This is a genomic window from Exiguobacterium sp. EF_C8 (genome assembly GCF_054956715.1).
Map to the genome: position 1 here is coordinate 597,306 of NZ_CM143264.1, position 920,415 is coordinate 1,517,720.

952 protein-coding genes, 18 tRNA genes, 3 rRNA genes, 1 other RNA gene, 7 pseudogenes, 2 riboswitches and 6 other annotated features (2 of these 989 running past the window's edge) are annotated in these 920,415 nt (G+C 46.4%); of the genes and pseudogenes, 703 read left to right on the forward strand and 278 right to left on the reverse strand.

All coding sequences use genetic code 11. The features are described 5' to 3' along the window. From ACY2IG_RS03145 to ACY2IG_RS03155, 3 genes are all read left to right on the forward strand, one after another. Positions 1–448, forward strand: the 3' portion of a protein-coding gene (locus ACY2IG_RS03145) for a GNAT family N-acetyltransferase (RefSeq protein ID WP_052019161.1). Its footprint begins 38 nt before the window's first position; only the last 448 of its 486 coding nucleotides appear in the window; its start codon lies beyond the left edge, outside the window; the stop codon is at positions 446–448. Positions 449–477: 29 nt separating this feature from the next. Then, the gene (locus ACY2IG_RS03150) at positions 478–837 is read left to right on the forward strand and encodes a hypothetical protein (RefSeq protein ID WP_035412515.1); all 360 of its coding nucleotides are present in this window, start codon (positions 478–480) and stop codon (positions 835–837) included. Between the two features lie 113 nt (positions 838–950). Next, complete coding sequence (locus tag ACY2IG_RS03155; protein ID WP_462618355.1) at positions 951–1,886, forward strand: hypothetical protein; 936 nt, start codon at positions 951–953, stop codon at positions 1,884–1,886. Here ACY2IG_RS03155 and ACY2IG_RS03160 read toward each other — a convergent pair. Beyond that, positions 1,875–2,705 (reverse strand): GNAT family N-acetyltransferase, encoded by an 831-nt coding sequence (locus ACY2IG_RS03160; protein WP_462618711.1) that lies wholly within the window; start codon positions 2,703–2,705, stop codon positions 1,875–1,877. The two genes, ACY2IG_RS03155 and ACY2IG_RS03160, sit on opposite strands and share 12 nt — an antisense overlap. Positions 2,706–2,854: 149 nt before the next feature. Between ACY2IG_RS03160 and ACY2IG_RS03165 the strand changes: the two genes are divergently transcribed. Next, a complete protein-coding gene (locus ACY2IG_RS03165) occupies positions 2,855–3,118 on the forward strand; it encodes a hypothetical protein (protein WP_035412522.1) in 264 nt (87 codons plus the stop codon). 98 nt (positions 3,119–3,216) lie between these two features. Here the strand turns inward: ACY2IG_RS03165 and ACY2IG_RS03170 are convergent, their stop codons facing one another. Continuing rightward, positions 3,217–4,128: a hypothetical protein gene (locus ACY2IG_RS03170; protein WP_329470110.1), complete on the reverse strand. Its 912-nt coding sequence runs from the start codon at positions 4,126–4,128 to the stop codon at positions 3,217–3,219. A 144-nt stretch (positions 4,129–4,272) separates the two neighbouring features. Between ACY2IG_RS03170 and nfsA the strand changes: the two genes are divergently transcribed. The 5 genes from nfsA to ACY2IG_RS03195 all read left to right on the forward strand — a co-directional run bounded on the left by nfsA (position 4,273) and on the right by ACY2IG_RS03195 (position 8,249). Beyond that, positions 4,273–5,019, forward strand: coding sequence for an oxygen-insensitive NADPH nitroreductase (gene nfsA, locus ACY2IG_RS03175; RefSeq protein ID WP_214856445.1), 747 nt, complete (start codon positions 4,273–4,275; stop codon positions 5,017–5,019). Positions 5,020–5,034: 15 nt separating this feature from the next. After that, positions 5,035–6,240 carry an LCP family protein gene (locus ACY2IG_RS03180; protein WP_462618356.1) on the forward strand — a complete coding sequence of 402 codons (1,206 nt, stop codon included), beginning with the start codon at positions 5,035–5,037 and terminating at the stop codon, positions 6,238–6,240. Between the two features lie 156 nt (positions 6,241–6,396). Continuing rightward, on the forward strand, positions 6,397–7,107 hold the full coding sequence (locus ACY2IG_RS03185) for an NAD(P)H-binding protein (protein WP_035412533.1): 711 nt from the start codon (positions 6,397–6,399) through the stop codon (positions 7,105–7,107). A 150-nt stretch (positions 7,108–7,257) separates the two neighbouring features. Continuing rightward, positions 7,258–7,794: a TlpA family protein disulfide reductase gene (locus ACY2IG_RS03190; protein ID WP_462618712.1), complete on the forward strand. Its 537-nt coding sequence runs from the start codon at positions 7,258–7,260 to the stop codon at positions 7,792–7,794. Between the two features lie 2 nt (positions 7,795–7,796). Continuing rightward, complete coding sequence (locus ACY2IG_RS03195; protein ID WP_035412539.1) at positions 7,797–8,249, forward strand: hypothetical protein; 453 nt, start codon at positions 7,797–7,799, stop codon at positions 8,247–8,249. Positions 8,250–8,339: 90 nt separating this feature from the next. On the opposite strand, the gene ACY2IG_RS03200 is transcribed toward ACY2IG_RS03195, so the two are convergent. Then, entirely contained in the window at positions 8,340–8,549 is a 210-nt protein-coding gene (locus ACY2IG_RS03200) for a DUF3006 domain-containing protein (RefSeq protein ID WP_023467214.1), read from the reverse strand. Positions 8,550–8,806: 257 nt separating this feature from the next. Further along, positions 8,807–10,183 carry a Na+/H+ antiporter NhaC gene (nhaC, locus tag ACY2IG_RS03205; protein ID WP_462618357.1) on the reverse strand — a complete coding sequence of 459 codons (1,377 nt, stop codon included), beginning with the start codon at positions 10,181–10,183 and terminating at the stop codon, positions 8,807–8,809. A gap of 507 nt (positions 10,184–10,690) precedes the next feature. Here nhaC and argC point away from each other — a divergent pair. The 7 genes from argC to argF are packed head-to-tail and all read left to right on the forward strand — an operon-like array spanning position 10,691 to position 19,854. After that, on the forward strand, positions 10,691–11,722 hold the full coding sequence (gene argC, locus ACY2IG_RS03210; protein WP_290775359.1) for an N-acetyl-gamma-glutamyl-phosphate reductase: 1,032 nt from the start codon (positions 10,691–10,693) through the stop codon (positions 11,720–11,722). 30 nt (positions 11,723–11,752) lie between these two features. Then, positions 11,753–12,970: a bifunctional glutamate N-acetyltransferase/amino-acid acetyltransferase ArgJ gene (gene argJ, locus ACY2IG_RS03215; protein ID WP_462618358.1), complete on the forward strand. Its 1,218-nt coding sequence runs from the start codon at positions 11,753–11,755 to the stop codon at positions 12,968–12,970. Beyond that, a complete protein-coding gene (gene argB / locus ACY2IG_RS03220) occupies positions 12,967–13,740 on the forward strand; it encodes an acetylglutamate kinase (RefSeq protein ID WP_035412551.1) in 774 nt (257 codons plus the stop codon). The genes argJ and argB overlap by 4 nt, the downstream gene beginning before the upstream one ends. After that, entirely contained in the window at positions 13,706–14,851 is a 1,146-nt protein-coding gene (locus tag ACY2IG_RS03225) for an acetylornithine transaminase (RefSeq protein ID WP_312067299.1), read from the forward strand. Before argB ends, ACY2IG_RS03225 begins: the two co-directional genes overlap by 35 nt. Beyond that, positions 14,848–15,906, forward strand: a complete 1,059-nt coding sequence (locus ACY2IG_RS03230; RefSeq protein WP_462618359.1) for a carbamoyl phosphate synthase small subunit — start codon at positions 14,848–14,850, stop codon at positions 15,904–15,906. The genes ACY2IG_RS03225 and ACY2IG_RS03230 overlap by 4 nt, the downstream gene beginning before the upstream one ends. Then, entirely contained in the window at positions 15,896–18,928 is a 3,033-nt protein-coding gene (carB, locus tag ACY2IG_RS03235) for a carbamoyl-phosphate synthase (glutamine-hydrolyzing) large subunit (protein WP_462618360.1), read from the forward strand. The genes ACY2IG_RS03230 and carB overlap by 11 nt, the downstream gene beginning before the upstream one ends. Beyond that, positions 18,925–19,854: an ornithine carbamoyltransferase gene (argF, locus tag ACY2IG_RS03240; RefSeq protein WP_462618361.1), complete on the forward strand. Its 930-nt coding sequence runs from the start codon at positions 18,925–18,927 to the stop codon at positions 19,852–19,854. The genes carB and argF overlap by 4 nt, the downstream gene beginning before the upstream one ends. A 53-nt stretch (positions 19,855–19,907) precedes the next feature. Here the strand turns inward: argF and ACY2IG_RS03245 are convergent, their stop codons facing one another. Further along, positions 19,908–20,717 (reverse strand): MBL fold metallo-hydrolase, encoded by an 810-nt coding sequence (locus ACY2IG_RS03245; protein WP_035412567.1) that lies wholly within the window; start codon positions 20,715–20,717, stop codon positions 19,908–19,910. Between the two features lie 152 nt (positions 20,718–20,869). Further along, a tRNA-Gly gene (locus ACY2IG_RS03250) sits at positions 20,870–20,943 on the reverse strand. Positions 20,944–21,112: 169 nt separating this feature from the next. Here ACY2IG_RS03250 and ACY2IG_RS03255 point away from each other — a divergent pair. Both ACY2IG_RS03255 and ACY2IG_RS03260 read left to right on the forward strand, forming a co-directional pair. Further along, on the forward strand, positions 21,113–21,658 hold the full coding sequence (locus ACY2IG_RS03255; RefSeq protein ID WP_231496925.1) for an imm11 family protein: 546 nt from the start codon (positions 21,113–21,115) through the stop codon (positions 21,656–21,658). After that, positions 21,655–22,074 carry a hypothetical protein gene (locus tag ACY2IG_RS03260; protein WP_023467229.1) on the forward strand — a complete coding sequence of 140 codons (420 nt, stop codon included), beginning with the start codon at positions 21,655–21,657 and terminating at the stop codon, positions 22,072–22,074. The genes ACY2IG_RS03255 and ACY2IG_RS03260 overlap by 4 nt, the downstream gene beginning before the upstream one ends. 71 nt (positions 22,075–22,145) lie before the next feature. Here ACY2IG_RS03260 and ACY2IG_RS03265 read toward each other — a convergent pair whose 3' ends face one another. Both ACY2IG_RS03265 and ACY2IG_RS03270 read right to left on the reverse strand, forming a co-directional pair. Beyond that, positions 22,146–23,102, reverse strand: coding sequence for an alpha/beta fold hydrolase (locus ACY2IG_RS03265; RefSeq protein ID WP_368915975.1), 957 nt, complete (start codon positions 23,100–23,102; stop codon positions 22,146–22,148). Between the two features lie 16 nt (positions 23,103–23,118). Then, entirely contained in the window at positions 23,119–24,798 is a 1,680-nt protein-coding gene (locus ACY2IG_RS03270; RefSeq protein ID WP_375092356.1) for a formate--tetrahydrofolate ligase, read from the reverse strand. Between the two features lie 166 nt (positions 24,799–24,964). Here ACY2IG_RS03270 and ACY2IG_RS03275 point away from each other — a divergent pair, with 166 nt between their 5' ends. The 5 genes from ACY2IG_RS03275 (at position 24,965) to ACY2IG_RS03295 (ending at position 29,212) form a co-directional block, all read left to right on the forward strand. After that, positions 24,965–25,852, forward strand: coding sequence for a carbohydrate ABC transporter permease (locus ACY2IG_RS03275; protein ID WP_052019165.1), 888 nt, complete (start codon positions 24,965–24,967; stop codon positions 25,850–25,852). Next, entirely contained in the window at positions 25,849–26,736 is an 888-nt protein-coding gene (locus ACY2IG_RS03280) for a carbohydrate ABC transporter permease (RefSeq protein WP_035412579.1), read from the forward strand. Before ACY2IG_RS03275 ends, ACY2IG_RS03280 begins: the two co-directional genes overlap by 4 nt. A 144-nt stretch (positions 26,737–26,880) precedes the next feature. Continuing rightward, positions 26,881–27,128, forward strand: a binding site (T-box leader). 66 nt (positions 27,129–27,194) lie between these two features. Beyond that, positions 27,195–28,169, forward strand: coding sequence for an aspartate--ammonia ligase (asnA, locus tag ACY2IG_RS03285; protein ID WP_035412582.1), 975 nt, complete (start codon positions 27,195–27,197; stop codon positions 28,167–28,169). A 169-nt stretch (positions 28,170–28,338) separates the two neighbouring features. Beyond that, a complete protein-coding gene (locus ACY2IG_RS03290) occupies positions 28,339–28,560 on the forward strand; it encodes a hypothetical protein (RefSeq protein ID WP_035412585.1) in 222 nt (73 codons plus the stop codon). 16 nt (positions 28,561–28,576) lie between these two features. Then, entirely contained in the window at positions 28,577–29,212 is a 636-nt protein-coding gene (locus tag ACY2IG_RS03295) for a DedA family protein (RefSeq protein WP_462618362.1), read from the forward strand. A gap of 152 nt (positions 29,213–29,364) precedes the next feature. Here ACY2IG_RS03295 and ACY2IG_RS03300 read toward each other — a convergent pair whose 3' ends face one another. Next, positions 29,365–30,825 carry a potassium/proton antiporter gene (locus ACY2IG_RS03300; RefSeq protein WP_462618363.1) on the reverse strand — a complete coding sequence of 487 codons (1,461 nt, stop codon included), beginning with the start codon at positions 30,823–30,825 and terminating at the stop codon, positions 29,365–29,367. A 190-nt stretch (positions 30,826–31,015) separates the two neighbouring features. Here ACY2IG_RS03300 and ACY2IG_RS03305 point away from each other — a divergent pair, with 190 nt between their 5' ends. Then, positions 31,016–32,296 carry an ABC transporter substrate-binding protein gene (locus ACY2IG_RS03305; protein ID WP_035412590.1) on the forward strand — a complete coding sequence of 427 codons (1,281 nt, stop codon included), beginning with the start codon at positions 31,016–31,018 and terminating at the stop codon, positions 32,294–32,296. Between the two features lie 59 nt (positions 32,297–32,355). On the opposite strand, the gene ACY2IG_RS03310 is transcribed toward ACY2IG_RS03305, so the two are convergent. Further along, positions 32,356–33,645 (reverse strand): NCS2 family permease, encoded by a 1,290-nt coding sequence (locus ACY2IG_RS03310; protein WP_035412593.1) that lies wholly within the window; start codon positions 33,643–33,645, stop codon positions 32,356–32,358. 197 nt (positions 33,646–33,842) lie between these two features. Between ACY2IG_RS03310 and ACY2IG_RS03315 the strand changes: the two genes are divergently transcribed. The 11 genes from ACY2IG_RS03315 to ACY2IG_RS03365 all read left to right on the forward strand — a co-directional run bounded on the left by ACY2IG_RS03315 (position 33,843) and on the right by ACY2IG_RS03365 (position 44,756). Next, positions 33,843–35,606, forward strand: a complete 1,764-nt coding sequence (locus ACY2IG_RS03315) for a sensor histidine kinase (RefSeq protein WP_035412597.1) — start codon at positions 33,843–33,845, stop codon at positions 35,604–35,606. After that, positions 35,603–36,307 (forward strand): response regulator transcription factor, encoded by a 705-nt coding sequence (locus ACY2IG_RS03320; RefSeq protein WP_035412600.1) that lies wholly within the window; start codon positions 35,603–35,605, stop codon positions 36,305–36,307. Before ACY2IG_RS03315 ends, ACY2IG_RS03320 begins: the two co-directional genes overlap by 4 nt. A gap of 24 nt (positions 36,308–36,331) precedes the next feature. After that, a complete protein-coding gene (gene deoD / locus ACY2IG_RS03325; protein ID WP_035412602.1) occupies positions 36,332–37,039 on the forward strand; it encodes a purine-nucleoside phosphorylase in 708 nt (235 codons plus the stop codon). 100 nt (positions 37,040–37,139) lie between these two features. Next, the gene (locus ACY2IG_RS03330; RefSeq protein WP_462618364.1) at positions 37,140–38,522 is read left to right on the forward strand and encodes an aldehyde dehydrogenase; all 1,383 of its coding nucleotides are present in this window, start codon (positions 37,140–37,142) and stop codon (positions 38,520–38,522) included. Between the two features lie 64 nt (positions 38,523–38,586). Beyond that, positions 38,587–39,756, forward strand: a complete 1,170-nt coding sequence (locus ACY2IG_RS03335) for a CDP-glycerol glycerophosphotransferase family protein (RefSeq protein ID WP_462618365.1) — start codon at positions 38,587–38,589, stop codon at positions 39,754–39,756. A 17-nt stretch (positions 39,757–39,773) separates the two neighbouring features. After that, positions 39,774–40,163 carry a glycerol-3-phosphate cytidylyltransferase gene (gene tagD / locus ACY2IG_RS03340; protein WP_023467250.1) on the forward strand — a complete coding sequence of 130 codons (390 nt, stop codon included), beginning with the start codon at positions 39,774–39,776 and terminating at the stop codon, positions 40,161–40,163. Between the two features lie 63 nt (positions 40,164–40,226). Continuing rightward, positions 40,227–41,363: a CDP-glycerol glycerophosphotransferase family protein gene (locus ACY2IG_RS03345; protein WP_462618713.1), complete on the forward strand. Its 1,137-nt coding sequence runs from the start codon at positions 40,227–40,229 to the stop codon at positions 41,361–41,363. A gap of 157 nt (positions 41,364–41,520) precedes the next feature. Next, entirely contained in the window at positions 41,521–42,234 is a 714-nt protein-coding gene (locus tag ACY2IG_RS03350; RefSeq protein ID WP_251137623.1) for a Crp/Fnr family transcriptional regulator, read from the forward strand. A gap of 232 nt (positions 42,235–42,466) precedes the next feature. Next, entirely contained in the window at positions 42,467–42,580 is a 114-nt protein-coding gene (locus tag ACY2IG_RS03355) for a cytochrome C oxidase subunit II (protein ID WP_155960209.1), read from the forward strand. A 12-nt stretch (positions 42,581–42,592) separates the two neighbouring features. After that, positions 42,593–43,063, forward strand: a complete 471-nt coding sequence (locus ACY2IG_RS03360; protein WP_035412613.1) for a cytochrome c oxidase subunit II — start codon at positions 42,593–42,595, stop codon at positions 43,061–43,063. Between the two features lies 1 nt (position 43,064). Next, positions 43,065–44,756 carry a b(o/a)3-type cytochrome-c oxidase subunit 1 gene (locus ACY2IG_RS03365; protein WP_462618366.1) on the forward strand — a complete coding sequence of 564 codons (1,692 nt, stop codon included), beginning with the start codon at positions 43,065–43,067 and terminating at the stop codon, positions 44,754–44,756. A gap of 99 nt (positions 44,757–44,855) precedes the next feature. Here ACY2IG_RS03365 and ACY2IG_RS03370 read toward each other — a convergent pair whose 3' ends face one another. Genes ACY2IG_RS03370 through ACY2IG_RS03390 form a run of 5 tightly spaced genes read right to left on the reverse strand, consistent with a single transcriptional unit; the run spans position 44,856 to position 48,328 of the window. Further along, on the reverse strand, positions 44,856–45,485 hold the full coding sequence (locus tag ACY2IG_RS03370) for a LuxR C-terminal-related transcriptional regulator (RefSeq protein ID WP_056063585.1): 630 nt from the start codon (positions 45,483–45,485) through the stop codon (positions 44,856–44,858). After that, entirely contained in the window at positions 45,482–46,507 is a 1,026-nt protein-coding gene (locus tag ACY2IG_RS03375; protein WP_462618367.1) for a sensor histidine kinase, read from the reverse strand. The genes ACY2IG_RS03370 and ACY2IG_RS03375 overlap by 4 nt, the downstream gene beginning before the upstream one ends. Further along, complete coding sequence (gene liaF, locus ACY2IG_RS03380) at positions 46,504–47,223, reverse strand: cell wall-active antibiotics response protein LiaF (RefSeq protein WP_029340864.1); 720 nt, start codon at positions 47,221–47,223, stop codon at positions 46,504–46,506. The genes ACY2IG_RS03375 and liaF overlap by 4 nt, the downstream gene beginning before the upstream one ends. Before the next feature lie 59 nt (positions 47,224–47,282). Further along, positions 47,283–47,900 (reverse strand): PspA/IM30 family protein, encoded by a 618-nt coding sequence (locus ACY2IG_RS03385; protein ID WP_023467259.1) that lies wholly within the window; start codon positions 47,898–47,900, stop codon positions 47,283–47,285. Positions 47,901–47,950: 50 nt separating this feature from the next. Next, a complete protein-coding gene (locus ACY2IG_RS03390) occupies positions 47,951–48,328 on the reverse strand; it encodes a lmo0954 family membrane protein (RefSeq protein WP_023467260.1) in 378 nt (125 codons plus the stop codon). A gap of 273 nt (positions 48,329–48,601) precedes the next feature. Here ACY2IG_RS03390 and rsgA point away from each other — a divergent pair, with 273 nt between their 5' ends. Continuing rightward, complete coding sequence (gene rsgA / locus ACY2IG_RS03395; RefSeq protein ID WP_462618368.1) at positions 48,602–49,651, forward strand: ribosome small subunit-dependent GTPase A; 1,050 nt, start codon at positions 48,602–48,604, stop codon at positions 49,649–49,651. 72 nt (positions 49,652–49,723) lie between these two features. Here the strand turns inward: rsgA and abc-f (ACY2IG_RS03400) are convergent, their stop codons facing one another. The 3 genes from abc-f (ACY2IG_RS03400) to pflB all read right to left on the reverse strand — a co-directional run bounded on the left by abc-f (ACY2IG_RS03400) (position 49,724) and on the right by pflB (position 54,699). Continuing rightward, the gene (gene abc-f / locus ACY2IG_RS03400; RefSeq protein WP_462618369.1) at positions 49,724–51,424 is read right to left on the reverse strand and encodes a ribosomal protection-like ABC-F family protein; all 1,701 of its coding nucleotides are present in this window, start codon (positions 51,422–51,424) and stop codon (positions 49,724–49,726) included. Between the two features lie 271 nt (positions 51,425–51,695). After that, positions 51,696–52,415, reverse strand: coding sequence for a pyruvate formate-lyase-activating protein (pflA, locus tag ACY2IG_RS03405; RefSeq protein WP_462618370.1), 720 nt, complete (start codon positions 52,413–52,415; stop codon positions 51,696–51,698). 34 nt (positions 52,416–52,449) lie between these two features. Beyond that, the gene (pflB, locus tag ACY2IG_RS03410; protein WP_290753938.1) at positions 52,450–54,699 is read right to left on the reverse strand and encodes a formate C-acetyltransferase; all 2,250 of its coding nucleotides are present in this window, start codon (positions 54,697–54,699) and stop codon (positions 52,450–52,452) included. A gap of 339 nt (positions 54,700–55,038) precedes the next feature. Here pflB and ACY2IG_RS03415 point away from each other — a divergent pair, with 339 nt between their 5' ends. From ACY2IG_RS03415 to ACY2IG_RS03425, 3 genes are read left to right on the forward strand one after another with little or no spacing between them, the layout of a single operon-like run. Beyond that, positions 55,039–55,467: a hypothetical protein gene (locus tag ACY2IG_RS03415; RefSeq protein ID WP_035412635.1), complete on the forward strand. Its 429-nt coding sequence runs from the start codon at positions 55,039–55,041 to the stop codon at positions 55,465–55,467. Between the two features lie 28 nt (positions 55,468–55,495). Beyond that, on the forward strand, positions 55,496–56,668 hold the full coding sequence (locus ACY2IG_RS03420; protein ID WP_035412637.1) for a DEAD/DEAH box helicase: 1,173 nt from the start codon (positions 55,496–55,498) through the stop codon (positions 56,666–56,668). Further along, on the forward strand, positions 56,665–57,309 hold the full coding sequence (locus tag ACY2IG_RS03425) for a hypothetical protein (protein ID WP_035412639.1): 645 nt from the start codon (positions 56,665–56,667) through the stop codon (positions 57,307–57,309). Before ACY2IG_RS03420 ends, ACY2IG_RS03425 begins: the two co-directional genes overlap by 4 nt. A gap of 54 nt (positions 57,310–57,363) precedes the next feature. On the opposite strand, the gene ACY2IG_RS03430 is transcribed toward ACY2IG_RS03425, so the two are convergent. The 7 genes from ACY2IG_RS03430 to ACY2IG_RS03460 form a co-directional block, all read right to left on the reverse strand. After that, positions 57,364–59,151: a GGDEF domain-containing protein gene (locus ACY2IG_RS03430; protein ID WP_056063607.1), complete on the reverse strand. Its 1,788-nt coding sequence runs from the start codon at positions 59,149–59,151 to the stop codon at positions 57,364–57,366. Between the two features lie 10 nt (positions 59,152–59,161). Beyond that, positions 59,162–60,994: a diguanylate cyclase domain-containing protein gene (locus ACY2IG_RS03435; protein ID WP_462618714.1), complete on the reverse strand. Its 1,833-nt coding sequence runs from the start codon at positions 60,992–60,994 to the stop codon at positions 59,162–59,164. Between the two features lie 180 nt (positions 60,995–61,174). Then, positions 61,175–63,076 carry an ABC-F family ATP-binding cassette domain-containing protein gene (locus ACY2IG_RS03440; protein ID WP_035412645.1) on the reverse strand — a complete coding sequence of 634 codons (1,902 nt, stop codon included), beginning with the start codon at positions 63,074–63,076 and terminating at the stop codon, positions 61,175–61,177. Between the two features lies 1 nt (position 63,077). Next, entirely contained in the window at positions 63,078–63,776 is a 699-nt protein-coding gene (locus ACY2IG_RS03445) for a lysophospholipid acyltransferase family protein (RefSeq protein WP_035412648.1), read from the reverse strand. A gap of 79 nt (positions 63,777–63,855) precedes the next feature. Next, positions 63,856–64,113: a hypothetical protein gene (locus ACY2IG_RS03450; protein ID WP_023467272.1), complete on the reverse strand. Its 258-nt coding sequence runs from the start codon at positions 64,111–64,113 to the stop codon at positions 63,856–63,858. Positions 64,114–64,151: 38 nt separating this feature from the next. Then, positions 64,152–64,457 carry a hypothetical protein gene (locus ACY2IG_RS03455; protein ID WP_035412654.1) on the reverse strand — a complete coding sequence of 102 codons (306 nt, stop codon included), beginning with the start codon at positions 64,455–64,457 and terminating at the stop codon, positions 64,152–64,154. Positions 64,458–64,582: 125 nt separating this feature from the next. Next, entirely contained in the window at positions 64,583–64,750 is a 168-nt protein-coding gene (locus ACY2IG_RS03460; protein WP_023467274.1) for a hypothetical protein, read from the reverse strand. A gap of 233 nt (positions 64,751–64,983) precedes the next feature. Here ACY2IG_RS03460 and ACY2IG_RS03465 point away from each other — a divergent pair, with 233 nt between their 5' ends. The 5 genes from ACY2IG_RS03465 to map all read left to right on the forward strand — a co-directional run bounded on the left by ACY2IG_RS03465 (position 64,984) and on the right by map (position 70,142). Continuing rightward, complete coding sequence (locus ACY2IG_RS03465) at positions 64,984–65,838, forward strand: CvfB family protein (RefSeq protein ID WP_035412657.1); 855 nt, start codon at positions 64,984–64,986, stop codon at positions 65,836–65,838. Positions 65,839–66,170: 332 nt separating this feature from the next. Then, on the forward strand, positions 66,171–67,730 hold the full coding sequence (locus ACY2IG_RS03470; RefSeq protein ID WP_035412660.1) for a DEAD/DEAH box helicase: 1,560 nt from the start codon (positions 66,171–66,173) through the stop codon (positions 67,728–67,730). Positions 67,731–67,836: 106 nt separating this feature from the next. Then, positions 67,837–68,103, forward strand: coding sequence for a hypothetical protein (locus ACY2IG_RS03475; RefSeq protein WP_035412663.1), 267 nt, complete (start codon positions 67,837–67,839; stop codon positions 68,101–68,103). A 73-nt stretch (positions 68,104–68,176) separates the two neighbouring features. Beyond that, entirely contained in the window at positions 68,177–69,367 is a 1,191-nt protein-coding gene (locus tag ACY2IG_RS03480) for an EAL-associated domain-containing protein (protein ID WP_462618371.1), read from the forward strand. A gap of 13 nt (positions 69,368–69,380) precedes the next feature. Beyond that, positions 69,381–70,142, forward strand: coding sequence for a type I methionyl aminopeptidase (gene map, locus ACY2IG_RS03485; protein WP_023467279.1), 762 nt, complete (start codon positions 69,381–69,383; stop codon positions 70,140–70,142). A gap of 76 nt (positions 70,143–70,218) precedes the next feature. On the opposite strand, the gene menC is transcribed toward map, so the two are convergent. From menC to ACY2IG_RS03515, 6 genes are all read right to left on the reverse strand, one after another. Further along, positions 70,219–71,289 (reverse strand): o-succinylbenzoate synthase, encoded by a 1,071-nt coding sequence (menC, locus tag ACY2IG_RS03490; RefSeq protein ID WP_329470165.1) that lies wholly within the window; start codon positions 71,287–71,289, stop codon positions 70,219–70,221. Beyond that, positions 71,286–72,668: an o-succinylbenzoate--CoA ligase gene (menE, locus tag ACY2IG_RS03495; protein WP_290753918.1), complete on the reverse strand. Its 1,383-nt coding sequence runs from the start codon at positions 72,666–72,668 to the stop codon at positions 71,286–71,288. The genes menC and menE overlap by 4 nt, the downstream gene beginning before the upstream one ends. Positions 72,669–72,730: 62 nt before the next feature. Beyond that, on the reverse strand, positions 72,731–73,555 hold the full coding sequence (gene menB, locus ACY2IG_RS03500; protein WP_023469886.1) for a 1,4-dihydroxy-2-naphthoyl-CoA synthase: 825 nt from the start codon (positions 73,553–73,555) through the stop codon (positions 72,731–72,733). Positions 73,556–73,573: 18 nt separating this feature from the next. Further along, positions 73,574–74,350: a 2-succinyl-6-hydroxy-2,4-cyclohexadiene-1-carboxylate synthase gene (menH, locus tag ACY2IG_RS03505; RefSeq protein WP_035412672.1), complete on the reverse strand. Its 777-nt coding sequence runs from the start codon at positions 74,348–74,350 to the stop codon at positions 73,574–73,576. After that, positions 74,347–75,990: a 2-succinyl-5-enolpyruvyl-6-hydroxy-3-cyclohexene-1-carboxylic-acid synthase gene (menD, locus tag ACY2IG_RS03510; protein ID WP_052019171.1), complete on the reverse strand. Its 1,644-nt coding sequence runs from the start codon at positions 75,988–75,990 to the stop codon at positions 74,347–74,349. Before menD ends, menH begins: the two co-directional genes overlap by 4 nt. Then, complete coding sequence (locus ACY2IG_RS03515; protein WP_035412678.1) at positions 75,980–77,365, reverse strand: isochorismate synthase; 1,386 nt, start codon at positions 77,363–77,365, stop codon at positions 75,980–75,982. The genes menD and ACY2IG_RS03515 overlap by 11 nt, the downstream gene beginning before the upstream one ends. A 159-nt stretch (positions 77,366–77,524) precedes the next feature. On the opposite strand from ACY2IG_RS03515, the gene ACY2IG_RS03520 reads away from it, so the two are divergent. The 4 genes from ACY2IG_RS03520 (at position 77,525) to ACY2IG_RS03535 (ending at position 80,957) form a co-directional block, all read left to right on the forward strand. Beyond that, complete coding sequence (locus tag ACY2IG_RS03520) at positions 77,525–78,418, forward strand: 1,4-dihydroxy-2-naphthoate polyprenyltransferase (RefSeq protein WP_462618372.1); 894 nt, start codon at positions 77,525–77,527, stop codon at positions 78,416–78,418. Between the two features lie 178 nt (positions 78,419–78,596). Continuing rightward, positions 78,597–79,508: a guanosine-inosine kinase gene (locus ACY2IG_RS03525; protein WP_035412684.1), complete on the forward strand. Its 912-nt coding sequence runs from the start codon at positions 78,597–78,599 to the stop codon at positions 79,506–79,508. 25 nt (positions 79,509–79,533) lie between these two features. After that, positions 79,534–79,962 (forward strand): NUDIX hydrolase, encoded by a 429-nt coding sequence (locus ACY2IG_RS03530; RefSeq protein WP_035412687.1) that lies wholly within the window; start codon positions 79,534–79,536, stop codon positions 79,960–79,962. An 86-nt stretch (positions 79,963–80,048) separates the two neighbouring features. Then, a complete protein-coding gene (locus tag ACY2IG_RS03535; protein ID WP_035412690.1) occupies positions 80,049–80,957 on the forward strand; it encodes a YihY/virulence factor BrkB family protein in 909 nt (302 codons plus the stop codon). A gap of 53 nt (positions 80,958–81,010) precedes the next feature. Here the strand turns inward: ACY2IG_RS03535 and ACY2IG_RS03540 are convergent, their stop codons facing one another. After that, positions 81,011–82,960 carry a heavy metal translocating P-type ATPase gene (locus tag ACY2IG_RS03540; protein WP_329470172.1) on the reverse strand — a complete coding sequence of 650 codons (1,950 nt, stop codon included), beginning with the start codon at positions 82,958–82,960 and terminating at the stop codon, positions 81,011–81,013. Between the two features lie 185 nt (positions 82,961–83,145). Here ACY2IG_RS03540 and ACY2IG_RS03545 point away from each other — a divergent pair, with 185 nt between their 5' ends. Both ACY2IG_RS03545 and ACY2IG_RS03550 read left to right on the forward strand, forming a co-directional pair. After that, entirely contained in the window at positions 83,146–84,075 is a 930-nt protein-coding gene (locus ACY2IG_RS03545) for a DMT family transporter (protein WP_056063639.1), read from the forward strand. A gap of 162 nt (positions 84,076–84,237) precedes the next feature. Beyond that, a complete protein-coding gene (locus ACY2IG_RS03550) occupies positions 84,238–84,525 on the forward strand; it encodes a hypothetical protein (RefSeq protein ID WP_023467290.1) in 288 nt (95 codons plus the stop codon). 40 nt (positions 84,526–84,565) lie between these two features. On the opposite strand, the gene ACY2IG_RS03555 is transcribed toward ACY2IG_RS03550, so the two are convergent. The 3 genes from ACY2IG_RS03555 to yfkAB all read right to left on the reverse strand — a co-directional run bounded on the left by ACY2IG_RS03555 (position 84,566) and on the right by yfkAB (position 87,171). After that, positions 84,566–85,714: an MFS transporter gene (locus ACY2IG_RS03555; protein ID WP_308102392.1), complete on the reverse strand. Its 1,149-nt coding sequence runs from the start codon at positions 85,712–85,714 to the stop codon at positions 84,566–84,568. Between the two features lie 74 nt (positions 85,715–85,788). Beyond that, positions 85,789–85,971, reverse strand: a complete 183-nt coding sequence (locus tag ACY2IG_RS03560) for a hypothetical protein (RefSeq protein ID WP_023467292.1) — start codon at positions 85,969–85,971, stop codon at positions 85,789–85,791. Between the two features lie 87 nt (positions 85,972–86,058). Continuing rightward, a complete protein-coding gene (gene yfkAB, locus ACY2IG_RS03565; RefSeq protein WP_056063645.1) occupies positions 86,059–87,171 on the reverse strand; it encodes a radical SAM/CxCxxxxC motif protein YfkAB in 1,113 nt (370 codons plus the stop codon). Positions 87,172–87,255: 84 nt separating this feature from the next. Between yfkAB and ACY2IG_RS03570 the strand changes: the two genes are divergently transcribed. Then, positions 87,256–87,468: an SE1561 family protein gene (locus ACY2IG_RS03570; RefSeq protein ID WP_023467294.1), complete on the forward strand. Its 213-nt coding sequence runs from the start codon at positions 87,256–87,258 to the stop codon at positions 87,466–87,468. Positions 87,469–87,508: 40 nt separating this feature from the next. Then, entirely contained in the window at positions 87,509–88,894 is a 1,386-nt protein-coding gene (gene rlmD / locus ACY2IG_RS03575) for a 23S rRNA (uracil(1939)-C(5))-methyltransferase RlmD (protein WP_056063648.1), read from the forward strand. Positions 88,895–88,963: 69 nt separating this feature from the next. On the opposite strand, the gene ACY2IG_RS03580 is transcribed toward rlmD, so the two are convergent. From ACY2IG_RS03580 to ACY2IG_RS03610, 7 genes are all read right to left on the reverse strand, one after another. Next, complete coding sequence (locus ACY2IG_RS03580; RefSeq protein ID WP_056063650.1) at positions 88,964–89,842, reverse strand: aldo/keto reductase; 879 nt, start codon at positions 89,840–89,842, stop codon at positions 88,964–88,966. A gap of 32 nt (positions 89,843–89,874) precedes the next feature. Then, positions 89,875–90,438, reverse strand: a complete 564-nt coding sequence (locus ACY2IG_RS03585) for a TVP38/TMEM64 family protein (RefSeq protein ID WP_462618373.1) — start codon at positions 90,436–90,438, stop codon at positions 89,875–89,877. Then, positions 90,438–91,832, reverse strand: coding sequence for a sensor histidine kinase (locus ACY2IG_RS03590; protein ID WP_056063655.1), 1,395 nt, complete (start codon positions 91,830–91,832; stop codon positions 90,438–90,440). Before ACY2IG_RS03590 ends, ACY2IG_RS03585 begins: the two co-directional genes overlap by 1 nt. Next, positions 91,829–92,512 carry a response regulator transcription factor gene (locus ACY2IG_RS03595; protein ID WP_023467299.1) on the reverse strand — a complete coding sequence of 228 codons (684 nt, stop codon included), beginning with the start codon at positions 92,510–92,512 and terminating at the stop codon, positions 91,829–91,831. Before ACY2IG_RS03595 ends, ACY2IG_RS03590 begins: the two co-directional genes overlap by 4 nt. Before the next feature lie 127 nt (positions 92,513–92,639). After that, a complete protein-coding gene (locus ACY2IG_RS03600; RefSeq protein ID WP_023467300.1) occupies positions 92,640–93,200 on the reverse strand; it encodes a GNAT family N-acetyltransferase in 561 nt (186 codons plus the stop codon). A 230-nt stretch (positions 93,201–93,430) separates the two neighbouring features. Further along, positions 93,431–94,570 carry an amidohydrolase gene (locus tag ACY2IG_RS03605; protein ID WP_462618374.1) on the reverse strand — a complete coding sequence of 380 codons (1,140 nt, stop codon included), beginning with the start codon at positions 94,568–94,570 and terminating at the stop codon, positions 93,431–93,433. 18 nt (positions 94,571–94,588) lie between these two features. Beyond that, entirely contained in the window at positions 94,589–95,497 is a 909-nt protein-coding gene (locus tag ACY2IG_RS03610) for a TIGR01777 family oxidoreductase (protein WP_462618375.1), read from the reverse strand. Between the two features lie 133 nt (positions 95,498–95,630). Here ACY2IG_RS03610 and ACY2IG_RS03615 point away from each other — a divergent pair, with 133 nt between their 5' ends. The 5 genes from ACY2IG_RS03615 to ACY2IG_RS03635 all read left to right on the forward strand — a co-directional run bounded on the left by ACY2IG_RS03615 (position 95,631) and on the right by ACY2IG_RS03635 (position 101,220). Beyond that, positions 95,631–96,446: a RecX family transcriptional regulator gene (locus tag ACY2IG_RS03615; protein WP_462618376.1), complete on the forward strand. Its 816-nt coding sequence runs from the start codon at positions 95,631–95,633 to the stop codon at positions 96,444–96,446. 321 nt (positions 96,447–96,767) lie between these two features. Next, a complete protein-coding gene (locus ACY2IG_RS03620; RefSeq protein ID WP_308102399.1) occupies positions 96,768–98,495 on the forward strand; it encodes an ABC transporter ATP-binding protein in 1,728 nt (575 codons plus the stop codon). 14 nt (positions 98,496–98,509) lie between these two features. Beyond that, complete coding sequence (locus ACY2IG_RS03625) at positions 98,510–100,570, forward strand: ABC transporter ATP-binding protein (RefSeq protein ID WP_462618377.1); 2,061 nt, start codon at positions 98,510–98,512, stop codon at positions 100,568–100,570. 60 nt (positions 100,571–100,630) lie between these two features. After that, complete coding sequence (locus ACY2IG_RS03630) at positions 100,631–100,951, forward strand: DUF1811 family protein (protein ID WP_056063669.1); 321 nt, start codon at positions 100,631–100,633, stop codon at positions 100,949–100,951. Next, positions 100,948–101,220 carry a YfhJ family protein gene (locus tag ACY2IG_RS03635; RefSeq protein WP_053452182.1) on the forward strand — a complete coding sequence of 91 codons (273 nt, stop codon included), beginning with the start codon at positions 100,948–100,950 and terminating at the stop codon, positions 101,218–101,220. The genes ACY2IG_RS03630 and ACY2IG_RS03635 overlap by 4 nt, the downstream gene beginning before the upstream one ends. Before the next feature lie 45 nt (positions 101,221–101,265). Here ACY2IG_RS03635 and ACY2IG_RS03640 read toward each other — a convergent pair whose 3' ends face one another. Beyond that, positions 101,266–102,249: a metal-dependent hydrolase gene (locus ACY2IG_RS03640; protein WP_462618378.1), complete on the reverse strand. Its 984-nt coding sequence runs from the start codon at positions 102,247–102,249 to the stop codon at positions 101,266–101,268. Between the two features lie 103 nt (positions 102,250–102,352). On the opposite strand from ACY2IG_RS03640, the gene mutY reads away from it, so the two are divergent. The 4 genes from mutY (at position 102,353) to ACY2IG_RS03660 (ending at position 106,277) form a co-directional block, all read left to right on the forward strand. Next, positions 102,353–103,369 (forward strand): A/G-specific adenine glycosylase, encoded by a 1,017-nt coding sequence (gene mutY / locus ACY2IG_RS03645; RefSeq protein ID WP_462618379.1) that lies wholly within the window; start codon positions 102,353–102,355, stop codon positions 103,367–103,369. After that, positions 103,369–103,794 carry a hypothetical protein gene (locus tag ACY2IG_RS03650; protein ID WP_462618380.1) on the forward strand — a complete coding sequence of 142 codons (426 nt, stop codon included), beginning with the start codon at positions 103,369–103,371 and terminating at the stop codon, positions 103,792–103,794. Before mutY ends, ACY2IG_RS03650 begins: the two co-directional genes overlap by 1 nt. Positions 103,795–103,910: 116 nt before the next feature. Beyond that, a complete protein-coding gene (gene ntdP / locus ACY2IG_RS03655) occupies positions 103,911–104,453 on the forward strand; it encodes a nucleoside tri-diphosphate phosphatase (protein WP_023467311.1) in 543 nt (180 codons plus the stop codon). A 90-nt stretch (positions 104,454–104,543) separates the two neighbouring features. Next, on the forward strand, positions 104,544–106,277 hold the full coding sequence (locus tag ACY2IG_RS03660) for an ABC transporter ATP-binding protein (protein ID WP_462618715.1): 1,734 nt from the start codon (positions 104,544–104,546) through the stop codon (positions 106,275–106,277). 48 nt (positions 106,278–106,325) lie between these two features. Here the strand turns inward: ACY2IG_RS03660 and ACY2IG_RS03665 are convergent, their stop codons facing one another. Then, a complete protein-coding gene (locus ACY2IG_RS03665; protein WP_329470186.1) occupies positions 106,326–107,624 on the reverse strand; it encodes a glutamate-1-semialdehyde 2,1-aminomutase in 1,299 nt (432 codons plus the stop codon). 175 nt (positions 107,625–107,799) lie between these two features. On the opposite strand from ACY2IG_RS03665, the gene perR reads away from it, so the two are divergent. After that, positions 107,800–108,222 carry a peroxide-responsive transcriptional repressor PerR gene (gene perR, locus ACY2IG_RS03670; protein WP_369792039.1) on the forward strand — a complete coding sequence of 141 codons (423 nt, stop codon included), beginning with the start codon at positions 107,800–107,802 and terminating at the stop codon, positions 108,220–108,222. Positions 108,223–108,237: 15 nt separating this feature from the next. Here perR and ACY2IG_RS03675 read toward each other — a convergent pair whose 3' ends face one another. Then, positions 108,238–108,600 carry a DUF2614 family zinc ribbon-containing protein gene (locus ACY2IG_RS03675; RefSeq protein WP_035412738.1) on the reverse strand — a complete coding sequence of 121 codons (363 nt, stop codon included), beginning with the start codon at positions 108,598–108,600 and terminating at the stop codon, positions 108,238–108,240. A 114-nt stretch (positions 108,601–108,714) separates the two neighbouring features. On the opposite strand from ACY2IG_RS03675, the gene ACY2IG_RS03680 reads away from it, so the two are divergent. The 23 genes from ACY2IG_RS03680 (at position 108,715) to ACY2IG_RS03790 (ending at position 119,138) form a co-directional block, all read left to right on the forward strand. Next, a complete protein-coding gene (locus tag ACY2IG_RS03680; RefSeq protein ID WP_290784243.1) occupies positions 108,715–109,584 on the forward strand; it encodes a nucleotidyltransferase-like protein in 870 nt (289 codons plus the stop codon). Between the two features lie 346 nt (positions 109,585–109,930). Continuing rightward, positions 109,931–111,492: ribosomal RNA gene (locus tag ACY2IG_RS03685) — 16S ribosomal RNA — on the forward strand. Positions 111,493–111,660: 168 nt separating this feature from the next. Continuing rightward, positions 111,661–114,574: ribosomal RNA gene (locus tag ACY2IG_RS03690) — 23S ribosomal RNA — on the forward strand. Between the two features lie 101 nt (positions 114,575–114,675). Further along, positions 114,676–114,791, forward strand: a 5S ribosomal RNA gene (gene rrf, locus ACY2IG_RS03695). Together the 16S, 23S and 5S rRNA genes with 15 tRNA genes alongside form the textbook arrangement of a ribosomal RNA operon. Positions 114,792–114,797: 6 nt before the next feature. Continuing rightward, positions 114,798–114,872: transfer RNA gene (locus ACY2IG_RS03700), tRNA-Asn, on the forward strand. A 26-nt stretch (positions 114,873–114,898) separates the two neighbouring features. Continuing rightward, positions 114,899–114,989: transfer RNA gene (locus tag ACY2IG_RS03705), tRNA-Ser, on the forward strand. A 21-nt stretch (positions 114,990–115,010) separates the two neighbouring features. Further along, positions 115,011–115,085, forward strand: a tRNA-Glu gene (locus ACY2IG_RS03710). A 10-nt stretch (positions 115,086–115,095) separates the two neighbouring features. Beyond that, positions 115,096–115,169, forward strand: a tRNA-Met gene (locus ACY2IG_RS03715). A gap of 8 nt (positions 115,170–115,177) precedes the next feature. Next, positions 115,178–115,253, forward strand: a tRNA-Asp gene (locus ACY2IG_RS03720). Positions 115,254–115,260: 7 nt separating this feature from the next. Next, positions 115,261–115,336: transfer RNA gene (locus tag ACY2IG_RS03725), tRNA-Phe, on the forward strand. Between the two features lie 31 nt (positions 115,337–115,367). Next, positions 115,368–115,451, forward strand: a tRNA-Tyr gene (locus ACY2IG_RS03730). Positions 115,452–115,455: 4 nt separating this feature from the next. Continuing rightward, a tRNA-Trp gene (locus ACY2IG_RS03735) sits at positions 115,456–115,526 on the forward strand. A 9-nt stretch (positions 115,527–115,535) separates the two neighbouring features. Continuing rightward, positions 115,536–115,608, forward strand: a tRNA-His gene (locus tag ACY2IG_RS03740). A 10-nt stretch (positions 115,609–115,618) separates the two neighbouring features. Then, a tRNA-Gln gene (locus ACY2IG_RS03745) sits at positions 115,619–115,690 on the forward strand. 8 nt (positions 115,691–115,698) lie between these two features. Continuing rightward, a tRNA-Gly gene (locus ACY2IG_RS03750) sits at positions 115,699–115,773 on the forward strand. Between the two features lie 6 nt (positions 115,774–115,779). Beyond that, positions 115,780–115,853, forward strand: a tRNA-Cys gene (locus tag ACY2IG_RS03755). Positions 115,854–115,889: 36 nt separating this feature from the next. Further along, positions 115,890–115,970: transfer RNA gene (locus ACY2IG_RS03760), tRNA-Leu, on the forward strand. A 4-nt stretch (positions 115,971–115,974) separates the two neighbouring features. Then, positions 115,975–116,045, forward strand: a tRNA-Gly gene (locus ACY2IG_RS03765). A gap of 38 nt (positions 116,046–116,083) precedes the next feature. Next, positions 116,084–116,154 (forward strand) — tRNA-Gly (locus ACY2IG_RS03770). A gap of 87 nt (positions 116,155–116,241) precedes the next feature. Next, on the forward strand, positions 116,242–117,402 hold the full coding sequence (gene queG / locus ACY2IG_RS03775; protein ID WP_035409457.1) for a tRNA epoxyqueuosine(34) reductase QueG: 1,161 nt from the start codon (positions 116,242–116,244) through the stop codon (positions 117,400–117,402). After that, positions 117,377–117,856: a methylated-DNA--[protein]-cysteine S-methyltransferase gene (locus ACY2IG_RS03780; RefSeq protein ID WP_035409455.1), complete on the forward strand. Its 480-nt coding sequence runs from the start codon at positions 117,377–117,379 to the stop codon at positions 117,854–117,856. Before queG ends, ACY2IG_RS03780 begins: the two co-directional genes overlap by 26 nt. Before the next feature lie 3 nt (positions 117,857–117,859). Beyond that, positions 117,860–118,333: a tRNA (uridine(34)/cytosine(34)/5-carboxymethylaminomethyluridine(34)-2'-O)-methyltransferase TrmL gene (gene trmL / locus ACY2IG_RS03785; protein ID WP_023467320.1), complete on the forward strand. Its 474-nt coding sequence runs from the start codon at positions 117,860–117,862 to the stop codon at positions 118,331–118,333. 238 nt (positions 118,334–118,571) lie between these two features. Continuing rightward, positions 118,572–119,138 (forward strand): DUF5366 family protein, encoded by a 567-nt coding sequence (locus ACY2IG_RS03790; RefSeq protein ID WP_035409453.1) that lies wholly within the window; start codon positions 118,572–118,574, stop codon positions 119,136–119,138. A 1-nt stretch (position 119,139) separates the two neighbouring features. Here ACY2IG_RS03790 and ACY2IG_RS03795 read toward each other — a convergent pair whose 3' ends face one another. Further along, positions 119,140–120,915, reverse strand: coding sequence for a transglycosylase domain-containing protein (locus tag ACY2IG_RS03795; protein WP_462618381.1), 1,776 nt, complete (start codon positions 120,913–120,915; stop codon positions 119,140–119,142). Positions 120,916–121,121: 206 nt separating this feature from the next. On the opposite strand from ACY2IG_RS03795, the gene ACY2IG_RS03800 reads away from it, so the two are divergent. The 4 genes from ACY2IG_RS03800 to ACY2IG_RS03815 are packed head-to-tail and all read left to right on the forward strand — an operon-like array spanning position 121,122 to position 127,314. Next, positions 121,122–122,282, forward strand: coding sequence for a glucose-1-phosphate adenylyltransferase (locus tag ACY2IG_RS03800; protein WP_035409448.1), 1,161 nt, complete (start codon positions 121,122–121,124; stop codon positions 122,280–122,282). Between the two features lie 13 nt (positions 122,283–122,295). Beyond that, positions 122,296–123,396: a glucose-1-phosphate adenylyltransferase subunit GlgD gene (gene glgD, locus ACY2IG_RS03805; protein WP_035409446.1), complete on the forward strand. Its 1,101-nt coding sequence runs from the start codon at positions 122,296–122,298 to the stop codon at positions 123,394–123,396. Positions 123,397–123,410: 14 nt separating this feature from the next. Then, positions 123,411–124,862, forward strand: a complete 1,452-nt coding sequence (gene glgA / locus ACY2IG_RS03810; protein WP_029340919.1) for a glycogen synthase GlgA — start codon at positions 123,411–123,413, stop codon at positions 124,860–124,862. Between the two features lie 28 nt (positions 124,863–124,890). Next, positions 124,891–127,314 (forward strand): glycogen/starch/alpha-glucan phosphorylase, encoded by a 2,424-nt coding sequence (locus tag ACY2IG_RS03815; protein ID WP_329470194.1) that lies wholly within the window; start codon positions 124,891–124,893, stop codon positions 127,312–127,314. Positions 127,315–127,355: 41 nt separating this feature from the next. Here ACY2IG_RS03815 and ACY2IG_RS03820 read toward each other — a convergent pair whose 3' ends face one another. Then, positions 127,356–128,174 (reverse strand): sulfurtransferase, encoded by an 819-nt coding sequence (locus ACY2IG_RS03820; RefSeq protein WP_290773596.1) that lies wholly within the window; start codon positions 128,172–128,174, stop codon positions 127,356–127,358. Between the two features lie 92 nt (positions 128,175–128,266). On the opposite strand from ACY2IG_RS03820, the gene ACY2IG_RS03825 reads away from it, so the two are divergent. Together ACY2IG_RS03825 and ACY2IG_RS03830 are read left to right on the forward strand one after the other, a co-directional pair. Further along, the gene (locus ACY2IG_RS03825) at positions 128,267–130,003 is read left to right on the forward strand and encodes a phospho-sugar mutase (protein ID WP_056059933.1); all 1,737 of its coding nucleotides are present in this window, start codon (positions 128,267–128,269) and stop codon (positions 130,001–130,003) included. 137 nt (positions 130,004–130,140) lie between these two features. Further along, a complete protein-coding gene (locus ACY2IG_RS03830) occupies positions 130,141–131,037 on the forward strand; it encodes an aldo/keto reductase (protein WP_056059936.1) in 897 nt (298 codons plus the stop codon). A 174-nt stretch (positions 131,038–131,211) separates the two neighbouring features. On the opposite strand, the gene ACY2IG_RS03835 is transcribed toward ACY2IG_RS03830, so the two are convergent. The 5 genes from ACY2IG_RS03835 to ACY2IG_RS03855 all read right to left on the reverse strand — a co-directional run bounded on the left by ACY2IG_RS03835 (position 131,212) and on the right by ACY2IG_RS03855 (position 135,178). Next, complete coding sequence (locus ACY2IG_RS03835) at positions 131,212–131,400, reverse strand: hypothetical protein (protein ID WP_035409434.1); 189 nt, start codon at positions 131,398–131,400, stop codon at positions 131,212–131,214. 141 nt (positions 131,401–131,541) lie between these two features. Next, positions 131,542–132,192: an amino acid ABC transporter permease gene (locus ACY2IG_RS03840; protein WP_056059938.1), complete on the reverse strand. Its 651-nt coding sequence runs from the start codon at positions 132,190–132,192 to the stop codon at positions 131,542–131,544. Beyond that, complete coding sequence (locus tag ACY2IG_RS03845; RefSeq protein ID WP_056059940.1) at positions 132,189–132,956, reverse strand: transporter substrate-binding domain-containing protein; 768 nt, start codon at positions 132,954–132,956, stop codon at positions 132,189–132,191. The genes ACY2IG_RS03840 and ACY2IG_RS03845 overlap by 4 nt, the downstream gene beginning before the upstream one ends. Before the next feature lie 164 nt (positions 132,957–133,120). Beyond that, entirely contained in the window at positions 133,121–134,227 is a 1,107-nt protein-coding gene (locus ACY2IG_RS03850; RefSeq protein WP_035409428.1) for an ABC transporter ATP-binding protein, read from the reverse strand. Positions 134,228–134,344: 117 nt separating this feature from the next. Further along, positions 134,345–135,178, reverse strand: a complete 834-nt coding sequence (locus ACY2IG_RS03855) for a PucR family transcriptional regulator (RefSeq protein ID WP_056059943.1) — start codon at positions 135,176–135,178, stop codon at positions 134,345–134,347. A gap of 78 nt (positions 135,179–135,256) precedes the next feature. Between ACY2IG_RS03855 and ACY2IG_RS03860 the strand changes: the two genes are divergently transcribed. Next, a complete protein-coding gene (locus ACY2IG_RS03860) occupies positions 135,257–136,393 on the forward strand; it encodes a DUF445 family protein (protein WP_462618382.1) in 1,137 nt (378 codons plus the stop codon). A gap of 20 nt (positions 136,394–136,413) precedes the next feature. After that, positions 136,414–136,788: a YlbF/YmcA family competence regulator gene (locus ACY2IG_RS03865; protein WP_023467337.1), complete on the forward strand. Its 375-nt coding sequence runs from the start codon at positions 136,414–136,416 to the stop codon at positions 136,786–136,788. A 53-nt stretch (positions 136,789–136,841) separates the two neighbouring features. Here ACY2IG_RS03865 and ACY2IG_RS03870 read toward each other — a convergent pair whose 3' ends face one another. The 3 genes from ACY2IG_RS03870 to ACY2IG_RS03880 all read right to left on the reverse strand — a co-directional run bounded on the left by ACY2IG_RS03870 (position 136,842) and on the right by ACY2IG_RS03880 (position 139,160). Next, complete coding sequence (locus ACY2IG_RS03870; protein ID WP_056059948.1) at positions 136,842–137,054, reverse strand: YhzD family protein; 213 nt, start codon at positions 137,052–137,054, stop codon at positions 136,842–136,844. A gap of 57 nt (positions 137,055–137,111) precedes the next feature. Then, a complete protein-coding gene (dinB, locus tag ACY2IG_RS03875; RefSeq protein WP_375091396.1) occupies positions 137,112–138,191 on the reverse strand; it encodes a DNA polymerase IV in 1,080 nt (359 codons plus the stop codon). Positions 138,192–138,254: 63 nt separating this feature from the next. Next, a complete protein-coding gene (locus ACY2IG_RS03880) occupies positions 138,255–139,160 on the reverse strand; it encodes a magnesium transporter CorA family protein (protein ID WP_290773580.1) in 906 nt (301 codons plus the stop codon). A gap of 104 nt (positions 139,161–139,264) precedes the next feature. On the opposite strand from ACY2IG_RS03880, the gene ACY2IG_RS03885 reads away from it, so the two are divergent. Both ACY2IG_RS03885 and namA read left to right on the forward strand, forming a co-directional pair. Further along, positions 139,265–140,185, forward strand: a complete 921-nt coding sequence (locus ACY2IG_RS03885) for an HD domain-containing protein (RefSeq protein ID WP_029340932.1) — start codon at positions 139,265–139,267, stop codon at positions 140,183–140,185. Between the two features lie 12 nt (positions 140,186–140,197). Next, the gene (namA, locus tag ACY2IG_RS03890; protein ID WP_329470203.1) at positions 140,198–141,229 is read left to right on the forward strand and encodes an NADPH dehydrogenase NamA; all 1,032 of its coding nucleotides are present in this window, start codon (positions 140,198–140,200) and stop codon (positions 141,227–141,229) included. 61 nt (positions 141,230–141,290) lie between these two features. On the opposite strand, the gene ACY2IG_RS03895 is transcribed toward namA, so the two are convergent. The 4 genes from ACY2IG_RS03895 to ACY2IG_RS03910 all read right to left on the reverse strand — a co-directional run bounded on the left by ACY2IG_RS03895 (position 141,291) and on the right by ACY2IG_RS03910 (position 144,005). Beyond that, positions 141,291–142,205, reverse strand: a complete 915-nt coding sequence (locus ACY2IG_RS03895) for a peptidylprolyl isomerase (RefSeq protein ID WP_035409413.1) — start codon at positions 142,203–142,205, stop codon at positions 141,291–141,293. 265 nt (positions 142,206–142,470) lie between these two features. Beyond that, positions 142,471–143,040 (reverse strand): HTH-type transcriptional regulator Hpr, encoded by a 570-nt coding sequence (locus ACY2IG_RS03900; RefSeq protein ID WP_035409411.1) that lies wholly within the window; start codon positions 143,038–143,040, stop codon positions 142,471–142,473. 83 nt (positions 143,041–143,123) lie between these two features. Then, positions 143,124–143,465 carry a hypothetical protein gene (locus ACY2IG_RS03905; RefSeq protein ID WP_035409409.1) on the reverse strand — a complete coding sequence of 114 codons (342 nt, stop codon included), beginning with the start codon at positions 143,463–143,465 and terminating at the stop codon, positions 143,124–143,126. A 114-nt stretch (positions 143,466–143,579) separates the two neighbouring features. Continuing rightward, entirely contained in the window at positions 143,580–144,005 is a 426-nt protein-coding gene (locus ACY2IG_RS03910; RefSeq protein ID WP_035409407.1) for an HIT family protein, read from the reverse strand. 130 nt (positions 144,006–144,135) lie between these two features. Here ACY2IG_RS03910 and ACY2IG_RS03915 point away from each other — a divergent pair, with 130 nt between their 5' ends. Then, positions 144,136–145,188 (forward strand): TcaA second domain-containing protein, encoded by a 1,053-nt coding sequence (locus ACY2IG_RS03915; RefSeq protein ID WP_035409406.1) that lies wholly within the window; start codon positions 144,136–144,138, stop codon positions 145,186–145,188. Positions 145,189–145,245: 57 nt separating this feature from the next. Here the strand turns inward: ACY2IG_RS03915 and ACY2IG_RS03920 are convergent, their stop codons facing one another. After that, positions 145,246–145,497, reverse strand: coding sequence for a GlsB/YeaQ/YmgE family stress response membrane protein (locus tag ACY2IG_RS03920; protein ID WP_023467348.1), 252 nt, complete (start codon positions 145,495–145,497; stop codon positions 145,246–145,248). A 33-nt stretch (positions 145,498–145,530) separates the two neighbouring features. Beyond that, complete coding sequence (locus ACY2IG_RS03925; protein ID WP_035409405.1) at positions 145,531–145,779, reverse strand: GlsB/YeaQ/YmgE family stress response membrane protein; 249 nt, start codon at positions 145,777–145,779, stop codon at positions 145,531–145,533. Positions 145,780–146,095: 316 nt separating this feature from the next. On the opposite strand from ACY2IG_RS03925, the gene ACY2IG_RS03930 reads away from it, so the two are divergent. Both ACY2IG_RS03930 and ACY2IG_RS03935 read left to right on the forward strand, forming a co-directional pair. Then, positions 146,096–146,830 carry an ABC transporter ATP-binding protein gene (locus ACY2IG_RS03930; RefSeq protein WP_035409404.1) on the forward strand — a complete coding sequence of 245 codons (735 nt, stop codon included), beginning with the start codon at positions 146,096–146,098 and terminating at the stop codon, positions 146,828–146,830. Beyond that, entirely contained in the window at positions 146,827–147,963 is a 1,137-nt protein-coding gene (locus ACY2IG_RS03935) for an ABC transporter permease (protein WP_308101122.1), read from the forward strand. The genes ACY2IG_RS03930 and ACY2IG_RS03935 overlap by 4 nt, the downstream gene beginning before the upstream one ends. Positions 147,964–148,025: 62 nt before the next feature. On the opposite strand, the gene ACY2IG_RS03940 is transcribed toward ACY2IG_RS03935, so the two are convergent. Continuing rightward, complete coding sequence (locus ACY2IG_RS03940; RefSeq protein WP_035409402.1) at positions 148,026–149,324, reverse strand: ammonium transporter; 1,299 nt, start codon at positions 149,322–149,324, stop codon at positions 148,026–148,028. Between the two features lie 117 nt (positions 149,325–149,441). Between ACY2IG_RS03940 and ACY2IG_RS03945 the strand changes: the two genes are divergently transcribed. The 7 genes from ACY2IG_RS03945 (at position 149,442) to mscL (ending at position 156,210) form a co-directional block, all read left to right on the forward strand. Further along, a complete protein-coding gene (locus ACY2IG_RS03945) occupies positions 149,442–149,744 on the forward strand; it encodes a MerR family transcriptional regulator (RefSeq protein ID WP_035409401.1) in 303 nt (100 codons plus the stop codon). A gap of 142 nt (positions 149,745–149,886) precedes the next feature. Continuing rightward, positions 149,887–150,933 (forward strand): uroporphyrinogen decarboxylase, encoded by a 1,047-nt coding sequence (gene hemE / locus ACY2IG_RS03950; RefSeq protein WP_035409400.1) that lies wholly within the window; start codon positions 149,887–149,889, stop codon positions 150,931–150,933. Then, entirely contained in the window at positions 150,930–151,862 is a 933-nt protein-coding gene (hemH, locus tag ACY2IG_RS03955) for a ferrochelatase (protein WP_023467355.1), read from the forward strand. The genes hemE and hemH overlap by 4 nt, the downstream gene beginning before the upstream one ends. Next, entirely contained in the window at positions 151,852–153,261 is a 1,410-nt protein-coding gene (hemG, locus tag ACY2IG_RS03960; RefSeq protein ID WP_462618383.1) for a protoporphyrinogen oxidase, read from the forward strand. The genes hemH and hemG overlap by 11 nt, the downstream gene beginning before the upstream one ends. A gap of 135 nt (positions 153,262–153,396) precedes the next feature. After that, complete coding sequence (gene cls, locus ACY2IG_RS03965; RefSeq protein ID WP_056059974.1) at positions 153,397–154,848, forward strand: cardiolipin synthase; 1,452 nt, start codon at positions 153,397–153,399, stop codon at positions 154,846–154,848. Between the two features lie 75 nt (positions 154,849–154,923). Next, positions 154,924–155,805, forward strand: a complete 882-nt coding sequence (locus tag ACY2IG_RS03970; RefSeq protein ID WP_056059977.1) for a Cof-type HAD-IIB family hydrolase — start codon at positions 154,924–154,926, stop codon at positions 155,803–155,805. A 12-nt stretch (positions 155,806–155,817) separates the two neighbouring features. Then, positions 155,818–156,210 carry a large-conductance mechanosensitive channel protein MscL gene (mscL, locus tag ACY2IG_RS03975; protein WP_035409394.1) on the forward strand — a complete coding sequence of 131 codons (393 nt, stop codon included), beginning with the start codon at positions 155,818–155,820 and terminating at the stop codon, positions 156,208–156,210. Positions 156,211–156,261: 51 nt separating this feature from the next. On the opposite strand, the gene ACY2IG_RS03980 is transcribed toward mscL, so the two are convergent. Beyond that, entirely contained in the window at positions 156,262–158,424 is a 2,163-nt protein-coding gene (locus ACY2IG_RS03980; RefSeq protein WP_035409392.1) for an ATP-dependent helicase, read from the reverse strand. A gap of 268 nt (positions 158,425–158,692) precedes the next feature. Here ACY2IG_RS03980 and ACY2IG_RS03985 point away from each other — a divergent pair, with 268 nt between their 5' ends. Continuing rightward, the gene (locus ACY2IG_RS03985; protein ID WP_290782421.1) at positions 158,693–159,169 is read left to right on the forward strand and encodes a GNAT family N-acetyltransferase; all 477 of its coding nucleotides are present in this window, start codon (positions 158,693–158,695) and stop codon (positions 159,167–159,169) included. Between the two features lie 49 nt (positions 159,170–159,218). Here ACY2IG_RS03985 and ACY2IG_RS03990 read toward each other — a convergent pair whose 3' ends face one another. The 3 genes from ACY2IG_RS03990 to ACY2IG_RS04000 all read right to left on the reverse strand — a co-directional run bounded on the left by ACY2IG_RS03990 (position 159,219) and on the right by ACY2IG_RS04000 (position 162,834). Further along, on the reverse strand, positions 159,219–160,685 hold the full coding sequence (locus ACY2IG_RS03990; protein WP_035409786.1) for a glycoside hydrolase family 32 protein: 1,467 nt from the start codon (positions 160,683–160,685) through the stop codon (positions 159,219–159,221). An 86-nt stretch (positions 160,686–160,771) separates the two neighbouring features. After that, positions 160,772–162,355: a diguanylate cyclase domain-containing protein gene (locus ACY2IG_RS03995; protein WP_308101129.1), complete on the reverse strand. Its 1,584-nt coding sequence runs from the start codon at positions 162,353–162,355 to the stop codon at positions 160,772–160,774. A gap of 26 nt (positions 162,356–162,381) precedes the next feature. Beyond that, entirely contained in the window at positions 162,382–162,834 is a 453-nt protein-coding gene (locus tag ACY2IG_RS04000; RefSeq protein WP_462618384.1) for a GNAT family N-acetyltransferase, read from the reverse strand. Positions 162,835–163,003: 169 nt separating this feature from the next. Here ACY2IG_RS04000 and ACY2IG_RS04005 point away from each other — a divergent pair, with 169 nt between their 5' ends. After that, the gene (locus ACY2IG_RS04005) at positions 163,004–163,921 is read left to right on the forward strand and encodes an ABC transporter ATP-binding protein (RefSeq protein WP_462618385.1); all 918 of its coding nucleotides are present in this window, start codon (positions 163,004–163,006) and stop codon (positions 163,919–163,921) included. Then, on the forward strand, positions 163,899–164,642 hold the full coding sequence (locus ACY2IG_RS04010) for an ABC transporter permease (RefSeq protein ID WP_035409387.1): 744 nt from the start codon (positions 163,899–163,901) through the stop codon (positions 164,640–164,642). Before ACY2IG_RS04005 ends, ACY2IG_RS04010 begins: the two co-directional genes overlap by 23 nt. A gap of 56 nt (positions 164,643–164,698) precedes the next feature. Here the strand turns inward: ACY2IG_RS04010 and ACY2IG_RS04015 are convergent, their stop codons facing one another. Then, positions 164,699–165,340, reverse strand: coding sequence for a YczE/YyaS/YitT family protein (locus tag ACY2IG_RS04015; RefSeq protein ID WP_035409385.1), 642 nt, complete (start codon positions 165,338–165,340; stop codon positions 164,699–164,701). Between the two features lie 170 nt (positions 165,341–165,510). Here ACY2IG_RS04015 and ACY2IG_RS04020 point away from each other — a divergent pair, with 170 nt between their 5' ends. From ACY2IG_RS04020 to ACY2IG_RS04085, 14 genes are all read left to right on the forward strand, one after another. Next, positions 165,511–166,074 carry a glycerol-3-phosphate responsive antiterminator gene (locus ACY2IG_RS04020; protein WP_023467370.1) on the forward strand — a complete coding sequence of 188 codons (564 nt, stop codon included), beginning with the start codon at positions 165,511–165,513 and terminating at the stop codon, positions 166,072–166,074. A gap of 196 nt (positions 166,075–166,270) precedes the next feature. Beyond that, positions 166,271–167,095, forward strand: a complete 825-nt coding sequence (locus ACY2IG_RS04025; protein ID WP_035409382.1) for an MIP/aquaporin family protein — start codon at positions 166,271–166,273, stop codon at positions 167,093–167,095. Between the two features lie 30 nt (positions 167,096–167,125). Then, positions 167,126–168,616, forward strand: a complete 1,491-nt coding sequence (gene glpK / locus ACY2IG_RS04030; RefSeq protein WP_035409380.1) for a glycerol kinase GlpK — start codon at positions 167,126–167,128, stop codon at positions 168,614–168,616. 133 nt (positions 168,617–168,749) lie between these two features. Beyond that, entirely contained in the window at positions 168,750–170,405 is a 1,656-nt protein-coding gene (locus tag ACY2IG_RS04035; protein WP_329470221.1) for a glycerol-3-phosphate dehydrogenase/oxidase, read from the forward strand. A gap of 146 nt (positions 170,406–170,551) precedes the next feature. After that, complete coding sequence (locus ACY2IG_RS04040) at positions 170,552–171,232, forward strand: DsbA family oxidoreductase (protein WP_056059996.1); 681 nt, start codon at positions 170,552–170,554, stop codon at positions 171,230–171,232. A gap of 39 nt (positions 171,233–171,271) precedes the next feature. Then, positions 171,272–172,261: a lipoate--protein ligase gene (locus ACY2IG_RS04045; RefSeq protein WP_035409374.1), complete on the forward strand. Its 990-nt coding sequence runs from the start codon at positions 171,272–171,274 to the stop codon at positions 172,259–172,261. A gap of 50 nt (positions 172,262–172,311) precedes the next feature. Continuing rightward, positions 172,312–173,199 carry an SDR family oxidoreductase gene (locus ACY2IG_RS04050; RefSeq protein ID WP_462618386.1) on the forward strand — a complete coding sequence of 296 codons (888 nt, stop codon included), beginning with the start codon at positions 172,312–172,314 and terminating at the stop codon, positions 173,197–173,199. A gap of 124 nt (positions 173,200–173,323) precedes the next feature. Then, a complete protein-coding gene (locus ACY2IG_RS04055) occupies positions 173,324–174,871 on the forward strand; it encodes a fatty acid--CoA ligase family protein (RefSeq protein WP_462618387.1) in 1,548 nt (515 codons plus the stop codon). A gap of 66 nt (positions 174,872–174,937) precedes the next feature. Beyond that, positions 174,938–175,372: a methylglyoxal synthase gene (gene mgsA / locus ACY2IG_RS04060; RefSeq protein WP_029340960.1), complete on the forward strand. Its 435-nt coding sequence runs from the start codon at positions 174,938–174,940 to the stop codon at positions 175,370–175,372. Between the two features lie 96 nt (positions 175,373–175,468). Beyond that, positions 175,469–175,624, forward strand: coding sequence for a hypothetical protein (locus ACY2IG_RS04065; protein ID WP_197026224.1), 156 nt, complete (start codon positions 175,469–175,471; stop codon positions 175,622–175,624). Between the two features lie 134 nt (positions 175,625–175,758). Then, positions 175,759–176,421, forward strand: coding sequence for a response regulator transcription factor (locus ACY2IG_RS04070; RefSeq protein WP_023467381.1), 663 nt, complete (start codon positions 175,759–175,761; stop codon positions 176,419–176,421). Then, complete coding sequence (locus ACY2IG_RS04075) at positions 176,418–177,800, forward strand: sensor histidine kinase (RefSeq protein WP_462618388.1); 1,383 nt, start codon at positions 176,418–176,420, stop codon at positions 177,798–177,800. Before ACY2IG_RS04070 ends, ACY2IG_RS04075 begins: the two co-directional genes overlap by 4 nt. A 110-nt stretch (positions 177,801–177,910) precedes the next feature. After that, positions 177,911–178,384, forward strand: a complete 474-nt coding sequence (locus ACY2IG_RS04080) for a competence protein ComK (RefSeq protein ID WP_035409368.1) — start codon at positions 177,911–177,913, stop codon at positions 178,382–178,384. Positions 178,385–178,482: 98 nt separating this feature from the next. Then, a complete protein-coding gene (locus ACY2IG_RS04085) occupies positions 178,483–178,890 on the forward strand; it encodes a hypothetical protein (RefSeq protein WP_023467385.1) in 408 nt (135 codons plus the stop codon). A gap of 44 nt (positions 178,891–178,934) precedes the next feature. Here the strand turns inward: ACY2IG_RS04085 and ACY2IG_RS04090 are convergent, their stop codons facing one another. Together ACY2IG_RS04090 and ACY2IG_RS04095 are read right to left on the reverse strand one after the other, a co-directional pair. After that, positions 178,935–179,276 (reverse strand): hypothetical protein, encoded by a 342-nt coding sequence (locus ACY2IG_RS04090; RefSeq protein WP_029340963.1) that lies wholly within the window; start codon positions 179,274–179,276, stop codon positions 178,935–178,937. A 60-nt stretch (positions 179,277–179,336) separates the two neighbouring features. Then, positions 179,337–179,714, reverse strand: coding sequence for a truncated hemoglobin (locus ACY2IG_RS04095; RefSeq protein WP_231496881.1), 378 nt, complete (start codon positions 179,712–179,714; stop codon positions 179,337–179,339). Between the two features lie 138 nt (positions 179,715–179,852). Between ACY2IG_RS04095 and addB the strand changes: the two genes are divergently transcribed. From addB to ACY2IG_RS04140, 9 genes are all read left to right on the forward strand, one after another. Continuing rightward, the gene (addB, locus tag ACY2IG_RS04100; protein WP_462618389.1) at positions 179,853–183,284 is read left to right on the forward strand and encodes a helicase-exonuclease AddAB subunit AddB; all 3,432 of its coding nucleotides are present in this window, start codon (positions 179,853–179,855) and stop codon (positions 183,282–183,284) included. Then, entirely contained in the window at positions 183,281–186,832 is a 3,552-nt protein-coding gene (gene addA, locus ACY2IG_RS04105) for a helicase-exonuclease AddAB subunit AddA (RefSeq protein WP_462618390.1), read from the forward strand. Before addB ends, addA begins: the two co-directional genes overlap by 4 nt. Before the next feature lie 198 nt (positions 186,833–187,030). Continuing rightward, positions 187,031–187,408 carry a response regulator gene (locus ACY2IG_RS04110; protein WP_035409361.1) on the forward strand — a complete coding sequence of 126 codons (378 nt, stop codon included), beginning with the start codon at positions 187,031–187,033 and terminating at the stop codon, positions 187,406–187,408. After that, the gene (locus ACY2IG_RS04115) at positions 187,389–189,932 is read left to right on the forward strand and encodes a HAMP domain-containing sensor histidine kinase (RefSeq protein WP_462618391.1); all 2,544 of its coding nucleotides are present in this window, start codon (positions 187,389–187,391) and stop codon (positions 189,930–189,932) included. Before ACY2IG_RS04110 ends, ACY2IG_RS04115 begins: the two co-directional genes overlap by 20 nt. A gap of 84 nt (positions 189,933–190,016) precedes the next feature. Then, entirely contained in the window at positions 190,017–190,397 is a 381-nt protein-coding gene (locus tag ACY2IG_RS04120; protein WP_056060012.1) for a DUF1516 family protein, read from the forward strand. Between the two features lie 139 nt (positions 190,398–190,536). After that, positions 190,537–191,535, forward strand: coding sequence for a class I SAM-dependent methyltransferase (locus ACY2IG_RS04125; protein ID WP_035409355.1), 999 nt, complete (start codon positions 190,537–190,539; stop codon positions 191,533–191,535). 106 nt (positions 191,536–191,641) lie between these two features. Next, complete coding sequence (locus ACY2IG_RS04130) at positions 191,642–193,132, forward strand: phytoene desaturase family protein (protein ID WP_035409353.1); 1,491 nt, start codon at positions 191,642–191,644, stop codon at positions 193,130–193,132. Then, a complete protein-coding gene (locus ACY2IG_RS04135) occupies positions 193,129–194,610 on the forward strand; it encodes a phytoene desaturase family protein (protein ID WP_035409351.1) in 1,482 nt (493 codons plus the stop codon). The genes ACY2IG_RS04130 and ACY2IG_RS04135 overlap by 4 nt, the downstream gene beginning before the upstream one ends. Then, positions 194,570–195,403: a phytoene/squalene synthase family protein gene (locus ACY2IG_RS04140; RefSeq protein WP_308101137.1), complete on the forward strand. Its 834-nt coding sequence runs from the start codon at positions 194,570–194,572 to the stop codon at positions 195,401–195,403. Before ACY2IG_RS04135 ends, ACY2IG_RS04140 begins: the two co-directional genes overlap by 41 nt. A 421-nt stretch (positions 195,404–195,824) precedes the next feature. On the opposite strand, the gene ACY2IG_RS04145 is transcribed toward ACY2IG_RS04140, so the two are convergent. The 7 genes from ACY2IG_RS04145 to ACY2IG_RS04175 all read right to left on the reverse strand — a co-directional run bounded on the left by ACY2IG_RS04145 (position 195,825) and on the right by ACY2IG_RS04175 (position 202,525). Further along, positions 195,825–197,297, reverse strand: coding sequence for a phytoene desaturase family protein (locus ACY2IG_RS04145; protein WP_035409346.1), 1,473 nt, complete (start codon positions 197,295–197,297; stop codon positions 195,825–195,827). A gap of 15 nt (positions 197,298–197,312) precedes the next feature. Further along, on the reverse strand, positions 197,313–198,389 hold the full coding sequence (locus tag ACY2IG_RS04150) for a glycosyltransferase family 2 protein (RefSeq protein ID WP_308101138.1): 1,077 nt from the start codon (positions 198,387–198,389) through the stop codon (positions 197,313–197,315). Beyond that, positions 198,386–199,087: a lysophospholipid acyltransferase family protein gene (locus ACY2IG_RS04155; RefSeq protein WP_308101139.1), complete on the reverse strand. Its 702-nt coding sequence runs from the start codon at positions 199,085–199,087 to the stop codon at positions 198,386–198,388. Before ACY2IG_RS04155 ends, ACY2IG_RS04150 begins: the two co-directional genes overlap by 4 nt. After that, a complete protein-coding gene (locus ACY2IG_RS04160) occupies positions 199,056–199,811 on the reverse strand; it encodes a carotenoid biosynthesis protein (RefSeq protein ID WP_308101140.1) in 756 nt (251 codons plus the stop codon). Before ACY2IG_RS04160 ends, ACY2IG_RS04155 begins: the two co-directional genes overlap by 32 nt. A gap of 136 nt (positions 199,812–199,947) precedes the next feature. Then, positions 199,948–200,694 carry a CDP-diacylglycerol--serine O-phosphatidyltransferase gene (gene pssA, locus ACY2IG_RS04165; RefSeq protein WP_462618392.1) on the reverse strand — a complete coding sequence of 249 codons (747 nt, stop codon included), beginning with the start codon at positions 200,692–200,694 and terminating at the stop codon, positions 199,948–199,950. Positions 200,695–200,715: 21 nt separating this feature from the next. Beyond that, positions 200,716–201,183: an aminoacyl-tRNA deacylase gene (locus ACY2IG_RS04170; protein ID WP_462618393.1), complete on the reverse strand. Its 468-nt coding sequence runs from the start codon at positions 201,181–201,183 to the stop codon at positions 200,716–200,718. Then, positions 201,143–202,525: an MATE family efflux transporter gene (locus tag ACY2IG_RS04175; RefSeq protein ID WP_035398439.1), complete on the reverse strand. Its 1,383-nt coding sequence runs from the start codon at positions 202,523–202,525 to the stop codon at positions 201,143–201,145. The genes ACY2IG_RS04170 and ACY2IG_RS04175 overlap by 41 nt, the downstream gene beginning before the upstream one ends. A gap of 194 nt (positions 202,526–202,719) precedes the next feature. Here ACY2IG_RS04175 and ACY2IG_RS04180 point away from each other — a divergent pair, with 194 nt between their 5' ends. Further along, positions 202,720–203,493 (forward strand): enoyl-CoA hydratase/isomerase family protein, encoded by a 774-nt coding sequence (locus ACY2IG_RS04180; protein ID WP_462618394.1) that lies wholly within the window; start codon positions 202,720–202,722, stop codon positions 203,491–203,493. A 68-nt stretch (positions 203,494–203,561) separates the two neighbouring features. Here the strand turns inward: ACY2IG_RS04180 and ACY2IG_RS04185 are convergent, their stop codons facing one another. Further along, the gene (locus ACY2IG_RS04185) at positions 203,562–204,713 is read right to left on the reverse strand and encodes a cation:proton antiporter (RefSeq protein ID WP_035409333.1); all 1,152 of its coding nucleotides are present in this window, start codon (positions 204,711–204,713) and stop codon (positions 203,562–203,564) included. Positions 204,714–204,854: 141 nt separating this feature from the next. After that, the gene (locus tag ACY2IG_RS04190) at positions 204,855–206,642 is read right to left on the reverse strand and encodes a glycoside hydrolase family 13 protein (protein WP_462618395.1); all 1,788 of its coding nucleotides are present in this window, start codon (positions 206,640–206,642) and stop codon (positions 204,855–204,857) included. 455 nt (positions 206,643–207,097) lie between these two features. On the opposite strand from ACY2IG_RS04190, the gene ACY2IG_RS04195 reads away from it, so the two are divergent. The 7 genes from ACY2IG_RS04195 to ACY2IG_RS04225 all read left to right on the forward strand — a co-directional run bounded on the left by ACY2IG_RS04195 (position 207,098) and on the right by ACY2IG_RS04225 (position 216,848). Beyond that, complete coding sequence (locus tag ACY2IG_RS04195; protein ID WP_035409778.1) at positions 207,098–208,354, forward strand: extracellular solute-binding protein; 1,257 nt, start codon at positions 207,098–207,100, stop codon at positions 208,352–208,354. A gap of 126 nt (positions 208,355–208,480) precedes the next feature. Then, positions 208,481–209,836, forward strand: a complete 1,356-nt coding sequence (locus ACY2IG_RS04200; RefSeq protein ID WP_035409329.1) for a carbohydrate ABC transporter permease — start codon at positions 208,481–208,483, stop codon at positions 209,834–209,836. Position 209,837: 1 nt separating this feature from the next. Beyond that, positions 209,838–210,671, forward strand: a complete 834-nt coding sequence (locus ACY2IG_RS04205) for a sugar ABC transporter permease (protein WP_035409327.1) — start codon at positions 209,838–209,840, stop codon at positions 210,669–210,671. Between the two features lie 22 nt (positions 210,672–210,693). Further along, positions 210,694–212,217: an alpha-amylase family glycosyl hydrolase gene (locus tag ACY2IG_RS04210; RefSeq protein ID WP_462618396.1), complete on the forward strand. Its 1,524-nt coding sequence runs from the start codon at positions 210,694–210,696 to the stop codon at positions 212,215–212,217. A 34-nt stretch (positions 212,218–212,251) separates the two neighbouring features. Then, the gene (locus ACY2IG_RS04215; protein WP_056061891.1) at positions 212,252–213,283 is read left to right on the forward strand and encodes a LacI family DNA-binding transcriptional regulator; all 1,032 of its coding nucleotides are present in this window, start codon (positions 212,252–212,254) and stop codon (positions 213,281–213,283) included. 225 nt (positions 213,284–213,508) lie between these two features. Further along, entirely contained in the window at positions 213,509–215,809 is a 2,301-nt protein-coding gene (locus ACY2IG_RS04220) for a glycoside hydrolase family 65 protein (RefSeq protein WP_329470249.1), read from the forward strand. Positions 215,810–216,035: 226 nt separating this feature from the next. After that, positions 216,036–216,848, forward strand: a complete 813-nt coding sequence (locus ACY2IG_RS04225) for a YitT family protein (protein WP_462618397.1) — start codon at positions 216,036–216,038, stop codon at positions 216,846–216,848. Positions 216,849–216,899: 51 nt separating this feature from the next. Here ACY2IG_RS04225 and ACY2IG_RS04230 read toward each other — a convergent pair whose 3' ends face one another. Continuing rightward, on the reverse strand, positions 216,900–217,709 hold the full coding sequence (locus ACY2IG_RS04230) for a Cof-type HAD-IIB family hydrolase (protein ID WP_308101143.1): 810 nt from the start codon (positions 217,707–217,709) through the stop codon (positions 216,900–216,902). Between the two features lie 198 nt (positions 217,710–217,907). Here ACY2IG_RS04230 and ACY2IG_RS04235 point away from each other — a divergent pair, with 198 nt between their 5' ends. The 15 genes from ACY2IG_RS04235 to ACY2IG_RS04305 all read left to right on the forward strand — a co-directional run bounded on the left by ACY2IG_RS04235 (position 217,908) and on the right by ACY2IG_RS04305 (position 230,234). Then, on the forward strand, positions 217,908–218,102 hold the full coding sequence (locus ACY2IG_RS04235; protein WP_035409317.1) for a YjzD family protein: 195 nt from the start codon (positions 217,908–217,910) through the stop codon (positions 218,100–218,102). 63 nt (positions 218,103–218,165) lie between these two features. Further along, entirely contained in the window at positions 218,166–219,299 is a 1,134-nt protein-coding gene (gene iadA / locus ACY2IG_RS04240; protein ID WP_290786524.1) for a beta-aspartyl-peptidase, read from the forward strand. Between the two features lie 13 nt (positions 219,300–219,312). After that, positions 219,313–219,801 (forward strand): thioredoxin family protein, encoded by a 489-nt coding sequence (locus ACY2IG_RS04245; RefSeq protein WP_035409313.1) that lies wholly within the window; start codon positions 219,313–219,315, stop codon positions 219,799–219,801. Further along, a complete protein-coding gene (locus tag ACY2IG_RS04250; protein ID WP_462618398.1) occupies positions 219,794–220,573 on the forward strand; it encodes a phosphatidylserine decarboxylase in 780 nt (259 codons plus the stop codon). The genes ACY2IG_RS04245 and ACY2IG_RS04250 overlap by 8 nt, the downstream gene beginning before the upstream one ends. Before the next feature lie 59 nt (positions 220,574–220,632). Then, complete coding sequence (locus tag ACY2IG_RS04255; RefSeq protein WP_035409769.1) at positions 220,633–221,973, forward strand: ArsB/NhaD family transporter; 1,341 nt, start codon at positions 220,633–220,635, stop codon at positions 221,971–221,973. A gap of 136 nt (positions 221,974–222,109) precedes the next feature. Then, a complete protein-coding gene (locus ACY2IG_RS04260) occupies positions 222,110–222,694 on the forward strand; it encodes a YqeG family HAD IIIA-type phosphatase (RefSeq protein ID WP_035409311.1) in 585 nt (194 codons plus the stop codon). Positions 222,695–222,837: 143 nt separating this feature from the next. Further along, a complete protein-coding gene (gene yqeH / locus ACY2IG_RS04265; RefSeq protein WP_023467421.1) occupies positions 222,838–223,947 on the forward strand; it encodes a ribosome biogenesis GTPase YqeH in 1,110 nt (369 codons plus the stop codon). After that, a complete protein-coding gene (aroE, locus tag ACY2IG_RS04270) occupies positions 223,947–224,735 on the forward strand; it encodes a shikimate dehydrogenase (RefSeq protein WP_329470253.1) in 789 nt (262 codons plus the stop codon). Before yqeH ends, aroE begins: the two co-directional genes overlap by 1 nt. Positions 224,736–224,737: 2 nt before the next feature. Then, positions 224,738–225,031 (forward strand): ribosome assembly RNA-binding protein YhbY, encoded by a 294-nt coding sequence (yhbY, locus tag ACY2IG_RS04275; protein ID WP_023467424.1) that lies wholly within the window; start codon positions 224,738–224,740, stop codon positions 225,029–225,031. Further along, entirely contained in the window at positions 225,028–225,597 is a 570-nt protein-coding gene (gene nadD / locus ACY2IG_RS04280; RefSeq protein ID WP_035409307.1) for a nicotinate-nucleotide adenylyltransferase, read from the forward strand. The genes yhbY and nadD overlap by 4 nt, the downstream gene beginning before the upstream one ends. Then, a complete protein-coding gene (yqeK, locus tag ACY2IG_RS04285; RefSeq protein ID WP_056060051.1) occupies positions 225,587–226,162 on the forward strand; it encodes a bis(5'-nucleosyl)-tetraphosphatase (symmetrical) YqeK in 576 nt (191 codons plus the stop codon). Before nadD ends, yqeK begins: the two co-directional genes overlap by 11 nt. Further along, positions 226,159–226,506, forward strand: a complete 348-nt coding sequence (gene rsfS / locus ACY2IG_RS04290; RefSeq protein ID WP_023467427.1) for a ribosome silencing factor — start codon at positions 226,159–226,161, stop codon at positions 226,504–226,506. Before yqeK ends, rsfS begins: the two co-directional genes overlap by 4 nt. Then, complete coding sequence (locus ACY2IG_RS04295) at positions 226,506–227,234, forward strand: class I SAM-dependent DNA methyltransferase (protein WP_035409303.1); 729 nt, start codon at positions 226,506–226,508, stop codon at positions 227,232–227,234. Before rsfS ends, ACY2IG_RS04295 begins: the two co-directional genes overlap by 1 nt. 229 nt (positions 227,235–227,463) lie before the next feature. Continuing rightward, positions 227,464–228,072 (forward strand): helix-hairpin-helix domain-containing protein, encoded by a 609-nt coding sequence (locus ACY2IG_RS04300; RefSeq protein ID WP_308101147.1) that lies wholly within the window; start codon positions 227,464–227,466, stop codon positions 228,070–228,072. Continuing rightward, on the forward strand, positions 228,072–230,234 hold the full coding sequence (locus ACY2IG_RS04305; RefSeq protein WP_462618399.1) for a DNA internalization-related competence protein ComEC/Rec2: 2,163 nt from the start codon (positions 228,072–228,074) through the stop codon (positions 230,232–230,234). The genes ACY2IG_RS04300 and ACY2IG_RS04305 overlap by 1 nt, the downstream gene beginning before the upstream one ends. 36 nt (positions 230,235–230,270) lie before the next feature. On the opposite strand, the gene ACY2IG_RS04310 is transcribed toward ACY2IG_RS04305, so the two are convergent. Continuing rightward, the gene (locus ACY2IG_RS04310; protein WP_023467431.1) at positions 230,271–230,432 is read right to left on the reverse strand and encodes a YqzM family protein; all 162 of its coding nucleotides are present in this window, start codon (positions 230,430–230,432) and stop codon (positions 230,271–230,273) included. 100 nt (positions 230,433–230,532) lie between these two features. On the opposite strand from ACY2IG_RS04310, the gene holA reads away from it, so the two are divergent. Both holA and ACY2IG_RS04320 read left to right on the forward strand, forming a co-directional pair. After that, the gene (gene holA, locus ACY2IG_RS04315; protein ID WP_023467432.1) at positions 230,533–231,534 is read left to right on the forward strand and encodes a DNA polymerase III subunit delta; all 1,002 of its coding nucleotides are present in this window, start codon (positions 230,533–230,535) and stop codon (positions 231,532–231,534) included. 12 nt (positions 231,535–231,546) lie between these two features. Beyond that, on the forward strand, positions 231,547–231,990 hold the full coding sequence (locus ACY2IG_RS04320) for a GNAT family N-acetyltransferase (protein ID WP_462618400.1): 444 nt from the start codon (positions 231,547–231,549) through the stop codon (positions 231,988–231,990). A gap of 126 nt (positions 231,991–232,116) precedes the next feature. Here ACY2IG_RS04320 and rpsT read toward each other — a convergent pair whose 3' ends face one another. Continuing rightward, positions 232,117–232,377, reverse strand: coding sequence for a 30S ribosomal protein S20 (rpsT, locus tag ACY2IG_RS04325; RefSeq protein WP_023467434.1), 261 nt, complete (start codon positions 232,375–232,377; stop codon positions 232,117–232,119). A 232-nt stretch (positions 232,378–232,609) separates the two neighbouring features. Between rpsT and lepA the strand changes: the two genes are divergently transcribed. The 15 genes from lepA to ACY2IG_RS04400 all read left to right on the forward strand — a co-directional run bounded on the left by lepA (position 232,610) and on the right by ACY2IG_RS04400 (position 249,890). Further along, on the forward strand, positions 232,610–234,433 hold the full coding sequence (gene lepA, locus ACY2IG_RS04330) for a translation elongation factor 4 (RefSeq protein ID WP_056060060.1): 1,824 nt from the start codon (positions 232,610–232,612) through the stop codon (positions 234,431–234,433). A 58-nt stretch (positions 234,434–234,491) separates the two neighbouring features. Next, positions 234,492–235,637: a radical SAM family heme chaperone HemW gene (gene hemW / locus ACY2IG_RS04335; RefSeq protein WP_035409292.1), complete on the forward strand. Its 1,146-nt coding sequence runs from the start codon at positions 234,492–234,494 to the stop codon at positions 235,635–235,637. A gap of 326 nt (positions 235,638–235,963) precedes the next feature. Further along, a complete protein-coding gene (gene hrcA, locus ACY2IG_RS04340; RefSeq protein WP_035409289.1) occupies positions 235,964–236,998 on the forward strand; it encodes a heat-inducible transcriptional repressor HrcA in 1,035 nt (344 codons plus the stop codon). 24 nt (positions 236,999–237,022) lie between these two features. Then, a complete protein-coding gene (grpE, locus tag ACY2IG_RS04345) occupies positions 237,023–237,580 on the forward strand; it encodes a nucleotide exchange factor GrpE (RefSeq protein ID WP_023467440.1) in 558 nt (185 codons plus the stop codon). A 48-nt stretch (positions 237,581–237,628) separates the two neighbouring features. Beyond that, positions 237,629–239,455, forward strand: a complete 1,827-nt coding sequence (dnaK, locus tag ACY2IG_RS04350; RefSeq protein ID WP_056060063.1) for a molecular chaperone DnaK — start codon at positions 237,629–237,631, stop codon at positions 239,453–239,455. A 132-nt stretch (positions 239,456–239,587) separates the two neighbouring features. Beyond that, positions 239,588–240,694, forward strand: a complete 1,107-nt coding sequence (gene dnaJ, locus ACY2IG_RS04355) for a molecular chaperone DnaJ (RefSeq protein WP_023467442.1) — start codon at positions 239,588–239,590, stop codon at positions 240,692–240,694. A 25-nt stretch (positions 240,695–240,719) separates the two neighbouring features. Beyond that, a complete protein-coding gene (gene prmA, locus ACY2IG_RS04360) occupies positions 240,720–241,667 on the forward strand; it encodes a 50S ribosomal protein L11 methyltransferase (RefSeq protein ID WP_056060066.1) in 948 nt (315 codons plus the stop codon). Between the two features lie 4 nt (positions 241,668–241,671). Beyond that, positions 241,672–242,418 (forward strand): 16S rRNA (uracil(1498)-N(3))-methyltransferase, encoded by a 747-nt coding sequence (locus ACY2IG_RS04365; RefSeq protein ID WP_462618401.1) that lies wholly within the window; start codon positions 241,672–241,674, stop codon positions 242,416–242,418. A gap of 5 nt (positions 242,419–242,423) precedes the next feature. Continuing rightward, positions 242,424–243,758 (forward strand): tRNA (N(6)-L-threonylcarbamoyladenosine(37)-C(2))-methylthiotransferase MtaB, encoded by a 1,335-nt coding sequence (gene mtaB / locus ACY2IG_RS04370; RefSeq protein ID WP_035409280.1) that lies wholly within the window; start codon positions 242,424–242,426, stop codon positions 243,756–243,758. Between the two features lie 107 nt (positions 243,759–243,865). Beyond that, positions 243,866–244,561, forward strand: coding sequence for a 23S rRNA pseudouridine(2604) synthase RluF (gene rluF / locus ACY2IG_RS04375; RefSeq protein ID WP_056060072.1), 696 nt, complete (start codon positions 243,866–243,868; stop codon positions 244,559–244,561). Positions 244,562–244,608: 47 nt separating this feature from the next. Beyond that, positions 244,609–245,490: an EamA family transporter RarD gene (rarD, locus tag ACY2IG_RS04380; protein ID WP_235513988.1), complete on the forward strand. Its 882-nt coding sequence runs from the start codon at positions 244,609–244,611 to the stop codon at positions 245,488–245,490. A 16-nt stretch (positions 245,491–245,506) separates the two neighbouring features. Further along, positions 245,507–246,391: an EamA family transporter RarD gene (rarD, locus tag ACY2IG_RS04385; protein ID WP_035409275.1), complete on the forward strand. Its 885-nt coding sequence runs from the start codon at positions 245,507–245,509 to the stop codon at positions 246,389–246,391. Between the two features lie 75 nt (positions 246,392–246,466). Continuing rightward, positions 246,467–247,132 (forward strand): deoxyribose-phosphate aldolase, encoded by a 666-nt coding sequence (gene deoC, locus ACY2IG_RS04390; protein WP_035409273.1) that lies wholly within the window; start codon positions 246,467–246,469, stop codon positions 247,130–247,132. A gap of 137 nt (positions 247,133–247,269) precedes the next feature. Continuing rightward, complete coding sequence (locus ACY2IG_RS04395) at positions 247,270–248,244, forward strand: BMP family lipoprotein (RefSeq protein ID WP_056060078.1); 975 nt, start codon at positions 247,270–247,272, stop codon at positions 248,242–248,244. Then, positions 248,241–249,890, forward strand: coding sequence for a methyl-accepting chemotaxis protein (locus tag ACY2IG_RS04400; protein WP_290748764.1), 1,650 nt, complete (start codon positions 248,241–248,243; stop codon positions 249,888–249,890). The genes ACY2IG_RS04395 and ACY2IG_RS04400 overlap by 4 nt, the downstream gene beginning before the upstream one ends. Before the next feature lie 63 nt (positions 249,891–249,953). On the opposite strand, the gene ACY2IG_RS04405 is transcribed toward ACY2IG_RS04400, so the two are convergent. Both ACY2IG_RS04405 and ACY2IG_RS04410 read right to left on the reverse strand, forming a co-directional pair. Next, positions 249,954–251,162, reverse strand: coding sequence for a murein hydrolase activator EnvC family protein (locus ACY2IG_RS04405; RefSeq protein WP_329470269.1), 1,209 nt, complete (start codon positions 251,160–251,162; stop codon positions 249,954–249,956). Between the two features lie 373 nt (positions 251,163–251,535). Then, positions 251,536–252,285 (reverse strand): SDR family NAD(P)-dependent oxidoreductase, encoded by a 750-nt coding sequence (locus ACY2IG_RS04410; protein ID WP_035409264.1) that lies wholly within the window; start codon positions 252,283–252,285, stop codon positions 251,536–251,538. 136 nt (positions 252,286–252,421) lie between these two features. Here ACY2IG_RS04410 and ACY2IG_RS04415 point away from each other — a divergent pair, with 136 nt between their 5' ends. The 3 genes from ACY2IG_RS04415 (at position 252,422) to ACY2IG_RS04425 (ending at position 254,196) form a co-directional block, all read left to right on the forward strand. Then, on the forward strand, positions 252,422–252,856 hold the full coding sequence (locus ACY2IG_RS04415) for a YkvA family protein (RefSeq protein ID WP_035409261.1): 435 nt from the start codon (positions 252,422–252,424) through the stop codon (positions 252,854–252,856). Positions 252,857–252,986: 130 nt separating this feature from the next. Next, a complete protein-coding gene (locus ACY2IG_RS04420) occupies positions 252,987–253,550 on the forward strand; it encodes a DedA family protein (protein ID WP_462618402.1) in 564 nt (187 codons plus the stop codon). A 13-nt stretch (positions 253,551–253,563) separates the two neighbouring features. Then, positions 253,564–254,196, forward strand: coding sequence for an HAD family hydrolase (locus ACY2IG_RS04425; RefSeq protein ID WP_056060084.1), 633 nt, complete (start codon positions 253,564–253,566; stop codon positions 254,194–254,196). Positions 254,197–254,282: 86 nt separating this feature from the next. Here the strand turns inward: ACY2IG_RS04425 and ACY2IG_RS04430 are convergent, their stop codons facing one another. After that, complete coding sequence (locus ACY2IG_RS04430; protein ID WP_056060085.1) at positions 254,283–255,341, reverse strand: PTS transporter subunit IIC; 1,059 nt, start codon at positions 255,339–255,341, stop codon at positions 254,283–254,285. 187 nt (positions 255,342–255,528) lie between these two features. On the opposite strand from ACY2IG_RS04430, the gene ACY2IG_RS04435 reads away from it, so the two are divergent. Beyond that, positions 255,529–256,524: an NADP-dependent oxidoreductase gene (locus ACY2IG_RS04435; RefSeq protein WP_462618403.1), complete on the forward strand. Its 996-nt coding sequence runs from the start codon at positions 255,529–255,531 to the stop codon at positions 256,522–256,524. Positions 256,525–256,579: 55 nt separating this feature from the next. Here ACY2IG_RS04435 and ACY2IG_RS04440 read toward each other — a convergent pair whose 3' ends face one another. Then, positions 256,580–256,744 (reverse strand): hypothetical protein, encoded by a 165-nt coding sequence (locus ACY2IG_RS04440; protein ID WP_197026223.1) that lies wholly within the window; start codon positions 256,742–256,744, stop codon positions 256,580–256,582. 287 nt (positions 256,745–257,031) lie between these two features. On the opposite strand from ACY2IG_RS04440, the gene ACY2IG_RS04445 reads away from it, so the two are divergent. The 13 genes and pseudogenes from ACY2IG_RS04445 to pulA all read left to right on the forward strand — a co-directional run bounded on the left by ACY2IG_RS04445 (position 257,032) and on the right by pulA (position 274,530). Beyond that, positions 257,032–259,656, forward strand: a complete 2,625-nt coding sequence (locus ACY2IG_RS04445; protein WP_462618404.1) for a glycosyltransferase — start codon at positions 257,032–257,034, stop codon at positions 259,654–259,656. Beyond that, on the forward strand, positions 259,653–260,657 hold the full coding sequence (locus ACY2IG_RS04450; RefSeq protein WP_035409251.1) for a class I SAM-dependent methyltransferase: 1,005 nt from the start codon (positions 259,653–259,655) through the stop codon (positions 260,655–260,657). The genes ACY2IG_RS04445 and ACY2IG_RS04450 overlap by 4 nt, the downstream gene beginning before the upstream one ends. After that, positions 260,552–261,868 (forward strand): glycosyltransferase family 4 protein, encoded by a 1,317-nt coding sequence (locus ACY2IG_RS04455; RefSeq protein ID WP_231496879.1) that lies wholly within the window; start codon positions 260,552–260,554, stop codon positions 261,866–261,868. Before ACY2IG_RS04450 ends, ACY2IG_RS04455 begins: the two co-directional genes overlap by 106 nt. Then, entirely contained in the window at positions 261,865–263,118 is a 1,254-nt protein-coding gene (locus tag ACY2IG_RS04460; protein WP_462618405.1) for a glycosyltransferase, read from the forward strand. Before ACY2IG_RS04455 ends, ACY2IG_RS04460 begins: the two co-directional genes overlap by 4 nt. Before the next feature lie 278 nt (positions 263,119–263,396). Next, positions 263,397–264,689, forward strand: a complete 1,293-nt coding sequence (locus ACY2IG_RS04465; protein WP_035409245.1) for a nucleotide sugar dehydrogenase — start codon at positions 263,397–263,399, stop codon at positions 264,687–264,689. Further along, positions 264,686–265,486 (forward strand): ABC transporter permease, encoded by an 801-nt coding sequence (locus tag ACY2IG_RS04470; RefSeq protein ID WP_035409242.1) that lies wholly within the window; start codon positions 264,686–264,688, stop codon positions 265,484–265,486. Before ACY2IG_RS04465 ends, ACY2IG_RS04470 begins: the two co-directional genes overlap by 4 nt. A gap of 11 nt (positions 265,487–265,497) precedes the next feature. After that, positions 265,498–266,238: pseudogene (gene tagH, locus ACY2IG_RS04475) on the forward strand (teichoic acids export ABC transporter ATP-binding subunit TagH); the annotation flags it as partial. 112 nt (positions 266,239–266,350) lie between these two features. After that, positions 266,351–267,451 (forward strand): non-hydrolyzing UDP-N-acetylglucosamine 2-epimerase, encoded by a 1,101-nt coding sequence (wecB, locus tag ACY2IG_RS04480; protein WP_035409238.1) that lies wholly within the window; start codon positions 266,351–266,353, stop codon positions 267,449–267,451. Further along, a complete protein-coding gene (locus tag ACY2IG_RS04485) occupies positions 267,448–267,933 on the forward strand; it encodes a hypothetical protein (RefSeq protein WP_035409236.1) in 486 nt (161 codons plus the stop codon). The genes wecB and ACY2IG_RS04485 overlap by 4 nt, the downstream gene beginning before the upstream one ends. Next, on the forward strand, positions 267,923–269,311 hold the full coding sequence (locus tag ACY2IG_RS04490; protein ID WP_329470283.1) for an MBOAT family O-acyltransferase: 1,389 nt from the start codon (positions 267,923–267,925) through the stop codon (positions 269,309–269,311). The genes ACY2IG_RS04485 and ACY2IG_RS04490 overlap by 11 nt, the downstream gene beginning before the upstream one ends. Before the next feature lie 15 nt (positions 269,312–269,326). Then, the gene (locus tag ACY2IG_RS04495; RefSeq protein WP_035409231.1) at positions 269,327–270,499 is read left to right on the forward strand and encodes a DHHW family protein; all 1,173 of its coding nucleotides are present in this window, start codon (positions 269,327–269,329) and stop codon (positions 270,497–270,499) included. Between the two features lie 13 nt (positions 270,500–270,512). Continuing rightward, on the forward strand, positions 270,513–271,439 hold the full coding sequence (locus ACY2IG_RS04500; RefSeq protein WP_056060109.1) for an LCP family protein: 927 nt from the start codon (positions 270,513–270,515) through the stop codon (positions 271,437–271,439). A gap of 178 nt (positions 271,440–271,617) precedes the next feature. Further along, positions 271,618–274,530 (forward strand): type I pullulanase, encoded by a 2,913-nt coding sequence (gene pulA, locus ACY2IG_RS04505; RefSeq protein ID WP_290786467.1) that lies wholly within the window; start codon positions 271,618–271,620, stop codon positions 274,528–274,530. 67 nt (positions 274,531–274,597) lie between these two features. Here pulA and ACY2IG_RS04510 read toward each other — a convergent pair whose 3' ends face one another. Further along, positions 274,598–275,851, reverse strand: a complete 1,254-nt coding sequence (locus ACY2IG_RS04510) for a dicarboxylate/amino acid:cation symporter (protein ID WP_329470289.1) — start codon at positions 275,849–275,851, stop codon at positions 274,598–274,600. Positions 275,852–276,164: 313 nt separating this feature from the next. On the opposite strand from ACY2IG_RS04510, the gene rpsU reads away from it, so the two are divergent. From rpsU to ACY2IG_RS04615, 21 genes are all read left to right on the forward strand, one after another. Continuing rightward, positions 276,165–276,338 carry a 30S ribosomal protein S21 gene (gene rpsU / locus ACY2IG_RS04515; RefSeq protein WP_012369719.1) on the forward strand — a complete coding sequence of 58 codons (174 nt, stop codon included), beginning with the start codon at positions 276,165–276,167 and terminating at the stop codon, positions 276,336–276,338. Positions 276,339–276,359: 21 nt separating this feature from the next. Continuing rightward, positions 276,360–276,806, forward strand: coding sequence for a GatB/YqeY domain-containing protein (locus ACY2IG_RS04520; RefSeq protein WP_035409225.1), 447 nt, complete (start codon positions 276,360–276,362; stop codon positions 276,804–276,806). Between the two features lie 182 nt (positions 276,807–276,988). Next, on the forward strand, positions 276,989–277,498 hold the full coding sequence (locus ACY2IG_RS04525) for an NfeD family protein (RefSeq protein ID WP_035409223.1): 510 nt from the start codon (positions 276,989–276,991) through the stop codon (positions 277,496–277,498). Continuing rightward, positions 277,495–278,478 (forward strand): flotillin-like protein FloA, encoded by a 984-nt coding sequence (floA, locus tag ACY2IG_RS04530; RefSeq protein ID WP_035409222.1) that lies wholly within the window; start codon positions 277,495–277,497, stop codon positions 278,476–278,478. The genes ACY2IG_RS04525 and floA overlap by 4 nt, the downstream gene beginning before the upstream one ends. A 13-nt stretch (positions 278,479–278,491) precedes the next feature. Next, the gene (locus ACY2IG_RS04535; RefSeq protein ID WP_035409220.1) at positions 278,492–278,962 is read left to right on the forward strand and encodes a hypothetical protein; all 471 of its coding nucleotides are present in this window, start codon (positions 278,492–278,494) and stop codon (positions 278,960–278,962) included. Positions 278,963–279,133: 171 nt separating this feature from the next. Further along, positions 279,134–280,096, forward strand: a complete 963-nt coding sequence (locus ACY2IG_RS04540; protein WP_052019074.1) for a PhoH family protein — start codon at positions 279,134–279,136, stop codon at positions 280,094–280,096. A 36-nt stretch (positions 280,097–280,132) separates the two neighbouring features. Further along, the gene (locus tag ACY2IG_RS04545) at positions 280,133–282,190 is read left to right on the forward strand and encodes an HD family phosphohydrolase (RefSeq protein ID WP_462618406.1); all 2,058 of its coding nucleotides are present in this window, start codon (positions 280,133–280,135) and stop codon (positions 282,188–282,190) included. Further along, positions 282,187–282,663, forward strand: a complete 477-nt coding sequence (gene ybeY / locus ACY2IG_RS04550) for an rRNA maturation RNase YbeY (RefSeq protein WP_056060122.1) — start codon at positions 282,187–282,189, stop codon at positions 282,661–282,663. The genes ACY2IG_RS04545 and ybeY overlap by 4 nt, the downstream gene beginning before the upstream one ends. A 29-nt stretch (positions 282,664–282,692) precedes the next feature. Then, positions 282,693–283,010 carry a diacylglycerol kinase gene (locus ACY2IG_RS04555; protein WP_251137938.1) on the forward strand — a complete coding sequence of 106 codons (318 nt, stop codon included), beginning with the start codon at positions 282,693–282,695 and terminating at the stop codon, positions 283,008–283,010. A 48-nt stretch (positions 283,011–283,058) separates the two neighbouring features. Beyond that, positions 283,059–283,457, forward strand: a complete 399-nt coding sequence (locus ACY2IG_RS04560) for a cytidine deaminase (protein ID WP_462618407.1) — start codon at positions 283,059–283,061, stop codon at positions 283,455–283,457. Then, positions 283,450–284,358 carry a GTPase Era gene (era, locus tag ACY2IG_RS04565; protein WP_023467500.1) on the forward strand — a complete coding sequence of 303 codons (909 nt, stop codon included), beginning with the start codon at positions 283,450–283,452 and terminating at the stop codon, positions 284,356–284,358. Before ACY2IG_RS04560 ends, era begins: the two co-directional genes overlap by 8 nt. A 3-nt stretch (positions 284,359–284,361) precedes the next feature. Then, entirely contained in the window at positions 284,362–285,111 is a 750-nt protein-coding gene (gene recO, locus ACY2IG_RS04570; RefSeq protein ID WP_214854844.1) for a DNA repair protein RecO, read from the forward strand. Between the two features lie 289 nt (positions 285,112–285,400). Further along, positions 285,401–286,291, forward strand: coding sequence for a glycine--tRNA ligase subunit alpha (gene glyQ / locus ACY2IG_RS04575; protein ID WP_029341034.1), 891 nt, complete (start codon positions 285,401–285,403; stop codon positions 286,289–286,291). Next, positions 286,284–288,344: a glycine--tRNA ligase subunit beta gene (gene glyS, locus ACY2IG_RS04580; protein WP_056060127.1), complete on the forward strand. Its 2,061-nt coding sequence runs from the start codon at positions 286,284–286,286 to the stop codon at positions 288,342–288,344. The genes glyQ and glyS overlap by 8 nt, the downstream gene beginning before the upstream one ends. A gap of 21 nt (positions 288,345–288,365) precedes the next feature. Further along, a complete protein-coding gene (locus ACY2IG_RS04585) occupies positions 288,366–288,995 on the forward strand; it encodes a helix-turn-helix transcriptional regulator (RefSeq protein ID WP_029341036.1) in 630 nt (209 codons plus the stop codon). Positions 288,996–289,007: 12 nt separating this feature from the next. After that, a complete protein-coding gene (locus ACY2IG_RS04590) occupies positions 289,008–289,817 on the forward strand; it encodes a pyruvate, water dikinase regulatory protein (RefSeq protein WP_035409206.1) in 810 nt (269 codons plus the stop codon). A 146-nt stretch (positions 289,818–289,963) separates the two neighbouring features. Beyond that, the gene (dnaG, locus tag ACY2IG_RS04595) at positions 289,964–291,760 is read left to right on the forward strand and encodes a DNA primase (protein WP_462618408.1); all 1,797 of its coding nucleotides are present in this window, start codon (positions 289,964–289,966) and stop codon (positions 291,758–291,760) included. Positions 291,761–291,794: 34 nt separating this feature from the next. Beyond that, on the forward strand, positions 291,795–292,880 hold the full coding sequence (gene rpoD, locus ACY2IG_RS04600) for an RNA polymerase sigma factor RpoD (RefSeq protein ID WP_023467512.1): 1,086 nt from the start codon (positions 291,795–291,797) through the stop codon (positions 292,878–292,880). 153 nt (positions 292,881–293,033) lie between these two features. Further along, on the forward strand, positions 293,034–293,375 hold the full coding sequence (gene cccA, locus ACY2IG_RS04605; protein WP_035409203.1) for a cytochrome c550: 342 nt from the start codon (positions 293,034–293,036) through the stop codon (positions 293,373–293,375). Positions 293,376–293,500: 125 nt separating this feature from the next. Continuing rightward, on the forward strand, positions 293,501–294,211 hold the full coding sequence (locus ACY2IG_RS04610; RefSeq protein ID WP_069201467.1) for a tRNA (adenine(22)-N(1))-methyltransferase: 711 nt from the start codon (positions 293,501–293,503) through the stop codon (positions 294,209–294,211). Further along, a complete protein-coding gene (locus ACY2IG_RS04615) occupies positions 294,211–295,323 on the forward strand; it encodes a Nif3-like dinuclear metal center hexameric protein (RefSeq protein ID WP_035409201.1) in 1,113 nt (370 codons plus the stop codon). Before ACY2IG_RS04610 ends, ACY2IG_RS04615 begins: the two co-directional genes overlap by 1 nt. Before the next feature lie 98 nt (positions 295,324–295,421). Here ACY2IG_RS04615 and ACY2IG_RS04620 read toward each other — a convergent pair whose 3' ends face one another. Beyond that, on the reverse strand, positions 295,422–296,369 hold the full coding sequence (locus ACY2IG_RS04620; RefSeq protein WP_035409199.1) for a 4-hydroxy-3-methylbut-2-enyl diphosphate reductase: 948 nt from the start codon (positions 296,367–296,369) through the stop codon (positions 295,422–295,424). Between the two features lie 145 nt (positions 296,370–296,514). On the opposite strand from ACY2IG_RS04620, the gene ACY2IG_RS04625 reads away from it, so the two are divergent. From ACY2IG_RS04625 to ACY2IG_RS04645, 5 genes are all read left to right on the forward strand, one after another. Further along, a complete protein-coding gene (locus ACY2IG_RS04625) occupies positions 296,515–298,278 on the forward strand; it encodes a two-component system sensor histidine kinase NtrB (RefSeq protein ID WP_462618409.1) in 1,764 nt (587 codons plus the stop codon). Next, the gene (locus ACY2IG_RS04630) at positions 298,275–299,228 is read left to right on the forward strand and encodes a sugar ABC transporter substrate-binding protein (protein WP_056060147.1); all 954 of its coding nucleotides are present in this window, start codon (positions 298,275–298,277) and stop codon (positions 299,226–299,228) included. Before ACY2IG_RS04625 ends, ACY2IG_RS04630 begins: the two co-directional genes overlap by 4 nt. Positions 299,229–299,275: 47 nt before the next feature. Next, a complete protein-coding gene (locus ACY2IG_RS04635) occupies positions 299,276–300,628 on the forward strand; it encodes a DEAD/DEAH box helicase (protein ID WP_035409194.1) in 1,353 nt (450 codons plus the stop codon). Positions 300,629–300,726: 98 nt separating this feature from the next. Continuing rightward, on the forward strand, positions 300,727–301,629 hold the full coding sequence (locus tag ACY2IG_RS04640) for a deoxyribonuclease IV (protein WP_462618410.1): 903 nt from the start codon (positions 300,727–300,729) through the stop codon (positions 301,627–301,629). A 20-nt stretch (positions 301,630–301,649) separates the two neighbouring features. Continuing rightward, positions 301,650–302,267, forward strand: a complete 618-nt coding sequence (locus ACY2IG_RS04645) for a hypothetical protein (RefSeq protein ID WP_056060149.1) — start codon at positions 301,650–301,652, stop codon at positions 302,265–302,267. Positions 302,268–302,387: 120 nt separating this feature from the next. Here the strand turns inward: ACY2IG_RS04645 and ACY2IG_RS04650 are convergent, their stop codons facing one another. From ACY2IG_RS04650 to ACY2IG_RS04660, 3 genes are read right to left on the reverse strand one after another with little or no spacing between them, the layout of a single operon-like run. Next, positions 302,388–302,558: a XapX domain-containing protein gene (locus ACY2IG_RS04650; RefSeq protein ID WP_023467523.1), complete on the reverse strand. Its 171-nt coding sequence runs from the start codon at positions 302,556–302,558 to the stop codon at positions 302,388–302,390. Positions 302,559–302,612: 54 nt separating this feature from the next. Further along, entirely contained in the window at positions 302,613–304,766 is a 2,154-nt protein-coding gene (locus tag ACY2IG_RS04655; protein WP_035409188.1) for an RNA degradosome polyphosphate kinase, read from the reverse strand. Then, positions 304,763–306,301, reverse strand: a complete 1,539-nt coding sequence (locus tag ACY2IG_RS04660) for a Ppx/GppA phosphatase family protein (RefSeq protein ID WP_462618411.1) — start codon at positions 306,299–306,301, stop codon at positions 304,763–304,765. The genes ACY2IG_RS04655 and ACY2IG_RS04660 overlap by 4 nt, the downstream gene beginning before the upstream one ends. Positions 306,302–306,516: 215 nt before the next feature. Here ACY2IG_RS04660 and ACY2IG_RS04665 point away from each other — a divergent pair, with 215 nt between their 5' ends. The 5 genes from ACY2IG_RS04665 to ACY2IG_RS04685 all read left to right on the forward strand — a co-directional run bounded on the left by ACY2IG_RS04665 (position 306,517) and on the right by ACY2IG_RS04685 (position 312,060). Next, positions 306,517–307,284: a metal ABC transporter ATP-binding protein gene (locus ACY2IG_RS04665; protein ID WP_035409184.1), complete on the forward strand. Its 768-nt coding sequence runs from the start codon at positions 306,517–306,519 to the stop codon at positions 307,282–307,284. Beyond that, positions 307,281–308,150: a metal ABC transporter permease gene (locus ACY2IG_RS04670; RefSeq protein WP_035409182.1), complete on the forward strand. Its 870-nt coding sequence runs from the start codon at positions 307,281–307,283 to the stop codon at positions 308,148–308,150. The genes ACY2IG_RS04665 and ACY2IG_RS04670 overlap by 4 nt, the downstream gene beginning before the upstream one ends. Further along, positions 308,122–308,553: a Fur family transcriptional regulator gene (locus ACY2IG_RS04675; protein WP_035409180.1), complete on the forward strand. Its 432-nt coding sequence runs from the start codon at positions 308,122–308,124 to the stop codon at positions 308,551–308,553. Before ACY2IG_RS04670 ends, ACY2IG_RS04675 begins: the two co-directional genes overlap by 29 nt. A gap of 95 nt (positions 308,554–308,648) precedes the next feature. Then, on the forward strand, positions 308,649–310,079 hold the full coding sequence (locus tag ACY2IG_RS04680) for a bifunctional ADP-dependent NAD(P)H-hydrate dehydratase/NAD(P)H-hydrate epimerase (protein ID WP_035409177.1): 1,431 nt from the start codon (positions 308,649–308,651) through the stop codon (positions 310,077–310,079). Between the two features lie 151 nt (positions 310,080–310,230). Then, positions 310,231–312,060, forward strand: coding sequence for a bifunctional diguanylate cyclase/phosphodiesterase (locus tag ACY2IG_RS04685; RefSeq protein ID WP_462618412.1), 1,830 nt, complete (start codon positions 310,231–310,233; stop codon positions 312,058–312,060). A gap of 3 nt (positions 312,061–312,063) precedes the next feature. On the opposite strand, the gene ACY2IG_RS04690 is transcribed toward ACY2IG_RS04685, so the two are convergent. From ACY2IG_RS04690 to ACY2IG_RS04705, 4 genes are all read right to left on the reverse strand, one after another. Continuing rightward, entirely contained in the window at positions 312,064–313,191 is a 1,128-nt protein-coding gene (locus ACY2IG_RS04690) for a GGDEF domain-containing protein (protein WP_462618413.1), read from the reverse strand. A gap of 98 nt (positions 313,192–313,289) precedes the next feature. Further along, on the reverse strand, positions 313,290–313,859 hold the full coding sequence (locus tag ACY2IG_RS04695) for a 5' nucleotidase, NT5C type (protein WP_231496878.1): 570 nt from the start codon (positions 313,857–313,859) through the stop codon (positions 313,290–313,292). Between the two features lie 99 nt (positions 313,860–313,958). Next, a complete protein-coding gene (gene ispG / locus ACY2IG_RS04700; protein WP_035409173.1) occupies positions 313,959–315,068 on the reverse strand; it encodes a flavodoxin-dependent (E)-4-hydroxy-3-methylbut-2-enyl-diphosphate synthase in 1,110 nt (369 codons plus the stop codon). 167 nt (positions 315,069–315,235) lie between these two features. Further along, positions 315,236–315,721 (reverse strand): hypothetical protein, encoded by a 486-nt coding sequence (locus ACY2IG_RS04705; protein WP_056060164.1) that lies wholly within the window; start codon positions 315,719–315,721, stop codon positions 315,236–315,238. Between the two features lie 207 nt (positions 315,722–315,928). On the opposite strand from ACY2IG_RS04705, the gene ACY2IG_RS04710 reads away from it, so the two are divergent. The 22 genes from ACY2IG_RS04710 to ACY2IG_RS04815 all read left to right on the forward strand — a co-directional run bounded on the left by ACY2IG_RS04710 (position 315,929) and on the right by ACY2IG_RS04815 (position 338,130). Beyond that, a complete protein-coding gene (locus ACY2IG_RS04710; protein WP_035409170.1) occupies positions 315,929–317,572 on the forward strand; it encodes a Na/Pi cotransporter family protein in 1,644 nt (547 codons plus the stop codon). Between the two features lie 126 nt (positions 317,573–317,698). After that, positions 317,699–317,772, forward strand: a tRNA-Met gene (locus ACY2IG_RS04715). 11 nt (positions 317,773–317,783) lie between these two features. Then, positions 317,784–317,857 (forward strand) — tRNA-Ile (locus ACY2IG_RS04720). A gap of 115 nt (positions 317,858–317,972) precedes the next feature. Continuing rightward, positions 317,973–319,433, forward strand: a complete 1,461-nt coding sequence (locus ACY2IG_RS04725) for an alpha-amylase (protein WP_056060171.1) — start codon at positions 317,973–317,975, stop codon at positions 319,431–319,433. 93 nt (positions 319,434–319,526) lie between these two features. After that, a complete protein-coding gene (locus ACY2IG_RS04730; RefSeq protein ID WP_035409166.1) occupies positions 319,527–320,135 on the forward strand; it encodes a superoxide dismutase in 609 nt (202 codons plus the stop codon). Positions 320,136–320,268: 133 nt separating this feature from the next. Beyond that, complete coding sequence (locus ACY2IG_RS04735; protein WP_056060174.1) at positions 320,269–322,341, forward strand: peptidoglycan D,D-transpeptidase FtsI family protein; 2,073 nt, start codon at positions 320,269–320,271, stop codon at positions 322,339–322,341. Positions 322,342–322,567: 226 nt separating this feature from the next. Further along, positions 322,568–323,512, forward strand: a complete 945-nt coding sequence (locus ACY2IG_RS04740) for a PstS family phosphate ABC transporter substrate-binding protein (protein WP_035409162.1) — start codon at positions 322,568–322,570, stop codon at positions 323,510–323,512. 89 nt (positions 323,513–323,601) lie between these two features. Continuing rightward, positions 323,602–324,543, forward strand: coding sequence for a phosphate ABC transporter permease subunit PstC (pstC, locus tag ACY2IG_RS04745; protein WP_035409160.1), 942 nt, complete (start codon positions 323,602–323,604; stop codon positions 324,541–324,543). A gap of 1 nt (position 324,544) precedes the next feature. After that, positions 324,545–325,453: a phosphate ABC transporter permease PstA gene (pstA, locus tag ACY2IG_RS04750; protein WP_035409158.1), complete on the forward strand. Its 909-nt coding sequence runs from the start codon at positions 324,545–324,547 to the stop codon at positions 325,451–325,453. Between the two features lie 95 nt (positions 325,454–325,548). Then, the gene (pstB, locus tag ACY2IG_RS04755) at positions 325,549–326,325 is read left to right on the forward strand and encodes a phosphate ABC transporter ATP-binding protein PstB (RefSeq protein ID WP_052019099.1); all 777 of its coding nucleotides are present in this window, start codon (positions 325,549–325,551) and stop codon (positions 326,323–326,325) included. A gap of 18 nt (positions 326,326–326,343) precedes the next feature. Then, a complete protein-coding gene (gene phoU / locus ACY2IG_RS04760) occupies positions 326,344–327,006 on the forward strand; it encodes a phosphate signaling complex protein PhoU (RefSeq protein WP_035409154.1) in 663 nt (220 codons plus the stop codon). Positions 327,007–327,113: 107 nt separating this feature from the next. Beyond that, the gene (locus ACY2IG_RS04765) at positions 327,114–327,839 is read left to right on the forward strand and encodes a DUF4912 domain-containing protein (protein ID WP_290748879.1); all 726 of its coding nucleotides are present in this window, start codon (positions 327,114–327,116) and stop codon (positions 327,837–327,839) included. Positions 327,840–327,870: 31 nt separating this feature from the next. Then, positions 327,871–330,054, forward strand: a complete 2,184-nt coding sequence (locus ACY2IG_RS04770) for a 1,4-alpha-glucan branching protein domain-containing protein (protein ID WP_035409150.1) — start codon at positions 327,871–327,873, stop codon at positions 330,052–330,054. A 104-nt stretch (positions 330,055–330,158) separates the two neighbouring features. Beyond that, positions 330,159–330,308, forward strand: coding sequence for a 50S ribosomal protein L33 (gene rpmG, locus ACY2IG_RS04775; RefSeq protein WP_012369771.1), 150 nt, complete (start codon positions 330,159–330,161; stop codon positions 330,306–330,308). Between the two features lie 57 nt (positions 330,309–330,365). Beyond that, positions 330,366–330,911, forward strand: coding sequence for a 5-formyltetrahydrofolate cyclo-ligase (locus ACY2IG_RS04780; protein ID WP_035409149.1), 546 nt, complete (start codon positions 330,366–330,368; stop codon positions 330,909–330,911). Next, entirely contained in the window at positions 330,905–331,684 is a 780-nt protein-coding gene (locus tag ACY2IG_RS04785; protein ID WP_462618414.1) for a DUF92 domain-containing protein, read from the forward strand. The genes ACY2IG_RS04780 and ACY2IG_RS04785 overlap by 7 nt, the downstream gene beginning before the upstream one ends. A 163-nt stretch (positions 331,685–331,847) precedes the next feature. Continuing rightward, positions 331,848–332,804 carry an L-lactate dehydrogenase gene (locus ACY2IG_RS04790; protein ID WP_035409145.1) on the forward strand — a complete coding sequence of 319 codons (957 nt, stop codon included), beginning with the start codon at positions 331,848–331,850 and terminating at the stop codon, positions 332,802–332,804. Positions 332,805–333,059: 255 nt separating this feature from the next. Continuing rightward, the gene (locus ACY2IG_RS04795) at positions 333,060–333,569 is read left to right on the forward strand and encodes a GNAT family N-acetyltransferase (RefSeq protein ID WP_035409143.1); all 510 of its coding nucleotides are present in this window, start codon (positions 333,060–333,062) and stop codon (positions 333,567–333,569) included. 160 nt (positions 333,570–333,729) lie between these two features. Then, complete coding sequence (locus tag ACY2IG_RS04800; protein WP_462618415.1) at positions 333,730–334,767, forward strand: M42 family metallopeptidase; 1,038 nt, start codon at positions 333,730–333,732, stop codon at positions 334,765–334,767. Next, positions 334,751–334,954, forward strand: coding sequence for a YqgQ family protein (locus ACY2IG_RS04805; RefSeq protein ID WP_035409139.1), 204 nt, complete (start codon positions 334,751–334,753; stop codon positions 334,952–334,954). Before ACY2IG_RS04800 ends, ACY2IG_RS04805 begins: the two co-directional genes overlap by 17 nt. A gap of 83 nt (positions 334,955–335,037) precedes the next feature. Beyond that, positions 335,038–335,988, forward strand: coding sequence for an ROK family glucokinase (locus ACY2IG_RS04810; protein WP_056060191.1), 951 nt, complete (start codon positions 335,038–335,040; stop codon positions 335,986–335,988). Positions 335,989–336,204: 216 nt separating this feature from the next. Further along, positions 336,205–338,130 (forward strand): LTA synthase family protein, encoded by a 1,926-nt coding sequence (locus tag ACY2IG_RS04815; protein ID WP_462618416.1) that lies wholly within the window; start codon positions 336,205–336,207, stop codon positions 338,128–338,130. A 106-nt stretch (positions 338,131–338,236) separates the two neighbouring features. Here ACY2IG_RS04815 and ACY2IG_RS04820 read toward each other — a convergent pair whose 3' ends face one another. After that, complete coding sequence (locus ACY2IG_RS04820) at positions 338,237–338,416, reverse strand: DUF2759 domain-containing protein (protein WP_035409134.1); 180 nt, start codon at positions 338,414–338,416, stop codon at positions 338,237–338,239. 168 nt (positions 338,417–338,584) lie between these two features. Here ACY2IG_RS04820 and ACY2IG_RS04825 point away from each other — a divergent pair, with 168 nt between their 5' ends. Beyond that, the gene (locus tag ACY2IG_RS04825) at positions 338,585–339,202 is read left to right on the forward strand and encodes an MBL fold metallo-hydrolase (RefSeq protein ID WP_329470328.1); all 618 of its coding nucleotides are present in this window, start codon (positions 338,585–338,587) and stop codon (positions 339,200–339,202) included. Positions 339,203–339,244: 42 nt separating this feature from the next. Here ACY2IG_RS04825 and ACY2IG_RS04830 read toward each other — a convergent pair whose 3' ends face one another. After that, positions 339,245–339,508, reverse strand: a complete 264-nt coding sequence (locus ACY2IG_RS04830) for a DUF2626 family protein (RefSeq protein WP_023467555.1) — start codon at positions 339,506–339,508, stop codon at positions 339,245–339,247. Positions 339,509–339,732: 224 nt separating this feature from the next. Here ACY2IG_RS04830 and ACY2IG_RS04835 point away from each other — a divergent pair, with 224 nt between their 5' ends. From ACY2IG_RS04835 to gcvPB, 12 genes are all read left to right on the forward strand, one after another. Continuing rightward, a complete protein-coding gene (locus ACY2IG_RS04835) occupies positions 339,733–340,119 on the forward strand; it encodes a Spx/MgsR family RNA polymerase-binding regulatory protein (protein WP_035409130.1) in 387 nt (128 codons plus the stop codon). A 62-nt stretch (positions 340,120–340,181) separates the two neighbouring features. Further along, positions 340,182–341,024 carry an ATPase, T2SS/T4P/T4SS family gene (locus tag ACY2IG_RS04840; protein WP_056060197.1) on the forward strand — a complete coding sequence of 281 codons (843 nt, stop codon included), beginning with the start codon at positions 340,182–340,184 and terminating at the stop codon, positions 341,022–341,024. A gap of 14 nt (positions 341,025–341,038) precedes the next feature. Continuing rightward, on the forward strand, positions 341,039–341,980 hold the full coding sequence (locus ACY2IG_RS04845; protein ID WP_056060200.1) for a type II secretion system F family protein: 942 nt from the start codon (positions 341,039–341,041) through the stop codon (positions 341,978–341,980). Positions 341,981–341,997: 17 nt separating this feature from the next. After that, positions 341,998–342,309 carry a competence type IV pilus major pilin ComGC gene (locus tag ACY2IG_RS04850; RefSeq protein ID WP_023467559.1) on the forward strand — a complete coding sequence of 104 codons (312 nt, stop codon included), beginning with the start codon at positions 341,998–342,000 and terminating at the stop codon, positions 342,307–342,309. Next, on the forward strand, positions 342,278–342,739 hold the full coding sequence (locus ACY2IG_RS04855; RefSeq protein WP_035409128.1) for a prepilin-type N-terminal cleavage/methylation domain-containing protein: 462 nt from the start codon (positions 342,278–342,280) through the stop codon (positions 342,737–342,739). Before ACY2IG_RS04850 ends, ACY2IG_RS04855 begins: the two co-directional genes overlap by 32 nt. A 5-nt stretch (positions 342,740–342,744) precedes the next feature. Next, positions 342,745–343,104, forward strand: coding sequence for a type II secretion system protein (locus ACY2IG_RS04860; RefSeq protein WP_290748910.1), 360 nt, complete (start codon positions 342,745–342,747; stop codon positions 343,102–343,104). A 261-nt stretch (positions 343,105–343,365) separates the two neighbouring features. After that, positions 343,366–343,659, forward strand: a complete 294-nt coding sequence (locus ACY2IG_RS04865) for a hypothetical protein (protein ID WP_035409126.1) — start codon at positions 343,366–343,368, stop codon at positions 343,657–343,659. Further along, positions 343,652–344,137: a shikimate kinase gene (locus tag ACY2IG_RS04870; protein WP_056060203.1), complete on the forward strand. Its 486-nt coding sequence runs from the start codon at positions 343,652–343,654 to the stop codon at positions 344,135–344,137. The genes ACY2IG_RS04865 and ACY2IG_RS04870 overlap by 8 nt, the downstream gene beginning before the upstream one ends. After that, the gene (locus ACY2IG_RS04875) at positions 344,134–344,448 is read left to right on the forward strand and encodes a hypothetical protein (RefSeq protein WP_462618417.1); all 315 of its coding nucleotides are present in this window, start codon (positions 344,134–344,136) and stop codon (positions 344,446–344,448) included. Before ACY2IG_RS04870 ends, ACY2IG_RS04875 begins: the two co-directional genes overlap by 4 nt. Before the next feature lie 184 nt (positions 344,449–344,632). Further along, positions 344,633–345,715, forward strand: a complete 1,083-nt coding sequence (gene gcvT, locus ACY2IG_RS04880; protein ID WP_023467566.1) for a glycine cleavage system aminomethyltransferase GcvT — start codon at positions 344,633–344,635, stop codon at positions 345,713–345,715. 13 nt (positions 345,716–345,728) lie between these two features. Further along, the gene (gene gcvPA, locus ACY2IG_RS04885; protein WP_462618418.1) at positions 345,729–347,075 is read left to right on the forward strand and encodes an aminomethyl-transferring glycine dehydrogenase subunit GcvPA; all 1,347 of its coding nucleotides are present in this window, start codon (positions 345,729–345,731) and stop codon (positions 347,073–347,075) included. Beyond that, positions 347,068–348,537, forward strand: coding sequence for an aminomethyl-transferring glycine dehydrogenase subunit GcvPB (gene gcvPB / locus ACY2IG_RS04890; protein WP_035409117.1), 1,470 nt, complete (start codon positions 347,068–347,070; stop codon positions 348,535–348,537). Before gcvPA ends, gcvPB begins: the two co-directional genes overlap by 8 nt. A 64-nt stretch (positions 348,538–348,601) precedes the next feature. Here the strand turns inward: gcvPB and ACY2IG_RS04895 are convergent, their stop codons facing one another. Beyond that, complete coding sequence (locus ACY2IG_RS04895; RefSeq protein ID WP_035409116.1) at positions 348,602–348,982, reverse strand: rhodanese-like domain-containing protein; 381 nt, start codon at positions 348,980–348,982, stop codon at positions 348,602–348,604. A 138-nt stretch (positions 348,983–349,120) separates the two neighbouring features. On the opposite strand from ACY2IG_RS04895, the gene ACY2IG_RS04900 reads away from it, so the two are divergent. The 3 genes from ACY2IG_RS04900 to hpt all read left to right on the forward strand — a co-directional run bounded on the left by ACY2IG_RS04900 (position 349,121) and on the right by hpt (position 351,074). Further along, complete coding sequence (locus ACY2IG_RS04900) at positions 349,121–349,951, forward strand: lipoate--protein ligase family protein (RefSeq protein WP_035409114.1); 831 nt, start codon at positions 349,121–349,123, stop codon at positions 349,949–349,951. Positions 349,952–349,975: 24 nt separating this feature from the next. Continuing rightward, on the forward strand, positions 349,976–350,398 hold the full coding sequence (mntR, locus tag ACY2IG_RS04905) for a transcriptional regulator MntR (RefSeq protein WP_035398709.1): 423 nt from the start codon (positions 349,976–349,978) through the stop codon (positions 350,396–350,398). Positions 350,399–350,546: 148 nt separating this feature from the next. Continuing rightward, positions 350,547–351,074: a hypoxanthine phosphoribosyltransferase gene (hpt, locus tag ACY2IG_RS04910; RefSeq protein ID WP_035409112.1), complete on the forward strand. Its 528-nt coding sequence runs from the start codon at positions 350,547–350,549 to the stop codon at positions 351,072–351,074. Between the two features lie 56 nt (positions 351,075–351,130). Here the strand turns inward: hpt and ACY2IG_RS04915 are convergent, their stop codons facing one another. Beyond that, positions 351,131–351,532, reverse strand: a complete 402-nt coding sequence (locus ACY2IG_RS04915; RefSeq protein WP_035409109.1) for an SA1362 family protein — start codon at positions 351,530–351,532, stop codon at positions 351,131–351,133. A 20-nt stretch (positions 351,533–351,552) separates the two neighbouring features. After that, entirely contained in the window at positions 351,553–352,485 is a 933-nt protein-coding gene (locus tag ACY2IG_RS04920) for a DUF1385 domain-containing protein (RefSeq protein ID WP_290773365.1), read from the reverse strand. A gap of 156 nt (positions 352,486–352,641) precedes the next feature. On the opposite strand from ACY2IG_RS04920, the gene aroQ reads away from it, so the two are divergent. The 15 genes from aroQ to spo0A all read left to right on the forward strand — a co-directional run bounded on the left by aroQ (position 352,642) and on the right by spo0A (position 366,443). Then, positions 352,642–353,070 (forward strand): type II 3-dehydroquinate dehydratase, encoded by a 429-nt coding sequence (gene aroQ / locus ACY2IG_RS04925; protein ID WP_035409105.1) that lies wholly within the window; start codon positions 352,642–352,644, stop codon positions 353,068–353,070. 14 nt (positions 353,071–353,084) lie between these two features. Further along, complete coding sequence (locus ACY2IG_RS04930) at positions 353,085–354,149, forward strand: M24 family metallopeptidase (protein WP_035409103.1); 1,065 nt, start codon at positions 353,085–353,087, stop codon at positions 354,147–354,149. Positions 354,150–354,184: 35 nt separating this feature from the next. Then, positions 354,185–354,751 carry an elongation factor P gene (gene efp, locus ACY2IG_RS04935; RefSeq protein WP_023467577.1) on the forward strand — a complete coding sequence of 189 codons (567 nt, stop codon included), beginning with the start codon at positions 354,185–354,187 and terminating at the stop codon, positions 354,749–354,751. Positions 354,752–354,919: 168 nt separating this feature from the next. Then, complete coding sequence (accB, locus tag ACY2IG_RS04940; protein ID WP_035409101.1) at positions 354,920–355,369, forward strand: acetyl-CoA carboxylase biotin carboxyl carrier protein; 450 nt, start codon at positions 354,920–354,922, stop codon at positions 355,367–355,369. A 15-nt stretch (positions 355,370–355,384) separates the two neighbouring features. Continuing rightward, positions 355,385–356,737: an acetyl-CoA carboxylase biotin carboxylase subunit gene (accC, locus tag ACY2IG_RS04945; RefSeq protein WP_035409099.1), complete on the forward strand. Its 1,353-nt coding sequence runs from the start codon at positions 355,385–355,387 to the stop codon at positions 356,735–356,737. A gap of 123 nt (positions 356,738–356,860) precedes the next feature. Continuing rightward, positions 356,861–357,262, forward strand: coding sequence for a transcription antitermination factor NusB (gene nusB / locus ACY2IG_RS04950; RefSeq protein WP_035409747.1), 402 nt, complete (start codon positions 356,861–356,863; stop codon positions 357,260–357,262). Between the two features lie 71 nt (positions 357,263–357,333). Beyond that, a complete protein-coding gene (gene folD / locus ACY2IG_RS04955; protein WP_462618419.1) occupies positions 357,334–358,167 on the forward strand; it encodes a bifunctional methylenetetrahydrofolate dehydrogenase/methenyltetrahydrofolate cyclohydrolase FolD in 834 nt (277 codons plus the stop codon). Beyond that, positions 358,164–359,486, forward strand: coding sequence for an exodeoxyribonuclease VII large subunit (xseA, locus tag ACY2IG_RS04960; protein ID WP_462618420.1), 1,323 nt, complete (start codon positions 358,164–358,166; stop codon positions 359,484–359,486). Before folD ends, xseA begins: the two co-directional genes overlap by 4 nt. Before the next feature lie 2 nt (positions 359,487–359,488). Beyond that, on the forward strand, positions 359,489–359,710 hold the full coding sequence (xseB, locus tag ACY2IG_RS04965; protein ID WP_023467583.1) for an exodeoxyribonuclease VII small subunit: 222 nt from the start codon (positions 359,489–359,491) through the stop codon (positions 359,708–359,710). Next, a complete protein-coding gene (locus ACY2IG_RS04970; RefSeq protein ID WP_056060223.1) occupies positions 359,707–360,576 on the forward strand; it encodes a polyprenyl synthetase family protein in 870 nt (289 codons plus the stop codon). Before xseB ends, ACY2IG_RS04970 begins: the two co-directional genes overlap by 4 nt. A 118-nt stretch (positions 360,577–360,694) precedes the next feature. Continuing rightward, positions 360,695–362,581, forward strand: a complete 1,887-nt coding sequence (dxs, locus tag ACY2IG_RS04975) for a 1-deoxy-D-xylulose-5-phosphate synthase (RefSeq protein WP_056060225.1) — start codon at positions 360,695–360,697, stop codon at positions 362,579–362,581. 6 nt (positions 362,582–362,587) lie between these two features. Further along, positions 362,588–363,394: a TlyA family RNA methyltransferase gene (locus ACY2IG_RS04980; protein ID WP_462618421.1), complete on the forward strand. Its 807-nt coding sequence runs from the start codon at positions 362,588–362,590 to the stop codon at positions 363,392–363,394. Positions 363,395–363,548: 154 nt separating this feature from the next. Next, positions 363,549–363,998, forward strand: a complete 450-nt coding sequence (gene ahrC / locus ACY2IG_RS04985; RefSeq protein ID WP_035409088.1) for a transcriptional regulator AhrC/ArgR — start codon at positions 363,549–363,551, stop codon at positions 363,996–363,998. A gap of 12 nt (positions 363,999–364,010) precedes the next feature. Continuing rightward, positions 364,011–365,717 carry a DNA repair protein RecN gene (gene recN, locus ACY2IG_RS04990; protein ID WP_035409085.1) on the forward strand — a complete coding sequence of 569 codons (1,707 nt, stop codon included), beginning with the start codon at positions 364,011–364,013 and terminating at the stop codon, positions 365,715–365,717. A 39-nt stretch (positions 365,718–365,756) separates the two neighbouring features. Next, the gene (gene spo0A / locus ACY2IG_RS04995; protein WP_052019098.1) at positions 365,757–366,443 is read left to right on the forward strand and encodes a sporulation transcription factor Spo0A; all 687 of its coding nucleotides are present in this window, start codon (positions 365,757–365,759) and stop codon (positions 366,441–366,443) included. 156 nt (positions 366,444–366,599) lie between these two features. On the opposite strand, the gene ACY2IG_RS05000 is transcribed toward spo0A, so the two are convergent. Both ACY2IG_RS05000 and ACY2IG_RS05005 read right to left on the reverse strand, forming a co-directional pair. Further along, positions 366,600–367,184, reverse strand: coding sequence for a dihydrofolate reductase family protein (locus ACY2IG_RS05000; RefSeq protein WP_462618422.1), 585 nt, complete (start codon positions 367,182–367,184; stop codon positions 366,600–366,602). Positions 367,185–367,859: 675 nt separating this feature from the next. After that, positions 367,860–368,114: a DUF2627 family protein gene (locus tag ACY2IG_RS05005; RefSeq protein ID WP_023467590.1), complete on the reverse strand. Its 255-nt coding sequence runs from the start codon at positions 368,112–368,114 to the stop codon at positions 367,860–367,862. A 122-nt stretch (positions 368,115–368,236) separates the two neighbouring features. Here ACY2IG_RS05005 and ACY2IG_RS05010 point away from each other — a divergent pair, with 122 nt between their 5' ends. The 15 genes from ACY2IG_RS05010 (at position 368,237) to trpA (ending at position 384,840) form a co-directional block, all read left to right on the forward strand. Then, positions 368,237–369,892: a sigma-54-dependent Fis family transcriptional regulator gene (locus tag ACY2IG_RS05010; protein ID WP_035409079.1), complete on the forward strand. Its 1,656-nt coding sequence runs from the start codon at positions 368,237–368,239 to the stop codon at positions 369,890–369,892. A gap of 145 nt (positions 369,893–370,037) precedes the next feature. Further along, the gene (yqiS, locus tag ACY2IG_RS05015) at positions 370,038–370,958 is read left to right on the forward strand and encodes a phosphate butyryltransferase (RefSeq protein ID WP_056060232.1); all 921 of its coding nucleotides are present in this window, start codon (positions 370,038–370,040) and stop codon (positions 370,956–370,958) included. Positions 370,959–370,971: 13 nt separating this feature from the next. Next, on the forward strand, positions 370,972–372,096 hold the full coding sequence (locus tag ACY2IG_RS05020) for a Leu/Phe/Val dehydrogenase (RefSeq protein ID WP_023467593.1): 1,125 nt from the start codon (positions 370,972–370,974) through the stop codon (positions 372,094–372,096). A gap of 16 nt (positions 372,097–372,112) precedes the next feature. After that, positions 372,113–373,216 carry a butyrate kinase gene (buk, locus tag ACY2IG_RS05025; RefSeq protein WP_308101187.1) on the forward strand — a complete coding sequence of 368 codons (1,104 nt, stop codon included), beginning with the start codon at positions 372,113–372,115 and terminating at the stop codon, positions 373,214–373,216. Beyond that, complete coding sequence (lpdA, locus tag ACY2IG_RS05030; RefSeq protein ID WP_290773337.1) at positions 373,186–374,607, forward strand: dihydrolipoyl dehydrogenase; 1,422 nt, start codon at positions 373,186–373,188, stop codon at positions 374,605–374,607. The genes buk and lpdA overlap by 31 nt, the downstream gene beginning before the upstream one ends. Positions 374,608–374,620: 13 nt before the next feature. Then, positions 374,621–375,634 carry a thiamine pyrophosphate-dependent dehydrogenase E1 component subunit alpha gene (locus ACY2IG_RS05035; protein ID WP_462618423.1) on the forward strand — a complete coding sequence of 338 codons (1,014 nt, stop codon included), beginning with the start codon at positions 374,621–374,623 and terminating at the stop codon, positions 375,632–375,634. After that, positions 375,631–376,614, forward strand: a complete 984-nt coding sequence (locus ACY2IG_RS05040; protein WP_023467596.1) for an alpha-ketoacid dehydrogenase subunit beta — start codon at positions 375,631–375,633, stop codon at positions 376,612–376,614. Before ACY2IG_RS05035 ends, ACY2IG_RS05040 begins: the two co-directional genes overlap by 4 nt. Before the next feature lie 14 nt (positions 376,615–376,628). Next, positions 376,629–377,897 carry a dihydrolipoamide acetyltransferase family protein gene (locus ACY2IG_RS05045; RefSeq protein ID WP_313586918.1) on the forward strand — a complete coding sequence of 423 codons (1,269 nt, stop codon included), beginning with the start codon at positions 376,629–376,631 and terminating at the stop codon, positions 377,895–377,897. Between the two features lie 56 nt (positions 377,898–377,953). Further along, positions 377,954–378,205 (forward strand) — a binding site (T-box leader). Between the two features lie 48 nt (positions 378,206–378,253). Then, positions 378,254–378,503 (forward strand) — a binding site (T-box leader). A gap of 51 nt (positions 378,504–378,554) precedes the next feature. Continuing rightward, on the forward strand, positions 378,555–379,949 hold the full coding sequence (gene trpE / locus ACY2IG_RS05050) for an anthranilate synthase component I (RefSeq protein WP_462618424.1): 1,395 nt from the start codon (positions 378,555–378,557) through the stop codon (positions 379,947–379,949). Next, a complete protein-coding gene (locus ACY2IG_RS05055; RefSeq protein ID WP_329470354.1) occupies positions 379,946–380,512 on the forward strand; it encodes an anthranilate synthase component II in 567 nt (188 codons plus the stop codon). The genes trpE and ACY2IG_RS05055 overlap by 4 nt, the downstream gene beginning before the upstream one ends. A 6-nt stretch (positions 380,513–380,518) precedes the next feature. After that, positions 380,519–381,535: an anthranilate phosphoribosyltransferase gene (gene trpD, locus ACY2IG_RS05060; RefSeq protein ID WP_329470355.1), complete on the forward strand. Its 1,017-nt coding sequence runs from the start codon at positions 380,519–380,521 to the stop codon at positions 381,533–381,535. Further along, positions 381,532–382,299, forward strand: a complete 768-nt coding sequence (gene trpC, locus ACY2IG_RS05065) for an indole-3-glycerol phosphate synthase TrpC (protein ID WP_462618425.1) — start codon at positions 381,532–381,534, stop codon at positions 382,297–382,299. The genes trpD and trpC overlap by 4 nt, the downstream gene beginning before the upstream one ends. Beyond that, positions 382,296–382,865, forward strand: a complete 570-nt coding sequence (locus ACY2IG_RS05070) for a phosphoribosylanthranilate isomerase (RefSeq protein ID WP_462618426.1) — start codon at positions 382,296–382,298, stop codon at positions 382,863–382,865. The genes trpC and ACY2IG_RS05070 overlap by 4 nt, the downstream gene beginning before the upstream one ends. Then, entirely contained in the window at positions 382,862–384,058 is a 1,197-nt protein-coding gene (gene trpB, locus ACY2IG_RS05075; RefSeq protein ID WP_462618427.1) for a tryptophan synthase subunit beta, read from the forward strand. Before ACY2IG_RS05070 ends, trpB begins: the two co-directional genes overlap by 4 nt. Continuing rightward, on the forward strand, positions 384,058–384,840 hold the full coding sequence (gene trpA / locus ACY2IG_RS05080; protein WP_462618428.1) for a tryptophan synthase subunit alpha: 783 nt from the start codon (positions 384,058–384,060) through the stop codon (positions 384,838–384,840). The genes trpB and trpA overlap by 1 nt, the downstream gene beginning before the upstream one ends. A 50-nt stretch (positions 384,841–384,890) precedes the next feature. On the opposite strand, the gene ACY2IG_RS05085 is transcribed toward trpA, so the two are convergent. The 6 genes from ACY2IG_RS05085 to ACY2IG_RS05110 all read right to left on the reverse strand — a co-directional run bounded on the left by ACY2IG_RS05085 (position 384,891) and on the right by ACY2IG_RS05110 (position 392,403). Then, positions 384,891–385,361, reverse strand: a complete 471-nt coding sequence (locus tag ACY2IG_RS05085; protein WP_462618429.1) for a GNAT family N-acetyltransferase — start codon at positions 385,359–385,361, stop codon at positions 384,891–384,893. 16 nt (positions 385,362–385,377) lie between these two features. Continuing rightward, positions 385,378–387,351 carry a penicillin-binding transpeptidase domain-containing protein gene (locus tag ACY2IG_RS05090; RefSeq protein WP_462618430.1) on the reverse strand — a complete coding sequence of 658 codons (1,974 nt, stop codon included), beginning with the start codon at positions 387,349–387,351 and terminating at the stop codon, positions 385,378–385,380. A gap of 116 nt (positions 387,352–387,467) precedes the next feature. Next, positions 387,468–388,157: a peptidoglycan DD-metalloendopeptidase family protein gene (locus tag ACY2IG_RS05095; protein ID WP_374120228.1), complete on the reverse strand. Its 690-nt coding sequence runs from the start codon at positions 388,155–388,157 to the stop codon at positions 387,468–387,470. Positions 388,158–388,427: 270 nt separating this feature from the next. Beyond that, positions 388,428–389,321, reverse strand: a complete 894-nt coding sequence (locus ACY2IG_RS05100; protein ID WP_308101193.1) for a diacylglycerol/lipid kinase family protein — start codon at positions 389,319–389,321, stop codon at positions 388,428–388,430. 67 nt (positions 389,322–389,388) lie between these two features. Then, positions 389,389–391,245, reverse strand: a complete 1,857-nt coding sequence (abc-f, locus tag ACY2IG_RS05105; RefSeq protein WP_462618431.1) for a ribosomal protection-like ABC-F family protein — start codon at positions 391,243–391,245, stop codon at positions 389,389–389,391. A 276-nt stretch (positions 391,246–391,521) separates the two neighbouring features. Continuing rightward, complete coding sequence (locus ACY2IG_RS05110) at positions 391,522–392,403, reverse strand: DUF1002 domain-containing protein (protein ID WP_052019067.1); 882 nt, start codon at positions 392,401–392,403, stop codon at positions 391,522–391,524. Between the two features lie 193 nt (positions 392,404–392,596). Further along, a riboswitch (TPP riboswitch) is annotated at positions 392,597–392,703 on the forward strand. A 72-nt stretch (positions 392,704–392,775) separates the two neighbouring features. Between ACY2IG_RS05110 and tenA the strand changes: the two genes are divergently transcribed. Continuing rightward, positions 392,776–393,471: a thiaminase II gene (gene tenA / locus ACY2IG_RS05115; RefSeq protein ID WP_462618432.1), complete on the forward strand. Its 696-nt coding sequence runs from the start codon at positions 392,776–392,778 to the stop codon at positions 393,469–393,471. Between the two features lie 51 nt (positions 393,472–393,522). Further along, complete coding sequence (locus ACY2IG_RS05120) at positions 393,523–393,819, forward strand: hypothetical protein (protein ID WP_462618433.1); 297 nt, start codon at positions 393,523–393,525, stop codon at positions 393,817–393,819. Positions 393,820–393,849: 30 nt separating this feature from the next. On the opposite strand, the gene ACY2IG_RS05125 is transcribed toward ACY2IG_RS05120, so the two are convergent. Both ACY2IG_RS05125 and ACY2IG_RS05130 read right to left on the reverse strand, forming a co-directional pair. Then, complete coding sequence (locus ACY2IG_RS05125) at positions 393,850–395,766, reverse strand: glycoside hydrolase family 3 protein (RefSeq protein ID WP_462618434.1); 1,917 nt, start codon at positions 395,764–395,766, stop codon at positions 393,850–393,852. 201 nt (positions 395,767–395,967) lie between these two features. Then, on the reverse strand, positions 395,968–396,741 hold the full coding sequence (locus tag ACY2IG_RS05130; protein WP_462618435.1) for a sporulation protein: 774 nt from the start codon (positions 396,739–396,741) through the stop codon (positions 395,968–395,970). 110 nt (positions 396,742–396,851) lie between these two features. Here ACY2IG_RS05130 and ACY2IG_RS05135 point away from each other — a divergent pair, with 110 nt between their 5' ends. From ACY2IG_RS05135 to ACY2IG_RS05165, 7 genes are all read left to right on the forward strand, one after another. After that, entirely contained in the window at positions 396,852–398,036 is a 1,185-nt protein-coding gene (locus tag ACY2IG_RS05135; RefSeq protein ID WP_462618436.1) for a class I SAM-dependent methyltransferase, read from the forward strand. A 30-nt stretch (positions 398,037–398,066) separates the two neighbouring features. Beyond that, entirely contained in the window at positions 398,067–398,492 is a 426-nt protein-coding gene (locus ACY2IG_RS05140; protein ID WP_023467616.1) for a BrxA/BrxB family bacilliredoxin, read from the forward strand. Between the two features lie 286 nt (positions 398,493–398,778). Then, positions 398,779–399,552, forward strand: coding sequence for a transporter substrate-binding domain-containing protein (locus tag ACY2IG_RS05145; RefSeq protein ID WP_035409033.1), 774 nt, complete (start codon positions 398,779–398,781; stop codon positions 399,550–399,552). Positions 399,553–399,609: 57 nt separating this feature from the next. Next, positions 399,610–400,269, forward strand: a complete 660-nt coding sequence (locus tag ACY2IG_RS05150; protein ID WP_035409731.1) for an amino acid ABC transporter permease — start codon at positions 399,610–399,612, stop codon at positions 400,267–400,269. A gap of 13 nt (positions 400,270–400,282) precedes the next feature. After that, positions 400,283–401,005 carry an amino acid ABC transporter ATP-binding protein gene (locus tag ACY2IG_RS05155; protein WP_035409728.1) on the forward strand — a complete coding sequence of 241 codons (723 nt, stop codon included), beginning with the start codon at positions 400,283–400,285 and terminating at the stop codon, positions 401,003–401,005. 65 nt (positions 401,006–401,070) lie between these two features. Next, positions 401,071–401,607 carry a GNAT family N-acetyltransferase gene (locus tag ACY2IG_RS05160; RefSeq protein WP_308101199.1) on the forward strand — a complete coding sequence of 179 codons (537 nt, stop codon included), beginning with the start codon at positions 401,071–401,073 and terminating at the stop codon, positions 401,605–401,607. Further along, positions 401,589–402,227: an HD domain-containing protein gene (locus tag ACY2IG_RS05165; RefSeq protein ID WP_374120229.1), complete on the forward strand. Its 639-nt coding sequence runs from the start codon at positions 401,589–401,591 to the stop codon at positions 402,225–402,227. The genes ACY2IG_RS05160 and ACY2IG_RS05165 overlap by 19 nt, the downstream gene beginning before the upstream one ends. A 60-nt stretch (positions 402,228–402,287) precedes the next feature. Here ACY2IG_RS05165 and ACY2IG_RS05170 read toward each other — a convergent pair whose 3' ends face one another. From ACY2IG_RS05170 to ACY2IG_RS05185, 4 genes are all read right to left on the reverse strand, one after another. Further along, entirely contained in the window at positions 402,288–403,001 is a 714-nt protein-coding gene (locus tag ACY2IG_RS05170) for a ZIP family metal transporter (protein ID WP_035409029.1), read from the reverse strand. 298 nt (positions 403,002–403,299) lie between these two features. Further along, entirely contained in the window at positions 403,300–404,064 is a 765-nt protein-coding gene (gene fadH / locus ACY2IG_RS05175; protein WP_462618437.1) for a 2,4-dienoyl-CoA reductase, read from the reverse strand. Between the two features lie 84 nt (positions 404,065–404,148). Continuing rightward, entirely contained in the window at positions 404,149–405,084 is a 936-nt protein-coding gene (locus ACY2IG_RS05180) for a manganese-dependent inorganic pyrophosphatase (RefSeq protein ID WP_462618438.1), read from the reverse strand. 57 nt (positions 405,085–405,141) lie between these two features. After that, entirely contained in the window at positions 405,142–406,218 is a 1,077-nt protein-coding gene (locus ACY2IG_RS05185; RefSeq protein WP_462618439.1) for an N-acetylglucosaminidase, read from the reverse strand. 86 nt (positions 406,219–406,304) lie between these two features. Between ACY2IG_RS05185 and ACY2IG_RS05190 the strand changes: the two genes are divergently transcribed. Then, positions 406,305–407,258, forward strand: coding sequence for an aromatic acid exporter family protein (locus ACY2IG_RS05190; protein ID WP_035409021.1), 954 nt, complete (start codon positions 406,305–406,307; stop codon positions 407,256–407,258). Positions 407,259–407,489: 231 nt separating this feature from the next. After that, entirely contained in the window at positions 407,490–408,614 is a 1,125-nt protein-coding gene (locus ACY2IG_RS05195) for a M20/M25/M40 family metallo-hydrolase (protein ID WP_056060303.1), read from the forward strand. Between the two features lie 61 nt (positions 408,615–408,675). On the opposite strand, the gene ACY2IG_RS05200 is transcribed toward ACY2IG_RS05195, so the two are convergent. Further along, positions 408,676–408,855: a hypothetical protein gene (locus ACY2IG_RS05200; protein ID WP_023467629.1), complete on the reverse strand. Its 180-nt coding sequence runs from the start codon at positions 408,853–408,855 to the stop codon at positions 408,676–408,678. 108 nt (positions 408,856–408,963) lie between these two features. Between ACY2IG_RS05200 and rnz the strand changes: the two genes are divergently transcribed. Genes rnz through ACY2IG_RS05235 form a run of 7 tightly spaced genes read left to right on the forward strand, consistent with a single transcriptional unit; the run spans position 408,964 to position 413,715 of the window. After that, positions 408,964–409,869 carry a ribonuclease Z gene (gene rnz, locus ACY2IG_RS05205; RefSeq protein WP_035409018.1) on the forward strand — a complete coding sequence of 302 codons (906 nt, stop codon included), beginning with the start codon at positions 408,964–408,966 and terminating at the stop codon, positions 409,867–409,869. A gap of 3 nt (positions 409,870–409,872) precedes the next feature. After that, positions 409,873–410,769: a hypothetical protein gene (locus ACY2IG_RS05210; protein WP_035409016.1), complete on the forward strand. Its 897-nt coding sequence runs from the start codon at positions 409,873–409,875 to the stop codon at positions 410,767–410,769. Then, on the forward strand, positions 410,766–411,170 hold the full coding sequence (locus tag ACY2IG_RS05215) for a DUF4430 domain-containing protein (RefSeq protein ID WP_462618440.1): 405 nt from the start codon (positions 410,766–410,768) through the stop codon (positions 411,168–411,170). Before ACY2IG_RS05210 ends, ACY2IG_RS05215 begins: the two co-directional genes overlap by 4 nt. Further along, the gene (locus tag ACY2IG_RS05220) at positions 411,148–411,867 is read left to right on the forward strand and encodes a hypothetical protein (protein WP_056060308.1); all 720 of its coding nucleotides are present in this window, start codon (positions 411,148–411,150) and stop codon (positions 411,865–411,867) included. The genes ACY2IG_RS05215 and ACY2IG_RS05220 overlap by 23 nt, the downstream gene beginning before the upstream one ends. Then, the gene (locus tag ACY2IG_RS05225; RefSeq protein ID WP_462618441.1) at positions 411,803–412,756 is read left to right on the forward strand and encodes an ATP-binding cassette domain-containing protein; all 954 of its coding nucleotides are present in this window, start codon (positions 411,803–411,805) and stop codon (positions 412,754–412,756) included. Before ACY2IG_RS05220 ends, ACY2IG_RS05225 begins: the two co-directional genes overlap by 65 nt. Further along, positions 412,753–413,316, forward strand: coding sequence for an ECF transporter S component (locus ACY2IG_RS05230; RefSeq protein WP_313586897.1), 564 nt, complete (start codon positions 412,753–412,755; stop codon positions 413,314–413,316). Before ACY2IG_RS05225 ends, ACY2IG_RS05230 begins: the two co-directional genes overlap by 4 nt. A 27-nt stretch (positions 413,317–413,343) precedes the next feature. Further along, positions 413,344–413,715 (forward strand): hypothetical protein, encoded by a 372-nt coding sequence (locus tag ACY2IG_RS05235; protein ID WP_056060317.1) that lies wholly within the window; start codon positions 413,344–413,346, stop codon positions 413,713–413,715. Positions 413,716–413,757: 42 nt separating this feature from the next. Here ACY2IG_RS05235 and ACY2IG_RS05240 read toward each other — a convergent pair whose 3' ends face one another. Continuing rightward, positions 413,758–414,573, reverse strand: coding sequence for an SDR family NAD(P)-dependent oxidoreductase (locus ACY2IG_RS05240; protein ID WP_056060320.1), 816 nt, complete (start codon positions 414,571–414,573; stop codon positions 413,758–413,760). Positions 414,574–414,718: 145 nt separating this feature from the next. Between ACY2IG_RS05240 and ACY2IG_RS05245 the strand changes: the two genes are divergently transcribed. Continuing rightward, positions 414,719–416,179 carry an MDR family MFS transporter gene (locus ACY2IG_RS05245; protein ID WP_426272890.1) on the forward strand — a complete coding sequence of 487 codons (1,461 nt, stop codon included), beginning with the start codon at positions 414,719–414,721 and terminating at the stop codon, positions 416,177–416,179. 43 nt (positions 416,180–416,222) lie between these two features. Here the strand turns inward: ACY2IG_RS05245 and ACY2IG_RS05250 are convergent, their stop codons facing one another. Then, positions 416,223–417,101, reverse strand: coding sequence for a DMT family transporter (locus ACY2IG_RS05250; protein WP_462618442.1), 879 nt, complete (start codon positions 417,099–417,101; stop codon positions 416,223–416,225). Between the two features lie 65 nt (positions 417,102–417,166). Between ACY2IG_RS05250 and ACY2IG_RS05255 the strand changes: the two genes are divergently transcribed. The 5 genes from ACY2IG_RS05255 to ACY2IG_RS05275 all read left to right on the forward strand — a co-directional run bounded on the left by ACY2IG_RS05255 (position 417,167) and on the right by ACY2IG_RS05275 (position 424,238). Further along, positions 417,167–419,284 (forward strand): DNA topoisomerase III, encoded by a 2,118-nt coding sequence (locus ACY2IG_RS05255; RefSeq protein ID WP_462618443.1) that lies wholly within the window; start codon positions 417,167–417,169, stop codon positions 419,282–419,284. Further along, entirely contained in the window at positions 419,284–419,703 is a 420-nt protein-coding gene (locus ACY2IG_RS05260; RefSeq protein ID WP_035408994.1) for a hypothetical protein, read from the forward strand. The genes ACY2IG_RS05255 and ACY2IG_RS05260 overlap by 1 nt, the downstream gene beginning before the upstream one ends. 71 nt (positions 419,704–419,774) lie before the next feature. Continuing rightward, positions 419,775–420,221 (forward strand): hypothetical protein, encoded by a 447-nt coding sequence (locus ACY2IG_RS05265; RefSeq protein WP_035408992.1) that lies wholly within the window; start codon positions 419,775–419,777, stop codon positions 420,219–420,221. Positions 420,222–420,428: 207 nt separating this feature from the next. Further along, complete coding sequence (locus tag ACY2IG_RS05270; RefSeq protein WP_462618444.1) at positions 420,429–422,984, forward strand: ATP-binding protein; 2,556 nt, start codon at positions 420,429–420,431, stop codon at positions 422,982–422,984. A gap of 225 nt (positions 422,985–423,209) precedes the next feature. Next, a complete protein-coding gene (locus tag ACY2IG_RS05275) occupies positions 423,210–424,238 on the forward strand; it encodes an MFS transporter (protein ID WP_462618445.1) in 1,029 nt (342 codons plus the stop codon). A gap of 52 nt (positions 424,239–424,290) precedes the next feature. On the opposite strand, the gene ACY2IG_RS05280 is transcribed toward ACY2IG_RS05275, so the two are convergent. The 5 genes from ACY2IG_RS05280 to ACY2IG_RS05300 form a co-directional block, all read right to left on the reverse strand. Beyond that, positions 424,291–425,463, reverse strand: a complete 1,173-nt coding sequence (locus ACY2IG_RS05280) for an MFS transporter (RefSeq protein ID WP_462618446.1) — start codon at positions 425,461–425,463, stop codon at positions 424,291–424,293. A 114-nt stretch (positions 425,464–425,577) separates the two neighbouring features. Beyond that, positions 425,578–426,606, reverse strand: a complete 1,029-nt coding sequence (locus ACY2IG_RS05285; RefSeq protein ID WP_462618447.1) for an ABC transporter permease subunit — start codon at positions 426,604–426,606, stop codon at positions 425,578–425,580. Continuing rightward, the gene (locus ACY2IG_RS05290; RefSeq protein ID WP_368915687.1) at positions 426,606–427,466 is read right to left on the reverse strand and encodes an ABC transporter permease subunit; all 861 of its coding nucleotides are present in this window, start codon (positions 427,464–427,466) and stop codon (positions 426,606–426,608) included. Before ACY2IG_RS05290 ends, ACY2IG_RS05285 begins: the two co-directional genes overlap by 1 nt. Positions 427,467–427,494: 28 nt before the next feature. Next, positions 427,495–428,562, reverse strand: a complete 1,068-nt coding sequence (locus ACY2IG_RS05295; protein WP_462618448.1) for a DUF58 domain-containing protein — start codon at positions 428,560–428,562, stop codon at positions 427,495–427,497. A 6-nt stretch (positions 428,563–428,568) separates the two neighbouring features. Next, positions 428,569–429,492, reverse strand: a complete 924-nt coding sequence (locus ACY2IG_RS05300) for an AAA family ATPase (protein ID WP_029341157.1) — start codon at positions 429,490–429,492, stop codon at positions 428,569–428,571. Between the two features lie 295 nt (positions 429,493–429,787). Here ACY2IG_RS05300 and ACY2IG_RS05305 point away from each other — a divergent pair, with 295 nt between their 5' ends. After that, positions 429,788–430,402 carry an NAD(P)-dependent oxidoreductase gene (locus ACY2IG_RS05305; protein WP_462618449.1) on the forward strand — a complete coding sequence of 205 codons (615 nt, stop codon included), beginning with the start codon at positions 429,788–429,790 and terminating at the stop codon, positions 430,400–430,402. Positions 430,403–430,448: 46 nt separating this feature from the next. Here the strand turns inward: ACY2IG_RS05305 and amyS are convergent, their stop codons facing one another. Beyond that, positions 430,449–431,921, reverse strand: a complete 1,473-nt coding sequence (gene amyS / locus ACY2IG_RS05310) for an alpha-amylase (protein ID WP_462618716.1) — start codon at positions 431,919–431,921, stop codon at positions 430,449–430,451. A 406-nt stretch (positions 431,922–432,327) separates the two neighbouring features. Here amyS and ACY2IG_RS05315 point away from each other — a divergent pair, with 406 nt between their 5' ends. Beyond that, positions 432,328–433,152, forward strand: coding sequence for an endonuclease I family protein (locus ACY2IG_RS05315; protein ID WP_290749088.1), 825 nt, complete (start codon positions 432,328–432,330; stop codon positions 433,150–433,152). Between the two features lie 149 nt (positions 433,153–433,301). Then, the gene (locus ACY2IG_RS05320) at positions 433,302–433,886 is read left to right on the forward strand and encodes a YdcF family protein (RefSeq protein WP_290749091.1); all 585 of its coding nucleotides are present in this window, start codon (positions 433,302–433,304) and stop codon (positions 433,884–433,886) included. A 54-nt stretch (positions 433,887–433,940) separates the two neighbouring features. On the opposite strand, the gene ACY2IG_RS05325 is transcribed toward ACY2IG_RS05320, so the two are convergent. Both ACY2IG_RS05325 and ytzI read right to left on the reverse strand, forming a co-directional pair. After that, complete coding sequence (locus ACY2IG_RS05325; protein WP_290749095.1) at positions 433,941–434,492, reverse strand: hypothetical protein; 552 nt, start codon at positions 434,490–434,492, stop codon at positions 433,941–433,943. A 135-nt stretch (positions 434,493–434,627) separates the two neighbouring features. After that, positions 434,628–434,801: a YtzI protein gene (gene ytzI, locus ACY2IG_RS05330; protein WP_023467656.1), complete on the reverse strand. Its 174-nt coding sequence runs from the start codon at positions 434,799–434,801 to the stop codon at positions 434,628–434,630. Positions 434,802–434,927: 126 nt separating this feature from the next. Here ytzI and ACY2IG_RS05335 point away from each other — a divergent pair, with 126 nt between their 5' ends. After that, positions 434,928–436,031 (forward strand): PP2C family protein-serine/threonine phosphatase, encoded by a 1,104-nt coding sequence (locus ACY2IG_RS05335; RefSeq protein ID WP_035408959.1) that lies wholly within the window; start codon positions 434,928–434,930, stop codon positions 436,029–436,031. Positions 436,032–436,112: 81 nt separating this feature from the next. Here ACY2IG_RS05335 and ACY2IG_RS05340 read toward each other — a convergent pair whose 3' ends face one another. Beyond that, entirely contained in the window at positions 436,113–437,048 is a 936-nt protein-coding gene (locus tag ACY2IG_RS05340; protein ID WP_023467658.1) for a magnesium transporter CorA family protein, read from the reverse strand. 122 nt (positions 437,049–437,170) lie between these two features. Between ACY2IG_RS05340 and ACY2IG_RS05345 the strand changes: the two genes are divergently transcribed. After that, positions 437,171–437,539, forward strand: coding sequence for an Hpt domain-containing protein (locus ACY2IG_RS05345; protein ID WP_035408957.1), 369 nt, complete (start codon positions 437,171–437,173; stop codon positions 437,537–437,539). Between the two features lie 53 nt (positions 437,540–437,592). Here ACY2IG_RS05345 and ACY2IG_RS05350 read toward each other — a convergent pair whose 3' ends face one another. After that, complete coding sequence (locus tag ACY2IG_RS05350; RefSeq protein ID WP_035408954.1) at positions 437,593–438,471, reverse strand: chemotaxis protein CheV; 879 nt, start codon at positions 438,469–438,471, stop codon at positions 437,593–437,595. Between the two features lie 218 nt (positions 438,472–438,689). Here ACY2IG_RS05350 and ACY2IG_RS05355 point away from each other — a divergent pair, with 218 nt between their 5' ends. The 11 genes from ACY2IG_RS05355 to ACY2IG_RS05405 all read left to right on the forward strand — a co-directional run bounded on the left by ACY2IG_RS05355 (position 438,690) and on the right by ACY2IG_RS05405 (position 448,154). Continuing rightward, on the forward strand, positions 438,690–440,129 hold the full coding sequence (locus ACY2IG_RS05355) for an NADP-dependent glyceraldehyde-3-phosphate dehydrogenase (protein WP_290786336.1): 1,440 nt from the start codon (positions 438,690–438,692) through the stop codon (positions 440,127–440,129). 173 nt (positions 440,130–440,302) lie between these two features. Beyond that, positions 440,303–441,274 (forward strand): MBL fold metallo-hydrolase, encoded by a 972-nt coding sequence (locus ACY2IG_RS05360; protein WP_462618450.1) that lies wholly within the window; start codon positions 440,303–440,305, stop codon positions 441,272–441,274. Further along, on the forward strand, positions 441,274–442,032 hold the full coding sequence (locus ACY2IG_RS05365; protein WP_462618451.1) for an SDR family NAD(P)-dependent oxidoreductase: 759 nt from the start codon (positions 441,274–441,276) through the stop codon (positions 442,030–442,032). Before ACY2IG_RS05360 ends, ACY2IG_RS05365 begins: the two co-directional genes overlap by 1 nt. 19 nt (positions 442,033–442,051) lie before the next feature. Then, a complete protein-coding gene (locus tag ACY2IG_RS05370) occupies positions 442,052–443,248 on the forward strand; it encodes an ABC transporter substrate-binding protein (RefSeq protein ID WP_035408940.1) in 1,197 nt (398 codons plus the stop codon). Then, entirely contained in the window at positions 443,235–443,993 is a 759-nt protein-coding gene (locus ACY2IG_RS05375) for an ABC transporter permease (RefSeq protein ID WP_329470412.1), read from the forward strand. The genes ACY2IG_RS05370 and ACY2IG_RS05375 overlap by 14 nt, the downstream gene beginning before the upstream one ends. Then, positions 443,990–444,736: an ABC transporter permease subunit gene (locus tag ACY2IG_RS05380; RefSeq protein ID WP_329470414.1), complete on the forward strand. Its 747-nt coding sequence runs from the start codon at positions 443,990–443,992 to the stop codon at positions 444,734–444,736. The genes ACY2IG_RS05375 and ACY2IG_RS05380 overlap by 4 nt, the downstream gene beginning before the upstream one ends. After that, on the forward strand, positions 444,708–445,595 hold the full coding sequence (locus tag ACY2IG_RS05385; RefSeq protein WP_035408932.1) for an ABC transporter ATP-binding protein: 888 nt from the start codon (positions 444,708–444,710) through the stop codon (positions 445,593–445,595). The genes ACY2IG_RS05380 and ACY2IG_RS05385 overlap by 29 nt, the downstream gene beginning before the upstream one ends. Position 445,596: 1 nt before the next feature. Next, positions 445,597–446,178, forward strand: a complete 582-nt coding sequence (locus ACY2IG_RS05390) for a CDP-alcohol phosphatidyltransferase family protein (RefSeq protein ID WP_035408929.1) — start codon at positions 445,597–445,599, stop codon at positions 446,176–446,178. Then, a complete protein-coding gene (locus ACY2IG_RS05395) occupies positions 446,175–446,765 on the forward strand; it encodes an NUDIX hydrolase (protein ID WP_035408926.1) in 591 nt (196 codons plus the stop codon). Before ACY2IG_RS05390 ends, ACY2IG_RS05395 begins: the two co-directional genes overlap by 4 nt. A gap of 155 nt (positions 446,766–446,920) precedes the next feature. Then, positions 446,921–447,457 (forward strand): PadR family transcriptional regulator, encoded by a 537-nt coding sequence (locus tag ACY2IG_RS05400; RefSeq protein WP_035408921.1) that lies wholly within the window; start codon positions 446,921–446,923, stop codon positions 447,455–447,457. Positions 447,458–447,536: 79 nt separating this feature from the next. Next, positions 447,537–448,154: a hypothetical protein gene (locus ACY2IG_RS05405; RefSeq protein ID WP_462618452.1), complete on the forward strand. Its 618-nt coding sequence runs from the start codon at positions 447,537–447,539 to the stop codon at positions 448,152–448,154. A gap of 67 nt (positions 448,155–448,221) precedes the next feature. On the opposite strand, the gene ACY2IG_RS05410 is transcribed toward ACY2IG_RS05405, so the two are convergent. Together ACY2IG_RS05410 and ACY2IG_RS05415 are read right to left on the reverse strand one after the other, a co-directional pair. Further along, positions 448,222–448,881, reverse strand: a complete 660-nt coding sequence (locus ACY2IG_RS05410; RefSeq protein ID WP_375091464.1) for a type 1 glutamine amidotransferase domain-containing protein — start codon at positions 448,879–448,881, stop codon at positions 448,222–448,224. Between the two features lie 67 nt (positions 448,882–448,948). Further along, positions 448,949–449,803: an aldo/keto reductase gene (locus tag ACY2IG_RS05415; protein ID WP_308101223.1), complete on the reverse strand. Its 855-nt coding sequence runs from the start codon at positions 449,801–449,803 to the stop codon at positions 448,949–448,951. A gap of 167 nt (positions 449,804–449,970) precedes the next feature. Here ACY2IG_RS05415 and ACY2IG_RS05420 point away from each other — a divergent pair, with 167 nt between their 5' ends. From ACY2IG_RS05420 to ACY2IG_RS05470, 11 genes are all read left to right on the forward strand, one after another. Then, positions 449,971–450,501 carry an NUDIX domain-containing protein gene (locus ACY2IG_RS05420; protein WP_035408909.1) on the forward strand — a complete coding sequence of 177 codons (531 nt, stop codon included), beginning with the start codon at positions 449,971–449,973 and terminating at the stop codon, positions 450,499–450,501. A gap of 101 nt (positions 450,502–450,602) precedes the next feature. Next, positions 450,603–451,085, forward strand: a complete 483-nt coding sequence (fur, locus tag ACY2IG_RS05425; protein ID WP_023467675.1) for a ferric iron uptake transcriptional regulator — start codon at positions 450,603–450,605, stop codon at positions 451,083–451,085. A gap of 125 nt (positions 451,086–451,210) precedes the next feature. Continuing rightward, positions 451,211–452,095 (forward strand): site-specific tyrosine recombinase XerD, encoded by an 885-nt coding sequence (xerD, locus tag ACY2IG_RS05430; protein ID WP_056060398.1) that lies wholly within the window; start codon positions 451,211–451,213, stop codon positions 452,093–452,095. A gap of 117 nt (positions 452,096–452,212) precedes the next feature. Then, complete coding sequence (gene deoB / locus ACY2IG_RS05435) at positions 452,213–453,385, forward strand: phosphopentomutase (protein WP_368915707.1); 1,173 nt, start codon at positions 452,213–452,215, stop codon at positions 453,383–453,385. A gap of 18 nt (positions 453,386–453,403) precedes the next feature. Next, positions 453,404–454,216: a purine-nucleoside phosphorylase gene (locus tag ACY2IG_RS05440; RefSeq protein ID WP_029341181.1), complete on the forward strand. Its 813-nt coding sequence runs from the start codon at positions 453,404–453,406 to the stop codon at positions 454,214–454,216. Between the two features lie 46 nt (positions 454,217–454,262). Then, positions 454,263–455,564, forward strand: a complete 1,302-nt coding sequence (locus ACY2IG_RS05445; RefSeq protein WP_023467679.1) for a pyrimidine-nucleoside phosphorylase — start codon at positions 454,263–454,265, stop codon at positions 455,562–455,564. Between the two features lie 105 nt (positions 455,565–455,669). After that, a complete protein-coding gene (locus ACY2IG_RS05450; protein WP_462618453.1) occupies positions 455,670–456,314 on the forward strand; it encodes a hypothetical protein in 645 nt (214 codons plus the stop codon). A gap of 83 nt (positions 456,315–456,397) precedes the next feature. Further along, positions 456,398–457,402: a S66 family peptidase gene (locus tag ACY2IG_RS05455; protein ID WP_462618454.1), complete on the forward strand. Its 1,005-nt coding sequence runs from the start codon at positions 456,398–456,400 to the stop codon at positions 457,400–457,402. A 103-nt stretch (positions 457,403–457,505) separates the two neighbouring features. Next, positions 457,506–457,943 (forward strand): peptidylprolyl isomerase, encoded by a 438-nt coding sequence (locus ACY2IG_RS05460; RefSeq protein ID WP_023467682.1) that lies wholly within the window; start codon positions 457,506–457,508, stop codon positions 457,941–457,943. Between the two features lie 97 nt (positions 457,944–458,040). Further along, positions 458,041–458,568 (forward strand): type 1 glutamine amidotransferase domain-containing protein, encoded by a 528-nt coding sequence (locus ACY2IG_RS05465; protein ID WP_035398198.1) that lies wholly within the window; start codon positions 458,041–458,043, stop codon positions 458,566–458,568. 152 nt (positions 458,569–458,720) lie between these two features. Beyond that, positions 458,721–459,068, forward strand: coding sequence for a GNAT family N-acetyltransferase (locus ACY2IG_RS05470; RefSeq protein WP_023467684.1), 348 nt, complete (start codon positions 458,721–458,723; stop codon positions 459,066–459,068). A gap of 17 nt (positions 459,069–459,085) precedes the next feature. On the opposite strand, the gene ACY2IG_RS05475 is transcribed toward ACY2IG_RS05470, so the two are convergent. After that, positions 459,086–459,550, reverse strand: a complete 465-nt coding sequence (locus ACY2IG_RS05475; protein ID WP_133208018.1) for a DUF309 domain-containing protein — start codon at positions 459,548–459,550, stop codon at positions 459,086–459,088. Between the two features lie 93 nt (positions 459,551–459,643). On the opposite strand from ACY2IG_RS05475, the gene ACY2IG_RS05480 reads away from it, so the two are divergent. From ACY2IG_RS05480 to ACY2IG_RS05665, 38 genes and pseudogenes are all read left to right on the forward strand, one after another. After that, a complete protein-coding gene (locus ACY2IG_RS05480) occupies positions 459,644–460,399 on the forward strand; it encodes a segregation/condensation protein A (RefSeq protein WP_035408886.1) in 756 nt (251 codons plus the stop codon). Beyond that, entirely contained in the window at positions 460,389–460,961 is a 573-nt protein-coding gene (gene scpB / locus ACY2IG_RS05485; protein ID WP_214855249.1) for an SMC-Scp complex subunit ScpB, read from the forward strand. The genes ACY2IG_RS05480 and scpB overlap by 11 nt, the downstream gene beginning before the upstream one ends. Beyond that, positions 460,961–461,722 (forward strand): pseudouridine synthase, encoded by a 762-nt coding sequence (locus ACY2IG_RS05490; RefSeq protein WP_023467688.1) that lies wholly within the window; start codon positions 460,961–460,963, stop codon positions 461,720–461,722. The genes scpB and ACY2IG_RS05490 overlap by 1 nt, the downstream gene beginning before the upstream one ends. A 126-nt stretch (positions 461,723–461,848) precedes the next feature. After that, on the forward strand, positions 461,849–462,439 hold the full coding sequence (locus ACY2IG_RS05495) for a redoxin domain-containing protein (protein ID WP_035408882.1): 591 nt from the start codon (positions 461,849–461,851) through the stop codon (positions 462,437–462,439). Between the two features lie 22 nt (positions 462,440–462,461). Further along, positions 462,462–464,009: a cytochrome c biogenesis protein ResB gene (gene resB, locus ACY2IG_RS05500; RefSeq protein ID WP_081780387.1), complete on the forward strand. Its 1,548-nt coding sequence runs from the start codon at positions 462,462–462,464 to the stop codon at positions 464,007–464,009. After that, the gene (gene ccsB, locus ACY2IG_RS05505) at positions 464,006–465,172 is read left to right on the forward strand and encodes a c-type cytochrome biogenesis protein CcsB (protein WP_035408879.1); all 1,167 of its coding nucleotides are present in this window, start codon (positions 464,006–464,008) and stop codon (positions 465,170–465,172) included. Before resB ends, ccsB begins: the two co-directional genes overlap by 4 nt. Positions 465,173–465,343: 171 nt before the next feature. Then, on the forward strand, positions 465,344–466,060 hold the full coding sequence (locus tag ACY2IG_RS05510) for a response regulator transcription factor (protein WP_035408876.1): 717 nt from the start codon (positions 465,344–465,346) through the stop codon (positions 466,058–466,060). 2 nt (positions 466,061–466,062) lie between these two features. Beyond that, positions 466,063–467,790, forward strand: coding sequence for an ATP-binding protein (locus ACY2IG_RS05515; protein WP_290755436.1), 1,728 nt, complete (start codon positions 466,063–466,065; stop codon positions 467,788–467,790). A gap of 33 nt (positions 467,791–467,823) precedes the next feature. After that, positions 467,824–468,372, forward strand: a complete 549-nt coding sequence (locus ACY2IG_RS05520) for a cob(I)yrinic acid a,c-diamide adenosyltransferase (RefSeq protein WP_035408870.1) — start codon at positions 467,824–467,826, stop codon at positions 468,370–468,372. Then, positions 468,372–469,625, forward strand: a complete 1,254-nt coding sequence (gene yfmF / locus ACY2IG_RS05525; RefSeq protein ID WP_035408867.1) for an EF-P 5-aminopentanol modification-associated protein YfmF — start codon at positions 468,372–468,374, stop codon at positions 469,623–469,625. Before ACY2IG_RS05520 ends, yfmF begins: the two co-directional genes overlap by 1 nt. After that, entirely contained in the window at positions 469,622–470,893 is a 1,272-nt protein-coding gene (gene yfmH / locus ACY2IG_RS05530; RefSeq protein WP_231496875.1) for an EF-P 5-aminopentanol modification-associated protein YfmH, read from the forward strand. Before yfmF ends, yfmH begins: the two co-directional genes overlap by 4 nt. Beyond that, positions 470,893–471,597 (forward strand): elongation factor P 5-aminopentanone reductase, encoded by a 705-nt coding sequence (gene ymfI, locus ACY2IG_RS05535; RefSeq protein WP_056060433.1) that lies wholly within the window; start codon positions 470,893–470,895, stop codon positions 471,595–471,597. The genes yfmH and ymfI overlap by 1 nt, the downstream gene beginning before the upstream one ends. A gap of 94 nt (positions 471,598–471,691) precedes the next feature. After that, complete coding sequence (locus ACY2IG_RS05540) at positions 471,692–472,474, forward strand: DUF3388 domain-containing protein (RefSeq protein WP_023467698.1); 783 nt, start codon at positions 471,692–471,694, stop codon at positions 472,472–472,474. Positions 472,475–472,501: 27 nt separating this feature from the next. Next, positions 472,502–473,401: a helix-turn-helix domain-containing protein gene (locus tag ACY2IG_RS05545; protein WP_462618455.1), complete on the forward strand. Its 900-nt coding sequence runs from the start codon at positions 472,502–472,504 to the stop codon at positions 473,399–473,401. Positions 473,402–473,465: 64 nt separating this feature from the next. Then, a complete protein-coding gene (gene pgsA / locus ACY2IG_RS05550; protein WP_056060438.1) occupies positions 473,466–474,044 on the forward strand; it encodes a CDP-diacylglycerol--glycerol-3-phosphate 3-phosphatidyltransferase in 579 nt (192 codons plus the stop codon). 71 nt (positions 474,045–474,115) lie between these two features. Then, complete coding sequence (locus ACY2IG_RS05555) at positions 474,116–475,348, forward strand: competence/damage-inducible protein A (protein ID WP_056060439.1); 1,233 nt, start codon at positions 474,116–474,118, stop codon at positions 475,346–475,348. Positions 475,349–475,459: 111 nt separating this feature from the next. Continuing rightward, positions 475,460–476,503 (forward strand): recombinase RecA, encoded by a 1,044-nt coding sequence (recA, locus tag ACY2IG_RS05560; RefSeq protein WP_023467702.1) that lies wholly within the window; start codon positions 475,460–475,462, stop codon positions 476,501–476,503. Between the two features lie 193 nt (positions 476,504–476,696). Then, positions 476,697–478,259 carry a ribonuclease Y gene (gene rny / locus ACY2IG_RS05565; protein WP_023467703.1) on the forward strand — a complete coding sequence of 521 codons (1,563 nt, stop codon included), beginning with the start codon at positions 476,697–476,699 and terminating at the stop codon, positions 478,257–478,259. A 49-nt stretch (positions 478,260–478,308) separates the two neighbouring features. Then, positions 478,309–479,103, forward strand: coding sequence for a TIGR00282 family metallophosphoesterase (locus tag ACY2IG_RS05570; RefSeq protein ID WP_462618456.1), 795 nt, complete (start codon positions 478,309–478,311; stop codon positions 479,101–479,103). A gap of 29 nt (positions 479,104–479,132) precedes the next feature. Then, positions 479,133–479,393 (forward strand): stage V sporulation protein S, encoded by a 261-nt coding sequence (locus ACY2IG_RS05575; RefSeq protein ID WP_023467705.1) that lies wholly within the window; start codon positions 479,133–479,135, stop codon positions 479,391–479,393. Positions 479,394–479,584: 191 nt separating this feature from the next. Next, entirely contained in the window at positions 479,585–481,333 is a 1,749-nt protein-coding gene (locus ACY2IG_RS05580; RefSeq protein ID WP_056060443.1) for a 2-oxoacid:acceptor oxidoreductase subunit alpha, read from the forward strand. Then, entirely contained in the window at positions 481,320–482,186 is an 867-nt protein-coding gene (locus tag ACY2IG_RS05585) for a 2-oxoacid:ferredoxin oxidoreductase subunit beta (RefSeq protein WP_023467707.1), read from the forward strand. The genes ACY2IG_RS05580 and ACY2IG_RS05585 overlap by 14 nt, the downstream gene beginning before the upstream one ends. A gap of 98 nt (positions 482,187–482,284) precedes the next feature. Then, entirely contained in the window at positions 482,285–483,373 is a 1,089-nt protein-coding gene (gene tdh, locus ACY2IG_RS05590) for an L-threonine 3-dehydrogenase (protein WP_035408847.1), read from the forward strand. Continuing rightward, on the forward strand, positions 483,373–484,548 hold the full coding sequence (locus ACY2IG_RS05595) for a glycine C-acetyltransferase (protein WP_035408845.1): 1,176 nt from the start codon (positions 483,373–483,375) through the stop codon (positions 484,546–484,548). The genes tdh and ACY2IG_RS05595 overlap by 1 nt, the downstream gene beginning before the upstream one ends. 145 nt (positions 484,549–484,693) lie before the next feature. Beyond that, positions 484,694–486,310 carry an alpha/beta hydrolase gene (locus tag ACY2IG_RS05600; RefSeq protein WP_035409713.1) on the forward strand — a complete coding sequence of 539 codons (1,617 nt, stop codon included), beginning with the start codon at positions 484,694–484,696 and terminating at the stop codon, positions 486,308–486,310. Then, positions 486,307–487,761 (forward strand): phytoene desaturase family protein, encoded by a 1,455-nt coding sequence (locus tag ACY2IG_RS05605; RefSeq protein ID WP_462618457.1) that lies wholly within the window; start codon positions 486,307–486,309, stop codon positions 487,759–487,761. Before ACY2IG_RS05600 ends, ACY2IG_RS05605 begins: the two co-directional genes overlap by 4 nt. 124 nt (positions 487,762–487,885) lie before the next feature. Further along, positions 487,886–488,173 (forward strand): hypothetical protein, encoded by a 288-nt coding sequence (locus ACY2IG_RS05610; RefSeq protein WP_029341204.1) that lies wholly within the window; start codon positions 487,886–487,888, stop codon positions 488,171–488,173. Between the two features lie 105 nt (positions 488,174–488,278). Next, positions 488,279–489,547: a DUF445 domain-containing protein gene (locus tag ACY2IG_RS05615; protein ID WP_462618458.1), complete on the forward strand. Its 1,269-nt coding sequence runs from the start codon at positions 488,279–488,281 to the stop codon at positions 489,545–489,547. Beyond that, positions 489,544–490,371: a DNA-3-methyladenine glycosylase family protein gene (locus tag ACY2IG_RS05620; RefSeq protein WP_290786298.1), complete on the forward strand. Its 828-nt coding sequence runs from the start codon at positions 489,544–489,546 to the stop codon at positions 490,369–490,371. Before ACY2IG_RS05615 ends, ACY2IG_RS05620 begins: the two co-directional genes overlap by 4 nt. Positions 490,372–490,483: 112 nt before the next feature. Next, positions 490,484–490,921, forward strand: coding sequence for a YlbF/YmcA family competence regulator (locus tag ACY2IG_RS05625; protein WP_023467714.1), 438 nt, complete (start codon positions 490,484–490,486; stop codon positions 490,919–490,921). A 62-nt stretch (positions 490,922–490,983) separates the two neighbouring features. Continuing rightward, positions 490,984–493,515: a DNA mismatch repair protein MutS gene (mutS, locus tag ACY2IG_RS05630; RefSeq protein ID WP_056060455.1), complete on the forward strand. Its 2,532-nt coding sequence runs from the start codon at positions 490,984–490,986 to the stop codon at positions 493,513–493,515. Positions 493,516–493,525: 10 nt separating this feature from the next. Further along, complete coding sequence (gene mutL, locus ACY2IG_RS05635; protein ID WP_462618459.1) at positions 493,526–495,358, forward strand: DNA mismatch repair endonuclease MutL; 1,833 nt, start codon at positions 493,526–493,528, stop codon at positions 495,356–495,358. A 432-nt stretch (positions 495,359–495,790) separates the two neighbouring features. Further along, a complete protein-coding gene (locus tag ACY2IG_RS05640; RefSeq protein WP_329470448.1) occupies positions 495,791–496,180 on the forward strand; it encodes a CidA/LrgA family protein in 390 nt (129 codons plus the stop codon). Beyond that, positions 496,173–496,856, forward strand: a complete 684-nt coding sequence (locus ACY2IG_RS05645) for an LrgB family protein (RefSeq protein ID WP_290772474.1) — start codon at positions 496,173–496,175, stop codon at positions 496,854–496,856. Before ACY2IG_RS05640 ends, ACY2IG_RS05645 begins: the two co-directional genes overlap by 8 nt. A 99-nt stretch (positions 496,857–496,955) precedes the next feature. Continuing rightward, a complete protein-coding gene (locus ACY2IG_RS05650) occupies positions 496,956–497,480 on the forward strand; it encodes an AAA family ATPase (protein ID WP_056060467.1) in 525 nt (174 codons plus the stop codon). 101 nt (positions 497,481–497,581) lie between these two features. Next, complete coding sequence (locus ACY2IG_RS05655; protein WP_056060471.1) at positions 497,582–499,621, forward strand: ATP-binding protein; 2,040 nt, start codon at positions 497,582–497,584, stop codon at positions 499,619–499,621. Between the two features lie 240 nt (positions 499,622–499,861). Continuing rightward, positions 499,862–501,690: pseudogene (locus tag ACY2IG_RS05660) on the forward strand (anaerobic ribonucleoside triphosphate reductase). After that, positions 501,662–502,126: a 4Fe-4S single cluster domain-containing protein gene (locus ACY2IG_RS05665; protein WP_035408815.1), complete on the forward strand. Its 465-nt coding sequence runs from the start codon at positions 501,662–501,664 to the stop codon at positions 502,124–502,126. Before ACY2IG_RS05660 ends, ACY2IG_RS05665 begins: the two are co-directional and overlap by 29 nt. A 40-nt stretch (positions 502,127–502,166) precedes the next feature. Here ACY2IG_RS05665 and ACY2IG_RS05670 read toward each other — a convergent pair whose 3' ends face one another. Further along, positions 502,167–503,639 (reverse strand): DHA2 family efflux MFS transporter permease subunit, encoded by a 1,473-nt coding sequence (locus ACY2IG_RS05670; RefSeq protein WP_035408812.1) that lies wholly within the window; start codon positions 503,637–503,639, stop codon positions 502,167–502,169. Positions 503,640–503,801: 162 nt separating this feature from the next. On the opposite strand from ACY2IG_RS05670, the gene ACY2IG_RS05675 reads away from it, so the two are divergent. The 10 genes from ACY2IG_RS05675 to ACY2IG_RS05720 all read left to right on the forward strand — a co-directional run bounded on the left by ACY2IG_RS05675 (position 503,802) and on the right by ACY2IG_RS05720 (position 515,683). Next, positions 503,802–504,710 carry a TetR/AcrR family transcriptional regulator gene (locus ACY2IG_RS05675; RefSeq protein WP_290755474.1) on the forward strand — a complete coding sequence of 303 codons (909 nt, stop codon included), beginning with the start codon at positions 503,802–503,804 and terminating at the stop codon, positions 504,708–504,710. Between the two features lie 72 nt (positions 504,711–504,782). After that, entirely contained in the window at positions 504,783–506,225 is a 1,443-nt protein-coding gene (locus ACY2IG_RS05680; protein WP_308101243.1) for a SulP family inorganic anion transporter, read from the forward strand. A gap of 253 nt (positions 506,226–506,478) precedes the next feature. Then, entirely contained in the window at positions 506,479–506,874 is a 396-nt protein-coding gene (locus ACY2IG_RS05685; RefSeq protein WP_341087331.1) for a hypothetical protein, read from the forward strand. A 261-nt stretch (positions 506,875–507,135) separates the two neighbouring features. Beyond that, positions 507,136–507,960: a fumarylacetoacetate hydrolase family protein gene (locus ACY2IG_RS05690; protein ID WP_462618460.1), complete on the forward strand. Its 825-nt coding sequence runs from the start codon at positions 507,136–507,138 to the stop codon at positions 507,958–507,960. 287 nt (positions 507,961–508,247) lie between these two features. Next, positions 508,248–508,994, forward strand: coding sequence for a DeoR/GlpR family DNA-binding transcription regulator (locus ACY2IG_RS05695; protein ID WP_035408796.1), 747 nt, complete (start codon positions 508,248–508,250; stop codon positions 508,992–508,994). After that, positions 508,991–509,911, forward strand: coding sequence for a 1-phosphofructokinase (pfkB, locus tag ACY2IG_RS05700; RefSeq protein WP_035408794.1), 921 nt, complete (start codon positions 508,991–508,993; stop codon positions 509,909–509,911). The genes ACY2IG_RS05695 and pfkB overlap by 4 nt, the downstream gene beginning before the upstream one ends. A gap of 17 nt (positions 509,912–509,928) precedes the next feature. Next, a complete protein-coding gene (locus ACY2IG_RS05705) occupies positions 509,929–511,863 on the forward strand; it encodes a PTS fructose transporter subunit IIABC (protein ID WP_035408791.1) in 1,935 nt (644 codons plus the stop codon). A gap of 107 nt (positions 511,864–511,970) precedes the next feature. Further along, positions 511,971–513,116, forward strand: a complete 1,146-nt coding sequence (locus ACY2IG_RS05710) for an FUSC family protein (RefSeq protein WP_035408788.1) — start codon at positions 511,971–511,973, stop codon at positions 513,114–513,116. A 70-nt stretch (positions 513,117–513,186) separates the two neighbouring features. Next, positions 513,187–513,391, forward strand: a binding site (T-box leader). Positions 513,392–513,451: 60 nt separating this feature from the next. Then, on the forward strand, positions 513,452–515,101 hold the full coding sequence (locus tag ACY2IG_RS05715) for an aromatic amino acid hydroxylase (RefSeq protein WP_462618461.1): 1,650 nt from the start codon (positions 513,452–513,454) through the stop codon (positions 515,099–515,101). Positions 515,102–515,161: 60 nt separating this feature from the next. Continuing rightward, positions 515,162–515,683 (forward strand): pyrophosphohydrolase domain-containing protein, encoded by a 522-nt coding sequence (locus ACY2IG_RS05720; protein ID WP_462618462.1) that lies wholly within the window; start codon positions 515,162–515,164, stop codon positions 515,681–515,683. 60 nt (positions 515,684–515,743) lie between these two features. On the opposite strand, the gene ACY2IG_RS05725 is transcribed toward ACY2IG_RS05720, so the two are convergent. The 3 genes from ACY2IG_RS05725 to ACY2IG_RS05735 form a co-directional block, all read right to left on the reverse strand. After that, positions 515,744–516,040, reverse strand: coding sequence for an MGMT family protein (locus ACY2IG_RS05725; RefSeq protein ID WP_035408778.1), 297 nt, complete (start codon positions 516,038–516,040; stop codon positions 515,744–515,746). Then, a complete protein-coding gene (locus tag ACY2IG_RS05730) occupies positions 516,037–517,005 on the reverse strand; it encodes a cation diffusion facilitator family transporter (protein ID WP_035408776.1) in 969 nt (322 codons plus the stop codon). Before ACY2IG_RS05730 ends, ACY2IG_RS05725 begins: the two co-directional genes overlap by 4 nt. 117 nt (positions 517,006–517,122) lie before the next feature. After that, positions 517,123–517,608, reverse strand: coding sequence for a pyridoxamine 5'-phosphate oxidase family protein (locus ACY2IG_RS05735; protein WP_035408773.1), 486 nt, complete (start codon positions 517,606–517,608; stop codon positions 517,123–517,125). Between the two features lie 163 nt (positions 517,609–517,771). Here ACY2IG_RS05735 and ACY2IG_RS05740 point away from each other — a divergent pair, with 163 nt between their 5' ends. Beyond that, complete coding sequence (locus ACY2IG_RS05740; protein ID WP_035408770.1) at positions 517,772–518,782, forward strand: LLM class flavin-dependent oxidoreductase; 1,011 nt, start codon at positions 517,772–517,774, stop codon at positions 518,780–518,782. Between the two features lie 19 nt (positions 518,783–518,801). Here ACY2IG_RS05740 and ACY2IG_RS05745 read toward each other — a convergent pair whose 3' ends face one another. Then, positions 518,802–520,070, reverse strand: coding sequence for an MFS transporter (locus tag ACY2IG_RS05745; protein ID WP_462618463.1), 1,269 nt, complete (start codon positions 520,068–520,070; stop codon positions 518,802–518,804). 120 nt (positions 520,071–520,190) lie between these two features. Here ACY2IG_RS05745 and ACY2IG_RS05750 point away from each other — a divergent pair, with 120 nt between their 5' ends. Further along, entirely contained in the window at positions 520,191–521,381 is a 1,191-nt protein-coding gene (locus ACY2IG_RS05750) for a helix-turn-helix domain-containing protein (RefSeq protein WP_375091483.1), read from the forward strand. 29 nt (positions 521,382–521,410) lie between these two features. Here ACY2IG_RS05750 and ACY2IG_RS05755 read toward each other — a convergent pair whose 3' ends face one another. Both ACY2IG_RS05755 and ACY2IG_RS05760 read right to left on the reverse strand, forming a co-directional pair. Further along, entirely contained in the window at positions 521,411–521,590 is a 180-nt protein-coding gene (locus ACY2IG_RS05755) for a hypothetical protein (protein WP_462618464.1), read from the reverse strand. A gap of 89 nt (positions 521,591–521,679) precedes the next feature. Next, positions 521,680–523,113 (reverse strand): C40 family peptidase, encoded by a 1,434-nt coding sequence (locus ACY2IG_RS05760; RefSeq protein ID WP_375091484.1) that lies wholly within the window; start codon positions 523,111–523,113, stop codon positions 521,680–521,682. A 195-nt stretch (positions 523,114–523,308) separates the two neighbouring features. On the opposite strand from ACY2IG_RS05760, the gene ACY2IG_RS05765 reads away from it, so the two are divergent. After that, complete coding sequence (locus tag ACY2IG_RS05765; protein ID WP_035408758.1) at positions 523,309–525,021, forward strand: ABC transporter ATP-binding protein; 1,713 nt, start codon at positions 523,309–523,311, stop codon at positions 525,019–525,021. Positions 525,022–525,145: 124 nt separating this feature from the next. Then, a complete protein-coding gene (locus ACY2IG_RS05770) occupies positions 525,146–526,006 on the forward strand; it encodes a DUF4003 family protein (protein ID WP_035408756.1) in 861 nt (286 codons plus the stop codon). 80 nt (positions 526,007–526,086) lie between these two features. On the opposite strand, the gene ACY2IG_RS05775 is transcribed toward ACY2IG_RS05770, so the two are convergent. Then, complete coding sequence (locus tag ACY2IG_RS05775) at positions 526,087–527,334, reverse strand: lysine N(6)-hydroxylase/L-ornithine N(5)-oxygenase family protein (protein WP_462618465.1); 1,248 nt, start codon at positions 527,332–527,334, stop codon at positions 526,087–526,089. 76 nt (positions 527,335–527,410) lie between these two features. Then, positions 527,411–528,541 carry a S1C family serine protease gene (locus tag ACY2IG_RS05780; protein ID WP_035408750.1) on the reverse strand — a complete coding sequence of 377 codons (1,131 nt, stop codon included), beginning with the start codon at positions 528,539–528,541 and terminating at the stop codon, positions 527,411–527,413. Between the two features lie 205 nt (positions 528,542–528,746). Between ACY2IG_RS05780 and ACY2IG_RS05785 the strand changes: the two genes are divergently transcribed. Next, complete coding sequence (locus tag ACY2IG_RS05785) at positions 528,747–529,097, forward strand: DoxX family protein (RefSeq protein ID WP_462618466.1); 351 nt, start codon at positions 528,747–528,749, stop codon at positions 529,095–529,097. A 38-nt stretch (positions 529,098–529,135) separates the two neighbouring features. Here ACY2IG_RS05785 and ACY2IG_RS05790 read toward each other — a convergent pair whose 3' ends face one another. Further along, the gene (locus ACY2IG_RS05790) at positions 529,136–529,900 is read right to left on the reverse strand and encodes an SGNH/GDSL hydrolase family protein (RefSeq protein ID WP_056060514.1); all 765 of its coding nucleotides are present in this window, start codon (positions 529,898–529,900) and stop codon (positions 529,136–529,138) included. Positions 529,901–530,026: 126 nt separating this feature from the next. Between ACY2IG_RS05790 and ACY2IG_RS05795 the strand changes: the two genes are divergently transcribed. Together ACY2IG_RS05795 and ACY2IG_RS05800 are read left to right on the forward strand one after the other, a co-directional pair. Further along, the gene (locus ACY2IG_RS05795; RefSeq protein WP_023467748.1) at positions 530,027–530,947 is read left to right on the forward strand and encodes an ABC transporter ATP-binding protein; all 921 of its coding nucleotides are present in this window, start codon (positions 530,027–530,029) and stop codon (positions 530,945–530,947) included. Next, entirely contained in the window at positions 530,940–531,938 is a 999-nt protein-coding gene (locus ACY2IG_RS05800) for an ABC transporter permease (RefSeq protein WP_035408742.1), read from the forward strand. Before ACY2IG_RS05795 ends, ACY2IG_RS05800 begins: the two co-directional genes overlap by 8 nt. A gap of 39 nt (positions 531,939–531,977) precedes the next feature. Here ACY2IG_RS05800 and ACY2IG_RS05805 read toward each other — a convergent pair whose 3' ends face one another. Further along, positions 531,978–532,502, reverse strand: a complete 525-nt coding sequence (locus ACY2IG_RS05805) for a P-loop NTPase family protein (protein WP_462618467.1) — start codon at positions 532,500–532,502, stop codon at positions 531,978–531,980. Between the two features lie 508 nt (positions 532,503–533,010). On the opposite strand from ACY2IG_RS05805, the gene miaA reads away from it, so the two are divergent. After that, positions 533,011–533,937 (forward strand): tRNA (adenosine(37)-N6)-dimethylallyltransferase MiaA, encoded by a 927-nt coding sequence (miaA, locus tag ACY2IG_RS05810; RefSeq protein ID WP_375091486.1) that lies wholly within the window; start codon positions 533,011–533,013, stop codon positions 533,935–533,937. A 48-nt stretch (positions 533,938–533,985) separates the two neighbouring features. Beyond that, entirely contained in the window at positions 533,986–534,234 is a 249-nt protein-coding gene (gene hfq, locus ACY2IG_RS05815) for an RNA chaperone Hfq (RefSeq protein ID WP_023467753.1), read from the forward strand. Between the two features lie 149 nt (positions 534,235–534,383). On the opposite strand, the gene ACY2IG_RS05820 is transcribed toward hfq, so the two are convergent. Then, positions 534,384–535,355 carry a tyrosine-type recombinase/integrase gene (locus ACY2IG_RS05820; RefSeq protein ID WP_308101258.1) on the reverse strand — a complete coding sequence of 324 codons (972 nt, stop codon included), beginning with the start codon at positions 535,353–535,355 and terminating at the stop codon, positions 534,384–534,386. Between the two features lie 139 nt (positions 535,356–535,494). Here ACY2IG_RS05820 and hflX point away from each other — a divergent pair, with 139 nt between their 5' ends. From hflX to ACY2IG_RS05850, 6 genes are all read left to right on the forward strand, one after another. Next, positions 535,495–536,736 (forward strand): GTPase HflX, encoded by a 1,242-nt coding sequence (gene hflX, locus ACY2IG_RS05825; RefSeq protein ID WP_034785946.1) that lies wholly within the window; start codon positions 535,495–535,497, stop codon positions 536,734–536,736. Between the two features lie 2 nt (positions 536,737–536,738). Further along, positions 536,739–538,016, forward strand: a complete 1,278-nt coding sequence (locus tag ACY2IG_RS05830) for a methionine gamma-lyase family protein (RefSeq protein ID WP_035408732.1) — start codon at positions 536,739–536,741, stop codon at positions 538,014–538,016. A gap of 141 nt (positions 538,017–538,157) precedes the next feature. Then, positions 538,158–538,556 (forward strand): MerR family transcriptional regulator, encoded by a 399-nt coding sequence (locus ACY2IG_RS05835; RefSeq protein WP_023467758.1) that lies wholly within the window; start codon positions 538,158–538,160, stop codon positions 538,554–538,556. 45 nt (positions 538,557–538,601) lie between these two features. Continuing rightward, entirely contained in the window at positions 538,602–539,948 is a 1,347-nt protein-coding gene (gene glnA, locus ACY2IG_RS05840; RefSeq protein ID WP_462618468.1) for a type I glutamate--ammonia ligase, read from the forward strand. Positions 539,949–540,065: 117 nt separating this feature from the next. Then, positions 540,066–540,302: a (4Fe-4S)-binding protein gene (locus ACY2IG_RS05845; protein ID WP_050678346.1), complete on the forward strand. Its 237-nt coding sequence runs from the start codon at positions 540,066–540,068 to the stop codon at positions 540,300–540,302. Beyond that, positions 540,277–540,552: a GNAT family N-acetyltransferase gene (locus tag ACY2IG_RS05850; protein ID WP_462618469.1), complete on the forward strand. Its 276-nt coding sequence runs from the start codon at positions 540,277–540,279 to the stop codon at positions 540,550–540,552. The genes ACY2IG_RS05845 and ACY2IG_RS05850 overlap by 26 nt, the downstream gene beginning before the upstream one ends. Before the next feature lie 313 nt (positions 540,553–540,865). On the opposite strand, the gene ACY2IG_RS05855 is transcribed toward ACY2IG_RS05850, so the two are convergent. Then, complete coding sequence (locus tag ACY2IG_RS05855; RefSeq protein WP_035408727.1) at positions 540,866–541,192, reverse strand: AzlD domain-containing protein; 327 nt, start codon at positions 541,190–541,192, stop codon at positions 540,866–540,868. Further along, on the reverse strand, positions 541,171–541,872 hold the full coding sequence (locus ACY2IG_RS05860; RefSeq protein WP_462618470.1) for an AzlC family ABC transporter permease: 702 nt from the start codon (positions 541,870–541,872) through the stop codon (positions 541,171–541,173). The genes ACY2IG_RS05855 and ACY2IG_RS05860 overlap by 22 nt, the downstream gene beginning before the upstream one ends. A gap of 154 nt (positions 541,873–542,026) precedes the next feature. On the opposite strand from ACY2IG_RS05860, the gene dhaK reads away from it, so the two are divergent. Genes dhaK through dhaM form a run of 3 tightly spaced genes read left to right on the forward strand, consistent with a single transcriptional unit; the run spans position 542,027 to position 543,983 of the window. Next, positions 542,027–542,995, forward strand: coding sequence for a dihydroxyacetone kinase subunit DhaK (dhaK, locus tag ACY2IG_RS05865; RefSeq protein WP_035408722.1), 969 nt, complete (start codon positions 542,027–542,029; stop codon positions 542,993–542,995). A gap of 24 nt (positions 542,996–543,019) precedes the next feature. Further along, the gene (dhaL, locus tag ACY2IG_RS05870; RefSeq protein WP_290749278.1) at positions 543,020–543,622 is read left to right on the forward strand and encodes a dihydroxyacetone kinase subunit DhaL; all 603 of its coding nucleotides are present in this window, start codon (positions 543,020–543,022) and stop codon (positions 543,620–543,622) included. Next, complete coding sequence (dhaM, locus tag ACY2IG_RS05875) at positions 543,615–543,983, forward strand: dihydroxyacetone kinase phosphoryl donor subunit DhaM (protein ID WP_195865422.1); 369 nt, start codon at positions 543,615–543,617, stop codon at positions 543,981–543,983. Before dhaL ends, dhaM begins: the two co-directional genes overlap by 8 nt. 87 nt (positions 543,984–544,070) lie before the next feature. On the opposite strand, the gene ACY2IG_RS05880 is transcribed toward dhaM, so the two are convergent. The 5 genes from ACY2IG_RS05880 to lexA all read right to left on the reverse strand — a co-directional run bounded on the left by ACY2IG_RS05880 (position 544,071) and on the right by lexA (position 548,019). Beyond that, positions 544,071–544,391 carry a hypothetical protein gene (locus ACY2IG_RS05880; protein ID WP_290749282.1) on the reverse strand — a complete coding sequence of 107 codons (321 nt, stop codon included), beginning with the start codon at positions 544,389–544,391 and terminating at the stop codon, positions 544,071–544,073. A gap of 78 nt (positions 544,392–544,469) precedes the next feature. Further along, positions 544,470–545,972 (reverse strand): glycerol kinase GlpK, encoded by a 1,503-nt coding sequence (gene glpK, locus ACY2IG_RS05885; protein ID WP_035408709.1) that lies wholly within the window; start codon positions 545,970–545,972, stop codon positions 544,470–544,472. A 43-nt stretch (positions 545,973–546,015) separates the two neighbouring features. Next, positions 546,016–546,717: an MIP/aquaporin family protein gene (locus ACY2IG_RS05890; RefSeq protein WP_035408708.1), complete on the reverse strand. Its 702-nt coding sequence runs from the start codon at positions 546,715–546,717 to the stop codon at positions 546,016–546,018. 185 nt (positions 546,718–546,902) lie between these two features. Then, the gene (locus tag ACY2IG_RS05895; RefSeq protein ID WP_035408706.1) at positions 546,903–547,373 is read right to left on the reverse strand and encodes a metal-binding protein; all 471 of its coding nucleotides are present in this window, start codon (positions 547,371–547,373) and stop codon (positions 546,903–546,905) included. A 31-nt stretch (positions 547,374–547,404) separates the two neighbouring features. Continuing rightward, positions 547,405–548,019, reverse strand: a complete 615-nt coding sequence (gene lexA / locus ACY2IG_RS05900; RefSeq protein ID WP_023467770.1) for a transcriptional repressor LexA — start codon at positions 548,017–548,019, stop codon at positions 547,405–547,407. A gap of 211 nt (positions 548,020–548,230) precedes the next feature. Here lexA and yneA point away from each other — a divergent pair, with 211 nt between their 5' ends. The 7 genes from yneA to ACY2IG_RS05935 all read left to right on the forward strand — a co-directional run bounded on the left by yneA (position 548,231) and on the right by ACY2IG_RS05935 (position 555,820). Further along, positions 548,231–548,518: a cell division suppressor protein YneA gene (gene yneA, locus ACY2IG_RS05905; protein ID WP_023467771.1), complete on the forward strand. Its 288-nt coding sequence runs from the start codon at positions 548,231–548,233 to the stop codon at positions 548,516–548,518. Positions 548,519–548,563: 45 nt separating this feature from the next. Further along, a complete protein-coding gene (locus ACY2IG_RS05910; RefSeq protein WP_035408704.1) occupies positions 548,564–549,217 on the forward strand; it encodes a YneB family resolvase-like protein in 654 nt (217 codons plus the stop codon). A gap of 113 nt (positions 549,218–549,330) precedes the next feature. After that, positions 549,331–549,567: a DUF896 domain-containing protein gene (locus ACY2IG_RS05915; RefSeq protein ID WP_035398122.1), complete on the forward strand. Its 237-nt coding sequence runs from the start codon at positions 549,331–549,333 to the stop codon at positions 549,565–549,567. Positions 549,568–549,863: 296 nt separating this feature from the next. Then, positions 549,864–551,834, forward strand: a complete 1,971-nt coding sequence (gene tkt / locus ACY2IG_RS05920; protein ID WP_329470510.1) for a transketolase — start codon at positions 549,864–549,866, stop codon at positions 551,832–551,834. Between the two features lie 123 nt (positions 551,835–551,957). Next, positions 551,958–552,188 carry a YneF family protein gene (locus ACY2IG_RS05925; RefSeq protein ID WP_012370001.1) on the forward strand — a complete coding sequence of 77 codons (231 nt, stop codon included), beginning with the start codon at positions 551,958–551,960 and terminating at the stop codon, positions 552,186–552,188. Positions 552,189–552,308: 120 nt separating this feature from the next. After that, positions 552,309–554,060: an ABC transporter transmembrane domain-containing protein gene (locus ACY2IG_RS05930; protein WP_035408699.1), complete on the forward strand. Its 1,752-nt coding sequence runs from the start codon at positions 552,309–552,311 to the stop codon at positions 554,058–554,060. Next, entirely contained in the window at positions 554,057–555,820 is a 1,764-nt protein-coding gene (locus tag ACY2IG_RS05935) for an ABC transporter ATP-binding protein (RefSeq protein ID WP_035408695.1), read from the forward strand. The genes ACY2IG_RS05930 and ACY2IG_RS05935 overlap by 4 nt, the downstream gene beginning before the upstream one ends. Positions 555,821–555,880: 60 nt before the next feature. On the opposite strand, the gene ACY2IG_RS05940 is transcribed toward ACY2IG_RS05935, so the two are convergent. The 3 genes from ACY2IG_RS05940 to ACY2IG_RS05950 form a co-directional block, all read right to left on the reverse strand. After that, entirely contained in the window at positions 555,881–556,783 is a 903-nt protein-coding gene (locus ACY2IG_RS05940) for an SH3 domain-containing protein (protein WP_035408692.1), read from the reverse strand. A 304-nt stretch (positions 556,784–557,087) separates the two neighbouring features. Continuing rightward, on the reverse strand, positions 557,088–557,507 hold the full coding sequence (locus tag ACY2IG_RS05945; protein ID WP_035408690.1) for a hypothetical protein: 420 nt from the start codon (positions 557,505–557,507) through the stop codon (positions 557,088–557,090). Positions 557,508–557,580: 73 nt separating this feature from the next. Then, entirely contained in the window at positions 557,581–557,775 is a 195-nt protein-coding gene (locus ACY2IG_RS05950) for an aspartyl-phosphate phosphatase Spo0E family protein (RefSeq protein ID WP_290772411.1), read from the reverse strand. A gap of 220 nt (positions 557,776–557,995) precedes the next feature. Between ACY2IG_RS05950 and ACY2IG_RS05955 the strand changes: the two genes are divergently transcribed. Further along, positions 557,996–558,694: a cytochrome c biogenesis CcdA family protein gene (locus ACY2IG_RS05955; protein ID WP_462618471.1), complete on the forward strand. Its 699-nt coding sequence runs from the start codon at positions 557,996–557,998 to the stop codon at positions 558,692–558,694. A 16-nt stretch (positions 558,695–558,710) separates the two neighbouring features. Beyond that, a complete protein-coding gene (locus tag ACY2IG_RS05960; protein WP_035408686.1) occupies positions 558,711–559,190 on the forward strand; it encodes a CcdC family protein in 480 nt (159 codons plus the stop codon). A 42-nt stretch (positions 559,191–559,232) separates the two neighbouring features. On the opposite strand, the gene ACY2IG_RS05965 is transcribed toward ACY2IG_RS05960, so the two are convergent. Then, positions 559,233–559,658 (reverse strand): DUF2621 family protein, encoded by a 426-nt coding sequence (locus ACY2IG_RS05965; RefSeq protein ID WP_035408684.1) that lies wholly within the window; start codon positions 559,656–559,658, stop codon positions 559,233–559,235. Between the two features lie 91 nt (positions 559,659–559,749). Here ACY2IG_RS05965 and ACY2IG_RS05970 point away from each other — a divergent pair, with 91 nt between their 5' ends. After that, positions 559,750–560,073 (forward strand): hypothetical protein, encoded by a 324-nt coding sequence (locus ACY2IG_RS05970; RefSeq protein ID WP_050678333.1) that lies wholly within the window; start codon positions 559,750–559,752, stop codon positions 560,071–560,073. A 43-nt stretch (positions 560,074–560,116) separates the two neighbouring features. Here the strand turns inward: ACY2IG_RS05970 and ACY2IG_RS05975 are convergent, their stop codons facing one another. The 3 genes from ACY2IG_RS05975 to ACY2IG_RS05985 form a co-directional block, all read right to left on the reverse strand. Then, complete coding sequence (locus tag ACY2IG_RS05975; protein WP_368915254.1) at positions 560,117–561,421, reverse strand: VOC family protein; 1,305 nt, start codon at positions 561,419–561,421, stop codon at positions 560,117–560,119. 26 nt (positions 561,422–561,447) lie between these two features. Beyond that, positions 561,448–562,461: a hypothetical protein gene (locus ACY2IG_RS05980; RefSeq protein WP_035408681.1), complete on the reverse strand. Its 1,014-nt coding sequence runs from the start codon at positions 562,459–562,461 to the stop codon at positions 561,448–561,450. A 92-nt stretch (positions 562,462–562,553) separates the two neighbouring features. Next, complete coding sequence (locus ACY2IG_RS05985; RefSeq protein ID WP_035408678.1) at positions 562,554–562,994, reverse strand: RrF2 family transcriptional regulator; 441 nt, start codon at positions 562,992–562,994, stop codon at positions 562,554–562,556. A gap of 140 nt (positions 562,995–563,134) precedes the next feature. On the opposite strand from ACY2IG_RS05985, the gene ACY2IG_RS05990 reads away from it, so the two are divergent. Further along, on the forward strand, positions 563,135–563,932 hold the full coding sequence (locus ACY2IG_RS05990) for a hypothetical protein (RefSeq protein WP_035408676.1): 798 nt from the start codon (positions 563,135–563,137) through the stop codon (positions 563,930–563,932). Positions 563,933–563,989: 57 nt separating this feature from the next. On the opposite strand, the gene ACY2IG_RS05995 is transcribed toward ACY2IG_RS05990, so the two are convergent. Next, positions 563,990–565,234, reverse strand: coding sequence for an MDR family MFS transporter (locus tag ACY2IG_RS05995; RefSeq protein ID WP_308101267.1), 1,245 nt, complete (start codon positions 565,232–565,234; stop codon positions 563,990–563,992). A 402-nt stretch (positions 565,235–565,636) separates the two neighbouring features. On the opposite strand from ACY2IG_RS05995, the gene ACY2IG_RS06000 reads away from it, so the two are divergent. The 3 genes from ACY2IG_RS06000 to ACY2IG_RS06010 all read left to right on the forward strand — a co-directional run bounded on the left by ACY2IG_RS06000 (position 565,637) and on the right by ACY2IG_RS06010 (position 569,018). After that, on the forward strand, positions 565,637–567,217 hold the full coding sequence (locus tag ACY2IG_RS06000) for a peptide chain release factor 3 (RefSeq protein WP_035408673.1): 1,581 nt from the start codon (positions 565,637–565,639) through the stop codon (positions 567,215–567,217). Positions 567,218–567,342: 125 nt separating this feature from the next. Further along, positions 567,343–567,810 (forward strand): YflT domain-containing protein, encoded by a 468-nt coding sequence (locus tag ACY2IG_RS06005; RefSeq protein ID WP_329470521.1) that lies wholly within the window; start codon positions 567,343–567,345, stop codon positions 567,808–567,810. 119 nt (positions 567,811–567,929) lie between these two features. Further along, complete coding sequence (locus ACY2IG_RS06010) at positions 567,930–569,018, forward strand: MBL fold metallo-hydrolase (protein WP_035408668.1); 1,089 nt, start codon at positions 567,930–567,932, stop codon at positions 569,016–569,018. A gap of 170 nt (positions 569,019–569,188) precedes the next feature. On the opposite strand, the gene ACY2IG_RS06015 is transcribed toward ACY2IG_RS06010, so the two are convergent. Next, the gene (locus tag ACY2IG_RS06015; protein ID WP_290772396.1) at positions 569,189–570,427 is read right to left on the reverse strand and encodes a purine/pyrimidine permease; all 1,239 of its coding nucleotides are present in this window, start codon (positions 570,425–570,427) and stop codon (positions 569,189–569,191) included. A 107-nt stretch (positions 570,428–570,534) separates the two neighbouring features. Between ACY2IG_RS06015 and ACY2IG_RS06020 the strand changes: the two genes are divergently transcribed. The 3 genes from ACY2IG_RS06020 to ACY2IG_RS06030 are packed head-to-tail and all read left to right on the forward strand — an operon-like array spanning position 570,535 to position 573,204. Then, a complete protein-coding gene (locus tag ACY2IG_RS06020; RefSeq protein ID WP_035408665.1) occupies positions 570,535–571,356 on the forward strand; it encodes a LysR family transcriptional regulator in 822 nt (273 codons plus the stop codon). Positions 571,357–571,383: 27 nt separating this feature from the next. Next, on the forward strand, positions 571,384–572,568 hold the full coding sequence (locus ACY2IG_RS06025; protein ID WP_035408663.1) for an RtcB family protein: 1,185 nt from the start codon (positions 571,384–571,386) through the stop codon (positions 572,566–572,568). A gap of 33 nt (positions 572,569–572,601) precedes the next feature. Continuing rightward, complete coding sequence (locus ACY2IG_RS06030) at positions 572,602–573,204, forward strand: hypothetical protein (protein WP_035408660.1); 603 nt, start codon at positions 572,602–572,604, stop codon at positions 573,202–573,204. A gap of 33 nt (positions 573,205–573,237) precedes the next feature. Here the strand turns inward: ACY2IG_RS06030 and ACY2IG_RS06035 are convergent, their stop codons facing one another. Further along, on the reverse strand, positions 573,238–573,732 hold the full coding sequence (locus ACY2IG_RS06035) for a hypothetical protein (protein ID WP_290787624.1): 495 nt from the start codon (positions 573,730–573,732) through the stop codon (positions 573,238–573,240). Between the two features lie 257 nt (positions 573,733–573,989). Here ACY2IG_RS06035 and acnA point away from each other — a divergent pair, with 257 nt between their 5' ends. The 10 genes from acnA (at position 573,990) to ACY2IG_RS06085 (ending at position 585,294) form a co-directional block, all read left to right on the forward strand. Next, the gene (acnA, locus tag ACY2IG_RS06040; RefSeq protein WP_462618472.1) at positions 573,990–576,716 is read left to right on the forward strand and encodes an aconitate hydratase AcnA; all 2,727 of its coding nucleotides are present in this window, start codon (positions 573,990–573,992) and stop codon (positions 576,714–576,716) included. A gap of 57 nt (positions 576,717–576,773) precedes the next feature. Then, positions 576,774–577,238: a DUF3939 domain-containing protein gene (locus ACY2IG_RS06045; protein ID WP_035408653.1), complete on the forward strand. Its 465-nt coding sequence runs from the start codon at positions 576,774–576,776 to the stop codon at positions 577,236–577,238. Between the two features lie 190 nt (positions 577,239–577,428). Beyond that, positions 577,429–578,136: a hypothetical protein gene (locus ACY2IG_RS06050; protein ID WP_035408650.1), complete on the forward strand. Its 708-nt coding sequence runs from the start codon at positions 577,429–577,431 to the stop codon at positions 578,134–578,136. A 76-nt stretch (positions 578,137–578,212) separates the two neighbouring features. Then, a complete protein-coding gene (locus ACY2IG_RS06055) occupies positions 578,213–580,456 on the forward strand; it encodes an AAA family ATPase (RefSeq protein ID WP_462618473.1) in 2,244 nt (747 codons plus the stop codon). A 12-nt stretch (positions 580,457–580,468) separates the two neighbouring features. Beyond that, complete coding sequence (locus ACY2IG_RS06060) at positions 580,469–580,906, forward strand: acyl-CoA thioesterase (RefSeq protein WP_035408645.1); 438 nt, start codon at positions 580,469–580,471, stop codon at positions 580,904–580,906. 237 nt (positions 580,907–581,143) lie between these two features. Next, entirely contained in the window at positions 581,144–582,202 is a 1,059-nt protein-coding gene (locus ACY2IG_RS06065) for a D-alanyl-D-alanine carboxypeptidase family protein (RefSeq protein WP_290777506.1), read from the forward strand. A gap of 17 nt (positions 582,203–582,219) precedes the next feature. Beyond that, positions 582,220–582,834: a glycerol-3-phosphate 1-O-acyltransferase PlsY gene (gene plsY / locus ACY2IG_RS06070; RefSeq protein WP_035408639.1), complete on the forward strand. Its 615-nt coding sequence runs from the start codon at positions 582,220–582,222 to the stop codon at positions 582,832–582,834. Positions 582,835–583,026: 192 nt separating this feature from the next. After that, positions 583,027–583,791 (forward strand): DeoR/GlpR family DNA-binding transcription regulator, encoded by a 765-nt coding sequence (locus ACY2IG_RS06075; protein WP_056060593.1) that lies wholly within the window; start codon positions 583,027–583,029, stop codon positions 583,789–583,791. A gap of 25 nt (positions 583,792–583,816) precedes the next feature. Next, the gene (locus ACY2IG_RS06080) at positions 583,817–584,479 is read left to right on the forward strand and encodes a copper homeostasis protein CutC (RefSeq protein WP_290749373.1); all 663 of its coding nucleotides are present in this window, start codon (positions 583,817–583,819) and stop codon (positions 584,477–584,479) included. 185 nt (positions 584,480–584,664) lie between these two features. Continuing rightward, positions 584,665–585,294 carry a DUF975 family protein gene (locus ACY2IG_RS06085; RefSeq protein ID WP_035408632.1) on the forward strand — a complete coding sequence of 210 codons (630 nt, stop codon included), beginning with the start codon at positions 584,665–584,667 and terminating at the stop codon, positions 585,292–585,294. A gap of 52 nt (positions 585,295–585,346) precedes the next feature. On the opposite strand, the gene ACY2IG_RS06090 is transcribed toward ACY2IG_RS06085, so the two are convergent. Both ACY2IG_RS06090 and ACY2IG_RS06095 read right to left on the reverse strand, forming a co-directional pair. Continuing rightward, positions 585,347–586,228 carry an NAD(P)-dependent oxidoreductase gene (locus tag ACY2IG_RS06090; RefSeq protein ID WP_329470531.1) on the reverse strand — a complete coding sequence of 294 codons (882 nt, stop codon included), beginning with the start codon at positions 586,226–586,228 and terminating at the stop codon, positions 585,347–585,349. After that, on the reverse strand, positions 586,225–587,970 hold the full coding sequence (locus tag ACY2IG_RS06095) for an ABC transporter ATP-binding protein (RefSeq protein WP_056060602.1): 1,746 nt from the start codon (positions 587,968–587,970) through the stop codon (positions 586,225–586,227). Before ACY2IG_RS06095 ends, ACY2IG_RS06090 begins: the two co-directional genes overlap by 4 nt. 124 nt (positions 587,971–588,094) lie before the next feature. On the opposite strand from ACY2IG_RS06095, the gene ACY2IG_RS06100 reads away from it, so the two are divergent. The 4 genes from ACY2IG_RS06100 to ACY2IG_RS06115 all read left to right on the forward strand — a co-directional run bounded on the left by ACY2IG_RS06100 (position 588,095) and on the right by ACY2IG_RS06115 (position 592,362). Beyond that, positions 588,095–588,526: a YaiI/YqxD family protein gene (locus ACY2IG_RS06100; protein WP_290749380.1), complete on the forward strand. Its 432-nt coding sequence runs from the start codon at positions 588,095–588,097 to the stop codon at positions 588,524–588,526. An 83-nt stretch (positions 588,527–588,609) separates the two neighbouring features. Beyond that, complete coding sequence (locus ACY2IG_RS06105; RefSeq protein ID WP_231496873.1) at positions 588,610–590,244, forward strand: sensor histidine kinase; 1,635 nt, start codon at positions 588,610–588,612, stop codon at positions 590,242–590,244. A 32-nt stretch (positions 590,245–590,276) separates the two neighbouring features. Beyond that, on the forward strand, positions 590,277–592,031 hold the full coding sequence (locus ACY2IG_RS06110; RefSeq protein ID WP_462618474.1) for an EAL domain-containing protein: 1,755 nt from the start codon (positions 590,277–590,279) through the stop codon (positions 592,029–592,031). A 61-nt stretch (positions 592,032–592,092) separates the two neighbouring features. Next, positions 592,093–592,362 (forward strand): hypothetical protein, encoded by a 270-nt coding sequence (locus ACY2IG_RS06115; RefSeq protein ID WP_462618475.1) that lies wholly within the window; start codon positions 592,093–592,095, stop codon positions 592,360–592,362. 83 nt (positions 592,363–592,445) lie between these two features. On the opposite strand, the gene ACY2IG_RS06120 is transcribed toward ACY2IG_RS06115, so the two are convergent. Then, positions 592,446–593,411: a DUF4003 family protein gene (locus ACY2IG_RS06120; RefSeq protein ID WP_035408619.1), complete on the reverse strand. Its 966-nt coding sequence runs from the start codon at positions 593,409–593,411 to the stop codon at positions 592,446–592,448. Between the two features lie 54 nt (positions 593,412–593,465). Then, the gene (locus tag ACY2IG_RS06125) at positions 593,466–593,981 is read right to left on the reverse strand and encodes a DUF1836 domain-containing protein (RefSeq protein WP_035408615.1); all 516 of its coding nucleotides are present in this window, start codon (positions 593,979–593,981) and stop codon (positions 593,466–593,468) included. Between the two features lie 112 nt (positions 593,982–594,093). Here ACY2IG_RS06125 and trhA point away from each other — a divergent pair, with 112 nt between their 5' ends. From trhA to ACY2IG_RS06165, 8 genes are all read left to right on the forward strand, one after another. After that, complete coding sequence (gene trhA / locus ACY2IG_RS06130; RefSeq protein ID WP_053453003.1) at positions 594,094–594,741, forward strand: PAQR family membrane homeostasis protein TrhA; 648 nt, start codon at positions 594,094–594,096, stop codon at positions 594,739–594,741. Between the two features lie 120 nt (positions 594,742–594,861). Continuing rightward, entirely contained in the window at positions 594,862–596,586 is a 1,725-nt protein-coding gene (locus ACY2IG_RS06135) for a M3 family oligoendopeptidase (RefSeq protein ID WP_462618476.1), read from the forward strand. A gap of 42 nt (positions 596,587–596,628) precedes the next feature. Further along, complete coding sequence (gene rpiA / locus ACY2IG_RS06140) at positions 596,629–597,327, forward strand: ribose-5-phosphate isomerase RpiA (protein WP_035408611.1); 699 nt, start codon at positions 596,629–596,631, stop codon at positions 597,325–597,327. 21 nt (positions 597,328–597,348) lie between these two features. Continuing rightward, a complete protein-coding gene (locus ACY2IG_RS06145; RefSeq protein ID WP_462618477.1) occupies positions 597,349–597,609 on the forward strand; it encodes a hypothetical protein in 261 nt (86 codons plus the stop codon). 257 nt (positions 597,610–597,866) lie between these two features. Next, entirely contained in the window at positions 597,867–598,919 is a 1,053-nt protein-coding gene (locus ACY2IG_RS06150) for a LytTR family transcriptional regulator DNA-binding domain-containing protein (RefSeq protein ID WP_162236126.1), read from the forward strand. 122 nt (positions 598,920–599,041) lie between these two features. After that, the gene (locus ACY2IG_RS06155) at positions 599,042–599,890 is read left to right on the forward strand and encodes an ABC transporter ATP-binding protein (RefSeq protein ID WP_035408605.1); all 849 of its coding nucleotides are present in this window, start codon (positions 599,042–599,044) and stop codon (positions 599,888–599,890) included. Further along, a complete protein-coding gene (locus ACY2IG_RS06160) occupies positions 599,887–600,597 on the forward strand; it encodes an ABC transporter permease (RefSeq protein ID WP_029341298.1) in 711 nt (236 codons plus the stop codon). Before ACY2IG_RS06155 ends, ACY2IG_RS06160 begins: the two co-directional genes overlap by 4 nt. A gap of 1,855 nt (positions 600,598–602,452) precedes the next feature. Beyond that, a complete protein-coding gene (locus tag ACY2IG_RS06165; RefSeq protein ID WP_035408597.1) occupies positions 602,453–603,007 on the forward strand; it encodes a hypothetical protein in 555 nt (184 codons plus the stop codon). A 150-nt stretch (positions 603,008–603,157) separates the two neighbouring features. On the opposite strand, the gene ACY2IG_RS06170 is transcribed toward ACY2IG_RS06165, so the two are convergent. The 3 genes from ACY2IG_RS06170 to ACY2IG_RS06180 are packed head-to-tail and all read right to left on the reverse strand — an operon-like array spanning position 603,158 to position 604,914. Then, complete coding sequence (locus tag ACY2IG_RS06170; protein WP_214729562.1) at positions 603,158–603,562, reverse strand: DUF350 domain-containing protein; 405 nt, start codon at positions 603,560–603,562, stop codon at positions 603,158–603,160. Between the two features lie 13 nt (positions 603,563–603,575). Continuing rightward, a complete protein-coding gene (locus ACY2IG_RS06175; RefSeq protein ID WP_197026221.1) occupies positions 603,576–603,743 on the reverse strand; it encodes a hypothetical protein in 168 nt (55 codons plus the stop codon). Positions 603,744–603,798: 55 nt separating this feature from the next. Then, on the reverse strand, positions 603,799–604,914 hold the full coding sequence (locus ACY2IG_RS06180; protein WP_462618478.1) for a GGDEF domain-containing protein: 1,116 nt from the start codon (positions 604,912–604,914) through the stop codon (positions 603,799–603,801). Positions 604,915–605,154: 240 nt separating this feature from the next. On the opposite strand from ACY2IG_RS06180, the pseudogene ACY2IG_RS06185 reads away from it, so the two are divergent. The 6 genes and pseudogenes from ACY2IG_RS06185 to ACY2IG_RS06210 form a co-directional block, all read left to right on the forward strand. Beyond that, a pseudogene (locus tag ACY2IG_RS06185) lies at positions 605,155–605,800 on the forward strand (GntP family permease); the annotation flags it as partial. Positions 605,801–605,886: 86 nt separating this feature from the next. Continuing rightward, positions 605,887–606,594, forward strand: a pseudogene (locus tag ACY2IG_RS06190) (GntP family permease); the annotation flags it as partial. Positions 606,595–606,618: 24 nt separating this feature from the next. Then, positions 606,619–607,320: a CoA transferase subunit A gene (locus tag ACY2IG_RS06195; protein WP_029341303.1), complete on the forward strand. Its 702-nt coding sequence runs from the start codon at positions 606,619–606,621 to the stop codon at positions 607,318–607,320. Positions 607,321–607,333: 13 nt separating this feature from the next. Next, positions 607,334–607,996, forward strand: a complete 663-nt coding sequence (locus ACY2IG_RS06200) for a 3-oxoacid CoA-transferase subunit B (RefSeq protein ID WP_035408593.1) — start codon at positions 607,334–607,336, stop codon at positions 607,994–607,996. A gap of 5 nt (positions 607,997–608,001) precedes the next feature. Further along, positions 608,002–608,778, forward strand: coding sequence for a 3-hydroxybutyrate dehydrogenase (locus tag ACY2IG_RS06205; RefSeq protein ID WP_462618479.1), 777 nt, complete (start codon positions 608,002–608,004; stop codon positions 608,776–608,778). Between the two features lie 13 nt (positions 608,779–608,791). Further along, positions 608,792–609,982, forward strand: a complete 1,191-nt coding sequence (locus ACY2IG_RS06210) for an acetyl-CoA C-acetyltransferase (RefSeq protein WP_329471029.1) — start codon at positions 608,792–608,794, stop codon at positions 609,980–609,982. 58 nt (positions 609,983–610,040) lie between these two features. On the opposite strand, the gene ACY2IG_RS06215 is transcribed toward ACY2IG_RS06210, so the two are convergent. Then, complete coding sequence (locus tag ACY2IG_RS06215) at positions 610,041–610,973, reverse strand: DUF2268 domain-containing putative Zn-dependent protease (RefSeq protein WP_462618480.1); 933 nt, start codon at positions 610,971–610,973, stop codon at positions 610,041–610,043. A 279-nt stretch (positions 610,974–611,252) separates the two neighbouring features. Between ACY2IG_RS06215 and brnQ the strand changes: the two genes are divergently transcribed. Further along, positions 611,253–612,593 carry a branched-chain amino acid transport system II carrier protein gene (gene brnQ / locus ACY2IG_RS06220; RefSeq protein ID WP_426272963.1) on the forward strand — a complete coding sequence of 447 codons (1,341 nt, stop codon included), beginning with the start codon at positions 611,253–611,255 and terminating at the stop codon, positions 612,591–612,593. A gap of 154 nt (positions 612,594–612,747) precedes the next feature. Next, positions 612,748–613,857, forward strand: a complete 1,110-nt coding sequence (locus ACY2IG_RS06225) for a glycerol dehydrogenase (RefSeq protein ID WP_214855490.1) — start codon at positions 612,748–612,750, stop codon at positions 613,855–613,857. Between the two features lie 42 nt (positions 613,858–613,899). Here the strand turns inward: ACY2IG_RS06225 and ACY2IG_RS06230 are convergent, their stop codons facing one another. Both ACY2IG_RS06230 and ACY2IG_RS06235 read right to left on the reverse strand, forming a co-directional pair. Then, positions 613,900–614,844 carry a peptidoglycan DD-metalloendopeptidase family protein gene (locus ACY2IG_RS06230; protein ID WP_035408580.1) on the reverse strand — a complete coding sequence of 315 codons (945 nt, stop codon included), beginning with the start codon at positions 614,842–614,844 and terminating at the stop codon, positions 613,900–613,902. 256 nt (positions 614,845–615,100) lie between these two features. Continuing rightward, positions 615,101–615,841, reverse strand: a complete 741-nt coding sequence (locus ACY2IG_RS06235; protein WP_290787577.1) for a peptidoglycan DD-metalloendopeptidase family protein — start codon at positions 615,839–615,841, stop codon at positions 615,101–615,103. Between the two features lie 316 nt (positions 615,842–616,157). Between ACY2IG_RS06235 and ACY2IG_RS06240 the strand changes: the two genes are divergently transcribed. From ACY2IG_RS06240 to ACY2IG_RS06275, 8 genes are all read left to right on the forward strand, one after another. Beyond that, a complete protein-coding gene (locus ACY2IG_RS06240; protein WP_462618481.1) occupies positions 616,158–616,637 on the forward strand; it encodes an NUDIX hydrolase in 480 nt (159 codons plus the stop codon). 87 nt (positions 616,638–616,724) lie between these two features. Continuing rightward, the gene (locus ACY2IG_RS06245; protein WP_035408573.1) at positions 616,725–617,600 is read left to right on the forward strand and encodes an SDR family oxidoreductase; all 876 of its coding nucleotides are present in this window, start codon (positions 616,725–616,727) and stop codon (positions 617,598–617,600) included. 10 nt (positions 617,601–617,610) lie between these two features. Continuing rightward, on the forward strand, positions 617,611–617,802 hold the full coding sequence (locus ACY2IG_RS06250) for a hypothetical protein (RefSeq protein ID WP_231496870.1): 192 nt from the start codon (positions 617,611–617,613) through the stop codon (positions 617,800–617,802). A gap of 155 nt (positions 617,803–617,957) precedes the next feature. Further along, on the forward strand, positions 617,958–618,338 hold the full coding sequence (locus tag ACY2IG_RS06255) for a GntR family transcriptional regulator (RefSeq protein WP_375091511.1): 381 nt from the start codon (positions 617,958–617,960) through the stop codon (positions 618,336–618,338). After that, positions 618,331–619,008, forward strand: a complete 678-nt coding sequence (locus ACY2IG_RS06260) for an ATP-binding cassette domain-containing protein (RefSeq protein ID WP_035408568.1) — start codon at positions 618,331–618,333, stop codon at positions 619,006–619,008. Before ACY2IG_RS06255 ends, ACY2IG_RS06260 begins: the two co-directional genes overlap by 8 nt. Then, on the forward strand, positions 619,005–619,820 hold the full coding sequence (locus ACY2IG_RS06265; protein ID WP_462618482.1) for a hypothetical protein: 816 nt from the start codon (positions 619,005–619,007) through the stop codon (positions 619,818–619,820). The genes ACY2IG_RS06260 and ACY2IG_RS06265 overlap by 4 nt, the downstream gene beginning before the upstream one ends. Positions 619,821–619,830: 10 nt before the next feature. Further along, positions 619,831–620,925 (forward strand): hypothetical protein, encoded by a 1,095-nt coding sequence (locus tag ACY2IG_RS06270; protein ID WP_462618483.1) that lies wholly within the window; start codon positions 619,831–619,833, stop codon positions 620,923–620,925. Positions 620,926–621,007: 82 nt separating this feature from the next. Further along, positions 621,008–621,301: a hypothetical protein gene (locus tag ACY2IG_RS06275; protein ID WP_056060657.1), complete on the forward strand. Its 294-nt coding sequence runs from the start codon at positions 621,008–621,010 to the stop codon at positions 621,299–621,301. Positions 621,302–621,329: 28 nt separating this feature from the next. On the opposite strand, the gene ACY2IG_RS06280 is transcribed toward ACY2IG_RS06275, so the two are convergent. Together ACY2IG_RS06280 and ACY2IG_RS06285 are read right to left on the reverse strand one after the other, a co-directional pair. After that, the gene (locus ACY2IG_RS06280) at positions 621,330–621,818 is read right to left on the reverse strand and encodes a DoxX family protein (protein WP_462618484.1); all 489 of its coding nucleotides are present in this window, start codon (positions 621,816–621,818) and stop codon (positions 621,330–621,332) included. A gap of 126 nt (positions 621,819–621,944) precedes the next feature. Continuing rightward, positions 621,945–623,129 (reverse strand): MFS transporter, encoded by a 1,185-nt coding sequence (locus tag ACY2IG_RS06285; RefSeq protein WP_462618485.1) that lies wholly within the window; start codon positions 623,127–623,129, stop codon positions 621,945–621,947. A gap of 190 nt (positions 623,130–623,319) precedes the next feature. Here ACY2IG_RS06285 and ACY2IG_RS06290 point away from each other — a divergent pair, with 190 nt between their 5' ends. From ACY2IG_RS06290 to ACY2IG_RS06325, 8 genes are all read left to right on the forward strand, one after another. Beyond that, a complete protein-coding gene (locus tag ACY2IG_RS06290; protein WP_313491799.1) occupies positions 623,320–623,745 on the forward strand; it encodes an OsmC family protein in 426 nt (141 codons plus the stop codon). Further along, positions 623,742–624,962 carry a beta-N-acetylhexosaminidase gene (gene nagZ / locus ACY2IG_RS06295; RefSeq protein WP_462618486.1) on the forward strand — a complete coding sequence of 407 codons (1,221 nt, stop codon included), beginning with the start codon at positions 623,742–623,744 and terminating at the stop codon, positions 624,960–624,962. Before ACY2IG_RS06290 ends, nagZ begins: the two co-directional genes overlap by 4 nt. A gap of 56 nt (positions 624,963–625,018) precedes the next feature. Further along, positions 625,019–625,121, forward strand: a riboswitch (TPP riboswitch). An 82-nt stretch (positions 625,122–625,203) separates the two neighbouring features. Next, complete coding sequence (locus tag ACY2IG_RS06300) at positions 625,204–625,797, forward strand: thiamine phosphate synthase (protein ID WP_329470574.1); 594 nt, start codon at positions 625,204–625,206, stop codon at positions 625,795–625,797. After that, positions 625,794–626,738 carry an FAD-dependent oxidoreductase gene (locus ACY2IG_RS06305; protein ID WP_462618487.1) on the forward strand — a complete coding sequence of 315 codons (945 nt, stop codon included), beginning with the start codon at positions 625,794–625,796 and terminating at the stop codon, positions 626,736–626,738. The genes ACY2IG_RS06300 and ACY2IG_RS06305 overlap by 4 nt, the downstream gene beginning before the upstream one ends. Continuing rightward, positions 626,735–626,935 carry a sulfur carrier protein ThiS gene (gene thiS / locus ACY2IG_RS06310; RefSeq protein WP_290749465.1) on the forward strand — a complete coding sequence of 67 codons (201 nt, stop codon included), beginning with the start codon at positions 626,735–626,737 and terminating at the stop codon, positions 626,933–626,935. Before ACY2IG_RS06305 ends, thiS begins: the two co-directional genes overlap by 4 nt. Positions 626,936–626,937: 2 nt before the next feature. Then, positions 626,938–627,702, forward strand: coding sequence for a thiazole synthase (locus ACY2IG_RS06315; protein ID WP_462618488.1), 765 nt, complete (start codon positions 626,938–626,940; stop codon positions 627,700–627,702). Continuing rightward, positions 627,699–628,706 carry a ThiF family adenylyltransferase gene (locus ACY2IG_RS06320; protein WP_290749472.1) on the forward strand — a complete coding sequence of 336 codons (1,008 nt, stop codon included), beginning with the start codon at positions 627,699–627,701 and terminating at the stop codon, positions 628,704–628,706. The genes ACY2IG_RS06315 and ACY2IG_RS06320 overlap by 4 nt, the downstream gene beginning before the upstream one ends. Before the next feature lie 122 nt (positions 628,707–628,828). Then, a complete protein-coding gene (locus ACY2IG_RS06325) occupies positions 628,829–629,185 on the forward strand; it encodes a hypothetical protein (RefSeq protein ID WP_035408542.1) in 357 nt (118 codons plus the stop codon). A gap of 132 nt (positions 629,186–629,317) precedes the next feature. Here the strand turns inward: ACY2IG_RS06325 and ACY2IG_RS06330 are convergent, their stop codons facing one another. Then, positions 629,318–629,686: a hypothetical protein gene (locus ACY2IG_RS06330; protein WP_329470584.1), complete on the reverse strand. Its 369-nt coding sequence runs from the start codon at positions 629,684–629,686 to the stop codon at positions 629,318–629,320. 286 nt (positions 629,687–629,972) lie between these two features. Here ACY2IG_RS06330 and ACY2IG_RS06335 point away from each other — a divergent pair, with 286 nt between their 5' ends. The 5 genes from ACY2IG_RS06335 (at position 629,973) to ACY2IG_RS06355 (ending at position 636,326) form a co-directional block, all read left to right on the forward strand. Beyond that, the gene (locus ACY2IG_RS06335; protein WP_035409684.1) at positions 629,973–631,094 is read left to right on the forward strand and encodes an exonuclease SbcCD subunit D; all 1,122 of its coding nucleotides are present in this window, start codon (positions 629,973–629,975) and stop codon (positions 631,092–631,094) included. Next, positions 631,076–634,081: an AAA family ATPase gene (locus ACY2IG_RS06340; RefSeq protein ID WP_462618489.1), complete on the forward strand. Its 3,006-nt coding sequence runs from the start codon at positions 631,076–631,078 to the stop codon at positions 634,079–634,081. The genes ACY2IG_RS06335 and ACY2IG_RS06340 overlap by 19 nt, the downstream gene beginning before the upstream one ends. 13 nt (positions 634,082–634,094) lie before the next feature. After that, positions 634,095–634,886, forward strand: coding sequence for an AAC(3) family N-acetyltransferase (locus tag ACY2IG_RS06345; protein WP_035408533.1), 792 nt, complete (start codon positions 634,095–634,097; stop codon positions 634,884–634,886). 57 nt (positions 634,887–634,943) lie between these two features. Then, on the forward strand, positions 634,944–635,681 hold the full coding sequence (locus ACY2IG_RS06350; protein ID WP_290755621.1) for a Bax inhibitor-1/YccA family protein: 738 nt from the start codon (positions 634,944–634,946) through the stop codon (positions 635,679–635,681). A gap of 105 nt (positions 635,682–635,786) precedes the next feature. Beyond that, positions 635,787–636,326 carry a class I SAM-dependent methyltransferase gene (locus ACY2IG_RS06355; protein ID WP_329470590.1) on the forward strand — a complete coding sequence of 180 codons (540 nt, stop codon included), beginning with the start codon at positions 635,787–635,789 and terminating at the stop codon, positions 636,324–636,326. A 52-nt stretch (positions 636,327–636,378) separates the two neighbouring features. Here the strand turns inward: ACY2IG_RS06355 and ACY2IG_RS06360 are convergent, their stop codons facing one another. After that, complete coding sequence (locus ACY2IG_RS06360) at positions 636,379–636,684, reverse strand: hypothetical protein (protein ID WP_329470592.1); 306 nt, start codon at positions 636,682–636,684, stop codon at positions 636,379–636,381. 138 nt (positions 636,685–636,822) lie between these two features. On the opposite strand from ACY2IG_RS06360, the gene ACY2IG_RS06365 reads away from it, so the two are divergent. From ACY2IG_RS06365 to ACY2IG_RS06390, 6 genes are all read left to right on the forward strand, one after another. After that, positions 636,823–637,548 (forward strand): nuclease-related domain-containing protein, encoded by a 726-nt coding sequence (locus ACY2IG_RS06365; protein ID WP_290782169.1) that lies wholly within the window; start codon positions 636,823–636,825, stop codon positions 637,546–637,548. 102 nt (positions 637,549–637,650) lie between these two features. Continuing rightward, the gene (locus ACY2IG_RS06370) at positions 637,651–638,046 is read left to right on the forward strand and encodes a MarR family winged helix-turn-helix transcriptional regulator (RefSeq protein WP_462618490.1); all 396 of its coding nucleotides are present in this window, start codon (positions 637,651–637,653) and stop codon (positions 638,044–638,046) included. A gap of 68 nt (positions 638,047–638,114) precedes the next feature. After that, positions 638,115–639,125, forward strand: a complete 1,011-nt coding sequence (locus ACY2IG_RS06375; protein WP_462618491.1) for an ABC transporter permease — start codon at positions 638,115–638,117, stop codon at positions 639,123–639,125. Between the two features lie 136 nt (positions 639,126–639,261). Further along, positions 639,262–639,594, forward strand: a complete 333-nt coding sequence (locus ACY2IG_RS06380) for a PadR family transcriptional regulator (RefSeq protein WP_035408510.1) — start codon at positions 639,262–639,264, stop codon at positions 639,592–639,594. Further along, on the forward strand, positions 639,584–640,111 hold the full coding sequence (locus ACY2IG_RS06385) for a DUF2812 domain-containing protein (protein ID WP_462618492.1): 528 nt from the start codon (positions 639,584–639,586) through the stop codon (positions 640,109–640,111). The genes ACY2IG_RS06380 and ACY2IG_RS06385 overlap by 11 nt, the downstream gene beginning before the upstream one ends. A 290-nt stretch (positions 640,112–640,401) precedes the next feature. Continuing rightward, positions 640,402–641,535 (forward strand): hypothetical protein, encoded by a 1,134-nt coding sequence (locus ACY2IG_RS06390; protein ID WP_462618493.1) that lies wholly within the window; start codon positions 640,402–640,404, stop codon positions 641,533–641,535. Positions 641,536–641,611: 76 nt separating this feature from the next. Here the strand turns inward: ACY2IG_RS06390 and ACY2IG_RS06395 are convergent, their stop codons facing one another. Continuing rightward, complete coding sequence (locus ACY2IG_RS06395) at positions 641,612–642,250, reverse strand: SDR family oxidoreductase (RefSeq protein ID WP_375091524.1); 639 nt, start codon at positions 642,248–642,250, stop codon at positions 641,612–641,614. A 264-nt stretch (positions 642,251–642,514) separates the two neighbouring features. Between ACY2IG_RS06395 and ACY2IG_RS06400 the strand changes: the two genes are divergently transcribed. The 11 genes and pseudogenes from ACY2IG_RS06400 to ACY2IG_RS06450 all read left to right on the forward strand — a co-directional run. Further along, the gene (locus tag ACY2IG_RS06400) at positions 642,515–643,345 is read left to right on the forward strand and encodes a transporter substrate-binding domain-containing protein (protein WP_375091525.1); all 831 of its coding nucleotides are present in this window, start codon (positions 642,515–642,517) and stop codon (positions 643,343–643,345) included. Then, positions 643,338–644,135, forward strand: a complete 798-nt coding sequence (locus tag ACY2IG_RS06405; protein ID WP_058705140.1) for a transporter substrate-binding domain-containing protein — start codon at positions 643,338–643,340, stop codon at positions 644,133–644,135. Before ACY2IG_RS06400 ends, ACY2IG_RS06405 begins: the two co-directional genes overlap by 8 nt. A 103-nt stretch (positions 644,136–644,238) precedes the next feature. Next, entirely contained in the window at positions 644,239–644,517 is a 279-nt protein-coding gene (locus ACY2IG_RS06410; RefSeq protein ID WP_462618494.1) for a hypothetical protein, read from the forward strand. A gap of 169 nt (positions 644,518–644,686) precedes the next feature. After that, the gene (locus ACY2IG_RS06415) at positions 644,687–646,891 is read left to right on the forward strand and encodes a glycoside hydrolase family 3 N-terminal domain-containing protein (RefSeq protein WP_462618495.1); all 2,205 of its coding nucleotides are present in this window, start codon (positions 644,687–644,689) and stop codon (positions 646,889–646,891) included. Next, a complete protein-coding gene (locus tag ACY2IG_RS06420; RefSeq protein ID WP_462618496.1) occupies positions 646,851–650,057 on the forward strand; it encodes a GH36-type glycosyl hydrolase domain-containing protein in 3,207 nt (1,068 codons plus the stop codon). The genes ACY2IG_RS06415 and ACY2IG_RS06420 overlap by 41 nt, the downstream gene beginning before the upstream one ends. Before the next feature lie 66 nt (positions 650,058–650,123). Beyond that, positions 650,124–651,650 carry an alpha-glucosidase gene (locus tag ACY2IG_RS06425; RefSeq protein WP_462618497.1) on the forward strand — a complete coding sequence of 509 codons (1,527 nt, stop codon included), beginning with the start codon at positions 650,124–650,126 and terminating at the stop codon, positions 651,648–651,650. Positions 651,651–651,668: 18 nt separating this feature from the next. Next, positions 651,669–652,634 (forward strand): LacI family DNA-binding transcriptional regulator, encoded by a 966-nt coding sequence (locus tag ACY2IG_RS06430; protein ID WP_462618498.1) that lies wholly within the window; start codon positions 651,669–651,671, stop codon positions 652,632–652,634. A gap of 149 nt (positions 652,635–652,783) precedes the next feature. Next, the gene (locus tag ACY2IG_RS06435) at positions 652,784–654,016 is read left to right on the forward strand and encodes a sugar ABC transporter substrate-binding protein (protein ID WP_462618499.1); all 1,233 of its coding nucleotides are present in this window, start codon (positions 652,784–652,786) and stop codon (positions 654,014–654,016) included. A 34-nt stretch (positions 654,017–654,050) separates the two neighbouring features. After that, positions 654,051–654,938 carry a carbohydrate ABC transporter permease gene (locus ACY2IG_RS06440; RefSeq protein ID WP_195865343.1) on the forward strand — a complete coding sequence of 296 codons (888 nt, stop codon included), beginning with the start codon at positions 654,051–654,053 and terminating at the stop codon, positions 654,936–654,938. A gap of 18 nt (positions 654,939–654,956) precedes the next feature. Further along, a complete protein-coding gene (locus ACY2IG_RS06445) occupies positions 654,957–655,850 on the forward strand; it encodes a carbohydrate ABC transporter permease (protein WP_462618500.1) in 894 nt (297 codons plus the stop codon). A 181-nt stretch (positions 655,851–656,031) separates the two neighbouring features. Continuing rightward, a pseudogene (locus tag ACY2IG_RS06450) lies at positions 656,032–656,187 on the forward strand (ATP-binding cassette domain-containing protein); the annotation flags it as partial. Positions 656,188–656,378: 191 nt separating this feature from the next. Here the strand turns inward: ACY2IG_RS06450 and ACY2IG_RS06455 are convergent. The 5 genes from ACY2IG_RS06455 to ACY2IG_RS06475 form a co-directional block, all read right to left on the reverse strand. Then, positions 656,379–657,746: an amino acid permease gene (locus ACY2IG_RS06455; RefSeq protein ID WP_290749534.1), complete on the reverse strand. Its 1,368-nt coding sequence runs from the start codon at positions 657,744–657,746 to the stop codon at positions 656,379–656,381. A 165-nt stretch (positions 657,747–657,911) separates the two neighbouring features. Further along, positions 657,912–658,796, reverse strand: a complete 885-nt coding sequence (locus ACY2IG_RS06460) for a hypothetical protein (protein ID WP_462618501.1) — start codon at positions 658,794–658,796, stop codon at positions 657,912–657,914. A 59-nt stretch (positions 658,797–658,855) separates the two neighbouring features. After that, positions 658,856–659,449, reverse strand: coding sequence for an undecaprenyl phosphate transporter UptA (gene uptA / locus ACY2IG_RS06465; RefSeq protein ID WP_035408496.1), 594 nt, complete (start codon positions 659,447–659,449; stop codon positions 658,856–658,858). 124 nt (positions 659,450–659,573) lie between these two features. Further along, entirely contained in the window at positions 659,574–660,893 is a 1,320-nt protein-coding gene (locus ACY2IG_RS06470; protein WP_035409669.1) for a Na+/H+ antiporter family protein, read from the reverse strand. Between the two features lie 314 nt (positions 660,894–661,207). Beyond that, positions 661,208–661,759 (reverse strand): beta-class carbonic anhydrase, encoded by a 552-nt coding sequence (locus ACY2IG_RS06475; protein WP_290787498.1) that lies wholly within the window; start codon positions 661,757–661,759, stop codon positions 661,208–661,210. Between the two features lie 336 nt (positions 661,760–662,095). Here ACY2IG_RS06475 and adhE point away from each other — a divergent pair, with 336 nt between their 5' ends. The 4 genes from adhE (at position 662,096) to ACY2IG_RS06495 (ending at position 669,335) form a co-directional block, all read left to right on the forward strand. Further along, the gene (gene adhE / locus ACY2IG_RS06480; protein ID WP_462618502.1) at positions 662,096–664,690 is read left to right on the forward strand and encodes a bifunctional acetaldehyde-CoA/alcohol dehydrogenase; all 2,595 of its coding nucleotides are present in this window, start codon (positions 662,096–662,098) and stop codon (positions 664,688–664,690) included. Between the two features lie 191 nt (positions 664,691–664,881). Next, positions 664,882–666,282, forward strand: a complete 1,401-nt coding sequence (locus tag ACY2IG_RS06485; protein WP_308101312.1) for a hypothetical protein — start codon at positions 664,882–664,884, stop codon at positions 666,280–666,282. 456 nt (positions 666,283–666,738) lie between these two features. Beyond that, positions 666,739–669,198, forward strand: coding sequence for a bifunctional 2',3'-cyclic-nucleotide 2'-phosphodiesterase/3'-nucleotidase (locus tag ACY2IG_RS06490; RefSeq protein ID WP_462618503.1), 2,460 nt, complete (start codon positions 666,739–666,741; stop codon positions 669,196–669,198). Continuing rightward, positions 669,195–669,335, forward strand: a complete 141-nt coding sequence (locus ACY2IG_RS06495; RefSeq protein ID WP_462618504.1) for a hypothetical protein — start codon at positions 669,195–669,197, stop codon at positions 669,333–669,335. Before ACY2IG_RS06490 ends, ACY2IG_RS06495 begins: the two co-directional genes overlap by 4 nt. 132 nt (positions 669,336–669,467) lie before the next feature. Here the strand turns inward: ACY2IG_RS06495 and ACY2IG_RS06500 are convergent. Together ACY2IG_RS06500 and ACY2IG_RS06505 are read right to left on the reverse strand one after the other, a co-directional pair. Then, positions 669,468–671,017, reverse strand: a pseudogene (locus tag ACY2IG_RS06500) (IS1182 family transposase); the annotation flags it as partial. A 164-nt stretch (positions 671,018–671,181) separates the two neighbouring features. Further along, positions 671,182–672,063 carry a LysR family transcriptional regulator gene (locus ACY2IG_RS06505; protein WP_462618505.1) on the reverse strand — a complete coding sequence of 294 codons (882 nt, stop codon included), beginning with the start codon at positions 672,061–672,063 and terminating at the stop codon, positions 671,182–671,184. 101 nt (positions 672,064–672,164) lie between these two features. Here ACY2IG_RS06505 and ACY2IG_RS06510 point away from each other — a divergent pair, with 101 nt between their 5' ends. From ACY2IG_RS06510 to ACY2IG_RS06545, 8 genes are all read left to right on the forward strand, one after another. Continuing rightward, complete coding sequence (locus ACY2IG_RS06510; protein WP_462618506.1) at positions 672,165–673,184, forward strand: ketopantoate reductase family protein; 1,020 nt, start codon at positions 672,165–672,167, stop codon at positions 673,182–673,184. 13 nt (positions 673,185–673,197) lie between these two features. Further along, positions 673,198–673,935, forward strand: a complete 738-nt coding sequence (locus tag ACY2IG_RS06515; protein ID WP_462618507.1) for an acetoacetate decarboxylase — start codon at positions 673,198–673,200, stop codon at positions 673,933–673,935. A 101-nt stretch (positions 673,936–674,036) separates the two neighbouring features. Beyond that, on the forward strand, positions 674,037–674,555 hold the full coding sequence (locus tag ACY2IG_RS06520) for a GrpB family protein (protein WP_462618508.1): 519 nt from the start codon (positions 674,037–674,039) through the stop codon (positions 674,553–674,555). Then, positions 674,548–674,994, forward strand: a complete 447-nt coding sequence (locus tag ACY2IG_RS06525) for a DinB family protein (RefSeq protein ID WP_462618509.1) — start codon at positions 674,548–674,550, stop codon at positions 674,992–674,994. The genes ACY2IG_RS06520 and ACY2IG_RS06525 overlap by 8 nt, the downstream gene beginning before the upstream one ends. Positions 674,995–675,013: 19 nt before the next feature. Then, positions 675,014–675,898: an alpha/beta fold hydrolase gene (locus ACY2IG_RS06530; protein WP_462618510.1), complete on the forward strand. Its 885-nt coding sequence runs from the start codon at positions 675,014–675,016 to the stop codon at positions 675,896–675,898. A 256-nt stretch (positions 675,899–676,154) separates the two neighbouring features. Beyond that, positions 676,155–677,276: a GTP-binding protein gene (locus tag ACY2IG_RS06535; protein ID WP_462618511.1), complete on the forward strand. Its 1,122-nt coding sequence runs from the start codon at positions 676,155–676,157 to the stop codon at positions 677,274–677,276. A gap of 111 nt (positions 677,277–677,387) precedes the next feature. Beyond that, complete coding sequence (locus ACY2IG_RS06540; RefSeq protein WP_035408477.1) at positions 677,388–678,911, forward strand: cardiolipin synthase; 1,524 nt, start codon at positions 677,388–677,390, stop codon at positions 678,909–678,911. Positions 678,912–679,063: 152 nt separating this feature from the next. Next, complete coding sequence (locus tag ACY2IG_RS06545) at positions 679,064–681,439, forward strand: glycoside hydrolase family 31 protein (RefSeq protein WP_462618512.1); 2,376 nt, start codon at positions 679,064–679,066, stop codon at positions 681,437–681,439. A 74-nt stretch (positions 681,440–681,513) separates the two neighbouring features. Here ACY2IG_RS06545 and ACY2IG_RS06550 read toward each other — a convergent pair whose 3' ends face one another. The 3 genes from ACY2IG_RS06550 to ACY2IG_RS06560 form a co-directional block, all read right to left on the reverse strand. Beyond that, the gene (locus ACY2IG_RS06550; RefSeq protein ID WP_462618513.1) at positions 681,514–682,314 is read right to left on the reverse strand and encodes an SMI1/KNR4 family protein; all 801 of its coding nucleotides are present in this window, start codon (positions 682,312–682,314) and stop codon (positions 681,514–681,516) included. 110 nt (positions 682,315–682,424) lie between these two features. Then, positions 682,425–683,006, reverse strand: coding sequence for a DUF1643 domain-containing protein (locus tag ACY2IG_RS06555; protein WP_047395966.1), 582 nt, complete (start codon positions 683,004–683,006; stop codon positions 682,425–682,427). A 15-nt stretch (positions 683,007–683,021) separates the two neighbouring features. Then, on the reverse strand, positions 683,022–683,705 hold the full coding sequence (locus ACY2IG_RS06560; RefSeq protein ID WP_308101323.1) for a lytic transglycosylase domain-containing protein: 684 nt from the start codon (positions 683,703–683,705) through the stop codon (positions 683,022–683,024). Positions 683,706–683,812: 107 nt separating this feature from the next. On the opposite strand from ACY2IG_RS06560, the gene ACY2IG_RS06565 reads away from it, so the two are divergent. From ACY2IG_RS06565 to ACY2IG_RS06585, 5 genes are all read left to right on the forward strand, one after another. Further along, entirely contained in the window at positions 683,813–684,487 is a 675-nt protein-coding gene (locus ACY2IG_RS06565; RefSeq protein ID WP_462618514.1) for a CPBP family intramembrane glutamic endopeptidase, read from the forward strand. A gap of 147 nt (positions 684,488–684,634) precedes the next feature. Then, on the forward strand, positions 684,635–685,057 hold the full coding sequence (locus tag ACY2IG_RS06570; protein WP_050677057.1) for a hypothetical protein: 423 nt from the start codon (positions 684,635–684,637) through the stop codon (positions 685,055–685,057). Between the two features lie 221 nt (positions 685,058–685,278). Next, positions 685,279–685,959: an ABC transporter ATP-binding protein gene (locus ACY2IG_RS06575; RefSeq protein ID WP_056060756.1), complete on the forward strand. Its 681-nt coding sequence runs from the start codon at positions 685,279–685,281 to the stop codon at positions 685,957–685,959. Next, on the forward strand, positions 685,956–686,774 hold the full coding sequence (locus ACY2IG_RS06580) for a hypothetical protein (protein WP_075642148.1): 819 nt from the start codon (positions 685,956–685,958) through the stop codon (positions 686,772–686,774). Before ACY2IG_RS06575 ends, ACY2IG_RS06580 begins: the two co-directional genes overlap by 4 nt. 12 nt (positions 686,775–686,786) lie before the next feature. Further along, on the forward strand, positions 686,787–687,857 hold the full coding sequence (locus ACY2IG_RS06585; RefSeq protein ID WP_462618515.1) for a hypothetical protein: 1,071 nt from the start codon (positions 686,787–686,789) through the stop codon (positions 687,855–687,857). Positions 687,858–687,954: 97 nt separating this feature from the next. Here the strand turns inward: ACY2IG_RS06585 and ACY2IG_RS06590 are convergent, their stop codons facing one another. The 3 genes from ACY2IG_RS06590 to ACY2IG_RS06600 all read right to left on the reverse strand — a co-directional run bounded on the left by ACY2IG_RS06590 (position 687,955) and on the right by ACY2IG_RS06600 (position 689,407). Further along, positions 687,955–688,848: a hypothetical protein gene (locus ACY2IG_RS06590; protein WP_035408459.1), complete on the reverse strand. Its 894-nt coding sequence runs from the start codon at positions 688,846–688,848 to the stop codon at positions 687,955–687,957. An 89-nt stretch (positions 688,849–688,937) separates the two neighbouring features. Next, on the reverse strand, positions 688,938–689,144 hold the full coding sequence (locus ACY2IG_RS06595; RefSeq protein WP_462618516.1) for a DUF2922 family protein: 207 nt from the start codon (positions 689,142–689,144) through the stop codon (positions 688,938–688,940). Between the two features lie 35 nt (positions 689,145–689,179). Further along, positions 689,180–689,407 carry a DUF1659 domain-containing protein gene (locus ACY2IG_RS06600; RefSeq protein WP_329470632.1) on the reverse strand — a complete coding sequence of 76 codons (228 nt, stop codon included), beginning with the start codon at positions 689,405–689,407 and terminating at the stop codon, positions 689,180–689,182. A gap of 68 nt (positions 689,408–689,475) precedes the next feature. Here ACY2IG_RS06600 and ACY2IG_RS06605 point away from each other — a divergent pair, with 68 nt between their 5' ends. The 4 genes from ACY2IG_RS06605 to ACY2IG_RS06620 all read left to right on the forward strand — a co-directional run bounded on the left by ACY2IG_RS06605 (position 689,476) and on the right by ACY2IG_RS06620 (position 693,099). Next, positions 689,476–690,471, forward strand: a complete 996-nt coding sequence (locus ACY2IG_RS06605; RefSeq protein ID WP_462618517.1) for a potassium channel family protein — start codon at positions 689,476–689,478, stop codon at positions 690,469–690,471. A 69-nt stretch (positions 690,472–690,540) separates the two neighbouring features. Further along, a complete protein-coding gene (locus tag ACY2IG_RS06610; protein WP_035408451.1) occupies positions 690,541–691,233 on the forward strand; it encodes a hypothetical protein in 693 nt (230 codons plus the stop codon). Between the two features lie 59 nt (positions 691,234–691,292). Next, complete coding sequence (locus tag ACY2IG_RS06615) at positions 691,293–691,706, forward strand: hypothetical protein (RefSeq protein ID WP_023467922.1); 414 nt, start codon at positions 691,293–691,295, stop codon at positions 691,704–691,706. 49 nt (positions 691,707–691,755) lie between these two features. After that, a complete protein-coding gene (locus ACY2IG_RS06620) occupies positions 691,756–693,099 on the forward strand; it encodes a S8 family peptidase (RefSeq protein WP_462618518.1) in 1,344 nt (447 codons plus the stop codon). Between the two features lie 46 nt (positions 693,100–693,145). Here the strand turns inward: ACY2IG_RS06620 and ACY2IG_RS06625 are convergent, their stop codons facing one another. Further along, positions 693,146–693,589: a hypothetical protein gene (locus tag ACY2IG_RS06625; protein WP_029341396.1), complete on the reverse strand. Its 444-nt coding sequence runs from the start codon at positions 693,587–693,589 to the stop codon at positions 693,146–693,148. A gap of 134 nt (positions 693,590–693,723) precedes the next feature. On the opposite strand from ACY2IG_RS06625, the gene rnpB reads away from it, so the two are divergent. Both rnpB and ACY2IG_RS06635 read left to right on the forward strand, forming a co-directional pair. Further along, positions 693,724–694,097: RNase P RNA component class B (gene rnpB / locus ACY2IG_RS06630), an RNA gene on the forward strand. A 111-nt stretch (positions 694,098–694,208) separates the two neighbouring features. Continuing rightward, the gene (locus ACY2IG_RS06635) at positions 694,209–695,354 is read left to right on the forward strand and encodes a THUMP domain-containing class I SAM-dependent RNA methyltransferase (protein WP_462618519.1); all 1,146 of its coding nucleotides are present in this window, start codon (positions 694,209–694,211) and stop codon (positions 695,352–695,354) included. A gap of 71 nt (positions 695,355–695,425) precedes the next feature. Here ACY2IG_RS06635 and ACY2IG_RS06640 read toward each other — a convergent pair whose 3' ends face one another. The 3 genes from ACY2IG_RS06640 to ACY2IG_RS06650 all read right to left on the reverse strand — a co-directional run bounded on the left by ACY2IG_RS06640 (position 695,426) and on the right by ACY2IG_RS06650 (position 698,342). Then, positions 695,426–696,574: a tyrosine-type recombinase/integrase gene (locus ACY2IG_RS06640; protein WP_462618520.1), complete on the reverse strand. Its 1,149-nt coding sequence runs from the start codon at positions 696,572–696,574 to the stop codon at positions 695,426–695,428. An 80-nt stretch (positions 696,575–696,654) separates the two neighbouring features. After that, positions 696,655–697,365, reverse strand: coding sequence for a hypothetical protein (locus ACY2IG_RS06645; RefSeq protein ID WP_462618521.1), 711 nt, complete (start codon positions 697,363–697,365; stop codon positions 696,655–696,657). Positions 697,366–697,880: 515 nt separating this feature from the next. Beyond that, positions 697,881–698,342 carry a helix-turn-helix domain-containing protein gene (locus ACY2IG_RS06650; RefSeq protein ID WP_462618522.1) on the reverse strand — a complete coding sequence of 154 codons (462 nt, stop codon included), beginning with the start codon at positions 698,340–698,342 and terminating at the stop codon, positions 697,881–697,883. A gap of 217 nt (positions 698,343–698,559) precedes the next feature. On the opposite strand from ACY2IG_RS06650, the gene ACY2IG_RS06655 reads away from it, so the two are divergent. The 19 genes from ACY2IG_RS06655 to ACY2IG_RS06745 all read left to right on the forward strand — a co-directional run bounded on the left by ACY2IG_RS06655 (position 698,560) and on the right by ACY2IG_RS06745 (position 706,781). After that, the gene (locus tag ACY2IG_RS06655) at positions 698,560–698,781 is read left to right on the forward strand and encodes a helix-turn-helix transcriptional regulator (RefSeq protein ID WP_214854916.1); all 222 of its coding nucleotides are present in this window, start codon (positions 698,560–698,562) and stop codon (positions 698,779–698,781) included. A gap of 114 nt (positions 698,782–698,895) precedes the next feature. Beyond that, positions 698,896–699,570 (forward strand): BRO family protein, encoded by a 675-nt coding sequence (locus tag ACY2IG_RS06660; RefSeq protein ID WP_462618523.1) that lies wholly within the window; start codon positions 698,896–698,898, stop codon positions 699,568–699,570. 13 nt (positions 699,571–699,583) lie between these two features. Beyond that, positions 699,584–699,856, forward strand: coding sequence for a hypothetical protein (locus ACY2IG_RS06665; RefSeq protein ID WP_462618524.1), 273 nt, complete (start codon positions 699,584–699,586; stop codon positions 699,854–699,856). A gap of 272 nt (positions 699,857–700,128) precedes the next feature. Continuing rightward, a complete protein-coding gene (locus tag ACY2IG_RS06670) occupies positions 700,129–700,428 on the forward strand; it encodes a hypothetical protein (protein ID WP_290756962.1) in 300 nt (99 codons plus the stop codon). Continuing rightward, the gene (locus ACY2IG_RS06675; protein ID WP_462618525.1) at positions 700,425–700,607 is read left to right on the forward strand and encodes a hypothetical protein; all 183 of its coding nucleotides are present in this window, start codon (positions 700,425–700,427) and stop codon (positions 700,605–700,607) included. Before ACY2IG_RS06670 ends, ACY2IG_RS06675 begins: the two co-directional genes overlap by 4 nt. A 13-nt stretch (positions 700,608–700,620) precedes the next feature. Further along, positions 700,621–700,854 carry a hypothetical protein gene (locus ACY2IG_RS06680; protein ID WP_462618526.1) on the forward strand — a complete coding sequence of 78 codons (234 nt, stop codon included), beginning with the start codon at positions 700,621–700,623 and terminating at the stop codon, positions 700,852–700,854. Further along, positions 700,851–701,156: a hypothetical protein gene (locus ACY2IG_RS06685; protein WP_462618527.1), complete on the forward strand. Its 306-nt coding sequence runs from the start codon at positions 700,851–700,853 to the stop codon at positions 701,154–701,156. Before ACY2IG_RS06680 ends, ACY2IG_RS06685 begins: the two co-directional genes overlap by 4 nt. Beyond that, on the forward strand, positions 701,134–701,811 hold the full coding sequence (locus tag ACY2IG_RS06690; RefSeq protein ID WP_462618528.1) for an ERF family protein: 678 nt from the start codon (positions 701,134–701,136) through the stop codon (positions 701,809–701,811). Before ACY2IG_RS06685 ends, ACY2IG_RS06690 begins: the two co-directional genes overlap by 23 nt. Beyond that, entirely contained in the window at positions 701,808–702,251 is a 444-nt protein-coding gene (locus ACY2IG_RS06695) for a single-stranded DNA-binding protein (protein WP_462618529.1), read from the forward strand. The genes ACY2IG_RS06690 and ACY2IG_RS06695 overlap by 4 nt, the downstream gene beginning before the upstream one ends. A 6-nt stretch (positions 702,252–702,257) precedes the next feature. After that, a complete protein-coding gene (locus ACY2IG_RS06700) occupies positions 702,258–703,106 on the forward strand; it encodes a phage replisome organizer N-terminal domain-containing protein (RefSeq protein WP_462618530.1) in 849 nt (282 codons plus the stop codon). Positions 703,107–703,117: 11 nt separating this feature from the next. Further along, positions 703,118–703,933: an ATP-binding protein gene (locus tag ACY2IG_RS06705; RefSeq protein ID WP_462618531.1), complete on the forward strand. Its 816-nt coding sequence runs from the start codon at positions 703,118–703,120 to the stop codon at positions 703,931–703,933. Between the two features lie 12 nt (positions 703,934–703,945). Beyond that, positions 703,946–704,326: a YopX family protein gene (locus ACY2IG_RS06710; RefSeq protein WP_462618532.1), complete on the forward strand. Its 381-nt coding sequence runs from the start codon at positions 703,946–703,948 to the stop codon at positions 704,324–704,326. After that, on the forward strand, positions 704,323–705,003 hold the full coding sequence (locus ACY2IG_RS06715) for a hypothetical protein (protein WP_462618533.1): 681 nt from the start codon (positions 704,323–704,325) through the stop codon (positions 705,001–705,003). Before ACY2IG_RS06710 ends, ACY2IG_RS06715 begins: the two co-directional genes overlap by 4 nt. Then, on the forward strand, positions 705,000–705,323 hold the full coding sequence (locus tag ACY2IG_RS06720) for a hypothetical protein (protein ID WP_462618534.1): 324 nt from the start codon (positions 705,000–705,002) through the stop codon (positions 705,321–705,323). The genes ACY2IG_RS06715 and ACY2IG_RS06720 overlap by 4 nt, the downstream gene beginning before the upstream one ends. Then, positions 705,290–705,490 (forward strand): hypothetical protein, encoded by a 201-nt coding sequence (locus ACY2IG_RS06725; RefSeq protein ID WP_313533012.1) that lies wholly within the window; start codon positions 705,290–705,292, stop codon positions 705,488–705,490. The genes ACY2IG_RS06720 and ACY2IG_RS06725 overlap by 34 nt, the downstream gene beginning before the upstream one ends. Positions 705,491–705,495: 5 nt before the next feature. Next, positions 705,496–705,801, forward strand: coding sequence for a hypothetical protein (locus tag ACY2IG_RS06730; protein ID WP_462618535.1), 306 nt, complete (start codon positions 705,496–705,498; stop codon positions 705,799–705,801). Then, positions 705,777–705,983 carry a hypothetical protein gene (locus ACY2IG_RS06735; RefSeq protein ID WP_462618536.1) on the forward strand — a complete coding sequence of 69 codons (207 nt, stop codon included), beginning with the start codon at positions 705,777–705,779 and terminating at the stop codon, positions 705,981–705,983. Before ACY2IG_RS06730 ends, ACY2IG_RS06735 begins: the two co-directional genes overlap by 25 nt. Further along, positions 705,938–706,450: a Holliday junction resolvase RecU gene (locus ACY2IG_RS06740; protein ID WP_462618537.1), complete on the forward strand. Its 513-nt coding sequence runs from the start codon at positions 705,938–705,940 to the stop codon at positions 706,448–706,450. Before ACY2IG_RS06735 ends, ACY2IG_RS06740 begins: the two co-directional genes overlap by 46 nt. 13 nt (positions 706,451–706,463) lie before the next feature. After that, complete coding sequence (locus tag ACY2IG_RS06745) at positions 706,464–706,781, forward strand: hypothetical protein (protein ID WP_462618538.1); 318 nt, start codon at positions 706,464–706,466, stop codon at positions 706,779–706,781. A gap of 118 nt (positions 706,782–706,899) precedes the next feature. On the opposite strand, the gene ACY2IG_RS06750 is transcribed toward ACY2IG_RS06745, so the two are convergent. After that, positions 706,900–707,190, reverse strand: a complete 291-nt coding sequence (locus ACY2IG_RS06750; protein ID WP_462618539.1) for a hypothetical protein — start codon at positions 707,188–707,190, stop codon at positions 706,900–706,902. Between the two features lie 21 nt (positions 707,191–707,211). Between ACY2IG_RS06750 and ACY2IG_RS06755 the strand changes: the two genes are divergently transcribed. From ACY2IG_RS06755 to ACY2IG_RS06800, 10 genes are read left to right on the forward strand one after another with little or no spacing between them, the layout of a single operon-like run. After that, on the forward strand, positions 707,212–707,748 hold the full coding sequence (locus ACY2IG_RS06755; protein WP_462618540.1) for a dUTP diphosphatase: 537 nt from the start codon (positions 707,212–707,214) through the stop codon (positions 707,746–707,748). Then, positions 707,748–708,191, forward strand: coding sequence for a hypothetical protein (locus ACY2IG_RS06760; protein WP_290756213.1), 444 nt, complete (start codon positions 707,748–707,750; stop codon positions 708,189–708,191). The genes ACY2IG_RS06755 and ACY2IG_RS06760 overlap by 1 nt, the downstream gene beginning before the upstream one ends. A gap of 57 nt (positions 708,192–708,248) precedes the next feature. Beyond that, positions 708,249–708,422 (forward strand): hypothetical protein, encoded by a 174-nt coding sequence (locus ACY2IG_RS06765; protein WP_462618541.1) that lies wholly within the window; start codon positions 708,249–708,251, stop codon positions 708,420–708,422. A gap of 54 nt (positions 708,423–708,476) precedes the next feature. After that, positions 708,477–708,767, forward strand: coding sequence for a hypothetical protein (locus ACY2IG_RS06770; protein WP_462618542.1), 291 nt, complete (start codon positions 708,477–708,479; stop codon positions 708,765–708,767). A 9-nt stretch (positions 708,768–708,776) separates the two neighbouring features. Further along, on the forward strand, positions 708,777–709,139 hold the full coding sequence (locus ACY2IG_RS06775; RefSeq protein ID WP_462618543.1) for a hypothetical protein: 363 nt from the start codon (positions 708,777–708,779) through the stop codon (positions 709,137–709,139). Further along, a complete protein-coding gene (locus ACY2IG_RS06780) occupies positions 709,136–709,543 on the forward strand; it encodes a hypothetical protein (RefSeq protein ID WP_462618544.1) in 408 nt (135 codons plus the stop codon). The genes ACY2IG_RS06775 and ACY2IG_RS06780 overlap by 4 nt, the downstream gene beginning before the upstream one ends. A 14-nt stretch (positions 709,544–709,557) precedes the next feature. Further along, the gene (locus ACY2IG_RS06785; RefSeq protein ID WP_462618545.1) at positions 709,558–709,857 is read left to right on the forward strand and encodes a hypothetical protein; all 300 of its coding nucleotides are present in this window, start codon (positions 709,558–709,560) and stop codon (positions 709,855–709,857) included. Then, the gene (locus ACY2IG_RS06790; RefSeq protein WP_462618546.1) at positions 709,857–710,087 is read left to right on the forward strand and encodes a hypothetical protein; all 231 of its coding nucleotides are present in this window, start codon (positions 709,857–709,859) and stop codon (positions 710,085–710,087) included. The genes ACY2IG_RS06785 and ACY2IG_RS06790 overlap by 1 nt, the downstream gene beginning before the upstream one ends. A gap of 6 nt (positions 710,088–710,093) precedes the next feature. Continuing rightward, on the forward strand, positions 710,094–710,432 hold the full coding sequence (locus ACY2IG_RS06795) for a hypothetical protein (protein ID WP_462618547.1): 339 nt from the start codon (positions 710,094–710,096) through the stop codon (positions 710,430–710,432). Next, positions 710,429–710,680 carry a hypothetical protein gene (locus ACY2IG_RS06800; RefSeq protein WP_462618548.1) on the forward strand — a complete coding sequence of 84 codons (252 nt, stop codon included), beginning with the start codon at positions 710,429–710,431 and terminating at the stop codon, positions 710,678–710,680. Before ACY2IG_RS06795 ends, ACY2IG_RS06800 begins: the two co-directional genes overlap by 4 nt. A gap of 98 nt (positions 710,681–710,778) precedes the next feature. Here the strand turns inward: ACY2IG_RS06800 and ACY2IG_RS06805 are convergent, their stop codons facing one another. Next, positions 710,779–711,237, reverse strand: a complete 459-nt coding sequence (locus ACY2IG_RS06805; protein WP_462618549.1) for a hypothetical protein — start codon at positions 711,235–711,237, stop codon at positions 710,779–710,781. Positions 711,238–711,343: 106 nt separating this feature from the next. On the opposite strand from ACY2IG_RS06805, the gene ACY2IG_RS06810 reads away from it, so the two are divergent. From ACY2IG_RS06810 to ACY2IG_RS06835, 6 genes are all read left to right on the forward strand, one after another. After that, complete coding sequence (locus ACY2IG_RS06810) at positions 711,344–711,694, forward strand: SprT-like domain-containing protein (protein WP_462618550.1); 351 nt, start codon at positions 711,344–711,346, stop codon at positions 711,692–711,694. A gap of 26 nt (positions 711,695–711,720) precedes the next feature. Continuing rightward, complete coding sequence (locus tag ACY2IG_RS06815; RefSeq protein WP_462618551.1) at positions 711,721–711,912, forward strand: hypothetical protein; 192 nt, start codon at positions 711,721–711,723, stop codon at positions 711,910–711,912. A gap of 78 nt (positions 711,913–711,990) precedes the next feature. Continuing rightward, on the forward strand, positions 711,991–712,419 hold the full coding sequence (locus ACY2IG_RS06820; protein WP_462618552.1) for a terminase small subunit: 429 nt from the start codon (positions 711,991–711,993) through the stop codon (positions 712,417–712,419). Beyond that, positions 712,412–713,674, forward strand: coding sequence for a PBSX family phage terminase large subunit (locus ACY2IG_RS06825; RefSeq protein WP_462618553.1), 1,263 nt, complete (start codon positions 712,412–712,414; stop codon positions 713,672–713,674). Before ACY2IG_RS06820 ends, ACY2IG_RS06825 begins: the two co-directional genes overlap by 8 nt. A 134-nt stretch (positions 713,675–713,808) precedes the next feature. Further along, the gene (locus ACY2IG_RS06830; protein WP_462618717.1) at positions 713,809–715,176 is read left to right on the forward strand and encodes a phage portal protein; all 1,368 of its coding nucleotides are present in this window, start codon (positions 713,809–713,811) and stop codon (positions 715,174–715,176) included. Further along, complete coding sequence (locus ACY2IG_RS06835) at positions 715,169–716,044, forward strand: phage minor head protein (protein ID WP_462618554.1); 876 nt, start codon at positions 715,169–715,171, stop codon at positions 716,042–716,044. The genes ACY2IG_RS06830 and ACY2IG_RS06835 overlap by 8 nt, the downstream gene beginning before the upstream one ends. Here ACY2IG_RS06835 and ACY2IG_RS06840 read toward each other — a convergent pair. After that, positions 716,041–716,340 (reverse strand): hypothetical protein, encoded by a 300-nt coding sequence (locus ACY2IG_RS06840; RefSeq protein WP_462618555.1) that lies wholly within the window; start codon positions 716,338–716,340, stop codon positions 716,041–716,043. The genes ACY2IG_RS06835 and ACY2IG_RS06840 overlap by 4 nt on opposite strands. On the opposite strand from ACY2IG_RS06840, the gene ACY2IG_RS06845 reads away from it, so the two are divergent. From ACY2IG_RS06845 to ACY2IG_RS06975, 27 genes are all read left to right on the forward strand, one after another. Then, positions 716,331–717,212, forward strand: a complete 882-nt coding sequence (locus tag ACY2IG_RS06845; RefSeq protein ID WP_462618556.1) for an XkdF-like putative serine protease domain-containing protein — start codon at positions 716,331–716,333, stop codon at positions 717,210–717,212. The genes ACY2IG_RS06840 and ACY2IG_RS06845 overlap by 10 nt on opposite strands. A gap of 17 nt (positions 717,213–717,229) precedes the next feature. Beyond that, positions 717,230–718,153, forward strand: a complete 924-nt coding sequence (locus ACY2IG_RS06850) for a phage major capsid family protein (RefSeq protein ID WP_462618557.1) — start codon at positions 717,230–717,232, stop codon at positions 718,151–718,153. A gap of 61 nt (positions 718,154–718,214) precedes the next feature. After that, on the forward strand, positions 718,215–718,331 hold the full coding sequence (locus ACY2IG_RS06855; RefSeq protein WP_290756244.1) for a Rho termination factor N-terminal domain-containing protein: 117 nt from the start codon (positions 718,215–718,217) through the stop codon (positions 718,329–718,331). Then, complete coding sequence (gene yqbG / locus ACY2IG_RS06860; RefSeq protein WP_462618558.1) at positions 718,331–718,717, forward strand: protein YqbG; 387 nt, start codon at positions 718,331–718,333, stop codon at positions 718,715–718,717. The genes ACY2IG_RS06855 and yqbG overlap by 1 nt, the downstream gene beginning before the upstream one ends. Further along, the gene (locus tag ACY2IG_RS06865; protein WP_462618559.1) at positions 718,714–719,058 is read left to right on the forward strand and encodes a DUF3599 family protein; all 345 of its coding nucleotides are present in this window, start codon (positions 718,714–718,716) and stop codon (positions 719,056–719,058) included. Before yqbG ends, ACY2IG_RS06865 begins: the two co-directional genes overlap by 4 nt. Continuing rightward, complete coding sequence (locus ACY2IG_RS06870) at positions 719,055–719,459, forward strand: HK97 gp10 family phage protein (protein WP_462618560.1); 405 nt, start codon at positions 719,055–719,057, stop codon at positions 719,457–719,459. Before ACY2IG_RS06865 ends, ACY2IG_RS06870 begins: the two co-directional genes overlap by 4 nt. A gap of 2 nt (positions 719,460–719,461) precedes the next feature. After that, positions 719,462–719,914 (forward strand): hypothetical protein, encoded by a 453-nt coding sequence (locus tag ACY2IG_RS06875; RefSeq protein WP_462618561.1) that lies wholly within the window; start codon positions 719,462–719,464, stop codon positions 719,912–719,914. 14 nt (positions 719,915–719,928) lie between these two features. Then, positions 719,929–721,044, forward strand: a complete 1,116-nt coding sequence (locus ACY2IG_RS06880; RefSeq protein WP_462618562.1) for a phage tail sheath subtilisin-like domain-containing protein — start codon at positions 719,929–719,931, stop codon at positions 721,042–721,044. A 3-nt stretch (positions 721,045–721,047) separates the two neighbouring features. Further along, entirely contained in the window at positions 721,048–721,485 is a 438-nt protein-coding gene (locus ACY2IG_RS06885) for a phage tail tube protein (protein ID WP_462618563.1), read from the forward strand. A 50-nt stretch (positions 721,486–721,535) separates the two neighbouring features. Continuing rightward, positions 721,536–721,949, forward strand: a complete 414-nt coding sequence (locus tag ACY2IG_RS06890; protein ID WP_462618564.1) for a hypothetical protein — start codon at positions 721,536–721,538, stop codon at positions 721,947–721,949. Then, complete coding sequence (locus ACY2IG_RS06895; protein ID WP_462618565.1) at positions 721,949–722,164, forward strand: hypothetical protein; 216 nt, start codon at positions 721,949–721,951, stop codon at positions 722,162–722,164. Before ACY2IG_RS06890 ends, ACY2IG_RS06895 begins: the two co-directional genes overlap by 1 nt. Next, positions 722,165–723,901, forward strand: a complete 1,737-nt coding sequence (locus tag ACY2IG_RS06900; RefSeq protein WP_462618566.1) for a hypothetical protein — start codon at positions 722,165–722,167, stop codon at positions 723,899–723,901. Continuing rightward, the gene (locus ACY2IG_RS06905) at positions 723,901–724,440 is read left to right on the forward strand and encodes a hypothetical protein (RefSeq protein WP_462618567.1); all 540 of its coding nucleotides are present in this window, start codon (positions 723,901–723,903) and stop codon (positions 724,438–724,440) included. The genes ACY2IG_RS06900 and ACY2IG_RS06905 overlap by 1 nt, the downstream gene beginning before the upstream one ends. Before the next feature lie 10 nt (positions 724,441–724,450). After that, a complete protein-coding gene (locus tag ACY2IG_RS06910; protein WP_214855002.1) occupies positions 724,451–724,696 on the forward strand; it encodes a hypothetical protein in 246 nt (81 codons plus the stop codon). Then, positions 724,693–726,699 carry a M23 family metallopeptidase gene (locus ACY2IG_RS06915; RefSeq protein ID WP_462618568.1) on the forward strand — a complete coding sequence of 669 codons (2,007 nt, stop codon included), beginning with the start codon at positions 724,693–724,695 and terminating at the stop codon, positions 726,697–726,699. Before ACY2IG_RS06910 ends, ACY2IG_RS06915 begins: the two co-directional genes overlap by 4 nt. Positions 726,700–726,710: 11 nt before the next feature. After that, complete coding sequence (locus ACY2IG_RS06920; protein WP_214855008.1) at positions 726,711–727,205, forward strand: GPW/gp25 family protein; 495 nt, start codon at positions 726,711–726,713, stop codon at positions 727,203–727,205. Next, positions 727,189–728,313 (forward strand): baseplate J/gp47 family protein, encoded by a 1,125-nt coding sequence (locus ACY2IG_RS06925; RefSeq protein WP_462618569.1) that lies wholly within the window; start codon positions 727,189–727,191, stop codon positions 728,311–728,313. Before ACY2IG_RS06920 ends, ACY2IG_RS06925 begins: the two co-directional genes overlap by 17 nt. Further along, positions 728,310–728,999 carry a putative phage tail protein gene (locus ACY2IG_RS06930; protein WP_462618570.1) on the forward strand — a complete coding sequence of 230 codons (690 nt, stop codon included), beginning with the start codon at positions 728,310–728,312 and terminating at the stop codon, positions 728,997–728,999. The genes ACY2IG_RS06925 and ACY2IG_RS06930 overlap by 4 nt, the downstream gene beginning before the upstream one ends. Next, positions 728,996–730,747 (forward strand): hypothetical protein, encoded by a 1,752-nt coding sequence (locus ACY2IG_RS06935; RefSeq protein ID WP_462618571.1) that lies wholly within the window; start codon positions 728,996–728,998, stop codon positions 730,745–730,747. The genes ACY2IG_RS06930 and ACY2IG_RS06935 overlap by 4 nt, the downstream gene beginning before the upstream one ends. Before the next feature lie 18 nt (positions 730,748–730,765). Beyond that, positions 730,766–731,194 carry a hypothetical protein gene (locus ACY2IG_RS06940; RefSeq protein WP_462618572.1) on the forward strand — a complete coding sequence of 143 codons (429 nt, stop codon included), beginning with the start codon at positions 730,766–730,768 and terminating at the stop codon, positions 731,192–731,194. A gap of 2 nt (positions 731,195–731,196) precedes the next feature. Further along, complete coding sequence (locus ACY2IG_RS06945) at positions 731,197–731,367, forward strand: hypothetical protein (protein ID WP_462618573.1); 171 nt, start codon at positions 731,197–731,199, stop codon at positions 731,365–731,367. Beyond that, positions 731,351–733,003, forward strand: coding sequence for a family 43 glycosylhydrolase (locus ACY2IG_RS06950; RefSeq protein WP_462618574.1), 1,653 nt, complete (start codon positions 731,351–731,353; stop codon positions 733,001–733,003). The genes ACY2IG_RS06945 and ACY2IG_RS06950 overlap by 17 nt, the downstream gene beginning before the upstream one ends. 114 nt (positions 733,004–733,117) lie before the next feature. Further along, entirely contained in the window at positions 733,118–733,534 is a 417-nt protein-coding gene (locus ACY2IG_RS06955) for a hypothetical protein (RefSeq protein WP_214855030.1), read from the forward strand. Positions 733,535–733,546: 12 nt separating this feature from the next. Then, positions 733,547–734,239 (forward strand): peptidoglycan recognition protein family protein, encoded by a 693-nt coding sequence (locus ACY2IG_RS06960; protein ID WP_462618575.1) that lies wholly within the window; start codon positions 733,547–733,549, stop codon positions 734,237–734,239. Then, the gene (locus ACY2IG_RS06965; RefSeq protein WP_462618576.1) at positions 734,236–734,496 is read left to right on the forward strand and encodes a holin; all 261 of its coding nucleotides are present in this window, start codon (positions 734,236–734,238) and stop codon (positions 734,494–734,496) included. Before ACY2IG_RS06960 ends, ACY2IG_RS06965 begins: the two co-directional genes overlap by 4 nt. A gap of 222 nt (positions 734,497–734,718) precedes the next feature. After that, positions 734,719–735,177: a Panacea domain-containing protein gene (locus ACY2IG_RS06970; protein WP_462618577.1), complete on the forward strand. Its 459-nt coding sequence runs from the start codon at positions 734,719–734,721 to the stop codon at positions 735,175–735,177. Continuing rightward, entirely contained in the window at positions 735,178–735,546 is a 369-nt protein-coding gene (locus tag ACY2IG_RS06975) for an MAG6450 family protein (RefSeq protein WP_462618578.1), read from the forward strand. Positions 735,547–735,596: 50 nt separating this feature from the next. Here ACY2IG_RS06975 and ACY2IG_RS06980 read toward each other — a convergent pair whose 3' ends face one another. Both ACY2IG_RS06980 and ACY2IG_RS06985 read right to left on the reverse strand, forming a co-directional pair. Next, on the reverse strand, positions 735,597–735,803 hold the full coding sequence (locus ACY2IG_RS06980; RefSeq protein ID WP_462618579.1) for a hypothetical protein: 207 nt from the start codon (positions 735,801–735,803) through the stop codon (positions 735,597–735,599). 635 nt (positions 735,804–736,438) lie between these two features. Then, positions 736,439–737,689: a hypothetical protein gene (locus tag ACY2IG_RS06985; protein ID WP_462618580.1), complete on the reverse strand. Its 1,251-nt coding sequence runs from the start codon at positions 737,687–737,689 to the stop codon at positions 736,439–736,441. A 463-nt stretch (positions 737,690–738,152) separates the two neighbouring features. Here ACY2IG_RS06985 and ACY2IG_RS06990 point away from each other — a divergent pair, with 463 nt between their 5' ends. Together ACY2IG_RS06990 and ACY2IG_RS06995 are read left to right on the forward strand one after the other, a co-directional pair. Then, positions 738,153–738,287: a hypothetical protein gene (locus ACY2IG_RS06990; protein ID WP_462618581.1), complete on the forward strand. Its 135-nt coding sequence runs from the start codon at positions 738,153–738,155 to the stop codon at positions 738,285–738,287. 557 nt (positions 738,288–738,844) lie between these two features. Further along, positions 738,845–739,693: an SMI1/KNR4 family protein gene (locus ACY2IG_RS06995; protein WP_290774930.1), complete on the forward strand. Its 849-nt coding sequence runs from the start codon at positions 738,845–738,847 to the stop codon at positions 739,691–739,693. 57 nt (positions 739,694–739,750) lie between these two features. Here ACY2IG_RS06995 and ACY2IG_RS07000 read toward each other — a convergent pair whose 3' ends face one another. After that, positions 739,751–739,939: a hypothetical protein gene (locus ACY2IG_RS07000; RefSeq protein ID WP_290774928.1), complete on the reverse strand. Its 189-nt coding sequence runs from the start codon at positions 739,937–739,939 to the stop codon at positions 739,751–739,753. A gap of 183 nt (positions 739,940–740,122) precedes the next feature. On the opposite strand from ACY2IG_RS07000, the gene ACY2IG_RS07005 reads away from it, so the two are divergent. The 6 genes from ACY2IG_RS07005 to ACY2IG_RS07030 all read left to right on the forward strand — a co-directional run bounded on the left by ACY2IG_RS07005 (position 740,123) and on the right by ACY2IG_RS07030 (position 742,608). After that, the gene (locus ACY2IG_RS07005; protein ID WP_290774926.1) at positions 740,123–740,413 is read left to right on the forward strand and encodes a hypothetical protein; all 291 of its coding nucleotides are present in this window, start codon (positions 740,123–740,125) and stop codon (positions 740,411–740,413) included. Between the two features lie 25 nt (positions 740,414–740,438). Beyond that, positions 740,439–740,939 (forward strand): GNAT family N-acetyltransferase, encoded by a 501-nt coding sequence (locus ACY2IG_RS07010; RefSeq protein ID WP_290774924.1) that lies wholly within the window; start codon positions 740,439–740,441, stop codon positions 740,937–740,939. A 19-nt stretch (positions 740,940–740,958) separates the two neighbouring features. Next, positions 740,959–741,183 carry a hypothetical protein gene (locus ACY2IG_RS07015; RefSeq protein ID WP_035397919.1) on the forward strand — a complete coding sequence of 75 codons (225 nt, stop codon included), beginning with the start codon at positions 740,959–740,961 and terminating at the stop codon, positions 741,181–741,183. Positions 741,184–741,257: 74 nt separating this feature from the next. Then, positions 741,258–741,476, forward strand: a complete 219-nt coding sequence (locus tag ACY2IG_RS07020) for a hypothetical protein (RefSeq protein WP_290774920.1) — start codon at positions 741,258–741,260, stop codon at positions 741,474–741,476. 74 nt (positions 741,477–741,550) lie between these two features. Further along, the gene (locus ACY2IG_RS07025) at positions 741,551–742,027 is read left to right on the forward strand and encodes a glutathione peroxidase (RefSeq protein WP_462618582.1); all 477 of its coding nucleotides are present in this window, start codon (positions 741,551–741,553) and stop codon (positions 742,025–742,027) included. An 89-nt stretch (positions 742,028–742,116) separates the two neighbouring features. Beyond that, entirely contained in the window at positions 742,117–742,608 is a 492-nt protein-coding gene (locus ACY2IG_RS07030) for a GNAT family N-acetyltransferase (RefSeq protein ID WP_462618583.1), read from the forward strand. Between the two features lie 82 nt (positions 742,609–742,690). Here ACY2IG_RS07030 and ACY2IG_RS07035 read toward each other — a convergent pair whose 3' ends face one another. Next, positions 742,691–743,152, reverse strand: a complete 462-nt coding sequence (locus ACY2IG_RS07035; RefSeq protein ID WP_462618584.1) for a hypothetical protein — start codon at positions 743,150–743,152, stop codon at positions 742,691–742,693. 3 nt (positions 743,153–743,155) lie between these two features. Then, on the reverse strand, positions 743,156–744,067 hold the full coding sequence (locus ACY2IG_RS07040; protein ID WP_329470655.1) for an EamA family transporter: 912 nt from the start codon (positions 744,065–744,067) through the stop codon (positions 743,156–743,158). Positions 744,068–744,214: 147 nt separating this feature from the next. Here ACY2IG_RS07040 and ACY2IG_RS07045 point away from each other — a divergent pair, with 147 nt between their 5' ends. The 7 genes from ACY2IG_RS07045 (at position 744,215) to ACY2IG_RS07075 (ending at position 750,671) form a co-directional block, all read left to right on the forward strand. Beyond that, positions 744,215–745,168, forward strand: coding sequence for an SMI1/KNR4 family protein (locus tag ACY2IG_RS07045; RefSeq protein WP_462618585.1), 954 nt, complete (start codon positions 744,215–744,217; stop codon positions 745,166–745,168). A 36-nt stretch (positions 745,169–745,204) separates the two neighbouring features. Continuing rightward, positions 745,205–745,633 carry a BsuPI-related putative proteinase inhibitor gene (locus tag ACY2IG_RS07050; protein WP_462618586.1) on the forward strand — a complete coding sequence of 143 codons (429 nt, stop codon included), beginning with the start codon at positions 745,205–745,207 and terminating at the stop codon, positions 745,631–745,633. A 444-nt stretch (positions 745,634–746,077) separates the two neighbouring features. Next, on the forward strand, positions 746,078–746,971 hold the full coding sequence (gene murQ, locus ACY2IG_RS07055) for an N-acetylmuramic acid 6-phosphate etherase (protein WP_462618587.1): 894 nt from the start codon (positions 746,078–746,080) through the stop codon (positions 746,969–746,971). Positions 746,972–746,983: 12 nt separating this feature from the next. After that, entirely contained in the window at positions 746,984–748,357 is a 1,374-nt protein-coding gene (locus ACY2IG_RS07060) for a PTS transporter subunit EIIC (RefSeq protein WP_462618588.1), read from the forward strand. Positions 748,358–748,439: 82 nt separating this feature from the next. Continuing rightward, entirely contained in the window at positions 748,440–749,486 is a 1,047-nt protein-coding gene (locus ACY2IG_RS07065; protein ID WP_462618589.1) for a DUF871 domain-containing protein, read from the forward strand. After that, a complete protein-coding gene (locus tag ACY2IG_RS07070; protein ID WP_462618590.1) occupies positions 749,483–750,010 on the forward strand; it encodes a general stress protein in 528 nt (175 codons plus the stop codon). The genes ACY2IG_RS07065 and ACY2IG_RS07070 overlap by 4 nt, the downstream gene beginning before the upstream one ends. Before the next feature lie 103 nt (positions 750,011–750,113). Next, positions 750,114–750,671 carry a DUF1349 domain-containing protein gene (locus ACY2IG_RS07075; protein WP_290749656.1) on the forward strand — a complete coding sequence of 186 codons (558 nt, stop codon included), beginning with the start codon at positions 750,114–750,116 and terminating at the stop codon, positions 750,669–750,671. A gap of 71 nt (positions 750,672–750,742) precedes the next feature. Here ACY2IG_RS07075 and ACY2IG_RS07080 read toward each other — a convergent pair whose 3' ends face one another. The 6 genes from ACY2IG_RS07080 to ACY2IG_RS07105 form a co-directional block, all read right to left on the reverse strand. Next, entirely contained in the window at positions 750,743–751,849 is a 1,107-nt protein-coding gene (locus ACY2IG_RS07080) for a citrate/2-methylcitrate synthase (RefSeq protein WP_426273030.1), read from the reverse strand. A 382-nt stretch (positions 751,850–752,231) separates the two neighbouring features. Continuing rightward, complete coding sequence (locus tag ACY2IG_RS07085; protein WP_462618591.1) at positions 752,232–752,927, reverse strand: dihydropteridine reductase; 696 nt, start codon at positions 752,925–752,927, stop codon at positions 752,232–752,234. 26 nt (positions 752,928–752,953) lie between these two features. Then, positions 752,954–753,706 (reverse strand): iron ABC transporter ATP-binding protein, encoded by a 753-nt coding sequence (locus ACY2IG_RS07090; protein ID WP_375091571.1) that lies wholly within the window; start codon positions 753,704–753,706, stop codon positions 752,954–752,956. Then, positions 753,703–754,767, reverse strand: a complete 1,065-nt coding sequence (locus ACY2IG_RS07095; protein ID WP_462618592.1) for an iron chelate uptake ABC transporter family permease subunit — start codon at positions 754,765–754,767, stop codon at positions 753,703–753,705. Before ACY2IG_RS07095 ends, ACY2IG_RS07090 begins: the two co-directional genes overlap by 4 nt. Continuing rightward, positions 754,764–755,759: an ABC transporter permease gene (locus tag ACY2IG_RS07100; protein WP_290753189.1), complete on the reverse strand. Its 996-nt coding sequence runs from the start codon at positions 755,757–755,759 to the stop codon at positions 754,764–754,766. Before ACY2IG_RS07100 ends, ACY2IG_RS07095 begins: the two co-directional genes overlap by 4 nt. Before the next feature lie 20 nt (positions 755,760–755,779). Further along, positions 755,780–756,772 carry a siderophore ABC transporter substrate-binding protein gene (locus tag ACY2IG_RS07105; RefSeq protein ID WP_462618593.1) on the reverse strand — a complete coding sequence of 331 codons (993 nt, stop codon included), beginning with the start codon at positions 756,770–756,772 and terminating at the stop codon, positions 755,780–755,782. A 382-nt stretch (positions 756,773–757,154) separates the two neighbouring features. Here ACY2IG_RS07105 and ACY2IG_RS07110 point away from each other — a divergent pair, with 382 nt between their 5' ends. From ACY2IG_RS07110 to ACY2IG_RS07125, 4 genes are all read left to right on the forward strand, one after another. Beyond that, entirely contained in the window at positions 757,155–758,111 is a 957-nt protein-coding gene (locus ACY2IG_RS07110) for a GAF domain-containing protein (RefSeq protein ID WP_462618594.1), read from the forward strand. Between the two features lie 237 nt (positions 758,112–758,348). After that, the gene (locus ACY2IG_RS07115; protein ID WP_462618595.1) at positions 758,349–760,364 is read left to right on the forward strand and encodes a BglG family transcription antiterminator; all 2,016 of its coding nucleotides are present in this window, start codon (positions 758,349–758,351) and stop codon (positions 760,362–760,364) included. Between the two features lie 3 nt (positions 760,365–760,367). Beyond that, entirely contained in the window at positions 760,368–760,634 is a 267-nt protein-coding gene (locus ACY2IG_RS07120; protein ID WP_462618596.1) for a PTS sugar transporter subunit IIB, read from the forward strand. 32 nt (positions 760,635–760,666) lie between these two features. Beyond that, the gene (locus tag ACY2IG_RS07125) at positions 760,667–761,929 is read left to right on the forward strand and encodes a PTS ascorbate transporter subunit IIC (RefSeq protein WP_290775143.1); all 1,263 of its coding nucleotides are present in this window, start codon (positions 760,667–760,669) and stop codon (positions 761,927–761,929) included. 108 nt (positions 761,930–762,037) lie between these two features. Here the strand turns inward: ACY2IG_RS07125 and ACY2IG_RS07130 are convergent, their stop codons facing one another. Further along, a complete protein-coding gene (locus ACY2IG_RS07130) occupies positions 762,038–762,595 on the reverse strand; it encodes a hypothetical protein (RefSeq protein ID WP_462618597.1) in 558 nt (185 codons plus the stop codon). A gap of 254 nt (positions 762,596–762,849) precedes the next feature. On the opposite strand from ACY2IG_RS07130, the gene nikA reads away from it, so the two are divergent. The 5 genes from nikA to ACY2IG_RS07155 are packed head-to-tail and all read left to right on the forward strand — an operon-like array spanning position 762,850 to position 767,853. Next, positions 762,850–764,460 carry a nickel ABC transporter substrate-binding protein gene (gene nikA, locus ACY2IG_RS07135; RefSeq protein ID WP_290787387.1) on the forward strand — a complete coding sequence of 537 codons (1,611 nt, stop codon included), beginning with the start codon at positions 762,850–762,852 and terminating at the stop codon, positions 764,458–764,460. Positions 764,461–764,472: 12 nt separating this feature from the next. Next, on the forward strand, positions 764,473–765,414 hold the full coding sequence (gene nikB / locus ACY2IG_RS07140; RefSeq protein WP_462618598.1) for a nickel ABC transporter permease: 942 nt from the start codon (positions 764,473–764,475) through the stop codon (positions 765,412–765,414). After that, entirely contained in the window at positions 765,411–766,256 is an 846-nt protein-coding gene (gene nikC, locus ACY2IG_RS07145) for a nickel ABC transporter permease subunit NikC (RefSeq protein WP_374120232.1), read from the forward strand. The genes nikB and nikC overlap by 4 nt, the downstream gene beginning before the upstream one ends. Further along, positions 766,253–767,059, forward strand: a complete 807-nt coding sequence (locus ACY2IG_RS07150) for an ABC transporter ATP-binding protein (RefSeq protein ID WP_462618599.1) — start codon at positions 766,253–766,255, stop codon at positions 767,057–767,059. The genes nikC and ACY2IG_RS07150 overlap by 4 nt, the downstream gene beginning before the upstream one ends. Further along, entirely contained in the window at positions 767,056–767,853 is a 798-nt protein-coding gene (locus ACY2IG_RS07155; RefSeq protein WP_462618600.1) for an ATP-binding cassette domain-containing protein, read from the forward strand. Before ACY2IG_RS07150 ends, ACY2IG_RS07155 begins: the two co-directional genes overlap by 4 nt. 46 nt (positions 767,854–767,899) lie before the next feature. Here ACY2IG_RS07155 and ACY2IG_RS07160 read toward each other — a convergent pair whose 3' ends face one another. The 4 genes from ACY2IG_RS07160 to ACY2IG_RS07175 all read right to left on the reverse strand — a co-directional run bounded on the left by ACY2IG_RS07160 (position 767,900) and on the right by ACY2IG_RS07175 (position 770,394). Beyond that, complete coding sequence (locus tag ACY2IG_RS07160; protein ID WP_311247206.1) at positions 767,900–768,670, reverse strand: ABC transporter permease; 771 nt, start codon at positions 768,668–768,670, stop codon at positions 767,900–767,902. Further along, positions 768,667–769,551, reverse strand: a complete 885-nt coding sequence (locus ACY2IG_RS07165) for an ABC transporter ATP-binding protein (protein ID WP_462618601.1) — start codon at positions 769,549–769,551, stop codon at positions 768,667–768,669. The genes ACY2IG_RS07160 and ACY2IG_RS07165 overlap by 4 nt, the downstream gene beginning before the upstream one ends. Beyond that, entirely contained in the window at positions 769,548–769,775 is a 228-nt protein-coding gene (locus ACY2IG_RS07170) for a PLD nuclease N-terminal domain-containing protein (RefSeq protein ID WP_462618602.1), read from the reverse strand. The genes ACY2IG_RS07165 and ACY2IG_RS07170 overlap by 4 nt, the downstream gene beginning before the upstream one ends. Positions 769,776–769,875: 100 nt before the next feature. Then, a complete protein-coding gene (locus ACY2IG_RS07175) occupies positions 769,876–770,394 on the reverse strand; it encodes a helix-turn-helix domain-containing protein (protein ID WP_035408389.1) in 519 nt (172 codons plus the stop codon). A 165-nt stretch (positions 770,395–770,559) separates the two neighbouring features. Between ACY2IG_RS07175 and ACY2IG_RS07180 the strand changes: the two genes are divergently transcribed. After that, positions 770,560–770,808, forward strand: coding sequence for a hypothetical protein (locus tag ACY2IG_RS07180; RefSeq protein WP_035408387.1), 249 nt, complete (start codon positions 770,560–770,562; stop codon positions 770,806–770,808). Between the two features lie 55 nt (positions 770,809–770,863). Here ACY2IG_RS07180 and solA read toward each other — a convergent pair whose 3' ends face one another. From solA to ACY2IG_RS07195, 3 genes are all read right to left on the reverse strand, one after another. Continuing rightward, the gene (solA, locus tag ACY2IG_RS07185) at positions 770,864–772,006 is read right to left on the reverse strand and encodes an N-methyl-L-tryptophan oxidase (RefSeq protein ID WP_462618603.1); all 1,143 of its coding nucleotides are present in this window, start codon (positions 772,004–772,006) and stop codon (positions 770,864–770,866) included. 70 nt (positions 772,007–772,076) lie between these two features. Continuing rightward, positions 772,077–773,774 carry a methyl-accepting chemotaxis protein gene (locus ACY2IG_RS07190; protein WP_462618604.1) on the reverse strand — a complete coding sequence of 566 codons (1,698 nt, stop codon included), beginning with the start codon at positions 773,772–773,774 and terminating at the stop codon, positions 772,077–772,079. A gap of 431 nt (positions 773,775–774,205) precedes the next feature. Then, positions 774,206–774,673, reverse strand: a complete 468-nt coding sequence (locus tag ACY2IG_RS07195) for a DUF2975 domain-containing protein (RefSeq protein WP_308101360.1) — start codon at positions 774,671–774,673, stop codon at positions 774,206–774,208. Positions 774,674–774,815: 142 nt separating this feature from the next. On the opposite strand from ACY2IG_RS07195, the gene ACY2IG_RS07200 reads away from it, so the two are divergent. The 6 genes from ACY2IG_RS07200 to ACY2IG_RS07225 all read left to right on the forward strand — a co-directional run bounded on the left by ACY2IG_RS07200 (position 774,816) and on the right by ACY2IG_RS07225 (position 777,393). Further along, positions 774,816–775,040: a DUF2188 domain-containing protein gene (locus ACY2IG_RS07200; RefSeq protein WP_075642185.1), complete on the forward strand. Its 225-nt coding sequence runs from the start codon at positions 774,816–774,818 to the stop codon at positions 775,038–775,040. Positions 775,041–775,150: 110 nt separating this feature from the next. Then, positions 775,151–775,975, forward strand: a complete 825-nt coding sequence (locus ACY2IG_RS07205; RefSeq protein WP_308101361.1) for an SDR family oxidoreductase — start codon at positions 775,151–775,153, stop codon at positions 775,973–775,975. 20 nt (positions 775,976–775,995) lie between these two features. After that, positions 775,996–776,289, forward strand: coding sequence for a putative quinol monooxygenase (locus ACY2IG_RS07210; RefSeq protein ID WP_308101362.1), 294 nt, complete (start codon positions 775,996–775,998; stop codon positions 776,287–776,289). Positions 776,290–776,500: 211 nt separating this feature from the next. Beyond that, entirely contained in the window at positions 776,501–776,707 is a 207-nt protein-coding gene (locus ACY2IG_RS07215) for a helix-turn-helix transcriptional regulator (protein WP_308101363.1), read from the forward strand. A 1-nt stretch (position 776,708) separates the two neighbouring features. Then, positions 776,709–777,092: a hypothetical protein gene (locus ACY2IG_RS07220; RefSeq protein ID WP_308101364.1), complete on the forward strand. Its 384-nt coding sequence runs from the start codon at positions 776,709–776,711 to the stop codon at positions 777,090–777,092. 28 nt (positions 777,093–777,120) lie between these two features. Beyond that, complete coding sequence (locus ACY2IG_RS07225) at positions 777,121–777,393, forward strand: hypothetical protein (RefSeq protein ID WP_308101365.1); 273 nt, start codon at positions 777,121–777,123, stop codon at positions 777,391–777,393. 189 nt (positions 777,394–777,582) lie between these two features. Here ACY2IG_RS07225 and ACY2IG_RS07230 read toward each other — a convergent pair whose 3' ends face one another. Both ACY2IG_RS07230 and ACY2IG_RS07235 read right to left on the reverse strand, forming a co-directional pair. After that, on the reverse strand, positions 777,583–778,497 hold the full coding sequence (locus ACY2IG_RS07230; protein WP_462618605.1) for a hypothetical protein: 915 nt from the start codon (positions 778,495–778,497) through the stop codon (positions 777,583–777,585). Positions 778,498–778,606: 109 nt separating this feature from the next. Beyond that, on the reverse strand, positions 778,607–779,158 hold the full coding sequence (locus tag ACY2IG_RS07235; RefSeq protein WP_462618606.1) for a GNAT family N-acetyltransferase: 552 nt from the start codon (positions 779,156–779,158) through the stop codon (positions 778,607–778,609). 85 nt (positions 779,159–779,243) lie between these two features. Further along, positions 779,244–779,489 (forward strand) — a binding site (T-box leader). 56 nt (positions 779,490–779,545) lie between these two features. Here ACY2IG_RS07235 and ileS point away from each other — a divergent pair. Genes ileS through ACY2IG_RS07250 form a run of 3 tightly spaced genes read left to right on the forward strand, consistent with a single transcriptional unit; the run spans position 779,546 to position 783,617 of the window. Beyond that, complete coding sequence (gene ileS, locus ACY2IG_RS07240; RefSeq protein ID WP_462618607.1) at positions 779,546–782,629, forward strand: isoleucine--tRNA ligase; 3,084 nt, start codon at positions 779,546–779,548, stop codon at positions 782,627–782,629. 10 nt (positions 782,630–782,639) lie between these two features. Then, positions 782,640–783,125 (forward strand): SMI1/KNR4 family protein, encoded by a 486-nt coding sequence (locus ACY2IG_RS07245; RefSeq protein ID WP_462618608.1) that lies wholly within the window; start codon positions 782,640–782,642, stop codon positions 783,123–783,125. A 15-nt stretch (positions 783,126–783,140) separates the two neighbouring features. Next, positions 783,141–783,617, forward strand: a complete 477-nt coding sequence (locus ACY2IG_RS07250; protein ID WP_462618609.1) for a GNAT family N-acetyltransferase — start codon at positions 783,141–783,143, stop codon at positions 783,615–783,617. Here the strand turns inward: ACY2IG_RS07250 and ACY2IG_RS07255 are convergent. Both ACY2IG_RS07255 and ACY2IG_RS07260 read right to left on the reverse strand, forming a co-directional pair. Then, complete coding sequence (locus tag ACY2IG_RS07255; RefSeq protein WP_290749732.1) at positions 783,611–783,847, reverse strand: hypothetical protein; 237 nt, start codon at positions 783,845–783,847, stop codon at positions 783,611–783,613. The two genes, ACY2IG_RS07250 and ACY2IG_RS07255, sit on opposite strands and share 7 nt — an antisense overlap. 59 nt (positions 783,848–783,906) lie before the next feature. After that, positions 783,907–784,563, reverse strand: a complete 657-nt coding sequence (locus ACY2IG_RS07260) for a carbon-nitrogen hydrolase family protein (protein ID WP_290749735.1) — start codon at positions 784,561–784,563, stop codon at positions 783,907–783,909. Between the two features lie 132 nt (positions 784,564–784,695). Here ACY2IG_RS07260 and ACY2IG_RS07265 point away from each other — a divergent pair, with 132 nt between their 5' ends. The 4 genes from ACY2IG_RS07265 to ACY2IG_RS07280 all read left to right on the forward strand — a co-directional run bounded on the left by ACY2IG_RS07265 (position 784,696) and on the right by ACY2IG_RS07280 (position 786,929). Beyond that, on the forward strand, positions 784,696–785,382 hold the full coding sequence (locus tag ACY2IG_RS07265; protein ID WP_462618610.1) for a VOC family protein: 687 nt from the start codon (positions 784,696–784,698) through the stop codon (positions 785,380–785,382). A gap of 30 nt (positions 785,383–785,412) precedes the next feature. After that, a complete protein-coding gene (locus tag ACY2IG_RS07270; RefSeq protein WP_462618611.1) occupies positions 785,413–785,823 on the forward strand; it encodes a hypothetical protein in 411 nt (136 codons plus the stop codon). A gap of 20 nt (positions 785,824–785,843) precedes the next feature. Then, positions 785,844–786,317: an NUDIX hydrolase gene (locus ACY2IG_RS07275; protein ID WP_462618612.1), complete on the forward strand. Its 474-nt coding sequence runs from the start codon at positions 785,844–785,846 to the stop codon at positions 786,315–786,317. A gap of 213 nt (positions 786,318–786,530) precedes the next feature. After that, the gene (locus ACY2IG_RS07280) at positions 786,531–786,929 is read left to right on the forward strand and encodes an AAA family ATPase (RefSeq protein ID WP_462618613.1); all 399 of its coding nucleotides are present in this window, start codon (positions 786,531–786,533) and stop codon (positions 786,927–786,929) included. A gap of 329 nt (positions 786,930–787,258) precedes the next feature. On the opposite strand, the gene ACY2IG_RS07285 is transcribed toward ACY2IG_RS07280, so the two are convergent. Then, the gene (locus ACY2IG_RS07285; protein WP_462618614.1) at positions 787,259–789,136 is read right to left on the reverse strand and encodes a DUF4084 domain-containing protein; all 1,878 of its coding nucleotides are present in this window, start codon (positions 789,134–789,136) and stop codon (positions 787,259–787,261) included. A 220-nt stretch (positions 789,137–789,356) separates the two neighbouring features. Here ACY2IG_RS07285 and ACY2IG_RS07290 point away from each other — a divergent pair, with 220 nt between their 5' ends. The 3 genes from ACY2IG_RS07290 to ACY2IG_RS07300 all read left to right on the forward strand — a co-directional run bounded on the left by ACY2IG_RS07290 (position 789,357) and on the right by ACY2IG_RS07300 (position 793,211). Beyond that, complete coding sequence (locus ACY2IG_RS07290) at positions 789,357–791,621, forward strand: putative bifunctional diguanylate cyclase/phosphodiesterase (RefSeq protein ID WP_462618615.1); 2,265 nt, start codon at positions 789,357–789,359, stop codon at positions 791,619–791,621. A 201-nt stretch (positions 791,622–791,822) separates the two neighbouring features. Beyond that, complete coding sequence (gene galU / locus ACY2IG_RS07295; protein WP_462618616.1) at positions 791,823–792,689, forward strand: UTP--glucose-1-phosphate uridylyltransferase GalU; 867 nt, start codon at positions 791,823–791,825, stop codon at positions 792,687–792,689. A gap of 324 nt (positions 792,690–793,013) precedes the next feature. Then, on the forward strand, positions 793,014–793,211 hold the full coding sequence (locus tag ACY2IG_RS07300) for a hypothetical protein (RefSeq protein WP_290774746.1): 198 nt from the start codon (positions 793,014–793,016) through the stop codon (positions 793,209–793,211). A 129-nt stretch (positions 793,212–793,340) separates the two neighbouring features. Here ACY2IG_RS07300 and ACY2IG_RS07305 read toward each other — a convergent pair whose 3' ends face one another. Beyond that, positions 793,341–793,508 (reverse strand): hypothetical protein, encoded by a 168-nt coding sequence (locus tag ACY2IG_RS07305; RefSeq protein ID WP_462618617.1) that lies wholly within the window; start codon positions 793,506–793,508, stop codon positions 793,341–793,343. A 475-nt stretch (positions 793,509–793,983) separates the two neighbouring features. On the opposite strand from ACY2IG_RS07305, the gene ACY2IG_RS07310 reads away from it, so the two are divergent. From ACY2IG_RS07310 to ACY2IG_RS07320, 3 genes are all read left to right on the forward strand, one after another. After that, complete coding sequence (locus tag ACY2IG_RS07310) at positions 793,984–794,796, forward strand: ankyrin repeat domain-containing protein (RefSeq protein ID WP_462618618.1); 813 nt, start codon at positions 793,984–793,986, stop codon at positions 794,794–794,796. A gap of 126 nt (positions 794,797–794,922) precedes the next feature. Beyond that, positions 794,923–795,393, forward strand: coding sequence for a DinB family protein (locus tag ACY2IG_RS07315; RefSeq protein WP_035408351.1), 471 nt, complete (start codon positions 794,923–794,925; stop codon positions 795,391–795,393). 62 nt (positions 795,394–795,455) lie between these two features. Then, positions 795,456–795,986 (forward strand): N-acetyltransferase family protein, encoded by a 531-nt coding sequence (locus ACY2IG_RS07320; protein WP_462618619.1) that lies wholly within the window; start codon positions 795,456–795,458, stop codon positions 795,984–795,986. A 46-nt stretch (positions 795,987–796,032) separates the two neighbouring features. Here ACY2IG_RS07320 and ACY2IG_RS07325 read toward each other — a convergent pair whose 3' ends face one another. Next, complete coding sequence (locus ACY2IG_RS07325) at positions 796,033–797,016, reverse strand: beta-ketoacyl-ACP synthase 3 (RefSeq protein ID WP_462618620.1); 984 nt, start codon at positions 797,014–797,016, stop codon at positions 796,033–796,035. 169 nt (positions 797,017–797,185) lie between these two features. Here ACY2IG_RS07325 and ACY2IG_RS07330 point away from each other — a divergent pair, with 169 nt between their 5' ends. Then, a complete protein-coding gene (locus ACY2IG_RS07330; RefSeq protein ID WP_462618621.1) occupies positions 797,186–797,860 on the forward strand; it encodes a 5'-methylthioadenosine/S-adenosylhomocysteine nucleosidase family protein in 675 nt (224 codons plus the stop codon). Between the two features lie 409 nt (positions 797,861–798,269). Here the strand turns inward: ACY2IG_RS07330 and ACY2IG_RS07335 are convergent, their stop codons facing one another. The 3 genes from ACY2IG_RS07335 to ACY2IG_RS07345 all read right to left on the reverse strand — a co-directional run bounded on the left by ACY2IG_RS07335 (position 798,270) and on the right by ACY2IG_RS07345 (position 801,084). Next, the gene (locus ACY2IG_RS07335) at positions 798,270–800,162 is read right to left on the reverse strand and encodes a DUF5776 domain-containing protein (protein ID WP_462618622.1); all 1,893 of its coding nucleotides are present in this window, start codon (positions 800,160–800,162) and stop codon (positions 798,270–798,272) included. A 186-nt stretch (positions 800,163–800,348) separates the two neighbouring features. Then, positions 800,349–800,735, reverse strand: a complete 387-nt coding sequence (locus ACY2IG_RS07340) for a hypothetical protein (RefSeq protein ID WP_462618623.1) — start codon at positions 800,733–800,735, stop codon at positions 800,349–800,351. 109 nt (positions 800,736–800,844) lie between these two features. Continuing rightward, positions 800,845–801,084, reverse strand: a complete 240-nt coding sequence (locus ACY2IG_RS07345; RefSeq protein ID WP_462618624.1) for a hypothetical protein — start codon at positions 801,082–801,084, stop codon at positions 800,845–800,847. A gap of 241 nt (positions 801,085–801,325) precedes the next feature. Between ACY2IG_RS07345 and ACY2IG_RS07350 the strand changes: the two genes are divergently transcribed. The 18 genes from ACY2IG_RS07350 (at position 801,326) to ACY2IG_RS07435 (ending at position 812,370) form a co-directional block, all read left to right on the forward strand. Further along, positions 801,326–801,865, forward strand: a complete 540-nt coding sequence (locus ACY2IG_RS07350) for a hypothetical protein (protein WP_462618625.1) — start codon at positions 801,326–801,328, stop codon at positions 801,863–801,865. A gap of 29 nt (positions 801,866–801,894) precedes the next feature. Continuing rightward, positions 801,895–802,551: a hypothetical protein gene (locus tag ACY2IG_RS07355; RefSeq protein WP_426273107.1), complete on the forward strand. Its 657-nt coding sequence runs from the start codon at positions 801,895–801,897 to the stop codon at positions 802,549–802,551. A 30-nt stretch (positions 802,552–802,581) separates the two neighbouring features. Further along, positions 802,582–803,304, forward strand: coding sequence for a DUF2750 domain-containing protein (locus tag ACY2IG_RS07360; RefSeq protein ID WP_462618626.1), 723 nt, complete (start codon positions 802,582–802,584; stop codon positions 803,302–803,304). A 106-nt stretch (positions 803,305–803,410) separates the two neighbouring features. Continuing rightward, a complete protein-coding gene (locus ACY2IG_RS07365) occupies positions 803,411–803,986 on the forward strand; it encodes a hypothetical protein (RefSeq protein WP_312086279.1) in 576 nt (191 codons plus the stop codon). A gap of 26 nt (positions 803,987–804,012) precedes the next feature. Then, the gene (locus ACY2IG_RS07370; RefSeq protein ID WP_462618627.1) at positions 804,013–804,678 is read left to right on the forward strand and encodes a hypothetical protein; all 666 of its coding nucleotides are present in this window, start codon (positions 804,013–804,015) and stop codon (positions 804,676–804,678) included. A gap of 74 nt (positions 804,679–804,752) precedes the next feature. Beyond that, positions 804,753–805,925: an SMI1/KNR4 family protein gene (locus ACY2IG_RS07375; protein ID WP_462618628.1), complete on the forward strand. Its 1,173-nt coding sequence runs from the start codon at positions 804,753–804,755 to the stop codon at positions 805,923–805,925. Between the two features lie 10 nt (positions 805,926–805,935). After that, positions 805,936–806,415, forward strand: coding sequence for a hypothetical protein (locus ACY2IG_RS07380; RefSeq protein WP_308101390.1), 480 nt, complete (start codon positions 805,936–805,938; stop codon positions 806,413–806,415). 15 nt (positions 806,416–806,430) lie between these two features. Then, positions 806,431–807,063, forward strand: coding sequence for a hypothetical protein (locus ACY2IG_RS07385; protein ID WP_462618629.1), 633 nt, complete (start codon positions 806,431–806,433; stop codon positions 807,061–807,063). 22 nt (positions 807,064–807,085) lie between these two features. Then, positions 807,086–807,568: a DUF2691 family protein gene (locus ACY2IG_RS07390; RefSeq protein WP_462618630.1), complete on the forward strand. Its 483-nt coding sequence runs from the start codon at positions 807,086–807,088 to the stop codon at positions 807,566–807,568. A gap of 58 nt (positions 807,569–807,626) precedes the next feature. Continuing rightward, entirely contained in the window at positions 807,627–808,631 is a 1,005-nt protein-coding gene (locus ACY2IG_RS07395) for a DUF2716 domain-containing protein (RefSeq protein WP_462618631.1), read from the forward strand. A 14-nt stretch (positions 808,632–808,645) separates the two neighbouring features. Further along, positions 808,646–808,813, forward strand: coding sequence for a hypothetical protein (locus tag ACY2IG_RS07400; protein WP_375091615.1), 168 nt, complete (start codon positions 808,646–808,648; stop codon positions 808,811–808,813). Positions 808,814–808,820: 7 nt separating this feature from the next. Then, on the forward strand, positions 808,821–809,579 hold the full coding sequence (locus tag ACY2IG_RS07405; protein WP_462618632.1) for a hypothetical protein: 759 nt from the start codon (positions 808,821–808,823) through the stop codon (positions 809,577–809,579). A 33-nt stretch (positions 809,580–809,612) separates the two neighbouring features. Next, on the forward strand, positions 809,613–810,047 hold the full coding sequence (locus ACY2IG_RS07410; protein ID WP_035408320.1) for a hypothetical protein: 435 nt from the start codon (positions 809,613–809,615) through the stop codon (positions 810,045–810,047). Positions 810,048–810,222: 175 nt separating this feature from the next. Then, positions 810,223–810,837: a hypothetical protein gene (locus ACY2IG_RS07415; protein ID WP_308101396.1), complete on the forward strand. Its 615-nt coding sequence runs from the start codon at positions 810,223–810,225 to the stop codon at positions 810,835–810,837. A 57-nt stretch (positions 810,838–810,894) separates the two neighbouring features. Then, entirely contained in the window at positions 810,895–811,512 is a 618-nt protein-coding gene (locus ACY2IG_RS07420) for a hypothetical protein (RefSeq protein ID WP_214769650.1), read from the forward strand. 31 nt (positions 811,513–811,543) lie between these two features. Further along, entirely contained in the window at positions 811,544–811,708 is a 165-nt protein-coding gene (locus tag ACY2IG_RS07425; protein ID WP_462618633.1) for a hypothetical protein, read from the forward strand. Between the two features lie 78 nt (positions 811,709–811,786). Next, a complete protein-coding gene (locus ACY2IG_RS07430; RefSeq protein WP_214860523.1) occupies positions 811,787–811,939 on the forward strand; it encodes a hypothetical protein in 153 nt (50 codons plus the stop codon). Positions 811,940–811,989: 50 nt separating this feature from the next. Beyond that, entirely contained in the window at positions 811,990–812,370 is a 381-nt protein-coding gene (locus ACY2IG_RS07435) for a DUF5412 family protein (RefSeq protein ID WP_035408315.1), read from the forward strand. Positions 812,371–812,928: 558 nt separating this feature from the next. On the opposite strand, the gene ACY2IG_RS07440 is transcribed toward ACY2IG_RS07435, so the two are convergent. Further along, positions 812,929–813,528, reverse strand: coding sequence for a DUF624 domain-containing protein (locus tag ACY2IG_RS07440; protein WP_035408312.1), 600 nt, complete (start codon positions 813,526–813,528; stop codon positions 812,929–812,931). 30 nt (positions 813,529–813,558) lie between these two features. Further along, entirely contained in the window at positions 813,559–814,683 is a 1,125-nt protein-coding gene (locus ACY2IG_RS07445) for a GntR family transcriptional regulator (RefSeq protein WP_047395681.1), read from the reverse strand. A gap of 373 nt (positions 814,684–815,056) precedes the next feature. Here ACY2IG_RS07445 and ACY2IG_RS07450 point away from each other — a divergent pair, with 373 nt between their 5' ends. From ACY2IG_RS07450 to ACY2IG_RS07510, 13 genes are all read left to right on the forward strand, one after another. Beyond that, positions 815,057–816,400 (forward strand): ABC transporter substrate-binding protein, encoded by a 1,344-nt coding sequence (locus ACY2IG_RS07450; protein ID WP_156358989.1) that lies wholly within the window; start codon positions 815,057–815,059, stop codon positions 816,398–816,400. 67 nt (positions 816,401–816,467) lie between these two features. Beyond that, on the forward strand, positions 816,468–817,364 hold the full coding sequence (locus tag ACY2IG_RS07455; protein ID WP_035408306.1) for a carbohydrate ABC transporter permease: 897 nt from the start codon (positions 816,468–816,470) through the stop codon (positions 817,362–817,364). Between the two features lie 72 nt (positions 817,365–817,436). Next, the gene (locus tag ACY2IG_RS07460) at positions 817,437–818,279 is read left to right on the forward strand and encodes a carbohydrate ABC transporter permease (RefSeq protein ID WP_082478680.1); all 843 of its coding nucleotides are present in this window, start codon (positions 817,437–817,439) and stop codon (positions 818,277–818,279) included. A gap of 73 nt (positions 818,280–818,352) precedes the next feature. Further along, the gene (locus ACY2IG_RS07465; protein WP_462618634.1) at positions 818,353–819,750 is read left to right on the forward strand and encodes a family 43 glycosylhydrolase; all 1,398 of its coding nucleotides are present in this window, start codon (positions 818,353–818,355) and stop codon (positions 819,748–819,750) included. Between the two features lie 278 nt (positions 819,751–820,028). Then, positions 820,029–821,720 carry a ribulokinase gene (araB, locus tag ACY2IG_RS07470; RefSeq protein WP_462618635.1) on the forward strand — a complete coding sequence of 564 codons (1,692 nt, stop codon included), beginning with the start codon at positions 820,029–820,031 and terminating at the stop codon, positions 821,718–821,720. Then, positions 821,714–822,412, forward strand: a complete 699-nt coding sequence (gene araD / locus ACY2IG_RS07475) for an L-ribulose-5-phosphate 4-epimerase (RefSeq protein ID WP_035408302.1) — start codon at positions 821,714–821,716, stop codon at positions 822,410–822,412. Before araB ends, araD begins: the two co-directional genes overlap by 7 nt. A 33-nt stretch (positions 822,413–822,445) precedes the next feature. Next, positions 822,446–823,933, forward strand: a complete 1,488-nt coding sequence (gene araA / locus ACY2IG_RS07480) for an L-arabinose isomerase (RefSeq protein ID WP_462618636.1) — start codon at positions 822,446–822,448, stop codon at positions 823,931–823,933. 43 nt (positions 823,934–823,976) lie between these two features. Further along, positions 823,977–825,503 (forward strand): alpha-N-arabinofuranosidase, encoded by a 1,527-nt coding sequence (locus ACY2IG_RS07485; RefSeq protein ID WP_462618637.1) that lies wholly within the window; start codon positions 823,977–823,979, stop codon positions 825,501–825,503. Between the two features lie 88 nt (positions 825,504–825,591). Further along, on the forward strand, positions 825,592–825,744 hold the full coding sequence (locus ACY2IG_RS07490) for a DUF6171 family protein (RefSeq protein ID WP_414651176.1): 153 nt from the start codon (positions 825,592–825,594) through the stop codon (positions 825,742–825,744). Positions 825,745–825,761: 17 nt separating this feature from the next. Continuing rightward, on the forward strand, positions 825,762–826,760 hold the full coding sequence (locus ACY2IG_RS07495; RefSeq protein WP_462618638.1) for an aldose epimerase family protein: 999 nt from the start codon (positions 825,762–825,764) through the stop codon (positions 826,758–826,760). After that, the gene (locus ACY2IG_RS07500; protein ID WP_462618639.1) at positions 826,757–827,926 is read left to right on the forward strand and encodes a sn-glycerol-1-phosphate dehydrogenase; all 1,170 of its coding nucleotides are present in this window, start codon (positions 826,757–826,759) and stop codon (positions 827,924–827,926) included. Before ACY2IG_RS07495 ends, ACY2IG_RS07500 begins: the two co-directional genes overlap by 4 nt. Beyond that, positions 827,923–828,870: a glycoside hydrolase family 43 protein gene (locus ACY2IG_RS07505; protein ID WP_462618640.1), complete on the forward strand. Its 948-nt coding sequence runs from the start codon at positions 827,923–827,925 to the stop codon at positions 828,868–828,870. Before ACY2IG_RS07500 ends, ACY2IG_RS07505 begins: the two co-directional genes overlap by 4 nt. Further along, positions 828,867–829,811: a glycoside hydrolase family 43 protein gene (locus ACY2IG_RS07510; RefSeq protein ID WP_214769672.1), complete on the forward strand. Its 945-nt coding sequence runs from the start codon at positions 828,867–828,869 to the stop codon at positions 829,809–829,811. Before ACY2IG_RS07505 ends, ACY2IG_RS07510 begins: the two co-directional genes overlap by 4 nt. A 152-nt stretch (positions 829,812–829,963) precedes the next feature. On the opposite strand, the gene ACY2IG_RS07515 is transcribed toward ACY2IG_RS07510, so the two are convergent. Continuing rightward, positions 829,964–830,086: a methyl-accepting chemotaxis protein gene (locus ACY2IG_RS07515; protein WP_084642221.1), complete on the reverse strand. Its 123-nt coding sequence runs from the start codon at positions 830,084–830,086 to the stop codon at positions 829,964–829,966. Positions 830,087–830,185: 99 nt separating this feature from the next. Between ACY2IG_RS07515 and ACY2IG_RS07520 the strand changes: the two genes are divergently transcribed. From ACY2IG_RS07520 to ACY2IG_RS07540, 5 genes are all read left to right on the forward strand, one after another. Continuing rightward, positions 830,186–830,371, forward strand: a complete 186-nt coding sequence (locus ACY2IG_RS07520; RefSeq protein ID WP_462618641.1) for a hypothetical protein — start codon at positions 830,186–830,188, stop codon at positions 830,369–830,371. Between the two features lie 792 nt (positions 830,372–831,163). Further along, the gene (locus ACY2IG_RS07525; RefSeq protein WP_462618642.1) at positions 831,164–832,834 is read left to right on the forward strand and encodes a DUF6044 family protein; all 1,671 of its coding nucleotides are present in this window, start codon (positions 831,164–831,166) and stop codon (positions 832,832–832,834) included. A 24-nt stretch (positions 832,835–832,858) separates the two neighbouring features. Then, complete coding sequence (locus ACY2IG_RS07530) at positions 832,859–833,815, forward strand: glycosyltransferase family 2 protein (protein WP_231496861.1); 957 nt, start codon at positions 832,859–832,861, stop codon at positions 833,813–833,815. Then, entirely contained in the window at positions 833,815–834,189 is a 375-nt protein-coding gene (locus tag ACY2IG_RS07535) for a GtrA family protein (protein ID WP_308101408.1), read from the forward strand. Before ACY2IG_RS07530 ends, ACY2IG_RS07535 begins: the two co-directional genes overlap by 1 nt. A gap of 780 nt (positions 834,190–834,969) precedes the next feature. Further along, positions 834,970–836,205, forward strand: a complete 1,236-nt coding sequence (locus ACY2IG_RS07540) for an MDR family MFS transporter (RefSeq protein ID WP_462618643.1) — start codon at positions 834,970–834,972, stop codon at positions 836,203–836,205. 222 nt (positions 836,206–836,427) lie between these two features. On the opposite strand, the gene ACY2IG_RS07545 is transcribed toward ACY2IG_RS07540, so the two are convergent. From ACY2IG_RS07545 to ACY2IG_RS07555, 3 genes are all read right to left on the reverse strand, one after another. Continuing rightward, a complete protein-coding gene (locus tag ACY2IG_RS07545; RefSeq protein ID WP_462618718.1) occupies positions 836,428–836,553 on the reverse strand; it encodes an ATP-binding protein in 126 nt (41 codons plus the stop codon). A 187-nt stretch (positions 836,554–836,740) separates the two neighbouring features. Next, positions 836,741–837,784 (reverse strand): Fic family protein, encoded by a 1,044-nt coding sequence (locus tag ACY2IG_RS07550; protein ID WP_375091631.1) that lies wholly within the window; start codon positions 837,782–837,784, stop codon positions 836,741–836,743. Positions 837,785–838,067: 283 nt separating this feature from the next. After that, positions 838,068–838,907, reverse strand: coding sequence for a helix-turn-helix transcriptional regulator (locus ACY2IG_RS07555; RefSeq protein WP_462618644.1), 840 nt, complete (start codon positions 838,905–838,907; stop codon positions 838,068–838,070). Between the two features lie 118 nt (positions 838,908–839,025). On the opposite strand from ACY2IG_RS07555, the gene fabF reads away from it, so the two are divergent. Continuing rightward, positions 839,026–840,264, forward strand: coding sequence for a beta-ketoacyl-ACP synthase II (fabF, locus tag ACY2IG_RS07560; RefSeq protein ID WP_290749901.1), 1,239 nt, complete (start codon positions 839,026–839,028; stop codon positions 840,262–840,264). A 415-nt stretch (positions 840,265–840,679) separates the two neighbouring features. On the opposite strand, the gene ACY2IG_RS07565 is transcribed toward fabF, so the two are convergent. The 5 genes from ACY2IG_RS07565 to ACY2IG_RS07585 form a co-directional block, all read right to left on the reverse strand. Continuing rightward, on the reverse strand, positions 840,680–840,895 hold the full coding sequence (locus ACY2IG_RS07565) for a type II toxin-antitoxin system RelE family toxin (RefSeq protein WP_462618645.1): 216 nt from the start codon (positions 840,893–840,895) through the stop codon (positions 840,680–840,682). A gap of 50 nt (positions 840,896–840,945) precedes the next feature. Next, positions 840,946–841,170: a type II toxin-antitoxin system RelB family antitoxin gene (relB, locus tag ACY2IG_RS07570; protein WP_026829710.1), complete on the reverse strand. Its 225-nt coding sequence runs from the start codon at positions 841,168–841,170 to the stop codon at positions 840,946–840,948. A gap of 499 nt (positions 841,171–841,669) precedes the next feature. Beyond that, on the reverse strand, positions 841,670–842,614 hold the full coding sequence (locus ACY2IG_RS07575) for a DUF2268 domain-containing putative Zn-dependent protease (RefSeq protein ID WP_035408286.1): 945 nt from the start codon (positions 842,612–842,614) through the stop codon (positions 841,670–841,672). A 348-nt stretch (positions 842,615–842,962) separates the two neighbouring features. Further along, on the reverse strand, positions 842,963–843,103 hold the full coding sequence (locus ACY2IG_RS07580) for a hypothetical protein (protein ID WP_462618646.1): 141 nt from the start codon (positions 843,101–843,103) through the stop codon (positions 842,963–842,965). A 342-nt stretch (positions 843,104–843,445) separates the two neighbouring features. After that, on the reverse strand, positions 843,446–844,321 hold the full coding sequence (locus ACY2IG_RS07585; RefSeq protein ID WP_462618647.1) for a LysR family transcriptional regulator: 876 nt from the start codon (positions 844,319–844,321) through the stop codon (positions 843,446–843,448). Positions 844,322–844,469: 148 nt separating this feature from the next. Between ACY2IG_RS07585 and ACY2IG_RS07590 the strand changes: the two genes are divergently transcribed. From ACY2IG_RS07590 to sstT, 9 genes are all read left to right on the forward strand, one after another. Beyond that, entirely contained in the window at positions 844,470–845,603 is a 1,134-nt protein-coding gene (locus ACY2IG_RS07590; protein WP_290773693.1) for an NADH-dependent flavin oxidoreductase, read from the forward strand. A 31-nt stretch (positions 845,604–845,634) separates the two neighbouring features. Continuing rightward, on the forward strand, positions 845,635–846,549 hold the full coding sequence (locus ACY2IG_RS07595; protein WP_308101415.1) for a DMT family transporter: 915 nt from the start codon (positions 845,635–845,637) through the stop codon (positions 846,547–846,549). 381 nt (positions 846,550–846,930) lie between these two features. Beyond that, positions 846,931–847,188 carry a hypothetical protein gene (locus tag ACY2IG_RS07600; protein ID WP_290773696.1) on the forward strand — a complete coding sequence of 86 codons (258 nt, stop codon included), beginning with the start codon at positions 846,931–846,933 and terminating at the stop codon, positions 847,186–847,188. Between the two features lie 43 nt (positions 847,189–847,231). Next, positions 847,232–847,876: a hypothetical protein gene (locus ACY2IG_RS07605; protein WP_375091637.1), complete on the forward strand. Its 645-nt coding sequence runs from the start codon at positions 847,232–847,234 to the stop codon at positions 847,874–847,876. Then, positions 847,848–848,528: a hypothetical protein gene (locus tag ACY2IG_RS07610; protein WP_462618648.1), complete on the forward strand. Its 681-nt coding sequence runs from the start codon at positions 847,848–847,850 to the stop codon at positions 848,526–848,528. Before ACY2IG_RS07605 ends, ACY2IG_RS07610 begins: the two co-directional genes overlap by 29 nt. 106 nt (positions 848,529–848,634) lie before the next feature. Next, complete coding sequence (locus ACY2IG_RS07615; RefSeq protein WP_462618649.1) at positions 848,635–848,943, forward strand: hypothetical protein; 309 nt, start codon at positions 848,635–848,637, stop codon at positions 848,941–848,943. Between the two features lie 16 nt (positions 848,944–848,959). Then, positions 848,960–849,343, forward strand: coding sequence for a hypothetical protein (locus tag ACY2IG_RS07620; protein WP_462618650.1), 384 nt, complete (start codon positions 848,960–848,962; stop codon positions 849,341–849,343). Between the two features lie 217 nt (positions 849,344–849,560). After that, complete coding sequence (locus tag ACY2IG_RS07625) at positions 849,561–850,808, forward strand: MFS transporter (RefSeq protein ID WP_329470822.1); 1,248 nt, start codon at positions 849,561–849,563, stop codon at positions 850,806–850,808. A gap of 295 nt (positions 850,809–851,103) precedes the next feature. After that, a complete protein-coding gene (gene sstT, locus ACY2IG_RS07630; RefSeq protein ID WP_035408270.1) occupies positions 851,104–852,375 on the forward strand; it encodes a serine/threonine transporter SstT in 1,272 nt (423 codons plus the stop codon). 113 nt (positions 852,376–852,488) lie between these two features. Here the strand turns inward: sstT and ACY2IG_RS07635 are convergent, their stop codons facing one another. Both ACY2IG_RS07635 and ACY2IG_RS07640 read right to left on the reverse strand, forming a co-directional pair. Further along, positions 852,489–852,875 (reverse strand): hypothetical protein, encoded by a 387-nt coding sequence (locus ACY2IG_RS07635; protein ID WP_290749925.1) that lies wholly within the window; start codon positions 852,873–852,875, stop codon positions 852,489–852,491. A 370-nt stretch (positions 852,876–853,245) separates the two neighbouring features. Then, positions 853,246–853,497, reverse strand: coding sequence for a hypothetical protein (locus ACY2IG_RS07640; RefSeq protein ID WP_462618651.1), 252 nt, complete (start codon positions 853,495–853,497; stop codon positions 853,246–853,248). 77 nt (positions 853,498–853,574) lie between these two features. On the opposite strand from ACY2IG_RS07640, the gene ACY2IG_RS07645 reads away from it, so the two are divergent. From ACY2IG_RS07645 to ACY2IG_RS07675, 7 genes are all read left to right on the forward strand, one after another. Then, positions 853,575–854,849 (forward strand): neutral/alkaline non-lysosomal ceramidase N-terminal domain-containing protein, encoded by a 1,275-nt coding sequence (locus ACY2IG_RS07645; RefSeq protein ID WP_462618652.1) that lies wholly within the window; start codon positions 853,575–853,577, stop codon positions 854,847–854,849. A gap of 627 nt (positions 854,850–855,476) precedes the next feature. Continuing rightward, positions 855,477–855,956: a DUF4825 domain-containing protein gene (locus ACY2IG_RS07650; protein WP_462618653.1), complete on the forward strand. Its 480-nt coding sequence runs from the start codon at positions 855,477–855,479 to the stop codon at positions 855,954–855,956. Positions 855,957–856,099: 143 nt separating this feature from the next. Beyond that, the gene (locus ACY2IG_RS07655; RefSeq protein ID WP_462618654.1) at positions 856,100–856,447 is read left to right on the forward strand and encodes a PadR family transcriptional regulator; all 348 of its coding nucleotides are present in this window, start codon (positions 856,100–856,102) and stop codon (positions 856,445–856,447) included. Further along, positions 856,440–857,156: a hypothetical protein gene (locus ACY2IG_RS07660; RefSeq protein ID WP_290749940.1), complete on the forward strand. Its 717-nt coding sequence runs from the start codon at positions 856,440–856,442 to the stop codon at positions 857,154–857,156. The genes ACY2IG_RS07655 and ACY2IG_RS07660 overlap by 8 nt, the downstream gene beginning before the upstream one ends. A 10-nt stretch (positions 857,157–857,166) precedes the next feature. Next, a complete protein-coding gene (locus ACY2IG_RS07665) occupies positions 857,167–857,952 on the forward strand; it encodes an ABC transporter permease (RefSeq protein ID WP_290749942.1) in 786 nt (261 codons plus the stop codon). After that, positions 857,949–859,430 (forward strand): hypothetical protein, encoded by a 1,482-nt coding sequence (locus ACY2IG_RS07670; RefSeq protein WP_290749945.1) that lies wholly within the window; start codon positions 857,949–857,951, stop codon positions 859,428–859,430. The genes ACY2IG_RS07665 and ACY2IG_RS07670 overlap by 4 nt, the downstream gene beginning before the upstream one ends. An 18-nt stretch (positions 859,431–859,448) precedes the next feature. Beyond that, a complete protein-coding gene (locus ACY2IG_RS07675) occupies positions 859,449–860,081 on the forward strand; it encodes an ATP-binding cassette domain-containing protein (protein WP_375092144.1) in 633 nt (210 codons plus the stop codon). Between the two features lie 51 nt (positions 860,082–860,132). On the opposite strand, the gene ACY2IG_RS07680 is transcribed toward ACY2IG_RS07675, so the two are convergent. Together ACY2IG_RS07680 and ACY2IG_RS07685 are read right to left on the reverse strand one after the other, a co-directional pair. Next, positions 860,133–861,038: a TerC family protein gene (locus ACY2IG_RS07680; RefSeq protein WP_056061010.1), complete on the reverse strand. Its 906-nt coding sequence runs from the start codon at positions 861,036–861,038 to the stop codon at positions 860,133–860,135. A 256-nt stretch (positions 861,039–861,294) separates the two neighbouring features. Beyond that, on the reverse strand, positions 861,295–862,497 hold the full coding sequence (locus ACY2IG_RS07685) for an MFS transporter (RefSeq protein ID WP_035408260.1): 1,203 nt from the start codon (positions 862,495–862,497) through the stop codon (positions 861,295–861,297). Positions 862,498–862,807: 310 nt separating this feature from the next. On the opposite strand from ACY2IG_RS07685, the gene ACY2IG_RS07690 reads away from it, so the two are divergent. The 6 genes from ACY2IG_RS07690 to ACY2IG_RS07715 all read left to right on the forward strand — a co-directional run bounded on the left by ACY2IG_RS07690 (position 862,808) and on the right by ACY2IG_RS07715 (position 866,494). Next, positions 862,808–863,137 (forward strand): winged helix-turn-helix transcriptional regulator, encoded by a 330-nt coding sequence (locus ACY2IG_RS07690; RefSeq protein ID WP_035408258.1) that lies wholly within the window; start codon positions 862,808–862,810, stop codon positions 863,135–863,137. A 385-nt stretch (positions 863,138–863,522) separates the two neighbouring features. Beyond that, complete coding sequence (locus ACY2IG_RS07695) at positions 863,523–863,741, forward strand: hypothetical protein (RefSeq protein WP_035408256.1); 219 nt, start codon at positions 863,523–863,525, stop codon at positions 863,739–863,741. A 55-nt stretch (positions 863,742–863,796) separates the two neighbouring features. Beyond that, positions 863,797–864,525 (forward strand): ATP-binding cassette domain-containing protein, encoded by a 729-nt coding sequence (locus tag ACY2IG_RS07700; protein WP_056061018.1) that lies wholly within the window; start codon positions 863,797–863,799, stop codon positions 864,523–864,525. Positions 864,526–864,571: 46 nt separating this feature from the next. After that, on the forward strand, positions 864,572–865,846 hold the full coding sequence (locus ACY2IG_RS07705) for a hypothetical protein (RefSeq protein ID WP_462618655.1): 1,275 nt from the start codon (positions 864,572–864,574) through the stop codon (positions 865,844–865,846). After that, positions 865,843–866,118, forward strand: a complete 276-nt coding sequence (locus ACY2IG_RS07710; protein ID WP_035408250.1) for a hypothetical protein — start codon at positions 865,843–865,845, stop codon at positions 866,116–866,118. The genes ACY2IG_RS07705 and ACY2IG_RS07710 overlap by 4 nt, the downstream gene beginning before the upstream one ends. Beyond that, entirely contained in the window at positions 866,108–866,494 is a 387-nt protein-coding gene (locus ACY2IG_RS07715; RefSeq protein WP_462618656.1) for a DUF3267 domain-containing protein, read from the forward strand. The genes ACY2IG_RS07710 and ACY2IG_RS07715 overlap by 11 nt, the downstream gene beginning before the upstream one ends. A 100-nt stretch (positions 866,495–866,594) precedes the next feature. On the opposite strand, the gene ACY2IG_RS07720 is transcribed toward ACY2IG_RS07715, so the two are convergent. Continuing rightward, a complete protein-coding gene (locus tag ACY2IG_RS07720) occupies positions 866,595–867,287 on the reverse strand; it encodes a hypothetical protein (protein WP_462618657.1) in 693 nt (230 codons plus the stop codon). Between the two features lie 243 nt (positions 867,288–867,530). After that, on the reverse strand, positions 867,531–867,830 hold the full coding sequence (locus tag ACY2IG_RS07725) for a hypothetical protein (RefSeq protein ID WP_462618658.1): 300 nt from the start codon (positions 867,828–867,830) through the stop codon (positions 867,531–867,533). A gap of 291 nt (positions 867,831–868,121) precedes the next feature. On the opposite strand from ACY2IG_RS07725, the gene ACY2IG_RS07730 reads away from it, so the two are divergent. Then, the gene (locus ACY2IG_RS07730) at positions 868,122–868,454 is read left to right on the forward strand and encodes a zinc-binding dehydrogenase (RefSeq protein ID WP_290773729.1); all 333 of its coding nucleotides are present in this window, start codon (positions 868,122–868,124) and stop codon (positions 868,452–868,454) included. Between the two features lie 356 nt (positions 868,455–868,810). Here the strand turns inward: ACY2IG_RS07730 and ACY2IG_RS07735 are convergent, their stop codons facing one another. Both ACY2IG_RS07735 and ACY2IG_RS07740 read right to left on the reverse strand, forming a co-directional pair. Continuing rightward, entirely contained in the window at positions 868,811–869,713 is a 903-nt protein-coding gene (locus tag ACY2IG_RS07735; protein ID WP_329470838.1) for an NAD(P)/FAD-dependent oxidoreductase, read from the reverse strand. 76 nt (positions 869,714–869,789) lie between these two features. Next, positions 869,790–870,197: an RrF2 family transcriptional regulator gene (locus tag ACY2IG_RS07740; protein WP_329470840.1), complete on the reverse strand. Its 408-nt coding sequence runs from the start codon at positions 870,195–870,197 to the stop codon at positions 869,790–869,792. Positions 870,198–870,392: 195 nt separating this feature from the next. Between ACY2IG_RS07740 and ACY2IG_RS07745 the strand changes: the two genes are divergently transcribed. Beyond that, a complete protein-coding gene (locus ACY2IG_RS07745; RefSeq protein ID WP_462618659.1) occupies positions 870,393–871,142 on the forward strand; it encodes a collagenase in 750 nt (249 codons plus the stop codon). Between the two features lie 1,188 nt (positions 871,143–872,330). Here the strand turns inward: ACY2IG_RS07745 and ACY2IG_RS07750 are convergent. The 14 genes and pseudogenes from ACY2IG_RS07750 to ACY2IG_RS07815 form a co-directional block, all read right to left on the reverse strand. Beyond that, entirely contained in the window at positions 872,331–872,675 is a 345-nt protein-coding gene (locus ACY2IG_RS07750) for a hypothetical protein (protein WP_462618660.1), read from the reverse strand. Positions 872,676–872,837: 162 nt separating this feature from the next. Continuing rightward, positions 872,838–873,290 (reverse strand): GNAT family N-acetyltransferase, encoded by a 453-nt coding sequence (locus ACY2IG_RS07755; RefSeq protein WP_035408230.1) that lies wholly within the window; start codon positions 873,288–873,290, stop codon positions 872,838–872,840. Positions 873,291–873,500: 210 nt separating this feature from the next. Continuing rightward, positions 873,501–874,676: a hypothetical protein gene (locus tag ACY2IG_RS07760; RefSeq protein ID WP_462618661.1), complete on the reverse strand. Its 1,176-nt coding sequence runs from the start codon at positions 874,674–874,676 to the stop codon at positions 873,501–873,503. A 37-nt stretch (positions 874,677–874,713) separates the two neighbouring features. Further along, positions 874,714–875,052, reverse strand: coding sequence for a hypothetical protein (locus tag ACY2IG_RS07765; protein WP_462618662.1), 339 nt, complete (start codon positions 875,050–875,052; stop codon positions 874,714–874,716). 18 nt (positions 875,053–875,070) lie between these two features. Further along, complete coding sequence (locus ACY2IG_RS07770) at positions 875,071–875,352, reverse strand: hypothetical protein (protein ID WP_462618663.1); 282 nt, start codon at positions 875,350–875,352, stop codon at positions 875,071–875,073. Between the two features lie 30 nt (positions 875,353–875,382). Beyond that, complete coding sequence (locus ACY2IG_RS07775; protein WP_462618664.1) at positions 875,383–875,808, reverse strand: hypothetical protein; 426 nt, start codon at positions 875,806–875,808, stop codon at positions 875,383–875,385. Between the two features lie 232 nt (positions 875,809–876,040). Further along, positions 876,041–876,895 (reverse strand): NmrA family NAD(P)-binding protein, encoded by an 855-nt coding sequence (locus ACY2IG_RS07780; protein ID WP_462618665.1) that lies wholly within the window; start codon positions 876,893–876,895, stop codon positions 876,041–876,043. Between the two features lie 53 nt (positions 876,896–876,948). After that, positions 876,949–877,368 (reverse strand): RrF2 family transcriptional regulator, encoded by a 420-nt coding sequence (locus tag ACY2IG_RS07785; protein WP_290750013.1) that lies wholly within the window; start codon positions 877,366–877,368, stop codon positions 876,949–876,951. A 36-nt stretch (positions 877,369–877,404) separates the two neighbouring features. Next, a complete protein-coding gene (locus ACY2IG_RS07790) occupies positions 877,405–877,698 on the reverse strand; it encodes a hypothetical protein (protein ID WP_023468121.1) in 294 nt (97 codons plus the stop codon). Next, entirely contained in the window at positions 877,685–878,563 is an 879-nt protein-coding gene (locus ACY2IG_RS07795) for an NmrA family NAD(P)-binding protein (protein ID WP_462618666.1), read from the reverse strand. The genes ACY2IG_RS07790 and ACY2IG_RS07795 overlap by 14 nt, the downstream gene beginning before the upstream one ends. Before the next feature lie 372 nt (positions 878,564–878,935). Further along, positions 878,936–879,109 (reverse strand): annotated as a pseudogene (locus ACY2IG_RS07800) (DMT family transporter); the annotation flags it as partial. Positions 879,110–879,249: 140 nt separating this feature from the next. After that, positions 879,250–882,978 carry an ABC transporter permease gene (locus ACY2IG_RS07805; RefSeq protein WP_462618667.1) on the reverse strand — a complete coding sequence of 1,243 codons (3,729 nt, stop codon included), beginning with the start codon at positions 882,976–882,978 and terminating at the stop codon, positions 879,250–879,252. Between the two features lie 207 nt (positions 882,979–883,185). Beyond that, entirely contained in the window at positions 883,186–883,707 is a 522-nt protein-coding gene (locus tag ACY2IG_RS07810; protein WP_462618668.1) for a GNAT family N-acetyltransferase, read from the reverse strand. A gap of 19 nt (positions 883,708–883,726) precedes the next feature. Further along, positions 883,727–884,953 carry an MFS transporter gene (locus ACY2IG_RS07815; RefSeq protein ID WP_462618669.1) on the reverse strand — a complete coding sequence of 409 codons (1,227 nt, stop codon included), beginning with the start codon at positions 884,951–884,953 and terminating at the stop codon, positions 883,727–883,729. A gap of 65 nt (positions 884,954–885,018) precedes the next feature. After that, positions 885,019–885,275, reverse strand: a binding site (T-box leader). 201 nt (positions 885,276–885,476) lie between these two features. Between ACY2IG_RS07815 and ACY2IG_RS07820 the strand changes: the two genes are divergently transcribed. Continuing rightward, positions 885,477–885,956, forward strand: a complete 480-nt coding sequence (locus ACY2IG_RS07820; protein ID WP_462618670.1) for a hypothetical protein — start codon at positions 885,477–885,479, stop codon at positions 885,954–885,956. Positions 885,957–886,002: 46 nt separating this feature from the next. On the opposite strand, the gene ACY2IG_RS07825 is transcribed toward ACY2IG_RS07820, so the two are convergent. Further along, positions 886,003–886,440 (reverse strand): hypothetical protein, encoded by a 438-nt coding sequence (locus tag ACY2IG_RS07825; protein ID WP_462618671.1) that lies wholly within the window; start codon positions 886,438–886,440, stop codon positions 886,003–886,005. A gap of 192 nt (positions 886,441–886,632) precedes the next feature. Here ACY2IG_RS07825 and ACY2IG_RS07830 point away from each other — a divergent pair, with 192 nt between their 5' ends. Then, the gene (locus ACY2IG_RS07830) at positions 886,633–887,664 is read left to right on the forward strand and encodes a zinc-binding dehydrogenase (RefSeq protein WP_462618672.1); all 1,032 of its coding nucleotides are present in this window, start codon (positions 886,633–886,635) and stop codon (positions 887,662–887,664) included. A 66-nt stretch (positions 887,665–887,730) separates the two neighbouring features. Here the strand turns inward: ACY2IG_RS07830 and ACY2IG_RS07835 are convergent, their stop codons facing one another. Beyond that, positions 887,731–888,225: a hypothetical protein gene (locus ACY2IG_RS07835; RefSeq protein ID WP_462618673.1), complete on the reverse strand. Its 495-nt coding sequence runs from the start codon at positions 888,223–888,225 to the stop codon at positions 887,731–887,733. 429 nt (positions 888,226–888,654) lie between these two features. On the opposite strand from ACY2IG_RS07835, the gene ACY2IG_RS07840 reads away from it, so the two are divergent. The 4 genes from ACY2IG_RS07840 to ACY2IG_RS07855 all read left to right on the forward strand — a co-directional run bounded on the left by ACY2IG_RS07840 (position 888,655) and on the right by ACY2IG_RS07855 (position 894,606). Continuing rightward, positions 888,655–888,960, forward strand: coding sequence for a potassium channel family protein (locus ACY2IG_RS07840; protein WP_375091672.1), 306 nt, complete (start codon positions 888,655–888,657; stop codon positions 888,958–888,960). A 40-nt stretch (positions 888,961–889,000) separates the two neighbouring features. Next, positions 889,001–890,233 (forward strand): chloride channel protein, encoded by a 1,233-nt coding sequence (locus tag ACY2IG_RS07845; protein ID WP_462618674.1) that lies wholly within the window; start codon positions 889,001–889,003, stop codon positions 890,231–890,233. An 89-nt stretch (positions 890,234–890,322) separates the two neighbouring features. Then, positions 890,323–891,180, forward strand: coding sequence for a LysR family transcriptional regulator (locus ACY2IG_RS07850; RefSeq protein ID WP_375091674.1), 858 nt, complete (start codon positions 890,323–890,325; stop codon positions 891,178–891,180). Positions 891,181–891,381: 201 nt separating this feature from the next. Then, positions 891,382–894,606 (forward strand): ABC transporter permease, encoded by a 3,225-nt coding sequence (locus tag ACY2IG_RS07855; RefSeq protein WP_462618675.1) that lies wholly within the window; start codon positions 891,382–891,384, stop codon positions 894,604–894,606. Between the two features lie 65 nt (positions 894,607–894,671). On the opposite strand, the gene ACY2IG_RS07860 is transcribed toward ACY2IG_RS07855, so the two are convergent. From ACY2IG_RS07860 to ACY2IG_RS07875, 4 genes are all read right to left on the reverse strand, one after another. Next, the gene (locus ACY2IG_RS07860) at positions 894,672–894,953 is read right to left on the reverse strand and encodes a putative quinol monooxygenase (RefSeq protein ID WP_329470871.1); all 282 of its coding nucleotides are present in this window, start codon (positions 894,951–894,953) and stop codon (positions 894,672–894,674) included. 54 nt (positions 894,954–895,007) lie between these two features. Beyond that, on the reverse strand, positions 895,008–895,670 hold the full coding sequence (locus ACY2IG_RS07865) for a type 1 glutamine amidotransferase domain-containing protein (protein ID WP_462618676.1): 663 nt from the start codon (positions 895,668–895,670) through the stop codon (positions 895,008–895,010). 163 nt (positions 895,671–895,833) lie between these two features. Next, positions 895,834–896,220, reverse strand: a complete 387-nt coding sequence (locus ACY2IG_RS07870; RefSeq protein ID WP_329470875.1) for a hypothetical protein — start codon at positions 896,218–896,220, stop codon at positions 895,834–895,836. Between the two features lie 43 nt (positions 896,221–896,263). Next, entirely contained in the window at positions 896,264–897,124 is an 861-nt protein-coding gene (locus ACY2IG_RS07875) for an alpha/beta fold hydrolase (protein ID WP_462618677.1), read from the reverse strand. 242 nt (positions 897,125–897,366) lie between these two features. Here ACY2IG_RS07875 and ACY2IG_RS07880 point away from each other — a divergent pair, with 242 nt between their 5' ends. Both ACY2IG_RS07880 and ACY2IG_RS07885 read left to right on the forward strand, forming a co-directional pair. Then, the gene (locus ACY2IG_RS07880; protein ID WP_462618678.1) at positions 897,367–898,050 is read left to right on the forward strand and encodes an ABC transporter permease; all 684 of its coding nucleotides are present in this window, start codon (positions 897,367–897,369) and stop codon (positions 898,048–898,050) included. A 1-nt stretch (position 898,051) separates the two neighbouring features. Continuing rightward, positions 898,052–898,942: an ABC transporter ATP-binding protein gene (locus ACY2IG_RS07885; RefSeq protein WP_462618679.1), complete on the forward strand. Its 891-nt coding sequence runs from the start codon at positions 898,052–898,054 to the stop codon at positions 898,940–898,942. On the opposite strand, the gene ACY2IG_RS07890 is transcribed toward ACY2IG_RS07885, so the two are convergent. The 3 genes from ACY2IG_RS07890 to ACY2IG_RS07900 all read right to left on the reverse strand — a co-directional run bounded on the left by ACY2IG_RS07890 (position 898,931) and on the right by ACY2IG_RS07900 (position 901,230). After that, a complete protein-coding gene (locus tag ACY2IG_RS07890; protein WP_462618680.1) occupies positions 898,931–899,542 on the reverse strand; it encodes a YdeI/OmpD-associated family protein in 612 nt (203 codons plus the stop codon). The genes ACY2IG_RS07885 and ACY2IG_RS07890 overlap by 12 nt on opposite strands. 63 nt (positions 899,543–899,605) lie before the next feature. Then, a complete protein-coding gene (locus tag ACY2IG_RS07895) occupies positions 899,606–900,691 on the reverse strand; it encodes a GGDEF domain-containing protein (protein WP_462618681.1) in 1,086 nt (361 codons plus the stop codon). 155 nt (positions 900,692–900,846) lie between these two features. Then, on the reverse strand, positions 900,847–901,230 hold the full coding sequence (locus ACY2IG_RS07900; protein WP_462618682.1) for a hypothetical protein: 384 nt from the start codon (positions 901,228–901,230) through the stop codon (positions 900,847–900,849). A gap of 669 nt (positions 901,231–901,899) precedes the next feature. On the opposite strand from ACY2IG_RS07900, the gene ACY2IG_RS07905 reads away from it, so the two are divergent. Then, positions 901,900–902,403 (forward strand): hypothetical protein, encoded by a 504-nt coding sequence (locus ACY2IG_RS07905; protein ID WP_462618683.1) that lies wholly within the window; start codon positions 901,900–901,902, stop codon positions 902,401–902,403. A gap of 107 nt (positions 902,404–902,510) precedes the next feature. On the opposite strand, the gene ACY2IG_RS07910 is transcribed toward ACY2IG_RS07905, so the two are convergent. From ACY2IG_RS07910 to ACY2IG_RS07925, 4 genes are all read right to left on the reverse strand, one after another. Continuing rightward, complete coding sequence (locus ACY2IG_RS07910) at positions 902,511–902,933, reverse strand: MarR family winged helix-turn-helix transcriptional regulator (protein WP_035408199.1); 423 nt, start codon at positions 902,931–902,933, stop codon at positions 902,511–902,513. A 19-nt stretch (positions 902,934–902,952) separates the two neighbouring features. Beyond that, positions 902,953–903,372, reverse strand: coding sequence for a MarR family winged helix-turn-helix transcriptional regulator (locus tag ACY2IG_RS07915; protein ID WP_308101462.1), 420 nt, complete (start codon positions 903,370–903,372; stop codon positions 902,953–902,955). A 141-nt stretch (positions 903,373–903,513) separates the two neighbouring features. Then, positions 903,514–904,053, reverse strand: a complete 540-nt coding sequence (locus tag ACY2IG_RS07920; RefSeq protein ID WP_308101463.1) for a hypothetical protein — start codon at positions 904,051–904,053, stop codon at positions 903,514–903,516. 351 nt (positions 904,054–904,404) lie between these two features. Next, positions 904,405–904,896, reverse strand: coding sequence for a YndM family protein (locus ACY2IG_RS07925; RefSeq protein ID WP_462618684.1), 492 nt, complete (start codon positions 904,894–904,896; stop codon positions 904,405–904,407). 472 nt (positions 904,897–905,368) lie between these two features. On the opposite strand from ACY2IG_RS07925, the gene arr reads away from it, so the two are divergent. The 3 genes from arr (at position 905,369) to ACY2IG_RS07940 (ending at position 906,587) form a co-directional block, all read left to right on the forward strand. Beyond that, positions 905,369–905,770, forward strand: coding sequence for an NAD(+)--rifampin ADP-ribosyltransferase (arr, locus tag ACY2IG_RS07930; RefSeq protein ID WP_308101465.1), 402 nt, complete (start codon positions 905,369–905,371; stop codon positions 905,768–905,770). An 18-nt stretch (positions 905,771–905,788) separates the two neighbouring features. Beyond that, positions 905,789–906,304, forward strand: coding sequence for a hypothetical protein (locus tag ACY2IG_RS07935; RefSeq protein ID WP_308101466.1), 516 nt, complete (start codon positions 905,789–905,791; stop codon positions 906,302–906,304). A 106-nt stretch (positions 906,305–906,410) separates the two neighbouring features. Further along, entirely contained in the window at positions 906,411–906,587 is a 177-nt protein-coding gene (locus tag ACY2IG_RS07940; protein WP_155960154.1) for a hypothetical protein, read from the forward strand. An 11-nt stretch (positions 906,588–906,598) separates the two neighbouring features. Here ACY2IG_RS07940 and ACY2IG_RS07945 read toward each other — a convergent pair whose 3' ends face one another. Continuing rightward, positions 906,599–907,036: an Rrf2 family transcriptional regulator gene (locus tag ACY2IG_RS07945; protein WP_308101467.1), complete on the reverse strand. Its 438-nt coding sequence runs from the start codon at positions 907,034–907,036 to the stop codon at positions 906,599–906,601. Between the two features lie 164 nt (positions 907,037–907,200). Between ACY2IG_RS07945 and ACY2IG_RS07950 the strand changes: the two genes are divergently transcribed. Together ACY2IG_RS07950 and ACY2IG_RS07955 are read left to right on the forward strand one after the other, a co-directional pair. Then, on the forward strand, positions 907,201–907,836 hold the full coding sequence (locus ACY2IG_RS07950; RefSeq protein WP_462618685.1) for an NAD(P)-dependent oxidoreductase: 636 nt from the start codon (positions 907,201–907,203) through the stop codon (positions 907,834–907,836). Positions 907,837–907,964: 128 nt separating this feature from the next. After that, a complete protein-coding gene (locus tag ACY2IG_RS07955) occupies positions 907,965–908,147 on the forward strand; it encodes a hypothetical protein (RefSeq protein WP_462618686.1) in 183 nt (60 codons plus the stop codon). 57 nt (positions 908,148–908,204) lie between these two features. Here ACY2IG_RS07955 and ACY2IG_RS07960 read toward each other — a convergent pair whose 3' ends face one another. The 4 genes from ACY2IG_RS07960 to ACY2IG_RS07975 all read right to left on the reverse strand — a co-directional run bounded on the left by ACY2IG_RS07960 (position 908,205) and on the right by ACY2IG_RS07975 (position 910,310). Next, entirely contained in the window at positions 908,205–908,486 is a 282-nt protein-coding gene (locus tag ACY2IG_RS07960) for a hypothetical protein (protein WP_035408189.1), read from the reverse strand. Positions 908,487–908,577: 91 nt separating this feature from the next. Next, on the reverse strand, positions 908,578–908,973 hold the full coding sequence (locus ACY2IG_RS07965; protein WP_462618687.1) for a hypothetical protein: 396 nt from the start codon (positions 908,971–908,973) through the stop codon (positions 908,578–908,580). Next, entirely contained in the window at positions 908,939–909,742 is an 804-nt protein-coding gene (locus ACY2IG_RS07970; protein WP_462618688.1) for a hypothetical protein, read from the reverse strand. Before ACY2IG_RS07970 ends, ACY2IG_RS07965 begins: the two co-directional genes overlap by 35 nt. A gap of 25 nt (positions 909,743–909,767) precedes the next feature. Then, complete coding sequence (locus ACY2IG_RS07975) at positions 909,768–910,310, reverse strand: GNAT family N-acetyltransferase (RefSeq protein WP_290787055.1); 543 nt, start codon at positions 910,308–910,310, stop codon at positions 909,768–909,770. A gap of 214 nt (positions 910,311–910,524) precedes the next feature. On the opposite strand from ACY2IG_RS07975, the gene ACY2IG_RS07980 reads away from it, so the two are divergent. From ACY2IG_RS07980 to ACY2IG_RS07990, 3 genes are read left to right on the forward strand one after another with little or no spacing between them, the layout of a single operon-like run. Beyond that, positions 910,525–911,154, forward strand: coding sequence for a DedA family protein (locus ACY2IG_RS07980; protein WP_290757852.1), 630 nt, complete (start codon positions 910,525–910,527; stop codon positions 911,152–911,154). Positions 911,155–911,208: 54 nt separating this feature from the next. Continuing rightward, positions 911,209–912,336, forward strand: coding sequence for an MGDG synthase family glycosyltransferase (locus ACY2IG_RS07985; RefSeq protein ID WP_462618689.1), 1,128 nt, complete (start codon positions 911,209–911,211; stop codon positions 912,334–912,336). Positions 912,337–912,352: 16 nt separating this feature from the next. After that, positions 912,353–913,039 carry a polysaccharide deacetylase family protein gene (locus ACY2IG_RS07990; RefSeq protein ID WP_375091693.1) on the forward strand — a complete coding sequence of 229 codons (687 nt, stop codon included), beginning with the start codon at positions 912,353–912,355 and terminating at the stop codon, positions 913,037–913,039. 46 nt (positions 913,040–913,085) lie between these two features. Here the strand turns inward: ACY2IG_RS07990 and ACY2IG_RS07995 are convergent, their stop codons facing one another. From ACY2IG_RS07995 to ACY2IG_RS08005, 3 genes are read right to left on the reverse strand one after another with little or no spacing between them, the layout of a single operon-like run. After that, on the reverse strand, positions 913,086–913,331 hold the full coding sequence (locus ACY2IG_RS07995) for a hypothetical protein (protein WP_035408177.1): 246 nt from the start codon (positions 913,329–913,331) through the stop codon (positions 913,086–913,088). A 33-nt stretch (positions 913,332–913,364) separates the two neighbouring features. After that, entirely contained in the window at positions 913,365–913,739 is a 375-nt protein-coding gene (locus ACY2IG_RS08000; protein WP_035408175.1) for a YkvA family protein, read from the reverse strand. A gap of 17 nt (positions 913,740–913,756) precedes the next feature. Next, on the reverse strand, positions 913,757–914,866 hold the full coding sequence (locus ACY2IG_RS08005; protein WP_290750111.1) for a GGDEF domain-containing protein: 1,110 nt from the start codon (positions 914,864–914,866) through the stop codon (positions 913,757–913,759). Positions 914,867–915,020: 154 nt separating this feature from the next. On the opposite strand from ACY2IG_RS08005, the gene ACY2IG_RS08010 reads away from it, so the two are divergent. Next, positions 915,021–915,554, forward strand: a complete 534-nt coding sequence (locus ACY2IG_RS08010; RefSeq protein WP_056061160.1) for a DUF402 domain-containing protein — start codon at positions 915,021–915,023, stop codon at positions 915,552–915,554. A 327-nt stretch (positions 915,555–915,881) separates the two neighbouring features. Here ACY2IG_RS08010 and ACY2IG_RS08015 read toward each other — a convergent pair whose 3' ends face one another. Continuing rightward, positions 915,882–916,346: a hypothetical protein gene (locus ACY2IG_RS08015; RefSeq protein WP_375091694.1), complete on the reverse strand. Its 465-nt coding sequence runs from the start codon at positions 916,344–916,346 to the stop codon at positions 915,882–915,884. Positions 916,347–916,559: 213 nt separating this feature from the next. Between ACY2IG_RS08015 and ACY2IG_RS08020 the strand changes: the two genes are divergently transcribed. Further along, on the forward strand, positions 916,560–917,045 hold the full coding sequence (locus tag ACY2IG_RS08020; RefSeq protein ID WP_056061164.1) for an NUDIX hydrolase: 486 nt from the start codon (positions 916,560–916,562) through the stop codon (positions 917,043–917,045). 40 nt (positions 917,046–917,085) lie between these two features. On the opposite strand, the gene ACY2IG_RS08025 is transcribed toward ACY2IG_RS08020, so the two are convergent. After that, positions 917,086–917,577: a DinB family protein gene (locus tag ACY2IG_RS08025; RefSeq protein ID WP_462618690.1), complete on the reverse strand. Its 492-nt coding sequence runs from the start codon at positions 917,575–917,577 to the stop codon at positions 917,086–917,088. Between the two features lie 91 nt (positions 917,578–917,668). Here ACY2IG_RS08025 and ACY2IG_RS08030 point away from each other — a divergent pair, with 91 nt between their 5' ends. From ACY2IG_RS08030 to ACY2IG_RS08045, 4 genes are all read left to right on the forward strand, one after another. Continuing rightward, positions 917,669–918,424 (forward strand): helix-turn-helix domain-containing protein, encoded by a 756-nt coding sequence (locus tag ACY2IG_RS08030; RefSeq protein ID WP_462618691.1) that lies wholly within the window; start codon positions 917,669–917,671, stop codon positions 918,422–918,424. Beyond that, positions 918,424–919,059 carry a M15 family metallopeptidase gene (locus tag ACY2IG_RS08035; RefSeq protein WP_290750126.1) on the forward strand — a complete coding sequence of 212 codons (636 nt, stop codon included), beginning with the start codon at positions 918,424–918,426 and terminating at the stop codon, positions 919,057–919,059. Before ACY2IG_RS08030 ends, ACY2IG_RS08035 begins: the two co-directional genes overlap by 1 nt. After that, complete coding sequence (locus tag ACY2IG_RS08040; protein ID WP_290750129.1) at positions 919,056–919,301, forward strand: phage holin; 246 nt, start codon at positions 919,056–919,058, stop codon at positions 919,299–919,301. The genes ACY2IG_RS08035 and ACY2IG_RS08040 overlap by 4 nt, the downstream gene beginning before the upstream one ends. Before the next feature lie 134 nt (positions 919,302–919,435). After that, on the forward strand, positions 919,436–920,415 hold the 5' portion of the coding sequence (locus ACY2IG_RS08045; protein WP_290774554.1) for a GGDEF domain-containing protein. The gene runs 157 nt beyond the window's last position; 980 of the gene's 1,137 nt are visible here — the first part of the coding sequence; it begins with the start codon at positions 919,436–919,438; its stop codon lies off the right edge, out of view.

Below are 920,415 nucleotides of genomic sequence, written 5' to 3' on the forward strand. Positions count from 1 at the left end.
ACCCGATACGTTATATGCATTGTTGAAATTACGAATGGATATTTTCGTCGTTGAGCAGGAGTGTGCATATCCGGAACTAGATGATCAAGATCAACAAGCCACACACCTGATCGTACGTAACGAAAGCGGTCAAATCGTTGGATGTCTTCGGATATACAACCATCCGACAAAAGGATTAGCGATTGGCCGGGTTGCCGTTCATCGTACTCACCGATCAGTTGGATTGGCAAAACAAATGATGGAGAAAGCGATGGATTATTTGCAGGAAAAAGCTACGATCTACTTACAAGCGCAAGCGCACTTAGAAGGGTTTTACGGGTCATTTGGTTTCGAAACTGTATCCGAACCTTATTTAGAGGATGATATTCCACATGTAGATATGCAGTTTTACGCAAAGGATTCTAAAAAAGACTTCACGTCGTCGAAGGATAAACCGATGAATAAGTAGAATGAACTTTTCTCGGAGGTGGATCAGTCATGAAGAAAGTGCTGGTCATTTGCGCGCTTAGTTTAATCGGTATCCTCTCTTTAGGAGTCGGTATTTCGTATGCTCAATTGCAAGGGAATTACCGTGATTCTGAGCAAGAATTGATGACGATTTTAGAGCGACAACATGATTTATCGGCTTCCTCCTTTCTTGAAGTGCATGCCTCCTTTTCTTTACAGCATCGGCAAATCATACACGTCCGCCTTCGTGGCGAGCCTGCCATCACATACGAATTCATCCAACCAAAGGATGAAATCGAATATTATGGATCTGTCGGAACAAGTGTTGAAAAGACAGGGAAGCACGATGACGTCTTTCGAAATGCTCATCTAAAAGTCGGGGAAAAATAAAAAAATGGAGGATCTTCCGGAAACAACGAAAGATCCTCCATTTTTTGCTTTTAAGACGATCGGATATTGCGTACACTACGAAGAGATACTGGAATGAGGAGGTCGAGGGAATCATGTGGAAACCCTTTACGAAAAATCAATCAATTGCTCCGGCGTTGCAAGCCTTTCGGGAACTTGACGTTGAGATGTTTCGGACGCACGTTGCTCAACTGAACGATGCGGAACAACGTGCCTTACAATTCATTAAACGATCGATAGAGCAGGATTCACCTGCTCATTTAGAACTAGCACTGGAGATGAAACAACCGTTCAGCGAAATCGATCGTCTGTTCCAAACGCTTGTCGCGTGTCAAAATCGTCAGCAGTTACTCGAGATGCTATTAGCGCACGGTCTTGACGTCAATCAAGTCTACACACTTGAGGGTCATCGCTCCATCGTCCGGCAGCCGCTTCACTTTCCTGTAGGTCTTTATGCGGCGCGTCATCCAGAGCTATGGACACTTGTCGCTACAAAATTGGACGTTACCTACACAATGCATCTTCAACGCAGTGATCAATTCATGGAGACGCATGAATTAAATCTGCTTGATCTCGTCTTATTACTTGATATCGAAGAAGAATTGACGATTCGAGTGCTGGATCAGCTGAGCGAATGCAAAGCGACCGTTGGGCTAGCAGAACGATTACAGCGCCCGACTTCACCGTTGTTGTTCAAAACAATTGAGGCAAATGCCTATCTTCCGACGTTCGTTTATGCGAAACATTACTTTCCATTCTATGCGTTGATTGGACGGCAAACGACGCTCTTTCCATCTTTATTAAAACGTGTGATGCAAGAGCCTGTTGCATCTGAAATCTGTAAGGATGCCTTGCTTGCTTTCCATAACCATCATCCTGGACTTGCTATGACAATGGGAGACGTCTATATCGAACAGTTATTCGGGATGGGTCTGGTGCTTCGTGACGTGGGGGACGTTGATTTTAGAAAAATGGATGCGGAGTATGTGTTACCTGAATACAGAGAGGTCGTCGATCGGTTAAACGATTAACGGGGGATGATCTGTACTAAATGTATGCCAATAAGAGGTTAACTGGATATCGCAAAACATCGTGGGACGATATAGTCGTAATACGTCTTGCTGTGTTGAAAGAAAAAAGACTTCAAACGTTTGAATGTTCGAACGTCGTAGCTTTTCCTGAAACGTATGGAGTATGCGACTTCCGTAGCCTTGACGTCTCAGCCCAGGTAGACAGGTGATTTCAAGAAGACGAATGTTCGGACCGAGTTTTTGAAATAAGAGTGTACCAACGATCAATTGCTTATCATAGACTAAATAAGGAACAGCTTTTCGCCTGATTAACTTTTCTAAATCAGCAACACTGTGAGGGAAGAAGTGGGTGGATTCTTTGAGGGCGTCGTTACGAAGAGCCAGATACGTATCTTGATTGCGTTCATGAACAGCTTTCAAACGCAATGTGGCAGGTTGTCCGTCTGATAATCCGATCAAACGAAATTGTTCGGCATATAAACTGTAGCCAAGCTCTTTCCAAATCGAGGTTACAGAAAGGTCATGTGGTGGAGAAACTTGTACGTGAATTTGTCGACACCCTTGCCGAAGGGCATGTGTGTGTAATGAAATGGCGAGACGACGGAAGGCTTGAATATCATGAAAAGCTCCGTTCGTTAAACGAACGACATCATGTACGACATGATAGCCAAGTGTCGCCTGGATCTGACCAGACTCGAGGTAAATCCATTGACACTCTTCAAGAGGCTGAAAAAATGAAATATCATACGGCTGTTGATGAGAATGTAGAAGTTGATGGACGTGTCGTCTTTGAACATGAGACAATTGACCGTAATACACGATAGGCAAATTAAATTCCTCCTTTAAGAAAGTGAAGATGGTTGCATCTCACTTTTATTTTACAGGAAATAAAAGGTATTTATATCTTTTGTTTCAAATAAAAAGTAGATGGATTCCTGAAGATAAGAAAGAATCGAGGCAAAAATATCATGAAGTATTTTTGGATCATCATTGGGTTATCAGGATTTCTAATCAGTGCGGATACATTGACAGTAGAAGCACGTGATTACGATGAACCGGGCGTGAGTAGTTCGACGACGTATGGTAATTATGGAACGGAAGACCATATCATCGTTGATCGAAAAGAACCAATTTATGAAGGATTCGATTCACCAAACGATATGGCATTTTTATTTGCCTGTATTGCTTTACTGGCAACGGTTGGACTTGGAATCGTTAATGCTTCTGATTGAGATGAATCTGCTCTGAGCCACGAGAATACAAAAAAGCAAGTGACGCTGTCCGTCACTTGCTTTTTTGTATAGTATGAGTGGTTAGGAAGAGAAGGACCTTAAAAATGAATACGTTTTTTACGTCCGACGCGCTCCATACGATCATGCTCTTGTTCTAGTCCAGCGCGCTCGAGGAGGTCGAGATAATAACGAAAAGGAGTCGAACGATGCGAAAAGTAAGGAATATATTCTGTGAACAGCATTGTCTCCGCTCGTTCTAAGGCTCGTAGTGAAATCAGGGCATGCAACTCTGCAAAGCGAATTTCTTGATAAGTGGATAAAGCATCTGCATCGATTCGGACATGTGACTGTAGTTTTTTTGCATGCACGTTCAAGCAATTGATATAGGCTTCTTGGTGTTCTGCTGTCTCACAGTGGGCAAGTACGGCAAGTAAAAGATCACTGCGTTCGGTATCAACGTCCATTGGAACTTTCAAGGCAGTATAGAGCGCGCGTTCCATCCACTCGATGCCATGACTATCATTTTTATAATAACCGACTAATTCTTGAAAAAAATCGACTTGTGAGACTTTTAATAGTCGAAAAGGATCGTTACTTAAAAATAAAGGTTCTTCTCCGGCAGCTGACGAAAGAAGAAAGAAAAACTCCTCAAAGGCAATCTGGGTTCCATTTTTGCGATGTGCATAATGGCGTAAATGCTTCAGCAAACGTTTTGCGGTAATATACCAATTCTTTTGTTCGCGAAGCGGTACGATTGGGTTTGGCTCAAGGTACTGTAAGTCGTATGCCAATTGGATGAACCGATCTGTCTGTGCGATGGTTTGTTCGACGGTCGGTTGTTCCTGTTCTTTTTGCAAATCCTTATACTTCACGAACTGTGTCAACATGGCGTCAAACTCTTTCTCTTCGATGACTTGTCTCGGAAGTTGACGATAGATTTCGACGATGATGTCGCGAAGGGTCGTATCGCCATACTGTTCCAATAAAAGACGTAGTTTCCGTATTCTCATGATCGACCTCCTTCGCCAAAAAAGCACAGTACAACACTATTCATTTCCCGCTTTTTTCATAAACCGAACCTCTTCATTTGCGCTTTTTAGTCAGAGACGACTATCTTAAATAAGAAGACTCATTACAGAAGGGGACAATTACTCATGAATGAAACCATTCAACATTTACTCAACCACCGGTCAATCCGGAAATTCAAACAACATCAATTAGACGAAAAGACAATCGAGACACTTGTTAAAGCAGCGCAGGCTGCATCGACATCTTCTTATCAGCAAGCCTATGCGATCATCGGTGTCGAAGATGAAGAATTGAAACGACAACTAGTCGACGTTGCAAGTGGTCAACAATACGTGGCAGAAAATAGTTATTTCTTTGTATTTTGTATGGATTACCACAAACACATGTTAGCAGCAGAACTAGCAGGGGGGGATGTAAGTCGGACGATCGAGACGACAGAAGCACTTGTTGTGGGGGCTGTTGATGCGGGACTCGCTGCTCAAAATTTAGTCGTAGCTGCCGAGTCGCTCGGATATGGAACAGTCTATATCGGTTCACTGCGTAATGATGCCCGTCGTGTCAGCGAGCTCTTACAACTTCCTGATCACGTCGTACCATTATTCGGAGTCGCAGTTGGTCTTCCGGATCAGCAACCTGGTAAAAAACCCCGCCTTCCGATGGATGCGGTCTTCCACCGGAATACGTATACTGATGACGATACGATGCGTGACTTACTGGCACAATACGAAGAGTCGACGTCATCGTATTACGGAGAACGGACCGGTGGTCAACGGACAGAAGGGTGGGTCAAACAGATGGCTGCCTCGATGCACGAACCGAAACGGACGTATCTCCGCGAATTCTTGAAAGAGAAACAAATCGCAAAAGATTGATACGGAGGTATCTGAATGGCAGAACATCAACCACAGCGCTCCCGCTTGGAGCGACGACGCTTAGAACTAGAAGAGCAAGCAAAAGAAGAGGCATTTTCGTCGGAAGAGTCGATTGCTCATGAACCACTTAAGGGACAGCAGGGAACAGAAACGTACCATCGATATGTTGAAGAGCAACGACGGGACCAAAAAAGTACATCGCGTCGTTCTAAAAACAGCGTACTGAAACAGGTCGTACAGATGATCGGGAGCGCAGGCTCGCGATTGTTTTCTAATCAAGAACGCTCGAGACGTTCGAGAAAGACTGGGCGATCAGAGCAATCCGTGCAAAAAAAACCTGACGTATCTTCAAAAGAAGCCTATCCTAAAAAAATCAAGAAAAAACGTCGTTTTAAACGAAAGCTTCTTGGATTGTTTTTGCTGTTGCTCATCGCATTCGTTCTTTTTGCCTCACAACCCTTCACGTTTTTATTGATCGGTAGTGACGCACGACCTGGAGAATCGTTACGCGGGTCACGTTCAGACTCCCTGTCGGTTATGCAATTCATTCCACTTTCTCGAACGATTCAGTTGACATCGATTCCTCGGGACACGTATACACCGATTTCCTGTGAGAATGGAAAGAAAGATAAAATCACACATGCTTTTGCCTTCGGTGGAGAAGAATGTACACAAGATGCCGTTTCTGGTCTACTCGATGAAGACATCGATGGAAAGATCGTCATCTCCTTCGATAGTTTCATCGGATTAGTTGATCAAATCGGCGGAATCGATCTTGTATCGACAGGAACGTTCTCCGAGCAGGATGCGAGTGGGAAAGCAAATCAGTATTCATTCCAGAAAGGAAAGGAATACCATATGGATGGTGCAATGGCACTTGCCTATTCGAGACACCGTAAAACGGACAATGACGGGGCACGCGCCAATCGTCAGTCGGAAGTCATCCAAGGCGTCGCGACGCACTTGTTGAAGCCAACTGGATGGTCGAAAATTCCGGCAGCGCACACGTATATGAAAGAAGAGATGAACCTCGATTTAAGTGTTCGTGAGATGGCAACAGCAGGTTTATCGATCGCCTTGATGTCAGAACGGAAACACTATGAAATTGAAGCCGTCAGTCAGCGACTGAATGGTATTTTCTATGACTTACCGAATGAGAAGGCACTGCAAGAACTACGTGATCGTCTCGATACGACGTTTTATGGTACCTTGAAGAACTAAAGGGGAGGGGTTTCCTTCCGGTCATTGCGGGTATAAATTGATGTACGTTGCTCCTTTGGTGGATCGTGTTAGGTCATCTCCGAAAGTAACGATTTTTGGACATGACATCATGACATTCCACGAAGGTGACTAACTTATCGAGGAGGGACCCCCCATATGAAAGTACTAGTTGTAGGTGCATCCGGTACGATTGGAGCGCGCGTCGTCAAATCGCTTGCCAAGGGTCATCAGGTCACGGTCATCGTTCGTCACGAACATCTGGTGGAACGATTCGAAAAACTCGGTGTCAAGGCACATTACGTCGATATTGAAACAGAACTCGAAAAAGTCATTGAACATGGAGTCGCAGGACAGGATGCAGTCATTTGTGCGGCGACCGCAGGAGTAGACGGCGAAGCAACGGAAATTGAACTGCTGGATCGGACAGTTGCCTTAAAAACGATCGATGCAGCTAAAAAAGCGCGTGTACGTCATTTCGTACTATTAAGTGCGTACGGTGCAGATCGACCTGAGCAATTTAAAAAGGATGTCTATCCGTTCTATGCTGCTAAGAATGCGGCTGAAGAGCAGATTGAACATAGCGGTTTGACGTATACGATCATTTGTCCCGTTGCCATCACGACTGGTGAAGGGCGCGGTTTGATTGAGGCAGATGAAGATTTGAAAGATACAAAGGATGCAACGATTTCGGAAACAGATGTCGCATCGATTCTCGTTGCTTCCGTTGATAATCGGTCAGTATTCAATCGACGTCTAGAAGTCAAGGAAGGGAAGACATCCTTGAATGAGGCCTTAGGCGGAACCGAGGCAGTCGGTAGCGTCAAAGATAACCGTCAAGTCAAAAAACAATTACCACGTTTTAACTAATCATTTAAAGAGCGTATCTAAATAAAATGAGGCGAACTCTTTTCTGTTTACAAAACAGAAGAGTTCGCTTTTTTGTTGATAAAAGAAGACGGTCGAAAAGAGGAAGTCTGCTACACTTAACGAAGAAGGAGGGGATTAGATGTGAAAAAAATGTTGATCTATCTGATCCTAGCGATCGCTATCATCGGCATTGCCTATCAAGGTTATCAAACATACGATGCGAAGCAAAAGAAAGTAGAACAACAACAAAAACAAGCATCGCAAGGTGGTCTAGAGGTAGGGATGAAAGCCCCGAATCTATCCTTGCGTCAAGAAGGAAAAACAATCGATCTAGACGAAATTAATCATGATGTCTTTGTTATTAATTTTTGGGCGACGTGGTGTCCACCTTGCAAACAAGAAATTCCAGAACTAAATGCCTTTGTACGACATACGAATATACCTGTTTATGGCATCAACGTCACGACATCGGAGCGGCGTGTTTCAGATGTTGCCGATTTTCTGAAGCAGACACCTGTTGAATATTCCGTGTTGTATGATCGAACAGGAAATTCAGAAGACGCCTATCGTCTCGTAGCAATGCCCGCAACCTATGTATTAGATCGTAAAGGAACGATTCTTGCAAAACATGTCGGTCCTGTGACGGAACAGATGTTAAAAGAGATGGTGAAACGAACAGGAGGATGACAATGGAACTCCTATGCGACAACTGCTCCTTTCAACAAACATTTCAACTCGGTCAACTAGATGGGTGGCCGACGTTTCCTGCTGTCTTGACGCAAGGAGTTGAAGCGTTCATGACAGGTCTGCCGCTTTGGTTCGTACCGTCGATGCATGAACCGGTCTTACAGCGGACGTATGTGGACGACTGGAATCGTTTTCGTTTAATCCAATACTATCAGCTACATCAAGCAGAAGTAGCGGATGATTGGGTACCGTACCAATTAGACTTATATCATTGTCCAACATGTCACCAGTTTTCAAATCGATTTTGGTGTGCTTTATTTTTGCAATTGGATGTCGTACAGCCACAGTATGTGTGTCCAAACGATCAAACAATATTAGAACGAATCGAAATATCTGATGTCCATCAGTACCCTTGTCCGTCGTGTAGTCACCATTCCCTATATGTTCGTCGTTAAAGCGAAAAAGCCATTCGTTTCATGAAGGACTGATGAGAGAAATTTTTCTCTATAGTCGATGCATGATACCGAATGGCTTTTTATCGATCATCAGCCCATTTGCCGAAACGAAAACGTTTGAAAGGAAGAGGGTGATGAATTGCTGACATCTAACGTATAAGTCGTACCGTCAAAAATAATTGTATCGCCTAATCTTGCTTCAGGTGGTAAATAACGTCGTGGAATGAAGCTTGAACCATTTTCCCACAGTAGAACGGCATATTTACCATCAAGTCGCTCCAGCGTACCACGTTTGATCATATTAACTCCTCCCACAATTACATCGAAGTCGTTCCTCGATCGAACAGGAACGTACTCTCTCTCTATCATTCTCTGTAATTTTTATTCTTATGTTTGGTATATTCCCAGTTCGTTTCATCTTTACACATAATTCTTTAAAAAAACGTGATTCCAAGCCGTTTTCGTCGTAATTCGGACGTAATTAACTGGAAATAAAAGCGATAGTGGCAGAAAAAAAGATCCGATATGTCATATCGGACCTCTAATATGAAATAGACTTAAGAAGCGAGGGACTGTTTCGTTTCGACTTTAGTCGGACGAAGGAAAGCAAGTAAGAACGTAAACAATGGTGAAAGAAGTAAAAAGAATGCGAACGGGATGTATTCCGTTACCGGAACACCTAGTGTTGAAGCGAAGAATGCTCCGGAAACTCCCCACGGAATGAGTGGATTGACGAGTGTTCCTCCATCCTCTAGTGAACGAGAAAGGAAACGTGGATCAATCTGACGTTCTTCAAAAACCCGTTTAAATGCTTGTCCTGGCAATAAAATCGACAAGTACTGTTCTCCAGCCATCACGTTGACACCGATGGAAGATAAGGCAACAGCAGAGATGATACTTCCATCGCGTTTGAGTCGTGAAACGGTCCGTTCAATGATGACATCGATGACACCGATGCCGCGTAAAACACCACCGAAAGCGAGTGCGAGCATGACGAGGGAAACGGACCACATCATTGATTGCAAGCCACCCTTACTGATGATTGCTGCGACGGTTTTACTAGAAGATTCTAGTTTTAAACCGTTTTGAATGATGGCCATCCAATTTGAAACGTCCCAATTTCCTTGAACGAGACCTGTTAACAATAGACCACTTAAGACACCAGCTACAAGTGTCGGGATGACCGGCATCTTACGCAATGCTAGAACCATGACAAGTAAAGGAGAAAGTAGCGTCCATGGTGATAGATGGAATAAGCGGGCTAATTCCTCTTGTGTCGTTTGAACAGCAGATGAATCGACAGTACCACTACTACGTCCAAAGATGAAGAATAAGATGAACGTAATCGTGATAGCAGGAATCGTCGTTCCCATCATGAAACGAATATGATCAAATACGGTAACGTTGACGATTCCCGGTGCAAAGTTCGTCGTATCTGACAAAGGTGACATCTTATCTCCAAAACACGCGCCACTGATGATAGCACCTGCTGCAAGTGCGGGATTGACACCTAACGCGATTGCGATTCCCATTAAGGCAACACCAACCGTACCGATCGTCGTAAATGAACTGCCTGTAAAGGTCGAAACGACCATCGCAATGAGAAGGGCGCTCGGTGCGAACCAAGTCGCCGAAAGAGTGGATAAACCAAAGTGAAGAAGGGTCGGCACTGCGCCACTCATCATCCAGACTGCGATCGTTATGCCGACGAGTAACATGATTAAGATTGGTTTAATCGCTTCCCGAATACCTTGAATCATATGATGTTCAACGTCTTCGAACTTAAATCCACGATAAACAGCATATCCTGAGACGAAAATAAGACTGGATAAGATGGCAAGATGCGGTTCGGCTTTAGCACCGAATAACGCGGACAATAAGATGATGATGCTGATTCCTAGGATAGCTGCGGATTCACGGAATGACATGCGCATGCTTCCACCTCCTTAAAAGAATATGGATAGATGATAGTCCTCTGTTGCTAACACGCTTTTATGCATGAAAGCAATGAACAAACGTAATCTTAACGAATAATAACGTTGGCGTCAACTATAAGAGATTCGCCAATGAATTAGAAAAGAGTATAAATGTGACGATTTTTTGTCGTAAACGCTTTCTTTTTTTCTTTAAATCTTGCACAATAGGAAGTATCAGATGACATTTTTGTGAACGATGAGGAGGATACATATGTTTACAATGATTTTTGTGGTAGTCGTTGCGATCATGGGTGCAGGCGTATTTGGGATCGATCATCTCGTAGCACAACGTGCTGAAAAGCGTTAAATGAGTGGATATAAAAGAAGTGTTGAAGGGGCTGTCTTATAGAAGACAATCACTTCAACGCTTCTTTTTTGCATAAAAACTAATAAAAATTCAATTGACAGTATAAATATACATATGTTTAAATCGGTATAACATTCTTTGAAGGGGAGCGTACAGTTATGAAATGTACCATCATCGGAGTAACAGGATACACCGGAATTGAACTATTAAGGCTATTAGAAGCACATCCTTCATTTGAAATCGTTTGTTTGATGAGTGATTCGATGGCAGGACAATCGATGAATGAGTTATTCCCATTCATGAATAAAAAAACGTATTCATTATTATCTTCCTTTTCCGTAGAACATTTAACGGAAACAGAGACAGACATAGTGTTCTTAGCGACACCGAGTGGAGTCTCGAAACAATACTTAGAACAACTTCAAAATTGGTCCGGTTACGTTATCGATTTAAGTGGTGATTTACGACTACCGTCTGAATCGTATGAAGCTTGGTATGATAAGGAACCAATTGATGCCCAGTTACAACAAAAAGCGACGTATGGTTTACCGGAATGGAATCGTCAAGCAATCAAAACGAGCAGATGGATTGCGAATCCCGGTTGTTATGCGACAGCGGTCCTTCTTGGACTAGCACCATTCGTAAAAGAGAAAAAAATCGATCCCTCTCAAATCATCATCCAAGCATCTTCTGGTCTAACGGGAGCAGGAAAGACGTTGACAACACAGACTCATCATGTCCATTCCAGTGAAAACGTTCGTTTATATAAAGTAAATCAACACCAACATATTCCAGAAATTGAACAGGCACTTTTGGAATGGACCGGTTCATCGTATCCGATCACGTTCTCGACGCAATTATTACCGATCAATCGAGGCATCATGGCGATCATGACGGTCCAGCCGTTCCTTGATCAATCAGAAGCAGAATGGCGATCCTGGTTGACGGAACAGTATGCAACGGAACCGTTTATACGTGTACAACACAGCGATCCGGAGATTAAGTCCGTCGTGGGTAGCAACCACTGTGATTTGACCGTCTATAAGGATGAACGGACAGGGCGCGTTACCATCGTTTCGGTCATCGATAATATGCAAAAAGGTGCTGCCGGACAGGCCGTTCAAAATGCCAACATTCTAGCAGGATTTGATGAAATGTCTGGTTTGACCCAACAACCGATCTTTATTTAAACACTTGGAGACGAAAGAGGAGGAACGCCTGTGTGGCAAGTACAAGTAGAGACCCCATTGACGATCACGACACCGAAGGGATTTCAAGCATCAGGGGTACACGTGGGGCTAAAGCGAAAGCGAAAGGATCTTGGTTTGATTTGGTGTGAGGAAGGAGCAAGTGCCGCAGCTGTCTATACGACGAATCAGGTGCAAGCAGCACCGATTACTGTGACGAAGCAAGCGATTCAGGCGTCACAAGGACGCATTCATGCCGTCCTCGTCAACAGCGGGAACGCGAATGCCTGTACGGGAGAACTTGGTCTATCACATGCGTATACATCACAACAAGCGTTAGCGACACATTTCGGGATCGCTCCTGAACAAGTTGTCATCGCTTCGACTGGGATCATCGGTCAACCGTTAGCCATTGATACGTTACTGGCAGGTATTCCACAGCTGATTCCTACAAATGACAAGGATGCCGCGAGTGATTTCGCCCATGCGATCCTGACGACCGATACCGGTACGAAAACAGCTGGTCAACAATACATGCAAGGGGATGTCCAAATTTCAGTCTGTGGTGTGGCAAAAGGGTCAGGGATGATTCATCCGAACATGGCGACGATGCTTGGTTTCTTGACGACCGATGCAACGATTGAACCGGATGTCTTACAGACATTGTTGCGTCGGACGATTCATCGGACGTTCAACTGCATTACCGTAGATGGAGACAGTTCGACAAATGACATGGTCATGATTTTAGCGAGCGGAGCTGCAGGGGGCGCAACGATCGTTGAAGGCACGGACGAAGCGTTAGCATTCGAACAGGCGATCGAAACGGTCTGTCAAGATTTAGCGAAACAGATTGCGCGGGACGGGGAAGGTGCGACGAAGTTGATCGAGGTGACGGTAAAGGGAACACAAACCGATGAAGTAGCGCGGATGGTCGCTAAACAAGTCGTCGGATCGTCTCTCGTCAAAACAGCAATCTTTGGGGAAGATGCGAACTGGGGACGAATCATCGCTGCTGTCGGAAGTATCAAGGAGCCGCTTGATGTATCAAACGTTGATATTAAAATTGGTTCGCAGTGGGTGTTACAACAGAGCATGCCTATTTTATTTGATGAAACAATCGCATCGCAGGACCTTGCGCAACAAGACGTCCGAATTCATATCAATTTGAATGATGGAGTAGGACAAGGACACGCCTATGGTTGTGACCTGACGTACGATTACGTCAAAATCAATGCGAGTTACCGGACATGACGAAACGAAAAGTTATCAAACTGGGTGGTAGTGTATGGGAGCAATTGGATGCGCAGTATTTCGAGGAATGGAAAGCGTGGGTCGAAACCGGTAACGAACTATTGATCGTCCATGGGGGTGGCCCACTTCTATCGAGTTACTGTGAACAAGAGGGAATCAAACCCGTGTTTCGAGATGGTGTCCGTGTGACGACGGATGGTGTGTTACTCGGGGCGCGACGGATCTTAGCAGGGGAAGTCCAATCCGGGATCGTCCAGCAATTGAATCAGGCAGGAATTCCAGCGGTCGGGATGAGCGGGTTAGACGGTGCGAGCGTCCATGGTAAAAAAGTCAAAGGACTCGGGGCAGTTGGTCAAATTACGCACATTCATCCACGATTGTTCACAGTGTTGAGTACGAATGGTTATGTGCCGGTCGTCACATCCCTTGTCACAGGGGAACAAGGTGTGTTGAACAGTAACGGGGATGCGTGTGCCATTGCTGTCGCGAAGGCTTGGTCCGTCGACCGATTTGAATTGTTGACGGATGTCGAAGGTGTAAAAGTAAACGGTGACTATCAATCAGAAATCACGTCTGCAGCTATCGAAGCTGCGATCGCGTCGGGAGAAATTTATGGGGGGATGATTCCGAAGGTCGAAGCGATGATGCAGGCCACTCAGCATGGTATTTCAGAGGTCGTCATTCGATCGGGAAAAAATGCGTTAGCTGCAGGGACACGAATCAAGGAGGAATTACATGAGTGCACTACTACCCACTTATCAACGTACTGATGTGGAATTGGTCAAAGGACAAGGATCGATCGTAGAAGATGCGACAGGAAAGACGTATCTTGATTTCATCATGGGAATCGCTGTATGCAACACAGGGCACCGTCATCCTTATGTTCAGCAACGGCTAGAGGAACAGTTGAACCGAATTTGGCATACGTCGAATCTGTTTCAAATCGCGGCACAAGAGCGGGTCGCCGAGCGACTGACGGAAGACAGTCATCTCAGTCATGCTTTCTTTTGTAACAGTGGTGCTGAAGCAAACGAGGCGGCGTACAAACTCGTTCGAAAATGGACAGGGAAAACAGAAGTTGTCACGTTTAAACAATCTTTCCATGGTCGGACATTTGCGATGATGGGCGCAACAGGACAGGAAAAAATCAAAGCGGGATACGGGGAGATGGTGAATGGATTCAAACATCTACCGTTTAACGAGATGGAAAGCCTATCAGCAATTACGGATCAAACTGCTGCTGTATGGCTCGAAATCATTCAAGGAGAGGGTGGGGTCGTCGTCGCTGACGATGCGTGGCTAGAAGCGTTGATGAAGAAGGCGCAGCAATACGATGTCAAAATCATCGTCGATGAAGTGCAAACCGGAATTGGTCGGACGGGTTCACGTTTTGCATTTGAGCAGACACCACTCGTACCGGATATCATCACCCTTGCGAAAGGACTTGGAAGTGGACTCGCGGTTGGTGCGCTACTCGCAACGGAAGAGGCAGCAGAAGTATTCACGCCCGGATCGCATGGTTCGACATTTGGTGGAAATCCACTCGCGATGACAGCTGCAGAAGCAACACTTGACCTCTTGTTAAGTGACACTGTCATGGCAGACATTCAAGAAAAAGGTGAATATTTACGTCAACAATTAGAAAAAAAATTACCCAAGTCGATCGTGAGTTCTATTCGTGGTCGTGGCTTGATGATTGGTATTGAATGTACGATGCCTGTCGCACCGCTGATTGACGGCTTACGTGAGAATGGTCTTCTTGTCGTTTCGGCTGGTCCTCATGTCATTCGCTTGTTGCCATCGTTATTCGTGACGGAACAAGAACTCACGCAAGCCATCGAAAAAATACAACTCGTTTGTCAACAGGAGGTCATCGTATGAAACAATCCGGAAAACTAACGCTTGCGAACGGAACGACGTTTACCGGTTCGTGGCAAGGAACAGTTCCAGTCAAAGGAGAAGTCGTCTTTTTTACTGGGATGACAGGATATCAGGAAGTCTTAACGGATCCATCTTATCAGGGGCAAATTCTTGTCTTCACATATCCGTTGATCGGTCAATACGGTATTCAAGCGGAGGCGTCAGAAAGCAACCAGATTCAAGTCGCTGGTGTCATCGTTCAAACTTTGGCTGAGGATGGGCAAGGAACATCACTCGCAAGCTGGCTAGGCGAAGCGAATATTCCGATTTTGTCGGGAGTAGATACGCGTTCCCTTGTACATCTATTACGGACAGAGGGCGACCAATTTGGAGACATGATGCAGGAGAATATGACAGTACCGGAGCCAGTAGACGCAGCATACATCGCTTCTGTGTCGACGACTTCAAACGTTGAATACGTTCCGGAAGTCGAAGAGGGTCATGTCGTCTGTATCGATTACGGTGTGAAACAATCGATGATCGATGCTTTGCTTGAACGGCATATGCGTGTGACGGTCGTGCCATACGATACGACACCGGAACGGATTCAAGCACTGGCACCAGACGGTCTGCTGTTTTCCAATGGACCTGGTGATCCGACGCAACTAGATCCATTCCTTTCAGAAATCCGTGAACTGGCGACGAGCTATCCGACACTTGGTATTTGTATGGGACACCAAGTTCTCGCTCATGCGTTCGGTTGTACCTTATTAAAACAACATCATGGACACCGAGGAGCGAATCATCCTGTACGTCATCTAGCATCCGGACAAGTATTCATGACGTCTCAGAATCATGGTTATGCCGTTGATGTTAAAAGCATCGAAGCGTCTGAGATGGAACTTGCGTATGAACACATCAATGATGGATCCGTTGAAGGATTGATTCATCCGGCTCTACCAATCATGACAGTCCAGTTTCACCCAGAAGCGAGTCCAGGACCGACAGAGGCGATGGTCGTCTTCGATCAATTCGTAAATACCGTATTACATCAGGAGGTAGCATATGTGGGATAAACAGAAAGTACTCGTCATCGGTTCGGGTCCGATCGTCATCGGACAAGCAGCAGAATTTGATTATTCCGGCACACAAGCCTGTCAGGCGCTTCGAGAAGCGGGATGCGAGGTCATCTTAATGAATTCGAATCCGGCTACTATCATGACGGATCCGAGCACGGCAGATCATGTCTACATTGAGGCGATGACTCTTGAAAAAGCAACAGCTATCATCAAACAAGATCGACCGTCCCATCTCCTAGCGACGGTCGGCGGACAAACGGCACTCAATCTTGCAATGTCACTCGAAGAAGCAGGAGTACTTGAGCAATACGGTGTCGAACTCCTAGGGACATCGCTTGAGACGATCCGAGACGGAGAAGATCGCGAACGATTCAAGCAAAAGATGATCGAGCTCGCGCAACCGCTCCCGGAAAGTCAAACGATCGAATCGTTAGCAGAGCTTGAAGAATTCATGGCAGTACATGGTGTCCCACTCGTCATCCGACCAGCCTTTACGCTCGGGGGAACGGGCGGTGGAATTGCGCTGACAAAGGACGAAGCACGTCTGCTAGCGCAAAACGGCTTACAAGCAAGTCCGATTTCACAGTGTTTGGTTGAAGTGAGTATTGCTGGTTATAAAGAAGTCGAATATGAAGTCATGCGTGACAGTGCAGATACGACGATCATCGTCTGTAACATGGAAAACATTGATCCCGTCGGTGTCCATACCGGAGACTCTGTCGTCTTTGCACCGATTCAATCGATTTCGGATCGAATGAATCAGCAATTGCGGACGGAAGCGCGTAAAATCGTGTCGCACCTCGGTGTCATCGGTGGATGCAACATCCAGTTTGCGATCCACCCGACGGAAGAACGCTACTTCGTCATTGAAGTCAATCCGCGTGTCAGTCGCTCTTCAGCACTTGCTTCCAAAGCGACGGGATATCCGATTGCGAAATTAGCGACGCGTCTTGCACTCGGTGAGCGACTCGACGACTGTATCAATCCTGTCACAAAGGAGACGATGGCGAGCTTCGAACCGACGATGGATTATATCACGGCAAAAGTGCCTTGTTTCCCGTTCGATCTATTTACTGGCAGTAACCGGACACTTGGTACACAAATGAAGGCGACCGGTGAGAGTATGGCGATGGGGAAGACGCTGGAAGAAGCGTTACAAAAGGCGTGGCGTGGTGCAGGAGTCGAGCAATCGCCTCTTTATCCGACATGGATGAAAACAGCGGAGGCTGGCGTATTGTGGAAAGAAATAAAAGCGCCGACGGACCGTCGTCTGCTCGCGATGTTAGCACTACTAGATCGTCAGGAAACGACCGTCGAAGAACTCGTCGAACAGACGAAAGTACAAGCTTTATTCGTCAAAGTACTCCAGCGCCTCGTCGATCAGCAACAAAAAATTGATTTATCGAATGAAAGTTCTTTAAAACAGACAAAAATGATGGGCTTCACGGACGAACAAATTGCCCTTCTGACGGGTGTCGGTGCTGTAGACATCGAGCACTTACGTAAAGAAAAAGGCATCCTTCCTGTCTATCATATGATTGATACATGTGCAGGAGAGTTCAAGAGTGCAACTCCTTACTTCTACGGAAACTGGAGTGGTCAAACGGAAGTCACTGCATCGACGAAAAAGAAAGTCGCTGTCATCGGTGCGGGACCCATTCGGATCGGTCAAGGAATCGAATTTGATTATTGTTCCGTTCACGCGGTACGTGCACTACAAGCATCCGGTTATGAAACGATCATGATCAACAATAATCCGGAGACCGTCTCGACCGACTTCGAAGTCGCAGATCGCCTATATGTCGAGCCGCTGACACTCGAAGACGTCATGCATGTCCTAGAAGCAGAGGATTGCCAAGATGTATTAGTCCAGTTCGGAGGACAAACGGGGATTGCGCTTGCGTCTGGTTTAGAGACAGCCGGTTATCATCTTCTTGGAACGACGGCAGCTGTCATCGATCAAATGGAAGACCGTGAGCGGTTCTATCAATTTTTAGATGACATCGGAATCGATCGTATTCCAGGACAAGAAGTGGCGACACACGAACAAATGATAGAAGTCGCAACAACGATTGGTTATCCGGTCATGATTCGTCCTTCCTATGTCATCGGAGGTAAAGGGATGCATATCATCCACGATCAAGAGCAATTAGAGACGATCGTTTCCGAATTAGCATTCCCTGTCCTTGTGGATGCCTACCTCCAAGGAAAGGAAATCGAAGTCGATTGCATTACGGATGGAACAACGACGTACGTTCCGATTTTGATGGAGCAATTGGAACGGGCAGGAGTTCACTCTGGAGATTCGACGATGATTCTACCACCTGTATCGCTCAGCGCTACCGTTCAGAGCGAAGTAGAACGAATTGCACAGATGATCGGGCAACGGATGGATTATAAAGGAGCGTACAATATCCAATTCGTCTTGCATGACGATCAGGTCTACGTGCTAGAAATCAATCCGCGTGCCTCCCGCACGTTACCGATCGTCGCCAAAGTAACGGGTCAACCAATCTTGCAGTGGGCAGTCCAAGCTGCTGTCGGTCAAGCGGTCGCACTACCAACAGAACAGACGAAACTTAATTTCCATGCCGTCAAGACCCCTGTTTTTTCAACGCTGAAACTACAAGGAGTCGATCCGAAAACAGGCCCTGTCATGCGTTCGACAGGTGAAACGTTGCAATGGACGACAGACGGACTGGCACTGGAGCGTTTCATTTTCGACGAGACGACGAAACGACATTTGACCGCAAGAGACATCATCGTTGCTGGAGCAGATACCGAGGCATTCGGAACAGGTGTAGCGTTAGATGAAACGATCGACTGGGCACAATGTGCGATTTTCTATTCACACGTGACAGAAGAAAAAACGAGTCGCGAAGCAGCGCTTGCTGCCGGAGTACAAGTTCTGACAGAACCTGAACTAGCACAGTATCATCTACAAGCGGTAGAAAAGTCCTCTTATGCTATTAAGCCACTTCATACATGGACAGAGCCGATCAAGGAGGAAGTAAAATGAAGACGATGCAACAACTGCAACATTTCTTGACGATGGCGGAACTGACGCCGGAAGCATTGACGGAGCTATTGGCACTCGCGAAAGATATCAAGCATCAACCAAGCGTTTACCAAAATGTATTAAGCCATAAAAAAGTTGCCTTATTGTTTGAAAAGGCATCGACGCGGACACGCCTATCATTTGAAGTGGGTGTTGTCGAACTCGGCGGGCATCCAATCGTACTGAGTGGAGCAGATATGCAAATCGGTCGGGGGGAGCCGCTTTCTGATACGATTCAAGTCATGAGCCGTTACGTCGATGCCCTCATGATCCGGACGTTCGGTCATGAGATCGTCGATACACTTGCGGCACATGGCACGATTCCAATCATTAACGGACTGACGGATTTGCATCATCCGTGCCAAGTCCTTGCTGACTTGCTGACGATCGAAGAGACATTCGGAACCCGGGCTGGAAAGATTTTGACATATATCGGGGACGGGAACAATATGGCGCATTCGCTAATGATTGGTGGAGCGCTCAGTGGAATGGAAGTCCGGATTTGTGCGCCAGCAGCCTATGCTCCTGATCCACAAGTCGTTCATGAGGCACAAACCATCGCGAAAGAAACCGGTGGAAATATCATCGTCATGACGGACCCTAAGGAAGCAGCGAGTGGTGCGGATGTCGTGTATACGGATGTCTTCGCAAGCATGGGGCAAGAGGAAGAAGCGACGATACGTCTGCAAGCATTTGAAGGATATCAGGTCAATGACGATATCATGAATCAAGCGAATGATGAAGCCATTTTCTTGCACTGCCTGCCGGCACACCGTGGGGAGGAAGTCACGGCAGACGTCATCGATGGCAAGCAATCTGTCATCTTCGATCAAGCCGAGAATCGTCTCCATGCACAAAAAGCGTTACTCGTCACATTACTTGGATAATCATAAAAGACTCGGTCGCCGATTTAGCGACCGAGTCTTTTGGTTGATGAAAGTTAATCGTAGTGACGCCGTGCTAATCGTTCCTCGTGTTCTTGTTTGACTTGTCGCTTATTTTTTTCGTGCAGACGTTTCATGAACGGAGTCGTTTGCCAGGATGGTGCCCAGTCAGATTCTTTTCCGGCACGGAGCGCGAGGATATAATCATAGCTCTGATGAAGTCGTTCAATCATCTCTGTTCGGACATCGCAAATGTGACCGTGTCCGGGAATCAAGAGTTTGACTTCATATTCATAAATGAACGACTCGAGTAGTTCGAGTGTCGTCAAATATTCAGAGGAATCGTGTTCAATCAAAGGGATTTCAACATCGGAAGCATAATCACCGCAGACTAACAAGTGAAGTGGCATGACGATGAAGGAAAGGTGAGTCGCTTCATGACCGGGCGTCATAAAGAAGATCAGCTTCGTCTGTCCAATCGTCAAAATCGTTTCAGACTCATGGATCACATGCGTCACATCTGGAAATAGCACGGGGGAGTCGATGTAAAATTCATCGTTAAAGTCTTGAACGGCTTTGAGCGCTTCTTGTCGATCGACATCGATGAACGGTTTAGAAGCGATGACGATGGCATCCGTAAAGGCGTAAGCACCTAAAATATGATCAAAATGAGCATGCGTATAGACGACATATAATGGTCGTTCACGACGCACGATTTCAACGTCTCGACGAATCGTTGCAATCTCATCAGGAAGCCAGCCAGGATCGACGACAATCAGACAATCAGGCGTCTCGATCAATGTTGAGGTCGTTTTCATAAGTGTACTTTGATAAATCGTCACGCCAGGCATTTTCATCTGAATCATACGAATCCTCCTTTACGAATCTCTATCTATATCGTTGTATACCCATAAATTCGTTGGAATCATCAGCAGAACCAATAAAAAAGACGACTCGCACGCCGCGAGTCGCCTGCCCTCTAGAGGGAAATGGTCCTAGACCTATGTTATGTCATAATTGGAGCGGGTGAAGAGAATCGAACTCTCGTCATCAGCTTGGAAGGCTGAGGTTTTACCATTAAACTACACCCGCGTATTGGCTACATGAAATATAGTAGCATAGCAAAGAGAGCATTTCCATAACTTTTATGAAAAAAGGCAATTTCTTTTGAGATTCAGTGTACAATAATACTAGTTAATCGTTTACACTGGTAATCTTGATTTGTAATATGGGTAAAGTTGGGTAGAGGAGAGAGTGTCTGGTGAATGAAGTAAGAGTTTGGAGCGAACAGCCGATGGGAAAAGGATGGGAAGCAATTTGTCATCACCAATTCGATCGTCATCGCTTATTGATAGGAGAGTGGTTCCATAACGTAGGTGTACTTGCTTTTTCCATCAATCAAGATGCGGACTTGCTACCGGATGTCCTTCCGAACACATTCGATCTGCCGCTCGTCTCGGAACGTGTGCAGCGAGTCATTGCAGCATATGCGCCCTTTTCTGTACAATGTCTCAAGGTACATCTTGAGACGAAGGACGGAGTGGTTCCGTACTATCTTCTCAATCTCTTATCTGTCAGTCGGATCGAACATTTACATACAACGGATGTATTCCGTCCGATTCCGAGACGGCGCGTCTATTTTTTGACAGAGCGACGAATCAGCGATTCGATATGTCCGCATCATCTTATGCGAGATGAGCGAACACATCGCATGTTCGTCTCTGCTCAACTCGCTCGACAATTCGAGCGTATGGCTGTGACGGGTATTCGCTTTGAAGAGATACAACGAATGGAGGAATTCAAATGAAACAGTACACAGTCGATCATTGGATCACGCTAGAATATCCAAAGGTATTTGAATATCAAGAAGAAGAAACATACGTCAGTTTTTATTCAACAGACGAAAATGCAATGGGCACGCTACAATTATCCATTTATGAGTCCGATTCAGAAGAACTGACACCGTATGAAGCGGCAGAACAAGAAATCAATCTGTTGGTAGAAGAGTTCGGCATCGAACTAACGGGAGCACTTGAAGTCCGCCGTAATTCAACAAAAGAAGCATTGCTAGCAGTAGACGGGAAAGAAGAAGATATCTTCTTACGCATCTATGCGTATTCAGACGGGGAACGGCTAGTCCTATTGACATACTCCGCAGAACGCGAGACGCTTGAAATCGAGGAAATCGAAGCGATGATTTCTTCACTAACTTGGATTCAATGAAGTACACAATAGATTGTTCAAAAGGCAGCAGATCCAAGGATCTGCTGCCTTTTTGTATCGATCGATATGACTTAAGAAGAACGAGAAGATGAGCGTGTAGCTGCAGGGTTGACTTGTTTATTCAACCAGCTCGCGATATCTGCGAAAACGCGGATACGTTCGAACTCATGGAAGAGCTCGTGGCGTAACCCTTTATAAATCGTCAGCTGTACGGCATCGACACGAACACGATTATACATATCAAACAGATGATGGACGCCTTTTCCGTCAAATGCGACCGCGTCATCGCCACCCGCAATGAGCAACAGTGGTAAGTGACGCGGATGCTGATAGATGGAGGCAAGTGCGTTGACGAGTTTCGTTGCGTGCAAGAGTTCATGGAAGAACCCAAGTGTGACCGTTTGACCGGATAAAGGATCTTCATCATAGCGCATGACGGATTGTGGATCCGAAGAGAGCCAGGCATTTTTCGATAGTGCCGGGAAGAAACGTAGATTATAGCGTCCGAAGACCAGTTGTCCGAAACGTTCAGCAAGATGTGTAGAAGAAAGCTGATTGATTTGGCGTTCGACGAGCTTTTCGCTGATGTTACCGAGTAAACCTGTGCTCGTCGGAGGGCCGCTCGCGATGATTCCTGCTACCGTGTGACCGAGTGTTTGACCAATCCGGCGAGCGATCAACGAACCAAAACTGTGACCGAAAATGAATACTGGTAACGTCGGGTAACGTTCTTTGATGTCAGAGACGAGTTCTTCTGCGTCCTGCATCAATTGATTAAAACCTTGATTCGGTTCAAGATGACCGAGTGTCCCGCGCTGTGCAGCTTGAGTTCCGAAACAGCGCAAATCTGCGATGATCGTGTGGTAATGATGAGCATAGAGGAATTCTGCGAATTCCTCATACCGTGCGCCATGCTCCATCATCCCGTGAAAGACGATCACGACTCCTTTCGAATCATGTGCTTCGAGGCTATGCAATGTCGTAGTATAGCCGTCAGAGGCTATCCAGTGTGAATGATCAATCGTCATGTAACTCATCCTCTCATTAAGAAAGTCCGAATACCTGTCCGTCTTCAGAAACGCCCATATGGAAGGCAGCAGGAACCGCGGGTAATCCCGGCATCGTTAATACATTCCCAGTCAATGCAACGATGAATCCTGCACCAATCGATGGTCGGATTTCACGAACTGTAATCGTGAAGTCTTCGACACGACCATACCGAGCGGGGTCATCGGTTAAAGAAAATGGCGTTTTTGCCATACAAATCGGTAAATGATTCAATCCCATCTCCGTACACCGTTCGAGTTCGCGGAGGGCTTTGTCTTCAAAATGAACGTCGGCTGCGCCATAGACACGTTTTGCGATACGTTCGATCTTTTGACGAAGCGGCAACTCGTCAGGGTACAGTGGACGGAACTGGCTTGGTTCCTCAAGTGCTTGCATGACTTCCGCGACGAGTGCTTCACCGCCGGCACCGCCTTTACTGAAGACTTCGCTTTCCGCCACACGAATATTTCGTTCCTGGCACCATGTCAAAATCATGTTCCGCTCGGCTTCCGTATCGGTGAAGAAACGGTTCAAGGCAACGACGGCAGGGACACCGAACAAGTTCATCGTCTCAACGTGTTTTTCAAGTAAAGCAAGACCATCCGTTAAGGCAGCGAGGTTTTCTTCGCTGAGTTGTGTTCTGTCTACACCACCATGCATCTTCAAGGCACGAACCGTAGCGACGATGACGACGGCATCCGGATGGAGTTTGCCAATCCGAGATTTGATATTGAAGAATTTCTCAGCTCCTAAGTCAGCGCCGAATCCTGCTTCTGTGACAACGTAGTCACTTAACTTCAACGCGGTTTGTGTAGCAATCAAAGAGTTGCAGCCGTGTGCGATGTTCGCGAACGGTCCGCCATGAATCAATGCCGGTGTTCCTTCGACGGTCTGAACGAGGTTTGGGCGGAACGCATCTTTTAGAAGTAACGTTGCAGCTCCTGATGCTTGAATATTCTTGACCGTAACCGGCTGTTGATCGTACGTATACGCAACGACAATGCGGCTCAGGCGTCGTTCGAGATCCGTGATAGAGTCTGATAGACAGAGGACAGCCATGATTTCGGAAGCGACCGTGATATCGAAGCCATCTTGACGCGGAACGCCATGTGCAGGACCGCCGAGACCAATCGTAACTTGGCGCAAGGCACGGTCGTTTAAATCAAGCACACGTTTCCAGACGATACGGCGTGGATCAATGCCAAGAATGTTGCCTTGATGCAGGTGATTGTCGAGCAAGGCACTGATTGTATTATGAGCAGATGTGATCGCATGCATATCACCTGTGAAATGGAGATTGATCTCCTCCATCGGCAGGACTTGGCTATAGCCACCACCACACGCACCACCTTTTAATCCCATCGTCGGACCAAGTGAGGGTTCCCGTAAACAAATCATCGTCTTATGGTTTGCTCGGTGTAGTGCTTGTCCGAGTCCGACAGTGACGGTTGATTTCCCTTCACCGGCAGCCGTTGGATTGATAGCAGTGACAAGAATCAGTTTGCCGTCAGATTTCGTTGCCAACCGGTTCAGCAGCCCGTCTGTCAACTTCGCTTTATACTTTCCGTACGTATCAAAATCTTCTTCTTGCAAACCAATCCGATCCGCGATTTCTCGAATCGGGCGTAAGACAGTTTGTTGTGCGATTTCTAAGTCAGAACGAATGGTCTTTTCCATGGTATCGACTCCCTCTTTGATTGGATCTCTCTTTTTTCTAATAGTAGCCTATCTAGTGTGAACGCGCCAAAAGAAAACGTTCAATATTTTCCACCCAATGGGTCAAATGGTGACGTGTTCAAGTGTAAGTGAAAGACGTACTGTAGAGTGGAGGAGGGATGAAACAATGACATCTGGACAAAAGAAGTGGAAACGCGGTCTTGATTTTTGGCTCTTCGTCGGACCGGTCTTTCTTGTATTCGCAGTGATCGTGCTTGTACCGTTTTTCAATGGCGTCATGTATTCGTTCACGGACTGGAATGGTGTAACAGGAGAATTAAATTGGATCGGCTTTGATAACTATGTCCGTCTCTTTACGAGTGACGAGCAGTTTCAGCAGTCATTTTGGTTGACGACGAAATATACGGTCGTCGCCGTCGTCTTAACGAATGTCGTCGGTTTCATCTTGGCGTTCTTATTGACACAAAATATTCGCACACGTAATTTCTTACGGACAATATTCTTTATGCCGAACTTAATCGGTGGATTGATTCTCGGATTCGTCTGGCAGTTCATCTATGTCAAAGGCTTTGCATCAATCGGTGAATTGACAGGGTGGAGCATATTTGAACTTCCATGGTTAGGAGATGCCCGAACAGGGTTCTGGGGTATCGTCATCGTTTCAATTTGGCAAGGTGGCGGTTACATCATGGTCATCTATATCGCGGCTCTACAAAACGTTCCTCAAGAGCTGATTGAAGCAGCAAAAATCGATGGTGCCAATCGTCTATCGACGTTACGGAACATTACGTTGCCACTGATTATGCCGTCCGTCACGATTTGTTTGTTCTTAACGATTTCGTGGTCCTTCAAGTTATTCGATACGAACTTGTCACTAACGAATGGTGGACCCTTCAAATCGACCGAAATGCTTGCTTTAAACATTTACAAGGAATCGTTTACGAATAATAATCTTGGACTCGGTTCAGCGAAAGCAATCATCTTCTTCGTTGTTGTTGCGGCGATTACAGTCACTCAAGTCTATCTGACGAAAAAACGGGAGGTGGAAGCATGAGTACGGCACAACCGTTACCTACTCCGCAAGAGGAGAAACCAAAGCGCTCTAAAAAGGCGAGAGGTCGTTATTCACTCCGTCTTGGAACAGTCGAACTAGCAGCCTTATTGATGGGGCTTCTGTATATGATTCCGTTTTATTACGTCGTCTCGAATTCATTCAAGACGCAGGGAGATATCTTTACGAACACATCGGGTCTACCAAAGGAATGGATGACTTCCAACTATTCAGAAGCATGGGAAGCCATGAACTTCGGAAAAGTCTTTTTAAACTCCGTCATCATTACAGTCGGTGCTAATGCGGTCATCATCATCTTTTGTTCGATGGCAGCCTGGAAGCTTGTCCGTACGAAAACACGTTTGTCGACGATCATCTTCTTCTTGTTCGTTGCTGCGATGATCATTCCATTCCAATCAATCATGATTCCTTTATCGAAACTGTCTGGGGATCTTGGATTACAGAATAGTTATTGGGGACTGATTTTGATGTACCTTGGTTTTGGTTCTGGACTATCGATCTTCCTGTATCATGGTTTCATGAAGTCGATTCCTGAAGAAATCGAGGAGGCAGCAATCATTGATGGTTGTTCACAATGGGGTGTGTTCTGGCGCATCGTCTTCCCATTGCTCAAGCCGATTACAGTGACGATCATCATCTTGAACACGCTGTGGATTTGGAACGATTTCTTATTACCCTCGCTCATGTTACGAGATGTCGATTTACGGACGATTCCTCTCGCGACGTTTTACTTCTTCGGACAGTATACAAAACAATGGGACTTGGCTCTTGCCGGACTCGTGCTTGGGATCATTCCGTTGTTGCTATTCTTCTTCGCCCTGCAAAAACAGATCATTCAAGGGATTACAAGTGGATCAATCAAATAATTTTTGTAAGCGCGTTCTCGATTCTAGGAGAACGCTTTTTTTATGTTTCATGCATCAGATTAATCTGATAACTTTTATTTTTTTTGAAAAAAAGGCTTTTCAAACACTTGCGACCTGTTGTACGATGTTCTCAATTCAATTGTAACAACGACGTTGAAGGGAAGAGTAACACCTTGTACGACCGTATAGCGAGCTGGGGATGGTGAGAGCCCAGTCGGAAGCAAGATGCGAAGAACCTCCCGGAGTCGCTACCCGAACCCGAATGTCAGTAGGCGTAGCCGGAGTTGCCTGTCCGTTATCATATGGCCGAAGATGAAGTGATTCGTCTTTTGAGTGAGCAACATCGTTGCTAACATGGGTGGTACCGCGGAACCGAGTCTTTCGTCCCATATTCTTGGGAAAGAAGGGCTCTTTTTTATGGCTTCTTTTTCAAAACACAATTGAGGAGGAACACCACCATGACAACACTCGTATCGATGAAACACACACAGGAAGCAATCACACTCGTAAAGAAACGCTTTGAGGAACGCTTTTCGACGACACTCGGATTAACACGTGTTGAAGCACCATTGTTCGTAGAGAGCACACTCGGCGTCAACGACCATCTCAACGGCGTAGAGCGCATCATCCGCTTTGATGCACTAGATCACACGACAGATCTTGAAATCGTCCAATCCCTTGCGAAATGGAAACGTCAAGCGCTTCACACATACGGATTCGAAGCTGGAGAAGGATTATACACATTGATGCATGCGATTCGTCGTGATGAGATACTTGATGCGACACATTCCATCCACGTCGACCAGTGGGATTGGGAACGGGTCATTACGAAAGAACAACGGACGAGTGCCTATCTAAAAGAAACGGTACAAGCGATTTATGCAACGATTCGCCAAGTCGAGCAAGAAGTGGAAGCAGAGTATGGCATTTCAGCGATCTTACCGGAAACGATTCATTTCATGACAACACAAGAACTAGAGGATGCCTATCCAACGCTTTCAACAAAAGAACGTGAAACAGAGGTCACGAAGGCATACGGTGCTGTTTTCTTGATGCAGATTGGTGGCGCGCTTGCTTCGGGAGAGAAGCATGATGGTCGAGCGGCAGATTACGACGATTGGACACTCAACGGTGACATCTTAGTACATCACCCAGAAATCGGAGCATTTGAATTGTCTTCAATGGGAATTCGTGTTGACCGTGAAGCGCTATTAAAACAGACGTCCATCGCTCAAGAAGAGGATAAATTGGCTTTCCCGTTCCATCAAGGTGTGCTCGAAGAGCGTCTGCCGTTAACGATGGGTGGAGGGATTGGTCAATCACGTATGGCGATGTTCTTATTGAAGAAACGTCATATCGGCGAAGTCCAAGCTTCTGTCTGGTCGGAAGAGACTCGTAAAAGTCTTCAAGCTGAAGGTATTCACTTGCTCTAACATATATATAGTAAGAAAGCGTCAAAGGAATGATATTTTAAGTAACGAAGAGCACACTTCCATTCGGAAGTGTGCTCTTTTTTTAAAGGTCATAAGACCTCAGGCGGAGGAAAAGCGTGTCAATTCTTGATAGAATGGGGATAACAATAAATAAGAAAGAGGTGAAAGCATGTCTTCTCTATTAATCGTCGGAATACTCATCCCCATTTTGTTCATTGCGTTTCTTTGGTTCAACATTAAAGGTTTACGGACAATGTGGCGGGATTATAAACGGACAGGCTCAATCGTTGCACTCGGCTTTTTCATTGTCGGGGTCATCGGAATTTTCACAGGTGTCTGGACAACTCTAGTCGTCATCATTTATTATCTCCTCCGTCCAGCGAGAGGATGAACGGAGGGTTACTCGTATGTTGGAATGGTTATTTTCGGCCGGAGAATCCAATCTCTGGCTGTTTTTAGGAATCATGATCATTGGTCTTGGAACAGAATTGATTCCAGCAGAAGTCGGATTACCGCTACTCGGTTTATATGTATCGAACGGAACAGTCAGTTGGACAATTGCTGTTCTCGTCGGCTTTCTAGGGAGTTTGATGGGGGCGACAGTCTTTTATCTCTCAGGGCGTTACGCAGGACGTCCAATCCTTGTACGATACGGAAAATGGTTACTGATCAAAGAAAAAGAAATTGAGCAGGGTGAGCGAATCGTCGGAAAGTATGGAACATGGTCCGCGTTATTTGGACGATTCTTCCCTGTCGTTCGTTCAGTCGTCTCGATTCCCTGTGGTCTGTTTGGTCTTTCATTCAAGCGCTATCTACTCGCTTCAAGTATTGGATTATTTCCGGTCTCTTTCTTTTACATCTGGGTCGGGGAGCGATTCGGAGTAAAGCGAGCGGAGTCAATGCTTAAAGGGCTAGAGCAGGAGTTATGGTGGATTTTAGGCGGAATCGTCGTAATCCTCGGCGGGTACATCCTGTATCGTCGCTCTAAAGCGAAACAACACGGACAGACGCAAGACGTAAAAACGAAGCAACAGAATAAATGAAGGGGTCGACAAAAAGTCAGTCTCTACAAAGATAAGTGTGGCAGAATGATGATCTGCCACCCTTATCTCATAAAAAAGGACTCGTCACACGCGACACCTACAGGAAAGGGCGTGAAAAGACGAGTCCTTCTTTTTTTGAGTAAGCCCGGGATTCAAGCAGGAGGAAACAAGAATCGCTTCAGCGACTTAATACGATGTTTAGGCGTCAGCAGTAACAGTTGATCATTGCCTTCAAGAGCAGTGTCGCCACGGGGAGTAATGATATGATCATCGCGAATGATGGCGGTAATCAAAAACTCTTGCGGTAGATCGATTTCTGATATCGTCGTTCCGATGAACGGATGGGACATCGGTAACGTCAATTCAATGATTTCTGCGTTCGGTTTACCGATCGACATGAACTCAATGACCGTATGGATAGCAGAAGTCTGTGTCTCGTTGAGACGTAACCGTTCGGAAAGGAATGTCAACATACTCCCTTGAATCAGTGTCGATAGTAGAACTGTAAAGAACACGATATTGAAAATCATCGATGCATTCTCGATGTCGGCAACGAGTGGGTATGTCGCAAGAATGATCGGTACCGCTCCTTTTAGACCAGCAAAAGAAATAAAGACCTTCTCTTGCCACGAATAACGAAACGGCAATAAGCTAATCCAAACGGACAGCGGTCGAGCAATGAAAATCAAAATCAACGCAAGGGCAACGGAAGACAGGATAACCCGGATATCGAGCAATTGTTTCGGGAAGACGAGCAAACCGAGAACAATGAACATTCCGATTTGAGCTAGGTGCGCCATACTCATCGTAAAGCGGACGAGCGTCTGACGGTAGACGAGTTCATGATTACTGATATAGATTGCTGTCACATAAACGGCGAGAAATCCACTAGCATGAAATGTATCAGCTAACCCGAAAGACAAGAAAGCAAACGACATGAGTAAAATCGGATAAAAGCTCGAGGAAGATAAGTCAATCCGATTGATCAAGGTTGAAGCTGTCCATCCAATGAATAGACCGATTAAAAGCCCCATCGACATTTCCCAAACGAGTGAACCGAGTCCCATCCAGAGTGATGCTTCTTCAGGATTCGTCACGAATTCAAGGAATAAGACGGTCAAAAAGACAGCCATGGGGTCATTCGTTCCAGATTCAACTTCGAGTGTTGACCCTACCTTACGTCGGATCGGTTGTCCACTTAAGACAGAAAAGATGGCAGCAGCATCCGTCGATCCTACGATTGCGCCAAGTAAAAAGGCATTCGCCCAACTGAAGCCAAGAATGTAATGGGAGGCAACTGCAACGATGGAAGTAGCAATGAAGACTCCGAACGTTGCAAGAGAAAGCGAAGGTGCGAGCTCGTGTCGCACTTCTTTCCAAGCTGTTTGCAGACCACCTTCAAACAGAATGATGATCAGAGCGACAGTTCCAAGAAGCTGGGCAAGTTCCGCATCGTCAAAGCGAATGAAACCCGTAATATCACTTCCGGCAATCATACCAAGAGCGATAAAAATCAATAGAGCAGGAATATTCAGACGACTTGATAACTTCGTCGTCCACACAGCGGCGAACAATAGTATACCAATCAATAAAATCGTGAATTGTAAGGACATGGCATCAAGCTCCTATTCAATAAAGAATCTTCTAGTTTCATGATACAACAATCCCGATGAAAAGACTCGGATAACGATTGTTCAATATTTTCCACCACACCGGACAACTTTCTCTCTCTTCATTGCAAGCGTTTTCATTTATTGTGAAGGTGTAGCACGTAAATGAAACGAAATCAGGGAGGGAATCCGAATGCGTAAAAGAAGATGGGCAGCATTACCTGTCGTCACAACGGCGATGGTCGTCGCTTTGGCAGCATGTGGTGGCGGTACATTGAATAGCGATGACTCGAAAGATAGTGGTTCAAAAGATGGTAAGACGCTCAACGTATTCCAATTCAAGGCTGAAATCGCAAAAGACATGGAAAAAATGGCAAAAGCGTATGAGAAGGAGACGGGGACGAAAGTCGTCGTACAAACAGTTGGTGGTGGATCGGATTATGGTGCTGCCTTGAAGTCGCAGTTTGCCTCTGGGAATGAACCGGATGTCTTTAACAACGGTGGCTTTACGGAAGCAAAAACATGGCAGGATAAATTAGAAGATTTGTCAGACGAAAAATGGGTCGGTGATCTAACGGACCTATCAAAAGAGCCGATGACGATTGATGGAAAGTTATACGGCATGCCGATGAACCTTGAAGGATACGGCTTCATCTACAACAAAGATATCTTCAAAAAAGCAGGCATCACAGAGCTTCCAAAAACATTAACGGAATTAACGGATGCATCTAAAAAGTTGAAAGCAGATGGTGTGACGCCGTTTTCGATCGGATATGGAGAGTGGTGGATTCTTGGAAACCACCTAATGAACATTCCGGTCGCACAGCAGGATGATCCAGATCAGTTCATCGCGGACTTGAATGCTGGAAAAGCTAAATTCGAAGATAACAAACAGTTCAAGGAATTCATGAATCTGTTTGATTTGACGATTAAGTACGGGAATAAAAATCCGTTAACGACGGATTACAACACACAAGTTTCTCAGTTCGCTGAAGGTAAGACAGCGATGATTCAACAAGGGAACTGGGCACAGCAATTGATCACAGATGTGAATCCGGATATCAATATGGGCTTCATCCCGATGCCAATCAATGACGATAAAGAAAAAATGGATCGTCTCCCTGTTGGCGTACCAAATAACTGGGTCGTCAATAAAAACTCGAAGAATAAAGCAGAAGCGAAAAAATTCCTCGAGTGGATGGCGACATCTGATACAGGAAAAGACTACATGGTCAACAAATTCAAGTTTATTCCGGCCTTCAAATCAATCGAAGCAAAAGATTTAGGACCGCTTGCGGATGATATCCAAGCGTACTCGAAAGCTGGTAAAACGATCTCATGGAACTGGTTCAAGTATCCGGATGGTGCAGTAAACGAGTTTGGTGCGATCATGCAGGCATACGTCGGTAAGCAAAAAACAGCTGACGAGATGCTACAAGATTTCACGAAAACATGGGACAAAATGAAGAAATAAGAAGTGATTCAAAAAAACATGCCTGTTCCGATCAACTGACGGAACAGGCATGTTTTTTATTATAGGAAAAATAATTGGATGAAGAAGAGAAGCGCAAATACATAGATGAGTGGATGGACGCGCTCTTTTTGGATGGCTTTCATGATCGGATAAACGATGAAGCCGAATGCGATACCGGTTGCGATGCTACCGGATAACGGCATGATCAAGATGACAAGGAAAGCTGTGAAAGCTTCACTGAAATCATCCCATGGAATCTGTTTGATGTTTTGAATCATAAAGGCACCGACTAGAATCAACGCGGGTGCGGTAATCGCGGGAACACTTGAAATCGATTGAACGAACGGTCCAAAGATGGCAGATAATGCGAAGAGTATCCCGACCGTCACGGACGTGAGTCCAGTCCGACCACCCGCAGCAACACCTGCTGCAGATTCTACATAAGCAGTTGTTGGACTTGTTCCGAACAAGGAACCGGCAACCATCGCAGTCGAATCAGATAATAGTGCGCGTTCACTATTTTTCAATGATCCATCTTCTTCAATCAATCCAGCTTGTTCACCGACAGCGACCATCGTACCTGTCGTGTCAAACATCGTTACGAGCACGAAGGAGAGGACGCCGCTGAATAGCCCGTACTGAAATACGTCCTGAATGGCGTTGAACGGATTAGTGATGATCAATCCTTCCGGTAACGTTGGTAACGCGACGAAGGAATCTGAGAACTTTAATTCACCTGTCAAAAATGCGATCACACCAGAAAGGATCATGGCGTAAAGGATAGCTCCTGGTACCCGTTTGATCGTCAAGATCGCAGCAACTAATAACCCGATGAGTGTGATCAGCGCTTCTGGTGACGTCAAGGCACCAATCGTGACCAGTGTATCTTCACTACCAATGAGAATTCCTGACATCTTGAGACCAAGTGAAGCGATGAAGAGACCGATTCCACCCGTGATGGCAAGCTTTAAGGTCATCGGAATGATTTCGATCAGTTTCGTACGGATCGGCGAGAGTGACAACAATAAGAAGATGACACCAGCGACGAACACGACTGAAAGTGCTGTTTGATATGGAATTTTTTCACCGACGACAAGTGTATATGTGAAGTACGCGTTGAGTCCCATTCCGGGTGCGACTGCGATCGGTAGATTCGCATAGAACCCCATTAAAAGTGTACCGATCAATGTAGCGATGATCGTCGCAGAAAAAGCTTGGGCTTGAGGGATACCGGCATCTGCTAAAATCGTCGGATTGACGAGCAAAATGTATGCCATCGTAATAAACGTTACAAATCCGGCTTGGATTTCACGTTTTACGGTTGTTTGGTGTGCGGCAAGTTTAAACATGGATAAAAGAACCACCTTCATAACAAATTGATTAAAAGACGAACATTGATGATATTATAGTAAAATTCATTCGGAATCAAGTCGAAAGAAAAAATAATTTATTATTGCAATCCTGAAAGAGAATATCAGGAAATGATGTAAGCGAATTCAAGGTTATGATACGATTGATTACAAGAAAAAGGATGGGGGCGCCTTTTATGAAAAGTATCCGGACACGTTTGATTCGTCTCGTTGTCTTAGCGATCTTAATTCCGACAGCCCTCGCGACTTCGATTTCCTATCTTTATGTACGACACCAGAACATCGAACAGGCAGAACATTCTAGCCTGAACGTGTTGACTCGGGGAAATACACAGGTGACTCATTATATAGAGGATATTCGACGTCTATCAACGAGTTTATATGCGAATCGCTCGTTGATGAACATCATGCGTGTCGGAGCGGATCAGGAACTAGACGAATCCGATGGAGTCGTCTCGCGGGCGATGTTAGGTCTATTTTTATCCCGACAGGATATTGAGCAGTTACATTTCGTCATCTTGAATGGCTATTCAGAGTATTCGGTTTACAATATGAAAACGACGAGTCGGGGAACATTTGATTGGATGCAAGAAACGGATTATTTTCGATTAATGAAACAAAAAAACAGTTGGTTGATTGACGGAGCTCACCCGATCGAACCGTACAATGTGCATACGATGATTCTCGATGAGAAACAAGTCGTCAGTTTTCGTTATCGGATTGATCGTGTCGAGACGGATGAGCCGCTTGGGTTCCTCTCAGTCGATATTCCGGTTCGGGTATTTGAACAGCAATTAAAATTGTTCGAGAATGATCCGGATGAGTCGCTGTGGCTGATGACTGATCAACGTGTTCTGGCACAGACTGGAGCAAAGATGGACCTACCTACCGACCAATTCACTGGACAGAGTGGAAGTCTACGTGTCGGAAAATCGTTCATCGTCTACTCGAAAACGATGACGAACGGAATCCCGTTGACACTGATCAAACGGATTCCTTATGCATCCGTCATCCAAGGGGCAAACGAGACGGCATTGATTCTCGTACTGATTGGTCTCGCTTCTCTTATCGTCATGATTATTGCCGCGAGTCTAGTTGCCATGCAAATCACGAAACCGATTAAACAGTTGACGGCAAACGTCTGGCGAGTCGAACAGGGTGATTTATCGGCACCGTTCGTTGCCACGACGAATGACGAGATTGGATTACTCAATCGTCAGTTCCAACGCATGATTCAACGGATCGATCGTTTGATTAAACGGGAATATCGATTGGCGCTCGAAAATCGGACGAATGAGCTTCGAGCCTTACAATCTCAACTCAATCCTCACTTTTTATTCAACGCCTTGCAATCGATCGGAACGACGACGTTACAAGGGGACCGGAAGATCGCGTACCGCTCCATCACCGGATTATCGCAAATGATGCGTTACTCGATGAACAATGAACAAACGATCGTAACGTTAAAACAAGAAGTCGATCATCTTCAAGCATACATCCGTCTGCAACAGCAACGTTTTCCTGAGCGATTCCGTTATATCGTCGACGTCCCTTGGCACCTCAATGACATTGAAGTACCAAAAATGATCTTACAACCGTTTGCTGAAAACTATTTCAAACACGGCTTCCGTCAACAATTAGCGGCGACAGAAAACTATCTTGCCTACAAAGTACGGACGGATGGTGGACGTCTCATCATTCAAATCGAGAATAGCGGTGCCGTCCTTGAAACAGGACGACTTGAAGAAATTGATCGAAAAATGCGGATGCATCGTAGTCCAGAGGATCTCGAGACGAGCGGGATCGGTCTCCACAATATCTACGAACGTCTCTTGATATTTTACGGGGAGGAAGCAAGTATGACCCTCTCTTCTCCAGTGACGGAGGGGGGATTCAAAATCGTGATTCGGATTCCATATGAAAAGGGGGATTTGGCATGAACGTATTGATCGTAGATGATGAACGACATGTACGAGAAGCGGTCAAACTGCTCGGAGAATGGGACAGATGGCGTGTTTCAAACCTATACGAGGCGGAACATGGGGAAGAGGCAAAACGTTTACTGGATACCGGAACGATCGATTTAATGCTGACCGACGTCGAAATGCCTGGACTGGACGGATTAACGTTACTGGAATGGACAAAAAATCATCATCCAAAGGTCGTCACGATCGTGCTGACAGGGTATGATGATTATACGTATATGCGGCGTGCCATTTTGCATCAATCCTTTGATTATTTATTAAAGCCAGTTGATCCAGATGTACTCAATGATGCCTTGTCCCGCGCGATGGAATGTATCCATCCGGTAGTGGAATCAGGGGAAGCGATTGATCAAATCGCAAAATACATCGAAACGCATTATGCGGAAGAATTGACACTACAATTCATGAGCGAACGGTTTTACTTGAGCCGAGAGTATATATCACGGCGCTTCAAACAGCGTTTTTCTGTTAACTTATCTGATTACATTCAAACAATTCGTTTGAATCGGGCGAAGGAATTGTTGAGCGAGACGGAAGCGCGTATTTATGAAATTGCGCTTGAAGTCGGATATCAGGACGATAAGTATTTTCGGAAAGTGTTCAAAAAACAATTCGGTGTCACACCGAACGAGTTTCGTGAATTGTTGTCGATTTAAACGACTATCGAGGAGGAATCGTACATGAGTGTACACATTAACGCAGCTGAAGGACAAATCGCCGAAACGGTCTTACTTCCAGGAGATCCGTTACGGGCTAAATACATCGCTGAGACGTTTTTAGAGGATGTTGTTCTCTACAATGAAGTTCGAGGAATGTATGGTTTTACAGGTACTTATAAGGGTAAAAAAGTTTCTGTTCAAGGAACAGGTATGGGTGTACCATCGATGTCAATCTATGCGAACGAACTCGTTCAGTCGTATGGTGCGAAAAACTTGATTCGTGTCGGTACTGCTGGTGGCATTACTCCAGACGTTAAAGTCCGCGATGTCGTTATCGCAATGAGTGCTTCACATGACATGGCACAAAACCGCGCTCGTTTTAACGGATTAGACTACGCACCGACAGCGTCTTTTGATCTGTTGCATAAAGCCTATACAGCCGCAAAAGAACAAGGCATCGATGCAAAAGTCGGTCAAATCTTCACGACGGATCAGTTCTATCAAGATGATTTTCATCATTTCAAAAAATGGGCAGATTTCGGATGCCTCGCAATCGAGATGGAAGCAGCAGGACTGTATACGCTCGCTGCGAAACATAAGGTAAATGCATTGACGATTTTGACGATTTCGGATCATCTGTTGACAGGGGAAGAAACGACATCGGAAGAGCGTCAAACGACATTCAACGACATGATGAAAGTCGCGCTTGAGACAGCGATTCAATTATAAAGAGCAAGACGGAGAATCCTCTCCGTCTTTTTTCATATCGAAAAAGAGATATGGTAAGATGAAGGCAGTGTTATAGACCAGTTAAAGGAGAGATTCTCGGATGGAAACAACGATGACAGAGACAGTTCTTTCAGAACGCTTGCAATTACAACGGCACTTTTTCCGGACAGGGGCAACACGCAGTCTAGCCTTCCGCTTAAGTATGTTAACGTTCTTACGCCAAGCAATCGAAACACATGAAGCGGCGATTTATGAGGCATTAAAACAAGATCTTAATAAAGGACAGCATGATGCGTTCACGACGGAAATCGGATTCGTTTACGGAGAGATTCAACGGATGGAGAGACAACTCCGTCGACTGGCTAGACCAAAACGTGTCGCAACACCGCTTCTGCATATCGGGTCGAAAAGTGAAATTCAATACGAACCTTATGGCAATGTGCTTGTGATTGCACCATGGAACTATCCCTTCCAGCTCGCACTTGCTCCGGTCATTGGTGCGATTGCAGCGGGGAATACGGTCGTCCTTAAACCATCCGAGCTGACACCGAACGTCTCTCGTGTATTACGAGAAGTTTTTGAAACGGCATTCCATGAACGATTCGGAATCGTCATAGAAGGAGATGCTGAAGTCAGTAGCGCTTTATTAAACGAACGCTTTGATTATATCTTCTTTACGGGTTCCACACGCGTCGGAAAAATCGTGCATCAAGCTGCAGCGAAGCATTTGACACCGGTCACACTTGAACTGGGTGGTAAATCACCGACAATCGTTCACAAGGATGCGGATCTTCGTCTAGCAGCGAAGCGGATCGCATGGGGAAAATGGCTGAATGCCGGACAGACATGTATCGCCCCGGATTACGTATTGATTCATGAGGACGTTAAAGAACGTTTCTTGCAGTTGATTGAAGAAGAAGCCTTCAAACAGTACGGGAATGGCGTCGGCGTCTCATCCTACGTCAAAATCGTATCGGACGATCATCTGAATCGCCTCAGCAGTTACTTGTCGCAAGGGACGATTGAATTCGGTGGACAAGTCGATCCGGAAACGCGTAAGATGGCGCCGACCGTCATGACGAATGTAGCGGTGGATGCTCCAGTGATGCAAGACGAAATCTTTGGACCGATCCTACCGGTGTTGACCTACCGTGAAATCGAAGAGGTCATCGCGTTCGTCAATGATCGTGACAAACCGCTTGCGCTTTATCTGTTCACAGAGAACAAAGCCGTCGAACATCGTATCCTTGAACGGATTTCATTCGGTGGTGGATGTGTCAATGACACATTGATGCACGTCGCACAACATCACTTACCATTTGGTGGAGTCGGGGCGAGTGGCATGGGTGGATATCATGGCAAGTATAGTTTCGAGACGTTCAGCCATCGTAAAGGAATCGTCAAAAACACGACGGCGTTTGATTTACCTTTCCGCTACATGCGAACAAATAGCAATTCCAAATGGATGCGCTTTTTGTTATGATGAGCTGTATTGAATACGTGGTATGAGAGGGATTTTGATTGTGAAGAAGAAATTAATTCGACTCATGAAAAAAACAGGTATGGTGGAGCGAAGTCTTCGGGTCATGATGCGAATCTTCACCTTATTTCCGGTACGGAAAAATCGTGTCATGTTTGAAAGCTTTTTAGGCAAACAGTACAATGATAGTCCTAAAGCCATCTACGATGAGTTGAAAAAGATGAACGTTGACTTAGAATTGATCATCAGCAAACAACGCGGTGTTTCTATGACGGATGAACAGGTGACATCTGTGAATCGGATGACGATCAAATGGATTTTTTTATTAGCTACTTCTCGCGTTTGGGTGTCCAATAGTCGCCTTCCTTCATGGCTAGTAAAACGAAAAGGTACTCTATATTATCAAACATGGCACGGAACGCCACTTAAAAAATTAGCGCTTGATATGGTGGATGTCCGAATGGCGAACACATCAACTGATCATTATAAAAAAGACTTTGTAAAAGAATCAGCAAAATGGGATGTCCTTCTCTCTCCGAACGCATACTCGAGTGAAATTTTCAAAAGAGCGTTTGGATACGAAGGAAAAATGTTAGAAATCGGATATCCTAGAAACGATGTGCTGTACCAAAATGAAAAACATGAAAGTATTATTGAGCGGGTAAAGGCACATTATCAAATAGAAACCGATAAAAAGATTATTTTATATGCTCCAACATGGAGAGATGATGATTACGTTGAGCAAGGAAACTACTCATTTACATTACCTTTCTCCATTGAACGATTTGAGGAAGAATTTGGAGATGAGTATACAATGCTTGTACGACTCCATTATCTTGTTGGCGATCAATTGGATTTGAGTGCTGTCTCAGCGATTAAGAATGCCTCTAGATATCCGGAAATTTCTGAGCTATACTTAGCGGCAGATATCTTGATAACGGATTATTCCTCAGTGATGTTCGATTATGCGCACTTAAAACGTCCGATGCTATTCTACACCTATGATCTCAAACATTATCGTGATCATCTAAGAGGATTCTATTTTTCTTTTGAGGAAGAAGCACCGGGTCCGTTGATTCAAGAAGAGCAAATTCTTTTTGAAGAAATCAGACAGATCGAGTCGTGGGAGCGACGATTCGATTTGAAAAGTGAAGCATTTCGTCGTCATTATTGCGAATGGGATGACGGTCACGCAGCACAAAGAGCTGCGCTGGATATCTTAGAGAATATTAAATAAACGGGGAGTGTTTTTAGATGAAGAAGGTCATTACGTACGGTACATTTGATTTGTTACATTGGGGACATATCAATATTTTACGTCGCGCTAAAGAAATGGGAGATTACCTCATCGTGGCAATTTCGACAGATGAATTCAATCGTCTTAAGCATAAACAAGCGTACCATAACTATGAGAATCGTAAATTAATCTTAGAAGCAATTCGTTATGTGGATGAAGTCATTCCAGAGAACAACTGGGAACAAAAAGTAGAAGACGTTCAAAAACATAATGTTGATGTATTCGTTATGGGTGATGACTGGAAAGGTGAATTCGACTTCTTAAAAGACCATTGTGAAGTCGTTTACTTGGAGCGTACTGAAGGAATTTCAACTAGCCAAATTAAGAATGAGCTAGGCTCGAATTAATGGATGAAGAGACCTCGCGGGAGTGAGGTCTCTTTTTTAAGGGAGTCACTAAATATGCGTTCAATGATTATTTCGATCTATTTATTTATCTTTCGAATAGTCTATCAACTATTTTGTTTTTTACCCATTCAAGAAAAGACGTTATTTTGGATGAGCTATGGTGAAAATGCTATGCCAATACATCTTCGCTTAAATCAACGAAACAACCAACAAAAGCAAGTTCTTATCTTCGACGAACGCTATATGCGGGCGACAGATTGTTGGAATGTCAGTCGCAAAATTGCTTATCATCCAATGCGATTAATTACGATTTCTTATCATTTAGCTACTTCTCGTCATGTTTTTTTAGATAATTATATTGGAGAATTCAGCGTTTCCTCTACTCGAAAAAATACAAGGCGGATTCAATTGTGGCATGCCGCTGGAACGTTAAAACAGTTTGGGCTGACCTCATCGAAAACTCGTTCGATGTCCACGTCGACACAGAAACGATTTCGACGTGTCTATCAAGAATACGGAGATTTTATTGTTCCAGGAATGCGGTGTGCTGAACAATTCATGATGCCGCACGATTTAGAACGATCCCACTTTAAAGCGTTCGGCATGCCACGAACGGACTATTGGTTTGATGAGGAGCAACGAAAACAGAAAACAGTGGAATTAAGAAAACAATACGCAAAGACTGATCGTCGGATCTTATTGTATGCACCGACATACCGGGAATACAAAGAAACAGAAGATCATACGATTCAACAGTTTGAAAAACTTGCTCAAGCGGGATGGACGATTCTCGTTAAATTGCATCCGACGATTCGAGCGCTTTCGACCTATCGTTCTAGCCATATCCATCTTGTGGACGATACGTATTCAATCAATGATTACTTACTGATCACAGATGTGCTCATAACTGATTATTCCTCCATTCCATTTGAAAGCTGTCTCCTCAACATTCCGGCGTTCCTGTACACACCGGACATCGATACATATCGACAACTACCAGGACTTGTCGATCAGTATCCAAAACCATTACCGGTGCGACAGACGGAGCAGATGGCGCAATTGATGGAGTGGATCGTGTCTGACGCGATACTTGAAGAGTGCCGTCAGCACATGCAAGAATTCCAAACAAGTTGGTATGATCACCCACCAGGTCAAGCAGTTGAACGAATCGTTCATCATTATTACGGAACAGGTATGTAATACTATATCTGACGATTGCTTTAGTTTTAGAAGGCGGTCGTCAGATACTTTTTCAAAATTAATGTGAAACATTGAACAAAGTTTGACAATCTTTTGAAAATCAATTCTTTTGAACTGTGATGTTCTATACTAAAAGCAGAAGAAAAGGAGAGGAGAAATGGATATGCTGACTTGTGGAACGACTGAAGCGAATACGTTCATCTTATCACCTGAGACAAGAACGTTACTAGAAAGCTTCATGACGGAAACGACGTTCAAAAAGGATTCCATCGTCTGTTGGGAAGGGGAAATGAACGACAAGTTGTTTTATGTGAAACAAGGAGGCGTCAAACTATCGAAGTTGACGAAAAAAGGCAGTCCATTACTCATGTTCTTATATTTCAAAGGGGATCTATTTGGTGAATTTGATGTAGGAGAAGCTTTTCCGAGTTCATACAGTATCGAGACGATGGAGGATAGTATCATCGGTTTCCTCTCAAAAGAAAAATTAGAGGAACTCATGAGAAAGGATGGTACTTTTGCGCTTGAGATCATGCGGTGGCAAGCATTGATGCGGAAACAGACGGAGACTAAATTGCGCGACTTGCTATTGTTCGGAAAACCGGGTGCGTTAGCTTCGACGTTACTTCGTCTCATCGCGATGGAAGGGGAACAAGTAGGAGAAACCTACCGTCTTGCAAAACGTCCATCCGATGGGGAGTTTGGTCAATTGATTGGCGCACCGCGTGAAACGGTCAATCGGATGTTCTCCCAGTGGAAAAAAGAAGGTGTCATTTCGATGACGCCAAAAGAAATCATCATTCATGATGCACAATATCTGCGTGATCTGTGTCATTGTGAAGGATGCCCAGCAGGTGTTTGTCGAATTTAATAGATAGTGTACAAACAATTCAAACGTGAAGCAGAATTTTCTGTCTCATGTATGGATTGTTTTTTTTGTAGATGAGTCGTTCCTCCTTCTCTTGTTCAGATGTGAACTTTTTGTGTGTTTTTAGAAAGAAAAGTGCGGATTCTTCACATTTGAAGTGATATATATCACAGTTTCCGAACTTGCTGAATTCTTACAATAAAGACAAGTTCAAAGCAGGAGAGGAGTAATCACCATGGACCAAAAATCAGAATCAAACCTCAAAGGAACATTTATTGCCGTCCTGATCGTAGCAGGTATCATCATTGGGATGTGGAGCTCAATCTTTCTATTATTCTTATCACGGTAAGGGGGAGTCACAATGCATATTCATCGTCTAGAAAAAATCTGGCTGATTTTTGGAGCAGTGATGCTTGGCGTCTTTTTAACCATCATCGGCGTATCCGCTTTTGCATCCGGAAATCAACCGCCATCCGATGCAACATTGATTGATCCGACGAAAGTTGATCAAACGAAACCATTCGACAAGCCAGGACTAAAAAAAATCGATGACGACCGATACGAAGCGATCATCGTCGCACAAGCGTTCCAATTCACACCAAAAGATATGGTCATTCCCAAAGGGGCAACGGTTGATTTTTTGGTGACATCAAAAGATGTCGTCCATGGCTTTGAAATTGTCAAGACGAATGTCAATATGATGGTCGTTCCTGGTCATATCAATTCCATTGAATATACATTCAAGGAAGCTGGCGAGTATTTGGTCGTCTGTAATGAATACTGTGGATCGGGTCATCATATGATGGCAACCAAAATCAAGGTGGTGGAATAAGATGAATGCCATTTCAAAAAAATTAAGACAGTTCGAGATGGAGCGTGGTCTGCCTGCTACCGTCATCGGAATTAAGGAAGCGAAGCTCGCTTTCGCACATGTTAGTTTTTCACTCGTTGCCTTATTGATTGGTGGTTTATGTGGATTGTTGCAAACGATGGTGCGGACAGGTGTCATTCCAGAAATTGCTGGAGTCGGCTACTATGAGCTTCTCACTGCCCACGGGTTAATGCTTGCGATCGTCTTTACGACATTATTCATATTTGGATTACTGTTTTCATTTTTAGGTCAATCCTTTGGACGTTTCGAAGACTTTCCTCGACGTCTCGGGTGGGTTGGATTCTGGTTCATGATCCTTGGTGTCATCCTCGTCACATGGATGGTACTTGCAGGAGAAGCTTCCGTCCTCTATACATTCTATGCACCACTCAAGGCACATCCAGTATTTTATATTGGACTCGTCATCTTCGTCGTCGGAACGTGGATTGCTTCTGGTGCCATGTTCCGTATGTATGCTGATTATAAACGGGAACACCCTGGCGTTCATCCACCACTTCAAGCATACATGAGTATTATGACTGCCTTATTATGGGTGGTTGCGACACTCGGAGTAGCAGCGACGATTCTCTTTCAGCTCCTTCCCTTATCCCTTGGTTGGACGGATAAGGTCGGAATCGAGCTATCCCGGACGCTATTTTGGTACTTTGGTCATCCACTCGTCTATTTCTGGTTGTTACCTGCCTACATCGTCTGGTATACAGTCATCCCGAAAATCGTTGGTGGAAAGGTTTTTTCTGACGCGTTAGCACGTATGTCATTTTTATTGTTCCTCCTCTTTTCGTTCCCGGTTGGTTTTCACCATCAATTGTTAGAGCCGGGGATTTCTGCTTTTTGGAAGTATGTCCAAGTCGTCTTAACGTTCCTCGTCATCATTCCATCATTGATGACAGCCTTCTCGATGTTTGCGACTTTTGAGTTGGCGGGTCGTCGGAAAGGGGCGACCGGGGTATTTGGTTGGGTGAAAAAAATGCCGTATCGCGATGTACGTTTTCTTGCACCGTTCATCGGGATGTTGTTCTTCATTCCTGCAGGTGCAGGTGGTGTCATCAACGCATCCCATCAACTAAACATCATCGTTCACAATACGTTATGGGTCACAGGACACTTTCATATCACGGTCGGTGCCGCTGTGGCATTGACGTTCTTTGGAACGGCTTACTGGCTTGTCCCGCTCTTACGTGGTCGAACGTTAACAGCGGCAATGAATCGTCTTGGGCTTATTCAAACGGCTGCCTGGACGATCGGAATGCTCTTCATGTCGACAGCAATGCATATCTCAGGTCTACTCGGTAATCCACGACGGACGGGTCCTGCCGCCTACTTCAAAGATTCGATCGTCGCTGACTGGATTCCATATCATGTCGCCATGGCAATTGGTGGGACGATTTTATTCATCTCGATTCTATTGTTCTTGTATGCGATGTTCCAACTTGCATTTCGTACACCAAAAGGAACGGAAGAATTTCCGATTGCTAAAACGGAAGAAGAGGCGATGGCAACGCCACTCTTCTTTGAAAATTGGAAGCTATGGATTTTTGTAACGTTCGCTTTGATTGCGTTTGCGTACACAGTACCGATTTGGCATATGATTGAAAACGCCCCTCCAGGCGCTCCGGGATGGAAGCTTTGGTAATCGTTTCGTACAACATCAAAACCCCGAACGGTCTCTGACTAAGAGACGATTCGGGGTTTTTGGCATGCGCTTAAAGAATAAGTAATGAAGGGCTAAATCTTATTTGACGAGATTATGCTTGAAGGCATAGACGACAGCTTGTGTACGGTCTACGACATCTAGTTTTGATAAGATGTTCGAGACATGTGTTTTGACGGTTTTTAAGGAAATGAATAATTCGTCCGCAATCTCTTGGTTCGCCATACCACGAGCCATCAATTGAAGAACTTCCTGCTCACGTTCCGTTAAATCATCATGTAAGTGTGTCGTAGGACGACGAAGACGTTCCATCATTTTACCGGTCACTTGTGCTGCCATGACGGATTGACCGTTTGCTGTCTTGCGAATCGCTTCTGCGATGTCAAAGGCGCTAGCTGTCTTTAAAACGTAACTCATCGCACCCGCTTCAATGACAGGATAGACTTTCTCGTCATCAAGAAAACTCGTCACGACGAGAATTTTTGCTTCCGGCCAGTCTTTGCGGATCAACCGGGTTCCTTCGACGCCATCAACTGGCTCCATCACTAAATCCATCAAGATAACATCCGGTCGGTGTTCGAGCGCTAGCAAGGCTCCCACTTGACCATCCGAAGCTTCAGCGACGACCTCGATGTCTGGTTGTGTGGAAAGGAAAGCAGACACACCGGCCCGGACCATCTCGTGGTCATCTACTAATAATACGCGTATCATACTTGCACCATCCGATCTTTTCTAAGTTTTACTTCGATTTGGGTTCCTTGTCCAGGAACACTGACGAGACGAATCGTTCCACCCATCTCAGCCGTTCGTTCTCGCATCGAATTGATGCCATAAGAGGCAAGTTTTTTTTCATCAACAACAAATCCAACACCATCATCATTCATGCTCAGGATAATTGTTTCGTTGAATTCTCGGAGCTCAATATCCATATGGGACGCTTTCGCGTGACGTAAGGCATTCGTTAATCCTTCTTGAACGATCCGGAACAACTCGTTTTCGATTTGTCGTGGGAGTGACATCTCTTCTAACTTCCAACTCAATTGTGTGGACTGCTTTCTAGATAATTCTTCGAGCAGTTGAGAAAGTCCTTGTTGTAACGTCATCCCTTCGAGTTCGACGGGGCGAAGTTGAAGTAAGAGCGAACGCATTTCAGACTGTGCCGTTTGTGCCATCGTCTCGACCATTTCGATTTGTTTGGCAGCAGCTTCAGGTTGAGACAAAATCGTCTGTTTGGCTGCTGTCGTCATCATCGAGATGGCATAAAGTTGTTGTGAAACGGAGTCGTGTAAATCACGTGCGAGTCGCTTGCGTTCTTCGGTGACAGCTTGAATCCGTACCTGTTCGACGTGCTGCGGACGCATGCTGATCTTTTGAACGGTCTCGACTTGCTCGTCAATACGTTTTCCAATTCGTGACAGGCGTGTCAACGTATGAAAATAGGGACCGGGAACAATTGTAACATCTTTTCCTTGCTCCAGTTCGATGATGGCAGTCGTGACACGCTTGAAGTCACGACGCAAGAAAAAATAATGCATGCTACCGATAGCAAGCGGCAGTAGTAATGAGAGTCCGATGACGAGTAAAAGGACAGGAAAGTCTTGCTGACGGACGAAGAGAACATGCCAATCGACTTGGCGTGTACTTAAGAATAACAACGTCGTCATGACGGCTGTCAAGAAGCCCGTCATGACTTGCAGAGCGATGACACCAAGCGGAAATTGATCACGCTTCATATCGAAGACACCTCCACGTTGCCAATACCGAGCATGACATGAATACGAACCTTCCGCGTCGCTTCACCATATTCTGGTGCTCGGAATTGAATGCGTCGATTGAAGAAGGTCGGAATACGGCGGATGTCCGTCTTGACGCTTCCAAAGCCGATCGACGTGTCGAGCGTATAATCATAACCGGACGGTAAAAGAATCCGGACGTCCCCGACGACGCCACTGACGACGATCAATGTTTCACCTTCCGGGACATAGGCATGCGTCAAATCGATTTCTAAATCCTTGACGATGAACTGTTCACTTAAGTCCTGTAAGACATACGGTGCATCGGCCTGGGTCGAGAAGGAGTAAGCTGGTTGAATCTTGATGCCTTCCTCTTCATATTGATGGGGGGCAATCCGTGAAAACAAAAATTCACGGACAGAATGCCGTGTCACAAGAATGATCCCAAGATAGAGCAAAATTCCGGCAATGACAAAACCGATGGCAGCCGAACTGAGGACGACGCCAGCAAGAATGATCGTACCGACGATATAAAAGAGGATCGCTAGTTTTTCATGATTGCGCCGCCGGAAATGAATCCCGACGTAATACAGCAGGAAAGGGAATAAGACACCGAACAATACATTTCCTGCACCGGATAATAGGTCATAGAATAGACCAAGGGCGAACAGGATCGATACGTAACCGACCAGTTGTTTCGTACTTAATCGTCGCACGATCAATCTCCTTTCTAACATGACAAAGGGAGGCATACGCCTCCTTCGTCATGAACTGCTTATTGGTGAATGCGGCGTTCGAGTTCAGCGATACGCGCATCGATATCATCTTCATCAACGGCTGGTTGTTTTGCTTCAGGTTCTTCCGCCGTGAACGGATGTGCTTCTTCTTTTATAGTAGCATTTGGTTCGCGATCTAGCACCTGGTTCATCTTGTTTTTTAAGTTCGAAACATTTTCGCGCATCATCCATTCGTACCGTTTGTTCTGTAGGTCTTCGAGCTTCAACTTCAATTCGAGGGCTTCACGTTCAAGCTCATTTAACTCACGTTTCGTTTCAGCGACGAGTTCTTCGAAGAACCGGTATTGCTCTCCGTAATGTTTCGATTCGATGGCAGCACGTTCGGCGAGTTGCTGTTCACCGGCTTCGTTTGCGATTTCAACTTGTTTGAAGCGTTTATCGGCTAAATCCTTCGCTTCTTCCTGCTTTTGAGTCAGTTCCAGCAATAATGTCCGTTGACGCTCAAGTAGTCGATCAATCTCTTTTAAATCAGCTTCTGTAGATCGAATATGACGAACGAGCTTTTTAGCAGGTACTTCGCCCTGTTCAGCGGCTTTTTTGACTTCTGTCATCATTTGTGTCGCAAAATCATTGAGTTGATCAAACACGTTTTTCATGAAAAATTCCTCCTTGAAAGTGGTAAACAGTATGGGTATTATCTTTAAATTTAGAATCGTTTTTCGTCTAAGTCTTTCCAGTCAGCTTCAAAATGTGTTGTTGACGTACGGCGGCGGTTAAAGAGATCTTGAACATTGACACGCTGTAGTTTCATACGCATGTAACCGACGTACAATGCGATGGCTGCTGCGATTCCGATGACTGCCCAGATGTTTGAGAGGGCAAGTCCGATTCCGATGGCTGCTAGAAATCCGAAACCGAGTTTCGCTGGCCATTTGTTCGATTGCATGAACTTACTGATCGAATAGAACGCAAGTAATGCCCCTAAACCAAGTCCGATCATATGTGGTAATGTTCCGATGACAACGGCGAGTAATGCGAGTCCGGCAAGAATCATCACCAATTGTTTTCCTTTCGATTGCTTCATGAGGAAGCCTCCCTTGTGTTGATACCTTTATAATACGGAAGTCCTTCTGTTCGTACGACGCTCTTTGGACCGTATTTGCTCTCGGGCTTAAGGCGGAGAGAAGGTCTGACTTTGAGGGAAGCGCTACCAGAAACATTGATTGATATGATATTCTATAAAGGAATCGAATCGAGAGGAGTGATGTTGATGAGTGCAACAATCAACGCTAAAAAAGTAACATGTGTCGAAAACCAGGGAGGGGTTTCCCTCCCTTAAATCAGAGGAGGAAACCATTTGAACGAATGGGGTACACCACCTGTCTACGAAACGACAGGAACAGAACAACTCGGACGAATCACGGCCGTCTACCAAACGCATTATCGTGTCATGACGGACACAGGAGAATCACTTAGCGAACTGTCTGGTAAGCTGCGTTTTCAATCAGGAACGAAAGCTGAATTGCCAGCGGTTGGAGACTGGATCATTCAAACAGAGCGAGAGCCAGGCAAAGGACGAATCGAACGGGTCTTGCCACGGTCGTCTCAATTTTCCCGAAAAGCGGCAGGGACGGAGACCGAGGAACAAATTATCTGCGCGAATGTCGACGTTGCCTTGCTCGTCATGGCTTTTGGACATGACTTCAACGTCCGTCGACTGGAACGTTATTTAACGGTTGCTTGGGATGCAGGGGTGATACCAATCATCGTCCTGACGAAAAAAAGTTTGATGCCGTCGATCGAAATAGAGCTGCAGGCTGTTGAAGCAGTCGCGTTCGGAACACCGATCCTTGCCGTTGATTCTTTGACGGGTGACGGATTAGAGGAACTACGTGCCCAGTTACAAGTCAAGCAAACGATCGTGTTAGTCGGATCGTCCGGCGTTGGGAAGTCGACGCTCGTCAACGCTTTAGCTGGAGAACAGTTAATGGAGACGGGTGGCGTACGGGAAGACGATGAACGCGGACGTCACACGACGACACATCGCGAACTGAAACGACTGGCGAACGGTTTATTACTCGTCGATACACCGGGGATGCGAGAATTGGCCTTATGGGATGGAAGTGACGGTTTATCGTCGACGTTTTCCGATATTGAAGAGCTTGCTGAAAACTGTCGTTTTCGAGACTGTAAACATGAGAAGGAACCAGGATGTGCCGTTCGGATAGCTTTAGAAGATGGAACGCTATCTGCTGAGCGCTGGAACAGCTTCGTCAAGCTAAAACGAGAAATCGCCTATACGGAACGTAAGCAAAACGTGGCGTTGCAGGCGGCGGAGAAAGAAAAGTGGAAAAAAATCCACAAGCAGGCACAAGCGCATACGAAACTGAAGTATCAAAAGCGGTAATACGACTGAAATATGAAAAGCATCTGCAACGGAAAAAGGAGTCTCTTTTTCTATGCAGATGCTTTTTTCTCGTTATTCTTTTGAAAGTGATTCATTTGTTTCTGTATTGAACGGCACGTTACCCGTCAAAGCATCAAGACGATGTAGATCGGATTGAATCGCTTCAGGGTCACTTCGGCGCGCGTTTCGTACCGTGGCCGTTCCGACCGGATGATCGTTGAATCCAGTCGTTAAATCAAACGTCCGATTCGACAGACGATCGGTAAAATAACGATCGTGAGAGACGAAGAGGAGCTCACCAGGGAAAACATCGAGTGCGGCTTCGATTTGTTCACGAGTCGCAAGATCCAAATAGTTCGTCGGTTCATCGAGAATAAGCAAGTGAGCACCAGAAAAGTACAGGCGTAAGAAAGCGATCCGACATTTCTCACCCATACTGGCGTCGGAAATCGACCGGTAGACATCATCACGACGGAATAAAAAACAGGCGAGCAACGTCCGGGCGTCCGTCTCACTCATCGTGCCGTACTCAAGTAATGCCTCTAACAATGTACCTGATGTCGGTAAGTGGGAAAGGGCTTGTGAAAAATAGCCGGTCTTCAATCGAGGATGACGGATTATGTTCCCTTGATGAGGAGCATATTCACCCTCGATGAGACGCAGTAAGGTCGTTTTCCCGCTTCCATTCGGTCCGATGACAGCAATCCGGTCACCACGATCGATTGAAAATGAGACATCGTTTAGAATGGTTTTCGTCTCATACCTAAACGTGACGTGTTCGAACGAAACGAGTCGCTTCGCATGAATCGCTTCATGTTCAAATGCGACGTGAACAGTCGGTGCAACCTCTGGCTTTTTAACACGATTCTCCAGTAAGCGCTCAAGCTGTTGTTCTTTTGCTTTGACCTTTGTCGCATGTTTAGCGGCTTTCTTTTTCGCATAGGGATCGCGTTCACTCGCTTGATTCGAGGCTTTTTGATGCCATTGCCGGTATCCTTGAATCATGCGGGTTAGTTCTTTGCGTGTGCGTTCTTGTTTTTCGTACGCGCGTTGCTGTGATAAGGCTTGATGTTCCTTTTGTTCTTTATAGGACTGATAGTTTCCGCTGTATCGCGTTGCCCCTGATTCGGATAATTCAATGACGGCATCAGCCGTTGCGTCGATGAAGAATCGTTCGTGTGAGACATAGAGAATCGAGGTCCGTGACATGTTGACCCATTCCGTGAGCCACTCGAGTGTCTCTTGATCCAGATGATTCGTCGGTTCATCGAGAATGATGAAATCAGGTCGTGATAGAAGCAGACAGGCAAGTTGGAGGCGCGTCTGTTCACCACCGCTTAAACTGGATGCTTTGTGTGTCCAGAGTGCTTCCTCTAATTTGACTTCTTTTAAGACGCGTGCTGCATCTGCTTCCAGCGAGAAGGCGTCCTGATCGATTGCTCGTTGATAAATCGTCAAGTCACCATTCATGGCATTAGCGCGAAGTTGATAACGAACCGCATCCGCTCGTTCGACGACATCAAGAACGGTGTGATCGCCCGCCACAAAGTGTTGTGATAGTAGACCGAGTTTTTTGTAATGACGCTTGATCGAACCGTCAGTCGGTTGAAGTTGATCAGCGATCAAGTGTAACAGTGTCGTTTTTCCGATGCCGTTCGGACCAATCAAAGCGACGTGTTCGCCAGTATGAATATGAAAGGAGACGTCCGAGAAAAGACGTCGTTCGTCGTAATCCATTGATAGGTGTTGAATCGTAAGTGTTTCAGTAGACATAAAAGCAGCTCCTTTAGGCTTCATTTCCAGTAAGATGAAATGAAAACACACCATCCGAAGCGAGCGGATGGTGTGCAGGAGTAACTCAAAGAAGGCGATGACCAGAGGATGGTCACACCGAAAAAGAGCAGACTCGTAGCGTCAGACATCCGCAACTGCATTGCGAAAGAGATGATTTCATTCATCAAGCGACCTGTACGAGTGATTGCTTCATTTCGGTGTTGTACCTCCTGTTCATAATCTATGATGTCATTGTAACAAATTGGAAACGTTAACACAAGTACGATTCAAGTAGGGTTTGCGCAGCGTTTGTTTCTTCTCGTGAAGGGGGAAGCACATCAGTTAACGGATAAGCAAGACCAAGGTTTTCCCACTTATAGACTCCGAGTTGATGATACGGCAGTACCTCGACGCGCTCGACGTTTCCGAGCGCCCGGATGAACTCGCCGGTCTGACGGAGGAAATGTTCCGACATCGTAATACCTGGAACGAGGACGTGGCGAATCCAGACGGGAATGTTTCGCTCGGCTAGGCGTTTTGCGAAGGCGAGTGTATTGGCGTTACTCCGTCCAGTCAAGACGCGACAAGCAGCATCGTCGATATGCTTGATATCGAGCAGAACCAAATCCGTCGCATCGAGAATGGCGTCGATGTTTTTTGGGACGACAGATCCAGCGGTATCGATGACCGTATGCAGTCCATGCCGCTTCGCTTCTGTTAAAGCAGCCTCTAGGAACTCTGGCTGAGCGAGCGGTTCACCTCCAGAGAAGGTGATTCCGCCACCCGTCGCCTCGAAAAAGGAGCGATAGCTGATCGCTTCTTTTACGACTTCGTCTGCTGAGACACGCTGTCCGCAACCGAACTCCCATGTATCCACGTTATGACAGTATTGACACCGTAGTGGACATCCTTGCGTAAAGACGATGAATCGAATGCCAGGACCATCGACTGTTCCACATGATTCAACGGAATGGATCATACCATAGGTCATTCTGCTCACTTCCTTTCACATACTACACATCATTTTAGAGAGAACCGTGGAACGTACGATTGATGACATCAATCTGTTGTTCACGCGTCAGTTTAATGAAGTTGACGGCATAACCGGAAACCCGAATCGTTAACTGTGGATACTGTTCTGGATGCTCCATGGCATCGAGTAACGTCTCACGGTCGAAGACGTTGACATTCAAGTGATGACCTTTTGAAGTCGTACCACCCATATATCCGTCAAGTAATCCGACCGTATTGCGAATACGTGTTGCTTCCTCCTTACCAAGTGCTTTTGGAACGATCGAGAACGTGTAGGAGATACCATCGAGCGCATGTTCATATGGTAGTTTCCCGACAGACGTCAGAGCAGCGATAGCACCACGGGTATCACGTCCATGCATCGGGTTAGCACCGGGTGCAAATGGTTCACCCGCACGGCGTCCATCGGGTGTATTTCCTGTTTTCTTACCATAGACAACGTTTGAAGTAATCGTCAGGACAGACTGTGTCGGGAGCGCATTTCGATACGTTGGATGTTTACGGATTTTCTCCATGAACAATGTCACGAGATCAACCGCCATCTGATCGACTCGTTCATCGTTATTCCCGAACTTTGGAAACTCACCTTCGATCTTGAAATCAACTGCAATCCCATCCGCATCTCGGATCGGGCGGACTGTTGCATAACGAATAGCGGATAGACTGTCAGCGACGACCGATAAACCAGCGATGCCGCATGCCATCGTCCGTAAGATTTCCGGATCATGTAAAGCCATTTCAATCCGTTCGTAACTGTACTTATCATGCATGTAGTGGATGACATTCAGTGTGTTGACGTACAGTTCCGCGAGCCAATCGAGTTGACGATCGTAAGCCGCCATGACTGTCTCGTAATCGAGTACTTCGTCGAGCATCAATGGTGTGGCTGGGGCGACTTGAATTTTGAGCTTCTCGTCCATTCCGCCATTGATTGTATAAAGTAATGCTTTTGCAAGGTTTGCTCGAGCACCGAAGAACTGCATCTGTTTCCCGATCCGCATCGCGGAGACACAACAAGCGATGCCGTAATCATCCCCATAAACCGGCAACATCAAATCATCGTTCTCATACTGAATCGAGCTTGATATGATCGACATCTTCGCGCAGAATTCCTTGAATCCGCGTGGAAGCTGAGTGGACCAGAGAACAGTTAGATTCGGTTCAGGTGCCGGACCGAGTGTCGAGAGCGTGTGTAAGAAGCGGAATGAACTTTTCGTGACATTTGATCGACCATCTTCACTCATCCCGCCAATCGATTCCGTTACCCACGTCGGGTCGCCAGAGAAGAGATCGTTATAGTCCGGTGTTCGTAAGAATTTGACGATCCGAAGTTTCATGACAAAATGATCGACGAGCTCTTGTGCTGTTTCTTCCGTCAAGCGGCCGGTCGCAAGATCACGTTCGACATAAATATCGAGGAACGTCGAGACTCGACCGAGTGACATAGCTGCACCATTTTGTTCTTTGATCGCAGCAAGATAAGCAAGATAGACCCACTGGAATGCTTCTTGTGCTGTTTCTGCAGGGCGGGAGAGATCAAAACCATAGCGAGTTCCAAGCTCGGTCAATTCCGTTAATGCGCGCAATTGTTCATTCATTTCTTCGCGGTCGCGGATCATCGATTCAGAGAGGAAGCCGCCACGTGCCTTCAAGTCTCGCTTACGTTCTTCAATCAAACGTGCTGTTCCGTACAAAGCGACACGACGATAGTCGCCAATGATCCGCCCACGTCCATAGGCGTCTGGTAATCCTGTGATGATACCGGCTTTACGCGCGGCGCGCATCTCTGGAGTATAAGCATCAAAAACCCCTTGGTTGTGTGTTTTTCGGTAATCGCTGAAAATTTTCGTGACGGTCTCGTCTGCTTCAAAGCCATACGCAGCTAAGGCATCATTCACCATCCGAATCCCGCCGTTCGGATGAATTGAACGTTTGAACGGTTCATCCGTCTGTAAGCCGACGATTTTTTCAAGAGAGGGATCCAGATACCCTGCATCATGCGAGAGAATCGTTGATGGTGTCTTGGCATCGACGGCATACACACCACCACGTTGTCGTTCTTCATTCGTCAACTGTAGAATTTGTTGCCAAAGCCGTTGCGTCGCTTGAGTCGGATCGACTAAAAAGTGATCATCACCTGTATATTCCGTGCGATTGAGCCGGATGAAGTCTGCAACATCGATTGTCTTGATCCATTCGCCAGACGTAAAGTTTGCCCAGGCACTCGTTTTTTCTAATAACATGGATACCACTCCTTTAAAATTGAGCTAATGATCAGTTCCTTATGTGAATAGTGTAACAAAAGGAGGTAGAGATTCCCTTTACGTTCATGTGAATATTTTAACAAGTGAACAAACGTTGATATGACGGGCTTTCCTTATTTCTGTACTTATGAAAGAGTGAAGATTAAAAAACAGTTGAAGTCTGGTAAATCAAGAGTTTCACGAAACTGTATGAGCTGATTTGAAAAAGATCCACTAGCACAGTTGAAACTGTGAGGAATGTCACGTTACGGTATCTTGTGTTTTTAGGACGTATCGTTGACAATGAAAAAGGGAACATAGAACGTGGAGGTGTGCCAAATGGAGTATGTGTCATTAACGCAACAAGGAGATTATCAGTCGGGAGACTGGGTCTCGCTGAAAATCGGATCGGAAGGTTCGACGCGAACTGGGATGATCACAGAATTTGAAGGTGATGGATTCTGGATTCGGTTTGAAGATGATTTTGATTATGAAGACTTTATCGGCTATGATGAATCGTACTGGATTGCGCTTGTTCGCCGTCCCGTGGACGTAAAAGCGACGTATGCGAGTCTTGCCGTGTATCCGGCACTCGCTGCAGAATTACAGGATCGTGTCATCCAAGGCTTCGAGATTTTAAAGGAAGAAGCTGGTGAAGAAGAAGTCCGGTTCCACATCCGATTGCTCGACGCAGGAAATGAATATACACAGACATTACGGGGATACCGTGATGCATCAGGAGATCATGTCGAATACGTAACGGCATGATGGAATTAAGAGAGTAGGAGAAATCGTTATGAACTTTACAAAACCATTTTTACAGGAAGCATGGGAACGGGCGCGCTTTACAGAGTTGATGCCTGTTCAAGAACAAGCGATTCCGTTGTTGCGCGAAGGAAAAGATGTCCTAGCTGAAGCGCCGACAGGAACAGGGAAGACGCTTGCTTATGTCATTCCAGCTTTAGAAAAGATTGAAGTGGAAGAGCCACACGTGCAAGTCGTCATCACGGCACCAACACGGGAACTCGTCATGCAAATTCATCAAGTCATTCAATTATTTGCTCAAGGAAGTGGTATCAAATCCGGTGCATTCATTGGTGGTGTTGAATTAAAGCGACAATATGAACGATTGAAGAAAAAGCCGCAAATCATCGTCGGAACACCGGGACGTCTCGTCGAGTTGATTGATTCGAAGAAGCTGAAGATGCATAAGGTGAAATTGATTGTTTTAGATGAAGCGGATCAAATTTATGAAAGTGGCATGAGTGACTCGGCGACGCGAATCGCAAATAGTGCGCTACGCGATCGACAACTGGCATTTGTCTCAGCGACATTGCCGGAACGGACAGCAGAATGGGGACGGACGCTTGCGAATGATCCTGAGACGATTCGTGTTGAGCGTGCCGTCAGCACACAAGTGACATTCGGTTATTTGGAGACTTCACGTCGTCAGAAACCGGAATTGTTACGTCGTCTGGCGAACATGCAAGGATCAAAAGTGCTGACATTCATCAACAATCGCTCATTCCTTGGACCATTGAATGGCGAGTTGAGTAAATTCTCACTGAAATACCGGATTTTAGACGCTGAAAAAGGAAAACGAGAGCGGATGGAGACCTTGCGTTCTTATAAAAAGGGAGAGTTTCCTTTACTCGTCACGACAGGTCTTGCGGCGCGTGGGCTTGATATCGAAGCGGTCACACACGTCGTCCATTACGATTTACCGGAGTCGCTTGACGATTTCGTACACCGTTCAGGTCGGACGGGACGCGGAAACGCAAATGGGATGGTACTTGCACTTGTCACGGATCAAGATTTAAAACACTTAAAAACACTTGCAAAGCAAATGGGCGTCGAGATGGAGCCAATGGAAATTTACCGCGGAGAAGTCATTCCGAAACGTGAATTCACAGCTCCTCAGACGATTAAGCGACCGGCTACTCCTCACCGGAAAGGGCGATCGAAATGAAGAACGATCGAAAAGTAATTCCATTTCCGACGACGGTTTCTGAAGCGGAAATGAATGCAGCCTTGAAGAAAATGTATCAGGAAGCAGCAACAGCACGCAGTACGGACTGGGTCGCTTTCATTGAAGAGATTGCGACAGAAGGACGTTGGTATTTAAAAGATGCTGAATTGTTCCGGGACTTATTCGTTGACTGGGCGATCTTCTATGAAACGGATGATCAAGGAAAAACACCGCACGGTCGTTTTCTCGAGCAGATAAAAGACGAGCTATCACCTAGTCTCTATCGCGCCTTGCGTGGATTAGCTGACCCGATGCCGTCGCTGTTTCAAGTCGATGCAGATGGTGTTGTTGATTTAATGTCGAAACAGACGTATCAAACGGATTTGGCTGAGATTGAAGTCGAACCGGGGGATCTGTTGATTGGGAAACTGCTCTATATTTCTGGTAAGTGGCGCTTTGCGATTGCCTACATGAAGGTAGCGCGCGCATTAGTACCAGAAGTCCTCGCTTTGTTGACGGACTTCGTGGATGAAGTGGGAGAAGACGCGTTACTTCGTCAATATCCAGAGTTTTGTGCGGAATTAATCGACTTGCTCCTCGATATCGAAGAAGGTAACATTGCACCAAGACCAGAAGAATAACTCAAAAAACCTAGGACACGTTGACTACAAAAAGTCATATGTCCTAGGTTTTTTTCATGGGTCCGCTCGATATAAAGCGACATCATTCTTATCCCGATGTTTCACGCGATACATGGCAAGATCGGCTTGCTTTAAACATGTTTCAAGATCGGCCTCATGACACGCTGTCACTCCGATGCTTGCGGAAACGAATAAAGATTGTCCTTTGTAGACATAGGGACGTCTTAAAAATTGTAAAAAGGATTTACATTTTCGGCGTAAGGAGAGTTCATCATCGGCTTGTAAAAGGATCGCGAATTCATCTCCACCGAGGCGATACACGGATTCCGAAGAACTTGTATGTTCGCTCAATCGCTTCGCAACTTCAATTAATACATAATCTCCTGCCTCGTGACCATACGTATCATTGACTTGCTTAAATCCATCTAAATCGACTAAGGCAAGATAATTCTTATCGGAGAGTCGATTTGAGAAATCTCGTTCTAAGGAACGACGGTTTCCGATATTAGTCAAAGCATCATGATAGGCATGGTATTCGATTCTCTTTTGACGAATTTTGCTTTCCGTGACATCATGTAAAATCGTGAATCGTCCCATCGAGGTAGCGGCAATTTGAATCGGAATATCAATGATTTCATAGCGGCGACTTTGTTCATCCTCATACTCATCAACGTTCGTTTCGAGCATTTCTAACAAATGACGCATCGTACGAGGAACATGTTCAATCGTCATATCTGGCAAATGAAACAGACGTTGGGCAGCTAAATTCGCGTACAGCGCAGTGCCGGACTGATCGAGTCGAATCATCGGATCAGGATGACCGAGGAAGAGTGGAATGACCTGTTGTTCACTATCTTGGATTTGTTGTTTTCGATGTTCAATGCGTGAAGCGAGTTGTTCATTTCGTTCGTGTAATTGTGCGACAATCAACCCATGTTGACGGGCAATCAAGATTTGTCGAACGATTAGTAGGAATAAGATGATAAAGATGTCGAGTTTTCCACCTTCTTGTTCCACCATGTAGTGGATGAACAAAGGGATGGCCAGTAAAGGAAGCCACGAACGGGGAATGACCGTCGTTCGAGCAGTTCCTTCTTCAATATGATCAACATGCCATAGAATAGCTGCGCTTTGCGCCAAACGAATCAATATCGGGAAGAACACCAGATAATTCGCTGAAAAATCAGGGAAGTAGACACTAGAGACTTCATAGATACCACGAATGAAAATGGATAAGAATAATAGAAATAAGGCCATCCGTGATACCCAATGTGTTTCTTGGATGAACGTAAAATAGAAAAAAACGAACAGACCGAGTGATGTGTTCGTAATGACGATGATGGCATAAGGAACAGTCTGAAGCCCAGGGTTCGTCAGTTCATTGAGGACATGGAATGCGACAAGTCCAATGAAAATGACGATAATCGCGGCATCAACGAAAGCAAGTACATGTTGTCCGAGTGTTCGTTTTGTGATGATTCGGTAAAAAATCGCGTATAAGAATACGTAATGGGATATTGAAAATAAAATCAGGCTATAAATAGATGGAATTGGAAAGTCTGAATAGACAAAACGTAACGTCTCAAAAATGGAACCGATATAGGATAAAACCAGTGATCCTAAAGCAATCAGCCAGAAATTTCGTCTGGGTACGACTAATATTTGTTCCTTACGATAAGCCGTAAGAATGAAGTAAGCGATCAACCCAAGTGATACATACTGAAGTACCTGTTCGACAATCCCATTAGAGATGGAAGGAGTCCATGTAGTAAGGATCATTAGAATAAAAGAGATTACGAGCATGGCAGGGAACCAACGGATGAAGTAGTTTGATTTAAGCACGGGATCCCTCCTAACGTTTGATGTGGACAGCGAACATATAGTTATTTTTCTCGTTCTTCTTGATCTGGTACATGGCTTCGTCTGCCCGAATCAATAACTGTTCTGAACTCTTACCGTCTTCAGGGTATAAGGAAATTCCGATAGATGGTGTGATACGAAGTGTATACGTGTTGATATAGAATGGATAATTTAGGATTTCGAGAACGTGTTCGGCAAACTGTCGAGTTTCCGAGGCAGATGCCTGAATGAAGATCAAGAATTCATCTCCACCAAGGCGTGCGACGAGATCAGTTGGCGTCGTCATTGATTGAAGACGCGTTGCTGTTTCTTGTAGCAGTAAATCACCGACATCATGTCCATAGGTGTCATTGATTTGTTTGAATCCGTCCAAATCTATGAATAATAAGGAGCCATAATCTAGCGTTGGCAGAGTTAGATAGAGTTGCTCCTCAAAGTAACGCCGGTTTGGTAAACGAGTGAGTGAGTCATGGTATCCCATACGTTCTAGCCATACTTCCTGTTGATAGTCTTCTGTGACATCCGCTAAGACGACGAAATAGCGTTGCTGATGTGGAATATCGATGATTGTCGTATTCAAAAAGGTTTCTGGATGTTCGTCCGTAGCAGGTACATGTAGGAGGTGAGCAGGATAGGTCGACTGCTTTTGTTGAAGCAACGGGATGAGCCGATCAAGTTGACGACGTTGACTCGGTCCGAGCGGTAAATCATTCCATCCTGCTTCTGCAGCGGCTGGATTGACGGATCGAATCTGATACATGTCATCGATTTCAAAAACGATTTCTGGATAAGACAAAAAAAGTGACGTCAGTTCTTTTTCACGCAACTGTAGCAACTCTGTTTTTTGATGAACGATGTCTTCTAGATTCGTTTGTAATGCCGTTGTTTCATGTAACAACCGAAGATTTTCCCGGTATGAAAAAAGCTGCCGTGTTAAAAATAATAAAAACGTAATACCAATAGACAACAAGAAGAAGGTTCGAGAGACAGGAAAAAACGTAATATAAAGAATCAGCGCAGATAATAAGATGTAAACCAACAGTGAACGCGTAAGTGTCTCGACTCGAATGAGATTTGCTTGCTCCTCACGACTAATGGGAAGTGTACGTGTGTTCAGAAAGGCGATGAGGAACAGACCGCTAAGTGGATATAGCGGAAGCAATAGACCCGATATTTGCGGTTCACCGTTTAATAACAAGGTATAAAACACGAAGTTCGTCATGCCGAGAATGAATGTTCCGAGGACAAGAAAGATAAATCCTGATCGTGATACGTTCCGTCTTAACCCAGACGCATAGAGTAAAAAAAAGAAAAGCGTCAACAAAATTGTCAAGAAGGCATAAAATGTCCAACTGATTTGCTCGAGTGTCGTTCGCGTATAAGAGGGAACAAAGCGGAAAATAGCGATATATCCAGCAATCATTGAAACAGCGAATAAAGTCAAGGAATCAAGAATCAATAACTTTTGTTTTTTGAATAATGTCAAATCTAATTGTCGGAAAAAGAAAAGGACCATCATTGTCAAATGAATCGTATAAGGTAAATCCAGCAAGACGTTCAAATTGACATCGTTCCATTGAAAGAAACGTCCAATCATATTCAGGAAATCGCCCAAAAAATAAGAGAAGAAGGCGATGGATAACCACTTGTACGGAAGGGAAGGTTGTTTGAAAGCCGTCGATCGACTAAATAAGAAAATCATGAAAGAACCGCTTAAACTAATGACTGCCGAGAGTTGTAACGAAAGGTCTTGTGGCAATAGCCAGAGCAGTATGTAAGTAATGACTAAGTAGAATGCGACGATAGGGTAGATGTTTTGAACCATCCGTTTCACTAGAACTCCTCCTTTCGCAAGCCTTCCTCCAAAACGAAATATGCTATAACATTACCCGATATCTAATATGAATTCACATTTATTTTCATAATTAAAAATAAAAGTAAGAGATGTTTTCTATTTCATAAAAAAAGCGGAACTCTTCTAAGTGAAGAACTCCGCTTATCGGATTTATTGATGAGATTGGCGATGGTTTTCAAATGCCTCGATTTTTTCAGAAAGATATGTCCAATATTCCATTCGCTCGTCAAGCGTCGCTTTGGTCTTTTCGATGGCTTGATACAATTCATTGACCTTTCCGAGATCACTTCCTGCTGAAGCGAGATCAGCCTCTAATTGCTCTAGTTCAACTTCACTCTCTTCAATTTGTTGCTCAATGATAGCCCAATCTTGTTGTTCCTGATAACTTAGTTTCTTTGGCGTCTCTGTTTTTGGTGCTGTAGCAACCTCTGCCGTTTTTTCAACGACGATTGAGGGAACGGGTGCTGCCATTTGCTCAAGATAGTCTGTATATTGTCCGTAATAAAAAATGATGTTTCCATCTTCAAATGCAATCAGGCGATCGACGACCCGGTCGAGGAAGTAGCGATCATGACTGACTGTGATGACAGTACCTGGGAATGATTCTAAATAATCTTCTAGTACGGATAAGGTCTCGGTATCCAAGTCGTTCGTCGGCTCATCAAGGAAGAGGACGTTCGGTTCTTCCATCAAAATCGTTAACAATTTCAGACGTCGCTTTTCGCCACCAGAAAGCTTGCCGATTTGTTTATATTGTGCTTCCGGTTTAAAGAGAAATTGTTCGAGCATCTGACTTGCTGTGATCTCCTCACCGGCGAGTGTCGTAATGACTTTTGCGATCCGTTCGACCTCATCGATGACGCGGCGTTCGGGATGCGTGAATTCGGCGAATTGACCGTAAAAACCAATCTTCACCGTTTCGCCGTGAATGATCTCACCCGTTGTTGGCTCTAAGCGTTTCGCGAGGATTGAAAGAAGTGTCGATTTTCCACTACCGTTTCGACCAACGATGCCATACCGCTCTTTGCGTCCGATCAGAGCGTCAAACGATTCAAAAAGTGTCCGTTCACCAAATCGGTGCGAGACGTCATATGCTTCAATGACTTTCTTGCCGAGGCGGGTCGAACCGACCTGTACTTCAAGTGTCGCTTCTTCTTCCTCATACGAAAGGTCTTGTAAAGCATCCACGCGCTGGATCCGGGCTTTTTGTTTCGTCGTCCGTGCTTTTGCTCCGCGACGCAACCAAGCGAGTTCGCGACGGAGGATGTTTTGACGTTTTTCCTCCATAGAAGCCGTCCGTTCACGACGTTCGGCACGTTTTTCAAGAAACGATTCATAGTTTCCGACATAGAAATAAGCTGTTCCATTTGCGATCTCCATCATATGATTCGTGACACGATTCAAGAAATAGCGATCATGAGTGATTAGTAGAATCGCACCACGGTATTCCTTGATTTGAGTCTCAAGCCAGCTGATCGTCTCGGCATCAAGTTCGTTCGTCGGCTCATCAAGCAGGAGGAGATCGGCTTCATCGAGTAAGGCTTCAGCGAGTCCGACGCGCTTACGTTGTCCTCCGGAAAGAGAGCCGATCAACGCGTTCAAGTCGAGGATGCCGAGTTTGTTTAAGATCATTTTTAAACGCGATTCCGTGTCCCACGCTTGCGCGGCATCAACCTCGGTTTGCGCTGTGATGAAGCGGTTGAGTAACGTCTCACTTGTCGGATCCTGTTCGAGCGCTAGTCGTGCCGTTTCGTAGTGGCGCAACGCGTTGATCGTTGGTGTGTCACCCGAAAGGAGTACTTCCATGACAGTCCGATCTTCCGGATAATCGGTCGTTTGCGATAGCAAACGGATCCGATAATCATTTGGATGATGGATCGTACCAGCATCTGCTGTTTCTTTGCCTGCTAGAATGTGCAGGAGGGTCGATTTACCGGTACCGTTGACGCCAATGATACCGATCCGGTCACCAGGAGAGACAGAAAACGTGACATCTTCGAAGACAATTTTATCGGCAAATTCTTTTTTGAGATTTTCTACTTTCATTAACATATTAGACACCTTCTACAATCTGTTTGATTTGATGTTCGACCGTCTGGACGAGTTCTTTCTGTGTCATCGTGCTCGGATCAATCGACGGCAAGATCGTGACTTCGACTGTAGCCGGACGGATCTTACCCGTTTCCTCCATGACACGATAACTACCTGAAATCGCGACGGGTACGACGCGTGCGCCACTTGATGTCGCAAGGGTAAAACTTCCTGCTTTGAATTCCGCCATCGGTCCGCCTTTTGAACGTGTTCCTTCTGGGAAGATGATCATTGATTGTCCGTCCTTGATCGTGTCGACACCAGAGCGGATCGCTTTTAGGGACTGGCGTCGGTCTTTTCGGTCAATCATGACACACCCCATCAGATTCATCCAGACATTAACGATTGGAATTTTATTCACTTCGATTTTTGAGATGAATGCTTTTGGTTTATCGATTTTTCCAAGTAGAATCGGAACATCGAAGTTTCCTTGGTGATTCGAGATGAACACGACAGGTTCATTTGCCGGGATATGTTCATGCCCCGTCACATGGACACGAACGCCAGCGAGTCGGAGGAGAGAGTTCGCCCAGGCGCTCGCTACACGCTGAACGAATGCATAGCGCGCGAGATGCGTTCGACGTTTTGCGGTTGGTAAAAACGGTAAGGTACAGGGTAAGACAAGTCCAAAATAAATGAACCAAATGACAGTACGGATCATGGTAAAGTGACAGCTCCTTTTTTTCATTGCTGATGTTATTGTACAAAAAAAGACCAGGTGTCGCACCCGGTCTCCATGATTATTCCCAGTAACGAGGCTCAGATTCCTCTTCGCTTTCTCCAAGTTCGAAAGTGAGGCGACGTGTCGTCGGATCAACGGAGAACGTAGCGTTCGTGTTGTCGATCTGTTTGATTTCCATCGTCTCTTCATCCAAGATGAGAGTCAAGCGGACCTTATCTTCGTGATCTACGAGCAGTACGCCATCTTCCTTCAACCATAAATCGATGACAGGTGAGTAGCGGAGTGTCCAACCGTTTGATAAAGGGATTTCGTTCATAATGAATCTGTTCCTCCTAGGTGATGAAATCGTGTTCTTTATTTATCATGCTGGTCTGTCCCAGAGAATGCAAGTGGTGTACTCGAATCTCGATTAGGATAGGCAATTTGATAAGACTGTTCTCGTTTTTTCATGCGTTCGTACTGTTTTTTGACGCGACGGTATTGAATGTATTCAATGTAAGTCAGATAGGACGTACGGAGTAACTGTCGAATCGATGATAACGATAGGCAAATCGCTAACGTAAAGACGAAAACACCAATCGAACTTGTATAATAACCGGTAACAAAACTTAAGTATGTAGTGATGAGACCCGCAATCGTCGTGAATAAGTAGAAGAGCACGTCCGTTTCCTCCTCGAAATTAAAATATAGGTATGTTCATCTAATTCGAGGTTGAACTTGATTTTCCTTTATCGTCCTGTAAATGTCCGGAAAAAATAAAAAAATCCACACGGAAGGTGTAGATTTTAAGGGCGATCGATTTGCTGAAGCGCTGGTGTCTTCGGAGTCATATCTGTACTGTTTGATCCTTCTGCAAAAACGATTCCAATCGTAGCAAGGAAAGCAAAAAATGCAAAAACCAATGTTTTCGTGAAGCGTCGAGCGAACGAACGCGATTGAATATTATGAAACATTTTTATCCCCCATATTTACCTAAACTAAACCTTCTTTTTCCTGTTATTTAATCATATATCTTTTTTTCAAAAAAATCACGCAAATGTGTTTCGTTCACAAATATGTCACAACTGTCATCGTGTGGTCGATTTCAGAGGTGAACAGAAAAAGAGTATAGTATGGTAGGGAAAGAACAGAAGGATGGTTCGAATGAACTTGAACCAATTCAAATAGAGAGAGGAGATGACCCGAAATGGGATTACGCGCAGGACAGGTTGTCACATTAAAAGTAGAACGTGAAGCAGAGTTCGGAGTGTTTTTGACAGATGGAAATGAAGATGTGTTGTTGCATAACAATGAACAGACACAAAAAGTAGCTCTTGATGATGAAGTAGAAGTCTTCTTGTATCAAGATAATGAAGGACGTTTGGCATCATCGATGACGATTCCAGAAGCTTCATTTGAAGACTACGTCAAGACGACGATCAATGGGACGCGCTATAACACAGGAGTGTTCGCGAATATCGGGATTCAAAAAGATGTTCTTGTCTCACTTGACGATTTGCCGCAACGTCGGATGTTCTGGCCGGAAGAAGGCGATCAACTTTTCATTCGTCTAAAACATGATCAAAAGCTTCGTTTACTCGGAGACCCTGCACCATATGCTTACTTCAACTTACGAGCGAAGCCAGCTCCAGAAGAATGGAACAACATGGACGTCGAAGGTCTCGTCTTCTCACAACGCGAACCAGGCGTCAATGTCTGGGTCAACGATCAGTCAATCGGATTCTTGCATGAACGCGAGATGGAACGTTGGCCGCGTCTTGGAGAAGTCTTGAAATTACGAGTGACAAATGTAAAACCAGATGGTACAGTATTACTTTCAGCACGACCACGTGCCTTTGAAGCCATTGATACAGACGCGGAGTTGATTCTGAACCATCTACTTGAACATGATGGTCAGATGCCGTATGGTGATAAGACAGCTCCCGAGAAGATCGATGAAGTATTCGGTCTCAGTAAGGCAGCATTCAAACGAGCGCTCGGTCGCCTGTTGAAAGATAAAAAAATAGAAAAAAATGAAACGGGTATTCGGTTGACGCAATAATCAAACCGAGTAAGCCTGCGTTTCGAATAGATAGTAAGGAATTCATCATTTTGGTGGTTGCGGCTGGTTTGATTACCGGCGACCATTTACTGAATATACCCCATCACTAGTGGGGGCACGCGATGACGTTCATCGCACGGTCCGGGCACTTCGCCTTTCCCTCGCCCTTATGGCAACGATTATGATGGTGACTTCCCTAAACATTATTATGAGAGAAACCACTCTATCTTTATGGGATAGATTCTGTTATAATAGGTAGTCGATTGTATTCGTTACGGTAGCGTCTGTTTAGTGGCAGACGCTTTTCATATGACAAAGGAGAGTATTTAGCATTGACAACATTTCGTGAATTAAATCTTAGTGAGGCACTTATCAAAGGTGTCCTAAAAATGGGCTTTGAAGAAGCAACACCAATCCAAGCAGAAACAATTCCAGTCGGACTCAGCGGCGTTGACTTAATTGGTCAAGCACAAACAGGTACTGGTAAAACTGCAGCATTCGGTATCCCAACAATCGAGCGTCTTGACGCAAAATCACGCAACATCCAAGCGTTGATCCTTGCTCCGACACGTGAGCTTGCAATCCAAGTAGCTGAAGAATTGAACCGGATCGGTGAAGTAAAACGCGTTCATGCACTTCCTGTTTACGGCGGTCAGCAAATCGATCGTCAAATCCGTGCACTTCGCAAAAATCCACAAATCGTCGTTGCGACACCAGGACGTTTGATGGACCACATGAACCGTAAGACGTTGAACCTCGATCACGTTCAAACGGTCATCCTTGACGAGGCAGATGAGATGTTGAACATGGGTTTCGTCGAAGATATCGAGAAAATCCTCGGTGCACTTCCTGAAACACGTCAAACACTCTTGTTCTCAGCAACGATGCCACCACAAATTCGTAAAATCGCAGATCGTTTCATGACGACTCCAACGCACATCAAAGTCAAAGCAAAAGAAATGACAGTTGAAAACATCGACCAGTCATTCATCGAATTGAAAGAAAGCCAAAAATTCGACGTTCTTTGCCGTTTGATCGACACAGATTCTCCAGAACTTTCAATCATCTTCGGTCGTACGAAAAAACGTGTTGACGAGATGACAGAAGGCTTGATCCAACGCGGATACACAGCTGATGGTTTACATGGTGACTTAACACAAGCAAAACGTGACCAAGTCATCCGTCGTTTCAAAAAAGGAACGATCGATATCCTCGTAGCGACAGACGTTGCAGCACGTGGTCTTGACATCTCTGGTGTCACACACGTCTACAACTTCGATGTCCCACAAGATCCAGAAAGCTACGTTCACCGGATCGGTCGTACAGGTCGTGCTGGTAAAACAGGATCGGCTGTCACATTTGTTACACCACGTGAATTCGGTCAAATCAAAACAATCGAACGTGTCACGAACAAAAAAATGTCACGTCGTCATGCACCAACACTTGATGAAATCTTAGAAGGCAACTTGAAGCTTGCTGCACAAGAACTCATTAAACGTGTTGAAGCAAAAGACTCAAAAGAATATACGACACTTGCACAAGAACTCTTAGAAGAGTACGAAGCAGTGGAACTTCTTTCAGCAGCACTTAAAGGATTGACGAAAGAGCCGGATGCAACACCAGTCCAAATCTCTTCAATCGAACCAATCCGCGTGAAACGTTTCGGTAGCAACGGTGGTGGAAACCGTCGTCCTTACGGAAACAAAGGTGGAAGTGGAAGCGGCAACCGCAGTGGCGGATACCGTGGAAACAACCCGCGTGGTGGCGATCGTCGTGAAGGTGGTCGTTCATCTTCTTCATCAGATCGTCGTGAAGGCGGTTATGCTGGACGTAGCAACCGTAGCGAAAGCGATCGTAACCGTGGTGGACGCAAACCACGCTTTGAAAAGTAAACGATTCGAACCGATTTGTCACAGACAAGTCGGTTCTTTTTTATGATTTATCTAAGCGGTCATGATAAAATGAGCCATGAACGATAGGGAGAGGGCTGAATCATTCGTGTATACCATTTATGTAGCAGCATCCGTCTGTCTCGTTGCACTGATCGTCGCGACGAAAAAGATTTGTGAGCGGACGACAAAAGGACATTTTCGTTATATTCCGTTAGCGACCTTATTATTTGGTGGCATCATCTTTCTTGTGCTGGCCATTGGTAAGGGCGGAGCTGTTGGGATTCAATACGGTGTCCTGAGTATCATCTACTTGACGGCGACATTCGGTGTGTATTTGTATATCGCAATGCGGAAAGATACGACGTTATCGTAAAACAGGGGGCTCTCTCGTTACAGAGAGGCTCCTTTTTTGTTAAGATAGAACAAGAGTACAAGGGGGGAATAGAATGGACGCATTAGATGTCATCGTTCATCCCGAAGAGATAGAGGCGTGGTTTCAACCGATCGTAGGCGCTGCCCCTTTTAAGGTGGAAGGGTATGAAATCCAGTCCCATTTTCGTGGAGAACCGTTAAAACCATTTTTTCAGGAAGATGATGTTCCGGTCGAGTATCAGCTCGAAGTCATGGGACATGTCGTCCGTCAAGCATTCCAAAAAGTACCCTCCGATACACAAGCGTTCATCCTGATCCGTTGTCGTCCGGCTTGGTTGTTTGAGAACGGTGGGGAAGATTTCTTGCATGTTTTACGTACGGTCGACTCGTCGTTTCCAAAAGAACGGATGTATGTTACTTTGACGGATGTTCAAGTCGATGATTTTGATCGTCTGGGCCGGATCGTCGCGTACTATCAGAATTCTGGACTGAAGGTAGCGCTGGATCGCGCGGAAGCAACGAGTCTCGAACGCGTCTTTTCGATGTCGCCGGATATGTTGATCGTCGATCTATCTTCAATGATTGAGAAAAAGACCGTCTCAGCATCGTATCCGCATCTCTTACAGACGATGGAGCACCTTTGTGATCAGCTTGGAGCGCCACTTTTGTATAAAAACATCAGTCATCTTGGTCAACTTCGATATGCGTGGCAGCATGGTGGACGCTATTACATGGGGAATCTTTTAGGAGAGGCTGCGCCGGAATGGGTCATGACTTGTCCTGGAATGGAGGTCTTGATCCATGAAGTCCCGATGTTCTATAAATATGATCGGGAACAGATGAATCGCCTGTTCCAACTGGAGCAAGACTGGACAGTCCGATTTAATGAGTATTGTCAGTCCTTGAAGTCGGAGCAAGATCTCGATCAATGGCTGCTAATGCTCGCCCGGAAGATGGAGCCGGAATTCATCCGGTTTTACATCACGGACGCGAATGGCTTCCAACAGTCTTCGAATGTCAGTAAAAAGAGTGGCGAGTGGAAACTGTATTCCTTCTACAAGGGATACAACTGGAGTTTTCGTCCTTACTTTATCCGGACGACGGTAGCAATGGAGAGACGGCATAGCGGATATCTGTCGGAACGGTACGTCGACTTCAGCTCGAGTGAACAAACGCGGACGTTTAGTATGCCGCTCAGCAATGGCATGTTCTTATTTGCGGATATCTCCGCAGATTATCTATATCAAGAACGATTGAGTGAATGAGGAGGAAATGAAAGTGTTAGATTATGATTATGAAGCATTACGAGAAATTGGACGCATCGTCGCGATGGCGCGCGACGAGATGGCGGATGCCGTCAAACCAGGAATCACGACAAAGGAACTTGATGACATCGGAGCACGTATTCTGAAGGAGCAGGGAGCAGAATCTGCCCCGATCGTCATGTATGATTTTCCGGGAGCGACATGTATCAGTGTCAACGATATCGCAGCACACGGTATTCCGGGTAAATATGTCATTCAAGAAGGCGATATTGTTAATGTCGATGTCTCAGCTGTGAAGAATGGCTACTATTCGGATACGGGGAAAACAGTCATCGCAGGAGAAGCAAAACGTCCGGAAGATGTCCGACTCGTTGAAGTATCATTGACGGCGCTTGAAAAAGGACTCGAGAAGGTCAAAGCCGGAACGAAGGTCAATCAGATCGGAAAAGCGATCTATGCTGAAACGCGTAAGAGTGGTTTCACCGTCATCCGTAACTTAGCGGGGCATGGTCTCGGGAAGACACTTCATGGTGAGCCGGAATCCATCTCGAACTACTTCAATCGTGAAGAAAACGATCTGCTGAAGGAAGGGCAAGTCATTGCTGTCGAGACGTTCATTTCAACAGGAGACGAGTTCTGTATCGAAGATGAGCGGGATGGCTGGACGTTATACACACCAAATCGGAGCCTTGTCTCACAGTTTGAGCACACTGTCGTCGTCTTAAAGGACGGGTATGAGATTTTGACGAAAGTCGAAGGCAAAGAATCGTTCTAAAAAAGTTCGCATAATAAAACACAAAAAGAGGCAATGGAAGTCAATCCATTGCCTCTTTTTCGTCGTGGTGTTCTTGTTACAAAGAGATCCGGGAGGTTGCCAATTTGTTTAATTGGGACTCGGATACGGCTGGAGCAAAATAGCGAATGTGTCCGTGTTCGACATGATACGGGGTCTCGAGCAAATCTTCTTTAAAATAATCCGCAGTACTTGCCATATCGATCGGATAAGCGAGCCCTGGAAGTGTCGCGAAAGCAAGGGTCTGACGACGTCCGATGCCGCTCTCGAACATCCCTCCGAGCCAGTAGGGCGCTTTTGTTCGAAGGGACAAAGCGTTCGTCAGCCCACCGACACGTGCCGGTTTGATGTTCAGAATCTGACCAGCGTGAAGCGTCTTCATCAAATCGGCATCCGCTGGAGCGACGATGGATTCATCTAGACAAATCGGTGTCTGCAAGAGTTTAGCGAGACGTTGATGTCCGGACCAATCCGACGCTACGAGCGGTTGTTCCATCATAACGAGACCGAATGAATCCCAATGCTGTAATAAAGGAAAGTCTGCTTCTGTGAAGCTGCCGTTAGCGTCAAACATCAAGGGCGCATCAGGGAAAGCGGCACGTACTTGCTCAAGAACGACGGTATCCGTCGGAGCGAGCTTCAGTTTGATCCGTCCATATCCGGAGGCGATCGCTTGTCCGACGGCTTCGACGGTCTGCGCTGCAGAAGCCCGTCCGAGTGCTTTCCCGCAAGGTACGAGGGATGATTCATCACCTCCGAGATACGTAGCGAGCGATTGTCCGGCAGCTGCTGCGAATAATTCATAAATTGCTCCTTCAAACATCGCTTTTGCCATCGGATTGCCTTGCACGATGCGGAAGCGGTGCGTGACATCTGCTGGATGATGGAGCGGTTGGTCAAGTAACTGGTACAGCAGTGAAGCGATTCCTTGCAGAGAATGTTGTGTTTCGGACGTATACCACGGTGTATCAAACGCGACTCCTTCCCCGTAACCCATTCGTCCTTCCGAATCGGTCAGGCGCAAAATCGTCGTCCTGCGTATCGTTAACGTCGAGAGTGCTGTTTGCATCGGACGACGAAAGACGAGCGGTACATCGAACAATTCGGCAGACCGGAGGGTGATGCTCATAACGACTCCTTCAGTTGTTTCCGCAATAGTTTACCGTTCGCATTGCGTGGCAAAACGCTATGATAGATGTAATCAACCGGACATTTATATTTGGCGAGCAATTGACTGATTTCCGTTCGGATGATGGCTTCATCGAGTGAACTAACGATGAAGGCAACCGGAACTTGTCCCCATTTAGCATCGAATCGTCCGACGACACCTGCTTCTTGAATCCCATCGATCGAGAGAAGTGCTGATTCGACCTCAGCCGGGTAAATATTTTCCCCACCTGAGATGATGAGATCACTTCGACGATCGAGGACATATAGGTATCCATCGGCGTCCAGACGTCCTAAGTCACCAGTCTTGAAAAAACCGTCTGCTGTAAAGGCGTCTGCCGTTTTCTCTTCATCATGAAAATAGCCTTTCATGATTGTCGGTCCTTTGACTTCGATTTCTTGGTGGCGCGTGATGCGGATTTGCGTCGGATAAATGGCTTGTCCAGCTGATCCGATTTTTCGTAAGGCATCCTCAGGCAGAAGAGTCGCGATTTGAGAAGCTGTTTCCGTCATCCCATATGTCTGCATGACGGGAATATTGCGGTCGAGTGCACGCGTCAGAATCGGTAATGGAACAGGACCACCTCCTGTCAGTACGACGCGAAGCGCGTGACGACGTAGTCCGGCGTCGAGCAACCGATCAAGCATGACTGAGACGAGTGAGACATGTGTAATTTTTTCCGTCGTAATCCAGTGTAAGGCGCGTTCTGGTGAAAAATGTGGCTCGAGAATGATCGGTACTCCATAGATGACCGCTCGATAGACGACGGCTAACCCACTCATATGAAACAGTGGTGTGACAATCAAAAAACGATCCTCTGGCAGTGATCCGATATGACGAGCGGCATTCGTCGCACTCGAGAAATGATTCAACATCGTTTGTTCCACAGCTTTCGGATGTCCGGTCGTACCACTCGTAAAGAGCATTGATTGGACGTATTGTTTAGGCATATGGCGTATTAACAGATCGGGCGCTTCTTTTTCATAAGAAAAAGCTCGACACGGAATCGCTGTATCGAGTATCCGGTCTGTTACGACGAGCCGCACATCTGCCTGTTTGAATTGGCGCAGCACTTCCGTTTGCGTTAGTCGAGTGTTGATCGGGACGACGGTTAATTCAAGCAATTGAGCAGCGTGAAGAGCGACGATATACTGTGCACTGGATGGACCGTAAAGAGCAATCCGGTCTCCGCGTGTCACGATCGTCGCCCACGTACTCGCCAAACGATGCGCGCGTGCATATAGTTCAGACCACGTCCAACGCTCCGTTTCCGTAATGAGCGCGATGTCATCCGGTTGCTCTTTTGCCCGTGTATAGATCCAAGGATACAAAATAGTCACTTCCTTTTTGATGAATATACGAAAAAGGTTCAATGTCGTAAGACGATTGAACCTTTTTTTCATTATGGGAAACGCGGAAACTGTCCGAAGTCAGGATTGCGTTTTTCTTTGAACGCATCGCGTCCTTCTTTTGCTTCGTCAGTCGTGTAGTACAGTAATGTTGCATCTCCTGCGAGTTGCTGAATCCCTGCGAGACCATCTGAATCGGCGTTGAATGCCGCTTTGAGGAAACGAAGAGCCGTTGGTGAATGTTGAAGAATTTCAGCACACCATTGAATCGTTTCTTGCTCGAGATCCGCGAGTGGAACGACCGTGTTGACGAGTCCCATATCAAGTGCTTGCTGTGCGTCATATTGACGGCAGAGGTACCAGATTTCACGCGCTTTCTTGTGTCCAACGACGCGCGCGAGGTAACCAGAGCCATATCCAGCATCGAATGAACCGACTTTTGGACCTGTTTGTCCGAAGCGGGCGTTGTCTGCAGCGATCGTCAAGTCACACACGAGGTGAAGGACGTGCCCGCCACCAATCGCATAACCTGCGACCATAGCGATGACTGGTTTCGGGATGACACGAATCAAACGTTGAAGATCAAGGACGTTTAAACGTGGGATTTCATCGTCGCCGACATATCCACCATGTCCGCGTACCTTTTGGTCTCCACCAGAGCAGAATGCGAGATCACCTTCACCTGTTAAGATGATGACGCCGACGTTTTGATCGTCACGTGCACGTGAAAATGCGTCGATGAGTTCGTGGACCGTGTGTGGTCGGAACGCATTGCGAACTTCTGGACGGTTGATCGTGATTTTTGCAATCCCGTTCCATTGTTCATATTTGATGTCTTCATAGCTACGGGCTGATACCCATTCCGGAGCGTATTTCATTTGAATTCCCCCAATATGTTAGTGATGAATAAGTAGATTCTTTACCATTGTAACAAACTTTTGCGGTTGGTCGATATGTGGGGCATGCGAAGCATGCAAAATCACGTGAATTTTTTCAGGTGATGCCGCTCGTAAGGCGATGGCGCGGAATTTTTCATCCTCTTCCCCGACGATCCAATCAATCTCTTTCGGAAGGCATGACCAAAGAGAGGGCATGCTTCCTGTACCTTGTGCTCGAAGCGAAGCACTCAGACCTTCAACCGTTTGAGACATACGCTCCTGACGCAGTCGCGTGCGTTGTTGTTCTTTGAGAAGCGCTTGAGGTTTAAATAATCCAAGTGTCTCCCAATGATCAATGAAAGCTTCGAGTCCATCCTTTTCGAGTCGCTCCGCTAACATACGATCGGATGCACGACGTACTTTTCGCTCCACTGCCGTCTTGATACCTGGTGTTGTACTAACAGCGATTGTTCGAGCGATTTGCTCAGAGACGACACTCAACATTAAGGCGATTCGTCCGCCCATCGAATAACCGAGGACAATCCATGGCTCGGATCGTGTAGCGAGCAGTGCCTCAAGATCCTTGACTTGTTGTGTCAAACGCATTCGTTGATTAGACGCTGGTATCGTTTCTCCATGTCCCATCAAATCGAGGCGGTAGACGGTGAAGTGAGTCGATAAATGCTCACTTAGCATGTCCCACGTCGAGAGGGAGCCTGTAAAACCGTGGAGTAATAAGAGCGGTGGACCAGCTCCCTCGATTTTCACATGATAGGGATGACCGCGTAAAATCATCGGAATACCTCGGCTAACGCTTGATTCGTCACGTCCCAAATCGAACGATGCATCTGTACGTTTTCGATTCGTGTTGTCTTGACTTCAAGTATCCGAGTGACATTCGTCTCTTCCGCAAGTGCTTGACGTAACGCAGCAATCGAATCAATCGCCTGATAGGTCACACCGTAGCCGGAGGCGAGGGAGGCGAAGTCGAGATGCTGCGGTGTACCGAATAGTGGCTCGAACACCGCTTGCTCGAGTTGCTGTTGCGGTAAGAAGCTAAAGATGCCGCCACCCGCATTGTTGACGAGAATGATCGTTAACGGAAGCGTGTGCGCTGTCATCAGCCCGTTGATATCATGAATGAATGCCAGGTCACCAACGAGTAAATAGCGGTGTTTGGCATCAAACGTTGCCCCGAGAGCACTCGAGAGGATGCCGTCAATCCCATTTGCTCCACGGTTCGCGAGTAGACGAAGGGGTGTTCCTGTAGGCAAGAACGTATCAATATCTCGGATTGGCATACTGTTCGAAACGAATAGGCTTCCTTCTTGTAACGTCGTTAACGCGCGGACGACGTTATACTCCGTCATCTCCTCTTGATCGATCGTCGTAAAGGCATCGGTGACGCGTCGCTCTGCCTGTTGTAACAGATTGAGGTACGTAGGGTCATGCGGAACGGGCTCATGATGTTCGAGTTGTCGCGCGTGACCAATCACGAAATCCGAATGGAGTTGGGGATCGCGCCAATTCCCTGGATGACCAACGACTGTCGTCGGAATATCCCGAGACCAAAGCAGATAAGGTTTTGACGTCGGCATGGCGCCGAAACGAATGATTCGATCCGGTCGGACGTGCTGAGCGGTGGCCGGATGTTTTAGCCATGTATCGTAGTAGGCAAAGACGTGATCATCATGCGATTGCCGCCCTTGACTGAGTGGATCTGCTAAGACCGGAATCCCTGCTTGTTTTGCATACGAGATGACAATCTGACTGTCCGCGGCAGCAAGTTGTGGTCCAAGTACAAAAAGAAGGCGCTCTTTCTGAAGCACGATCGCTAAGGCGTTATTTACTCCCGATGTCGGTTCAGGTAAAACGCCGACAGGACGACCTGTTCGTAAAAGATCGAGTTCAGGCACGAGTGGTTCACGTAATGGAACGTTGATTTGAACTGGTCCCGCCGGTTCCGTCAGGGAGAGCAGGGTTGCACGTTGTGCGACATGAGCGACGTAAGGAAGACTCGCTTCTTCCGCTAAGGGAAGATCAAATGCATGACGAACCTGCTTGCCGTATAGTCCGACCTGATCGATGGCTTGAGGTGCCCCGACATTACGTAATTCATGAGGTCGATCGGCAGTCAAAACGATCAATGGAAGTTCAAAAATATTAGCTTCGGTTACTGCTGAATAATAGTTCGTCGCAGCGGTACCGCTTGTACAAATTAGCGCAACGGGACGAACACGCTCTTCCGTCCGTGTTAAACCTAAAGCAAAAAAACTAGCCGACCGTTCGTCAACCAGGACGTGGGTACGGCTAGACGGATGCAGAAAAGCTGCAATAGCAAGTGGTGTCGAGCGGGAACCGGGACTGATGACGAAGTCCCGGACACCAGACGCAACGAGCGTATCAATTAACGTGTGCATCCACTTAGTCAACATAAATATCATCCTTTTCAATCGAACCAATGTGTGAAAGAGCTTGTAACATCGGTGATAGTTTAGTTTCCGTCTCTGCTAGCTCGCTGTCGAAATGAGAACCTTCAACAAGACCGCAACCGGCATAAAGAATGACAGCCCGTTCCGTAAATAATCCAGAGCGAATGGCAACAATGAATTCCCCATCATCCTGTCCGTTCATCCAACCGACGGGTGAACCGTACCAACCCCGTTCGAACGTTTCAATCTCTTGGATCGCATCGACCGCTAATTGCTTTGGCTCGCCACCAAGTGCAGGTGTCGGATGAAGTTTCTCAATCAGTTGGAATAACGTGACATCTGCTTTTAAACGCGCTGTGATCGGTGTATAGAGATGTTGGATATGACGATTTTTTAAGAGAATCGGGGTATCCGGACAATCCAGTTGCTCTGAAAAAGCAGATAACGTCCGTTCGATCGAATCAGCGACAATCCCGTGCTCCATTCGGTTCTTTTGATCTTGTAATAACGATTGACCGAGTGCCTCATCCATCTCATCCGTCGCGTGGCGCGGTGCAGAACCGGCGACGGCTGCTGTCTCAAGGCGACGTCCACGTTTTTGGACGAGTCGTTCCGGTGTGGCTCCGATAAAGGCCTCTTCCGGATTCGGCTGGAAGCAGAAGACATAGCTACCGGGCTGCGTATCTTCGAGTTCAGCAACGACGGCGGCTACATCAAGTGGGCGGTCCAGTTCGTAGACGACTTCCCGCGCCAAAACGATTTTTTCAAGTGTTGTCTCCAAGTAATGCATCGCTTGTTGAAACGAGGCTTCAAAGGCTTCATTTCCATCCCGAGATAGACGTAAACGCGTGACGCCTGTCGAAGTCGGTGTTTGCGGTTGATTAACTTTGGCGAAATCAAGTGCGAGCTGATTTAAGATTGAATCGACTTGATCCATCGGTTCAACACGGGCAAAGATCGTCACGCGTGTCTTACCATCTTGCTCTAAGAATAAAAACTTCGGAATCGTCATCGAAGCGTCTCCAAAGGAAGACCAGCGATAATCCGGTTGGTTAAGTTCAGTGAAAGAGAATCCGCTGAACGCAAATAAATCATGACCGACATGGTCGCGATTCACATTTGTCCATTGCGATTGAATTCGTAAAAAACGATCCGTTCCTGAAGCCTGAAGTTGTTGTACGATGCCAAACCCAATGGCCCGCATCGAGCGATCAGGTGTCGCGAAATAAAATCGTTCCTCGATACCCTGTTCGAGAGAACGCATGTCAGTTGCTTCGATTTCCCATGAATACGAAGCAAGTATAGGTCGTTGTGAGGCATTCGCCTGACTGACGGCCTGTTCGATACACTGTTTTAGCTCTTGTTGAGCGTAAGCCATACCGCTCATTGCCCCCTAGTCTGTAGATACTGTGATATGTTTCACTTATTCTAAGTGTAAACTTTTTGCGGACAAAAAAGAAGGAATAAGCTATCTTGGATTGAACATTGACATCAAAAAACGAAACCCGCTACACTTAGACAGGAAAGGGGTTATTATATGCATAAATCAATCGCTGTCTATTGGCGAATGACACGACCGCATACACTGACAGCAAGTTTTGTTCCGGTCGTCGTCGGTACGGCAGTTGTCGCACCACGTGTGGAATCGATACGCTTGGATTTGTTCGTAGCGATGTTAATCGCATCGATGTTGATTCAAATCGCAACGAATCTGTTCAATGAATACTACGATTACAAACGTGGTTTAGATACAGAGGAATCGGTCGGAATCGGTGGATCAATCGTACGTGATGGATTCAAGCCAGGTACGATTCTTGCATTTGCACTTACGTTGTATGGCATTTCCGCACTACTCGGTGTGTATCTATGCATCGAGACTTCGTGGTGGTTGCTTGTCGTAGGACTCATCTCGATGTTCGTCGGATATATTTACACCGGAGGACCACTACCGATCGCGTATACACCGTTTGGGGAAGTGGTTGCTGGCTTTTTCATGGGATATATCATCATTGCGATCTCCGCCTACTTGCAAATTGGTTATGTACCAACGGAAGCCATTGCGATTTCGATACCTGTTGCCATCTTGATCGGTTCAATCCTGCTTGCAAATAACATTCGGGACTTGGATAATGACAAGGTCAACGGACGAAAAACGATTGCCTGTCTTGTAGGGCATCGCCGTGCCGTGTACGTTTTGATCGGATTTTTTGCGGCAGCTGTCCTGTCACTCATCATTGCTGTACTGGCATTCGAAGTCTCTTGGTTTGCCTTACTTGCGTTGTTAAGTATTCCGCTCATGATTAAAACGGTCCGTCTCTTCTGGGAGGACTTGCCACCAGAACAACTGATGCCTGGTATGGCGCAGACTGGCAAAGTAAATACGATTTTCGGATTATTACTCGCAATCAGTCTCGTGATTGCGAACATCTAAATTCAAACAAAGCAGCAGGCGATTCGCTTGCTGTTTTTTTATGAGAAGATAGCGAACAGTTAGAAAAAAAGTGCTTCGGTTGTCACTGATTTAAAATTTTACTATAATTGAAGCAATGTGCCTGAAAGATCAATTCAAGGATCGGGAATCAGGAAATATGGTTAGAGGTGGAACTGGAATGAATAAAATCGCGGTAATCGGAAAAGTATTCGTCGACATAAAAGGAACTTCGTTCGCTCCTTTGCACAAGGATGCGAAAAACGTAGGAGACATCACGTTTTCGAATGGAGGAACAGGACGCAACGTAGCACAAAACTTAGCCGTCCTCGGGAATGAAGTTCGCTTTATCTCGACGGTTACGAATGATCAGATTGGCGTGGGAGTGCTCGATGAGCTGAAATCTTACGGTGCGAATGTGGATCATGTCGAAATGTTAGAAGATCATGGAATGGGTATGTGGCTAGCGGTCATGGATAACGAAGGTGACTTGCAAACCTCAATCTCGAAACAACCGGATGCGAAGTTGCTCGAAGAGGCGATTTTACGTCAATCAATCTATGCGCTCGATGGAGTCGATGCCGTTGCCATCGATCTTGATTTGTCTGTTACAGTCTTGGAACGTTTGATTCATCTATGTCGCAAAATGGAGTTGCCATTGTTTGGTGTTTGTGGTCACTTGAGCGTCATTGAACGGAATCGTCATCTGTTACAAGGATTCACTGGATTCATTTGCAGTCGCGAAGAAGCAGAAATTTTGTCTGATCTGTCAATCGTGACGGTAGAAGATGCGATTCATGTAGCAAATGAGCTAGCGAAAAAAGGTGCTCCATTCACGGTCGTGACGATGAGTGAACTAGGGGCGGTCTACGTCGATCGTCGTACGGCGACGTCAGGTCATGTTGGAACGAAAAAAGTAAAAGTCGTCGACTCAACGGGAGCAGGCGATTCCTTCTTCTCTGCTGTCTTATCTGAATTGACAAAAGAAAAACCAGCAGAAGAGGCATTAAAGCTTGGCATGAAAATCGCGGCAGAAGTCATCGCTTCGACAGAAAACGGATTGGTTCCAGAAATGCTGGATGCCATTCAATGAATTAATTTTGAAAAGGGGTGGCGTCATGCCGATTCAACGAAGTGCGATCATTTTACGAAATGAACAGGATGAAATTGCGTTGATTCGACGGGATAAACCGAACGAAACGTATTATGTCTTTCCAGGCGGTGGAAAAGATGATGGAGAATCACTAGAAGAGACAGCGATTCGTGAAGCACATGAAGAACTTGGTGTCGACGTGGAGTTGAATGGCATTGCTGCCATCGTCCGTTTTAACGGATTCGATAACCCTTATTTTTGGGCGAAAGCAATTGGCGGTCGCTTTGGAACAGGTATGGGTGAAGAATTCGAAGAGGAAGGGTCTGGTTATACACCAGTCTGGATTAAACGATCCGAGTTGCCGTCATTGCCGATTCGTCCACCGTCTCTTGCCAAACAATTGGCAGAAATGACAGAACCGTTCTATAAATTGATTCTTTCTGAAAACGAATGAGGTTTTAGTTGAAATAAAATGGGAAAAGTATATTAAAACAATGAGGTGGTCTTTGACTGCCTCTTTTTCATGAAGGAGAGATGACGATGGCGCATTCACGCGATCCTAAAGGGCTTGCCTTGAACTTAAAGCAGCGAATGTCCGATCACAACATTACGGATTATGCAGGGACACTCGCCTATTACTGGTTTTTATCCATTTTCCCAGGTATCATTTTCGTCATTTCCGTCCTGTCGTTCTTTGATATTGATCGTCAGACACTTGAGTCGCAAATCCGGGACTTAGCACCGGGTGGGGCCGTCAATACATTCACGGATACGATTTTTCAAGCCATCAAGGATCCGCAGGGGGGATTGTTATCGATTGGTGCGATTCTTGCCATCTGGTCCGCTTCAAAAGGTGTCGATCGCTTGATCACGACAGCGAACCATGCCTATGGTGATTTCTCGCCACGTGGTTTTGTCGCAGCACGCGGGATTGCTTTACTACTAACGATTGTTCTCGGAATCGGGATGTTATTATTGATTGTCTTGAACGTTCTTGGTGGTCCAATCATCACGTATCTTGCGAATTTCGTTCTCCCGATCGATATGGGGCAAAAAATCTTATTAACGGTCTTGCGTTACGTCGTTTCAACGATTCTATTGATTGGTATACTGTCGATCTTTTACCGCGTCGCACCAAAGCGCCCGATTACCTTTAAGGAAGCGATCCCAGGAGCCGTCTTTGGTGTCATCGTCTGGCAATTACTATCGGTCGGATTTGGATTCTACGTCTCGAACTTCTCAAACTACAATCAGACGTACGGTTCACTCGGTAGTGTCGTTATCTTGTTATTATGGCTTTATTTCACAGGATTGATCATCTTACTTGGTTCTGAATTGAACGCGTCATGGGAACGATTCATGAAAAAAGCGGATCCGAAGAAGATGGAAGAAAAGCGCTTGAAGGAACAAGCAGAACTCGATTCGATTCCGACGAATACGTTCGGATGAAGAGACGAAAAACGTCTGATTGCCATGCGGCAGTCAGACGTTTTTTTTAATGATTAAGCGGCTAATCGTTTTTCGGATACACGCTGTGGGAGAGTTGGTAAAGCATCCTGTTGAAGAAGACGTAAGCCATTCAGGATGACAAGAATCGTCGATCCTTCGTGTCCGACGACAGCGAACGGCATGATTAGGAACTGTGACAAGTTGGATGCGATCAATAGAAGGATGACACCGATCGCAAGCGTGATGTTTTGTTTGACGATCCGGTTCATCTTCCGGGCTTTATGCACGGCGTAGGCAAGACGACCTAAATCGTTTTTCATCAAGACAACGTCAGCAGTCTCAAGCGCAGCATCCGTTCCTTCACCCATTGCAATCCCGACATGTGCCAGTGCGAGCGCCGGAGCATCATTGATACCATCACCGACCATCGCAACGGTCCGACCTTCTGTTTGGTATTGCTTAATATAGCGCACTTTATCTTCCGGTAAGCATTCAGCGACGAAGTCCGTTAAACCCGCTTCACGCGAGATGGCTGCTGCCGTGACCGGATTATCACCTGTCAACATGATCGTCGCGATGCCGAGATCGTTTAAAGCGGCGATTGCTGTTTTAGCTTCCGGACGAATCGTATCACGTAATGCATAAAGTGCTACGATTTGTGATCCATTGCTGACATAAACGATTGTATGCCCTTGTTCTTTCAGTGACTGTTCAATCGTGACGAATGGATCGTCTAGACCTTCGTGGAATGCTCGCTTGCCAATGCGATACGTGACGCCATCGACAGTTGCTTCAATCCCGTATCCTGTCACATCTTTGAACGTTGACGGTTCGCGAACATCGGTTTTTAAGTGATCAACGATCGCTTGTGCGAGCGGGTGATTCGACTGGGCTTCAATGGAAACAACCGCTTGTTCGACGGCTCGGATATCGATACCTTCCGCGTACCGACTTTCAGTAACGACGGGTTTACCTGTTGTCAGAGTCCCTGTTTTATCGAAGACGATCGTGTCGACTTGTCCGAGTGTCTCGATATGTGCTCCACCTTTGAAGAGAACGCCATTTTTCGCAGATGCGGCGATTGCGGACAAGGCAGCAGGGGTAATCGACGCGACAAGCGCACAAGGCGAAGCAACAACGAGTAAAATCATCGCCCGATAAATGCTTGTCTCGAATGTCCAGCCGACGACGTAATGAGGAAGGACCATCATCAGGGCAACGACGAGGAGGACGATTTTGACATAACGACTTTCAAATCGTTCGATGAACTGAGCAGAGGGAGACTGCTCACTTTGTGCGTTTTGGACCATATGAATGATTTTTTGGAACAATGATTCATCAGCGGCTTTCGTCATTTCAATCGTCAAGACGCCATTCATGTTGACGGTCGAGTTATAGACGGTATCGCCCGTTTGTTTTTCAACAGGAATCGATTCGCCTGTAATCGATGCTTCTTCGATTGCTGCTTGACCACGAACGATGACACCATCGACCGGAATGCGTTCCCCGGGACGAACATAGACGAGGTTACCGATTACTAGTTGCTCGATTCCAACGACTTCAAGTTGTCCGTTTGCATTCAGACGCGTTGCTTCCTCTGGCTGTAAGGACATTAAACTTTGTAACGCCCGTTCATTTTTATTCATCGTATAGGTTTCAAGAGCACCGGATAACGCGAAGATGAAGATAAGGATCGCACCTTCCATCCAGTAGCCGATGGCAGCGGCACCGATGGCAGCTAAAATCATCAACAATTCGACGTTCAACGTTTTTTCTTGATACGTCTCCGTCAAGCCTTCCTTTGCTTTCGCATATCCTCCAATCACATATGCTGATAAGTACAACGTGACATAAACGGCAGACGCCGTATTGAATTTTTCGAGTCCATAAGCAACTAAAATCAATATTCCGCTAAACAATGCTAGAATCAATTCGTGATGCTCATCCCAAGCATGACGGAATACGGAACGCTGTTGAACATCGGTAGTAATGGAAGTCATCATATTAAAACTCCTTTCAAAATGTAAATGAGAAATGAAATCATTATAGAAAGAGAATGAGAATGTGATATATCAATGAGTTTAACTGATTGATAATGAGTTTCATTGTCTCTAGATTATAATTATTATTATCTGTAGAATTACTATACCATGCTTCAGTGAAAAGGAACAGGAAAGGAACCAGAAAGATGCAAAAAATTTTAACCCATCGGATTGGTCTCGTCGTCTTTGCATTATTGACGACCTTTTTGTGGGGAAGTGCGTTTCCCTTCATTAAGAAAAGTTATGAATTATTACAGATCACGTCTTCTGAATACGGGGAGCAACTATTGTTTGCGAGCTATCGCTTCTTTTTAGCAGGGGTGTTGCTACTTGTCGTCAGTGTATTCGTCTTTAAACAAACGATTACACTGAAGAATCGGACCTATGCCTATAGCCGTCTTGGTTTCTTTTTGACGTTCTTGCAGTATGTCTTTTTCTATATTGGTCTCTCTTTATCAACCGGTGTGCAAGGATCAATCATTGCCGGCTCGACTTCGTTCTTCCAAATGTTACTGGCTCATTTCCGGTACGAGGACGATCGATTGAATCGATTCAAAGGACTTGCCTTATTCCTTGGGTTTACAGGTGTCATCTTGGCCAACTGGCCGCAAGGTGGGCAAGGTGTCTCATTTGGTCTTGGAGAAGGATTATTGATTGCGGCAATGGTTTCCGGAGCATTCGGTAACTTGATCGCGAAAGAATACTCAGCACGTTATCCGGTGGCACCGATGACAGGATGGGCGATGGTCATTGGATCAATCGGTCTCTTCATCGCGGGCGTCGTTCTCGATGGTCACGTTGCACCGTTTACTTTTTCGACTACGAGTGCCTGGATGCTTGTGTATCTTGCTTTTTTATCCGCGACTGGATTTACGCTTTGGAATCTACTGATGAAATATAATCCAGTCAGTAAAGTATCGTTGTTTATGTTCTTCGTACCAATCTATGGTGTCAGTTTATCTGCTTTGATTCTGGGTGAGACGATTCCACCTCAAGCGTTGCTCGGTTTACTCTTCGTCATCGGAGGTATCTTAGTCTCGACATACTTACCAGTGTGGTTTCAAAAGCGAGGTTGACGAAGATTCAGAATCGTGTAAAAATAGTTTCAATTAAAGTAACTCCAATCGTTCGTTGCTTAAGCCGACCTGTTCGGCTTTTTTCTGTACGGTCATCAAAAGACCGATTCGGCCTTGTCTGAAAGGCTAGTGCGACTATAAAACGGAAGGAGATGAAAACGAATGGAACGGAATGAGATCGTTCGAAAGATCATTGCCACTCGTCGTCCACGTGATGAGTTTGCTCGGTTCGTCGTGACGTGCGTCAGTCAGCAGTTAAAGGAAACCCACGGAGATGTCGATGTGGAGATCATCGAGGCGGAGAGAGGTTACGATTCAGTGTGGTCAATCAACGGTCGAGAGGTCGTCGTGTTGCTTGAGACAGAAGAGTTGAAGCGTGCAAAGGAGCAACCGTATGCAATCGACGATAAGCTCTGGCGGAGTTTTCGACAAGAAGGAATCGTGAAATAAAAAACGGATCTTGCGCATCGATGGCGCAAGGTCCGTTTTTTTAGATTTCGGGTGTCTCGTGACGTTTTGCATACCGCAATAGAAGCGCAAGCGTCGTTAAGACAAGAACAAATAAACTGAAATACAGCATGGAAGGAAGTGTAACGAACAGACTACCAGCGATCGGTCCGAGAATCGAACCAAAACTGAAGGCAATCCCTGCAAGTAAGTTACCGGTTGGTAAAAGATGACGTGGTAACTGTTCTGTCATATAGGCAACACCGAGCGAATAGGTCGAGCCGAGTGCCATCCCACTGACGGCAAAAATCGCGAACAACCAACCGTAACGTTCGAAGACGAAGCAAGCAGTGAGAAAAGCGACGGAACCAATCGACAGTACAGTGACTAGCGTCCGACGTTTTCCGAAGTGATCGGCAAGTCGCCCGAGTGGTAGCTGCATGATCAATGAGCTGACGACAAATGTCGTGATTAAGGTACTTGTCTCGGATAAACCATATCCGTTACGCGTCGCAAAAACGGGAAAACTGGCATTCAGTGTGGCTTCGAGAAAACCGTATGTAAAACCAGGAAGTAATGTAAACCAAGCAGTCGATAGGACGAGTCGATACCGTGAAGCAGCACTTTGTAGTTCCTCTGGCATGACGGACGATGGTTTTTCGTTCGGTATACGGAATAGTAAAATTAGAACGATGACAGTTAAAGTCCCTGTTAACACGAACGGTAACCAATCGATCACATCGACGAGCGGTGCAGCAAGAGGACCTAAGGCAAAACCGAGACCGAATGCCATCCCGTATAACGACATCGTTCGTCCTAACCGTTCGTTTGGTGTAATGGACGTTACCCAGACTTGTGAACCATAATGTAACGTCTGATCACCGAAACCGACGAGGAAGCGGAGAATTACCCAAGCGATAATGCTTGGGAGTAATGGGAATAAGAAGACAGCCACTGCGACAAGGGCAAGACCGAATGAGATGACAGGAATATAACCACGCCGTCGTAACGGACCTTCCATAAGAGGTGCGGCAACGATGACACCGATATAGAGGACGGCGGCACTGAGTCCGTTAATGAAAGCAGATGTCCCTTGACGTTCTAACAAGATGGACAGTAATGGAATCAGTAATCCTTGTGTGAAACCGGAAATGAAGACGATCGATAAGATGAGAGTAAAACGACGTGACACAAGTAACGACGACCTTTCTTTTTTCTTTTAGCATAACACGCCCCGGACTTCGAAAAGGGAGACCGGGGCGTGTTTCATTTATTTTCTTGTTCAAACCGTGTCGGACGCGGCATGTGCAGCAGATGTTCATCCCAATCTGTCTGATCGAACACTTCATCATGTTCGATACTGTGTGAAGCACGAATACCAACCATCATGACGAACAAGACCATACTGAACGTGCCGATGATTGCGACAATACCTACGAGCCATTCCATCCCGGTCACCCCTTTTTAAAAAACAGAATGTGTCTACTTTGTGACATTTTTCCCGGGACGCCATCGTTCAAAACCTATTTTTCATTCTTAAAGCCGACTCGATTGTTTTGTGAAATCAATCTCAGGGTAATATGCGTTCTTCACAAGTGCGTTCGGTCCAAGGCACTGTACCGCAGGACAGTGACATGACAAGCTTTTATTCAGTTCTGTCTCTTGCCACTGAGCATACGCATCATTGAAAGATGTCTCGTGAATCGTACCGAGCGAAGCGAGTTCGTCACCGAAATCGGTTACGATGATTTCACCGTCGAAGATGTTGACGTTGAGACGAGAACGACCATCTGGGTCATTTCGGACCGATACGTTTTTCTCCTGACGCAAGCGACGATGCAGTTCTAAATCTGCCTCCTCCATTGAACAAGCATAGAAGGGGAGTGTTCCGAACAACATCCAGACGTTCGGATCCCGGACGTCAAGCAAACGATGGATTCCATTGCGAATTTCGGATAAGCTAGCGGCTTCGATCATCGACGCGAAGTCAGCTGGGTACATTGGATGCACTTCGTGACGGACACAGCCCATATCGACGATTTCTTTATGGATCGCTTCAAGATGTGGCAACGTCCGTTTATTGATCATCGTTTCGGCAGACACGATGACACCACGTGCATTCAAGACACGAGCATTCTCTTTCATCGTTTCAAATAGTTTTGTTCGTGCTTCACGTGACGGTTTTCGCTCCATCATCGCAAAGCCACCATCGATGAAATCATCGGCTGTTCCCCAGTTATGTGAGATATGCAAGACATCGAGATAAGGGATAATTAATTCATAACGAGATAATGGAAGTGTTAAATTTGAGTTGATTTGGGTTTTAGCGCCACGTTCGTGGGCATACTTAAGTAAAGGGACGACGTACTCCTTGACGGACTTCATTGAAAGCATCGGTTCGCCGCCTGTAATGGAAAAGGCGCGTAGGTGTTCGATTTCATCCAGACGTTGAATAAGCAGTTCGACAGGGATTTCAGGTGACTCGCTACTGGATAACATGTAACCGACGGCACAATGTTCGCAGCGCATGTTACACAGTTTTGTCGTCGTGACTTCAATGTTCGTCAAACGGACCGTGCCGTATTGTTCAATGTCGCGATAAGCTTCCCACGGATCGTTCGCGATCGTGATGGGTGATGAATGTGACATAGATACTCCTCCTTTTTAGTGCTCCACTTCGTATCGTATGCTAAAATAACGTCGGAATCCAGCGGAAGAAAGGAAGTCTGAATAATGGGAAAAGCAAGAACTGATAAACTTGGTCAAATGAATGTGCTAAAATCAAGAATGCAGCTTCTCTGTCATACAATCGATTCACTCGATGAATCATCAGATATCGAAGATTTGGAACGACTGATCGTATCACTAGATCAACTCAAGGCGAAAGTCGTTCGGTATGCGAAGGATATGAAAGAACAAGAAGAAACGAAAAAAGCGGTAGATTGAGACCGCTTTTTCATTTGCGTAAAGAGAAAGGATGAAATCAATGGCAACAAAAATCAAATTACAGACAGGTGAGGTCCGTTCGGTCACTTGTCTACGGATGGGCATCAACGGTGAAGGGATCGCGACGCTCGAGCGACAAATCGTCTTCATCCCAGGATTGCTTGTAGGTGAGACGGCGCAAATCGAGATCACGGAAATTCATGCGAACTATGCGAATGCAAAGATCTTAAAGCGTGACGATCGTTCACCAGACCGCGTGACACCACTTTGCCCAGTCTATAGTGTCTGTGGTGGCTGTCAATTACAACATATGAGTTACGATGGGCAATTGCGTTATAAGGAAGAGATGCTTCGCAATGCGTTCTTAAAATCAACGAAATTGAATGTCGAAAAGGCCGATATCCGTCCGACGATTGGTTCGAAGGAGTGGGGTTACCGCAATAAATCACAATTCGTCGTCGGGAAACAAGGCAATGAAATCGTTAGTGGTCTCTATTCTGCGAATTCGAATCGTCTGGTCGCAATCGATGATTGTGTCGTCCAAAATAAGGATACGCTTCGTGTCAACCAAGCTGTCACGAAATTACTCAACGATTATAAAGTACCTGTTTACCATGCAGCAAAACAAGACGGTGTCATGCGCCATATCGTCGTCCGGACAGGAATCAAAACGGGTGAAATTCAAGTCGTGCTCGTTGCCTTTAAAGACGGCTTCCGTGATCTAGAGGGTTTGTCGCGCGATATCATGGACATTCCAGGTGTCGTCTCGGTCGCGCTGAACATCAATGATAAGTTGACGTCACGTGTCTTTGGAGAAGAGACGGAAGTCTTGCGAGGTGTCGAACGGATTGAAGAAGAGATGGGCGAGTTCACGTATCAACTGTCGCCACGCGCCTTCTTCCAGTTGAACCCGGAACAGGCAGAACGGATGTATGAGGAAATTGCCCGTGCTGCTGCTTTGACAGGCGAAGAACGTGTCGTTGATGCTTACGCAGGTGTCGGTTCAATCGGACTTTGGATTGCTAAGGGTGCAAAAGAAGTCCGTGGTATGGAAATCATCGAAGAAGCAGTTGAAGATGCGAATGCGCATATGAAGCAATATGGCTTTGACCATGCGCATTATGTCGTCGGTAAGGCAGAAGCATGGATTCCACGTTGGGTGAAGGAAGGCTGGATTCCAGACGTCTTCATCGTCGATCCCCCCCGTTCAGGTTGCGATACGCAGTTATTGAACGCAATGATTTCGTCTAAGGCGAAAAAAATCATCTATGTCTCGTGTAACCCGCAGACGCTTGCACGTGATTGCGATCATTTGATGAAAGCGGGATATAAGGTATCGTACATTCAACCGTATGATATGTTCCCACAAACGGCGCACGTTGAAGCGATCGTCGTGCTCGAAAAGAAGAAAAAGAAAAAGTTCTAAGCGCGAAATAAGCCCGTATGCACTCCTTGAACGAGTGAACATACGGGCTTATTTTCTGTGACTGCTCACTTACGTTTGCGAAACATAATCGAACGTGGCGTCACATTCGGAAAAACGTTCCTTCAATTGACTGACGCGGTCAGCTGGGAGTGGACCACGTTCAATCAATTGCTGGTTCAAAGCGAGGTGTTCTGGTCGAGACGTTCCGATGATGGCCGTCGTGATTCCTGGTTCGAAAACTGTAAAACGTAACGCGGTCTCAAGCCAGCTAGATTCCTCGAGTGGATAAGCCAGTTGTTGCGCTCGCTCCCAGTATGGTTCAACATATTGTCCGACCGGACGATCCGTGAAGCGCCACGGTGCATTACCGATTGGACGTTTGGCGATGACCCCGTGATTCAAAAGTGTAGGTAAGACTTGATCGACGCGTTGATCAAACAGATTGAAGGATGTCTGGAAACTATCGAAGCGTTTCGTTTCGATGGCATACTGCAAATCTTCTCGGTCACCGGAATAGGCGATGACGCGGACTTTCCCAGCTTGTTTTGCTTGTTCAAGCGCTTCGATGACGTCACTTTGAGCAAGGATTTCTCGACTACAAGAATGTAAGTGTACGATGTCGAGATGATTCGTTTGCATCGTCTGTAAGGCTTGATCGATGCCACCTTGAACCGCTTCAAACGTCCAATCCTGTGTACCGGGAACATCATAGCCGACTTTCGTCGACAAAATGACGTCGTGCCGACGATTCTTTAGAAATTGTCCGACGCGTTGCTCCGATAAGCCATAGCCGCGTGCTGTATCGATCAGATTGATGCCAAGATCACGTGCTTGTTCGAGCAAATAGATTGCTTCGCGGCCCGTCATCTGTTCTGCACCGATGTGACCGGCTCCGAACCCAAGCGGGGACACGAATAGATCGGATGTTCCAAAACGTCTTAACTCCATGAACGATACTTCCTTTCAGACAACCTGTAGTTTTATATCGATGATGCTCGTTTTTGGCGATTACGATAAATCAGATAACCAACGAGTGCCACACCTGCTATCGACCATTGGACGATGGACGAGAATTGCATGAATTGATGGACAGCGAGCACTTCGACTAACATCGCTGGAATTTTTCCAATCGTACTCGCAGTCAGGAAGAGTAAGATGGAAATACCACTAGCAGCACTGACAATGTTGACGATGCCTGACGGGACAAATGGTAACAGCCGTAACAAAATGATCGTCCAAAAAGCTTCATGTCCTTGTTGTGTTTGGAGCTTTTGTTGCAAACGATTGACTCGATCTGGAAGCGGGCGACGAAGGGCATATCGTAGTCCTTTCCGGTAAAGTAGAAACGCACAAACCGCACCTAGGACTTCACCGGTGAAGGAGAGCAATGTGCCCGTCCATAGCCCGAAATAGACAAGATTCGCAGCGGTGACGAACGTACTCGGTAGGATACCAAGTACACTGACGACGACACCAACCAAGACACTAACGAACGGAGCGAACGGTCCGAAGAGTTCAAAGGTTTGGATGACATGTTGTTCCATTATTCGAATTCATCCTCTTCATCCGGAAGAAGCGGTAACTCGATGTGGACGGTCGTTCCTTCTCCAAGAACGGAGTCGAACCGGATCGTCCCATCATGACGATCGATGATGTGTTTTGTGATCGCAAGACCAAGACCGGTTCCGCCATCTTTCCGCGTCCGTGATTTATCGACGCGATAAAAACGTTTCGTCAGTCGATCGAGATGTTCTTCCGGAATGCCTTCTCCTTCGTCCCGGATAAGACAATGCGTCCGATCGCCGATCGTTTCAGTCGATAAGAAGATCTGTTTGCCGGGCGGTGTGTATCGTAAAGCGTTATCGAGTAAATTGCCGAAGACTTGCTCGAGACGGTCTGTATCGCCTAAGACAATTTGATCCGGATCGAGATTCATCACGAACGTGACTCCTTTTGACTGGGCGATCGGTTCCATCCGGTAAATGACATCTTCAAGTACTTGACTGAAGACAAGTGGTTGTTTCGACATCGGATAGGAATCGCGTTCAAGTTGAGCGAGATCGAGCAGATCATTGACGAGACGTTGCAGACGCTCCGTTTCCCGCTCAATGATTTGGTAATACTGCGCACGCTTTTCTTCCTCGAGCGAATCATCCTGCATCATCTCCGTATAGCCACGAATGTAGGAGAGAGGTGTCCGCAATTCATGACTGACGTTCGCGAGGAACTCCTTTCGCTGCTCGTCGACCTCACCGAGCGATTCCGCCATCTTGTTCAATGTTTCTGCGAGTTCTCCGATTTCATCGTCCGATTGAATCGGAATCCGGTAATCAAAGTCACCTTGTGCATAAACAGTCGAGGCGCGCTTCATGTCGATCAACGGACGGATGATCGTGTCGATGATTTGTCGTCCGAAGATGACGAGATTCAAGACGATCAGTCCGATCATGAAGAAGATCATCAGGCGGAGTGGGCGGAATGGTTCACTGATTTGACCGAGTTCCAGATACAAGATCAGCGTACCGACCAGTCGATTGTTTTCGATGATCGGAAATCCAGTCATTAGAATGTCCGTTCCTTCAATCGGATGGGTCCGGCTCGAGACGACAGTCTCGCCATTGCGAAGCTGTTCGATGTCCGCATTCGTCAAAAAACGGAGTCCTGCCGGATTTTTCTTCAGAAAATCGATGAAGAAGACTTTCGATTCCGTCAATTCATTCGTATAAGTCATCCCATCATAAAAAGCACCGGATAGACCTTCGGACTTGTAAATGTTGATTAGCTTTTCCCCACGGTTCAATAAGATATCTTCTTGCGTCTGAAGATAGAACCGGTCGTAGAGATAAAACGTCAGCAGGACAAATAAAATGGCAGAAAAAACGCTTGTAAACCAAATCGTAATCCAAATCCGGCGCCGGATCGTATAGCGCTTAATCATACTTCCTCGAATTTATAACCGATGCCCCAAACTGTTTGAATCGAGCCACCGGCTTCCCCGAGCTTTAAGCGAAGTGTTTTAATATGCGTATCGACCGTCCGTAAGTTACCGATATAATCCGCACCCCAAATTTGATCGAGTAGCTGTTCGCGAGAAAAGACCTTATCATTGTTTTGAGCAAACAGATGCAACAAATCAAATTCCTTACGCGTCAGACTGACCGGCTTGCCATTGACATGGACACTCCGACTTTCAGTGTCGAGTTCAAGCATACCGAGCGTTAAAGTAGCCGATTGATCAACTGTAAAGCGGTGAGAACGACGAAGCGTTGCTTCGATACGAGCAAGTAGTTCTCGGGGACTGAATGGTTTTGTAATATAGTCATCAGCTCCGATTTTCAGACCGTGGATGCGGTCGAGTTCGTCTGAACGTGCCGTCAGCATGATGATCGGAACATTTGAGAACTCACGGATGCGCATACAGGCTGTCAAGCCGTCCATTTCCGGCATCATGACATCGAGTAGAACGAGATGGAATGTATTTTGTTGAATGAGATGGATGGCTTCTTGTCCGTTAGAAGCTGTCATCGTCGTGTAGTGTTCTTTTTCGAGATTCGAGACGAGAAGGTCACGCATTTGTGCTTCGTCATCTACTACGAGAATGTTAAACGATTCTGGCATTAGTCTTCGCTCCATTTCCTGTAGAAGAAAAGGTTTCTTCCATAAAGATGAGTTTTCTTATTTATCATACCATTTCAAACTTTAGAAACGCATGCGTGGACACAAAAAAGCATGAGAGACAAGGCCCTCATGCTTCGAGTTGTTGGTGATCGTATAGTGTTTCGAGTTCCCGACCATGAATGTACATGTGGAAACTAGATTTTGAGACTTCATACAGCGTGAACTGAGTTTCGCCAGCATTCAATTGCTCAAGAAGCGCAGGGCGCAACTCATCCGCACAGAACGCATACGGCAATTTTTCAGCTGCTTTTTGTGACCGAATATTGCTTTTGCGAATTTTCATGAAGACACTCTCATATCCGAGCTCGAAGAACAGCTCAGAGAAGAAGGCTTCTTTCGCTAAATGATTGTATCCTTTACCATGATACGGTTTACCTAACCATGTACCGAGAAACCCATATTGTCCTTCGATATCGAGTAAACTAATCGTACCAATCGGTTGATCAAATTCATCTAGGATGGTACGTGATACGATTTCACCACGTTCTTCCTCTTCGATTGCCTGCTTTGTAGTAAACAGAAATTCATCAAAGTACCGTGTTTTTTGGCGGACGTACGGATATACGTCTTGATGCTGCATCAGTTCGAACAAATCAGCGCAGTCGCTCAGCTCCCGTTGCTTGAGCATACTTCCATTCCTCCTTTTAGGACCGCAAGAATGATTGTCGAAAGCTACCTGTCTGACTCGTTTGAACCGCGCATGGTATGCCTTCTTCAGTTGTCGGATAAGATAATATTACCTTCTTTTTTTAAAATTGCAAGAAAATAATTTTTGTGAAAAAAGATACAAAAACAAGATGTTTTCCGTAAGCGTCTAAAACCCCCGAAAGGTGCAAAAAACACCTGGCGGGGGTGGGGTTAAATCAAGTTCAGTTGAGCGTGTTCAAAAATGATTTTTCCATCGATCATCGTCATGAGCGGCTTCGCTAAATAGTCGAGTGGGAAGTGACTCCACAGGACGAGATCCGCGTCTTTTCCGATCTCAATCGATCCGACCCGATCGTCCACACCAAGCGAACGGGCTGGATGGATCGTGATCGCGCGTAAGGCGACATCGACCGGTAGACCTTCTCGTGCGGCAAGACCAGCACAGAGGTTCAAGTATTGGACAGGCGTGTATGGATGATCGGTCGTAATCGAGATTTCAAGACCATGTTCGTGAAGAGTCCGGTACGTTTCCCATGTCTTATTCTTCAGTTCGATTTTAGACTTTCGCGTAAAGGTTGGTCCGACCGTCACTTTTTCGATCGGTAATTGTTCCATCTCTTTTGCGACGAGATGACCTTCCGTACAATGTTCGATGCGTAAATCAAGATCAAACTCTTCCGCGAAACGGATGGCAGAAAGGATGTCATCTGCTCGATGTGCGTGTACACGGAGCGGCATCTTGTGATCGAGGACCCGTTTGATCATTTGATGGGCGAACGTTTCGGAAACCGGTTGCGTTCGAACTTCAAGAAAAGCTTCGCGCAACATCCCCATGATGCCCATCCGTGTCAGTTCACCAGCACGACCAGCACTATGGACACGCTTTGGGTTTTCACCAAGTGCCACCTTCAGACCCGCATACTTTCGAAGAATCATATCATCGATGAACCGTCCGTGTGTCTTGATGACACTCGTGACGCCGCCGATGATGTTCATGCTGCCTGGCATGACTTGAACGGTCGTGATACCATGTTGAACGGCTTCCTTAAAGCCTTCATCCAGCGGATAGACGCCATCAATGGCACGCAGATGCGGTGTCATTGCAAAAATCGTCTCATTCGCATCATTTCCGACGGTTCCGGTACCTTCGTCATATAATCCAAGGTGTGTATGGGCATCGATGAAACCGGGCAATAAAAAGTGACCTTCTGCTTCAATGACTTGATCGCTTTCTAAATGATCCAGTAATTCGCCGATTTCAATGATTTTCCCATCACGAATGCGGATGTCCCCGTAAAAACTGTCCGAAGTAATCGGATAGATATGTGCATTTCGAATTAAGATATCCAAGTATCGTCCACCCCTGTACTAGTTTGAATGCTCGATTGCTCGTAACGCATCCTTTAGTTCAGCATACCGAAACTTGTATCCGTTTTCGAGCGCTTTTTTCGGGACGACACGAGCTCCTTCTAGTACAATCGTACTCTTTTCACCAAGTGCGAGTTCTAACGCGAAGCGTGGCGCCGGGAGCCAGTGTGGGCGATGTAAGACTTTTCCGATCGTCTGTCCGAAACGACGCATCGTTTCCGGATGAGGAGCAGTGATGTTCAGCGGTCCTTCGACTGTCGGGGTCTCGAGCGCGAATAGGAATAACTCGACTAGATCATCGATGTGGACCCAGGAGACCCATTGTTTACCGTCGCCCATCGTCCCACCGCCAAACAAGACATAAGGGAGACGCATTAACGGATAAGCGCCACCGGATTTCGTCAAGACGACACCAATTCGTGGATGGACGAGTCGAATGCCGGCGTCAGCAATCGGACGAGCAAGGTCTTCCCATGCGACACAGACATGACTTAAGAAGTCAGCAGTCGGTGGAAGGGGTTGATCTTCGGAGAATGTCTGATGCCGATCCTGTCCGTAAATGCCAACCGCAGAAGCAGACAAAACGACATTTGGTTTTGGGTCGAGTGCTTCAACGATCCGGACGAGTTCCTTCGTTGTACTGACGCGACTGTCGAGAATGACACGTTTGCGTTCATCCGTCCAACGTCCATCGTTGATCGAAGCACCAGCAAGATGAATGAATGCATCGACGCCCTCTAAGTGTTGCTCGGGCTTTGCGTCTTCTGTCATCCACTTGATATATGTGATATGCGCATCATTCGCTTTTGGATGACGCGTTAAGATAAAGATGTGATGTCCTTGATCTAGCAAACGCTTCGTCAAGGCTTGACCAATCATACCGGTTCCACCGGTAATCGCAATGTTCATGTAATCCATCCTCCTTGAAATAAGTAAAAGTAGCTTCTTTTCATATGTTCCCATTCCATGGTTTTACTCAAACATAGACCTGCCTGTTCGTGATATCGTAGAACTATCGAGTCAGGTTAGAGGAGGGAATGTAATGAAGATCAAACGGATCTCGACACAGAAAAAGAACAGCGAACGATTTAATATCTATGTCGAGCGTGATGGCAAAGAAGAGTATGCCTTTGCCGTAGACGTCGATATTTTAATCAAATACAATCTGCAACGCGATAAAGAACTCGATGATGACTTCGTCAAGGAAGTATTGACGGCTGAAGAACAGCAGAAAGCATATCGTCTCTCATTGAATCATTTATCGTACCGCATGCGGGCGACGAGTGAAGTCATTGCGTATTTAACGGAAAAAGAGACACCGGAACATGCGATCAAACATGCAATTGAGCGATTGACGGAGCAACGCTATCTGGATGATCAACAGTTCGCACTTGCTTATACAGCGACGAAAAAAGCGACGACACCTCAAGGACCGGGAAAAATTCGTCGTGATCTCGAGGCGCTGAAGATCTCGAAGACAGCAATCGACGAAGCAATCGTAACGTTTACGGGTGAAGAAGAATACGAAAAAGTCCTGAAGTTTTTGCGACAAAAACAAAAAGAGCTTCAACGACGGTCCGTGCGGGAACTGACACAAAAATTACAATTAACGCTTATGCAACGTGGCTTCTCGTCCGATTTGATTAAAGCGGGTATTGAAGAGGTGTTTTTAGCTGAAGAAGGTGACGAAGAAGAACAGGCGGCCCTTTATCAAGCGCGTAAGTATTATCCGAAATATCGACAACTTGAACCGTTCGAGCGTGAACAAAAGGTGAAGCAAGCACTTGTTCGAAAAGGATTTCCATACGGTTTAGCAGCTCAAGTCCTTGAACAAGTCAAAGAAGAAGAAGCAGAATGACGCAATCAAGACGAAAAATTGACAATTATCCGACAATTGTGCTATTCTACGCACAGACTAAGAAAAGGAGGAACCGTCCTATGAAAAAGCCAATTGGTTTCACTCATATCCAACAGCTGAATACGACGGAGACTCTTGAGCGCGTTTAAGTAATTCATTTCATGTGCGAGCAAGGGGATTCGTCTCCCGAGCACGCAGACGAACAAGAAAACAGTATGTCCTTTTCAAGGCATACGGATTCTCGGACTGCATCCGGAAATCCGTATGCCTTTTTGCGTGCTCGGAAAAAGTAGTTCATTTCACAGTAAAGGGGGGACCCTCATGCGTTTATTTAGGCAATTGAGTTGGTTTCTTAAAGAACACAAATCATCGTATCTCGTAGCAGTCGTCTTGTTGATCATCACAGGCTTCATCGATTTAACGCCACCATGGCTGATCGGTAAGGTCATCGATGGTTTACGATCAGGGTCGATGGACCGGACGACACTTTTGCAGTATGTCATCGGATTAACAGCCATTTCTATCGTTTCCTTCCTCTTGACGTATCAATGGTTAGCGAAATTATTTGGAACGGCCTTTTTATTAGAACGGACACTTCGGAGTCGCTTCTTTACGCACTTATTGAAACTGACACCGACGTTTTATCAAAAAAATCGGACAGGAGACTTGATGGCCCTCGCGACGAACGACTTAAAGGCTGTCGAGCGGACAGCCGGATTTGGTGTTTTGACGCTTGTCGACTCGCTGAACATGACAGCGATTACGCTCGTCGTCATGGGTGTCGCGATCGATTGGAAATTGACGCTTGCTGCTTTGTTACCGATGCCGCTCCTTGCCTATGCGATGAATAAGCTCGGGAGTCAGATTCACGGTCGTTTCATCACTGCCCAGGATTCGTTTGGAACGATGAATGACCAAGTCGTCGAGTCGATTTCCGGACTGCGTGTCATCCGCTCGTTCGTACAAGAACCAGTCGACGTCAAACGGTTCGATGATGTCACGACGGATGTTTTTGAGAAAAACATGCACGTCGCAAAAATCGATGTCTTATTTGAACCGATTATCAAGTTACTCGTCGGCTTCAGTTACTTGATCGGCTTATCGTTCGGGACTTATCTCGTCTTTACGAACGACATCACGCTAGGGCAATTGGTTGCCTTTAATATCTATCTCGGGATGCTGATCTGGCCGATGTACGCCTTTGGTGAATTGATCAATGTCATCCAGCGCGGAACAGCAAGTCTTGATCGCTTAGAAGCAACGATGCGAGTCAAACCGTTGATTGTTTCGACACCGCGGGAACACGTCGAACATCCCGAGCGAATCGAGATGAACGATTTGACGTTTACGTATCCAGAGACAGCCCATCCAGTCTTACGCGATTTGAATATTTTGATTGAACAAGGAACAACGATCGGGATCGTCGGACCAACGGGATCCGGGAAAACGACGTTCTTGCGTCAATTCTTACGTGAGTATCCGATTGGACGGGATATGCTGACAGTCAACGGCGTACCGTATGAAGATATTGCGCTAGAGACGGTTCGCGGTTGGACGGGCTATGTGTCACAAGAACATTTACTATTTTCAAAATCTGTTCGGGATAACATTTTGTTTGGTGCAGGTGAAGCGACAGAAGAAGAATTGCAGGAAGCGATTCGTCTCGCATCGTTCGAAAAAGATATCGAGACGCTTGAACAAGGACTTGAGACGATGGTCGGCGAACGTGGTGTGACGTTATCAGGAGGTCAAAAGCAACGTCTGTCGATCGCGCGGGCGATGTTAAAAAAACCAGAATTGCTATTGCTTGATGATTCACTATCAGCGGTAGACGCGAAAACGGAATCACATATCATTGATTCGATTCGATCGAATCGCCACCAATCGACGACATTGATTGTTGCTCATCGTTTATCGGCAGTGGCACATGCGGATGAAATCATCGTCTTACAAGACGGAATGATTTCTGAACGAGGAACACATGACAGCCTGATGGCACAAAATGGCTGGTACGCTCAACAATTCGAGCGACAAAGTGAAGAAATGTAAGGAGGTGCCTCTGCATGAATGAATTGGAATTATATCAACTCGATCCGGCACGTCGGAAGACGACGATCCGTTCGTTAATCCGCTATGCGATGCATGAGAAAAAAGCAATTTTCTTAGGATTGTTTCTACTCGTATTAGCAGTCGGAGCGGAATTGACAGGTCCGTATATCGCCAAAGTCATCATTGATGAACATATCGTTGCGATTGAAAAGGACTGGGTTGAAGTTAAAGCGGACGGTGCGGTCACGTACGACGGTCGTCAGTTCGCCAAAGCACAAGACGTATCTAAAAGTGAAATCGTTCAATCCGTCTCGATCGTCCAAACGGCTAAGGGATACTTGTTCGTACCGAAACAAGTCGTCAGTGGAGGAGAACGGAAAATTAGTGGGAATACGCTGACGGTCACGCGTGGAAACGATGTATACACGTATGACGGTATTCAAAAGCTGACACAAGGGCAGGTCTATGATTTTTATTCAAAGGACTTAAAAGCGATTGGCTGGTTATCGTTGATCTACGTCATTTTGCTGCTTGCAGCAGCTGGTTTGAACTGGATTCAACAAATTTTGCTCCAACGCTCTGCCCATAAAATCATTAAACGGATGCGTCTTGATGTCTTTACGCATCTGCAACGGTTACCGGTCCGTTATTTCGATCAGACGCCAATCGGGAAAATCGTTAGTCGAGTCACGAATGATACGGAGACGATTCGCGATCTTTATCTCGGTGTGCTCGCCCGGGTCTTCTCGGGGATCATCACAATGGCGGGAATTCTCGTCGCGATGTTCTTCCTCGATTATCGATTAGGACTTGTTTCGCTGATCATCATTCCGATCGTCTATTTCTGGATCCAACTGTTCCAGAAACTCGCGACGAAGAATAACTTCAAGGTCCGCTCACTCGTTGCCGACATGAATGGTCAACTGAATGAGAACATCCAGACGATGCCAATCATTCAGGCATATGCACGTGAGAAGGAAGTCCTTGCCGAATTCGAACAAAAGAACGAAGAGAACTATCAGACACGGGCAAAGTTGTTACGACTCGATGCCCTTATGTCACATAATTTGTCTTACTTTTTGAAAAACCTGACGCTCGCCCTATTGATTTGGATCGTCGGTGGGAAAAGTCTGATGAACGGATCGTTTTTATCGCTCGGGATCTTGTATGCGTACATCGATTACGTATCCCGCTTATTCGAACCGGTCACTCAAATCATGAATCAACTATCGCCACTGCAACAAGCACTCGTCTCAGCGGACCGGATGTTCCAGTTGCTCGATGAAAAGGGAGAAGCGGTCGAACAAGGTCGCGTGCCTCGGTTTAAAGGTGCGGTGTCCTTCAAAGACGTCGAATTCAGTTATGAGGCGGGGAATCCCGTATTGCGTGAGATTCAAATCGACGCAGCACCGGGGGCGACGATCGCCCTCGTCGGTCACACGGGTAGCGGGAAAAGCTCCATCATGAACCTACTGATGCGTTTCTATGATCCTTCAAAAGGGCAGTTATTGATTGATGGACAGGACGTGACGACTTTACCGAAACAAGCGGTCCGTGAACATATGGGCATCGTCTTACAGGATCCGTTCCTCTTTACGGGAACGATTCGGTCGAACATCACACTCGGTAATCCTGATATTTCCGAAGAACGGGTACGACAAGCGATCGAAGCCGTCGGCGCGGATCGATTCATTAATCGTTTACCAAACGGACTCGATGAACCGGTCATCGAAAAAGGTGCTACGTTATCAGCGGGTGAACGACAGTTGATCAGCTTTGCTCGTGCACTGGCGTTCGACCCTGCGATCCTAGTTCTTGACGAAGCAACAGCGAGTGTTGACTCGGAAACCGAAGCGGTCATTCAGGATGCTTTATTGACGTTGACGAAAGGACGGACGACGTTCATCATTGCGCACCGTTTATCGACGATCAAGGATGCGGACGAGATTCTTGTTCTCGATCATGGTCAGATCGTCGAGCGAGGACCACATGATGTACTCCTCGCGATGTCCGGGATTTATGCGAAAATGTATGCATTACAAAGTAAGCGGAATCTAGAATTGAAATCAAGCTAATCCATCCAGTTTCTCCTCCTTTTCGTTTATACTGAAAAACGAAGAGGGGGAGTTTTTGTAATGGAGACACGGATGAGTCAATTATCGAAATACGAGCTTGAGATGTTGATCACGAAATTAAGTGAACAAAAACGAAAAGCGGAGCAACACGGGAATGTCAGTGAAGTGGAGGTCGTAACGCGAAAAATCGCCATTGCGAAAAGTTATTTGATCGATCCGAAACGATTCGAACGGGGAGCCTTTTACCGAATTGAAGGAGAAGAGGCGCGATTTGAGTTACACTTCGTCAATGGCGTCATGGGCTGGGGACATTTTGAAGGAACTGCTCAAGAAGTCGCGATTCCGCTCGCATTATTCACAGGAGAGGGGGAGCAGGCATGACGAATCGAGAACAAGCTCTTCAGCAACTGGCTGAAGAATTACTACAAGTAAACGACGTACTGACGCCCGACGAGGCATTAACATGGGTCGAAGTCTTATGGGAAGATTTCGAAGCAACACTCGCGCGCGCAGGTGAGAAGTATCAAGGTGAAGCCGTTGCGGTTCATTTCGTCGAGCAACAGATTAAACAGCATGGGGCGATGTTACACCGGTTTAATACGACGAACGAAAAATTCAAACATTTGATGACAGGTCGAAACGTCGAATGAAAAAAGCTCCGCACATCGGGATTTCCGTTGCGCGGAGCTTTGTCTTTATAATGCAGGGATGAACAGTTTTTTCTGCAAGGTTCGTTCGCTAAATACCCAGCCGGTATAGGAGCTGACGATTTCTTGTGTAGCAGCGTCGATTCTGACGACGGCAACGAATGGATAGACTTCCTTCGTGAAATAACGCAGGTTGGTGAAGCGGTATTCGACAATGCCATCTTTTCGTGAGACCGTATACGTATGAATCTTCGAGAACTCAAGAAATGCTTGCAAGTCCGCGTTTTGTTTAACAATTTCGTACAAGGCGTCACCATGCGGTTCGTCCTTGATCCGGAAGTTTCCGCATTCGATGACGGTTCCACTGTTGATCTTAACGACGGAATACTCATCGCGTAAACGTGCTGCGACATGCCACTCATCCCATTTCATGCCAGGTGAGATGAAAAGCTTGTGTGCGCCACGATAATATCGCGCTGCGGTCGCAAGCGCGTCATTTCGCAACTTGAATTGAACAGCGTAGTAAATGATGACGATGGCAATCAAAATCGGGAAGATGACGATCGTCGCTTTCGTCAATAACCAAATCCCGAACGCGGCATAATACATCGTGAACAGATACGGATCAAATGTGTTGATGACACCCCAACCAATCCAGGATTTTTTGAACGGGTGTAAGGCTTGTGTTCCGTAAGCGTTAAACAGATCGACGAAGACATGAAGAGCGACAGCGATCTGTGCCATCAGCCATAATGAAGTCGAAGGTACACCGAATAACGTGCCGATGACGATCGAAAGTAATAACGGCCAGGCGAGTAAGGCGATCAATCCGTGTGATTTTCCGCGGTGTTGGCGCAAATAGGCGCTGTTTCCTTTAAACTTAAAGACAGTGTCGAAGTCTGGGGCGTGTGAGCCGACGAGCGCCGTCGTCGTCACGGCAGCAAACATCGTCGTGCTCGCTGCGACGTCAGGGTGTAGCGTCGAGATGGCGGCGAGACAAAGTCCCATGCCGATATGCGTACCAGTATCCAATGCGAATTCGCTCCTTCTATGAAATCGTGATGGTGAATCCATCGTGGTTCTGCCGAGTAATTTTTAATTAATATATCGTATCCAAGAGAAAAGAGGTAACCTTTTGACTGTCGTTCAAGAATATTTCACAAACTTTAATAAAACACAATTTACCACAGAACTAATTACCTGGTTCCTTCGTGAACAGCGAGATCTCCCGTGGCGAAGAACCAAAAACCCGTATCATATCTGGATTAGTGAAATCATGCTCCAACAAACGCGCGTCGACACAGTTATTCCGTATTATGAGCGCTTCACGAAACGTTTTCCGACACCGCATGATTTAGCAGAGGCGGATCAAAGTGAAGTCCTGAAGCATTGGGAAGGCTTAGGGTACTATTCCCGTGTCAAGAATCTTCAAATCGCGGTTCAAGAAGTTGTTGAAAAATATGATGGAATCGTGCCCGATGAAAAGGAATTGTTCAGTCAGCTGAAAGGCGTCGGTCCGTACACGACAGGAGCCGTTCTATCGATTGCTTATGGACAAGCAGAACCAGCAGTAGACGGGAACGTGATGCGCGTTCTTTCGCGTGTGCTTGGAATCTATGAGGATATCGCTGCACCGAAGACGCGGAAATTGTTTGAAGCGGCGGTGCATCAATTGATTGATCCGGCTGATCCGTCAAGCTTCAATCAAGGTCTGATGGAACTCGGGGCGATGGTCTGTACGCCGAAGTCACCGATGTGTCGGCTCTGTCCTGTTCAAGACGTTTGTTTCGCATACGACCGAAATGCACAGGAAGAATTGCCTGTGAAGACGAAGAAAGGAAAGACGCAAATTATTCCATATGATGCTCTTGTTTATGAAGCAGACGGAAAAATCGCAATTGAACAACGGGCGGAGACCGGTTTGCTTGCTGGCATGTGGCAATACCCACTTCGAGAAGCAGAAGAAGAGCGTGACGGAACGCTTATCGGGCATGTTCGACACATCTTTTCGCACCGGATTTGGGAGATTGCTGTCTATCGCGTGACGGAACAGCCGGACCAGACGATACTAGTTGATCAGGAAACGTATGCGACGCATCCGATATCTGTCGCCCAAATGAAGATTGATCGACTATTAAAGGGGGAGATCTAATGCATACTTTTCGATTTGAGACGCGTGTCGATACATCAAAGAAGCAAGCGTGGGATTTTTTAAGTGATGCCAAGGCATTGAGTCGATTGACGGTATTTCCGCAAGTGAAGACGTCGGGTGATACACGGACGCGAGCCGGGAACACGATTCGTCTACGTGTCGGAATTTCACCACTATTTGTCTCGTGGACGTCGTGGATTCCTTTCGTAGAAGAATATGTCTTCGTCGATGTCGGTACAAAAGTGCCGTATCCGTTTCGCGCCTGGTGCCACGTCCACCGAGTCGAAGAACGTGAATCTGGTGTCTATTTCATGGATGAAGTGACGTATGCTTCCTTCTTACCAGCTTTCGTCATTGAAGCATTCATCTTAAAACCGATGTTCAAACAGCGAAAAAATGCGATTTTGAATCACTTTCAAGGCTGAATTCCGTCATTTTTCTGAAAAAATACCCTTTCGTTTTTCATGTGTTCTGAAAATGGGTATAATAAGCACGAGAGTATAACAGAATGGAAGAAAAACGCTTTAGAAAGGAGTAGCACATGAGTCGATTCCCAAAAGAAAGTAGCAAGATTGAGATTCAAAGTTTCAAACATAACGGGAGCTTACACAGAGTTTGGGAAGAAACGCTCGTGCTGAAATCGACGGAAGAAGAATTGATTGGGTTCAATGATCGCATCATGGTCAGTGAATCGGATGGTCGTCAGTGGCGAACGCGAGAGCCTGCAATCTGTTATTTTTCAACAGAACTCTGGTTCAATGTCATTTGCATGATTCGGGAGGATGGCATTTATTACTACTGTAACCTCGGATCCCCTTCTACGTTCGATGAGAAAGATCGAGCAGTCAAGTACATTGATTATGATTTAGATATCAAAGTATATCCGGATATGTCCTACATGATCCTCGATGAGGACGAATATGAGAAACATCGCCGCGAGATGAATTATCCGAAGGCGATCGATCGTATTTTGAAAGACAATGTCCAAATCCTGATTCAGTGGATTCGTAGTCGCAAGGGTCCATTTAACCCGGCTTTTGTGGATATGTGGTATCGTGAATATGAAACAAGATATCGGAGATGATGGTTCGCCATCGTCTTTTTTTAGTTGAAGGAAGTGAAACATGTGGCAACACAAGCAAAACGTAAGAAACAAGGCTCGATTCGTCGGTATATGGCGTTCGTCAAGCCGTATCAAAAACAGATCCTCTTGACGGTCTTCGTCGGGATCATCAAGTTCTCGATCCCACTCGGACTTCCATTGTTGTATAAGTACATCATCGACCATATCCTAACTGGGAACACGATGCCGATGGCGGAAAAAAGTAAGCAATTGGCATATTTGATCGGAGCAGGTGTCTTCATCTTCTTGATCGTCAAGCCGCCGCTTGAATACGTTCGCCAATATCTCGCACAATGGTCAGCGTCGAAGATTCTATTTGACGTACGGAACCGATTGTTTGATCATGTTCAGAAATTGTCGCTTCGTTTTTATTCGAATACGAAAACCGGAGAAGTCATTTCGCGGATCATCAATGATGTCGAGCAGACGAAAGACTTCGTCGTCACAGGATTAATGAATCTATGGCTTGATATGATCACGATTTTTATTGCCATTGCCATCATGTGGACAATTGATCCGAAGTTGACGCTTGTCGCCATCATTCCTTTACCCTTCTATGCCCTCGCCGTTAAGTTCTTTTACGGTCGCTTACGTGGATTGACACGGGAACGCTCGGCAGCACTTGCGGAGCTACAAGGTCATTTAACAGAACGGGTCAACGGCATGGCGGTCATCCGTAGTTTTGCACTGGAACCACACGAAAACAAAGCGTTCAAACATCAAAATGATGGGTTCTTAAAAGCAGCGCTTCGTCAAACGAACTGGAATGCGCGGACATACGTCGTCGTCTCGACAATTACGGACTTCGCCCCGATTCTGATCTTCGGAACGGCAGCTTTCTTCGTCTTGAACGGACATGTGACACTTGGGACGATGGTTGCGTTCATTGGCTACATCGATCGCCTCTATGCACCGCTCGGTCGTCTCGTCAACTCCTCAACGACATTGACACAGTCGATCGCTTCGATGGATCGGATGTTCGAGTTTTTAGATGAGCCGTATGACATTACGGAAAAACCGAATGCGCGCGAACCGAAAGATGTCCGAGGGAACGTTCAGTTCGAAGACATCAGCTTTGCTTATGAAGAAGGTGGTGAGCTGGCGATTGATCGCTTAACGCTTGACGTACAGGCAGGCGAACGGATTGCTTTCGTCGGAATGTCAGGTGGTGGGAAATCAACGCTCGTCAGTCTAATTCCGCGCTTTTATGATGTGTCTGCCGGTCGGATCACGCTTGACGGCGTTGACATCCGTAACTTGAAGTTGCGTGGTCTTCGTGATCAGATCGGGATGGTCATGCAGGAATCGATTCTCTTCAGTGAATCAGTCCAGATGAACATCAAGATGGGGAATCCGGAGGCGACGGACGAGGAAGTCATCGCAGCGGCAAAAGCAGCGAATGCCCACGAATTCATCGAACGATTACCAAACGGTTATCATACGCCGGTCGGAGAACGAGGCGTCAAGTTATCGGGTGGTCAAAAACAACGTCTTGCGATTGCGCGGGTCTTCTTGAAGAATCCGCCGATTCTGATCTTGGATGAGGCGACGAGTGCGCTCGATTTAGAGAGCGAAGCGATGATTCAAGATTCGTTAGCGCGTCTTGCGAAAGGGCGGACAACGTTTACTGTCGCGCACCGTTTATCAACGATTACCGATGCCGATAAGATTGTCGTCATTGAAAATGGTCAGATTACGGAAATTGGCACACACGAAGTTCTCATGCAAAAACGAGGCGCTTATTTTGAACTGTATGCCATTCAAAATCTGGAACTCGTCGAATAACAAAAAACAGCGCCCCTTGCGAGGGCGCTGCTTTTTTAGTGAAGAGACTTAAAGTCGAGCAAAGGCACGATCGACTGCTGCGATCGTCTCATTGATGTCGGCTTCCGTATGTTCTGTCGTCAGGAACCACGCTTCGTATTTTGAAGGAGCAAGGTTGACGCCTTCTTCCAGCATCAACTTGAAGAAGCGACCAAACATTTCACTGTCCGCACGTTCTGCACCGTCATAGTCGATGACTGTTTCATCCGTGAAGTAGACAGTCATGGCACCTTTTAGACGGTTGATCGTAATCGTGACGTCATGACGTTTTGCTGCTTCAAGTACACCTTGTTCGAGTAGGGCACCAAGGTGATCGAGTTGTTCATAAACGCCAGGTTGCTCAAGTAGTTCAAGACAAGCGATACCGGCAGCCATCGATGCCGGGTTCCCTGCCATCGTACCTGCTTGATAGGCTGGACCGAGTGGCGCGACATGTTCCATGATTTCCTTGCGACCGCCATAAGCACCAATCGGTAAACCACCACCGATGATTTTCCCGAGCGCCGTCATATCAGGGCGGATATTGAGTAGTTCTTGTGCACTGCCGTATGTGAAGCGGAATGCAGTGATGACTTCATCGTAAATAACAAGTGCACCGTGAGCATGCGTAATTTCGTTGACCGCAGCAAGGAATCCAGGTTGCGGTTCGACGATACCGAAGTTTCCGACGATCGGTTCAACGAGTACACAAGCGACTTGATCGCCCCATTGTTCCATGATTTGACGGTACGATTCAATATCATTGAACGGTGTCGTAATAACTTCTTTTGCCGTCGCTTTCGTGACACCTGCTGAATCGGGAGAACCAAGTGTCGCTGGACCACTTCCTGCTGCGATCAGCATCAAATCCGAGTGACCGTGGTAACAGCCACTGAACTTCACGACAAGCTCACGACCTGTATATGCTCGTGCGACGCGAATCGTCGTCATGACGGCTTCCGTTCCGGAGTTCGTAAAACGTACTTTTTCAAGCGAAGGAATCGCTTTTTGTAGTTTATGTGCAAAGTCGATTTCTAGACGGTGGGGCGTGCCATAAAGAAGACCGTTCTGGGCAGCGTGTGTGATCGCTTCCGTAATGTGGGGGTGACCGTGTCCTGTGATGATCGGACCGTAGGCCGCTAAGTAATCAATGTAGCGATTGCCATCGACATCATAAAAGTAAGCACCTTTTCCGCTTTCCATATAGACAGGTGCACCGCCGCCGACAGCTTTGAATGAACGGGATGGGCTGTTGACGCCACCAACGATACACTCTTGTGCGATTTCATATAACGCCTCTGAAGTAGGGCGAGTAGTGTGAGTAGACATGAGGATTCCTCCAATCGATGATTCGTGAAAAATATCACGATATGATTGTATCATGGACGTCAAATCCGGTGCAGAGCCGTTGACGGAATGACTTTTTGTAGGTAGACTAATTATAAAGATTATAATCTGATAATCAATGAAAGATAGAAATGAGGGGATGGACGTGGCTAACGAAATGCTGGATGACGCCGTGAAGTCGCTTCGGGAATCAGGCGTTCGAATGACACCACAACGTCACGCGATTTTAGAATATCTGACGACGGGACACACACATCCGACAGCGGATGAGATTTATCGTGCACTCGAACATCGATTTCCAAATATGAGTGTGGCGACTGTATATAATAACTTACGCGTTTTTCGAGAAAAGGGAATCGTTGAGGAAATGAACTACGGAGACGCTTCAAGTCGCTTCGATTTCGTTACGACACGCCATTACCACATGATCTGTGAGAACTGCGGAAAGATCGTTGATTTCAATTATCCTGTGCTCGATGATGTCGAAACGGTAGCGGCTCATTTAACAGGTTTCAAAGTCGATCGTCATCGACTAGAGGTGTATGGAACTTGCCCGGACTGTCAATCGAATGTCCAATAAAAAAACGAGCTGCCCTTAGCGGGGAGCTCGTTTATTGTGTTTATTGTACTTTTCGTCAAATTCTTTTCCTTCGAGAGAAGGATCCATCGTCAATGGTTCGTCACAATGCATACATAAGTCAACGCGACCAAGGACTTTTGTCTCTTTTCCACAATTCGGACAAGTAACGACAGCTGCCTTCGTTGATGTTAGACCAATCAAGAAGTAGAGTGCCGTACTGGCGAGGACCATGACGAAACCGAGAAGCATGAGTAAGACCATGATGATCTCAAATCGTTTAAGTAATAGACCGCCGTACATGACGAGCATACCGCCGAATACGAGGAACATTGCTAAGTTTCGCGCGCGGTTTATTTTATTTTTTCGTTGTTTTTTCAAGTGAATTCCCCCTGTTGTCAGTCTAGCATAAGATGCGGGATTGCCTGAAGAAGGAAAGCTTGTTTTTTTGTCGAAAATGGTAACGACGAGTTCGTATAGAAGGGTGAGAAGTAAATGGAACAAGCAACACGAACGATTTATTCGGAATACGCGGCTTATCGTGAAACTCAAGGAATCATTGCGGTTGAAAAACGACAACCACGGGATTCTCTGACAGATCAATTTGATACACTTCTTGTTGTCATCACAAGAGATCCGGAAGTCGAATGGACGATTAAACATTACCGATTGAATACGTTGAAAGTATCTTTACATCTTGTACACGAGGATGTGTTATCGCGTTGGATTTTATTGAATGCCAATCGACGTGCGATTCATTGGATTACAGAAGGAACGATCGTATTCGAACGAAACGATTACTTAGTTGACTTAAAAAGACAACTACTCGATTTTCCTGATGAGGAACGACATTTACAGATGACGATTTCCTTTGCTAAATTGTTGCGTCGTTTCCAAGATGGGAGAAACTTGTTTAGTCGCGGACATCATTATGATGCCTATACACATGTCCATCATGCGTTGCATCACCTGGCACGGTTATCCGTCCTCGAAAAAGGAAAACATCCTGAAACGGTCGTTTGGGAACAGGCGCGACTCGATGACCCAGATGTCTATAAACTATACGAGCAATTATTGATGAGTGAAGAGACGCTAGATCAACGTATTCATCTTGCTTTGATAGGGCTTGAGCACCTTTTGCAGTCCAAGGTTTTATCGGGAGGACGCTATTTATTCGAAATTATGCGTGAACGGACGGATCCTTGGACGATGTATGAATTGATGGAAGAAGAACGACTGCAAGAAGTTAAAGTAGATTTGAGCAGCTTAATCGATTTCTTCATGCGAAAAGGTTTGATTCGTATCTCATATCAAACGACTAAAGGGGCGGGAGTCGAACTCGTGACGTATGAGCCGGTCGTATGACGATCGGCTTTACTTTTTCCTAGAATTGTTTTTGCTATATATAGAAGAAAAAAGATTTCAAAAGTTTTTTTAGAAAAACTATTGACGGTATTATACCGAGATAGTATATTAATACATGTCGACAGGGCAACACGCGCTGGACGGTGACAGGGAATAAAAAAGATTTCAAAAAAGGATTGACGCTTAAGTTATTCCGTGATATCTTATTAAAGTCGCTGAAAACGACACGACGAACTTTGAAAACTGAACGATGAGGCAAAAAACGTATTCTACGGAATACAAAAACGAATGAAGCGCAAGCTTCGTCAATCGTGACTTCGGTCACAACAACGAGCAAGTCAAACACTTCATGGAGAGTTTGATCCTGGCTCAGGACGAACGCTGGCGGCGTGCCTAATACATGCAAGTCGAGCGCAGGAAGCTGACGGAACTCTTCGGAGGGAAGGCAGTGGAATGAGCGGCGGACGGGTGAGTAACACGTAAGGAACCTGCCTCAAGGATTGGGATAACTCCGAGAAATCGGAGCTAATACCGGATAGTTCAACGGACCGCATGGTCCGCTGATGAAAGGCGCTCCGGCGTCACCTTGAGATGGCCTTGCGGTGCATTAGCTAGTTGGTGGGGTAACGGCCCACCAAGGCGACGATGCATAGCCGACCTGAGAGGGTGATCGGCCACACTGGGACTGAGACACGGCCCAGACTCCTACGGGAGGCAGCAGTAGGGAATCTTCCACAATGGACGAAAGTCTGATGGAGCAACGCCGCGTGAGTGATGAAGGTTTTCGGATCGTAAAACTCTGTTGTAAGGGAAGAACACGTACGAGAGGGAATGCTCGTACCTTGACGGTACCTTACGAGAAAGCCACGGCTAACTACGTGCCAGCAGCCGCGGTAATACGTAGGTGGCAAGCGTTGTCCGGAATTATTGGGCGTAAAGCGCGCGCAGGCGGCCTTTTAAGTCTGATGTGAAAGCCCCCGGCTCAACCGGGGAGGGCCATTGGAAACTGGAAGGCTTGAGTACAGAAGAGAAGAGTGGAATTCCACGTGTAGCGGTGAAATGCGTAGAGATGTGGAGGAACACCAGTGGCGAAGGCGACTCTTTGGTCTGTAACTGACGCTGAGGCGCGAAAGCGTGGGGAGCAAACAGGATTAGATACCCTGGTAGTCCACGCCGTAAACGATGAGTGCTAGGTGTTGGGGGGTTTCCGCCCCTCAGTGCTGAAGCTAACGCATTAAGCACTCCGCCTGGGGAGTACGGCCGCAAGGCTGAAACTCAAAGGAATTGACGGGGACCCGCACAAGCGGTGGAGCATGTGGTTTAATTCGAAGCAACGCGAAGAACCTTACCAACTCTTGACATCCCATTGACCGCTTGAGAGATCAAGTTTTCCCTTCGGGGACAATGGTGACAGGTGGTGCATGGTTGTCGTCAGCTCGTGTCGTGAGATGTTGGGTTAAGTCCCGCAACGAGCGCAACCCCTATCCTTAGTTGCCAGCATTCAGTTGGGCACTCTAGGGAGACTGCCGGTGACAAACCGGAGGAAGGTGGGGATGACGTCAAATCATCATGCCCCTTATGAGTTGGGCTACACACGTGCTACAATGGACGGTACAAAGGGCAGCGAGACCGCGAGGTGGAGCCAATCCCATAAAGCCGTTCCCAGTTCGGATTGCAGGCTGCAACTCGCCTGCATGAAGTCGGAATCGCTAGTAATCGCAGGTCAGCATACTGCGGTGAATACGTTCCCGGGTCTTGTACACACCGCCCGTCACACCACGAGAGTTTGCAACACCCGAAGCCGGTGAGGTAACCGCAAGGAGCCAGCCGTCGAAGGTGGGGTAGATGATTGGGGTGAAGTCGTAACAAGGTAGCCGTATCGGAAGGTGCGGCTGGATCACCTCCTTTCTAAGGAAAACGTCCCTTACGGGACATGCCCATCGTTCAGTTTTGAGAGCTCGTCTCTCACGTCTCGCAAGAGACACTCGCACCTTGAAAACTGAAGACATCAACAAGACATCAAACTTTTAATTAACCATGTCATTTAAGACGTGTGTTCTTAGAATACCAACGCTAGATCAAGGTATGAAGGGCGTACGGTGGATGCCTTGGCACTAGGAGCCGATGAAGGACGCGACGAACAGCGATATGCTTCGGGGAGCAGTAAGTATGCTTTGATCCGAAGATTTCCGAATGGGGGAACCCACCATCCGTAATGGGATGGGACATGTTACATGAATACATAGTGTAACGTGAGGCAGACCCGGGGAACTGAAACATCTAAGTACCCGGAGGAAGAGAAAGCAAATGCGATTCCCTGAGTAGCGGCGAGCGAAACGGGAACAGCCCAAACCGGAGAGCATGCTCTTCGGGGTTGTAGGACACTCTATACGGAGTCAAAAAGGAAGACAGTAGGTGAAGGACCTGGAAAGGTCGGCCGAAGAAGGTGACAGCCCTGTAGCTGAAACTGTTTTCCCTCCAGAGTGGATCCTGAGTACGGCGGGACACGTGAAACCCCGTCGGAATCCGGGAGGACCATCTCCCAAGGCTAAATACTCCCTAGTGACCGATAGTGAACCAGTACCGTGAGGGAAAGGTGAAAAGCACCCCGGAAGGGGAGTGAAATAGATCCTGAAACCGTATGCCTACAAGTAGTCAGAGCCCGTTAACGGGTGATGGCGTGCCTTTTGTAGAATGAACCGGCGAGTTACGATAACGCGCGAGGTTAAGCCGATGAGGCGGAGCCGTAGCGAAAGCGAGTCTGAACAGGGCGTTCAGTGCGTTGTCGTAGACCCGAAACCAGGTGATCTACCCATGTCCAGGATGAAGGTCAGGTAACACTGACTGGAGGTCCGAACCCACGCACGTTGAAAAGTGCGGGGATGAGGTGTGGGTAGCGGTGAAATGCCAATCGAACCTGGAGATAGCTGGTTCTCCCCGAAATAGCTTTAGGGCTAGCCTCGAGGTTGAGAGTTCTGGAGGTAGAGCACTGATTGGACTAGGGGCCCCCACAGGGTTACCGAATTCAGTTAAACTCCGAATGCCAGCAACTTATACTCGGGAGTCAGACTGCGAGTGATAAGATCCGTAGTCAAGAGGGAAACAGCCCAGACCGCCAGCTAAGGTCCCCAAGTGTATGTTAAGTGGAAAAGGATGTGGCGCTGCCTAGACAGCTAGGATGTTGGCTTAGAAGCAGCCACCATTCAAAGAGTGCGTAATAGCTCACTAGTCGAGTGGCGCCGCGCCGAAAATGTAACGGGGCTAAACATACCACCGAAGCTGCGGATTCCGTAAGGAATGGTAGGGGAGCGTTCCAAACCGCTGTGAAGCTGTACCGGAAGGAGCAGTGGAGCGTTTGGAAGTGAGAATGCCGGTGTGAGTAGCGAAAAGAGGGGTGAGAATCCCCTCCGTCGAAAGCCCAAGGTTTCCTGAGGAAGGCTCGTCCGCTCAGGGTTAGTCTGGACCTAAGCCGAGGCCGAAAGGCGTAGGCGATGGATAACAGGTTGATATTCCTGTACCGCCGATCCACCGTTTGAACAATGGGGGGACGCAGGAGGATAGTGACGCATGCGGATGGAAGTGCATGTGCAAGTTTCAAGACCGTCTGATTGGCAAATCCGTCAGGCATCACAGTCAAGGAACGACGCGGAGTCCCGTAGGGACGTAGGTCACGATTTCACACTGCCAAGAAAAGCCTCTAGTGAGGGGGAAGGCGCCAGTACCGTAAACCGACACAGGTAGGCGAGATGAGAATTCTAAGACGCGCGGGATAACTCTCGTTAAGGAACTCGGCAAAATGGTCCCGTAACTTCGGGAGAAGGGACGCTCTACATGAGTAGAGCCGCAGTGAATAGGCCCAAACGACTGTTTAGCAAAAACACAGGTCTCTGCTAAATCGCAAGATGACGTATAGGGGCTGACGCCTGCCCGGTGCTGGAAGGTTAAGGGGATGGGTTAGCGCAAGCGAAGCTTTGAACCGAAGCCCCAGTAAACGGCGGCCGTAACTATAACGGTCCTAAGGTAGCGAAATTCCTTGTCGGGTAAGTTCCGACCCGCACGAAAGGCGTAACGATTTGGGCACTGTCTCAACGAGAGACCCGGTGAAATCATAGTACCTGTGAAGATGCAGGTTACCCGCGACAGGACGGAAAGACCCCATGGAGCTTTACTACAGCCTGATATTGAGGCTTTGTGCATGATGTACAGGATAGGCGGGAGACGTCGAGCCCGGAGCGCCAGCTTCGGAGGAGTCACCCTTGGGATACCGCCCTTCATGCATAGAGTCTCTAACTCGCAGCCGTGATCCGGCTGGAGGACCGTGTCAGGCGGGTAGTTTGACTGGGGCGGTCGCCTCCTAAACAGTAACGGAGGCGCCCAAAGGTTCCCTCAGAATGGTTGGAAATCATTCGTAGAGCGCAAAGGCAGAAGGGAGCTTGACTGCGAGACCTACAAGTCGAGCAGGGACGAAAGTCGGGCTTAGTGATCCGGTGGTTCCGCATGGAAGGGCCATCGCTCAACGGATAAAAGCTACCCTGGGGATAACAGGCTGATCTCCCCCAAGAGTCCACATCGACGGGGAGGTTTGGCACCTCGATGTCGGCTCATCGCATCCTGGGGCTGGAGTAGGTCCCAAGGGTTGGGCTGTTCGCCCATTAAAGCGGTACGCGAGCTGGGTTCAGAACGTCGTGAGACAGTTCGGTCCCTATCCGTCGTGGGCGCAGGAAATTTGAGGAGAGCTGTCCTTAGTACGAGAGGACCGGGATGGACGCACCGCTGGTGTACCAGTTGTTCCGCCAGGAGCATCGCTGGGTAGCTACGTGCGGACGGGATAAATGCTGAAAGCATCTAAGCATGAAGCCCCCTCCAAGATGAGATTTCCCTTTGAGTAATCAAGAAAGACCCCTCAGAGACGATGAGGTAGATAGGTCACGGGTGGAAGCATGGCGACATGTGGAGCTGAGTGATACTAATCGGTCGAGGCCTTGTTCTAGCAGATGCTTGTTGATGACTTCAGTTTTGAGGGCGCGAGCCTTTCAAAAAAATGAAAAAAAGTCTTGACGTTATGTGAACATAATGTTAAGATAATAAATGTCTGGTGGCGATAGCCAAGTGGTCACACCCGTTCCCATGCCGAACACGGAAGTTAAGCACTTGAACGCCGAAAGTAGTTGGGGGCTTCCCCCTGTGAGGATAGGACGCTGCCAGGCGATCGTTCCGCAATAGCTCAGCGGTAGAGCAACCGGCTGTTAACCGGTAGGTCGTAGGTTCAAATCCTACTTGCGGAGCCATTTATTACTTCTTCACCACGTACAATGGAGAGCTGTCCGAGTGGCCGAAGGAGCACGATTGGAAATCGTGTAGGCGTCAAAAGCGTCTCAAGGGTTCGAATCCCTTGCTCTCCGCCATCATCACTTTCAATTCAGAATGGCCCGTTGGTCAAGCGGTTAAGACACCGCCCTTTCACGGCGGTAACACGGGTTCGAATCCCGTACGGGTCACCATTTATAGCGTCGCGGGGTGGAGCAGTCTGGTAGCTCGTTGGGCTCATAACCCAAAGGTCGTCGGTTCAAATCCGGCCCCCGCAATTACATACGGTCCTGTGGTGTAGCGGTTAACATGCCTGCCTGTCACGCAGGAGATCGCGGGTTCGAATCCCGTCAGGACCGCCATTGTTAAGGCTTTGTAGCTCAGTTGGTAGAGCAAAGGACTGAAAATCCTTGTGTCGGCGGTTCGATTCCGTCCAAAGCCACCATCTTTATTAACAATATGATTTTCCCATTTGTGGGGGGGTAGCGAAGTGGCTAAACGCGGCGGACTGTAAATCCGCTCCCTCGGGTTCGGCGGTTCGAATCCGCCCCCCCCCACCACCATAGGGGCATAGTTTAGCGGTAGAACTACGGTCTCCAAAACCGTCAGCGCGGGTTCGATTCCTGCTGCCCCTGTTTACCATGGCGATTGTGGCGAAGTGGTTAACGCACCGGATTGTGATTCCGGCATTCGTGGGTTCAATTCCCATCAGTCGCCCTCTTATTATTGGGCTGTAGCCAAGTGGTAAGGCACTGGATTTTGATTCCAGCACGCGAAGGTTCGATCCCTTCCAGCCCAGCTTTTCAAGCGGAAGTAGTTCAGTGGTAGAATACGACCTTGCCAAGGTCGGGGTCGCGGGTTCGAATCCCGTCTTCCGCTCCAATGAGTGGCGCCATAGCCAAGTGGTAAGGCAGAGGACTGCAACTCCTTTATCGTCAGTTCGATTCTGACTGGCGCCTCCAACTATTTCTCAATTAAATAGTTTTGCAAGAGATTGTGCCGGTGTGGCGGAACTGGTAGACGCGCACGACTCAAAATCGTGTTCCTTTGGAGTGTCGGTTCGATTCCGACCACCGGTATCTTGCGGGTGTAGTTTAATGGTAAAACCTCAGCCTTCCAAGCTGATGACGAGGGTTCGATTCCCTTCACCCGCTTTATACTTTTTACACAATCTGATGTTTCACCTGATCATGCGGGTGTAGTTTAATGGTAAAACCTCAGCCTTCCAAGCTGATGACGAGGGTTCGATTCCCTTCACCCGCTTACCTAAAAAGAGCAATGTGTCGTTTTCGCTGACACCTTGCTCTTTTTGTTTAGGAAGGAATCTTAAGAGGAAAGGAGCGAGTCGTAATGGATGGTGTACAATTGAAATTGGCTTTACAAGAGTACGCAGTTGAGATTGGAATCGATGAGCTGAAGGTGACGACGGCTGACCCTTTTCTTGTCTTAAAACGTCGACTTCAAGCACAACAGGAGAAAGGATTTGCTTCTGGTTTTGAAGAGCCCGATCTCGATCTACGAACGACTCCTTCGTTACTCGTAGAAGATGCGGCTTCGATCATTGCCATTGCGGTCGCGTATCCAAGCACTCTCAAAAATGCACCTCGTGGCAAGGAAGGGGAGCGGCGGGGTATTTTTTGTCGATCGTCCTGGGGACTGGATTACCATCAGGCGTTGCGACAACGTTTGACGTTGCTTGAAGAAAAAATTCAAGAGTTGAGTCCAGGTGCAAGGACGCGCTCGATGGTCGATACAGGAGAACTCGTCGATCGTGCAGTAGCAGAACGAGCAGGTATTGGATTCAGTGGTAAAAATTGCTCGATCATCAGTGAAGAGCACGGATCGTATCTTTATCTTGGTGAATTGATTACTGACCTCGTCTTGCCGCCGGATCAGCCAGTCGAAGAATTATGTGGAACATGCAATAAATGTATCGATGCTTGTCCGACGGATGCGCTAGTTGAACCTGGTGTCATCGACGCTAAACGATGTATCTCGTTTTTAACACAGACGAAAACGTTACTGCCAGAACCGTTTCGGATGGCGCTTGGGAACCGTCTGTATGGGTGTGATACATGTCAGCAAGTATGTCCATATAACCGGAAGAAGAATGCGACACATCATGTTGAACTACAACCGGATCCGGAGCAGGTCAAACCGCTCCTTGTTCCACTCTTATCAATGAGTAACCGTGAGTTCAAGAGTCGTTTCGGAACATTATCCGGAGCATGGCGTGGTAAGAAGCCGATTCAACGTAATGCGATTTGTGCGCTTGTTCATTATCGAGACAAGAGTGCTATTGACGCGCTACGGTTAATGACGGAAACAGATGCCCGCGAAGACATGCGGGCGCTTGCACTCTGGGCAGTCGGTCGGATTGGCGGAATTGATGAGAAGTCGTACATCGAATCCCGTCTTTTAGCGGATACTGCAGTGGATGTTCAGACAGAAGGACAACGGTTAATTGAAGAGTGGGGGGAAGCAGATGCCATTTCAACAGCTCACTTATAAGTTCGGTACATTGCTCGTCGCATGGGAAAAAGAGCAAATCGTGTACCTCGACTTTGGGTTGAATAAAGATCGTGCTCGGACCTATTTAGCAGAAGAGACAGACGAAGGTACATTACCGAAAGCTTGGCGTATGGCGTTTGATCGTTATGCACAAGGAGAGGTACAAGCGCTTGATGCGCTTCCTTGTCAGTTGCGTGTCACACCATTTGCAGAGAAAGTGTTACAAGCTTTGCGAACCGTTCCGTTCGGTCAGACGATCAGTTATGGTGAACTGGCTCGAATGATTGGAAAACCACAGGCAGCACGAGCTGTTGGCGGTGCCTTGAATCGGAATCCGATCGCATTGATTTATCCATGCCACCGTGTCATCGGGGCGACCGGTAAATTGACGGGTTTCGCAAGCGGAATTGCCCATAAAGAAGCGCTTTTAGCGCATGAGATAGGAGAGAATTGAACCATGGCTATTCATGTCGTTATGTATCAACCGGAAATTCCTCAAAATACAGGTAATATTTCGCGAACATGTGCAGCGACGCATTCCGTCCTTCACTTGATCCGACCGCTCGGCTTCTCGACAGACGATAAGCAACTTAAACGTGCAGGTCTTGACTACTGGGAATTTGTCGATGTCCGTTATCATGATTCGTTAGAAGAACTGTGGGAAAAACATCCGGAAGGTATTTTCTACTATATTACGAAATACGGGGAACAGTACCCAAGTCAGATTGACTTATCGGACGTTGAACAGGACTATTTCTTCGTCTTTGGTCGGGAAACAAAAGGATTGCCGCTTGAAGTCATCGATGCAAACGCAGAACGGTGTATCCGTTTACCCCAATCGAATCTCGTTCGTTCACTGAACGTCTCGAACACGGCAGCGATCATCGTCTATGAAGCATTACGTCAGCAAGGATACGCAGGTCTTCTGTAAAGCAAAAGCTCCATCCTGATTCAGGATGGAGCTTTTATGAGTTATTCGTTACCTTCAGGTTTTTTGTTGTAGCCTGCAGTGAAGATTGCTGTCAAAAACGCAAGACTTACGCCGACCATTAAGATAAATGCCATTTTTGTTTCCCCCTTCAGTCTCTTGAACCGATATAATCTATTATAGTATACCTGTAAGTGAAATTGTGTGCTACATATGAATTTTCTATGAATGGAGACTCCACATGCGTACGAACGTTTACCTATTAAGTTATGCCCCACTGATCAGCATCTTGTTATTTAGTACATCCCTTGCGATCGCGACGACGGAACTTGCATTGCATTGGCTCGATCAAGTCGGCGTGTACGATGAACTGCTCCAGCTACTGACGGCACGTGATACGAAGCTCGTCGTTTGGCTTGGTTTTTTGATCGTCTATTTCATGATCTTTAGTTCGCTTAAACTACTATCGGACACGATCAATCAGCTCGGTTTCGCCTTTTTCATCAAAGAACAAGAGGGAACGACACTCGGTATGTTACGTCCGGGCAGTATTCTCCTGCTCGTCGGAGGATGTGTCAGCTTTGCTTTCATGACGTCCTTCTTGCACGTTGGGATCGTATTGCTTGTATCCTTCTTCATCTATTTTATCTTTTACACGGTACAGATTAGTAAAATGACGAGTGCGGCTGGAGCTGTTGGGTTAATCATCTTCTCCTTCTTAGCCTGGGGCGTTCTACTCGCTGGTCTATCATGGGTTGGTCTGACCTTATTCAATTCCTTTGGAGAAGCAATTTTATTTCCGAGTTGACTCAAGGACGTAAAATCGTCGCCCACGTCTGGACCTGTAACGTTGCATTGGCTTCAGCAGGGAAAGGGCGGGGACGGTCAGCTCCTAACCAAATACCCCCGATGTGTTGATTTTTGATACCGACGAACCACATATCCTTATTATCATTCGTTGTTCCTGTTTTTCCTCCGATATAGCGCGCGGAAGGATCGTATCCTTTGCGCCCTGTTCCATACGTCATGACATTCTTTAAACCAGCCCGTAATTCACGGTTCGTCTGACTGGACCAAATCCGTTGTTCTTTTTCTTGTGGTCGTTCGACCGTTCCATTTTTAAGCGTAATACTTTTGATCATCGATGCCGGTCGATAGATCCCGTCATTGACGAATACGGAATAAGCGTTCGTCAGTTCATATGGACTGATCCCGTATTGCAACCCACCTAGGGCACTCGTAAAGGCATCATCCTCACGTGTCCATTGGCTAAACTGGAATGGACGGATGGACTTCAATCCTTCTTGGAAAGAAACAGCAAAAGCACGGATCGCTGGTGTGTTATAAGAATAAGCGATCGCATCGGCAATCGTCACTTGTCCAAGGATCCGATTTCCGCTATTTGATGGACAGTATCCATCGATACAGACAGGACTACCGTCTAACGTACTCGACAATCGAGCTTTCGTCTTCTCGAGATAAGGACCATAGACAAGTAAAGGTTTGATGGATGAACCAGGTTGTCGGTACGACTGCACTGCTCGGTTGAACTGACCGGTCAAATTTGATTTGTAGCCGACTAAAGCCGTAACCCCGTGTGTTTGTCCATCAATGCCAACATAGGCTCCCTCAATCGGGTCTGGTAGACGACGAAGAGCTTCTTTAGCTCGTTGTTGCTCGGCTGAGTCGAGATATGTCGAGATGATCGCACCTTGTTGATGTAGATATTCCGAAGCATGCTTCTCACTCCATCCGTGCTGTTGAGCGGTCATCCGGATGGCAGCTTGGACGGTTGCATCGATATAGTCCGGATAAGGAACCCGCGGCTTATAGGATCGAGGTGTCACATGAGAAATAGTAAAATCTTTCGTCAGTACACGATCGCGCACTAATGCTTGAGCGATTCGTTGCTGACGTTTTTTTGTATTTTCAGGAAAACGAAGCGGATCGTAGAGTGACGGATTGTTCGGAATCGCTGTCAAAAAGCTGATTTCAGACCAATTCAACTCGCGCGCTGGCTTATTGAAATATGATTTTGCGGCCAGTTCGATCCCGTAAATATTATTCGCGAAATATGCTTGATTGACATACGCTGTCATCAGTTCTTTTTTCGAATATTTTTGCTCCAAAGACACAGCAATTAGCAACTCTTTTATTTTTCTAGTATATGTTTTTTCGTTTGTTAGATATGTCATTCTTGCTAGTTGTTGTGTGATCGTACTGCCACCTTGAGATTTAGAATCAGACTGGTTTTTCGTAAACGCGCGTAAGATTCCTGTGATGTCATATCCGTCATGTTGATAGAAACGTTGATCTTCGATAGCAACAAACGCTTGCTCGACTTTTTTCGGTAATGTTCGAGGCGTTAAGTCATCCCGTCGCAATCCGTCATAGAGCTCGACCCGTTTGTTTTCATAGGTTACGGTGATTGGTTGGTAGGAGGTCAGTGGATGTCGTGTCGTCTGTTCATCGGCCCAGAAAAAAAGTGTGCGTGCTGTTTTTAACTCATCTTTAATTGAAAATAAGGAAAACAGAAGCATCATCGTAAGACCAAGTAAGACGAGATATCCTGTCGTAATTCGCATGAGAACTCCTTTCAAAAAGCCATTTCATTCCTATTATCGGTCTTTTATGGAGAAATCAATAGATTTTTTTTCGATTTTTGTATTTTAATAAACCTATTTTGCAGGAATGTTATATTAAAAAGAGAAAAGATTGGGTATATAGAAGTATCTGTGGATTTTAGAACGCGAGTCATCTGTAAAAAAAGAGCATAAATGGAGGGGACGAAATGGCTAAAAAGAATGTCGTTGCGATGTTACTTGCAGGCGGAGAAGGGAAACGTCTGGGAGCTTTAACGAAACACACTGCGAAACCAGCTGTTGCATTTGGAGGAAAATACCGGATCATTGATTTCCCACTTTCGAACTGTACGAACTCAGGAATCGATACAGTTGGCGTGTTGACGCAATACGAACCATTAGAGTTGAATCGATACCTTGGCATTGGAAGTCCATGGGATTTGGATCGCCGTAATGGCGGATTAACGATTCTTCCACCATACCAAGCACAGAACGGCAAAAACTGGTATGAGGGCACAGCAAATGCTATTTATCGAAATATGAGTTATATCAATCAATTTGACCCTGAATATGTTCTTGTTCTATCAGGCGACCATATTTATAAAATGGATTATGAAAAAATGATCGAGGAGCATCGACTTGGTGGAGCTGACGTGACGATTTCCGTACGTGAAGTACCATGGGACGAGGCACCGCGATTTGGTATCCTCAATACGGACGATGACTTACGAATCAATGAATTCGAAGAAAAACCAAAAAATCCGAAATCAAATCTTGCATCGATGGGGATTTATGTCTTTAACTGGGATATCTTAAAACGCCACTTGATTCAAGATGCCGGCGATGCGGAATCAAGCTTTGACTTCGGTAAAAATATCATCCCGAACATGCTTTTTGAAAATCTCAATATCCGTGCGTATAAATTCAAAGGATACTGGAAAGACGTCGGGACGATTCAATCCCTTTGGGAAGCGAACATGGATCTATTGACGGCAGAGCCTGAATTCGATTTGTATGAACCGTCATGGAAAGTACATTCGGTCAACCCGAATCAGCAACCACAATACATTGGAAACGCTGCGACAGTCGAGACATCGATCATCAACGAAGGATGCCACATCGAAGGAGAAATCAATCATTCGGTTCTCTTCTACGGTGTCGATGTAGCAGAAGGATCACTCGTCAAAGACTCGGTCATCTTCCCGAACGTCAAAATCGGACGAGACGTCACGATTCACCGGGCGATTTTAGCAGATGGTGTCATCGTTGAAGATGGTGCGACGATTGGATCTCCGGACGGAGAAGTCTTCGTCATTGAAGCAGACAGCATCGTTAAAAAGAACGAAGTCATCAAAGAAGCAATTCAATAAGGGGGATATTCGAATGAAGGTCGATTTATTAGGCGTCATCAATCTAAGTGGTGAAGAAGGATTTTTCAAAGAACTAACAGAGCATCGTAACTTGGCAGCTGTGCCATTTGCGGGTCGTTATCGATTGATCGATTTTACATTAACGAACATGGTACAAAACGATATCGCGAACATCGGGATTTTTACGCTCGAGAAATATCGTGGCATGATGGACCATCTTGGATCTGGTAAAGAGTGGGATCTTGACCGTTCAAACGGTGGACTCTATATCTTCCCACCTGCATTGTCACAAGATGCGAACGAGTTCCGTGGGGATCTATCGAACTTCCACCTTCACCGTGATTTTTTCCTTCGCAGTAAGGAGAACTATGTCGTCGTCTCTGGTTCGAACATCTTATCAGCCGTAGATTATCGTGATGTCTTGCGCGAACATAAAGAATCGAATGCGGATATCACAGTCGTTTATACGAAGCGTGAACTGCCTTGCAAATACTGCCGTCCAATTCGCTTTGGCGAGCAGAACCGCGTGACTGCAATCGGATCACGAGGGTTCCAGCCGACTGATGAGACGTTCTACATGGAAACGGTCGTTCTATCGAAGAACCTATTCGTTCGTTTGATTGATGAGGCGATTGCGCGTGGCGAGTACGATTTACTACAAAGTATCATCCGTTCGCAGCTAAATCGCTTGCATGTACATGGTTATGAATATCGTGGTACATCACAAGTCATCCACTCACTTCGTTCATACTACCGTGAGAGCATGCTATTGCTTGAACAGTGGGGAGCAATCAACGACTTCCAGCATGTCTACACGAAAATCAAGCATGAACCGCCGACACGTTATTTGCCAGGTTCAGCGATTAAGAACTCACTCGTCGCAAACGGCTGTAAGTTAGAAGGCACGACGACGGATAGCATCCTGTTCCGTGGTGTTAAAGTCGGAAAGCATGCGCGCGTCAAAAACTCGATCATCATGCAAAAATCGGTCATTGAAGAAGGCGCGGTCGTTGAGTACGCGATTCTCGACAAAGAAGTGACCGTCAAACGCGGTCAAGTCATTCGCGGTACGGCAGAAGAACCAATCGTCATCAAAAAACAAACAATCGTTTAAAGGAGATGTCATTCATGAAGGTATGGTTTGCTGCCACGGAAGCGACACCCTTCATCAAGACAGGGGGGCTAGCTGACGTCGTCGGCTCGCTCCCTTTAGCGCTTGCTGAGGAAGGGGCAGACGTTTCGGTCGTCTTACCCAATTATGGTCAAATCAAGGAACAATACAAATCAGAGATGGAGTTTTTATTCGACTTCATCGTACCAGTTGGCTGGCGACAGCAATTTGGTGCTGTCCTCCGATTAAAACAAGATGGTGTAACGTTCTATTTCATCGATAATGAGTACTATTTCAAACGCGATGGTGTCATTTATGGACATTACGATGATGCGGAACGATTTGCGTATTTTTCACGTGCCGTTCTTGAGATGATTCAACATCTCGATCGGAAAGAAGTACCGGACGTCATCCATTGTCACGATTGGCAAACAGGTGTGATTCCGGCGTTCCTACGAATCCATTATCAGCACCTAGAGCGCTATCAAGATATTAAAACGGTCTTTACGATTCACAATCTACAATATCAAGGTGTTTTCCCGGAGGAAGTACTCGGTGATTTACTTGGATTGAGTCATGAACACTTCACAGCCGATGGTATTGCTCATAACGGTCTCGTCAATTACATGAAGGCAGGACTCGTCCATTCCAATCAAATCACGACAGTCAGTCCATCATATCGTGATGAGATCATGGATCCGTATTACGGTGAGACGCTTGAACCCGTCTTACAACATCGCGCTGTCGACGTACGCGGAATCTTGAATGGAATCGACTATCGTCAATTTGATCCTGCACATGATACGCATCTCGTTGAGACGTATTCGGTCGATACCGTCACGGAAGGAAAGGCGAAGAACAAAGCTGCCTTACAAGAAGAACTAGGTCTCCCCATCAATCCGGATGTACCATTGTTTGGTTTCGTTTCTCGTCTCGTCGACCAAAAGGGGATTGATTTACTCGCGCATATCTTGCCAGATTTGTTTGAACTCGATGCGCAGTTCATCATCCTTGGATCAGGTGAAGCGGAATATGAAGGGTTGTTCCATCATGCGACATCGATTCGTCCAGACAAAATCGCTTCTTACATCGGGTTCGACGTTGGTCTCGCGCAACGAATCTATGCGGGCAGTGACGCCTTCTTGATGCCTTCGCGTTTTGAACCATGTGGTCTCAGTCAGTTGATTTCGATGAAGTACGGCTGTTTACCAGTCGTCCGGGAAACAGGTGGTCTTCGTGATACGGTCAAGCCATTCAATCAGTTTACGTTAGAAGGAAATGGATTCTCGTTCGCGAATTATAATGCACATGAGTTTTTAGAAGCGATTAAACGTACCATTGAGGTCTATCATGATCGCCCGGTCTTTGAGCACTTGATTGAGACGGCGATGAATGAGGATTTCAGTTGGTTGCGTTCAGCCGACGAATACTTGGCGTTATATCGTTTGATTGCACCGTCCGCCACTTGATCGTATCACTGGGAAAAGGAGTTACGTCATGTTCAAAGATATAGAGAAGTTCAAGGAGAGGTTTACGGAACGATTCGTTTCGATGCATGGCAAGGCAATAACGGAAGCAACAGAAAACGATATCTATCAGACACTTGCTTATCTGGTACGTGAGACGGTCACGACCGATTGGTTGCGGACAAAGGAAACATATACCCATAAAAAAAGTAAGCAAGTCTATTACTTTTCACTCGAGTTTTTGCTCGGACGTTTCTTGCATAACAACCTATTAAGTCTTGACGTCTTAAAGGATGTGGAACGGGGACTGGAAGAACTCGGATATCAGCTCAGTGATCTGACAGAAGAAGAGCCGGAACCAGGACTCGGAAACGGAGGTCTCGGTCGTCTCGCAGCCTGTTTTCTTGATTCCTTGGCTGCGCTTGGTCTACCGGGACATGGGAACGGTATCCGATACCAATATGGTCTGTTTAAGCAAAAAATCATCGATGGCTATCAAGTCGAGCTACCGGATAACTGGCTGAAGAACGGAAACATGTGGGAAATTAGACGTTCTGATAAAGCGGTCGATATTTCATTCGGTGGACATGTGTGGCTCGAAGAAGTCGGTGATGGGTATCGCGTCCATCATGAACCGACTGAAATCGTCCGTGCTGTTCCGTACGATATGCCGATCGTTGGCTATCAAAACAAGGTTGTCAATAACCTGCGACTCTGGAGTGCTGAGTCTCCACTTGATGATGATGAATTACTTAGTCAATACCGTGGGAACTATAAAGATTTACTGGCACATAAACAATCGATTCAGACGATTTCAGAGTTCTTGTATCCGGATGATACGACGTACGAAGGAAAAGAACTCCGTCTAAAGCAACAATATTTCTTCGTCTCTGCAGGATTAAGGAGTATCTTGACGTCCTTTAAAAAACGAAACCATTCATTGAAGCAACTCGGGAATCATATTGCCATTCATATCAATGATACGCATCCGGTCGTCGCGATTCCGGAATTGATGCGGATTCTTGTTGATGAAGAAAGGTTTGGATGGGAAGAAGCGTGGCGGATCACGAAGAGTGTCATGTCGTTTACGAACCACACGTTATTATCAGAAGCACTCGAACGTTGGCCGGTTGATTTGTTCCGTCGCTTGTTGCCACGCATCTATCTCATCATCGAGGAAATCAACCGACGCTTCTGTAAAGATGTGCTGGCGAACTATCCACACATGGAAGCACATATGCGAGATATCGCCATCATCGCGGACGATCGGATCAACATGGCGAATCTGGCTGTCGTCGGCACGCATTCAACGAACGGTGTCGCTCAGATTCATACTGAGATTCTGAAGCAGCGCGAGATGCGACTATTCTATGAGATGTTTCCGCTTCGATTTAATAATAAGACGAACGGGATTACACATCGTCGCTGGCTTCTCTCATCGAACCCAGCACTGGCAAAACGTGTGACAGAAGCGATCGGGGATGGTTGGATTCAGCATCCGTCCGATTTGCAAAAATTGACGAAATGGGCAGAGGATTCAGCACTGCAGAAGGACATCGCCGAGATCAAGCTTCAGCGTAAGGAAGAATTAGCGTTGCTCATTGAAAAGGAAACAGGTATCGTCGTTGATCCAACCTCGATTTTTGATGTTCAAGTCAAGCGATTGCATGCGTACAAACGTCAACTCTTAAATGCGTTACACATTCATTCGCTCTATTATCGTCTGAAGGAAGACCGTTCCTTTACGATGACACCGCGGACATTCATCTTTGGTGCAAAGGCAGCGCCAGGCTATCATTATGCAAAAGAAGTCATTCGTTATATCAATGCGTTAGCTCGCTTAATTAATCAGGATCCAGAGGTCAGCCCATACTTGAAAGTCGTCTTCCTAGAAAACTATCGTGTATCGCTTGCTGAAAAGATTTTCCCGGCAAGTGATGTCAGTGAGCAGATTTCGACTGCCAGCTATGAAGCCTCTGGAACCGGCAATATGAAGTTCATGATGAATGGCGCTTTGACGATTGGAACGCTCGACGGAGCGAACATCGAAATTCGAGATGAAGTTGGGGATGCGAACATCTTCATCTTCGGCTTAACGCCGCAGGAAGTCATGAATTATAAGCAATACGGCGGTTATAGTGCGTATGATCAATACAGTGCCCAACCCGAGTTGCGACGAATCATCGATAGTCTCGTCGACGGGACATTATTTGCTCCGGGTGAATTCCAAGCAATTTACGATTCATTATTGACGTATAATGATGAGTATCTGATCCTGAAAGACTTCATGTCGTATCAACAAGCGCAGGAACGTATCGATCGGATGTATCAGCAACCGGAAGAATGGTATAAACGTGTCATTCTTAATATTGCTCGGTCAGGTGTGTTCTCAAGTGATCGAACGATTAAAGAGTATGCGAATGCGATCTGGAACATCAAACCAATTCAACTCTAAACAAAAAGACACTGACAGATGTTTCTGTCAGCGTCTGATGTTTACGAACGGGAGACGTCTTCACCGCGGCTGACCCAATCACTATAAGAGCCGGCGTAAAGCCGGACATCGGTTTTCCCGAGTGAGTGGAGAGCGATGACATTGACGCACGCTGTCACACCGCTTCCACAGTAGAGGATAGGTGCCGTGACCGGCAGGATGTCGGCGTATAGTTCTTTCAGATCTTCCGCATCTCGTAAACGACCATCTGGTGAGAGTGCTTGTTCAAAGTAACAATTTACGGCACCCGGAATGTGTCCGGCGACATGATCGAGTGGTTCGATTTCTCCGCGATACCGATCGGGCGCTCGGGAATCGATGACCAGCGTTTCTGTCAGCTGATCCTTTAGCTCTTCGAACGAGACGAGCATCTCGTCTTGGAAACGCGGCGTGTACTGAGAGGGTTCATAAGTAAAAGTCTCGTCTGTAACCGGAAGATCGAACGCTAGGTAAGAGGAGAATCCGCCCTCGAGAACTACGACACGCTCATGTCCGATCCATTTAAATAACCACCATGCACGAGCGGCATATGGAAAACCATCGTCATACAAAACGACGAAGTCTTCCGGGGTCACACCATGCTGTTCCAGTGTGTGTTGCCACGCTTCTTTTGAAGGAAGCGGATGCCGACCGCCGACCTCATCGATTGGACCAGAAAGGTCAGTCGTTAAATCCAGGTGCTGTGCACCTTCGACGTGTTGTTCTAAGAAAGCATTTCGTCCATATTCAGGTTGTTGTAAGTCATAGCGGCAGTCAAACCAGCGAATCTGATCCGTACGGACGAGCTGTTGAAGGTCTGCCATTTGAATCGTAGGAAACATGCCTCATCACCTTACCCTTTCTAGTGTTAATCATATGAAAGGTATCGTATCATCGCAAGTCTTACCCTCATTCAAAAAGGAGTCGATTTACTATGTCATGGAAAGAAACCTATCAAAAATGGGATCAGTTCGCTGATCTTGACAGTACATTAAAAGAAGAACTCGTCACGCTAGCAGCGGATGAAAAAGCAGCTGAAGAAGCATTCTATAAAGAACTCGAGTTTGGAACAGGTGGTATGCGCGGGGAGATCGGTGTCGGAACGAACCGGATGAATGTGTATACAGTTCGAAAAGCTTCACAAGGGTTCGCAGCATTCATTAAGGCATCAGGAGAAGAAGCGGCAGCAAAAGGAATCGTCATCGCACACGATTCACGCCATTTCTCACCAGAATTTGCGCTGGAGGCGGCACGGACGCTCGCAAGTAACGGCATCAAAGCGTATCTGTTCGACGGTCTACGTCCGACACCAGAACTTTCGTTTGCGGTTCGGTCTTTACAAGCAGCGGGCGGGATCGTCATCACAGCGAGTCACAACCCACCAGAATACAACGGCTATAAAGTGTACGGAGACGACGGTGGACAACTTCCACCAAAAGAAGCGGATGAACTCGTATCGTACGTCAGTCAAATCGAAGACGAGCTGTCGATTGAACTTGAGCAAGAAGAGGTCCTTCGTGCGAACGGTTTAATCGTCCGTGTCGGCGAAGAACTTGACGAAGCGTATCAAGAAAAATTACAGACGATTCGTGTCTTACCTTCAATCCAATCGGAATTAGCCGATCCACTAAAAATCGTTTTCACTCCACTTCACGGAACAGGTCTTGTCCCGGTAACAGAAGGCTTGAAACGTTACGGTTTCGAACACGTGACAGTCGTTAAGGAGCAAGCAGAGCCAGACGGTGCATTCCCGACCGTGACGTCACCGAACCCGGAAGAACATGCTGCCTTTAAACTGGCGATCGAATACGGAGATCGTACAGATGCCGATATCTTGATTGCGACGGATCCCGATGCTGACCGCGTCGGAGTAGCAACACGTGATGCAGACGGAGAATGGACAGTCTTGACAGGGAATCAGACGGGGGCATTGTTGCTTGACTATATCCTTTCACAAAAAGCGGCGCAGGGGACACTACCAGAGAACGGATTTGTCGCGAAGACAATCGTTACTTCAGAACTAGGTGCGTTGATTGCACGTCATTATGATCTCCATGTCGAGAACACGTTGACAGGCTTTAAGTTCATCGGGGAAAAAATCAAACAATACAATGCATCGGGTCAATATGAGTATCTCTTCGGCTATGAAGAGAGCTATGGATATCTCATCGGGGACTTCTGCCGCGACAAGGATGCCGTCCAAGCGTGCTTGTTAGCTGCTGAGATGGCTGCGTATCACAAAAAAGAAGGACGGACGCTCTATGAGGCATTACAGTCGATTTACGAGCAGTTCGGGTACTTTGAAGAGTCACTCCGCTCTCTGACGCTCAAAGGGAAGGATGGCGTGGCACAGATTGGTCGTATCATGGATACGTTCCGTGAGAATCCACCAAAACAAGTGGCTGGAGAACAGGTCGTCTTGTTCGAGGATTATGATGCGAGCATCGCTCACGATCTGAAGACACATCAACCCTCACCGATCAATCTGCCAAAATCCAATGTCTTGAAGTTCACGCTCAGTGATGGATCGTGGTTCTGCCTTCGTCCATCGGGCACGGAACCAAAAATTAAGTTCTATTTCAGCGTCACGTCACCAGATGCTGCTGAGACGACACGAAAACGTCAGCAAATCGAAGATGAAGTCATGCAGGAAGTCGAGCAAATTCAATAAGTCCTAAACAGGATTCCGTCGATGACGGAATCCTGTTTTTTGTCTTAGAGCATTGAAAATTGAAATTCGTGCAACCGTTACCATTTTGAGGTACAGTAAACGAGATAGAGTTCATACGATAGAGGAGTGGAAGAAACATGGAACGGATTCAGCTAACAGAAGATTTATCATTCTCACGGATCATTCATGGTCTGTGGCGATTGAATGAATGGGAAATGACGAAGGAAGAGCGTCTTGAATTGATTGAAGCATGCCTTGCTTTAGGAATTACGACGTTTGATCACGCAGATATCTATGGCGATTATACGAATGAACGCTTATTCGGGGAAGCTCTTGCCTTAAAACCGGAATTACGTGACCGGATGGAGATCGTCACGAAGACGGGCATCAAGATGAAAGGGAATCATTTCTCGGATCAGTCATTATCGTTCTATGATACGACGAAAGAGCATATTATCAAACAGGTCAATCGTTCCCTGCAAGAACTCGGTGTCGAGTACGTCGATACGTTGTTGATTCACCGTCCAGATCCATTGATGGATCCGAACGAGATTGCAGAAGCGTTCGTTGAGCTGAAGGACGCGGGTAAGGTACGGACATTCGGTCTATCGAACCATACACCTGCACAACAGAGTCTTATACAATCACGCTTACCGTTCATGCTCGTGACGAACCAACTCGAGTTATCGGTTTCGGAACTGAAACATTTCGAGGATGGATCCGTCGATCTGTGTCATGAAAATGAGATGCCATTGATGGCGTGGAGTCCGCTTGCGGGCGGTCGTCTCTTTAAGGACGAGCGATACGCACCGTTACGTGAAAAATTAGCTGAGATCGCTGAAAAGATCGGGGCAAAAGAAATCGACGAAGTCGCATATGCATGGTTACTTAAACATCCAGCACGTATCATGCCGATCGTTGGTTCTGGTAAGATTGAACGCATCGAATCTGCTGTTCGTTCGACGAATCTGTCGTTGACGCGCGAGCAATGGTTTGAGATTTTGAAGGCATCACGAGGTCGTGATGTCGATTAATCTAGACTGTGAGACAGAAATAAACGCATAAAATATTTTCTGTTTAAGAAATGAAGCGAGAGGATCGACCAGTACACGATCTGGAAACGATCCTCTCTTTCGTTTATGAATAGAGTAACAGTAAACAAAAAAAGTCCCATCTCAAGGGGGAGGAGAGATGGGAGATCTATGAGGTTAAGCTTCTAAGCGAAGCATCTCCTGACGATATTTATCTAAACGATCTTTACTTGCTGACATGCCAGCTTGGTCATTGGCTTGAATCGCATCGAAGAGCGTACTGAGCTCATAATCGATTTCGAGACGTAGCACTGGAATTCGCTGCTCTGCATCTTGTCTACGGAAAGCTTCAATTACTTGTTTCATCTCGGCCACGCTCCTTTGTAATTTGTCAGATAATTCTGATTTTTATTAGTATACTTGATTATTCCCGGATTGACTAGTGCTAAACCTCAAAAAATCTAAAAAAATACACTTGAAATCCTAACGGTTCCAAGTGTGAAAAATTCATTCTGGAATGCTGAAACGTGCTTCTAAACGATGTTGGACGCTTTGAATAAGTGTTGACATGACCCAGTAAATTGCAGCGGAGAACAAAAGTAGCGGCATGACGAGGTATGTCGTCGCTGAAATCTGGTCAGAGACGTACGTTAATTCCTCGACAGCAACGATCGTACCGAGTGATGTCGACTTGATGATATCGATGACAGAGTTCGAAAGCGGTGGAATCGCCCGAGATAGTGCTTGCGGCAAGATAACGTCCTTGAATGTCTTGCGACGCGGAATTCCAAGTGAGTCAGCAGCTTCCCATTGTCCACGATCGACAGAGGAGATGGCAGCGCGGAACGATTCCGAAATATATGCGGAAAAGTGAAGCGACAAACCGAAGGCAAGTGCTTGGAATCCAGTTAATTGAAGCGTGACGAGACCATTATAAAGAATCAAAATTTGCAACAAGAGTGGCGTTCCGCGGAAGAACGAGACGTATAAACGTGCAAAACCGCTGAAAACGGCAACGCGGCTATCACGCATGACGGCAAGAATCAACCCGAGAATAAGCGCAAAGACGATGGCGAGACCACTTGCTAGAAGGGTCGTGCCAATCGCCTTTGCGTAGACGTCCGAGTTATCTCGGACGATCGTCAGTAATTCACTCACTTACTGATATCCTCGTTGAAGTACTTCTTACCGATTTTTGCAAGAGTGCCGTCTTCTTGCATCTCAGCGAGTGCTTTGTTGAAGTCTTTTGTATACTTGCTATTTTTCGCCATCATGAAGCCAGATTCGTTCTTATCGAACGTCTCACCGACAGCTTTGACTTTATACCCCGCTTTTTTCAACTCCGTCAAAACGAAGAGGCGATCGTTCATGGCTGCATCAACGCGACCCGCTTCAAGGTCTTTTAAGACTTGATTCGCACCTTTATAGTATTTTACTTTAGCGCCTGCTTTTTCAGCCGTTTTTGCATAAAGTGAACCTTGTGTCGAACCGACTGTTTTTCCTTTTAAGTCATCGAGTGTTTTGATGTCATTCGTTTTATTGTTAACGATGATCGTTGAACCAGAAACCGTATACGCATCAGAAAAAGCGTACTTTTCTTGACGCTCAGGTGTGATACCCATTTGGTTCGCAATGACATCGATTCGTTTTGAATCGAGTGCCGGGATGAGTCCTTTAAAGTCCATCGCTTTGTAATCGACTTTATAGCCAGCACGTTTTGCGACTTCGTTCATGACATCTACGTCATAACCCATCAATTTTCCTTTTTCTTTGTACGTGAATGGTGGGTATGTTGCTTCCGTTCCGACTGTAATGACTTTTGACTCTTTACCAGAACCTGCGTTGTCGTTCGAAGCGCCGCATGCTGCAAGCACCCCCGCTGTCGATAATGCTGCTACAGCTAATTTCAAACCGTGTTTCATAGCGCTCTCTCCTTTTATAAATGAATGATTTCAATTCCTAGTTTTCGAATAGGATTAATTTTAAGCTACAAGCAGTATCATACAAAGTTACAGGAACGTCTGTCAATAAAAAAGACTGCCCTTAAATGGACAGTCTGAAACATCATAACTGATCGATGATGTGATTAACGAATCGTTGCTTCTGTTGAAGCATCGAAGAAGTGTGCTTTTGTCATATCGAAGAAGAGATCAAGCTGTGATCCCATCTCGACATGTGAACGTGAATCGACACGTGCCGTGAATGCTTGTTGTCCGACTTTTGAGTAGAGATAAGACTCTGCACCCATCAATTCAGAAACTTCGATATGCGCTGGGAAACGATGTGCTGTTTTAGTGTCTTGGTAGATCAATTCCGCATGGATGTCTTCTGGACGAATTCCGAGGACGAGATCTTTATTCGTATAACCGCGGTCGCGGAGAACTTTCATTTTTCCTTCTGGTACTTCGAATTTCTCTTCTGTTCCTGAAACATGGAAGAGACCGTCTTCTGCCAGTTTACCTGTCAAGAAGTTCATCGATGGTGAACCGATGAATCCAGCAACGAACATGTTATCCGGGTGATCATAGACTTCCTTCGGCGTACCGACTTGTTGAATGATTCCGGCTTTCATGATGACGATCCGTGTCGCAAGCGTCATCGCTTCCGTCTGATCGTGCGTGACGTAAATCGTCGTCGTCTCAAGACGTTTGTGTAACTGAATGATCTCCTTACGCATTTGTACACGTAATTTAGCGTCCAAGTTCGAGAGCGGCTCATCCATTAAGAAGACTTTAGCATCACGAACAATGGCGCGACCAATCGCGACCCGTTGACGCTGACCACCAGAGAGTGCTTTTGGCTTCCGCTCGAGATATTCTTCAAGACCAAGGATACGAGCTGCGTTATCAACGCGTTGCTTGATTTCATCTTTCGGGAACTTCCGAAGCTTTAATCCGAACGCCATGTTATCGAAGACGTTCATGTGTGGATACAAAGCGTAGTTTTGGAAGACCATCGCGATATCGCGATCTTTTGGCGCTACATCATTCATGCGTTTACCGTCGATGATAAAGTCTCCACCTGAGATTTCTTCAAGTCCAGCGATCATCCGGAGTGTCGTCGATTTCCCACAACCAGATGGTCCAACGAAGACGATGAATTCCTTATCTTTAATATGCAGATTGAAATCATCAACCGCTTTTGCATCACCTGAGTAGATTTTATCGATATGTTCAAGACGAATTTCAGCCATGTTGTAGTTCCCCCTAGTAAATGATGAAATAATAACGCTTACAAGAAATAGTATAAAAGAAGTCAGGTAGTCTGCCTATGGACAACCTGACTAAATGCAAACGTTTTCAATTAGGCATCATGCTACAAGTAACAAGGTATAAAGAAAAGTGGCCCCTTCAAACGACCGAACATCGATTTCTGTCTGTTCCGTTAAGCGGTCAAGTCGATACTGGAGACTGTTCCGATGTAAGTATAGATGTTTTGCTGTCAAAGAGACATTCAAGTTAGCTCGGCAAAAAGCGAGGATCGTCTCACGAGACTCTGGCTCGAGGGACAGGATGAACTGATCGACGAGTGTTGCCCGATATCGGTCATCTAGACTTGCAAGACGAGTCATGGCAGGTAAAAAACGTTCGATTTGCGTAGAAGGGACGAAGGTGAGCGCTGCTTGTTCGAGTTGAAATTGAACGGCAATGTCGCCGGTAGCACGCTGTTGACCAAGCAACACCTTACCATCAAGCACAAAATCAGATTGTAGTGCTAAAAATAAATCGTGTAGTTCTGCCTCAATAACGAATTCTTCTCGTTCGATGATCGTAAAACGATGAGTACTGAAAGGAATGAGCGTACTGGTCTGCGAAAAGAAAGAGGAGAGCAGTTGTTGGATTTCCTCACTCGTACGTTCATCAGTTGGATTAAATAAAAAGTGGACAAGTCGAAATGGTCGATCTTCCACAGCATGAGCAGATTGGAGACGTTCTCGCCATAGATCGATATCTGACCGCGACGTCGTGATGATGCGCTCGGCAAATACATCAAGCAGTTGTTGTTCACGGTCGGAGATGGCAGTCGTCTTGATCCCAAAACAAAGCCCATCTGTAAGACGATATACGCTATACTGTTCCTGGCAATACAGATTCGGATCGGTCGTAAGCTGGTCATTGAATACAGTCATCAGTTGTCGTAACACACGGCATCACTCCTAAATCGTACATAACTAACTATCTCGACTTTACCATAAGTCGAAAATCGGAAGGAATGATAACTTATGTCAGACACTTTGTTACTCGTGTTGAAGCTTGTTGGAATCGTCATCATCGGTGCCCTCATCGGAGCGATCACGAACCATTTGGCGATCCGAATGTTGTTTCGACCACTTGAACCGAAATACATTGGAAAATTTCGCGTACCATTCACGCCTGGTCTGATTCCAAAACGACGGAATGAACTGGCAGCAAATCTCGGACGGACGGTCGTCAAGCATCTCTTGACGCCAGAAGGGATTGGGAAACGTCTCGCATCACCAGCTGTTCGTGGAGCCGTCACGCGTCTCGTCGAACAAGAAGTCATGAAATGGACACGCTCGGAAGAGACGACAGAAGCATGGATCAGTCGCTTTATCGATGAACCAAAACAACGGATCCAAGGGAAGATCAGTTATCACTTGGAGCAGGAGTTTTCGCGTCTGATGAATAAATGGCGGGAGCAATCTGTGCGAAACTTGATCGGAGCAAGCGGAGAACAAAAAATCGAAGAAGTCATGCCAAGACTCGTCGCATCCGTATTACACCAAGCAGAAGCATACTTTGACGGACCAGAAGGACGTCTACAACTCGAGGAAACCGTTGCTCGTTTCATCCAACAGCGACTGGGTGGCGGGATGTTCGGGATGTTGCTCGCAAATGTCAACGTCGTCGATATGATTCAGCCGGAGCTGAAACGGGTACTTCAATCAGAGTCGACGTCTCAGTTCATTCTTGCTTTATTACGTCAGGAATGGCAAAAGGGACTGGATCGCCCGCTGTCGTCTTATCTGACAGAAGAGACCGAGTCACGGATTCGACAGACTGTCAAAGAACAGATCATGGCACGTTTACCGATTGAGTCGATGCTTGCTACACCGTTACGCGTCTGGTTGAATCCACTTGAGTCACAATTACTCGAGCAACATGTCCCTGTCATCATCGATCATCTATTCGAACGGACGACGAATCAAATCGGGCAGATCCTTCAGACGCTCGATCTCGAAACAATCGTTCGAGAAGAGGTTGATTTGCTGGATACTGCGTATCTCGAGGAAATCGTCTTATCGATTTCCAAGCGGGAATTCCGTGCTATCACTTGGCTTGGAGGGTTGTTAGGTGGTTTAATTGGATTGATACAGGCGGGGCTTTATCTCGTCTAAACAAATTGGAGGTTTTACTCATGGCAGAAACAAATTTATACGATCACGCGTACACACTGGAGCGCGCATTGCGCGAAACTTCGGAGTACACGACATTAAAAGATTTGTATACGCAAGTTAACGCAGATCCGGAATCAAACGAATTGTTCGCATCGTTCCGTAACATCCAACTCGAATTACAACAAAAACAGATGCAGGGTGAAGAAATTACACCAGACGATATGGCGTCTGCCCAAACAAAGATGCTTGAAGTCCAAAACAACCCATTGATCAGTCAGCTGATGCAAGAAGAGCAACGGATGCACACGATGTTGACGGAAGTCACACAAATCATCATGAAGCCGTTAGAAGAGCTCTATGCGCCAATGATGGAGCAACAAGACGACGTGCAATAAGTAAACAAAAGGAAGACGTGCCGATATAGCGCGTCTTCCTTTTTTAGTATGGTTTAAGATGAAGCAGGAACGATTCGTGGTAAGTAAGCGCGCTCGAAATGAATGAGACGACCTGAACGTGTAACGCGAGCTGCATGATGGGCATAACCGCTTTCATTCAAGCGCCGAATCCCTTCTTCTCGTGCCTGACCATCCGTCTCTGCTTCAAAGACGTCATCGAGTAACGTTTCACCACGATCTGAAAATACTGTAATCGTATACTGCATACTTGTTCCCCCTTGTCTGATTGGTCTTGTACTCAGTATAATGAATCGCTATTCATTTCACAAGCGTAAGTCCAAGTCCTGCCACGTCAACTGTCTCGCAGCGGGAGGAGCTGTGAGGTGACTCACCGTCATACCAATCAAGCGGATTGGTCCATCGAAGGTAATGCCATTGAACAGTTTCGTTGTTTCCTCAAGTAATCGTTCTTCATCCGCCGTCTCTTCTGCAAACGTATGCCGTTTCGAACGTGACTGGAATGTGTCGGTCTTCCACTTGATCGTAATCGTTCGGCAGACGAGTTCTTTTTTTTGAAGACTTGCAATGACAGATTTTGATTCTCGAATCAACGTCTCAAATATCGTATCGATATCCTCGGTATCTTCTTCAAAGGTAGTCTCAGAACCAATCGATTTTCGCTCGCGTTCCGGACGAACTGGTCGTTCATCGATCCCATGCGCCATCGCATGTAGTTCCGCTCCCCGATCACGTCCAAGCAAAGCCCGCAATTGTTCGACGGGCATTGCTTGGACATCTGCGACGGTTTCAATCCCTTGTTTTCGTAACGCTTGTTCCGTGACTTTTCCGACGCCATGTAAATCTCCAATTTTCAATGGAGACAAGAAATTGAGAACTTCTTCTGGTGGGACGACGGTCATCCCGTTTGGCTTTTCGTATCCGGAAGCGACCTTCGCGACGAGCTTAGAGTTAGAGACACCGGCAGAGGCTGTCAGACCCGTTCGTTCTTTAATTTGTTTCAGGATATATTGCGCGATATACGTCGCACTTTTTTGATCGAAATAATTTTCCGTGACGTCAAGATACGCCTCATCAAGCGAGAGCGGCTCGACGAGCGGTGTCACTTCTCGAAAAAGCTCCATGATTTGCGCACTGACGGTCCGGTAGACGTCAAAACGAGGACGAATGAAAACGGCACGAGGGCACAGTTGGAACGCGCGTCTTGAGGGCATCGCGCTATGGATACCGTATTTCCGTGCTTCATAGGAACAGGTCGCTACGACACCACGGGCATGAGGCGGTCCACCAACGACGACAGGAACACCTTTTAATCGAGGACGATCGCGTTGCTCGACGGAAGCATAAAAGGCGTCCATATCAATATGAATGATTTTTCGTTCCATCGGACAAGCGTCTCCTTTCAGTGGATATGATACAATTAGTATAACGAACTTATGTTCTGATATCTATTTTTTTGGTCGACTATTCTTTGGCATACGCACAAGAGCGCCTAACCATCCACGCCAGCGCATCCAGTAAAAGATACCACTAGTCGATAAAAAGATTAGACCGAGGGATATGGCGTAGCCGTATTTCCAGTCTAATTCCGGCATGATTTTAAAGTTCATCCCCCAAATCGCACCGAGGGCCATCGTCGGTGTCGCGACGGCAGTAAAGATCGTTAATGCCTTCATAATCTCGTTTCCTCGGAAGTTCGAAACGGTCGTTGATAAGTCGAGAAGGACTTCAATGTCTTTTTGGTAGTGTTCAATGAGCATCAACAGACGGCGGACACGTTTCGTAGCTAGTTTCAAGGAAATGTCCTCAAGATACGTTTCTTCCTCGAGAAACGACTCTTCGCCAGCCATGACGAGTTCTTGAAATGGAACGATCAAATCGGACCAGTTCTCAATCGTGTCGCGTAGCGCGAAGATGCTATCAAGCGAATCTTCATTGATGCTGCCGCGTAGTTCATCTTGTCTTGAAAACAGTTCTGTCTCAAACTGATCGATACCGGCGAAATACGTATTCAACTGTAAAGCGAGAATCGTATAAAAAGCCGCGAATGGATGAGCGGGAGAATAGGGTGCGACTAGGGACACGATTGAATCCGACAATCCGATCGTGATCAGTTTTTCTTTCGTTACATAAAAGCAAATCGAGCGACGGTCACTTTTGTCGACAGGGTTTTGCCATGTGACGACAGCACCATAAAGAACCCCTTTTTCTGAACGCGTGAAGTTCATATCTTTCGATCGCAACTGCGTGATCCAGTCCATTTCGGATTGGTCGACGGCAGCCGTCGGAAATATTTGTTCATAGTCAGCTAAATCGAGATAGCGGGACCAATTAAATTGAGGTTCCAGTTCCATGTTCATGACTCCCATATAGTAGAATGAAATAGTATATGCCTTAAGTGTAGTCAATGGAATATAAAAAAGACACCTATTTTACAGATAAAGGACGTGTTTCAAGAATGAAAGGAATCGGGAAGTTAGCAGTTGGAGAAACGCTCGATCAACGAGCGATGATCAAGCAAGCAGTCAAAGGAATTGCAGCAAATGGGAAACCATACCTGACGCTCATCTTGACGGATAAGACAGGCGAAATCGAGACGAAGATGTGGGATACGAGTGACCTTGAAAAATATGCGCCAAAGTCAATCGTTCATGCTGCTGGAGAAGTCATGGACTATCGAGGACGGACACAACTGAAGCTCAAACAAATTACGGTCCTAGAGGAGACGAATGTCGAGGACTATGTTCAATCAGCACCTATTCCACGAGAGCAGATTGAGACGGAAGTACTCGCGTTCGTAGAATCGATTCAAAACAGTGACATGAAAAAGCTCGTCAAACATTTGATCACTTCACGATTTGACGCCTACTTCACGCATCCGGCAGCGGTCAAGAATCATCATGCCTTTTACTCGGGACTGTCGTACCACGTCCTTTCGATGTTGCGCTTAGCGGATCAAATCGCTCAACTCTATCCGACCTTAAACCGTGACGTGCTAATCAGTGGCATCATTCTACATGATTATGCGAAAATCAAGGAGTTATCCGATCCGGTTGCACCGGAATATACGTTACCTGGTAAACTCGTCGGTCATATTACGATGATGGTAGCGGAACTCGAAAAAGTCGGAGCAGAATTACAAATTGACGCAGAAGTACTGACTGTCTTGCAACATCTCGTCTTAAGTCATCATGGACGACCGGAATGGGGATCTGCTGTAGCACCACAAATGCGTGAGGCTGAAGTCTTGTTCTTGATCGATAACCTCGATGCGCGAATGACGATGATGGATCGTCTTCTTGAATATGTCGAACCGGGACAGTTCTCAGAACGATCATTTGCACTAGATAATCGTGCTTTCTATCGTCCGAAGCTATAAGGGGGAAGAAAGATGAAGACGAAGTTGTTTGATACGGTTCAACTCGGAACGTTGACATTCCGCAATCGGGTCATTATGGCGCCAATGTGCATGTACAGTGCAAAAGAAGATGGACTCGTGACGGATTGGCACGTCACACACTATGCAACCCGTGCAATGGGAGGCGTTGGTGGTGTCATTTTAGAAGCGAGTGCTGTCACGCCAGATGGTCGCATTTCAGCTGGGGACCTTGGGATCTGGTCAGATTCACATATCGAAGGATTACAACGAATCGCACAGCAAGTCAAAGCAGCGGGCGCAAAAGCGGGGATCCAACTGGCCCATGCCGGGCGTAAAAGCACGACGGCAGAACCACCCGTCGCACCGAGCGCTTTACCGTTTGATGATACGTATATGCATCCCCGTGCATTGACACTTGAGGAAATCGCGACAATCAAACAACAGTTCATCGATGCAGCATTAAGAGCGGAACGAGCAGGATATGACTTCATTGAAATCCATGGCGCACATGGTTATTTATTGAACACGTTCCTCTCTCCGTTATCCAATATTCGAGAAGACCAGTACGGCGGATCGACTGAAAATCGGATGCGCTTGTTGTTAGAAATCATTGATGGAATTCAAGCAGTCTCACAGCTCTCGATTTGGGTCCGGATTTCAGCAGCGGATCACGCAACAGGGGGAATGACGGCGACGGATTATATTCCACTTGCGAAAGAACTAGCAGCACGTAACATCGACCTACTCGACTGTAGTTCAGGTGCTGTCGTCGCCAATGCTGTACCGGAAGTATATCCGGGCTATCAAGTCAGCTATGCGGAAGAATTGAAACGAGAGACAGGCATGGCAACAGGAGCGGTTGGATTGATTACGACAGCAGCTCATGCAGAAGAGATCGTCCGTAACGGTCGAGCAGATATTGTCCTGCTCGCACGTGAACTTCTTCGCCAACCTTATTGGGTCTATCATGCGGCAGCCGAACTAGGAGATACGGTCGCCTTGCCGAAGCAATACGAACGAGCTCCGATCCGGACGGTTCGCTAATTCTTCACTCTCTATGAAAAACAACGTAAAAAAGGAAGCCTTCACGGCTTCCTTTTTTTGATTATTGCTGTTGTTGCATCATTTGTTGTTGCATTTGTTGTTGTTCTTGTTTGTCTAGATCGAAAGCGTCTTTGAAGTCTTTGTTTTCGACTTTGACATTGTATTCTTTCATGAGTGAACGATAAATATCGTTCGGGTTGACTTGTGCTGCTTTTTCTTCAGCAAGTGCTTTTTTAATACGTGCTTTTTCTTTATCGAGCGTGAAGTTTTTCTTCTCTTTACGATCGACTACTTTAATAATGTGATAGCCGAACTGTGTTTTGATCGGATCGGAGATTTTACCTTCAACGCCATCCTTGAACGCGTAATCTTCGAATTCCTTGACCATCTTACCTTTTGTGAAGTACCCGAGGTCTCCACCTTTTGCACCGCTACCTGTATCTGTTGATTTTTCTTTTGCAAGTTTCGCGAAGTCTGCGCCTTTATCCAATTGCTTTTTGATGTCTTTTGCTTCTGACTCTTTCGCAACAAGGATATGGCTTGCTTTGACTTCGACTTTTTCTTGATCGAAACGCTCTTGGATTTCTTTATCTGTTACTTTGGATTTCGCAGATTTTGCTTCTGTTAAGAGCATTTGTGTGCGAAGTACTTTTTCGAATTCTTTTTCGTTCTTGATTCCAGCAGATTTCAGTGTTGAGCTGAACTGCTCTTTATCCGGGAACTGGTCTTTTGTTTTCTTGACTTCTGCTTCGACTTCTTTGTCCGTGACTTCCTTACCGTATTTCTTTTCAAGCAATTTGTTCATCGTTTGCTGGAAGGCGATTTGAGCACCAGCTTTTTCGTATGCTTCATCTTGGACGTCAGCCTTGTTGACTTCGCCACCTTTGTAATTGATGACGGCTTCGTCATTTGATCCACATGCTGCTAACGTAAATACACTTGCGACTGCTGCTGCGCCTAGCAATTTCTTTTTCATACATACACCCCTAATTTACCATTTATTTCAACCGTTTTATCATATCATATTCTCGTTTGGTTGACAGCTGTATCTTGTCATGCCAAGAGATACTTGCTCTTTTCCATGCTATCACATCCAGGTAGTCGGTTGAGGATAATTTTTATGGGAAATTGTGAGGGAAATAACGCTCTTGAGACATAGTAGTAATGTCCCTGTCATGAGGAAATAAGACCTAAAAAAAGCATTCTAGCTGAAGGCTAAAACGCTTTTGATGATAGTATGCTTATGCTTTTTTTATCGAGTCCATGACAGGATCTTGCGGACGGCGATCTGCTTCTTCCGTGATCATCTTCGATGTCTCGGCAAAGATGTCCATGAAGCTGTCTCCGTACAAACGACGCACGATTGCAGAAATATCCGTCAGTTCTGGGAACTTACCGTACAATTCCTGAAGAGGAAGTGATGCGCGGAAGACGCCATTTTCTTCGGGACGGAATGCTTGGATCGTCTCGAGTAAAAGTGATTCGCCTGCCGGTGTCAACTGGACATAGGTATTTCGTTTATCGGTTTCCTTTTTCGAGAACGTCAACAATCCGCGGTCCTCTAACTTCTTCGAGAAGTTGAATGCCGTCGAGACGTGCATGACACCATACTTCGCGATCTCAGAAATCGAGGCACCACCTAGGGCATGCGAAATCCATAAAATATGGTGTTCGTTGATGTTTAGATCAAAAGGCTTGATCCAATTTTGCCAATCTTTTTCTACCGTTTTCCATAGTGCTTTGCTTAATTGGACAATTTTATGGCTATACAATAATGCTTCTTGTCCAGGATATAACTTTTCGTGTTCCATATCTGACTCATCCTTTCGAAAGGTGACAATGGCTCAAACGCGCAAAATGCAAACTATACAAAAACAAATCGAAGCAACGGATCTTACTTTTGTGGAGAAAGCTGGTCTGCTTCCTGTTTCGCTTCATCAGCGAGAGACTGGATCTTCGTGAGCGATGCTTGGACTTCCGTTTGGTATTCCGAGACGCTCTGCATGACTTCTTCCTTGAAGTGCATACCAGACACTTTTGCTGTCTCTACTAAGTTCTTGCCCTCGTGGGTCAAATCCTGCACATTCGTTACGATTGTAGAATAAGAATTTCGACGTTGATGACCGTTCGAAGAGTCGCTTTTCGTACCTTGGCGAAGCGCCTTTAGACCATAAAAAGTCACAAGTGTTAGCGTAGCACCAAAAGCGACCCAGTTACGGGCGGGACGCTTCGACATGATAAACCTCCTTTTTAATATTAAAATATTTGTTTCATATTATTTTACCGAAAATTGAGTGAAAGAAACCTATTTCGGCAATATTTTTCTAAGAAGAGAAGAAAAAGAACAGCCTTAGATATGCGAAGCGATTGAATTTGCGAGCTCAGCCAATTCTTCTGCCGTATACTCGTCGTTATGGACTTCCCACTTCGCGCTGAATCCGTCTTGCTTATCGTGACGAGGAATGAGATGCAAATGGAAGTGTGAGACTGATTGACCAGCTACTTTTCCTGTATTGGATAGAAGGTTCATACCAGCTGCATTTGTCTCTTGTTGAAGCGCACGGCTGATTTGCGGAATCGTCGCAAACACGTCCTGTGCCTGTTCAGGCGAGAGATCATACATATTATCGGCATGCTGTTTTGGGATAACGAGCGTATGTCCTTTCGTCACTTGTGACAAGTCGAGGAAGGCGAGAACGGTTTCGTTCTCAAATACGATATGACCAGGGACTTCTTTGCGAGCGATTTTACAGAAGATACATGATTCTTTTTGCATGGAACAGTCACTCCTTTGGGTAAGATAATATTAGTATACGGAAAGTTTCCGCCTTCCGCACGATTGACAGTCAACTTGAACCCGATACACTTAAGACCATACAGCTAATGGAGAAAAAGGAGCGAAGTGCATGGCATCACGAATAGCCTCAACGGCACAGAAAAAACGAAAACGACGTTTACTCATTGGTAGCGCCTTCATCGCCTGTCTGTTTTTGTTAGTTGCCTTTTGGTTTGGGCGCAACATGCAAGAGGCGGCAAAAATGGAGAAAACGGACGAGCGGCTTGCTACTCTATTGAAGGAAAAGGATCAGCGTGGATTCCAACAACTAGTCACGATGAACGATAAACCATTACCGATGAGTGAGGCGACACGACTCATTACTTGGTTGACGACTGAATCAGAACGAACAGATCGGGTCATCAAACAAGTCAAACAGGATCAAGACTCTGGTAAACAAGTAAAGGCACATCTATTTACGTTACAAAAAGAGGATGGATGGCTTTGGTATGACCGGTATTCTCTCAATCTGAATCCACAACGATTGATCGTTTCAAGTGATGTCCCTAAAACAGAAGTATCATTAGACGGGGAAGTCATTGGAACGATGGATGGAACATCACTAGAAATCAAGCGTTCTCCAGGAGAATATGATGTCCAGGTGAGTGCCGACCAATCAGGACAGACCGTTCAGGACTCAAAAACCGTTCAACTCGGTGATGAACCAAACACGGCAGTTGATTTTAAATTAGCTGATCAGTTCAATACGACTGTATCAAACGAATATGCAGTCGATATTAAAACATTACTTGAGACGGAAGTGAAAGCGCGGACTGGAAAAAGTATCGATACGATGACCAGCTATCTCGGGAAATCGCGCGATGCATTCGAGAACGCGTTCGGAACGCCTGATTCGACAGTTGCGAATCGAGCACGGTACGATGGATATGAAGTGACCTATCAGTCGGGACAGGTGGAGGAGTTATTAATCCGATTGAATAAAACTCCGGATGAATTGGAAGCTGTCGCTGGAAAACCAGAACGAAAGAAGCGAGAGCGCGTCGGTACGGTTTGGGAATATCCATCTAGCTTTCTCGAAGGCGTGTTCGAATGGTTGAATTTACGAGTGGAAAAACGTGTCGTCGAGCGAGAAGATGGCATGTGGTTACAATTAAAAGATTAAAGTATAAAAAACTAACGCATAAAAAATCCTCGGACATCATGTCCGAGGATTTTTTGTTTATCGTTTATTCACCGCACGGAGAATGAACGATACAATGAGGATGAGAATGATAGCTCCGAGTAAAGCAGGTACGATTGCGAATCCAGCAACCATTGGACCCCAATTTCCGAATAATGCTTGACCGATCAATGCACCAACGAAACCAGCGATGATGTTACCAATGATACCGCCTGGTACGTCTTTACCTAAAATTAGACTTGCTAACCATCCAATAATACCACCAACGATTAATGCCCATAAGAATCCCATTTCAAAACACTCCTTTTCGATTAAAATATATGATTACTTGCGTACTGCCCGGAGAATAAGTGAGACGATGAAGATCAAAATGACTGCCCCGAGAATAGCCGGAATGACTGCAAATCCGCCAATTTCTGGTCCCATTGAACCAAAGATAGCTTGACCAATCATCGAACCGATGAAACCAGCGATGATGTTACCGATGATGCCGCCCGGTACATCTTTTCCAATGATTAAACTTGCGATCCAACCGATGAGACCACCAACGATTAATGCCCATAAGAATCCCATTTTTAAACAACTCCTCTACATATTAGTTTTACCTGTTTTCAGGCAGTTATAAACACGTGTGAAAGTGAAAAAATTGAAATCATTCATTCATTGAAAGGACTAGAAGATTAGACCACTTGATAAAGATTAAATGAACGATTCATCGTTTTCACTTTCGATTTGCATGTAAATCGTTTTCATATATTGATGTAACGATTACACTTAGAGTAATTGCCGAAAAAACAAGTATTAAAACATTATATTTTAAAAAATGAGGCACGAAGCTAGAAAGTCTAAGAAGATCTACCTTACGATGAGCTTAAAGGGAGTGGCAAACATGTTATTAGAGATCAAGGGTTTATCAGGAGGATACGGATCTAAAACAGTCCTTCATGATATCAATATTGAAGTGGATCAAGGGGAACTCGTTGGTTTAATCGGTTTAAATGGTGCGGGGAAATCAACGACGATTAAACACATCCTCGGTCTATTACCGGTCAAAACGGGATCTGTACGAATCAATAGATTGGATTTAGCGACGAACGAAACCGAGTATCGTCGTCAAGTCGCGTATATTCCGGAACAGCCGATGTTATATGAACAACTAACGTTACGGGAGCACCTTCGCCTCATGGCACAAGGATATGATGTCGAAGAAGCAGTAGCGATAGAACGAGCAAATCATTATGCTGAACGTCTTCGGATGACGAAACAATTAGAGTGGTTTCCAAGTGTCTTCTCAAAAGGGATGAAACAAAAAGCAATGATCTTGTGCGCCCTTGTCACGGGGAGTGAATTGTTGATCGTTGATGAACCATTCGTTGGACTTGATCCACTGGCAATCCGAGAGTTGCTTCAGATTTTCAGTGAACTCAAGCAGGACGGTAAAGGAATTTTAATGTCAACGCATATCCTGGAGACAGCCGAGCGCCACTGCAACCGATTCGTTCTCTTACATGAAGGACATATTGCGGCGGAAGGGACAACGGCTGCTTTACGAGCTCGCTATGGACTACAAGATGGAACGCTGGATGATCTGTACGTTGCTGCGATCGAGGAGGCAGAACGATGAATAGCCAGTCCTTATGGAAGGAACGGTATCAGGCGGCGATGACGGAAACAGTGAAATATACACGATATATGGCGAATGGTGGACTATTATTCACCGTCTACTTTGTTATTTTATACGCATTAGTCGTATACGGTCGTTTCCTCGACCAACTCGATCCATCATTTCCAGGTCGATTCGTCATGGCAGCCTTATTTCTGATTCTGCCGCTCTACCGGACAAGTCGAACGTTTCTTGTCGAGGCGGATCAAGTGTTTCTATTACCCGTGTTAGCGAAATTATCCAGTTTCATGCAGCAGGTGCGCGCATATAATGCGATTTTTGGTATCATTCGTGCCGTGATTCCGTTTCTAGCAGTCGTTGTTCTCTATGTTCGGACAGAACAGACGACACCGTTTGAACTTGTCTTAATGGGCGTAGCTCTTGCCCTATTCGGAGCGGCAGCGAATTTGTCGAAACTTGAAGGCATCGCACATCGAACAGTGTTATTGTATGCATTTGGAGCAGCACTACTCGTCATCATCGATATGGCGTGGATGTCGATCGTCGTTGCCTTGCTGTTAATGATCGTCCTTCATCTGAAGCGTCAGGATCATCTCCCGTTACGTGAATGGATTGCGCTCGAACGAGAATCACGTGATCGTTTTTATCGACTAGCCAACTGGTTCGTCGATGTTCCACATCTATCGGCAACGTATAAACACCGTCGTCTCTTAAGTAACATGGTCGAGCGGTTTCCGTACCAAGCCCAGACGACATTTGATTATTTGTATGTCAAACAGTTCATCCGGAGTGGGGACGGCATCGGATTGATTGTTCGTCTCACGCTGATCGGGGCTGTGTTCATGTGGTTGGCGAGCGGTAACGTGTGGTTCGTCGCACTTGCGATCCCTGCGTTTGGTGGGCTGACGAGTTTTCAATTGGCGCCGTTTACGAAAGCGGTCGATCAGCATCTGTTGACTCGCTTACTGCCGTTTGGGAATGCCGTGCACGCTAAACGGAAAATCATCCGCTTCGCGGCAATCAGTCAATGTATCATTTTGACGTTACTTGGATTCTTCTTAAGCGGATCCATCTATGTCGTGGGTGGGGCAGCTTTGGCACTTATGATTGGTGAATACTACGCCCGAAAGTAATAAACACGAAAGAGCCTACGTGATGAATATTCATCGCGTAGGCTCTTATTCGTTATGAACCATTAATTGACACGTTCGTTTGATAGATCTTCTTCTTCAACCATATGCAATTCCTTGCTGACAGGAGCAGGAAGATCGTAAGAAGCTTGACCATGTTCCGCGACGTCAAGACCACGGAGTTCATCTTCGCGTGTGATTCGAAGTCCGATCGTAAGGTCGAGGACTTTTAAGAAAGCATAACTTAAGACGCTGACGATGACGATAGCAAAGACGACACCAAGAGCTTGAACACCGAGTTGCGTGAAGCCACCTCCATAGAAGAGTCCTGCTTGTCCGATACCTGTGATTTCAACGAGTCGAGGTGAAGCGAAGAATCCAGTTGCGAGTGTACCCCAGATACCAGCGACGCCATGAACGGAGAAGGCACAAAGTGGATCATCCACGCGACTTGCGAGAAGAATGCTCGTTCCATACGTGATCACACCAGCAAGGAAACCAATGACGACGGCTGCCCATGGTTCCACAAAGGCACAGGCTGCTGTGATGGCGACGAGTGCAGCTAATACGCCGTTGATGATCGAAGGAATATCTGCGACGCGACGGTGCCAGAATGAGATGGCAAGAGCGCCGAGGGCACCTGCTGCAGTCGCGAGTAACGTCGTCAAAGCAACGTAACTAAAGAATCCGTCGGCAATCGTTAATGTCGAACCAGCGTTGAAGCCGAACCAACATAACCAGAGGATGAAGGCACCGACGACAGAATAAATGACATTGTGTCCAAGCAACGGTGTTTTTTCAGCACCGATTCTTTTCTTAAGCAGTAAAGCAGCAACAAGTGCAGCAATCCCACCTTGTAAGTGGACGACCGTTGACCCGGCGAAATCTTGCATTCCGAGCGAACCAAGGAATCCACCTGCCCAAACGGAACGAGCAATGATCGGATAGATGATAGCAACGAAAAACGTTCCGAACAACAAGTAAACGGATAATTTAGCACGTTCTGCGAATCCGCCCCAAGCGATTGCGAGAGAGACGGCGACAAACGAGAGTTGGAAGAGGAACTTTACATCAATCGTGATGTTCGACCAATCAAGGCTGCTGAATCCTCCATGTAAGAAGAATCCTTCTGTTCCGATAATGGAGTTACCATCACCGAACGTCAATCCGAATCCGATAGCCCAAAAGGCGAGAGCGGCAACTGAGAAGCTGATAATTTGTTTAACAGCGACGTGCCCCGCGTTCTTTGCCCGTAACATCCCTGTTTCCAGAAGTAAGAATCCGATTTGCATCGTAAAGACGAGCAGTGCTGCGAATAAGACATAAAACGTATCGACTGAAATTGCGAGTTGTTCCAGTTTCATTGTCGTTCCTCCTTTATCCATTTAAAGTATGTGTTTACTTTAGACGGAAATACTTTCAAAGAAACGTGTTGTGTCAGAAAATCTGACATGGTATTTTTGTGGAAAGGAGTGACGAAGATGAAGTACCGCGAAAAAAAGGTGATGTCGATCGGAATCGTCTGTGAATTGACCGGCTTGTCAGAACGTCAGATTCGTTACTATGAAGAACGGAAATTAATCTTTCCAGAACGGACAAATGGAAAGACGCGAAAATATTCGTTTACGGATGTCGAGCGACTCGTCGAAGTCGCGGAAAAAATCGAGGATGGTTGGCGCACGCACGAAATTCGAGAAAAAGAACGTAAGGTAACGGAACAGCAACGTTCTGACTTAATTCGTGGTCAGTTAAACGCTGCATTCGGTCTTTACAAGAAACAGTGAACATTTCATGAACTGGTAACAGAACTGTCATTTTGTAAACGATTTATTGGCACAGACTTCTTAATTTCAGATATAATGTTTCTGTGTTCACAAACTTATCGTACGTTTTTTGGGGCGTTAGAACGAGTATAAAGGGGTAGTTATGATGAAGAAATTCAATGATACGTTTTTGCGGGCGATCCGTGGCGAGCAGATTGATCACGTTCCCGTCTGGTACATGCGACAAGCAGGTCGTTATCAAGCGGAATATCGTGAAATCAAGAAGACACGGACGCTTTTCGAGATCACACATGACTCGGAGCTAGGCGCATATGTGACAGAACTACCTGTAAAACAACTAGGAGTCGATGCAGCGATTCTATATAAAGATATCATGACGCCACTTCCGTCGATGGGCGTTGATGTTGAAATCAAGAGTGGCATCGGTCCAGTCATTGCGAATCCGATTCGCACGATGGCAGATGTCGAAGCACTGCAACCGTTCAACCGTGAAGATATTCCGTACATTTATGAAACAATTCGTTTATTACGGGAACGACTTGAAGTGCCGTTAATTGGTTTTTCCGGGGCGCCATTTACACTTGCGAGCTATATGATTGAAGGTGGACCTTCAAAGGGATACCATAAAACGAAAGCATTGATGTATGGACAACCTGAAGTATGGCATGCCTTAATGGAGAAACTAGGTGACATGGTCATCGATTACATCAAATCACAAGTAGATGCAGGGATTCAAGCGTTCCAAATCTTTGATTCATGGGTCGGAACGACAAGCCGGAAAGATTATGTCCGTTACATCAAACCGACGATGGAACGCATTTTCACGGAACTAAAAGATACAGGCGTGCCGATGATCATGTTCGGTGTAGGGGCGAGTCATTTGGCAGAAGAGTGGCATAGCTTACCGTTAGACGTCGTTGGACTCGATTGGCGCTTATCGATCGATGAAGCACGTGAACGTGGGCTGACGAAACCCGTCCAAGGGAACCTCGATCCGTCTTATCTGTTAGCACCATGGGATATTCTTGAAGCGAAAGCGAAGGAGATTCTCGACATGGGAATGAAACAACCAGGGTTCATCTTTAACCTCGGTCACGGCATCTTCCCGGAAGTTGATCCAGAAGTATTGAAACGTTTGACTGCATTTATCCATGATTATTCGAAAGAAAAAATGGAGGTAGAAAAATGAAGACGTTAGGATTACTTGTCATGGCGTATGGTACGCCGTATAAACCTGAAGATATCGAGCGGTATTATACGCATATCCGCCGCGGACGCAAACCGTCTCCAGAAGCATTGGCAGAGTTGACGGAACGCTACGAAGCCATTGGTGGAGTCTCACCACTCGCACAAGTCACGATTGACCAGGCAGAAGAGCTGCACCGTCAATTGTCTGAGAAATATGCCGGTGAAATCGAGTTTAAGCTTTATCTTGGTCTAAAGCACATCGAGCCATTCGTTGAGGATGCTGTCGAGCAAATGGCAAAAGACGGCATCACAGAAGCGGTCACAGTCGTTTTAGCACCGCACTATTCGACGTTCAGTATTCGTTCATATAATGGTCGTGCGAAGGAAGTCGCAGATCAGCACGGTATTCGTCTCGCATCTGTTGAATCGTGGTACAAAGAAGAAGCATTTCTCGATTGGTGGGGGAAAGAAATCCGTAAGACGTTCGACGCTTTACCAGTTCCTGAAGAAAAAGCCGTTCTCGTCGTTTCGGCGCACAGTCTGCCTGAGAAAATCATCGCAAACGGCGATCCGTACCCAGAGCAATTGAAAGAAACTGCCGAATTGATCGCACAACGTGCCGGTGTACCGCATATGATCACAGGTTGGCAATCAGCTGGACAAACACCTGAGCCATGGCTCGGCCCTGATGTTCAGGATCTGACACGTGATGTTTACGAAGAAAAAGGATACGAAGCGTTCGTTTACGTGCCAGTCGGCTTCGTTGCGGACCATCTAGAAGTATTATTCGATAATGACTATGAGTGTAAAGTCGTCTGCGACGAACTCGGAATCCATTATGCGCGACCTGTCATGCCAAACGCGGATCCTGCTTTCATGAAAGCTGTCACGGAAGCCGTCGCGAAACAGGTGGGTAGTTATGTCCAGTAAACGTCTCGTCATCGTGGGCGGCGGTATATCAGGACTTGCGGCCGCCTATTATGCAGAGAAACAGTTTCCGGAAATGAACATCACGTTACTTGAGGCAGAAGGTCGTCTCGGTGGTAAGGTGGCAACATATCGGGACGAAGGATTGACGATCGAGCGGGGACCAGATTCGTATGTAGCACGAAAACACGTACTGACGGATCTCATCGAAGAGATTGGATTAGGGGAGCAACTCGTTCGTAATAACACGTCGCAAGCCTATATATTGGATGCGCGAGGTCTCCACCCGATTCCAAAAGGTGCCGTCATGGGTATCCCGACGGATTTAGAGTTATTTGCAGAGACTTCTTTGTTGACGGAAGAAGAAAAAGCAGAAGTGTCAGAACGATTGCTTCACCCGGCTCCGGATTTGACGATTCCAGAAACAGATATCCCACTAGGAGAGTATTTGCGTCCGCGTCTTGGAGATGCGCTCGTCGAGAAGCTGATCGAACCGCTTCTTTCAGGCATTTATGCTGGTGATATCGATCGGATGAGTACGTTTGCGACCTACCCGCAATTTGTTGCAAATGAACAAAAGGCAGGAAGTTTGTTTGAAGGAATGCGTCTCATGCGTCCGCTTGACCAACAACAAGGTCCGACGCTCAAAGCGACAGGTCAATTTTTATCGCTCGCTACTGGACTCGAGTCTCTCGTCGAGCGGCTAGAAGAGGTGCTTGAACGGACAGAAATTCGTCTTGAGACACCACTTCGCTCGATTAAACGGGAAGAAGATGGGCGGTATCGTCTCGAAACGGATCATGGTCCAGAGTATGCCGATGATATTTTGTTGACGATTCCGCATCGTCAAGTCGTGTCCCTGTTATCAGAAGCGACGCTGCCTGGGCTTGCGAACCTCTCGACACACTCGACGGCGACAGTCACGTTGATTTTCGATAAGGAAACAGCGTTGCCGATCGATGGAACAGGTTTCATCGTCAACCGTCAGGCACCGTATTCGATTACAGCGTGTACGGCGATTGATCAAAAGTGGAATCATGCAGCACCGAATCATACCGTGCTTCGTGCCTTCATCGGTCGTCCCGGAAAAGATGCACTCGTTCGTGAATCAGACGAAATGATTGAACGGGTCGTCTTAGAAGATCTTGAAGCCATCTGTGGTCGTCCGTTGCAACCGGAACGTGTCGTCATCAGTCGTCTATTAGACGGCTTACCGGCCTACACGGTAGGGCATGCACAGCGGATTCAAGAAGTGCGAGAAACCATCGCTTCGCACTATCCACATATTCATTTAGCCGGACTTGCTTATGATGGTGTTGGATTGCCAGACTGTGTAGCAGGTGTCAAAGCGACACTTGAACAAATGGCGTTACAACAACCGGAACCATGTCAAGAATCATGAAAGACCTAAACCTTTTTGAAGCCATTCGTGCTTTAAAAAGGTTTTTTTGTCTTCAAAAGAATGACGCGGAAGGAAACGGGAATAGGAGACAAGGGACCAAAATCGAACAATACCGTTGAAACGGGAGGGAATCGTATGGTGGAAGTATGGAGTACGTTCACGATCATCATCGTCTACGGATTGCTCATCATGAATATCTTGGCGGTCCTAACGGTTATTTTTCTCGAACGGCGCGATATTGGTGCGACGTGGGCATGGGTGTTCATCTTGTATTTCGTTCCGCTCGTTGGGTTTCTCGTCTATCTGTTTTTCGGAAGATTGTTGAAAAAATCGAATTTTTATCGTATTACGGAAGAAGAACAACTAGAACACGATAGACGGATTGCCTTACAGAAAAAAGAACTCGTGACGATGGGGCGGCACCCGATGATTCAAAAGCACCGGGATATGATTCGGATGAATCTGATGTCGAACGGTTCGTTACTCAGTCTCTCGAATCAACTGCAGATTCTTTCGGATGGAGAACAGAAATTCAATCGGATGATTCAAGATATCCGCCAGGCAGAGCATGAAGTGAATATTCAATACTACATCATTCAGAAAGATCGCCTTGGGCTAGCGTTGATCGATACATTAACCGAATGTGCCCGTCGTGGAATCAAAGTTCGTCTATTATATGATGCTGTCGGATCACGTAGTCTCAAACGGACGGATTTCAAAGATTTACTGGTACATGGGGGAGAAGTGTTCGCTTTTTTCCCGTCGACGATTGGTTTCGTTAATTTTCGCTTAAATAACCGCAATCACCGTAAATCCTGTATCATTGACGGTCGAATCGGCTACATTGGTGGATTTAACGTCGGTACGGAATATCTAGGTATCGATGAAAAGTTCGGCTACTGGCGGGATACGCATTTTCGCTTGAAAGGTGATGTCGTTCACGATCAGCTCGACCGTTTTATTCTTGACTGGAATCAAGCGAGTGACGTCTATACAGAAAAATCATTGTTCTACTACGGAACACACAGGGTTCAGAGTATATTACCGATGCAAATCGTCACGTCGGGTCCGGATTCCCGTTCAGAATATCTGAAGCTTGCTTTGATCAAGATGATCAATGAGGCAAAGCGGACGATTTACATTCAATCGCCTTATTTCATTCCAGACACGAGTTATTTAGATGCATGTAAGGCAGCTCTTCTGTCTGGAGTGGAGGTGCGCATCATGATTCCGAATAAGCCGGACCATCCATTCGTTTATTGGGCGACGACAGCTGCTGTAGGAGAGTTGTTGTCGTACGGAGCTAAAGTCTACACGTATGAACCTGGATTTTTACATGCGAAGACGATTGTTGTTGATGGAGAGATTGCTTCAGTCGGGACGACGAATATCGATGCACGAAGTTTCCGTTTAAATTTCGAAATGAATACAATTGTCTATGATCAGGAAGTAGCAATTGAACTAGAACGGCTCTTCTTAGCCGATTGTGATGTATCAAAGCTCATGACGGTCGAGTCGTATGTTGCGCGTTCAAGAATGATCAAATTCAAGGAAAGTATTTCGCGTTTGTTGTCACCGATTTTGTAAACCGTGTTTACGACCAGTCAAAATGTGAAAAATGGTATAGTGGTATGGAAATAGAAAAAGAGGAGAGTGAAGACGATGGCAAATCCAATTAAATTACTCGTATCAGACATGGATGGTACCGTTCTTTCGGGCAAACAACGAATAGAACCGGAGACGATTCAGGCAATTGAAGCAGCACGCGAACAAGGTGTCGAGTTTGCAATTGCAACAGGACGTAATTACTTAAATGCTAAAGAATTGACGGATGCCGCAGGAATTCATTGTCCGATCATTGCTTCAAACGGGGCACGTGTGATGACCGTCGATGGAGAAGAGTTGAGTGCGACGACTCTGACGACAGAACAAGCACAGCAAATTTACGGCATCATTAGCCAGTACGAAGTCTTCTTCGAGATGTTCTGTGATCAAGGACTCGTGACAGCGCAAGGAGCGACGATTGATGCAGCCTACGATTCGTTAAAAGAATTAAGTGAAGAAAGTGATCGGGCAAAACAAGTGCTTGATTTCTTCCACGATCGCTATTATGTCCACGAAGACGTCAAGATGATTGATGGATTCCGGTCATACATTCGTAATCAAGCGGGAAAAGTATTCAAGTTCATTTCGTTCTCATTTGATCAAGAATTGATGAAAACAATCTGGCAGGAAATCGAGCAGAAAGTCGAGGGTGTCTATGTCACGTCGTCAGGACACGATAACATCGAAGTCATGGCAGTCGGTGCCGATAAAGGAACGGCAGTTAAAATCCTCGCGGACCACCTTGGTGTGCCGATCGAACAAGTCGCTGTCATCGGTGATAATCTGAACGATCTTCCCATGTTTAAGGTTGCTGGAAAGGCGATCGCGATGGGGAATGGTCATGATGAAGCAAAAGCGATTGCGCATCATGTGACGAAAACAAACGATGAGCACGGCGTCGGATATGCGATTCAGCAATTGGCGTCCCGTGCTTGGTAAGGGGGACGTTTCATGTTTAAGGCATTTAAGGAGTTTGCTTTTCGAGGCAATGTGATCGATTTAGCGGTCGGAGTCATTCTCGGTGCTGCGTTCAGCGGGATTATCAAATCACTCGTCGACAGCGTCTTCATGCCGTTGATCGGTATCATCATCGGTGGTATTGATGTCAAAGGATTATCAATCATGGTCGGAAATGCAAAATTACAGTACGGTCAGTTCCTTCAGGCGAGTATCGAATTCTTATTGATTGCCTTTGCTTTGTTCATCTTCGTCAAAGGAATCACTTCGTTCCGGAAGAAGGAAGAAGTCGTCGAAGAAGAAGCGGTACCAACGACAGAAGAAAAACTATTGACAGAAATCAGAGATGCCTTGATTCGTCAAAATGAGTCATCACCTAAAAACTGATATATACCAAAAGCCTGTTTCACATATTTATGTGAAACAGGCTTTTTTGGCTCATAAAATTTCGAGTAATGCATTTTCGGAGCAGACTTGTAACGAAAGCTGTTTTTTCATTCCTTGATCAAATGAAATTTCTAGCACGTCATCAACCAGGTGCAAGACGGTTCCGGGACCAAATGCTGTATGCGATACACGCATGTTCTCAGTGATCGGAAGTGGAGGAACTTTAGCTCGCGCTGCAATGGCAGGACGTTGGCGTTCTATTTTTCGTTTTGCGGAATCCGGTGTAACAAGACGATGAACGTCTTCGACGAATGGTGAGACATCGAACGATTTCGATTTAAAACGATAAGACAGGAGATGCAGTTCGTGTCGTGCCCGTGTCATCCCGACGTAAAACAAGCGTGCTGCTTCTTCCATATCATCGAGTTGTCCATTCTTGTACGCCTTGATCGTGTCAGCCGATGGAAGAATACCAGCAACGAGATCAATCATAAAGACGCGATCAAATTCAAGCCCCTTTGCACTGTGAAAGGTCGAAAGGGTGACCGCATTTTGATTTTTGTTTTGTTTCGCATCACGCATCAACTGTTCGAGATGCGCGATCCGCTCACGAAAGGCGAGTAACGTCGGTACATCACTTGCGATGTTATCGATCGTATTTAATGTCTCAAGCAGGTGATCGAGACTAAAACCGAGACTCTCACTCATTTTCCGCAAATTCTTTTCGTAGCCCAGTTCATGACGAATCAAAGAGAGGGCAGCAGACGGTCGAACGGTCTGAATGGAAGCGAATGTGCGCTTCATTTGTTGAAGTTGTTTCTTTTGATAAAACTTCATCTCGATTTTGTTTATGAGTAGATCAAATACAGATTCACCCGAACCAAACTGTTGCAATTGAGCCAGTTGAGCTTTTGAGATATATCCGGCGAACTTCGTATGGATGGTTGCTAGAATCTCGATATCTGTTGGATCTTGTGCGAATGTCATGAAATTTAAAATATCCTTCAAAATCCAATGACTGAAGAATTTATGATCAACATCCTTAATGTAAAAAGGAATGTTTGCTTGATCTAACGCATTCATGACGTTGATCGAAGAAGCATTGTTGCGATATAAGATGGCGACTTCGCGGTAATTCGTTTCCGTCCGTAACTGATTCAATAAATAACGAGTCTGATCTTCATAAGTCGGTAGCGTCTCTAAGATAATTGGACGAACCGCAGCATTCTCCGTGAACATCTGTTTCGGATAACGTGCTTTATTACGTTGGATGAACTGATTGGCGACTGAGACGATGTCCTTTGATGAGCGATAATTTTGTTCCATGTAAAGAATCGTCGCATTCGGATACGTATCCTTGAAGTGGAGAATCTTGGATGCATCTGCGCCACGCCAACTGTAAAGCGTCTGGTCATCGTCCGCGACGACACAAAGGCGATTGTGGGGTAAGGCTAACTTTTCAACCAGTTGATGCTGAACGAGTGATGTATCTTGACTCTCATCTGTCAGAATATAATCGAAGCGACGTTGGTAATGTTGCAATAGACGACGGTCTTGTTCCAAAATCGTATTAGCATACGTCAACATATCATCGAAATCAAGTAACGGATGTAGAGGATCACGAGACTTGAATTGTTCATATGCAACGTAGATGTCAGGAAAGTGTTTGATCGTCGTCGGTACTGCCTTGATTTCTTTTAAAGAAAGAAGGCGATTTTTGACAAAGGAAATCATCCGTAACAACTCATCCATTTGATCATCGGTAATGACACTTCGATTAATTTCCTGGAAAATACGGCGCAGTAACATCCGTTTATGTGGCGCATTCGGATGTTGTTGATCCATCGGTCCTTCGATGATCGTATAGGAGAGGCGTTGTTGAGACGTATGGTCCCGGACGACTTGAAAAGCAAAACTGTGGATTGTCGAAAAAGCCGCTGTTGTTCCGATTAGTTCATGGAATAAATGATAAAATCGATCCGCCATCTCGCGAGCTGCCGCTTTACTGAAGGTCAGTCCAAGAATACGATGTGGTTCAATTTTTTTTTGTAAAATCAAATAGGCAATCTTAAAATTAAGGGTCGTTGTTTTTCCAGAGCCGGGTGAGGCGAGTAACAGCAACGGACCATGGTCATGTTCAATTGCCTGTTGTTGGACAGGATTCAATTGAATACCGGTCAATCGCTCCATCTGTTCGAAAAAATCTTCATGCATGATACAGTTCACCTCGAGCGTTTAATTTCGTGTCCATTAAATCGAACTCTCCCTAGTGTAGCATTTTTAATGATCGGATTGGATTACGGAAAGACGAACCGTGGAATAAAGAGACAAAAGACTATTGGAAGCAATGTAAGAGGAGTGCCTTTAAAAGACTAGGCAAATGGACTCAAAAATATTAAAATGGGAATAGATGTAAGAGAGTACTCTCTTGTCCTGTACAAAGAGGGAAGGCGGAATGAGAATGTCTGTAGTGAAATTACACATGTATACAAATGAACATTATGAACAATGTGAGGCGTTCATTCTTCCGGAAGAACAAGTTCAGTTTACTTCTTTTCCAACGGATGTCGTTACGGATGCGGTTGCACATCCCGATAAGTTCCCGGTTGTTATTAAAAAAGACGAGCTCGTCGTCGGATTTTTTATTCTCCATCTCAATCCCCCTAAAACACACCGGACGGATGAACAAAGTGTCCTGTTACGTGCCTTTTCGATTGATGAACGGCATCAACATCAAGGATACGCGAAGGAAGCGATGATGCAGTTACCGGAGTTCGTTCATCATCATTTCCCGGAAGTCACATCGATTACACTTGCGGTCAATAAAAAGAATATCGCTGCAAAATCACTGTATTTCAAGACGGGATATGTCGATACGTTACAATCGGTCATGGGTCCAATCGGAGAGCAACATATTCTCGCCTTCGATTTAGAAAAGGAATCACGATTGAAGCAGTGAAGTAAAAAAGCATTTTCCTGATTATGTTCAGGAAAATGCTTTTTGTTATTTAAGATAAATCATAAATAGAGAGGTGGGCAGTCGCCTCACCAGAGAATCCGATACCTCGACTCGTTGCTTTTGGGAAAATACGTCCGCTTGCGACGGCTTCTCCATCATTGAGGAAAAGTTCGAACGAGGACCGGTCCACAAACAAACGTAATGTCTGCAAGTCTTTCGAAAGGACAGTCGATCGTGATGTACCAAATGATTCAGCAGGAACGTCCACACCCGAACGACTCCGGTCAATCGTAAATTGACGCGAAACGACATCATATTTAAATAGGGTTTCTTCTGTAGCGTCTTGACGAATTGAGAAGCGGAACGAATCCGACGACAGCTTCAAGTCTGTCATCACGAGTTCGAAAATCTCGGCTTCCGCAACCGTCACATCTTGCTCGAAAAGAATCGTTTCGTCAAATAAGGTTTCTTTTCGTAGCTGTGTCAGTTCATGGACAGGTCGTTGACGAAGTTGTCCCTGTTCGATCGTTAATTCACGTGGCAATGTCAAAGCATGTGCCCAGTTATAAATGTCAGAAGGATAACTAATGTCCGGTAAACCCATCCAACCAACAAGAATCCGTCGACCATCTGCCGCCTCAGTTGTTTGTGGCGCATAGAAGTCGAATCCGAAATCGAGTTCTTGGAAAGGTTCATGTGTGAATGTTAAGTTGGGTAAAGCTAACGGTTCCCCGATGAAGTAACCGGACTGGAAAATATTTTGATAGTTCGTACCATCTGGCTCAATCCCTTGAGGACTAAAGAGAAAGACGCCTTTTCCATTAAGCTCGAAATAATCAGGACATTCCCACATATAACCGAATGTCGGGTAGTTCGTCCGTAACTCACCGACAAACGTCCAGTGCTCTGCATCTTGAGACTGATAAATGACAGTACAACCTGTCAAGTCAGTGCGCTGTGCTCCAAGTATGCAGTACCAGATGCCCGATGCATCTTGAAAGACTTTCGGATCACGAAAATGTTCTGTATAGCCTTCAGGAACGGTTGGAATAGCAGGTGGTAAGTGTTTTTCAATCCGTCCATCCGAACGAAGGTGCCCAACGATTTGACTCGTATGGCGATTCCACTCTGCGTCCCGTTTGTTACCGGTGTACATGATGTGCACTTGATCATCTTTGATGAAGCCACTACCGGAATAAGCGCCGTGCGAATCAGGATCGTCATTTGGAATCAAGGCGGCCCCTTCATCGAACCAATGTACGAGGTCTTTTGATGTCATGTGATACCAGTACTTTAGACCATGAACAGGACCGAGTGGGAACCATTGATAAAATAAATGATAAAGACCGTCGTGGTAGACGAAGCCGTTCGGATCATTCAAAAGTCCGGTTGGAGGTTGGATATGGTAAGAAAATCGCCAAGGAGATGTTCTTACTTCTTCCTTCATCGCTTGGTATACGGTCGGATCGACATCCGAGAGGGGACGATATCGTGCTTCACGTGTCCATTGATTCATGCTGACAGCTCCTTGTTGAAAATTTATACGCTTCTCGTTCACCTTACGGAGGAGAACCGCGCTTGTCAATCCTCCGTTCCAAAAGGTCAATGAACGGACATACATCCTTTACCATCTTGCTTCGAACGATAGAGCGCTAAATCCGCATGGTGCATGACTTGCTCGAGCGATTCACCTGCTATCTGTTCAGCGAGTCCGATGCTCATTCCGATATGGACGGTCTGTTCTTCTAAATGATAAGGCATCGAGACATGGGCAATCCATTGTTCACCTAAGTGTTGTGCTTCTACTACAGACTGATGTGTTAAGACGATGATGAACTCATCGCCACCAAGACGAGCGACGAAGCCACCAGGTGGAAGTAACTGTTTGAGACGTTGACCGACCTCGATCAGGAGGAGATCACCAAGTGCGTGCCCATATGTGTCGTTAACTGCTTTAAAACCGTCTAAATCGAGACAAAGGTAGATGGAATGCGTTCCTGTAGGTAATTGTTCGATGTATTGAGCAAGACCGTTTCGATTCGCAAGACCCGTGAGACTGTCACGTTGCGATAATCGTTCAAACGTCAGTTTTTCTTTTTCGGTATGCAGCAATCGACGAATCAGTTGCTGTAGGGCATCTGTCAATGTCTCGATTTCTCGGATTCCACGATGGTTCGGAAGTGATTTTGAAGGATCACCTTGCATTTGTTGTGCGGCATGCGTGATTTTTAAGAGTGGTCGAGTCAGCAGTTTCGCTAACATCCACCCAAGCAGAGCTGTAATGAGAGAGGCAATTAACCCAGCGATAAAAATCGTTTGGCGTAAAGCGTCGGCATCAGCGAAGGCAATCGATGTCGGTTGACGCACGAGAACCGTCCAACCTAGTCCATCATAGTCTTTGTAACCACGGCTCGTACTTTGACCAGAGACGAATTCTTTCTCTTTCCAAAAAGCGGTCGCAGGAGCATTCGAAGTGAGCGTTACACTAGTAGGCAATGTCTTACCACTCCATCCGTTTGGTCCAAGCAAAATCGTCTTTCGATCTTGACTAACGATGAAGACATCGACTTTTTGGAGAGAAGAGGTAGCGCTCTGGAAACTTTGTTCAATCGCTTTAGCCCATTCGAAACTGAGGTGTGTCGCGAGGACGCCGGAAAATCGTCCCTTATCATATAAAGGTGTACTTATATCGACAAATTGGAGTGGCTCACCACTTGGATTCGGCAATAATTTTGCGAGTAGGACGGCTTCATGAACATCACCGATGAATGGTTGCGATAATGCTTCTTGAAAAACAGGTCGTTCTTTGATCGATGTTCCTTCAAGAATCTGGTTCGTTGACGCAATGACTTTACCGTTCGCATCTAAACGACCAATCCAAGAAAAGTCGGGAATCTGTCGTTGTAACTCTTCTAGTGTCCGACGTGTTTCTACTTTTTGATCTGTTTGTTGAATCGTTGATAAAGAGCCGAGCAACTTCACTTCTGCATAGCGTGACCACATGTAATGATCGAGCTTGTCGGATAGTTGATGAGCAGTCGTTGACAGATTCATTCCGACTTCCGATTGGAGTCGGCTTGTCGCGTGTTGACTGATGAAGAAGGTCAACAACAGCGTCATGCTTAAAAATAATAGGGAAATCAATCCCGCTAACAGGATGTCAAAGCGAAGTGAGGGTCTGGACATTGTGTGATACTCCATTCATACGTTTCTCATTTGTTTTTGTTTGACTCATATACATAGACGTCTACTTGCTGTTCACGGTTCGAGATGCTCGTTCGTACGTAGCGGAATCCATGTTTTTCCCAAAATCGTCGGGCTTTTACGTTATCAGGTAATACGGCGAGATGAATCTGTGACTCTCGACTTAAGAATTGATTGAAAAAGGCGGACAGTAACCGACTACCCGTTCCGGTGCCATGATGAGAAGCATCAAGTAAAAATAAACCAATCCACGTTGTACCGTCTTGCGGATGCTTTGGGAGGTAGTCAATCAGTAAGACAGGTTCTCCATCGATATACCCGATCATCGATACAGTATCGGGATTCAAGAATTCCTCCTGTAAGATCGAATCAGAGAGTGGTAGCGCCCGTTCTTCTAGGCATGCATACTCTGGAACGCTTGCGTACAGTGATTGAACGATCGGAAAATGTTCACGTGTCATTTCTTCAAAAAGAATCATCTGAAGACTCCATTCCTTATTTAGTCTCAAATTTCTGCGTTAGCGAATTTTATCTGGAATCAGATTACATATTTGTAAGAAAAGAAACTTTCGAAGGGAATTCACGTACACTATATAGCATAGACAAAATATGAATGAGGAGGAAGAGCAGATGTTAAAGATTGAAAATATCTCAAAGCGTCTCGGAAAAGAGCAAATTCTAAAAGACGTCAGTTTTGAGGTATCCCCAGGAGAAGTGTTCGGCTTCCTCGGACCAAATGGGGCAGGGAAGACGACAACGATTCGTATCATCACGGGTCTGCTTGAGCAGGATGCTGGGCGAGTCACGGTCAATGGCTATGATGTCGTAGAAGAGCGTTCGAAGGCATTGACGCAAATCGGAGCAATCGTTGAAAATCCAGCTTTTTATCCTTATTTAACAGGCAAACAAAACTTGATACATGCAAAAAACCTGATTCCAGGACTCGGACAAGTCGACTATGACGCACTTGCTCGTCTCGTTGGTTTAGAAGGAAAGCTTTCGAAGAAAGTTGGAGAGTATTCACTCGGAATGAAGCAACGTCTTGGAATTGCTCGCGCGTTGTTACATAATCCGCGCGTCTTGATTTTAGATGAACCGACAAATGGTCTAGATCCGTCCGGGATCGCAGAACTTCGTGAGTATTTACGACAAATGGCGCGTGAGCAGGATATCGCAATTTTGATCTCAAGTCATATGCTGAGTGAAATGGAACAAATCAGTGATCGATATGCCATCATTGATCAAGGTGTCATCAAGTCGGTCGAATCGGTTCGTAACGAAACCGGAGCAAAGGTGGCACTTCGCGTCAATAAGGAAGCGACGACTGACGTACTTGAAGCCCTTCGCATCGCGAACTATCCATCAGAAGTACTTGATGAACAAATCATCATCACAGCACCAGAAAGTGAGTGTCCGGCGATTGCCCGACTTGTCGTGCCGATTGCTGACTTACATGAATTGACCGTCAAACGCTTGACGCTCGAAGAACAATTCCTGCAAGTAACGAAAAAAGAGGGGGATTCACATGCTTTCGCTCATACAAAATGAATGGATGAAATGGTGGACGACTAAAAAAGCGAAAATCGTCTTAGCGCTATATGTCGTCATTGCGGTTGGTATTATCATTGTGGCGAAGACAAATGATTTTGAGTTCACACGCTATGATTACTATTCCTTAACATTTGTGTTGTTGACCTCCTTATTAGGGATCATCACGATCGTCTTCACGGCAGAAGCTATCGGGAATGAAGTACGGTATGATACGATGAAACATCTATTAATGAGTCCATATTCACGAATGACGATTTATTTCTCGAAGCTGATCTTCTCGATCTTGATCATGTTATTCCAATTCGTGTTCATTGCTGCGATCGTCTACGCAGGCTCATTTGTGTTTTCAGAGGTAGGAGATCCGATCCTGTTCCGCGACACGATCGTTGAGGTCGTCAGTCCGATTTTTACGATATTTATGACGTTGTTCTTCTCATTATTATTCCGCTCGGTCGGTATGATCATTGGCTTTACCGTATTAGCGCAGTTCTTTACGAGCATTGCGGGAAGTCTATTGATCGGCTTTAAACCAGCGATTGCCAAATGGATCGTATTCATGCACTTGGACTGGTCGATGTATTTCAAGGATTCTGTTTCCTATGGTATCAGTGAAGCAATGGGAACATCTTTAACATTCTCCGTCTTGTTCGTAATGGCGCATATCATCGTCTTATTAGGCGCGTCAATTCTTGTTTTCCAGAGAAAATCCTACACGTAAAGAAAAGAGTTGCTCACGGACGAATTTGTCTGTGAGCAACTCTTTTCTTTGAGTATTTAAGAACTAGTTCGTTTAGGCGGACGAGCCGTAATCGGGAACAGTCGCTGAAACCATTCAATCAGCGGACCATTCAATAGTAAGAAAATAAAAGTTCCGACTCCGATGCCGATCAATTGACGTTCAATCAGTGAAAAGAGACTGGCAATCAAAAAAGGAATGCCGAGACTAATCGTTGCTCCGATTGATGTACTTTTAAAGCGGGTGATGAGTGATTTCATCAAGTAATCTGGCGGCATCAACACGAAGCCGATTTGGAGATAAAGTGCAAGTCCAAGTGAAATCAACGGCATACCGATTAACATGTACAAGGCGCGCATCCATAGTCCTTGTGGTGTGTAGATCAATTGATGGATTGATAAGAAGAAATCAATTGCGGCGCCGAACAGTACGACGAGTGCGAAACTGAGGACGATCGTCCACCAACTGAAGCGGCTTCCAAGAGAAAGCGCTGCAATCAAGGCAAGCACATGTAAAACGATGATGGCCAGCCCGACAGTTAACGGTGAGATCGCCGCGACAGCTTCGCTTGCGGATGTCCAAGGTGCACTGCCGATCGAGGCGGTCACCATAAAGCTGTTACCTAGGGCATTAATTAAAATCGAGAATAAATAAATAGTGATCCGTTTTTGCTGACTCATTGACGTGCACAGACGGTAGGACTGCGCATTCACCTCCTGAAAATAAATCGTTTCGTTAAGCTATACCCTAATCGTAGCGCTCTTTTCACTTATTTTCATGAAAAGAGCATTGCCTAATACCTCAGTTTCACGACATACTTAGGACACATTACGAATCAGGGGGAGAACGCATGACATATTTTGGACAGAAGATCCTGCCTTCCGTTAGAAAATTAGAAGACTTTGAAAAGATGCTGAAGAGTCCATATGAGTATGGGGTCTTACTCGAAATGCACGTCTCGCGTTTAAAAGCAGTCTATGAGATGGCACATCGATACGATAAAAAAATGTTTTTGCATATGGATCTCGTCCAGGGGTTAAAAAATGATGAGTACGCGACGGAATATGTTTGCCAAGAACTGAAACCGTATGGCGTCATTTCGACGAAGGCGAGTGTCATCTTGAAGGCACGTCAAAAAAAGGTCAAGACGATGCAGCGTATGTTCTTACTCGATTCCAGTTCACTTGAAAAAAGTTATCAACTTATGGAACGCACACAACCTGATTACATCGAAGTATTACCAGGGTTGATGCCGAAGTATATTCAAGAAGTGAAGGAAAAGACAGGACGTCTCGTATTCGCAGGGGGACTGATTGATACAGTAGAAGAAGTCGAACAAGCGATTGAAGCAGGTGCCTCAAGCATTACGACATCGAATAAGGATTTATGGCGGCATTTTGAACCACGCTCTTAATCGGATTGTGAGAAAAATCATTTGGAACGTTTGACAGCGTTTTCACCGATTGTTATAGTGATATCAAGTTGATACAAAGTGACGGAGAAAAGGGAGATTCACGTGTGAGTTCTACTTGAAGAAAATTCAAGTATGAGCTGACGTGGATCTCCTTTTTATGTTGCTTTTTTCACATAATAAAAAAGGAGGAACACTTATGTCACCTTTATTAGCAGAATTTTTAGGTACAGCCTTGCTAGTCGCGCTTGGAAATGGTGTTGGCGCAGGCGTTAGCTTAACGAAATCGTTCGCGAAGGACGCAGGATGGATCGTCATCACGTTTGCATGGGGATTTGCCGTAGCGATTGCCGCGTATGCCGTTGGTCAATTCAGTGGGGCACACCTTAATCCAGCAGTGACGCTTGGTTTAGCATTTGACGGCTCATTTGCATGGGCGGATGTACCAGGCTATATCGTCGCTCAAATCGCCGGCGGGATATTAGGTGCAAGTCTTGTTTTCGTGCACTACTTACCACATTGGGCGGAAACGAAGGATCCAGCAACGAAGCTTGGCGTCTTTGCAACGTCTCCAGCGATTCCATACACATTTGCTAATCTAATGAGTGAAATGATTGCGACGTTCTTACTTGTTATCGGGTTGTTATCAATCGGAGCGAATAAGTTCTCGGATGGTCTGAATCCTCTAATTGTCGGCTTCTTGATCGTCAGCCTCGGTATGTCATTCGGAGGTACGACAGGATATGCGATGAACCCGGCGCGGGACCTTGGTCCTCGTATTGCCCATTTCATCCTACCGATTCATGGAAAAGGATCATCGAATTGGGGGTACTCTTGGATTCCGGTTCTTGGACCAGTTCTTGGTGGAAGTCTTGGCGGATTGTTTTATCGTTCGGTCTTCACAGGAAAAGATACACCGGCTTTTTGGATTGTAGGACTTGTGACAATCATCATATTAGGCTTATGCTATAGATTCGGTGTTCGTCCGAACAAAACAACGTCAGTGAAGTCAAAGTCAGCTTAACTTATTTAGATACAAAAGGATGGGGAAGAGATGGAGAACTACATTTTGTCATTGGATCAGGGAACGACAAGTACACGTGCGATCCTGTTTAATCGTGCTGGTGAGATCGTACATTCAGCGCAACAGGAATTCACGCAGTATTTTCCAAAACCAGGTTGGGTCGAACACAACGCAAACGAGATTTGGGGAAGTGTCCTTGCGGTCGTGGCGACTTGTCTGACGGAAGCAAACATAAAACCGTCGCAGATTGCCGGCATCGGGATCACGAACCAACGTGAAACAGCCGTCGTCTGGGAAAAAGAAACAGGGAAACCGATTCACAATGCAGTCGTGTGGCAATCGAGACAAACGGCTGAAATTTGTGAAGCGCTTCGAGCAGCCGGTCATGCCGAGCTCTTCCGTGAGAAGACAGGTCTATTGATTGATGCTTATTTCTCTGGTACGAAAGTCAAATGGATTTTGGATCATGTCGAAGGAGCACGAGCGCGTGCTGAACGTGGTGAACTATTATTCGGGACGATCGATACGTGGCTCATCTGGAAATTATCTGGCGGAAAAGCACATGTGACCGACTATTCGAATGCGAGTCGTACGTTGATGTACAACATTCATGAATTAAAATGGGATGACGAATTACTCGACATCTTAGACGTCCCGAAAGCGATGCTTCCAGAAGTACGACCTTCTTCTGAAGTGTACGCAGAAACAGCAGGTTATCATTTCTTCGGAGAAGCGGTTCCGATCGCTGGTGCAGCGGGTGATCAACAAGCCGCCTTGTTTGGTCAAGCGTGTTTTGACACAGGAATGGCGAAAAACACATACGGTACAGGCTGCTTCATGTTGATGAACACAGGCGAAGAGGCTGTGAAATCAGATCATGGACTGCTCACAACGATTGCGTGGGGCGTCGATGGTAAAGTTGAGTATGCCTTAGAAGGAAGTATCTTTGTCGCAGGATCCGCAATCCAATGGTTACGAGACGGATTACGCATCATTGATGATGCAAAGGAATCAGAAGGATACGCAACGCGTGTCACGTCATCAGAAGGTGTCTACGTCGTACCGGCATTCGTTGGTCTTGGAACACCTTACTGGGATTCAGACGTTCGTGGTGCAGTCTTCGGTTTGACACGTGGTACGGAAAAAGAACACTTTATCCGCGCAACATTAGAATCACTCGCTTATCAAACACGTGACGTCTTATCTGCGATGGAGCAAGATTCAGGTATCGAGATGAAGACACTTCGTGTTGACGGTGGAGCGGTTAAAAATAACTTCTTAATGCAGTTCCAAGGTGACATCATTCAAGCGCCGGTCGAACGTCCGGAAATCAATGAGACGACGGCATTAGGTGCAGCCTACTTGGCAGGTCTTGCTGTCGGATTCTTTGAAAACCGTGAACAAATTGCTACGCAATGGAAAAAAGAACGCCGTTTCGAGCCGAGTATGGCAAAAGAAGAGACGGATGCGCTTTATGGCGGATGGCAAAAAGCTATTCAAGCTACGATGTTGTTCAAATGATGTGATCTATGTTATAGTAAGGTCAAGTTAATAAACCGGTCGGAGAATATGGAGAGACCACAGCAACAGTTGACATAGTCAACGTGTTTGTTGTGGTCTCTTTTTTTTCGAACCTAAACAGGAGGAACTATTCATGGCTAACCAACCATTTTCAAGCAAAAACCGTGCAGATGTCTATAATCGATTAACACGTGAAGAACTCGATCTACTTGTCGTAGGTGGCGGGATCACAGGTGCGGGAATCGCCCTCGATGCGGCGTCACGCGGTATGAAGATTGGCCTCGTCGAAATGCAGGATTTCGCATCTGGTACATCTAGTCGTTCAACGAAATTAGTCCATGGTGGTCTACGTTATTTAAAACAATTCGAAGTTCAAATGGTCGCTGAAGTCGGTAAAGAACGTGCGATTGTTTACGAAAACGGCCCACACGTTACGACACCAGAGTGGATGTTACTTCCGATGCATAAGGGCGGTACATTCGGACCGTTCAGTACGTCAATCGGTCTTCGTGTCTATGACTTCTTAGCAGGTGTTAAACGTTCTGAATGGCGTACGATGTTATCTGCAAAAGAAACATTAGCAAAAGAACCACTCGTTAAACAACAAGGTCTTAAAGGTGGCGGTTACTACGTCGAGTACCGCACAGATGACGCTCGTCTAACGATTGAAGTCATGAAAGAAGCAGTCGAACATGGCGCACGTGTCGTCAACTATACAAAAGCAGAAGAAATCATCTACGATGCTGGAAAAGTCGTCGGGATGCGTGTGACAGACCTCTTGACAGGTGACGTGCATGAAATCCGTGCGAAAAAAGTCGTCAACGCGACAGGTCCATGGGTTGATGAATTACGTGAAAAAGATGGCTCGAAAGTCGGGAAACAACTTCGTTTGACAAAAGGTGTCCACGTTGTCATCGATCAATCGAAATTCCCACTCAAACAAGCGGTCTACTTTGATACACCAGACGGTCGTATGATTTTTGCGATTCCACGTGATGGAAAAGCATACGTTGGTACGACAGATACGTTCTTCGATAAAGATACAGCACATCCGAAGTTCACAGTCGAAGATCAAGACTACGTCCTAGACGCGATCCACTATATGTTCCCAGATGTTAAAGTAACAGCGGAAGATATAGAATCAAGCTGGGCTGGTGTACGTCCGTTGATCTATGAACAAGGAAAAGACCCTTCTGAAATCTCTCGTAAAGATGAAGTATGGCAATCTGAGTCAGGTCTCATCACGATTGCTGGTGGGAAATTGACTGGATACCGTAAAATGGGTGAGCACGTCGTTGATCTCGTTGCAAAACTCTTGAAAAAAGAAGAAAATGTTGCGTATGCACGTTGCTCGACGAAAAACATGCCAATGTCGGGTGGACATGTCGGCGGAGCAAAAGGATTTGCTGAATTCCTAAAAGCTCAAACAGCAACGAATGGTCTAACAACAGAGGAAGTTCAATTCTTAGCAAAACGCTACGGTTCGAACCTACCGAAAGTGCTTGAATATGCAACAGCATATGATGCTGCTACGACAGATCTTCCACGTTCTGTCTACGCACAACTTCACTATGGTATCGAACATGAAATGGTCGCTCGTCCGATCGACTTCTTCATCCGGCGTACAGGTGCTGTCTTCTTCGACATCGCTTGGGCTCGTGCTCACAAAGACGCGGTCATCGAAGAAATGAAAACTGTCTTGAACTGGACAGCAGAACAAACAGCTGCTTACACGAAAGAACTCGATATTGAGATCGAAGATGCAGCACACGCGCTTGTAACAGAATAAGCGATGAACGCACTAAAGAACCAAGATCAAAACGATCTTGGTTCTTTTTTCGCACATATTCGAATCGACCTGGGCGGAAAGATTGCAACTCTGTCTAGAGGCGACTATGCTTAATGTATGAAACTGCACAAAAGGAGAGAACACAGATGAAAGTAGAAGTATGGTCGGATTATGCATGTCCGTTTTGTTATATTGGGAAGCGTCGTTTAGAACAAGCAATTGCGAACGAAAAGTTGGATGTTGAGGTCGAATTCAAAAGCTTTGAACTTGACCCAGATGCACCAGCAGTGCCGACGCAAGGGTTATACGAAATTCTTGCTTCGAAATATGGGACGACTCTCGAACAAGCACGGAATATGTCGCAAGGTGTCGTTGATACGGCACGTCAGGAAGGCTTGCACTACGAGATGGATCGTGTCATCCCAGCCAATACATTCGAGGCTCATCGCCTGACTCAATTTGCAAAAAAACATGGTAAGATGAATGCAGTATCGGAAGCTTTGTTCACAGCTTATTTCATGAATGGAGAAGATTTGAATGACCCAGCCATTCTGACGCGGATCGCAGTAGAAGCAGGACTTGCTGAAGCAGATGTCACAGCGTTTCTCGCATCAAAAGAACTGGCGACAGATGTTCGAGAAGAAGAGGCGATGGCACAACAACTTGGTGTTCGTGGTGTACCGTTCTTCGTCTTCGACCGAAAATATGCTATTTCCGGCGCACAACCAGTAGAAGCATTCGAACAAGTCTTCACGAAGATCCGCCAAGAACAAACACTTGAAATCATCGCTGAAGGTGATGCGTGTGGTGTCGACGGCTGTAACTGATCACATTATGATTCCATCACAAAGGAGCACGAAACCCTTATGAAATTCATCTTCCATCCTGAGATTCGCGATGCGCGAATCAATCTCGCTGTCGAAGAATTCATCTTGAACAACCTGAACGTCAATGAAGAAGACTATTTCTTGTTTTATATCAACGGTCCATCCATCATCGTCGGAAAAAACCAGAACACGAATGAAGAAGTTAATTTGAAGTATGTCGAGGAAAACGGCATCCACGTCGTCCGTCGTCTTTCCGGCGGTGGCGCTGTTTATCATGATGAAGGAAACTTGAACTTCAGTTTCTTGACGAAAGATGACGGTGATTCGTTCAACAACTATAAAAAGTTCACGGAGCCGGTCGTGCAAGCGCTGCATAAACTCGGTGTCGAAGCGGAATTATCTGGACGAAACGATATTCATGTCGGAAGCCGGAAAATCAGCGGGAATGCCCAGTTCACGACAAAAGGACGGATGTTTAGTCATGGTACGCTGATGCTCGATTCGAACATCGAAGAAGTCGTCAATGCGCTTGTCGTCAGTGAAGAGAAGATGCGTTCCAAAGGCATTAAATCGGTTCGGAGTCGTGTCGCGAACATCTCGGAATTCCTGACAGAACCGTTGACGATGGAACAATTCGTCGATCATCTCCTTGCCTCGATCTATGAAGGGAAAGAGATTGAACGGTATATCTTAACTGAAGAAGACTGGGATAAAGTACGTGCCATCTCGGCAGAACGTTATGGCAACTGGGAATGGAATTTCGGAAAATCACCGAAATTCGATGTCATTCAAAAAAAACGTTTCCCGATCGGAACGATTGACTTCCGATTGAATGTCAAAAAAGGCATCATTGAAGAAGCGAAGATTTACGGTGACTTCTTTGGCGTCGAGGACGCGGAAGAAATCGCACGGGCGCTTGTAGGTACACGTTATGATCGCGCGTCTCTTCGCGAAGTGCTCGGTCGGTACGAATTGAAAAAATATTTCGGCGCCGTCGAACTTGATGAGGTGCTAGACGTTTTAGCGTAAGTCTTTATGGGAAAACTCCTTCTATCAACAGCATAGGGGGAGTTTTTTTCATGGGCTATAATAAAGATAACTTTTTAGAAGGTTCGTTGACGGACTTTATCGATTTTGAACAGATTTCAAAACAATTACCGAAGACGGAGGACGAACAACCGTTACCTTATTATGAGCGTGATGATTATAAGGCAGCAGGTAAGCTTGAAGGAAAGGTCGCAATCGTCACAGGCGGCAATTCTGGAATTGGTCGTGCTGTCTCGATTGCTTATGTCCGTGAAGGGGCAAAGGTCGTCATTGCTTTCTATGGCGATCAAGAGGGAGCAGAAGAAACGAAGGCGCGTCTTGAAGAATTAGGAGGCGAAGTCCTACTTTCTAAAGGAGATATTGGGGACGCAGACTACTGTGAAACACTTGTTCAAAAAACGATCGACCATTTCGGTCGCTTAGATATCGTCGTCAACAATGCAAGTATGCAAAAACCAGAAGATAGTCTGAAGGATATCACGGATGAGTCGATGGAGAAGACGTTCAAGACAAATATCTTCGGAATGATGCGTCTTGCCCGTGCCGCACTACCGCACCTTTCACTTGGTTCTGCCATCATCAATACAACATCTTCGACAGCATACGAGGGGAACGCATTATTGATCGACTACTCCGCTACTAAAGGAGCAATCGTTAGCTTCACGCGGAGTCTTTCAATGAATCTGGCAAAAGAGGGAATTCGTGTCAACGCCGTCGCGCCTGGTCCGGTTTGGACACCACTCATCACGGAGACGTTCCCGGATGAATCAGTCAAGACGTTCGGTAAGAATACACCTATGGATCGCCCAGGGCAACCGGCCGAGATGGCATCTGCTTATGTCTTCCTCGCCTGTAACGATTCAAGTTATATGACAGGACAGGTCCTTCACTTAAATGGTGGTGTCATCGTTAACGGTTAAAAAGAAACTCGGTGAAAACGTTTCCAAAAAGTGTTACACTATCCATACGGTCGCTTTTGACTACGTATGGATTTTTTTTACGTAAAAAATGAATAGTCATTCATTCGAAAGGGGAATTTTGCTCATGCTTGGATTGATTCAATCCGTTGAGGAGACAGCTCGAACACATCCGGACACAACGGCGTATGTGTTTGAGGACACGCAAGTCAGCTATCGTGAGTTCGTCGAGAAGTTTCACCGGGCAGCCGGCGCGCTTGAAGCAAATGGAATTCGAAAGGGCGATCATGTTGCGCTTATCTTAGGGAACAGTCCATCCTTCCTAGTCGCGTACTATGCCATCATGAAACAAGGAGCTATTGCAATTCCAATCAATCCTACATACACGCCGGATGAAATCGGGTATATCCTGATGAACGGTGATGTGAAAGGGATTTTAGGCATTGCTCCGCTTGTCGAAGCTGCAAAAGATCGTCTCGTTCATTTACCGAACCTCAAGATTGTCGTCTCTGTTCCCTATGCGGATCAGGAAGGACCAAACGAAACACATCAACAAGTTACGTTCATCACGCTCGATCGCTGGCTCGAAATCGAACATCCATTGACAGACGTGACGAATGAACTGGATGACATCGCCGTCATTCTCTATACAAGTGGGACGACAGGAAAACCAAAAGGTGCGATGTTATCGCATCGTAATCTGACGTCAAATGCGCGCTCAATCGGAGTTTATCTACACGTATCAAGTAAAGACCGGACACTTGCCGTATTACCAATGTTCCATGTCTTTTGTTTGACAGTCGTCATCAATGCTTCGCTCGCACATGGAGCCTCAATCATCATTGCTTCACGGTTTTCACCACAAGAGACGTTTGAGTTAGCGAAAAAAGAACAGGTGACGATTTTTGCAGGCGTGCCAACGATGTATAATTTCTTACTGCAAACCGTGAAGGCACATCCGGAATACGCGACCTATTTTGAGTCAACCCGTCTATTCGTCTCAGGAGGAGCGAGTCTTCCAGTACCACTCCTTGAAGCGTTTGATCAGACATTCCAGTGTCATATCCTCGAAGGATACGGTTTATCGGAAGCATCGCCCGTCACTTGTTTCAATCCGGTCGATGGTGTTCAGAAACCAGGCTCGATCGGTACATCGATCGTCGATGTTGAAAACAAAGTTGTCGATGAACTCGGACAGGAATTACCAGATGGTCAGGTCGGAGAATTGATTGTTCGTGGACCAAACGTCATGACGGGTTATTACAAGATGCCAGAAGAGTCGCAAGCGACGTTACGCGATGGCTGGTTATATACGGGTGATTTGGCTCGTCGTGATGAAGATGGTTATTTCTATATCGTCGATCGCAAAAAAGATATGATCATCGTCGGTGGCTATAACGTCTACCCACGTGAGGTCGAAGAAGTGCTCTATCAGCATCCAAATATCATTGAAGCCGCTGTTATCGGCATACCGGACGAGGAGATGGGCGAAGCTGTCAAAGCATTCGTCGTTGTCCGTGAGACGATGACAGAAGAGGAGGCGAGGACATTCTGTGGCACATCACTCGCGAAATACAAATGTCCGACACAGATTGAGTTCATCGATCGATTACCTCGTAATACGACCGGAAAGATTTTACGGACCGTGTTGAAGAAGCAACCGACGAATTCATGAGTGTTTCAAGAACTTCAGGTTTCTGAAGTTCTTTTTCTGTGCATAGACAAGAAGGAGGGGATACGAATGAATATCGCATTGATCGCACATGATGAAAAAAAAGATGAGATGATGGGGTTTACACGAGCTTATGCTGCATTCTTCAAGAAAAATACATTGTATGCGACAGGAACGACCGGGCAACGGATCATGGAAGCGACAGATTTACATGTTCATCGCTGTAAATCTGGACCACTCGGCGGTGATCAAGAAATCGGAGCCCTCGTGGCGCAAGGAAAGATCGATATCGTGATTTTTTTACGCGATCCGCTAACGGCGCAACCGCATGAACCGGACGTCTCCGCACTCATTCGATTATGCGATGTGTACGATCTGCCGCTCGCAACGAATGTCGGAACTGCCGAAATTTTAATCAATGGACTCGAACAAGGACAATTCGATTGGAAGGAGATCATTCGAAAACGTCATGAACTAGAACAAAAAAAGTTTTTAGATGATTAATTTTGTGAGAACGCTTCTCATTTTCGTTTAAGCATGCTATAGTCAGTTTGAGGATGATACTGATTATCAATTGCGATGGAAAAGGTGGCGAAGAAAATGGAGATTCTATTAATGACGGGTGTAACAGTATTGCTAGGAGGCGGCGTTGGATTTTTGACGCACGTCGTGAAAATGGAACGACGTCAACAGGTGGCACCTGCGACTTCAAAGAACGAGCAAGTAGCGTATCCAGCGCTCCGTCTCGTCAAATAATAGAAAATTTATGACTTCGCCTTTCTTTTCTTTTGAAAAGAAAGGTTTTTTTGAATTATTATCCACTCTCCCATAATTTTGCGGAATTCCTTTGATACACTGAAACAAAGCACATTAGTCGAGGAGTGAGAGCCATGCATACAATCTATTTGGTTGATGATGAAGTGAACTTGAATCGTGTACTCGTAAAGTACTTGGAACAAGAAGGTTGGCAGGTTAAATCGTTTACATCTGGTGAGGCAGCTGCTTCTGCGATCGTAGAGAAGCCAGATTTGTGGATTTTAGATATCATGCTACCGGATATGGATGGTTTTCAATTGATTAAGCGAATCAAGGCGCATGATGAAACGACACCCGTCATTTTCATTTCGGCGCGTGATGAGGATATCGATAAGATCATTGGTCTTGAGATGGGATCGGACGATTATATTGCGAAGCCGTTCCTTCCGCGCGAACTGGTCATTCGTGTCAAAAAAATCTTAGCACGTACGTATGCGACACCGAAAAGTGGAGTCATTCAATACGGCGATTATATGATTTATCCTGAGAAACGAATCATCGAGGAGAACGGTCAAGAAATTGATCTAACCTCAAAAGAGTATGATCTACTGATTTTATTTGCGACACAAATCGGGACGCCGATGTCTCGCGAGCAGATTCTCGTCAGTGTCTGGGGTGACGATTATTTCGGTTCGGACCGCGTCGTCGATGATCTTGTCCGTCGTGTCCGTAAAAAATTATCGAAACTGGAACTCGAAACGATCTATGGTATTGGCTATCGCTTGGTGTCTGCATGAAAAATCGCAGTCTCGGATTTCAGATTTGGGCGATGTTTCTGCTCGTCATCGTCACATTATCTGCAGTCATTCTCCTTGTCATCCGCTCATCGATCGGAAATTTCATCGATGAACAGGTCTATTCGACGCTTGAGAATAGTGAGGTCTTCTTCTCGAAGGATGCCTCTGTCATCGAGATGCTACAAGATAATCCGATTGAATTCGATCGTCGAAAACAAGAATCTCGATCAGTTAATATCCTATTGCTATCTAAGAACGGAAAACTTTATTACGGTGGGGCACCGCAACAACTGATCAATCAGATGTACCGTGATGCAATTGATCAAAAAACAGTTACGGCAAAGTATACGACGCGTCTTGATAAAGAAGACGTTTATTATAGTATTCGTAAAATGGAAGAGAGCGGCGAAACCTACTATCGTGTCTCTTACGTCTGGGATGCTTATCGACAAGAACTGATTACACAACTGTTTTCAAAAATCGGCTTCGTCGTCATCATCGGTAGTATCTTTACGTTATTCATTGCCTTCTGGTTGGCGCGTCGTCTAACACATCCGCTCGTCGAAATCGAAAGAGCAGTCGGGAAAATCGCGGCTCAAAAGTGGGATACACCACTTCCGCTCGATCGTGGGGATGAAATCGGTCGACTGGCACGGTCCGTCGATGCGATGCGGATGGATCTTGAAAAGCAGGATAAGGCACAAAAATCGTTGCTTCAAAATATTTCACATGATTTGAAGACGCCAATCATGGTCATTCGAAGTTATGCTCAGTCCATTTCAGATGGGATCTATCCAGATGGTGATTTAACCGGCTCCGTATCGGTCATTGATGAGGAAGCGGAACGATTAGAGAAAAAAGTGGCGGCTCTTCTTTACGTCACGAAGCTCGACTATTTCGAGCTCGATCGTTCGACGTGGGATAATGTCGATATCGATCGGATGATACACCTGCTGAAAAATCGTTTTTCTGGAACGAAGTCACTCGAATGGCATGTTAGTGGAGAAGCGGGAATCGTCCTTGGTGAAGGGGAACAATTACGAGTTGCACTCGAAAACGTCATGGACAACGCGATTCGTTATGCTGAAACACAAATTGACATCCGACTGTCTGGGACAGCGGATCAGGTTCATATCGAAATTGAAAATGATGGACCGCCACTTGATGACTCTTCGCCCTTGTTTCATCAATTTTCACGGGGCAAAGAAGGGAAGTTTGGGCTTGGTCTTTACATTGTCAAAAGGATCGTTGAGCGTCATGATGGTACGGTAGCAATTGAGAATCGCCCTGCGGGAAATGGAGTCGGGAAAGTTTGTGTGATTTTTAATTTCCCACGTCACTTTATTGAACAAGAGGAAAAAAAGCAAGAAGAATTTTAAAAACGGGATCCTAGGATCTCGTTTTTTTCATTAGGAAATAATCGGTATACTCATGCAGAGTAGAAGGAAGTTTGATATAACCAATATAATTCAGGAAGGGAGTGAAGGAGATGTCATACCCAGTTACGGAAGAAACGTTAGCTTTGATTCCACGATATGGTCAATATGGTGAACCACAGACACTTGTCATCAAGGAGCATTCGGAAAGTATTTTAGAGGGTCATCCGATTAAGTTGATTGAAGAATCCTGTTTATATTTTGGTTCATCGATGCGTGGACGGATCGAAGCAGCGCGACATATTCTTGGTCCGAACCGAAAGACACCTGTTTTAGTAGATTGGCAGGCACAAACGATATTTTTTCCGACGACCGCAAAAGAAAAGGCGGAATGCATTTGGATCAATTTCAAGCAAATGAAGACTGTTCAAAAAAAGTCTGGAAAAGTACAGGTAGAGTTTCAGACAGGTCAATGTATTGATACGGACGCATCCGCATACAGCATCGAACGGCAACGAATCAAAACGTTGGAACTGGCGTATGAAATGCAACGGCGCTTCCAATTGCCGGAGTTTAAGAATCGATGAAAAGTGGAAACACATAACAGGAATCTTACTTATGTAAGGAGAAAGAAGTAGAGAGAGAAATCATAGGGAGGTGAAGCGGTAACTTTTACCGCGACACGATGAATGAATCATATGAATGGTTAAATCGCCGAAAATTGCAGCCTGGATTTGGTGCGACAGGTGGCAGACGCTTTATCAGTTCTCGCATCGTACGTCCGGAAAATACACCGGGTAAACGAATCAAAGGAATCAAACGCGCGCGACAACTAGTCGTCGATGATGCCGGAAATCGCCGTTGGGTCACGAAACGAATCGTTGTGACGGATGCTGCGAAGCATGTCACGATGAATCGTCGAACATCGATCGCCTTAAAAGAGACGAATGAATCGCGACTTGAACAAGTCAAACAAAAACTAGCATCTAATAAAAAAGTCTTACTTCCAATCTTGGCGGCAACAGGAATCGCTGTCGCAGGTGGCGTTCTTGCCTATGTCCTTCGTCGGAAGAAAAAACAATCCGATCAATAAAAAAGAAGCCGTTCTCCAGTTGGGAGGACGGCTTCTTTTATGTCTTAAAGGAATCGTTTCCGTAAAGAAGTCGAAAGTGCTTTGTCTGCGATTTCTTCTAGTTCCGTCAAGTTCGTCGGATCAAAGCTATCATTGTAGAACCGACCTACAAAGTCGACACGGTCGTAATCGAGTTCCTTGAAAATCAAGTGTTTATGATCGTCATAAAAAACGACACGGTAGTAATCAGAACCGCGTTCAAGGGTGACGAGACCTTTGATATGGTCCAATTTTTTTTGTTCTTCGGTTTGTTCTTCTTCGAGTGTATCGTCCTCGTTCGTCGATGCTTCTGCTTGCTCAATCGCATTCTTTACGAGTTCCGGTCGTTGTTCTTGTTCTTCCGTCATGTTATATCGCCTCCATTTATTATTTTACATGGAAATGGACAGATGAGAAAGAAAAATCCCTCAGTCCATCTGGTGTGCTTCGCAAACACGTAAGACATTCGTTGCGCCAATCCGTAATCGCTCGAGGAGTTGGAGTCGCGCTTCTTCATTTGGAATCGTATCAAGAGAAGCTATTTCCATCAGTTCCAACCAACGGATGGCATGCTCTTTTTGAATCGGCAATAGCCGGTGAATCATCGCTAAACTCGTCGGCGGTTGATTCGGATCGCGTGGACCTCCTGTCATTTGGGTCAAGAAGGCGAATTGTGCCTGTTCGACACGGTGTCGATCATCAGGGAATAACGGACGCAATAAGGAATCATGGTAGACTTGATGATAGAACGAATGAATCAAAGAGGTGAGTACTTGCTCGCCTCCAAGCATTTCATAGAGCGACAAAAATCATCACCTGCCTTACATTAGGATGTGTTCTGATTATAGCAAATCCATATCGAAAAGACATGCGTCGAAAACAGTACATTTGTTCTTATTTGTGCGATAATAATGATACATAAAAACGTAGAGGAGGTTTTCTTGATGAACCATATGCACATTGGTCGTGCTGGTAGTGGGAAAACGACACAATTGATTGAGCGCGTCGTACAAGAACTCGAGCAACGACCACTAGGCGAGAAGATGTATTTCATCGTTCCGGATCAGATGTCATTTGAAATGGAGCGTCGGATTGCGACAGATGAACGGATAGCAGGTCTTGTTCGTCTCGAAGTCATGAGTTTACGGCGCTTTGCGTTTCATATTTTACGCGATTACGGAAATCAAGCAATTCCATTTCTCGATGAGACAGGAACACAATTATTACTCCGACAGGTCGTCGAGGAATCAGAAGACGAGTTAAAGATTTTTAAGCGTACGAAAAATATGCCAGGATTTTTCCAAGGACTTGATGAACTCATCGCGTCGTTTAAACGCTCATTGATCGAGCCAGATATGTTGCGTCAAGTGAGTGATCGGTCTCTCGAACGGTCACCAAAATTGAACGACCTTGCGTTGATTTATGAGCGCTTTGCGGAACGAATCGTCGATAAGGCACTCCATGCGGATGATTATTATACGACGTTACTTGAGTTGCTTCCGAAAGCGCGACTGGATCAAGCGACGATCATCGTCGACGGATTTTATGAGTTTTCGCTTCAGGAACAACAAGTACTGCTTGCCTTGATGCAACAAGTGGCTGAAATGCATATTAGTTTTACAATGGACGCGGCGGATCCTTATGCAAAACAAACGTCTTTTGGTGTGTCCCAGCGTTGCTACATGCAGTTGATCGGGCAAATGCAGGAACAATCGATTCCGTACGAAGAAATCTTGTATGAACAGCCAATCAAATTTCAATCAGAAGGGCTACGGCATTTAGAGCAGGCCTTGTTAAAGCCAGGTTATCCATCTGTCGATCATGACGTTGACGGCTTTCAGATGACAGCTGCAGTCAACCGGCAAGTCGAAGCAGAATCAGCCGTGCGGAAAGCGATTCAACTTGTTCGACAAAAAGGATATCGATTTCATGAAATGGCATTCGTCGTACGACATCTTGAACCGTATGCGGATCACTTGGAACGAGCCTTCCACATGTATGATGTTCCGTATTTCTTGGATCAACGTGAGTCGATGATCCATCATCCGCTCGTTGACTTGATTCAATCTACTTTAGACATCGTGACATCGGGTTATCGGGAAGAAACGGTCTTTCGTTTACTGAAGACGGAGCTCTTACCGATTCCAGCAGAAGATGCGCGTCTAGCGCTCGATCGTTTCGAGACGTTCGTGCTCGAACGCGGCATCAAAGGGTCGATGTGGCAACAACCGTGGCAATTAAAGCGACGCTTAGCAGAGGAAGTTCGCTTAACGGAAGAGGAAATCGCGCAAGAAGAGGAATTGAATCATCTCCGTACGTTCGTCGTCGACTTGATTGAACCGTTACACCGTCGGTTAAAGCAGGCAAAGACGATGAGCGCGTATACGAAAGGTCTTTATCAATTCCTCGAAGAACAAAAAATTGCAGAACATTTAATGGAATGGCGCAAGCAAGCATTAGAGCAAGATCAGTTACTTGCTGCTCGGGAACATGATCAAGTGTATGAAGCGATTCTTCACCTATTCGAACAGCTAGAAGCTGCTGCGCCTGAGCATACTTTATCAACGGACTTGTTCGTCCAAATGGTCGAGACAGGACTTGAGAGTCTGCGTTTTGCACTTGTCCCCCCATCGCTTGATCAAGTCATTGCGACGGATTATGTGCGTGGACGATTGCAACGAGTGAAAGTCGTCTTTTTACTGGGAGCGAATGATGGTCTGATTCCGTTCGTCCAAGATCAATCGAAGTTACTGTCCGAAAATGATCATGACTTTTTACATGAACATGGTATTCCGGTCGGAAAAGCGTCCCTCGATGTGTTTGATGATGAACTATTTTATCTGTATCAAGGGATGATGGCTCCAAGTGAAGCATTGTATGTCAGTTATGCGCTTGTCGATGAAGAAGGAAAGGCGTTGCAGCCGGCGGCAATTACGAAACAATTGAAGCGGCAACTGTTGCTTGATCGTCCGATCAAAACACAGTTTGCGGAGGCTGGCGAACATGCACCGCAAGAACAACTCGATTTCGTGACGAGTCCCGATCGCGCGGCAGCAGCGACGGCGATTGAACTCCGCCGTTTGCAACGACGTTATCCGATTCAGCCAATTTGGTTTCAAGTATATAATTCACTTCTTGAAAACGGACAAGGACGCGAACGAATGGGTCTATTCTCAAGTGCCTTGTTCTATCAAAATCAAGCGGAAGCGTTACCGGAAGGGTTGGCGCATCGCTTATATGGCGAGTCTCTGCAAGCGAGCGTTTCGCGTTTTGAAACGTATAATGCTTGCTCGTATAAACATTTTGCTCGGTATGGACTTCGTTTACGCGAGCGAAAGCTCTATAAATTCGAAGCGCCGGACATCGGAAATCTGTTCCACGGCGCATTAAATGATCTGTCGCTCAGTATCAAAGCTTCCGGACGGCACTGGCGCGAGCTCGATAGTGAGACATGTGGAACACTTGCGAAGGAAGCTGTTGAAAAGGTGACACCAGAAATCCAGAATGCAATTTTGATGAGCTCAAGTCGATTTGGTTATATCAAGAAAAAGTTGACGGATGTCGTCGAACAGACCGCTAAGATGCTCGTCGAGCAGGCGAAGCGAACGGATTTTGAACCAGATCTATTTGAAATCAGTTTTGGGAATGCGACGTTTCCACCTTTACGCTTTACGCTACCAGACGGAACGGAAATTGAATTCACAGGACGCATTGACCGTATTGATCAGGCGATGATCGGTGACCAGTTATACGTCCGTATCATAGATTATAAGTCGAGTGCACGAGGACTAGATTTTGCGGAAATCTATTACGGACTCGCCATACAGATGTTGCTGTATTTGAAAACAGTCGTGGAACAGTCAGAGCTGCTGTATCAACAGCAGGCAAAGCCTGCTGGTGCGCTGTATTTCCATGTTAAAAATCCGATGCTACGAGGCGATTTATCTGCTGATGAAGCAGAACGTAATCGACTATTACTCGAGTCCTATCAGATGCAAGGCGTCATTCTCGAGAATGATGAGGTACTGCGAGCGATGGATCATATTGCATACGATGAACGAAAAAAATCCCCACTCGTCAAAGTGACCTTCACGAAAAATGGACTGCATAAATCACAGACGAAGGGTGTTGTACAAGAGGCAGATTTATCGGCACTGATGGATCATGCGTGGGAGGCATTAAAAGACAGCAGTCAAGATATCTATGATGGGGATATTGCAATCAATCCATTCGATTATCAGGAACGGACACCGTGTAGTTTCTGCGAATATCGTTCAGTCTGTCAATTCGATGAATCACTCGGAAATCAATATCGTCCATTAAAACCGATGTCTGAAAAAGAGGTACTGGAACGATTGAAGGAGGATGAAGAATGAGCGTGCGTTGGACGGAAGAACAACAACAAGCCATTTCAGTAAGGGGAGGACATATCTTAGTCTCAGCAGCTGCTGGATCAGGGAAAACAGCTGTCCTCGTCGAACGGCTGACGCAACGATTGATCGATCCCGAAGATGAGTTGTCGGCGGATCGGATTCTTGTTGCTACCTTTACGAATGCAGCAGCGCGTGAGATGAAAACGCGAGTCATTGAGGTCATGGATCAGCGTATCAAAGAGGCACCGGATGATCTGTATTTAAAAAAACAACGTCAATTAATGAACCGGGCACAAATTACGACGATCCATTCATTCTGTCTATCGATTCTACGTGAGAATTATTACCGGATCGGTTTGGATCCGGCGTTTCGGATTGCTGACGAATCTGAACTGTTATTACTGCAAGATGATGTCTTAGAAGCGGTCTTTGAGTCGTTCTATGCCTCTGAGGATCCGGGATTCTATGATTTGATCGATAGTTATACATCAGATCGGGACGATCAAGCGATGCTTTCGCTGATTTCAAATCTCTACCGTTTTTCTCGATCCTTACCTGATCCGGAAGCGTTTTATGCGCATTTAATCAATCAGTACGATCAACCAATCGATCCGGATGAGTCTCCGCTCATGCAACGATTGGTCGAACTGGAATGGGAGACGTTGTCGAATCTACTAGGACGTTATCGAGAACTTGCTTTTGAATTGGAACAGTCCGGGTATACGGAAATGGGACAGATGATGCGACAGGATATCGCTCCTTTTGGAGTACTTGAAACGTCAGTACGGCAATGGTCGATGGTTGCTCTTGCGTTTCAAGCAGTAGAATTCGGTCGTTGGAAAAGTCCGCGCGGAGATGAAGGCATCAAACCGTTCCAGACAGAGCGGACACGACTCGTTGCAGAATTCAAGAAAATGAAAGAACTGTTTGTCCAAAAAACAGGTGTCGATTACTTGGAGGATTTACGATCACAGCTCCGACATGTAGAAACGATTGTTACACTCGTGCGTCAATTCGCAAATGATTATCTCGAAGCGAAACAACAACGTGGAATTGTTGATTTTTCGGATCTTGAACATTTTGCATTAGAGATCTTGACGGAAGAGGGACAACCGTCGGATGTGGCAAAACTTCTAAAGGAACGCTTCGTTGAGGTACTGGTCGACGAATACCAAGATACGAATGAAGTCCAGGAACGCATCATTCAACTGGTTTCGAAAACGGACGAGGCAACAGGGAATCTATTCATGGTCGGTGATGTCAAACAGTCCATTTACAAATTTCGACATGCAGAACCAGGATTGTTCCTGGAGAAATTCAAACGATTCCAGCAGACCGACGTCGGAACACGCATCGATTTAACAAAGAACTTCCGCAGTCGCCTCGAGGTGTTGGATGGAACGAATCAAATCTTCCGCCAAGTCATGGATGAGACAGTCGGAGAAATTGATTACGATGAAGCGGCGCACCTTCGACTCGGTAATTTAAGTTATTTAGAATCAGAGCAAGTCGACCCTGAATTACTCTTGATTGATCCACTTGATAGTGAAAAAGAAGAAGTTGAAGCACGAGCGATTGCAACACGAATTCTAGAACTCGTCGATTCTAAACATCCACATCTGATTTACGATGCGAAATCGAACCGATTCCGGACATGCGAATACCGTGACATCGTCGTCTTGGCCCGTTCGCGCGGCAAGCGTGTTCAGGCACTCGTTGAAGTACTCGAACAGTATGAGATTCCGGTCTATGCAGATACGACGGGCGGATATTTCCAAGCGACGGAAATTCAAATCATGATGGCGTTACTCAAGACAATCGATAATCCACTTCAAGATATCCCGTTCGCCAGTCTGTTACGATCGCCGATTTTCGGTGTGGCGGATCGTGATCTAGGGCGGATTCGAGCAAAACAAAAAGAAGGAAGCTTTTATGAGGCGGCACTCGCGATGGCGACAGAGGAATCAGCACTTGGTATTCGAATAGACGAGATCATCCGTCAGATTCAAGCATGGCGAACCGAAGCACGTGGGAGTGCGCTTCCTGCCTTCATTCGATCATTGTTTGATCAGACTGGCTATTTTGAGTATGTCGGCTGTCTCGCTGGAGGCAGAAGTCGTCAAGCTAACTTAAATGCCTTATATGAGCGGGCAAAGCAATATGAGACGTCCGGTTATCGTGGGCTATATCGTTTTCTACGCCTGATCAATCGGTTGATCGAACGAGGAGAAGACTTCGCAGAAGCCCGTTCGCTTGGAGAAGACGAGGACGTCGTTCGAATCATGACGATCCACCAATCAAAAGGACTCGAGTTCCCCGTGACGATTGTCAGCCAATTGACGAAGCAATTCAACAAACAGGATCAAATGCAGGCCATTCAGTTGCATAAGACGTATGGCATTGCTCTAGACGCCATTGATCCGATTCGTCGTTTGCGATCTGGAACGCTATTGAAGGAAGTCATCCGTCGGGAAATGGATCGCGAGATGAAGGCAGAAGAGATGCGCGTCTTGTATGTTGCGATGACTCGAGCAAAGGAAAAATTGATTCTCGTCGGGACAGTCAAGGATTTAGAAGATCAAATGGTGGCCTGGCAGATGACGCCACTCGACGAAGTCTTACTACCTGAAAATGACCGGCGCCAAGCGAAGAGTTATGCGGAATGGGTCGTTCCGGCAGTCTTACGCAGTAGTTTACTACGTCCGGATGAGACGAACTGGTCGATTCGCATGATGTCTTTAGAGGAGTTAGCACCGTATCAAGAAATCTCAACACTCGTGGAGCAACTCGAACACGTCCAAAAGCTTGAAAAAATTGATGTGCCCGTCAATACGCACGTCAAAGAAATCGTTGAATCGGCATTTTCGTATCAGTATCCGCATCTACTCGCGACAGAGACGGCAGCGAAACAGACCGTTACGGAACTGAAGCGCGCGGAACAGTTGGAACGCGCAGCATTTGAAACGACGTATCGCCAGACGACGTATTACCGAACGCCACAATTCCTTGGACCTGTACTTAGTGGAGCGGAACGAGGAACGGTCCTACACCTAGCGATGCAATTATACAAACCGGATACAGCGATTTCAGAACAGATCGATCAATGGGAAACGATGGAACGAATCACACCTATCGAAGCGACGACGATGCGGGAAGCAACACCACAGTTGCAAGAGTTCCTAGACTCCGAGATCGGACAATTGTTCAGCGAACGACTACGGACAAACCACGTCTATCGAGAGTTACCGTTTACGTATAAAATCGGAGCATCACGTTTTCGGAAAGACTGGACGGGTCCAGTGGATGACGCAGTCATGCAGGGAATCGTCGACTGCTTGATTCAGGATGGGGAGTCATATATCTTACTCGACTATAAATCGGATCAAATCGTTACGACGGAAGTCGAACAGACACCTGCTGATGTGTTACGTGAACGGTATGCGACTCAATTGAATCTATACCAAGAAGCATTAGAAGCTATTCTTCATATTCGAATCTCGCGGAAAGTCATTTATGCTTTTGCTTTAGGAGAAACGATTGATTTAGTTTAATTTTACGACTGAGACCTCTCTTGTCCTCCTACTTCAGGTAGAGGCGAGGGAGGTTTTAGTATAGTTCGAAAGAGGGATGAGGAATAAAGGAATAAAATCAAGGTATGGAGTGATTTCCGTTTCTTATTGTGAAAAAACTGTGTAAAATAAAGAAGATATGTCACTTTAATGATGGATAATTTTGGGAGGTTTTAATAGATGGCACGTATTTTATTAGCAGAAGATGAAGATGTCTTACGTATGTTGGTACTTGATACACTAGAAGATGAAGGATATACGATTGATGAAGCGACGGACGGAGACGAGGCATATCAAAAAATCATGAACACGGAATATGACCTCGTTCTGTTGGATTACATGATGCCTGGGATGACAGGAATCGAAGTCATCGAAAAAGTTCGACAACATCCAGATAAGCAACACTTGAAAATTATGATGTTGACCGCTAAAAGTCAACAATCTGATCGAGAGCGCGCGGAAGAAATCGGTGCAAACTACTTCTTTTCGAAACCCTTTAGTCCTCTTGAGTTGATTGATGTAGTAGGAGGAATATTGAGTGATCACCAAGTGGATTAATCGAAAAATCGGACGCCAACTTATGGCATCCTTTTATGTCGTATTAGCTACATTGATGATTTCATCATTGATCGTCTACAACTACACGGATACGAAATTACAAGCGACACGGGCGAAATTAGAAGACATCCGAGATCGCAGTGCACGCGCAGGGGCTCTATGGGAAGAATGGCAGGATGTTCAATTCAACATGCGTGGCTATGCCTTGATGGGAAATGAAGAATTGTATACCCAAGTTATGGCTCAACAAGATAAGATTGCTCAGCAAACGGATTGGTTCGAAAAAAATGCAATCTACGATCAAGGAAAGGCATTCGCCCAGTCCTCGAGAGAACTATATCAATACTATTTCGATGCAATCTTGCCGCTTGTTCAATCCTATGTCAAAGCGAAAGAGTCAGGAGATATTACAGAATCCTTCTTGAAAGGAACGACGCTAGCTGAATTGCCACTCGGTCAAAAGTTGTTAACTGAAGGAAAGATTCAGTTAGATAGTCAAGGAAACATCGATGTATTATCAGAGATTAATAAAAGTGAACTGGCACTCGGCGGTTATCGTGAATTTTTGGAAGATTGGGCACAACGGACAAGTGATCAATTGGAGCAGGAAATCCGAACGACGCAACTGATTTGGTTAGCGAATATCGTCGTTTTGATCGCTGTTTTGATCTTCTTCATCTATCCATTCATTCGTCGCATCACGATTGAATTATTGTCTCTCGTTAAGAACAGTCAACGGCTTGCGAATGGTGAAGATGTTTTAAGCGTCAAAGTACCGAATCGTAAAGATGAGATTGGTATTTTAGCACTATCGTTTAATCAGATGGCAAGTTCGATTTCTGAGAATAAACAGCATCTATTGGCAAAAAATGAAGAGTTGCAAGCCCAGCAGGAAGAATTACAAGCGCAGCAAGAAGAATTGCAAGCACAACAACAGGAACTTGAAGAAGCATTGGAACTGACGATGCGCAATGAACAACACCTTCAGTACCGGAATGATCTGACAGAGACGCTCGCGGCACGTGAATCGTTGACCGCTTATCCGGAAATCATCGAGAAGCTCGTCACGATCACGGATTCTGAAATTGGTGCATTAGTATTCGTCGATGAGGAAGAGAGTTATTCCATCGTCACCTATGGTATGACGGATGAACTGGCAGAGCAGTTACTTCAAAACGATGCGTCACTGTTAAAACGAGCAGAATCACTCAAGACACCAGTTCACTCCTCTAAACAAGTCGTGAGCAATCATCCGTTACCGTACCCGTACTATATGTATGAAACGGCTGTGCCGATTCTCGATCCAACCGCAGATGATATCATCGCGTATATCTATCTGGTCCGTTACCGCGATCAGTTTACGAATGAACAGATGCGGGATGTCATGTCCTTCTCTCGTCAATTGTCGTTATCCCTTCTCCGGATGCGTTTGTTTGACGAGATGACGAGAGAAAAAACGAAAACGGAACGGATTCTCGATTCAATTCGTGAAGCAGTCATCTATCTTGAGCCAGGGAAAGAAGAGGTTTTCGTCAATCGACCACTGTACGATCTATTCCCGGAACTGCGATATGGTGTCCAGGCGGAACAAGAAACACTTCAAACATGCTTAGAAGTCATTCAATCCGTCGTCGATGAACCGGAAAACTTCAGTCGATATGTTGATTCAGTTCTTCGGGGAGAATTACCGACAGATAGTCTACAGTTCTCGATTAGAAACGAAACGGTATTCATTCAATTTTATGTCGAGGTGATTCACATTCATCAGGTGCATAAAGGAACGATGCTTGTCATGCGGGATGTGACGAAAGAAACCGAAATGGATCGTTTGAAATCAGAACTCGTTTCGACTGTATCTCATGAACTTCGAACACCGCTTTCTTCGATTTATGGTTTTACAGAGCTCATGCTCAATCGAGATATTGAAGAATCGCGCCAAGATCGATACTTACGGACGATCCATTCCGAAACGGAACGTCTTGCGAATCTCGTCAACGATTTCTTAGACGTCCAGCGCATGGAGTCAGGTACACAATCGTACAAAAAGACATCTGTGAACATTCATGCGATTGCTGAAGAAACGACACACTTTTATGCGGCTTCGACACAAGCCCACCGGATTACGTTCCGTCACGAAGGAAATCAGTTGCCTGTCATTGAAGCAGATGAAGAAAAAATCAGACAGTTACTCAATAATTTATTGAATAATGCGGTGAAATACTCACCATCTGGTGGTGCGATTGATGTCGTACTCACGACATCACGTGATCAAGTCATTCTTCAAGTTCGGGATGAGGGAATCGGGATTCCGAAACAATCACTCAGTCGTCTATTCGAAAAGTTTTACCGCGTCGATAACTCGGATAGTCGGAAAATCGGTGGTACGGGCCTTGGTCTAGCCATCTGTAAAGAAATCGTCACCGGTCATGGGGGAGAAATTCATGTGGAATCGGTCGTAAGAGAAGGGAGTCTTTTCACTGTCAAATTCCCACTCGTTCAGTCCACACATGTGACAATCTCCTGAATAAACCATATAGCAACAAAATAACACTAGGTGTTCGTACGGAAATCAGATACGATGAAATAGGAAAAGAAAGGAGGAAATGAAATGCCAATCACAGCATTCGTTCACACACACGTCTTACTTTGGGTACTTTTATTGGTTACGTTCTTCGTCGCGTTTTCGATGTACAAGAACAATAAGAAAGCCGCAAAAGGCATTCATATGGCGTTCCGTCTTCTGCTTTTATTGACGTTCGCGACAGGTCTTTACCTGTACATTAAAATCATGGGGGTGTCTGAAAATCCAGATCCACTCTACCATGCGAAGATCACAGCAGGTCTTTTGACGCTCATCTTCGGAGAATTGACACTCGTTCGTGTCAAAAAAGGAAAAGCCTATTCCGGTTTCGTCATCGGATTCATCGTGCTTGTCCTTGTGACAGTATTCCTTGGCTATTCGCTTCCATACGGTATGAAGTTTTTCTGATTTTATGCGAAATCAAAGAGTCCTTTTCGACCTTTTGGGTCGAAAGGACTCTTTTTGTCGTGTCTGCTAGTAATTTTTGTTTACAAGTGGTTGTTATTTGGGAAAAGGGATGTATTACACAGTAGAGAGGGGAACGCTTGTGGCACAGTTGAAGGAATGGACGAAGGTCTTCCGAGCACGGAAATGGATGAAACGCGCAGAACCGGTGTTACCACTCTGGCATGGATACATCGGTTATAAATATGGGTTATTCGATGCTCTTCAATCGGGAGCGACGCAGGCGGAAGCGCAACTACGGATGCGACGTCCGCTGACACAGGAAGCGTTATCCCGCTGGTTTGAGGTTGGCGTAGCTGTCGGTCATTTAAAGAAAAAAGATTTACGTTATACGGCGACGCGTCATGTATTGCCAGAACTTTCTCAATCAGACGATCGTAGTATCGGTTTTATGTTATCTGAGATGATGGAGCTACATTTACCCGCCTTGTTCTCTTATCCACAATTCCTAGAAGAGGGGCAACAGAAAGTCTTTAATGGAGAAGAACATGGCGACATCGTTGCCGAAACGTCGGCACTTGTCGAGACCGTTGCTTTCCCGGCTGTACGTCATATCATTCGAAGTCGCAATCTGACATCACTGCTCGATATCGGCTGTGCCTATGGCGGTTATCTTCGCAAAATTCATGAAGCGTTACCTGAATTGCGGCTCGCTGGAATCGATATTGAAGAGTCGGTCATCGCCGAAGCGAGACGACGAGATACGAGTGGAGAGATTGACTTCGTCGTCGGAGACATCAAAACGTTTGACGTAAAAGAAACGTATGATGGTGTCATGATGAATAATATTTTGTATTACTTCCCACAACCGGAACGTCTTGCTTTACTAAAAGGGGTACGCCGTTTCGTCAAAGATGATGGAACAGTCATTCTCGTCACTCCACTTCGTGACAGTTCACATGGTGCACCGTTCTCAGCAGCATTCAATGCCTTTATGACACTGCATGAGAATTTGTATCCATTACCAAGCCAGGAAGAATTGAAAGAAGATTTATCGAAAGCTGGGTTTGGAAATATTTCGATCACACCATTCTTAAAAGAAGGTGCTTGGTATATCGTGACTGCAAACGCCACTTCCTAAGCGAAGTCTGGCGTTTTTACAGTTGGAAGACAGTTCAAATTTGTCGCTCTTACTATGTGCTTAGTATAATAGTTGAAACGATGAGAGATAAAAAGGAGAGATTTGGGTGAAGCGACGCGTAGCAGTGATAGGAGCAGGACCAGGGGGACTTGCATGTGCCTTGTTATTAGCAGGAAAAGGAGTAGACGTCACCGTTTATGAAAAACAACCGCAAGTCGGTGGACGAACTTCTGCCGTCAAGCTAGGTGAATACACATTTGATCGAGGACCGACTTTTCTTAATATGCCGCATATTTTAGAAAACGTCTTTCACGAAGCCGGTCTACGGTTAGAAGATTATTTAGATCTAAAGGCACTTGATCCGATGTATACACTCTATTTCAAAGGTGGAACAGAACAGTTTACGATGACGACGGATCGGGACCGGATGAAAGAGACGATCGAGCGCCACTTTCCGGGAAATGGGGAAGGGTACGATCGATTCATGGCAGAGCAAGCGTTAAAGCTCGGTAAGTTGATGCCGATTCTACAGACACGTCATGACCGATTAACGGACTACTTGTCACCGCGTGTCTTAACAGCACTTCCGCGTCTCTCACTCGGGCGATCACTTTATGATGTCTTGTCCGACTATTTCACGAGCGAAGAACTGAAGTATGCCTTTACGTTCCAAGCGAAGTACTTAGGGATGTCGGCTTGGGAATGTCCAGGAGGTTTCTCCATCTTGTCTTACATGGAACATGCATACGGTGTCCATCATCCGATTGGTGGGATGCATCAGGTGCCACTTGCGATGCAACGTGCCATCGAAGAACTCGGTGGAACGGTTCAGTTAGGTACAGGCATCAAGCAATTGATCTTAAACGGCAAAGTCGTCGAAGGGGTCATCCTTGAGTCAGGTCAGCATGAGTTATTTGATGAAGTTATCGTCGGTGCTGATTTCGCACATGCGATGAATCACCTTGTACCGGAAGGAGTACTGAAAAAATGGTCCCGACCAAAAATTGATCGCAAAAAATTCTCGTGTTCGACGTTTATGTTGTATCTTGGCGTCAATCGGACATTCGATGCGCCACATCACACGATTTATTTTGCGGAAGACTACGAGAAAAACGTTCGCGAGATGACGCAGACTTTAGAATTATCCGATGATTTTTCATTTTATGTTCAAAATCCATCCGTTCTTGATCCGACACTAGCACCTGAAGGAAAGTCCGCCATGTATGTGTTAGTTCCGGTTCCGAACAACTACTCGGAACTCGATTGGTCGATCGAAGGACCAAAATTACGTCGACGTGTTCTGGATACGCTTGAAACGCGTTCACCGTATCAAGGGATTGAAGCGGCAATCGAAGTCGAAGAGATGTTCACGCCGGACGATTGGGAAGCGATGGGGATCCATCAAGGAGCGACGTTTAACCTTGGGCATCAGTTGACACAGATGATGTATTTCCGACCGCATAACCAGTTTGAAGAGCTGGATCACTTGTATCTTGTCGGGGGAGGCACACACCCAGGGAGCGGCTTACCAACAATCTTCGAATCCGCGCGTATTACGGCAGAACTCGTGCTCAAAAAAGAAGGGGTGCGGACATGAAAATAGGATTCGTAGGAGCAGGCGTCGGAACACTGCATGCAGCACTTTTGCTGACAGCAAGACATCCGGGAGTCGAGATTACGATTTTTGAAAAAGAAGCGCATGTCGGTGGTCGATTACGATCCGTCGATTTTGAATCCGGTGGACGCATCGATGAAGGTCCGACAATCGTCCTGATGCCAGGTAAGTTGAAAGAGCAGTTGGCAGAAGCAGGCGTGACGGGAGTAAAACTCGAACGGGTGGATCCATTGTATGACCTTCACTTCGACGACGGGACCGTCGTTACGAAAGTATCTGATGTCGTGGACCAAGCCATTGCGATCGAACGCCAATTCGGCGAAGGTCGTGGATTTTATGAATTCATGCATCAAAAAGAAAAGGATTATAAGACGAGTGTATCGAAATTTTTAGAACGTGGTTATCGTCGGAAAACGGAGCTGTTGCACCCAGAAATGATGCGTCCATTATTACAGATGCACGCTTTAGAGACAGCGCATGATCATTTGAAGCGATACTTCAAGAGTAAATATTTGCGCATGGCATACAGTTTCCCAACATTTTATATCGGAGGAAATCCGTATACGACACCATCCATCTATGGTTTGATTCCATACCGGGAACAAGCAGAAGGTGTCTGGTATGTAAAAGGTGGTTATTTCTCACTTGCTGAACGCATGTATGACACATTAGTCGAACGAGGTGTCCGGTTCGTCTTCGAGGCACCCGTTGAACGAGTCGTCGTTGACCAGGGACAGGCGAAGGAAATCGTCTTACAAGGTGGAACACATGAAGCATTCGATCAAATCGTACTAAATGGAGAGTTTCCATTAATGGAACGTCTTGTGGAAGGTAAACAACCTAAAACATATACTCCTTCAGGCGGGACGCTATTGCTGTATTTCAAGATGAAAGGGAAAGTTGACTTACCGGTGCATCGATTTTTGATGCCGAATGACTTGGAACCACTCATGACAAACATCTTTAAAAAAGGACGATTACCTGAACATCCGGCAGTCTATCTGTTCCATCCGAGTCAGATTGATCGTAGTTTAACAGGAACGGACGATAGCGTCGTCTATTCATTAATTCCTTCTCCTCGTGGCTATGGTGTGAAAGATTATGAAAAAGTAGACTTCGTCGAGACCGTACTCGAAAAAATCGAGCATCATCATCCGGGATTTCGGGAAAAGATACAAGAAATGAAGATTCGTACACCGAATGATGCACAGGCATTTGGACTATACGAAGGTGGCAGTTTTGGAATTGCTCCGACGATTCGTCAATCAGCTGCCTTAAAGACACAGGCAAAACCATATCCAGATATCGATCGACTATATGCCGTCGGTGCATCGGTGCATCCGTGTGGAGGAGTACCAGTCGTCATGATGGGCGCAACGATACTCGTAAACCGAATGGAACAAGAGATGGGGTGGAAACATGAATTCAGTGACGATCCAGAACGCGTATATCAAATGTGAGGAAGTCATTCAGTCCGGATCTAAAACGTTCTATAAAGCCTTTTCACTCTTACCAAAAGCAGATCGACAAGCTGTTTATGCGATTTATACATTTTGCCGGTTCCTTGACGATACCGTCGACGAATCAGATACACCGAAAGAAAGTTTAATGGCTTTTTTGAATGAATTCAAACGATTCCGCAATGGTGAAGTACTAAATAAACCGTTATGGATTGCGTTAGCAGATGTATTTGAACGTTACGAAATGGATGAGACACCCTTTCTCGAACTCGCGGAAGGTATGCGTTGGGACATCGAGAAAAATCGTTATCAGACGCTTGAGGAGACAGAGCAATACAGTTATTACGTAGCGAGTACTGTCGGTTTAATGTTATTGCCAATCCTTGCACCGCAACAGCCTGATCTCCGTAAATCTGCTATTGATCTTGGAATCGCGATGCAACTAACGAATATATTGCGAGACGTCGGAGAAGATGCAAAACGCGGCCGCATCTACTTGCCCCATTCATGGATGGAGACATACGGTGTCACAGCGGAGTCATTACTCGCTGGTCGCCCTTCAGGAGACTTCATTGGTCTTTGGGAAGAAGTTGCACTTCGAGCAGAGCATCTGTATGATGCGGCGATTCCATCGTTTGATCGGTATCCGCGGGAGAGCAGACGCGCTTTAAAGGCAGCTGCCTTCTTATACCGTGGTATTCTCGATGCGGCACGGGATAATCATTACGACGTCTTTACGAAGCGGGCGTACGTCAGCCGTTGGCAAAAGATGAAGTTGCTCGCAACGATTTAATACAAGACCATAGAAAAAAGACCTTGGCGGGGACCAAGGTCTTTTTTCTATGGTCTGAGACCGGGGAGTCTCAGATTACTTCTACACCAGAGCGAACATCTGGACTACGAGATAGGTCTGTTTCGACCACGGGGATGGTCTTTTCTTTATCGAGCTATCTGTGGACCATTCGGATGAGACGATCTAAGGGGGAACGTCGTAAGTCATGCGAATGGACACACGATGAGTCACGTGATGAAATGGGTGGGTCCCATTTGATTTCGCTGGTTAGAAAAAGTAAGTTCTTCAACGCTCTTGACTCGGGGAAGTCACCTTGCGCTTGATTGAGGATGTGGGGTCAATCACTACCTCTTGAACTCGAAGTAATCGTATCAAATCTTAGTTGTCCGTACAAGTGATTGATATGCAATTCACATAACGTTCACAGGGTAGCGGCGACAGCAGAGACGATTCGTTCACTTGCTAGTTTTCCTGAAAGCGTCACCATTGGACTACCACCACCAGGATGCGTTGATCCACCGGCAAAAAACAAATTGTGAACATTCTTTGAACGGTTGCTCGGACGGAGGAAAGACGACCGGATGCCATTGGATGACAAGCCATACAACGAGCCGTGATAAGCAAAGAAGGTTTGTTCGATATCCTGTGGTGTGACCCGTTGTTCGTAGACGACATCTGATGAAATATCAATTCCAAACGACTGCAACCGTTGATTGATCAGTTGATCATACGTATCAAAATCAATCGCATGTCCAGTATCTGTCGCAGGCGCGTTGACGAGTACAAACAGATTGTCACCCGCTTGTCCCATTTCTGGGGCTGTGACGGAAGAATTGGAGATATAGATCGTCGGTTCCTCCGCATAACGTTTTTCATCAAAAAGTGCTTTGAACTCTGCTTCGTAATCTGAAGAGAAGAAGACGTTATGATGAGCCAGTCCTTCGATCCGACGTGAGAGACCGATGCAACGGACATAGGCAGAAATGGACGGTTCGACTTGAGCAGGCGTCGGATTTTTAAAATCAGGTCGTGCGGTTTCTGAGATCAGACGTGGATATTGTGTCAACAAATCACCGTTCATGACGACGAAGTCGACGGGTAGATACTCTAAATGATTCAATTCGATTTCCGTTGCTTGTCCGTCGACGACTTCGATCTGGGTCACCTCATCTCCAAGCCGGAAGACGACACCGAGTTCTTTTGCACGTCGAGCGAATCCTTCTGCGATTGCTGTATTGCCGCCATTCGTGAAGTAGACGCCGTCATTTAGTTCTAAATGAGCGATTAAACTGAAGGTAGCAGGTGTTTGATACGGACTGCTCCCGATATATGTCGCATAACGATCAAGTGCCTGAATTAACTCTTTATCCTTAAAGTAGTGTTTATGCAGTCCATGGAGACTTTGAAAGGGATGCACTTTTAGCATGTCACGCCAAAGGGAAGGGCGGACATATGAATCGATATTTGTGAAAAATTGTCGTTTGGCGATCGTATGCAACTTCGCGACTTCCTCTTGGTAACCGGTAATATCGTTTTTCGCCAACTGACCGTTCGTGAAACGATCTACTTCTGTTCGCATCGCTTCTCGCCCAGACGAAAAGGTTAACGTGCGTCCGTCTGAAAAGTGATTGATCGTATGGCGCTCGAGTTTCGTAAATGTAAAGTATTCATCGGGATCTGCTCCGGACTCGAGAATGACAGACTGAAAGACTTCCGGCATTGTGATCGTATTCGGTCCGAAGTCGAAGCGATGTCCTTCTGTGACGATCGGCATCATCTTGCCGCCAATATGTGCATTACGCTCGACGACAGTGACACGAAACCCTTTTGCCGCTAATGAAATGGCGGCGCTGAGTCCACCAAGACCGGCTCCGATGACAGCTATATGTTTCATACTATTGATTCCTCCTTATGAATAGGTTCGACCCTTCCATGTGATTTCCCGTTTCCTAAAGCTTCGAATCATCGCACTGGCTAGCAAGATGACATAAAGGAGTACCGCCAGTGGATGAAGCCACCAAACATGTCGGATTTGTGCCGCACGATCGATCCGGAATCTTGCTAAGTAAAGAAGAATCAGTGCGCCACCCATCTGCCAGGATGGGTGAAGGATGAGATAAGGTAGGACACTTGCTTGAATCAAGTAAAAGAGTAGAAAGTATGATCCGACGACGTAGGAATCGTTCATCCCACGAAAGACATTCTTTAGAAAACCTTGCCAGACCTCTTCATTCGTGGCGTACATGTCGCAAGAAACAACTGGGGCGACTTCGACAAGTGTCGTTGTCCATCCATGTCGTTTAAATGTACGACAAAGCTCTAGGTCGTCTACAAGAGCCGTTCGAATGCTGTCATGTCCACCGACTTGTTCGTAAGCATGTCGTTCGACGAGGACGACCATTCCGTTCGCAGCGGCAAAAGCCGGATGTTTCACCTTGCGAAACGGAATCGGAAGATGCTGTGCGATAAGAACATGTTGTATCGGAATCAAACACTTCCCGAGAAACGTCGGTACAGGAAATGACGGAAAACCAGAAAGGAAAACGGCTCGTTCTGTTCGTAACGTTCCGTATAAGCGACAAATTGCATCAGGTGTCAGTGTCACATCAGCATCGAGAAATAATAGATAGTCCTCTGTCGTTCGTCTCGCGAGTTGATGACACGCATGGACCTTTCCTGCCCAGCCTACTGGTAAGGGAAGACCATCAATCACCGTAAAACGATTGTCTTGACCAATCCGATCGAGCAATAACTCACGCGTCCGATCGGTCGAACGATCTTCATATAAGTAGACGTGCATACCTGATGTCAAAGCGGGTTCCAGTGCGTCTAATAATTTTCGTACATTGCGCTCCTCGTTACGTAACGGGATGCAGACTGCTAGACTATCTGGTTGAACGGCATCCGTTAATCGAGGTAAAAAAGCTAAATTGACCCATGTGTAGAGACAGACAGCTAGAGCGAGGAAAAAAAAGAACCAACTCATGACCGAAGTGCCCGTAACCAGCGCTCCGTTCGCGCAGGGAGTGGTTCCCTTCGTTTTGAGATACAGCGATACAAATCGACACGCTCTGCCATCGCATCTGCTCGTATGTCGTCATATAATGCTGTTAGCTCTACTGTCAGACGTTTTACTTGGACACTGGATCGTTCGTCAGACAATGGATAAAAGCGACGCGTCCTTACATAGACATCCGGTTGCTGTTCATGTCCGTACGAATAGTAGAAGGCGACGAGAGACACGGTATCCGCATGACGCATTAATTGCGTTGCTCCACTTGCTAAGTGCATCGGTCGTTCTTCTTGATGCCGTTCCTCACCTTGAGGAAACATCCAGACGCTGCTTCCGTTTTGGAGTCGTGCTTTTGCATATTGAAGGCTTTTCTTGATATCAGAGAACGATGTCCGGTCGACAGAGAAAGCTCCGAGACGGGAGAAGAATGGAAAACGGGCGAGTCCTGCCTGGTCAATCATGACATAGGGGTCGTGATGGAAACAGGTCTGATCCAAATGAAAAAGAATCATACCATCCCACCAAGAACTATGCGTAGCAAGCATGAGTCCTGGGACGGGTAAATCGTCTGCGCGGTATAAGACACGGTGAAAATGACGCTGAATCAAAGCATGATCAACATACGTATGAAATACGGATTCAGCTAATTTGCTTTTGTTTGCTTCTTTCAACGATAACCCCTCGTTTCACAATGAAATAGACGATGAACGCACTTAAGCTGACCAAAGTGACGCCATAGAGACCAGCAACTCCTGCTGTTACACCGAATAAAGTGTGCAACATCAAAAAGAGATACTGATTGTTTTGTTCGAGTGCGGCATCCGTCGCTTTGACTTGATAGCGATTGATGAAAAAGGAAAAGACGAGCGCCGTTCCATACCACCCGAAGAAATTCTGTGTCGGAATATCGTAATACCAGCCACCGTCTTGCCAAAGCCAATACGATTTCACGTTAGCAGCAACAGGATCGATCGCTAAATCGAGCCAAACGGCAAACAATGGAACGAGAGTCAGTGTACTATAGCGAAATGAGAACAAACGGGAGAAAGCGAGACTCGCACCCATGACCGACAACCATGCAGCCCCAATCGTAATCGGCACACCTAATAACTGGACACCGAAATCCGACTCGTAACGATATGTTCCGAACGGCCAACCGGTATGGACCCCAATCGACTCAATGATGATCGAACCAAAAAAGATGAAGGGGATGACAAGACGTCCCTTCGGTAAGACATGCCAAAAGTAGAGAGCTGCGTATAAGCCGGAAGCGAATAAAAAGACGGCATTGGCCCACTCGAGCCAAGGAGGAAGTAACGAAAAACCGACTAAGATCAAGCCAATGGCGAACCAAATCGAAAAGAAAATCCAAAGACGTTTATGAAACTGCTCCATGCGTGACATTCCTCCATTTCCAAAATAGCTTCTGTCATAAGTATACCCATATATCTTGAAAACGAGCGAGGGAGAAGCGGTCTTATAAAAAAAGTGGTCCGGCTTCTCGCAAGAGAAACCGAACCACTTCCTATCATCATCCGTTTGAATGTTGTCTTTGCTTCTTCTTTTTGATAAATGAGAAAAGGAGAAACGCGATATACAACGGAACAGCAACGAACCAAAACGTCGACCACTCATTGCTACGCGCAATCATGACATACGTCACGTACAGCAACGTAAAGGTGATGACGAACGTATGGCGCGGAACGGGAATGTCTTTAAAACTTGGAATCTTGACACGACTGACCATCAAGAAGGCAAGACCTGTGAAGACAAGTGGGACCATCAAGTCGTTCATTCGTCCACTAAACAACGTGACGACGGCCAAAATACCACCTGCCGCCGTAATTGGTACACCTGAAAAATAAGCAGATGCCACATTCGTTGCCGATAAATTAAACCGGGCAAGACGGAATGCGCCGAACAACGGGAACAGAGCAGAGATTAGTAAACCAACTTCTCCGAATTCATAGAAATACGTATAGTAGGCCATCATTGCAGGTGCGACACCGAATGTCACGATATCTGCTAATGAGTCCAGTTCTTTTCCGAAGTCGCCTGCTACACCAAGCATCCGAGCAAGACGTCCGTCCAGACTATCAAGCATCATCGCGATGACGATTAGTAAGGTGGCATTTTGAAAATCACCTTTTGCTGCCATGACGATGGCTAAAAAACCACAATACAGATTTCCGAACGTAAATAGGTTGGGTATTGAATTACGAACACGATCTTTCCACAAAATGATTCCTCCTGCCACTTCATCGATACTACTCATCATACCATAATTAGGAGATGGAATTCAGCCGTTCGTAAAGAGAATCCCCTGAGTGAAAGATAAAAAATCATGAGGATTCAATCGAACTTGATGTCCACGTTTTCCAGCAGATAGGATGATGAATGGTTCATGGATAGCACGATCCGATAAAAGAACCGGAAAATTCTTCTTAGCACCGATGGCAGAGACACCACCTCGAATATAGCCAGTCAGGAATTCTAACTCCTTCATCGGAACAAGCGCGACTTTTTTCGAATGCAATGCTTTAGCCGCTGCCTTTAGAGAGAGTTCTTCTTCCCCCGAAATGACGACGAAGACATATTTATTTTCGACCATTTTCAAAACAAGGGTTTTAAAAATGGTCGAAAGGGGGTAATTAATCTTTCTAGCGACGGCTTCAGCAGATAAATCATCAAGATCAACAGGATAAGTGAGGGATTCAAAGTCAATCTTAGACTGCTTCAGAAGCCTCTCGACGTTCGTTTTGCTCATGTGTTTCTCCTTTGACGAGTGAGTATTGAACCCATTTCCGTCCGTGCCAACGTTTCATGGCGAAAATGCCACGGAACCATTCGTCAGCAGAGAAGGCAATCCAGATTCCAAGTAGTCCAAGACCGAAACCAAGACCAAGCGTATAACTTAGGACGACCGCGATTCCCCACATCGATAGAATACCGATGGCGACAGGGAAACGAACATCTCCTGCCGATTTAAGAGTTCCCATGAGCACGATGTTCATCGCGCGACCTGGTTCAAGAATGACGCTTGCCCAGAGTAGTGGGATACCGATTGCAATGATTTCGGGACTCGATGTGAACGCTGATAGAATCGATGAACCGAATGAAGCAAGAGCGACAGCTGAGATGAAGCTTGCGAAAACAGCGATCTTCAATGTTTTCACAGCACGTCCGTATGCTTGTTCAAATTGTTGAGCACCAACTTGGCGTGCGACGAGTAATTGAGTTCCTTGAGCGATGGCAAGCGTAAATAGGAAACAAAGCATCGTGATGTTTGATACATAAACACGAGCAGACAACGCTGCTTCACCAATTGTTGCGATGAATCCTGTGATGATGAGTTGTGAGAATTGATACGAGATCCCTTCACCAGCAGATGGGATTCCGATGTTCATGATTCGTTTCACATCCTCACGATTGAAATGAATCAAGTCTTTTACTGTAAAACGTAAAGAAAGTTTGCGGTAAACGACAAAGAACAACACAAGGACAGCGATTGTCCGGGCGATGACGATCGACCAAGCGACACCAGCAACACCGAGAACGGGAATGCCGAAGAGTCCAAGAACAGCGATGACGTTACCAAAAGCACTAACGAAATTCATGAGTAGCGTGACGTACATAGCATTTTTAGTGAATCCATGACTCCGAAGAATCGCACCCAGTGTCAGTGAGATGGCTTCTAAGAAAAGGAACAAACCAACGATCTTAATGAACGTTTCGCCATAAACGAGGGTCTCTCCTTCTAATGAGAAAAATCCAAGAAGTTGTCTTCCGAACAAGACGACGGTCAGAGAAACGATGAGACCGGTATACAAGTTAATTGCAAAAGCGGATCGAGCAGTTTGGCGAGCATTTTGTGTCTTTCTTGCACCAAGATACTGACCAATGATGATCGTTGCACCGACCGATGTGATATTGAATAAAATGATGAAGATATTCAAAATTTGATTGGATACGCCGACTGCCGCAGCAGCGCTATCCGAGTAATAACTTAAAATCAACGTTGCAATGATTCCGAGACTCATATGCAGTGCGATTTCAATGAATAATGGCCACGTAATGTGGAATAAGCTTGGTTGCTTGACTGTTTTCATAAAATAAATCCCCTTTGTTTCATAAAACGAATAGTGTTTCTTTATCTTTTTGAAACTATACGCCTTCAATTTTCATAATGAAAGAGGGTTTTTTGTCTTTCATCGAAAAAATAGAGATTTAAAAGGATTTTCATAAAATATCACGAATACATCATAATGAACAATCATTCATTTTTAAAAGGTAGGGGAATCCGATGAAACGAGAACTGAATTATGTCGTCAAGGATCAGATTGCGACGTTAACGCTCGCTCGACCGAAACAATTGAATGCATTAACCTCGAATTTATTAGAAGAACTCGCAGACGCTTTAGAAGAAGCAAATCAAGATGAAGAAGTACGAGTCATCGTCTTGACTGGTGAAGGACGCGGTTTTTGCGCAGGACAAGACTTAAAAACTGTCTCTCCTGAGCTCGACCATGGTGAATATCTAAAGCAGTATTACCATCCTGTCGTTCGGGCAATCGCTAAATCGAAAAAACCGACGATTGCTGCTATCAATGGTGTAGCAGCAGGTGCCGGTTTATCAATGACACTCGCCTGCGATTTTCGGCTTGTCCACGCGGAAGCGAAATTGTCACTCGGATTCATTAATATCGGTCTTGTTCCGGATGCGGGTGCCCCGTATTTCTTACCTCGACTGATCGGAGCGGCAAAAGCAACGGAGCTTGCGTTACTCGGTGATACGATTTCAGCAGACGAAGCCGTTTCGCTCAATCTTGCGACACGAAGCATCGAATCAGAGAAATTTGGAGAAGAGGTCACAGCTTTTGCTCGTCAGCTAGCGAATCGTCCGACGAAAGTGATCGGGTACATTAAGCAGCTGCAAGCAGCGAGTTATGAAAATAATTTGGAGGAAATGCTCGCTCAAGAAATCGTCTACCAGTCACGTGCTGGAAAAACGGAAGACCATCGTCATGCTGTTGAATCCTTCATCGAAAAAAAACGCCCTGTTTTTGTCGGACGATGAATCGAAGAACATAGGAAGAACATATATAGAAGAAAGACGTCGGAAACGCACGATGCGCCGACGTCTTTTTAATTCAATTTCTTTTTGATTTTTCGTGCGGTCGCATGTGTACGGTTCGTCAATCCTGTAGAGATACGGAATAGTAAAATTCCAAGAAAAGCAGAAACAAAAATGTATATCCCAGTCAATGTCACGAATGCACCACTAGCGAGCGTGATGAAAAGTATCGAAAATTCACCACGTGGACCAAGACAGAAGCCAGATTCGATCGCATGATAATTCGATAAACCAAAGGACCTTCCGCCGAGGTAACCGACTAAGAATTTAGAGACGACTCCCCAAATGACAAGAGCGAAGAAAAATAGATCAATCGGTAATCCGTCAGTCAACTCAAATGACATTCCGAACGTGATAAAGAACAATGGTAATAATAAGTCTTGAAACGGAGTGACTAGTCGTCTAAGATAACGCGTCTCATCCAGTTCGGTTAACAGAATACCGATGATAAAGGCGCCAAGTACTTCTGACAATCCGAATAAAATACCGATACCGGAAAATAACAAGATTAACCCGATGATTCCGATGCCGGCATCAGGATGACGGTAGAGTGAATCGACGAGACGTTTCCGTCTTCGGATGAATAACGTCATGATGATTAAAGCAATGAAGAAGAAGGCGAACCCTAAAAAGATGATGCTGATTTTGGCAACCGAGAACGTCTCAGTCCCTAAAACGAACGGGGCCGTCGTCAGTAGGATCGGTGCCATCAAATCTTCGAAGACGAGTAAGGACAGCACGAAGCGATTCACATCCTGATGTTTATCCGGTTCCCGATCGAGCAGTCGAGCTGAAATCGAAGAACTCGTCGCATACAAGACACAGCCGATCAAAAACGATTCGGCGATGGAAAAACCGAACGATAAAGTCAACAGGATTGTTCCACCAAACGAAAGTAGAATATCGATGACTCCTGCTTTCCAAATGGAACGGAGCTGAATCAGCAAGTCCGCCACTGAAAATTTTAGACCGAGTAAAAAGAACAGGACGATGATGCCCGCTTCTCCTCCGAGTTTCAGTTCTTCGGGAGGATCGTAATAAAATCCAAGGACGATTCCAATCAAGATGAAGGCCAGAATACTCGGGATGTGGAATCGTTCACTCAAGTAACTGATCGTAAACAAGCCGATGAGGATGAGACCGGCGTAAAAGAAAATTTCCATGGAGGATGTCCTCCTTTCTGTACCCTATACCCTAATTCGATGGCATTCATTAACTTGTTTTTATCTTGGAGAACGGATACAGAAAAAAGCCTGTACACAAAACTTCTTTTTTAGAAGGTGGGTGTACAGGCTTTTAGGTGGTTATAAGACTTGAACGATCGTTCCAGAATAAGCGGGGAGAGAAACATCAAGTGTCTGCTGGTGCGTGTTCGTCAATAAATCAAGCCCTCGACCAGCTTGTGGAGCGGTCAGCGAAACAGGAACATCTGAATTGTTGAAGTAGATATAATACAATCCTTCCGGGCTCATGCGACGCATGATGATCGTATTCGTCTCATCATTCGCATGAACGAAAGAAATGTGACCTTGGTTCGCAAGCGTCTTATGCTGCTTTCGAAGCTGTAACAAGTGTCGCGTATAGGCGAATAACTCCTGATCCTGCTCCTCTGGATCCCATGGCATGCATTTCCGACAGCCTGGATCTTGATCGCCATCGAGACCGATTTCATCACCATAATAGATGACGGGACTACCCGAGAACGTCAACATCGATAACAAGAGAAGATGAAGCTTTTGTTTGTTATTGCCAGCACGCGTCAACGCACGTGGTGTATCGTGTGAACCGATTAAATTAAAGGTCACTTCATTGACATTCATCGTGTTTGAGAACAATACATGCGACATATCGTTCGCATACGAAGTTGCTTTAGTCTTATCTAAAGCAAAGAAATTCAAAGCGGCATTCGTAAATGGATAGTTCATGACGGCGTCAAACTGGTCACCGAGCAACCATTCCTGTGAGTCATGCCAAATTTCACCAAGGATATACGTGTCAGGGTTGACTTCCTTGACGACTTGACGGAAATCACGCCAAAATGCGTGATCGACCTCGTTGGCGACGTCGAGTCGCCAGCCATCGATTCCGAATTCCTCGACCCAATAGCGGGCGACATGGAGTAAGTATGACTTTACTTCATCGTTCTCGGTATTGAATTTCGGCATCTCAGGTACGAAAGCAAATGTATCGTAGTTCGGTAGCGGTTCGGTCACGAGTGGGAAATCGCGCAAGTGGAACCATTCCTTATATGTCGAATGACTACCATGTTCACGGATATCAGCAAAGGCTTTATGGTGGAAGCCAGCGTGATTAAAGACGGCATCTAGCATGATGCGAATACCATGTGCATGTAACAAATCAACCATTTCCTTGAATTTTTCTTTAGTGCCGAACTGTGGATCAATTTCTAAGTAATCAATCGTATCGTATTTATGATTCGATTTCGCCAAGAAGATCGGACAGAAGTAAATGCCAGTAATACCGAGCTCAACAAGGTAGTCGATATGATCGATGACACCCTGGAAATCTCCACCGAAGAGATTCGTCGTCGTTGGTGCCGTGCTGTTCCATGGAAGTGTACCAGCCGGATCGTTCGTCGTATCGCCATTTGCGAAGCGGTCTGGGAAGATTTGATACCAAACCGTATCCTGGACCCAATCTGGTGCAGTAAATACGTCGACTGCATTAAGGAAAGGAACGCAGAAATAATATCCAGTGTCATCAAGTGGTTTTTCATCGAACCATCCACGTTCTGTAAAGACTTGACTTGTCGCACCGTCATGGAGACGGAAACCATATCGTAGACGACGGAAGGGTGGAACGACATCAATGAACCAATAATCATATAGTTCATCAGAGCCACTACGCTTCATCGGCGTTTCGAATGTATTCCAGTAGTTTGATTTCGAGGGATCGAAGTTCCAGTCGGCGGCATCTGGGTTTTCAGTATGCCAATCATACGGATCGCCCCAAATCAAATCGACGCGATCAACGTCATTTTTTTTTGTTTGTAAACGGATGTGGATTGTTCGCTCGTCATACTTATAGACGAAGGGAGACATCGCACGGTGAAACACAGCTTCTTTGAACATGGCAGTCACTCCTTAACGCAATCGCTTGCATCGTATTGATTATATCTTCGACCTAAGAATAGTAAAGCGCTTTCTTAAAGTCAATTGCAATCCCATGAAATCAAGGATTCCTGATAAAAGTCGAGAGTATGATGCAATCGTTTGCATCATGTTGTGCAAACGATAAAAATGAAAACGTTTTCTTTTTGTTTTCTTATCCAACCTAGCATTTGATTCAAATAATGAAATCAGAAATAAAAAGTTTTTGAAATGTAAGAAAATAATTGATTAAAAGGTCTTGTCAAAAGGATTTTAGATTGTATAATAAAAATGTAAAGGTGATGCAAACGTTTTCATAAAACGCTTACAACCATTTGGTTGTTATCATGGGAAAATGGTTGTGCCTTTATGCAAACGTTGTGCATTAAAACGTATCATTCATAAGTTAACTTGGGGAGGAAATTTCAATCATGGAAATGAAAAAATTCGTAGCAGGTCTTTCTGTATCTGTCATGGCAATGGGTGCACTTGCAGCATGTGGCGGTGGATCAGATTCTGATTCTTCATCTTCAGAATCAGGCAGTAAAAAACCATCTAAAATCGTCGTCTGGGAAGATACAGACAAAGCTGAAACGACAAAAGCGGCAGCTAAAGCGTTCGAAGAAAAAGAAGGCGTGAAAGTCGAAGTCAAAGAAGTCAAAATGACGGATCAGCAAAAGAAAGTAGCACTTGATGGACCAGCAGGTAAAGGACCAGACATCATGCTTCTTCCTCACGATCAAATTGGTACAGTCGTTGACCAAGGGTTGATTGCTGAACTTAAAGACGGAGAAAAAGCACTTGAGCCGTTCCTCGATACTGCAAAATCAGCAGTAACGTTTGACGGGAAAGTCTACGGATATCCGAAAGCCATTGAAACACCAATCCTCCTTTTCAATAAAGATGAACTAAAAGAAGCACCAACTTCGATGGATGACTTATACAAACTGTCTACTGAAAAGAAAAAAGATGGTAAGTACGGATTCCTTGCTCTGTGGGACAACTTCTACTTCGCATACGGTCCAATCGGTGGATACGGTGGTTATGTCTTTAAAGACAATGGTGGCAAATTGGATCCAGCAGATATCGGCTTGAACAATAAAGGTGCCGTCGAAGGAATGGATTACATCGGTAAATGGTATAAAGAGGGTCTCTTCCCGAAAGGTCTCATCGGTGGTGGCGGTGGTCAAGCCATGGACCAACTCTTCGGTGATAAAAAAGCTGCAGCTGTCATGAACGGACCATGGGCTGTTGCAAGTTATAAGGAAAAAGGTATCAACCTTGGAGCTTCGGAACTTCCAAAACTTCCAAACGGTGAACCAATCAAAACTTTCGTTGGTGTAAAAACATACGCAATTTCAGCATACTCAGAAAATGCTGAGTGGGCTGAAAAGTTCTTGGCTTCTCTCACTGGTAAAGATAACGCGAAAGCAATGTTCGAGAAATACAACGAGATCCCACCAGTCACTGAACTTCAAGAAGATGCAACAATCAAGGACAATGAAGTCGCAGCAGCAGTCTTCGCGCAAGCGAAAAACGGTGTACCTATGCCGAACATCGCTGAAATGGGTCAAGTTTGGGAGCCGATGGCAGCAGCACTTCAACTTGTTGCAACGAACAAACAAGACGCACAAAAATCAGCAGATGATGCTGTCAAACAAATCAAGCAACAAATCGAAGCAAACAATCAATAAGCGTAAGTGGAACGCATGAATCCATGACAAAGAGATAAAGAGAGGGGGATCTTGGATTCCCCCTCATCTTTATGGTTGGAAGAGAAGCCTGAGGTCAGACATGACCTTTGGAAAGGAGAACGGACGATGGCTGCGATTGCAACACCACACCCGACGAATCCAACGCCTGAAAAAAAGACGAACCACCGCAAGATTGCGGCGCTGATGTCGATCATTCCAGGAGTAGGACAACTATACAATAAACAATTCCTTAAAGGCGCGACATTTTTTATTGTCGTACTTTCATATTTCCTCGTTAACTTTGAACTGTTCTTCAAAGGAGCCGGAAATGGTCCTGGCGATCGCGGAGCGATCTGGGGCTTGATTACACTCGGTGAGGTACCAGGCGTAAGGGGGGATCACTCGATCTTTCTAATGGTCGAGGGCATCATTGCCTTGATTTTACTTGTCTTTGGTATCGCCATTTACGTCTGGAACTTTATCGATGCGTATCGAATCGGTAAGTTACGTGACATGAACCTCGAAGTACCTTCCTTGAAGATGCAACTACGGAACTTCCGCGATAACGGGTTCCCGTACGCGATGTTGATTCCTTCACTAGTACTTTTAGTGTTCACGGTCGTCTTACCGTTGATCTTTACATTCTTGATTGCGTTTACGAACTACAAATTCAACAACTCACCACCAGCGAAGCTGGTCGACTGGATCGGCATCCAAAACTTCCTGAACATTTTCACCGTCGATATTTTCCGTGATACGTTCGTGAGCGTTCTTGGTTGGACGCTTGTCTGGACCGTCGCTTCGACGACAGGGGTCATCGCAATTGGAATTGGCCTTGCAGTCTTGCTGAATCAAAAAGGACTCAAAGGAAAACGTTTCTTCCGTTCGATCTTGATTCTTTCATGGGCAGTACCAGCGTTCATCACGATTTTGATCTTCCGCTCGATGTTCAATGAAACTTTCGGTGTCTTCAATACGACATTGTTACCAGCGATCGGTCTTGAGAATGGTCTCGACTGGATGACGGATCCGACGTATACGAAGCTTGCCTTGATTGGTATTCAGTGGTGGTTAGGATTCCCATACATCATGACGCTGACGACAGGAATCTTACAGTCGATTCCTGAAGATCTTTATGAAGCGGCGACGATTGACGGAGCAACAGCAGGCGAGAAATTCCGCCTAATCACGTTACCGATGATTCTATTTGCAACGGCACCAATCTTAATCACGCAGTATACGTTCAACTTCAATAACTTCAATATCATTTATCTCTTCAACAATGGTGGACCGGCAGTACCGGGACAATCAGCAGGTGGAACGGATATCTTGATTTCATGGATTTACAAATTATCGCTCGGCTCAAATCCGCAGTACGGATTCGCAGCAGCCATCACGCTTGTGTTGTCGTTCTTCATCATGACGATTGCCGTCATTCAGTTCAAGCGTTCAAAATCATTCAAAGATGAGGATATGATCTAATATGAGAAAACAAAACCGAATTAATATGGCATTGTCATATCTCATTTTGACGATCGCCTCCATCATTATCGTCTATCCACTTCTTTGGGTCGTGGGTACCTCACTGAACCCAGGGAAAAGCATTACATCGGATATTTTCCCAAGTAATCCGACATTAATTCACTATTTCGATTTGTTTGATCCAGCAAAAACGGATTACGGCATGTGGTACTTGAATACGATTAAGATCGCCGTCATCACGATGGTCGTCTCTGTCGCTTTGATTACGTTAACAGGATATATTTTTTCACGTTATCGCTTTGTCGGTCGGAAAAATTCACTAATCCTATTCCTCGTGTTGCAGATGGTACCGCAATTCGTTGCAATCATTGCGATTTATGTCCTGCTTAATATGTTAGAATTATTTGATACGCATCTGGCGCTTATCTTACTCTATTCAGGTGGCGCGATTCCAATGAATACGTATCTTGCCAAAGGATATTTTGATACGATTCCAAAAGAACTTGATGAGGCGGCACGGATGGATGGTGCCGGTCACTTACGAATCTTCTGGCAAATCATCTTACCGCTCGCAAAGCCGATGGTCGCCGTCATCGCGTTGTTCAACTTCATGGCTCCATTTAACGATTTCATCTTAGCATCGCTTGTGCTGCGTTCTCCTGAGAAACAGACGCTTGCGGTCGGGTTGTATAACATGGTGTCAGAGCAGTTCGACAACAACTTTACGTTATTCGCGGCAGGTGCCGTATTATCAGCAGTTCCAATCGTTCTTCTTTTCTTCGCATTCCAGCGTTTCTTCGTTTCTGGTTTGACAGCTGGTGGAACGAAAGGATAATCATAAGGGGGAAATCAGCGGCATGAGACGAGGCATAATGCTTCTCCTCTTGCCGCTTCTCTTGTCTATCGGACTTCAACCGATGATCGGGGAAGCAGCAAGTTGGGAAAAAGAACGGATGTATTTCATCATGGTTGATCGGTTCGAGAACGGAGACCCGAGTAATGACCGAGAGGCGGATCCTGAGAATCCAAAAGCCTTCCAAGGTGGAGATTTAGCAGGGGTGACGAAACGTCTTGATTACATCAAGAAAAAAGGCTTCACATCAATTTGGTTAACACCAATCTTTAAGAACCGTCCAAATGGGTATCATGGATACTGGACGGATGATTATTACGAGATTGATCCGCATTTCGGAACAAAAGAAGAGTTCAAGCGTCTCGTCAAGGAAGCGCATGACCGAGATATCAAGGTCGTTCTCGATCTTGTCGTCAATCACTTAGGACCGAATCACCCAATGGTCAAAGAAAAACCGGACTGGTTCCATAAAAATCAACCCATCATGAACTGGAATAACCCATCGGAAGTCGAAAATAATTGGTTATTTGATTTACCAGACTTCAATACGGAAAATCCTGAAGTTGTGAATTACTTAATTGATGTTGCGAACTACTGGGTCGATGAAACGGGTATAGACGGTTATCGACTGGATACGGTTCGCCATGTGCCAGCCGCATTTTGGAAAACATTCATTCCTGCAGTAAAGGAAAAGCATCCAAACTTATTCTTACTGGCTGAAGTGTTTGACGGAGATCCGCGAAAAATTGCCTCCTATTCAAAATTAGGCTTTGATTCCGTCACGAATTTCCCGTTTTATTATGGGGTTAAGGACCAGTTTGCCCGCAAAAATGGTTCAGCGGAAGAACTCGATTCAGTTTATAATCGAGATACTACGTTTAATCCGAATGCTAAAGGACTTGCAACTTTCATTGACAATCATGATGTCAAACGTTTCATCACGGAAGCGAAGATTAGTGGCGCAAAAGAAGAGGAGCGTCAACTTCGATTAGCGCTGTTTGCACTCTATGCTGCTCCAGGTATGCCAATCGTCTACCAAGGAACAGAGGTAGCGATGCCAGGCGGTGAGGATCCCGGAAACCGGATGATGATGACATTTGATCAAAACAAGAAGATGCAACAGTACGTAAAAACGTTGAATGAGATGCGCGAGGACTACCCAGCGTTTGCCACAGGGAAGCAACGCTTGATCGCAAAAGCGGATCATATGGCGGTCTACTCACGGGAAACCAAACAACAACAAGTCGTTTATGCGATTAATCTTGGGGAGAAAAAAACGAGCTTACGTGTATCTGCGAAAGAAATCGGTAATGATCAGCGTTTGAGAGGTCTTTTATTCTCAGACTTGGTGCGTCAAGATGGTGACGCGTATGAAATCACGCTCGATGCAAGTAGCGCAAATAGCTACGTCATCGAAAAATCACAAGTCAATTGGTGGTCGATCGTCGCAATCGGTGCAATCGCTCCAATTTTAGCGCTCATACTTCTTCTCGTTCACCGTAAACGGATGCAACGTCAAACGAAATAAAATACTTAAGTAGGGGAAATGTGAGGTGAAGGGGATGCAGGTAACAATCAAGGATGTAGCACGGGAGGCAAATGTCGCACCCTCGACGGTGTCACGCGTCATCGCGAACAGTTCGCGTATCAGTCAAAAGACGAAAGAACGGGTACGACAGGCGATGGATGAACTCGGATACTATCCGAACGTTCATGCGCGCAGTCTAGCGAATCGGACGACACAAGCGATTGGTCTCGTCATGCCGAGTGCCGCAACAAAAACGCTTCAAAATCCATTCTTTTCGGAAGTCATTCGAGGGATTAGTACAAAAGCGCATCAAAATGGATATTCGCTTTATATGACGACAGGTGTCTCGGAAGAAGAGGTTTACGAAGGTGTCGTCTCGATGGTTCAGGGTCGCCGCGTCGATGGTGTCGTCGTTCTTTATTCCCGAACGGATGATAAAGTCGTTCAATTTTTGCAAGACTCGAAGTTCCCGTTCGTCGTCGTCGGGAAACCATTCAGTGATTCGTCGCACGTCACGTATGTCGATACGGATAATTATCTGGCAGGTCGAGAGGTAACGAAGTATTTACATCAACTCGGACACGAGTGCATCGCATTCGTAGGTGGCGCACAGGACTTAGCCGTGACGCAAGAGCGTGTCGGCGGATACAAGACGGCTCTCATGGAAGAGGGCATTCCAATTCAAGAGTCTTATATTGTCAGCGCACCATTTATGACGACAGGAGGGGCTGAAGCAGTCAAACGACTAATGTCACTTGAACACCCACCGACCGCTGTCGTTGTCAGTGACGACATGATGGCACTTGGTGTCATGAGTACGCTCAATGAGATGGGCATCAGTGTACCAGATCAAATGGCTGTCGTCAGTTTCAATAACTTGTTCATCGCAGAATTCTCAAGTCCACCGTTGACTTCTGTCGAAATCAATATCTTTGGACTTGGCTTTGAAGCAACGAATTGTTTGATTGAACAAATCAATGAAGATGCGACGCCTTATGGGAAACGCGTCATTGTCCCACACTATCTTGTCGTCCGTCAGTCTTGTGGCGGAAAATCCGAAGCATGAAACGAAAGTCTATGTTTAAACCGACGGGTTTAATCATAGACTTTTTTTGATGCAAGAGACATCTATTCCTAGTAAAAGGAAGCGGTTGCAGAAAAAGAAATTTATTTTCGTGCAAACGATTGCATTGAAGCTTTTTATGTGTACAATAAAGAATGTAGAGTACAGATGAAACGCTTACATGATCAGGCTAGCTGACATGTTTAGCATAAAAGGAGCGACTTGACGATGAAACGACTTTTTGAGGTCAATGAGTGGAAAATTACAGAGCTTGGTTTTCATCCAGAAGATAATCGACTAGCAGAATCGATGACATCGATCGGAAACGGTCATATGGGAATGCGCGGTACATTTGAAGAAGAGTACACAGGTGACACACATCAAGGCATGTATGTCGCAGGTGTTTATTATCCAGATAAGACACGTGTTGGTTGGTGGAAAAATGGTTATCCGGAATACTTCGCGAAAGTACTCAATGCTGTCAATATCATGGGCTTAAAAGTATCCGTTAATGGAAAAGCAGTTGATTTGAACACGTGGGAAGTCGTCGACTTCAAACGCGAACTCGATATGCAACACGGTGTGTTGTCACGGACGATGCTGTTGAAACATGGGGAAGAGGAAATAAAAGTTGAATCCAAACGTTTCTTCTCGATTGTCGATAAAGAAATCGCAGCCTTGCAATATACGGTAACACCTGTCAATTTCGAAGCAGAGATCATCATTGAATCGTATCTCGATGCGGATGTTGAGAATGAAGACTCAAACTATGATGAGAAGTTCTGGCTTCCCGTTGAACACGGAATCGAAGAGCGTTTTGGTTACGTCACGTCGAAGACGAAAAAGCTTGATTGGCATGTGACAGCAGCTATGATCACGGATGTCGAAGGCGCACGTTGTGAAGTCGTTGACGGCAATACGCAGTATGTCGCGAATCGTTTTACGAAACAAGCAGTAGTCGGAGAAGGTGTCACTGTCGAGAAATTCGTTGCGCTCGTAACGAATCGTGACTATGACATCGACGCATTACTGGAACAAGCGATGAAACGGGTTCATACCGCTTTCGAATCCGGATTTGATACATTACTTGCGACACATGAAGCAGCGTGGTTGCATCACTGGGAAGAAGCAGACGTGAAGATTGAAGGAGATGTCGAAGCACAACAAGGGATTCGATTTAATATCTTCCATATGTTCCAGACATACACAGGCGAAGATTCACGCCTTAACATTGGACCGAAAGGATTCACGGGCGAAAAGTATGGCGGTGCGACGTATTGGGATACAGAAGCGTACTGCTTGAACTTCTACCTCGCGACGTCGAAGCCGGAAGTGGCTTGGAACCTACTCAAATATCGGCATAATCAATTACCGCAAGCAAAAGAAAACGCGGATAAGAATGTCGGGATGAAGGGTGCGCTTTATCCAATGGTGACGATGAATGGAGAAGAGTGCCACAACGAGTGGGAAATTACGCATGAGGAGATTCACAGGAACGGCGCGATCGCGCATGCGATTTATAATTACACGAACTACACGGGTGACACGTCGTATCTCGGACAATACGGATTTGAAGTGTTAGTCGAGATTGCTCGTTATTGGGCAAGCCGTGTCAATTATGTGGCGCATAAGGATGTCTACATGATTCTTGGGGTGACGGGACCAAATGAATACGAGAACAACGTGAACAACAACTGGTATACGAATCTGATCGCAGCATGGTGTCTCGAATATACACAGACCGTTCACCGTCATCTAGCACAAGAAGAACCAGAACGTTTGCAAGAACTCATGCATCAATTAGCGTTGACGGATGAGGAACTGGCGAAGTGGGCAGATATCGACGCGAAGATGTATTATCCAAAAGATGAAGCAGCTCCTGGTATCTTCATGCAACAGGATGGCTTCATGGATAAGGAACAAATTTTGGTCGCTGAACTCGATCCAAAACATCTTCCGCTGAACCAGAATTGGTCTTGGGACCGGATCCTTCGCTCTGTATTCATTAAACAGGCAGATGTCCTGCAAGGTCTCTACTTCTTGACGGATCGCTTCAGTCTAGAAGAGAAGAAAGCGAACTTCGATTTCTATGAACCACGTACGGTTCACGAATCATCATTATCTCCATGTATCTACTCGATCATTGCAGCGGAAGTCGGCTATGAGGAAAAGGCAGTTGAATTGTACCAACGTTCGGCGCGACTTGATCTCGATAACTACAACAATGATACAGAAGACGGATTACACATCACGTCGATGGTTGGATCTTGGATGTCGATCGTCCATGGATTCGCCGGATTACGGGTAGCGAACGATACGTTGTCCTTTAAGCCGATGTTGCCAAAAGGCTGGACGAGCTATGCGTTCCGGATGCAGTGGCGCGGTCATCATATCCATGTCCATGTTCAGCCAAACGCCGTCGAAATCACTCAGACGGAAGGCGAAGCAGTCAGCTTAAACGTTCATGGAACGACTGTAGAAGTTCCGGCAGGAGGAAAGATTACGGTGCCTGCTTCGATGACAGTATAAAACGATGAAAAAGAACCGATGCCAAGTCGGTTCTTTTTTTGTGTAACACGAATTAGAGGACACCTTTGTCACAAATGAAAACGCCATCATGAAAAAGAACATCAATCTTTGGAAATCTTGACTATCCGGCGACATTTGAATGTGCTAAAGTGTTTCAAGATAGTTATGAATGAGAGGAGAACGGCGTGTGACAGCTGTAGTAAAGGAAAGTATGTTAAAAGTGATCGTGGCTACGATTGGAGGATTCGTCATTGCCGTTGCCATGAACTGGTTTTTGATTCCAAGTGGTGTTTATTCGACTGGATTTACAGGACTTGCCCAAATCTTGACGCAAGTCCTTCAAAATACAGCGTTCTCGTTTGGTGAAAACGTTTGGTTCTTAGCGCTGAACTTACCTTTGATCGTGCTTGCATGGATCATGTTAGGTCGGAGTTTTACAATCGTCACGTTGATTTCGGTTCTGGCAACGACGATTTTTATTGGTCTTATTCCTCAATATGCTGTCATACCAGGTGATCAGACACTGAATGCAGTGTTTGGAGGGGTCTTGCTTGCGATTGGTACCGGTATCACGATTAAATTCGGTGCTTCAACGGGTGGGTTTGATATCGTCGCCCTCATCTTTGCCCGTTTCTCCGATCGCAGTGTCGGCTTATATCTGTTCGTCTTGAACTTTTTGATCGCATTATTGGCAGGTGCGTTGTTCGGCTGGTCGACTGCCTTATATACGATCGTCTTCATCTACGTGACTTCTAAGGTCGTCGATGAGATTCATACAAGTAACCAACGCTTGACGATTTTTATTGTCACGAATCATGCGGATGACATCACGACGGCTCTGCATCAGCACATCATTCGTGGAATCACGCAGATTCCTTCGATCGGTACGTATTCACGAGCTGAGAAAGCGACGTTGATGATGGTCATTGAGCGTCACGAATTGCGGGATATCGAACGGATTTGTCGGGAAGCGGACGAGACAGTATTCATCAACGTCGTCGCGACGGACTCGGTCGTTGGATACTTCCGAAAAGGATAATGAAAAAGGCACTTGCTCTGCGATATGCAGCAAGTGCCTTTTCGTATCTCTTCATGCGAGTCCTAAGACATGTTTTAAATAGTACGCGATACCATCGTCCTCGTTTCGCTTCGTCGTGCCATTTGCCAGGTGTTTTAAGGCAGGGATGGCGTTTCCCATTGCAACACCATGACCAGCATACTCGATCATTTCCAAATCATTTTCCTCATCACCAAACGCGACGATCTGTCGGGAATCAATCCCGAGATGATGCGCGATGTGAGCAAGACCGACCGCCTTACTTGTACCTTTTCGCATCACTTCGACCATGAATTCAGGTTTCACCCATTGACGATTAAGTACTGTCTCAGCATGGACACCGGATAGTTCGGAACGAATCTCATCGACATGTTCTCCTTTAGCATGAATCAAAAGTGACGTTGGTTCGTGAAGAAGTACTTTTCGTAAATCTCCCGTTGTGACCGACAAGGCGTGATCGGTATAAAATTCATAGATACCGACAGGATCATATTGAAAATAGACATGATCCGTGACTTCACAAACGATATTTTGTGTCTTTGTTTCAGCGACGGATTCCAAAATATGTTGGACGGTCTTGAGTGGAATTGGATGGTGCTGGACTTCAAAATGAACATTCTGCGGGTGATGGACGAGACCACCGTTAAAATTAACGATCGGTGTCGTCAAACCGAGCTGTTCGTAATATTTCCTGGCGTGACGAAATGGTCGTCCGGTTGCGATGACGACTTCGTGACCGTTTGCACGTGCACGTTGAAGCGCAGCGATGTTTGCCACACTGATCGTTTTATCATCCTTTAAAAGGGTGCCGTCGAGATCGACAGCAATTAAGTGACGAGTCATGATGAAATCCTCCGCTTTCTTTTCGTTAGTTCTACTGTAGCATACGAAGTGACAGTCGCCTGTATGAATTGATGAAGTTTTTCAAGGAAAAGAAAGCGTTTGAAAAAAACGGAGAAAGGCTGTTGCTTAGATTAAAAAATGGTATACTACAAATCGTAGGACAACACTATAGTACGTTATGGAAACGGAGGGGAAATCATGCGTTTTCTCGTTACATTCTTTTGGTCATTCTTACTCGTGAACACAGCCGTGTTCATCGTATCAGCGGTTGATGCAGTATCGTATAGCTTTGGATTCGCGACAGCGATGTCTGTCGTCACTTCACTTGTCGTCTTCGCACTCGATGCCGTCAATGAAGATTTAGGTCTTGGTCAAGGGACTAAGGCAGAATAAGGAAAAGCGAGATATCGTCACTTGGACGATAGGCTCGCTTTTTGTCTTAAGGAGGAATGAGCGATGATCGTTATCGAACAGGTCATGTGGCAACAGATGCCGCAAAATATCTACATAGCAGGAAATCAGATCATCGGAATCGGTTCCTATACCATAGATGAAGCACTGATTACACACCGGATTGATGGTCGCGGCAAACGGCTAGTTCCTGGTTTCATCGATGGACACTTACATCCAATTGGTGGAGGAGGGGAAGGCGGATTTGCGACACGAACGGCTCCGTTGACTGTTCGTGACATATTCGAAGGCGGTGTCACGACAGTCGTCGGATTGCTCGGAACAGATGGCTGGACGCGAACCGGAATTGATCTACTGGCACACATACGAGGATATGCCGCATCCGGTATTCGTCCATTTCTCTTGAGCGGAAGTTACATGGTGCCACCCGTCTTCCTGACACATTCGACAGGGCATGATATCGTCCTCATCAATGAAGTGATTGGCATCGGAGAGATTGCCATCAATGATCACCGATCGACACAGCCGACTGCCCATGAACTCGCGCGGTTAGCATCAGAGGCTCGAATCGCCGGCATGGTCAAAGGCGTGTCGGGAACGATGAACGTCCACATCGGAGACGGGAAACAAGGGCTTGATTTATTACATGAAGTGATTGAAACGACTGATATTCCAATAGGGCAATTTCTCCCGACGCATATCAATCGGAGTGAACGGATTTTTGAGGCGGGACTCGCTTGGGCGAAACAGGGCGGACGAATCGATTTCACGACGTGTACGACAGAAAGCTTCGTTGATGAAGGAGAGATTCCGGCAGGGCAGGCTGTTGCCCGTGCTCTAGCAGCGGGAATCCCACCCGAGCAGATCACGATGTCGAGCGACGCTGGTGCAAGTCTTCCGGCGTTTGATGATGCAGGTCGATTAGTGCGAATCGATACAGGAAAACCATCTTCCTTGATGCAAGCCGTGCGCGATGCAGTAGAGCATGGTGTTGCTTTTGATCAGGCAATTTCGACGATCACGCGACATGTCGCGGATGCATATGGCGTTCCGGGTGGGCAGGTAGCGACCGGAGAACGTGCTGATCTGTTACTGATTGATGACGCTTTGCAAATCGATACGATTCTTGCGAATGGTCATGCTATAATGATTCAGAAAAAATGGCTTATACCAGAATGACGGAGGGATAGACGTGTCAAAGAAGTCGAAACGAAAAAACACGAAAAAACCGCAATCCAAAGCGAACTGGATTACAGCGGGAGTCATTGCCTTGATCGTATTGGTTGGGGGATTACTGCTCGTCTTCACGGATCGTGATGATTCCGCATCGAAGAATGGCAATCTAACAGCTACACAAGTCTCGGATAAAGTAAAATCCGGTGACGAATTCTATACGTATTTCTATCAAACGGGATGCGTGCACTGCGAAAAAGTAAAACCATATCTTGTTCCGCTTGGTGAAAAACAAGACATTCCGTTCGAACAAATCGATCTTGCTTTCGAACAGTCAGCTTGGGACACGTTTGGCATCGAGGGTACACCGACGGTCGTTCATTTTAAGGACGGTAAGGAAGTAGGACGGGTAGCTGGTGAACAAACAGAAGACAGCTATAAAGAGTTCTTTGCTGGAAAAGAAGTAAAGGATTCAAAAGAAGAATCGTCCGGTGATCTCAATGATTAAAAAATGGTTCTACTCTCGCGTGTTCGAGTTAAATGGACACCCGCTTGTTGCCAAACAGCTGAAACGGTTTGCGATGAGCCGGGTCAGTCGTCGGTTCATCGGTCCGTTCGTTCGGGCATATGATTTGAATATGGCAGAAGCGACTCGGAATTTAGAAGCGTATTCGAGTTTACATGACGTTTTCATTCGTCATGTCAAACCGGAAATGCGACCAATTGATCAATCAGAAGGCGCATTCGTCAGTCCGTGTGACGGTATGTTGTCTGTCGTTGACGACTTGACGGCTGATAGCCGCTTTACCGTCAAAGGACAATCGTATACGGTATCAGAGTTACTCGGTTCCCATCACGAGGCGCAACAATATGTCGGGGGACGTGTGATGATCTTTTACTTGAGTCCGCAAAACTACCACCGTGTCCATGTACCGATGGACGGAACGATCCGGACCAGTTATACGCTCGGTCGGGATTCGGCACCGGTGAATGAGATCGGTCTCACACATGCGCTTCGTCCATTGACACGGAACTATCGTCGCGTGACACGTATCGTCCAAGGAAAACATGCACTTGAACATGTCATGGTCGGTGCACTCAACGTCAACTCAATCGTTCGGACAAACGAAGCAAAGGAACTTCGTCGAGGAGATGAGTTCGGATACTTTTCTTTCGGTTCAACGGTCGTCCTGATCTGTCCGAAAGATGCATTGACATTAGATACACAAGCGATTGGACCAGTTTTAATGGGGCAACGCCTCGGACAATGGCATTCATGAGAGCGAGGCGCCCGTTCGGGGCGTCTCCTTACGTTTAGGAGGAATGAATCATGCCGGCAATGGCATTAGCAGAAATCGGAAGTACACAGGTCCAGACATATATCGCACTTATCATTTTTTTAGTGACCTATGGCTTCATCATCAGTGAAAAAGTAAGCCGGGCGATCGTCGCTCTACTCGGAGCGCTCGCGATGGTCATCGTCGGCATTGTGGATCTCGAGACTGCATTATTTGAATACATCGAGTGGGGAACAATCGTCTTATTAATTGGGATGATGATTCTCGTTACGATTGCCAATCAATCTGGATTGTTTGAATATATTGCGATTCGTGCAGCGAAGACAACAAAAGGCGACCCAATCAAAGTGTTGATTCTATTATCCGCATTGACGGCACTTGGATCTGCCTTTTTGGATAACGTCACGACAGTCTTATTGATTGTCCCAATCACTTTCTCGATTACAAAGATACTTAAAATCGCACCGTTTCCGTTCTTGCTCGCCGAAGTATTATTTGCGAACATCGGTGGGACGGCGACCTTGATTGGCGATCCACCGAACATCATGATCGGTGCCGCGAATCCACACTTAACGTTCAATGCCTTTTTGCTGAATCTTGCACCGATCATCCTGATCATTACGGTCGTGACGATCGGCATTCTGTACTTCGTCTTCCGGAAGCAACTGCATGTCGAGGCAGAAGATCGACAAAAATTGATGGAAATCGATGAAAAGAGTTATATTGTCAGTCGAAAACTCGTCACGCGGAGTAGTGTCGTACTCGTTAGTACGATTGCACTCTTCGTATTGCATCCGATGCTTGATCGAATCGGACTCCATCTCGAAGCACCAGCGATCGCAATTCTTGGAGCGACCGTCCTGATGTTGCTAACAATTGAAAACGATCATCAGCTAGAAGGAATCTTTGCACGTGTTGAATGGACTACGATTTTTTTCTTCGCCGGACTATTTGTACTTGTTGGTGGAATTCAGGAAGCCGGTATCATTCGATATCTTGCGGAGAAGACGATTGATTTGACAGGCGGTGACATTCAGACGACAGCAACTGCTGTTCTTTGGTTGTCCGGTATCGCGAGTGCGACGATTGATAACATTCCGTTTGTCGCGACAATGATCCCGCTCATCAATGATGTCGCTGCTGGGATCGGACTTACACCAGCAGATGCGAAAGTGGATGTTTTATGGTGGTCCCTCGCACTCGGTGCATGTCTCGGTGGTAACGGGACATTGATCGGTGCATCGGCAAACGTCATTGTCGCGGGTCTTGCGACACGACAAGGTGAAAAATTCACCTATATGCGCTTTTTGATTTACGGAGCACCGATCACGATTGTGACGTTGATCCTATCCCAACTCTATTTGTGGATTCGGTATTATTAAGAAAACGGGAGGTTCGCCTTCCGTTTTCTTTTGTGCGTCGCTCTTGCTACCTGATTGTGCTATAATCGAACGATAAGAGCATAACTGTTTCTTAAACTTAACTATAGAGCTAGACCATTATCTGGAGGTTTTATTCTTGTTCAAACGACTTTATCCGAAACATTTCGTGGCTTCGATCTACGATATCGACCTTGAAATGCTCAAACGAAACGGTGTCAAAGCTATTTTGACCGATCTTGATAATACGCTCGTCGCATGGAATATCGCAGATGCTCCAGACGAATTGGTTGCTTGGCTGGATATGGTGAATAATCAATATGGTTTTGACGTCATCATCGTATCGAACAATAACGGAGACCGCGTTAAGAAGTTCGCGGATCCACTCGGACTGCATTATATTGCGCCTGCTCGAAAACCGCTTCCTATCGGGTTTAAACGGGCATTGACGGAATTCGGCTATCACGCGAAAGAAGTCGTCTTCTTAGGAGACCAACTCTTCACGGATGTACTCGGTGCAAACTCCGTTGGAATCGAAGTCATCCACGTTCAACCCGTCGTTAAGACGGACGGTGTCGTCACGAAATTCAATCGCCTGATGGAACGTGTCATTTTCCACCGGATGAAACGCAAAGGAATCTATAAATTGACACAACGCGTCAAGGAAGATCCTTCTGCACTGAAGCATCCGATCGAAACACTTCGTCAGGATAAGCAACAATAACCCTGTCAGATCGGTAGATGAAAGGGAAGGCAGTAGTCGCAACATGTACGGCGAGAGGTCGGAAGTTACGCTCTTGGAGTAGCGAGCAGGGCGCTACGGTGAAAAGAGAAGGGAAATCATTCCCGCATGCGGCTCAACATAATATGATCGAAGAAATCCACTGCGCTGGTTGTGGTGTCGCCATTCAAACGGAAGACACAAAAGCACCAGGATACGCACCTAAATCTGCACTTGATCGTGAAATGGTCATTTGCCAACGTTGTTTTAAATTAAAGCACTACAATCAAATTCAAGATGTATCTTTATCGGACGATGATTTCGTTAAAATCTTAGACGGAATTGGTCAAAAAGATGCACTTGTCGTTAAAATCGTTGATATCTTCGATTTTAATGGAAGCTGGTTACCGGGATTACATCGGTTCGTCGGAAAAAATGATGTCTTACTCGTCGGGAACAAAGCCGATTTATTACCGAAGTCATTGAATCCGAACCGTCTCATGAACTGGATGCGTCAAGCATCGAAAGAACTTGGATTACGTCCAGTTGACGTTCATCTGATCAGTGCGAAAAAAGGTCACGGGGTCGATGAACTCGCTGAGAAAATCGATTATTATCGAAAAGGACGCGACGTCTATGTCGTTGGTTGTACGAATGTCGGGAAATCGACCCTGATCAACCAAGTCATCAAACGTTTCGGTGAAGAGGATGAGGCCGTCATCACGGTCAGTCACTTCCCAGGAACGACACTAGATTTAATCGACATCCCACTTGACGATAACTGTAACCTGTATGATACACCGGGGATCATTAATCATCACCAAATGGCTCACTACGTTGATGCGAAGGACTTGAAGCTGATCACACCGAAAAAAGAGATCAAGCCGCAAGTCTTCCAAATCCATCCGCAACAGACGCTCTTCTTTGGAGGTCTTGCGCGATTGGACTATATGGAAGGGAACAAGCGTTCATTCGTCATCTATATGTCGAACGAATTGAAAGTTCACCGGACGAAGCTTGAAAAAGCAGACGATCTATATGCGAACCATAACGGTGAGCTGTTGTCTCCGCCGAACGAAAAGACGCGTGAGATGCTACCTCCGCTCGTCCGTCATGAATTCAGTCTTCGCGACAACATGAAGACGGATATCGTCTTCAGTGGACTCGGGTGGGTTGCGGTTCATGGAAAAGGTGGACGTGTCGCTGCTTATGCCCCGAAAGGTGTCGCTGTATCTTTACGTGAGGCGCTCGTCTGATGCGCTTTGCCGTCATCGGTCATCCGATTGCCCATTCACTTTCACCTGAGCTGCATACAGCTTGGCTGGAAGCGGCTGGGCTTTTCGGCTGTTATGACCTTATCGATGTAACGGAGCATGAATTGCCACGAATCATTACGAAATTACGTACACATCAGCTAGATGGAATCAATGTGACGATTCCCTATAAGACAGCAATCATTCCGTACCTGGATCGGCTGGAGCCGGCAGCTCAAAAAGCGGGTGCCGTCAACACGGTATACTGGAAGAATGGGCAGTTGATTGGTGCGAATACAGATGGAATCGGATTCGTCCGTGCGTTGACAGAACGTCGTCCGTCATTTCAAAAGACACTTGTCCTTGGTGCGGGCGGTGCAGCACGAGGAATCATTGCTGCGCTACCGGGAGATGTGACGCTCACGAACCGCACAGAAGAACGCTCTAAGGCGGTTGCCGATGAATTCGGAACACACGTTTTGCCATGGCACGAAACATTTGATTTAACGAGTTACGACGTCATCATCAATACGACCTCTGTCGGGATGGCGCCACATGTCGAAGCACGTCCGATTGAATTGACAGAGACGAACGCTTTGATTTGTGATATTATTTATCGACCGACGCCGACCCGTCTATTACGTGAAGCGACTGAAAAAGGTCTCGACACACTCGACGGCGTCCCGATGTTCGTCTTACAAGCGGCTGAAGCATTTGAACGTTTCACCGGACAAGCACCTGATCTCGCACTTGGCGAGCAGGTGATACGAAAGCAATTGGAGGAATTTTAATCATGTTAACAGGTAAACAAAAACGTTTTTTACGCGCGACAGCTCACGATTTAAACCCGATTTTCCAAGTCGGTAAAAATGGAGTCGGTGAAGCGATGTGCGCTGATTTGATGGATGCGCTCGAAAAGCGGGAACTCTTGAAAGTACAAGTACTACAAAATTGTGCGGACGCACCAAAGGATGTCGCACAAGAACTCGTCGCAGGAACGAATGCTGAACTCGTTCAAGTCATCGGAAAAGTCATCGTTCTCTATAAAGAATCAAAAGAGAACAAGACGCTCGAATTGCCACGATGAAAATCGGACTGATGGGCGGAACGTTCGACCCTCCGCATATCGGTCATCTCCTGATTGCCGAACAAGCGCAGGAACAACTCGAACTTGATGCGGTCTGGTTTTTACCAGCGAATGTACCACCGCATAAACAACGTACTGTCACAGACGCAACTAAGCGTCTCCGTCTTGTAGAAGAAGCAATTGCATTGAACCCTGCCTTCTCTGTCTCTGCGATTGAATTTGAGCGAAAAGAACCTTCCTATACGTATGATACGATTCGTGCACTCAAGCACCGATACCCGGAGCATGAGTTTCTGTTTCTAATCGGCGCAGATTCACTCGTTAGTCTCGATACGTGGTATCAAGCTGAACGGTTATACGAGGAAGTCGTCTTTGGTGCCGTCGCTCGACCGGGAAGTCGGTATTTGATTCCGCGTGGTGCCCGTGTGAAAGCGGTCGATATGCCATTGCTAGAAATTTCTTCGACGGATATCCGGCAACGGGTCGCGCGCGGACGGAGCATTCGCTACCTTGTACCGGAAGCCGTTCGACAACGGATTGAGGAGTGGAATCTATATGCGCCTTGAAGAAGCACGTCAAATCATTGAAAACACATTACCTGAGCGACGCTATGTGCATACGTTAGGTGTCGTCGAGACGGCACGACACTTGGCTCTTAAATATGGTGTTGACGAAGAAGAAGCAACACTTGCTGCCATGCTCCATGATTATGCAAAATACCGCGATACGAATGAGATGCGTTCGATTGCCGTTGAATTGAATCAACGGATCTTACTCGACTATGATGACGAACTACTTCATGCGCCAGTGGGTGCGGAGCTTGTGCGTCGAGAACTTGGTCTTGATTCAGACGTGATTTATCAGGCCATCGCGAATCATACAACAGGGGCACCTGGTATGCCGTTGCTTGATCAAATCATCTTCGTCGCGGATGCGATTGAGCCGAATCGTAGTTATTCGGGTGTCGAAGTGCTTCGTGAAGTAGCCGAACAGGATTTGACGGACGCCGTCATCGCAACACTCAGTCAGACGATTCATTTTTTATGTACAAAACAAGCTATCATCTTCCCGCGAACGATTGAGACCTATAATGCCTTCGTCGCGGCCAAACGAAAGGGGACCGTCCTATGACAGTCGAACAAGAATTACAATTAATCGTAAATGCCATCGACGATAAACGTGCTGAAGATATCGTCGTCCTGAATATGTCGAGCATCTCACCAGTTGCCGACTATTTCGTCATCTGTGAAGGAAATTCAGAAAAACAAGTACAGGCGATCGCGCGTGAACTCAAAGAAGTCGCGCACGAACATAACCTGCCGATCAAACGCCTCGAAGGATTCGATGCGGCACGTTGGGTGTTGGCGGATCTTGAAAACGTCGTCGTTCATGTCTTCCACCGTGACGATCGTGATTACTATAACCTCGAAAAACTATGGGCAGATGCTCCAAAGGTTGAAGTCGAGGTCAACTAATGGCATACGAACAGTTCGCCTACATCTATGATGAATTGATGCAAGACGTCCCTTACGATCAATGGGTTGACTGGGTCAAAGCATACGTTCCGATTGGAAGTACGATTGCTGATATCGGATGTGGAACGGGTACGGCGACGCTTGCATTAGCAGCCCACTATGAGATGCTCGGGATCGATTTATCTGAAGAGATGCTCGAAGTCGCGCAGGAAAAAGCGATGGAAGAAGGATTGACTATTCAATTCTGGGCGCAAGACATGCGCGAAATCGAATTGCCGACACCTGTCGATGCCGTGACGATCCTATGCGACTCCTTGAATTATCTCCAGACGGAAGAGGATGTCAAACAGACGTTTACGCATGTAGCAGCGATTCTAAAGGAGGGTGGACGTCTCTTATTTGATACACACTCCCCTTACAAAATGGAGACGCTGTTCAATGGGAAGACGTACGCGACACATGCGGAACAAAGCTCGTATATCTGGTTCGCGGATCCTGGTGAAGCGCCGCTTTCTGTCGTCCATGAACTGACATTCTTCATCGAGGAGGAGGATGGTCGCTATGAGCGTGTCGATGAAACGCATCATCAGCGGACGTATCCTCCGGCACAATACGTAACATGGTTACGCGAAGCCGGATTCCGGGTTCTCGCGGTCACAGGCGATTTTGGACCGGACGCTCCTTCTGAGACAGTCGAGCGGATCTTCTTCGTTGCCGAAAAAATGTAAAAGTGATTTCATCCGTCTTCTTTTAGCGATACACGTTCGTGTTGCTTGAAGGAGACGGATTTTTTTGTTCGTGAAACAGATGCTAATTCAAAGTAACGGTATGGATGGTAGGACTTTCATCCGACGAAACACCGCAGGATCGTGCTGTAAAGAATGGTTAGTGCGTATTCCTTCGTTTCCTGAAGTCTGTAGTGACCTGTTAGAGTCGTGGGAAAAGGAGGGATTCGTCTTGACCGTTCCACGTTTGCAACAGATAGCAGGTCTCGTCGTCGTCCTGCTGCTCATCATTTTATTGTTCGTACCATTACCCTCTTGTTCAAATGAAGCGATGGTCGATCAACCGTCCTTAACGGATAAACAACAAGAGGCAAAAGCAGAGCCAGCAGAAAAGGATACCTCGATTCGTGACAAACTCATCATGGTCGACGTAAAAGGAGCAGTAGAAGCGCCTGGACCTTATCAATTCCATTTGGGTGATCGAGTGAAGGATGCAATCGAAAAAGCAAAGACGACTGCGAAAGCTGACATTCGACAAATGAATCTCGCGGCACGTCTCATTGATGGACAGGAAGTCATCGTGCCGGTAAAAAAAGGGAAAGATCAGTCGAAACCAACGAAACGCTCAAAAGCAGAGATACCGAAAGGATTGATTGACCTCAATGCGGCAACGGCGGAACAGTTGATGGAGGTTCCGGGAATTGGTCCCGCCAAAGCAGAAGCGATCTTAGCCTATCGTGAGGAGAAGGGGGGATTTGCGACATATGAATCACTCGGAGATGTGAAGGGCTTTGGGGAAAAGACGTTAGAATCGCTTAAATCCTACCTGATCGTCTACTGATGCCACTTCATGTGCTGTTCGTCCTCTTACTCATCGTTGCCATCAAAGAATCGATTTGGTGGTTAGTGCTCCTCATGCTCTTCGCTGTCTTGAAATCATGGTCTTTTTCAATCGGTCGTCTCTTTTTTCTGTTCATTCTGAGTTGCCTATTCATCGGAATGGGTCATCTGTCACCTGAACCGCATGACGTCTCGTCTGTTGACATCTTGTCAGGGAAGCGTAATGGGGATCGAATTCGTTATGAGGCAGAGAGTAACGGTCAATCGGTTCTATTGACGGCAACGATTACGGAAGAAGAAACAGGATACGAACGAATCGGGCACTCCTGTCGCGTAAATACGGAACCGCTCGATGTCCGCCAACAATCGAATGCTGGAGGGTTTGATGAACAGCAATTCATGCATACACATCGTTACGCTGGAAAGTGGGAAGTCCGTTCATTTGATTCCTGTCATCGGACACCTGGGTATGCGGCAGAAGGAAGACGGGTACGTGAAGTATGGTTAAAGCGGATCGAAGAATTGTTACCACAAAAGCAAGCATTCTACGTCGAAGCGCTTGTGTTTGGTGAGGATCGACTAATGGATCAAGTGACGCTCGAACGGTTTAAGAAATTCGGCTTATTACATGCAATCGTCATCTCAGGATCACATATCGCTTTTTTAGTATTTAGTCTGCTGTATGTCTTACGAAAAATCAGAATGACAAAAGAAAAACGACTCGATATCGTTCTTATCTTACTGCCGATTTACGGATGGTTGACGGAGTGGAGCCCTCCAGTCACACGAGCTGTTCTTGTCGCGATCATTCTGTTGCTCGGTCGTCGTTTCCACAAACCGTTAGATCCGGTGGAGGTCATTGCAGGGGTAGCGGCTTTTCAATTGGCGATTCAACCGACTGTCATTTACGATATCGGATTTCAATTGACGGTCGGACTGACGCTGTTTCTTGTGCTGTCGAGACGACTAATGGGTTCGGTTCGTCGTCCTTGGAACTGGCTGCTGATCAGTGCTTGGGCACAGTTTGGAACACTCCTCTTTTTGCAGGGTATTGAACAGACGACTGTTTCAATTTGGTCGCCATTGTTGAACCTATTGATTGGTAGCTGGATTGAATGGGTGATTCTGCCGGGATCGTTCATTCTCGCGACACTTCCGTTCTTACCGATTCGTTCAACGTTTCAGATCGCGCATCAGTATGCGATTCAATGGATGGATCAAGTGTTACGACTGGCGGAGGATTTACCGTTGGCGATGGTTGCCGTTCCGGCATTTTCTCCGATCGTCTTGACGATCGTCGTTGTCGGAATGGGAATCGCTTGGTTCATTGCTGAGCGGAGATGGTGGGGGCATGGTCTCCCGTTGATCCTTTTACTTGCGGCATGGGGCTACACGGAGTGGCGCGCACCTGAGCAAGTCACGTTTTTAGATGTTGGGCAAGGCGATAGTATCGTGCTTGAGAAAGCAGGAGAGACATTCGTCGTGGATACCGGTGGCGTTTATCAACAAACGACGCATCCACTGCTCCGTCCGTTTGATCCAGGTAGTCATATCGTCGCTCCCTTTTTATTCACACGAGGAGAAGCCGAAATTGACGGTCTGATCGTGACACATGCTGATCACGATCACGTCGGTGGACTTCTAGGTGTACTGCGCCAAGTTCGCGTGAAAACCATTTATTTAGGTGCATATGACAACATGGATGAGAAGCGAAATGATTTGATTCGTTCCATCGAAGCCACTGGAACGCGTGTTGAGTTCGTTCAAAAGGGACAAACGATTCGTCCTTGGTTACAGGTACTTGCACCAACTGGACGAAAAGAAGAAGAAAACGATCGGTCTATCATATTACTCGCACAGATTGCCAAGCAACGTGTTTTACTGACAGGCGACGCTGGACTAGCAATCGAAGACGAGTTAAAGATTGGTCCGATCGATATTCTAAAAGCAGGTCATCATGGTTCGAACACGTCGACCGGTGAAGAACTCTTACGAAAGACGAATCCGAAGATTGTCATCTTGTCAGTCGGACGAAAAAATCGATACGGGCATCCACATCCGGACGTCCTCGAACGAATCGGGACAGATCGGATCGTCTTTCGAACGGATGAGGACGGGAGTGTAACTTGTTCTTCAGCGGGCTGTGAACCTATGATAAAATAAAAAAACAGCAACCCCCCAAGGTTGCTGTTTTACTGATTATAGACTTAAGAACTTAATTGCGACACCGATGATGAACAAGACTGCGAAGAAGCCGAATGATGCACCAAAACCAACGGCAGAGTCGAGCGCATCGTTGCGTTTTGATTGAATATCGTTCTCGAACGCGTTTTCACTTGGTGGGCGTACTGAATGTGCCATGCTGCATTCCCCCTTAATAGATTCCGCTTCTAGTATAGCGGAATAAAAGAGGATTATCTATGATGAAGTTAAGAACAAACTGTGAAATGTGGTGGGAATGATGAAAACTCCTTGGCTCGTCAACGGAAAATTAGCGAATTTATACTTATTATATGGAACGGAACGACATCTGTTAGAAGAATGGGAACGTGAAATCGTGAAAGCGGCTCTTCCGGACGGAGAACGCTTTGATTATATGAAAATCGATTTGAACGACCAACCGCTTGATGCGGTGCTTGATGAAGCAGAGACGGTGCCATTCTTGAGTGACTACCGTGTCGTCGTTGCAAAACCTGCAACGTTTCTGACAGGAGCAAAAGATAAAAAACAACATAACCTCGAACGGTTAGCAGATTATATCCTACAACCGGCAGACTATGCGGTCGTTGTCTTGATTGTCGAAGCAGAAAAGCTCGATGAACGAAAAACCGTCGTTAAACGATTGAAGGAGCGCGCGACGGTGCTGGAGGCGAAAAAACCGACGACCGAAGAGCTGTTCCGCTTCGTCCTGGATGCCGTCAATGACAAAGGGTACCGGATGGAACGTCCGGCGATCGAGCGGCTTATTTTCCTGACTGCTGAGATGTGGGGGACATTAGCGCACGAACTGGAGAAGTTGATGTTGTTCGCAGGAGATCGACCGACGATCGAAATCGAGGATGTCGATTTGTTGGTTCCGCGGACATTAGAGGACAACGTTTTTCAATTAACGGACTACTTGATGAAGCGTCAACTCGAACCAGCAATCCGTTTGATTCGCGACCTTGAAAAACAGGGACAGGAAGTGTTGGCCCTTCTTGGGCTGATGGCACGCCAATACCGGATGATGCTGTTATCGAAACGATTAGCAGAACAAGGATACGGAGAACGACAAATCGCATCGAAAGTCGGAGCCCATCCCTATGCGATCAAATTGGCATTACAATCTGCGAAGCGGTTTACCTTTGCGCAGCTCGAGCAAGCACTCATCGCCATCACGACCACGGATGAAGGCATGAAGACGGGGCGCGGTGATAAGAAGATTCTATTCGATGCGTTGATCGTTCGCTTAGCGACACTATAGAGGAGGAGAATGATGATGGAAGTCCAGCTCATAACAGCAGAAGAAGTCATCCCATTACGGCATGAAGTGTTGCGTCCGCATCAACCACGTGAAGCGTGTGTTTATCCAGACGATGCGCGTGCCTCGACGTTTCATCTCGGCGGGATAAAAGCACAACAAATTGTCGCGATCGGTAGTTTCTCGGAACAATCACATGCACAAGCGCCAGGAGCGACGTACCAACTTCGTGGCATGGCGTCGAGTGAACAAGTGCGTGGTGAAGGATATGGTCGGGCGCTGATCGAAGAAGCCCGTCGTCTCTTGAAAGAACGACAAGTGACAGCTTGGTGGTGTAACGCCCGCGTTACGGCCCTTCCTTTTTATGAGCGTCTTGGACTAGAACGTGTTGGAGAACCGTTCCTCATTGAAGGAATTGGTCTTCACTATGTCATGATCGACCGTCTAGACGACAACTAAGACAGCAAATGGCGGACGAAGGAATCGTTTCACACGAGTCCTTCGTCCGCCATTTCAGATCATATAAAAAATCGCCACTGGAGATACCTCCTAGTGGCGACCCATCACCGTATTCTTCGGAAAGAATTAAAGTGCGTTTACGAGTTTAGCGAGACGTGATTTGTCACGACCAGCTTTGTTGCTGTGGATGAGACCTTTAGCAGCAGCTTTGTCGATTTTTTTAGAAGCTGTAGCGAAAGCAAGGACCGCTTGGTCTTTGTTACCTTCAGCTGCGAAAGTTTCGACTGCTTTAATCGCTGAACGCATTGCCGATTTACGTTGTACGTTAGCGACGCGGCGTTTTTCAGCTGTTTTAACGCGTTTGATTGCTGATTTAATGTTAGCCATGGATGATTCACCTCCAATAAAACTCATTCGAGATTTATATTCGCATATCTGCAGTTATCGTTCAACAGAACAAACACAATTGTAGCAAACGTTTTTCTTAAAAGCAATACGACGTCTAGGGAATCTTCACATTTTGTTTTTCGGGTAAAACAAAACGAGATAGTACAGTGAAGCGCTTTTTGGTATAATGAACCGTATGTACGTTTGAAAATAAGGTAAGGTGACTCTAAACATGACGAATGAAGACCGTTTAAAGCGGCAGAAGAGTATTCGTAACTTCTCGATCATTGCCCATATCGATCACGGGAAGTCGACACTCGCTGACCGAATTTTAGAAAAAACTGGCGCGTTGACATCGCGCGAAATGAAAGATCAGACACTTGATGCCATGGAGCTCGAACGTGAGCGTGGCATCACGATTAAACTCAACGCTGTTCAATTGAAGTATACAGCAAAAGACGGGGAAGATTACATTCTTCACCTCATTGATACACCGGGACACGTCGACTTCACATATGAAGTCTCGCGTTCACTGGCAGCTTGTGAAGGGGCTGTCCTCGTCGTCGATGCGGCGCAAGGAATCGAAGCGCAGACGCTTGCGAACGTTTACTTAGCACTCGACAACGATCTCGAAATCCTCCCGATCATCAACAAAATCGATTTGCCTTCTGCAGACGTCGAACGCGTCCGTCAAGAAATCGAAGATGTCATCGGACTTGATGCGTCTGAAGCCGTTCCGACATCCGCGAAAGCCGGAATCGGAATCGAAGAAATTCTCGAACAGATCGTCGAGAAAGTACCAGCTCCGACGGGTGATCCCTCTGCACCGCTTGAAGCATTGATCTTCGACTCGTACTATGATGCGTATCGTGGTGTTGTTGCCTCGATTCGAGTCGTCAACGGAACAGTTAAGGTTGGCGATAAAATCCGAATGATGTCGACAGGTAAGGATTTCGAAGTCCTTGAACTTGCTGTTGCAACACCAAAACCATTACGTCAGCAAGAATTGACAGTTGGTGATGTTGGAACGTTGTCGGCCTCGATCAAAACGGTCGGCGATGTACGTGTCGGGGATACGATTACGCTCGCGAAACAGCCGGCTGCTGAAGCACTGCCAGGATACCGAAAAATGAATCCGATGGTGTACTGTGGACTCTATCCGATCGATGCTGCGAAATACAATGATTTACGAGAAGCACTTGAAAAACTGCAACTCAGTGACGCGGCGCTCGAATTCGAACCAGAGACTTCACAAGCACTCGGATTCGGATTCCGTTGTGGATTCCTCGGGATGCTCCACATGGAAATCATTCAGGAGCGGATCGAACGTGAGTTCAACATCGATATGATCACGACGGCACCGTCCGTTATCTATCACGTGACGACGACAGCGGGTGAAGTCTTGCATGTTGATAACCCATCGAAGATGCCGGATCAGCAAAAAGTTGAATTCATTGAAGAGCCGTTCGTTAAGGCTGCTGTCATGACACCGAATGATTACGTTGGTGCAATCATGGAGTTGTGTCAGAAGAAACGCGGAACATTCGTCGATATGCAATACATCGATACGACACGTGTCAAAATCACCTATGAATTGCCGTTATCTGAGATCGTCTACGATTTCTTTGATCAGTTGAAATCGAGTACAAAAGGATATGCGTCACTTGATTATGAATTGATCGGCTATCAACAGTCGCGTCTCGTCAAGATGGATATCCTTCTTAATAACGAAAACGTCGATGCGCTCAGCTTCATCGTTCACCGTGACTTCGCGTACGAACGTGGAAAGGTCATCGTTGATAAGCTGAAGGAATTGATTCCGCGGATGCAGTTCGAAGTGCCGATTCAGGCAGCAGTCGGAACAAAGATTGTCGCGCGTTCGACGATTAAAGCATTACGGAAGAACGTTCTCGCGAAATGTTACGGGGGAGACATCTCTCGGAAACGGAAGTTGCTCGAGAAGCAAAAAGAAGGTAAGAAACGCATGAAGATGGTAGGCTCAGTAGAGGTACCGCAAGAAGCCTTCATGTCCGTTCTATCTATGGACGAAGATTAAACAGGTGGGGGGCGCTTGCGTCCCCTTTTTGGTTTTTATAGAGAAAGGATGAGGCGAAATGGGAATACGCGCCGCATATGTCCACATCCCTTTTTGTGAACATATTTGTTACTACTGTGATTTCAATAAAGTCTTTTTAAAGAATCAGCCCGTCGATGAATACCTCGATGCGCTTGAACGCGAAATCGAACTGACGCTGAAACAATATCCGACGGATCATCTCGAGACGATCTTCATTGGTGGTGGCACACCAACTGCTTTGAATGAACCACAGATGCAACGTTTAATGGAAATCATTCAAAAGCATTTGTTGCCACTAACAGGTGACGATTTAGAGTATACGGTCGAGTCGAATCCGGACGGTGTATCGGAAGAGAAACTTGATATCATGAAGACAGGTGGTGTCAATCGTGTCAGTTTCGGTGTCCAATCGTTTGACGATGGTTTGCTCGAACGCATCGGTCGAACGCACCGGGAAGCGAAAGTCGCGCAGACGCTCGATGCAGCAGCGAAACGATTTAATAACATCTCCGTCGACTTGATGTTCGGATTACCGAATCAGACACTCGATCAGGTCCGCTACGACGTTACTCGGGCGCTACAATTACCGATTACGCATATTTCATCCTATTCATTGATTTTAGAACCACACACGGTTTTTGCGATTCAAGAGCGAAAAGGAAAACTACCGCTACCGACGCAAGATCTCGAGGCAGAGATGTATCAAGTGATGATCGAAACGATTGAAGCAGGTGGTTATGCACAGTATGAGATCTCGAACTTCGCAGAAGTTGGAAAAGAGAGTCGGCATAATCGCGTCTACTGGGAAAACGATGAGTACTACGGATTTGGTGCAGGCTCACATAGCTATATCAATCAGACGCGTCGTGCGAACATCGCACCGATTCCGCACTATATCAAGGCGGAAGGGTTACCGGTTCGAAAAGAGACGCCGTTGACGAACGTTGAGCGGATGGAAGAAGAGATGTTCCTCGGTCTTCGAATGAAGGACGGCGTATCGCTCGAGCGTTTCCAGGAGAAGTATGGAGTAGCGTTTAAAGATGTATTTGGTGAAGTCATGAAACGGTTGTTGCCAAACGGTCTCGTCGAGCAGACGGAGACACATATCCGTTTGACGCCAGCCGGAATTCCGCTAGCGAACGAAGTCTTTGCAGAGTTCATTGGTGAAGCGCAAGTACAATGACATAAGAGTAGCTGAAATCAATGAAAATGAGAGAAGCGGTGTTTCCCAAATGTGGAACACCGCTTCTCTCATTTTTTCGACTTCCTTAAAAAATACGCAGTCGTTCCGATGACCGCGATGAACAGCCAGACAAAGACTCCCGCCATTGCCAATAATTCAATCATCCGATTCATCCTTTCCGTTCTTTGTTTCACTGTATCGCAGAATGGGAAACTGTTCAAAGGGTCACGCAATTCGGTTGACATCGGGCGGACAATTCCTTATAGTAAAAGATGTAATTAGCACTCGTTAAAAGTGAGTGCTAACAAAATAAGGTGGTGAAGAAGGTGCTGACGGATCGTCAATTGTTGATTTTACGTGCAATCGTCGATGATTATATCAAGACTGCTCAACCCGTCGGCTCACGGACGCTCTCAAAACGAGACGACGTGACGTTCAGTTCCGCGACCATTCGTAACGAGATGGCGGACCTCGAAGAGATGGGTCTGATTGAAAAGCCACACACTTCCGCAGGACGGATTCCTTCCGAACTCGGATATCGTTTTTATGTCGACCATCTGATTCGTCCGGAAAACATCACACCAAAAGAAGCACAGGCATTGAAGTCACTCTTTGCCCATTCCGTGAATGAGAATGATCGGTTGATTCGGCACACAGCAGACCTGTTGAGTGATTTAACCCATTACACGACACTTGTACTTGGACCAAAAGAAGACGGACAACGACTGCATCATCTAGAATTAATTCCTCTTGCCGAGGGTCGTGTCGTCATCGTTCTCGTCACAGAGACGGGACATGTTGAACACAAGACATTGCAATTGAATCAAGCGTTGTCCCAGGAAGCAGCGAGCCGACTGATGGAACGTCTGAACCAGACGTTGCGCGGTACGCCGCTCTCAGCCTTACGCAGTCGTCTGCTTGAGGAAATCCGTCGCTTCCGTTCAGAGCATTCTGAGCAGACGGTATTGCTCTCGAAAGCACTTGATCTCGTCTTGACGGATCAAGAGGAGCGACCGTTCATTTATTTGGGCGGGAAAGCCAACATGTTCGATCAGCCTGAATTTCAGGACGTCGCAAAACTACGACCTGTTCTCGAACTGATCGAACAGCAAGAAGCTGTTCTCGATTTCCTACGACCGAATCTCGATAATCAAATCTTGATTACGATCGGGAGTGAGAACAATATGGATGCATTAAAAGATTGTAGCGTCATCCGGGCCCATTATTCGGTCGACGGTGTCTCAATTGGGACACTCGCATTGATCGGACCGAAACGGATGGATTACAACCGGGGAATCAACTCGATCATCCATCTACTTCAAGCATTCCAAACCGAATTGCATAAGAACAATTTGGATTGAATATAGAAAGGGGCTCGATTCAGAGTGGAAGAAAAAGAACAGAATCAAAACCTCCAACAAGAAGAAAACGTGACAGAGCCGACTGAAACCGTCGAAGTCACAGAAGAAGAAGTCATCCAAGCGGATCTCGTCGAAGACGAGAAGCCGGACTTCGAAGCACAACTCGCAGAAGCAAAAGCTTCAGAATTACGCCTCCGTGCGGATTTTGAGAACTTCAAGCGTCGTAACCGTGTCGAAGCAGAGAACCGCGCGAAGTATTCTTCACAAGCGATCGTCGAAAAGCTGTTGCCACTCGTCGATAACTTGGACCGGGCGCTCCAAATCGAGACGGAAAACGAGGAGACGAAATCTGTCTTGACGGGTGTCGAGATGGTAAAACGTCAACTCGTCGAAACGCTTCAAAATGAAGGCGTCGTCGAGATTCCAGCTGTCGGTGAAGCGTTCGATCCGAACTTACACCAAGCGGTCGTTCAAGAAGCGAGCGAAGAACACGAGTCAGGTGTCGTCATCGCTGAATTCCAAAAAGGGTACAAATTGCACGATCGTGTGATTCGTCCGAGTATGGTTAAAGTAGCTGAGTAATCAGCCTGTACTTCATTATTCCAATCATTGAAAGCGAGGAAATAGATCATGGCAAAAATCATCGGTATTGACTTAGGTACAACGAACTCATGTGTTGCAGTAATGGAAGGTGGCGAACCCGTCGTCATCGCTAACGCAGAAGGAAACCGTACGACACCATCTGTCGTCGCATTCAAAAACGGTGAGCGTCAAGTAGGGGAGGTTGCAAAACGTCAAGCAATCACGAACCCGAACACGATCATGTCGATCAAACGTCATATGGGTACAGACTATAAAGTAGAAGTTGAAGGCAAAGACTACACACCACAAGAAGTCTCTGCGATCATCCTTCAAAAATTAAAAGCGCAAGCAGAAGACTACCTCGGTGAAAAAGTCACAGAAGCTGTCATCACAGTACCGGCTTACTTCAACGATGCAGAACGCCAAGCGACAAAAGACGCTGGTACAATTGCTGGTCTTGATGTAAAACGGATTATCAACGAGCCTACAGCAGCAGCGCTCGCTTACGGTCTCGAAAAAGGCGAAGATCACACGATCCTCATCTATGACCTTGGTGGCGGTACGTTCGACGTGTCGATCCTTGAGCTCGGTGATGGCGTCTTTGAAGTAGTTTCAACTGCAGGTGACAGCCGTCTTGGTGGAGATGATTTCGACCAAAAAATCATCGATCATCTCGTAGCAGAATTCAAAAAAGAAAACGGCATCGATCTTGCTCAAGACAAGATGGCGCTTCAACGTTTAAAAGATGCAGCTGAAAAAGCGAAAAAAGATCTTTCAGGTGTTTCTTCAACACAAATCAGCCTTCCGTTCATCACAGCTGGCGCATCAGGTCCACTTCACTTGGAAATGACGCTTTCACGTGCGAAATTCGATGATCTCACAGCAGATCTTGTTGAACGTACGATGGAACCAACACGCCGTGCTATGAACGATGCAGGTCTGACACCAGACAAAATCGACAAAATCATCCTCGTTGGTGGTTCAACTCGTATTCCTGCAGTTCAAAAAGCAATCCAGGACTTCACTGGTAAAGAATCGTTCAAAGGAGTTAACCCGGATGAAGTCGTTGCCCTCGGTGCAGCGGTTCAAGGTGGCGTATTGACTGGAGACGTCAAAGACGTCGTTCTTCTCGACGTAACTCCACTCTCACTCGGTATCGAGACAATGGGTGGCGTGATGACGAAATTGATCGATCGTAACACGACGATCCCAACTTCAAAATCACAAGTCTTCTCAACTGCAGCAGACAGCCAACCAGCTGTTGATATCCACGTCCTTCAAGGGGAACGTCCAATGGCAGCAGATAACAAAACGCTCGGTCGCTTCCAGTTGACGGACATTCCACCAGCACCACGTGGCGTGCCACAAATCGAAGTTAAATTCGACATCGATGCGAACGGTATTGTTAACGTTTCTGCAAAAGATCTCGGAACAAACAAAGAACAGTCAATCACGATCCAATCATCAAGCGGCTTGACTGAAGCGGACATCGAGCAAATGGTCAAGGATGCAGAAGCAAATGCGGATGCAGACAACAAGCGTAAAGAAGAAGTTGAATTACGCAACGAAGCAGACCAACTCGTCTTCGCAACAGACAAAGCGATCAAAGATCTTGGTGAGCAAGTCGCTGACGCTGATAAAGAAAAAGCAGAAGCTGCAAAAGAAAAAGTAACAAAAGCTCTCGAAGGAACAGACATCGAAGCAATCCGTGCTGCAAAAGACGAATTGTCGACAGTCGTTCAAGAGTTGACACAAAAAGTCTACGAGAACATGGCACAGCAACAAGCTGGCGCTGAAGGCGCACAAGCTAGTGGTCAAGACGACAATGTCATGGACGCTGAGTTCGAAGAAGTTGACGAGAAAGACAACAAGTAATTCATCCGACCGATTTTTCGGGCGCTAGAGAGAGCCAAAGCGTATCCGCGCTTTGGCTCTTTCCATGTCGCACGAAGTTCGGTAAAATCAAACAGTATGAAATGAATCGGAATAGAGAGAGGAAGACTGCACGTGGAAAAACGCGATTATTATGAAGTACTAGGCGTCGCGCGCGATGCCTCATCAGCGGAAATCAAACGCGCCTACCGAAAGCTTGCCCGGACGTACCACCCGGACGTCAACAAGGAAGCCGATGCGGATGCAAAATTCAAGGAATTATCGGAAGCGTATGAAGTGTTGTCCGATGACAATAAACGAGCACGTTATGACCAATTCGGTCATCAAGATCCATCACAAGGTGGCGGTGGATTCAGTGGAGCTGAAGGATTTGGCGACATCTTCGACATGTTCTTCGGTGGCGGACGTCGTCAAGATCCAAATGCCCCACGTAAAGGACAGGACTTACAATACGTTGAGGAAATCGACTTCATGGAATCGGTCACAGGCGTCGAGAAGACGATCACGATCCCAGTCGAAGAAGATTGCGGTACATGTCATGGTTCGGGTGCTAAACCAGGAACACATCCAGAAACATGTAAACGATGCGGTGGTTCGGGGCACATCAACGTCGAACAAAACACGATGTTCGGTCGTGTCGTCAACCAAACAACGTGTTCGACATGTCATGGTCGTGGACAAATCGTCAAGGAGCCATGTGAAACATGTCGTGGAGCTGGTCGTGTCCGTAAAAACAAAGATGTCCGTGTCAAAATTCCAGCAGGGATCGACAATGGGCAACAAATTCGTTTAGCAGGCAAAGGGGAAGCCGGTGTCAACGGTGGACCAGCAGGTGACTTGTATGTCGTCGTCCGTGTCGCAGCACACGAACTGTTCGAACGCGTCGACGATCATATCGTCATGGATATGCCACTTACATTCGCGCAAGCAACACTCGGTGATGAGATCGAAGTGCCGACCGTTCATGGCAAGGTCAGTCTGAAGATTCCAGCGGGCACACAGACAGGATCACGTTTCCGTCTCCGCGGAAAAGGGATGCCGAACGTCCGGTCCGGTCACCATGGTGACCAATACGTCAACGTCGTCGTCATCACACCGAAGAATCTGACGGAACGTCAAAAAGAACTATTACGGGAATTCAATGAAATCAGCGATGAAAAAGGTGTCGAAGAGCAACACGAAGGTGTCTTCAGCCGGATCAAGACATTCTTTACAGGGTGATCACTACAGAGGAGCGTGACAAGAAATGAAATGGTCAGAGATCTGTGTCCATACGACACAAGAAGCCATCGAAGCAGTTTCAAACATCTTACATGAAGCGGGAGCAAGCGGAGTCGTCATCGAGGACGTCGAAGATTTCGAGATGATGTCCCACCGCGAAGATAACTTCGGTGAAATTTGGGATGAGACGAAACGAGATGAGTACCCGACTCAAGGTGTACTCGTGAAGGCATATCTTGCAGAAAGCAGCGATTTGACGGACACGATCAAAGGCATCGAACAGGACATCCAACAATTGACGAACTTCGGTCTGTCGATTGGCACGGGTGCTGTCACGCTGACTCAAGTAGATGAAGAAGACTGGGCACATTCATGGAAACAATTCTATAAACCGGTCAAGATCAGCCGCCACCTGACAGTCGTCCCGATGTGGGAAGACTACACGCCACAGCCGGGTGAAAAGATCATCGAGCTCGATCCAGGCATGGCGTTCGGAACGGGAACACACCCGACTACGGTTCTTTGCATTCAAGCAATCGAAAACTACTTGCAAGAGCAAGATCGTGTCGTCGATGTCGGTACAGGATCCGGTGTCTTAGCGATTGCAGCTGCGAAGCTTGGGGCAAAGGATGTCTTTGCACTCGATTTAGACGAAGTCGCTGTCAAATCAGCGACGGAAAACGTCGCTTTGAACAACGTCAGTGAGCAGATCACGGTCCGTCAAGGCGATTTGATGAAGGAATTGAGTGAGCCGGTCGAGTTGATCGTCGCGAATATCTTAGCGGAAGTCATCCTCCTCTTCGTCAAGGATGCCTATACGCTGACGTTACCAGGCGGGCATTTCATCGCTTCCGGTATCATTAGTCAGAAGAAAGATATGGTCGTACAAGCGATGCAAGAAGCAGGATTTACAATCGTCGAGACGACGAAGCTTGAGGACTGGGTCGCAATCATCGCGAAACGGGAGGCATAAGCGCATGCAACGGTATTTCGTCGAGCCCTCGATGCGTCAGGGAGATGTCTTTCATCTCCCGAAAGACGACGCACACCATATGAAAAACGTCATGCGGATGGAAGTCGGCGGAGAGATTCTCGTGCTCGATGGAACAGGTCTTTACCGGTGTCGCCTGGAAGCACTCGAGAAACAGGCAGCTTCTGCCCGTATCGAAGAGACGCTACCGATCGAGACGGAGCTACCGATTCGTGTGACGATCGCCCATGGATTGCCAAAAGGCGATAAGATCGAACTCGTTGCCCAAAAAGCAACGGAACTCGGAATCCATCATCTACGGATTTTCGAAGCCGACCGTTCCGTCTCGAAATGGGATCAGAAGAAGGTTCCGAAAAAGATTGAACGACTCGAAAAAATCGTCAAGGAAGCAGCGGAACAATCGTACCGTGCCCACTTGCCGACGGTCGACTTCGTGGCGTATGATGAAGTCTTACAGGATGCATCGAACTATACGGCTTGTCTGGTTGCCTATGAAGAATCAGCGAAACAAGGGGAGGCTTCCGTCCTCGCTACGACGCTTGCTGGACTGCAAGAGGGAGATTCCCTTCTTGTCGTCATCGGACCTGAAGGTGGGTTCGCTGAAGCAGAAATCGCACGTTTGACGGATGCCGGTTTTAAACAAGCCGCTCTAGGGCGCCGCATCTTACGGACGGAAACGGCACCATTTTATGTCCTTTCCGCCGTCTCGTATCATTTTGAATTGAAAGGGTGAACGAAATGGCAACTGTTGCCTTTCAAACGCTTGGCTGTAAAGTCAACCATTACGAAACAGAAGCTGTCTGGCAACTGTTCAAGGACGCTGGTTACGCACGCGTTGATTTTGCTGATCATGCGGACGTTTATGTCGTCAATACATGTACGGTCACGAATACCGGAGATAAGAAAAGTCGCCAAGTCATCCGACGGGCGATTCGCCAAAATCCGGATAGTGTCATCTGCGTAACGGGCTGTTATGCCCAAACATCTCCTGCTGAAATCATGGCGATTCCTGGCGTCGATGTCGTCGTCGGAACACAAGATCGGCATAAAATGATTGGATACATTGAACAATTCCGTGAAGAACGCATGCCAATCAATGCGGTCGGAAACATCATGAAAGCAAAAGTCTATGAAGAACTGGATGTACCGGCCTTTACGGACCGGACACGGGCTTCTCTGAAAATTCAGGAAGGCTGTAACAATTTCTGTACGTTCTGTATCATCCCATGGGCGCGTGGTCTCATGCGGTCTCGTCAACCAGAAGATGTCTTGAAGCAAGCACAACAGCTCGTTGATGCGGGTTATAAAGAGATCGTCTTGACAGGCATCCATACAGGTGGCTACGGAGAAGACTTAAAAGACTACAACTTAGCGAAATTACTTAAAGCACTCGAATCCGTCAATGGACTCGAACGTTTGCGGATTTCGTCGATCGAAGCTAGTCAAATCACGGACGAGGTACTTGATGTCCTGAAGGATTCACCGATTGTCGTTCGTCACTTGCACGTTCCGATCCAGTCGGCTTCCGATACGGTCCTTCGCCGGATGCGCCGGAAGTATACGATGGCAGAATTCGGAGAACGGATTACGCGTTTGAAGGAAGTCTTGCCTGACTGTGCGATTACGTCAGATGTCATCGTCGGTTTCCCAGGTGAGACGGAAGAAGAGTTCATGGAAACGTTCAACTTCATCAACGATCATAAGTTCAGTGAGTTGCATGTCTTCCCCTACTCGAAACGGACAGGAACACCCGCTGCGATGATGGATGATCAAGTCGAGGAATCAATCAAAGAAGAACGCGTCGCGCGTTTGATCGCTTTATCGGATCAACTCGCAAAGGAATATGCTTCGAAATACGAAGGGGAACTGCTTGAGATCATTCCGGAAGAATTCTCGGAAGAAGCAGGCGGTCGTCTCGTCGGTTACACAGATAACTATTTGCGTGTCGCAATCGAAGGCGATGAGTCGATGATCGGACAACTCGTTCGTGTCAAAATCACGAAAGCCGGTTATCCGATGAACGATGGTCAATTCGTTCGCATCATGCAGACACTTAAAGACGCTGTAGTCTAATCGAAAGGGCAAAGGGAACCTCTGGTTTTCTTTGCCACTTTTTTTGTTTTCATTTCAGGAATGCGCTACACTGAATACAGTTCAATTAAGGAAAGAGGATATTATTCATGCGAATCAACAAATTCATTAGTGAAACGGGCTTTTGCTCAAGGCGTGCTGCCGATAAATTAGTCGACGCAGGTCGTGTGACGATCAACGGTCTGACGGCAGAACTCGGCTCGCAAGCTGAAGAGACGGACGTCGTCGAAATCGACGGTCAGCCACTCCAAACGAAACCAAAACCCGTCTACATCGTCTTAAATAAACCGGTCGGCATCACATGTACGACGGAGCTTGATATCGAAGGAAATATCATCGATTTCGTTAATCATCCGAAGCGGATTTTCCCGATCGGTCGTCTCGACAAGGATTCAGACGGCTTGATTCTTTTGACGAATGACGGTGATGTCGTCAACCGGATTCTCCGGGCAGAAAACAATCACGATAAGGAATATATCGTGACTGTCGATGCCCCGATCACGGACACATTCATTCAAGGAATGGCGAGTGGTGTTGACATTCTTGGTACAACGACGAAGGAATGTATCGTTGAACCACTTGAGACACGGACATTTCGCATCATTTTAACGCAAGGGTTAAATCGTCAGATTCGTCGAATGTGTAAAGAGTTCGGCTACCGGGTCAAACGGCTGCAGCGCGTCCGGATCATGAACATCGAGCTTGGCGATTTACCGATTGGTTCTTGGCGTGATTTGACGGAAGAGGAATTACGCGAATTGTTTAAGACGCTTGACGCACAATAAGGTTCAATGAAAGTCGCCACTGGCGGCTTTCTTCATACATAAGGGGGATGACCGTGGATAAACGGGGTATGAGTGCGACATTCGTCGCCTACGTGATTGGTGGACTGTTGCCAATCTACAAAGTGTTTGCTGCTGGAATTCCAGCATGGACGGTCGTTTCAATCCGGATTTTAAGTGCGTTCATCTTCGTGACACTATTGTTACGCTTGACGAAGAAGTTTCAATTCGTTCGTCACCTGTGGCAAAACAAACGCCAACGTTATACCGTGCTTGCGGCAGGTCTCGTATTAGGTGGGAACTGGTCACTCTATCTGTATGCCATCGGAGAAGGGTATATCGTCGAGTCATCGCTCGGGTATTATATCAATCCGCTCGTCAGCGTCTTGTTCGGTTTGATCTTTTTTAAGGAACGATTAACGCGTCCACAAATCATCGCGATTGTATCAGCAATCACTGGTGTGATGATTTTAACGCTCGGTTATGGTCAATTTCCGATCATTGCCTTTTCACTTGCCATCTCGTTCGCATTTTACGGTGTGCTGAAGAAAAAGGCGGCAGCCGAGCCATTATCGGGATTATTTTTAGAGACGCTCGTCACGCTCCCGTTCGCTCTCTTGACGCTAGGCGTGACGGATAGTCAACCGCTTGCGATGCCGACGAGTGCACTGCTTGCAATCATCATGCTCGGAATCGCAACAGCAGTTCAATTGATGTTATTTGGATACGGGATGCCGAAAATCCCGTTCGTTTACGTCGGAATTCTGCAGTACATTGCACCAACGTTAACGCTACTCCTTGGAATTTATCTATTTAATGACGTCTTTACGACGATTCACTTCATCGCTTTCCTGTTCATTTGGATTGCCGTTGCTTTGTTTACGATCAGCGGTTTATCAGCAGGAAAGATACGGATGAAGAAGGTATCATAACGAAAGAAGGGATTATGTGAATCTACCGGGATTTTTTGCGACGCTTGTCGCATATATCATTTGGGGGCTCTTACCGCTTTACTGGAAGATGCTCGCTAATGTACCGAGTGAAGAGATACTAGCGCACCGGATCATCTGGTCGTTTCTATTTCTACTCATCTTACTGTCGTTTCAAAAAGCACTTGGAAAATGGAAGACGGCATTGCGTGATCCGTTCACGCGCCGACTCTTTTTCTTAAATGGACTGATCATCAGCTTGAATTGGTTCATCTACATCTGGGCTGTCAATCATCAATTCATCGTTGAGGCGTCGCTCGGCTATTACATCAATCCGCTCGTCAGCATCGTCTTTGGTGTCTTCTTCTTTCAAGAAAAGCTCTCACGGATTGAATGGATCTCGATTGTCCTTGCGACGATCGGTGTTCTGATTTTAACGATTGGCTACGGCGAATTTCCATGGATCTCGATTGCGCTTGCCTTAAGCTTCGGTTTTTACGGCGTCGTCAAAAAACGTCGTCCGCTTGAATCAACGGTCAGTCTGACACTTGAGACGATGGCGCCGCTTCCACTGGCTTTGATCTTCCTCGGATATTGGCAAGTACAGGGAACGTCTTCGATAACCGAATCTGTCGGTACGATGACTGGACTCATCTTAACGGGGATCGTCACCGCTGTGCCACTTTTGTTATTTGGATTCGGGGCACAACGAATTCCATTCACATGGGTTGGATTCTTGCAATTCGTCGCACCAACCTTATCACTTGGACTCGGTGTTTTGCTCTATCATGAACCGTTTACTAAAACACATATGGTGGCGTTTACATGTATTTGGACAGCAGCGATTGTCTTTACGCTCAATGGAGTCTGGATTCGAAAAAAACAGCTTCGAAAAGTCGCGTAAAAAGATAGAAGTCAGACCTCTTGCGTGATAGAATAATATCAGAGTCAAAGGGAAGCCTTAAGGAGGATAACAATCATGAATTTAGCAGGAATGATCGACCATACGGCACTGAAGCCAGAAACATCACGTGCTCAAATCGAAACACTCTGTAAAGAAGCATTAGAATACAAATTCGCAAGCGTCTGCGTTAACCCGACATACGTCGCGTTAGCATCAGAACTCTTAAAGTCAGATGATGACGTGAAAGTATGTACAGTCATCGGGTTCCCACTTGGAGCAAACACGCCAGAAGTGAAAGCATTCGAAACAAAGGATGCCATTCAAAACGGTGCAACAGAAATCGATATGGTTTTAAACATCGGCGCACTAAAAGATGGAAATCTTGAGTTAGTAGAACGTGATATTCGTGCAGTTGTCGAAGCGGCGAACGGTACGCTCGTTAAAGTCATCTTTGAAAACTGTCTTCTTACAAAAGAAGAAATCAAAACAGCTGCTGAACTTTCAGTTAAAGCAGGTGCTAACTTTGTGAAAACATCAACTGGTTTCTCAACAGGTGGTGCAACAGTCGAAGATATCCGTCTCATGCGTGAGACAGTCGGTCCTGATATCGGTGTTAAAGCGTCTGGTGGCGTTCGTGACTTCGAAGGTGCAAAAGCAATGATCGATGCAGGTGCATCACGCATTGGTGCTTCAGCAGGAATCGCAATCGTTACTGGTGGTACGTCTGATAGCGACTACTAAGAATATGTCACATGTCCCTCTTTTTTAGAGGGGCATGTTTTTTTGTTGTGGGATTATTCTGAATTTGGATTTTGTATTAAAAAGTCAGACATCGCTTCCGATAATCAGATGTAGAATGTCGGAAGGGTGTGGAATGAATGAAACGATGGAGTGGAATCATACTGGCATCGACACTAAGCCTTGCAGGATGCGGTAGTGTCATCGATGATCCAGAACGGGCAGTCAAGGAGCGAAAGGAAATGGCGGTCGTCTTATCGGATGTTGGTCTTGGCGATCAATCATTCAGCGATGCAGCGATGAGCGGTATGGCGTTGTTACGGGAGAAGGAAGGCTGGTCGATCGATTACCGGGAATTAAACGAAACGAAGACCTATAAAACAGCATTTGAAGCGTTAGCGAAAAAGAAGCCGACCGTTATCGTCGGACTCGGCTACATGGGGCAGACAGATCTTGAGACCGTTGCTAAAAAATATCCGAAACAACAATTCGCCTTGATTGATGCCGTCTCGACGTTACCGAACGTACTCTCGGTTACGTTCAAAGAGGACGAAGGAAGCTACTTAGCGGGTGCCGCTGCAGGAATCCAAACCAAGACGAATACGATTGGTTTCGTCGGTGGGATGAAGTCGCCTTTGATTGAGAAGTTCGAAAAAGGATACATAGCTGGCGCTAAAGCCGTCAATCCGAAAACAAAGGTACTCGTCGAATATGCGGAGGACTTTGCGGCGCCCGAAAAGGGACGGACGCTTGCAAACGAAATGATGCAGAAAAAGGCAGACGTGTTATATGCAGCTGCTGGGTTAACAGGGAGCGGCGTCCTTGAAGCGGCGCAAACGAAGGGGAAAAAAGCTATCGGTGTTGATAGCGATCAGACCCCGATCGCGCCTGACGCCGTCATGACGTCGATGCTAAAACAAGTTGATCTTGCGATTACGAAAATCGGACAAGATGTGGATGCAAAAGGACTCCAATCTGGACAAGTCGTCCTTGGTGTCAAAGAAGGGGCAATCCAGTTGGCTCCAATCCGTAATACGAACTTTACGGACGGGGAACGAAAAAAATTAGAGCAGCTGCAACAAGATGTGCTCGAAGGTAAGGTGACGATCCAATGACGTTACGGAAACGATTTTTACTCTCAACATTAGTGACGATTTTGAGTGTCGTCATCTTGATGGGATGGACCTTGTTCCAACTCCGTCAAATTCAATCCTATAACGAAGACTACGGGAAACAACTCGTTGAAATTTCAGAACTCGAAACGAAGCTCTTATATGAACAGGCAGCATGGAACCGACTGGCAAGCCAACCGTCTGAGAGTCAGGCGGAGCAGGTTCAGGCTCTTAGTAAGAAGAACGAGCAAGCTTTGAATCAGCTACAGAAGACATATTTGATTCCAGCGTTTCAAGAAGAGTTGAACCGGGCGGATATGAAGTATAAGACGCTCGCTGCAAAACGGACGGAACTGACGGACGCGGTGAATCCGATTGACATTCGCTCCCATGCCGCACGAATTGAAGGTGTCCTCAGTGATCTCTATACGTTACATACGAAAAATGGGGAGTTTTATGATGTCTTACAACGTGAGGCAAAAGACGAGACATTGAATTTGACGCGGACCGTCCTAATCGCGACATTCCTCCTCTTGATTGGTCTAGCTTTATACAATTGGTACTTCGCACGTAGTATCACGCGACCGATCAGCCGTGTCGTCCGGACAGCAGAGCAAATTTCGGATGGAGACTTGTCACAGGAACTGGTCGTATCCGGTCGAAAAGATGAGATTGGTCGACTCGAGACGGCTGTTGCGCAGATGCAAGGAACTTTACATGAGGTCATCGGAACGATCAGTCGTTCGTCGAACACAATTCGTCAAATGAGTACGGAAGCGACGACAGAGAACGCGAACATCGTCGAAGTTTCTGGTAACATGACCCATGCGATTAATGAGATGGCGAGCGGTACACAAACGGTGTCGGATGATATCCAGACAACGGTCAGTACGATGGCTGATATGCAACAACTCTTCGAGGAGAGCGAACAACGCGCACAAACCGCTTATGCAGAAGGACAGGCGGCAGATCACGTGATGGTTCAAAGTAGTTCTGTCATGGAACAACAGGCTACTTCATTACGCGCGTCAACAGAACAAAATCGTGAACTCGGTCAGAAATTAGAAGGTTTCCTTGAGCAAACGCAACAAATCGAACAGATGGCGCAACTCGTCGCTGGAGTCTCTGCGCAGACGAACTTATTGTCACTCAATGCGGCAATCGAAGCGGCGCGAGCAGGGGAAGCCGGTCGTGGATTTGCCGTCGTGGCGAGTGAAGTTAAAAAGTTAGCAGATGAGACACACGAAGCGACGCGTTCGATCTTCTCACTCGTCCGTTCGATTCGCCAAGACGGCGCTGTTTTACAAGAAGCACTCGTGCAAGCGGAGCGGGAACAGACGAACCAGGTCGAGAATTTTACACACGTCCAACAAGCATTCGGTGAGACGCGTCAAAAAGTAGCGAGTGTGACCGAAACACTCGATTATGTGACGAAACAACTCGTACATTCGAAACAACAAGCCCGCCATGTCGTTGGTCAAGTCAGTACAGTTAGTGGTGTCATGGAAGAACTTGCAGCCGGAAATGAAGAGATCGCTGCTTCGATGCGTGATCAACAGGCATCGTTCGAACAGATTCATCAATTGATGCAAGAACTCGAGTCGACGACGACGTCGCTTGACAGTCAGACACATCAATTCAAAATTTAATGAACACAGCAAAAGTGCACGCATTCTCAGGAAGAGAAGGCGTGCACTTTTTCTTGAATCGACTTAGAAGAAGCTTTCTGGATCGAGCTCATTCGTCCGTCCATTCGCATCATACTGGTATCCACCATCGTGGATTTCAAAATGCAAGTGTGGACCAGTCGAGTTACCGGTGCTTCCGAGAACACCGATTTGCTGTCCTTGTTTGACTTGTTGTCCCTGTTTAACGTTCAAGGCATTCATATGGGCATACACGGTCGTATACGTTTTTCCGTCGATATTATGAGAGATATAGACGTGGTTGCCGTAAGGACCACCGGAACTTGCTAAGATGACTGTTCCATTTGCAGACGCAACGATTGGCGAGTTGAGTGGACCAGCGAAGTCGGTTCCATTGTGGTACGCATAACCATTACTTCCGCTTGCTGCACCCATTCCTTGCGAAACAGAGCCTTGAGCAGGTTTGATGAATTTACCTTTTGCTTTTGAGATGACTTTCGTGCTGGCCTTGCTAACAGATGCTGGCACTGCCGATTGTTTTGCAGCTTTTGCTGCAGCTGCTTTCGCGGCACGTGCTGCAGCTTTTTCTGCCTCTTCCTGTGCCTTCAGTTGGGCCGATGCCTCTTTCAGGCTAAGGATACTGGATTCGATTTTTTTCTTTTGCGACGTCAGACGTTTCAGAAGTGCTGTTCGCTTTTGTTTTTCTTGTTTTAATTCACGTTGTTTCTTTTTTAAAACATTACGATCTTCAATCAAGTCTTGGCGTGTCTGCTTCAGTTCTTCTTTCGCAGCTGCCAGTTCTTTTTTGTTTGATTCGTAATCTTTTAATAAAGAAGCATCACTTTCCGCGATTGTATTGAAGGCGTTGAAACGGCTAATCATATCACCGACATCTTTTGCGCCGAAGACGGCTTCAAGCAGTGGGGCGTTATCGGCTTTCGACTGACGGACCGCTAGACGATCACCGAGCATTTTTTCTTGTTTCTTGATTTTCTTTTGCAACTTCTCGATCTTATCTTCTAATCGAGCAATCTGTTTCGTGTTTTCGTCGATTTTCTTTTGATTCTCGACGACTTGTAATGTCAGCCCATTAATCTGTTGATCCAGGGCGTAGACTTGTTGCTGTGCTTTAGATAATTGATTATTTTTTTGAGACAACGCCTCGCGTTGCTTCGATTGTTGTTGCTGGTTTTGTTGTTGCTTTTCTCTATATGAACTTGCTGCGTCGACGGGAGTTGTCGTCATGAGCGGACTTGCGAGTAAAGTGAGTGTCATGAGCGATAACCCGAGTGACTTTCCGAAAGGTCGTTTCATAAACTAAGCGTCATTCCTTTCCCTTGTGAAGTGTTACCTATCCCACTCTAACAAGAAAATCAGAAAATCCACTTTACAATTCTTTTAAAAAAATACAAGAGAAGCTAGCAGAAAGTATGAAGAATTTATGAAAATAATGATGCGTGAACAGAAGAATAAATAGAATATGTTGATATGAAAGGAAAAATCATTATGTAATTGATTGATTTCCGAATGATGTCAGAAGATATATTTTTGTAACATCGTATAAATAGAAGGTTTATTAATGCTTGAAAAAGGTATAAATATAGTTTTTGTGAAATGAAAAAGTGCCCCGAAAGGCACTCCATCCGAATCATTCTTCATAAATCATCTTTCGCGTCATCCCACCGTCTAGGACCAGTGTTTCGCCCGTCAAGAAATCGTTATCCGGGTGTGTTAGATAGAGAGCCGCACGAGCGACATCACTTGGTTTTCCGACGCGACCAGCTGGATGTTGACTATGATCTTCAGGTGATAATTCTTGATAGTCACCGGTTTCAATCCAACCAGGAGCAATCGCGTTGACGAGAATTCCGTCTTCTCCGAGTGAGACAGCAAGTGCATGGGTCAGAGCAAAAATGCCACCTTTCGTCGATGCATAAGATTCTGTATGCGGTTCCGACATGAAGGCGCGGGTCGAAGCCAGGTTGACGATCCGACCACCACTTTTACTTTGTTTCAAATAAGGTGTAGCGGCCTTAGTCGTTAAAAAGATACTACGCAGGTTCGTATGATGAACCCGATCCCATTCCTCAAGTGACAATTCGAGTAAGGGTTTTCGAATCATGATACCGGCGTTATTGATGACGATGTCGATACGACCAGTATGTTCAATCGCTTTCTCAATCAACAGTTGAACGTCTTTTTCGTGTTGGATATCGAGGTGATAGAAGTAAGCCGTCCCACCATCTTCTTCAATTTGTTGAACTAATTCGTCTCCTGTCATCTGATCGATGTCAGCAAGAACGACATTTGCGCCATGCGCAGCGTAGGTGCGGGCGAGTTCTGCACCAATGCCATTCGCGGCTCCCGTAATGATGACGGTTTGATTAACATGATTCATAAAAATCATCCTTTCTGTAACGCTTCTCTCCCTTTTTTACCGTTCCATCATATCCTGAAACCTGACAGGATTATCATCCGTAGGAACAGGGAAATAGAAAAGCGTCGAAGTTACTTTAGAATGGGGGAAAATAGGAATGAAATTCTCGAATCAACAATTAGAAAAACAACAAAATCAATATGCCGAAGATGCAAAAGATTATATTGATCGCCCGAAAAAGACGAACTCGCTGTTACAACGAGCAACTGCAAAGGTAAACGGGAACTCTCGTTTGTCCGTCGTCTTTTCACCGTTGACGTTGTTCGTCGATATGATTCGCGCGTACCAGTCAGGTGAATACCGTAACATTCGTCGTACGACGATCTTAAAAGTAATCGGCGCATTGGTTTATCTCGTGTCACCAATTGACCTCGTACCTGATTTCGTACTCGGATTTGGATTTGCAGACGATATCGCGGTCATCCTTTTCGTCACGAAAACAGTCTTTGAAGAATTGACACGTTTCAGCGACTGGCAAGATGAACAACAAAAACGTCGTACGCAACCATTGCAAAGCGAGGATGCGTATTGATCAAATAGATGATCCGAGCGACTTCACACAAGAAGTCGCTCTTTCTGATGTAAAAAGAGCCGTTTCCTGTACGCCCTCTTGAAATTTCGATACACTAGAAATAGTTGGTAAAGAGAGAGGGAGGGCGAAAATGGGACACCACTGGATGGAATCATACGGTTATATCGGGATCATGATGACGCTCATGTTTCCATTCATACCGAGCGAAGTACCGCTCGCGTATGCAGGATATCTCGTGCATACGGCACAGGCGAATCTGCTATTCATGGTGTTCCTTGCTGTAGTAAGCTTCGTCATTAGTCAGAACCTCTTTTTTACGATTGGACAGTTCGGGAGTGAACGGTTATTGAATCGTTTATTCAAATGGTTTCGGATTTCGGAAACAAAAATGCTCCAGTTTCAGACGCAAATGGAGACGAAAGGACGCTATATTCTTCTTCTTTCTCCGATGTGGCGTATCGGATTTGCGATTGGTGCCGGTCTAACTGGTGTTTCACGCTGGACGTTTACCGTCGTGACGACGATTTCCTTTTTCCTCTGGTCGACGCTCTTCATTTGGGGCGGGAAAGCTGTTGGTCATGAATGGCGAAAATTGCATCACCTCAATCATCCGATAGTTTGGATTGGTTTAGGTGTGTTGATTACGATTGGCTATTTGATTCAGAAAAAGAGAAAAGCAAAAAAAGAGATGTAAAAGGAGTGGGAACATGGCAATTATCTTATTCGATATTGACGGTACATTGATTGACTCAACGGAACAAATGACAGAAGCAATCCATCGGGCGATGGAGGACATGCCGCATCTTCCAAAACCTTCGCAAGAAAGTGTTCAGGCAAGCTACGGTCTTGCAGGAAGCGCCTTTTGGCGAAAAGCGATTCCGGAAGCTTCAGAAGAGGATATTCGTTTAATCCGTAAAAAGAGACATGGTCATCTAGAAGCAACGATGGTTGAACAGAACGTCTTGTTCGACGGAATTCGATCATTATTGCAAGCTCTTGTTTCAGCGGGACACACGGTCTCGACTGCAAGTAATTGCGGCAACCATTATCTAAACCTTGTGCTTGATAGTCAGGAAATCCGCTCGTTCTTCACAAGTCCGAAATGCTTGGAATCCGTCAATGGAAAAGAAAAATCGGATATCTTACGCGCTCACCGCGATGAGTTTGGAGAAGGATCTTACTGGATGATTGGAGATCGGTCTTCTGATGTCGAAGCGGCTCGTAAGGAACATATGCCGGTCGTCTTATGTCAATATGGTTTTGGTACGCCATCCGAGTGGAATTCGGCAGATCATGTCATCGAGACACCGCTTGATTTGTTAACAGTGATTGAAAAATAAAGAAGTAAGAAGCCAAGCTAGACACGTCGATTTTTTCAGACGGTCGGCTTGGCTTTTTTGTGGTTAAAATATCAATCAAGATGCACTTACTCGAAATCGAGTCGGTACGGTTCTGCGCTCATCCATGGACGGAACTTCCGGAAGAGTAGATGGAACAATAAACAGAGAATAATGGGTAAGACGATAAAAAGACCAAGCACGAATGTCATATTGAAGAGCGTCCATCCTCCTGACATCAGGTGTAGCGCATTGATTGGACCGATTAAACCAGACATTCCAAATCCGGCACTAAACGGTGTACCTTGAACACCGAGCATTCCTGCTAATGCACCAAGGATAGCGGCACTACACATGACAGGTAGAATCATCAATGGATTACGAATGAAGTTCGCCATCTGGATTTTAGGAGAACCAAGAAAATGAGCAATCGACGTTCCACGTGAATTCGCTTGCCAACCGGCAATCGCAAGACCGAACCCAGCGGCACAGACACCTAGATTGGCAGCTCCGGCAGCAACACCCGATAAACTGATCGCGGTTGCAATGCCGACCGTCGAAAGCGGAGAGACGATGAGAACGGAAAAGGCGACCGCAATTAGAATGCCCATCAAGACGGGTTGAAGTGCCGTGAAGTCTGAGATGACATGTCCAATTGCTGTTGTGATCCGTGTGACGAACGGATACGTCAGAACACCAATTCCACCGGCACCGACAATCAAAATCGTTGGCATGACAAGCACCGTATATGTTTTGAAGCGTTCACCAATCAATAAGACGATTGCTGTTGCAATAGCTGCCGTCAAACCAGCATTGATGACATCACCTGTACCGACGAAAACGAATGTCGCATCCGCACGGGTCGCAACACCTGAGCCGACGACCGTCGCGAGTCCAATCGATGTGGTGGCGATCGGTGTTACTTTAAATTGCATCGCTACGGCGACACCAATCACCATTGGTAAAAGTCGCATCGCGAGTGTCGTTGCGTCCAAAACGTGTTGGGCACCAGAAACGTATGGCAATAATGCCTTAGCGAGTTCACCGAGTAAGGCTCCTGGAATAAGGGCAACGAGAATTCCAATACTGAGACCGTTTAAAACATGCACTGCAAATTGACGTGGCTGACGCAAAATAGATGAATCCACAAAATCCTCTCCTTATGTAACGCTTTTGTGCATAACAGTATAAAAGTTATGAATTGTGTTTTATCTTACGGTAAGAACAGAAGGACGTCAAGGAAAAGTTAGAAAATTCCAAACGAGCAAAGGATTCGTCTTTCAGAAACGGAATTGTTACAGTGAAGAAGTACATTGAATGAGGAGGTCATGAATCATGTCAGAACAACGTATCGTATTAGCGGAACGACCAAACGGAAAACCAACAGGGGAAACATTCCGTTATGAATCATTTGAGTTAGCAGATTTACGAGAAGGGCAAGTCGCACTGGAGTCACTCTATATCTCAGTCGATCCATATATGCGGGGACGTATGAACGATACGCGTTCTTATTCGCAACCGTTTGAGATTGATGAACCGATTCACGGGGGTGTCGTAGCGCGTGTCATCGAGTCTAAAAGTGAGGCGTTCAAGTCAGGTGATGTCGTCGTGGGGATGCTCGATTGGGCAACGAAAGCAGTCGTCGATGCGAAAAGTGTCCGTAAAATCGATGAGCAGATCGCTCCAATCTCAACAGCGCTCGGTGTTCTCGGAATGACAGGGATGACGGCGTATTTCGGGTTGCTTGATATCGGGAATCCACAGCCAGGAGAAACTGTTGTCGTATCGGCAGCAGCAGGGGCTGTTGGATCGATCGTTGGTCAAATCGCTAAAATCAAAGGTGCACGAGTAGTTGGGATTGCAGGAAGTGACGAAAAGTTACAGCACCTAAAAGCAGATCTTGGTTTTGACGAAGTCATCAACTACAAAACGGAAGACATCCGGAAAGCATTAGACCGGACGTGTCCAGACGGCATCGATGTTTATTTTGAAAATGTCGGTGGAGAGATCGGCGATGCGGTTCTGGATCGGCTTAATCCATTCGCGCGGGTACCGGTCTGCGGCGCTATTTCTGGGTATAACGCACAACAGGACATCGGTCCACGTGTTCAATCGAAATTAATCATTGCGCGTGCGCGCATGCAAGGTTTCTTAGTGGGGGATTATGGCAAACGATTCAAGGAAGCGGCTGGGCAACTCGGTCAATGGGTCAGTGAAGGGAAATTACGATATGAAGAGACGATTTTTGAAGGCTTCGATCGTGTACCAGATGCTTTCCTCGGATTATTCGATGGCTCGAACACAGGGAAACTATTAGTAAAAGTTAAGTAATACGCCAAAAGAGGTTGCGGAATTATTCCGCAACCTCTTTTTTATGGCATGAGATTCATGAATCCTTTTGATCGCGCTTGAGTTCTTCTGGATCTGGATCCGGATGTTGTGTTTCCGCAGGCTTGATTCCGGGATCTGATGTCTCAGCTGGATCAGGGTCCGGGTGAAGACCAACGTCTGCCTTTTCATCTGGTAAATCATGATTTTTTTCGTTTAACATGTCCAGTCATCTCCTTTTATCAGTACGTAGTAATGTTTCCCCGTTTTTTAAATCCAAAACAATGAGAGTGCATAAGAGTCGTTTTCGAAAACGCGTAAATGATTTCCACGGACAAGAAAGCGAAACCGGTCGATTTCCTAGGAAATACAGGTTGACTGAAATGGAATGTAAGGAAAATCCAAAAAAGCTTCACTAAGTCTTTACAAAAACCTTGCAAGTCCTTCAAGTAGCCTTTGAATTGCTTCCGTAGACTAAAAAAGAGTTGAAAAGAGGAAGGGTGTTTACGTGTGAGTGATCAAAAATGGAAACGACAAATCATGCAACAACTAAACTGGGTTCGCGAAGAGAAAAAGCGGCTCACAAGCGAGACGACAGCAAGTAAAGAGTCACTCGAAAAACTTCGTCAGCTGGACGTCTTGCGTCTGCCAACGGTTCGAACTTCTAAAAACACGACGACACGTTATCAACAAAATAGCCAAGCGTCATTACTAGATCAATTGGATGTCTCACATATTCCGGTACGGACGACGACGCGTTATTATGAAAAACGACCAATCGAGATGGCAATCGTCTGCTCGGAATTCATGTATGCCTATTATGAAGATGCCGTTCATCTCCATTATGTCAATGCGAACACATTCGAAGAAGTTTTCGAGCGCGAGATTGATCTCTTTTTGGTCGTATCTTCGTGGAAAGGATTACGAGGGGATGATTGGAAAGGTGTCGCCACACCAAATTCAAAGAAACGCCAACGGTTACTTTCGATGATGCAGGAAGTCAAAGCTAAAGGAATTCCAGTCGTCTTTCAATCGACGGAAGACCCGAGTAACCATGGACGGTTTCAAGACGTGGCTCAAGCTGCCAATTATGTCCTGACTTCAGATGAGGCGATGATTCCTGAATATCGTGTTTTATGTGGACATGATCGAATCATGGCGATGCCGTTTGGAGTCAATCCATTGATTCACAATCCGATTGGAGCGACACGTAGCCGAAAGAAGGGCGTTTTATTCGCCGGTAGCTGGATGGCGAAATATCCGGAGCGTGTGAAAGATACGGAGATGTTGTTTGATGGGGTCATGCAGTCTTCGCACGAACTCGATATCGTGGACCGGAATTATCATCTCGACTTACCAGCCTATCAGTTTCCGGAACGCTATCAATCACGGGTCGCACCAGCGATTCCTTATGATGCCTTACAACAAGTCAGTAAATGTTATGACTGGGTCCTGAACCTAAATAGCATCAAATATAGTAAGACGATGTGTGCCCGTCGCGTCTATGAATCGCAAGCACTCGGTAATTTGATCCTGTCGAATTACAGTATCGCCGTCAACAACGAGTTTCCGAACATCTTCACCGTACATGACGCACAGGAGGCGACGGCGATCGTAGAACGAACATCGCAAGAAGAAATCGAACGTTTACGAGCAGAAGGACTTCGTGCCGTCATGACGGAGCATACAGTCTTCGAACGGATGGATCAGATTCTAGCGTTCATTGGACGAGTACCTGAAACACGAAAACATCGTTTACTAATCGTTGTCGCTCAGGATGGGGAAGTCATTCGTGACGTGATCAATCGTCAAAGTCTCACACCAGACGAAATCGTCTCAGCGGATGCATTGACGGAGCAAACCTATGATCAAGCGGATCTCGTTGCTTGGATGGATGGGCATGAATCCTACGGTGAATATTATTTAGAGGACCTCGTGAATGGCTTTAAATATAGCGATGCCAGCATTGTCCGAAAGGGGAGCCAACATCCATATCATCTACATGAGATGAGCGGTAGCCGAAACGGTGCGATTATCTGGCGGTCAGATATCGGATATGACGCGTTTCAAGCAGGTGAATTGAACGGAAAAACGCTGTTGCTCGATCAATTTGAGTGGAACGAGCAGACAGTAGTTCCGACGGATCACACACCGCAACTGTCGGTCGTTGTTCCCATCTATAACAATGGGAAACATCTCACGTATAAATGCTTCGCCAGTCTAACACGGATGGATCGATTCATGGAGTCAGAGATTTTACTCGTAGATGATGGATCGACGGACATAGAGGCACGTCAAGCCGTAGAACGTCTCGCGCGACGTTATGGCAATGTCAGAACCTATTTCTTCGAGACAGGTGGTAGTGGTAGTGCTTCGCGTCCTCGCAACAAGGGAGTCGAGATGGCACGAGCTGACTATGTGACGTTCCTTGATCCAGATAACGAGGTACTCAGCGATCGTTATGCCTTTTTGCTTCAGGAATTAGAGAATGATCCATCACTTGATTTTGTAGCGGGTCATATGAAAAAACTTGCCGAGAAGACGAGTATCATCGCCTTGCCGACGATTCGCAAACAAGGACGAACGGTTTGTGAAGATCCAAAAGCTTTTCTATTGAAACATCGCTTTGCGGTACAAAGCATTCAAGCACTCGTCGTCCGTCGTACCTTCTTGCTCGAACATCAATTGGAACAGGTCGTCGGTGCAGTCGGTCAGGACTCCTTGTTTTTCCAGGAATTGATGCTTCGCGCCAATCGTGTCTTACTCGTCAATCGGGTCATCCATTATTATTATGCAGCAGTTGCAGGATCGACCGTGAATGCATTGACGGTGAAATTTTTTGAACGCAGTGTTGTCCGAGAACGGGCACGAGCTGAGAAATTCGCTCGTTATGGAGTGCTTGAGGAATACAAGGAAACACGATTCGAGCATTTCTTCGAGCATTGGTATCTCGTTAAATTACGCTACTGCAGTGATAAGGATTTCGCACCAAGTGTCGCATTGTTGCGCACAATCATTGGTTTCTATGAGCCGATCACATTGACGAACCCGTTGATCCGTCGATTCATGGAGCTTGCAGACCGTCAGGAGACGGATCGCCTTCAACATCTATTACTTGAGGAGGTGCAGAAATGACGGCATCGATGAAGACAGCACGACCAAAAGATCAAATCCGAGCAGCTTACTACGATCAATTAGGGGGGGGATTCGGTAAAAAAGTGCGCGCGCGTGTTCACTGGATCGTTCGACAAGCAAAAGGGGAGCACATTTTAGATATCGGTTGTTCCGGTGGAGTTGTTCCGATTTTGCTTGGACGGGAAGGGAAACATGTCGTCGGAATCGATGTCTTACCAGAAGCGATTACTGAAGCCAAACAAGCATTGCTTGAGGAACCGGCATCCGTAAAGGAAAAAGTGGAATTACATGAAGCGAATGTCATGACGTATACACCTGACATTCAATTCGACACAGTCTTGATGACGGAAGTATTGGAACATATCGGGGAGCCGGAACGCTTCATCGCTCGTGCCGTCTCGTTCATCGCACCAGAAGGACGACTCGTCATCACAGTTCCATTTGGAGTGAACGATTATGCGGATCACAAACGGACGTATTATTTAAATCGACTGCTTGAACAGTTGACGCCCTTCGGTAAAATCGAGACGGTCGAGCGGCTTGATAAGTGGCTTGGAATCACGATTCAAGTCTATCCTGAACCACGAGATGGTCGAGCAATTGTACCAACGGAAGTCGAATGGCTCGAGGATGCCTTTGAAGAAGTGGAACGATTGCATCTCGCAACGATCATTGACTTAAAGCGCAAGCAACAGACTCTAGAACGAAAAGTTCAACGGTTAGCGGAACAAACAGATTTATTCGAGCAGGCACAAGCGGAATCACTACGTCATGAACAGCAACTACAGGAACAGCGTGAACAATATAAGATGCTCGAAGAACAATATGCCGCACTTCTTGATCGATTCGAAGCGTCATTGGTGTCAAATCTAGAATTGCTGGAGGTGAATGCATCATGGAAATCAAAATACCGCTCACTCGCGCGTTCAAAGCTCGGAAAAATCGTCGTCCGCTACTGGAAGTTCCGACGTCAACTCAAACAGCGCCGGAGTCGTCGATGAACGTCTTGATGATTTGTCAAAATTTCTATCCGGAAATTGGCAGTGCGGCAAACCGAATGAAGAATATCTTCAAGCGGATGGAACAAGCGGGAAGTGACGTTCATGTCCTGACGTCAGAACCGCTTTATCCGACGGCAGAACTCTATACGGACTCGATGTTCTGGGATGAACCGAGCCTCGACACGGCACATGTGACTCGTATCCAACCGCGTGACGTCCGGGCGACGAATAATTTATGGCGGCGCCTTCGCTTGTTCGTGGAACAATTCGTACTTGCGGTGAAAGAGGTTCGACATGATCCAAAATCCTACGCTTACATCTATGCGACGACGCCGTCTATCTTCATGGGGCTCGTCGGGGTCGTCGCGAAACATGTCAAAAAGGCTCCTTTGATTCTTGATGTGCGTGATTTATGGCCAGAATCGTTGATTGGCGTCGGCATTACGAAATCGCGTCTCTTATTGACTCCGCTCTACTGGCTTGAAAAGTGGATGTATCGACAGGCGGATCAATTGGTCATCAACAGTGAAGGTTTTCGATCGTATATCGAAGGACGAGGCATTGCACCGGAAAAAATTCATTATATCCCGAACTCGATCGAGGAAAACGAGTGGTTAATCAAACGTCGAAAAGTATCGGAACAAGTTCGCGTCGTGTATACAGGGAATATCGGACTCGCACAAGATGTGTTCTTGTTGCTTGACGTCGCACAGGAACTTCAACAAGAACAGGATATCTGCTTTCAAGTCGTCGGTTACGGCTATCACAAACAAACGTTCGAACGACTCGTCAAGGAACGTGGATTGACGAATATCGAGTTTCTTGACGCGATGCCACGCTGGGATGCGTTGAAACAACTCGCGAAGAGTGACATCGCCTTTGCGACACTCGTCGAGAGTACAGCGTTCGATACAGTGACACCAGGAAAGATCATCGACTACATGGCGATGGGCTGTGCCATCGTCGGTGCGGTATCAGGTCATGCGGCGCATGTCATCGAAGAAGCAGGAGCCGGTTATGTGTCTGTCCAGCGGAAAAAAGAGGAGATCGTCGATCATATTCTCGAGTTATCACGAAATCCAGAGAAACGTGCAACGATGGGACGGGCGGGTGTGGATTACGTCCAACGCCATTTCGATTGGGAACAAAATGAACAGCGCTTGTTTGAAGCCATCGAACAAACGCAGTCACGAAAGGCGGTCGCAGAATGAAGCGCATTGGAATGTTTGTTTGGAATCCTTTTACGAATGACGCCCGTGTCTTACGTGAATGTACGGCACTCGTCGAAGCAGGACACTGCGTGGATCTATACTGCTTAAATGACAGCACACTTCCGGAAGTCGAATTTCCGATGCCGGGGTTTCGCGTCATTCGAATCGACCGGACGCCACCTTTTGCGAGGTGGCTCCCGTTCTTTCACAAACGGAAAAAACGGACACTTGCTATCGGATTGATGGGTGCGCTTCTTGCGCCATGGCTCATTCCCGTGATGCTCGTGCTCTTTTTATTCATGCGAAGTCGATTCATCCGTTACGCCCTATATAACAGTTTCGGCATTCTTCGTATGACACGTACTGCCCGGAAGCATGATTATGACGTCATGCATGCGAACGATGTCAATACGTTACCACAAGCGATTGGGGCGGCGCGTGGTGCACAAATCGTCTATGACTCGCATGAAGTCCAGACCGATCGGACAGGATACGGAAGCATGCAAGGGAAATTAGAACGCTGGTTGCTTCGATTCGTCGACCAGACCATCGTTGAAAATGACACGCGTGCAGATTATCATCAAAAATTATATGGAACCCGACCATCCGTCTTGCACAATTATCCGTTTTACGAACCGATTATTCCGCAACCGCGACCGTTACGCGAAGAGTTAGCACTCGCACCAGACGAGCCGATTTTGTTGTATCAAGGCGGGATCCAGGAAGGACGTGGACTGGAGCGACTCATTGAAGCGATGCCGTTCATCGATCGAGGAACACTTATTTTCGTTGGAGATGGAAAGTTAAAAGGGAAACTGATGCAACTGGCTGCGCAATCATCGGAAAAGTCTCGCATCCGCTTCATTGAGAAGGTTCCGCTTGCTGAACTACCAAGCTATACGGCAGCGGCGACTGTCGGCTTTCAGGTCCTTCAAAACGTCTGCTTCAATCATTATTCAGCTTCTTCGAATAAACTATTCGAATACATGGCAGCGTTAATTCCTGTCATCGCGGCCGACTTACCGGAAATCCGTCGTGTCGTCGAAACAGAAGGAATCGGTTTGATCGTCGATGTCGAATCGCCGCATAGTATCGCCGAGGCGGTCAATCGTCTAGTGAAGGATAAGAGCTTGCGCGGAGTGATGCAGGAGCGAGCAAGCGTAGCAAGGAGACAATACAACTGGGAGCAAGAAAAAGGCCGACTTCTTGCTGTCTATGACTCGATTTTCATGGAATCTGGGACAAAATAAGAAAAATAGTCAACGACTCGAAGGGAAATCCACGTGGAATGAAGGCGGATTCTTGACGGGTCGTTTTGTTTGATATGAATGGCAACGAAGTATTCGTGAAAGCTTCATAAGATTTACAAAAACAATAGAAAACGCTGGAAATGTAAGGTCTGTGAAGAATGGTTTAAGAGATGGTTAGAAGCATTGGAAAGCAAAGGAAATGTCGTTATGGTCTAGTTACAGCCAAGCCACAGACCGTTCGTTGGCTAGTATGACTAACTCGATGGAGGAATGACAAAATGAAACTTTGCACAATCGGACTAGGATATATTGGATTACCTTCTTCGGCGATGTTCGCGGATCACGGCACGGAGGTCGTCGGTGTCGACATCGATCCACACATCGTCAATCTTCTGAACACGGGAACGATTCATATTGAGGAACCAGGACTCGAGGATGTCATCAAACGAGTCGTCGCTAACGGAAAATTCCGAGCGACACTTACGCCAGAACGAGCAGATGTCTTTTTAATCGCCGTCCCGACGCCGAACTTGAACGATACGTATAAATCATGTGATTTAAAATACGTCGTGTCAGCCGTCAACAACATGTTGCCGTTCCTTGAAAAAGGAAACGTCGTCATCGTTGAATCGACGATCGCGCCACGCACTATGGACGATCATGTTCGTCCACTGATTGAAGAAGCCGGCTTTACGATCGGTGAAGACGTCTATGTCGTTCATTGCCCAGAGCGTGTGTTACCAGGGCAGATCTTACACGAACTCGTTCATAACAACCGGATCGTTGGAGGATTGACACCGGCATGTGCAGAGGTAGGAGCAGCCGTCTATGAAACATTCGTTCAAGGAGAAATCGTTCGGACCGACGCGAAGACAGCCGAAATGTCGAAATTGATGGAAAATACGTTCCGTGATGTCAACATCGCACTGGCAAATGAATTGACGCAAGTATGTCACCAGCTTGAGATCAACGTCTTAGATGTCATCGAGATGGCAAACATGCACCCACGTGTGAACTTGCATCATCCAGGACCGGGTGTAGGTGGTCACTGTCTCGCAGTCGATCCGTACTTCATCGTCGCAAAAGTCCCATCACTTGCACGCATCATTCATACGGCACGACAAACGAACGTCCAAATGCCACAATTCGTCGCTGAACAAGCCGCTCGTCTCGTCGGTTCACGTGTTCGTCCAAAAATCGCTGTCTTCGGTGTGACGTATAAAGGAAATGTTGACGATATGCGCGAGAGCCCAGCTGTCGAAGTCATTGAACAATTGCTCGATCGTGGACTCGATGTCGCGGTCTGTGATCCACACGTCGAGCATTCCATCTCGACACGCTTTGAACTCGTTGATGAAATCGAAGCGATCCAAGACGCCGATCTAGCACTCGTCTTAGTCGACCACGATGAGTTCAAACAATTCGATTCACGTCGTTTCGCAAACTACATGCGGACACCGTTACTCTTCGATACAAAAGGAATCGTCCGTGAACTCGATGCGGTCAAGGTCCTCAACTTCGGTAACTTGCATACGCACCGCGTGACGGAAGTGGATGCAAAAGCAATATGAACGCGTTACGAACGATTGGAGGGGAGCTGAAAGATCATCTGTATCTGATCTTTCGGCTGTCACTCTATGAAACAAAAAGTCAGTATAGCATGCAGTATTTAGGTTGGTTTTGGGAGATCATGACGCCACTCCTCCAGATCGGGGTGTACTGGGTCGTCTTTGGTTTTGGAATCCGTGGTGGACATCCTGTCGACGGAATTCCATTCGTCTTTTGGCTCGTTAGTGGACTGATCGCATGGTTCTTCATCGGAAGCACGATTCCAAGTGGATCACGGTCGATCTACGGTCGGGTCGCGCTCGTCTCTAAAATGCATTTTCCGTTGAGTACGATTCCGGCATATGTCATTTTGGCTCAATTCTATCGACACCTTGCGATGATTGCCCTAACGATCGTTTTAGGAAGTGCATTTGGTTACTTCCCAGGATGGCATACGCTCGAGCTGTTTTATATCGTTCCAGCCGGCGTCATCTTTCTTTATGCCGTCTCGTTGTTATTGTCGGCTCTTGCTACGATGATCCGAGACGTCCAGAACATGGTGACATCCGCGATAAGGATGCTGATGTATTTAACGCCGATCATGTGGATTCCCCCAGAACATTCACTGTTCAAGATGCTATTGATGTTGAATCCACTCGTCTATTTGATTGAGGGGTACCGCTCCGCCTTGATCGGAACCGGTTACTTGATGGATCACATCTGGTATGGCGCTTATTTTTGGAGTGTGACACTCGGTATCCTGCTCGTCGGAGCAGCGGTCCATATTCGTTTCCGACGCTACTTCATTGATTATGTATAGGAGGAAAGACGATGAGTCACGTCGTGTTTGAGAACGTTTCAAAACGGTACATGCTCTATGAGCGTCCAATCGATAAATTAAAGGAAGTGCTCTTTGGAAAAGTGAGCGGAAAATCCTTTTATGCGCTTAAAAATGTCTCCTTCTCTGTTGAAGAGGGAGAAATCGTGGGTGTCGTAGGCATCAACGGTAGTGGGAAATCAACGTTATCCCATTTACTTGCTAACGTCACACCGCCTACGTATGGATGTGTCACGCTAGGAGGAAAATCAGCACTGATTGCCATCTCAAGTGGATTGAACAGTCAACTGACAGGTCGCGATAACATCGAGCTCAAAGGATTGATGATGGGACTGACCAAACGGCAAATCGAGGAGATCACACCGGAAATTCTCGAATTCGCGGATATCGGAGAGTTCATCGATCAGCCAGTCAAAACCTATTCGAGTGGGATGCGGGCACGTCTCGGTTTTGCTATCTCGATCAATATCAATCCGGATATCTTGATCATCGATGAAGCCTTATCTGTCGGCGATCAAACATTTACGGAGAAGTGTCTCGATAAGATGCGCGAATTCCGGGATCAAGGAAAAACGATTTTTTTCGTCAGCCATTCTTTGAATCAAGTCAAAAGCTTTTGTACGAAGATCCTTTGGCTGGAATACGGTGAAGTGCGTTTATTTGGTCCAACGAATGAAACACTCGCGGAATACAATAAATATTTATATTGGTACAAACAGTTATCCAAAAAGCAAGCCACTCACTATGTTTCGAAAAAACGAACCGGTCGAATCGGTGACATTGAGCAACAGATGAGAGGCGAGACGATCGAACGATCGTCATGAAATGAGATAGGGGATGAAGTAGATGAAACGTGTCATGCTCGTATTCGGAACACGACCTGAGGCCATTAAGATGGCACCCGTCGTAAAAGCACTTGAAAACCGTCCAGACGTCGAACCGATTGTCGTCGTAACGGCGCAACACCGGGAAATGCTTGATCAGGTACTCGAATTGTTCCAGATCACTCCGGACCATGACTTGGATTTGATGCGTCCGCGTCAAACGTTAGAGGAGATGACGGCACGTATTCTGAATGCGATGCGTCGTGTCCTCGAAAAGGAACAGCCGGATCTCGTTCTTGTCCATGGGGATACGACGACGACGTTCGCTGCTTCGTTAGCGGCATTCTATCAACAGATTCCAGTCGGTCATGTCGAAGCAGGACTGCGGACATATGAAAAGTATGCACCGTTTCCGGAAGAGATGAATCGTCAATTGACAGGTGTGTTGGCGGATTATCATTTTGCTCCAACCGAACAAGCGGCGATGAATTTACGTGCTGAGAACAAACAGACACCAATCATCGTAACGGGTAATACGGTCATTGATGCACTTAAGACAACCGTTTCTGCTAGCTATACGCATCCTGTTCTGACACGACTTGAGAAGTCGGGGCGAAAACTCGTCTTGCTGACGGTTCATCGTCGTGAGAACCATTTACAACTGGCAACGATTTTTGAAGCGATTGAACAGTTGGCAAATGATCATCCGGAAATAGAAATCGTTTATCCAGTCCATCCGAATCCAGTCGTGCTAGAAGCAGCAGCTCGCCTAGAGCATCATCCACGGATTCAGTTGATTGAGCCGCTTGATGTCTTTGATTTCCACAACCTGGCAGCTCGTGCTTCCTTCATCCTGACAGATTCAGGCGGGATTCAAGAAGAAGCGCCTTCACTCGGTGTTCCCGTTCTTGTCTTACGGGAGACGACGGAACGACCTGAAGGCGTCGAAGCAGGAACCTTGAAACTGGTCGGTACGAATCCAGAGCATATCTATGCGATGAGCCATCAATTATTGACGGACGAAATCTTCTATCAATCGATGGCGCAAGCCGCGAATCCGTATGGCGATGGACAGGCAGCAGAACGAATCGTCGATGCGATCATGAGTGAGGTACCGGTATGAATAAGGAGCTGACCGTCGCGAGCTATCAGTTTTTTCCGTTCGGTACTCAGGAAAAGATTTTGCTCGAAGATGCAGCGCCGGGGGTGTGTTTTGATTTTCAGGATGCGATAGCGACTGACAAACTGTATCTGCAACTGTTCGATCAAGGCTTTCAACATCCGCCTTCAAAACTGTATCGAAAAGATGCTGAACTGATAGGTGACATCATTCAGGTAACGTGCCGTTTTGAAGTGGCGGAACCATGTCTCGTTCAAGTATTTAAGATGCAGTATGGGCAAAAGAAGCGGATGGTCTCTGAGACGGAGCATCTGACGTTGACGAATGAGACGATCGTCCAGTTCGAGATGGAGCGTGTGCCAGGAGCGGTTTATTTCAAAATGGCCTGGAAGTTTTTAAACGAAGGGAGCTTCCGGGTCCATCTCCGCGAACTCGCCATCGCGCAATACGTCAAGGCAGAGGAGGAAGCAACCTATGCTGTTTAGTTCGACGATTTTTTTATTTTTGTTCTTGCCGACAGTACTGCTCGTGTACTACGTGTTGCCTCGGACATTCCGTAACGGCTGGCTGTTAGTTGCCAGCCTGTTCTTTTATGCATTCGGAGAACCACGCTTTGCCTTACTGATGCTACTCAGCGTCACGATCAATTACTTCTTTGCCTTATTCGTTGATTTCTACCGGCAACGTGTCGGAGTGAAGTGGATCATGTTCAGCATGATCGTCGTCAACCTTGGATTGCTCGGTTGGTTTAAGTACAGCGGATTTTTCGTCCGCTCCGTCAACGAATCGTTTGGTCTGAGTTGGTTCGTTCCAGAAGTCGTCTTACCGCTTGGAATTTCCTTTTATACATTCCATGCGATGAGTTACGTCATCGACATTTATAAAGGGAAGGAAGCGGTGCAAAAGAATCCACTCGACCTCGCCCTTTATATCGCGTTTTTCCCGCAACTCGTCGCGGGGCCAATTGTCCGCTACAACACGATTGCGAGTCAGATCGAGTGTCGTCAAGAGACGGTATCTGATTTTGCACGTGGTGTTCGCCGCTTTACGATTGGTCTATCAAAAAAATTGATTCTTGCGAACGGATGTGGTCAGGTCGCAGACGCTGTTTTTAATATGAAAGACCTTTCGATGGGGCTAGCATGGATTGGAATCATCGCTTATGCCTTACAGATCTATTTTGATTTTTCGGGCTATAGCGATATGGCGATTGGTTTAGCACTGATGTTCGGATTTCATTTCTTGGAGAACTTCAACTACCCATATATTTCAAAATCCGTGTCAGAATTTTGGCGTCGATGGCATATTTCGCTCGGCTCTTGGTTCCGCGACTATGTTTATATTCCGTTAGGGGGAAACCGTGTATCGCCGTGGCGGCAGTATCGAAATCTGGCGATCGTCTGGATGTTGACGGGCCTTTGGCACGGTGCGAGTTGGACATTCGTCGCGTGGGGCGCATATTACGGAGTTTGGATCATGCTCGAGAAGGCATTTCTCGGGAGATGGCTCGAGCGTATGCCTGTCGTCTCGACAGTCTGGACGCTCATCCTCGTGCTCGTCGGTTGGGTCTTTTTCCGCTCAGAGACGTTTCCAGAAGCCGTTATGTATATTCAAGCAATGTTCGTACCGGATGTGCTATGGGATGAACGGGCGAGTTACCAACTCGTTCAGAACGGAGTCCTACTACTTGTCGCGTGTATCGCTGCGACACCGATTCCGAAGTATCTCGGAGAACGTGTCGTCGTCTCTCTCGGGAAGATCGGAACAACGATGCAGTATGGGTACGCCATGTTGATGTTGTTCCTTGCGACATCGGCACTCGTTGCGAGCACGTTTAATCCGTTCATCTATTTCCGGTTCTAAAAAGGAGGACTATCCATGGAGCAGCCATTGATGAAAACGCAACAGGAGACGAATCAGACACCTTCTTTCGAGCGAATCATGATGTGGGTGACGACTGTCAGTTTTATTCTCGTCTTACTGACGATCGGACTCGGAACGCTTGTCCGGGAAGACCGTGTCCGGTCCCAGCTGGAAAATCGTACACTTGCCCAGTCCGTTGAGCCCACCGTCGAGGGAATCGCGACAGGCAAGGATATGCTCAAAATGGAGACCTATTTCACGGATCAATTACTGTTGCGAGGAACGTTCGTCGAGATACAGGCGCTTTTATCAAAAGATGTCTTTCGACAGCCGTTTCGTAATGGCATTTATACGGCAAAAAACGATTATATGATTGAACCGAGTGCATCAGGAAACGTAAAAATTCCGCAAGCATTCAAACAATTCGTTGGAGAAGTCGATCGTCCGGTCTATATGGCGTTAGCACCGTCTAAAACCGTTATCGCAGAACGGGACAAACTAATTCCGTCTTATGTCGCTTCCAATGCAAACGAGCGCTATGAAAAAATGGTACGAGACTTTCAAGCGGCGGGGATGACCAATCTTTCTTTGCAAGGATTGAAGTTAAGTGACTACTTCAAGACAGATCATCACTGGAACATCGACGGTGCAACAGAAGCTTACCAAGTCATCACAAAAAGAATGGGACTGTCAACGACGTTACCTGAAACGAAGTGGCGGAAGGAAGATCAACACGCCTACTATGGATCATTAGCACGAAAAACGACGCTCTCCTATGCGGCATCCGGTGACCGTCTAGATTATTATGCTCCTGCGTTCTTCAACGGTATCGATGTTTGTTATGAAGGGAAATGTGGACGTCCTGTCATTGATGAATCATTCGTCAAACAAGAAGGTGATTATGTCGATCGATATGAAGTATTTCTTCGCGGAAACCACGACATCATGTCAATGAAGTCAGCGGCGAATCGAAATCGCCCGACGATTTTGGTTTTAAAGGATTCGTTTGCAAATCCTGTGTTACCATTGCTTGCGAAAAGTGCCAACTTAGAAGTCGTGGATATTCGATACGTTCCAAAATCATTTGATGTTTCCCGATTTGCCAAACAAAAGCAGATCGATTCGGTGCTGTTTCTGCACAATTCGAACATTGCCGGTTTGATGAAGACGTACGAGGACAAATTGTGAAGGAGAACAGAGTATGAAATCACGCATCGATAAACGAAGACCTCCGATCCTCTGTCGCGTCATCAGTGCGCTTCTGCTCGTGATCGTCTTGATTGCTAGCGCTTCGACGGGACTGGCATTTTTAAAAATCCAACAGACGGCGCATTCCTTTTTACAACCGTTGGGTGGGGAAAAAGCAAAGCCACTCGCATCGATGAAGCCAGTCAATGTCCTCTTGATTGGCGTCGACGAGCGAAAGAATGATAAGGGACGGGCAGATGCCATCATGTTGCTCTCGTTTAATCCGAAAACGAAGCAAGCGACTTCGTTGTCCATTCCACGCGACATGCAAGTTACGATACCGACAGGTGAGAAGACGAAAATCAATCATACGTATGCCTATGGTGGTGTAAAGGAGACGGTCGAGACGGTGGAACAAACGTTTGATGTCGATATCCCATATTACGCTAAGATCAATATGGATGGGTTGATTGAATTGGTTGATGCTGTTGGCGGTGTCACAGTGGATAATCCATCCGCCTTCAGCTGGAACGACCGTCGTTTACAAAAGGAGTATAAAAAAGGAAAGATTCATTTAACTGGTCTAGAAGCAAGTGGTTACGCACGTATGCGAAAACAAGATCCACTCGGCGATATGGGCAGACAGATTCGGCAACGTCAAGTTTTAGAAGCCGTCGGTGCTAAACTGGCTGGACCTCGTTTACTGACCAAGATGGAAGAAATCACGAATGTCATGAAGCATAATTTCGCGACGAACATCGGTTTTGACGTGGCGGCACAACTTGCTCAAGAAAATCAGCCGGGATTCAAACAGCTGAAACCATTAAAGCTAGACGGAGAAGGCTATATCGCAAACGATGGGGTATGGTACTTCTTTGCATCGGATGAATCCATGAGACAAACGAAAGCCAAGATTCATGCCATCCTCGCATCTTCTTAAACCCGGTAAAAAGGACTGTCTACCACACGGACGGTTCTTTTTTTGTTGTTTTCCATCCAACCGAATCACTTTGGTTCAAAAGTCTTATTTTCTGTTCGAATCATCAAATAGGCTTTGACAGGACTTGTAAACGGATGCAAAATGAAAACGATTACATAACAAAGGAGATGGCTATCGTATGAAACGCATAAGATCCGTTTGTATCGTTGCGCTAACGTTTGCACTAATATTTAGTGGACTGTCTTTATCCGGTCAAGCACTGGAAAAAGGAAAGTCTACATTGGTCATCATTCACTACAAGGAAGACCCGAATGCCACGAAGGATTGGAACCTGTGGTTATGGACAAATGGTCCGGATTATTTTCCGAATAAAGCACATGCCTTTAATGGTGAAGATGCTTACGGAAAAATCGCAGCCTATGAATTTCCAGTCGATCAGCCGGAAAAAGTCGGCTTCATCGTGCGAGATGATAACTGGAACAAGGATGGGGGATCTGAGAACGATCGTTTCATCACGAAAGATATGATTAAAAACGGAGTTGCTGAAATCTGGATCGAGTCGGGAAGCAAGGATATCTCGACGGTCAATCCGACTAATGGAGCAGACGTCGAAAAAATCGACACGAATATCCACTATTATCGGTATGACAATGATTATGATAAATACGGCGTCTGGTCTTGGCCGGAAGCGCAAGATGGCAAACGATTCGAATTCGATCAGCAGGATGAGTTCGGTGCCATTGCCAAAGTAACGCTTGATAACCCAACGAAAGCACGTCTTGCAGGCGTCATTCCTCATCTTGAGGGCTGGTCGGAAAAAGACGGAGCCGATCGTTTCTTTTATGCAGGTGCGAAGGACATCTGGTTGATCGAAGGGGACCAGACAGTGTACTACAGCAAACCGGAAATTGATCGGACGCCAAAAATCACGAGCTTTTTGGCTGATGACTTCCGGACGATGACGCTTAAAACGAATACACCGATGACGGCAGAAGACTTAAAGGCATTTACGTTCGAAGGTGTGACGAATCCAGTCGTATCAGCGATCGATGCCAAGACGGCGAAAGTCGAAGTCGCTTCTGATATCGATTTAGCAAAAGTCGTCCGCGTGACGCATCCTGTTTTTGGAGAAGCAGTTCTTGAAGCAGGGAAGGTACTGCGTTCGAAAGCATTCGATCAAAAGTATGCCTATGGTGGTAAGCTCGGCGTCGACTATCAGAAATCGAAGACGACATTCAAGGTCTGGGCGCCGACAGCGCAAGCCGTTGAACTCGAGTTATATCGTTTACCGAAACAACAAGCAGCTACGACAAAAGATATCACGCGTGAAATCCAGATGAAACGGACGGATCGTGGTGTCTATCAAGTGACGGTCAAGGGTGATCTTGACGGTGTCGGTTACACATATGAAGTCAAACACGCAAAAGAATCGACGCGTGCCGTTGATCCGTATGCGACAGCGGTCGCTGTTAACGGAGACCAAGGTGTCGTCGTTGATTTACGCGAGACGGATCCAAAACGCTGGACGAATGGGAAAATGCCACTTCGTCACGCAACAGACGCGATCATTTATGAATCACATGTCCGTGATCTATCGATGTTTGATGTGACGAATTCAGGTTACGATTCAGGTATCAAACAAAAAGGAAAATATCTTGGTGTCATCGAGCCAGGTACACGTTTAACGAAGGATGGAAAAAAAACGAAGACAAAGACGGGACTCGATCACTTAAAGGAACTTGGTATCACGCATGTCCAGTTCATTCCTGTTTATGATTTCAATACAGCGTCCGTCGATGAGACGAATCCGCTTAAATCATACAACTGGGGTTATGATCCGAAGAACTACAATGCACCAGAAGGATCGTATGCGACAAATCCATATGATCCAAAAGTCCGGATTACGGAAATGAAACAGATGATCCAAGGACTCCATGACAATGGTCTACGTGCCGTCATGGACGTCGTCTATAACCACATGTTTGACGCCAAAGCATCAAATCTTGATAAGATCGTACCGGGTTACTACTACCGCTATACAGAAGGCGGCGATTTAGCGAACGGTACAGGTGTCGGGAATGATACAGCCTCTGAACGTCAAATGATGCATAAACTAATCGTTGATTCTGTCTCGTACTGGGCAAAGGAATACCACTGGGATGGCTTCCGCTTCGACTTGATGGGCATTCACGACGTCAAGACGATGAACGCTGTCAAACAGGCGACGAAGCGAATTGATCCGTCGATTCTAGTGTTCGGAGAAGGGTGGAGCCTCGGAACTCCTCTTCCAGATTCAGAGAAAGCAAACCAAACGAACACAAAACAAATGCCGGGAATCGGACATTTCAATGACAACCTGCGTGATGCGCTCAAAGGTAGTGTCTTCGAAGACACGGATGCTGGATTCATCAACGGGAAAGCGGGTCTTGAGACACGTATCAAACGTGGTATCGTCGGCGAGATTGCTTACGATAAAGACATTCAAGGATTTACGCAAGAACCAGATCAAGCGATCACGTACGTTGAAGCACATGATAACCATACCCTCTGGGATAAGTTGAACCTGACGAATCCACAAGACAATGACGCAACGAAGACGAAGATGCACCGTCTAGCTTCAAGTATTTTGCTGACGTCACAAGGAACGACGTTCATCCATGCAGGTCAGGACTTCATGCGGACAAAAGGTGGCGATCATAACTCATATAAATCACCGGACTCTGTCAACCAGCTCGATTGGAAACGGAAGATGGATCGTCAACAAGACGTCGATTATATGACAGGATTAATCGAATTACGCAAGAAGAACCCTGCACTTCACTTAGCAACAGCGAAAGATATCCGTCGTTACTTGACGTTTGAAGCAGCACCGGCACAAGTCATTGCGTATCGACTAGATGACGACGCTCCGCAACAGAAGAACGATTTATATGTCATTCACAATGCAAATCGAACAGTAGTTGACATGAAGCTACCGAAAGGGAAATGGAAGCTTCTCGTAGATGGTAAACAAGCAGGAACAAAAACGATCCGCACTGTTTCAGGTACGGTTCGTGTTGAGGGACTCAGCTCGTTCGTCTTAGCAAAATAATCAAACAAACGACAAAGGACGTTCCGCAGTTTGCGGAACGTCCTTTCTTGGAGTAAGAGACATACGATTACGCATAGCGTTCATCGGTTTCTTCGCCTTCTTTGAGGTTACCTTCTTCTGATTTCGAGACGATGACGGCACATGCTGCGTCACCCGTGATATTGACGGCTGTACGCATCATATCCAGAAGACGATCGACACCGATGATCAAAGCGATCCCTTCGACGGGTAAATTGACCGACTGAAGAACCATCGTTAGCATGACGAGACCGACACCCGGAACACCAGCTGTTCCGACCGATGCGAGAACAGCTGTCAGAACGACCGTCGCAAGTTGCCCAGGTGTTAAATCAACCGCATAGACTTGCGCAATGAAAACAGTCGCAACTCCTTGCATGATTGCCGTCCCATCCATGTTGATCGTCGCACCGAGTGGCTGAACGAAACTAGAGACGGAGCGTGGAACCTTCAGCTCTTTTTGAGCCGTTTGCATAGCGACAGGAAGTGTTGCGTTCGACGAAGACGTCGAGAAAGCAAACAACATGACAGGTGCGAATTTTCTAAAGAAGAAGAACGGATTCATTTTCCCAAGAAGTGAGACAGTCGAGCCATATGTCAATACAGAATGAACGATCAAAGATAAAATGACGACACCCATATAAAGTCCCATCGCTTTTAAGGAATCAAAGCCTTGTGAACCGACTGCCGATGCAATCAAGGCGAACGCTCCGAGCGGCGCCATCTTCATGACGAGTGTGATCAAATATGTCATTAAATCGTTACCCTGTTCAATGAAAGTCCGTAACGTCGAGACCTTTTTACCGAGAAATGTGATCCCGAAACCGATAAAGACACTGAAGACGATGATCTGTAACATGTTGCCTTCCGCCATCGACGTGATCGGGTTCGTCGGGAACATCCCGACGATCGTATTGATCAAACTCGTATCTGGTAGATTGCCGTTATCATATTCAAGATCTTGCGTTTCGAAGTTACCGAATGTACCCGGTTTAATCAATAATGATAAACCGAGAGCGATGACGATCGCGACAGCTGTCGTCGTCATGAAGTAAGTAATCGCTTTTCCACCGACACGACCCAGTTCTTTTGGATTACCGAGTCCCATGACACCAAGGGCGATTGAGAAGAAGACAATCGGTACGACGAGCATCTTAATCAAGTTCAGGAAGATTGTTCCGATTGGTTGTAGAGCATATTTATTCAATCCTTCATAAATCGACTTATCCGGTAAGCTAGCCAGAATGATTCCGAGAACTACGCCGAGAATCAAACCCCAGATGATGCGTTTTGCTTCTTTCATACGTGATGTCACACTCCTTTGTTTGATAATTGCCTATATTTTGACACATCATCACCCTTTTTGACAAAACATTTTAAAAAAATAATGATAACGCTTACAAAAAAGTTTCTGAATTTTGATGCAGGAATGATCAGATTTTGTTGTCAAACGGATGCAAGCATGAGAGGATAGAAAAGAACAAAAAGGAACAGCGTAGGGTACAGAAAAGTCGCTTGAATCAACTGTTGACCAAATTGTATATTCCTACTATAATGTTGTATGACGTGTCTGACACGTTTCCTTTAGTCGGTAATATCGGAGGGAGGGAAAACTAGTGGAAACTCGTGTACGTAAAAATGAATCACTTGAAGACGCACTTCGTCGCTTCAAACGTGGTGTTTCAAAAGATGGTACGCTTGCAGAAGTTCGTAAACGTAAACACTACGAAAAGCCAAGTGTAAAACGTAAGCTTAAATCGGAGGCTGCGCGTAAGCGTAAGAAGTTCTAACGTTAGAGAGGGTGTATCCTCATGAGTCTTCAGGAGCGTTTGACAGCGGATATGAAAGATGCCATGCGTCTTCGTGAAAAAGATCGTCTTACGACGATTCGCATGGTGAAATCATCGCTGCAAAATGAAACGATCAAACTCGGTAAGCAAGAATTGACAGACGAGGAAGAATTAACGATTCTTTCACGTGAAATGAAGCAGCGCAACGACTCCCTCCGAGAATTCGAAAGCGCTGGTCGTCACGATCTCGTCGAGAAAATTCAAGCAGAGATTGTCGTGCTCGAAGCTTATATGCCAAAACAGCTTTCCGAGGAAGAAGTACAGGAAATCGTCGACGCAGCTATTGCGCAGACGGGTGCCTCTGCTCCTTCGGATATGGGGAAAGTAATGGGTGTCGTCATGCCGCAGCTTAAGGGCAAGGCAGACGGTGCCTTAATTAATCGACTCGTCAAACAACGTCTCGCTTAATACATGGAAAGGTGTCCCGAGGGACACCTTTTTTTGTCGTTCCTGTCACGTTTTTAAAGTTTCTTGATGAATTCAGAATAGTCATGAAACCTTTTTGTTTTGAAAGCGTATATAATTGTAGTAACGAATCAAAGTGCAAAAGAAGTAGCTTCTGACACGAATGAAAAGGGGTGAACGTACGCATGACGTTTAGCTTAGGGATGATTTTGACGGTCTTCATGATCGGGGTACTCATGTTACTGGTTGAAATATTCGTCACAGGGTTTGGAATCTTTGGCGTCCTTGGGATCGGTGCTGTCCTTGCTAGCTTGATTATGGCAGGTGCGACCGTCGGACAAGTCGGTTTAGCCGTTGGGCTTGCAGTTTTTCTGTCACTTGCGGCCGGTTTCTGGGCGTATCGCAGAATAAAATCAAATCAGTCATTGCTTTGGAGAGGTTTGATTTTGACGGATTCTACATCGTCTGAAAAGGGCTACCTTTCTCATCAAGACAAAGTACAACTGTTAGGACAAGAAGGAGTCAGTCTGACACCATTACGTCCGTCAGGAACGATTGAAATCGATGGGAACCGAATCGATGCCGTTACAGAAGGAACCTTCATTCAAGCGGGGGAAACGATCGTTGTAAAAGAAGTGACGCACGGACGCGTCATTGTTAGAGTCCAACATACGAAGGAGGAGTCCCACACATGACACCTGAATTATTGACCGTATTACTCATATCTGGAGGAATCTTAATTTTCCTCGCTATTTTCTTCACGCTCGTCCCGATTCCACTCTGGATTAGCTCGCTCGCAGCAGGCGTACGCGTATCAATCTTTACATTAGTCGGGATGCGTCTTCGTCGAGTAACACCATCAAAAATCGTCAATCCGTTGATCAAGGCAGTTAAAGCGGGATTGAACTTGAATACGAACCAACTGGAAAGTCATTTCCTTGCAGGGGGTAACGTTGACCGTGTCGTCAATGCCTTGATTGCAGCACACCGGGCGAATATCGAGCTGAGCTTCGAACGCGCAGCGGCGATTGATCTTGCTGGTCGTAATGTTTTAGAAGCTGTTCAAATGTCGGTTAACCCAAAAGTCATCGAAACACCGTTCATCGCCGGTGTCGCGATGAATGGGATTGAAGTGAAAGCGAAAGCCCGGATCACGGTACGTGCGAATATTGATCGTCTCGTCGGTGGTGCTGGGGAAGAAACAGTTATCGCGCGTGTTGGTGAGGGCGTCATCTCAACCATCGGATCATGTAATGACCAAAAAGAAGTACTTGAGAATCCAGAAATGATCTCACGGACAGTCCTTGCAAAAGGACTCGATTCAGGAACGGCGTTTGAAATTCTCTCGATCGATATCGCGGACATTGATATTGGTAAGAACATCGGTGCGGTCCTTCAAACGGATCAAGCGGAAGCAGATAAGAACATTGCGCAAGCGAAGGCGGAAGAGCGTCGCGCAATGGCGATCGCAAGCGAACAAGAGATGAAATCACGTGTTGAAGAGATGCGAGCGAAGGTTGTCGCTGCTGAAGCGGAAGTACCACTTGCTATCGCAGAAGCGATGCGTGACGGAAATTTTGGCGTCATGGATTATGCGAACTACTTGAACGTGACAGCCGATACGAAAATGCGTCAAGCAATCGGTGGACAATCATCACCACATGACTCACAGTAAAGGGTGAGACGGTATGGATATCATATGGGTCGGATTGATGATCGCATTCGGTGTCATCTCCGTCATCTCAAAAGCAGCAGATAAAAAACCGAAGCAGACGAACCGGACACCTTCAAAAGAGTTCGGGGAGTATGTGAAGCAAATGGTCGAACAGGTGGATACGGTTCGACAAGAGACGACACCTCCACCTGTCGTTCGTAAAAAAGCACCTGCGAAGAAACAACCTGGGGTAACCCAAACGAAAGCACGACCAGTTCATGAACGAACGGAATTGCAACAACGTTTGGACCAACGTCAGAAACAACATTCGAAAAAAGGGGTTCCTTCTTCGAGTATTGGTGAAATCAAAGACAGCGTCGCAGACGGTGCTATTGGAACATCGAGTCGTTCGGCATCAGCAACGACGCTTTCGCAAGACGAAATGCGACGTGCGATCGTCTGGAGTGAGGTTCTCGGAGCGCCTGTCTCTAAACGAAAACGATGATGGTTGGACAGGAAGTCGATCCTACGAAACGTGTAGGATCGACTCTTTTTGTTTTCCAAAAGGTGGAAACGGGTTTTTCTTTCCATCTTTTCGGTGGAAGTGCTAAAGTGGAAGAGATTAGATATGAAGCGATGACAACTTGTTATCCATGACTAGGAGGCCATTCACAACGTGATATTCAACGAAAGAATCCCATTTGCATTTTCGAATTCAGAACAGATTCAAGCATTCGTCGGTCCGAATGACGCAGTCTTACGTACGATGGAAGCGGAACTTGAAGTCCAGCTTACACATCGAGGAGATGAGCTGTTGGCACAATCCGAACAGGAACAGTCTGTGATCTTGGCAGGACAAGTCGTTGGTGTCCTGAAGCAACTCGTCAATCGTGGAGCTGTTTTGACGGAGCGTGACGCAACGAGCGCCATTCAACTCGCACGTCAAGATCGGGTGGATGAACTACTGGAACTTTACGATACGGTCATCCATACGAATCATAAAGGAAAACCACTTCGTGCGAAAACGCTCGGTCAAGCACGTTACGTCCGCGGAATTGATCGCTGTGATTTGACATTTGGTATTGGACCAGCGGGGACCGGAAAAACATATCTCGCAGTCGTGATGGCTGCAAAAGCACTGAAGGAAGGACATGTCAAACGACTCGTCCTGACGCGTCCAGCAGTAGAAGCAGGAGAGAATCTTGGATTTCTTCCTGGTGATCTTAAAGAAAAAGTTGATCCATATCTACGTCCTCTATACGATGCGTTACACGACGTCCTTGGTGTCGAACATACGGCTCGACTACTTGAGCGTGGTGTCATCGAAATTGCGCCACTCGCTTATATGCGTGGGCGGACGCTTGAACATGCCTTTGTCATTCTAGATGAAGCGCAAAACACGACACGTGAACAAATGAAGATGTTCCTGACACGTCTTGGTTTTCATTCGAAGATGATCGTCACAGGCGATTTGACACAAGTTGATCTTCCGCGCGGAAAAACGTCTGGTCTACAAGAAGCATTGCATCTGCTCGGAAATGTCAAAGGCATTCATTTCGAACACTTCGGCTCAGCTGATGTCGTGCGTCACCCACTTGTCCGGAAAATCGTTGATGCTTACAGTCAGGAATTGACATAAGCCGTTACGGGAATAATGGAAAAAGGGGGAGATGATATGCGCAAGGTTAGGGTCTGGGTTGGACTTTTGACAGTAGTGTTCTATCTCGTCGTATCGACGATGATGTATGTCAGTGTCCGACCAGAAGCCTTGTCCGCAGAACCATTCTCGATTGCAGAAGAAGACATCCGGTCGCCATTGACGATGGAGGATCGGGTCGCGACGAATCAAATCAAGGAAAATGCGATTGCTGCAATCGAGAGTCAGTATACGATTAAACAAGAGTATGCAGCACAGCAAATTGATAAAGTCGAACAACTTTTTGCTAGTTTATCCGGCATTAAAAAAGCAGACGAGATCAGTAAAATCAAACAGCGTTTGCGTGGGACAGAAGCGGCAACTCTTTTAAAGGACGACGAACTACGTTTACTTGTAGCTTCAACGACAGCGCTTCGAGACACGACACGGGATGTCGTCATTACAGCAATCGAAGAAGCGATGCGTCAGCGCATCTCGTCTGATGGCGGCGAAGTGGCTGAAGCACGTGAAAATGCCCGAACTGATATCGAACGTTCACCGCTTTCTTTCTCGCTAAAGGCGATTGCCAAGGCGTTGACCGATCAACTGATCGTGACGAACTACGTCTATGATCCGGAAAAGACGGAACAGCTTCGTAAACAAACAAGTGATAAAGTGGAACCGGTCATCATCTCGGAAGGGGAAGTGATCGTGAAGCGAGGCGAAGTGATTTCGCAAGATGCTTACCGCCAGCTACAACTCGTCGGCTTGATTTCTGACCGTCAGTCGTTGAAACCGTTACTTGGAGCGATGCTTGTCAGTGCGTTGATGACTGCTTTCCTATTCGGCTTCATTCATCGCTCGAAACTACGGTATGCACAGATGGGGCGGATCCGGTTGTTTGGGCTTGTCTACCTCGTCGTCAGCTTACAATTGCTTGTCATGTATGGCATGGCGTTTTTAGCAAACGATATCAATCCTGCACTTTACTTACTCACACCGACTGCTTTTGTTGCGCTTGTTCTGCGCAATTTATTAAACGAACGGATTGCATTATCAAGTTCACTCTTCACGGCACTTGCCGGAACATTCTTCTATAGTACGAATCAAAACTTCAGCTTCAATATCGCGATCTATTTGTTAGTCGGTGGTTTAGTCGCAACGTTTTTCCTACAGTCTAGTTTGTCACGTCGTCGTATTTTCATGAGCAGTATTTCGATTGCCGGAGCAAACATCGCGATTTTCTTTGCATTCGTTCTATTACGTAGTGGCACATTCGAATTACGTGAAACATTGACTTTAGTCGGTTTTGCGATTGCTAGTGGGATATTGAGTGCCATTCTTGCGATTGGGTTATTGCCGTTCCTCGAAATGACATTTGGTATCTTAGCACCGACGCGTCTGCTTGAACTGTTGAACCCAACGCATCCCTTGTTGAAGAAACTCTTGGTCGAAGCGCCAGGAACGTATCATCATAGCATGATGGTCGCGAACCTAGCAGAAACTGCCTGTGAAGCAATCGGTGCAGATGGGTTGCTTGCGCGAGTCGGTGCCTACTATCATGATTTAGGAAAAACACGACGACCACTTTATTTCATTGAAAACCAGCATGGACGCAATCCGCATGATCGATTGACGCCGGAAGAGTCGGCACGTGTCATCTTGGCACATACGGAGGATGGTGTTGAATTGCTCGAAAACGCAAAACTCCCGGCAGCGATCATCGATATTTGTCGCCAGCATCATGGAACATCGTTGCTCCGATATTTTTATGTCAAGGCAGCAGAACAAGGTGAAGTCGATGAGGATACGTTCCGTTATACAGGACCTAAACCACAAACGCGTGAAGCGGCGGTCATCATGATCGTCGACTCGATTGAAGCGGCTGTTCGTTCAATGAAAGCTCCTTCGGAAGAAGGAATTCGGGACCTAGTCGCGAAAATCATTCGTGAAAAGATGATGGACGACCAATTTGCGGAATGTGACATCACGACACGCGAGATTTATCGCGTTGGTGAAAGTGCATGTCATACCTTATCCGGTTTGTTCCATGAACGAATCGAGTATCCAGAATTAAAGAAAGAGGCAACGAAATGAACATTTATATGACAGACGAAAATAATCGTCTAACGGAAGAGCAACGACAGCTTGTCGAATCGATTTTGATTTACACGGCGGAACAAGAAGAAGTCGATCCGAACAGTGAGTTGTCCGTGACTTTCGTCTCAAACGATGAAATTCAAGAGATTAATCGTGAATGGCGTGGGAAAGATCAGGCGACAGACGTCATTTCCTTCGCGATGGAAGAACTCGGAGAAGATGAAATCGATTTTGGATTATTGGAAGATGAACCAGTCGTCCTCGGTGATTTGATCATTTCCGTGGAACGATGTCGCGAACAGGCGGCTGAATATGGCAATCATTTCGAGCGTGAACTCGGTTTTCTCGCCGTCCATGGTTTCCTCCACTTACTCGGATATGATCACATTGAAAAGGCAGATGAGGAAATCATGACGAAGCGACAGGAGGAAATCCTGCATCACTTCGAGTTATTCCGGGGCACATTGTGAAAAGCTGGTGGCAACCATTTCGACATGCGATGCATGGGTTGCGCCAATCGATTCGAGAAGAACGGCATATGAAAGTTCATGTCATCATTGGCGGCATCGTATTACTTGTCGCCTTTTTATTACCGTTGACATCTGTCGAGCGAGCGATTCTTTTTCTGACGGTCGGGATCGTCATAAGTGCCGAGATGTTCAATACAGCGTTTGAGCGCGTCGTGGATCTCGTGACACAGGAGTGGCATCCACTGGCAAAAGCAGTCAAAGATATCGCGAGTGGTGCTGTTTTAGTGTTGGCGCTTACATCTGTTGCGATTGCGCTATGCATCTTCATCCCATATTTGGTACAATAAGAATCCGGCCTTTTTGGCCAATACCGTTCCTAAAAAGGGGATACTCACATGAAAACAGAACAATTACTCGAACAAGCTAAACGTGCACGCGAAAAAGCGTATGTTCCATATTCAAAATTCCGAGTCGGTGCTGCTCTCTTAACGAAAGACGGACAAGTCTTCCATGGCTGCAATATTGAAAACGCAGCGTATGGTCTTTGTAACTGTGCAGAACGGACAGCTATCTTCTCTGCGTGGGCACAAGATGCGCGCGAGTATGCAGCGATGGCTGTCGTTGCGGACACAGAAGGACCAGTCGCACCATGCGGACAATGCCGCCAAGTGTTATCAGAGATGTGTGATGCGGATATGCCAATCTATTTGACGAACCTTAAAGGGGATGTCACAGAAACAACAGTGGGCGCTCTCTTACCGGGAGCATTCACGAAAGGAGATTTACATGTTTAAAGAAGGATTCAAATCGGGCTTTGTCTCGATCATCGGACGCCCGAACGTCGGAAAATCGACATTCCTCAACCGTGTCATCGGACAAAAAATTGCCATCATGTCTGATAAACCACAAACGACGCGTAATAAGATTCAAGGTGTCTACACGACAGAAGATGTTCAGACGATTTTCATCGATACACCTGGGATCCATAAACCAAAACATAAACTCGGCGATTTCATGATGAAGGTCGCGACGAACGCATTGCGTGAAGTCGATGCGATCTTGTTCATGGTCAACGTGACGGAACCAAAAGGAAAAGGTGACGACTTCATTATTGAAAAATTGAAGGAACTCGATACACCCATCATTCTCGTCATGAATAAGGTCGATTTGATTCATCCGAATGATATTCCGCCAATCATCGAGTCATATAAAAATGAGCTCGAGTTCGCGGCAGTCGTTCCGATCTCTGCGCTTCAAGGTAACAACGTCGGACCGTTACTTGAAGAAATCGCGAAGATCTTACCAGAAGGACCAATGTATTACCCGGCGGATCAAGTCACTGACCACCCAGAGCGCTTCATCATCTCAGAGATGATTCGTGAGAAAGTCTTGCAGAAGACACGCGACGAAGTACCACACTCGATCGCAGTCGCGATTGATCAAATCAAGACGCGTGAGAATGGAAACATGGTCGATGTCCATGCGACGATCTTGATCGAGCGCGATTCCCAAAAAGGAATCATCATCGGTAAACGCGGAGCACTTCTAAAAGAAATCGGCTCTGAAGCACGAACGGACATCGAGATGTTACTCGGGACGAAAGTTTACCTGAACTTGTGGGTCAAAGTCCAAAAGGATTGGCGCAACAAGGCCGGTCAATTGCGTGAACTCGGCTTCCGCGATGATGAGTATTAAGCGATGATCGATAAGGCGGAAGGGCTTGTATTACGAACGGTCGTATATGGTGAATCGAATAAGATCGTTACGCTACTGACACGTGAATACGGCAAGCTCGCCGTCATGGCGCGAGGAGCGAAGAAGCCGGGTAGCCGTTTTAACGCGGCTAGTCAGCCTTTCGTCCGAGCTGTCTATATCTATCCACGTTCACGGGGTCTCGGTCAGTTAAAATCAGCAGACGTCATTACAAGTCATGCGCATATTCGGCAAGATGTCGTGTTGATGGCCTATGCGATGTATCTATTGGAGCTTGCGGATAAAGCGCTTGATGAACGGGTGCCGCAACCGGCGCTGTACGATTTATTCGTCGAAGGACTAGAGGCGATGGATGAAGGACTAGATCCTGACGTCGTCTCTTTCATCATCGAATTGCGTCTGTTGCGTCATCTAGGCATTGCTCCACATTTGAATGGTTGTACGATTTGCGGAAGTGCTGAAGCGCCATTCGCTTTTTCGTTACACCACGGCGGTCTACTCTGTCGCCGGCATCGCCATGAGGATGAACATGCTGTCTATATGTCAGAGGCAGTTGCGAAGATGCTCTATGTGTTTTCCGTCTATGATTTCTCACGGATTGGTACCGTGACGGTAAAGCCAGAAACGAAGCGTCTATTGCGTCAAATCATGGATGCTTATATGGAACGCTACAGCGGGTTACGTCTGCGTTCAAAACGTGTCCTCGACCAGTTGATTGATTTCGGCAACGATTGACAGCAACAAGCGGGTTCGGTAGAATGAATGCGGAAGAAGTAACTAAATGAACACGATGACGAAAAGGAGTACCGTCTTTTTTCTCAATCAAGCGATTCCAGGGTGGTGTGAGCTGGGAGTGAGAGGGGCGCGAACGGCGTTTCGGAGTGTTTTTTGTCAAAAAGAGTGGCATGCGATGCATGCAAGTAGGGTGGAACCGCGGGCTCGTCTCGTCCCTATGTGCAACGATTGTTGTACATAGGGGCGTTTTTTGCGTTCCTTAATCATTTCGGAGGTGAAAGTCGTGAAGATGACAGTACAAGACATGATCTTGACATTACAAAAATTTTGGGCAGAACAAGGCTGCTTGACGATGCAAGCATACGACGTAGAAAAAGGAGCCGGTACGATGAATCCGATGACGTTTTTACGGAGTCTCGGACCGGAACCGTGGAACGTTTGTTATACAGAACCATCACGCCGTCCGGCTGATGGTCGTTATGGAGAAAACCCGAACCGTCTGTATCAACACCATCAATTCCAAGTCATCATGAAACCATCACCTGACAACATTCAGGAATTGTACTTACAAAGTCTCGAGTTGCTCGGGATCAATCCACTCGAACATGACATCCGTTTCGTAGAGGATAACTGGGAGAACCCAACGTTCGGTGCTGCTGGTCTCGGCTGGGAGGTATGGCTAAATGGAATGGAAATTACACAATTCACGTACTTCCAACAAGTCGGTGGAATCGAGTGTAATCCAATCGCAGTAGAGATCACTTACGGAATCGAGCGTCTCGCTTCTTACATCCAAGATGTCGAGAGCGTCTTTGATCTCGTTTGGACAGATGGGTTCAAATACGGTGATATCTTCTATCAACCGGAATTCGAACATTCGAAGTATACATTTGAAACATCAGATGTCGCTTTACTCTTTACATTATTCGATCAATATGAAAAAGAAGCGAATCGTGCCTTGGATGAGAATCTCGTTTTCCCAGCATATGATTACATCTTGAAATGTTCGCATACCTTTAACCTTCTCGACGCGAAGGGGGCGATTTCCGTCACGGAACGCACAGGATTCATCCATCGTGTACGGAACATGTCGCGCCGTTGTGCGCAAAGTTTCATCGAAGAACGGGAACGTCTTGGCTTCCCATTGATCAAGTCGAAAGCAGGTGAGTCACATGCATGAATTATTACTTGAAATCGGTTTAGAAGAAATGCCGGCTCGATTCGTCCTTCAATCCGAAACACAACTCAAGGAACGCGTGACGCGTTTCCTTGAAGAAGCACGGATTGAGTTCACAAGCGTCGAATCCTTCTCGACACCACGCCGTCTTGCAGTATATGTCAAGGGTCTCGCAGCACGTCAAAGCGACCTCGAAGAGACATTAAAAGGACCCGCAAAACGGATCGCGATGGACGAAGCAGGGAACTGGACGAAAGCTGCAGAAGGATTCGCGCGTGGTAAAGGACTCACGACGGACGATCTCTTCCTTGGGGAAGAAAAGGGAGTCGAATACCTCTATGCGACGCGTAAGGAAACTGGACAAGCGACAGCCGATCTACTTCCCGGATTAAAACAAGTCGTTGAAGCGATGACGTTCCCGAAAAACATGCGTTGGAGTACACAATCGTTACGCTACATGCGTCCGATTCGCTGGTTAATTGCTCTTCTTGACGATCAAGTCATCCCGTTTGAAGTCGCATCCGTCGAAACAGGTCGGACGTCTCGTGGGCATCGCTTCCTTGGGCAAGACATCACGATTCTTCGTCCGAATGCCTATGTCGAAGCGCTCGCAGGAGAGCACGTCATCGTCAGTTATGAAGCTCGTCGTCAATTAATCGAAGAACAAATCGCGGCGCTTGCGGCGCGTGAACAATTCGAAGTACCGATCGATGCGTCTTTACTTGAAGAAGTCACGAATCTCGTCGAATATCCGACAGCCTTGTTCGGTGCATTCGATGAAGCGTATCTTGAGTTGCCGGAAGAAGTCTTGATCACGACGATGAAAGAACATCAACGGTACTTCCCAGTCAAACGTGACGGTGCGTTGCTCCACTATTTCGTGACAGTACGAAACGGGAACGCAACCCATCTTGAAAACGTTGCTCGCGGAAACGAAAAAGTCATTCGTGCCCGTTTAGCAGATGCTCAGTTCTTCTATGAAGAAGATAAAAAAGCAGACATTGATGAACAGGCGAAACGTCTTGATAAAATCGTCTTCCATGAAAAATTAGGAACGACAGGTGAAAAAGTCCGTCGCGTACGTCAAATGGCACTCGCACTTGCTGACCGTGTCGGCGCAGACAAAACACGTGTCGAACGCGCGGGTCAGATTTATAAATTCGACCTCGTCAGTCAGATGGTCTATGAATTCACGGAATTACAAGGTCTGATGGGTGAACGTTATGCGAACATGAAAAACGAGGATCCGGAAGTCGCTGCTGCGATTCGCGAACATTACATGCCACGCTTCGCGGGTGATGCAAGTCCGGAGACACCGACAGGGACACTCTACGCGATCCTTGATAAGATGGACAGCGTCGCTGGATTCTTCGGTGTCGGCATGATTCCAAGTGGATCAGCGGATCCGTATGCATTGCGTCGTCAAGCACAAGGAATTGTGCAAATCTTATCGGATCGTAAGTTGAACTTGACATTGACTGAACTGATTGCCTTCGTCGTGTCTGAACAGGTAGCAGCAGGTCTTTATACGAAGGATGCCGAAGAAGTACAAGCCGCATTACAAGATTTCTTTGCGCAACGTTTGAAGTACCGTCTATCGGAAATGGACTTCCGTCATGATGTCGTCGAAGCCGCTCTTGACCATATGTTGACAGTCGAAGCGAATGAACAGCGTGCTGCCATGCTCGAAGAGGCGACGAAAAAAGAATCGTTCAAGAAAACGGTCGAACAATTAAGCCGTGTCTTGAACATCTCGAAAAAAGCAGAAAGTGTCACAACTGTTAATCCAGCGCTCTTTGAAAATGATGCGGAACGCGAATTGCATGAGGCGATTGAGAAAGCCTTACCAGAGGTCGATCAAGCTATCGCGTCACTTGACTATGCACGTGCACTTGAGGCACTTGAGGCAACCGTTCCATCGATCACAGCCTACTTTGACGGTACGATGATCATGACGGATGACGAAACGGTCCGTACGAACCGTCTTAGCGAAATGAAACGATTTGCAGAAGCAATCGAATCAGTCGCTCGGTTCAATGCACTCACTTTAGCGTAAAGAAAAAGGACGGATGAGCCGATGAAGTTAAATGAACGGCAAAAAAAGATACTCCAAATCGTCAAAGAGAATGGTCCGATCACGGGAGAGCAGATTGCTGCAGCGCTCTCCCTGACACGAGCGACGTTACGACCTGATTTGTCGATTTTAACGATGACCGGCATGTTAGAAGCGCGCCCACGTGTCGGCTATATGTATGTCGGAAAGAAAAATGCTTCCATGCTTCATGAGAAACTGGACACCTTGACCGTCGGCGAATTCATGTCATCAGCAAAGGTCATTCATGAAGGGATGACTGTGTATGATGCAATCGTCCACTTATTCCTAGAAGATGTCGGTTCGCTGTTTGTCGTCAGCAAGGACCATGCGTTGGTCGGTGTGCTATCACGTAAGGATTTTCTACGTGCGGCAATCGGTAATCAAGAATTAGACTCGTTACCGGTCAATATCATCATGACACGAATGCCAAATTTGACAGTCTGTGAAAAATCGGAAACGTTAATTGGTGCCGGTATGAAACTGATCGAAAAACAGATTGATTCGATGCCAGTCGTCGAAGAAGAGAATGGGGTCTTGAAAGTCGTCGGTCGAATGACGAAAACGAACATGACGAAAGTGTTGGTCGCTTTAGCACGTGATGAAGAAATTTAAGGGGGGCTCCTGATGCGTCAACGGATTTATGTCGTGAGTGATTCTGTCGGAGAGACGTGTGAACTCGTCGTCCGCGCAGCTGCTATTCAGTTCCCGGAACAAGCCATCGAAACGGTCCGCATTCCGTTCGTCGATGATGATCAAGTCATTTATGACTTGGTTCTTCATGCAAAAGAAGAACAAGCAACGATCGCTTTTACGATCGTTCATGCGACGCATCGTCGTCTGCTTGCAGACACAGCGCGTGCCCACGGTGTAAAGGCGATTGATCTACTTGGTCCATTGCTTGACACGATGGAAGATCGTTTGCAGATGCAACCGAAGGAAGAACCTGGATTAATCTATCGCTTAGATGAGGAATATTTCCGGAAAATCGAAGCGGTCGAATTCGCTGTTAAGTATGACGATGGACGTGATCCAAAAGGAATTAAACGCGCCGATATCGTTTTGATCGGTGTGTCGCGTACATCTAAAACGCCGCTCTCGCAGTATTTAGCCTTAAAGCGATATAAAGTAGCAAATGTACCACTCGTACCCGAATCGATTCCACCGGCAGAGCTATTCGATATTCCAAAAGAAAAATGTTTTGGACTACTCATCTCACCGGAAAAGTTGATCGATATCCGAATGGAACGATTGCGTTCATTAGGACTCAAACCTGAAGCAGCCTATGCGCAGATGGACCGAATCAATCGGGAACTTGAATACGCACGGAATTTATATGAACGAATCGGATGCCAAATTATTGATGTGACGAATAAAGCAGTCGAAGAGACGGCGAATTTGATTTTGACCGGAATTTCCGGGAAAGCGCATGACTAGTCAAGCAGTCAGGAACATAGTATACTTGTTTAGCTGATAAATGAGATAATGCCCTTTTTCTAATGAAACGGAACGAGTCATCGTTCCGTTTCATTGCGGGTATGGTCATGTAAGGATAAGTTCTCAAGGAAAGGGGAGAGGACGGAATGAAGCGAATTCCTGATGAAATCGTCGATCAGGTCCGCCAAGCAACGGACATCGTCGAATTGATTTCAGAACGTGTAGAATTAAAAAAACAAGGGAATCGATATTCAGGGCTTTGCCCGTTTCATTCTGAGAAATCACCTTCCTTTTCTGTTTCTCCTGATAAAGGGATGTACTACTGTTTTGGATGTGGTGCAGGAGGAAATGCAATCACTTTCGTCATGGAAACAGAAGGAATGAGTTTCAAGGAAGCCGTTTCGAAATTAGCCGATCGAAGCGACGTCACACTTCCAGAGCTAGAACTAGACCGATTCGAGCAGTCGGAATCGACGCCTGAACAGGAAAAGAAGTTCCGCATGCGCGAAGCGCATCGAATCGTCACCGAGCTCTATCACGAGGTGCTGATTCAAACGGAAGCAGGCGACGCCGGAAGAATCTATTTAGAAAATCGCGGTATACGCGAGGGGGCGATGCGTGAGTTTCGACTCGGGTATGCACCGGATCAAGATCGTTTTACAGTGGATTCCTTGGCACGACGTGGGTTTGATTTAGATGAGATGGTCGAAGCGGGATTGATTTCAATCGGACGTGATGGTGATTATCGAGATCGATTCAACGGTCGGGTCGTGTTCCCTATTTCCGATCGTGATGGCACGATCGTCGGATTTAGTGGTCGTTCGATTGACGGTCGTGACCCAAAGTATGTTAATACAGCGGAAACCCCTTTGTTCAATAAAAGTGAACTGTTATTTGGATTTGCTCAAGCACGAGGGGCGATGCGTAAAATCAAACAAGTCGTCCTTGTTGAGGGAAATCTTGATGTTGTGCGTGTTGCTCAAGCGGGTATACCTTATACGGTAGCTTCTTTAGGAACAGCGTTAACGCCTGTTCATGCCCAAAACCTGGCACGCATCGTCGATGAAGTCATTGTTTGTTATGACGGAGACAAAGCAGGACGCGCTGCGACGCTAAAAGCCTTACAGTTGCTTGAGGCCGTTGCCGTCGACTGTTCCGTCATCCGCTTACCGGATGGCGAAGACCCTGACTCTTTTATTGGGAACCAGGGAGAAGAGACGTTTTTACACTGGATCGAACAAAAACGGGTTTCAAGTCTTGAATTCAAATCTTTTTATTTTCGACAAGGAAAAAACTTGCGATTAGAAGGAGAACGCGTTCGATATATTGAAACTATGCTTGAAGAGATTGGTCGAACATCCAATCCGTTGTTACGGGACATCTATTTAGGAAAACTTTCTGAGGAATTTAAACTCTCGAAAGATTCCTTGATCGCACAAGTGCGTCCAATCGTTCAACAGCCGAAAAGAGAACAAATCGTTTCCGATCGCCCGACCGCTGTACCGACAGCACCTCCTGATCGAACGTTCGCGAACTGGAAAAAGGCAGAACGCTTCTTGCTTGCCTACATGATCCGTTCCGAAGAAGTATGTCTAGAAGTGCGTGAGCAGCTGGGTGTCCAATTCAATGATCCGGCACATCAATTGATTGCCGGCAAGTTATATGAATTTTACGGGACAGGTACGCAAGGAAGTTCCGATCGTTTTTTGACGATGCTCCATGATGCTTCCCTGCAACGAATCGTAGTGGATCTAGAGTTCATGCTGATACCTGAATATGATCCTGACTTACTCAGTCATTACATTCGTGCCGTCCAGAACGAACAGCAACGTCGATTGCTCGAAGAAGAAAAATCACGATTGAATCAACAAACAGATATCCGTGCCCAAGCGGAACTGATGCAGGCGATCATTGAACGAAAGCGTCGTTTAAAAGATCGATGACCTGCTGCATGATGTGGAAGGAGTGTATGGTTCGATGGCAGAAAAAGCAAGATCAGAAGCTGAATTACTCCGTCTCGCGAAAGAGGAACTCATCGCGCTCGGACATAAGAATGGTGAATTGTCGCACCAGAAAATCGAAGACAAACTGAGTTCGTTCGAATCAATGGATGCTCAGCAATTCGAGGAATTCCTTCAATTGCTTGAAACAGAAGGTATCAAGGTTAACAATGACGGTACAGGAGATGAAAAGGAAGAGGCGGATTTGAACGATTTGTCTGTTCCACCCGGCGTTAAGATCAATGACCCTGTCCGGATGTATCTAAAAGAAATCGGACGCGTGGATTTGTTGAATGCAGAAGACGAAGTCGAACTCGCGAAACGAATCGAACAAAACGATGAGGAAGCGAAAAAACGTCTAGCGGAAGCAAATTTACGTCTCGTCGTTTCGATCGCTAAACGGTATGTCGGACGCGGTATGTTGTTCCTTGATTTGATTCAAGAAGGTAACATGGGTCTGATCAAGGCGGTCGAGAAATTCGACTATACGAAGGGATATAAATTCTCGACGTATGCAACGTGGTGGATTCGTCAAGCGATCACACGTGCGATCGCCGACCAAGCACGGACGATCCGGATTCCGGTTCATATGGTTGAGACGATCAATAAATTGATTCGTGTCCAACGTCAACTTTTGCAAGATCTCGGACGCGAACCTTCACCGGAAGAGATTTCGAAAGAGATGGAAATCACGCCGGAAAAAGTTCGTGAAATCCTGAAAATTGCGCAAGAGCCGGTTTCTCTTGAGACACCGATCGGGGAAGAAGACGATTCACACCTCGGTGATTTCATCGAGGATCAAGATGCGACAGCACCACAGGATGCTGCTGCATATGAACTCTTAAAAGAGCAACTCGAAGATGTGTTAGATACACTCACGGATCGTGAAGAAAACGTCCTTCGTCTTCGCTTCGGACTTGATGATGGTCGGACTCGAACACTCGAAGAAGTCGGCAAGGTGTTTGGCGTCACGCGTGAGCGGATTCGTCAAATCGAAGCAAAAGCACTTCGGAAACTTCGTCATCCAAGTCGTTCAAAACGCTTGAAAGACTTCCTCGATTAATTCAAAGTGTGAAGAATATATGAAATTTTAGTGGGAAGGGAGAAAAAAGTTTCGTTTTTTTCTTCCTTCCCTGTTTTTTTTACAGTAGAATAGTAACGGGGAATACCATTCAGTCACCAACTTGGTTGGGTATAGAATATGGGGGGAATCCAAATGCGTAATCCATTAGTACCGTTTGCGGCGATCGCAGTCATCGCCATCATCGCAATGATTTCATTGTCTTACTTTGGGGTCGATCAGGTGAAGGAAGCTCGCAAAGGGCCGTCAACTGCAGAAATGAAGCCAGAAGACTTGTTTGCATCTAAAGGATGTACAGGATGTCACGGTGGAAACTTAGAAGGCGGCGTTGGTCCGAACTTAACAAAGATCGGCGCGAAGCTGAAAGAAGATGAAATCAAGAACATCGCAATGAACGGTAAAGGGCAAATGCCTGGCGGTCTTGCGAATGACGAAGAAGCAGCTGTTCTAGCTAAATGGTTAGCTGCTAAGAAATAAGAACAAGAGCATCTATCTCGTTACGAGATGGATGTTTTTTTATGGGCGGATGGTTTCTTTTTTACTGTAAATCCGCTATTTTAAAAGAGAGTTTTCGGAAAATAGGAAGGATGAAGAAGATGCAAATGAACGTCGTATTGGATCAACGACTCCAAAAAGTCGTGTCGTATATTCCACAAGGAGCCATCCTTGCAGATATTGGTTCGGATCATGCATTCGTACCGTGTTTTTGTATCCAACAAAATAAAATCGAACGCGCCATCGCGGGGGAAGTGAATGAAGGACCGATGGAAGCCGCAAAAGGACAAGTGGCACTTGTAGGACTCGAGTCCCAAATTGATGTCCGTCTCGGGAGTGGTCTATCGGTATTGAAACCGGGAGAAGCGACAGCGATCACGATCGCGGGAATGGGTGGAACATTGATTGCCTCAATCCTTGAAGAAGGGAAAGATCGATTGTCGGGAGAAGAACGTTTGATTCTACAACCGAATGTCGATGCAGTCGATGTCCGAAACTGGTTACTCGCACATTCGTATGCCTTATTGTCAGAAGCCATCGTCGAGGAGAATGGGAAGATTTATGAAATCCTTGTCGCGGAACGTGGCGAAGAAACCTTATATTCGGAAGATGAAACAACACGACAATGGGAACTCTTCTTTGGTCCGCAGTTGATGCGAGAGCGAGCGCCAGAATTCATTGCAAAGTGGCAAATGGAAAAACAAAAACGTCAGTATATTTTGGAGCAGATGAAACAAGGACAAACTACGGAAATCTTATCTGAAAAAATCATAGCGATCGAACGATTGATTCAAAAGATGGAAGAGGTGACAAGCTGATGGCGAATGGGAATTATGTCATTGAGCAGTTTGAAGCGTTCGCTCCGAAAAAATTCGCGCTCGAGGGTGATCCGATCGGTTTGCATATTGGAACGTTGAACAAGGACGTAAAACGTGTGCTCGTGACACTTGATGTCTTGGAGTCTGTCGTTGATGAAGCGATTGAAAAAAAGGTTGATCTCATCATCGCGCATCATCCACCGATTTTTAGCAAGTTAGCGAATGTGACGGATCGTTCCGCAACAGGACGCATCGTCACAAAATGTATCAAGCACGATATTGCGGTGTACGCTGCGCATACGAACCTTGATGTGACACCAGGAGGGGTCAATGATTGGATGGCAGAGGCAATCGGTCTTGAGTCATGTGAAGTTCTCGCCCCCACATTTGAAAATACGCGCTACAAGTTGAGCGTTTTTGTACCAACAGAAGCTGCAGAGCGTGTCTCGACAGCACTTGCAAAAGCAGGAGCCGGGCAAGAAGGGGATTATAGTGACTGCCAGTTTCATGTCAATGGAACTGGGCAATTCCGACCGTCGCCTGAGGCTACGCCATATATCGGTGAAGCGAATCAACTCGAGCGGGTTTCTGAAGTCCGAATTGAGACGATCGTGACGGAATTGGATCAGAAACAAGTCATTCGAGCGATGAAGCAGGCACATCCTTACGAAGAGGTAGCCTATGATCTCATAAAGCAGGAACGTCCGGCAGCGCCACTTGGTCTCGGACGGATAGGTCGATTGCCGAAACCCATGACGTTGCGAGCATTTGCAGAGCACGTTCGGACGGTGTTTGGTGTTCAAAACTTGCGTTTCGTTGGAGACGAATCACGGGAGATCAATAAAGTCGCTGTTCTCGGTGGCGATGGGAATAAATATGTCTCGACAGCAGCTTTTGCCGGAGCCGATGTCCTTGTCACGGGTGATCTCTATTTTCATGTCGCCCATGATGCGATGGCACTTGGACTAGCGGTCGTTGATCCCGGACATCATGTAGAGTCGGTCATGAAAGAAGGCGTCGTCAACGAATTGAAGCGCCGATTCGATCAGAAAAAAATCGACGTTGAACTACTAATTTCAACAGCGAATACGAATCCGTTTCAGTTTTTGTGAGGCAACGAATCGAGTACGCTAAGGGTATCTTTTGAGCAGTAAAAAACCGAGTCGCGAATGATAATCGCGACTCGGTTTTGCTGTATCGATTGTTAGGATTAAAGTACTTTGACTTTAGGCAAAATCCGTCTTAGTTCAAGGAATGGTGTCTTGTCATGCGTACTAATATCAGTAGGATCATATTGTTGTAAGAAGTCGATGACTTTTTTCGTGATCGGTGTTGGCGTCGATGCACCTGATGTGACGCCGACTTGCTGTACACCTTCAAGCCATGATAAATCAAGCTCCGTTAAATCGCCGATTCGATGTGCAGGAGTTCCTGCGATATCAAAGGATACCTGTGCCAAACGGTTCGAGTTGTTCGAACGTGGGTCACCGACGACGATGACGAGATCACAGTCTCCTGCTTGATCCGCTACCGCTTCTTGTCGGACTTGTGTTGCGTTACAGATTTCATTGTGTACTTCCACATGCGGATATTTTTTCCGAACGTGTTCCATCAAAGCTTGGACATCCCATTGACTCATCGTTGTCTGGTTCGTGACGATGATTTTTTTATGAGCAAGCTGAGGAGGAAGTTCATCGATATCTTCGACTTTTTCGATGAGGTGAACATGTTCCGGCGCTACGCCGACGGCACCTTCAGGCTCCGGATGCCCATGTTTCCCGACGTAGATGACTTCGTAATCATCTGCGACGACTTGACGAATCAAGTCGTGGGTACGCGTTACGTCAGGACACGTCGCATCGACGACGTGTAAGTTCTTCTCTGCAGCACGAGCATAAACAGCAGGTGAAATACCGTGTGCTGTAAAGATGACCGTTCCCTCTTGAATCGTCTCTAAGGCTTCGAGGCGATCAGGACCATCAACAGTGATGACGCCCATGTTTTCGAACTCACGTGTAACGTGAGCATTGTGGACGATCATCCCTAAAATATGGATCGGACGTGGCAAATCTTTATTCAATGCCGCTTGTTGTGCAAGTTTCATTGCGTCGACGACACCGTAACAATAGCCGCGGGGGCTGATTTTTTTTACTAGCATAGTTGTAGATTCTCCCTTTGTGAAAAAGAATGATTAGTTAGAGTGTACCATTGATTGAAGCTGAATGAAAATAGAGGAGTCTGTTTCAGCCACAGAACATGCTATACTAATGAAGTTGTCAATTATTCAAAAGGGAGGCGAAGGGATGGAGTCAAAGAAAATGATGCGGTCGTATTTTTTCCAAATCACCGCCGTCTTATTCATCCTGATTTGTCTTGTCATTTCAGCGCTTGCCTTCACTGCAGACCGGGTCACGATTTCCCGAGTCGAACAACAAACAGAGAAACAGAGTGAAAAAAGTGTTGAAGTCTCTGGGAATGCGATTCGCGACAATGTCGGGAATTTGCATGAAGAAATCATGAGCTTGCAGTTGAATGTCAAAAACCCTAAAAAGTTGAGTCAAAAAATTGAGGAATCCAATTTGTTAGATATTGATACAGGATTTAAAAGTCTCTTTTATTTTGACCGAAAGACGAAACAAATCACCTGGTTTTCAAGCGATGATCGTCGAGTGGAGAATAGTACCATCCTAAAAGACGACGATTTTTTGCAAACGTTGACGAGTACGGATTTTCATATGAGCAAGCTATATACGATGGAGTCAGATGCTGTCACGTACATGTTCGTCCCGATTCGAGACGGCAATGAGCGTGTCGGAGTCTTTGGTGGTGGATTAAGCGTCATGAATTCGATTGTTTTTCGAAATTCACTTGAATCATTCGACGATCAGACCATTGCTTACCTCTTCAATAGTAAAAAACAATTGTTAGCCACATCCAGTAATCTCGTGACAGATGAAGAGCGCGTATTATCAAGAAGTGTGGTTGACCGTGCTTTTAAATCGCTAGAACCTTCCGAGATTTTTAGTACGAATCAAGATATGTATTACTTTGCGAAAGATTTGAAAGTGACGGATTGGAAAATACTCGTTCGAACGCCGCGAAATGTTTTTTATGAACCGGTCTATACGACACGACAACAATATTTGATCATCGCGGCTTTAACGCTTGTCCTCAGTCTAATTGTCGGCTATTTGATGTCGAAGCAGTTGACCGCGCCGATGCTTGAACTTGTAAATAAAATCGAGAAAAGCACCTCACCCAAACCGATCGTTCTTGAGCGAGCGGGATCTAATGAGGTCAAGACACTCGTTGCCGCCTATAACGAGTATGCACAACGGATGGAAAATGCGCGTCTTGAGCAATTGAGTCAGCAACAAACGATGTTACATCAAGAAAAATTAGCATCACTCGGTCAATTAGCAGCAGGAATCGCACACGAAATCCGTAATCCATTGACGCCTGTTAAGATGACCTTACAGTTGTTAGCGACGGAAAAAGATCGTAATGCAGAAATGCTCGTTCTTGCTTTATCAGAACTCGATCGGGCGAATGGTATGATTCAAACGATGCTCGATCTGTCAAAAGGTGAGAACAATGCGCTTCAAAAAACGACGATTGATATGAATGATTTAATGAAGAAATTGACATATATCCTCGAAGCTGAAGCGCATCATTACGAGGCGGACTGCAAGATTTATACACCATCCTTTATGCCGAAGATTTATGCGTCAGAAGAGGGAATCTTACAAATTTTAGCAAACTGTGTCCGAAATGCCCTACAAGCTGTTGCGTTTAAAGGACCGGACGGCATATGTCATCTGCATGTCCATGTCTATCCAGAAGAGGTCGTATTCATTGTTCAGGATAACGGAATCGGTATGGACGGAGATCAAATCGAACATGTCGGTCAAGCATTCAAAACATCGAAAGTCGACGGAAATGGACTTGGGATCTTCATGTCGAAACAAATCGTCCGTGATCATAAAGGGAAAATGATCTTTGATAGTAAGCCGGGCGTCGGTACGACGATTCAAGTTCACTTGCCACGAAAGGAGCAAATGGAATGAAATTCAATAAGGCCTGGTTATTCGTCCTGATTGTCTGGATTTCATCCGTTCTGTTCATTTCCAACTTGTTCGTCAATCCAGATCCTAGTCCACGACGTCATCTCGTTGGATTTACGATCGTGAATGATAAGCATGAGTTCGCACAACGGCTCGTAGATGCGTTTAAAACGCAGGCAAAAATCAATAAATACGAAGCGGTCGTCACGACTTCCCATAACTCACGTATCAATGAACGGGAGCAGATTCAAGAGTTCATTCGGATGAAAGTCGATGCGATCTTCGTGACGACACTAGATGACGTCTATATCGCTAATACATTAGAAGAAGCGGCTCGTGCCGGGATTCCGGTTTTTGCCATCGATCGATTGATTCGTTCCGATGCAGTCGTCAGTTCAATCACTTCAAATAATCAATTGATTGGGGAACAACTTGCATCATTCATTAAACACGAACGTATCAAGCAGACGGGACGAGCTACCGCCAATATCATTGAAGTCGCAGGGACAGCAAACGTCAATACAACGAATGAACGACACCGAGGATTTTTGACTGGTCTTGAGCGTGAGCCGGAACTTCAGATTGTCGAATCCGTGAATGGGGATTACGACCCCATCACTTCAGAAAAGGTTATGACGCAGGTGATTGAGTCAGGAATTCCGTTTGATGCCGTCTATTGTCATAATGACGATATCGCGCTTGGTGTCCTCGAAGCATTGAAAAAAGCAGGCATCAAAGGAAAAATAATTGTCGGCATAGACGGGAATCGTGCTATATTAGAAGCTGTTGACATGAAATCGATGGATGCGACGGTCGTCCAGAGTGCTGATGAGATGATGAAAGTCGCCTTCAGTGCATTGAAGCTTCATACGAAAAACAAAAAGATTCCAAATCGTTTTTATACGTACTCCTATCTGTATGACGGTAGTAGACCCATAACCATGTTGAACTAATCGAGAGGCAGATGCCTCAGCAAATAAGGAAAGGACGGTGTCAATTCATGAATGGATTCAGCCATTATCAATTACACCCGTTCGTCATCGAAGCACTCGATGACGCCCGCATCACAAAACCGACCGACATTCAGTCGCGGATCATCCCAGCTGCAGTAAAGGGGCGCGATATCATCGGTCAATCACAAACAGGAACAGGAAAAACGTTATCGTTCCTTCTTCCAATCGTTCAAAACGTCGATCCGAAGCTTCAAGAATTACAGGCGATCATCGTTGCTCCGACGCGTGAACTTGCTTGGCAAATCCATGAAGAACTAAAATCGTTACTCGTGAAAGAACCTGACTTCATCAAAACGAGTCTCATTACAGGTGGGATGGATCGCGAACGTCAAATTGGTCGTGTTAAAGTCTCGCCACAAATCGTCATCGGAACACCGGGACGTATTTTAGATTTATTCAAGGAACAAGCATTGAAGCCGCATTTCGTGAAGCACTACGTCATCGATGAAGCGGATCAAATGCTCGATATGGGGTTCTTGCCAGAAGTTGACCGGATTGCTCAAGCTCTTCCAGAACAGCTTCAGATGATGGTCTTCTCAGCAACGATTCCTGAGAAATTGCAACCGTTTTTGAAAAAATACATGAACAACCCGCGTTACGCCCATGTGGATCCGAAACAGCAGACAGCGAAGAAAATCGTTCACCATACGATTCCAGTCAAGCACCGTGAGCGCTCAGAGTTGACGCTAAAAGTCGCGAAAGCGTTGAACCCTTATATCTGTCTGATCTTTACGAACACAAAAGCAGAAGCAATCGAAGTCGAAGCTTTGTTCCTAGAAGCAGGACTTAATGTTGGTTCTCTTCACGGTGATCTCCCGGCTCGTCGCCGGAAACAAGCGATCAAGGAAATCAACGATGCGAAGTACCAGTATGTCATCGTGACGGATCTTGCTGCACGTGGAATCGATATTTCAGGTGTCTCACACGTCATCAACCACGGTATTCCGAAAGACTTGGACTTCTACGTTCACCGTGTTGGTCGGACAGGTCGTGTCGATCAAGATGGATTGGCGTACACGCTGTTTGAAGATCACGAGAACGGTATGATCAATCGCTTAGAGGATCGTGGCATTCAATTTACGAACGTCGATGTCAAAGGCAGTCAAATCGTCGAAGTCAAAGAACGCCGCCGTGCGAAGCCGCACATGAAGACTGCCGTCTCGAAGACAGCGCATAGTCGCCTTTCGGGTGAAGCAGCAAAAGCGAAAAAACGTGTTAAACCAGGTTATAAGAAGAAACATCAATATAAGCTGAAAGAAACAGCAAAACGTGAACGCATCAAAGAACAACGTGGTGTCGGTCGCGCGCAACGTAAAGAAAACGCCCGCAAATCAAAATAACTCCATTGATGACACCCGTGAAATGAAAAAACATTTTTCGGGTGTCTTGTCGTTTTCAAGATTTGGTACACTGTAAAAAGAGAAAGGTGGAAAACAACATGAAAATAGGTTCACACGTCTCCGTTTCGGGGAAAAAAATGCTGTTAGGTGCCAGTGAGGAAGCAGCGTCTTATGGTGCAACGACGATGATGGTCTATACAGGAGCACCTCAAAATACACGCCGTAAGCCGATGGAAGAGTTACGAATTCCGGAAGCGTTGCAACATATGAGTGCGAATGGAATTGAAGAAATCGTCGTACACGCACCGTATATCATCAACCTGGGGAATACGACAAAACCCGAGACATTCGAACTCGCGGTTTCGTTTTTAGGAGCTGAGATCAAACGAGCAGAAGCTCTAGAGAAAGCACGACACATCGTATTGCATCCAGGTGCGCATGTAGGTGCTGGGGAAGAGGTTGGAATCAAACGGATCGTTGAAGGACTCAATGAAGTATTGACAGGCGAAGAACAGGTGAAGATCGCGCTTGAGACGATGGCTGGAAAAGGATCGGAAATCGGAAAAACCTTCGAGGAACTTGCTCAGATCATTGAAGGCGTCACACATCATGATCGTCTGTCCGTCTGTCTTGATACATGCCACGTGCATGATGCGGGATACGATATCGTGCACGACCTAGATGGTGTTCTCGAACAATTCGACCGAATCGTCGGACTGGATCGTCTTGGTGTCATCCATGTGAATGACTCGAAAAATGTCCGCGGTGCGCGGAAAGACCGTCACGAAAATATTGGTTTTGGTGAGATTGGATTTGATGCCTTACACCGTGTCGTGCATCATCCTGCCCTGGCTCATTTACCCAAAATTCTAGAGACACCTTACATTGGTCTCAATCCAAAGAAAAAAGTAGCACCGTATAAACAAGAAATCGATATGTTACGTTCGGGTGCATTTGATGCAGACTGGCGTCTACCGATTCTAGGAGCACCGGTCGAATAACTCATAAAGGGGTGTCAGTGATGTGTCATATACTCGTCGTCGATGAGACTAATTTTGCGATACGACAAGCTGTTGTCCACTATTATGAAACAAAGGAACCGTTTTATTTGCCGGCAGATCTGGCAGAGGGAGAAGAAGTATTTCTTGCGACGTCTGATGGAATCATTGCGTATGCAGAAGTCTTGTTCACGGAGTATACGACACGTCCAGAGGATCCGTTTTGGTTGACCGTTGCTGACGATTCGGAAGGATCTTATGTATGTCTTGATCTCATCAGTGTGGATTTACGACATCCGTTACTTGGACGACCACTCGATCAACTTAGTCTTAAAACCGGACCAGTCGAAAGCGCGTTTCGCACACGTCTGCTTGATTCATGGCAGTATGGGTATTTCGAAACCGATGTGCTGACACTCGAACAATCTAAACAACGTCGAATCGAGCGCTTCAAGGAGCGAAATCATCTAGAACAAATTGCGCGTCAATGTGTTCATTGTGAGGAGTCTAGGCAGTCGTTACTCGAATGGCATTTGACATCAGAAGGATACCAGACGGTGTGTCCGACATGTCACCGGTGGTTACATCAACGGATGTTGCATGCTATGGATACGGCGGCGGCGACGGAAGAGAGTGAGTAAAAGCTTTTTCTATTCAAGCAGAGCTCGTATGACTGATCATCCAATCATTAAAACCTTAAAAGAATCAAAAAAACAGTTCTCTATCTGCGCTGGCAGTAAAGAGAACTGTTTTCATTTAGATTAGAAAAAGCGTTCTACTAAAAACAGATAGATTTTCATCCCAAGGAAGACACCAAAGATCCCGACGACGGCTGGGAAAACGGGTGGAGCAGGGATTGGTAATTTCAATGCGGTGAACACGACTCCGCAGATGACGCCTGCGAGAAGGGATAACAAGATTTGCTGAAGCATACATTTCGTCCTTTCTGCTGTAATCAGCATTTGAAGTAAAGTATATCTTAAATGTCAGGTGGCATTTTGATCAAGAATGACTTTGTCATCCTTCTTTTCGATTGTGATCCACTTTTGTTTCAATGGAGCTGTAAAACTTGGTTTTTGCTTTAATTTGCCGCTCGTATAATCTAGAATCAGCAACTGTGATTCGCAGCTCTGTTTTCCGTCTTTAACGTAATAATAGGATCCAGCGGCTGTCTGCTCACGCGCTTTGACATTATCAGCAAGGGCGAGGGCGAGACAATCCTTTAGATATTGTTTATGTTCTTCGTCCATAATCGGGAACAAGATTTCAATCCGTTTTCGCATGTTGCGTGTCATCCAGTCAGCACTTGATCCATACATCAAATCCTGCCCGTTATGATGGAAGTAGAAGATGCGTGAATGTTCCAAATAACGATCAACGATCGAGATGACGCGAATGTTCTCCGAAACACCTGGAATGCCAGGACGCAGACAACAGACGCCACGAACGATAAGTTCGACTTGTACACCGGCGCGCGATGCCTTATAGAGACGTAAGATGATGTCTTTCTCCGTTAAACTATTCATCTTGGCGACGATTCGACCGTTTCCGTGTTTTTGATGATGATGGATTTCTTCATCAATCAATGACAGGAACTTCTCAAGCATCGCGTTCGGTGAAGTTTGGATGACGTTCCATTCGGGTTGTTCCCCGTATCCGGACAACCAGTTAAAGAAGTTTGTCGCATCTTCGGCGATTTCTTCTCGAGCCGTCAATAATCCGACATCCGTGTATAGTTTCGCCGTCGAATCATTATAGTTGCCGGTACCAAGATGGACGAAACGCTGAATCTTTCCTTCGTGGAGTCGGACGACGAGCGTGATCTTCGAGTGCGTCTTTAAATCACTATATCCGTAGATGACATGAGCGCCGGCTTTTTCTAACTGCTTTGCCCACTCGATGTTCTTCGCCTCATCGAATCGAGCTTTGAGTTCGACGAGGACAGTGACCTGTTTCCCGTTCTCGGCTGCTGTTTTTAAGGCTTTAATGATCGGTGAGTCACCAGATACGCGGTAAAGGGTTTGTTTGATGGCAAGGACGTTCGGATCATTAGCCGCTTGGACGATGAACCGGACGATAGGATCAAACGTATGATACGGATGATGCAAGAGATAGTCGCGTTCCAGTAATTGATTGAACAGATTTTTTGAACTATCGAGTGCGGGTGGGTCGACCGGCATGATCGTCTGATAGATCAAATGATCATATTCAACACCGATTTGACTGTAGAAGGCGAAGGAGAACGTCAAATCAATCGGACCATCTACAGCAAAGATATCGCGTTCCTGCAAATCAAGTACATCACGTAGCATGTTGAGTAGTTCAGTATTGATGGCAGCTTTTTGGACTTCAAGTCGAATTGCTACCCCCCAACGCCGTTTTTTTAATTCCTTTTCGATTAACTTCAATAAATCGTGTGTCCCTTCTTCGTGAAACGGAAGGTCGGCATTCCGGGTGATCCGAAATGGCATGGCAGACAACACGCGATAGCCTTTAAATAAACTGTCAATGAAGGCGATGATGACGTCTTCGAGTAAAATGACAGCCGTCGTCTCGTCATCTTCTACCGGTAAATCGACGAATCGCGGTAAAACAGCAGGTACTTGTACGAGTGCCAAATTTCGTTTCGTCCCGTCTTCTGCTTCAAGAACCGTTGCGATGTTAAGTGATTTTGAAGACAACATCGGGAACGGACGATAGGCATCGACAGCAACAGGCGTGAGTACCGGAAAGACTTGTTCACGGAAAAAGGATTTTACATAGGTCGTTTGTTCTGAAGTCAGGGCGTCGTATTTTAAGAATGTAATGCCTTCATCTGATAACGTCTGATTGATTGCTTGAAATGCTTCGTATTGCCGATCGACTAACTCTTTTGTTTTCAAGGCGATCGCACGTAACTGTTGTTTAGGTGTCATCTGTTGTTTATTTTCCGGTTTATTGAACCCAGCGAGCACTTCATCCTTTAAGCCACCGACCCTTACCATATAGAACTCGTCTAAATTGGAACTAAAGATACCGAGAAACTTAAAACGTTCCATTAATGGATTGCGTGTGTCAAAAGCTTCACCCAGTACACGTTCGTTGAACTGGAGCCAGCTGAGCTCACGATTATTGAAATGTTCCGGTATGTCGAGCTTCATGAAGGAAGATCTCCTTTCGTTTCGAAGGTAATCGTACAATCAATGATTCGTTCCAGGTGTTTCTTTTGTTTTTCGGCTTTTTCGACTTCAAATCCATAATCGTGATTGCCTGTATCGAGGACGAATTGGAGTTGGTCCTTTTTAAGGAACAGTTCCAAATGATCGACAGCTTTTCGTTCCGTCACGTCGAGGGCATGGCTTAACTTGAGTAAAGAACCGAGTAAGTCGAAGCGGTCCAGTGATTCTTCCGTGAACCATTCTTTGAACGGCTTTGCTAATTGTTGCATCCGTTTCGCTGAAGAATAGGAGCTGACAAGGGAGAGCGCAACGCGATCCTTGTGCGTCATGCCATTCATTTCGGTGTTCGTCAACAAATAAAACGTTTGGTCTGATCGCGTATCCGGATTAATGTATTGACCGCAATAAAACAAACGACTTGCGGAATCGAGGAGGCGTAAATCGGACGCTCGTTCTGATACCAGGTCTAACGTGACGAGTTGACGGTACATCGATTTAGCAAGTGTTCCGATATACGACGCACGATCACGATTGACCTTATAATCACTTTCAAGCTGATAGAGGCTCTGCTCACGTACGTTTTCAATCCGGCGGTATGCTTCGTCCTGCACGTCGAACTCGTAAACAAGACCTTCACGAAGACCGAGATTGCTCATGATGAATTCTTCCGCTTCGATGTGTTGAGCTAACCCTTGGATCGCAATCAATGCCGGCAGGAAAATATCGATTCGATCCTTTGATAACCCTTCGATTTTCGATAGCTGTTTCGCTGATTTCCCTTCCAGATCATCGACCATTTTCGCGAGTTCCTTCGCCTTGATTTGATATTGATGAACGCTCCGAAGCGGATAATCCTGATTGGATTGATGGATACGAACGAAGTTTCGGGCAGAACCACCGACACCGATTAAAGGAAGCTTTTTATCACTTAGCCATGGTATCGATTCGAATTGTTCCCGTAAGAATTTCACCAACTTCTTCTTATCACTTGCACTAAGTGTCTCGTCGGAAACGAATTGCCGTGTCAATGTGACGGCGCCAAATGGAAAGCTATGATACGCTACCATCTCGCGATTTTCGATCAAGGTGACTTCCATGGAACCACCGCCGATGTCGACAGAAAACCCATCTGTCAGGAAGGTCGAATTGATGATAGCAAAATAACCATAGTATGCTTCTTGTTCGTCTGTTAGAACCTGAATGGAAAAAGGTGTGTTTTCAGTAACGGATTTAACAATTGCTTCTCGATTCGTCGCATTACGAATAGCAGCGGTCGCGACACAAATCGTCTCCTCGACCTCATGGGTGACACCGACTTCGTAAAATCGATGTAACGTTTCTTCGAGTAACGAGATGCCTGCGTCGTCAAGTGCTCCGTCTTTATTGATATGAGCAGATAAACGCGCGACGACTTTAATGTTAATCTTCTCGATGTAACGACCAGAAGCGATCGGATGGAAGATGACATAACGAATTGAGTTGGAACCGATATCGATAACTGCAAGTTCTTGTTTCAAGTGACCTCGACTCCTCTCTGCGATGCGTGCATTAAAAGATTTCCCTTCCTGAACAAGCCGGAAACAGCTAGTTTCTGTCTTTATTGTACCTTGATTATTTTCAAAGGAGGATAGGAAGTTGCTAGAGTTGCACCAATAATTAGCGAACGCTATAATAAGACAGTTGATTAAGACGTAATTATTCCGTTTTACGAAAACGGAAGGAGTGAAAATAAATGGAAACACCAATCATCGAGATTGATCAAGTCAGCTATGATTATCCAGATCGCCGGGTATTGAATCAAGTTTCGTTTCAGGTTCAACAAGGACAATTCTTAGCAATCGTCGGGGAAAATGGATCTGGGAAATCGACGCTGATCAAATGTATCTTAGGTTTATTGCAACCGAAAGGAACGATTCGCTTATTCGGACAACCCCAATCGCAATTCAATGAATGGTGGCGAATCAGCTATGTCTCGCAAAAAGCAGCTTCGTTTAACTCGGGTTTCCCGGTAACTGTCGCAGAAGTCGTCGAGATGGGGTTGTATGCTAAAAAAGGACTTTTTCGTCGTTTGTCACGCGATGATCGAGACAAAGTACGGACTGCCCTTGAAACAGTCGGAATGTGGGAACGCCGTGATTCAAAAGTCGGCGACTTGTCCGGCGGTCAACAACAACGCGTCTTCATCGCGCGTGCGCTCGTCAACGATCCAGACTTAATGATCTTAGATGAACCAACTGTTGGTGTCGATCAGCGATACGTGAAAGAATTTTATGAAATTCTTGAAGAACTGCGTCGAGATAAACGGCGAACGTTCGTCCTTGTGACACATGATATCCATTTCGTCAGCAAACTCGTCACGGATGTCATTCATTTGGTCGATGGACGTTTAGGTTGTAACTGTGGCATTAAAGAGTATTGGGAACTAGATGAACAGACGATCCGCTCCCTCTATCCAGTTCCGGGACGTGTCCTCGTTCACGAAGGGAAGAGTGTCCAATGATCGAAGCATTCATGACGTTAAAATTTTTACAGTATGCTTTAGTGGCTGCCATTTTAATTGGATTCACGGCCCCATTGATTGGCTCGTTCGTCGTCGTCCGGCGGATGAGCCTGATCGCAGATGCACTTTCGCACGTCACGTTAGCTGGGATTGCACTCAGTCTCTTGATTTCTGGTATGGTCGCGCAATTAGCGGACTTAAATCCACTGTACTTAGGAATCGTGACGTCGGTCATCGCGGCACTGACGATTGATTGGTTGCGCGCTAAATATAAGCATTTTCAAGAACTCGCGATTCCGATCATCATGGCAACAGGGATGGGGCTCGGTGCGACATTCATTAGTCTTGCGAACGGCTTTTCAATGGATCTCGTCTCCTTCTTATTTGGAACGGTTTCGGCTGTTGCCTTAACGGATGTGTACACGATTCTTATCGTGACGGTCGTGGTCGTCATCTTCGTCTTTGCCTTTTATAAGGAATTGTTGTTCCTCTCATTTGACGAGGAACAGGCACGTGTCTCGGGAATCCGACTTCGTTTAGTTCACATTCTCTTTATGATCGTCGTTGCGCTTGTGATCGCGATTAGTATGCGAATCGTCGGGATTTTACTTGTCTCGAGCTTAATCACGTTGCCGGTTGCGGCAGCACTTCGAATTGCAAAAAGTTTTAAGACGACGATCTTTTTAGCTATCATCTTCGGTGAGATTGCAACAGTACTTGGACTCATCCTGGCTTATCAGTTTGATTTAGCACCCGGCGGAATGATTGTCCTACTTGCCGTGCTCGAACTGATCATCGTCATGCTATTAGAACGTTTTTGGATAGGAGGTAAAACACATGAAGACGAACATCGAACAAGCGCGTGAACGAATGAAGGCTTCTGGGTTTAAAATGACACCGAAACGTCTGGATTTGCTATCGTATCTGTTTGAAGTGAATCGGTATGTCAGTGCGCGGGAAGTGGCAGAAGCTCTCCGGACGTCTCATCCTTCGTTAAGTTATGATACGATTTATCGAAACTTGAATGATTTTTCGGAAATCGACTTATTAGAAGTGACGGAATTAGACGGTGAGATGAAATATCGGGCTGCCTGTGCTTCCGGTCATCACCATCATCATTTGATATGCCGAATCTGTGGCAAGACGGAGACGTTGAATGTCTGCCCGATGGAGTGGATTTCACCCGCTCAAGAGACTGGTTTTGAAGTCGAAGATCATAAATTCGAAATCTATGGACGTTGTGCGAATTGTCAACGCTTGACGTCTTAAATAGAAGGGAACGTCCATTCGGGACGTTCTCTTTTTTGTTTTTATACGACTAGTCCTGATTAAAACGGGAATAGTCGAACAGAGGTGATGAGATGATGATTTATGATACACAGGAAGCACGACAAATTGATGAGTGGGCACGGACATCTGGGCTACCGCTCGAGGTGTTAATGGAGCGAGCCGGAAGTCAGATCGCAACACAGATTAAAACGCGCCATTCGAAGAGGGAACGAATACTAATTTTGTGTGGAACCGGCAATAATGGTGGGGATGGTTATGTCATTGGTCGCGAACTGATACGTGACGGATTCGATGTCACGCTATTCACTCCGTTTGGAAAGAGTCGTTCGGATATTGCAACGATTCATACTCATTATGCAGAAGCGTTCGGACTTGTAGCCGAAAAACCATGTGGTCGATATGATGTCATTTTGGATGCCTTATACGGTACTGGATTTGATCCAGGTCGGATTAATCCGGAATTCGAGGCGCAGTGTACATTCGTATCGGAACAAAAGCAGCAAGGAGCACGCATCTATGCAATAGATGTACCGAGCGGTGTGCCAACGGACCATACTATAGGATTCAAAGAGATAGCGATTCGAGCAGATGCGACATTTCAATTGCATGCGATGAAACGATCTACCTTTTTGATACGGACGGCACCGTTTTATGGAGAATCAGAAACGCTAGATATCGGATTACCGGCTTTTGGTGAATGGCGCGTCTCACCGAAGGATCTGGCTTCCTTGTTTAAGCGGGAACCATACGGTCACAAGGGGACATACGGAACGGCATTATTGATTGGAGGAAGTGACACGATGCCGGGATCCATTCAACTTGCGACACGGGCAGCCCTAAGAACGGGAGTCGGTAAACTACAAGTCGCGACGACGTCACTTGCGAAACAGGGGATCGTCGTCCAAGCACCGGAAGCGATGGTCGTGGACCAGACGTTACCGGCGATTCAGAACGTGCTATCTTCCATATCAGCAGTTGGAATCGGTCCTGGTTTATCGCAAGAAGTAGCCGAAACATGGGTGGATCATCTACTTGAGAGTGATTTACCGGTAGTATTAGATGCCGGAGCACTAATAAAAGAAAGTTACCCAGAACGAACCGCGCCGATCATCGTCACACCGCATATTGGCGAATTCGCTCGGATGACGAATCAGACTGTTGCAAGTATTCAAGATGATCTATTCGGTCAAGCAACTGAGTATGCCGTCTTGCATCAAGTAACTGTCGTGTTGAAATCCCATGTCATTTTAATCGCTAAACCAAATGGAGGTGGGTTTGTCATCTCTGGTGCATCGAGTGGTCTCGCAAAGGGAGGAAGCGGGGATACCTTGTTTGGAATTTTAACGAGTCTCCTTGCGCAACATCCATCAGGAGATGTCGAAAAAACGCTAGCGCTAGGAGCGGAGTGGTATGCGTGTGCTTCAAAACAAGTTGAACGACGATTACATCCAAGTAGTTTGTTAGCAACGGATGTCATCGAAGAGTTAGGACGATTTGGGTTATAGGACAATAAATGTTAGAGAAAAGTCTTCCACGACATGTATGAGGGAAGACTTTTCTTTTTAGGAAAGAATTGACACATTCGATACGATAGGAGTATCATCAAGCGATGTCGAAACCTATATACGAAAAAACTAATGGAAGGGAGGGAAATACATGGAGGACATTGTTCGGAAACAACAATGGTGGATCGGAAATTTTGCCCTTTTCATGATGCTTGTTGGCGCTTTAATCATTTATACGACGACGGAAGAGACGATAAAGAATGCATATTTAAGTCGTTCTGTCATTATTTCATTTTTAGTCCTCATGGGGATTTTTATTTTTTATATCAGTCGTCGTAAGATGGACGTGGTGTTGCAAACCCACTTATTGTCCTTGATGTTGCTCGTTGTTCCAATCACTTCGATTAGTTTTTTACCTTATGTGGCGGTCACCGTTTGGGCTAGCAGTTTTTTGTTTTTAATGATCGCTTTGATTTCGTATCAACGAATCATGATGTGGTACGCCATCATCATTGCCATCGCAACTAGTTTTTACGTCATGTGGAATGCCGATACCGTGACGGTGAAAATTGATCCGACTGATCATTATGGACGAATTGGCATGATTATAATTGGTGTTTCCATCGCCCTTGTCATCAATCACTTGCATATCCGTAATTTAAATCGTTTGAATGATTTGGCGATACAACTACACGATACGGCACGCTGTGACGAAGAAACAGGTGTTTTGAATCGTCAAGGATTGAACGAAGTCGATTTCCCAAGACCTGAAAAACAGCTCATTTTCGTCGGGATTCATTTAGAAAATTATTATGAGTTGGCACGGTATTTTGGAGAAGACATTCAGTCACAAGTGTTACGAGCATGTATTGAACGGCTCAAGCGAAAACTACCTCCTTATCAAGCGTTTGCTCGAATCGAAGCAGGAACGTTATTGATCGTCATGAAAAAGCCGGACAAGGTGGCATGTAAGGAAGCGATGGAAAAATTGAGTCAAGAAATTTCCATACCTTACGAAATCGAAGGGCATCATGTCTACGTCAACATATCCATCGTCATCGATAATGGAGAAGGGGCGACGGACAATCGGAAGCGTCGAGTACAGCAGTTATTGACTGCGCTACAGGAAGCCGCTCAACAAAATGAACGTGTGATGTGCATTGACCAAGCCTGGCGAAAGGATCAAGAATTGCGAGTCAAAGCAGCACAATCATTAGCACAGGCTAATATTGAAACGGACTTTTACCTCGTCTATCAATTGCAGTACGATGTTCGATCAGAACAATTCATTGGTCTTGAAGCATTGGTTCGCTGGAAGACCTCGTTGCAAGGAGCTAATCGACCATCCGTCTTCATCCCGATTGCTGAAAAAAGTGACTTGATGATTCGTCTAGGAGAATGGATTTTTGAGGAAGGGTGTAAGACGCGTAAAGCATTGATCGGTCTCGTTCCGGATGAATTTACCTTATCGGTTAACGTATCGCCACGACAATTGACGAGTGAGTCATTCATGCCATTCATTGAACGAACGCTACTCAAGTATGCACTAAAGCCGCAACAGATTAAGATCGAGATCACGGAAAGTCAGTCGCTTGATTTTGAGAGTCAATCGATTCATCGAGCGCTCAAGCGCATCAAAACACTCGATTTTCCAGTTTCTCTTGATGATTTCGGGACTGGTCATGCCTCGTATCACGTCCTCGAACGTTTATTACCGTTACGTCAATTAAAGATTCCAAAGCAATTCATTGAACAAATCGGAGCATCAGAGAAACGACAATCGATCCTTGAGTCGATTTTTCAATTGAGTCAGTCGATGCATGTCGAATGTATCGTCGAGGGGGTAGAGACGGGAGAAGAAGTACGCATTGCCAAAGAAATCGGGATTCATTTGTTCCAAGGCTACTTCTTCGCTAAACCGGTACCACTCGAAGAAATCATCTGTCTACTACAAAAAACGAATGAAGGAACGATTCATTAATCCCTAAAAAGCCACTTCAGTCCGAACCTTTCGGAGAGAAGTGGCTTTTTCATACAGTTGGTACAGTCGATATTGATTTCGACCTTGTGTTTTTGCTTCATACAAAGCAATATCTGCTTGCTTGAAGACCGTTTCAGCGGGTTGATGATGAGCGTAAGCAATTCCAGCAGATACCGTGATCGATACAGCGTGATCCTGCATGACAAATGGCGTTTGTTGAACGGCTGCCACGATTGTTTCTGCTAAATGAATAGGTTCGTAAAGGTCACAATCTGGAATGATGACGATGAACTCTTCACCGCCATATCGACCAACCGTGATAGGTGCGGGACAATGTTCATTCAATACAATCGAAAAATGGCGCAAGACGGCGTCGCCGTCGGCGTGACCATGCGTGTCATTCACACTCTTGAAGTGATCTAAGTCAAACAAGATGACGCCCCAAGAAGCTCTGTTTTTTTCAAGCGTCGTGACCTTTTCCAAAATGACATGTCGATTCGCAAGCCTTGTTAATTGATCGGTCGAAGCGAGATAGGATTGATAAGAGTAAAGAACAAAATGTTGTTGCAGGAGTAGTGACAAACGATAAAACAAAAAGGCTCCGCCAATCGTTAAGACGAAATAAGGAATATAAATCGTCCTCCAGGCATCTACAGGGGAATTACTCGTAATCAGTCGCCAAAGAACAAGTAGAGAGCCGACTGTCACGATGGCGGTAAAAAAATATCCTTGCCGTGTAATGAACCGACGACAAATAAATGACAGCATCAAAAAACCGAGTAGCGTCATGACAGAACTAAGTAAGGCATTTATAGAATCGCCATTATCGATTAAAAAACGATAAATCAAAAGCATTAATCCCGTCACTGTGATACTGATGTTACCACCGAATAAAGCGGATAAAGCGAGAGGTAACAAACGCAAATCAATCAGTGCGCCGTTTAAATCAATCGCATGATGCATAAGAAGAATACCGGTGATCCCATTAGCAAAACCAAAATACAGCCGAGTAGATATCATCGAGTCGGGTTGAATCGGTAAACGATCACGAAGCAGATAAAAGGCGAACGTAGAAACGAGAAAAATAATACAAATATTAATAAAAAAGATATTCACTGTAGCAAGCATCATGAAGCACTTCCTATTTTAAAATTTAAAACGAAAATCATTGTAAGATATCTCAGAGTTCAATAACATGAAAAACGGAAAAAACAGCCTAATCGGCTGTTTTAACGAATCGGTGCAAATTTTTGAATCTCTTGAACAGCCTCATTCCATGAAGCGACACGAATAACATTATTCGGTACGGCTTTACGGTTATAAGGTGCGTCGAACAAAATCACAGGGATGAATGTATCTTCTGCAATCTGCACAGCATTCTCTAATCGATCTTCCATAAACAAATCGAGTGATAAATCACGGACGACTTGTACTTTGTCGTGTGATCCCGTCATGATTAAGGAATCAAGAGGAAGTTCATGTTGTTTGATCCACTCTTCAGTTACAGGACGAACGAGTTCCGATCGTGCTGTCACGTAATGGAGATCATATTGCTTCCGCAAATTCCATAAGTGGTGGCGAACATGTTCTTGAGGGATGGACTCACGATAAATTCCTGACTCGTGACCGGAGTTCACCATGTAGTCCCAAAATTCGATTTGATTCATATCCGTATACGTATGCAATTCATATTCAGACGCCTGATTGAAGTCAATCGACGTTCCGAGATGTTTATTCATGTAAGTGAAGCAAGAGGATGGATGTGTGATCGTTCCATCGATGTCGATTCCAATTTTCATTTACAGTCACCCACGTTCTAAGAATTTTTCTTCACTTAGTATAACATAGTCGAAATCGAGATACGAAAAAAGACTCCTCATGAAAGAGGAGCCCCTATCTTATACGTGATTTGCTTTTTCGGCTTCTTTTTCAGCCTGTTTTTCGAGGACGATGGCATCGATCTCTTTTTTCAATTCTTCGACCATTGTTGCTTCTGGTACTTTACGAATGATTTCTCCGTGGCGGAACAACAATCCTTCGTTGCGAGCGCCGGCGATACCGATATCGGCTTCACGTGCTTCACCAGGACCGTTGACTGCACAACCAAGAACAGCAACTTTGATGTTCGCTTGGATATTTTCGATATAGTCTTCGATTTCTGCAGCGATCGACATCAAATCGATTTCGATCCGACCACATGTTGGACATGAGATCAATGTCGCGGCGTTGGCTGCGAGACCAAATGATTTCAAGACTTCTTTTGCGACTTTTACTTCTTCGACAGGGTCCGCTGAAAGAGATACACGAACCGTATTTCCGATTCCGCGTGAGAGGATCGCTCCAAGTCCTGCTGCTGATTTTAATGAACCAGAACGAAGTGGACCCGATTCCGTAATCCCTACGTGAAGTGGATAGTCAAACGATTCAGAAGCAAGTTGATATGCTTCAAGCGCCAACTGTACGTCTGATGCTTTCAATGAAACGATGATGTCATGGAAGTCGAGGTCTTCAAGGATCTTGATGTGGTGCAAGGCACTTTCGACCATACCACGTGCTGTTGGATAACCGTATTTTTCGAGAATGTGCTTTTCGAGTGAACCAGCGTTTACCCCAATACGGATTGGGATGTTTTTCGCTTTTGCTGCTGTCACGACGGCTTCGACTTTTTCGCGGCGACCGATATTACCTGGGTTGATCCGGATTTTATCGACGCCAGCTTCGATCGCCATGAGCGCGAGTTTATAGTTGAAGTGGATGTCTACGACAAGCGGGATGTTGATTCGGCTTTTGATTTCTGCAAGTGCGAGCGCATCACGTTCTTCTGGACAAGCGACGCGGACGATTTGGCAACCAGCTTCTTCAAGACGTAGGATTTCAGCGACTGTCGCTTCGACGTCGTGTGTTTTAGTTGTCGTCATACTTTGGATGATGACTTCATTATTTCCACCAATGACAAGGTCCCCTACACGAACGGGACGAGTCTTAGAGCGATGGACCATTTTCGGCATATCGAAAATCTCCTTTTGTGGCATACCGCCATATTGTTTATGTTTACCTTTTCTATCATATCGAACTATTCCCTAAAAATCGAGAAACAAGAACGAAAATCGAACATTTACAATTGTTTAATGAAAGTAAGGCATCCGTCAATCCGTCGGACGCCTGATTTTGATACTCATCGAGATTTACGTGACGCGCGAGGTTTCGGGGAACGGGCAATCCATAATGGCACCAACGTGTAAATGAAGTGCCCGAGGATGAGTAAAGCAACTCCTATTTGATGATGCCCCAATTGGTAAAGAAGCATGCCAAGGGGGAAGGTCCATAGATTCGTTGCAACCGTATAAGGGAACGTCTGACGATATGCCCATGGACGGGGGAGTAACAGACGAACGAATCCTTTCGTCAGATATGCCATTAAGAGCAAATACAGTAAGACCGCAATAGCGATGAAGATGAAGTGGAGAACGAACCAAATCACGATTGGAATATTTTTTTGTAAAAAGAAGGAATCGATGATCGTCGTCCATAGTGAAATCCAAGCCAATCCACAGAAATACAAAGAAACATCTGATAGACGAAGTCGTAAAAACGAGCGGTTTGGAATTAATGAAGTTTGTAAGTAATTAATGAGTTGACGTAAAAAAGACAAGAATATCACTCTTTCCATTGTTTTATAACAGATTTTTTGGTTTGTCTATTTGTTCATAAATAAAGGAATTATTGTAGTGGTACAGATTAATAAAACCTTAACAATTGGATGTCGGGAAAACTGTTTACAAGTTCATTAGACCTTTACATAATAGGGGGGTCGAAAAAATAAACTTTACAAACACATCAATCCACATCAAATAAAGGAGCTGGCAAGATGAACTATGATTTGCAGGAAATGATTTTTACCTTCATCGGTGGACTTGGGATTTTCCTTTTCGGTATTAAGTATATGGGAGATGGTCTCCAAAAAACAGCGGGAGACCGATTACGTTATATCCTCGATAAGTATACGACGAATCCACTATTAGGTATCTTAGCAGGTATCGTCGTCACGATATTGATTCAATCGTCATCCGGTACGACTGTCATCGTCGTCGGGCTCGTGAGTGCAGGTCTGATGAATTTACGACAAGCAATTGGTGTCGTCATGGGAGCGAACATCGGTACGACGATCACGGCCTTTATCATCGGGTTCAATGTTAAAGAAGCGGCACTTCCGGCAATCGCCATTGGTGCTTTCTTGATCTTCTTCTTCAATAAAGAACGTGTTCAGTATATCGGACAGATTTTCTTTGGTTTCGGTGCATTGTTTTACGGTCTCACATTGATGGGGGACGGGATGGCTCCGCTCGAATCAAGTGCCTGGTTCCGAGAGTTGACTGTCTCGATGTCGGATAACCCATTGCTTGGTGTATTCGTCGGAACTATCTTTACAGTTCTTGTTCAGTCGTCATCTGCGACGATTGGTATCTTACAGGAGTTGTATGCTGGTGACATGATCGATATCAAAGCGGCACTACCGGTCTTGTTCGGTGATAACATTGGAACAACGATTACGGCAGTACTTGCAGCACTTGGTGCGTCGATCGCAGCCAAACGGACAGCCGCCGCACACGTCATCTTCAATATCATCGGAACAATTTTGTTCTTGATCGCATTACCAGTGTTCTCAAGCTTCATCGCATGGATTACAGACGCGCTTGGTTTAGAACCGAAAATGCAAATTGCTTTTGCACACGGAACGTTCAATGTCGTCAACACATTGATTCAATGTTGGTTCATCGCACAAATCGCATGGCTCGTTCAAAAAATCGTACCAGGTACGGATACGACGATCGATTCAAAACCGCGTCATCTCGATCAAAACATCTTAAATCAATCTTCTGCGCTTGCCTTAAACCAAGCGAAACTTGAAGTTTTGCGTATGGGTGAATTCTCAAAAGACGCACTTGCAAAAGCACACCGTTACACGCAATCGCATGATAAAAAAGATGTTTCAGAATCCGAGCAGATTGAATATGCGATCAACTACCTGAATACAGAAGTGACGAGTTATCTTGTTAAAATAGCAGCACATGATTTATCAGAACGTGAATCAAACGATCATTCGTTATTGATGCACGCCGTCAATGACTTTGAGCGGATTGGTGATCATGTTGAGAATATCGTTGAATTAATCGACTTCCAGATCGTCAACCGGATTCAGTTCACCACATCTGCGAAGCGAGAGCTTGATGAGATGTATGTCCTGACACAAGAAATCGTCGCTTGTGCGATTCGCGCCGTCGAAGAAGACGATGTCACGCGGGCACGAAAAGTTCTTGAACTTGAAGGGAAACTTGATGCATTCGAACGTTCATTCCGTAAACAGCATGTACTTCGCGTGAATGCTGGTGAATGTACAGGACAAGCGGGAATGATCTTCGTCGACTTACTTTCAAACCTTGAACGAATCGGCGATCACGCTGTGAACATCACGGATCTCGTCCTTGAACAGCGGACAGCATTAATGAACTAAGCGTAGACTTATTTTAAAACAGCTGATTTCGAAAAAAATGAAATCAGCTGTTTATTTTTTTGAAATAGCATATTGACAAGTTTCGTCACATCTCGTAATCTAATAAGAGTAAGAAACATACATCATGGCGGTGTAGCTCAGCTGGCTAGAGCGTACGGTTCATACCCGTGAGGTCGTGGGTTCGACTCCCTCCGCCGCTACTATTACTTAAGGACCCTTAGCTCAGCTGGTTAGAGCTGACGGCTCATAACCGTCCGGTCGCAGGTTCGAGTCCTGCAGGGTCCATTTGGTTGAACGCTTCTCGTTGCAAACGGGAAGCGTTTATTTTTGTTCGCTCGGGGAATAGTAAAGGTATTGTAATAATATTCATACTATAGTAACTAAGGGAGAGCGAAGAGAGATGGAACGTAACCATACGATGATGCAGTTTTTCGAGTGGCATGTAGAGAATGATGGAAAGCACTGGCAACGTTTGAAAGAACGAGCGCCTGAATTGCGTGCTGCTGGCATCACGTCCGTGTGGATTCCACCAGCATCGAAAGGTCAGTCGGATGAAGATACAGGATACGGCATCTATGATGTCTATGACTTAGGCGAGTTCGATCAAAAAGGAACGGTCCGGACGAAATATGGCACAAAGGATGAACTGGTCGAAGCAATCGAAGTTGCCCATGAGAACGATATCGCTGTTTATGCGGATGTTGTCATGAACCATAAAGCTGCAGCAGACGAACTCGAAACGATTAAAGTAGTGGAAGTCAATCCAGAAGACCGATCGAAAGAAATTTCAGAAGAGTTTGAAATCGATGCGTGGACGAAGTTTACTTTCCCAGGTCGTAATGGAAAGTATTCGGATTTCGTCTGGACACACGAATTCTTCAATGGAACGGATTTTGACGCGCGCGAAGAAAAAACAGGGATCTTTAAGATTTCCGGAAATAATAAAGATTGGAACAACCAAGTAGATGATGAGTTCGGCAATTATGATTACCTCATGTTTGCAAACATCGACTACAATCATCCGACGGTACGGGAAGAAATGATCCGTTGGGGACACTGGTTCAAGGACACGATCGATTGCCAAGGCTTCCGTCTTGATGCAATCAAGCATATCAACTATGAATTTGTCCGTGAATTCGCGAAATCGATGATGGAAAGCAGCGAAGGCGATTTTTACATGGTCGGCGAGTTTTGGAAGTCAGATCTCGACGATTGCCGTCATTTCCTAGACAGTGTCGACTACACGATTGATTTGTTTGATGTTCCGCTTCATTATAAATTCCATGAAGCTTCCAAGCAGGGAGAAAAATTTGATTTAACGACATTGTTTGCGGATACGCTCGTCGAGTCGCATCCGACGAATGCCGTGACGTTCGTCGACAATCACGATTCACAGCCTGGCGAGTCGCTAGAATCATGGGTGGATGACTGGTTCAAGCAACATGCCTATGCATCGATCTTGTTACGTAAGGACGGATATCCATGTGTCTTTTACGGGGATTACTATGGCGTCCAAGGACCGACCCCTGTCGAAGGAAAAAAAGAGATGATCAATGCCCTGCTCTATACGCGCTATCATAAAGCATACGGAGAACAACAGGATTATCTTGATGACCCGCACTGTGTAGGCTGGGTTCGTCTTGGTGTCGATGAAATCGAGAACTCAGGTTGTGCCGTGTTGCTTTCGAACGCCGACATGTGCGAGAAACGCATGTTCGTCGGTGAAGAGCGTGCGGGTCAAGAATGGTTCGACTATACAAACCATCAAGATCATCCAGTCGTGATTGACGAAGAAGGATTTGGTGTCTTCCCGGTTCCGGGCGGAGGCGTCTCTGTTTTTGCTCCGCGAGAAGTCGAGTAAATCCGAGGGTCTTGACTTGCGTCAACACAGGTACTTTTGCTAGTCTTAAAGGGTATTGAAGTTTTCGAAAATAGCACAAAGGGGGACATGAACATGTCAAAATTTGAATTACCAGAACTCGGCTACGCTTATGATGCGCTTGAGCCACATATCGATGCTCGTACGATGGAGATTCACCACACGAAACACCACAACACGTATGTCACGAACGTGAATACGGCGCTTGAGGGTACAGAACATGAAGGAAAGTCACTTGAAGAACTTCTTCAAAACTTGGATGCTCTCCCAGCAAACATTCAAACTGCAGTCCGTAACAACGGTGGCGGTCACTGGAACCACTCATTCTTCTGGAAATTGTTGAAGAAGAACGATGGCGCTGCTCCAACAGGGGAACTTGCAACAGCAATCGACGAAGCATTCGGATCATTTGATGCATTCAAAGATGCGTTCGCAAAAGCAGCAACAACTCGTTTCGGTTCTGGCTGGGCTTGGTTGATCGTTGACGGTGGGAAATTGGCAGTCGTTTCGACTCCAAACCAAGATACACCAGTCATGGAAGGCAAAACGCCAATCCTTGGTCTTGATGTTTGGGAACATGCATACTATCTCAACTATCAAAACCGTCGTCCGGATTACATCAATGCATTCTTCAACGTCGTTGATTGGGACCACGTAGCGAAGCTTTACGCTGACGCGAAGTAATGGAAAGAAGCGTATCGTTCAATTGTGAACGATACGCTTTTTTTAATGCGGAAAATCATGGGATAGGTTGTTATGGAAAGTTTCCTTCTATATAATGAAACAAGATGACTTTTGAACGATAGGGGAGTACGCCATGGCTAAACGAATCACCGTACGAGGAAGACGGCGTAATCATCTGCCGCTTCGTCTGAATTTAATGTTCTTCGTCGTTTTTTTATTGTTTGCGATTTTGATTTTCCGTCTAGGAGTCGTTCAAATCGTCAATGGTGAAAAAATTTCGCGGGAAGTCCAAAAAACGGAGATGACTGCATCAAAGTATGAAGTACCACGCGGTAAGATTTATGACCGGGATGGTCGTCTACTTGTCGATACAATTTCTAAATACTCCATTGTATATCGTCGCGCACAATCGACGAAAGTAGATGAACGTATTGAAATCGCGCAGCGTCTCGCAGCAATCATTGATCTGCCTAAAAAAGACTGGAAAGTCACGGAACGTGACATCAAGGATTTTTGGGTCGCGACGAACACGGAAGAGTCGGATCGTCGTTACCAAGCAGCAGTGAAAAAGAAGTATCCTTCAACGGAAGCACAAAGTAAGCTTTCGATTGCGGAACAAGATCAAATCCGCCTGGATGCGATCACGAAAAAAGATATTGATTACGATGATAAGACGATGGAAGTCATTGCGATCAAACATAACATGGAAGTCGGTTATGCGCTTGATCCACAACTCGTCAAGCTCGGTGCGTCTGCAAAAGAGATGGCAATCATCGATGAAAATTTAGAAGATTTGAAAGGTGTATCGGTTGAACCGTTTTACGAACGCTCTTATCCGTATGAAGGAACACTTCGAAACATCTTCGGAAAGTACTCGAAGATTCCGGCAGAACAACAAGCGGAGTTCAAAGCAAAAGGATATAGTTTGAATGATCGTGTCGGGACTTCGTTCCTTGAGCAACAGTACGAAGATCTTCTGCGCGGGAAACCGGCATACGATGTGTACGAAACGTTTAATGGAGAACCGGTCGGTGATCCAAAACGTGAAGAAGGCGAGTCCGGGAAGGACCTCGTTCTAACCGTTGATGCGGAATACAATAAAAAAGTAGATCAAATCATGCAACAAGCGATCAAAATGGGTCGTGGCATGGGTAGTCGTTATTTAAAAGAAGGATATGCCGTCGTCATGAATCCACAAACTGGTGAGATTTTAGCGATGTCAGGTCAAAAGCTTGATCCTTCGACTGGGAAGTTCACGGATGTAGCGATTAATAATGTCTTGACGTCTCTTCAAATCGGTTCAACGATCAAGGGTGCGACAGTTGCGATGGGACTACAGGAAGGTGTCATTCGTCAAAACGAAGTCATCAACGATGCGCCGATCACAATCGGAGGTACAAAAAAAGGATCATATGTTAACATGGGACCGATTACGGATTTAACGGCGCTTGAGCGCTCGTCGAACGTCTATATGTTTAACATTGCGATGCGGATGGCGAAATATCCGAGCAATGGGATTGCTGGTGCGAGCGTGGATGGAGCAGCTGCCATCATGCAGAATTACTATAGTCAGTTCGGTCTTGGGGTGACGACAGGTGTTGATTTGCCTTACGAAGCAAAAGGTGTTCAAGGGACGCCAGACCGTGTCACGTTGTTGATGGACCGAGTCATTGGTCAGTACGATGCCTTTACGCCGCTTCAAGTCGCGCAGTACATTTCAACACTTGCGAACGGTGGTTATCGAGTTCAGCCTCACTTCTTAAAAGAAGTATTGGCGTCGAACTCGATTGAAAAGGGTACGAAAAAAGTCGATTACAGCTTTAAAACGAATTATCTGAACCGGATTGAAGTCAGTCAAGATAATATTGATCATGTCCGGGAAGGGTTGCACCGTGTTGTAAAAGGTGAGCGTGGTACAGCCAAAGTTATCGCACAAACTGGAATCGATGCTGCAGCAAAAACAGGTACTGCACAGGTCAGCGTCTATGGGGATGACGGAATCGCCTTACGTGACGGAAGCGGGCAACCGGTTCGTTCATTGAACTCGAATCTTGTCGGTTGGGCACCGTATGACAATCCAGAGATGGCGTGGGCCGTGTTCCTTCCTTATATGGAACAAGAGACTGTCAACTCGAAAATCGGTCATGATCTTGTCAAAGCGTACTTCAACGTAAAGGACGTACCGTGGCAGACTAAGCCAAATTAACTAGAAACTAAGCGAGGGTGAGCAATCACTCTCGTTTTTTTTGTTTGTATTGACCTTTTTTTGTAATGGATTTCGAATTGTAAACACTAAAAAACACGCCTTTACAATTCTTTTACGTTGGATTCATTTCGTTTTAATAGTTCATCCGTAGTATAAGTCTTGTAAGGAAAACGGATAAAAAGTCGTAGCATCGTCAGCGACATACTTTCGAGGAGGAAAATTAATCATGTCTTGGATGAAAAAAACAGCACTCATTACAACGGTAGCATCAATCGCAGTAGTGGGGGCAGCATGTGGTAACGATAAAGGCGGTTCTGCTAGTTCATCTGATTTAAAAGGGAAAATCGCAATCGACGGTTCTTCTACAGTCTTCCCGATCATGGAAGCTGTCGGTGAAGAATATTCAACGGAACAACCTGACGTAAATGTCACAGTCGGTGTCTCTGGTACGGGTGGCGGATTCAAACGCTTCGTCGTCGGTGAAACGGATCTTTCGAACGCATCGCGTGAAATTAAAGAAGAAGAAGCAGCTGAAGCGAAAAAGAACAACATCGAATATACAAAACTTTCACTTGCATATGATGGTCTAACTGTTGCAGTCAGCAAAGATAATACATGGGTAAAAGAACTCTCGCTTGATCAACTCGAAAAGATTTGGCTCGACCCAAACGTTAAGACTTGGAAAGATGTTGATTCTTCTTACCCGGCTGAACCACTGAAGTTCTTCAGCCCAGGGAAAGATTCAGGAACATTCGACTTCTTCTCTGAAAAAGTACTTGAGAAGAAAGACATGCGTAAAGACGTTCAACTGTCTGAGGACGATAACGTACTCGTCAAAGGGGTTGAAGGAACGAAAGGTGCGATTGGTTACTTCGGTTATGCCTACTACGCTGAAAATAAAGATAAGTTAAAAGAAGTACCACTTTCAGCTGAAGGAAAAGATGCTGTCGATCCAACACCAGAAACAATCAAGGATTTATCTTACCCGCTGTCACGTGAAATCTACACGTACGTCAACAACAAATCATTGAACGATAAAAAACAGGTGGCAGACTTCGTGAAATTCACGAACGAAAACGCTGGAGATTTAGCTGAAGAAGTCGGTTATATCAAAATGCCACAAGATCGTTACGATGAAAACACAAAAGCAATCGAAGATGCAATGAAATAATCATCGAGTCATGAGGATGGCCCAACCGGGGAAGTCTGTACCGGTTGGGTCCCGTTCTCATGTCAAGAAGGAGTAGGGAGCGAAGAAGGATGAATTCAACACCCAATAAATCGGTTCGCGAGCTGATTCAACAGAACCGACAGCAAAAATTCAGTGTGAAAAACGTCATGGAACGCATCATGCCGATCGTTTTATTTCTGTGTGCGTTCGTCTCGGTCGTTACGACCATCGGCATCATTCTCACGTTAGTCATTGAAACCGAGCATTTCTTTGAAGTCGTTCCGTTCAAGGAATTTTTCGGCAGTACGAGTTGGTATCCACTGAACTCTCAACCAGAGTATGGGATTTGGCCGCTTGTCGTCGGTACACTTGAGATTACCGTGATTGCGATGCTAGTTGCCGTGCCGATCGGCCTCACGTCTGCGATTTATTTAAGTGAGTATGCGTCAGACCGTGCACGCCGTATCTTAAAACCAATTTTAGAAGTCTTAGCTGGTGTTCCGACGATCGTTTTCGGATTCTTCGCGTTGACGTTCGTCACACCACTACTCGTTAAATTAATTCCAGGCATTCAAATCTACAATGCTCTCAGTCCGGGGATCGTCGTCGGTATCATGATCATTCCAATGATCGCCTCGATTTCTGAGGATGCGATGAGCTCTGTTCCTAAAAAAATTCGTGACGGTGCGCTTGCTCTTGGTTCGACACGTCTTGAAGTCGCATTAAAAGTCGTTGTTCCCGCTGCCTTGTCCGGAATCATTGCTTCAATCGTACTCGGAATGTCTCGGGCAATTGGTGAGACGATGATCGTGACGATCGCTGGTGGTTCGAATCCGACAGCTGCTGTTAATCCACTCGAGCCGGTCCAGACGATGACTGCGTATATCGTTCAGGTCGCTTTAGGCGATGCTGGATTTGGAACAGTTGAATATTACAGTATCTATGCGGTTGGTACGCTCTTGTTCGTCTTTACGTTATTGATGAACTTACTCGCGAACTGGATCACACGCCGCTTCAGAGAGGAGTATTAAGATGGCCTTACCAGAAAAGCAACCTGTCACAAAAAAATTCATCGACCCGGTCGCAGTTAAGAAATCCATTAGCCAACGCCTCGTCGTCAACAATGTAACGAAAGTCATTTTCCTCGTCGGTCTGTTTTTCGGTCTCGTCGTCTTAGGTATTCTCCTATTCGGCGTCATCCGTGACGGTGCTTCGTGGTTATCACTTGAATTTCTACAAAACGCACCATCTCGTCGTGCGGAACGTGCCGGAATCTATCCAGCGTTAATGGGATCGATCTTCTTGATGCTCCTGATCATCCCGATGATTTTCATCATTGGTGTTGGAGCAGCAATTTATTTAGAAGAATATGCAAAAAAGAGTCGGATGACATCGTTCATCGAGGTCAATATCTCGAACCTCGCAGGTGTTCCGTCGATCGTCTTTGGATTACTCGGATTAACGTTCTTCGTACGTAATATGGGCTTCGGTTCGACGTTGATTGCTGGAGCTTTAACACTCGCATTGATGAGTCTTCCGGTCGTCATCGTTTCTTCTCAAGAAGCAATTCGCGCCGTGCCACAAGCGATGCGCCATGCATCACTCGCACTCGGTGCATCGAAATGGCAAACGACGTTCAAAGTCGTTCTTCCGGCATCACTTCCGGGAGTCATTACAGGAATCATCTTAGCTGTATCCCGAGCGATCGGTGAGACAGCACCGTTGATCATGGTCGGAGCTGCCATTTTCATCGCCCGTGCGCCAGAAGGGATCTTTTCAGAGTTCACGGCATTACCGATTCAAATCTATAACTGGACAAGTCGTCCACAAGCGGACTTCCAAGGTCTTGCAGCAGCAGGAATCATCATCTTGATGGTCATTCTCTTGACGATGAACTCGCTTGCGATCTGGATCCGGAACCGATTTTCTAAACGCTATTAATCGAACGAGATAGAAGGGATTTCTTTTAAGGAGGAAGACAGATGATGGATACGAAGCTGAATACGAAATCAGTCGTCACAGAAGGGGCAGAGCGTATGAACCAACCAGTAGTAGCACGCGAGAGCGTCTATAACGTTAAAAATTTAAATTTATGGTACGGTGACGATCACGCGCTTAAAGATGTCAATCTTGATATCAAAAAAAATGAAGTTACGGCAATTATTGGACCGTCAGGATGCGGTAAATCGACATTCATCAAAACATTGAACCGGATGGTCGAACTCGTTCCGATCGTGCGGACGAATGGTGTCATTGAGTATCACGGACGTAATATCTTTGAAAAAGAGTATGGTGTTGAAGAATTACGGACGTCTGTCGGAATGGTCTTTCAGCAACCGAATCCATTCCCAAAATCAATTTACGATAACATCGCATATGGTCCACGTGTCCATGGCGTTAAAAACAAAAAAATCCTTGATGAGATCGTGGAACGTAGTTTACGCCGAGCAGCGATTTGGGATGAAGTCAAAGATCGCTTAAATGAAAATGCCTATGGTCTTTCGGGTGGTCAACAACAACGTCTCTGTATCGCGCGTTGCCTCGCGATCGAGCCGGATGTCATTTTGATGGATGAGCCGACATCGGCACTGGACCCGATTTCTACATTAAAAGTAGAAGAACTCGTCCAAGAGTTGAAATCGGACTACTCAATTATCATCGTCACGCACAACATGCAGCAAGCTGCACGTGTATCTGACAAAACAGCATTCTTCTTGAATGGTGAAGTCGTCGAGTTCGATCAAACAGACCGGATCTTTGGAAATCCGACCGACAAACGGACGGAAGATTACATTTCAGGACGATTCGGATAAGAAGGGGAGACGAGACGAATGGCAGCGAACCGTACAATTTTTGGAGAAAACCTTGCAATACTCGATCAAAAAGTCTTTTTACTAGCACGAAAAACGATGCAACAAATCGCAACGACAGCAGAGGCGCTCGAAAAATATGATCAAGATATCGCACGTGGTGTCATTGCGAACGACAATGAACTCGATGATCTTGAACTCGAAATCAACGATGATGCGATCCTCTTAATCGCGAAGCAACAACCAGTTGCGACGGATTTACGACGGATCATCACGGCGATGAAGATTTCATCGGATCTCGAGCGGATTGCGGATTATGCAGGAAATATTTCAAAAGCAGTCCTTCGTGTCGAAACATTTCCATACGTCATCGATATCTCCTTGTTGAAGGAAGCGTTTGAGACATTACTCGATATGACGGAAACCGCAATCGTTGCATATCGTGATGGAGATGTCGAAAAAGCAAAAGCACTGTCTGATCTCGACAATGTCATCGATGAGACGACATACAAGGCGCTCCGTCAGTATATGCGTCATATGTCCTTGCAACCGATCGTTGTCGATGAAGTCATGCAATTCACGAACATTTGCCGATATATCGAGCGAATGGGTGACCACTTGACGAACGTCGGGGAACATCTGATCTATCTCGAAAAAGGAAAACATTATGATTTAAATGGGTGAACTAAGTAGGCAGGAGGAATTTCCTCTGCCTACTTTTTTTGTAAAGGGATTCGAAACACGTTTGTAGAATAGGAAAGAAGTGAATAATGACAGAGAGGTGATTGGGAATGCTTGAGCAAATCATTAAAATGAAAGAACAAGGGCTGACAACAAAACAAATCGCAGCTCAATTGGATACGACTGAAGGAAAAATTAAATATGCTTGGACCAAATATCGTAAATCATTGACAGATCAACCAACTGTAGAAGCACCGAAAGTAAAATCAAAAACTGTCAAACAGACTAAAAAATCGACTGCACCGGTATTAGATGTCGTACCGTCTGTGCAAGTGATGCCATCACTCGAACGTGATGCGTTTGGAATGGCGACGCATTATGAAGATGATATTCTCCATGCGATCGTTCAGTCACCGACTGCGTTATATGTCTACTGGGAATTGTCTGAACTGTCGAAACAGTTGTTAGAAACGCATTATCACACGACATTTGATTCGTTCCGTAAAGAGTTACGCATCATTGACGTCACACTCGTCGATTACGAACAAGGACAAGCGAATCGTACGTATCAGTTCGAACTGCCTGAGATGACGAATGCTTGGTTCGTTCGACCAGTTGCCCCGAATACTACATACATCATTGAATGGGGCATTCAAACGATTGATGGAGATTTCGTTCCAGTACTACGTTCGAAACCAGTCGAGACACCACGTGACGAACCAGTCACAGACGGACGCTTCGCCGAAGTCGTGCATCATTGGCAATACGGTGAGGTCGAACAGCCGGAATGGGTCGAGGTATTACGCCCGTATTCTTATTTCGATCGCGTCCGATAATGGAATTAGAGAGAGGAAAGGAAGAGAAGCTATGCGAAAAGGATATTTTTCACTCGTCTTACATGCACACTTACCATATATCCGTCATGAAGAGGCGCATCGTCTCGAGGAACGGTGGATGTATGAAGCGATTTCAGAAACCTACATTCCATTATTGTGGGAAGTCGACCGCTTATCACGTCCGCTCGGTTGGACAGTCAGTATTTCACCGCCGGTCATCGAGATGCTTGCCGATCCACTGATTCAAGACCGCTACATCGAGCATATCGAGGACACATTACGTTTGATTCGTCAGGAACTGGAGCGAGAGCTTGACCAAAAGGAACGAGATGCTCTTTTATTCTATCAAGACCGCTATCAAGATTTATTGAATACGTTCCTTCACTGGGAAAAAGATTTGAACCGGGCATTCCGCCATTACAAAGAGCAAGGCTATCTTGATTTGATTACCTGTACGGCGACACACGGGTTCAGTCCTCACATGTTGTCTGAACAAGCGGCGCGCTCTGAAATTCAGACAGGCTTGAACTGTTTTGAACGCCATTACGGATTCCGTCCATCAGGTCTTTGGATGCCGGAATGTGCCTATACGCCAGGACTTGATCGAATTTTATATGAGGAAGGCATTCGCTATACGTTCGTCGATGAACATTCGATTTTAAACGCCGATCCAGCACCAAAACACGGAATTGGAGCACCCGTCTATTCTCCACACGGCGTAGCACTCTTCCCGCGTGATCAAATCATTTCCGGAAAAATCTGGAGTTCTGTCATCGGATATCCGGGACATCCTGATTATCGTGAGTTTTATCGGGATCTCGCGTATGATCGGGAATGGGATCAAATTGCTGAGTTCATGCATCCGGAAGGCTTACGTTATGATACCGGTTTGAAATTGCATCGTGTAACAGGTGAGACGGATCAAAAAGACTATTACGTGCGTGACTGGGCATGGCAACGAACAAGTGAGCATGCAGCAGATTTTGCTCAAGCACTTGGTGAACATTTAGATGCATATCAAGGACAAGACTTCCCGCCATTTCTCGTCACAGCACCATTTGATGCTGAATTGTTTGGTCACTGGTGGTTCGAAGGACCTGATTTCCTTGGTAAAGCGATGGAACGTCTAGAGGATCAGGCGATTGAGTCGATTTCACCAGCTATGTTCCTCGAACGTCACTTCCAAGACATCGATACGGCACATGTCGCGATGGGAACGTGGGGACGAAAAGGCTATGCGGAAGTCTGGATCAACGAGCGCAACGACTGGATGATTCGCCATCTCCACCAGCTCGAAAAGAGACTAGCAGGAATCGTTGCGCGAAATCGTCATCAAGATGCATTGACTGTCAAGGCGAAACGCCAGCTCATTCGAGAATATCTACTTGCTGTCTCAAGTGACTGGCCGTTCATTTTAGACGGACAGACGACAGCACAGTACGCTGCGAACCGGTTCCGTGAGCATATCTTACGTTTTGAAGAAACCGAACGTCGTCTCGATGCACAAGAATTAACGATGGACTGGTTGGAAGGGCGTTATCAACAATATCCGTTCTTGCAAGATGAAGACATTGAACCAGATGTTTTCTTAACGGCTCATGACTATTATGTTGCGGTCAAACGCGATGCTGCTTTGAACAAGGATGGTATTCTAATGTTCACTCGGGATTACGAACAATCTCACCGTCCAGTTCGTGATGTAGCTAGACGACTAGCGGCAGCGGGAGAGAACGTCTACGTCGTAACGGAACATCCTGAAGCGTATCGATTCGAGGAGGGTGTACATGTATACGGGGTACAAGTGACAGGTCTACCGCTCGTTCAAACATACAATCAACTGGCTGCGTTAAATCTAGCCTTCTTGCGTCAGGCGCAAGCCTTGGCGAAGATCGTTGACTTCCAAGTCGTCCATAACTTCAATATGGAAACAGCGTCAGCTGCCCAGGCAATCGCCAAGATGAAAGAGTTGCCACTCGTCAGTAATGTTTATGATGTCGAGAGTGAGCGTTCTCCGGATCGTTCAGGTGGTCTGGTCGTTGCGTTAAAACGACTTGAAGGAGACGCATTGCGTCAATCGGCTGTCGTTTATCTAGAACGGGAAGAGTCACGCAACGGGGTGGAACAGGAGTATCACGTTGAAAAGAAACCTCTTCGTTTTGAAGAGAACCTTGAAAAACCATATCAACACGTGACGAATCCGAAAAAGAACGGATGAACAGTTGCAATTCCTTTCCTTTCTTGGTACGATACTTGAGTATGCTTAACCTTATGTAAAGCAAAATCACTTGATACATCGAGAGCTAGATAGGAGGGAATTCCATGCGCGTTAAAATCACATTAGCTTGCACTGAAACTGGTGACCGTACTTATATCACTAAAAAGAACAAGCGTAACAACCCAGAGCGTCTTGAGTTGAAGAAATACAACCCACGTCTCCGTAAACACACACTTCACCGTGAAGTGAAATAATTGAGATGGAAGCCGTCACTTCGTGTGATGGCTTTTTTTGTGGAAAGGAAGACAGTTATGAACAAACAAGAAGTACGCCGTCTGATCAAAGAAAGATTAGATGTGATGGAGAACCGTGCTGAAAAGGAACGGTTAATACACGAACATGTTTTGTTATTGCCTGAATGGCAACAAGCGACTTGTGTCGCAATCACGTTAGCATTTCGAAATGAATGTGATACAAGCATATTGATTAAACAAGCGTGGCAAGAGGACAAGACGGTCTTGATACCGAAAGTAGTCGGAGAAGAGATGGTCTTTTATGAATACAGACCAGAAGATCAATTGCAGCATAATCAGATGGGGATCGCAGAACCAATGGATTCAGCTCGTCGCACTACACTTGATCAAGCGGGATTTTGTCTCGTTCCGGGACGCGCCTATCGACGGGATGGCTATCGCTTAGGGTGGGGAGGCGGTTATTATGATCGTGCACTCGTGACATACACAGGTTGTAAAGTATCCATCGCCTTTTCAGAACAGCTCTTTCCAGATTTTGAAGTGGAGGACTTCGATATCCCAGTTGATCTCATCGTCACGGACCAAGAGGTTATCCGATGTTAAGTGTTACGATTTTATTTTGTCTCATTCTCGCCTGGACTGGACGATATTTTCGCTTGTTGACGACAAGCGGGGCTGTCTTGACAATGCTCGTCGGCAGTGGTGTCTCATTTGGATTCGGCTTGAAAGGTTTAGTGGTGCTCTTACTCTTCTTTGGCAGCTCGAGTCTTTTATCGAAAATTGGGCGTTCTAGAAAAAAATCCGTGGACGCGATCGTCGAAAAAGAGGGTGCACGTGACGGATGGCAAGTACTTGCGAATGGAGGAGTAGCGTTCGTCGCTGCTATAGCCTACGCCATGACGATGAATTTTGCATATCTCTTGTTATTCCTATTCGTCATCGCGGCATCGAATGCCGATACATGGGCTTCGGAAATCGGTCCACTCTCAAGACGTGATCCATGGTCTTTGAAAACATTACGACGGGTACCAGCAGGAACGAGCGGAGCGATGTCGTTAATCGGAACGTTAGGAACAATTGCTGGAGCTGCGTTCATCGCTTTAGCAGCGCAGTGGATCTTCTCTCTTTCTTTGACAGAGGCCTTACTTGTGGCAGGTATCGGTGTCCTTGGAAGTCTGCTCGATACACTATTTGGAGCAATGTGGCAACGCGTGTATGAATGTTCAGTTTGCGGGGAACGTACGGAAAAACGAGAGCATCATGGACAACCGACAGCTTACGTATCGGGTATTTGGTTTCTTGGAAATGATGCGGTAAACGTCATGACGAGTGGTCTAGCGAGTGGAATCGGGTTTATCATCGTCCGATTCTGGTAAGTGCAAAGTAGGACAGGGTAATTCCTTATGTTAGGATATCGATGACACAAAATGGACAAATGTGATTAATTTCACATATTACAAAGAATGTGAAAGATGTTACAATTTATTTGTGAGATAGTTAACAAACTCTTAGAACGAATGAAAGGGTGGACATAACGAGATGGAATTACATGCGAAAGTAACACGGGTGGCGTTAATCGGAGCAGGTGCGGTCGGTTCAAGCTTTGCTTATCAGATGTCAACAGCCGGACTTTGTGAGGAACTTGTCATCATTGACGTCAATAAAGCAAAAGCAGAAGGTGAAGCGATGGACTTGAACCACGGAACCCCGTTTAGTTCTTCACCGATGCGGATCTGGGCTGGAGATTATATGGACTGCCGAGAGGCTGAGGTCGTCGTCATCACGGCGGGAGCTCCTCAAAAACCAGGAGAGACGAGACTCGATCTCGTCGCAAAGAATGCATTGATCATGAAAGAAATGATTCGTCAGATTATGGATTCTGGTTTTGATGGTCTCATCGTCGTGGCTTCCAATCCGGTTGATATCATGGCACATCTGGCTTGGAAATATTCCGGTCTTCCAAAATCACGCGTATTTGGATCAGGAACGGTGCTCGATACAGCACGTCTGCGTCAAATGCTTGGAGAATACTTTCACATCGATTCTCGCAATGCCCATGCCTACATTCTTGGAGAACATGGAGATACGGAATTCGCTGCCTGGAGTAATAGCCGTATTTATGGAAAAACAATTGATGAACTACTTGCTGAGGACGATCGTTATTCTCAAGCAGACCTTGATCAAATCTATATCAACGTTCGGGATGCTGCCTATCATATTATCGAACGTAAAGGAGCAACTTATTATGCGATTGGACTTGGACTTGTTCGAATCGTGCGTGCCATCCTTGGGAACGAGAACTGTTTGTTGACGGTCGGGGCGTATGTAGATGGGCAGTACGGGATTTCCGGCATTCACATCGGAGTACCGGCGATCATCAATCGTCAAGGTGTGCGGGAAATCATTGAAGTCGCGTTGACGGAAGAAGAAATGAAGAAGTTTCATCATTCTGCTGATGTATTGCGTCAGACACTCGAACCTGTCTTGCAAGATTAACGGCGCAAAGCATGACGAAAACCTCATAAATAGAGAGCTTAAAAACTCAAATGGTGATCCTGTATCTTAGTGTCCACCTTTGAGTTTTTGTTATGAGAAAAAAAGAGGCAAACATCACTACTGTATTTAAGTGAAATTGAAAGAGAAAAAAATCTAGGTTTTATTTTACTAGAAAAGGGTTAAGTAAGAGATAGAAGCGTTTTTCCGTTATTATTTGTACGTCATGAAACCCAAAAAAGGAGAGAATCGACAGTCATGTATACTTTTCGAAAATTAACTAAAGAGGATGCAGAACAATACTGGAATCTACGCCTTGAGGGATTAAAGAATCATCCAGATGCGTTCGGTCATTCGTTTGACGATGAACAGCAAACCCCGCTCCGCGAAGTACGAGAAGGTCTAGAAGGAGAACCCGACTCCGATGAGATTTGGCTCGGTATGTTCGACGGCGATGTATTGTTTGGGTTTGGACAGGTCAAGCCATATGAACTGTCACGTGAATCGCACAAAGCGATGATTTCCGGAGTATATGTTTCGCCTGCATATCGTGGAGGGACCGGTCGTGCTCTGATGGAGGCCTTGATCGACGAGGCGAAGAAGTTACCAGACGTTGAGCAAGTCATTCTTGCCGTATTATCAGGAAATGAAGCAGCGCAAAGTCTTTACGAATCGCTCGGCTTTGAAGTATATGCCGAAGATCCAGACTCCGTAAAATTAGAAGATGGCACATACCGTGATGATATTTGGATGAAAAAATACGTCTAAGTTCATTATATGGTGTGGACAAAAAGCTGTAGCAAAAAAGTGCTACAGCTTTTTCGCGTAGTGGATGTAGGATATCAGTACCGACAAAGAATGAATATTTGTTATCATGAAAACAAAGCGGATAGCACGTTGTAGTCCGATTGAAAGGGAGCGAATGAACATGAAAGAAGTCATACGTACGATTGAAGAGCTGGTCTCGATTCCAAGTCCGACAGGTTCGACGAAAGAAGCGATTACATACGTAGAAAAGCGATTGATGGCAGAAGGCATCACGTATCGAAAACTCGAGAAAGGAGCCATCTTAGCGACTTTGCCTGGTGCTTCAACTCGCACGCGGTTACTGACGGCACACGTCGATACATTAGGGGCAATGGTAAAAGAGATTTTACCAACGGGACGACTCAGTTTATCACAATTAGGGGGCTATGCTTGGACAGCGATCGAAGGAGAGAACTGTCTCGTGCATAAGATGGACGGTCAAACAATTTCCGGTACGATTGTTTTCCATCATTCGAGTGTCCATACGTCACGCGAGACGAACAAAACGGAACGGTCCGCTGATAATATTGAAGTCCGACTTGATATTCGTTCGACGACAGCCGAAGAGACGCGCGTCGCGGGGATTGAAGTAGGAGACGTCGTGACGTTTGATCCGCGTTTCCTCTATACGGAAACTGGGTTTGTGAAATCGCGCCATCTCGATGATAAAGCATCGGTTGCTTTGTTGCTTGAATTGATTAAAGAATGGAAAACCATCGACCTGCCACACACGGTCCAGATCCTGATTTCAAATTACGAAGAGGTTGGGTTCGGTGGAAATGCTGGATTCACGGAAGAAGTCGCAGAATATATCGCGGTCGACATGGGTGCGTTAGGAGATGGTCAGCACTCTGACGAATTCACGGTCTCGATTTGTGCAAAAGATGGTTCCGGTCCGTATGACTTAGCGTTACGTCATCAGCTAACACGTCTAGCACAACGCAATAGTATCCCATATAAAGTTGATATTTATCCGTTCTATAGCTCGGACGCTTCGGCAGCAATGCGTGCGGGACATGATGTTCGACACGGACTATTTGGTCCGGGGATTGAATCGAGCCATTCTTACGAACGAACACATGAGACGTCATTACAAGCGACCTATGATTTGCTACATGCGTATGTAAAGGAGCCGATGGTCGATGAAGACGCTGTATGATGTACAACAGTTACTTAAGACGTATGGAACATTCATCTATCTAGGAGATCGAGCATCAGATATTGCGATGATGATGCTCGAACTTGATGAATTGCAAGAAGCAGGCGTTTTGGAGCAACGTCAGTATGATTCAGCAAAACTCATCTTACGACATGAATTAAAACGTTCACAATCCGATAATGTTTAAGGTTGCGCAACCCTTTGCGCAATGCGAGTGTGTCCGTTAAAATGAACAAGTAGACATTATATGAGCATAGGGGAGACAGAGCAATGAAATGGTTACTCGGCATTGATATCGGTGGAACGACAGTGAAGATGGCAATTTTGGATTTGCAAGGCATCATCGTAGAAAAATGGGAAATTGAGACGGTGATCCTGAATGATGGTGCACAAATTCCAGGAGATATTGCAAAATCATTTTTTGAGAAGTGTCAAGAAAGCAACAAACGACCAGAGGATTTTGTCGGAGCAGGTATTGGTGCGCCAGGATTCATCGACTTTAATACGGGTGTCGTTGAAAAGGCAGTCAACATCGGGTGGCATAATTTTGAACTCGTTGGTGAATTCGAACGGTTGACAGGTTTACCGGCAGTACTTGAAAATGATGCGAACGCAGCAGCGATCGGTGAGATGTGGAAAGGTGCCGGTAGTGGCGCAACAGAATTACTCGCGGTCACACTTGGTACGGGTGTCGGTGGTGGTCTGATCACGAACGGACAAATCGTTCACGGTACGGTCGGAATGGCAGGAGAAATCGGTCATATCACGATGTTGCCTGAAGATGGCGTCATGTGTGGATGTGGACGTAAAGGATGCCTTGAGACGATTGCTTCAGCAACGGGTATCGCCCGTCTTGGTCTTGAGAAACGTAAAGGACAAGAATCGCTACTGAATGACATTAAAGCAGTGACGGCGAAAGATGTATTTGAAGCGTATGAGAAAGGCGATCGTATCGCAACGGATGTTGTAGAGGAAGTGACGTTCCACCTCGGACTTGCGATTTCAAATCTAGCAAATAGTATCAATCCGGAAATCATCGTCATCGGTGGTGGTGTCTCGAAAGCAGGTGAAACACTGCTTGCACCACTACGTCAGCAATTTGAACGGTTTGCGTTACCCCGTGTCTTTGGATCAACGACGTTCAAGATTGCTGAACTCGGAAACGATGCTGGAGTCATCGGGTGTGCATGGCTTGCTAAGCAAATGTTCTTGAAAAAATGATAATATTCAATTTCAATGAAAGGTTCGCTCCGGCGAATCTTTTTTTTGTTTACAAACGTATAGTAATTGTGTGATTGTTAAGTATCTTCCGGATTCCGGTTGCATTTTTGTAAAACTAAGCGTAAAATTTTCACGTGATATGGGTATATGTACATTATGATGTAAGTTGTGTGAACTGAAAGCAGAAAGCACATGTAAATTAGGAGGCAGGTTTTTATGCAGCAAGACGCAAACATCTGGTCGCGAATGCGCCTAAAGATGGGTCAAGGCGTTCGCAGTACTTATAAAGAGCATAAGCTTTTTTGGATTGCGACCTTATTGATTTGGTTAAAAACGTATTTAGCGTATACACTTTTCTTCAACGTTCCCGTAACGAATTCCGCGCAAGCATTCATTCTACTAATTAATCCAATTAGTTCAGCGCTCTTCATGTTTGGATTTAGCTTCTTCTTCCGAGGAAATGTCCAAAAATGGTTCATCTACGGTACACTGTTCGTCGCAACCATCATTTTATATGCGGACATCATTTTTTTCCGCTTCTTTAATGATTACTTGACGTTGCCAGTATTGTTCCAAACTTCGAATGCAGAGACGGTTTCAGCTTCACTCGCATCGCTTTTAAGTTGGGCTGATTTACTGATCGTCGGCGATTTGATCATCTTACCATTTTTCTTACGGAAAATGGATATGTCCAAAAACGTCGCGTCACGTGGGCGCGCAATTCTTGCATTCGTCGCAGCAGTCGTCGTCTTCCTTGGAAACTTGACGCTTGCTGAGACAGAACGTCCAGAATTATTGACACGTGCCTTTGACCGGGAATTACTCGTTAAGAACATCGGAACATTTAACTTCCATATGTATGACGCACTCATCCAGTCGAAGACATCTGCGCAAAAAGCACTTGCGGATAGCTCTGAGTTATCAGAAGTCCAAAACTTCATCGATTCGAAGCATGCTGCAGCCAATCCGGCGATGTTCGGCAAGTATAAAGGTAAGAACGTCATCGTCATCTCGTTTGAGTCAGCTCAATCATTTGCCGTTGGTTTAAAAGCACCAAACGGTCAAGAAATTACACCGAACTTGAATAAATTGATCAAGGAATCCCATTCATGGGATAACTTCTATCACAACACAGGACAAGGGAAAACGTCAGATGCTGAGTTCATTCTTGAGAATTCGATCTATCCACTTGGTCGTGGATCTGCATTCTTTACGAACGGAGAGAACGAATTCCGTGCAACACCTGAGATGTTGAAAGAAGATGGCTATTACTCAGCTGTTTTCCATGCGAATAACAAGTCATTCTGGAACCGGGACATCGTCTACAACAGTTTCGGCGTAGATCGTTTCTTCTCGGAGACGGATTATGATTTAGGGGATCCAGCAGATTTGACGGAGTGGGGCTTACTCGATGACAAGTTCTTTGAACAGTCACTTCCGATGTTAAAAGATTTACCACGTCCGTTTTATTCGAAATTCATTACGTTAACGAACCACTATCCATTTGAGATGCCAAAACCAGAAGATGAACTCGTACCACCGCTTGAAACGAGTTCTACGACACTGAACCACTACGTTCAGGCGCTAGCGTATCAAGATATGGCACTCGGTAAGTTCATCGAAGGTCTAAAAAAAGATGGTACGTGGGATGATACGATCTTCATGGTATACGGTGACCATTACGGTATTTCAACAAACCATAATGCTGCAATGGCAGAACTCATGAACAAAGATGAGTTGACTCCGTATGATGTTGCGCAACTGCAACGTGTACCGTTCGTCATTCATTTACCGGGTCAAACGAAAGGTGTCAAACACGAAAATGTTGCGAGTCAAATCGATATTAAACCAACATTGCTTCACCTGTTAGGTCATGATTTCAAGAATGAGATCTTGTTCGGTACCGATCTCTTCTCAAAACAACATAAAGACTATGCGTTGTTCCGTGACGGTTCTGTCGTAACAGATAAGACGGTCTACACGCAAGAAACATGTTATGACCGTAAGACAGGAAAAGAAGTGAAGGACGGGGAACAAGCGGAAATGTGTAAACAATCTACGAAACAATCTGAGAAAGAATTAGGACTCTCAGATAAAGTCATCTATGGCGACTTGCTACGTTTCCTTCAAACTTCAAAATAAGTAAGATAATACTGAGAGTAGGTCTACGTTCTAGTAGGTCTACTCTTTTTATAAAATAACAAAAAAGAGAGATGCTCGAGGCACCTCTCTTTTTAGTGTACTCTGATTACGATGGAATACCGCCGTAAATCAATGTCGCAATCCCAAACCAGCCGAATAAGACGACAGTTAGGGCTGCGAATACGAGTGGAAACATTTGGCGTTTCTTAAGTGAACGAACGACGGCCCAAACACCGACGAGTGCGACGAAGAAGAAAAGCCAACCGATTGGTTGATCCAAATGCATGACGTACTCCCCCTTAAACAATCACGTTATGAATTTCACGAAGATTTCACTTAAATCTCACTTTTTAGTTTATCCGACTCTCGGGATAAAGTCGAGAGGGCGTTGCAGGAACTTTCGACAATTTCGTGTATAGTAGGGGAAGAGTCTATTGAAAAGGGGTTTTATAGAATGGAAATCGTCATGATCACTTCCGGTATGGCATCTGAGAATGGCTACTTGTTATTTAAGGACAAGGAGTGTCTCGTCATTGATCCAGGAACAGAAGATATGCGTTTTTTCGATGAAATTGAAAGTCGAGGAGCAACCTTAAAAGGAATCCTTTTGACCCATGCTCACTTTGACCACATTGGTGGTGTGGATATGTTACGACGCTTCACGAAAGCTCCTGTCTACGTTCATGCGGAAGAGGCAGGCTGGCTTGGTAATCCAGAATGGAATGGTTCGGCAAAATTCGGCATGCCGCCGATGCGCATGAAGCCAGCCGATCATCTGTTACAACCAGGACAATTGGCAATCGGTAACTTTTCAATGCATGTACTTGAGACGCCAGGACACTCACCAGGAAGTGTGACGTTCTATTTCAAGGGAGAACGAATCGCATTCGGTGGGGATCTCCTATTCCAACAAGGCGTCGGGCGAACGGATCTTTATGGTGGGAATCAAGACGTATTGATGCGTTCGCTTGATCGACTCATTGCGGAACTACCAGCAGACACGACAGTCTATCCGGGTCACGGTCCAAATACGACGATCCGACAAGAGATGAAAACCAATCCGTTTCTATAAGCAAAAAAACTCGCCATCCAAGAGGATGACGAGTTTTTTTCATTACATCTGGAAGTTCGACCAGTACGTAAAGACGATGAAAAATACAGTTAAGTAAGCTCCAAAGATATAGACATACGTTTTTTCAGTTAAACGCAAGTAACCAAGCGCTGCAAAAAAGACAGTTTGTGCCAAGAAGACGAAGCCCATGACTAAAAATGAATCCGTATGCTCACTTGAGCTTGCATCGCCACCCAATGCGCCGATAAATGCCATGACTGCGATGATACCAGTCCAGAAACCGAGTACGCGGTACATTCTCCCCATTCCTATAACCCCCTAAATCCGACAGATAGTCAATATACGTACTTATTTTACCAAGCAAACAATCATTCGTCTATCCTGTTCTAGTGATTGTTAAGGAATAACTGTGAACAAAAGATGAAGTTTCAAAAAAAGTTGTACAATAGTTGTACAAAAGGTGTACAAAGTCAAAATGTCGTGCTATAGTAACTGTAATGAAACCCCACACTTTGAGAGGAGGAGCAAAAATGGCGAATGAGTTAGTCTTTTTCACATATCCAAGCTGTACATCATGTCGTAAAACGAAATCATGGTTAAAAGAGGAACATGTTGATGTAGAGGAACGTCATCTGTTCAGAAATGCTCCAACAGTTGATGAACTCATGGAACTGTTAAAATTATCGACAGACGGGATTGAAAGTTTGCTCGCAACACGCAGTCAAGCCTTCAAAGATCTCGGCATTGATATTGAAGACATGAAACTCAGTGAGTTATTACGCCTCATGAGTGACAATCCGAAGTTGTTACGCCGTCCAATCATCACTGATGGAAAACAACTCGTTATCGGGTATGATAAACCGGGTCTTGAGACATTAGCGAAGCGTAAACATCGGACAATTGCACACGTATCATAAAGAAGCCGGTTTGGTCGGCTTCTTTTTTTTGTGTATTGTTTGCTGTAGGGAGGTGAGTAGAAATGAAGGAATGGACGACACAACTCATGGAACGATTCGAAGCACTCGGTGCAACAGATGTTCATTTCGTTCCGAACGAGACTCGCGTCCGAATCGTTTGTCGAACGAGCGATGGGCTGTGTGAACAAGATGACGTAGAACTGACACGTTACCGGACGCTTGTCAGCCATATTCGCTATGAGGCGAACTTAAAGGAACAAAATGAACGAATTCCGCAAAGTGGCTTGTATCCACATGGGAAAAAGGGAATGCGTGTCTCGTTGTTACCGAGTCGACAAGGGGATGCGATGTCGTGGCGTTTTTATCGTTCGACAGTCTCTCGAGAAACGGCTTTACAAACGTTACATGATCAATTGGACTTCGCATGGTTAGCTGAACAACGACATGGGTGTATCGTCATTTCCGGATCGACAGGTGCAGGAAAGACGACGATGTTATATTCCTTGATGAGTGCAATGGAAGAAAAACGAATCATCTCGATTGAAGATCCGGTGGAATGTACGGTACCAAACGTCTTACAACTGGAACTAAATGAAAAAGCAGGCTTCACTGCTACGCGATGTTTTGAGGAAATACTGCGAGCGGATCCAGATTGGATTGCTTTTGGTGAGGTGCGGACAAGGGAGGCAGCACGTTTGACGATGAATGCTGCCCTTAGTGGTCACGTCGTGTTGTTTACGCTACACGCTGGAAGTATTGATGAAGCGCGATTACGATTGCGCAGTTTAGGTATCGAAGAGTCAGAGCTAGCTGTCTGTCAACGCATCATTCATCTCGAGCGAAAAGGAGAGGATGTCCGCTGTACCGTCAGAAACTTACAAGCCGCAATCAAAGTCGGTTCTTAAAACGATATCATCGCTTGTTATCAAAAGGAATTTCCGCGAAAGAGACGCTACTCATTTTAAAACGATTCGAGCGTCATCCGTTCTCGGAAGTGGTCGGAGAAATGGAGCAACGTCTTGAAAAAGGAGACTCCTTTGCAGCATCCCTTGAACCGCTTGCGTTAACGAATACCTTAAAACGACTTCTTTTTGTTGGAGAAAGGACAGAGCGACCATTGCTTGTTCTTCGCCAAATCGTGAAACTGCTCGACCTCGAAACAGAAATGCGATCGAAGTTTTGGAAGATGATCCGATATCCGCTTGTTCTAGCGACCAGTCTATTCCTGCTGTTCTTCTTTTACGCCCTCTACGTATTTCCATCTCTCCTCGAGATGTCGGACCCGAAAACTCTCCCCTCATTTCTTCATCTTCTTCTTCACCCCTCTGCGAAATATATGCTCGCAAGTATTCCCGTTATTTTGTTAACCTCCGGTTACCTCTTCTTTCGCTTCTTTCCATTAAACCGTATTTTACGACTGAAACCGTTACAGCGTTTGATTCGTCTCTACTACAGCTATTTATTCACGATCGAAGTAGGATCGTTTATCGATGCTGGCTTTTCGCTCGAAGAGACCTTTCGTCATCTAGAGCAAGGACAAGCGAATAAAAAAGGTCATTTGTACGCTCGTTTGCATGCTAAACAACAGGCGGGGGAACCACTTGCAGAAGCGCTTGGCGAAGATGAGATCATCGAAGCCGAGACGATTGGAATAGTCCATTTAGCGCGAGAAAGTGGAGATCTTGGTCCGTTGTTGCTTGAACAAGCGACGCTCTTGCATGAGTCGATGGAAGAGGAGTTAGAGAAAAAGTTGTTATGGATCGAGCCGATTTTGTACGGGGGATTGACGATCATGACAGGAACGTTGTTTCTCATCTTATATTATCCGATTCAGCTAGCGATACAGCAGCTTCCATTTTAAACAGAGGAGACGATACGATGAAACAATTCTTAAAACGACAGGACGGATTCACTTTACTGGAGATGGCAGCCGTCTTATTGATCATTTCGTTGTTACTGCTCGTTTTGATTCCAACGATGACAAGTGGAAAGGATCAGGCGAAAGGTGTAAGTTGTGAGGCGAACATTCGAGTCATTCGTTCGGAGGTCAATTTGTATTACGCCAAAGAGAAAAAGTACCCAGAATCGCTCCAGACGATCAATCGGGGAACCGCCGATAAACCGAATGCCCTCGTCTGTGATCAGGAGACGTATACGTATGATCCGAAGACTGGCGAACTTACGAAGTGAACAAGGATTTACCTTATTTGAGATGACGGCGGTACTGACAATCATTGCTTGTTTACTTGTTTTGTTGTTGCCGGCACTATTTGAAAAACGACCGGACTGGATTCCGCTTGAACAAGAGGTTCGTCTAATGGAACAAGATATTCAGACGCTTCGGCTCATGCAGTACTCGAAACAAGATCAAGCATTGATGCAGTTTCGATTTCGAGGAGACGGGACAGGATACCTTGTACTTGCGGATGACCGGCTGTTATGGCAACGAACGTTCCAGAATGGGCATACATGTGCCGTTCCCCCGTCAAACCGCATCATCTACTTTAAGAGCTATCACTCGATTTATGCAGCGACGTGGTCTTGCCGTTCGGCAACAGCCGAGTATGAAATTAAATTCTTACTTGGGAACTATCAAATGGCAATCCGTAAAGTGAGGTGAGAAGTATGCAGGACAAACGACAAGCGGGTTTCTCTTTGCTCGAAGTGATTCTCTCTATCGTTGCGATGGGTGTCTTCATGATGCTAGCGATCGATCCTTATCTCGATTTACGAACGAAACAAATCAAATGGGAACAAGAGACGAAACAGCTTGAGCAGATGGCGACGGATCAAGTTGAAAACCGAACAGTGTCCTATGTTCTGAAGCAAGGAGCGTGGTGCAATGAAACGACATGTCTTGCGAGCAGAATCCGGAATGACCCTCCTCGAACTATCGTTCGTCCTGTGGATCAGTCCGTTGCTCCTGTTGGCGATTTTGACGCTGACACCACTCGTTCGCCCACCGGAAGTCAATCGAATGAATGAGGAACTGTTCTTTCATACCGTAGAACGGCTCATGTGGCGGAGTACGATGTGTGAACGCGTTGGAGATGAGATTCGCGGAATGGACGTTAATCCGGGAGAGACGGCTGAGAAATGGCGTCTCGTCCGTGTGCAGGATCAACTACGCCTCAAGAAAGAACAAGGAGGTGAACTGACATACGCTCGCGATGTCAAACAATACACTGTGACAAGCACTGCCGAGATCCTCTCAATTCAGTTGAACGACAGCAAACGTTCCTTCCGATGCGTCAAGACGGATTCATCTTGATTCAGACCTTACTGTTACTTCTGGGAATGGGAGTCGTGCTCTTAATCGCTTGTCAGCAAATTGACGAAGAAATGCGCCATCATCAGTTGGAACAAGAAGCACTACAACTCGAATCTCTCATCCGCGCGGCAAAAGCAGATTGTACGAAGGATGAGACCCTCCGCTATCCAATCGGACAAGTCAGCTGTACAGTGACCGATAAAGGCTTTAAAATGGAAGCGAGATTAGATAATGGTCAAAGAATCGAGGCGGTCGTTACACATGAGTAAGGTTTATTTGATTGGCTTTATGGGAACTGGTAAATCAGCCGTCGGACATCGATTACGTGGACGATACACGGTCGACGAATTGGATGAACACTTCGAACAGAAACATGGACAAACGATTCCTTCTTTTTTTGCTGAGCATGGCGAAGCAGGGTTTCGTACACACGAGAGCGAATTGTTAAGGAACAGCAACGCGGAAGTAGTCGTCACGGGTGGTGGAATCGTCGAACGAGAAGAGAACCGACTGTTCATGAAAAAGGCAGGGACAGTCATTTGGATTGATACGCCTTTTGATGTCATCTGGAAACGGATTGCTTCTGACTCGAATCGTCCACTCGTGACAGAACGGGAACAGGTGAAGCATTTATTCGATCGTCGCTATTCTTTGTATGCTGGAGTTGCCACTGTTCGCATTGAAGGAACGACATCAATCGAAGGGTTGGTTCATGCGATTGAAACTGTATTGGAGGAAAAGTCATGATTTGGATTACGTTAGGTATTATTTTATTGTCCATCGTAGGACTTGTGTTGTTCGGATTCATTCTTTACAAAAAGAAGCTATCTCAGGATATTCAACAATTAAAGCAATTGATGGAGCGCTTTACGATTCGTCAGAAAACCTTGCAGACGAACATCGATCATACAACGCACCGAATCGATCAAATCAAAGGGAACATCAACCGGATCACCGAAGAAGGAAATCGTGTGAAGCAAGGAGCGAGCCAATTGGTGACGGAAGGGCGACGACTTCAAGAAGAAATCAAACGAACTGCCGGAATCAAACAATTTTGAAATGGCTTTCATGGGAAGAATATGAAACAATAGGAGAGAAGGGACAGGGTCCTTTCTCTCTTTTTCGTATGTTCCTTTTTCCGAATAATACTAGATAATTATGATTTTAATTGGTAAGATGGATTTGAAAATGGAACATTAAAGAGAAGAGAGAGTAAAAATGTTCGTAAATAGGGGGATTTGTATGAGTCAAACGACATTGAAAAGAACACCGTTATTCGAAACGGTTTCGCAAACCGGTAAGATGGTGGATTTTGCGGGATTTGAAATGCCAGTTTTGTTTTCCTCGATTAAAGAAGAACACGTTGCAGTAAGGGAGAACGTCGGCATGTTCGATGTCTCGCACATGGGAGAACTGTTCGTCAGCGGACCGGATGCTCTGACGTTTTTACAAGCTACATTATCGAACGATATTTCGAAGATTGCGGTGGGGCAAGCGCAATATAACGTCTTATGCCAAGAAGACGGTGGGACAGTGGATGATTTACTCGTCTATCGTTTGGCAGAAACGGACTATCTTCTCGTCGTCAATGCTTCGAACATTGAAAAAGACGAACAACATTTACGTCACTATCTAACAGGGGACGTCACGCTTGAGAATCAATCGGAACAATATGGTCAAATTGCTGTCCAAGGACCACGTGCGGAAGCCATCCTTTCCGGCATGACACCACTTGTCTTATCAGAGATCGGATTTTTCAAGTTCCAACAGGGGACGGTTGCAGGAGTGGAAATGATCGTCTCACGCAGTGGGTATACAGGGGAAGATGGGTTCGAACTCTACATGGCAGCTGGTGACGCACCTGCTGTCTGGCAAGCACTACTTGAGCAAGGTGTCGTGCCATGCGGGCTCGGGGCACGTGACACATTACGGTTTGAGGCATGTCTTCCTCTTTATGGACATGAATTATCAGCAACGATTTCACCAATCGAAGCGGGAATGGGCTTTGCGGTCAAACCACAAGTCAAACCGTTCGTTGGTTCGGAAGTCTTGTTGCAACAGAAAGAACAAGGAGCACCGCGGCGCTTGATCGGTCTTGAATTACTCGATAAAGGGATTGCGCGTCAAGATGCACCGGTTTGGCATGACGGGGAAGTCGTTGGTGTGGTGACGACAGGTACGTTGCCGCCGACAGTCGGAAAAGCGATTGCTTGGGCACTCGTTCCTGCAGAAGTAGCGGAACAAGAACAATTTGAAGTAGAAGTACGCGGAAAACGTTTAGCAGCGAAACGAACAGCGACACCGTTTTATCGTCGCACGAAATAAGGGGGATATTTCTATGGATTTTCGTTATTTACCAATGACAGCAGAAGATGAGCAGGCGATGTTACAGACGATCGGTGCAGCATCGATCGAAGATTTACTTGCTGATATCCCGGCATCCGTCCGTGATAACGGTACATTGGAAGAAGTCGGTGGGCCACTTCCGGAAACAGATTTGATTCGGACGCTATCGAAGCTTGCCGACCAAAACATGAATACGAAACAATATCCATCGTTCCTTGGCGCAGGCATCTATGATCATTATGCACCTGCTGTCGTCAACCATATGTTACTGCGCTCAGAGTTTTACACTGCCTATACACCATATCAGCCAGAAATTTCGCAAGGTGAGCTGCAAGCGATTTTTGAATTCCAATCGATGATTTGTGAATTGACAGGGATGGACGTCGCGAACTCGTCGATGTATGACGGTATTACGGCGTTAGCGGAAGCGGCTATGCTTGCGTGTGCCCATACGAAGAAAAAGACGATCGTTCTTTCAGACGGCGTTCACCCGGAAGCGCACGATGTCGTTCGGACGTATGCGAACGGTCCAGGACTAAACGTCGAGACGTTGGCGCTTGAGCAAGGTGTCACACGGATCGATCAACTCGATGCAATCGAAGACGTTGCCTGTGTCATCGTGCAGTATCCGAACTTCTACGGTCGTGTCGAAGAACTACAAGCATTGGCCGATGCGACTCATGCTCGTGGTGCGCTGTTCATCGTCTCTGCGAATCCACTGGCACTCGGTATCTTAGAAGCACCAGGTAAACTTGGCGCTGACATAACGATCGGAGACTGCCAACCGTTCGGAATTCCACAAAGTTTTGGTGGACCGACGTGTGGTTATTTCACGACGACAAAAGCGTTGATGCGTAAGATTCCGGGACGTCTCGTTGGGCAGACCGTCGATGAGAATGGGAAACGCGGTTTCGTTCTGACGTTACAAGCACGTGAACAACACATTCGCCGTGACAAGGCGACATCTAACATCTGTTCGAACCAAGCGTTGAATGCACTCGCTGCTTCGATTGCGATGAGTGCACTCGGAAAACGGGGAATCCGAGAACTCGCGACACGCAACTTGCAAACGGCACATGCCTTAAAACAAAAGCTGAAACAGGCTGGCTTTACGATCGTTGACGATGGACCGAGCTTCAATGAATTCGTCGTTACGCTACCGATCGATGCAACACGTGCGAGTCAACAATTGCTCGATCACGGGATCATCGGCGGTTTGCCGTTAGGCGCTTATGACGCGGCACGTCAGAATGAAATGCTTGTTTGTGCAACGGAATTACGGACGAATGAAGAGTTGGATCAATTCGTGACAGCGTTAGGGGGACTCACACATGAATGAGCAAACATTGATCTTTGAAATTTCTAAACCGGGTCGTATCGCCTATAGCTTACCGTTACCGACTGTCGATGAGGTGGCAGTAGAAGAATTGTTACCGACCTCGATGTTACGGAAGGAAGACGTGGCACTACCGGAAGTATCTGAACTGGATCTCGTCCGTCACTACACGGCACTTTCGAACCGTAACCATGGTGTGGATTCTGGATTCTATCCACTTGGTTCATGTACGATGAAATACAATCCGAAAATCAATGAAGATATGGCGCGCCTCCCTGGGTTTGCACACATTCACCCGCTTCAACCAGTCGAAAGTGTTCAAGGGGCACTCGGTTTAATGTATGATCTGCAAGAAAAACTCGCGGTCATCACAGGAATGGATGAAGTGACGCTCCAGCCGGCGGCGGGAGCACACGGTGAGTGGACAGGCTTGATGTTGATTAAGGCCTACCACCATGCACGTGGTGACTTTAAACGGACGAAAGTCCTCGTACCGGACTCGGCACACGGAACGAACCCGGCATCGGCATCAGTCGCTGGATTTGATACCGTGACGGTCTTATCGGATGAACGTGGTCTCGTTGATCTAGCAGACTTAAAGAAAAAAGTCGGTGACGATACAGCGGCACTCATGTTGACGAATCCCAACACGCTCGGTTTGTTTGAGTCGGATATCGTCGAAATCGCACAAGCGGTTCACGAGGCGGGTGGAAAACTGTACTATGATGGTGCGAACTCGAATGCGATCATGGGCATTGCTCGTCCAGGGGACATGGGCTTTGATGTCGTCCACTTGAACTTGCATAAGACGTTCACAGGACCGCACGGTGGCGGCGGACCAGGATCGGGTCCAGTAGGGGTCAAACAAGATTTGATTCCGTATTTACCGAAACCAATCGTCCGCAAAGAAGAAGAGCGTTATGTCCTCGACTACGATCGCCCGGAAGCGATCGGTCGCGTCAAACCATTCTACGGTAACTTCGGCATCAACGTTCGTGCCTATAGCTATATTCGGACGATGGGTGGGGCAGGTCTCGCTCGCGTCTCGAAAGAAGCGGTCTTGAATGCGAACTATATGTTGGCTCGTCTCAAAGGTGCGTATGACGCGCCATACGACGTCTATTGCAAGCACGAATTCGTCTTGTCGGGTAAACGTCAAAAAGCATTAGGTGTCCGGACGCTTGATATCGCTAAACGTCTGCTTGACTTTGGATACCATCCACCAACGATCTACTTCCCGTTGAACGTCGAGGAGTGTATCATGATCGAACCGACGGAAACGGAATCGAAAGAAACACTCGACGCCTTCTGTGATGCGATGCTCCAGATTGCAAAAGAGGTCGAAGAGACACCGGATGTCGTTTTGAACGCCCCACACACGACGGTCGTCAAACGGATGGACGAGACACTTGCTGCTCGCAAGCCCGTCTTACGCTATGAACCAAAACAAGAAGTACATGTATAAGCAAGAACCATAAAAAAAGGATCTCTCCTTCCGGAGGGATCCTTTTTTTGCGATGAACGAAGCATCAGCTCCGTTTGATTTTTCCTGACCACTGCTTGAATCCGCCTTTTAATTGATACAGATTCGTATAGCCTGCTTTTTTCAAAACTTTTGCAGCCTGTGAAGAACGCATGCTACCTTGGCAGTACAAGTAAATCGGCATATCTTTCCGTAATTCCTTCGAGCGCATCTTCATTTGGCTGACCGGGATATTACGAGCACCAACGATGTGTCCACCTTTGAATTCCTGTGTCTCGCGGACATCGACGATTTGTGCTTTGCGATAGTTCGCACGGAATTCTTCCTGTGACAATTTCGTGATACCTTTGACCGGCATGAAACGCCAAGCGATGTAGGCGATCAGCGCGACCCATAGTACGATCGTAACGATAGTTCCAGTTTCCATATTCGACTTCCAACCCCTTCGTTCGTTTAACCTCTGTTTCATTATAGTCAACGAAATCGATTTCGGCAATCGACTCGTGATTGCGCGACCGAGAAAGGGTTTGATACACTAATACGGAAACGTTTTGGGGGTGCTGAAGTGAACAGAGAGTGGCAAGTATTGACGACGCCGGCAATGGAGCCGGCAATGAACATGGCAATCGATGAAGCATTAATTCAGTTCGTCGGGCGGGGGGAGATCGCACCGACGCTTCGTTTTTACTCATGGGAACCACGTGGATTAAGTATTGGTCATTTCCAACGAGCAACCCGTGATATCGATCGAAAGCGGATTGCGGAGCTCGGCATTCCGATCGTGCGTCGGATGACAGGAGGGCGAGCTGTCTTGCATGCAGACGAGTTGACATACAGTATCGTCATTCCTGAAGATACAGAAGGGTTACCACGCACGGTCATCGAAAGTTACCGAATGTTGACGGAAGGGATTCGCAAGGGATACCATCACCTCGGCATTCCAGTCGAATTTTCAGTTCCATTGACGGAAGAGGAAAAAGAAGAATTACGGAAGCCGAAATCGGCTGTCTGTTTTGATGCAGCATCGTATTATGAACTCGCTGTCGGTAAACGAAAAGTCGCCGGAAGTGCACAAGTCCGTCATCAAGGCGTCGTCTTACAGCATGGTTCTGTTCCACTCTCTGTTGATGAAGGCGAACTGTTTGATTGCTTCTTGTACGATGATGAGTCGACGCGTGAGCGGATGAAGGCTCGTTTTTCAGGAAAGGCTGTCGCTCTGAACGAGTTAGCAGGTCGTGCTGTAGCATTTGACGAAGTAAGAGGAGCGTTCACGAAAGGGTTTGAAGAAGCACTTGATTTGTCGTTCGTTCCGTTGACATTCACTAGTGAGCAGTGGCAGGAGATTGAGCGTCTTGCCGAGAAATACCGTAGTGATGAGTGGAACTGGAAACGCTAATGAATGAAATGGGAAGGTGATGTCGTGCCAACTCCGAGTATGGAAGATTATTTGGAACAAATTTATAAGTTGATTGAAGATAAGGGATATGCCCGTGTATCGGATATTGCGGAGTCATTAGGTGTACATCCTTCGTCTGTGACGAAGATGGTACAAAAGCTCGACCGCGAGACCTATCTCGTTTATGAAAAATATCGGGGGCTCATGTTGACGCCTAAAGGACGTAAGATTGGGAAGCGTCTTGTAGAACGACATGCATTGCTTGAAGATTTTCTTCGTCTTGTTGGTGTGGATGAGGAATTGATTTACAAGGATGTCGAAGGAATCGAACACCATATTAGCATCGAAGCATTGGATAAAATCAATGGGATGATTCAGTTCTTTGCGGAACGTCCTGGTCTGAAAGAAGAGTTACATCGCTATCAACAAGCCCATCCAGAGGATTGAGGCTTGTTTTTTTATATAATTTCTTATTAGATACACTTAAACACGAACAATCTATTATAATTTCATGATAAAGTACGCATTATGAGGTAGCTGTGCTATACTGATCCTGAAAATGGACGAAGGGGGTGACGGGTGTTCGCACCTTGTCATGGAAATCACGATTAAAGAAAAGTTAGTGTCGGAATCACAACTGAAAGAAAAAGTTCGTGAGTTAGCACAGCAGATCGAAGCAGATGCGGCAGGACGTCAAATCGTTCTCGTCGTCGTATTGAAAGGATCGATGGTTTTTGCTGCGGATTTGATGCGCGAAATCAAAGGAAGCGTCCAAATTGATACGGTCGCGTGCTCTTCTTATGGTACAAAGACCGTTTCTTCAGGTCGTGTTCAATTGAAGAAGGACCTCGATCTCGATGTTCAAGGAAAATATGTCGTCGTCATCGAAGATATCATTGATACAGGACGGACGCTTCATTTCCTATGTGATCATATGAAATTGCATCAGCCAGGCGTCCTGAAGGTGTGTACGTTACTTGATAAACCGGCACGTCGTGAAGTAGAACTCGATGCGGACTATGTCGGGTTCGAGATTCCGGATTACTTTGTTGTCGGGTACGGGATTGATTGTGCTGAAGAATACCGCAATCTTCCTTACATCGGTTGGGTCGAAACGGAGTGAAAAATAAGGAGGTTCGTCATAGGCGACGAACCTCCTTAATTAATATGCTTTCAACATTAAAAAGCACGTTTTTTCTTTTTGCCTTTTTTTCCTTCAATGACCGTCAGATGAGGCGCTTTCGAACGATCACGTAACGGTCTGACTTTATTCGATGCAGGTGCTTTCGAAGACTTGACTGGTTTTTTCTTGAAGTCTGTCCGGCGAACAGAATTCGAAGGACCATGCATTTTTTTGGATTGAGCGACCGATTTACGGTACTGTGCGTTCGTACCGTTTCCGACGCTTCGATTACGAGTCAGGAACTTAAAGAGTAAGAAGATGATCCCGGCAGTAATGCCGAAGAACAGCAATTGTGAAAACAGACTACTTGGATTATTGACGAGTTTATATCCAAAGCCGACAAAAGCGAACAGTAACACGACGAGTGCGAATGTAGAACCAATGCGTTGTCTGATCATAATATCACCCCTGTTATCGATTAACCCAGTGCATTCTCATGTAGGTTATGTTCCTGTTTTTCTAAGGCTTCAAACGCATAAATCGCAACCTCAATTTGAGCATCATCCGGTTCTTTCGTCGTCAAGTACTGTAACCATAGACCAGGCAAGGCGATAACACGAAGTCCTTTGATATGTTGTGCTTTATTCGTTAGCTGTAAGACTTCAAATGAGAGACCGATGACGACCGGTAATAAAGCAATCCGGCAGACGAGACGCAACCAAAGCGGATCTGTTGGGACGATCAAGTAGACGAAAAAACCGACGATGACGGTGAAAATCAAGAAACTCGAGCCACACCGGTAATGGAGTCGACTGCTAACACGAACGTTTTCGACGGTGAGTGGACGTCCGGACTCGACACAGTTAATGACTTTATGCTCAGCGCCATGGTACTGAAAGAGTCGTTTTACGAGTGGAGTCAAAGAAATCACGTAGAGATAACTAAATAGTAACGTTAATTTAATCACTGCTTCGATGATGTTTTGAACGACATGTCCCGATAAGAGCGGAAACACATCAAACAAAGACGCAAGGAAAGCAGGTAATAGCGTAAAGAGTAATTTCCCAAAGAAAAAGGAAAGAATTCCGACGACAGCCACTCCGAGCCATTTCGTCAATGGACTAGCCGTTGACTCTTCTGGTTCTTCTTCACCGGGTTTGACGCCGTAGCGATCACTTGCGAAATTCATGTGACTTGCGCCATTCGCTGAAGATTCCATTAATGCAAAGAGACCGCGCAGGAGTGGAATTCGTTTTCCTTTGGCGATTCGTGGTCGAATCGGTTTTTGTTGTGCAAACGTCTCAATCGACGAATCATTTCGACGAATCGCAGAGACCGCATGGGTCGCATTTTGGAACATGACGCCCTCGACGATGGCTTGACCACCGACCGGCGGATTAGTCGTTTTCATAATAGAACGCATCCCGTCTTCATTAAAATTAGGTGTATCGTCAGTGTACTTGATTTACGACAAAAAAACTATGTTCGACTCGTCAAAACGAGGTAATCTTTAGGAGTCGGAAATCGGGTTATGATACAATGAAAAAGAATTCGAGGAGGTGTTTTTTTGCGTGTCTTGATTTTAAACGGACCAAACTTGAATTTACTCGGAACACGCGAACCGGATACATACGGAACGGCAACGTTAGCTGATTTAGAACACGAGCTTCGCGCTTATTTTCCGAACATTCAGTTTCGGTTCGAGCAATCGAACCATGAAGGACGACTGATTGATGTTCTTCACGAAGAACGAGGGGCGGACGGCATCGTCTTCAATGCGGCTGCCTACACGCATACGAGTATCGCGTTACGTGACGCGATTGCTGCAATCGAAGCACCCGTCATAGAGGTCCATCTATCGAATGTCCATTCACGTGAATCCTTCCGGCATCATTCGATGATCGCACCAGTCTGCAAGGGGGTCATCGCTGGACTTGGCATGACGGGATATCGTCTGGCAACAGAAGCACTCCAAGCTTTACAACAATCGGAATAAGGGGGAAATCAATCATGAAACAACGGATCGAGGCGTTACAAGCAGCTTTAAAGGAACGGGACCTTCCAGGATTACTCGTCACGAAAGCAGAGAACATTCGTTATATTTCCGGCTTCACAGGTTCAAGCGGTGCATGTCTTGTAACAGAAGAGCAAGCGTACTTCGTGACGGATTTCCGTTACACGGAGCAAGCGGCAGACCAAGTCAAAGGAATGGAAATCGTCCAAATTGAACGTTCGATTCCAGAGACAATGGGTGAATTGATGGCAGGGGCACGGGTTCGCGCGGTCGGCGTCGAAAAAGATGCGATGACACTCGGTGCTTTTGAAGCGTATGATCAAGCTTCTTCGATCGAACTCGTTCCGACGACGGGAATCATCGAAAACCTACGCTTGATTAAGGATTCATCAGAGATTAAGATGATTAAGGAAGCGGTGGAGCTCGCAGATGCGACCTTCCAGCATATCTTGACGTACATTCAACCAGGACGGACGGAACTTGAAGTATCAAATGAACTAGAATTCTTCATGCGTAAGCATGGAGCGACGTCTTCTTCTTTCGATACGATTGTTGCATCGGGCTATCGTTCTGCCTTGCCGCACGGTGTTGCCAGTTCGAAGGTCATTGCGACAGGCGAACTTGTCACGCTTGATTTTGGGGCGCTTCTGAACGGTTATGTTTCAGATATCACACGGACTGTAGCAGTCGGTCCGATCAATGCTGAATTGCAGAAAATCTACGATACAGTCTTACAAGCGCAACTAGCGGGTGTTGATGGTTTAAAACCAGGTATTACAGGGATCGAAGCGGACGCATTGACGCGTGATATCATCAAAGAAGCAGGATACGGCGAGTACTTCGGTCACTCGACGGGACACGGCATTGGTCTAGAAGTACATGAAGGACCTGGTCTATCTTTCCGCTCTGAGACGAAACTTGAACCGGGCATGATCGTCACGGTCGAACCAGGTATCTACGTGCCGCAAGTCGGCGGATGCCGAATTGAAGATGACGTCTTGATCACGGAAACAGGTCGAGAAATTCTTTCGTCTTCACCAAAAGAACTGATCACTCTCTAATTCAGAGTGACGGGACATTTTAGGAGGAACCATTCATGGTATCAGTAAACGATTTAAAAACAGGATTAACGATCAAAACTTCAGACGGTATGATTTGGCAAGTACTTGAATTCCAACATGTTAAACCAGGTAAAGGGGCAGCGTTCGTTCGGACGAAAATGCGTAATATCCGTAACGGGAACATCCAAGAGATGACATTCCGCGGCGGTGAGCGTGTCGAGCGTGCGCACATCGAGCGTAACAAGATGCAATACCTCTACCCAATGGGTGAGACATATGTCTTCATGGATACAGAATCTTACGAGCAGTTGGAATTGACGACGGCACAAGTAGAAGCAGCTCTTCCATACTTGCTTGAAAACATGGAAGTTCAAATCGCTGTTTATAACGGCGAAATCCTCGGTCTTGAATTACCTAACACGGTCGTCATGACGATCGTTGAAGCGGAGCCGGGCGTTAAAGGCGATACAGCTTCGAACGTCAAGAAAAACGCGACAGTAGAGACGGGACACATCATTCAAGTGCCACTCTTCATCGAAGCGGGCGAAAAAGTAACGGTTGATACACGTACAGGTGATTTCACAGGTCGTTACAACGGATAAGAACGAAACGACAAGACGTCTTTCACCTTTTGTTAGGTCGAGAGGCGTCTTTTTTCATCCAGCGTGACTTGCATCCAATGGTATGACCAGTTAATATAAGTATTTGAGTAGGCATTAGCACCTGGTATAATAATTGTGAATACAGCATAGATGGGGGAAGAATGACAGATGAAAATCGATCAGTTGAAACAAGTACTCGAAATGCTCGATCAGTCGAGTGTAAACGAACTCACACTTGAGACGGATACGTATAAATTGGAGTTAAAGAAACAAGGAGAGACGGTAACGGTCTCACACCAAGCACCCGCTGCACCGGTAGCAACACCTGCTCCTGTGAAACAAACAGCAGCACCTGTTGAAGAAGAAGCAGTCGCTGACGATACGATCACAATCAATGCGTTAATGGTCGGGACGTTCTATTCTCGTCCAAATCCGGATAAACCGGCATACGTCAAAGTCGGGGATCAGATCGAAGTCGGTCAAGTCGTCTGTGTCCTTGAAGCAATGAAACTCTTCAATAACTTAAACTCGGAAGTATCTGGAACGGTCGTCGAGATTCTTGTCGCCGATGGAGATCTCGTTGAATTTGGTCAACCACTCTTCCGGATCCGTCCGTAAGCGGGGGTGAACAGCATGGAAAAATTATTGATTGCCAACCGTGGAGAAATTGCCGTCCGCATCATTCGAGCGGCAAAGGAACTTGGAATACAAACCGTTGCTGTCTACTCGACGGCGGATAAGGAAGCGTTACACGTTCGCTTAGCAGATGAGGCATATTGCATCGGTGAAGCAAGTTCTGCTTCATCCTACTTAAACGTTACGAACATTCTTGCGATCGCAACAAATCGTCAAGTCACGATGATCCACCCGGGTTATGGTTTCTTAGCTGAGAACGTCGATTTTGCCGAGATGTGTGAAGCGTGTGGGATTAAGTTCGTTGGTCCGACGTCGGATGCGATTCGTCAGATGGGGATCAAGGATGTCGCGAAAAAGACGATGATCGAATGCGGTGTACCCGTCGTGCCTGGTTCAGATGGAACGGTCACAGACGAAGAAGCGGTCGCGCTGGCGCAAGAAATCGGTTATCCGGTCATCATCAAAGCGACAGCAGGTGGCGGTGGTAAAGGGATTCGGGTCGCTCGTTCGGAAGAAGAGTTGATCAATGGTCTAAGTGAGACGCGCCGTGAAGCGAAACAAGCCTTCGGAAACGGAGACGTATACTTAGAGCGCTTCATCGAAGAATTCCGCCATGTCGAGGTACAGGTACTTGCTGACCGGCATGGCAATGTCATTCATCTCGGTGAACGAGATTGTACCGTTCAGCGCCGGATGCAGAAACTGATTGAGGAAGCACCATCTCCTGCGGTCAGTGAAGCGACACGGTTGAAGATGGGCGAGGCTGCTGTAAAAGCAGCAAAAGCGATTCAGTATACAGGAGCTGGAACGATCGAATTCATCTTCGTCGAAGAGACGGAAGAATTCTTCTTCATGGAGATGAACACGCGCATTCAAGTGGAACATCCAGTAACGGAGATGATCACAGGATTCGATCTCGTTCAAGCACAACTCCAAGTCGCGCTCGATCATCCACTTGCCGTTAAACAAAAGGATATCAAGTTCCATGGTCATTCGATTGAGTGCCGGATCAATGCCGAAGATCCAGACCATGATTTCCGTCCGTCTGCTGGACGTGTCACACAATATGTGACACCGGGCGGAATGGGCGTGCGCATCGATAGCGCGGTCTATCCAGGGTATATGATTCCACCATACTATGACTCGATGGTTGCAAAGTTGATCGTTCATGCAGAAACACGGGAAGAAGCATGCGCGAAAATGGAACGTGCGCTAGCTGAATTTTGGATCGAAGGTGTTAAAACGACGATCCCGTTCCACGAACGTGTTCTCAGTCACCCGGTATTCCGTCGTGGTACATTTACGACGAAATTCGCAGAGCGTGAGTTAAAAGGTACGATCGTAAACTGAATCAGGACGGGAGTTTGTGCGACGAACTCCCGTCTTTTTTTGGCGTTCTCTATGTTTTTTAAAAGAGGAATGTGCTAAACTAACTGATTGAGAACGACAAAAAAAGGAGCACGCAAAATCATGATGAAACGACACATGGCACGCGAACTCGCAGTCCAATCTTTGTTCCAAATGGAACTTTCGGATCTGACTGCACAAGAGGCCATTGAATTCGCGGTAGAAGGTAAGGAATACGATACATTCGTCGAGCAATTGGTGAACGGTGTCGAAACGAACAAAGAAACAATTGATCAGCATATTCGAGAAGCACTCGTCAACTGGTCGTTCGAGCGACTTGGAAACATCGAGCGGACGATTCTTCGCTTGGCCGTCTACGAATTGTTGTTCGAAACGAACATTCCGGTTCGAGTAACGATTAACGAAGCCATCGAATTGACGAAGGCGTTCGCAGATGAAGAAGCAACGAAAATTGTGAACGGTGTTCTTGGTAAAGTGGCACAAGGCGTCGTCAAAGAAAATTCATAAACCGATTTAAAACCGAATAGAGACAAAGAGACAGAAGAGTGAATCGAACTTTTTGGGGGAGTGGACAAATCATGGCAGTAGTAATCGATGGAAAACAGGTAGCCCATTCATATCGTATGAAGCTGAAAGAAGAAGTCGCACGTCTGAAAGAACAGCGGATTCAACCGCAATTGACTGTCATCTTGATTGGTGAAGATCCAGCTAGTCAATCTTATGTACGCGGAAAAGAGAAGGCAGCGAAGGAAATCGGAATGGATTCAGAGTTGATCCGACTTCCGGCAGAAACAACGGAATCAGAACTCCTTCATTTGATTGAACGCCTGAACGTAGATGCGAGTATCCACGGGATTCTCGTTCAATTGCCGTTGCCAGACCATATTGATGAGAGCAAGGTCATTTTTGCGATTTCTCCTGAAAAGGACGTCGATGGCTTCCATCCTGTCTCTGTCGGGAAGATGATGATTGGTGAACCGACATTTTTACCATGTACACCAAACGGTATTCTCCATCTCGTAAAAGAGATGAATGTACCGATCGCGGGTCAGCACGTCGTTGTCGTCGGACGGAGTCAAATCGTCGGAAAACCCGTCGGTATGTTGTTCTTGAATGAATCGGCTACCGTTTCATACTGTCATTCAAAAACTGCAGACCTCGGTGCGATGACACGCCAAGCGGATATCTTGATCGTCGCAGTCGGTGTACCGAAGCTGATTACTGCAGATATGGTGAAACCGGATGCTGTCGTCATTGACGTCGGTGTCAACCGTGTCGATGGTAAACTCGTCGGTGATGTTGATTTTGATACGGTACAAGACGTTGCATCGATGATTACACCTGTTCCGGGTGGCGTTGGTCCAATGACGATCACGATGTTACTGCATAACACGATCGAGGCCGCACAATGAGTGAACCTCTTCACGTTTCCGATTTAGTCCACTATGTCAAACGTGAATTAGAAGGTGACGCCCTTCTACAACAAGTCCAGGTGGTGGGAGAAGTGTCGAACTTTAAACGACACTCTTCCGGTCACCTTTATTTTACGTTGAAGGACGAACAGTCACGGATGAAAGCCGTCATGTTTGCTCGGGATGCGAGTCGGGTCAAGACAGACATACGCGACGGCATGCGTGTCGTCGTCACGGCACGCTTATCTGTCTACGTCTCTTCTGGAGAAATGCAACTCTATGTCGAACGGATGACGGAAGATGGTGTGGGCGCGTTATACGAGGCGTTTTCTCGCCTGAAAATGGATCTTGAAGAACGTGGTTGGTTTGATCCTGCGATCAAACAACCGTTGCCTGCTTTTCCGGATCGGATCGGGATCATCACATCGCCAAAAGGAGCGGCGCTTCATGACATTGCAACGACACTCCGGCGTCGTTATCCGCAAGCAGCCATCGTCTTCGCGCCGGTTCTTGTACAAGGAGCAGACGCGGCACCCCAAATCAGTCGTGCTATTCAACTGATGAACGAGCATGCTGCCTGTGATGTGTTGATCATTGGTCGTGGTGGCGGTTCGATCGAAGAGTTGTGGGCATTCAATGAAATGTCTGTCGTGACAGCCGTGTTTGAATCCCGTATCCCAATCGTCTCTGCTGTCGGACATGAGACTGATTTTACGATCAGTGATTTCGTCGCCGACGTTCGTGCTGCTACACCAACAGCGGCGGCAGAACTTGTCACTCCGGAAGCAGAGGCACTCGTCCATCGTGTCCAGGATGTAGAGCGACGTTTAGAACGAACGTATACACAACTCCTTAAGAGTAAACAGGAGCAAGTGACACGTCTAGCCGCGAGTTACGGTCTTAAATCGCCACGTGTTTTACTCGGACTAAAGCAGGAACAACTGGACCGGACGGAAATGTTGCTCCAAAAAGAGATGCAGTATATCGTGACTCAAAACCGACAGCAGGTGGAGCGTCTTCACACACGTTTAATGCGAATACCAGTACGTGATCGATTCGTACAACAACGAGCAACGATTGAACAGTCGCGTCGTCGACTCGAAATCGTGCGTCGGCTTTTGCAATCGAAACAACAACAAGTGCGTCATGTGCTCGCGCGACTCGACTCCGTCAGTCCGACGCATGTCCTGATGCGCGGCTATACGTATGTCGAACAGGATGGACAAATTGTTCGTTCCGCGAAGGCATTAACAGCGTCTTCGTTCGATATCCGATTCCATGATGGAACGATTCGTGCCAAACGAGAGGATGGGGAGTAAGGATGGAGACGGAACAATCTTTTGAAGAAGCACTAGAACGACTAGAAGAGATCGTCACGTTACTCGAAGAGGGCGAAGCTCCGCTAGAACAAGCGATGGCTCTTTATGAAGAGGGCGTCAAATTGACAGCTCTTTGCCAAGGAAAGTTATCCGTTGCTGAGAAAAAACTCGATCAGATCCTGGAGCAAGATGGTACGCTGCGGGAAAAAGGAGGAGCACAATGATTGCCTTGCATGAATGGAAGACACAAGTCGAAAACAAAATGGCAGAGTTCATGGAGCGACTCGATGCACCCGACCGTTTACGTGACTCAATGCGGTATTCACTTGATGCCGGTGGGAAACGGATTCGTCCGGCCTTGATTTATGCAGTACTCGATGCCTTCTCAATCGACCGCTCAAAAGGAGATGCTACTGCTGCGGCACTTGAGATGATTCATACATATTCGCTGATTCATGATGACCTTCCGGCAATGGACGATGATGATCTCCGTAGAGGTCGTCCGACGAATCATATCGCTTTTGATGAAGCGACAGCGATTTTAGCAGGGGACGCATTGCTCACGAACGCATTCAGCTGCCTCCTCGAGACACCAGCTTCGCCAGAAGTGAAGCTTGCGCTCGTCGAACGATTAGCGGCGGCGGCAGGAGCTTCTGGTATGGTCGGCGGACAACTCGATGATATGCTCGGTGAGCGTGGTGGCATAAATGATGTAGCGGAGCTAGAATCGATTCATCGTCGAAAAACAGGAGCACTTCTCGTCTTTGCGGTCGAAGCAGGCGGGTTGCTCGCCGCAGTTAGTCCGACAGATCTTGAGCACCTGCATCAATATGGTCGCCATCTCGGCATTGCTTTTCAAATTCAAGATGACATCTTAGACGTGACAGGAGATGCTGAAAAAATCGGCAAGCCGGTTGGTAGTGATGAAGAAAATGAAAAAGCGACGTATCCGAAACTCCTCGGTCTTGAAGGTGCGAAACGTGCACTGACAGCTCAGGTAGAAGCAGCAGAACAGGCGATTGAAGCACTATCGGTCGAAGCGACGACACTTAAGGAACTGCTAGACTTCGTGGTCAAGCGTGACCATTAAGCAGGACGACGCATCGTGCGTCGTCTTTTTCTATGCTGACAATGGCGCTCGATAGATTGTTCTAGTACAATGTAGGGTACAAACCCTATAAGATTGTAAGGAAAAGAGGCGGTAAGGTATGAAATTGACAGAAATACAGGATCCGTCATTTTTAAAGCGTATGTCGGTCTCCGAACTCGAAGTTTTCGCAGGCGATATTCGACGCTTTTTGATTGAAGAATTAGCGACGACAGGTGGGCACTTGGCACCGAATCTTGGAGTCGTCGAGTTAACGCTTGCACTGCATCGTGAATTCGACAGTCCAAATGACAAGTTCGTCTGGGACGTCGGACACCAAGCCTATGTGCACAAGATTCTCACAGGACGCGCGAGCCAGTTTGATACGCTCCGTCAGCATAAAGGACTTTGTGGATTTCCGAAACGCAATGAAAGCGTGCATGACGTCTGGGAGACAGGGCATAGCTCGACGTCCTTGTCAGCAGCAATGGGGATTGCTGTTTCAAACGAATTGAGCGGTAAGGATGACCGCGCAGTCGCGATCATCGGTGACGGGGCGTTAACAGGCGGTATGGCCCTCGAAGCATTGAATCACATCGGAGCAGAGCAACAAAACGTCATCGTCATCTTAAATGATAACGAGATGTCGATTGCACCAAACGTCGGTGCGATGCATCAAATGCTAGGACGGATTCGTTCATCGCGAAAAGTACGTTTTGCGCAAGACGAGCTTGAAGCATTGATCAAAAAGATTCCGGTCATTGGCGGACGTTTGGAAAAAGGAAGCGAGAAATTGAAAGAAGCCGTCAAGGGAGCGCTCGTTCCTGGGATGTTCTTTGAAGAACTTGGTTTCAACTATTACGGTCCGGTCGATGGACACGATCTTAATGATTTGATCGAACAGCTCAATTACGTGAAAAAAGAAGAAGGACCTGTCCTGCTTCATGTCATCACGAAAAAAGGGAAAGGTTATCGTCCGGCAGAGTTTGATGGGGTCGGTACATGGCACGGTCTTGGACCATACAAGATGGAGTCCGGCGAAGTCATCAAAGGAAAATCAAAAGCACCAAGTTATTCCTTTACGGTAGCGGATACCTTGACGAAGATGGCACGCGACGATGAAAAGCTGACGTTGATCACACCAGCGATGAGTGTTGGCTCAAAACTCGATTGTTTTGAAAAAGAATTCCCAGAGCGGATGTTTGACGTTGGGATCGCGGAACAACATGCTGTCACGTTCGCAGCTGGTCAAGCGACGCAAGGCATGAAACCCGTTGTATCAATCTACTCGACGTTCTTCCAGCGCGCATACGATCAACTCGTGCATGACGTGGCGCGTCAAAATCTGGACGTAACGTTTACGATTGACCGATCAGGTCTTGTTGGAGCAGATGGTGAGACACACCAAGGGGTCTTCGATATTGCTTTCATGCGCCACGTGCCGAATATTCGAATCGTCATGGCAAAGGATGAGAATGAACTACAGCACTTGCTCTATTCAGCTGTTAAATACGAAGGACCAATCGCCGTTCGTTTCCCGCGTGGCGAAGGACTTGGTGTACCAATGGATGAGACATTGCATGAAATTTCGCTCGATACGTGGGAAGTTGAACGTGAAGGAACAGATGTCGCCATCCTTGCATTCGGACCACAAGTGCAAGACGCGCTCAAAATCGCGGATCTCTTAGCAGGCGAATTATCAGTTCGTGTCATCAATGCCCGGACGATCAAACCGCTTGATGAGAAGATGCTGAACGCTCTTTACGCAGAGGGAATTCCACTTGTGACACTGGAAGAAGCCGTCCTAAAAGGTGGATTCGGATCAGCTGTCCTTGAGCATGCGAACGAGCAGGAAGCATTCCCACGCGTCAAACGCTTCGGTATTCCGGATTGGTATATCGAGCACGGCGGTGTGAATGAGTTGCTGGAAGAAATTGGACTATTACCTGGACAAATCGCAGAAGAAGTACGCGCTTTCGTCAATCAAGGAAAGAAACAGAGTGTGTGACGATTCATGGAAAATGTAAAGAAAATCCGCCTCGACGTTCTTCTCGTCGAGCGCGGTTTGTTTGAAACGCGTGAAAAAGCGAAACGGTCGATCATGGCTGGACTCGTCTTTAGTGGCACGGAACGATTGGAGAAGGCCGGTGAAAAGGTCAAGTCCGATATCGATTTGCACGTTAAAGGTCAGTTGATGCCTTACGTGGGGCGTGGTGGCTTTAAGATGGAAAAGGCACTTCAAGTATTCGATTTTGATGTCACGGGTAAAACAGGTCTCGATATCGGATCGTCGACAGGTGGTTTTACCGACTGCTCCTTACAAAATGGAGCAGCACATATGTATGCACTTGATGTCGGTTCCAATCAGCTGGACTGGAAGCTTCGCTCGGATGACCGCGTGACGGTGATGGAAAAAACGAACTTCCGGCATGCGACACCAGACATGTTCCTTGTCGCGCCGCAGTTTGCGACGATCGATGTCTCGTTCATTTCATTACGTTTGATGCTTCCGCCATTGAAGATGATCCTCGTTGAAGGAGGAGACGTCATGGCGCTCGTCAAACCGCAATTCGAAGCAGGTCGTGAGGATATCGGTAAAAAAGGCATCGTGCGTGACGAGCGGATTCATGTCCGAGTTCTCGATGAGATGATCGAATTCTTCATTCAACAAGGGTTCTATGTCAAGCAGCTCGACTATTCTCCGATTACCGGTGGAGAGGGCAACATTGAGTTCTTGTTGCATGCACGCCTTGGTCAACCAGGGCTTGATCCGTCCGTTCATGCGACGGAGACGGTCAAGCTAGCGCATGCTAGTCTTTAAACGAACAGATGATAACGAAGACGGATCCGGTTCATGGGTCCGTCTTCCTTGTTGTGTGGCACGATGAAAACCGGATAATAAAATGGGAAACGTGGACTTTTGATGATTTATTGGATTACAATAGTAACATCGAAGAATACTGTGAGGTGCAGGAATGACAAAGGGGCAACGGTTGATTAAGATTCGGGAGATCATCACCCAATCAGAAGTAGAAACCCAGGATGAATTGGTAGAGGAATTACGGAATGCAGGATATAAGGTGACACAGGCAACGGTATCACGAGATATCAAGGAACTCCATCTCGTGAAGGTCCCGTTGAATGATGGACGTTATAAATATAGCTTACCCGCCGACCAACGCTTCAACCCACTCGGGAAATTGCGGCGTCTGCTCGGAGATAGCTTCATCTCGATTGATTCTGCTCAAAATCTGATTGTCATGCATGTCCTGCCGGGAAATGCGAATGCAGTCGCTGTCTTACTAGACCATTTGAGCTGGAGCGAACTGCTTGGAACGGTGTGTGGGGACGATACGATCCTATTGATTGCACGAAGTGAGGGACAAGCGAAAGAAGTGACGGAACGAATTTTAGAAATGCTGTAAGGAGTTGACAGGATGCTAGCTGAATTATCGATCAAACAATTTGCGATCATTGACGAGCTACAGATCGACTTTAAAAAAGGAATGACCGTCTTGACTGGGGAAACAGGTGCCGGTAAATCGATCGTTCTCGATGCGATCGGATTATTAATTGGTGGACGTGGATCCGCGGAATTCGTTCGATACGGGGAAGATCGGGCGGAACTAGAAGGATTGTTTCTGATTGAAGACGACCATCTCGTCTATGATCTTGCAGAAGAGTATGGCATCGATATCGAAGACGGATTGATCATCTTGCGACGTGATCTGTTCGCGACAGGAAAAAGTGTCTGTCGCGTCAACAATAAGCTGGTCACACTGACGATTTTACGTGAGTTCGGACGTGTCCTCGTCGATATGCACGGGCAACATGAACATCAGCATTTAATGGACAGTACGTACCATCAAGCGATTCTCGATGACTTCGCGCAAGAGGCGATCGCGCCACTCCTTCAAGCCTATCAGTCCGGTTATCAAACGTATGAAGAAAAACGGACGGCGCTACAATCGCTCGCACAAAGCGAGCAAGAACTCGCCCAACGGATCGACTTGTTATCGTTTCAGACCGAAGAGATCGAGGGCGCAAAACTTCGAGCACATGAGGAAGATGAGTTACTCGTCGAGCGGAATCGTCTTGCGAACTTCGAGAAGTTATATGCGTCGTTGAAGACAGCCTATGACGCCTTACACGATGAGATGCGCGGCATCGATTCCGTTGGAGACGCGATGCGTGAACTACAACAAGCATCAAGCATCGACGAACAGTTTTCTCAGCAAAGTGACGCGATCGCAAGCGCCTTTTATGGACTAGAAGAAGTCGGTTATGCCATTCGAGATCAACTCGAAACACTTGAGTTCGATTCCAATCGACTCGATGAGATCGAACAACGTTTGTCCGTCTTCCAACAGCTGAAACGAAAATACGGAGCGACGATTGAGGAAGTCATCGCTTACGGTGAGAAAATTCGGATTGAACTTGATACGATGACAAATCGAGATGAACGAATTGAACGCTTAAAAACCGAAGTCGAACAGCTCGAAAGCGAATTGTTTGAAATTGGTGGTCGACTCTCACAACAGCGTCGCAAAGCGGCAGTTCAATTAAGTGAAGCGATTCATTTGGAGTTGCGTGAGCTTTACATGGAGAAGGCGCGGTTTGAAATTCGTTTTCTTCAAGACGGAAAGACACCGATGCTACGCAAGAACGGGATCGACCATGTGGAATTCTTCATCATGACGAATGCGGGAGAGCCATTCAAGTCGCTCGGAAAAGTTGCATCGGGCGGGGAATTATCTCGTATCATGCTTGGACTGAAGTCGATCTTCTCGCGCTCGGTCGGAGTCGCCTCAATCATATTCGATGAAGTCGATACGGGTGTTTCGGGTCGTGTTGCACAAGCGATGGCAGAAAAAATCTATCGTTTGTCGGTAGACGGACAAGTGCTTTGTATTACGCACTTACCACAAGTCGCTTCGATGGCGGATCAACATCTCTATATTCGAAAGATTGAGGAGACGGATCGTACGACGACCCAAGTCAACGTCTTGTCTCAAGCAGATCGAGGGAACGAACTTGGACGGATGATTTCCGGTGCCCATATGACGGATTTGACATTACGGCATGCCGAGGAATTGATGGATCAGGCGAAGACGATGAAAGAATCGCTTAAAAATGGGGTGTAAGGATTGATTAAAGTCGGGATAGCAGATGATAATCGCGAAATGGTCGAACTGATTCGCCAGCATATCTCTGCGCAAGAAGACATGGAAGTCGTTTGCGTCGCCTACAATGGCGAGAGTTGTCTCGAACGCATGAAAGAACATGAGGTGGATGTATTGCTCCTCGACATCATCATGCCTCATTTAGATGGGCTTGGTGTGCTCGAAGAATTGATGAAGAAAAAGAAGAATCCTGCTGTCATCATGTTGAGTGCTTTCGGTAAGGACGAGGTCTCACAACAGGCGGTCACCCTTGGAGCATCATACTTCTTACTTAAACCGTTCAGCATGGATCAGCTCGTTCAAAAAATTCGTCTCGTGACGAATCAAGGACAAGCTCCGGCGATCGAAACGATTGATCTAAAAGTCGGCTCGACGCTTCGAGAAGTGGGGATCGCTCCGCATATCAAAGGGTTTACGTATTTAAAAGACGCTGTCTTAATGGTGCTTGAACGGGAAGATCTACTCGGATTGATCACAAAGGAACTCTATCCGACGATTGCGAAAAAACATCAAACAACAGCTTCTCGCGTCGAACGAGCGATGCGTCATGCCATCAAGTCCGCCTGGAACGAAGGAATGCAGCAACACGAGTTGTTTAACGGTCGGATCGAACAAGAGAAGAGTCCAAAGAACTCGGAATTCATCTCGTATGTATCGAGTCATATGAATCAAGAACAATCCGGTTGAAGCCATATACCGTCTAATTCATAAAAGGCGCCAGACTGAAGATAAAGTGCAGTTTTTCTCTTGACGAGAAAGATTGCACTTTTTTTGTCCATCTCGAATCGCTACGCTTCTTTCCTCTTTCTTTCTGGTAAAAGGCAGAATCTAAACGATAACGGTTTATATTTGATTCTTATTTCGTTCATAGCGAATGATTGACACTCCGTTATCAAACGTGTGTTGTTCCATGACGTTCCAAGTGAGGGGAACCATTCTTTGATCGGGAAAGAGACGCTTACCGGAACCGATGATGACAGGATAATGGATCAAGCGAAGCTCATCGATCAAATCCGCTTGATAAAGTGTATGAACGAGTTCACTACTGCCCCAGATATGAAACGGTGGGCTATCCTGTTGTTTCAAAAGCTTTAGTTCAGAAGTCGGATGCTTCAAACAAGTTGTCGGCTGCCAAAGGACAGGTAGTGCATGACGCGTGGCGACATACTTCATGGCATGATCGGCAATCGGCCAGACATCTGAGTGGAGTGGCCAATAACTTGCCCATTGTTCGTAAGTCGCACGACCGAGCAACAGAGAGCAGTCCTCATGCATCCATCCGCGAATGACTTGACCGATCTCAGGATGTTGAAAAGGAACGGTCCAGCCACCATGTTCGAAATCGTTGCTTACATCCTCCTCCTTTCCACTCGGTGCTTGAACGACACCATCTAAAGATAGATGTTCGAATACGATGACTTTTCGCATACAAGATCTCCTTTCGAATGCACTCTTTCTACAGCATACGGTAGAGATCAAAAAAAATAAAAGCGTTTGCAAATAAATATTGCATAAACTGAAATGTTTGTTATAATAAAGGTACCAAATGATTTGGCAAGACGTCAGATGAACGTCGAGTCGGCGAGGACTCCGGAAATCCCGTTGATGAATATCATCTCAGAACGCCAACTGTAAATGGCTCAAGAATGCCGGACGACATTCTCTTGGTAGAAGTCGTACCAAGGTATCTTGTTCATTCTAGATGGGAAATCTCGAATGAATGGGAGCTTCCATGATTTCGAAGCTAGGGAAAAGTGGAAGGTAACGGATCGTCTAAAATGAAAAGTACAGTTCGTGAAAAGGAGTGTTGTCTAGCAGTGATTGTTAGCAACCGAATGTTTGACTGCTTCAAGCGGATGACATTACGCTCCACCTAGGTCCCGAGTACAGTCAGATGATGGAACTGAAATACCATTCTATCGTTAGCTCGATAGCCAGATCTGATTTCTTTCCACCTCTTCATTAAGAGGAACACCTAAGGTTTTGGAGTACACGAATAGTTCTAACTATGAGAGGAGTTCATCCGTAAGTGAAACCAATTTTATACGAGTAAAAGGTCCCGCGCTTGAAATGAGTTCAAGAGATGGGGACCTTTTTCTGTGTTTATTTTTTTTGATAGCGGTCGGAGACTTTTCCACGTTTTCGATCGCGATAAAAGACATATCCTGCGACAAATCCAATACCACCCATCGCAAGAATCAACCCAACGAGACCTTGCAATACATATACGTAAGCCGCATCGCCTAAGTATTTAAACGGCACTTGCGCAATTAGAAAGACACTGTCGCGCATGAGCTTAATACCAATCGCGCCGATGATGCCGGGGATTAATAATGAGAGCAAACCAATGATACGCATAGGACGCCACTCCTTTCCAAGCGTATTGTATCAAAAAATCGACCGTTCTGCGAATCGGGTTTGCTTCCCTTTTTTATTCCGAGTAGGATAGAAATGTAAGCAGTTTCAAAGGGGGAATTTATATGCATCATCTACTCGTCGTCGGAGCAGGTCAAGGGGGAACAGAGGTCTTGCACGCATTTCAACGTTCACCACTATTAACGGTCATCGGTCTTGTTGATCCAAACATGGAGGCGCCTGGGGTAGCGCTTGCACGGCGCGCGGACATTCGGATCGAAACGAACTGGTCAGCATTCGAAGGAGCAGACGTCGATTTCATCATTGACGCTACGGGAGAAAGTGGCGTACTCGAACAATTAATCCATGATTTTCCGGGAGCGGCGGTCTTACCGGGTGAATTCGTCAGAGTGTTACTTGAGCGTCTGACTGAAAAAGAGAAAATGCTCGAAGCAATCATTCATTGTACGAGCGAAGCGATTTCCGTCGCCGATCAAGACGGACAGACGATGCTGATTAATCCGGCGTATACGCGAATGACCGGTTTCACAGAACGAGATGTCGTCGGAAAACCGGCTAGCGCCGATATCGGGATGCAAGAATCCGTTCATTTGAAAGTCTTGAATACAGGCGAGAACGTGCGAGATGTTCGTATGAAGATCGGACAAGATCAACGCGATATCATCGTCAACGCAGCACCTGTCATCGTCGATGGACAAGTCCGCGGTTCCGTTGGGGTCATTCGAGATATTTCGGAAATGAAGGCTCTAGCAAAAGAATTAAAGGCAGCGCGACAAAAAATCCGGACACTCGAAGCTAAATATACATTCGATGATATCATCGCCGAGAGTGAAGCAATGCGCTTCGTCGTCGATCAAGCGAAGCTTGCGGCAACGATGCCAGTCAACGTCTTGATTCGCGGTGAATCCGGAACCGGTAAAGAACTGTTCGCACATGCGATCCATGCAGCAAGCGAACGCAAATATGAACAATTCGTCCGCGTCAACTGTGCGGCGATTGCACCGACGTTACTCGAAAGTGAACTATTCGGGTACGAGGAAGGCGCGTTCTCAGGAGCGCGGCGCGGCGGCAAGAGGGGATACTTCGAAGAAGCACACGGAGGTTCGCTATTCTTAGATGAGATCGGCGAATTGCCACTCGACGTCCAAGCCAAACTGTTACGGGTGTTACAGGAAAATGAAGTCGTCCGGGTCGGTGGCACGAAGGCGATTCCGGTTGATGTCCGCATCATCGCGGCGACGAATGCGAATCTAGAGCAAAAAATCATCATGAATGAGTTCCGAGAGGATCTCTACTACCGGATTAATCGTTTACCGATTCACATACCGGCACTACGTGAGAGACCGGATGATATCGCACCGTTAACCTTACACCTACTCCGCAAATTGAATCAAAGTTATGGACGATCGGTCGGACGGATCTCGGATGATGTACTCGAAGCAATGAAGAAGCAACCGTGGAAAGGAAATGTCCGCGAGCTTGAAAATGTCATCGGTCGCGCATTGATTTTTACGGATAAAACAGAAACGGTCTTACGAAAAGGACATCTTCAACTTGTCGTGCCACAAACAACAAAAGTCACGACGAGACAGAAAAAGGAAATCAAACATTTATCCGACGAGATGTCTCACGTCGAAGAACGATTGATCCGGGAAGCGCTTACTGCTTTTAATGGCAACAAAACAGAAGCCGCAAAACAACTTGGGATTTCTCTCCGGGCACTTTATTACAAAGTGGAACGATTTAACATTTATTCATGAAGCGCAAATTTTTGCGTGCAATATATTGCAAAAAATGCAAAAGCGTGCAAAATTAAAGACGTTCTTGCTTATCCTACCGTCTCTTTTGAATTGGCACGAAAATTGCTATTACTATTTATGTATGACAGGTAAGGGGGGGAATACAGTGAGATTCAGTGAAATGGTCGAGCAGGCAGCTCGACTCGAAGATTCCGTCGTTGCGATTGCAGCTGCGGATGACGAAGAAGTGATGGATGCTGTCGCATTAGCAATTGAAAACGATTTAGCGCGTTTTCATTTGTTCGGGGATGCGACACGGATTCAGCAGATGATTCAAAAACGGACATTACGAGAGTCGCAGTTCGTGATCACCCACACCTCTACATCGCAAGAAGCGGCAGAGCGTGCCGCTCATGCCGTTCGCAAAGGGGATGCGAGTGTCTTGATGAAAGGTCTTGTTCCGACAGCGATGTTCATGAAAGCTGTCTTGAACAAAGAAACGGGTCTGCGTTCTGGAAATGTCCTGTCGCATGTCGCGTTGTTCGAAGTGCCAGGGCGTGAATCAGCGATCGGATTGACCGATGCAGCGATTCATATCCAACCGTCACTCGAAGATAAGGTAAAAATTATCGAAAACGGTGTCTCCGCCTTACGAGCGCTTGGATACGGATTACCGAAAGTCGCAGTCTTAGCAGCCGTCGAAGTCGTCAATCCGACGATGCAGGCAACGATAGACGCTGCCCTACTGACGCAAATGAACCGACGTGGTCAAATCAAGGATTGCCTTGTAGACGGACCACTTGCGCTCGACAATGCCGTGAATCTCGTCGCTGCCCAGCAAAAAGGCTTGACGGGAGACGTAGCAGGGCAGGCGGATTTACTCGTCGTTCCGCAAATCGAAGTTGGGAACGTTATCTACAAATCGCTCATGTATTTCGCACATGCCTCGGTGGCGGCGATTCTCGTCGGAGCGCGGGCTCCAGTTGTATTGACAAGCCGCGCCGATACAGCAGAAGCAAAAATGTACTCACTAGCCTTTGCGCTATTAAATGCTCAACAGACGAAAAAAGTAAAACAAACAATCTGAGGAGGAACTTAAAATGGTCGAAACAAATGTAGAATCACGCTTCAGTATCTTTGAAACAATGGAGATGGAAGATTACGAACAAGTTGTTTTTTGCCACGATAAAGTATCTGGATTAAAAGCAATCATCGCGATTCATGACACGACACTCGGACCGGCACTCGGTGGACTTCGTATGTGGAATTATGCATCTGATGAAGAGGCATTGATTGATGCGCTCCGTTTATCAAAAGGGATGACGTATAAGAATGCAGCCGCTGGTTTGAACCTTGGTGGTGGCAAAGCTGTCATCATCGGCGATGCGAAGACACAAAAATCAGAAGCACTCTTCCGGGCATTCGGACGTTACGTCCAGTCACTGAACGGTCGTTATATTACAGCAGAAGATGTCAATACGACGGTTGCAGACATGGATTATATCCATATGGAGACAGATTTCGTCACTGGTGTCAGCCCAGCATTCGGATCAAGTGGTAACCCATCACCAGTTACGGCATACGGAGTCTACCGTGGTATGAAAGCAGCGGCAAAAGAAGTGTACGGAACAGATTCACTTGGTGGAAAAACGATTGCGATCCAAGGTGTCGGTAACGTTGCCTTCAATCTATGCCGTCATTTGCATGAAGAAGGGGCGAAACTGATCGTCACGGACATCAACCAAGAAGCACTTCAACGTGCTGAAGAAGCATTCGGTGCCTTGATCGTCGCACCAGAAGACATTTATAGCGTCGAAGCGGACATCTTTGCGCCATGTGCCCTCGGTGCGACATTAAACGACGAGACGATTCCACAATTGAAAGTCAAAATCATCGCTGGTGCGGCAAATAACCAACTTAAAGAAGACCGTCACGGTGACATGCTCGAAGAACGCGATATCTTATACGTACCAGACTTCGTCATCAATGCGGGTGGTGTCATCAACGTTGCCGATGAACTCGACGGATACAACCGTGATCGTGCTATGAAAAAAGTTGAACTCGTCTACGACGCGGTCACGAAAGTATTCGAGATCGCAAAACGCGATCATTTACCGACATATCGTGCTGCGGAGAAAATGGCAGAAGAGCGTATCGCAACGATGCGTAGTGCCCGCAGCCAATTCTTACGTCGTGATAAAAACATTCTAGGATCACGCGGCTGATCAGAGGAGGATATCCATGAGCGAACGTATTTTGACGATCAATCCCGGTTCGACTTCGACGAAGATCGGTATCTTCGAAGGACCAAACCCGGTGTTCATGAAGACGTTACGCCATCCAGCGGAAGCGGTCAGAGGACCGCTTCCAGCGCAGCTGGAGATGCGTCGTCATGTAGTACTCGAAGTGTTAGCTGAAGAACAGATTGATTTGAAAGCGCTTACTGCAGTCGTTGGTCGTGGTGGGTTACTCCGACCGCTTGTCAGCGGTACGTATGCGGTCAACAGAGAAATGCGAGAAGACTTACTCAGCGGTATTTTTGGCGTTCATGCATCGAACCTCGGTGGACTCCTTGCGGATGAGATTGCTCGGACACTCGACATCCCATCATTCATCGTTGATCCGGTCGTCGTTGACGAACTAGAACCGATTGCGCGTATTACAGGCTTACCTGAACTTGAACGAAAAAGTATTTTCCATGCCTTGAATCAGAAAGCTGTTGCGAAACGGTACGCGAAGGAAATCGGACGTCCATACGAGGAACTGCGCCTGATCATTGCACACATGGGTGGCGGCATTACAGTCGGCGTACACCATGAAGGGCGTGTTATCGATGTCAACAATGGACTCGATGGAGAAGGACCGTTTTCGCCAGAACGAAGCGGATCGCTACCTGTTGGTCAACTAGTAGAACTATGTTATAGTACCAAGTATAAACTTGAAGAGATGAAGCGTCTGGTCGTTGGGTCAGGCGGACTTGTTGCGCACTTAGGTACGTTTGACGCGGTTGAGATCGAGCGCCGGATTGAAGAAGGCGATGAAAAAGCGGCATTGTTATATGAAGCGATGGCGTACCGGATCGCGAAAGAAATCGCTGGTCAAAGTGCTGTCTTGTTCGGTCAGATCGACGCGATCATTCTAACAGGCGGACTTGCTTATAGTGATCGGTTGACGCGTATGATCGAAGAACGCGTCGCCCACCTTGGTCAAGTCGTGCGTAGTCCTGGTGAAGATGAGTTGCAGGCGCTCGCAGAAGGAGTGTTGCGTGTCTTACGTGGGGAAGAGGAAGTTAAGGAATATGGAGGCGAACCAACATGGCTAGAGAATTCGACGTCGTTGTCCTAGGTGGAGGACCCGGTGGATATGTCGCCGCGATCCGTGCAGCACAAGCCGGGAAGTCGGTAGCAATCGTAGAACAAGGAAAATTAGGCGGGACATGCTTACATCGTGGCTGCATCCCCTCTAAAGCCTTTTTGAAATCAGCAGCAGTCTATCAGACGGTCAAACACGCTACTACATATGGCGTGGACGTACCGGAATCGTTTTTACGATTCGAACAGGTCAAACAACGCAAACAAGAGATCGTAGATGGATTAGAGGCAGGCATTCAGCACCTGATGAAAAAAGGAAAGATTGAAGTCTTTCATGGTCGGGGTTCGATTCTTGGACCAAGTATCTTTTCACCGATGCCCGGAACAATCAGTGTCGAGCCGGAAGAAGGCGAAGGCGAGTTGATTCTTCCACGCCAATTGATCGTTGCGACAGGATCACGTCCACGTCCACTGAACGGTCTTGCTTTTGATTCAGAGTATGTCCTCAGTTCGGATGATGCGCTCGATATGGCAGATTTGCCAAAATCAATCGTCATCATCGGCGGCGGCGTCATCGGTGTCGAATGGGCATCGATGTTGACGGATTTTGACGTCGCAGTAACGGTCGTTGAATTCAGCGACCGGATTTTACCGACAGAAGATGCGGCAGTCAGTCGTGAAGTCGCCCGCCAACTAAAAAAGCGGGGCGTCAAGATTCATACGGGCGCAGCTGCACAAAGTGATACGTTCCGTATGTCTGAAGACGGCGTATCGATCGCGATCGACCGTAACGGAGAACAGACGACGCTTGAAGCGGATAAGTTGCTCGTCGCCATCGGTCGGATGGCGAATGTCGAAGGTATCGGAATCGAAAACACAAATATCGTCGTCGAAAATGGCTTCATCCAAGTGGATGACTATTTCCGGACGAAGGATCAACATATCTATGCAATCGGCGATGTCATCGGTCGCTTGCAACTCGCGCACGTCGCGTCAGCAGAAGGCGTCAAAGCAGTCGAGGCGATCGTAAACGGAACGACGACACCACTTGAATATGCGTTCGTACCACGTTGTATCTACAGCGTACCGGAAGCGGCATCGGTCGGTTTAACGGAAGACGAAGCGAAACGTGCCGGAATGGACGTTAAGGTCGGGAGCTTCTCGTTCAATGGGTTAGGAAAAGCGCGGATTGAAGGAGAAGCAGCAGGCTTCATCAAGCTCGTCTCGGATGCGAAGACAGATGATCTCGTCGGCGTTCACATCGTCGGACCAAAAGCAACGGAACTGATTAGTGAAGGTGGGTTAGCGCTCGTACTCAATGCAACGGCATGGGAAGTTGGACAGCTCGTGCATCCGCACCCGGCCTTATCAGAAGCATTTGGAGAAGCAGCACTTGCAGTCGACGGACTTGCGGTTCACGCCTAAGGAGGAATTACGGATGGAAAAGATAGAATTCAAAGAATTGGTAGAACTCGGATTAACGGAACAAGACGCGATTCACATGTTCGAAACGATGGTCCGTGCGCGGAAAATCGATGAACGGATGTGGAAGTTGAACCGAGCAGGTAAAATTCCCTTCCTCGTCTCGTGTCAAGGACAAGAAGCGGCTCAAGTCGGTGCAGCGTTCGCACTCGAAAAAGGAACAGATTACATTTTGCCGTATTACCGTGATTTAGGTGTCGTCTTGCACTTCGGTCAAACGTCACGCGATATCATGCTATCGGCATTCGCCAAAGCAGAAGATCCGAACTCAGGTGGTCGCCAAATGCCAGGACATTACGGTTCACGTGCCTTGAACATCGTGACAGGTTCAAGTCCGGTTACGACGCAAGTACCACATGCTGTTGGAATTGCACTGGCTGCGAAGATGCGTAAGGAGCCACTCGTTGCTTACGTCTCGTTCGGTGAAGGTTCTTCAAACCAAGGTGATTTCCATGAAGGAGCAAACTTTGCCGGAATTCATAAGCTTCCTGTCATCTTGTTCTGTGAAAATAATAAATACGCGATTTCGACACCACTTTCGAAACAGCTGTCAGCTAAACACGTTGCTGACCGGGCGATTGGCTATGGTATGCCAGGATATACAGTGGACGGTATTGATCCACTTGCTGTCTTCAAAGTCGTCAAAGAAGCACGCGAACGTGGATTACGGGGAGAAGGTCCAACCTTAATCGAAGTTGAAGTCGAACGTCTCGTGCCACACTCATCCGATGATGACGATAAATCATACCGTTCTGCTGAAGAACTCGATGCCTTAAAAGCACGTGACGGAATCAAACTCTTCCGTGCGCGTCTGATTGAAATGGGTGTCTTGACTGAAGAAAAAGCGACTGAAATCGAACAAGCGATGGAGAAAGAAGTCGATGAAGCAACGGCGTATGCTGAAGCAGCGGCTTACGATGCGCCAGAAAATGCATTACGTTACGTGTACGACGAGGAGGAAACGAAATGACGACGTTAAGTTTAATCGAAGCGATCAATAGTGCAATCAAAGAAGAGATGGAGCGCGACGAGTCCGTCTTCATCCTCGGCGAAGATGTCGGTGTCCGTGGTGGTGTTTTCCGGGCGACACAAGGGTTGCTTGAACAATTCGGAGAAGAACGTGTCATCGATGCACCGCTCGCTGAGAGTGCGATTGCCGGTGTCGGAATTGGAGCTGCGATGTACGGCATGCGTCCGATTGCTGAAATGCAATTCGCTGACTTCATCATGCCAGCGGTCAACCAAATCGTCAGTGAAGCAGCGAAGATTCGGTACCGTTCGAACAATGACTGGACGTGTCCGATCGTCATCCGAGCACCGTTCGGCGGCGGTATTCACGGGGCACTTTATCATTCTCAGTCGGTCGAAGCGATGTTCAACTCGACGCCTGGTCTGAAAATCGTCATCCCATCGAATCCATATGACGCAAAAGGATTGCTAAAGGCAGCGATTCGTTCGAATGATCCGGTCTTGTTCTTTGAGCACAAACGAGGCTATCGTCTGTTAAAAGGGGATGTTCCTGAAGGCGACTATACGGTCGAAATCGGTAAAGCAGACGTCAAGCGTGAGGGCGAAGACGTGACGATCATCACTTATGGGCTATGTGTTCATATGGCACTTGAGGCAGCAACACGCCTTGAAAAAGACGGAATCGATGTTCACATCCTTGACTTGCGGACTGTTTATCCAATCGACCGCGAAGCAGTCGTCGAAGCAGCGAAAAAGACGGGGAAAGTCTTGCTCGTCACGGAAGATAATAAAGAAGGTAGCGTCATGAGTGAAGTATCGGCAATCATTGCAGAAGAAGCCTTGTTCGATCTTGATGCACCAATCGAACGACTCTGTGGTCCAGACGTACCAGCGATGCCATACGCTCCGACGATGGAGAAGTTCTTCAACATCTCAAGTGAGAAAATTGAAGATAAAATCCGGACGTTACACGCATACTAAGGGGGAACTGACCGATGAAGACTGAAACACTTACGATGCCACAACTCGGGGAAAGCGTTACTGAAGGAACGATTTCGATGTGGCTGGTCAAACCAGGTGACACTGTCAAAAAATATGATCCGATTGCAGAAGTCATTACTGATAAAGTAACGGCAGAAGTCCCATCTTCGTTTGATGGTGTGATCGAAAAACTTCTTGCAGAAGAAGGCGATACGTTGCAAGTCGGTGACGCAATCGTCACGATGCAAGTCAACGGGGGATCAACGGAAGTGGCAGCGACTGAACAAGAAGTACCGGCTGTCGAAGAGACAACGACGGCTGATACTTCGATGAAAAAGCGCTATTCACCAGCAGTCTTGAAACTATCGGGTGAGCATGGCATCGATCTCGAACAAGTGACGGGTACAGGAGCCGGCGGGCGGATTACTCGGAAAGATTTGTTGAAACTGATTGAGTCCGGTGCTATTCCTACACCACAAACAACTGAACCAAAACCGGAAGCGAAAACGGCTCCGGTAGCGCCTCCAACAGAAGCACCATCCGCACCAAAACGTCCGGTCAGTGCACCACAACCGACGGAAACGGGCGACATCGAGATTCCGACTGCCGGTGTGCGTCAAGCAATCGCTTCGAACATGGTACGTGCGAAACACGAAGCGCCACATGCCTGGTTGATGATCGAAGTCGATGTCACGAACTTGGTCGAAGCACGTAATCGTCATAAAGATGCGTTCTTCAAACAAGAAGGGGTCAAATTGACGTTCTTACCATTCTTCATGAAGGCGACGGTCGAAGGATTGAAGAAACATCCAATCATGAACTCGACATGGGCGGGAGATAAGATCATTCAAAAGAAAGCGATCAATCTATCACTTGCTGTCGCGACACAGGATGCTCTGTTCGTACCGGTCGTTAAGAACGCGGATGAACTAAGCATCAAGGGAATCGCACGCGCGATCGATGACTTCGGGAAACGCGCACAAGCAGGCACGTTGTCGTCTGCAGAGATGCAAGGTGGGACGTTTACGGTCAACAATACTGGTTCATTCGGTTCGATTCAATCGGCACCGATCCTTAACTTCCCGCAAGCAGCGATTCTATCTGTTGAATCAATCGTTAAACGTCCAGTTTGGGTGAACGGCATGTTCGCAGCGCGCGATATGGTCAATCTCTGTATGTCAATCGACCACCGGGTACTCGACGGACTTGTTGCCGGACAGTTCCTGCAAACCGTCAAACAAGCACTCGAATCCATCGATCCAAACCAACTTTCCTTATACTGAGATTTTCCAGTTGACAGGGAAGTAGAAGCATCGTAATATAAGAGACAATTCAACACACGATAGCAAAGACGAAGAGAAGTAACTTGTGAAACGATTTAAGAGAGCTGATGGGTGGTGTGAATCAGTATCGGGTGACAAGCGAATGGCCTTCCGAGCTTCAGACCGAATCCTTTAAGTGGGTAGTAGGCTCTGACGGGTTCCTCCCGTTATTGGGGTCGACGAATCAGGACAATGGTCCGGTTCGTTTCAAAGGGGACGATGTCAGCATCGTCAACGAAGGTGGTACCGCGGGTCTTCCCGTCCTTCATGTTCTACATGAATGGGCGAGAAGACCCTTTTCGTATACAATTGAATCGAATAAATCGTAGAGTGAGTTAAGTAGCGAGGCAACATCGGCGTTTCAGAGAGCGGAAGAATGGTGCGACTTCCGTACGGCGAGGTTTCGTGAATGGTCTCATGAGAGCGTGGCTGAACGAAGAAGTAGGTCACGACGGATGCCCCCGTTATCGTAGGCTATGATGTCTCTTATTTAGACGCATCAGACAGAGTGGGAACGGTCGAACCGTTCCAATCGAGAGGTGGCACCGCGAGATAATCGTCCTCCATGCAGCATACGCTGTGTGGGGGACTTTTTTTTATTCCAGGAGGCGAACAGGGATGGTTCAGACAGACACACTTATCATTGAACAACTTGAACTAAACGGCGACGAGATGACGCCGGTCATGATTTTCCAACAACTGAGTGGAACACAGAAATGCTTGCTTGAAAGTTCAGCGCATACGGATCATGGACGGTATTCAATCATCGGTGTCGATCCGGTGGAAATGATCCGCGCAGAAGGACGAACCGTGACACGGGAACAGTTGAAGACAGGGCGATTGACACAAGAAACAGGTGATCCAGTACGGCTGATGCAACAAATGATCCTCCGGAATGGCGTCAAAGAAGATCTTCCGTTTTTAGCAGGCGGGATCGGATATGTCGGATACGATATGATGCGGGCGTATGAGACACTCGGAACGATTCCGAAACGAACGCGCCAATTACCGGACGCGCTACTCGCCGTCTACGACCAAATCATCCTGTTTGATCATCTCGAACATCGTGTTCATTTAATTCAAACGTCACTTGGTGGCATCACCGATCGTGATGAATTACGTCAACGTCTAGTAGATCGGAAAGCGCAACTCGAACAATCGCGAGAGCGAACAGACATCGAGCGTCCACTCCGGGATGTCGTTTATGAACCGTTGATGGATCAAGAGACGTTTGAAGGACTCGTCGAACAAGCGAAGAGACATATTCGGCAAGGCGACGTCTTCCAACTGGTTCTTTCGCAACGACTCGATGCGACGTTTACGGGTGACCCGTTCCAATTTTACCGAAAACTCCGTAAGGATAATCCGAGTCCCTATCTCTTTTATATCGACTTAGGCGAAGCAATCGTACTTGGGGCCTCCCCGGAAAGTTTGGTCCAAGTCAAAGGGAATCGAGTGACGACGAATCCGATTGCCGGCACACGTCGCCGGGGGAAGACGACAGAGGAAGATGAACGGCTAGCAGAAGAGTTGCTTCACGATGAAAAGGAACGGGCCGAGCACCGGATGCTCGTCGATCTTGGACGCAACGACTTAGGACGGATTTGTCAGATTGGTACCGTCGAAGTGACACGCTTCATGCAAATCGAACGATTCAAGAACGTCATGCACCTCGTCTCCGTCGTTGAAGGGACGTTAGCAGACGGGAAGACTGGAGCAGACGCACTTGTCTCTTGTCTACCGGCTGGGACGGTCACAGGAGCTCCGAAAATTCGAGCGATGCAGTTGATTGACCAGTACGAACAGGTCAAACGAGAAGTATACGCTGGAGCTGTTGGCTATTTCGACATTCGGGGGAATATGGATTTTGCTCTCGCTATCCGGACGATGGTCATCAAGGATGGTGTCGCTTCTGTTCAAGCAGGGGCTGGTATCGTCTACGACTCGATTCCACGCCTTGAGTACCAGGAGACGTTACACAAAGCGAAATCACTACTGGAGGTTTGGAAATGATCGTCCTGATTGATAACTATGATTCCTTTACCTATAACCTATATCAATACGCATCGGTTTATACGGCCGTCCACGTCATTCGAAACGATGCGGTTAGCATCGAAGAGCTCCGCGAGATGAAACCGGACGGTATCATCCTCTCACCCGGTCCCGGTCGCCCGGCTGACGCTGGCATCTGCATCGATCTGATTAGTCAATTATCGGGGCAAGTACCGATTCTCGGTGTCTGCCTCGGACATCAGGCAATCGGCGAAGCATTCGGAGGACGCATCGTTGAAGCGCCGGTCATCATGCACGGGAAGACATCAATGATTCGACAATCGGGACAACTCTTCGACGAAATGACAGAAATGTTAGAGGTCATGCGCTATCATTCGCTGATCGTCGCTCGAAACGACTTACCGACGGAACTCGTCATCACGGCAGAAACGGAGGACCGGACGATCATGGCGCTCGAGCACAAGACACATCCGACATTCGGCATCCAGTTTCATCCGGAATCCGTCGGAACGCCTCAAGGGCAGCAGATGATTAAACGATTCATTGAATTGACGAAGGAGTGACGAACGATGAAAGAGACATTATTGAAATTAGCAGAAGCCAAACATTTACGATATGAAGAGATGCAACAGGCAGCACGCGAACTGTTTGCCGAAGATGTTACTGATAGCGAAATTGCCGCTTTTCTCGTCGCATTGAAAGCAAAAGGGGAGACTGCAGAAGAATTAGCCGGTCTCGCTTCGATCATGCGCGAAGTCGCGCTCGACATTCCAGTCACCGGTGATTTCATGGATAATTGCGGTACAGGAGGCGACGGCTCGCAATCGTTCAACATCAGTACGACAGCCGCTTTCGTTCTAGCCGGTGCCGGCATGAAAGTCGCGAAGCACGGGAACCGGAGTGTCTCAAGTAAGACGGGGAGCGCTGATGTACTTGAAGCACTCGGAGTGTCACTCGATGCAACACCGGAACACTTAGTAGAGCAACTCGAGACGAACGGAATCGCCTTCTTGTTTGCACAACGGATGCATCCGCGCGTCAAGCAAATCATGAAGGTCCGACGTGATTTACGGATTCCGACGATCTTTAACTTGATTGGTCCGTTGACGAATCCGGTCCCGCTCAAGACACAACTATTAGGAATTTACAGGGAGGATATGCTCGAGACGATGGCGTTGACTTTACATCGACTCGGTCGGAAGCGGGCGATCGTCTTGCACGGTGCGAACGGAATGGATGAAGCGTCCCTTGCCGGAACGAACCAACTCGTCTTACTCGACGAAGGCGAACTGATCCGCTTCAGTCTTCATCCGGAAGAAGTCGGACTAAAGACCGCACCGCTTGAAGCGATCCGCGGTGGAAGTGCACAAGAGAATGCGGCGATTTTACTGCAAGTCCTGAGTGGAGAGAATGGTGCTTATCGCGACACCGTTCTACTGAACGCTGGGATCGCTCTCTTTGCAGCAAATCGGGTGAAGACGATCGAAGAAGGAATCGCCTTAGCAACAGATAGCATCGACTCAGGACGAGCGATGGAACGATTGAACCAATTACGACAAATGACACGGGAGGAAGCAATCGGATGAATATCTTAGATCGCATCATCGAAACAAAACGGACGGAAGTCCTGCAATTAAAATTAACTGGCGTCGAACGGATCAGTCATGAAGCATTGAAGCCGTCGATCAAGCAACGACTATCGGGAACAGATTTATCCGTCATCGCGGAAATCAAACGAGCATCTCCATCAAAAGGTGCAATCGCACTCGATGTCGACGTCGTCGCTCAGGCAAAACAATATGAAGCGAGTGGGGCGACTGTCATCTCTGTCTTGACGGATGAGACATATTTTAAAGGATCGATGACCGATTTAGCGGCAGTCGCTGCAGCAGTCAACATTCCTGTCCTCTGTAAGGATTTCATGATTGACCGGATTCAGATTGACCGGGCAAAATCACATGGCGCACAGTTGATTCTCTTGATCGTTGCGGCCCTCGAGCAGGAGACGCTTGCTGACTTGTATACGTATGCTTACGCAGAAGGACTTGAGGTCTTAGTCGAAGTCCATGACGAAGAGGAATTACACCGGGCAGAGGCGATCGGTGCACAAATCATCGGCATCAATAACCGGAACTTGAAGAAGTTCGAAGTCGATTTACAAACATCGATCGGATTACTAGAACAGCAACAACCGGACGTTCGTTACATTAGTGAGAGTGGCATCAAGACGGTCGAGGAAGCACAGCGATTACATGCTGCCGGTGCAGACGGGATCCTCGTCGGTGAGACATTGATGCGAGCAGACGATCCACAAATCTTCATCCGAGAAGTGAGTGGCGTTCGCGTATGACACGGATTAAGTTCTGTGGTCTCCGGGAAAGCGAACATGTCGAAGCGGCAGTTCGCTTAGCGGACTACATCGGCTTCGTCTTTGCTAAAAGTAAACGACAAGTCACGCTAGAAGAAGCAGCGCGTCTTAGACGCGACATTCCGAGTACGGTCCAGGTCGTCGGGGTCTTCGTCTCCCCGACCTATCAACAGGTGATTGATGCGGTCGAACAGGTCGAACTGGATCTCGTTCAAATTCACGGGATCATCCCGGATGGCAAGCTGCCGGTTCCCGTCATTCAAGCGATTCCCGTGACGGACATCACGGAAGTAGAGCAACAGACGGAGTATGTGCTCGTTGACGCACCAGTTGCTGGAAGTGGCGAGACATTCGACTGGTCACGAGACATTCAAGCTGAACGTCCACTGTTCATTGCCGGTGGCTTGACAGCTGAAAATGTAGGAGAAGCAATCAAACGATATCACCCGTTCGCCGTCGATGTCTCAAGTGGCATCGAAACGGATGGACAGAAAGATTCCATAAAAATGCAGGCATTCGCAGATGCCGTAAAGGAGAGAGAAGCATGAGTTACGCACAACCGGATACATTAGGGCAATATGGTAAATACGGAGGACGCTACATCCCGGAAACATTGATGCACGCGGTGATTGAACTCGAAGAAGCTTATGCAATAGTAAAAGATGATCCAACATTTCAAGCGCGGATGGACGAATTGCTAAAAGAATACGTCGGACGTGAGACACCACTTTATTTTGCTGAACATTTGACGCAAACGATCGGTGGCGCAAAGATCTACTTGAAACGAGAAGACTTGAACCATACCGGTGCCCATAAAATCAACAATACGATTGGTCAAGCGTTACTGGCTGAACGGATGGGGAAACGAAAAATCGTTGCTGAGACAGGAGCAGGGCAACACGGTGTCGCCACAGCAACGGTTTGTGCCTTGCTCGACCTCGAATGTGTCATCTTCATGGGAGAAGAGGACGTCCGTCGTCAAGAGTTGAACGTCTTTCGGATGGAGTTACTTGGAGCAACTGTCATCCCGGTCACACAAGGGAGTCGAACACTCAAAGATGCCGTCAATGAAGCACTCCGTTACTGGGTCAAACACGTTGACGATACGCACTACTTGATGGGTTCTGTTCTCGGACCACACCCATTCCCGCAACTCGTCCGTGATTTCCAAGCGGTCATCGGAAAAGAGACACGACGCCAAATCATCGAAAAAGAAGGGCGTCTGCCGGAAGCGATCGTCGCTTGTGTTGGCGGCGGCAGTAATGCGATCGGCATGTTCCATCCGTTCATCGATGATACGGACGTAAAATTGTACGGCATTGAAGCAGCGGGAAGTGGTGTTGAGACGGATCAACACGCAGCGACGATGACAAAAGGAGAGGTTGGTGTCTTGCACGGATCGATGATGTATCTCTTACAGGATGCACACGGTCAAGTACAAGAAGCGCACTCGATCTCAGCAGGACTTGACTATCCGGGCGTCGGACCCGAGCATAGTTTGCTCAAAGATATCGGTCGTGTTCAGTATGAAGCGGTGACCGACGAACAAGCACTCGAAGCACTACAGCTGTTGAGCCGCAAGGAAGGAATCATCCCGGCACTTGAATCAGCACACGCGATTGCCTATGCGACACAACTCGCTGCAGAGATGGACAAGGAAGAGATTCTCGTTATCTGCTTATCAGGACGTGGCGACAAAGATGTCGTTACTGTCAGAAACGCACTAAAGGGGGAAGCATGATGCGATTAGAAACAGCGATTCGTTACGTTACAAGTAAGGGCGAAAAAGCCTTCATCCCGTACGTCATGGGGGGAGATGGAGGGATTGATCGCCTTCCGGAAATCTTAGCGTTTCTCGCTGAATCCGGAGCGACAGCGATTGAAGTCGGCGTTCCGTTTTCGGATCCCGTTGCTGACGGTCCAGTCATTCAAGAAGCGGGACTCCGGGCGCTAGAAGCGAACGTCGGACTGAAGGATGTTCTTGAGGCGGTTCGCGTTGCCCGTCAGACCGTCGATGTTCCAATCGTCTTGATGACGTACTTAAACCCGATTTTCCGTTATGGATTAACAGCGTTTTTAGCGACATGTCGAGAAGTCGGGGTTGACGGATTGATCATTCCTGATTTACCACTTGAACAGAGTGAACAGTTCTTCGAACGAGAGGACAAGTCGGATATCGCGCTCGTTCAACTCGTCTCCTTGACGAGTCCAATGGAACGGATTCAAAAGATTGCCGATAAAAGCGAAGGATTCCTTTATGCCGTTACGGTTAACGGGACGACTGGCGGACAGACGACGTTTGATAAGACACTTGAAGAACATTTAGCAAATGTCGCAGCCCATAGCCCGGTACCGGTGCTTGCCGGGTTCGGAATCAGTACACCAGAACACGTCAAACAATTGAGTCGAACAGTCGCGGGTGTCATCGTCGGCAGTAAGATCGTCGACTTACTCCATCAAAACGATCGAGAAACGATTCAACAGTTGATGGCAGCACGGCTTGCAGCAACGCCGTCACATTAATGAAAAAGAGCAGATGATCACACGATCATCCGCTCTTTTTCGTATAGATGTCACTTTTGAACGAGTGACTTCTGCAAGTTCGTATACAGCGGTTCGAATCCGAGTTCTTCATAAAACGTTGCGGCCCGGTCGTTGACCGTCCAAACGTTTAAGCGAACAGCATCCACCTTTCGTTCGAGTGCGAGTTCTTCTGCCACCTGCATCAACTGGCGACCGATTCCCGATGAACGATGGGAAAAGGTGACACCGACGTCAGTGATGTTCAAGATCCGAACGGGCATAAATCGATCGGATGCTGGCGCCGTCCATTTGCCAAACAAGTAACCGGTGATTTCGTCTCCGTTGAGCGCCGTCAGACAGAGGTGTTGCTCTGAATCGAGCATCCGTCTTAAAGACTCCAGCGTGTATGGCGTCGTTACATCTGGGTGAAAGTGAGGCGACAACCGCTTGTGATGCGCGAAAGTCTCAGCCGTCAGTGTAAGCAGGGCAGGGAGGTCTGAAGTACAGCTAGTGCGAATCATCAAGGGATCACTCCGATCATCGATTTTGTTTGAGTACTTCGGCGACGAGTCCCGACACGTACGGACTGCCACGATCTTCTTTTTCGACTGACTCGATCATGATGGCAACGAGAAGATCTTTTTTGTCGTTGTCGTATCCAACGAAGAAGCCATTCTCTTTGCCGTCGGTTTCGCCTGCCTTTTTCAATTCTGCCGTACCTGTCTTACCGGCAACATCGACTTCTTTGATATCAGCCGGAAGCGTATAACCGTTATGAACGACATCATACAAATCATCGCGGATCATCTTCGCGTCGTCTGCGTCGAGTAAATCCTTCTTAAAGACTTGCTTCGTTTTTTCCTCTTGTAAGAGTGTCGGACGATAGATTGTTCCATCAGTCAGGAAAATTTCATACATCGATGCTAAGTGTAGAATATTCGTCAACATCTGACCTTGTCCGTAAGACGTGTCCATCAGCTGTCCATCAGAAGAAATCGTGCCGTCGTTTGAGATCTGTGAGGCACGTAATGGATACGTGAACGGTAGCTTTTCACCGTATCCGAGCGCTTCAAGACCAGACGTAAATGCTTTCGTTCCGACTTGTTCGAGTGTCGAACGGGCGAAATAGATGTTGTCGGAATAGACGAGCGCATTATGCAGATTGACCGGGGCCGGTGTCTCATGAATGCGGGTGACGTTAAAACCATCGATCTTATTTTTCAGCCCATTGATTGTGTAGGCTTTTTCCGGGTCGAGCGTTTCGCTCTTTAATCCGACAGCAGCCGTCAATGGTTTTTGAGTCGAACCGGGTGCGAAGGCACTTGTGAATCGGTTCAATAATGGCTGGTCCGGGTCCTGCGTCAGTTCATCGAGTCGTGCTTGTGAGATTCCTGACATGAATTCAGAAGGATCAAAGCCAGGAGAGCTGAGTAAGACACGGGTCTCGCCGGTCCGCGGATCAATCGCTGATGCTGTTCCGGGATCATCCTGCATCGTTTCATAAGTCTTTTTTTGAAGAGTGGCATCAATTGTCAACGCAATATCTTCGCCATCCGTCGGTTTCGTTTCGGCAACAGTAACGTTTGAGCCGTCTTTTTTCTGTAAAGTGATTGTCGCACCGGCTTTACCACGTAAGCGCTCATCGAGTACTTGTTCAAGTCCACGTTTCCCGACTTGCTCGCCAGCTTGGATTTGATTTTTTGATTGTTTAATCTCGTCTGCTGTCGCTGAACCGATATATCCAATCAAATGAGAGGTTGCTTTACCAAGTGGATACGTTCGGACTTCCGTTTCTTGGACACTGATTCCAGGAATGTCACGCAATTTTTCAACCATTGTTTCGTCGGTCATCGTTTTGAGCGGAACGAACTGTCCATCTTTGACCCAACTTGCCTTTAAGGAATCTTCGACTGAAGAGGTCGGGCGGTCGAGCAATTCGGCAACTTTCTCGATGTCTTTTAATTGTCCGGCTGTCGCGCCGACAGCAAATCCTTTTCCAGAGGTTGCGAGCGGTTTCTCATTCGAATCGAGTAAATCACCACGTTTGCCTTCAACGGTTTGTAGCTGGACTTTGTCATCCTTTTTAAAATCCTTTAGGACAAAAGAAGTATCCCAGTCGATGAACCAGTTTTCGGTCTCACCTTGTTTCTCAAATGTCAGTGGAACTTGTTTATCGTAGGCAACGGTTCCTGCAACCGTATCAAAGGAAATCCGCACGGGAAGGGACGCTTTTTCGTCATCCGTTGCTTCCTCCGCTTTCTTTCGTTCGACGGATAACTTTTGAATATCAAGTGATTTCGACAATTGTTTCGTTCGCTCGATAAATTCTTTTTTACCGTATTCTTTTTTAGTAGCTGTACTCGCGTACGTATACATTTTATCGTAGTCCTGTTTCTCCCAAAGTTTGATATAGGCATCAAGACGTTCTTCAGGTGTCGGTTGATCTTGGCAACCGGCAAGCAGAGTCACGCCGAAAGATGCCGATAGAATCAAGGGAATGGTTCGTTTCATATGATTCGCCTCCTATATGCATGAGAGCCATGATTATACCGTACCACTCCTGTCAGAAGATTTCATCTGAAACAAAAAACCGGACTTCTCAAGATGAGAAGTCCGGCGAATCTGATTCAGTTGAAGTAATTGAGTGGATTAACGCTGTTTGCTGCAGACGTTCCACTGTAGACGTAAGAGCCGCGGTGCATTTCAAAATGCAAGTGAGCACCAAAGGCATTTCCTGTCGCGCCGACTGTCCCGATTTTTGTTCCTTTAGCAATCGTTTGTCCAACAGAAACAGCACGGCTGTTCATATGTGCGTAAACTGTCGTGTACTGGATGCCGTTAACCGTATGCGTCATCATGACATGATTACCGTATGCACCGTAGTAACGAGACGTGATGACCTTTCCAGCAGCTGAAGCATAGATGGGTGTACCCGTCGGAGCACCGATATCAATACCATTGTGGAACGTGTAACCATAAACACCGCTTGCCGCACCGTATCCTTGTGTGATCGGACCGCTTGCTGGACGCGAAAAACCAGTCGTTGCTTTTGTTGAAGTCGTCGTACTGTACTTTTTAACATATGTAGAAGAAACGTAGCGTGATGCGCCGCCGTATGAAATTTTTGTCCATGAACCAGAAACACCGAGATAATTGAATGTCTGTCCTGTATTGACGCTACCGACGATTTTATAAGCCGTTGATGGACCTGTCCGGACGCGTAGTCCGTCTGCCATGACTTTTACTTTATATGTCGTTGCGGCCTCAACTTTCGAAGCACTCGTTGTAGCAAAACCTGAAACTACCAAAGCTGTCATTGTCATTGTTGTAAGCAAACGTTTCATTAAGTGTATTTCCTCCTTAAAAATCTGAAGCGCCAGAACTGATCATTACAAAATTGTAAGATTTTATGTATATTTATTTATTTTAAAGAATGATTTTTCGCCTGAGATGATTATAGCATCGTCAATAACACAAAAATATTTCAAATATATTTCAAAATTACGCTTTGTTAACATATATTGTAATGGATTTTAAAGTAAAAAAGAAACCGACAAATCGTCGATTTCTTTTTTACTCGTATAACGTTAGTCAGCAGAGAATGGTGAATATACAGTGAGATGTTGAGGGAGTACCTCGACAGTCACAGGAACATGACCTGCCGTATCACCATCGGCATTGATTGGTAACTCTTCTTTCGAACGAATCTCGACACGTGTCGTCGTGAAGTGTTCGATTTGATCCGCCTTTGATAACCCACCCGTGATGAGTTTAGGTAATGCTTGAAGCGCATCAAAGAATCCGAGCTTCGTAATGATGAATCCATGCAGTAATCCATCGTCGACTTTTGCTTCTTCCGCAAACGATTCGAATCCACCAACGGAATTCGTCAAGGCGATGATTAACAAGTGGGCTTCTCCATCAAATTGTTTTTCGGCAGAGTTGATTTTGATTGGATAAGGACTATGATCCTTAAAGGCTTTCAGACCTTCAATGAAATAAGCGACCGATCCAAGTGACGTTTTCTGTTCGATGCTCACTTCTTCGACGGCTTCCGCAATCAGACCAACCGCAATGACGTTCATGAAGTAATGATCATCATATTTACCGATATCAAGCGGGCGGGCAGGGGCATCAGCTAATATCTGAATCGCCTCTTCGGGGTCCGTCGGGATGTGTAACGCGCGTGATAAATCATTGACCGTCCCAAGCGGTACGATCCCAAGTGTTGGACGATGTGGTTGCTCGGCAATTCCAGTAATGACTTCATTGACCGTTCCGTCACCACCCATGGCGATGACGGCGTCGTAATTAGACTGGGCGGCATGACGTGCGAATTCCGTTGCATCGTGTTCTTTTTCCGTGAATCGAACGTCGACGGTTTGAAAGCGAGTAGCAAGCGTCTCTTCAGCGAGCGTCGCGTGTTTTTTTCCGAGTTCTTTACCAGAAGACGGGTTGATGATCAACATAGCTTGAGACAAGATGAATTCCTCCTTTGACGTATCTGTTCCTATTTTCCCGAGTCAAAGAAGGACTAATCATTTTAGTTCAAGTTTCTAAAATTAAACGTTCATACAAACTTTCAATTTTTCGTAACAATGCTTCTTTTTCCATCTCGACCGTCATCCATTCTTCTTCCGCGGATACATGAGAAATAACGGCATCAAGATGTACGACTTGAAGTTCCAGCTCTTCTATTTGCTGTTCAATGGACTGTTCTTTCGCAGGTGCTTTCGAACGCTTTGAAATTTTCGATTTCTTCTCATGATTTATCTGAGGTGGTGTGTCATGACTGGCTTGTCGTTTCTCCACTGCGTAAGCATAGTTTCCAGTATACGAAGTAATTTGATGGTCAAGCCAAATGATTTTTGAAAAAAGACGATTCAAGAAATAGCGGTCGTGTGAGACGGCGATCAATGTACCAGAAAAATTCTCGAGTGCTTCTTCAAGCGTCTCTCTTGATTCAATATCTAGATGATTCGTCGGCTCATCGAGAATCAAAACGTTGATCGACGAATGAACGAGTACGGCAAGCTGCAATCGAACACGTTCTCCTCCGCTTAGTGACAAAATAGACCGAAAGACAGTCGGTCCAAAAAACAGGAACCGGGCAAGAATATGGCGGGCTTCCGCTTCTGGAACGGCAATGCGGTCTCTAAACCAGTCGATTAAGCGAGCATCCTCCTCGAAATGGGCATGCTGGGACAAGTAACCGATCCGGTTCGATGGTCCACGCGTGAGCGTGCCTGCGTCTGGTGACAATTCATCAAGCAACAGTGCGAGCAACGTCGATTTCCCGCTCCCATTCGTTCCGACGATTGCAACTCGATCTTGAGCCATGATTTCGAACGAGACAACATCGAAAATGCGACGGGAATCGTAAGCGAAAGAGAGCTCTTCAGCGCGAAAGACGACTTGACTCGTATGATCGGTAGAAGAAAAAGAGACATCAGCGGTTTTGGCTTCGAGTTGCGGTCGTTTGATCCGTTCGATTCGCTCGAGTGCCCGCTCCATCGATTTTGCTTTACGGAATAATTTCTCACTCGGTGGAGATGCTTCGTTTGCCCACTGCCGTAGTCGACGAATCGCTTCCTTCATCTTCTTGATTTTTTTCTGTTGTTCCTGATAGGCGTGGAACTGTTCCATCAAGCGACGTTCTCGTTCGACGACGAACGCACTGTAGTTCCCTAGGTAGGAGGTCAGTTCACCATCTTCAAGCTCGACGATCGAGGTGACGACGGCGTCTAAGAAGACCCGGTCGTGAGAGACGAGCAGGATAGTTCCAGTGTAGTCCCGTAAGAATTGTTCTAACCATTCAACGGCAGCTAAATCAAGATGGTTCGTCGGCTCATCAAGGATTAGGAGGTGTGGTTCCATCAGCAACATGCGACCGAGGCAAATCTTCGTTTGCTCACCGCCGCTCAACTGATGGAAAGGGCGAGTGAGTAACGGACGTAAATGTAATCCGTTCACCATGCGCTCGATCTTCGAGTCGAGTAGATAGCCATCTTTTTGTTCGAATGCATTTGTCGCTTCCGCATATCGAACGAGTAGTGCATCCAGATCATCTGGCGCTGTCGCCATCAAAAGCTCCAACTGTTGCATCCGAGAACGGATTGCGAGGATCTCTTCAAACGCCGTCCAAAGGACGTCGAGTCCGGTCATTGTCTCGGCATAAGTGGGAAGTTGTTCCAAGTAGCCAATCGTCAAACCGTTCTTTTGATAGATGACTCCACCGTCCGGTTGGTCAAGGCGAGCAAGTAAGCGGAGTAATGTCGTTTTACCACTCCCGTTTCGTCCAATCAGACCGACACGATCGTGTTCGTTTAAGAAGAGGGAAACGTCCGTTAAAATCGTTTCGCCTCCGAATTGTTTTGTCAGATGTTGAATGTCGCAAATCATCATAATAAGTTGATCCTTTCGCGCGCATTAAAAAAGGGAGAGCGCAAATAGCACTCTCCCTAGTGTGTGAAAGATGCGCTTTGCTGTATTTTTCAATCATGAAGTTCTAAAAAAGGGCAGACGGGTGCCTTAGAACGCCATTCCATGAAAAATCGCGCGCAACAGATACAATTGTTCCATTAACCAATGTTTGCACGCAGCAAAGTCCATCATTTCACACCACCTTTCGTTTCAGATACAACCAGTTTACCATTATCTTGTTAATTGCGGAAGTCTGAATTATTTGAACACACCAGCAATCGAGCTGAAGAAGTCACTCAGACCATCAAATAATTTAGCGAAGAATCCTTTTGTCTCCTCGGACGTTGCAAACGCATGGATGTCTTGACCAGCATTTTTCAGTCCACTCTCGATTTGCCCCCAGTTGATGTTCGCTTGCTCCATTTGATTGAATAGATTCGTCAACCGATCCATCTGTGCATCAGACAGTTGGATGTTGTTGTTTTGAATGACTTGGACGATCAGGTTTTCGATCTCGACTTTTGTTTCTGGTTTTTGATTCGCGATTTCGGCCTTGATCTCATTCATCAAATCAGCGACTCTATCTGTCCCGACTGTCTTCCCGACGTCTGATGTGACCGATAATTCTTGCTGTGCTAAATCTTTCCGTTCGTCACTCAGCTTGATTCCGGTCTCAGCCGAAGTTTGATCATAGGCTTTCATGATTCCTGTCAGTGCCGATGTTCCAGTCACTTTATAAGGAGAAGTGATCGTGATGTCGGCATCTTTGACACCTGCCGTGACGAGAGCGTTCAAATACATATCCTTCGTCACCCACGTGATGTTTTCCGTCGCAACGGAAAGTCCGTCACCTTTTTCCGTCAATTCGATCTTAGCGGATGAATACATGTTGCCGCCCTTTTGTGACTGGGGGATGTTTTTCCCGAGGTATTTTTCTTCGTCTGCAGAGGTTGCGATGATCGGTGTGATACCTTCCGGTGCATTGAGACGTGAAAGCACCCAAGCCTTATCTTTTGCGCCGAGTGACTCACCGAGAGTGACGATTGTCTTATCGACGACCTGCTCGGCGGATGCGGCTGTCGGAAGTAATAAAGCAGAAGCGATAACGGCTGACGCCATGATTTTTGTTGGTGTATGCATAATGAAATCCTCCAATTGTAAGTAACAGAATGAATTATAGTATCAGGTACTAAAATTAGTGTACGAGAACGAAAGAAGTTCGGAATCGGTCTGTAGATGGAGACGATATCCGCCTTCTGACACTCCATAGTATAGCGAAAAGAGGACAACTTGACTTCCATTTTCAGCATGCTATAGTGGATTTGAATCGAATAATGACCACTAGGGGAGTCGGTTGACCGACTGAGACGAACGAAGACGTTCGGACCCTTTGAACCTGATTAAGTTCGTACTTACGGAGGGAAGTGGCGTCAAGTCTTGTTCTTCTTGCGCCATGCCCGTGTGTTTCGGGGTGGTGTTTTTTCGTTTCATAAAAACGAGGAGGATGAGATCATGACATTCACACAAGAAATCAAACAAGCAGCACAAGCGTATTGGGACAGTAGTTTTACGCACCCATTCGTTCAAGGAATCGGCGAGGGAACGTTACCGCTCTCGAAATTTCGACATTATGTCATGCAGGATGCGTATTACTTAAAACACTTTGCGAAGATTCAAGCGAAGGCAGCGTCAAAAGCAGATGACTTTGCGACGATCGCGACACTTGCCGAGCACGCGACTTCGACATATGGGGCAGAACTGAGCTTGCATCAATCATTTTTCGAGCCGCTCGGTATCACGGAAGCAGACCTTGAAGCATTTGAACCGGCACCAACGGCATATGCTTACGTCTCACACATGCATCATGCGAGTGAAGGGACGCTTGGTGAGACGATTGCTGCCATCTTGCCATGTTACTGGTTGTATTATGAAGTTGGGCAACAATTGTTGACGTGTACACCGGATGAAAAAATCTATCAGCAATGGATCGACACATATAGTTCGGAATGGTTCGAAAAGGTCGTCTTTGAACAGATTGCACGGCTTGATGCGTTGGCGGAACAAGCAAGCCCGACTGAACGAGAGCGGATGAAACGGCATTTCGTGACGAGCTGTTATTATGAGTTGCTGTTTTGGCATATGGGATGGACGGAAGAAACGTTTACGTCGGTGTACGAGACGATTCCAGCACGGACAGTATCTTCCTAAAAAGTTAAATGGTATAATTAGGTATAACATTTAGCGGAAGTAGGGGTAGAAATGGAAATCATCGTGATCGTACTCGCGATCAGCGCCGCGTATGCCGTGCAACGAATACTGGGTAAAGTCAAAGTAAGATTTATTGGATATATCATTCCAACGTTAATCGTGTTGTCCGGTATATCCGCTACGACTCGAAACTTCAAGGTAGCATATAGCATGGGGAGCTACATTTCTGCTGTTCTTGTCATTGTCGTCTATGCATTACTGACCTATTGGTTATACCGCGTCTACCATCGTGCGAAAGAAGAAGCGGAATATCCGTATCAATCATTAAAAGACCGAGACATCCTTTAAAGGGGTCTCGGTCTTTTGTGTATCATGTTCTCATTTTTTCCAGTTTTTAAAGCCGTCACCGAACTCGAGATACAGTTGATCGGTAAAGACACCGTTCTTAAAGACTGGTACATCAACAGGTAAAGTGCCTTGCGGCTTAAACGTTCCGAAAATCGCTCGGATACCAGCAGGGAGGTTCGGTCCCGCTGATTTCAGATTGCCTGCTTCGGAGTCCGGTCCGTTCGGATCCCCTTTAAAACCATAGACGAGGACGTGTGCCGGTGCGTCCGGTTGAACGGCGACATCGTATGGATTGCGGAGGCTAAGCAAGACGGATGGTATATCTGTTTGTTTCGCATACCGGAAGATTGAAGCCGGAATCGCTTGTTCTGGTGCAGTAGGCAGTAGTTTGGCACTCGTATTGACGTTTGAACCGACGATGATGTAATCTGCTGCATCGAGTTGTGCCCGTAGTGTCGGGTTTTGGTCGAGCGGTAGCGTAGTAGCCGAGTAATTCGCTGTCGTTACGTGCCAGTTCCGGTTCTTAGGCAGGGAAGCAATCGTCTTTTTCATGCTGTCCGTTTGATCCGTCGCAGGGGCGATCACAAGAACGTTTGCATTCTTTTTCGGCTTGAAGGGTAACGTCCGCTGATCATTTTTCACGAGTGTGACCGCGGCTTCCGTCATCGCGCGTTCTTTTGCTTTATGTTCGGGACTACCGACGATTTGGTTCGCTTGCGCGAGTTTATCTGCTAAGGATGTCGTATCCGTCGTGCCATTCCATATTCCGCGTTCTGCCTTCAGCGTCAGGATCCGCTCGACCGATTGATCAATCCGTTCCTCTGACAGACGTCCGTCTTTGACTGCCGCAATCACGTCCTTAAAAATCTGGTCGAGTTTTGTGACATCCTGCTCGGAACGAAGAATCGTCGGCATGAGCGCGATGTCGACACCGGCGTCAAATGTTTTCAGAACGGCTTCTGATTCCGTAAAATTGTCGGCGATCGCCTGCATATTCAAAGCATCCGTGATGACGATGCCATCGTAGCCGAGTTTTTCGCGCAGTACGCCCGTGATGACGTCATCCGACAATGTCGCAGGTAAAGGGAAAGTGCCGTTTTTTGACGTGACGACTTCAGACTCGATTTGCGGCATTCCGATGTGTCCTGTCATGATCATATCGATGTCTTCGGCGATGGCTCGCTTGAACGGGACGAGCTCGACTTGTTCCAGCTCCTCCAGGGACCGGTTGACAACCGGCAAGCCATAATGGGAATCGGTCGCGGTATCGCCGTGACCCGGGAAGTGTTTCGCGGTCGCTGCGACGCCTTCAGTTTGAATACCCTTCATCAAAGCGGAACCGAGCGTTCCGACGAGCTCCGGGTCACTTGAGAACGAGCGAACACCGATGACGGGATTTCCAGGGTTACTGTTGACGTCAAGAACCGGACCGAAGTTGACATTGATGCCAAGCGCATGCAGTTCAGAACCGATGATATGACCGGCATCATTGGCATACGCGCTACTATGGGTCGCACCTAACGCCATATTGCCGGGTAAGTTCGTTCCTGTTCCGAGCCGAGTGACGATGCCACCTTCTTGGTCGATCGTGACAAAGAGCGGAATATCGTTGCTGTCATCTTGTTTGACCACTTCTTGCAGATCATGAACGAGTTTTGTCGTCTGTTCGGTTTCACTGACGTTCTCAGCAAACAAAATGACGCCACCTAAATCATAGCGGTCGATGATGTTCGCGACTTCCGGAGCAAGCGACGTATGGTTACTGCCATTCCACTGCCGGAAGTCCGGCATGATCATCTGTCCAATTTTTTGTTCGAGCGTCATCGTGTCGATTTTTTGACTGATCCGATCTGCTGAAGATCCTGCCTCTGCCATGACAGGCAAACTACTTGAAACGAGTACTGCTGCGAGTCCTGCTGTTAACGTGAATTGCCCGATCCTTTTCATGATGTACATCCTCCTCTAGTCAAACCACGACTGGAATTCTTTTCAATACGGACAGTATAGCAAGGTGCTTGTTTTAAAACAATATTTTATTTGAAAACGATTACATTAGCAAATAAGTTTTAATAATGTTTTTGTGCATTCCGATTTGAACAAAAAAATGACTCCCCTTGAAGAGGAATCACTTTTTAGTCATTCGATCGATCAGCTATAGCGCTCCACGATGTTTGTCAGCTGGCGTTCGACAAATGACTGATCCTGCAGTTCACTATTGGATAGGCGTAGTTTGATCATCGACTCATCCGCTCCAGCCATTTCACTGAACAATGATCCGAGACTATGCGCACGACGATCGACTTGGACGATTAAATCAATCCCTGAGCTGTCTTGGAGCATGATGATTTCGATCTCATCCAGTTTATGAGCGTAGTGTGTATTGCGTGCTGAGTATTCAAGTTCCTGAGCAATCGGTAAATCTTTACGGAATCGTCCAGGTAATTTTTCTGTATCGGCTTTCTTTAACCGGAAGCCAAGTGACTCCATGGCATCTAAGACCGTCGTTTGGTAACGGTTTGCTTCGACGATGACAGCGTCACGGTCCGACGGATCAACGGATTGTGCGATGTCAAGTCCGGTCTCGATCCATGATTTCGATTGGCTGACGGAGAGTGGCGTATTTAGTGGCACACGTAATGTGAATGGAATTTCCCGCTCGACACCCGCTTCGATCGTGAACTTCGCTTCATTTAAGGCAAACCGGTCGAGCGTAAAGGTCGTAAACGTCGTACTATCATTGACTTCTTGTTTGTACTGCGTGTTGAATTCAAGATAAATCCGGTCAATTCCTTGATCGACGTTTCCACCTTTGATATGGACGACACCGTGGATTTGACCGCCTGGTTCACAGCGATCATCCGTCAACCGTGTGTCGACCGTTGCAGCACCGATTCCGATTTGTGAGAGAATTTTTTTGAACATGATGCATTCCTCCTTTTGATTACGTAAGAATGATGAAGCGTGTAAACTTGTCGAACAGGTACGAATTTGCTACAGTTTCGAAAGAACATTAGAAAAGGACGGGACGACTAGTGGAACTACATGAATTAAAAGCGAACCTTGCTTCGAAAATCACGCAAGGAGTACTGATCCATGCAACGATGAGCAATCCGCGTCAAAAATCCAATGATCTCCGACGAATCAAGGTAAAACCGATTCTATTAAGAGATACGGTGATGATGCAGGTTGAGTTTCAATTTGAACGCGTCATGAAGCATGAAAATATTTTAGTGGAGGATTTCATCGGTCGACTCGATGACTGGTTCACGGAATTCCGGCAATTCCTCTTCCGTTTTGAAGAAGAAGAATGGCAGTTCCAGCTCTCGAAAAAGATGAAAGTCGCGATCAAGACATCCCAAAAGGAACCGATGAAAGCACTCTTGTCGCATGACCGAAAAAAAACCTATCTATTAGAAGACGGTGTACCGGTTCCGTTTCTGATTCGTCTAGGTGTGATGACGGAAGCGGGGCAAGTCAAAAAACAGAAGTACGATAAGTTCAAGCAAATCAATCGCTTCCTTGAATTCGTCGAGGATAGCATCGCCGCCTTACCAACAGGAAAAAAACTGCGGATTTTAGACTTTGGTTGCGGGAAATCGTATTTGACGTTCGCTCTCTACCATTATTTAAAAGTCGTCAAAGGATTCGACCTTGAAGTGACAGGTCTTGATTTAAAGAAAGAAGTTATCGAAGAATGTACGCAAATTGCAAGTGATCTGGATTATACCGATCTGACATTCCGCGTCGGGGACGTTCATGATTATACAGGGGAAACGGAAGTCGACCTGATGGTGACGCTTCACGCTTGTGATGTCGCGACGGACGTCGCACTCGCACGAGCTGTCGACTGGAATGCATCAGTCATCCTAAGTGTACCGTGTTGTCAAAAGGAGCTGAACCGTCAACTGGACTGCGCTCCACTTGATGTCATGCTCCAGCACGGACTGATCAAAGAAAAATTCGCATCACTTGCGACGGACTCGATTCGTGCCGAGTTATTGACGCTTGTAGGATATGAAGCGCAATTGCTTGAATTCATCGATCTTGAGCACACACCGAAGAACATCTTGATCCGTGCGTACAAACAAAACAAGCGACCAACGGAAGAAAAAATCGACCGGTACATCGCGTTCCGTGATCTGTTGCAGGCGCGACCATTTTTAGAAAATGAATTAAGCGGCAGACTTGGACAGATTTCACCGAAACTCGTACAATAAGAAGGAGAACGAATCAAAGGAGGCAATACGATGGATTTCCAAATGTATTTTGAAGATGTCGTCCAAACAGCCCGCAAAGAAGCGCAAGCTGCTGGATTTGAAGAATTAACGACGCCAGAGAGCGTGGATGAAGCAATGAAACGGGAAGGTCTGACACTTGTCCTTGTCAATTCTGTTTGTGGATGTGCTGGCGGGATCGCCCGTCCTGCAGCAGCGTACGTCAATCGGAAAGAGGGCATCAAGCCCGATCATTTCGTCACAGTATTCGCTGGACAAGATCGCGAAGCGACAGACCGTGCGCGTGAATATTTCGAAGGTTATCCACCTTCATCTCCATCATTTGCGTTAATGCAAGATGGAAACATCCTCTCGATGGTCGAGCGCTTCGACATCGAATCGTTCACGGCGGAAGAAGTCGTCGAGAAACTTGAATCATTAATTGAAATCTACGCCTAAACGAAGAAGACTCCTGAAAAAGGAGTCTTTTTTGTGTATTCATAAGACTAAAATAATAAATTTTAAATTTGAAAACGTTTGCAAAATTGTATAAACAGTCATTTATGCATGATTTATGAATAGAAAGTCAAAAAAATTTATATATTTATGCTTTACAGTGAATAAATATTCGTATATCCTAAAAGCAATAGAACAGGTCAGGCTTTTCGGTATTGAATTGGACATACACATAAGTCATACTATTGTTAAAGTTCTGACAATTGAGCGTTGGAAGGGGAAAACTCGAATGAAAAAATTATTAGCAACGGCAATGGCAGGCATTCTGGCAGTCACAATGGCAGCATGTGGCGCGTCGGAAGAATCAACAGGTGGATCAAGTAAGGATGATAAAGTATTGACGATGGGAACATCAGCGGATTACTTCCCATTTGAATACATCGATACGAAAAAAGGAGAAGACATCGTCGGCTTCGACGTTGCGATCGCCAAAGAAGTTACGAAAAATCTTGGATATAAATTAAAAATCGAAGATATGGAATTCGGTAGTCTACTTGGTGCGCTTAGCTCAGGTCGTGTGGATTTCGTCATGGCGGGCATGACACCAACGGAAGAACGGAAGAAAAATGCTGACTTCACGGACATTTACTTCGAATCGAAAAACTTAGTCATGACGAAGGATAAAGCGATCAGTTCAGAAGATGAACTCAAAGGTAAAAAAATCGGTGTCCAGCTTGGTTCGATTCAAGAGGGACTCGCGAAAGACCGCTTTAAAGACAGCGAAACGGTTCCATTGAACAAAATTCCAGAAATCATTCAAGAATTGAATACAGGTCGGATCGATGCCCTCATTATCGAGGATGCAGTCGCCGTCAAATACATGGATCAAGATGCCTCCCTGAAAACGTACCAGATTAAAGAAGATGGTCCAGCTGGTTCAGCAATCGCCTTCAAAAAAGGGGATAAGATGCGTGACGATTTCAACAAAGAGCTGAAGAAAATGATCGACAGTGGTGAAATCGATAAATTAGCAGAAGAGTGGTTCCAAAAAGAAGCAAAATAAGTCAAGTGCATGGGGGTGGGGGTAACCTCATCCCTTTTGTGCGACGTTAGGAGATTGATTATGATAGACTTTACAAAGATTCAAGATTCAATTCCATATATTCTCGAGGGCATTCCGGTCCTCTTCCAAGTCGTCATCGTAGCAGCCATTGCCGGGATGCTGATCGGAATCGTCGTCGCGGCACTAAAAATCACAAAAAGTCGAATCCTCCGTTTTATCGGTCATGCCTACACAGCGATTTTCCGGGGTACACCACTGATTTTGCAACTGGCAATCGTTCACTTCGGATTACCGCAACTAACTGGATATGTCACGACAGGATACCAATCAGCAATCATCGCCTTCTCTTTGAACTCCGGAGCGTATATTTCGGAAATCATTCGGGCAGGGATTCAGGCTGTTGATCGTGGACAATGGGAAGCAGCAGACGCGCTCGGTATTTCGTATTTCAAACAACTGCGTTCGATCATTTTGCCGCAAGCCTTTAAAAACATCCTCCCAGCGATCATGAACGAATTGATCACGTTGACGAAGGAGTCGGCGCTTGTCTCGACGGTCGGCGTGCTTGATGTCATGCGCCGGGCGCAAATCGTCGGAGGAGAAAAGGCAATCTATTTCGAACCGTTATTGTTTGCCGGATTCGTATATTTTGTTCTTGTCATGGGATTGAGCTTGATAGGCCAACAAGTCGAAAAAGCTATGAGAAAGAGTGGGTAATCAGATGGAACCTATGATCCAAGTCACCGATTTGCATAAGCAGTTCGGAAAATTAGAAGTATTAAAAGGTATCTCGACGACGGTTACACGCGGTGAAGTCGTCGCTGTCATCGGACCGTCGGGATCTGGTAAATCAACATTTCTACGATGTATCAATTTACTTGAACAACCAACGAGTGGGACGATCATCGTCGATGGTTTTGAACTGACAAAACCAAAGGCGAACATCTCGAAAGCACGTCAGAACATCGGCATGGTTTTCCAACAGTTCAACTTGTTCCCGCATAAGTCTGTCCTTGATAATCTGACGTACGCACCAATCAACGTCCTCGGGATTTCAAAGGACGAGGCGATTAAACGAGCGGAGACGTTACTGGAACGTGTCGGTTTAGCGGAAAAACGCGATAATTACCCGAATCAGTTGTCAGGTGGACAAAAACAACGGGTCGCGATCGCCCGCGCACTTGCGATGGAACCGAACGTCATGCTGTTCGATGAACCGACATCAGCCCTTGACCCAGAGATGGTCAACGAAGTGCTAGACGTCATGAAGCAGCTTGCTGAGAGTGGAATGACGATGGTCATCGTGACGCACGAGATGGGCTTCGCAAAAGAAGTCGCCGATCGTGTCTTGTTCCTCGATGAAGGAATTTTAATGGAAGAAGGTTCACCAGTCGAACTCTTCGACAATCCGAAGACGGACCGGGCAAAAAAATTCCTCGAAAAAGTTTTATGATCACCGTACGCTAACTCTGAAAAGGGGTTAGCGTTTTTCGATTTTTAATATAGAGGGGGATAAGAATGAAAAAACTACTGGAAGGTCATCATACTCGTCTGACACGTTTTCAACCGGAAGATACCGAAGTGATGCAACGATTGCTTGACGATGCGACATTCGCCCGCAATTTTAGTGCGACGCCATATCGTCATTTATCCATGGATAAGATTGAAAAGATGATGGCGACGGATGCACCGGAGACGTTTCGATTTGCGATTCGGAACTTTGAAGATGAACGGATGATTGGGGTCGTTGCATTAGAAGATATTTTACCGACACACGGAACGGCATGGTTGATGATCGGCATCGATTCGGATTGTGAAGGGCAAGGGTATGCGACGGATGCGCTACAGACGATCCTCGAATATGCCTTCTTGGAGCTGAATCTGTACCGGATTCAATTGACGGTCTTTGATTATAATTTGCGTGCAATTAAATTATACGAGCGACTTGGGTTCGTGCAGGAAGGAAGATACCGTGCTTTTTTACGACGAGACGGAGAGCGGCATGACATGATACTGTATGGATTACTTGAACCGGAATGGAGGGGTCGACAATGATTCAAGAAACGGAAGCGTTCGTCCGGTCGTTTCATGCGACGGACTTTTCAGGTCATGATTATGCTCACATTGAACGAGTTCGCCGTTTAGCGTTACATATTGCAAAACAGGAAGGCGGGAATGTTCGGATCATCGAATTAGCAGCCTTACTTCATGACGTAGCAGATAGCAAACTCGGGGGAACGGCAGAGACGGTCGCCACCTTTTTGCAAGGAAAGGTGACAGAGGAGGAACAGGAACAGATTTTAAACATTATCACGAGCCTGTCCTATAAAGATGGCACACGTCCACCAATGCGAACGATCGAAGGACAAGTCGTCCAAGACGCCGACCGTCTCGATGCGATTGGCGCAATCGGGATTGCGCGAACGTTTCAGTTTGCTGGTCGGTTCGGGGAGCCAATGCATGTGCCAGGACTAACACCACGAAAACCGGGTGATCGAACAGGCGAGACAAGTGCCCTGAATCATTTTGAAGAAAAGTTATTCCGACTAAAAGATTTAATGAATACGAAGACAGCCCATCATTTAGCGGAGGAACGGCATCGCTACATGGAAGAGTTCGTGGCTCGTTTTAAGGAGGAATGGGAGGGGATTACGGGAGGAACAGGTGAGTTTTAAATTGTTAAACACATAAGGCGTGTTGTCCGGTTCGTTTCCCGGACAACACGCCTTATGTGTTTAACTGAGGATGATGGCAGTGATTAATCCAAGTGCTGCGAACAGACCAACGATCGCGCCGCCTTCCTCGTGAGCTTCCGGCATCATCGTCGAAGCGAGCATCGCGATGATCCCACCACTTGCGAAGCCACCGATCATGGCGAACTGCATGTCTGGTAGTTCTGCGAGAACCGTATAGCCGGCGAGTGAGGCGAGGGCGGAGATTAACCAGACGACTCCCCACATCAGCAAGACTTTTTTCTTCGAAAAGCCATCTTTTCGTAACCCTGTCGTACTCGATAAACCTTCCGGGATGTTACTGACGAAAATTGCCGCGACGAGTGCCGCGCTGACATTTCCAGATAACAGACTGGCACCGATCATGATTGATTCTGGGATGGCATCAAGAATCGTCCCAAAGAAAATCGCCGTCCCCGTGCCTTCATTCCCACCAGACGAGCGTTTCCGTTTACTCGCGCCGCGTGACGAGACGAACAAGTCAAAGCCCGTAAAGACAAGTGCCCCGACGATAAAGGAAATCGCGACGACGAACGTTGTTGATTTCTTTAATGCCTCATCGAGCAACTCAAATGTCGCTGCTCCAATCAAGATTCCTGTTCCAAACGACATGATGTAACCGATCAGTCGTTGTTTTAAGGGTAAGTACAGTCCAAACAAGGCGCCAATGACAACGGCGCCACCTGCTAACGCACCCCAACCGAACGCACCCCACATATGATCGCCTCCTTCTTGTACTTTCTACCTGTTCTATATAATTCATAAACATAGCGAAAAGAAAGAAAAATAGTTCGAGACGAATGTAAGGGGCTGACTCCAAAAAAGAATGCCGCGTCTTTTCACGCTCTTTCCTCAGGCGAGACACAAGCTAGTTTTCCTGCTTCATTCAAGCTGGAAAGCAGATCTTGTTCGTCTCTGACAGCGCAAAAATGCGCTTTTTCCTGTAGGAGTGGCATGAAACGCGTCATTCTTATCTTTGTGGAGAACGACTTCTTAAGTCATTAAATCTCAATCATCAGAATGGTTGTTTATTTAACCAATGACCACCGTCAAGAGCGATGCATTCTCCGTTCAAGTAGCGGGCTTGATCTGATACCATCCAGGTTGCGAGCGTCGCGATCTCTTCCGGTGTTCCGAATCGACCGAGTGGGACGTTGCGGCGAATTCGTTCCGCGTGTTCTGGTGATAAAGCGAGTTTATCGGCACCACCCGTTCGTTCGATCGGTCCCGGACTGATCGCGTTGACACGGGCTTGATATTTATAGCCCCATTCGACGGCAAGCGTCCGCGTCAAGTTCAGCACGCCGGCTTTTGCAGCAGCACTCGGAGCGACACTGGCACCTGCCTGCCATGCATAAGAAGCGACGATATTGACGATTTGACCGCCAGCGACTTGATCTTCCTGCCAACCCTTGACAAGAGCGTGACAGCAGTTAAATGTCCCGTTAAGGACGATATCGATGACCGTCTTCCATCCATTTGGTGATAACTCGTCGGTCGGACAGATGAAGTTCCCGGCAGCATTGTTGATTAATGCCTCGAGACGACCGAACCGTTCGCGTGCTTGCTTGACAGCATCAAGACAAGCGTCCGCGTCACGGACATCCATCTGAATCGTCAGATGCTCGCCTTGAATCTGTTCCAATGCTTCATCCATCAGTCGCAAGCGTTCTGCGTCACGTCCTGTGACGACGACATTCCAGCCAGCTTCCTTTAAAGCGATCGCCATCGCTTTTCCCATACCGTTTGTTCCACCCGTCACCATGATTGTTTGTGTCATATTGATTCCTCCTTTATGTAATGAATGAACGACCATTCATATTCTTTATTCAAAAAAGAAGGAGCGAACTCCTTCTTTTTTTACTTATTGTGTTGCAAGAGCTGTATCTGTTAAAACAGGAACGACTTGTTTCTTACGTGAAACGACACCTTCGAGGTAGACGAGGTTGTTCGTCGCTTCAAGACCATAAGCACGTTCGACGAGATTCGCTTCTTTCCCGAGGACGAGTCCGACTGAGTTGTTCGTCAAGATATCCGTGACGATGAAGACGAACAAATCAAGACCTTTTGCAAGGATGACTTCGTTGATCGCTGTTTCGAGTTCTTCTTGGCGAAGCAAAACTTCAGCTGTATCGACCGTGTTGACTTGAGCGATTTCGACTTTGAGTGTTCCCATCGTGAATTCTTTTGCGTCAAGTGAGATCAATTCAGGAACGGTTTTCTTCGAGAGATCAGCTCCAGCTTTGAGCATCTCAAGACCGTAGACGTTCGCATCGACACCGGCGATTTCTGCGAGTTCACGAGCTGCGATGATATCTTGCTCTGTGCAAGTCGGTGATTTGAACAGAAGCGAGTCAGAAATGATCGCTGATAGCATCAGACCAGCGATTTCTGGTTTGATTGCAACACCATGCTCTTTGTAGAGCTTGTTAAGGATCGTTGCTGTACAACCGACTGGTTCTGCCCGGTAATAGACAGGATCCGATGTCTCGAAGTTTGCGATTCGGTGATGGTCGATGACTTCTGTTACGATAACAGCGTCGATATCGTTCGCACTTTGCTGACATTCGTTGTGGTCGACTAAGATGACGTGTGACGCTTCTGTCGCGACCTCTGTCACTAGACGTGGTGCTGAAACTTTGAACGTATCGAGCGCGAATAACGTTTCATCATTCATCTCACCAAGACGGATTGCTTCGGCATTGACACCGAGCGCTTTCTTTAATTCTGCATAAGCGATTGCCGATGTGATCGTATCGGTATCAGGATTTTTATGACCAAATACTAAAACTTTTTCCATGACGTGTTCACTCCTCAATGATTGTTGTCTCGCCCTATAGTGTATCATATCTCGGATTTAGAAGGCGTTCATTTTCACTAGGATACCAGCGATTTTTTCGCTCCAGAAGGGGTCTGACGCGTAAAAGACATTCATTCCTTTTTGTTTGTTCCCAAGGTAAGCCCCGCGGAAATAACGTCCATCCCGATCAAGATAGTCCTTTGCGATGAATCGGCCGGTCTGCTCGATTGAATCCGTCAAGGATTTATAAGCAGTCGCATCTTCTCCCGGGGCAGAATCCGTCGCATTGACGCCGAATAGATTATTTTTTTCGCGGGCAATCTCAGACCGTCCATAGTCGGATTCGTGGATGGCGTGTGCAAGCAGGTAGGCCGCGTTGACCCGGTATTTCTTTTCAACGGACTTAAAGACTTTTCCTTTCCCGACCAAAGGGCTGTCCGGCGCTTGCTCCTTGATGAACGCATCGAGTTGTTTGGCACTCAGGCGCGTCGGTTTCGTCAAATCACGTGTCAGTGTCTTCGATTCGACGTATTTGCTCGTCCGAGACGTCGCGTTCATCGCTTCACCAGCGACAATCAATCCACCAAGTCCACCGTCAGCAACGATGTAGTGAAGGAGTCGATTTCCCTTCGTCTGATAGTACGACGGATTCGAGACACGTTCTGCCGGGAACGGACGTAAGCGATCCGTTGGAACATAACCAGTTGCGCCTGCGACGCTGACGCGACTCGTCTGTTCACCGAACTGAAGCAATTGGACGCGTGTGCCGGAAGCGACATAGGTAAGCCGTTTCTTTAAATCGGCGTCATGATGAATCGACAGAATACCGCGATCATCGACGATTCCGGTACCTTGTCCACCGAGATAGACGTAGCGGTCATCGGAAGCGCGCTTTACCGCACCACGCTGACCCGCATACTCCTTTGCCTCGGCGAACGTTTGGAAGTCTTGTTCGTTGATTGTACCTTTCTCATAGCGCTCAGCTGTATAAGGAGCCGGTGGGGATAAAACTGTCTTCGGTTCCTCACGAAGCCAAAAGAACAAGAGAATGCCGATGAGGAAAAAGAAGAGTAACCCTTTCAGTGAGCTAGTCCGGCGCACGGGGCGACCAGGACGGATAGTGCGTGTCGTCAAAGAAAATCACGTCCTTTAAAAAGCAATGGACATTCGTGTCCAACGTAGGTAGTCTAACAAAGAAAAACAAAAGGGAGGTGAACCTGATGCAAATCGGTTATCGAACGCTGAAGACGGCAGTCGCTGCCGCGCTCGCGATGTGGATTGCGGAGCGACTTAAGCTCGATTATTACGTCTTTGCTGCGATCATTGCGATCTTGAGTATCCAATCGACACGAAAGAAGACGTTTCGGTCGTCTTACGAACGGATCATGGCGTCATTACTTGCCATCGTACTTGGATTCATTCTGTTCGAAGTCATCGGTTATCGTCCGGTTACGTTATTGATCTATTTCATTTTATTCCTTCCATCCGTTCAACGCCTCCGACTTCAGGACGGTTTCATCACGAGTGTCGTCATACTGACACATTTGTATACGGAACGTCAGCTCAACGCACACATCCTGTTGAATGAATCCTTATTGCTCGGAATTGGTGTTGGTGTCGGAATGCTTGTCAACATGTACATGCCAAGTCTTGATTTGTTGATCGACGACCGACGGGAAAAAATTGATCAACGGATCGCGTCCTTATTCTATGAAGTCGCGGCCGCGATCGAGACAGGGCGAGTCAATCATCATGCGTTGACGCTTGACGAGACGGAACGTCTGTTACATGAGGGAAAAGATGCTGCCTTAAAACGGATGGGGAATGCGATCGGTCGACGTAATGACGATGAGGACTATGCCTATTTCCGGATGCGCGAACAACAATTCGAGCTCCTACGTGGCATCGTCCATCATGCGGAGGAACTTGTTCTCGTCGTCGAAGAAGGAAAAAAAGTCGCCGCCTTCTTTCGGACGATTGGCGACAATGTCCGACCTGAAGCCGACGCAATGGTATACATTTTAGAACTAGAAGCGCTATTGACGCGTTTTCGTGCCTCTGCCTTACCCGTCACGCGGGAGGAGTTCGAGGTTCGATCTGCCTTGTTGCATATGCTGCAGGAAGCAGAGCAATATTTGCGTCTCAAACAACGCTACGTCAATCAAAAGAAATAGAACATCGTTGAAGCGAATGTTCCGAGTAGGAAAATCGCTAAGATTCCGATCGTCGTCCATTTAATGATCCGTTGTTGTTTCGATGGTCTTGCCATATCGTCATGTCCTCCTCTCTCATATCGACTGATTACTGCCATTGTACAAACAACCTTTCAGAAGTGCAAATGGCTGTCAGGATGGTATACTAATAAAGCGCTATTGGATTGAAGTATATTAGAGGAGGTTTTTGTCATGGTCAATGAACAACGCGTATTGGATACGTTTTTAGAGCTTGTCCAGATCGATTCGGAATCAAAAGAGGAAGCACGGATTTGTGCTCACTTGAAAAAAACGTTTGAGGATCTCGGATGTGACGTTTTTGAGGATGACGCTTCGTCTAAGACGGAACACAAAGGAAATAACTTGATCGTCACGCTTCCGGCAACAAAAGACGGGGTCGATAAAATTTATTTCACTTCCCATATGGATACAGTATTCCCGGGTCAAGGAATCAAACCAATCATCGAGGACGGTTATGTCAAGACGGACGGCACGACGATTCTTGGAGCAGATGATAAAACGGGACTCGCTTCACTAATTGAACTCGTTCATGTACTCAATGAGACAAAACAACCACACGGAAAAATCCAGTTCGTCATTACAGTCGGTGAAGAATCTGGACTTGTTGGGGCGATGGTCCTTGATTCATCGAAAATTGATGCGGATTACGGTTTCGCACTCGATTCAGACGGAAAAGTAGGGGACATCATCACCGCTGCTCCAACCCAAGCAAAAGTCAATGCGAAGATTTTTGGAAAAACAGCTCACGCTGGTGTCGCACCAGAAAAAGGGGTCTCGGCGATTACGATTGCTTCAAAAGCCATCGCTAAGATGCCACTCGGTCGGATTGATGAAGAGACGACAGCTAACATCGGACGGTTCAGCGGTGGTGGTCCATCAACGAACATCGTTTGTGATTATGTAGAAATTTTCGCGGAAGCACGTTCACTTGTTGCTCCGAAGATGGAAGCGCAGACTGAGAAGATGAAAGCGGCGTTTGAAGAAGCAGCGGCAGAACTCGGTGGTCGTGCCGAAGTGGAAGTCAAAGTCATGTACCCAGGCTTCAAGTTCGAAGATGGAGATCAAGTTGTCGAAGTCGCAAAAGCAGCCATCACACAACTTGGACGTACACCACGTCTCTTGCATTCTGGTGGCGGATCAGATGCCAATGTCATCGCTGGTTTCGGTATTCCAACGGTCAACTTGGCGGTCGGATATGAAGATATCCATACGACGAATGAGAAGATGCCAATCGAAGAACTCGTCAAAACAGCGGAACTTTGTGTGACGTTAGTCGATTACATCACGAACAAATAAGCTGATGGAACACAAAAAGAGTGTATCGCGACATTGCGATACACTCTTTATCATTGTACGATTAAACTACTTGAGGACGATCCACATATTCCATAGACTCTAAAACGAGTTCTTCTGTACATAATAAGGTCGAAGCGATTTCATCGATTTGAATCGACTTTCCGTATTTTTGCCGATAACTCTCGTTTAGTTTACGGGCTTCCCGGACGATCCGGGCATATGTCCGTTCAATCTTAGTCATGGAAAAAACCACCTTCCAAATCTGAATAGGTACAGTTTACCATGCTTCAACAGACGAAAGGTGTATTTTGTGTATAAAAAATGCTAATTTTACGAAAAGGGGAAAAAGATGGAATTTTATTTTTTAGGGACAGGAGCCGGTATGCCGTCAAAACAACGGAACGTTACTTCGATTGCCTTGTTACACCCCAAAATGACCTGGTTGTTCGATTGTGGAGAGGCGACACAACATCAAATCTTACACAGTCCGATTAAACCACGAAAAGTCAACGCGATCTTCATCACCCATTTACATGGGGATCATATTTTTGGATTACCAGGATTTATCAGTACGCGAGCTGCCTTAGAAGGAACGACACCGCTAACGATCTATGGACCGACAGGGATTAAGGAATGGATGGACGCGACATTAAGGATTACAGGAACATATTTACGTTATCCACTCCAGATCGTTGAAGTCGAAGATGGTCAAACATACGAACAAGATGGTTTCCGCGTGACGGTGCGGTCACTTGAGCACCGTTTTCCGGCGTTCGGGTACCGCCTAGAAGGACCAGAAGAGCGTGGGGCATTGCGTGTCGATGCACTGAAGGCACTTGGAGTTCCTTCCGGTCCACTCTATCGCCGAATCACACTGGAAGAAACCTTTGAATTCGATGGCACGGTCTACGCATCGTCTGACTTTTTAGAATCTCCCAAACCAGGTGTCAAGCTAGCGGTTCTTGGCGATACGATGCCGTGCGCGGCGTCGATAGAGCTCGCGCGAGATGTCGATGTATTAGTCCATGAAGCGACGTTTGCCGATCGAGAAGTCGAACATGCGGGACGCTTCGGTCACTCGACTGCTCGACAGGCAGCTGTCATCGCGGATACGGCGCAGGTAAAAAAGCTCCTCTTGACGCACGTATCTGCGCGTTATGTCGATCAAGAAGAAGTACTGGAACAAGAGGCACGAGAAGTATTTGCAAACAGCCATCTCATGTTTGATCACCGGGTCGTCCCGGTCAAAGGGTAAAAGATGGACTTTCTCATTTTATGGGCACTCTTTTTACTGGCTGCTAGTGGCTTAGCGTTTTTACTTGAACGGCGAACGGAAAAAGAAACATACTTGTATATGAAGTTCATTTTTTATGCGTGTCTCGGCGCCGTGTCGTTTCCAGTCTATGATATTCAATTACCGCTCGGCATCATCATCTTTTTGATCGTGTTGCATCCGAAAAAGAATTCACGTTATAAACGATACATGGCATTATTCGGGTTCTTGTTCTTCCTGTTTCAACTGTTCCTCGGACCGTTTGATGCCGGAACGTTGCGGGAAGAAACTCAACAGATTGGTCGCGTGACCATCACGGATGATTCGTTCGATCGCTTTCTCGCACAAGTCGAACGCCGTGTAGGAGAAGACGGATTACGGTTGGAACAAAGCCAGCTAATGTTCGATCGAGGCGGGAATCTACGGAATGCTTCGTTTGAGATGCTCGTCCAAACTCCGAAACGGTTCATTCGGTACGATGTCAGTTACCAAGAGTTGACCGGAACGATTTCCTATCGACCACGTGAAGAGTTGGCGACGAAATCATTGATATCGTATTATCAAAAACTGATTGATGCGAACCAATCGTTTGAGACGTTACGAAAACTCTCGATGCATGAGATTTTACATGATTCCAAAACCCCCTATGTCGAGATGGACCTCGATGGGCTCTACGAAACGTTTAGTCTACAGGATGCGACAGTATTTTTGATTGATGACAAAGGGAAACTTATCCCGTATGTTAATACAGGGGACGATGTTTTAGCGAATGCGATTCGTCTGACCTATCTGCGGTCTGACGGTCAATCACTACGAGATAAAACCATTCTGTTATACAATTACAGCTTTGAGACCTCAAGGCGAAAAGGAGTCGTACGATGAAAAAATGGTTATTTGCTGCAAGTATCGTGTTACTTGCCGGTTGCGCAGAAGCAAAAGAGGAACAACAAACAGCGTCTTGTGAGACCGAAGTCAAGGTGTCGGTCGTGGATCACGTCAAGGATAAGAAATTATTTGATAAAGACGTGTGTTTAAATAAAAAAGATACAGCACTGGATGCGCTTGAAGATACAACGCTTGATGTCGTTAAAACAGGTAAAGGTGAGATGGCATATGTAACGGCAGTCGATGGGATTCGTGAAAAGTCAGCTGGAGCAGGGAGTGGCTGGGTCTTCGGTGTCAACGGAAAACCCGGGGAAGTCGGTGCCGGGAGTTATGAACTGAAAAAAGGAGACCGTCTCGAATGGCGGTTTGAAAAAGATGCAATGGCTTATTTTGAGTAAACCAGAACGGGAGCGACTTCACCCAGTGAACGTCGCTCTCTTTTTCATCGGGATGATTACGATTCCATTCGTCCTCACACACGATCAAACGATCATCGTGGTCTATCATCTACTCTTGTTCTTATTCGTTCAAGAGCGGACTATTTTTCGATATCTCTTACTTCCTGCTCTCTATGCCGTCATGATGTGTGTACCACTCTTATATGGAGCAAGCATCGATTCTTTTGCCATATATGAAACGACGATCCAGGTGACATTATTCGTCACCTCAAGTCAATGGATCTTCACGTTAGTTCGACTTGATCAGATGGGACCGTTGTTTCGTCTCCTACCCCGACTAACACGATTGACGGGTATGGTCCTGGCACTAATTCCCTCGTTTTTACGGACTTGGCCGGAGGTTAAGATGAGTCATCCTGATGCGTCGCTTGGCATTCGTCTGGAACGGATGGCGGCCTATCATATCATCCCGATCGAAGCGGCACCGTCTCGTTTACGACCGTTCGCGCGACGAGATGTTCAGACCGGAGTCCTGCTAACAATGGGAGTCCTGCTTTGTTTCACATCATGGGCAATCGCTTCGGCTCTGTTGCTACCAATATCATTATTAGTTACAAAGGGAGGAATGCGGGATGCCTATCATGTATACCGACAACGATCGCGAAGAGCGACTGCGACATCAGGCAATCGAGCATGATCAATCAGTCTTGACACCAGAGCGCCTCCTACATGGACGTGTCCGGGACTTGCTTGCGACCGTCTCCTTGTTTCGAGCCGGAGAACTTGCGACCTTACTTGGCTTAGAAGCCTTTTTTGAAGCGGAGTCGAGTGAACTTTCGGCTGGGGAACAACAGCTCGTCGGACTCGGTCATGCCTTGTCTTCGTCACCGAAGACACTTTTTTTGTCGGAACCGTTTCTCTTTCTTGATCATGTCAGACGCAAGCGATTAATGGGATTGCTTGAAGAAATCGAACGACGGTTTGGTTGTCAGATCCATTGTTCGATGACGATCCAATCCGACCTCTCGCTGACGAGTGAATCGGCTGAAACAACTGGACGTTTCCTGAACCAAATCGAAAACGTTCAACATCGTTATCCGTTGCAGACACGCTATGCACTGGTGACAGGGAAATTGTCATTTCATCAAGGCGAACGGATTGCGATCGTCGGTGCGAATGGGAGTGGAAAGTCGACGCTCCTACGTCTCGCACTCGGTGTCGAGCGCCCGCTTTACGGAAAAGTTCGGCGGGCGGGAGAGATGCATTATGTACCAGCGCATCCGATGCTTGCGCCATTAGACGATCGAAGCGGTAGTTTTACGACGCAAAAAAAACGTCTCTTGGACGGTATCGAATGGAGTAAAGACAGCTATTACTTTGATGAACCAACGGCTGGACTTGATGACAGCGCACGAATGGCTTTTGTCGCATCGTGGAAGCAGAATCCGACGAATCTGATCGTCATGGCGACGCATGATCCAGTTCTAATTCGGGCAGCACAGCGGATCATCTATCTGGTGCACGGAGAAGTGGCTTTCGATGGACCAACGAAGCACTTTTTACAAGAAAGTCGGTTGTTCGTATGATCGTCGTAACGGTTCTGATCGTTTCTTTGTTCTTGATCATGTTTGAGAGACTTCAGGTGACAGATCAACGATTACGGTTCATCGCTATCATGACGGCAGCGGCAATCGTTGGACGTTTGTTGTTTTCCAGTTTGCCGAACATTCAGCCGGCAACGGCCATCGTCTTATTAGTAGCCGTCTTCGTTCATCCAATCGCCGGTGCTATCTCTGGGATGCTCGTCGTCGTATTGACGAGTTTATTTTTAGGAAGCGGTCCGTTCGTCCTATTTCAGGCACTGGCGTATGCAACGATTGCCAGTCTAGGATTCATTCCGTTTCTTCGATCCCGAATCGTATTGACCGGGTATGGTTTTTTTGCTGGCTTTTTATATGGATGGGTGAGCAATCTCGGTTTCTTGGTATTAACCGGGTTCTCGTGGCAAGCCTTTTTGACATTACTTGTGACCGGGGGAACGTTTGACTTACTTCATGGATTCAGTAACGCGGTATTCATCTGGATATTGTTTCCGATTTTTTTACGAATTTTGCATTCATTCGATGAAAAGAGGGGTACAGAATAGTAACATACCGAACAGGAGGGAAGGCATATGCTGGGATCATCGATTTCGCTTGCTTATGTCGTCATGTTACTCATCGTCTCGAGCGTCGGCTTAGTGTTTGGTAGTATTTTGTTGATGAAAGGTACCATTAGAGGACGCTACGCCGCTTGTTACTTACTCGCTGCCTCCGTTTTCCCGGGCGCCATGTTGATTACCTCATCAGAAGGATTACAATGGCAATATTTACGATTCGAGAGTTCATGGTTCCTCGCGATTGTTTCCTGGTTACTCGTCTTATCGACGGGGTACCTCGTCTCAATCACGGGTGCGCTCGTCGTTCGTTATCTGTATCATTATACGATGACATTTGATCGCGTCAAACGTTATGTGACGCGACGCTTTCGTCATCGCGAAGCGTAAATACAAAAACGGAAGAACCAGATATCTGGCTCTTCCGTTTTTTCATGAATTCGCGTACAGGAGATCTTCTTCTGTCGAGGATTCTTGCTGACGTGCAGGATTTTGGATTCGTCCTGTTACTTCCGTTAGGAGACGACGCGGCAGGAGACGAGACAAGGAAACCATGGCCCGGTTGCTTACACCTGGAACGACGACGCGGCGTCCTTTGAGCATGCCACGGTACCCAGCGAATGCGACGAGGTGTGACGGCATACTCTTGAACGGTAGCGTGATGTTCGCCCGGTCGAAGAAGTTCGTATCGGTCGGTCCTGGGCAGAGACAAGTCACACTGACACCCGAGCCGTCGACTTCTGTCGCAAGTGCTTCCGAGAACGACAGGACATAGGCTTTCGTTGCGTAGTAGACACTCATGTAAGGTCCTGGCATGAAGGCAGCGACCGACGCGACATTCAGGATGCGTCCGAAGCCACGTTCAACCATTCCTGGTAAGAGACGTTTCGTCAAATCCGTCAAGGCGACGACGTTGACCTGGATCGAGTTAATGTCTTCTGTTGGATCGATTTCCGCAAAGCGTCCCGACGTGGCGAATCCGGCGTTATTGAACAATAGATCGACTGTCAATTCTTGTTCCTCTAAGTATTGCACGAGACGATCAACGCTGTCGCTTAGTGATAAATCAGCAGCGAATACATAGACTTTGATCTGATAGCGTTTTTCAAGGACCTGTTGAAGCTCCTTCAATTTTTTCTCATTGCGGGCAACGAGTACACAATCGAAGCCATCTCGCGCTGCGAGAACAGCGAGATCCAGTCCGATTCCACCCGATGCACCGGTAATCAGTGCCGTTTTTCGTAACATAGGACATTCCTCCATTCGAAATCGTGAATCTGAGTCTAGTGTATACCATTCCATACCGTTCCCGCGAATCCTGTTTCATAAGCATTTACTTTTCTTATCACTGGTTCAACCAGTATGATAGAACAGTAGAGGGGAAGTGGAACAAATGAGGAAAAAAGTAACCGTCGCCTTGTTGCTCGCGACGTTTTTAGCCGCGATTGAGGGGACGATCGTCGCAACGGCAACACCTGTCATGGCGAGTGAATTGAACGGGGCGAAATTAGTCAGTTGGATCTTTGCTGGGTTCTTGTTGTTCATGGCGGTATCAACACCGATTTACGGCAAGATGGCAGATTTATATGGTCGAAAACGGGTTCTGTTATTCGGGATCGGCGTCTTCACCGTCGCTTCGTTAGCCTGTGGACTCGCTCAATCGATGGAGATGTTGATCGTCTTCCGCGCCGTCCAAGGCATCGGGGCAGGAGCTGTATTACCGATTGCAATGACGATCATCGGTGATTTGTATACATATGAGGAACGAGGGAAAATCCAAGGAGTGCTCAGTGCCGTGTGGGGGATTTCGGGTGTCGCTGGACCACTCGTCGGTGGATTCCTCGTCGAATCGCTTTCGTGGCGGTATATTTTCTTACTAAACGTACCGTTTGCCTTATTATCGTTTTTCATGATCGTCGTTTACTACAAAGAGACGGTCAGGGAAACGGAGCGGAAAATCGATTACCGGGGTGCCTTATTGTTTGCGCTCGGGATGAGTGCGTTTCTGTACGGTTTATTGTCGGGCAGTGAGTCGGAGACGTTCTTGCGGCCGATCATTCTAGCGAGCTTTTTCATTAGTTTCGTATTATTGTTCACGTTTTATCGGGTCGAGAAAAAGGCGAGCGATCCACTCTTGCCACCAGCAGTCATTCGCCATCCGGTCATTCTCGTGATCAACTTAGCGGTCTTCTTTTCCGCCTGGGTGCTCGTCTCGATGTCAGCGTATATTCCGATTTTTGCCCAAGGGGTACTCGGGAAGAGTCCGACCGAAGCTGGTTTCATGTTGATGCCACTGTCGCTTTTTTGGACGCTGACCGCCATCATCGGTGGACGGACGATTGGTGTCGCCTCACCCCGGTACCGGACGATGACAGGAATGGGGCTGCTGATCGTCGGTACAGTAATTTTATCGTTGATCACGCGCGAATCAAGTGATGTTTTCATCTATCTTGCCGTTTCGCTGATCGGAATTGGTTTTGGTCTCTCACAACCCGTCTTCATGGTCGTCTTGCAGACATCCGTCGATTGGTCACTTCGTGGTTCAGCGACGGCCGTCAACTCGTTCTTGAGTACGACGGGACAGACGCTCGGTGTTGCGATCTTCGGTACGATCTTCAACTTATCCATCCTTCGTTCGTTTGCAGCGTCAGATACGCTTTCAGGATACGCGATTGATCCATTCTTTCAATCAAGTACGGCTAAAACGTTCGGGCAAGACGTGCAGTATGCGGCAGAAATTGCGTTGTCGCATGGATTACGTTACGTCTTCATCGGTGGTGTTCTCTGTGCCATTCTCGCGTTTGTGATGACATGGCGTTTACCGAAAGTCCGACCTGACGATCCACGATCGTAACGAAAAAGCGAACCAGGATGATGATCATCCTGGTTCGCTTTTGTCATGAGGAAGATTGACTAGTGGCACTTTCACGATGGGCGAGCTGTTCACGAATATCACGTTCATTGCGTCGGAGGAACAATCCAATTCCAATCAAGAGTAAAGCGGCACCGGTGATTTGAATCCATGTTAACTTCTCATTAAACAGATAATACCCAAAGATCATGCCCCAAACCGCTTCGCCAAGGATCGTGATGCTGACGATGCTAGCGCTGACACGAGCGAGCGCCCAGTTGAATAAATTGTGACCGAGTAGCGTCGGGAAGACGGCAAGAAGAATATATAGCCACCAATCCTGTTGAAACGCAGCGACGAGATTCGTTGATTGAATCAACGATAATAAAAGCAGAACGATCGACGCGACGGCATAGACACCGAACGAATAGAGATTCGTCGAAACGCTTGTGCGGACGTGTTGACCGAGCAACCAGTAACCAGCGACTAAAATCGTTGCGAGCAAAGCAAGACCGTCCCCGATCAAGGCGCGCATGCCGACGGCGATATCTCCGTAAGCGACGAGACCGCCACCGAACAAGGCGACAGCGACGAACAGGAGTGCCTTGCGCGACGGGTGTTGTTTAAAAAATAACGCGTTACCGGCAAGGACAAAAATCGGACTTGCGGTCACGAAGAGCGTTGAGCTCGCAACTGTCGTATAATCAAGAGAGAGAAACCACAGCCAAAAATGCCCGGCGAGCAAAATGCCACTTAATAGCATATGCCGAATCGTCGACGAACTGAGTTGCAAAAGTTCCTTCAAGCGAATGAGTGGGAGCAACAATAAGGTCGAGAACAGCATGCGGTAAAAGGCGACAGCCTCGATCGGGGTCTCCGCCCATTTGACGAAGATTGCCGATGTTGAAATAAAGAATAAAGCCATGAATAACGTAAAATAGGGCATGGGTACCTCCACATGTCTGAAGTAAGGAAATGAGGGTGAAGCGTGTGCAATTGATCATTGCTGAAAAACCAAAACAAGCTGAAAAACTGGCAGCTCCGTATCCGTCTGTGAAGCGGGACGGCTACATCGAAATCAAACCGTGTGACCGATTTCCGCAAGGGGCAAAACTCGCCTACGCGGTTGGACATTTATGCGAACTGCAGGAGCCGGCGCATTATGACGCCAAGTGGAAACGATGGAACTATGACCATTTGCCAATTATCCCGGAACGATTTGATTACCGACTGGCAAAAGGTAAAAGTAAACCGTACCAAGTCATCAAAAAATTATTGAATGAGCGGACGACGACTTCCATCATTATAGCATCGGATGCCGAGCGAGAGGGAGAGGCAATCGTCCGATTGATCTTACGTCTCGCGAACAACGCAAAACCGTTGCAACGACTCTGGATTTCGAGTCTGACGCCTCAAGCCGTTGACCATGGGTTTGCGAACCTGCTCGATGGAAAGGAAACGGAGAACATTTTTCATGAGGCGATGAGTCGCGCTTGCGCCGATTGGCTGATCGGGATGAATGCGTCACGTGCCTATACGACGTTACTGAAAAAGAAGGGCATCGCTGATGTCTTTTCCCTCGGACGGGTCCAGACACCGACACTCGCACTGATCGTCGAACGGGAAAAACAAATCGAGAATTTCCAACCGGAGACGTATTATGAAGTCGAAGCGGATTTTACGCGATACAAAGGGAAATACATCAATGCGAAGAAACAGACGAAGCTGAGTGACAGGGAACAGGCACAAGCGATCGTGAATCGGACAAAAGGAACCGGCATCGTCGCATCAATCGAGAAAAAGCGGCAGACGGAACGTCCACCGTTTTGGTTCAGTTTGTCGCTCTTACAAACAGAAGCGAGCCGACGGTTTGGTCTCGGTGCAAAAGAGACGCTCGATATCGCGCAAAAACTCTATATCCGTGGTTGGATCAGTTATCCGCGAACGGACTCGTCGTTCGTGACGAAAGAGGAGGCGGGACAGTTCCCAGTCATTCTTGATCGATTACTGATGCAAGCAGAGTATAGCCCGATCAAGGATGTCCTGACGAACAATCCAGCTAACGATAAACGCTACGTCAATTCGGCAAAGGTCAGCGATCACTATGCGATCATTCCAACAGAAGAGGCGGGTGCCGTTGCCAAGCTCTCGGGACGAGATGCGCAAGTCTATGACTTGATTGTCCGTCGATTCCTTGCCGCCTTTGCACCGGACGCTGTCTCGGAGAAGACAGAAATCGTAACGACACGCGAGATGGACCGCTTTTTGACACGTGGCAGTCGGACGATTGATCCGGGCTTTAAACAGGTCTTACAAATCGAATCGAAGGAAGTCGAATTGCCAGCCGTCGAACAAGGACAAGAGATGCCGATCAAAGGCTGTCGTCTGCTTGAGAAACAAACGGAGCCACCGAAACGTTATACAGAAGGGACACTCATCCTCGGTATGAAAACAGCCGGTAAGTTGCTTGAAGATGAGCTGCAAGCGATCATGAAGGAAGTCGAGGGACTCGGGACGGAAGCAACTCGTGCCGGGATTATCGACGGACTAAAACGGCGGGAATACATCAAACTCGTCAAAAAAGAGATTCATCCGACACCAAAAGGGCGGATATTGATCGATGCCGTGACGGGGAGTATTCTTGCTTCGCCAGAGATGACAGCGAAGTGGGAGAGCCGTCTCGAGCAAATCGGTAAAGGGGAAGCGTCTGCCGCCCAGTTCATTGAACAGGCGAAGAAACTGTCGGAGCATCTCGTCGGTGATGCCAAGCAACGGATCGAACAACTCGCTGTTGATCCGACGCAAGTCAAGAGTAAATCCCCGCGTGGTGCGACAAATCGTCCGGTTGGTCCGTGCCCGCTGTGCCAATCAGCGGTTCTTGATCGTGGGAAGTTCTATGGTTGTAGTGGGTATCAAAAAAACAACTGCGGCTTTACGTTACCGAAAACGATCCTTGGTGCTCGATTGACACAAACGGAAGTCAAAAAGGTACTCGCTGGACAAAAAACGAAGCCACTCGAGATGAAGAAGAATGCCCGCCAGTTCAAGGCGATGCTTTATCTCGAACGCGATCAATTAAAATTTGAATTCACGAAAGGGGAAGACTGATGCAATACGAACTGATTCAAAATCAAACGTTTCGTCCTGTCTTTGAACGACTTTTACAGGAAGGGCACCGCTTAACGGTCTGGTTTCCGGATCATATTGAGGTGCAGTCAGCAGAAGGACTCGTCGAAGAAGCAGAAGAACTATTCGGTGTGACAGCAGAAGTCATCGATGATCCACAATCATTCGGCAAGCATATCCTCCTCCCATACTTGACGGAAGTCGAGCACCGGGAAGATGGATTCATCCGCTATGAAGCTGAACTGACGGAGGAGTTACGTCAACTCGTACGCGAATTGACGTTACCGATGTTGACAGAGGGTGACTTTGAGGTGTTGTATTCGTATCAAATCGAGACGGAGACGGAACGCTTCTTCGTTGAAGACTGGTTCCAAGCCGAATTACAAAAACTACCTAACTAGGTGAAACTTTCTTGAAGAGGATAACGTAGGATAAGTGATCGTTATTATTCTATTCATTTGGAGGGCTCATCATGTTCACAGTAGCATTCATGGAAAGCGAACTGGGAGGCGACGGCTTCTTTTCAGGTATGCCGATTTTCATGGTCGGATTTTTCGTTCTCATCATCGGTTTCATTCTGTTCGGAGTCATCTCTTCAGCCTCAAAAGGAATCTCAACAAATTCATTGACGCAACAACTGCGCGAGCATGCAGCGCGTCTTGTCAGTCCAGTGGAATCAGATGCACTAAACTACGTCGCTTACTTAGAAACGCTAACAAGTTTTCCGGTCGAAAAGACGAACCTTGAACCGTTACGGATTGCGACCGGTATTTTAAGGCTCATTCAAGGAGCAGATCAGATTTCTGAAACGACTGAAAAACAAGTCTTAGCCCAGTATTTACGACTTGGCATTTTGGATGCGGATCATTTAGCGGATGAACAGCCAGTTCGGAGCCATAGTCACCACCATCATCATTGAAAAGAGTCCTGCTGGGCTCTTTTTTTGTTGGAAACGATTGAATCGTGACATCTAATTGTCATATACAACGATTTAGATTAAAGTTGTATGAAATTGAAATCTTTTTGAGCAGAATGCTGTGTATCGATTGAAAAAAGTTTACAATGAATGGACGGGAATACCTTTATTGCTGGAGAAAGATAAAGGGAAAGGAGTTGAATTCCTTTAATGAAAACATGGCTGAATCGAACGATTGGACGGCAAATCATGTCTGCGTTTTATGTGATTTTTCTGACACTGCTGCTAACGACAGGTGGTGTCTACCTATATACGAAACAACAGGTGGATGAATCACGCCAAGAATTAAAGATGTTAAACGAACATCGGACACGGGCGACCGATTTGTACGAATCATGGCAAAGCATGCAGTACGAGATGCGTGGCTTCGTCTTGCTTGGTGACGAAGAGATGTTAAAAGAAATCGAAGCAAAGAAAAATGGCATCAATCAACAAACGACTTGGTTCGAGCGCAATGCACGCTTCAAAGAAGAACGGCAGTATGCAACGGACGCACGGGAACTCTATACAGCGTATACCCAACGCGTCATGCCGAGCCTCGTCAATTATGTCGCGGCGAAAAAAGACGGCAAAGTGACGGAACCGTTCTTGAAGATGCCGACGCTTGGAAAGGTCACGAAATCAAAACCACTCGATCCACAGCGGAAGTTCAACATCAAGACGAAGAGTGCAGCTGATATGAGTTCAAGTATCGTTGATATGGAGACGGTCTTCACAAAATATCGTAATTCCTTAAACGATCAAGAGATGGCGGCGCAAGAGCAGCTTGGTAAACAAGTCAACTCGTCGCAAATTCTCGGAGCCGTCAATATTGCAATCCTCTTATTGATTACTCTCGTTTTCGTCCGACCATTCGTCCGCCGCTTGACGCGTCAGTTGCGTCAGTTGAACCGGGAAAGTGGACGACTCGCTAAAGGTGAGGATGCGACACCGATCGTCATCACGAATCGTCAAGATGAGATTGGTGAGTTGACGACGACGTTCAACCAGATGGCAGCCGCCATTTCCGGGCAAAAACATCAACTCGTCGCAAGTAACGACGAACTACAAAGTCAACAGGAAGAATTAATTGCCCAGCAAGAAGAACTTCAATCGCAACAGGAAGAACTCGAAGAAGCACTCGACATCACATTACGTAACGAGACCCATTTGCGTTATCGCAATGAGTTGACCGAGACACTTGCGTCTCGCGAAACGTTGACGGCGTATCCGGCGATCATCGAAAAATTGATTACGATCACCGATGCGGAGCTCGGAGCAATCGTCTTCCTAGAGCAAGACCGCTATACGGATCTCGTCTCTTACGGGATGACGGAAGCTCAGGAGCACCAGTTATTACATGCTTCGACGTCATTACTCGAACGCACACGTCAAAACAAGCGTGCTGTTCGCTCGACGAAACAAGTCGCGAGTCATCATCCGCTCCCATATCCGTACGCGATGTACGAAATCGTCGTACCGGTGATGGATCCAGCGACGAACACAATGATTGCAAGCATTTATCTCGTCCGTTACCGGGATGCCTTTACGGAAGAGCAGACGAACGAAATCTGGTCGTTCTCCCGTCAATTGGCACTCTCCTTGCTCCGGATGCGTGTCTTTGAAGAAGTCGAACGAGAACGGGAAAAGACGTCCAAACTTCTCCATTCGATTCGGGAAGCGGTCATCTATATCGAAGGAGAGACGATTTTTGCCAATAAACCATTGCTCGCTTTATTCCATCATCCGGCGCACGATCAAGTGGCGGAAGAAGGATTGATGACGCTCGACGTCAAAATCGAAGAGTTGGCAGTGCAAGTCGATCAACATGAGGCGTTCTTAACCTACATGGATCATGTCTGCAGTCAGGAAATTCCGACGGAGAGCTTGGCGTTGTCCTTAAACAAGGAAGAGCGATTCGTCACGCTGTATGCAGAGGAAATTCATTACGGTGGTTGTTTCCGCGGTACGATGCTCGTCTTACGTGACGTGACGGCAGAGACAGCGATCGACCGGATGAAATCGGAATTCGTCTCGACTGTCTCGCATGAGTTGCGGACACCGCTTGCCTCGATTTACGGCTACACGGAATTGATGCTTGCGCGCGACGTCCAGGAATCAAAACGTCAACGGTATCTCGAGACGATTCATGCAGAAACCGAACGGTTGACGAATCTCGTCAACGACTTCCTCGATGTCCAGCGCATGGAATCGAGTCAGCAACAATATGACTTCAAACCGCTTGATTTGACGAAAGTCATTCAGGAAACGGTCGAGTTCCATACGGCTTCGGCAAAAGATCACGAGCTAGTCCTTGATTTTGAAGAAACGACGACGGGGCGGATTCATGCTGACGAACAAAAAATGCGTCAGCTGTTCACGAACCTGATCAACAATGCAATCAAGTATTCACCGGATGGTGGTCAAATCACGATCACGATGCGTCAAGTCGAAGATCGTGTCCAGCTGAAGATCGAAGATGAGGGAATCGGCATTCCGCGTCACGCGTTACCACAACTGTTTAGTAAGTTTTACCGAGTCGATAATTCGGATAGTCGAAAAATCGGCGGTACCGGTCTTGGTCTTGCGATTTGTCAGGAAATCGTTCGTTCGCACGAAGGAATGATTCATGTCGAATCAACGGAAGGTGTCGGGTCCGCGTTCATCGTCGAACTACCGATCGTCCAGTCCGTCGTACCGGTCACGGAATCGGCAGATGAATGTTAATGTCAAAAGCGTTCTTTGATTTTTTAATCAAAGGGCGTTTTTTTGTTGGTTTCATCTGCAAAACGGGAATTAACTACTATCAAATAGAAAGGAAGTGAGGAGATGCGGCGAAGCAGATGGCCTTGTTAAGTCCGACGATCGTTCATTCTTTGGATCCTGATCGAAGCCAGTAGTTCGTTCATTCCAGCGTATGTGATTGAGCGCTTTTACTGGGAAGACCGGGGAATGAGCATTGCCGACGTCGTCATCGCAGAAATCGTCTTTGCTTGGGTCATGTTGATTGGTGAGGTCCCGTTCGGTTTGTTATCCGATCGGTGGGGCAGAAAGACGTTCATTCTGGCTGGTTTCGTATGTGAGTGGTTATCGTTTACGGTGTTGATTGAAGCGCACTCATTACCTGCCTTCCTCTTAGCGATGGTCCTTGCCGGCATCGGTGGCGCAGCACTTAGTGGAACGCTTGAAGCCCACGTCTATGAAACGTTACGAATGCATAGGAGAGAAGAGCGATTCGAGACGGTCTGGCGAGTGATTTCAATCGGTGGTTTATTGACGTCAGGACTCGCAGGACTTGTGGGGAGTTACGCTGTGCGATCGGTAGACTTGATTTGGCACTATCACGTATCTTGGTGGGTATTGCTCGGAACAGTACTACTGACGTTTTTCTTAAAGGAAGCATCGCGAGAACAAGACGGAGAGACGAGTTCATTAAAGACATTGCTAAACGGTTTTTCGTTTCGACGCGTCTACGTCCGAATTCTTTGTCTTGTCTTGTTATACGGGGTGACGATTGATTTCGTCGATGAGTTTTGGCAACTTTATCTACGGGATCAAACGATACCGATGGTCCATTTCGGATTCGTTTTCGTGTTATTTCAAATCATGCAGGCGACCGGCGCGTCCTTATCACAGTTTCGATCGCCGGTCGGATGGGCGATGATCTATATCGTGTGTCTTGCCGGATTGTCGGTTGCCTCTCCGCTCGTCAGTATCGGGTTACTCGGGACGCTGTACTTGTGCTATGGTTGGGCTGAGCCTTATTTGACCACTGTCATCCAAGAAGTTGCGCCGCCAAATGGACGTGCAACGTTTACGTCGCTGATCTCAGTCATTGAGCGGTTAGCTGTGCTTGGAACCGGTACGCTGTTCGTCTTCGTCGAACGTGTCTTCTCGCTTCAGATGACCTATGCCGCGCTCGGTCTCGTCTCACTTATGTTGCTTCTGTTGTATAGTGTGACGCGAATGCGTCAGAACTGAATCAAAAAAAGGACAAAGGTGCTTTGACCTTTGTCCTTTTGACTGTCATTTATTACGACACGTGTCGTTGCTCCTGAGAGGAACGTGCTAATACCTGGCGAGCCGGTTGCCACATCAACAAGGAGAGGGCTCCTGCGAGCGCATAGACGAGCTCGATCGCAAATAAATCGGCAAGCCATCCGAACAATAGACTGCCGAGGCAGAAACAGAGTGCATACACGGTTTGTTGCACGCTATAGACATACGGTAACCGTTCGAGTGGTGTCGTCGTCTGCAACAACGTATTCAGCTCGATCGCCCGGACTTGACTCGCAAACCCTTGGAACAGACAAGCGATCACGGCAAGTGTGACGATTGGAGCGAAAGCAAACAAGAAGGTCGCAGCAATCGAAAAGCCGATACTACGATAAAGCAACGAACGCGTTCCACGACGACGTAACATCATGTAACTGCCGGCAATCATGCTCAGCAGATAGAAGGCGTTCAAGATACCCCACCAGTGTTCTGATAACTGGAAGTGGGTGTCGATGTAGACGAGGAACAGAGCAGAAATCCAAGCCGTACTGACGAACGCATCGATTCCAACGAGAAACGTGTTGGCTTTCGCGAAAGAATGCGATTGCGTGTAGCGAATACTCGACCGGAAAGAAACATCTTCACCATCCATTGCGGCATCAGCTAAAGTACGGACACTCCGGTAAAACAGATAGCTGATGAGACTAGCACCTAAAAACAGACCGGCCGAGACGGACAAGACGGAAAGCGGCGATAACCAGCTGACCAGAATGGCGCCGAGCGGCCACATGATGAGCTGAATCACTTGATTCGAACCTTGTACGAGACTGTTAGCCTTTTGGACATCCTGACACAGTCGAGGGATGAAGGCACTTTCGATCGGACGAGCAAATCCGTCGAAGAAAGCGATACATCCAACGAGTGCGAGGATAAGTGGCAGTGGTAAATCAAGTCCCCAGATGATGCCTAAGAGAATCGTCTTGAGGAGTTGACTGCCGAACAACAACGAGGCATGGGGAACACGTTGAGCGACTTGGGCGAATAAGAAGCCGCTTCCTGTCATGCCTGCTGTGACGAGAACGGGAAATAGGGCAGCGAGACTCGCTTGCCCTGTCGTTTGATAAATCATTGCGATCAGAGAGACGATATAGAGCGCATCTCCCGCATTCGCAATCCATTGACTGACCAATAAAAGCGTAAACCGGTTCATTCTGAATGACCTCCATATCGTACGTATTTAGTTAGGAGTGAGAATTCAGAATGATTTACATTGGACGCCCTCATTTCATGTTTTTTTCTAGTGTAAGAGGAAAAAAATGGATTGTCAATCAGAATCGTGATGGGACTTCAGTGCAACGGGTGTAAAGGGATCAACCATCGACGTCGCGGCTGCTTCGTCTTGAGCACGAGATGCCGATAGCTTGATTGGTTTTAGTTGCTGGCGGAAGCGGAAAGCCCGTTCGAGTCGACTCATGAATAGATTGCTGAAAAAGACGACTAATGCTAGTCCAATCAGTGGAACGAGGAACATATGGTTGAGCCACGACGTCGCCGAAAACTGATTGTAGTAATAGCCAAACATCGATGACCATTCAAAGATCGTTGGAGCAGTTCCTACATGTAAATTAACTGTTCCGGCAAAGAAAATATCAAAGAGCGATAAGTGGACGAGTAACATCAACGTTTGGATGAACTGTTGCATAAAAACGATTGTCAACGTTGGAACAAGATGTGGCCAAATATGGCGTCTGAACCGATGCCACGGACTGCCACCAAGCGTCTGGGCGACAATCATGAACTCTTGACTAAGTAACTGGCGGGTCTCAGCAATCAGATAAAGCGATAAAGAGGGGAGACCAAGCAAAATCAAGACAATCAATTCAAACGATACACGATCAAAAAGTGGTGGGATAGCAGTCGAATCAAAGAACGTAAGTGATGGAAGCAAAATGAGCAACGCGACAAGAGAGAGCGGTAAAACTAAAAATCCATCAAAAACAAGTTTTAAGTATCGATTGACGCGAGCACTTCGGAAAGCTAGCGGAATTGCGATGACCAGTGAAAGAAACATTCGACCGAGCGCAACAATCATACAAATACCGGCTGTCCATTTAAATCCTTCAATCATCAATTGAAAGAGGTCATAGCCAGAGCGGTCTGTACCGAGCCATTGATCACTTGACGGTTTTAGTGGTGACGTCGCAAGGAACGTACCGTCTTCAGCATACCGGTTCGAGATTTGATCGACTTGACCATCACGAAAGATCGTATTTCCAAAACTAAGGAGCAGTAAACCAGTGAGTAAAAATAAACATAGCCAGAAGACAGGATCTCGCATCAAAGTACGACGCATCAAATCCCCCCTTTCCAGGCGTTAGGAATAAGCCATTCTGCCAACAAATCAATGATGAAAATCGGCAGATAGATTAAGAACAAGATGACCATCAAAACCGGCATTTGTCCATTATAAAAGACGAACCGGAACATACCTTGCACTTCGAACGTGTATTCAATGATCACGAGACTCGATAATACCGTAATGATGTTCGCTCGGAAAAACAGATAAAACCGATAGATCATTGTCGGAATCAAATGTTTCCAGAAAAGAGCGGCAGGACGAATGCCTTTAGCCCGTGCGAGTTCAAGGAAAGGAGCAGCTTCCTGTTCGAGTACTTGCGTCGTTAACCATTTGATGAAGAAGAATAGTGTTGTCAACGTTAGCGTAAGAATCGGTAAAAAACGAATGTACTCAGCATAGGATCCCGCAATTTCGATTTTGTCATACCCGGTCGTTTTAAACAGATAGAGGACAAGGAATTGCGAAAGAATGATCCAGAACAGATCCGGAACCATCTCAAGCGTCCGAGTCGTTTGTTTCAGCATCATGCGTGTTTTGCGACCACTCCGATAAAACAAATAAGCATAAAAAATCGCACACACAGCGGAGACCAGCATAGCTGTCGTAAAGATGATCAACGTCTCTTTAATGAATGGACTGATGGTAGGAAGCAACAAGAATTCCTTTTGAGCGGTTACGTTGAAATAGGTAATCTCATCAAGTTTCGTTAATTGAGCAAATTGTTGCTTCAGACCTTCCCAGTAGCTTGCTGGGTTGAATTTCATTTGCGCGACAAGCGCCGGAAGGGCGCTGATCGCAATCAAGACAAAAAATGCCACGATAAGCTGAATTGATTTTCGGGCGATAAACACCATGAGGCGAAAAACTCCTTTCTTTGGATCCTCAGCCGATGGCGAGGATCCGGTCATTGCCAATTTGGATCAACTGACTGTTCATATGTTTCCGGCGCAGTACATAGCGTTCGAACTGTTGTGTCGCGATGAACGAATCACGCGTCGAGACCGTCGAGAGGGTCATTAAGACATGCTTTAATTGTGGTTGGCCTTCTTGTAACGAGAGATGTGTCATCCGGTTTGCTCCGTCGAGTCGATTCAAGAACAGTTCAATCTTACAGCCCTCCTTGATTAATTCACTGATCAGGAATGCCGCTTGTTCGATGAACGTCTCAAATTGTTGGTGGAGTCCGTAACCGCTCGGGGCAGATAAGTTCAAGGCAATCGTAAATGTATCCTGATTACTCGTTTCGAACACTTTTGCCTGCAATCGACCGGTCTTCGCTGTCGCATACCAATCGATCTCTTTTGACGGTTCTGCCGTATAGGGTTTTGCACCCAGCTGAACGAGCTTGTTCTTGAGTGGCGAGTACCGATCTGGTCGGTCGCCGATACGTAAACGCTGTAAAAGAAGCGGCGTCGCCTGCGCCGTCAAGGACGGTAAGACTGTAAACGACGGATACGTATCGAACGTAAAGAGATAGACGCCCATCTTCCAAGGCAAACGAATCGTCAAGATGATCTCATCGAACTCCGCCGGTCCGCGGCGAACCGTCTGAATCGGTATTGTTACCGCGTCTTCAGAGTCAATCACCGCATGAAACGTCGCCGGATGCAGCGGGTCCATCTCCGGGAAGATGACCCCACCATCCGTATGCAAACGAAGCGTCGCTTCGAGTCCGAGCTGATTTAAAGATTCGACACCGAAGACTTGTAGATGGAGCGATGTCTGTTCTTGGTTGAACATCAACGCTTCATAATGCTTCCATTCGATTGCCACGTCCCGTCGGAGCTGTTTTTCTGTTCGACCGACGACGAAATGAATCGTCGCCAAGGCGGCGAACAGAAAACCGAGGATCGACAGACGTGGAATGAAGAGGAAGATGAACGTCATCGCGACGTACAGTGGAAAGAGTCGGCGTTCAAGCCAAAACGGGACGGAACGTTCAATCTGCATGATTCGTCACCCCATCTCGACCGGAACCGGCACGTCGTCCAGAATATGCGTCAAGACAGCCGCTTTCGTCGTCTTGATTCCACCTTCAAGTGTCAGTGTCAGGCGATGAGACAGGACGTGTTTTGCAAGATATTTGATATCTTCCGGGATGATGAAGTCGCGTTGATTCAAGAATGCGTAGCTTTGCGAGGCGCGAAGTAATGCAATCGCTCCACGCGGACTGACGCCGACTTCAATGAGTTCATGGTTTCGTGTCGCTTGGACGATATGGAGCAAGTAATCGAGCACGTCTTGTGATGCATGGACGCGGCGTGCCTCTTCCTGCCAGGAAATCAAGTCACCGCCTGACGCGATGCCGACAGCTGACCGACGGACGTTCGTCAGAATCTCAGACAATAAGCGCCGTTCGTTCTCGAAATCCGGATAACCGACTTCAATTGCGACCATGAACCGGTCGAGTTGGGCGTCCGGTAATGGGAACGTTCCTGCCGATTCAATCGGGTTTTGTGTCGCGATGACGAAAAATGGGGCGGGCATCTGATAGGTCGTTCCACCGATCGAGACTTGACGTTCTTCCATCGCTTCAAGCAGTGCGGATTGTGTCCGCGGAACAGCACGGTTGATCTCATCAATCAAGACGACGTTCGCGAACAATGGACCGCGTTTATTCTCGAACTCCTGTGTCTTTAAGTTGAAGAAATCCGAACCGATGACGTCTGATGGGAGAAGATCCGCCGTAAATTGAATCCGGGAGAAGGCACTCTCAAAGCTTTGGGCGAGCGCTTTGGCGAGCATCGTTTTCCCTGTTCCCGGTACATCTTCTAATAGAATATGTCCTTCTGCGATGAGTGCCGTCAGACAAAGATCGATGACGTCCGGTTTACCGAGATAGATGGAATTGAGTTGATCTTTTAATTGTTGTAGTTTCATAGGAAATCCCTCCAAGGTCAAATGGTTGAGTAGCGTGCTAGTTGTTGTTCAAAGCGGATCACGAGATCGTGGACATGTGAAGACACATCTGATGTATAAAGATAGGGTGATTTTTGAGAACGATGATTTAGTTGTTTAAGGAAAAAATATCCATATGTACTTAGGAAGATTTTAGCATACAGTGTTAACAAATAAAAACAATTTTCTGAAAATAAAGACAAGGTGAGACGATTCATTTTCAAGTGGTAAGGGTATGATTGAATCAGTGGATCTTGAAAGAGAAAGGATGTTTCGTATGAAACTGATTATTTTTGGAGCGACTGGTCAAACTGGACAAGAACTAGTCAAACAGGCGATTGATCACGGGCATGAGGTCACAGCATTTGTCCGCAGTCCAGAAAAACTGACACTACATGACGAACGGTTACAAGTCGTAAAGGGCGACGTGCTCGATCAAGAAGCGGTAACAGCTGCTGTTGCCGGAAAAGATGCTGTCCTGACAGCTCTCGGTACGGAGAGTCTTGCGTACAGTGGCTTTTTAGAACGAAGTCTCGTCCGGATCGTGACAGCGATGAAAAAACAGGGGATAGAGCGGATCGGTTATGTCGCGTCTGCCGGTGTCGATGATGAGTTACCGGGTGTGCAAGGGATGCTCGCTCAGCGGATTCTGAAGAATCCACTGAAGGATCACCGCCAAGCAATCGAGCTCCTGCAACAGGCGGATCTTGACTATACGGTAGCCCGTCCACTCCGTTTACTGAACGGTCCGTTGACTGGGCTTTATCGCCAAGCGGATACAGGTGTACCGGAAGATGCGAAACAAATCAATCGTGCAGATGTGGCACATTTCCTCTTACAGGCGATCGAAACAGAAGATCACATCAAGTCGAGTGTCGGTCTCGCTGAATGAAGAAGAAAGGTCTCGCCCGTCATACGGAAGAGACCTTTTTACGTGATTATTGTTGACGATAGACGGAAACCGAACCACCATTAACGAAGAATTGACCGTAGCCATCTTGATTGATCGTGACCGATGCCGTGTTGTTTCCAGTGATATCCGTCCAGACTTCTCCTTTGTTCTGAAGGCCGACGTACATCCATTTGCTACCGCCAGGGCCGTCTGAGAGGATTGTTGCAAGACCGGATTTTGCCCGATCCGAGACACCTTCCCGTGTCCAACCGATGATGTCTTGGTTATCGAGATAATCGTTTTGTTTTCCGAACGCGAAGTCCTTCCGTGCTTTGAGCAACGGATCAATCTTCGAAGCAAGTGCTGGAATTTCGCGGGTCGACGTGCCTTTTGTGCCATAGTAATCGCCGTAGAAGACAGACGGATACCCTTGTTCACGGGTCAGGATCATCGCGTAGGCGAGTGGTTTGAACCACGATTGAACTGTTGATTCAAGCGATTGTCCAGGTTGCGAGTCATGGTTTTCGACGAGTGTCACGGCTTGGACTGGATTACTCTTGACGAGTGTCCCGTCAAAGATCGTCCGCATGTCGTAGTATCCGCCACCTTTACTTGCTTGCTCGAATTTATAATGAAGCGGGGCATCAAAGACGGATTGTTGGTAATTCGTCCGGCTTAAGTAGTTTTGTAACGTTCCAAGATCGTTCTGCCAGTACTCGGCGACTGTGAATAGCGGTTTGCCCGTCGTCTGACGAACGTTCGCGAGCCAGTCCGCTAAGTAACCATGTTTGATATGTTTGACGGCATCGAGACGGAACCCATCAAGACCAAGCTCATTGACGTACCATTTTCCCCAGTTCTTCATTTCTTGTTGAACTTCCGGGTGATCAAAATCGAGATCTGCGTACATCAAGTAATCGTAGTTGCCATTTTCAGTTGAAACATCCGTATCCCAAGCTTTACTGGTACCACGGAACTTATAGATGGCGCTCTTTGAACGCGATTGATCCCAATCCGTGCCGTCGAAATGATACCATTTCCACTTGAAGTTCGAGTAGAGGTTATTTCGTGTTGCAAAATTGAAGCCCGTCCACGCCTGGATTTGATAATCGCCCGAGACTTCCTGATTGCGGTTGCTCGGATTGACTTCGACTGCCGTAACGGCTTCGGTAAAATCAGCACCACCTTTATGGTTCATGACGACATCCCCGTACACATCGATTCCAGCGGTATGCAGTTGTCCTATCGCTGTTTTTAATTGCGTTTTTGTTCCGTATTTCGTGCGGACTGTTCCTTTTTGGTTGAACTCACCTAAATCGTATAGATCGTAGGCACCGTAGCCGACATCGCTTTGTGAAGTTCCTTTGTAGGCAGGTGGAATCCAGACTGATGTAATACCGAGCTGATCCAGTTTCGTCGCGTCACTTCCGAGACGATTCCAATGGTTACCGTCATTTGGTACATACCATTCGAAGTACTGCATCATCGTACCATTGTCAGCTGTTGCACCTACTGCAATCGGTTGCGCAAGTGGCGCTAAAAATGCAGCTGAAGCGACGGTTGCTAAAATCCATCCTTTTTGTTTCACGAAAAGACCTCCTTATGATTTATGAAAACGCTTGCATGATTCATTATAGTGAAGCCTTAGAGGAAAGGAATATCGTCCCGGATTCTTATTTGTCAGTGTCTTTCGTTCGTGACTTTTGACTCTAGAATATTTCTTTCGAAGAATTATTTTGATGCAATTGATGTCTTGGACGAAAAAAATCAGGACCATCTAACCGTTGTCTTTCGATAAAGAATCTGAACGACGACTCATCTTCAAAAAAGCAGGTCTATCGTCCATCTTCCACCATGAATGGATTCGATGTGAAAATGAGCGTGTAACATCCGTTTTCATACATACCAATCGAGGGGGAACACGCATGAACTGGAAGTCAAAGGTCACAGGTGCACTTGCCGCAACACTTGCGCTCGGGTCAATCGTCTTTACACCGGTCACTGCAAAAACAGTCGATCCAAAACAAGTAGCGGCAGGTCCGCAGATGGTTACATCTCAATCGACGATCGATGCGTACTATCTACCGGCAGCAGGAAAGACAGGGGCAGCGTTGAAGGCATCGCTGCACGATATCATCGACAACCATACACAAGTGTCATACGACACAGTATGGACAGCACTGAAAGAAACGGATCAAGATCCAAACAATGCGAACAACGTTATCGAGTTATACACGGGGAAATCGATTGCGAAAAGTAGCAATGGTGGAAATGTCGGTCAATGGAACCGGGAACACGTCTGGGCAAAGTCGCACGGTGACTTTGGTACGACGAACGGACCGGGAACAGACTTGCATCATTTGCGTCCGGAAGATGTCGTCGTCAACAGCGCACGTGGGAATCTTGATTTCGACAATGGCGGTACGAAATATAGTGGATGCGATTGCTACCGTGATGGCGATTCGTGGGAACCACCGAACCGAGTCAAAGGTGACATCGCGCGGATGATCTTCTACATGGCAGTTCGTTACGAAGGTGGCGGAGAAATCGATCTCGAAGCCTCAGAAAACGTCAACAATGGAACGAACCCATTACATGGAAAATTATCGACGCTGAAAGCATGGAATAAGCTTGATCCAGTCGATAGCTTCGAAATGCGTCGTAACGACGTCATCTTCGAGAAGTGGCAAAAAAACCGGAATCCATTCATTGATCATCCGGAATACGTGACATCAATTTGGGGAAATTGATGACGAGTCAATCAATAGGAAAATGCGATGTTCTCGATTCAGAGAAGATCGCATTTTTTTGGAGGTAAAGCCCGTCAGGTTGAAACTTTTTGCAAGCATCATTCGTACAGCATACCGTAACCCATTTTTTAGCAGAAAGGTCGTACGGTATGATTAAACGCACGTTCAACAAACGAAATATCAAATGGATGGTTGGTGGAGGACTCGTCGCTTGTGTCGCCTTCTGGTACAGTGTCGGGATTTTTGTCAACAGAGGAGAACGACCACTTGCGGATGGGTCGTCGCCGTATGTCATCGTTCTTGGCGCAGGTGTCAAAGGGGAGAAACCGTCGCAAATCTTACATAATCGGATTCAGGCGGCAGCCGCATATGGGAAACAACACCCGAATGTCCGCTTCATCTTGAGTGGTGGACAAGGACCGGATGAGGATATCTCGGAAGCAGAAGCGATGCGACGCGGAATGGTGGCGTCTGGCATTGAAGCGGAGCGACTGGTTCTTGAGTCCAGTTCGACATCGACGACGGAAAATCTACAGTATTCAAAAGACTTGTTACCAAAGAATGTCCGACGTGTCTCAATTGTCACGTCAGATTTTCATCTGTACCGCGCTCGAAAAGAGGCGAAACAACTGGGGTTACTGACGGACGCGATTCCGGCAGAGACACCCCTTTCAGGTGTCCTTCGTTTCGGGATGCGTGAACGCGTCGCGATTCTTGTTCAATTCCTACGTTAAAAAAACCCCGACGTGTTGAACACATCGGGGAGAATGAAGAAGTACACCAAACGATTAGATGCCTTCACCTTTATTTTTTTCCTCAGAAGATTGAGCATCATTTGCTTGTTGATTAGAAGCATCGTGCTCAGCAGGTGGTTCTTCTTTGCCAAGTGCGACATCTTTCGCTTCGACGACTTTATTGCTGATAGAACTCAGGTCACCTTTTGTCTCATTGACTGTATCTTTCACAGTCGAAGCATCAGACTTCACTGTTTCAAGTTCTGTGTTCACTTTGTCATAGACGTTTTGAACGTCAGACGCCACTTCTTGGATGATACTTGAAGCACTCTTTACCTGATTGATAACTTGCGACGCTTTGCCCGACGGATCTTCCTTGATGGAAGACGCGAGTGTCGAGACGGAATCCTTCGCACCACGTAAGCTTTGTTTCGTGTTTTGACGGGACGAAGAACTAAGTAGCGTTAATAGTCCGCCGACAAGGGCACCGATTAACATCCCTGTGACAAGATTAACTTGACGACCTGATGATTCCTCCTGATCAAACTGACGATTCGGATGTTCTGCGTGCGTTGCGTGTGGATCATGTTGAAGATTCGGTTCCATAATAAACACTCCCTTGAGATAGTATTTAACCATGATATGGATATACCCTTGTGAGCAAATCAAAAACATCTAAAAAAAAAACATGTATTTGAAATGAATTTAAAAAGACCACCGTGATATGATGGTCTTAGAGGTTCATTTGTTGGATGAATCATCATCATTTTCGTGACGAAGTTTTCGGTTGATTTCATCATAATCGATTTCGATATCGTCCTTGTTGCCCTTATAGCCATATCCTTTTGAAATGACAATGATCGAGGCGACCAAGACGAATACGATGATGAGAATGGAGACGACATATAGCCACATAGTCCACTCCTCCTTTCATTCACTTTCTAGTATGACGGAAAAAGCAACATCCGTCTAAACGAAATTGTAGGTTGTGTGCTAAACTGATTTCAGATAAACATGTTAAACAGAACGAGGTGACGACGGATGAGTATTTTGGTTGTAGATGACGAATTAACAAATTTAATGCTCTTAGAGCGATTGTTAGAAAATGAAGGATATGACGTCGTCAAAGCCATGAGTGGAGAAGAAGCAATCGAATTGATGGAGGATCCATTGTTCATTGAGCAATTAGATGTCGTCCTGCTCGACGTTGAGATGCCGGGAATCAGCGGAATCGAGGCAACACGTTTGATCCGAAAACGGTTTGGTCTTGATGAACTACCAATCCTGATCGTCTCGGGTCGATCAAACGAAGAAGATATCGTTGATGGATTGAATGCAGGGGCATCTGATTACACGACGAAACCGATTCGAAAAACGGAATTGCTCGCACGAGTTCGTAATGCGATCGGTCTGAAGCAAGCAATCGATGCACGAAAACGATATGAAAAAGTGCTACAGGAAGACTTTGATTTGGCGCAAAAACTGCAACAGAGTGTGCTTAGTGCCAATATCGAAGACGATGAGATCCGCATCATGGCGACCTATATCCCGTCTAAGAAACTAGCGGGAGACATGTATGCCTGGTATCGCATCTCTCAGAATAAATACGGCATCATCTTATTTGACGTCATGGGACACGGTGTCTCCTCTGCATTGATTACGATGGGGATGAGTTCAATCTTGTTTGAACTCGTGCACCGGATTGGTGATCCGGCTCAAGTGCTTGAAGAATTGAATCAACAGATGAGTCGACTGTTTCCGGGAGACGAGACAGAAATCTATTTCACGGCTGTCTACCTTTATATCGACTTAGATGAAATGAAACTCAGCTATGCGAACGCGGGGCATCCACCTGGTTTGTTGCGGATGAACGATCAAATCATTCCGCTTGAAAATACGGGACTTCCTGTTGGTATGTTCGAAGACTCGACGTATTCGAGCAAGACGATCGACATCGTCTCACCAGGATGTGTCTATCTGTACACGGATGGTTTCATGGAATTGTACAGTAAAGGTATTGATGAAGGAATTCACGCCATCCAAAATCTGATTGAACAACAAGGACCGAACATCCATCAGCTGATTCAACCGGATCAGAGCGATGAAGCGGATGATCTTTGTCTCGTGACAGTCGAAATCAATTAACATGTAAATGAAGAAGACTCAGCGACAGAAACACCGTCACTGAGTCTTTTTTGAGTCATACAAGTCTTGCGCTTACTTGAACTAGAAGAACCTTCTCCGCCATAAGATGAATGCGGCAAGACCAGAGAAGAAGATCATCATGCCGAAGACGATCCAAAAACCGATGACTTCTCCTTCCCAAGGGACATGGACGTTCATTCCGAACATCCCAGATATCATCGTCGGAATCGAGATGACGATCGTAATCGAGGCGAGGAACTTCATGACGAAGTTGACATTGTTCGAGATAACGGAACCAAATGTATCCATCGTCGAACTGATGATGTCTTTATAGATTTGTGCCATTTCCATTGCTTGCCGGTGTTCGACGAAGACATCTTCGAGTAAGTCTTCATCGTCTTCGTGTTTCTCAAGACTCGGTGTCTTGATGATTCGGTCGAGGACACCATCGTTCGATTTCAAGGATGTCATGAAATAGACCAATGATTTCTGAAGGTTCATGAGTTGAAAGATTTCTTGATTTCGCATCGAACGTTGTAATTCTTCCTCGAGTTCATCCATCCGTCGATCGATTTGGCGTAGGAAACGGAGATACGAGGAACTGACTTTATAGAGAATCTGAAATACGAAGCGCGATCGATAATTCGTCCGGAATCCTCGCAACTTACCACTCGAGAATAACGTCAGGACATCGAGCTGTTGCGAACAAACGGTGATGAAATGACGGGATGTCACGATGATACCGAGCGGAATCGTATTATAACGGCGTCCTGATGATTCTTCTTCGATGTAGGGAACGTCGACGATCATCAGTAGACCTTCTTCATCTTTTTCAAAACGTGGTTTTTCTTCCACGTCCAAAGGGTCATAAATGAAATCCTCTGGAATATTCGTAGCAGCGATGACTTGGTCGGCTTCATCCTTGGTCGGATTGACAAGATGGATCCAGGAACCTTTCGTAAACTCCTGTATCTCGTTGACTGCCCCAGTGACATCGCTTCGATAAATCGTCAACATATTGTCTATCCCTCCTGCTCTTCACTGTCTCATTATAGAAATAGAAACGATGGCGTGTAAATGATTCTCCGATTTTTTTTTACGAAGATTAGTGATAAGATGAAAACAGAGGAGGGGAAGACATGCCTTTTTTTAATGCTAAGAAGCTCGAAGAACTTCAATCGATCGCGGGTGGGGATCACGCGTTCCTTCAAAAAATTGGAGAAACGTATATCGCGCAGTTCGATCGAAAGTTTCCTGAACTGAAAGATGCCGTCGCTAAACAAGATGCTGAGCAAACTGAAAAGCTCGCTCACTTGCTAAAAGGTGCTTCCTATTCCGTTGCCGCTGATGATTTAGCCGATGATTTCGAACTGCTTGAAAAAGAAGCAGAATCCGGTTCCATGACCGGTACGCAAGAAATCGTCGATCGGATTGAAGACAGCATGGTTGAATTCCGGGTCATCTGGCTCGATGTGTTTACTGGAAAAAATCTTGACGTACTGCGTTGAGGAATCGAATAGATTAAAAAAGCCGACATCTCGTCGGCTTTTTTTCTTTTTTCTTATAAGACGTATGAATCAACCGTTTCGATCAATCGACCGATTTCCGGTTTCGTGATTTGTGCATTGACACCAACGGACTCGCCTTTATGGCGTAAATCGTCGGAAATCAAGGAAGAGAAGACAATGATCGGCAGTTCTGCATAACGATCATCTTCACGGAGTCGTTTCGTTAAATGAAGTCCATCCATCTTCGGCATCTCGATATCGGTGATCAGGAGATCACAGTTGCTTCCGTTCTCAAACGCATCAAAAGCTTCCTTACCATTGATGAACCACTTCAGTCCGTGGTAACCGGCTTCCTCGAGTGTTTCGATGATCAACGTCCGGAGCATTTCCGAGTCTTCGGCAATCCAGATGATTTTATCGGACCGGTCACGGGACTGGACGCGACGTCCTTCTTCGCGGGCGAAGATATCCTTGCGTGAGAGCTCAAGGGCAATTTTTTCATAGTCGAGCAGGATGATCATCTTGTCGCCCGTTTTGACGACACCATTCGTTAACCCTTCGATGCCACGAGCGAGTTCGTTTGGTGTATCGATCTGTTCCCATGAGATACGACGGATTTCCGTCACGGAATCGACACGCAGGACGCTCTTTTCCCCATTGAATTCACAGATGATCAGTCGATCCTCGGTTGCTTCGTCGTGGGGAACACCGATGACTGTAGGCAAATCGATCACCGTCATGACTTCGCCGCGGAGTTCAATCAATCCTTTGACAGCATCCGGTGTACCCGGAAGTGGTGTCATCGGGAGCGGAACGATGATTTCCCGAACCTTCATGACGTTGATACCGAACGTATACGGACCACAATGGAAGATGACGATCTCGAGTTCGTTCGTGCCGGCTTCTAATAAAATATCGTGCTGATTGTACATATGGTTGTGCCCCTTTCCATTACCTTCACTTCACTTCTGACTAGTTATCGGCATGCTACGTTAAAAATTCTAGTTCTGAATCGACAAAAAAAGTGTTGTAATCGCTTTCATAATATGTTAAGCAAAAAGTTTGGCATTTGTCAGACCAATTGATTACAATAAGCTATGCAGCCACACACTGAAATGAGAGAGATAAAAATAAATGGAGGTAGAGTGGAATGACTACAGCAACAACCTACACGTTTTTACTAGATGGAAAATGGCATGAAAGTGAATCAAAAGAGACGATTGAAATCTCTTCACCATATAAAGAGGATCTTGTCGGTCGTGTTCAAGCGATGACAAAATCAGAAGTCGATCGTGCCATCGCTTCAGCGAAAGCGGCACAAGCAGAGTGGGCAAAACAACCAGCGAACAAACGGGCTGAACTGCTTCACGCTTGGGCAACGGAACTCGAGAAACGTGCGGACGAAATCGGTGAAGTCATCATGCGCGAAGTCGGTAAAGGACGTGCAGATGGCGTCAAAGAAGTCAAACGGACAGCTGAAATCATTCGCTACACTGCGGAAGAAGGTCTCCGTTTCGACGGTCAGATGATGCAAGGGGATTCGTTCCCAGGCGGTAGCGCGAAAAAAATCGCGGTCATCAAAAAAGCGCCACTCGGTGTCGTGCTTGCCATCTCACCGTTCAACTACCCAGTTAACTTGGCAGCAGCGAAACTCGCACCTGCACTCATGACAGGGAACGCCGTCGTCTTTAAACCGGCAACACAAGGTTCAATCAGCGGTATCTTAATGGTCGAGGCACTCGTCGCAGCAGGCCTTCCAGCTGGACTCGTAAACATCGTCACAGGTCGTGGATCAGTCATCGGTGATTACTTGACAGCTCATCCGGGAATCAACATGATCACATTCACAGGTGGTACAGGAACAGGACAACATTTATCACGTCAATCTGCAATGATTCCACTTGTCCTTGAACTCGGTGGAAAAGACCCAGCACTCGTTCTTGAGGATGCGAACCTGTCCCTTGCAGCAGATCACATCATCAGTGGTGCATTCTCTTACTCAGGTCAACGTTGTACAGCAATCAAACGTGTCTTCGTTCTCGATCACCAAGCGGATGCGCTTATTGAAGAACTTAAGACTCGAATTGCAAAATTGACAGTCGGTTCACCTGAACAAGAAAGTGTCGTCGTACCACTCATCGATACGAAATCAGCGGACTTCGTCGAAGGCTTGATTACGGACGCAACAGACAAGGGCGCAACGCTCGTCACAGGTGGCGGACGTACAGCGAACTTGATCGAACCAACACTTCTTGACAACGTGACACGTGACATGCGCGTCGCTTGGGAAGAGCCGTTCGGACCAGTTCTTCCAATTATTCGTGTTAACTCGGTCGACGAAATGATCGCATACTCGAACGAATCAGAATACGGTCTTCAAGCAAGTGTCTTCACGGAAAACATCGATGCTGCGTTTGCGGTAGCGGACGCGCTTGAAACAGGTTCTGTTCAAATCAATGGACGTACGGAACGTGGTCCTGACCACTTCCCATTCATCGGTGTTAAATCATCGGGTCTTGGTGTTCAAGGTGTCGGACGTAGCTTAGCTTCGATGACACGCGACAAATTAACAGTCCTCAACTTAAAATAAGTTTTTGACCGACCTTTCAATCTGCGGAAAGGTCGGTTTTTTGTGCATCCATTTCTTATACTCTAGCGTAAGCTAGACAACAAATATCATCCGTTGACGCACAAAGTTTGGCGCTATAGCTTCATTCTCTCTATAATGAAAGAAAATGGACGAGAGAAAAGAGGCGTGTAGGCATGACTGTATCAGACGAAATCATCCCGATTCCGATTCCCACACCATTTCCTGTAGGGGACGTGAACTGTTATGTGTTACGAACGGAAGGGGAAAACATCCTCATTGATTGTGGACCCGATACACTCGAGGCGTGGCAAATGATGCAACAGACGCTTGCGCGACACGATTTGAGGGTTGAGGATTTAGATCGTGTCATCGTGACGCATCACCATGCGGATCATGCTGGGATGGCACATCGATTTTCAGAGAAAGGCATTCCTGTCTATGGACATGCGCGGTTGCGTCCGTATTTGGAACAGGACGAGACGTTCCTAAACAATGGGGACGTGTTCTTACGTCGACTGGCGACTTCATTTGGTGTTCCGTCAGCGATTCAAGAGATGTTACCGAGCTATCAATCTGCCTTAAAATGGCTTGGAAAAGGTCAGCTTGATTTCATATTAAAGGAAGGCGACGCAATTACACCTTCTGGGCGATATCGCGTCATCGAACTGCCGGGTCATTCGAGTGACCAAATCGGAATTTTAAGCGACGATGGTATATTGTTCGCGGCGGACCATTTGCTGGACCGGGTCGAACCGAACCCGTTGCTTGAACAACCGCAACCGGGTGATGACGTGCTCGTGAAACGACCTGTTCTTGCGTATCTCGACTCCTTGGAAAAACTGCAAGGAGAACAGATCCGAATTGCGTATACCGGTCATGGTGATCCGATTCGCGATGTCGCGGCACTCGTTGAAGAACGATTGATGCAACGCAAGGCACGCGGCGATCAACTGTTAAAGTATTTTTCAGAAGAGCATACGTTATTTGAATTAGCACAAGTGACGTATGGGAATCGATTAAAAAAATCATTCCCACTCGTCATGAGTGAAATGAAGGCACGTCTTGATACGCTTGTCGCACGTGGTGCGATTAGGGTTGAGAAACGATCTGGTATCCTCTACTATTCGAAAATGGAGGAAGTTTAATGCAACTCATCAACCGGACGATCGTCATCACCGGTGCTTCAAGTGGACTCGGGGAAGCACTGGCGCGCACTCTGCATAAAGAAGGGGGAAACTTGATTTTAATCGCACGACGCGAGGATCGATTACAAACGTTAGCATCTGAACTCCAGGCAGACTACCTGGTCTACGATTTGGAAGTGGCGCCCGAAATTCTTGCGAAAACACTCGCAAATCGTTATGGACGAATCGATATTTTGATTAATAACGCAGGTTTCGGGGAATTCAGCTTCCTAGACGATACCTCGATTGAAACGATCGAATCGATGCACCGAATCAATGTCTTAAGTCCTGTTCGTCTAACGAAAGCGTGCCTTCCGTTACTTCGAGAAGGCGGCATGATCGTCAATGTCGCGAGTCAGGCAGGAAAGTTGCCGACACCGAAGTCGACGATCTATTGCATGACAAAAGCTGCTATGTTGCAGTTTTCGAATGCGTTACGTCTGGAGTTACGTCCAAAAGGCATCCACGTCATGACGGTCAACCCAGGACCGATTGCGACGGAATTTTTTGTTCGAGCTGACATCAGCCGAAAATATGAAAAAAACGTGGCTTCGATCGTCTTATCGAAAGAACAACTCGCACTGACCGTCGTTCGGGCGATGCGTCGCCGAAAGCGAGAGGTCAATGCGCCGTGGTGGATGGAGCTTTCCGCAAAAGGGTACGGCGTCATGCCGCGGCTGATTGAATGGTTAGGAAAATCAGGTTTTGACAAAAAGTGATGACGGAGGAGAACAACGAATGAAAACAAAAGTAATGAGCTTTCTTGCATTAGGTACCTTGCTTGCCGGGTGCGGGACGCCGGATGCGACACCGGAACCGAAAAACGTTTTAGGAACCGCTTATCAGACGATTGAGAAAGAAGCAGAAAAATCAACGGTTCGGATGTACATGTGGGGGGGCGATGACGGAATCAACGCCTATATCGATGAATATGTGACGCCCCGTCTGAAGAAGGAACATAATATTACACTCGAACGCGTTCCGATCGAGACGGCAGACATTATTCAAAAATTACGTGCTGAGAAAAAGGCAGGTAAGGAAAAAGGCGTCATCGATGTCGTCTGGATTAATGGCGATAACTTCTTGAATGCTAAAAAAGATGAGTTACTTTATGGGGAAATTACAAAAGTTCTTCCAAACATGAAATACGTTGATGCTGCCGCCCAAAGTTCAGATAGCGGTACGAAAACAGACGGGCTCGAAGCCGCATGGGGAAAAGTCCAATATACGTTGCACTATGACGCAGCTGATGTAAAGTCGCCACCAAAGGACTTACAAGCGTTGAAGTCTTGGGTCAAGGAAAATCCAGGACGCTTCACGTATCCAGAAGTGACGGATTTTACAGGAAACGCCTTCGTCCGTCACGTCATGTATGGTGTCGAATCGAACGCGACCCTAAAAGACCCAAAAGCAGACTTCAAGAAGACATGGGCTTACCTGAACGAAATCAAACCGTACCTCTGGAAAAAGGGGAAAACGTATCCGAAGACGCTTGCGCAACTCGATCAGTTATACGCGAAGGGAGACGTCGACTTCACGATGGGCTTCAACGAACGACGGGCAGAACAAGAAGTGAAGTCAGGAACGTTTCCGAAACAAACGCGTCCGATTGTTTTGAAGGATGGCTCAATCGCATCGACCCATTTCCTTTCCGTACCATTCAACGCACCGAACCCGAGAGGTGCACTCGTTACGATCAATACGCTGTTGTCACCAGAGGCACAATTGAAAAAATATGATGCGACTTACTGGGGCGATGGAACGAGTCTCGATTTGTCGACACTTGATCAGGCAGAACAAAAGCAGTTCGCTGATGTACCGGCCGCACCGTCGACACCGAAGCCGAGTGTCTTTGAAGGGAAAGTCCGGACGGAACTAGATCCATCGGTCTTCGAGATGATCCGTAAGGAATGGCCGTCTCGTGTGGCGCGGTAACATATATCCTGCTGCAATTCTGATGGCAGGGATGGTCTTATACGGGCTGTGGGTCAGTGTTTCAATGACGTCACCCACCGACTATCATGAGCTACTGACGGATGACGTCTTTTTAGAGAGTCTAACCGTCAGTAGTTACGTTGCCATCGTGAGTACGGGCATTGCCTTGATCATCGGTGTGATGCTCGCACGAATCTTGAGCAGAACACGGCTAGCGGTGTTGCTCGCGATTCCGTTATTCATTCCTCATCTAGGAGCGGCGTATCTCGCAATCCTCTACCTCAGTGATGTGCCGATCATCGGACCGCATGAAGGGAACTACATCAGTGTCATCTTGACGTATCTATATAAAGAAATTCCGTTCGTCTTTTTTTATCTCTTACCGGTTGTACGACGTCTCGATCCACGTTACCAAGAACTCGGTATGATGCTCGATTTATCGCCAGTGCGCCGATTCTGGCATGCACGGGGTGTGTTCCTGCTCGTTCCCATGCTTGAAGCCGGCTTTATCTTACTTGCCTTTATTTTATTCGCGTATGAAATTCCGGCATTACTCGGCGTGACCTATCCGAAATTACTTGGCGTCTATGCCTTTGACTTATACACACAAGGTGATTTATCGGAACAACCGCTCGCTTTTGCGATGAGTGTCGTCTTGACGGGTGGACTTTTCCTCTTACTAGTGCTCATGACGGGTTTAACCCGCCCGTTGGCAACGAAGATCAGTAGGGGGCGAAGTGAATGAAAAAAACTAGCGTCATCGTATGTATTGTTCTTCTTTTCAACGTTCCATTGATCGGTTTAATTCCGGGAGAATGGAATTGGAATCCGCGTCTTGAAGCAACGCTTGGTACGACCATTGCAATGGTCTGTGCCGTTATATTGTTAAATCATCTCTTCGGATACATGGCAGGAAAAGCGATCGCTTTTCAAACCGGGACACGCATTCGTATAGCAGAGTTCTTGATTAGTTTGCCGCTATTCGTTCCCGTCTTATTGTTGTCGTTCGGTCTCTATTTGACATGGATCCGGCTCGGTCTGGCAGATCGTTTTTTCGGTGTACTGCTCGTGTTGCTTCTGCCGACATTGCCATATACAGTCCGTTTGTACACGAACGGATTTCAGACGCTCGGTGAGCGGATGCTCGAACAGATGGTCTTGCTCGAAGGAAATCGATTCAAACGTTGGTTTTATTTGACGGGACCGATGTTACGATCGACATTACAGTCGGTGACGTTGCTCGTCACCGTGATCACGATCAGTCAATATGCTCTTGTTGCGTTGATTGGAGGCGGAATCGTCCGCATGATCGCACTGGAAGTGTTCCCGGCGTATTCTGGTAATTCCCAGGAGGCAGCTCGTCTGGCGACACTTTGGTTGATTGGATTACCTATTCTTTTTTATGTATTACAAGCCGTTATTTTTTCTGGCTGGATACGAATCGTACGGAGGCGTTTAAATGGAAGTCACGATACAACAAGTCAATAAACGATTTGGAAGCAAACAAGTGTTGTCTGATATCGATGTAAGCATCGCGTCTGGACAATGCGTGGCTTTAGTCGGACCGAGTGGTAGCGGGAAAACGACGCTTCTCCGCCTGATTGCGGGTCTCGAACGTGTGACGAGTGGAGTGATTCGATTCGGGGAACGAGACGTCACGACACTCTCTCCGAATCAACGAGGTGTGACGATGATGTTTCAACGCTCTTTATTGTTTCCGCATTTGAACGTTGAACAAAACATTCGCCTCGGTGCGAAACAGTTAACACCGATCGAACTTGATTCTTGGTTATATCGCGTTGGACTCGAGGGGAGAGGACGAAGTGCCATCCACGAACTTTCAGGTGGTGAACAGCAACGTGCGAGTCTAGCTCGTGCGCTGGCGAGTCAGCCGGACTTCTTGTTGCTCGATGAACCGTTCTCGAGTCTAGATGTACCGAGACGACGAGAACTTCGGACATTGATCCGAAAGTTGACCGAGGAACAAGGCGTCACGACACTGCTTGTCACGCATGACCGGGAAGAGGCAATGGCGATGGCAGATGTCATTTATGTTTTGGAACAAGGACGGATCGTGGATCGCGGCACACCGATCACGCTCAGTCAGACAAGTCCGTTTTTCGGTGAAGGCATCTACATCGAAGCGACTTGGTATCCGTTGACGTCAGTTAACTTGGTCTCAAGACCGACGAAGGAAACGGATGAGCGTGTTACGATTACGAAAGAACTCATTCAATATGGCGTTCGGTTCTACGAAGTGGAACGGCCATCAGGCGAACGGCTCGTACTTTCTTCAGACGAGACGATTCATTCGATAGAAGGGTATATCGTTAGAAAGGAGGGGTGACATGTTAGATACGCGTGCGCGTAAAATCGTTCAACCCCTGTTTGATCAAGGGGCGACCTTATTTAAGAAAATTGGATTATCAGCGACGCAGGTGACGATCATTTCGGGCATCATCGGTGGTGCGACAGGCTTTTTCGTCTATAACGACATGATGGGAACGGCAATTGTCCTATTGTGGATCTCGGGTATGCTCGACGTTATTGATGGCACGATGGCAAGAAAAGAGAAGACAACACCAATTGGTACGATTCTTGATCTTGTTCTCGACCGAATTGTCGAACTGTCAGTGTTAATTGGTCTCGCACTCCGGTTTCCGGAAACGCAGGTTGTGATTCTGTTACTTGTCGCATCATTCGTCATTGGGATGACGATGTTCCTTGCGATCGGAGCAGTTAGTGAGAACTACGGTTACAAGTCGTTTCAATATCAACCAGGACTCATCGAACGAACGGAAGGATTTCTATTCTTGACGGCGATGATTCTGTTTCCAAGTGCTATCATCTGGATCGCAAGTGTCTTCTTGATCGCTGAACTCTATACGGTTGGAGAACGATTCCATCAAGCATCGAAGGTGTTACGATGAGTGAACAAGAGATGATCATGACGGTGGACCGAGCTGGGAATCCGCTCGGACCGCGTCCGCGATCAGAAGTCCACGCAAAAGGTCTATGGCATGAAACGTTTCATTGTTTCGTCTATGATCCAACGCGGGACGTCGTGTTGCTCCAGCAACGTTCTGAACAAAAGAAGGACTTTCCGGGAATGCTCGATATCACGGCAGCCGGTCATCTGCTTGCAAATGAGACGGTTGAAGATGGTGTCCGGGAACTCGAAGAAGAGATTGGTTTAGCTTATACCTTTGATCAACTAATACCTCTTGGAGTTCAGGAGGAGGAGTTTCGGGATGCGACACTTTGGGATTGTGAACGATGCCATGTGTTTCTCGCACAAAGTGATCAAGCGTTAGAATCGTATATGCTCCAGGAAACCGAAGTGAAACGATTAATCGCTTTTTCGATTGAGCAGTTGGATCGCATCGCTGACGTGACGATTGAGCGTATTCAGGATAAAACAGGAGAATGGTTCGATCGTCATCAATTCGTTCCGCATCCTTCTTCTTACTGGAAACATGTCCAACAGGGAATCGAAAGATTACGTAACCTAAGCTAATCTTGAGAATCATGACACAGAACGACCTACGATCGAATGTGATGTCGACGTAGGTCGTTTTCATTCGTACATTTGTTCGACACGAGAGTAGCGAAATTCAGGTATATTTGAGATAATTAAGTATATATACAAAAGAAGGAAAGAAGGTGCAGCCAGTGGCATTACGATTTGCACTACTCGGGCTGCTGACCCAAGGGGAAGCGACCGGTTATGATTTGAGCGCGACTTTTAAAAAACAGATGATCCACTTCTGGACCGCACATCATACACAAATATACCGAGAGTTGTTAAAAATGGAAGAGGCAGAACTTGTGACGAGCGTTCATATCGTTCAAGAAGATCTGCCGGATAAGAAAGTCTATTCGATCACGGATAAAGGGCGGACGGAGCTCGTCGAATGGTTACGGACACCGAATGAATTCAAACCGAAGATGAAGGATGAGAACTTGATGCGTGTCTCGCTCTTGCATCTGCTCCCACCAGAGGAAGCTGTCGCTTATCTAGAAGAATCGAAGCGACACCATCAATTTGCCGTCGAGATGATGCAAAGTTGGCGTCACGATCATCTCGAGAACGGTGCGACACTAGGTGAGACCTTGACGAGTGAATACGGCTTGCGTATGATGTTGAATTACTTGGACTGGTGTGATTGGGCGATCGCGGAAATCAAAAAAAACGGAGCGAACGTCTAACAAAACTGGCTCGACTGTCATGTAGATGGCGGATTCGAGCCAGTCTTGTTTTTGATGAGATGAAGTAAGGAGTTAAACCATGTACTTTAATGATTACGAAGACTGGATCGAAGAAGAGGCAGAAGCGTTATTTCACCTACATGAAGAACCGTTGACGCGAGAAGCGACGTCGTATTCGCAATTTACGGCGTATGTAGAGGAGGTACTCCTCGAGCCATTATTACTCAAATTACGCTGGCTCGGAGAAGCGGAAGAAGAGGAGATTCTAGAACAGGCGGATCCAACCGTCTGGAAGAATGCTTCGGGCAATTCGGAAGCCTCACTTCGTCGAGATGTATTACGACGAGTCGTCGAGCGAGACTTGACGGCGCATATCCTTGCGTACCTGACACCGATTCTTGAAGCTAGACAAACAGCTTATGAGACAGAATTAGAACAGCTTCAATTGGCCCATGCTGAACAAATGGATGAGGTCAAACAGCATGAGCAACAGATTGAGATCGGACCACCACCTGAGAAAATTAAAAAGTGGTGGTATTTCAAAGAAAAAGAAGTAGCTCGTTCCTTTACAGAGGAAGAACGATCAATGCTGCGAGCTCAACAGCAACAACTTGAAAACGAGTTAAAGCGGCTTGAACGAAAAAAGCGTGAGACAGAAGCCAATCTCGAACGATTGGATTCACTTCATCGGTTATAATTCACGTGAAAAAATGGAGCAGGCGACATACCGTCGCCTGCTCCATTTTCTATAAGCACTGTTCCTATTAAGCTTGTGTAGCCAGTTTCGCAAGGACTAGTTTTGCGACTGCTTCACTTGAAGCCGGATTTTGTCCTGTAACGACATTGCCATCGATGACAGCGAACTCTTTACCAGCATCCGATGTCAGGAAAGTAGCCCCTTCACTGCGAAGTGTCGTCTCGAGCAAGAATGGTACTTTATCTTCGAGACCTGTTGATTTTTCCTCTTCATCTGTAAAGCCGTTGATTTGACGACCTGATACGAAGGGTTTGCCATCGATCATGACGTGCGCGAAGGCAGCAGGACCATGACAGACCGATGCGACGACGCCGTCTTTTTTGATGACAGCTTCGATGGCACTCGCCACTTGTGGGTTATTCGGGAAGTCGACCACCGCACCGTGACCACCTGGGAAGTAGACAGCGTCAAATGATGCTGGATCTACTTCAGAAAGTGCTTTCGTATCGTGCAATGCACGGCGAGCATCTTGGAATTTCGGTAAGATTTCTTTGACGATCGATGCTTTATCAATTGGAACATCTCCGCCTTTGATGGACGTGACCGTCACGTCATGTCCTGCATCTTTGAACAGGTTGTAGGGTGCTGCGAACTCCTCGAACCATAATCCTGTTTTGTGACCATTCATGTCATCTGCGCTTGTTGATACGATTAAAATACGTGCCATAATAAAACTCCTCCTCTGTATGAACGTTACAAAGAAGGAGATTCCCGGAGAAATGGGGTGTTAAACCTTACCGGTGTTCGGTATAGTGATGAACTGGCAGTGTAGCAAGCGCCTGGTCGATCTGAGCTTGCGAAACCGGCTCTTTCATCGCTTGGACGTTCGCTTGAAGTTGCGACACGCTTGACGCACCTGGAAGGACGATATCGACCTGTTGATCGATTGCTTGCAATGCAAGCGCTGGAAGCGGGAAGTTTTGTAATTGTTGTAGACTGGCTTCGAGCGTCTCTTTATCGAACTGTTCGAAACGATCAACCGACTGCAGGCGTGAGGCACTTTCGTGTGTCAACAGTCCTTTTGCCAGTGGACCGCGGGCAACGACTTGGATGTTTTTCTTTTTTAAGCGTGGTAACAACTCTTCGATGCGACGATCTAGCAATGAATAAGGCGTCATCAAGTAAGAGAAATTACTATGCTCAAGCCAATATTCGATGACGTTCGGTCGCAATGACGAGAGACCATATTCCTTGATTTTCCCCTCTGCTTTTAAGTCTTCCATCGCGCGAATCGATGCGTCGATATCGTCGTCCATCGTGCCACCATGGACGTAATATAGGTCGAGGTAAGGTGTTTCGAGTCGATTTAAACTTTCAAGACAGGCTTGCTTCAAATAGTCATAACTCGGATCCCAAGTCCAACCGGTTCCGGTCGCATTCATTCGATTGCCACCTTTTGAGGCAAGAAACAATCGACTACGATCCTCTTGCGCGAAGGTTTGACCGATAATCGATTCGACGGCTCCGTTTGCATAGACATCCGCTGTGTCGAAATGGGTGATACCCGCGTCGAGTGCCGTCCGCAGGATTGCTGCCGCTTCTTCCTGTCCGCGTTTTAAGATCGTCATCGTACCTAATCCTAATGACATGTTCAATTCCCTCTTTTCTTAAATGAACTGTAAGTTTGGAACTTCTGCATTCTAGTGTATCATATCTTATGAAAAAGACGGCTTGAAGTCTTGCGGCAATACGTCGGAAACGGCATACTAATCATGACAGAGAACGTAAACTAGGATAGAAGAGGGGAACACTACCGATGGAAGAAAAAACGATTGAACGTGAAGTGATCTATGAAGGAAAAGTTTTTGATGTCGAGAAACATGTCGTCACGTTACCGAACGGTAATACCTCGGTTCGTGAACTGGTCTATCATAATGGTGCCGTCGCCATCATCGCTTTTGATGAACAAGGGGATCTGATTGTCGTTGAACAATATCGGAAGGCGTTCGAGAGTCTATCGATCGAGATACCAGCGGGCAAACTCGAGAAAGGTGAAGATCCACTCGATTGTGCCGGACGTGAATTAAAGGAAGAAACAGGTTACGTCGCGAAAGAGTTACGACATGTCTTTGATTTCTACGGTGCGCCTGGTTTCTGTAGCGAACGTGTACATATCTATGAAGCGATTGGTCTTACTGCCGGTGATCGTCAGCTCGATGAAGATGAGTTCCTTGAGAACAAAACATTGAAGCTTGAACAAGCGCTCGAACTCGTAGCAAACGGAACGATTGTCGACGCGAAGACGATCATGGCGATTCAGCATTGGCAGATCCGTACTTTAAAATGATTCTCATTTAAATGATTTTCAGTTGATAATCATTTTAATTTGAAAAAAGACTGAGTTTCAGCTATGATAATAGCATCAGTTCGAACAAAGGGGGCGCTATGATGGAAAGTCGTGTAGAACGCATCAAAAAACAGCTAAGCGGTAAAGGATATAAGCTGACTCCCCAACGTGAAGCGACTGTGCGTGTCCTGCTCGAACATGAGTCGGATCACCTCAGTGCCGAAAATGTCTTTCTCCTTGTAAAAGAAAAGAACTCCGACATCGGACTTGCGACGGTTTACCGGACGCTCGAATTATTGACGGAGCTCGAAGTCGTCGATAAGGTCAACTTCGGAGATGGCGTATCCCGGTTTGATTTACGACAAGAAGGTGCGAGTCATTCGCATCACCATCTCGTCTGTATCGAATGTGGATCCGTCGAAGAGATTTTAGACGATATGCTTGAAGAAGTAGAGAAAGAAATCGTGTCCCGATTCCATTTCAAAATCAAGGATCACCGCCTGACATTCCATGGCGTCTGCCGTGTCTGCCAAGAGCGTCACGCTCGGGAAGCGTTGGAACAATCGCAAACACAAACAGTCTGACCGTCCGAGGAAATTTCGGATGGTTTTTCTTTTTCGATTTTTATAGGTCAGACCTCTTCACAACGGTTTACACCTTTGATATGATGGGAAAGTAAGCGATTTCGTAAACGAAGAGGATGAGTTCAGTGCGTGAACAACTGGAAGCATTTATCAACTATTTAGTGATTGAACGGCAAATGTCCGCGAATACGGCAGCTGCGTATCGAAATGATTTGAATCAATACTTACAGACGCTCGAAACAGCGGAAGTTTCTTCGTTTGAACAGGTTCACCGACATCATATCGTCGACCACATTGAACGATTGCTTGAAGCACGCAAGTCACGATCGACGGTCCGCCGGGCGACGAGCTCAATCCGTTCGTTCCATCAATATCTGGTCGAAGAGAAACTAACGACGCATGATCCGTCCCGTCATCTTGATTTACCGAAACCGGAGAAGAAGCTTCCCGTCGTCTGGAGTCAAACCGACGTCGAACGTTTACTTGATTCGGTCGTCGGTGTCGATCCGCTTACACGACGAGATGCAGCAATGCTTGAGCTTCTCTATGGAACAGGGATGCGCGTCAGCGAACTGCTACAACTGAAGTTGAACGATTTGCAACTCGAACTAGGGTATCTGTCGTGTATCGGGAAAGGGAACAAGTCCCGTATCATCCCGATGAGTTCGACATCGATTGAAAGCGTCAGGACATATCTTGACCTCGCGCGTAATAGTCTCGGTGGTCAACAGACGGACGATGTCTTCTTGAACAGTCGCGGTGATCGTTTATCACGACAAGGTTTTTGGAAGATGATCAAACGACGGGCAAAGGAAGCCGGTATCGAAAAAGAAATCACGCCGCATGTCTTGCGTCATTCGTTCGCGACCCATCTTCTTGAAAATGGTGCTGATCTACGCGTCGTGCAAGAGATGCTAGGGCATGCTGATTTGTCGACGACACAAATGTATACACACGTCAATAAAGCACGACTCCATGACGTGTATAAGAAACATCATCCACGGGCATGATGGTTCTATCTTTTAAAGGTCTGACTTCAGACAATTAATGCGTTTTGTCTAGTTCCTTTACGGGAAAATTCGTAACGGGAATCGCACAACTACAGCTCGTAATAGGAGGAATAGCAAATGGCTCAATCATTTAAACGTGTATTTTTGATCGTCATGGACTCCGTAGGAATCGGAGAAGCACCGGATGCTGAACAATTCGGAGATCTTGGTTCACATACGCTTGGTCACATCGCGCGTGAACGTAGCGGATTAAACATGCCGAACATGGCAAAGCTCGGACTTTCACATATCGAGCCGGTCGAAGGTGTCTCGGCTGAAGAAGCACCGCTTGCGGCATACGGGAAAATGCAGGAAGTATCTGCAGGGAAAGATACAATGACAGGGCACTGGGAGATCATGGGATTGCGGATTGATACACCATTCCGTGTCTTCGAAAAATTCCCAGATGATTTGATTCATCGCTTAGAAGAGTTCTCAGGGCGGAAGATCATCGGGAATAAACCGGCTTCTGGTACGGAAATCTTAGACGAACTTGGACAAGAACATGTTGAAACAGGCGCCTTGATCGTCTATACGTCGGCAGACTCTGTCCTTCAAATCGCAGCTCATGAAGAAGTCGTTCCATTAGAGGAACTGTACCGGATTTGTGAATATGCACGCGATATTACGCGGGATGACCCGTACATGCTCGGTCGTATCATCGCACGTCCATTCCTTGGTGAGGCAGGAGCATGGGTTCGGACAGCGAACCGTCACGACTATGCCCTTAAACCATTCGACCGGACAGTCATGAACGAACTTGAGACAGCTGGACTTGATGTCATCTCACTCGGTAAGATTGCTGATATCTATGACGGCGAAGGCGTGACCGATGCGATCCGTACGAAGTCGAACATGGACGGCATGGATCAACTCGTGAAGCAACTCGATCGAGACTTCAACGGACTCTGCTTCTTGAACCTCGTCGATTTCGATGCGTTGTTCGGACACCGTCGCGATCCGCAAGGTTACGGACAAGCACTCGAAGAGTTCGATGCCCGTCTTCCGGAAGTGTTTGATCGCTTGAAAGAAGATGATCTCTTGATCATCACGGCTGACCATGGAAACGACCCGGTTCATGCTGGGACAGACCACACGCGAGAATACGTACCGTTGCTTGCTTATCACAAAAACAGTGTCGCAAAACCGCTCGGTATCCGTGAGACGTTCGCTGATCTTGGGGCAACGGTTGCTGAAAACTTCGGTGTCAAAATGCCGGCACACGGAACAAGCTTTTTAACAGAACTATAATTCGAGGGAGCGATTCAGATGACAGTCAACTGGAATGAAACACGTTCGTTTTTAGAAAGCAAGATGCAGGCGAAACCGGAAATCGGATTGATTCTCGGTTCAGGACTGGGTGTCCTCGCTGATGAGATCGAAAACCCGATCGCAATTCCATACCATGAAATCCCGAACTTCCCGGTCTCAACGGTTGAAGGACACGCCGGACAACTCGTCTTCGGAACACTTGAAGGGAAACAAGTCGTTGCGATGCAAGGACGATTCCACTTCTACGAAGGATACTCGATGGACATGGTCACATTCCCAGTACGCGTCATGAAAGCGATCGGCGTCGAGACATTGATCGTCACGAACGCAGCGGGTGCTTGTAACGAAGCGTTCGAACCAGGTGATTTGATGTTGATCACGGATCACATCAACTTCTTCGGTACGAACCCATTGATCGGTAAGAACGTCGACGAGATGGGACCACGTTTCCCGGATATGTCGAAGCCGTATGATGCGGAATTACTTCGTCTTGCACAGGAAACAGCGGACGAGCTCGGAATTCGTGTCCGTCAAGGTGTCTACTTCGGAAATACTGGTCCGACGTATGAGACGCCAGCAGAAGTCAAGATGGCACGGATGCTTGGAGGAGACGTCGTCGGTATGTCGACGGTCCCTGAAGTCATCGTTGCCCGTCATTCAGATATGCGTGTCCTTGGGATTTCGTGTGTCTCGAACATGGCAGCAGGTATTCTCGATCAACCGTTACATCATGATGAAGTCATCGAAACGACAGAACGTGTCCGAGCACACTTCCTATCGCTTGTTCGCGGTTCGATCAAAAAAATGTAACGACTGTTTTAAAACTCACAAACCACTCCTGAGGAGGAACTAGATTATGCGTATGGTAGATTTGATTGCAACAAAACGAGACGGTGGCGAACTCGCAACAGCTGATATTCAAGCAATGGTAGAAGGATTCACGAATGGTGAGATTCCAGATTATCAAATGTCAGCGATGTCGATGGCGATTTTCTATCAAGGAATGTCAGATCGTGAAATCGCTGATTTGACGATGGCGATGGTCAACTCGGGCGACGTGATCGACCTTTCACGTATCCACGGGAAAAAAGTCGACAAACACTCAACAGGCGGTGTCGGTGACAAAATCAGTCTGATCGTCGCACCACTCGTTGCGTCAATCGGTATTCCGGTTGCGAAGATGAGCGGTCGTGGACTCGGTCATACAGGTGGAACAATCGACAAACTCGAAGCGTTCCCTGGTTTTGACGTTGAACTTTCAGAAGAAGCATTCGTCTCACAAGTCAACGACATCAAGATGGCGATCATCGGTCAAACAGGTAACTTGACGCCTGCAGACAAAAAACTCTACGCATTACGTGACGTCACTGCGACAGTAAATTCGATCCCATTGATCGCAAGTTCAATCATGTCGAAAAAGATCGCAGCAGGAGCAGACAGCATCGTACTCGACGTGAAGACCGGTTCTGGTGCCTTTATGAAATCGTTCGAAGATGCTAAAGCACTCGCGACAGAGATGGTCTCGATCGGTAAGAGCGTCAATCGTAAGACGGTTGCTGTCATTACAGACATGGATCAGCCGCTCGGCTTTGAAATCGGGAACGCAAACGAAGTCAAGGAAGCAATCGAAGTCCTTCAAGGAAAAGATGTCCGTGACTTGAAAGTCATCGCATTGACGATTGCATCACACATGGCAGTCCTCGGTGAGTTCTACCCGACGTTCGATGAAGCGTATGCGGATCTCGAAACACGTCTCGGTAACGGCGCAGCACTTGACGTCTTCAAAAAGTTTATCGCAGCGCAAGGCGGCGACGCGTCACTCGTTGACGACATGACAAAAGCTCTTGAAACGAAATACGAAAAAACATTCGTTGCTTCAAAAGCCGGTTACGTTTCTGAAATCATCGCTGACGAAGTCGGTGTTGCGGCAATGATCCTCGGTGCTGGACGCGCGACGAAAGCAGATGAGATCGACCACGCAGCAAGCGTCACGCTGCATAAAAAAGTCGGCGATCGTGTCGAAGTCGGCGATGTCATCGCAACGCTTCGTTCAAACAAAGAAACGCTCGACCAAGCGATCGAAAAAATGGATCATGCGTATCACATTAGTGAAACGAAACCGGCAGAACGTCCGCTCGTTCACGCTGTCATTCAGTAAGCAATCCAATCAGCAATACTTGAGTAGTGGACTTCGTCCGCTACTCTTTTTTTATGATAAAATTGAAGGTGTAAAAATATGGGTTTTTTAATAAGGGGTGAGTGCATGAAACATTGGTTGATTGGAATTGTCAGTCTAATTGGAGTCATCGGGGGTGGCGCATTGATGATGACGTACGCTTTTACACAGGACATGGACTCGGATGAAACGAGAGAGGCTGAAATACAACAAAAAGCAAAGACTTACTTAGAGAAGCATCTTCCGAAAGCGAAGGTGACTGGCAGTATTTACGACAATATGGGTAATTTTTCGTTTGAGTACGCAGCACGAGCGATTGACGAAAAAACGAATACTGAGTTTTTCGTATATCAAGATGAGGAGTCGGGAAGGTTCGTCGATACGTATCATGCGTCACTTTGGGAAGATCAGTTAGAACGACGGATCACGTTGCCTACTCTTAATGATGTGAACGCGGAACTAGATATGGTGGTACTGTTTGATAACGATAAGATTCAACAGCTTGGTAATGCGCGTTTTGATTCAAAGGCTTATTTACGTACGGAAGTCGCTCCGACGATTTTAATTAGCGTTCCACGCAAGCAAAGCGAACAGGATAAAACGCAGATTACAGCGTGGGCAAAGTCGTTGCGCGAACAAAAGATCCTTCAATACATGACGGTCAAGGTTGACTATGTCTCGGAAAAAGGTGAGTTACTGGAGGACGGGAATTCGTTGTTCGTAACGTTATAAAATGGATTAAAAAATGAAAGTACGCGGTTCCCTTTCGATTTGTTATACTGGAAATACTTGTAATGAAAAAGGGGGGAACTTTCATGAAACCACCACGCTTACAAAAAGGAGATAAGATTGCTATCGTCTCACCGGCGTCTGCAATTGCTGCATACGTGCCACGTCGTCTCGCTCGCGGTATCGCGACACTTGAAAAAATGGGATTCGAGGTCGTCTTGATGCCGAACGCAACAGCTGTCCATAGTCATACGGCAGGAACGATCGGCGAACGGCTGCAAGATTTACATATGGCGTTTGCCGATCCGTCGATTAAGGCGGTCATCTCGACAATCGGTGGGTTTAACTCGCACCAATTACTCGATGAACTTGATTATGAGTTGATCCGAAACAATCCGAAGATCTTCGTCGGATACAGTGATATCACCGCATTGTTTGCTGGCATCTATCAGCAGACAGGATTGACGACGTTCGTCGGACCCGCATTGCTGACGCAGTTCGGTCAATTTGATGGTCTTGATCCGTATACGGAAGAGTCATTCACTCGTACGTTCATGCAGACGGAACCGATCGGTCGGATCGAAGCATCGGAGGAGTGGACGGACGAGATTTTACGCTGGGACGTCGCAGATGACCGAAGACGAGAGCATCAAGTGAACGCGGGATATACGATCGTTAAGACCGGTGTCGCAGAAGGTCCGATTCTGACGGGGAACACGGGAACACTTTTGCTGCTTGCTGGGACACCATACTTGCCATCATTTGACGGTGTCGTCTTGATGCTTGAGGATGACGAAAGTGAGACACCAGAAACGATCGACCGGTATTTCACGCAATTGCGACACATGGGTGCGTATGACAAGATTGCGGCACTCGTCGTCGGACGCTTCCCGCGCAAAGTCGATTTTGATCCGGACTTCCCGCTCAAAGACATCATTCTGCGCGCGACACGGGGCTATGATTTCCCAATCGTTCTCGATGCGGACTTCGGACATACGGATCCTGTTGTGACACTCGCGAATGGAATTCAAATTCGTGTCGAAGTAACAGATTCGGTGACACTTGATGTGTTAGAGGCAGCCGTCGAGTAAAAAGGTCTGCACGATGCCCTGAAATTTGGTACACTGTACCATGGAATCACGATCTTGAATCGTGACGAATCTCTTGCTGAAAAGCACGAAAGGTTGGTCAAACATGCAAAAAACTGGTCATATCTTATTAGAAGATGGAAATAAAATCGAATTCGAATTGTTCAACGATGAAGCACCGATCACGACTGAAAACTTCGAAAACCTTGCAAACTCGAACTTCTACGATGGATTGAACTTCCACCGTGTCATCCCAGGCTTCGTCTCACAAGGCGGATGCCCAATCGGAAACGGTACAGGCGGTTCAGGAAAAACGATTCCTTGCGAAACGTCTACATCATACCCACACAAACACAAAGCGGGTTCACTTTCGATGGCACACGCTGGTCGTAACACTGGATCAAGCCAGTTCTTCATCGTACATGAGCCACAACCGCACCTCGACGGTGTACACACAGTCTTCGGACAAGTGACTTCAGGTCTCGAACATGCACAAAAAATGAAGCAAGGCGCTGGCATCAAAGAAATCCGCGTCGAAGCATAAGTTCTTGCTCCTCTTCAAACGTTTGAAGAGGAGTTTTTCTTTTTTTAGAAGCGGGTACAATCAGTAAGGGAACTCAACTTGTAAAGGAGTGTTTGTCATGCGTTTAGAAGGAAAACGAATCATCCAAGTCGTCAGCAATGACTTCGAGGATTTAGAATTATGGTATCCTGTCCATCGCTTACGTGAAGAAGGCGCGATCGTCGACATCGTCGGTGAGAAGGCAGATGAGACGTATATTGGGAAGTACGGTGTTCCGATCAAATCGAATAAGACGTTCGATGAGATCAATCCAGCAGAATACGATGCGATTCTTGTTCCGGGTGGTTGGTCACCCGATCTGTTACGCCGCTTTGACTCTGTCCTGAACATGGTGCGTCATTTTGACCAGAACAAACAACCAATTGGTCAAATCTGCCACGCTGGTTGGGTGTTGATCTCTGCTGGCATCTTAAAAGGTGTTAATGTCACGAGTACGCCAGGAATCAAGGATGACATGACGAATGCAGGTGCGATTTGGCACGATGAAGCCGTCGTCGTCGACGGACATATCGTCTCGAGCCGTCGCCCGCCTGATCTACCAGATTACATGCGTGCTTTCATCCAAGTGATGGAAGAACAAGCATGATTCAGATGCAGGGGACGTCACATGACGGTCTCCTGCCTTTTTCATGGATTATGAAAAAAATGCAGTAATTCTGTGTGAGAAGGTGTAGAATGAATGAGTCTCAGTCGTTCATGCTCCTGAGAGTTGTTGAAATTAGGAAGGTGTAGAATCACATGCTAGTAAAATATAAGAAGTTGAATGAACGGACCGCGATGGGGCTGATCGCCTTTTCGTGCGAAGTGAAGGATCCGAAGTATTTGCTTGAAACGGTTCAAGCCTATGAACAGGAAGAAGACCAACGCTTGTATTTGTACAAACAAGATGAGGATTTCGTCGGTGTCATCGGGTTTCAATTAATGGATGGCCATGCTGAATTGAAACATATCGCATTATCACCGTCTTTCCGTGGAGAACGGATGTCGTATCTCCTACTCGATGAAGCAGCCAAACTTCTTCGAACGGATATTACGGGTGCGACCGAAGAGACGCAACGCCTCGTCGACAAATGGAAAAATCAATAAAAAGACCGGTCCATGGCTCAGATGGACCGGTCTCTTCGGTTTTGTAGCGCTTCTTGTCGTGCCGTGACGACATCCGTACGATCGCGCAAACGATGTTTATGCGTCACATAGTCGAGATCAGGTGCTGTCGCTTCAAGTGCGACGGTTCGGATGACGTCCGGGAAGACAGGTAACGGGATGTGCCGATAGACCTTATCCGTAAAATGGTCGCGATGATCGAGCAAATATGAGACGTCGATCCCGGACGCAATCAGTGTTGCCCGGTGGCGTTCGATTTTATCAAATGCTTTCGCATATGTCCGCTGTGCCCCAGTCGTATTGCCGCGGCGGTGATGATAGCGGGCGACGGCCAGCTGGATCAGACCGACAAGCGCTTCGTCCTGGCGTTGTCCTTCTTGCCAGACTTCCTCTAAGATTTCATGGCACTCGAAGTAATCGTGCCGGATATTGAATTCGAATACGAATCGCTCGATCGGATTCATGTAATCACCTCTTCCTTTTGAATATAACATAGTCGAACCCATCCGTTGTATGGTATACTAAGGCGCAAAAAACGTTGATGGGCAGGGAGAATCATGGAATCATACAGTGTAAAGATGGATGCGTTTGAAGGCCCGCTGGACTTGCTGTTACACTTGGTTGGTAAATTAGAAATCGATATTTATGATATATCCGTTTCCATGGTGACGGATCAATATGTGTCCTATATCCGTGCGATGCAACATCTTGAACTAGATGTTGCTAGTGAATATCTTGTCATGGCAGCGACGCTGTTGCAACTGAAAAGCAAACAACTCTTGCCGATCGAACAGACGGAATACGATGAGATTCCTGATTTCGAGGAAGAACCGACACGAGAAGGTCTGATTCAACAGTTGATCGAGTATAAGGCATATAAGGAAGCAGCACTCGTCCTGAAAGAAAAGGAAGAGGCACGTCTTGAGCTATTTTCGAAACAACCAGAGGATTTGATGCGTTATCTCGACACGGATGCACAAGAGTATAATGGTACGTTATCACTGAGTGATTTATTACGTGCCTATGAAAAAATGCGCCAACGGGAAGCTTGGAAGGTACGTCGTTCGAAGACGGTCAAACGGGAAGAACGTTCACTTGAGCAACAGATGGAGTCTGTCGCCCGTTACGTCGCGACGCGTGAGCGTACGACATTCTTTGGCTTTTTTGTGGAGCAGCCGACGGTCGAAGAACTGGTCGTCAGTTTCCTCGCCGTCCTAGAACTCGTGAAGCAACGCGTCATTGATTGTGAACAAATGACCGATGACATTTTGTTGCGTAGCATGGTGAAGGAGGAGAGTCAGATTGGCGTATGAACAAATCATTGAAAGCTTGTTATTCGTCGTCGGCGATGACGGCATCGACCCACGTGGTCTCAGTCAAGCGCTAGAGATCAGTGAAGCGGCGGCGCGCGAACAGTTACTGGCTCTTCAGACGACGTTCGAAGCGGAGCGACGGGTGTTGCAAATCGTGGAGTCAGGTGGCGTCTTTAAGATGGTGACACGAAAAGAGATGTCGCCATATATTCAGGCATATGCCGGTTCGCTCGCAGAAGATTCCTTGTCTCGAGCAGCGATGGAGACACTCGTCATCATCGCGTACAAACAACCCGTCACGCGTGCTGATATCGAAGTCGTCCGTGGCGTCAAGACGGAACGCGTCATCCATACGTTAAGTGCAAAAGGTTTGATTGAAGAAGCGGGACGCGCCAAAGGCGTTGGTCGCGCGAAATTGTATAAGACGACGGATCATTTCCTGGACCACTTTGGTCTGAATAGTATTGAGGAGTTACCACCACTCGAGTTCGAAGAAACGTTCGAATCAGATGGAGATCTCTTCTTCCGGAATGATCCTTCATTAGAGGAGAGAGTGAATTAATGGAACGGTTACAAAAAATCATCGCACAAGCAGGTGTCGCTTCACGGCGTAAAGCAGAGGAATTGATCACAGCAGGTCGCGTTAAGGTCAACGGGAAAGTCATCACGGAGCTCGGAACGAAAGTTGGAGCGCGTGCTGAAGTCGAAGTCGATGGCGTCAAGCTCGAGCGGGAAGAACACGTTTATTACATGCTGTATAAACCAACAGGTGTCGTCTCGACGGTTGAAGACGATAAGGGGCGTAAGACGGTCGTTGATCTCGTACCACCGGGACACCGTGTCTTCCCAGTCGGTCGTCTCGACTACAATACGAGCGGTCTTCTGTTGATGACGAATGACGGTGAATTCTCAAACCTTCTGCTTCACCCGAAGTATAAGGTACCGAAGCGTTACATCGTCAAAATCAAAGGCGTACCGGAATATTTCCACGTCAAAGGTCTTGAAAAAGGCGTCGTCTTGCCGGACGGCTTTAAGACAGGGAAAGCACGCGTCGAGATGCGTGACATCGATAAGAAGAAAAACACGGCTATCCTCGAAATGGTCATCTACGAGGGACATAACCGCCAAGTCCGTCAAATGGTCGAGACACTCGGTTCAGAAGTCTTGAAGTTGAAACGTGAACAGTTTGGTTTCTTGACACTGGCAGGTCTTACTTCTGGCGAGTGGCGTGAACTTTCAAAAAAAGAAGTCAATCAATTGCGTGAGCTAGCGGATCCAGCCGCTCCACCTACGAAAAGACGTAAGAACACAAAAAAACGTTAATTTGTAAAGCGAGAAGCTCATCCTCCGGGTTGAGTTTTCTTTTTTTGTGACAAAACGATTAACGAATTTCACATTTTATCAACGTTTAAGCGATTTCAAGTACAATATGGGTGGAGGCGGTAAAATATGAAAAAAACAAAACAAAATCCGGAAGAACGCTTAGCAGCGGCCCAGCAAAAAAAGAAGAAACGCTCCTTCTGGCGTCTGATGATCATGACGATGGTCTTGTTTGCAGGCGCAGTTGTCATCATGCAATTCGTCGATCAGGCGACACGCGATAAAAACGGACGTGTCATGGCAGGCGATGATGCTCCTGGTTTCGCGCTCGTCGATCTATACGGTGAGAAACAGCACTCAATGGATGAATACAAAGGAAAAGGACTTTTACTCAATTTCTGGGGTACATTCTGCGAACCATGTAAGAAAGAGATGCCTTTGATCAATGACAACTATCAGATGATGCAGGATCAAGGTGTCAATTTCGTAGCGGTCAATGTCGGAGAAACACCGGTTCGAGTCTCAAGCTTTATCAAAGATATCGGCGGAACGGATTATCCGATCCTCATGGATACGAATAGTTCGGTCGAGAAGGCTTACGGGATCTACAACTTACCTGTGACGTTCATCATCAACAAAAAAGGTGAGGTCGTCGAGAAATACGAAGGTGAGATTGATCAAGCGAAGCTGGAAGAGATGGTGAAGAAGGCGAACCAGTAACGCATCGAAGGGGGATTTAAGGATGCAGGAGCAAGAAGATTTTAAACAACTGGACATGCGTTACGAGGAAGCAGAACTTCGTTCGAAACGTAAAAATCCATCTTGGATCGACCGGGCATGGACGTTCTTCTCGTCCGTCAAGGTCGGGTTATGGCTGATCGGTCTGATCATCATCGCGAGTGGGGTCGGTACGATCTTCCCGCAAGAGATGTATATTCCGCAGGCAACACCACCGGAAGAATTTTATCAAAAAGAATACGGTACGGCAGGGGATATCTACTATACGTTAGGATTCCACAACCTGTTTGAATCATGGTGGTACATCGGATTAATCACACTGTTACTCTTATCGATCATCATCGTGTCGATTGACCGCTTCTTCCCGCTCTACCGAGCATTGAAGAAACAACCGGTCATCCAGTCGGACCGTTTCATGAATGGTCAGCGATTTGGCGCTGAAGCGACTGGAGACGTCAAAAAAATCGATGCGATCGCACCGTTACTTGAGAAAAAGGGCTATAAAGTTCGTCGGCAAGACGGGGCGCTCTTAGCGGAAAAGCAACGTTTTGGACGATGGGGTCCTTACATCAACCATATCGGTCTTGTACTATTCTTCGGAGGGGCGATGCTTCGGGTCGTACCGGGCATGCATGAAGATGAACTGCTTTGGCTTCGTGAAGGAGAAACATTACCGATCGAGGCGACAGACAACAAGTATTACTTGAAGAATGAGGCGTTCAATATCGAGTTTTATGATCCTGAGAAGGTGGACGCAAAATTCAAGAAATCACTTGAAGCAGCGGGCGGAAATGTACCGAAAAACTACGACACGAAGATGACGCTCTATAAAAGAGTCGGAGAGACAAGTGATTTCAAACCGAAACTCGAAGAAGTCAAATCAGGCGAGACGGCAGTCAACCGTCCATTCGAATTCGATGATTTCCAAGTCTTCCAAGAACAATACGCGGCAGATCCAGAATTTAAGACGATGTCGTTTAGCATCGTCAACCAAAAGACAGGTAAAGTCGTGGATACGATCAAGGTCGATTTACGTGAACCAAAAGAGACCTACAAGTTGAAAAACGGCTATGATGTCGAATTGAAGGATTTCTTGCCTGATTTCGTCGTCAAGGATGGACAGCCGACGACCAATTCTGGACGTCCTGTCAATCCGGCGTTCGTCTTTAATATCAAATCACCGGAGCACCCAAAAGGGGAGCGTAGCTTGATTGGTATCAAGCTGAATGTCGGTGGGGATGAGAACCAGTACAAGATGGCGTTTGCCGGTACGGAGCTCTCAAACATCTCAGGTGTCCGAATCAAGAAAGACTTGACGCTCCCATTCCTCTTTGCGGGTGGCATCATCTTCATGGCAGGTCTATTGATCGGGATGTACTGGCCGCACCGTCGTCTCTGGTTACGTGAGAAGAACGGTCGCATTCAGATTGCTGGATTTACGAACAAAAACGCATTAGGGCTTCAAAAAGAAGCCAATCTCGCGTTGACGGAAGTTGGTCTACCAGAACTTGAGGACCGACAAAAGTTGCGGGAAGAGGGGGAAGCTAAATGAACATGCTTCAGTTGAGCAGTAATCTGCTCCTAACGTCATTCATCGTCTACCTCGTCAGTACAGGTTTTTTCGCTGTTGCGACGAGTGGTAAAAAAGGTCCGACACGTTCTGGTAAGATCGCCTATACGCTCGCGATCATCGGTTTTCTTGCTCAGTTAGGGTATTTCTTTACGCGCTGGGCGGGTGCTGGACACGTTCCGGTCTCGAACTTATACGAATACACGACATTCTTTGGTATGATGATGGTCCTTGGATTCTTAATCGTCTATGCCATCTATAAAAACAATGTCCTTGGCTTGATTGCAATGCCGGTTGCCTTGCTCGTCATCGCTTATGCGTCGATGTTCCCGGATGAGGTCCAACCCTTGATTCCGGCACTTCAAAGTGTCTGGCTCAAAATCCACGTTACGACGGCAGCGCTCGGTGAGGGGATTCTCGCTGTCAGTTTTGCGACCGGATTGCTCTATCTGGTCCACGCGACGGATTTCAATAAAGAATCGAAAACACGGACATGGCTTGAGATCGTCATGTTCTCACTCGTTTGTGTCGTTGGTTACATCCTCGTCGGCCTCTTGTTCAAAGCAACAGGTTCTGCATCAACGATCGAATACGTCGCGAAGAATGGTGCGAAGATGACACATGAATACACGATGCCGGTTCTGACAGGTCCTGAGAACGGAAAAGTCTTATCTGGTTCAGGTGCCGTCATTGAATTGCCGAACTTCTTGAATGCGAATAAGGTCAATACGGTCTTATGGTCAGTCATTGGTGGGGTCGTCTTATATGTGTTGCTACGTTTCGTAGTTCTCCGTAAGCGTGTCGCAGAGAGTCTGAAACCAATCGCGCGGAAGATTGATCTAGAAACAGCTGATGAGATTAGTTACCGTGCGATCGCGATCGGTCTTCCGATCTTTATCCTTGGCGGATTAATCTTCGCAATGATTTGGGCGCAAATGGCATGGAGCCGCTATTGGGGCTGGGACCCGAAAGAGGTTTGGGCACTGATCACGATGCTCTTCTACGTGTTCTATCTCCACATGCGCATCCAGCGTGGGTGGATCGGTAAAAAATCAGCATGGTTATGTGTTGGTGGTTTTGCTGTCATCATGTTCAACCTTGTCTTCGTCAACCTTGTCGTAGCGGGATTACACTCGTACGCATAAGGAAAAGAAAAGCAGCGGATCCGGAAACGGTCCGCTGCTTTTTCATGTTTCTCTGACAAAAGAGTATCGTTTAGGGGAAATCAGCCAGTGCAAGCCATTCTTTTCGTTTCATAGTATACTAAAAGAGTAGTAGGATAGAGGAGTAGAGTTTAGTTTATAGGAGGAGACAGCATGTCAGAAGAAGCACGTATTTTAGTCGTCGACGATGAGGAACGAATTCGTCGCCTGTTGAAGATGTATCTGGAGCGGGAAAATTTCACGATCGAGGAAGCAGACAATGGAGAGACGGCGCTTGAAATGGCGCTTGAGACAGAATACGATGTCATTCTCCTCGACTTGATGATGCCGAAGATGGACGGGATGCAAGTTTGTGAAGAACTACGGAAAACGAAAGCGACGCCGGTCGTCATGCTGACGGCAAAAGGTGAAGAAACGAATCGCGTCCATGGGTTTGAAATGGGGGCAGATGATTATATCGTCAAACCATTCAGTCCACGCGAAGTCGTTTTGCGTGTCAAAGCAATCCTTCGCCGAGCGAGTGCAACGAAATTCCTCCATACGGATGCGAAAACAAAAGATGTCATCGTCTTCCCACATTTGACGATTGATAATGACGCACACCGCGTGACGGTTGAATCACAAGAAGTCAATTTAACACCAAAAGAATATGAACTCCTGTATTTCTTGGCAAAACAAACGGACAAAGTATTCTCACGGGAACAACTACTCAAGGAAGTCTGGAACTATGAATTTTTTGGGGATCTTCGGACGGTCGATACACACGTCAAACGTCTGCGTGAAAAGCTGAATCGTTTGTCTCCGAACGCTGCTCAAATGATCACGACGGTCTGGGGTGTCGGATACAAGTTCGAGAATAGTCCGACCTGACGATGAAATGGTTGCAAAGTGTAGTCATCAAACTATGGGGCACGATCCTATTGCTTGTCTCGGTCGTCTTGATCGCCTTGACGATCTTGTTACTTGAATTTTTCAACTCTTTTCATATCGAACAGGAGCGGGGGCACCTTGCAAAGCTCGGTCAACAAGTCGAGACCGTCTTTCAGGCGCACTCCGGTATCGAGGAAGGATCGAGTACTGCTGTCGAAATCACGGATATATATGGCGCGACATTAATTGCGAAGACCCAGGACGATTCTGTCGAAGCGAATATTTCACAAGCGAAAGCGAACCGGATCATCAAGGAGCTCGAACGTCAGAACTGGAAAGCGATCGATGGTGAAGAAGGTGAAACGGCAATCGGTAATTACGAGACCTTCGATGGAAAGGCGGCACTCGCGTATCGAGCACCGCTCATTACGGATAGCGGCAACGGAACGATCTACTTGATCGAACAATTGACGAATATCGAGCAAGCGAATGAAGGCGCACGTCAAATCATTCAGCTCTGTGTCTTGTTAGCGATCATCGGGACGACCGTCTTTGCTTTCTTCCTATCGACACGGATCACCGCACCACTACGGACGATTCGTCAAGCCGTCGTTGAGGCCGGTGAAGGGAAATTCGATCAAAGCCTGACGCAACGTTCACGTGATGAGATTGGTGACTTAGCGCTTGCCTTTAACGAGATGAGTAGCCAACTCAATCAATACGTCACGGATCTCGATAAGGAGCGGCATTTGCTCTCCTCGATTCTGCGCTGTATGGCAGACGGCGTGTTGACGTTCTCAAAATCAGGTGAGCTACTCGCGACGAATCCACCAGCTGAAGCATTTCTTGCAGGTTCTCCCGTACCGGATGAACTGATCGAGCTGTTCCAGACAGTCATGAAGGAAGAGACGGAGATGACGGTTTCGTTTGAACGGGAAGGACGCTTTTACATCATCATCGTCAGTCCGTTACTCGAACAAGAAGAGCAGATCGGAGCGGTCGCTGTCCTGCGCGACATGACGGAAGCACAACAACTGGAGAAGATGCGGGCCGACTTCGTCGCGAATGTCAGCCATGAACTGCGGACGCCACTCGTCATGTTGCAAGGGTATTCGGAAGCGATCGTCGACGGGATGACGGAAAGTGACGAGGCGACGAAAGAATTTGCATCAATCATCTATGATGAATCGCAACGCTTGTCCCGTCTCGTCAATGATCTACTCGATCTCGCGCGGATGGAAGCCGGTTATCAGGAGTTACGGATTGAAGCCATCGAAACGGTCTCGTTTGCACAGCGAGTCATCAAGAAATTCAAACAAATGGGACGCGATAAGCAGGTCACTTTCTCGGTTTCCGGTCCGAACATCACATTTGACGCCGATCCGGATCAGATGGAACAAGTCTTAACGAATCTTCTTGGAAACGCCCTTCGTTATACGGAGAACGGAGAAATCAAGATTAAGATTGACGAAGATAGGGAAAACATTACATTATCCGTCATCGATTCAGGTGACGGGATTCCGGAAGAAGATCTACCTTTCGTCTTTGATCGTTTCTATAAGGCGGACAAGGCACGAACGCGCGGTAAGACCGGTACAGGAATTGGTCTTGCGATCGTCGCGAACGTCGTCCGTGCTCATGGTGGAGAGGTCGAAGTCGACAGCCGCTTAGGAGAAGGAGCGACTTTCCGAATCCGATTACCAAAAAAACAAAGGAAGCGAACATTATGAGTCGCTTCCTTTCGCTATAGGAGTGAATAAAACATGAAAATTTATACGAAATCAGGCGATGAAGGAGAAACATCCCTTGTCGGTGGGAGAGTCAAAAAAAATGATCGATTGATCAGCTTGATGGGAGAACTCGATGAATTGAATAGCTTCGTCGGACTTGCTCGGACCAAAGCATCATCGATCGAAGTACGAGAACAATTGACGGTCATCCAGCATGCGTTGTTCGACTGTGGCAGTGACTTGATGTATGTCGAACCTCGTCCATCACGGTTAAGTCAGGAAGCAACAGTTGATTTAGAAAGTTGGATTGATAGTTTAACGGAATTATCGCCACCACTCGACAAGTTCATCTTACCAGGCGGAACGGAAGCGGCCGCGACATTGCATGTGGCACGGACGGTCTGCCGTCGCGTCGAACGTTCGATGATCGATGTTCCCCAAGCGGCTCATTTGTTACCGTTCATCAATCGGCTCAGTGATTTCTTTTTTACAGCAGCCCGTTATGAGAATGCCGTTAACCAAAAAGCAGATATTGAATACGTTCGCAGTGCGCATGTGTTCAAACGAAAGGATGGAGAGTAATGAGTCAGTCATTTAGCACATGGAAAAAGGAAGGAACGAGCTTCCACCTCGTTCCGACCGATAAATTCAAGACGACGACGATCCTCGTCACGTTTTCAGCACCGCTAGAGGCGAAAACACTGACTAGCCGCGCGATTTTACCATACATCATGGAAAAATCGACAGCTGCTTATCCGTCGATGAAAGCATTACGTGAACCACTTGAGACATTATATGATGCGGGGCTTTATGCGGACGCGTCGAAGTTCGGAGAAGAGCACGTCATCTCGTTCCAACTTGATGTCGTCCGTGGAGAACTCGTCCATCACCCGTCGTTATTAAAAGAAGCACTTGAATTGCTAGAGCAAATGGTGCTGTATCCAGACTTGACGGAAAGTGGTTTCCGCGAACAGTTCGTCAAACAAGAAAAGCGACTGCATGCCTTACGAATCAGCTCGCTGTACGACGATAAGATGCGCTACGCACAGCAGCGTCTCCTTGAATTGATGGCACCAGGTGAAGCCGTCTCGTTACCATCGCTTGGGACAATCGAAGAACTCGAACGGATCACTCCATCGTCCTTGCGTGATACATACCGTTCGATGATCGAAGACGATCGAATCGATGTCTTCGTCGTCGGACAGGTGACGAAGGAGGAAATGGAAGATGCGTTGTCCTTCTTGCCATCGCACTCAGAAAAAGTCAGCCATTACATCCCTGAACAAAAACCGGTCAACGGTGTGAAACGGTCGAGCGAAACGCAACCGATCAAACAAGGGAAGCTGCACCTTGGTTACCGGGTAGCGGTCGATCCGACGTCTGCCGATTCAATCCGGATGCAAATCGTCAACGGTCTGTTCGGTGGATTCCCACATTCGAAACTGTTCATGAATGTCCGTGAAAAAGAGAGTCTCGCGTATTATGCGGCTTCACGATATGCGGCATTAAACAGTGCACTCTACGTCTATGCAGGGGTTGACACAAAAGAAGCGGAACGTGCCGAGAAAATCATCCTAGAGCAACTCGTTGATTTGAAGGCGGGACAGTTCACGGATGAAGAATTGACACAGACGAAGGCGATGTTGATCAATGCGCGCCGTCAAATTCTTGATCAGCCGGGGCAATTGATTGGTTGGTTGAATGGTTCGAAGATGCGTGGACTGACACTTGAAGATGAGATCCACATCATCGAGACGGCGACACGTGAAGACGTCGTTCGATTAGCAACGGCAATCGATCTAGATGCCGTATATCTATTGCGAGGTGAAGCATGATGGAACAACTGACTTATCACGATACAGACGAAACGGTATACCACGAGCAGCTCGATAACGGCTTATCCGTCTATCTGTTGCAAAAAAAAGGATACGAAAAGACGTATGCGACGTTTACGACACGTTATGGTTCGATTGATCAACGATTTAAAAAAGGAGAGGAATGGATCACGGTACCGGACGGCATCGCCCACTTCCTCGAGCATAAGATGTTTGAATCCGAAAAAGGTGACGTCTTCCAAGAGTTCGGTCGTCTCGGTGCCTCAGCGAACGCCTTTACCTCGTTTTCACGGACAGCGTACTTGTTCTCAGCAACGTCATTGATCGAACAAAACCTCGAGACATTGATCGATTTCGTACAAGATCCCTACTTCACGCCGGAAAGCGTTGAAAAAGAGAAGGGGATCATCACGCAGGAAATCCAGATGTATCAAGATAATCCAGGGTGGCGTCTGTTCTTCGGTCTAATCGAATCGATGTATGCGACGCATCCGGTCCGAATCGATATCGCAGGAACACCGGAATCGATCAATCAAATCACAGCCGATGATCTATACACGTGCTATCGTACGTTCTATCATCCATCGAACATGGTATTGTTCGTTGTCGGAAACATCGACCCGGAAGAGACGCTGGCATTGATCAAGGCGAATCAGGCGAAGAAGGATTATACGGATCGCCCGGCGATCGAGCGGGATTATGGTCAAGAACCGCACGGCGTGCATCGTCCACGTCTCGAACTCGAGCTCGACGTCAAGACACCGAAGGTATTAATCGGTTACAAGGACGAATCTGTCCGCGGCGAAGCACAAGTCCGTCGTGAGTTGACGAGTGAATTATTATTGCACCTCTTATTCGATCAAACATCATCGACGTATTTGGAATTGTATGAAGACGGTCTGATCGACGATACGTTCAGCTTTGATTACTCGAGTGAGGAAGAGTTCGCCTTCGCGACGTTCGGCATGGAGACAGAGGATCCAGACAAGTTTATCCAAGCATATGAGACACTTCTGCAAACGCGTCCTGACTTCACGGAAGATGAAGTCACGCGCAAGCGGAACATGATGCAAGGGAAATTCCTCCGTGCCTTGAATTCACCGGAATTCATTGCGAATCAGTTCTCGCGTCACGCACTTGCCGGTACGAATCTGTTCACGCTTCCGACATTGATTGCTTCGATTACGAAAGAAGAGATCGAAGCCCGTTTCGACGAGTTGTTCGCCATTGAAAACCGGGCGATCTCAATCGTCAAACCGTACGCGTGATGCGAATCCTCATCACCGGTGCGAGTGGCGCCATTGGTCTTGCGGCAGCAAAACAACTTGCTGCCGCCGGACATGAATTGGTGCTTCAGACGTATCGACAGCAAGCGGTTTTGGAACGGATGATAGAGGAGTGGCAAGGAGAGCACCACATCCTGACGGCGAATTTAGCGGATGATGAGGACTTGCAGGCATTTTGTACGGCGTTACCTGTCGTCGATGCCTTCGTCCATTGTGCCGGAACGAGTTATAGCGGTCTGTTGCTCGATCAATCGGCAACATCAATGAGTGAACTTTGGAGAATACATGTCGATGCGTTGATGCGCATCAGTCAAACCGTGACGCGGACGAAACCGTTTACGTCGCAGCTGGCGATCGTCGTCATCAGTAGTGTATTAGGGGAACAAGGTGTCGCGGGTGAAGTTGCCTATTCGACGTGCAAGGCAGCACAGCTGGGCTTCGTCAAAGCATACAGTAAAGAACTTGGACCAATGCATGGACGCATCAATGCGATTACGCCAGGATGGATTGATACGCCGATGAACGCGATTTTTTCTGAGGATGAAAAGGCAGAAGCGATTGCTGAAATCCCTGCCGGACGATTCGGAAAAGCAGAGGAAGTAGCTTCCGCGATCCGTTACTTGGTGCAACCAGAATCGAGTTATGTGTCGGGAGCCATCCTTAAAATAGATGGTGCGTGGATGTAAGCATTGGAATTTCAGTTCAGGAATGCTTTTCATTTTTCAAAAAATCATTTAACATGAGGAATGGATAATCGTATCAATAGAGGAGGATGGGCGCGTGAGTGAGTTCGAGCAATGGTATCTCGAATATGAATTAAAGGTCAACCGTCCCGGTATACTCGGGGACATTGCTTCGTTGATGGGAATGTTACATATTTCGATCGTGACGATCAATGGTGTCGATCATCAACGACGCGGTATGTTGCTCCAAACGAAACAACCGGATCAAATTCCACGACTCGCTGCTATTCTCAAGACGATGTCAACCATAGAGGTCATCAAACTACGAAAACCAAAACTGCGTGATCGGATCGCGATTCGTCACGGTCGTTATATCGATCAAAGCAGTGATGAACGAAAGACGTTCCGCTTCGTTCGGGAAGACTTAGGGATTCTCGTCGATTTCATGGCAGAACTATGCAAACAGGATGGGCACTTGTTGATTGGTGTCCGCGGTATGCCACGAGTCGGGAAGACGGAATCGATCGTCGCTGCAAGCGTCAGTGCGAACAAGAAATGGTTGTTCCTTTCTTCGACGCTGATCAAACAGACGGTACGAACGTCGTTATTCGATGACGAACGGACTGGGGATTACGTCTACATCATCGATGCATTGGTGTCGCAACGGAATTTCGATGAACGGCACTGGCAGATTTTACGCGAAGTCATGCGACTACCGGCGACGAAAATCGTCGAACATCCGGATGCATTCGTCAAATCAAGTGAATATACGTGGGATGATTTTGATTACATCATTGAATTACGCAACACGACAGAAGAAATCATTGTGACTGAACTGCCTCGTTCCCATGGGGGAAATGATTGGTTCAACTTTGAATAAGTATGAAAAATGGAAGGTGTGTTACCGATGACCGAGCTCGGAACCTACTTAAAGGAACAACGAGAGGCGCTAGGCGTCTCTCTCGAACAAATTCAAACGACGACGAAGATTCAAAAGCGTTACATCGTCGCGATTGAAGAAGGCAACTATGATCAATTACCAGGTGCTTTTTACGCCCGGGCCTTCATCAAGACATATGCGGAAGCACTCGGTCTTGACGTCGACGAAGTCTTCACGACCTATAAGCGTGATCTTCCGGAACCGGAGGCACAACCGGTCGTCGAATTATCACGACGCGCGACGTATTCGAAATCAAGTGCACCGAAGAAAAGCGTTGCAAAGCGCTGGATTCCGAACATCATCATCATCGTGCTGATTTTTGCGATTGGTGCTGCCTTGTATTATGGACTTCAGATGTTCCTCGACGGTAACGAAGAGGCAAAAACGTCTGCACCGAAGCAAAACGATGTCACGATCGACCAAGGAGACGCACCGAGTAAAGAAACGGATGCGCCTGCGAAGACAGAAGAAAAGCCGAAGGAAGAACCGGCGAAACAAGAAGAAACAAAAGAAAAACCTAAAAAAGAAGCGGTTGCTGCGAAGTCGACATCTGGTCAAGATGTCACCTATGAAGTCGCAACGAAAGATACGATGAGTGTCTCGATTCAAATCAAGAAAGATGCCTCTCCATCACCATTCGTTGGTGTGCGTGATACATCCCTTGAAGGAGAAGCACTCGCGCCAGATCACATCAACGCGTCGGATCCGAATCCGATCGTCGTGAAGGACGCGAAGACGGACTTGATCCGGATCCGGATTGGTTCGATTAAAGGGATTGATAAAATCGTCGTCAATGACCAAGAACTGAAACTGAACCGTTCGCTTCTCGTCCAAAACATCTATCTGAAGAAAGTAGCCACGCCGTAAACCGGCGTGCCTTCTTTTAGATGGCATATTCATCTACATATGAAATGAAGGAGGAGGGCGTTACATGAACTTACCGAATCAATTGACAGTATTACGCGTTTTATTAATTCCCGTGTTCGTCATCGTACTTGCGATTGATCCGAACTGGGGACAGTGGGATGTACTAGGAGCTGAACTTCCCGTCTCACACTTCGTTGCAGCCATCATCTTCCTTGTTGCTTCACTGACGGATTGGCTCGATGGGTATATCGCCCGCAAACAAAATCTAGTAACGAACTTTGGAAAATTCATGGATCCACTTGCCGATAAGATGTTAGTCGCTGCTGCGCTCGTCTACCTTGTGGAACTTGAGTTCGTTGCGGCATGGATCGTCGTCATCATTCTCTGCCGTGAGTTCGCTGTCACAGGTCTTCGTCTTGTCGCATCTGACGAAGGCATCGTTCTTGCTGCCGGAAACTCTGGGAAAGCAAAGACATGGGTCCAGTTGACATCGATTACAGCGTATTTATTGCACGATATCGTTTTTGCGATGTGGAATATTCCATTCGCAGATATCACGATGTGGCTTGCTCTTATCTTGACGATCTATTCAGGCGTCGAGTATTTCTCGAAAAACATCAAGTTAATTACGAAATCCATGTAAGTTGGATCAATTTAGACTGTTCGTCATACCGAACAGTCTTTTCTTATACTTCAAGAAGGTGAGGAATCAACATGAAAGCAGAAATCATCGCAGTCGGAAGTGAGCTTCTCCTTGGAGAAATCGCCAACACGAATGCACAGTACCTTTCCGAATGGCTAGCCAGTGCAGGAATTGACGTTCATTATCATACAGTCGTCGGTGACAACCGCGAGCGGATGCAGGAAACGTTCCGTCAGGCGCAACAGCGGGCGGATCTCCTTGTCATCACAGGGGGGCTTGGACCGACCGAGGATGACTTGACGAAAGAGGTGCTCGCTGACCTGCTTGGGCGCGATCTCGTTCTCGATCAAGCAGCGTACGAAAGAATCGAAGGATTCTTGAAGACACGTCAACGGGAGATGACGAACAATGAACGGAAACAAGCACTAGTCATCGCTGGCGCGACGGTTTTACGCAATGATGCGGGTCTTGCTCCCGGTATGTCGGTGCAGACGGAGCACCACCAATATATCGTTTTACCCGGTGTGCCACGTGAGATGAAGCAAATCCTCAAAGATCACTTCAGTCATTTGTTCGGTCAAGAGACAATCCGTTCCCGAACACTACGTTTCTTCGGAATCGGAGAATCGGCTCTAAACGATCGCCTGGAAACGTTAATCAAAGAGGCAACCAATCCATCGGTCGCCCCTTATGCGGAACTCGCTGAAGTACGGTTGCGTCTGACTGCTAAAGCACTCGATCAACAGGAAGCCGACCGTATGCTCGATGAACTGGAACAACACGTACTGGCTGAAGTGGGCATGTACTTTTATGGATATGGCGAGACAAGCCTGCCGGAAGTCGTACTGAAACGGTATCAAGAAGCAGGATTGACACTGTCACTCGCCGAATCACTGACGGGAGGAGCTGTCGCAAGTGGACTCGTTGATGTCAGCGGTGCGAGTCAAGTGTTGCGTGGGAGCGCAGTCGTGTATGATGATGCAGCGAAGCAAGGCGTATTATCGGTACCGGAAGTTTTGTTACGAGAGCATACTGCTGTCAGTAAAGAAGTCGCAATCGCGATGGCTGAAGGGGTACGCGAACTGTATCAATCCGATATCGCCGTCGCGTTGACAGGGGAAGCAGGTCCGACAAGCAACAGCGGAAAAGTGGTCGGAACCGTCTATTGTGCTGTTGCGGACGCACATGGAACACGCATCGTCGAATGGCAATATCCATCGTTCGACCGGGGAATGATTCGACTGCGCGCCGTCAAGGATACCTATTTCCTTCTACTGAAACATCTCGAAAAAGCATCCGAGTGAGAAAATTGGTCAAAGTGCAAGTATGCGAATAAATGTTCGTAAAATGCTTGTCATTCGGTCTCAAAAGAAGTACAATAATCTCAGTAAGATAATTAAAAGGAGGCCTGCTACGTGAGTGATCGTAAAGCAGCACTTGAGATGGCGTTACGCCAGATAGAGAAACAGTTCGGTAAAGGTTCCATCATGAAACTCGGAGAAAATGCGGATCAGAAGGTATCAGTGATCTCTTCTGGATCGATTACATTAGATATTGCCCTAGGTGCAGGTGGATACCCACGTGGACGGGTCATCGAAGTATACGGACCTGAATCGTCAGGTAAAACGACGGTAGCGCTTCATGCAATCGCAGAAGTTCAAAAACAAGGTGGACAAGCAGCATTCATCGATGCAGAGCACGCGCTTGATCCAGCATACGCAAATAAACTCGGTGTCAACATCGATGAGCTCCTCTTGTCACAACCGGATACTGGGGAACAGGCACTTGAAATCGCGGAAGCACTCGTTCGTTCTGGTGCGGTCGATATTCTTGTCGTCGACTCTGTTGCGGCACTCGTACCAAAAGCAGAGATTGAAGGCGAGATGGGTGACTCACACGTCGGTCTTCAAGCGCGTTTGATGAGCCAAGCGCTCCGTAAGTTGTCTGGTGCAACGAATAAATCGAAAACGATCGTCATCTTCATCAACCAAATCCGTGAAAAAATCGGTGTCATGTTTGGTAACCCGGAAACGACTCCAGGTGGTCGAGCACTCAAATTCTACTCGTCTGTTCGTTTAGAAGTGCGTCGTGCGGAAGCGTTGAAAAACGGTACGGACGTCGTCGGTAACAAAACGAAGATCAAGGTCGTCAAAAACAAAATTGCTCCTCCGTTTAAACAAGCAGAAGTTGATATCATGTACGGTCTCGGTATTTCGAAGGTCGGTGAGTTGATCGACATCGGAACGGATCTGGATATCGTTCAAAAGAGTGGTGCATGGTATTCGTACAACTCAGAGCGTCTTGGTCAAGGGCGTGAGAACGCGAAGCAATACATGGTCGAGCATCCGGAAGTCGCAGCAGAGGTCGAACGTTTGATTCGTGAACATCACGGTCTCGTCGATCGCGAAGAGCCGGTTGATTTCGAAGCAGAACAACCAGAAGATCTATTTGCTGAATAAACCGTTTCAGAGAGGATTCGCATACGAATCCTCTCTTTTTTAGTGTAAAAGAGGAAAACAGTGGAATTCTTTCCCGTCCGTTCGTTGACAATGAACGAGTGCTATCCTTACAATATAGATGTACGTTTTTTAGACAGCTTCGATGAAATACCGAAATGAACTAAGAAACACCTTGCAAAGGGGAGGTGAACCCATGAGTACACTGACTTGGATTGTCATACTTCTCCTCACTTTGCTGATCGCATTCATCGTAGGCTACTTCTTGCGGAAATCGATTGCAGAAGCGAAAATTCAAGGCGCAGAAACGGAAGCGAATAAAATCGTTGAACGTGCGCGTGAATCGGCTGAGGCAACGAAAAAAGAAGCCGTACTCGAAGCGAAAGATGAAGCATTCAAACTTCGTAACGAAGTGGAAAAAGAATTGCGTGAACGTCGCCAAGAGCTAGCGAAACAAGAAGCCCGGTTGCTCCAGAAAGAAGAGACACTCGATCGCCGTGTTGACGCTATCGACCGTAAGGAAGATCAAATCAATACACGTGATGCAGAGATCGCGAAACGGAAGCATCAAGCTGAAGAACTAGAGCGCAAAGTAGAGGACCTGTATGAACAGGGACGTCAAGAGCTTGTCCGCGTCGCGAATTTATCGCAAGACGAGGCAAGAACGATCATCATGGATGAGACGAAACAGGCTGCTTTACATGACGCAGCCATTCTTCAAAAAGAAATCGAACAAAAAGCAAAAGAAGAAGCCGACAAGAAAGCACGTAACATCTTGTCACTTGCGATTCAACGGTTCGCCGCTGAACATATCGCAGAGACGACTGTATCGGTCGTCAACTTACCGAACGATGAGATGAAAGGTCGGATCATCGGACGGGAAGGCCGCAACATCCGTACGCTCGAGACCTTGACTGGGATCGACTTGATCATCGATGATACGCCGGAAGCCGTCATTTTGTCTGGTTTTGACCCAATTCGTCGCGAAGTCGCTAAAATGGCGCTCGAGAAATTGGTTCAGGATGGTCGGATTCACCCGGCCCGTATTGAAGAGATGGTCGACAAATCCCGTCGTGAAGTCGACGAGCGGATTCGAGAAATCGGGGAAGAAGCGACGTATGATGTCGGGATCCACGGCATTCATCCGGACCTTGTCAAAATTCTCGGTCGCTTGAAGTACCGTACGAGTTACGGACAGAACGTCCTGTATCACTCACTTGAGGTTGCCCACCTTGCAGGTATGATGGCAGCTGAACTTGGAGAAGATGTCACGCTTGCGAAGCGTGCGGGTCTTCTGCATGATATCGGGAAAGCGATCGACCACGAAGTCGAAGGCAGTCACGTTGAAATCGGTGTCGAGCTCGGTACGAAGTACAAAGAGCATCCAACCGTCATCAACGCGATCGCATCCCACCACGGGGATACGGAAGCGACATCTGTCATTTCCGTCTTGGTCGCAGCTGCGGATGCATTATCTGCTGCTCGCCCAGGTGCACGTCAGGAGACACTCGAAAGTTATATCCGCCGTCTCGAACGCCTCGAGGAAATCTCGGAATCGTTCGACGGTGTCGAAAAATCATTTGCGATCCAAGCGGGTCGTGAAGTCCGTATCATCGTTCGACCTGACGTCGTCGATGACGTACTGGCTCACAAGATGGCGAGTGACATCCGGAAAAAAATCGAAGAAGAACTCGATTATCCGGGACACATCAAGGTCACGGTCATTCGGGAAACACGAGCAGTCGAATACGCGAAATAAGTGGAGTGGCGGGCGACCGCCACTTTTTTTAATGAACGGAGGAACAGCAATGAAGATTTTATTCATCGGAGACGTCGTCGGTGCACCCGGTCGACATATCCTGCAACAATTTACAGCACGCTTGAAAGCGAAATACAATCCGAACGTCATGCTTGTCAACGGTGAAAATGCAGCACACGGACGCGGCATCACGAAGTCGATTTATCATCAATTCCTCGAACTCGGATTCCACGGCATCACGATGGGGAACCATACGTTTGATAACCGTGACATCTTTGACTGGATTGACGACGCGGACCGGATCATCCGTCCTGCGAACTATCCGGAAGGCACACCAGGTCGTGGGATGATGATCGTTAAGGCAGGCAATAAAAAGATTGCCGTCATCAACGTCCAAGGAACGGTCTTCTTACCACCTCTCGGTGACCCGTTCCGTACCGTTGATGAACTGATTGCGGAAGTCGAAGGAAAAGTCGATGCGATCTTCGTTGATGTCCATGCGGAAGCAACGAGTGAAAAAATCGCGATGGGTTATCACCTCGATGGTCGTGTACAAGCTGTCGTTGGCACACATACACACGTCCAAACAGCAGATGAGCGTGTTCTTGACGGAGGAACGGCTTATATCACGGATGTCGGGATGACAGGTCCGTTGAACGGTGTGCTCGGGATGCGTCAGGAAGATGTCCTACGAAAATTTAAGACACAGCTCCCAACGCGGTTTGAAGTTGCCGAAGGACGGGAACAACTTAATGGAGTCTTGATTCATATCGATGACACAACAAAAAAAGCAACGAAGATTGAACGGATTCATCTGACGGATCAGTCAGTATTCTTCGACTGATTGCCATTTCTGGATGGGGAGGTACACGCATGGACGTCCTGAAAGTATCAGCTAAGTCGAATCCAAACGCGGTAGCAGGTGCACTCGCGGGTGTCATTCGAGAGAGAGGTTCCGTCGAGATTCAGGCCATTGGTGCGGGAGCGCTCAATCAATCTGTCAAAGCCGTCGCCATCGCACGCGGATTCGTGGCGCCTTCTGGCATCGATTTGATTTGTATCCCAGCCTTCACAGACATTTTAATTGATGGAGAAGAAAGAACCGCCATCAAACTCATCATCGAACCACGATGATGAATTGGACATAGGTCCTATATTTACAAGTAGACCATTTACTCGACTGGAGTAGATGGTCTTTTTGCTGCGTCTTCGAATTTTTCTCACCTTTCCACCGAGGGAGCATTGTACTACTTCCGGTAAATCGGTATCATGAGGGAGGATAGAGAGAACTATCATTTCAGGGGACAGAGAAGGAGCGAACGTCGATGTATAATCAGTTATCATGGAAAGTTGGCGGTCAGCAGGGAGAAGGGATCGAATCAACAGGCGAAATCTTTGCGATTGCCTTGAATCGACTCGGCTATTACCTGTATGGCTACCGTCACTTTTCGTCACGTATCAAGGGAGGACATACGAATAATAAGATTCGTGTCGCGACACAGGAAGTCCGGACGATTTCCGATGATCTCGATATTTTGGTCGCATTCGATCAAGAGACGATCGACGTCAACTTCCATGAATTGCGTCAAGGTGCCATCATCATCGCGGATGCGAAATTCAATCCGACGAATCCGGACGAAGCACGCGCCTCATTGTATGCGATTCCATTTACGGAGATCGCAGCTGATCTCGGTACGGCTTTGATGAAGAACATGGTCGCGATTGGTGCATCGAGTGCGATTCTCGGCATTGCACCAGAGCGTTTCCAAGCCGTCGTCGAACAGATTTTCGGACGAAAAGGTCCAGATATGGTCGAGAAGAACTTAGCAGCAATCCGTGAAGGAGCAGCAGCGTTTGAAGCTCTTGCAGGAGAGGGCGAACGGTTCGTCTTGGAACCGGCTGACGGAAAACAACGGATGTTCATGATCGGAAACGATGCAATTGCTCTTGGCGCGATTGCCGGTGGAGCGCGTCTGATGGCAGCTTACCCGATCACACCATCATCTGAGATCATGGAATACTTAATCAAGAAATTACCGCAGTTCGGTGGAACGGTCGTCCAGACGGAAGACGAACTGGCAGCGGTCACGATGGCAATTGGTGCCAACTATGCAGGTGTCCGTGCTTTGACGGCGTCTGCTGGTCCAGGATTGTCACTAATGGCGGAAGCGATCGGGTTATCCGGGATGACGGAAACACCGCTCGTCATCGTCGATACACAACGGGGTGGTCCGTCAACAGGTCTACCAACGAAACAGGAACAATCTGACTTGATGGCGATGATCTATAGTACACATGGTGAAATTCCAAAGGTCGTTTTGGCACCATCAACGGTCGAGGAAGCGTTCTACGATGCAGCAGAAGCATTTAACATTGCAGAAGAGTACCAATGTCCTGTCATTCTATTGACGGATTTGATGCTATCGCTCGGAAAACAATCGGTTGAGCCACCAGATATGTCACGCGTTGAGATCCGTCGCGGGAAGTTGATTCAGGAAGACTTACCGGAACTTGAAGGGAAAGCGTACTTCAAACGCTACGAAGTGACGGAAGATGGGATCAGCCCACGTGTCATTCCAGGCGTCAAGCACGGGATTCATCACGTGACGGGTGTTGAGCACAATGAGGAAGGGCGTCCGTCGGAAGCGACGAAGAACCGGGTCGATCAAATGACGAAACGACTTCGTAAGCTGAATACGTTCCGCTTACAGGATGCCGTTCTTGTAACGGAGCATCATGCAGAACCGGATATCTTATTCGTTGGTTTCAACTCGACACGTGGAACGATCGAAGAAATCATGCCACGACTCGAAACACAAGGGATCAAGGTCGATCACTTGCATATCCGTCAAGTCCATCCGTTCCCAAGTGAACTCGTCACGCCGCACTTAGAGCGGGCAAAACGAGTCATCGTCGTCGAGTACAATGCAACAGGACAACTGGCGAAGCTGATCCAGATGAACTGTGGACATGCATCGAAGATCGAGCATATCCTGAAATTCAATGGCGACCCGTTCTACCCGGCAGAGGTCGTCGAGCAGGTCGTAGGAGGGGTATATCATGGCAACCTTTAAGGATTTTAGAAATGATGTCAAACCAAACTGGTGTCCAGGGTGTGGAGACTTCTCGATTCAAGCAGCGATTCAGCGTGCTGTCGCAAACGTCGGTCTCGAACCAGAAGAGTTGGCATTGATTTCCGGGATTGGCTGTTCTGGTCGGATTTCCGGTTATATCAATACGTATGGCTTCCACGGCGTTCATGGACGATCTTTACCGATCGCCCAAGGTGTCAAGATGGCGAACCGCGAATTAACGGTCATCGCGTCTGGTGGCGACGGTGATGGATTCGCGATCGGCATGGGACATACGATTCATGCGTTCAAACGCAATGTCGACATGACGTACATCGTCATGGACAATCAGATTTACGGCTTGACGAAAGGACAGACGTCACCTACTTCTGCACCTGGATTCAAGACGAAATCGACGCCAAAAGGATCGATCGAAAAGAGTGTTTCACCGGTTGAACTTGCTTTGACGGCTGGCGCGACATTCGTTGCCCAGAGCTTCTCGAATGATTTAAAAGGGTTGACACAATTGATCGAGCAAGCGACGGCGCATAAAGGATTTGCCTTCATCAACGTCTTCAGTCCATGCGTCACATTCAACAAGGTCAATACGTACGATTGGTTCAAGCAGAACTTGACGAAGCTGTCCGATATCGAAGGATACGATCCGTCGAACTTGGATCTTGCAAAACAGACCGTTCATGCACACGATGGTCTCGTCATGGGATTGATCTATCAGGATGAAACACGTCCTGATTACCAGTCACAAATCGATGGGTACCAAGAATCGGGTCTCGCATATGCGGATCTTGAGCTAAACGAAGAAACATTCGGTAAACTAGCGGCAGAATTCATGTAAGATAGAGGAAAGATGTGTTTGGTTTTTGGGGATGCTAAACATTTGGAAGTTCGCCACATATAAATAAACGTGAGCTTCCGCGAAGGAGTCGGGGAAAGATGACGAAATTAGTAACAGCGGTAGAAGAGACGACAACGACGAAAACGATGCGTGCACTTGTCAAAGAAGAGCGCGGATTCGGTGCGGCACTGAAAGAAGTACCCGTACCCGTACCGGATCGTGGAGAAGTCTTGATTCGAGTCGAGGCAACATCAATTTGTGGGACGGACGTGCATATCTATGAGTGGGATGCGTGGGCAGCGTCACGTGTCAATCCGCCGTATGTCTTCGGTCACGAGTTCTCGGGCGAAGTCGTCGAGCTCGGGGAGGGTACGAAACGCTTGAAACTTGGTGACCGTGTCTCGGCTGAGACGCATATCGTCTGTCATCAATGTAAACAGTGTCTTCGTGGGCAATATCATATCTGTAAGAACACGAAAATCATCGGTGTCGATACACAAGGCTGTTTTGCGGAATACGTCGTCATGCCGGAAGAAAACCTCTGGGTCAACCCGGAAGATATGCCAGCGGGAATCGCTTCGATTCAAGAGCCGATGGGAAATGCTGTCCATACCGTTCTTGCGAGTGATGTCAGCGCTAAAACGGTCGCAATCGTCGGTTGTGGTCCAATTGGTTTGATGGCAGTCTCAGTCGCTAAAGCAGCCGGTGCGGCGGAAGTCGTCGCAATCGACGTCAATCCGTATCGTCTTGAACTCGCACGGACGATGGGGGCAGATGTCGTCATCGATTCACGTCATGACGATGTCTTGGAGCGGATCGAGCGTATGACCGACGGCGACGGAATCGACGTTGTCTGTGAGATGAGTGGACATCCGGCTGCGATTCGTCAAGCATTCGAAATGGTGACAGCAGGTGGAGACGTCAACATCCTCAGTCTGCCGGTCAAACCGGTCGAAATCGATTTGACGAACCACGTTGTCTTCAAAGGCGTCCGGGTTCAAGGCATCACCGGTCGGAAGATGTATGAGACATGGAGTCAGGTTTCTGCTTTCTTATCAAGTGGAAAAGTTGATGTCCGACCGTTGATTACACACACGTTGCCGCTTGAGCGGTTCGAAGAAGGATTTGAATTGATGCGTCAAGGGAAATGCGGGAAAGTCGTATTACAACCAAGGGGGACGAATTAATGGGATTTGAACACTTACGGACAGAATTAGAAGAGATGAAACAGGCGGGCACGTTCCGCAACCTTGTAGCACTCGAGAGCGCGCAACACAATCGCGTGACGATTGACGGGAAGGAACTGATCCAACTGTCGTCGAACAACTACCTCGGACTCGCAGCACATCCGCGTCTTGCTGAACAAGCAGCGGAAGCAGCGCGGACGTTTGGTGCCGGAACAGGATCGGTTCGAACGATTGCTGGAACGCTCGAGATGCACCAAGCGTTTGAGCGGGAACTCGCGACATTCAAGCATACGGAAGCGGCACTTGTTTTCCAGTCAGGATTCGCAACGAATCTCGGTGTCTTATCAGCGTTACTCGGTCCTGAAGACGTTGTTATCTCGGATGAGTTGAACCACGCTTCGATCATCGATGGGATCCGTCTGACAAAAGCGAAACGCCGGATCTATAAACACGTTGACTTAGCGGATCTTGAAGCAGCATTACAAGAAACACAAGACGCACGGACGCGCCTCGTCGTCACGGACGGTGTCTTCTCGATGGATGGAAACATTGCACCACTTCCAGAAATCGTTGAATTAGCCGAGCGTTATGACGCGCTCGTCATGGTCGATGATGCGCACGCTTCAGGTGTTCTTGGGAAAGCAGGACGCGGTACGGTCAATCACTTCGGTCTTGACGGTCGTGTTGCCTTGCAAGTCGGTACACTCTCAAAAGCAATCGGAGTCCTCGGTGGATACGTTGCGTGTGAACAACACGTCAAAGATTACTTGATCCATAAAGGGCGTCCGTTCTTATTCTCGACATCACATCCACCAGCAGTCGTTGAAGCAAACCGGGAAGCACTTCGTGTCATGGAAGAAGAAACGGTCCTCTTTGATCGTCTGTGGGAAAACACGGAATTCTTCAAACAAGGATTACGGGATCTTGGATTCGATATCGGGACGTCTACGACACCGATCACACCGGTCATCGTCGGTGATGAGGCGCGTTGTCACGAATTATCCGATCGCCTCCGTCAAGAAGGTGTCTTTGCTCAAGGCATCGCCTTCCCGACCGTTGCAAAAGGAAAAGCACGTGTTCGGACGATCGTAACGGCGGAACATACACGCGAAGACTTGACGACAGCGCTTGCAGCGTTCGAAAAAGTCGGTCGTGAATTAAACTTGATCGGTTGATATCGATCACGGACGAACCAGGTCCGCATACTTTCAGGCAGCGGATCAGCGATCCGCTGCCTGAAGTGCGTCATGACGAAAGAATCAAAGTCGACCGTTTTTACTTTTGCGAGATAGGGAATAATAGATGAGGAAAGGATGTGACCTGATGAGTATGAAGAAGAAAGGGATACTGCTCTCATTTTTGATGCTGACACTACTCCTTGGGGGGTGTATTCGCATCCAGTACGATGCAACGATCCATACCGATCAGAGCGTCACCTTAAAAACGACATATGCCGCAAAGGAACATCCAGTGGCGCGTTTACTGAATCTAAATCCGAATTGGAAAGGTTATGTCAAACAGGCAGAAAAGAATGGCTATGCGGCAAAGACGTTCAAGACGAAGGATGACTACGAAGGCATCCGGATGCAGAAGACATTTGCGAACTTCAAGGACATGACGTCGATCAAAGACGAATGGAAGACGGGCATCGGTGGGATTCTCATTCCACCTGATACGAAGTTCGACATGAAAAAATCAGACGGATTTTGGTTTGATACGTATCGACTTGATACGAACATCGATCTAAGTATCGATCGCCTGAACATCAAAGGGTATCAACCGACGGGTCAAGTCAAGAAACTTGCTGATCGTTATATTCGCCAAGCCGATATCGAGATCAAGCTCCACGGTCCGAAAGTGATTGGTCTCCAAAACGGAGAAAAGATCGACTGGTCGAATTACCATGATGTGTCATGGAAATTATACGGAACGAAAGCAAACCAACTACAGTTGATTGCCTATGTACCAAATCCGACAGGCTGGATCATCACCGGTGTTGTATTATTGATCGGTGTTGGCTTATTGCTTTACTGGATCTTTCACCGTGTCCGTCGTTTGCGTCGGCAACAGTTGAAGACAATCAGTATTTCGCTCCTTGTCTGTTTGATTGTCGGAGGAGGGGCATGGTGGCTATTCGCGGAAGATACATCGAGTGCTCCACCGCCAACGCGTCAGATCGTTACGCAAGGAAAGAGTGAAATCGTACCGACGTTCCTCGTCCATGGATTGTTCGGTACAGAGCGGACGTTCGTCCCAATGATTCAGAACTTCACGAAAAAAAAAGTTGCCGATGATGGCGGTCGATGTGACGTGACTCGTTCTGGGAAAGCGACTTGTAGCGTCACACCCTCGCCAACCGGCTACCCGCTTGTCCGAATCGTCTTTGCAGACGACGAGGCGAGCCTTGCCGATCAACAAAAGTGGTTGAATGCAGCGATTGCTGCGTATGATGCGAAACAAAAAGCGACCTTTGCCGATATCCAGCTCGTCGGGCACAGCATGGGTGGTGTGGATGTCGTCGCCTATACGGTCCAAGAAGAGATGCCGTATCACGTCCGAAAAGTTGTGACGCTCGACTCACCAATCGCCGGCTCCGATTACGCAAAACTCGGGTTGACGCTCGCACCGCTTGGCACGAATACGAACAGTCCCGCCATTCGTGATCTCGCGAAGGGCTCACCAGCGATGAACAATTTAACTAAGCGGCTCGAGACGTGGCCGCGCGATGTGCTCGTCTATTCGTTTGGTGCCAAAGGAGGCGATTTCAATCTAATTTCGTTAAAGAGTTCCTTTGCACTCGAGAACTACACGGATAATATCCAGACAAAATCGTATAAATATGATCACTTCACGATTCATCGCCGGGAGCCGGTCTTCCGAGAAATCCGCAATTTCCTGTTTAAAGAAAATCGGGTCACGGAGGAGGAATCATCATGAAACACGTCGTCATCGTCGGCGGAGGAATTGCAGGTTTAACGGCTGCGGCTCTGATCGCACAAGAAGGACATACTGTTACCGTCCTTGAAGGAAGCCGTGAATGGGGGGGATCAGCCGGGAAGTTCACGCGCCGGGACCTGACGTATCCGGTAGGGGCGACACTCGGAATGGGGTTTGAGCCCGGTGGTATTCACGCCCGTGTTCTTGATCATCTTGGAGTAACGCATCAGGTCGAGTCGCTCGATGTCGTCATGACGATTCGCATCGCAGGACGGACGATTCATTATTATCAGGATCGTGCTGCGTTTCTAACCGAATTGACGTCACATTTTCCGGAGCAGGCATCGTCGATTCAGGCTTTCTTTGCTGAAATCGAGCAGATTCACGAGATGATTCGTCCGCTAATGGCAGAACTTCCAGCATTACCACTTCAAGATCCAGCAGACGTCCGGCGGTTAGTCCGTCACGCGAAAAGTGTTGTTCTCTTGCCGTATTTTCCGCTGACGATTGGTCATTTGTTACGAAAACATCGACTAGCGGATACGTTATTCGCACAAGTGATCGATGGGATTTTGCTCGACAGCATGCAGACAGGGCAGGAGGCCTCAGCTTTACTAGGAGCCGTCGCCTTATCGATTTATCATGAAGGTGCCTATTATGTCCCGGGTGGCTTGTACCGACTAGCTGAGCAATTGAAAGAGACAGCAGAGGAGAGCGGGGCAACCTGTCTCCTTGGGCGAAAAGTCACGTCGATTCGAAAGACATCAGATGGATTTTTGATTGAGGATCTCCGAGGACGCTTGATGATTGCTGATGCTGTCATCTGTGCGGTTCCGCTTGAAGGCATCCGGGAAGTCGTCAGCATGGATATGCGACGAACGTTACGACGAACGTACCGACGACAGGAAAAATTACAGCAATGGGCGACCTTTACGTATTATGCGGCGATTCCAGAGGCACTCATTTTGTCTGACGAAGCATTCCGGCAAGTTCATGATCTGTCCTTACCTTCAGGTCATGCCTTCATCTCGCTGTCCCGTCCGGATGATCGATTACGTGCACCAGTTGGTCAGCGGACGCTGACGATGTCATGCCATGTTCCGATTGGTACGTTTGATAAGACGAACCGGAAACGCTATGACGGACAAGTCGAGACGATGTCGGCGATCTTCGAAGCCATTCTCGAACAGCAGTTTCCTGGCTTCGCGCAACAGGCAATCGAACGCCATCCGTGTGGACCAGGTGCATGGGTCCGCTATACGTTCCGTCCGGATGGTGGAGTCGGTGGATATCCGCAACGTCCGAGTACGAGTCTCCTATTCGCGGCACCGTTTCGAACAGGTGTCGATCATTTCTTTGCAATCGGCGATACCATCTTTCCGGGTGCTGGGACGATCGGTGCGACGACGTCTGCGATCCATGCTGCCCGACAGTTTGGAGTCAGATTGTGAGAAATCGTCGTAAAATGATGAAAGAAGCGACGCATCTGTCGCTTTTTTCACATTTGAGGATTATGATGAGGAAGAGTCGGGAACATGATATCCATGAACAAAAAGAGAGAAGGAGTGAAGAACCATGGAGACATTCGAGCAAAAATGTCAGTCATTCATTCAGGAACGACGACCTGAAGTCGGTCCGATTCAATTCGAGTCGGCGCGTACGTTTCTCAATGCACGCGGTTTAAGTGTCTACGAACGGATTTATCAAGGGAAAGAAGAAGTCCGATTAGCGTTCGTTGAACAGACAAATGGTCAACAACTCGTTTCATTAATGGAAAATACATTCGGCAACGGACTGGTCTATTTTGTCTCAACGGCAACCGCGACATGGGATGGCGACCGTTTTGGTGAATACACGTTTTAAGTACATAGGGAGTCCCAGTCGATGACTGGGGCTCTTTCGTGTCGAAACCTAATCCTTGTCCCGTTCGTAAGGTAGATAAGTGACTCAGTTGAAGGAGGAAACGATGTGTCATCACTTGAACAACCTAAAACATCGACACGGCGGCTTGCGACCGTCTCGTTGATTTTCATGGCGGTCGGATTCGTCGTCTCATTGCCATTTAAAGAAAATGCGTGGGTCTTTTGGCTCCAGAGTGGTTTTGAAGCCGGACTCGTCGGTGGGATTGCCGACTGGTTTGCGATCACGGCATTGTTTCGCCATCCGCTCGGCTTAAAGATTCCCCATACGAACCTGTTGCCGAAAAATCGGGAACGGGTCATCGAATCAATCGTTCATATGCTCGAGACGGACTTGCTCAATAAAGAGAGTATCGTCGCGAAGCTGCAACATATGACGCTCGCAGACCGTGTCATCAAAATCTTACGTTCGATTCTCGTTCTGCCTGCTTTTCGAGCGACCGTTACCGAACTATTGGTCGGTCTGATCCGGAAATTACCGAAAGAGGCGATTCTTGAGTTTGCGAATACACGGGTGACGGAGACGATCAAAGCGTATCCGTCAAAACGGCTGGCGGTCCGGGCGATGGAGTTGAATGAGGAACGTCGACTCGACGAGTGGCTGATGGATCAGTTACTCGATTACGGCCAACGTCTTCTCGAAGATCCGATCATTCGCGATCAGATTGGCCGCCTTGCTTATACGGCAATGATTGACCAAGAAAAGAATACGTTTTTGCGGGTGACGGCGCGAACCGTCCAAAAAGTCTATTCGGAAGAAAAACTCAGTCTGGTCATTCAAGGCGTCTTGTTGACGGTCATTCAAGATATGCGACACGTCCATCATCCGAATCGACTCGCGATTCTCGATCATCTGCGTCGTAACCTGGCACAGTTGTCGATTGATGAAGAGCGTCTCGCGAAAATCGATGCTTGGAAGGCAAGTGAGGTCGACCGGTTTGACTTCGTTCCGGTCATTGAACGTGCATATGACGCTGGTCTGATCGAGCTCGAACGCTATTTGACGTCAGACGCTTTCTGGACGGAACGGGCGATGCCGATGCTTTCGCGCGCTTTAGACGACTGGGAACAGCATCCGACGTTCAAGGATAGCAGTGATCAGTGGATGAAGGAGCAACTCGTGCGTTTCGTCGAACAAAATCACCAAAAAATCGGCGGACTCGTGCGCGAGAACTTGAATCGGTTCGATACCGAGACACTCATTCACATGATCGAGGATAAGGTTGGCAGTGACTTGCAATGGATCCGGGTCAACGGAGCATTGTGTGGATTCATCATCGGTTTGATCCTCGGTGCCATCAAGGTGTTCGTCGGATGAGTCGGTGGACGTATGATCTGACGTTGTCGGAAGCATTTGATTTTAAAGGAATCGTGTCTCGTTTGACGGAAGACCCGTTACAAATCGAACAGAATGGGCGACTCGTTGTTCCAATCTTCGTTGAAGAACAGGCGTATATTACGACGGTTGAAGATATCGACGGCTTCACGTTACGGATTGACGGTTCAGGACCGCAAGCAGCGGTGTTGGCACAACTCAAGCGACGCTTTCGACTCAGTGAGCCGAATCCTGCGCAGCGTCTTAAGACGACGTCATTACATGCGATCGTCGAACAGTTCGGCGACGAACGGCTCGTTCTTGATCATTCACCGTTCACGGCCTTGATTCGTTCGATCATCCATCAACAAATCAATCTGTCGTTTGCGCATACGTTGACGGAACGTGTCTTTCGGACATTCGGAACGGTCAAGGATGGAATCATCCTACCGCCGACACCGCGCCAACTAGCGGCAGCGCGTCGCGAGGACTTGCTCGCTCTGCAACTATCAGGACGTAAAGTCGATTATCTACTCGGGGTAGCAACAGCAGAGATTAATTATGAGGAATTGACGTCAGCGACCGACGCAGAAATCGCTGAGACATTGATTGCACTGAAAGGTGTCGGACCATGGACGGTTCAAAACGTCCTGATGTTCGGGTACGGTCGTCCGGATCTTTTTCCGGCATCGGACATTGGGATATTACGGGCTTTTGAACGATTACTTGGATATCGACCGACAGTAGAAGAAGCGACGCGACTGGCAGAGGAATTCGCTCCTGTTCGCAGTCACGCTGCCTATCTATTATGGCGTTCGATTGAATAAGGAACTATTCTTGTCACTCTATCGTCAGAACGGTATAATGAATGCGATAGAACGAGGAATCGTTCAGAAATGCTAAGGGAAGCGACGTGTTCGCTAACGATAGAGGGGACGAATGTGGATGTATACAGATGAACAAATCATCGAAAAAGCCAATGAAATCGCCAAAATGATTTCAGAGACACCGGAAGTAGAACGATTCAAAGCGGCAGAAGCCAACATCAATGGGAATGAAAAAGTCCAAAAGATGATGAAACAAATCAAGTTCCTTCAAAAAGAGGCAGTCAACTGCCAACATTACGGCAAAACAGAAGCACTCGCACGTGTCGAAGCGAAGCTCGATAAATTGTTCGCTGAGCTTGATGAGATGCCTGTCGTCCAACAGTTCCAAGAAACGCAAGAAGAAGTCAACGGACTTCTCCAATACATCACGGTGACGATCTCGAACGGGATTACGGATCAAATCATCGAAGCAACGGACGGAGACGTTCTTGCAGGTAAGACAGGTAGCGGCATGGAAGCAGAAAACAAAAGCGGCGGTTGCGGCTACTAATCACGAAATGAACGAAAAGCCGACGGACATCCGTCGGCTTTTTCGACGAATGAGGTGGAAGAATGGAAGCAGTACACAACACACCGATGATGAAACAATACTTCTCGATTAAGGCAGATTATCCGGACGCTTTCTTGTTTTATCGGCTCGGTGATTTTTATGAATTATTTTTTGAGGATGCCAAGAAAGTCGCCCATGAACTGGAGTTGACGTTGACGGCGAAAAACGGTAAAAACGCGGAGCATCCGATTCCGATGTGTGGCGTACCCCATCACGCGGCGAACGGCTACATCGAACAGTTGATCGAGCGTGGTTATAAAGTGGCGCTTTGTGATCAAGTCGAGGATCCAAAGTTGACGAAAGGACTCGTCAAACGCGAAGTCATCCAAGTCATCACACCGGGAACGTTGATGTCTGCGTTGACGGAAAAAGAGAATCGATACCTAGTAGCGGTCGTCGAACAGGACGGTCGTTTTGGGATTGCCCGCGGTGATGTCTCAACAGGTGAGAGTGCCTTGACAAGCGTTGCAACACTCGATGGTGTAATCAAAGAATTAAGCATTATCTTGCCACGGGAAATCATCGTCACGACAGAGGAACATGAGACGGCACTTGCGTCCTTACGGATCCCGCTAACGCGCAGTTCACGACGCGAGACACATCCACATGGAGATCGCGCGATTGATACAGCCCAAGCGGAAGCCTTTGCTGTCCTCTATGCCTACATGCACGATACACAAAAACGAGCGTTGACACATCTGCAACCAGCCATTGTCTACGAAGCGAGCGATTTCATGCAACTCGAACCGAATACGGTCAAGAATCTTGAGCTCGTCCGCTCGGCACGGACAGGAGACAAAAAGGGTTCGTTGCTTGGTCTACTTGACGTGACAGGTACAGCGATGGGTGGACGGATGCTGAAACGCTGGCTGGAAAAACCGTTGTTATCGGAGCGAGTCATCACGGAACGGCTCGACGCTGTCGAGGAACTGTTGCAACACTATTTCGAGCGTCAGCAATTAAAAGATACGTTACGGGAAGTCTATGATCTTGAGCGACTCGTCGCAAAAGTCGGTTACGGAACAGCGTCAGCGCGTGATCTCGTTCAATTGAAGTCGACGTTGCGATTGATTCCCCGTATCCAATCAGCACTTGAAGAGATGATGAGCGAACGTCTCGGTCAACTTAGTCTCGGACTCGATCCACACGACGAATTGAGCGATCTACTCGATCGTGCGTTCGTTGAAGCCCCACCGATCTCAACGAAAGAGGGCGGGATGATCAAGTCCGGTTATTCACCAGACCTCGACGAGTTACTTGTCGCTTCAAAAGACGGCAAGACGTGGCTTGCGACACTCGAAGCAAATGAACGAGCAGCAACCGGCATCAAGACGTTGAAGATCGGTTACAACCGTGTCTTCGGCTATTACATCGAGGTCTCGCGTGCAAATGCCAAACTGTTACCGGAAGGACGGTATGAACGGAAGCAGACACTCGCCAATGCTGAGCGTTATATCACACCGGAATTAAAAGAAAAAGAAGCGCTGATCCTTGGTGCGGAAGAGAAGAGTGTCACGCTCGAGTACGATCTCTTCTGTGGAGTGCGTGACGAAGTCAAAGGACATATCGAAAGCTTACAGCGCGTCAGTCGCCGGATTGCGGAACTCGACGTCCTCGTCGCACTGGCTGAGATTGCCGAAACACACGACTATGTCCGACCAATCACGACGACCGGCCGAACGGTTGATATTCAGGAAGGACGTCACCCGGTCATCGAGACAGTCTTACCGCGCGGTGAATACGTCGCGAACGGGATTACCTTAAACGAAGGACGCGAGATGCTGTTGATCACTGGACCGAACATGTCCGGTAAATCGACCTATATGCGACAGTTCGCCTTGATTGCTTTATTGCATCAAATTGGCTCGTTCGTACCAGCTGCTCAAGCGGAACTGCCGATCTTCGATCAAATCTTCACCCGGATCGGGGCAGCAGACGACCTCGTCAGTGGACAGTCGACATTCATGGTCGAGATGGTCGAGACACAAGAAGCCTTGACGCGTGCAACGGACCGGTCTTTGATCCTGCTTGATGAAATTGGTCGCGGGACCTCGACGTACGACGGGATGGCACTCGCACAAGCAATCGTTGAACACATCGCCCGGCACGTTGGAGCGAAGACGCTATTTTCGACCCATTATCATGAACTGACGGTGCTCGAAGAATCGATTGATCGATTAGCGAACGTTCATGTCCGTGCCGTTGAACAAGATGGGCGTGTCGTCTTCTTACATGAAGTACGCGACGGAAAAGCCGACCAATCGTACGGAATCCATGTCGCACGGTTAGCTGATTTACCAGATAGTCTGATCGAACGGGCGCAAGTCCTCTTGTCCGAGTTCGAGCAGGCGGAGCCTGTTCCGGTCGCAGCACCTGTAAAAGCTCCTGTTCAGGAGGAGCCGATTGATCAACTCAGTCTGTTCTCAGATGCGGATCCGCTGCGTGAGACGATGGCGAGTCTTGATTTGATCAATATGACGCCACTCGAGGCATTGAATACGCTGTATCGTCTACAAGCCGAAGCGAGAAAGTGAGGAGAATGCAGTGGGAATCATTCGTGAATTATCCGATAGTTTAGCGAACCGGATCGCGGCGGGAGAAGTCGTCGAACGACCAGCGTCGGTCGTCAAGGAACTGGTCGAGAACGCACTTGATGCCGGTGCGACCCAAATCGATGTCGAACTCGAAGAAGCCGGAATGAAACGGATGACGATCCGTGACAACGGACACGGGTTTTACCCGGATGACGCTGAACTGGCTTTCGTTCGTCACGCGACGAGTAAGATTAAGGACGAGCATGACTTGTTCCGAATCAAGACACTTGGTTTTCGCGGAGAGGCCCTTGCCTCGATCGCGTCCGTCAGTAAAGTGACGTTGAAGACGAAACGCGAGGACGCGGAAGGGATTCAAGTGACGCTTGAGTACGGGACGGTCGTTCAGCGGACACCAGCTGCCATGAACCGAGGAACGGAATTGACAGTCGAGCATCTCTTCTTCAATACACCGGCACGGCTGAAGTATTTGAAGACGACGCATACGGAGCTTGCCGCAATCACGGACGTGTTGAACCGAATGGCGTTCGCCCATCCAGAGGTTAAACTCCGAGCAACACATGAAGGGAAGACGCTGATTCAGACGAATGGATCGGGAGACGTCCGGCAAGCACTGGCGAGTGTCTACGGTCATCAAACGATCCAAGGGACGTTGGTCGCTAAGGGAGCGAATGCCGATTATCAACTGACATGTCATCTCGTCAAACCGGAAGTGACCCGTGCCTCGAAGAATTACATCACGTTGATTCTTAATGGACGTTCGGTCAAAAACTTCGCCCTGACGCAAGCGGTCTTGAACGGTTACCATACGCTCTTACCGATTGGACGGTATCCGATTGCCGTCATTGAGGTGACGATGGATCCACTCCTGATTGACGTCAACGTCCACCCGGCGAAACGGGAAGTTCGTCTCTCAAAAGAGATGGAACTCTGCCAGTTGATTCAAGAGACAATCAAGATGACGCTCAGCCGAGAGACGTTGATTCCGAAGGTGACGCCACCGAAACCGAAAAAGGATCCGAGTAGTCAAGAGAAACTCGATTTTTCTTACGTCGCGGAACCGGTCGAGGAGACGTCATCGCGAGCAGTCTGGAATTATCCGATTCCGAAAAAACCGCAAGAGGACGATCGACCCTCTGTAGAGAAACCATTGCCGTTTAGTAACGAGGATGATCTATTCGAGCCCATCGAACCGGTCAAGCAGGACGTTGTCGAACCGATGGAGGAATCCCACGCGCGTCCGCGCTTTCCACACCTCGACGTCATCGGACAACTTCATTCGTCCTATATCGTCTGTGCCGGAGAAGACGGGATGTATATGATTGATCAACACGCGGCGCAGGAACGGATCAAATACGAGACGTATAAAGTCATGTTCGGTCGACCACCGGAGCAACGGCAGCAATTACTCTTACCATATACGTTTGAAATCTCGTCAGATGACATGAAACGAATGGAGGAAATCCTTCCGTTACTAAAAGACGTCGGCATTGAATTCGAAGCGTTCGGTCCACAGAGCTTCATCGTCCGAGAAGTCCCGACGTGGTTCCCGTCCCATCGACAGGAAGAGACGATTCAAGAATTACTCGATGAGGCATTGATGAAACGGAAAATCGATCTTGAGACGTATCGGGAAGATGCCGCCATCATGATGGCATGTAAGAAATCGATCAAGGCAAATCATCCGTTGAACGATGAGATGATGCGTCGGTTGATTGATGATTTAGCGAAGACAGAGATGCCGTTCACGTGTCCACACGGACGTCCAGTCATCATTGAATGGACGACATATGAACTCGAGAAGTTATTCAAAAGGGTCATGTGATCAAGAAGAGGAGTCGATCCCATTCAGGTGTCGTCTCAGATTATAGAAAAGGGAGCTGACTCAAAAGTTAGTTTCTACAAAGAATGACGCGTCATACGCAACTCCTACAGGAAAAAGCGCATTTATGCGCTTCAGAGACAAACAAGACCCGCTTTCCTGCTTGTATAAAGCAGGAAAACTGGCTTGTGTCTCGCCTGAGGAAAGTGCGTGAAAAGACGCGTCATTCTTTTTTGGAGTCAGCCTCTTTTTCGTTCGTCTCGAATCATTTATTGTACTGATACACGATTGAGTAGTTTTTTGTTTGTCCTAGTACAAAAAATACGTGGATTCTCATGAGAACGGTTACTTCACTTGATTAACCAGATTTCATTGATTGTTAAGGAAAAGAGGCGGATAATAGTACCCGAAACTGTTAACAAGGGGACCTTTATCATGCTGTCACGCGTTATGCGTATTATTCAAATCATTGCTCAAATCGCACTCATTTTTTGCTTTTCACTCAGTGGGGACTGGGTGAGCAAAACCTTTCAATTACCATTACCCGGTAACATCATCGGCTTGATTCTACTGTACCTGGCGTTAAAAAGCCGTCTGATTCCGCTTGTGGCCGTCGAACGGGGCGGGACATTTCTTCTGTTCGTCATGCCATTGTTCTTTGTTCCAGCACTGTCCGGAATCATGGATTATACCGCATTTCTCCGGACATCCGGTTTACAGATCGTATTGATCGTCATCGTCAGTAGCCTTCTGACATTAGTCGGATCAGCATATATCGTTGATCGACTAGCACACCGAAAAGAGGCGGTGACACGACATGAATGAGGCACTGTTTTGGATCATCCTGTCAATTGCATTGTTTAGTATCGCAATGTTCATCTATCAACGTTATCCTCGTGTCTGGACGTTACCAATCCTGACGGTAACGGCAGTTTTGATCTTAATTCTCGTCTGTTCTGGAGTCTCACACGCAGAATACATGCAAGGTGGACAATATCTATCGAAGATGCTTGGTCCGGCAATCACGGCATTTGCGATTCCGCTCTACCGCGTCCGGCATCACGTTCGGCGTTTTCTACCAGAAATCGGACTTGGTGTTTTGCTTGGAACATGTATTGCCATGAGCTCTGATTTGTTACTTGGTCTATTGCTTCATCTTGAGCGGACAACGAATCTTGCTCTGTTACCGAAGTCGGTCACGTTACCCGTCGCCTTGGCAATTTCACAAAAGGCTGGTGGGACGACGACGCTGACGGCTGCCTTCGTTTTATTGACGGGGTTAACCGGATCGATCGTCGGTCCGAAGCTCATGACGGGATTGAAGATTCGCCACTTCGTCAGCCGTGGGGTCGGTTTAGCATCAATCGCTCATGTCATGGGCGCGACGAAGTCGATGAGTCTCGATCAACGGGAAGGAGCGGTCGGTCTATTGACGATGGTCTTGACGGCCGTCTGTGCCAGTGTCATCGCACCGGTTTTAATCACATGGTTATATGGGTGAACACTCTGTTCTTTAGCAGAGTGTTTTTTTATCGTCGATTGAAACTTGTCGACTGTTTTAGCAGTATAGTACAACAAAAACAGGGTGGAGGAGAACAAGATGATCATTTGGATTAACGGTACGTTTGGCGTTGGTAAGACGACGGCAGCAAACGGATTACAACAACGCTGGAGCGGCTCACACATTTTTGATCCGGAAGAGACGGGTTATTTTTTACGAGCACAGCTGCCGACAAACAAAGATGACTTTCAGGATGAGCCGTTATGGCGCACGTTCAACCGTCAGCTCCTCGAACAGCTCGATACGGAAGAAGCGCGGATCATCGTACCGATGACCTTGACGAATCCAGCGTACTTTCAGGAAATCATCGGGACGTTACGCGAGACTGGACATGATGTCCGTCATATCGCCTTGATGGCGAAGGAGACGACTGTCAAACGCCGCCTGATCAGCCGCTTTGAGCGTCCAAACTCGTGGGGCGGTCAACAAGCGGAACAACGACTACGGCAATTATCCGATCCGCTGTTCAGTCAACAGATCGAGACGGATGATCTGACGAAAGGGCAAGTCATTGATGCAATTGCTCTCGTGACCGGGATTGGACTCTCGCCTGCCCGACCATAAAGGATTCAAGAAAGATGTTTCCGGGAATCATTAGATGATAATAGATGAGGAGGAAACAATCTTGAACGAAGGGCAATATACTGCTAGGAGGATTTATGAACATGAAACACTGGATGACTGAGAAGTTAGGCAGACAGTTGATGGCAATTTTTTATAGTGTCTTTGCACTAAGTGTCATCACATCGGTTGCCAGTTATTTATACGTGGACAATGCAGACGGTCGGACGAAGGAACAAGTACTCGATCAATTACAAAAGACACAATGGTTCTGGTTTTTAAACTTGATGGTTTTTTTATTTTGTCTATTGTTCATCGTCCGTCCGTTGATTCATCGTGTGACGTCACAGCTCCGCGAACTGAATGTCAAAAGTCGTCGTCTTGCGGAAGGAAAGTCGATTTCGCTCGAGCATGACGTCGACAGCCATAATGAAGTCGGTCAATTGACGGCATCGTTTTACCGAATGGCACGATCGATCTCATCACAACATGCGGAACTGTCAGCAAAGAATCAAGAAATGGAACGCAATCAGGAAGTACTGACGCAAAAGCAGGACGAACTTGAGCGCGCTTTGGAAGTGACTCGGACGAACGAGTTGCATCTACAAGATCGGAACGAATTAATCGAAACACTTGCTTCAAAAGAGAGTTTATTTGATTATTCTTCTGTCATCAGTACGATCGTCCGGTTGACGAAGACGGAATTTGGTGCCCTGTTGCTGATCAAGAATAATGAGATCGCCCAAGTCGTTCCAAAGGAAATGACAGAGGATCAGCAGGAGAGCTTAAAAACAGAATCATTGCTGCTGAAACGGGTCATGATTTCAAAGGAGACAGCGCATTCCTCGAAAAAGGTCGCCAATGATGATCTTATCAAGTATCCGTATCATGTCTATGAGGGAGTCATTCCGATCATGGATCCGGCGAAAGAGGAATTGATTGCTTGTCTCTATTTAGCGCGCTTTGACGCGCCGTTCAATCAAAAAGATTTGGCGGAACTGGAATCATTTTCGAAACAAATCGCCATTTCATTGATGCGGATGTCACTCTATGAACAGATGGAATATGAACGAAAAGAGACGGCGCAACTGTTGAATTCCGTTCGGGAAGCGATTCTTTATATCAAACATGAGGAAAAGACGATCTTAGGGAATCAGGCATTATTTGATATCTTCCAGTCGTTACAGGTCGAGGAAGACAATGACTCGATGACGTTTCTTGAAGTCCGACCAGAGACGATGTTCGAGCAGATGGACCAGAAAGAAGCTTTTGAAGCGTACTTTGAAGAAGTCTTATCGGGTGAGATCCCTGAGGGCATGTTCTCTTTGTCGATCGACCAGGGTGAATATTTCATTCAAGTTTATGCCGAAGCCATCGCGCATGGAGAACAGTCGAAAGGAACGATCCTCGTCTTCCGTGATGTCACGGCTGAGACAGAGGTTGATCGGGTCAAATCAGAACTCGTCTCGACGGTTTCGCATGAACTTCGAACACCGCTCTCTTCAATTTATGGCTTTACGGAGCTGATGTTGAAACGGGATCTGGATCCCGAGCGGAACAAGCGATACTTGCAAACGATTCATGATGAATCGAAACGATTGACCAATCTCGTCAGCGACTTCTTGAACGTCCAGCGGATGGAGTCAGGAAAGCAAGAGTATGATAAACAAATCTTTGATCTGAAAGAAATCGTCAAGGAACAAATTCAGTTTTATCAAGCAGCGACGGAACAACATAGTCTGCAGCTTGATTTGAATGACGAACAGGACTTTATGGTCGAAGCAGATGCGAACAGTATGAAACAGCTACTTGGAAATCTATTGAATAATGCGGTGAAGTACTCACCGGACGGTGGGGATGTCGTTGTGACGCTGACCCATCAGCACAATCAGATTGAACTAAGCGTCCGTGATTTCGGAATCGGGATTCCGAGTCATTCGATGCCGCATCTATTCAGCAAATTCTATCGTGTCGATAACTCAGACAGCCGAAAAATCGGCGGAACAGGTCTTGGATTATCGATTTGTAAGGAAATCGTTCGAGCACATGATGGCAACATCGAAGTCGAATCGATCTTAGGAGAAGGGACGGTTTTTCGGGTCAAGTTACCAAGTGCGACGGACGCGTTACTCGAAGCAGAATGAAGAGACGAAGAAGAGGCGATATCATGCGCCTCTTCTTTTTTGTCGTTTCACGTGTGAGATTCGTCCAAATTCATGCGCTTGGCTAAAACGAGTAAGATGCAGACATTTGAACGATAAATCGAACAGATTGATGACAGAACGGCTGAAACAGTTGAAAAAATCGTAAATTGTGCAGGGATTGCTAACGTTTCTGTACTCTCGCTATAGTGATTACAAAAAAGCGTGAGAGGAAGAAGAATCATGGAGAGCTTAGAAGCGTTACTCACACCACCGCAAGAGATCGAACAAGAGAATGCAAACATTGATGGCAAAACACCACTTGCGAAGTTACAACGGATTGCTGGGGAAGCAGCACGGCAGATGATGCGACGACATCTCGAAGCGGATGTCTTGCAGGCGCTTGACGACAACATTTTGTATATTCATGACGCCGATTATTATGTGACTGGGACGACGACTTGTGCCCAAATTCCGCTCGGTCAGTTACTCTCAAACGGATTTCAGACAACGCACGGTTCGATCCGTCCGGCGCAAGACATTCGTTCTGCCCTCGCCCTTGCGGCAATCATCGTCCAGGCGAATCAAAACATGCAGCATGGCGGACAAGCCTTCGCAACCTTTGATGATGATTTAGCGCCGTTCGTCGAAAAGACCTATCAACGGGAATGGACGAAACTAAATGACCTCGTTCCGCATTGGAAGCGGCGTAAGCGGGAGCGACATGCATGGCAGGAGACGTATGAAAAAACGTTTCAAGCATGTGAAGCATTCATTCATAATACGAATTCGATGCATTCGCGCGGTGGTGGACAGGTTCCGTTTTTATCCGTCAATTACGGAACGAATACGACGTATGCAGGGCGGCTCTTCCAACGTGCCTTGCTAACAGCGACGGAGCGTGGGCTGGGCAAGGGTGAGACACCGATTTTTCCAATTCAGATCTATAAAGTGAAACAAGGAATCAATCTGTCACCAATGGACCCAAACTATGATTTGTTTCAACTCGCTACACGGGTAACAGGAAAGCGATTGTTTCCCAACTTTGCATTTCTCGATGCACCATTTAATCACCAGGAGCAACCGGGAAAAGCGGAAGTCGCGTATATGGGATGCCGGACCCGTGTATTCGAGGATCGTGGAGACATACCGTCCGTCACAGGTCGTGGTAATTTATCCTTCACGAGCATCAATCTCGTCCGTTTGGCACTCCAGAGTAAACCGTCGATCAAATGTTCGAAGTCGTCCAAGATACGACAAGACTTGCATGCCGGCAACTCATCGCACGGTATGAGTTCCAGGCAAGTCGAACGGCTGACGAGTTTCCATTTTTATATCAACACGTCTGGAAAGACGGTGAGACGCTAAGAAATACGGATCAGGTAGGTCCGGTCCTCAAACACGGGACGTTAGCGGTCGGCTTCATCGGACTTGCTGAATGTTTGTCCGTTCTGACGGGGAGTCATCATGGTTATTCCGAACTAGCACACCGGATTGGTCTTGCATTGATTCAAGCGATGCGGACGGTAGTCGACAATTTTGGCGAACAGACAGGGTTGAACTTTAGTTTACTCGCAACTCCGGCCGAAGGATTATCCGGTAAGTTCACACGTCGCGATGTCAGGGACTTTGGTGAGATCGAAGGAGTGACAGATCGACCGTATTATACAAATTCCTTTCACATTCCTGTCGATGCGCCCGTGACGATCCGTGAGAAGATTCAACTCGAAGCCCCGTTCCATGCATTATGTAATGGCGGTCATATCACCTATGTCGAGACGGATGGTGCGCTTGCTGGAAATCCGGAAGCAATCGAAGACATCGTTCGTTTAATGGCGGAGGCTGGAATCGGTTATGGATCAATCAATCATCCCGTCGATCGTTGTCTTGATTGCCGAACGGAGCAGACGATCGAGGATCAATGTCCGGTTTGCGGGAGTGGATCGATCGAACGCATTCGGCGCATCACCGGATATCTCGTCGGTACGCTGGACCGCTGGAATGAAGCGAAACGGGCAGAAGAGCAGAATCGGGTGAAACACGATGTTACGGGTCCTCTCGCTTCTTCCTGACTCCGTCGTCGATGGTCCCGGTTTACGAACGGTGTTATTTCTTGCCGGTTGTCCGCATCACTGTGCCGGCTGTCATAATCCGTCCTCCTGGGATCCTGCAGGTGGCGTAGCTTGGACAATTGACGAGACGGTCGCGCGGATTCAAGCAACCGGTCACCGGCGCCTGACGCTATCCGGTGGGGAACCGTTGTTACAAGCAATAGCGCTCTATCGGCTACTAGAACGACTCGGACCAGACTATGAAGTGATCTTGTATACGGGCTATGTGTTGGAAGAGATCATTAAGCACCGAGAATGGCACCCTTTGTTACGCCGACTAGATGGATTGATTGATGGTCCGTTCATCCTATCGAAACTTGACCGAACGACAAGCTTTCGGGGGAGTACGAATCAACGAATGTATGATCGACAGCATTTAAACAAACGTTTGGATTAGACAAAAACTCCCCCATCTTTTTAGACAGGGGAGAATCAAATCATGCATATTTTTGTTCTTGATCGACGGATTCGACGACTGCGAGTGTCGTTGTCCGTCGTTTTTTGATGAAAAACGATAAGATCAAAGCAGCAAGTGCGAGTAATGTCGCGATAAAGAACGTATCATTGATTCCTTCAATCATCGCCTGCATCTGCAACCATTCCGGATTTGCAGCTTCAGGTTGTGAAGCGAGTTCCGGAACGTGGTGTTTCGTCCGCGATGTCATGATCGTCACGAGCAGACCTGAACCAATCGCACCCGATACTTGTGACAACGTGTTGTTTAATGCCGTCCCGTGAGGTGTCAAATGTTGTGGAATATGATTCAATCCGTTCGTCATGACCGGCATCATGACCATCGAGATTCCAAGGAAACGTAACGTATACATGATGACGAGGAACGCGTATGACGTATCCGCAGCTAGCTGACTGAATGAGAACGTCGTCAAGACAGTCAGTGATAAGCCGATGATGGCAAGGATGCGAGCACCAAATCGGTCGAAGAGACGACCTGTTATTGGTGACATGATCGCCATAACGATCGCACCCGGTAACATCAAGAGACCAGAGTGAAATGGTGAGATGCCACGAATCGTCTGGATGTAGATCGGCATCAAGATCATCGCGGAGAACATTGACATGTTCAAGACCATTGAAATCCCTTGCGATAAAGCGAACATCGGATACCGGAAAATACCGAACTCAAGCATCGGTTCTTCGAGCATGAATTGACGTATAATGAAGGAAGTCAAACTGATTACACCGATGATCAATGATCCGATGACCGTCCAAGATCCCCATCCGGCAGAACCGGCGGAACTAAATCCATACAACAAACCACCGAAGCCGAAGCTTGAAAGGACGAGTGAGAACAAATCGAGCTTAAGTGAACTTTGAACCGTCTCTTTCTTCAATAAGAAGGCACCCGTGAAGAGTACGAGCAATGCGATCGGTGTGACGAGATGGAACAACATCCGCCACTCATAATGTTCAAGAATCCACCCGGACAATGTCGGTCCGATTGCTGGAGCAAAGGTGATGACGAGTCCGAAGATTCCCATCGCTTGCCCACGCTTTTCGATTGGGAAACCGGTCAAGAGAACGTTCATTAACAGTGGCATCATGATCGCGGAACCCGAGGCCTGCATCATGCGCGCGCCGAGTAGGAGCGGGAAGATGTGTGCTTGTCCAGCGATAATCGTTCCGAGTGAGAACAATGTCATCGCCGTCAAGAACAGTTGACGCGTTGAGAACTTTTGGACGAGGAATGCCGAAGTCGGAATCATGATTCCATTGACGAGCATATATCCCGTCGTCAACCACTGGGCGGTGCTTGCCTGAATACCGAACGATTTCATGATCGACGGTAAGGCGATGTTGAGTAACGTCGAGTTTAGGACCGCAACGAACGCACCTGCCATGAGGACAGCTAAAATTAAATAAAGTCGTGATGATTGCTTGCTTGATTGCATTTCGTTATGCTCCTTTTGTACTACGAGTCTAAAATGTTAGACTTGAATTCTATGACTGACTTGGCTATCTTACCAGCAGAAGTCGAATGAGTTCAAATTATTTGCTTCATACACTAAAATAAGTGGTTGTCGAACCAATTATGAACAGAAAAGGACAAGACCATGAATCCAAAAAAGAAACAATTATTAGATGCTGCCTATCAACTATTCGTCGAAAAGGGTTATCAATCAACCTCCATTCAGGATATTCTCGAACACAGTAACGTTTCTAAAGGGACGTTCTATAATTACTTCTCCTCTAAAAACGAATTATTCATTGATGTCTTTAATACCGTCTTTGAAAAAATGCGGACCGCGCGTAAGGAAATTCTTGTCGGACGGGATGTCTCGGATTATGAAACATTCATTCAACAAGGAAACTGTTATTTGGAATTGATGCAAAAATATAAATTATATACATTGTTCGAAGAGGCCATTGCTTCAAATGAAAAAGAACTCAAGACGTTCATGGAAAACAATCGACTTCTTGAGATCGAGTGGACGTTCGATCGGTTACGTGATTTATTCGGTCAGACGAAGGAACCGTATCTTCTAGATTTAGCAGTCATTTACACGGGGATGTTGCAATATGCAATGTACTTCTTCCGTCAATCTGAGCCGAACACTCAACCGGAACGGGTCGTCCGCTATGTGTTCAATCGGTTGACGCATCTCGTCGAAGACGTCAGTCGGACGGAGGAACAATTGATTCCGCCACGATTCCTATCGGTCTGGCTCGATCGTCCACAAGATGAAGTCGTCATTCGGAAGGATTTATTCGAAAAGACGAGCGCACATATGAAGCGTTTGATCACCTTGTCTTCGATTTCCGAAGAATCGAAGGAAGCACATGAAGAAGTTCTCGATTTCATCTATGAGGAATTGCTCGAACGTAAGAAACCGAAAATCCATCTCCTGCGCCGGGCACTCGAGACGATGGATGAAGATCCGGTCTTTGCGGGACAGGAAATCATGGCGACTTATAAAACGATGGTCGATGAGATTGCCCGCATTCGGACCAAAACTTCCTAAAAAGGTTGCTTTTTGAAACTAATCCAATTACACTGAGATCATTCATGTTAGAAAAGGGGTCTCAATCATCATATGTTTACTCAATGGAAAAAAGAGTGGTTCTTGCAACCAAAAGCGGATTTGTTGTCCGGAATCGTCGTTGCCTTAGCACTCGTCCCGGAAGCAATCGCGTTTTCGCTGATCGCTGGTGTCAACCCGATGGTTGGGCTATACGCTTCCGTTATCATTGCAATTGTCATCTCGATTGCTGGTGGTCGCCCTGGAATGATTTCGGCTGCGACTGGCGCGATGGCACTCGTCGTCGTTCAGCTCGTCAAAGATCACGGTGTTGATTATCTACTAGCTGCCGGTATACTTGCCGGAATTCTACAAATCGCGTTCGGCTTTTTAGGAATTGCCAAGTTATTACGATTCATTCCTCGAGCTGTCATGGTCGGATTCGTCAATGCGCTCGCCATTCTGATTTTCTCGGCGCAATTGCCACAGTTCGAAGGGCAAAACTGGATTATGTATGCGATGGTCGCCGCGTCACTCGCCATCATCTTGTTATTTCCACGGGTCACGAAAGCGATTCCGGCGCCACTTGTTGCGATCACGATTATGACGGTATTAACAGTCGTCTTTTCGCTCGATACCCGTGTCATCGGGGATATGGGACAAATCGAAGCGGCGTTACCAAGCTTCTTCTTGCCAGATGTCCCGTTCTCACTCGAGACGCTTCAAATCATCTTCCCATATGCCTTGTCACTCGCATTCGTTGGTTTGATCGAATCGTTACTGACAGCACGAATCGTTGATGAAATGACGGATACGACGTCGAACAAAGCGATGGAATCGCGCGGACAAGGAATTGCGAACATTATCGCCGGTATGTTCGGTGGAATGCCAGGTTGTGCGATGATCGGGCAATCAGTCATCAATGTCACATCCGGTGGACGCGGTCGCTTGTCGACGTTGACAGCAGGTGTGTTTTTGATGCTATTGATGTTTACGATGAACGATCTATTGATGACGATTCCAATGGGAGCACTTGTCGGTGTCATGTTCTTCGTCTCGTATGCGACGTTTGACTGGGGCTCATTCAAGATGCTCAAGACGTCACCGAAAAGTGATTCTGCGGTCATGCTCGCGACCGTGCTCGTGACGGTATTGACGCATGACTTATCGATGGGTGTCCTTGTCGGGATCTTGCTTGCAGCGTTATTATTCGCGTCAAAAATTTCTCGCATCCAAGTCGAGCGTGAGGAGCAAACAGAACGAGTCCGTTATACGATCCGTGGACCGTTATTCTTTGCGTCGACGACTGCATTTGCGGAACAGTTCCAGCTCGATGCTGATCTATCATCGATCATCACGCTCGATTTCTCAGCGTGTCACTTATTTGATGATTCAGCCATCGAAGCGATCGAGAACGTCGTCTTGAAATATGAACGACTCGGCAAAAAAGTTGAATTGGTAGGATTAAATGAAGAGTCTCAGGCTCTTGTTGATCGATTAGCGCAACGGATTGCATAATGAATTTTATCAAAGGGGTAGCATTCCTAGGTACATGGGAATGCTACCCCTTTCTATTATCTTGACGAGTCATATAAGTACTATATATCCGATAGTTGTATGATGTGATAAGGTGTAAACTATTAAAGAAAGTTATCTGAACTAACGTTAAAAATATTAATTAAACTCACTATAATAAATAAACGAGGTTCACTAAATGAAAAATTACCACCTGAATAGAATAATCAATTTAAGGTCGGTCGAAGCATATTTTTTGAGAACTGGTTATTTAACACCACCTATTTATTGCATGATACTGATTGATTATCAACGTCCTAGCACAATTGACGATTTTCCTTATTTAAAAAATATTGATGGAATCTCGGAAGACGAATTCGGAGATGATAATTATATTAAGGCACTCCTTATTTCATCTGAGGAAGTTACTCAAGAAACGTATGATGAGTTATGTATAGTGGCGGGTGGTTTTTTAGAGGATAAAGAAGAATGTCGATGGAACTTTGATGTTGAAGTTATTGATGATTTTAAACAAAAAAATAATTTGAACGACATTTTTCCATTACTTCAAAACATATTAGAAAAATACAATTGTTCAATAAACGTTGATCATATTCCTATAGAAAAGTTTAACTTCTTATCGCAAGAATAAACAATTTTAGGATGTTTTAATATTTAAATGTACTATTTGTTCAATATGATTCATGAGATAACTATTTATAACGGATGATTTCATAATTTTTCACCAGATAAAACGAACAACAAGATCGAGGAACGATTGAGTAACATGTATAGATGGTGCTCTATCTTTGAAAATAATAGTAAAATGATTTTAGGACTGAATATAGGCTGAAGAGGTTAGGTGCGACGGGTTATCCGTTTCGCTATACTAAAAATAAAGGGGGCAGTTAAGATGAAATGGTTTCGATTTGAGCAAGACGGAAAAGTAGGCATCGGGGTTGAACAACAGGGCACTACATATGATGTAACAGGGCAAGTCTACACCGATTCATTGCTTGAAGTGATTTCACGTGAGTTTGATGTTGATCTTGATTTAGATATCGCACCACTACTTAAAGGGGATGTGCGACAACTCGCACCGTATGTACCAGCACGAAATGTCATTTGCGTCGGCAAGAACTATGCTGATCATATCAAAGAGATGGATACGGCGGGAGCAGGGAAATTCGTCTTGTTCACGAAAGCACCGACGTCGATCGTCGGTCCGTTCGAACCAATCGAACGGCATGCGGATTTGACGAAGCAACTGGATTATGAAGGAGAACTCGCCATCATCATCGGCAAGACAGGGCGTGATCTGACACCAGAAAATGCGCTTGATCATGTGTTTGGCTACAGTATTGTCAATGACGTGACGGCACGGGATTTACAAAAAGAACACGTCCAGTTCTTCCGTGGTAAATCACTCGATGGGTTCTGTCCGTTCGGACCGGTCATCGTCTCAGCGGATAGCTTTGATCCAAGTGACGTCCTCGTCGAGACACGTGTGAACGAACAACTCCGACAGTCAGGATCAACCGCCTTAATGTTGCGTGACGTCGTGACGATTTTAGTGGAAGTGTCACGTGGGATGACGCTTGAAGCCGGAGATGTCATCGCGACAGGAACTCCAGCTGGTGTCGGACATGGTATGAAACCACCGGTCTACCTTCAGACAGGGGATGTCGTCGAAGTATCGATTGAAGGAATCGGTCGTTTACAAAATGAAGTCCAGTGAACGAAGATGACCGAATTGATTGAATTGCATTCACCGCTTTCCAAATTACTTTGGAAAGTGGTTTTTTATTTTGTAAAAATCGTCAAAAATTTAAAAAATGATTGATTTCAAAAAATAAAACAGTCATAAAATGACCGTTTTTGATGTATAATGAAACTATAAGAACGGTTTCATGTCGAAAAAAGTCGTATTTTGAACGTTTTATAAAGAATTTATATAAATTTTGAACGTTTTTGATTGATTTTTATATGTAAACGCTTTATATTAAAGATGCGGAGGGAAACCTTATGTTAACCAAAAAACGCCATCAACTCATCCTTGAGCTTTTAGCCCGAGAAGAAGTCGTCAAGATGCAAAAGATCGTCGAACAAACCGGTGCGAGTGAATCCACGATTCGTCGGGATTTATCACAACTCGAGACAGCAGGTCACCTGCGTCGAGTGCACGGGGGAGCAACAGCAAACCATTTGCAAATTGAAGAACTGAGTTACTTCGAGAAGAGTGATCAGCATGTCGAAGAGAAGGAACGGATCGCGCGAGCGGCTGCCGACCTGATTGAAGACGGTATGTATGTCTATCTCGATGCCGGAACGACGACGCTTGCCATCGTTCCGTATCTCGAAGAGAAGGCGATTACGGTCGTAACGAACAGTCTTCCTCTAGCGAACACGTTACTCTATCACCGTATCCCGACGTTCGTCGTCGGAGGGCAACTCAAGCATTCAACGCAGGCACTCGTCGGTTACAACGCACGTGAAGGAATGTTGATTTACCATTTTGATGTCGCATTCCTTGGGATGAACGGTGTTCATCCGGCACAAGGTTTCACGACACCAGATCCGGAAGAGGCACTCGTAAAGAAGACAGCGATCGAATTAGCAAAACAATCGTATGTACTCGTCGATGAGACGAAACTGGATGCGATCAGCTTCAGTCGGGTGGCGTCCTTGCAAGCGGCGACGATCATCACGACGACATCCAGTGAGCAAGCAGCGAAATACAGTCAATACACAGAGGTGGTGAACGCGAAATGATTTATACACTGACACTCAACCCATCAATCGACTATTATGTCACGTTACCGGTATTTGAGGCAGGACAAGTCAATCGTGTCGAACAGGCGGAAAAAGTGGCCGGAGGGAAAGGAATCAACGTCTCTCTCGTCCTAAAAAACTATGAGGTAGAAACACAAGCACTCGGATTCCTTGGAGGAAGTACTGGACAATTCATCCGGACGGAACTCGAGAAACGAGGCGTGTTAACGGACTTCACACCGATTCAAGATGAGACGCGGATCAACGTAAAGATTCGTGCCGATCAAGAATCTGAGCTGAATGCAGCGGGACCGAAGATTCAACCGGAAGAGCTGGAGCATTTATTATCCCGATTCAAGACGATGCAAGCCGGTGACATCGTCGTCTTCGCAGGCAGTATCCCAAGCAGTCTACCGCATGATCTCTATCGTCATATCGCGACGATCTTGAATGAACGGAACGTCCGCTTCGCCGTCGATACGACGAAGGAAGCGATGCTTGAAGTCTTACCGCTCGGTCCATTTTTAATCAAGCCGAATCACCATGAACTCGGTGAAATTTTCGACGTCGAGATTACGTCGAAGGAGATGGCCGTTCCATACGCGCAACAGCTCGTCGAGCGTGGTGCCGAGAATGTCGTCATCTCATTTGCAGGAGACGGAGCACTGCTCGTCAATCGTCAAGGTGCCTACACGGCAAACACACCGGCAGGAAAGCTCGTCAATTCCGTCGGTGCCGGAGATTCACTCGTCGCTGGATTCGTCGCCAGCCACGCGCTCGGCAAATCACCAGAAGAAGCGTTCCGCTATGCGGTAACGACTGGCAGCGCGTCTGCTTATTCCTTCGGTCTTTGTACGAAAGAAGATATCGATCGTCTCCTCGTAGACGTCAACGTCGTTGAACTCATTCAATCCTAAAAGGAGTGTGACTACTCATGAAAATTACTGATCTCTTGACACGTGATACGATTCAACTCGATTTACAAGCGTCATCTAAAGCCGCTGTCATCGATGAACTCGTCAACGTCCTCGATCGGGCAGGAAAACTAAACGATCGCTCGGCATATAAAGAAGCAATTCTCGCACGGGAAGCACAAAGTACGACAGGTTTAGGGGAAGGAATCGCCATCCCACACGCAAAAACAGCAGCGGTCAAAACACCAGCAATCGCTTTCGGTCGTTCGGCAGGCGTTGACTACGAAGCACTCGACGGTCAACCAAGTCGGTTGTTCTTCATGATTGCAGCGGGTGAGAACGCAGATAATGCACACCTTGAAACACTCTCGAAACTATCCGTTTATTTAATGGATATGAACTTCCGCGATACGATCCTTGCGGCTAAAACGAAAGACGAAGTCATCGCAGCAATCGAAGCGAAGGAACGCGAAGAAGAAGGTCCAGTTGACGTCTCAAGCGACAACGTCGATCAAGACGCACCATATATCCTTGCCGTCACAGCTTGTCCGACAGGAATCGCACACACGTATATGGCAGCTGATGCCCTTCGTCAAAAAGCGGAAGAGATGGGTGTCCGTATCAAAGTCGAGACGAACGGATCGACAGGCGTCAAGAACGGTTTGACACAACAAGATATCAACGATGCGACAGCCATCATCGTCGCAGCGGATAAAGCAGTTGAGATGGATCGTTTTAACGGTAAACACGTCGTTGAAGTACCAGTTGCACAAGGAATTCGGAAACCACAAGAATTGATCAACCGTGCCGTCAAACAGGATGCACCTGTCTATAAAGCGAGCGGTTCAAGCGAAAGCTCAAAACCAGCTCGTGGCGGATTCTACAAACATTTGATGAGTGGGGTATCCGCGATGTTACCACTCGTCGTTGCAGGTGGTCTCTTGATCGCAATCAGCTTCTTCTGGGGTATCAACTCTGCGAACCCAAAAGATCCATCGTACAATGAATTCGCTGCGCAATTGATGACGATCGGGAAAGCCGCGTTCGGTCTCTTGATTCCGATCCTCGCTGGATTTATCGCGATGTCGATCGCTGATAAACCAGGTCTTGCTCCTGGTCTAATCGCTGGTTTCCTTGCAAGCAACGGTAACGCTGGTTTCCTCGGCGGATTGATTGCCGGTTTCCTTGCCGGGTACGTCGTACTCTTGCTTGTTAAAGTATTCAAAGGTCTTCCAGCAGCACTTGAAGGAATCAAACCAGTCTTGCTCTATCCTCTGTTTGGTTCATTCATCACAGGAATGATCATGTTGCTCGTCATCAATGAGCCGATTGCGAAGTTCATGACATGGCTCACAGATTCATTGAACGGACTCAGTGGTGGAAACGCAATCCTCCTCGGTATGCTCGTCGCAGCGATGATGGCAATCGACATGGGTGGTCCAATCAACAAAACAGCATACGTTTTCGGTACAGCTGCTCTTACAGCAGGTAACACGGAAGTCATGGCAGCTGTCATGGCAGGTGGTATGGTTCCACCACTCATCGTTGCCTTCTCATCCACATTGTTCGCACGTAAGAAATTCACGCCGCAAGAACGTGAAGCAGGTATCGCTGCTTACGCAATGGGCGCATCGTTCGTCACTGAAGGTGCGATTCCATTCGCTGCAGCCGATCCACTGCGCGTCATTCCGTCAAGCGTCATCGGTTCAGCGATCGCTGGTGCGTTGACGATCGTCTTCGGCGTCTTGCTCCCTGCACCACACGGCGGTATCTTCGTCTTCCCGTTACTTGATGGTCCATCAGGTACGGTCATGGCAATCGTCGGTTACGCGGGTGCGATCCTCATCGGTTCACTCGTCGGTGCGGCAATCCTATCCTTCCTCAAAAAACCGCTTGTTGACCAATCGGTCGCGAAAGCGGAAATGACAGAAGGAACAGGTACGAAAGCATCATAATTCACCTAAATCTCCTCTCCGTTTTTAAGCGGAGGGGATTTTTTGTTGAATTTTGATGGCTAACGGTGAAGAATAGAGGGCATACTGAATAAGAAGGAGGGATGGACATGGGTGGACAATCCTTACAAATCGGACCACGGACCATTAAGACAGGTCTCGCGGTCATCTTGGCGCTGTTGATCAGTAACCTGTTCAACCTCAGCCCAATCCTGCCTGCGATCTCGGCAGCGACGACACTCCTGCCTTCGGTCTATCAGACATGGAAACAATTTCTCGAGGAAGCAGAGGCCAACTTGATTGGTGCCTTTTTGACGTTACTCGCACTTTGGATTTTAGGCGATAACCCGGCGAATCCGCTTGCGATCGGGATCGTCATCATGGCAGCAATTTCGATTTTGCTAGCTTTTGGTTTCGGGCGGACGATTCCACACGTCGTCTTGATGATCATCGTCATTCTCGAAAGTGTCGCGACTGCGACCGAACCACTTTGGCAAGTCGTTTTGATCCGCTACTTGCTCGTCATGCTCGGGATCGGTTGTGCACTCGGCATCAATGCGTTGATTTTCCCGCCACGTTACGGCAATGTCTATTACCAGAAAGCGACGAAACTCTTTGAGAAACTACTCGTCGTCACGCGAGCAATTGCCTTTGAAGGCAAGGTCACCCCATATCGGGCAGCAATCGATAAGATGGGACGTTCGCTCCTTGAGACACAAAACCTGTTCAACCTACACAAGGAAGAAATTAGAGGAACGCGTCAGAAGCATGCCTCGCTTCTACGGAACCTGCTGATCCTCAAACATATGCAATCGTGCCTCGAACGTGGCGTCGCGACGGCGGAGCGCTTCAGAGAACGAGAGAAGGCACTTGATTCGATTGCAGACGATCTTCGAAGTGAACTGTTCTATCACTTGATGCACATCGCCCAGCGACAAGAGAAAGTCTTGCTGACATACGATCTCCTGTTGACGGAAGAACCGCTCGCGATGGAGGATCTCGTCAAAGAGAACATTGCCTTCGTCAAGCACTCTTTTCTCGACCGTGATGAACTCGAGGAAGAAGTCATCATGGAAATTTTACCGATCGTCGTCTCGATGAACGAGTGGATACAAGAACTCGAATCCTTTGAAAAACGGCTCAATGGTGGGCTTCGTCGCCATATCACATCATTGACGATCGAACAAAAATCAGTCCGTGATAAAACATTTAATCGATTTAAACGTAAAAAAGCCATTGACGAAAGTAAAAAGTAAGCGTATAGTCCTCCTTAACGATACTTTACTTGCTAAAAGCATAACAGTATAACAGCATAACAGAACGAAAGATTAAGCGATGATGAAACCGAAGTAAAGACCATCTCCCTGTTTCAGAGAGCACGTGGCGCTGCGAACGTGTACACAGATGGTGTTGAATTACAGTTTCTGAGCTTCTTGCATAAGCGAGCGGAGCAAACCGTTATCCCAATCATGAGTGACTCAGTTGATGACTGGGTAATCAGGGTGGTACCGCGGCTTTCGTCGCCCCTGTCGAACGATACGTTCGGCAGGGGCTTTTTTGTTATCTTACATTCATTCAAGGGGGAACTCATATGTCTACACCAATCATTCCAAGTCACTTACGTCCACATGTCGCACCACAGCACTACGAAGACTACACGCCAACAGATCATGCCGTTTGGAGATACGTCATGCGACTGAATTTAAATACGTTACAAGATACAGCACATCCAGCATACCTCGAAGGGCTTGTTGCATCGGGCATCAGCCCGGAACGGATTCCAGATGTACGTGAGATGACAGCGAACCTAAGCCGTGGAGGCTGGGGAACAGTCGCTGTCGATGGTCTCATTCCTGGCGTCGCCTTCTTCGATTTCCAAGGACATGGTTTATTACCGATTGCAACCGACATCCGGAAGGTCGATAACATTCTCTATACACCAGCACCGGATATTCTGCACGAAGCAGCGGGGCATGCACCGATCTTGATGAATCCGGTCTACGCGGAATTCGTTCGTCGCTTCGGTGAGATCGGGGCACATGCCTTTAATCATAAAGCCGAGCATGACGTATTCAAGGCACTAAAGAAATTGACGATCGTCAAAGAGAGTCCATTCTCGACGTCAGCCGATATCGAACAAGCTGAAATTGAGCTTGCAGAGACACGGACACACGTCAAAGGGATTTCGGAAGCGAACGAAATCTCACGTCTGTTCTGGTGGACGGTTGAATTCGGTTTGATCGGTGATATCGACAACCCACAAATCTACGGGGCAGGTCTTCTATCATCAGTCGGTGAAAGTCGCCATTGTTTGACGGACGCGGTCGTTAAACATCCATTCTCGCTTGAAAAAGCACTTGCGACGAAACATGACGTGACGAGCATGCAAAAAGAACTCTTCGTCTGTGAATCGTTTGAACAACTCCGCGACGCACTTGAAGAATTCGCTCAATCGATGTCCTACATTCGCGGTGGCATCCACGGACTGACGAAAGCCGTTGAATCAGGCAACCTGTCGACGCTCGTTTTCGACAGCGGTCTCTCACTCGTCGGTGTTCCTGAAACGCAAGAAATTCACGATTCGCTGCATATCGTCAAACTGACTGGACCGACAGCGTTGGCTGCAAACGGTGAAGTGTTGACAGGTCAAGGACTTGCAGATCATCCGGAAGGCTTTACACTCCTTCACGGCAAGGAATTGAACGAAGTATTGATGCAAGTCAAAGTCGGTGAACGTCTCGACTGGGCGGAAGGAAATGTTCACGTCACAGGTGACATCACAGCAATTCAAAACGTCAATGGTCACCGGGCACTCGTCGTCTTAGAAGTAGCAACGCTCTCGAACGATGGGAAAACGATGACGATGGACCGGATGGAATTGATCGTCGGTGACATCACGTCAGCATTCCCGGGAACGGAAGTTGAAGCACTGAAGCCAATTCCAGAAACGATCGAGTTCGAACGAATCGAGCGTCCGTTGACAGCGGCTGATCCAATCTTTGAAGTTGTTCGTGAGATTCGCGAAGGACGAGCCGGTCGGGAACGGTTGCCGCAACTAATCGACCAGACACTCGTCCAGTTACCGGACGCTTGGTTACTCCGCCTCGAATTACTTGAGTTAGCGGATGAAGTCGACCAACCACGTCTGGTCGCTGATCTCGAGCGTTTAAAAGCAACGTCCGCACAGCGAGATGAATTAATCACGCGCGGGATGGCATTACTCGACGTCGTTCATCAATGAGTCGAACTCCGGTTCTGAACCTGTTAGAATGGAGACATTCGGTAAAAGGGGATGATCGGTATGACAAATTATTATCAAGACGTAAAGGAATTCCACCGTGTGTTTTCACACCCTGGTGCAACGACGCCAACACCAATGACGGTTGATCGTGGGATTAAACGCTCGACCTGGACGGCAGAAGAAGCGGTCGTTGAATTCTTGCATCAAACGGCGACAAGTGAAGCAGAGTTCCTCGAGGCGATCGAACGTTTCAAGTCAGGGCTTGATACAGCGGTCGAAAAATCGCTCCAGATGAAACAACCCGAAACAGATGTCGAACGACTCGTTGGACAAGGGGATGCCTTGACGGACGCGCTCTACTTCATCATGGGAAGCTTTGTTGAGATCGGGCTTGATCCGGCTCCATTGTTTGAGATCGTTCAACGTGCCAATATGGCGAAGCTTGGACCGGACGGAAAACCAATCTTCCGAGAATCTGACCAAAAGGTCATGAAACCAGAAGGCTGGCAACCACCGGAACCACAGCTTGAAGCAGAAGTACGTCGACAAATTGCTTCGGCTTCGAGTATGTCAAAAGCTTGATTCAAAACAACAAAAAGAGGGATGACTGGTACATACACCGGTCATCCCTCTATTTTTCATCTATTCACTTCTTACTTGATAACGCGATAAATCGAGTTGACGGATTGTAAGGAACTCGACACCTTCTGCTTCAAGTGCCAGCCGTTGTTCATCGCCTTCGAGCGATAGTTTTCCGCCAGCAGCAAGGACGCGGTGCCACGGTAGACGTTCCGTCGTACTCATGCTGTGAAGAATCCGCGCCACTTGTCGTGCGCTACGCGGATGACCGGCGAGTCGAGCGACTTGCCCGTACGTCATGACCCGACCAGCAGGGATTGAACGGATGATGGTCAGGACATCTTGCGTGAACGGTGTCATGACTCGTCAGAAGCAACGACATACTGTTGAATCTTATCGTCTTCGTCAAAGCCGATCGTCACATCGATGATGCCTTGTTGCAAACGGATCTGCAGTTCAAGGCGGTCCTTGATGTCGTCTGCTTGAGCGATCGTCAACGTCGGATCAACTTCGATTTCAACTTCGACGTGGAAATGATCGCCTTCTTTAATAACTTCCAGTTTACTAATGTCTTTGACGTCTGGGTCTTTCATGATCAGTCCGCCGAGACGTGCTGCCATCGTCTCATCGGCTTCACCAAGTGCACCAGCTGCGTTTTGCAGGAAGACGTTTCCGACGACGTAAAACATCATCAGCCCGATCAGGATAGAAGCAATTCCTTCTGCCTGATGAAACGGTGTCACATGTGAGATGATGACGGCGATCATCGCGACGATTCCGCCAGCCGTTGCGACTAAGTCTTCAAGGAACACAAGGCGTGTCGCTGGTTTTGCTTGCTTCAGTGACCGGAAGCTGTCGAGGATGAGGCGTGGTCCTTTTGAGTCCAATTTCGCATCATGCGCGATTTCCTGCATTGCTTTAAAGAACACACCACTTTCTAAGACGACCCCTGCGAATAAAACGGATAACGTGATCCAGAAGCCTGTCGATTCTGTCGGTTCGATGATGTGGGCAATCCCTTCATGAATCGTTTCGTAGGCCATGATGCCGACAAAGAGGATTGCGCCTAACAAGACGAGATTGACGAGACGACCAAAGCCATTCGGGAACCGTTTCGTTGGTGCTTTTTTACTGAGGGCAGAACCGATGAAGACGAAAAATTGATTGGCAGCATCCCCGAGCGTATGCATCATTTCGGCGAACATCGCGACATTTCCCGTCAGGACGTAGGCAATTGCCTTGATGATGGCGATGATAGAGTTGACGATGCCTGCCGTCAACGCAGACCGGTTACCCCGGCGTAATAACGTAAAAAATTCTCCCATGATTGTACTCCTTTTAGTTAAGTTACGTATTAGTTCATTTTATTATGTTACATCATTTTGAGAAAAACGACTATCTTCACATGAAAAAACCCACGCAAGCTGCGCGGGTTTAACTCGTCAAGATAAGTCGACTGTTTTATTGATTTCGTTCTCATCGTCTTTGCCGACGACTTTCTTCAAGACTTGTTTGACGGACTTTGTCGTGTTTCCTGTTTCCCAGTACTCAGCAGCTTCCGTGTTGACCTTGATCAAGACGACTTTCGGATCTTCGTATGTCGTTCCAAGATATGCTTCGTAACGTGGGCTCCAGAGCTCTTTTTTTCGTTCGATGTCTTCGACGAGTTCTGCTGTCCCACGAATCGAGACGTATGATTTGTCGACGTACGCGACGTTAACACTCGGATTCTTAAGTAATTCTTGATACTTGTCCGTTTCTTTTGAAGTGAGGAACCAGAGGTCACCATCAAATTCAATATCCTGCGTTTGCATCGGACGCGATACGAGTCCTTCTGCTGCAATCGTCGTCAGCATCGCTGTCTCGATTTTATCGATCAGTTTCTTGACCGTTTCGACTGCTTCTTGATTCGTAGTATGCGTTGACATGTAGCTCCACCTCATTCGTTAGATTTTTATGCTCACGTAAGGATTGTTCCCTGAATTTTAAAATAAAAACGTCCCCATGACAGAAAGAAGCAGTTTCGTTGCACGGTACAACGAGGAGGCGTACAGTGTAAGTACGCATTCGAAAGAAAAAGGAGAGACATATATGAAACTTAGTATTTTAGACCAATCCCCGGTCTCTAAAGGACAATCCCCATCTGATGCCTTACACGAAACGGTCGAGCTCGCAAAAATCGCGGACGAACTCGGTTATCATCGCCTGTGGGTATCCGAGCACCACTTTGCAAAAACACTAGCCGGTTCGAGTCCGGAAGTCTTGATCGCGTATATGGCAGCCGTGACAAAACAGATTCGCCTTGGTTCAGGCGGCGTCATGTTGCCACATTACAGTGCCTACAAAGTTGCGGAGAACTTCCGTGTCCTCGAAGGACTTGCTCCGAACCGGATTGATCTCGGTCTCGGTCGGGCACCAGGTGGTATGCCCCTTGCGACGCGTGCGTTACAAGAAGGTTCGTCGCCACGGTTTGGTGGAGCTGATTATGGTGAGCAACTTGATGATCTCGTCGACTACCTGAAAGACGGGGCACCTGCCGGACACCGGTTCGCGGGACTCGTCGCCACACCAGAAGTCGATACGACACCAGAAGGCTGGTTGCTCGGATCAAGTGGTGGTAGTGCCTTGAACGCCGCACAACGCGGATTCGGATTTGCTTTTGCTCACTTCATCAATGGACAGGGTGGTCAGGAAGTAATGGATTACTATCGTCATAATTTCATGGCGACGTCGTTTAATGAGACACCACAAACACTCGTTTCGATCTTCGTTACATGTGCCGAAACGACGGAAGAAGCAGAACGTTTGGCGTCAAGCCTTGATTTATCTCTGCTCTTACTCGAAAAAGGGGTCTCGTCAACAGGAACGCCGACACCGGAAGAAGCAGCAGCGTATCCGTATACGTTCCAAGATCAGTTCCGGATTGCTGAAAATCGGAAACGGATGATCGTCGGTAACCCGGAATCCGTTGCGAAACAATTACAAGAGCTTGCCGATTCATATGGAACGGACGAAGTGATGATTGCTTCGATGATCGCAGACAAACAAGCAAAACAACAATCATTAAAATTAATCATGGACGCTGTCAAAGCGACAGTCTGATTTATACGCACGTCCTTTCTCACGAAGTGAGGGAGGACGTGTTTTTTGCGTCTACTACTGGAATGCGTTCGGATACGATGTCTTTACGCAATCGGAAGAATCCGAATAACGCTGCACCGAACAAGCCGACTGTACCGACTGCAAGTAGCACGATGATAGACACATGATCACTCAGTAAACCAAATAATAGGGTACCAATCGGCATCATCGCCATGGCGACCGATTCAAGGACACCGATGACACGCCCGAGGTAAGCTGGATCAGTCTGTTTTTGCACGATGAGTTGTAGCGGAATGTTCATCCGTAAGACGAGCATGCCGTCGATGAACAATAGAATCATGAAAAAGGGTAGTAGTAGAGCAGAGGGAACGTAGCCGAGTAAAGCAAGTGCAGGAAGCGCATAACAAGAGGCGATTAAAAAGAGCGACTCGAATATCGTGCGTAACGGACGTTTCACCGTAAAGCGAGGTAAAGCAAGAAGCAACGAAGCGACGAGAAGACCGGCACCTAGTGCGGACTCGACCAGTCCAAACCGAAATGGTGTGAATTGCAGTCGATTGAGCAAAATAATCGGTAACAAGATTTCAAAAGCAACAAAAAAGAAGTTCAGGACGATCGCCATCAGGACGAGTGTCGTCAATACTGGTTGACGGAACAGATAGCGGTAGCCTTCTTTAAACTCCGAGATGAAAGACGGAGTATCGGTAGTAACCAGAGGAGAGGTATCCACTGCAAGAAAGCGGAGGCGGCTATTCCACCAGGCAGCAGAAGCAAACAAGAGAAACGGTAAGATCAAGAATTGCGTGATGGAGACAGTGGCGATAAGCAGTCCCGCAACGAGTGGAGCAGTGATCGTTGAGGTCGATTGAATCGTCGAGAAGAGTGCGTTCCCGCGTTGTAACTCCTCTTCTTGTACGAGTCGCGGTAACGAGCTTGATAAGGTAACGGACAGGAACGTCGACAGGCTCGTCAAAAGGACACTAGCGATGATGTAATGAACGGTATGTAGAGGGGCTTGTAACGAATAGAGCAAAAGTCCAAACAAGACGAGTGCACTTAAGCTTTCGGTCATGACGATGATTCGTTTCCGGTTCCAACGATCAGCGAGGACACCAGCAACCGGTGAGAGCAAAATCCGTGGCACTGATCCTGCAAGCAGGACGAGCGCAAACTGAAAACCAGACGACGTTTCCCGTAAGACGGTCAGTCCGGCGACGAACGTAAAGAGACTAGCTGCGAATAATGAACAAAACTTTCCGAATAAGACACGCTTTAAATTAAATGACATCCTGTTCACTCCTTCAGAGTTAAATTTTATTGAACTTTAGTGTAGAATAAAGGAGTGGAAGAAAAATGTAAAGATAAAGTTCAATATAATTTAACTTTTATGATAAAAGGAGTGACCAGTGTGTTAGGGGAACGTATCAAACAGATCCGAAAACAGAAAAAAATGACGCAAACGGATGTTGCGACCGGCATCATCACGAAGTCAATGCTCAGTATGGTCGAAAATGGGAAAGCGACACCGTCTGTTCCCGCCTTACAGGCGATTGCTAGGCGATTACAGGTGACAGTCGAAGAATTAATGCTCGATCCGCGAGATGTTCAGATGCGGGAACTCATCGAAACAATCCGTTCGCGGCATACCCCATATTTTTCAGACGAAAAAATTCAGGAACTTCTAGAACCTTACTTGGTTCCGGAAACGACTTCCTATTGGCAAGGGCAGGTCTATCATAAATACGGCGATGCCCTCCGAGCGTCTGACCCGGAGCTTGGTTTGATATATTATGAGAAAGCAGAGCGGATTTTTCAACAGCTCGGTCGTCAAGATGAGCAGTTGCTCGTTCAGATCTCGAAAGTCTATTTTTTATTCAATCTCAAACGGACAAAGGAAGCGTATGAGCTGATCGAAGCAATGGATGTACCACGCGAGATTCCACTGGCGCCAAAAACCTATTTAAATTTCCAAATCTTGCGTGCGCTCCGAGCAAGTTTGTTCGATGATCACTATACAGAAGCGATCGCCTTATTGCGTGAAGGGGTTCAGTATATGCGGGAGCAAGATGTCTATTATCATGTCATTTCGTTTCAACGTTTCCTCGGATTGTTTTTATATCTAGAAGGGGAAATCGAACAATCACGGCAAGAGTTTGATCGATTGGAGCAGTTTTTTGCATTTAGTGAAACGACTGCCGTCGGACGAATCGAAGTCGATTTGACGAAAGGACTCATCGCGATTTTTGAAAACGATACGGACGGCATGCAAATGGCGTGGGAAAAACTCGTCACTGTGGCGATCGATGACGCGAAACATTACATCGGACAACTCGAAGTCCATCTCCTTGTCAATGGCATCGAATTACCGAATCAGACGCTGCAGCAGAGCGTCGATAAGATATGGGAGATGCAAGATGCCTGGCTTGCTGCGAGTGGATTCGACCAAGCGATGATGTTACAGACGCTCGTACTGGCGATGCAACGAGGGATTGGTCAGGAACGACTGGAGGATGTTTTACGATTGAAGGATGACCTTCAAAGTGAACGGCTCAAAGGCGATCTTGAGCGAGAGATACAAGCATTGGTTAATGTTCAATGACGAAAAAACAGGCATGAAGCGCACTCGCTTCATGCCTGTTCGTGTGAGGATGTCGTTCTTCTGAAAATCAATAAGACGCATGCGGCGACGGAAACGATCAAGTGACCGATATAGACGTCTCCCGTCTGGATATAATACAAGAGCATCGAGCCACCAAAAATCAATAAGGCAAGAAAGAGAAGTCGGACATAAAGTGTTTTGTAAGACATGCGGACACATCCTTTCCATATCCAGTATATCCCAAAAAGGGGTGTTAAGACAAAAAAACATCCACCCCGAAGGATGGATGAAAAATGTCTTAAAGTGATTTAAAGCCTAACAGCTTTTGTGTCCAGTAACGTTCTGAAAGACGGCTGATGCCAAGAGCTGGTTCATTCGCATGGATGAACTGGTCGTTGTTCAGCATGATGCCGATATGTGTTGGACCAGCGGCATACGTGTTTTCGAAGAAGATGATATCGCCGCGTGTTGGCTGACGAAGTTTCGAAAGTTTCGCCCCAAGATAACGGTCATCATTCCAGTAACCGTTGACGTTCGTCCGTCCGACAGAATAGCCAGCAGCATTCAACGTGTAATTGATGAAACCAGAGCAGTCGAAGCCACCGTTGACTGGATTGCTTGAGCCCCAGCGATATGGCGTTCCAAGATATTGTTGCCCAATCGAAATCGCACGTTCCATCAATGTTGAACCAGGAACGGTCGTTACAGGTGGTGTCGTTGGAGTGACCGGAGGCGTCGTCGTGACGGATCCCGTCGTGATGTAACTCTTCGCGACATAGTAAAGACCAGTTCCAATCTTGATCTGGTACCAGCCGCTATCTTTTCCTGTCGTTTCACCCGTGACATTGACTGTCGAACCGTGTCCGACTTGTGTGAAGACTTTAGACGACGTCGAAGGTAACGTACGGACATTCAATCCAGTTGGTGCGTTGACGCGATACGTCTTCGAAGCATCAACCGGCGTCAAAGAGACTCCAGGCGTCGTCGGCGTTGTTGGTGGTGATGCTTTTGTTGAAGCTTTGACATAGGTCGAAGCGACATATGCTTCTTTTCCGTCGAGCTTGACTTGGTACCATGAATCAACGGCACCTGTGACATCAAGAACCGTCTGATGCGGTAATGTCTTGTAGATTTTTGCATTCGTCGCTGCAGCAGTCCGAGCATTCAAGCCTTCCTTCGCATTAACCGTGTAGACTTTCGATCGATCGACCGCTTTAACGACTTGTTTGACGGGAGTCGTCACTGGTGGTTTGGAATCCGTCATGACGTTTGATGTCTTTTTACTGACTAACGTCGCATGGACATAGGCCGTTTGTTTCTTATATGTGATTTGGTACCAATCACCTGATTGTTTCTGAACAGTCAAGACAGTATTCTTTGCCAGTTTTCCGAGTGATTTCGAACTCGTCGTTGCTTTTTGCCGGACGTTGACGGCATCGGTGTTCGTTATGTAGGTCGTAGTTGTCGGAGCCTTTTCCGTCGTTGCTTTGACGTATGCTGAAGTAATGAAAGCTGGTTTCGACTGATAGCGGATTTCATACCAGCTGTTGACTTTCTTGACAGCTGTCAGCTTCGTACCTTTTTTTAGAGTCGTGATGACCTTCGCGGAAGTCGAGGCAGCCGTGCGAATGTTGACGTTATCCGTCAAAGTCAGTGTCGTTGACGCGGCTGAAACCGGAATTGTGGTACCGACCAAAGCGAGCGTCGTGAGGGCGAGAACGGTCTTTTTCACGTGACATAGCTCCTTCCAAGAGATAGGTAAAAATCGTTGTTACCATTTTGTCATAAAAAGTGCTGATTCCCCTGAATTAAAAATATAATTTTTGTCTGGAAAACTGTAATACCGTTTTTCAAAAAAACGAATAGGTAGAAGGAGTATTTTCAAAAAAGTTCAAGTACACTAGAAGTACTCGGAAGGAGGCTACACATGTTACACCGTTTTTATCAGTATTATATCCCACATAAACGTTTATTCTGGCTCGATTTCACGTCTGCCTTATTCGTCGGGGTTTTAGAACTTGCGTTTCCACTCGCAGTTAAATGGTTCATCGACTCCTTGTTACCAAACGGAGAGATGAACTGGATCATCCTTGTCAGCGTCGGATTATTAGCGTTATACGTTATCAGTACGCTAATGCAATTCGTCGTCAACTATTTCGGACATAAGCTCGGGATTAATATCGAGACCGATATGCGTCGTCAGTTGTTTAGTCATGTTCAGAAACAGTCGTTCCGTTTCTTTGACAATACAAAGACGGGTCATATCATGAGCCGGATCACAAATGACTTGTTCGATATCGGGGAACTAGCCCATCATGGTCCGGAAGATGCGTTCATTGCCGTCATGACCTTGCTTGGTGCATTCTCGATCATGCTGACGATCAATGTGCCGCTTGCCCTCGTGACGATCATTGCTGTGCCATTCCTGATCTGGTTGATCAGTTATGCGAACGTTCGGATGAATAAATCATGGGACCGGATGTACGGTAATATCGCGGAAGTCAATTCACGCGTCGAGGACAGTGTTTCCGGTGTCCGTGTCGTCCAGTCGTTCACGAACGAAGCTTACGAAATCGAGCGTTTTGAAAAAGACAACGCAACGTTCCGTCAGTCGAAGATCAATGCCTACAAGGTCATGAGTAAGAGCCTGTCCGGCATCTACTTGACGACTCGTTTGATGACACTTGCCGTCTTAGTCGTCGGTGCGTACCTGACATATCGCGAAGCCTTAACGGCAGGAGAACTCGTCGGCTTCATTCTCTACATGAATATCTTATTGAAGCCAATCGATAAGATCACGGCATTGCTTGAGATGTATCCGAAAGGGATGGCGGGCTTTAAGCGATTCCTTTCGATGATTGATGAAGATGCGTCCTTACCTGATGCGCCAGATGCGCTCGTCGTTGATCGCTTGAACGGTGGCATCACCTTCAAGGATGTCGCATTTGGATATGAAGCGGATCGTCTAATCTTAGAACACATTAATCTGACGGTCGAACCTGGTCAGACGGTCGCATTCGTCGGAACATCCGGGGCAGGGAAGACGACGATCTGTTCTTTGATTCCACGTTTTTATGATGTTCTAGATGGCGCAATCACAATTGACGGAATTGATATCCGGCAAATGACGAAGGAGTCACTACGTCAACAAATCGGTATCGTCCAGCAGGATGTCTTCTTGTTCTCAGGGACGATCGCTGAGAACATCGCCTACGGTGATCTGAATGCAACGCACGAAGACATCGTGCAAGCGGCGGAACGTGCCCACCTCGGACCGATGATCGCGGATCTTCCGGATGGGTATGCCACACAAATCGGCGAACGGGGACTCAAGTTATCGGGTGGACAAAAGCAACGACTTGCCATCGCACGGATGTTCCTAAAGAATCCACCGATTCTGATTCTGGACGAAGCAACGTCTGCCCTTGATACGGAAACGGAAGCACTCATCCAAGAGTCGCTGGCCGAACTGTCTGAGAACCGGACGACCCTCGTCATTGCGCACCGTTTAGCGACGATCCGGAATGCGGATAAGATTTTCGTCGTCACGAAAGACGGGATCGTCGAAGAGGGCTCGCATGACGAGTTGATGGATCAAGGTGGTTATTTCTCCCGTTTGTTAGAGAGACAACGAGTTTGAATCGATTTGAAAGAATGTAAAAGCAATGGACATGTTCCGTTGCTTTTTTTGTGCGTTTAAAAATATGATTGTGCAAGCCATTTTTAGGGAAAACGATGCATAGAAAAGAAGGAGAGGTGGAAGGATGTACGGTCAATTCTGTGAGAATTATGATGAGAGCTATCCCGTCTTGCGGGAGGAATCGTCGCATGATTTCCATCGTTTTTTTGCGCTGTCCTACACGATTCACGATACTGTCTTTGAGCAGAATGTCTACGAACGTCTGATGCGAACGATCAAACACAAGACATCTCGCTTTTCAGCGTTACGGAGCCGCTATACACCATTGCTCGTTGCCCATGTTCAACTGAATAGCACGGATCCTGATGTCCTCATCGAAGAAATCATCGTCGCTGAAAAGAAGATTAAACATCGATTGATTCGTGATAAAGGAGTCCGACCATTTTTTGCACTCAATGAAGTACTGAACCGTCGACAAGGGATTGATGCGTTTCCCTACATGGAACGCTTGCATGCGACACGACCACATCTGAATGCTGCGAAGCAGTATGTCGTGACATCGACTTTGCTTGAACAGCACCCACTACCAGATACGTTTTTAGAACGCGTTGATACGTTTGAAGAGTGGCTTGCGCAATATATGGAACGGACGAGTGAACGTGTCATTACGGCGCAGATCTTAGCAGCGCATCCGGATGCGTCAGCGCAACAAGAACGAATCGTTGCTTGGCGGGAACTACTTGAACGGCGAGAAATCATTATTTGGGATCGTTTAATGCCGCTTCTTGCGTTATTACCATCGATGGAACGTGTTGATTGGATTTACGTGACCCGGATCGTCGATCGGGAGCGAGCACGGAATCGTTTTTCAGACGAAGTCAACTGGTTGATTGCCTTTCATCTGTTACTGGCTAAATCAGGAGTGACACGGGTGCAAGCTACGTTATTGTTACTGGCTGCACTAGAACTAACGAAAAAACCGTGACGTGAAGCATTGAAATAGACAAAACGGACGAGGTATGGCGCGCACCATACCTCGTCCGTTTTACTGTATGCTCATCTGACTTAATCAAACGTCGTAAACGTCGCATGTTGTTCGACCGGATAAAGTTCCGTACCGGCGACAGCGTTCAAGATCAACTGATTCCGCGAAACAGACATGCCGAGATTATCAGCTGCTGGACCATGTGATAACTCTAAATTAGCGGTTGCGTAAAGATGATGCGCCGTCTCGACGGAACGCACGATTTGATAGTCCGCGTCGACTTTCCAAGCGTTGGGTGCTTCGAACACGATATCGAGTCGATCAATGAAGCTTGGAAGGGATGGCGAAAAGCCGGTTGCCGCGATGACAGCATCTGTTTTGGACGAGCGTTCATCTTCGAGCTCTTGATGTTGCATCGCAATCGTGAACCGTTCGTCATAGGTAATCTTTTTCACTTCAAGATTCGCGCGAATCGCGACTTGTTGCTGTTCTTCTTCCGTCAAATCATAGAGGTGGGCATAGATCGATTGCAGGGTCTCTGGACTGATGCCGTTCTGAGACCGGGCGAATTTCTTGACCGACTCTTGTCTTACTTCGAGTGGGAGTTGGTTGAAATACGTCACATAGCTCGGTGAAAAAATTTCTTCTCCGAGTTTACCGGTCTCGAGTGTCTCAAACAGTGTCGAACGCGCAATCCATTCGAGTTCAGGACGCTCTGGAGCAGGTGTCGTCAAAAGATCAAGGAAGATCTCGGCAGCACTTTGACCGGAGCCGACGATACTGATTTTTTTGCGCTGCAACAGTTCTGCCTTTTTCATGACATACTGTGTATTGTGAATGACACGCTCGTCAAACGTGTCTGGAATCGCGGGCTTTGAGCCAGTACCGATGACGACGTTCCGTGCTTCGAACGTTTCCCGTTTCCCGGTTGTGACATCTTCGACGAGGACCTCAAAACTATCACCGGTATCTTGCACATCGACGACGCGGGTTGAAAATCGTAAATCATTAAGCTGTGTCGCCACCCAGCGTAAGTAATCATTGTAACCTTGTCTTGAAATCAGAAGTTTTTCATAGAAGTAAAACGTGTGGAGACGTTGGATCGATCGTAAGTAATTAAGGTAAGAAAATGCGCTCGTCGGATCAGCAAGTGTGACGAGATCGGAAATGAAGCTTGTCTGCATCATCGAGTCCTGAATCATCATGCCGGGATGCCATGAGAATTGTTCGCTTTCGTCAAAAAATAACGTTTTTAAATCTGTCGGATGAGCCAGTGCGCTCAACCCTAAATTCATCGGACCAATGCCGATACCGATTAAGTCATACATAGAAAAAGCCTCCCAATTCGATATTGTTCTAAAACAATACCCGAAAAGGAAGGCGGACGAAACGTCAGGCTGAAGTTTACAGCTGGTCGGTCGTCGTTGTTTTTGTCTCGACCGTCATCGTTTTTCCGTCACGGATGATTGTCAGTGAGAGTGGACCGTCTGATTTGATGAGTGCCGTTTTGATATCGACGAATCCTTTAATCTCGGAGTCGTTGATTTTCGTGATCACGTCACCTGTTTTCAGTTTAGCCGCAGCGGCTGGACTGTTCGGTTCGACTGACATGACGACGACACCTGTTTTTTGACTGTCTGGTAAGTTAACTTGATCTTTTAAATAACCAGCAGGGAACGCCGCCACATCTTGTAAGGAAACACCGAGTGTCGGATGTTCGACTTTACCGTTCGTCTCAAGTTGTTTGAGGATTGGTAATGCATCATCGATTGGAATACTGAAACCGACACCTTCAACACCCGACTCGGCAATTTTCATCGAGTTGATACCGACGAGTTGTCCTTGTTCATTGATCAAGGCACCGCCTGAGTTACCAGGATTGATCGCGGCATCCGTCTGGATGACCGTTGTATTAAAGTCGTCTTGTCCATCGTTATTCGTATCGACCGGTACAGTCCGGTCTTTCGAACTGACGATTCCGCGGGTAACGGAATTTTGGAATTCACCAAGTGGATTACCAATCGCAAGGACAGTCTGTCCGGCTTTTAAGTCAGCCGATTTCCCGAGTGTGATGACTCCTGGAACGTCGTTTGCGTCGACTTCTAACACGGCTAAATCATACGTTTCGTCACTACCGAGTAATTTGGCTTGCAGTGTTTTACCGTTGTTAAGTGTGACATCGAGTTTTGATGCGCCATCGACGACGTGGTGGTTCGTAATGATGTATGCTTTTCCATTCTCTTTTTTATAAATGACACCAGATCCCGAGCCGGCAGCTGCTTCTTTTTGCGACATCGCATTACCGGTTTGATAATTCGTCACCGTTACAACGGATTTTTGAGCAGTGGCGACTGCATTCGTCACTGGATCATTCGACGTCGTCGAGACTTGTTTTGGCATTCCGTTTGAGAGTGGTGTGTCCGCGACCTGTTGTTCTTGATCGAGTAAAATCGGAAACGCGATCGTTGCCGTCAGAACGGCACCGATGATTCCTCCAGTCAATCCAGGTAAAAGTCCTTTTGTTTTTCCAGCCATAAGTCGTCATCCCTTCCTGTATGATTTCTGACTTCATCATAGCAAATGAAGCGACTTGTCACCTGATTACGGGAGACATTCCGAAATGACTCATCATTCCCCATAATTCGACGACAATTTCTAAAAGTTGAGATAATCGGATCAGTTCGATACACTGAAGCTGTTTCGAATGAATCCGTAAAGTGGAAAGAGAGAGTGAAAGATCATGCTATTACGTTTAGTCTATGGAGCAGGATTATTGTTTGCGGGAGTTGGTCATTTCCGCAACGAGAAAGGGTTTGTCAGCATCATGCCGTCGTTCATTCCGTTCAAGCGCTTTTTCGTCCAAGTAACGGGTGTGATCGAGATCGCTTATGGTCTCATGCTATTGACAGGAAAAGGAGTACATCTCGTTCGTAAGACGCTTCCGGCCTTTTTGTACGCGGTCTTACCGGCAAACGTCAATATGGCCGTCAATCCGAAACCGGTCAATGGGAAGCGCCTTCCATCATGGTTGCTCTGGACACGTTTGCCGCTTCAATGGGGACTCATCACCTTGGCCAAACGCCTGAAATGAATCGGAACAAAAAGCCGCCATTTAGGCGGCTTTTTGTTTTAGAAACGTTTATTGACAGCAAGTAATGCGGCTTTTGCGATCTCTTCATAGGTAGAGTCGTTCGGATGGAACTGATCGCTTGATAAATCACGTTTGACGTCGCGAACGAGATTGAATGTGTCGATGATTTCGACGTCATATTCAATCCCGAGCGTCCGGGATTTAGCATTCCAGTCTTGCACGATCGCATCGAACGCCTCACCGTTTTCCGTTGCACGGAAAGGATTATAAAGTCCGACGTAGAAGATGACAGCATCCGGATTTTGTTCGCGCAGAATCCGGAACGTCTTTTTTAAGTTGTCTTGAGCCGTCGTAATCGTCGCGGCCGTTTTCTTTGCATCGAAATTCGTGACACCTTCGCCACGATTGAACAAGTCATTTCCGCCGATCGTCACCGAGATGACTTTCGCTTGACTGACTGAGCGTAGGACTTCTTTTTGTTTGAGTTGTTTTAATAAATTTTCCGTCCGGGCACCACTGACGGCAAGATTCTGAAAACGCTCGACCGTGTTCGCTTTGACAAGGTCGCGTCCGACAAGAGCAGCATAACTATTTCCGTTAGATGCTCCAACACCACGCGTCAAGGAATCACCAAGCGCGACGTACGTTCCGCCTTTTTTGACAGGTTCTTCCTTTGTTGGTGTGAGGACGGCACGCTTCGGTGGATTGACGACGTCACTATAGGCGTTGACGAAACCGTAACCAAACAGTGCGGTCAGTAAGAGTGAAACGGTTAAAAACAGGGGCCAGCGTAATCGCTTCATGAACGTTCCTCCTTCTAGGTTCTATCCTGATTGTAGCAAATGTAGAAAGAATGTGCGGAAATGAAGTGTTCTGACAAGTCAAATGATTCATTATTCCGCTAGAATAGACAATAAGAGGTGAGAGACGTGAAACCAACAGTTAAATTAGAAGGTGTAACAAAGGTGATCGGAAAAAAAACGATCATCGATAATATCTCGTTTGAAATTCAACCGGGTGAGGTCTTCGGATTCCTTGGACCGAACGGGGCAGGGAAAACGACGACGATCCGGATGCTCGTCGGACTGATCAAACCGACGTCCGGTAAAATCACAGTCTGTGACTTCGATGTCCGCAAACAGTTCGTCCAAGCGATGGAGCGGATTGGTTCGATCGTTGAGAACCCGGAGTTGTATAAATATTTGACAGGTCGTGAAAATTTACAAGTCTTTGCCCGGATGTTACCGAATGTCGACGAGGCAAGGATTCAGGAAGTCATCGATCTCGTCGATTTGACGGCGCGTGTCGACGATCAAGTCCGGACATACTCGCTCGGGATGCGTCAGCGTCTCGGTATCGCCCAAGCACTACTCGGACGACCAAGCGTCTTGATTCTCGACGAACCGACGAATGGTCTCGATCCGATGGGGATTCGGGATTTGCGTCAATTCATCCGCCGGCTCGTCGAGGAAACGGGACTGTCGGTCCTCGTCTCGAGTCATATTCTCGCTGAAATCGAGATGCTCGCCGATCGTGTCGCGATCATGAGTTACGGTAAAATCGTCCAAGTCGGAACGGTCAAGGAGCTGGTTGAGTCGCTTGCTCCTGGTGTTGATTGGCGTGTCGATGATGCCTTCAAGGCGAACGAAATTTTATCGGCTTCTGATTTAGTTCAAGTATCCGAAGTCGTCGATGCGAATACGGTCCATACCTTGATGGATGCTAGTAAGACGCCGGCACTCAACAAGCAGTTGCTTGAAGCAGGTGTTGAAGTTTGGACGATCGAACGGAAAGTCCAGACGCTTGAAGATCTGTTCATCACGTTGACGGGAGGCGATCACATTGCGTAATCCGAACATGATCGGTCTCGTCCGAAATGAAGTTACGAAAATCGCTTCGAAACGTCGGTTTGCTGTCGTTGCGATCATCCTCATCGTCCTCGTCTCAATGTTTACGTACGCACAGTATCGAGACATTCAAGAACAGATCAAAAAGCAAGGAACACTTGATTGGCGGGTTGAACTTCAACAAGATATCGTCGATACACAGAACCGTCTTGCTTCTAGCAGTATTCAAGATGAGTTCCGTCAGTTCCTTGAATTCGACCTAAAACAAAACCAATACTATCTCGATAACGACATCAATCCGAATTATCCGGGAGCCCCGACGTTCATCCGGATATTCTTTTCGCAAGGATTGACGCTGATTTTACCGCTGTTCATCATCGTCATCATGGCGGACATCGTCAGCGGGGAACAAAATGACGGAACGATCAAGACATTGCTGTCGCGACCGGTCCGGCGTTGGAAGATCCTCATGGCGAAATGGTTGACGGTATTACTTTATACATCGATGCTGATGGCATTGACCGTCGTCGTCTGTTATGCGATATCCGGAATCGTCCTCGGTTATGACGGCTGGACCGCACCGATCTTGACCGGATTCCAAGCTTCACCGAGCGGAACGTTCTCGACTGAATTCGTGCACACGTTACCGATGTGGGAGTATCTGTTGATGGCGGTCGGTCTAGCCTGGATCGTCACGGCGGTCGTCGGGACGATTGCCTTGATGGTCTCCGTTCTCGTCAAGAATACGGCGACAGGCATCGGGATCATGATGGCAGTTTTGATTTCCGGTACGTTACTGACGACGCTCGGTTCGAGCTGGACGAGTTCGAAGTATCTCGTCAACGTCAACTTTGGACTGATTAACTACCTTGATGGTCAAGCGCCACCGATCGAAGGGATGACACTTCCGTTCTCGCTTGCTGTCCTCGGTTGTTGGACGGTCGCGGCACTAATCGTTGCCTTCTGGAACTTCACGCAAAAAGATATGTATTAAGACAAACGGGTCCACCTGAAGAGGGGGACCCGTTTTTCATTATTTGTGAGGCAATTTGTCGTATGTTTCCATTATTTTTTGATACTGAAGCTGTGTCGGTATGGAAGCGTCTAATCTTAGAACGGGGGAAACCGACCGTTCCATTTGCAGTTGGTGTTCCGCGAACGTGCCGATCATCTTCGGGTCCGTCGCTGTATGATACGTCCGGCACCAGTCGAGGAAATCATTTGATCCTGAAAAGTCAGGATAACGTGCTGCTTCGCGTGCGATGAGCCGTTCCATCCGGAGCGATTCGTCGAGCGACAGGAAGACGAGCAAGTCCCGATTGGTGAAACCATCCGGGTGCCAGGCGAAGACGGAACCGGAGACGACGTAATCACGGTAAGACAGTATATCTGCTTCATACATGGAAAATCGCTCGGAGACGTCACGTTTTTCAGTGAACTTCGTATCTTTCCAGAGATAATGGTCGGTATCGATCCACGCAATCCGTTCCGATTGTCCGATGAATGCACCTAGTGTACTTTTTCCAGTACCAGACCCACCAATGATTTGAATGCGCACGAGAACCAGCTCCTTTCGAAATAATCTACTAGCACACAGAACAGGCCCGGGCATGATGCCGGACCTGTTCTGTGGAAGAAGGAAATCTTCCTATGTCGCCTCGTGCCAGCACAAGACATGGAATCGAGAGGCAGTGCCTCTAATAGGAAGCCGATGCAGGTCAGCCTCCGCGCTACGTACCAATCGTACTTTTATCATACTGATTCCAAGAATTGGTGTCAAACCTGCTCGAAAGGGTTTACAAACCATTCAAACCGTCAAAAGAGAGAATAACGATGACTAGAGGAGGAACGACCATGGCAGATTGGGGCATCATGCTGACAGGCGTCGTCATTTGTGGATGGTGCATCTTTAGTGCCATCTATGACGATTTCATCCGTCGCGTATAAGACAAGTAAGTATGGAACCGTCCAAGGAGGGCGGTTTTTTTGTGGATTTTTTTAATCCTAGTAAGTGGCTGTGGTACACTCGAATCAAAAATGAAAAGATAAAGAATGGGTGAAGCAGAATGAAGAAACAACCAGTTATCGTCATCGTCGGACCGACGGCAGTCGGAAAAACGAAGACAGGCATTGAACTCGCAAAACGACTAAACGGAGAGGTCTTATCCGGAGATTCGGTTCAAGTCTATCAAGGGATGGACATCGGATCGGCAAAAGTGACGACCGAAGAGATGGAAGGAGTGCCGCATCATCTGCTTGATCTCGTTACACCGGACGACGAGATGAGTGTAGCCCGTTTCCAAACGGTTGCCCGAGCAACGATCGATGAGATCGCGAGCCGTGGTAAGTTGCCGATCATCGTCGGCGGAACAGGGCTTTACATCCGTTCAATTTTATATGACTACCAGTTTACTGAGCAGGCAGAAGATCCAGCCTTACGGGCTGAACTCGAAGCGTATGCGGCGACACATGGAGCAACTGCACTACATGATCAGTTAAAGGAACTCGATCCGGTGCGCGCAGAAGCGATTCATCCGAATAACATCCAGCGGGTCGTTCGGGCGATCGAGGTCGCGCGGACTGGTCAGACACAAACGACTGGCAGTCAACCGGCACTTTACGAGAGTTTGTTGTTCGTTTTACACATGAAAGACCGGGATCGTTTGTATGACCGGATTGATCAGCGGGTAGACATGATGGTCGACAGTGGCCTTCTAGAGGAAGTGGCGCGTCTGGACGCTGCCGGGTATCGACAGACGAAGGCGTTGCAAGCGATTGGTTATAAAGAGATGTTACCTGTTCTTGACGGAGCACCACTCGATCCTGCTGTTGACATGCTAAAACGGAACACACGACGCTTCGCCAAACGTCAATTGACATGGTTCCGTCATCAATTTGATGGCGTTTGGGTAGATATGGGAAAGTTTTCATTTGAAGAAACGTTCAAAATTATCTATGATAGAACTGTAGAGTTTCTGAAAGCGGTTAAATAAGAGTTGCCCGAAGACAGAAACAGATAAAAAGAGGGGGCACGGGGAATCATGAAAGCGACATACAACATTCAGGACGTCTTTTTAAATCAATTACGGAAAGATGCAGTCCCAACGACTGTTTTCTTAATCAGCGGGTATCAATTACGGGGGCTGATCAAGTCATTTGATAACTTCACGGTCATTTTGGAGTCGGAAGGCAAACAGCAATTGATCTACAAACACGCAATTTCGACGTTCGCACCAGCGCGCAACGTGACGTTATATGAACAAGAAGAGACACAAGAAGTTTCTCGCTAATGAAAAAGACGACCGGGGGGTCGTCTTTTTTTAGGTTTCATTCAGGTGTGGGTCGTATTAAAAATTCGAGACGAATAACGAAAGAAGAATGACGCTTCGCAAGTGAAGTGAAAAATGACAGCTACTTCACTTTCAGCGTAAATGTGTCATTACAGTAATGGTGTCAGTTCCTCGACCGCCTCTTCATAACGTCGAAGCGAGACATCCTTATAAAGACACGTCTTCTGCAGGCGTTCTTCCTTCGTCATCTCGTCCTGATACGTTTTTAGGATGAAGCTGTTGCGTAACATCGACGGCGTCAAGACCCGCTTGTTGTCCGACCGTTCATTCAGCTGACGCATCATCTTCGTGATCATGACGATCGACAATTGCTTCGGTGCATTCTTACTGTAAACCCAGCGGAATGTCATCCGGGCGAAGTCGAACGCGACGAAAAAAGGGTCGGTACTGTGATAACGAGGACGGACGGGCTCCGGAATCGTCTTCAAGTAACGCAACATGATATCTTGATCTTCCCGCTCGAGATGGAGCAGGTAGCGGTTGCCGAGTCGATCGTGGACGGTCATCTCTTGCTGGGCGAAGTTGAGATCTTGCATCTTTAAGCCGATGATGTGATGGACGCGTAAACCGTAGCGATAAAACAGGCGGAGAATGAGTTCGTTTCGATCGATCAAATATGGACGGGCCTTCAATTGATGTTCCGTCAAGCCGCGATCGGATTGATTCGTTCGGACGAGTTGCTCGTATTCCTTAAAGGAAGCGACGTGTTTTGCCGTCAATTCATGTGTCGGTTGTGCGTATTCGATCAGCTTCGCCTTCGTTTGTCGAATTTGGTAATTGACTTGATTGATGACGGTGACGATTCGGGCGACCGTCGCTTGTTGGTAGAGTTTCTCTTCGATCAAGTACTCATTGATGAACGTCTTCCACGTCTCGATCGAAATCGCCTTGAAATCATCGATCGTCTCAAGTGGTTGATCGACATCCGTCATATAGCGGTGGACTTCGATTAAATCGTACCGATAGCGCCGGACGGTCGAAAGTTGTCGTCCGCTTGTCGTTAAATAAAATAGGTAGCGTTCAATGAACTCTGGAAGCGTATACGACTGTTCGCGTGCCATCGTTTTCCTCCCTTTCGTAATGGTGTTTCTTCCATCATAAACCGAACGGATGTTTCCTGTCCAAAAAAGTTCAGACGAACCGGTGGCTGTGGTATGATAAGGGGCGCAGTACGTCTTTACTCGTGAAAGGAATGATATTATGTCAGAACGCGTCATCGTCGTTGGTTGCCAGCTCCCCGGTGTCCCGGATCATGTCTATGAAGAATCGGTCGCGGAGCTCGAAGCACTCGTAACGACTGCGCATGGTGTCGTCGTCGGTCGTTTGGATCAAAAACGACAAGCAATTGACCGCCGTACGTTCATCGGAAAAGGAAAGGTTGAGGAACTCGTTGCGTTAGCAGACGAACTTGAACCTGATTTAATCATATTCAATGCTGAAGTCACGCCCGGTCAAATGAAAAATATCCGGATTGCCTTATCAGACCCGGAAGCGATCAAGTTGATCGACCGGACGCAGTTGATTCTCGATATCTTCGCTGGACGTGCCCAATCACGCGAAGGGAAATTGCAGGTCGAACTGGCACAGATGAGTTATCTGTTGCCACGTCTTGCTGGGCAGGGAACACAACTGTCACGTCTTGGTGGCGGAATTGGAACACGTGGACCAGGTGAGTCGAAACTCGAGACGGATCGTCGTCATATCCGGCGCCGCGTCGATGAGATTTCGAAACAACTCGAGACATCCGTCGCGCATCGTGCCCGTTACCGGGAACGTCGCAAAGAGAACCAGACGTTCCAAATCGCACTCGTTGGTTATACGAATGCCGGCAAATCAACGATCTTCAACCGATTGACTCAAGCCGACACATACGAAAAGGATGAGTTGTTCGCGACGCTCGATCCGTTGACACGTCAAGTCGATTTGCCAGAAGGTGGGCAAATCCTCCTGACGGATACAGTCGGTTTCATTCAAGATCTGCCGACAAAGTTGATCGCAGCGTTCCGTTCGACACTCGAGGAAGTGCTAGAAGCGGACTTGATCCTCCACGTCGTCGATGCGTCGAGTGAGCATTACTTGAACCAGATGCAGACGACGAACGATGTTCTCGATGAACTCGGTGCCGGTGACATTCCGCAACTCGAAGTCTACAACAAGAAGGATCAATTGAACCGCTTGTTTACAGGCGGGAAACTGTTGATCTCTGCACTTGATCCGCAGGACATCGAGCGTTTGATTGAAGAGATCGAACGTTCAATCAGTGAGATCCTCGAGTATCTCGAGATCCGCATCCCGGTTGATGGTTTTGCTCATTACAATCCGGCAAAGGAAGTCATGATGAACTTGAAGGAATCGTTCGAAGAAGATGGTTCTGTCATTCTTAAAGGTTACTTGCGTAAAGATACGCGTCTATATGCGACATTGAAACAATACGAGGTGTAAACATGTTTTCAGAATTAACCCATTACGAAACGCTTCGTCCGCTCATTGACCGGGCGGAGGAACAGATCGCTCCGTACGTCAAGAAGGCGCAAGAGGTCGCGGAATATAATCAATTCCGTGTCCTCGATGCGTTTCGGCGTCACAAGGTCAGTGATTTTCATTTCATGCCGTCAACTGGCTATGGTTACAACGATGAAGGACGCGATACGCTCGAACGCATCTATGCCGACGTCTTCGGTGCGGAAGCCGGTCTTTGTCGTCCACAAATCATCAGCGGCACCCACGCAATCGGTATCGCATTGTTCGGTTTATTGTTGCCGGGCGATGAACTGCTCTATATCACAGGAAAACCATACGACACGCTCGAAGAGATCGTCGGAATTCGTGGTGACGGACGCGGTTCATTAAAGGAACTGGGCGTCCACTATGATGTCGTCGAGATGAAAAACGCCGAGACGATCGACGTACCGGCCGTTCTCGAACGGATCACACCGCAGACGAAGGTCGTCGGGATTCAGCGTTCAAAAGGGTATGCGACGCGACGCAGTCTACCGGTTAATGAAATCGGTGAAGCGATCGCCGCCATCAAAGACGCTCATCCCCATGTCTTGATTTTCGTCGATAACTGCTATGGTGAATTCGTCGAGACGATCGAACCGACGCACGTCGGGGCAGACTTGATGGCAGGGTCGTTGATTAAGAATCCGGGTGGTGGTCTTGCGAAGACTGGCGGTTATCTCGTCGGTCGAACGGACTTGATCGAACGGGCATCGTTCCGGATGACGACGCCAGGGATTGGCGCCGAAGCCGGTCCATCGTTATCCGCACTTCCGGATATGTATCAAGGTTTCTATATGGCACCACATACGGTTAGCCAAGCGTTGATGGGTGCGATGTTCACGTCAAGCATGCTCGGTCAGTTCGGCTTTGACACGGCACCGCACCATACGGCAGAACGGACGGATTTGATTCAATCGGTCTCGTTCCATGCGCCGGAGCCGATGATTGCTTTCTGTCAGGCGATCCAAGCTGCTTCACCCGTCAATGCACATGCGTTACCAATTCCGGATTATATGCCGGGATATGCGGACGATGTCATCATGGCAGCAGGAACGTTCGTACAAGGCTCATCGATCGAGTTGTCAGCGGATGGTCCGATCCGTGCACCCTATACTGCATACGTCCAAGGCGGTTTAACGTATAGCCACGTCAAGATCGCGATCATCTCAGCCGTCAATCACTTGATGGAAAAACAATTAATTCCAGAAAAAAACGTTTAATACTAGCATATCTCGTGAAAACGACCTCTGAACGACTTCGAGTAAAGTGATTAAAAAAGTTGTGTTAACTTTTCTTACATCGCTTGACAAGTTGCCTGACAGAGGTTTATTCTCATGGAGTAAGGAAAAAGGAGGAACCACATGGCAGACTCATCACGCCAGTCCAAGCCACTATTTCCCATCGGAGTCGTTCAAGAGTTGACCGCGTTATCTGCCCGCCAGATCCGATATTACGAAGAACAGGGACTGATTAAGCCGGAGCGGACAGAGACGAAGCGTCGCCTCTATTCGTTCAACGATGTCGATCGCCTGTTGTCGATTAAGGAATACCTGGATCAGGGACTGAATATCGCAGGGATCAAATTGATTTTTGAAAACGATCTCGTCAAACGCGAACGCGTTGCGGAGAGCGTCGTCGAGACGCGCCCGGAACTATCTGACGGTGAATTGTATAAACTCCTGAAAAATGAATTGAAGGAAGCAGGACGACATGGAAAGACGTCGCTCATCCAAGGTGAGCTCGGGCGTTTCTTCAAGTAAGGACCTGTAACCATATAAAAACGAATCGGAGAGGGGATTTGTCACATGACACGTCGCAACATTACACGAGAAGACATTTTGAAAATCGCTAAAGCTGAGGATGTACGCTTCATTCGCTTACAGTTCACAGATATCCTCGGAACGATCAAGAACGTTGAAATTCCAGTAAGCCAATTGGAAAAAGCACTTGATAACAAAATGATGTTCGATGGTTCATCGATCGAAGGATTCGTCCGGATCGAAGAATCAGATATGTATCTCTTCCCAGACTTAAACACATGGGTCGTCTTCCCATGGACAGAAGATGGAACAGGGAAAGTTGCACGTTTAATCTGTGACATCCATAATCCGGATGGCTCGCCGTTCGCAGGAGACCCACGTGGTCAGCTCAAACGGGTACTTAAAGAGATGGAAGAACTCGGTTTCACATCATTCAACGTTGGACCAGAGCCAGAATTCTTCCTCTTCAAGAAAGATGAAAAAGGTCGTCCGACACTTGAATTGAACGACCAAGGTGGATACTTCGACCTCGCACCAGTCGATCTTGGTGAAAATTGCCGTAAAGAAATCGTCATCGAGCTCGAGAACATGGGCTTTGAAATCGAAGCATCACACCACGAAGTCGCTCCAGGTCAGCACGAAATCGACTTCAAATATGCGGATGCGATCACGACAGCGGATAACATCCAAACGTTCAAACTTGTTGTCAAGACGATCGCGGCGAAGCACAACTTGCACGCGACATTCATGCCAAAACCACTCTTCGGAGTCAACGGATCAGGAATGCACGCGAACATGTCGCTTTTCAAAGGCAACGAGAACGTCTTCTTCGATGAAGGCAACGAAGACATGCAATTGTCGGAAGATGCACGTGCCTTCACAGCAGGTATCCTCAAACACGCACGTGCCTTCACAGCGGTTTGTAACCCGACAGTCAACTCATACAAACGTCTTGTTCCTGGCTACGAAGCGCCTTGCTACGTCGCATGGTCAGCCCGTAACCGTTCACCACTCGTCCGTGTTCCTGCAGCACGTGGACTCTCGACTCGTATCGAAGTTCGTTCAGTCGATCCAGCAGCGAATCCGTACCTCGCGCTTGCGACATTGCTCGCTTCAGGTCTCGACGGAATCAAGAACAACTTGAAAGCACCGGCTCCAATCGACCGTAACATCTACGTCATGGACAAACCGGAACGCGTTGCGAACGGAATCGATGATCTTCCATCAACACTCAGCCACGCACTCGAAGTCTTGAAAGCGGATGACGTCGTCATGCACGCTCTCGGCGATCACATCGCAGAGCACTTCGTTGAATTGAAAGAAATCGAATGGGATATGTTCCGGACGCAAGTCACGGAATGGGAACGCGATCAGTACATGGTCTTGTTCTAATCCAACTCAAGCACTTCTGGACTTTTGTCTGGAAGTGCTTTTTTTCATGTCGTCGACAGGAATTGAGTCAAGGATATGGAAAGATACAAGAGTACAAAGAAAGGGAGACGATACATCATGAAAAAAGGATATGAAGGCAAAGAGATCACGGTCTATTTTGATTCGGAAGTCTGCATTCATTCCGGTCATTGTGTACGAAGTCTACCGACCGTCTTTGATGTCAAACGGCGTCCGTGGATTGAAGCGGACGGGGCGCCGGTGGAAGACGTTATGCGCGTCGTCGATGGTTGTCCAAGCGGCGCCTTATCTTACGAACGGAGGGAAGCAAATGGAGCTGAAACGAGCGGAACGTAAAATCGAAGCCCATCAGGAAGGTAAAGTGATTGGAGAAATCACTTACAGCGATACGAACAACGGCATGTGGATCATCGATCACACGTATGTTGATCCCGCGCACCGGAACCAACAGATTGGGGAACAACTCGTTGCCGAGATCGTCAACTGGGCACGGGAAGCAAACGTCAAGCTACTGCCGTTATGTCCGTTTGCGAAAAAAGAGTTCGAACATCAATCGGATTATCAGGATGTACAAGCAAATACGTGATCACAAAAATCTCCTCCGGTCTCTCAAGACTAGAGGAGATTTTTTCGAGTCATTGTTTGTGATCTCTGACTTTCATTTTGCGAGAAACAACCATCGCACCGAAATAGGCGATGACGTACAACACGACCAGTCCTTGTTTTAGCATGTAAGGTAGATCCATTTGATTCACAAGTAGAAAACTAGCGCACGATAAAATTAAAAAGGGTATTAGCCACTTGTTCGGCACATCAGCACCTCCTTCACTATCTATGTATTTCTATTTTAAGGATAACACAAAATATTTACCGGAATATGTTAAAGATGAATAACTTGCTTACAGATAAATCCTTAGAAACGCCATCGTGACGACACCGGTGATGACCGTCCAAGAAAGACTTTTACTGAAAATCGCGACTGCCATCGTCGGTAGGGCGGCGAAGACATGAAGCGTCGAAATCGTCGGGAACGCGTTGTCTTGCGCGATAAGTAAATTTTGAAAGAAGAGGGCGCCAAGCAGGCAGACGGGAATGAACGAGAGCCATTCCGTTACAAGGCGCGGTAACGTCAGTCCATGAAGGACGAGAAACGGTAAGATACGTGGAATCCAAGTGACGAGTCCACAAGCTAAAAAGAGACCGATTAATTCTGGGCGGATTTCCATCGTGTGATCACGACTCCTATACTAGCGCCACCGAGTGTCGCGCAAAGAACGGCGACTTCCGCAGAAAAGTAGCGCATGGTGATGTAAAGCAAAAGTAAGACGATCAATAAGAGGCAACTATTCACGGCAATGCGGGTACGTTCTCCTTCAAATTGTAAGTACAATAAACCGATGAACATCGCCGTCAGAGCAAAGTCGAGACCGAAGCGCTCGGGATCAGGAAACCAGCTACCGACAAGTGTACCGAGTACGGTTGCGATAATCCAGCTAAGATACGCGGTCAGATTTAAGCCATGCATGAAGGACGGTGAGATCTTCCCTTTTTGCGCAGTATTCATTGCGACCGCAAACGATTCATCCGTCAGTAACGTCCCGGTACCGAGTCGATCACGAAGGTGGCGTGTCTCGACGTGCGGAGCGAGCGTCAGACTCATTAACAAGTGCCTGAGATTGACGATGAATGTCGTCAGAATGATGGCAGAGGCGGGAATATTCAACAGCAAGAGACTCGTGATGATGAATTGAGCGGCGCCGGCATAGATGAAGACGGACATGAATCCGACTTCAAAAGGGGATAAGCCGGAGGCACGACCGACGATCCCTGCGGAAAAGCCGATGCCGATATAGCCAAGGACGGTGGGTAGACAGGCGCGGACACCTGCTTGAAAGGCTGATGACATTCAATTCCTCCTCTTTTTTAAGAGCATAGCATTCGTGCGGTATATCGTCACCAACTGGTCAATATTTTCATCATTTTTTTCGACATACTCGACTTGATTTGGTGGTAAAGAGTAAGTGGTACGGCAAAATCAGTTAGGTAAAGGAGCGTTTTTCATGCACAAATTAATGAAAGATTCAAACCGGTTCGTTTCAGACATGGTCGACGGACTCGTACTTGCTCACCCTGATTTGTATAAAAAAGTCGAAGGTGTTAACGTCGTTGCGCGGAAAGTACCACTGGACGGAAAAGTCGGTCTTGTCTCTGGTGGGGGAAGCGGTCACGAACCGGCACACGCTGGATTCGTCGGGGACGGTATGCTTGCTGCGGCTGTTTGTGGGGAAGTGTTCACTTCACCGACACCCGACATGGTGCTTGAAGGCATCAAGGCAGCTCATGGGGGAAAAGGTGTCCTACTCGTCGTCAAGAACTATTCAGGTGACGTCATGAACTTCGATATGGCGAAGGAACTTGCTGAACTCGAGGATATTGAAGTTGATACGGTCGTCGTTAATGATGACATCGCGATCAAAAAGGAAGAGGATCGTCGTGGGGTCGCAGGAACTGTCTTCGTCCATAAGATTGCCGGTGCTGCAGCGGCAGAAGGAAAATCACTAAGTGAAGTCAAAGCAGTTGCGGAAAAAGTCATCAAGGGCGTTCGTTCGATTGGAATGGCACTCTCACCATGTTACATGCCGGAGAGCGGCAAGCCAGGCTTTGAGTTGCATGATGACGAGATGGAGATCGGAATCGGGATCCACGGTGAAAAAGGACTTGAACGAAAAGCAGTCGCTTCCGTTGATGCGATCGTCAAAGAGTTGCTCGATCGTTTGACGAAAGAAGTACCAGACAAAAAAGTCGCCGTCATGGTGAATGGGATGGGCGGAACACCAGAATCCGAACTGTACATCACGTATAAATATGTCGCGGAAGAACTTGAGGCGCATGGTTACGAGATTGCCCGCTCATTCGTTGGAAACTATATGACATCGCTTGAGATGCACGGGTTCTCAATCACGCTCTTACCAGTGGATGATGAACTGCTCGGATATCTCGATGCAGAAACGAAAGCGATTGGATTCTAATTCAAATAAACGGGGTGTAAAAACATGAAGTTGACGACGGAACAGTTGCAAAGCGCGCTCCTCAAAGCAGCGGAACAGATCGAACAGCATAAGGATGAATTGACGGACCTTGACCGGGAAATTGGTGATGGAGATCATGGAATTAACATGTCGCGTGGCTTCCAAGCAGTCCAGAAGACGCTAGAAGAACACGGCGAATATGAGGATTTAGGAGCTTTATCCAAAGAAGTCGGGATGACGCTGATCAAAACGATTGGTGGGGCATCCGGTCCTTTATACGGGACAGCATTCGTTAAGTTCGCCGGTGCATTCAAAGGGAAAACAGAAGTCGAAGGTGCGGATCTTGCAGACGCTTTCCGCGAAGCGACGGAAGGGATCAAATCGCGTGGGAAATCGGAATTCGGTCAAAAGACGATGGTCGATATCTGGACACCGTTCCAAGAAGCGCTCTCGCAAGAAGGGGACTTGAAAGCTGCAATCGATCAAGCACTTGCTGATACAAAAGCGCGTATCGCAACGAAAGGGCGCGCGTCCTACTTCGGTGAAGCGACGGAAGGCGTACAGGACCCAGGTAGTTTATCGAGTGCTTTGCTACTCAGCGAAATTGCGGAGGTGCTTCATGGTTAATCTTGTACTTGTTTCTCATAGTGAAAAACTCGCGGCTGGGCTGAAAGAACTGTTGGCAGAGATGGCACCGGATACGCCAGTCTTAGTAGCAGCCGGTCTTGAAGATGGTAGCATTGGAACAGACGCGACACGAATCGAAGAAACACTGAATACACTAGACGACGATGGAGTCGTCTTAACGGATATTGGTTCTGCGACGATGAACACAGAATTAGCACTTGAATTATACAGTGGCGAACGGACGGTACGTTTTATCGACGCACCACTCGTCGAAGGTGCGTTTTTAGCGGCAGTCCTTAGCGGTCAATCGAAATCTGTTGATGAGATTGAAGACGGATTAAAAAAAGAGTTTGGCAAATAAGTAATAAATCCCCCATCGCGAATAGGCGAGGAGGATTTATTTCAATTACTTCTATTCATATTAAAACTTAGTAGAGACTCTGATGAATCAAAACGACCGGAGCCACTCTTCTAACCACTCTCTAGGTAAGCAAACTGTAGCTAAATCAAGTGTTTGTAATGCATCCAAAGAATACGTGTTATAAAGATAGAGATCCCATTGTGCATCGATATCGTTTGCTACTTCAGTCGCTTGTTCACTTAATGGATAAGTTCCACGTCCGTCAGTTGCAAGATGATAATAATCATTATGGTAGACATTGATCATATACCGGTAACACCAATCTGCCAGTTCTTCATGCGTGATGTTGCCATCAAGCGCGAACTGAATGTATTCTTTTAGCTGTTGATCAGAATAAATGGTATTCATGAGGCACCTCACGCTATATTTTCTATAAGATATCAAAAACCCGGTCCCTCTGTAAAAGGGATCGGGTTATTAATTAACTTATTTCGATGGTTTAAAGACCATTGTCGCTTCCACTGCTTTTTGCCATCCAGCATAGCGTTGTTCACGATCGTCTTCTTTCATCTCTGGTTTAAACTGATGATCGAGCTTCCATTGTTGTTTGATTTCCGCTTTATCTTTCCAGTAACCGACGGCTAATCCAGCAAGATATGCTGCACCGAGTGCTGTCGTTTCGTTGATTTCTGGACGATCGACAGGAACGCCGAGGATGTCCGATTGGAACTGCATCAAGAAGTTATTGGCTACAGCACCACCGTCGACACGAAGTGTTTTCAGTTCGATTCCAGAATCTTGTTCCATCGCTGTCAACACGTCGCGTGTTTGATAAGCGAGTGATTCAAGCGTTGCCCGAACGAAGTGCTCTTTATCTGTTCCGCGTGTTAATCCGAAGATCGCCCCACGAACATCTGAATCCCAATACGGTGCACCAAGACCGACAAAAGCAGGAACGACGTAAACACCGTCTGTTGAATCGACTTTCGTTGCATAGCCTTCTGAATCTTTCGCGTGTTTCAACATACGGAGTCCATCGCGGAGCCACTGGATTGCAGAACCGGCGACGAAGATAGAGCCTTCGAGCGCATATTCGACTTTTCCATCAACGCCCCAAGCAATTGTCGTCAAGAGTCCGTGGTCAGAAGAAACGGCTTTCTCACCTGTGTTCATGAGCATGAAACAACCTGTTCCGTATGTGTTCTTTCCTTCACCTTCTTCAAAACACGTTTGACCAAAGAGTGCAGCTTGTTGGTCACCAGCGATCCCAGCGATTGGCACTTCGTAACCGAAGAAGTGATATGGTACTGTTTTGTCGTAGACTTCACTCGATTGACGAACTTCTGGTAACATTGATGCAGGAACACCGAGGATATCGAGCAACTCTTCATCCCATTTTTGCTCATAGATGTTGTACATCAATGTCCGTGAAGCGTTCGTGTAATCCGTGATATGCGTTTTTCCACCAGACAATTTCCAAACGAGCCACGTATCAATCGTACCGAAGAGTAATTCACCGTTCTCTGCTTGCTCACGTGCGCCTTCGACATTGTCGAGAATCCATTTGACTTTCGTACCAGAGAAGTAGGCATCAATCAAAAGTCCTGTTTTATCACGGAACTTCTGATTCAAACCTTGTTCTTTTAAGTCGTCACAGATACCAGACGTTTGACGTGATTGCCAAACGAGCGCGTGATAAACCGGTTTACCTGTTTCTTTGTTCCAGACCACTGTCGTTTCACGTTGGTTCGTGATTCCGATTCCGGCGATTTGCTCAGGTTTGATATCTGCTGTTCCGAGTGCTTCAGCCATAACAGCAAGAATCGAACCCCAGATTTCGTTTGCATCGTGCTCGACCCAGCCTGGTTGCGGGAAGTATTGCTTGAATTCCCGTTGTGCCGAGTTGACGATTTTCCCGTCGTGATCGAAGATGATCGCACGTGAGCTTGTCGTACCTTGGTCGAGTGCTAGGATATACTTGTTTTCCATTTCGAAATCCCCCTTGAGCGGTATGTGTTTGTGAAACGTGATCTTAGTAGATCAATTGATAGATGAACACGGCAAGCGCTCCGCCGATGATTGGACCAACAACTGGAATCCATGAGTAGCCCCAGTCAGATGACCCTTTATTCGGAATCGGTAAGATAGCATGTGCGATACGCGGTCCAAGGTCACGGGCCGGGTTGATGGCATATCCTGTTGTACCACCAAGTGATAGACCGATGACGACGACGAGTAAACCGACGATAAGTGGTTTTAAGCCGTCACCGAATGTCGTTAAACCGAGCGCCAAGATACCGAAGACGAGAACGAATGTCCCGATGATTTCAGAAATCAAGTTCGACGGCGTATGGCGAATCGCTGGACCTGTTGCGAACACACCGAGTTTTGCAGCTTGATCATCAGTCGCTTCAAAATGTTTCATGTAATGAAGCCAAACGAGAATGGCGCCGATGAAAGCTCCGACAAGTTGTCCGGCAATATAGACAGGAACGTCTGCCCACGGTAAATCAGAGTTTAAAGCAAGTGCAATTGTTAAAGCAGGGTTCAAGTGCGCTCCACTCTCAGCAGCGACGAATGCTCCTGTCATGACGGCAAGACCCCAAGCGAACGTGATGACAATCCATCCGCTGTTTTCGGACTTCGTCTTTCTCAAGACGACACCGGCGACGACACCATCCCCGAGCAGAATGAGGATCATCGTACCGATCATTTCCAATACAAAGTTATTCATGCAAAAACCCTCCCTTTGGATTAAAGCAAATAATGGTCTTTCTACTTTAAATTACTCCGATTTGATAACGTTTTCAATACATATAATTGAAATATAGGAATGGAAATTTTTTATTTTAATGTTTAAAGATACGAAAAATTGGATAAGAAAACACCTCTTTTGCCTGCAAGCAAGCAAAAGAGGTGTTAACGACGACGCTTTTTTCTTTTTTTAGGTCGAAACCAACTACTGGAATAATCTAGTAGGATATGAATTGTACTCGCCACCATGATACCAATGACAAAAGCGGGTAGGGAAGCGAACCAGGAATCAATGGTCTCTGACGCGATGACTTGAAAATACAAGCTGAGAAATAATAAGGGAATCACAAGTGCAGCACTATAAAGGAGTCGGATGACATCCCCAATGATCAATCCGTGTGACCAGATCGAGCGGTGGGGCATGATCTTCACATAAGGCATCCACAGGACTCGAAATGGTCCAAAGCGATAATACGGTTCTGACTTTAAATCGAGGTCAGGTGACAACCAAAGCGTACCGACAGCGATACCGATGGCAGTCGGTAACCAATCCGTTTGTTGCGTTGCGACCGAATACGCAACGTAACCCGTCAGTGCGACGGTATTGACGGTATCATGTACATTTCCTGAAGGCATGAAAAAAGACCAGTCGTAACTGGTCCCTCCGTCAATGAATCGTCCGATACACGCCGATTACCTTACCAAGAATGGAGACATTATCGAAATACATCGGATCCATCGAGTCATTTTCTGGTTGTAGACGTACCTGTTGATCTTCTAAGAAGAACCGTTTCACCGTCGCTTCGCTATCTTCGGTCATAGCTACGACGATTTCTCCGTTTTCTGCTGTGTTTTGTTGGCGTACGATGACGCGATCGCCGTCAAGAATACCTGCGTTAATCATTGATTCACCATCGATCGTCAACATGAAGACCGTTTCGTTTCCTACATAATGTGCAGGGAGCGGGAACTGTTCTTCGATGTTTTCAATCGCTGTAATCGGAAGACCAGCTGTGACTTTCCCGATGACGGGAACATGAACGATAGCTTCCGTGATTTCTTCAGGCTTATCAAGCAATATCTCAATCGCACGTGGTTTCGTCGGGTCACGGCGAATCATTCCCCGTTTCTCGAGTCGATCCAAATGACCGTGTACCGTCGAGCTAGACGCGAGTCCGACTGCTTCTCCGATTTCACGAACTGATGGTGGATACCCCTTCAGTTTCACTTCAGAGACGATGTAGTCGAGAATCTCTTGTTGGCGCTTAGACATTTTCCGCATACGAATTGCCACCTCTTTCTGGATTGAAGTTTGAAATGTAAGAATATATGTTTCTAAATTCACTATAACATAGAACAAATGAGCGTACAAACAATTGTTCGACATTTTGTGTTGACCGAACACGGGTTCTGTGTTTATTATGAATTATGCGAACAATTGTTCCGCGAACGTTTATTCTAACTCATTCATTTCATATTTGGAGGGATTCATGATGATTCATACGATTCGTACTCATGCTTTTTCTATTCTCTTCTATGCATTAAGTATTGCCTTCGTGATCTTTTTACTCACACCACGCCCAGATGAAAAGGTAGCACAATTGATGACGGCTTCCGTTACGGTCGATGAGAACGCTACAGTCGAACAAATTGCTGAAGTCTACAATGATGGTTCGATGTCAGATGAGGAATACGTCAACTGGTTGATCAAAAATAATGATGTTGAGACAAAACATGTCATCTCAAAAAGCAAAATCGTTGTACCAATCGCACAACAATGACAAAATGGAAAAGTTGTGAAAGAACGAACAGGGATGTGAGGTACGATGAAGGTCGTGATTTATTGTCGAGTATCGACCGAAAAAGAAGCACAAGATAGTTCGATTGAACGCCAACGGATGGAGCTTTCGAAGGTTGCGTCTCAAAAGGGGTTTGATGTCGTAGATATCGTCTCTGAAAAAGAGAGTGGATATGATGTTGATCGGGAAGGGATGCTAACAGTTCTTGATTATGTGACACGCGATACGGTAGATGCGGTCCTCGTAACGGATGATACACGGATTGGTCGAGGGAATGCAAAAATCGCTATTTTGCATACATTCAAAAAACATGGGGTCCGCTTGATGACGCTTGATTCAGATGGAGAATATCAACTTGCGGATGCAGAAGCGATGGTCCTTGAGATCGTCTCACTCGTGGAAGAATACCAACGGAAACTGCATAATGCAAAAATCGCCCGTGGCATGCGGCGAGCAGTCGAACAAGGTTTTCGCCCGGAACGAAATCTCAATCGCCAAGGAGAGAACGCAGGACGTAGTCGAAAAGACGTACCGATCGAAGAAATTGTACGTCTTCGAGAACTCGGATTGACGTTTTCTGATATCGCCATCACCTTGCGGGGGATGGGGCATGATATTTCAAAAGCAACGGTCAATCGTCGATATCTTGAATACCGCGAACTGACACCTAGCCCGGAATGAGAAGCAAGTAACCCGTCGACTGACGCGGTTAACTTGCTTTTTTTTATAAGCTCTTTTACAGTAAGAATACAATTGAACTACTCAAGTTTGAGTCATAAAGAAAGAGGGATTCCATGTTATCACAAGAACAATTAGATCGAATTAATGCATTAGCGAATAAATCAAAAGTTGAGCCGTTATCGGAAGCGGAAACGGCAGAGCAAAAAGAATTACGTGCAGCGTATCTCGCAGCATTCCGTGGATCGTTCAAAAACCAACTCATGGGTATGAAAATCGTCGATGAAGAGGGAACGGACGTAACACCTGAGAAATTGAAACAAGCACAAGAAGAAGAACGGAATAAACAATAATCGTTCGTTTCTTTTATAGAAGAAAGAGGTCTCGCGTCAAGCGGACCTCTTTTTTGTTTAGAGCGAGTATCTTTTTTGTTTAGAGTGAGTAGATGAGGAAACATTGTACGATAGCAATACATCTTAATAGCGATCTTTCATGGATTCATGCATCCTGTATGAGTCGATAGAACGGCTATAGATAGCGCATTCATTTTAATGTGACATACTATTTAGAAAAGTTGTATCACATTTAAGAGTGTGCTAAAATGAGTAGGAATTTGTGAAAAAGAGAGAGGATGATTGTTTTGACGAACATGACGACAGTAGAACAATTAGCAATTAATACGATTCGTACCTTATCGATTGATGCCGTACAAAAGGCGAACTCGGGTCACCCAGGTATGCCAATGGGAGCAGCGCCAATGGCATTCTCGCTTTGGGCGGATCATATGAACCACAACCCTAAAAATCCAGAATGGTTCAACCGCGACCGTTTTGTACTTTCAGCCGGACACGGTTCGATGCTTCTCTACTCACTCCTCCACCTATCGGGATACGATCTATCGATGGATGATCTTAAATCATTCCGTCAATGGGGATCAAAAACACCGGGTCATCCGGAATACCGTCACACGGCTGGTGTAGATGCAACAACGGGTCCACTTGGTCAAGGGATCGCGATGGCAGTTGGTATGGCAATGGCAGAACGTCATCTTGAAGCAAAATACAACCGTGACGATCTCAACGTCGTCGATCACTTCACATACGGAATTTGTGGAGATGGAGACTTGATGGAAGGTGTCTCAGCTGAAGCGGCTTCACTCGCAGGTCACCTTGGTCTTGGAAAATTAGTCGTATTGTATGATTCAAACGATATCTCACTTGATGGCGATCTCGACAAATCATTCTCTGAAAACGTCCAGAAGCGCTTCGAAGCGTATAACTGGCAAGTCATTCGCGTAGAAGACGGAACGGATATCGATTCCATTTCGAAAGCAATCGCGACGGCACAGGCAGAGACGACAAAACCAACATTGATCGAAGTCAAAACAGTCATCGGTTTCGGTTCACCGAACAAATCAGGGAAGTCGGCTTCTCACGGTGCACCACTTGGTGAAGCAGAAATCAAATTGACGAAAGCAAGCTACATTTGGGATCACGAAGAGTTCTACGTACCTGAAGAAGTCAAATCATTGTTTGACGAGCGAATCGTCCAACGTGGTGCTTCTGCAGAAGACGCATGGAACGAGACAATGAAACAATACGAAGCAGCGCACCCAGAATTGCATGCTGAACTCGTTCGCGCGATTGCAAACGAATTGCCAAGCAACTGGGAAGCAGACCTTCCGACATACGACTTGTCGTCGAAAAAAGCAACGCGTCAAACAAGCGGTGAAGTCTTGAATGGTCTCGCGAAGAACGTTCCGACATTGTTCGGTGGTTCAGCTGACCTTGCAGGATCAAACAACACGATGCTTAAAGGCGAAGCAGACTTCGATATCGATCCAAGCGGTCGCAACATCTGGTTCGGGGTACGTGAATTCGCAATGGCAGCAGCTGTCAACGGTATGGCACTTCACGGCGGCGTCATTCCTTACGGCGCGACATTCTTTGTCTTCTCGGATTACCTCCGTCCGGCGGTTCGTCTTGCTGCATTAATGGGACTTCCATCAATCTTCGTCTTGACGCACGACTCGATCGCTGTCGGTGAAGATGGTCCAACACACGAGCCAGTCGAACACTTGATGAGCTTCCGTGCAATGCCGAACGTCACGATCTACCGTCCAGCAGACGGAAAAGAGACGATCGCAGCATGGAAAACAGCAGTTCAAGCAAAAGATAAACCGACACTACTCGTCTTGACACGTCAAGGTCTTCCTGAACTTGAAGGTACGACGACAGAGGGTGCTGAAAAAGGTGGTTATGTCATCGCTGGTGACGTTACGAAAGCTGATACACTCTTGCTCGGTACTGGTTCAGAAGTTCACCTTCTTGTCGAAGCACAAAAAGAACTTGGTGAATCAGCAGCTGTCGTTTCACTTCCATCATGGGAAGTATTCGAAGCACAATCAGCAGAGTATAAAGAATCGGTTCTTCCAAAACACATCACGAAACGTGTAGCAATCGAAGCAGGGGCTTCACTCGGTTGGTACAAATATGTAGGAACAGAAGGACAAGTCATCGGAATCGATCGTTTCGGCGCATCTGCTCCTGGAGACTTCCTCTTGAAAGAATACGGCATGTCTGTTGAGAACGTTTTAGCGACTGTCAAGCAACTCGGATAATCATTTCCGGAAAAACGGGTCCGATCTTATGTCGGACTCGTTTTTCATCTATTATCATCTATGCAAACAATTGGAATTATAGTATAGTAAAAAGCGACGTTTTAAGTTAGAGGAGGAAGCAACTTGGCTACATGGATTTGGATTTTAATTGCCCTTCTTTGCTTGGTAGCAGGTGTCGCCCTTGGTTTCTATATCGCTCGTCGATACATGATGAACTACTTGGAGCAAAACCCACCAATCAACGAAGATATGATTAAGACATTGATGATGCAAATGGGTCAAAAGCCATCACAAAAGAAAGTCAACCAAGTGATGCGTTCAATGAGTGGTTCAATGAAATCACCTAAAAAATAAGCTGTACAAAAGGGGACCAAATGGTCTCCTTTTTATTTGCTATTTTTTAGAAAGAGAACTAATCTAAAATGTGAGACTATTTCAAATAATCATAGGATTTAAAAAAGGGGGGAGACTTGAATGGGAGTCTTCAGGAAACTCGGTTGGTTTTTCCGACGAGAATGGAAAGCGTATAGTCTTGGGGTCATCTGTTTGATTTTTGTGGCAGGGTTAGAACTTATTCCACCGAAGGTCATCGGAACGACAGTCAATGGTCTGAGTGAAGGAAGCTTGACGAAGAATGATTTGATTCGTCTAGCTGGTACATTGTTACTCATCGGGGTCGCGACGTATTTCATTCGTTATTTTTGGCGTTTTCACATTTTCGGTGCATCGATTCGCCTCGGGCGATTGTTACGCAGTCAACTGTATGGTCATTTTTCAGATTTGGATCAATCGTTCTATAAGAAATATCGCAGCGGAGATTTGATGGCACATGCGACAAACGACGTACAAGCTGTTTCGATGACAGCGGGGGCCGGCATTCTAACGCTCGTCGACTCGGTGACAATGGGGAGCTTTGTCATCATCACAATGGTCACGACGATCAGCTGGAAATTAACGCTCGTGTCACTTTTGCCAATGCCACTGATGGTCTATTTGACGTCACGCTACGGTAAGATGTTACATTCCCGTTTTCATGACGCGCAAGAAGCGTTCTCTGATTTGAACGATAAGGTCGCGGAGAGCATCAGTGGTGTCCGTGTCTTAAAAGCAACAGGGGAAGTCGAATCCGACGTGCAGACGTTTACCGATCTGTCTGATGACGTTGTTCAAAAGAATCGTCGTGTGGCGAAAATTGATGCACTGTTTGATCCGACGATTTTTGGATTAGTCGGTCTATCGTATATCATCGCGGTCGGCTATGGCGCCTACTTGTTACGACAAGGCGAAATCCGGATTGGGGATATCGTTTCCTTCACTACATATCTTGGTTTATTGACGTGGCCAATGCTCGCCTTCGGTTGGTTGTTCAACATCGTTGAACGGGGTCGTGCTTCCTATGACCGGATCGAACGGATGCTTGCGATCGAACCAGAAATTAAAGATGCGAAGGAAGCAGCAACGAGTGTCTCGTCACCAGAACTTCATGTCGGGATTAAACGATTCATCTATGACACGCAACCGGTCCTTCAAGAGATCGATGTGACGTTGAAGCCTGGGAAATCGCTTGGGATCGTCGGAAAGACGGGTGCTGGGAAATCGACATTCGTTCGTTTGTTATCGCGTGAATATGACGTTAAACAAGGCGCCATCACGATTGGCGGACGAGATATCAAACAATTGACACGAGACACCGTCCGTCGTCAAGTAGCGATCGTTCCGCAGGATCATTTCCTGTTCTCTGCTTCGATTGCTGATAATATCGCCTTTGCAAAACCAGATGCATCAATGGAAGACATCATGGAAGTGGCGCGTATCGCAGCAGTCCATGAGGACATTCTCGGCTTTAAGGAAGGATACGCGACGATGGTTGGGGAACGAGGTGTCACGTTATCTGGTGGTCAAAAACAACGGATCTCGATTGCCCGGGCGTTACTAGCAGACTGTCCGATTTTAGTACTAGATGATGCCTTGTCTGCGGTCGATGCGAAAACCGAAGAAGCGATCATCCACCACTTCCGTACGGCGGATCACGATCAAGCGCAAATCATCGTTGCCCACCGATTATCGGCTGTGTCGCATACCGATGAGATCATCGTCCTTGAAGACGGTCGGATCATCGAGCGAGGAACACATGAGCAATTACTCGCTCATGACGGTTGGTATAAAGAGACGTACGATCGCCAGCAACTAGAATCACTTGTTGAACAAGGAGGGCGTTCTGAATGAATCATGATATCAATGAAAAAGCCGTCCTGAAACGATTGCTTGATTTCGTCAAACCGTTCAAAAAGCAAGTCAGCATCGCTTTCATCCTGCTGTTCATTACGACAGCGGCAAAACTCGGGGGACCGTATCTCGTCAAGATTTTTATCGATGAATATGTCGCACCGGGTACGTATCCGGTAAAGGAAGTTGCACTTTTGTTTACGGCGTACTTGTTATTGCATACGACAGGGATCATCGTCGATTACTTGCAAGCATTTGAGTTCCAAAAGATTGCCTTACAAGTCATTCAACGCTTGCGTATCGATGTTTTCCGACACGTCATGCACTTACGACTCGCTTATTTTGATCGAACGCCTGCTGGGGTACTCGTCTCCCGGATCACGAACGATACGGAAGCGATTAAAGAACTTTACATCGGTGTCTTATCGACATTCGTGCAAAGCGGTGTCCAGTTGATTGGGACATATATCTTCCTCTATCTGTTAGAACCGCGACTCGCGACGATTGCGTTATTGTTGTTACCACTGTTTTATTTCATCATTTGGATTTACCGGAAGTATTCGACGAAGTATTACGCGGAAGTCCGCGATTTACTGTCGAAAATCAATGCCCAACTGAATGAATCGATCAACGGGATGGCGATCATCCAGCAGTTCCGCCAAGAAAAGCGTCTAATGGCAGAATTCGAAGAGACGAACGTCGCTCATCAAAACGGTCGTTACAAGAACTTAAAGCTTGATAGCTGGTTACTACGACCCATCATCGAATTGTTACTGGCGATTTCGATTGCGACACTTGTGACGTACTTTGGTGTCTTATCATTCTCGCAAACAGTCCAAGTCGGTGTCGTTTACGCTTTCATCAGTTACATGGAGCGAATTTTCCAACCGGTTCAGCAAATCATGCAACAATTGTCTGAGTTCCAACAAGCTGTCGTCTCGGCAGACCGTGTATTCAAGGTGCTCGATACGGATGAACCGGAACCAACGAAACAGCTCGAAGGGGATGCACGTGTGTCGGAAGGACATATCGTCTTTGAAGATGTTCGCTTTAGTTATGATGGAGAGAAAGATGTTTTGAAAGGAATTTCATTCGAGGCGAAAAAAGGACAGACGATTGCCCTCGTTGGTCATACGGGAAGCGGAAAAAGTTCGATCATCAACATCCTGATGCGATTTTACGCTTACCAATCGGGTCGGATTTTGATCGATGGTCAACCGCTCGAGCAGTTATCGGAGGAAGAACTTCGGAAGCATGTCGGACTCGTCCTGCAGGATTCATTTTTGTTTACGGGTACGGTCGCGGATAACATTCGATTGTTCGACAGTTCGATTTCCTTTGATCGTGTTGAAGCGGCCGCGCAGTTCGTTCAAGCCGACGGATTCATCAATCAACTCGATCAGCAATATGACAGTCCCGTCGCCGAGCGGGGTGCGACATTCTCCGCTGGAGAACGTCAGTTGATTTCCTTCGCACGCACAATGGCACGGGATCCGAAAATCCTGATTCTCGATGAAGCGACAAGTTCGATTGATACGGAAACGGAAGAAAAAGTCCAAGTGGCGCTCGAACGGATGCGCGAGGGTCGGACGACGATTGCCATTGCCCACCGATTATCAACGATTCAAGATGCTGATTTGATTCTTGTATTGCATCAAGGGGAAGTGATCGAGCAAGGTAACCATCAAGAATTGATCGCGCAAGATGGACTGTATAAGAAGATGTATCAACTGCAATCTGGTCATGTCACGGTCTCTTAAAAAAAATAGCTATAAAAAAAGCCTGCCAGGCGATCTCGCCCGGCAGGTTGTTTATTTTGATTAGTAGACTGTAACTGTGACGTTTTGGCGACCCCAGTTGAGTGCTTCTTGTTGTGAACCAACGAGAAGATCAAGACGGTTACCTTGGATTGCGCCACCACGGTCGAGTACGATTGCTTCACCAATGCCTTCGATGTGCATACGTGTACCGATTGGATATTGCGAAGAAGCTGCTACGATACGCATACCATTGTACGTGATCGTATTTGTAACGTCATAACCGCTTGCTGTCAACGCACGACCATTGTAGAGTTGGCTACCATTGTTAGATGGGTCGTTCGTGTAAGCACTGACGTTCATCGTCACTTTTGTACCTGATTTTGCAGGTGTTGATTGTTTTGTTGCAGTTGCTGGTTGAGCTGCTGCTTTTGGTGCTGGCTTCGCAGCCGGTTGAGCCGCTGGCTTCGCAGCTGGTTGAGCTGCTGGTGCTTTCGCTACGCTACCGAGTGTTGTATATGCACTGTGTACATAGCGTGTTTTACCGTCGATTGTTGTTTTGATCCATGCACCGACTTTACCTTCTACGTTGACTTTTTCACCTTTGTAGAGGTTACCGACATCTTTCGAGCTTGTCGTTGGTTGTGTGCGGACATTTAATACTGCCGTAGTAACTGTAGCTTTTTTAAAGTCGAATGAGCCTGCTGCAGACGTATACGCGCCATGGACATAACGTTTTTGACCGTTAATGTGTGTTTGGATCCATGCGCCAGAACGTCCTTCGACATTTAATGTTTGACCTTTATATACATTGCCTACGTCTGCTGATGCAGTTGTAGGTGCTGTGCGTACGTTGAGTACTGGTGTATTTACTGTTACCGTTTCTGAGGCAGCCTCTGTCTCTTGGGCAAATCCTACTGATAGAGCTGTTGCTGCAAGACCGGCAGCGAAAACTGCTTTTTTCATTATTGATGTCCTCCTGACATATGCTGTGTTTACTGTTCCTACTTTACACGGCAAATCTGACTTGTGCGTTTACAGGTCAATGTCATTCGAGTTACAAACTGAGCTTGTATGACAAGAAGATTGCAAAAGAACGGTTTTTGTCATCGGTAGGACATACTAATTATGAAAAATAGACATTTATAGGTCTTTTGACTTACTTTCGATGAAATATTCGAACAATTTAAAAGGAAAACGACTTAAATATAGAAACTATGTCATCCTTTTATCGTCTAGTGATGAAAAAGTGAAATAGGTGATATGCAGATCAATACTTGACGATCGTCGTCACACCAAACGCTGTCAGATAGGAACGATGGTACAATTCCTGCATCCAATCGTTAGCGGAAAGCTGAAACGTGCCGTGAATCGTTTGGTATGTTCGTTGTTGAATATTGATGTCAATCGGCTCTACTAGTGGAGCGGACGGTAGATGGTCATGCATGCTGTCATTTTGATTTTCAATGTAGAGTAATTCGAGGACATCTCCTTCTTCCATATAACGCTCTAAGTAAATCATGAACTCCCATTGATCAGCACCATCAATCGTATAAAGGTAAGACATCGTGAATCGTCCTTGCTTCAAGGAGACATATTCAAGCGGTTCGACTTCATCTACGTATAATCGAGGAAGATCGTCAGGTACATAAAAGGGACGGGAACTAGCTAAGAACGTAAGAGCAGACATAAAGCACCTCCATCAGAAATAAGAAGTCATAAAAAAGTCAACATTCGCACTCGAATGCTGACTGGATCGTGCATTAGGATAAGAGCGGTTCGTTTGAACCGTGAATGGTGTAGTTTTGGACCGTCCGTGAATATTCTAAAAGTAGGACGTCGAGTTCATGGCTAAGTTGCAAAACACGCGGGGAGGTGAAGCTGGACTGGTCAGCTTGATGATATAATTCGCTACGTTTGGCTTCAATGGCTAACGTCAATAGTTGTTCTGTCGTCATAGCGGTCTCCCTTACATTGGTGTCGTATCCATATTCTAGCAAGTCCATTTACTGGGTGCAACGAGATTTCAGTAAAATTGACGAAATGTAATTTTTTTGTAATTTTGGCGGACACGAATCTTTTGCAACTTTCTGTGAGATAATAGGTGCTAAATGCAGAGGAGTTTGGCAAAATAGAGAAGGAACTTCTTCTATAGTAGTAAAGAAAGGGGATGCTCATATGGAGCTCTCATTGTGGTTAGCGTTCGGAGCCGGTTTGTTATCATTCGTCTCTCCGTGTACGTTGCCGCTGTATCCTGTATTTCTCTCCTATATTACAGGAGTGTCGGTCACGGATTTGAAGGAACGAGGGGTACGAGAAAGGCGATCCCTGTTTCACACGTTAGCTTTCCTCGTTGGATTTGCGATGGTCTTCGCTGTGCTCGGACTCTCGACATCCTTGTTCGCAGATGTCTTTATCACATATCGGGATACGTTACGGATGATCGGGGCACTCGTCATCTTCGTGTTCGGTGTCGTTCTCGTCGGGTTATGGCAACCGACATTCTTGATGCGTGAAAAGAAACTGAATCTTGGGGAACGAAAAGGGGGATACTTCGGAACGGTACTCGTCGGAATCGGTTTTGCGGCTGGTTGGACACCATGTACAGGTCCGATTCTCGCAGGAGTCATCGGATTAGCTGCGACCAATCCGAGCCAAGGTATGTTCTACATGCTCGCGTACGTCCTTGGGTTCTCGATTCCTTTCTTATTAATGGCATTTTTCGTAGGTCGTTCGCGTCTGTTCGTGCAGTATAGTCTGAAATTAACGAAATTCGGTGGAGCTTTGATGATGGTCTTCGGTGTCATGCTGTATTTTGACGGTCTCAGTAAATTCGCGGCATGGATGAGTGACATCGTCGGATTCACAGGATTTTAATCAAGGAAGTGATCGGATGATTTGGATATCAACTGGGGTAGCGCTCGTCATGGGTTTGCTGATCAGCTTTATTCGCGTGAAGGCATCAGCAAAACCGACGAACGCTAAAAAAATCTTGATCCCACCGTTTGCGATGTCAACGGGAATGCTACAGTTTCTATACCCAGCTTCTCGTCTGACATGGACGGAGGTAGCAGAAGCATTGCTCATTGGAGCCATCTTCAGTATCTTTTTGATCAAGACATCCAATTTTTATGAAGCGGAAGGGCAGATTTATCTGCAACGTTCGAAAGCGTTTTTCATCGTCTTATTCGGCATCTTATTCATTCGGACGATTGCGAAATTCTTTATCGGAGGGCAAATCGACATCTTCGAGACGGGTGGGATCTTTTATCTCGTCGCCTTCGGTATGATTGCCCCGTGGCGCTTCGCGATGTATCTCAAATACAAAAAGGTGAAATCGGGCACCGTGTCTGTAGCACATTTACCCCAATAAAAAACCGCTGAAGGTGACTTCGGCGGTTTTTTCGTGCATCCTTCAATTTTGGAAATATAATGCGTAGTCTCGCCAGTCGATGGCGTGCTCCGTCAAAGCTTTTTTCAAGAATTTATGATCGCGTTTCGGCGTCGCAGAAATATACCCTTTGACGACCAGTTCAGATGTCATCTCTGTCGCCCGTTCCTCGAGTGCGAACTGTCCGATCCGCCCGGCAATCTTGCGGCGTGCGACATCACGAAATGCCGATGGGACCGGCATGACGAGAGCGTTCAATAACTCCATCGTCTCATCCGTCCAAAGGTGTCGTGTCTTGTCGATGTACTCATCTTCCCAGTCCATCATCGATTTACCGTCTTCTTTCGGCAACTTCTTGAGGAACTTCCGGAACATGAAAAACCCGCCGATTGCCATGAGTGTAATCATGATAAAGCCCCAGAGCAGAATCCCGTTCATGAACCATTCCATGCGCGACTCATCCCCCTTTCACATCAAATATAGATTAGCATAAATCAGGTGGACGTGCTATGATGAATGACGGAGAAAGTGAGGCGAAAAAATGCTGCAACCATATGTACAATTGGACGAGACCGGACAGCCCCGTAAAGGTATCTTACCTGAAACAGCGGACGGTCGGATCGTTGAATTCTATTATGATACAAAGGGTGAGGAGATTACAGTCATCTTCGTCACCGTTCCGGCAGAAGACGCGAGCCGGAAGCGTGCGTTTACGGTCGGGAAAACGTTCAAGACGGTCTCGACACTCGAAGACTTCACATTACTTCACTATGAATGGGCAAATGACCAGATTTTTGCGACACTCGAGATGTTCGCGGATGGGTCGAAACGTCAAATCGACGCTTCGAGATTGCTCGACTATTAAAAAAGAAGGAGATGCGGATTGCCGCGTCTCCTTCTTTTGATATTTAAGAAATATGAAGTCGGATGACCTCGTCATGAAGGTCAACCTGTCCACCGATCGGGAACGTAAACAAAGGACTCGTATGTCCAAAATCGACATTCGCAAGGACCGGGATCTGTTTTAGTGATGGGTAAAGTGAAATCAAGTAGCGCAGATGTTCTTCCGTCATCTTCGTCGCGAGTTGGAACCGCCCGAAGACGAGCCCACGAATTGTCTCAGCGCCTGGTTGCGCCATCAAAGAGGCGAAATCACGGGCGAACGTCGCTGGGTGGACTTCGTAATCGTCTTCGAGGAACAAGATTGTATCCCGCAAATCAGGGAAGTGCGACGTGCCTTGAAGGAGGTTCAAGGTGCAAAGATTTCCACCGATCAGACGACCGCTCGCTTGTCCCGGAGATAAGAGTATCGGTCCTTTGTTCGGTAACGTGATGACATGTCCGCGATCCGAATCCCGCCAATGAATCGACGGCTTGATTGTAACCGGGTCCGTTGCGAATAAGACTTGTTTGAAATAATCAATCGTATAGGCGTCACGATCACGGAAAGCCCGTAACATTGGTCCAGAGTATGTCACTAAACCTGTATTCGTCAAAATGGCGTGACTGAGCGCCGTGATATCAGAGAAGCCACAAAGAATCTTCGGATGCGTCCGAATCAGTTCATAATCGAGTAAATCGACGAGTTCATTCGTACTGAACCCACCGCGAACGCAAAGGATCGCATCGACGTTCGGATCAGCAAACGCGGCGTGGAGATCTGCAACGCGTAACTCGGGATCACTGGAGCCGAACGGATTGACAGCACGCGCATGTTGACTGATTGAGACGCGTAATCCGAATGATTCGAGTGTCTCGATTGCATCGTCAATGATCCTCAGCTCGACTGTCGAGAGGCTCGAAGCGGGGGCGACTAGGCGGATATGTGAACCATCTGTCAGCTTCTTCGGCGTTAAGGTCGGAAGATGAGCGGAAATGATTTCCAATCGGTTACCGAATGGGTCCGCTGTAAAGAAACGACGGCGCGGAGCAAGTCGTGTATCATGCTCAACGGGATAACCTGCGGCTTGCAAGCGATCACTCATTTCTTCAAATGTAGCGACAGTCAATCCAGGATGCGCTTTTTTAGCAGGAGAGAATGGATCCTCGATGCCGAGGTGAAGCGCTGTACCGTGTTCTTTAAACCAGACACCACCACTTTTTTGAACACCAGCAGGTTTATCGACTTCCTTCATATGTAAAAGCCCGGCATAAAATGCACGGGCGCGATCTTCTTCGTTTTTCGGCATAGCGAGTTGGACATGATCTAACATGAAGACACTTCCTTTACGAATAAGATTTAAGCAACGAACTGGGTGATCCGTTTCAGTTCACGCTCGACGAGGTTCAAGTAGAAGGCACCTTCGATCCGACGATCAAGAGATTGAGCGATTTCATATAAGTTCGTCCGGAGCGCTGCGAGATACGACGCTTCCTCACCAAGGGATTGTCGATGGGCAAATGCATAGTGAGCGAGTAGGAACTGGAGATATCCACGATCGGTTAAGAATGGAATCAATTGTTTTTTCTCTTCCATCAACCAGGTATAGTTTGTGTCGTAATACATCTTCGCATATAAATGATAGGGCTCATCGCCACCGGTAAAGAGTGTTTCGCCACGTTTGACTTCTTCAATCAATCGTTCGCTCCAATCAAAACGCTCTTTTTTGCGACTAAGGAATAATGGCAGGATGTATGGATGAGCCTGATCTGGCATCCGTGAACAACCGCGTTCATGTCGCAGTGCCGCATAAAGAAGTAAGGCGCGATCTTCGAATCCACGTTCGATTGCATACGTCATCCGGCTGAAGGCTTCACAGGATGGGCAATCACTGAGTTCGTCGCTTGGTGCGTCGACCCATTCCGATAAATAGTGATCGGCTTGCTCCTCGTCACCAAGCTTGCTGTAAACCATGAAGCTAATATAGTCGCGTGTGCGCGCGAATCCATGCGCGTCACAAAAATCGATGAAGCGGTCAAGATCTTCTTCGAGAAGCGATACCGTCACGTCTTCTTGTTCTGCCATATAGATCAAATAGGACTTATAGTTCCAGTACAAATCAAGTTCTTGTTTTGGAGTCAGTGTCATCTCGTCTTTTCGGATCCATTCCATTAAGAGTGTGAAGGACACGAGAAATGACCGGAAGTGTCCTAGGTCAAATTGATTTTGTGAAAACGTCCATAAGGAGAGGAAGCGGAGTGAATCATCAGCTGTTTCCTCAAAGATGGCCCATAAGGCCTCACCGCGTGTAACGGAGGGTTCTTCTTCCTTTAAGCGAAGATATAAAAGATGGAGTTCTTCTTGAGGGTTCATCTGTACCCCTCCTTTCTTATATAAGTATACCACGAGCGTTTTAAGAAATCGCAATTGAGCGAGGACGGAATAAAAAAAGATTCCGAACCCGCTCAATTGCGGTTCGGAATCATTTCAAGTATTTGGGGATGAGTATTAGCTGTCGGATGTAGCAAATCATGTACTGTGTAACTATTGAGTACTTGATGGAACGCCGCAATGGCATCATCGAAAGCATCACGTGCCGGATTAAGCGAAGGGACCTCGTGAATGCCTTCTTGCGGATCGAGAAAATGAACGGTTGGTTCAAACAGTTGTACGACGTCACCGATATGAATTGCATCCGGAGGACCTGCTAAGCGGAAACCACCTCCACGACCACGGACAGAATCAATTAGACCACTCTGTCCCAAACGATAGACTACTTTCATCAAATGATTCTTAGAAATGTCGTAACAATCCGCTACTTCCTGGATTCGGACTAAACGATCGGGATTGGCTGCTGCGAACAGCAGGGACCGAATCGCGTAATCCGTATAACGTGTCATGCGCATTTTCATCACCTACTTAACACACATACTAGGGGGGGACGCAAGCATTTACAACTTTCAATGTGCAAAAAATAAGATGCATTTTAGAGATTGTTTTTGAGAGTGGATTCACGCATAATGGATGGTGAAAGGTAGGTTAAATTATGCATTTCGATCAGGCATTACACCTTTTGCAACAGCTCGGTCCATCGATGGAGCAAAAGGGATTGCGGATCGCGACGCGCTTCTATGACTCGCTCGAGGCGACGTACGAAGAAGAATTGCGCGCGCTTCGAGAAGCGGGAGCTCAGGACGGAACTCGGGCACTGCGGATTTTACGCCTGAGTCAATTATTGAATCAGATTACAAACCAGCATGAATCGAGTGAACTGTTTAAATTGATTTTACTGAATGAAATCGATCAAACGAAATCGTTTCTGTTGACGTACCCGGATATTATCAGTCGTGAAATTCTTCAAGCTATTCAAATCGAATATGACCTTAAAGAAAATGCACCTTTACTTCAAGCATGGGCAATTGTTCACCATCAACTCGTCGATACATGTCGGCATTTTTGTAAATACCGCCGTGCTGAAAATTGGCGGCAACAAGATATCTTATTGATCGCAGAAGAACATCATCTAGGAGCCGTCATTGATGAAGCAAGGCATGCTCTCTTGAGCGGTCGGAAAACGACCTTATTACATGTCTCAGCTGAAGAACTGGCAGAACGAATGTTAGCAAATGTCCTCTCCTTGACGACGAAAGGCATGATCGTCCACCACATTCGTCAAGAAGGATGGGAACAGCAGATGCAGGAATTCCTGACGATGATCACAGCGAATGATCCGATCGTCTTCGTCAGTGGATCGACGAACTTCATTGCAGACATCCAGCAACGACTCGATCCGCTACCGGTCCTGTTCGGTCCGTTCGTAGCGGCAAATCAATTACCATCTTAACGAGAAAAGCGATGTGACAGGTTCTGACAGAAGTCGGAGCATGACACATCGCTTTTTTTAGGCTGATTTCGTTAAACGTTTCGCTCGTTGAATCGAACGATCGAGTGCGAGATAGACCCCACCTGATACACAGCAGAGCAGTCCGACGAATCCGAGAGCAAAATCACCTTTTCCGGTATCAAGGAATAAGGATCCGAGAAGTGGGGCGGTGACGCCACCGATCAACCACTGAAGACTCGCAGCACCGTTGTACGTTCCGCGGAGATGTTCCGGGGCGATTAAGGCAATGAATGTCATCTGCACAGGGGACATGATCATCTCACCGAGTGTATAGAATGCATAAATCGCAAGCAATACTGTCACGAGCACGACATAACTCGTTCCGAGTGAGAACAGGTAAGACGGCACGAATGCGAGGAAAATCATGCCGATTCCGAAGATCGAGGCACCAAGCAACATGACTTTTCCGAATGCCTTCCCTGACAAGCGAGCAGCAATCGGGAACTGGAATAAGACGACCATGATTCCGTTGAGTGCCATCAAGTAAGGAAAAGGATTTTGCTTCGTCGGTAATCCTGGCAGTGCTTCTTTCAAGAAGACCGGTAACATACTTTCGACGAGGGCAAACCCCATCGAAATGAAGACACCCGCACCGATGAAGATTAAAAAGACGTGATCCTTCCGCAATACAGTGAGCGGTGATACTTTGACTTCGTCTGTCTTTTCGATATACTCCGGTTTCGTTTCTTCGATGAAGAAGTAAAGAACGAGTCCATACAGGAAAAAGACGAAGGCAGCGGAGTAGAAGATGAGCGAACGATCGACGAACAGGACAGCACTTCCGAGAAGTGGTCCGAACGCTGCGCCGACATTATGTCCCATCCGCAGCAGACCGAACGATTCATTCAGGCGTTCTGGTGGTGTGACGTCAGCGACCATCGCGCTTGCTGCCGGATGGAACAGTGAACTCGATAAACCGAGCAGCGCGTTCAAAGCGAGCAGCGGTCCGAATGAATCGGCGAACGAGAAACCGATTAGCGCGATAACGTCACCGATGATCGAGATGACCATCAGTGGTTTTCGACCGAATTTATCAGCGAAGTGGCCACCGAGAACGGCGCCGACGAGTGACATGATCGGTCCAGTCGCCATGATGACGCCGACTAGGAAGTAGGAATCGAGTCGATCCGCGTAATAGAGAACTAAAAATGGTGCAATCATGAACATCATGATTCCGGTGATCGTTTCCCCGACGAACCGGATCCAGATGTTGCGATCAAGCTGTTTGAGTGCATTAAACATAGTGAAAACCCCTTATATTCCGTTTTTAGACAATAGAAAAGACGGATACGCACAAATATGGGCATACCCGTCCAAATATAAGAGGGCAGCATGTACGTATACGCATACGCACACCCTGCTTAATTAAAAATTAAACGATTGGGTGACGTACAGTTGTAGCCGATACAAAGACAGTGTGGACAGATGTCCGGGCTTGATGGAATACCATTGTACGTCTCCTCCTTCTGTAATAGTGAACTTCCTAGTCATCGTAAAGAAGATAGTGATGAATTGTCAACTTTAAATCTGAAAATTAAGTCAATGAAGTGAAATGGACGAGACCTTGAAAATTCGGTATGATAGACTAGTTGCGAAAAAGATTGATCGGACTTTTGAATATATCGGTGAAAGGAACTACCATACATGACAAACATTCTACAAACGGAAGTCGAAAAGCGTCGGATTTTCGGCATCATTTCCCACCCGGATGCGGGTAAGACGACACTAACTGAAAAATTCCTCCTACACGGAGGCGCGATCCGTGAGGCAGGTTCTGTCAAGGCACGGAAAAACTCGAAATTCGCGAAATCGGACTGGATGGAAATTGAAAAGCAACGGGGAATCTCTGTTACGTCTTCGGTCATGCAATTCGAATATGACAAAAAAATCGTTTCCATCATGGATACACCAGGTCACTCGGACTTCGGTGAAGATACGTACCGGATCCTGACAGCGGTTGACTCAGCAATCATGGTCATCGATGCGGCGAAAGGGATCGAGTCGCAAACGAAGAAACTCTTCCAAGTCTGTCGAATGCGCGGTATTCCGATTTTTACGTTCATCAACAAGATGGACCGTCAAGCGCGTGACCCACTCGAATTGATGGAAGAACTCGAAGAAGTCCTCGGCATCCCGTCTGTAGCTGTGACGTGGCCAGCTGGTTCAGGGCAACAGTTCGAAGGGGTCTACGACCGCGTCAAAGGACAATTCCACTGCTTCAAAAATGATCGTAAGACGATTGAACTCGGCGAGGAAGGTCTCGCGAACGAAGAACTCGCGACGACGATCAACTCAGAAATGTACGAGACGTTGATGGATGAAGTCGACTTACTCGACGGCGCAGGTAACGAATACGATGAAGAATTGATCGCAAAAGGTGAACTGACTCCGGTCTTCTTCGGATCAGCACTCGTCGATTTCGGTGTCACACCACTTCTTGAACATTACTTGAACTTGTCTCCTTCACCGACACCACGTGAGTCAAACAAAGGAAAAGTCGAGCCGGCGCAAGACTTCTTCAGTGGTTTCGTCTTCAAGATTCAAGCGAACATGAACCCAAACCACCGCGACCGGATTGCGTTCGTCCGGATCTGTACAGGTAAGTTCGATCGTGGGATGGACGTCGTCCTGACACGGACAGGCAAGAAGATGAAGCTGTCGCAATCGACTCAATTCATGGCGGATGAGCGTGAAACGGTCAACGAAGCGTTCGCAGGAGATGTCATCGGGTTATATGACTCAGGCAACTATCAAATCGGTGATACGATCACGAATGGCGATCCATCGTTACAATATGAAGCACTCCCGACGTTCGCACCAGAACTCTTCCTGAAGGTCTACACGAAAAACGCCTTGAAGTCGAAACAGTTCCAAAAAGGTGTCGAACAGCTTGCACAAGAAGGTGCGATCCAGGTCTACAAAACGGAATACAACGAAATCATCCTCGGAGCGATCGGACAACTCCAATTCGAAGTCTTCGAGCACCGGCTCAAAGGTGAGTATGGCGTTGACATCTTGAAGGATGCCGCGAACTTCCAAGTCGCCAAGTGGATCAAGCCAGCAGAAGTCGCTGCTGTCAAACAATTGACGGATTCACGGACGGTTCTCGTCTATGACCGCTGGGAGAATGCCGTTCTGTTATTTGCGAATGATTTCGTCTACGAGCGATTCGTTCAGAAAAACGAAGGAACGATCACATTGGTCGATTCACCGCAACAACTTTAATATTTTCACGGACTACTTTTCGAAGTGGTCCGTTTTTTCGTTCTGGAAATCTCGTTTGATGACAATCGAACAAGGGTAAAAATAGAGCGTGTTTGAATTCATATGAAAAAGGACGGTGTCATGTGATGGCGAAACGGTTTGTTGGGATTTATCAGGATCAATCGAGTCTGGAACGAAAAATTGAAGAATTGAAACAGCAAGGACATCATGATTCGGACTTTTCTGTCGTCGGTCGAGATGATGCAGCAGAAGAAGCATCAGGTGCGAGTTGGATTGATCAAGTCAAATCAACGTTCTCTAAAGAACCACCGCTCCGTGAGACGTTAAAACGTGTCGGACATTCGGATGATGAGGCAGAACGGCATTACGCGGAAGTCGAGCGAGGTGGTCTTGCACTGTTCGTCAAGGATCGAGATCATGACCATGACCACGATCACCATCATGACCATGAGCATCATCATAACCATGACCACGATCATCGGTACGACGATAATAAAGTCGAAAATCCAGGGAACAACGCCTATGAATCCAATCACCGTGAGGAAGGTGAGAAGAGCGACCGGGCGAAATGGAAAGCGGACGATCTCGACTAATACCTAGAAGTGAAGACGCCATATTGGTGATCTTCACTTTTTTTCGTATCCGAAGTCGCTGGGCAAGATATGTGAGGAATCGTGGTGCTATACTGAGAGCATCGAAGAGGTGATAATACATGAAAAAAATAGTGACAGCTTTGGCAGGCATTGGTCTCGCGACTGCCTGGTTCATCAACCGATACCCGGTGTTCGGAAATCGACCAAGCCGTGCGGAACGACTGAGTTTTGAACGATCAGATCGTTTTGTTGACGGGAAATTCAAAAATGAGATGGACTTCCAGTTGAAAATGGAATGGGACTCGATGAAAAGCATCTTAAAGGACTACGGACGAAACATTCCAAATCTGCGTCCTGTCAAAGCGCTGCCGACGCTTCCATATCAGCGACGGCAAGACGATAGTGAGGCACCACGTGTGACATGGTTCGGACATTCGGCGTTTTTACTTGAACTCGATGGACAAACGATTTTTTTTGATCCGATGCTCGGTCGCGCACCGTCGCCATTCCCGAAACTGGGAGGGGGACGGTTTCAAACGACACAGAAAGTTGATCTTGAACGCCTTCCGTTGATTGATGTCGTCGTCTATTCACACGACCATTATGATCATCTGGACTATCCATCCGTCCTTGCCTTAAAAAATCGAGTCGGTCGCTTCATCGTGCCGCTCGGTGTCGGGAGTCGTCTCCGTGGATGGGGCGTCTCAGCGGACCGGATCACGGAACTCGACTGGCATGAGTCGACGCAAGTTGGTGGTGTTAAACTGACGGCAGCCCCATCTCGTCATTATTCAGGACGAAATGGTTTTGATCAATTTTCGACGCTATGGGCATCATGGGTCATCGAAGGCTCGCAAAAAGTTTTCTTTAGTGGCGATAGTGGGTATGGTCCGCATTTCAAAGCAATTGGTGAACAATATGGTCCGTTTGATCTGACGATGATGGAATGTGGGCAGTATGATGTCCGTTGGTCCAACTCGCATATGTTACCGGAACAAACAGTTCAAGCACATCGTGATGTCAAAGGTCGCGTCTTGATGCCGATTCACTGGTCTGCATTTATCCTCGCGTTTCATGCCTGGTTCGAACCGGTCGAACGGTTGCTCAAGGAAGCAAAACGCGATGAGATTCCTGTTCTGACACCAATGATTGGGGAGAGTGTGACACCCGAGAGCACAACACGGAAATGGTGGCGGGAAGTGCGTTGAATGATACAGCTTTTTGATTTTAATTAAATATGATGATAAAAAAAGTAGCCATTTCGATTTGACTCGAAATGGCTACTTTTTTAGATGAATAAACGGACGAGATGTTCATCATCGACTCCTACAGGAAAAGTAAGCGAGGGTGATGACATCGTCCGGACCTACAATACCATTTAGCTCGCCAATCGATCCGCTTGTTTTGCACGACGTGAACGAACCTTTTCGACAATTTCGAAACCGAGCACAAGCATCGTTCCGACGAGCAATCCATTACTGAGAAACGGACGAAGCGTCAAAGGCAGGACTTCAGCGATGACGGTTGATTGTAACAAGATACTGATGCCGATGACGGCACTGATCGCAAACGCATGGCGGCGACGGCTATTCTCCATGTTACTTTCAGCAGACTGCCAAGCAATCAGGAACATGTGTGGCAATGTCGCAAGCAACGCTGCACTCGCGACGCTCCGCGGCAATGTTGCGATGATCCCGATCAAGCTTGGGAAGAAACCAATCAGTGCGATGACGAGTGAGGCAATCAAGAACGGACGACGTTTCCGGCTATCTGTTTGTGCGATGAATCCACTCGTGATGGGTAATGGCACAGGAACGAGCGTCGAGAACGTAGCAGCGAGTAAATGAATGACACCTTCGATCGACAAGCCTTGGTGCAGACGTCCTTGTTTTTGAAGCGTTGCTTCGACGGCGCTTAAGGCAGCGATCAAATTGACGACGAGCAAGATCGCGAACGGAATCGCGACAAGGAATGCACTGCCGTCAAACTGTGGCCATCCGAACGGTAACGCTTGCGGTGGTGCAAACAAACTAGACGACGTAGGAAGTGACGGACGGCTGACGAGCCAACCGACGAGAATTCCGATCATCAAGGCGAACGGACGTAAGCGACTCGGTCCGAATTGGCTGAGTCCGAGCACAAGTAAGAACGTGATGATACCAGCGAGACGTGTTGCTTCGACGGCGAGGACGGCACCAAGCATGACGCCTGTTAATTGAATACATAATAAAAGCAAAAACGTTCCGCTGACGAGCGGTGTGAAGACGGGTAATAAGTATTTCGTCCATCCTGTCAAACCGAGAATGATAAGGACGATACCGGCAATTACAACGGCTGCCATCGCAATCGTAAAGGCTGTTTTTGAATCGACCGGTAGTGCGGCGATGACGACGAAGATACTGACCCATGATCCGGCAGGTCCCGATACGATTGGAAGCCGGTGGCCGAAAGCGCCGTGTAGGAAACAGGCAATCCCGCCTACAAAGAACGACCGTTGGACAAGGGCAGCTGTTTCGACTGAGGAGAGGTCGAACAGACTAGCGACGACGATCGGTAAGGCAATCGTGTTCGCAAGTAAGAAGACGATCCACTGGAAAGTAGAAGTCGTTTGTTTCATGAAAAAGCTCCTTTCTTAAACTGAAGATATTCCTGCATCATAGCATATGATTGATGTTATGATTCATATATCTTTATACATGAAAACATATGAAAGAGATGATGAGTATGGATTTACGTCAGTACCGCTATTTTTGTGCGGTCGTCGAGGAACAATCTGTCACACGAGCAGCGGAGCGCTTAAGAATGGCACAACCTGCCTTGACGCAACAAATCCGACGAATGGAAGAAGAGTTAAGCGTTCGTCTAATCGAGCGGGCAGGGCGCGGAATCCGGATCACACCAAGCGGCAACCGCTTATATGAAAGGGCGGTTTCCTTGCTACAGTTTGAGCAGGAGACACGAATGGAATTAAGCGACATTGAAGCCGGACGAACAGGAATTTTGCGGATTGGTGTCAACACGTTATCAGCCAGTCGGCTTGTTGACTGGATCGAACAGATGAAACGACGACATCCTGGTATTATCTTACAAGTCCACCAAGGAGAATCGAGTGCGCTCATCGAACGGTTAAAAGAGCGGTCGCTTGATGCAGCGTTGGTCCGTCTGCCGATTGATGCGCAAGGCGTCTCGATTGAATGGATGGAGGAAGAACCGTTTCATCAAGTCTGGCACCCTGATCATCCGACAGCGGATCTCATCATTCCAAGTCAGGAAGGACTTGGTGTTTTTCAGACATTAAGTCAACGGCTTGGTGTCGTATCGCAAGAGACGTGTTCTGACGTCTTGACGCTAATCGGACTCGTTCGGAAGGGGAAGGCTGTGACCGTATTGCCGGAGAGTACGTTGCGGGAACTGGACACGGCAGGACTGCATCAGACATACCTGTCAGGTGCCGCGAGTACGACAGCCTTTGTCTGGTTGACGGAGACGGGACCGACGACACTGACGAAACAATTCATTGAAATCATGCAAGAAACAGCAAAATAATTAAATGGATAAGAAAGGAATAATCGAATGAAAACGATTCAAGGCACATATGGGGAAGCAAAGATTTTCACGGACAACGTCGACGAACTGACGATTAAGCAAGTAACAGCCATGTTGGAGGAACAATTTGCGACAGATAGTCGCGTTCGGATCATGCCGGATTGTCACGCTGGAAAAGGGTCCGTCATCGGAACGACGATGCATGTGACGGACGAGGTCGTACCGAATCTCGTCGGTGTCGATATCGGTTGCGGCATGTTATGTACACGACTTGCTGGACAGGGACCAATCGACTTTGCAGAGCTTGACGCAACGATCCAGCATCTCATTCCAAGTGGCATGTCGGTGCGTCAGCAAGCCCATCCATTGTCAGAACAGGTACCGTTTGATCAAGTACTTGCACCGTTCAACGAGACACGGGCACGGTTGTCGATCGGGACGCTCGGTGGAGGGAATCATTTCATCGAACTGAACCAGGATGCAGCAGGACAGCGCTATCTCGTGATTCATTCCGGCAGTCGCAACCTTGGGAAGACGATCGCTGAACATTATCAGGCAGAAGCCGAGACGGCACGCTTCCAATTTGATGCGGGTCAAATCATTGAGGAATTAAAGCAGCAGGGGCGCGAATCGGATATTCAGGCGACCTTGCAGCAATTGAAGGAAAAACGATCTACGTTTAACAAAGATTTAGCATCTGTTTCCGGAGAAACGATGGAGCGTTACCTCCATGATCTTAAGATCGCCCAACGATACGCAGCATTAAACCGTCAAGCGATGACCGAAGTCATTTTCGAGGCGATGGGATGGACGGTAGTGGATCAGTTCGATACGATCCACAACTACATTGATCTTGATGCGATGATTTTAAGAAAAGGTGCCATCTCTGCGAAAGCCGGCGAGCGGGCAATCATTCCGATGAACATGCGCGATGGCTCCTTGATCGTCGTCGGAAAAGGAAACCCTGATTGGAATTATTCCGCGCCACACGGAGCAGGACGCATCATGTCACGATCTAAAGCGTTCAAAACAGTTGAACTCGATGCATTCGAAAAGACGATGACCGATGTCTGGTCAAGTTCTGTCGTCGCGTCGACGCGTGACGAGTCGCCTTTCGTCTATAAACCGATGGACGAAATCATTCGCAATACGAAAGAAACGGTCGATGTCGTCGAGATCATTAAACCGCTATACAACTTTAAGGCAAAGTGATATCAGGGTGTTTTCAAAAGGGGAGGATAGTGTATGCGCTATAAGAGAAACATGGCGATCCTATTTTCGAGTGTATTTTTAAGTGTAGGATGTACGGATGAGGCGGTCACGACGGAACAGAAAAAAGTAGAAGTCAAAACTACTACTCATACGAATCAGAAGACAAAACATCCTATCTTACATCCTGTTCAGTATGAAAAGCTGTTCAAGTACATGGATGAACACCTGAAGATGGATCAATTTCAGTTGCAGGCAAGTACGATAGGTTCAGATTTCACGGCTGTAGATCGATCATTGAGTTTTGGGAAGAGACGTTGGTTAACCGTTGACGGAACGATAGACACACCGTCGACACAAGAGACACTTTATTTTGAAAATCAAAAACAAGATACGCGGTTAGCGATCCATTTTACTTATACAGATCGATACATAGGCAATGACGTGATGCAGTATCAATCAAGTGATGGCTACAAAGGGCTTAATCAAAAGCTATCGAATCAGTCTGATCTTATCATCATCAGCTACAAAAACATCCTCATATCCGTGCAACAAAATGCTTTATATAAAGTCGATCCTGACACGACGCAGGAGGCAGCAAAACAGGTGATTCACGAATTAAAAAACGCTCCCGTTTAAAACGAGAACGTAAAGATGACAACTTTGATTTGATTAGACGGCACCATCCGGCAATGTCTCACCTGTCCGGCGAATCGTCGCTCCGAGTTCAGCGGCAATCGCATTGACGGCTTCTGAATCTTCGTTGACTTCACTGATCAAGATGACACCGTAATGATTGGGATTGATCTGATTCAGTGTCCGGTTAAACAAATCAAACGAATCTCGTTCGTTTTTCTCATCCCGATTCGCACCAATCAAGTAGCCAGCGACGGAACCGACGAGCATCCCGAACGGACCACCGATGACACCAATTGCCATGCCGATCAATGAACCCTTGAACGATTGATCCTGTTGCGTGAAGTCGATCGCATCGATGAAAGAGAACCCCTCTGCTTCGTCGCGTTTTGCGAGAACCATCTGCTCCATGTCGATTTCCTTGATCGCTTCGAGGTCTTTGATCATCGCGAAGCCTGTTTGCGCTTTTTCTAAATCATTGAAAATAATCGTCGTAATGACGTGCGTTGCATCGCTTTTATATTTCGCCATAATAAACGCCTCCACAAGAATCGGATATCATACTACACTTTTTAAGTACCCTGAACATTCTAAATGGAAACGCATGACTGGAAATATGGCAAGAACAGGACAACAGAATAATTTTCTAATATCGGCAATAAGTAAAACTTATCGAAAGTCTTTTGTTCTTTCAAATTGTAACGGAATCCATATTATACTATGATAGAACTGTACAAGTAAGCGGTATCAGGGGCTTGATGTCGTGAACACTTAAAGGGGGAATCACCATGAAGCAAACAGATGTGTCGCAAGATGTCTTTGGCGCACGCCGTTCGTTTGAAGCAAACGGTAAGAATTATCAGTACTACAGTCTTGAAAAATTGGAAGAACTCGGATTGACGGAAGTCAAACGCCTTCCATATTCGATTCGTGTCCTACTCGAGTCAGTACTTCGTCAACAAGATGGTCGTTCGATCACACGTGAACACGTCGAGAACTTGGCGAAATGGGGAACAGCTCAAGTTTCGAATGATGTCGACGTTCCGTTCAAACCGTCACGCGTCATCCTTCAAGACTTCACAGGTGTTCCAACGGTCGTTGACCTCGCATCACTTCGTAAAGCGATGCAAGATCTCGGCGGAGACCCATCGGTCATCAACCCAGAAGTACCAGTAGACCTCGTCGTTGACCACTCGGTTCAAGTCGATGCCTACGGTTTTGCTGGTGCACTTGCAGAAAACATGGATCTCGAATTCGAGCGTAACGAAGAGCGTTACAAATTGCTTCGCTGGGCAACGTCAGCATTTGACAACTACCGTGCCGTACCACCAGCAACAGGAATCGTTCACCAAGTCAACCTCGAGTACTTGGCATCTGTCGTCCTTGAAAAGGAAACAGCAGACGGTACAGTTGATGTCTATCCGGACACACTCGTCGGAACAGACTCACACACGACGATGATCAACGGTCTCGGCGTCCTCGGTTGGGGAGTCGGTGGGATTGAAGCGGAAGCGGGCATGCTCGGACAGCCATCATTCTTCCCAGTACCTGAAGTCATCGGTGTTCGCATCACAGGTGAGATGCATCCAGGAACGACAGCAACAGACGTTGCCCTTCGTGTAACGGAAATGCTCCGTCAAGAGAACGTCGTTGGTAAATTCGTCGAGTTCTTCGGTCCATCACTCCACTTAATGTCACTTTCTGACCGGGCAACAATCGCAAACATGGCGCCAGAATACGGTGCAACATGTGGATTCTTCCCAGTTGATACAGAGACATTGACGTACCTTCGTTTGACAGGTCGCGATGAAGCATTGATCGAAAAAGTCGAGAACTATTCGAAAGCAAACGGTTTGTTCTACACGCCACAAAACGAAGATCCAACGTTCACGAAAACGGTCGAACTCGATCTTTCAACGATTGTTCCTGCGCTTGCTGGACCAAAACGTCCACAAGACCGGATTGATTTGACGGATGTCCATACATCATTCAAAAAAGCGTTGACGGCTCCACAAGGAAACGCTGGATTTGGTCTTGCAGAAGAAGAAGCAAACAAAGTCGCTATCGTTCAGTTCGAAGACGAAGCGGTTGAGATGCGTACTGGTGATGTGGCGATTGCTGCAATCACAAGCTGTACGAACACATCAAACCCATACGTCATGATTGGTGCGGGACTCGTCGCGAAAAAAGCGATCGAACTCGGTCTTTCAGTTCCGAAATACGTCAAAACATCGCTTGCGCCAGGATCGAAGGTCGTTACGGATTACCTCGAGAAATCAGGACTCCAAACGTATCTCGACGAACTCGGCTTCAACACAGTCGGTTACGGCTGTACAACATGTATCGGTAACTCGGGTCCACTTGACCGCGCTGTTGAAGATGCGATCCTCGGTTCAGACTTGCTCGTTTCGTCTGTCCTCTCAGGAAACCGTAACTTCGAAGGTCGTGTCCACCCGCTCGTCAAAGCGAACTACTTGGCTTCACCGCCACTCGTCGTCGCGTATGCACTTGCAGGAACAGTCGACGTCGATATCATGAACGCGTCACTCGGGACAGGCAAAGACGGACAAGAAGTCTTCTTCGCTGACATCTGGCCTTCACGTGATGAGATCCAAACGATCATCAACACGGTCGTCACACCAGAAAGCTTCCGTGCAGAATACGATTCAGTCTTCACAGGAAACGAACGCTGGAACAACCTTGACGTGCCAACAGGCGATCAGTATGACTTCGACGGTGAGTCGACATATATTCAAAACCCACCATTCTTCGAGAACTTGGCGAAGGAAGCGGGTCAAGTCGAAGCACTCAACGGACTCCGTGTCTTCGGTAAGTTCGCTGATTCAGTCACGACGGACCACATCTCACCAGCTGGTTCATTCTCGAAAACGACACCAGCCGGTCAATACCTCGTCAACAAAGGGGTTGCACCAAAAGACTTCAACTCGTACGGTTCACGTCGTGGTAACCACGAAATCATGATGCGCGGAACGTTCGCGAACATCCGCATCCGTAACCAAGTAGCACCAGGTACAGAAGGTGGCTTCACGACGTACTGGCCAACAGGCGAAACGATGGCGATGTACGATGCTGCGATGAAGTACAAAGAAGATGGTACAGGTCTCGTCATCCTCGCTGGTAAAGACTACGGTATGGGTTCTTCACGTGACTGGGCAGCAAAAGGAACGAACTTACTCGGCGTCAAAGCCGTCATCGCGGAGAGCTTCGAGCGGATTCACCGTTCAAACCTCGTCATGATGGGTGTTCTTCCACTTCAATACGTGGCAGGCACAACAGCTGAAACACTTGGTCTAACAGGTGAAGAAGCGATCAGTATCGCAATCGATGAGTCTGTTCGTCCACGTGACATCGTTAAAGTCACGGCAACAGCGGCAGATGGAAAAGTCACTGAATTCGAAGCGATTGCTCGTTTCGACTCAGAAGTCGACATCGATTACTATCGTCACGGCGGGATCTTACCAATGGTCCTTCGTGAGCGTCTCCAACAAGCATAAATTGTCTAATCAAAGGTGGGGGAAACCCCACCTTTTTTTGACGAGAGGAGGAATTCGATGAATCGATTCAAGAAGTGGTTTCAACCGAAGGAAGACCGACCGTTGCCGATGCGTGACGTGACGCTTGATGAAGTCAAACAAGCGACGCATGCGTTTGAATCTGAACTACCGAAAGGGACGAATCGGACAGTGCTTCTGGATAATGAGCAGCGGATCGACCTGAAACAGCTGGAGCCGTATTTGAAAGCACGCTCGACACAAGTGTTTTACATGTCGCGTGAGACATTCACCATCATGGAAGCAAAAGACCGGGAACTCGTCTATGAGATGGATCATGTCCAGGTTGCTGTCGATCGCTATTTTGACCGGGTGAAAAAACTTCCTTTGAAACCGTATAGTAAAACGTTTCAAGTCGACTGTGCGATGTTGTTTCAGGATGGTTATTTACGTGAAATGCCACATCATAGTTATTACTTGGTCGATGAGTCGATGATCGTCTCGCTGACGCCGAAGGAAGCGTAAACGTAATCAAGGGTGGACCGAATTCATTCGGTTCGCCTTTTTCTGTCGTCCTGAACGTTTTCTGATTTGTTCAAAAGTCTGACGAATTTACTCAGAAATCGTGAAATCTTGGACAAACCCTTTGTATTTCCCCTTTAAAACCGATACGATGATAGGGAATAGAGACTTGAGCTAGGAAGGTGTACATGGCATGACGAAACGAACGAGCACGTGGATTGCAGTAGCAATCGTGGCAATGGCGATCCTCCTTGCCTACAATTTTTATCTCTTGAACAAGACGCAGACCGCAAGCGATGAAAAAGCCGCAACGGTCAAACCGTTTTATACGATGACACGCATTCAATATGTCGAGAAGAAACTCGCAACGAAAAAAGATGAGCTCGAAGCCCGGACATATGAAGTCGTGTTTGACGACAAAGGGCATTTTCGGACAGAAGTCGTAGACGGACCGTCAAAAGGATCGCTTGCGATCTGGAACGGCACAATGTTCCGTGAGTATGATGCGACAGGGAAGTTAGTCAATGAGACGAAAGCAGGCAAAAGCGTCAGTGCGCCGCGTCCATTCCTCTCTCGTGGATTCAATGAACAGATTCTCGCCTTCATTAAAAAAGGGGACTTTGGACAAGTCGAGGGAGAAGCAGACATTGCAGGGATGGCTGCGGACGTTTACGTGAAAAAAGAACCATCGAGCACGGTTCCTGAAGAATGGATCAAACAGTATCCATCGATCTTCGATAAAGAAAACAACCAGGAACAAGCGACGTATTATATCGCATCTGACCGTTCGAAAGTCCTCGGTGCCGAATCACGCAATAATGGTAAATTGTTCTACTCTGTCAAGATGAAGAGTTTTGAGACAATTGATACGTTCGATAAGGAATGGCTAAAAGCAAAATAAACAAGAAACGACCGGCGATGACGCTACGAAACGGTAGCGGACAAAGTCGGTTTTTTCGAGACGCAGGAGGTTCAACATGGAAGCATTCTCGAAAGAGGAGATGTTCAATCAAATCAAGGCGTGGGAAGAGGGCGCAAAAGTTGAGGAGGTGCTTGCGCTACGTTATGCCCAAAGTAGTCGGCTACTTGGAGAAACGGAAGCACTCGTCCGTATCTTAGCGTTACTTGTCGAGCATCGCTATATCATGACAGGACGACTGGACGCCTTAGCTGAGAGCTGGATGCAAGAAATCCGTCAGCATGGTCGCTTGCCAGCACGTCTTGAGCAGTTATTAACGGAGCAACAACTACAAAGTACGTATCAGCGTCTCGTCGCGCATACGTTCCCGACGATTCGTGAGACGGACAATGCAAACGCGAAACGATCTGCGACAAAGGAACTGATTCTCCAAGCGAGCCAAATCGTCGAGGAGACGGATCAAATCGTCGAACTGACAGAACGACTTCGTCGGCTAGATGCCGAACGCTGGACGGAACTGTTCGATGCTGGAACGGCATTGCTACGTTCGAGTGCAACGCTCGAGCAGACGGCGCAGACATTCGTCGATAGCTTACAAGAACGCTTCTATTCCCGAGAAGCGTTCCGTGAGATGACGGAATTGAAGGCGACGACGATTCAGGATCTTAAGCGTGTCGTTGCCTTACTTCCCGTCGAAAGCAAACAAGTTGAACGATCAGCACTCGAGGAACTCGACGCGATGATTGGTCTCGAAGACATTAAACAACGGGTCCACCACATGTATCGTTTTTTGAAGTACCAACAAAAACGGTCGGAAGACGGCTATCGTTCAAGTGATCAACCATCGCTACACATGATCTTCATGGGGAACCCGGGGACCGGGAAAACGACGCTTGCCCGTTTGATGGCGAAGATCTACCATGAACTTGGACTACTCGAACGACCAGAAGTCGTCGAGACGGATCGTTCGTCGCTCGTCGGTGCCTTCGTCGGACAAACGGAAGAACAAGTCATGAGCAAAGTCCGGGAAGCTGTCGGAGGTGTACTCTTCATCGATGAAGCCTACGCCTTAAAGCGTGCCGGACAAAGTGGGAACGACTATGGGCAGGCAGCGATCGATACGCTCGTCGCTGCGATGACGAGTGGGGAATATGCGGGACGGTTTGCAGTCGTCCTCGCTGGTTATCCGGAAGAGATGCGTGATTTCCTGAAGGCAAATCCCGGACTACGAAGCCGTTTCCCGGAATCGAATCATTATCTGCTTGCAGACTATACGGATCAAGAGCTGCTCGCGATCGGACGCTCGATTGCGACGGCAAATGATTACGTCTTGACGGAACAAGCAGAGCGGGCGTTGCTCGGTCGGCTCGAGCGGGAGCGCGTCGACGCGAGTTTCGGAAACGGACGGGCGGTTCGCAATATCGTGCTCGATGCGATCTTCAAGAAGGGAGCAAGCCTTGGAGAGAGCGCCAGTCACGAAGACTTTGCCTTACTCGAACAAGAAGATTTCGAGATGGTGCAAGAACCGGACGCGACGGTGGAAGAACGGATCGCTGCGCTCGTCGGATTGTCTGATCTAAAGGATGAATTGAAACAGATCGAAGCCTTATTATCAATGCAAAAACGCCGTCGTGAAGCCGGTTATAAGGTATTACCGGTCGAACTGCATGCGGTCTTTAGCGGCAATAGTGGTACCGGTAAGACGACTGTCGCTCAGCTTTATGCCGATGTGTTACGACAATGCGGCTATTTAAAACGCGGACACTTGAAAGTCGTCAGCCGAGCTGACCTCGTCTCCGGATATGTCGGACAGACCGCGCAAAAGACACGCGACGCGATTCGAGACGCACTGGGTGGTGTCTTATTCATTGATGAAGCCTATGCGTTAAACGGTGGAGCAAATGACTTCGGGAAGGAAGCCATCGATACGCTTGTGGATGAGATGACGAAACATCAAGACAATCTCGTTGTTGTTCTTGCAGGTTACGAGCAACAAATGAACGCCTTGCTCGCAAGTAATCCGGGATTGAAGTCGCGCTTCAAGCGGTCGTTCCACTTCCCAAATTATTCGCCAGACGAGTTGATTCAAATCATTGAAGGATATGCGGCACGATTCGGATATGAGCTGACGGAGGACGCGCGACAGACGCTTACCGAGAAAATCGATGTCGTTCCGAACGGAAACGCACGGGCAGCGATCACGATTGTCGAACAGGCGATCGCGAAACAATCGATGCGATTAATTGACAAAGTTAGCTTATCCGGTTCAGAATGGTCCTATCTTGAAAAAGAGGATTTTTAAGGGGGAAGCTACATGCACACGATTGAAATACCTGTTCGGTACGCCGAGACGGACATGATGGGCATCGTCTATCATTCGAACTATCTCGTCTATCTGGAACTGGCACGGACAGAATTAATCCAGTCCTTGGGTCTTAATTACAAGGAGATGGAAGATGCGGGTTATGTCTCCCCGGTTACGAATGTCAATCTCGATTACAAGCGCTCGTTGACGTACGGTGATACGGCGGTCGTCACGGTCTGGATTGATCATTACGATGGCTTACGGACGATTTATGGTTATACCGTCAAGCATCCAGACGGAAAACTTGCGGTATCGGCAAAGACAACACATGTCGTCGTCAAGAAGGAAAACTTCCGACCGATTCGTTTGCCGAAGGTGTTCCCAAACTGGCACGATATCTACGAGAAGATGAGTGAGACGGACGCAGCACTCTTAACGGAAGCGTGAAGATGTACAACAATAGCGGGATCGATTTTATTGAATCGGTTCCGCTTTTTTTATTTGCACCCTGAACAGTAAAATTTAGCACTTGGTACTAACGACCGATGACAAAGTCAGAATCATTTGCGAAAATAAAGAAGCAGAAGTAAGGTAGGGTCTTAGTCCATCTGTTGGAAGTAGGCTCGACGGATGGAACAATTAGCGGTAACATAGAGAAGCATAAAAAGAAGAGGGGTCTTACTCATGAAAAAAATCGTAACCGTTAGTACGTTAGCGCTTCTCCTTGCAGGATGTAATCCTGGAGATCAACAAGCGGACGATACGACGAAAACTGAACAGAAATCAGATGAGACAACACAATCAAAAGACGAAACGAAAAAAGAAGACACAGCAAAAGACACGAACAAAGAAGAAACAAACAAAACAGACAAAACAGATGAAACAACGAAAGACGATACGTCAGAAGATGCAAAACAAGAAGACAAGTCATCTGAAGACAAATCATCCGATGAGACGACACAAGAGGACCAAGGATCTTCGGATGAGGCAACGAAGGATGAAACAGAAAAGAAAGATGATACACCTGCAGCAGAGAACAAAACAGAAGACAAAAAGGACGAATCGACGGATAAACCGGATAGTTCGTCTCAGGATCCAGAGCAGGAAAAACCATCGAAACCAGAAGATGAGACGCCAGACGTCGATAAATCAGCAGATGCCAAAGCCGATCTTTCGCTTGGAATGCTCGTCGTCGTCAACAAGAAGTATAGCTTGCCAATCGACTACAAGCCGTCGGATCTCGTCGTTCCAAACGTCAGCTTCTCCTATTCGGGTGTACTTGAACAAAGCTACATGCGAGCACCAGCTGCGAAACAGATGGAAAAGATGTTCGCTGCTGCTAAAAAAGAAGGCGTGACATTGAACGCTGTCAGCGGATTCCGTTCCGGCGCACGTCAAAAAGTATTGTATAATAATTATGTCGCACGTGACGGCAAGGCAGCTGCTGATCAATATTCAGCACGCCCTGGTCACAGTGAACACCAGACCGGTCTCACTTTTGATATTTCGGCACCAAGCGTAGGTAATGGATTAACTGCCGCTCTTGGCGATACGAAAGAAGGAAAATGGATCGCGAATAACGCAGCGAAGTTCGGCTTCATCGTTCGTTACGACCGTGGTTTCCAGTCGCGGACGGGTTATACGTATGAGCCATGGCACATTCGTTATGTCGGAGTCGATGTCGCGACACAAATTAAAAATAACGGACAGACTCTTGAGGAATATATGAAAGTCGGTCACTAAGAGGTTGGAGGTTGACTATGATTGAAATCATAGGGATTTTGGTTCTTGGCTATCTGCTTGGTTCGATTCCGTTCGCATTACTTGTTGGGAAATGGGGACACGGAATCGATATTCGTCAACAAGGTAGCGGGAATCTCGGAACGACGAATACGTTCCGTGTCTTGGGGAAAAAGGCAGGAATCATCGTCTTGATCGGTGATCTTGGAAAAGGAGCCGTCGCGAGCCTTGTTCCGATCTTGATGGGCGCGGATGTGCATCCGCTGTTTGCTGGATTAGCGGCTGTCGTCGGTCATATCTATCCGATTTTCGCAAAGTTCAAGGGCGGAAAGGCAGTCGCGACGTCTGGTGGGATGTTGCTCGTGACGAGTCCGATTCTCTTCATCTTTCTGCTCGTATCCTTTTTGACGACACTTCGCCTGAGCCGGATGGTCTCGCTCAGTTCGATCGTCGCAGCAAGTGTCGGGATTGTCGTGTCGATCACGATCGGCGTCTTGACGAACGATTGGATCGTTCCGACCTTCTTTACGGTTCTTGCGTTGTTCGTCATCTTCAAGCACCGTGATAACATCCAACGGATTCGCCAAGGAACAGAGTCTAAGATTCCACTCTTTGCAAAGAAATCATCTGAATGAACGACTAATGACGCGTCTGCATCTCACTCATTGAGAGGCAGGCGCGTCTTTCGTTTGATGAAAGAGTCGGATAACGGACGAATTCAACGACATTTCATAGGAACTACACGTTTATTTACATCGGATTTACAAGACCTTTACAGACGTTCGCTACACTAGAACTAGAACTGGTCTGTAAAGGGGGAAGCGCACGTGTCGTTATTAGGAGAAGAGCGGAAATCACGCATCATGGAATGGCTGGAAGAGGAAGGGAAAGTCATGACGAAGGATTTGATCGAACGTCTCGATGTCTCGGGAGAAACGGTACGACGCTACTTAGAGGAGTTGGAACGCGAACGTCAATTGAAGCGTGTCTATGGCGGTGCTATCTATCAAGGAGGAAAACGGGAGACGCCGATCTCACGGCGAACGGATCAGCTGTCCCGCCGTTTAGCGCGCTATGCGAAAGGGTGGCTCAGTGACTATTCCTGTATCTTTCTCGGACGGGGAGAACCGGTCGAGCATTTGTTACCTTATTTAACGGGAAACGCGACGATTGTCACGAATTCACTGATCGTCGCCAGTCACTTGGAGCAGTGCCGTAAGACGGGACCGTTCACTGGGGAAATTCGATTGTTAGGCGGAACAGTCGATGCATACGGACAGACGGTCGGGGTCGAGGTATTGCAAGCGCTGGATGCCTATGCTTTTGATGCCTGTTTCCTATCGTTTGATGGTGCTGAGATTGAGCGAGGCTTCGTTAGTGATGATATCGAATCGTCACTTATCCAAAAAGCGGTCATTAGTTGCACAAAAGATGTCTACGCCTTCTTAGCCAATGACGAGTTCCAAGGAAACCGAAAATATAAAGTGGCAGAGTTCCGGCGCGCGAAAATCGTCCTCAGCCCAGCTTCCTATCCGCCATCATGGGAGATGAAACTGTTCAACGAACGCGTGAACTGGATGGTCGTCTCATGATACACTGATGCGGGAGGGATGTATCATGTTAGAAATCATTGCATCGACGGTAGAAGAAGCGGTCGCAGCAGAACAAGCCGGAGCGGACCGGATCGAGCTCGTTTCCGCATTATCCGAAGGGGGATTGACGCCGAGCTACGGACTGATCCGTCAAGTCGTCTCGACGGTTGAGATTCCGGTTCACGTCCTCGTGCGACCACATAGCAAATCGTTCGTCTACTCGAAATCAGATGAGGAGACAATCATCACGGATATTGACTTGATCCGTGAACTCGGTGCAGCCGGGATCGTCGTCGGCTCATTGACAGCAGACGGTCGTGTCGACGAAGGTTTCCTCGGTCGCATCATCAAACATAAAGGGGAACTGTCATTGACGTTCCACCGAGCAATCGACAGTAGTCGTGATATTCTTGAAGCGGCAGAAGTACTCGCTGATTTTCCGGAAGTCGACCGGATCTTGACGTCAGGTGGTCAAGCGACGGCACTAGAAGGTAAAGAGACGATCGCACGCTTGATTGCAGACTATCCGGACTTGATCATCTTACCAGGATCCGGCATCACACTTGAAAATGCAGAGGCACTTCTTGAAGCAACGAAGGCGTCCGAACTGCATGTAGGATCGGCGGTCTTACAAGACGGTGCCATTCAAAAGGAACGCGTTGAGGCGTTGACACGACTCCTAGGATGATCATCGAGTGAATCAATCCATTTTTCTGATCTGTTGAGATGAGGGAAATGGATTTTTTCATGCGCTCGTGACGACTTTTCGACGATTCGCTTCAAGCAGATGAAAAGCAGAGTGGGAGAACTAGGTTTTTCAAAGGAACTGGGCTAAAATCAAAAGTGGAAATAGTGGATATAAAGGAGTACGACATGAACCCTAAACAATTGAAACAAGCTGCTCTTGGTACGTTAAAAGGACAATGGTTGGTCGGATTAAGCATCTCGATCATCTACTTCCTTATTTTTGCGCTCGCTGCAAGCCGGATGTCATTTGACCAAGATGACATTGATAGTATGGTTCGATTCATCGCACTGAACATGGTCGTCACGATCGTCCTTGCTCCGGTGACGGTGGGACGAACAATTGCGTACTTACGTTTCACGCGCGGAGAGTCCGCGGGAATCGGAACGTTATTCGAAGGATTTTCTTCGTTTCGACGTGCCTTCCGGACGATTGCCGCATATGCGATCGTAACGGTATTGGTCTATGTTGGATCATTTTTGATCTTACCGGCACTATACTTTTACCTAGCATATCGTCTCGTTCCGTATATTTTAGTCGATCGACCGGAATTATCGTTTTGGCAAGTACTTGGTGAAAGCCGCCGGATGATGAAAGGGCATAAGCGTGAACTGATCATGCTTTACTTGAGTTTCATCGGCTGGGGGATCCTCGCACTACTTAGTACAGTGGGTGTCATCTTCTTGACGCCATACTTCGATACGACGATGGCACACTTCTATGAACGCTTGAAACCAACACGTTCCGTTAAGGGATGAACGTAAAAAAGCCTGTACATTACGTCAGTAGACGTAGCGTACAGGCTTTTGCTTATTCTACGGAAGCGCGTGAACGCTCAGCGAGCAATAGATAAAGCGCTTGTGTACCGGAATCGGCGTGACCCAGCTCAGCAAGTTGTTCGTATAAGTCTTTCGTGAGTGCGAGACCAGGTGTCGCGATACCCATCTCAGCGCCGCGTTCGAGGGCAAGGCGCATATCCTTGATGAAGTGTTTGACGAAGAAACCAGGTGAGTAGTTTTCGGCGATGACGCGCGGAATCAAGTTCTCAAGACTCCAGCTACCGGCAGAACCAGATTTGATCGTCTCGATGAACTGTGTCGGATCGATTCCGGATCGTGTGACGAACAACAACATCTCCGCTGTTCCAATCATCGATCCGGCGATTGCGATTTGGTTCGCGAGCTTCGCCGATTGTCCTTTACCAGGACCACCGAAGAGTGAAATCGATTTCCCCATCGCCTCGAATAATGGCTTCGCTTGTGCGAAAGCCGCTTCTTCACCACCGACGAGAATCGCGAGTGTTCCGTTCTTCGCACCGAGATCACCGCCCGTGACAGGTGCGTCAAGTGCCTGAAGACCGCGTGCTGTCGCTTCCTGCGCGATTCGTTCAGCAAGAGCCGGACTAGACGTCGTCATATCAATCAGAATCGTTCCTGGTGTCGCATGATCGAGTATGCCGTCTTCGAAGTAGATCTGCTCGACGTCTTGCGGATAACCGACGATCGAGATGACGACGTCGACATCCGTGACGACATCTTGAATCGTATCGACGATTTCGACACCATCTGCTTCAAGGACGAGTCCTTTCTCTTTCGTGCGATTGTATCCTTTGACTGTAAAACCTGCCTTACGCAGATTGCGGACCATGCCTTGTCCCATGACACCTAATCCGATGAAACCGACTGTATTCATACGTGATTCCCCCTTGCACGTTCCGTGCCGATGAATTGTTGCGTTACGAGCTTATTATACAATGGATTGTCGACGACAAGTCGATCATGTGTCCCGATACCTGAAATCTGACCATCTTCAAGAACGATGATTTGATCGGCATGACGGACCGTCGCGAGACGATGGGCGATGACAAACGTTGTCCGTCCGACCATTAATCGCTCGAGTGCTTCTTGAACGACACGTTCCGACTCGGAGTCGAGACTGGATGTCGCTTCGTCAAGCAACAGAATTTCCGGATCACGGAGGAGTGCACGTGCAATCGCAATTCGTTGGCGTTGACCACCAGACAGTTTGACGCCCCGTTCTCCAATCTCAGTCGCATAACCTTCCGGGAATCGTTCGATGAACGTATCGGCATTCGCCATCCGTGCAGCCGCACGGATTTTGTCTTCACTGATGTCATCTGTCAGACCGTAGACGAGATTGTCACGAATCGTTCCTGATAAGACGGGGGAATCCTGCGCGACATATCCGATTGCCTGTCGCCAAGACGATAACGTCAAATCAGAAATGGGTTGATCTCCGAGACGGATTTGTCCTGACGTCGGTTGATAAAATCGCTCAAGTAACGCAAATAATGTCGTTTTACCGGAGCCACTCGGACCGACGATTGCTGTCGTCTTGCCGCGTGGTAACGTAAAGCTGACATTCTGTAAGATCGACGTCTCATTGTATCCAAATGACAGGTGTTCGACCGTCACGTCCGTAAACGGACGAGATGCTACAAGCGTTCCAGGTGCTTCCGGTGATTCATCGAGAAGCTCAATGATTCGCTCTGTCGCACCGCGTGCTTTCTGTAACTTCGTGATAAATTCAGTCATCGTCACGAGCGGTGTCATGATTTGGAACAAATAGAGCGAAAAGGCGACGAGTTCACCCGCCGTGATCTGGTTCGTCGCAACGCGGTAGGCACCAAAACCGATGATCAAGATCAGCATCGTCGTTAGAGTGACGTTAAAGATCGGCAACAAGAGGGCTTGAATTCGTCCTTCCTTCACACCATATCCGTATAAGTTCTCAATCCGCGTTTTTCCTCGTCCCAGCTCATAGTCTTCTGTTGCTTGTGATTTGACGAGTCGGACCTCACCGAGCATCTCGGCAAAAAAACCGGATAATCCTGCAAGTTCCTTCTGAGTCTCACGAGAAATCTTGTGTAATTTGCGGACGAGCGGAATGATGATCAACAAGGTCACGGGGACAGCGATGACCATGACGAGCGTCATTTGCCAATCGAGGAAGAATAGGATCGTGATTGCTCCGATGATTGAGACGAGTGACGTCAGCAAACGGACGAGTTGTTCCGATAGCAATTGCTGAAGTGTCGTTGCATCACTATTGAGTCGTGAGACGAGCTCACCGGATTTTGTCTCATCATAGAACGGAATCGATAGCGTCAATAGATGCTTCCATAGAAGCGTTCGTAAATTGGCGACGATCCGTTGACCAACGATCTGTAACCAATAGATCGATAAAGCGTTCGCGACGACTTGGACGAGGAAAACGATCACAAATAGACTGATCAATTGTGGTGTCAGTCGATCGACAGTAAAACCATCAATCAACGTCTTTAAGAACCAAGGAATGGCGAGCGCAGCCAGCGCTTGGATGACGGAGACGGAAACGGCGGCAGATAATAAACCGACCGGTGGTTTCGTTTTTTTCAATAACAGGTAAAAAGATTGGAACGTCGCAGCGTTCATTTCAACACATCCTCTCTTTTCTATTGTCCGGAAGAACGAAGAGACGGTCAAATGGGAAGCGCGACTTGACAAAAAATCTTTCGATTTGTGACACTGATAGTGGAAACAATAAGGGAGGATTCAAATGTCTATTTTCGTAGATGCGGACGGATGTCCCGTTGTCGATCTTGTTATTCGACACCGACAGGGACGTGACGTCTTTTTAGTTTGTGATACGGCACACCAGATGATCCGAGAAGGAGCGACGACGATTACCGTCGGACAAGGACCAGATGCCGTCGACTATGCGATCGTCAATCGGATGAAACGTGGCGATCTCGTTGTGACCCAGGATTTTGGTCTGGCAGCACTCGTCTTAGCGCGAGGGGGACTCGCAATTGATCAAAATGGTCGCCAGTTCACGAACGATAATATCGATTTATTGCTCCACACTCGCCATGTCGGACAACAAATCCGACGAGCAGGCGGGCGTACGAAGGGACCGAAAAAACGGACGCGTGATGCGGACCGTTCCTTTGAAGAATCATTTCGTACATTAGTGCAAACCAGCATGTAAGGAAGACAGTGCTGGAACTGTTGATACGGTACGGACCGTGATATAATTTAAAGCATGAATGAAATCAGAAAGGAGGATACACGTTGAAACGAATTTTACGCGACCACTCGAAGGATCGCCCTTACCGATTGCGCCAAGGAACGGTTCCGGCATCAACTGAGGCACGATTCACATCACTCGATCAACGTGAAATCAATCGATTACAACAGAATTTACGAAACGTCGAAGTGAAATTGAAGCAACGCAATGAAATCATGGAAGCGTTGGCGACACAAAATGTTGAAGCAGCCTGTGAGACTGTCTTGATGATCTTGTTGCAACTGCTTGAGGTAGAAGAAGGAGCTATCCTCTTGTACCGGCGGGAGCAGTTAAATCATTTCGTCGCACAAGGGATCGACGATATGGAGCTGATCGAAAAAGATCTCGATCAATATTCGGTCTTGCGTCGCGCATTCGTCATGCGTAAATCGGTCCAATTGCCACTCGGCGACCAGTTCGAGTCAGCAATTCCCGTGCAGTCTCCAAGCAACGGACAAGTCGTCGGACTGCTATACATCCGCCATGCCTTCGCCCAGTTCAATTTAGAACAAGTCGGGGATTTACTTGATCTATCACGAAAACTTGGAATGACGCTTGAACGCCATCTCCTGTTCCATCAAATGGAGCATGAAAAAATCAAGACGTATCAGCTACTCGATTCGATTCGGGAAGCTGTCCTATATATCGAGAGTAGCGGGGAGCAGATTTATGCGAACCAGGCCTTATTGAATATGTTTCCACCAAAACTCGTCAATCAGGCGCAAGGGTTCCGTCACGCGTATGAACGGGCGACGTCGCTGTTTGAACATGTCGATCAGCCGGAAGCACTTCATGATTACATCGGTCAACTGATGAACGGTGATATTCCGGGAGAAACGATCGAGTTATCGGCATTCAGGGGGAACTTGTTGCTCAGTGCCTACGCTGAACGGATTGCGATTGCGAACGTTGAATGGGGGATGATGCTTGTCTTACGTGACGTGACGAAAGACAAGGAGCTCGACCTTAAGCAGGCAGAGTTCGTCTCGATCGTTTCGCACGAGTTGCGGACACCGCTTTCTTCGATCATGGGCTTCACGGAGTTATTGATGAAACGAGAAGTCGATCCGAAGCGGCAGAAACGCTATTTGCAGACGATTCATTCGGAAACCGTTCGATTGGCGGAATTGATCAATGACATCTTGGAAATTCAAAAAGGGGAAGACTCGACACACGGAACACAAAAAGAATTACTTGATTTAAAACAATTGATGTTCGAGATGAAGCCGATGTTCGATCTTGCGAGTCGCGCACATCGCATCAGTGTCCAATTTAGTCCGGGATCCTATACGATTTCAGCCAGCAGTGAGAAGATGAAACAACTGTTTACGAACTTGATCATGAACGCGATTAAATATTCGCCCGAAGGCGGCGCGATTCGGATCAAAGGATCAAATCAGTCAGATCAATTACGAATTGAGATTTCAGATGAAGGGCTTGGTATTCCAGAAAAAGCGCTCCCTTACATCTTTGATAAGTTTTACCGAGCAGATAACTCGGATACGCGCAAAATTGGCGGAACGGGCTTAGGACTCGCGATTTGTCGGATGATCGTCCTCGATCATGGCGGAGCAATCTCCGTCCAATCGACGGAAGGGGAAGGCAGTACCTTCATCATTCAACTTCCGATCGGCGTATGACCGACGACAGACTCAGAAAGGAGGAAGACACGGTGAATAACTCACATATTCGTTATGAAGCATTACATCCACTCGTTGAGGAAATTCTTGAAAAGCTGAGTGAACGAATTGGCGTCAATACGTTATTTTTTGCATTGAACGACTCATACAGCAACTTTGTCGTCAAGGCAATCAATCAAGAACGTCAGTTGATCGAAGAAGGCTCGACCCATGTCTTCCAACATGTCCTCTGTAAGCTGGTCGTCGATGAGACGGACGGGAAGGTCTCGATCAATGAATTGCTCAACGATCCATTGACCGTCAATCATCCGGTTACGAAAGCTCTTGGGAACGGTAGCTTTTTAGGAGTAGCGATCAAAAATGCGGAAAATGAAAAAATCGGGACATTATGTGCCTTTGATGATCAACCATTCGACTTCAAGGAGCAGGATATCGCACTCGTCGAGCGGTATGCGGATATTATTAGTAAATCGATCAACGTCGAAACGTATGTCATCAAGGATGCGCTAACAGATGTCTATAACGAACGGTACATGAATCGACTGATCTCAAGTGTGACGATTCATCCTGCTTTCTTAATGGTGTTGAACCTCGACCGTTTCCATGCGATTAATGCGACGCATGGGTACCGGGCAGGGAACGAAGTGCTACGCGAAATCGCGAATCGGCTGAAATATGTTCCTTTACCGAATCATGTCGTCGGTCGAATGGATGGGAATGAATTCGTCGTCTTAGCAGCACTCGAACAGGAACAGGAATTCGAACAATATGCGGAAGATTACGCTCGCATCGTCACGGAAGCGATTGAGCAACCGATCGTTGGTGTTGCAGCCGAACCGATTCAGGTGACGGCATCATCTGGCGTCAGTCTTCTGACCGGTGATATGGCAAGTCGCCAGACACAAATCTACGCAGCAGAAGCCTTGATGCAACAAGTCAAACACGAGGGGAAACAGCGAACCTCATTTGTTAATCCAAATCGGAATGCGGAACAGCATCCATTTGCATCAGTTCTTGAATCAGAGCTTTCGTATGCACTAGAACGGGGACAATTCGAGCTCTACTATCAATGGATCGTTGATGCGAAACAAGAACGCTACGTCGCGGTCGAAGCGCTTCTACGCTGGAATCATCCTGTGCTTGGGTTCGTCAGTCCGACGGATTTTATTCCGATTGCCGAGAAGATGGAGATTTTCCCAGACATCGGTCGATTTACGATCTGTCAGGCGATCCTGGATCAACGGCGCTTGGAGGAGACATTTGGACGTAAGATTTCCGTCGCCGTCAATCTATCGGCAAGCCAGTTCGAGTCGGATCAACTCTTTTCAGAATTACTGAGACTGACAGAAAAATCGTATTTCCCGGACGAACGACTCATTCTTGAAATACGGGAGGAAGTATTGCAGACGCGTCGTCGTTTTGCAATCAAACGTTTGGAGCAGCTGCGCCAAGCAGGCTACCGTCTGACGGTCGATCATTTCGGTAGTCACTACGCGTCACTTAATTCGTTATTGCGTTTACCAGTCCAAGCAGTCAAGCTCGATCCAATCTTTACACGTCGACTCGTGCAAAATCAGTTAGAGCGTTCGATGATTCGCTCTGTTCATTCCTTGACGTCGACGTTAAACATCGCGCTCGTGATTCAGGAAGTCGAGACCGCGTCGCAATTGCAACAGATTCAAGTGTTGGATGAGCAACTTTATATGCAAGGCTACGAGGTCCATCACCCTCAGCCGATTGAACAATTACTCATCGAGGACATCGTTCGAGGGCGTGCTGAGGTTTAACCGTTCTTCAGTCGGGAATACATTAAAATGTGGAACAAGTACATTTTAAGGGGGATGCCAAATGGCTAATCAACATGATAAAGAGACGGACCCGATTACTTCAGGAAACCGGATGACGAAGGATGAGATTGCCGGACGTGACCCGCAAGACAATACGGAGGTTCCGGAAAAATCGAAGGATGAAAAAGAAACGAAGCATCAAGATCAAGAAGCTGAGAAAACAGAACGACCAGATGACGAAGCTTCAAGTGAAGAGGCACCCGATTTGTCGCATGCTTCTGATGAAGATGGCGATGTCGAGCCATCCGATGAAGAGAACCAACAAGGTTAAAAATGACTAAAATAAAGGGCAATCGATGTCCGGCAGAAATGCCACACGTCGATTGCCCTTTTTAATGTATTATTTTTAAACGGTTACTCGCCACTCCCACCGCCATCACTTCCACCATCGAATCCACCGTCAATTCCGCCATCTGTCGCATGTGACGTATCGGTCAAATCAACAGGGAAGAGCAAGAACGGAGTCGCATCGGCGCTATCCGGCGGAAGAATCGAAGATGGGAAGAGTTGTTGCAGGATCGTTTGTTGACTCAAGTATAATCGGATCGCCGTCAAATAGACCAAGTCCCTCCGGTACTTAAAACGTAAATCGGAGCGTAACGTCTCTGCCATCTGTTGGAGTGCCGAAGCATGAATGTTGGGGTCGCCGAGTAGTGCAAGCATTCCGTGGAATGACAGCGGGACATGATGCTTACGATGTAATTTACGGGACGACTCCAATTGCGCGATATAACGATCCCAATCGTCCTCTGGTAATAAAGAGAATAACAAGGCGACGATATACGTCTGTTGAGCGCGACCGAAACGTCGTTTCAGTCGTTGATAGACTGCTTCAATACGCGAAGCGAGTTCGTCTAAATCACCGCGTGTCGCAGCATGAAAATAGACGAAGGAGGTCAACAGCGGTGATACGATGAAACGATGCTGTTTTTTAAGAAGAGTGTATAACTGAACGGTCCGCTCGAGTACCATGTCTTGTGGAGAAATACGACTAATGAACAGCGCAGTGGAGTAGGCATTCAGGGGATGCGACAAACGATGGGATTTAAAATAGCCGTGAAGCGACATCATCTCAGCGATGCGGCTCGGTGCATGAGCGTCAAAAGCATGGATTTTTGAAGCGAGCAGCAAAGCCTGCGTAGTTTGCGTGCGCAATCGTGTCGTTAAATCGTCTGCTGTCTCAAGTAACGTGCTTGCGGATACCTGCTCCGTTCCGATCGTCCGGTCAAATGCCAATTCGATGAGAATACCGTCCTGATATGTTCTGAATTCTGGTGCGATATGATCCAGTTGTCGCAAGAAAGTCGTCGCCATCTCCATGACTGTTCCTCCTCTGCTTTTTCTTATAGTGTATCACGCAGTGAAAGCGTTATCTTATTTTTTTAGTTGGGTATCGATCAACTGTTCCGCTGCGCGCCGGTACAGATTACTCATATGAGCCAGCGCTAAAATCTGTTCCAGTGGATCGGTCGTCGAGGCGGTAAGAGCATCTTGTTCGGTGATGAAACGGGCTGTATTTCGTTCTGTCAGTTCAAGGTAAGTGCGATAAAAGTCTTCCAGATCGAGTTGATTCTGTTCGATGCCTTCGTTCAAGGGCGTTAGGATCGTCTTGATATCGTTAATCGAAAACGAACTTTTCAACTGATAAATCAAGCTAATTAAAATCAAATGCTCCTTCGTATACTTTTTATTCGTAACCGGAAAAAATAATTTTTTTTTGGCATAATTGTTGATCATCGTCTTCGTCAGGATTGTCTCATCCGCATTCCGCGTCGTTTCCTCGAATGTTCGCTCAAACAGTTGGATGACTTGATCCATATAAAGATCAATGTTCGGGATATCTGCGAGCTGTAATTGACGATCATGTCTCGTGTCGTCAGAACGTGTCATAAAAAAACCTCCAAAATCGTTAAAATAGGACTTTCTACTTCTTCATCATATGATAGAATATGTATATAACGCCATGTAGTATTCAAAACTACATATCAGGGGAGGAACAAAAGTGAAAGCTTATATGAGAGAACCGATTAATGGATTAACACATTTGGGAGGGGCTGTCTTTGCTTTTGTCGGATTACTCGCACTCGTCATTAAAGCATCGTTAGAACGCGGAGCATCACTCGCCATCGTCGCAGCGATTATTTTTGGGGTCAGCATGATGGCACTCTATGCTGTTTCGGCAACGTATCATATGGTCCTTGCGAGCGATCGGGCGATTGCGATCTGGCGACGATTGGATCACTCGATGATTTATTTGTTGATTGCCGGTTCCTACGCACCGTTTTGTCTTGTCAGTCTGAATGGTCCGACGGGTTGGGTCTTGTTTAGCATCGTCATGTTGATTGCTGTTTCCGGAATTACCTTCAAATTAGTCTGGTTCAACAGTCCACGCTGGTTATCGACGACGCTCTACATCGGAATGGGCTGGATCATGGTGTTTGCGATCACACCACTCGCGCAAGTCTTATCACCGCTCGGCATCGGTCTATTGTTCCTTGGTGGTATCTTCTATACGATCGGTGGCATCATCTATGGATTAAAGCCGCGTGTCTTATCGTTTAAACATCTCGGATTCCATGAAATCTTCCACATCTTCGTACTACTCGGTAGTCTAGCGCATTTCCTATGTGTCTACTTCTTCGTGTTATGATGATGTCCTCCTTTAGTCAATGACTGAAGGAGTTTTTTTGTATCTATATGGAAAATACAGGAGAAGTCGAGTGTCCTCACGAATGAAAGAACGGAAAGATCACGAAGAGGGGGAAATCACATGCAACACACACGATGGCAATTAGAAACACTCTATACGATTGATGACGTCAAAGCAGGCATCGCCTCCATACAAACAGCATTGTCGAATCGGCCGATTGATGTGGCAGAACAGGTCGAGCGTTATCAGCAAGTCGCGCGCGACGTCGAGGAATGGAGCGACTTCATTTATTGCCTGTACGCTGAAGATGTCACGCGTGTTGAAGTCCACCCATTGCTTGAAGAGATCGAAGTCGTCCAAGCGATGGTACGCAGTGAAGTGGCAGCACTCGATACAAAGATCGCAGCACTGTCTCAAGAAGAGTGGGAAGCGCTCGTTACGGATTCACCGTACGCCTTTTTCTTAAACGAACGCCGTGACATCCAGTCCCGTCGTGCACCACTGATTCAAGAACAATTGTTACAGGATCTCGGTGTGGATGGATTCCAGGGCTGGGGACAACTCTACGATCAGCGCTTCATGGCGTTACGGGTCGACTTGAACGGAAAGCAGGTCACGATCGGTCAAGGATTGCATGAAGCGATGTTCGCGCCTGATCGTTCGGCTCGTCTAGCGGCAGCAATTGCAGTTGACGCCGCTTGTGCCAAAGAGGCTGACTTGTTTGCGACGATCTTGAACCGGATCTCCGGCTTCAGATTGCAATCCTACAAGATGCGGAACTGGGAGCAACCATTGACAGAGTTGCTTGAGCAGAACCGGATCTCAGAAGCGAGCTTAAAAGCGATGATCGAAGCACTCGATCAGCACCGAGACCTCTTTCACGCCTATTATGCCCGCAAGATTGCCCAGGCAGAGCAGGTGACGGGAGAATGGCATGATTTTGAGACGAATACGTATCGTTCCGCGCGGCATGTTCCGTTTGAGACGGCACAGGCAATCGTAAGCAAACAATTCAAACAGTTGAATCCAAAGCTCGGTGCTTTTGCTGAAAACGTGTTTAACGAGGGATGGGTCGATGCGGAGAATCGTCCCGGAAAAGCGGAAGGCGGATTCTGCGCTGCCTTTCCGATTGCAAAAGAGAGCCGGATTTTCATGACGTACCGTGACAGTTATCCAGACGTCGCGACACTTGCTCATGAATTCGGTCATGCCTATCATAATTATGTTCTGCAAGATGAACTGTATTTAAACCAAGTCAAAGGAACGAGTATCGCGGAGACGGCTTCAACGTTCATGGAGAATCTCGTCCTCGATGCTGCGATCAAAGAGACGACGGAGCGCGAGGAAGTACTTGCTCTCCTAGAGGTCAAGATTCGAGAGGGGCTGAAATATGCCAGCATCGTTCCCGGAATGTTTCGTTTCGAGCAACGTTTTTATGCGGAACGTCAGCATGGTACGATCAATGCTGAAAGGTTGAGTGAACTCTTACAAGAGGAAGAGCGCTTAGCCTATGGTCCAGTGCTGCCTGAACCAGCGCGCTACAAATGGATGTACATCAGTCATCTGTTTAATCCGAACCTTGCGTTCTACAACATTCCGTATACGATCGGTTATCTGCTTAGCAATAGTCTTTATCAGACGGTTCAAGCGGATCCGAGTCAATTTTCGACAGTTTTTGATGCCGTCATGCACGATTCCGGTCAAGCGACGATCGATGAAATCGTTAAACGTCACCTCGACGCCGATCCAACATCTATCGCGTTTTGGGTCGAAGCTCAGCAACCGCTCGTCCAGGCGATTGAGCAGTATCTGACGTTAACGGAATCCTCTCTCTCCGTCGATTGAAGACGAATCGAAACGGGAACAGAAATGTAGGGAGGGATGCGGATGTATGAACAGGAGAAACAATTAGTCGCTGAGGCAGCACTAACTTACGTGAAGGATGGAATGATAGTGGGTCTTGGAACGGGTTCGACGACGGAACGGTTTATCAAGGCGCTTGGTCCACTCGTCCAGGCTGGACTACAGATTCGTGGCGTGGCGACGTCGCTTGCGACGGTAAAGCTTGCTGATCAGTTACAAATCCCATTGATTGATCTGGAAGAGGGAATGGAAATCGATGTGACAGTTGACGGAATTGATCAAATCGACGGTCAGTTTCAAACCATTAAAGGCGGTGGCGGTGCATTGTTTCGTGAAAAAATTGTCGCCCTGATGAGTCGTGAATTGCTCTATCTGACCGATTCCTCGAAGTTCGTCCATCATTTAAGTGGACCGTTACCTGTCGAACTGGATTCGTTTGCCTTACCTTACGTGCGGCAACGTCTGCGTGATAAGCATGTATCAGCAACACTACGCGTGAAAGATGATCGTCCCTTCGTTACAGATGGAGGTCACGTGATTCTTGACGTTGATGTATCAGCCATTTCGGACGTTCGATTATTCGCAAAAGAAGTGAAGAGCTGGTCTGGAGTGCTTGAGACCGGTTACTTCGAGCGACAACCCGATCATGTCCTGACGGTCGAAGAGGGAAAGGTCAAACGCATCGCGCATCCTCGCCTGCGTGACGGTGGTGGGTTGGTTTAAGAAAAGAAAGAAGGAAACCGTATGGGCTTGAAAAAACGGTATTTATTTGGAGCTGGCATCATTGCCGGAACGAGTCTACTTTTGTTAAGGAAGCGGGAACAGGGCACACAAACAGATGCACTACGTGAATATTTAGCGCATCTCGATCAGGATCCGAGTCCGGATGCTACGAAGGACCCGGATGAGGTCGGATTGACGAAACTCGATTCCATCTATCGAGCCGAGTGGCAAGCGAATGGGTTCCCGCGTTCGCGGACAGAGCTAGAAGAGCTTGAAAAATAGTAAAAGCAGCGAAAGTGTTTTTTTCTGTTAGTTGAAAAAGTATTTAAAGGATTCTTTAAACGGCTTAAGTTCGTTATTTAAACGGACCTAAGCTGTTTTTATTAACGTCTACAGTAATAAATCATAGATAGCTGTAACACATTATATTTAGTTATTGTTCTAGTATCCTCTATTTTATAATCCTAAATTATGTAATTTTTATGATAAGGTGGATGTATATTTTCAATGGGGAATTCATCCCAGAGGGGGGGACTAGCGTGACTTTATTTATTAACGAACTTAATTACATAGACCAGAAAGATAAAACGACAGTACTCGAAAAACTCACGTTTTCTGTTTCTCCAGGAAAGTCATTGGCGATTAGTTCTAATATTACCCATCGTCAGCTACTCATAAAGATACTTGAAGGTCGTATCCGCAGTGCAAGTAAACATGTTCATGTAAACAATCATCACCCAGGAAATACTGTACAATATCGTTCGTCAATCAGTTTCTATTATGAGCATCCATATACATACGATAGATTAACCATCTTAGACCATCTTGCTTTTTATAAAAAATTGTATAATAGCTCAAAAGCGATTTCAGACACACTCGAAGTTACACAATTAATCGAGATAGCAAAGAAAAGAACAAATAAACTAGATCGTTCTCAAAAGAAACGTCTGCAACTCGCAATTCTTATTTTACAAGATACACCGGTGGTCGTTTTCGATGAGCCGGATCAAAACATTGATCAATATACGAAGAATATTCTATTTAAAGTTATCGAATTGTTGCTACAGGAAGAAAAATGTCTCTTAATACTTACAGGAAGTACGGAGAGTGCAATTACTTTATCCGAAGAATCTTATGTATTAAGTAGTGTTGGGCTTACACGCATCAATACAGAAATTGAGGAAGAAGAAGAGAAAGCAATCTCAGAAAATGATGAAGAGATCAATGGACTTGAAAAATCCGCTCCCTTTTCGCCTCTCGAACTGAACAAGGTTGTTGCTAAACTTGAACGTAATCTTATTTTACTAGATATAGATGAGGTCAAATTTTTCGAGAGCGCATCGGGAAATGTTCAAATTCATGTAGCGGATACGATGTTGCCCGGTCTATATACAATGAATGAGTATGAAACGACTCTTCAGGACCGGCATTTTTTCCGATGTCACCGTTCCTATCTTGTAAATCTGAAGAAAGTACGCGAGATTGTCACGTGGACACGGAACAGTTTTAGTCTGGTTCTCGACGATCGTACTGAAGTGCCCTTATCTAAGAATAAAATACACATTCTTAAAGAAATGCTCGGCATTAAGTGACGATCTTCTAGCAAGCTAATTACTCTTTTCATAAGCTTATTAACTCCATTCATCGTTAAAATAGTGCGATGTATAGCGCTCTCTACTATTCTAAGGTTAGAAAACGAGAGGAGAACTATACTATGGAAAAGGTAATCGAAATTGAATCATTGACGAAACACTTTTCAGATAAGACGGCTCTTGACGATTTAAGTTTCTATATCAAGCAAAAAGAAATTTTCGGGCTACTTGGTCCCAGTGGCTCTGGTAAAACTACCATGATCAAAATATTGACTGGTCAAATGAAACCGTCCACGGGTTCAACCAGTTTACTTGGAATTCCCTCTGAAAAACTCAAACAAAAGAACACTTTTCAGAAAGTAGGTATCATGACAGACAATAGTGGTCTCTACGATCGCTTGACGGTAAAAGACAATTTAAAGTTATTTTGCAAAATTTTTTCTGTCTCTGAAAACCGTATTCATCGTGCACTGGAGTTAGTCAATTTAGGTGATGAGCAGAATAAGAAAGTTGCCTTACTTTCGAAAGGGATGAAACAACGGGTACTGCTCGCTCGAACTTTTTTACATCAACCCGAAATCTTATTCTTAGATGAACCTACTTCTGCGTTAGATCCTGTCAACACTCAAGCCATCTATTCTGCCCTTAAAGATATGAATCGAGACGGTGCGACGATTTTCTTAACGACTCACGATATGGTAGAAGCGGACACCCTTTGCGATCGTGTCGCCTTCCTAAATCGTGGTCATATCCAGTTGTTGGGATCACCAAAATCGATCAAACAGCGTTTTGCTGATCAGACGTTGACACTCGAATCATTAGACGGCCTAGAACACGTTTTCGAATCGAATGAGAAAGATGCTCGTCATATCTATGAAATGTTACGTACTAATCAGGTTGTATCTATCCATTCTAACGAACCGACTCTAGAGGATGTGTTCGTAAAAGTAACAGGGAGTGACCTCAGATGATCTTTTCAATCAATCGTACAATGGCCATTTTTCAGAAGGATGTAAAAGACGTGTCAAGAAACGTATTTGTTGGTACGACACTGCTAGTACCTATCTTGATGGCGATTGTCTATAAGAATATTGGCGAAGTGACGTTAGAAATTCACTACACCGTCATCAATTTGACATTCTCTTCAGTAGCAGCATTCGTTCAATGCACATTGATTGCAGAAGAGAAAGAGAAGAACACGTTACGAAGCTTGATGCTGTCACCTGCCTCCACTCTAGAGATTCTAGGTGGCAAAAGTATATTGACTGCACTGATCACACTCTTCACCATAGTCATCAGTGCCGTCATTACGGGTTATGCTCCGTCACATCCTTTCATCATAATAATTGGACTTCTCGTCTCTTGCTTGTTCTACCTTGCCTTAGGGACACTTCTAGGATTGATGACTTCCTCTGTGATGGAAGCTTCTGTCGCTGTATTACCTGTCATGTTTTTATTCGGATTCGGAACGTTACTCCAGCAGGTTTCTGATAAATATCCGTTACTTTCGATTGTCGATTATTTGCCGAACTTACAACTGTTAGAGCTAGCTGAAAAGGTTGAGAATGGTGCCTCTTTCTCTTCGCTATCCATTAATCTAATCGTTATTTTGATTGCTGGTATATTATCTAGTGCTTTAGTCTTCATGATCTATCGAAAGAGAACATTAAAAGATTAATAGTCATTACAGCACAGAATACAAAAATCGATGGGGGTAAGAAATGATGAAAAAAGTACTATTAGCAATTGTAGGTATGATTTGTGGCACACTTATCATGTACGTCATTCAGAATGGGTTATAAACCGTGTTCTCATGGATTGTAGGCAAATTTGTAGGAGTCATTAATAGTAATCCAATAATATGAAAGTGGAAACAATCATGCTGAACCGTGAGGTGGATATGTGAATAAAGGACTATTAATACGGTGTTATATTGCTTGTTTTATACTGTTTATCACGACAATGCTAATTGGTCGCTATGAACTCAACACAAATATTTTTATGATTTTAACATTTGGAGTTATTCTGCTCGTACTTAATTTACCTATCCGGCAGTTGGATCGGTATAACAGACAATCCTTATCTTACTGGGCATTTGTTTTCAAAATGATAACAGGTGCTATTTTAGCGGCTGTTGTATGTTTTTTCGTTATGGTGATGATTACTCCGTAAAATCATTTTACGTATCTATTCATTACAACGATGTTTGAAAAGCTTATCATGTACTGTGCAGATTGAATTCGTTCCTTACTCGAAACATTCATCTCAATAGCGTTAAAATGACCTGATTGCTACATCAGGTCATTTTAACGCTATTATTTTATTCTAATAAAAGCCCAGAGATGAGTACAGTCGCACATACTAGGAAAGACCAGATTAATATGTTTCTAAGTCGATTAGTTGCGATGTCATAGGTTACAAATAATATCATATAGATACTAATCGAGAGTGTTTTTACAAACGTGCTATATGTGGCACTATCTTTAAGTATAAAAAGCACGATACTTACTATAACAATAGATAAATTGACACCAATTACTAGTACTCGAAAATTTGGTTGCTCTACTTTTTTTGTAAAGGAAATAAGGATCGTAAGACTTGCAATAGCAAGATTGGTATACATTAGTATTTCGTTCATACTGTCTCCCTTAGTTAGATTTCATCGATAATTAACAAAATTGAATGTTTGACAACACTTTAGGTACAACGATATAAGATGCAGTCTTTAATTAATATATCATTTTCATCCCATAGACATCTAAGGATTCTAGTTTATTGAACGACACATTGGAAGGGAGTCATTTATTAGACGTACAAAGGAAGAGTCTTGACCGCGATTTAAAAGAGAACTATCTTACTTTAAATATTAAAAAAAGTGAAAAACAGCACTCAAAATCTCTTTTCCTAAAGCGCGGTCTGGTAAGATGTGGATTGTATCAATCATGATTCAAGGAAAAACATTGTTTTCGAAAGGAGATTCATTGAATGAAAACCTTTTTAAACATCAACATAGCTAGCTTTTTATATGCCATCGCTTTATTTGTTCCATTACAATTCATGCTAAATATCAATCGAATCATAAGACTTACTGATATGTCTTCAAGTATGTTTTGGACTCTGAATATCATGATCGGATGCATCACTCTAACCAGTATTCCATTTTTAATTAGACGGATCACCTTCAAGTCCACTCTACATAAGTCATTTGAACGAATCATCTGTCTTTCCTGGTTCGTCTATTTTGTTTTATTCACATATCTCATAAGTAGGATTATTCCAGTCACGAATGAGGGAGACATGCCAAGCCCTGGTTTAGGCTTCATTTTAATCACCATTGTATTAACGTATCCACTTTTTGTAATAGTTTCTAAATTTCTTATCGTGGATCAAAAGTCGATGAAGGATTGAAAAATTAGCAATTTGAAAGAAAGGAATGATGTTATGAGGAGTCTACTGCTCCCGAACATTTTTTACAGATCTTAATAGAAGGATGTAAGATACATAAAATTCCATAGCATTAAGGAGAGCGTATTTTGAAAAAACGATATTTATATTTCTATTCGACAGTCATTGTATTAATCGGGGGAAGCTTGTATTCGTATCAAGCAGGATATATCCCTTATACAACACCTTATATAGATAAAGAGCATGAGAAGTTGATGGATGCTAAGACCGTCAATTCAGTCAATCGAAAAGACTACATCGATAGATCGATGCGAGATATGGCTAACTTTGCACCTTATTCGACGGGTGATTCCATTACAAAGAATGTGACCATGAATGAACTGAGGTCGAAGATTGATACGATGCACCACATCGAAAAATCTTTCCAATTCAAGTCGAATGATCCAGAATCAAAATCCTTACAAAAAGTAGCGAAGAACTATACTACTTATATTGAGGCGCTTGAATATGTTGCAAGCAATATGCATCGTAAGGAATCGATGAACGTCGATCAAGCAAACTATCTGAAGAGTGCTTGGAATGAGGTCGTCGCACCTGTACATCATATAAAAGATGAGGTCGATCGTTCTCAAGAAGGAGAGGCCGTCATGTTTGAAAAAGAAATCACTTCAGTTTGGAATTAATATTGATGGGGTTTAGGATGGATAAATTTGAACGTTTCGAATGACACAGTTAGATTACGACCTTATAAAGCTAGAATCTATAATATGGATTAAATGATATACAATCTAAACAGCCCTAGATATAATGATCCAGGGCTGTTTTCATGCGTTTTAATATGTAAGCGACCCAGCAATGATCAAACCGATCGAAATCGATAAGAAGAGGAGCAGCAAGCCGACTGCTTCGTTGTTCGCATCAATCTCTTTTGTCATGCTTAAGCGTGGGATTAGTAAATCCGCGAGATAGAACAAGACGATTTGTAAGACGATTGCGAGTGCACCCCATAAGACCATATCGAGAATGCTGACGGAGTTCGAGATACTCGAATAGAGGACGATGGCAAGACCGAGAATACGTCCACCGAATGCATAAACGGCTGCTTTCTTACCATTACGGATTAATTCCAGTTCCTTTGATTTCGTCGTTACCTCGAACAGGACGACACCAATTGCAAGGAGTACGGTCGCGACACCGATATACGTAAGGGTCGAGAGGAATAAGTCACTGAATGTCATGTTGGTACCTCCATCATGATTTTTTATTTTTTTTGCGTTGTTCGTATGCGACATACAATTCAAGCAGTGCTCCGACGAGAATGCCTGCTGATACATACAAATAGAAGTTGTCACCAATGAATCCGAACACGAGTCCTAAGAGAAGACCGATCAGGATATAAGGACCTTTTGTTAACTTCATATCAATCACCTGCCTCTACTTTAAAGGTAGCGGATTTCAGAGGTGACGTCCATCGTTATTCTTGGAAGCTGACGGCAGATTCTGCATTAGGAGAAAACAGGACGACTTGATTCCGTCCTTGTTGTTTTGCTTGATAAAGCGCGGCATCCGCATCCGGTAAGAGATGGTCGATTTGAGATGTCGTCTCATCATACGCGGCTAAACCAAATGATGCTGTAAGTGGCAGATCGGTCGTCGCTAGTCGGAACGGGCTGCAGGCAATACGTTCACGTAATTGCTCTGCTAAAGGAATCACTTCAGAGAGCGGAACGCCTTCAAACAAGACGGAGAACTCTTCACCGCCGTTACGAGATAAATACCCGCTCTCTGCGACGCCATCACGCAGTCGGCTGGCAAACTGACGTAGCACTTCGTCACCCGCTTCATGTCCATACGTATCGTTGATCTGTTTAAAATGATCAATATCGATCGTCAACAACACGATGGACTGTTTGTTCAAGATCAATCGTTGTTTGAGATCCGTGAAGTATTCGTTAAAAGCACGTGAATTATTCAATCCCGTCAAAAAGTCGAGTTGTGCTTTCTGCCGAAGCACCCGTAACGACTGTTTCGTCAGGCGGATATCACGAATGATCAAAAGGGCGAGCCAACTGCTAACGAAAGAAGCGGGAATGACGACCGACATGACCTCGAGTAAGAGGATTTGTTTCGGTAAGACGATCCATAAGACAAGGGCGTGCAAAGCCGTCGCATAGAGCGTCACGAGTGTAAAGGTCCGTTTTGCGTAAGGCGGCATTTCACGAACAATCAGACTCGTTCCGAGGGCGACAGCGACGATGAAACCAAATGCAGTGAATGCAGCCAAGTTCGTTCCCAGACTAAAGCGATAAACAATGATCGCGACCGTCACGATCGTTGTTGGAATAACGCCTCCAAAGTAGGCGGCGACAATGACCGGAACATGGCGCAAATCAATCATGACGCCGGGGGCTGCTTCGATTGTCATCTGCATGAGCAGTAAGGAGATCATGCTCAGGGCAAGACCATACAGTACGCGGGTGAGACGTGGAGATTCTCGCGTGATCGGAAGCGGTGATAATTTTCCAAGTAGATAAAAACCAGCCATTAATAGCGTCACGTTATGTAAGACGTCAAAAAGGATGCTTTTCATGAATCGTCCATCCTTTCGAAAAAAGTACGTTATTTAAGAAATATACGCCATAAACGGACTAACTCCTGTTTATCGAAAAAATAAACTCTTCCCATCAATTGTGTCTATAATGTGAACTTATGATTTCTATAAGCTGTACTTATGGTTTTAGGGAATTTGATTGACCTCCTCGACACTGCATTGTTAAATGATGAAGAAGCGGTATGAAAGCGCTTACTAAATTTGAAGGAGATCTTACTCATGGAACTCGTCATCATTCTTCTTGCCTTATCTTTATTGATGTTCGTTGCCTATCGTGGTTTTTCGGTCATCCTATTTGCACCAATCTGTGCCTTGTTCGCCGTCTTACTGACGAACCCGGACTGGGTGTTACCATTCTTCTCGAATATCTTCATGGAAAAGATGGTCGGCTTCATCAAAGCATACTTCCCGGTCTTCCTCCTCGGAGCGATTTTCGGAAAAGTCGTTGAGATGTCCGGTATCGCGGAGTCGATCGCAAAGACAATCATTCGTATGATTGGTGCGAAGCGCGCTATCCTTGCCATCGTCTTACTCGGCGCCATTCTTACATATAGCGGCGTCAGCTTATTCGTTGTCGTATTTGCTGTCTATCCGTTCGCTGCGAACTTGTTCCGCGAAGCAAACATCCCGAAACGACTCATTCCGGGAACGATCGCACTTGGTGCGTTCACGTTCACGATGGATGCCTTACCAGGAACACCTCAGATTCAAAACGTCATTCCGACGACGTTCTTCAAAACAGATATCTATGCTGCGCCGATCATGGGTTCAGTCGGTGGCTTGTTCATCTTAGTCGTCGGCATGTGGTATCTCGAGTCACGCAAGAAAAAAGCGCATCAAGCGGGTGAAGGGTACGCTGGATTCGAAGCGACAGCGGCAAGTACTGCACCGCAAATGGAGTTAAAGAACGAACCAGAAATGACGCTCGAGACGGATCGTCAACCAGTCTATCGCCAAGTCCTTGCCTTCGTCCCACTCGTCCTTGTTGCCGTAATGAACAAAGTCTTTACACTCTCGATTCCGAAATGGTATCCAGAAGGATTCGATTTTTCAGCAATCGGTCTAGAAGCATTCGGAAAGATCGAGACACCCGCTGTTCTTGCGATCTGGTCCGTTCAAATGGCGTTGTTGATCGGAATTCTCGCAGCCATGCTCTATGATTTCCCGAAGATCAAGACGAACTTCCAAGCTGGTCTGAACGTCAGTATCGGTGGTGCGCTCTTAGCGGTCATGAATACAGGTGCTGAGTATGGCTTCGGTGGCGTCATCGCGGCGTTACCAGGATTTAAGTCCGTCTCAAGCGAAATCTCGGAGACATTCACGAATCCGCTCGTCAACGGAGCCGTCACGACGACGACGCTTGCCGGTGTCACCGGTTCCGCATCAGGCGGGATGGGGATCGCGTTAAGTGCGATGTCGGATAAATATACGCAGGCAATCACATCGGGTGGCATACCACCGGAAGTCATGCACCGCGTCATTTCGATGGCGTCCGGCGGAATGGATACGTTACCGCATAACGGTGCCGTCATCACATTACTTGCCGTCACGGGCCTAACGCACCGTCAGTCGTATAAAGACATCTTCATGATTACGATCCTTAAAACAGTGACGGTCTTCTTGATGATCGGATTGTATAGTTTGACTGGTTTGTACTAAGAGTTTAGAAGGGGGCATCATCAGATGAAACAGGGGAAAGTATACGCATCATTCGCGGAAGCGACAGCAGACATTTTTGACGGGGCGACGCTAGTCGTAGGGGGCTTCGGACTCTGCGGAATCCCGGAAAAATCCATTACGGCGTTACAAGAGAAAGGCGTCAAGGATTTGACGGTCGTCAGTAACAATTGTGGCGTCGATGATTTTGGACTTGGTCTCCTCTTGCAGACGCGACAAATCAAGAAGATGATTTCGTCGTATGTCGGGGAAAATAAGACGTTTGAACAACAGTACCTCAGTGGCGAGATCGAAGTCGATCTCGTTCCCCAAGGTACGCTAGCGGAACGTATCCGTGCCGGTGGTGCTGGTATTCCTGGTTTCTATACACCAACAGGCGTCGGGACACCGATTGCTGAAGGAAAGGAACAAAAGGAGTTCGATGGGAAGACCTATCTGCTCGAAGAAGGAATCGTCGGCGATTTTGCGATTGTCAAAGCATGGAAAGCAGATCGTCTCGGGAATCTTGTCTTCCGGAAGACATCACGCAACTTTAACCCGATCGTCGCAACAGCTGGAAAAGTAACGATCGTCGAAGTCGAAGAACTCGTCGAGGTCGGCGAACTCGATCCGAACGAGATCCACACGCCTGCTGTCTACGTCCAGCGCATCGTTGTTGGAACGGATTATGAAAAACGCATCGAACGCCGGACTGTCCGGGAAGCTTGAGGAGGAGATCGATATGAAAACGACACGAGAGATCATCATTGAACGCGCGCTTCAGGAAGTTGAAGACGGGATGTATATCAACCTCGGAATCGGGATTCCGACATTGATCGCCAATGCGATTCCGGACGATATGCATGTCATGCTGCAATCCGAAAACGGACTTCTTGGCATCGGACCGTATCCACTTGATCATGAAGTTGATGCGGACGAGATCAATGCTGGCAAAGAGACAGTCACGGCACAATCCGGAGCTTCTTACTTCGACAGTGCTGAATCGTTCGCGATGATTCGCGGTGGGCACATCGACCTCGCAATCCTCGGTGGGATGGAAGTCGATCAGAACGGTGACCTCGCGAACTGGATGATTCCGGGCAAGATGGTCAAGGGCATGGGCGGAGCGATGGACCTCGTCAACGGAGCGAAACGCGTCGTCATCATCATGGAGCATGTCAACAAACACGGCGAATCGAAAGTCAAACAGTCGTGTACCTTGCCGTTGACAGGACGCGCCGTCGTCAACCGTCTGATTACGGACCGGGCCGTCTTTGATTTCACGCCGGACGGGATGGTCTTGATCGAGACGCTGAATGGTCATACGGTCGAAGACGTCAAACAAGTCACGGAAGCACGATTCACGGTCAGTCCGGAACTCGAGCGCTTGACGGTAGGGGAGTGAAGCAGATGGTTCAAGGAGATATCGTACTCGTCACAGGTGCAGGAAGCGGAATTGGTCTAGAAATCTCAAAGGCGTTCGCAACAGCAGGAGCGAAGGTCATCGTAACGGACGTCCGCGCGGAAGCAGCAGAGGAAGCTGCGGCAGCGATTCGCGGAGCTGGTCATGAGGCGGTCGGCATGACACTCAACGTCACCGATGAAGCACAGGTCGAAGCCGTCTTGAAGCAGACGGTCGAACAGTTTGGTCGACTTGACGTCTTGATCAACAACGCGGGTCTTCAACACGTCTCACCAATTGAAGAGTTTCCGACAGAGAAGTTCGAATTGATGATTAAGATCATGTTGACGGCACCGTTCATGGCCATCAAACATGCTTTTCCGATCATGAAGGAACAAGGTTACGGACGTATTCTCAACATGGCATCGATCAATGGTTTGATTGGTTTTGCTGGGAAAGCAGCATATAACTCGGCGAAGCATGGATTGCTTGGTCTAACGAAGGTCGCAGCCCTTGAAGGAGCGGAATACGGGATCACCGTCAACGCGATTTGTCCGGGTTACGTTGATACACCACTCGTTCGTAATCAACTGGAAGACTTAGCGAAAACGCGACACGTCGAGCTTGAGAAGGTACTTGAAGAAGTCATCTATCCGCTCGTTCCGCAAAAACGTCTGCTTGCTGTCGAGGAGATTGCAGATTATGCATTGTTCCTTGCGAGCCGCAAAGCAAAAGGCATCACTGGACAAGCGAACGTCCTTGATGGTGGATACACGATTCAATAAGGAGATGGAGCAGATGAGTGAAGCAGTCGTCATCGTCAGTGCGACGCGCACGGCGATCGGGAATTTCAATGGAAGTTTGAAGGACGTCAAAGCAACGGAACTCGGAGCGACAGTCATTCGCGCGGCACTTGAAAAAGCTGGTGTCGCAGGAGATCACGTCGACGAAGTCTTTTTCGGCAACGTCCTCTCAGCAGGACTTGGTCAAAATCCAGCTCGGCAGGCAGCCCTCGCTGCCGGGTTACCGGAGACATGTCCAGCGATGACCGTCAATAAGGTCTGCGGATCCGGTCTCTCAGCCGTCCATCTCGCGTATCAGGCGATCAAGTCGGGCGAAGCCGATGTCATCGTTGCTGGTGGGATGGAGAACATGAGTCAAGCACCTTACGTCCTCGCGGGCGCACGGTCTGGACTAAAGATGGGTGACCAACCACTCGTCGATACGATCATCCAGGACGGGCTCGAATGTGCCTTTAATGACTATCATATGGGGATCACGGCAGAGAATTTAGCAGACGTCTACGAACTTTCCCGCGAAGCGCAGGATCAGTTCGCCGCGACGAGTCAGCAAAAAGCGCAGACGGCATTAGCGGAAGAACGGTTCGTCTCAGAAATCACGCCAGTGCTGATTCCACAACGAAAAGGCGATCCGATCCGTTTTGATCAAGATGAGTTTCCGCGCGCCGGAACGTCCGTCGAAACGCTCAGTCGTTTGCGCCCGGCGTTTAAGAAGAACGGAACGGTCACGGCAGGCAATGCATCTGGCATCAATGACGGGGCTGCGGCGCTCGTCATCATGTCAGAGGCGAAGGCGAAAGAACTCGGCGTGACACCACTCGTTGAGATCGTCGCGAACGGAACGTCCGGTGTCGACCCGAGCATCATGGGAATCGGTCCCGTCCAAGCGGTCCAAAAGGCACTCAATAAAGCAGGTTTAACGCTTGAGGAGATCGATGTCATCGAAGCGAACGAAGCATTCGCGGCACAATCTCTCGCGGTCGATGCGGAGCTACAGTTCCCGCATGAGAAGCTCAACCGCAATGGCGGTGCGATCGCGCTCGGTCATCCGATCGGTGCGAGCGGTGCGCGGATTCTCGTCACGCTGATCCATGAACTCGAGCGGACGGGTGAGACGCATGGTCTTGCGACGTTATGCGTCGGTGGCGGTCAAGGGGTGGCGACGATCGTTAAAAAATACGAAGGTTAACTAATAAAGCACGAGACGAAGGAGATTGATGCACCCGTTGTCTCGTGCTTTATTGATTTTAGCGAATCGTTAATTTTTTCTTGTAACTGCTTTTTTCAAGAATTTGCACAGAGGACATCCGTGACCATTCCTTCAAGGAGATCTCGGGATGTTGTTTCATGAAGTCGGAGACGATCATGTAGCCGAGTCTGTATTTCGTGAACGATGGAATTTGTTTTTCGTAATTTCCAAAGAACAGATCATCCGTCGTCAATCGTTCCGCATTCAGCTCCGAAATCACATGCTCCAAGGAGTGGTCAAGTAAAGGGGCAATCGCTTCCGATGATTCCATTGGATAAAGCTTATGGGCAAAGAATTCCGCTTTTCCTTCGAGAATGATGTAATCGAGTATTGTCGCACGATTCGGCTCATCGAGGGCTACGGTATGATGGTATTCATGCGCCGTCGTATTGAGTAATGACTCTTTCGAAAAATCCTTCAAGAAGAACAGACTCATCGAATTGTTTCCTTGAGCGACACCGCTGACACCACCATAACGTTTGGCATCATCATGTTCGAGTGGTGTCGTTGGGGAGACGAAGACAACGAGCTTCTCATCCCGTGGAAGTTGTTTCATCGAAGTCAGGAGACTGGACTTGATCTGTTTCATGATGTGCTGATGGTGTTTTTTCAAATATGTATTCATCTGTTTTAAGTCCTTGATGTTTTCCGAAGGCTGTTCATAGATGCTAGGAACAGGCATGGCTTGGAGCTGTTCTTTTTTGATGACGTCATTTTTAGCGCCCAATACGTATTTTTTATATAGTGCCTCATTGTCCTCTGGCTGTTTCGAAACCGCTTGAATGTAGTCGTCATACGCCTTATACAAAGGAACGATGTGGATCTCTTGTTTCTCGTGCGTAAACGAAATGTCATACGTCTTTGGTTTCTCGGCAGCCGGGGAACAACTGGCAAGTAAAAGGGTGACGCTAAGAAAATAGATGGATTTCATGAGAATACCTCCTGTTTAATTATCCATATATTTACTTTCCATAAAAAATGTCATTCTCCTACTACGTCAGATGAACTTATGAATCCGGTTTCATACTTTGACGCGAAGACGTATTAGATTCTTTAAACTAAAGTGGTATCAAACTTTCTGCCGAATTTTCAGAATATTCTCCAGATAAACTCCTAGCACGAGCTCCTAAACGTATGTTATCCTTTCGAACGAAGTACTTCATCTGCTTAGGGAGCGGATGAAGTCGGAAATCATCAGTGGGGGTTTATTATGTCTAAAACTGTTCCAACATCATTTATCATCGTCATCGGCATGATGCTCTTCGCCTTGTTCTTTGGGGCAGGAAATCTCATCTTTCCGCCGATGCTCGGACAGCTCGCAGGGGAGCATGTCTGGGTTGCCAATGCCGGATTCCTTGTCACTGGTGTCGGTCTACCATTGCTTGCGATTCTCGCATTCGCGTTTTCAGGGGAACGCGATCTACAAGCGATGGCGTCACGTGTTCATCCTGCTTTCGGAATCGGGTTCTCGGTCATCTTGTATCTCGCGATTGGACCATTCTTCGCAATTCCACGTGCCGGAACGGTCTCGTATGAAATCGGAATCAAGCCGTTCTTCAGTGAATCGACGAGCCATTTGCCGTTACTGATCTTCACGATTTTGTTTTACACGATTGCTTGTCTATTGTCCTTAAACCCAACAAAGATCGTCGATGTCGTCGGGAAAGTACTGACACCGATTAAAATCACGTTCATCGGTCTCTTGATCATCGTTGCCGTCTTGCATCCAATCGGAAGTTTTCAGAATCCTTTGAAGACATATCGAACAAATGCTTTCTTTAATGGTTTCCAAGAGGGATATATGACACTCGATGCGCTTGGTGCCTTTGTCTTCGGTATCATCATTATCGCAGCGATCAAGGAAAAAGGTGTCACTTCGAAGCGGCAGTTGCTGCTGATTTGTACGAAAGCCTCGTTGATTGCCGCAGCCTTGCTTGCAATCACATACACTGCGCTTGCCTTCATGGGCGCGTCAAGTGTCTCTGAGATCGGACAGCTCGCGAACGGCGCAGAGATTTTGTCTGCTGTGTCGGATCATTACTTCGGTGAGTATGGGGCGATTTTGCTTGGTCTGATGATCACAGTCGCTTGTATGACGACGAGTGTTGGTTTGATCACGGCGTGTGCCGCTTTTTTCTCGGCACTCGTCCCAAAAATCTCATACGTCAAATGGACGATTGGTCTATCGGTCTTCAGCGCACTCGTTGCGAACATCGGTCTGAATCAATTACTCGCTGTCTCTAAACCAGTCTTGATGACGCTTTATCCACTCGCGATCTGTCTGATCTTCTTAACGTTCTTGCATCCACTCTTTAAAGGGAAGCCAGCCGTGTATCAAGGGGCGCTATGGATGACGTTCCTCGTCAGCTTGTTTGATGGATTGAAGACAGCAAAGATCAACGTCTCAGCCGTCACAAAAGTGTTTGATGCGGTATTACCGTTTGCTTCTGTCAGTCTCGGTTGGGTCGTTCCTGCTATCATCGGTGGGGTGATCGGAGCGATCGTCGGTAAGAAAAAAGCGGAGACACGATCGTCGTCACGTGTGGCTTAAGTTGTCACGTATAAAGGGAAGCGGATTTTTGATCGTATGATCAAAGTCCGCTTTTTTTGTTCACTCGATTGTGGGTTTAAGCATAAGCGGAAACGGCAATTCCTCTACTGTATATCATTGACCATCGTGTCCCTTACAGAAAGGATGTTGAAACATGTCAGAACGTGTCTTCATTAGTCCCTCGAAGTATGTCCAAGGAAAGGATGTCATTGACCGGCTCGGTACATATGTGAGCCCGTTCGGTGAAAAAGCGCTCGTCATCGCGGACGATGTCGTCTGGAAAATCGTAAAGGAACGTGTCGAGCAGTCGCTGTCCGGCGAAAACGTCAGTATCGAGAAGGCAGACTTTAGTGGTGAAGCCTCACGGCATGAAGTAAAACGAATCGCTGAGCAAGCAAAAGCAGCGGATGTTCGTTTCGTCATGGGAGTTGGGGGTGGAAAGACGCTCGACACAGCAAAAGCCGTCTCGGATGAGCTGAACGTGTCCGTCGTCATCGTACCGACCCTTGCTTCGACCGATGCACCGACGAGTGCTCTGTCCGTCATCTATTCCGACGAAGGGATTTTCGAAAGCTATCGTTTCTATAAGAAGAATCCCGATCTTGTTCTCGTCGATACAAAACTGATTGCCCAAGCGCCAGCACGTTTCTTCGCGTCCGGAATTGCCGATGCACTCGCGACGTGGGTCGAAGTCCGAAGTGTCGTCGCCTTTGGTGGACAGACGATGGCGGGAGGACGACCGACAATTGCGGCACAAGCGATTGCCAAACGTTGTGAGGAAGTCTTGTTCGAGCACGGGCGTCTGGCGTACGAATCCGTTCAGGCACAAGTCGTCACACCAGCACTCGAAGCCGTCGTCGAAGCGAATACCCTCTTAAGTGGGCTCGGCTTTGAAAGTGGGGGACTAGCAGCGGCGCATGCGATTCATAATGGCTTTACGGCACTTGACGGTGAGATTCACCACCTGACGCATGGAGAAAAGGTCGCCTTTGGTACACTCGTCCAGTTGGCGCTCGAAGAACATCCACAAGAAGAAATCGAGCGCTATATCGCGCTTTACACGGATCTTGGTTTACCGGTGACACTCGAGGACGTCAAGCTAAAAGATGCGTCACGTGAAGATATCGTCAAAGTCGGCGAGGCAGCGACCGCTGAAGGTGAGACGATCCACAGCGGATTCAACGTTACGGCGGACGAAGTCGCTGATGCAATCATCGCAGCCGATCGCTATTCAAAAGCGTATCAAGCAAAACGAAAACAATAAGAAAAAATAACCCTTGCCGAGACGGCGAGGGTTATTGTCATTTTACAGATAATCGAGTGGATTGACACTGCTACCAGCAGAAGTTGCGCTGTAGACGTACGATCCTTTATGGAGTTCAAAATGTAAATGTGTTCCGAAAGCGTTACCTGTCTCGCCAACTGTTCCGATCTTTTGACCTTGCGTGACGGTTTGACCGACCGAGACCGAGCGGCTATTCATATGTGCATACAGACTGATGAACGGCGATCCGTTGATCGTATGTGAAACCATGACATAGTTGCCGTACGCGCCTTTGAGCTGAGACGTAATGACCTTACCGCTAGCTGTCGCATAGACCGGAGTACCTTTTGCTGCACCATAATCGATACCGTTATGGAATGTGTAACCATAAGCACCACTAGAAGGTCCATAACCTTGCGTAATCGGACCGCTCGTTGGCGTCGCGAAGTTCTTTGATGTCGACGTTGACGCTTTTGATGCGCCACTGCTATTCGTCAGTGTCAAAACAGCGTATTTCGAGACATAGTCCGCATGGACGAATCGTTTATCTCCACCGTATAAGAACTTGATCCAATCGCCTGTACGACCGAGGTAGCGGAACGTTTCGCCCTTATCGACACTTCCGACGACTGTACTGCTCGTCGAACTGCTGCTACGAACACGAAGGTTGTCGACATTGACTTTAATCTTATAGATACGTGTTACAGAATATTTTTTAACATATGTAGAAGAAACATAGACTTTTTTTGAACCGTACAGAATTTTCGTCCAGTTGCCTGTCCGTCCGAGATACTTATATGTATCACCTTTTTCAAAGCTCGTGATCGTACCGTATGATGTCGAAGGACCCGTTCGAGCACGCAAACCGTCCTCCATGACTTTCACCTTATAGAACGTCGTTGCTGCATCCGCACGTGGTATGGCAAACGAAGCAAAACTTGCCACAGCGATGGCTGTCGCTGAAACACCTTTCCAAAAACCATGCATGATTCATTCCTCCTGAATATGTAATCTGTGTGACTAAACCGTTATGTAAATTTCATAGATGAGTATAACATTTACGAAAATGTTTAAATGTTACATTCACATTTCGATATTATTTCAATAAATTATATTAAACAGACTTAATTCTATTCATTATCCAATTATCCATAAAATTCTTTGACAAGATTGGATGGAATTGGATATGATGAAATGCCCATTAAAAATAAGAAAGGTACCCCGGTTGAGGTACCTTAAATGCTTATAAAAAGGCGAGTGGATTGACGCTGTTCGCTGCAGAAGTACCGCTATAGACATAGTTACCGCGATGGATTTCGAAGTGAAGATGAGCACCTGTCGAGTTTCCTGTACTGCCGACTGCACCGATCGTTGCGCCTTTCGGGATCGTTTGACCGACGAAGACAGAGCGTTTGCTTAAGTGAGCGTATACCGTTGTGTACGAAATACCGTGCACTTTATGTTTGACCATGACATGGTTTCCATATGCTCCTTGGTAAGACGATGTGACAACTTTACCTGCCGCTGCTGCATGAACGGGCGTTCCGATTGGTGCACCAAAGTCGACGCCGTTATGGAACGTGTAGCCGAAGATGCCGCTAGTTTTTCCATAACCTTGTGTTACTGGACCGCTTGTCGGACGCGAGAAGCCATTTGATGAAGTCGAGAATGAAGCTTTCTTCGCTGTATGACCAGAAACGCGATATTTTTTCACATAACCTGAGTAGACGTAACGCTTATGTCCTTTATGAAGAATTTTTGTCCAGTTTCCGCGATGACCCAAGTATTTGAAAGTCTGTCCCGAATTGACGCCGTCGACGATCCGGTATTTAAGAGATGGGCCAGTACGAACGCGAAGTCCGTCTGCTTTGATTTTTACTTTGTACGTAGATTTCGTAGCTGCGTCAACCTTATCTGTACCCGTAGCTGCAAAACCTGAAACAACGAGCGCGCTCATTGCAAGTGTCGTGATTGTTCTTTTCATGAATGTTCCTCCTTGATGTAAATCGAGATCTTGTCGGAAATGACATGTATATAGAATGTGTGTGGTGTAAAGTGTGGTGAATTGAAGTAGATGATGCTGTCGTCATTTGACTAACGAGAGTATAGCATTGAAAAGTCAGACGTTTGTATTTCAATTCGATTGCTTAGATATATTTTAATAACAATTCTTGTAATGTTGAATACATATTCAATCTCAGAATCCCTTAAAATCAATATGAATCCGTGTTACAACGAGATGAATTTGATGACAAAACGCAATCGTGGGAAATGATGAGAAAGTATGGGAGTCTAATAAAATGAGAGTAGGTAATGAGATGGATTTGACGTTTGCAGTAAATCAAAAAAAGCTTAACATTCGCGCAGTGGCGCTGTTGATTCAAGATGGACATCTTTTGATCCATCGGCAAGGAAAAGATGATTTTTGGTCATTACCGGGAGGACGGGTACAATTTGGTGAAAGTGGTGCCAAAGCGATTGAACGTGAATTATTAGAAGAATTAGGACAGTCAATCGAGCCACCGGTCTTCCGTTTCCTGCATGAAAATTTCTTTAATTACGCAGACCATCAGTTTCATGAACTGGGGATGTTTTATGAAGTAACATGTCGAGAACCACTACCACTTTCAACGGAAGACTTTTACGGTCCCGAAGGTGAAGAATTGACGTACCGGTTCGTTCCGTTCGATAAACTGGATCAATATACATTGTATCCGAGCGGATTATCAAAAATGCTTCAAACCAATGTATTTCCAACGCTATTGACGAATGACATCTGACTTTTCCGGAAAAACGTTTATAGATGTATCGCAAGGGAATGGTTAATCATGTAGTTCATTCCACAATGATAAGGGAGCTGATCGTTCATGAGAGAAGAGCAGTTCGAAGCGATGCATCAAGAAGCACGAGGGCAGACGCAGGAACAACAACCCGGTGTCGAGTACGCCATGAAACCGGAACCGATCTACGATGATCCGGATTATGTCGGTTCAGGAAAACTGACGGGGAAGGTTGCACTGATCACAGGTGGAGACAGTGGAATCGGTCGAGCCGTTGCTGTCGCTTATGCGAAAGAAGGGGCAAATGTCGCAATCGTATACTTAAATGAGGGGAAAGACGCAGAAAAGACGAAATCGTTGATTGAAGGCTACGGGGTCAAAGCCTTAAAAATCGCGAAGGATGTCAGTCAACCGGAAAATGCGCAAGCGATCATCGATACCGTCATTGCAGAATTTGGTCAATTGAACATTCTCGTTAACAATGCCGGAAAACAATTCCCGCAAGATGATTTCCTTGCGATCACACCAGATCAATTGAAGGAAACGTTCGAAACGAATGTTTTTTCGATGTTCTACTTGATTCAGGCTGCGCTTCCACATTTGCATAAAGAAGATGCAATCATCAATACCTCATCGGTGACAGCGTATCGTGGAGCACCGTCGCTGATCGACTACTCGGCGACGAAAGGCGCTATTACGACATTGACACGCTCGCTTGCTTCAAGCTTGATTGAGAAAGGAATCCGCGTTAATGCTGTCGCACCGGGACCGATTTGGACGCCTCTCATTCCAGCGACGTTCTCGAAGGAGAAAGTCGAGTCGCATGGGGAAGACACGTTAATGAAGCGTCGGGGACAACCGTCAGAAAATGCACCGGCTTATGTCTATTTGGCTTCTCGTGATTCGAGTTACATCACGGGTCAGACGATTCATATCAACGGCGGCGATTACATCACGTCTTAAGGGGGAAAACATGATGAAGAAAAATCCGAATGAAGTGCCTGAACGTGAACCGGATCATCAACCGGACGAAGTTCCGCAAGCACCACCGAGCGAGGTGCCAGATACACCACAGGAAGATCCTGTCCGTCAACCGGAACCGGATACGTTCCCGGAACCAACTGAGATTCCTGATACACCGCAGGAAGATCCAAATCCCTATTAATAGGTTGACCGTAGTCACCATCCAAGAATCGGATGGTGACTTTTTCGTGATTAAGAAGACAAACCAGCTTGACAGACAAACTGTATGGTGAGTATGATACAGAAGAGAAGTGTATTAATGTTTTAATACATTACACAGGAAAGGGAGGTCTACCGATGCAGTTCGACCAAAGAAGCCCGGTGTACCTGCAGGTCGTCCGTTGGTTCAAACAACGAATCGCGACCGAGGAATTGCAAAGCGGGCAAGAGATCCCGTCCCGCCGCGAAATCGCCGCACAGCTCGGAATCAATCCGAATACCGCACAAAAAGCATATAAAGAGATGGAGGAGCAGCAATTGATTACGACAGAACGGAATGTCCCGAGTAAGATTACACGCGATTCACAAGTCGTCCAAAAAGTACGGACCGAGATGCTTGAAGAAGCAGTCTCTGAATTCATCGATGCCGTCAAGGCGATTCAAATTCCACTTGATGAGGTCGTCTCGAAAGTTGAGACCGTCTATCAGGAAACGGAACGGAGGAAGATCGATGCTTGAAGTTCATGGCTTACAAAAGAAGTACGGAAAAAAACCAGTCCTTCAAGGCGTCTCGTTCTCGGTTCCGATGGATCAATTGACATGTCTGATCGGTTTGAACGGTGAGGGGAAATCGACGATCCTAAAGGCAATCGCAGGTCTTGTTCCAGTCAACGCGGGAACGGTTCTCGTCGATGGCGAGATCAATCGAAATAAGATCGCCTTCGTTCCAGATATTCAGACGATGCCCGGTTACATGACGGTCGGTGACGCGCTGACATATATGGCAGATTATTATTCCGATTGGAACCAGGAGACTGCGAATGAATTGATGCGAATTTTCCAGCTACTTTCAACAGATAAGATTACCGACTTATCAAAAGGAAACCAGGCGAAGGTCAGCTTAATTCTTGGATTTGCTCTCGATCGTCCGTACTTATTACTCGACGAACCGTTCGCAGGAATTGATTTGTTTACGAAAGAACAGATTGCAGGATTATTCTCAAGCCACTTCATGGAAGGGCGCGGTATCCTGATGACGACACACGAAATTCAGGAAATCGAGCATTTGATCGACCGGGTCGTCTTCTTACAGGACGGTCGAATCATCGATGAACATGAGACAGAAGAGATGCGAGAACTGTACGGGAAGTCGGTTCAGGACCGGATGCGGGAGGTCTATCAGCGATGAAACAATACATACAATTGACGAATGAAGAGATTAAGCGGAGTTTTAAGTTATATGTAATTGCCGTGCTTGTGATGGCAGCGATTGAGCTGGTGTCGGTCGTTGTAAAAGTCAAACTACATGAGCGCAGAATCGAAGATTATATGAAGTCTAATACAGTGACTCTATATGAAACGTTTGATCAAATCGGTAAACTATCTTTTTCTGATGCAACCTCATGGTTTAGTTACGTCATATTAATTGGAATGGCGTTAGTCATCATATATTCAATTCAAATATGGTATCGGGATTGGTTCGGTGAGACGAAATATATGTACCGTTTGCTGATGCTTCCAGGGAATCGAGCAAGTATTTTCTTTTCAAAACTAACATCTGTATTTCTTATCATCATGAGTTTCCTTGGTATTCAATGGCTCTTAATTCAAGGTAGTCGATCTATTTTTAGATGGGTCATTCAAAATGAGTATATGGGAAAAGAGGGAACTGGGACGCTTGGAAGCACTCTAGGCGAAATTTACTCAATGAATCTGACGAATTTGTTAATCATTCTTTCAGTTTCTTTTCTCATTGTTAGTTTAATTTTTTTACTTGTATTAATTGAACGTTCGTATCGAAAATGGAGTGGATTTATTCGAATCGGAATCGAAATTCTTTTTGTAATTGCCTATACGTTTTCTAGTTTATATTTCTTAGAACGAACAGACTTATTATTAAATCTGGAGAAAACTATATTATTAGTGAGTTTATTTGTCCTCTATTTTGCTTATGTAATTTGGAGAAGTCTACGTTTACTAAAATGGAAAGTTGCTGTTTAAGGAGGACACTATGCGTTCAATAAAATATCTTTTGATTCTGGGAATAGTCAGTATCGTATCTATAGGAATCTATGTAGGACAAGTGTTATCAGTAGATAAAACTAATTTTGTAGTTGAAACAATAAAAGGTAATCCGAAGCAAGATGCTGTTCAAAACATGAGACTTATTTTAAATGAGTGGAGTCGTAATCCGAACGGATATTCTATTGATATTGAAGGTAACGTACAGAGGATTGATAAATCTATCCTATTTTATATTTTTCAAGACGAAAATAGATGGGAAGAGTCTCCTCGTGAATTTCGTCAATTTATTTTTAAACACGATACCCATTTGTACACTCAAGATTTAGTGACGTATGGCTTACGTGCTACAGGTGATGGGGAAATCGAACTTCAATATTGGGATGTATCGACGAAAAAGTTGACTCGGAAAACATTTGATATTTCTGAAATTCAACAAAATCGATCCATTCGTTTCTCTCCGTTCCAACGAATGGGTAATATGCTGCTAATTGAATCGTATATTCCTAACCGAGAATCAGTGAGAGAAAATCTCTTTAGTATAGATTTAAATGATGAGACAGTATCAAAAATTAAGTTGCCAAGTCGTTTAGAGAAAGGCGATGTTATTCGATCTTTTTATGACGGAAAAATGATTGTGGAACAAATGCACCAATTAAAAGATTCAGATACAATGGAAGTAAAAATCGTTGTAAAAGATGGACAGAAAACAAAACAACTAAATCGATTTGCAGACTTTCCTAACGGTACTTATATTATGAAAGAAGGAAGATATTTGGTAGGAATTGAAGAGTCGGATGAATCTTCTGAGCAAGTACAGTTAAGATGGCACATCTATGATATTGAGTCTGATCGACAGTTCGTTAAAACGATAAAATTAAAATCGTTTGCTAAAAACGAAGTTATTTCATACTCAGTTGTTAATGCAGAAAACGACCATATATATATTGCATATCGGATGGAAAATGGAGCAGTCAAAGCGATTGTCGTCAATCCATTAACAGCCGAAACAGTATTTGAAACAGAAATTAAAAATAAGGGATCGAAGAATAAACTTATCCTTGAACAAATTATTACAAATTAATAAAAGTAACCACTTTCCACTCCTAATTTGAAACCTTCCGTTTTCTTCCAACGTATAAAGACTATACAAAGGGGGAACTCACATGCAATTCTTGATTTTTGTCATCTTCGCAGGTGCTCTGTATTGGTTCTACTACAGCTTCTTACTGGGGTATCGTAAGAAAAACATCACGCTGACGTTTGACGATCGGTTTTATTCACTCGACGAACATGTCGCAGCCATCGAACAAAAACTTGCAATGGATGGACGTTCAGCGCGTTATCTCGGTGACCGTCGCTTTGAAGTCGATGGCAAACCTTATCTGTTCCTCGAGCGGACAGTCCCAGTCGGCGGGGTTCCGACACAGCAGACGATTCTCGAGCAACAAAAAAAATAACTCTCCCGCGTTTGGGAGAGTTTTTTCGTTAGACCGGAATCCGGTCGAGGGGATGTGGTTGTTGCGACGAACGATACCAGCGCATGATCCAGTGATCAATACCGATTTGATACGCAAAGCGTCCTGCAACAAGTAAGACGATTGAGGCTGCTAAGAACAACGGGTTTAACGCAATCGTTCCAGCAAGTAAGTAATTGAGATTCATGATGCTCCCGACGACCAGTGCAGGAACAGTCAACAGACTGAGAATCAACAAGATCCCGACAATGAGTTCCGCGAACGGAATCAAGACGTTGATCAGCCCGACGTTTGGTAAGGCGAGTTGCTCGATCCACGTCGCATACCACGAACTGACGAGTGCGTCTTCGCCTATCGCTTTCGTTAGCGCCCCTTCAAGAAACGGTTTTGCATCAAAGCCATTGATGTACTTGCCGATCCCGGCGATGAACCACTGAATTCCGAGCCAGAGCCGGATGATCGTCAATAAACTGATGCCGATGATGTGTAATGCTTTCACTTTCAGACACTCCTCTACTACAACATAGTCCCCATCATACTGAAAAATCATCAGTAAGATAGGGACTATCATCATAACGTCATCGAACCGTCATCGACCTGTTACAAAAAAGGATAAGGTAGCCGTTCATGACCGCTGATCGAGACGATGACTGATTGCAGTTAATAAAGCAGCGACAAGCGCAACAAGCCCACCGACCAGTGCCGTGTTCATCATCGGACCGTTCGCATAAACGATGCCACCGAGTGCCGAACCGAAGGCAATCCCGACATTACTTGCAACCGGCATCAAGGAAGCGGCGAGTCCTTTTGCTTCCGGATTGAACTTTTCGGCGAGGTCAATCAAATAGATTTGTGTCGAAGTCGTCAATAAAATCGACATCAATGACATCAAGGCGATGTTAAACAGACCAAGTGAAAGGGATACTGTCGTGAAGTATAATGCAGCAAGGACGATTGCTTGCACGACGAAGACGAACCGTAAGCGACCCATCGGATTTTTACTTGCAATCTTGCCGGCAAGGATGTTACTGAAGATCGAGACGACACCGTAAGCGAGCAGGATCGGACTAATCCATGTCTTCGCGATGCTGAGTTCCGTTTGCAGGATCGGCACGAGGTACGTGTAGACGACGTAAGTTGCTCCGAAGCCGAACGACGGAATGAAGAAGGCAATCAGGATCCGTGGATTAGCGAGCAATCCAAGCTGCTCCTTGATTGAACCGGAGCCCGTCGATTGCTGGACGGGAACGATCTTCCACACAGCGAGGAACGCAATCATTCCCATGACTGTCGTCAGCCAGAACGTGGCTGCGAAGCCAGCGTGTTGACCGATGAACGTACCGATCGGAACACCGAGGACGTTCGCGAGTGTAAAACCACCAAAAATGAACGAAACGGCGACACCGCGCTTCGCGACAGGTACGCCATCGCTTGCGACGACCATTGCGAGCGAGATCAAGACACCGGTCAGGATGGCAGTCAGGATGCGGGTTGCGAGCAATACTTCGTAACTTGGAGCAAAACTACTGGCAAGGTTCAGTAAGACCCAAGCGAGTAACAGACGTAGGATCAGGCGACGCCGTTCCAGGTGACCGGTCAGCGACATTACAATCGGTGTACCAATCGCAAAGGAGATGGCAAATGCCGAGACGAGCGTACCGGCTGTTGCGATCGTGATATTAAGAGCTGAGGAGATTTCAGCGAGGATCCCGACGATGACGAATTCGCTTGTTCCGAGAACGAACGTCAGGAGCGACAACGTGGCGATCAACAGCCAATCGCGTCGACTTAAACGAGTAGTAGGTGACATGGATGATTCCTCAATTCTAGCGCTTGCGCGCGAAACTATGAGTAACAGGATAGCATGAAACGATTTCTTCGGGTATCGCAAAGCGAGATTTCGGGAAAAGAACCATTATTCGAAATAGCGTGTGAATTTCCAGGCTTGCTGTTTTTTGCGTATACTACAGAAGAGGACTACTGACAAAGGAGTGGAAACGATGCAAGCGACAGTGACATGGAACAAACAGATGGGGTTTAGTGGACAGACGGAATCAGGGCATCATCTTGCGATGGATGCAGCACCGGAGAACGGTGGCGAAAATCAAGCACCACGACCGACTGAACTGCTGCTACATGCCGTTGCCGGCTGTACTGGAATCGACATCGTCTCGATTTTAGAGAAGATGCGCTTGACGATTACTCATTTCGAAATGGATATCGAAGGGGAACGGTCAGAGGATCATCCGCGGCGCTTTACGTCGATCTCGATTCATTACCGGCTTGAAGGTGATCTCCCGGAAGATAAGGTCCGTCGCGCCATCTCGTTATCAAAAGACAAATATTGTTCGGTCTCGCAATCCTTGAACGCTGAGATTTCCGTCTATTATTCCATCAATGGTGTCCGGAGCGAGGATTCTTTGTGAAGAAAGTAGCACTGATCGGTTGCCTGTTGCTTGCAGGGTGTGCGCAGGAGACGACGGAACCAACGAAACCATCACAACCAGCAAAGAAGCAACCGACGGAGGCGAAGAAATCAAAGCCTGAGCCGACAAAGGAAGAACAGCAACAAGCACGATTAAAGCAGCAACTTGAAGCGATGTCGACGTCAGAAAAGATCGATCAATTGCTCTATATCGGAGTTGCCGGAACGGAACTTTCAGCAGCTGACCGGAAATTGTTGCAGACGCATGCGATCGGTGGGGTCTTACTGCTTGGTGGGAATATTACGTCAGAAGATCAACTCTTGACGTTCACGCGTGCCATTCAAGAAACGAACCAAAAACCGTATGTTTTCGTCGGGGTTGATGAAGAGGGCGGACGGGTCAGCCAGGTACCGGATCAACGATTACGTCTCCCGACGAGTCAACGGATGGCGCAAGGTGCAGATGCTGCAAAAATGGAAGATGTCGGACGTACGCTCGGTCACCTGTCACGATTTTATGGGTTCAACATGGACTTCGCACCGGTCCTTGACGTCAATAGCAATCCGAACAATCCAATCATCGGCGACCGTGCGTTAAGTGCTGATCCGAAGACCGTCGCGACTCTCGGTACGGCCCTGATGCATGGGATGCAAGAGACGGGAACGATTCCGGTCGTCAAACATTTTCCCGGTCACGGCAATACGAGTGTCGATTCCCATGTCGGTTTGCCGAGAGTGACAGCATCAAAGGAAGAACTGAAGCGAACGGAACTGTTACCGTTCCAAGAAGCGATTCAAGAGGGCGCCGAGATGGTGATGGTCGCCCATATTCTCTATCCCGCGTATGACGATCAAAATCCATCTTCGCTCTCGAAGCCGATCTTGACTGACCTCTTGCGTCAACAACTCGGATTCAAGGGTGTCATCATCACGGATGACCTTGTCATGGGGGCGATCACGAAACGATATGGTCTTGCGGAAGCGGCACGTCAGGCACTTGTCAATGGAGCTGATATGGCGATGTTTTCGGAAGCAGGTGCCTATCCGAAGGTCCACACCGAAGTGATGCAAGCGGTTAAAGAAAAAACGTTGTCGTCAGAGATGCTCGATGCTAAAGTGATGCGGATCTTAAAGCTGAAGCAGACCTATGCCGACAGCCAGAAGCAACAGCGACCGACGAAATCGGAGCTTGTTCAGCAAGTGGAAGCGCTCAACTAGGACTAGCGAAGCAAAGCGACTCATGCTAGACTAATGGGGCAAGCCAATTAAACACGAAAAGACACTAGGGGAGTCTCGCAGCAGACTGAGACGGAAGTATCCGGACCCTTTGAACCTGATCTAGTTCGTACTAGCGGAGGGAAGTGGCTCGAAACCTTAGATATCCTTAGCGCTTCAGCGCATTTTCGGACCACTCCCTTCAACATCGGGAGTGGTCCTTTTTCGTATGGAAAGGAAGAACATGATGCGTCTACATCTGATTTCGACGGGATCCATCAATCCACGCGATGGAGTGGAAACCTTTCAATCGCTTCAACCATATACGGATCAGCTTCATCTTCGAGAACCAAATTTGTCGGCAACAGAATTGTTAGATCTGATTGACGCGCTCCTTGCAAAAGGGTATTCGTCTGATCAATTAACCGTTCACGACCGGGTCGACGTCGCCCATGTCGCTGGCATCGGTGTGCAATTGACGCGACGTTCCTTACGTGTCTGCGATGTTCGGCGACACTTTCCGAATCTCATCATCGGGAAATCCGTCCACTCTCTGGCAGAAGCACTTGCAGCGGAAGCGGAAGGAGCCGACCGACTGCTGTACGGTCATATTTATCCGACAGCGTCGAAACCAAACGTGCCACCGCGAGGGATCGATGCCTTGAAGCAAGTTGTCACTTTCACGACGAAACCAGTCATCGCAATCGGCGGGATCACTCCTGATCGCATTCCTGAGATCGCAGCGACCGGTGCAAGCGGAATCGCCGTCTTATCCGGTATTCTCGGTCAAGCGGACCCGCATGCTGCCATTCAGCGTTATCAGGGGGTACGGGTATGACGGATCACATCATCATCGGTGGTGGAGTCATCGGTTTGACGCTTGCTTACAGTCTCGCTTGTCAGAACGAATCCGTTCTTGTCCTTGATCGCGGAACATGCGGACAAGGGACGAGTCGGGCGGCTGCCGGGATGCTTGCGACGAACATCGAGCTGAGAGAAGAATTGCATACGCTTGCCGCGCGAAGTCGCCGTCTGTATCCGTTACTTGCGCGACGCCTCACGCGCGAGACCGGGATCGATTGTGGCTACCGGGAACAACCATTTTTATTGAAACGAAATGGGCAAGAATACTTATTTCCATCGGTCGGTCAAATCGATCCGCGACGACTAACGACTGCATTGATGCATGTCTTACGAAATCGTGGGGTACCAATCGAAGAACAGGTGGACGTCACGCGAATCGAGGAGAGTAATGATTTCATTAGGGTTGAGTCGAACACGGGAACGTGGACGGGACGAACGGTGACGGTTGCTGCCGGACGCGGGTCCCAAGCCTTGCTCGATACAGCTGGCATTTCGATTGCGACATATGGGGTCAAAGGGGAGTGTCTCGCAGTCCGTCTCGCGGGTCAGCCGTTACGCTCGATCCTGTTTGATGATGCCGTCTACCTCGTACCGAAAGCGGACGGACGGATATTGATCGGTGCGACCGAACTACCGCACGACGAGACGATCGGTGTTAGTGTCGCAGGAGTCACGTCACTGCTTCAAGCAGCAGAGCGTCTCTATCCACCGATCCGTGATGCTGTCATCGAAGAAGTCTGGTCAGGCGTACGACCACAAACAGAGTCCGGCTTGCCATATATCGGAGTCGCCGATTCATCCCGTCGGATCTTTATAGCGACGGGGCATCATCGGCATGGCATATTACTCGCACCGGCGACAGCGGAAGTTTTGGCAAACACATTACGGTTGATCCTAAAGGAGGAAGTCCGATGAACATTACGATTAACGGCAACGACCACACCATTGAACAGATTGAGACGATTGAGGATATGCTCACGCAACTTGGCTTAGGGGAAAAACTCGTCATCGTCGAACAGAACCGACAGATCATCGACCGCGGAGCTTACGATCAAACGGTCGTTCGGAACAATGACATATTCGAAATCGTTCATTTCGTAGGAGGAGGATAAAGATGTTGAAAATTGGAGAAAAGACATTCGAATCACGGTTATTACTCGGAACGGGGAAATATACGGATGCTACGGTACAGCAGGAGGCCATCGATGCGTCCGCTTCACAAATCTTGACGTTCGCTGTCCGGCGGCTCGATCTCTTCGACAAACAACAATCGAATTTCTTGGAGTCGCTTGATTTAACGAAGTACGATTTACTACCGAACACGGCTGGTGCGAAGACAGCGGAAGAAGCGGTTCGGCTAGCAAAGCTTGCGCGGGCATCCGGTATGTGTGACATGGTCAAGGTCGAAGTAATTGGGTGCGATAAGACATTACTACCTGACCCAATCGAGACGTTACGGGCTTCTGAAGAGTTACTTAAAGAAGGATTCATCGTCTTACCGTATACATCGGACGACGTCGTCCTTGCACGACGACTCGAGGAACTCGGCTGTCATGCCATCATGCCGGCAGCGTCACCGATCGGGTCTGGGCAAGGCATCCTCAATCCGCTCCACCTAAAGTTCATCATCGAGCAGACGACGGTGCCTGTCATCGTCGACGCTGGAATCGGTTCTCCAACTGACGTCGCCTATGCAATGGAACTGGGAGCGGATGGTGTCTTATTGAACTCCGCTGTAGCCCATGCCCAGGATCCGGTCAAGATGGCGCGCGCGATGCGACTAGCCGTCGAAGCAGGGCGCTTCGGATACGAAGCGGGACGAATCGAGAAGAAACAGTATGCAGTCGCGAGTAGTCCAACGAGTGGATTGATTCGATGACACGTTATTCACGCCAAACTCGATTTCAACCGATCGGAGAAGCAGGACAAGCACGCTTCGCAGCAGCAAAGGTACTGATCATCGGGATGGGGGCACTCGGAACAGCATCGGCAGAACAACTCGTTCGCGCCGGTGTCGGCGTCGTCCGAATCGTCGACCGCGATTATGTCGAGTGGAGTAATCTACAACGGCAACAACTCTATACGGAGGACGATGCACGGCACATCGTACCGAAGGCGATTGCTGCAAAAGCGCGGCTTGAAGCGATTAATTCGACGGTGACGATCGAAGCACATGTATTAGATGTCGACCGGGCAGCGCTGACATGGCTTCTCGATGATATCGATCTCATCATCGATGCGACGGATCATTTCGATATTCGTTTACTGATGAACGATATGGCATTGTTGCGCTCGATTCCGTGGATTTACGGCGGCTGCGTCGGCAGTTACGGGATTACTTTCACTGTTCGTCCGGGAGAGACGCCGTGTCTGCAGTGCCTGCTCGATCAATTACCACGTGATCAGGAGACGTGTGATACGGCGGGAATCATCGGTCCAGCTGTTCAGATGGTCGCCTCTCTACAAGTGACGGAAGCGTTGAAGTGGTTGAGCGGGAAGACGGACGCGCTGCGGACACGTCTGCTTGCCTTTGACGTGTGGTCGAATACATTCCAACAAATCAACGTCCAGTCACTGAAGCAAACAGAGTGCCCCTCGTGCGGCATCGAGCCGTCTTATCCTTATTTATCGAATCAAACGGTGCGTTTCACGGCACTGTGCGGTCGCGATGCCGTTCAAATCCGTGGAGACGGGCAGCGGGATCTCGAACAATTAAAACAACGCCTCCAGCCGGTTGCGTCGATTTCCGCCCATAATCCATACTTGCTGGCGTTTACGACGGATGAGCATCGAATGGTCGCCTTTCGAGATGGTCGTGTCTTGATTCATGGCGAGGCGGATCTCGTTAAAGCAAAACGACTGTATCACGCCTATTTCGGATAAACGTTCATAAAACAGTAAAACTAATTTTAAAAATATATGTTTTAAATGTTTAAAAAACAGGTAAATAAGACTTCAGACATAAATCGGTCTACAGGTTTTGAACGTGAAGAGGAGTGATTCAGATGAAACAAGAATTCGATCCAATGAAGGATCAAGCACAGACGGAAGAAACACAGGCGGTTGTCCAGCAAGCCAACTGGAATCCGGACCGGTACCGGACGAACTTGAACCCATTCTATCTGTCACCTTGTAGTGTCGAACGTAGAGAAGATGTGCATCAGGATGCATCGAAGATTCTCGAAGTCGAGACGTCGTCGCCCCTCCAACAACTTTTTGAACACAATCAAGCAACGCATACATCCGAACCAACGGGCAAAAAATTTAAGACAGGCATCGTCGTCGGTGTCGGTGCGATCATTGGCGGATCAGTTTCTGTGATTCGTTCCGTCCAACGTTTTAGAAAGCAACGGACGAAGTAATACGCTCGTTGTGAAAGCACAAAAAGCAGGAGGCATTCGCCTCCTGCTTTTTTTTTGCAACCTCTTCATTTCACAAAGAAAAGAAGGGATTTTCGTATGTATATTGTTTCTATTTTGATATTTCTAGATTTATCAGTTCGTTATGTTATCAAACGCGGTAGATTTACCGTTTACGTAAACATCGATGATTTCATGTTCAGGATCTAAAGTTAATTTATAGACATGCTGCTTTGTCTTCTTATGAGTTTTAGATTCATTCAATTTAATCTTCAGCGTATCTCCTTGTGCTTCAAGATCAGAAGCGACTGCTTTCTTTGTGCGATAGATAATATAGGCGATATCGTCTTTCGTGTTGATCATTTGCAAAGTAGTGGCAGGATTTATTTTCGATTGGAGAGCGTTAGGTACTATTTTTAGCTCACTAAAACTGAGTTTAGAATCGTTTGCGTTACAGGCTGATAAAGTAGTACATAATATAGTCAACATTAATAATTTCTTCATATTTTTGCTCCTTCGATTCGAGTGGAAATGTATACCTTATATCTTAGCAGTTTTTTGAAGTTCCAAGTCATCAAAAGGTATAAGGTCAACGGAAATTGACTTGATGTTAAAGATAAAGTAGTTTTTTGATCAAAAAAATTCTAATTTTTTTTGTTTAAATGTATGGTAGTGTCGCTGTGTGTTAGGATAACTCCTCCTTTTTGTGTTCCAAACAGATGTTCGTCGCAGAACGAACGCTCGCATGCTACACTTAAGCTACTATATTTAAAAAGTGAGTGTGATGAAGATGAAATGGATACATACTGCCGATTGGCATCTCGGTAAAATCGTTCATGGCGAGTCGATGCTCGGGAACCAACGGGCGGTCCTGAGCGAGTTTTTGACACTCGTCGATCGCGAACAACCGGATGCAATCGTCATTGCGGGTGACTTATACGACCGTGCCGTCCCGCCGACAGAAGCCGTTGAACTACTCGATGAGACGCTCGCTGCTCTGATTCTTGACCGGGACATACCGGTCATTGCGATCAGCGGAAATCATGATTCAGCCGAACGGTTAAGTTTCGGAACGACGTTACTTCAACGGGCGGGTCTACACCTTGTTGGAAAATTGACGCCGGTCATCAAGCCGGTCGCGATCAAGGGAGTATCATTTTACCCGGTGCCGTTCGCTGATCCTGCGACCGTCCGGTATGTGCACAATGATGAAACGATCAAGACACATGATGACGCAATGCGGACGATCCTTGCCGGATGTGTCCCAGACGGACCGAGTGTTCTCGTCGGTCATGCCTTTGTCATCGGTGGACTCGAGACAGATTCGGAGCGGCAATTATCCGTCGGAACGGCAGGGCAAGTTAGTGCGAGCCAGTTTGCACCGTTTACCTATACAGCACTCGGTCATTTGCACAACCCGCTTGCAATTCAATCCGAGACGGTCCGATACAGCGGATCGCTCTTGAAATATTCGTTTTCAGAAGCACATCACGTCAAAGGCGTCGATGTGTTGACGTTGAACGATACTGGTACGTTCGATCGTCGATTCGAACCGCTTGCACCAAAACGTGATTTGCGAGAACTGACTGGTAGTCTCGATGAATTGACGGATCCTGCGTTCGTTGCGACGCAAGTCACGGATGATTATTTAAAAATCAACCTGACGGACGGCGAAGCCTTGATGGATCCGATGGGCAAGCTGAAAAAAATCTATCCGAACATCCTGCACCTCGAGCGAATCGGATTCGTCCGCGAGAGTACGCGGGCGGTCAAAGCATCGCGTGAGCAGGTCAAGGATGCTTCTGTTGCGGATCTGTTCAGTGAATTTTATGAAGCAGTTCGTGAGAAGAAGCCGACGGAAGCGATGCGAGCCGTCTTGAAGGAGGAAGCGACATGCGCCCAGAACGACTGACATTACGCGCCTTTGGTCCGTTTGCTGGTGAAGAGACGATTGATTTCACGGCACTTGCTGGACGGACGATGTTCGTCATTTCCGGGAATACAGGGGCTGGGAAAACGACGATTTTTGATGCATTGACGTTCGCCCTGTATGGTGAGACGTCCGGTGGTGAGCGGGAAATGAGTGAGTTGCGAAGTCATTTTGCCGTACCTGAACAAAAGACGGAAGTCGAACTGGAGTTTACGCTGAAAGGAGAACGGTACCGGATCATCCGGCAACCGAGTCAACCGCATCCGGTCAATAAAACCGGCTATTCGCATGAAGCAGAGTTCGCTCGGTTCGACGGCGTGGCGTGGAAACCACTTGCCATCAAGATTCCGGAAATCAAGCAGCGCGTTCAAGAATTGATCCAGCTCGACCATAAACAGTTTTCACAAATTCTCCTGTTGCCGCAAAATAAGTTCCGGGAACTGTTGATGGCAGAGTCAAAAGATAAATTGCAGATTCTCAAACAACTGTTCAAGACGGAACATTATGGTGAGTTCCAACAACGCTTGCACCGACAAGCGCTCGATCTTGCGGCACGCATCAAGGAAACGAAGACGAAACAATGGGCCAAGCTTGAGGAGTTACCCCTGCAAGCAAACTGGAGTGAATTAACTGAAGCGGACATCCGGTTACGAATGGAAGCGTTGACGACGGAACGGGATGAGTGGTTGACAGCGGCTCATGAAGCGGAGCAACAAACACGTACGATCGTCGAGAGCAAAACGACACGGTTGCAACAGGGCGAACAACTCGAAGCAGCTTTCCAAGAGCAAGAGCAACTTCAACGGACGGAGCAGTTGTTGCTTGAACGATCATCCGACATTAAGCGGATGCAAGAAGAAGCAACGGCTGCTGAACGTGCTCAAATCGTCGCACCATTTTTTGATCAATGGCAACAAGATCAAGAACAGCTAACACGACTTAAACGGCAACAGCAAGAAACCGAACAGCACGTCACGCGCTTGACAGAGCGGCAAGGCACCGTTCAAGACAAAGTAAATCGATTACTGGCGGAAGAACCGCAGATTGAACAACTGAGTCGTCGTCTTGAGAAAATTCAAGAAGAATGCGAACGGTTGGAAGCGGAGACCCTCTTACGGCAACAACAGCAACAACTGACAGAACGCTTAAAGCAACTTGATCCGGAACCGTTCAGGAAACAACTTGAACAAACGCGGACGGAGCGAAAGACCGTTCAGGAACAGCTACGACCATTGCAGAACGTCGGAGCAGAACGCTTACAGGCGCAAGAACGACGCTTCACCTTGCAACAGTTGGCGACGAAGTTCGCAGAGTATGACAAGTTGGAAGCAGAGCGACAACAGTTGATCGTCCGCGGTACAAGCGTCCGGGATCAAAAAGAGGCGGCAGCGCGTGCGTATGAAGTAGCTCGTAAAAGTGAACGGGAACAACTGGCTGCTGAACTTGCCAAGGGATTGACGGACGGGCTGGCTTGTCCTGTCTGTGGCAGTACGTCGCATCCGCAACATGCTGTCGCCGTCGCACAGGAACTATCGGTCGATGTAGCACAACAGCGGTTCTTAGAAGCACAACAAGCGCATCAAGAGTTACAAGCCTCTTACCGGACGGTTGCAGAGCGTCTGCAACAACTGACGATCGAGATTCAAAAAACTAGTGAAAACGAGTCAACTCATGCGGAAGTTTTAGCACAGCTTCGGGAAGTCGAACAGACGGAAGTCCGATTAGCGTCAGCACAGACGGAAAAAGAACGTCTTGAAACATGTCTTCAACAACTCGAACAATCGCTAGAGCAACTACAGTTGAAGATTGATAGGGTGGTAAAAGACCAAACTGTCATCGAATCGGAATTGGCACACTTGACTGGTCGCCTGAGTCAATCTGGAGAATTCGTAAAATCGTTATCAGCACTTCGTGAAGAACAACAACAGGCAGAAACACGCATCGAGCAGTTCGAGCAAGATAAACAGCGCCATTTACGCGAAAAGGAACAGCTCGATCGTGACTTAGCGGAACACCAAGGACGATTGCGTCAATTGATCGAAGCTCTTTCGGAACAGCGCGACCGTCTGACGAAGCGCGAAAACGAATTACAAGCAGTCTTGTCAGAAGAAGCGTTTCCGACGATCGAAGCCTTCCGCGATGCGAGACGGTCACGCGAAGACATTCGTCTACTCCATGAACGGCTGGAACAAGACCGCCTAGAGCGGCAGGAATTGAAGCTGAAACAGGAACAAGCTCGCTTGAAGACGGAAGGTCAAGTGCGTCCGGATCTTGAACTGTTGCGGATGGACTTGAAGACGGTGTCGCTCGAACTGACGGAGCGGACCGATCGACGTGTCGGGCTCGAGAAGGAAAGGGCACATATTGATCAGTTGATAACGGCGTGGGAAAACTTGCAACGCCAAATCGAAGATGAGGATGCGAGATATGGGGTCATCGGTGAACTCGCTCGCGTCGGTGTCGGCGAGAACGCACAACGGATGACGTTCGAAACGTACGTTCAGACGGCTTACTTCGATGAGATCTTGTTCGCCGCAAACCGACATCTGCATGAGATGACATCGGGCCGTTTTCAGCTCGAGCGAAAAACGGAGGCAGGAAAAGGACTCAAGAAATACGGACTTGATTTAAATGTCTTTGACGCTTACACGTCGCAAACACGTCACGTCAAGACGTTGTCCGGTGGAGAAAGCTTCAAGGCGTCCCTTGCACTTGCGCTTGGACTATCGGAAGTCGTGCAAGAAGCAAGTGGAGGAGTATCGCTTGAGACGATGTTTATCGATGAAGGATTTGGAACACTTGATCCGGAATCGCTTGAACAAGCGATCGAGACGTTGCTTTCAATTCAAGCGAGCGGCCGTATGGTCGGAATCATCAGTCATGTGCAGGAGCTGAAGTCACGAGTTGACGCAAAAATCGAGGTCAAACAAGGAAAAACGGGGTCGACGATTGCACTAGTCGTCGAGTAAGGAGATAAGATCGATGGAAACACGAAACATGGTCACGAAATCACAAATCAAAGAGGCGTTACGCGAATTAGGTGTGACGCCCGGTATGAAACTGTTCGTCCATACGTCACTTAAACAAATCGGCTGGATTCCCGGTGGCGTACAAGCGTTGATCGAAGCCTTGCAGGAGGTCGTCACGACGGAAGGGTTAATCATGATGCCGGCGCAAAGTACCGATAATTCGGATCCGAAGAACTGGAGCCAACCGGCTGTACCGGAAGAATGGTGGGAAACGATCCGCCGGGAGATGCCGGCATATGACCCGGCAAAAACGGTCACACGCGGCATCGGTCGTGTACCGGAGGTCTTTCGAACGTATCCCGGCGTCGTTCGAAGCGATCATCCGATGTGGTCCGTGACGGCTTGGGGGAAAGATGCGGCGACATTCGTTGCCGATCATACACTAGAAAATGGCTTCGGTCCGGGTTCACCGATTGAACGCTTCATCGAGGCCGACGGTCAAATCCTGCATATCGGTTCGCCTTGGGATACGACGACCGTCTGGCATTATGCCGAATACGGACTGAATCGCCCGGACGTCGAGGACGGTTGTAAAGTCAGAGAAGGAACGACGGAACGGTTCATCCATTACCGACACCGTCAAGTCGATAGTGATGCATTTGGTCCGATCGGGGAAGCGCTCGAAGGGTCGGACTTCGTGACGTCCGGTTTGATTGGGCAAGCGAAATCACACCGCATCGATGCCAAAGCCTCGATCCCAGTCGTCATGTTGCAATTAAAAGCACTCGATCAATGGTTATTTTGAAACTTTTTCGGGAAGCTTTCGTAATACAAAGCAGAATCATAAAAAGGAGTGAATGCAATGGCTTCACGTTTTAAAGTTAACCCGGCATTGCGTCGTGGCTTCGATACGGCACGTGTTGGAGAACGACCGATGACGAAAAGCGGGACGATGAGTAAGATTTTCTTACTGCTCGCTCTCGTCACGGCAGCAGCAGGTGGAAGTTGGTTCTTCCTCGCAGAAAACCAAGGATTGTTGTTCCCAGCCTTGATTGGTGGACTGGTCATCGGTCTAATTCTTGCCTTGGTCATCACATTCAAACCGGCGACGGCACCGGTTCTTTCACCGGTCTATGCGATCGTTGAAGGGGTGGCAGTCGGAGCGTTATCGCTCATGTTCGAAAGCATGTATCCAGGAATCGTCGGGAAGGCAGTCGTTGCGACATTCGTCGTTGCATTTGCGATGTGGTTCGTCTACTCGACAGGCATGATAAAAGTGACGCAACGTTTCCGTTCTGCGGTAACAGCAGCGATTCTCTCGATCTTCGTCTTGTATGCAGTCAACTTGATTCTCTCGTTATTTGGTGTCGACCTCCCATTCATGACAGGTAGCTCACCGCTTGCGATTGGTATTCAGTTCGTCATCGTCATCGTGGCATCCCTGTCACTCGTGATGGACTTCGATTTTATCTCGCAACAAGTTCGTGCGGGTGCTCCGAAATCGATGGAGTGGGTTGCAGCATTCGGATTGATCGTGACGATCATCTGGCTCTATATCGAATTACTCGATCTCTTGTATCGCCTTGCAGCACGAGATTAACAGCAACAGACGACGGATTCTCCGTCGTCTGTTTTTTGTCGCAAGCAGGGACAAATGTGTGAAATGAGAATTAATAGAATGGTGAAATAAGAAGGAGGATCTCGTATGAAAGAACGTATCGTTATTGGAGCCGGACCGTACTACAACAATCCCGGCTGGTATCATACACAGGAAGATGAGTTGAATCTGCTCAATCGGTCCGATTGGGAACGGTTGTGTTCGAACGACACGTTGCAAGCAATTCTTGCCGAACACGTCTGGGAGCACTTGACGTTTGAAGAAGGGATTGACGCGGCACGTCATTGTTATACATATCTTGCGCCAGGGGGATACGTCCGTTGTGCAGTGCCGGACGGTAATTTTCGAGATGAGGCATACCAAGCAATCGTTCAAGTCGGTGGCCCCGGTCCTGCTGACCATCCGGCGGCGAGTCATAAAATCGTCTATACATATGAAACGTTACAGCAAGTATTTAAAGAAGCTGGATTTCAAGTGTGCCTTCTAGAATATTTCGATCAGAACGGATCGTTTCATCAAGCAGATTGGAACGGAGATGACGGCATCATTTTCCGCTCGAAACGATACGATCCCCGAAATGCAGAACAGATGAAATTTCCTTCGTTGATACTTGATGCACATAAATGAATACATAGTTGGAAAAGACCATCTGAACTTCACTGTCAGATGGTCTTTTTAATCATAATCCGTGCTCGCTTTTTAGTTGATCGACATACTGTTTCGCTTCAAGTAAGGAGAAACCGAGTGATTCCCGAACCCGTTTGACAGCTTCAACCGTCTTTCCTTCATGAAGCAACTGAACCAGTTCGACTTGTAACGCTGCTTCTTCTAGTGACACCTCATTCAGACCGAGGTGCTCTTCGATCCGTTGTAGCTTCTTCAGAATCGTTTGTTGACGGCGTTTCGCTTCGTCTGCTTTTTGAGATAAGGACATCCAGATGAAGAATAAGACGATTAGTGGTGCGAACGTGACGACAGAATCCATGGAGAACACCTTCCTTTGTTTTACCGTACCATAGGATAGTCACCATAACAAATAGTGGAAAATGAGGTGGAAATTGATTATGCTGATATAGTGGAAAATAAAGGTTAATATGGAAGGGAGATTAATCTAGTGGACAATGTGTTAGTGACATTTTTGCCATTCTTGATTCAAGTTGGACTGCTCATGGTGCTGTTCTTCTTCGGAACGTTCGGTTTGTTCTTCTTCGTCAAACGAAGTTCATATCACAATAGCCGGTATTACCGACTGACACGCGAGCCGTTTTTACGGATCGTTCGTGATAAAGGAAAATGGGGCGAGTACTTGACGACACGTCAACTCGATCAAGTGTCCGGATACGGCACGTATGTCTTTAATACATACTTACCACGTGCGCGTGGAGAAGGAACGACGGAAATCGATGTGACGTTCATTCATGAAAGTGGCATCTATGTACTCGAATCGAAAAACTACAGCGGGTGGATTTTCGGACGCGAGCAGGACCGTCAGTGGACGCAGCAGTTCCAGAATCGCTTCAAACAACGGTTTTATAATCCGATCAAACAAAATGAAGGGCATCTCAAAAGCATGCAACGCTTCTTAGAAGGAACGGATCCTGCGCTCTTTCACTCCTTGATCGTTTTCAGCGAACGCTGTGAACTGAAAAAAATCACGGTCGATTCAGCGCATGTCCGTGTCTTGAAACGAAACGTCTTACGTAAGACGATCGAGCAACTCGCGACAGAAAAGCCGTTGACACCGAGTCAAGTCGATACGATTGCAGGAAAACTCGGTGTTCATTCACAAGTCGATCGTGCCACCCAACAAGCGCATATCGATGGGATTCGTCAACGACAGGCAAAATGAGACCGTTGACGAGCTCATTCTCCTTCAGGTATAGTGAATAAATAATAAGTAGTGCAACTATATGGAGATGATGGGATGAAAGAATCGGAATGGTCGCTTGGAATGCAATTATCCCGTAGTTATTATGCGTTCAAACGTGCTGCTGCTAAACGGATGGAAGCGTTCGGTCTGACACCAGAGCAGTTTTCTGTCCTGAGCGAACTCGCTAAACAAGATGGTGTTTCGCAAAAGCAGCTGGCACTCGTGACAGAACGTGATCAAACGACGATCGGTAAGATTCTCGATAAGCTCGGTAAAAAAGAACTAATCGTTCGGACGCCGGACCCCCGGGACCGACGAGCGGTTCTGCTCTTGATGACACGAGAAGGACGCGACATCGTCGATCGCCTCGGGCCAGAGCTCGATCAGCTACAACTCGAAGCGTTCCGTGGACTATCGCGAGAGCAAATCGAGCAATTAAAAGTAACACTTGAGACCATTCACCGGAATGTGACGTGAATGGTTTTCCTTCGGACATATAGTTGCACGTGATATTATAAGTAATGCATGTAAAAGGAGATTGTAATATGAAAGCATGGAAAGATGTCTGGTCAATGACACAAACGAAAGTGGGGCTCGTCTTCGCAATCGTCGTACCGTTCTTGTTCCTCGTTGTCTGGATGACGGGTTACCAAGGAACGACAGAACGTCTTGATCAATTAAATGTTGGGGTCGTCGCAGAAGCGAATGATCCGTTCATCCAGTCGTTGCAACAAGCACCGTTCACGGTTCAGACGGTTGCAACAGAAACAAAAGGGTTGCAAGCACTTGATGCGAATGAAGTCGATCTCGTCTTACAAAAAGATGATGCAACGCATCAACTAACGGCACACGTCAGTCAGACGAATGCGGAATTCGCAAATGCAATCCTTGAGAGAGCAACGGAAACGATCAGCAAACAGTTGAATGGTGAGCCGACGTTCACGACGTCAATCGTTACGGAACATGCCGTCTCGGATTTTGCTTTATCAATGCTTCCGCTCGTTCTCGGTTTTGTCATTTACATCGCGATGATGACGATGGGGATACAATTCAATCTCGTCAGTACGATTTTAAAGAGTCGTCACACAAAATGGGATCTTTTCTGGAGTCGACAACTATTGCACGGCATCGTCTTACTTGTCGTACCATTGCTCCTCGTCTCGATGGCGCATCTACTGACAGACATCGATACACCATTCATCAAACTATGGGCGTTCGAGCTCCTCGTCGTTGCGACCTGTATCGCAGTCACACAGATGAACTTTGCCTTGTTTGGTCCGATTGCTCCACTCGTTAATGTCGCATTGATCCCGTTCCAGTTAATGACCGCAGGGAACATTGTTCCAGCGAAGATGCTGGCACCATTTTATCAATCGCTCGGAACGTTCCTGCCTGTTCCAAATGCCGTCTCTGGTTTCGGTCGATTATTATTCATGGATGGATCAGTCGGGACGCAAGTCCTTCATCTATCCTTACTTTTTGTTGGTAGTTTCTTGGTGACGTGTCTCATTACAGTCTGGAAAAGAGAGGGCGTTAGGCAGCAAGCCATGGCTTGAAAAATAAAAAGATAAGTAAGAATCGGACATGTTTGAGCCCAGCTCAGACATGTTTTTGTTGTCAAATGATACAAAATAGGATATTTTTAGTATATCGGTAGCCGATATAACGGATGGTGTAATAAGGGGTGTGAAAATGTCACGTGCGGATCAAGCGACAGCATTAACAGAAGCTGTCTATTATATTTTGCTTTCGCTCCAACAACCGCGCCATGGTTATGGAATCATGCAATTCGTACAAGAGTTGAGTAACGACCGTGTGAAGTTAGCAGCCGGTACCTTATATGGAGCACTCAGTAGCTTAGTGGATAAAGGATGGATTGAAGCCACTGATCAAGAAGCAGGTCGAAAGAAAGAGTACATCATGACGAATCAGGGACGAGATCGATTAATGCTAGAGCTGAATCGATTAAAAGAACTCGTACGACATGGCCAAGAAATGATGGGAGTGGAGCAAAGTGAGCAGTAAAACCGTCTATCGCTTTTATGCTGATTATGCAAAAGAAGAAGTGTGGTTAAATGAGATGGCAAACAAAGGCTGGTACTTACAGCAATTTCGATTCGGACGTTATGTATTCGTTGAAGGCGAACCTAGCATGTATACTTATCGAATCGAATTATTAGAAAACATGCCAAACCATCCGAAGTCGCAGGATTACTTTGAGTTTTTAGAAGAAATGGACATTGAAGTCGTCGATACATCATTCCGCTGGGTCTTCTTAAGAAAACGGACCTCGGATGAATCATTTCATTTGTACTCTGACTTTGAGTCACGGATCCATCACGAGCATCGGATTTTACAGCTCTATAAAGTCGTTCTTTTTGTTAATATCATTGCAGTACTTATTAACTTGTTTAATCCGATTACAGGTACGATGATTTGGTTCAATCTTGCAATCGTGACGGGTCTAACATTCGTGATGCAACGCCATGAACGTAAAATTCAAACGTTACGTGGACTGCGTACTATTGCAGAACAAGATTAAATTCATACAAGTCGATCTCTCAATCTCTCACGTTGCTAAAATGAACGTAAGGGATTTTTTTTTGACGTATTCAGAATTCAAAATGAAAGTTTTTAAAGTGGGTCAATCCGTCTAACAGTCTTGTAAGAATGACATCATGTGCTGATTTAACAGTGTATAACTAGAGAGAAGGCATTATACCAATCAAAGAGTCGGGAGTAATGAATAGAATGGATAAGCTTATCCGAAATAAGTGGATATATTTTAGTCTAGTATGTCTTGTATGTGGAAGTATTCTTTTAGCGACCTGGATGAAAGTGCAAAAGGATCGCGCAACCGCAAATATTCTACCGCGTTCTTCGATTACAGCGATCGATTTCAGTCCTCAACAAGATACCGTGATGTTAATTTACCCAGGACAGGTGCAAGGAAAAACGAATGATCCCGAACTTGCCTATAGTTCAATTGTTTCTATCAATATGAAAGGAAAGGTACTAAGTGAACGACAAATCCATGACCCTCGATTTACGAACCTGACGCTTGTACAAAAGCTGAGTACGCCGAATGTGTTGTTTGCTTCAGTACAAGGTTATCCAAATCATTTTTATACATTCGATTTTACGAAGCGACGGTTTGTTCAACATGATGTGACGTATTTCAAGCACGATCCCATGTTGGAATCGATCAAACACTTTGGAACGGATACATGGTTCAAAACGCTGAATTCATACAAAACCGGTTCACCACAGTCATCTCAAGGAACAGGATTTTCACATACCTTTTCTAATTTTGATACAAAAGAGAACTACGAGATGCCTGCGCGATTCGAACCAAGCAATTCGATGATGATTGAATTAGAGCATCATTTAGCTTATGCCAGTATTGGAAGCGACGATGAACAAGAAGAAAAAGCAGCGATGGTTTTCTTAGATAAACAGACTGAAAAACCGATCGTATACCGTAAGAAGGAAGAACCTTATGCATATTCAGCCCTTTATGGTAAGGACGATACGGCATACTTCGCTAGTACAGATGGTTGGATGATTCGGATCAATGAGGCAGGGGAACAAACCGAGCGATACTATCCGTTTCTTCAGAATACGAATTTTGATAGTACCGATCCGATTCGAATGATTGATGCAACACAAGGGATTCAAGTCGCTCAGCAATTTTCTCATGATAATCAAAATCGGGATCGCCACATCCTAGTCAAATGGTCGTTCGGTCAATCGTTCTCGGTCCAGAAAATCAAACCGCAATTTTGGAAAGCAGACAAATGGTACAAGTACTTATATATTCATCCCAAGACGAAAAAATCATACTTCATCGAATTTGACCCTAATCACTCGGATAAAGGAAAACTGCTCATAACGAATCAAAAGTATGAGTTGCTTCACGAGATTCCGGTGGAAGGACCGATGGGAATTGATTTTGTAATTGAATGAAAAGTAAAAGCGTCATGTAAAATCGCGGGCATCCAAAAAAGCTCACGTCTCAATTTCCGAGACGTGAGCTTTTGTATTAGAACAACTCATTGATCGGTGTGTCACCTTCGAGTAGTGTGACGACTTGTTTCGATGCTTTATCATGACCGATCGCAGCTAAAATGACACGGGCGACATCCTCGCGTGGAATTTTTTTAGTCGCTTGCTCGGACGGATCCGTCGTGACGTTTCCTGTTCCCGCTTCATCCGACAGTCCGCCCGGACGAAGAATCGTATAGTTGAGTGATGATTCCTTCAGGACACGATCCGCATAACGTTTCGCGATGTAATACGGCTTCATGCTGTCGGACCATGTTTCTGGCGAATCGGCATTCAAGGCACTGACCATGATGAACTGTTTCGCATGGATTGCTTCCGCTGCTTCAATCGATTTGACGGCACCGTCGAAATCAATCAGCATCGTTTTGTCCGCTCCTGTATGACCACCGGATCCTGCGGTAAAGACGATAACATCTGATCCTTGTAATGCTTCCGTGATTGTTGCGACGTCGGCTTCAAGATCAAGATGGACCGGGGTATGACCGAGTTTCTCAAAATCACTGAATTGGTCCTTGGAACGTAATCCTACTTTGACATCATGCTCCGAATCCTGCAGTAAACGAGCAGCGTGACGACCTACTTTACCATTTGCACCAATGATAAAAATCTGACTCATGTTCCATTCCTCCATTTCACGATTTGATGATTCTGTTTCAGTATGGAAAAGACGAGGGGATTCTGTAAAGAGAGACGACTTATGGAACTGTAACCGTCATCAAAACATCTTTTTAACGCTTTTATGCATAAAATCGTCAAATTATCTTGAAATCACGTGTAAGTGTGGTAGGATAATGACTATTACCCACACCGAAAATCGTTTAGGTTAAATTGTGGAAATATTCGGTGAATGGGCAACGACGAAACAGAAAGGAGAGATACGATGAGAAAGAAACCATGGCTATTAGCTGGACTTGTCCTGACAGGCGTTGCCGCTTGGATGATCTGGAATCAACAGACGAATGCCGAAGCACATGACATCTTCGAAGACCAAAAACTGGTTGTCGGAACGACGGGGGATTATAAACCCTTTACATACTGGAACGAGGAACGGAATCGTTATCAAGGCTTTGATATCGATGTCATCCAAGCGTTCGTAAAAGCAGCAAATCTTGATGTGACGTTCGTCAAGACGACATGGCCGACATTATCGGAGGATACGAAATCAGGCAAGTTTGATATCGCTGTCGGTGGCATCACGAAGAAAGTCGAGCGCGAGGTCGTCGGAGACTTTACATCGTCGTATTTCTCCTTTCAAAAAGCACCGCTCGTAAAGAAGAAAGATGTCGAACGCTTGAATTCGCTTGCTGCAATCAATGATCCAGCAGTCAAAATCGGCGTCAATCCGGGTGGCACGAACGAAGCGTTCGTGAAGAAGCATTTTCCGAAAGCAGATGTGACCGTCTTTGAGAACAACTTGGACATTCCGAAAGCCGTAAAAAGCGGACAAGTCGATGTCATGGTGACGGACGACATCGAGGCGTTGCATTACGCGACAGAACTCGATCTTGCGGTGCCGAAACTGACAGAGGCGTGGGAACCAGCTGAGATGGCGTATTTGATGAAACCGGATCAAAAACAGCTTGGAGATGTCTTCCGGGTCTGGATTGAAAGTGCGGAGGGACAAGAGCAGGTGCAACAACTGAAGAAAAAATGGAACATCGTCTCGACGCGTGAGACGGTCGGAGCGAAAGGAGCGGGAGCACATGAGTAAATGGGGATGGATCGTCGTCGGAGGTGGCGTCCTGTTTGCGAGCTTACTGACGCTATGGCAATCGGAGCAACCACGACGTGTACAAGCGAAGAACGTCTTTGCGACGAAAAAAATCGTCGTCGGAACGACCGGGGATTACAAACCATTCACCTACTTGAACCGGAAGACGAACGAGTACGAAGGGTTCGATATCGAAGTAATCCGTTCATTCGCGAAGACGACTGGTATCGACGTCGAATTCGTCCCGACGACATGGCCAACGCTATCTGCTGATCTTGCTAGCGGGAAATTCGATATGGTCGTCGGGGGCGTGACGAAGAACATCGAGCGCGAGATCATCGGCGACTTCACATCGAGTTATCTGTCGTTCCAAAAGACACCGCTCGTCCGTAAAGAAGATGCTAAACGTCTTGCTTCGATCGAACAAATCAATCGTCCAGACGTGACGATTGGTCTAAATCCAGGGGGAACGAATGAACAGTTTGTCCGTAAGACATTCACTAAGGCGAACATCGTCATGTATGAACAAAACCTTGATATCCCGCATGCGGTTGCGTCAGGTGAAGTCGATGTCATGATCACCGATACGGTCGAGGCGATTCATTATGAAGCGCTCGACAAACGACTCGCGGCACCAAGAATTCAAGAAAAATGGATTCCGGCGGAGAAGAGTTACCTCGTTCGAGAGTCGGAAGGAGACGTTGTTGATGTCTTCAATCTCTGGATGCAATCGCACGAAGGTCAAGAAGAGATGGAGCAATTAAAAGAAAAATGGCAAGTAGCGTCGTAAGTGGATCGTGTCTCCGTATAACAGGAGGCACGATTTTTTAGTGACAGGAATCTAATGGGAAAGGGCGAACAAGTAACATAGAAGCAAATCAGGAGGAATCGATATGTTGAAAAAGGGAACATCGAAACAATGGCTCATCATGACTGTTCTTCTAGGCTGTGTCACTTACGCATGGATCGTCATCGGAGAGTCATGGATTAATTCTACGTTGTTATTTGGAGGGGCGCTTATATTTACAAGTGGTGCAGTGCTCTCGTTTAGTCTCGCGTTGGCACGAGTCGTTCGATTAAAAGGAATCGGATTAACGATGATGTTGGTGTCAATCGGTACGACGCTTGTAGCGTCTGTTGGTGTCGTATATGGCATTTATATTTGGTCATAAAGAATCTAAACAAAGTAAGAACTCTTTTCTGAAAAGGAAGAGTTCTTACTTTTATTCATTTTATCGAAACGTTTCGAAAGAAAGGTTGAAGATTTTTATGAAAGCGCTTATAATTTTGATTAACAGGTGAAACGTTTCGATAAATTTAAGGAATAAGAGGTGCTGATAGATGAACGTTGAAGCTTTACTACAGCAAATGACGCTACAGGAAAAAATCGGACAGCTCGTTCAAATTCTTCCTTCTGTCTATGATCCACAGACATCTGATACTGTGACTGGACCAGTGGCTCAACTAATGGAGGAAAGTGGTCTGACAGAGGATAACCGTTATGAATTAGGATCTGTCATCGGAATTCATCAAGCAGAACAGGCATTTCGCATTCAGCAAAATTATTTAAAACATAATCGATTAGGAATTCCACTATTGTTCATGGCGGATATCGTTCATGGTCATCGAACGATTTATCCAGTTCCGTTGGCGCTTGCTTCTATGTGGGATAGTGACGAAGTGGAAATGATGGCACGTCAATCTGCTATCGAAGCAACAGCTTCGGGACTGCATGTTACTTTTTCGCCAATGGTGGATCTTGTACGTGATGCGCGCTGGGGGCGTGTCATGGAATCGACAGGTGAGGATGTTTGGCTCAATGGAGAATATGCGGCAGCCTTCGTACGTGGTTATCAATCAAAGGATTTAAAACAAGCTGATTCTTTAGCAGCTTGCGTCAAGCATTTTGCGGCTTACGGTGCCGCTGAAGGTGGTCGTGATTACAATACGGTTGATATGTCGGATCGTGAATTACGAGAGTTTTATTTACCGGCTTATCTACGGGCAATCGAAGCGGGTGCCCGACTCATCATGACAAGCTTCAACGTCGTTGATGGTGTTCCCGCAACAGCTAGTACGTATCTGTTACGCCAAATTCTTCGAAAAGAGTGGGAGTTTGACGGGGTCACGATTTCGGATTGGTCTTCTATTAAGGAATTAATCCAGCATGGTGTCGCGGGTTCTCTTGCTGAAGCTGGAGAAAAAGGAATCAAAGCGGGCGTCGATATCGATATGATGTCAGGTGCTTACTTAAATCATTTGGAACAACAGATCGATGATCAAGTCGTTTCGATGGACTTATTAGACGAAGCAGTACGCAGAATACTTATGTTAAAGCAAGATCTTGGGTTGTTTGAAGATCCTTATCGTGGCATTGATCCCGAACTTGAGAAAAGAGTCCACTTATCTGAAGGTCATCGGAATACGGCACGGCGTTTAGCTGAAAAAAGTTGTGTCTTACTGAAAAATGATCAAGTGCTGCCATTAGCAGACGATCAGCGGATCGCGTTGATTGGACCGTTTGCTGCTTCAACGGACGTACTTGGTCCATGGGCAGGCAACGGAAAACGTGAAGAAGCGGTTTCCATTCGAGAGGCGTTTGATGAAGCGAACATTGATTATGTTTTTGCAGAAGGATCAACGATTGATACGGAAATTGACTGGGATTGGGCGATGGAAGTAGCGGCGCAAGCAGATGTGATTCTTATAGCTTTAGGTGAAGCGTCTTGGATGAGTGGAGAAGCTGGAAGTCGAACGGATATCCGTTTGCCGAAAACACAACGCGATGGATTGGCAAGGCTTGCGACACTTGGAAAACCGATCGTGACCGTGCTATTCAACGGGCGACCACTCGATCTTAGAGATGTCGTTAATCATTCCGATGCAGTGCTTGAAGCATGGTATCCGGGAACAGAGTCAGGACGAGCGATTCACCGTTTACTGTATGGTCATGTGATTCCTTCTGGAAAACTAACGATTTCATTTCCGTATCATGTCGGTCAGTTGCCATTACGTTACGATGCCTTACCGACGGGTCGACCAATGACGATCGAAGGCGCTGATCCACGCTATACAAGCAAATACCTGGACGCTCCAAATGAAGCGTTATTTCCATTTGGTTTTGGATTAAGTTATAGCCATTTTAACTATACGCAGTTAAGGCTATATGAGCAGCCGGAGGGAACTGCATGGAAAGCATCCGTTATTGTTACGAACGAAGGCACATTAGATGCGGAAGAAATCGTTCAATGGTATGTGCAAGACCCGGTTGCTGATGTGTCACGTCCCTTACGTCAATTAAAAGGATATGAACGCGTTCTTGTGAAAGCCGGTTCCAGTCGAGAAGTGACATTCCGTATCGATGCTTCGATGTTGATGTATCAACATCCGGACGGTTCGGTTAAAGCGGATGCTGGTGAATTCATTCTCTATGTTGGTACGGATAGTACATGTGCATTACATGAAAAATTTTGGTTGAAACAGACTGTTGAAAAGGGGCAATTTGATGAACACATTAACGACCATTCCACATCTACGACACGATGAATTTAGTGTGACACTGACTGAAGGCGGCGACATTCGTCAAATCCGTTACCAAGGTATCATGATCAATCAATTGATTCATCATCCGTTTGATGAATCCTTGATGAATGTATATGTTCGTCATGGTTCCAGTGTGGCCTTACCGTTACTTGGTATCCATTCGCCTAGTAAACTAGCAATATCTGAGCGTACGATCAGCTGGAAAGGTGACTACGAAACATTCGGATACGAGGTCGTCGCAAGTCTTCACACGACTGGAATGCATTTTAAAGTCTCACTCATTGGGGAAGGAGAATTTGACGTAACCTATACACAGGATTTAGGACTGGCTGACGAAGCCGGTGTACGTACGAATGAGGCGTATATGGCACAGTACATTGACTACGTCGCGATCGAACATGGGATATTGGCTCGACAAAACCAGCGACAGTCGACAGGCTTTCCGAGCGTTGCGATTCTTTCGCATGATCGAATCGAAGAGTTTGCGACGGATGGATTCGATGTGTATGGTGCGTCATTTCGGCAAACGAATGTAGCAGAGGGATTAAATGCACACTTACCCTCTCGAATAAATCAGTATGAGTTCGCATTACCGACGATTCGAACAGCTGTCAAAGAATCAGCTGGAGAGCTATCTTTCCAATTTGAGCTACGGTTCATTCCTTCGATGGAAGAAGCACTTGATGAACAATCGATTGATCGATTTATACCTTTATATGAGCGTGGGGAGGAACGGAAGGGACATCACCGTACGGCTTTTTTACAAACACCAAAGACGATTGTCGGGAATACAGCGACGAAACAACAACTCGACGGTTTGTATCCGGAAAGGTTGCTTGAAGAATGGGAAGGAACACAGTTGTTGTCCTTCTTTACACCTAATGGTCATCATATTGTTTTAAAAGAAAAGGAACTTCTTGTTGAACGTAGTCATGCAAGCATCTTATTAAATGCGGGAAGTTTAGCGCCAACAGAAAAGAAATTGGCGACAACAGTCCATATGAATGGTGTCTTCAATTCGCACATCGTATATGGGAATACGAATTACAACAAGTGGATGTCGAACGTCAGAAATCCTTTGAACATCCCTAAAACATCTGGGCAACGCATATACATCGAGCAAAAGGAAGCCTATCAATTATTAGCGTTACCTTCGATTTTTGAAATGGGATGGAACGAAGTAATCTGGTACTACTTCTTAGATGACGAGACGATTGAAGTCCGTACGTCAATTGGTGCTGAGCGACCTGTGCTTGAGACGACGGTTAAGACGCGATATCCGCGTGCGATGAAAATCAGTCAGCAAGTGACGATGCACACACAAGAATATGATGTGCCGTTTCAAATGGAACGGGTAGGAGCACGCCTTCATTTTACGGCAACAAAAGAATCATTGAGTAAACGCATTCTACCTGATTTGACATACACGCTTGAAATAGATCAGCCTTTTTCAACGGGCTCCACATCTGAATGGTTAACTCAGCCAATCGTAGATGATTTGGTATGGTTATCTGTCGGAGCAACCGATCATCTTGTCATGAGAATGGGTGCAGGAATGCAGTGTGAATTCAATGCTGACGAAGAACGGAAGTCCTTCAATCAATGGAAGTCTGCTTATCGAAAAAACCTCAAATTTGAAGACGTCTGGCAGGATGCGAATGCTCTACAGTTTCAAGTAGACTGGTACATCCAAAACATGCGGATCCATTACCAATCACCGCACGGCTTAGAGCAATACGGTGGTGCTGCATGGGGAACACGCGACGTATCGCAAGGTCCGATGGAATTTTTACTGGCGTTCGGTCATTTTGAAGAAGCTCGCGCATTACTGCTTCAGATTTTTTCACATCAATTCGAGGCAGGACATTGGCCACAATGGTTCATGTTTGATGAATATGCTGGTATCCAGCAGGAGGATAGCCATGGTGATGTGATCGTCTGGCCACTGAAGGCATGCGCGGATTATCTTCAGCGAACACACGATTGGGCATGTCTCGATGAACTACTTCCATATCGAACAGAGACCGGTCAGGAAACACTAAAACAATCGCTCATGCATCATGTGGAACGAGCGTGTGCACGGATCGAAAAGGATTTCGTACCGAACAGTGTCTTTTCCGCATACGGCGGAGGAGATTGGGACGATACGTTACAACCAGCAGATGATGCGTTAAAGAAAAAGTTAATCAGTACTTGGACGGTAGCGTTGACATTCCAAACATTCCGTACGTTAGCAAACGAGTTACCACAATCGTCATTAAGCATACGATTAGCGGAACTAGCTACTACCATCGAACAGTCCTTCCAGTCAGACATGATTCTGGACGGGGTCATCCCTGGATTTTTACGAGTCGAAGAAGATGGATATCATCCGATGATTCATCCCTCAGATGATGGACTACCAATGAAATATCGATTGCTACCGTTGACCCGTAGTATCATCGGAGAACTCGTTACACCAGAACAAGCTATGCAAAACTTAAAGATCATTGAAGAACATTTAAAGTTCCCGGATGGTGTACGTTTGATGGATCGCCCAGCACAATATCGTGGTGGTGTGAGTCGTCATTTCATGCGGGCAGAACAAGCAGCTAATGTCGGTCGTGAAATTGGACTGCAATACGTGCATGCCCATATTCGTTACATTGAGGCACTGGCGAAAATCGGAGCTGATGAAAAAAACATAACGGAAGCATTTGACGTCATTAACCCTGTGGATCTAAAAGTGCCGAAAGCAGTCCGCCGTCAGAGAAATGCGTATTTCAGTAGCTCGGATGCTGCGTTTACGACGCGTTACGAAGCGCAAGAACGTTGGAACGAATTAAAAGAAGGTAAGATTCCGGTTAAAGGGGGATGGCGAATTTACTCGAGTGGACCAGGTATTTGGCTGAATCAATTAATGACGAATGTCTTAGGGATTCGAGAGCGTTCAGACGGGCTACTTCTTGATCCAGTCATAACCGGAACTATCCAGATGGACCTATTCGATATCCCTTGTCGTATTCGAATCACACGGGGGGGACAACGACGCATTTTATGGAATGGAGAACTGCTTAATCTTTCAAATCAATCCAATCGTTATCGTCAAGGTGGTTATCTATTACAACGTGAGGCGTTAAAAACGATCCTTCCAAGTGGAAACGAACTGCAAATCGAGCTTCCGCTCTAAAGTAGGACAGGATGACTTCATGGAAGTCGTCCTGTCCTTTAGCATATGAGAAATGGAGTGAACGACATGATAAAAAGTCATCGGCATCAAGTAGTCTATCATCTGTATCCGAAAAGTTTTCAAGATACGAATGGAGATGGAGTCGGAGATCTGAATGGTATTCGGAAACGATTGGATTATCTGCAGAGGCTAGGGGTGGACATGATTTGGTTATGCCCAGTGTACACGTCACCTGGTTATGATCACGGGTATGACGTAGCGGATTATACTTCAATTGATCCTCTATACGGATCTATGGACGAGATGGAAGCCTTGATTGACGAAGCGAGTCGGCATGATATCACGATCATGATGGATATAGTCGCGAATCATACCTCATCCTGCCATGAATGGTTCATCGCATCCGAACATGATCCGGACGGTCCATACGGCGATACATATATTTGGCATGACGAACCGACAGAAGTGGAATCTTTTTTTGGAGGTTCTGCTTGGACGTATTCGAGTATACGTCAGCAGTACTATTTCCACTCTTTTGCGAAGGAACAACCGGATCTTAATTGGGAACAGCCGATAGTGGCAAAAGAATTTGCACGCATTCTATCGTTTTGGATTGAAAAAGGAGTTCGTGGATTCCGATTTGATGTCATCGATTTAATCGCAAAACAATTTCATCCGCATCGCTGGCTGAATTTTGAACGTGTACAGGAGGGATTACGAGAGATGTTGGCATCCGTTGATCGTTCAAATCTTCTTTTAGTCGGCGAAGCAGGTGGTCTATCTCCATCCGAAATTCGTCAGCTTCAAGAAGAGGGATTACTTGATGTGGTGTTTAACTTTGAGACGTGCGCTCTAGACGAGGTGGCGGGTAAAAATAAATGGCACCTCCAATCGTTTGATCCAGCGGAATTAAAAAAGACGATTAAAAAATGGCAAGATGAGATGGAAGAAGACGGCTGGAACAGCTTGTTTTGGAACAATCATGATCAGCCTCGCGTTCTCTCTAGATGGTACGACGATGATATAAGAGCAGCAAAAATGCTAGCATTGCTCCAGTTGACATTACGAGGAACTCCTTTCATTTATCAAGGAGATGAGATCGGGATGACGAACGGAAACATTCAGCAATCTGATTACCAGGATATCGAAACTCTCCGTTATTTACAGCAAGGTGGAGCGATACAGTCCGTTCAGCTGAAGGGTCGTGATCATGCACGTCTTCCGATGATGTGGACGAAAGAAGGTGGATTCTCGACAGGAACAGCTTGGTTACAGGCATTGACCGATGTTGATCGTAACGTCCACGATCAACAACTGGATGACGATAGTCTCCTGCAGGTGTATCGACGTTTACTTTCGATACGCAAGGCAGAGCCTGCCTTATTGGATGGAGAAATGAGGTGGCAGGAGACGCCATCGACGATGATCGCATTTGATCGAATTTATGGCGAACAGTCCCTTCGTATTTTAATTAATTTGTCGAATCACTCAATTCGACATCGAATAAAGATGGGCAAGACATTAATAGGTGTAGGGGACTACAGTGAAGAGGAACTCGGTCCTTACGCGGCGGTCCTATGCTATACTTTTTGAAGAAGGAAGTGAAGTGAAATGACAGGAATTAAGGATATTGCAAAGGCAGCAGGCGTCTCGATTTCGACCGTTTCCTACGCATTGAACGGGAGTACGAAAGTGACGGAAAAAACACGTCAACGTATCATGAAAATCGCGGAAGAGTTGAATTACATCCCGAATGCTGCTGCTAGAACGCTGAAGACTCGTAAGACGCATATCATCGGTGCCTTTCTAGGAGATTATTCAGGATCGTTTTACGGCGAATTATTAAAAGGAATTAATCATGAGTTGTCAGAAACGGGATATGAGTTGATCGTCTGTAATGGACCGGAATCCCATCGCCTCATGACAGAACGAATCGTCGATGGCGGGATAATTTTAGGTCATCGTTTCACCCAAGAACAAATTCTTGGATTTGCTGATCGGGGACATCCACTGACGATTCTTGATCGAAACATGGATCATCCGAATATTAGTTGTGTGCTACTTGATAATGAGATGGGTATGCGACAAGCGATGCGAACGATAACCGCTACAAAACCACACTGTATTCATCTCGTCGATGGACCAGAAGAAAACCATGATGCTTTCGAACGTCGCGCTGTCGTTCTAGAACAGGCCGGCTTAGCGGGTATTGCGGTTCGTAGATGGGAAGGTGGATTTACGAAACGTTCTGGTATCCGTGCTGCAAGTGAAATCCTTGAAGAGTTGAAAGATGGGGATGCTATCGTTTGTTTAAATGATGATATGGCTCTCGGCGTATACGATGTCTTACAAAATACATCATTTCGGATTGGTCTCGATATATCACTGACGGGATTCGATAAGCTCGAGGTTATGAACTATACACAACCGAAAATCGCAAGCGTCAGTTATTCTAAGTTGGATTGGGGCAAGACCGCTGCTCGCGCGTTACTTCAATTGATTGATAAACGAGAGCGAACGAATGCGAAGATTGACTCAAAGTTTATCGTCGCAGGATCCGTCCTCCAAAAGAAATAAAAAAATAGGTTGTAAGCGCATACATGTATGCTTATAATGTTTATAGAAACGTTTAACCTGTTGCTTTAAGGAAAAACCTTTGTATAAACATTATTTTTTTAGAAAACAATCGAAACGTTTCGATTAATACGAGATGGAGGAATGGAACCATGAAAAAACTCGGACTGGCACTTGCGGTCAGCGCATTATCGGTATCAACATTAGCAGCTTGTTCATCAGGATCCGGAGAAGATGACAAGACATTAACGGTATGGGCAATGGGTGAAGAAGGAAAGGCATTACCGAAGCTCGTGAAAGAATATGAGAAAGCGAACAAAGGTGTCAAAGTAAAGGTTCAAGCGATACCGTGGGATACGGCACATGATAAATTGTTAACGGCAGTTGCTTCGAAGAACGGACCAGATGTCGTTCAGATGGGAACATCTTGGATGCCGGAATTCGTTGAAGCTGGTGCTCTTTCAGACATGAAAAAATATGTGGAGAAATACCCTTCTCTTGCAAAAGATAATTTTTATGAGGGATCATATGAAACAGTCGAATTAAAAGATGGCGTTTATGGTGCACCTTGGTATACAGATACACGAGTCCTTTATTACCGAAAAGATGCATTAGCCGATGTGGGATATAAAAAAGCGCCAGAGACATGGAAAGAACTTGAGGATGCTTCGGCTAAGCTTGCCAAACGCCCAGGTGAGAATATGTACGGGATTACATTGGATACAAACGACCAGATGTTGAACTTCATGTTCGCACGTCAAAATGGATCTGACCTGTTGACGAAAGATAACAAACCGTTATTTAATCAGCCGGAATTCATTGAAAGTGCTGAATATTTAACGAGTTATTTCAAACAAAAGTATGCTCCGATTGATTTAGGAATGGATATCGTACAAGCATTTGGTGCAAAGGATCCGAATGTTCCAATGTTCATTAGTGGACCATGGATGATCAATCTGATTAATGAACAGATGCCGGGTATTGAATCACAATGGGGGACTGCAGTCCTTCCAAAAAAAGAAAATAATATTTCATTCCTAGGTGGAGCGAACCTGAGTATCTTTGAAAGTAGTTCTAAAAAAGATCAAGCAGCGAAATTCATCGCGTATATGAGTGAACCAGAAACACAAACAGCATGGATGGAGATGACGAAGTCGCTCCCTTCAACAAAAGAAGCATGGAAAAACGATACACTTCAAAATGACAAGAAACTGAAGACGTTTGGTGAACAAATGCAAGCTGCTCAACCAATGCCTCTCATCTCATCGTGGGAGAAGGTATCACAAACCTACTTACAGAGTTTCGAGAAAATGTACCGTGGAGATGCAGCGGTCGATAAAGAAGTGGAAGTGTTCCAAAAGAAAGCAGAAACCATTTTAAAATAATCGAAGCGAAAGCTTCAAGGAAGGAGTCCTCTGAATGAGACGGTTGCTCAACCATCAGGCGCCTTATCTGTTCATTGCACCGACCATCATTTTACTGTTTCTGTTTTCGATTACGCCGCTTTTCGTCGCCGTAGTAATGAGTTTTACGAACATGGATTTAGCGGGAATCGCGAACTATGCAAACATCGAATGGATCGGTATCTCTAATTATCTTGAAATTTTTAAAGATGAGGTTTTCTTAAAGGCATTAACGAACACGGTCTTTTATGTCATCTTGGGTGTGCCGCTTGTCATTACACTTTCACTCTCCATTGCCATTGCGATTAACTTTGGTCGAGGAAAAGTATTTGAATGGTTTCGTGTCGTCTTTTACATGCCGTCGATTACGAACGTCGTTGCAGTCGCCGTCGTTTGGGGATTCTTATTCAATCCCCAATATGGGCTCTTTAACTTTATCTTGAATGCAATTCATTTGCCGGATGTTCCGTGGTTACAAGATCCACTTGTTGCAAAATTATCCTTGATCCTATTAGCCTTATGGCGAGCTGTTGGAATCAACATGATCATCTTCCTTGCGGCATTACAAGGGATACCACGAACGTACTATGAAGCAGCTGCACTGGACGGTGCGAGTACATTTCAGCAAATGTTTAAAATCACGATACCGCTCTTGCGATATGCCATCTTCTTCGTCACGGTGACGACATTGATTGGATGGATTCAATTTTTCGAGGAACCGTTCATAATGACAGAAGGTGGACCGTTGAACTCAACGACATCATTGGCACTGTTCATCTATCAAAATGGCTTCCAACTGAGCAACTTCGGATATGCTGCTGCAGGGTCCGTTGTCTTATTCGTTTTAATCATTACGGTCACATTAATCCAATTCCGCGTTCAAAAAAATGATAATCCTTACTAAAGGAAGGAGGACGAGGCGATGATTCCGAAAGAAAAACCTGTAGTTGTAACAGGCAAGGAAGCTCGATTTTCGCCAATCGTACGTCCGGAGAAAAGACGAAAAAAGTCTACTTTTCAATGGGGTCTTGCAACGGTATTGACGTTACTAGGTCTTTGTTTTCTCTTACCGTTTTTTTGGATGGTTCTTTCTTCAGTAAAAACGGATGCAGAAATTTTAGCACTTCCGCTAACGATTTGGCCAAAAGAGCTAACTTTTGAGCATTACGTTAATTTATTCGTGAACCTAAACTTTTTGACCTATTTGAAAAATACACTTTTGATTGTATTAGCATCGTTTTTCGGTCTACTCTTAACGGCGATGGCTGGTTATGGATTTGCCAAATTTCGTTTTAAAGGGAGTAAGTTATTATTCATTGGAGTACTCGCTACAATGATGATCCCGGGTCAAGTAACAATGATTCCAGTCTATTTAATGCTTAATCAAATGGGGTTAACGAATACCATGACAGGAATCGTTTTACCTGGATTAGTTGGTGCGTTCGGCGTGTTCCTATTTCGCCAATTCATGACGACGATTCCAGATGAGCTGCTAGAGGCATCTCGACTAGATGGAGCAAGTGAATGGCGTATTTTCTTCTCAATCGTTCTTCCGATGTCAAAACCCATTCTGGCGGTACAGGGAATTTTAACATTCATTGGAGCATGGAATAGTTTCTTATGGCCACTCATCATCGCGAATGACGAATCATTGTACACTCTATCTGTTGGCTTAGCGTTACTGCAGGGGCAACATGGTGGGAATTACGGATTGCAAATGGCTGGAGCTACATTCATGGTCATCCCGATTATCATCATCTTCATGATTTTCCAAAAGTACATCATCGAAGGATACAATATTTCAGGTATGAAATAGGTATATGTTTTAATCTCGCGTTCTCTTTTGAGAGCGCGTTTTTATATGCAAAAATCGCTGAATAGTTCGTGTAGAATGGTTGTACGTTACGCCATCTGTATAAAAGTTTTTTTGATTCGAGAACAGAAAAAACGGGAAAATCTTGGACATGACTTGGAATTCAGGGAAAGAAGGAATGAAGATGATTCATGTCGAGAACTTGACGAAGACGTACGATGGAAAGGATGTCGTCAAAGGGATTTCGTTTGACGTGCAAGCAGGGGAAATCTTCGCCTTTCTTGGACCGAACGGTGCCGGGAAATCGACGACTGTTCAGATGCTGACGACACTGATTAAACTGAGAACACCGATTAGGACGAGCAGGAAACGATTGAATCCGTTCATATTTCATCTCTCCTTTCTGTCGTTAAATTGTTTTTAGACGTTCGGGAAATCACGATTATCATGAATAATATGTGACTTCAAAATAAAAATACAGTGAATGAAAAAAACTCCTCTCATTGTGTCATGAGAGGAGTAGCAACAGTTTTATTTTTCGATTTTCGGTACTTTTACGATGTAGTAGATCGTACTTAAAATCAAAAAGGCGATTCCGATTAAGATTGAGACGCGTGTCTCGTCATTGAACAGCATGCCGACGAGTACTGTGATCAGCGCGACGATCGATAAATAGTTCGTCACCGGCGCACCTGGCATCTTGAACGGATGCGAGGCTGTCCGTTCACTTTCGAGTTTTCGGTAACGGATATGACTGATTAATATCGCGAACCACGGCACCATCCCTGGTAGTACCGAAGCGCTGTAGACATAAACGAAGATGTTCGTATCCTTTCCGAGAACGTGCGGGAGAATGATATCGAGAATGACACCAAAGAAAATCCCGATTGAAATGGCTAGAACTGTATAGAGCGGAATCCCACGTTTATTGACCTTTAAGAAGAAAGACGGCATTTGCCCTTTTTCCGCTAATGCATAGATCATCCGACTGGCGCTGAAGATTCCTGAGTTACAACCGGATAAAGCGGCCGTGATGACGACGAAGTTAATGATGCCGGCAGCAATCGTCACACCGACCTTGGCGAATGTCGCAACGAACGGACTTCCAAGATCGGATAATTCGTTCCACGGATACACCGTGACGATAATGAAAATCGCTCCAACGTAGAAAATCAGAATCCGCCAGACGACACCATTGATCGCCTTCGTGATGTTTTTCTCTGGATCTTTTGTTTCCCCAGCCGTGACTCCGATCAACTCGACACCGATGTAAGAGGCGAAAACAATCGAGAGGGCAAAGAAGAACCCGGTGAAACCGTTTGTGAAGAATCCACCGTTTGTCCAAAGATTCGAAAGACCGACTGGATTTCCTCCATTCCCTAGTCCAAAGAAAATAATGCCGAATCCAGCGACGATCATCAGAAGAATCGTCAGTATCTTGATCGAAGCAAACCAAAACTCGAGTTCACCGAACATCTTGACGGAAGCAAGGTTTGCGAGCGTCAAGAGAATGATGACGACGATCCCTGGAATCCATGTTGGTAGTTCAGGCCACCAGAAGCGTAAGTACGTTCCAACGGCGATGACTTCACTCATTCCGACGACGACCCAGTTGAAGATGTTGCTGCTTGCTGTTAAAAAACCAGCAGCTGGATGGATATAATCGTTTGCGAACTTTGCGTATGATCCACTGTGCGGATGGGTGTAGACCATCTCGCCGAGTGCCCGCATGATGAAAAAGATAAAAACTCCGGCTAGCATGTACGCAAGTAAGACTGATGGTCCTGTCCAAGCAATCGTACTTGATGCCCCGAGGAAGAGACCAACACCAATCGTTCCTCCGAGCGCAATCATTTGTACCTGTCGTGCTGTTAAATCTCGTTTCAAATTCGAACTCATCGTTTCCCCCAAAAAAATCTGTGACGTCATAATGTTCAGACAACTTGTCGTAAGAACTATAAAGCTGAGTATACTATCCTCGGATAGGGCTCGGCTAGTCTTTTTGAAAATTTGAAATAGAGTTTTCAATAATCAGATATTCATGAAACAAATATGTAACAGCTTTCATTCGCTCATTAGTAGAGTGTCGAGTTGTTGACCTAGTCTACCAAAATACAGATGCTCAGCAGTTGCTAAGACGATCAAATCATCACGCATTGTAAGGTCACCTGACAGAGAATTTCCTTGTTCGGTCATGAAACGAATCGAACGAATGCTCTTAAAACGTGTTCCATTTCGTTCAAGTAATTGTACGTCATCAGAGTATGCAGCAAGTAGATGGTCATTGTACCGAGCGAACTGAGAAAAGGCGATCGTAGGAGCCTCACAAACGAGATCGTCCTCTTGATTAATACGGACGAAACGATAATCGGAGTAGTAGAAGAACCAGACTTCTGTTGATGAACAGACATTCAGAGCATAACAATCATCAATCGGATATTGCCGATTCTTATACTGCACTTCACCTGTATCGTCAAAAGCGACCAGACCGAAAGCGCCATTTGAACTCGTGACGGCATCGGCATAGACACCTTCATCAAAATAACTGACCCAAATCCAACCTTGTTCGTCGATTTGCATATTTTGAATCCCGTCGTCTAAACAAAAGCTATTCAGTAACTGACCTTGAGGATCGTAGATAAAGGCGTTTGGCAACCATGTGCCGTCGATATCATCATCACAACGAGTAGCGACGAGTAACAGCCGTCCGTCTGGAAAACGATCAACGAGGGAAAAGTCGATGTCGTTTCTTTCGACGATCGTCGTCTTTCGCCAGTCATCCTTCAGTTGATGAATGGAGAGGATCTGTGTTTCACGAAATTCATCGATCGATTCTTCAACGATTAAAATATGTCCGTCGACAGTGATGCCAGTCGCGACCGGGCTTCCAGAACGATAGGATGCGGTCAAACGACGTAGCGGGAAATGGGCGAGCGGGTATGTGAGCATGGCAGGACCTCCTGTGTGTTGTAAAAAGCAGTCCGTCGACAGACAGACTGCTTGATGAGTTAAACCGACCGTTGACGGCGTTTATAGAAGAAATAGACGATAATTAAGGCGACGGCAGCAATCAAAACACCATTCGTATATGGTGCAGCGACTTCCTTGATCGAGCGCCAGTTCGTTCCGAGTGTTTCTCCAAGATAGAGGAACAAGATTGACCATGGAATGATGGCAAGAACCGTGTAGAGCGAAAACTTCGTTTGATCCATTTTCGCAAGACCAGCTGGAATCGAGATGGCATGGCGGACGACAGGAATGAAGCGAGCTCCGAAGATGACACCTTGACCGTACTTCAAGAACCAGCGTTCAGCTAAATCCAGATGATGTTCAGAGATCAGGACATACTTTCCGTACTTCAAGATCAATGGACGACCGCCATAGCGAGCAAACCAATATAAGAACAATTGCGACAACAATCCGCCAATGACGGCGGCGACGACAGCGAGTGGCCAGCTAATCGTTCCTTGAGAAATCATGAATCCGCCGTATGAGAGAACGATTTCGCTCGGTATGATTTCAATCATCAACCCGAGGGCGATACCGAAATATCCGAGATCGGCAAGTGAAAGCAAAATCTGGTTGACGATTTGAGATAACACGTAAGACAACTCCTTTGTAATCAGTACATTCCTTTATTTTAGAGAACCGAAGATCAAATGAAAAGGAAAAAAACGGAGACAATTAAAAAGACGGATCCACCATGATAGCGAATCCGTCTTGTTTTTATAACACGACCGCAGCAATCGTACCGAAGATGAGCAACGGAATATTGTAGTGCAAGAACGTCGGAATGACGGTTTCACGCATGTGATCGTGCTGACCATCGGCATTCAAACCACTCGTAGGTCCAAGCGTCGAGTCTGACGCGGGGCTACCAGCGTCACCAAGAGCACCAGCTGTCCCGATGATCGCAACCGTCGCTTCTAAGCTGAAGCCGTACTGGATACAAAGTGGAACGAAGATCGCAGCGATGATTGGAACAGTTGAGAAACTTGATCCAATGCCCATCGTGACGAGAAGACCGATCAAGAGCATGACGAACGCGGCAACAAGTTGGGAGTCGCCCATCAATGCTTTTGAGTTCTCAACGAGCGGTTCGATATCACCCGTCTTACGCAAGACGTTCGAGAATCCGTTCGCTGAGATCATGACAAAACCGATGAATGACATCATCCGCATACCACGCGTGATGACGTCATCCGCTTCACTGAATCGAACGAGACGAAGCAACAAGAAGAGGATGAGTCCCGTCGTTGCAGCAAGAATCATTGATTCCGTCTGCAGTTGAACGATCAATGTCGCAATGACGACGACACCACTTAAGATCAGTTTCGTTTTCGTGATGACCGGGATTTCATAGTCGTCTGGGGCGATATCACGAATTTCATACGTCCGCTCTTTCCGGTACGTATAAAGACCAATCAAGAGACCGACGACCATTCCGAGTGCTGGAATCGCCATCGCTTCGATGACAGAAACTCCCGTCGTATCAAGACCATTAGCTTTAAGGTTTTTCAGTAAAATCTGATTCAGATAGATGTCTCCGAATCCGATCGGTAAGAACATGTACGGTGTGACGAGACCGAATGTCATGATGATCGCAATTCGACGTCGGTCCATCTTCAACTGAGAAAAGAGACCAAGAAGCGGCGGAATGATGATCGGAATGAAGGCGATGTGGATCGGTAAAGCATTTTGTGAACTGATTGCGAGTAACAGAATCGCAAACAAGACGAATCCTTTTAATTTCTTGACCGATGCGGCACTTGCGTTACCACGTGAACGTGCAATCAATGCGTGAGCGAGAGCATCCGGTAAGCCCGTTTTCGAGAGGGCAACAGCAAACGCACCAAGCATCGCGTAGCTAAGAGCGATTTCTGCCCCATCGCCAAGACCACCAGCAAATGCTTCGGTTGTTTTCGTTAAATCGAGACCGCCGACGAGACCGCCGGCGAACGCACTGATGACCATCGCGAGCACGATGTGGACGCGGAAGATCGCTAAGATGAATAGTAAAAAGACGGCAAACAATACGGCGTTAATCATTCGGTAAAACCACACTTTCTTTTGTTATCACTGCACTATACTAAAGTATCTTACAGCCATGGTGGAACACTGTCAAGGATAAAAGTCTGACCTCGTATTAAAGGACTTCACGATAGGCTTTTTAGCTTTGCATAAAAAGTCACATTTTTTTTATACCCGGAAGCATGAGATGAAAAGCGTTTTGATCACTAAAAATGGCTCACACAAAAAAACGTGCCATCCTTCTCTTTTAAAAGAAAATGGCACGTTATCTTTAATTTAAGATGGAGTAGAATATCCAAATCTCGTTGAGTTTCTTCTATAGAGAGCAATCAGCAATCGACGATGTCGAGTTTACCGGTTCCTGGATCGATGACGAGTCCGTGGACATTCGTACCAGGTGGCAGTAAAGGGTGGTTCTTCACGAGGCTGACAGAGTGGGCGACACTCTCCTGAACTGACGTAAAGCCACGCAACCATTGATTTAAATCAACACCTGATACTTCAAGCGTGTGAAGAATCTGTTGGTCGATACCCCGATCCTTCATTTCACTGATCATGTGTTTAGGATCAATCGTGCTCATGCCGCAGTCGTGGTGACCGATGACGACGACTTCTTCGGCACCCAGTGCATACAACGCGACGAGAATTGAACGCATGACGGAACCGAATGGGTGCGATAGGATAGCACCAGCATTTTTGATGATCTTCGCATCCCCGTTCTTAAGACCGAGTGCGTGTGGAAGAAGTTCCGTTAGGCGGGCATCCATACACGTCAGGATGACGACCTTTTTGTCCGGGAACTTATCCGAGACGAACTGCTCATACTGTTTTTCAGCGACGAATCGCTCGTTGAAAGCTAACATTTCCTGTACAACTGACATTCAAGTGTCCTCCTTTAGTGGTAGCTCTTAATATGTACCCCATAATCAGAATACAAGATGATGAAACGGCTATCAAGTCATGAAAATGCGGGTGTGATAAATCGCACACGTCTTCGTATATAGAGCAAAATGACGAAAAAGAAGAATTCACAATAGATGTAAACGTTACCAATGATGTGAGGGAATTCACAGGATGGTCATGCACAAAACAGGAAAAAGGAGTTATGATTGATTTGTGAAGGAAAGCACAAACTATTGAAAAACAGCTTGGCATTCCTGACATAATGGTTGGCAAATCAAACTCAGATTCGTTCCACGACAGGGAGGAAACCACTCATGGCTGTGAAAGAAAAAACAAAATCGACGGCAACGCCGGTCGAACAAGCAATTGGACAAATTGTTGAAAAAGGACAACGTGCATTACAGGAGTTATTGACATTCGATCAAGAAAAAATTGATACGATCGTCCGTGATATGGCACTTGCCGGACTTGAACGGCACGTCGAACTCGCTCGTCTCGCAACAGAAGAGACAGGGCGCGGTGTCTTTGAAGATAAGATGATTAAAAATATGTTTGCGACAGAATACATCTACAATAGTTTACGTCATGAAAAAACGGTCGGGATTCTAGAAGAAGATGTTCAAAATGGCATTACGTATATCGCTGAACCGGTCGGTGTCGTCTGTGGAGTCACACCGGTCACGAACCCGACATCGACGACGATGTTCAAAGCATTGATTGCGATCAAGACGCGCAACCCAATCGTCTTCGCATTCCACCCATCGGCACAACGGTGTTCCGTCGAAGCGGCAAAAACACTTCGCGATGCAGCCATCAAAGCGGGAGCACCAAAAGACTGTATTCAGTGGGTCGAGGAACCATCACTTGAAGCAACGAAAGTCTTGATGAACCATGAAAAAATCGCCATGGTCCTTGCGACAGGTGGAGCAGGAATGGTCAAATCAGCGTATTCAACAGGTAAACCGGCACTCGGTGTTGGACCAGGAAACGTTCCTTGCTACATTGAACAATCTGCAAAAGTCAAACGGGCAGTCAGCGATCTCGTTCTCTCAAAAACGTTTGATAATGGGATGATTTGTGCGTCTGAGCAAGCCGTCATCGTTGACCAAGAAATATATGCAACGGTCCGTGCAGAAATGGAAGCACTCGGTTGTTACTTCTGTACACCGGAAGAAAAACAACGCCTCGAATCACTCGTCATCAAAACCGATACATGTGCCGTCAACGCGGACATCGTCGGGAAACCTGCGACATGGATTGCAGAAAAAGCTGGGATCGATGTTCCGGAAACGACGGTCATGCTCGTCGCGGAACTCGAGCACGTTGGAGCAGCAGAACCACTGTCTCATGAAAAACTCAGTCCCGTACTCGGTGCGTACCGCGTTGCATCCACCGAAGAAGCGTTTTCGATTGCTGAACAGATGCTTGAAATCGGGGGTCTCGGTCATACCGCCGTCATTCATACGACGAACGATGACTTGATGATAGCGTTCGGACTCCGCATGAAAGCCTGCCGGATTCTCGTCAACAGCCCATCTGCTCATGGCGGAATCGGTGATCTTTATAACGAGTTGACACCATCACTGACACTCGGTTGCGGATCATACGGGAAAAACTCTGTTTCTGAAAACGTAACAGCGAAACATTTACTCAACGTCAAGAAGGTGGCGAGACGACGCGTGAACATGCAATGGTTTAAAGTTCCTGAAAAAATCTACTTCGAAAAGAACTCCGTCCAGTACCTCCGGTCAATGACTGACGTCTCACGCGTCATGATTGTCACCGATCCAACGATGGTGCAATTCGGATATGCCGATAAAGTGATTCAAAACTTGCCACAGTCTGTCAGTTACCGAATCTTCGACCAAGTCGAACCAGATCCATCGGTGACAACTGTTCAGACAGGTGCCCAAGCGATGTGTGACTTTAAACCTGACTTGATCATCGCTCTTGGTGGTGGGTCAGCGATGGATGCTGCGAAAGGAATGTGGCTCTTCTATGAACAACCGAACGAAACGTTTTCGAACTTGCGTCAAAAATTCCTGGATATCCGTAAGCGTGCCTACAAATTCCCGACACTCGGTCGTCAAGCGAAGTTCGTCGCGATTCCGACGACGTCGGGTACGGGTTCTGAAGTGACACCGTTCACCGTCATCACGGATAAAGAGAAAAACGTCAAATACCCGATTGCTGACTATGCGTTGACACCCGATGTCGCGATCGTTGATCCGGAATTCGTCATGACTGTACCGGCTTCGATTACTGCTGATACCGGAATGGACGTCTTGACTCATGCAACAGAAGCATACGTATCGGTTCTTGCGAACGACTACACGGATGGACTGGCACTCAAAGCAATCAAGATGATCTTTGACTACTTGCCACGAGCGTACGAGAACGGATCTGACGCAGAAGCTCGGGAAAAAGTGCACAATGCGTCAACGATGGCAGGGATGGCTTTCGCGAACGCCTTCCTCGGAATCAACCACTCGATCGCGCACAAAATCGGTGGGGAATTCCACACACCACACGGACGGACGAACGCGATCCTGATGCCACACGTCATTCGTTATAATGCGTCACGCCCAACGAAACTGGCAGCATTCCCAAAATACGAATCATTCGTCGCCGATGAACGGTATGCCGACATCGCACGTTACCTCGGTCTTCCGGCAGCAACGACAGAACAAGGGGTCGAATCACTTATTCAAGCAGTTGCCGATCTTGGACAACGTCTCAACATTAAGATGTCATTCAAGGCGCAAGGTATTCAAAAAGCAGACTTTGAGGCAAAACTCGATAAGATGGCAGTCGATGCTTTCGAAGATCAATGTACGATAGCGAATCCAAAGATGCCGCTTGTCGCTGAATTACGGACGATCATGGAACAAGCATACGAAGGCATCTAATAGAGAAAAAAATACTATGGCAAAAGATCGTTCAACCGGCTTCTCACTCTGAGAAGTCGGTTTTTGTTTTGGAAATCGATGGAGACAGTCAGAGAAAAGGTGGGATATAATGGCTGTTGAATGAATTTGATGTTTTTGGTTTCGTTGTAGCAGGAATATTCAAACATCAGACATAAAAAGGAGGAAATGGGATGGAGTCAAGGCAAGAAAGGAAACAACGACGGTTTTCCGTCTGGGACGTCCTGTATGGCGTCCTCATCGGTCTCATCTTTTTCGGTGTCATCTACGGTGTGATGGCATTTTTGACTTCACAAATCACCTCATCCTCAGACTATCAGGATCTCGTGAAGCAGATGCAACAGGCGGATATCACATGGAAAGAAACAGACATCACTGTTTCGTTGATGCTTTTGTTCGTCGGTGGGCTGTCGATCACGATGCCGAGCGCAGTCCGAGAAGGGATCATCAATCAGGTGCTGGATGCAAGTTCTGCCGGCGACGTCTTATCGTTGTTTGGGATTGACTTAAAACAAGTCCTCGCGCCATTGACGTTCGATGTCTCTTACGGCACGTTGCTTTATTCTGTTTTTGGTATCGGATTGATCGTCCTGTTATTTTTAGTGTTACGGATTAAGGCAAGTCGTCTCGGTTGGACGATTCGATCGGTCAGTTTCTTTTTAACGGTCGGGATCATCTGGTTCGTCCTTGCCGGACGCGGAAACGATGTCCCGTTCCTTGCGTTACAAGACGGCTATGCGATAAGCGGGATCTTACCGCTTCTTGTCGTCAGTCTGCTTGGTTGGATGGCGTTTTTCCCGCAAAAGTTATCCGGTCTGACAGCTGCCGGACGTGCCAGCTTGCTGATTTTGATGTTCGCGAGTACGCTCCAACTTGTCTTTACGGTGCAGGACGAAGCGGAGTATGACGGTGATTCCTCACTACGAACGGCATTGACCGTTGCGAGTCTGAACGCCGGAAGTGGAGGGATGTATGACTGGATTCATGGTGGACAAGTCGTGTATCAAGCAGACGTCCTCGGAGCGAATGCGGAAATCCCGGTCTCGATGCTAAACGGGGAGACTTCAACGGAACAGCTCAATGACTCGATTCAGAAAGTTGTCGATGGGATTGATACGAATCGGGTGACGGAACAATTGTTGACGTTAGTCGGTGGAGAACGTCCTGATTTATCAGCGACACAATTGAAGCTTGATCCTGTTGATTACGGTGTCGCACGACAGACGATCCAAGCAATTGATGCTGAATCGGCCGGAACGACGGCACCAAACATCTCAAGTGAGAGTGCGTATTGGGTGTTGTTACTCGTGACATTTGTGATTTACTTCGTCTGTAGTATCCGGAGTTTCAAGGCGATCATCGACCCATTCATTTTTGCGATCGCGATCGGTGTCATCAGCTTCATCGTCAGTCAAGCTTCATATGTTCAGTTCGCGATGAAGTGGCGGAGTGACGTCTTATTCGAGTTCGCTCAACAGACGGCAGGTTGGACGGTTCTTTTCGCAACAGGACTTGCGTTACTTGGTGGAATTCTTGGTTATGTCGTCCGGCGGAAACCAGAGAAAACGGTGTAAGGGACGTGGAGTGGTGAAAATCTTATGCCATGAATCTGATCGAAGAACGTTTCTGTCATTTTCGTTTTCCACAGTCGGATAAGCCGCGGTATCCTAAACTATGTTTCGTCTACCGGGTCTCACCTGACCCTGACGAAAGCGAAAAACGTGCTTTCTTTTCCTGTAGGAGTTGAGAATGAACAATTACGTTCTACATCAATTATAAACGATACGTTTTCAGGTTCATGTCCTGAAATGTATCGTTTTTTTATGTGGTTCATCTCATTTGTATCATCTCCTTTTTTTACCATGTGAACCTGATTTGTAAAGGTAAAATCAACAATGTAAAGCCAGTATTTGGAATTGATTAAGTAGGTTAAATAAGACGGATGTCCGACCTATTTGAAAGGACTATTAGCTATAATCGAACCATGCTAAATTAATGAAGCAGTTAAAACTTCCTGGGGGGAAATCCATATGAAAAAAGCTACTAAACTTGTCATCGCATCGACATTGATCGCACCGATGCTCGTACCAGTCGTTCAAGTCAAGACACTTGCTGCCGACAACAGTGTCGTCAAGTTACGCTTCTTAGAAACAACGGATTTACATACGAACTCAATGAACTACGATTATTTCAAGGATGCACAGGACGAGACGATCGGTCTTGTCAAAGCCGCTACAGTCATCAAACAGCAACAAACGGAAGTGGGCGTAACGAATAGCTTCTTGTTTGATAACGGGGATACTCTTCAAGGAACGCCGTTTGGTGATTACGTGAAAAATCAGTACGACAAAGGAAACAAAGGCAAACATCCGATGTACGAATTGATGGAATACCTTGGTTATGATGCAGTCACGCTCGGAAACCATGAATTCAACTTCGGTCTTGATTTCCTTAAGTCAGCGATGAGTGCTTCGAGCGGTTCAATCAAGTTCGTCAACTCGAACGTATTGGATGCCGTTACGAAAAAGCCAATCGTCGCAGACTACAACAAAGATGGAAAAGACTATCAAATCATCGAACGTCAGGTCAAAGACCAGAACGGTGACATGAAAACAGTCAAGGTTGGTGTGTTCGGAGTCGTCACGCCACAAATCATGGCATGGGATGCGGGGAACCTGACGGGGAAAGTCACAGCAGAGGATATCGTCCCAACTGCTAAAGCAACAGCGAAGAAATTAAAAGATGCAGGCGCAGACGTCGTCGTTGCGCTCGCACATACAGGTATTGGGGATACTGTGGATCAAAAAGATGGCGATGAGAATGTCGGTTACGCGTTGACGAAAGTCGCAGACATCGATGTTTTGATGACAGGTCACCAGCACGGCAAATTCCCGGCAGCCGATTCGGCGTTTAATAAACTACCAAACGTTGATGCAACGAACGGCTTGATCAATGGCAAGCCGGTCGTCATGGCGAACACGCAAGGGAAAAACGTCGGTGTCATCGATCTTCAATTGAAGCAAGTTGACGGGAAATGGGTCGTTGATACATCTGGCGCTAAATTAGCGGACGTGACGAAAGACACGACAGCAGATGCAGGTGCAGTCAAATTGATTGAAAAAGCGCATGAAGGAACACTCGCTTATATTCGTCAAGAAGTCGGTACGATCAATGATGATATCCAGAGCTTCTTCGCTCTTGCACAAGATGATGATTCAGTTCAGTTCGTGACGAATGCTCAAAAATGGTATGTCGAGAAACAACTCAAAGAAAATGCGGATCTTGCGAAATATAAAGATCTCCCGTTGTTATCAGCAGGTGCACCATTCAAAACAGGTGGTCGTAACCAAGTCAACGCATCCGATTACACATTGATCAAAAAGGGACCGATCGCACTCAAGAACGTCGCCGATCTCTATGTTTATCCGAATACACTCGAAGTCGTCAAAGTAACAGGTGCTGACGTCAAAGATTGGCTCGAGATGTCTGCCGGTCAATTCAACCAAGTTGGTGGTGAGCAGACAGAGTTGTTGAACAAAGAATTCCGGAGCTACAACTTCGATATCCTCGATGGACTGACGTATGAAATCGACATCACGAAACCGGCGAAATTCGATTATAACGGTGGTGTCGCCAATAAAGATGCAAGTCGTGTTCAAAACATCAAGTATCAAGGCAAAGCGATCACAGACGACCAAGAATTCCTCGTCGCGACGAACAACTATCGCGCAGGCAGTGCGACGTTCCCGGGTCTTGGCGGCGGAAAGAACATCGTCTACAAATCGGCTTACGAAACACGTAACGTCATCTCAGACTTCATCAAAGCGAAACAACCGGTTGATTATAAAGCGGACGACAACTGGTCACTCGTCGCAAGCAAACCGATGACGGTCAGCTTTGATTCAGCGGTTGCAGCTGCACCGTACGTCAAGCGGTATGAAGGTATCACAAATACAGGTGAAACACGTCCAGGTGAGACAGGTACGTTCCTTAAATTCAACATGAATGTGCCGATGAAAGACTTCACGGTCTCGGCAAAAGCAGTTAAACCAGGTGCAAAAGTCGTCACAGGTCAAGCCGTTCCGGGCGCAAAAGTCACGGTCAAACTCGGCGATAAAGTCCTTGGAACAGCAACAGCAAACGAAGCGGGTCAATATGAAGTCGTGACACGTCCGCTTAAATTGCGTGATCAGTTGACGATCGTCTCAGAACTCAGCTTCATGAAAACAGAAACGAACGTCACGGTCGGAACAGGTGTCGTTGCGACACCGGCGATCGATAAAAAATCAGCAGTTTACGGATCAACTATCCTCCGCGGTAAAGCAACGGAAGGTCTTGACGTGACGCTCTATAAAGGATCAACAAAAATCGCGAAAGCGAAAACGACGGCAAGCGGCTTCAAGATTGCGGTCAAAAATGGTCTAACGACAGGTACGTACACGGTCAAATCGTCCGCCTCTACCAAAAAACAGAGTCTGGTTATCAATTGATTGCTCAAGACGTGGCGGATCAGCACGGGAACTACGTTCTGAAGATGCGTCAGGCATTGACGAACGGCTCATATAAACTCAACATCTATACAGCGAAGGATCATCTTGATCAATCACGCTACTTCATCACGAAGTAATATGAAAAAGAGGCTGGGACATAACTAGCTGAATTTAACGAGAAGAAGGAATTGCCATCACTCAGGATGTGCAATTCCTTCTTTTTTCATTGTCTCGCGTCAAGTTGCCCTTCGGGCAACGCTTTGGATGAGCCATTTTCTTAAATTTACGGCCATGAGGATGAAGCCGAGCTCACGCTTCACCTTCGCTTTTCCTCTCACAGAAAAGCGAGTGAAACTCAAATTAGCCTTCAGATATCCAAAAACTGGTTCCACGTCTATCTTCCGTTTCGCATAGAGGGATCCTGTTTTTTGATCTGAAAGCCATTTTTCATCTGTTCTTTTTGTTCTTCCCATGAAGTGTTTATGTGTACCTGTCGGTGACGACCCTCTTTGGCCTTGGTACAACGGGAGCGAAACGGGCAGCCATCACACCCTTCGCTTTCATACACCTTGAAATCACGCGTGAATCCGTACCGATCTGTTCTCTTGGACATGTAATGGAATGTTACGTCCTGTCCATTAGGGCACACAAAACGATCCGACCTTTCATCATAAGACCAGTTTGCTGTGTTAAATGGATCATTGCGCCATTTTCGAGACTTTTCTTTTTCGAACATCGTATAAGGGATGAGTGGAATGCGCCCTCGGCGCATCAGAATATCCTGATAATTCTCCTGACCCCCATAGCCGGCATCCGCAACGATATGCGGTGGTAGTGGTAAATATGAGCTGATCTCATCTAAAAAGGGGAGTAACGTCCGGGCATCCGTCGGATTCGGATAAATATCATAAGCGAGTGTGTACTGTCCTTCGGTCGCGATTTGAACGTTATAGCCTGGCTTGAGTTGTCCATTTTGCATATGATCTTCCTTCATTCGCATGAACGTCGCGTCTGTGTCTGTTTTCGAATAGCTGTTCCGTCCAGCGAGCGTCCTCTTTTAGAGGGCGTATCTCTGTTTACGCTCGATGAAATCTGTAATCTCCTTTCGAAGGAGACGTGGTTCCTTCCGTTCAGAACGTAGACGTTTTCTTTCTTGGGTATCCGAACTCGCCTCGATTTTTTGGTTGATGGAAGCGATATGTGCGTCTAAAGCTTCACCCATGTGTTCGAGTTCTGAGAGAGTGAGCTCGTCCGGGCTTTCTCGTTCAATTTCCGGTAGGATGTCTTGTTCGACGAGGTTGTCATAGATACGATTCGATTTGTCCACGAGAGACGAACTATGACGTTCGATCGATTTCCGCCAAACAAAGGTGTATCGGTTCGCATTCGCCTCTAGCTTTGTACCATCGATAAAGATGGCTTCTTCATTGATTTCTCCCATCTCGACGAGATGGCAACGGAAGGTAACGAAGGCTTGCTTCAAGATTGGAGTGACTGCGGGATGCACTCGAAAACGGTTGATGGTACGATAGCTCGGCGCATTCCCTTGCGCTAGCCACATCATCCGCAGACTATCGGATAGTAATCCCTCAATCTTCCGACCGGAGAAGACCGACTGTGTGTAGGCACATAAAATGATTTTCATCATCATCCGCGGATGATAAGCAGGGCATCCCGTCGTCCGCATGAAAGGATCGAAAACATCATCCGGAATGGATTCGACGAGATGATGGACAGCGAACGCGATATCATTTTCTTGAAGACGAACTTCTAAATCTAAGGGCAGAACCAGCTGGTTCATGTTATAATCTTTAAACATAAGGGCACCTCCGATGGTTATGGTTTGGTCACTTTAACTTTATCAGAGGTTGTCCTTATTTGTTTATTCAGAATCGGTTTTTCGTCATAGAACAAGGCCCTCGAAACGACTACACGTTTCGAGGGCCTTTCGTTTGTGAAACTGAGTTATGTCCCAGCCTCTTTTTATTTGATTAGATATGCGCGTTGCGAAAGTAGAAACAGTTTAATGCGTTCGTACATGATTGCTTGTTCGACCGTCAATTGATCCGTCGCATGCGACATGTAGAGTCGTGACTTTACTGTAAATACATCGTCCGTAATGAAGGGAAGTCCCATCTCCCGACAAACGGAAACAGGAACAAAGCTGTAATACCGTTGCTGGCGTAAGGCGAGCTGAAGTGAGACATCATCGATGTAGTGCGTGGTATCGGCATAGATGTTCAGTTCCGCCATCTTCAATTGGATGAAGCGGTTGTAGTCCTTATTGTGGGAGGGAAACAAAAAGGCAGTCTCCGTTGCATCCGTATAGAGTGCTGTAATCGCTTCTTTCTCTGAATAGGAAGCAGGGTAGGTGATGACGATCTCCTCTTCCACGATTGGTTCACTCGTAATGAGCGGATGTTTGAGTTCCATGAAGCTGATTGAGAAATGGAATTCTTGATGAAGGAGACCGCTCAGGATTTCACGGTTCGAGAGGATGTCCGAGTTGAACAAGGGAGCAGTTTGTGGAAGAAGAAACTCCCGTAGAATCAATTGGATGAAGCGACCATGTGAACTGGCAAGACTGAGTGGTGTTTCCGTTGATGCATCGTTTCGTACCATTCGTTCCTGAACACGTGTCAACTCGTGTTCGATTTTTTCGACAGACTGAAGTAACAGTCGACCATTTTCAGTCAAACTGATCGTTCTGCCTTTTCGATGAAATAATATCGTGTTCAATTCACGCTCGAGTTTCTTGATCGTCGCACTAAGGGCAGGTTGGCTGATGAATAATCGTTCGGCAGCACGCGTTACGTTCAATTCCTCTGCAACGTGACGAAAATAATTTAAATGTAAGAGTTCCATGATACCCTCCTGACATAACCTATAGGTTATCAAAACATATAATTATATATATTTCTGTTTATGATGAAACTAGTATACCGTATATACCAGAGGTGATAGAAATGAAAATCGGAATTTACGGAGCAGGATCCCTTGGAACCATCATGGGAGCTTATCTAAGTCAACAGTATGCGGGTGTCGATTTGATTGATACGAACCGTGCACATATTGAGGCACTGAACACAACAGGGGCACACGTCATTGGTCCGGATTTAACGCAAGCTGTTCATGCAATTCATCCGGATGACATCACAGAGACGTACGATATCATATTATTGCTGACGAAGCAGGTCTACAATGAACCGGTCCTCGCGAAAGTGCGGACGATCTTGAAGGAAGACGGCATTCTCGTCTCCTTGCAAAACGGTGTACCGGAAGAGTTCATTCAACAACAGATTCCAAGCGAACGTATCATTGCGGGATCTGTCGAGTTCGGAGCGACATACGTCGGACCAGGCGAGTCACGCCTGACATCAGATTACGAGCACTTTAAGACGTATGCGATGCAAATCGGTGAACTGGACGGGAAGAAGACGGACCGGATCGTCCAACTGAAGGAAATCCTTGATCACATCGGTGGGACAGAAATCTCTGATAATCTACCGGGGACGAAATGGTCAAAACTCGTCATCAATAGTACGTTCAGCGGGTTATCCGCTGCGTGTAACGGTACGTACGGCGACGTTCTCGATCATCCTGTCTTGTTACGGGCAGCAATCCATACAATGAAGGAAGTTGTTGAGGTCGGTCACGCCCACGGCATCACATTCGCAATGATGAGTACGTTTGAGCCGGCAGCCTATGCGACATTAGACGATATCGATAAAAAATTGATCACTGTACCACGATTGATGCACGGATCACGCGACTTAGAAGCGAGTATGTTGCAGGATTTACAAAAAGGTCAACCGACCGAAATTCGTTTCATTAATGGGATCGTCACGATGTACGGCAAGACGTACGATATCAAACCGCCGTTCAACTCACTCATTCAAGAAATCGTCGAAGAAGCGCAAGCAGCGAAGACAGTTCCTGATTTTGAAACAAGTGTCGCACGCTTTGACACATTATTGAATGCATAAAGGAGGAATTCAAATGAAACAAAGCGATGTAAAGAACGTCGTAGCGACGCCGATCAATGCACCAGTCTTTCCGGCGGTCGATATCTTCTTTCGGAATCGGGAATACTTGAACATCATCTATGAGACGGACATCGAAGCGTTACAAGCAGTCGTTCCGGAACCGCTTGAGGTGCTGAGCAATCAAATCAAGTTTGAGATCATCAATATGCCAGATAGCACCGGTCTTGGGAGTTATCTTGAGTGCGGGCAAGTCATTCCGGTTCGGTATCAAGGGGAAATCGGTGAGTTCTACCTATCGATGTATGTCAATAATCAGCCGGCGATCGCCTCTGGTCGAGAAGTAGCTGCTTTTCCGAAGAAGTATGGTTCACCCCGATTGTATCTAGACAATGATGTACTCGTTGGAACGCTTGACTATCATTCGCTCCGCGTTGCACAAGCGACGATGGGATACAAATACGTTCCGATGGCAGTCGAAGAGGCACAGTCAATTGTCGGTGCGCCGCAGTTCATGCTCAAACAACATCGCGGTTATCAAGGCGAGTTGATCATCTCTGAACTGACACGCAGTCAAATCACGGATCTTGAGATTAAAGAAGCATACCGTGGACCGGCTCGGCTTCAATTGTTTGAACATGTCATGGCACCACTCGCTGACTTCCCTGTTCGAAAGGTCGTCGATGCTCAGCATATCATCGCTGATCTCCGACTCGGTGGACCGGCGAAACTGTTTGATTATCTAAAGGACTAACACTTCTCTAACATCATATGTAGCAAAACGACCTCCAAAACGGATGGTCGTTTTGTTTTACCCTAAAAACTGGCATACTGAGATGAGAGGGGGAGACGATCATGCGACAAGTCATTGTGTTACCTTATCAATCAGAATGGGCGAGTGAATACGAGCGAGAAGCGGACCGATTACGGGAGGTGTTCGGAGTACGTCTTAAGCAAATCCATCATATGGGAAGTACATCAGTTCCAGGACTCGCGGCAAAACCGATCATCGATATCCTGCCTGTCGTCGATGCGCTCGAGGAAATCGAGCAGTTTGATGAACCGATGGAAGCACTCGGTTACGAAGCGAAGGGTGAATTCGGCATGCCGGGGCGCCGCTATTACCGAAAAGGCGGAGACGAACGGACGCATCACATCCATCTCTATGCGACGGGAGATCCTGATATCAAGCGCCATCTCGTCTTCCGGGATTACTTACGCAAACATCCAGAAGAAGCCGCTGCTTACGGGGCATTAAAGGAACAGTTAGCGACAACATATCCGCTTGATATCGAAGCCTATATCGCCGGTAAGGATGCGTTTGTCAAGGAACTCGAACTCCGCGCAATTGCTTGGGGGAACGCGCATGACTGACTGGGAACGTGCCCTTATTCGCCATGTCAGTGTTGGTGTGAAGACGTCGAAAGTCTTGTTTGAGAAGATCGAAGCAAAGGACTGGAACGCGCAACCGATCCCCGGGAAGCGGACCGTCGGTGAAGTCGCCGTCCATCTCGCTGTATTGCTTGAAGCCGATTTGATGCTCTCAGAAGGAGCGACGGCAGAAGCGATGCAGGCATTTTATGCGGAACCGGTCATGTGCAATCAGTTATCAGAGCGAATCGATCAAGCCTTTCGGGTCTATCAAGAAAAAGTCACGGTCGGATTTTTGACGCGTCCGACGTACTGGGGGGTTACCGACTCGATGAACGGCTGGGCGATCGAAGCAGCCGTGCATCTCTATCATCATCGATCCCAGTTATTTGATTACTTGAACATCCTTGGGTACGAACTAGCGATCTCGTTATTTGAATGAATGGAAGTAGGGATAGCGTATGGAATATATCGTCGAAACATCAGCCGGTCGATTTGATACCCGGTTGACGGGAAGTGGGGACGTCACATTCGTCCTCGATCACGGGATGATGTCGAATCGGCATCAGTGGGGTTGGCTCCGAACTGAATTATTGAAACGGGGACGGGTCTTTGAATATTCGCGTCTCGGTTATGGTCGGTCGAGTCGTGGCAAAAACAAACGGCTCTTTACGCATCAGGCGGATGAGTTGGCAGATGTTTTACGGATGCTTCGAGTCGAAGTACCGTATGTATTCATCGGTCACTCGCTCGGAGCCTATATTTCGCTCGCGAGTGGACAATTATTTGCAGACGAGACACGCGGCATCGTCTTGCTTGATCCGTCGCACCCGGATGTCGATGCGGCATTGCCGAACTGGTACGAACGAACGCAAGAAGAGTGGAATCGATTCCTCTATTTTCTTAGTCACATCCGACCGATTGCTTGGATGATTCCTGACCGTCTGGGAAAAAAGATGTTTAGTGTCTTACCGGAGGCTGATCAATTGCCGATGTGGCAGCATTTTGCGGCACCTGGGCATTGGCGGGGAACGCTCGATGAATGGCAATCGGTAGAGGAGAACAATCAGATGATTCTTTCGTTGATCGAAGACGTGACGCAGCCGGTCCTCGTCCTGTCCGCTTCGAACTGGGCGGGTGGTATGCCAGAAAGTTGGTTGAACCCGGCATTGACCGAACAAATCAATGCGGCTCACGCTGCGTTCGCCGACAGTTTACCGAACGGAATGTATCATGTGATTGCAGATACGAATCATTACACGATCGCCGGATTTTCTCACGAGGCAGCGGAGCGGATCACGGATTTGATTGGCTCGACATGGGATTTACCGATTCAAAGTCAGTAGTAAGGTTACGCTCTTTCGTTTAGCTCGAATCGTTTTCCTGGGACAAGCATCGCGCCGGTACACTTCGTTGCAGGGTCGCTCCTGCTTGTATTTCCCTAGGAAGCGATTCCGAGCTTACAAAACGTTTCTTTTCTCGTTCTTCTGAATTGCATCCTTTTTTATAGAAAAAATAAATCGGAATCATTCCGATTGACGGCAGGCGAAAAGTCGATTACTCTATAAAACGTAATTATTACGTTTTAGGAGATGAATGATAATGAACCCGATATCGATCACCGTTTTATCCGGTTACTTAGGATCCGGTAAAACGACACTATTGAACCATTTGCTACATAATCGCGAAGGGCGCCGCCTTGCGATCATCGTCAACGACATGAGTGAGGTCAACATTGACGCGGCATTGATTGAGCAAGGCGGATTCTCGCGAACGGAAGAGTCGTTCGTCACGCTTTCGAACGGCTGCATTTGCTGCACGTTACGTGACGATTTATTACTTGAAGTCAAACGCCTCGTCGACCAAGGCGATATTGACGGTATCGTCATCGAATCGAGTGGTATCTCGGAACCGATTCCGGTTGCCCAGACCTTCACGTACGAAGATCCGGACAGTGCAATCGACTTATCACAAGTCACGAAAATCAATGCGATGGTCACGGTCATCGATGGGTACCGTTTCCTGAAGGACTTCGAGTCTGGTGAATCGTTGATTGAGCGGAAACAGGCCGTCGATGAGACAGACGTGCGTGAAGTCGTCGATCTACTCGTCGATCAAGTCGAGTTCGCGGACATCATCGTCTTGAATAAAGTCGATCGTCTGACAGCGGAAGAACGCCATACCGTCATCGGCTATCTAAAGGCATTAAATCCAGTTGCCCGTTTGATCGAGACGACATATGGCCAAGTTGATCCGGCAGACATCTTAGACGTTGATTTATTTGATTTTGAACAAGCGGCAGCAAGCGCCGGTTGGATCCGTGAGTTGAATGCGGAAGAACATATTCCGGAAACGGAAGAGTACGGGATCAGTTCATTCGTCTACAAGCGCGACGTGCCGTTCCACCCTGAGCGCTTGCTAGCTTTGATTGAAGACTGGCCGCAAGAAGTCGTCCGGGCGAAAGGCTTTTTGTTCCTTGCGACACGTCCTGAGATGGCACTATTGTTCCATCAGGCAGGATATGCTTCGAACATGGAATACGCTGGTCGTTTTGCATCAGACGAGGATCGACGGACCGAGCTCGTCTTGATTGGTATCGGACTAGAACAAGCGAAACTCGAGGTGCTATTTGACACGTGTCTCGTCCAGGAAGACGAAACAGATTGGGCATTTCTGAACGATCCGATACCCGGTCGTGAAATGTACGAAGAAAACTTTTTATAAAAGGTCAATCTTTAGAGAAACCGTATCTGCGGTTTCTCTTTTTTGTTATATTTTCATAGTGAATGGGAAAAGAATACTAGTGAAGGTATGTTAATTGAAGGAGGAAGGTCTGTGCGCAACCGGATTTTACAATTCGCACTTGTATTTTTAGTCGCCGGCGGAATTATTTGGGGACTATATCAACTCGGCTATTTATTTTATGTCTTAACGATTTCAGCGACGGTTGTGCCGCTCGCCGTCATCATGATCATCTTCATCGAGAACCGGACAGCGGAATCAACGATCGCTTGGTTTCTCGTCCTGATTTTCTTACCGATTCTCGGTGTCATCATCTGGTTGATGTTCGGTCGGAATCCGCGGCGTCGCCGCCGGAATCGTCGTTCGCATGACGAACGAAAATTGCTGAAACAAGCGATTCGTCCAGTCCGGTCGCTTGCCGTCAGTGAATTGCCACCGAATCACTTAAAGCTTGCGAACACGATTCGCAACTTCGGTGGTGGTGGGGTAGATGTTCATACAGCAAGTGAGATTCTGACGAACGGGGAAGAGACGTTCCCGGCGATTCTTGACGCAATTCGTCAAGCGAAACATCACGTCCACATCCAGTACTACATCTATCGAAACGATGAGACAGGCAAGGCAATCCGGGAAGCATTGATCGAGCGACTCGAAGCGGGAGTCGAAGTGCGGTTCATGTATGACGGACTTGGAAGCTATATGCTTGGTGAGAATTTCCTACGTCCGTTACGCGACGCTGGGGCACATATCGCAGCCTATGATCCAATCTCGAGTCCCTTATTCATCTTCACGGCGAACTTCCGCAATCACCGGAAAATCGTCGTCGTTGATGGGAAGGTTGGCTTCACCGGTGGACTGAACGTCGGTGATGAGTACGACAGCAAGAGTAAGAAGTTCGGGTTTTGGCGCGATACGCATTTACGGCTCGAAGGACGTGCCGTTAAGGAATTACAAGCGACGTTCCTCGACGACTGGATTTATGCCCAAATCGAATCGGACGACACATGGGAGACGTTTGCGGGGGAAGAGACAATCCACCAGTACTTCCCGAAACATGATGTTGCGTCCGACGGAGCGATTCAAATCGTCACGAGCGGACCGACCTCAAAGGATCCCGCGATTCGCAATGCCTTGATTGCGGCCATCATCTCGGCGCAACGCTCGATCTGGATTGCGACACCGTATTTGATTCCGGACAATGAGACGATGACGCTACTTCGACTTGCAGCACGTGCCGGGCTTGACGTCCGCATCCTGACACCGGGGAAAGGCGATAGTTTTACGTCTTACTACGGCACCCGTTCCTACTTTGGACCACTCCTGAAAGATGGGGTCAAGATTTACACGTACAACCGTCACTTCATCCATGCCAAACTGTTTCTCGTCGACGGCAAGATTGGTGCTGTCGGAACGGCAAACATGGACATTCGCAGTTTTGTCCTCAACTATGAACTAATGGCGTTCCTGTACGATACGGAAAGTGCCGAACAGCTCGAGCGTGACTTCATTGCTGATTTCGACGTCTCGATTCAGTTATCATCGAATGATTACGTCAAACGCCCGCTCCGCTTCCGTATTTTCGAGTCACTTTCGCGCTTGATTTCACCCTTATTATGACGTAACGTCCCGCATCTATTTTCAGGTGCGGGACATTTTTAGGTTGATTCTTCCTTGAAGTGGGAACATGAACTCTTATACACTAGATGTGTAATCGGTTGCACACTACTTAGCCTGGAAGGAAGTGAAAGGGACGGAAGTCCCGAACCTGTATGCGAACAATTGATGAATCCCATTTCTACACGCGCGACATGAAACCACAAGCACGACCAGACGCTATCATCCAAGGAGATGTCTACCGTTTCACGGTCTTGACGAGTCGGATGATCCGACTCGAATACGCGGCGGATGGACAATTCGAGGATCGACCGACCCAAACGGTCTTCAATCGTGATTTCCCGGTACCTGCTTACCGCATCGTCGAAAACGAGGAAGAATTGCAAATCATCACCGAGCACGTCCATCTGCATTATACAAAGGGACCGTTCGCTGCGAACACACTTTATATCGATGTCTTAGGGAACTTCAGTACCTATTACAGCCGTTATACGTTCGGCGGACCACTCCGGACGTTAAAAGGAACGGCACGGACGCTTGACCACGCGGACGGTGTCATTCCTCTCGAGGAAGGAATTGTCTCACGGCAAGGATACGCGGCGATCGACGATTCGAACGCCTTCGTACTGACGGAAGACCACTTCGTCGAACCGCGTCGCTCTGGTACGCATGACATCTATTATTTCGGATACGGTCACGATTATAAACAGGCACTGCGTGACTTCTACCACTTGACAGGACCGACGCCGATGTTACCGCGTCAGGTACTTGGCAACTGGTGGAGTCGCTACTGGCGTTATAGTGAAAAAGAATATAAGGATTTGATGACCCGCTTTAAGACGGAAGATATTCCGTTCTCGGTCAGCGTTATCGACATGGACTGGCACGTTACCGATATCCCGGAACGGTACGGGAGCGGTTGGACGGGTTATACGTGGAACCGTGATCTGTTCCCGGATCCACGCGGCTTCTTGCAATGGTTGAAGGACGACGACCGAATGGTCACGCTTAACTTGCATCCGGCGGACGGTGTGCGTGGGTTTGAGGAAGCATACGAGGCGATGGCAGTCGCGATGGGTGTTGATCCCGAATCGGATGTCCGGATTCCGTTTGATTTTTCGGACCGGACGTTTATCGAGAACTACTTCACGAAGTTGCATCATCCGCATGAGGCGGATGGCGTCGACTTCTGGTGGATCGACTGGCAACAGGGCGCGAACTCGAAGATGAAAGGGCTCGATCCGCTCTGGATGCTCAATCATTACCACGCACTCGATATCGCACGTGATGGTAATCGACCGTTGATCTTCTCACGTTACGCGGGACCCGGAAGTCACCGTTATCCGGTCGGTTTCTCGGGTGATACGATCATCTCGTGGGCATCACTCCAATTCCAGCCGTATTTCACGGCGACGGCGTCGAACATCGGTTACGGCTGGTGGAGTCATGATATCGGGGGGCACCAGCGCGGGGAAAAAGATGACGAGTTATCGACACGTTGGCTCCAGTACGGTGTCTTCAGTCCGATCATGCGTCTGCATAGTACGATGAGCATCTTCAATGGGAAGGAACCATGGCGCTATTCGACCGATGCGGCGAACGTCATGAAGAAATATTTACGACTCCGGCATCAGCTCGTGCCGTACATTTACACGATGAATGCCCGCAATCACTTTGACGGCTTGCCCCTCGTCTCACCAATGTATTATGAGCATCCAGAAGACGATCAAGCATACAATGTCCCGAATCAGTTCTACTTCGGAACGGAATTGATCGTCGCGCCGATGGTCACGCCGATGCATCGGAAACTGCACATGACGGCTGCGACTGCATGGTTGCCAGAAGGAGAATGGTTCGATTTCTTCAATGGGCACCGTTATCGAGGTGGCAAACAGATCCGTCTGTTCCGCTATCTCGAAGACCAAGGCGTACTTGCGAAAGCCGGCGCGATCGTCCCACTCGGTCGTCATCTCGAGCATTCGAATGCATTGCATAATCCGGACGATCTCGAAGTTGTCGTCTTCCCAGGAGCCTCAAACCGGTTTACGTTGTTTGAAGACGACAGCACAGGGGTCGCACACCGCGATGGCGTCAATGTTGAGACGACATTCGCGCTCGACTGGGAAGCGCGTGAACTGACGATCGCTGCACCGACTGGACATCGTGACTTGCTACCGGAAAATCGGTCAATCACATTGATTTTACGCGGAGTCCGCGAAGGTTACGTCCAGCGCGACGGGGAAAGTGTCACCGGCGTCTATGATCATGCGACGCAGTCACTTCGTGTCGAACTCGGTGAAGTGACGGAGACGATCACGTTGTCGCTTCAAGTCGAGATGTCGACGAACGAGAACAAGATGGACCGGTTGTATGCGTTTCTCGACCAAGCGGAAATCAGCTATGACCTGAAGGACCGTTTGTACCGTCTATTGTCACAAAAGCTTGATCCGGTCAATATGATGCACCAGTTGCAAGCACTTGAACTGGAGAAGGATCTCGTCGACTGTTTGCTTGAGTTGATGTTGTCTTAAAAGATTTTACATGCATGCAAAAAGCCAGTATTCGTCATCCGTTTGGACGAGGAATACTGGCTTTATGGTTTAGGTCATAACTCTTCGTCTTTCTCTTCGTCCATCCAAGACAACAGATCCTCTGCATCGAGATCGTCACCTTTGCTGAGGATCAAGGCAGTGACGACATCTCGTTTCTGGTCTAATAAATCCGGGTTGTTCGTCAAGACTTCCATGAGGTAATACGCATAAGAGCCAAGGAAATCAGGCTGGTCGTTTCGTTCGATCAGTGTCATGAACGCTTCGATGAGTTCTTCCTGTTCTTCATCGAGAATCATCCAGTGGGAGTAGGCGAGGAGTTTTTCGTTTTCATCATCTCCACGGAGAATGTCCTTGATTTCAGGTAACGTCAGAAATACAACATCCGGCATGACGACTTCCGGAACATCGCTACTCAGCTTCGTTAACCACTTGTCGTAGGTTGACGCAACGAAATGGGTCGTCTCGTCCGAAATGTCGAGACACCAGACAGTCGGCTCAGTATCTTCCGTAAAGTGGAAGTACCAAAAATAGCTACCTTCTCCTTCAGCGAACATCATGACGTTCCCTTCGACGTCCCATTCCCGGAGGACCGACAATTCGTCCAGATACCGCTCGAATGTCAATGATGTCATCGAGCAGAGCGGAAGATGTAGACCCGTTTCTTCGTCCGACCATGTATTCTCGAACTCGACCATCACGACCTTCGCTTCTGGAACACCACCGTTTTGCTTTCGCATCTGTTTGAGGTAGCGAGCGGGGAGTCGACCGCTGACGGCTTGCTCGATTCGTGTGATGTCTGTTTCGTTGACTGAAATGATCGTTTCTTCTTGTAGATCTTCATCCCAAAATGGCATCATATGACCTTCCTTACTATGTAATGATTGATGTAGACCTTGATTATACGCAATATGTTTGGAAAATGTTTCAAAAAAAGACCCTATCCATTAAGGAAGGGTCTATTGTGTCATTTACGACGCAATTTTTTCGCTTTTTGTTTCATGTCGTTATACGTGATCATCGGGCTATCGTCCATCGTCAAGCGCAGATGGTTCGGTTCACCTTTGTTCGTGATGCCGGAGCAATAGAGAATGTCTGCATACTGATCAAACAGTTCCTCATATGCCGGCAGGTGGTGCATCAGGCGACCAGGCGATCCCCAGCCACAGAGGACGACGCCATTTTTTGCTTTGACTTCAGCAAGTGTCTTCGCGACGAACTCGTAGTTCGTCTCATCGAAGCTCGCTTGCGCGAACGGCAGATCCTCGCTGACGAGCAGATCCGGCATCAAACTGATGATGTCATATTGTTTGACGGGGTCACTGACATACTTCTTCATCAAATTGTATGCACGTTGTGTCGTCGTTCCAGAGAGAAAGGCGTCCGTCGTCCGTGGTGTGTAGATTAAAGCGGCGACGTGCGTCCCTTCTGCGATGTCGTCAAAGATGTAGCTGCGTAAATAGCGTTTCGTCTTGTCTCGATCAAACGTCGTCTGGACGCGGATCGACGATTCCTCAATCAAGAGTTCGGAAGAATCGGCTGGTGTCATGGGTGGTGCCTCCTTTTAATTGGTCAAACGTGAGCTGATGCGAAGGAAGAATGCGAGTGTCTTCTTCTTGATGTCGAGGTCGTTCGCATCGATCGCCTCGACGTGTTGCTGGTAACGATCATATTGGGCGAGCACGTCAGAAACATATTGTTCACTGCGATTGTATTCAAACAGTGCTGTCGCGAGCGTGTCTCGGTCTGATGTCTTCGTAACATCGTGTTGCTTCAGGTATTTCGCTGCCGTGTGGGCGCTGTCGACGAGACTCGTCGGATCGGCTTTCCCGTCGCCGTCCGCGTCCACTCCGAGACCACCATATTTCTCGATGGCTTCCGGATCCGTCACGTCGATGCCGTCATGCTCGATGTCACCGAGCGACGTGCCACCTTCGTATCCCCAACCGACCCATGTTTTCGGCATGAATTGGAACGGGCCGATGGCGCCAACGGACGATTGCATCGCTGACGAGTTCGAGAAGATCGTCTCGACGCGATGGATGGAGGCGAGTAGCTTCCAGTCGATGCCGTAACGTGCCGCGGCTTGTTCGTAGATGTCGATGTTCTCGGCAGGTACGCCATGCTGTCCATAATACGTACGATACATTTCATTTTGAACACGTTCCCGATTTTGCCAGTAGATGAAGCTACTGACGATGAGGGCGAACAGTACGAACAAGATGCTGATTCGAAAAACTTTTCGCATATTGTTCTCTCCTCTGTTTAGGATTCCACTGAATGGTATCATATTTTAGTAGGGTCTAATAGCACTTTCTGTGACGGGAGTGTGGAATCAAAAAAGGAGTCGAAGTCATGTATCTCTTCGTAAATGGGTTTTTACTCGGATTACTCGTCGTCCTTTCGATCATCGCGGCGGTCCGTCCGGTCGATTTGACGATTGCGCCTCGCAAGGAATTCTACCCCTCGATGGTCCAGTCGAGCGGGATCTTATGTTTGTTGCTCGTCGGTGGAACGCTGGTCAGCGGTACGCTGTTACCGGAAATCGGCTTGACGTTTTTTGTCCCAAGTGGACCAGTCTGGTACGCGACGATAGGACTGATCGTCTTTCTCTGTATCGTCTTGCTTTTGACAGCGACCGTTCCAGCGTTTCGCAAACGTTTATTGCCGCTCTATCAAAGTGAGGCGGAGCGACTGATTCTGCCGCGAACGAAAGAGGAGCGGACCGGATTCCAAATGGTCGCGCTGATGGCAGGAGTGACGGAAGAGTTGATTTATCGCGGGTTTCTCTTCCATACGCTCGAATTATTTTTACCGTTCTCTGAAGTCAGCTTCGTCTGGATCGGTGCCATCCTGTTCGGGATTGCCCATCGCTATCAAGGGTGGTTCGCGATTCTAGTGACAGGACTGATCGGAGCGGGATTCGGCTACTTGTATCTAGCGCTCGAGACGCTCTGGCCGCTGATCATCATCCATGTCTTGATTGACCTTGTTGCCGTCTACATCTACAAGGACGATGTTAATTCTTGACATCGTCAAAAAGCGTTGAATTTGGTAGACTGAATGTCAAGCGAAGTTATCGTTTAAATTGGTCAAGTTGACGGTTGCAGAACAGGTCAAATGACAGGTAGAATGAGAAGGTAAACGCTTACACATCAAAAGGAGATGGATGAAACCATGCGAACGATCACTTCCACTGGCGAGCGAAAGAAGACGAGTTGGACATTGAATATCGGCAATCAGCCACATTTGATGATGGATGGTGTGACAGAACAAACGCTTGATGCCGAGCAACGTGTTGTCTACGACGAATTTTTGATTCCGACGACGGACACTTTGATTCATCGGTTCAAAGCCCGCTTCCCGAACCATCTCTGCGAGAACGGGTATGATGTGTATGGCGCTGCCGCTTTTGACGAACAGGTCGTCGAACTGATCTCGAATTGGTTCATTGAGCTGGTCACCGTCTTAACAGCGATGCAGCGGACGAAAGGCATTCAGCATGTCCAGATTGAAGGCGGTGTCGCAAAACGGACCGACTTCTTACCGACCGTGCGTCGGACATGCCGGGCACTGGAGTCAACGATTGATATTTATTGAAGCACCAGTCACGTTTTCAGAGGGGGCGTCCGTTAGGATGTCCTCTCTTTTTTTTGTAGACGCATAGAACGAGTCGGTCGTTGCTGCCCGGCTCTTTTTTCATTTTCTGGATAACATGAGGAAAAAAACAAGTTGACGCTAGACTGTATGGCATGTACCATACAGTTAACAGATGTACTATTGTCTTAATACAATGGTGATAATCAAGGAGGGTGAACCGGATGCTTGAGGTAAAAGGATTACAGAAGCGATATGGACGGAAAAAACAGGTCTTGCGTGACGTGACGTTCTCCGTCGGTCTAAACGAAGTGACATGTCTGATCGGCTTGAACGGGGAAGGGAAGTCGACGATCCTAAAAGCAATTCTCGGTCTGATTCCGGTAGATGCCGGGACGGTGACGGTCGACGGTAAAACATCGCGCGACAAAATTGCGTTCGTGCCTGATCTTCAGACGATGCCGAGCTACATGACGATCGGACAAGCGCTCGCATATATGGCAGATCATTATCCAGACTGGAATCAAGAGACAGCGGAACGGTTACTGCAGACGTTTCAGCTGTTTACGACGGATAAAATGGCGAACTTATCAAAAGGGAACAAAGCGAAGTTCAATCTCGTCTTAGGATTCGCCCTCGATCGTCCATACATATTACTCGACGAACCGCTCGCGGGAATCGATTTGTTCATGAAGGAACAGATTGCCTGGATTTTCTCAAGTGAGTTCATGGAAGGACGGAGTATCCTGATGACGACTCACGAAATCGCTGAAGTCGAGCAAGTGATCGACCGAGTGTTGTTCTTACGAGACGGTCAGATCGTCGAAGTCAAAGAGACGGATGAACTGCGAGGTCATCATCATCAATCGGTCCAAGACCGGATGCGGGAGGTATATCAAGGATGAAACGCTGGTTGTTATTAACGAATGAAGAACTAAAACGAAGTACGAAATTACTGGTGTTGTTGATTTCAGGCTTGATCGTCGCGGAAATCGCGTCACTGCTCTATCAAATTTACGATTATCAAAGCACGATCGAGAAAACGATGCGGATCGAGCAGATATCAGAAATGGACGCAATTGCGCGAGCAGGTGGTGCGTTGACATTCGCACAAGCAACGGATTTTTACGATTCAGTCATTGTATTAGCGATGGGGATGATCATCCTGTTTGCGTTCTGGATTTGGTACCGCGACTGGATGGGTGAGACGAAGTACATTTACAGATTGCTATTGTTACCGGGATCACGCCGGGCGATTTTTGGATCGAAAATGACGGCACTTTTACTTGTCGTGACTAGTTTGATCGGAATTCAGTGGGGGCTGTTGTTACTTAGTCGTAATCTCTACTTATGGTTGTTACCAGATGCTCAACAGGTCACAGCCAGCATCAATGAATACTCCTTCTACATGAATTTGTTCTATACGATGTATCCGAGTGATATTTTATTCATCTTACTGATGTCATTCATCGTCATCTCGTTCGTCTTCATGACAGTATTACTTGAACGATCGTTCCGAAAGGGAAAAGCGTTCTTGCTCGTCGGATTACATGGGATTGCGTTGATTGGCGGTTATATCATTTTAGGCTTAGCATTGTCAGCTATTTCGAACGATTTGAGTCAACTGCACATGCAATTTTATCTCGGGTACATCGTGCTCTTAACGTTATATGTGTCGTACAAAAATCTGCGGTTAGTCCAGACGCGTCTATCCGTCTAAAGGAGAAATCTCATGAAACGATATCGTCAACTTCTGATCTATGGAGTGATCATTCTCATAACAATCGGAAGCTACATCGGCTACACGCTGTCGATCAAAGGAGCAGACTTTTCGCTCGAGACCGTCAGTGGAAAACCTTCGCAAATCGAAAATTTTAATTTACGTCTTCAGACGAAAGGCATGCGTTCGACGATTTATGATGTCAACGCTAAGGGAGACATCGAAAAACAGTCAAATTCTTACGTCGGACAACTATTCCGTGAAGATAGCATGACGAATTTGCCAGATGAATATTACGAATTTACGACGCAAATGGAAACGAACGCTAGCAGTGATGGACAATCAGAGTATGCGATTCAGATCAAACACAATAAACTGCAATTTAAGATGTTTACGTTTAAGACGGAGGAGATGTTCGAGAAAACATTTCAGTATGATACAAAACTTGAGACGGGGATGGACATACAAGCCAGTGTCGTCGATAAACAGGCGATGAAGGTCTACATCCAACTCGATCGAGTCGATCAGCCAAGGGAAACAAAACTGCTTGTGCTCGATTTAACAGGCGACCGGGTTGAAGAGATCGTTCTTCAAAAGCCAGTGGCGCCTAAACACGCTCGTCAATTTTTAGCGATTCATCAAAATGAGGTGGTCTACACGGAACAACCGTCTGACAGCGATGAGGAGAACACTAAACTATCTTATTTCCTCGATGACGGCAAAAGCGTTCGTTCCATCAAGGAGTTGAATCAGCAGCAAATCGGTTATACGCCCTATGCGAACGGTCGTTATCTCATCGGCTTCCGCCTGCCGGAAGGGGAGACGAAACGAATCGAATGGTCGATGTTCGACTTGGAAACGAAACGATTATCCGAGCATAGCGTAAGCAGTCCGCTCGTTTTGAAAAAGATTGATTGGTTGGATTCGAAGGACGAGATGCAGCTTTATCTCTCTTCCGAGACAAGCGATGGATTCCAAGTGTCCGTGATCGATCTGAAGAATGAGCAACTGATGTATCAAGGAGAAATCAAAGATGTGAATCGTAAAAAAGGAACGCGTATCTATGATTTTGCGGTTCAATGATCCACGAAAAAACGCTTCGTCCCGGAAAAACTTATCCGGTCCGAAGCGTTCTTTTTTTCGTTTTGACTAGGAATCGATACATTCTAGGGCGAAAGCATCAAGACGTGAAATTTTTCTCTGCCGCTTTACAGGCACGCAATAAGGCGTCCTTGAAGAAACGATCTTCCTGCGAAGCGAGTTGTTGTGTCGCTTCCTCGTCTCCGCGCAGTGAGCGAGCGAGCATCTGAATGACCTTGACCCAGCGCCGGACGTGATCAAGTTGTGGGCGACCCATCGCGACGTACACTGTGAACCAATCATTCTGATCGCGACGGATCATCCGTTGGAACAGTGATTTCGCGAGATCGACTTCTTCGGTCGTCGGGAGTTCGTTCGTCTCGAAATAACGACGTAACGCGGCAACGGCAGTTGCGTACGCTGCTTTGACGTCGTCTGACGGCTGATGCTTACCGTAGTCGGATGTCGACAGATGAAGTAAGGCTGGTTTTTTCTCGACACCCGTGATCCAGGCAGAGATCGTCTTATTGCCTTTATAGGCTTGACGGTTCGCGACCGGGAGCTTCGCCGTGACGTTTCCGACTTTCCCGATCAAGGTCACTTTGTTGTTGCGATCCTGAATTTCGGTCACTTTCAACTCGACCGTATCACCCATTTCATGAGGAATGGCTTTCGGCTGGAGCTTTTCTCCTGCCGAGAGCGGCGAACGCTTGCGGATCATCCGCAATGCTTCTTGTTCAATCCGGTCGTCAAGCGACCACAGATGTTCCGGTGGGACGTTGCGGAACCGGCGACGTCGGACCTTGATGTACTGGTCAAGCGCGTCAGCAGCTTGCTCCCGCGTCGATTCGCCACGTGCGACGGGGCCGATGATGTCTCGGAGCGTAATGGATTCGAGACGTTCCATGATGCCTTCGAACGGGATGAGTTCCATTACGTAGAGACTACAGACGACGAGTTCGCATTCGCGAGGAGTGAGTGGGCGTTTGGCCATAAATTGACTTCCTTTCAGCTGGTTGATGTTTCTAGTATACCAAAAAAAAGCCATCGTCACGTAATCCCGTGACGATGGACTGAAAAAGCTTACAAGACGAATGGCGATTCCGAACTATTTTGCAATTCAGCGGACGCGAGACGTGTGACACCGTTCATGAACGGGTCATGGGCGATGAACAAGTCACCGATTGCTTTGATCTCAGCCACAGTCGCATTTTCCTTCGCACCAGCGATCCGCAAGCGATACGGTTTTTTTGTCACCGTATCAAATGTCAGGACGATCGTATGTTCCATCAATGGTCACTCCTTTCATGAAATGTAGGGATAAGTTATGCCTTGAGTAGAGCGTAGTCACGGCTGATTTCCGTCAGCGCGTAGCGTCCGTCGAGTAAGCTGCCGACCGCTTGACCGATCGAAGCGACGACGTCTGCTGGAAGATTCGAACGTAAGCCGTTATAGCGGCGGCGAGCAACGATGGCATCACCGTTTGCTGTCACCTTGTCCTTCCGCTCGAAGACAATGACGAGACTTGTCTTGATTTCTTCTGCTTGTGTCATGTGTATCACCTCCTTCGCCCTTATTGACAGGGAAAGAGACCGGATTGTTCGAAAGGAATGAAAAAAAGATGGTCTGGTTACGTTTTTTACGAAAAGTATCGTTTTTACGCATGCGGACGCTCGGATATGCGTCCTTGATCTTCGTCTTTGGTGTCGCGGGCATCATGTATGCTCTTGAGCCAGAAACGTTCGGATCCTACTTCCGGGCCGTCTACTGGACGATGACGACCGTCGTCACGGTCGGGTACGGTGACTTCTTCCCGAATTCTGATACCGGTCGGATTCTGACGATTTTCGTCTTCATCTTTGGAATCGGGATCGTCGGGGGACTAATCTCAAAACTGGTCGACGGTGTCCAGTTGATTCGCAATCAAAAGGAAAGAGGGTTATTACAAGTGAAAGAAACAGGGCATACCGTCGTTTTCGGTTACAGTCGGCGTTCGAAGCACGTCATCGATTCATTACTCGAACATACGGATGTCGTCCTCGTCGATGATTTAGAGCGCGAGCCATTCAGTCACCCACGATTTCATTACGTCTGTGGTGATCCGGCACTGACATCGACGCTCGAACGGGCACACATCGAAAAGGCGGTTCGCGCGATCGTCCTCGCCGATCATTCGATTCCACCGGTCCATGCTGACGGACGGACATTGTTGATTGCTTCAAGCATCGAACGGGCGAATCCGAACATTTATACAATCGTCGAAATGATGCTTGAAGAACACCTCGACAGCTTCGAACAGGTTAAGGTTGATGAGGTGTTACTTGGTGATGAGACGATTGCCCGGATGGCGATCCTCGCGTCCCATCATCCTGGTGTGACGAAGGTCGTGACGGATTTGTTGACGAAGGACGGTGAAGGCATATTCTCGATTCCGAGTAGACCGGAGTGGGGAACGTACCGTGACGCCTATCATGCCTTGCTAGAAGAAGGCGTCACGATCTTATCTGATGGAAAACGACTCGATTTGAACCGTCGACTCGATGAAGCGATTCCGAAAAACGGGACGTTGATCGTCTTGTGTTCGGAGGAAACCGCCCAACGAATCGGAGCGATTTAGAGAAGAAAGGATTTAACCAATCTTTTTTCGGGTATAGTAAATAAATTTACTAGACGGAGGAAAAAGATTATGACACAACCACAACCAGAATGGATTCAAGAATTATTTGAGACGGTCGATCAAGGCGAAATTAAAAATGCACCAAAATTACTCTATATGGCACTGACGCTTGAACCAAATTATTTTACAAAAGCAGTTAGCCGATTCAATCAACGGTTAGAAGTCGAACCATTAACGGACGTTTCGGAATTGTTGACGGTCTATCGTCAATTTTTCCTTTCAGCTAATCCATCAGAGGAGTACTGGTCACTTGCCTGGAACGAACTCATCCAGACGCTACAACATATGATTGACCGGCCGGAAGCTCATCAATTACTTAAAGAGCATGTCGATTTACTCGACTGGTGGTCGAGCGAATCGTTGCTTTCACTCCCGAGCTGGTTGACGATTTTAGATGTCGCTGAACGAATCGACGCGCTTGATCAATTTAGCAGTTATCTTCCAGATATCTTCGAGAGTTATGCGCTTGAAACGGCGAAGGACGAACCGTTTGCCCGTCTTGCCTGGTACGCACTCGCAAGCAATCAACAAGAGTTGCTTGCTCCTTACAGAGACCGGATTGAAGCCGGTTCTTCAAAGGAAATTCAGTCTCTTCGTCAAGCGGATCTCGTCGATCAAATTGAAACGACGCGGGTCGTTATGTTAAAGTCGAAAGATAACGAGCCGATTGAATTAACATTTGATCGAAAATGGACATTATAAATTATCGAAGAAAAAATGACACCTAGAAGCCGCACGAATTCAGTCCGAGGGGTGTAGGGATGATTCACGTCAATTTACCGAGTGGTGACTATGTCGTGTTAGTAGAAATAAATCGTGAAGTGCTGCTGTGTCATTCGATTGAAGAAGCGGAACAAGCACAACGCGACCGGTATGAGCTGGTCGGACGGATGAGCGAACGCTTGCCGGCAGAAGTAATTGGACCCTCGATTGCGGATTTTGTCCGCTTTTCGACCGGGTTCATCGGCGAAGAAGTGACGTGGCACGAGGAGGAAGAAGCCTTCTTTTGCCAACAGTTCGAGACATTCGACGGTTCCCCGTTAGGTGAAGATCTGACAGGGATCGATGCAACGCGTTGGCGTGCGGTCCTTGCACGCTATTATGCTTACGTGACGATCGGAAAGATCATTCCTTTTGAAGTCAGCGAAGAACCGGACGGCACGGTTCCGCTTTAGTCCAGACGATTCTTCGGTCGGCGCGTAATCAGAGAAGGGCAGGGTTCCCATGAAAAAGCAACTTGCACTACTCACGCTAGCGACAATCGTCGCCATGCCAACGTCTGCTTTCGCGCAGTCTCAATACGTACAATATGATCCGACGTTTACAGAACAACAAAAACAAGAGTGGTTGGCGAATCAGGGGCTGACCGAGATTCGTGCCTTGAAACAAAAAGGATTCTCGCTCGTTGAGCCGCTTGAGCATCTCGAAGAAAAGGATATCGATGCCGATTTGATTCCAATCACGGACGTCAAAAAAGCAACGGATTCTGCCCAGTTCCAACAAACGTACCTCGATCAGTCACGGATTCCGGCTTACTGGAAGTACAGCCGCGGGAAATCGGACGTTCGCGTTGCGATCATCGATGATGCAATCGATACGAAACACCGCGAGTTCAAGGACGTCATCTATAAGACGACGACGATTTCTGGAATCCGGAAACCTGACGATCACGGGACACACGTCGCCGGTATCGTCGCGGCGCGTGAAGACGGTCAAGGGATCGTCGGTGTCGCTTCTGGTGTCAAACTGATCGGGGCCGATGTCTTCGATGGAGACTTTGCTGCATCAATCGACATCGGCGACGGTATTTTGTATGCAATCGAGCAGGGAGCAGATGTCATCAATCTCTCACTCGGACAATATGAGTTTGATCCGTACATGGAAGCAGCGGTCAAAAAGGCGGAAGCGAAGAACATACTCGTCGTCGGAGCAGCCGGAAACGACGGGCGCAATAAAGTACTCTTCCCAGGATCGATGAGTCAAGTCGTCGGTGTCGGGTCCGTCGGAACGCTGGGGCGTGCCTCGACGTTCTCGAACTACGGTAAAGGAGTCAACATCATGGCACCGGGGGAAGGGATCTACTCGACAATCGTCGGCAACAAGTACGGCTACTTGGACGGAACATCGATGGCGACACCGGTCGTCAGTGGTGTGTTGGCGCTCGCGAAATCGAAGAACCCATTCGTCTCGAACACGACGATGCGCAGTAAGTTATATGCTGCAGCGACGAAAAAATCAGGTGATACGAAGTTGCATTACGGAGCAGGTCGCTTGAATGCCGGAATCTTAGCGACACTGCCGGCACCGATCTCGAAGATCTCGTTACCGGCAACGGTTAAGCCGAATCAGGCGTTTACATTCTATTTTGATGAGTATGCGAGTGCGAAGACGACGACACGTCTCTATAAGGACGGGAAGGTCGTTAAGACATTCACGCAATCGAATTTAACGAACGGTACGCATAAGTTTACGTATAAGTTGAAAGACAAGGGGCCATATAAGCTTGTCTTTACAACGACAGGTGGACGGCATACGCGGACCGTCGAACGCTTACTGACAGTCAAATAAAAAAGCGCCTCCCACTGAGTGGGAAGCGCCGTACGAGACCTGAAGGTTACTTCGGGTCTTTTCCTTTTTTATAGACGGGCGTCGGAGGCGTCAATGCCTCTCCAGTCCATGTGATCATCGCTTCCATCTTGTATCCTGTGTCATCCTCATGGACGAACGACAGGCGACTGGAATCGATCAATTGGTATAAACCATAAGCGACCTGGTCGGCCCAAGAGCGTAACGTCATCGCTTCATCATACAACGGGATTTGCTCAGGGAACCGTTCGTTCATAAGCAAGATATCGTGTTGATCGAAATGATAGCTACGTTTTGAGAGTGCATCGGGCGCCTTGACGTTGAACGGCTCGAACGCGTGGATGAGCTCTCCTTGACGATAGAAGGCGAAGATGCCGTTTCGCAGATGAAGTGCCTTGATCTCGTCGATCTCGATCAGGAATGTCAACTTGCGAACCGTTCGCCGGTTCGTACCAGAGCGTCGTTTTTTCATGCTGCATGCCTCCTTCTGAACTCTTGTACTATACCGTGAAATGAGGCAGGGACGCAACTTTTTCGTTTATAAAACGAGAATTACCTCTTGCAGGAAAGAGGTATCTACGCTACACTCATAAGCAGTGACTATGTTGGTTCGGACAATCGCGGGGCATTTCGATGCTTTGAGGAAAGTCCATGCTCGCACAGCCTGCGATGGCTGTAGTGATCGTGCTACACTAAAAGATAAGTGTAGGCAGCGTCAAGCTGACGGCAGAAGGAACGCCTAAGTCTTCGGATATGGCCGAAACTTCTTGAAGGTGCCACAGTGACGGAGCTTCATGGGAAACCATGAAGGTGGAACGAGGTAAACCCCACGAGCGAGAAACCCAAATTTGGTAGGGGAATTTCCGGAGCGGAACTGAACGCAATGGAGAGCGTATGCAAATACGGAGATAGATGATTGTCGCCTGCGTGTGAGGGTCAAACCGTTTGGAACACTAAGGAACAGAACATGGCTTACAGGACCACATAGGCTGTTATTTTTAAGTTGAACGAGAGTCCAGGTCCACCCTGGGCTCTTTTTTTATTGCAATGAAACGATACTGTGGAAGAAACGATAAAGGAGTGAACGCGATATGGCAAAACGCTTAGTCATCGCGACAGCGGCGATGGGAATCGAAGCGCTCGTCGCAAAAGAAGTCCGTGCGTTAGGATACGAGTGTACGGTCGAAGACGGAAAGGTCTACATCGATTGTGAGATGGAGGACATTCCCCGTTTGAACATGTGGCTCCGGACAGCGGACCGGATCAAACTTGTCGTTGCTGAGTTCCGCGCGACAACATTCGAAAAATTGTTCGATCAAGTCAAGGCACTACCGTGGCACGAATTGATGCCGTGGGATGCGAACTTCATCGTCAACGGTCGTTCGGTCAAATCGAAGCTGTTCTCGATCCGTGACTGTCAAAAGATCACTGAGAAAGCGATCGTCTCGCACATGCAAGAGCAGTACAACAAAGGAACGGAATGGTTACCGAAGACAGGTGCGAGCTATCCGATCGAAGTCGCTTTGTTAAAGGATATCGCAACATTAACGATCGATACGTCAGGCGACGCATTACACAAACGTGGCTACCGTGAATTCCACTCAGCAGCTCCACTGAAAGAGACGATGGCAGCAGCGATGCTGATGCTGACGAACTGGAAGCCGGACATGCCGCTCTACGACGTCTTTACCGGTTCAGGCACCCTGGCAATCGAAGCGGCGATGATCGGGCGTAATATCGCACCAGGCATCAACCGGGAGTTCGTCTCGCAGGAATGGAAATGCATTCCGAAGAAGGCGTGGTTCGATGCGATCAACGAAGCGAACGACAAAGCGGAGTGGGACAAACCACTGAAAATTTACGCAAGCGATGTCGATCCAGAGATGGTCAAGCTTGCGAAAACAAACGCAGAACTCGCAGACGTCCGCGATGCGATCAACGTCATGCAACGTGACGCGGCAGACTTCAAACCGAAGGAAGACTTTGGTGTCATCATCGGAAACCCGCCATACGGAGAACGTCTCGAGGACGCGCGTGAAGTCCATCAGCTGTACCGTAAGATCGGAACAGCGTATAAAGAATTCCCATACTACAGTGTCTACATGATCACGTCGTATGTCGAGTTCGAAAAAGCCTACGGACGTCCAGCAACGAAACGCCGGAAGCTGTACAACGGGAACATCGAAGTTCAGTTCTATCAATATTATGGTTTGCGCCGTAAAAGACCGCAACAGTAAGCCGTTTCCGACTATCACCAGACCGCCATTGCACATTCATTGCACAGTTGGTCTGAAAAATACGTTTTTTATCAGGAGCCGCTCGGTTGAGCGGTTCTTTTTCTTTCCAATAAATGTTCGAACTGATTTGCCGTATCTGACTGCAAAGTGTGCAATACATGCGCATAGGTATCCATCGTCAAGGTGGCATCGGCATGACCGAGACGTTCCTGGATGACTTTCGCGTGGACGCCCATCTCCATCAATAAGGACGCGTGGGTATGCCGCAGACCGTGCAATGTGATGCTCGGGAGAGCTGCCGCTTTGACGGTCTCGATATGACGTCGGCGAAGTCCGGAGTGCCAGAGGTAAGCGCCATTGACACCGAGACAGATCAAGTCTTCTTCGTTCCGCCATCCCATCCGCAAGCTATTGTAGCGTTGCTCAGTCCGGATGCGGCGCAGTTCTTCCGCGACGTGCGGGGAAATCGTGACGACACGCACTTTCTTTCCTTTCGTATTTGAGAAGGCGTGCCCACCCTTGACCTCAATCGCTGTCCGTTTTACCATGATGACCATCCGTTCGAAATCGATGTCCGACCACCGGAGTGCTGTCGCTTCCCGAGCACGAAGACCGGTGTAGCTAATCAACATCACGGCAGCGTAGTTTCCGGTCGTCATCACGTCACGAGCAGTCCGTAGGTACGTAGCGAGCTGTTCAGCCGAATAGGTCTGCATCTCCTTTAATCCTTCGTTCAGCTTCGAGACGGCAGAGAAGGGGTTCGGTCCTTTGTAGTTATTCATGCGGATACCCCAACTGAACATGCCGACGAGAATGGCGCGACGGGAATTGATGGTTGATGCCTTCAACGACGTCCGGCTCCAATCGGCAAGGAGACGCTGAGCGTGAATTGCTTCGACGCGATCAACCTTCAACTTCATGAACCATTCCGGAATCTGTTTGATGATCGATTGATACGAATGATACGTCGTCTCAGCTTTCGTCAGACGGACATGGTCTTCAAGCCATACCTCGAACAGTTGTGCCATCGTCCGTACCTGTATGACCTTCCCAATCGTCCCGTCTCGTCGAGCGGTCATTTTCTCCGCGATCCAGAACTCGACCTCTTGCTTTCGTTTGCTAGAAAAATAGGCTTGAATCCGTTTCCCGTTTTCGTCCGTCCCGAGTGAGAGACGAATCCACCAGAGTCCTGTCTTTTCATTTTTCTTGATTGTTGCCATGTTACTTCCTCCTCTTGCGTACATACGTTCTATTCATGTCAGTAAGAAAAGGCACCTGAGTGCCTTCAGTGTACACCTTTTTATGAGCCTTCGGTTTTAGCAGTTTCGAAGAACTGTTCGAATCCTGGCAACTCCATCTGTGCCGCTGCTTTGATCCGTTCGAAGTGACCCTTGGCTTGGGCGAGCGTTCCTTCCGGATCTTGACGGAACTGTCCGCGATACACTTCAAGGAGCGCGTCCAGTTGTTCCAGTTCCTTAGCGATGATCAAGTGCGCTTCCCTCGTCTGACGGAATCCTTCCTGCGTGTAATCCGGTGCATCGAAGTGTGTGCTCGACGTGATTTCGATTGAAAGATTGCTGTCATAGACGAACAAGTCCTTCAATTCTTCGCGTGGTACGAATTCGAATGTGCTAAAATCACCATCTTCTACATACGGTGTGAAACGTTGTTCCAGCTCGTCTGCTGCGACATAGATCGCGTTCATGTTCTCGCCGATTCGCACGACGCTTTCGATGGCTTCTGGGTACTTCTCGACATCGGTCATCTCGGGTTCAACTGGCGTTGGTTCTTCAACAGCAGCTTCTTCCGGAGTAGACACTTCTTCTGATTCCGGTTCGACGGTTTCGGTTTCTACTTCTATTTTCTCATCCGCTACCTTTTCCTTTGCGACTACTTTCTTCTGGGATGCTTCTTGCTTTGGCTTACTCGTGGCAACGGGTTCCTCATGATTGAACCATTGATAAGCACCAACAACTAAAAGCAGAATAGTGAATATACTGACGACCCACATCAAACTCTGCTTAGAGTGTCGTCTATCCGAACGTTTTCTCTCTTCCAATTTATATCCTCCTTTAGCAAGAACCTTGCTAATTCCGTTGCGTTCCAGTTATGTTATGTATATCCATACTCATTCTAACCCAAACTGGTTCCCGATATGAGGCGGATTTATGCGATCAAGGAAATATCATTCGACAAAGTCTGGCGTTTCGTGTCGAACGATTGTATACCAAAGGTGTGTAAATATTGTAATAGGTCTATTGCATTATTTTCCAAAATTATTTACTATGAGAAAAGAAACAAATGCAGAATAAATGTTCGTATTTCATTTCGAAACGAGGCGGTCTTGTGTTAGCAGTGAAGAAGGTAGTTGAATCGAATCCGTCAATTGAGTCCATTCTGAACACGCAGCGGATCAAGCACGTACTGAATCCGCAAACTGGAAAGCTAGAGAAAGTTCCCTACACCTTAAACGACATGATGATAGAGGCGTTAGCCCATGAGAAAAAGGACGAAGAGTGAGAATCCTCACTGCTCGTCCTTCTTTTTTTCGATATTATTACTATTATTATATTCGTTCAATGCTTCGTTCAATTGGAATCTATAAAAATTAAATAACGTATTCAATCGTTCTCTACCTAAAATATCGGCTTCGGACTCGGATATATTCAATAACTTCAATAACGTCTTCTCTTCTGCCTTCAATATCAATTCTTGTTCAGACTTCGGATGGGGATCGTTGCTTCTAGAATATAGGTAATCAAAACTTGTATCTAATTTTTCAACTAAATCTGGCATGACATCAGCCGGTGGAAATCGTTCCCCTGATTCCCAAGCACCGTAAGCGGACTGGGATCTCCCTAATCGTTTTGCCATTTCCAGTTGCGTGATTCCTTTTTTAGATCGAAGTTTTCTTATTCGACTCGCCATCTTCGCAAGCCGTTCTTCCTCCGTCATGAACTGCACACCCTTTACTATAGTCTCCATCATATCGTCTCTCCTTCTATATAATGCGCCGAATTCCTCACAAAATGAATGTACTACAAAATGACCACGATATGACTGTTTCGAGGTCAATTGTACCCGATTTACAGGTATTTCCGCAAAACAAAGTAAAATAATCCCGTTTTACGGGTTGACTTACCCGTTTTACAGGTATATAGTAATAAGTGTAAGACAGACACAACGAAGAAAAGAGGTGACAAACATGCCAGAAGAAGTACGTCAGGCGCTTCGGATGAAACGCCTTTCGATCGGGATGACTCAGATTCACATCGCCAAATGCTTAGGGATTCGCCCGCAGATGTACAGCGATATCGAGCGAGGAAGACGCGGTCTACAAGTCGGACTGGCGTTAGCGATCGCGGAAATCCTTGAGGCTTCCGTTGAAGAACTTTTTTTTGCAGAAAAATACCCGATTTACGGGTAAAAAAATAATTTTATCCCGAAATACAGGATATCAAAAATCTAATTGACCTGCAATTGTTCACTGTTCTTCTTTACCCAGTATTCACGATCTACAAGCAAATAAGGAGGCAATACGATGAATCAACTCACGAAAGTATTCGAAGGAAATGAAGTCCGCGTCGCTGGAACGCCAGAGCAACCAATGTTCGTTTTAGCAGATGTATGTAAGGTGCTCGACTTGAACAACGTCAGCCAAGTAAAAGCACGACTCGAAGAAGGGGTCATTAGTAATGAGGTGTTCCAAACATCGACCGGAGCAAAAACACTGACGGTCATCGATGAAGATGGACTTTACGACGTCATACTTGATAGCCGCAAACCACAGGCAAAACGTTTCCGCAAATGGGTGACAAGCGAAGTTCTTCCATCGATTCGAAAATCTGGATCTTACGAAGTGCCGCAGGGTGTTCCGCTTGCCGAACTATTCCAAGCGACGGCTCAACTACTCGTCAAACAGACGGAGACAGAAGTGGCAATCACGGATCTGACGGAGAAGGTCGACGAACGCATGACACTCGACTACGGACAACAACTTGCGGTCGAACGGGCGAAGAAGAAGCGTGCTGAACACATCTGGAAAGAACTCGAAGAACGTCCATCGGAACTATATGAAACGAAACGCAAGCTGTACGGACGATTCGGTAGTGACCTCAAGCGTGCGTTCGCAGTCTCGTCTTACCGTGACATCCGACAAAATCAATTTGACGAAGCTATCTCGTACGTCAGCAACTGGCGTCCAGCACTCGTGTAAGGAGTAACGAATCATGAATCCAATCGAAGTCATCACCTTATCGAAAACGCAACTGGAAGTCCTGCTCGAAGAAAGCGCAGAACGTGCGATCCGTAAGATGACGGACGGGCAAGCGCAATGGATGCAACGTCCAGCCGCAGCCACGTATCTCGGCATCGATGCAGGGACGCTCGACAAGTACACGATGCGCGACGGCATTCCGTATCACACGCCGAGCAATTCGAAGTTGAAACTCTACAACAAGATCGACCTCGACGCCTGGGGGCGTGGGGAGACATGGAAATGAGAAAGGAGATGACCACATGATCGCTTACTTCTACTACCTCGGCATGATCAACCTGCTTCTCGTCCCGGTCACGCTCGCTACTCTCTACGTGGAGCGTAAACAGCCATGGTTCTCCTAATTGGCATCGGTATCTTCATCATCGTCCTCTTGCTCAACTGGAGCGAGGTCAAACGGATTTACGGCAAATAAAAAAGCACGACACACAAGGCGTCATGCTCTCTGATTACTCGACATCTTCATTGTAGCATGCACCCTCACAAGGAGGAAACGATATGGTCACGACACACAAGATCAACCGCCAGCTTCCCGCGATCGTCCAGACGACGCCCGAGATCATGGCACTCGTCGCGAAGGGTCCGGTCAAGATCGACGCGATCCACGCGGCACTCGAACAATCGTACAAGCACATGGCAGACGCTTCACACCTGCTTCATAAGGATCACCCGGTGCACGCCTTCCTGAAGAAGATCCACGAAGAGCTGTACACGATCGAGAACGCCCTCGACGAGCAGAACAACCTGTTCCTCGGTGCAGAGGAATCCATCGACGCGAAGGTGGTGGCGGCGTTATGACACTCCAAACCCTCGCAGAACGGGCGTCGGAAGTCGCAGAAGCGCAACCTCGGCTTATCGACCTTGTTCAACTTTTGATGGAAGCACACAGAGAGCTCAACTTGACGGACGATCAGCACGCCGAGTTACTAGAACTCACCAATGAAGCGATGGAGATTCTCCGGGATCTCGGACGCTAAGGAGGAAACGACGATGGAAGATACTTCAACCGAAGTCAGTGTCTACTGTTGTGACAACTGCGGTTACGAAACGGAAGACATCAACGAAATCCCTCATGTCAAAGAAGCGGACGCGTTCTTGTGTGACCGTTGCGAAGAATCTCGCTACTGGGAAGTGCAACATGATGAAGCAGACGAGAAACAACGTTTGGAATGGGAGAAAGAAACCCGCCAGCAGCTCTTTGATTACCGGAGGGCGGTCCTATGAACGAAACCAAAGAAGAAATGATGCTTCGCCTGCAAGAAGGGGCGTACGAAGTCCTGACCAACACGCGGGAGAAAGCATTCGGCATCGACTGGATCGCCAAGAACAATCACTCACGCATCAAACAGTGTCAGGAAGAAATCGAACGATGTGAGATCCGAATCATGAACGATCTCGCCATGATCGAATTGCATAAACGTGAAATCCAGCAACGTGAATCCGTCGCCATCCTGCTTGATACCATCTTGCAGGACGTCCACGAAGAAATGGAGGTCGAAGCAGATGAGTATCGTGAATCGCTCTGAAAGCATCAATGAAATTGCAAAAGCGCTCGCTGACTTCCAAGCGAACGTCAAACAACCGGAAAAGACAGGGACGAACCCACATTTGAAATCAAAGTACGCAAAGCTCGAAAAGATTGCAGAAGCCATCCACGTCGAGGGTCCAAAACACGGACTTAGCTACACGCAGATTCCAGTCGTCGAACCAGGCAAGGCAGGCGTCGCGACGATGTTGCTTCACTCTAGCGGACAGTACATGGAGTTCCCGCCACTTTTACTTCCAACCGGAAAAGAAACAGCACAATCCATCGGATCTGCCATCACCTACTCGAAGCGGTATTCCTTAACAGCCGCCTTCGGCGTCACAAACGAAGACGACGACGATGGGCATGCTGCGACAGAGGAACAGAAGTCGTACCAAAAAGAACGCGCTGAAGCACCGCCAAAAGTCGATCGCGGTCAACTACTCGGGTCCATCAACAATCTCATCATGGATCTCGCAGACCTGAACGGCGCGGATGTCAAAGACGTCCATGCGAAGTTCCTTGAATACTTCAAGACACAAACGTTCGAGACACTCGACGACACGATGCTACAAACCGTTTACGCGACAGTCAAAGCCAACATCACAAAGATTCGCCGCCAACAAGGCGCGGCACCTAAGGAGGCAACATCATGATTAACCGAGTTGTATTAGTAGGACGCCTTACACGAGATCCAGAGATGAAATACACCCAGTCAGGCATCGCCGTCACACGCTTCACCCTCGCTTGCGACCGTCCATTTACTGGGCAGGATGGCAAACGAGAAGCAGATTTCATTGACTGCACAGTATGGCGCAAACAAGCTGAGAACGTCGCCCAGTACCTGAAGAAAGGTTCCCTCGCTGGTGTCGAAGGTCGCTTGCAAATCAGCAGCTACGAGGACAAGGAAGGGCAACGTCGATACTGCGCAGAGGTCGTCGCAGACAGCGTCCGGTTCCTCGAATCGAAGAAGGACAGCGCATCAGCACCACAGGCGACTCCACCGAAACAGGAAGCGCCAGCAGGGTTCGGAGCTGATCCGTTCGCAAGTGGAGGCAACAGCATCGACATCGACGAATCCGATCTTCCTTGGTGACCTGACATGAATGAAATCAAATGGATCAAGCTCTCGGTCGACATGTTCGATGACGAGAAAATCAAGTTATTGGAGAAAATGCCCGATGGCGATACCTTAATCGTCATCTGGTGCAAGCTCCTCACGATGGCAGGCAAGGGCAATCACAAGGGTTACATCATGCTAACGGAAAGCTTCCCGTACACGGAAGACATGCTGATCACCCTCATCGATCGTCCTGCCGCTACCGTGCGGATGGCAATGGAACTGTTCCAACGATTCGGCATGGTCGAGTTCGACGAGACATCGAGTGCGTTCTTGCTTCCGAACTGGACGAAATACCAGAACATCGAAGGCATGGAAAAACAACGCGAATTGACGCGAAAACGGGTTGCGCGCCATCGACAAAAGCAACTCGAAGAACCGAAACCCATTGATACGCCTGAATTTCCAGACGGTAACGTTTCAAGTAACGCTGATGTAACGTTACGTAACGGTGCTAGAGAGAAGAAAGAAGAAAGTAGAAAGAAGAAAGAAGATATAAAAGATAAACCCCATGGTCAACAAGTTGACCTCTCCTTGTTCGAATCGATCTGGAAACTTTATCCGAAGAAGGTCGACAAGAAGAAAGCCATCGCCGCTTACACCCGTGCCATCAAGAAAGGGACATCCCACGACACCATCGCCACAGGTCTTCAACACTATCTGCGTTACCTCGACCACAACAAGCACTGGCTCAAGCCGCAAGACGGCGGACGGTGGTTCGAGAAGGAACGCTGGACGGATGAACATGACCTCTCACAACCGACACGCACCTCAGCGACACCAGACCACAGCCAGTACGATCCATCATTCGGGAAAGAACTTCCCTTCTAGGAGGCGAGACCATGCAATCCATCACACGACTGACCGGCGCCGACCTGACGCAAGAAATCCTCGACCGTCGGACGTGCCAAGGATGCGGACACGAGATTGAAGTCGTCCGCCAGCAATACGCGTTCGGTCCGAAGACCGGCGAATACTTCGAAGCCGTCAAGGGCTGCAAGTGCGAGGACCTCGCCATCGCCCGTCAAGCAATTGAGAACGAACGCCTGATGCAACGCCGTAAGATCGAGGACGCGTTCAGCTCCGGCTCGACGATCAACGAGAAACTGCTTCATGCGAGCTTCAAAGGCTATCACCCGACGTCACCCGAGCTGACGGAAGCGAAACGCGCCTTCGAACACTTCACACAAACGCTCACAGGCACGCTCCTCGTCTCTGGAAGCTACGGGACGGGCAAGAGTCACCTCAGCATGGCGGCGGTCAATGCGGTCAAGGCAGAGGGCGAGAGCGCGGTCTTCATCTCGCTTCCCCGTCTCCTGACGAAGATCAAGGGCACGTTCGGCAACGAAGGCTCACAGGACGACATCATCACGAGTCTAGCAGACGTCACGCTCCTGGTCCTCGACGACATCGGAGCGGAGCAAGTTAAGTACACGGACAGCAGCAAGACGACGATCGACACGGACACGTTCAGCAACGACGTCCTGTTCCAAATCCTCGACGCTCGGCTCGGCAAGGCGACGATCTACACGACGAATTTACGCGGCAAGGAACTCCAAGCACGGATCGGACAGCGAAACTTTTCCCGGATCATTGATGACGCGAAAATCGTGAAGATGTACGGAAACGACTACCGGCTGTCACAACTGAACTTTTAAGGAGGAGAGAGTATGCGAGAGATTAAGTTTCGCAAATGGTGTTTGGGAGAGATGGATTATTCGCCTGGTATATGGGCTGACGGCGAAGGACAAGTGCTCGTGAATCACTATTTCGGAATTGAAGACGAAGGTCGTTGGATGCAGTACACCGGTCTTAAAGATAAAAACGGTGTCGAAATTTACGAAGGCGATTTACTAAAACAAAAATATTCGAAGGAAAAAATATATGAGGTTGTCTGGAGAAAAAGTGGGTTTGAATTGAAATATGATTTTATACAAAAATTCGAAGGCGAGTCATGGGTAGAAAGTTTGTTGTTGCAAATCCGCAGCGATAGTTATGAAGTCATCGGCAACATCTACGAAAGCCCTGATCTACTGGAGGTGCGCTCATGACACCCGAGCTGATCCTGAAACGCTACGAACGCGGAATGACCGCTGAACAAATTGCGACACTTGACAATTTATCGTTGGCACACGTGGAGGAAGTCATTTCCTCCAGCGGTGTCCAGCCGACTGATCGCACAAAGCCGCAGAAGGGCACGTCGCGACGTAAAGGACGGCAACCAAGCGTACCAGATGAAAAGGTTGTCGCATGGTTCAAAGAAGGTTTAACGATCGGACAAATCAAATCGAAGGCAAATACATCGTACTCAGGTATCAAGAACCGTTTGATTCGTTTGAAGCTGATCGACGCTAATGGGAATCCGATCGAAGCAAGCGGAGCGGATCTAGCCAAACAAGAAGTCGCTGTCACCACGGAAGCAGAAGGATTCGAATCGAACTATACTATCGCAGCACTCGTCAAGGAGGAACCAGAGATGACAGAAGCCATCGCAGAAGTGAAGAAGGACGCACAGGACACCGTACCAGCGCCGGTCGAGACGACAGAAGGCGTCAGTACATGGGAGTTGCTCGAAGAAGCCCAGCGCAAGGAGAACGCGAAATGGATCCACTTCATTGCGAGTCAGATGCAGAACGCGGTCATCACGAGCACGCTCGACGTCGAGGATCGCAACGGACAACTGGTGAAGGTTGAGAAGGTGACGTTCACACGGGTGCAGACGCTATGAACCCGGACGCTCGCGAGATCAAACGCAGACGACGCACCGCGCTCACGCTCTACACGGATGGTCGTTCACTCTCTTATATCGGTAAGGCACTCGGCATGACCGTCTCGGAAGTATACGGCTTGCTCGAACAAGAGGGCGTCGTCGAGATCCAGATTGAGGGCACCGGCATCAAGGACCCACTCCTGGAGGCACCGACGATGCCAAAAAAGCAGAAGACGTACGAGGAGCTGCTCGTCGAGAACTTGCGGCTGCAAAGCGAGAACAAGCGGCTACATCTTCGCCTCGAATGCGGCGCAAACCGAAACCTAGCTCCAAGCTGACGCCGCCGATCGGGGAACGGACCTTCCGACGGGCGACAGGCGAAACCCGACGTGACGCCATCCTCAAGGACTTCACTGGACGCGGCTGGAAACTCATCGCGATATATGATCAGGAATTGCCGAAGACGACGCTTTACTCGCTCATATTCGAATACACAGGGGGCTGACATAGATGACGAAGGTGAAACAAACGAAGGTCAAGCAGTTCAAGCAGTTGACGGATTACCTGAACGCCTACGGCGGACGGATCGTGCTCATCCGGGGCGACCTGCAACTGTCACTCAGCGGCAAGTACGACGTCTACAACATCAAGAAGGGCACGCACCGGGAACTCAGCTACCGCGACGCGCTCAACTACTACCGCATGACGGGCTGGACACCGTTCGCGACGACCTTAGAGGCACGGGTGACACAGACACGACGCTACGCCGGGGAGGAGCAGGAGGTGCGCGTATGGCGCGGACTGCACCGGGTGTGAAGCGGACGCATCTCTTGCGGGGCGTGACGCTGTACAAACTGGAGAAACACGGGGATGGCTGCACGGAACGCGCTTGGCAGTATGGCAACTTCTATGCACACGAATACGACGCATTACGAAAGGATGGCTGGCAGGAATGGGGAAAACCGCGCAACAAGCAGGCAAACAGTTCGAGACGATGATCAATCAGGCGAACCAGGTCTACAAGCTACAAGGCAAGGCGCTCATCTTCAAGAGCGAGCCGGGCGTCAAGACGATCCGTGGCAACGCAGGCAAGATCGTCAAGACCATCTACGCCGAGGCGAACGGACTCGACTACTTCGGGACGCTACAGGGCGGACGGGGCGTGTTCTTCGAAGCCAAGCAGACGAAGGGCAAGAGCTTTCCGCTGAAGAACATCAAGTCACATCAGGCGGAGACGATCCGCACGCTCGACAAGTTCCATACGACCACCTTCCTGCTCGTCCGGTTCAGCGACGTAGGCAAGATGTATCTCCTCCCGCCAGACGCGTTCCTGAAGGCGTGGGACGGCTGGACGAAATACAGCAACCGGGCGAGCATTCCGCTCGCGACGTTCGAGGCATGCGGGACGGAGATTGCGGCGACGAACGGGTGCGCGGTGGACTGGATGGAAGCGATTCAAAAGTAAATTTTATAGGGAGATGAAAACAATGGAAAATTATTTTTATGTTGAGTTTAGCGATAACGAGTATTACGCATTGGTAGCAGTCACAAGAGAAGACAACGACTTATATTTCCGCCCACACGTCGCCGCCACAAAATTATACGTAAGTGTAGTAGGCGGTGAAAGTGTCGAAGAAGTAATCGAAGAAGCATATCCACATATTCGAACTAAAGAGTATGCTTTCGAAAAATTCATTCGTGCTAATGGTCATGATGATCTCACGATTGTCGATGCTATAAAACAGTTTGATGAAACAAAGCACGGTGTTCTTTTGATAGATGGGTCATTAGTTTAACCGATAAAAGTTTGATTTTAGCCCCATCGCCCCGTCACTTAGCTAGACGACTAGAAAGGAGAAGGCAATGCCTAGCCCGTCACGACGCCCAACGGAACAAGAATTTCGACACCTGATGCTAGACGTCGGCTTGACACGCAAGGAACTCGCCGTTCATTACGGCGTCACCAAGACGACGATCGACACGTGGGTCCATTTCTTCGAGATTGTGCATTACGGGCGGTGGAAACTCCGCCCCTCTGACGAGGAACTGGAAGCCCTCTACGACCGGTTCAACAGCGAGCCGGACAGACGCGACCGCATGCAACGCAAACGACGCCTCGCCCAGGAATGGGGCGTCAGCGAGCATACGGTGAGCGATTGGTTCAAACGGGTCGAGACGATCCGCTTCAAGCAACACATATCCCACACATAGAAGGAGCTACCACATATGACACACGAACCGCAACCGCTCATCATCAGCCAGTCGACGCTCGAGGCGATCTGCGAGAAGCAGGTCTTGCTCGACCACAGCATCTGCGAATCCCGCGGCATCACGCCGGATGAGTTCGCTTACGACCTGCACAGCAAGCGCTACGTCGCCCTGCTCGTTGAAGCCGGCGAGATGATCAACGAGACGAAGACGTTCAAGTACTGGAGCAATAAGCGCATGGACCCGACGAAGCTGCTCGAAGAAGCGATCGACTGGCTCCACTTCTACTGCTCGCTGCTGATGACGGATTACCCGAAGAAGACGCCGCGTGCGATCGAGTATGACCGTGCCCAGTTCGACCGCCAGACGTTCGTCTTGCAGAACGAGACGTTCGACTATCTCTACATCAACCTTTTGCAGGCAAGCGACACGTCGAAGATGCTCGCCGCGTGGTCATTGATCCTCGAGCAACTCGGCTACACGGAAGAGGACATCCTGAACATGTACGAGCAGAAAAATTCCACCAATTACGTTCGAATCGCGGAGGGATACTGATGCAGGAGCGCCTGTTCGAGACACGCCTGACGAAGGCACAGCGGAAGGTCGCCGCCAAGTACCTGAAGGAATACTTCACGCTCCCGAGCCGCATCGAGAGCAAACGGGCGATGGCAGAGATGTCCGCAACGAAGCTGACGCCGGGGTACAACCCGAGCGAGGTCCAGACTCACCAGGCACCTAGCAGCAAGGTCGAACGCTACACGCTGGCGATGGACGAGGTGAGCCTGCTTGAGCAACGCTACGTCATCCTGAGCCGGATCCACGACACGCTGATCGACGACCAGCAACGCGAGCTGTGGGAACTGCTGTACGACCCGCGGTACTACCGCAAGGACGAGTTGGTCATGTCGATGATGCAGATCTACAGCACGAACACGTACTACGGCATCAAGCACAAGCTCCTCGGGATCGTGCACGACCATTTCGGGGACGGCTACTGAGGGGCATGCGCCTCTCGGTGGTTCGGGGTAAAAAGTAAATTTTAAGGAGTGGAAGTCATGAATAAAAAAGAATTTACTGACCTTTTGGAATATTTGGAAGCCAGTTACTATAAAAAACAACTTTCTGAACGGTTTAAGCTATCGCAACAATTTGATGATGCTAATTTAGAGTGGAAAAAAGCTAGAAACAAACTGTTCCAATTCTTTGATAGTGTCTCTGAGGAACGATAAAACCTTGATTTCGATGGACTACGCGGGGAGGCAACTCCCCACTGGAGGGATACGATGCAGGACGGGATCTACGCCGCGACCTATACGAACGACCAAGGACGGCATTTCGGACAGCTCGACGTCGAGGGGGAGGCGCTTCACTTCACGTCGTGGGTCAAGCACTACAAGCACAGCGAATACCCGCAACGTGGGCGCGTCATCAGCCACTCACGCGTCTGGGTGATGCAAGGGGATGTCGAGGTACACGGCAAGTGGGACGACGCACAGGAGGCGCGTTTTGCGGCAATCAAGCGCAACCTCGAACGGGAGATCGCGCAAGGGGATTACCAGGAGAAGTTATTCTAGGAGGGCGCCATGAACACACGACAGCAACGTATGACCCTGACTCATGCCGAATGCAAAGAAGCAATCCAGATGCGTCAGAGTGGCGTACACGTCGAGCAAATCGCACAGACCCTACACGTCGGAAAAGCGACGGTCATCCGCTACATGAAGCACCACGGGCTATACGAGGCATGGCGGGAAGCAATCAGCGGGACTTCTAGTAAACCGAACACAGGGAACCGGGATGAGATTCCGTTCTTCTACCTCTATCACCTTCGCTACAACTGGGGATGGACGTACGAACGGATCGCGAAAGATTTCGGGTGCTCGATACGCAAGGTACAAAACGCCATGAAACGACATGGATTCATCGGAATGGAGGAAGCAGAATGACAGAATGGTTTGAAATTGTAATCGGGTTTATTTTAATTGCAATCACTGCTTGTATGGGTATCGGGATCGTTTGGATGATTGCCAGTGAAATAGCAGAATTAATTATGTCGGATAGACTGAATCCTTTCCATCACTTCAAAGAACGTTTCCGAGGTGTTACGACGAAGTACGAAACGTATCAAGTTATGAATGTCCGCTACAAAGAGGATCAAGACTATGACTACAACAATCTTATTTACATCATCGACGATAATGTCCGAGTGCCAGTAACGTGTCCGAAACAAGAAAAAGGTAAGATACGACAATTGCAACGCTTGAATCCGAAGATGGAGATCCACATCAAAGCTAAGGTGGATAAAGGGAAGTTGGAATTGATTAATGTCAAAGGTTATACAGTGAAATAAAGGGAGGGATCGGAATGAATATCATCTATTCCAATCGACTGGATAGCAGACGAGGCGACGAGGAACAATTGTCCGAACTCGTGATTGAAGGAAACAAGATTCACTTGATTCGAGTGAAATTGATAAACGGCTCATTGCGCAGTCGTCGCAAGCTAGAAGTGACGAAAACACAAGCCCTATGGCTGACGAAACGCTATTACATTGAGCAACTAATTGAGTATTCGGAAAGAGGCAAACTGAGATTACCGAAATACAAAATGAAACTCCAGGCACTGTACATGAGAGCGATGGACATAGAAAAGGTGGAGACATGATGAAAATCTATGAGTTTATCAGAAATCATAACGTCAAAACGGATTATGATCAGTTCACAGGCTTTGTAGTGAGCGCACCATCTGAGGAAGAAGCGAAAGACCTGGTTGCCTATAGAATGACGAGTTATTTTCAAGAACCAGAGATAACGGTGGAAGACTTTGAAGTATATGTCGTCGGTACGTCTGAAATCGAGAAGCGAATTGTCTTACAACAATATAATGCGGGGTGATTAAGAATGAATTTCAAAGAGTGGTTCTTAGAAACGTATGGTCGAGATTTTAAAGCAACCTTCCCAGCAAACGATGCGGAATATGAGTATGAGTATCTAGACTGGTGCAAGTATGACAATATCGAACCAGATTGGACGGGGCGATACAACAAAGAAGATACGTTAAGTGAACTATCGCAATTGCGACGCAACTTGAACTACATCTCTAACATGATCGACGACAATGAAGATGCAAGCGACATCGTGAAAGTATTCTATGAGCGTTTTTACGAAGGTGTCGACTATGCGGAGACGTGTTCCCATGCTATGAATCTAATAAATCAAACTAAGGAGGAAGCAGAATGAACTACAGAGAAATTTGTGTACAAGCGGATCTCGCTTTACGAGATTTAAACAGCCTACGCCCGAAGTACGAAGTCGTCTTCTACGTCGGTCGAAAGGAATGGCGTGAACTTTGCGACAATGCTGCTTCGATGGGAAATGAGTCAACGAAGAAGAAAGATGCACGATTCTATGGGTGCCAAGTCCACATGATGGACACCGAGAGTTACTTCGGGGCAGGATTAGAAATCGAAAGTGATTACTCTAAATAACTAGGACGTCCTTCGGGGCGTCTTTTTAGGTGAAGGAAAAATGAAGGATTTAGAGAGTAATGGCGCCGTTTTCTGCGATATGCTTGTACTGTGATAGTTTACATGTCCCTCCTTTCATGTAGGACGTCACACCAACAGGCGAGACCCGGATCATCCACTCCTTGCGTGATTCGACCATCGCCTCTTGCGAACAGCGCATGACGCAGCCACACACATAAGGAAGACGATCCAGTCGGGCGGAGTGGTCGTGCGTTGTTTGCAGGATAAGCCAGAGCAATGTATGTAGTCGTACTGTTGGCGCAGTTATATGGATTGCGTGAGTTTGTCCGAGCACCCTTTCCTGCCGTACTAAATGAGAAACCGTCTGCAGAGGTGCCAGGCGGTTTTTTCGTGTCCTGCAACCAGTGGGTACCGCCCGTTGCTTGGAGTACACGAAGGGAGAGAAGGCACTTGTCGAAACTGAAACTGCATGACCGCGTGAAGACGACGTATAAATCCTTGCCGAACCGTAGTGGTGTGATCAAGACGCTGTTCAGCGAGACAGCGATTATCTGCATTGAGGATTGCGATGGGCGTACGAAGAACGAGAGTCACATGTTGTACCGGTTGACGTTAGACAGGGGCGAACCGCCCGGAGTGAGGTAAATACAAGGAGGAAAGCCGTTGAATATTATCAATGACCCGATTCAACTATTACAACAAGTAATGGATAAACACTATCCAGACGTAAAAGTAGACATTTACTTTGGCGAAAGCGAAACAAACGGAATCGATAAGCTAGGGGTAACACTATTCCCTGATGACGGTAGTGAACCAATCATCGAGGTGAACCCTAACATTCCGTTAGCGCATATCGCTGAAATCATCGCTCATGAGTTGGCACATGTAATTTGCGGAGTCGAAGCAAACCACGGAGAAGAATGGGAGCGTGTATTTGAGAATATCTCACAACTATTCTTCAAAGGATATACAGATTTGATGGAGCAACATGCAGGAGAGGGAGACGACGTATGAGTAAAGTAGCGATTGTGAGATTCAACATGCGTTCGGGTAAGAAGCACGATGTTGACATTCCAGTATCAGACGATTTTAAGCTAGACGATCTCGTTGAAGGCATCGAACATAAAGCACCTGTCTTCCTTGAAGCGGGAGACTCGTTATCGATTCGTTGGTCGGAAGTAGAGTCGCTAGAAGATGTATCGAATCTATATGGAGAAACTAAGGCGCCCTAACCGGCGTCTTTTTTTGTGCCTTGCATCGAGCGGATGCTGTCGGTTGGATGCAGAGCATAAGAGAGAGGGGGTGAGGAAGTGGCAGAGTTAACACCGAAGCAACAACGATTCTGTGATGAGTATTTAATCGATTTGAACGCAACACAGGCAGCAATACGAGCTGGGTATAGCAAAAAAACAGCAAAGCAAATTGGAGAGCAGAACTTGTCAAAACTTGACCTTCGCTCCTATATAGACGAACGCATGTCCCAGAAGACCACCGCCCTCATCGCCTCGCAAGACGAAGTCCTAGAGTACCTCACGGGCGTCCTGCGCGGTGAAGAGAAGGGAACTGTCCTCGTCGGGCAGGGGCAGGGCTTCCAAATCGTGTCGAAAGAGACGCCGACGGTATCAGAACGGACGAAAGCCGCTGAACTGCTCGGGAAGCGATACCGCTTGTTCACGGACGTCACGGAGCTAGAGGTCAAGACACCGACGTTCGTCGAGGATGTGCCCGAGGATGATTGAGGGTCCAGTCGTCAGCATCAAAGACTTAATCGGAGGCGGGTACAACCGCTTCTGGCATGATAAATCGTTCTACCGCGTCGTCAAAGGCTCGCGGGGGTCGAAGAAATCCAAGACCGCTGCCATTAACTTCGTCGAACGGATCATGAAACACCCGTGGGCGAACCTGCTCGTCGTGCGCCGCTTCTCAAACACGCTGAAGCAATCAACGTACACCGACTTGAAGTGGGCGATCGCGCGGCTCGGTGTCAAACACCTGTGGAAGACGAACGAGTCCCTGCCGGAACTGACGTACAAGCCGACGGGGCAGAAGATATTGTTCCGTGGACTGGACGACCCGCTCAAGATCACGTCGATCACCGTTGAGCACGGCATGCTCTGTTGGGCATGGTTCGAGGAAGCGTTCGAGATCGAGACGGAGCACAAGTTCTCGACGGTCGTCGAATCGATCCGGGGGAGTCATGAGGCGGACGACTTCTTCAAGCAGGTCACGATTACGTTCAACCCGTGGAGCGAGCGGCACTGGCTCAAGAAGGTGTTCTTCGATGAGGAGACACGCCGGAGCAACACGTTCGCTACCACGACGACGTTCCGCGTCAATGAATGGCTCGATGAGGTGGATAGAGCGCGGTACGAGGACTTGTACCACACGAACCCGCGTCGGGCGAAGATTGTCTGTGACGGGGAGTGGGGGATTGCCGACGGGTTGGTATTCGAGCGGTTCCGCGTCGAGGAGTTCAAACGACGGGACGACCTACCGAACTATGCCGGGCTCGACTTCGGGTTTGCGACCGACCCGACCGCGTTCATCGACATCCAGATTGATGAGGAGAACAAAAAGTTATACGTCTGTGACGAGCACTACCAGACGGGCATGCTCAACAGCGAGATTGCATCGATGCTCAAGTACAAGCAGGTCCACAAGCGCCATATCGTCGCGGACAGCGCGGAGCCGAAGACGATTGAGGAATTACGTCGCTCTGGCATCACCCGCGTCACAGGGGCACGCAAGGGCAAGGATAGCGTCATGCACGGGATCACTCGCTTGCAGGAGTACGAGATCGTCATCCATCCCCGCTGTACGAACTTCATCATCGAGATCAATAACTATGTGTGGGACAAGGACCGCTTGAGTGGCGAGTCCATCAACAAACCGATTGACGATTACAACCACTTGATGGATGCGCTTAGGTATGCCGTCGAGTATCTCCACGTTAAGCCGAAGAAGCGGCGTGAGGGAAGAAAATTGAGTTTCTAGGAGGTGGATAGATGAAAGCACATTTGATCAAGAGCGCGGATAGCGTGACGCTGCCCGTCGTCAAGTCACTCCTCACGGAGCCAGAGAACGGGGCGTGGGTGAGCGCGCCGTATGACCGGAAGTCGCTCCGCCTGATGGTGGAACAATCGACCATCCTACGGCAAGCGATCGATGCCTATGCCCACAACATCGCCGGGTACGGCTTCTTGCCGGAATACGTCGAAGAGACGTCGAACGATACCGCGAAGGAAGCGGAATGGAACAGGTTGCAGGAGACGCTCGACTGGATGGGGTTCGACGAACCGCTGACGAAGATCTTCAAGCAGCTCGTCAACGACCGCGAGACCATCGGAGAGGCGTTCATCGAAGTGTTGCGGGACAACAAGGGCGAAGTCATCGAACTGGTCCGCGTCAATCCCGACGACATGGAGGTCAGTAAGCCGGGTGCTCCCGTCGAGGTGACGATTGAGCGCATGGGTGTCAAGAAGACCGCGCAACGGGCGTTTCGACGTTTCCGACGCGGTCAGAAGCAATTCTTCAAGCAATTCAACGACCCGCGACCGATGGACCGCCTGACGGGTGATTACTTATCCGAAGGACAGCCGGGTACGGCGACGGAGATCGTGCACTGGAAGCTTGGAGACGCCGATTACGGTGTCCCGCGCTGGATTGGGCATGTTCCCTCTCTTGCCGGGGCACGCAAAGCGGAGGAGCTTAATTACCGCTACTTCACGCAAGGGCGTCACCTCCCTGCGGCAATCATCGTCTCGAACGGTCAACTATCGGAGGCGAGCGAACAGCAATTAAGCCAATATGCGAATGATGTCGGCAACGAGAACGCTCAGCACAAGATCCTTGTCATCGAACTGGATGGAATCGACGACGATCCGACGGGTGAAAGTAAGCAAGCACCAAAAGTTGAGCTCAAATCGATGACCGACATGCTCCAGAAGGACGCCTTGTTCCTCGAATACGACGACAAGGCACGCGACAAGCTGTTGTCCGTCTTCCGCTTGCCGCCGGTCTATGTCGGCTTATCCAGCGACTACAACCGTGCGACGGTCGAGGAAGCACGCCGCATCGCAGAGGAGCAGGTCTTCCAACCGGAACGCGTCGAGATCGAGATGTTGTTCAACCGCTTGTTGCTCCCGTCCTACGGCTTCAAGCATGTCAAGGTCGCACTCGGAGCACCAGAGCTCACGGACGGCGAATTGATCATCGCAACGCTCGACAAGGCAGGAGCATCGCTCTCTGTCAACGAGAAACGCGCGGTCATCGGTCCATTGCTCGGCAAGGAACTTGAACCGCTGAAAGACGAGAAGTACGACCTCCCTTCGGGGGATGCGGTCGCTTCACCGACACAGGAGCTCGCACAAGCGACGGGAGAAGCCTTAGCCAAGGCAGAGGGTGGTGTCATCAAGGACGTGCTCAAAGACGTCACTGATGCGCTAGACGACGTCCGCGACGTCATGGGTAGCTGGAAGGGTGAGGGCGATGTGTGACATCTCCTTCATCACGAAGGCGGACGACGATGAACTGCGCGGTCTGCTGAAGGACTTCCCGGAAGTCGAGTATCTCATCGAGCGAATCAATGGACTCGAAGCGGTCTTGGCTCGGCTCCTGCGGGAGCACCGCAAGGACTACATCACCGCGATCAACCTCTTCTACGAGGAAATCGGTCAGACGATGGGGTTCGCGTTCCAGATGGGACTGCCGGGCGTTCTCGCCTCAACGACGATGGCACCCGCTGTCTCACTCGCCTTGATGCCGCACCTGCAAGAGGTCGCCTCTCACATCGCCAGCACGACGATGGCACGCATCGACAAGGACGTCGTCTTCCAAGCGATTAGTCCGAGCCGTATCCGCTTCATGCAAGCCTACAGCGACGAGTTGGGGCGTGTCCTCGACCAGAACACGGCGAACAAGGTGACGCAAGTCATCGCCAGTACCCTTGAACAGCGCGGAAGCGTCCATGACGTCATTCAAGCGCTCAAGGATGAGCCGGACTTCGACCGCGCGCGGGCACGACGCATCGCCATCACGGAGACGCTCACTGCTGCCAGTGTCGGGGATGAGGAAGCCTACCGGCAATCACCCGCTGTCACAGGCGTCGAGTGGTTACACAGCGGAGGGCGCAAGAACAAGCCCCGTCCGTCGCACGTCGCATTGAGCGGTACACAGAAAGGGCTAAATGAGTTCTTTGATGTTGAAGGTGAGCTGGCGAGATATCCGCGAGACACCTCGTTGTCGGCAAAGCAACGGATCAACTGCCATTGCACGACGGTCCCTGTCGTAGATCCGAACATCTTAGGTCTGACGCCGGAAGAAAAGAACGCAATCCGACAGGGTACCATTGATCAATTTAATTAACGACGCGGTAATTGTTTCTTGCTTTTATCAAGTTTGAATTTTAGGTGATGGTGCTCCGGATAACAAATATACTCCGTGAGCTCCCCTTCTTGAGATGATGATGTTTCGTATAACACTTCGACCGTTTCGTCGCATTTTTCGCAATACCACTGCTCCATAAGCAGTCTTTTTGTTCCTATTTCTTTAGGCATTCTGGATTCCTCCTCTCCAATTTTCTGTCCTGAATTTAAGCAGTTGACGCAACAATTGCAAGCATTATTTTTACTTTTTTTGAAAGGACTGATAAATGTTGCCACGTGAAATCAAGAATCTCGTCGTTTCTCACGTCTCCATCGTCGACAAGGCTGCTAACAAGCGGTCTTTTTTGTTGACCAAGAGTGAGGACGGCTGGGGCGTCGAGAAGCAAGTCGACATCTTACTCAAGCAAGACGAATCCAAGCAAATCGCTTATGGCGTCGTGTATGAACCGCTCGTCAAGGATGCTCATGACGACTACATGACCGCTGACGAGATTGAATCGGCGGCTCATGCCTATCTGAGCGGGAAGCCGCAGGTAGACCTACAGCACGACTTCGAATCCGACGTCGGAAAGGTCGTGGAATCTTATATCGCACCTGCTGACTTTGAACTCGGTGGTCAACTCGTCACCAAAGGTACATGGGTCATGGCAATCAAGGTTGTCGATGACGTATGGACCGGCATCCAGAAGGGGGAGTTCACCGGATTCTCCCTTGCAGGCATGGGTGAGGTCATCGAGAAGGCGGAGGACGGCAAGTCGTTCCTCGCCAAGATCAAGGATTCCGTCACGGAAGTCCTCAAGGACATGGGGATTCTACCAGACGAACAGGGAGAGGAGGTGACAGACATGACACAGGAACAATTGCAGAAAGAACTCGACTCGTTCAAGAGCGAGGTGATGGATCTCCTCAAAGCGGCACTCCCTGTCGCAAAAGAAGAAGAACCAGCGCAAGCGGACGCACCAGAAGCCGCTGAACCGGAAGTCGATGCACCTGAGGCAGAACCAGAAGCCTCTGAACTGGAGAAAGCGCAGGCGAAGATCGCAGAACTCGAAAAACAGCTATCTGTCCGACCGCTCCCAGCTTCACACGAAGCCGTCGAGAAGGCAGAAGTCCCAGATAAAGCTTCATACGCAAGTCACTTTGGATAAGAGAGAGGATGAACCCATTGAACACTACTGAAATGCTCCAAAAACAGATGGACAATATCAAAAAGTCGAACAACGTCACACTCCCGGCGGATGACGGACGTGCGTTCATGCAAGACGTCGTCGCTTCAGGCGATACGCTGAAAAAATTGAACTATTACGCTGCTAAATCTTCAAACGGTGCAATCGAGATGCTCGGCGTCAAGAAACGTCGCTTGAAAGAGCATAAAGGCATCCTCACGACGCCAGACGGCACGGACCACGCAGAAGAACGTTCAGTACCGTTCTCGCTCGTTCCTGTCTACACAGACGCTTGGTTCGAGAACGACAACGTCTACTACACAGCGCGTTCACGCGGTCAGAACGTCGAGGACATCATCGCTTCAATGATTCAGCAGCAGTTCGGTGCAGACTTACAAGACCTCGCGTTCAACGGCGACAAGTCTTCGTCAGACGCTTTCATCAAACTTGACGATGGTTTCCTTAAACTCGCTCGTACGGATGCAGACACAATCAAACACGACGTTACGGGTGCAATCAAGATCGCTGACCTTCAAGTCGTCCCGACGAAAGTCGCAGCAGAACAACTCCGCGCTGGCACATTCGTTTGGGTCATGGGTCGCGGGACACACACTGCACTCCAAGCAGAAGTCATTGCTCGCCCTACAGCACTCGGGGATGCAGTTCTTGTCAACGGTGTCTTGACGCGTCTCCACGGTTACGATATCGAAGTCGTGGACCACATTGTCGAAGATACAGTTCTCTTCACGCCACTCGCGAACTTGACGGTCGTCACTGGGTTCGACGTGCAGTACTCACGTACTGGCGAAGGTCCTGAAGCGATGGCGAAGCAAGCGACATACCACTTCGTACTGTCTTCAGTCGACTTCGTCATCCGTACACCAAAAGCGCTCGTTTACATCGACGCTGACGTCACACCCTGACCCGGCTCCTTTCGCTCTCATGAGTGAGGAGCCTGTTTACAATCGTGAACAGCTAGAGGCAATGACACGGGATGAGGTCTATGCGATTGCGACCGACATGAACATCTCCGGACGTTCGAGCATGACGAAGGCGCAACTCGTCGACGCCATCCTCGCGACGCAGGAAGGAGGGGTCTGATGCCCGTCATCACCGTCCAAGAACTAAAGAGCTATACCAGCTTCGATGCGGTCAAGGCACGGAGCGACGCCCAGCTACAGGATGACATCATCCAAGCGGAGGCGGATATCTTCTCCTACGCCGGGCATGAGTTCCCACCCGTGCAGTATCCGACGGTGCCGATGCGCGTCAAGTTAGCGGCAAAGAAGCTCGCGGAATACTACGCCCTGTCGGCGCTCGATGAGAGTGCGGTCAAGGGGTACAAGAGCGAGAAGATCGGTGATTACAGCTACCAGATGGCGGATAGTGCAGGCTTGCGCGGGAAACCGGAAATTGAATCCCTGCTCGATCCGTTCGTCAAGGCGGTCGTCACCGAAACACCGAAAGTCAGGATGCGGATTCTATGAGTTATGACAAACTGCTTTCCGACCGCGCCAGTATCTATCATCTCGACAAGACGTCTTCGGGCGGGGGCTACGGTCTCCCGTCAGAGGACGCTTTTTCGTATCCGAGCACACCGGACGCAACGAACGTACCCTGCTACCTCGTCAGAGGGCGCGGGACGCTCATCCAGACCGACAGCATGCGGGTCTCGTCTTCGGACGACCTCGCACACTTCAAGATCTCGGCTGACCTCCTGGAAGGGGACAAGGTCGTGATCGATGGGTCGGTCTACATCGCCGGGAAGCCGTACAAGGTCAAACAACACCATATCGAGTGTCCACTCAAACGGGAGGCACCGCTATGAATGGCTTTGACGACTTTGCACGGGACATGGACCGGATTCGCAAGGACTTCGACCAAGAGATTCCGCTGATCATGGAAGCGGTCGGGGCGGAACTCTTAGCGGAGACCCGGAAGGAAATCGTCCGGCAACAACTCGTCGACACCCGCGACATGTTGAACAGCTTTTCACTGGGTAACAGCTTCAACATTTTCGAGAAACGCAGGGGTGGCTATGAGGTCGAAGCCGGAACCGGAAATCCGTATGCCGCCTTCGTCAACGAGGGCCACTGGACGGCAGGACGCAAGTCATTCGTCGAGCCGACGCACTTCTTTGACTTCGCGGTCGCGGTGTCCGAACAATACATGGCGGTCGGCATCATGAAACGCATCGACGGCACGATCAAACGCCGGTTAGGAGGCTGAACATGGCGATTCAGAAACAGAACTCGTTCCTCGCCTTCTGCCGCGCGGAATCGGGCATCACGAAATTCTACACGGACCAAGTACCGGCGACGTTCACCGAGCGTTGCCTGTTCTTGTCTCCGCCCATCTCGCGCGCTCTCCCGCATGCGACAGGCATCTCACGACGCCTCGTCCTAGCGACGGTGACGTTCTTCGCCCCGAAGCGGACGACGGCACTCGCGGACGCCGAGAAGGTCCTGCTCGCTCTCGAGCTACAGGGGAATAAGGTGCCGCTCTACTCACAGGACAACCGCATCATTGGTCGTTTCGTGTTGCTCGACGCGAACATCCGCGCCATCGAGAATCCGACAGACAACGTCGGAGCCGTCACCTTGACGGTGTCATGGCATGAAGAAGTTGAACAGATTCACAACCGTGGTCCAATCGTCAACCGGGTCACGAATCTTTTGGAATAGGAAGGAGCACATACATGGCATATTGGGACAAGAATGGCCCTGAACCACTTTTACCAGGGCTATACATGGTCATCGAGAAGATGCAGGAAGCCGCTATCCGTCCTGGACAACGTGGCGTCATCGGCATGGTCACGAATGGTCTGACAGCGAACAAAGGGAAGGTCGTCACGCTCAACAACGTCGGGGAAGCCCTCGTAGCGCTGGGTGTCTCGAACTACAAGTTCGCAAAACGATGCTTCGAAGGTGGAGCACGACAAATCGTAGCATACGTTCTGGGTGACTCAGAAACTCTCGAGAGCGGGTTGATGAAACTCGACCCGTATTACTTCGACGTGTTCACGCTCGGTCGTGATCTTGCATCAGGAGACGCAGAAGACATCAAAGCATGGCGCATCCGCAACGAACTCGATGGGAAGAACTACGTCGGTGTCGTCGGTGCCGCGGCTGGTCTTGCAGATAATACAGCAATCAAAGGGGCATACGCTTCCGGGAAACATGGCGACGTCATGTACATCGGTATGGGCGGTGCGGATCTAGAGGGTAACGTCATTTCTCCTGGGGAGCTTGCGGCATGGATCGCGGGCGCGCAAGGGGCGAAAGGCATGTCACAAGGATCGCTCACACGTAAAATCATCGGTTTCCTTTCGGATGTCGAACGTCGCTTGACGAAAGCGGAGCGTGAAGACCTGTATCAGGCAGGTATCGCGGTACCAATCCACAACGGGCAAGAAGTCGTCCTTGAAGCGGCGATTACGTCGAGTAAGGTCGTCGAAGGGACGAACCCGAGCAAACCGCACCACGCGAATGGGAAGCTTCGGATCGCTTACAACGCGGCAGTCTACCAGACGACGCTCAACGACGCTATCGAAGCGGAATACATTGGCAAGATTAACAACGACCTACCGGGTCAAGAAATCCTGACGGGTGCCCTGAATAACTTCAACGATACGCTCGTCGATGAGGGCGTTCTTGCACCTGGCACCGTCACACAAGTTCATCCGGACTACGTTTCCGAAGGCGATCGCATCTATCTCCTGACACGCGGCTTTTTCATCGATGCCGCTGAGAAGTTCTTCATCGACTTCCAAATCGGTAGCGTCCCAACAACAGCAGCTACAGGAGGTGCTTAATCGATGGCATTCGATGGCAAACGGACCATGCTCGGGACGGGGCTTGCGCTGTACTACAGCACAGGCACACGTCTGACGTACATTGACCGCATCCAGGTCAAGCTCACGATTGATAAAGAAGAAATCAAACTTCCGCGTAAGAAGGTCATCCAGTACAAGGATAAGAGCATCAAAATCGAAGGTACGATTGCTGGGTTTCAGTACACGGCTACCTTACAGAAACTGTTGCTCTCTTCGATGGAAAAACGCGGGCAACAACGGATCGATTTCCTCGCAGAGTTAGAGGATTCCGAATCAGGAGAACGCTTTTCTTACCAGATCATCGATTGCCAGTTCACATCCGGTGATATCGCGAACTGGCAGGTCGGAGAAGTCGTCAAAATCGAATTCCCGTTCGTTGCAACAGGCATCAAGTTAAAGAATGGAGATAACCGGAAGTAAGAGGGGGCAACCCCTCTTTTTTACTTAACCCAAAGAAGGAGGCAACACATATGGCAAACCAACGCTTATTAGACAAATTGTTGAAACGACAAGAGGAAGAGACGAAGGTAGAGGTCGAATTGTTTGGGCTCGCGGATACGCCGTTCTTCGTCAAACTCTCGAAGGAGCAATACAAAGAGATCGAAAAAGAAGCGGCGACGGACGGCAAGAGAGAGTTCACGGGTGACGCGTATGATGATCGATTGGACGCGCTTTGTATCTCTCGTAGCCTGCATGATCACAATGAGGAACCTGTATTCTCCGGTAAACTCTACGACGCACTCGGGACATGGGACCCGGTGGAAGCGATGGGCAAGGTCATCACGTTGGCAGAGGAGCGTGTCATTCGGGCCGCAGTATTTGAGTGTCTTGGGTACGTCGATCAAAAGAAAGTGAAAGAAGAAAATGATGAACTAAAAAACTAATGCGAGGGTTGCGAGCAGATGGATTACGTCGTCTACGTGATGAACCGGTGGAAGAAGATTTCTACCTCCATCACATCTTCCGTCTGCACGGCATCCCTCCACACGAAGTATACAACTGGACAGATGAACAAAAGCGTTATGCGTTCAATTCACTTGTCGTCCAGCTCGAAGAAGAACAGGAACGACTCAAACATGGAATCGGGAGGGTGATGTAAATGGCAGAAAAACGCTATACGGTCGTGTTCGACGCAAAAGATATGGCGTCGTCGCGGCTTAGCGAAATCGAAAGACAAGCTCGTAAAACCTCTCGAGGACTGGAAAACCTGCGGGGCGACACTCGGAGGTTGGGAGCGGAATCTGAACGAGCTGGCAACCTATTGCATCGTATTGGCAGTGGATTCAGTCGTATGGGCATGGAAGGGCGCGGCGCAATCAGTCGTCTTTCAGACGGACTTGGCGGCATCGTCGGCACACTTGGAAATATCACAGCGTTAGCAGGCGTCGCAACGACGGCACTGCTTGCGATGGGTGCAAAAGGTGTCTGGGATAACATCATCAAGCCCGCGATGGATGTGGAATCAACGAAGCTACAGATTAACGCCTTGTCTGGTTCACCACAAAAAGGTAGCGAAATCTATAAAATGTCGCAACAGTACGGGAAATCCTCCACGTATTCAAGCGAGGACATCATGGGCGGAACTTTCGCCTTCATGCAGAACACGAAGGATACTGGGCAATTGAAAGAAATGCTTGGTATTACAGAACGACTTGCTGCCTTGAATACGGAAGAAGGCTTCCGTGGGGCGTCCTTCTCGCTGAAGGAAGCGATGTCCGGTGACATTACGTCGATTGCGGAACGATTCAACGTCGGAAAGAAGGCACTACGAGAAAATGGTTTTGATTCGAACGCGGACTGGCAGACGAACCTCCAAGCGGTTGATCAAACGTTGAACGGCATTGGCATCGACGACAAATTCATCGAGAAGATCCGTAATTCATCACCTGCGCAACTTGCAAGACTTGAGAAGAACGTTAAGACAGCATCTGCTTCGATAGGAAACGGCATGGTGAAGGAACTTAAACCTGCATTCCGAAAAGTCAATGAGTTCTTCGAAGACGAAAAGGGATTGAATAAGTTCACCAATGCGATGAGTGAGAAGTTCCGCGGCTCTTTGAAAGATGTCTTCGGACTTGGAGACGGTATTGAAATCACGTGGAAGGATATCACGGAGTGGTCAAGTGAGACGTTCGACGGTCTGGAGGACGTCTTGAAATCTAGTGGTAAGACGTTCACATCCTTCATTGAGATTCTGACAGGAACCGACCTTAAGAAACCAGGCGATACGTTTGGCGCATTTGGTGAAATATTGACAGGCATCGCTGAGAAAATTGACTCCATCCGACAGGGGATGGAAGATATCGATAAGTTCGGCGATAAAGTTGGTAAAGCAACTGGGATTGGGCAAAAAGGTGGCATACAGAAGCAAATCGATGACGGAGCCTGGTGGCTTCCTGAAGGTGCGAAAGGCGGACGCGGACTCTTAGGTTACCTCATAGAAGGTATGCCGTCAGAACGCATGAAGAAGGGCGAAAAACACTGGTTCGAGGGTTCACACGCCCTCGGTCTCTCGTACGTACCGAAGGATAACTACATCGCCAACCTGCACCAAGGTGAACGCGTCCTGACCCGCCAAGAGAACATTTCTTACATGAAGGGCTTGACGATGCCTGAAGCGCCGAACACAAAAGCGAATGTAGCTTCGACTCTTCAACCAATGGATCCTACGGTGACGGTTATACCACCAGCAAATCCAGCTCCGCAGAATCAACCTGTTTCGCAAGGGACGACCGTCATCGTGAACATGCACGGGACGATCATCCGCGAAGAAGCGGACGTCAATAAACTGGGTCAACAGTTTGCACGCGAAATTGTATTAATGGGGGCGAAATGATGAGTAAAAGCCCGATTGACATCTATTTCGAACATCATTACGTCGGTACACGTACCAAGCGGGTCAAAGTACGCGAGAAGAAGAAGGTGAACGGCAAGTACGTCACCGTCTATGTCTACAAGAACAAGAAGGTCAAAGTCAACAAGGTGATGACGAAGAAGATTCCCATTCTTCCTGAGTCGTTGCCTTTTTCGCGTTCCCGCAACTATGAGGACATCGGCACGATCGACCGCCGGACGCATACCCGCACGGGCGCGCTCAGCTCGATCTCGTTTCCGATCCAGTCCTTCTTCCCTGGTCACAAGTACGAGTTCTCACAGACAGGGTACGAGAACCCGGTCACGCTCGCGAAATGGTTCGAGGACCGGCAGGAGAACGAAAGCCGCCTGCTCGTCAAGATCCCGGCGATGAAACGCGCCATCTGGGGCAACATCCGGAACTTCGAGTGGGGCTACGAGGCAGGGACGCACGACATCGTCTACACGATGCAGATCCATCAGGAACGCAAGCCGAAGGTCAAGACGAAAACAGTGAAGTAGGAGGGATCGAATGGGTTGGGTCGAGGATATCATGGAACAGTTGATACAGCAGATGCCGAAGCCGCCCGTGCGGTTGCTCGAAGGCACGGTGACGGGACTTAGTCCGCTTCAGGTGAAGCCGGACGGTTCGAGTGAGAGCATCAAGGGTGCACGCTGGAACGCGGACATCGTCAAGAAGGTCAAGGAAGGCGAACGGGTGCTGATGCAGCATGACCGCACGATCAACCGCTATTACGTGGTGGTGCGTCTGTCATGAGCGTCTACTACTATCATCGTAAGAATAAGAAACGCTACACGATCACCCCGTACGTCGTCTCGTGCGACATCGCGGGTGGCGTCGATAAGTTCTACCAGACGGCGACGCTCGTCATCAGCGCATCAGCAGGCGTGCCGTACGACACCGGTGAACGGATCCGCGTCTACACCGATTCGAGCAAGCTGCTGTTCGAGGGACGGGTTTTCAAGTGTGAACGTAACGGAGACAGTAGCGTCTCGCTGACGTGCCACGATAACGCCTATTACCTCTACCGGAGTGAGGCGACCGTCGTCTCGCAAGAGATCACGCTCGAGAAGCTGTTCCGGCGCATGGTCGAGGAACTCGGTCAGAAGGTTGGCTACGTCGCGAAGACGAAGAAGAAATACTTTGGTTTGGAGTTCGTCAACGAAACACGCCAGAACATCCTCCAGACAGTCATGGGGATGGAGCGAGCGGCGACGAACAAGCGGTATTATATCCGAGCGAACGCCGGCAAGCTCGAACTCCGAGAACGGGGTGCCATGCAAGGTGTCGTCATTACCCGCGAGACAGCAAGCGAAGTACGAACCGTCACAGATGCGCAGAACACGTACACGGCGATTGACTACACGGGTGAGATCGAAACTGGCGCAAAACCGACAGGCACGTCAGACACGTCCAGCACGATGAAGACTGCGGCGGATTACAAAGGACCTGACAGCATCAACGTACGAGCCGGTTGGGGCAGTTCACTTGCCGGGACGGATAAATGGAACGACTTGATGGTCAAGGTCGGAAAAGAGAAGGGCATCGACCCGCTCTTTCTGAAAGTGATCATGGCGATCGAATCCGCTGGTTCTGAAAAAGCAGTGGGACCACCGACACAATACGGACAAGCACTTGGTTTGTTCCAAATCATTCCGGGTGCGGTCGATACGCCCGTCGATGCCAACCGATTACTGACAGGTGAATACAATATGAAGAAAGCAGCAGATATCTTCTTGAATGAGAAAGCGAATACTGCCAAACGACTCGGTAAAAAGATGAGCGTCGTCGAGATGGCGCACTTTTGGGTCGGTTATTCTAACTACGATTATCCTCTCCATTATCGGGAATGGGCGCAAGTCCTTTACTCGGGATTCGGAGGCGATCCGGACTCCCTTATTACAGACGCCGACAAAATCCCGTCAGGTGGAAAGGCGAAGAAATCCGAGTCGAAAACGACATACGGTAGCATCGACAACATCAACCTCGGAACGAAGCTCGGCGTCATCGTCAAGCAAGTCTCCGGCAAATACGCCTCGAAAGAAGAGATGGACGCTGCGTTAAAGAAACTCCAAGAATCGGTGATGCGGGAAGAGCGAAATGTCACTGTTTCCTTACCGGGTCACGTTTTTGGAGTAGCCGGGCGCAAAGTAGATTTTGACACGACAATCGCGACAGCGAAAGGCACTTGGTACGTCAAGGATCACCGGCATACGCTCGATCAGTACGGGTATAAGATGACGCTGACATTATCGAAGTACGATGAAACCCCAGAGCCGGAATATGCGCCACCTGCGAACAGTGAGTTCGGAGATGAGAAACCCGTTGGTGTTAAAGGCGCCGTCCTGCCGATCGATAAAGGGAAATACAAAGTCGGCGCGTATCGCTTCAAGTCGGTTACTTTTTATTCGGGCGGCAAACCTACACATGCAGGTATCGATTTATTAGCACCGCTCGGGACACCGCTCAAAGCGGTCACAAACATGGTAATCATGTTGAATGATTATTCCGAAAGTTATGGCTGGTGGATCATCGCGCAAGGAAATTTAGGCGGTGGAGAAAAACAATTCGTCTACGCTCACATGAATTCGAGATCACCACACAAAGCAGGGGCGTACGTAAAAGTTGGAGAACAGATTGGCGTCGTCGGAAATACAGGCACATCAACGCAAGCACACTTGCATTTCGAGGTATGTGACCCCGTCTGGGCGCGAGGCTTGACGAACAAACTAGACCCTGAAAAATTCTTTGACTTCTAAGGAGGTGTGACATGGCAGAGACCTATGACGTCTTCGACGAGCTATTGCTCGGGATCGATGACGAGAACAATGAGAACAACGTCGTCGCGAATCAGGACATCGGCAGCGAACTCCGGACCGCGACGTGGGCGATGGACTGGCGCTCGGGACGCTTCGGTGGCAAGGTCGACGGCGACATGGCGACGGTGCACCGAACAGCAAAATACATGGTGACGGCACGCGGACAGGTCGACGTCTACCCGAAAATCACGACGCTCGACGACATCGAGACCGACTTCTACGGCTCGTACCTCTACACGCTCGTCAATCGGGCATTCCCGTCCGTCGAGGACATCGAGAACGAGATCCAAGCCTACTGTGAACTGGCGGTGACGGAACTACCGGACGTCGAATCGATCTCGGTCGGCAACGTCACCCTCGACGGGGACAAGGTAGCATTCAGCTTTTACATCACGCCGAATAACGGAACGACGGAAGAGGTGAGTATAGATGGAATCGGAATTTGATATTGACTTGTCGCTCGTCACCCCGATGCGGGCGGTCGACGACATCCACGACGAGATGCTACAGGTCGTCAAGGAGAACGATGCCCAAGCAAGCGTCGAGATCGGGGAACCGATTTGGGACGCGACCCGTCCTGCGGCAACGACGGCAGCGGCACTCTCGAACGACATCGGCTACGCCATCCGAGCGGCAATCCCGCAACTGTCCTATGGCGCCTATCTCGATGAACACGCAAAAGATGTCCTGACGGACGGACGGAAACCCGGCGTCAAAGCCATCGTCCCTGTGACCCTATCCGCGATGAGTGCGGTGACGGTGCCGCAAGGGACGTTTTTATATACGGAAGGCGGACTCCAGTACGTGCTCGATGCAGACGCTGTGATCGTGCCACCCGAAGTACAACCCGATCCCGACTACTTGATCCCCGGTGAGGTCACGACGACCTGTACGGCGAGCGAGGTTGGAATTATTTATAACCCGGTGCACGGTGCTATCAATACGGTCGACGGGGATTTCCGCGACATCGTGACAGTGAAGAATGAAGAAGCGGTCGTGCAAGGCGTCGATCAAGAGTCTGACGACGACCTGAAAGCTCGCATGCGTCTCGTCGCCCGGAACTTATCCGGTGCCGGTAACCTCGACGACTACGAAACGTGGGCGCTCGAAGCGGTGGGCATCACGAAGGCGAAGGTATTCCGCGCGGACCCGTCACCGGGTAGCGTCACGGTGCTCGTCGCCTCGAAAGAAGGCATGCCGACGTTTGAACAGGTCACAGAAGCGCAGGAGAAGGTCAGCGCGAAAGGGGCCTTGATCGCGAACAATATCGTGCTCGCCCCGAACCCGTTACCGATCTCGATTGAGGCGGACATCACGATCGAGGCGAACGCGAACTTCAACGCCGTCGAGGTCGCGTTCGAACAGGCACTGCAAGACTACTTAGCCGCCCTCGCGTTCAGCGGGGAGGTCATCCGCTATGCACAACTGTTCAACCTCTTGATTGACCAGCCGGGCATGGTCGACGTCGAGAACCTGCTCGTCAACGGCGGGACGGCGAACATCACGCCAGGCGTCAAGGAGATCGCGACGCTCGGGACGGTGACGCTGACATGACGATTTCACCACTGGCTTACGAGATGCAGCAGGAGTTCCTCGACATGAGCGCGGACTACTGGCGCGAGCATCTCGACATGAACAGCATCTTTCTCGCGGGGGCGTATGCCCTCAGCAAGCAACAGGAGACGATTGACCGCTACCTCTACTCGGAACTGCTCATCGAGACGGCGACGGACTGGGGATTATCGCTCAAGGAAGACTTCTACGGTCTGCGGGACGGCATTGCGCGCTCACTTGACGCCCGACGTTCGCGCTTGCGGGCGACGATGCGGGGCGGGAAGGCATTGACCATCGAGGACTTGGAAGGACTCGCAGGCGTCTTCACGGGCGGTCTCGTCGACATCACGATCGACTATGACCAATTCATCTATACGATTGAGTTCCGCGACACCTACGGGATTCCGGAGCGGATTGAGGACGTACAGGAAGTTCTTGCACGCGACATCCCCGCTTATTTCGCGATTGTCTACAAGTTCAAGTTCACGACGTATCACACGGTCAAGAACTACTTCGATGATTATGCGGAACTGAAAGCAACGCACCTCACCTACAAGCAACTGCTCGTTCGCAAGCTCGACTACGACACGTACGACGAAGCAGAAGCGATGTACAGCACGTATGATGTGCTTGAAGCGACAGGATTGACATATCAACAACTATCGAACAAGGAGGACAAGACATGACGAAGACATCCAATCATCAACTAACGAAAATTGACGACGCGATGCCAGCAGACGTCGTGCGGGATATCAATCGACTGGCGGACGAAACGGATAAAGTGTTGACTGACGAACTCGCCAAGATGGAACCGAAAACCAACAAAAATAAGCCAAACGGATATCCGGGACTGGATGTTAACGGGAAGATTTCTATCGCACAGTTACCTGCCTATAAGATTGGTGACAAGGAAGTATTGTCGGTCAACCCGCAGGACAACGACACTTTAAAATTCGATGCGTTGATTGATAAGTGGCGCAACGTGCAATCGAACATCGACCGAACACCTCCCGGAAATGTCTCAGGGATTGCAGCAGACACGTCGAGTGGGTCCGTGACGTTGAAATGGACGGATCCCACCGACAGTGACTGGTATGTGACACGCGTCGTCCGGAAAATCGGAAGTTACCCAACGAGCGCGAACGACGGAACGACAGTCGTGACTTCCGCTGTAAGGGATCAATATAAAACGAATGGCTACGTCGATATCGGACTCGTCAATGGCACGCAGTACTATTATCAGTTTTTCCCGATTGATACATCACAAAATTCGAACGGGAACCCCGATAACCGTGTTAAAGCAACTCCGCAAGCGGTCATGACATTCGGGTTGTCTTGGAACAAGGCGACCGGTCAAGTGTTGCGTTTGGGTGATGCGATAGGACGGAACGTCTCAACGAACGAAGGAATCAAAACGAGCGATTTCTCGAACGTTCTCCCATGGGCAGGCATGCGTCGTTGTAACTTAGTTAGTGATGGAACGGTTACTTCCTACCAAGGGGACCCAACGTTTGCGCATGACGGGACGAAAGGAAACGTCATGGTCGAGATTCCAAAGTTCTGGTTCAAGAAGGTACCCACTGCGACAGGGTTCGACTTCTGGATCGCGAACGGTCCGGCAGCGGGCTTCATCATTCACCCCGCGTTTTACCGAGATCGTGGAACGGGTAAAGCAGACGAGGTTGAAAAACGTTATATCGGTGCGTTCTTAGGTACGAAAGTAGGGAGTAAGCTGTTCTCTTATTCGAACGTCATTGCTCTCAATCACACCGATATCGGGACGTTCCGAGAAATGGCGCAATCTCATGGTCCTGGGTGGGGCATCGAAGATTTTCATCTCGTCAGTGCAGTTCAATTGCTCTACCTCGTGGAGTATGCGAATTTCAATTCGCAAGCAGCCATCGGAATCGGAGATACTAATAATCCTTACGGGGGCGTCGACGGGGCGGTGTTGCGCGTCGGAGCGACGGCGACATATGGAAACAGTACCTATGGGAAGACAGTCGCAGAACGGTATACGCGAGCCGATACAGTGGTCAGCTATCGCGGTATCGAAGATGTCTTTGGGGCGATGAGCCGCTACGTCGACGGAGTATTTATTACTTCAGGGAACGCTTATTTAATTGGTAATCGCGCATTTAACAACACAGGACAAGGCTACACAACGACAGTACAGACGGGTTTTGGCGGAGATACTGTAGGTCAGATTTCAGATATCTTCGATTCAGTAGAAGCTGGTTTCTTGCCGAAATCAATCGAAGGGACATCGAATTCAGGATTGTATGACTACGGAACCTATTCTGCGAGTGCAAGTATTCATGTCGGAGGCGACGGGTCTGACAACTTCGCGGCCGGTATATTCCGAATGAATACCGCGAATACATGGTTCTCTGTCGGGCAATACCCGAGAGTGAGCGCACGACTTGCGTATTAAGTGAAAGGAAGTGTCGGAATGAAAGTCCGAAGTACATTGTCACCAGAACCGGTGTGGATCCGTTTCATCGATGCGACAGGTGAGGCGTTCGTGCGCCTTCGCCAGAACGTCGTACTCAAGGCAGACGACGAGAACGAACTCGAACGGCAATATTACGAATGGGACGAGGTCGAAGTGACGATCGTCGACCGCGACAACCTAATTGGGTACGTACAGGAGAACTTCGACGCCCTGTTCATGCACGGACTCGTAGAAGAAGCGAAACCGAAACAAAAGACGGCGAAGGAGTTACGCGACGAGCAAATCAAGGCGTTGCAAGACCAAAATGCGGAACTATCGGAAATGAACTTGATGCTATATGAGTCGAATCTCGCATTGCAAAAATCAAACATCGAGACGAATGAGTTTTTGTTGAGTATCTATGAAATCATCTTAGGAGGTGAATGACCATGGAAGAAGCTACAGAATTACCGACATTATCACGCATCGATCAATTGGCAGTAAATGCTTACGTACGATCCATCCAAGCGGGGATGCGGACCATCAATGAAGTGCCGGCTCGTTTACAACCATATGTCTTAAAACAAATGGAGGAGATGGACAATGGGGCTAACGCTTAATTATGGACTTCCCGTTCCGGACGGAAGTGATAGCTTTAAAGCACACCGTGACTTTAAAAGGTTAGGTGAAACGATCGATGAGATATTAAAAAATGAAGTGACGCGACTTGAAAAAAACAACAATGAAATTTTATTGTTTTCATTTTTCAAAAGCACTTCTGATTTTTCGAATTCATTATATCTATCGAGTGACGGCGAAAACATCATTCGCTTAAATACGAATAGCGCTAAGTTTAACAACCAACGCGATCCATCAATCGCGTTTTTTAAAGGGCGCTTTTACATGGCGCATACAGGATACAATCCTCATGATTTCGTATTATCTCATTCAGAGGATTTGGTAAACTGGACAACAAAGACGCTGAGTGTTGGACTAGGAGGTTCTTCTTCGACAAGAATTTGGGCACCGGAAATTTTCGTCGATGGAGATGATTTCTATGTGTTGCTATCTAAGCAAATAGGTACAGATGTCGATATATCCGGAACGACCATTCCTTCGTTTCGTCCGTATATAACAAAAATGCTGAACGCTGAAAGCATGATATTCGAAAATGCTACACCTATGACGTTAGAAGACACGAATAAGATTGATCCGTGTCTAATTCGCGATAATGATTTTTACTACGTGTTTGTGAAAGACGAAAACGATAAAAAAATCGAACAATGGCGAAGTACATCTGTGAATGGCGTGTATACAAAATTATCCGACAACATTTCGCCGATACAAGAAACAGAGGGACTTTCTGCAGTTCGTTTCAACGGCAAATTTTATTTGTATGCTGACGGGTATAAAAACGATAGAGGAATTACCTACTTCACTACAAGTACTGATTTGATCAACTGGTCTGAAAGAAAGATGTTGAAAGCGAAAGAACGCATACGCCACGGTAGTGCATTCGTTATTTCACAGGTAGAGGCAAAACAAGTTTTAATGAAATATAGAACTGCGAATACCATTTCTTCACCGAACACCTACGATTTGTATATCCCATTATCTTCACTTGCGACGAACAACATCATTTCGGAATTAGAAGTTTTAGACAATGTGGTATACACCGTCAGCGGTTCCGAGCAAGTGACGATTTCGGGATTCAAAAACCCATCGAAAGCGAAGCGTTTTTATTTCCACATCGGCTCAAACTCGGATGCGAGCATCACAATCGCGAGTGGTTCGACTATCGTTGGAGTACCGAATAATACAAAGTGGGATGCGAAGTACGGAGAAGGGGACATGATGATCGAATTCGAGTTTGTCGAAGCATTGAATAATTTTAAGCCGAAGCAACCGAGTTTAAAAAAGTTATCTGAAAAACTGAATCTCGGCGCACGTTTTGGTTGGAAACGTGTAGACTTTACGACAATCGGTTTAACGCAATCGAACCTGGCAGTAGAGGATGGAGTAATTTACGTACTATCCGGTTCTTCAGATGCCACACTATCAGGTGTTCAAAGTTTGCCTGATGGATCGCGCTTCGGTGTAGCAGTCTTTTCAAATACGGCAAAATTAACTATCACAACTGGGACGAACATCACCGTGCCAGGGGGCTCTTTCGTGGTTGGAGCGAGTAATAACAACCACGAAGTCGTCATCGAGTTCGTGAAAGTGGCATCCTCTACATTCAGATTACGGAAGTAAACCCTAACGCCCCTCACCGGGCGTTTTTCTTTTGCCTACGGGCTTCATCATGAACCGACATCCAGACACAGACTAAACGCAGTAGGGGGTCATCGCTTGGAAGGAGCCGACAACATGGATTCCATCATCCAGACCGTGCAGAACCACGGGGAACGCATTGCGTTGCTCGAACAATCGGACGAAAAGATGCGTGTCGAGATTACCTCGATTAACGACAAACTGGGAGCTGTTGAGCGCTCACAACTCGAAATCAAATCCACGCTCAATGATGCGTCCCGTGAGACCCGCTCGGTCATCCGCGATTCGCAGGAAATGACGCGTGGACTATTCAAATCGCAAGAGCTCGTCATCTCGCAACTAGCAACAGCACTCGAGAACGAATCCAACCGCAAGCATAAGGAACAGACGCTTAACGTGGAAGTGAAGGACAAACAAAGCGAGCGTATATGGGCGGCGTTCGGCAAATGGTCACTCATCATCGTCCCGACACTCGGCGGCATCGCCACGATTCTCGGCATCTTCTATAAATAAGGAGGCTACACCATGGCTTATAAAATCGTACAGAGCTGGTTACCCGCATCGAAATATTCCCTCAAGGCACCGTACGCCCTGAAACCGAAATACATCACGATCCACAACACGTGGAACGATGCGGCGGCAGAGAATGAAGTGAACTACATGAAATCGAATGGTAGCGCCACGTCATTCCATGTCGCCATCGATGACAAAGAAGTCGTCGAAGCCATCCCGTTCAACCGCAACGCATGGCACGCGGGCGACGGACAAGGGCAGGGGAACCGCGCGTCGATCGGCATCGAAATCTGCTACTCGAAGAGTGGAGGGGCGCGTTACAAGGCAGCAGAGGCGAACGCCATCGAGTATACGGCGCAAGCCTTGATCCAGCTCGGACTCGGCGGGGATGACGTCCGGTTCCACAAGGAATGGTCCGGCAAGAACTGCCCGCACCGTATCCTGGACGAGAAGCGCGGGGATGCGTTCAAGGCGGCAATCAAGAAGCGCTATAACGAGCTCAAGAAGGGTGACAAGGCACCAGCAAAGGCAGAAGCTACACCGAAGCCGAAGCCTGCACCAGAGAAGCCGAAAGGCGACGACATGTACCGCGTGAAGATTGACGGGAAGCAGGTCGGGGCGTATGCGTCAGACAAGAACGTCCTCGAGCAAGTCGAGAAGGCACTCAAGGGTGACAAACAGAAAATCGAGGTGGAACGCGTATGATGAACGTATTGATTCTGGCTACCGTGATTGCACCGGTCACGATGGGCGTCATCGAAGTCTTCAAGCAGGCGTTCAACCTGAAGAAGAACTTCCTACCGTTACTCGGTGTCGTTGTCGGTCTCGCGATCGGCTTCCTTGCGGCACCAATTAGTGACATTGATCTCTATCTTCGCTTATGGGCGGGTGCGCTATCCGGTCTATCCGCTTCTGGCTTATACGAGTTGACGAGCAAACGCGACGGCACAACTAAAGCATGATTCTATCCTACCCTCACGGGTGGGATTTTTTTGTGTAACAAGTTTGTCGAAAATTGTCGCGGGAATATACTGTACAAATGACACCGCAATGACGATAATAAAGTGAATCATAAGTGCGACAAAAATCGTAATAGAAATGTAGGCATAAAATGTCTCCATATGGAGACAATTAATGTTCTCATTCTCGTAGCAAAAAAAAGTAGCATGAAGGAGATGTTATACATGCGTGAACAATCATCAATTTTTGATGTCGCAAACTTCTTCCTTTCGAAAGAGAGTATGACCAACAAGAAATTACAAAAACTTTCGTATTATGCGGTAGCGTGGATTTACACGCTTCGGGGGGAAAATGTTGCACCAGATACTGAATTCCAGGCATGGCGCCACGGTCCAGTATCACCAGAATTATATAATGCTTATAAAGGGCAAGGTTATCGAGATATCCCGAGTGTCACTAGTGACAACGAAAAATTTTCTGATGGACAATTAGATCTATTAGAAAGCGTCTGGCATACGTATGGCGACCAAACCGGTAATTCGTTAGAGGCGCTAACTCATAACGAGGATCCATGGAAACATACTTTTAAACCTGACGCGGATAATCGTTGTAAAGAACCGATCCCGTTAGATTTAATGCGCACCTTTTACAGTTCAATCCTGATTGAAGAGGATGACTGCTAAATGCCAGCACGTTCACCTCGTCAACTCACTCACGTAAAAACAAGTGAACCAGCAGGTCGTTCGCTGACTAATCGTACTCAAGCCCCGTTCATCATCTCTTTTAAGTATAAACTTGAAAGCGACTATGGGTTTAAGGAGTTACAATCGCGACACTTAAAACAGTTTCAAAACTTTTTAGATATGGTTTCAGGAATGACATTTCAGCAAGTTGATAAGAGATTTCGTAGATCATCTGATAAAACGGATGTTTATAACGAAAAAGACGTTATCCATTATCAAGTGAAAGATTCATTCAGGATTCACGGCGTAATTGAAGAAGGACGTTTTAAAGTCATTCGTCTTGATCCAAGTCATAAGTTCCATAAATGACCTTCTGCATCTGCGGGAGGTCTTTTTGCGTACATAAAAAGAGTGCCCGTTTAGGACACTCCCAGTTGCATCTTCAGTTGTTCCTCGAAGCGTTCCCGCTTCTTGCGGCTTTCCGTGACGTCGAGCTGCATCAAGTTCTCCGTCTGCTTCAGGACATCGACCTGCAAGCCTTTCGTCAGACGGTCGAACGCGGCGAGGATCTCAGGTGCCTCTCCCGACAGTACGATCTGCGTCTTGTTCACGAGCAAAACTTTCATGTGCTCCTCCTTGTGTGAAACAGTCCGACGGTCAATGCTTATCTATACCCCGCATGGGTATGAAGCAAACGGATTGCCCGCAGTCTCTATACGATCCATTGCACACCGATTGTTTTACAGGTGCATTGCACAGTCGATTGCACAGAAAGTGGGAGACACCTGACGATAAGGTAATGGGAAATTACCATTCCAAATCTTAGAAAGTACAGGAAAAGACACTGTAATTATGACGTATAGTTCTATCAATATTATGGTTTGCGTCGGAAACGTCCGCAGGCTTAAGCGATTTGTGAGGGGTGAGTGGGAGTCAGTTCCCACTCACTTCCCACTTTTTTTATTTTTTTCGTCAAAATGTCATGAGCCGCTCGGTTGAGCGGTTTTTTTGTTGTCTATTAATGTCACGAGTTTATTGTCGGTAATTCATGTAACGTGTGAATTACATGCGTATACATATTCATCGTCGTTTTATCAGTAGCATGACTGAGTATTTCTTTAATGATCTTTGGGATTGAGCCAGCCTTTCGACGCTAGTTCGGTATTTGTAGATTTTTATAATTAAACTTTCATCTCTTACGTACATATGTTCTATTCATGTAAATAAGAAAAGGCACTAGAGTGCCTTCCGTGTGCTATGTTCACGAACCTTCTTCATCTGCATGACTCATAAAATATTTAGAGTATGCTTCGATGTTCGGTTGAGTTAGTCGTTTCATGTTAGCGAGCGTATTTCTAATATCACTTGCTAGTTTCTCAGCATCGGGGTAATCATGTTTATCGATGCTATAAAATTGCTGTTGAAGTTCTGAATAAAGGTAATTCAATTCCGTTTGATTAGTAACTAGTTGTTGAGTAGTATTTTTGAGTTCTGGAGGGGAAGCCGATTGCTGCATCGTCATGATTTCTTTCCCAGTCGCATCGATCATCGACTTTAATTCGAACAGGCTAGAGGACAAAGGTGCGACTACTTTTCCTTTGTCTGTTCCGATAGATGCATTCAAATCATCAATCTTGAACATCATTTGATCGAATCCTGGAGAGATATTAAAAATAGCTGATAACAATGTACCGGTATCGTACGACGATTCAGCTACTTCATCTTCTGCCTTAGCATCTTCCGTTGTTGATTCTTTAGTGACTGGTTCCGCCACAATAGGTTCTTTGTCTTCCACAGAATCCGGCTGCTCCACTACGTCATTCGTCGCGTCGATGTTCATGTCATATCGAGTGCCATCCATGTTTTTGAAGTTGATTGGAGAATTCAACTTTTTAATCATGTCTTTTTTTAGACTGTTAAACAGTCCGAGGTGAATCCAGTAGCCGCTCGCTTTTTGAAAGTAGCGTTCCGTGTCCATTAACACCATGTCTGAAAAGTTATCGAGATTCATTTGATTGAGTTTATCACGGGTGTAATAAGATTTAAGCACGGTCTCCATTTTTTCATTTCCGTTATCATCGGTCATGACGGTAGGACGCTCGAATGCAAATAGATCAAAGCTTTTGTTTTTATATAGTTGTTTCGTCAATCGAATAGAGTCGAGAGCGTACGAATCCAAAAGTGTGTTCTCACTCCAGAATCCTGAATCTTTGTAAGTCACAATTAATGTTTTGTTTCTGACTTTAGCGCCTTTGATGTCTTCGCTATACTTCTTTAATTCATTACTGATCGTCTCCGGCGTTGCGTGTTCGAGATCTGCCGTGAATTCCGGCTTCTTGTTCTCTTTCTTGTCTTCTGCCTTTACTTCTTTCTTCACTTCCGTCGGTTTGTCATTCTGCGCGCTGTAGATACTGCCAAACATGCCGATGATGAGTACACCGAATATAGCGAACAGCTTACCTTTTCCGCCCATTCCAGATGGCTTCCGATTCGAACGCCTTCTTTCTTCCAATGTAGACCCTCCTTTATCAGTTCTTTTGATACCTATATTGTAATTTATGTTTTTAATTTCCATATTAATTCTAACTCAAAATGGCTTATTATACGATATGGATTTAGGCGATGGGATAACTATCTTCGCATCGAACAATCATATACCTAACGTATATGAATATTGAAATGCATTTAATGCATTAATTTCCAAGTGTTATAGTTTCTGTCGTGAAAGGACACAGGTAAAAGTTACATTTAGTATATGCATGATTGGTGTTGCACAGTCATTATATAGTTATTAAGAATCTCTCTAGATTAAATTAGGACAATATAAAAAATACCTTTGAAATGACATAATTAAAAAGTATAAGTTTTGAAGGTATCTTTGATTAGCACAGATAATATTTTTGAGTAGGATGATATGAACAGTAGTCAAAAGATAAATATTAATGAGGTACCTCTACATACTAAACGAGATAAGCATGACAAGAATCTGGATCGAAGAGTATGCAGTGACGGGTGATTTAGGGCGTCTGTTCGGTCATTTTTTAGATATGGACGAATCAATTAAAACGGCATATTTAATAAATCCATCAGATGGAGACAAATGTGTTTAACCAACGAAGATAATTTTGTTTGAGTTTTTAGAGCATCGAAATGAATTTCCGCTGTACCTGTATTTTTCGGATGAATATATATTAAGGGAACAACATCAGCAGTTCTTTCAGCAACAGAATATTGACTATACCATTCAAACGGTTTATCCAAGTCGCAAACATCATTTAGATCCGCTTCTCTATTTCACAGTTGAGTTAAAGAACAAGGAAACACTCAGACGCGTCGTTCGCGAGACGTACTGGTTAGGAGAAGAAAATGTTTTCTACGTGATTTCGAATTATGATAATTTAAAATTTATATTTGAGGAAAGGCGGCATTAGGGGTTCCGACAATATCTATCAGTTGCTTCGTTTAATCGAAATCCTCCATCGGTACTTATCAAGCCTGGTCATGACGGCTGTGGTTTTTTCATATGCTCAAACGATGTATCGATGAACTCGTTAGAAAACGTCATCCGCAGTAGGCCGGAAGAAATAATTATTTATCAAATCAATGACGAACTATATGAACCTGAGAATGAAGAGTGAATTCATTCTTCAACTATCGGAGGTATTATATGAAACCAGCCATCAAACAGATCAATCCATCGTCTAAACGCCCGGGTGTATCACTAATCGATCTAAAGCGTGCAGAAAAAATCCTCGGTTCAAAATTCCCGACGGATTACATTTCACTCATGCAGGAATCAAATGGTGCAGCCTTTCATGACTGGCAACTCTATTCGATACCTACTGAATCGAGTCATTCTGAAGTCGAAGATATCATCCACCATCACATAAATCGTCCAGATGGTTTACCGGAGGATATGATCTGCTTTGGTGAACATTTAGATGGGAGACGGTTATGCTACCGGATTCGACGTCGTTTTTTACAAGAGCTCGTCTTCACGTGGCATCCTAAAAAGGGACTTGAAAAATACTGTGCCTCTTCACTCAACGAATGGGTAGAATCCGAAATGTTACGAGACCGGGCTAATAAAAAGATTACCCTGGGTACTTTTAGTGTTAGTAGTCATCGACTGCTCGTGACGGATTCGAATGAAAAAGATCTAGCATCGATTGTCTTGGAGCAAGTGAAGTCTGGCGCATGGACGGCTTCCGTCACATATGATTCAGATGGAACGGTTCGTTTACTCACAGTATACGAAGGTGTCAATCAGCCGACGGGCAGATGGACGCGCTCGCATGAGATCGCGATTGATTCAGGATTTGTATTGATCGGTGATGATGTTGCGTTTCGTGAGGAGGAACTAGCCGAGGAACTCTTTTTCGGTCAACAGGACGTCCATTTGTTTCAAGCGGGTATCATGACCGAGTCTGGATATGGAGACGGTATTTATCATCTGAAAGTAAAGAAAAATCGAGATAAACAAATCATCGGAGTACGAATCAACTTCTTGGAGTAGCAATTGAAAGACCGGTCGAAGGAGCATTCCTTCGACCGGTCTTTTTGCGATATGTAGTTATTTGATATTGTCGATGGCGTTGCCGTCTTGATCGACTTGAGTAGAAAGTCCTGTCCAGCCACGACCTTTCGTCTCTAGCCAGCGGGTGAATTCGACGAGAAATTCCTCGTGCGGTACATGACCACCATCTTTTTTGACGACGACGTACCCGTCAAGCTTTACATATGACTCCTTCAGTGATTCCATGCGTAATCTCCTCCTAAGCAGCGGATGCGAAAGTAAGATTATAGCGCTTGAAACAATCATTTACAAATGATATCCATTTATCATTCGTATGAATCTATTCGTCGGAAAATCCAACTCTAGGCGGATATACCGAATAATGGATTCCAAATATAGTAAAAAGGAGAGGTGAGAGGAGACGATACGATGTGGATCGTACTGGGTTTAATGGCGATTGGATTTACGGCACTGAACATCATATTTTATTTGATCGGTAAGGACTATCGTTTCCTGATGGTGCTCGGACTGAGTTTTACGGCACTGACGCTGTGCGCCGAATACCGACTCGTCGCGGAATTCGTGGCGCGGGAGGATTGGGCAGCGTTACAGGACGTCGTACCGGGCATGGAGCGGGCGCTGTGGGTGTTGACGTTCATCTCGATCGGATTAAACGTATTGCCGCTACTGTTAGACTACCGAAAGAATCGATCTCGTTGAGGAATCCAAGAGGAGCTGACTCCTGATGAGCTATACATTTTCACCGCTGACGCAACGACAGGCGGAACAGATTGCCTACGAGTGGCAATATGACGGGGCGTTTGCATTTTATGATATGCCAAATGATGAAGAAGATTTAGCAGAATTTCTCGATCCAGCAAAGCGGGCGGAACATTATTTTGCTGTGTTGGATCGTGAAGAATTGATTGGTTATTATGTATTCGAACCAAACGCAGACGTCGTTGACGTCGGGCTTGGCATGCGACCAGACTTGACGGGCCGAGGAAATGGAGTGGCATTTTTAGAAGCCGGTCTTGCGTTCATCATGGACCGGTATGCACCTAAACAAATCGAATTAGCTGTCGCGACATTCAACGAGCGGGCGATTCGCCTGTATACGAAAAGTGGCTTCCTTCCCGTCGAACGCTTCCAACAGGCTACGAATGGTGGAAGCTATGAATTTTTGAAGATGCGTTTACAACCTATCGACGCAACGGAACCTTTTCCAAACTCTATAAGTAGATAACAGAAAAGGGGATGATGTCATGGCACGCTGTACGAATTGTCAGTATAAGTTCAACACAAAAGAACTACTCGCTGTCAGTGTTGCAATACATGGGAAAGGCAAACCATGTCCGAACTGTGGCGTGAAACAATACATGTCCCGAAAGTCGCAATTTTATCTTTCACTCGGGAATATCAGTCTCTTGTTCGTCCTGTTCTTGCCGTTTCTGATTCGGTTGAGCGACCAGGAAGAATCCATGAGGTAAGATGTCGGTTACCTTCGATTTCATGAAACTTTTTCCTGCATCCACCAGTAGAAAAGGAAGAAGGAGATGATCAAATGGTACGTTGTACGAATTGCCAGTATACGTTCAAAATGAAAGAAGTGCTTGCTGTCGGATTTGCGAAACATGGTAAAGCGTGTCCGAACTGCGGCGTGAAGCAATACATTTCAAAAGACTCGCAACATTACTTATCGCTCGGATATGTTAGTCTCTTGTTCGTCTTGATTTTACCGTTCGTCATCAAACTGAGCGACAAAGAAGAGGCGATTTGGTAAAGCATTACGCGCATGCCTGAAAACGACAGGGTGCGGCGTTTTGTCTTATACTCGGGGCAAAGGAGCTGGGAAACATGCAGACCGTATACGATGCAACCGTACAAAACGCAGCGGGCGAGACTGTTTCATTAGGTAACTATGCGGGGCGTGTCCTCGTGATCGTCAACACGGCAAGCAAATGTGGGCTCGTCAAACAACTTGGCGAACTACAGGCATTGTTCGATAAATATGACGATCAAGGAGTCACGGTGCTTGGCTTTCCGTGCGATCAATTCAATCAGCAGGAGTTCGCGAGTCAGGAAGAGACGATGCAGTTCTGTCAGCTGAACTATGGCGTGACGTTTCCGATGTTTCAGAAGATCGATGTCAATGGACTAAATGAACATCCGCTTTATACATTCCTAAAACGCGAACGGTCAGGTCTGCTGTCGTCAAAGATTAAATGGAACTATACGAAGTTTTTAATCGATCGCCAAGGTCGTGTCGTACAGCGGTTCAGTCCGGTCGATTCCGTCCAGTCGGTTGAGAAAACCTTATCCTTGTATCTATAATCCAAGTAACCGTCTGGCGTGAGGCGTTGGGCGGTTACTAATGAATGTGAGAGGTACATATGAAAATCAATTCTGTCTCAATCAGAAAGATGCAACATACCGATTATGAAATCATGTCTCAATGGTTAAGTACAAAAGAAGTGTTAGAGTTCTATGGAGATATGAACGCACCATTTACGTTGCAACAAGTGATAGATAAATACGAACCGAGAGTAAATGGAGAGATACCTGTCGCTCCATACATCGTAGAGTTAGAGGATGAACCTATTGGATTCATGCAACGTTATTTGATAACGGACGAACAAAAAGAGGCATTTGGATATCCTGCGAATTTTATCATAATTGGAATTGACCAGTTTATTGGTTATCCTGAACTTTTTAATAAAGGTATTGGAACGAAAATGATAAAATTATTCGTTGAAGATATCGCTCGAAGCAAGGAAGTAAATCGAATTATTCTAGATCCTGACGTATCAAATCTTAGAGCAATTAGAGCTTATGAAAAATGCGGGTTTCAGAAAGTGAAAAAAATCAATGAAGATACATGCTGGATGATGGAGTATACGATTGACCGTTCATAATGTATGCCTATAAATTTGTGTAGAAAAGATCCATGAAACGATTGTCCGTTTCGTGGATCTTTTGCGTATGAAATGTTTCGGGTCATTCAACGATTAGCGAATCAAATGAATACGTGACGATCGCATCGCTGCGTTTATGTCCGAGGTCCGTCAGAACTGGTGGACGGGGAGACAAGACATGAAAATCCTGTTCGAACGCCCGGAGCCAGTAATGGATCCAGTCTTTTGTAGGATCGAGTCCCATCATTTCACGTGCGAACGTCAGTAGCTTTGAATCGGTCAGCGTCAGAAGTGGAATCGGATTGATCTCGACATCTTCTTTTAGTTCATAGAGGTCCGGTGAACGTAGCAGAATCGCATCCGCCTCGAAGGTCAATCGGAAGTAATTGCAACTGTAGTCACCAACGATGACCATCGTCTCCTCCGTATGCCCACGGAAATGAAATATCAATCTGTTACCATTTGCGACATCCATCAAGAACTGATCGAGTCCGATGTTGTAATCCTCGCGAAATTGTAGTTTTTCAAGCGTGATTTCTTGCATGATTTAGCCTCCTGTCCGAGTTTGTCGTTCTTCTATCAAAACGGTTTGGCGCGTTGCTAGGCGAGACGAACTGATTAATAAGACGATACCGAGTAACAATAACGAGATCCCGAACCAAGCCGTGCCACTTAACTGTTCGCCGAGGACGAACACACCGAGCAAGGCAGCCGTCAATGGTTCACCGAGCGAGAGAGTGACGGCAGTCGACGACGGTACGTTCGATAGCCCTTTTGCGAATAACCAGTAAGCAAGCCCGGTTGCAACGACGCCGAGATGGAGGCTGATTCCGGCTCCTCGTGGCGTGACTAACCACGAGAGATCAAATAAGAAGAGCAGAGGTGATAGCAGCAAGGCGCTCGTCGTAAAGATGACGGCAACGACCGACAGCGGCGCATGGGTCTTGACAAGATCACGACTGACGAACGTATACCCGGCAAACGATAGTCCGGCACCAAGTGCAAGAACGATCCCAATTGGATCAATCGCGACCGTCCCTTGATTGTTCAGAAGCAACAGACAACCGGTGATCGATAATCCGGTTGAAGCCCACCACAGCAACGCCGGACGTTTTTTTAAGAACAGCCACTCGATGCATCCGGAGAAGATTGGTGCGCTACCAATCGCAACGACGGTACCGACAGCGACACCCGTCATTAAAACAGCCGAGAAGAACAAGGGCTGGTAAGCTGCCATGCTGACGGCAGCAAGTAAAATCGTCCGCAGTGGCCAGTCACGCAATGTCAGCTTTCCTTTTAGGAAGACGAGACAGAGCAAGAACAGTCCGCCGACAGCAAGACGAACGGCACCAATTGCAATCGGGTGTGCATCTTCTGGCGCAAAGGCTTGTGAGGTCCCAGTCGTACCCCAAAAGATCGCAGCGAGTAATATGAGTAACATCGATGATGATTTAGACATGGGTCACCTCGTCATTTTTTGAATGATATTAGAACGAGAATACCACAGAACGAGTAGGATGGAATACACCAAATAATTGAAAAAATGGTATGGTGTATAGGGTGAAGTCGTATCATTCACGAATACGAAACGAAAAGGATGGGACCCATGAAAGAAATGAACCAAATCGAAGCGGTACTTGACGTCTTATCACAAAAAATTAATCACGGGTCGACCTTTATTCAGCGGCGATACGATACAGGAGTCGCTCAATTCAATTTGAATGACCCGTTGGCGGAACAGGCGATTCAGTCATTTGAAAAACAATTCAAGCTAACGTTACCAAGTGAATATAAGACATTCCTTCGTTTACATGACGGAGCGGAGTTGTTCATGATTCAAGGTCTTGGCATCGAACTCTATCCGCTTGAAAAAGTCATTGAAATGACGATCCAGGCTAAAGAGGACGACCTGATCCATGAAGACTACGATCATTTCTTGATGATTGGCGAAATGAACGAAGGATACGTCTTGATCCATACGGAAGATGCGAAGACGGAGGAGACGCCGTATATGCACTGGATGTTTCATGAGTTGTCGACAGAGGAGACTGACCCGATCGGACAGAACTTCGGCACATTCCTCGAATATGCAATCATTGCGCAAGGGGATATGTTCTGGGAGTTCAAGGAGTTCTCGATTGCAACAGATGCTTATTATGTAGAGGACTACAATTCCGAAGAGGAAGTGAGCAAACCTCGACCAATTCGCTTCGTCGACTCGGTTCGCGTTGAAATCGAGTACCCGATTGCGAAGAAGAATGCTTATTTCTCGGTTAAGATTTTCGAAGGGAAACAAGATAAAGAAAGTCTCGGCGCTAGCTACGACTCGGATGCGCGCTTTGAAAAAGTGATGCAATCGGTTCGAGAATATTTAATGGCAGAGCGATTCCAGTATTCGTCGATCAAGGTCTTTCAAACGGAACATCGATTTTGGCAAAACGAGGACGAGACGGGTGATCCTTTGATTCGCAACCACAATCCACAACGACAAGGAATGAGCTTCGATGGATACCGTGCCTTCGTCGAGGAGCCACCGCGTCCACTTCTAGGATGGGAGTAACTCAGCAATTTCTTTATACAGAATGGAGTTTTATAGATGAAAAAATGGTTGTTGATCCCTATGATTCTTTATTTGACCGGTTGTATGATTCAACCGCAAAGTGGGAGTGAGACGAATGAGACATCCTTCAAAGGGACTACGAAAGAGGGACTCGTCTTTGAATACAAATTGACGAACACAGGAGACCATGCATTTGATGTCGTAGCTCGCTCTGGGCATTTGTTGAATGTCATCGTTCGTGAGAGCAAATCAAGGACTGTCGTCTTCGATTCAAGAAAGCAACAGAGTAAAACAAGCCAACAAAAGAAACGCGTCAAAGCATCAGAAACCGTCGTTCTCAAACAAACGGTACAAGGCGGTACGATCGAGCCGGGTACATATGATATCGAATATCTCGTTAAGGAGAAAGAAAAGAATAGCGACAGTTCTAGTTCAGTAGAGGATATGGAAGAGAAATTAAAATGATTTACGCCTCTGGTGAACGACTTCTTCAATAAATATCTTAGAGCCTCATGCAGGTTCCGGTACGAATGATGCTATTAGTAACATGAGATGTAAAAAGTGGTTTCATAGGAAGCTGATTTTTGTCCTTTAGGCAACTAACGGGTGAAAATCAGCTTTTTGTTTATCAATGATACTATGCGACGCTGCTCTATCAACTGACGATTGATCAACCCTAGGTCCACGAATCCCATTGCTCCTTGAAACGATCGGTCGCGACCAAGTCTGTTCCTTACTCGATTTTTCAAAAGAGATGGTCAGCGAAGCCCGCAGGAAATCTGCTGATCCATCCTGAAAAAGAAGAAAAGAACTTTATTATTGTATATAGAAATTTAATTTCAAAATTAAATAAAAAATATTGAATTAAAATTTCTTAATTGTATAATAAAGGGAGGGATAACAGAAAGGGTGAAGCAGATGTTAGATCAGTTAGCAACGGAACGTCGAAATGAGCGCACGATGCATCTCGACGATATGTCGGTCGAAGATGTGTTGCGCGTGATGAATGCCGAGGATCAGACGGTCGCAACGGTCATTCAAACGCAGATACCAGTCATTGCTGAAGTTGTCAAACACGTCATTACGTCATTTAATGCCGGAGGACGCTTGATTTACATCGGTGCTGGTACGAGCGGGCGGCTCGGGATTCTTGATGCAGCAGAATGTGTACCGACGTTCGGGGTCTCACCAGATATGGTCGTCGGTTTGATCGCTGGTGGCGAACGCGCGTTGATTAAAGCCGTTGAGGGAGCTGAGGATAGTCGAACATTTGCCGTCGATGATTTGAAAGCGCTCCAGTTAGAAGCACGTGATACAGTCATCGGGATCGCAGCAAGCGGACGGACGCCGTATGTCATCGGTGGGCTTGATTACGCGAAGGAAGTTGGAGCGGTGACGGCAGCGATCTCTTGTAACACGAATGCGGTCATCAGTCGGCACGCGCGTTATGCGATCGAAGTCGAAACAGGTCCGGAAGTCTTGACGGGGTCAACACGATTAAAGGCTGGAACGGCGCAAAAGCTCGTCTTGAACATGATTTCGACGGCGGCGATGATCGGTGTTGGCAAGGTCTATCAAAACCTGATGGTCGACGTCCAGTCAACGAACGAAAAACTCGAGATCCGGGCGAAGCGGATGATCAGTGAGGCGACAGGAGTCGATGCCGTAACGGCGGAACGGATCTTCCATGAAGCGCACGGACACGTTAAGACGGCGATCGTCATGATTCTCGCAAACATTCCGTACACGGAAGCCGTCGAACGATTACAGCAAGCGAACGGATTCGTCCGAGACGCACTCTAAGGGGGAAACACGATGAAGAAGGAAGAAGTGCTGGCACAAGCGATCCTCGAGCACGTTGGTGGAAAAGACAATCTCCGGCAGCTTGCGCACTGCATGACGCGGGTTCGCTTATCGTTAAAGGACCCGACGCAAGCAAATATCGATGCGTTAAAACGGATTGATGGGGTCATGGGGGTCATCGATGACGAAACGTTACAAATCGTCGTCGGTCCGGGAACAGTCAATCGGGTAGCCGACCATTTAAGTCGCGAGACGGGACTCGCGATTGGGGAAGAGTCCGTGGAACCGAATTTGACACCAGAAGAACGAGCAGCGGTCGAGCGGCAAAAAGTGAAAGCGAAACAACAGTCACCGTTCAAGCGCTTCTTACGCCGGATCGGGAATATCTTCATCCCGCTCATTCCGGGGCTTGTCGCTTCCGGTATCATCAACGGGGGAGCCAACTTCGCGAAGAACGCGGGTGTCGATGCAACACAGACCTGGATGCAAATATTATTATTGATCGGTGGGACGGTCTTTGCATATCTCGCGATCCTTGTCGGTTGGAATACGGCGAAGGAGTTCGGCGGAACACCGGTGCTCGGGGCGATTGCCGGTGGGATTCTATTCAATCCGGTACTTGCGGACATCACGATTTACGGGGAACCGCTTGTTCCAGGCAGGGGTGGCTTGTTTGGGGTCATCTTTGCCGCGTGGTTAATGACGTATCTTGAGAAACACATCCGTCGTTTCATGTTCGCATCGATCGACATCATCTTCACGCCACTGTTGACGGTGCTGATCGTCGGATTCGCCTCGCTGTATGCGATCATGCCGGTGGCTGGACTGTTGTCAGACGGCATCATGAAAGCAATCAATGCCGTACTTGAGGTCGGTGGACCACTTGCTGGGGCAGTACTTGCCGGCTTCTTCCTACCACTCGTCATGGTCGGTCTCCATCACGGACTAACGCCAATCCACCTTGAATTCTTGAATACGATCGGCAACACGCCACTCTTACCGATTCTTGCGATGGCAGGAGCAGGTCAAGTCGGGGCAGCGATGGCGATCTTCGTCAAAACGCGTAACCCGCGTTTGCGTAACATCATCAAGGGTGCGATTCCAGTTGGTTTCCTTGGAATCGGTGAACCGTTGTTATACGGGGTCACGTTGCCACTTGGTCGACCGTTCGTAACGGCATGTCTCGGGGCAGCGGTCGGTGGTGCCTTCCAAGCGACGATGAAGACTACAGCACTTGGTGTCGGCGTATCCGGTTTATCGTTAACACCGTTGATCGATAACGGAATGTACTTGACGTATATCGGTGGTCTCGTCATCTCATACGTCGCAGGCTTCCTGTTCACGTACTGGTTCGGTTTCAAAGAAGAGATGGCAGACGGTATTTAAAGTAATGAAAAGCAGTTGAATCCTTCGAAAAAGAAGGAATCAGCTGCTTTTTCCCTAAGTAGAGAAGTGAAGGAGTGAGTCGATGAAAGGATTATCGATCTATTTAAATGAACCAATCACGGATGAGACGAATGAGTGGTTGCAGCGGATGCGCACCGTCGGCTTTACGTCGCTCTTTACATCGCTTCATATCCCTGAGGATGATTCCTCACTGTACGTCGAACGCTTGCAAGCGCTCGGTCGTGTAGCAAAGACACTCGGGTATGAGCTCGTAGCGGACATCGCACCAGCGTCACTTGCGACGCTCGGAAAGACGTGGGAGACGGCAGCGACGCTAACGGACTGGGGTGTCACCGGACTGCGGCTTGATTACGGCATCAGTCCGCGACAAATCGCGACATTATCGAACCAGATGATGGTCGCACTCAATGCCAGTACCTTAACGGCAGACGAATTAACTGAGATGAAGGCACATGGTCTGCAACTCGAACGTACGGAAGCGTGGCATAACTTTTATCCGCGACCGGAAACCGGACTCGACCGGACGTGGTTTGACGAAAAAAATGCCTGGTTGCAGGCGCAAGGATTACGCGTCCAAGCATTCATACCGGGCGACGGAACACTTCGCGGACCGTTATTCGAGACGTTACCGACACTTGAAGACCATCGGGGAGTGGCACCGTTCGCAAGTTATCTGGACTTAAAGCCGACCGTCGACCGAATCCTTGTCGGCGATCCACGGTTGACGGAAGCGACGATTCGGCAATTTGAAGCAGAGCAAGACGGAGTCATCGTACTTCGGGCATTCGCGAACGGACGACAAGAACAACGGGATACGGAAACGAATCGATTTGATCCGGCGCGGGATGTCATTCGATCCGTTGAATCGCGCATGAGTCCGTCGACGATTGATCTAATACCGCAAGATCCGTCTGCCCGTCCGCTTGGGACGATCACGATCGATAATGAAAGATACGGACGCTATGCGGGCGAGGTTCAAATCACGAAACGTGATCTGCCGGCGGATGAGCGAATCAACGTCCTCGGACGCGTGATTGCAGAAGATCAACCTTTGATTGTACAGCTTGGTCCAGGAAGTAAATTCCGGATTGACTGGGTGGCGCCATGAGGCAGATCGTTGCCGAGCGCTTCGCCTATCTATACCGAGGGGAATTGTTCACGGTCATCACGATTTTACCACTCAGCTGGTTTGGTAATCGTGTCTTTCCGCAACTTCAATTATTTGAACTCAGTGCATTTTGGATGTCACTGTTTTTGTTCGAACTGTTGTTGATTCAGGGAGCTTGGTATTGGTATAGCAAGTGGAGACGTCTGAAGAAAGAAGGAACGTCGAATACCCCGAAACTGGTCGTCCGACGATTACGCCACTGTCGTGTCATCAATATTATTCTATTCGTTCTGACGACGTGCACGTTCGGAATCGATTGGATGCGTTTTCAATCTGAGCTTCCGGTGTATGGATTACGAATCACCTTGTTTTTATATATTTTTGCGATTCTTGAATATATCAATTATTTCCATATCCAACTGATGTACGATAACCGGTCAGATGTGCAATACTTAATACGGAATAGACGTTTGAAACGATCGGCTTTATATAAGGATATGCAACGACTTCGTAAAGTAGTCTGAGGGTTCATAGAAAATAGGAGGGATTGTATGCTCGATATGCTCATTCGTGGCTATCGAAAGTTACGGAAGTTAAGAGGGCGTTGAGAAAAAGGAGGATATGTTGATGAATTGGCTCAATCAACCGTCGCGTATTAAAGAGGAGACACCGTTACGCTTCATGACGGATCCGGATACGGATTTTTGGCGCAATACCCATTATCAGTTCAACCGTCTGACGGGGCATGCGCTGTTACAGGATGCTCCAAGTGGAGAATTCAAATGCCGGATTGAAGTGAAATTAAAACCGAATGCTACATATGATCAAGCGGGGATTTTGCTATATGTGAATGACGATCACTGGGTGAAAGTCTCGGCTGAATTCATTCCGGATGGTCCATCACATCTCGGTGCCGTCGTGACGAGTTTTGGGTACTCGGACTGGTCGTGTCGAGATGTCGACAACACATTGTTTGATGCGCCGCTTGTCTTTGAACTTCATTATCTCAATCAAGACGTCACACTTTATCACATAACAGGAACGTACAAAGAGCAGCTCCGGATCGCACACTTACATGACGTGACCGATTTGAAGATCGGACCGTACGCCTGTAGCCCGGATGTAGAAGCGGCAGGATGTGAAGTAGAGATATTGAATTTAACATTAGAGAAAGTCGTTGAATAAAACATCAAAAAAGTGGGGCGATGCTATACATCGCTCCACTTTTTTTAAGAAATTGTTAAAAAGAAGGCGGATTAAAACTTAGCCGCTTTTTCTGGCATCGGACCCGTATACAACGATTGTGGTCTAAAGATTCGGTTGTCTCCTGCTTGTTCAAGGATGTGTGCCGTCCAACCGATGATGCGGCTAGATGTGAACGTCGGTGTGAACAGTTCTTTCGGAATATCGAGTCCTTTTAAGACGGCTGCCGCAAAGAACTCAACGTTCGTATAGAGTTTTCTGCCCGGTTTGTACTCTTCGAGTAAATCGATTGCTGTTTGCTCCATTTGTGTAATCAGATTGAACCAATCGCTCTCTTGTGCGAGATCTTTTGAGACGACTTTTAAGGCTTCTGAACGCGGATCGCGTGTTTTATAGACGCGGTGACCAAAGCCCATCAATTTTTCGCCTTTTTCTAATTTGTTCCGGATCCATGGTTCGATGTTGTCGATCGTTCCAATTTCATCAATCATCTCAATGACTTCTGAAGGGGCACCACCATGAAGTGGCCCTTTCATGGATCCGATCGCGGCACAGACGCCGGAAATCATTTCCGATTCCGTCGAGACGACGACACGAGAAGCGAACGTCGAAGCATTCATGCCGTGTTCGATTGTTAAGATCAGATACGCTGTCAGCGCTTTAATCTCAACGTCACTTGGTAATTGTCCCTTGATCATATAGATATAATTCGCGACGTGATCAAGTTCCGGATTCGGTTCAATGAAGTCAGCGCCTTGATTTTTTTGATACTTATAGGCGATGATCGTTGGTAAGAGTGCCGTTAAGTGCATCGCTTGATCGATTGTTGGTGGCCAAGCGAAAGCGGGTGTACCAAGCGCCGAGATTGCCGTGCGCATCGTGCTCATGACATCCATCTCGTTCGGCAATGTATCGAGAATCGTCTTTACGTAAGAAGGAAGTTCACGATAGCTTGTCATCTGTTCCTTGAATGTCAAAAGTTCCGATTCAGTCGGGAACGCACCGTTCCAGATGAAATACGCCACTTCTTCGAATGAATAAGATAATGCAAGTTCCTTTGCCCAGTGTCCACGATAGATAAGATGACCTAATGTTCCATCGACTAAACCGATTTGTGTTTCAGCGGCAATGACGCCTTCGAGTCCTTTTTTGTATTCCATCTTCAACACTCCTTTTCTAATACCTACTGTCAGTATGACTTACAACGATATCAAATCACCAGTTATTTGAATGCGTTTCCAAAATTATTCTTTGAAGCGCTATGATTAGAGTGCATTCTGTTTCAAGAAACAATCCAAATAGATAGTAGCTATGAAGGAGTACATATGAATAAAGCCATGATTATTCGCTTATTAGGATTTTTCTTTGTATTAAATGTCTTTTTAATGATCGATTGTCGGTTTTCAAATCGAGTATCGCTGTCATAGTAGGGATGCTCTTGATGAGCGGATTATTCTTACCCATTGTATTTATTTTCGTATAAGTGATCCTTTGTTCGTCATACAAAAAGAGACCGGGACAGTGTGAATGTCCCGGTCTTCTTCATGCCAAAAACGTATCCAATTGGTCTTGGCGTTTATCAATCATAATCTGAGCCTTTGGAATGTTAGCACCTTGTAACACGTTAATCGTATCTCGGAGAAATTCATCACTACCAACGATGTAGAACAAACCTTCCTTGTCCGCTGTCATCGCTTTGACAGCATCGTAGTAAGCAGAGCGATTTTCGACATAAGTAGGGCTAAACTGCTCATGTGAAAGAAGCTGAGTTTTAAATAGTTCAGTTCGCGTAGAATCGACGTTCAACGAGTGTAGATGAGGAACGCCACTTCTATCAGCCTGATGTTGCAAGATGATCGGACGAAACGTTGCCAAACCAACGCCTGCTGAGAGTAAGTACACCGTACGACCTTCCCGACGCAGTGGAATATTCGAGTGCGTCTTGAATAAGGCAATCTTTTCACCCATTTTCAATTGCTGAAGTGTCTGCTTAAAGACGGAACTTTCCGGTTTGATCCGTGTCGTGATCCCAATCGTTCCTTCATGAGGGAGCGTCGAGATTGACATATGCCGGATCAGACTGCGGTTCGGCTTTTCGCCTGCATTAAAACCTTCTAGCGCCATATGCGTGTGGGCGCCTTCCTCCCAAACGAAATCATCTGGGCGTTTTAAATGAAACGTATAGGTATGTTCGCCCTCTTGCGTCACTTGTTCTAGGGGTAGCCAATCGATCTGCATCGTTCATTCCTCATTTCTATTAAGTATCAATATACAGCAATCGGACCATATGGGCCTTCGATGATCTCAAGTCGTGTCTCAAAGATCTCGGATAATAGCGCTTCATCCATGACCTCGGCGACTGTTCCGAAGGCGGCAATTTGTCCGTCCTTCATCGCACAGATGTGATCGGCGTATTTCGCGGCAAAATTGATATCGTGCAAGACGGTGATGATCGTTCGTCCAAACGTATCAGCGACGTGTCGTAGATAACCCATCATCTGGACTGAGCGGGCGATATCGAGGTTATTGAGTGGCTCGTCGAGTAAGACATATTCCGTTTCCTGACAAAGAACCATCGCAACATAAGCTCGTTGCCGCTGTCCACCAGATAATTCATCGAGATAGCGGTTCTCAAGCGATGTCAACTCGAGGAAATCAATGTATTTCGAAATGATTGTTTCGTCGTCCGTTGTCAGGCGACCTTGTGAGTAGGGGAACCGTCCGAAACCGACGAGCTGTCGGACCGTCAGCCGGGTCACGAAATGATTTTCTTGTCGCAAGATCGTGATGATCTTTGCTAAATCTTTTGATTTACTACTTGTCACATCCATGCCAGCGACTTCGATCTGCCCGGCATCGAGATCCAGCAAACGGCCGATCATCATTAACGTCGTTGATTTCCCTGCACCGTTTGGACCAATCAAAGCCGTGAAACCGCCTTTTGGAATCGTTAAGTCGATTGGACCGATTCTGACATCGTCTGTATACGATTTTTTAACTTGTTCGAGTGATATCATAGGGACCTCTTTCTAAGCAACACGATAAGGAAAATCAGCCCGCCGAACAGTTCGATGATGACGGAGACGACACTTGGCGTGTTGAAAATGTGATACATGAAGAAATAGGCAGTCGTTAAAACGAAGAAACCAATTGCGAATGCCATCGGGAAAACATATTTATGATCGTATGTCGCAGCGACTTGATAGCTGAGCGTCGCCACTAAGAAACCAAAGAACGTCAATGGTCCGATCAGAGCCGTCGACATCGACATCAGGAGTGAAATCAAAATCAAGAAGTAGATGACACTGCCGCGATGATTGACACCGAACGATGTCGCGACCTCTTTTCCGAGTGCGACGACGTTGAGTCGTCCGGACGAAAAGTAGAGCAACAGACCAACGACGAGGACGACCGGAATGACGATCGGGAAGTAAGCTGCGTCGGCATTCGTGACCGAACCGAACAGGCGCGCTTGTAAGATGTCGAACTCGGACGGCGCGAGCATCTTTCGCATGAATGACGATAGCGAGTTGAGACCAGTACCGAGAATGATTCCGACGAGTAACATCAATTGCAAGTTCGCGTACTTACCAGACAATAACCAGCCGTATAACAAGAGGCTCATCGCGAGCATGATCGCGACCTGTGTCAAAAAGGCATTCGTGCCGGTAAAGCCAACGAGTGCTCCCGCACCGAAGAAAAAGATCATCGATGTCTGGATCGTCGAGTAAAGGGCATCAAAACCAAGCAGGGACGGTGTTATGATCCGGTTGCTCGTGATCGAATGAAAGGCGACGGTCGCGAGACTTTGGCAAATTGCTGCAATCGCCATCGTGATGACTGCCGTGATCCGGCGTTCGACGACCGGCCAAAAGGACGGAGAATCAACCGGAACCGGATTATTGTAGAGCAAGAGACCAATCGTACTGAACACTCCGCCGCTAAGGAACAGGATGAGGAGAATCCAGTAGCGGCGCTCGAGTCGTTTCGACTGAAAGGCAGACGCCCGGCGATTGGTTTCACGTTTAACGCTCGGTTGATTTCTTGTATGTTCTTGTTGTCTAATCGCGGTACTCATCTGACACCTCCAGTCTTCCGCCGACGTAACAGAATGATGATGAAGACGGCTGCTCCGACCGTTCCGAGAATCAAGGAGACCGGCAGTTCAAACGGGCGGATGATCGTGCGTGAAATCAGATCACTAATTAGAATCGTTGCCATGCCAATCAGACAGACCCACGGCAAATTACTACGAAGATCGTCACCGCGAAACATCGAAACGATGTTCGGAACGATCAAGCCGAGGAAGGGCAAATTGCCAATGACAGTCGCGACGACACCGACGGATAGGGCAATTAGTCCGGTCGCAATCAGCATCAGCCGGTTGTAGTTGACACCGAGACTCGTCGCGATGTCTTCGCCAAGCCCAACGAGCGTCAAGCGACTCGCAAGGAAGAAGATACAGACCGTGACTCCGATGATGATCCAGAGATACTCGTAGCGACCGATTTGAACGGACGCGAACGAACCGACGAACCAGCCTTCGATTGCCTGACTGGCACGGAAGAACAAACCGAGGAACGTCGAAATCGCAGAGATGACGGCTCCGAGCATGAGACCGATGATTGGGACGATTAATGATGACCGCAGTCGGACCGAACGGAGAAACCAGAAGAAGACCATCGTCCCGATGAATGCAAAAAGAATAGCACCGGTCATCCGCATCATTAGCGACGGTGCCGGAACGAGTAAGTAGACGGCTAACAGTCCGAGTCCTGCCCATTCGATCGTTCCCGTCGTCGTTGGTTCAACGAGCCGGTTTTGGGTAATCAGTTGCATGACAAGTCCTGCCATCGCCATCGCAGCACCGGTCAGCATCAAGGCGAGCGTCCGCGGAACGCGCGTGATCCAGAACATATCGAAATCGTTCGCGGCACTCCGTAGTTCGTAGACGCCCGTGAAGAGGGACGCCGTAGCGAGCGCTAAGACGAGACATAAGGTCAAGACGAACGGCTTCGTCCAAACGACAGAAAAGGAAGGTCGAGCGGGTGGCTCAACTCTTCCATTCATTTGTTGCTGTGCATGTGCCATTACTTCTTGAGCGCTTTCGCGATGTCAGTGAAGAATTCCGAGTACGTCTGAATCGATTCATTTAAGTACGTATCTTTTGGTGCATAGACGATGTTGTCGTCTTTGATTGCTTTCGTTTTTTGCAGAGCAGGCGCACGGTCGATGACATCTTGCGCCGGTACGGCACCTTCTGCGTTTCCGAGTGGCGCGTCACGGTCAATGACGAGTAGCCAGTCCGGGTTACTTTGAGCGATCGCTTCGACCGAGACTTCATCACCTTGATCGTTCCCTGATTTTTGTTTAACTTCGAGCGCTGGTTTCCAGTCGAACAAATCATACATCGGTCCGAAGACACGTCCACTCATCGGCGCTGAGAATCCAATATCGCCACCCGAGACGATGACCGACATGACGCTGTCCTGTCCGTTATACGATTTTTTGACGTCTTTGATCGATTGCTCGAGTGTCGTCACGAGCTGATCCGCTTCTTGTTTTTTATCGAAGATCTGTCCGAGTGTCTCTGTCGTATCTTCAAGTCCTTTGACGAGTAACTCACCTGGCGTACCAGAGTCTTCCGGTAATGCGATGTCAAGATCGATGACAGCGGCGTTTGGAACGAGTTTTTTGATGTCTTCATAATGATCAGCGAAACGCTGCCCGACGATGACGACGTCCGGATTGACACCAGCGATCGCTTCGAGGTTCGGTTCGAAGTGCATGCCGACATCGACGATATCCTTATCTTTTGCATAAGGTGACTCAGCCGGGAGCAGTCCGACTGGTGCTGCAATAAGTTCGACGTCCCATGCGGCAAGCGTCTCAAATGTCCGGTTATCGAGTGCGACGACTTTCTTCGGATCAACCGGAACGTTGACCGTTCCATGTGCGTCTTTGATTTTGATCGTCTTTGGTGCCTCTGCGTCCTTCTTCGTGTCTGCTTCTCCTGCGTTCCCGCATGCTGCGAGTAAAACAGCAAGCGAACTCACGACGAGTGGTGTTTTCCATTTCCCCATGATGATTCAGCTCCTCATATTTGATTTGATAACACATAAATCACGGATTGAGCAGCAGATGGATTATGTATGACTACCTGATTAATCTGTTCTCAATAAGTGATAATGATTATCATTGTCATGTTCACTGAGAATCATAGCAAACGAATTCGGAAGACGCAACGCCATTTTCCAAGGAATTACCTGGAACAGTTTTTTACTTCTATAAACTATACAAAAATAAAAAAATGATAATCCTTCTCATTTGGATGTATAAATAGGACCATCGGACGCTTTTAAGCAACAGAGGTTTAGACGACTTCAAAAAGAGAAAGTGGTAATATATGTATCAAATTTTCAAATCAGAGACACCGCAGAAGACGACTTTGAAATGAGGTGCTGTATGAATCAACCATTTGAAGAATTGAAGATGTATCAAAATTTTGATGAGCTTGCTGACGATGTACTCGATTTCGCAAAAGAGATTTTACCGGATCAGATGTTGTACTTATCAGCAATCGAAGCAGGACAACAACGGATGTTAAAGATTGCAAACGATAAAGCAGATATTCCGATGGTGGAAGGCATGCAGATTGAATTAAACCAATCATTATGTAAACTGGTTGATTTCGAGACGAAACAGCCGGTCGTCCTCGAAGATATTCCAAACGCGGAACAACTCGGCGATTGGCGAAAAGGTTTGGAGGAGGCTCACGTCCGGTCCTACTTAGGGATTCCAATCGTCTTGACGAGCGGGGAAACGTTCGGCACGTTATGTGCGATCAATAATCGGGTCAGCTTGTATGAACAGAAGAATGTTCAGCTGCTGCAACGGATCGTCCGACTCTTCTTGTACTACTTAGAGCTTGAGCGTCATGCTTGGAAGGATGCGTTGACAGGACTGCATAATCGGCGGTACTTAACGAAGCAGTTCGAGGATCATCCCGGACAGACAGGGGCGGTGTTCTTCCTTGATCTCGATGGCTTTAAGCAAGTCAACGACGTCTTTGGACATGAGACGGGGGACATTGTTTTGCAAGAGGTCGCGCAACGTCTACGACAGTTCGTGCGCGAACAAGACGATGCGATGGCCGTGCGCCTAGGAGGCGATGAGTTCATCCTCCATTTCGGTCATGCTGATTCAAGGGAAGGGTGGGAGCGACTCGCGAAGCGGATCGTCACTTCGTTAAGTGAGTGGGAAACAGATTACCGTGTGTCAACAAGTATCGGGATCGTGATGTATGACGCCGAATTTCGTCCAGAGTTAAAAGTCTTGCTACAGCAGGCAGATGTCGCGCTATATGCTGCTAAGTCGTCAGGAAAGAATACGTATCAATTTTACGAGTTAGTAAAAGAGTAAAGTCTACCATGCCCATGAATATTTGTTCGTTATAGAACAGGATGCTTGTTTTAGTATGGTAAAGTACAAATAAAAATTAAATTGCTTGTAAAACACTCATGTAGCGAATGAGTGTTTTTTTGTGTTGAGAAAGTAGAGACAGTTTTTTGTCATGAGCCAGAACAAACTTCAATCGTAAACGCTTACAAAAAGCAACTGTTTTCGTTTTATACTGAATGCGTAGGAGGGCCTCCACTAATGTTACTGAACGAGAAAAGCAAACGAATCCTTCATGTGATTCTTCATGAAGAGATCGTACAAATTCCATTTTTATTAACAATCTTACCGTATTCCAAACGCACTTTGGAGTATGAAATCGAACGTATTCAGGAATGGCTAGGATATCATCACTTCCCATTGCTTGATGTGAATGGATCGATTTTAACGATTCCAGCTGATAAGGGGATTGGAGAAAAGCTAGAGAAGGCTGAATTAATCTTTTCAGAAGAAGAACGTGAGTTGTTGATCACGTTCTATACGATGATGGAAGACGATTTTGTATCTTCCGTTCATTATCAACAGTTGTTAAATGTATCGAAATTTACAGTGCAAGAAAGCTTAAACGCTGTGAAAAAAGATGCCGTTCAATTTGGAATTACACTCAATTATTCTCGAAAAGATGGATATCACTTCTACGGACATCTACAAACTATTTATTTGTATATGTATCGAGCGATTGAGCGCTTAATTCGACTTTCTACGAAAAATGATTTGATGGCTATGATCATTGATGATTGGTCAGAGCGTTTAATTAAAGCGAAACAACAAATCGAATCATATGAAGCACAACAACAATTTCAATTTGTAGAAGAGCATCGAGAAAAACTTTCTTATTTTTTGATGATGGGTCGATCGCTAGCAATAAAGGAAATCGTTCCGAGTGAAGAACCGCTGTTCATGAAAGACATTGATTCGACACTCATTTCGTATTTCGAAGAACGAACACTATTCGTTGATACGTTAGATCTCCTTATTCAAAGCGGTCCGAAGATAGAAGAGGAAATTCAAAAAGATCTTCATATTCGCCTTTCTGCAGTCATGCATGAGGTAATTACTCATTTTGAGACGATTTCTTGCACTTTCATTATCGAAAAAGAAGCTCTTTGTGAAAAGTTAGTACTTCACTCGAAAGCTACGATGCAACGCCTTTATTCAGGTTTGGAATCTTCATCGGAATTGAAGCGGTATGTCATGGAAGAACATCAAGTTTTACATGTTCTTGTATCGAAAGCACTAGAACCATTCCGCAAATTGATGAATCAAGATATACCAGATGTCGAAGTCATGTACTATACGCTTCACTTTGCTACACATCTAAATCAGCAAGGAGAGCAATTGGATAAAAAGTTAAAAGCAATTGTCGTCTGTCCAAGTGGGATTAGCGTATCGCATATGCTCGATTACATTCTCAAAAATCAATTTCCGGAGATTGTATTTTTACCACCGGTGTCACAACGAGAAGTCGGTCAATTCGTTGAAATCATCGATGTCATTTTTACGACAGTTCCGTTAGAAGAGAGCATTCATTTGCAGGCAGATGTCATGCTTGTACCTACATTACCAACACGTTTTGAGCAAATTACATTAAGACGTTCGGTAGAGCAACGTTTTCTAAAACGAAACCAAGCAGATGGAATTCAATTGGAAGATTTAATTGCTGTCATCAAACAACATGCAACAATCGATAGTGAATCGGCGTTGCGACAGGCTTTAAATCAGTTGTTATTTCCAAAACAACAAAAACTGCTACAAGGAGGACAACCGGTGCTAAATGATTTAATCACAACAAACCAAATACAGCTACACCAACGTGTGGATTCGTGGATGGATGCCATTCGAGTGGCAGCAAGCCCTTTACTGCTCGAGAAGAAAATTCAACCGTCGTACATCGAGACGATGATTCAAAACGTTGAGTCTCATGGTCCATATATTGTTTTGATGCCAAATGTGGCGATTCCGCACGCACGACCAGAAGACGGAGTACTTCAACTAGGAATGAGTATTTTGAAATTAGAAGAACCTGTTTTATTTCCACAAGATAAAGAAGTCCATCTGTTCTTTGTTCTTGCCGCCATTGATCAAACAACACATCTTAAAGCGCTAAGTCAGCTGACGAATCTTTTAGGAAATCAAGTGGATGTCACACGTTTGCTAGAAGCAAACTCTGTAGCAGAAATTGAAACAATCATCGAACCATATTCTGAGGAGGACTAAATCATGAAGAAAATTTTAGTAGTATGTGGAAACGGACTTGGATCAAGCTTCATCATGGAACTCAACGTTAAAAAGGCACTTGAACAAATGGGAAAAGAGGCAAATGTTTCTCATACGGATCTATCGACGGCTCAAACTGAACCTGCTGATATTTATCTAGGCGCAAAAGATATCATTGTTTCGCTCGACAACGGTACACGCGATATCGTTGCACTTGAAAATGTCATGAATATCGAAGACATCAAAACACAACTTAGTACGAGACTTTAAGTAAAAACACTTAAAAGAATGGGGGACTGACCTTGCTTGATTTACTTATGCGAGATATTTTAGGAACGCCAGCAATCCTGCTCGGTATATTTGCTCTTGTTGGATTACTGTTGCAAAAAAAGGATATTGCGACAGTGGTTTCGGGAACACTCAAGACGATCATGGGCTTTATCATTATCGGCGCAGGAGCCGGTGTCATCATCGCAGCACTCGAAATCTTTAGTAAAATGTTCGATCATGCATTCAGCATTCGGGGAATCATTCCAAATAACGAAGCAATCGTAGCAGTTGCTCAAGATGCATTTGGTGTAGAGACTGCAATGATCATGGTGTTCGGAATGGTCATGAACATTGTTTTGGCACGGTTTACACCATTTAAGTACATCTTCTTGACTGGACATCATACGTTATTTATGGCGAGTTTACTTGCAGCAATTCTTTCAGTTTCCGGATTGAGCGGTGTTCTATTAGTTGTTGTGGGTTCGATTCTACTTGGATTATGTATGGTTCTTTTTCCAGCACTCTTACAACCATTCGTTCGACAAATCACTGGTTCTGATGACTTTGCAGTTGGGCACTTTGGTTCTCTCGGATACTTTATTTCTGGAACGATCGGAAAATATGCGGGAAATAAAGAACACTCAACGGAGCAAATCAAGGTACCTAAACAATTAGGATTCTTAAGAGATACATCTGTTGCCGTCTCTTTGACGATGACGTTACTCTTTGTTGTCGTTGCATTATTTGCTGGACCAGGATTCATTGAAAAAGAATTATCGAGTGGATCGAACTATATCGTTTTCTCTATCATTCAAGCTATTACGTTCGCGGCAGGAGTCTACATCGTACTTGCCGGTGTTCGGATGTTAATTTCAGAAATCGTACCAGCATTTAAAGGAATCGCGGATAAACTCGTACCGAATGCAAAACCGGCGCTAGATTGTCCAACAGTCTTCCCATTCGCGCCAAACGCGGTCATCATCGGTTTTCTATCTAGTTTTGTCGCTGGATTGATTTCAATGTTCTTCTTACCTTTACTCGGATTATCAATCATCGTTCCTGGATTAGTGCCTCATTTCTTTACAGGTGCTGCTGCTGGCGTATTCGGTAATGCGACTGGGGGAAGACGGGGTGCAATACTTGGATCGTTTGCAAACGGTATTCTCATCAGCTTTTTACCAGCCTTCCTTCTACCGTTACTCGGAAATCTCGGTTTCGAAGGAACGACATTCGGAGATTCTGACTTTGCATTCGTCGGAATTTTGATTAGTTGGATTGTTTCTCTATTTAGTTAAATAAGCGTATTGATTACTTAGCTCGTTATAAAAAAAATGAGCGATTCATTTCTACTCATCGAAAAAGACCTGACGCTTCTGAAATCATTCAGAAACAGTCAGGTCTTTTTACTTGCTATGTAGGCGATGGACGATCCGAATGATGTCCTTTTTCGGACGGTCAGGAAACCTGAGACACAACGTCTCGACACACTTCACAGGATCCTCATTCTCTAACAAGCGGAGGGCTTCCTTTACAACTGGATCATGTGATTCGGTGACTTCGGAAGATTTTGCAGTCAAATCTCCTGATTGATGAATCAGGTAAAACAATACCGTATGTACAGTCACAAGTACGATTTTCGTCGCGAGAGAAATCGTGATGGACTTAACGTAGAGATCCATCCAAAGCAAGACACTTAAACTTACCCAAAAATTCACTACGGCAAAGAGTACGTTCGAGACAGGGCGCTTAAAAAGTCCACCGAGCGCACGCATCGCTCCGTCGAAGATGACGCTAACAAAGAGACTTGCGAGATAGAAACATAAAAGAAACACAAGGCAACCAACGAACGAGTCGTAGGAAACATCTCCGACGGATAAAATCAGCCCATCGATCATTAGCAAAGGAAGCACTAAGAGGAGAGCGAGAAACACAAGCGAGACGGAGGAAACCAGTCGTGGCATAACATCATCCTTTCAATACGAATCGTCTTGTTGCACAAGAGACATATCCTACAGATTAGGATATCGTTTAACGTATTTGATTACAATTATTCACAAAAAAGAGACGTGCTCAGAACGTTCTCTGTTAATTGTGGAAACCCTGTCAAAAAGCGCTTCAAAGTCCAGTCAACATCTAGATTATTCATTGACAATCCTTATCTTTCCCTCTTACAATTGAAAATGATTATCAATACAAGTTGGGGGTTCTGCTTACAATGAACGTTAACCGTAAAAAATTACTAATTTCTACCGTCTCGATCCTGTCTTTGACATCATTATTGATCGGCTGCTCGAATCCAGGCGAGTCGACAGGAGAGCGAAAAGATAAAGATACATTGACGCTCGCGTGGCCACGCGACGTCGGAACGATGAACCCGCACGTCTATAACCCATCACAACTGTTTGCACAGTCGATGATCTATGAGCCACTCGTCCACTACGGCGAAGGTGGAAAGCTTGAGCCATACTTAGCATCGTCTTGGAAGATTTCTGAAGACGGAAAAACGTATACGTTCACGCTCCGTGACGGTGTCAAGTTCTCGGACGGCTCGACGTTCGACGCAGCCATCGTCAAAAAGAATTTTGATGCGATCCTTAAACAAAAAGCCTTACATAGCTGGCTTGGGTTCATCACGAAAATCGAGAAGACGGAAGCGGTTGATGCAAAGACATTCCGTCTGACATTATCCGAAGCGTACTATCCGACAATTCAGGAACTCGCGGTCGTCCGTCCGGTACGTTTCCTCGGAGAGGCTGGATTCCCGGAGAACGGCGATACATCGAAAGGTGTCAAAAAGGAAGTCGGGACAGGTCCATGGATGCTCGACGAGTACAAACCGGATCAGTACGCGACGTTTAAGGTCAACAAGAACTACTGGGGACCGAAGCCGAACGTCGATCACATCAAGGTCGACATCATCCCGGATGCGGAGACACGTGTCTTAGCACTCGAAAAAGGACAGGTTGATCTGATTTACGGGGAAGGGGCGATCAGCATCGATGCCTTCAACCAGTTGAAGACGGATAAGTCGTACAAAACGCAGATGTCTGAACCAGTCGCGACGCGTCTCCTCGTCTTGAACACGAAAAATAAACGTCTGTCTGACGAACGCGTCCGCCAGGCGTTACAGCACGGGTTCGATAAAGCCGCCCTCGTTGAAGGGATCACGTCGGGATTAGAAGCTCCAGCTGATTACTTGTTGCCACCGAACATGCCGTACACATCGAACTTGAAAGTGAAGCAACGGGATTATGACGTGAAGGAAGCGAATCGTCTTCTTGATGAAGCAGGTTGGAAACTTCCGAAAGGTGAGAAGGTTCGCGTCAAAGACGGTCAACCATTGCAAATCGGGATGATGTATGACGCAGCAGAACAGGTCCAAAAGGCGATGGCCGAGACACTTCAGTCGGAATGGTCAAAAATTGGTGTCGAGCTGAAGACAGAAGCCGTCGAACTACCGGATCAAGTCCAGCGCTTCAAGGATAACCGGTTTGATATCAACTTCTACAGTAACTTCGGTGCACCGTATGATCCGCATACGTTCGTGAACTTGATTGATACAGATGGCTTCGGCTTCAAGGAAGCGATTTCGGCTTATCCGAATAAAGAACAACTGTTGCAAGAGATCAAAGATGTCTTGAAGACGACGGACGAAACAAAGCGTCAGAAGATGTACGCCGACATTCTGCCATCGCTCCAAGATCAAGGTGCGTTAATTCCAATCTCGTACTTGAAGAAGATGGCAATCTATCAATCGGACGTGACGAACTTCCAGTTCCCAGCGAACCGAGACGAGAGTCCATTCGCGCGTATCGGAATCAAGTAAAGGAGGGATGACATGGGGGTCTTCCTCGTCAAACGTATATTATCCGTCATCCCGATCTTGTTACTTGCTGTCTTGATTCTGACCGGGTTAATTCATTTATCGCCAGTTGATCCGGCACAGGCCTATCTATCTGCTGCCCATATCCAGCCGACGGATGAACTACTCGCTGCAAAACGAGCAGAATTCGGGCTCGATCAACCGTTCTACAAACAATATATTGATGCCGTCATCCGCTTGGCGCAGCTCGATTTCGGAACATCGTATCTATCGGGTAAACCGGTCCTTGAAGATGTCTTGCTCCGTTTACCACCGACAGTCGAACTGGCTTTGACGAGTCTGTTGCTGGCGCTTGTCATCAGTATTCCACTCGGGTTCCTTGCCGGCATTGAGAAAAATGGCTTCTTTGACCATCTGAGTCGGGGAATCGCCTTCATCGGGGCTTCAATTCCGTCGTTTTGGCTCGGATATCTGTTCATCTTCTTCTTTGCCGTAAAGCTTGATTGGTTTCCGGTCGGCGGGACAGGAAGCGTAATGCACTTAATTTTACCGGCATTGACACTCGCGTTTCCATTGATTGCCCTTTATACACGATTGCTGCGCGGAAGTGTGATTGAAGCATTGAATGAACCGTATGTCTTGTTTGCCCGGACACGTGGATTAAAGGAAGGACGGATTCTTGGCAAACACGTCCTTCGGATGGCGATTCCGCCAATGATCACGGGTCTTGGGATGAACCTCGGGAAGTTGCTGACGGGAACGATCATCGTCGAGACCGTTTTCTCGTGGCCTGGCTTCGGTCGCTACTTCATCGAAGCGATCTTTGATCGAGACATGCCGGTCATCCAAGGCTACGTCTTTCTCGCGGCACTCGTCTTCATCGGCAGCAGTTTGCTCGTTGATATCATTCAAGCCGTGCTCGATCCACGACTAGCGAAAAAAGGAGGAGCAGTATGAATACTCCACTTCCAGCAACGATGATCCGGTCGCGATATACACCGCTTCTTTATCTCTGTGCCCTCGTCTTGATTGGCATGGCAGGCGTTGCGTTGTTTGCACCGTGGATTGCACCGCATGATCCGAATCTCGTCGACTTGACGCAAAAGCTTCATGGACCTTCGTCAGCCTATCCGCTCGGAACCGACCAGCTCGGACGTTGTCTCTTGTCGCGCTTGATCTATGGTGCGCGGATCTCACTCGGATGTGCCGTGTTGATTTTCATCGCCTCACTTGCAATCGGATTGTTCGTCGGAACACTTGCCGGCTATCGTGGCGGTTGGGTCGATCAACTCTTAATGCGTCTGTGCGACGGTGTAATGGCGTTTCCGAGTCTGATACTCGTCCTCGGTCTCGTCGGTATCTTTGGTCCGGGTCTCAAGCAGGTCATCATCGCCTTGATGCTCGTCCAGTGGGTTTATTACGCGCGGATGTTCCGCGGAATGGTCATGACGTTGAAGACGGAAGCGTTCATCGCGGCTGCTCGCGTCAACGGTTCATCTTCATGGAAGATTATCCGGACGCACATCCTGCCGAACATCTTACCGCCGCTACTCGTCATTGGGACACTTGAGATGGGCTGGGCGATCATGGATATCTCGGCGATGTCGTTCCTTGGGCTTGGTGTCCAGTCACCGACAGCCGAATGGGGAGCGATGATTCACGAAGGAAAATCGTACATCCGGACGAATCCGGAATTGATGATTTATCCGGGACTTGCGATCATGCTCGTCATCATCAGCTTTAACCTAGTGGGAGAACAGTTAGCAGAACGATTCGGTGTATCAAAAACGATGAAATGAGAGGAGGTGCCCGTATCAAACCGATCTTAGCTGTCGACGGTCTGACCGTCTGTACGAAACAACAAGTAACATTGATCGAAGGGGTGACGTTCTCGATTCAACCAGGTCAAATCCTCGGTCTCGTCGGAGAAAGTGGTTGTGGGAAGACAGTGACGAGTCTTGCGTTGATGCGTCTGCTTAATCCGCAAACGACAGACGTGACCGGTGATATCCGACTGAACGGAAAATCGATCCTTTCCTTATCGGAACGCGCTGTTCGGTCGATTCGGGGCGGTGAGATTGCATTCATTATGCAAAATCCGATGAGTGCCTTCACACCGGTCTACTCGATCGGGCACCAGATGATCGAGACGATTCAGACCCATTCACGTTGTTCAAAGCGTGAAGCGAAACAGCAAGCGATGACGGCACTTGAAGAAGTTAATCTAACGGATGCCGCCCGGTTGCTCAAAGCTTATCCGTTCGAGCTGAGTGGCGGGATGTTGCAACGGATCATGATCGCATTAGCCGTCGCCCTTCGCCCGAGCGTCCTGATTGCCGACGAACCAACGACCGCGCTCGACGTCTTCAATCAAAAGACGGTTCTTGAATTACTTGAACGGATGCGGGCGACCTACGGAACGGCGATGTTACTCATCTCGCACGATCTCGGTGTGATCGCTGAACTTGCAGACGAAGTCCTCGTCATGCAACAAGGACGGATCGTCGAACAGGCGGATGTCTTTGAATTGTTTGATCGACCGCAGCATCCGTATACGCAGTCACTTCTCGCACAGCATATCGGAAGGGAGGCGTTCGGATGAGTCTACTGCAAATTGATCAAGTCTCGCATGTCTACAAGCGCCGGTTTCAACCAGCACAGATTGTCTTACACGAAGTCTCATTGACGCTTGAAGCCGGACGCTGTCTCGGGTTGCTCGGATCGAGCGGTGCCGGGAAAAGTACGCTCGGACGACTATTGCTCGGACTCGAACGTCCCTCGAGCGGAACGATCTGGTTTAACGGTGTCGATCGCCACGCGACAAAACGTCTGTTTCAAGGTGACGTCCAAGTCGTCTTTCAGGACTCGTTTGCTGCCGTCAATCCGAAACTGACAGCGGCTGATATCATTGCGGAACCGCTCGATAACTTCATTCGTTTAAAGGGAGATGCGCGGCAACAACGCTTGATGACGTTAATCGAACAGGTCGGGCTCAAGGCGACGGATTTGACGAAATATCCGGCGCAGTTCAGTGGCGGGCAACTCCAGCGGATCGCAATTGCGCGAGCGATTGCTGCCGAACCACGCCTGATCGTTTTAGACGAAGCGGTCAGTAGTCTCGACATGGTCAATAAACGATTGATTCTCGCTTTGCTAGCTGATTTAAAGCGAAAACACGGCTTAACATATGTCTTCATCACCCATGACATTAAAGCTGCCGAGCAACTCTGTGACAGCTTTGCAATTTTGGAGCAGGGACGCCTTGTCGGTCATTACCCGAGTCTAGCGGCGTTCGATGCTGCGACGGATCCTGCCGTTGAACGGATGCGTCAAGCGAAGCTTGCCATGCACCCAAGACAACGAACGATTCGAAAGACACAACCAAACAAAGGATAACGGACTGCTGAACGCTTCCGTTATCCTTTTTTGTTGTAGAGCCGGATCAGTAAGCCGTTTTTCGGAACCGAAGTGCCGACCAGCCGAGTGTGAGGACAATCCAAACGAGACAAGAAATGACACCGAACAGATGGGACGAAGAAAAAAACGATGTGTTCGATGGAACTGACAGAAGCGCACCAGGCATGAAAAATAGAACGTCTGGCTTTAGAGAAGGAAGTACAACAAGAAGCAAGGAGACGACGAGCGATAGGATGCCAATCGGTACAGCGCGTTGCAAGAAGGTGCTGATCAGTAATGTCAGACTAACGACGAACAACGTCCAAAGACTAAAATCGAGGATGATGCGTAGCGCAAGCATCGGCGAAAGGAATCCGAACCAATAGACGGTCAGACAATAGGACGTGAGTGCCCCGATTAGAATTCCGAATAAACTGATCATACCGTGACTGAACCATTTCGATAGCAGATAGACATTCCGAGAAACAGGACGCGTTAAAATGAAATCCTGCATGCCGGTTTGGCGATCTGACGCTAGCAGTCCCATGAAGCTCATGATCAGAACGATCAAGCCAAGCTGATTGAACTGTCCATGAATCGTTGCGCTGAAGACGTCAAGTGATTGCGGAGCAGGACGATTCGGATCAACGATGATGCCATCCGCGTTTCCGACGTGTGCGAGTAAGACATCCATATACATCAACAGCAATGGTTGCGTCACGCCGAGAGCAATGAAAAACAGCGGTAACCAGACGATTTTCCATTCTTTCCACGCTTCCAACCACTCGGTCAGCGTCAGCGTATAAAACGTCCTCATACGTCCGCCACCATATCGAGGAACCGTTCCTCGAGTCCAATCGGTTGATAGGCGATCGAAGCAATCGACCATCCTAGTTGAATCAAGGTGGTCGCTAACTCTGAAAGGTCAAGTGGCTGCTGTGCAGAGAATTGATAGCAGCATGGGTTGATTCGACTAATCTCGACTCGTGGAAATAGTGTCGCAGAAAAAGACGGGGCAGCTGTAAGCGTCTCGACTTGAATCCGGTATTGATCCACGTTGCGTTGATTGTCGAGCGGACCAAGCAATTTTCCATGTTTGATGACGAGGAAGCGGTCGCAACACGTTTTCGCATCTTCTAACAGGTGTGTCGAGACGATGATCGTCATCCGTTTCTTTAAACGGAGGATCAACTGATTGATATCATGCCGACCACTTGGATCAAGGGCGGAAGCTGGTTCATCGAGAATCAGAAATGTCGGTTCATGTAAGATCGCTTGGGCGATCCCGAGACGTTGGCGCATCCCGCCGGACAAGCGTTCGATGACTTCTGCTTGTTGAGCGTGGAGTCCAACTTCATGTAGAACGTCCGGAATCCGCTTATTTAACGTTGCACGATCAAGCCCCGACAAGTGACCGAAAAAACGCAGTGACTGTTCGCACGTCATCCAAGGTTTAAAGTCGGTCTGTTGGGATAAATAGCCGATCGATCGCTGCTGTTGCCGGATGGGGCGGGAAGACATCGTGATGGAACCACGATCACCCTCAATCATGCCGCTTAGACATTTCAGGAGTGTCGTCTTTCCGGCACCATTTGGACCAATCAGTCCGAGACATTCATGTTCGTGAATCGTAAAGGAAATATCGTCTAGAATGAGACGTCGTTGAAGTGAAAGCTGGAGATTGGAAATCTGAATCATGCCGTCGTCCTCCTTCCGATGACGAAGTAAAGAATCGAGCCAATCGGCTGGACGAGAAGAATGACCATTAACCAAGTAGTCGGTGTCGCGATCCGGTCCTTGCGTCTAAACCAATCGATACAGGCGCAGCTGAGTAGAATCAGATTGATGGAGAGGTAAATCAATAATAGGGGCAGAAGTCGTTCCCAGTCGATTTGTGATAAGGCAGAGAAATCTGTATTCATAAAAACCCTCCTTTTCTATTACCATTATCAATAATGAAAATAGAAAAGTCAATAAAAGATGTACTGATAAAAAAAACACTCTCCTGAATACAGAGAGTGTTTACGGTAAGATGACGAGTGAGACGGTCCGTTCTTTTGCCTGGTCTTCCATCTCCAAGTGATGATATTTTTCGAGCAATGTCCGCATGTCCTGTTGGAAATCATTGAAGGTTTCATCCGTCAGCTGCAGTTTAACAATCGAGAACGTCGAGTGGTCCTGACCTTCCGTTTGAACGGTCTGTTCGAAGTATGTTTGGTACTGCTGTAAGACATACATGAAGTAGAACGAGACGAAATTCACTTTTTCGTCGTACGTCGCACTGTTCCAGTCTGCTTCGCTAATTTGATAACCGCTTGTGTTTAAAGCATATATTTTCTCTTCGACTTTTCCGACACGATGGACGGCAACGACTTTCAACAACTGATCGTCCATCATCGCATTGACTTGCCGGTATAAGGTCGACTGCGGTACATCCGTTAGGCGTTGATTCAGTTGCATGATTGATAAACCATCTTCGAGATCAATCAATTCAAGTGCAATTTTAAAACGGACATGGTTTTTAAATAGATTAAAGTTCATGATGCATCTAACTCCTTCATCGATGAGATTCCTGAAATTATCATATCATGCTACTAATATCATGCTACTAATGGTATTCTTAAAAATGATAATGTAAAAAGAAAGGAAATTTCAATTAAATCGAGAATAGTCTACAATGACACTAATTGGAAAAGGAGCGTTCCTATGAAAGATCCTAACTATCGATACGGTACATATGCACTTATCACAAGCTTTTTCTTATTTTTCATTGTTCAGATATTCCGAGCATATGTGGAATTATCACCGGAATTTGCTGGCGAAGCACTGGAAGAATATCATTTGATGTACTTTCCAATCATCGCATTAGTCGTTGGAGTTGTCTTATTTATCAACGGCTGGTGGAAATCGACGGAAGCACAACATAAAGCCTTGTCGAATTCAGAGCAAAAATAACGTATGCAAGTTAAAAAGACCGTCAACGAAATTCTCGTTGACGGTCTTTTTAGGTTTATTCACTGACTTTCGTAAATCGTTCAATCGAAAATGGTGCAATCGGTTCAGGAGTCGATTTTTCGATGACTAGTTCACTGAGTACTTTTCCGACTAAGCTGCTGAACTTGAATCCGTGACCGGAAAAGCCGGCGGCGATCGCGATGTGCGGATAGTCCGGGTGCAGATCGATGATGAAGTCCTCGTCCGGTGTCATCGTATAAAGACATGTTTTGCCATGAGATAAGGTATCGATCGAGGGGATGAATGTGTTCGTGAACTGTCGTAAATCTGCCAGATCACCGGCTTCTTGACCAAATGGACGGCGTGGATGATTCGGATCAACCGGGATACCACCATCGTGCCGTCCGATTTTCAGACCGGCTTGAGCGATGCTTGGAAAACCGTAATAATAACCGGCGGGTGTATCAAAGGCGAAGGCAGGGAACACCGCGTCGTTGAATACTTCTTCCGCTGCTTCAAACCAGGCAAACGTCTTTCGGACCGGGCGAAGCGGTAAGGAGAGTCCGGTCTGTTCGAGCAACGGACCAGACCAAGCCCCGGCTGCGACGATCAACGCGTCAGCTGAATAGATGTCTGATCCAACCGTCACGTCAACACCAGTGGCATGAGCAGTAAGCGTCGTCACTGTTGCATTCGTCCGGATGTCGACACCGTTCGCTACAGCAAGGTCACGGTATGCTTCAATACAATCCTCGCACTTCAATACTCCAGACGTCGGTTCGAAGCAGCCGATATAATCGTCGGGCATCGTTAAACCGGACCAGCGAGTTCTCATTTCGTCAGCCGTCAGGACCTCGAGCGGCAAATCATACTGCTCAGCACTCTTAATGATCGTCTGCATCGAGCGGGACGAGCGTTGACCAGCGTTCAAGACGCCAGTGTTTAGGAACAAGTTCCGACCGCTGATCTGTTCTAACTCGTACCATAAGCTTTGCGCAGCTAACGCGAGCGGTACGTAAGCTTCCCCTTCACCATAGGCATGGCGGATGATCCGTGTCTCCCCGTGATGACTTGCTTGATCATGCGGCGGATTGTGGGCGTCTAGTAGTAAGATTTTTTGATTGGTTCGTGAAAGATAGTAACCGGCAGCCATTCCCATGGATCCGGCACCGACGATGATGACATCATATTGGGACATGTGGTTCGACTCCTTCATATGTATATTCATACCAGTATAAAGTGAGAACCAAAACATGACAAATGTGATATCAAATCTCGAAGCGACGGGCTTCTTGTTCTAAGTGTTCCGTTCGTGCGTTTAAATCACCGACGAGCGTATGCAACGTCGTGATCGTCGCAATCATCTGTTCAGACGCAGCGGCGACTTCCTCGTTACTTGCCGTATGCTCTTCCGCGACAGCGGCAATTTCCGTCAAGGCATTGCGAATGAATCGTTCTGCCTGCAAGACGTCTTCCATCTGTTGGGTCATCTGCTGTGTTGCCGTTGAGACGTGCGTGACTTGATCCGTCAACCGTTCGAACGTCGTATCTGTATCGAGAACGATCTGTTCACCGGCTGCTGTTGCTTCAACCGTTGTCTTGAAACTGTGTTGCATCTGTTGCGCACTGTCTTCAATCGAGGTGACGATTGTTGCGATTTCACTGACACTACTTGCGACATGACTTGAGAGATTCTTGACCTCGGTCGCAACGACGGCGAAGCCTTTGCCTTGTTCGCCAGCCCGTGCTGCTTCGATCGCGGCATTGAGGGCAAGTAGATTCGTCTGCTCGGAAATACCGCGGATAATGCCGACGAGCGTTTGGATATCCGATGATTGCTGTTTCAGTAGATCAATCTGTTCAGCAGACTGGGTGACATGTTGATGAATGTGGCGCATCTGTTCGACAGAAGCAGACATTTGATCCCGTCCGACTCGTGTCAGTATTGCCATCTGATCCGTCGTTCCTTGAATTTCGACACCAGACTGATTCGTTGTCTCGATTAATGCTGCGAACTGATTCATCTCGTCATTCAATGAAAGCGTGACTTGCGTCTGACTTTCAGTTCCCGTTGCGATTTCCGACATCGTATGAGCGATTTGCTCAGATCCGTCGAGTACTTCTGATGTACTTTGATCAATCGATTGACTCGTCGTCGAGACGAGGGTAGCTGTCTGTTTGATGTCGACAATCATCGTCCGGAGCATCTCGTTCATATCACGAATCGAGATCGCAAGCGCATAGATTTCGTCCTTTGAAGCGATTGTCAAATCGGTCAACGTCTGTTTCGCCTGATCCAGTCGTCCGTCGGCAATCAAGGCAGCGACTTTCTGTAACGTCTCGAGCGGACGTAATTTTCGACCGAGCACGATGTAAAGCAAGACGAGGGTGATCGTTAACAGCAGGAGCATTAACCCGATGAAAATCGGAGCGTTTTGTTGTAATAGATCCGTCGTAAGCGCATCGACTTCCTTCGCAGCGATGTCGGTTCCAAGAATGCCGATGACTTGACCGGACGCATCTTTTAACGGAACGTAGATGCTCATATACTGCCCATACACAGGATCATTAATGATGTCCGTCGCATGTGTGTCGCCTTTTAATACATCCTGCATATCCGCGACTTTTGCACCGCTTGCTGGCGCATCAATTTTAGCCGCATCTTTCTTTGGGAGACCGTCAATCAGCAAACGGACCTTATTTTGGTCGATGTGTGCTGTGTATGCATACAGGAGTCCGTTTTGCTTACGTAATGTATCAAGTTCATTTCGTAACGTTTCATATTGCTCAGATGCGATAGGCGATTGTAGAAATTCGCTGTAAGCCGCCGTGTCGAATGTCTTGCTGATACGTAAAGCATCCTTTTCAGCGGTCGCTTTAAGCGTTGAAACCGCAGTTTGCTTCGTATTGAAGTATAAGGCCAGACTACTAAAAACAAAAAAGGCAATCAAAATTAAACTAATCATTACTAAAAGGCGTGTTCGGATGGAATGGTTCTTGGTTGTGTTCTTCACGTGTAACTAGTCCTCTCAACTCATATTTTCTATCTATAATTCATTTATCGGTCGGTAAAATACATATTAAACAGGACCTTTTAACGATTTTTTTTATGCCACTGCTGGAAGACAAACTATTTCTTCTAAAAAAAGGATTTATCAAGAATGATTCAGGGCACATATTAAATAGAAAAAAATACAAATTGAGGGAAGAGGGATCGAGATGGAAAGTGAAGTCGATCATCGAATCAAAGCAAGACATGTATATGAAAATGAATTACGAAGACACGCGGTCAGCACAAAAAAGGCAACCTTTCGATTAATGACGTGTTTACATTGTCAATCGAAAATCCTGTTGAAACAGGGACATCAGGACACACATCAATGTGATAGGGTTTAAATTACTTGACTGACTGCAGATTTCGTAATAGAAGTTGTTGTATGCAAGCAAGTAAGGAACCAACTGTCAAAGGGATAAGGATTAAACTAATACCAACGAGGATCAAGCCAGGTGCATCATCGATTTGACCGATGTAAAAAAAGACAGGGAAGACGCATAAGGTCATTACTGAAATCACGTAACAATTCAGTTTCAATGATTGGATGGAAGATGTGATTAAAGGCAATGGAAGCGGGTCCGTCACAAAGTATTGCAATAGCCGCAACATGTGAATCAAAATAAACAGGACTGGAATCAATACGATATAGGCCATGATCAATACGAAGTAGCCAGGGCGTTCGAAGAGCAATTGTTCTGAAAGTCCATGCCATACAATAGGAATTCCACTACCAGCTATGCATAACAAACCGATCAGGATACAAATCATAATGAATTTTAAATAACGAACATGCCAAATGAGCCGGTTCATGATTCACGCTTCCTTTCAAGTCGGACACTTTCTTTTAGTATACTTCATAAAATAAAATGTTATTAAAATTTTAAAGGTAGAGGACATGTGGATCTCAAGCAAGTACTTAGAGATGAAACATACCGCAGAAAGGAGCTATACTATGCGACGAAATCAACATGTCTCCCCGCATCCCAAAGGCGGTTATCAAGTGAAAGCAGCCGGAGCGACCCGAGCAACAAAACGATTCGAGACACAGAAAGAAGCTATCGCAGAAGGGCGACGGATTGCGAAAAAACAAAAAACAGAATTATTGATTCACAATAAAGAAGGACAAGTTCGTGAAAAGGATTCGTATGGGCATGATCCTTTCCCGCCAAAAGGATAAAAAGCACTTCCTGAATGTATAGGAAGTGCTTTTTTACTCTACTAAAAATCGGTTTGAATTATGTGTGGCAGGGAAAAATAATTTAAACAAGTATAAAGGAGATATGTTTTATGGCTGAGGCGAACTTTTCGATTGAACATACGAGACAACTGGATCACGGAGAACAATCCTATAAAGGAAACAATAAATTACTCAACAAAAAAATCTTAATTACAGGCGGAGATTCAGGTATCGGTCGAGCCGTTGCCATTGCTTATGCGCGGGAAGGGGCAGATCTGGTCCTTTCATACTTACCTGAAGAGCAAGCAGATGCTGAAGAAGTAAAAGCACTAGTAGAACAAGCAGGGCGTACAGCGCATTTAATTCCGGGTGATCTATCCGATGAAGCGTACTGCGTTCAACTCGTCCAAGAAGCACATCAATGCCTAGGAGGATTAGATTCGCTGACATTAATTGCAGGGACACAGAATCCTGTAGAGCATATTTCAAATCTTGAGACAAAACAACTTAAAAGAACATTCGAAGTCAATGTATTCTCTGCATTTTGGATGGTGAAGGCAGCAGTTCCATTGTTGAAGCCTGGATCGACAATCATAACGACTACATCGGTTCAAGCTTATCATCCAAGTGAAATATTGCTTGACTACGCATCGACTAAATTTGCTTTAAATGGCTTTACGCGAGGTCTTGCGAAACAATTAGCACCGAGCGGCATACGTGTCAATGGTATTGCACCTGGTCCCATTTGGACGCCACTTCAGTTCACAGGAGGATTACTGCCGGATCAGATGCAGGATTTCGGAAAAGACACGCCACTCGGGCGTTGTGGTCAGCCTGCTGAACTCGCAAGTACTTATGTGCTACTTGCCTCAGACGAAGCAAGTTACATCACAGCACAAATTTATGGAGTCACTGGTGGGATTGAATTAGCTTGATGGAGTGAGGAGGAAGTGGCATGGATCAGTTTGGTGTTCTGACACATTATAAATGCACAGTAAATGATCAGGAAGCTTTATTTCAAGTATTGAATGAGCTACAACAACTTGTCTTGGAACAATCCGAATGTATTTTATATACGATTAATGTGTCAGATAAACAATCGGAGACGATTTTCACATACGAAATTTGGAGTTCCGCAGCTGCGTATCAAAACTCGCTCTCGCATGAGCTACAAAAATTCGTTCCGCTTGCTCCTAGTCTACCGGTAGTCGTAGTAGAAGAAACAAATACTTTTCGAGTTCATATGTAAGAACATTTTAGTTACTCTCCATGTCAGACGATCAATCCTGAACGATAAAAAGAAATTTCAAGCAACTTGAGATAAAGATCAAAGCACTTTCTGATGAACAGAGAGTGCTTTTTCATATTAAATTTGAATCTGAAATGTCAATAGTTTTTGACATGATGAGAGAAGTTCATTACAGTGGAGATGTAAAAAGAATTTGACACGTCGTGGAGGAATGAACGTGAGAAACCACATCAAGGAGCGACGTCTAGCAGCAAAATTATCGCAACAAGAACTGGCTGACCGCTGTCAGGTCAGTCGCCAGACGATCAATGCGATTGAAAACAACAAGTATGATCCGACTTTACAATTAGCATTTAATATCGCCAAAGTCTTACGAACACAAGTCGATCATCTGTTCATTTCAAAACAGGAGGAATGAGATGTCTAAGAAAAAAACAGTTCTATTTTTAGTATCGCTCGTGACGATAGCGAGCCTTACCGTCATCAGTATGATCTTTGAAAACAATGTAACATTCTTCTCGATCGTTCAATTGGCAATTCTGTTGATCATGTTCTTCTCGTATTTTACGTGGGCACGGTCAGGAAAGGACGAGCGTCCGGTACCAGATGATGAGCTCGGCAAAAAGATTACGACGGAGAGTGGACTTATTAGCTATAAAATCCTGATTGTCCTGATTTTTGGATGTATCTGTCTCGATTACTTTTTACATAAATCAGCGAATCTGTTATTGATCGTCTTATTCGCGATCGCGTTAGTTACACTACCAATCATCGAGTACATCAAAGCACGATCTTATCGATGAAGCTATTTAAAACGTAAAGGAGTAAAGCATGGACGAACGACAGTATCGGCTTACAAAACATATCATCAATACGGATTTTGATAAGGCGTATGAAATCGTACGGAATTTGAGCGAAGAAGAACTAGAGGAACTGATGCTTGATATCGGATCAAGGACGATGAACTTGACCGTCTATTCTTTCATGATCTATTTGTTGCAACTAAATGAGACGAGTAGCTTTCATTCCGTGACTTCACTTCTAATGGCATTTTCGTTGTGTCATATGGAAGGTGCCTACACAATCAGCTTGCATCATGCGTGAAAAGCAATTAAGCTCGCACCGCAAGATGTTACTTATTATGAATTTATCCTGTTTTTTGAAGGCAATCCCTATGTCTTTCTGTCTAAAGAAGAAATAACTGATACCCACAAACGGATCAAAGGATTGCATAAATGATGAAAAAAATACCTAGATGAGATGACTAATAATCTCTTCTAGGTATTTTTTTTATTATTTTGTCAGTACTGGTGAAATCAATGTAGTAACTGTATTGTTTCCTTCTGCAGTTACACGAAGATTTGTCACACCCGTCACATCAACATCAAAGTCGATTGGGTCATCGCCATATACAACATCATAGCGACCAAGTTCTTTTCCGTTATTGTCGGAGAATACAAGTGTCATTTTGTCATCTGGATAAGCATGACTTAAGTGGCTAGAACTTTTTGTTAGTGCTTGTTCAGTCAATAATGACACTTTCCCAGTTAGTTTTTTATACTTTTGGTCCAAGCTGAATGTAGCATATTCGTCATTATAGAAACCCGATAAAATAACATTTTGATTGTTCAGTTTACCATTTACTAAAATGGATTGATTTTTTTCAATCGATTCAAACGATGAAGAGGCGATATGAATCGATGAAAGCGATGTACCTGAAAGTGGTGTTCCGACTTCATATGCAGTAGATGTCTCGATTAGAGGTAATCCTGAAAGGTCTGCTAATAATTGTAATGGTACATATGGTGTCTTACCGAGCATCAACAAGCTTTCTGTATTTTTGTACTTACCAGTTACGACTGATCCATCTGTGACAAGTGATTTCGAAGATGTGAGAAGACGATATCCAGTCGAAAGTTCTTTAACTTTCTTCTTGTTCCCTTCGTTCTCAATTTGAAGATTCTTGTACTTAGTATCTAGTGATTTATAAGATTTTGAAAGACTCGTGTGTTGTCCTTGTAACGTCTTATAGGCATTTTCCGACTTCTTTGTTTTTTTCTTTTCGTCGGCTAGTTGTTTTTGAAGTGCTGCTTTTTCCTTTTTCAGTTTAGCGACTTCTTTTGAACTTGAACTTGCTTCAACGATTGATGTCTGCATGACACCGAATGCTAATGATGATACAAGACCTGCTGCGATCCATTTCTTCAAGATAGTTCCCCCTTAAATGTCAAAAATGATTTCTTACACTTAACAGTATATTCCAATAACGTCTTTTTGGATTTCAATCATTTTGAAATGAAGGAAATGATTTTATAGATTAAAATTGAAGCCAATCACTCCGCAATAACGAGTACATATACAAATCATCAAACTGACCGCGTGTTTTCTCATATTGACGAAGCAACCCTTCACGCTGAAAACCGAGTCGTTCAAGCAATCGTTGCGAAGTGGCATTCTCGGGTAAAACGAGTGCTTCGATCCGGTTGAGCGAAAGTTCCTTAAAACCATATTCGATGACCGCAAGCGCTGCTTCCTTCGCGATGCCTTGTCCCTGATAGGCAGGGTTCAACTCAAACCCGATTTCAGCCCGCTGATGGCGTTCCGATTGATTTAAGAAACCGCAACTACCGATGATGACATCGTCTTCTGATAAAGCGATCCCAAAACGGATGCCAGTACCCTCACGACGAATCGAAGCATACCAATCAATCTCTTCGAGAGCGTCAGCTTCCGATTGGAACGGAGCGAGTCCCATCTGTTTGACGACGTGTTCGTCTGATAAATAAGCGAGGACACTCGTAGCATCTGTGGGTAACACTTCGCGTAAAGCGAGACGGTTCGTTTTAAGCGTTGGGAAAGTATGTACCATTCAAAAAAACTCCTTTTCAAGAAAATGTAAAAAAGTGTTGTTTAACATTTAAGGCATATGGTAAGATTCTCCACAACAAGAGCATATCATTTCGTTGACGAGAAAGAGTAATGATTGTTTCTCTGCCTTACAGAAAACCGGGATTGCTGAGAACCGGTAGCCAGATCAATCATGAAGATCCTCTCTGAGAAGTCACGCTGAACCATTCAGTAAGTGTGACCGGGTGTCCACCGTTACATGGAATGCGCATGATAGTGTGCAACTAAGTGCTGTCGAGAACAAGCATTCTCGACGGAATATGGGTGGTATCGCGGTGAAGTCCGTCCCTGTCAAAGGGGGCGGACTTTTTTGTATTCTTTTAGTTACCGACAAAGGAGCGAACAAGAGATGACGTCACAAAACCAAGCAGAAACCGTACAACAACGTGAGGAGCGTGTTCGAAACAGATGGAAACGAGACCAGGTCTTCGCACGATCGGTTGAGCAACGCACGGAAGCAGAATTCGTATTCTACGAAGGACCGCCGACCGCGAACGGCTTACCCCACGTCGGTCATGCACTCGGACGAACCGTCAAGGATACCGTCGCCCGCTATAAGACGATGCAAGGATTCCGGGTCGAACGAAAAGCCGGCTGGGATACACATGGACTACCGGTCGAACTCGGGGTTGAGAAACAACTCGGCATCTCCGGCAAACAAGCGATCGAAGACTATGGTGTCGAAGCATTCATCGCACGCTGTAAGGAAAGTGTCTTCTCCTATGAAACACAGTGGCGTGCCTTCACGGAAAAACTCGGCTACTGGGTCGACATGGATGACCCTTACGTGACGATGGAGGACGAGTATATCGAAAGCGTCTGGCATATCCTTGGGACGATCCATGACAAAGGCTGGTTGACGAAAGGACATCGTGTATCGCCGTATTGTCCGAGCTGTCAGACGTCACTCAGTTCCCATGAAGTCGCGCAAGGCTATCAGGACGTGACGGACTTATCGGCGACGGTCAAACTTCCGATCGTCGACATGGAGCAGACATTTCTGCTTGCGTGGACGACGACACCTTGGACGTTACCGGCAAACGTCGCGGTGGCGGTTCATCCGGAATTGACGTACGTCACGGTAGCGTTTGAAGGAGAGCGATACATTGTCGCTAAAGCGTTAGTCGCTGAACTGTTCTCGGAATCCGTCGAGGTCGTATCCGAACAGCTCGGTGCGGAACTCGTCGGTTTGCGTTATGAACCACCGTTTGATTTCGTGACGCCAGAGAACGGTCATACGGTTGTCGGGGCGTCCTTCGTCCAAGCAACGAGCGGAACCGGACTTGTCCATCTTGCTCCAGCGTACGGGGAAGAAGATTACCGGGTCGTCCGGGAAAACGGACTGTCATTCGTTAATGTCGTCGACGCTGCTGGGTGTTACACGGATGCCGTTCCACCACTCGTTGGTCGATTCGTCAAAGAGTCAGACGTCGCAATCATCCAGCTGCTCGCTGAACGGGGACGCTTGTTTGCGAAAAAACGCTATACGCACAGCTATCCGCATTGTTGGCGATGTGACTCACCACTGCTCTATTACGCACAAGACAACTGGTTTATCGAGACGACGACCGTCAAGGAACAACTCCTTGCGAACAATGCATCTGTGACGTGGTATCCCGATCACGTCAAGGAAGGGCGGTTCGGAAAGTTCCTTGATCAACTCGTCGACTGGAACATCAGTCGCAATCGCTACTGGGGCACCCCACTGAACGTCTGGGAATGTGACACGTGCGATACGATATTCGTTCCAAAAAACAAAGTAGATTTATTACGCCGGACGACAACACCGACAGAGTCGGTCGAGTTGCATAAACCGTACGTCGATGCATTATCGGTCTCGTGTCCGACGTGTCAGGGAAAGATGCACCGGACACCAGAAGTGATCGATGTCTGGTTTGATAGCGGAGCGATGCCGTTCGCGCAACAGCATTACCCGTCGCGGACGCAGACACTTAACCGGTATCCAGCCGATGTCGTCATCGAAGGCATCGATCAGACGCGCGGCTGGTTCTATAGTCTGCAGGCAATCTCAACGCTTTTTACCGGCCAATCTGCCTATAAACGGGTCCTCGCGCTCGGTCACGTCCTCGATGAGAACGGACAAAAGATGTCGAAGAGTCGTGGTAATGCCCTCGATCCGGTGGCATTGATCGAGACGTATGGTGCTGATAGCTTGCGCTGGGCACTACTCGTCGACAGCAGTCCGTGGAGTGCAAAACGGTTTGCCGAGCGGATCGTCCAGGAAGCGAAATCAAAACTAGTCGATACGCTGGATCACGCCGTCCAGTTTTATCTAACGTATGCTGAGCTAGATGAATTCGATAGATCACGTCCACAGAAACCGACGCGTCTAGACGAATGGCTACTCTCGCGTGTCCATCAGACGACGCAAGACGTGACGGATGCGATAGACGATTATCAATTGACTCAAGCAGCGCGGAGTCTTGCGCAACTCGTCGATGAGATTAGCAATTGGTACATCCGTCGTTCACGGGAACGGTTCTGGCAAGTCGACTGGACGGAAGAAAAACAAGCCGCGTACGCGACGCTTCACGTTGCACTCTCGACGACGGCACGACTACTCGCTCCGTTCACGCCGTATCTTGCCGATGATGTCTATCAGCGATTGACGGGAATGAGCGTTCATGTAGCGGATTATCCGGTTGCCGATCCATCGATGATCCAATCTACTCTGGAATACGAGATGACACAAGTCGTCACTGTCGTTGAGCTAGGACGACAAGTGCGAAATACACATGCCTTAAAGGTCAAACAACCGCTTGCAAGTCTAACCGTCCAATCGAGCGACACCTTCAAGTGGTCGGACTATCTGGCGCTCATCAAAGAAGAGCTGAATGTAAAAGACGTACAGTTCTTAACAACGACAGGAGACACAACGAAGTTTCGCCTTAAACTGAACTTCCGCGAAGCCGGAGCAAAATTTGCGCAACAGGCGAACGCGATCCATCAATGGTTACAACTACTGCCGGATCAGGAGACGATGAACTTGCTAGAAACGGGCAGCGTATCGTATCAGACAGCACTAGGACATGAAGTAGAGGTAAGTTTAACCGATGTCATCGTCGAACCAATCGTCAAGACGGGTTTTGCTGCCGCGACGGGTGGTGGACTCACAGTGACGCTTGATACGCGGATCACGGAAGCACTGGAGCAGGAACGCTGGATACGGGAGCTCATCCGCTATATCCAGTCTGAACGAAAGGCACAAGCGTTATCGCGTGACGCACGAATCGATCTCGTCTTGTCGGTCGATGCGACGTTCCGACCGATCGTCGAGACGTTTGAGCCTTTGTTATTCAAACATCTTGCCTTATCCTCCATGCGAACTGAATCGCTACAGGGAGCAGGAGATATCCAGCTAGGCGGACACGATGTCAGTGTTTCGTTCGCATCAACGAAAGAATACTGTTAAGGAGAAGATCATGATTGCATTAGAAACATTAAAAGGTCGCCTCGTCGACAGTTTGTTAGAGGTTCAAAAAGAAGACGGATATGTTGCCCGAGAACGTTTCATCTTTAACCAAGGAGCGACGGACGAACAGTTAGCGCAATTACCTGAGTGGACGGCAGACGACTATAAGACGTTCTTACGTCTACATAACGGGGCTAAGCTCTTTCAGCACGAAACGTTATCCTATAATGATGGATTTGAACTCTTTTCGATCGAGGATTGTCTGACGTATAGCAAGATTTGGGAATGCCCCGAAAACTTCCTAGCAATCGGTGCAGGACCAGACGGGGAGTGGATCGTCTATGAGATGAATCGACCGGAAGGAAATCGGATTTGGAGTGGGGAATTTCTTAATTTCGAGGAGTGGGAAGAAGACGCGATGCCGTTCGGCTTCGAGCGATGGCTTGTTTACTTGATCGTCGCGCAAGGTACACAATTTTGGAATTGGTTCCGTTAAGAGAGGACGAGTACATTGGATATTCAATTAAAGACAGCGTCTCTTGCAGACGCTCCGAAGCTTCACAAGCTCCAAATCAAGGCTTTTTCAGAGACACTCGAGCGGTATCAAGATTTTGCGACGAATCCGGCGAACGAATCGATCGATCGTATCATTCACCGGATCACACATCCAAGCAGTACGTTCCATCAAATCATCGTCGACGATGTCGTCGTCGGCGGGATTTGTGTCGTTGCGAAAGCGCCAAGTCGCTACGCGATCAGTCCGATGTTCTTAGATCCAGGTCGTCAAGGTGAAGGGATTGCACAACGCGCATTACAACTCGTTGAATCAGCGTATCCGACTGCTGCGGCATGGGAACTGCGAACGATTCGCGAAGAGACGCGCAATTGTTATTTCTATGAGAAGATGGGTTACCGATTGACCGGTGTCAGTCAACCGCTCAATGAACGAGCGACACTCGTTTCCTATCAAAAATCGGTGTCTCAGTGAGCTTGTTTTGTCGGAAGGAAGAACCACCACAGATTCGTCACCAAAGCAGAGAGAACGGCAAAATTAAAGAGATAAAGGCAAAAGAAGAAGACGAACTCGCCGATGTCTTCTAAGCTAGCTAACGGATTATCGATCAAGTACGATTCGTGACTGACCCCGAAGATGAATAAAGGAAAGAAGACATAAAAATATCGTTTCCAAAAGAACGAAGCACGACCTGTTTGGAACATATGAGCACCTCCTGAAGGGAATGGCACGCTTCTTCTGACGGGAAGAAGCGTGTGTTCATTTACGATAAAGACGGTGTACCGACAATCTCGACGTGCCGCGTGACCGTATCAAACAAGCGTGTCCGCGTATCGTTATGAGACAACAGTAATGGCTCACCGGTCTCGTCATAGACGAACGCAATCGGAATCGAAAAACCACAGTTACGGTACGAACCATCGGCATGACTCGTCCCGATCATGAGCGCTTGTTGCGCCTGACTGATGATACGCGCTTCACCAGACCACTCGGCATACTGTTCTTCACTAAACATGCCGACACCGATTGGATTGAAGATGAGATCAAGTCCGGATTCCTCGCTTAGTCCGTCTTTTCCTAAAAAGATTTCGCGGCAAAGGACGTACCCGTAACGTAACGCACCATCGTTTGCTGTTGAAGGCGTATAAAGCGGTCCAGCATCTGGTGTTTTTGCGCGATCAAGAAGAATCTTCCCGGTCGCATCGATGATGACAGCGCGATCGAGATTCGCTTCATCCTTGTAACCCGTGACGACGACTGTCTCGAACTGCTTGGCAAGGTGTTGCACGCGATCGAGTTCTGCGATCGTGCAGTATCCTTCTGGATAGACGATCAGATCAACTTCAGGATAAGCGGCAGTCTCACGTTCGAATTGTGCGAGCCCAGTCTCGCGTTTCGGTTGAGCAATTAATAATTTCATCCAAACATCCTCTCAGGTATAAAAATATCTGAAAAATCAGACTTTTATATCGTCACGATTTTACCATTAGTGGTAAAATAAAGCATATCACTTTTTGATAAATTTTACTGCAAGTGAAGGAAGGTTAATGGTATGAACATTTCGAAAACCATTCTTGTAACACGCCATCTGCAGACAATGAAAGATTTTTACTTAAAACAGATCGGTTTCCCGCTCGTCTCGGAAACGATTGATTCGTTTACGATGCAAATCGGCACGGATCAACTGACATATCGACAGACGGACGATGTCGATACACAATACCATATAGCGTTCAACATTTCAGAGAACGTCTTCGAAGAAGGGAAAGCGTGGCTTGTAGAACGGACACCACTTTTGATCGAAGACGGACAGGACGAGATTTATTTTAATTTCACAGATTCGCATTCCTGCTATTTTTATGATTCAGATGAAAATGTCTTGGAATTGATCGCGCGGCATCAAATCAATCCATCTAAAGCGGAACTGACGTTTGATGTATCCGATATCCTCGGAATCGGCGAGATGAGTCTGACGGTGAAAGATGTGCTTGAAGTGGGTGAACAGCTAGCGGAGATTGGTGTTCTCGAGCGACGGGAACGTCCACTAAACGGTGCGTCACTCAACTTCCTCGGACCAGTCGCGAATGGAACGCATATCTTGCTCGTCCCAGAAGGTCGGACATGGTTGTTCTCACCGAAGACGGCGAAGGTCAGTCCGATCGAGATGGAACTTGACGGCAGACATCGGGTCCGGCTTGACGCAGCAGGTGTATGGCATCAAAGTACTGTTTCTTCATAATTCATTATTCTAAAAAGTGAGGGAAGTAAGATGAACAAAGCGGTGAATGCGAGTATCGCGTTCGGATTATTATTGTTCGTGTGTGGTTTCTTTTTTCTATTTGGCTATTTGACCCGGTCAATGCCGATTCAGCAAGGTGGTGACCCGGTCATCTTACCAGTCGCAGCACTTCTCGTTCTCCTACCGTTCGTCATCCGTGAAGGCATGCGCGTCTTGACGCATGTCGCGTTGACACGTCGACAGGTCGGAGTACTCATCTTACTTGCAATCAGTGGAATCATACTTAGTAGTTGGATTGAGGTGCAACAGAATGTTGCCGTTATCGATTTCCGTTCCCTCTTTACGATTCATACGTACGTACTCTTTGTTTCGGGCATCATCTTGTTGTGTCTCCTATTGACGGGGCTCAAACGGATGCGCGTCCGAACGAAAGTGATTTAAATGGAAAAGGACTGAATGACATGGGATATATCACAGAATTACGCAAACTCGTCGGCACACGACCGCTCGTCATGGCAGGAGCGTGTGTCATCGTCGTCAACGATAAACAAGAAGTCTTATTACAACTTCGGCAAGATAACGGTTGCTGGGGACTCGCTGGTGGAGCGCTTGAGATCGGGGAGACGCTCGTAGAGACAGCAAAACGAGAATTAAGGGAAGAGACCGGTCTTGAAGCAGAGCACCTCGAATTATTGAACGTCTATTCGGGTGATGCGTTTTACTATAAGTATCCGCACGGGGATGAAGTCTATAATGTGATCTCGGCATTTCTGTGTACAGCTTATACGGGTGAAATCGTTCGGGATCCGTCAGAAGTCGCGGAATTACGCTTTTTCGCTATCGATCAGCTACCAAAAAACCTCAATCCACCGGAACGACCGATCTTGATGGAGTATGTTCAAAAACAACGGACAGCACATCACCTCTCCATTTGAAGAAAAGAGTAAAAACAAAAATCTTGAATGAACTATTCATTCAAGATTTTTTTGTGGTTCAAAGAGGGAGGGTGTAAAAGGAAATCCGATCATTTAACTTGACGTGTTTCACGTTGATATGTCGAACGATCGAACTAGTTCAAGGAAGCAAAACAAATGATTTTGACACAAAAGACTTTGTTTTTCAGGGAAGAGACAGCTAGGAGGAAAGGCATGAAACGACGTATCATCTCGATCCAAGGCGCCATGGCTTCCGGGAAGACGACGCTTGCGCAAGCGCTCGAAGACGCTTACCCGGAGTTGCATGTCTACTATGAAAATCCTTATCCGATCGTTCAAAAACGAAAAGAACTCGGGTTAGACATCCGAACCAAAGAAGGATTCGTCGAGAATCAACGCTTGTTCATTCAGGCTGAACTCGAACGATTTCACCATTTTCCGGATGGAACGATCTTGCTCGATCGGGGTCCGGAAAATCTCGAATTCTATACCTTGCATTATCCGACCAATCAAGGATTTGATTGGGATATCGAAACAATGCTACAACCAGAACTAGCAGCGCTTCGAGCCTGCCGCTCAGACCAAATCCTTTATTTACAGGCAATCACCTGAAATTGCGAGAACGGCGCTTGTTGGACGAAACAAAGCGACGTCAGTCCTTTGAGGATCATGCATCATTATGGAACTTGGAAGAAAACTGGTATGCCTCGTTTTCAACGTTGCTAATTCAGACGACGGCAAAAACAAGCGAAGAGGTTCGGGCGGAGGCGATACTCCTTCTGCAATCGGAAGGATTCTTATGAATGAGTGGATATTTAAGCTGACCTGGGTCGTGTACCCGAGTCGGCTTTTGGTTTTGATCGTTTCATTTCAGTGCATGGTAAAAACCCTGCAAGTCATCTTGGATTAAGGGATGACTTGCAGGGAATTGAGTCAAAGCATCACGTTCGTTTTGAAATGAGGTAATCATAAAATAGATACGCGCCACCCGATATTTGTTTTGCCTCATACATAGCGATATCTGCATGTTTCATCATTTCAATTTCATTTTTTGCATCTTCCGGATAACATGAGATGCCGATGCTAGGCGGACAATGAATAATTCGATCATTGATCGTATACGGTTTTCTCAGTAGCTCGTTAACGGTTTCAGCCGCATGTTTGACCGTATCGGACGTATCGTATCCTGTAAGCATCAAAGTGAATTCATCTCCACCTTGTCGGGCGATATGACTGAAAACCGAGTGGAGCGACTTCAAGCGTTCTGCTACGGCGGTAAGCAATTGATCACCGACGTCGTGCCCGAGAGTGTCGTTGACGGTCTTAAACTGATTCAAATCCAAAAAGAAGAGTGCAAAGCGACCAGGAGAATGCTTAGTCTGACCTTTAAAGTGCCCAATCAATCGTTCCTCGAAACTGACGCGATTGGATAGACCAGTCAAGTGATCGAAATAGGCGAGCTGATGAATTTTTAATTCTTGTTCTCGGAGCGACGTGACATCTTTTCCAATACCGAATACACCGACCATCTCATCTTGTACGATAATTGGGACATTGGTGATATTAACAAAAGCTGTTTCATTTTTGGAAATAACGACTCGTGCGTCATAATTTCTAGGCTTTCCATTAAACACGTGACGTGTCTCGGCGATGACGGAAGACCGCGAATCCTTAGAGACGAAAGCGAGACTGGACTGGCCGATTAGGCGTTCAGGGGCTGTTTGTAAAAGTGAACTGCATGCCTGATTGACGCTGTCGAACCGCCCATCCATATCCGTTGAATAAACGGAATCAGGATGATATTCGAATAACGACTTGTACCGTTCCTGGCTCATCTCGAGTTCTCTTGTTTGAATCGAATACATCTTTAATAAACGTTGATTTTCTAATATGATCCAGATTTGGCGAATGATGACGAGGACAATCGAGATCCCGGAGCCGATTCGCACTACGTCGAATCCTTCGGAATGCACACTCATGAAGGCAAACAAGATGACAACACCGACGTACGGACTGAACATTTGGAGCAGTGTTTGTTTTTCGACAGGGGATCGTCGCTGCTCATCAATCCTTTCGTCTTGCATCGCTCCTGCTGCCCCCATCATCATCATGGCGAAGATGAAAAGCGGATCGACTAAGTTACCCGAAGCATAATTACTGAGTGAAGTCAGGTAAAGATAAATCGTGTCCGCAATCGCCTGGATGATCATCGCAGTCGCAATTACGATCAATACGCGTCGATTACGTTGTGGTGTGCGTAACAACAGGAAAATCGTCATCGCCAAAATGCTTAAATCACCGATCGGATAACTGAGGGAAACGGCGAGTGCAAGCTTAGTCGCATGCGTGTCACTTAAGATTGGTTCGATCAGATAGTGCCAAGAAAACGTCGAAGTGACGACCGTCAAAATGAGTGTATCAAAAAAAACTGAAATTCGTTCCTGAAGTTTAACCTTGTTAAAAATTTGGATCGCGAGTGCAAAAATGATACAGAAGACTTGGAGCAAATAAAAGACATCTGGCCATCCAGGATAAGCTACATCATGGCGCAGGATCGTTTCGGTTACGAACCAGATAAGCTCAGCAACCAAATACGAAGCTACTCCGGTGAATAGACACATCCAAAAGATCCGGTCGGTTCCTTGGTTTTTCCTCAATGGTGGATATAACAGATAAAGTGCGAACAACAGTCCAGCAAGCGAAAAAAGATTACCGCCGGCTGTCAATACGAAAGACTGATTCTGAAAATAAATCAACCAACTGTAATACCCCGTCGCATAAAGGAAGATGGTTAAAAATACCCATGTGATCTTTGACAATGAAGTCCCTCCTAAGTAACAAGGTGAAAATTTAATATACCTATCATACACAGGAATAGCCGATTTCATCGTCCTTCTTTGAAATTCAGGTATATGAAAACGATCAAAATGTAAAAAAGTGCAACGGAGATGAAATGGTAGAAACCGGATTAAAAAAATGAATGCTATTGTCCGATATAAACATATCAGAGTAGCTATTTTTTGGGTTAGGGGTGTTGGCATGGGTAAGAAGCATATCATCTCCGTTCTTCTTTTGTTTAGTATGACCTGTTTCTTCATCTGGTCAGAATTTTTTGAGACGAATGAATGGATGCGTTTAAAATCAATCATCCTGATTCAGTTCATCCTAGGGGTCATCGTTCTCGGGTGGCATGTTCGAAATCTGGTCCGCTCTAAAGAACATCCTTACTGGATTTTGATGGTAATAGCAGCCTTGTTTTCAGTTTCAGGCACGAGCATTTGGATGAAGACCGTATATGTCGATCATCAAATACGGGCATCAACGATTACCTCCTTACTTTGGGCGCTTTCGTCTTTACTTTATTTAACCGCTATCGTTTATCAGGTACGTCAAGATAGAGGGCGTAAACTAGCGACGGCAACGGTCATGAACTTAATTCTCTACATGGTAACGGCACTTTCGATTACATATTATTATATTGTAGGACCCTTGTATGAATTGAATCGACAAGATGTAAGCAGCTATAGCATCATCGTCCTTTTCCAGCTCGTAGATATCCTCCTTGTTTTTTTCATCATTTTACTCGTGTACTCGCGTTCATTCGAGCGTCGCAGTACGTCTTTTACATACCTCTTCTTTGGTGTCTTATTATTAGTAGGTAGTGATTTTTTGTTCGCTTTAGGAGACTTGGACGGTAAGCAGGAGATAGGAGGACGTGTCGACATCACTTGGACATTCTCCTTATTGATGATCGGACTTTCCAGTTATTTTTATCCTGTAAAAGCAACGAACCGGCTGTATCAGGCGTTCAAGAATCAGCTCTTGATCAATCGGGAATTCGTCCTGCCCTATACGACGATTTTTTGTCTGATGACCCTCTATATGCAGAGCACTCATTGGCATCTCAATTCGTTAGGAATCGGGTTAATGACGACTTTTCTCCTTGTGATCATTCGCCAAACAATCGTCGTTTTAAAAAATGATCGGTTGACGAGTAGACTTTGGAAAAATGTTCATTATGATGAGGTTACCCAATTAAAAAATAAGATAGCGGCACAACGGGATATAACGAAGTTGTTAAATACCAATCAGTCAGTCGCTTTACTATTGATTCAACTTCGGCGATACAAGTTGTATGCGGATGCGTTCGGAGAAGGTGCGGCGCAGGAAATTTTGCGGGAGGCGACTGCCCGCATGAACGAACATGTCAAAGCGGGATATGATGTGCTATATCGCGTCGGAGATACGGAATTTTTAGTGGTTTTACGATATGAACGGTTTTCTGAAATTGAACAGGCTGCTGCCAATCTATTGATGAGTTTAAAAGAGCCGTTTCATTTTCAAACTGTCGAAGCCCAGCTGACAGCAAATATCGGGATCAGTTATTCACCCGCACATGGTCATCGTATGGAAGAACTCCATCAATATGCGACGGAAGCGTTATATGAGAGTCAGAAACAAGGAGTATTCAAGAGCAAAATCTATGATACGGATATGCAGTCGAATCTTTTGAAGCGTGTTGAGCTTGAATCCTATTTGAAAAATACAATCAAACATGATGAATTAAGTGTCCACTATCAACCGAAAGTTTCGCTACAAAATGAGACTGTCGTTGGGATGGAAGCGTTAGTCAGATGGAGTCATCCGAAACGCGGCTTCGTTTCACCGGCTGAATTCATACCCATTGCTGAAGAATCCGGATTCATCAATGACATGGGGGAATGGGTGTTACGGCGGGCATGTGAGGACCTTAAAAAGTTACAGGACGCCGGGTACAATACGCTTGCCCTCTCCGTGAACGTTTCGTTGATTCAGTTCCAAAATCCTTCTTTTCCGGATTTAGTTGCATTAGTGCTAGAAGAAACCGGAGTGAATGCGAATGTCCTTGAACTCGAAATCACGGAAAGTATCGTCCAAAACTTGAGCGAGAGTACGATCATTCTTAAAAAACTCATGGACATGGGAGTGCGTTGCTCGATTGACGATTTCGGAACTGGATATTCTTCCTTAAACGTTCTCGAACACTTACCGATTCATACGTTAAAAATTGATAAATCATTCGTTGACCGACTCGTAAAGGAAAACCGCTCTAAAAAACTGCCGATGGCGAAGACGATCATCGATATGGGATTAAATCTGGATTTGACGATCGTAGCGGAAGGAATCGAGGACATCTATCAAAAGGAAACATTACGCCACTATGGTTGTCCGATCGGTCAAGGATACTATTTCTCAAGACCTTTACCATTCGAGGAACTCAAACGATACCTAGCTAAGAATCGGGTGCAAGAGCTTGAATTATAAGCATCAACCATGAACCCCCACTGAAAAGAGCGGGGGAATCTATTGGAATGAAGGAACAGCCCTATCTCTAAGCGAAATCCTAAGAGTGAACCATTAGATATTCGTTCAGTTATTCATCATTGCGATAGGAAGTCATTGTTTTTATCTAAAAACGGTGTTGATTGAATGATGATACCGTTCGAAAGAGGGAGGGGACGTCGAATGAAAAGAATCACGAAAGCCATCATACCTGCCGCTGGACTCGGAACACGCTTCTTACCGGCTACAAAAGCAATGCCGAAGGAGATGTTACCGATTCTTGATAAACCGACGATCCAGTACATCGTCGAGGAAGCAGCAAAAGCAGGCATCGAAGATATCATCATCGTCACCGGAAAACATAAACGAGCCATCGAGGATCACTTCGATAATCAAAAAGAACTCGAACTCGCGCTTGAATCGGCTGGTAAAACGAACTTATTAGAGAAGGTCCGTTTCTCAACGAACCTTGCGAATATCTTTTATGTCCGCCAAAAAGAACAAAAAGGTCTCGGGCATGCCATTCTGACGGCAAAACAATTCATTGGGAATGAACCGTTTGCTGTCTTACTCGGGGACGATATCGTCGAGTCGGACAATCCGGCAATCAAACAATTGATGGACGTCTACGAACAGACGGAAAAATCGGTCATCGGTGTACAAGAAGTCCGTCCGGAAGATACGCATCGTTATGGCATCATTGATCCGGTCTCACAAGACGGACGACTGTATGATGTAAAACAATTCGTCGAAAAGCCGGCACACGGAACAGCACCGTCAAATCTTGCGATCATGGGACGTTACGTACTGACACCGGATATCTTTGATTATCTAGCAGATCAAGAAGAAGGGGCAGGCGGCGAAATCCAATTGACGGATGCGATTGAACGCTTGAATGCGGATAGCCAAGTCTTTGCGTATGATTTCGAAGGCAATCGCTATGACGTCGGGGAGAAACTCGGCTTCGTCAAGACGACTATCGAATATGCGTTAAAAGATGCAGAGATGAAAGATGAGCTTAAAGCTTTCATTAAATCATTAGACATCTAAAAAGGTGATCCACTCTGAAAAACTTCAGGGTGGTTTTTTGTAATTCATGAAACCCATCTTTCTAGTCGAAACGTAGAAGAAACAAGAAGAGAGGTGCTACATATGTTAACGTGGATTGCTTTAAAGAATTACCAAAAGTCAGATGGGCAATCCATAATTTGCTTGCATAGAACGTAATTGGCTCCTCGCAATATTTTCATGTAAACGTTTTTTAAAGTTGAATTAGTGGAAAATAAATGTAATTATATAAATATAGTGAAATGAAATGGTTTACTTCTATAAAAGTAAAATAAAGTATGAGGAATTGAGAGGTGAAACAGAAAGATGAAAAAACAAATTTTAGAAAGTGTTTTTGCAGCAATATTTTTTCTTATTTTTCTAATGTTTTTTGAAGGAATACCGAAGTCGACTGATACATGGGTCGAATATGGAATAAAGTTTGTGGCAATTGCTTTCATTTTCCTAATAACTGAAGTTATTTTTTCTAAAAAGTCACTCAAAAAAAACACATCAAATCAATAATGTAAGATTCAATTGTTCTAATACTGAGTAAGAAATAGAAAGAAAGCCCACATGTGCGTCATAATGTGGGTTTTCTTCAATACAAAGTTATCGAGTGAAGTATACTACGATATGACGAATCCACTATTTTCAACAATACCGCGATCCAATTCGATTTACTGCTTCATCCACCTTGCACTCCGACCATTCCCGTCGTTGAATGGATAGGAAATCGAGGATGAACAGGCTCGTCTGGATGGACGGATCGATGTCCTCTTGTTGACGAAGCTCACGTAGGCTGTCACATAACGCCTGCATCGCTTCCGAAGTTTCGAATGCTGGGCGGGAATGAAGCGCGTCCGACGAGTGCCAGCCGGGAACGTCTCACTAATCTCGTTATCAACGTTCTTCCATCGTCTACCTTCGACGGGGACAAACTTATAGAGTTCTTTGTATTGATCCGTCCAATCAAATGGACAATCTCCATCGGCACGGCGAGTTTTTTGAGATAGGTATATATAGTCGCGCATTCGTCGAACTCCTATAGCGAAATAGATCATTTTAAATTAAACATACTCATTTTCACGCTATTTGACTATGTTTATATATGTTCTGATCATAATTATTTTTCTTGTTATTCTAACGATCCCCCTAAAATAAATATATGTAGAGAGTGACGTACCGAGCTTGCTACAATAGACATTGGATATTCAAAGGCGTTTTTGCTCATTTCTCGATGTCCTTGATGTAAAATAAGAAAGACAACGACGGAACAGGTAAGGGGCGAACGGACATGACGAAACGATCCATCCAAGATGCTGCTTTTTTAGGCAAACGAAAACAAGTAATGCGGTGTATCGAACGTGGTGACGATCTGAACGAACTGGATGAAGAAGGGTTTGCGGCACTTCATTGGGCGATTCAGGAAGGATACTTGCGGATCGTCGAATTGTTGCTCGATCATGGAGCGGATGTGAATCTTCCGAATCAAGACGGGATGTCATCGCTGCATATTGCTCTGTATGATCAAAAGACGGACATTGCGTTGCTGTTGATTAAGCGCGGAGCCCATCTTGATTTAAATGAGTACGGCTTCTCAGCGCTTCACTTAGTAGCGGGGCGATCCGGCAATAAAAAAGTCTTACGGAAACTAGCGCAGAATGTGGAGTTGTTACATCAACGGACCGATGATGGAGCTGGGGTGACGCCGCTACATTACGCAGCGCAAGAAGGCAAGGCTAAAAAAGTCAAACTGTTACTTGAAGCGGGAGCAGAGGTTGATGTTATCGGATTAGACGGTTTCACACCGTTGTATCTGGCAGTTGGGAATAATCATCCGAAAGTGGTCAAAGTGCTCCTAAAGGCGGGAGCCGATATCGAGGCGGAAAACGTCGCAGATGGTGATACGGCAGTGCTTGCTTTAGCGAGTGCTTACGGTTATGAACGAATTGTCCGTTTACTTCTCTCTTATGGAGCCGATCCGCTACATCGAAATGAAGACGGGCGGACAGCACGTGGTGCAGCACTTGATAATGACCACCATCAGATTGCGGAGATTTTAAGACAAAAAGAGATTGATGCATTGTCTGAGGAAGAAAATAAGTGAGCGATTGACGACAACAGGAAACATCTGCGGATGCTTCCTGTTTTTATTTTTAAAAGGACTTTCAAATCGCTTTGTCAAAATAGAGATAGGAGAACACTTATTCGTCATCGAAAGGAAGGATACATCATGAACGCAAAAGATTGGATGGTATGGAATTTAAATGAAGTGAGAAGAAGAAGCATCAAAGTCTGGTGTTCGATTCCTGAAGATAAGCTGAACTGGAAACCGGATGAGAACGCCATGACGTGTTTCGAAATGATTCGTCATGTGTTAGATAGCGAGTATTATTATTACTTAGCCTTACAAAATGAAGGCAGTCTATCGTCGTATGAGTCTCCGTTTGAAGGGCGTGACTTCGTATCAGTGCAAGAGGAGCTAGACTTTGCGGAGGTCTATCGGGAGGAATTCATGACATATGTCGGGCGACTACCAGAATCAGATTTAGCGACGGTCCAGATTGATCGTTCCGAATCAGGTTATGTCCGTTCGCTTGGTGATATGCTGTTACGAATTGCTTATCATGAAGCAGTGCATACAGGACAGCTACTCGATTATTTGAGAACAGCAGACATTGAGCGTGTGCGGGTTTGGGACTAAGGTAGGTGAAGGAGAAAATAATGGTAGTACTGTGAGCTACCGATGCTAGGGGGATGAAATTCTTGAATATACGTTTAGCCACGTCCAAAGACATGAAAGTAATAGCAAAAATTTACGTTGATACGTGGAGGACGACATACGCCGGTTTAGTACCCGATGTATATTTGAAACAACTCTCGGTTCAACGAGCTGAACAAAAATGGACACAGTTTTTGAACGGTTCCTCACAAGATACGTTCCTATATGTGGTATTGAACGAACAGGGAATTACAGTGGGATTCGCAGCAACTCAGATTCATGCTGATGATGGAGTACGGATAGGCGAGTTATCTGCCCTCTATATATTACCTGAAGCGCACGGTTTAGGGATCGGCAAAAAATTGATGGCGACTATCGCTGCTCATTTCCTGAAAGCAGATGTCTTCTCGATGCTGGTTTGGGTGATGAAAAAGAATGAGCCGGGACGAGCATTTTACAAACGACTCGGAGGTAAATACATAGATCATCGCCAGAGTCGTTTTGGGAATGTCACGGTTAAAGATGAAGCCTATGAGTGGCTGGATATTACCACGCTTGTCCGTCATCAGAATTAAAAACAAGGAGGAAGTACGATGCATCTGTACTTCCTCCTTGTATGAATCACAGACTCCATTTCATTAGTAATCCAGCTTGTGTCAAACCGCCACCAAATCCATATAATAGAAGCAAGTCACCCGTTTTGATTTTCCCTTCGGTAACACCTATATCTAAAGATAAGGGAATGGAGGCAGCGGAGGTATTTCCGAAATGGATGAGACTGTAGAGCGCTTTATCAAAAGGAACATTGCTTTTTTCGCAAATCGATTGAATCATACGTAGGTTTGCACTGTGCGGAATGAACCAATCGATTTGATCCAAAGTCATCGATGCCTGATCCACTACTTGTTTCATTCCACGAGGAACCGTGCTGACCGCCCACTTGTAAACTTCGCGTCCATTTTGGATGAGTTTATTAGTGGGAATGATAGGATCTTCGAACATGTGATTTGACAAGTTCGAGCAATAGAGGCTTGCTCCTTTTTCCCCTTCCGAGTTCAAGTAGAATGAAATAAAGTCAGACTGGACTTCATCGCGTTCCACAAGAACCGCTCCACTACCATCTCCAAATAAAATGCATGTGTTTCGATCGGCATAGTCAGTGATGTTAGAGAGTGTTTCTGCTCCGATGACGAGAATTTTTTTATGAAGACCAGATGAAATTAACCCGTTCGCCAGGTGTAATCCGTATGTAAATCCTGCACATGCGGCGTTCAAATCAATTACACCCGCATGATTGATACCGAGTTTTGCTTGTACCAATGATGCAGTACTTGGTGTCTTAAAATCGGGTGTCATCGTACAGATGATGATCATATCAACATCTTGAAATTCTGTATTGTAACGCTGTTTTAAATTCATGGCTGCTTGATAGGCAAGATCACTTGTCGATTCAGTCTGACCCGCGATTCTTCGTTCTTTGATGCCTGTTCGTTGCACTATCCATTCATCATTTGTTTCTACTAGTTTCTCTAAATCATGGTTCGTCATAAGTTGATTTGGAACGTAAGAGCCGATTGCTGTTACTCGAGCATGATATGCAGTCATAAATGGTTCCTCCCTGTAAAAAAATGTTATACTTGGTTTTAGTACTAGGTACTAATTTAAGCGAATTTTCTTTTAAACACAAGGAATATAACTTATCGTACACATCATCAATTCGATTAGATGAAAAAAAGAGCGGTCTTTAGCGGATGCTCGAAAGGAGTAAGGAAGGATGATTGGAATCAGCATCGCCACCACATGGGAGTTCGACGCGACGATTGCATATTTTCATGTCTCGCCTGAGGAAAGAATCACTTATCCGTATGGTGAATACTTCACGCGCGAGATGAATGGGGAAACGCTCTTGTTTTATAGCACGGGCGTTCGAAAAGTAAATGGCATCGGAGCGAATCAATATATGATCCTCCGTTTCTCATTGACGAAGGTCATCGTTGCCGGAACGTGTGCCGGGATTGACCCGAGGTACGACGTACTTGACATCATCGTTCCAGATCGTGCCGTTCAATATGATTGTACGGTCAAAGAGATTGAACCACTCATTAAACCATCGTTCGTCATCAATCTCGACGTCTCAAAATATGGCAACGACTTTCATCTCGGAACGATCGGAACGGCTGATCGCGCTGTCGTCATGTGGCGAGACTATATCGAACTGCGAGATAACGGTCTGAGGATTGCCGATACGGAGGCGGGGGCTGTCGCGTACATCTGTCAGAAAAATGCCGTTGAATGTATCATCATCAAAGGCATTTCCGATTTTCCGACCGAAGAGAAGAACGAGGGTGCTGTCGAAGCAAACGTCGAACAGATACGGATCTATATCGAGAACACACCAAAAGTCATGCGACGGATTTTTGACGACTACCTGGTCCGGTTTCTAACATAATTCTTAATTCTAGAACTTCTTTTACATTTTTTTCAAATCAATAGCGGCAATATCGATGAAAGTGAGCTGATGTTAGAATCGAACCAAATGTGTTCTAGACATATGTTTCATTTTCAGAGAGACGATGGAACGTTTGTCTGCCTGTCAGAATGTTGAATAATCGATGAACTGGACGTGAGCCCCAAACAACTGTGCTTCGACCATCTCTAGGCGAATCGTTTCGTGATTCGTTAAATCTCTAATGTCACGATACGCTTTGTATCAGCATCGACAATGATGTAGCTCTTACAATATTTAATGGTGATATGTAGTGGGTAATCCATTTAATGAATCTAGCACATCCTACCGCATACTTTGTTGGAATAATAAAGCACCTAGGAACACGATATACATGTTCCTAGGTGCATCGTCAAGCTTCGTTGATCGGTTGAACGAATGAGCGATTGGCTGTGATGTACGTATTATAAGCCGTTTTTAAGCGTGGTGTTCCTTTTGTTGACAGCACGATCTTTTCAATTGGAAGAATCGCATCCGGTGTATTTTTCGTCGGCAGTTCATTTTTAAAGTCACGATCGGTGTACTGTTTACATGTCTTCAAAATCCGGACTGCTTCCGGCGGCGCAGTCAGATAGGTTTCGTCATCGATCACAGGCGGAAGATGGACGTATTTTTTGTTTGACGTGACGTAAGCCCCATCAGCGGTGACGAGTCGTGGTGTGCCAGCGATTGTCAGCTGTAAATCACTAATCGTCAGCAATTGACCGACTTCGAGAGGGGTTTGCTTTCGCTCGAATTCGAGGTCATCATACAAGAAGGCTTTCTTAAGTACAATGACTTGCGTCGGTGCTTCGACATGATACTTCGTCTCGTCGATTTTCTTTAAGGGTGATTTGGATTCCTTGGGACGAAATTCGACTTTAAGTTGCTGATAATGCAAACGCATTCCATCGACACCACTCGGTAACGTCATTCGAACGACGAACGGATGATAGTCGTCATAGATGATCATCAATTGAAACGGATAGGCAGAGTGTTCGAGCGTATCCGTCGGAATGAACAATTCGTTTCCTTCGATACGGAACGCGACATCAGTTTCCATTGTTTCATCGTTAGGCGCAATCAAAAGGACTCGAGTGATCGAAGTCGCCTCGTCCTTCAACACGTTCACGACTTCATAGAAGACGTCATCGATGAGTCGTGTTCCGACGTAAGTAGCAAAGAAGGGGACAACGACAGGTCCGAGATGGCTCAACGAAGCAGGCATCCGGTAATAGATACGGTGCTCCGATGTATAACGCCGTGCTTTCAGCTTTTGAACGAGCAGCGTGATGAAGGTGATGAAGCGTTCGTAATCTTCTTGCTGAAGCAAGGCATACTGTTTTTGGAAGATTTCATCGAAAATGAAATCTGTCGGGTCTGCACCATGGCGTTCAAAGATAGCGATCATCTCGCGGAATAAGTCAAAAAAGGTCTGCTGTTGTGGGTGCTCTAGGAAACGCTTGTTGTTGAACAGTCGGGAGAGGAAATCCATCTCGATCAACCGACTTAAGGCATGTGTTTTAGCGACTGCTGGAATATCAAGTTCAAGCGTTTTCTCGAGCACCTGTAAATTAAAGGTCGTCTTCTCGAAAATACTTGTTTGTTTGACAAGCGAATCATTCATCGCGAATCGGTTGACGTGATAGACCGGTGCAGGATTCATCGAAGCCGTTTGACATTTTGAGATGGCTTCAAAGAAGAAAAGTTTATCTTCACCAAACTTCATCGGGCTGAACCGGATGTTATGCTCAATCAAGACGGAGCGCTTCAGTATTTTTCCTGGAGGTCCAACCGCGCGGAATACTTTATCGATTTCATACGGAACAAGCTGATTCGCTGTCGTAAACGATGCAAAGCGACCAACCTTTTGAATCGACGTGTCGGTATGTTTGATCGTTTGACCGAATGCGATATCGGCATCATGCGAAGCGGCTTGTGCGACGAGTCGAGGGAATCCGACTGGGTCGAGACGATCATCAGCATCTAAGAACGTGACGTACGTACCTGTCGCTTCTTCAATTCCGACGTTTCGCGGTTGTGCAGGACTGCCCGTATTTTCAGGAAGTTCGATGATGCGAATGAAATCCATCGTTTGTGCAGCCGTGTGGAGAATCGATAACGATTCATCCGTCGAACCGTCATCAACGAAAATCGCTTCGATTGTTGAGTGATCGAGCATGAGTTCTTGGATCGATGCGATACAAGTTGATAAATAAGCGGCTTTATTGTATACAGGAATGATGATTGATAAGTTTTTTTCCAACAGTAGTTCCCACCTTAAACAAAATATTAAAAAAATACCATCTGAACTGTACCATAAAACTGATAGATGCATGAAAAAGAATTGCGAGAAAATACAAAAAAGGTCGATGGCTCCATCAAAAATGAGGGTCATCGACCTTTTACATAGTAGGTGAACCAATAAAAAATCAACCTTATAGGATTAGAATTACTTGATTCCAATGTTCTCAAGGTATTTTTTTTCAGAGGCATCGATTTTACGGCTGATTTGTTTCGAATACGTCTTCCGCGCGTAAGTAGACCCTTTTTTCTGATAAATGGCTTTTTGTCCTTCAGATGATTGGTCGTAATAGATTTCGATTAAATCTTGATCCTCATAGACGATGACTCCCGTTTCATCAGTGTTTCGCTTTAGTTGCTGGTTGATCTGTTGCTGCTTCAAGTACTGGTTTTCAGATTTGAAGACTTGATTGATGGCTGCATCGTATTTCTTTTTTGCTTCCTCACTAGTCGTATTTCCGTCTTGATCGTAATCGCTACACCCTGCTAGACAGACGATCGAAAATAGCAGTAAAAATAAAAGTTTACTTTTCAAATGCGAACACCTCCGAAGTACACGTTCTGTATTACCGATAGTGTACATCAAGGCAACACTTCATATGTAGCTTACTTAAGAAAAAGGGAAGTGTTTCATGTTGGTCGCACTATAGTTCGATGGCATCGATGACGCCTTCAGGATACTCCCAGACATTGCCTTCAATGAGCCATTGATGATGGCAGTTCGGACAAGCGACTTCCGAAGAAATGTCATACTGGATTTCGAGACCTAAGCGCCGGTCTTCGTACGCTACACTATGTAAATCTTCAATGAGAATCTCATCCTTGAATTTCTCGCGACAACGTGGACATTTGAATTTCGAATAATGACTGATGACCGTATCCATTCGATTCAACTCCTAAATAAAGAATAAGTACCGTATACAGTGCAATGATAACGCTTACATAAAAGTGTTTTAAATTAAAATTGTAATCAAAATGGAATATATCATATGAATAAATAAAAATTCCCATAAATGGTTATGGCTTTTATAATGAAGAAGAGAAATTGATTTTTCAAGAAAACAACAAATGACAAGAAATGATAAATTTCATCGACTTATTACTTAAAAGGGATCGTGTGACAACATGCAACTCATTAAACAAATCGACGGTCAGAATCATTTTTGGTTATTCGAGAAGGATGGACGGACACTTCACACGTTTCACGGCATTATGGGAGAGCGGTTAGAAGAACCAATGAGCGAGCAGAAGTTCTCGCGATTTTTCAATCTGGATGCCTACATTCTGGAGCTCGTAGCGGAGAAAGAAAAAGACGGTTACTCCGTCGTTCAAGAAGCAGATTACTATGAGATTGTCGTCGAAATCTTTTGTCAAGATACAGAATATGAAGTCATCTTTGAGCATCGTTCGAATATCGAAGACGACCTTCATACATTTCTTTTTCAAATCGGCAACGGTTATTTTGTTGAGGATGATTATGGTCCGGAAGCCATCGAATTCGTCCTTCATGTCCTCGAACCATCTCAGATCGTCCAACCCGTCATTGAATATTTTAAGAAACAGTATGGATTGACACGGCTTCGGATGGGGCAGGCAAAAGTTCATTATGGCAGACGCTTGACCGGGCTCTATCCTGAAGGGAAAAACTTTAACCGAAAAAATTGAGCAATGACGACACAGATAGGAGGAACAGTATGAACGAGCTGACGATCGATGAATACTTTTTTCAGTCGAAGAGTATCCAACGTATGCTTCAGACATCCGAAATCAATGTGCTTGGTCACTTGCAAACTATCTACGAAATCATGTGTTGTGACCATACAATAGGTAGCTTTACGAGTGAATTGACGGAGGAGGTATTGTATGACACGCTAGTTCGCTACAATCATTTTCCTTTATATATCACGACTAATTTTGATGAGATTAGAGAAGATGAGATGCACCTCTTAGAACGTTTAAAATCGCGACCATTCGTATGCCACGAACATCCGCGGTACGAAGGCGATCATTGGCGCACCAGTTTTTACTGTTGTATCGAAGTGTTGAATGCGAACGATCTGCGTTTCGTCTTAGAAGAGTCCTTTTTTCGAGCTGCCTATAGTGAAACGTTCCTCATCACGTTCGCTCGCCCCACGTTTGAGTTGAAAACATCTGGAAAATGGATCTTTAAAGAAGCGAAATACACGCATGTGATTGATGCACGTGATAGATTACCGTTCATCCTTCCGTCACATGATGCGCTCGGTTTCATGTGGTTTTCGAATGGAGATGCCTTTCAAAACGTCGATCAGCTACAAGCGATTTTACCAACGGATTATCAGATTGATCATGTACTAAATACCTTCGAATAATTCAATTGAAGACAAAAGGAGTCATACAGAATGACATATCAGAATGGATTACCTGGTGTTACAGAAGAGAGACTACAAGAGGTAGAGACAGCACTCGGTTGCGAGCTTCCGAAAGAATTACGAAACATATACAAGCGCGAAAACAAATTTAGCGTCGGTGACTGGGAGTTTCATCCGATCAAGGACGAGCAGCATATCAAACGGACATGGGATGACCTTGTTCGTGTCAATTTGACAGAGGCAGATGAGTATCCAGAAGGGTTCTTGCGGATTGCGGCGGACGGAACGGGTGACGAACTCGGGTATCAATTTCCGGACACAAAGACGATCGTCTGGTGGGATCATGAGGAACAAGAGCTGTTTCCGGTAGCACCAACGTTGATGGCGTTCATTGAAAAGGAACAACAAATGGAGCAGAGTGCGGAACAAGCAGAAGACTTCTTACAGACAGTTCTTGAAACGGACGCTGTCTATGGTCTATCGAAGTTTGAACAGTCGGGCTGGGCGTATTGTCCGTCGAATCAAGAGGAAACGGACGTGCTGTTATTCTTTTCGACGGAAGCAGGGGCGAAAGCGTTGCGGATGAAGGAATGGGCGGACTATCATCTAATTCGCTTGGATCTGGATTTATTCATGGATGGCTGGTTACCGAACATGATTGACGATGGACTATATTGTGGCTTGAACTGGGGACCAGAGCTTGTCGGGATCGAACTTGATCCGGAAGATGTACTAGCAGATTTAGAAGGTTAATAGGATTTGGGCGTTTTGAAACAAGTCGATAGAATGTCAGATGTGTGGCGTATCTATCGCTATGGATAAAAGAAGATTAACTTAATGGATTAAGGATGATGAAAAAATGATTGTCACACTTAGTAAGCAAGTGGATGGCATCACCTATTTCTGGTTCATGTATCGCGATGGTCGAACGATTCAGATGTATCACGGTGTCACCGAGCAATGGAAGCTCGATCAAGATGTCAGCGATTCAATCGAAGAACGATACACGTTTCGGCGTCAAGCAAAACGAAGACTGAATGAATTGATTGCAGAGAAACAGGCGGAGGGATACAGACAAGATGATATCTACGGGATGCAACCTGGACGAAAGGAACGCGAGAAGTTTCGACGACGGACATCGTGGTTCGCCTATCTACTTATAGGACTAGGTCTATTTCAGTTAGTAACACCTTTCTCTGTCTTACCAACTGTAGTATTTGGAATGGGTATACTCTTGATGTTTTTAGGTTTTCTCAGTAAAGGTTACCTCCCTACATGGCTTCGAAGTGTCTGCTTCATTAGTTACTTTTTCATGCACGTGATTCATCAGCAGGAATCGTACATCCCGTATCTTTTCCCGATTCTTTCGATAAGCACGGGAGTATTATTATGGTCTCATCTTCGAAAAACAAGACAAAATATGAAAGTGGAATAATAGCACTCTTTAAAAGGAGATGAAACATGTCGCTTCTAAATAAGTTACTACAAGATCCTGTCGTTTCTGAGATACCACGTTTACATAATGCTCTTCTTGCGAAAGAACGCGGCTTGCGCAAAGAGTGGTTAGTACATATCGACGAATTCATTGAAGAAGCGAATGCGTGGGATTTCGAAAGACAACGGACGTTTGTGAGTTGGTTGCTGTTAACGTGTGAAGGAGAGTCAGACGTTTCGGTCCTTTTGATTCATCCGATACAAAAACGCCTTCTAAAACCTATCTTGAATCAGTGGATGAAAGAGTTGCCGGATGACGTTCGACCGTATCGCTGGTATGGTCTCTTTTTTGATGAAGATGACCGTTTCATCTACTTACAAGAGGCAATTACGCGTGGGGGAAGGCGGGAGCAGTTAGCGATCGAGAGAATGATTGACCATCATTTATACGGGTTATGGTATTCCTTCCATCATCTCGATGAAGATTTGTATTTAGGAGAAATAGAAGAGGATGCAGCATTTTTAACTGAGGCTCGGTTGCTAATCGAGCAACTCGATGATGTAGTTTTCAAATCGGAATGTATCATCGAATGGCAGAAGTTGAATCAAACCTTAACGTACTGGGTTCGTTTCCGAGAAGAACACACCACCGGATTCATGGAGTGGCGCATGCAACAAGAATTAAAGGATTAAATTTGATTAATCTAATGGCATTAACAGGTTAGAAATGCCCCCTCTCCGTTATATTTAAGAAAGAGGTATACACCATGAAAAAATTAGGCACGTTTACAAGTCGGGAAGGAAATCTGATCGTCTCGGATCCGGCTTTCCTTGAGCCGGATATAGAGTACAACGTGACGATACCGGTTGATCAAGGTTCGATTTGGACGGTCTTCTATAACGAAGATGAGTTCGAATCGATCAATTTGCTTTACCTGACGAGGAATGAAGAAGCGGAAGTGGCTCCATCGGCTTTCGAGCCGTTATCCGATCTAGTCGTTGTTGATTCAGCGCAGCTCGTTGTCATGAACACAGCTGATTACGGGAGACGGGAAGCCATCGACTGGGAAATTCGAAATACCTTGGAGTTCGACGAAGAAATCGACCCGTTCTATATCGCAATTTCAGACGAAATGATGGAAGACGAGATCTTCCTGTTTCCGTTCGGTGTCGCCGTTCAGTTGATGGGGGACGGACACTATGAAGTCCTCGTCCGCCGAGAAGACGGGAACGTGACAGGCATCGCGATCGTCCTCGGAGAACATGAAGCTTTTGAAGAACACGATGACGAGGAAGAATTATCGCTGGAAGACGTCGACGTACCACGACTGAATCATCAGAACACTGCTTTACCTGACGATGCCTTTCTTACGAGTATCCTTCAGGCGATGCGATTATTTTATGTGAACGATCAAAAATCCTTGAAGTACAGTATTCCGATTGAAGGTCAGAAGGTGGAGCACAAACTGTATTTGTATGATTATTCATCCTCCATTCAAAACTATCAAGTGGCAGTGGAAAGTCCCTGTCCAGAAGCTCGTATCCAAGCATTCGAGACCGATCATTTTGCGATACCGGAGTGGTATAAAGATATTTTGAGGGTCTGTAACGGTGTGAGTTTTGCCGAAGAGTTGAACTTATACGGTATTCCGTTGACGAGCTGGAACGGGTTATCGCATGAGATCCAAGGCAATCTCTCCGTCAGTCTCGAGGAATACGCGTTAACCGAGTTCGATGCGATTCGCGACAAGTATTTCTTTTTTGGATCGTCGTTTAGACAGGATGAATATTATGCGGTATTGAAAGAGCGTCCAGACGAAGCCGTCTATTGCTTCGACTACAGAACGTTGAAACTCAAACGCCAGGCGACGACTTTCCAAAAGATCGTTCGTGATGCATGGCGCGCGTGTAATCTGAAAGCACTCCATAAAAGAATGTGAGGATGATCTCATGAGAACAATCTATTTGCGTGAAGACTTACTCGCACTCGACGATCCTTTTGAATATGAGGTGGGGTTACCGATCCGAATCAGAGAACTCCCGTCTTCCGTCATCAAAGAGGAGATACCGGATAGCCGTGAACAATTGGATCGTCTTCTGAAAGATGGCTATACCTTGGTCATCCAGAAACCCCGAATTCCGAACGCTCCCGTATTTGCGGGGTTACCCGTGATAGCGGAGAATACGATCATGAAATTGTATATCTATGAGGCGAATTGTTGTGAGGATGCGTTATGGGATGTTTTGTCTGAGAATGAATACGATCGGCACTGGGCTTATTTTTTATTGAAGAAAATCGAAGGTGTCAGATTCGAATTGGCTTATACGCAACCATCACAACAATTACTCAGACTCACTCATCTTGGTACGAATCAACTCGTGTATCTACAGTTTGAAACGTATCAAAGCGTATCGTGTCAGTGGGATTGAAAAAGGAGATTTTTCATGAAAACGTATATCGAAGAGCATAGCGATGCGACACGTATCTTCACTTGGATTGCGGATGCGAGCTCATCAATTCGTGGTCTATGTGTGGTCGGTGAGATGCTCCTGTTTCCAGAAGAAATCGTCCAGTTCAAACAAATAAGTAGTGAAATGTTCCGTAACGAGCTAAGGCAAAAGCATGAGCTGAGCACGTATCGCTTTTATTTAGTGGTGTGTGCCGGAAATGGGTTCCAGTCAAAAAGAATCTTTGATTATTACAAACTGTGGCGTTTGCTCGAACGAGAAGAGATGCTTGATGGCTTCACATCCCGAATAGAAGTACCAGTCCAAGTTGGAGAAGAACCGTATTACGTTGGTATCGCTGAATTTGGTCTCGAACAGCTTTCGAGAGCCATTGAAATGATTAGTGACTCTCCATCTAGGTATACCATTATTTGTGCGAATCATGATCGACCGTCACAGTGTCAGGATTTACTTGATCAGGTGCTTGACTTCGGCTTAACAGAGAGTGGAGGTTTGCCAGTCGTCGAGATGGTCACGACATTGACCGCACAAGGTTATGCCGTCTGCACGTGGGGAAGTTCGAGTGAAGAACAGGAACTTCAGTGTTTTCATATGGCAGCCTTCTTATAACAAGGTAGAAAGAGGGAATTCGATGAGTCTGCGTGGCGTATCGTTTGAAATCCCGAATGAACAGGGACGCATCTTGCTCGACATATTAAGTGCGATTGAAATGAAAGCGTATGATTGGTTTCTTCGTAATTTTGATTTTCCGATTCAAACGATGGACGGGGAATGGTATGACAGTTTAGAAGAGTTTTCGGTCGATCAGAACGTGACAGGACGTGAACTAGCGAAATGGCTAAGGGGACCTAGCAATTACCTAATCTTTGCTGAATTGTTTGCATTTCAAAGTGGTCAGACTGAAGCAGTCGGAATGACGTATGAATGGTTTCAGGAAAGCAATTGTCACATCGCGATGTTGATTTATGACTGCACGTACGTTGATATCTATTGCAAGGAGCAGCACGTATCCGAAGCGTTTTATGAGAACGCTGTGAAACGTGGATATTCCGGAATTAAGTGGGTGACCGATGACAATGATCCTCGCACTCGTTTGTCGGTATGGTCAGAATAGGACGTTATTCGTACTAGCAGATGTAAACGTATTGTGATGGAAGGGAGCAAAACCACTCATGATCCAACTGACAAAACAAAGCGGCTCGGATGCACTCTACCAAACAATCTATACGGAGGGACGCCTCATCATTCAACATCAAGGAATCGTTGGAGAGTGGGTGAGAGCGGAAGACATAGGACAGATGCGTGTCTCGCGCTTCAAACGATTAGGTGTACAGATTTTGCAGCTGATCGAGAAGTTTGAACGTCAAGGCTATCGCGAGCTGAACGAGGCAGATTACCGGGAACTAATCGTCCAGTTTCCTTATGACGAGGGTCAGGCAGAAGCAACACTCGAGCATCGCCATATGCTGGAAGAGATAATCGATGAAGGTCTGCTTCATACAGGAAACGGCTACTGTAAAGGGGGAGATATAGGAAGTGGCACGACGAATATCTTTTACTATGTCCTTGATGTCGAGGCAGCCGTTTCTCTGATTTTTGAAGGGATAAAGGAACATGATGTGCAAGGCGAACTGATCATCGCGATATCAGAAGGAGAAGCGTACACCGTTCTATACCCTGAAGGAGCGCCGTTCGATTTAATTGATGAAGGTAAACCATGGAGCTGGATTCCGATGACGCAAGCGGAGGATGAGAAGGTATGGCACGTCATTGATCAACAATTTCAGTTCACACCCAGTACGAGAGTCTTCCCCTCATACCATGCCCCAAGTCCGTTCATTACATACAAAGTGGATTACGAGAAACGCGAAGAGATTGAGCAAACGTTAAAGCGTATTCTGACCGAGCTGACTGTTGAAGGGGAACGTGTCATGGCACTCGATTGGAATCATCAAGGATACTGGATCGACCCAAGACGTCCGTTTCTTCGAAATGAAGAAGGAGACTGGACGATTCCTGCCATTCCAGATGGCGATTACTCCTTTTTCATCGCTCGTGATTTTCGCTGGGGTTACCTCGGTCACCCGTGGGAGGGTAGCATCACGTTGTTTGGAGAAGATCTAATTACTGCGTTCCAAGGGACGGACATTTTTATGAACGAAATCCGGAGAGGATAAAAGGAGGACCGGAAGTGAGAACACCATACGACGAGTATCAAGTAACCGCATTATGGCAGATCATCTCGGAGACAATCAATGAATTAGTCGACAATGATGATCTCGAAGAACGGACGACGCATGAACATATCGTGGGTTATCTCTGTAGCAAACTAGAAGGTCGGATGAAAGATGAAAAATAAGAATAGGATGCTAGTCGAACGGGACGACTGGGTCGATGTGTTCCGGGAACTGCTACCACGTGACGATTGGAAAGACCTCGTCCGTCTTCAAGTAAGTCAGAATTCGTATCCGTTTGAATTGAAGTTACTAGAACGACCACTCAAGCAGAATCCAAATATTCATGATTTATCGGATTGGACGGTTCGTTCCCACTTCATCATGACCGATGCCGCGAAGCTTGACCGACTTCTCGAACATCTTGTCATCGAACAGCAAGAAATGGCGACTGAAGCAGAGGTGACACTCATCGTCCAAAAACAAGGACAAGGAATCGTCCGGGTCACAAACGATTGTGTCTCGATGTATGGAGTCGCATATGAGGAGCTCGATGATGCTGGAACAGAATATGAGAACTTTTTTGATGCGATTTTACCACACGCCACGTTTCCGGTCGAGGTCGTCTTTTGTGGTCGGGATGTTTTAGATAATGATGGTTCAATTCACGTGTTGACGTTGCATGATTCCAATTGGCAAGCGGTATTTGAAGAACATTTATTGCATTTACTGAATCGAAAAGAAGTGACGACAGGATTATTTTCGAAATATGCACGTCCCGCGCGTCAAACGCTTGAGGACTTCATGTCTGAATTCTCGTTATTGATGGCGTATAACTTCATCGTTACTCGCGATGCGATGGATCGATTTGGCATGCTCGATCACTTTTGTACGAATGGAAAGATTGCGCATTTTGGAAAGATAGACAATGGAAAGACGTCTTTCAATTAATGATGTAAACATCACACAGAAGGAGGAAGCATAATGAGCTTAGCATCATATATTTGTATGGAGAGACAAATTCCTGAACAGTATCTCAATTTAGATGAAAAAGGTGAAACCGTTCCTTTATATATCGGCCCCTGTTTTGCGGATCAAGACTGTCTGTATGAAGTAAAAACGAAGCATTTTCATAAATGGTATGTATATGAAATTTCGAGTCACTGGGGCATCGAGATCGTTGAACCTTTTGATTCCGAAATTGCACTGGAATCGAAAGAAAAGCTGCGTTATTTGTTTACGCTCATGAGTGACTTCTTAGACGAGGGCGAATCGTTTGAATTGTATACCTGTTGGATTGGGGAAGAGTCCGATCCGCAAGTGAAAAGTATGACGTTATCATTGGCACTTGATCAGTTAGAAGACATTGAGATTCCTGAAAGAACGCATATTTTAATCACGAAACAGAGTGAAAACTAAGAAGCCGCTGATTCATAGCGGCTTTGGTTTAAAAGGTTCACTTTGAAGTTTGAAATGACAAAAGTAAGACGGTGGTTAATTAAAAAAAGAGAGTAGTGCCAGTAATCGAATAGAAGCACTGTTTCCAGAAGATGAAATCGAGCGGTAATAAAGTGATTGAGGGAGGAGTGGAATCGTGTTATATGTCTATTTTGAGAAGCATATGAATCACGCACAAGTGTTTAAGGATAGATACTTGTACGTTGATCGACCAGAACGTATCGACTTCATCTATTCAATGGGTTGTCTACCGGATATGGAAACTAAAAGAGACTATCAAGGCGATTCAAATCGAGTCTTAAAACAATTTTTGACGCGTCTCAATCGCTACCCGATTTTCGTCACGTTCGGTGGAGGTTTTACGGACGAGGAGGTCGAGCCGTTTTTTCAAAAGCACGATCTATCGTATACAAAGGTTCGACCAAATAAGAACTTATACTATAGCGTTCAGGTGCATGATGCGAGCGAACTTGAGCTATTGCTAGATGAGACCTATTGGTATGGGGCTGTGAACGAAAACTTCTTTATATCGTTTACGAATCTCTTGACGTTTGAGCTGAGAATGGTCAAAGGATGGTTTTTCAAAAAAGAACGTACCGTTCCCGTCATTCGTGTGACGAAAGAGATGTCGTTCATCACGATGGAGCATGATTTCATGGGCTATTATCTGTTTTCGAATGAAGCCTGTTTTAATACCGAGGACAAGGTGAAAGCCATCTTTCCTGACGATGGTACCATTGAATTCTATTGATGAAACAAGCAGTTGAATTATGTAGATGGATCTAGCAGAATACGTGGAGGAATTTTTATGTTATATATCTATCTCGATGAACATACGAATCATGCAAAAGTGGTCAAAGACCACTATCTCGATATTGATCCACCAGGTGCTGTTAAGTCGATTTATTCGATGGGATGTATTCCGAATGACGAGAAACGTGACTATCAAAATGACTCCAATGAAGTACTGAAGCATTTTTTGACGCGTCTGAATCGCTTTCCACTATTCGTTACGTTCGGCGGTGGTTTTACCAATGAAGAGGTGGAACCATTTTTTCAGAAGGAAAACCTATGCTATACAAAGGTTCAACCAGATAAGAGCAGTCCTTATTATAGCGTTCAGGTAAACTATATAAGCGAACTTGAGCGTCTACTGGACGAAACGTATTGGTATGCAGCTGTGAATGATTTTTACTTCCTATCCTTTACGAATCTCCTGACGTTTGAACGGAAAATGGTCAAAGGATGGTTTTTCAAAAAAGAACGTATCGTTCCTGTCATTCGTGCGACAAAAGAGATGTCATTCATCACGATGGAGCATGATTTCATGGGCTATTACCTGTTTTCGAATGAAGCTTGTTTTGATACTGAAGACAAGGTAAAAGCGTTTCTTCCGAAAGGAGACGGCATCGACTACTATGATTGACATCCGGTCGGATGATAAAAGGGAGGACATCATGTTTGGAATTAGTACAAGTTTAAAAGAAATGCCAGAAAATGAAAAAGAGATTCTCTGGTATCCGAGTAACGTCCAACGCTTTTTGAAAGAAGACTTCGCAAGGATATCTAATCGTTGCGATCTCTTAATTAATCTCGATTCTTACGGCGATAAGTTGTTCTAAGCAAGAGAAGTGAACGAGTTAATCGGAATTTGCGAGCTGCTTATTCAACGATATTGTATACCAAAGGAAGCGTGGATAATGAATCAAGCGAATCATAATGCGAATGAGCCGTGGATGATACATCAGTCAGATAAACGAATCATGGAACTACATCAATTTTTAGAATTGTTGAAGCGGATGTGCATCGCGTCTGTCAATCAGAATACGTTGGTTTGTTTTTGGGGCGATTGATTGAACGATTGAGGAGTCGCGCTAATAAAGTAAAAATGAGGGATTAAGAAGTGATTAAAAAACTGAAAATATTAGGAATTATACTAGGTACATGTCTTGCGTTATACGTAGCGTGGTATGTCTATCGTTTCATATTTGTCGAAGATATCAGTATGGTTCCAAAAGAAGAGTATATCTCGAAAAGTATTTCGCCCGATCAGGCGTATACGATTCGTTTTTACCGCGCAAATGGTGGGGCGACAGTAGATTTTGCTATGCTTGGCATCATGGAGAACAAGGACGGAGAAAAGCGTAGAATGTACTGGGAATATCCTTGTCGCGAAATAAAAGAAGTGAAGTGGACGAAGGATACAGTGACAATCAATGGCACAAAAATTAAGGTATGGAGTCAAGTGTATGACTTCAGAGAAGGGATATATGAGGCAGAATAGGGCTCCCGTCTCTTTGACGTGAACTATTCATGCAAAACGCGCTCCTGAACGCGTTTGATGAAGAATGATTTTTACTCTTTTGTTCTTTATCCATATTTTCATTTCTTTTGTACTCAATCTATCGTATATAGATCACTACATATATTCATGGAACGTATTTTTCCTGGTAAGGAGCCAAATCATGAACTACCTCTCTGCAGGATATTTTCTCCTTCTGCCAACCTCCCGAAAAGAGTACTTGGATAGGACGGTTGTTCCAGAATCCATTCTATCTGTAAGTGAATGTATCTGTACTCACTATCCTGATACGAGTATCTTATGGGGAGATTCGGAAGAAAAGAAGCGCTATATAGAGCAACCCGGTCTTTCTCTTAACACATTTCAGTTTCTCAAACAATGGAACGTTAAATGCCGTTACCGTGACGATATTTGCATCCGTTCAACACGTTCTCGGATCGTCCCTTTGGTAACCTAGAACTTAATAAGAAGCTCACGATTAAAATGAGATTTATACCGAAGTAATTGCTTGTCTTCATTTATATACCTTGTCAACAACGATTAAGATTCAAGCATCACGCGATCCAATTGATGCAAATACAGTTTGGTAGTAAGAAAAATAACAAATGAAAAGCCGAACAGTAAATAAAGTGGTGATTGATATGTTAAGACACTCAATGTTGCTAGTAGAAGAAATGAAAACAATAAAATGTATCCATAGCGTACTAGACTAAAAAGGGCTAGCTTAAGGGCATCCCTTTTTTTCAAGTCGTAATGCGAGAGAATCGGAAATAAGAAAACGGAAATAGCCAAGAAGAACAGACTGACGATTGAAAGACTTGTAAATAAGAAGGTCTGTCCTGTCTCTAAGTGACGAATGATTAAAAAATCAAAAAGTAAAAACAGTAAGATGAAGGTCCACAAAATGCCGAATTTAAAATGGGATTGCATCGCTTCTTTAAAAAAACGAATGTAGGCTCGAAAAACACTGTAATCTTGATGAACTGACCACTGTCTTGTGACGGCAGTTAGTGCATAAAGAGCTGGGAAAATCGTGATGACTGGTAAAAGGGTGATAAAAAAAATGAAGTTCAACTGTACGAGTCCAGTAGTGAATTCAAGTAGCTGGAATAGTTTGTTTTGTTCATGTCTTAAGTTCATAAGTACCTCCCCCGAAGTTCTGCTCAAAAATTAACTAGATTTAGATTCGAGACGATTGAATGGTGCTGTTGAGTTACGAATAATTAATTCCGGTTCATAAATGTGAGATGGAGGGGCTTCTTTTTTCTCCACCGCTGCAATAATCCGTTCTGCTGCAGCGCGTCCAAGTTCTTGTTTCGGGTGAATGATCGAAGTCAATTTCACTTCCGTTGCCACTGCAAGTACGGAATCATCATAACCCACGAGAGAGACATCTCGAGGAACAGATAGATGTAGCTTCCGTAACTGATCCAAGACACTTAATGCCAATTGGTCATTGTAACAAACCACAGCACTTGGTCGATGCTTTCCATTTTCAAAGAGACGTCCAATCGAATCATAAAAACTTGGAATTAACTCTTCCGTTGTATAGGTAATGATTAATTCTGGCTCTAAGGGAATGTTGTACTCACGAAACGCACGAAGGAATCCACGCATTCGATAAACACCCTGTAAATCATCTGTCTTAAACAAGCCTATGATTCGTTCATGACCAAGGTTGATTAGATGTTCCGCTGCTAAAAATCCACCTCTTTCGTCATCCATCATAAGATGAGGAGGCATTAGTTGAGAGTAATATTGGTTGATCATCAAATAGGGAATGTTTTGCTGCTCAAGTTCTAGATAGTATTTGATGTTCGGATTATAGTTACTACTTTTGGTGGGTTCAACAATTAATCCATCAATTTGACGATCTAACATCATTTCGAGGCATTGACGTTCTTTGTCTACATCATTGTTTGTGCACGAAAGTGTCAGCGTGTACCCTTTTGAAGCTAAATGCGATTCAATTCCTCGAATGATAGATGGAAAGATGTAATCAGACATATACGTTGTAATGACACCGATGTTTTTTCCATTATTAGCACGTTCAGTTATCTCAGCTTCTAGTGTAGGAAGTACTTGGGAGCAGTAAGTTCCTGATCCTTGTTCGCGGTACAGGTATCCTTCATTTACAAGTTCTCCAACTGCTTGACGAATCGTGTGGCGACTAACTTTAAAGGATTGTACAAGCTCACTTTCAGGAGGAATTTTTTCGCCCGGACGTACTGTGCCATCTTTAATCCAATCGAGAATATGATCTTTAACGATACTATATTTTGTCCGTTGTGCCATGAGGTGTCCCTGCTTTCTTTCTTGTAACAGCAAACTTATCCGTACAAGATGTGATAGTACTTACATATTAGCAAATATTTGTCCGGTTTGCTATGGATTTAAGAGAAAAATCAATAGATATACTAATTAAATGTACGTACAAAAAAGAAATAAATGACAAAAAATCGAATTGACATGTCCGAATGTGTGTAATAGACTCAAATTGTGCAGAAAACGCTTTCATTGTTCATTTAACTCGTTTTAATTGTCTTTCTTATAGCGTTGTGTGGGCTTCGCTATAAAAAACATTGTTTTTACTTAAATAAATATGTACGTACATCTTAATTCCGCTTTGACACTGAAAACTAAATCAATGGAGGAATTCACAATGAACATTAAATCAAAGAAAATGTTTGCGCTAACCATGACTGCCTTGATGACTACATCGATAGCATTAGCTGGTTGTTCGGGAGATGGCAAAAGTGCTGACGGGAAAGTCGAACTCACATTCATGTTTCGCGGGAATCCTGAAGAATTAAAAGCGTACAAAGCAACAGTAAAACGATTTGAAGAAGCCAATAAAGACGTTAAAGTGACAATGGTACAAACAGCTCCAGATCAATATGATACGAAATTAAAATCTGCAATTGCAGGACGGAAAGTGCCAGATGTCTTCTTTTACAATCCGGCTCAAGTCAAAGCTTACGTGAACTCAGGTGTACTACTAGATATTACAAAGAACGTCGAAGGATCGAAAGACATTCAGTTAGAAGACATCTGGAAAAAAGGGGTCGATAAGTACCGCTATGATGGAAAGGTACTTGGTAAAGGGGCTATATATGGTTTACCCAAAGATTTAGGACCATTTGCGCTTGGCTATAATAAAACGATGTTCGAGAAAGCGAAGGTACCGCTTCCGGATAAGGACAAACCGTACACATGGGACGAATTCATTCAAGTAGCTAAAAAGTTAACGAAAGATACGAATGGCGATGGAAAAATGGATCAGTACGGTACAGGATTTAATGTGAACTGGGCATTGCAACCGTTCGTTTGGAGCAACGGAGCAGATTGGATCAACGAAGAGGGAACGAAAGTAACGATTGACGATCCAAAATTCATCGAAGCTCTCCAATTTTTCGTAGACCAGCAACTAAAGCATAAAATCACTCCATCAATCGGAGAATCACAAACACTCGATACCTATCAACGCTGGATGAAAGGACAACTTGCGTTTTTCCCTGTTGGTCCTTGGGATATGGCAGCTTTTAAAGATCAATTGAAGTTTGAGTATGACCTTCTTCCGTGGCCAGCGGGATCAACAGGTAAACCAGCAGGGTGGGTCGGCTCACTCGGGATTGGTGTAGGATCAACGACGCAACATCAAAAAGAAGCAACAGAACTAGCCATGTACTTATCTGCTAACCAAGAAGGGCAACAAGCTTTAGTGGATGCGCAAGTTCAATTACCAAACAGCATGGAAATCGCAAAAACTTGGGTGGAGGACACATCAATCAAGCCTGCCAACAAACAGGAATTCCTTGATTTGATTAATGATTATGGACGTGGTCTCCCGGCAGAAAAAACGTATACTGCTGAATGGTATGACGAGTTCTTCAAAAACATCCAGCCTGTACTCGATGGAAAAACATCAGTTGAAGACTATGTAAAAAAAGAGCAACCGAAAATGCAAAAGTTGCTAGATGATGCCATCGCACAAGAGAAACAGGCGAACTAACTAGAGATGATGATTTAGGTGGCGTAAGTCGCCACCTGAATCTCTAGCGTAGAAAGGATGGAAGACAATGAAGACAAAACCGATTCCCAAGTTATATCGTACGGAACAACGGTATGCCTATCTATTCGTTGCGGCTCCGGTGATTGGGTTCTTTCTATTTGCGTTAATTCCGTTAATGTATTCCTTCTATGGTGCATTCACGAACTGGAACGGACTCGGACAAATGAAGTTCATCGGACTAGAAAATTTTATTAATGTGTTTCAAGATGAGTATTTTTATAAAGCCATGTACAACACGCTGTTCATGATGATCGGAATTCCAATTGGCATCGTATTAGCACTTCTCCTTGCCCTCGCGTTGAATCGAGGGATTTTTGGTACTAATACGTTCCGCGTCATCTATTACATTCCCGTTATCTCTTCCATCGCGGCTGTCTCGATTTTGTGGCAGTGGGCATATAACGGTGATTATGGTTTGGTGAATCAGTTCTTGGACTTGATTGGTATTGATGGTCCGAACTGGCTCCAAAATGCCAATACCGTTAAGCCGGCATTGATCGTCATGGCGATTTGGAAAGGTCTTGGCTATACGATGCTCTTGTATTTGGCAGCCTTGCAGAGTGTACCGCGTTCGTATTATGAAGCAGCAAAATTAGATGGTGCGAATGCCTGGCACTGCTTTTGGTATATTACGCTCCCAATGGTTAAACCGGTCACCTTCTTCATCATCGTGACAAATATTATTGGTGGGGCGCAAATCTTTACGGAAATCAACGTCATGACGCCGACAGGGGGACCGGAATATTCCTCTGCTTCTGCCGTCTTCTACATTTGGCAAAAGTCCTTCGGAAACTTCCAGTTGGGCTATGCTTCAGCGATGGCACTCGTTCTCGGTCTTTTCATTTTCATCGTTACCTTGTTCCAATTCCGTATGAACGAAAAATCATCATTTGACTTGGATTGAGACATTCATACCTTAGAAAGGAGAATGACCATGCAGTTAGCCCTTACCCGTAAAAAAGAAAAAGTAGAGACGATGTCCGTGAAGAAAAAAGATCGAATTACTGATATATTCGTCTTCATCTTTCTGACGATGGGTGCAATCGTCATGATCGCACCATTATTGTGGATGGTATCGACCTCTCTGAAGTCAAAAGATGAAGTGTTTTCCCTTCCACCGGTTTGGATTCCCACAGACATATCGTTCAATAAGTATATGGAGATTTGGAATATGGGTCCGCTGTTGTCTGGTATATCGAACAGTCTGATCGTCGCCCTATCTGTCACGATCGTTGGAACGTTCACCTCGAGTCTTGCGGCATTCGCGTTCGCTAAGTTGAATTTCAGAGGAAAAAATAAAATCTTTCTACTTTTGTTCGCATCTGTCATGATTCCGTATCCTGTCCTAATGATTCCGCAGTTTATGATGTTCTCGGAAATCGGGTGGGTCGATACCCTTCTTCCGTTGATCGTACCTGGTTTGTTCGGGAATATCTTCATGATTTTCTTCTTACGCCAATTCTTGAACAGTATTCCGAATTCTATCATCGAAGCGGCTAAAATTGACGGTTGTTCCTATTTTCAAATCTTTTATAAAATCGTCTTTCCATTGATCAAGCCCGCTGTAGCTGCACAATTGATTTTATGGTTCATGGCGATTTGGAACGATTATCTCGGTCCGATTCTTTATCTCAATTCTCCCGAAAAACAAACCCTGCAATTGGTCATCGCCAACTTTAATGCATCCTATGCTATTCAAAGTGATTATCCGTTAATCATGGCCGCGTCTGTTGTCGCCTTATTACCAATGCTGATCGTCTTCATGATCTTTCAAAAACAAATCATCGAATCGATTGCCATTTCTGGCGTTAAAGGTTGAGCTGTAACGAAAAGATGAAACACCCGTCTTAAGTAAAGGCGGGTGTTTGTGATTAAAGGAGGAAAAAAACAATATGAAAAAAATGATGATGGGGATCATTGTCTTATTCATTGCAGGGTGCTCTTTTTTTTGGTGGTCTACGAATGCGTCTCTCGAAGATTTGGAATTACCGAAAGCGCCATTCGATAAGGAAGTCGCAGACGTACAACCTGATATTTTGAATCAGGAAAAGAAATGGACTACAAACTTTGCGCATGACGGAGCGATCATAAAAGAAGGTGATACCTATTATGTGTTTTCGACAGATTATATGGTAGGAGGTCCACCGACACCGGGCATCCAGATTCGAAAATCAAAAGATCTCATTAACTGGCAATTTACAGGACGTGTATTTGACGAAGTCTCTCAAGAAGCATTCAAATGGACAGGAGGAAATACGTTTTGGGCCCCTTCTATTACGAAGATCAAGGATACATTCTACCTCTACTATTCTGTCTCAAAAGTCGGGAGTCGTACCTCGTATATTGGAATGGCGAGCGCTTCAAATATTGAGGGTCCATGGCACGATCAGGGAGTCGTCATCGCCTCAAAAGAAGGAGATGGAAAATCAGTCAACGCGATTGATCCTCATGTGCTCCAAGATAAAACGGGGAAATGGTGGATGACGTATGGTTCCTATTTTGGCGGTATCTTCTTGACGGAAATCAATCCGAATACAGGAAAGCTGATGAAAAAGTCATCAGAAGGGGAGTTACTGGCTAAGCGAAAAGATATGACGATGGGAATTGAAGGCCCAGAAATTCTTTTCAACGCAAAGACAGGTTACTACTACTTGATGGTTTCATACGGTTGGCTAGAAGATTCGTATAATGTAAGGATTGGGCGCTCGAAATCAATCAATGGACCTTACGTTGATTCACGTGGTCGTGATCTACGTGATACTTCAAATGAATCATTTGATACGGGTGTAAAAATTGTTGGCTCCTACCGTTTTGAAGGAGACGAGGGTTATGTGGGGACTGGTCATTCTGCATTTTTACAGGATGGAAAAGATACCTTTATTATTCATCAAGCTCGACCAAGCGAAGATATCTACTGGTCGCAATTGCAGGTGAGGAAAGTGTATTGGACAAAAGATGGATGGCCAGTGGTTTCGCCCGAACGATACGCAGGTGAAAAGAAAATCAATGTTCAAAAAGAGCAGATCGTTGGAGAATGGGAGATCATTACTTTCCCGCGCTTTGATGACGGTCAGCAACAATCAAGAAAGCTGAAGTTGCAAAAGGATGGCAGTCTTTTTGGTAAGAAGGGTTCATGGCAACTGAAGGGGAACATTCTTGAGCTGCGTGTGGGGCAGGAAACATCCGATTTACAAGTCGGTGCAGCATGGGATTGGGAAAATTGGAAATCAACGATCATCATGACGGGTCTTAGTAAGGATGGAACAGCAGTTTGGGCAAAAAGACGTTGAACCCATCATTTGTACGGACAAATGAATGTATTAAAGAAGGTTGATCATCTGATAGATAGAAAAAAACGTCAAAAAATGCGTATTTTTCTGAAAAATGATTGCATATTCCTAAATAATTGATACAATCATAATGTAAGTTATACGTACAAATTTATTGTTTATTTAAATTTTCTGCATGGATTTTGATTATTTGTCCGGATGAAAACAAGAGAGTGCCCACACACTTTATTTTTTCTTCTGAAATGTAAGCGCATTCTTTTTGGGAGTAGGGTGATGAAATGTCGAAATATACAATCGGAATAGATTATGGCACGCAATCAGGTAGAGCCGTCTTGATTGACGTCGAAACAGGTCACGAAGTGGCGACTGCAGTCAAACCATACACACATGGAGTGATGGATCAATTTTTACCTGATGGAAAAACACGGCTTGAACATGACTGGGCACTCCAACATCCGCGTGATTATTTAGAGGTCCTGGAAATGACGATCCCGGCAGTTGTCAAAGAGGCAGGTATCACGAAAGAACAAGTCATCGGGCTCGGCATCGATTTTACAGCTTGTACGATTCTACCGATCGATGCCGATTTAAATCCGTTGTGCTTCCATGAAGAGTATCAACATAATCCGCATAGCTATGTGAAGTTGTGGAAGCATCATGCAGCTCAAGACGAGGCAGACGCTTTGAACCGTATTGCGACTGAATGCGAGGAACCTTTTTTAAAGCGTTACGGCGGGAAAATCTCATCCGAATGGATGATTCCAAAAGTCTGGCAAATTCTAAACGAAGCACCCTCCATTTACGAGGCTGCTCACGAAATTTTAGAGGCGACGGATTGGGTCGTTTCTCAATTGACTGGAAAAGTGGTACGCAATAGTTGTACGGCTGGCTATAAAGCGATCTGGCACAAACAGGAAGGCTATCCTTCAAATGAGTTTTTTAAAGCGTTAGATCCACGACTTGAGAACGTAGTTGAAGAGAAGCTTTCCAATGACATCGCACCAATCGGGGCCAAAGCAGGAGAATTAACGATATCCTTTGCAGAACGAATCGGTCTCCTTCCGGGAACTGCCGTTGCAGTAGGAAATGTTGATGCGCATGTTGCAGTACCTGCCGTTGGAATCACGGAACCCGGTAAGTTGTTGATGGTGATGGGAACGTCTACTTGTCATATCCTGCTTGGTGAAGAGGAGCAGGTCGTACCCGGTATGTGCGGGATCGTCGAAGACGGAGTCTTACCAGGGTATATGGGGTACGAAGCTGGTCAGTCCTGTGTCGGAGATCATTTCGAATGGTTCATCGAAAACTGTGTACCAAGTGACTATTTGCAAGAAGCAACTCTTCAAGGAGTTAGTACGCATCAATTATTAACCGATAAGGCAACGATGCAACGCGTCGGTGAACATGGATTGATCGCCCTTGATTGGTGGAACGGAAATCGTTCTACACTAGTGGATACAAATCTGACGGGTGTACTTCTAGGTGCAACATTACTGACAAAACCAGAAGATATCTACCGCGCATTGATTGAAGCGACGGCCTATGGCACGCGAACGATTGTCGAAGCGTTCCGCACAAGCGGTGTTCCCGTCCACGAAGTATACGCTGCAGGAGGAATTGCGGAGAAGAATGCCTTGATGATGCAGATTTATGCTGACGTTCTAAACATGGAAATCAAGATTTCAGCCTCTTCTCAAACCCCCGCTTTAGGATCTGCCATGTTCGGTGCCGTAGCCGCAGGAGCAGAACGAGGCGGTTATGCCACCATCACGGAAGCAGCGACGAAGATGGGACGTGTAAAAGAAAAAACATATCTTCCGATTCCAGAAAACGTTGAAGTGTATGAGGCGCTGTTCGCTGAGTATACGAAACTATACGATTATTTCGGTCGTGGAGAAAACGATGTGATGAAGCGATTAAAGAAAATCAAAGCTGAAGCGTCGCGTCAGAAGGGAGAACCTGTATGGTGAGTCGTCAATTAAAAGAAGAAGTGCTTGAAGCGAACCTAGCATTGCCAAAACATGACTTAGTCACCTTTACGTGGGGAAACGTCAGTGGGATTGATCGAAATGCGGGTTTAGTCGTTATCAAACCGAGTGGTGTCCCCTATGACGCTTTGACGATAGAGGATTTAGTCGTAGTCGATTTAGAAGGCAATGTTGTCGAGGGTGATCTACGTCCATCTTCTGATACGCCAACACATTTGGCTTTGTATCGTGCTCTGCCTGAGATCGGAGGCATTGTCCATACGCATTCCCCTTGGGCGACAAGCTGGGCGCAAGCAAAACGAGCAATTCCTGCATTCGGAACGACACATGCCGACTACTTTTATGGAGAAATTCCGTGTACACGTGAACTATCTGATGAAGAGATCGAGACGGCGTACGAGCTAGAAACCGGAAACGTCATCATTGAGACGTTGAACGAACTACACTTGGAAGCTGTTGCTGTACCAGGTGTGCTGGTCGCAAATCATGCACCTTTTTGTTGGGGGAAGCATGCGGATGAAGCCGTGCATAATGCAGTCGTACTTGAGGAAGTAGCCAAGATGGGTATTCATGCCTTGAATCTGAATCCAGGATTAGCACCCATCAAACAAAGCATCTTAGATAAACACTACTTGCGCAAACACGGAGCAAACGCCTACTACGGTCAGAAATGATAGGTGCACATAGCTAGATGAGGGGGATTTTAAATGTTGACAGCAAACACACACGAATTTTGGTTAGTGACAGGAAGCCAGATGCTCTACGGTGAGGAGGTAATTCGTCAAGTCGAAACACATTCAAAAGAGATGGTCTCAGGATTAGATGCAGCGGACGTCTTCCGGGATCGAATTGTTTACAAGGGAGTCGTCAAAAATGCAGAAGAAATTCGGCAGATGATGTTGCGGGCGAATGCTGATGATGCCTGTGCCGGTGTGATCACATGGATGCATACCTTCTCACCATCGAAAATGTGGATTAGTGGGATGCGTGTCTTACAAAAACCATTGCTCCATTTTGGGACACAGTTCAATCGTGACATCCCGTGGGATGCGATCGATATGGATTTCATGAACCTCAATCAGTCGGCGCATGGTGATCGTGAACATGGTTTTATCACAAGTCGAATGAACGTGAAGCGAAAAGTGCTCGTCGGTCATTGGGAAGATGAACTCACACGTCAAAAGATGTCATCTTGGATGAATGTAGCGCATGCGTTAGCGGAAAGTAAGAACTTAAAAGTCGCGCGATTCGGTGACAACATGCGGAATGTAGCAGTGACAGAAGGTGACAAAGTCGAAGCGCAGATTCAACTGGGCTGGACGGTTGATGGGTATGGTGTCGGCGATCTCGTCACCTACATGAATGCGGTATCGGAGTCAGATTTAGATGACTTGATGGAAGAATATCGCACGCGGTATGAAGTGACGAATACTGGAATGGAAGAAGAAGCATTCCAGGAATCGGTTCGCTATCAAGGTCGCATCGAACTCGGCATGAAGGCTTTTCTTGAAGCTGGTGGATACACTGCCTTCACGACAACCTTCGAAGACCTACATGGCATCAAGCAACTACCTGGGCTAGCCGTTCAACGATTGATGGAGCAAGGGTACGGGTTTGCTGGAGAAGGAGACTGGAAAACCGCAGCGCTTGTTCGTCTTATGAAAATCATGGCGAGCAACGAACGGACATCTTTCATGGAAGATTATACTTATCACTTTGAACCAGGCAACGAAATGGTCTTAGGGGCGCATATGCTCGAAATCTGTCCGACCATTGCGGTCGATAAGCCTAGAATCGAGGTACATCCTCTCGGAATCGGAGATCGTGAAGCGCCAGCGCGGATGGTATTCGAAGGACAGAATGGCAAGGCATTGAACGCTAGTCTGATTGATTTAGGACATCGCTTCCGTCTCTTGGTAAACACAGTCGAGGGCATCCAACCGGATGAAGCAATGCCGAATCTTCCTGTGGCACGTGTTCTATGGAAAACAGAACCATCGATGGCTCAAGCTGTCGAAAACTGGATCCAAGCCGGGGGAGCGCACCATACTTGTTATTCCTATGAAGTGACAACTGAACAACTACGCGACTTCGCAGAACTTCTGAACATTGAAATTGCTGTCATCGATAAAGAAACGGAGACGGTTCGATTTAATAACGAGTTACGTTGGAATGAACTGTACTATCGACCATAATTTATAGGGACCTTCCTAGGTCCCTTTTCTTGGAGGAGATACTATGAATAACCAACTCGTCACATCAACACTAAATACAAAAGAAGCTGCAACACAACTAATCGTCAATGTAGATTTACCAAAAGGTAAAATCAGTAAGCATATCTATGGGCACTTTGCGGAACACCTTGGACGTTGTATTTATGAAGGGCTTTGGGTTGGTCCAGAATCATCCATACCGAATACAGATGGCATTCGGAACGATGTATTGACAGCATTGAAGAAATTGAACATTCCGGTTTTACGATGGCCGGGTGGATGCTTTGCAGACGAGTATCATTGGAAAGATGGTATTGGACCAAATGAAAACCGAAAGCGGATGGTCAATACACATTGGGGTGGCGTCGTCGAAAACAATCATTTCGGAACCCATGAATTTATGCGCCTTTGTGAATTACTAGAGTGTGAGCCTTATATTTGTGGAAACGTTGGAAGTGGGACCGTCCAAGAAATGTCTGAATGGGTCGAATATATGACGTTCAATGGAGAATCACCGATGGCGAACTGGCGTCAGGAGAATGGCCGTACAGAGCCGTGGTCGCTTACGTATTTCGGTGTTGGTAACGAGAACTGGGGTTGCGGAGGGAATATGCGTCCGGAGTATTACGCCGATCTATATCGTCGCTATCAGACATATGTCCGAAATTATGATGGCAATCAACTCTATAAGATTGCTGGTGGTGCAAACATTGATGATTACAAATGGACTGAAGTTCTCATGCGTGAAGCGGGTACGATGATGGATGGTCTTAGTCTGCACTATTATACGATTCCGGGCGATTTTTGGTTAGGTAAGGGATCAGCGTTAGATTTTACGGAAGATGAATGGTTCATCACCCTAAAACGTGCTTATTACATGGATGAACTGATCACAAAGCATGGGCAAATCATGGACCAGTATGATCCAGAAAAGCGCGTCGGTCTCATTGTTGATGAATGGGGAACGTGGTTCGACGTTGAACCTGGAACAAATCCAGGCTTCTTGTATCAACAAAACTCAATCCGAGATGCACTTGTCGCAGCGATTCACTTCAATATCTTCCATAAGCATAATGACCGCGTTCACATGGCGAACATCGCACAAATGGTCAATGTGCTTCAAGCAATGATCTTAACGGAGGGTGACCAGTTCATTCTTACGCCAACGTACCATGTCTTTGAGATGTATCGCGTTCACCAAGATGCTGAACGAGTCGAGCTAGCAGCCATCACGCGTGACTATGTAGCTAAAGAAGAATCGATTCCTTCTGTGAACGCGACAGCTTCTCGCGATGCTGATGGTGTATTGCACATTAGCCTCTGCCAGCTTGATCATCAAAATAGCGATAAAGTAGAAATTGATTTGCGGGGAATGGGGACGATTTCTAACGTATCGGCACGTATTTTAACAGCAGATCATCTCAATGCCCATAACACGTTTGAACAACCAGATGTGGTTGCGCCGCGTGATCATGAGGTCCAGGTGACAGAAGACGGAAAGCTCATCATGGATGTTCCGGCGATGAGCGTCATCACAGTGGCGGTTCACTGAGATGAAAGTCATCGAGACAAGACGGTGTCGTACTTGTCCACCGACAAAAGTAGACACTGATTGGTTATTAACCATCGACGCGGAAGTCATGCCGCAAGTCACGGACGCTGAGTATCAGGAACGTCTTCGTCAATGTGCAGTCTGTCCGTTTTATCAGGACGATACCTGTTTGAAGTGCGGGTGCTATGTCTCTTACCGGGCACGCCTTGCAACAAAGCATTGTCCGGTGAAGGTTTGGTGAAAAAGGAGCGACTTGAGATGGAGCGACAAGAAGTAGTAGATCAAACGGCGTTTACGCTCGAGAACGATATGTGTCGTTTACGCATTTTGACATATGGAGCAACCCTGCAAGAGTTTTCGATTCAAGATGAGGGATGGAAAAATCTCATTTTGTCATACGATACGGTTGAAGAATACAAGACAGACACGTATTACTTGGGAGCGACTGTCGGACGTGTCGCTGGTCGAATCGAGGACGGGACATTCGATATGGACGGTGCAACGTACCATCTGCCTCAAAACGAAGGGAAGCATCATCTTCACGGGGGAGACGGTCTCCACTGTCAATTCTGGAAAATGGAAGACGTATCCAATACTCATCTCGTTCTTCGGTATGTAAATCCTGATGGTGAGAATGGCTATAAGGGTACACTCGATGTCAGAGCATCGTTTGAATTGTTAGCTGACGGTGTCAAAATTACGTATGAGGCAATCAGTGACACGGATACGGTATGCGATATGACAAATCATACGTACTTTAATCTAAGTGGTGGAAGTCGTGATATTTTAGGACATGAATTGACCTTACCGGCTAATCAAGTTGCTGAGCTGCGAGATGATTTGATTCCCACAGGACGCCTATTGGATGTCGATCAGACCCCGTTCGACTTCCGATCAGGACGAATGCTAGGAGATGGTCCAGCTTCAAGCCATCCACAAAATCAACTCGTCAATGGTTATGATCATCCATTTTTATTCGACGACCAACGAAAAGCGATGCTGTACGATCCTGAAAGTAAGCGTTCCTTAATGTTGTCTACGACTGCACCAGCTCTTGTGCTCTATTCAGGAAACCAGATGAATGAAGAAACAATCTTACGTGAGGGAAGCTCTCGAAAATATTATGGTGTTTGTCTCGAGCCGCAACATCTTCCGGACGCCGTTCATCACAGTAATTTTCCATCCATTCGATTATTAGCAGGAGAGACGTATCGTTGGGAAACGGAATATCGCATTGGGAAAGGAGTCAGTCGATGAACCTCGAACAGATACAAAAGCAGGTTGCTACTTGTTCGTGTGGAAATCTACATTACCCCATTACGATTGAACAAATCAGTGCCTCTGAAAAAGTATGGCAATCAGTGGTCGAGTTTGTGCAGCAAAAACAGTGGCGGCACCTCCTCGTCATTGGTGATGTCAATACGCAGATGGTCGGTTATTCTCCTTTGAAGAAAGCGTTAATGACAGTAGGAATTGACGTATCAATAGTCACGCTCTCGCCGAACAAGCAAGAGGATGTCTTAGCTGATGAACTATCAGTTGTACAAGTAATGCTCGAGCTGGACGATAGTGTGGATGCGTTGATTGCACTCGGAGCAGGGACGATTCATGATGTGACGCGGTTTTGTGCTGCGAAAGCAAAAATCCCATTTCTGTCTGTTCCGACCGCTCCTTCAGTGGACGGGTTTACTTCGAAAGGAGCTCCCTTAATTATAAGAGGGAAAAAAATCACCTATCAGCTCGTCTCACCAATTGCCGTATTCATCCCAAGTGACATTATCCGTGATGCACCTCGTGCGTTAATAGCAGCAGGTGTCGGGGATATGCTTGGGAAGTACACTTCCTTACTGGATTGGCGTTTTGGTGCTTTTGATGGACAAGAACCCTTTTGTCCTGTAGTTGCTCGATTGACCGAAATTGCTTTATCCGATTGTGTAAAAGCTCTACCAGATATCTATGCAGAAAAAGCGGAAGGTTTGGATCAACTGATGGATTCATTGATCTTATCAGGAATTGCGATGTTGATTTTTGGGCATTCACATCCTGCATCTGGTGGAGAACACCACCTCTCTCATTATTGGGAAATGGATTTCTTAACGCATGACCGTCCAGCCGTCTTACACGGTACAAAAGTAGCGATTGCGACGATGGAACTTATCGATACTTATAGAACGATGATCCAAGAACAACCTGATGTACCAAAGGAGCTAGGTGATTGGGTCACTCAAATGCCAACAAGACAGAAGTTGGAGTCCATTTTTAATTCGTTACAAGCGCCTCTTCAGCCAGAGGAAATCGGTATTTCGTCTCTTCTCCTAGCGAGTAGCAAGAGAGAAGCATATCGTCTTCGAGAGAGACACACGCTGTTAAAACAGATGAGCTTACAGACGAGCCACTTTGAAACAGAGGAGCGTTCATTATGACAGAGACAATCGTAAATCCAATCGTAGAACAACGCGCGGATCCATGGATCATGCGGCATACAGATGGCTATTACTACTTTACGGCGTCCTTACCTGACTTTAGCGGTATTCCGCTGCGTCGTGCTCAGACGATCGGGGAGTTGACTAAAGCAGAAGAGAAAGTCGTATGGCAGAAGCGCTCGACCGGAATCATGAGCGCTAACATTTGGGCACCAGAATTACATCACATTCAAGGGAAATGGTACCTTTATTTCGCGTCGGCACGTGAAGATGCTATTTTTGATCATCGCATGTACGTTCTCGAAAATAGTTCAGCCAATCCGCTGGAAGGTCAATGGACGGAAAAAGGACAAATCGAGACATGGCAAGAATCATTCGCCCTCGATGCGACAACGTTCGAGCATGAGAACCGGTTATATTACATCTGGGCTCAGAAAGATCCAAAAATTGAAGGGAACTCGAATCTCTATATTTCTGAAATGGAGAATCCTTGGACATTGACAGGACCGCAAACGATGATTGCGACACCGGAATATGCTTGGGAAAAAGTCGGCTTTCTTGTAAACGAAGGACCTGCTGTCTTAAAGCGAAATGGTTATATATATGTCACGTTTTCAGCAAGCGCGACGGATCATAATTATTGTGTAGGTTTTCTTCGTATCAATGAAAAAGAGGATGTGTTAGATGCTACTCATTGGGAAAAACACCCGCAACCCGTTCTTACGACGAATGAGTCAATCCGTGAATACGGACCAGGTCATAACAGTTTCACGACACTCGCAGATGGGACCGATATGATTGTTTATCATGCACGGAACTATAGAGAAATCGAAGGGGATCCATTATGGGATCCGAATCGTCATACGTATGTACGACCATTTTCTTGGCAGGGAGATGTGCCTGTTTTTGAAAACAGGATGGTCAACGAGGAGGTCACACGATGAACCAGACAGAGGATCGAAATCTTGTTTTAGAGCAACGGGCAGATCCATGGATGTATCTGCATTCTGACGGTTATTATTATTTTACAGCGTCTGTTCCTGAATACGATCGAATCGAATTGCGTCGTGCTAGATCTCTCCATGAACTAAGGGATGCAGAAGCGGTGACAGCATGGATTAAACCAGAAACTGGCCCTATGAGTGATCTGATTTGGGCACCCGAATTACATCGTATTCATGGGAAATGGTATCTTTATTTTGCGGCTGCGAAGTCACGCGAGATTGTAAACGGACTCTTTGATCATCGGATGTTCGTTTTAGAGAATAGTTCGGATAATCCTCTAGAAGGCGAATGGTTAGAACGCGGACAAATAAAAACGCAGTGGGATTCATTTGCTCTTGACGCGACCGTCTTCGAACATCAAGACGTTCATTACTTAGTGTGGGCACAAAAAGATCCTTCCATTGAAGGAAACTCGAACTTATATATTGCGACTTTAAAGAATCCATGGACCATTCAAAAGCCACAAGTCATGTTGACGAAGCCAGAGCTTGATTGGGAGACAAAGGGTTTTCTGGTGAACGAAGGACCGGCAGTCCTGAAGCGTCATGGACAAATCTTCATTACGTATTCTGCTAGTGCAACGGATGAGAATTATTGCATGGGTATGTTGAGTGCCTCAGAAGACGCAGACCTATTGAATCCGGATGCTTGGGAAAAATCATCGTCACCCGTATTTGCGACGAATGAAGAGGTTGGTCAATATGGACCAGGGCACAATAGCTTTACAGTAGATGAACAGGGACAAGATGTCATTGTGTATCATGCACGGACCTACACTGAAATCGAGGGTGATCCTCTGTACGATCCGAATCGCCATACACGGGCACAGATCTTTACGTGGGGCATGGATAAAAAACCAAACTTTGATAAGCCAATCTGATTGCGAACAGAATCAACTTTTTTTATAAGAAAACGTAATTAATCTTGTACAGTTGATAATTTTTTGTTTAATAAACTTGAGGTCACAAAAAGCATCTCTTATGTAGATTTACTCTACAGAAGGGATGCTTTATCGCAAAAAGACGTTACTCTTCAATCTGGATTTTCGCCTTCGTTTTCAGCGACATGCATAGAGGGATTCTTGACATCAGAGGCGACAATGGAAAATCCTTTTTCTTGCTCAGCAGCTCGAGCTGGTTCGATCGCTACATTCAAGGCAGGTAGATTGGTTTGTTCAGAATATCATGAATGATGAAATAAGATTGAATTAGATGTAAATTACTTTATAGACAATATTTATTGGGGGTACTTTAAATGGAAAATAAAGTTTGCTCATCATGCGGAAGTACTAATTTTCAAGAGGCAACAGATTATATTCCACTAAAGCCATCTAAAGGGTCATTTCATAGTGCTCAAAAAGTATTTTCGTTTTGTATGGATTGCGGTATCGTAGATGCGATTCGTATTGAGAACACAGAAATCTTTCAAAATAAAGAGTAAATATTCAATCTACAAAAAGAGCGTCCGATTTGGATGCTTTTTTATAGAGAAAAAATGTAGTCGATCATGAAAAATAATTAGTTTTGTAAATAAGGAGTGATGTAGTGCCTATCTTTTTCTTAAATGGCACTGTAAATGCATATCTAACCAATGCAACCAGTCAGATGCACTTAACCAGCCAAGTTCATCATAATAAATCTTTTTTTGAAGCATCTATAGTTTGAATATGCATTTTAACGCACTCCATTTGAGTAATTAATTATTTTGTGCTTTTTAGGAGAATAGCGTAATTCAGGTTACTTTCTAGTTCGATATTAAAATCATTTTTAAATTTACACGTACTTATGGAACTTCGTCATATAAAAAACAAAGTCTCCAAATCTTGTTCTCCTTTTCGAAGGCTGATGAAGTAAATTTAAGAACCCAAAAGCATCGTATCTTTTCTTAACAGAAATGGTACGATGCTTCTTTGTAGTTCCTCGATAGAATTAAAAAAATCTATAGTTAGTCATTCATAAAAGGGAAAAGTAGAAAAAGAAGAAGAGGTCTGGTCAAGATTGATTAATTCTTCTAATCTCCATTTAACTAATTTATTAATTGAATTAACTTTAATTCTGAAAAGTAAATTTAATAAATGTCACCTATCCTATTGTGATATAAGGTATCATTGGAAATAGTTTCTTAGGGAGTATATACCATAAAGAAAGTTATAAGAGGAAAAGAACAGGCAATTGATTTCTTGAAACTACTAACAAAAGAATTAAATCTTAAAGTAGATGAAGGAGAGGTATGATGAGAGAAAAAACTCGCATATTAATAGGGCTGCTACTAGCTTGCCTCTATATTTTACCGATGGTCTTACTGGGGGAACATGTACATGTCCGTATTCATGATAATCTAGACTCAAACATCACGTGGTATAAAACATTGGTCGATACCAATAGTATTTACGCAAGCCTTCATGCAAATGTTCCTGACTTATTGAATGGGGTCGTCTCGAGAAATGCTTTCGTCAGTGAGTTTACAGGTATCGTGTGGCTATATCAATGGTTCCCACCATTTACGGCATACGTGATCAGTCAAACGTTGGTCCGAATCTTTGCTTTCTTAGGAATGTACTTATTACTACGTGATTATGCGAAAGGGGTTATTCCTAAATCATATGCGCTGTGGGTAGCAGTTCTATTTTCTTGGACACCATTCTGGCCATCGGGCATGCTCAGCACGCTTGGGATGCCACTCTTATTGTGGGCTTATTGGAATATCTGGCATGGACGGAAAATAAAATCGAGTGCATTCGTATTGTTAGTGGTTCCGTTCTATTCGAGCTTCGTGCTAGGAATCGTTTTCTTTTTAGCAACGCTTGCCATTTACCATATGGTGAAGGAGATACGCGCACGTAGTTTTCATAGCCGTTTTTGGATCGCCTATGGCCTTCAGGTCCTTTTATACTTATTAATTGAATATCGACTGGTCTTCTCGATGCTGTGGGAAGAAGAGCCTACGAGTCGAAATGACTTCGAAACAGGGAATAACGGATTTTGGGCAAGTATTCGTTTATTTTTTAAGAATTTGGTGTTTGGTCATACACATGATCGCGCAGTACAATCGCCCATCATCCTCCTAACACTTCTGATTGTTGGATTTCTAGTATTTCGTCAAAAAGATCATGCAGCAAGACGAATTCGAACTTTGATGTGGTTTCTATTTGGACTATCGCTGTGGTATGCGTTTTGGTTTTATGAGGGGTGGAATCCGTTAAAGCAACATGTCTCTCTCATTAGAACTTTCAATTTCTCACGATTCCACTTCCTTCAACCGATGTTGTGGTATGCATTGTTTTACTTGATGCTCGACTGGCTATGGCGAACTGCCAAACGAAAATGGGTGACTTGTTTGCTCGTAGCCCAAACCCTTGTCTTGCTTGCATGGAATCCCGAGTTCCTCTATCGTCATCATCCATCCTATGAAGCGTTTTATGCGACTTCTCAGTTTTCTGACATTAAACGCTTCATCAACCAACCAACGAAAGACTATCAGGTCGCTTCTCTCGGATTGCACCCTGCGATCGCACAATACAATGGTATGCAAACCGTGGATGGTTATGTGAACTTTTATCCATTACGCTATAAAGCATCTTTCCGAAAGGTGATTGCTGGAGAATTGGATAAAAGTAAGCTATTACAACGTTATTTTGATACGTGGGGAAATCGAGTCTATGTGTTTTCATCTGAACTCGGTAAGGAATACGAGTACACAAAGGAGCATCAAGTACCGGTTCGACATTTATCTATCAATACAGCACAGTTGAAGCAAATCGGTGCGACATATCTTTTGTCTGCTGTACCAATCAAAAATGCTGCAGCCATTGGATTGCAGTACGAAAAAACGTTTGAAGATCAACATTCTGCTTGGAAGATTAGGTTATACCGTATCCAAGCTACTACAGAGAATACGAAGTAAGTTCATTTAAGGAGGAGTAATGGTATGACGATGACGACAATCCCTACGCTAGGCGTAATTATTCCGTGTTATAACGAGACGGAAGTATTACGCTTGACGGTCCATACGATGCACCGTTTCTTAACAGAGTGGCGAGAACGACACCTCATTTCTGAGGACTCCTTTGTCTTGTTCGTAGATGATGGAAGTCAGGATGATACCTGGTCCCAAATTGAAGATGTACACGCACAAGATGGTCGGTTTAGAGGATTAAAATTAGCACATAACGTAGGACATCAAAATGCTTTGTTCGCAGGTCTTGTCGAAGGACACACCGATGCGGATTGTGTTGTGTCAATGGATGCGGACCTTCAGGATGACGTAAAAGTGATTGAACAGTTTTTAAGTGAATTTGCGAAAGGGAATGATATCGTCTATGGGGTAAGAGAAGATCGTCAGACCGATAGCTGGTTTAAACGATCGACTGCTCAAGGCTTTTATCGCTTCATCGACTGGTTGGGTGTAGAGACCATCTTCAATCATGCAGACTATCGTCTCATGAGCAAACGAGCTGTCGAAACACTTTGTGCACATCCGGAACGCAATCTCTTTTTGCGGGGGATGGTACCTTCGCTTGGTTTTCAAACAGCAGAAGTGACCTATACACGTCAATCACGTCCAGCAGGCGAATCAAAATATCCATTACGAAAGATGATGGCACTCGCATGGGATGGGGTGACCTCGTTTAGTGTTCGTCCGATTAAGTTGTTATTTTTAGTCTCACTATTCATGCTCATCGTCTCGATCGGTTTTGTCGGATATGCTCTTTATCGTAGATATGAAGGAGAAGCGATGGATGGGTGGACGTCTTTAATGATGTCGATCTGGTTCATCGGCGGACTTCAATTACTAGGTATTGGACTGATAGGAGAATACATCGGTAAAATATATCAGGAAGTCAAACGACGTCCTCGTTATGTCGTCGAGAAAAAACGAGAATGATGACCTTTCTTCGTTTCTTATTAGTAGGAGTTCTTAATACGCTGGTTGGTCTGACGCTGACACTGATTTGTTTTCATGTCTTGCATACTGGTTATTGGGGAGCGACGGCCATCGGGAATGCATGTGGTGTTTGGGTCAGCTATATGCTAAATCGTCGCTTCACCTTTCGTCAAGAGGTTGGAGGATGGCCTTATTGGATACGTTTTTTGATCGTCGTTTCTATTAGCTATCTCATCGCTTATCGTCTTAGTTTATGGGGAGTGCATTACGTATTGCCAAATCTACAAGAGACTGGAGCGATTCTGATCGGGATGATTATCTATACGGGGTTAAATTATCTAGGTCAGTCTTATTGGGTATTTCGCAAATCATGATGATAAAACAAGCTATCTATAGAGGTAGCTTGTTTTTTTTATCCTCTCAATTGCACTTGCAAAAGCACAGTAGCAAATCAAAAGACTGACAAATGAATTTTCAAATTATAGAAATCAACCACTCAGATTAGAGTGATGAAAGTCATTTACAATTTGATAAGATGACGCATTCAACGTATGCATCACATAGTTATATGGGTGGATATGCTATTTCTCATGTAATCGACCATGCCTATTCCTTATTCATCGACTCCCTTCAGTCCACCACATTAAATGATAGTTGATGAACGAATCCCAAAAGAAGAATGAAAGTAAAGTATCCGTGAAATCTAATTTACAGACTTAAATTTATTACAAACGACATCAATAAATCGCGATTTCTTCTTGTAGTAAATAATTCTGTTAAAAATAAGAAATTTTTATTTTTTAGTTGGTCCGTTATTACTCCTTCTCGATAAAGTAAAAGTCTATGAACTTAAACGATAAGAAGCAGTTCTTGTCATGTAAAGACAAGAACTGCTTCTTATGGAACAATTATATCGTCGGTAATTCTAAAATTCTTAAGAGATAGAAAAAAGTAAGATAGAAAGATATGTCACTTCGTTTCAAAACAAACATACGTTCGTTTTACGTGACAATTTAAATAAAAGTGTCCTTACTTAATTTTCATAATATTAGTATAATCCATATCAAAATATAAGTCTATATCTTGATAACTATCTTCTCTATAGTAAAGCTACGAAAAGAAGACGCTATTCGTTAACTATGAGAGGAGTTATTATGAACAAAACTACATGGAATCCTAATGTGAAAGTCAGACTGATAGGAGAAGGTCTTTTCAATCTGCTATTTTGGATGTACTTTCCTTTTCTGACTGTCTATTTTGGTAAAGGACTAGGGTTACAGACTGCTGGATTAATAATGGCACTGCCCCCCTTAATAAGTATTGTCGGAAGTTTAACCGGAGGAAGCTTTGCGGATACGTTAGGGAGACGTCCTGTGATGCTGATCGGAACATTTTTGCAAATGACCATGTTTATTCTATTTGCTGTCTCTTCTTCTCCTTGGATTAATTATGTTGCCTTTATCGGAATTAATATAGGCGCAGCATTTTATCGTCCTGCTAGTTCAGCGATGATAGCGGACGCAGTTCCAAAAGATGAATTGCGACAAGTGTATGCGACATTTATGACCGTAAACAATATTGGTGCCGTTTTAGGACCAATCATTGGAGCAGTCTTCTTTTTTCAACATCGTCAACTGTTATTGTGGACCTGTGCAATAGTTCTCTTTCTTTACTTCATAACGATCTATTTTATTGTTAGTGAAACCTTACCTGTCCAATCCAAGCAAAAAGATGTAACGACCCCACTTAAATATGCGTTTCAGTCTAAGTGGTCTGGCTATCGACTTATTCTCAAAGATCGTATTTTTCTGCTATACGTAATTGCGGGAACCTGTTCACTCTTCCCAGTGATGCAACTCGATCTCTACTTACCAGTTTACGTGATAGAGAATGTGCCTAAACAACCTCTCGTACCGCACTTGCTGGATTCTTTTCAGCTCACGAGCCAATCCATTTTTGGCTATCTGGTAGGCTTTAATGGTCTTTTGTTTGTCATCTTGATCCTTCCCGTAACGAATCGACTTAAAAATTGGTCAGAAAGACGTCTCTTCGTTGTTTCGACCTTACTTGCAGGAGGAGGTACATTTTTAATCGGATGGAATAACAACATCTGGTTTTTGTTTGGTTGTACGCTCATCTTCACGTTAGGTGAGATCATGCGTACACCAGTCACGCAGAGTTTCATCGGTCATTATGCTCCAGAGGAGGCAAGAGGTCAGTATCTAGCTGCTGATAGTCTTCAAAACACACTTGGTAAGACGCTAGCACCTCTCGCTATCTACGCATCAGGATGGATCGCCCCGCTTGGTATCTTCACTATCATTCTCCTTTTTGCTATCATTGGAGCTTGTTTATATCTGCAATTATTTAGACTGTATTCTCCCACTTGACAATCAGGTTGATAATACAAAGTGTACGATTACAAATAAAATATTAATTTAGGATTTAGAATGATTTCACAAAAATAATAATTACTATAGATAATTAATATCAGATAAATGCTATCTAAAATATCTTAAATCAGCATGAACGAGATGATTTCGATTTCAACATTTCGCGACAATGAGTTGTCGACGTCAAGTAGAAATTGACGTTTTCTGCTCGATTGATATTTACACTTCTGTTGAAAATAAATTCTTACGATTTCTCATGCGATGACTGTCGTCATCGCTACGAATCACTTCGACACGATGTAAGAGACGGTCTAATATTGCAGTTGTGATTCTTTGATCACCAATTAGTTCGCCCCATTGATCCGGACTTTTACTAGAGTTCTAAATAAATTGAGCAAAAGTGTAAAGCGTCATCGAGCAAAAACCGTCAACTAAATTCTAGCGGTTACATACGTGTAAGTGAATTGGTATTGGAATCTTCTCGCATTATAAGTTATTTATTCTTCACGGATGTTCTTGATACCATGTAGTGTTATTGTTTCGTCCATTTCGCACTCCGACCAAGACCGGATGGGGCAATGATCCCCTCGTCACGTAAGTCACGCAATACGCGATTGATTGTCGCCTCACTGATGTCGGGACAAGCCTTCCTTACGTCTGCTTTCGTGAACGGTGTGATTCGTCCTTCAACGAAACGACGAATCCGATTGTTCTTGTTCTGACTACGCGTCGTGACCAATCCGACGCGATCTTCAAGCTCCTTATAAGCAGCAAGAATCGTGCTCAGCAAGTAGTTGATCCATGGAAACGGATCTTGTTGGTTTTGGTGCCAACGCACGGAAGAGAGACGGAGTGACTCATAATAATCTTCCTTCCGCGATTCGACGATCTTCTCAAGACTGATGTAGCGTCCGACCTCGAAGCCATACTGATAGAGCAGCAAGAGGGTCAACAATCGTACCATTCGACCATTCCCGTCATTGAACGGATGAATGGATAGGAAATCGAGGACGAACAAGCTCGTCAGGATGAGCGGGTCGACGTCCTCTTGTTGCCGACGCTCTCGTAGGCTGTCGCATAACGCCTGCATCGCTGCCGGTGTCTCGAACGCAGGGACGGGGATGAAGCGAGTCCGGCGCGTGCCATCCGGGAACGTCTCACTAATCTCGTTATCGACGTTCTTCCACCGCCCACCTTCGACGGGGACGAACTTATAGAGTTCCTTGTGGAGTTGCAACAGAATATTCGCATTGACCGGGATGTCCTGGGCTGAAGCGTTGATCAGGTTAAGTACGTCGCGGTAACCAGCAATCTCTGCTTCTGAACGGTCGGCAGGGTCGGCTGACTTTGACATGATGGTCTGAAGACGACTTTCCGTGACGATGATTCCTTCGATCGCATTCGAGGCTTTCGTCGACTGGATGACGGCGACATCGCGTAAGGTGTTAAGGATTTGAGGCGCTTGCTGTTTATAGAGATCCTGTTTGCCTTTATACTCATTGATCCGTCCAATCAAGCGGACGGTCTCCATCGGCAGGGCGAGCTCTTTGAGATAGGTATATGTATAGTCGCGCATTCGTCGAACTCCCTTCGCAAAATAGATCACTTTAGATTAAATACACTCATTTTTATATTATTTGACTATGTTTAAACTCAATATAATGTATTTAAAGTCGTTCAAACACATATAAACATAGTCAAATTATCATATTTAGACTATGTTTATTTATTTATGACCATGATTACTTGTCAATCCGAAAGTCGGACAATCCTGACTGATTTGAACGGAACAATCCTGACATGGAAAGCGTCTCATCGATTGCTTCCATATTTTTAGCAGTTTTTCACTTCATTTGAATTCATCGAACTAAAATCAATCGTTTCAGTTTTTCTTCTGTACCGGATTCCTCGACAGGTGTATAGATGCTACATCGCAAGTCGTCTTCTCCCTGCACTTGAAGAGAGGTCAGGTCGAATAGCATCTTGCCAACTTTTCCATGACGGAATTCAATCAGGATTTCCGGAGCCTTACTGACCTGACTCTCCATCCAGAGTGATTTGAATTCAGGATACGTATTACTCATCTCCTGTATGAAGGACGTATACCATTCATCACCAGAGTATTGACCGTAGTATGTACGGAAAATGGACAAGAATCCTTTGGCGAAGTGTTCCCAATTCCCGGCAAGTACTTTAAATTCTTTCTGTGAGAACAAGAGGCGAATGAGGTTACGTTGTGATTCTGGAATGGTCGCAAAATCTACGAACACATGGGCCGCTGCAGGATTCCATCCGACGATATGGCAGTAACGATCCGTGATGATCGTCGGACACGTCGTCAAGGCAGAGAGAATTTTTTCGAGTGACGGACTGATAATCATAGGGGAAGCTTGAATTTTCATACTGACGACCTGCGTCCCTAATGCTAAATCGTGCAAATATTCGTGTTCATCCCTGTTCAGACATAACGCCTGGGCGATACAGTCTAAGACGCTTCTAGATACCTTAATATCTCTTCCTTGTTCTAACCAGGTATACCATGTCGTACTGACTCCTGCTAATTGAGCAACTTCCTCTCTTCTCAAGCCAGGCGTTCTCCTTCTTGATCCAGGCGGTAGCCCCACTGATTCCGGTTTGAGCTGTGCTCTTTTCGTCTTCAAAAAATAGGATAGAGCTTCTAATCGATTCGAGTCGTCCATATACGTTCCTCCTGATTTCTCTCCATCCAAGTATCAATTATAATAGGATAAATGAACACTTGTAATAGGATATATGACACGTATGATTATCTCATACTATTACAAGGAGTGAAGAAAAATGGAGCGTGTAGTGATTACAGGAATGGGTGTCGTCTCACCAATCGGAAACGATGTGGAGTCCTTTTGGAATAATATGATTGCTGGAAATTCAGGCATCACGGAAATCGATACGTTTGATACGACTGATTTCAAAGTAAAGATTGCAGGGAGTGTAAAAAACTTTGATGCGGAAAAGGCGATTGGTAAAAAAGCCTCTCGTAACCTGGATCGCTTCGTCCAGTTCGCATTAGCGGCTGCTGATCAAGCCTGGAACGATTCTAAGCTAGGAGAATCTGATCTGGATCGGGAAAGACTTGCTGTATATGTGGGGTCAGGTGTAGGAGGGATTGAAACGTTAATTGACGGTGTTCATGCTTTACACCAAAAAGGTCCGAGAAGGGTCAGTCCAAGTCTCGTACCTTCCATGATGTCTAACGCAGCAGCCGCTCAGATTAGCATCAAGTGGCAAGCGATGGGACCTTCCATGTCACCTGTATCCGCTTGTGCAATCGGAAACACGGCTATTGGTGAAGCATATCGACTCATTCGAATGGGAGAGGCTGATGCTGCATTCGCTGGTGGAACAGAAGCGGGTATCACTGAATTGTCTATAGCAAGCTTCGGTAATGCGACGGCATTGTCTACAAGAAACGAATCACCCGCTAAAGCGAGTCGTCCTTTTGACGCGACACGCGATGGTTTCGTGATGTCGGAGGGAGCAGGCATCTTGATACTGGAATCGTTATCGCACGCAAAGCAACGAGGTGCGTCCATCTATGCGGAAGTCGTCGGATACGGAGCAAGTTCCGATGCCTATCATATAGTAGCGACTCATCCAGAAGGTCAGGGAGCATACCTCGCTATGAAGCGGGCCGTTCAACAGGCAGGGATTGAGACGAATGACATCGATGTGATCAGTGCCCATGCGACGAGTACAATCGTCGGCGATCAGTCCGAGACACGTGCGATTAAAAAATTGTTTGCAGAACATGCGAACATACTACCGGTGACGGCGAACAAATCAATGCTAGGTCACATGCTCGGTGCTGCCGGTGGAGCGGAAGCGATCGCGCTTGCGAAATGTTTACAGGAAGGAATCATTCCACCGACGATTAATCTTGAAGTCGATGATCCAACGTGTGACCTGGATTATGTAGCAGGAGGGGCTCGTTCGCTGGAGATGCAGTACGGACTATCCAATTCTTTCGGATTCGGTGGTCATAACGCCGCCATCGTCTTGAAAAAATATATGGATTAAGCATCAGAGTTTGGGTTCGGACAAGAGAACTCAATGAGTAAGTACTCGCTGAAAATGGATTGTATACATTTCGACGTCGAAATGTATACGATCTTTTTTGTGTATCCAATTCTTATTAAATGTTAGTGATTCGGAAACCTTCACTATTGCTGTGTCGTCATTCATCCAACGATTCATGACACGTTCTATCTATTTTACATAAAACGCGAATCATCAGTTCTAGTCAGAGTTTGCCTTAACTAGGACATCATGATCTTTATTTTAGTAATCCACCCTCTGAAGGGAGGTTTGAATCCACACCTAAAAAATAACTGTATATGTTGTCATTCTAATTCTAGCTTTTTCATCATATCGTCAAAAGAGAAGGCTTTTGATTGATTATCATGTACTTCCTAAGATATGAGTTTTGGATGCTTTATTTATAGATATCCCGACGATGTCCAATCTCAAGAATCAATATCACGACTTTCTCATCCTGGATGTCAGCAATCAGACGATAGTCGCCGATGCGATACCGCCATTCGCCAGAGCGATTCGAGACGAGTCCTTTCCCATGACGACGCGGATCATCCGTCCCGACAAGGTTCTTCTTGATCCAGGACATGATGATCCGCGCTTGTTGTGGGTCCATCTTCTTGAGAGATTTTTGAGCCCCGCGCTCGAATTCTACATTATAAGCTGTCATTCTAAATCAAGTTCCTTCATCATGTCGTCGAAAGATATCGCTTCTGATTTTTTACGGTGTGCTGCCATGGAATCATGATAGAGTTGCAAATCGATTTCGTCTTCGATACGGTCGAGGACGGCATCGCGAACGAGTGTAGAAATCGTGATGTTCTTTGCCTTCGCATATTCCTTGATAAGTCGTGTATCCTGATCATCCAGACGTACGGAAATGGTACTCATGATTATCAGCTCCTTTGTAATACATTGTAATACATATTAAGGTTTTAGTACATAGGATTGGGCGATAATCCTAAATAAAGATTCTTTGAAGTGCTAAAATTCGACTTGTAAATATCCTAGATGAGTACGATTGAATCTAAAAAAGTGAATGAAATTATGTTCAAATTAAAGTAAACATAGTCATTCATCTTCTATTTGACCATGTTTAGGAAGGTGATGATCATGATAATTCCTTACATTCTCCTCGTTTGCGAAAAAAAGATATGCATCCAGACGGCGCCGTGTATTTATTACAAGAAAACAAAGAGTGTTTTGAATTGAAGAAAGATCAAGGTACAGATCTGTTTAAAGCATCTGTACCTTGATCTTTTTTTTTATAGATATTGGTCCATATTAAGATGTTATTGAGTGCGATAGAGAAATTTTCCTACGATACGTAAACTGATATTGTTATTTCATCTGTCTGTTTTTTATGGAATGTATCAAAAATATAGTTCTCTCACTGAAGTAACTTTTGGTATTTGTATCCTTTCAAAAGATCAGCTTCACCTTTAAAGGACCATTCCTCTATTTTAGAATCTGGATGTAATTTAAAATAATGGTCGAGGATATCGTGTCCTAAATTATAGTTACTCCAGCGGGGAATGTCTTTTTGGGGACTACCGCCCACAAGGTCCTCGTATGTAGCTTCACCAGATTGAATCAATTTTGCGACATGTTTTTTCGTCTTTTCATCCATTGGAGTATCCCATGGGGCCTTCACATCTTTGAGGACTCGGTCAGCAAAAGCATCCGCTTTTCCCTCGATAATGACCGAATCGAGTAATTTGTTCATCTGATATTTATTTCTGTCATGGAGAATCAAATGATGGTATTCATGCGCAACCGTATAAGCTAAAGCATCCTTATCGAAATTCGAATCCATATATAGAACAACCGCATCTTTATATGCCCCTGCTGCTACTCCGCCCATAGGTTCGGTCATCGACGTATATTCTGAGTTGATCGGCACGATGAAAATCGTGCTTTTTTTCTTCGGAAGTACTTTATGTGCAGCAGTGTAATTTTTTGTGATGATTTTTTTAATCTCGTCTTGCTGTTCCTCCAATGCCTCGATTCGATCAAGTAGCGCTTGCGGATAAGCAGTTGATTGCATCATGAAGAAACCTTTTAAGGAAGTAGTTTCAAAATCTTCTTTTTTTCCAATTTTATCGATATCGCTAAGTACATAGTTCATGTAATTTTTTTTGCTCACTTCAGTATCATCATCAAGTGAAGCTTTTAAGTACTTTTGATAGGGTGAGTAAAGTGGAACGATATTCAATTCACTGTCATGATTAATCTTAATGGACTCAGGTTTAACTTTTTCGCTCTGATTCTCTTGCGAACATGCGGTTAAAACGATTAATGGAACACATAAGAAAGGTACAAGTATTTTCTTCAAAACATAATCATCCTTTCACCTTATACATGAATAAAATGGAAGATTATTTAAAAAAACAAATAATCAATAGAATAAAAATACCATTTAATTTCTTAATAGTCAAAATATGTAGTTTAGTGTGAGAGGTTCATTTATAATGATTTTATCAAGCCGTAGCGGAACCTCGTTCAATCTTATAAAACGGACATCCAATGTAAGACTCAATTTTCGGTAATCGTCTGGAATTACCTAAACTCAAATGGGTCCGCTTCGCCAACTTGAGTTAGGTCGTGGGAAGATCCTGAATGCCACCATCCGATGTAACGCCTCTGAAAAATACTCCGTCTCTCTGCTCGTCGAACAGGAGGTTCACGAACTGCCGAAGACCGGTTCATCCTTCTGCGTCGACGTCGGACTGAACAACTTCGCCATCTTATCGGATGGCACGGTATACAAGAACGACCGCTGCTTCCAAACGCTTGAGAAGAAGATCGCATGTGAACAGCGCAAACTGTTTCGCCGTCAATTGCTTGCTTTGAATAAGAAAGTGAAACTCTCTGAGGCTAAAAACTACCAGAAGTAGAACCGTTGGGTTGGATAACTCAGGAATCCTCCACCTCTAAGCAACGCGTAGGTGGAGGTAGATCAACTATGTCTCTACTCGATATAGCGTATCAAATCCATTATATATACTCACTGCTTGATAAGGAGGCGAATCGTGTGCTACCTATCTGCAGAATGTTATCTTATCTTACCAACTCTTCGAAAGGAGTACATGGACAAAGCGCTTGTTCCTGAATCTGTGCTATCCGTAAGTGAATGTATCTGTACGCACTATCCTAATATCAACAATTAGATTTCATGACTATCGAAATGTGCTTTCACGATCTTGAGAAATTCTTTGGAAAGAGGCGTCATTTTGTCTGAGGACTTGACAATTAATCCGAGATGTCTAACCACAGGAGGATGTAAGGGTAATAGATGAACATGAATCTCCCGTTTAGGAACTGCCAAGTTTGGCATAATACTAATACCTAATTTTCCTTTCACCATAGACAGTACAGTTTCATTCTCCTTACTATTATATGAGGTACGTAATGAAAGACCAGCTTTACGACATTCCTCCTCGATAAGGACTTCACATCCAGACCGTAACATGATGAATGATTCCTCTTCGAAATCAGCTATCGTAACAACATCTTTTTCTATAAAAGGGTGTCCATCATATACGACAACAGATAAAGGATCTTGCGTCAGTGCTATACTCTCGAAACCTTTAACTGGTAATGCTGTAAAACCGAGATCCACCGTACCTTCTTCCACCCACTTTTCAATATCATCATAGCCACCCTCATACAACACCAATTCAACATTCTGGAAACGTTCTTTGAATATAGAAAACAAAATCGGTATAAAGGTAGCTGTAAAACTTGGGAAACTCCCAACAGCAATCTTTCCTAATTCTAATCCTTGCAAAGAAGAAACTTTTTGCTCTATATGAGCCATGTTTGTCACAATATTGCGTATGTGTGGAATAATATATTCCCCTGCAGTAGTTAACGATGTCCCACCTCGTCCTCGATTCAAAAGTGTTACTCCTAGTTCAGATTCCAGTGTTGTAATGTTATGACTTACTCCAGATTGTGTCAGTCCAATCTTTTGACCTGCTTTCGTAAAACTACCACTTTCCACAACGTTTAAAAGCACTTCTAATTGAAATAAATTCAATGTACTTCACATCCTTTTCTGTATTATACATGAGAGATACAAATGATTAGAATGAAAAACATTCATTTTACTTATTTTATTTTTACAAATACACTAAAAACAGACAGATTGAATCAAAAAATAAAAGAATTGGAGAGTGGATGTATTGATGAATCAGAAGTATGAAAAAATCCTTTCACCTTATACCTTATCGAATGGAGTAACTTTGGCGAATCGAGTCGTTGTTGCACCGATGACCACCTATTCAGGAAATATAGATGGAAGCGTCTCTTCCGGAGAGTTGGATTACTATAGCAGAAGAGCACAAGGACCAGCTATGTTTATTACTGCGGCTGCGACCATTTCATCACTCGGGACTAGTTTTCCTCGTCAAATGAAAGCATATGGAGAACACAATATACCAGGTCTTTCACAGTTGGCTAATAAAATAAAAGAAAAGGGAGCAAGAGCAATCCTTCAGCTTCATCATGGAGGTAGCGAGAGTCTAATCGGATACATAAGTGAAAGGCGAATGGTTAGCCCGAGTGGTATCGTGGCGAGCCTTTACAAGGATTCAAGTGATGATTACGTTCCACGTGCGTTAGAACACGAAGAAATTCTATCTACTATTCAGGATTTTGGACGAGCAACGGAGATAGCTATACGTGCAGGGTTTGATGGTGTGGAAATTCATGGAGCCAACGGATATCTGATTCAACAATTTTTTTCGAGATATTCAAATCTTCGAACAGATATGTGGGGAGGAACACTAGAAAAACGGATGTCCTTTCCATTAGCTGTTATTGAAGAAGTAAAACGAGTCCGAGATCAATATGCGAACAATAATTTTATTATTGGTTATCGCTTCTCACCAGAAGAACCAGAAAAGAATGGTTTGAACATGGAGGAAACAATCGCCTTTGTAGATCGATTGTCTAATCAAGGCTTGTCGTACCTCCATCTTTCAGTCAAAAACGTTTGGTCCATGCCTCGAAGTGGTTCAAATCAAACAAAAACAAGATCAGAGATTTTTCGGGATGTGATTGCGGATAGAACAAGTTTTCTGTCACTCGGTTCTATACACACACCAGATGATGCCTTGAACGTATTAGAACAAGGAATTCCATTATTCGGATTAGGAAGAGAGTTATTAATGGAACCAGATTGGGTTCGAAAACTAATAGCAGGAAGAGAAGAAGAAATTCGTACGACCTTGTCACGCGATGATCAACAAACGCTCTCCATTCCGGATGAAATGTGGAAAAATATTCTTACGCGTGATGGATTGCCTGCACAACGATGAATAAATGTGTAAGCAAAAAGGGGAGATAGACATGAACAAGAATGCTTTGTTTCAACTAAGTATAGCTATGACTATCTTTGGATCAATTGGCTTTTTTTCAACTTTTACAGGTCTTCCGGCAATTGAATTAGTGTGGGTTCGATGTATTTGTGCTGCTGTATTTCTTATAATGGCATGGATCGTATCTGGACGCTTTAAAAGGGAAAAATGGAATAGGAAAGAACTCATATACATTGCTTGTTGTGGTATGACGAATGTTTGTAATTGGGTGTTTCTTTTTAAAGCATTTGAAAGAACGTCCATTACAATTGCCATAACCTTATATCACTTAGCTCCTATTATTGTTCTCGTGATGGGTAGTCTTTTCTTTAAAGAAAAAAAGACGAAACTCATGTATGTATCTATGTTAGTTTGTTTTATTGGAACATTGAGTATTATAGGTACCGATGGTGTGCGGTTTGCTTCAGAAAGCTGGAGGGGGATCGTGTACAGCATCATCGCAGCATGTTTCTATGCAGCAACAATGCTATTAGGAAAGAGTATTACAAAAACTAGTGTATATGCGACCACTTTTATTCAAATGGTGATCGGTCTGATTGTGTTACTTCCATTCATTCATTTTAATAACTATCAAGCAATTGATACTTCTCAGTGGATGTACGTCACTGTAACCGGAGTTATTCATACAGGTATAGTTTATTTTCTGTTTTTCAATAGCATTCGTCATTTACCAACGACAGTTGTCTCTTCTATGGTTTTTGTCGACCCTACAGTGGCTATTTTATTAGACGTTTTTTTCGGAAATGTGTATCTAAGGTGGCTACAGCTATTCGGTATATTGTGTATCTTTATCGGATTGTTTTATTCGCTTAAAGCAAGCAGTCATATTGCTAGTATCACTGAAGAAAACTATATTACTCGAACAGGAAAAGTAAGAAGGCAGTAATCTATATTCTTTTAAGAACCATTCTTTCTTTTTGATGTAAATAATCCTAAGAGACCTATGAATGTATGCAGAAAATCTATTCCACAAAATTAGGAATAGATTTTTTGTTTATTTCTACAAACTTGACGTCATGTTGAAACAAAATCCTTCATCTTATCACTAAAGAGATAGTTTTCAATTTTATATGGTAGTCATCTGACTAATTTATTATTTTAGGCAAAAAGATACATATGAAACCGAAAATACATTATCCATTTAATAGAAAAGTTAGTGATTGAAACTTAATAAAAAAAATATCGTATGTATTAGTTGTATAATAACTTTTATGAAAACATAATGACTTACTAAACGAAACAAATACATTTGCCGGAGGGAACATCTATGGTATTAGCTTTCCTTGGCCTTGGTATCGGATTCTTTTTATTAACGTTAGGCATCTATTTCATTCGGTCGAAGCATGCGTTGAAGACGCCTTTAGCAGGACACGGAGATAGCGTCGACACGGTGGATTCATTCGTACTCAGTATTATTTTGTCGATTGGTGTTATCCTATTTTGTTCGTTGACCGTCAGACATTACGGTTACGTTTGTGTCTTAGGTGGTCTGTTCATTTTATACGCCGTCAGTGCAGCTTGGTGAGACCTAAAAGAAGTTAGAAAGCAAGATAAAGGGAGCTCAAATCATGATTCAATTACTGAAACAAGTCGACGATCATGTGTATCACATCGTCTTTCACCAAGAAGGGCGTACTTTATTCTGCCGGGAAGGAATTGCCCGAAAAGAGCAGGCGATCGATAGCGAGGATATGATGGAAACGAATGAGGAGTCCGCAACGAAGCGGATCGTCTTCAAAAGTCCCTTGCGCGCGTATCGTCAGAAAAAAGCATGGGTACGTGAAAAATTAGACGATGGATACATGCGATCACCTTTTGCTCTGTCTGAAGTGATGGATTTTCGTTCAGATCGACGGATCATAAAGTTGCGCATTTTAAGCGCTTTACTCGTCCTATTGAGTGGATTACTGACGCTGACCGATATATTACCGATTCCGGGATACATAACACTCGTCGTTCTGATGCTTTTCTGGCCGATGCATCTCGAAGGGAAATCCGCGCATGTTCGCATGTATCGATGGTCAGGAGCACTTTTCATGTTCGCATTAGCCGGCTCATCGAAAAACTATTTATCACCGATCAATCTCTCGATTAACGGAGCAGTCTGTCTCATCTCAGGGTTCATCCTCCTGTTGTATGCGTCAGAACAATTACAGGAACTTGCGACGAAAGGAATCATATATCATGACGAATCAAAAAGCCAAGGTGATTGAACTCAAACGCGACAATGGTCAAACGACCGATTACTGGGTCAGTTACTGGATGGGGCGTACGCTCTATCAGGTATCCGTGCAAGAACAAGCGGATGGTCAAACGGATGAAGGGGAGGTTGTCAAAGAACGTTTTCCGTTCTATTTCGGAATGAAAAAGCGGATGCTCGAGTTAGCAGAAGAGAAAGAAGCACTTGGTTTTAGACTTTTGACCGAAGAGGAAAAAGCAACGCCTGTCATCGAGGAAGAAGAACCGACGTTCGATCCTGCTTTCTTTAAGCCAGCTATTCGTTATGCCTGGTGGATGCTTGGTCTCGGAATCCTCCTGTTTCTCCTGCCTTCACCGATCCTAAACGGACTCGCGTTCGGACTCGGCTTATTCGTCTGGTATGAGACGTTTGGACAAGCCGGAATACCGCGCAACTATCAGAGATATTTCCACGGGATGCTTGCTGGATTGACGATTTTACAGGTTTTATCTGCGATTGAGTTGGAACGATTTGCTCAACCGTATTATGCGACGATTTGTGTGATTTCAGCAATTGTGTTGGTTCTTCTCGTCGTACAGCACCGTTTGGAAGAAACTGATCACATCGGTCAGGAGGAAAGTATTCGGGTTAGGAAAATGAAGGACCATTCTGACATAGATCTTTAAAAACGTATTCACTTAACTTTCGGAAGACTGGAAGACTTTTTGATGCTGTAAAATATAGGTATCACTTAAATCATTTTAGTCAGTCTGCTGAAAAGGAGAATAGGGAATGGATGTCATACCAAATGATCAATATATTTTCGAACTGATCTTACTTGTCTGGGCGATTGGTGCACTCGTCATCATCATTACGCAAGCGCGAAACACACAAAGTCTAAAAAAGAGTTTGTTACGAAGTACAGTCGTAAATCTCGCGTATACAGTCATTATCTCTTTGACATGGTTTTACGTAGTAGCCATAGATGGATTCAGTCAGGTATTTGGTCTTTATTTCTTTGTAGGGATATTTTTGATTCTTGAGGTGATATTATTCGTTGTTCTCTGGATTGTTAAACGTAAAAAATCAACTATCTCTTGAGGAGTAGAATTTCATTATGAACCGTTACACTTGGATTACCCATGCTGCTGTTGGGTTAGCAATATTGGATATGAGACGACGTGCGATTGATTTATTGTCGAGGCATGTCGAGCGGTTAGATGAACCACGAGCAAGATCAAGTACGATTCTTTATATCGGGATGTTGCATCTTGAACTCGGTGAAGAGAAAGAAGCAAGTCGGTGTTTCTTAGAAGGGTTGACGATCGTCGAGTCGATGGAGCTTGCGTATGCATCGGAATTTTTAACGATGTTACGAGTGATGAAGCGATATGAAGCTTCGGATGTTATAGAACACTGGATTCAAAACTTCACCAATCGGATTGATGATCATCCGAAATTCAAGCGAATGATAAGAGGGATAGAAGCGATAACTGATTGAACTAAATTAGCTTTCAGCGTTATCAGTAAATTTCGCAATTCTAGAACGCCATCTCTAATATAAAAGTGCTTTATCGTAAAGACTCTATTTACGAGAAGCACTTTTTTTTATACTTTGAGTTAAATGAAATTGAACTTTTCACTTTACATTTTTCTTCCAGTCCTTTACTCTACAATAAAGTTCAATTAAATTTAACTGTTGAAGAGGAGGAAGTTGGTTGAATAAACAACTATCAGCTTTGTTGCTCGGTAGGATTTTGATGAATATATCAGACAGTTTTTATATGATTGCGATCGTTTGGTTCGTCAAGACAACGACGAATTCGCCATTCCTGGTTGGATTAACGAGCACGATTGCTGTGTTACCGGTAACGATTCAATTTTTGTATGGTCCGATTATCGATCGCTATTCAAAAAAGAAGATCCTGTTTTTCTCAGGCATTGGACAAGCGATTTTAGTCGGATTCATCACTTTACTCTATTTTAACGAGACGCTCTGGATTCCATTGCTGTTCATCATGTTGTTTTTAGCGTTAACACTAGCGGAAATCTCGTATCCAACCGAAAATACACTCATCGAACGCCTGGCATCGAAAGATCAATTGACGAAGGTCAATTCGGTGTTTGCCTTTTCTTATCAAACGCTTGATTTGATTGCCGACGCGTTAGCAGGCATTGTGATTCTATTTGTCGGTGTCGGAATCGTATTCGCTGCGAATAGTATCGTATTGCTAGGGATCGGGTTCTTATTCTTGCTCGTACTCAAAATACCATCTTCAAAAAGAGAACAACCCATTTCCTCACGAAACTTTTGGAAACAGTATAAGCATGACTTCAAAGAAGGATACTATGTTGTCAAGCAACAAAAGAAATTATTGACCATCATTTATGGCATCATCGGAATGAATTTTCTTGCGACGATGGGACTTGCGGTGTTACCAATCATTTCTGAGACGTCAGCAGAGTATGGATTTTGGTTAGCAGCGATTTCACTTGGAACGATGATTGGAACATTGCTATCAAGTCACTTGGAGACGTTTGCTCTCAATCGTGTCATGCCGATTGCTGCGCTCTTGTCCGGACTGTTTTGGATTAGTTCGTTTTTAATGAAAGATGCTGGTCTGTTATCAATCGTCTTATTCGGAATCGCTTGGATCGGTATTGGGGTGAACAGTATATATTTATATACACTCATTCAGGTCAATCTTCCGTCTGATTATTTAGGAACAGGTTTTTCGTTTCTCTCTTCACTGTTAGGGTCGTTAAGTCCGCTTGGATATTTTGCGGGAGGGATTTTCGGAGAATGGTTTTCTAGTACAGCAATCTTATTGATCTCTGGTATCGGCTATTTTGGCTTTGCCGGTTATTTCTTAATTCATCCGACACTTAAAGCGTTAACGATACCTGTCAATACTAAATTCGAGAAGACTGCTGAAGAGAGAATAAAGGTCAATCAACATCTGTGAAACATTTTAGTTTACATAATGAAGTAGGAGAAGGAACGCATCTTCTTCTACTTTTTTTGTAATTATGCAATCGATTGCATTCGTATTCTTATTTAACATCCAGGAAAAGGAATTATATTTCTTGCGAAAAACTAGTTTTTATTTCTTAGGATTTATGTAAAAATAGAAAACAATAAACTGAGAGAATTTTTTGAAAAGTGAGCGACCAGATCATTCATCGTTTTGGAATGAGAGAGAGAAGTCCTCATTTTTCGAATTCTAATATCTTATTTTTTGAAAGCCTGGAGGGGAATGTATGAAATTGTTGAAGATGTGGAACCAAATCAGTTTAGTGAAACAAATCGCGATCGGCTTAGTCATTGGTATTATTTTAGCCGTCACGATTCCTGAAGTAGCGAGTTCATTGACCATCTTTGGAACATTATTTGTCTCCTCACTAAAGGCAGTCGCGCCGATTTTGGTCTTTTTCCTAGTCATGGCTTCGATTGTGCAACATAAAAAGGGACAGCAAACGAACATGAAATCAATCATCTTCTTATACCTGCTCGGTACTTTTTTAGCGGGTGCGATTGCGGTCATCGTTAGTTTCTTGTTCCCGGTTTCGATAACATTGACAGAGAGCACAGAAAAGCTGACAGCCCCTGGGAATGCCATCGAAGTCCTGAAGACGCTTGTCTTGAACATGGTCGATAACCCCGTCAATGCATTAGTCCAAGCGAACTACATCGGCATTCTGACGTGGGCGATCATCTTAGGATTAGCGCTTAAAAATGCGTCGGATTCTACAAAAACGTTCATCTCGAACTTCTCAGATGCACTTGCGAAAATGGTTGGATGGATCATTAAGCTTGCGCCACTCGGTATCATGGGGCTTGTCATCGGTTCAATTACAGAGAACGGACTCTCGTCACTTCTTGACTACGTGAGCCTGCTAGGGTTACTGATCGGAACGATGCTTGTCGTTGCACTCATCGTTAATCCATTGATCGTCTATATCAACGTCCGTCAAAATCCGTATCCGCTCGTTTTCAAATGTTTACGCGAAAGTGGCATCACGGCATTCTTTACACGCAGTTCAGCTGCGAACATTCCGGTCAACATGGAACTATCGAAAAAGCTTGGACTTGATAAAGAGACGTACGGCATCTCGATTCCGCTTGGTGCAACAATTAACATGGCAGGGGCTGCAATCACGATTTCCGTCTTGACGCTTGCTGCGGTAAACACACTCGGTATTCAAGTTGATCTTCCAACAGCCATCATTTTAAGTGTCCTCGCTGCCGTCTGTGCGTGTGGTGCCTCTGGTGTTGCTGGGGGATCGCTTCTCTTGATTCCACTCGCGTGTAGCTTATTCGGGATTCCGAATGACGTTGCGATGCAAGTCGTTGCTGTCGGATTTGTCATCGGTGTGTTGCAAGATTCATTTGAGACAGCATTAAACTCGTCGACAGATGTCTTGTTCACTGCGACAGCTGAATATCGAAAACGGTTGAAAGAAGGCGAACACCTCTCGATTAATCGTCAATCGATGAATGAGGAAGTAGCAGAAAAAGTCGTTAACGGCTGATCAGATTCGCTATTATCTTAATAAGAAAAGGCATCCCAGTTGAGGATGCCTTTTCTTATAGACAACCCTCGTTTCGTGATTGAAATAAGGGGTTTCTACAAGTTGTAATCCATTTAACCTTCTCCTAAAGCAACGTATTTTTTTAATTTCCCTTTAAAACTCACCAAAAGAATTTCATTCCTTTCTTTCGTAGAGTATATGACGGTACCCTTTGAGAGCTTCGTAGCAGTTCCATTATCAAAATCGTATTGATCAGAACTCATTTTCTTGATTTCTCCGACTTTTTTACTCTTAGTGACTTCTGTTTTCTCTGCCCATTTTACATCTGATTTGTAGATCGTATCATTTAGTTGAAAAATGTCAGCAGTAGAATCTTCTCCTAATACGTCTAGTGCTGTCGGTTTTTCACTTGTATGTTGCATTTTCACTTCATTACTACAAGCAGCTAACGGCCATACAGTTATAATTGAGAGAGCGCATAACAAAACGATTCTTTTCATGACATAACCTCTTTCCCGTTTTTGTATGTTACTCCATGTCGATACATGTAACGTAAATTACTCGCGGTTGCCGTCACATTTGATTCGGACATGGTGCGTATCAGTATCTTTAAAGATTTGTAAGACGGCACTCGTCTCAACGGTTGCACCATCTCTTTCGATTCCGATTAAGCATTGGACATGGCTAAATTGTTTAGCATGTCGACCATTTAACAGCGGACTATCGGCAAATCAGGTCACAGGTTTCTGTTGTTGTTCCATTCGTTTTAAATCCTGTCCGATGTATGCCCATCTGCTCACGAAACAGTCAAAGTGGGGTTCACCTGTAGCGCGAGCGTTTCAGGAAATCGTCTTGGAACAATTCATGAAGTCAGAGTGAATCAATTGTCTCGACCCAGACTTGATAATAGATCTCTTGATCGAGGTGGACCGTTGCCGAACGTACACGATAATCTGAGTTTTCCGCTAGATAAAAAGCAAGAATTGATGCGACTTTAAAGTCAGGGGGGCAATAACCGGTGATTGAACGACCATGGATCTCATTCGTGATCGACTCCGCCCAGACTTCGGCTTCACGGAATGTCTCGAACTGAAGCATCTCTTCCTTCCAACGAATCGACATCTTCATGTCCTCCTCTACTGCAGTTAATGTTATTATATGGAATAAATGGTATGTTGTTCAAAGGGGGGACGTCAGACATGAGTCGTTTTGGAATGCATCGGGAAGTAATCAATCCGCCGCTCGGTACTGCCTTCATCGGTTATCACCGAGAAGTCGGTATTGCAAGCATACACGATCCGCTATATGTCACAGCGAGTATCTTTGAAAGCGAGCAGACGACATCGGTCTTCGTCAGCATCGATAACATCGGCATGCTCGTCGCCGATACGGATGTCATCCGTGAAGGAATCGCGGGTCAGCTAGACGTGTCGAAGGAACAGATCACAGTCGTTTACACGCATACGCATTCGGGACCAGCGACAGCAGGAAACGAACCGTTGACCGTCGCCTATAAAACGATTTTGACGCAACAAGCGATTGTATCTGCGGTCAAAGCAAGCGAAGTGATGCAGTTGGTCGAGATTGGTTGGGGTGTGACGACCGGAAAACTCGGCGTCAACCGACGGGAGAAAATAAATGGACAAGCGGTGATGGGAACGGATCCGTCTGGGGTGGCGGATGACCGAATTGGAACATTGTTAATTCGTCGGACCGGTGATGCGGGTCTCGTCGGAGCTTTTGTCTTTTGTACGGCGCATCCGAACGTCTTGAAATCAGACAGTGTCGTCTTATCCGGTGATTATCCGGGAGTCACTCGAACGATACTCGAACAGGCACTCGGCTGCCCGGTCGTGATTGTTCAAGGCGCGACGGGGAACATCAATGCGAAATATCGTGGTGACATAGAGAGTCTTCAAAAAATGGCGTTTACTTTAAGTGGTCATGTCTTGACGACGATTCCAGCTGTGTCGTTTCAACCGTTAACGCACCACCGGATTCAGTCATACATTCATCCGATGCGCTTAACAGAAGTACCGGCTATGAACGTATTACGAGACATGGCGGATTACGCTGAACAGACATGGGGCGTCAGTGCAGCACGCTGGTTGGCATACGTTCAGGAACGATCGGGAGCAACACTCACCATCCCGCTCGAAGTTCAATTGTTTGAACTAAACGAAGGGTCGTTCTCAGGCATTCCGATGGAGCCGTTCTGTGAGACAGCGCTACAGATAAAGCAAATCCGTCAAACGGAACTCGCTTTTTTCGGGGGCTATACGAACGGTTACATCGGTTATTTGCCAACTGCGGAAGAACATCCGTATGGGGGTTACGAAGTGGCAATCAATCCCGTCGTCTACGGTCCAGTGACTGGGCTTTGGATGCCACCTGTACCGGGAACGGCGAACGACATCGTGCATCGTATCCAACAACTCTATGAAACGAACAACAACCCGGCTTCTCTCCTTTGAGAGACCGGGTTGTCGTGATTAAGATTTGATTTTTTTGATGATCCAAAATAAAGAAAAAACGAGTCCGGTTGTCAGTAAAACGAATAAAAGAAGCAGAATGAGTAAGTTAGACAGTTGTAGCATCTAAGACCTCCATAAATAGGTACAGATAGATTTTCGAACTTTTCGAATAGTAATAGAGTAACATAGTAATTAACAAAATATAGGTAAATAGGTTGTTGTTTTAGATATTTCTTAATATATTTACTTATTATATAAAAATAAGTTATTTTATTACATTTAGAAAAAGAGGGAATAACATGATCATCAAAAGATTTATTCTTAGTTTTGTCATCACTTATTTATTCCTCAGTTTGCTTTTATCCTTTAGCATCGGATATACGATCGATTGGATTCCCGAAGCAACTTTGACTCAAAAGATAAAAGGGTACGTCATTGAAGAGTTCACTCGTTTTAATATTATAAAGCTTTTGATTGCTACAGGTGGAGGTACTCGGTACAGCCTACTCTACTTAAAACAAAGGGCATCGAGTTTATCAAAGCGTTGATTTCCTTTATTTTGAAACTTTTCTTTGTGTGATTCGTTTATGAGGATTAGAACGAGTCAACGTATTGGGGGAAATAAAAATGAAAAAGACAGTTGGTGCAATCATTTTAGCGAGCGGCATGTTGATACTCGGTGGTTGCGGAACAGCAGCAACGCAAACCGATTTATTTGAGCAACAAGGTACATATCTTGGCGATAACAGTAACGTGCGCGACATCGTTCAACAACTACCTCACGGTGATCATTTAAAGAAGATGGAACTGTCGACAAAGGAAAAGCCGTATCAACTGACGTTGCGTTACGGTGGATATACAGAAGGACAGGTCGAGCAAAAAAGTAATCGCACGGCAATCTATAATGCGACGGCGCTTTTCACACTGATTCCGAACGTCGATCAAGTCAACATGACGATCGAAGATGCTTCGTATCATTTTACGAAACATCAACTCCGTGATTGGTATGGAAAAGACTTTACGACGTACGATAATGAGAAAGCACTGAAGGCGTTCACGAAGCCTTTTATCGAAGATTCGAAGAAAGTAAGCGACTTATTGAACTGAACCGACCGAGCACGCTCTTGAAAAGGAGTGTGCTTTTTTGTTGATTCATTCCCATAAGTTTTAAAAAGTACTTTGCATTACAGAGTAATTCAGTTTATCGTTAAGGAACTGAGACATCCAGAATAAGGAAGGGGTTGTACGAGATGGAAATCGATAAAGAATTATTAAAGGGGCACGTCGACACGATCATCTTGTCGTTGCTGAACGAACAAGACCGATACGGGTATGAAATCGCGAAGACGATCCGGCAAACGTCAGACGAGCAGTTCGAACTGAAAGAGGCGACACTCTATTTGTCACTCAAACGCCTTGAGAAAAAAGGATTCGTCATATCCTATTGGAGTGACGAAGCAGCGGGCGGCGGACGACGTAAATATTATGTGCTGACGACTGAAGGAAAAATCCTTCTTGCGAAAAAACGACTTGAATGGCGTTTTCTAAAGCAGCTACTCCCGAAGTTTCTTGAAGAGGGAGACGGCGCGCTTGAATAAACTCGATCATTTTGTCCATGACTTGTATCAAGATGCGGATGTGACGGATCCGGAAATCATCGACGTCATGGAAGAGACGCGAAGTCATCTTGAACAATCGGTGCGAGACTTGATGATTCAAGGTTATTCGGAAGAAGAAGCGACGAAGCTTGCCATGTATCGTTACGGTAGTAAGGAGCATGTCGATCAGCTCTTGACGTGGGTCTATCGAAAAGAGCGGACGTTCGCTTCGTGGTTGCTCCGCATCGGAATCAGCATCGCCGCTGCAACGATAGTGTTCTTTATCGGCACGATGATGTTGAGCCAGCATCAGTCGCTCGCCTATGCGGATGCCTTTTATGGCAATGAACGTTCGATTGAATCTTACGAACGCATTTTAGAAGAGCATCTGTTACTAATATCGATTTCCGGACAAGACGTTTCGTCCTCGCGTGACTTCACGGTTCACCGATCGATTTGGTTACCGGAGCTGTTCACTTCGCATGGCATGTATCTGATTGACGAACAGCACCTGACAACGACGGAAAGTTTCGATGTTACGAAATTCGGTGCTGTGCTTGCGCTAGTCGGCTTGACGATTTATCTCGTGACATCAATCATTTGGAGCGTCATCAAGCTTTATCATGCAGGACGATTGCATCTATTAAGTATCGTCTCAGTCGTATTCTTTAATGTACTGGGTTATTGGTTTTGGGCATTACGAAAATAGGAGGGGTCATATGTCGCAACAAATTAAGCTGATTTGGTCACAAGCATTCACGGTGAAGCAATGTGTACTCTATCTTTTGATCATCCTCGGTTTACCAACTCTTCAGTTCAGTTTCATTTATAAGAGTTACCAGTTCTTCCTACCGACAGAAGTATTCGAAGAGACGCTATCAGGAACGATCCCGATGCTGTTTCCGATACTTGCAGTCTTGATTTTCTTGCCGATCTTCATCGCTGAATACAAGGATAACTATCTGACATACGTTCGAACGCGTGCCAGTCTAAAGGATTATCTATTTGCGGTCGGTTTCGTCAATGTGATGCTGACAGGATTTGTGTTCTTTTTAATGACAATCGTCACGTTCGTCCTCATTCGTTATGTCGAACCGTTTTTCGGTCTAGTCAATTACGCGCCGCTAAGCGAAAAGACGCATGACGTAACGAATGCATTTTCATTCTTGGTGGACATTCACCCGTTACTCTATGCCGTTCTTTACGCCGCTTGGATTGGACTCAACGGAGCAGTGTACGCGACACTTGCTTACCTGTTGATCTTATCGCTCGAACAAGTCTATCTCGCAATTTCATTACCGTTCTTCGCCTACCATATCTTTAACTTCGTCGCTGGTATGATGCAAGCTCCACAATTCTCACCTATCAGTACGGTCTTTCCGTTTAACATCACGGAGCAGCCGCTTTGGACAGTGTTCGTACCGTTTACTGTTTTAATCGTTGTTAACTTCACGCTCTACCTGACGATGATTCGACCGAAACCGGAGTGGATCTTTCAGTCATGATGAAGACACGGAATATTTTGATTGTACTGAAGAGTTTATTCATCCTCGTGATCAGTTACGTCGCATGGTATAGACGGCAAGAAGTATTGACGAAGGCGCAGGAGTTCGGCAGAAACGTCAACGCGTGGGACATCACGTTTGCGATTCAAAATGATATGTACCTGTTACTCTTTTTCCTGATGCCGTTACTCTTGTTCCTCTCGTTTCGAATGATTGAACAGCAATATGAACCGTCGATTTTGATTCGGGTCGGCTCATTTCGGAACTGGCTATACTACTCGACAAAATGGTATTTACGTGCCGTCCTACCCTTGTTCGGATGCGTCTTGCTACTGAGTCTTCTTAGTGCCAGCGATCAATCGTTTACGTTGCAATGGAGTACATACAGTCAAATCTCGACTAGTGGCAACATAAGTCATCATCTCAGCGCGACTTTTCGCTCACCACTGTCAGTGATTTTTTTACAACCGATTCTTTGGTTGCTTGCGAGCATTATGTTACATGGGTTCATGTGTCTTGCGTTTCTATTGCATGAAAAGCATAAGGGCTTGTTGCTACAGGCGACAGTGGTAGTGATTTGGTGTATCTTCAGTTTTAAATCATCGTTTGGAGTAGGAGAGTTCTTTTCAGCCGCCGCGTATTTCTCTGTCGGGGCTGTATCCAATAGAATGCATCCTTGGATGGCACTCATCGTCCTCAGTATTGCGATTGCGCTGATCTATCTATCGGTCCAATGGATGCGACCGCTTCGTCAGCTACTGACTTCACGAAAGGAGTTCGTACCGTATCTCACCTATGCGATGATTGCCAGTCTGTATATCTTCCTCAGTAGTAACCGAGCGTCGACTGAGCTACAAACGATCGGTGATCTCTTCGTCGTCGCATTTTACGGTGTCAATGCAATGGACAGTTCGTTTCTTCAACTCATGTCGTATCTGATTCTTTTTTTCGGACTTGCTTATTTAAGTCAATTGCGTCTGCAAAATCAAATGACGGCAATCGGACCATACACGTGGATGCGTTACCAACGGCTCGAGAAATGGGCGTTTCACGTCTTCGTAAGGGAAGGACGTTTCTATCTACTTGCCCTCGCGTTTCTAATCATCGGAACAACAGGTATCGGAATATTGCAAGGGTTATCGTTGTCACTTTCGACTAGTCTCTTATCGATTTCGTCGATGCAATTGCTTCTACAACTGATCGGTATCTCGATGCTTCAACTGATGCTTTATTCGCTTTTGAGCTTCATCTTACTGTGGCAATTTCCGGACGGTTACGCGATGCTCGGGTTGTTTGGTGTCTTATCCGTCTTCTTGTTGCCAAACTTCAATCAATACGGAATCTTTCCGTCCGGACTGAACGGATTCGCTCAGCTTCAGTCGTTCAGTCTGACACATCTATTGTTCGTCTTGCTGATCTATCTTGGGCTTTCACTTGTCTGGTTATACTTTCTGTTTCAAAAAAGCATTCGTATATAAGGAGGACGTTTCGTGGAAATGATTAAACTAGAGCAGGTCACGAAAGGGTATCAAGGCAACCCCTTGTTCGAAGATATCGATTTGACGATTCAAAAAGGAGATATCGTCGGCATCACTGGACCAAACGGTTCAGGGAAATCGGTCTTGTTCAAGATGATTTGCGGCTTCATTCATCCGGACGCGGGAACGATCACAGTTCGAAATGAACAGCTCGGTCAGACGCGACGCTTTCCGGAAAACGTCGGTGTCATCATCGATCGACCGGGCTATATCGCCCATAAATCAGGATTTGAGAACTTAAAACAACTCGCAGCAATCCGGAAAGTGGTCACCGATGCCGAGATTGAACAGGCGATGCGGACCGTCGGCTTACAGCCCGGTAATCGGCAGAAGGTCAAACAGTATTCGCTCGGGATGAAACAAAAGCTCGCGATTGCCCAAGCCATTATGGAAAAGCAGGACATCTTGATTTTGGATGAGGCATTCAATGGGCTCGATCACGATAGTGTCCTGCGTCTGCGAGAACTATTATTGTCCTTCAAAAAAGAAGGGAAGACGATCATCTTGACGAGTCATAATCAACAAGACATCGATGCGCTTTGCGACTCCGTCTACCGCATCAATCAAGGTCGGATTGAACAGGTCGGCTAACATAAACAGGGAGTGGATCAACGGATCCACTCCCTGTTGCTGTACGATAGATTATTTTCCCGGCTTCGTTTTGTAGAAGCTGTAGAAGACGCTGATCAGGATGACGAGGACTATCGTACCGAGCGACATCCAGATTGGCATTTTGTAGACGTCACTGAAAATCATCTTCGCTCCGATGAAGACGAGCATGAAGCTTAAACCGTGTTTCAAGTAGTAGAAACGATCAATCAAGTTCGCGAGGACGAAGTAGAGACTACGAAGTCCAAGGATAGCCATGATGTTCGCATAGAAGATGATGAACGGATCACGTGAGTACGCGAAGCTTGCAGCGACTGAGTCGACGGCGAAAACGATATCTGATACTTCGATGAAGAGTAGGGTGATCAAGAGAGGCGTGAAGAACAACTTCCCATCAATTCGTTTTGCGAACTTACCAGACGAGATGTCTTGTGTGATTGGTAAACGTTTCTCTAACCAACGAATCGTTCTGTTGTCTTCGAGCGACGTCTCTTGACCGATATTCTTGTACATCATCCAACCTGTGTAGACGAGGAACGCTCCGAAGATGTAGTACACCCAAGCGAAGTTCTCAAGTAGCGAGACACCAGCGACGATGAAGATGACGCGGAAGAAGATTGCACCGAGAATACCCCAGAACAAGACTTTGTGCTGGTACTTCAATGGAATTGCGAAGTACGCGAAGACGAGTGAGAAGACGAAGACGTTATCGATCGCGAGAGCCTTCTCAATGAAGTACACGCTCGTATATTCGACAGCAGCGGCGCTACCTTGATCAATATAGAGCCAGCCTCCGAAGGCGACAGCAATCGCGATCCAGACGAACGTCCACGTCCAAGCCTCCCGAAGCGAAACTTCATGTGCCTTGCGATGAAAGACTCCAAGGTCAAGGGCGAGCATGATGAAAACGATGGCTAGAAAAGCAATGAGTAGTGTCAACAGCGCTTCCTCCTTTGAAGTAATTTGTTATCATGAATTTATTATAAGTTCATAAGAACTCAAAAGTAAAGAGGTAAGTGTGTTCTTTTTTGAAATTGTGAACAAAATCCGCCAAAGGCACTGCTCATGCGAACAGTGCCTTTGGCGGATTACGTGAGTGGTAGAGAATGCAGTTCAACATACAGAGCGAGCGTATCGATGATTGTAGCCGAGCTCATCGTACACTCATGCGATCGTTAAACATGAAAATCTTCTTTTACTGCTGTTCGAGACGACGTGAGAAACCAGTCAAGATGACGGCAAGAATGACCATGATAGCGCCGACCCATGGCGTGTGGACAAGTCCGATCGTATCGGTGACGAGACCACCGATCGTTGCCCCAAGTGCGATGCCGATATTGAAAGCTGCAATATTTAAGGCAGAGGCGACATCGACTGCTGCTGGGACGTATTTTTCAGCCAACTGGACGATATAGAGTTGGAGTCCAGGGACGTTCATGAAGGCAAGAAGTCCCATTAAGATGATCCCGATGATGCCAGCGACCTTGAACGGAATCATGAATGAGAGGGCAATCATGACAATGGCATGGATGATGAACATATAGAACAATGCTTTAATCGGGTTACCATTCGCGAGTTTTCCGCCAACCGTATTCCCGATTGCGACGGCGATTCCGTAGACGAGCAGAATGATACTGATTAAGCTCGGACTGATTTTCGTGACGTCCTGCATGATCGGTGTCAAGTACGTAAAGGCGACGAACGTTCCACCGTAACCGAGGGCAGTGATCAAGAAGCCGAGCATCAATCGTCCGTTCGTCAACAATTTGAACATGTCGGAGAACTTAGCAGGTGGTGATTGTTTCAAGTCTTTTGGAATCAAGAAGAAGCTTGCGATGATCGCAATGATTCCGAGTGCAGCAACCGCGAAGAACGTCGCGCGCCAGCCGAACGATTGACCAATGAATGTACCAAGCGGGACACCCGTGACGGTCGCGACCGTCAGACCGGTAAACATCAAGGCGATGGCACTTGCTTTTTTATGCTCCGGTACGAGCTGGACAGCAATCGTCGCACCAATCGAGAAGAAGACACCGTGCGAGAACGCCGTGATGAAACGGGCGACGATCAACAATTCAAATGTCGGTGAGATCGCGGAGATCAGGTTACCGGCGATGAAGACGACCATCAACGCCATCAGTAACGTTTTCCGATTCATCCGGTTCGTCAGTGCCGTCAAAATCGGTGCTCCGACGGCGACACCGATTGCATAACCAGAGATGATGAGACCAGCGAGTGTGATACCGATATTTAAGTCACCAGCGATTGCTGCGAGCAGTCCAACGGGAACGAATTCCGTCGTACCGATCCCAAAGGCGCTGATTGCTAGAGCGAGCAGGGCAAGTCCGCCGTTTCTTGGAGCCTGTTCCTCCTGTACCTGTTGATTTAATTGATTCATGGGGATTCCTCCTAAAATGATTTCAGTAGGGATCGTATTCAGTGGGCCCGACCAAACATGATCCGTTTGACATGACCCCAGCATAACGGGGGTTGTTCCTTTCGGGAAGTACGTACTTTAAAGTGCGATAGGCACTAAAAAGTACCCTACTCGTTCTTTTGGATGCAAGGTCTAAAAGGAGATTGTACTTTCCGTTGACAATTGCTATCATATAGCCAGCCAATCCGCTTGGGAAGTACGCACTTTCAAGTACGATAGGCACTAAAAAGTGCCTATGTTCTCAACGGAATCTCGAAAGGATGGATCATATATGGCATACAATATCCCGGTCGAAGCAACACTAGAAGTCATCGGTGGAAAGTGGAAGGTCGTCATCATGTGTCATTTGATCAAAGGTGAGCGTCGGACGAGTGAGCTCCGTAAGCTGATGCCGACGATTACGCAAAAGATGCTGACGCAACAATTACGGGAGTTAGAAGAAGACGGTATCATCATCCGGACGGTCTTTGAACAAGTCCCACCGAAAGTCGTCTACTCGTTATCCGAGTACGGCTGGTCGCTGAAGCCGATTCTTGACGCGATGTGCGCATGGGGTGAAGGACATATCAATTTGACAGGCGGAGAGGTTGTTTCGTCTTAATCGCCAGAAAAAAGGTTCGACATTATGGTCGATCCTTTTTTTGCGCTCAAATTTTCTGGAAATAAATAAGTTGTACAGTAAGTAATCATTAGAAAAATCTTTTATTATATTTACTCCATCAACTGTGAAAAATCCTTAAATTTTTTGGGCGGTTTTTATCAGATATCAATAAAACAAGTCAATAAAGTACTAGTATTGAGAAATCCCTTGATAAGAAAGTCATGAATACAACATGATTGATTTGAGTCTATAGGGCGGGTTCCTGATTTTGGAATATTTGTTACGATCAAGTGGAAGAAAGTTTTAATTTTCTCTTTCAAGAACTAATGCCATGTTTCATCAGAGTGAATGACTTTCTATCTTGACAGAGAAAGGAGGAGTTCGGATGTCTGCTATGTTCGTGTCGTATCAATTATCTTTGGAAGAAAAGTTCTTCAACATGATCGAAAACAAATGGTTCTGGATGGTTTTCGCTCTTGTCATTTTAGTAGGAGTATTTGCATATGCGTTCTATTGCACAAGTCGAGGTTACAGCTTTAATGGAAACGTGAAATTAAACTGGCCAAAGTTCTGGCAAATGGGAATTGGCTGTAAAGCCTCGTAACGTACTTAACTGGCGGGGGCTCGTAGAGCTCCCGCTTCTTTCAGGAGGTAGAAACATGATTGAAATCGATGATTTGACAAAATCATTTAAAAAGAATCGCGTTATCGATGCGTTATCAGCATCATTTTCTTCAACGGGTGTCTCTGTCATAGTTGGAACAAATGGCAGTGGAAAGACGACACTATTGAATATGTTGACGAATTTGCTAGAAGCTGACGGTGGCGGCATTCGAATTGATGGTATTCCACCTGGTAGTCAGGCATACAAATCTAAATTTTTCTATCTTCCTTCTGACTTTTATTTACCAGGCTACATGACTGGTAAGGAATATGTACAGTTCGTTTTAAGTCGATATGAGACAAGTGAAGAGGGTAAAGCTCCTCTTTTAATGGACTTACTCGATTTGGCGGACGGTCAAAATAAAACCATTGAGTCGTATTCCTTTGGTATGAAGAAAAAAATTCAAATTGTCGCAGCCATTGCTGCCAATACTGACTATATAATTGCTGATGAAATTTTCGGCGGACTTGATTTTGATACGTCTTTGCTCGTTCAGGAACTGTTTGCAGCAGTCAGCACGACGAAAAAAGTGATTATCGTCTCTCATGAACGAAATACGATTGATCGTTTTCCAGAAGATATACGACTTATGAGACAAGGTTCACTTGTCAATTTTGAAGGAACTCCAGAGGAATTGACGGATGTTATTAAACAAGAGGAGGTCTTACGTGAAAAGCTCGACATCGTCAGCAAACATTTTATGTCTACTGAAATTCTTCTTTAATGATACGTTTCATGGACTTTTCAATCGTCCTTTTTTTAAAAGTCGGATGAATCGGTACGTGTTAGGTATTCTTCTAATGGGTCTCTATCTTGGATACTTTTATCTAAACATGGTTCAGCTCTCCACCCTATCGAATAATGCAGTGGAAGCAGATGAGACAACACGCTTGCTGGCAGGTAAGATGACACTCAGTAGTTATTTTAATGTCGTCTTTATTTTAGGTACCTTTATGTTCGTTTTAATTAATGGAACCGTCTCATTGAATCGGAACTCTTTATTTTTTGCGAAGACACTTCCATTCTCAGAAAGAGAAGTCAATATCAGCCAGCGATTATTTAAACTCTCTGTTGCCCTAGTCTTTTTCGAATTACTGATGATCATCGTTGCACCAGCACTGAAACTAATTCCTATGCGCTTGGGAACGGCACTGCTTGTTTTAATAACACTTCATACTGTATTCATCAGTAGCTTTTGGTTATTGGATTGTCTCCATGCAGCAGTATTGCATCGTTTATCAGGTATGAAGCGTACTATTTTCAGTTTCATTCTTGATCTAGTATTAGTGGGTCTCGTGACACTTCATTTATTAAAAACACGATTTCAGGTTGATGTATGGGTTAGTACGTTACCGTATTCGATTTTAACGATCACGCTAGTTATGTTGATGACGAGTCTTGTCGTTGGCACGATTGCCTATACTCTTCATGCAGTTTTCTTTGCTCGAAACCATTTGTATGTCCGGCAGAATTACTTCAAGTTAGGATTGCCTGCTTTCAATATTGGTTTAGCGACTACTATGCCTGCAATCATCCGAAGTAAAAACTTTCTGTACTTTTGGGCATTACTTGGTGTGATGTCAATCGGAGCATGGTACCAAGTCGGATGGGGGGGAACTTTTCAACTCTGGTTGTTCTTATTGCCGATACTTGGAGTAGTGACGATTACATATGCAGACGCAACATTAGCAGTTAGAAAGTTGTACGGACTGTACCGGATCCATCCCTTGATGGAACTCATGTCACTCCTTGCTATCGCCATCATCTTGATGGCACCTGCACTATATGTCGGTATCATTGAGACAAACAGTTTGAATCCATATATGTATGGAATCAATATCTTTTTCGCGGCTACAATTGCAGGATTTTTATTTCCGAAATCTCAAAGTAATATCAATGAGACGATTGCATCCGTGTTGACGATCATTTTAATTGTCTTACTGTCTGTCCTCGTCAGTATCGATGGGGCATTGTATCCGACATTAGCGATCTTACTTGGTGTTTTATATCTCATTTTAAAGAAAGAATACGAGGTGGCAAAATGAAAATCACGAAATTAATTGGTGTTGGTACTGTTTTGTGGGCAATTATTTTTTTAGTCGATTATATTTATGAATTGTTTCAAATCAATGAAACGAGTGTCGTGACGACGATGACAGGATTAAAAATTACAACGGTAATGACAAAAGAAGAATTGAATACACACTTCGCGTTGACACTTCAAGCGCTTGTTCTCTATTTGGTATTTATCGTTTTATTCACATTGTTTGGTGTCTTCTTACAGAAGCGGCGAACGTTAGCGCGTCATGACAGCTGAGACAGTTCTGCATCTTATCAGCTATATTCTTCTGATTTTCATTGTCGTAGCGATACACGAAATGATCCATTTATTGTTCGCAAGGGTGTTTCGACGGCGACCGACAGTGAAACTCGATCGATTTTTAACGCCAATCGTCCGCTATGAGAATAATCAGAATGACTGGCAAAATTTAATCATTGCTGCTTCTGCACCTGCGATTTTATTTTCGTTCGGTATTTGGATAGAAGGAGATGGCGGTGGATGGGTCTTAGTTAAAATTTTATGTTTATCAAATGTATTTAATTTTTTCCCGGTGACAACAGACGGCCAGATGATCATGTTATCTTGCTTAAGAATAATTAGAAAAGAACAGCGCAGAAATGACGCTCGGTAATATTCGTGCATTCCCATGTAAATAACCCCTTATTCCGTTCGCGAAATGAGGGGTTATTTACATGGGAAAATTCAAGTGAAGATAAATTTGGTATCTGTTGCTATTTTTGAACGATGTATTTCTTTTGATCGAAGTCATATTTAAATGCAACGATCATTAATGCATCACCCGTTGGATTTCGATACGAGTAGAGCAGCGTCGCCTGTTTTTCTCGGTACACGACTGTGCCTTCAGCATAGGCTTCTCCAATCGTAGAGTAATTTTCTGTATGGTGAAGCGTCAAGACACCAAGTCCTTTACCTGAAAGAACACGATCGACGTCAGCTATTGTCATGCCGGGCTTGATCTTCTTTTCAGGTAAGAGTCGTTTCTTTGACGGTGTTTTAGGAATGTATTCCTTTTCCGCAAGGTATAAGGTGTGACCGTTTTGTTTCGTTTTGAAAATCAGATGCATTCTTTGCTTAAACCAATGATCGTCTGTTACTTCATAGGGATAAAAGGCAAAAGCGTACAAAGCATAGTCATCTTCAATTTCTCGTAATGCAGCTTTTTGTTTGAGTGTTGTGACGCCGTGTTCTTTCTTTATGTATTTCTTATATGATTTTCCGTAGAGCGATTTTGCAACGTCTGTCGCGGTCATGCCGAGTTTTAGCTTCTTGTAAGATGCATACTCCTTTGTTGCTGCGTCGACAGAATGAGGTGCGAAAACAGCACCAATCATCGAAAGTGTGAACAGAAGCGCGAAGAGTACTTTTAACTGGGTAAGGTATGATTTTTTAATAAATAACATCATGATTATGTCTCCTTTGACAAACTTCTTAAAAACCGTGCGATTCTTTTCGTTTGAGATACCAGAGTAGTCCTATAGTAATGCAAAAACCAATCGCACCTAATATTCCGATGTACAAGAAACCAATGAGATCATTTCCGATATTCTTTTGAAAAAAATAGGATGAACCAAAAATCGCAGTGGCAACCATGAAAATATTGCGTAGTTGGCGAAGTATTTGACGCATTGTGGACAATCCTTTCTGATTCAGTTGTCTGCTCGACGGATTTCAGTCGCAATAACCGAGTCCTTTGCAAACGTCACTTGAATCGTGTCACCCGTCTGAATGGCAGCCGTATTATCTGTTTTGCCATACACGATCGTATCCGTTGTGACGCGAATCTTTGTCAAAGCATACTGTTCGTCCGGTTTTTGTTCACTCGGAGCAACAAACAGCGTGTCACCAACCATCTGTTCGACGATGCGTGCATCATCCTGATGTGTACAGGCACCGAGCAGCATACAAAGGAATAAAATAGAAGCAAATAGCCTACGACGCGTCGGCATGAATCAGGCACCTACTTTCGTCAGTTAATAGGGTTTGATGAAATCATATTATTATATAAATTTTACCAGTTGCGACACCGATTGATGTAAATTAAAAAAATCTTTCTTGCTTTGAAATGAAAGGAATTTAGGCATAAACTACGTATAATTAATAAAATACCATCATCTCGATCAGAGGAGGAATTACGATAAAGCTAGCCATCTGTACCTGCTACGAACCACTGGATGTCTTGCATATTAGAGTGATACCTCGTTTGGCTCCGAAATCAACTGTAGTACTCATCAAAGTGTATGCATCTGTCGTCCACTCCAATCTTAATTTACGTTGCATCGTGCGCTGCCGGAACGGCTGCTGTTCGAATCGCAAAAGCAAAAGGGCTTCAGGTGACGGCTGTCTGTAATGGACAAAATGCGGAGCGGGTCAAAGCGCTCGGTGCCGATCACGTCATCGATTATACAAGGGACGGCTACGATGGATTGTTGCTGGAGTACGATGCCGTCTTCGATGCGTCTGGAAAGATTAATAAGACGAAAGAGAAACGGCACGTCAAACAAAACGAGTCTTTGCATCCGTCGCGGGGTAAGGTGTGGCGAGAGAACGGAAAGAAGATATACACTATTTGAATAAACTGTTTGAAGCGGGACGATTTAGAGCCGTCACGACCATATCTGTTCATTTGATGAGATCGTCGAAGCGCACCGTTATGTCGACACCGGGCGAAAATTCGGTAACGTCGTCGTGATGATTGCAGAAGAAATAAAATGATTCAGTAGCTTGGAAGTCATTGTTTTTGAGTGTTCATTGCTTGAGAAGAGTGTATAAATTACAAAGAAAACGAATGGAACATGACATCGTGTAGTATAGATAATATCATTCAAAAAAGACCTTCTCGATTGTATCAAGAAGGTGTTTGCTTTAGTTTTGCTTTGGCAAACTGATCGTCATATTCATTTACTGCCTGTATCATCTTGTTGAAGTCTTAAAATCGTTTAGAAGATAAATTGAAATTGATGCTTGCAGCTGCACGGGAGCCATCAGCGGCTGCTATCAATAAAGAAGAAGAACCGCTTTTTTCAGTCTCTCCGGCAACGTATACCCCTTCGACGGATGTATGACCAGTTCCATCCGTTACGATGGCTCCACTCTCATCAAATGTACATCGTAATTGTTGAGCCAAATCGTTTGAACGATAGAATTTAGGAACGACGAATCCACCTTGTCTTGCAACCATTGTTCCATCTTCTAATTCAATATGTTCTAGAATACCTACCTTTCCGTGTAAGCGTTTAATTTTTGTTGTGTATGCTTGAATGTGGTTACGATCTAAATCGTTCCGAACGTCTTCAGATAGTTCAAAACCATTTGTAAAAACAACTAAATCGTTCGACCAATTGAAAACGAGCTTTGCTAAATGGTGAGCAAAGGCTGGATCTTCGGCAATGACAGCTAAGGGTAAGTCTCGCATCTCCCAGCCATCGCAATAGGGACAACTAAACAAACTTCGCCCATAATACTCCTTGATCGCCTCCAGGGGAAATTCTTCTTGAATTCCGGTTGCGAGTAGTAGCGTTTCAGTTATATAACGATGCTGACCGGTTGAAACTTCAAACAGATGATTCTGATTATCTTGTTTTACTTCGATGACTTTTTCGTTGCAAATCGTAATGGACGGATATGCTTGTAGTTCTTTTAATCCGATCTCTCTAAACTCTGACGGTGTAATTCCATCTCGAGTGAGATAACCATGTGATTCTTGTGTGACACGATTTCGATTTGTAGCATCATCGAAAATCACAATATTTCTTCGAGCTCTTCCTAATGTTAGGGCAGCAGCTGATCCGGCGGCACCTCCGCCAATCACGATGCAATCATATACGTTCATGAACATTTCCTCCTTTTATATAACAGATATTAAAGAGTCATAGTGTCTGTAATTAAAGCAAAAGACATCACTTGTTTCAAATGGATGATGTCTCATTAACTTGATTAGATAAGTCACTAATAAGCGTGTGTCTTAATGAATCTAAAAATTTGTGTTCAGCAGTTTCGATTGATTTCTGAATCAAGCAGTTCGGATTGTTATTGAGACAAGCGTCAGACATGGATGGTACGCCTTCAATTGCAATGATGACATCAAGCAATGAAATCTCTTCCCAACTTGGTTTTAATTTGTATCCACCTGTAGCTCCAGTAGTCGAGATCACCATACCCGTTTTGACTAGCTTAGTTAAAATCTTCGAGAGGTATGTGGGTGAAACGCCTTGTTGCTTGGCTAACGAGGCTACACCAATATGATCATGAGAATGATTTACAGCTAAAAATAACATCGTATGGAGTGCATAATTGGTTGCTTTTGATAATTTCATATTCTCACCTTAATTACAGACTTAATATGTCTATAATACCGTTATTCGTACGAACATCCAAATGTTATGACTTAAACTAACGAAAGAAGGGTTTATCTGCAATCCACGACCACCTGCAGAAGGTAGTTTTTTAGTCGTTATCCAATATATGTTAAAATGAAATCGTATATTTTTTGATGAAGGGTGATAGAGAACATGAAACAACTGTTTGCGTTTGAGACAAAAACCGACTATGACAAATACGAAGCGGTCACGCATCGCTTTCAAGCACGGTTAGACGAGTATCAAACGATCTTACAAGAGAAGTATCAACTGATCGCCGTGCCGAAAGGAATCGTTTGGACGTCAGCGGAACTCGCGACGACCGTCTTCTCGGACATTCCGATTCCGGCATTTACGAATAAGGACTTGATTTACATATCACCAGACGTTGCAGAATGGCGAACGTTATTTTTGTCTCAACTCGACGGGAAGGACGTATCGCATATTCGAGCGTTCTACGAAACGCTTGCGGAAGATCACGTCCTGACGATTGCTGCTCATGAACTGACGCATCACTTGGATTTGTTCGTTGATGAATTCGACGATGAGAGAGAAGACGGAATCTGGTTCGAAGAGGGAATGTGTGAGTACCTACCCCGGAAGCATTTGTTGTCGGACGAAGCATTCAAGCGAATTACGACAATTGAGACAGAGCTGGTCGAGCTCTTTCAGGAGGAGTATGGAGCGCGCTCGATTGATCAATTTGGGAGTGCCTCCTATGCTGGTAGTCTGTCGAGTATCATGTTTGATTATTGGCGGAGCTTTCTCGCAATCCACCATCTCATCGAGGAACGATATGACGGGGACGTCTTACGCGTTTTCGAAGCATATCGGAACTGGCATGAGCAGGGGCGGATCGTGCCGCTCTCGACATACTTTAATCTTCAGTCGGTAAATCGCTAAGTTGTATTTGTAGTGGAGGAGGGCTTGTGAATCGTTACAGTATTCTTTCGTTATCTGCATTCATCTGTTTTTGTTTCTTATTTTTCTTGATGAAGAGCGGAGTCAGTCTGAAAGGGTTTGGAACTGTCTATATCCTGCTTCTGTTTATCGTTCCGTTAGTCGGCGTATACACAGGGTACAAAACGAAGCATCGAGTACTTAGATGGCTATTCGTTGGTATCCATCTTATTACGTTCTGTATGATGTCCTATTTGCTGTTACTGGCTTACGGTATTTCTGAGCCTTAAAAAGATTAAATAAAAAAGTCAGCTGATTCCATCTAAAAAGGAATCAGCTGACTTTTCATGATATGTAGTGTGAAATAAGAAAGCATCTCGTGACTTAGTTTCGCTTGGGCAAACTAGTCGTCGTGCCCATCTCAACGACTCGGTCGTCTTGAAGACGATACAAGAAATATTCCTCTTTTTAGAGCCCTTGACCACGGACTTTTACGGCAATCTTATAGCGTTTTTCCTTAACGCGGTGTTTGTCGTCATAAGCAGAGTGGAGTGAGACGACACGAGCTGGACCGTATTTTTTATCGACATAAGTCTCAACCTTAGTGCTGACGTGCTGCTCGAATCACTCATCGTATCGGACGTCTAAGTAAAACAGCAGTCCTCCTAATAGGAGTGAGACAATTAAAACGTTCATTCCGACTTTTTTCAATTCATCACTTCCGATCGTTCCATAGCATTAAACCTAGAAAAGCTGTTACAGATGATCGAAAGACGATGCATCATAACAGCGATTGAATCATTAATTTGAAAATCTACATCATTTGAGTGATTGCTTTAGAGATCGACTCCAACTAATTTAAGAATGATGACGATCGTGATAGCTGAGAGCGCAAAAGAACCGGCAAAAGCAAGTTGTTTTTTCAAATGGATCTCCTCCTTATGAAAAGGTTACCATTATTATGCCATTAAATAATTTGTCTGTAAAATTAATTCCAATTAGAACCGTGGATTTTCATCATAATGTTTCAGAAAGGAATAAAAACATCCTTTCGTTAAGAAAATGGGCAGATTGTTTGGTGACTTAAAAATAGTGATAGTGTGTCTTTAAAATCATGTAGTGATAGATATAAAGTATTAAAAAGCATATGTGAACGTTCTGAACGCGTCATATAAATGAATTTTATTAGTTTTACACCAAGTTTAGTAATAGTTGAGGCTGTTGGGAGAGTAAGTGATCGTTTGCGACGTAGTGATGATAGGACAATGACGAATCGTTCATATGAAAGAGCGTCAACTGCCGACTCTCGAAGTCGACTTCTTCTATGTAGACAAGTTCTGTAGGGCCACCGGAGTGATGGAGAGGAAGCAGTTCTAAGGATAATCTCTCCCGTAAAGCGATAAATAACATGACTTCCATTTTATAAGCCGTAGAAACGGAAGAATCAATAATGGATGAATCGATGGAGAGATAAATAATTGGATTCATAGTAGATAACGACACCGGATGAGTGATTTCTTTTTGAAGGTGCTGCATGGTGGACCTCCTTATAATAAGAACGTATGTTCATATTATGGGGGATGAATCCATTTTTTGCAATCCTATATAACGTTAATAGCCTCATGATGTCTCATTCATAATCGCTCGAGTTTCACTGTGAGATAGCGGAATCTACTTTCGAAAAGAATGCTGAAATTCTTATATATCTTGCGATAACCGAATCATATCCGTGCACCGGATCCCGTTTTCGATGATCACCTCTTCATAGTGTCTCAAGAAGAAGTTTAAATCGACTCCAACGATTCTGAATCCACATTTTTGGTAAAGTGCTAGCTGTCCAATGCTTGAATTGCCCGTCCCGATTTCAACGGTCGTATACCCCAGTGTTTTCGCTGTGCGAATCGCATGTCGTAAAAGATTTTTTCCGATACCTTGTCCTTGATGCGACTCATCTACTGCGATATTTACGATTTCTATCGTTTGAGGTCTTGTCGGGAGAAGTACATATACACCAATCCATTGGTCATTTCTTTCAGCGACAAAACAATAACCTCTTTTTGCATAGCTTTCGACTAACTTTTGAGACGGGTCCGCTGCTAGCAAGAGGTCCATCGGTGGATTTTCATGGACGGATAATTGTCGGATGTTCATATTCATTCTCCTCACGGATCGATTGATATATGTTTGTCTTAGGCTTCAGTTTCACTCTGCTGCCACAATAGCTGATGTAGAAGCGTTACGAAAGAACCTGTGAACTTCTGTCCTTCTTAAGAATACAAAATAGCATGTAAGAAAAAAAGTCGTCATCCGTATCGAGTAACGGAAAACGACTTTCTTTTGTTAGATTAAGATCATGATCGTTTAGTTAGACGGGAGAAGCTTTACGACATGCAAGGTGGATTTTTTCCCGTTCGTGATGGAGTAAGTGAGTTTCCCATCTTGCAGTAGAGGAAACGATACCAGCTCTTCAAAGTCCGTCAGAGGAGCGACGGTCTTCGCTTTTAAGTCCGCATATATCAACTGATGGATGCCTTCTCGGAAGACGATTTGTGTGTTCGAAAGGAATTGAATGCCGTTAATCAACGTCTGGGCACTGGAAGCAGAATAGTTCAGCGTCTGTTCGTCTAATCCGATGGGTTGGAATATGGCGTCGCCTTCTGTGCCGAGAGCGAAATAGGTGCCACTACGACTGAAATCAATTAATCCGGACATCTCTTTTTTATAGGCACCATCCAGAGTTTCAAGCACACGGATATTCTGTCCGTTTTTATAGTGAGACGTGTATAAGGTCACGCCGTCATCGCTATCGCGGTGCTCGTACGTGAATAGTCCGTCTTGTGTTTTTCCTGTTGTTAAGATGAAGGATTGGAGTGGCGTGATCTTCCCGGTTTTTAACGAATACGTCTTGATCGTGGAGACCGTTTTATGTGCAGTCGCCTCTTGCGTGATCCAGGACGCACGAGTTGACGTGACATCGATTCTCGGAGGGGATGTATCGAAGCGACTTTCGCCTGTATCAAGTGTTTTCACTTGATTCGTCGTGATATTTAGTTGACGAATCGACCATTTCACACCGGTCTTTGTCGGCTGTTCCGTTTCGACCCATAGTAAAAACGCACCTGTACCCGTCATCATCGGGATTGCATTCTTCGTCGCATGAACAATTTTGTTATGCTGTCGTTTCGTATCGTATGTATAGATGACACTCTTGTTTTCTTGTAGGTCAAAGTAGAAGATCTGGTTTTGGTAGAAATACTGTGGATCGATCGAGACACGGTGTTTGCTCAGTAATGAAGAAAGGTCGTACGTTTTCGTTTGACCTAACGTGACGCGCTTCGTTTGCTTTTCTAATTCGATTGCTTGTTGGTTATTGGAGTCGGTCGTTGCTTTCTTCAAGGAAGTGTTTACTTGTTCAGGTGACGCGATATTTTTTTGTGCTACACGCGGTGTCGCTTGTTCTTCCATCATGGTACAACCCGCTGTCGTCCAAACGATGGTCGAGAGGAAAAAGACGGATGCGAATCGATGTAATTTCATATCGGATAGCTCCTTCGAAGATTTTTGGAAATGTAGTTCATTGCTGTACCTCATGTGAAGAAGGACTCGGACGACGGGTGTAAAGAAATACGAGATACCACCACTTTAATGTGTAGGCGAATAAGAAGATACACATCCATGCCCACGGTCGCAGCGTCGTCAATCCTTCGTAAAAATGTTTGAATTCTGTAATGTCAAGACGGTACAAAGAGTTCCAAATGAATAGTGCATACAGGAAAAGCATCGCTACCACCGCTCGGATCGACGCTTTTCTCAAGGCTGGATGCTTGATCGCGACGAAGATTGCACTGATAAGCGTGATGAAAAAGAATGCGTAGGAAAGTACCCACACCCACATGTCATTGGATGGTCCCATATGTATTTTCCTCCTCAGTTAATCATGGATGCGTCTAGACGATCGTCTAAACAAAACAGAAAGAATGACATCAATTAGTAAGCCAATCAAGAACCAACTGATCAAGGTCAGGATGTAGATCAGGAACAGTGGGACATGGAAGGAATCTAGCCACGTTCCAAGAAAGGATCGTGATTCGAGAAGCCAGAAAACAGGGCTCGTCAGAAACAACAAGGTGTTTTTATCATCGTAGCCGAAGGCATTGAACAGACAGACAGCAAGTGAGAGCAAGGGTAGCCAGAGTCGAAAACCTTTACGCATTGTTATTCATCTCCTGTTTGAGTGGGGGGTTCATCGGACTTGAATCAAAAAGGCGGATAGACCGTCGCCATGTTCATTCCACCCGGCAACGACCTCATAGGTATACGTACCTTGAGCAGACGGTGCGCTAAGAATGTCGTTTTTTAATGAAACCTGTTCACTTTTCGTTTTCGAATCCCAGCGTACGACTTGGAGAGTATCGGGTTTACGATCAAACGAGAGATGAATCTTTTCAGAGGGTGAAACGATGACGGGTTTACTTTTTTCAGTCATGTGTAGAGCATCGACATAGATCATGTCAGCACATTGAGCACTGAATAAACTGGACCAGCAATAAGAACCTTGGACAGTCGGAATTGGTTTACCGTTTACTTCGACGTCGGGGTCGTAGGGTTCAATACGGAATGGCTCAAAATAGATGAAAAAAGCAATCACGACAAGTAGTGAACCAATCAAAATGAATTAAGGATACCAACTCCTCCTTTATTGAATAAATAATAGTGTTAAATCGGAAATTAAAATCAATCAAATCATGTATCGTGGAGAAGAATCCTTATATAGAATCATTTTCCACAAAAACTATAAAATCCCTTCAAATGGATGAAGGGATTATGAATGAGGCACACGTGTCTCTTTGAGATGACTAGGTTTTGGGGAAGTCATGTTCCTTTTACGAAGAATGGAGGAATCAATGCTTCTCCCAGTGGGCTTGATAATCGAGAATATATTGACTTAGGGGAATCGGCTCAGTACCAGTCACCTCGCGGAATTGACGGTTCGTTCGTTTCGTGAGTCCGAGACTAATCGGGAGGTGTAACATGATGACTTCATTGACGTAGCTTTTCGGATATCCTTTTTGAACCATCTTCATTTGGAAGAATGGAATCGAAGGGTTCGTGTAACGGATCGTCTTTCCTAAGAGTAGCGTCATCAGACTTGCGATTTCATGGAAGCCGAAAACTTCCTCGCCATGCAACGTATAGACACGATTGAAATGGGGGGCAGGATGTTCGAGGCAACGGATGACGAACGTCGCGATATCCCGGATGTCGATCATGCTTGTCTTCCCAAGACCAGCGGGCGTAACGATCTGCTCGTGAAAACGGATGTCATCACGCATGAAGAGATTCAAATTTTGCATGTAGTATCCGGGACGGATGATCGTAAACGGGATACCGGTCTCTTGAATGATCTTTTCGATCGTATGGTGAGGTGTCAGCGGAAAGACTGGAACATCCTTGAACGAGAGATAAACAATGTGCCGGACTGAGGTGAAGCGCAAATAGCGCAGAAAGAGATGGAACTGTCGTGTTGATACTTGGGACGGATACATCAAAAAGAGTTGATCGACGCCTTTTAACGCTTGTGAAAACGTTGAGATATCGGCGTAGTCCAGGTGACGATAGTGAAAAGCATTGCCGAATTTCTCTGAAGCAGCTGCAGGGTCGATGACAGCCGCACGAAAGGGAATATGTCGCTTCATCATTGCATGACCGACGGCTAGTCCAACGTTTCCTGTGAATCCTGTTACTAAAATCGTCATGTGTAACGTCCTTCCTGTACACTTGACTGAACTGCTGTTTGATGAGAAGTAAATCATGATATGTCTAAGAAAAAGTGAGGTGGTAAATCGTCCGCTAATTGCTTTATCGTAACTTGATTGAGCGTATTAAAGAATGAAATCAGTGCAACATCTAATAGTTGATCTAACGCACATACCTGATAACGCGTTCCCGGAAAAAGCGGACGTTCGAATAACGCGACGACATCTCCGACCCGGACAGTATGACTCAATGGGAGGAGTTGAACACCGCCTTCTCGTCCAGCATGGGTTCGTAAAAGACCTGCTCTTCCTAAAATTGAAATGATTTTCGTGAGATGCTCGTACGAGATGTTACATTGAAGCGAAATGTCTCTCGTCTTTACGTATTCTCCTCTTCGTGTCATCGATTTTGAGGTGTGTGCCAAAAAAAGTAATGTCAGTAAGCCATGTTCCGTAGCACGTTTCAACCGCACGACCGCATCTCCTTTCATTTTTGACTGACGATGATATCAGACAATCAAGAGACAATATCGCGTCATGGAGGAAAAGGGCGCTTTCGTCATGTAAACATGCGTGTAGGAATCATCGAATGTGATCAAAGCAGAAATGAGGTGGGCGCGAATGTACCGACAGGAGAGGCTTCGCCGTTGAGGCGTAATCAGTTCATCTCTTCGAGAATCGAAGTCGAGCAACAATTGCAATGGGTACTCTGTGAATATCGTCACCTGACAATGAATGCCGAGCCGGTGATAATAATCGACGATGCATTGACGAACGAACAGTGCTCGTTCATGAGTAATCATATGCTTTGCCCTCCTCTTCATTTACCCAATCGGATAAGTGGTCTATTATATATTGCCGAAGGGTGATCGGTCGTTCACCAATTAGTTCTAGAAAGTGGTTATCCGTCTCATCCGCTAGACCTAATAAGATCGGCACATGAAGTTTGATGATTTCATTGGTTTCTTCGTAAGACAATCCATGTTGCATCATAAAGGACCGGAAAAAATCAATAGACGGGTTCGTATACATGATCTCTGTTTCAAGTTCTTCTCCGAGAAGCCGGGCGACTTCGTAAAAATTGTAAGCCGCTTCACCGCTGATCGTATAGATTTTATTGAAGTGAGTGGCTGGGTTTTCAAGACACGTCATCACGACGGTCGCTACGTCACGGGCATCAATCATGCACGTCTTACCAATTCCTGCCGGTGCGAAGAGGTGTGCATGATCTCGTAACATATCTCGCATGAACATGTTTAAATGCTGCATGTAGTAGCTAGGACGAATGATCGTGTAGGGAATGTCGGTTTGGCGAATGACGACTTCAATACGATGATGTGGCGTGAATGGGAGGGATAGTGCGTCTTTGGCTGAGAGGTAGACGATGTGTTGTAGGGCAGTCTGTCTGAGATAATGAATAAAATATTCGAATGTCTCCAAGTCCGCGTTTGCAGGAAATTCGAGAAAGATTTGATCGCATCCTGCGAGTGCTTCTACGAACGTCGAGGCATCCTGGACATCGAATCGACGAAAGTCAAAATGCTCTCCATATAATTCGGAAGCGGCTTGTGGATCGGATACCCCAATGCAAAAAGGCTGTTCTTCCGTGCGCATACGTTGGCTGACGAGCTGCCCGATCGGTGAAGAAAAGTCCGTAATGAAAATCATGGGAAAATTCCTTTCCTCTCTTAGATGAACGAGGCATCACTGATGTTGTAAAGTGGTAAATAAAATACTTGTATTAGTTATATAATACCCTAATTATCCTTCAAATACCGGATAGATGATAGTTCCTGCTAAAAACATAATTAAGTATTCCATTTATTCAATATATGAACCTTAATATTCAAAAAAATTAATTATTAATACTTATGTTTACATATCTAGGTTTATTATGAATATTACTCGACGTATTTTTCGTGAAAGCTATTGTAAAGTTCCGCGTATGTTTCCTTGAGTGTCCTAATCGCATTCACGTCTGTTCCGATGACATCCACTACATCAGTCGACACATACAAAAGGAAATCCGAGTCAAAGAAGACTAGGTTTGTTCGTTCGTTTAACGAATAACGCGAATAGGATGAAAAGAACAGCGGTCATCGCTAATCGATAGGTCAGGGATACTTCCAAGGCGACAGGTGTTCCTTGGATTTTGACAGCAATGAAGTTCAGTCCCCAGACGATTAAACAAAATAGATACATGAAGTATGTCATAGCAGGTCCTCGTTTAAGTAGTTTACTTCCAATTCTTTTCCTGTATTTCATCTTACCAAAAGTAGAACGTTAAGAAATTAATTTCGGTATAAATAGAAAAATCACTGACCGTCATATGACAGCCAGTGATTAAGTAGTAATCATAATTTGATTTTAACGGTGTAGATATAACCGGTAAATCCGCCATTTACATTCATCACGAAGGTGTTCTCAGTTTTTGGAACGATGTAGATGACGTCGATTTTTGAGTGTAAAGGAGCGAGATATCCTAAATTATCTGAATAGGCTTTTTTATTGTGATTGATTGTTTTTTCAGGGGTATAACTTTTCTTATGACTATCTATCAATGGGAATGTAAATGGTTTGTAGTCGATGTAAGAGTCGGCTGTAGCTTCACCTTCTACTCGTAATTCAAGCGTGACAGAAACAGCTTGTTTGGATGATGGTAAATCAGGAAGTTGAACTCGTTTAGCAGAACTAACCTTGAACCCATGGTACTTCATTACATTAGGATCACCTGGGTAAGTTTGCTTTCCACCTTCATCCATCAATTTCTTGATGACATCTGTATTTGTTTTTTTCGACTGTTTCTTTTGTCCGGTCTTCTCAGCGGTTGATGCAGCATTAACAGCATCGACTTCAATTTTAACGGTCGTCGGTTTGGCAATCGCTTCACTTGTCGCGAAAAGAACATAGGTGTTTTTTTCACGTGGAACACGGAAGACAAGATCGACGCGTGAAACGGAAGGTGGATAATAACGATAGCCATCCTTCCATACATCTGGATTCCGGTTCTCATAATCGACAGCTTCGTATACGTTACCGTTTGTATCTTCTAATGTAAACCAGTTTGGTTTATAAATATAAAATCCTCCTTCTCCGTCATCATCCTTGAAGTTCTCCAAAATGACAGGTACAGTGACATATTGTTCTTTCTCAAGAGCCGGTAACTTTAACTCTTTTGGTGGTGTCGGTAGGAGTTTTCCAACGCGGAAAATATATTTTTGCGAATCCGGATCACCTGGGTAAGTTCGGATGACACCACGATTCATCAGTTTATCGAGATTACTCGAATTGACTTTCTTCGAAGATGATTTTTTCTTTTTAGACTCATTTATATCTGCCAATTTCGTACCTGTCGTCTTGATTGATGGTGAAGCTGTTTGTGCGGGTTTTGTTGGTGTCGGTCCTTCTTCGGTCGTAGCAAAGAAGAATAGGGAAGCGACACCGACGACAAGGGCACCACCGACTGCGGATAAGGCGAGTCGGAAACGTCGTTCCGTCGCTTTCGTATTCGTTGCGACGCTCCCGATTGCCGCGTTCGGTGTAATGCTGACGGCGCGTTGTGCCGGTAAGAGGGCACCGAGGACGCCAGTTATCATTGGAATCAATAACATGATACTCAAGAAACCAAGTTCGCTAGTCGGGAACTGGTTATAGACAAAACCGATCATTGCAAGGGCGATCAATAAGCCAATGATTCCGGCGAAAAGTCCGGTCATCAATCCTTCACTTAAGACGAGCGTCCGGATTTGACCGTTCTGCCAACCGGTCGCTTTTAAGACAGCGAGCTGACTCTTTCGTTCGTTGACGTTTTGCCACATGATCTCCGTCGTCGTCAGGATGGCGATGAGTAAAGAGACGCCCATCGCCACGTAATGCATCGTACCGACTTCAAGCGCGACATATTCACCGAGCCACGTCGCGTACAGGACACCTTTCAGTCGAAAGGTGATGAACAGGAAGAAAATAAAGAGACTTGTTGGCAGGGCGATTGCAATTGTTGAAAGGATCGTCCGTTGCCAATACGTCACGAGCTGGTTGATGCTCATTCCGAGGACACCTTGCGCCCGGACGAAGCGTCGTCCTTTTGAGACTTCACCAGAGCGCATGCTCTCGAAAGGTTGAATCAGGCGGATGAGCGTCATCGGGACGAGCGTACCGCCCCAATAAATCAATAGACCAGCGAGCCCGATTAAAAGGATCCGCGTAAGCCCAATCGGATGATCCGTCGTCAGCCAGAATGAACCAAGAATCGTCCAAGAAATCAAGGCGACGAGTGTGCCGAGCAGGGTCGCTTCGAGGAACAGCAGTTTTGAAAGTTGACGCGGACGCCAACCGAGCGACAGTAAAATTGCGAACTCTTTTTTTCGCGCATAAAGTAAGATGATGTTCGAACTAAAGACATAAACGAGCGCGACAGCGATGACGCTCAAGATAATACCACTCATCCCGACTTTCGCTTCCTGGAAAATTGCCATCGATGAACCAAGTTTGATCCACGGTTGCTGGACCCAGCCGAGTGCTGATTCACCTTTTAATCCAGGGAGGTATGTCAGCGCGAGTTGTGGTGAGGAGCCGAGCGTAACATCCGTAATCAAACCAGTCTTATCCTCGATCTCTTGAGCGACAGCTTTCAACTTTTTCTCACTCGTCGCGTTCATCGTCTCGACACCTTTGACGTTGACACGAATGGCAGAAATCGCTTTATCACCACGTAACTTAAAGGCGGCGTCAAGCGTCGTCAGCATCGATGGTGGTTTCGTCAAGAAGTCATACGGATCGTTCGTCGGCTTGACTTCTCGGACTGGATTGACCGGTTTTTCATTCTTATCCATGACCCATTGGGCTTTCGCGGGGAAATAGGTCTCCATCGGCAGTTCTGTCAACGGATCCTTCGAGATGTTCAATTTTTTTGGATCAAAGACACCAATAAAGTTCAAATGCATTTTCGGAACGTTTTCTAGGCTACCTGTGCCGTCACCGAAGATACGAGCTTTTCGATACATTGATCGTTTCGAAATCAGGACTTCTTTTGCAACCTCTTGAGGCGTTACTTGATAAGTAAATGGCCAACGTTTTGCAAACGGACTCGCAATTGTTTGATACTCGACGGCTGATGGTTTTAGATACATCCAGTCAAAGCTACCAGCAGCATTTTCTGGAACCTTATCTTCAAGAATATTCTTTACGAATTGTTTTGACGCTTGCTTTGTCGAAATATAGTATTCTTTCGTATCTTTGACAGGAAGCGTTTTGAGATAGGATTCGCCACCTTTTTTCATGATACTGCGAACCGTTTCAGTCATTGAGTCTTTAACGAGCGGGATATCGACTTTCTCATAGCGATAAGTCCGCGAAGCATTCACGTACTCGTGGCTGTTCATGATTAGTGGGATGTCCCATACACCGTCACCATAATCGTTGACAATATCTTCTTTCGTGAAATAACGACTATGTGTTGCCTTCTTAGTTGCTTGATCGAGTCCTACCAATCGTGCTTCTGCTTCCGGATCAATCCCGGCAAGCATAACCGAACTCCCGTAACCGTAAATAGGAAACTCGCCTAATTCTTGTGGTGAAATATCTCGATTCAATCCGTCACTCTCAGGAGGGAACCATCCGGCTCCAGCAAAGAAGGAGTGAGACTCTGTTTCTTTTTTTAGTCCAGTATCTTGCATATCTTTGAATGAAATCTTATAAATGCCTGGCTCTTTGAAGTTATACGTATCCTTCACAGCATCTGTATTGTAGTTTCCGATCATCGCAATCGGTGCGGCGACTTCGACGTCTGCGATTTGCTTGATCGTATCGTACTGCTTGCGGGTGATCCCGCCGTCGAGCCCACTCATGTAATTTGGCTCGAGCAGGTTCAAGTCTTCTGTCACGCTCCGACTGCCTTCCGGTCGAACGACGATATCGTAGGACGATCCCCAGCGTTTTTGCAGTTCATCGACGACCGTTCCATTGTTGGCTTGCGTCGTACCGATTAAATAACTGAGTCCTGTACTGACGATCAGAACACCGACGAGGAGCAAGATGAACCGCTCCTTGTTACGCCACCAGGAGTTCCAGATGAATCTCAGCATGTTCTCCACCTCATTTCGATTTGGTTAATTGAGCATTGCATAAGATGCCTTTCGATAAGATATTCTTTTATCCATATATTTCTTTTTATTTTTCCATTATATACAAATAAGAGTGAATTGACTAAAAAATCTGTTAATTATGGATATTAATTTTAAGGAAATAGAAATAGCACTTCACGGAGGAGGTGCTACATCAGGATTGACTCTTTAAACAACGCGTGGATTCCGTTTCCGCATGATGATCTCGTCAAACGAAACGCCATCATACAGTAAGGCATCAGGAATCATTTCAATGATTTGAAAACCGGCTTTCTTATAAGCTGCAATTGCTCGTTCATTGTGCGAAAACATTTCGAGTTCAAGTTGACTCAGATGAAGTTCTTCGAAACAAAATCGAAAGATACACGCGATTGCCTCTGTCCCGTATCCTTGACCGGTCCAGGGGAGGGCACGCAGTGAAATCCGAAAGCCAGCGATTCCTGAATCCAAATCGATATCAAGTATCGAACACTCACCAATCATCTCACCCGACGTCAGGCAAATTGCAAAATCATGACGCGTCGCATCAGCTTGAATCGAGAGAATATGCTGTTCAATCTGTTCGAGCGAAAACGTCACTGTCGTTCCGGTCAGGTAACGTAATGTCTCATTTTGTGTTTGTTGGAAGAAGACGTGCGCGTCCGTCACTTCAATCTGGCGTAGAAAAATTCGTTCTCCAGTCAACTGCATGAATATCTTCCTTTCCTTCTCATGACGAAAGTTTAATCGTTTCATCGGTTTCGGTCGTAAAATATTGACGTTTCGTTCGGTCTTGCACGATGAAGACGATCAAGCCACCAATCAGGAGGAAGCCAACTGAAGCAACGGTATACGTTAAGCGAATCGAGGTCTCAGCATAGAAACCAATTAACGCCGTCAAGAGAATGACACCAGTCGATTGTACAACGTGGATGCTACTGAGGAACCGTCCCATCAATTCGACCGGAATGTGTGTTTGAGCAAACGTCATGAAGCCAGTGTTTGCGAATGCAAGGGCAAAACTTAGCAAGAAAAAGCCAATCGCTGCAATCAAGAATGACGTCGCCGAGGCAAAGATCAAGTAACCGACAGGCGTCATCAGTGCCCCAAACTGGATCAAGAACCGGAGCGACAAGCGATGCGTAAAGGTTGCATTGACCGCGGAACCACAGATGATGCCGATTCCGGCGATACTGACGAGGAATCCATACGTACTCTCATCCATCTGCAAAACGATCGTCGCAAACGAGGCTTCAAGCGAATCGAGACCGCTCATCAAGACGATCATCAGCGCATAGAAGGCGTAGACGAGCGTGATGTAGCGCCGAGTCCGTGCAAACTGAAAGGTTTCTTTCCAGTCCTTAAGAATCACTCGGAGTGAGAAGGGGACTGCTGTAGTCGCCGCCAAGCGGACGTCAGGCAAGACGGACAATAAAGTGGCAGAACACAACAGTGCTCCCGCGTTGAGGACAATCGCCGTCTCAGGAGAACCGATTAAAAATAAAAAGCCAGCAATCGATGGTCCGAGAATGAAACCGGCCGACTGAATGAAATTCTTTAATGCATTGAACCGTTGGCGACTAGTCTCTGGCACGAGCTTCGTCATGTAGATCAATGAGGATGTCTCAAACAGCGTATTACCGATGTTCAAGATGAAGACGAGCACATAAAGAACATACAATGAATCGATCAATGTCAGTGAAAAGACGAGCGCGGCGCGCCCGACGTCAAGCATTACGAGCAAGCGACGTTGATTGATTCGATCGACGACACTGCCGGACCAAAGACTCGTCAACAGCGCGGAGATCGGTAACAGGATATAGAGAACGGAGACGGCGAACGCCGATCCCGTTCGTTCGAGGACGATTAAATTCAAAGCGATGAAGTAGACCCAAGCTCCAATGTTCGAGACACCGACACCAAGTAACAGCAATCCAGGGTATTTCCAATTCGACATATGACACACTCCTTTTTTAATTGTGTTTTAAGCCAATAAAAAAATCCCACCTCCAAGACGTTGGTCTTGGGGACGAGACTGTGCGTGTCGTGGTGCCACCCCTGTTCGCGAAACCGTCACCGGTACCGCCTTCATCGGTACGACCGCTTTTAAACGGCAAATACCTGAGCTCGATAACGGGAGCACCCGTCACGATATCCCCGATTCGGTTCCACCGTGCTGCTCAGAGGCTTGGTTCGGTCAATGACTTTTGCTCCTTCCCACCAATCGGAGCTCTCTAGGAAAAATCGAAATGACGTACTGTTCTCTTCAATGCGTTTGATTCATATGATTTGTCTCATCCTAGCATATGCCAAATGAAACCGTAAAGAATTTTTATCATTTTTTTACAATTGTTGAAAAAAGTACATAGGTATCAAAATTTGAAAAAAGATAAAAGTGGTAAAATATGTAACGTGCTATATGTTACATTGTCTTAGTTATGTGTTCACTTTCAAGAAAGTCATGCGAAGGAGGGAAAGAAATGAAACGTTTGATTTTTTTCATATCTCCACTCCTTGTTCTTACCGGAGCTGTTTTTTTCACGACGTTCCGTCCAGTCGAGCAAGCGATCTATTTCTTCATCTTATTTTTACTGACCTGTCTTTCAGCGATGACATTAGTGGAGCGCATCGTTAAACGTCATGAAGTGATTCAGCGACTGAACTCAATTCATCCACTTATCGGGATCGTAATGGGGATAGTTGTGCTTGGCTCATTAGTCAGTGGTCTCATATGGTTAGCACCTTCGTTATCGAATCCGAGTCTCGTTGGTCTTCTCGTAACCTACCTTTTCATGTATGGTGGAATCCTCGTTCTCGGTTTCATTGTCAGTTGTTTCTTCGAAGGCATAACGCGACAACCGAAGGATCAATTGATTCGCCCAGTCTTTTTGTTCATCGGAATCGGCTATCTCATCTTGACCGTCTTCGGAATCTTGCAACTGTATCGTCAAACCGGATGACAGCAAACCCCACTGAAGTCATGAGACGACAGTGGGGTTATTGTATTTACTGCACTTTCAGTAAGAATCCGAATTGTCCGTCGCCTTGTTTCCAGCGCGAGTTCAATTCATATACATAGACACCAGGTTCTGTTGGTGCGTTGAACTGATCATCTTTTAATACAACACGAGATTTCTTTTTCTGTTCGTGCCATTGTGTTAGCTTAACTTGTTCTGGATTGCCGGATAATTCGACACGGACGACTGATCCGGAAGAGACATTAACCGGTTTTTGTTCTTTTGCCATATCGAGTCCATCGCGATAAACTTTATCACCACATTGACTGCGGAGTAAGCTGTCCCAGCAATAAGACCCTTGAACGGTCGGAACATCCTTTCCGTTCGCCTTAACTTCAGGATTCGGTGGTACGCCACGGAATGGTTCGAAAACGATGATGCACACGACTAGAATCAATAGGACGACCAATACTAAGCCACGTTTCATGAGGGACCTCCTTGGTATTTTCTTTATTTTACCAAAATATAAAAATTAAATAGAAGAGCTTTTAAATGAAAAGATATTCAGTTTTTAATTTTTTGTGAGTTTGATCATTTATTTGACGTGGAGTGTATGTAAAACAAAAGGGTAAAGGATAAAAGAATCTATATCTAGACCAAAAGAAAGTGAGGCAAAAACATGAAGGCAGTCACGGTCACAGGACATGGTGGGCTCGATCATCTGAAGTACATTGATATGCAAACACCTCAACCGAAACAAGGCGAGGTGCTGATTGAAATCAAAGCCTGTGCCTTGAACAATACAGAAATCTGGATGCGGGAAGGCACTTATGGTGCGGAGAATGAGTCGGGCTGGAAAGCGGAAGGTGTGCAATTCCCCCGAGTTCCCGGTTCAGACATTAGCGGACGGATCGTCGCGGTTGGAGGCGGTGTCGCGGAATCAGAAATCGGACGAGACGTCGTCTTGTTCCCGTTCACGGCGAGTGGAGAAATCGCTGACGAACAAAGTGCCGAGGACTTATCGTTCATCGGCTCTGAGTATGATGGCGGATACGCGGAATATGTCTGCTGGCCGCTCGAACTCTGTTACGAGATGCCGCTTGCCTCCTATTCGGACAGTGCGGTCTTCTCGGTCAGTGGATTGACGGCGTGGCACATGGTCGAACAACTCGACTTACAAGAAGGACAGACGATTCTCGTGACAGGCGCCAGTGGCGGTGTCGGTTCACTCAACGTCCAGATTGCGAAACGTGTCTTCGGTGCCCGTGTCGTCGCACTCGTCGGTGACTTGAAGCTGACAGATCAACTGCAAGAACTCGGGGCGGACCTGGTCGTTTCCTACCGCGAGCCGGACTGGGATCAGCTGGTCATGCAAGAAGTTGGTCCGGTCGATGCGATTCTCGACGTCGTCGGCGATGCGGTGTTCAAACAAGGACTGGATCTGCTGAAGCGCGGCGGAACGTACTGTATTTCCGGATCGTCCGGGGGACAGGTGACGTCGCTCGATTTTCGGACACTTTACTTGAAACATATCCGTCTACAAGGATCCGTCCTTGGCAATCGCCATGATTATGAGAAATTACTCGAGGCGGTTCGGGCGCAGACGATTCAGCCCGTCATCGACCGGACGTTCTCGCTCGCTGAAGCGCGAGAAGCCCAAGCGTACTTTAAACAAGCTGGCAAATTCGGCAAGGTCGTCTTGCTACCATAAGAGAAACCGAACAAAACGAGCTATCCTCTTCCTATGATGGAAAGGATAGCTCGTTTTCGTGTCAATTTAAGGGCTAGGCAAGATGTAAAGAAGCGTGACGGTCGAGCTGACAGGCTCCTCTTCCGTGTAATCGATGAATTCCTCCTGTGATTCATGAATCGTATACCGGTTGTTCGGAAAGAGTTCCGTTACCCAGGTCGGAACGTGTGAAGCGAGAGGGAACGACTGAATCCGCTCAAGTGGGAATAGGGTTCCGTCCGGATTCGTCGTGTGGACATGTAGTGCGTCTTGTGAAGCATCCTCGAGGACAATCGTTATGTAAAGCTGATGTTCAATCTGTTTTTCCTCTAGTTTTTGTTGCATGTCCTGCATAGCGCTCAATGCGATCCGAAGATGTGCTTTACGAATACGCAGACTCGCGTTGCCATGTCCATAAAAGTCAGGATGCTCGTGCCATTCGTTAAACCAGACGTCTGTATCAATATAGGAGGGAGAAGAAAAACTTTTGAATTCAAGTTCGAGATTTTTAAAATAACGGCGTTTGCCGCGGAATTTTTTCATGAGCAATGTACCTTTCAGTAAAGGGATTTTTTCATAAGGGAAATAAGGCGAAGACACTAAAAATGGGTAAATAAAAACCAATGACTTAAATGGTGTGACTCGTTTCTGAGTGACGAACTGATTGCGCGGACGTTCCCGGTGTCATAATCGCCACCGTCTTGCTACTATCGTCGATAACGCCATTGCGAATCAGAACATGACCTACGCGCTCGATGCAGATATCTGTTCCTGATCAACTGTAGTTTTATTTTGATCGCGACGTTGCTAGGTGTCAAATAGCTCCTACGGACGGATAAAAGCTTACAAATCCAGTCATCAAAACGAATCGATTGTTTCCTGATCTCTGACTTGAATCAACTTGATCCTGACCAACTAGAGAAATTGTTCAATGAACGTGTGCCGTGATGACGGAACTGAGGAGGAGAGAGCATGCTGGCGTTCTTTATCTTGATCCGAAATTTTTTTCATGTCATCCGTATCTTATTCAAGCAAGAAGAACAGAAAGCATTGATGATCATGGTCGGGGCACTTTTCTTGATTGGGACGGTCTTCTATCACAATGTCGTACAGTTCAGTATTCTAGATGCCTTTTATTTCTCCGTCATGACACTCGCGACTGTCGGATACGGGGATCTCGTCCCACAGACAGCGTTCGGTAAATTGTTTTCGATCGGTTACGTCATGCTTGGTGTCGGTGTTCTCAGTGCCGTCATCGTGAACTTTAATATGGCATAAAACAATATCACCAGGACAAGAAGAAGAAGGAGGAGCAGAAATGAAACCACATCTGACGCACTTCTTGCATTGTCTGATCCTCGGAGCAATCGTCGGATTGACGGCTGCCTTGTTTTTAAGTGGTGTGAACGCATCGATTCATTATGTATGGGAGTGGTTACCGTCTGTACTCGATGTATCTTTCTATGGACTTGGCGTCGGTCTACTCGGTGGTATCGGTGTTGGTCTTATTAAAAAGTCGGTAGGTGATTACCCGAAGACGATGCATGAGACGCTTGCTAACTTCAAGCAAGAAGGTCGTGTACCTTATCGCGGTGCTCTCTGGAAAAACACCGTTGCCGCATGGATCGTGCTGACGTGTGGAGCGAGTTTAGGACCGGAAGCTGCGTTGATCAGCATCTTAGGGGGAATGGTGACGTGGATCGGTGATCGGTTACGGTTGACGGAGCCGGAGCGGCAAAGTTTCTTGCAGACGGGATACGCTGCGATGTTAGCGACGATTTTTCATGCCCCGTTCGTCAGTGTCTCTGAAGCGATCGAGGAGGAACCGATGCAGCAAGCAACGTCACGCTGGCAAAAGGTACAACGCATCTTTTATTACGGCATTTGTACGCTCGTCGCTTTTGCCTGTTTTCGTTTCATCATGCACCTCGTACCCCATGACCGCGTGTTCGCTATTAAGATACCACCGATTACGTGGAATGCGACTGTCATGTGGTTCATCCTTCCGGCGATTCTCCTCGGGATCGCGTTTGGACTTTTCTTCATATGGACGGAGCGGGTGACGAACTGGATGGTTTCCCGCGTCGGAAATCCAATCCTTCTCGCACTCATCGCGGGAATCGCGATTGGTCTTGCATCCATGATTTCCTCTTACTTATTGTTTTCTGGTGAATATGACATCTTCGATTTTACGAAAGAGGGATCCTCCTGGACAATCGGTGCCTTATTGTTGCTTGCGATCGGAAAGGTGGGGTTGACGCATCTTTGTTTTTCCTGCGGCTGGAAAGGCGGAAAGATATTCCCGTTAATTTTTTCGAGCACAGTCATGGCATTCTGTCTCAGCCAATTAAGTCCGTTCATGCCTGGATTGATCGTGACACTTGTCGTTACGGCTAGTTGTACTGTCGTCTTGCGTCAGCCACTCGTGACCGCTACGCTTCTCCTCTTTCTATTCCCGTTGCAGTTCTTTCCATTGATCCTACTTGTCTGCCTTGGCGTTCAACAATTCATGAACTACTACGGAAACCGTCTTGCATTATCCGATAAATAAATTTATGACTTACTAAATTATTCGTTATTTGTCTTATAGATTGAATGGAACTATACTTTATAGGAAGACCAAGCAAAAGGAGAACATACATGATTGATTTTGAATGGTACCGGAGTTTCATTCACGTTTACCAACAGCGTTCCGTCTCGGCGGCGGCAAAATTTCGTTTTTTGACGCAACCGGCGGTCAGCCAGCATATCGCGGCACTGGAAGCAGAACTTGAGACGACCTTGTTCATCCGTGCGCCACGGCAAATGATTCCGACGGACGCGGGAACAGCCCTCTATACACAAGTCGTCGGATTGATCGACCGGCTCGAGGAGTTATCGCTTGAGATGAAGTACGAAGCAGGGGAGCAATCTCGTCCGGTCTTGAAGTTCGGGGGACCGACGGAATTCGTGACGCATGGGATCGTACCAAAGCTACCGCTCGACGTCGCACAGTTCACGGTAGTCTTTGATTTGACGGTTCCCTTGTTGCAACGCTTGCTTGCGAATGAGCTCGACTTCATCATCGCAACGAAGCGGATCGATGAACCGGGAGTCCAGTATGTCCCAATCGCTGACGAACGCTTTCATTTGATCGCTCCAATCGGATACGATGCTCCGGAAACGGATCTAAAGGAATGGATGGACCAACAACGCTGGATTAGCTATGGACTCGAGTTACCAATCATTCGTCGGTACTATCAGACGCAGTTCGGAGAACGACCTGGGATTCGTCCGGAAATGATCTTACCGAACGTCGATGCGATACTAAAGGCGATCGAAGTAGGACACGGGATTAGCATCTTGCCCGATTATCTCGTCGAAGCAGCGGTCAGCGCTGGACGGGTACAACGGATTGCACCGGAACGATTCGCGACGAATCAGTTATATGTCGCTTATCGAACGGACTCGCGCCACGATCCGGTTTTGCAACAGGTGATTGTTGTCTTACAATCGTAATGAAAGAGGCTAATTAAAAAAAGAATGGCAGATCATCATTTTGCATCACTTCCCTTATGTAGAGACTGACTTTTGAGTCAGCCTCTTTTTCTGTTCAAAAAGAAAGACTATTCCGATAATTTGCAATGTGATAAATTGTAAATATAACATAATTTATCCAAAATAAGAGTGGTTCTTTTAAATCCTTCAAGGAGGCATCAAATGCTGAAGTTCATCTGGAACGCATGGTGGCGAAACAAAGAACGATTTATCCTGTTGCTAGTTGGTGTGCTGATCGTCAGTACGGGACTGAGTTACCTCATCGGTACCTCTCAAGCGAATAAAGGAACGGTCGTCGATGCATTGCAACAGCGCTGGCACTCTTCCTACGATATCGTTGTTCGACCAGTGGGGAGTCGAAGTGTCACGGAAGACTTGAAGTTGCTCGAGCCGAATTACATGAGTGGTCTTGATGGCGGTATCACCCGTAAACAATATGAGACAATCAAACAGATGACCGACGTCGAGGTCGCGGCACCGATCGCAATGATTGGTGGAACGTATATCGGAACACCCATCGGTACGCATACGATTAAGAAACAAGGCATCTATCGGTTGCGAATTAACAGTCAACAAGATACTGGTCTGAAAACGGAGCAATATATCACCGATCATTATTTAGGCGCTGGTTGGGAGCCTTTAAAAGATGCTACAAAAACGGGTCTTTCTCCGTTAGGCGTCGGGAAGGTGCCGTTGTATGAGCAAGGTACATACGAGATGATTGCCGGTGTGGATCCGGAAGCAGAAGCGAGACTCGTCGGTCTGAAGGATGCGGTCCATACGACTGCGCACAGCCGCTATTTTGATCCGAACACGAAAATCACGAAGCGCGGAGACGGTGCCATACAAATTCCGGTTCTCTTGAATGAACAGGAATATTCGACCGTCAAGACATCGTATACCTATGAAGATGTCCTGCTAACGCTACAAGATGATTCGATGAATGCGACTGTCAATATGATTGAACAAAAAGGGGGAAAACAGTTCCTCAAAACATTAAAGACGGATCATCCGAAAACATACACGATTACAAGCCGTCAAATCCGAAAACAACTTGTCACGGATATCTTGAACGGAAATCATGAACCAAACGGTGCGAGTGAGTTCGACTGGGTCAGTCAAAAGCCGTCCCCTGTCAGGTATCAACCGCTGAAGAGTCCGTTCGGGAACCGCTGGCCGTATACGTATCAAGTCGAACCACAACGGGTCAAAGCAGAGTCGCTGCTGGCAAAACGAGCGATGTATCGAAAACCGAATCCGTTCGGGAAGACAAGTGACGATTGGATCAAACTAGACATGAACTACATCGGCGTTTTTAATGCGAAAAAATTGAAGCTGTCCAAAGATCCATTAACCGAACTGCCGATGGAGACATACTTCCCGGCAAAGGCACAGTGGGTCATGGATGCACAAGAACGACCGGTCAATCCACCGCGTGACGTCGAAGCGATGGACGATCCATTCGATTTCCTGACGAAACCACCGTCTGTCTTGACGACACTCGATGCTGCGTTTGCGATCCGGGGAGATAAAGCGATCTCTGCGATCCGAATTCACGTCAAGGGAGTCGAGACGTTGAACGAACAAAGCGAAGCGAAACTGCAAGCGGTCGCGCGAGAAATCGAAGATAAGACGGGACTGATCACCGACGTCACACTTGGATCATCGCCGCAACTGGCCTTGACCTACTTACCGGGACTTGACGGGAAAAAAGCTCTCGGTTGGATTCAACAACCATGGATCAAGCTTGGCTCTTCCATCTCAATTTTCGAAGAAGCAAAAGTCGGAATGGGTGGTGTTATCGCCAGTGTCATCGCTGTCGCCATCGTCTATGTTTTCAGTTCGAACATCATTTTACTCTATGCACGGAAAAAAGAGTTCGCGATTTTACTGTCGCTTGGTTGGCGACCGCGTCAACTGTCAACATTACTCTTGCTCGAGGCGACCTTACTCGGAACACTCGTCACGTTGATTGCCTGGCTGATTCTCGGCGGATTTTCATTAATCGGGAACGGTGGGACGAGTCTTGAACGCGTTCTTTTGATCGGTCTTGCTGGTCTTTTGATCTACTGGGGCGGTACGCTCGTTCCGATGGCATTGATTCGTTGGATTCGACCGTATGAGACGATGCGAGCCGGAGAGGCGACAAGTGGACGACGGTTCGTCCGTTCGACAGGTGTACTTGGCATGAGTCTCAATCAATTACTGACCTATTGGCAACGGACCGTTTTATCGATCATCGCGATCGCTTTACCGACGAGTCTGTTCATGTTCTTCCTGTTCGTCACGTTCCGTCTCAAAGGCGTTCTGTATGCGACATGGCTCGGTGAGTTTGTCGCCCTTGAGGTCGGCACGATGCATTACATCGCAATGGGTGTGGCTTTGCTGATAGCGATTTTGACGACAACGGAAATCCTCTGGCAAAACGTCAATGAACGGAAAAGTCAGCTCGCCGTCTTGAAGGTCACGGGGTGGCATGATCGCCGGATTCGATTACTCGTTCTGATTGAAGGCGGTTTGACGGGATTATTAGCTGGAATGATTGGTCTCGCCGTTGCACTTGTCTTGATTTGGCAGACGTATCATACGTTCCCGACAGCAGACATCGGCTTTCTTTGCCTGACATTAATGATTCCACTCGCAACGGGTGTCGTCGGTGCGCTCCTACCGGCAGCACGAGCTGTCCGCATTACACCGAGTGCTGCCATTAACCAGACCGTCGTCAACAGTAAAGCAACAGAAAAACGGTTCAAGATTGCCCTTGGAACGATTGGAGGTGGTTTAGTCGCAAGCATCTTGATCCTCGGCTTCTTCGTGGTTGCGAAGATACCACCTGCTCCGGCTAAACCTGTCACCAAACCGACGAAAGTGATCCAGACGACAGGGGCGAAACTTCACGATCAACAGTCACAAAAGGAGCGCGTCTTGCCTAAGAAAAAGTCGGTCAAGGAGAGCAATGAAACACTCGAAGCCGTCTTACAAAAGGCAAGCTTCCGGACGTATCCGGGAGATACGAACGTCAAACGGTACAACGATCTGGAAGTGAAGGAAGCGCGGACGTTGACGAATCTTAAGTCACCTGCTGGACAAAAAGCAATCATGATACGGATTGAGATGCAGGATTCAGACGAGATGGTGGTAGGCAGTTTCTATACGTATGAACCACAGTTCTTCACATTGACGAACGATCAATCGGGAACACATGATCCAATCGACGTCATTAATCGAAATCCAAAAGCCTGGATTGAGCAGTCGAAGTATTTGCCGCCATATAAGTCCCGCGTTGACTTGATCTATCATGTTCCAAAAGCAGCAAAAAAAGCCGTCTTATTCTTAAATGGTGAATGGACAGCACAGACCTACGCCTTTGAAATGAAAATAAAGTAAGTAGGGTAAACGGAAAAATCCCAAGATTGTCCTCAAGTGAGGGGATAATCTTGGGTTTTTTTCATTCAGATGTCACGTAAGAACGCCACGTTTCGATCAGCGACGAGATGGGCGATGTCCGCACGATACGTATGATAGTGCGGTGAGGCGACATGCTGATCGAAAGCGTCTTGATCACGCCATTGTTCGTAAAAGTAGAAGACGTTCGGATCATCGATAGCGTGGTGTGCCTGATAGGTCAGGCACCCTGCCTCGGCACGCGAAGGGGCGATCACACCTTCGATGATGGAAGCGAGCTGTTCGCCTTGATTCGGACGCGCTTCGATCCGGGCGATCAGTTGAATCATCGATAGAACCTCCTATGAAAAGAGATCCTTCATCCAAAGGATCTCTTGAATTGATTAGTTGAGTGTGGTGATGACAGCTTTCGCAACAGCGATCGTGGACTGTGGATTTTGACCTGTGACGAGGTTTCCGTCGACTTGGACGTTCTCTGTGAAGTTGTCAGCCGTGATGATGTTTGCGCCAAGTTCACGAAGACGCGTCTCGAGCAAGAATGGCATGTAGACGTCAAGTCCTGTCGCGCGTTCTTCTTCATCCGTGAACGTTGCGATCGTTTTTCCTGCGACGAGCGGTGTTCCGTCTGAGAGTGTCGCACTAACGAGTCCAGCTGGTCCGTGGCACACTGCAGCGACTGTCTTGTTCGCTTCAAACAATGTACGAAGGGCGTTGTTCAAAGCATTACTTTGTGGCAAGTCGAACATCGTACCGTGTCCGCCTGGCATGAAGATCGCATCGAATGCCGAGAAGTCTTGGATTGATTTTAAATCAAGTGTCTCTTTCAAGAGTGGAGCTGTTGCTTGAATCTCAGCTGGGACTTCGTCTTCCAGGCTCCGAGCGTCGATTGGTGATTCACCGCCGTTCGGACTTGCGACCGTTACGGTATATCCTGCGTTCTTGAATTCGATGTATGCTTCCGCGAACTCAGACAACCAAAGTCCTGTCGCGTGACCTTCCTTCATTTCTTTTGCGTTTGTGACGACCATTAAGATGTGTTTACTCATGATATGTTCCTCCTTTTTCGTTTGCCGATTGGCTACGTGATTAGAATACGCCCAACTTTAACGAAAAACAAATTAATAAAAATGAGCTTATCGATAAATAAATTTATACATAAAAATAAAAGCTGCTTCCTACCATGATGGCGGAAGCAGTTTGAAAGATAGATTAACGTACGTCAGAAGAATAGTTAGCTAAAATCGAGTGACTTCGCACTGTCACGATGACACTGGTAAGACTCGCGACTGTTCCGAGGACCGCTACAATAAGCGTTGATGAGCCGTCTGGAATTAAGAAACCGACTGGAATCAGTCCGACGAAACTGAAGACGATCAAGGATTGATAAATGACATTGACGATCTTCAGTACAGGGTTTTCGAAAAACGATAGGATGAATGGTGGTAGGAATAAGACGACAATTAGTCCAATCGCAATATAGAGCGATAACGGCTCCTTAAACGAGATGGTATTGCCTGTTGAATGGCGTGCTGCGACGAGCACGGCGACGATCGCGACGCATAAGGTTACACAAACGAACGTTAACCGTTTTAACATACGAACCCCTCCTTTTTACTTTAATTCCATAATAAACCAATTTCTAAATGGAATACAATCTTTTTCCGGGCAACCAATGATGACGAATCGCCTTAACGATGACATCGGGACGATCCCAGTGTAATAGATGTCCTGTCTCCGGAACGAGATGGACCGTCGCTTGTGTTATCTCATGTAATAGGTTCGTCGCCTGCTGACGGATCGATGCTTGATCTGTCGGTAACGTAGCGACGTACAACTGAATGTCCGCTGGTGGAACGTCCGGTAGAAAATCAAGAACATCCTCGTGGTGCAGCGCACGTACGATCGCAGCAGCCGTCTCTCCTCGGGCATGCCAGTGGAATCGTCCTTCCTCCATCCGAAGGAGGTCGGCTCCGGCTTGATCAAGAGACGGGGAGCGACGGGCGTTTGGGGCATAAACGGCAATGTCCAAAAATTCCTCCCATGTCGAAACGGAATCCTCGAAATCTTGTTCATAAAAGGCGACTTCTTCCTCTACAGAACGACCGTAGAGCCGTTTACTGTGATAGCCGCCGTCAATCAGGATCGTGCCAAGCACACGGTCCGCATGTTCAATCAAATAATAAAGCGAGAGAACACTGCCCCACGAGTGCGACAAGGCATAGAACCGCTTGATATCAAGGATGTGTAAGACTTCGTCGATCCAGTCCGTGAAGGGTTTCATGCGGTAGTGTAGGGGATCTGAGAAAGCTGGTGTTTTGCCGTGACCGGGTAAATCAATCGCAATCAGACGGAATTCTTCCGCGAGCGCTTCGGCGATTTCGATGAAGCTGAGACTTGTACTGCCGAGTCCATGGAAGCAGACGATCGTCGGAAGCTGTTCGTTTCCCCATTCCGTAATGTAGACGGATTGTTGCTGACAGGTGATCGTATAACGTTTCATTTGCCGTCTCCTTTTTTCTTTTACTGTACCATGAGGAGAATGTTGGGAATTGAAAAATAAGGAAACTTTCTTTAAGGAGTAGCGTAGAGTAAGATGACACGTCATTTACATAAAGGAGAATTCACATGGAAACCATCATCACGATGCTCTTAACAGCCGTTACCTTATATGGACTCGGTGTCTTTGTCACGATAGTAAAAGAACGCTTGCGTTAATCAAAAAAATGTCCGAAGGAGTCCGTTATGTTTCCAATCGTAAAACAAGAATTCACGAGCAGTTTCAAAAGCGTCAAAGCGATTCTATTGATTCTTTTTCTGACGATCACGTCTGTCTTCACAGCATCGTATTTGACGAGACATCCGGAACTGCTTGCTGGCGTTAATCAACCATCTGCTTATACTTCAAGCATTAAGTTCTTCATCCTGTTCTTCGGTTTTCTATTCGTGGCTGCGTTATCACACGACATCATCAATCGTGAAATCGAGACGCGGACGATTCGTTTACTGGTCACGAAGACGTCGCGTCTGCGAATCGTTTTGGAGAAGTTTCTCGGATCATTGTTGTTTTGGTGTGCGACGCTTACGATCAATTTCCTCATTGTCTCGCTCTACGCGCAGCAATGGTTCTGGATCGATTATCTGACGATTCTGATCGTCATCCTATATATCACGAGTTTCAACATCTTTTTATCTACGATGATTACAAAACCTGGTTTGACGATGTTCCTCGGTATTTTTCTCGGGATCGTCGTACCGATCATCGGTCTTTGGTCAGCGTTCTCAGAAAAATGGTATCTGGTACCGTTTCAATACATCTTGCCATACCACGCTGTCATCATGTCTGGAACGTTATTACTGTTACCTGTTTTATGGAGTGGGGTATTTTTGATGGTCGCCTACCTGACGTTAAAACGAAAGGATCTATAATATGAATGCGATTGAAGTAAAAGGGTTGAAGAAATCGTTCGGTGCGAAGGAAGTCTTACGAGAAGTGAATTTGACGGTCGAACGAGGAGAAATCTTTGGTTTTTTAGGTCGTAATGGTGCTGGGAAATCGACGTTCATTCAGATTATGACCGGAATCACACAAGCGACAGGCGGAACTGTCGCACTTCTCGGTGAACCCGCTGATCGACTGGATGCCATCAAACAACGGATCGGGGTCATGCCGGATACATCAAATCTGTATCATGATATGACGGCACGTGCGTTTCTTAACTACATGGCAGGATTATCAGGAGTTCGCATCACGAAGCAAGAAGTTAGAAGATTGCTTGAACAAGTCGGATTAAGCGGGACGGAGCGACAAAAAATCGGGAGCTTCTCGTTCGGGATGAAGAAAAAGATCAGTATCGCACAAGCGCTCACCGGAAATCCGGAATTACTCTTTTTAGATGAACCGACGTCCGGTCTTGATCCAGAATCGGCGATCGAGATCCAGCGATTGTTGCTTGCATTAAAAGCGGACGGAAAAACGATTTTCTTAACCTCGCATAACTTGAATGAGATCGAAAAGATGTGTGACCGTGTCGCCATCATGACGGAGGGAAGAATCGTCCGCTATGGAACCGTTGCGTCCTTACAAGAAGCAATGAGGCAGGAGATTCAAATCCGTATTCGGACTGTTCCGCGATTAGCGCCATCGCATCTGCCAGCATACGCTCGGCTTTTGTCGCAAGCTGATGATTGTACACGGCTTGATTTATCGACGGAAGAGGATATTCCAGAGTTACTCGTCATGCTTGCGGAACAAGACGTCAAAGTCTACGAGGTGCAGATCGAACGTCAATCGTTAGAAGAGATTTTCTTAGCGGTCTGACCGACTAGCCTCTGATTCCGTCTCCGGAACATCTTCGAGTAAAAGACGACCCCCGTCATTCCACTGACCGTACATCTGATTTAGTTTCGTTTTTTCAATCAACGTCTGCAGACGTTTTTCATAGAGAGCGGGATCCTTACGTACACTTTGAATCGTATCAATCCGAATCCGTCGATAGAGCTCCGGGAAGTCATTAAACTGTTCATAGACGACCGGGTCTTCTTGTAGGCGCGCTTGGATGGCGTCATCAATGACGAACGCATCAGCACGCATGTCTGGTAGAACCTGTCGTCCGGACGGTTGCATCAAGCCGAGACGTTCCAAGCGGCGGACCCGTTCCTTGTTCAGTTCGGTCCAGTTGCTGTTCTTTCGTCGCGGAGTGAACCGTTGCGCCAGTTCACCGTCTTCGGTCTTCTTTGCAATGCCATCAATCCAGCCGAAGCAAAGTGCCTCTTCGACGGCATCGAGATAAAGTAACCCGTCCCCGATTTGTTTTCGACTGAGAATCACCCAACAGAAGGCCGCGTGATCTGCGTGTTTCGTCAGCCACTGTCGAAAGCCATCGCGATCGGTAAAGCGTAAGACATTCGTGATTTCCACGTTCGTTCCTCCATTTCAGATAGCAGTGCCCCCTTCACGTCACGCGAGGGGGCACTTTTTTCTTTAACGCAACGGGTCATGATGAAAGACACAATTCCGACCACTCTTTTTCGCTTGATAGAGGGCGGCGTCTGCCTGCTGGATTGTCTGCAGAAAATTGTAGATCTCAGACGGTTGATGGGTTTGGCGAGACACACCAATCGATAACGTCACTTGTAGCGGTTCCGTCGCTGATAACTCATACGTTCGCGTGGCACTGGCTTCACAAATTTGTTCCGCGATTCGACGCGTCTCAGGCAATGAATATTCCGGTAACAGCATCATGAATTCTTCACCGCCGAATCGCCCGAGCACACAAGAAGGGGGACAATAGGACGTAAGCAAGGCACTGATTTGTCGTAAGATATGATCCCCTCGGTCATGACCGTATGTATCATTGACCTGTTTGAAATGATCGACATCGATGATCATAATTGAAAAGTTCATCTGTTGTGATTTATATCGTTGGACTGTCTCTTCTAAATGGCGCCGATTATCAAGTCCCGTCAACATATCCGTCAAGGCGAGACGCCGATGCATCCGGACTTGATGGAAGTGCCAGCGGACTTGATGCAGAATACTGTGTAGCAGGAGACCGGCACAGCCGTTTCCGACGAGAAATACCGTCATCGCCGTCACGTCATTCGGACGAACATGTTGAACGAATGGTAAACAAAGAATGAGTGCGATTGAAAAAATGATCGGAAACGAGATAAAGCGATCCGGTGCTTCATTTTGTAAGTATAAGACAACGATGCTGACGATTAGATACGTACCGACAAGCCAGAATGGATGATTGGAATGAAAAATAAACGTTTGAAGGGAAGCGAAGACGAGCGTCGTAATGAAGCCGCTACTGATGCCTCCATAGATGAAGGCGATGACGATTAAAGTAATCGACAAATCGAAACGAAATCCCTCATAGGTGATGGCATTGTGAATGACCCAGTAGCCGGCACCGGTTGCAAGAATTAGCACTAACAGATTTTTTTTCAGCCAACTGTCGAGCGTATTTCGGAATTGAAACCGCTTAAAAAAGAATAGAGAGATGAGCACGAAGAAAAAGGTTAGAGCGACGTTGAGGATGAGATGATTCAATGTATTCCACATGTTCGTGTTCCTCTCGAATGATTTCTGAAAGATAATTACAATAAAATGATTTATTTAGTAAATATTTATTCTATACAACCAACGATACCCTAAAGGTGTATTAAAGTATCGTAATTACCTTATCTTTAAAAAAAGATAACAGGTTCTCTTCTAAATCAATAATACTCTGAGATTTTCTCGCGTGAAGACTCGATTAGATAATCAAGTGAGACGAAATTATGAATGAATGCAAACGAGCCAATTTCCTTGATGGATACCCCTAATCTCTCTGCATCTTGAATGCGGAAATCTTCATTCGAGTGCAGAATTTCAAAACCTGCTGCTTGCATTCTCTCCCCGTCGAATTCGAGGGTGACGATATCTCCATCTTGCCACTCACTCTTTAATTGATGAAAGTGCATTTGGTACGCTTCGCTTGGAGGATCGACTTCAAACGCGATCCAGCCTTTTGGTGCATCGACTTGAAATGCCGGCGATAATCCTCCGCGTGACACGATGGATTTCATATGATGCCGATGTGTCATATGACGTAATAGCATGGTCAGACCACTCCTTTTCATCTATTATTACGCGACGGCGTCAGAATATCGAGAAAAATTTTAAAAAGAGTTTCAAAAGAGATGGAAGAATCTTGGATTTTTCTGGTATACAACATTCGATTAGTCTGCACTGACCGTTTGCTTCGCTCGTTTACGTCCCGGTTTCGATTTATGCGGGAGAGATCGATGCAAGCGGAATCCCGCAAGCATTATTGATTCAAATCGAGTGTTTGATCAGATTTTCGTCATTTTGAGAGTCATGTTTATACGTGCAATCCGGAAAGTGAAGGTGTTCGGCGGATGAGACGATACAGAAACTATACTGATTGTATGCAAAAAGTCATTTAAGGACATGATGGAATACCGAATTGATTTCCTGATTGTTGTCCAGAAGGTTAGGAGAAGATACGAAACAGCGCGTTTTATATTTAATGAAATATCAGATTGGACAACTAGGGACGCGCAACGATTATACAGGAGTATAAATATAAACACGAGATTCGATGGTAGCAGTAGAATCGAGTAAAATTCAAAGCAATCTGAAAAATAATCAAAATCGGATAACACATTTCCTTGATTCCTGAAAAAGGAAATTTTGAATATCTCCTTTTTGTATAATGAGTGTAATCATATTGATCACGAACATTTTTTAAAGGAGGGAACGATTGGATGAGAATCGTGAAGGTAGACCGATTGATAGTAGCATTGAGCATCTTTAGTGGACTTCTTGTATCCTTGGGTCGCTCGACGCAAATATATCCACAACAAATTAGTGGCAATGGGAATCTAGGGTTTCTTCCGCTTCTGTTACTTCTGTTACTTTTTCCGATTGGGATCGTTCTGATGTTGAAATGGATAAGAGAAGCGCAGTTACGTTTTTTATCCTTGATTGGTCTATCCACCAGCACGACAATCTATCTTGTGTGTGGCATCCTTTATCAAATCGAACAGTTCAGCCAGTATCAAGTGTTGGTCAAACAACAAGTCATTGCAGATCGTGGAACGATTGATGGGGACTATTTAACGAGTATTACGTCGATGCCTTCGCCCTATATGAACAGTCAATACTTTAACGGCAATACCTTCTTGATTTACTGGGCAAGCATCTTATTAATAGCGAGCTTGATCGCATGGTGGACTCGAGAGGAATGGCAAATATCTGAGTCAGATTAAAAAATCGCGCGACATGATGTTACCAATGAACAACAAAAAGAGTCCTTCTGTCTCCTGTACTGTGCAGAAGAGAGAAGGACTTGAAAAGTTTTAGCAACTAGAAGCATTTAAAAATGATCGCTCTGCATCTTATGCAGCAATTGATCAAACGTTTCGTGGTCCTTTGATGTAAAGGCGCGGAAATAACGATCATCGATTTCCTCGATTTCAGGAGCGGACGTTTGGATCAACTTCGTTCCCTGTTCTGTCAACAAAACCCGCTTTTCTCGATTGATCCGTTTCCGGATGACGAGATGTTCAGCAAGTAATTTCTTGACCGTTTGTGAAATGGCGCCACTTGAGAGTTCAAGCGTTCGTTCAAGTGATTTTTGCGTCGCACTTTCTTGGTGATACAAGGTCATCAATAAATCGAATTGGGACTTCGAGAGTCCTTTTGGTTTCAACACATCGTTGACTTCTTTCGAATAACGGCCATGGAGTCGCTGAATGGCGTTCCAGTGCTGCATCGAGGATTCGAATGTGAAGGTCATATTTTTTCCTCCTCTTTCGTCACGCAGGGTTGAGCTTATCGAAGAAACGGATCAATTCTTCTTGTTGTCGAGCCGTCAAAGCGGCGAATTGTTCTTGTTGAAAACGTTCGTAGGCGGGCACCACTTCTTGTAGGATGGCTGTTCCTTTTTCCGTCAGCAGAAGATAGTTCGTCTTCCATTTCCGTTGACGCGTGATTAATTGCCGGTCGAACAGTCGTTTGATTCCGTGTGAAATCGTGCCCTCGGTCACTTGGATCCGTTCGGCGATTTCCTTCTGACTCGTGCATGAGGTAGTGTGTAAGCAACGTAATACTTCCAGATTCGTATGGGAGAGATCCCAGTGTTTTAAGAAAGCGTTGACGCGCTTGATTTGTTGATTATGATAGGTCGCAATTGTATGCCAGCATGCCATTGGATATGTCTCTGTAGTTGTTGTCATGGAGAACCTCTTAAATATAGAATGTACTGCTGTTGAACTAGTTTCACCATACCATATTAAAAATATCTCGTGCTACTAGTTTGAGCGAAAAACCATCACTTTCCATTATTTCGATATACCTATAAAAAAATCCTGATCGAATCAAATCCGATCAGGAAGTATACCGCTTGATAACGTGAGATACGAATCCTTCAATTGGAATCCATATTTCGTAAAGCACATCTCAGAGACGCGTCCTTGTAAGGTGATCGTCGCATAGTCGCCACGAATGACAAAAGACTTAAATTTTTTCATAATGTCTTGAATCAAGGCCTCGAGCAACAAACCGCGTTCGCCAAGACCTTCTTCTCTGACATTGATTTCAATTAAAGAAAACGTACCATATTCTGTATTTTCCGTCTGTTTCGTACCTTCATAAAGTACGGTCAAATAGGATCGTTTCGAGACAAGCGATCGACTATTCGGTGGTTCAAGAATCGTGACGTAATAGCTTAGTGAAGGGAGACGTAAGTTTCGAGTGACCTCAACAATCTGGCGTTGATTATTATATGCAAGCCCAACGATTTGTTCTTGTGGATGATTCGGCACTGTCAATCCTTCTTGCTTACAAACGGTTTGCCACTCGGCTTCTGGAATCCACATGACCTCATTATTTTTCGTTGATGATTTAAATAATTTCACGTAGTACGGATGACCTCCCTATTTGTTCGTTAACTGCCATCAATTTACTATATTCTTTTATTCATTATAATCGTTTAATTGTATAATCCAACCTTTAAGGTATATTTTCTAGAAAGGGAACACTATCATTTCAGGATTAAAATATGAAACCACTATATTTTAACATATAAAATTAGTGCATGTTTAGATTTTGAAGGAAGAAAAATATAATTTTTTCTCAAAAAGAATTTAATATAGTAAATGAGAAAAGGTCAATCAAAAAAAGGATTGAATAAAGAGAAACCCCTGATCCTAGTTTACACCAGGATCAAGGGTTTGGAATCCACTCATTATTGAATTTATTTGGGGCAATTAATGGTGTGAGTTGTTTGTTACAGCATGACCATCTTTTTCAGGGAATACGTTCTTATCCAAATACTTATGGAAAAACCATTCTCCGACTCCAATGATTAATGCAGAGATAAGAGCAGCTTGAATGATATCTTCTCCTGGATTTTTAATCATAGATTCACCCATTACCCAAATGACAAAGAATGAAAGGAGAATATCTGCAATAGTAGCCATCATATTTCTTTTTTTATGGTCTTCATGGGGATCACGAGCATGTGCATGTTTATTGCTTACATAATTTTTAGAGTCACGAGTGGCACTTTGTTTGTTAGATGCTCCATCACCCGCTCTTCTAAAGATCATTAAATCACCTAATACGTAAGCGATTAATGTCAGCGCCAGGCTAATCAAAAGAGTCTTTTCGATTTCAACATCATAGATGACGGTTAAGATAAGGAGAAGAACGACTGCAATCATTAAAAATTTCATGATCAACGCTTTAAGATGATTCATTTTATTTCCTCCTTTATTTTTGTGTACTATAGCTACTTACCCGTACCTTAGTAAGTTAATCCGTTGCAGCTTTATTTAACTAAAAATATATAAAAAATACATGTTATTTAACAATTACCCTTTTTAAAAATATTCATTCAGTAATTGCAAAAATTATAGTAAAAAGGTCTCCCGTTATCTAAAGACTAATTTTAGAAAAATCATATGGATATGCGTAACTATGATATTAGAGTTACTATCAAAAAAAATTGTGGTTAAAATAATAAAAAAAATCGAGGTCGATTAATCATCGCACTCGAATGTCCTTTGTATTGAATAATTATTTATTTAGTTTGTTTGAAAAAACAAGTTTAATCGAAAAATTATTCGTCCCTCAGATTAAGTATACCGAGAACTTATCATGTGAAATAGACTATTCCTTCTCCTATTTCCTTACTATACTAAGTACATCAATCCATCAGGAGGCGAGTACATGAATACAGTCGAAGGACCATTTTTTCACGGTACGAAAGTGACTCTTCAAATCGGTGACGAATTAAAGCCGGGACATACATCGAATTTTCGAGAACAACCGCTCCAGCACGTCTATTTCACGGCAACACTCGATGCAGCGAAGTGGGGAGCAGAACTCGCTCGATCAGACGATCCGGAACACATCTATCTCGTCGAGCCGCTCGGAGCGTATGAAGATGATCCGAACTTGACGAACAAGCGTTTTCCCGGCAATCCGACCCGGTCGTATCGCTCGACTGAACCTGTAAAAATCATCGCTGAACTCGGAACGTGGGAACGGCATACGGACGAAGAAATAGAAGCGATGAAAGCATCCCTGCGGCGGCTACGCGCAGAAGGGAAGGATACGATCATCGACTAAAAGAACGGAGGAGAAGACTTGCCTGTACATGATTTCAAATCGATTCAACCGACGAACGTGAACGTCATTGATCAAATATTAGTCAATCACTTGCATGCCATCCGTCTGAATCAAGAGGACGAGCGATTGATCACGATCATGGAAGATCCATTCGTTCCACCTGTTGAAACGATCTTTGGAGTGTATTGTGTCTACCTGAAATCAATTCTTGATCTGTTGCAAGGTAGGATTTCCTCCATCGATTCGTATGACTTTCAGAAAGCATCTGCGAAAGACAAGCTCCTGACAGCAGAAGATTTCGAAGTAGTGCTTGATATGGCGACATTCGTCATCATTGCCTCAGAAGACAAGGCGTATATGTCCCACTATTTCATCGGTGGTGACACAGAGAAACTCAATTCGATATTGAATGTATGCTTTGGTCACCCGAATTTATTAGCGGACCAAGCATCGAAACGTTCAATCAAACGTTTTGAGCAAGATGTTCTGATCGTTGAAAAGATCGGGTGCATGAAATTGCTTCGAAATGAATAATGAAACTAATTAAATTTAAGATAAGCAATACCGCGTATTCTTTTTGGCATAATGCACTACAAAGTGAGTATGGAATGGTACAATATGTAAAAAGGGGGTTATTCGATTGTCTCGCTACAAACAAGAAAAGAAACAAACACTCGATCATCTACGCGATGGTGTTGATCAAGGTCTTGGTAGTGCCGTACCTCGTGGACAAAACGACGGAATGCGCGGACTTGAGATGCTTGCAGTCGTCGTAATCCTTGGTGGAGGATATTTGCTATACCAATGGTTTTTCTAAAGTAAGAAGCATCATCCTTTCGAGGACGATGCTTCTTTTTGTTCGATTTCATTGACGATATCATCAAGCGTGACATGAGCCAGCACTTTCTCAAGGGCGGATTGCGCAAGCTCGAAGATTGGCGTGACCGTCGATTGGATGTTTCGTCCGACCGGGCAGTCTAGATTCGGTGCTGCATGGACGCCGAACAATTCCTTGTCCGGTACGACAGCGACAGCGTGATAAACGTCAAGCAGCGTGATGCTAGACAATGGACGGGCGAGCCGTGCACCGGCAACACCCGGACGAACTTCAATCAAATCGGCTTTTTTGAGCATGCTCATGATTTTACGGATGACAACCGGATTCGTATTGACGCTGCCGGCAATCAAGTCGGATGTCATTTTCTCGTCGGTCGCAATCAACGAGAGAATGTGGATGCCGACTGAAAAACGTGTACTGATGGCCAACGGATGACCCCTCCTTCTTAAAAACAGTGTTCTCTCATTATACGTCGTATTGTTCATTTGGCAAGAAACGGGGAATAGAGACAATAATGTTGACAAACACTTCAATTGTAACTATATTGGTTACATGTAATCGAAGTAGTTACATATCAAAAGGAGGAATCATCATGAACATTGGAGTTATCGGTGCAACAGGAAAAGCAGGGCAATTGATTCTACAAGAAGCAATCGAGCGCGGTCATGACGTCACAGCAATCGTCCGTAATGCGGCAAAAGTGACGGCTAACGTCACGATTCTCGAGCGCGATGTCCTCGCTCTGACGAAAGACGACTTGAACGAGTTTGACGCAATCGTCAATGCGTTTAACGCAGCACCCGGTGAGGAGACGAAACATATCGAAGTCGGGCGTCACTTGATCAATCTGTTAGCAGGTAGTAAGACGCGCCTATTCGTCGTCGGTGGAGCAGGAAGCCTATTCGTTGACGAGAGTCATTCGACACGCGTCATGGAAACACCGGATTTCCCGGAAGCGTATTATCCGACAGCCTCGAACATGGGGAAAAATCTGATCGAACTACAAGGACAGCAAGACGTGACGTGGACGTATCTCAGCCCCGCTGGATTCTTTGATCCGAGCGGTCAACGAACAGGAACGTATTCGGTCGGCGGTGAGCAGATGATTCTAAATGCAAAAGGGGAGAGCTACATCAGTTACGCGGATTACGCTATTGCTGTAGTGGATGAGCTTGAAAAAGGACAACACCTCAACGAACGGTTTTCCGTCGTTGGTGAACAAGGATGACGTTGTCAGACCGACGTATCTAGTCGGTCTTTTTTGATGGGTGGAGTGAGAGATACAGCGGAGGACGGATGGCGAATCAGCGCAGTTTGCTTAAAATGAGAAGAGAAACGACAAAAGGAGCATACATCATGATGCAACGATATTTTAGTATCATCAGTCTGTTAGCTGTCTTGATCGTCTGTACGACGTCGACGCAACCGTCTCGGTTCGAACGTTCCGAACCAGTCGCGACGATTGAGGATCATTACGCAGGACAAATCAATTGGCCGAGTGACACCGATCCGTTGCTAGAGCTTCATGCCAAACCGTGATCTACATATGACCGATCAAAGCCCGTCTTCTTAAAGAAGACGGGCTTTTTGGTGACGTTAAATGACAGTCATTGCGCTCAAGAAGACGAAGAAGAACGTGATGCCGCTCGTCAAAATCAAAAAGGGAAGGACGATCAGTAATTCGAGATGCGGACGAAGACCGTAGTAAAGCAGAAAGAACAAAGTTAAACAGGCGGTCGTGATCGTCAACGCAAGAGAAGTCATCAAAAGATGAAGGGGTTCGAAAAACGGAAGGTGAGACGATCCTGTGATCGTATCGAAAGCTAAACCAAAGGACAGAAAAATGAGTAAATACAGAAGCGATTTTTGACGAAACATGTGGCATGTCTCCTTTTACTAAACGATACATTTAGTATAAAGCGTAGGTCTTCTTGTTTTACCTAACAAAAATGTAAGAAAGTGGCTGATTTCAAACAGCTGAATCTTTCTTGTATAACAATGTCAAACGCGTCATCAAAAAGTAGAGGAAAGCGGCGCTACTCGCGATTGCCTGAAAATAGATCGGTTGAAACAAACCTTTGAATACAAGTAACAGTACGCCACCGAGTAATAAGGCGATGCCTTGATTCAGGAGGAGGTGTGTTATCCAAGGTAGTGGACGTGAGCGAAATCGGAAGTAACGAATCGCGTCGGTCAGGATGCCACCGACCGTGATGACGATCACAAACGACAGCAAGGTCTCGAAGACACCTGGATAATAGCCGATGTCCGGATCGGGCTTGAGACGTGGTGATGACGGAAGGTGTTGATAAACCATCAGAAAAATCCAATTACTCATCAGAAGTCGAAATGACAGACGGATCATGGTACTCCTCCTTTCCAGTCTTCATGAGGATGAATAGACGGGTGATCATTACATATAAAAAGGTAGCGACTACGTTTCCGATGAAAAATAGCGCGGGAAGTGAACTGAACAAGATGAACGCACCGGCAAACACGAAGACCGTACCTTGATGAACGAGGAGATGCGTCATCCACGGTAGCGAACGTTTCGTGAAGCGGACAGCTAACAGAGCGTCAGCAATCACGGTACCGCTGAAGAATAATAGCATGACAGCATCTAACTGTTCATTGACGAGCTGCACCGCGTGAGACAAACACGGAACCATCATCGTCATCGAGCCAAACAAGTTAAGAAATAAAAAGAAGCTGAAGACGGTCCGACCGAGCCACCCGAACAGATAGGGGAGGAATGACGGATACTTTCGCGCCGACTCGGAGACGATGTAATAAATCAACGCTACACCAGAACAGAATAAGATGAGAACGAGCGAAAACGAATTTGGTTGCATGAGCAGATAGAGGACGATGCTTGCGAATAACGCGACGATTTGATTGAGGATGACCCGTTTTACGAATGAAATATCCGAACGAAATAACAGGCGCGGAAGCCCTTCTGTTAAGAGTGCACCGATCAGAATGGCGGGACCGGCAAACAATAGACCAATCATAAAGAAGTCGGTGAAGGAAGTGCCGTATATTGCTGGGTCACCCATTTCAAACCCAGCAATGAGTGCATACAAGAAAGCGAACAATATCGCGGAAATGAAACTGTTCTTTACGATAGATAACATGAGATAAGCCTTTTCCGACTGACGTTCAAAATAGTTTATACCAATACAATGTCAGGTCAATATGTGGATTGGCGAATTGTTTTAAACTATCGACACCGCCGAGCACGAAACCTTCTCGTTCGTAAAAACGGCAAGCAATCAAGTTATCGTCCTGTGCTTCGAGTGACAGACCACTCAACTCACGTTGCTGTGCCCATTTTGACGCAGCGACAAGCAATTGGTGTCCGACGCCTAGTTTACGAAACGCTTGTTTGACCGCGATGTTTTCGATGTAGGCGAAACGGTTCCAGTCACGAACAAGACGAATCTGTCCGACACAAGAAGTGCCGGAAAAGGCGAGGAGGACGATTCGATTCTCGTTTTCGATATACGTCGCCCAATCGAGTCGATCGTCAGGAAAACGGGTTTCAGTAGCGGTTTCATAGAGTTCTTCCGTATAAGACCATGCGGTACCAGAAAACTGCGGAACGATGCGTCCGATGATCGGGAATGAATCGTTGGCATGATTGACGAATGGAATGCTCTCGAACGATAGCGGTTGAATCGTCAGCTTTTCAGTCTCTTTCATTGTCATCCTCCTTCTGTCTATAGAGATCTACTTCACTCTATTCATCATCTCCTACAGACTGAGCATTGTCACGAGGAGAGATGCGAGAACAGGTCAATTTTCGAATGAACCAGGTTTTAATTTTTCTAAAAAAGGAATTGCTTCAACAGGAACGAATACATAGTCAGAAGACGTTGAAACAGTACAGAAAGACAGCAGTAGAGGACGTGACAACATGAACATGGATACGGTCAATCAGTATCTCGATGCCTATGGATACGGCGTTATTTTCATTTTTTTATTTTTTGGCATCGTCGGGATTCCAGCACCGGAAGAATCCTTACTCGTCCTGATCGGCATCTTAAGTGGTCAAAACGAAGAACGTTTAATCTATTCAATCTTGACCGCGTATGCTGGGACGTTTGTCGGTATGCTGACGGCATATGGAGCGGGGCGCTTCTTCGGACCGACTGTCCTACGATACGGTCGATTCATCGGATTGACGAAGGAACGCTGGGAGCGGGTGTCAAACGGCTACATGGAACGAATCAATCGAACGATCATCGGCGGTCTTTATATTCCGGGGGTGCGACAGATCAATCCATATTTTGCAGGCATGAAGCGGATTTCTTTCGGTCGGTACTTCTTTGTGTCAGCAATCGGTTCCGCGCTGTGGGTCGTACCTTTTGTCTTACTCGGTCACTTTGCAGGAAAGACATTTCATATCAAGCCGGAAGTCGTACCGTATTTCGGACTTGCCTTACTCGTATTGTTCCTGCTCGGAGTGCTCGTGAAATGGCTCAAGCGGAAGCGACTGGAGAAACGCGTCGTTTCAGGGAAAAACGAAGCGGGAAAAGAAGACTAAACGTTACTTTTTTGTTGAAGGAACGTCGGAACAGTTTGAAGGAGTGGACAAACGATGCAAAAAATAGTGATCTTTCCTTTTTTAAGGATGCGATCCGGTCATCATCTGGTTGCCGAAGCGATCGCCGAACGACTGCAAGGTCCAGGGGTTGAAGTCAAGGAAGTAGAATTGCTCAGTACGATCAGCCCGTTTGCGGAATGGGTGACATCGAAGTTTTACCTGAACTGGATCCGACACTTCTCAAACGGCTATAGCCGTTTTTATCATCAGCATATTGCCGGACGTTCGAGCAATGCCCGGTCGACAGGGTGGACGTCGCATTATTTCCAACAACAGATGTTACGGATCATCCGGACGGAACAACCGGACGTCATCATCTGTACACATGCGTTTCCCTCCTATCTCTTGAATCAATTAAAAGAACGAAACCTTTGTGACGTACCGGTCATCAATGCCTATACCGATTTATTCGTCAGCCGCGTCTGGGGAAAGACGCATATCGAGTATCATCTGTTGCCGAATCGTGAGGCAAGGCAAGAATTGCACGAGCATCATGCTGTACCCATTGAGCGCTTGTTCGTGACGGGTATCCCCGTCCATCCAGCAATTGCTGGCGGTTCCATTTTTCGCTCGACGCAGTCACGCAAACAAATTCTTGTCGCAGGCGGAAACGGTGGACTAGGTCAACTCGAGACCTTACTGACGCAGATCGAACAGTGTCCAGAAGCAGATTTCCATGTCTTATGTGGGAAGAACCAAACATTGTATAAACGACTAGCTTCGCGACGTCATCCACATATCCATCCGCTCACCTATATCGATTCACGGGATGAGATGAATCAGCTGTATGAACGAATGGATGCGATTGTTACGAAACCGGGTGGCGTGACGGTCAGTGAAGCATTCGAAAAACGTGTACCGTTGTTCATTCAACACGTCCTACCGGGACAAGAAGAGATCAATCGTACGTATTTGATGGAGAAAGGACTTGCGTTCGCATTTCATCAAACGGATACACTCGCGGACGTCATCCGTCGGACGCTTGAGAACCCAGACGTCATGCATGCTTGGCAACAAGCAGTCACGCAGTATCAAAATGATCGCGTCATGGCCGATCAGCGGTTCTTCGCGGAACGGATTGCGGGTTGCCTGCAAGACCGTCGCCGAAAAGTAAATGAATAAAAGGGAGTTAGTTTCTATGCGTTCACGTCTTATCACAGCAGGAATTCTCGCGACACTCGCCTATACGGTCGTCCCGTACGTGGCGTCACGCGTCTTTGGATGGCGCGTGACAAAATCACTGAACTCACGATACGTCGCCTTAACGTTCGATGATGGTCCAGATCCCGTCTATACGACAGAACTGCTCGATCTCTTAAAACAAGAAGGCATTCAGGCGACGTTTTTTGTCGTTGGTCATAAAGCAGAAGCACATCCGGACCTCATTCGCCGGATACACGACGAAGGGCATCAACTCGGTATCCACAATTACGTCCATCGACCGAACTGGTCGATGCGACCGTCGACGGTCCGGGCAGGAATCGAGCGGACGGCTATGATCATTGAACGGATCACCGGTGAACGTCCGACGGTCTATCGTCCACCGTGGGGTGCACTCAATGCCGGAGATGTCCTCTGTCCAACCGCTTACAAGATGATTCTCTGGTCGAAGATGGCGGAAGACTGGAAGGTAGAAGGCGGGACAGTAAAAATCAAGAGGCTACTATCGAATGTGTCAGAAGGAGATATCATCTTGCTCCACGATAACGGGGATACGTTCGGCGCGGACCCACAAGCACCTGTGCAGACGATTGAAGCGCTTCGTGAACTCTTGCCGAACTGGAAAGCACGCGGCTTACAGTTTCGTCGCATTGATCAAACGTAAAAAAAGAGGAGCTATCCGGTGCCGGATAGCTCCTCTTTTGCATGGATTATGCTTCGCGTGACAAGTCCTCATCTTCTTGACTATGATGGAGAATCAAGCGCCGCACGACGAACGAGCGTAAGAATAGGATGAAGGTGATGACCGGAAGTAGTAACCACCAAGATTGCGTCAAAAATAAGTCGTCGAACGTCGTGATCATGACGAAATGACGACCAATGTAAAGCCACATGAAAAAGGAACTGACGAATAGAATTGCTTCCGCCGTTGTCATGAACTCAAACTCATTTTTCATTGAACTACTCCTTATGGATGTATTTGGTTTTTTTTACACTATCCACCATATCACAAGACCGATACCAATGCCCCAACAACCTAATACGAACGCTAGACCATAACGTCGGAGCAATGGAAAGGAACGAGTTCCTTGTTGTTCAAGACGTCGTTGTGCTTGTGTCAAGATCTCTTTAGGAATCGAACGGATGATGAAGTAGATACCGAGTGGAACGAGTAAGAGATCGTCGAGAAGACCGATGACAGGCAGAAAATCTGGTATCAAGTCGATCGGACTGACAGTATAGGCGATTAAGGCGATGATTCCCCATTTGATATGACGAGGTAAACGAGGATGTTCGATTGCATAAGAGAGGACTGATAATTGTTGCTTCATCCGTCTAGCGATGCGTTTCATTCGCTCTAACATAGGCGAGTACTCCTTTCTTATGAACGAACCGGTTCCCGTTCGTTTGTCGTGACGGCTGCCTCTTCATCCGCTTCATACAGAATGACACGATTTCGTCCTTGTTCCTTTGAGGCATATAATGCGTCGTCCGCAAGAATATTCATTCTTTGAATGGCGATATGTTTCCCGTGAGCGATCCCGACGGATGCCGTGATGGCAATCGACGGGGATCCGTCGAGCTGAAAGTGTGTGTTCGCGATCCGTTCTCGAATCCGGTTAGCGACTTTCGTGACTTTTGGAGGCGTGAGATCATAGATGAGGACCATGAATTCTTCGCCGCCAATTCGAGCAGTGATATCATGCGGACGTGTCTCTTCCTGCAAGATCCGTGCAAACTGTTGCAAGACGAGATCACCGTTCGCATGACCGTACGTATCGTTGACATGCTTGAAATGATCGATATCGAGCGCGAGCACATTGTAGACGCGTCCTTCTGCTTCAAGCAATGTCGTCCGTTCGTCCCAGACACGCCGATTGTACAGTCCTGTCAAGTGATCGAGTTCTGCTGATTGTTTATAACGCTGGACCTGTTCGTTGAGCAACTGAAAGTCGATCGTCAAGAGACTCGATAACAGTCCAACCGCAAGTCCGATCGTCCACGTTGAAGCAAGTAAACGAAGAGCGGCGTCACTGAAGCCGAGATTGATCGAGACAGCGATCGAGATCATGAACAATGACCAGACGTTCATGATCAGGTTTTGCAAGAGCGGTCGATGGAGTAACCGCTTATGAATGAAGTACATCCCGGTGCTGATGCCGAGGACTGCGAGAAAGGCGACGATTGATTGCGGGGTCCAGCCGAAGTAAAATCGAGAACAACCGATGATCAGCGTCGCGATGATGAGAGGCGAGCGAACGCCATAAAAAGCGAGCAGGACGAGCGGTAAATGACGTAAGTCCATCCGTAACGATTCATTGACTGCAATTCCTTTAAACATCAATAGCACACCGAGTAGTCCGGTTGCAAGACCAACGATGAGGGACTTCATTCTGCTCGATGCGAGGCGTTGACTATAGATGATTTTAGCGATTAAATAAAAGCCGGTGAAGGCGATACAGGCATTCAATAACAACTCGGCAATGAACATGAGTTCCACATCCTTGAGTATGATACTTTCACGATAGCAGTTTGATAAGGGATGTCAACGAGAGAGACTCAAAATTTTAAAGATTCAGGAAAAGTCTTGCTCGATTGAAAGTATTTGGTAAAATAAGAGAGCTTCAGGAAAAGGGAGGGATGAAGTGAAATTAAAACGTCTTATGATTGAGGCACGGAAACTTGACGGACGTCCGCACTATTCGTGGGATGGATATGTCCTAAAGCAGACAAAAGACTATCTACTCGTCGCGAATATTCCAGGGCGGACGCTTCATCATCATCGTCGCGCAACCGTTTATACATACGACAACTATAGTCTCGAATTCTATCCGTTTGAAGCTGATTTCACGGTTGGTCTCGATATAGAACGGACGGGAGAGATGAGCTATTACTGCAATATCTGTCTTCCGTCAGTCCTTCAAGATGAAACATTATCGTTCATCGATCTGGATCTTGATCTCGTCTATCGAAACGGAGTGTGGCAAGTCGTCGACGAGGACGAATTTATGGAGAACCAACGGCTCTATCACTATCCGGTCGAATTGATTGAACGAACCCGTGCGTCATTGCTGAACCTTCAAGAACGGATCGCGCAGCAACAGTTTCCGTTTGACGGCTATTTAGATGCTTTCATCCCGACCGTCATGAACATGAATGATGGAAAGGATACCCAATAAAAAAACCACGATATCACGCATTTAGTCTGTTCGCTTTTTGTCGCAAGACGTTTGAGTCGGTCTATACGTTGACTCTCTTGATTCTATCATTAAAGCTAGGGGTCCTCCTGTATGTCTCGTCTTAGTAGAGTAATCCGATGTAGTTCAATGAAACATCCTGAAGTGAGATTAACGTCGTCTACGTAACGTTATGGAAGTCGCTGAACCTTCGTTTGTAATTCAAGAGTAAATACGCTTCTATTAAACAATGAATAAACGGCTTGAGTCCGGTAAAGTACCGAATTCAAGCCGTTTTAAGGGACATTCGTTCATCTGTTAACGATTCATTCATGAAGTAACAATATGTTTCTTCATCATGTATTGCATGCAATTAAAAAAGGCACTGATGGCTAGTGGGATGATGACGATACTTATTCCTACAAGCACTAATCCAGGAGCATCATCTAACTGACCTATATAAAAGAATACGGGAAGAATAGAAATCGCTAAAATAGCAATCACGAGGAATGCCTTTTTAATGCTATTCGACGATGAAGAAATACGAATAGCCGCGTCCTGACTTTTTGTAAAGGCGCTTAAAATACGGAAACCGTGGAAAATAGAAGCCAATAGCGGTATAAGAGCAATATAAGCAACGATCAATACGACATATCCTGGTTTTTCAAAAATGATTGAACTCTTGATTCCGTTCAGCAATGTAGGGATTGCATAGCCCGCTAAACCCAGTAGACCAAGAGATAGTACAAATAGGCATGACTTTAGTAAAAAAACACTTAACTTTGGGGGATTCATGGTAGCAATCCTTCTTTCCATATGACTTTTCATTTAATGATATATGTAAAGTGTATGATGAAATACGAACTATTACGTAAGCCTTTAGACTGATTTTGTAACGATTAATATAAAGCTAACCGCATTATCGCGTTCTTTAGATATCAATATGTTTAAGTGTCATTGTGATAAAAAATAAAAAATGTAAAAGAGAAGTAAAGGGAGGTATGATGAATGAAAACAATTCGTTGTCACCGTGCATTTGGAGTCTATGGCTTATTAATGAAAGAGGATGCTTTACTCGTCATCGATAAAAATGGTGGACCGTACATCAATCGCTATGATTTACCAGGGGGTAGCCTAGAAGAAGGGGAGACGCTCGCTACGGCGATGCGCCGTGAGTTTACGGAAGAGACAGGGCTTGAGGTAGAGCTCGAACGACAGATCGGCGTCGCTGACTTCAAGCTCCCGTGGGACTGGCGGGAGTTCGATGAAGTCCATCATATCGCCGTCTTTTATCTCGTTCGACAGACCGGTGGAACGCTTGGCATTCCCGAGCAATTCGTCGGACAAGACTCACTCGGTGCGCGTTGGGTCAAGGCGAGTGAAGTTTCAATCGACAATGCGTCACCGCTCGTACTTGAAGCATTCCGCTGGATTGAGGAACAACAACTCGATCTTGAGGCACGACACTTTTCGAATTGGGATGTCTTAAAATGAATCGAAGCGCTCTTCGCATGCGGAGAGCGCTTTTTCATGTTCAATTGGCTAGCGCAGCGTCGAGTCGTCGTTTTTGATGCCGGTGATGCGCGAGATGGTACGAGACGAGGGCATACCACTCGGCAGCGTTCAACCAGCCCATCCCACCGTGTTTCGTCTTTTGATCAACGGGTGTCGACTGAGCAATCGTTGCGAGCGTTACGTGACGATCAATCAGTTGCAACCAACGTGTCCGTAATTGTTCAACCTGATCCGTCTCATCCGGTGGTGCGTTCATCGCATCCGGTAACCGGATCGGTGTCGCTGGAAATGCACCAGCAGCAAATAACTGTTCGCCGAACGGTGACTTTCCGGACGTGGTCACGGGTGCGAACCGGCACGACTCGACTTCATCCAAATACTCATGACTGACGATAATCAAATGATCGTACATTTGACTAATCGACCACGTGTCATGGTCGAGATGATGAATCAACGCCTCCGGCTCATAGCGATCAAGTTCTTGTAGATAATAGGTGAATAGTTCGTTCATCCTGTCACTCCTCTCAAAAAATATCTTCTTTACTCTTTTCGAACAATCCTCGAGTTCTTCCTGTCATATTTCTTAGAAAGGAGGAATCACCATGCAAGCTCCATATCTTCCGGTTCCCCATACGCTCTTACGGAGCGGGACGGCATTTGCGTCCGTCCATGAAAAAATGATCTACCTGATCCTTGAAAGCTTCAGTGGTCAAGATGGTCAAGCATTTCCGTCCTATCAGACGATTGCCGATGCTGTTCCGTGCAGTAAATCGACAGTCAAGTCGTGTATCCAGTCCTTGATCGCAAGTGGTCGGATCGAGAAAGTCGAACGGTTCACGAAACACGGAGGACAGACCTCGAATGCTTATCGTGTCCTGCCCCATGTCGATACGCCATCCCCGGCGAGTCACGAGACGACTGCCCCCGAGACTTCTGCTGACTCCGAAGAAGAAGTCTTGAAGAAGACATCTTTAAAAAAGGAACTGGTGCAGCAGTATGAGTCGAATCTCGGAAAGGTGTCACCACGAATCGAACAAGAGTTGCTGTTGCTTGCGAACGAACATCCAATCGAGCGAATCCAGTACGCAATTGAAGAAGCGGGGCGGGCGAACAGTCGTCATTTCGGTTATATCGAACAGGTCGTTAAGCGCCTTGCAACCGGATCCGCGACAGAACGTCCGAATCAAGTAACCAAACGTTCGAGAAGGAACAATTCATTATTTCAATTACCGAATTGGATAGAACGTGAAAAAGAAGCACAACGCGCTTACGAGGCAAAACAACAGGAACGACAAGTCATTCCTGACGATGACGAAATTGCTGCTTTATTACATACATTGACCAGGGAGGGAGCCTGATGCAACTAGAAGAATTACTGCGACGCGCGAATCAAAAACTAACCGTTCCCGGCATGCATCCGTCGGTCGTCCGGATTGCCCGTGACGTGATTCAAGAGCTGTATCCGCATGGAATCAAACTCGGTATAGCCCAAAGTTTTCGGAGCATCGCGGAACAGAACGCGTTATACGCAAAAGGACGGACGACCCAAGGACCGATCGTGACGCAAGCCCGTGGTGGACAATCAAACCATAATTTTGGTGTTGCAATTGACGTCTTCCTTTACGAAGATGGTGCATTATTTCTTTCTCCACCGGACGCGCGACTTCGTCGAATCGTTGCGGCAATGAAACGGCGCGGAATGGACTGGGGAGGCGATTGGTCCCGTTTTCCCGATTATCCACATTTTGAATTGTACGATCATGTCAGTCTTGCGCGGCATCACGTGCCAAAACCAGGACACTATCTACGCGAACGAATTCAAGCACCGGAACTCGTCCGAGCGATTGAGAAGCGATTGGGTCTGATGGTGACAGGAATCTTTGATATACGTTTGACGCGAGCCATCCAAGCGTTCCAGCAGACATCTCGACTTGTGGTTGACGGGATTGTTGGACCGCAAACATGGCGTCGTCTCTTTCCGGTGTCACCATGATTCGTTTTCAAGCATGGCTCCGCCTCATGATACCGCTCTATGTCTTTCTAGAGTTATTTTTACCGACGCTCGGATTTACCGCTTTACCGGTGTCATCGAATGACGTCGAACGATTCGTGACCGGCCTGGTTGGGGTAATCGGTTTGTTCGTCGCTTGGTGGAAGAATAACGACGTGACCGAGCGGGCATTAAGACGACGTCAGTCGCAAGAACAGCTGGAAAACACATCCTTAACCGATTGAACGGTCGGGAAGCGTTTGGATTGTGTCAGCAACGGGCATTATTTCATACAAATGACTAATTGTTTGACTTCAAGATACTGATAGAAGAAATTGACTTTAGTCAAGTAGATAGAGAAAGAAAGGTCGGTCTTCTTGTGAAATGGTCAACGTTGCAACGGTATTTGTTTTTGGCACTCTGTGCGCTTTTATTTACAAGTGTTTGGAGCTATCAAGCTTTCCTAAAAATCGAACGAGAAAACGCCCGTATCTTAAAAGAAGCTATTCCGATCTCGACGGAAGCAGCAGAACTGTTTCCAGCGTTGTTGAATCTAGAACTCAGTGTCCGGAGTTACATCCTTTCACCGAACAAAACGGATCTAGCACAGTATGAACGGACGATTAATCAGCTGGATCAAACGATCACGCGGCTGAACCGGCTAGATGCGAACCATCCCATCATGCGAAAACTCGTTCGGACGGAGGCAATTCCCCGTATCGAGACGGCGACGCAGTTTTACGACACGCAATTTGAACTCGTCAAGGACGGTGACAGAGCTTCAGCAGAGGCAAGACGATATCAAGGAATGCAGTTCATCGAAACGTTCCGACCGATTGATGCCCGTTTGCGAACAGACGTCAACCGAATCATTGCGGAAGCAACACAACGCTCCGAGCAAGCATCGAGTGCTGCGAAATGGGTTATCGTTGTCGTCGCGAGCATCGCTGTTCTTGTTTTGATTGCCTTCATCCAGACGTTTCGAATGGAACGTAGCAAACAAGTCTTGATTCATCGTTCCTTGCATGATGCATTGACTGGCATCCCGAATCGGCGAGCGTTCGATGAACGATTGGAGAAGCTTCTCGAAGAAGCCAAACAAGAGCAGACACCGCTCTCCTTAATACTGATTGATGTCGATGCCTTCAAGTCCTACAATGACACGTATGGTCACTTAAAAGGGGATGAATGTTTGAAGGAAGTGGCTCGCGTCTTAAAACGGCAGGCTCGGCATGGACAAGTCGCACGATACGGAGGAGAGGAGTTCACGGTTTTACTGACGCGTGGCATAGAAGAAACCCGTCATATCGCAGAACGGATTCGACAGGACATTCTTGATTTGAACATCACACACGAGCA

Coding starts and splice junctions, on each gene's coding strand:
- ACY2IG_RS05180 (WP_462618438.1), bottom strand. CDS start 405,084: ATGGAAAAAGTTTTAGTATTTGGTCATAAAAATCCTGATACCGATACG.
- ACY2IG_RS05340 (WP_023467658.1), bottom strand. CDS start 437,048: ATGTTGACGATTTATCGAAGCGATGTCACTGGGGCAGTCAACGAGATA.
- ACY2IG_RS07675 (WP_375092144.1), top strand. CDS start 859,449: ATGATTAAACTAGAGCAGGTCACGAAAGGGTATCAAGGCAACCCCTTG.
- ACY2IG_RS06930 (WP_462618570.1), top strand. CDS start 728,310: ATGACGATTTCACCACTGGCTTACGAGATGCAGCAGGAGTTCCTCGAC.
- ACY2IG_RS04770 (WP_035409150.1), top strand. CDS start 327,871: ATGCGAAAAGGATATTTTTCACTCGTCTTACATGCACACTTACCATAT.
- ACY2IG_RS06100 (WP_290749380.1), top strand. CDS start 588,095: ATGTCTATTTTCGTAGATGCGGACGGATGTCCCGTTGTCGATCTTGTT.
- ACY2IG_RS07550 (WP_375091631.1), bottom strand. CDS start 837,784: ATGCGCGACTATACATATACCTATCTCAAAGAGCTCGCCCTGCCGATG.
- ACY2IG_RS04675 (WP_035409180.1), top strand. CDS start 308,122: ATGAAGACGAACATCGAACAAGCGCGTGAACGAATGAAGGCTTCTGGG.
- ACY2IG_RS06440 (WP_195865343.1), top strand. CDS start 654,051: ATGAGACGGTTGCTCAACCATCAGGCGCCTTATCTGTTCATTGCACCG.
- ACY2IG_RS05210 (WP_035409016.1), top strand. CDS start 409,873: ATGGACTTTCTCATTTTATGGGCACTCTTTTTACTGGCTGCTAGTGGC.
- pssA (WP_462618392.1), bottom strand. CDS start 200,694: ATGATGAGTAGTATCGATGAAGTGGCAGGAGGAATCATTTTGTGGAAA.
- ACY2IG_RS03385 (WP_023467259.1), bottom strand. CDS start 47,900: ATGAAAAACGTGTTTGATCAACTCAATGATTTTGCGACACAAATGATG.
- ACY2IG_RS04215 (WP_056061891.1), top strand. CDS start 212,252: ATGCAGGTAACAATCAAGGATGTAGCACGGGAGGCAAATGTCGCACCC.
- ACY2IG_RS05035 (WP_462618423.1), top strand. CDS start 374,621: ATGGAAAAGATAGAATTCAAAGAATTGGTAGAACTCGGATTAACGGAA.
- ACY2IG_RS06680 (WP_462618526.1), top strand. CDS start 700,621: ATGGAAGATACTTCAACCGAAGTCAGTGTCTACTGTTGTGACAACTGC.
- ACY2IG_RS05470 (WP_023467684.1), top strand. CDS start 458,721: ATGCTAGTAAAATATAAGAAGTTGAATGAACGGACCGCGATGGGGCTG.
- ACY2IG_RS08020 (WP_056061164.1), top strand. CDS start 916,560: ATGAAAACAATTCGTTGTCACCGTGCATTTGGAGTCTATGGCTTATTA.
- ACY2IG_RS05145 (WP_035409033.1), top strand. CDS start 398,779: ATGAAAAAATTATTAGCAACGGCAATGGCAGGCATTCTGGCAGTCACA.
- ACY2IG_RS04040 (WP_056059996.1), top strand. CDS start 170,552: ATGAAAGTAGAAGTATGGTCGGATTATGCATGTCCGTTTTGTTATATT.
- ACY2IG_RS05880 (WP_290749282.1), bottom strand. CDS start 544,391: ATGAATACCATTTATTCTGATCAACAGCTAAAAGAATACATTCAGTTC.
- queG (WP_035409457.1), top strand. CDS start 116,242: ATGGATGGTGTACAATTGAAATTGGCTTTACAAGAGTACGCAGTTGAG.
- ACY2IG_RS04920 (WP_290773365.1), bottom strand. CDS start 352,485: ATGAAAACGACTAATCCGCCGGTCGGTGGTCAAGCCATCGTCGAGGGC.
- ACY2IG_RS06730 (WP_462618535.1), top strand. CDS start 705,496: ATGACGAAGGTGAAACAAACGAAGGTCAAGCAGTTCAAGCAGTTGACG.
- ACY2IG_RS04200 (WP_035409329.1), top strand. CDS start 208,481: ATGGCTGCGATTGCAACACCACACCCGACGAATCCAACGCCTGAAAAA.
- ACY2IG_RS07350 (WP_462618625.1), top strand. CDS start 801,326: ATGCAACTCATTAAACAAATCGACGGTCAGAATCATTTTTGGTTATTC.
- ACY2IG_RS07395 (WP_462618631.1), top strand. CDS start 807,627: ATGATCCAACTGACAAAACAAAGCGGCTCGGATGCACTCTACCAAACA.
- ACY2IG_RS07825 (WP_462618671.1), bottom strand. CDS start 886,440: ATGAAACGTGGCTTAGTATTGGTCGTCCTATTGATTCTAGTCGTGTGC.
- tagD (WP_023467250.1), top strand. CDS start 39,774: ATGAAGAAGGTCATTACGTACGGTACATTTGATTTGTTACATTGGGGA.
- ACY2IG_RS07255 (WP_290749732.1), bottom strand. CDS start 783,847: ATGTTCCAAACAGGTCGTGCTTCGTTCTTTTGGAAACGATATTTTTAT.
- ACY2IG_RS06530 (WP_462618510.1), top strand. CDS start 675,014: ATGGAATATATCGTCGAAACATCAGCCGGTCGATTTGATACCCGGTTG.
- ACY2IG_RS07205 (WP_308101361.1), top strand. CDS start 775,151: ATGGCTGAGGCGAACTTTTCGATTGAACATACGAGACAACTGGATCAC.
- ACY2IG_RS07270 (WP_462618611.1), top strand. CDS start 785,413: ATGAACAAAGCGGTGAATGCGAGTATCGCGTTCGGATTATTATTGTTC.
- brnQ (WP_426272963.1), top strand. CDS start 611,253: ATGTCTAAAACTGTTCCAACATCATTTATCATCGTCATCGGCATGATG.
- ACY2IG_RS03815 (WP_329470194.1), top strand. CDS start 124,891: ATGTTCAAAGATATAGAGAAGTTCAAGGAGAGGTTTACGGAACGATTC.
- ACY2IG_RS04050 (WP_462618386.1), top strand. CDS start 172,312: ATGGGCTATAATAAAGATAACTTTTTAGAAGGTTCGTTGACGGACTTT.
- ACY2IG_RS07100 (WP_290753189.1), bottom strand. CDS start 755,759: ATGAATGGAAGAGTTGAGCCACCCGCTCGACCTTCCTTTTCTGTCGTT.
- ACY2IG_RS07540 (WP_462618643.1), top strand. CDS start 834,970: ATGAACAAAACTACATGGAATCCTAATGTGAAAGTCAGACTGATAGGA.
- ACY2IG_RS06370 (WP_462618490.1), top strand. CDS start 637,651: ATGCAATTATCCCGTAGTTATTATGCGTTCAAACGTGCTGCTGCTAAA.
- ACY2IG_RS03420 (WP_035412637.1), top strand. CDS start 55,496: ATGAACTTTACAAAACCATTTTTACAGGAAGCATGGGAACGGGCGCGC.
- ACY2IG_RS05690 (WP_462618460.1), top strand. CDS start 507,136: ATGAAATGGTTTCGATTTGAGCAAGACGGAAAAGTAGGCATCGGGGTT.
- ACY2IG_RS06685 (WP_462618527.1), top strand. CDS start 700,851: ATGAACGAAACCAAAGAAGAAATGATGCTTCGCCTGCAAGAAGGGGCG.
- ACY2IG_RS05230 (WP_313586897.1), top strand. CDS start 412,753: ATGATCGTCGTAACGGTTCTGATCGTTTCTTTGTTCTTGATCATGTTT.
- ACY2IG_RS05000 (WP_462618422.1), bottom strand. CDS start 367,184: ATGCGAAAAGTCATCGTATTCGAACATCTATCTTTAGATGGTGTCGTT.
- ACY2IG_RS07715 (WP_462618656.1), top strand. CDS start 866,108: ATGACAGCTGAGACAGTTCTGCATCTTATCAGCTATATTCTTCTGATT.
- ACY2IG_RS06065 (WP_290777506.1), top strand. CDS start 581,144: ATGAAAAAAATCGTAACCGTTAGTACGTTAGCGCTTCTCCTTGCAGGA.
- perR (WP_369792039.1), top strand. CDS start 107,800: ATGCTGGATGACGCCGTGAAGTCGCTTCGGGAATCAGGCGTTCGAATG.
- ACY2IG_RS04555 (WP_251137938.1), top strand. CDS start 282,693: ATGCATGGGTTGCGCCAATCGATTCGAGAAGAACGGCATATGAAAGTT.
- rpoD (WP_023467512.1), top strand. CDS start 291,795: ATGGCAGAAAAAGCAAGATCAGAAGCTGAATTACTCCGTCTCGCGAAA.
- ACY2IG_RS05275 (WP_462618445.1), top strand. CDS start 423,210: ATGAGCATTGCCGACGTCGTCATCGCAGAAATCGTCTTTGCTTGGGTC.
- ACY2IG_RS07410 (WP_035408320.1), top strand. CDS start 809,613: ATGAGCTTAGCATCATATATTTGTATGGAGAGACAAATTCCTGAACAG.
- ACY2IG_RS04560 (WP_462618407.1), top strand. CDS start 283,059: ATGAAAACAGAACAATTACTCGAACAAGCTAAACGTGCACGCGAAAAA.
- ACY2IG_RS07095 (WP_462618592.1), bottom strand. CDS start 754,767: ATGAGTACCGCGATTAGACAACAAGAACATACAAGAAATCAACCGAGC.
- ACY2IG_RS05710 (WP_035408788.1), top strand. CDS start 511,971: ATGGGTGGACAATCCTTACAAATCGGACCACGGACCATTAAGACAGGT.
- abc-f (WP_462618369.1), bottom strand. CDS start 51,424: ATGTCTACTGAAACACTTACGATTCAACACCTATCAATGGATTACGAC.
- ACY2IG_RS06700 (WP_462618530.1), top strand. CDS start 702,258: ATGAATGAAATCAAATGGATCAAGCTCTCGGTCGACATGTTCGATGAC.
- ACY2IG_RS06865 (WP_462618559.1), top strand. CDS start 718,714: ATGAGTTATGACAAACTGCTTTCCGACCGCGCCAGTATCTATCATCTC.
- ACY2IG_RS07110 (WP_462618594.1), top strand. CDS start 757,155: ATGAATCAACCATTTGAAGAATTGAAGATGTATCAAAATTTTGATGAG.
- ACY2IG_RS07425 (WP_462618633.1), top strand. CDS start 811,544: ATGTTTGGAATTAGTACAAGTTTAAAAGAAATGCCAGAAAATGAAAAA.
- ACY2IG_RS07605 (WP_375091637.1), top strand. CDS start 847,232: ATGATTCAATTACTGAAACAAGTCGACGATCATGTGTATCACATCGTC.
- ACY2IG_RS03305 (WP_035412590.1), top strand. CDS start 31,016: ATGCGTAAAAGAAGATGGGCAGCATTACCTGTCGTCACAACGGCGATG.
- ACY2IG_RS03260 (WP_023467229.1), top strand. CDS start 21,655: ATGAAACAGTACACAGTCGATCATTGGATCACGCTAGAATATCCAAAG.
- ACY2IG_RS07275 (WP_462618612.1), top strand. CDS start 785,844: ATGGGATATATCACAGAATTACGCAAACTCGTCGGCACACGACCGCTC.
- nikB (WP_462618598.1), top strand. CDS start 764,473: ATGGGGGTCTTCCTCGTCAAACGTATATTATCCGTCATCCCGATCTTG.
- ACY2IG_RS06665 (WP_462618524.1), top strand. CDS start 699,584: ATGAATCCAATCGAAGTCATCACCTTATCGAAAACGCAACTGGAAGTC.
- ACY2IG_RS04055 (WP_462618387.1), top strand. CDS start 173,324: ATGCTTGGATTGATTCAATCCGTTGAGGAGACAGCTCGAACACATCCG.
- ACY2IG_RS05440 (WP_029341181.1), top strand. CDS start 453,404: ATGACAGTCAACTGGAATGAAACACGTTCGTTTTTAGAAAGCAAGATG.
- nikA (WP_290787387.1), top strand. CDS start 762,850: ATGAACGTTAACCGTAAAAAATTACTAATTTCTACCGTCTCGATCCTG.
- ACY2IG_RS05195 (WP_056060303.1), top strand. CDS start 407,490: ATGGTCAATGAACAACGCGTATTGGATACGTTTTTAGAGCTTGTCCAG.
- ACY2IG_RS06920 (WP_214855008.1), top strand. CDS start 726,711: ATGGCAGAGACCTATGACGTCTTCGACGAGCTATTGCTCGGGATCGAT.
- ACY2IG_RS04210 (WP_462618396.1), top strand. CDS start 210,694: ATGAGACGAGGCATAATGCTTCTCCTCTTGCCGCTTCTCTTGTCTATC.
- ACY2IG_RS07365 (WP_312086279.1), top strand. CDS start 803,411: ATGATTGTCACACTTAGTAAGCAAGTGGATGGCATCACCTATTTCTGG.
- ACY2IG_RS03520 (WP_462618372.1), top strand. CDS start 77,525: ATGCATAAATCAATCGCTGTCTATTGGCGAATGACACGACCGCATACA.
- era (WP_023467500.1), top strand. CDS start 283,450: ATGTTTAAAGAAGGATTCAAATCGGGCTTTGTCTCGATCATCGGACGC.
- ACY2IG_RS03280 (WP_035412579.1), top strand. CDS start 25,849: ATGAGTACGGCACAACCGTTACCTACTCCGCAAGAGGAGAAACCAAAG.
- ACY2IG_RS03865 (WP_023467337.1), top strand. CDS start 136,414: ATGGCAGAAACAAATTTATACGATCACGCGTACACACTGGAGCGCGCA.
- ACY2IG_RS07645 (WP_462618652.1), top strand. CDS start 853,575: ATGAGTCGTTTTGGAATGCATCGGGAAGTAATCAATCCGCCGCTCGGT.
- ACY2IG_RS05705 (WP_035408791.1), top strand. CDS start 509,929: ATGAAAATTACTGATCTCTTGACACGTGATACGATTCAACTCGATTTA.
- ACY2IG_RS08035 (WP_290750126.1), top strand. CDS start 918,424: ATGCAACTAGAAGAATTACTGCGACGCGCGAATCAAAAACTAACCGTT.
- ACY2IG_RS03275 (WP_052019165.1), top strand. CDS start 24,965: ATGACATCTGGACAAAAGAAGTGGAAACGCGGTCTTGATTTTTGGCTC.
- ACY2IG_RS06285 (WP_462618485.1), bottom strand. CDS start 623,129: ATGTCACCTACTACTCGTTTAAGTCGACGCGATTGGCTGTTGATCGCC.
- ACY2IG_RS06485 (WP_308101312.1), top strand. CDS start 664,882: ATGGAGTCAAGGCAAGAAAGGAAACAACGACGGTTTTCCGTCTGGGAC.
- ACY2IG_RS03915 (WP_035409406.1), top strand. CDS start 144,136: ATGGCATCACGAATAGCCTCAACGGCACAGAAAAAACGAAAACGACGT.
- ACY2IG_RS04465 (WP_035409245.1), top strand. CDS start 263,397: ATGAAACTTTGCACAATCGGACTAGGATATATTGGATTACCTTCTTCG.
- ACY2IG_RS07525 (WP_462618642.1), top strand. CDS start 831,164: ATGAGAGAAAAAACTCGCATATTAATAGGGCTGCTACTAGCTTGCCTC.
- ACY2IG_RS05445 (WP_023467679.1), top strand. CDS start 454,263: ATGCGTATGGTAGATTTGATTGCAACAAAACGAGACGGTGGCGAACTC.
- ACY2IG_RS03930 (WP_035409404.1), top strand. CDS start 146,096: ATGTTATTAGAGATCAAGGGTTTATCAGGAGGATACGGATCTAAAACA.
- ACY2IG_RS07005 (WP_290774926.1), top strand. CDS start 740,123: ATGTGGATCGTACTGGGTTTAATGGCGATTGGATTTACGGCACTGAAC.
- ACY2IG_RS05860 (WP_462618470.1), bottom strand. CDS start 541,872: ATGTCATCAGCCTTTCAAGCAGGTGTCCGCGCCTGTCTACCCACCGTC.
- addB (WP_462618389.1), top strand. CDS start 179,853: ATGAACCATATGCACATTGGTCGTGCTGGTAGTGGGAAAACGACACAA.
- folD (WP_462618419.1), top strand. CDS start 357,334: ATGGCAGTAGTAATCGATGGAAAACAGGTAGCCCATTCATATCGTATG.
- cls (WP_056059974.1), top strand. CDS start 153,397: ATGGTGGAAGTATGGAGTACGTTCACGATCATCATCGTCTACGGATTG.
- ACY2IG_RS07610 (WP_462618648.1), top strand. CDS start 847,848: ATGACGAATCAAAAAGCCAAGGTGATTGAACTCAAACGCGACAATGGT.
- ACY2IG_RS05650 (WP_056060467.1), top strand. CDS start 496,956: ATGATCATTTGGATTAACGGTACGTTTGGCGTTGGTAAGACGACGGCA.
- ACY2IG_RS04930 (WP_035409103.1), top strand. CDS start 353,085: ATGAAACAACGGATCGAGGCGTTACAAGCAGCTTTAAAGGAACGGGAC.
- ACY2IG_RS07260 (WP_290749735.1), bottom strand. CDS start 784,563: ATGAAATTATTAATTGCTCAACCGAAACGCGAGACTGGGCTCGCACAA.
- fabF (WP_290749901.1), top strand. CDS start 839,026: ATGGAGCGTGTAGTGATTACAGGAATGGGTGTCGTCTCACCAATCGGA.
- ACY2IG_RS05545 (WP_462618455.1), top strand. CDS start 472,502: ATGACCGAGCTCGGAACCTACTTAAAGGAACAACGAGAGGCGCTAGGC.
- ACY2IG_RS03925 (WP_035409405.1), bottom strand. CDS start 145,779: ATGGGATTCTTATGGGCATTAATCGTTGGTGGTCTCATCGGTTGGATC.
- ACY2IG_RS06015 (WP_290772396.1), bottom strand. CDS start 570,427: ATGAAACAAACGACTTCTACTTTCCAGTGGATCGTCTTCTTACTTGCG.
- ACY2IG_RS05765 (WP_035408758.1), top strand. CDS start 523,309: ATGTTACACCGTTTTTATCAGTATTATATCCCACATAAACGTTTATTC.
- ACY2IG_RS07780 (WP_462618665.1), bottom strand. CDS start 876,895: ATGACGATTTTAGTAACAGGATTCACAGGAAACGTTGGACTAGCCGTC.
- ACY2IG_RS05945 (WP_035408690.1), bottom strand. CDS start 557,507: ATGTCTGCTCTTACGTTCTTAGCTAGTTCCCGTCCCTTTTATGTACCT.
- ACY2IG_RS06980 (WP_462618579.1), bottom strand. CDS start 735,803: ATGAAAGTTTTGCTCGTGAACAAGACGCAGATCGTACTGTCGGGAGAG.
- ACY2IG_RS07900 (WP_462618682.1), bottom strand. CDS start 901,230: ATGCTATTACGTCATATGACACATCGGCATCATATGAAATCCATCGTG.
- buk (WP_308101187.1), top strand. CDS start 372,113: ATGAGCGAACGTATTTTGACGATCAATCCCGGTTCGACTTCGACGAAG.
- ACY2IG_RS04320 (WP_462618400.1), top strand. CDS start 231,547: ATGATGGAAGTCCAGCTCATAACAGCAGAAGAAGTCATCCCATTACGG.
- ACY2IG_RS07750 (WP_462618660.1), bottom strand. CDS start 872,675: ATGCAGCACCTTCAAAAAGAAATCACTCATCCGGTGTCGTTATCTACT.
- ACY2IG_RS04535 (WP_035409220.1), top strand. CDS start 278,492: ATGGATATCATATGGGTCGGATTGATGATCGCATTCGGTGTCATCTCC.
- ACY2IG_RS07740 (WP_329470840.1), bottom strand. CDS start 870,197: ATGAAATTATCAAAAGCAACCAATTATGCACTCCATACGATGTTATTT.
- ACY2IG_RS07655 (WP_462618654.1), top strand. CDS start 856,100: ATGGAAATCGATAAAGAATTATTAAAGGGGCACGTCGACACGATCATC.
- ACY2IG_RS04785 (WP_462618414.1), top strand. CDS start 330,905: ATGTTAAGTGTTACGATTTTATTTTGTCTCATTCTCGCCTGGACTGGA.
- ACY2IG_RS04665 (WP_035409184.1), top strand. CDS start 306,517: ATGGAAACACCAATCATCGAGATTGATCAAGTCAGCTATGATTATCCA.
- ACY2IG_RS07290 (WP_462618615.1), top strand. CDS start 789,357: ATGGGTAAGAAGCATATCATCTCCGTTCTTCTTTTGTTTAGTATGACC.
- ACY2IG_RS05405 (WP_462618452.1), top strand. CDS start 447,537: ATGTACTTTAATGATTACGAAGACTGGATCGAAGAAGAGGCAGAAGCG.
- ACY2IG_RS06145 (WP_462618477.1), top strand. CDS start 597,349: ATGGGCTTGAAAAAACGGTATTTATTTGGAGCTGGCATCATTGCCGGA.
- hemG (WP_462618383.1), top strand. CDS start 151,852: ATGTCCAGTAAACGTCTCGTCATCGTGGGCGGCGGTATATCAGGACTT.
- ACY2IG_RS03850 (WP_035409428.1), bottom strand. CDS start 134,227: ATGGCTGAAATTCGTCTTGAACATATCGATAAAATCTACTCAGGTGAT.
- ACY2IG_RS04075 (WP_462618388.1), top strand. CDS start 176,418: ATGAAAAATCGCAGTCTCGGATTTCAGATTTGGGCGATGTTTCTGCTC.
- ACY2IG_RS04020 (WP_023467370.1), top strand. CDS start 165,511: ATGACATATTTTGGACAGAAGATCCTGCCTTCCGTTAGAAAATTAGAA.
- araB (WP_462618635.1), top strand. CDS start 820,029: ATGTCGAAATATACAATCGGAATAGATTATGGCACGCAATCAGGTAGA.
- ACY2IG_RS04820 (WP_035409134.1), bottom strand. CDS start 338,416: ATGCATTTGGATCAACCAATCGGTTGGCTTTTCTTCTTCGTCGCACTC.
- ACY2IG_RS06115 (WP_462618475.1), top strand. CDS start 592,093: ATGGCTAATCAACATGATAAAGAGACGGACCCGATTACTTCAGGAAAC.
- ACY2IG_RS04160 (WP_308101140.1), bottom strand. CDS start 199,811: ATGGAGCAGTTTCATAAACGTCTTTGGATTTTCTTTTCGATTTGGTTC.
- ACY2IG_RS03830 (WP_056059936.1), top strand. CDS start 130,141: ATGGAACGGATTCAGCTAACAGAAGATTTATCATTCTCACGGATCATT.
- ACY2IG_RS03910 (WP_035409407.1), bottom strand. CDS start 144,005: ATGCAAAAAGAATCATGTATCTTCTGTAAAATCGCTCGCAAAGAAGTC.
- ACY2IG_RS07710 (WP_035408250.1), top strand. CDS start 865,843: ATGAAAATCACGAAATTAATTGGTGTTGGTACTGTTTTGTGGGCAATT.
- ACY2IG_RS05055 (WP_329470354.1), top strand. CDS start 379,946: ATGATCGTCCTGATTGATAACTATGATTCCTTTACCTATAACCTATAT.
- gcvT (WP_023467566.1), top strand. CDS start 344,633: ATGAGTCAAACGACATTGAAAAGAACACCGTTATTCGAAACGGTTTCG.
- ACY2IG_RS07505 (WP_462618640.1), top strand. CDS start 827,923: ATGACAGAGACAATCGTAAATCCAATCGTAGAACAACGCGCGGATCCA.
- hemH (WP_023467355.1), top strand. CDS start 150,930: ATGAAGACGTTAGGATTACTTGTCATGGCGTATGGTACGCCGTATAAA.
- ACY2IG_RS05780 (WP_035408750.1), bottom strand. CDS start 528,541: ATGGCTGGAAAAACAAAAGGACTTTTACCTGGATTGACTGGAGGAATC.
- ACY2IG_RS07380 (WP_308101390.1), top strand. CDS start 805,936: ATGAGAACAATCTATTTGCGTGAAGACTTACTCGCACTCGACGATCCT.
- ACY2IG_RS06180 (WP_462618478.1), bottom strand. CDS start 604,914: ATGAAAAGCATCCTTTTTGACGTCTTACATAACGTGACGCTATTAATG.
- ACY2IG_RS04395 (WP_056060078.1), top strand. CDS start 247,270: ATGAAACGATGGAGTGGAATCATACTGGCATCGACACTAAGCCTTGCA.
- ACY2IG_RS05040 (WP_023467596.1), top strand. CDS start 375,631: ATGACGACGTTAAGTTTAATCGAAGCGATCAATAGTGCAATCAAAGAA.
- ACY2IG_RS06855 (WP_290756244.1), top strand. CDS start 718,215: ATGACACGGGATGAGGTCTATGCGATTGCGACCGACATGAACATCTCC.
- ACY2IG_RS07795 (WP_462618666.1), bottom strand. CDS start 878,563: ATGATTTTCATTACGGACTTTTCTTCACCGATCGGGCAGCTCGTCAGC.
- ACY2IG_RS06405 (WP_058705140.1), top strand. CDS start 643,338: ATGAGTAAATGGGGATGGATCGTCGTCGGAGGTGGCGTCCTGTTTGCG.
- ACY2IG_RS06250 (WP_231496870.1), top strand. CDS start 617,611: ATGATGAAGAAAAATCCGAATGAAGTGCCTGAACGTGAACCGGATCAT.
- ACY2IG_RS04045 (WP_035409374.1), top strand. CDS start 171,272: ATGAAATTCATCTTCCATCCTGAGATTCGCGATGCGCGAATCAATCTC.
- ACY2IG_RS05625 (WP_023467714.1), top strand. CDS start 490,484: ATGTGGATGTATACAGATGAACAAATCATCGAAAAAGCCAATGAAATC.
- solA (WP_462618603.1), bottom strand. CDS start 772,006: ATGTCCCAATATGATGTCATCATCGTCGGTGCCGGATCCATGGGAATG.
- ACY2IG_RS03650 (WP_462618380.1), top strand. CDS start 103,369: ATGCATACTTTTCGATTTGAGACGCGTGTCGATACATCAAAGAAGCAA.
- ACY2IG_RS08015 (WP_375091694.1), bottom strand. CDS start 916,346: ATGAATCCCCCAAAGTTAAGTGTTTTTTTACTAAAGTCATGCCTATTT.
- ACY2IG_RS05090 (WP_462618430.1), bottom strand. CDS start 387,351: ATGAAACGAACCATTCCCTTGATTCTATCGGCATCTTTCGGCGTGACT.
- ACY2IG_RS06675 (WP_462618525.1), top strand. CDS start 700,425: ATGACACTCCAAACCCTCGCAGAACGGGCGTCGGAAGTCGCAGAAGCG.
- ACY2IG_RS03515 (WP_035412678.1), bottom strand. CDS start 77,365: ATGGCTTACGCTCAACAAGAGCTAAAACAGTGTATCGAACAGGCCGTC.
- tdh (WP_035408847.1), top strand. CDS start 482,285: ATGACGAAATTAGTAACAGCGGTAGAAGAGACGACAACGACGAAAACG.
- yhbY (WP_023467424.1), top strand. CDS start 224,738: ATGTTAACAGGTAAACAAAAACGTTTTTTACGCGCGACAGCTCACGAT.
- acnA (WP_462618472.1), top strand. CDS start 573,990: ATGAAGCAAACAGATGTGTCGCAAGATGTCTTTGGCGCACGCCGTTCG.
- ACY2IG_RS03545 (WP_056063639.1), top strand. CDS start 83,146: ATGCAAAAAATTTTAACCCATCGGATTGGTCTCGTCGTCTTTGCATTA.
- araD (WP_035408302.1), top strand. CDS start 821,714: ATGGTGAGTCGTCAATTAAAAGAAGAAGTGCTTGAAGCGAACCTAGCA.
- ACY2IG_RS04035 (WP_329470221.1), top strand. CDS start 168,750: ATGGCTAACCAACCATTTTCAAGCAAAAACCGTGCAGATGTCTATAAT.
- ACY2IG_RS06455 (WP_290749534.1), bottom strand. CDS start 657,746: ATGAGTTCGAATTTGAAACGAGATTTAACAGCACGACAGGTACAAATG.
- ACY2IG_RS06600 (WP_329470632.1), bottom strand. CDS start 689,407: ATGACACAAGCAGAAGAAATCAAGACAAGTCTCGTCATTGTCTTCGAG.
- ACY2IG_RS06390 (WP_462618493.1), top strand. CDS start 640,402: ATGAAAGTGCAAAAGGATCGCGCAACCGCAAATATTCTACCGCGTTCT.
- ACY2IG_RS04005 (WP_462618385.1), top strand. CDS start 163,004: ATGTTAAAGATTGAAAATATCTCAAAGCGTCTCGGAAAAGAGCAAATT.
- ACY2IG_RS03940 (WP_035409402.1), bottom strand. CDS start 149,324: ATGAAACTGGAACAACTCGCAATTTCAGTCGATACGTTTTATGTCTTA.
- ytzI (WP_023467656.1), bottom strand. CDS start 434,801: ATGTGGCTATATGTCGTCTCCATTCTCATCATCGTATTCGTCTTGGTC.
- ACY2IG_RS06055 (WP_462618473.1), top strand. CDS start 578,213: ATGGAAGCATTCTCGAAAGAGGAGATGTTCAATCAAATCAAGGCGTGG.
- ACY2IG_RS05365 (WP_462618451.1), top strand. CDS start 441,274: ATGCAACTCATCAACCGGACGATCGTCATCACCGGTGCTTCAAGTGGA.
- ACY2IG_RS03290 (WP_035412585.1), top strand. CDS start 28,339: ATGTCTTCTCTATTAATCGTCGGAATACTCATCCCCATTTTGTTCATT.
- ACY2IG_RS07895 (WP_462618681.1), bottom strand. CDS start 900,691: ATGTGGAATACATTGAATCATCTCATCCTCAACGTCGCTCTAACCTTT.
- ACY2IG_RS04790 (WP_035409145.1), top strand. CDS start 331,848: ATGGAATTACATGCGAAAGTAACACGGGTGGCGTTAATCGGAGCAGGT.
- ACY2IG_RS04795 (WP_035409143.1), top strand. CDS start 333,060: ATGTATACTTTTCGAAAATTAACTAAAGAGGATGCAGAACAATACTGG.
- ACY2IG_RS04490 (WP_329470283.1), top strand. CDS start 267,923: ATGCTGTTTAGTTCGACGATTTTTTTATTTTTGTTCTTGCCGACAGTA.
- ACY2IG_RS06875 (WP_462618561.1), top strand. CDS start 719,462: ATGGCGATTCAGAAACAGAACTCGTTCCTCGCCTTCTGCCGCGCGGAA.
- ACY2IG_RS05680 (WP_308101243.1), top strand. CDS start 504,783: ATGTTTACTCAATGGAAAAAAGAGTGGTTCTTGCAACCAAAAGCGGAT.
- ACY2IG_RS06590 (WP_035408459.1), bottom strand. CDS start 688,848: ATGGCCAAACGCCCACTCACTCCTCGCGAATGCGAACTCGTCGTCTGT.
- ACY2IG_RS05495 (WP_035408882.1), top strand. CDS start 461,849: ATGAAAAAAACAAAACAAAATCCGGAAGAACGCTTAGCAGCGGCCCAG.
- ACY2IG_RS06200 (WP_035408593.1), top strand. CDS start 607,334: ATGAAAACGACACGAGAGATCATCATTGAACGCGCGCTTCAGGAAGTT.
- rpmG (WP_012369771.1), top strand. CDS start 330,159: ATGCGCGTTAAAATCACATTAGCTTGCACTGAAACTGGTGACCGTACT.
- ACY2IG_RS07300 (WP_290774746.1), top strand. CDS start 793,014: ATGAAAAAACAAATTTTAGAAAGTGTTTTTGCAGCAATATTTTTTCTT.
- dnaK (WP_056060063.1), top strand. CDS start 237,629: ATGGCAAAAATCATCGGTATTGACTTAGGTACAACGAACTCATGTGTT.
- ACY2IG_RS03155 (WP_462618355.1), top strand. CDS start 951: ATGTGGAAACCCTTTACGAAAAATCAATCAATTGCTCCGGCGTTGCAA.
- ispG (WP_035409173.1), bottom strand. CDS start 315,068: ATGCCGAAAATGGTCCATCGCTCTAAGACTCGTCCCGTTCGTGTAGGG.
- ACY2IG_RS07640 (WP_462618651.1), bottom strand. CDS start 853,497: ATGTCGATTCGTTGGAAGGAAGAGATGCTTCAGTTCGAGACATTCCGT.
- ACY2IG_RS04800 (WP_462618415.1), top strand. CDS start 333,730: ATGAAAGAAGTCATACGTACGATTGAAGAGCTGGTCTCGATTCCAAGT.
- ACY2IG_RS06950 (WP_462618574.1), top strand. CDS start 731,351: ATGGGGCTAACGCTTAATTATGGACTTCCCGTTCCGGACGGAAGTGAT.
- ACY2IG_RS07595 (WP_308101415.1), top strand. CDS start 845,635: ATGAACAAGAATGCTTTGTTTCAACTAAGTATAGCTATGACTATCTTT.
- pgsA (WP_056060438.1), top strand. CDS start 473,466: ATGAACTTACCGAATCAATTGACAGTATTACGCGTTTTATTAATTCCC.
- ACY2IG_RS04615 (WP_035409201.1), top strand. CDS start 294,211: ATGGCGAATGGGAATTATGTCATTGAGCAGTTTGAAGCGTTCGCTCCG.
- ACY2IG_RS04220 (WP_329470249.1), top strand. CDS start 213,509: ATGAAACGACTTTTTGAGGTCAATGAGTGGAAAATTACAGAGCTTGGT.
- nadD (WP_035409307.1), top strand. CDS start 225,028: ATGAAAATCGGACTGATGGGCGGAACGTTCGACCCTCCGCATATCGGT.
- ACY2IG_RS05995 (WP_308101267.1), bottom strand. CDS start 565,234: ATGTTTAATGCACTCAAACAGCTTGATCGCAACATCTGGATCCGGTTC.
- ACY2IG_RS07840 (WP_375091672.1), top strand. CDS start 888,655: ATGCTGGCGTTCTTTATCTTGATCCGAAATTTTTTTCATGTCATCCGT.
- ACY2IG_RS05665 (WP_035408815.1), top strand. CDS start 501,662: ATGTTACGGGTCCTCTCGCTTCTTCCTGACTCCGTCGTCGATGGTCCC.
- adhE (WP_462618502.1), top strand. CDS start 662,096: ATGGCTGTGAAAGAAAAAACAAAATCGACGGCAACGCCGGTCGAACAA.
- ACY2IG_RS07685 (WP_035408260.1), bottom strand. CDS start 862,497: ATGAATCAATTAAATCAACAGGTACAGGAGGAACAGGCTCCAAGAAAC.
- ACY2IG_RS04850 (WP_023467559.1), top strand. CDS start 341,998: ATGAAACAATTCTTAAAACGACAGGACGGATTCACTTTACTGGAGATG.
- lpdA (WP_290773337.1), top strand. CDS start 373,186: ATGGCTAGAGAATTCGACGTCGTTGTCCTAGGTGGAGGACCCGGTGGA.
- ACY2IG_RS06270 (WP_462618483.1), top strand. CDS start 619,831: ATGCGTTCAATAAAATATCTTTTGATTCTGGGAATAGTCAGTATCGTA.
- ACY2IG_RS06415 (WP_462618495.1), top strand. CDS start 644,687: ATGAACGTTGAAGCTTTACTACAGCAAATGACGCTACAGGAAAAAATC.
- ACY2IG_RS05595 (WP_035408845.1), top strand. CDS start 483,373: ATGGGATTTGAACACTTACGGACAGAATTAGAAGAGATGAAACAGGCG.
- ACY2IG_RS05915 (WP_035398122.1), top strand. CDS start 549,331: ATGTTATCACAAGAACAATTAGATCGAATTAATGCATTAGCGAATAAA.
- ACY2IG_RS07810 (WP_462618668.1), bottom strand. CDS start 883,707: ATGCAGTTGACTGGAGAACGAATTTTTCTACGCCAGATTGAAGTGACG.
- ACY2IG_RS07535 (WP_308101408.1), top strand. CDS start 833,815: ATGACCTTTCTTCGTTTCTTATTAGTAGGAGTTCTTAATACGCTGGTT.
- ACY2IG_RS04620 (WP_035409199.1), bottom strand. CDS start 296,369: ATGCTAGTAAAAAAAATCAGCCCCCGCGGCTATTGTTACGGTGTCGTC.
- ACY2IG_RS05770 (WP_035408756.1), top strand. CDS start 525,146: ATGTACGGTCAATTCTGTGAGAATTATGATGAGAGCTATCCCGTCTTG.
- recN (WP_035409085.1), top strand. CDS start 364,011: ATGCTAGCTGAATTATCGATCAAACAATTTGCGATCATTGACGAGCTA.
- ACY2IG_RS04190 (WP_462618395.1), bottom strand. CDS start 206,642: ATGTTCAAAGAAGCTGTGTTTCACCGTGCGATGTCTCCCTTCGTCTAT.
- ACY2IG_RS03550 (WP_023467290.1), top strand. CDS start 84,238: ATGGAACGGAATGAGATCGTTCGAAAGATCATTGCCACTCGTCGTCCA.
- ACY2IG_RS03190 (WP_462618712.1), top strand. CDS start 7,258: ATGTTGATCTATCTGATCCTAGCGATCGCTATCATCGGCATTGCCTAT.
- ACY2IG_RS07500 (WP_462618639.1), top strand. CDS start 826,757: ATGAACCTCGAACAGATACAAAAGCAGGTTGCTACTTGTTCGTGTGGA.
- ACY2IG_RS07705 (WP_462618655.1), top strand. CDS start 864,572: ATGAATCGGTACGTGTTAGGTATTCTTCTAATGGGTCTCTATCTTGGA.
- resB (WP_081780387.1), top strand. CDS start 462,462: ATGCAGGAGCAAGAAGATTTTAAACAACTGGACATGCGTTACGAGGAA.
- ACY2IG_RS04420 (WP_462618402.1), top strand. CDS start 252,987: ATGGGACACCACTGGATGGAATCATACGGTTATATCGGGATCATGATG.
- ACY2IG_RS05830 (WP_035408732.1), top strand. CDS start 536,739: ATGTTTTCAGAATTAACCCATTACGAAACGCTTCGTCCGCTCATTGAC.
- ACY2IG_RS07955 (WP_462618686.1), top strand. CDS start 907,965: ATGATGCAACGATATTTTAGTATCATCAGTCTGTTAGCTGTCTTGATC.
- ACY2IG_RS05460 (WP_023467682.1), top strand. CDS start 457,506: ATGCAAAAAACTGGTCATATCTTATTAGAAGATGGAAATAAAATCGAA.
- ACY2IG_RS07225 (WP_308101365.1), top strand. CDS start 777,121: ATGGACGAACGACAGTATCGGCTTACAAAACATATCATCAATACGGAT.
- ACY2IG_RS06970 (WP_462618577.1), top strand. CDS start 734,719: ATGCGTGAACAATCATCAATTTTTGATGTCGCAAACTTCTTCCTTTCG.
- ACY2IG_RS03885 (WP_029340932.1), top strand. CDS start 139,265: ATGAAAGGAATCGGGAAGTTAGCAGTTGGAGAAACGCTCGATCAACGA.
- ACY2IG_RS07200 (WP_075642185.1), top strand. CDS start 774,816: ATGCGACGAAATCAACATGTCTCCCCGCATCCCAAAGGCGGTTATCAA.
- ACY2IG_RS07615 (WP_462618649.1), top strand. CDS start 848,635: ATGGATGTCATACCAAATGATCAATATATTTTCGAACTGATCTTACTT.
- ACY2IG_RS06785 (WP_462618545.1), top strand. CDS start 709,558: ATGAATATCATCTATTCCAATCGACTGGATAGCAGACGAGGCGACGAG.
- ACY2IG_RS06080 (WP_290749373.1), top strand. CDS start 583,817: ATGTTAGAAATCATTGCATCGACGGTAGAAGAAGCGGTCGCAGCAGAA.
- ACY2IG_RS04815 (WP_462618416.1), top strand. CDS start 336,205: ATGCAGCAAGACGCAAACATCTGGTCGCGAATGCGCCTAAAGATGGGT.
- ACY2IG_RS03920 (WP_023467348.1), bottom strand. CDS start 145,497: ATGGGATTCTTATGGGCATTAATCGTTGGTGGTATTATTGGATGGTTA.
- dhaL (WP_290749278.1), top strand. CDS start 543,020: ATGAAGTTGACGACGGAACAGTTGCAAAGCGCGCTCCTCAAAGCAGCG.
- ACY2IG_RS03465 (WP_035412657.1), top strand. CDS start 64,984: ATGGGATTACGCGCAGGACAGGTTGTCACATTAAAAGTAGAACGTGAA.
- ACY2IG_RS06050 (WP_035408650.1), top strand. CDS start 577,429: ATGACGAAACGAACGAGCACGTGGATTGCAGTAGCAATCGTGGCAATG.
- ntdP (WP_023467311.1), top strand. CDS start 103,911: ATGAGTCGATTCCCAAAAGAAAGTAGCAAGATTGAGATTCAAAGTTTC.
- ACY2IG_RS06660 (WP_462618523.1), top strand. CDS start 698,896: ATGAATCAACTCACGAAAGTATTCGAAGGAAATGAAGTCCGCGTCGCT.
- ACY2IG_RS04625 (WP_462618409.1), top strand. CDS start 296,515: ATGGAGTCAAAGAAAATGATGCGGTCGTATTTTTTCCAAATCACCGCC.
- ACY2IG_RS06585 (WP_462618515.1), top strand. CDS start 686,787: ATGAAACGATATCGTCAACTTCTGATCTATGGAGTGATCATTCTCATA.
- ACY2IG_RS04450 (WP_035409251.1), top strand. CDS start 259,653: ATGACGGCATCGATGAAGACAGCACGACCAAAAGATCAAATCCGAGCA.
- ACY2IG_RS06690 (WP_462618528.1), top strand. CDS start 701,134: ATGAGTATCGTGAATCGCTCTGAAAGCATCAATGAAATTGCAAAAGCG.
- ACY2IG_RS05245 (WP_426272890.1), top strand. CDS start 414,719: ATGAGGAAAAAAGTAACCGTCGCCTTGTTGCTCGCGACGTTTTTAGCC.
- ACY2IG_RS03870 (WP_056059948.1), bottom strand. CDS start 137,054: ATGCAGTATACGATTACAGTATTTTCAGATCGTGGTGAAACGTTACTC.
- ACY2IG_RS04680 (WP_035409177.1), top strand. CDS start 308,649: ATGATTTATGATACACAGGAAGCACGACAAATTGATGAGTGGGCACGG.
- ACY2IG_RS06320 (WP_290749472.1), top strand. CDS start 627,699: ATGACACGTTATTCACGCCAAACTCGATTTCAACCGATCGGAGAAGCA.
- ACY2IG_RS06005 (WP_329470521.1), top strand. CDS start 567,343: ATGGCGAAACGGTTTGTTGGGATTTATCAGGATCAATCGAGTCTGGAA.
- ACY2IG_RS05980 (WP_035408681.1), bottom strand. CDS start 562,461: ATGAACCCTCAAGAAGAACTCCATCTTTTATATCTTCGCTTAAAGGAA.
- ACY2IG_RS03320 (WP_035412600.1), top strand. CDS start 35,603: ATGAACGTATTGATCGTAGATGATGAACGACATGTACGAGAAGCGGTC.
- ACY2IG_RS05835 (WP_023467758.1), top strand. CDS start 538,158: ATGGCAGACTCATCACGCCAGTCCAAGCCACTATTTCCCATCGGAGTC.
- ACY2IG_RS06955 (WP_214855030.1), top strand. CDS start 733,118: ATGGATTCCATCATCCAGACCGTGCAGAACCACGGGGAACGCATTGCG.
- ACY2IG_RS07355 (WP_426273107.1), top strand. CDS start 801,895: ATGAACGAGCTGACGATCGATGAATACTTTTTTCAGTCGAAGAGTATC.
- yqeH (WP_023467421.1), top strand. CDS start 222,838: ATGATCGAAGAAATCCACTGCGCTGGTTGTGGTGTCGCCATTCAAACG.
- ACY2IG_RS05910 (WP_035408704.1), top strand. CDS start 548,564: ATGAAGGTCGTGATTTATTGTCGAGTATCGACCGAAAAAGAAGCACAA.
- ACY2IG_RS07990 (WP_375091693.1), top strand. CDS start 912,353: ATGCGTTCACGTCTTATCACAGCAGGAATTCTCGCGACACTCGCCTAT.
- ACY2IG_RS05580 (WP_056060443.1), top strand. CDS start 479,585: ATGTATAATCAGTTATCATGGAAAGTTGGCGGTCAGCAGGGAGAAGGG.
- nhaC (WP_462618357.1), bottom strand. CDS start 10,183: ATGCGCATGTCATTCCGTGAATCCGCAGCTATCCTAGGAATCAGCATC.
- ACY2IG_RS04545 (WP_462618406.1), top strand. CDS start 280,133: ATGCGCAAGGTTAGGGTCTGGGTTGGACTTTTGACAGTAGTGTTCTAT.
- menH (WP_035412672.1), bottom strand. CDS start 74,350: ATGATTTTACGCGGTCATCCCTATCATGTGAAAATCGAGGGAGCTGGT.
- ACY2IG_RS06090 (WP_329470531.1), bottom strand. CDS start 586,228: ATGAATACAGTCGGTTTCATCGGATTAGGTGTCATGGGACAAGGCATG.
- ACY2IG_RS07315 (WP_035408351.1), top strand. CDS start 794,923: ATGAACGCAAAAGATTGGATGGTATGGAATTTAAATGAAGTGAGAAGA.
- ACY2IG_RS06095 (WP_056060602.1), bottom strand. CDS start 587,970: ATGAACGCTGCGACGTTCCAATCTTTTTACCTGTTATTGAAAAAAACG.
- ACY2IG_RS03860 (WP_462618382.1), top strand. CDS start 135,257: ATGTCAGACACTTTGTTACTCGTGTTGAAGCTTGTTGGAATCGTCATC.
- glyQ (WP_029341034.1), top strand. CDS start 285,401: ATGACAGTACAAGACATGATCTTGACATTACAAAAATTTTGGGCAGAA.
- ACY2IG_RS04230 (WP_308101143.1), bottom strand. CDS start 217,709: ATGACTCGTCACTTAATTGCTGTCGATCTCGACGGCACCCTTTTAAAG.
- tkt (WP_329470510.1), top strand. CDS start 549,864: ATGACGACAGTAGAACAATTAGCAATTAATACGATTCGTACCTTATCG.
- ACY2IG_RS05325 (WP_290749095.1), bottom strand. CDS start 434,492: ATGGAACCGAATCTTCAACATGATCCACACGCAACGCACGCAGAACAT.
- ACY2IG_RS03900 (WP_035409411.1), bottom strand. CDS start 143,040: ATGGAACACGAAAAGTTATATCCTGGACAAGAAGCATTATTGTATAGC.
- ACY2IG_RS07070 (WP_462618590.1), top strand. CDS start 749,483: ATGAGGCAGATCGTTGCCGAGCGCTTCGCCTATCTATACCGAGGGGAA.
- ACY2IG_RS05215 (WP_462618440.1), top strand. CDS start 410,766: ATGAAAAAATGGTTATTTGCTGCAAGTATCGTGTTACTTGCCGGTTGC.
- ACY2IG_RS06720 (WP_462618534.1), top strand. CDS start 705,000: ATGAACCCGGACGCTCGCGAGATCAAACGCAGACGACGCACCGCGCTC.
- ACY2IG_RS04255 (WP_035409769.1), top strand. CDS start 220,633: ATGGCATTAGCAGAAATCGGAAGTACACAGGTCCAGACATATATCGCA.
- ACY2IG_RS04070 (WP_023467381.1), top strand. CDS start 175,759: ATGCATACAATCTATTTGGTTGATGATGAAGTGAACTTGAATCGTGTA.
- ACY2IG_RS03390 (WP_023467260.1), bottom strand. CDS start 48,328: ATGAAGCAATCGAAAGGAAAACAATTGGTGATGATTCTTGCCGGACTC.
- ACY2IG_RS06020 (WP_035408665.1), top strand. CDS start 570,535: ATGGATTTACGTCAGTACCGCTATTTTTGTGCGGTCGTCGAGGAACAA.
- menD (WP_052019171.1), bottom strand. CDS start 75,990: ATGTTGACTAAGTGGATGCACACGTTAATTGATACGCTCGTTGCGTCT.
- araA (WP_462618636.1), top strand. CDS start 822,446: ATGTTGACAGCAAACACACACGAATTTTGGTTAGTGACAGGAAGCCAG.
- ACY2IG_RS06990 (WP_462618581.1), top strand. CDS start 738,153: ATGACAAGAATCTGGATCGAAGAGTATGCAGTGACGGGTGATTTAGGG.
- ACY2IG_RS06430 (WP_462618498.1), top strand. CDS start 651,669: ATGACAGGAATTAAGGATATTGCAAAGGCAGCAGGCGTCTCGATTTCG.
- ACY2IG_RS05850 (WP_462618469.1), top strand. CDS start 540,277: ATGGAGCTGAAACGAGCGGAACGTAAAATCGAAGCCCATCAGGAAGGT.
- sstT (WP_035408270.1), top strand. CDS start 851,104: ATGAAATTGTTGAAGATGTGGAACCAAATCAGTTTAGTGAAACAAATC.
- ACY2IG_RS05315 (WP_290749088.1), top strand. CDS start 432,328: ATGAACTGGAAGTCAAAGGTCACAGGTGCACTTGCCGCAACACTTGCG.
- ACY2IG_RS05675 (WP_290755474.1), top strand. CDS start 503,802: ATGAATCCAAAAAAGAAACAATTATTAGATGCTGCCTATCAACTATTC.
- ACY2IG_RS04305 (WP_462618399.1), top strand. CDS start 228,072: ATGCCACTTCATGTGCTGTTCGTCCTCTTACTCATCGTTGCCATCAAA.
- ACY2IG_RS07745 (WP_462618659.1), top strand. CDS start 870,393: ATGAAACAACTGTTTGCGTTTGAGACAAAAACCGACTATGACAAATAC.
- ACY2IG_RS06655 (WP_214854916.1), top strand. CDS start 698,560: ATGCCAGAAGAAGTACGTCAGGCGCTTCGGATGAAACGCCTTTCGATC.
- ACY2IG_RS06960 (WP_462618575.1), top strand. CDS start 733,547: ATGGCTTATAAAATCGTACAGAGCTGGTTACCCGCATCGAAATATTCC.
- ACY2IG_RS06705 (WP_462618531.1), top strand. CDS start 703,118: ATGCAATCCATCACACGACTGACCGGCGCCGACCTGACGCAAGAAATC.
- ACY2IG_RS04185 (WP_035409333.1), bottom strand. CDS start 204,713: ATGGAAATTTTCTTTTACGCCGGTCTCATCCTCATCGGCTTGTTTACG.
- ACY2IG_RS07845 (WP_462618674.1), top strand. CDS start 889,001: ATGAAACCACATCTGACGCACTTCTTGCATTGTCTGATCCTCGGAGCA.
- ACY2IG_RS06925 (WP_462618569.1), top strand. CDS start 727,189: ATGGAATCGGAATTTGATATTGACTTGTCGCTCGTCACCCCGATGCGG.
- ACY2IG_RS03590 (WP_056063655.1), bottom strand. CDS start 91,832: ATGATTAAGCGCTATACGATCCGGCGCCGGATTTGGATTACGATTTGG.
- ACY2IG_RS04915 (WP_035409109.1), bottom strand. CDS start 351,532: ATGATCAGACAACGCATTGGTTCTACATTCGCACTCGTCGTGTTACTG.
- rpiA (WP_035408611.1), top strand. CDS start 596,629: ATGTATGAACAGGAGAAACAATTAGTCGCTGAGGCAGCACTAACTTAC.
- ACY2IG_RS06615 (WP_023467922.1), top strand. CDS start 691,293: ATGATTCACGTCAATTTACCGAGTGGTGACTATGTCGTGTTAGTAGAA.
- pfkB (WP_035408794.1), top strand. CDS start 508,991: ATGATTTATACACTGACACTCAACCCATCAATCGACTATTATGTCACG.
- ACY2IG_RS07045 (WP_462618585.1), top strand. CDS start 744,215: ATGAAAGAAATGAACCAAATCGAAGCGGTACTTGACGTCTTATCACAA.
- ACY2IG_RS07360 (WP_462618626.1), top strand. CDS start 802,582: ATGACATATCAGAATGGATTACCTGGTGTTACAGAAGAGAGACTACAA.
- ACY2IG_RS06780 (WP_462618544.1), top strand. CDS start 709,136: ATGACAGAATGGTTTGAAATTGTAATCGGGTTTATTTTAATTGCAATC.
- ACY2IG_RS04235 (WP_035409317.1), top strand. CDS start 217,908: ATGCGTTTTCTCGTTACATTCTTTTGGTCATTCTTACTCGTGAACACA.
- ACY2IG_RS06765 (WP_462618541.1), top strand. CDS start 708,249: ATGAATAAAAAAGAATTTACTGACCTTTTGGAATATTTGGAAGCCAGT.
- wecB (WP_035409238.1), top strand. CDS start 266,351: ATGAAACGTGTCATGCTCGTATTCGGAACACGACCTGAGGCCATTAAG.
- gcvPB (WP_035409117.1), top strand. CDS start 347,068: ATGAATGAGCAAACATTGATCTTTGAAATTTCTAAACCGGGTCGTATC.
- accB (WP_035409101.1), top strand. CDS start 354,920: ATGAAAATCGATCAGTTGAAACAAGTACTCGAAATGCTCGATCAGTCG.
- ACY2IG_RS06560 (WP_308101323.1), bottom strand. CDS start 683,705: ATGCGAAAAGTTTTTCGAATCAGCATCTTGTTCGTACTGTTCGCCCTC.
- ACY2IG_RS07555 (WP_462618644.1), bottom strand. CDS start 838,907: ATGGACGACTCGAATCGATTAGAAGCTCTATCCTATTTTTTGAAGACG.
- ACY2IG_RS07245 (WP_462618608.1), top strand. CDS start 782,640: ATGATTGCATTAGAAACATTAAAAGGTCGCCTCGTCGACAGTTTGTTA.
- ACY2IG_RS04830 (WP_023467555.1), bottom strand. CDS start 339,508: ATGGGGAGAATGTACCGCGTACTCGGTTTCTGGACTGGTATCATCGCA.
- ACY2IG_RS04365 (WP_462618401.1), top strand. CDS start 241,672: ATGCAACGGTATTTCGTCGAGCCCTCGATGCGTCAGGGAGATGTCTTT.
- ACY2IG_RS06775 (WP_462618543.1), top strand. CDS start 708,777: ATGAACACACGACAGCAACGTATGACCCTGACTCATGCCGAATGCAAA.
- ACY2IG_RS03985 (WP_290782421.1), top strand. CDS start 158,693: ATGTATACAAATGAACATTATGAACAATGTGAGGCGTTCATTCTTCCG.
- ACY2IG_RS05450 (WP_462618453.1), top strand. CDS start 455,670: ATGAAACATTGGTTGATTGGAATTGTCAGTCTAATTGGAGTCATCGGG.
- dhaM (WP_195865422.1), top strand. CDS start 543,615: ATGGTTAATCTTGTACTTGTTTCTCATAGTGAAAAACTCGCGGCTGGG.
- ACY2IG_RS07495 (WP_462618638.1), top strand. CDS start 825,762: ATGGAGCGACAAGAAGTAGTAGATCAAACGGCGTTTACGCTCGAGAAC.
- ACY2IG_RS06710 (WP_462618532.1), top strand. CDS start 703,946: ATGCGAGAGATTAAGTTTCGCAAATGGTGTTTGGGAGAGATGGATTAT.
- ACY2IG_RS05305 (WP_462618449.1), top strand. CDS start 429,788: ATGAAACTGATTATTTTTGGAGCGACTGGTCAAACTGGACAAGAACTA.
- ACY2IG_RS04145 (WP_035409346.1), bottom strand. CDS start 197,297: ATGAAACATATAGCTGTCATCGGAGCCGGTCTTGGTGGACTCAGCGCC.
- ACY2IG_RS05735 (WP_035408773.1), bottom strand. CDS start 517,608: ATGTCAACGCATACTACGAATCAAGAAGCAGTCGAAACGGTCAAGAAA.
- ACY2IG_RS06695 (WP_462618529.1), top strand. CDS start 701,808: ATGATTAACCGAGTTGTATTAGTAGGACGCCTTACACGAGATCCAGAG.
- ACY2IG_RS04175 (WP_035398439.1), bottom strand. CDS start 202,525: ATGAAAACAGTCAAGCAACCAAGCTTATTCCACATTACGTGGCCATTA.
- ACY2IG_RS07330 (WP_462618621.1), top strand. CDS start 797,186: ATGATTGGAATCAGCATCGCCACCACATGGGAGTTCGACGCGACGATT.
- ACY2IG_RS05240 (WP_056060320.1), bottom strand. CDS start 414,573: ATGTTACGAAAAACGGCACTGATTACCGGTGCATCGGGTGGAATCGGA.
- ACY2IG_RS06805 (WP_462618549.1), bottom strand. CDS start 711,237: ATGCAGATAATCGCTGTCTCGCTGAACAGCGTCTTGATCACACCACTA.
- ACY2IG_RS05020 (WP_023467593.1), top strand. CDS start 370,972: ATGGTCGAAACAAATGTAGAATCACGCTTCAGTATCTTTGAAACAATG.
- ACY2IG_RS06305 (WP_462618487.1), top strand. CDS start 625,794: ATGACGGATCACATCATCATCGGTGGTGGAGTCATCGGTTTGACGCTT.
- ACY2IG_RS04310 (WP_023467431.1), bottom strand. CDS start 230,432: ATGGCACATTCAGTACGCCCACCAAGTGAAAACGCGTTCGAGAACGAT.
- ACY2IG_RS05520 (WP_035408870.1), top strand. CDS start 467,824: ATGAAAATTTATACGAAATCAGGCGATGAAGGAGAAACATCCCTTGTC.
- ACY2IG_RS04090 (WP_029340963.1), bottom strand. CDS start 179,276: ATGACGGAAGAACAAGAACAACGACCGGAACTCGTAAAGAATGCGATT.
- ACY2IG_RS04895 (WP_035409116.1), bottom strand. CDS start 348,982: ATGGAAACTGGAACTATCGTTACGATCGTACTATGGGTCGCGCTGATC.
- ccsB (WP_035408879.1), top strand. CDS start 464,006: ATGAACATGCTTCAGTTGAGCAGTAATCTGCTCCTAACGTCATTCATC.
- ACY2IG_RS07280 (WP_462618613.1), top strand. CDS start 786,531: ATGAAACGACGTATCATCTCGATCCAAGGCGCCATGGCTTCCGGGAAG.
- ACY2IG_RS07790 (WP_023468121.1), bottom strand. CDS start 877,698: ATGATTACTCATGAACGAGCACTGTTCGTTCGTCAATGCATCGTCGAT.
- ACY2IG_RS07950 (WP_462618685.1), top strand. CDS start 907,201: ATGAACATTGGAGTTATCGGTGCAACAGGAAAAGCAGGGCAATTGATT.
- ACY2IG_RS06575 (WP_056060756.1), top strand. CDS start 685,279: ATGCTTGAGGTAAAAGGATTACAGAAGCGATATGGACGGAAAAAACAG.
- ACY2IG_RS05475 (WP_133208018.1), bottom strand. CDS start 459,550: ATGAATCCGATCGAGCGATTCGTATTCGAATTCAATATCCGGCACGAT.
- ACY2IG_RS05720 (WP_462618462.1), top strand. CDS start 515,162: ATGACAAATTATTATCAAGACGTAAAGGAATTCCACCGTGTGTTTTCA.
- ACY2IG_RS07160 (WP_311247206.1), bottom strand. CDS start 768,670: ATGAGGACGTTTTATACGCTGACGCTGACCGAGTGGTTGGAAGCGTGG.
- ACY2IG_RS07520 (WP_462618641.1), top strand. CDS start 830,186: ATGGAAAATAAAGTTTGCTCATCATGCGGAAGTACTAATTTTCAAGAG.
- xseB (WP_023467583.1), top strand. CDS start 359,489: ATGGAGACGGAACAATCTTTTGAAGAAGCACTAGAACGACTAGAAGAG.
- ACY2IG_RS07880 (WP_462618678.1), top strand. CDS start 897,367: ATGTTTCCAATCGTAAAACAAGAATTCACGAGCAGTTTCAAAAGCGTC.
- prmA (WP_056060066.1), top strand. CDS start 240,720: ATGAAATGGTCAGAGATCTGTGTCCATACGACACAAGAAGCCATCGAA.
- ACY2IG_RS05265 (WP_035408992.1), top strand. CDS start 419,775: ATGTTCACAGTAGCATTCATGGAAAGCGAACTGGGAGGCGACGGCTTC.
- ACY2IG_RS06490 (WP_462618503.1), top strand. CDS start 666,739: ATGAAAAAAGCTACTAAACTTGTCATCGCATCGACATTGATCGCACCG.
- ACY2IG_RS04500 (WP_056060109.1), top strand. CDS start 270,513: ATGAAATCACGCATCGATAAACGAAGACCTCCGATCCTCTGTCGCGTC.
- ACY2IG_RS03180 (WP_462618356.1), top strand. CDS start 5,035: ATGGCAGAACATCAACCACAGCGCTCCCGCTTGGAGCGACGACGCTTA.
- ACY2IG_RS06505 (WP_462618505.1), bottom strand. CDS start 672,063: ATGGAACTCTTACATTTAAATTATTTTCGTCACGTTGCAGAGGAATTG.
- ACY2IG_RS07025 (WP_462618582.1), top strand. CDS start 741,551: ATGCAGACCGTATACGATGCAACCGTACAAAACGCAGCGGGCGAGACT.
- ACY2IG_RS05820 (WP_308101258.1), bottom strand. CDS start 535,355: ATGGCACGCGAACAGTCGTATACGCTTCCAGAGTTCATTGAACGCTAC.
- holA (WP_023467432.1), top strand. CDS start 230,533: ATGAAAACTCCTTGGCTCGTCAACGGAAAATTAGCGAATTTATACTTA.
- ACY2IG_RS05165 (WP_374120229.1), top strand. CDS start 401,589: ATGGAGGGGTCGACAATGATTCAAGAAACGGAAGCGTTCGTCCGGTCG.
- ACY2IG_RS06395 (WP_375091524.1), bottom strand. CDS start 642,250: ATGAGTCAGATTTTTATCATTGGTGCAAATGGTAAAGTAGGTCGTCAC.
- ACY2IG_RS03440 (WP_035412645.1), bottom strand. CDS start 63,076: ATGTTAATGAAAGTAGAAAATCTCAAAAAAGAATTTGCCGATAAAATT.
- dxs (WP_056060225.1), top strand. CDS start 360,695: ATGAAATTGACAGAAATACAGGATCCGTCATTTTTAAAGCGTATGTCG.
- ACY2IG_RS03365 (WP_462618366.1), top strand. CDS start 43,065: ATGAATGCCATTTCAAAAAAATTAAGACAGTTCGAGATGGAGCGTGGT.
- ACY2IG_RS03150 (WP_035412515.1), top strand. CDS start 478: ATGAAGAAAGTGCTGGTCATTTGCGCGCTTAGTTTAATCGGTATCCTC.
- ACY2IG_RS03600 (WP_023467300.1), bottom strand. CDS start 93,200: ATGCTCAAGCAACGGGAGCTGAGCGACTGCGCTGATTTGTTCGAACTG.
- ACY2IG_RS05655 (WP_056060471.1), top strand. CDS start 497,582: ATGAAACACTGGATGACTGAGAAGTTAGGCAGACAGTTGATGGCAATT.
- ACY2IG_RS06935 (WP_462618571.1), top strand. CDS start 728,996: ATGACGAAGACATCCAATCATCAACTAACGAAAATTGACGACGCGATG.
- ACY2IG_RS05730 (WP_035408776.1), bottom strand. CDS start 517,005: ATGGGAGAATTTTTTACGTTATTACGCCGGGGTAACCGGTCTGCGTTG.
- galU (WP_462618616.1), top strand. CDS start 791,823: ATGAAAAGAATCACGAAAGCCATCATACCTGCCGCTGGACTCGGAACA.
- glpK (WP_035408709.1), bottom strand. CDS start 545,972: ATGGAAAACAAGTATATCCTAGCACTCGACCAAGGTACGACAAGCTCA.
- ACY2IG_RS05740 (WP_035408770.1), top strand. CDS start 517,772: ATGAAACTTAGTATTTTAGACCAATCCCCGGTCTCTAAAGGACAATCC.
- ACY2IG_RS03350 (WP_251137623.1), top strand. CDS start 41,521: ATGGATATGCTGACTTGTGGAACGACTGAAGCGAATACGTTCATCTTA.
- deoC (WP_035409273.1), top strand. CDS start 246,467: ATGAATTTAGCAGGAATGATCGACCATACGGCACTGAAGCCAGAAACA.
- ACY2IG_RS05260 (WP_035408994.1), top strand. CDS start 419,284: ATGCAATACGAACTGATTCAAAATCAAACGTTTCGTCCTGTCTTTGAA.
- ACY2IG_RS03370 (WP_056063585.1), bottom strand. CDS start 45,485: ATGATACGCGTATTATTAGTAGATGACCACGAGATGGTCCGGGCCGGT.
- ACY2IG_RS06315 (WP_462618488.1), top strand. CDS start 626,938: ATGTTGAAAATTGGAGAAAAGACATTCGAATCACGGTTATTACTCGGA.
- ACY2IG_RS05130 (WP_462618435.1), bottom strand. CDS start 396,741: ATGTTCAAAAAAATTCTCTCACAAATCGGAATCGGTGCTGCAACGGTC.
- ACY2IG_RS05515 (WP_290755436.1), top strand. CDS start 466,063: ATGAAATGGTTGCAAAGTGTAGTCATCAAACTATGGGGCACGATCCTA.
- ACY2IG_RS03790 (WP_035409453.1), top strand. CDS start 118,572: ATGCGTACGAACGTTTACCTATTAAGTTATGCCCCACTGATCAGCATC.
- ACY2IG_RS06170 (WP_214729562.1), bottom strand. CDS start 603,562: ATGACATTCAGTGACTTATTCCTCTCGACCCTTACGTATATCGGTGTC.
- ybeY (WP_056060122.1), top strand. CDS start 282,187: ATGAACATTTATATGACAGACGAAAATAATCGTCTAACGGAAGAGCAA.
- ACY2IG_RS04015 (WP_035409385.1), bottom strand. CDS start 165,340: ATGAGTCAGCAAAAACGGATCACTATTTATTTATTCTCGATTTTAATT.
- yqbG (WP_462618558.1), top strand. CDS start 718,331: ATGCCCGTCATCACCGTCCAAGAACTAAAGAGCTATACCAGCTTCGAT.
- ACY2IG_RS06910 (WP_214855002.1), top strand. CDS start 724,451: ATGGGTTGGGTCGAGGATATCATGGAACAGTTGATACAGCAGATGCCG.
- rpsT (WP_023467434.1), bottom strand. CDS start 232,377: ATGGCTAACATTAAATCAGCAATCAAACGCGTTAAAACAGCTGAAAAA.
- ACY2IG_RS05725 (WP_035408778.1), bottom strand. CDS start 516,040: ATGACACCGTTCACGCAAGATGTCCTGACCATCATCCGTTCAATCCCT.
- ACY2IG_RS03460 (WP_023467274.1), bottom strand. CDS start 64,750: ATGTTTCATAATATTCAATCGCGTTCGTTCGCTCGACGCTTCACGAAA.
- ACY2IG_RS06755 (WP_462618540.1), top strand. CDS start 707,212: ATGACACACGAACCGCAACCGCTCATCATCAGCCAGTCGACGCTCGAG.
- ACY2IG_RS07885 (WP_462618679.1), top strand. CDS start 898,052: ATGAATGCGATTGAAGTAAAAGGGTTGAAGAAATCGTTCGGTGCGAAG.
- glnA (WP_462618468.1), top strand. CDS start 538,602: ATGACACGTCGCAACATTACACGAGAAGACATTTTGAAAATCGCTAAA.
- ACY2IG_RS07085 (WP_462618591.1), bottom strand. CDS start 752,927: ATGCAGATCGATTGGCTACCCCTAGAACAAGTGACGCAAGAGGGCGAA.
- ACY2IG_RS05845 (WP_050678346.1), top strand. CDS start 540,066: ATGAAAAAAGGATATGAAGGCAAAGAGATCACGGTCTATTTTGATTCG.
- ACY2IG_RS06205 (WP_462618479.1), top strand. CDS start 608,002: ATGGTTCAAGGAGATATCGTACTCGTCACAGGTGCAGGAAGCGGAATT.
- ACY2IG_RS06735 (WP_462618536.1), top strand. CDS start 705,777: ATGGCGCGGACTGCACCGGGTGTGAAGCGGACGCATCTCTTGCGGGGC.
- ACY2IG_RS05170 (WP_035409029.1), bottom strand. CDS start 403,001: ATGTGGGGTGCGTTCGGTTGGGGTGCGTTAGCAGGTGGCGCCGTTGTC.
- ACY2IG_RS06645 (WP_462618521.1), bottom strand. CDS start 697,365: ATGTGGGTCGTCAGTATATTCACTATTCTGCTTTTAGTTGTTGGTGCT.
- ACY2IG_RS06830 (WP_462618717.1), top strand. CDS start 713,809: ATGGTGGAACAATCGACCATCCTACGGCAAGCGATCGATGCCTATGCC.
- ACY2IG_RS04610 (WP_069201467.1), top strand. CDS start 293,501: ATGAACGTCGTATTGGATCAACGACTCCAAAAAGTCGTGTCGTATATT.
- ACY2IG_RS04425 (WP_056060084.1), top strand. CDS start 253,564: ATGGCAATTATCTTATTCGATATTGACGGTACATTGATTGACTCAACG.
- ACY2IG_RS07105 (WP_462618593.1), bottom strand. CDS start 756,772: ATGGGGAAATGGAAAACACCACTCGTCGTGAGTTCGCTTGCTGTTTTA.
- ACY2IG_RS06235 (WP_290787577.1), bottom strand. CDS start 615,841: ATGAAAAGAACAATCACGACACTTGCAATGAGCGCGCTCGTTGTTTCA.
- ACY2IG_RS07215 (WP_308101363.1), top strand. CDS start 776,501: ATGAACGTGAGAAACCACATCAAGGAGCGACGTCTAGCAGCAAAATTA.
- ACY2IG_RS07815 (WP_462618669.1), bottom strand. CDS start 884,953: ATGTCGAATTGGAAATACCCTGGATTGCTGTTACTTGGTGTCGGTGTC.
- ACY2IG_RS04865 (WP_035409126.1), top strand. CDS start 343,366: ATGCGTCAAGACGGATTCATCTTGATTCAGACCTTACTGTTACTTCTG.
- menB (WP_023469886.1), bottom strand. CDS start 73,555: ATGAAATACGCTCCGGAATGGGTATCAGCCCGTAGCTATGAAGACATC.
- gcvPA (WP_462618418.1), top strand. CDS start 345,729: ATGGATTTTCGTTATTTACCAATGACAGCAGAAGATGAGCAGGCGATG.
- ACY2IG_RS04735 (WP_056060174.1), top strand. CDS start 320,269: ATGGCTAAACGAATCACCGTACGAGGAAGACGGCGTAATCATCTGCCG.
- ACY2IG_RS06300 (WP_329470574.1), top strand. CDS start 625,204: ATGATGCGTCTACATCTGATTTCGACGGGATCCATCAATCCACGCGAT.
- ACY2IG_RS06905 (WP_462618567.1), top strand. CDS start 723,901: ATGAGTAAAAGCCCGATTGACATCTATTTCGAACATCATTACGTCGGT.
- ACY2IG_RS07000 (WP_290774928.1), bottom strand. CDS start 739,939: ATGGAATCACTGAAGGAGTCATATGTAAAGCTTGACGGGTACGTCGTC.
- ACY2IG_RS04630 (WP_056060147.1), top strand. CDS start 298,275: ATGAAATTCAATAAGGCCTGGTTATTCGTCCTGATTGTCTGGATTTCA.
- ACY2IG_RS03335 (WP_462618365.1), top strand. CDS start 38,587: ATGAAAAAAACAGGTATGGTGGAGCGAAGTCTTCGGGTCATGATGCGA.
- ACY2IG_RS06335 (WP_035409684.1), top strand. CDS start 629,973: ATGAAATGGATACATACTGCCGATTGGCATCTCGGTAAAATCGTTCAT.
- ACY2IG_RS03245 (WP_035412567.1), bottom strand. CDS start 20,717: ATGATTCAGATGAAAATGCCTGGCGTGACGATTTATCAAAGTACACTT.
- ACY2IG_RS06260 (WP_035408568.1), top strand. CDS start 618,331: ATGCTTGAAGTTCATGGCTTACAAAAGAAGTACGGAAAAAAACCAGTC.
- ACY2IG_RS07235 (WP_462618606.1), bottom strand. CDS start 779,158: ATGGTACATACTTTCCCAACGCTTAAAACGAACCGTCTCGCTTTACGC.
- ACY2IG_RS04710 (WP_035409170.1), top strand. CDS start 315,929: ATGAACTATGATTTGCAGGAAATGATTTTTACCTTCATCGGTGGACTT.
- ACY2IG_RS07805 (WP_462618667.1), bottom strand. CDS start 882,978: ATGCTGAGATTCATCTGGAACTCCTGGTGGCGTAACAAGGAGCGGTTC.
- recO (WP_214854844.1), top strand. CDS start 284,362: ATGATCGATAAGGCGGAAGGGCTTGTATTACGAACGGTCGTATATGGT.
- ACY2IG_RS03570 (WP_023467294.1), top strand. CDS start 87,256: ATGGGAAAAGCAAGAACTGATAAACTTGGTCAAATGAATGTGCTAAAA.
- ACY2IG_RS06670 (WP_290756962.1), top strand. CDS start 700,129: ATGGTCACGACACACAAGATCAACCGCCAGCTTCCCGCGATCGTCCAG.
- ACY2IG_RS05360 (WP_462618450.1), top strand. CDS start 440,303: ATGACTGTATCAGACGAAATCATCCCGATTCCGATTCCCACACCATTT.
- ACY2IG_RS05855 (WP_035408727.1), bottom strand. CDS start 541,192: ATGGAAATCCGCCCAGAATTAATCGGTCTCTTTTTAGCTTGTGGACTC.
- ACY2IG_RS07150 (WP_462618599.1), top strand. CDS start 766,253: ATGAGAGGAGGTGCCCGTATCAAACCGATCTTAGCTGTCGACGGTCTG.
- ACY2IG_RS06060 (WP_035408645.1), top strand. CDS start 580,469: ATGCACACGATTGAAATACCTGTTCGGTACGCCGAGACGGACATGATG.
- ACY2IG_RS06475 (WP_290787498.1), bottom strand. CDS start 661,759: ATGTCAGTTGTACAGGAAATGTTAGCTTTCAACGAGCGATTCGTCGCT.
- ACY2IG_RS04645 (WP_056060149.1), top strand. CDS start 301,650: ATGTGTCATATACTCGTCGTCGATGAGACTAATTTTGCGATACGACAA.
- ACY2IG_RS04585 (WP_029341036.1), top strand. CDS start 288,366: ATGAAGTTAAATGAACGGCAAAAAAAGATACTCCAAATCGTCAAAGAG.
- ACY2IG_RS07590 (WP_290773693.1), top strand. CDS start 844,470: ATGAATCAGAAGTATGAAAAAATCCTTTCACCTTATACCTTATCGAAT.
- ACY2IG_RS05785 (WP_462618466.1), top strand. CDS start 528,747: ATGCTATTACGTTTAGTCTATGGAGCAGGATTATTGTTTGCGGGAGTT.
- ACY2IG_RS04295 (WP_035409303.1), top strand. CDS start 226,506: ATGGCATACGAACAGTTCGCCTACATCTATGATGAATTGATGCAAGAC.
- ACY2IG_RS06545 (WP_462618512.1), top strand. CDS start 679,064: ATGCGAACAATTGATGAATCCCATTTCTACACGCGCGACATGAAACCA.
- yqeK (WP_056060051.1), top strand. CDS start 225,587: ATGCGCCTTGAAGAAGCACGTCAAATCATTGAAAACACATTACCTGAG.
- ACY2IG_RS04690 (WP_462618413.1), bottom strand. CDS start 313,191: ATGATGCTTGCTACAGTGAATATCTTTTTTATTAATATTTGTATTATT.
- ACY2IG_RS07040 (WP_329470655.1), bottom strand. CDS start 744,067: ATGTCTAAATCATCATCGATGTTACTCATATTACTCGCTGCGATCTTT.
- ACY2IG_RS04670 (WP_035409182.1), top strand. CDS start 307,281: ATGATCGAAGCATTCATGACGTTAAAATTTTTACAGTATGCTTTAGTG.
- ACY2IG_RS07980 (WP_290757852.1), top strand. CDS start 910,525: ATGAACATGGATACGGTCAATCAGTATCTCGATGCCTATGGATACGGC.
- ACY2IG_RS06745 (WP_462618538.1), top strand. CDS start 706,464: ATGAAAACAATGGAAAATTATTTTTATGTTGAGTTTAGCGATAACGAG.
- ACY2IG_RS06230 (WP_035408580.1), bottom strand. CDS start 614,844: ATGCATGGTTTTTGGAAAGGTGTTTCAGCGACAGCCATCGCTGTGGCA.
- ACY2IG_RS07995 (WP_035408177.1), bottom strand. CDS start 913,331: ATGAAAAATGAGTTTGAGTTCATGACAACGGCGGAAGCAATTCTATTC.
- ACY2IG_RS06225 (WP_214855490.1), top strand. CDS start 612,748: ATGTCAGAACGTGTCTTCATTAGTCCCTCGAAGTATGTCCAAGGAAAG.
- ACY2IG_RS08025 (WP_462618690.1), bottom strand. CDS start 917,577: ATGAACGAACTATTCACCTATTATCTACAAGAACTTGATCGCTATGAG.
- ACY2IG_RS06290 (WP_313491799.1), top strand. CDS start 623,320: ATGCAAGCGACAGTGACATGGAACAAACAGATGGGGTTTAGTGGACAG.
- ACY2IG_RS05125 (WP_462618434.1), bottom strand. CDS start 395,766: ATGAAAAGGATCGGGCAATTCACGTTAACAGCAGGACTCGCAGCAGTA.
- dinB (WP_375091396.1), bottom strand. CDS start 138,191: ATGGAACGAAAAATCATTCATATTGATATGGACGCCTTTTATGCTTCC.
- ACY2IG_RS04635 (WP_035409194.1), top strand. CDS start 299,276: ATGAATGGATTCAGCCATTATCAATTACACCCGTTCGTCATCGAAGCA.
- trpC (WP_462618425.1), top strand. CDS start 381,532: ATGAATATCTTAGATCGCATCATCGAAACAAAACGGACGGAAGTCCTG.
- ACY2IG_RS05140 (WP_023467616.1), top strand. CDS start 398,067: ATGGATTTCCAAATGTATTTTGAAGATGTCGTCCAAACAGCCCGCAAA.
- ACY2IG_RS03200 (WP_023467214.1), bottom strand. CDS start 8,549: ATGATCAAACGTGGTACGCTGGAGCGACTTGATGGTAAATATGCCGTT.
- pstC (WP_035409160.1), top strand. CDS start 323,602: ATGAATTCAACACCCAATAAATCGGTTCGCGAGCTGATTCAACAGAAC.
- ACY2IG_RS04010 (WP_035409387.1), top strand. CDS start 163,899: ATGCTTTCGCTCATACAAAATGAATGGATGAAATGGTGGACGACTAAA.
- ileS (WP_462618607.1), top strand. CDS start 779,546: ATGACGTCACAAAACCAAGCAGAAACCGTACAACAACGTGAGGAGCGT.
- fur (WP_023467675.1), top strand. CDS start 450,603: ATGGAAAGTCGTGTAGAACGCATCAAAAAACAGCTAAGCGGTAAAGGA.
- ACY2IG_RS03665 (WP_329470186.1), bottom strand. CDS start 107,624: ATGTCTACTCACACTACTCGCCCTACTTCAGAGGCGTTATATGAAATC.
- ACY2IG_RS06725 (WP_313533012.1), top strand. CDS start 705,290: ATGCGGCGCAAACCGAAACCTAGCTCCAAGCTGACGCCGCCGATCGGG.
- ACY2IG_RS04980 (WP_462618421.1), top strand. CDS start 362,588: ATGGAAAATGTAAAGAAAATCCGCCTCGACGTTCTTCTCGTCGAGCGC.
- ACY2IG_RS07440 (WP_035408312.1), bottom strand. CDS start 813,528: ATGAACTTAAGACATGAACAAAACAAACTATTCCAGCTACTTGAATTC.
- ACY2IG_RS03530 (WP_035412687.1), top strand. CDS start 79,534: ATGCCGATTCAACGAAGTGCGATCATTTTACGAAATGAACAGGATGAA.
- ACY2IG_RS04410 (WP_035409264.1), bottom strand. CDS start 252,285: ATGAATCATGTTAATCAAACCGTCATCATTACGGGAGCCGCGAATGGC.
- glgA (WP_029340919.1), top strand. CDS start 123,411: ATGAAGGTATGGTTTGCTGCCACGGAAGCGACACCCTTCATCAAGACA.
- ACY2IG_RS04780 (WP_035409149.1), top strand. CDS start 330,366: ATGAACAAACAAGAAGTACGCCGTCTGATCAAAGAAAGATTAGATGTG.
- ACY2IG_RS03620 (WP_308102399.1), top strand. CDS start 96,768: ATGCGTTTATTTAGGCAATTGAGTTGGTTTCTTAAAGAACACAAATCA.
- ACY2IG_RS05280 (WP_462618446.1), bottom strand. CDS start 425,463: ATGAACCGGTTTACGCTTTTATTGGTCAGTCAATGGATTGCGAATGCG.
- trpD (WP_329470355.1), top strand. CDS start 380,519: ATGAAAGAGACATTATTGAAATTAGCAGAAGCCAAACATTTACGATAT.
- glgD (WP_035409446.1), top strand. CDS start 122,296: ATGAAGGTCGATTTATTAGGCGTCATCAATCTAAGTGGTGAAGAAGGA.
- ACY2IG_RS07830 (WP_462618672.1), top strand. CDS start 886,633: ATGAAGGCAGTCACGGTCACAGGACATGGTGGGCTCGATCATCTGAAG.
- ACY2IG_RS06815 (WP_462618551.1), top strand. CDS start 711,721: ATGCGTTCGGGTAAGAAGCACGATGTTGACATTCCAGTATCAGACGAT.
- ACY2IG_RS06635 (WP_462618519.1), top strand. CDS start 694,209: ATGGCAAAACGCTTAGTCATCGCGACAGCGGCGATGGGAATCGAAGCG.
- dnaG (WP_462618408.1), top strand. CDS start 289,964: ATGAAGCGAATTCCTGATGAAATCGTCGATCAGGTCCGCCAAGCAACG.
- ACY2IG_RS07065 (WP_462618589.1), top strand. CDS start 748,440: ATGAAAGGATTATCGATCTATTTAAATGAACCAATCACGGATGAGACG.
- ACY2IG_RS03980 (WP_035409392.1), bottom strand. CDS start 158,424: ATGCATGAAGATTTTTTCGAACAGATGGAGCGATTGACCGGTATTCAA.
- ACY2IG_RS04150 (WP_308101138.1), bottom strand. CDS start 198,389: ATGAGTTGGTTCTTTTTTTTCCTCGCTCTAGCTGTCTGTCTCTACACA.
- spo0A (WP_052019098.1), top strand. CDS start 365,757: ATGGTCGAACTGATTCGCCAGCATATCTCTGCGCAAGAAGACATGGAA.
- ACY2IG_RS05955 (WP_462618471.1), top strand. CDS start 557,996: ATGGAGCTCTCATTGTGGTTAGCGTTCGGAGCCGGTTTGTTATCATTC.
- ACY2IG_RS07385 (WP_462618629.1), top strand. CDS start 806,431: ATGAAAACGTATATCGAAGAGCATAGCGATGCGACACGTATCTTCACT.
- namA (WP_329470203.1), top strand. CDS start 140,198: ATGAAGACGAAGTTGTTTGATACGGTTCAACTCGGAACGTTGACATTC.
- ACY2IG_RS05465 (WP_035398198.1), top strand. CDS start 458,041: ATGCGTTTAGAAGGAAAACGAATCATCCAAGTCGTCAGCAATGACTTC.
- ACY2IG_RS05570 (WP_462618456.1), top strand. CDS start 478,309: ATGAAGATTTTATTCATCGGAGACGTCGTCGGTGCACCCGGTCGACAT.
- ACY2IG_RS05415 (WP_308101223.1), bottom strand. CDS start 449,803: ATGTCATTAGGATTAGGTACGATGACGATCTTAAAACGCGGACAGGAA.
- ACY2IG_RS03360 (WP_035412613.1), top strand. CDS start 42,593: ATGCATATTCATCGTCTAGAAAAAATCTGGCTGATTTTTGGAGCAGTG.
- ACY2IG_RS05385 (WP_035408932.1), top strand. CDS start 444,708: ATGGAAGTCACGATACAACAAGTCAATAAACGATTTGGAAGCAAACAA.
- ACY2IG_RS05715 (WP_462618461.1), top strand. CDS start 513,452: ATGTCTACACCAATCATTCCAAGTCACTTACGTCCACATGTCGCACCA.
- ACY2IG_RS05455 (WP_462618454.1), top strand. CDS start 456,398: ATGAAACCACCACGCTTACAAAAAGGAGATAAGATTGCTATCGTCTCA.
- ACY2IG_RS04120 (WP_056060012.1), top strand. CDS start 190,017: ATGCCAATCACAGCATTCGTTCACACACACGTCTTACTTTGGGTACTT.
- ACY2IG_RS06275 (WP_056060657.1), top strand. CDS start 621,008: ATGCAATTCTTGATTTTTGTCATCTTCGCAGGTGCTCTGTATTGGTTC.
- ACY2IG_RS07565 (WP_462618645.1), bottom strand. CDS start 840,895: ATGGACCCACAACAAGCGCGGATCATCATGTCCTGGATCAAGAAGAAC.
- ACY2IG_RS05285 (WP_462618447.1), bottom strand. CDS start 426,606: ATGCGTCGTACTTTGATGCGAGATCCTGTCTTCTGGCTATGTTTATTT.
- ACY2IG_RS05045 (WP_313586918.1), top strand. CDS start 376,629: ATGAAGACTGAAACACTTACGATGCCACAACTCGGGGAAAGCGTTACT.
- ACY2IG_RS04730 (WP_035409166.1), top strand. CDS start 319,527: ATGTCAAAATTTGAATTACCAGAACTCGGCTACGCTTATGATGCGCTT.
- ACY2IG_RS06330 (WP_329470584.1), bottom strand. CDS start 629,686: ATGAAGAAATTATTAATGTTGACTATATTATGTACTACTTTATCAGCC.
- ACY2IG_RS05670 (WP_035408812.1), bottom strand. CDS start 503,639: ATGCAATCAAGCAAGCAATCATCACGACTTTATTTAATTTTAGCTGTC.
- ACY2IG_RS03905 (WP_035409409.1), bottom strand. CDS start 143,465: ATGTCGAAGCGTCCCGCCCGTAACTGGGTCGCTTTTGGTGCTACGCTA.
- ACY2IG_RS05095 (WP_374120228.1), bottom strand. CDS start 388,157: ATGACAGCTTTGGTAGTTTCAGGTTTTGCTACAACGAGTGCTTCGAAA.
- ACY2IG_RS04140 (WP_308101137.1), top strand. CDS start 194,570: ATGAATTCAGTGACGATCCAGAACGCGTATATCAAATGTGAGGAAGTC.
- ACY2IG_RS03625 (WP_462618377.1), top strand. CDS start 98,510: ATGAATGAATTGGAATTATATCAACTCGATCCGGCACGTCGGAAGACG.
- plsY (WP_035408639.1), top strand. CDS start 582,220: ATGATTGAAATCATAGGGATTTTGGTTCTTGGCTATCTGCTTGGTTCG.
- ACY2IG_RS06870 (WP_462618560.1), top strand. CDS start 719,055: ATGAATGGCTTTGACGACTTTGCACGGGACATGGACCGGATTCGCAAG.
- tenA (WP_462618432.1), top strand. CDS start 392,776: ATGACATTCACACAAGAAATCAAACAAGCAGCACAAGCGTATTGGGAC.
- ACY2IG_RS06510 (WP_462618506.1), top strand. CDS start 672,165: ATGAAAATCGGAATTTACGGAGCAGGATCCCTTGGAACCATCATGGGA.
- ACY2IG_RS07490 (WP_414651176.1), top strand. CDS start 825,592: ATGCCGCAAGTCACGGACGCTGAGTATCAGGAACGTCTTCGTCAATGT.
- hpt (WP_035409112.1), top strand. CDS start 350,547: ATGGAAATCACGATTAAAGAAAAGTTAGTGTCGGAATCACAACTGAAA.
- ACY2IG_RS03945 (WP_035409401.1), top strand. CDS start 149,442: ATGAAGTACCGCGAAAAAAAGGTGATGTCGATCGGAATCGTCTGTGAA.
- ACY2IG_RS07050 (WP_462618586.1), top strand. CDS start 745,205: ATGAAAAAATGGTTGTTGATCCCTATGATTCTTTATTTGACCGGTTGT.
- ACY2IG_RS04025 (WP_035409382.1), top strand. CDS start 166,271: ATGTCACCTTTATTAGCAGAATTTTTAGGTACAGCCTTGCTAGTCGCG.
- rarD (WP_235513988.1), top strand. CDS start 244,609: ATGACCGTGGATAAACGGGGTATGAGTGCGACATTCGTCGCCTACGTG.
- ACY2IG_RS06640 (WP_462618520.1), bottom strand. CDS start 696,574: ATGGCAACAATCAAGAAAAATGAAAAGACAGGACTCTGGTGGATTCGT.
- ACY2IG_RS07910 (WP_035408199.1), bottom strand. CDS start 902,933: ATGACCTTCACATTCGAATCCTCGATGCAGCACTGGAACGCCATTCAG.
- ACY2IG_RS07210 (WP_308101362.1), top strand. CDS start 775,996: ATGGATCAGTTTGGTGTTCTGACACATTATAAATGCACAGTAAATGAT.
- nfsA (WP_214856445.1), top strand. CDS start 4,273: ATGAATGAAACCATTCAACATTTACTCAACCACCGGTCAATCCGGAAA.
- ACY2IG_RS06155 (WP_035408605.1), top strand. CDS start 599,042: ATGGAAAAGGTAATCGAAATTGAATCATTGACGAAACACTTTTCAGAT.
- argB (WP_035412551.1), top strand. CDS start 12,967: ATGACGAAACGAAAAGTTATCAAACTGGGTGGTAGTGTATGGGAGCAA.
- ACY2IG_RS06215 (WP_462618480.1), bottom strand. CDS start 610,973: ATGAAATCCATCTATTTTCTTAGCGTCACCCTTTTACTTGCCAGTTGT.
- ACY2IG_RS03480 (WP_462618371.1), top strand. CDS start 68,177: ATGGACGCATTAGATGTCATCGTTCATCCCGAAGAGATAGAGGCGTGG.
- ACY2IG_RS06350 (WP_290755621.1), top strand. CDS start 634,944: ATGGCTTCACGTTTTAAAGTTAACCCGGCATTGCGTCGTGGCTTCGAT.
- ACY2IG_RS07600 (WP_290773696.1), top strand. CDS start 846,931: ATGGTATTAGCTTTCCTTGGCCTTGGTATCGGATTCTTTTTATTAACG.
- phoU (WP_035409154.1), top strand. CDS start 326,344: ATGGCAGCGAACCGTACAATTTTTGGAGAAAACCTTGCAATACTCGAT.
- ACY2IG_RS03330 (WP_462618364.1), top strand. CDS start 37,140: ATGGAAACAACGATGACAGAGACAGTTCTTTCAGAACGCTTGCAATTA.
- ACY2IG_RS03445 (WP_035412648.1), bottom strand. CDS start 63,776: ATGATCCGTACTGTCATTTGGTTCATTTATTTTGGACTTGTCTTACCC.
- ACY2IG_RS06940 (WP_462618572.1), top strand. CDS start 730,766: ATGAAAGTCCGAAGTACATTGTCACCAGAACCGGTGTGGATCCGTTTC.
- ACY2IG_RS06965 (WP_462618576.1), top strand. CDS start 734,236: ATGATGAACGTATTGATTCTGGCTACCGTGATTGCACCGGTCACGATG.
- ACY2IG_RS07970 (WP_462618688.1), bottom strand. CDS start 909,742: ATGTTATCTATCGTAAAGAACAGTTTCATTTCCGCGATATTGTTCGCT.
- ACY2IG_RS04485 (WP_035409236.1), top strand. CDS start 267,448: ATGAATAAGGAGCTGACCGTCGCGAGCTATCAGTTTTTTCCGTTCGGT.
- argF (WP_462618361.1), top strand. CDS start 18,925: ATGAAGACGATGCAACAACTGCAACATTTCTTGACGATGGCGGAACTG.
- ACY2IG_RS07695 (WP_035408256.1), top strand. CDS start 863,523: ATGTCTGCTATGTTCGTGTCGTATCAATTATCTTTGGAAGAAAAGTTC.
- rnz (WP_035409018.1), top strand. CDS start 408,964: ATGGAATTTTATTTTTTAGGGACAGGAGCCGGTATGCCGTCAAAACAA.
- ACY2IG_RS04455 (WP_231496879.1), top strand. CDS start 260,552: ATGGAAATCAAAATACCGCTCACTCGCGCGTTCAAAGCTCGGAAAAAT.
- ACY2IG_RS04740 (WP_035409162.1), top strand. CDS start 322,568: ATGTCTTGGATGAAAAAAACAGCACTCATTACAACGGTAGCATCAATC.
- ACY2IG_RS04180 (WP_462618394.1), top strand. CDS start 202,720: ATGAAACGAGAACTGAATTATGTCGTCAAGGATCAGATTGCGACGTTA.
- ACY2IG_RS07265 (WP_462618610.1), top strand. CDS start 784,696: ATGAACATTTCGAAAACCATTCTTGTAACACGCCATCTGCAGACAATG.
- ACY2IG_RS05155 (WP_035409728.1), top strand. CDS start 400,283: ATGATCCAAGTCACCGATTTGCATAAGCAGTTCGGAAAATTAGAAGTA.
- ACY2IG_RS06515 (WP_462618507.1), top strand. CDS start 673,198: ATGAAACAAAGCGATGTAAAGAACGTCGTAGCGACGCCGATCAATGCA.
- ACY2IG_RS03540 (WP_329470172.1), bottom strand. CDS start 82,960: ATGATGACTTCCATTACTACCGATGTTCAACAGCGTTCCGTATTCCGT.
- ACY2IG_RS05895 (WP_035408706.1), bottom strand. CDS start 547,373: ATGCCTTCAGGAAATGTACATGATACCGTCAATACCGTCGCACTGACG.
- ACY2IG_RS07760 (WP_462618661.1), bottom strand. CDS start 874,676: ATGAAATTACATCGATTCGCATCCGTCTTTTTCCTCTCGACCATCGTT.
- ACY2IG_RS07755 (WP_035408230.1), bottom strand. CDS start 873,290: ATGAACATCCGACAATTATCCGTCCATGAAAATCCACCGATGGACCTC.
- ACY2IG_RS07060 (WP_462618588.1), top strand. CDS start 746,984: ATGAAGAAGGAAGAAGTGCTGGCACAAGCGATCCTCGAGCACGTTGGT.
- glyS (WP_056060127.1), top strand. CDS start 286,284: ATGCATGAATTATTACTTGAAATCGGTTTAGAAGAAATGCCGGCTCGA.
- ACY2IG_RS03230 (WP_462618359.1), top strand. CDS start 14,848: ATGAAACAATCCGGAAAACTAACGCTTGCGAACGGAACGACGTTTACC.
- deoD (WP_035412602.1), top strand. CDS start 36,332: ATGAGTGTACACATTAACGCAGCTGAAGGACAAATCGCCGAAACGGTC.
- ACY2IG_RS04415 (WP_035409261.1), top strand. CDS start 252,422: ATGAAATTCTCGAATCAACAATTAGAAAAACAACAAAATCAATATGCC.
- ACY2IG_RS06610 (WP_035408451.1), top strand. CDS start 690,541: ATGACACAACCACAACCAGAATGGATTCAAGAATTATTTGAGACGGTC.
- ACY2IG_RS06160 (WP_029341298.1), top strand. CDS start 599,887: ATGATCTTTTCAATCAATCGTACAATGGCCATTTTTCAGAAGGATGTA.
- xseA (WP_462618420.1), top strand. CDS start 358,164: ATGAGTGAACCTCTTCACGTTTCCGATTTAGTCCACTATGTCAAACGT.
- ACY2IG_RS07310 (WP_462618618.1), top strand. CDS start 793,984: ATGACGAAACGATCCATCCAAGATGCTGCTTTTTTAGGCAAACGAAAA.
- ACY2IG_RS07180 (WP_035408387.1), top strand. CDS start 770,560: ATGAAAGATCCTAACTATCGATACGGTACATATGCACTTATCACAAGC.
- ACY2IG_RS07620 (WP_462618650.1), top strand. CDS start 848,960: ATGAACCGTTACACTTGGATTACCCATGCTGCTGTTGGGTTAGCAATA.
- ACY2IG_RS06410 (WP_462618494.1), top strand. CDS start 644,239: ATGTTGAAAAAGGGAACATCGAAACAATGGCTCATCATGACTGTTCTT.
- hemE (WP_035409400.1), top strand. CDS start 149,887: ATGATGAAGAAATTCAATGATACGTTTTTGCGGGCGATCCGTGGCGAG.
- ACY2IG_RS03165 (WP_035412522.1), top strand. CDS start 2,855: ATGAAGTATTTTTGGATCATCATTGGGTTATCAGGATTTCTAATCAGT.
- miaA (WP_375091486.1), top strand. CDS start 533,011: ATGAAGAAACAACCAGTTATCGTCATCGTCGGACCGACGGCAGTCGGA.
- ACY2IG_RS04460 (WP_462618405.1), top strand. CDS start 261,865: ATGAAGCGCATTGGAATGTTTGTTTGGAATCCTTTTACGAATGACGCC.
- ACY2IG_RS07850 (WP_375091674.1), top strand. CDS start 890,323: ATGATTGATTTTGAATGGTACCGGAGTTTCATTCACGTTTACCAACAG.
- ACY2IG_RS07690 (WP_035408258.1), top strand. CDS start 862,808: ATGGCATACAATATCCCGGTCGAAGCAACACTAGAAGTCATCGGTGGA.
- ACY2IG_RS04835 (WP_035409130.1), top strand. CDS start 339,733: ATGGCGAATGAGTTAGTCTTTTTCACATATCCAAGCTGTACATCATGT.
- ACY2IG_RS05960 (WP_035408686.1), top strand. CDS start 558,711: ATGATTTGGATATCAACTGGGGTAGCGCTCGTCATGGGTTTGCTGATC.
- ACY2IG_RS04825 (WP_329470328.1), top strand. CDS start 338,585: ATGGAAATCGTCATGATCACTTCCGGTATGGCATCTGAGAATGGCTAC.
- ACY2IG_RS07765 (WP_462618662.1), bottom strand. CDS start 875,052: ATGGGACCATCCAATGACATGTGGGTGTGGGTACTTTCCTACGCATTC.
- ACY2IG_RS08000 (WP_035408175.1), bottom strand. CDS start 913,739: ATGTTAGAGCGAATGAAACGCATCGCTAGACGGATGAAGCAACAATTA.
- yfmF (WP_035408867.1), top strand. CDS start 468,372: ATGAGTCAGTCATTTAGCACATGGAAAAAGGAAGGAACGAGCTTCCAC.
- ACY2IG_RS06845 (WP_462618556.1), top strand. CDS start 716,331: ATGTTGCCACGTGAAATCAAGAATCTCGTCGTTTCTCACGTCTCCATC.
- ACY2IG_RS07420 (WP_214769650.1), top strand. CDS start 810,895: ATGTTATATATCTATCTCGATGAACATACGAATCATGCAAAAGTGGTC.
- ACY2IG_RS05755 (WP_462618464.1), bottom strand. CDS start 521,590: ATGTCTTACAAAACACTTTATGTCCGACTTCTCTTTCTTGCCTTATTG.
- ACY2IG_RS07915 (WP_308101462.1), bottom strand. CDS start 903,372: ATGACAACAACTACAGAGACATATCCAATGGCATGCTGGCATACAATT.
- nikC (WP_374120232.1), top strand. CDS start 765,411: ATGAATACTCCACTTCCAGCAACGATGATCCGGTCGCGATATACACCG.
- ACY2IG_RS06620 (WP_462618518.1), top strand. CDS start 691,756: ATGAAAAAGCAACTTGCACTACTCACGCTAGCGACAATCGTCGCCATG.
- ACY2IG_RS05490 (WP_023467688.1), top strand. CDS start 460,961: ATGGAACGGTTACAAAAAATCATCGCACAAGCAGGTGTCGCTTCACGG.
- ACY2IG_RS07770 (WP_462618663.1), bottom strand. CDS start 875,352: ATGCGTAAAGGTTTTCGACTCTGGCTACCCTTGCTCTCACTTGCTGTC.
- ACY2IG_RS03635 (WP_053452182.1), top strand. CDS start 100,948: ATGACGAATCGAGAACAAGCTCTTCAGCAACTGGCTGAAGAATTACTA.
- ACY2IG_RS06255 (WP_375091511.1), top strand. CDS start 617,958: ATGCAGTTCGACCAAAGAAGCCCGGTGTACCTGCAGGTCGTCCGTTGG.
- efp (WP_023467577.1), top strand. CDS start 354,185: ATGGTATCAGTAAACGATTTAAAAACAGGATTAACGATCAAAACTTCA.
- ACY2IG_RS07510 (WP_214769672.1), top strand. CDS start 828,867: ATGAACCAGACAGAGGATCGAAATCTTGTTTTAGAGCAACGGGCAGAT.
- relB (WP_026829710.1), bottom strand. CDS start 841,170: ATGAGTACCATTTCCGTACGTCTGGATGATCAGGATACACGACTTATC.
- ACY2IG_RS03595 (WP_023467299.1), bottom strand. CDS start 92,512: ATGCCAGAATCGTTTAACATTCTCGTAGTAGATGACGAAGCACAAATG.
- ACY2IG_RS05935 (WP_035408695.1), top strand. CDS start 554,057: ATGAATCATGATATCAATGAAAAAGCCGTCCTGAAACGATTGCTTGAT.
- ACY2IG_RS05345 (WP_035408957.1), top strand. CDS start 437,171: ATGCCTTTTTTTAATGCTAAGAAGCTCGAAGAACTTCAATCGATCGCG.
- ACY2IG_RS07035 (WP_462618584.1), bottom strand. CDS start 743,152: ATGCAAGAAATCACGCTTGAAAAACTACAATTTCGCGAGGATTACAAC.
- ACY2IG_RS07730 (WP_290773729.1), top strand. CDS start 868,122: ATGCATCTGTCGTCCACTCCAATCTTAATTTACGTTGCATCGTGCGCT.
- ACY2IG_RS06650 (WP_462618522.1), bottom strand. CDS start 698,342: ATGATGGAGACTATAGTAAAGGGTGTGCAGTTCATGACGGAGGAAGAA.
- ACY2IG_RS03660 (WP_462618715.1), top strand. CDS start 104,544: ATGGCGTTCGTCAAGCCGTATCAAAAACAGATCCTCTTGACGGTCTTC.
- ACY2IG_RS05235 (WP_056060317.1), top strand. CDS start 413,344: ATGCTGGGATCATCGATTTCGCTTGCTTATGTCGTCATGTTACTCATC.
- ACY2IG_RS05010 (WP_035409079.1), top strand. CDS start 368,237: ATGCATCATCTACTCGTCGTCGGAGCAGGTCAAGGGGGAACAGAGGTC.
- ACY2IG_RS05380 (WP_329470414.1), top strand. CDS start 443,990: ATGAAAAAAACTAGCGTCATCGTATGTATTGTTCTTCTTTTCAACGTT.
- ACY2IG_RS04400 (WP_290748764.1), top strand. CDS start 248,241: ATGACGTTACGGAAACGATTTTTACTCTCAACATTAGTGACGATTTTG.
- ACY2IG_RS07975 (WP_290787055.1), bottom strand. CDS start 910,310: ATGAAAGAGACTGAAAAGCTGACGATTCAACCGCTATCGTTCGAGAGC.
- ACY2IG_RS03310 (WP_035412593.1), bottom strand. CDS start 33,645: ATGTTTAAACTTGCCGCACACCAAACAACCGTAAAACGTGAAATCCAA.
- ACY2IG_RS05555 (WP_056060439.1), top strand. CDS start 474,116: ATGAAAGCAGAAATCATCGCAGTCGGAAGTGAGCTTCTCCTTGGAGAA.
- ACY2IG_RS07985 (WP_462618689.1), top strand. CDS start 911,209: ATGCAAAAAATAGTGATCTTTCCTTTTTTAAGGATGCGATCCGGTCAT.
- ACY2IG_RS07905 (WP_462618683.1), top strand. CDS start 901,900: ATGAGAATCGTGAAGGTAGACCGATTGATAGTAGCATTGAGCATCTTT.
- ACY2IG_RS07375 (WP_462618628.1), top strand. CDS start 804,753: ATGAAAAAATTAGGCACGTTTACAAGTCGGGAAGGAAATCTGATCGTC.
- ACY2IG_RS06900 (WP_462618566.1), top strand. CDS start 722,165: ATGGCAGAAAAACGCTATACGGTCGTGTTCGACGCAAAAGATATGGCG.
- ACY2IG_RS03560 (WP_023467292.1), bottom strand. CDS start 85,971: ATGGAATGGCTCGTAGGTATTGTCGCAATCATCGGCACGTTCAGTATG.
- ACY2IG_RS04875 (WP_462618417.1), top strand. CDS start 344,134: ATGATTTGGATTACGTTAGGTATTATTTTATTGTCCATCGTAGGACTT.
- ACY2IG_RS06265 (WP_462618482.1), top strand. CDS start 619,005: ATGAAACAATACATACAATTGACGAATGAAGAGATTAAGCGGAGTTTT.
- ACY2IG_RS07875 (WP_462618677.1), bottom strand. CDS start 897,124: ATGAAACGTTATACGATCACCTGTCAGCAACAATCCGTCTACATTACG.
- ACY2IG_RS03265 (WP_368915975.1), bottom strand. CDS start 23,102: ATGACGATTGATCATTCACACTGGATAGCCTCTGACGGCTATACTACG.
- ACY2IG_RS06945 (WP_462618573.1), top strand. CDS start 731,197: ATGGAAGAAGCTACAGAATTACCGACATTATCACGCATCGATCAATTG.
- ACY2IG_RS03450 (WP_023467272.1), bottom strand. CDS start 64,113: ATGAACGAAATCCCTTTATCAAACGGTTGGACACTCCGCTACTCACCT.
- ACY2IG_RS07195 (WP_308101360.1), bottom strand. CDS start 774,673: ATGAACCGGCTCATTTGGCATGTTCGTTATTTAAAATTCATTATGATT.
- ACY2IG_RS05480 (WP_035408886.1), top strand. CDS start 459,644: ATGGAATCATACAGTGTAAAGATGGATGCGTTTGAAGGCCCGCTGGAC.
- ACY2IG_RS03615 (WP_462618376.1), top strand. CDS start 95,631: ATGAAGATCAAACGGATCTCGACACAGAAAAAGAACAGCGAACGATTT.
- ACY2IG_RS03195 (WP_035412539.1), top strand. CDS start 7,797: ATGGAACTCCTATGCGACAACTGCTCCTTTCAACAAACATTTCAACTC.
- ACY2IG_RS03300 (WP_462618363.1), bottom strand. CDS start 30,825: ATGTCCTTACAATTCACGATTTTATTGATTGGTATACTATTGTTCGCC.
- ACY2IG_RS07030 (WP_462618583.1), top strand. CDS start 742,117: ATGCAACATACCGATTATGAAATCATGTCTCAATGGTTAAGTACAAAA.
- ACY2IG_RS06010 (WP_035408668.1), top strand. CDS start 567,930: ATGAAAAAAATAGTGACAGCTTTGGCAGGCATTGGTCTCGCGACTGCC.
- ACY2IG_RS06245 (WP_035408573.1), top strand. CDS start 616,725: ATGAGAGAAGAGCAGTTCGAAGCGATGCATCAAGAAGCACGAGGGCAG.
- ACY2IG_RS03970 (WP_056059977.1), top strand. CDS start 154,924: ATGGCAAATCCAATTAAATTACTCGTATCAGACATGGATGGTACCGTT.
- ACY2IG_RS07155 (WP_462618600.1), top strand. CDS start 767,056: ATGAGTCTACTGCAAATTGATCAAGTCTCGCATGTCTACAAGCGCCGG.
- ACY2IG_RS06425 (WP_462618497.1), top strand. CDS start 650,124: ATGATAAAAAGTCATCGGCATCAAGTAGTCTATCATCTGTATCCGAAA.
- ACY2IG_RS03820 (WP_290773596.1), bottom strand. CDS start 128,174: ATGTTTCCTACGATTCAAATGGCAGACCTTCAACAGCTCGTCCGTACG.
- asnA (WP_035412582.1), top strand. CDS start 27,195: ATGACAACACTCGTATCGATGAAACACACACAGGAAGCAATCACACTC.
- ACY2IG_RS06625 (WP_029341396.1), bottom strand. CDS start 693,589: ATGAAAAAACGACGCTCTGGTACGAACCGGCGAACGGTTCGCAAGTTG.
- ACY2IG_RS06535 (WP_462618511.1), top strand. CDS start 676,155: ATGAACCCGATATCGATCACCGTTTTATCCGGTTACTTAGGATCCGGT.
- ACY2IG_RS07130 (WP_462618597.1), bottom strand. CDS start 762,595: ATGCCACGACTGGTTTCCTCCGTCTCGCTTGTGTTTCTCGCTCTCCTC.
- floA (WP_035409222.1), top strand. CDS start 277,495: ATGACACCTGAATTATTGACCGTATTACTCATATCTGGAGGAATCTTA.
- ACY2IG_RS04650 (WP_023467523.1), bottom strand. CDS start 302,558: ATGCTTCAGCAAATCTTGTTATCCCTTCTCGCAGGCGTCATCTGCGGA.
- ACY2IG_RS06760 (WP_290756213.1), top strand. CDS start 707,748: ATGCAGGAGCGCCTGTTCGAGACACGCCTGACGAAGGCACAGCGGAAG.
- ACY2IG_RS07370 (WP_462618627.1), top strand. CDS start 804,013: ATGTCGCTTCTAAATAAGTTACTACAAGATCCTGTCGTTTCTGAGATA.
- ACY2IG_RS05970 (WP_050678333.1), top strand. CDS start 559,750: ATGCTGCAACCATATGTACAATTGGACGAGACCGGACAGCCCCGTAAA.
- ACY2IG_RS07190 (WP_462618604.1), bottom strand. CDS start 773,774: ATGATTAGTTTAATTTTGATTGCCTTTTTTGTTTTTAGTAGTCTGGCC.
- ahrC (WP_035409088.1), top strand. CDS start 363,549: ATGACAAAGGGGCAACGGTTGATTAAGATTCGGGAGATCATCACCCAA.
- ACY2IG_RS04970 (WP_056060223.1), top strand. CDS start 359,707: ATGATTGCCTTGCATGAATGGAAGACACAAGTCGAAAACAAAATGGCA.
- ACY2IG_RS07075 (WP_290749656.1), top strand. CDS start 750,114: ATGAATTGGCTCAATCAACCGTCGCGTATTAAAGAGGAGACACCGTTA.
- ACY2IG_RS05890 (WP_035408708.1), bottom strand. CDS start 546,717: ATGAATAACTTTGTATTGGAAATGATCGGTACGATGATCCTCATTCTG.
- ACY2IG_RS04195 (WP_035409778.1), top strand. CDS start 207,098: ATGAAAAAATTCGTAGCAGGTCTTTCTGTATCTGTCATGGCAATGGGT.
- ACY2IG_RS07460 (WP_082478680.1), top strand. CDS start 817,437: ATGTCCGTGAAGAAAAAAGATCGAATTACTGATATATTCGTCTTCATC.
- mgsA (WP_029340960.1), top strand. CDS start 174,938: ATGAATATCGCATTGATCGCACATGATGAAAAAAAAGATGAGATGATG.
- ACY2IG_RS05190 (WP_035409021.1), top strand. CDS start 406,305: ATGCAAATCGGTTATCGAACGCTGAAGACGGCAGTCGCTGCCGCGCTC.
- ACY2IG_RS06825 (WP_462618553.1), top strand. CDS start 712,412: ATGATTGAGGGTCCAGTCGTCAGCATCAAAGACTTAATCGGAGGCGGG.
- ACY2IG_RS03185 (WP_035412533.1), top strand. CDS start 6,397: ATGAAAGTACTAGTTGTAGGTGCATCCGGTACGATTGGAGCGCGCGTC.
- ACY2IG_RS04495 (WP_035409231.1), top strand. CDS start 269,327: ATGGAGCAGCCATTGATGAAAACGCAACAGGAGACGAATCAGACACCT.
- ACY2IG_RS06045 (WP_035408653.1), top strand. CDS start 576,774: ATGAATCGATTCAAGAAGTGGTTTCAACCGAAGGAAGACCGACCGTTG.
- fadH (WP_462618437.1), bottom strand. CDS start 404,064: ATGACACAAACAATCATGGTGACGGGTGGAACAAACGGTATGGGAAAA.
- ACY2IG_RS03425 (WP_035412639.1), top strand. CDS start 56,665: ATGAAGAACGATCGAAAAGTAATTCCATTTCCGACGACGGTTTCTGAA.
- addA (WP_462618390.1), top strand. CDS start 183,281: ATGAGCGTGCGTTGGACGGAAGAACAACAACAAGCCATTTCAGTAAGG.
- ACY2IG_RS04810 (WP_056060191.1), top strand. CDS start 335,038: ATGAAATGGTTACTCGGCATTGATATCGGTGGAACGACAGTGAAGATG.
- trpA (WP_462618428.1), top strand. CDS start 384,058: ATGCGATTAGAAACAGCGATTCGTTACGTTACAAGTAAGGGCGAAAAA.
- ACY2IG_RS07325 (WP_462618620.1), bottom strand. CDS start 797,016: ATGACTGCATATCATGCTCGAGTAACAGCAATCGGCTCTTACGTTCCA.
- ACY2IG_RS05950 (WP_290772411.1), bottom strand. CDS start 557,775: ATGACGACAGAACAACTATTGACGTTAGCCATTGAAGCCAAACGTAGC.
- ACY2IG_RS03680 (WP_290784243.1), top strand. CDS start 108,715: ATGGAACAAGCAACACGAACGATTTATTCGGAATACGCGGCTTATCGT.
- ACY2IG_RS05070 (WP_462618426.1), top strand. CDS start 382,296: ATGACACGGATTAAGTTCTGTGGTCTCCGGGAAAGCGAACATGTCGAA.
- ACY2IG_RS06835 (WP_462618554.1), top strand. CDS start 715,169: ATGTGTGACATCTCCTTCATCACGAAGGCGGACGACGATGAACTGCGC.
- ACY2IG_RS07925 (WP_462618684.1), bottom strand. CDS start 904,896: ATGAATCATCTTAAAGCGTTGATCATGAAATTTTTAATGATTGCAGTC.
- ACY2IG_RS06995 (WP_290774930.1), top strand. CDS start 738,845: ATGAAACCAGCCATCAAACAGATCAATCCATCGTCTAAACGCCCGGGT.
- trpB (WP_462618427.1), top strand. CDS start 382,862: ATGAGTTACGCACAACCGGATACATTAGGGCAATATGGTAAATACGGA.
- accC (WP_035409099.1), top strand. CDS start 355,385: ATGGAAAAATTATTGATTGCCAACCGTGGAGAAATTGCCGTCCGCATC.
- ACY2IG_RS06420 (WP_462618496.1), top strand. CDS start 646,851: ATGAACACATTAACGACCATTCCACATCTACGACACGATGAATTTAGT.
- mscL (WP_035409394.1), top strand. CDS start 155,818: ATGTTTAAGGCATTTAAGGAGTTTGCTTTTCGAGGCAATGTGATCGAT.
- ACY2IG_RS05225 (WP_462618441.1), top strand. CDS start 411,803: ATGCCTATCATGTATACCGACAACGATCGCGAAGAGCGACTGCGACAT.
- ACY2IG_RS05620 (WP_290786298.1), top strand. CDS start 489,544: ATGAGTCGGTGGACGTATGATCTGACGTTGTCGGAAGCATTTGATTTT.
- ACY2IG_RS06000 (WP_035408673.1), top strand. CDS start 565,637: ATGACAAACATTCTACAAACGGAAGTCGAAAAGCGTCGGATTTTCGGC.
- ACY2IG_RS04205 (WP_035409327.1), top strand. CDS start 209,838: ATGAGAAAACAAAACCGAATTAATATGGCATTGTCATATCTCATTTTG.
- ACY2IG_RS04435 (WP_462618403.1), top strand. CDS start 255,529: ATGTCAGAACAACGTATCGTATTAGCGGAACGACCAAACGGAAAACCA.
- pflA (WP_462618370.1), bottom strand. CDS start 52,415: ATGACCTATGGTATGATCCATTCCGTTGAATCATGTGGAACAGTCGAT.
- ACY2IG_RS07345 (WP_462618624.1), bottom strand. CDS start 801,084: ATGGATACGGTCATCAGTCATTATTCGAAATTCAAATGTCCACGTTGT.
- ACY2IG_RS05965 (WP_035408684.1), bottom strand. CDS start 559,658: ATGGAATGGTTCATGAACGGGATTCTGCTCTGGGGCTTTATCATGATT.
- ACY2IG_RS06120 (WP_035408619.1), bottom strand. CDS start 593,411: ATGGAGATGGCGACGACTTTCTTGCGACAACTGGATCATATCGCACCA.
- ACY2IG_RS07650 (WP_462618653.1), top strand. CDS start 855,477: ATGAAAAAGACAGTTGGTGCAATCATTTTAGCGAGCGGCATGTTGATA.
- ACY2IG_RS05410 (WP_375091464.1), bottom strand. CDS start 448,881: ATGGCACGTATTTTAATCGTATCAACAAGCGCAGATGACATGAATGGT.
- ACY2IG_RS06595 (WP_462618516.1), bottom strand. CDS start 689,144: ATGGAACATACGATCGTCCTGACATTTGATACGGTGACAAAAAAACCG.
- thiS (WP_290749465.1), top strand. CDS start 626,735: ATGAACATTACGATTAACGGCAACGACCACACCATTGAACAGATTGAG.
- ACY2IG_RS04860 (WP_290748910.1), top strand. CDS start 342,745: ATGCAGGACAAACGACAAGCGGGTTTCTCTTTGCTCGAAGTGATTCTC.
- ACY2IG_RS07010 (WP_290774924.1), top strand. CDS start 740,439: ATGAGCTATACATTTTCACCGCTGACGCAACGACAGGCGGAACAGATT.
- ACY2IG_RS05110 (WP_052019067.1), bottom strand. CDS start 392,403: ATGCATACACCAACAAAAATCATGGCGTCAGCCGTTATCGCTTCTGCT.
- ACY2IG_RS05390 (WP_035408929.1), top strand. CDS start 445,597: ATGTTAGATACGCGTGCGCGTAAAATCGTTCAACCCCTGTTTGATCAA.
- pstA (WP_035409158.1), top strand. CDS start 324,545: ATGGCCTTACCAGAAAAGCAACCTGTCACAAAAAAATTCATCGACCCG.
- ACY2IG_RS06340 (WP_462618489.1), top strand. CDS start 631,076: ATGCGCCCAGAACGACTGACATTACGCGCCTTTGGTCCGTTTGCTGGT.
- ACY2IG_RS05005 (WP_023467590.1), bottom strand. CDS start 368,114: ATGCGTATCATTGGTTTGCTCTCATTATTAATCCCCGGCATCATCGGC.
- ACY2IG_RS06355 (WP_329470590.1), top strand. CDS start 635,787: ATGAAAGAACGTATCGTTATTGGAGCCGGACCGTACTACAACAATCCC.
- ACY2IG_RS05335 (WP_035408959.1), top strand. CDS start 434,928: ATGAGTATTTTGGTTGTAGATGACGAATTAACAAATTTAATGCTCTTA.
- ACY2IG_RS03525 (WP_035412684.1), top strand. CDS start 78,597: ATGAATAAAATCGCGGTAATCGGAAAAGTATTCGTCGACATAAAAGGA.
- ACY2IG_RS03995 (WP_308101129.1), bottom strand. CDS start 162,355: ATGTCCAGACCCTCACTTCGCTTTGACATCCTGTTAGCGGGATTGATT.
- ACY2IG_RS03780 (WP_035409455.1), top strand. CDS start 117,377: ATGCCATTTCAACAGCTCACTTATAAGTTCGGTACATTGCTCGTCGCA.
- ACY2IG_RS03800 (WP_035409448.1), top strand. CDS start 121,122: ATGGCTAAAAAGAATGTCGTTGCGATGTTACTTGCAGGCGGAGAAGGG.
- ACY2IG_RS05200 (WP_023467629.1), bottom strand. CDS start 408,855: ATGACTAAGATTGAACGGACATATGCCCGGATCGTCCGGGAAGCCCGT.
- ACY2IG_RS06240 (WP_462618481.1), top strand. CDS start 616,158: ATGAGAGTAGGTAATGAGATGGATTTGACGTTTGCAGTAAATCAAAAA.
- ACY2IG_RS08040 (WP_290750129.1), top strand. CDS start 919,056: ATGATTCGTTTTCAAGCATGGCTCCGCCTCATGATACCGCTCTATGTC.
- ACY2IG_RS06210 (WP_329471029.1), top strand. CDS start 608,792: ATGAGTGAAGCAGTCGTCATCGTCAGTGCGACGCGCACGGCGATCGGG.
- ACY2IG_RS04685 (WP_462618412.1), top strand. CDS start 310,231: ATGGAGGACATTGTTCGGAAACAACAATGGTGGATCGGAAATTTTGCC.
- ACY2IG_RS03845 (WP_056059940.1), bottom strand. CDS start 132,956: ATGAAACACGGTTTGAAATTAGCTGTAGCAGCATTATCGACAGCGGGG.
- ACY2IG_RS05975 (WP_368915254.1), bottom strand. CDS start 561,421: ATGTTAGATCATGTCCAACTCGCTATGCCGAAAAACGAAGAAGATCGC.
- ACY2IG_RS04655 (WP_035409188.1), bottom strand. CDS start 304,766: ATGAAGCTCGACATACCGGAACATTTCAATAATCGTGAGCTCAGCTGG.
- menC (WP_329470165.1), bottom strand. CDS start 71,289: ATGAGCATCACCCTCCGGTCTGCCGAATTGTTCGATGTACCGCTCGTC.
- ACY2IG_RS05160 (WP_308101199.1), top strand. CDS start 401,071: ATGAAAAAACTACTGGAAGGTCATCATACTCGTCTGACACGTTTTCAA.
- ACY2IG_RS04110 (WP_035409361.1), top strand. CDS start 187,031: ATGGCACGTATTTTATTAGCAGAAGATGAAGATGTCTTACGTATGTTG.
- ACY2IG_RS05605 (WP_462618457.1), top strand. CDS start 486,307: ATGAAACACGTCGTCATCGTCGGCGGAGGAATTGCAGGTTTAACGGCT.
- ACY2IG_RS03270 (WP_375092356.1), bottom strand. CDS start 24,798: ATGGAAAAGACCATTCGTTCTGACTTAGAAATCGCACAACAAACTGTC.
- ACY2IG_RS04065 (WP_197026224.1), top strand. CDS start 175,469: ATGGAGATTCTATTAATGACGGGTGTAACAGTATTGCTAGGAGGCGGC.
- ACY2IG_RS03415 (WP_035412635.1), top strand. CDS start 55,039: ATGGAGTATGTGTCATTAACGCAACAAGGAGATTATCAGTCGGGAGAC.
- ACY2IG_RS04525 (WP_035409223.1), top strand. CDS start 276,989: ATGACGTTTAGCTTAGGGATGATTTTGACGGTCTTCATGATCGGGGTA.
- ACY2IG_RS06400 (WP_375091525.1), top strand. CDS start 642,515: ATGAGAAAGAAACCATGGCTATTAGCTGGACTTGTCCTGACAGGCGTT.
- ACY2IG_RS04840 (WP_056060197.1), top strand. CDS start 340,182: ATGAAGGAATGGACGACACAACTCATGGAACGATTCGAAGCACTCGGT.
- trpE (WP_462618424.1), top strand. CDS start 378,555: ATGGTTCAGACAGACACACTTATCATTGAACAACTTGAACTAAACGGC.
- ACY2IG_RS07015 (WP_035397919.1), top strand. CDS start 740,959: ATGGCACGCTGTACGAATTGTCAGTATAAGTTCAACACAAAAGAACTA.
- arr (WP_308101465.1), top strand. CDS start 905,369: ATGAATACAGTCGAAGGACCATTTTTTCACGGTACGAAAGTGACTCTT.
- ACY2IG_RS07870 (WP_329470875.1), bottom strand. CDS start 896,220: ATGTTAAAACGGTTAACGTTCGTTTGTGTAACCTTATGCGTCGCGATC.
- ACY2IG_RS07860 (WP_329470871.1), bottom strand. CDS start 894,953: ATGATTCAACTGATCGCCCGGATCGAAGCGCGTCCGAATCAAGGCGAA.
- ACY2IG_RS06380 (WP_035408510.1), top strand. CDS start 639,262: ATGTCACGTGCGGATCAAGCGACAGCATTAACAGAAGCTGTCTATTAT.
- ACY2IG_RS03580 (WP_056063650.1), bottom strand. CDS start 89,842: ATGGAGTTAAGACGTTTTGGAACATCCGATCTATTCGTGTCCCCGCTT.
- rluF (WP_056060072.1), top strand. CDS start 243,866: ATGCGAATCAACAAATTCATTAGTGAAACGGGCTTTTGCTCAAGGCGT.
- ACY2IG_RS05645 (WP_290772474.1), top strand. CDS start 496,173: ATGAATGAGGCACTGTTTTGGATCATCCTGTCAATTGCATTGTTTAGT.
- glpK (WP_035409380.1), top strand. CDS start 167,126: ATGGAGAACTACATTTTGTCATTGGATCAGGGAACGACAAGTACACGT.
- ACY2IG_RS07115 (WP_462618595.1), top strand. CDS start 758,349: ATGTTACTGAACGAGAAAAGCAAACGAATCCTTCATGTGATTCTTCAT.
- ACY2IG_RS04250 (WP_462618398.1), top strand. CDS start 219,794: ATGATTAAAAAATGGTTCTACTCTCGCGTGTTCGAGTTAAATGGACAC.
- ACY2IG_RS07965 (WP_462618687.1), bottom strand. CDS start 908,973: ATGATCCGTCTGTCATTTCGACTTCTGATGAGTAATTGGATTTTTCTG.
- ACY2IG_RS06740 (WP_462618537.1), top strand. CDS start 705,938: ATGGGGAAAACCGCGCAACAAGCAGGCAAACAGTTCGAGACGATGATC.
- ACY2IG_RS08005 (WP_290750111.1), bottom strand. CDS start 914,866: ATGTTCATTGCCGAGTTGTTATTGAATGCCTGTATCGCCTTCACCGGC.
- ACY2IG_RS08030 (WP_462618691.1), top strand. CDS start 917,669: ATGCAAGCTCCATATCTTCCGGTTCCCCATACGCTCTTACGGAGCGGG.
- ACY2IG_RS06030 (WP_035408660.1), top strand. CDS start 572,602: ATGCGCTATAAGAGAAACATGGCGATCCTATTTTCGAGTGTATTTTTA.
- ACY2IG_RS07635 (WP_290749925.1), bottom strand. CDS start 852,875: ATGAAAAGAATCGTTTTGTTATGCGCTCTCTCAATTATAACTGTATGG.
- mtaB (WP_035409280.1), top strand. CDS start 242,424: ATGGCAACTGTTGCCTTTCAAACGCTTGGCTGTAAAGTCAACCATTAC.
- ACY2IG_RS07445 (WP_047395681.1), bottom strand. CDS start 814,683: ATGGCACAACGGACAAAATATAGTATCGTTAAAGATCATATTCTCGAT.
- pstB (WP_052019099.1), top strand. CDS start 325,549: ATGAACCAACCAGTAGTAGCACGCGAGAGCGTCTATAACGTTAAAAAT.
- ACY2IG_RS06715 (WP_462618533.1), top strand. CDS start 704,323: ATGACACCCGAGCTGATCCTGAAACGCTACGAACGCGGAATGACCGCT.
- ACY2IG_RS06570 (WP_050677057.1), top strand. CDS start 684,635: ATGCGAACGATCACTTCCACTGGCGAGCGAAAGAAGACGAGTTGGACA.
- ACY2IG_RS06360 (WP_329470592.1), bottom strand. CDS start 636,684: ATGGATTCTGTCGTCACGTTCGCACCACTAATCGTCTTATTCTTCATC.
- ACY2IG_RS06605 (WP_462618517.1), top strand. CDS start 689,476: ATGGTCTGGTTACGTTTTTTACGAAAAGTATCGTTTTTACGCATGCGG.
- ACY2IG_RS07855 (WP_462618675.1), top strand. CDS start 891,382: ATGCTGAAGTTCATCTGGAACGCATGGTGGCGAAACAAAGAACGATTT.
- ACY2IG_RS05270 (WP_462618444.1), top strand. CDS start 420,429: ATGAAAACATGGCTGAATCGAACGATTGGACGGCAAATCATGTCTGCG.
- ACY2IG_RS05350 (WP_035408954.1), bottom strand. CDS start 438,471: ATGTACAATCAGCACGATATTTTATTAGAAGCCGGCACGAACGAACTC.
- ACY2IG_RS06800 (WP_462618548.1), top strand. CDS start 710,429: ATGAACTACAGAGAAATTTGTGTACAAGCGGATCTCGCTTTACGAGAT.
- ACY2IG_RS07175 (WP_035408389.1), bottom strand. CDS start 770,394: ATGAACTTTAATCTATTTAAAAACCATGTCCGTTTTAAAATTGCACTT.
- ACY2IG_RS06195 (WP_029341303.1), top strand. CDS start 606,619: ATGAAACAGGGGAAAGTATACGCATCATTCGCGGAAGCGACAGCAGAC.
- ACY2IG_RS05370 (WP_035408940.1), top strand. CDS start 442,052: ATGAAAACAAAAGTAATGAGCTTTCTTGCATTAGGTACCTTGCTTGCC.
- ACY2IG_RS05295 (WP_462618448.1), bottom strand. CDS start 428,562: ATGCAGATTGAACGTTCCGTCCCGTTTTGGCTTGAACGCCGACTCTTT.
- ACY2IG_RS06895 (WP_462618565.1), top strand. CDS start 721,949: ATGCGAGGGTTGCGAGCAGATGGATTACGTCGTCTACGTGATGAACCG.
- ACY2IG_RS06135 (WP_462618476.1), top strand. CDS start 594,862: ATGCAACACACACGATGGCAATTAGAAACACTCTATACGATTGATGAC.
- hemW (WP_035409292.1), top strand. CDS start 234,492: ATGGGAATACGCGCCGCATATGTCCACATCCCTTTTTGTGAACATATT.
- hfq (WP_023467753.1), top strand. CDS start 533,986: ATGAAAGCGACATACAACATTCAGGACGTCTTTTTAAATCAATTACGG.
- ACY2IG_RS07090 (WP_375091571.1), bottom strand. CDS start 753,706: ATGATATCACTCGAACAAGTTAAAAAATCGTATACAGACGATGTCAGA.
- ACY2IG_RS07170 (WP_462618602.1), bottom strand. CDS start 769,775: ATGAATACAGATTTCTCTGCCTTATCACAAATCGACTGGGAACGACTT.
- ACY2IG_RS04765 (WP_290748879.1), top strand. CDS start 327,114: ATGCTTGAGCAAATCATTAAAATGAAAGAACAAGGGCTGACAACAAAA.
- ACY2IG_RS07700 (WP_056061018.1), top strand. CDS start 863,797: ATGATTGAAATCGATGATTTGACAAAATCATTTAAAAAGAATCGCGTT.
- yneA (WP_023467771.1), top strand. CDS start 548,231: ATGATTCATACGATTCGTACTCATGCTTTTTCTATTCTCTTCTATGCA.
- yfkAB (WP_056063645.1), bottom strand. CDS start 87,171: ATGTCACATTCATCACCCATCACGATCGCGAACGATCCGTGGGAAGCT.
- ACY2IG_RS04440 (WP_197026223.1), bottom strand. CDS start 256,744: ATGTTAAACGAAAAAAATCATGATTTACCAGATGAAAAGGCAGACGTT.
- ACY2IG_RS07220 (WP_308101364.1), top strand. CDS start 776,709: ATGTCTAAGAAAAAAACAGTTCTATTTTTAGTATCGCTCGTGACGATA.
- ACY2IG_RS03895 (WP_035409413.1), bottom strand. CDS start 142,205: ATGAAAAAGAAATTGCTAGGCGCAGCAGCAGTCGCAAGTGTATTTACG.
- ACY2IG_RS03610 (WP_462618375.1), bottom strand. CDS start 95,497: ATGAACATTGCGATTACCGGTGGAACCGGTATGATTGGTCAAGCCTTG.
- ACY2IG_RS07165 (WP_462618601.1), bottom strand. CDS start 769,551: ATGATTCAGATTTCCAATCTCCAGCTTTCACTTCAACGACGTCTCATT.
- ACY2IG_RS05220 (WP_056060308.1), top strand. CDS start 411,148: ATGCAATGGCTTATTTTGAGTAAACCAGAACGGGAGCGACTTCACCCA.
- ACY2IG_RS05300 (WP_029341157.1), bottom strand. CDS start 429,492: ATGAAACTACAACAATTAAAAGATCAACTCAATTCCATCTATCTCGGT.
- ACY2IG_RS07725 (WP_462618658.1), bottom strand. CDS start 867,830: ATGCCGACGCGTCGTAGGCTATTTGCTTCTATTTTATTCCTTTGTATG.
- ACY2IG_RS03795 (WP_462618381.1), bottom strand. CDS start 120,915: ATGCGAATTACGACAGGATATCTCGTCTTACTTGGTCTTACGATGATG.
- trmL (WP_023467320.1), top strand. CDS start 117,860: ATGGCTATTCATGTCGTTATGTATCAACCGGAAATTCCTCAAAATACA.
- ACY2IG_RS04470 (WP_035409242.1), top strand. CDS start 264,686: ATGAACGCGTTACGAACGATTGGAGGGGAGCTGAAAGATCATCTGTAT.
- ACY2IG_RS05120 (WP_462618433.1), top strand. CDS start 393,523: ATGGAAATCATCGTGATCGTACTCGCGATCAGCGCCGCGTATGCCGTG.
- ACY2IG_RS03355 (WP_155960209.1), top strand. CDS start 42,467: ATGGACCAAAAATCAGAATCAAACCTCAAAGGAACATTTATTGCCGTC.
- ACY2IG_RS03585 (WP_462618373.1), bottom strand. CDS start 90,438: ATGGAACAACATGTCATCCAAACCTTTGAACTCTTCGGACCGTTCGCT.
- rlmD (WP_056063648.1), top strand. CDS start 87,509: ATGGCAACAAAAATCAAATTACAGACAGGTGAGGTCCGTTCGGTCACT.
- ACY2IG_RS06375 (WP_462618491.1), top strand. CDS start 638,115: ATGAAAGCATGGAAAGATGTCTGGTCAATGACACAAACGAAAGTGGGG.
- rsfS (WP_023467427.1), top strand. CDS start 226,159: ATGACAGTCGAACAAGAATTACAATTAATCGTAAATGCCATCGACGAT.
- ACY2IG_RS07485 (WP_462618637.1), top strand. CDS start 823,977: ATGAATAACCAACTCGTCACATCAACACTAAATACAAAAGAAGCTGCA.
- deoB (WP_368915707.1), top strand. CDS start 452,213: ATGGCTCAATCATTTAAACGTGTATTTTTGATCGTCATGGACTCCGTA.
- ACY2IG_RS03315 (WP_035412597.1), top strand. CDS start 33,843: ATGAAAAGTATCCGGACACGTTTGATTCGTCTCGTTGTCTTAGCGATC.
- ACY2IG_RS06035 (WP_290787624.1), bottom strand. CDS start 573,732: ATGGCGAAATATAAAAGCGATGCAACGCACGTCATTACGACGATTATT.
- ACY2IG_RS06880 (WP_462618562.1), top strand. CDS start 719,929: ATGGCATATTGGGACAAGAATGGCCCTGAACCACTTTTACCAGGGCTA.
- ACY2IG_RS06565 (WP_462618514.1), top strand. CDS start 683,813: ATGTATCTCTTCGTAAATGGGTTTTTACTCGGATTACTCGTCGTCCTT.
- ACY2IG_RS07735 (WP_329470838.1), bottom strand. CDS start 869,713: ATGAACGTATATGATTGCATCGTGATTGGCGGAGGTGCCGCCGGATCA.
- ACY2IG_RS04725 (WP_056060171.1), top strand. CDS start 317,973: ATGGAACGTAACCATACGATGATGCAGTTTTTCGAGTGGCATGTAGAG.
- ACY2IG_RS05775 (WP_462618465.1), bottom strand. CDS start 527,334: ATGTATGACTTAATCGGTATCGGCATTGGTCCGATGAATTTAGGGTTG.
- ACY2IG_RS05575 (WP_023467705.1), top strand. CDS start 479,133: ATGGACGTCCTGAAAGTATCAGCTAAGTCGAATCCAAACGCGGTAGCA.
- cccA (WP_035409203.1), top strand. CDS start 293,034: ATGCGTAATCCATTAGTACCGTTTGCGGCGATCGCAGTCATCGCCATC.
- ACY2IG_RS04855 (WP_035409128.1), top strand. CDS start 342,278: ATGATCCGAAGACTGGCGAACTTACGAAGTGAACAAGGATTTACCTTA.
- ACY2IG_RS04695 (WP_231496878.1), bottom strand. CDS start 313,859: ATGAAAATTGGAATCGACATCGATGGAACGATCACACATCCATCCTCT.
- ACY2IG_RS04170 (WP_462618393.1), bottom strand. CDS start 201,183: ATGAGCAAAACGAACGTCGAGAGGCTTCTGAAGCAGTCTAAGATTGAC.
- ACY2IG_RS06520 (WP_462618508.1), top strand. CDS start 674,037: ATGCGACAAGTCATTGTGTTACCTTATCAATCAGAATGGGCGAGTGAA.
- hflX (WP_034785946.1), top strand. CDS start 535,495: ATGTCAGAACGCGTCATCGTCGTTGGTTGCCAGCTCCCCGGTGTCCCG.
- ACY2IG_RS07390 (WP_462618630.1), top strand. CDS start 807,086: ATGAGTCTGCGTGGCGTATCGTTTGAAATCCCGAATGAACAGGGACGC.
- ACY2IG_RS05510 (WP_035408876.1), top strand. CDS start 465,344: ATGTCAGAAGAAGCACGTATTTTAGTCGTCGACGATGAGGAACGAATT.
- ACY2IG_RS06125 (WP_035408615.1), bottom strand. CDS start 593,981: ATGACACGTTCTGACGACACGAGACATGATCGTCAATTACAGCTCGCA.
- ACY2IG_RS06345 (WP_035408533.1), top strand. CDS start 634,095: ATGGAAACACGAAACATGGTCACGAAATCACAAATCAAAGAGGCGTTA.
- ACY2IG_RS05930 (WP_035408699.1), top strand. CDS start 552,309: ATGGGAGTCTTCAGGAAACTCGGTTGGTTTTTCCGACGAGAATGGAAA.
- ACY2IG_RS03375 (WP_462618367.1), bottom strand. CDS start 46,507: ATGAAGCGTGATCAATTTCCGCTTGGTGTCATCGCTCTGCAAGTCATG.
- ACY2IG_RS05640 (WP_329470448.1), top strand. CDS start 495,791: ATGCTGTCACGCGTTATGCGTATTATTCAAATCATTGCTCAAATCGCA.
- ACY2IG_RS04080 (WP_035409368.1), top strand. CDS start 177,911: ATGTCATACCCAGTTACGGAAGAAACGTTAGCTTTGATTCCACGATAT.
- mutS (WP_056060455.1), top strand. CDS start 490,984: ATGGAAGCAGTACACAACACACCGATGATGAAACAATACTTCTCGATT.
- ACY2IG_RS06770 (WP_462618542.1), top strand. CDS start 708,477: ATGCAGGACGGGATCTACGCCGCGACCTATACGAACGACCAAGGACGG.
- ACY2IG_RS06555 (WP_047395966.1), bottom strand. CDS start 683,006: ATGACACCAGCCGATTCTTCCGAACTCTTGATTGAGGAATCGTCGATC.
- dhaK (WP_035408722.1), top strand. CDS start 542,027: ATGCACAAATTAATGAAAGATTCAAACCGGTTCGTTTCAGACATGGTC.
- ACY2IG_RS04510 (WP_329470289.1), bottom strand. CDS start 275,851: ATGAAAGAAGCAAAACGCATCATCTGGGGTTTGATTCTCGGCGTAGTT.
- ACY2IG_RS05290 (WP_368915687.1), bottom strand. CDS start 427,466: ATGGTGTTTATCGCCCGAAAATCAATTCAGCTTATCGTGGCATTTTTT.
- ymfI (WP_056060433.1), top strand. CDS start 470,893: ATGCGAATCCTCATCACCGGTGCGAGTGGCGCCATTGGTCTTGCGGCA.
- ACY2IG_RS07080 (WP_426273030.1), bottom strand. CDS start 751,849: ATGGAATACAAAAAAGGACTCGAAGGCGTCATTGCCGCTGAAACACAA.
- yfmH (WP_231496875.1), top strand. CDS start 469,622: ATGATGGAACAACTGACTTATCACGATACAGACGAAACGGTATACCAC.
- ACY2IG_RS06790 (WP_462618546.1), top strand. CDS start 709,857: ATGAAAATCTATGAGTTTATCAGAAATCATAACGTCAAAACGGATTAT.
- ACY2IG_RS03170 (WP_329470110.1), bottom strand. CDS start 4,128: ATGAGAATACGGAAACTACGTCTTTTATTGGAACAGTATGGCGATACG.
- rny (WP_023467703.1), top strand. CDS start 476,697: ATGAGTACACTGACTTGGATTGTCATACTTCTCCTCACTTTGCTGATC.
- ACY2IG_RS04870 (WP_056060203.1), top strand. CDS start 343,652: ATGAGTAAGGTTTATTTGATTGGCTTTATGGGAACTGGTAAATCAGCC.
- ACY2IG_RS06550 (WP_462618513.1), bottom strand. CDS start 682,314: ATGCCATTTTGGGATGAAGATCTACAAGAAGAAACGATCATTTCAGTC.
- ACY2IG_RS04085 (WP_023467385.1), top strand. CDS start 178,483: ATGAATGAATCATATGAATGGTTAAATCGCCGAAAATTGCAGCCTGGA.
- ACY2IG_RS03935 (WP_308101122.1), top strand. CDS start 146,827: ATGAATAGCCAGTCCTTATGGAAGGAACGGTATCAGGCGGCGATGACG.
- ACY2IG_RS04520 (WP_035409225.1), top strand. CDS start 276,360: ATGAGTCTTCAGGAGCGTTTGACAGCGGATATGAAAGATGCCATGCGT.
- ACY2IG_RS04135 (WP_035409351.1), top strand. CDS start 193,129: ATGAAAATAGGATTCGTAGGAGCAGGCGTCGGAACACTGCATGCAGCA.
- ACY2IG_RS05085 (WP_462618429.1), bottom strand. CDS start 385,361: ATGATTCGCACTAGCTGTACTTCAGACCTCCCTGCCCTGCTTACACTG.
- ACY2IG_RS07405 (WP_462618632.1), top strand. CDS start 808,821: ATGCTAGTCGAACGGGACGACTGGGTCGATGTGTTCCGGGAACTGCTA.
- ACY2IG_RS03435 (WP_462618714.1), bottom strand. CDS start 60,994: ATGGTTCAAAACATCTACCCTATCGTCGCATTCTACTTAGTCATTACT.
- ACY2IG_RS06025 (WP_035408663.1), top strand. CDS start 571,384: ATGAAAACGATTCAAGGCACATATGGGGAAGCAAAGATTTTCACGGAC.
- ACY2IG_RS06885 (WP_462618563.1), top strand. CDS start 721,048: ATGGCATTCGATGGCAAACGGACCATGCTCGGGACGGGGCTTGCGCTG.
- ACY2IG_RS07020 (WP_290774920.1), top strand. CDS start 741,258: ATGGTACGTTGTACGAATTGCCAGTATACGTTCAAAATGAAAGAAGTG.
- ACY2IG_RS05585 (WP_023467707.1), top strand. CDS start 481,320: ATGGCAACCTTTAAGGATTTTAGAAATGATGTCAAACCAAACTGGTGT.
- ACY2IG_RS07835 (WP_462618673.1), bottom strand. CDS start 888,225: ATGAAAAAATTCCGCGGCAAACGCCGTTATTTTAAAAATCTCGAACTT.
- ACY2IG_RS06435 (WP_462618499.1), top strand. CDS start 652,784: ATGAAAAAACTCGGACTGGCACTTGCGGTCAGCGCATTATCGGTATCA.
- ACY2IG_RS06175 (WP_197026221.1), bottom strand. CDS start 603,743: ATGAAGTTAACAAAAGGTCCTTATATCCTGATCGGTCTTCTCTTAGGA.
- ACY2IG_RS06445 (WP_462618500.1), top strand. CDS start 654,957: ATGATTCCGAAAGAAAAACCTGTAGTTGTAACAGGCAAGGAAGCTCGA.
- ACY2IG_RS06580 (WP_075642148.1), top strand. CDS start 685,956: ATGAAACGCTGGTTGTTATTAACGAATGAAGAACTAAAACGAAGTACG.
- ACY2IG_RS03825 (WP_056059933.1), top strand. CDS start 128,267: ATGTCATGGAAAGAAACCTATCAAAAATGGGATCAGTTCGCTGATCTT.
- ACY2IG_RS03880 (WP_290773580.1), bottom strand. CDS start 139,160: ATGGAACTGGAACCTCAATTTAATTGGTCCCGCTATCTCGATTTAGCT.
- ACY2IG_RS07670 (WP_290749945.1), top strand. CDS start 857,949: ATGATGAAGACACGGAATATTTTGATTGTACTGAAGAGTTTATTCATC.
- pulA (WP_290786467.1), top strand. CDS start 271,618: ATGAAACGCATAAGATCCGTTTGTATCGTTGCGCTAACGTTTGCACTA.
- ACY2IG_RS06915 (WP_462618568.1), top strand. CDS start 724,693: ATGAGCGTCTACTACTATCATCGTAAGAATAAGAAACGCTACACGATC.
- lexA (WP_023467770.1), bottom strand. CDS start 548,019: ATGCGGAAAATGTCTAAGCGCCAACAAGAGATTCTCGACTACATCGTC.
- ACY2IG_RS06325 (WP_035408542.1), top strand. CDS start 628,829: ATGAAACAAGAATTCGATCCAATGAAGGATCAAGCACAGACGGAAGAA.
- carB (WP_462618360.1), top strand. CDS start 15,896: ATGTGGGATAAACAGAAAGTACTCGTCATCGGTTCGGGTCCGATCGTC.
- ACY2IG_RS07305 (WP_462618617.1), bottom strand. CDS start 793,508: ATGCAGGCGTTATGTGACAGCCTACGTGAGCTTCGTCAACAAGAGGAC.
- ACY2IG_RS05395 (WP_035408926.1), top strand. CDS start 446,175: ATGAGTGAACAAGAGATGATCATGACGGTGGACCGAGCTGGGAATCCG.
- ACY2IG_RS04640 (WP_462618410.1), top strand. CDS start 300,727: ATGAAAATAGGTTCACACGTCTCCGTTTCGGGGAAAAAAATGCTGTTA.
- ACY2IG_RS03630 (WP_056063669.1), top strand. CDS start 100,631: ATGGAGACACGGATGAGTCAATTATCGAAATACGAGCTTGAGATGTTG.
- ACY2IG_RS04805 (WP_035409139.1), top strand. CDS start 334,751: ATGAAGACGCTGTATGATGTACAACAGTTACTTAAGACGTATGGAACA.
- ACY2IG_RS03835 (WP_035409434.1), bottom strand. CDS start 131,400: ATGAAACAAGTAATTGAAGCTTTCCGTAGACAAGATGCAGAGCAGCGA.
- argC (WP_290775359.1), top strand. CDS start 10,691: ATGAAATGTACCATCATCGGAGTAACAGGATACACCGGAATTGAACTA.
- ACY2IG_RS05420 (WP_035408909.1), top strand. CDS start 449,971: ATGGAAGAAAAAACGATTGAACGTGAAGTGATCTATGAAGGAAAAGTT.
- ACY2IG_RS03535 (WP_035412690.1), top strand. CDS start 80,049: ATGGCGCATTCACGCGATCCTAAAGGGCTTGCCTTGAACTTAAAGCAG.
- ACY2IG_RS05985 (WP_035408678.1), bottom strand. CDS start 562,994: ATGCGCATGACACGTTATACGGATTACGCGATTCGGTCCCTGCTGTTC.
- ACY2IG_RS05790 (WP_056060514.1), bottom strand. CDS start 529,900: ATGAAGCGATTACGCTGGCCCCTGTTTTTAACCGTTTCACTCTTACTG.
- ACY2IG_RS07665 (WP_290749942.1), top strand. CDS start 857,167: ATGTCGCAACAAATTAAGCTGATTTGGTCACAAGCATTCACGGTGAAG.
- ACY2IG_RS06795 (WP_462618547.1), top strand. CDS start 710,094: ATGAATTTCAAAGAGTGGTTCTTAGAAACGTATGGTCGAGATTTTAAA.
- lepA (WP_056060060.1), top strand. CDS start 232,610: ATGACGAATGAAGACCGTTTAAAGCGGCAGAAGAGTATTCGTAACTTC.
- ACY2IG_RS03345 (WP_462618713.1), top strand. CDS start 40,227: ATGATTATTTCGATCTATTTATTTATCTTTCGAATAGTCTATCAACTA.
- ACY2IG_RS06890 (WP_462618564.1), top strand. CDS start 721,536: ATGGCAAACCAACGCTTATTAGACAAATTGTTGAAACGACAAGAGGAA.
- ACY2IG_RS07820 (WP_462618670.1), top strand. CDS start 885,477: ATGAAACGTTTGATTTTTTTCATATCTCCACTCCTTGTTCTTACCGGA.
- ACY2IG_RS07455 (WP_035408306.1), top strand. CDS start 816,468: ATGAAGACAAAACCGATTCCCAAGTTATATCGTACGGAACAACGGTAT.
- ACY2IG_RS07430 (WP_214860523.1), top strand. CDS start 811,787: ATGAATCAAGCGAATCATAATGCGAATGAGCCGTGGATGATACATCAG.
- ACY2IG_RS07720 (WP_462618657.1), bottom strand. CDS start 867,287: ATGATGTTATTTATTAAAAAATCATACCTTACCCAGTTAAAAGTACTC.
- ACY2IG_RS05695 (WP_035408796.1), top strand. CDS start 508,248: ATGTTAACCAAAAAACGCCATCAACTCATCCTTGAGCTTTTAGCCCGA.
- abc-f (WP_462618431.1), bottom strand. CDS start 391,245: ATGATGATTTGCGACATTCAACATCTGACAAAACAATTCGGAGGCGAA.
- ACY2IG_RS03225 (WP_312067299.1), top strand. CDS start 13,706: ATGAGTGCACTACTACCCACTTATCAACGTACTGATGTGGAATTGGTC.
- ACY2IG_RS07120 (WP_462618596.1), top strand. CDS start 760,368: ATGAAGAAAATTTTAGTAGTATGTGGAAACGGACTTGGATCAAGCTTC.
- ACY2IG_RS06975 (WP_462618578.1), top strand. CDS start 735,178: ATGCCAGCACGTTCACCTCGTCAACTCACTCACGTAAAAACAAGTGAA.
- iadA (WP_290786524.1), top strand. CDS start 218,166: ATGATCGTTATCGAACAGGTCATGTGGCAACAGATGCCGCAAAATATC.
- ACY2IG_RS07530 (WP_231496861.1), top strand. CDS start 832,859: ATGACGATGACGACAATCCCTACGCTAGGCGTAATTATTCCGTGTTAT.
- ACY2IG_RS07865 (WP_462618676.1), bottom strand. CDS start 895,670: ATGAGTAAACACATCTTAATGGTCGTCACAAACGCAAAAGAAATGAAG.
- pflB (WP_290753938.1), bottom strand. CDS start 54,699: ATGTTATTAGAAAAAACGAGTGCCTGGGCAAACTTTACGTCTGGCGAA.
- ACY2IG_RS05250 (WP_462618442.1), bottom strand. CDS start 417,101: ATGGCTTTATTCTTTATTTCAACATCGGCAATCTTCGTCAAATGGGCG.
- ACY2IG_RS07960 (WP_035408189.1), bottom strand. CDS start 908,486: ATGTTTCGTCAAAAATCGCTTCTGTATTTACTCATTTTTCTGTCCTTT.
- ACY2IG_RS03990 (WP_035409786.1), bottom strand. CDS start 160,685: ATGAATCAATGGACACGTGAAGCACGATATCGTCCCCTCTCGGATGTC.
- ACY2IG_RS07465 (WP_462618634.1), top strand. CDS start 818,353: ATGAAAAAAATGATGATGGGGATCATTGTCTTATTCATTGCAGGGTGC.
- ACY2IG_RS06460 (WP_462618501.1), bottom strand. CDS start 658,796: ATGCTCACATACCCGCTCGCCCATTTCCCGCTACGTCGTTTGACCGCA.
- aroE (WP_329470253.1), top strand. CDS start 223,947: ATGCGCTTTGCCGTCATCGGTCATCCGATTGCCCATTCACTTTCACCT.
- ACY2IG_RS05320 (WP_290749091.1), top strand. CDS start 433,302: ATGATTAAACGCACGTTCAACAAACGAAATATCAAATGGATGGTTGGT.
- ACY2IG_RS04000 (WP_462618384.1), bottom strand. CDS start 162,834: ATGACACGTGAACATTTTCCGATCGTTCAATCACTGTACGCAAGCGTT.
- ACY2IG_RS05990 (WP_035408676.1), top strand. CDS start 563,135: ATGCATTTCGATCAGGCATTACACCTTTTGCAACAGCTCGGTCCATCG.
- ACY2IG_RS05940 (WP_035408692.1), bottom strand. CDS start 556,783: ATGAAAAAAGCAGTTTTCGCTGCCGGTCTTGCAGCAACAGCTCTATCA.
- ACY2IG_RS05745 (WP_462618463.1), bottom strand. CDS start 520,070: ATGTCATTTAATTTAAAGCGTGTCTTATTCGGAAAGTTTTGTTCATTA.
- ACY2IG_RS05355 (WP_290786336.1), top strand. CDS start 438,690: ATGACTACAGCAACAACCTACACGTTTTTACTAGATGGAAAATGGCAT.
- ACY2IG_RS05610 (WP_029341204.1), top strand. CDS start 487,886: ATGGAGACATTCGAGCAAAAATGTCAGTCATTCATTCAGGAACGACGA.
- ACY2IG_RS04405 (WP_329470269.1), bottom strand. CDS start 251,162: ATGACACTCACTTTACTCGCAAGTCCGCTCATGACGACAACTCCCGTC.
- ACY2IG_RS06525 (WP_462618509.1), top strand. CDS start 674,548: ATGACTGACTGGGAACGTGCCCTTATTCGCCATGTCAGTGTTGGTGTG.
- nusB (WP_035409747.1), top strand. CDS start 356,861: ATGAAACGACACATGGCACGCGAACTCGCAGTCCAATCTTTGTTCCAA.
- ACY2IG_RS03295 (WP_462618362.1), top strand. CDS start 28,577: ATGTTGGAATGGTTATTTTCGGCCGGAGAATCCAATCTCTGGCTGTTT.
- ACY2IG_RS04590 (WP_035409206.1), top strand. CDS start 289,008: ATGCGTCAACGGATTTATGTCGTGAGTGATTCTGTCGGAGAGACGTGT.
- ACY2IG_RS06085 (WP_035408632.1), top strand. CDS start 584,665: ATGAACCCTAAACAATTGAAACAAGCTGCTCTTGGTACGTTAAAAGGA.